This is a genomic window from Beijerinckia indica subsp. indica ATCC 9039, assembly GCF_000019845.1.
Classification (GTDB): Bacteria; Pseudomonadota; Alphaproteobacteria; order Rhizobiales; family Beijerinckiaceae; genus Beijerinckia; species Beijerinckia indica.
Genome location: NC_010581.1, coordinates 1,263,751 through 2,186,496, shown reverse-complemented (window position 1 = coordinate 2,186,496; position 922,746 = coordinate 1,263,751). Strand labels below are relative to the sequence as shown.

The 922,746-nt window shown below is 57.1% G+C and carries 801 protein-coding genes, 15 tRNA genes, 14 pseudogenes and 1 other annotated feature (2 of these 831 cut by a window edge); of the genes and pseudogenes, 388 read left to right on the top strand and 442 right to left on the bottom strand.

The genetic code is table 11. The annotated features are described in order from the left end of the window. From BIND_RS21620 to cimA, 4 genes are all read left to right on the top strand, one after another. Window positions 1-85, top strand: the 3' portion of a protein-coding gene (locus BIND_RS21620; protein ID WP_158304371.1) for a hypothetical protein. It extends 422 nt beyond the left edge of the window; 85 of the gene's 507 nt are visible here — the last part of the coding sequence; its start codon lies beyond the left edge, outside the window; it ends in the stop codon at window positions 83-85. 81 nt (window positions 86-166) lie between these two features. Then, window positions 167-1,543: a cysteine--tRNA ligase gene (cysS, locus tag BIND_RS09700; protein ID WP_012384896.1), complete on the top strand. Its 1,377-nt coding sequence runs from the start codon at window positions 167-169 to the stop codon at window positions 1,541-1,543. Next, window positions 1,540-2,043, top strand: coding sequence for a GNAT family N-acetyltransferase (locus BIND_RS09695; protein ID WP_012384895.1), 504 nt, complete (start codon window positions 1,540-1,542; stop codon window positions 2,041-2,043). The genes cysS and BIND_RS09695 overlap by 4 nt, the downstream gene beginning before the upstream one ends. After that, complete coding sequence (gene cimA / locus BIND_RS09690; RefSeq protein WP_012384894.1) at window positions 2,040-3,650, top strand: citramalate synthase; 1,611 nt, start codon at window positions 2,040-2,042, stop codon at window positions 3,648-3,650. Before BIND_RS09695 ends, cimA begins: the two co-directional genes overlap by 4 nt. Before the next feature lie 12 nt (window positions 3,651-3,662). Here the strand turns inward: cimA and BIND_RS09685 are convergent, their stop codons facing one another. Both BIND_RS09685 and BIND_RS09680 read right to left on the bottom strand, forming a co-directional pair. After that, window positions 3,663-5,399: a tetratricopeptide repeat protein gene (locus tag BIND_RS09685; protein WP_012384893.1), complete on the bottom strand. Its 1,737-nt coding sequence runs from the start codon at window positions 5,397-5,399 to the stop codon at window positions 3,663-3,665. Between the two features lie 2 nt (window positions 5,400-5,401). After that, the gene (locus BIND_RS09680; RefSeq protein ID WP_012384892.1) at window positions 5,402-6,031 is read right to left on the bottom strand and encodes an LOG family protein; all 630 of its coding nucleotides are present in this window, start codon (window positions 6,029-6,031) and stop codon (window positions 5,402-5,404) included. Between the two features lie 121 nt (window positions 6,032-6,152). Between BIND_RS09680 and BIND_RS09675 the strand changes: the two genes are divergently transcribed. From BIND_RS09675 to BIND_RS09665, 3 genes are all read left to right on the top strand, one after another. Next, on the top strand, window positions 6,153-7,301 hold the full coding sequence (locus BIND_RS09675; protein WP_012384891.1) for a LysM peptidoglycan-binding domain-containing protein: 1,149 nt from the start codon (window positions 6,153-6,155) through the stop codon (window positions 7,299-7,301). 256 nt (window positions 7,302-7,557) lie between these two features. Continuing rightward, window positions 7,558-9,576: an ABCB family ABC transporter ATP-binding protein/permease gene (locus tag BIND_RS09670; protein WP_012384890.1), complete on the top strand. Its 2,019-nt coding sequence runs from the start codon at window positions 7,558-7,560 to the stop codon at window positions 9,574-9,576. Between the two features lie 4 nt (window positions 9,577-9,580). Then, entirely contained in the window at window positions 9,581-10,036 is a 456-nt protein-coding gene (locus BIND_RS09665; protein WP_012384889.1) for a nucleoside deaminase, read from the top strand. Between the two features lie 32 nt (window positions 10,037-10,068). Here BIND_RS09665 and BIND_RS09660 read toward each other — a convergent pair whose 3' ends face one another. From BIND_RS09660 to BIND_RS09650, 3 genes are all read right to left on the bottom strand, one after another. Continuing rightward, a complete protein-coding gene (locus BIND_RS09660; RefSeq protein ID WP_041778022.1) occupies window positions 10,069-10,476 on the bottom strand; it encodes a hypothetical protein in 408 nt (135 codons plus the stop codon). 427 nt (window positions 10,477-10,903) lie between these two features. Continuing rightward, window positions 10,904-12,043: an NAD(P)/FAD-dependent oxidoreductase gene (locus BIND_RS09655; protein ID WP_012384887.1), complete on the bottom strand. Its 1,140-nt coding sequence runs from the start codon at window positions 12,041-12,043 to the stop codon at window positions 10,904-10,906. 112 nt (window positions 12,044-12,155) lie between these two features. Beyond that, complete coding sequence (locus tag BIND_RS09650; protein WP_012384886.1) at window positions 12,156-12,458, bottom strand: 2Fe-2S iron-sulfur cluster-binding protein; 303 nt, start codon at window positions 12,456-12,458, stop codon at window positions 12,156-12,158. 554 nt (window positions 12,459-13,012) lie between these two features. On the opposite strand from BIND_RS09650, the gene ispH reads away from it, so the two are divergent. Beyond that, window positions 13,013-13,972, top strand: coding sequence for a 4-hydroxy-3-methylbut-2-enyl diphosphate reductase (gene ispH, locus BIND_RS09645; RefSeq protein WP_012384885.1), 960 nt, complete (start codon window positions 13,013-13,015; stop codon window positions 13,970-13,972). On the opposite strand, the gene BIND_RS09640 is transcribed toward ispH, so the two are convergent. Continuing rightward, entirely contained in the window at window positions 13,957-14,334 is a 378-nt protein-coding gene (locus tag BIND_RS09640; RefSeq protein ID WP_148210607.1) for a hypothetical protein, read from the bottom strand. The two genes, ispH and BIND_RS09640, sit on opposite strands and share 16 nt — an antisense overlap. A gap of 272 nt (window positions 14,335-14,606) precedes the next feature. Between BIND_RS09640 and BIND_RS09635 the strand changes: the two genes are divergently transcribed. Further along, complete coding sequence (locus BIND_RS09635; RefSeq protein ID WP_012384884.1) at window positions 14,607-14,816, top strand: TOBE domain-containing protein; 210 nt, start codon at window positions 14,607-14,609, stop codon at window positions 14,814-14,816. A gap of 351 nt (window positions 14,817-15,167) precedes the next feature. Further along, window positions 15,168-16,124 carry a DUF535 family protein gene (locus BIND_RS09630; RefSeq protein ID WP_012384883.1) on the top strand — a complete coding sequence of 319 codons (957 nt, stop codon included), beginning with the start codon at window positions 15,168-15,170 and terminating at the stop codon, window positions 16,122-16,124. A gap of 47 nt (window positions 16,125-16,171) precedes the next feature. Here the strand turns inward: BIND_RS09630 and glcF are convergent, their stop codons facing one another. The 4 genes from glcF to BIND_RS09610 all read right to left on the bottom strand — a co-directional run bounded on the left by glcF (window position 16,172) and on the right by BIND_RS09610 (window position 22,962). After that, window positions 16,172-17,509: a glycolate oxidase subunit GlcF gene (gene glcF / locus BIND_RS09625; protein ID WP_012384882.1), complete on the bottom strand. Its 1,338-nt coding sequence runs from the start codon at window positions 17,507-17,509 to the stop codon at window positions 16,172-16,174. Between the two features lie 4 nt (window positions 17,510-17,513). Further along, window positions 17,514-18,815, bottom strand: a complete 1,302-nt coding sequence (locus tag BIND_RS09620; protein ID WP_244395859.1) for an FAD-binding protein — start codon at window positions 18,813-18,815, stop codon at window positions 17,514-17,516. Window positions 18,816-18,931: 116 nt separating this feature from the next. Further along, the gene (locus BIND_RS09615) at window positions 18,932-20,422 is read right to left on the bottom strand and encodes an FAD-linked oxidase C-terminal domain-containing protein (protein WP_012384880.1); all 1,491 of its coding nucleotides are present in this window, start codon (window positions 20,420-20,422) and stop codon (window positions 18,932-18,934) included. Between the two features lie 356 nt (window positions 20,423-20,778). Next, complete coding sequence (locus BIND_RS09610) at window positions 20,779-22,962, bottom strand: malate synthase G (RefSeq protein ID WP_012384879.1); 2,184 nt, start codon at window positions 22,960-22,962, stop codon at window positions 20,779-20,781. Between the two features lie 547 nt (window positions 22,963-23,509). Here BIND_RS09610 and BIND_RS09605 point away from each other — a divergent pair. Then, complete coding sequence (locus BIND_RS09605; RefSeq protein ID WP_012384878.1) at window positions 23,510-24,304, top strand: alpha/beta fold hydrolase; 795 nt, start codon at window positions 23,510-23,512, stop codon at window positions 24,302-24,304. A 102-nt stretch (window positions 24,305-24,406) separates the two neighbouring features. On the opposite strand, the gene BIND_RS09600 is transcribed toward BIND_RS09605, so the two are convergent. After that, window positions 24,407-25,693 (bottom strand): NTP/NDP exchange transporter, encoded by a 1,287-nt coding sequence (locus tag BIND_RS09600; RefSeq protein WP_041778662.1) that lies wholly within the window; start codon window positions 25,691-25,693, stop codon window positions 24,407-24,409. Between the two features lie 176 nt (window positions 25,694-25,869). Here BIND_RS09600 and ruvX point away from each other — a divergent pair, with 176 nt between their 5' ends. The 3 genes from ruvX to BIND_RS09585 all read left to right on the top strand — a co-directional run bounded on the left by ruvX (window position 25,870) and on the right by BIND_RS09585 (window position 29,576). Continuing rightward, window positions 25,870-26,367, top strand: coding sequence for a Holliday junction resolvase RuvX (gene ruvX, locus BIND_RS09595; protein WP_012384876.1), 498 nt, complete (start codon window positions 25,870-25,872; stop codon window positions 26,365-26,367). Window positions 26,368-26,471: 104 nt separating this feature from the next. Further along, window positions 26,472-26,545: transfer RNA gene (locus BIND_RS09590), tRNA-Gln, on the top strand. Between the two features lie 187 nt (window positions 26,546-26,732). Further along, the gene (locus BIND_RS09585) at window positions 26,733-29,576 is read left to right on the top strand and encodes an AMP-binding protein (RefSeq protein WP_012384875.1); all 2,844 of its coding nucleotides are present in this window, start codon (window positions 26,733-26,735) and stop codon (window positions 29,574-29,576) included. A gap of 78 nt (window positions 29,577-29,654) precedes the next feature. Here BIND_RS09585 and BIND_RS09580 read toward each other — a convergent pair whose 3' ends face one another. Beyond that, window positions 29,655-30,512 (bottom strand): SDR family oxidoreductase, encoded by an 858-nt coding sequence (locus BIND_RS09580; protein ID WP_012384874.1) that lies wholly within the window; start codon window positions 30,510-30,512, stop codon window positions 29,655-29,657. A gap of 103 nt (window positions 30,513-30,615) precedes the next feature. Here BIND_RS09580 and BIND_RS09575 point away from each other — a divergent pair, with 103 nt between their 5' ends. Together BIND_RS09575 and BIND_RS09570 are read left to right on the top strand one after the other, a co-directional pair. Then, window positions 30,616-31,332: a TetR/AcrR family transcriptional regulator gene (locus BIND_RS09575; RefSeq protein WP_041778661.1), complete on the top strand. Its 717-nt coding sequence runs from the start codon at window positions 30,616-30,618 to the stop codon at window positions 31,330-31,332. Between the two features lie 173 nt (window positions 31,333-31,505). Continuing rightward, on the top strand, window positions 31,506-32,087 hold the full coding sequence (locus BIND_RS09570; RefSeq protein ID WP_012384872.1) for a beta-class carbonic anhydrase: 582 nt from the start codon (window positions 31,506-31,508) through the stop codon (window positions 32,085-32,087). A gap of 2 nt (window positions 32,088-32,089) precedes the next feature. On the opposite strand, the gene BIND_RS09565 is transcribed toward BIND_RS09570, so the two are convergent. The 4 genes from BIND_RS09565 to BIND_RS09550 are packed head-to-tail and all read right to left on the bottom strand — an operon-like array spanning window position 32,090 to window position 33,478. Continuing rightward, a complete protein-coding gene (locus BIND_RS09565; protein ID WP_012384871.1) occupies window positions 32,090-32,521 on the bottom strand; it encodes a CopD family protein in 432 nt (143 codons plus the stop codon). A 7-nt stretch (window positions 32,522-32,528) separates the two neighbouring features. Next, window positions 32,529-32,867 carry a DUF3817 domain-containing protein gene (locus BIND_RS09560; protein ID WP_012384870.1) on the bottom strand — a complete coding sequence of 113 codons (339 nt, stop codon included), beginning with the start codon at window positions 32,865-32,867 and terminating at the stop codon, window positions 32,529-32,531. 34 nt (window positions 32,868-32,901) lie between these two features. Further along, complete coding sequence (locus tag BIND_RS09555; protein WP_012384869.1) at window positions 32,902-33,129, bottom strand: hypothetical protein; 228 nt, start codon at window positions 33,127-33,129, stop codon at window positions 32,902-32,904. Continuing rightward, complete coding sequence (locus BIND_RS09550; RefSeq protein WP_244395858.1) at window positions 33,122-33,478, bottom strand: ArsR/SmtB family transcription factor; 357 nt, start codon at window positions 33,476-33,478, stop codon at window positions 33,122-33,124. The genes BIND_RS09555 and BIND_RS09550 overlap by 8 nt, the downstream gene beginning before the upstream one ends. Window positions 33,479-33,700: 222 nt before the next feature. Here BIND_RS09550 and BIND_RS09545 point away from each other — a divergent pair, with 222 nt between their 5' ends. After that, window positions 33,701-34,594, top strand: a complete 894-nt coding sequence (locus BIND_RS09545; RefSeq protein ID WP_012384867.1) for a hypothetical protein — start codon at window positions 33,701-33,703, stop codon at window positions 34,592-34,594. A 177-nt stretch (window positions 34,595-34,771) separates the two neighbouring features. Next, entirely contained in the window at window positions 34,772-36,724 is a 1,953-nt protein-coding gene (locus BIND_RS09540; RefSeq protein WP_012384866.1) for an aldolase/citrate lyase/malate synthase family protein, read from the top strand. 28 nt (window positions 36,725-36,752) lie between these two features. On the opposite strand, the gene BIND_RS09535 is transcribed toward BIND_RS09540, so the two are convergent. The 5 genes from BIND_RS09535 to BIND_RS09515 form a co-directional block, all read right to left on the bottom strand. Further along, on the bottom strand, window positions 36,753-37,922 hold the full coding sequence (locus BIND_RS09535; RefSeq protein ID WP_012384865.1) for an ATP-binding response regulator: 1,170 nt from the start codon (window positions 37,920-37,922) through the stop codon (window positions 36,753-36,755). Then, window positions 37,919-38,671, bottom strand: coding sequence for a response regulator (locus BIND_RS09530; protein ID WP_012384864.1), 753 nt, complete (start codon window positions 38,669-38,671; stop codon window positions 37,919-37,921). Before BIND_RS09530 ends, BIND_RS09535 begins: the two co-directional genes overlap by 4 nt. Next, window positions 38,668-40,626 carry an MHYT domain-containing protein gene (locus tag BIND_RS20140; protein WP_012384863.1) on the bottom strand — a complete coding sequence of 653 codons (1,959 nt, stop codon included), beginning with the start codon at window positions 40,624-40,626 and terminating at the stop codon, window positions 38,668-38,670. Before BIND_RS20140 ends, BIND_RS09530 begins: the two co-directional genes overlap by 4 nt. Window positions 40,627-41,009: 383 nt before the next feature. Beyond that, entirely contained in the window at window positions 41,010-41,669 is a 660-nt protein-coding gene (locus BIND_RS09520) for a methyltransferase family protein (protein WP_012384862.1), read from the bottom strand. A gap of 90 nt (window positions 41,670-41,759) precedes the next feature. Next, a complete protein-coding gene (locus BIND_RS09515) occupies window positions 41,760-42,389 on the bottom strand; it encodes a MarC family protein (protein ID WP_012384861.1) in 630 nt (209 codons plus the stop codon). 151 nt (window positions 42,390-42,540) lie between these two features. Between BIND_RS09515 and gatC the strand changes: the two genes are divergently transcribed. From gatC to BIND_RS09495, 4 genes are all read left to right on the top strand, one after another. Further along, complete coding sequence (gene gatC, locus BIND_RS09510) at window positions 42,541-42,828, top strand: Asp-tRNA(Asn)/Glu-tRNA(Gln) amidotransferase subunit GatC (RefSeq protein WP_012384860.1); 288 nt, start codon at window positions 42,541-42,543, stop codon at window positions 42,826-42,828. A gap of 55 nt (window positions 42,829-42,883) precedes the next feature. Continuing rightward, a complete protein-coding gene (gene gatA, locus BIND_RS09505) occupies window positions 42,884-44,365 on the top strand; it encodes an Asp-tRNA(Asn)/Glu-tRNA(Gln) amidotransferase subunit GatA (protein WP_012384859.1) in 1,482 nt (493 codons plus the stop codon). A 103-nt stretch (window positions 44,366-44,468) separates the two neighbouring features. Next, the gene (gene gatB / locus BIND_RS09500; protein WP_012384858.1) at window positions 44,469-45,956 is read left to right on the top strand and encodes an Asp-tRNA(Asn)/Glu-tRNA(Gln) amidotransferase subunit GatB; all 1,488 of its coding nucleotides are present in this window, start codon (window positions 44,469-44,471) and stop codon (window positions 45,954-45,956) included. Window positions 45,957-46,535: 579 nt separating this feature from the next. Then, window positions 46,536-47,099, top strand: coding sequence for a histone H1-like repetitive region-containing protein (locus tag BIND_RS09495; protein WP_425277052.1), 564 nt, complete (start codon window positions 46,536-46,538; stop codon window positions 47,097-47,099). Window positions 47,100-47,473: 374 nt separating this feature from the next. Here BIND_RS09495 and BIND_RS09490 read toward each other — a convergent pair whose 3' ends face one another. From BIND_RS09490 to BIND_RS09480, 3 genes are all read right to left on the bottom strand, one after another. Next, window positions 47,474-47,902: a hypothetical protein gene (locus BIND_RS09490; protein ID WP_158304370.1), complete on the bottom strand. Its 429-nt coding sequence runs from the start codon at window positions 47,900-47,902 to the stop codon at window positions 47,474-47,476. A 219-nt stretch (window positions 47,903-48,121) separates the two neighbouring features. Further along, complete coding sequence (locus tag BIND_RS09485; protein ID WP_012384855.1) at window positions 48,122-48,799, bottom strand: DUF2147 domain-containing protein; 678 nt, start codon at window positions 48,797-48,799, stop codon at window positions 48,122-48,124. Window positions 48,800-49,288: 489 nt separating this feature from the next. Continuing rightward, a tRNA-Ser gene (locus BIND_RS09480) sits at window positions 49,289-49,382 on the bottom strand. A gap of 515 nt (window positions 49,383-49,897) precedes the next feature. On the opposite strand from BIND_RS09480, the gene BIND_RS09475 reads away from it, so the two are divergent. After that, window positions 49,898-51,406, top strand: coding sequence for a porin (locus BIND_RS09475; protein ID WP_148210763.1), 1,509 nt, complete (start codon window positions 49,898-49,900; stop codon window positions 51,404-51,406). A gap of 300 nt (window positions 51,407-51,706) precedes the next feature. Here the strand turns inward: BIND_RS09475 and BIND_RS09470 are convergent, their stop codons facing one another. Next, on the bottom strand, window positions 51,707-52,606 hold the full coding sequence (locus BIND_RS09470) for an alpha/beta fold hydrolase (RefSeq protein ID WP_012384853.1): 900 nt from the start codon (window positions 52,604-52,606) through the stop codon (window positions 51,707-51,709). Window positions 52,607-52,810: 204 nt separating this feature from the next. Next, window positions 52,811-54,982, bottom strand: a complete 2,172-nt coding sequence (locus BIND_RS09465; protein WP_012384852.1) for a lytic transglycosylase domain-containing protein — start codon at window positions 54,980-54,982, stop codon at window positions 52,811-52,813. Between the two features lie 402 nt (window positions 54,983-55,384). On the opposite strand from BIND_RS09465, the gene dapA reads away from it, so the two are divergent. Genes dapA through aroC form a run of 3 tightly spaced genes read left to right on the top strand, consistent with a single transcriptional unit; the run spans window position 55,385 to window position 57,938 of the window. Beyond that, the gene (dapA, locus tag BIND_RS09460) at window positions 55,385-56,278 is read left to right on the top strand and encodes a 4-hydroxy-tetrahydrodipicolinate synthase (protein WP_012384851.1); all 894 of its coding nucleotides are present in this window, start codon (window positions 55,385-55,387) and stop codon (window positions 56,276-56,278) included. A gap of 10 nt (window positions 56,279-56,288) precedes the next feature. Then, window positions 56,289-56,765 carry an SsrA-binding protein SmpB gene (gene smpB, locus BIND_RS09455; protein WP_012384850.1) on the top strand — a complete coding sequence of 159 codons (477 nt, stop codon included), beginning with the start codon at window positions 56,289-56,291 and terminating at the stop codon, window positions 56,763-56,765. Between the two features lie 51 nt (window positions 56,766-56,816). Beyond that, on the top strand, window positions 56,817-57,938 hold the full coding sequence (aroC, locus tag BIND_RS09450) for a chorismate synthase (protein WP_012384849.1): 1,122 nt from the start codon (window positions 56,817-56,819) through the stop codon (window positions 57,936-57,938). Between the two features lie 15 nt (window positions 57,939-57,953). Here the strand turns inward: aroC and BIND_RS09445 are convergent, their stop codons facing one another. From BIND_RS09445 to pyk, 4 genes are all read right to left on the bottom strand, one after another. After that, window positions 57,954-58,757 carry a bestrophin-like domain gene (locus BIND_RS09445; RefSeq protein WP_012384848.1) on the bottom strand — a complete coding sequence of 268 codons (804 nt, stop codon included), beginning with the start codon at window positions 58,755-58,757 and terminating at the stop codon, window positions 57,954-57,956. A gap of 42 nt (window positions 58,758-58,799) precedes the next feature. Then, on the bottom strand, window positions 58,800-59,792 hold the full coding sequence (galE, locus tag BIND_RS09440) for a UDP-glucose 4-epimerase GalE (RefSeq protein WP_012384847.1): 993 nt from the start codon (window positions 59,790-59,792) through the stop codon (window positions 58,800-58,802). A gap of 135 nt (window positions 59,793-59,927) precedes the next feature. Next, window positions 59,928-60,944 (bottom strand): alpha/beta hydrolase, encoded by a 1,017-nt coding sequence (locus tag BIND_RS09435; RefSeq protein WP_012384846.1) that lies wholly within the window; start codon window positions 60,942-60,944, stop codon window positions 59,928-59,930. An 11-nt stretch (window positions 60,945-60,955) separates the two neighbouring features. Next, the gene (pyk, locus tag BIND_RS09430; RefSeq protein ID WP_012384845.1) at window positions 60,956-62,368 is read right to left on the bottom strand and encodes a pyruvate kinase; all 1,413 of its coding nucleotides are present in this window, start codon (window positions 62,366-62,368) and stop codon (window positions 60,956-60,958) included. A 574-nt stretch (window positions 62,369-62,942) separates the two neighbouring features. Here pyk and BIND_RS09425 point away from each other — a divergent pair. Next, window positions 62,943-63,770, top strand: coding sequence for a tetratricopeptide repeat protein (locus BIND_RS09425; RefSeq protein WP_148210605.1), 828 nt, complete (start codon window positions 62,943-62,945; stop codon window positions 63,768-63,770). A 115-nt stretch (window positions 63,771-63,885) separates the two neighbouring features. Here BIND_RS09425 and BIND_RS09420 read toward each other — a convergent pair whose 3' ends face one another. From BIND_RS09420 to BIND_RS09410, 3 genes are all read right to left on the bottom strand, one after another. After that, complete coding sequence (locus BIND_RS09420) at window positions 63,886-64,155, bottom strand: hypothetical protein (protein WP_012384843.1); 270 nt, start codon at window positions 64,153-64,155, stop codon at window positions 63,886-63,888. Window positions 64,156-64,237: 82 nt separating this feature from the next. Next, entirely contained in the window at window positions 64,238-64,471 is a 234-nt protein-coding gene (locus BIND_RS09415; protein ID WP_012384842.1) for a hypothetical protein, read from the bottom strand. 446 nt (window positions 64,472-64,917) lie between these two features. Further along, window positions 64,918-65,688 carry a hypothetical protein gene (locus BIND_RS09410; RefSeq protein WP_012384841.1) on the bottom strand — a complete coding sequence of 257 codons (771 nt, stop codon included), beginning with the start codon at window positions 65,686-65,688 and terminating at the stop codon, window positions 64,918-64,920. 328 nt (window positions 65,689-66,016) lie between these two features. Here BIND_RS09410 and BIND_RS09405 point away from each other — a divergent pair, with 328 nt between their 5' ends. Together BIND_RS09405 and BIND_RS09400 are read left to right on the top strand one after the other, a co-directional pair. After that, a complete protein-coding gene (locus tag BIND_RS09405) occupies window positions 66,017-66,874 on the top strand; it encodes a universal stress protein (protein ID WP_012384840.1) in 858 nt (285 codons plus the stop codon). Between the two features lie 107 nt (window positions 66,875-66,981). Continuing rightward, window positions 66,982-68,823: a cation:proton antiporter domain-containing protein gene (locus tag BIND_RS09400; RefSeq protein WP_012384839.1), complete on the top strand. Its 1,842-nt coding sequence runs from the start codon at window positions 66,982-66,984 to the stop codon at window positions 68,821-68,823. Between the two features lie 181 nt (window positions 68,824-69,004). Here the strand turns inward: BIND_RS09400 and BIND_RS09395 are convergent, their stop codons facing one another. From BIND_RS09395 to BIND_RS09330, 14 genes are all read right to left on the bottom strand, one after another. Beyond that, complete coding sequence (locus tag BIND_RS09395; protein WP_012384838.1) at window positions 69,005-69,244, bottom strand: hypothetical protein; 240 nt, start codon at window positions 69,242-69,244, stop codon at window positions 69,005-69,007. 581 nt (window positions 69,245-69,825) lie between these two features. Then, window positions 69,826-71,028 (bottom strand): DUF3734 domain-containing protein, encoded by a 1,203-nt coding sequence (locus BIND_RS09390; RefSeq protein WP_012384837.1) that lies wholly within the window; start codon window positions 71,026-71,028, stop codon window positions 69,826-69,828. Between the two features lie 471 nt (window positions 71,029-71,499). Further along, window positions 71,500-72,456 carry a G1 family glutamic endopeptidase gene (locus tag BIND_RS09385; RefSeq protein ID WP_158304369.1) on the bottom strand — a complete coding sequence of 319 codons (957 nt, stop codon included), beginning with the start codon at window positions 72,454-72,456 and terminating at the stop codon, window positions 71,500-71,502. 539 nt (window positions 72,457-72,995) lie between these two features. Next, window positions 72,996-74,165: an LLM class flavin-dependent oxidoreductase gene (locus tag BIND_RS09380; RefSeq protein WP_012384835.1), complete on the bottom strand. Its 1,170-nt coding sequence runs from the start codon at window positions 74,163-74,165 to the stop codon at window positions 72,996-72,998. A 92-nt stretch (window positions 74,166-74,257) separates the two neighbouring features. Continuing rightward, the gene (locus BIND_RS09375) at window positions 74,258-75,508 is read right to left on the bottom strand and encodes an acyl-CoA dehydrogenase family protein (RefSeq protein WP_012384834.1); all 1,251 of its coding nucleotides are present in this window, start codon (window positions 75,506-75,508) and stop codon (window positions 74,258-74,260) included. Between the two features lie 126 nt (window positions 75,509-75,634). Beyond that, complete coding sequence (locus tag BIND_RS09370) at window positions 75,635-76,501, bottom strand: NADPH-dependent oxidoreductase (protein WP_012384833.1); 867 nt, start codon at window positions 76,499-76,501, stop codon at window positions 75,635-75,637. A gap of 40 nt (window positions 76,502-76,541) precedes the next feature. Then, window positions 76,542-77,900: an LLM class flavin-dependent oxidoreductase gene (locus BIND_RS09365; RefSeq protein ID WP_012384832.1), complete on the bottom strand. Its 1,359-nt coding sequence runs from the start codon at window positions 77,898-77,900 to the stop codon at window positions 76,542-76,544. A 54-nt stretch (window positions 77,901-77,954) separates the two neighbouring features. Continuing rightward, a complete protein-coding gene (locus tag BIND_RS09360) occupies window positions 77,955-78,302 on the bottom strand; it encodes a DUF3088 domain-containing protein (protein WP_012384831.1) in 348 nt (115 codons plus the stop codon). 37 nt (window positions 78,303-78,339) lie between these two features. Beyond that, the gene (locus tag BIND_RS09355) at window positions 78,340-79,698 is read right to left on the bottom strand and encodes an LLM class flavin-dependent oxidoreductase (protein WP_012384830.1); all 1,359 of its coding nucleotides are present in this window, start codon (window positions 79,696-79,698) and stop codon (window positions 78,340-78,342) included. A gap of 106 nt (window positions 79,699-79,804) precedes the next feature. Further along, on the bottom strand, window positions 79,805-81,247 hold the full coding sequence (locus BIND_RS09350; protein WP_012384829.1) for an NAD(P)-binding domain-containing protein: 1,443 nt from the start codon (window positions 81,245-81,247) through the stop codon (window positions 79,805-79,807). A gap of 17 nt (window positions 81,248-81,264) precedes the next feature. Further along, a complete protein-coding gene (locus BIND_RS09345) occupies window positions 81,265-82,413 on the bottom strand; it encodes an acyl-CoA dehydrogenase family protein (RefSeq protein WP_012384828.1) in 1,149 nt (382 codons plus the stop codon). Window positions 82,414-82,918: 505 nt separating this feature from the next. Beyond that, the gene (locus BIND_RS09340; protein ID WP_148210603.1) at window positions 82,919-85,378 is read right to left on the bottom strand and encodes a TonB-dependent receptor; all 2,460 of its coding nucleotides are present in this window, start codon (window positions 85,376-85,378) and stop codon (window positions 82,919-82,921) included. A gap of 658 nt (window positions 85,379-86,036) precedes the next feature. Further along, window positions 86,037-87,791, bottom strand: coding sequence for a CmcI family methyltransferase (locus BIND_RS20135; RefSeq protein WP_012384826.1), 1,755 nt, complete (start codon window positions 87,789-87,791; stop codon window positions 86,037-86,039). A gap of 80 nt (window positions 87,792-87,871) precedes the next feature. After that, entirely contained in the window at window positions 87,872-89,119 is a 1,248-nt protein-coding gene (locus tag BIND_RS09330; protein ID WP_012384825.1) for a methyltransferase domain-containing protein, read from the bottom strand. Window positions 89,120-89,409: 290 nt separating this feature from the next. Here BIND_RS09330 and BIND_RS09325 point away from each other — a divergent pair, with 290 nt between their 5' ends. After that, a complete protein-coding gene (locus BIND_RS09325; RefSeq protein WP_012384824.1) occupies window positions 89,410-89,976 on the top strand; it encodes a peroxiredoxin in 567 nt (188 codons plus the stop codon). A 120-nt stretch (window positions 89,977-90,096) separates the two neighbouring features. Here the strand turns inward: BIND_RS09325 and BIND_RS20585 are convergent. Next, window positions 90,097-90,207 (bottom strand): annotated as a pseudogene (locus tag BIND_RS20585) (IS5/IS1182 family transposase); the annotation flags it as partial. 234 nt (window positions 90,208-90,441) lie between these two features. Here BIND_RS20585 and BIND_RS09320 point away from each other — a divergent pair. Together BIND_RS09320 and BIND_RS09315 are read left to right on the top strand one after the other, a co-directional pair. Further along, entirely contained in the window at window positions 90,442-90,942 is a 501-nt protein-coding gene (locus BIND_RS09320; protein WP_012384823.1) for a hypothetical protein, read from the top strand. 26 nt (window positions 90,943-90,968) lie between these two features. Further along, entirely contained in the window at window positions 90,969-91,910 is a 942-nt protein-coding gene (locus BIND_RS09315) for an ATP-grasp domain-containing protein (protein ID WP_012384822.1), read from the top strand. Window positions 91,911-92,198: 288 nt separating this feature from the next. Here the strand turns inward: BIND_RS09315 and BIND_RS09310 are convergent, their stop codons facing one another. The 5 genes from BIND_RS09310 to BIND_RS09285 form a co-directional block, all read right to left on the bottom strand. Next, window positions 92,199-92,885 (bottom strand): peroxiredoxin-like family protein, encoded by a 687-nt coding sequence (locus BIND_RS09310; RefSeq protein WP_012384821.1) that lies wholly within the window; start codon window positions 92,883-92,885, stop codon window positions 92,199-92,201. 1,095 nt (window positions 92,886-93,980) lie between these two features. Next, window positions 93,981-96,104, bottom strand: coding sequence for a phosphocholine-specific phospholipase C (locus BIND_RS09305; RefSeq protein ID WP_012384820.1), 2,124 nt, complete (start codon window positions 96,102-96,104; stop codon window positions 93,981-93,983). A 129-nt stretch (window positions 96,105-96,233) separates the two neighbouring features. Next, entirely contained in the window at window positions 96,234-98,618 is a 2,385-nt protein-coding gene (locus tag BIND_RS09300) for a heavy metal translocating P-type ATPase (RefSeq protein WP_012384819.1), read from the bottom strand. A 789-nt stretch (window positions 98,619-99,407) separates the two neighbouring features. Beyond that, window positions 99,408-100,397, bottom strand: a complete 990-nt coding sequence (locus BIND_RS09290) for a zinc-dependent alcohol dehydrogenase family protein (RefSeq protein WP_012384818.1) — start codon at window positions 100,395-100,397, stop codon at window positions 99,408-99,410. 40 nt (window positions 100,398-100,437) lie between these two features. Beyond that, window positions 100,438-101,565 (bottom strand): alkene reductase, encoded by a 1,128-nt coding sequence (locus tag BIND_RS09285; protein WP_012384817.1) that lies wholly within the window; start codon window positions 101,563-101,565, stop codon window positions 100,438-100,440. Between the two features lie 159 nt (window positions 101,566-101,724). Between BIND_RS09285 and BIND_RS09280 the strand changes: the two genes are divergently transcribed. Next, window positions 101,725-102,609 (top strand): LysR family transcriptional regulator, encoded by an 885-nt coding sequence (locus tag BIND_RS09280; RefSeq protein ID WP_012384816.1) that lies wholly within the window; start codon window positions 101,725-101,727, stop codon window positions 102,607-102,609. Window positions 102,610-103,025: 416 nt separating this feature from the next. On the opposite strand, the gene BIND_RS09275 is transcribed toward BIND_RS09280, so the two are convergent. From BIND_RS09275 to BIND_RS09265, 4 genes are all read right to left on the bottom strand, one after another. Then, window positions 103,026-104,492 (bottom strand): DUF1254 domain-containing protein, encoded by a 1,467-nt coding sequence (locus tag BIND_RS09275; protein WP_012384815.1) that lies wholly within the window; start codon window positions 104,490-104,492, stop codon window positions 103,026-103,028. Window positions 104,493-105,131: 639 nt separating this feature from the next. Next, a complete protein-coding gene (locus tag BIND_RS22180) occupies window positions 105,132-105,545 on the bottom strand; it encodes an SDR family NAD(P)-dependent oxidoreductase (protein ID WP_280110002.1) in 414 nt (137 codons plus the stop codon). 1 nt (window position 105,546) lies between these two features. Continuing rightward, the gene (locus tag BIND_RS22175; RefSeq protein WP_280110001.1) at window positions 105,547-105,888 is read right to left on the bottom strand and encodes an SDR family NAD(P)-dependent oxidoreductase; all 342 of its coding nucleotides are present in this window, start codon (window positions 105,886-105,888) and stop codon (window positions 105,547-105,549) included. Between the two features lie 106 nt (window positions 105,889-105,994). Continuing rightward, window positions 105,995-106,738 carry an SDR family oxidoreductase gene (locus BIND_RS09265; protein WP_012384814.1) on the bottom strand — a complete coding sequence of 248 codons (744 nt, stop codon included), beginning with the start codon at window positions 106,736-106,738 and terminating at the stop codon, window positions 105,995-105,997. A 99-nt stretch (window positions 106,739-106,837) separates the two neighbouring features. Between BIND_RS09265 and BIND_RS09260 the strand changes: the two genes are divergently transcribed. The 6 genes from BIND_RS09260 to BIND_RS09235 all read left to right on the top strand — a co-directional run bounded on the left by BIND_RS09260 (window position 106,838) and on the right by BIND_RS09235 (window position 112,032). Continuing rightward, window positions 106,838-107,797: an AraC family transcriptional regulator gene (locus BIND_RS09260; protein ID WP_012384813.1), complete on the top strand. Its 960-nt coding sequence runs from the start codon at window positions 106,838-106,840 to the stop codon at window positions 107,795-107,797. 241 nt (window positions 107,798-108,038) lie between these two features. Next, window positions 108,039-108,920, top strand: a complete 882-nt coding sequence (locus BIND_RS09255; RefSeq protein ID WP_012384812.1) for an NmrA family NAD(P)-binding protein — start codon at window positions 108,039-108,041, stop codon at window positions 108,918-108,920. Between the two features lie 42 nt (window positions 108,921-108,962). After that, complete coding sequence (locus BIND_RS09250; protein ID WP_012384811.1) at window positions 108,963-109,424, top strand: MarR family winged helix-turn-helix transcriptional regulator; 462 nt, start codon at window positions 108,963-108,965, stop codon at window positions 109,422-109,424. A gap of 92 nt (window positions 109,425-109,516) precedes the next feature. Then, a complete protein-coding gene (locus BIND_RS09245) occupies window positions 109,517-110,374 on the top strand; it encodes an alpha/beta fold hydrolase (protein ID WP_012384810.1) in 858 nt (285 codons plus the stop codon). A 58-nt stretch (window positions 110,375-110,432) separates the two neighbouring features. Then, window positions 110,433-111,269, top strand: a complete 837-nt coding sequence (locus tag BIND_RS09240; RefSeq protein WP_012384809.1) for an SDR family oxidoreductase — start codon at window positions 110,433-110,435, stop codon at window positions 111,267-111,269. After that, entirely contained in the window at window positions 111,247-112,032 is a 786-nt protein-coding gene (locus BIND_RS09235) for a glutathione S-transferase family protein (RefSeq protein WP_202944773.1), read from the top strand. The genes BIND_RS09240 and BIND_RS09235 overlap by 23 nt, the downstream gene beginning before the upstream one ends. Before the next feature lie 172 nt (window positions 112,033-112,204). Here the strand turns inward: BIND_RS09235 and BIND_RS09230 are convergent, their stop codons facing one another. The 3 genes from BIND_RS09230 to BIND_RS21300 form a co-directional block, all read right to left on the bottom strand. Then, window positions 112,205-112,477: a hypothetical protein gene (locus BIND_RS09230; protein ID WP_050763938.1), complete on the bottom strand. Its 273-nt coding sequence runs from the start codon at window positions 112,475-112,477 to the stop codon at window positions 112,205-112,207. A gap of 125 nt (window positions 112,478-112,602) precedes the next feature. Then, window positions 112,603-113,670 carry a hypothetical protein gene (locus BIND_RS09225; RefSeq protein WP_012384807.1) on the bottom strand — a complete coding sequence of 356 codons (1,068 nt, stop codon included), beginning with the start codon at window positions 113,668-113,670 and terminating at the stop codon, window positions 112,603-112,605. Window positions 113,671-114,324: 654 nt separating this feature from the next. Beyond that, complete coding sequence (locus BIND_RS21300) at window positions 114,325-114,720, bottom strand: hypothetical protein (protein ID WP_148210602.1); 396 nt, start codon at window positions 114,718-114,720, stop codon at window positions 114,325-114,327. Between BIND_RS21300 and BIND_RS09220 the strand changes: the two genes are divergently transcribed. From BIND_RS09220 to BIND_RS09210, 3 genes are all read left to right on the top strand, one after another. Continuing rightward, entirely contained in the window at window positions 114,719-116,110 is a 1,392-nt protein-coding gene (locus BIND_RS09220) for an NAD-dependent succinate-semialdehyde dehydrogenase (protein ID WP_012384805.1), read from the top strand. The two genes, BIND_RS21300 and BIND_RS09220, sit on opposite strands and share 2 nt — an antisense overlap. A 369-nt stretch (window positions 116,111-116,479) precedes the next feature. Next, a tRNA-Thr gene (locus BIND_RS09215) sits at window positions 116,480-116,555 on the top strand. A gap of 368 nt (window positions 116,556-116,923) precedes the next feature. Beyond that, the gene (locus tag BIND_RS09210) at window positions 116,924-117,229 is read left to right on the top strand and encodes a hypothetical protein (RefSeq protein WP_012384804.1); all 306 of its coding nucleotides are present in this window, start codon (window positions 116,924-116,926) and stop codon (window positions 117,227-117,229) included. Window positions 117,230-117,369: 140 nt separating this feature from the next. Here BIND_RS09210 and BIND_RS09205 read toward each other — a convergent pair whose 3' ends face one another. Next, window positions 117,370-117,933 carry a nitroreductase family protein gene (locus BIND_RS09205; RefSeq protein ID WP_041778017.1) on the bottom strand — a complete coding sequence of 188 codons (564 nt, stop codon included), beginning with the start codon at window positions 117,931-117,933 and terminating at the stop codon, window positions 117,370-117,372. Between the two features lie 511 nt (window positions 117,934-118,444). On the opposite strand from BIND_RS09205, the gene BIND_RS09200 reads away from it, so the two are divergent. Together BIND_RS09200 and BIND_RS09195 are read left to right on the top strand one after the other, a co-directional pair. Beyond that, window positions 118,445-120,958 carry a YfhO family protein gene (locus tag BIND_RS09200; RefSeq protein ID WP_244395995.1) on the top strand — a complete coding sequence of 838 codons (2,514 nt, stop codon included), beginning with the start codon at window positions 118,445-118,447 and terminating at the stop codon, window positions 120,956-120,958. After that, the gene (locus BIND_RS09195; RefSeq protein WP_012384801.1) at window positions 120,945-121,886 is read left to right on the top strand and encodes a hypothetical protein; all 942 of its coding nucleotides are present in this window, start codon (window positions 120,945-120,947) and stop codon (window positions 121,884-121,886) included. Before BIND_RS09200 ends, BIND_RS09195 begins: the two co-directional genes overlap by 14 nt. Window positions 121,887-121,948: 62 nt before the next feature. On the opposite strand, the gene BIND_RS09190 is transcribed toward BIND_RS09195, so the two are convergent. From BIND_RS09190 to dxs, 5 genes are all read right to left on the bottom strand, one after another. Then, entirely contained in the window at window positions 121,949-122,404 is a 456-nt protein-coding gene (locus BIND_RS09190; RefSeq protein WP_012384800.1) for a hypothetical protein, read from the bottom strand. A 224-nt stretch (window positions 122,405-122,628) separates the two neighbouring features. Continuing rightward, entirely contained in the window at window positions 122,629-123,921 is a 1,293-nt protein-coding gene (locus BIND_RS09185) for a class I SAM-dependent RNA methyltransferase (protein WP_012384799.1), read from the bottom strand. Further along, window positions 123,921-124,691: a TlyA family RNA methyltransferase gene (locus BIND_RS09180; protein WP_012384798.1), complete on the bottom strand. Its 771-nt coding sequence runs from the start codon at window positions 124,689-124,691 to the stop codon at window positions 123,921-123,923. The genes BIND_RS09185 and BIND_RS09180 overlap by 1 nt, the downstream gene beginning before the upstream one ends. 9 nt (window positions 124,692-124,700) lie before the next feature. Next, window positions 124,701-125,192, bottom strand: a complete 492-nt coding sequence (locus BIND_RS09175; protein WP_012384797.1) for a hypothetical protein — start codon at window positions 125,190-125,192, stop codon at window positions 124,701-124,703. Next, entirely contained in the window at window positions 125,185-127,113 is a 1,929-nt protein-coding gene (gene dxs / locus BIND_RS09170; RefSeq protein ID WP_012384796.1) for a 1-deoxy-D-xylulose-5-phosphate synthase, read from the bottom strand. Before dxs ends, BIND_RS09175 begins: the two co-directional genes overlap by 8 nt. Window positions 127,114-128,372: 1,259 nt before the next feature. On the opposite strand from dxs, the gene BIND_RS09165 reads away from it, so the two are divergent. From BIND_RS09165 to BIND_RS09155, 3 genes are all read left to right on the top strand, one after another. After that, a complete protein-coding gene (locus BIND_RS09165; protein ID WP_012384795.1) occupies window positions 128,373-128,969 on the top strand; it encodes an HdeD family acid-resistance protein in 597 nt (198 codons plus the stop codon). A gap of 229 nt (window positions 128,970-129,198) precedes the next feature. Further along, window positions 129,199-131,877, top strand: coding sequence for a pyruvate, phosphate dikinase (gene ppdK, locus BIND_RS09160; RefSeq protein ID WP_012384794.1), 2,679 nt, complete (start codon window positions 129,199-129,201; stop codon window positions 131,875-131,877). Between the two features lie 300 nt (window positions 131,878-132,177). Then, window positions 132,178-132,864 carry a potassium channel family protein gene (locus tag BIND_RS09155; protein ID WP_012384793.1) on the top strand — a complete coding sequence of 229 codons (687 nt, stop codon included), beginning with the start codon at window positions 132,178-132,180 and terminating at the stop codon, window positions 132,862-132,864. Between the two features lie 117 nt (window positions 132,865-132,981). Here BIND_RS09155 and BIND_RS09150 read toward each other — a convergent pair whose 3' ends face one another. The 4 genes from BIND_RS09150 to BIND_RS09135 all read right to left on the bottom strand — a co-directional run bounded on the left by BIND_RS09150 (window position 132,982) and on the right by BIND_RS09135 (window position 140,155). Further along, window positions 132,982-134,334, bottom strand: a complete 1,353-nt coding sequence (locus tag BIND_RS09150; RefSeq protein ID WP_244395994.1) for a cytochrome P450 — start codon at window positions 134,332-134,334, stop codon at window positions 132,982-132,984. Between the two features lie 641 nt (window positions 134,335-134,975). Then, window positions 134,976-135,803 carry a DUF2306 domain-containing protein gene (locus BIND_RS09145; protein ID WP_012384791.1) on the bottom strand — a complete coding sequence of 276 codons (828 nt, stop codon included), beginning with the start codon at window positions 135,801-135,803 and terminating at the stop codon, window positions 134,976-134,978. Window positions 135,804-136,331: 528 nt separating this feature from the next. Continuing rightward, window positions 136,332-138,557 (bottom strand): glucans biosynthesis glucosyltransferase MdoH, encoded by a 2,226-nt coding sequence (gene mdoH / locus BIND_RS09140; RefSeq protein WP_012384790.1) that lies wholly within the window; start codon window positions 138,555-138,557, stop codon window positions 136,332-136,334. After that, complete coding sequence (locus BIND_RS09135; RefSeq protein ID WP_012384789.1) at window positions 138,545-140,155, bottom strand: OpgD/OpgG family glucan biosynthesis protein; 1,611 nt, start codon at window positions 140,153-140,155, stop codon at window positions 138,545-138,547. Before BIND_RS09135 ends, mdoH begins: the two co-directional genes overlap by 13 nt. A 143-nt stretch (window positions 140,156-140,298) precedes the next feature. On the opposite strand from BIND_RS09135, the gene BIND_RS21295 reads away from it, so the two are divergent. The 5 genes from BIND_RS21295 (at window position 140,299) to BIND_RS09115 (ending at window position 147,076) form a co-directional block, all read left to right on the top strand. Continuing rightward, the gene (locus BIND_RS21295) at window positions 140,299-140,562 is read left to right on the top strand and encodes a hypothetical protein (protein ID WP_148210601.1); all 264 of its coding nucleotides are present in this window, start codon (window positions 140,299-140,301) and stop codon (window positions 140,560-140,562) included. Beyond that, a complete protein-coding gene (gene glmU / locus BIND_RS09130) occupies window positions 140,559-141,917 on the top strand; it encodes a bifunctional UDP-N-acetylglucosamine diphosphorylase/glucosamine-1-phosphate N-acetyltransferase GlmU (RefSeq protein WP_012384787.1) in 1,359 nt (452 codons plus the stop codon). Before BIND_RS21295 ends, glmU begins: the two co-directional genes overlap by 4 nt. Window positions 141,918-142,068: 151 nt before the next feature. Further along, a complete protein-coding gene (gene glmS, locus BIND_RS09125) occupies window positions 142,069-143,904 on the top strand; it encodes a glutamine--fructose-6-phosphate transaminase (isomerizing) (RefSeq protein ID WP_012384786.1) in 1,836 nt (611 codons plus the stop codon). 135 nt (window positions 143,905-144,039) lie between these two features. Further along, on the top strand, window positions 144,040-145,332 hold the full coding sequence (locus BIND_RS09120; RefSeq protein WP_012384785.1) for a glycosyltransferase: 1,293 nt from the start codon (window positions 144,040-144,042) through the stop codon (window positions 145,330-145,332). A 403-nt stretch (window positions 145,333-145,735) separates the two neighbouring features. After that, window positions 145,736-147,076, top strand: a complete 1,341-nt coding sequence (locus BIND_RS09115; RefSeq protein WP_148210600.1) for a hypothetical protein — start codon at window positions 145,736-145,738, stop codon at window positions 147,074-147,076. A gap of 47 nt (window positions 147,077-147,123) precedes the next feature. On the opposite strand, the gene BIND_RS09110 is transcribed toward BIND_RS09115, so the two are convergent. Then, the gene (locus BIND_RS09110) at window positions 147,124-148,971 is read right to left on the bottom strand and encodes a methyl-accepting chemotaxis protein (RefSeq protein WP_012384783.1); all 1,848 of its coding nucleotides are present in this window, start codon (window positions 148,969-148,971) and stop codon (window positions 147,124-147,126) included. 472 nt (window positions 148,972-149,443) lie between these two features. Here BIND_RS09110 and proS point away from each other — a divergent pair, with 472 nt between their 5' ends. Genes proS through BIND_RS09095 form a run of 3 tightly spaced genes read left to right on the top strand, consistent with a single transcriptional unit; the run spans window position 149,444 to window position 152,765 of the window. Then, window positions 149,444-150,763 carry a proline--tRNA ligase gene (gene proS, locus BIND_RS09105; RefSeq protein WP_012384782.1) on the top strand — a complete coding sequence of 440 codons (1,320 nt, stop codon included), beginning with the start codon at window positions 149,444-149,446 and terminating at the stop codon, window positions 150,761-150,763. Continuing rightward, on the top strand, window positions 150,760-152,079 hold the full coding sequence (locus BIND_RS09100; protein WP_012384781.1) for a lipoprotein-releasing ABC transporter permease subunit: 1,320 nt from the start codon (window positions 150,760-150,762) through the stop codon (window positions 152,077-152,079). The genes proS and BIND_RS09100 overlap by 4 nt, the downstream gene beginning before the upstream one ends. Next, window positions 152,076-152,765 carry an ABC transporter ATP-binding protein gene (locus BIND_RS09095; protein WP_012384780.1) on the top strand — a complete coding sequence of 230 codons (690 nt, stop codon included), beginning with the start codon at window positions 152,076-152,078 and terminating at the stop codon, window positions 152,763-152,765. Before BIND_RS09100 ends, BIND_RS09095 begins: the two co-directional genes overlap by 4 nt. 51 nt (window positions 152,766-152,816) lie before the next feature. On the opposite strand, the gene BIND_RS09090 is transcribed toward BIND_RS09095, so the two are convergent. The 3 genes from BIND_RS09090 to BIND_RS09080 all read right to left on the bottom strand — a co-directional run bounded on the left by BIND_RS09090 (window position 152,817) and on the right by BIND_RS09080 (window position 155,836). Continuing rightward, complete coding sequence (locus BIND_RS09090; protein ID WP_012384779.1) at window positions 152,817-154,460, bottom strand: alpha-keto acid decarboxylase family protein; 1,644 nt, start codon at window positions 154,458-154,460, stop codon at window positions 152,817-152,819. A gap of 156 nt (window positions 154,461-154,616) precedes the next feature. Next, window positions 154,617-155,366, bottom strand: a complete 750-nt coding sequence (locus tag BIND_RS09085; RefSeq protein WP_012384778.1) for a glycerophosphodiester phosphodiesterase family protein — start codon at window positions 155,364-155,366, stop codon at window positions 154,617-154,619. Beyond that, window positions 155,366-155,836: a RidA family protein gene (locus BIND_RS09080; RefSeq protein WP_012384777.1), complete on the bottom strand. Its 471-nt coding sequence runs from the start codon at window positions 155,834-155,836 to the stop codon at window positions 155,366-155,368. The genes BIND_RS09085 and BIND_RS09080 overlap by 1 nt, the downstream gene beginning before the upstream one ends. A gap of 139 nt (window positions 155,837-155,975) precedes the next feature. On the opposite strand from BIND_RS09080, the gene BIND_RS09075 reads away from it, so the two are divergent. The 3 genes from BIND_RS09075 to BIND_RS09065 all read left to right on the top strand — a co-directional run bounded on the left by BIND_RS09075 (window position 155,976) and on the right by BIND_RS09065 (window position 158,573). Further along, window positions 155,976-156,884 carry a cell envelope integrity EipB family protein gene (locus tag BIND_RS09075; RefSeq protein ID WP_012384776.1) on the top strand — a complete coding sequence of 303 codons (909 nt, stop codon included), beginning with the start codon at window positions 155,976-155,978 and terminating at the stop codon, window positions 156,882-156,884. 118 nt (window positions 156,885-157,002) lie between these two features. Then, on the top strand, window positions 157,003-158,067 hold the full coding sequence (locus BIND_RS09070) for an enoyl-CoA hydratase/isomerase family protein (protein ID WP_012384775.1): 1,065 nt from the start codon (window positions 157,003-157,005) through the stop codon (window positions 158,065-158,067). 65 nt (window positions 158,068-158,132) lie between these two features. Further along, entirely contained in the window at window positions 158,133-158,573 is a 441-nt protein-coding gene (locus tag BIND_RS09065; protein WP_148210598.1) for a DUF6163 family protein, read from the top strand. A 78-nt stretch (window positions 158,574-158,651) separates the two neighbouring features. Here BIND_RS09065 and BIND_RS09060 read toward each other — a convergent pair whose 3' ends face one another. Beyond that, window positions 158,652-159,527, bottom strand: a complete 876-nt coding sequence (locus BIND_RS09060; protein ID WP_012384773.1) for an NAD(P)-dependent oxidoreductase — start codon at window positions 159,525-159,527, stop codon at window positions 158,652-158,654. Between the two features lie 114 nt (window positions 159,528-159,641). Further along, window positions 159,642-160,487, bottom strand: coding sequence for a transporter substrate-binding domain-containing protein (locus BIND_RS09055; RefSeq protein WP_012384772.1), 846 nt, complete (start codon window positions 160,485-160,487; stop codon window positions 159,642-159,644). Window positions 160,488-161,005: 518 nt separating this feature from the next. Between BIND_RS09055 and apbC the strand changes: the two genes are divergently transcribed. After that, window positions 161,006-162,091, top strand: a complete 1,086-nt coding sequence (apbC, locus tag BIND_RS09050; protein WP_012384771.1) for an iron-sulfur cluster carrier protein ApbC — start codon at window positions 161,006-161,008, stop codon at window positions 162,089-162,091. 178 nt (window positions 162,092-162,269) lie between these two features. On the opposite strand, the gene moaA is transcribed toward apbC, so the two are convergent. Further along, on the bottom strand, window positions 162,270-163,325 hold the full coding sequence (gene moaA, locus BIND_RS09045; RefSeq protein ID WP_012384770.1) for a GTP 3',8-cyclase MoaA: 1,056 nt from the start codon (window positions 163,323-163,325) through the stop codon (window positions 162,270-162,272). Between the two features lie 114 nt (window positions 163,326-163,439). Between moaA and BIND_RS09040 the strand changes: the two genes are divergently transcribed. Then, on the top strand, window positions 163,440-163,820 hold the full coding sequence (locus tag BIND_RS09040; protein WP_012384769.1) for a gamma-butyrobetaine hydroxylase family protein: 381 nt from the start codon (window positions 163,440-163,442) through the stop codon (window positions 163,818-163,820). A 73-nt stretch (window positions 163,821-163,893) separates the two neighbouring features. Here the strand turns inward: BIND_RS09040 and BIND_RS09035 are convergent, their stop codons facing one another. After that, window positions 163,894-164,493, bottom strand: a complete 600-nt coding sequence (locus BIND_RS09035; protein ID WP_012384768.1) for a L,D-transpeptidase — start codon at window positions 164,491-164,493, stop codon at window positions 163,894-163,896. A gap of 498 nt (window positions 164,494-164,991) precedes the next feature. Between BIND_RS09035 and BIND_RS09030 the strand changes: the two genes are divergently transcribed. The 5 genes from BIND_RS09030 to BIND_RS09010 all read left to right on the top strand — a co-directional run bounded on the left by BIND_RS09030 (window position 164,992) and on the right by BIND_RS09010 (window position 168,394). Continuing rightward, window positions 164,992-165,231 (top strand): DUF1467 family protein, encoded by a 240-nt coding sequence (locus BIND_RS09030; RefSeq protein WP_012384767.1) that lies wholly within the window; start codon window positions 164,992-164,994, stop codon window positions 165,229-165,231. Window positions 165,232-165,356: 125 nt separating this feature from the next. Then, window positions 165,357-165,432, top strand: a tRNA-Lys gene (locus tag BIND_RS09025). Window positions 165,433-165,682: 250 nt separating this feature from the next. Beyond that, window positions 165,683-166,381, top strand: coding sequence for a DNA oxidative demethylase AlkB (gene alkB, locus BIND_RS09020; RefSeq protein WP_012384766.1), 699 nt, complete (start codon window positions 165,683-165,685; stop codon window positions 166,379-166,381). 233 nt (window positions 166,382-166,614) lie between these two features. Then, complete coding sequence (locus BIND_RS09015; RefSeq protein ID WP_012384765.1) at window positions 166,615-167,370, top strand: YkgJ family cysteine cluster protein; 756 nt, start codon at window positions 166,615-166,617, stop codon at window positions 167,368-167,370. 73 nt (window positions 167,371-167,443) lie between these two features. Beyond that, window positions 167,444-168,394: an SEL1-like repeat protein gene (locus tag BIND_RS09010; protein WP_012384764.1), complete on the top strand. Its 951-nt coding sequence runs from the start codon at window positions 167,444-167,446 to the stop codon at window positions 168,392-168,394. Window positions 168,395-168,505: 111 nt separating this feature from the next. Here BIND_RS09010 and BIND_RS09005 read toward each other — a convergent pair whose 3' ends face one another. Continuing rightward, window positions 168,506-169,945, bottom strand: a complete 1,440-nt coding sequence (locus tag BIND_RS09005) for a DEAD/DEAH box helicase (protein ID WP_012384763.1) — start codon at window positions 169,943-169,945, stop codon at window positions 168,506-168,508. A 515-nt stretch (window positions 169,946-170,460) separates the two neighbouring features. Then, window positions 170,461-171,315, bottom strand: coding sequence for a DUF2076 domain-containing protein (locus BIND_RS09000; protein WP_012384762.1), 855 nt, complete (start codon window positions 171,313-171,315; stop codon window positions 170,461-170,463). Between the two features lie 388 nt (window positions 171,316-171,703). On the opposite strand from BIND_RS09000, the gene hisS reads away from it, so the two are divergent. The 4 genes from hisS (at window position 171,704) to BIND_RS08980 (ending at window position 176,983) form a co-directional block, all read left to right on the top strand. Beyond that, window positions 171,704-173,206: a histidine--tRNA ligase gene (gene hisS / locus BIND_RS08995; RefSeq protein ID WP_012384761.1), complete on the top strand. Its 1,503-nt coding sequence runs from the start codon at window positions 171,704-171,706 to the stop codon at window positions 173,204-173,206. Between the two features lie 124 nt (window positions 173,207-173,330). Beyond that, on the top strand, window positions 173,331-174,470 hold the full coding sequence (locus BIND_RS08990) for an ATP phosphoribosyltransferase regulatory subunit (RefSeq protein ID WP_012384760.1): 1,140 nt from the start codon (window positions 173,331-173,333) through the stop codon (window positions 174,468-174,470). Then, window positions 174,470-175,447, top strand: a complete 978-nt coding sequence (gene hisG, locus BIND_RS08985; protein WP_012384759.1) for an ATP phosphoribosyltransferase — start codon at window positions 174,470-174,472, stop codon at window positions 175,445-175,447. Before BIND_RS08990 ends, hisG begins: the two co-directional genes overlap by 1 nt. A 276-nt stretch (window positions 175,448-175,723) precedes the next feature. Next, entirely contained in the window at window positions 175,724-176,983 is a 1,260-nt protein-coding gene (locus BIND_RS08980) for an AGE family epimerase/isomerase (RefSeq protein WP_012384758.1), read from the top strand. A gap of 162 nt (window positions 176,984-177,145) precedes the next feature. On the opposite strand, the gene BIND_RS20130 is transcribed toward BIND_RS08980, so the two are convergent. Both BIND_RS20130 and BIND_RS08970 read right to left on the bottom strand, forming a co-directional pair. After that, window positions 177,146-180,091 carry a TIR domain-containing protein gene (locus BIND_RS20130; protein ID WP_012384757.1) on the bottom strand — a complete coding sequence of 982 codons (2,946 nt, stop codon included), beginning with the start codon at window positions 180,089-180,091 and terminating at the stop codon, window positions 177,146-177,148. 249 nt (window positions 180,092-180,340) lie between these two features. Further along, a complete protein-coding gene (locus BIND_RS08970) occupies window positions 180,341-181,234 on the bottom strand; it encodes a LysR family transcriptional regulator (protein ID WP_012384756.1) in 894 nt (297 codons plus the stop codon). Window positions 181,235-181,585: 351 nt separating this feature from the next. Here BIND_RS08970 and BIND_RS08965 point away from each other — a divergent pair, with 351 nt between their 5' ends. From BIND_RS08965 to BIND_RS08955, 3 genes are all read left to right on the top strand, one after another. After that, the gene (locus tag BIND_RS08965; RefSeq protein WP_012384755.1) at window positions 181,586-182,644 is read left to right on the top strand and encodes an NAD(P)-dependent alcohol dehydrogenase; all 1,059 of its coding nucleotides are present in this window, start codon (window positions 181,586-181,588) and stop codon (window positions 182,642-182,644) included. Between the two features lie 55 nt (window positions 182,645-182,699). Then, on the top strand, window positions 182,700-183,938 hold the full coding sequence (locus BIND_RS08960) for a flavin monoamine oxidase family protein (RefSeq protein WP_012384754.1): 1,239 nt from the start codon (window positions 182,700-182,702) through the stop codon (window positions 183,936-183,938). A 146-nt stretch (window positions 183,939-184,084) separates the two neighbouring features. After that, window positions 184,085-184,492 carry a lysozyme inhibitor LprI family protein gene (locus tag BIND_RS08955; protein WP_012384753.1) on the top strand — a complete coding sequence of 136 codons (408 nt, stop codon included), beginning with the start codon at window positions 184,085-184,087 and terminating at the stop codon, window positions 184,490-184,492. Window positions 184,493-184,520: 28 nt separating this feature from the next. Here the strand turns inward: BIND_RS08955 and BIND_RS08950 are convergent, their stop codons facing one another. The 4 genes from BIND_RS08950 to BIND_RS08935 all read right to left on the bottom strand — a co-directional run bounded on the left by BIND_RS08950 (window position 184,521) and on the right by BIND_RS08935 (window position 189,076). Beyond that, entirely contained in the window at window positions 184,521-185,510 is a 990-nt protein-coding gene (locus tag BIND_RS08950) for an aldo/keto reductase (protein ID WP_012384752.1), read from the bottom strand. A 1,296-nt stretch (window positions 185,511-186,806) separates the two neighbouring features. Next, window positions 186,807-187,145: a Rieske 2Fe-2S domain-containing protein gene (locus tag BIND_RS08940; RefSeq protein WP_012384750.1), complete on the bottom strand. Its 339-nt coding sequence runs from the start codon at window positions 187,143-187,145 to the stop codon at window positions 186,807-186,809. Window positions 187,146-187,314: 169 nt separating this feature from the next. Beyond that, window positions 187,315-187,527: an acyl-CoA dehydrogenase family protein gene (locus tag BIND_RS22170; protein ID WP_280110010.1), complete on the bottom strand. Its 213-nt coding sequence runs from the start codon at window positions 187,525-187,527 to the stop codon at window positions 187,315-187,317. Window positions 187,528-187,840: 313 nt separating this feature from the next. Further along, window positions 187,841-189,076, bottom strand: coding sequence for an acyltransferase family protein (locus BIND_RS08935; protein WP_012384749.1), 1,236 nt, complete (start codon window positions 189,074-189,076; stop codon window positions 187,841-187,843). A gap of 1,172 nt (window positions 189,077-190,248) precedes the next feature. Between BIND_RS08935 and BIND_RS08930 the strand changes: the two genes are divergently transcribed. Both BIND_RS08930 and BIND_RS08925 read left to right on the top strand, forming a co-directional pair. Next, on the top strand, window positions 190,249-190,968 hold the full coding sequence (locus BIND_RS08930; RefSeq protein ID WP_012384748.1) for a carboxymuconolactone decarboxylase family protein: 720 nt from the start codon (window positions 190,249-190,251) through the stop codon (window positions 190,966-190,968). A gap of 13 nt (window positions 190,969-190,981) precedes the next feature. After that, entirely contained in the window at window positions 190,982-191,749 is a 768-nt protein-coding gene (locus BIND_RS08925) for an SDR family oxidoreductase (RefSeq protein WP_012384747.1), read from the top strand. Between the two features lie 85 nt (window positions 191,750-191,834). On the opposite strand, the gene BIND_RS08920 is transcribed toward BIND_RS08925, so the two are convergent. After that, complete coding sequence (locus tag BIND_RS08920) at window positions 191,835-192,851, bottom strand: AraC family transcriptional regulator (RefSeq protein WP_012384746.1); 1,017 nt, start codon at window positions 192,849-192,851, stop codon at window positions 191,835-191,837. Between the two features lie 472 nt (window positions 192,852-193,323). Here BIND_RS08920 and BIND_RS08915 point away from each other — a divergent pair, with 472 nt between their 5' ends. From BIND_RS08915 to BIND_RS08835, 17 genes are all read left to right on the top strand, one after another. Next, window positions 193,324-194,616, top strand: a complete 1,293-nt coding sequence (locus BIND_RS08915) for an OmpP1/FadL family transporter (RefSeq protein WP_012384745.1) — start codon at window positions 193,324-193,326, stop codon at window positions 194,614-194,616. A 72-nt stretch (window positions 194,617-194,688) separates the two neighbouring features. Then, window positions 194,689-196,353, top strand: a complete 1,665-nt coding sequence (locus tag BIND_RS08910; protein WP_012384744.1) for a long-chain-fatty-acid--CoA ligase — start codon at window positions 194,689-194,691, stop codon at window positions 196,351-196,353. Between the two features lie 42 nt (window positions 196,354-196,395). Further along, on the top strand, window positions 196,396-197,532 hold the full coding sequence (locus tag BIND_RS08905; protein WP_012384743.1) for a thiolase family protein: 1,137 nt from the start codon (window positions 196,396-196,398) through the stop codon (window positions 197,530-197,532). Continuing rightward, window positions 197,532-199,853, top strand: coding sequence for a 3-hydroxyacyl-CoA dehydrogenase/enoyl-CoA hydratase family protein (locus tag BIND_RS08900; protein WP_012384742.1), 2,322 nt, complete (start codon window positions 197,532-197,534; stop codon window positions 199,851-199,853). The genes BIND_RS08905 and BIND_RS08900 overlap by 1 nt, the downstream gene beginning before the upstream one ends. A 35-nt stretch (window positions 199,854-199,888) precedes the next feature. Next, window positions 199,889-201,673: an acyl-CoA dehydrogenase C-terminal domain-containing protein gene (locus BIND_RS08895; RefSeq protein ID WP_012384741.1), complete on the top strand. Its 1,785-nt coding sequence runs from the start codon at window positions 199,889-199,891 to the stop codon at window positions 201,671-201,673. A 27-nt stretch (window positions 201,674-201,700) separates the two neighbouring features. Then, window positions 201,701-202,219, top strand: coding sequence for a thioesterase family protein (locus BIND_RS08890; protein WP_012384740.1), 519 nt, complete (start codon window positions 201,701-201,703; stop codon window positions 202,217-202,219). A gap of 50 nt (window positions 202,220-202,269) precedes the next feature. Then, window positions 202,270-203,019 carry an electron transfer flavoprotein subunit beta/FixA family protein gene (locus BIND_RS08885; RefSeq protein ID WP_012384739.1) on the top strand — a complete coding sequence of 250 codons (750 nt, stop codon included), beginning with the start codon at window positions 202,270-202,272 and terminating at the stop codon, window positions 203,017-203,019. Window position 203,020: 1 nt separating this feature from the next. Then, complete coding sequence (locus BIND_RS08880) at window positions 203,021-203,956, top strand: electron transfer flavoprotein subunit alpha/FixB family protein (protein WP_012384738.1); 936 nt, start codon at window positions 203,021-203,023, stop codon at window positions 203,954-203,956. Between the two features lie 125 nt (window positions 203,957-204,081). After that, window positions 204,082-205,683: an electron transfer flavoprotein-ubiquinone oxidoreductase gene (locus BIND_RS08875; protein ID WP_012384737.1), complete on the top strand. Its 1,602-nt coding sequence runs from the start codon at window positions 204,082-204,084 to the stop codon at window positions 205,681-205,683. A gap of 11 nt (window positions 205,684-205,694) precedes the next feature. Continuing rightward, window positions 205,695-206,621 carry an NAD(P)H-dependent flavin oxidoreductase gene (locus tag BIND_RS08870; RefSeq protein ID WP_012384736.1) on the top strand — a complete coding sequence of 309 codons (927 nt, stop codon included), beginning with the start codon at window positions 205,695-205,697 and terminating at the stop codon, window positions 206,619-206,621. 12 nt (window positions 206,622-206,633) lie between these two features. Then, window positions 206,634-207,416, top strand: coding sequence for an enoyl-CoA hydratase/isomerase family protein (locus BIND_RS08865; protein WP_012384735.1), 783 nt, complete (start codon window positions 206,634-206,636; stop codon window positions 207,414-207,416). Window positions 207,417-207,509: 93 nt separating this feature from the next. Then, window positions 207,510-207,899 carry a DUF2147 domain-containing protein gene (locus tag BIND_RS20575; RefSeq protein ID WP_081433747.1) on the top strand — a complete coding sequence of 130 codons (390 nt, stop codon included), beginning with the start codon at window positions 207,510-207,512 and terminating at the stop codon, window positions 207,897-207,899. Between the two features lie 388 nt (window positions 207,900-208,287). After that, entirely contained in the window at window positions 208,288-208,917 is a 630-nt protein-coding gene (locus BIND_RS08860; protein WP_012384733.1) for a TetR/AcrR family transcriptional regulator, read from the top strand. A 586-nt stretch (window positions 208,918-209,503) separates the two neighbouring features. Next, complete coding sequence (locus BIND_RS08850) at window positions 209,504-210,556, top strand: HlyD family secretion protein (protein WP_012384731.1); 1,053 nt, start codon at window positions 209,504-209,506, stop codon at window positions 210,554-210,556. Window positions 210,557-210,565: 9 nt separating this feature from the next. Continuing rightward, window positions 210,566-213,319, top strand: a complete 2,754-nt coding sequence (rbbA, locus tag BIND_RS08845; protein WP_012384730.1) for a ribosome-associated ATPase/putative transporter RbbA — start codon at window positions 210,566-210,568, stop codon at window positions 213,317-213,319. Window position 213,320: 1 nt separating this feature from the next. Beyond that, window positions 213,321-214,526, top strand: coding sequence for an ABC transporter permease (locus tag BIND_RS08840; protein WP_012384729.1), 1,206 nt, complete (start codon window positions 213,321-213,323; stop codon window positions 214,524-214,526). A 748-nt stretch (window positions 214,527-215,274) separates the two neighbouring features. Next, window positions 215,275-215,658, top strand: a complete 384-nt coding sequence (locus BIND_RS08835; protein ID WP_012384728.1) for an HdeA/HdeB family chaperone — start codon at window positions 215,275-215,277, stop codon at window positions 215,656-215,658. Window positions 215,659-215,802: 144 nt separating this feature from the next. Here BIND_RS08835 and BIND_RS08830 read toward each other — a convergent pair whose 3' ends face one another. The 4 genes from BIND_RS08830 to groES form a co-directional block, all read right to left on the bottom strand. Then, the gene (locus tag BIND_RS08830) at window positions 215,803-217,941 is read right to left on the bottom strand and encodes an ABC transporter ATP-binding protein/permease (protein ID WP_012384727.1); all 2,139 of its coding nucleotides are present in this window, start codon (window positions 217,939-217,941) and stop codon (window positions 215,803-215,805) included. A 441-nt stretch (window positions 217,942-218,382) separates the two neighbouring features. Further along, a complete protein-coding gene (locus BIND_RS08825; RefSeq protein ID WP_012384726.1) occupies window positions 218,383-218,751 on the bottom strand; it encodes an integration host factor subunit alpha in 369 nt (122 codons plus the stop codon). Window positions 218,752-219,120: 369 nt separating this feature from the next. After that, window positions 219,121-220,767 carry a chaperonin GroEL gene (gene groL / locus BIND_RS08820; protein ID WP_012384725.1) on the bottom strand — a complete coding sequence of 549 codons (1,647 nt, stop codon included), beginning with the start codon at window positions 220,765-220,767 and terminating at the stop codon, window positions 219,121-219,123. A gap of 62 nt (window positions 220,768-220,829) precedes the next feature. Next, the gene (gene groES, locus BIND_RS08815) at window positions 220,830-221,117 is read right to left on the bottom strand and encodes a co-chaperone GroES (protein WP_012384724.1); all 288 of its coding nucleotides are present in this window, start codon (window positions 221,115-221,117) and stop codon (window positions 220,830-220,832) included. Window positions 221,118-221,757: 640 nt separating this feature from the next. On the opposite strand from groES, the gene BIND_RS08805 reads away from it, so the two are divergent. Together BIND_RS08805 and BIND_RS08800 are read left to right on the top strand one after the other, a co-directional pair. Beyond that, window positions 221,758-223,452: an adenylate/guanylate cyclase domain-containing protein gene (locus tag BIND_RS08805; RefSeq protein WP_012384722.1), complete on the top strand. Its 1,695-nt coding sequence runs from the start codon at window positions 221,758-221,760 to the stop codon at window positions 223,450-223,452. Window positions 223,453-223,504: 52 nt separating this feature from the next. Further along, entirely contained in the window at window positions 223,505-224,572 is a 1,068-nt protein-coding gene (locus BIND_RS08800; protein WP_012384721.1) for a patatin-like phospholipase family protein, read from the top strand. 247 nt (window positions 224,573-224,819) lie between these two features. Here BIND_RS08800 and BIND_RS08795 read toward each other — a convergent pair whose 3' ends face one another. Next, window positions 224,820-226,388 carry a Do family serine endopeptidase gene (locus tag BIND_RS08795; RefSeq protein WP_012384720.1) on the bottom strand — a complete coding sequence of 523 codons (1,569 nt, stop codon included), beginning with the start codon at window positions 226,386-226,388 and terminating at the stop codon, window positions 224,820-224,822. A 501-nt stretch (window positions 226,389-226,889) separates the two neighbouring features. Here BIND_RS08795 and BIND_RS08790 point away from each other — a divergent pair. After that, on the top strand, window positions 226,890-227,618 hold the full coding sequence (locus BIND_RS08790) for a YfdX family protein (RefSeq protein WP_012384719.1): 729 nt from the start codon (window positions 226,890-226,892) through the stop codon (window positions 227,616-227,618). A 65-nt stretch (window positions 227,619-227,683) separates the two neighbouring features. Here BIND_RS08790 and hflC read toward each other — a convergent pair whose 3' ends face one another. From hflC to BIND_RS08765, 5 genes are all read right to left on the bottom strand, one after another. Further along, window positions 227,684-228,571: a protease modulator HflC gene (gene hflC / locus BIND_RS08785; protein ID WP_012384718.1), complete on the bottom strand. Its 888-nt coding sequence runs from the start codon at window positions 228,569-228,571 to the stop codon at window positions 227,684-227,686. Then, entirely contained in the window at window positions 228,568-229,737 is a 1,170-nt protein-coding gene (hflK, locus tag BIND_RS08780) for an FtsH protease activity modulator HflK (RefSeq protein WP_012384717.1), read from the bottom strand. The genes hflC and hflK overlap by 4 nt, the downstream gene beginning before the upstream one ends. A 79-nt stretch (window positions 229,738-229,816) precedes the next feature. After that, window positions 229,817-230,362, bottom strand: coding sequence for a dihydrofolate reductase (locus BIND_RS08775; RefSeq protein ID WP_041778629.1), 546 nt, complete (start codon window positions 230,360-230,362; stop codon window positions 229,817-229,819). A 136-nt stretch (window positions 230,363-230,498) separates the two neighbouring features. Continuing rightward, window positions 230,499-231,065 (bottom strand): GNAT family N-acetyltransferase, encoded by a 567-nt coding sequence (locus tag BIND_RS08770; protein ID WP_012384715.1) that lies wholly within the window; start codon window positions 231,063-231,065, stop codon window positions 230,499-230,501. Then, on the bottom strand, window positions 231,049-231,279 hold the full coding sequence (locus BIND_RS08765; protein WP_148210596.1) for a hypothetical protein: 231 nt from the start codon (window positions 231,277-231,279) through the stop codon (window positions 231,049-231,051). Before BIND_RS08765 ends, BIND_RS08770 begins: the two co-directional genes overlap by 17 nt. 442 nt (window positions 231,280-231,721) lie before the next feature. Here BIND_RS08765 and BIND_RS08760 point away from each other — a divergent pair, with 442 nt between their 5' ends. The 4 genes from BIND_RS08760 to BIND_RS08740 all read left to right on the top strand — a co-directional run bounded on the left by BIND_RS08760 (window position 231,722) and on the right by BIND_RS08740 (window position 238,907). Beyond that, window positions 231,722-232,459: a protein-L-isoaspartate O-methyltransferase family protein gene (locus BIND_RS08760; RefSeq protein WP_012384713.1), complete on the top strand. Its 738-nt coding sequence runs from the start codon at window positions 231,722-231,724 to the stop codon at window positions 232,457-232,459. Window positions 232,460-233,355: 896 nt separating this feature from the next. Continuing rightward, entirely contained in the window at window positions 233,356-234,825 is a 1,470-nt protein-coding gene (locus tag BIND_RS08750; protein WP_012384712.1) for a TolC family outer membrane protein, read from the top strand. 419 nt (window positions 234,826-235,244) lie between these two features. Further along, window positions 235,245-235,676, top strand: a complete 432-nt coding sequence (locus tag BIND_RS20125; protein ID WP_012384711.1) for a PopZ family protein — start codon at window positions 235,245-235,247, stop codon at window positions 235,674-235,676. 492 nt (window positions 235,677-236,168) lie between these two features. Continuing rightward, complete coding sequence (locus BIND_RS08740; RefSeq protein WP_012384710.1) at window positions 236,169-238,907, top strand: valine--tRNA ligase; 2,739 nt, start codon at window positions 236,169-236,171, stop codon at window positions 238,905-238,907. A 302-nt stretch (window positions 238,908-239,209) separates the two neighbouring features. On the opposite strand, the gene BIND_RS08730 is transcribed toward BIND_RS08740, so the two are convergent. Next, window positions 239,210-239,818 (bottom strand): GDSL-type esterase/lipase family protein, encoded by a 609-nt coding sequence (locus BIND_RS08730; RefSeq protein WP_012384709.1) that lies wholly within the window; start codon window positions 239,816-239,818, stop codon window positions 239,210-239,212. Between the two features lie 3 nt (window positions 239,819-239,821). Further along, window positions 239,822-241,165, bottom strand: a complete 1,344-nt coding sequence (locus BIND_RS08725) for a glycerate kinase type-2 family protein (RefSeq protein WP_012384708.1) — start codon at window positions 241,163-241,165, stop codon at window positions 239,822-239,824. Window positions 241,166-241,444: 279 nt separating this feature from the next. Between BIND_RS08725 and BIND_RS08720 the strand changes: the two genes are divergently transcribed. The 3 genes from BIND_RS08720 (at window position 241,445) to BIND_RS08710 (ending at window position 243,969) form a co-directional block, all read left to right on the top strand. Continuing rightward, a complete protein-coding gene (locus BIND_RS08720; RefSeq protein WP_012384707.1) occupies window positions 241,445-242,440 on the top strand; it encodes a sugar-binding transcriptional regulator in 996 nt (331 codons plus the stop codon). Window positions 242,441-242,624: 184 nt separating this feature from the next. Continuing rightward, window positions 242,625-243,389 carry a FadR/GntR family transcriptional regulator gene (locus BIND_RS08715; RefSeq protein WP_012384706.1) on the top strand — a complete coding sequence of 255 codons (765 nt, stop codon included), beginning with the start codon at window positions 242,625-242,627 and terminating at the stop codon, window positions 243,387-243,389. Window positions 243,390-243,414: 25 nt separating this feature from the next. Continuing rightward, window positions 243,415-243,969, top strand: a complete 555-nt coding sequence (locus tag BIND_RS08710; RefSeq protein WP_012384705.1) for an AAA family ATPase — start codon at window positions 243,415-243,417, stop codon at window positions 243,967-243,969. Here BIND_RS08710 and BIND_RS08705 read toward each other — a convergent pair. From BIND_RS08705 to uvrC, 6 genes are all read right to left on the bottom strand, one after another. Next, window positions 243,960-248,231 carry a translocation/assembly module TamB domain-containing protein gene (locus BIND_RS08705; protein WP_012384704.1) on the bottom strand — a complete coding sequence of 1,424 codons (4,272 nt, stop codon included), beginning with the start codon at window positions 248,229-248,231 and terminating at the stop codon, window positions 243,960-243,962. The two genes, BIND_RS08710 and BIND_RS08705, sit on opposite strands and share 10 nt — an antisense overlap. Continuing rightward, window positions 248,228-250,189 carry an autotransporter assembly complex protein TamA gene (locus BIND_RS08700; protein ID WP_012384703.1) on the bottom strand — a complete coding sequence of 654 codons (1,962 nt, stop codon included), beginning with the start codon at window positions 250,187-250,189 and terminating at the stop codon, window positions 248,228-248,230. Before BIND_RS08700 ends, BIND_RS08705 begins: the two co-directional genes overlap by 4 nt. A gap of 424 nt (window positions 250,190-250,613) precedes the next feature. Then, window positions 250,614-251,093, bottom strand: coding sequence for a molybdenum cofactor biosynthesis protein MoaE (locus BIND_RS08690; protein WP_012384702.1), 480 nt, complete (start codon window positions 251,091-251,093; stop codon window positions 250,614-250,616). Window positions 251,094-251,097: 4 nt separating this feature from the next. Beyond that, window positions 251,098-251,349: a molybdopterin converting factor subunit 1 gene (gene moaD, locus BIND_RS08685; protein ID WP_012384701.1), complete on the bottom strand. Its 252-nt coding sequence runs from the start codon at window positions 251,347-251,349 to the stop codon at window positions 251,098-251,100. Window positions 251,350-251,386: 37 nt separating this feature from the next. Then, window positions 251,387-251,983 (bottom strand): CDP-diacylglycerol--glycerol-3-phosphate 3-phosphatidyltransferase, encoded by a 597-nt coding sequence (gene pgsA / locus BIND_RS08680; RefSeq protein ID WP_012384700.1) that lies wholly within the window; start codon window positions 251,981-251,983, stop codon window positions 251,387-251,389. A 4-nt stretch (window positions 251,984-251,987) separates the two neighbouring features. Beyond that, a complete protein-coding gene (gene uvrC / locus BIND_RS08675; RefSeq protein WP_012384699.1) occupies window positions 251,988-254,066 on the bottom strand; it encodes an excinuclease ABC subunit UvrC in 2,079 nt (692 codons plus the stop codon). A 211-nt stretch (window positions 254,067-254,277) separates the two neighbouring features. Between uvrC and BIND_RS08670 the strand changes: the two genes are divergently transcribed. The 10 genes from BIND_RS08670 (at window position 254,278) to minE (ending at window position 262,628) form a co-directional block, all read left to right on the top strand. After that, window positions 254,278-254,949 (top strand): hypothetical protein, encoded by a 672-nt coding sequence (locus tag BIND_RS08670; protein ID WP_012384698.1) that lies wholly within the window; start codon window positions 254,278-254,280, stop codon window positions 254,947-254,949. 806 nt (window positions 254,950-255,755) lie between these two features. Beyond that, a complete protein-coding gene (locus BIND_RS08665) occupies window positions 255,756-256,160 on the top strand; it encodes a DUF2147 domain-containing protein (protein ID WP_012384697.1) in 405 nt (134 codons plus the stop codon). 204 nt (window positions 256,161-256,364) lie between these two features. Continuing rightward, complete coding sequence (locus BIND_RS08660) at window positions 256,365-257,297, top strand: ribose-phosphate pyrophosphokinase (protein ID WP_012384696.1); 933 nt, start codon at window positions 256,365-256,367, stop codon at window positions 257,295-257,297. Between the two features lie 328 nt (window positions 257,298-257,625). After that, entirely contained in the window at window positions 257,626-257,838 is a 213-nt protein-coding gene (locus tag BIND_RS08655; RefSeq protein WP_012384695.1) for a hypothetical protein, read from the top strand. A gap of 198 nt (window positions 257,839-258,036) precedes the next feature. Continuing rightward, window positions 258,037-258,321 carry an ATPase inhibitor subunit zeta gene (locus BIND_RS08650; protein ID WP_012384694.1) on the top strand — a complete coding sequence of 95 codons (285 nt, stop codon included), beginning with the start codon at window positions 258,037-258,039 and terminating at the stop codon, window positions 258,319-258,321. Between the two features lie 195 nt (window positions 258,322-258,516). After that, complete coding sequence (locus BIND_RS08645) at window positions 258,517-259,701, top strand: MFS transporter (protein ID WP_012384693.1); 1,185 nt, start codon at window positions 258,517-258,519, stop codon at window positions 259,699-259,701. 294 nt (window positions 259,702-259,995) lie between these two features. Further along, complete coding sequence (locus BIND_RS08640) at window positions 259,996-260,508, top strand: flavin reductase family protein (protein ID WP_012384692.1); 513 nt, start codon at window positions 259,996-259,998, stop codon at window positions 260,506-260,508. A gap of 176 nt (window positions 260,509-260,684) precedes the next feature. After that, window positions 260,685-261,419 carry a septum site-determining protein MinC gene (gene minC, locus BIND_RS08635; protein WP_012384691.1) on the top strand — a complete coding sequence of 245 codons (735 nt, stop codon included), beginning with the start codon at window positions 260,685-260,687 and terminating at the stop codon, window positions 261,417-261,419. Between the two features lie 109 nt (window positions 261,420-261,528). Then, window positions 261,529-262,347: a septum site-determining protein MinD gene (minD, locus tag BIND_RS08630; protein WP_012384690.1), complete on the top strand. Its 819-nt coding sequence runs from the start codon at window positions 261,529-261,531 to the stop codon at window positions 262,345-262,347. Beyond that, on the top strand, window positions 262,344-262,628 hold the full coding sequence (minE, locus tag BIND_RS08625; RefSeq protein WP_012384689.1) for a cell division topological specificity factor MinE: 285 nt from the start codon (window positions 262,344-262,346) through the stop codon (window positions 262,626-262,628). The genes minD and minE overlap by 4 nt, the downstream gene beginning before the upstream one ends. A gap of 177 nt (window positions 262,629-262,805) precedes the next feature. On the opposite strand, the gene BIND_RS08620 is transcribed toward minE, so the two are convergent. Next, window positions 262,806-263,081, bottom strand: coding sequence for a hypothetical protein (locus tag BIND_RS08620; protein ID WP_012384688.1), 276 nt, complete (start codon window positions 263,079-263,081; stop codon window positions 262,806-262,808). A 310-nt stretch (window positions 263,082-263,391) separates the two neighbouring features. Between BIND_RS08620 and BIND_RS08615 the strand changes: the two genes are divergently transcribed. Beyond that, a complete protein-coding gene (locus BIND_RS08615) occupies window positions 263,392-264,420 on the top strand; it encodes a hypothetical protein (RefSeq protein ID WP_012384687.1) in 1,029 nt (342 codons plus the stop codon). Between the two features lie 443 nt (window positions 264,421-264,863). Here the strand turns inward: BIND_RS08615 and BIND_RS08610 are convergent, their stop codons facing one another. Together BIND_RS08610 and BIND_RS08605 are read right to left on the bottom strand one after the other, a co-directional pair. Then, window positions 264,864-265,154 (bottom strand): HdeA family protein, encoded by a 291-nt coding sequence (locus BIND_RS08610; RefSeq protein WP_012384686.1) that lies wholly within the window; start codon window positions 265,152-265,154, stop codon window positions 264,864-264,866. Between the two features lie 27 nt (window positions 265,155-265,181). Next, the gene (locus BIND_RS08605) at window positions 265,182-265,484 is read right to left on the bottom strand and encodes an HdeA/HdeB family chaperone (protein ID WP_012384685.1); all 303 of its coding nucleotides are present in this window, start codon (window positions 265,482-265,484) and stop codon (window positions 265,182-265,184) included. A 603-nt stretch (window positions 265,485-266,087) separates the two neighbouring features. Here BIND_RS08605 and BIND_RS08595 point away from each other — a divergent pair. Together BIND_RS08595 and BIND_RS08590 are read left to right on the top strand one after the other, a co-directional pair. Next, the gene (locus BIND_RS08595) at window positions 266,088-267,101 is read left to right on the top strand and encodes a ribonuclease T2 family protein (RefSeq protein ID WP_012384684.1); all 1,014 of its coding nucleotides are present in this window, start codon (window positions 266,088-266,090) and stop codon (window positions 267,099-267,101) included. 230 nt (window positions 267,102-267,331) lie between these two features. Continuing rightward, window positions 267,332-270,001, top strand: coding sequence for a P-type ATPase actuator domain-containing protein (locus BIND_RS08590; protein WP_012384683.1), 2,670 nt, complete (start codon window positions 267,332-267,334; stop codon window positions 269,999-270,001). Window positions 270,002-270,211: 210 nt separating this feature from the next. Here the strand turns inward: BIND_RS08590 and BIND_RS08585 are convergent, their stop codons facing one another. From BIND_RS08585 to BIND_RS08575, 3 genes are all read right to left on the bottom strand, one after another. After that, window positions 270,212-271,045, bottom strand: coding sequence for an amino acid kinase family protein (locus BIND_RS08585; protein ID WP_012384682.1), 834 nt, complete (start codon window positions 271,043-271,045; stop codon window positions 270,212-270,214). A gap of 12 nt (window positions 271,046-271,057) precedes the next feature. Beyond that, on the bottom strand, window positions 271,058-271,870 hold the full coding sequence (locus BIND_RS08580) for an amino acid kinase family protein (RefSeq protein WP_012384681.1): 813 nt from the start codon (window positions 271,868-271,870) through the stop codon (window positions 271,058-271,060). A gap of 440 nt (window positions 271,871-272,310) precedes the next feature. Further along, a complete protein-coding gene (locus BIND_RS08575) occupies window positions 272,311-272,787 on the bottom strand; it encodes an OsmC family protein (RefSeq protein ID WP_012384680.1) in 477 nt (158 codons plus the stop codon). 354 nt (window positions 272,788-273,141) lie between these two features. On the opposite strand from BIND_RS08575, the gene BIND_RS08570 reads away from it, so the two are divergent. The 3 genes from BIND_RS08570 to BIND_RS08560 all read left to right on the top strand — a co-directional run bounded on the left by BIND_RS08570 (window position 273,142) and on the right by BIND_RS08560 (window position 279,047). Then, complete coding sequence (locus tag BIND_RS08570) at window positions 273,142-275,862, top strand: P-type ATPase actuator domain-containing protein (RefSeq protein ID WP_244395990.1); 2,721 nt, start codon at window positions 273,142-273,144, stop codon at window positions 275,860-275,862. Window positions 275,863-276,050: 188 nt separating this feature from the next. Next, complete coding sequence (locus BIND_RS08565; protein WP_012384678.1) at window positions 276,051-277,082, top strand: sulfate ABC transporter substrate-binding protein; 1,032 nt, start codon at window positions 276,051-276,053, stop codon at window positions 277,080-277,082. 147 nt (window positions 277,083-277,229) lie between these two features. Then, entirely contained in the window at window positions 277,230-279,047 is a 1,818-nt protein-coding gene (locus tag BIND_RS08560) for a SulP family inorganic anion transporter (RefSeq protein WP_012384677.1), read from the top strand. An 86-nt stretch (window positions 279,048-279,133) separates the two neighbouring features. Here the strand turns inward: BIND_RS08560 and BIND_RS08555 are convergent, their stop codons facing one another. The 5 genes from BIND_RS08555 to BIND_RS08535 all read right to left on the bottom strand — a co-directional run bounded on the left by BIND_RS08555 (window position 279,134) and on the right by BIND_RS08535 (window position 284,290). After that, the gene (locus tag BIND_RS08555) at window positions 279,134-279,421 is read right to left on the bottom strand and encodes a hypothetical protein (protein ID WP_244395989.1); all 288 of its coding nucleotides are present in this window, start codon (window positions 279,419-279,421) and stop codon (window positions 279,134-279,136) included. A 44-nt stretch (window positions 279,422-279,465) separates the two neighbouring features. Then, window positions 279,466-280,407, bottom strand: coding sequence for an exopolysaccharide biosynthesis protein (locus tag BIND_RS20120; RefSeq protein WP_012384675.1), 942 nt, complete (start codon window positions 280,405-280,407; stop codon window positions 279,466-279,468). Window positions 280,408-280,923: 516 nt separating this feature from the next. Further along, the gene (locus tag BIND_RS08545; protein WP_158304368.1) at window positions 280,924-281,460 is read right to left on the bottom strand and encodes a J domain-containing protein; all 537 of its coding nucleotides are present in this window, start codon (window positions 281,458-281,460) and stop codon (window positions 280,924-280,926) included. A 489-nt stretch (window positions 281,461-281,949) separates the two neighbouring features. Continuing rightward, entirely contained in the window at window positions 281,950-282,315 is a 366-nt protein-coding gene (locus BIND_RS08540; protein WP_012384673.1) for a hypothetical protein, read from the bottom strand. Window positions 282,316-282,778: 463 nt separating this feature from the next. Further along, the gene (locus BIND_RS08535; protein ID WP_148210594.1) at window positions 282,779-284,290 is read right to left on the bottom strand and encodes an APC family permease; all 1,512 of its coding nucleotides are present in this window, start codon (window positions 284,288-284,290) and stop codon (window positions 282,779-282,781) included. A 778-nt stretch (window positions 284,291-285,068) separates the two neighbouring features. Between BIND_RS08535 and BIND_RS08530 the strand changes: the two genes are divergently transcribed. Beyond that, a complete protein-coding gene (locus tag BIND_RS08530; RefSeq protein ID WP_158304367.1) occupies window positions 285,069-285,911 on the top strand; it encodes a transporter in 843 nt (280 codons plus the stop codon). 91 nt (window positions 285,912-286,002) lie between these two features. Here the strand turns inward: BIND_RS08530 and BIND_RS08525 are convergent, their stop codons facing one another. The 3 genes from BIND_RS08525 to BIND_RS08515 all read right to left on the bottom strand — a co-directional run bounded on the left by BIND_RS08525 (window position 286,003) and on the right by BIND_RS08515 (window position 287,172). Further along, complete coding sequence (locus tag BIND_RS08525) at window positions 286,003-286,374, bottom strand: helix-turn-helix domain-containing protein (RefSeq protein WP_012384669.1); 372 nt, start codon at window positions 286,372-286,374, stop codon at window positions 286,003-286,005. After that, window positions 286,313-286,624 (bottom strand): type II toxin-antitoxin system RelE family toxin, encoded by a 312-nt coding sequence (locus BIND_RS20570; RefSeq protein ID WP_012384668.1) that lies wholly within the window; start codon window positions 286,622-286,624, stop codon window positions 286,313-286,315. Before BIND_RS20570 ends, BIND_RS08525 begins: the two co-directional genes overlap by 62 nt. 473 nt (window positions 286,625-287,097) lie before the next feature. Continuing rightward, window positions 287,098-287,172, bottom strand: a tRNA-Val gene (locus tag BIND_RS08515). A 594-nt stretch (window positions 287,173-287,766) separates the two neighbouring features. Between BIND_RS08515 and BIND_RS08510 the strand changes: the two genes are divergently transcribed. Together BIND_RS08510 and BIND_RS08505 are read left to right on the top strand one after the other, a co-directional pair. Continuing rightward, the gene (locus tag BIND_RS08510) at window positions 287,767-288,465 is read left to right on the top strand and encodes a phosphatidylserine decarboxylase (RefSeq protein ID WP_012384667.1); all 699 of its coding nucleotides are present in this window, start codon (window positions 287,767-287,769) and stop codon (window positions 288,463-288,465) included. Window positions 288,466-288,706: 241 nt separating this feature from the next. Continuing rightward, window positions 288,707-289,543 (top strand): CDP-alcohol phosphatidyltransferase family protein, encoded by an 837-nt coding sequence (locus BIND_RS08505; RefSeq protein ID WP_012384666.1) that lies wholly within the window; start codon window positions 288,707-288,709, stop codon window positions 289,541-289,543. A 202-nt stretch (window positions 289,544-289,745) separates the two neighbouring features. Here the strand turns inward: BIND_RS08505 and BIND_RS08500 are convergent, their stop codons facing one another. Further along, on the bottom strand, window positions 289,746-290,414 hold the full coding sequence (locus tag BIND_RS08500) for an O-methyltransferase (RefSeq protein ID WP_012384665.1): 669 nt from the start codon (window positions 290,412-290,414) through the stop codon (window positions 289,746-289,748). 299 nt (window positions 290,415-290,713) lie between these two features. Here BIND_RS08500 and infA point away from each other — a divergent pair, with 299 nt between their 5' ends. The 6 genes from infA to BIND_RS08470 all read left to right on the top strand — a co-directional run bounded on the left by infA (window position 290,714) and on the right by BIND_RS08470 (window position 294,562). Next, on the top strand, window positions 290,714-290,932 hold the full coding sequence (infA, locus tag BIND_RS08495; RefSeq protein ID WP_012384664.1) for a translation initiation factor IF-1: 219 nt from the start codon (window positions 290,714-290,716) through the stop codon (window positions 290,930-290,932). Between the two features lie 94 nt (window positions 290,933-291,026). Beyond that, window positions 291,027-291,647 (top strand): Maf-like protein, encoded by a 621-nt coding sequence (locus BIND_RS08490; protein ID WP_041778617.1) that lies wholly within the window; start codon window positions 291,027-291,029, stop codon window positions 291,645-291,647. Window positions 291,648-291,759: 112 nt separating this feature from the next. Then, window positions 291,760-291,978: a DNA gyrase inhibitor YacG gene (gene yacG / locus BIND_RS08485; RefSeq protein WP_012384662.1), complete on the top strand. Its 219-nt coding sequence runs from the start codon at window positions 291,760-291,762 to the stop codon at window positions 291,976-291,978. Window positions 291,979-292,109: 131 nt separating this feature from the next. Then, window positions 292,110-292,964, top strand: a complete 855-nt coding sequence (locus tag BIND_RS08480; RefSeq protein ID WP_012384661.1) for a YdcF family protein — start codon at window positions 292,110-292,112, stop codon at window positions 292,962-292,964. Window positions 292,965-293,024: 60 nt separating this feature from the next. After that, window positions 293,025-293,678, top strand: a complete 654-nt coding sequence (locus BIND_RS08475; RefSeq protein WP_012384660.1) for a glutathione S-transferase family protein — start codon at window positions 293,025-293,027, stop codon at window positions 293,676-293,678. Between the two features lie 131 nt (window positions 293,679-293,809). Continuing rightward, window positions 293,810-294,562 carry a J domain-containing protein gene (locus tag BIND_RS08470; RefSeq protein ID WP_012384659.1) on the top strand — a complete coding sequence of 251 codons (753 nt, stop codon included), beginning with the start codon at window positions 293,810-293,812 and terminating at the stop codon, window positions 294,560-294,562. Between the two features lie 289 nt (window positions 294,563-294,851). On the opposite strand, the gene BIND_RS08465 is transcribed toward BIND_RS08470, so the two are convergent. Continuing rightward, window positions 294,852-296,543: a serine hydrolase gene (locus BIND_RS08465; RefSeq protein WP_012384658.1), complete on the bottom strand. Its 1,692-nt coding sequence runs from the start codon at window positions 296,541-296,543 to the stop codon at window positions 294,852-294,854. Between the two features lie 287 nt (window positions 296,544-296,830). Here BIND_RS08465 and BIND_RS08460 point away from each other — a divergent pair, with 287 nt between their 5' ends. The 3 genes from BIND_RS08460 to clpA all read left to right on the top strand — a co-directional run bounded on the left by BIND_RS08460 (window position 296,831) and on the right by clpA (window position 300,993). Beyond that, window positions 296,831-297,172: a phasin family protein gene (locus BIND_RS08460; RefSeq protein WP_012384657.1), complete on the top strand. Its 342-nt coding sequence runs from the start codon at window positions 296,831-296,833 to the stop codon at window positions 297,170-297,172. A 946-nt stretch (window positions 297,173-298,118) separates the two neighbouring features. Next, entirely contained in the window at window positions 298,119-298,490 is a 372-nt protein-coding gene (gene clpS, locus BIND_RS08455) for an ATP-dependent Clp protease adapter ClpS (RefSeq protein ID WP_050764126.1), read from the top strand. Window positions 298,491-298,503: 13 nt separating this feature from the next. Then, window positions 298,504-300,993, top strand: coding sequence for an ATP-dependent Clp protease ATP-binding subunit ClpA (clpA, locus tag BIND_RS08450; protein WP_012384655.1), 2,490 nt, complete (start codon window positions 298,504-298,506; stop codon window positions 300,991-300,993). A gap of 114 nt (window positions 300,994-301,107) precedes the next feature. On the opposite strand, the gene BIND_RS08445 is transcribed toward clpA, so the two are convergent. The 3 genes from BIND_RS08445 to BIND_RS08435 form a co-directional block, all read right to left on the bottom strand. Next, window positions 301,108-301,536, bottom strand: coding sequence for an HIT family protein (locus BIND_RS08445; RefSeq protein ID WP_012384654.1), 429 nt, complete (start codon window positions 301,534-301,536; stop codon window positions 301,108-301,110). Between the two features lie 54 nt (window positions 301,537-301,590). Beyond that, window positions 301,591-302,847 (bottom strand): GNAT family N-acetyltransferase, encoded by a 1,257-nt coding sequence (locus tag BIND_RS08440; protein WP_012384653.1) that lies wholly within the window; start codon window positions 302,845-302,847, stop codon window positions 301,591-301,593. Window positions 302,848-302,960: 113 nt separating this feature from the next. Further along, entirely contained in the window at window positions 302,961-304,229 is a 1,269-nt protein-coding gene (locus tag BIND_RS08435) for a flavin monoamine oxidase family protein (RefSeq protein ID WP_012384652.1), read from the bottom strand. Between the two features lie 319 nt (window positions 304,230-304,548). On the opposite strand from BIND_RS08435, the gene BIND_RS08430 reads away from it, so the two are divergent. Beyond that, window positions 304,549-306,039, top strand: coding sequence for an amino acid permease (locus tag BIND_RS08430; RefSeq protein WP_012384651.1), 1,491 nt, complete (start codon window positions 304,549-304,551; stop codon window positions 306,037-306,039). A 238-nt stretch (window positions 306,040-306,277) separates the two neighbouring features. Here BIND_RS08430 and BIND_RS08425 read toward each other — a convergent pair whose 3' ends face one another. Continuing rightward, a complete protein-coding gene (locus tag BIND_RS08425; RefSeq protein ID WP_012384650.1) occupies window positions 306,278-307,015 on the bottom strand; it encodes a hypothetical protein in 738 nt (245 codons plus the stop codon). A gap of 276 nt (window positions 307,016-307,291) precedes the next feature. After that, on the bottom strand, window positions 307,292-308,119 hold the full coding sequence (locus tag BIND_RS08420) for a DsbA family protein (RefSeq protein WP_012384649.1): 828 nt from the start codon (window positions 308,117-308,119) through the stop codon (window positions 307,292-307,294). Between the two features lie 590 nt (window positions 308,120-308,709). Between BIND_RS08420 and BIND_RS08415 the strand changes: the two genes are divergently transcribed. Together BIND_RS08415 and BIND_RS20115 are read left to right on the top strand one after the other, a co-directional pair. Beyond that, window positions 308,710-309,882 carry a pyridoxal phosphate-dependent aminotransferase gene (locus BIND_RS08415; RefSeq protein WP_012384648.1) on the top strand — a complete coding sequence of 391 codons (1,173 nt, stop codon included), beginning with the start codon at window positions 308,710-308,712 and terminating at the stop codon, window positions 309,880-309,882. Between the two features lie 119 nt (window positions 309,883-310,001). Beyond that, window positions 310,002-310,490 (top strand): SRPBCC family protein, encoded by a 489-nt coding sequence (locus BIND_RS20115; RefSeq protein WP_012384647.1) that lies wholly within the window; start codon window positions 310,002-310,004, stop codon window positions 310,488-310,490. A 4-nt stretch (window positions 310,491-310,494) separates the two neighbouring features. On the opposite strand, the gene BIND_RS08405 is transcribed toward BIND_RS20115, so the two are convergent. Beyond that, the gene (locus tag BIND_RS08405; RefSeq protein WP_012384646.1) at window positions 310,495-311,172 is read right to left on the bottom strand and encodes a pyroglutamyl-peptidase I; all 678 of its coding nucleotides are present in this window, start codon (window positions 311,170-311,172) and stop codon (window positions 310,495-310,497) included. Window positions 311,173-311,448: 276 nt separating this feature from the next. Here BIND_RS08405 and BIND_RS08400 point away from each other — a divergent pair, with 276 nt between their 5' ends. Next, a complete protein-coding gene (locus BIND_RS08400) occupies window positions 311,449-312,594 on the top strand; it encodes an alpha/beta hydrolase (protein ID WP_244395988.1) in 1,146 nt (381 codons plus the stop codon). Window positions 312,595-312,605: 11 nt separating this feature from the next. Here the strand turns inward: BIND_RS08400 and BIND_RS08395 are convergent, their stop codons facing one another. After that, on the bottom strand, window positions 312,606-312,944 hold the full coding sequence (locus BIND_RS08395; RefSeq protein ID WP_012384644.1) for a DUF1491 family protein: 339 nt from the start codon (window positions 312,942-312,944) through the stop codon (window positions 312,606-312,608). Between the two features lie 174 nt (window positions 312,945-313,118). Here BIND_RS08395 and BIND_RS08390 point away from each other — a divergent pair, with 174 nt between their 5' ends. Beyond that, the gene (locus tag BIND_RS08390; RefSeq protein ID WP_012384643.1) at window positions 313,119-314,504 is read left to right on the top strand and encodes a M20/M25/M40 family metallo-hydrolase; all 1,386 of its coding nucleotides are present in this window, start codon (window positions 313,119-313,121) and stop codon (window positions 314,502-314,504) included. A gap of 300 nt (window positions 314,505-314,804) precedes the next feature. Continuing rightward, complete coding sequence (locus BIND_RS08385) at window positions 314,805-316,472, top strand: formate--tetrahydrofolate ligase (RefSeq protein WP_012384642.1); 1,668 nt, start codon at window positions 314,805-314,807, stop codon at window positions 316,470-316,472. A gap of 211 nt (window positions 316,473-316,683) precedes the next feature. Here BIND_RS08385 and BIND_RS08380 read toward each other — a convergent pair whose 3' ends face one another. The 4 genes from BIND_RS08380 to BIND_RS08365 all read right to left on the bottom strand — a co-directional run bounded on the left by BIND_RS08380 (window position 316,684) and on the right by BIND_RS08365 (window position 320,297). Beyond that, on the bottom strand, window positions 316,684-317,064 hold the full coding sequence (locus tag BIND_RS08380; protein WP_012384641.1) for a HepT-like ribonuclease domain-containing protein: 381 nt from the start codon (window positions 317,062-317,064) through the stop codon (window positions 316,684-316,686). Continuing rightward, window positions 317,061-317,351 (bottom strand): nucleotidyltransferase domain-containing protein, encoded by a 291-nt coding sequence (locus BIND_RS08375; protein WP_041778006.1) that lies wholly within the window; start codon window positions 317,349-317,351, stop codon window positions 317,061-317,063. The genes BIND_RS08380 and BIND_RS08375 overlap by 4 nt, the downstream gene beginning before the upstream one ends. Window positions 317,352-317,694: 343 nt before the next feature. Continuing rightward, window positions 317,695-319,224, bottom strand: a complete 1,530-nt coding sequence (murJ, locus tag BIND_RS08370; protein ID WP_012384639.1) for a murein biosynthesis integral membrane protein MurJ — start codon at window positions 319,222-319,224, stop codon at window positions 317,695-317,697. Window positions 319,225-319,301: 77 nt separating this feature from the next. Next, entirely contained in the window at window positions 319,302-320,297 is a 996-nt protein-coding gene (locus BIND_RS08365; RefSeq protein WP_012384638.1) for a glycosyltransferase family 2 protein, read from the bottom strand. 867 nt (window positions 320,298-321,164) lie between these two features. Here BIND_RS08365 and BIND_RS08360 point away from each other — a divergent pair. Together BIND_RS08360 and BIND_RS08355 are read left to right on the top strand one after the other, a co-directional pair. Then, entirely contained in the window at window positions 321,165-321,743 is a 579-nt protein-coding gene (locus tag BIND_RS08360) for a TetR/AcrR family transcriptional regulator (RefSeq protein WP_012384637.1), read from the top strand. A gap of 195 nt (window positions 321,744-321,938) precedes the next feature. Further along, window positions 321,939-322,514, top strand: coding sequence for an LmrA/YxaF family transcription factor (locus BIND_RS08355; protein WP_085938749.1), 576 nt, complete (start codon window positions 321,939-321,941; stop codon window positions 322,512-322,514). Between the two features lie 50 nt (window positions 322,515-322,564). On the opposite strand, the gene BIND_RS21285 is transcribed toward BIND_RS08355, so the two are convergent. Further along, on the bottom strand, window positions 322,565-322,786 hold the full coding sequence (locus tag BIND_RS21285; protein WP_148210592.1) for a hypothetical protein: 222 nt from the start codon (window positions 322,784-322,786) through the stop codon (window positions 322,565-322,567). 549 nt (window positions 322,787-323,335) lie between these two features. Here BIND_RS21285 and BIND_RS08350 point away from each other — a divergent pair. Then, the gene (locus tag BIND_RS08350) at window positions 323,336-324,199 is read left to right on the top strand and encodes a ChbG/HpnK family deacetylase (RefSeq protein WP_012384635.1); all 864 of its coding nucleotides are present in this window, start codon (window positions 323,336-323,338) and stop codon (window positions 324,197-324,199) included. On the opposite strand, the gene BIND_RS08345 is transcribed toward BIND_RS08350, so the two are convergent. Continuing rightward, window positions 324,196-324,795, bottom strand: coding sequence for a superoxide dismutase (locus tag BIND_RS08345; RefSeq protein WP_012384634.1), 600 nt, complete (start codon window positions 324,793-324,795; stop codon window positions 324,196-324,198). The two genes, BIND_RS08350 and BIND_RS08345, sit on opposite strands and share 4 nt — an antisense overlap. A 759-nt stretch (window positions 324,796-325,554) precedes the next feature. Here BIND_RS08345 and BIND_RS08340 point away from each other — a divergent pair. Then, entirely contained in the window at window positions 325,555-326,736 is a 1,182-nt protein-coding gene (locus tag BIND_RS08340) for a hypothetical protein (RefSeq protein WP_012384633.1), read from the top strand. A 98-nt stretch (window positions 326,737-326,834) separates the two neighbouring features. On the opposite strand, the gene BIND_RS08335 is transcribed toward BIND_RS08340, so the two are convergent. Next, window positions 326,835-328,940, bottom strand: coding sequence for a S9 family peptidase (locus tag BIND_RS08335; protein WP_012384632.1), 2,106 nt, complete (start codon window positions 328,938-328,940; stop codon window positions 326,835-326,837). A gap of 196 nt (window positions 328,941-329,136) precedes the next feature. Further along, window positions 329,137-329,553, bottom strand: coding sequence for a peptide-methionine (R)-S-oxide reductase MsrB (gene msrB, locus BIND_RS08330; protein ID WP_041778609.1), 417 nt, complete (start codon window positions 329,551-329,553; stop codon window positions 329,137-329,139). 403 nt (window positions 329,554-329,956) lie between these two features. On the opposite strand from msrB, the gene BIND_RS08325 reads away from it, so the two are divergent. Further along, the gene (locus tag BIND_RS08325; protein WP_012384630.1) at window positions 329,957-330,373 is read left to right on the top strand and encodes a Ros/MucR family transcriptional regulator; all 417 of its coding nucleotides are present in this window, start codon (window positions 329,957-329,959) and stop codon (window positions 330,371-330,373) included. A 155-nt stretch (window positions 330,374-330,528) separates the two neighbouring features. Here BIND_RS08325 and BIND_RS08320 read toward each other — a convergent pair whose 3' ends face one another. Both BIND_RS08320 and BIND_RS08315 read right to left on the bottom strand, forming a co-directional pair. Then, window positions 330,529-330,954 carry a SufE family protein gene (locus BIND_RS08320; RefSeq protein ID WP_012384629.1) on the bottom strand — a complete coding sequence of 142 codons (426 nt, stop codon included), beginning with the start codon at window positions 330,952-330,954 and terminating at the stop codon, window positions 330,529-330,531. Window positions 330,955-331,384: 430 nt separating this feature from the next. Beyond that, on the bottom strand, window positions 331,385-331,786 hold the full coding sequence (locus BIND_RS08315) for a hypothetical protein (RefSeq protein WP_012384628.1): 402 nt from the start codon (window positions 331,784-331,786) through the stop codon (window positions 331,385-331,387). 259 nt (window positions 331,787-332,045) lie between these two features. Between BIND_RS08315 and BIND_RS08310 the strand changes: the two genes are divergently transcribed. Together BIND_RS08310 and BIND_RS08305 are read left to right on the top strand one after the other, a co-directional pair. Next, window positions 332,046-333,854: a PAS domain-containing sensor histidine kinase gene (locus BIND_RS08310; RefSeq protein ID WP_050763931.1), complete on the top strand. Its 1,809-nt coding sequence runs from the start codon at window positions 332,046-332,048 to the stop codon at window positions 333,852-333,854. Further along, entirely contained in the window at window positions 333,847-334,716 is an 870-nt protein-coding gene (locus tag BIND_RS08305) for a peptidoglycan-binding domain-containing protein (protein ID WP_041778003.1), read from the top strand. The genes BIND_RS08310 and BIND_RS08305 overlap by 8 nt, the downstream gene beginning before the upstream one ends. A gap of 313 nt (window positions 334,717-335,029) precedes the next feature. Here the strand turns inward: BIND_RS08305 and BIND_RS08300 are convergent, their stop codons facing one another. Together BIND_RS08300 and BIND_RS08295 are read right to left on the bottom strand one after the other, a co-directional pair. Further along, window positions 335,030-336,649, bottom strand: coding sequence for an inorganic phosphate transporter (locus BIND_RS08300; protein ID WP_012384625.1), 1,620 nt, complete (start codon window positions 336,647-336,649; stop codon window positions 335,030-335,032). Between the two features lie 82 nt (window positions 336,650-336,731). After that, window positions 336,732-338,312, bottom strand: coding sequence for a helicase HerA-like domain-containing protein (locus BIND_RS08295; protein ID WP_012384624.1), 1,581 nt, complete (start codon window positions 338,310-338,312; stop codon window positions 336,732-336,734). 222 nt (window positions 338,313-338,534) lie between these two features. Between BIND_RS08295 and BIND_RS08290 the strand changes: the two genes are divergently transcribed. Then, entirely contained in the window at window positions 338,535-338,918 is a 384-nt protein-coding gene (locus BIND_RS08290) for a hypothetical protein (RefSeq protein WP_012384623.1), read from the top strand. A gap of 86 nt (window positions 338,919-339,004) precedes the next feature. Here BIND_RS08290 and BIND_RS08285 read toward each other — a convergent pair whose 3' ends face one another. Beyond that, window positions 339,005-339,238, bottom strand: a complete 234-nt coding sequence (locus tag BIND_RS08285) for a hypothetical protein (RefSeq protein WP_012384622.1) — start codon at window positions 339,236-339,238, stop codon at window positions 339,005-339,007. Between the two features lie 564 nt (window positions 339,239-339,802). Here BIND_RS08285 and BIND_RS08280 point away from each other — a divergent pair. Then, complete coding sequence (locus tag BIND_RS08280) at window positions 339,803-340,009, top strand: hypothetical protein (RefSeq protein WP_041778002.1); 207 nt, start codon at window positions 339,803-339,805, stop codon at window positions 340,007-340,009. Between the two features lie 233 nt (window positions 340,010-340,242). Here the strand turns inward: BIND_RS08280 and BIND_RS08275 are convergent, their stop codons facing one another. The 4 genes and pseudogenes from BIND_RS08275 to BIND_RS21925 form a co-directional block, all read right to left on the bottom strand. Next, complete coding sequence (locus BIND_RS08275; RefSeq protein WP_148210591.1) at window positions 340,243-340,824, bottom strand: DUF1254 domain-containing protein; 582 nt, start codon at window positions 340,822-340,824, stop codon at window positions 340,243-340,245. A gap of 44 nt (window positions 340,825-340,868) precedes the next feature. Then, window positions 340,869-341,435 (bottom strand): DUF1214 domain-containing protein, encoded by a 567-nt coding sequence (locus BIND_RS08270; RefSeq protein WP_012384620.1) that lies wholly within the window; start codon window positions 341,433-341,435, stop codon window positions 340,869-340,871. 145 nt (window positions 341,436-341,580) lie between these two features. Then, window positions 341,581-342,573 carry a DUF1254 domain-containing protein gene (locus BIND_RS21930; RefSeq protein WP_341872319.1) on the bottom strand — a complete coding sequence of 331 codons (993 nt, stop codon included), beginning with the start codon at window positions 342,571-342,573 and terminating at the stop codon, window positions 341,581-341,583. Further along, window positions 342,574-343,926 (bottom strand): annotated as a pseudogene (locus BIND_RS21925) (DUF1254 domain-containing protein); the annotation flags it as partial. A 608-nt stretch (window positions 343,927-344,534) separates the two neighbouring features. Between BIND_RS21925 and aroA the strand changes: the two are divergent. Next, on the top strand, window positions 344,535-345,809 hold the full coding sequence (aroA, locus tag BIND_RS08260; protein ID WP_012384618.1) for a 3-phosphoshikimate 1-carboxyvinyltransferase: 1,275 nt from the start codon (window positions 344,535-344,537) through the stop codon (window positions 345,807-345,809). Window positions 345,810-345,954: 145 nt separating this feature from the next. Here aroA and BIND_RS08255 read toward each other — a convergent pair whose 3' ends face one another. The 3 genes from BIND_RS08255 to BIND_RS08245 form a co-directional block, all read right to left on the bottom strand. Beyond that, on the bottom strand, window positions 345,955-346,452 hold the full coding sequence (locus BIND_RS08255) for a GNAT family N-acetyltransferase (RefSeq protein WP_210160546.1): 498 nt from the start codon (window positions 346,450-346,452) through the stop codon (window positions 345,955-345,957). Between the two features lie 18 nt (window positions 346,453-346,470). Further along, window positions 346,471-346,728 carry a YjhX family toxin gene (locus BIND_RS08250; RefSeq protein ID WP_012384616.1) on the bottom strand — a complete coding sequence of 86 codons (258 nt, stop codon included), beginning with the start codon at window positions 346,726-346,728 and terminating at the stop codon, window positions 346,471-346,473. A gap of 489 nt (window positions 346,729-347,217) precedes the next feature. Beyond that, window positions 347,218-349,374, bottom strand: coding sequence for a transglycosylase domain-containing protein (locus BIND_RS08245; RefSeq protein ID WP_012384615.1), 2,157 nt, complete (start codon window positions 349,372-349,374; stop codon window positions 347,218-347,220). 325 nt (window positions 349,375-349,699) lie between these two features. On the opposite strand from BIND_RS08245, the gene BIND_RS08240 reads away from it, so the two are divergent. Together BIND_RS08240 and BIND_RS08235 are read left to right on the top strand one after the other, a co-directional pair. Further along, entirely contained in the window at window positions 349,700-350,188 is a 489-nt protein-coding gene (locus tag BIND_RS08240) for a YcgN family cysteine cluster protein (protein ID WP_012384614.1), read from the top strand. Window positions 350,189-350,572: 384 nt separating this feature from the next. Then, complete coding sequence (locus BIND_RS08235; RefSeq protein ID WP_050763929.1) at window positions 350,573-351,109, top strand: hypothetical protein; 537 nt, start codon at window positions 350,573-350,575, stop codon at window positions 351,107-351,109. Between the two features lie 59 nt (window positions 351,110-351,168). On the opposite strand, the gene BIND_RS08230 is transcribed toward BIND_RS08235, so the two are convergent. Continuing rightward, window positions 351,169-351,951 (bottom strand): VOC family protein, encoded by a 783-nt coding sequence (locus BIND_RS08230; protein WP_012384612.1) that lies wholly within the window; start codon window positions 351,949-351,951, stop codon window positions 351,169-351,171. Window positions 351,952-352,018: 67 nt separating this feature from the next. Here BIND_RS08230 and BIND_RS08225 point away from each other — a divergent pair, with 67 nt between their 5' ends. Continuing rightward, window positions 352,019-352,471: a MarR family winged helix-turn-helix transcriptional regulator gene (locus BIND_RS08225; RefSeq protein WP_041778000.1), complete on the top strand. Its 453-nt coding sequence runs from the start codon at window positions 352,019-352,021 to the stop codon at window positions 352,469-352,471. An 86-nt stretch (window positions 352,472-352,557) separates the two neighbouring features. On the opposite strand, the gene BIND_RS08220 is transcribed toward BIND_RS08225, so the two are convergent. After that, on the bottom strand, window positions 352,558-353,223 hold the full coding sequence (locus BIND_RS08220; RefSeq protein WP_012384610.1) for a hypothetical protein: 666 nt from the start codon (window positions 353,221-353,223) through the stop codon (window positions 352,558-352,560). A 131-nt stretch (window positions 353,224-353,354) separates the two neighbouring features. Next, window positions 353,355-354,074, bottom strand: a complete 720-nt coding sequence (lipB, locus tag BIND_RS08215) for a lipoyl(octanoyl) transferase LipB (RefSeq protein ID WP_012384609.1) — start codon at window positions 354,072-354,074, stop codon at window positions 353,355-353,357. Between the two features lie 209 nt (window positions 354,075-354,283). Between lipB and BIND_RS08210 the strand changes: the two genes are divergently transcribed. Further along, window positions 354,284-354,368: transfer RNA gene (locus BIND_RS08210), tRNA-Leu, on the top strand. A 507-nt stretch (window positions 354,369-354,875) separates the two neighbouring features. Here the strand turns inward: BIND_RS08210 and BIND_RS08205 are convergent. Continuing rightward, a complete protein-coding gene (locus BIND_RS08205; protein WP_012384608.1) occupies window positions 354,876-355,841 on the bottom strand; it encodes a polysaccharide deacetylase family protein in 966 nt (321 codons plus the stop codon). A 70-nt stretch (window positions 355,842-355,911) separates the two neighbouring features. Here BIND_RS08205 and mgtE point away from each other — a divergent pair, with 70 nt between their 5' ends. Then, window positions 355,912-357,357, top strand: coding sequence for a magnesium transporter (mgtE, locus tag BIND_RS08200; protein WP_012384607.1), 1,446 nt, complete (start codon window positions 355,912-355,914; stop codon window positions 357,355-357,357). Between the two features lie 10 nt (window positions 357,358-357,367). On the opposite strand, the gene BIND_RS08195 is transcribed toward mgtE, so the two are convergent. The 3 genes from BIND_RS08195 to BIND_RS08185 form a co-directional block, all read right to left on the bottom strand. Further along, complete coding sequence (locus BIND_RS08195) at window positions 357,368-358,282, bottom strand: glycosyltransferase family 2 protein (protein ID WP_012384606.1); 915 nt, start codon at window positions 358,280-358,282, stop codon at window positions 357,368-357,370. 357 nt (window positions 358,283-358,639) lie between these two features. Continuing rightward, window positions 358,640-359,974 carry an ABC transporter ATP-binding protein gene (locus BIND_RS08190; protein WP_012384605.1) on the bottom strand — a complete coding sequence of 445 codons (1,335 nt, stop codon included), beginning with the start codon at window positions 359,972-359,974 and terminating at the stop codon, window positions 358,640-358,642. Between the two features lie 10 nt (window positions 359,975-359,984). Beyond that, window positions 359,985-361,721 carry an ABC transporter permease gene (locus BIND_RS08185; RefSeq protein WP_012384604.1) on the bottom strand — a complete coding sequence of 579 codons (1,737 nt, stop codon included), beginning with the start codon at window positions 361,719-361,721 and terminating at the stop codon, window positions 359,985-359,987. Window positions 361,722-362,064: 343 nt separating this feature from the next. Between BIND_RS08185 and BIND_RS08180 the strand changes: the two genes are divergently transcribed. Continuing rightward, complete coding sequence (locus BIND_RS08180) at window positions 362,065-363,072, top strand: glycoside hydrolase family 25 protein (RefSeq protein WP_012384603.1); 1,008 nt, start codon at window positions 362,065-362,067, stop codon at window positions 363,070-363,072. A gap of 312 nt (window positions 363,073-363,384) precedes the next feature. Here the strand turns inward: BIND_RS08180 and BIND_RS08175 are convergent, their stop codons facing one another. Further along, window positions 363,385-364,428, bottom strand: a complete 1,044-nt coding sequence (locus BIND_RS08175) for a patatin-like phospholipase family protein (RefSeq protein ID WP_012384602.1) — start codon at window positions 364,426-364,428, stop codon at window positions 363,385-363,387. A gap of 332 nt (window positions 364,429-364,760) precedes the next feature. Beyond that, window positions 364,761-365,924, bottom strand: a complete 1,164-nt coding sequence (locus BIND_RS08170) for a cytochrome-c peroxidase (protein ID WP_158304366.1) — start codon at window positions 365,922-365,924, stop codon at window positions 364,761-364,763. 378 nt (window positions 365,925-366,302) lie between these two features. On the opposite strand from BIND_RS08170, the gene BIND_RS08165 reads away from it, so the two are divergent. Beyond that, on the top strand, window positions 366,303-367,901 hold the full coding sequence (locus BIND_RS08165; protein ID WP_012384600.1) for an acid phosphatase: 1,599 nt from the start codon (window positions 366,303-366,305) through the stop codon (window positions 367,899-367,901). A 104-nt stretch (window positions 367,902-368,005) separates the two neighbouring features. Here the strand turns inward: BIND_RS08165 and BIND_RS08160 are convergent, their stop codons facing one another. After that, window positions 368,006-368,419 carry a DUF983 domain-containing protein gene (locus tag BIND_RS08160; protein WP_012384599.1) on the bottom strand — a complete coding sequence of 138 codons (414 nt, stop codon included), beginning with the start codon at window positions 368,417-368,419 and terminating at the stop codon, window positions 368,006-368,008. A 359-nt stretch (window positions 368,420-368,778) separates the two neighbouring features. Here BIND_RS08160 and BIND_RS21280 point away from each other — a divergent pair. After that, a pseudogene (locus BIND_RS21280) lies at window positions 368,779-368,895 on the top strand (IS481 family transposase); the annotation flags it as partial. A 182-nt stretch (window positions 368,896-369,077) separates the two neighbouring features. On the opposite strand, the gene BIND_RS08155 reads toward BIND_RS21280, so the two are convergent. Continuing rightward, window positions 369,078-369,575 (bottom strand): hypothetical protein, encoded by a 498-nt coding sequence (locus tag BIND_RS08155; RefSeq protein WP_012384598.1) that lies wholly within the window; start codon window positions 369,573-369,575, stop codon window positions 369,078-369,080. Between the two features lie 156 nt (window positions 369,576-369,731). On the opposite strand from BIND_RS08155, the gene BIND_RS08150 reads away from it, so the two are divergent. Next, the gene (locus tag BIND_RS08150) at window positions 369,732-370,463 is read left to right on the top strand and encodes a hypothetical protein (RefSeq protein WP_148210590.1); all 732 of its coding nucleotides are present in this window, start codon (window positions 369,732-369,734) and stop codon (window positions 370,461-370,463) included. Between the two features lie 227 nt (window positions 370,464-370,690). On the opposite strand, the gene nifK is transcribed toward BIND_RS08150, so the two are convergent. Continuing rightward, window positions 370,691-372,250, bottom strand: a complete 1,560-nt coding sequence (gene nifK, locus BIND_RS08145) for a nitrogenase molybdenum-iron protein subunit beta (RefSeq protein ID WP_012384596.1) — start codon at window positions 372,248-372,250, stop codon at window positions 370,691-370,693. A gap of 648 nt (window positions 372,251-372,898) precedes the next feature. Here nifK and BIND_RS08140 point away from each other — a divergent pair. After that, window positions 372,899-373,441 carry a GNAT family N-acetyltransferase gene (locus BIND_RS08140; RefSeq protein WP_012384595.1) on the top strand — a complete coding sequence of 181 codons (543 nt, stop codon included), beginning with the start codon at window positions 372,899-372,901 and terminating at the stop codon, window positions 373,439-373,441. A gap of 46 nt (window positions 373,442-373,487) precedes the next feature. On the opposite strand, the gene BIND_RS08135 is transcribed toward BIND_RS08140, so the two are convergent. The 3 genes from BIND_RS08135 to BIND_RS20110 all read right to left on the bottom strand — a co-directional run bounded on the left by BIND_RS08135 (window position 373,488) and on the right by BIND_RS20110 (window position 377,644). Beyond that, window positions 373,488-374,309 (bottom strand): hypothetical protein, encoded by an 822-nt coding sequence (locus BIND_RS08135; RefSeq protein WP_012384594.1) that lies wholly within the window; start codon window positions 374,307-374,309, stop codon window positions 373,488-373,490. A gap of 124 nt (window positions 374,310-374,433) precedes the next feature. After that, a complete protein-coding gene (gene metC / locus BIND_RS08130; protein ID WP_012384593.1) occupies window positions 374,434-375,621 on the bottom strand; it encodes a cystathionine beta-lyase in 1,188 nt (395 codons plus the stop codon). A 199-nt stretch (window positions 375,622-375,820) separates the two neighbouring features. Further along, window positions 375,821-377,644 carry a filamentous hemagglutinin N-terminal domain-containing protein gene (locus BIND_RS20110; protein ID WP_012384592.1) on the bottom strand — a complete coding sequence of 608 codons (1,824 nt, stop codon included), beginning with the start codon at window positions 377,642-377,644 and terminating at the stop codon, window positions 375,821-375,823. A 438-nt stretch (window positions 377,645-378,082) separates the two neighbouring features. Between BIND_RS20110 and BIND_RS08120 the strand changes: the two genes are divergently transcribed. The 8 genes from BIND_RS08120 to BIND_RS08085 all read left to right on the top strand — a co-directional run bounded on the left by BIND_RS08120 (window position 378,083) and on the right by BIND_RS08085 (window position 388,827). After that, the gene (locus BIND_RS08120) at window positions 378,083-379,093 is read left to right on the top strand and encodes an amino acid ABC transporter substrate-binding protein (protein WP_012384591.1); all 1,011 of its coding nucleotides are present in this window, start codon (window positions 378,083-378,085) and stop codon (window positions 379,091-379,093) included. Between the two features lie 14 nt (window positions 379,094-379,107). Then, window positions 379,108-380,283, top strand: a complete 1,176-nt coding sequence (locus tag BIND_RS08115; RefSeq protein WP_012384590.1) for an amino acid ABC transporter permease — start codon at window positions 379,108-379,110, stop codon at window positions 380,281-380,283. A gap of 2 nt (window positions 380,284-380,285) precedes the next feature. Next, a complete protein-coding gene (locus BIND_RS08110; RefSeq protein ID WP_012384589.1) occupies window positions 380,286-381,443 on the top strand; it encodes an amino acid ABC transporter permease in 1,158 nt (385 codons plus the stop codon). After that, the gene (locus BIND_RS08105; protein WP_012384588.1) at window positions 381,443-382,228 is read left to right on the top strand and encodes an amino acid ABC transporter ATP-binding protein; all 786 of its coding nucleotides are present in this window, start codon (window positions 381,443-381,445) and stop codon (window positions 382,226-382,228) included. The genes BIND_RS08110 and BIND_RS08105 overlap by 1 nt, the downstream gene beginning before the upstream one ends. 131 nt (window positions 382,229-382,359) lie before the next feature. Further along, a complete protein-coding gene (locus BIND_RS08100) occupies window positions 382,360-382,677 on the top strand; it encodes a hypothetical protein (RefSeq protein ID WP_012384587.1) in 318 nt (105 codons plus the stop codon). A gap of 370 nt (window positions 382,678-383,047) precedes the next feature. Next, a complete protein-coding gene (locus BIND_RS08095; RefSeq protein ID WP_012384586.1) occupies window positions 383,048-383,389 on the top strand; it encodes a hypothetical protein in 342 nt (113 codons plus the stop codon). 292 nt (window positions 383,390-383,681) lie between these two features. Next, window positions 383,682-387,161: a DNA polymerase III subunit alpha gene (dnaE, locus tag BIND_RS08090; protein ID WP_012384585.1), complete on the top strand. Its 3,480-nt coding sequence runs from the start codon at window positions 383,682-383,684 to the stop codon at window positions 387,159-387,161. Between the two features lie 139 nt (window positions 387,162-387,300). After that, window positions 387,301-388,827 (top strand): acyltransferase family protein, encoded by a 1,527-nt coding sequence (locus BIND_RS08085; RefSeq protein WP_012384584.1) that lies wholly within the window; start codon window positions 387,301-387,303, stop codon window positions 388,825-388,827. Between the two features lie 352 nt (window positions 388,828-389,179). On the opposite strand, the gene BIND_RS08080 is transcribed toward BIND_RS08085, so the two are convergent. Beyond that, window positions 389,180-390,724, bottom strand: a complete 1,545-nt coding sequence (locus BIND_RS08080; RefSeq protein ID WP_012384583.1) for an alkaline phosphatase family protein — start codon at window positions 390,722-390,724, stop codon at window positions 389,180-389,182. 139 nt (window positions 390,725-390,863) lie between these two features. Here BIND_RS08080 and BIND_RS21615 point away from each other — a divergent pair, with 139 nt between their 5' ends. After that, window positions 390,864-391,178 carry a hypothetical protein gene (locus BIND_RS21615; protein ID WP_158304365.1) on the top strand — a complete coding sequence of 105 codons (315 nt, stop codon included), beginning with the start codon at window positions 390,864-390,866 and terminating at the stop codon, window positions 391,176-391,178. A 31-nt stretch (window positions 391,179-391,209) separates the two neighbouring features. Here BIND_RS21615 and BIND_RS08075 read toward each other — a convergent pair whose 3' ends face one another. From BIND_RS08075 to gspD, 7 genes are all read right to left on the bottom strand, one after another. After that, on the bottom strand, window positions 391,210-391,842 hold the full coding sequence (locus BIND_RS08075) for an isochorismatase family protein (RefSeq protein ID WP_012384582.1): 633 nt from the start codon (window positions 391,840-391,842) through the stop codon (window positions 391,210-391,212). 82 nt (window positions 391,843-391,924) lie between these two features. Then, entirely contained in the window at window positions 391,925-392,368 is a 444-nt protein-coding gene (locus BIND_RS20105) for a hypothetical protein (RefSeq protein WP_012384581.1), read from the bottom strand. After that, window positions 392,365-393,060 (bottom strand): type II secretion system protein GspM, encoded by a 696-nt coding sequence (gspM, locus tag BIND_RS08065; RefSeq protein ID WP_012384580.1) that lies wholly within the window; start codon window positions 393,058-393,060, stop codon window positions 392,365-392,367. Before gspM ends, BIND_RS20105 begins: the two co-directional genes overlap by 4 nt. Beyond that, on the bottom strand, window positions 393,057-394,124 hold the full coding sequence (locus BIND_RS08060) for a PilN domain-containing protein (protein ID WP_012384579.1): 1,068 nt from the start codon (window positions 394,122-394,124) through the stop codon (window positions 393,057-393,059). Before BIND_RS08060 ends, gspM begins: the two co-directional genes overlap by 4 nt. Window positions 394,125-394,131: 7 nt before the next feature. Beyond that, window positions 394,132-394,980 carry a type II secretion system protein GspK gene (locus BIND_RS08055; protein WP_012384578.1) on the bottom strand — a complete coding sequence of 283 codons (849 nt, stop codon included), beginning with the start codon at window positions 394,978-394,980 and terminating at the stop codon, window positions 394,132-394,134. A gap of 10 nt (window positions 394,981-394,990) precedes the next feature. Continuing rightward, window positions 394,991-395,686 carry a prepilin peptidase gene (locus BIND_RS08050; protein WP_012384577.1) on the bottom strand — a complete coding sequence of 232 codons (696 nt, stop codon included), beginning with the start codon at window positions 395,684-395,686 and terminating at the stop codon, window positions 394,991-394,993. Between the two features lie 9 nt (window positions 395,687-395,695). Then, window positions 395,696-397,960 carry a type II secretion system secretin GspD gene (gspD, locus tag BIND_RS08045; protein WP_244395987.1) on the bottom strand — a complete coding sequence of 755 codons (2,265 nt, stop codon included), beginning with the start codon at window positions 397,958-397,960 and terminating at the stop codon, window positions 395,696-395,698. A gap of 472 nt (window positions 397,961-398,432) precedes the next feature. Between gspD and BIND_RS08040 the strand changes: the two genes are divergently transcribed. The 7 genes from BIND_RS08040 to BIND_RS08010 all read left to right on the top strand — a co-directional run bounded on the left by BIND_RS08040 (window position 398,433) and on the right by BIND_RS08010 (window position 404,622). Beyond that, window positions 398,433-400,037, top strand: coding sequence for a GspE/PulE family protein (locus tag BIND_RS08040; protein ID WP_244395986.1), 1,605 nt, complete (start codon window positions 398,433-398,435; stop codon window positions 400,035-400,037). A gap of 200 nt (window positions 400,038-400,237) precedes the next feature. Next, window positions 400,238-401,434 carry a type II secretion system F family protein gene (locus tag BIND_RS08035; protein WP_012384574.1) on the top strand — a complete coding sequence of 399 codons (1,197 nt, stop codon included), beginning with the start codon at window positions 400,238-400,240 and terminating at the stop codon, window positions 401,432-401,434. An 84-nt stretch (window positions 401,435-401,518) separates the two neighbouring features. Further along, a complete protein-coding gene (gspG, locus tag BIND_RS08030) occupies window positions 401,519-402,019 on the top strand; it encodes a type II secretion system major pseudopilin GspG (protein ID WP_012384573.1) in 501 nt (166 codons plus the stop codon). Further along, a complete protein-coding gene (locus tag BIND_RS20100; protein ID WP_012384572.1) occupies window positions 402,013-402,498 on the top strand; it encodes a hypothetical protein in 486 nt (161 codons plus the stop codon). Before gspG ends, BIND_RS20100 begins: the two co-directional genes overlap by 7 nt. Then, window positions 402,495-403,124, top strand: a complete 630-nt coding sequence (locus tag BIND_RS08020; protein WP_012384571.1) for a pilus assembly FimT family protein — start codon at window positions 402,495-402,497, stop codon at window positions 403,122-403,124. Before BIND_RS20100 ends, BIND_RS08020 begins: the two co-directional genes overlap by 4 nt. 19 nt (window positions 403,125-403,143) lie before the next feature. Next, a complete protein-coding gene (locus tag BIND_RS08015) occupies window positions 403,144-403,911 on the top strand; it encodes a prepilin-type N-terminal cleavage/methylation domain-containing protein (RefSeq protein WP_012384570.1) in 768 nt (255 codons plus the stop codon). Window positions 403,912-404,190: 279 nt separating this feature from the next. After that, window positions 404,191-404,622: a CBS domain-containing protein gene (locus BIND_RS08010; RefSeq protein WP_012384569.1), complete on the top strand. Its 432-nt coding sequence runs from the start codon at window positions 404,191-404,193 to the stop codon at window positions 404,620-404,622. A gap of 166 nt (window positions 404,623-404,788) precedes the next feature. On the opposite strand, the gene hisI is transcribed toward BIND_RS08010, so the two are convergent. Further along, window positions 404,789-405,247 (bottom strand): phosphoribosyl-AMP cyclohydrolase, encoded by a 459-nt coding sequence (gene hisI, locus BIND_RS08005; RefSeq protein ID WP_012384568.1) that lies wholly within the window; start codon window positions 405,245-405,247, stop codon window positions 404,789-404,791. A gap of 269 nt (window positions 405,248-405,516) precedes the next feature. On the opposite strand from hisI, the gene BIND_RS08000 reads away from it, so the two are divergent. Both BIND_RS08000 and BIND_RS21275 read left to right on the top strand, forming a co-directional pair. Next, window positions 405,517-406,032, top strand: coding sequence for a hypothetical protein (locus BIND_RS08000; RefSeq protein ID WP_041777996.1), 516 nt, complete (start codon window positions 405,517-405,519; stop codon window positions 406,030-406,032). Between the two features lie 26 nt (window positions 406,033-406,058). Next, entirely contained in the window at window positions 406,059-406,706 is a 648-nt protein-coding gene (locus tag BIND_RS21275) for a hypothetical protein (RefSeq protein ID WP_148210588.1), read from the top strand. A gap of 117 nt (window positions 406,707-406,823) precedes the next feature. On the opposite strand, the gene folE is transcribed toward BIND_RS21275, so the two are convergent. Beyond that, window positions 406,824-407,465, bottom strand: coding sequence for a GTP cyclohydrolase I FolE (gene folE, locus BIND_RS07995; protein WP_012384565.1), 642 nt, complete (start codon window positions 407,463-407,465; stop codon window positions 406,824-406,826). Window positions 407,466-407,657: 192 nt separating this feature from the next. On the opposite strand from folE, the gene BIND_RS07990 reads away from it, so the two are divergent. Continuing rightward, window positions 407,658-408,107 carry an iron-sulfur cluster assembly scaffold protein gene (locus tag BIND_RS07990; RefSeq protein WP_041777995.1) on the top strand — a complete coding sequence of 150 codons (450 nt, stop codon included), beginning with the start codon at window positions 407,658-407,660 and terminating at the stop codon, window positions 408,105-408,107. Between the two features lie 138 nt (window positions 408,108-408,245). Here BIND_RS07990 and BIND_RS07985 read toward each other — a convergent pair whose 3' ends face one another. Next, window positions 408,246-409,043 carry a MipA/OmpV family protein gene (locus BIND_RS07985; protein ID WP_012384563.1) on the bottom strand — a complete coding sequence of 266 codons (798 nt, stop codon included), beginning with the start codon at window positions 409,041-409,043 and terminating at the stop codon, window positions 408,246-408,248. A gap of 402 nt (window positions 409,044-409,445) precedes the next feature. On the opposite strand from BIND_RS07985, the gene yidD reads away from it, so the two are divergent. The 3 genes from yidD to BIND_RS07970 all read left to right on the top strand — a co-directional run bounded on the left by yidD (window position 409,446) and on the right by BIND_RS07970 (window position 411,956). After that, window positions 409,446-409,817: a membrane protein insertion efficiency factor YidD gene (gene yidD / locus BIND_RS07980; RefSeq protein ID WP_012384562.1), complete on the top strand. Its 372-nt coding sequence runs from the start codon at window positions 409,446-409,448 to the stop codon at window positions 409,815-409,817. Window positions 409,818-410,015: 198 nt separating this feature from the next. Next, a complete protein-coding gene (locus BIND_RS07975) occupies window positions 410,016-411,050 on the top strand; it encodes a sulfate ABC transporter substrate-binding protein (protein WP_012384561.1) in 1,035 nt (344 codons plus the stop codon). A 306-nt stretch (window positions 411,051-411,356) separates the two neighbouring features. Continuing rightward, window positions 411,357-411,956, top strand: coding sequence for a nitroreductase family protein (locus BIND_RS07970; RefSeq protein WP_012384560.1), 600 nt, complete (start codon window positions 411,357-411,359; stop codon window positions 411,954-411,956). 64 nt (window positions 411,957-412,020) lie between these two features. Here the strand turns inward: BIND_RS07970 and ald are convergent, their stop codons facing one another. After that, a complete protein-coding gene (gene ald, locus BIND_RS07965; protein WP_012384559.1) occupies window positions 412,021-413,142 on the bottom strand; it encodes an alanine dehydrogenase in 1,122 nt (373 codons plus the stop codon). 271 nt (window positions 413,143-413,413) lie between these two features. On the opposite strand from ald, the gene BIND_RS07960 reads away from it, so the two are divergent. The 3 genes from BIND_RS07960 (at window position 413,414) to ppx (ending at window position 418,170) form a co-directional block, all read left to right on the top strand. Beyond that, complete coding sequence (locus tag BIND_RS07960) at window positions 413,414-413,932, top strand: Lrp/AsnC family transcriptional regulator (RefSeq protein ID WP_012384558.1); 519 nt, start codon at window positions 413,414-413,416, stop codon at window positions 413,930-413,932. 547 nt (window positions 413,933-414,479) lie between these two features. After that, entirely contained in the window at window positions 414,480-416,648 is a 2,169-nt protein-coding gene (locus BIND_RS07955; RefSeq protein ID WP_050764124.1) for an RNA degradosome polyphosphate kinase, read from the top strand. A 4-nt stretch (window positions 416,649-416,652) separates the two neighbouring features. Further along, window positions 416,653-418,170, top strand: coding sequence for an exopolyphosphatase (gene ppx / locus BIND_RS07950; protein ID WP_012384556.1), 1,518 nt, complete (start codon window positions 416,653-416,655; stop codon window positions 418,168-418,170). Window positions 418,171-418,313: 143 nt separating this feature from the next. Here ppx and BIND_RS07945 read toward each other — a convergent pair whose 3' ends face one another. The 3 genes and pseudogenes from BIND_RS07945 to BIND_RS07940 all read right to left on the bottom strand — a co-directional run bounded on the left by BIND_RS07945 (window position 418,314) and on the right by BIND_RS07940 (window position 419,890). Next, window positions 418,314-418,991, bottom strand: a complete 678-nt coding sequence (locus BIND_RS07945) for a nucleoside/nucleotide kinase family protein (RefSeq protein WP_148210587.1) — start codon at window positions 418,989-418,991, stop codon at window positions 418,314-418,316. A gap of 73 nt (window positions 418,992-419,064) precedes the next feature. Further along, window positions 419,065-419,207, bottom strand: a pseudogene (locus BIND_RS21920) (IS6 family transposase); the annotation flags it as partial. An 89-nt stretch (window positions 419,208-419,296) separates the two neighbouring features. Continuing rightward, entirely contained in the window at window positions 419,297-419,890 is a 594-nt protein-coding gene (locus BIND_RS07940) for a L,D-transpeptidase (protein WP_012384553.1), read from the bottom strand. 146 nt (window positions 419,891-420,036) lie between these two features. Here BIND_RS07940 and recJ point away from each other — a divergent pair, with 146 nt between their 5' ends. The 3 genes from recJ to BIND_RS07925 all read left to right on the top strand — a co-directional run bounded on the left by recJ (window position 420,037) and on the right by BIND_RS07925 (window position 422,510). Further along, window positions 420,037-421,869: a single-stranded-DNA-specific exonuclease RecJ gene (gene recJ / locus BIND_RS07935; RefSeq protein WP_012384552.1), complete on the top strand. Its 1,833-nt coding sequence runs from the start codon at window positions 420,037-420,039 to the stop codon at window positions 421,867-421,869. A 95-nt stretch (window positions 421,870-421,964) separates the two neighbouring features. Then, window positions 421,965-422,039 (top strand) — tRNA-Glu (locus tag BIND_RS07930). Window positions 422,040-422,231: 192 nt separating this feature from the next. Continuing rightward, window positions 422,232-422,510, top strand: coding sequence for a DUF3253 domain-containing protein (locus BIND_RS07925; protein ID WP_012384551.1), 279 nt, complete (start codon window positions 422,232-422,234; stop codon window positions 422,508-422,510). A gap of 2 nt (window positions 422,511-422,512) precedes the next feature. Here the strand turns inward: BIND_RS07925 and BIND_RS07920 are convergent, their stop codons facing one another. Next, window positions 422,513-423,031 (bottom strand): superoxide dismutase family protein, encoded by a 519-nt coding sequence (locus BIND_RS07920; RefSeq protein WP_012384550.1) that lies wholly within the window; start codon window positions 423,029-423,031, stop codon window positions 422,513-422,515. Between the two features lie 300 nt (window positions 423,032-423,331). On the opposite strand from BIND_RS07920, the gene BIND_RS07915 reads away from it, so the two are divergent. The 4 genes from BIND_RS07915 (at window position 423,332) to BIND_RS07905 (ending at window position 427,047) form a co-directional block, all read left to right on the top strand. Next, window positions 423,332-424,174 carry an indole-3-glycerol phosphate synthase TrpC gene (locus BIND_RS07915; RefSeq protein ID WP_012384549.1) on the top strand — a complete coding sequence of 281 codons (843 nt, stop codon included), beginning with the start codon at window positions 423,332-423,334 and terminating at the stop codon, window positions 424,172-424,174. A gap of 205 nt (window positions 424,175-424,379) precedes the next feature. After that, on the top strand, window positions 424,380-424,796 hold the full coding sequence (locus tag BIND_RS07910; RefSeq protein WP_012384548.1) for an SxtJ family membrane protein: 417 nt from the start codon (window positions 424,380-424,382) through the stop codon (window positions 424,794-424,796). A 9-nt stretch (window positions 424,797-424,805) separates the two neighbouring features. After that, window positions 424,806-424,955, top strand: coding sequence for a DUF5989 family protein (locus BIND_RS21785; RefSeq protein WP_012384547.1), 150 nt, complete (start codon window positions 424,806-424,808; stop codon window positions 424,953-424,955). Between the two features lie 235 nt (window positions 424,956-425,190). After that, the gene (locus BIND_RS07905; RefSeq protein ID WP_012384546.1) at window positions 425,191-427,047 is read left to right on the top strand and encodes a carbamoyltransferase family protein; all 1,857 of its coding nucleotides are present in this window, start codon (window positions 425,191-425,193) and stop codon (window positions 427,045-427,047) included. Window positions 427,048-427,101: 54 nt separating this feature from the next. On the opposite strand, the gene BIND_RS07900 is transcribed toward BIND_RS07905, so the two are convergent. The 3 genes from BIND_RS07900 to BIND_RS07890 all read right to left on the bottom strand — a co-directional run bounded on the left by BIND_RS07900 (window position 427,102) and on the right by BIND_RS07890 (window position 431,374). Further along, a complete protein-coding gene (locus BIND_RS07900; RefSeq protein WP_244395985.1) occupies window positions 427,102-428,163 on the bottom strand; it encodes an SGNH/GDSL hydrolase family protein in 1,062 nt (353 codons plus the stop codon). Window positions 428,164-428,537: 374 nt separating this feature from the next. After that, a complete protein-coding gene (locus BIND_RS07895; protein WP_012384544.1) occupies window positions 428,538-429,701 on the bottom strand; it encodes a hypothetical protein in 1,164 nt (387 codons plus the stop codon). A gap of 131 nt (window positions 429,702-429,832) precedes the next feature. Next, window positions 429,833-431,374 carry an acetolactate synthase large subunit gene (locus BIND_RS07890; RefSeq protein ID WP_012384543.1) on the bottom strand — a complete coding sequence of 514 codons (1,542 nt, stop codon included), beginning with the start codon at window positions 431,372-431,374 and terminating at the stop codon, window positions 429,833-429,835. Window positions 431,375-431,713: 339 nt separating this feature from the next. On the opposite strand from BIND_RS07890, the gene BIND_RS07885 reads away from it, so the two are divergent. The 6 genes from BIND_RS07885 to BIND_RS07860 all read left to right on the top strand — a co-directional run bounded on the left by BIND_RS07885 (window position 431,714) and on the right by BIND_RS07860 (window position 434,785). Then, window positions 431,714-432,475 carry an SIR2 family NAD-dependent protein deacylase gene (locus BIND_RS07885; protein ID WP_012384542.1) on the top strand — a complete coding sequence of 254 codons (762 nt, stop codon included), beginning with the start codon at window positions 431,714-431,716 and terminating at the stop codon, window positions 432,473-432,475. A gap of 220 nt (window positions 432,476-432,695) precedes the next feature. Continuing rightward, window positions 432,696-433,313: a cold-shock protein gene (locus tag BIND_RS07880; RefSeq protein ID WP_012384541.1), complete on the top strand. Its 618-nt coding sequence runs from the start codon at window positions 432,696-432,698 to the stop codon at window positions 433,311-433,313. Between the two features lie 289 nt (window positions 433,314-433,602). Beyond that, the gene (locus BIND_RS07875) at window positions 433,603-434,073 is read left to right on the top strand and encodes a DUF192 domain-containing protein (RefSeq protein ID WP_012384540.1); all 471 of its coding nucleotides are present in this window, start codon (window positions 433,603-433,605) and stop codon (window positions 434,071-434,073) included. Between the two features lie 163 nt (window positions 434,074-434,236). After that, window positions 434,237-434,313, top strand: a tRNA-Pro gene (locus BIND_RS07870). Window positions 434,314-434,348: 35 nt separating this feature from the next. Beyond that, the gene (locus BIND_RS07865) at window positions 434,349-434,654 is read left to right on the top strand and encodes an ETC complex I subunit (RefSeq protein ID WP_012384539.1); all 306 of its coding nucleotides are present in this window, start codon (window positions 434,349-434,351) and stop codon (window positions 434,652-434,654) included. Window positions 434,655-434,708: 54 nt separating this feature from the next. Next, window positions 434,709-434,785: transfer RNA gene (locus BIND_RS07860), tRNA-Arg, on the top strand. Between the two features lie 218 nt (window positions 434,786-435,003). Here the strand turns inward: BIND_RS07860 and BIND_RS07855 are convergent. Next, window positions 435,004-435,917: pseudogene (locus BIND_RS07855) on the bottom strand (AraC family transcriptional regulator). Between the two features lie 99 nt (window positions 435,918-436,016). On the opposite strand from BIND_RS07855, the pseudogene BIND_RS07850 reads away from it, so the two are divergent. After that, a pseudogene (locus BIND_RS07850) lies at window positions 436,017-436,160 on the top strand (short-chain dehydrogenase/reductase); the annotation flags it as partial. Between the two features lie 50 nt (window positions 436,161-436,210). Here the strand turns inward: BIND_RS07850 and BIND_RS07845 are convergent. Both BIND_RS07845 and BIND_RS07840 read right to left on the bottom strand, forming a co-directional pair. Next, window positions 436,211-436,975 carry a zeta toxin family protein gene (locus BIND_RS07845; RefSeq protein WP_012384537.1) on the bottom strand — a complete coding sequence of 255 codons (765 nt, stop codon included), beginning with the start codon at window positions 436,973-436,975 and terminating at the stop codon, window positions 436,211-436,213. Beyond that, window positions 436,972-437,274, bottom strand: coding sequence for a hypothetical protein (locus tag BIND_RS07840; protein ID WP_148210586.1), 303 nt, complete (start codon window positions 437,272-437,274; stop codon window positions 436,972-436,974). Before BIND_RS07840 ends, BIND_RS07845 begins: the two co-directional genes overlap by 4 nt. A 366-nt stretch (window positions 437,275-437,640) precedes the next feature. Here BIND_RS07840 and BIND_RS07835 point away from each other — a divergent pair, with 366 nt between their 5' ends. Both BIND_RS07835 and BIND_RS07830 read left to right on the top strand, forming a co-directional pair. After that, window positions 437,641-438,669 carry a thymidylate synthase gene (locus BIND_RS07835; RefSeq protein ID WP_012384535.1) on the top strand — a complete coding sequence of 343 codons (1,029 nt, stop codon included), beginning with the start codon at window positions 437,641-437,643 and terminating at the stop codon, window positions 438,667-438,669. Further along, a complete protein-coding gene (locus BIND_RS07830; RefSeq protein WP_012384534.1) occupies window positions 438,647-439,558 on the top strand; it encodes an alpha-glutamyl/putrescinyl thymine pyrophosphorylase clade 3 protein in 912 nt (303 codons plus the stop codon). Before BIND_RS07835 ends, BIND_RS07830 begins: the two co-directional genes overlap by 23 nt. Here the strand turns inward: BIND_RS07830 and BIND_RS07825 are convergent. The 5 genes from BIND_RS07825 to BIND_RS07805 all read right to left on the bottom strand — a co-directional run bounded on the left by BIND_RS07825 (window position 439,555) and on the right by BIND_RS07805 (window position 442,666). After that, window positions 439,555-440,658: an ImmA/IrrE family metallo-endopeptidase gene (locus BIND_RS07825; protein ID WP_012384533.1), complete on the bottom strand. Its 1,104-nt coding sequence runs from the start codon at window positions 440,656-440,658 to the stop codon at window positions 439,555-439,557. The two genes, BIND_RS07830 and BIND_RS07825, sit on opposite strands and share 4 nt — an antisense overlap. Then, window positions 440,655-440,981 carry a hypothetical protein gene (locus BIND_RS07820; RefSeq protein ID WP_012384532.1) on the bottom strand — a complete coding sequence of 109 codons (327 nt, stop codon included), beginning with the start codon at window positions 440,979-440,981 and terminating at the stop codon, window positions 440,655-440,657. The genes BIND_RS07825 and BIND_RS07820 overlap by 4 nt, the downstream gene beginning before the upstream one ends. 67 nt (window positions 440,982-441,048) lie before the next feature. Then, window positions 441,049-441,420 (bottom strand): hypothetical protein, encoded by a 372-nt coding sequence (locus tag BIND_RS07815; protein WP_012384531.1) that lies wholly within the window; start codon window positions 441,418-441,420, stop codon window positions 441,049-441,051. 470 nt (window positions 441,421-441,890) lie between these two features. Beyond that, complete coding sequence (locus BIND_RS07810; protein ID WP_148210584.1) at window positions 441,891-442,253, bottom strand: hypothetical protein; 363 nt, start codon at window positions 442,251-442,253, stop codon at window positions 441,891-441,893. Between the two features lie 80 nt (window positions 442,254-442,333). Further along, the gene (locus BIND_RS07805; protein WP_012384529.1) at window positions 442,334-442,666 is read right to left on the bottom strand and encodes a (2Fe-2S) ferredoxin domain-containing protein; all 333 of its coding nucleotides are present in this window, start codon (window positions 442,664-442,666) and stop codon (window positions 442,334-442,336) included. Window positions 442,667-443,084: 418 nt separating this feature from the next. Between BIND_RS07805 and BIND_RS07800 the strand changes: the two genes are divergently transcribed. The 8 genes from BIND_RS07800 to BIND_RS07765 all read left to right on the top strand — a co-directional run bounded on the left by BIND_RS07800 (window position 443,085) and on the right by BIND_RS07765 (window position 452,491). Beyond that, a complete protein-coding gene (locus BIND_RS07800) occupies window positions 443,085-444,236 on the top strand; it encodes a septal ring lytic transglycosylase RlpA family protein (RefSeq protein ID WP_012384528.1) in 1,152 nt (383 codons plus the stop codon). Between the two features lie 166 nt (window positions 444,237-444,402). Then, window positions 444,403-445,587, top strand: coding sequence for a D-alanyl-D-alanine carboxypeptidase family protein (locus BIND_RS07795; protein WP_012384527.1), 1,185 nt, complete (start codon window positions 444,403-444,405; stop codon window positions 445,585-445,587). Then, complete coding sequence (gene tmk / locus BIND_RS07790) at window positions 445,584-446,297, top strand: dTMP kinase (RefSeq protein WP_012384526.1); 714 nt, start codon at window positions 445,584-445,586, stop codon at window positions 446,295-446,297. Before BIND_RS07795 ends, tmk begins: the two co-directional genes overlap by 4 nt. Then, window positions 446,287-447,405, top strand: a complete 1,119-nt coding sequence (locus BIND_RS07785) for a DNA polymerase III subunit delta' (RefSeq protein ID WP_012384525.1) — start codon at window positions 446,287-446,289, stop codon at window positions 447,403-447,405. Before tmk ends, BIND_RS07785 begins: the two co-directional genes overlap by 11 nt. A gap of 143 nt (window positions 447,406-447,548) precedes the next feature. Next, window positions 447,549-449,099, top strand: coding sequence for a methionine--tRNA ligase (gene metG, locus BIND_RS07780; RefSeq protein ID WP_041778582.1), 1,551 nt, complete (start codon window positions 447,549-447,551; stop codon window positions 449,097-449,099). Between the two features lie 2 nt (window positions 449,100-449,101). Next, the gene (locus tag BIND_RS07775) at window positions 449,102-449,917 is read left to right on the top strand and encodes a TatD family hydrolase (protein WP_012384523.1); all 816 of its coding nucleotides are present in this window, start codon (window positions 449,102-449,104) and stop codon (window positions 449,915-449,917) included. Beyond that, on the top strand, window positions 449,914-450,711 hold the full coding sequence (locus BIND_RS07770; RefSeq protein WP_012384522.1) for an MBL fold metallo-hydrolase: 798 nt from the start codon (window positions 449,914-449,916) through the stop codon (window positions 450,709-450,711). The genes BIND_RS07775 and BIND_RS07770 overlap by 4 nt, the downstream gene beginning before the upstream one ends. Before the next feature lie 115 nt (window positions 450,712-450,826). Further along, on the top strand, window positions 450,827-452,491 hold the full coding sequence (locus tag BIND_RS07765) for a cyclic peptide export ABC transporter (protein WP_012384521.1): 1,665 nt from the start codon (window positions 450,827-450,829) through the stop codon (window positions 452,489-452,491). Window positions 452,492-452,535: 44 nt separating this feature from the next. On the opposite strand, the gene BIND_RS07760 is transcribed toward BIND_RS07765, so the two are convergent. Further along, window positions 452,536-453,009: an Lrp/AsnC family transcriptional regulator gene (locus BIND_RS07760; RefSeq protein ID WP_012384520.1), complete on the bottom strand. Its 474-nt coding sequence runs from the start codon at window positions 453,007-453,009 to the stop codon at window positions 452,536-452,538. A 134-nt stretch (window positions 453,010-453,143) separates the two neighbouring features. On the opposite strand from BIND_RS07760, the gene BIND_RS07755 reads away from it, so the two are divergent. The 3 genes from BIND_RS07755 to mazG all read left to right on the top strand — a co-directional run bounded on the left by BIND_RS07755 (window position 453,144) and on the right by mazG (window position 457,650). Continuing rightward, window positions 453,144-455,540 carry a transketolase-like TK C-terminal-containing protein gene (locus BIND_RS07755; protein WP_012384519.1) on the top strand — a complete coding sequence of 799 codons (2,397 nt, stop codon included), beginning with the start codon at window positions 453,144-453,146 and terminating at the stop codon, window positions 455,538-455,540. Window positions 455,541-456,045: 505 nt separating this feature from the next. Further along, window positions 456,046-456,720: a cold-shock protein gene (locus tag BIND_RS07750; RefSeq protein WP_012384518.1), complete on the top strand. Its 675-nt coding sequence runs from the start codon at window positions 456,046-456,048 to the stop codon at window positions 456,718-456,720. A gap of 105 nt (window positions 456,721-456,825) precedes the next feature. After that, window positions 456,826-457,650 carry a nucleoside triphosphate pyrophosphohydrolase gene (gene mazG, locus BIND_RS07745; protein ID WP_041777993.1) on the top strand — a complete coding sequence of 275 codons (825 nt, stop codon included), beginning with the start codon at window positions 456,826-456,828 and terminating at the stop codon, window positions 457,648-457,650. Here the strand turns inward: mazG and hflX are convergent. The 10 genes from hflX to dusB form a co-directional block, all read right to left on the bottom strand. Further along, on the bottom strand, window positions 457,639-459,039 hold the full coding sequence (gene hflX / locus BIND_RS07740) for a GTPase HflX (protein ID WP_012384516.1): 1,401 nt from the start codon (window positions 459,037-459,039) through the stop codon (window positions 457,639-457,641). The genes mazG and hflX overlap by 12 nt on opposite strands. Before the next feature lie 128 nt (window positions 459,040-459,167). Continuing rightward, a complete protein-coding gene (gene hfq / locus BIND_RS07735; RefSeq protein ID WP_012384515.1) occupies window positions 459,168-459,422 on the bottom strand; it encodes an RNA chaperone Hfq in 255 nt (84 codons plus the stop codon). Window positions 459,423-459,572: 150 nt separating this feature from the next. After that, window positions 459,573-460,433 carry a D-amino-acid transaminase gene (locus BIND_RS07730; protein ID WP_012384514.1) on the bottom strand — a complete coding sequence of 287 codons (861 nt, stop codon included), beginning with the start codon at window positions 460,431-460,433 and terminating at the stop codon, window positions 459,573-459,575. Window positions 460,434-460,655: 222 nt separating this feature from the next. Next, the gene (locus BIND_RS07725) at window positions 460,656-461,180 is read right to left on the bottom strand and encodes a chromate transporter (protein WP_012384513.1); all 525 of its coding nucleotides are present in this window, start codon (window positions 461,178-461,180) and stop codon (window positions 460,656-460,658) included. Next, window positions 461,177-461,743, bottom strand: a complete 567-nt coding sequence (locus BIND_RS07720; protein WP_012384512.1) for a chromate transporter — start codon at window positions 461,741-461,743, stop codon at window positions 461,177-461,179. The genes BIND_RS07725 and BIND_RS07720 overlap by 4 nt, the downstream gene beginning before the upstream one ends. A gap of 52 nt (window positions 461,744-461,795) precedes the next feature. After that, the gene (ntrX, locus tag BIND_RS07715; protein WP_012384511.1) at window positions 461,796-463,163 is read right to left on the bottom strand and encodes a nitrogen assimilation response regulator NtrX; all 1,368 of its coding nucleotides are present in this window, start codon (window positions 463,161-463,163) and stop codon (window positions 461,796-461,798) included. Window positions 463,164-463,353: 190 nt separating this feature from the next. After that, window positions 463,354-465,627: a sensor histidine kinase NtrY-like gene (locus tag BIND_RS07710; RefSeq protein ID WP_012384510.1), complete on the bottom strand. Its 2,274-nt coding sequence runs from the start codon at window positions 465,625-465,627 to the stop codon at window positions 463,354-463,356. Between the two features lie 115 nt (window positions 465,628-465,742). After that, the gene (gene ntrC / locus BIND_RS07705) at window positions 465,743-467,224 is read right to left on the bottom strand and encodes a nitrogen regulation protein NR(I) (protein ID WP_012384509.1); all 1,482 of its coding nucleotides are present in this window, start codon (window positions 467,222-467,224) and stop codon (window positions 465,743-465,745) included. 113 nt (window positions 467,225-467,337) lie between these two features. Next, window positions 467,338-468,513 (bottom strand): two-component system sensor histidine kinase NtrB, encoded by a 1,176-nt coding sequence (locus BIND_RS07700; RefSeq protein WP_012384508.1) that lies wholly within the window; start codon window positions 468,511-468,513, stop codon window positions 467,338-467,340. Then, window positions 468,510-469,562, bottom strand: a complete 1,053-nt coding sequence (dusB, locus tag BIND_RS07695; RefSeq protein ID WP_012384507.1) for a tRNA dihydrouridine synthase DusB — start codon at window positions 469,560-469,562, stop codon at window positions 468,510-468,512. Before dusB ends, BIND_RS07700 begins: the two co-directional genes overlap by 4 nt. 224 nt (window positions 469,563-469,786) lie before the next feature. Here dusB and BIND_RS07690 point away from each other — a divergent pair, with 224 nt between their 5' ends. The 4 genes from BIND_RS07690 to BIND_RS07675 all read left to right on the top strand — a co-directional run bounded on the left by BIND_RS07690 (window position 469,787) and on the right by BIND_RS07675 (window position 473,601). Beyond that, window positions 469,787-471,013 carry a bifunctional 2-C-methyl-D-erythritol 4-phosphate cytidylyltransferase/2-C-methyl-D-erythritol 2,4-cyclodiphosphate synthase gene (locus BIND_RS07690; RefSeq protein ID WP_012384506.1) on the top strand — a complete coding sequence of 409 codons (1,227 nt, stop codon included), beginning with the start codon at window positions 469,787-469,789 and terminating at the stop codon, window positions 471,011-471,013. Between the two features lie 67 nt (window positions 471,014-471,080). Continuing rightward, window positions 471,081-471,809, top strand: coding sequence for an HAD family hydrolase (locus tag BIND_RS07685; RefSeq protein WP_012384505.1), 729 nt, complete (start codon window positions 471,081-471,083; stop codon window positions 471,807-471,809). Beyond that, window positions 471,806-472,309 carry a CinA family protein gene (locus BIND_RS07680; protein WP_012384504.1) on the top strand — a complete coding sequence of 168 codons (504 nt, stop codon included), beginning with the start codon at window positions 471,806-471,808 and terminating at the stop codon, window positions 472,307-472,309. Before BIND_RS07685 ends, BIND_RS07680 begins: the two co-directional genes overlap by 4 nt. A 119-nt stretch (window positions 472,310-472,428) precedes the next feature. Further along, a complete protein-coding gene (locus BIND_RS07675; protein WP_012384503.1) occupies window positions 472,429-473,601 on the top strand; it encodes an MFS transporter in 1,173 nt (390 codons plus the stop codon). 7 nt (window positions 473,602-473,608) lie between these two features. Here BIND_RS07675 and BIND_RS07670 read toward each other — a convergent pair whose 3' ends face one another. Then, window positions 473,609-474,067 carry a type II toxin-antitoxin system RatA family toxin gene (locus BIND_RS07670; protein WP_012384502.1) on the bottom strand — a complete coding sequence of 153 codons (459 nt, stop codon included), beginning with the start codon at window positions 474,065-474,067 and terminating at the stop codon, window positions 473,609-473,611. A gap of 89 nt (window positions 474,068-474,156) precedes the next feature. Between BIND_RS07670 and parS the strand changes: the two genes are divergently transcribed. Continuing rightward, window positions 474,157-474,645 (top strand): type II RES/Xre toxin-antitoxin system antitoxin, encoded by a 489-nt coding sequence (gene parS / locus BIND_RS07665; RefSeq protein WP_012384501.1) that lies wholly within the window; start codon window positions 474,157-474,159, stop codon window positions 474,643-474,645. Further along, window positions 474,642-475,127 carry an RES family NAD+ phosphorylase gene (locus tag BIND_RS07660; RefSeq protein WP_012384500.1) on the top strand — a complete coding sequence of 162 codons (486 nt, stop codon included), beginning with the start codon at window positions 474,642-474,644 and terminating at the stop codon, window positions 475,125-475,127. The genes parS and BIND_RS07660 overlap by 4 nt, the downstream gene beginning before the upstream one ends. A 25-nt stretch (window positions 475,128-475,152) precedes the next feature. On the opposite strand, the gene lipA is transcribed toward BIND_RS07660, so the two are convergent. From lipA to BIND_RS07625, 7 genes are all read right to left on the bottom strand, one after another. After that, a complete protein-coding gene (gene lipA, locus BIND_RS07655) occupies window positions 475,153-476,130 on the bottom strand; it encodes a lipoyl synthase (protein ID WP_012384499.1) in 978 nt (325 codons plus the stop codon). A 64-nt stretch (window positions 476,131-476,194) separates the two neighbouring features. Beyond that, window positions 476,195-477,637 (bottom strand): dihydrolipoyl dehydrogenase, encoded by a 1,443-nt coding sequence (gene lpdA / locus BIND_RS07650; RefSeq protein WP_012384498.1) that lies wholly within the window; start codon window positions 477,635-477,637, stop codon window positions 476,195-476,197. 51 nt (window positions 477,638-477,688) lie between these two features. Continuing rightward, complete coding sequence (locus BIND_RS07645) at window positions 477,689-479,047, bottom strand: pyruvate dehydrogenase complex dihydrolipoamide acetyltransferase (RefSeq protein ID WP_012384497.1); 1,359 nt, start codon at window positions 479,045-479,047, stop codon at window positions 477,689-477,691. A 24-nt stretch (window positions 479,048-479,071) separates the two neighbouring features. Next, entirely contained in the window at window positions 479,072-480,448 is a 1,377-nt protein-coding gene (locus BIND_RS07640; RefSeq protein ID WP_012384496.1) for a pyruvate dehydrogenase complex E1 component subunit beta, read from the bottom strand. A 196-nt stretch (window positions 480,449-480,644) separates the two neighbouring features. Next, a complete protein-coding gene (pdhA, locus tag BIND_RS07635; protein WP_012384495.1) occupies window positions 480,645-481,682 on the bottom strand; it encodes a pyruvate dehydrogenase (acetyl-transferring) E1 component subunit alpha in 1,038 nt (345 codons plus the stop codon). A gap of 241 nt (window positions 481,683-481,923) precedes the next feature. Further along, window positions 481,924-482,244, bottom strand: a complete 321-nt coding sequence (locus tag BIND_RS07630; protein WP_012384494.1) for an FtsB family cell division protein — start codon at window positions 482,242-482,244, stop codon at window positions 481,924-481,926. 79 nt (window positions 482,245-482,323) lie between these two features. Beyond that, entirely contained in the window at window positions 482,324-483,892 is a 1,569-nt protein-coding gene (locus BIND_RS07625) for an alkaline phosphatase D family protein (protein WP_012384493.1), read from the bottom strand. Window positions 483,893-484,124: 232 nt separating this feature from the next. Here BIND_RS07625 and BIND_RS07620 point away from each other — a divergent pair, with 232 nt between their 5' ends. Beyond that, window positions 484,125-484,613, top strand: a complete 489-nt coding sequence (locus BIND_RS07620; RefSeq protein ID WP_012384492.1) for a molecular chaperone DnaJ — start codon at window positions 484,125-484,127, stop codon at window positions 484,611-484,613. A gap of 154 nt (window positions 484,614-484,767) precedes the next feature. Here the strand turns inward: BIND_RS07620 and BIND_RS07615 are convergent, their stop codons facing one another. From BIND_RS07615 to BIND_RS21825, 9 genes and pseudogenes are all read right to left on the bottom strand, one after another. Further along, window positions 484,768-486,687: a DUF3732 domain-containing protein gene (locus BIND_RS07615; protein WP_012384491.1), complete on the bottom strand. Its 1,920-nt coding sequence runs from the start codon at window positions 486,685-486,687 to the stop codon at window positions 484,768-484,770. Further along, window positions 486,684-487,187 (bottom strand): three component ABC system middle component, encoded by a 504-nt coding sequence (locus BIND_RS07610; RefSeq protein WP_012384490.1) that lies wholly within the window; start codon window positions 487,185-487,187, stop codon window positions 486,684-486,686. Before BIND_RS07610 ends, BIND_RS07615 begins: the two co-directional genes overlap by 4 nt. Continuing rightward, window positions 487,168-488,370: an ABC-three component system protein gene (locus BIND_RS07605; protein WP_012384489.1), complete on the bottom strand. Its 1,203-nt coding sequence runs from the start codon at window positions 488,368-488,370 to the stop codon at window positions 487,168-487,170. The genes BIND_RS07610 and BIND_RS07605 overlap by 20 nt, the downstream gene beginning before the upstream one ends. Window positions 488,371-489,079: 709 nt before the next feature. Then, window positions 489,080-489,403, bottom strand: a complete 324-nt coding sequence (locus BIND_RS07595) for a helix-turn-helix domain-containing protein (RefSeq protein WP_012384487.1) — start codon at window positions 489,401-489,403, stop codon at window positions 489,080-489,082. Then, window positions 489,387-489,766: pseudogene (locus BIND_RS07590) on the bottom strand (type II toxin-antitoxin system RelE/ParE family toxin). Before BIND_RS07590 ends, BIND_RS07595 begins: the two are co-directional and overlap by 17 nt. Window positions 489,767-489,996: 230 nt before the next feature. After that, the gene (locus tag BIND_RS07585; RefSeq protein WP_012384485.1) at window positions 489,997-490,497 is read right to left on the bottom strand and encodes a MarR family winged helix-turn-helix transcriptional regulator; all 501 of its coding nucleotides are present in this window, start codon (window positions 490,495-490,497) and stop codon (window positions 489,997-489,999) included. A 78-nt stretch (window positions 490,498-490,575) separates the two neighbouring features. Continuing rightward, entirely contained in the window at window positions 490,576-491,217 is a 642-nt protein-coding gene (locus BIND_RS07580) for a carboxymuconolactone decarboxylase family protein (protein ID WP_012384484.1), read from the bottom strand. A 101-nt stretch (window positions 491,218-491,318) separates the two neighbouring features. Next, complete coding sequence (locus BIND_RS21830; protein ID WP_202944770.1) at window positions 491,319-491,696, bottom strand: hypothetical protein; 378 nt, start codon at window positions 491,694-491,696, stop codon at window positions 491,319-491,321. Beyond that, the gene (locus BIND_RS21825; RefSeq protein ID WP_050763925.1) at window positions 491,671-492,321 is read right to left on the bottom strand and encodes an SMP-30/gluconolactonase/LRE family protein; all 651 of its coding nucleotides are present in this window, start codon (window positions 492,319-492,321) and stop codon (window positions 491,671-491,673) included. Before BIND_RS21825 ends, BIND_RS21830 begins: the two co-directional genes overlap by 26 nt. 450 nt (window positions 492,322-492,771) lie before the next feature. Between BIND_RS21825 and BIND_RS07570 the strand changes: the two genes are divergently transcribed. After that, window positions 492,772-493,029, top strand: coding sequence for a CCDC90 family protein (locus tag BIND_RS07570; RefSeq protein WP_012384481.1), 258 nt, complete (start codon window positions 492,772-492,774; stop codon window positions 493,027-493,029). A 107-nt stretch (window positions 493,030-493,136) separates the two neighbouring features. Here BIND_RS07570 and BIND_RS07565 read toward each other — a convergent pair whose 3' ends face one another. After that, on the bottom strand, window positions 493,137-493,532 hold the full coding sequence (locus BIND_RS07565) for a winged helix-turn-helix transcriptional regulator (protein ID WP_012384480.1): 396 nt from the start codon (window positions 493,530-493,532) through the stop codon (window positions 493,137-493,139). 117 nt (window positions 493,533-493,649) lie between these two features. On the opposite strand from BIND_RS07565, the gene BIND_RS07560 reads away from it, so the two are divergent. Together BIND_RS07560 and BIND_RS07555 are read left to right on the top strand one after the other, a co-directional pair. Then, a complete protein-coding gene (locus tag BIND_RS07560) occupies window positions 493,650-494,087 on the top strand; it encodes a nuclear transport factor 2 family protein (protein ID WP_012384479.1) in 438 nt (145 codons plus the stop codon). Between the two features lie 4 nt (window positions 494,088-494,091). Further along, entirely contained in the window at window positions 494,092-494,700 is a 609-nt protein-coding gene (locus BIND_RS07555) for an FMN-dependent NADH-azoreductase (RefSeq protein WP_012384478.1), read from the top strand. Window positions 494,701-494,714: 14 nt separating this feature from the next. Here the strand turns inward: BIND_RS07555 and BIND_RS07550 are convergent, their stop codons facing one another. Next, the gene (locus BIND_RS07550) at window positions 494,715-495,545 is read right to left on the bottom strand and encodes a helix-turn-helix transcriptional regulator (RefSeq protein ID WP_012384477.1); all 831 of its coding nucleotides are present in this window, start codon (window positions 495,543-495,545) and stop codon (window positions 494,715-494,717) included. A gap of 96 nt (window positions 495,546-495,641) precedes the next feature. Here BIND_RS07550 and BIND_RS07545 point away from each other — a divergent pair, with 96 nt between their 5' ends. Continuing rightward, window positions 495,642-496,538: an SDR family oxidoreductase gene (locus BIND_RS07545; RefSeq protein WP_012384476.1), complete on the top strand. Its 897-nt coding sequence runs from the start codon at window positions 495,642-495,644 to the stop codon at window positions 496,536-496,538. 50 nt (window positions 496,539-496,588) lie between these two features. Here BIND_RS07545 and BIND_RS07540 read toward each other — a convergent pair whose 3' ends face one another. Then, complete coding sequence (locus BIND_RS07540; RefSeq protein ID WP_012384475.1) at window positions 496,589-497,533, bottom strand: LysR family transcriptional regulator; 945 nt, start codon at window positions 497,531-497,533, stop codon at window positions 496,589-496,591. Between the two features lie 54 nt (window positions 497,534-497,587). Here BIND_RS07540 and BIND_RS07535 point away from each other — a divergent pair, with 54 nt between their 5' ends. Then, window positions 497,588-498,547 (top strand): NAD-dependent epimerase/dehydratase family protein, encoded by a 960-nt coding sequence (locus tag BIND_RS07535; RefSeq protein ID WP_012384474.1) that lies wholly within the window; start codon window positions 497,588-497,590, stop codon window positions 498,545-498,547. A 21-nt stretch (window positions 498,548-498,568) separates the two neighbouring features. On the opposite strand, the pseudogene BIND_RS07530 reads toward BIND_RS07535, so the two are convergent. The 3 genes and pseudogenes from BIND_RS07530 to BIND_RS07520 all read right to left on the bottom strand — a co-directional run bounded on the left by BIND_RS07530 (window position 498,569) and on the right by BIND_RS07520 (window position 500,604). After that, window positions 498,569-499,098: pseudogene (locus tag BIND_RS07530) on the bottom strand (GNAT family N-acetyltransferase). Further along, on the bottom strand, window positions 499,086-499,427 hold the full coding sequence (locus BIND_RS07525) for a type II toxin-antitoxin system TacA family antitoxin (protein WP_012384473.1): 342 nt from the start codon (window positions 499,425-499,427) through the stop codon (window positions 499,086-499,088). Before BIND_RS07525 ends, BIND_RS07530 begins: the two are co-directional and overlap by 13 nt. A gap of 271 nt (window positions 499,428-499,698) precedes the next feature. After that, window positions 499,699-500,604, bottom strand: coding sequence for a LysR family transcriptional regulator (locus BIND_RS07520; protein ID WP_012384472.1), 906 nt, complete (start codon window positions 500,602-500,604; stop codon window positions 499,699-499,701). A 114-nt stretch (window positions 500,605-500,718) separates the two neighbouring features. Here BIND_RS07520 and BIND_RS07515 point away from each other — a divergent pair, with 114 nt between their 5' ends. The 5 genes from BIND_RS07515 to BIND_RS07495 all read left to right on the top strand — a co-directional run bounded on the left by BIND_RS07515 (window position 500,719) and on the right by BIND_RS07495 (window position 505,035). Further along, a complete protein-coding gene (locus BIND_RS07515; RefSeq protein ID WP_012384471.1) occupies window positions 500,719-501,471 on the top strand; it encodes an SDR family NAD(P)-dependent oxidoreductase in 753 nt (250 codons plus the stop codon). Then, window positions 501,380-501,937: a nuclear transport factor 2 family protein gene (locus BIND_RS20560; protein WP_341872314.1), complete on the top strand. Its 558-nt coding sequence runs from the start codon at window positions 501,380-501,382 to the stop codon at window positions 501,935-501,937. Before BIND_RS07515 ends, BIND_RS20560 begins: the two co-directional genes overlap by 92 nt. Window positions 501,938-502,382: 445 nt before the next feature. After that, window positions 502,383-502,949, top strand: coding sequence for a TetR/AcrR family transcriptional regulator (locus BIND_RS07505; protein WP_012384470.1), 567 nt, complete (start codon window positions 502,383-502,385; stop codon window positions 502,947-502,949). Between the two features lie 53 nt (window positions 502,950-503,002). Continuing rightward, window positions 503,003-503,971: a quinone oxidoreductase family protein gene (locus tag BIND_RS07500; protein WP_012384469.1), complete on the top strand. Its 969-nt coding sequence runs from the start codon at window positions 503,003-503,005 to the stop codon at window positions 503,969-503,971. A gap of 26 nt (window positions 503,972-503,997) precedes the next feature. Further along, the gene (locus BIND_RS07495; protein WP_012384468.1) at window positions 503,998-505,035 is read left to right on the top strand and encodes an alpha/beta fold hydrolase; all 1,038 of its coding nucleotides are present in this window, start codon (window positions 503,998-504,000) and stop codon (window positions 505,033-505,035) included. A gap of 92 nt (window positions 505,036-505,127) precedes the next feature. On the opposite strand, the gene BIND_RS07490 is transcribed toward BIND_RS07495, so the two are convergent. Together BIND_RS07490 and BIND_RS07485 are read right to left on the bottom strand one after the other, a co-directional pair. Further along, window positions 505,128-505,595 carry a nuclear transport factor 2 family protein gene (locus tag BIND_RS07490; protein WP_012384467.1) on the bottom strand — a complete coding sequence of 156 codons (468 nt, stop codon included), beginning with the start codon at window positions 505,593-505,595 and terminating at the stop codon, window positions 505,128-505,130. Between the two features lies 1 nt (window position 505,596). After that, window positions 505,597-506,295: a DJ-1/PfpI family protein gene (locus tag BIND_RS07485; protein WP_012384466.1), complete on the bottom strand. Its 699-nt coding sequence runs from the start codon at window positions 506,293-506,295 to the stop codon at window positions 505,597-505,599. Between the two features lie 79 nt (window positions 506,296-506,374). On the opposite strand from BIND_RS07485, the pseudogene BIND_RS22320 reads away from it, so the two are divergent. The 7 genes and pseudogenes from BIND_RS22320 (at window position 506,375) to BIND_RS20555 (ending at window position 512,021) form a co-directional block, all read left to right on the top strand. Beyond that, window positions 506,375-507,315: pseudogene (locus BIND_RS22320) on the top strand (GlxA family transcriptional regulator). Window positions 507,316-507,729: 414 nt separating this feature from the next. Further along, window positions 507,730-508,608, top strand: coding sequence for a helix-turn-helix domain-containing protein (locus tag BIND_RS07475; protein ID WP_012384465.1), 879 nt, complete (start codon window positions 507,730-507,732; stop codon window positions 508,606-508,608). Window positions 508,609-508,769: 161 nt separating this feature from the next. Beyond that, the gene (locus tag BIND_RS07470; RefSeq protein WP_012384464.1) at window positions 508,770-509,171 is read left to right on the top strand and encodes a GlcG/HbpS family heme-binding protein; all 402 of its coding nucleotides are present in this window, start codon (window positions 508,770-508,772) and stop codon (window positions 509,169-509,171) included. A gap of 57 nt (window positions 509,172-509,228) precedes the next feature. Continuing rightward, the gene (locus BIND_RS07465) at window positions 509,229-510,044 is read left to right on the top strand and encodes an SDR family oxidoreductase (RefSeq protein ID WP_012384463.1); all 816 of its coding nucleotides are present in this window, start codon (window positions 509,229-509,231) and stop codon (window positions 510,042-510,044) included. A 44-nt stretch (window positions 510,045-510,088) separates the two neighbouring features. Beyond that, window positions 510,089-510,616 (top strand): nuclear transport factor 2 family protein, encoded by a 528-nt coding sequence (locus BIND_RS07460; RefSeq protein ID WP_012384462.1) that lies wholly within the window; start codon window positions 510,089-510,091, stop codon window positions 510,614-510,616. Between the two features lie 17 nt (window positions 510,617-510,633). Continuing rightward, window positions 510,634-511,467 (top strand): oxidoreductase, encoded by an 834-nt coding sequence (locus BIND_RS07455; protein ID WP_012384461.1) that lies wholly within the window; start codon window positions 510,634-510,636, stop codon window positions 511,465-511,467. Window positions 511,468-511,596: 129 nt separating this feature from the next. Beyond that, window positions 511,597-512,021 (top strand): annotated as a pseudogene (locus tag BIND_RS20555) (nuclear transport factor 2 family protein). Window positions 512,022-512,636: 615 nt separating this feature from the next. On the opposite strand, the gene eno reads toward BIND_RS20555, so the two are convergent. Further along, the gene (eno, locus tag BIND_RS07445) at window positions 512,637-513,920 is read right to left on the bottom strand and encodes a phosphopyruvate hydratase (RefSeq protein ID WP_012384460.1); all 1,284 of its coding nucleotides are present in this window, start codon (window positions 513,918-513,920) and stop codon (window positions 512,637-512,639) included. 381 nt (window positions 513,921-514,301) lie between these two features. Between eno and BIND_RS20085 the strand changes: the two genes are divergently transcribed. Further along, the gene (locus BIND_RS20085) at window positions 514,302-515,186 is read left to right on the top strand and encodes a lytic transglycosylase domain-containing protein (protein WP_012384459.1); all 885 of its coding nucleotides are present in this window, start codon (window positions 514,302-514,304) and stop codon (window positions 515,184-515,186) included. A 13-nt stretch (window positions 515,187-515,199) separates the two neighbouring features. Here the strand turns inward: BIND_RS20085 and BIND_RS07435 are convergent, their stop codons facing one another. Continuing rightward, a complete protein-coding gene (locus BIND_RS07435) occupies window positions 515,200-515,832 on the bottom strand; it encodes a TetR/AcrR family transcriptional regulator (protein WP_012384458.1) in 633 nt (210 codons plus the stop codon). A gap of 418 nt (window positions 515,833-516,250) precedes the next feature. Between BIND_RS07435 and queF the strand changes: the two genes are divergently transcribed. The 3 genes and pseudogenes from queF to BIND_RS07415 all read left to right on the top strand — a co-directional run. Next, a complete protein-coding gene (gene queF, locus BIND_RS07430) occupies window positions 516,251-516,709 on the top strand; it encodes a preQ(1) synthase (protein WP_012384457.1) in 459 nt (152 codons plus the stop codon). A gap of 224 nt (window positions 516,710-516,933) precedes the next feature. Then, window positions 516,934-517,395 (top strand): hypothetical protein, encoded by a 462-nt coding sequence (locus tag BIND_RS07425; RefSeq protein ID WP_041777988.1) that lies wholly within the window; start codon window positions 516,934-516,936, stop codon window positions 517,393-517,395. Window positions 517,396-517,860: 465 nt separating this feature from the next. Further along, window positions 517,861-518,148 (top strand): annotated as a pseudogene (locus BIND_RS07415) (preQ(1) synthase); the annotation flags it as partial. A 778-nt stretch (window positions 518,149-518,926) separates the two neighbouring features. On the opposite strand, the gene BIND_RS07400 reads toward BIND_RS07415, so the two are convergent. After that, window positions 518,927-519,868, bottom strand: a complete 942-nt coding sequence (locus BIND_RS07400) for a LysR family transcriptional regulator (protein ID WP_012384453.1) — start codon at window positions 519,866-519,868, stop codon at window positions 518,927-518,929. A 102-nt stretch (window positions 519,869-519,970) separates the two neighbouring features. Between BIND_RS07400 and BIND_RS07395 the strand changes: the two genes are divergently transcribed. Both BIND_RS07395 and BIND_RS22315 read left to right on the top strand, forming a co-directional pair. Further along, window positions 519,971-520,951, top strand: coding sequence for an NAD(P)H-binding protein (locus BIND_RS07395; protein ID WP_012384452.1), 981 nt, complete (start codon window positions 519,971-519,973; stop codon window positions 520,949-520,951). Between the two features lie 231 nt (window positions 520,952-521,182). Further along, window positions 521,183-521,353 (top strand): annotated as a pseudogene (locus BIND_RS22315) (DUF4260 family protein); the annotation flags it as partial. Between the two features lie 125 nt (window positions 521,354-521,478). On the opposite strand, the gene BIND_RS07390 reads toward BIND_RS22315, so the two are convergent. Both BIND_RS07390 and BIND_RS07385 read right to left on the bottom strand, forming a co-directional pair. Continuing rightward, the gene (locus tag BIND_RS07390; protein WP_012384451.1) at window positions 521,479-522,225 is read right to left on the bottom strand and encodes an SDR family NAD(P)-dependent oxidoreductase; all 747 of its coding nucleotides are present in this window, start codon (window positions 522,223-522,225) and stop codon (window positions 521,479-521,481) included. Window positions 522,226-522,248: 23 nt separating this feature from the next. After that, window positions 522,249-522,569 carry a MoaF-related domain-containing protein gene (locus BIND_RS07385; protein ID WP_012384450.1) on the bottom strand — a complete coding sequence of 107 codons (321 nt, stop codon included), beginning with the start codon at window positions 522,567-522,569 and terminating at the stop codon, window positions 522,249-522,251. Between the two features lie 158 nt (window positions 522,570-522,727). Between BIND_RS07385 and BIND_RS07380 the strand changes: the two genes are divergently transcribed. Both BIND_RS07380 and BIND_RS21915 read left to right on the top strand, forming a co-directional pair. Then, on the top strand, window positions 522,728-523,618 hold the full coding sequence (locus tag BIND_RS07380; protein WP_012384449.1) for a LysR family transcriptional regulator: 891 nt from the start codon (window positions 522,728-522,730) through the stop codon (window positions 523,616-523,618). Window positions 523,619-523,790: 172 nt separating this feature from the next. Further along, window positions 523,791-523,922, top strand: coding sequence for a DUF4260 family protein (locus BIND_RS21915; RefSeq protein ID WP_280110008.1), 132 nt, complete (start codon window positions 523,791-523,793; stop codon window positions 523,920-523,922). Window positions 523,923-524,008: 86 nt separating this feature from the next. On the opposite strand, the gene BIND_RS07370 is transcribed toward BIND_RS21915, so the two are convergent. The 3 genes from BIND_RS07370 to tpiA form a co-directional block, all read right to left on the bottom strand. Further along, window positions 524,009-525,637, bottom strand: coding sequence for a CTP synthase (locus tag BIND_RS07370; protein WP_012384448.1), 1,629 nt, complete (start codon window positions 525,635-525,637; stop codon window positions 524,009-524,011). A 142-nt stretch (window positions 525,638-525,779) separates the two neighbouring features. Further along, on the bottom strand, window positions 525,780-526,199 hold the full coding sequence (gene secG, locus BIND_RS07365) for a preprotein translocase subunit SecG (RefSeq protein ID WP_012384447.1): 420 nt from the start codon (window positions 526,197-526,199) through the stop codon (window positions 525,780-525,782). 228 nt (window positions 526,200-526,427) lie between these two features. After that, window positions 526,428-527,186 carry a triose-phosphate isomerase gene (gene tpiA, locus BIND_RS07360; RefSeq protein ID WP_012384446.1) on the bottom strand — a complete coding sequence of 253 codons (759 nt, stop codon included), beginning with the start codon at window positions 527,184-527,186 and terminating at the stop codon, window positions 526,428-526,430. A 255-nt stretch (window positions 527,187-527,441) separates the two neighbouring features. Between tpiA and BIND_RS07355 the strand changes: the two genes are divergently transcribed. From BIND_RS07355 to BIND_RS07345, 3 genes are all read left to right on the top strand, one after another. Continuing rightward, window positions 527,442-529,364 (top strand): peptidylprolyl isomerase, encoded by a 1,923-nt coding sequence (locus tag BIND_RS07355; protein ID WP_012384445.1) that lies wholly within the window; start codon window positions 527,442-527,444, stop codon window positions 529,362-529,364. A gap of 71 nt (window positions 529,365-529,435) precedes the next feature. After that, complete coding sequence (trpE, locus tag BIND_RS07350; RefSeq protein WP_012384444.1) at window positions 529,436-530,956, top strand: anthranilate synthase component I; 1,521 nt, start codon at window positions 529,436-529,438, stop codon at window positions 530,954-530,956. Window positions 530,957-531,181: 225 nt separating this feature from the next. After that, the gene (locus tag BIND_RS07345; RefSeq protein ID WP_244395980.1) at window positions 531,182-532,261 is read left to right on the top strand and encodes a linear amide C-N hydrolase; all 1,080 of its coding nucleotides are present in this window, start codon (window positions 531,182-531,184) and stop codon (window positions 532,259-532,261) included. A 133-nt stretch (window positions 532,262-532,394) separates the two neighbouring features. Here the strand turns inward: BIND_RS07345 and BIND_RS20080 are convergent, their stop codons facing one another. After that, on the bottom strand, window positions 532,395-532,943 hold the full coding sequence (locus tag BIND_RS20080; protein WP_012384442.1) for a DUF3016 domain-containing protein: 549 nt from the start codon (window positions 532,941-532,943) through the stop codon (window positions 532,395-532,397). Window positions 532,944-533,244: 301 nt separating this feature from the next. On the opposite strand from BIND_RS20080, the gene BIND_RS07335 reads away from it, so the two are divergent. From BIND_RS07335 to BIND_RS07325, 3 genes are all read left to right on the top strand, one after another. After that, window positions 533,245-533,844, top strand: coding sequence for an anthranilate synthase component II (locus BIND_RS07335; protein ID WP_041777985.1), 600 nt, complete (start codon window positions 533,245-533,247; stop codon window positions 533,842-533,844). Between the two features lie 9 nt (window positions 533,845-533,853). After that, entirely contained in the window at window positions 533,854-534,882 is a 1,029-nt protein-coding gene (gene trpD / locus BIND_RS07330; protein ID WP_012384440.1) for an anthranilate phosphoribosyltransferase, read from the top strand. A 231-nt stretch (window positions 534,883-535,113) separates the two neighbouring features. Next, window positions 535,114-536,709 carry a B12-binding domain-containing radical SAM protein gene (locus tag BIND_RS07325; protein WP_012384439.1) on the top strand — a complete coding sequence of 532 codons (1,596 nt, stop codon included), beginning with the start codon at window positions 535,114-535,116 and terminating at the stop codon, window positions 536,707-536,709. Between the two features lie 16 nt (window positions 536,710-536,725). On the opposite strand, the gene BIND_RS07320 is transcribed toward BIND_RS07325, so the two are convergent. After that, complete coding sequence (locus BIND_RS07320; protein WP_012384438.1) at window positions 536,726-537,271, bottom strand: RES family NAD+ phosphorylase; 546 nt, start codon at window positions 537,269-537,271, stop codon at window positions 536,726-536,728. Then, window positions 537,268-537,735, bottom strand: coding sequence for an MbcA/ParS/Xre antitoxin family protein (locus BIND_RS07315; RefSeq protein ID WP_012384437.1), 468 nt, complete (start codon window positions 537,733-537,735; stop codon window positions 537,268-537,270). The genes BIND_RS07320 and BIND_RS07315 overlap by 4 nt, the downstream gene beginning before the upstream one ends. Window positions 537,736-537,812: 77 nt before the next feature. Here BIND_RS07315 and BIND_RS21610 point away from each other — a divergent pair, with 77 nt between their 5' ends. Then, complete coding sequence (locus BIND_RS21610) at window positions 537,813-537,971, top strand: hypothetical protein (RefSeq protein ID WP_158304364.1); 159 nt, start codon at window positions 537,813-537,815, stop codon at window positions 537,969-537,971. Between the two features lie 25 nt (window positions 537,972-537,996). On the opposite strand, the gene BIND_RS07310 is transcribed toward BIND_RS21610, so the two are convergent. The 3 genes from BIND_RS07310 to BIND_RS07305 form a co-directional block, all read right to left on the bottom strand. Beyond that, window positions 537,997-538,863 carry a DUF4238 domain-containing protein gene (locus tag BIND_RS07310; protein WP_012384436.1) on the bottom strand — a complete coding sequence of 289 codons (867 nt, stop codon included), beginning with the start codon at window positions 538,861-538,863 and terminating at the stop codon, window positions 537,997-537,999. Between the two features lie 126 nt (window positions 538,864-538,989). Then, entirely contained in the window at window positions 538,990-539,130 is a 141-nt protein-coding gene (locus BIND_RS21605; protein ID WP_012384435.1) for a hypothetical protein, read from the bottom strand. Continuing rightward, window positions 539,127-539,675 (bottom strand): hypothetical protein, encoded by a 549-nt coding sequence (locus BIND_RS07305; RefSeq protein ID WP_012384434.1) that lies wholly within the window; start codon window positions 539,673-539,675, stop codon window positions 539,127-539,129. Before BIND_RS07305 ends, BIND_RS21605 begins: the two co-directional genes overlap by 4 nt. 133 nt (window positions 539,676-539,808) lie before the next feature. Here BIND_RS07305 and BIND_RS07300 point away from each other — a divergent pair, with 133 nt between their 5' ends. Further along, entirely contained in the window at window positions 539,809-540,726 is a 918-nt protein-coding gene (locus BIND_RS07300) for a LysR family transcriptional regulator (RefSeq protein WP_012384433.1), read from the top strand. A gap of 341 nt (window positions 540,727-541,067) precedes the next feature. Then, window positions 541,068-541,934 carry a class A beta-lactamase gene (gene bla, locus BIND_RS07290; RefSeq protein WP_012384432.1) on the top strand — a complete coding sequence of 289 codons (867 nt, stop codon included), beginning with the start codon at window positions 541,068-541,070 and terminating at the stop codon, window positions 541,932-541,934. Window positions 541,935-542,229: 295 nt separating this feature from the next. On the opposite strand, the gene BIND_RS07285 is transcribed toward bla, so the two are convergent. The 6 genes from BIND_RS07285 to BIND_RS07260 form a co-directional block, all read right to left on the bottom strand. Continuing rightward, window positions 542,230-542,886 carry an NrsF family protein gene (locus tag BIND_RS07285; RefSeq protein WP_012384431.1) on the bottom strand — a complete coding sequence of 219 codons (657 nt, stop codon included), beginning with the start codon at window positions 542,884-542,886 and terminating at the stop codon, window positions 542,230-542,232. Further along, a complete protein-coding gene (locus BIND_RS07280; protein ID WP_012384430.1) occupies window positions 542,886-543,536 on the bottom strand; it encodes a sigma-70 family RNA polymerase sigma factor in 651 nt (216 codons plus the stop codon). The genes BIND_RS07285 and BIND_RS07280 overlap by 1 nt, the downstream gene beginning before the upstream one ends. A gap of 72 nt (window positions 543,537-543,608) precedes the next feature. Further along, on the bottom strand, window positions 543,609-544,136 hold the full coding sequence (locus BIND_RS07275; protein WP_012384429.1) for a DoxX family protein: 528 nt from the start codon (window positions 544,134-544,136) through the stop codon (window positions 543,609-543,611). Next, a complete protein-coding gene (locus tag BIND_RS07270) occupies window positions 544,133-544,987 on the bottom strand; it encodes an HvfC/BufC N-terminal domain-containing protein (RefSeq protein ID WP_012384428.1) in 855 nt (284 codons plus the stop codon). Before BIND_RS07270 ends, BIND_RS07275 begins: the two co-directional genes overlap by 4 nt. Continuing rightward, window positions 544,984-545,907 (bottom strand): MNIO family bufferin maturase, encoded by a 924-nt coding sequence (gene bufB / locus BIND_RS07265; RefSeq protein WP_012384427.1) that lies wholly within the window; start codon window positions 545,905-545,907, stop codon window positions 544,984-544,986. Before bufB ends, BIND_RS07270 begins: the two co-directional genes overlap by 4 nt. A 65-nt stretch (window positions 545,908-545,972) precedes the next feature. Continuing rightward, window positions 545,973-546,305, bottom strand: a complete 333-nt coding sequence (locus BIND_RS07260; RefSeq protein ID WP_012384426.1) for a BufA1 family periplasmic bufferin-type metallophore — start codon at window positions 546,303-546,305, stop codon at window positions 545,973-545,975. Between the two features lie 200 nt (window positions 546,306-546,505). Between BIND_RS07260 and BIND_RS07255 the strand changes: the two genes are divergently transcribed. Next, the gene (locus BIND_RS07255) at window positions 546,506-546,697 is read left to right on the top strand and encodes a hypothetical protein (protein WP_012384425.1); all 192 of its coding nucleotides are present in this window, start codon (window positions 546,506-546,508) and stop codon (window positions 546,695-546,697) included. An 80-nt stretch (window positions 546,698-546,777) separates the two neighbouring features. Here the strand turns inward: BIND_RS07255 and BIND_RS07250 are convergent, their stop codons facing one another. Continuing rightward, window positions 546,778-547,965: an MFS transporter gene (locus BIND_RS07250; RefSeq protein ID WP_148210745.1), complete on the bottom strand. Its 1,188-nt coding sequence runs from the start codon at window positions 547,963-547,965 to the stop codon at window positions 546,778-546,780. Window positions 547,966-548,111: 146 nt separating this feature from the next. Further along, window positions 548,112-549,032 carry a transcriptional regulator GcvA gene (gene gcvA / locus BIND_RS07245; protein ID WP_012384423.1) on the bottom strand — a complete coding sequence of 307 codons (921 nt, stop codon included), beginning with the start codon at window positions 549,030-549,032 and terminating at the stop codon, window positions 548,112-548,114. A 243-nt stretch (window positions 549,033-549,275) separates the two neighbouring features. Between gcvA and BIND_RS20540 the strand changes: the two genes are divergently transcribed. Next, the gene (locus BIND_RS20540; protein WP_012384422.1) at window positions 549,276-549,695 is read left to right on the top strand and encodes a GFA family protein; all 420 of its coding nucleotides are present in this window, start codon (window positions 549,276-549,278) and stop codon (window positions 549,693-549,695) included. 236 nt (window positions 549,696-549,931) lie between these two features. Here BIND_RS20540 and BIND_RS20075 read toward each other — a convergent pair whose 3' ends face one another. The 10 genes from BIND_RS20075 to BIND_RS07190 form a co-directional block, all read right to left on the bottom strand. After that, window positions 549,932-550,789 (bottom strand): HNH endonuclease, encoded by an 858-nt coding sequence (locus BIND_RS20075; protein ID WP_012384421.1) that lies wholly within the window; start codon window positions 550,787-550,789, stop codon window positions 549,932-549,934. A gap of 219 nt (window positions 550,790-551,008) precedes the next feature. After that, complete coding sequence (locus tag BIND_RS07235) at window positions 551,009-551,593, bottom strand: RelA/SpoT domain-containing protein (protein ID WP_202944769.1); 585 nt, start codon at window positions 551,591-551,593, stop codon at window positions 551,009-551,011. A gap of 140 nt (window positions 551,594-551,733) precedes the next feature. Beyond that, entirely contained in the window at window positions 551,734-552,834 is a 1,101-nt protein-coding gene (locus tag BIND_RS07230) for a ParA family protein (RefSeq protein ID WP_012384419.1), read from the bottom strand. 282 nt (window positions 552,835-553,116) lie between these two features. Continuing rightward, window positions 553,117-553,458 carry a hypothetical protein gene (locus BIND_RS07225; RefSeq protein ID WP_012384418.1) on the bottom strand — a complete coding sequence of 114 codons (342 nt, stop codon included), beginning with the start codon at window positions 553,456-553,458 and terminating at the stop codon, window positions 553,117-553,119. 139 nt (window positions 553,459-553,597) lie between these two features. Beyond that, window positions 553,598-553,837 carry a hypothetical protein gene (locus tag BIND_RS07220; RefSeq protein WP_012384417.1) on the bottom strand — a complete coding sequence of 80 codons (240 nt, stop codon included), beginning with the start codon at window positions 553,835-553,837 and terminating at the stop codon, window positions 553,598-553,600. A gap of 223 nt (window positions 553,838-554,060) precedes the next feature. Next, window positions 554,061-554,774: a transcriptional repressor LexA gene (gene lexA, locus BIND_RS07215; protein ID WP_012384416.1), complete on the bottom strand. Its 714-nt coding sequence runs from the start codon at window positions 554,772-554,774 to the stop codon at window positions 554,061-554,063. A gap of 171 nt (window positions 554,775-554,945) precedes the next feature. After that, a complete protein-coding gene (locus BIND_RS07210) occupies window positions 554,946-556,226 on the bottom strand; it encodes a molybdopterin molybdotransferase MoeA (RefSeq protein WP_012384415.1) in 1,281 nt (426 codons plus the stop codon). Next, on the bottom strand, window positions 556,223-556,705 hold the full coding sequence (moaC, locus tag BIND_RS07205; RefSeq protein ID WP_012384414.1) for a cyclic pyranopterin monophosphate synthase MoaC: 483 nt from the start codon (window positions 556,703-556,705) through the stop codon (window positions 556,223-556,225). Before moaC ends, BIND_RS07210 begins: the two co-directional genes overlap by 4 nt. Before the next feature lie 10 nt (window positions 556,706-556,715). After that, the gene (gene trpC / locus BIND_RS07200) at window positions 556,716-557,552 is read right to left on the bottom strand and encodes an indole-3-glycerol phosphate synthase TrpC (protein WP_012384413.1); all 837 of its coding nucleotides are present in this window, start codon (window positions 557,550-557,552) and stop codon (window positions 556,716-556,718) included. A gap of 172 nt (window positions 557,553-557,724) precedes the next feature. Continuing rightward, on the bottom strand, window positions 557,725-558,354 hold the full coding sequence (locus tag BIND_RS07190; protein ID WP_012384412.1) for a PadR family transcriptional regulator: 630 nt from the start codon (window positions 558,352-558,354) through the stop codon (window positions 557,725-557,727). Window positions 558,355-558,533: 179 nt separating this feature from the next. On the opposite strand from BIND_RS07190, the gene BIND_RS07185 reads away from it, so the two are divergent. Together BIND_RS07185 and BIND_RS07180 are read left to right on the top strand one after the other, a co-directional pair. After that, window positions 558,534-559,121 (top strand): histidine phosphatase family protein, encoded by a 588-nt coding sequence (locus BIND_RS07185; protein WP_012384411.1) that lies wholly within the window; start codon window positions 558,534-558,536, stop codon window positions 559,119-559,121. Window positions 559,122-559,171: 50 nt separating this feature from the next. Then, a complete protein-coding gene (locus BIND_RS07180) occupies window positions 559,172-559,885 on the top strand; it encodes a glutamine amidotransferase (protein ID WP_012384410.1) in 714 nt (237 codons plus the stop codon). A gap of 128 nt (window positions 559,886-560,013) precedes the next feature. Here the strand turns inward: BIND_RS07180 and BIND_RS07175 are convergent, their stop codons facing one another. Together BIND_RS07175 and BIND_RS07170 are read right to left on the bottom strand one after the other, a co-directional pair. Then, window positions 560,014-560,301 carry a hypothetical protein gene (locus BIND_RS07175; RefSeq protein ID WP_041777978.1) on the bottom strand — a complete coding sequence of 96 codons (288 nt, stop codon included), beginning with the start codon at window positions 560,299-560,301 and terminating at the stop codon, window positions 560,014-560,016. 102 nt (window positions 560,302-560,403) lie between these two features. Next, window positions 560,404-562,782 (bottom strand): ComEC/Rec2 family competence protein, encoded by a 2,379-nt coding sequence (locus BIND_RS07170; protein WP_012384408.1) that lies wholly within the window; start codon window positions 562,780-562,782, stop codon window positions 560,404-560,406. A 265-nt stretch (window positions 562,783-563,047) separates the two neighbouring features. On the opposite strand from BIND_RS07170, the gene gltX reads away from it, so the two are divergent. Together gltX and gltA are read left to right on the top strand one after the other, a co-directional pair. Beyond that, window positions 563,048-564,469, top strand: coding sequence for a glutamate--tRNA ligase (gene gltX / locus BIND_RS07160; protein WP_012384407.1), 1,422 nt, complete (start codon window positions 563,048-563,050; stop codon window positions 564,467-564,469). A gap of 154 nt (window positions 564,470-564,623) precedes the next feature. Further along, complete coding sequence (gene gltA, locus BIND_RS07155; protein ID WP_012384406.1) at window positions 564,624-565,913, top strand: citrate synthase; 1,290 nt, start codon at window positions 564,624-564,626, stop codon at window positions 565,911-565,913. 118 nt (window positions 565,914-566,031) lie between these two features. Here gltA and BIND_RS07150 read toward each other — a convergent pair whose 3' ends face one another. Next, window positions 566,032-566,964 carry a LysR family transcriptional regulator gene (locus BIND_RS07150; RefSeq protein WP_012384405.1) on the bottom strand — a complete coding sequence of 311 codons (933 nt, stop codon included), beginning with the start codon at window positions 566,962-566,964 and terminating at the stop codon, window positions 566,032-566,034. Between the two features lie 96 nt (window positions 566,965-567,060). On the opposite strand from BIND_RS07150, the gene BIND_RS07145 reads away from it, so the two are divergent. Continuing rightward, on the top strand, window positions 567,061-567,858 hold the full coding sequence (locus BIND_RS07145; RefSeq protein ID WP_012384404.1) for an NAD(P)H-dependent oxidoreductase: 798 nt from the start codon (window positions 567,061-567,063) through the stop codon (window positions 567,856-567,858). 78 nt (window positions 567,859-567,936) lie between these two features. Here BIND_RS07145 and BIND_RS07140 read toward each other — a convergent pair whose 3' ends face one another. Continuing rightward, on the bottom strand, window positions 567,937-568,911 hold the full coding sequence (locus tag BIND_RS07140) for a DMT family transporter (protein ID WP_012384403.1): 975 nt from the start codon (window positions 568,909-568,911) through the stop codon (window positions 567,937-567,939). A 54-nt stretch (window positions 568,912-568,965) separates the two neighbouring features. Continuing rightward, a pseudogene (locus tag BIND_RS22310) lies at window positions 568,966-569,019 on the bottom strand (CGNR zinc finger domain-containing protein); the annotation flags it as partial. 228 nt (window positions 569,020-569,247) lie between these two features. Here BIND_RS22310 and BIND_RS07135 point away from each other — a divergent pair. The 9 genes from BIND_RS07135 (at window position 569,248) to BIND_RS07090 (ending at window position 580,336) form a co-directional block, all read left to right on the top strand. Continuing rightward, window positions 569,248-570,546 carry an FAD-dependent monooxygenase gene (locus tag BIND_RS07135; RefSeq protein WP_012384402.1) on the top strand — a complete coding sequence of 433 codons (1,299 nt, stop codon included), beginning with the start codon at window positions 569,248-569,250 and terminating at the stop codon, window positions 570,544-570,546. A gap of 323 nt (window positions 570,547-570,869) precedes the next feature. Continuing rightward, window positions 570,870-572,321, top strand: a complete 1,452-nt coding sequence (locus BIND_RS07130) for a hypothetical protein (RefSeq protein WP_244395979.1) — start codon at window positions 570,870-570,872, stop codon at window positions 572,319-572,321. 198 nt (window positions 572,322-572,519) lie between these two features. Continuing rightward, the gene (locus BIND_RS07125) at window positions 572,520-573,944 is read left to right on the top strand and encodes a hypothetical protein (protein WP_244395978.1); all 1,425 of its coding nucleotides are present in this window, start codon (window positions 572,520-572,522) and stop codon (window positions 573,942-573,944) included. A 92-nt stretch (window positions 573,945-574,036) separates the two neighbouring features. Next, the gene (gene xth, locus BIND_RS07120; protein WP_012384399.1) at window positions 574,037-574,813 is read left to right on the top strand and encodes an exodeoxyribonuclease III; all 777 of its coding nucleotides are present in this window, start codon (window positions 574,037-574,039) and stop codon (window positions 574,811-574,813) included. Window positions 574,814-574,884: 71 nt separating this feature from the next. Continuing rightward, window positions 574,885-576,954, top strand: coding sequence for an FUSC family protein (locus BIND_RS07115; RefSeq protein WP_158304363.1), 2,070 nt, complete (start codon window positions 574,885-574,887; stop codon window positions 576,952-576,954). Between the two features lie 167 nt (window positions 576,955-577,121). Then, window positions 577,122-577,313: a DUF1656 domain-containing protein gene (locus BIND_RS07110; RefSeq protein ID WP_012384397.1), complete on the top strand. Its 192-nt coding sequence runs from the start codon at window positions 577,122-577,124 to the stop codon at window positions 577,311-577,313. A gap of 15 nt (window positions 577,314-577,328) precedes the next feature. Further along, window positions 577,329-578,237: an HlyD family secretion protein gene (locus BIND_RS07105; RefSeq protein ID WP_012384396.1), complete on the top strand. Its 909-nt coding sequence runs from the start codon at window positions 577,329-577,331 to the stop codon at window positions 578,235-578,237. 807 nt (window positions 578,238-579,044) lie between these two features. Further along, window positions 579,045-579,722, top strand: a complete 678-nt coding sequence (locus BIND_RS20070; protein WP_012384395.1) for an XRE family transcriptional regulator — start codon at window positions 579,045-579,047, stop codon at window positions 579,720-579,722. Window positions 579,723-580,015: 293 nt separating this feature from the next. Then, window positions 580,016-580,336 carry a hypothetical protein gene (locus tag BIND_RS07090; RefSeq protein WP_012384394.1) on the top strand — a complete coding sequence of 107 codons (321 nt, stop codon included), beginning with the start codon at window positions 580,016-580,018 and terminating at the stop codon, window positions 580,334-580,336. Window positions 580,337-580,355: 19 nt separating this feature from the next. On the opposite strand, the gene aspS is transcribed toward BIND_RS07090, so the two are convergent. Next, window positions 580,356-582,149 carry an aspartate--tRNA ligase gene (gene aspS / locus BIND_RS07085; RefSeq protein WP_012384393.1) on the bottom strand — a complete coding sequence of 598 codons (1,794 nt, stop codon included), beginning with the start codon at window positions 582,147-582,149 and terminating at the stop codon, window positions 580,356-580,358. A 768-nt stretch (window positions 582,150-582,917) separates the two neighbouring features. Here aspS and BIND_RS07080 point away from each other — a divergent pair. Further along, window positions 582,918-584,372, top strand: coding sequence for a GntP family permease (locus BIND_RS07080; RefSeq protein ID WP_012384392.1), 1,455 nt, complete (start codon window positions 582,918-582,920; stop codon window positions 584,370-584,372). Window positions 584,373-584,582: 210 nt separating this feature from the next. Here BIND_RS07080 and BIND_RS07075 read toward each other — a convergent pair whose 3' ends face one another. The 5 genes from BIND_RS07075 to BIND_RS07055 all read right to left on the bottom strand — a co-directional run bounded on the left by BIND_RS07075 (window position 584,583) and on the right by BIND_RS07055 (window position 591,298). Then, window positions 584,583-584,873 carry a YciI family protein gene (locus tag BIND_RS07075; RefSeq protein WP_012384391.1) on the bottom strand — a complete coding sequence of 97 codons (291 nt, stop codon included), beginning with the start codon at window positions 584,871-584,873 and terminating at the stop codon, window positions 584,583-584,585. Between the two features lie 242 nt (window positions 584,874-585,115). Then, window positions 585,116-588,160: an efflux RND transporter permease subunit gene (locus tag BIND_RS07070; protein ID WP_012384390.1), complete on the bottom strand. Its 3,045-nt coding sequence runs from the start codon at window positions 588,158-588,160 to the stop codon at window positions 585,116-585,118. Next, window positions 588,157-589,266 carry an efflux RND transporter periplasmic adaptor subunit gene (locus BIND_RS07065; protein WP_012384389.1) on the bottom strand — a complete coding sequence of 370 codons (1,110 nt, stop codon included), beginning with the start codon at window positions 589,264-589,266 and terminating at the stop codon, window positions 588,157-588,159. Before BIND_RS07065 ends, BIND_RS07070 begins: the two co-directional genes overlap by 4 nt. A gap of 345 nt (window positions 589,267-589,611) precedes the next feature. After that, window positions 589,612-590,148 carry a hypothetical protein gene (locus BIND_RS21270; RefSeq protein WP_148210581.1) on the bottom strand — a complete coding sequence of 179 codons (537 nt, stop codon included), beginning with the start codon at window positions 590,146-590,148 and terminating at the stop codon, window positions 589,612-589,614. Between the two features lie 601 nt (window positions 590,149-590,749). After that, window positions 590,750-591,298 (bottom strand): invasion associated locus B family protein, encoded by a 549-nt coding sequence (locus tag BIND_RS07055; protein ID WP_012384387.1) that lies wholly within the window; start codon window positions 591,296-591,298, stop codon window positions 590,750-590,752. A 195-nt stretch (window positions 591,299-591,493) separates the two neighbouring features. Here BIND_RS07055 and rnd point away from each other — a divergent pair, with 195 nt between their 5' ends. Then, window positions 591,494-592,660, top strand: coding sequence for a ribonuclease D (rnd, locus tag BIND_RS07050; protein WP_012384386.1), 1,167 nt, complete (start codon window positions 591,494-591,496; stop codon window positions 592,658-592,660). Between the two features lie 193 nt (window positions 592,661-592,853). Here rnd and glpX read toward each other — a convergent pair whose 3' ends face one another. After that, entirely contained in the window at window positions 592,854-593,849 is a 996-nt protein-coding gene (gene glpX, locus BIND_RS07045; protein ID WP_012384385.1) for a class II fructose-bisphosphatase, read from the bottom strand. Between the two features lie 294 nt (window positions 593,850-594,143). Continuing rightward, on the bottom strand, window positions 594,144-595,445 hold the full coding sequence (locus tag BIND_RS07040) for a homoserine dehydrogenase (protein WP_012384384.1): 1,302 nt from the start codon (window positions 595,443-595,445) through the stop codon (window positions 594,144-594,146). Window positions 595,446-595,623: 178 nt separating this feature from the next. On the opposite strand from BIND_RS07040, the gene BIND_RS07035 reads away from it, so the two are divergent. From BIND_RS07035 to BIND_RS07025, 3 genes are all read left to right on the top strand, one after another. Continuing rightward, window positions 595,624-596,262 (top strand): cysteine hydrolase family protein, encoded by a 639-nt coding sequence (locus BIND_RS07035; RefSeq protein WP_041778559.1) that lies wholly within the window; start codon window positions 595,624-595,626, stop codon window positions 596,260-596,262. Window positions 596,263-596,354: 92 nt separating this feature from the next. Beyond that, the gene (locus tag BIND_RS07030; RefSeq protein WP_012384382.1) at window positions 596,355-596,669 is read left to right on the top strand and encodes a hypothetical protein; all 315 of its coding nucleotides are present in this window, start codon (window positions 596,355-596,357) and stop codon (window positions 596,667-596,669) included. A 127-nt stretch (window positions 596,670-596,796) separates the two neighbouring features. Then, window positions 596,797-597,402 carry an SRPBCC family protein gene (locus BIND_RS07025; RefSeq protein ID WP_244395977.1) on the top strand — a complete coding sequence of 202 codons (606 nt, stop codon included), beginning with the start codon at window positions 596,797-596,799 and terminating at the stop codon, window positions 597,400-597,402. 109 nt (window positions 597,403-597,511) lie between these two features. Here the strand turns inward: BIND_RS07025 and BIND_RS07020 are convergent, their stop codons facing one another. Both BIND_RS07020 and BIND_RS21265 read right to left on the bottom strand, forming a co-directional pair. Further along, complete coding sequence (locus tag BIND_RS07020; protein WP_012384380.1) at window positions 597,512-598,690, bottom strand: phosphoribosylamine--glycine ligase; 1,179 nt, start codon at window positions 598,688-598,690, stop codon at window positions 597,512-597,514. A 247-nt stretch (window positions 598,691-598,937) separates the two neighbouring features. Beyond that, the gene (locus BIND_RS21265; RefSeq protein WP_148210580.1) at window positions 598,938-599,192 is read right to left on the bottom strand and encodes a hypothetical protein; all 255 of its coding nucleotides are present in this window, start codon (window positions 599,190-599,192) and stop codon (window positions 598,938-598,940) included. 336 nt (window positions 599,193-599,528) lie between these two features. On the opposite strand from BIND_RS21265, the gene BIND_RS07010 reads away from it, so the two are divergent. Further along, entirely contained in the window at window positions 599,529-601,850 is a 2,322-nt protein-coding gene (locus tag BIND_RS07010) for a PHA/PHB synthase family protein (protein WP_012384378.1), read from the top strand. An 82-nt stretch (window positions 601,851-601,932) separates the two neighbouring features. Here BIND_RS07010 and argC read toward each other — a convergent pair whose 3' ends face one another. The 3 genes from argC to rplM all read right to left on the bottom strand — a co-directional run bounded on the left by argC (window position 601,933) and on the right by rplM (window position 603,908). Then, the gene (gene argC, locus BIND_RS07005) at window positions 601,933-602,859 is read right to left on the bottom strand and encodes an N-acetyl-gamma-glutamyl-phosphate reductase (protein WP_012384377.1); all 927 of its coding nucleotides are present in this window, start codon (window positions 602,857-602,859) and stop codon (window positions 601,933-601,935) included. A 96-nt stretch (window positions 602,860-602,955) separates the two neighbouring features. After that, window positions 602,956-603,435 carry a 30S ribosomal protein S9 gene (gene rpsI, locus BIND_RS07000; RefSeq protein WP_012384376.1) on the bottom strand — a complete coding sequence of 160 codons (480 nt, stop codon included), beginning with the start codon at window positions 603,433-603,435 and terminating at the stop codon, window positions 602,956-602,958. A gap of 2 nt (window positions 603,436-603,437) precedes the next feature. Further along, window positions 603,438-603,908: a 50S ribosomal protein L13 gene (gene rplM, locus BIND_RS06995; RefSeq protein ID WP_012384375.1), complete on the bottom strand. Its 471-nt coding sequence runs from the start codon at window positions 603,906-603,908 to the stop codon at window positions 603,438-603,440. 443 nt (window positions 603,909-604,351) lie between these two features. Between rplM and BIND_RS06990 the strand changes: the two genes are divergently transcribed. Further along, entirely contained in the window at window positions 604,352-604,849 is a 498-nt protein-coding gene (locus tag BIND_RS06990) for a hypothetical protein (RefSeq protein ID WP_012384374.1), read from the top strand. Between the two features lie 280 nt (window positions 604,850-605,129). Further along, on the top strand, window positions 605,130-605,579 hold the full coding sequence (locus tag BIND_RS06985; RefSeq protein ID WP_012384373.1) for an RrF2 family transcriptional regulator: 450 nt from the start codon (window positions 605,130-605,132) through the stop codon (window positions 605,577-605,579). Between the two features lie 74 nt (window positions 605,580-605,653). Here BIND_RS06985 and BIND_RS06980 read toward each other — a convergent pair whose 3' ends face one another. The 35 genes from BIND_RS06980 to secE all read right to left on the bottom strand — a co-directional run bounded on the left by BIND_RS06980 (window position 605,654) and on the right by secE (window position 635,375). Next, the gene (locus tag BIND_RS06980; protein ID WP_012384372.1) at window positions 605,654-606,235 is read right to left on the bottom strand and encodes an adenylate kinase; all 582 of its coding nucleotides are present in this window, start codon (window positions 606,233-606,235) and stop codon (window positions 605,654-605,656) included. Further along, a complete protein-coding gene (gene secY, locus BIND_RS06975) occupies window positions 606,232-607,566 on the bottom strand; it encodes a preprotein translocase subunit SecY (protein WP_012384371.1) in 1,335 nt (444 codons plus the stop codon). The genes BIND_RS06980 and secY overlap by 4 nt, the downstream gene beginning before the upstream one ends. Window positions 607,567-607,920: 354 nt before the next feature. Next, window positions 607,921-608,403 (bottom strand): 50S ribosomal protein L15, encoded by a 483-nt coding sequence (gene rplO / locus BIND_RS06970; RefSeq protein WP_012384370.1) that lies wholly within the window; start codon window positions 608,401-608,403, stop codon window positions 607,921-607,923. A 12-nt stretch (window positions 608,404-608,415) separates the two neighbouring features. After that, window positions 608,416-608,610, bottom strand: coding sequence for a 50S ribosomal protein L30 (rpmD, locus tag BIND_RS06965; RefSeq protein WP_012384369.1), 195 nt, complete (start codon window positions 608,608-608,610; stop codon window positions 608,416-608,418). 13 nt (window positions 608,611-608,623) lie between these two features. Then, on the bottom strand, window positions 608,624-609,193 hold the full coding sequence (rpsE, locus tag BIND_RS06960) for a 30S ribosomal protein S5 (RefSeq protein WP_012384368.1): 570 nt from the start codon (window positions 609,191-609,193) through the stop codon (window positions 608,624-608,626). A gap of 99 nt (window positions 609,194-609,292) precedes the next feature. Continuing rightward, window positions 609,293-609,655, bottom strand: coding sequence for a 50S ribosomal protein L18 (gene rplR, locus BIND_RS06955; RefSeq protein WP_012384367.1), 363 nt, complete (start codon window positions 609,653-609,655; stop codon window positions 609,293-609,295). Between the two features lie 24 nt (window positions 609,656-609,679). Continuing rightward, on the bottom strand, window positions 609,680-610,213 hold the full coding sequence (gene rplF, locus BIND_RS06950) for a 50S ribosomal protein L6 (RefSeq protein WP_012384366.1): 534 nt from the start codon (window positions 610,211-610,213) through the stop codon (window positions 609,680-609,682). Window positions 610,214-610,237: 24 nt separating this feature from the next. Then, window positions 610,238-610,636 (bottom strand): 30S ribosomal protein S8, encoded by a 399-nt coding sequence (gene rpsH, locus BIND_RS06945; RefSeq protein ID WP_012384365.1) that lies wholly within the window; start codon window positions 610,634-610,636, stop codon window positions 610,238-610,240. 12 nt (window positions 610,637-610,648) lie between these two features. Further along, window positions 610,649-610,954: a 30S ribosomal protein S14 gene (rpsN, locus tag BIND_RS06940; RefSeq protein WP_012384364.1), complete on the bottom strand. Its 306-nt coding sequence runs from the start codon at window positions 610,952-610,954 to the stop codon at window positions 610,649-610,651. A 37-nt stretch (window positions 610,955-610,991) separates the two neighbouring features. Continuing rightward, on the bottom strand, window positions 610,992-611,696 hold the full coding sequence (gene rplE / locus BIND_RS06935; RefSeq protein WP_041777974.1) for a 50S ribosomal protein L5: 705 nt from the start codon (window positions 611,694-611,696) through the stop codon (window positions 610,992-610,994). Continuing rightward, window positions 611,689-612,006 (bottom strand): 50S ribosomal protein L24, encoded by a 318-nt coding sequence (gene rplX / locus BIND_RS06930; protein ID WP_012384362.1) that lies wholly within the window; start codon window positions 612,004-612,006, stop codon window positions 611,689-611,691. Before rplX ends, rplE begins: the two co-directional genes overlap by 8 nt. Then, the gene (rplN, locus tag BIND_RS06925) at window positions 612,006-612,374 is read right to left on the bottom strand and encodes a 50S ribosomal protein L14 (RefSeq protein WP_012384361.1); all 369 of its coding nucleotides are present in this window, start codon (window positions 612,372-612,374) and stop codon (window positions 612,006-612,008) included. Before rplN ends, rplX begins: the two co-directional genes overlap by 1 nt. Window positions 612,375-612,470: 96 nt before the next feature. Continuing rightward, entirely contained in the window at window positions 612,471-612,713 is a 243-nt protein-coding gene (rpsQ, locus tag BIND_RS06920; protein ID WP_012384360.1) for a 30S ribosomal protein S17, read from the bottom strand. 41 nt (window positions 612,714-612,754) lie between these two features. Then, window positions 612,755-612,967: a 50S ribosomal protein L29 gene (gene rpmC, locus BIND_RS06915; protein ID WP_012384359.1), complete on the bottom strand. Its 213-nt coding sequence runs from the start codon at window positions 612,965-612,967 to the stop codon at window positions 612,755-612,757. Window positions 612,968-612,979: 12 nt separating this feature from the next. Next, complete coding sequence (gene rplP / locus BIND_RS06910; RefSeq protein ID WP_012384358.1) at window positions 612,980-613,393, bottom strand: 50S ribosomal protein L16; 414 nt, start codon at window positions 613,391-613,393, stop codon at window positions 612,980-612,982. A gap of 36 nt (window positions 613,394-613,429) precedes the next feature. Further along, window positions 613,430-614,155, bottom strand: a complete 726-nt coding sequence (gene rpsC / locus BIND_RS06905) for a 30S ribosomal protein S3 (protein ID WP_012384357.1) — start codon at window positions 614,153-614,155, stop codon at window positions 613,430-613,432. A gap of 10 nt (window positions 614,156-614,165) precedes the next feature. After that, a complete protein-coding gene (gene rplV / locus BIND_RS06900) occupies window positions 614,166-614,555 on the bottom strand; it encodes a 50S ribosomal protein L22 (RefSeq protein WP_012384356.1) in 390 nt (129 codons plus the stop codon). 9 nt (window positions 614,556-614,564) lie between these two features. Continuing rightward, window positions 614,565-614,843 carry a 30S ribosomal protein S19 gene (gene rpsS / locus BIND_RS06895; protein ID WP_012384355.1) on the bottom strand — a complete coding sequence of 93 codons (279 nt, stop codon included), beginning with the start codon at window positions 614,841-614,843 and terminating at the stop codon, window positions 614,565-614,567. Window positions 614,844-614,846: 3 nt separating this feature from the next. After that, the gene (gene rplB / locus BIND_RS06890; RefSeq protein ID WP_012384354.1) at window positions 614,847-615,686 is read right to left on the bottom strand and encodes a 50S ribosomal protein L2; all 840 of its coding nucleotides are present in this window, start codon (window positions 615,684-615,686) and stop codon (window positions 614,847-614,849) included. Window positions 615,687-615,707: 21 nt separating this feature from the next. Then, complete coding sequence (locus tag BIND_RS06885) at window positions 615,708-616,004, bottom strand: 50S ribosomal protein L23 (RefSeq protein ID WP_085938747.1); 297 nt, start codon at window positions 616,002-616,004, stop codon at window positions 615,708-615,710. 11 nt (window positions 616,005-616,015) lie between these two features. Then, complete coding sequence (gene rplD, locus BIND_RS06880; protein WP_012384352.1) at window positions 616,016-616,636, bottom strand: 50S ribosomal protein L4; 621 nt, start codon at window positions 616,634-616,636, stop codon at window positions 616,016-616,018. A 3-nt stretch (window positions 616,637-616,639) separates the two neighbouring features. Further along, window positions 616,640-617,362, bottom strand: coding sequence for a 50S ribosomal protein L3 (gene rplC / locus BIND_RS06875; RefSeq protein WP_012384351.1), 723 nt, complete (start codon window positions 617,360-617,362; stop codon window positions 616,640-616,642). Window positions 617,363-617,429: 67 nt separating this feature from the next. Then, complete coding sequence (gene rpsJ / locus BIND_RS06870; protein ID WP_012384350.1) at window positions 617,430-617,738, bottom strand: 30S ribosomal protein S10; 309 nt, start codon at window positions 617,736-617,738, stop codon at window positions 617,430-617,432. Between the two features lie 169 nt (window positions 617,739-617,907). After that, window positions 617,908-619,098: an elongation factor Tu gene (gene tuf / locus BIND_RS06865; protein ID WP_012384349.1), complete on the bottom strand. Its 1,191-nt coding sequence runs from the start codon at window positions 619,096-619,098 to the stop codon at window positions 617,908-617,910. A gap of 44 nt (window positions 619,099-619,142) precedes the next feature. Next, window positions 619,143-621,218, bottom strand: coding sequence for an elongation factor G (gene fusA, locus BIND_RS06860; RefSeq protein ID WP_012384348.1), 2,076 nt, complete (start codon window positions 621,216-621,218; stop codon window positions 619,143-619,145). Between the two features lie 42 nt (window positions 621,219-621,260). Then, window positions 621,261-621,731, bottom strand: coding sequence for a 30S ribosomal protein S7 (rpsG, locus tag BIND_RS06855; RefSeq protein ID WP_012384347.1), 471 nt, complete (start codon window positions 621,729-621,731; stop codon window positions 621,261-621,263). Between the two features lie 106 nt (window positions 621,732-621,837). Beyond that, complete coding sequence (rpsL, locus tag BIND_RS06850) at window positions 621,838-622,209, bottom strand: 30S ribosomal protein S12 (RefSeq protein ID WP_012384346.1); 372 nt, start codon at window positions 622,207-622,209, stop codon at window positions 621,838-621,840. Window positions 622,210-622,778: 569 nt separating this feature from the next. Beyond that, the gene (gene rpoC, locus BIND_RS06845) at window positions 622,779-626,963 is read right to left on the bottom strand and encodes a DNA-directed RNA polymerase subunit beta' (RefSeq protein ID WP_012384345.1); all 4,185 of its coding nucleotides are present in this window, start codon (window positions 626,961-626,963) and stop codon (window positions 622,779-622,781) included. 130 nt (window positions 626,964-627,093) lie between these two features. Next, window positions 627,094-631,257 (bottom strand): DNA-directed RNA polymerase subunit beta, encoded by a 4,164-nt coding sequence (gene rpoB / locus BIND_RS06840; RefSeq protein WP_012384344.1) that lies wholly within the window; start codon window positions 631,255-631,257, stop codon window positions 627,094-627,096. Between the two features lie 415 nt (window positions 631,258-631,672). Next, window positions 631,673-632,053, bottom strand: coding sequence for a 50S ribosomal protein L7/L12 (rplL, locus tag BIND_RS06835; RefSeq protein ID WP_012384343.1), 381 nt, complete (start codon window positions 632,051-632,053; stop codon window positions 631,673-631,675). A gap of 78 nt (window positions 632,054-632,131) precedes the next feature. Next, entirely contained in the window at window positions 632,132-632,650 is a 519-nt protein-coding gene (rplJ, locus tag BIND_RS06830) for a 50S ribosomal protein L10 (protein ID WP_012384342.1), read from the bottom strand. Window positions 632,651-633,238: 588 nt separating this feature from the next. Next, entirely contained in the window at window positions 633,239-633,934 is a 696-nt protein-coding gene (gene rplA, locus BIND_RS06825) for a 50S ribosomal protein L1 (RefSeq protein WP_012384341.1), read from the bottom strand. A gap of 6 nt (window positions 633,935-633,940) precedes the next feature. Next, entirely contained in the window at window positions 633,941-634,369 is a 429-nt protein-coding gene (gene rplK / locus BIND_RS06820; RefSeq protein WP_012384340.1) for a 50S ribosomal protein L11, read from the bottom strand. A gap of 228 nt (window positions 634,370-634,597) precedes the next feature. After that, entirely contained in the window at window positions 634,598-635,128 is a 531-nt protein-coding gene (gene nusG / locus BIND_RS06815) for a transcription termination/antitermination protein NusG (protein ID WP_012384339.1), read from the bottom strand. A 55-nt stretch (window positions 635,129-635,183) separates the two neighbouring features. Next, window positions 635,184-635,375 (bottom strand): preprotein translocase subunit SecE, encoded by a 192-nt coding sequence (secE, locus tag BIND_RS06810; RefSeq protein WP_012384338.1) that lies wholly within the window; start codon window positions 635,373-635,375, stop codon window positions 635,184-635,186. 248 nt (window positions 635,376-635,623) lie between these two features. Between secE and BIND_RS21600 the strand changes: the two genes are divergently transcribed. The 3 genes from BIND_RS21600 (at window position 635,624) to accC (ending at window position 637,838) form a co-directional block, all read left to right on the top strand. Then, complete coding sequence (locus tag BIND_RS21600; RefSeq protein WP_012384337.1) at window positions 635,624-635,800, top strand: hypothetical protein; 177 nt, start codon at window positions 635,624-635,626, stop codon at window positions 635,798-635,800. Continuing rightward, on the top strand, window positions 635,797-636,255 hold the full coding sequence (locus BIND_RS06805) for an acetyl-CoA carboxylase biotin carboxyl carrier protein (RefSeq protein WP_012384336.1): 459 nt from the start codon (window positions 635,797-635,799) through the stop codon (window positions 636,253-636,255). The genes BIND_RS21600 and BIND_RS06805 overlap by 4 nt, the downstream gene beginning before the upstream one ends. A gap of 221 nt (window positions 636,256-636,476) precedes the next feature. Continuing rightward, window positions 636,477-637,838: an acetyl-CoA carboxylase biotin carboxylase subunit gene (gene accC / locus BIND_RS06800; protein WP_012384335.1), complete on the top strand. Its 1,362-nt coding sequence runs from the start codon at window positions 636,477-636,479 to the stop codon at window positions 637,836-637,838. A gap of 9 nt (window positions 637,839-637,847) precedes the next feature. Here the strand turns inward: accC and BIND_RS20065 are convergent, their stop codons facing one another. From BIND_RS20065 to BIND_RS06785, 3 genes are all read right to left on the bottom strand, one after another. Next, window positions 637,848-638,918 carry a sensor histidine kinase gene (locus tag BIND_RS20065; protein WP_012384334.1) on the bottom strand — a complete coding sequence of 357 codons (1,071 nt, stop codon included), beginning with the start codon at window positions 638,916-638,918 and terminating at the stop codon, window positions 637,848-637,850. 83 nt (window positions 638,919-639,001) lie between these two features. After that, a tRNA-Gly gene (locus tag BIND_RS06790) sits at window positions 639,002-639,075 on the bottom strand. Window positions 639,076-639,179: 104 nt separating this feature from the next. Next, window positions 639,180-639,264, bottom strand: a tRNA-Tyr gene (locus tag BIND_RS06785). Window positions 639,265-639,580: 316 nt separating this feature from the next. Here BIND_RS06785 and rlmB point away from each other — a divergent pair. Further along, complete coding sequence (gene rlmB, locus BIND_RS06780; RefSeq protein WP_012384333.1) at window positions 639,581-640,462, top strand: 23S rRNA (guanosine(2251)-2'-O)-methyltransferase RlmB; 882 nt, start codon at window positions 639,581-639,583, stop codon at window positions 640,460-640,462. Between the two features lie 19 nt (window positions 640,463-640,481). Here the strand turns inward: rlmB and BIND_RS20060 are convergent, their stop codons facing one another. Then, a complete protein-coding gene (locus BIND_RS20060) occupies window positions 640,482-641,081 on the bottom strand; it encodes a copper chaperone PCu(A)C (protein ID WP_012384332.1) in 600 nt (199 codons plus the stop codon). A gap of 413 nt (window positions 641,082-641,494) precedes the next feature. On the opposite strand from BIND_RS20060, the gene BIND_RS06770 reads away from it, so the two are divergent. Next, on the top strand, window positions 641,495-643,201 hold the full coding sequence (locus BIND_RS06770; protein WP_012384331.1) for an MFS transporter: 1,707 nt from the start codon (window positions 641,495-641,497) through the stop codon (window positions 643,199-643,201). 46 nt (window positions 643,202-643,247) lie between these two features. Here the strand turns inward: BIND_RS06770 and BIND_RS06765 are convergent, their stop codons facing one another. Next, window positions 643,248-643,703 (bottom strand): carboxymuconolactone decarboxylase family protein, encoded by a 456-nt coding sequence (locus tag BIND_RS06765; protein WP_012384330.1) that lies wholly within the window; start codon window positions 643,701-643,703, stop codon window positions 643,248-643,250. 147 nt (window positions 643,704-643,850) lie between these two features. Here BIND_RS06765 and BIND_RS06760 point away from each other — a divergent pair, with 147 nt between their 5' ends. After that, window positions 643,851-644,546 (top strand): cupin domain-containing protein, encoded by a 696-nt coding sequence (locus BIND_RS06760; protein WP_244395976.1) that lies wholly within the window; start codon window positions 643,851-643,853, stop codon window positions 644,544-644,546. Window positions 644,547-644,582: 36 nt separating this feature from the next. Here the strand turns inward: BIND_RS06760 and BIND_RS06755 are convergent, their stop codons facing one another. From BIND_RS06755 to BIND_RS06745, 3 genes are all read right to left on the bottom strand, one after another. Next, window positions 644,583-645,152 carry a hypothetical protein gene (locus BIND_RS06755; protein WP_012384328.1) on the bottom strand — a complete coding sequence of 190 codons (570 nt, stop codon included), beginning with the start codon at window positions 645,150-645,152 and terminating at the stop codon, window positions 644,583-644,585. A 140-nt stretch (window positions 645,153-645,292) separates the two neighbouring features. After that, window positions 645,293-645,631 carry a rhodanese-like domain-containing protein gene (locus BIND_RS06750; RefSeq protein ID WP_012384327.1) on the bottom strand — a complete coding sequence of 113 codons (339 nt, stop codon included), beginning with the start codon at window positions 645,629-645,631 and terminating at the stop codon, window positions 645,293-645,295. 304 nt (window positions 645,632-645,935) lie between these two features. Continuing rightward, the gene (locus BIND_RS06745) at window positions 645,936-646,817 is read right to left on the bottom strand and encodes a hypothetical protein (protein WP_012384326.1); all 882 of its coding nucleotides are present in this window, start codon (window positions 646,815-646,817) and stop codon (window positions 645,936-645,938) included. Between the two features lie 275 nt (window positions 646,818-647,092). On the opposite strand from BIND_RS06745, the gene BIND_RS06740 reads away from it, so the two are divergent. Together BIND_RS06740 and BIND_RS06735 are read left to right on the top strand one after the other, a co-directional pair. After that, on the top strand, window positions 647,093-647,974 hold the full coding sequence (locus BIND_RS06740) for a TIGR01459 family HAD-type hydrolase (RefSeq protein WP_041778551.1): 882 nt from the start codon (window positions 647,093-647,095) through the stop codon (window positions 647,972-647,974). A 161-nt stretch (window positions 647,975-648,135) separates the two neighbouring features. Continuing rightward, window positions 648,136-649,116, top strand: a complete 981-nt coding sequence (locus BIND_RS06735) for a bifunctional riboflavin kinase/FAD synthetase (protein WP_012384324.1) — start codon at window positions 648,136-648,138, stop codon at window positions 649,114-649,116. Here the strand turns inward: BIND_RS06735 and murI are convergent. Both murI and BIND_RS06725 read right to left on the bottom strand, forming a co-directional pair. Then, window positions 649,111-649,965 carry a glutamate racemase gene (gene murI, locus BIND_RS06730; protein WP_148210579.1) on the bottom strand — a complete coding sequence of 285 codons (855 nt, stop codon included), beginning with the start codon at window positions 649,963-649,965 and terminating at the stop codon, window positions 649,111-649,113. The genes BIND_RS06735 and murI overlap by 6 nt on opposite strands. Before the next feature lie 254 nt (window positions 649,966-650,219). Beyond that, a complete protein-coding gene (locus BIND_RS06725; RefSeq protein WP_012384322.1) occupies window positions 650,220-651,035 on the bottom strand; it encodes an RNA methyltransferase in 816 nt (271 codons plus the stop codon). A gap of 200 nt (window positions 651,036-651,235) precedes the next feature. Between BIND_RS06725 and BIND_RS06720 the strand changes: the two genes are divergently transcribed. Beyond that, window positions 651,236-651,490 (top strand): hypothetical protein, encoded by a 255-nt coding sequence (locus tag BIND_RS06720; protein WP_041777973.1) that lies wholly within the window; start codon window positions 651,236-651,238, stop codon window positions 651,488-651,490. A 131-nt stretch (window positions 651,491-651,621) separates the two neighbouring features. Further along, window positions 651,622-652,503 carry a DMT family transporter gene (locus tag BIND_RS06715; RefSeq protein ID WP_012384320.1) on the top strand — a complete coding sequence of 294 codons (882 nt, stop codon included), beginning with the start codon at window positions 651,622-651,624 and terminating at the stop codon, window positions 652,501-652,503. A 226-nt stretch (window positions 652,504-652,729) separates the two neighbouring features. Here the strand turns inward: BIND_RS06715 and BIND_RS06710 are convergent, their stop codons facing one another. Further along, entirely contained in the window at window positions 652,730-653,035 is a 306-nt protein-coding gene (locus BIND_RS06710; protein ID WP_012384319.1) for an acylphosphatase, read from the bottom strand. A gap of 10 nt (window positions 653,036-653,045) precedes the next feature. Beyond that, a complete protein-coding gene (panC, locus tag BIND_RS06705; RefSeq protein ID WP_012384318.1) occupies window positions 653,046-653,900 on the bottom strand; it encodes a pantoate--beta-alanine ligase in 855 nt (284 codons plus the stop codon). A 252-nt stretch (window positions 653,901-654,152) separates the two neighbouring features. Between panC and recG the strand changes: the two genes are divergently transcribed. After that, entirely contained in the window at window positions 654,153-656,270 is a 2,118-nt protein-coding gene (recG, locus tag BIND_RS06700) for an ATP-dependent DNA helicase RecG (protein WP_041778547.1), read from the top strand. 12 nt (window positions 656,271-656,282) lie between these two features. Here recG and BIND_RS21260 read toward each other — a convergent pair whose 3' ends face one another. The 10 genes from BIND_RS21260 to crcB all read right to left on the bottom strand — a co-directional run bounded on the left by BIND_RS21260 (window position 656,283) and on the right by crcB (window position 667,675). After that, entirely contained in the window at window positions 656,283-656,477 is a 195-nt protein-coding gene (locus tag BIND_RS21260; protein ID WP_148210578.1) for a hypothetical protein, read from the bottom strand. Between the two features lie 120 nt (window positions 656,478-656,597). Continuing rightward, entirely contained in the window at window positions 656,598-658,715 is a 2,118-nt protein-coding gene (locus BIND_RS22165) for a glycoside hydrolase family 32 protein (protein ID WP_012384316.1), read from the bottom strand. A gap of 1,194 nt (window positions 658,716-659,909) precedes the next feature. Further along, window positions 659,910-661,916, bottom strand: coding sequence for an acetyl-CoA carboxylase biotin carboxylase subunit (locus BIND_RS06690; protein WP_012384315.1), 2,007 nt, complete (start codon window positions 661,914-661,916; stop codon window positions 659,910-659,912). Between the two features lie 73 nt (window positions 661,917-661,989). Next, a complete protein-coding gene (locus tag BIND_RS06685; RefSeq protein WP_012384314.1) occupies window positions 661,990-663,522 on the bottom strand; it encodes an acyl-CoA carboxylase subunit beta in 1,533 nt (510 codons plus the stop codon). A gap of 104 nt (window positions 663,523-663,626) precedes the next feature. Next, complete coding sequence (locus BIND_RS06680; protein WP_202944768.1) at window positions 663,627-664,139, bottom strand: GNAT family N-acetyltransferase; 513 nt, start codon at window positions 664,137-664,139, stop codon at window positions 663,627-663,629. A 27-nt stretch (window positions 664,140-664,166) separates the two neighbouring features. Beyond that, the gene (locus BIND_RS06675) at window positions 664,167-664,688 is read right to left on the bottom strand and encodes a glutathione peroxidase (protein ID WP_012384312.1); all 522 of its coding nucleotides are present in this window, start codon (window positions 664,686-664,688) and stop codon (window positions 664,167-664,169) included. Between the two features lie 12 nt (window positions 664,689-664,700). Next, complete coding sequence (locus BIND_RS06670; RefSeq protein WP_012384311.1) at window positions 664,701-665,522, bottom strand: ATP12 family chaperone protein; 822 nt, start codon at window positions 665,520-665,522, stop codon at window positions 664,701-664,703. A gap of 35 nt (window positions 665,523-665,557) precedes the next feature. Beyond that, complete coding sequence (locus BIND_RS06665; RefSeq protein ID WP_012384310.1) at window positions 665,558-666,256, bottom strand: HAD-IA family hydrolase; 699 nt, start codon at window positions 666,254-666,256, stop codon at window positions 665,558-665,560. Beyond that, on the bottom strand, window positions 666,243-667,295 hold the full coding sequence (locus BIND_RS06660; RefSeq protein ID WP_012384309.1) for an RluA family pseudouridine synthase: 1,053 nt from the start codon (window positions 667,293-667,295) through the stop codon (window positions 666,243-666,245). Before BIND_RS06660 ends, BIND_RS06665 begins: the two co-directional genes overlap by 14 nt. Next, window positions 667,292-667,675: a fluoride efflux transporter CrcB gene (gene crcB / locus BIND_RS06655; protein ID WP_012384308.1), complete on the bottom strand. Its 384-nt coding sequence runs from the start codon at window positions 667,673-667,675 to the stop codon at window positions 667,292-667,294. The genes BIND_RS06660 and crcB overlap by 4 nt, the downstream gene beginning before the upstream one ends. A gap of 44 nt (window positions 667,676-667,719) precedes the next feature. Here crcB and BIND_RS06650 point away from each other — a divergent pair, with 44 nt between their 5' ends. After that, window positions 667,720-668,442, top strand: a complete 723-nt coding sequence (locus tag BIND_RS06650; protein ID WP_012384307.1) for a haloacid dehalogenase type II — start codon at window positions 667,720-667,722, stop codon at window positions 668,440-668,442. A 464-nt stretch (window positions 668,443-668,906) separates the two neighbouring features. After that, window positions 668,907-669,296: a hypothetical protein gene (locus tag BIND_RS06645; RefSeq protein ID WP_012384306.1), complete on the top strand. Its 390-nt coding sequence runs from the start codon at window positions 668,907-668,909 to the stop codon at window positions 669,294-669,296. A gap of 665 nt (window positions 669,297-669,961) precedes the next feature. On the opposite strand, the gene BIND_RS06640 is transcribed toward BIND_RS06645, so the two are convergent. Continuing rightward, window positions 669,962-670,033 (bottom strand) — tRNA-Val (locus tag BIND_RS06640). 641 nt (window positions 670,034-670,674) lie between these two features. Further along, window positions 670,675-670,759, bottom strand: a tRNA-Leu gene (locus BIND_RS06635). Window positions 670,760-671,051: 292 nt separating this feature from the next. On the opposite strand from BIND_RS06635, the gene BIND_RS06630 reads away from it, so the two are divergent. Next, window positions 671,052-672,062: a complex I NDUFA9 subunit family protein gene (locus BIND_RS06630; RefSeq protein WP_012384305.1), complete on the top strand. Its 1,011-nt coding sequence runs from the start codon at window positions 671,052-671,054 to the stop codon at window positions 672,060-672,062. A gap of 92 nt (window positions 672,063-672,154) precedes the next feature. Here BIND_RS06630 and BIND_RS06625 read toward each other — a convergent pair whose 3' ends face one another. After that, a complete protein-coding gene (locus BIND_RS06625) occupies window positions 672,155-672,850 on the bottom strand; it encodes a sulfate transporter family protein (RefSeq protein ID WP_012384304.1) in 696 nt (231 codons plus the stop codon). Window positions 672,851-672,872: 22 nt separating this feature from the next. Continuing rightward, complete coding sequence (locus BIND_RS06620) at window positions 672,873-673,499, bottom strand: cytochrome b (RefSeq protein ID WP_012384303.1); 627 nt, start codon at window positions 673,497-673,499, stop codon at window positions 672,873-672,875. 469 nt (window positions 673,500-673,968) lie between these two features. On the opposite strand from BIND_RS06620, the gene BIND_RS06615 reads away from it, so the two are divergent. Both BIND_RS06615 and BIND_RS06610 read left to right on the top strand, forming a co-directional pair. Then, the gene (locus BIND_RS06615) at window positions 673,969-674,466 is read left to right on the top strand and encodes a cupin domain-containing protein (RefSeq protein WP_012384302.1); all 498 of its coding nucleotides are present in this window, start codon (window positions 673,969-673,971) and stop codon (window positions 674,464-674,466) included. Beyond that, complete coding sequence (locus BIND_RS06610; protein ID WP_148210576.1) at window positions 674,426-675,034, top strand: VOC family protein; 609 nt, start codon at window positions 674,426-674,428, stop codon at window positions 675,032-675,034. Before BIND_RS06615 ends, BIND_RS06610 begins: the two co-directional genes overlap by 41 nt. A 209-nt stretch (window positions 675,035-675,243) precedes the next feature. On the opposite strand, the pseudogene BIND_RS21900 reads toward BIND_RS06610, so the two are convergent. Continuing rightward, window positions 675,244-675,566, bottom strand: a pseudogene (locus BIND_RS21900) (YqhA family protein). Window positions 675,567-676,064: 498 nt separating this feature from the next. Between BIND_RS21900 and BIND_RS06600 the strand changes: the two are divergent. After that, window positions 676,065-677,498, top strand: a complete 1,434-nt coding sequence (locus BIND_RS06600; protein ID WP_012384300.1) for an amidase family protein — start codon at window positions 676,065-676,067, stop codon at window positions 677,496-677,498. 118 nt (window positions 677,499-677,616) lie between these two features. On the opposite strand, the gene BIND_RS06595 is transcribed toward BIND_RS06600, so the two are convergent. Further along, window positions 677,617-678,306: a DUF938 domain-containing protein gene (locus BIND_RS06595; RefSeq protein ID WP_012384299.1), complete on the bottom strand. Its 690-nt coding sequence runs from the start codon at window positions 678,304-678,306 to the stop codon at window positions 677,617-677,619. A gap of 129 nt (window positions 678,307-678,435) precedes the next feature. Continuing rightward, window positions 678,436-679,482, bottom strand: a complete 1,047-nt coding sequence (locus BIND_RS06590; RefSeq protein ID WP_012384298.1) for an alpha/beta fold hydrolase — start codon at window positions 679,480-679,482, stop codon at window positions 678,436-678,438. A gap of 281 nt (window positions 679,483-679,763) precedes the next feature. Between BIND_RS06590 and BIND_RS06585 the strand changes: the two genes are divergently transcribed. Continuing rightward, window positions 679,764-680,084, top strand: coding sequence for a YdhR family protein (locus tag BIND_RS06585; RefSeq protein ID WP_012384297.1), 321 nt, complete (start codon window positions 679,764-679,766; stop codon window positions 680,082-680,084). 57 nt (window positions 680,085-680,141) lie between these two features. Here the strand turns inward: BIND_RS06585 and BIND_RS06580 are convergent, their stop codons facing one another. The 5 genes from BIND_RS06580 to BIND_RS06560 all read right to left on the bottom strand — a co-directional run bounded on the left by BIND_RS06580 (window position 680,142) and on the right by BIND_RS06560 (window position 684,418). After that, a complete protein-coding gene (locus BIND_RS06580) occupies window positions 680,142-680,852 on the bottom strand; it encodes a P-loop NTPase family protein (protein ID WP_244395975.1) in 711 nt (236 codons plus the stop codon). After that, window positions 680,842-681,990, bottom strand: a complete 1,149-nt coding sequence (locus BIND_RS06575; protein ID WP_012384295.1) for an AI-2E family transporter — start codon at window positions 681,988-681,990, stop codon at window positions 680,842-680,844. Before BIND_RS06575 ends, BIND_RS06580 begins: the two co-directional genes overlap by 11 nt. Before the next feature lie 156 nt (window positions 681,991-682,146). After that, complete coding sequence (locus BIND_RS06570) at window positions 682,147-682,695, bottom strand: CDP-alcohol phosphatidyltransferase family protein (RefSeq protein WP_012384294.1); 549 nt, start codon at window positions 682,693-682,695, stop codon at window positions 682,147-682,149. A gap of 459 nt (window positions 682,696-683,154) precedes the next feature. Continuing rightward, window positions 683,155-683,391, bottom strand: coding sequence for a hypothetical protein (locus BIND_RS06565; RefSeq protein ID WP_012384293.1), 237 nt, complete (start codon window positions 683,389-683,391; stop codon window positions 683,155-683,157). Window positions 683,392-683,485: 94 nt separating this feature from the next. After that, on the bottom strand, window positions 683,486-684,418 hold the full coding sequence (locus BIND_RS06560) for a LysR family transcriptional regulator (protein WP_012384292.1): 933 nt from the start codon (window positions 684,416-684,418) through the stop codon (window positions 683,486-683,488). 745 nt (window positions 684,419-685,163) lie between these two features. Here BIND_RS06560 and purM point away from each other — a divergent pair. The 4 genes from purM (at window position 685,164) to gmk (ending at window position 688,596) form a co-directional block, all read left to right on the top strand. Further along, a complete protein-coding gene (gene purM / locus BIND_RS06555; RefSeq protein ID WP_012384291.1) occupies window positions 685,164-686,231 on the top strand; it encodes a phosphoribosylformylglycinamidine cyclo-ligase in 1,068 nt (355 codons plus the stop codon). Next, window positions 686,228-686,917, top strand: coding sequence for a phosphoribosylglycinamide formyltransferase (gene purN, locus BIND_RS06550; RefSeq protein WP_041777970.1), 690 nt, complete (start codon window positions 686,228-686,230; stop codon window positions 686,915-686,917). The genes purM and purN overlap by 4 nt, the downstream gene beginning before the upstream one ends. Next, window positions 686,914-687,798: a YicC/YloC family endoribonuclease gene (locus BIND_RS06545; RefSeq protein ID WP_012384289.1), complete on the top strand. Its 885-nt coding sequence runs from the start codon at window positions 686,914-686,916 to the stop codon at window positions 687,796-687,798. Before purN ends, BIND_RS06545 begins: the two co-directional genes overlap by 4 nt. A gap of 120 nt (window positions 687,799-687,918) precedes the next feature. Then, window positions 687,919-688,596 (top strand): guanylate kinase, encoded by a 678-nt coding sequence (gene gmk / locus BIND_RS06540; protein WP_041777969.1) that lies wholly within the window; start codon window positions 687,919-687,921, stop codon window positions 688,594-688,596. 39 nt (window positions 688,597-688,635) lie between these two features. Here the strand turns inward: gmk and BIND_RS20525 are convergent, their stop codons facing one another. The 6 genes from BIND_RS20525 to mnmE form a co-directional block, all read right to left on the bottom strand. Further along, window positions 688,636-688,944, bottom strand: a complete 309-nt coding sequence (locus BIND_RS20525) for a hypothetical protein (protein ID WP_244395973.1) — start codon at window positions 688,942-688,944, stop codon at window positions 688,636-688,638. Between the two features lie 99 nt (window positions 688,945-689,043). Beyond that, window positions 689,044-689,331: a heavy metal-binding domain-containing protein gene (locus tag BIND_RS06535; RefSeq protein ID WP_012384286.1), complete on the bottom strand. Its 288-nt coding sequence runs from the start codon at window positions 689,329-689,331 to the stop codon at window positions 689,044-689,046. Window positions 689,332-689,437: 106 nt separating this feature from the next. Then, window positions 689,438-691,030 (bottom strand): bifunctional phosphoribosylaminoimidazolecarboxamide formyltransferase/IMP cyclohydrolase, encoded by a 1,593-nt coding sequence (purH, locus tag BIND_RS06530; RefSeq protein ID WP_012384285.1) that lies wholly within the window; start codon window positions 691,028-691,030, stop codon window positions 689,438-689,440. 82 nt (window positions 691,031-691,112) lie between these two features. Further along, window positions 691,113-691,778 carry a 16S rRNA (guanine(527)-N(7))-methyltransferase RsmG gene (gene rsmG / locus BIND_RS06525; RefSeq protein WP_012384284.1) on the bottom strand — a complete coding sequence of 222 codons (666 nt, stop codon included), beginning with the start codon at window positions 691,776-691,778 and terminating at the stop codon, window positions 691,113-691,115. After that, window positions 691,775-693,631: a tRNA uridine-5-carboxymethylaminomethyl(34) synthesis enzyme MnmG gene (mnmG, locus tag BIND_RS06520; protein ID WP_012384283.1), complete on the bottom strand. Its 1,857-nt coding sequence runs from the start codon at window positions 693,629-693,631 to the stop codon at window positions 691,775-691,777. Before mnmG ends, rsmG begins: the two co-directional genes overlap by 4 nt. A gap of 41 nt (window positions 693,632-693,672) precedes the next feature. Then, window positions 693,673-695,028 (bottom strand): tRNA uridine-5-carboxymethylaminomethyl(34) synthesis GTPase MnmE, encoded by a 1,356-nt coding sequence (gene mnmE / locus BIND_RS06515; RefSeq protein ID WP_012384282.1) that lies wholly within the window; start codon window positions 695,026-695,028, stop codon window positions 693,673-693,675. A 264-nt stretch (window positions 695,029-695,292) separates the two neighbouring features. Between mnmE and BIND_RS06510 the strand changes: the two genes are divergently transcribed. After that, window positions 695,293-697,356 (top strand): thioredoxin domain-containing protein, encoded by a 2,064-nt coding sequence (locus BIND_RS06510; protein WP_012384281.1) that lies wholly within the window; start codon window positions 695,293-695,295, stop codon window positions 697,354-697,356. A 179-nt stretch (window positions 697,357-697,535) separates the two neighbouring features. Then, entirely contained in the window at window positions 697,536-697,946 is a 411-nt protein-coding gene (locus tag BIND_RS06505) for an acyl-CoA thioesterase (protein ID WP_012384280.1), read from the top strand. Window positions 697,947-698,208: 262 nt separating this feature from the next. Here the strand turns inward: BIND_RS06505 and BIND_RS06500 are convergent, their stop codons facing one another. The 3 genes from BIND_RS06500 to BIND_RS21895 form a co-directional block, all read right to left on the bottom strand. Further along, window positions 698,209-699,303, bottom strand: coding sequence for an NHL repeat-containing protein (locus tag BIND_RS06500; RefSeq protein WP_148210574.1), 1,095 nt, complete (start codon window positions 699,301-699,303; stop codon window positions 698,209-698,211). A 352-nt stretch (window positions 699,304-699,655) separates the two neighbouring features. Continuing rightward, complete coding sequence (locus BIND_RS06495; protein ID WP_012384278.1) at window positions 699,656-700,021, bottom strand: SHOCT domain-containing protein; 366 nt, start codon at window positions 700,019-700,021, stop codon at window positions 699,656-699,658. A 123-nt stretch (window positions 700,022-700,144) separates the two neighbouring features. After that, window positions 700,145-700,360, bottom strand: coding sequence for an MBL fold metallo-hydrolase (locus BIND_RS21895; RefSeq protein WP_012384277.1), 216 nt, complete (start codon window positions 700,358-700,360; stop codon window positions 700,145-700,147). A gap of 67 nt (window positions 700,361-700,427) precedes the next feature. Between BIND_RS21895 and BIND_RS06485 the strand changes: the two genes are divergently transcribed. After that, entirely contained in the window at window positions 700,428-701,096 is a 669-nt protein-coding gene (locus tag BIND_RS06485; RefSeq protein ID WP_041778537.1) for an ArsR/SmtB family transcription factor, read from the top strand. 9 nt (window positions 701,097-701,105) lie between these two features. Here BIND_RS06485 and BIND_RS06480 read toward each other — a convergent pair whose 3' ends face one another. Beyond that, window positions 701,106-702,005, bottom strand: a complete 900-nt coding sequence (locus tag BIND_RS06480) for a LysR family transcriptional regulator (protein ID WP_012384275.1) — start codon at window positions 702,003-702,005, stop codon at window positions 701,106-701,108. 137 nt (window positions 702,006-702,142) lie between these two features. On the opposite strand from BIND_RS06480, the gene BIND_RS06475 reads away from it, so the two are divergent. Further along, a complete protein-coding gene (locus BIND_RS06475) occupies window positions 702,143-702,880 on the top strand; it encodes an SDR family oxidoreductase (RefSeq protein WP_012384274.1) in 738 nt (245 codons plus the stop codon). A 29-nt stretch (window positions 702,881-702,909) separates the two neighbouring features. Here BIND_RS06475 and BIND_RS06470 read toward each other — a convergent pair whose 3' ends face one another. The 5 genes from BIND_RS06470 to BIND_RS06450 form a co-directional block, all read right to left on the bottom strand. Beyond that, complete coding sequence (locus BIND_RS06470) at window positions 702,910-703,857, bottom strand: aldo/keto reductase family protein (protein WP_012384273.1); 948 nt, start codon at window positions 703,855-703,857, stop codon at window positions 702,910-702,912. A gap of 199 nt (window positions 703,858-704,056) precedes the next feature. Then, window positions 704,057-704,401 carry an SWIB/MDM2 domain-containing protein gene (locus tag BIND_RS06465; RefSeq protein WP_012384272.1) on the bottom strand — a complete coding sequence of 115 codons (345 nt, stop codon included), beginning with the start codon at window positions 704,399-704,401 and terminating at the stop codon, window positions 704,057-704,059. Window positions 704,402-704,735: 334 nt separating this feature from the next. Continuing rightward, window positions 704,736-705,971: an argininosuccinate synthase gene (locus BIND_RS06460; RefSeq protein ID WP_041778536.1), complete on the bottom strand. Its 1,236-nt coding sequence runs from the start codon at window positions 705,969-705,971 to the stop codon at window positions 704,736-704,738. Window positions 705,972-706,150: 179 nt separating this feature from the next. After that, window positions 706,151-706,723, bottom strand: coding sequence for a cytochrome b (locus tag BIND_RS06455; RefSeq protein ID WP_012384270.1), 573 nt, complete (start codon window positions 706,721-706,723; stop codon window positions 706,151-706,153). Further along, a complete protein-coding gene (locus BIND_RS06450; RefSeq protein ID WP_012384269.1) occupies window positions 706,720-707,838 on the bottom strand; it encodes a catalase family peroxidase in 1,119 nt (372 codons plus the stop codon). Before BIND_RS06450 ends, BIND_RS06455 begins: the two co-directional genes overlap by 4 nt. Window positions 707,839-708,135: 297 nt before the next feature. Here BIND_RS06450 and BIND_RS06440 point away from each other — a divergent pair, with 297 nt between their 5' ends. The 5 genes from BIND_RS06440 to hrcA all read left to right on the top strand — a co-directional run bounded on the left by BIND_RS06440 (window position 708,136) and on the right by hrcA (window position 714,708). After that, entirely contained in the window at window positions 708,136-709,308 is a 1,173-nt protein-coding gene (locus BIND_RS06440; protein WP_012384268.1) for a phosphoserine transaminase, read from the top strand. Between the two features lie 208 nt (window positions 709,309-709,516). Next, entirely contained in the window at window positions 709,517-711,106 is a 1,590-nt protein-coding gene (serA, locus tag BIND_RS06435; RefSeq protein ID WP_012384267.1) for a phosphoglycerate dehydrogenase, read from the top strand. Window positions 711,107-711,453: 347 nt separating this feature from the next. Beyond that, window positions 711,454-712,839, top strand: coding sequence for an outer membrane beta-barrel protein (locus BIND_RS06430; protein ID WP_012384266.1), 1,386 nt, complete (start codon window positions 711,454-711,456; stop codon window positions 712,837-712,839). Window positions 712,840-713,177: 338 nt separating this feature from the next. Further along, the gene (locus tag BIND_RS06425; protein ID WP_041777967.1) at window positions 713,178-713,543 is read left to right on the top strand and encodes a response regulator; all 366 of its coding nucleotides are present in this window, start codon (window positions 713,178-713,180) and stop codon (window positions 713,541-713,543) included. Window positions 713,544-713,607: 64 nt separating this feature from the next. Beyond that, the gene (hrcA, locus tag BIND_RS06420) at window positions 713,608-714,708 is read left to right on the top strand and encodes a heat-inducible transcriptional repressor HrcA (RefSeq protein ID WP_012384264.1); all 1,101 of its coding nucleotides are present in this window, start codon (window positions 713,608-713,610) and stop codon (window positions 714,706-714,708) included. A 1-nt stretch (window position 714,709) separates the two neighbouring features. On the opposite strand, the gene BIND_RS06415 is transcribed toward hrcA, so the two are convergent. From BIND_RS06415 to BIND_RS06400, 4 genes are all read right to left on the bottom strand, one after another. Further along, entirely contained in the window at window positions 714,710-715,015 is a 306-nt protein-coding gene (locus tag BIND_RS06415) for a carboxymuconolactone decarboxylase family protein (RefSeq protein ID WP_012384263.1), read from the bottom strand. Between the two features lie 106 nt (window positions 715,016-715,121). Continuing rightward, the gene (locus BIND_RS06410; RefSeq protein ID WP_012384262.1) at window positions 715,122-716,600 is read right to left on the bottom strand and encodes a SulP family inorganic anion transporter; all 1,479 of its coding nucleotides are present in this window, start codon (window positions 716,598-716,600) and stop codon (window positions 715,122-715,124) included. Between the two features lie 69 nt (window positions 716,601-716,669). Beyond that, window positions 716,670-716,725: a sequence feature (sul1 is cis-regulatory element that is thought to sense ions involved in sulfur or methionine metabolism; They are found in Alphaproteobacteria), on the bottom strand. A 110-nt stretch (window positions 716,726-716,835) separates the two neighbouring features. Further along, window positions 716,836-719,595, bottom strand: coding sequence for a DNA mismatch repair protein MutS (gene mutS, locus BIND_RS06405; RefSeq protein ID WP_012384261.1), 2,760 nt, complete (start codon window positions 719,593-719,595; stop codon window positions 716,836-716,838). 81 nt (window positions 719,596-719,676) lie between these two features. Further along, window positions 719,677-721,608 (bottom strand): potassium transporter Kup, encoded by a 1,932-nt coding sequence (locus BIND_RS06400; RefSeq protein WP_012384260.1) that lies wholly within the window; start codon window positions 721,606-721,608, stop codon window positions 719,677-719,679. An 826-nt stretch (window positions 721,609-722,434) separates the two neighbouring features. Between BIND_RS06400 and hrpB the strand changes: the two genes are divergently transcribed. Beyond that, on the top strand, window positions 722,435-724,912 hold the full coding sequence (gene hrpB, locus BIND_RS06390; protein ID WP_012384259.1) for an ATP-dependent helicase HrpB: 2,478 nt from the start codon (window positions 722,435-722,437) through the stop codon (window positions 724,910-724,912). A gap of 13 nt (window positions 724,913-724,925) precedes the next feature. On the opposite strand, the gene BIND_RS06385 is transcribed toward hrpB, so the two are convergent. Next, window positions 724,926-725,696, bottom strand: coding sequence for a M48 family metallopeptidase (locus BIND_RS06385; protein WP_012384258.1), 771 nt, complete (start codon window positions 725,694-725,696; stop codon window positions 724,926-724,928). Window positions 725,697-726,192: 496 nt separating this feature from the next. Here BIND_RS06385 and BIND_RS06380 point away from each other — a divergent pair, with 496 nt between their 5' ends. From BIND_RS06380 to BIND_RS06370, 3 genes are all read left to right on the top strand, one after another. Further along, a complete protein-coding gene (locus BIND_RS06380; RefSeq protein ID WP_012384257.1) occupies window positions 726,193-726,693 on the top strand; it encodes a type III secretion system chaperone family protein in 501 nt (166 codons plus the stop codon). A gap of 197 nt (window positions 726,694-726,890) precedes the next feature. Then, on the top strand, window positions 726,891-727,721 hold the full coding sequence (proC, locus tag BIND_RS06375; RefSeq protein ID WP_012384256.1) for a pyrroline-5-carboxylate reductase: 831 nt from the start codon (window positions 726,891-726,893) through the stop codon (window positions 727,719-727,721). Window positions 727,722-728,048: 327 nt separating this feature from the next. Further along, window positions 728,049-728,789 (top strand): TetR/AcrR family transcriptional regulator, encoded by a 741-nt coding sequence (locus BIND_RS06370; RefSeq protein ID WP_012384255.1) that lies wholly within the window; start codon window positions 728,049-728,051, stop codon window positions 728,787-728,789. A gap of 201 nt (window positions 728,790-728,990) precedes the next feature. Here BIND_RS06370 and rpsD read toward each other — a convergent pair whose 3' ends face one another. After that, complete coding sequence (gene rpsD, locus BIND_RS06365; RefSeq protein WP_012384254.1) at window positions 728,991-729,608, bottom strand: 30S ribosomal protein S4; 618 nt, start codon at window positions 729,606-729,608, stop codon at window positions 728,991-728,993. A gap of 274 nt (window positions 729,609-729,882) precedes the next feature. Beyond that, entirely contained in the window at window positions 729,883-730,338 is a 456-nt protein-coding gene (locus tag BIND_RS06360; RefSeq protein ID WP_012384252.1) for an META domain-containing protein, read from the bottom strand. 91 nt (window positions 730,339-730,429) lie between these two features. Here BIND_RS06360 and BIND_RS06355 point away from each other — a divergent pair, with 91 nt between their 5' ends. Next, the gene (locus tag BIND_RS06355) at window positions 730,430-731,440 is read left to right on the top strand and encodes an alpha/beta fold hydrolase (protein ID WP_012384251.1); all 1,011 of its coding nucleotides are present in this window, start codon (window positions 730,430-730,432) and stop codon (window positions 731,438-731,440) included. 209 nt (window positions 731,441-731,649) lie between these two features. Here BIND_RS06355 and BIND_RS06350 read toward each other — a convergent pair whose 3' ends face one another. Continuing rightward, window positions 731,650-732,045, bottom strand: a complete 396-nt coding sequence (locus BIND_RS06350; protein WP_012384250.1) for a TIR domain-containing protein — start codon at window positions 732,043-732,045, stop codon at window positions 731,650-731,652. A gap of 976 nt (window positions 732,046-733,021) precedes the next feature. Here BIND_RS06350 and BIND_RS06345 point away from each other — a divergent pair. Together BIND_RS06345 and BIND_RS06340 are read left to right on the top strand one after the other, a co-directional pair. After that, window positions 733,022-733,471 carry a hypothetical protein gene (locus BIND_RS06345; protein WP_012384248.1) on the top strand — a complete coding sequence of 150 codons (450 nt, stop codon included), beginning with the start codon at window positions 733,022-733,024 and terminating at the stop codon, window positions 733,469-733,471. A 155-nt stretch (window positions 733,472-733,626) separates the two neighbouring features. Then, window positions 733,627-735,735: a tetratricopeptide repeat protein gene (locus BIND_RS06340; RefSeq protein WP_012384247.1), complete on the top strand. Its 2,109-nt coding sequence runs from the start codon at window positions 733,627-733,629 to the stop codon at window positions 735,733-735,735. Between the two features lie 380 nt (window positions 735,736-736,115). Here BIND_RS06340 and BIND_RS06335 read toward each other — a convergent pair whose 3' ends face one another. Then, window positions 736,116-736,688 carry an isochorismatase family protein gene (locus tag BIND_RS06335; protein ID WP_012384246.1) on the bottom strand — a complete coding sequence of 191 codons (573 nt, stop codon included), beginning with the start codon at window positions 736,686-736,688 and terminating at the stop codon, window positions 736,116-736,118. A 114-nt stretch (window positions 736,689-736,802) separates the two neighbouring features. Between BIND_RS06335 and BIND_RS06330 the strand changes: the two genes are divergently transcribed. After that, complete coding sequence (locus tag BIND_RS06330; protein ID WP_012384245.1) at window positions 736,803-737,801, top strand: GlxA family transcriptional regulator; 999 nt, start codon at window positions 736,803-736,805, stop codon at window positions 737,799-737,801. A 96-nt stretch (window positions 737,802-737,897) separates the two neighbouring features. On the opposite strand, the gene BIND_RS06325 is transcribed toward BIND_RS06330, so the two are convergent. After that, window positions 737,898-738,914, bottom strand: a complete 1,017-nt coding sequence (locus tag BIND_RS06325) for an NAD(P)H-quinone oxidoreductase (RefSeq protein ID WP_012384244.1) — start codon at window positions 738,912-738,914, stop codon at window positions 737,898-737,900. 48 nt (window positions 738,915-738,962) lie between these two features. Between BIND_RS06325 and BIND_RS06320 the strand changes: the two genes are divergently transcribed. Then, window positions 738,963-739,571, top strand: coding sequence for a hypothetical protein (locus BIND_RS06320; RefSeq protein WP_148210573.1), 609 nt, complete (start codon window positions 738,963-738,965; stop codon window positions 739,569-739,571). Window positions 739,572-739,595: 24 nt separating this feature from the next. Here BIND_RS06320 and BIND_RS06315 read toward each other — a convergent pair whose 3' ends face one another. Continuing rightward, window positions 739,596-740,045: a DUF2214 family protein gene (locus tag BIND_RS06315; RefSeq protein WP_012384242.1), complete on the bottom strand. Its 450-nt coding sequence runs from the start codon at window positions 740,043-740,045 to the stop codon at window positions 739,596-739,598. Between the two features lie 466 nt (window positions 740,046-740,511). Here BIND_RS06315 and aptA point away from each other — a divergent pair, with 466 nt between their 5' ends. Then, window positions 740,512-741,846 (top strand): omega-aminotransferase AptA, encoded by a 1,335-nt coding sequence (aptA, locus tag BIND_RS06310; RefSeq protein ID WP_012384241.1) that lies wholly within the window; start codon window positions 740,512-740,514, stop codon window positions 741,844-741,846. Window positions 741,847-741,938: 92 nt separating this feature from the next. Then, on the top strand, window positions 741,939-743,270 hold the full coding sequence (locus BIND_RS06305) for a DUF3422 family protein (protein WP_012384240.1): 1,332 nt from the start codon (window positions 741,939-741,941) through the stop codon (window positions 743,268-743,270). Window positions 743,271-743,322: 52 nt separating this feature from the next. On the opposite strand, the gene BIND_RS06300 is transcribed toward BIND_RS06305, so the two are convergent. Together BIND_RS06300 and BIND_RS06295 are read right to left on the bottom strand one after the other, a co-directional pair. Continuing rightward, entirely contained in the window at window positions 743,323-743,901 is a 579-nt protein-coding gene (locus BIND_RS06300; protein ID WP_041777963.1) for an NnrU family protein, read from the bottom strand. A gap of 229 nt (window positions 743,902-744,130) precedes the next feature. After that, window positions 744,131-745,957 carry a cation:proton antiporter domain-containing protein gene (locus BIND_RS06295; protein WP_012384238.1) on the bottom strand — a complete coding sequence of 609 codons (1,827 nt, stop codon included), beginning with the start codon at window positions 745,955-745,957 and terminating at the stop codon, window positions 744,131-744,133. 303 nt (window positions 745,958-746,260) lie between these two features. Here BIND_RS06295 and xseA point away from each other — a divergent pair, with 303 nt between their 5' ends. The 3 genes from xseA to BIND_RS06280 all read left to right on the top strand — a co-directional run bounded on the left by xseA (window position 746,261) and on the right by BIND_RS06280 (window position 749,031). Continuing rightward, entirely contained in the window at window positions 746,261-747,910 is a 1,650-nt protein-coding gene (xseA, locus tag BIND_RS06290; RefSeq protein ID WP_012384237.1) for an exodeoxyribonuclease VII large subunit, read from the top strand. 101 nt (window positions 747,911-748,011) lie between these two features. Continuing rightward, the gene (locus BIND_RS06285) at window positions 748,012-748,329 is read left to right on the top strand and encodes a hypothetical protein (RefSeq protein ID WP_012384236.1); all 318 of its coding nucleotides are present in this window, start codon (window positions 748,012-748,014) and stop codon (window positions 748,327-748,329) included. 480 nt (window positions 748,330-748,809) lie between these two features. Further along, on the top strand, window positions 748,810-749,031 hold the full coding sequence (locus tag BIND_RS06280; RefSeq protein ID WP_148210572.1) for a hypothetical protein: 222 nt from the start codon (window positions 748,810-748,812) through the stop codon (window positions 749,029-749,031). Window positions 749,032-749,035: 4 nt separating this feature from the next. Here the strand turns inward: BIND_RS06280 and BIND_RS06275 are convergent, their stop codons facing one another. After that, window positions 749,036-749,470: a MarR family winged helix-turn-helix transcriptional regulator gene (locus tag BIND_RS06275; protein WP_012384234.1), complete on the bottom strand. Its 435-nt coding sequence runs from the start codon at window positions 749,468-749,470 to the stop codon at window positions 749,036-749,038. Then, entirely contained in the window at window positions 749,463-750,764 is a 1,302-nt protein-coding gene (locus BIND_RS06270; protein ID WP_012384233.1) for an MFS transporter, read from the bottom strand. Before BIND_RS06270 ends, BIND_RS06275 begins: the two co-directional genes overlap by 8 nt. Window positions 750,765-751,284: 520 nt before the next feature. On the opposite strand from BIND_RS06270, the gene BIND_RS06265 reads away from it, so the two are divergent. The 5 genes from BIND_RS06265 to BIND_RS06245 all read left to right on the top strand — a co-directional run bounded on the left by BIND_RS06265 (window position 751,285) and on the right by BIND_RS06245 (window position 759,593). Further along, window positions 751,285-752,208 carry a family 2A encapsulin nanocompartment shell protein gene (locus BIND_RS06265; protein WP_012384232.1) on the top strand — a complete coding sequence of 308 codons (924 nt, stop codon included), beginning with the start codon at window positions 751,285-751,287 and terminating at the stop codon, window positions 752,206-752,208. Continuing rightward, complete coding sequence (locus BIND_RS06260; protein WP_012384231.1) at window positions 752,189-754,078, top strand: family 2A encapsulin nanocompartment cargo protein cysteine desulfurase; 1,890 nt, start codon at window positions 752,189-752,191, stop codon at window positions 754,076-754,078. The genes BIND_RS06265 and BIND_RS06260 overlap by 20 nt, the downstream gene beginning before the upstream one ends. A 175-nt stretch (window positions 754,079-754,253) precedes the next feature. Further along, a complete protein-coding gene (gene ftsH, locus BIND_RS06255) occupies window positions 754,254-756,107 on the top strand; it encodes an ATP-dependent zinc metalloprotease FtsH (RefSeq protein WP_012384230.1) in 1,854 nt (617 codons plus the stop codon). A gap of 188 nt (window positions 756,108-756,295) precedes the next feature. Then, window positions 756,296-757,411 (top strand): glycosyltransferase family 4 protein, encoded by a 1,116-nt coding sequence (locus BIND_RS06250; protein WP_041778528.1) that lies wholly within the window; start codon window positions 756,296-756,298, stop codon window positions 757,409-757,411. Then, window positions 757,404-759,593 carry an amylo-alpha-1,6-glucosidase gene (locus BIND_RS06245; RefSeq protein WP_012384228.1) on the top strand — a complete coding sequence of 730 codons (2,190 nt, stop codon included), beginning with the start codon at window positions 757,404-757,406 and terminating at the stop codon, window positions 759,591-759,593. The genes BIND_RS06250 and BIND_RS06245 overlap by 8 nt, the downstream gene beginning before the upstream one ends. 29 nt (window positions 759,594-759,622) lie before the next feature. On the opposite strand, the gene BIND_RS06240 is transcribed toward BIND_RS06245, so the two are convergent. From BIND_RS06240 to glyA, 4 genes are all read right to left on the bottom strand, one after another. Next, window positions 759,623-761,263 (bottom strand): Na+/H+ antiporter, encoded by a 1,641-nt coding sequence (locus tag BIND_RS06240; RefSeq protein WP_012384227.1) that lies wholly within the window; start codon window positions 761,261-761,263, stop codon window positions 759,623-759,625. A gap of 52 nt (window positions 761,264-761,315) precedes the next feature. Then, entirely contained in the window at window positions 761,316-761,924 is a 609-nt protein-coding gene (locus BIND_RS06235; RefSeq protein ID WP_012384226.1) for a riboflavin synthase, read from the bottom strand. Window positions 761,925-761,926: 2 nt separating this feature from the next. Beyond that, window positions 761,927-763,132: a bifunctional diaminohydroxyphosphoribosylaminopyrimidine deaminase/5-amino-6-(5-phosphoribosylamino)uracil reductase RibD gene (ribD, locus tag BIND_RS06230; protein WP_012384225.1), complete on the bottom strand. Its 1,206-nt coding sequence runs from the start codon at window positions 763,130-763,132 to the stop codon at window positions 761,927-761,929. Window positions 763,133-763,276: 144 nt separating this feature from the next. Continuing rightward, window positions 763,277-764,578 (bottom strand): serine hydroxymethyltransferase, encoded by a 1,302-nt coding sequence (gene glyA / locus BIND_RS06225; RefSeq protein WP_012384224.1) that lies wholly within the window; start codon window positions 764,576-764,578, stop codon window positions 763,277-763,279. Window positions 764,579-764,894: 316 nt separating this feature from the next. Here glyA and BIND_RS06220 point away from each other — a divergent pair, with 316 nt between their 5' ends. After that, complete coding sequence (locus BIND_RS06220) at window positions 764,895-766,244, top strand: LLM class flavin-dependent oxidoreductase (protein ID WP_012384223.1); 1,350 nt, start codon at window positions 764,895-764,897, stop codon at window positions 766,242-766,244. Between the two features lie 121 nt (window positions 766,245-766,365). Beyond that, window positions 766,366-766,689 (top strand): hypothetical protein, encoded by a 324-nt coding sequence (locus BIND_RS06215; RefSeq protein WP_012384222.1) that lies wholly within the window; start codon window positions 766,366-766,368, stop codon window positions 766,687-766,689. A gap of 1 nt (window position 766,690) precedes the next feature. Here BIND_RS06215 and BIND_RS06210 read toward each other — a convergent pair whose 3' ends face one another. Further along, window positions 766,691-767,434, bottom strand: a complete 744-nt coding sequence (locus BIND_RS06210; protein ID WP_244395972.1) for an SDR family NAD(P)-dependent oxidoreductase — start codon at window positions 767,432-767,434, stop codon at window positions 766,691-766,693. A gap of 271 nt (window positions 767,435-767,705) precedes the next feature. Here BIND_RS06210 and BIND_RS06205 point away from each other — a divergent pair, with 271 nt between their 5' ends. Next, window positions 767,706-768,065: a hypothetical protein gene (locus BIND_RS06205; RefSeq protein WP_041777962.1), complete on the top strand. Its 360-nt coding sequence runs from the start codon at window positions 767,706-767,708 to the stop codon at window positions 768,063-768,065. A gap of 101 nt (window positions 768,066-768,166) precedes the next feature. On the opposite strand, the gene BIND_RS06200 is transcribed toward BIND_RS06205, so the two are convergent. Further along, on the bottom strand, window positions 768,167-768,733 hold the full coding sequence (locus BIND_RS06200) for an HPF/RaiA family ribosome-associated protein (protein ID WP_012384220.1): 567 nt from the start codon (window positions 768,731-768,733) through the stop codon (window positions 768,167-768,169). A 260-nt stretch (window positions 768,734-768,993) separates the two neighbouring features. Between BIND_RS06200 and BIND_RS06195 the strand changes: the two genes are divergently transcribed. The 7 genes from BIND_RS06195 to BIND_RS06165 all read left to right on the top strand — a co-directional run bounded on the left by BIND_RS06195 (window position 768,994) and on the right by BIND_RS06165 (window position 777,645). Next, the gene (locus tag BIND_RS06195) at window positions 768,994-770,025 is read left to right on the top strand and encodes a cysteine synthase A (protein WP_041777961.1); all 1,032 of its coding nucleotides are present in this window, start codon (window positions 768,994-768,996) and stop codon (window positions 770,023-770,025) included. 29 nt (window positions 770,026-770,054) lie between these two features. Next, window positions 770,055-770,909 (top strand): 3-mercaptopyruvate sulfurtransferase, encoded by an 855-nt coding sequence (gene sseA / locus BIND_RS06190; RefSeq protein ID WP_012384218.1) that lies wholly within the window; start codon window positions 770,055-770,057, stop codon window positions 770,907-770,909. 452 nt (window positions 770,910-771,361) lie between these two features. Then, window positions 771,362-771,754: a hypothetical protein gene (locus tag BIND_RS06185; RefSeq protein WP_012384217.1), complete on the top strand. Its 393-nt coding sequence runs from the start codon at window positions 771,362-771,364 to the stop codon at window positions 771,752-771,754. Between the two features lie 428 nt (window positions 771,755-772,182). Beyond that, window positions 772,183-772,521 (top strand): P-II family nitrogen regulator, encoded by a 339-nt coding sequence (locus BIND_RS06180; protein ID WP_012384216.1) that lies wholly within the window; start codon window positions 772,183-772,185, stop codon window positions 772,519-772,521. Window positions 772,522-772,578: 57 nt separating this feature from the next. Then, window positions 772,579-773,988 carry a type I glutamate--ammonia ligase gene (gene glnA / locus BIND_RS06175; protein ID WP_012384215.1) on the top strand — a complete coding sequence of 470 codons (1,410 nt, stop codon included), beginning with the start codon at window positions 772,579-772,581 and terminating at the stop codon, window positions 773,986-773,988. Between the two features lie 241 nt (window positions 773,989-774,229). Then, complete coding sequence (gene parE / locus BIND_RS06170) at window positions 774,230-776,305, top strand: DNA topoisomerase IV subunit B (protein ID WP_012384214.1); 2,076 nt, start codon at window positions 774,230-774,232, stop codon at window positions 776,303-776,305. Window positions 776,306-776,337: 32 nt separating this feature from the next. Continuing rightward, on the top strand, window positions 776,338-777,645 hold the full coding sequence (locus tag BIND_RS06165) for a serine hydrolase domain-containing protein (RefSeq protein WP_012384213.1): 1,308 nt from the start codon (window positions 776,338-776,340) through the stop codon (window positions 777,643-777,645). A 420-nt stretch (window positions 777,646-778,065) separates the two neighbouring features. On the opposite strand, the gene BIND_RS06160 is transcribed toward BIND_RS06165, so the two are convergent. Then, complete coding sequence (locus tag BIND_RS06160) at window positions 778,066-779,439, bottom strand: PleD family two-component system response regulator (protein WP_012384212.1); 1,374 nt, start codon at window positions 779,437-779,439, stop codon at window positions 778,066-778,068. 54 nt (window positions 779,440-779,493) lie between these two features. Beyond that, the gene (locus tag BIND_RS06155) at window positions 779,494-779,865 is read right to left on the bottom strand and encodes a response regulator (RefSeq protein WP_012384211.1); all 372 of its coding nucleotides are present in this window, start codon (window positions 779,863-779,865) and stop codon (window positions 779,494-779,496) included. 155 nt (window positions 779,866-780,020) lie between these two features. Between BIND_RS06155 and BIND_RS06150 the strand changes: the two genes are divergently transcribed. Beyond that, window positions 780,021-780,329 carry a DUF3572 domain-containing protein gene (locus tag BIND_RS06150; protein ID WP_012384210.1) on the top strand — a complete coding sequence of 103 codons (309 nt, stop codon included), beginning with the start codon at window positions 780,021-780,023 and terminating at the stop codon, window positions 780,327-780,329. A gap of 11 nt (window positions 780,330-780,340) precedes the next feature. Here the strand turns inward: BIND_RS06150 and BIND_RS06145 are convergent, their stop codons facing one another. After that, window positions 780,341-781,312, bottom strand: a complete 972-nt coding sequence (locus BIND_RS06145; protein WP_012384209.1) for a glutathione S-transferase family protein — start codon at window positions 781,310-781,312, stop codon at window positions 780,341-780,343. Between the two features lie 435 nt (window positions 781,313-781,747). On the opposite strand from BIND_RS06145, the gene tenA reads away from it, so the two are divergent. The 3 genes from tenA to BIND_RS06130 all read left to right on the top strand — a co-directional run bounded on the left by tenA (window position 781,748) and on the right by BIND_RS06130 (window position 785,383). After that, window positions 781,748-782,464 carry a thiaminase II gene (gene tenA / locus BIND_RS06140; protein ID WP_012384208.1) on the top strand — a complete coding sequence of 239 codons (717 nt, stop codon included), beginning with the start codon at window positions 781,748-781,750 and terminating at the stop codon, window positions 782,462-782,464. A 153-nt stretch (window positions 782,465-782,617) separates the two neighbouring features. After that, entirely contained in the window at window positions 782,618-783,685 is a 1,068-nt protein-coding gene (gene hemB / locus BIND_RS06135; RefSeq protein ID WP_012384207.1) for a porphobilinogen synthase, read from the top strand. A gap of 141 nt (window positions 783,686-783,826) precedes the next feature. Further along, on the top strand, window positions 783,827-785,383 hold the full coding sequence (locus BIND_RS06130; RefSeq protein ID WP_012384206.1) for a hypothetical protein: 1,557 nt from the start codon (window positions 783,827-783,829) through the stop codon (window positions 785,381-785,383). Window positions 785,384-785,387: 4 nt separating this feature from the next. Here the strand turns inward: BIND_RS06130 and BIND_RS06125 are convergent, their stop codons facing one another. Then, window positions 785,388-786,071 carry a M15 family metallopeptidase gene (locus BIND_RS06125; protein WP_012384205.1) on the bottom strand — a complete coding sequence of 228 codons (684 nt, stop codon included), beginning with the start codon at window positions 786,069-786,071 and terminating at the stop codon, window positions 785,388-785,390. 175 nt (window positions 786,072-786,246) lie between these two features. Here BIND_RS06125 and BIND_RS06120 point away from each other — a divergent pair, with 175 nt between their 5' ends. The 6 genes from BIND_RS06120 to BIND_RS06095 all read left to right on the top strand — a co-directional run bounded on the left by BIND_RS06120 (window position 786,247) and on the right by BIND_RS06095 (window position 792,221). After that, window positions 786,247-786,729 (top strand): RDD family protein, encoded by a 483-nt coding sequence (locus tag BIND_RS06120; RefSeq protein WP_012384204.1) that lies wholly within the window; start codon window positions 786,247-786,249, stop codon window positions 786,727-786,729. 267 nt (window positions 786,730-786,996) lie between these two features. Beyond that, window positions 786,997-787,761: an arginyltransferase gene (locus BIND_RS06115; protein WP_041778523.1), complete on the top strand. Its 765-nt coding sequence runs from the start codon at window positions 786,997-786,999 to the stop codon at window positions 787,759-787,761. Between the two features lie 277 nt (window positions 787,762-788,038). Beyond that, window positions 788,039-788,269, top strand: coding sequence for a DUF378 domain-containing protein (locus BIND_RS06110; RefSeq protein ID WP_012384202.1), 231 nt, complete (start codon window positions 788,039-788,041; stop codon window positions 788,267-788,269). A gap of 531 nt (window positions 788,270-788,800) precedes the next feature. Continuing rightward, window positions 788,801-789,928 carry a patatin-like phospholipase family protein gene (locus BIND_RS06105; RefSeq protein WP_012384201.1) on the top strand — a complete coding sequence of 376 codons (1,128 nt, stop codon included), beginning with the start codon at window positions 788,801-788,803 and terminating at the stop codon, window positions 789,926-789,928. 70 nt (window positions 789,929-789,998) lie between these two features. After that, window positions 789,999-791,636, top strand: coding sequence for a pyrroloquinoline quinone-dependent dehydrogenase (locus BIND_RS06100; RefSeq protein WP_012384200.1), 1,638 nt, complete (start codon window positions 789,999-790,001; stop codon window positions 791,634-791,636). A 117-nt stretch (window positions 791,637-791,753) separates the two neighbouring features. Then, window positions 791,754-792,221 (top strand): hypothetical protein, encoded by a 468-nt coding sequence (locus BIND_RS06095; protein WP_012384199.1) that lies wholly within the window; start codon window positions 791,754-791,756, stop codon window positions 792,219-792,221. A gap of 67 nt (window positions 792,222-792,288) precedes the next feature. Here the strand turns inward: BIND_RS06095 and BIND_RS06090 are convergent, their stop codons facing one another. After that, window positions 792,289-793,230 carry a LysR family transcriptional regulator gene (locus BIND_RS06090; RefSeq protein WP_012384198.1) on the bottom strand — a complete coding sequence of 314 codons (942 nt, stop codon included), beginning with the start codon at window positions 793,228-793,230 and terminating at the stop codon, window positions 792,289-792,291. A 62-nt stretch (window positions 793,231-793,292) separates the two neighbouring features. Between BIND_RS06090 and BIND_RS06085 the strand changes: the two genes are divergently transcribed. Beyond that, a complete protein-coding gene (locus BIND_RS06085) occupies window positions 793,293-794,276 on the top strand; it encodes an aldo/keto reductase (RefSeq protein ID WP_012384197.1) in 984 nt (327 codons plus the stop codon). 209 nt (window positions 794,277-794,485) lie between these two features. Here BIND_RS06085 and BIND_RS06080 read toward each other — a convergent pair whose 3' ends face one another. Together BIND_RS06080 and BIND_RS06075 are read right to left on the bottom strand one after the other, a co-directional pair. Next, a complete protein-coding gene (locus BIND_RS06080) occupies window positions 794,486-795,115 on the bottom strand; it encodes a hypothetical protein (protein WP_012384196.1) in 630 nt (209 codons plus the stop codon). Between the two features lie 11 nt (window positions 795,116-795,126). After that, window positions 795,127-796,506 (bottom strand): OmpA family protein, encoded by a 1,380-nt coding sequence (locus tag BIND_RS06075; RefSeq protein ID WP_012384195.1) that lies wholly within the window; start codon window positions 796,504-796,506, stop codon window positions 795,127-795,129. A 723-nt stretch (window positions 796,507-797,229) separates the two neighbouring features. On the opposite strand from BIND_RS06075, the gene BIND_RS06070 reads away from it, so the two are divergent. Beyond that, a complete protein-coding gene (locus BIND_RS06070; protein ID WP_012384194.1) occupies window positions 797,230-798,702 on the top strand; it encodes a S10 family peptidase in 1,473 nt (490 codons plus the stop codon). A 91-nt stretch (window positions 798,703-798,793) separates the two neighbouring features. On the opposite strand, the gene BIND_RS06065 is transcribed toward BIND_RS06070, so the two are convergent. After that, entirely contained in the window at window positions 798,794-799,630 is an 837-nt protein-coding gene (locus BIND_RS06065; protein ID WP_012384193.1) for a DUF2189 domain-containing protein, read from the bottom strand. Between the two features lie 244 nt (window positions 799,631-799,874). On the opposite strand from BIND_RS06065, the gene BIND_RS06060 reads away from it, so the two are divergent. Then, window positions 799,875-801,452 carry a peptide chain release factor 3 gene (locus BIND_RS06060; protein WP_012384192.1) on the top strand — a complete coding sequence of 526 codons (1,578 nt, stop codon included), beginning with the start codon at window positions 799,875-799,877 and terminating at the stop codon, window positions 801,450-801,452. A 326-nt stretch (window positions 801,453-801,778) separates the two neighbouring features. Continuing rightward, entirely contained in the window at window positions 801,779-803,191 is a 1,413-nt protein-coding gene (locus tag BIND_RS06055) for a mannose-1-phosphate guanylyltransferase/mannose-6-phosphate isomerase (protein WP_012384191.1), read from the top strand. A 148-nt stretch (window positions 803,192-803,339) separates the two neighbouring features. On the opposite strand, the gene BIND_RS21820 is transcribed toward BIND_RS06055, so the two are convergent. The 5 genes from BIND_RS21820 to BIND_RS06030 all read right to left on the bottom strand — a co-directional run bounded on the left by BIND_RS21820 (window position 803,340) and on the right by BIND_RS06030 (window position 808,415). Further along, window positions 803,340-803,732, bottom strand: a complete 393-nt coding sequence (locus BIND_RS21820; RefSeq protein ID WP_202944767.1) for an MATE family efflux transporter — start codon at window positions 803,730-803,732, stop codon at window positions 803,340-803,342. 191 nt (window positions 803,733-803,923) lie between these two features. After that, window positions 803,924-803,999 (bottom strand) — tRNA-Thr (locus BIND_RS06045). A gap of 117 nt (window positions 804,000-804,116) precedes the next feature. After that, on the bottom strand, window positions 804,117-805,613 hold the full coding sequence (locus BIND_RS06040; RefSeq protein ID WP_050763917.1) for a heme biosynthesis protein HemY: 1,497 nt from the start codon (window positions 805,611-805,613) through the stop codon (window positions 804,117-804,119). 122 nt (window positions 805,614-805,735) lie between these two features. Further along, window positions 805,736-807,070: a COG4223 family protein gene (locus BIND_RS06035; protein WP_012384188.1), complete on the bottom strand. Its 1,335-nt coding sequence runs from the start codon at window positions 807,068-807,070 to the stop codon at window positions 805,736-805,738. 466 nt (window positions 807,071-807,536) lie between these two features. Next, on the bottom strand, window positions 807,537-808,415 hold the full coding sequence (locus BIND_RS06030; RefSeq protein WP_012384187.1) for an HpcH/HpaI aldolase/citrate lyase family protein: 879 nt from the start codon (window positions 808,413-808,415) through the stop codon (window positions 807,537-807,539). A 121-nt stretch (window positions 808,416-808,536) separates the two neighbouring features. Between BIND_RS06030 and BIND_RS06025 the strand changes: the two genes are divergently transcribed. After that, a complete protein-coding gene (locus BIND_RS06025; RefSeq protein ID WP_012384186.1) occupies window positions 808,537-809,265 on the top strand; it encodes a carbonic anhydrase in 729 nt (242 codons plus the stop codon). Between the two features lie 109 nt (window positions 809,266-809,374). Here BIND_RS06025 and BIND_RS06020 read toward each other — a convergent pair whose 3' ends face one another. Then, window positions 809,375-810,409, bottom strand: a complete 1,035-nt coding sequence (locus tag BIND_RS06020) for an aspartate-semialdehyde dehydrogenase (protein ID WP_012384185.1) — start codon at window positions 810,407-810,409, stop codon at window positions 809,375-809,377. Window positions 810,410-811,007: 598 nt separating this feature from the next. Between BIND_RS06020 and BIND_RS06015 the strand changes: the two genes are divergently transcribed. Both BIND_RS06015 and BIND_RS06010 read left to right on the top strand, forming a co-directional pair. Then, window positions 811,008-811,250 (top strand): hypothetical protein, encoded by a 243-nt coding sequence (locus BIND_RS06015; RefSeq protein WP_012384184.1) that lies wholly within the window; start codon window positions 811,008-811,010, stop codon window positions 811,248-811,250. Window positions 811,251-811,723: 473 nt separating this feature from the next. Next, entirely contained in the window at window positions 811,724-812,164 is a 441-nt protein-coding gene (locus BIND_RS06010) for a hypothetical protein (protein ID WP_012384183.1), read from the top strand. Between the two features lie 95 nt (window positions 812,165-812,259). On the opposite strand, the gene BIND_RS06005 is transcribed toward BIND_RS06010, so the two are convergent. The 3 genes from BIND_RS06005 to acnA form a co-directional block, all read right to left on the bottom strand. Then, a complete protein-coding gene (locus tag BIND_RS06005; RefSeq protein ID WP_050763916.1) occupies window positions 812,260-814,374 on the bottom strand; it encodes a TonB-dependent receptor in 2,115 nt (704 codons plus the stop codon). Window positions 814,375-814,764: 390 nt separating this feature from the next. After that, the gene (gene leuB, locus BIND_RS06000; RefSeq protein ID WP_012384181.1) at window positions 814,765-815,874 is read right to left on the bottom strand and encodes a 3-isopropylmalate dehydrogenase; all 1,110 of its coding nucleotides are present in this window, start codon (window positions 815,872-815,874) and stop codon (window positions 814,765-814,767) included. 143 nt (window positions 815,875-816,017) lie between these two features. After that, window positions 816,018-818,747, bottom strand: coding sequence for an aconitate hydratase AcnA (acnA, locus tag BIND_RS05995; protein ID WP_012384180.1), 2,730 nt, complete (start codon window positions 818,745-818,747; stop codon window positions 816,018-816,020). A gap of 238 nt (window positions 818,748-818,985) precedes the next feature. Here acnA and ccmA point away from each other — a divergent pair, with 238 nt between their 5' ends. Next, window positions 818,986-819,603, top strand: a complete 618-nt coding sequence (ccmA, locus tag BIND_RS05990) for a heme ABC exporter ATP-binding protein CcmA (protein WP_012384179.1) — start codon at window positions 818,986-818,988, stop codon at window positions 819,601-819,603. Window positions 819,604-819,623: 20 nt separating this feature from the next. Then, window positions 819,624-820,289 carry a heme exporter protein CcmB gene (gene ccmB, locus BIND_RS05985; protein ID WP_012384178.1) on the top strand — a complete coding sequence of 222 codons (666 nt, stop codon included), beginning with the start codon at window positions 819,624-819,626 and terminating at the stop codon, window positions 820,287-820,289. Between the two features lie 21 nt (window positions 820,290-820,310). On the opposite strand, the gene BIND_RS05980 is transcribed toward ccmB, so the two are convergent. Then, window positions 820,311-821,825: a cyclic nucleotide-binding domain-containing protein gene (locus BIND_RS05980; RefSeq protein ID WP_041778516.1), complete on the bottom strand. Its 1,515-nt coding sequence runs from the start codon at window positions 821,823-821,825 to the stop codon at window positions 820,311-820,313. A 156-nt stretch (window positions 821,826-821,981) separates the two neighbouring features. On the opposite strand from BIND_RS05980, the gene BIND_RS05975 reads away from it, so the two are divergent. Both BIND_RS05975 and BIND_RS05970 read left to right on the top strand, forming a co-directional pair. After that, on the top strand, window positions 821,982-823,181 hold the full coding sequence (locus tag BIND_RS05975) for an MFS transporter (RefSeq protein WP_012384176.1): 1,200 nt from the start codon (window positions 821,982-821,984) through the stop codon (window positions 823,179-823,181). A 36-nt stretch (window positions 823,182-823,217) separates the two neighbouring features. Continuing rightward, window positions 823,218-823,841 (top strand): DNA-3-methyladenine glycosylase I, encoded by a 624-nt coding sequence (locus BIND_RS05970; RefSeq protein ID WP_012384175.1) that lies wholly within the window; start codon window positions 823,218-823,220, stop codon window positions 823,839-823,841. A gap of 85 nt (window positions 823,842-823,926) precedes the next feature. On the opposite strand, the gene BIND_RS05965 is transcribed toward BIND_RS05970, so the two are convergent. Beyond that, window positions 823,927-825,651 carry an ATP-binding protein gene (locus tag BIND_RS05965; RefSeq protein WP_012384174.1) on the bottom strand — a complete coding sequence of 575 codons (1,725 nt, stop codon included), beginning with the start codon at window positions 825,649-825,651 and terminating at the stop codon, window positions 823,927-823,929. A 493-nt stretch (window positions 825,652-826,144) separates the two neighbouring features. Here BIND_RS05965 and BIND_RS05960 point away from each other — a divergent pair, with 493 nt between their 5' ends. Together BIND_RS05960 and BIND_RS05955 are read left to right on the top strand one after the other, a co-directional pair. Then, window positions 826,145-826,816 (top strand): phosphohydrolase, encoded by a 672-nt coding sequence (locus BIND_RS05960; protein ID WP_012384173.1) that lies wholly within the window; start codon window positions 826,145-826,147, stop codon window positions 826,814-826,816. A gap of 265 nt (window positions 826,817-827,081) precedes the next feature. Continuing rightward, window positions 827,082-827,591, top strand: coding sequence for a tyrosine phosphatase family protein (locus BIND_RS05955; protein WP_085938745.1), 510 nt, complete (start codon window positions 827,082-827,084; stop codon window positions 827,589-827,591). 32 nt (window positions 827,592-827,623) lie between these two features. Here the strand turns inward: BIND_RS05955 and BIND_RS05950 are convergent, their stop codons facing one another. Then, window positions 827,624-828,979 carry an LLM class flavin-dependent oxidoreductase gene (locus BIND_RS05950; protein WP_012384171.1) on the bottom strand — a complete coding sequence of 452 codons (1,356 nt, stop codon included), beginning with the start codon at window positions 828,977-828,979 and terminating at the stop codon, window positions 827,624-827,626. A gap of 159 nt (window positions 828,980-829,138) precedes the next feature. Here BIND_RS05950 and BIND_RS21890 point away from each other — a divergent pair, with 159 nt between their 5' ends. The 4 genes from BIND_RS21890 (at window position 829,139) to BIND_RS05930 (ending at window position 834,828) form a co-directional block, all read left to right on the top strand. Next, a complete protein-coding gene (locus BIND_RS21890) occupies window positions 829,139-829,387 on the top strand; it encodes an exodeoxyribonuclease VII small subunit (RefSeq protein WP_041778513.1) in 249 nt (82 codons plus the stop codon). A 114-nt stretch (window positions 829,388-829,501) separates the two neighbouring features. Beyond that, window positions 829,502-830,188, top strand: coding sequence for a fumarylacetoacetate hydrolase family protein (locus BIND_RS05940; RefSeq protein ID WP_012384169.1), 687 nt, complete (start codon window positions 829,502-829,504; stop codon window positions 830,186-830,188). Window positions 830,189-830,488: 300 nt separating this feature from the next. Then, complete coding sequence (locus BIND_RS05935; protein WP_012384168.1) at window positions 830,489-831,658, top strand: efflux RND transporter periplasmic adaptor subunit; 1,170 nt, start codon at window positions 830,489-830,491, stop codon at window positions 831,656-831,658. 53 nt (window positions 831,659-831,711) lie between these two features. Continuing rightward, window positions 831,712-834,828 carry a multidrug efflux RND transporter permease subunit gene (locus BIND_RS05930; protein ID WP_012384167.1) on the top strand — a complete coding sequence of 1,039 codons (3,117 nt, stop codon included), beginning with the start codon at window positions 831,712-831,714 and terminating at the stop codon, window positions 834,826-834,828. Between the two features lie 62 nt (window positions 834,829-834,890). Here the strand turns inward: BIND_RS05930 and BIND_RS05925 are convergent, their stop codons facing one another. Next, entirely contained in the window at window positions 834,891-835,922 is a 1,032-nt protein-coding gene (locus tag BIND_RS05925; protein ID WP_148210570.1) for a YncE family protein, read from the bottom strand. A gap of 305 nt (window positions 835,923-836,227) precedes the next feature. Between BIND_RS05925 and BIND_RS05920 the strand changes: the two genes are divergently transcribed. After that, window positions 836,228-838,498 (top strand): TonB-dependent receptor, encoded by a 2,271-nt coding sequence (locus BIND_RS05920; protein WP_158304361.1) that lies wholly within the window; start codon window positions 836,228-836,230, stop codon window positions 838,496-838,498. A 136-nt stretch (window positions 838,499-838,634) separates the two neighbouring features. Next, window positions 838,635-839,741 (top strand): alkaline phosphatase family protein, encoded by a 1,107-nt coding sequence (locus BIND_RS05915; protein ID WP_012384164.1) that lies wholly within the window; start codon window positions 838,635-838,637, stop codon window positions 839,739-839,741. A gap of 71 nt (window positions 839,742-839,812) precedes the next feature. On the opposite strand, the gene hypE is transcribed toward BIND_RS05915, so the two are convergent. The 15 genes from hypE to BIND_RS05840 all read right to left on the bottom strand — a co-directional run bounded on the left by hypE (window position 839,813) and on the right by BIND_RS05840 (window position 853,162). Continuing rightward, window positions 839,813-840,871 (bottom strand): hydrogenase expression/formation protein HypE, encoded by a 1,059-nt coding sequence (gene hypE / locus BIND_RS05910; protein ID WP_012384163.1) that lies wholly within the window; start codon window positions 840,869-840,871, stop codon window positions 839,813-839,815. Continuing rightward, window positions 840,868-841,989, bottom strand: a complete 1,122-nt coding sequence (gene hypD / locus BIND_RS05905; RefSeq protein WP_012384162.1) for a hydrogenase formation protein HypD — start codon at window positions 841,987-841,989, stop codon at window positions 840,868-840,870. The genes hypE and hypD overlap by 4 nt, the downstream gene beginning before the upstream one ends. Window positions 841,990-841,997: 8 nt before the next feature. Next, a complete protein-coding gene (locus BIND_RS05900) occupies window positions 841,998-842,312 on the bottom strand; it encodes a HypC/HybG/HupF family hydrogenase formation chaperone (protein WP_012384161.1) in 315 nt (104 codons plus the stop codon). 11 nt (window positions 842,313-842,323) lie between these two features. Then, window positions 842,324-843,814 (bottom strand): sigma-54-dependent transcriptional regulator, encoded by a 1,491-nt coding sequence (locus BIND_RS05895; protein WP_012384160.1) that lies wholly within the window; start codon window positions 843,812-843,814, stop codon window positions 842,324-842,326. A gap of 6 nt (window positions 843,815-843,820) precedes the next feature. After that, a complete protein-coding gene (gene hypB, locus BIND_RS05890) occupies window positions 843,821-844,762 on the bottom strand; it encodes a hydrogenase nickel incorporation protein HypB (protein WP_012384159.1) in 942 nt (313 codons plus the stop codon). Then, entirely contained in the window at window positions 844,762-845,103 is a 342-nt protein-coding gene (gene hypA / locus BIND_RS05885; RefSeq protein WP_012384158.1) for a hydrogenase maturation nickel metallochaperone HypA, read from the bottom strand. Before hypA ends, hypB begins: the two co-directional genes overlap by 1 nt. Before the next feature lie 5 nt (window positions 845,104-845,108). Continuing rightward, complete coding sequence (locus tag BIND_RS05880; RefSeq protein WP_012384157.1) at window positions 845,109-846,098, bottom strand: hydrogenase expression/formation protein HupK; 990 nt, start codon at window positions 846,096-846,098, stop codon at window positions 845,109-845,111. Then, complete coding sequence (hybE, locus tag BIND_RS05875) at window positions 846,095-846,982, bottom strand: [NiFe]-hydrogenase assembly chaperone HybE (RefSeq protein ID WP_012384156.1); 888 nt, start codon at window positions 846,980-846,982, stop codon at window positions 846,095-846,097. The genes BIND_RS05880 and hybE overlap by 4 nt, the downstream gene beginning before the upstream one ends. After that, window positions 846,979-847,866 carry a hydrogenase expression/formation protein gene (locus BIND_RS05870; protein WP_012384155.1) on the bottom strand — a complete coding sequence of 296 codons (888 nt, stop codon included), beginning with the start codon at window positions 847,864-847,866 and terminating at the stop codon, window positions 846,979-846,981. The genes hybE and BIND_RS05870 overlap by 4 nt, the downstream gene beginning before the upstream one ends. Before the next feature lie 9 nt (window positions 847,867-847,875). Further along, the gene (locus tag BIND_RS05865; protein ID WP_012384154.1) at window positions 847,876-848,271 is read right to left on the bottom strand and encodes a thioredoxin domain-containing protein; all 396 of its coding nucleotides are present in this window, start codon (window positions 848,269-848,271) and stop codon (window positions 847,876-847,878) included. Next, window positions 848,271-848,609 carry a HypC/HybG/HupF family hydrogenase formation chaperone gene (locus tag BIND_RS05860; protein WP_012384153.1) on the bottom strand — a complete coding sequence of 113 codons (339 nt, stop codon included), beginning with the start codon at window positions 848,607-848,609 and terminating at the stop codon, window positions 848,271-848,273. The genes BIND_RS05865 and BIND_RS05860 overlap by 1 nt, the downstream gene beginning before the upstream one ends. 6 nt (window positions 848,610-848,615) lie before the next feature. Beyond that, window positions 848,616-849,272 carry a HyaD/HybD family hydrogenase maturation endopeptidase gene (locus tag BIND_RS05855; RefSeq protein WP_012384152.1) on the bottom strand — a complete coding sequence of 219 codons (657 nt, stop codon included), beginning with the start codon at window positions 849,270-849,272 and terminating at the stop codon, window positions 848,616-848,618. Window positions 849,273-849,493: 221 nt separating this feature from the next. Beyond that, window positions 849,494-850,258: a Ni/Fe-hydrogenase, b-type cytochrome subunit gene (cybH, locus tag BIND_RS05850; RefSeq protein WP_012384151.1), complete on the bottom strand. Its 765-nt coding sequence runs from the start codon at window positions 850,256-850,258 to the stop codon at window positions 849,494-849,496. Window positions 850,259-850,268: 10 nt separating this feature from the next. Next, complete coding sequence (locus BIND_RS05845; RefSeq protein ID WP_012384150.1) at window positions 850,269-852,086, bottom strand: nickel-dependent hydrogenase large subunit; 1,818 nt, start codon at window positions 852,084-852,086, stop codon at window positions 850,269-850,271. Next, window positions 852,086-853,162: a hydrogenase small subunit gene (locus BIND_RS05840; protein ID WP_012384149.1), complete on the bottom strand. Its 1,077-nt coding sequence runs from the start codon at window positions 853,160-853,162 to the stop codon at window positions 852,086-852,088. The genes BIND_RS05845 and BIND_RS05840 overlap by 1 nt, the downstream gene beginning before the upstream one ends. Before the next feature lie 571 nt (window positions 853,163-853,733). Between BIND_RS05840 and BIND_RS05835 the strand changes: the two genes are divergently transcribed. Continuing rightward, window positions 853,734-854,861, top strand: coding sequence for a hypothetical protein (locus tag BIND_RS05835; protein WP_012384148.1), 1,128 nt, complete (start codon window positions 853,734-853,736; stop codon window positions 854,859-854,861). 24 nt (window positions 854,862-854,885) lie between these two features. Here BIND_RS05835 and hypF read toward each other — a convergent pair whose 3' ends face one another. The 5 genes from hypF to ahr all read right to left on the bottom strand — a co-directional run bounded on the left by hypF (window position 854,886) and on the right by ahr (window position 862,597). Beyond that, window positions 854,886-857,225: a carbamoyltransferase HypF gene (gene hypF, locus BIND_RS05830; RefSeq protein ID WP_012384147.1), complete on the bottom strand. Its 2,340-nt coding sequence runs from the start codon at window positions 857,223-857,225 to the stop codon at window positions 854,886-854,888. 9 nt (window positions 857,226-857,234) lie between these two features. Beyond that, window positions 857,235-858,701: a nickel-dependent hydrogenase large subunit gene (locus tag BIND_RS05825; RefSeq protein ID WP_012384146.1), complete on the bottom strand. Its 1,467-nt coding sequence runs from the start codon at window positions 858,699-858,701 to the stop codon at window positions 857,235-857,237. A 7-nt stretch (window positions 858,702-858,708) separates the two neighbouring features. Further along, entirely contained in the window at window positions 858,709-859,710 is a 1,002-nt protein-coding gene (locus BIND_RS05820; RefSeq protein WP_012384145.1) for an NADH-quinone oxidoreductase subunit B family protein, read from the bottom strand. 193 nt (window positions 859,711-859,903) lie between these two features. Then, entirely contained in the window at window positions 859,904-861,277 is a 1,374-nt protein-coding gene (locus BIND_RS05815; RefSeq protein ID WP_012384144.1) for a sensor histidine kinase, read from the bottom strand. Window positions 861,278-861,595: 318 nt separating this feature from the next. Beyond that, window positions 861,596-862,597 (bottom strand): NADPH-dependent aldehyde reductase Ahr, encoded by a 1,002-nt coding sequence (gene ahr, locus BIND_RS05810; protein WP_012384143.1) that lies wholly within the window; start codon window positions 862,595-862,597, stop codon window positions 861,596-861,598. A 238-nt stretch (window positions 862,598-862,835) separates the two neighbouring features. Here ahr and BIND_RS05805 point away from each other — a divergent pair, with 238 nt between their 5' ends. The 3 genes from BIND_RS05805 to BIND_RS05795 all read left to right on the top strand — a co-directional run bounded on the left by BIND_RS05805 (window position 862,836) and on the right by BIND_RS05795 (window position 864,732). After that, window positions 862,836-863,186, top strand: a complete 351-nt coding sequence (locus tag BIND_RS05805) for a hypothetical protein (protein ID WP_012384142.1) — start codon at window positions 862,836-862,838, stop codon at window positions 863,184-863,186. 161 nt (window positions 863,187-863,347) lie between these two features. Then, the gene (locus tag BIND_RS05800; protein ID WP_012384141.1) at window positions 863,348-864,055 is read left to right on the top strand and encodes a CoA transferase subunit A; all 708 of its coding nucleotides are present in this window, start codon (window positions 863,348-863,350) and stop codon (window positions 864,053-864,055) included. A gap of 14 nt (window positions 864,056-864,069) precedes the next feature. Next, window positions 864,070-864,732, top strand: coding sequence for a 3-oxoacid CoA-transferase subunit B (locus BIND_RS05795; RefSeq protein WP_012384140.1), 663 nt, complete (start codon window positions 864,070-864,072; stop codon window positions 864,730-864,732). A gap of 127 nt (window positions 864,733-864,859) precedes the next feature. Here BIND_RS05795 and BIND_RS05790 read toward each other — a convergent pair whose 3' ends face one another. From BIND_RS05790 to pabB, 4 genes are read right to left on the bottom strand one after another with little or no spacing between them, the layout of a single operon-like run. Continuing rightward, a complete protein-coding gene (locus BIND_RS05790) occupies window positions 864,860-865,654 on the bottom strand; it encodes a ComF family protein (protein WP_012384139.1) in 795 nt (264 codons plus the stop codon). A 3-nt stretch (window positions 865,655-865,657) separates the two neighbouring features. Beyond that, window positions 865,658-866,524 carry an aminotransferase class IV gene (locus tag BIND_RS05785; protein WP_012384138.1) on the bottom strand — a complete coding sequence of 289 codons (867 nt, stop codon included), beginning with the start codon at window positions 866,522-866,524 and terminating at the stop codon, window positions 865,658-865,660. Next, the gene (locus BIND_RS05780; RefSeq protein ID WP_012384137.1) at window positions 866,505-867,101 is read right to left on the bottom strand and encodes an anthranilate synthase component II; all 597 of its coding nucleotides are present in this window, start codon (window positions 867,099-867,101) and stop codon (window positions 866,505-866,507) included. Before BIND_RS05780 ends, BIND_RS05785 begins: the two co-directional genes overlap by 20 nt. Further along, window positions 867,098-868,528 (bottom strand): aminodeoxychorismate synthase component I, encoded by a 1,431-nt coding sequence (pabB, locus tag BIND_RS05775; protein ID WP_012384136.1) that lies wholly within the window; start codon window positions 868,526-868,528, stop codon window positions 867,098-867,100. Before pabB ends, BIND_RS05780 begins: the two co-directional genes overlap by 4 nt. Before the next feature lie 303 nt (window positions 868,529-868,831). On the opposite strand from pabB, the gene BIND_RS05770 reads away from it, so the two are divergent. The 5 genes from BIND_RS05770 to dksA all read left to right on the top strand — a co-directional run bounded on the left by BIND_RS05770 (window position 868,832) and on the right by dksA (window position 875,814). Next, entirely contained in the window at window positions 868,832-869,728 is an 897-nt protein-coding gene (locus BIND_RS05770) for a methyltransferase domain-containing protein (RefSeq protein ID WP_012384135.1), read from the top strand. A 256-nt stretch (window positions 869,729-869,984) separates the two neighbouring features. After that, on the top strand, window positions 869,985-872,222 hold the full coding sequence (locus BIND_RS05765) for a nucleotide-binding protein (RefSeq protein WP_012384134.1): 2,238 nt from the start codon (window positions 869,985-869,987) through the stop codon (window positions 872,220-872,222). Window positions 872,223-872,842: 620 nt separating this feature from the next. Beyond that, window positions 872,843-873,604, top strand: coding sequence for a metallophosphoesterase family protein (locus BIND_RS05760; protein WP_012384133.1), 762 nt, complete (start codon window positions 872,843-872,845; stop codon window positions 873,602-873,604). Between the two features lie 370 nt (window positions 873,605-873,974). Next, window positions 873,975-875,192: an NADP-dependent isocitrate dehydrogenase gene (locus tag BIND_RS05750; protein ID WP_012384132.1), complete on the top strand. Its 1,218-nt coding sequence runs from the start codon at window positions 873,975-873,977 to the stop codon at window positions 875,190-875,192. 256 nt (window positions 875,193-875,448) lie between these two features. Next, entirely contained in the window at window positions 875,449-875,814 is a 366-nt protein-coding gene (gene dksA / locus BIND_RS05745) for an RNA polymerase-binding protein DksA (protein ID WP_050763915.1), read from the top strand. Between the two features lie 701 nt (window positions 875,815-876,515). Here dksA and gpt read toward each other — a convergent pair. Next, window positions 876,516-876,995 carry a xanthine phosphoribosyltransferase gene (gene gpt, locus BIND_RS05740; protein WP_012384130.1) on the bottom strand — a complete coding sequence of 160 codons (480 nt, stop codon included), beginning with the start codon at window positions 876,993-876,995 and terminating at the stop codon, window positions 876,516-876,518. Between the two features lie 10 nt (window positions 876,996-877,005). Then, window positions 877,006-877,746: a competence/damage-inducible protein A gene (locus BIND_RS05735; RefSeq protein ID WP_012384129.1), complete on the bottom strand. Its 741-nt coding sequence runs from the start codon at window positions 877,744-877,746 to the stop codon at window positions 877,006-877,008. 165 nt (window positions 877,747-877,911) lie between these two features. Here BIND_RS05735 and BIND_RS20050 point away from each other — a divergent pair, with 165 nt between their 5' ends. Both BIND_RS20050 and BIND_RS05725 read left to right on the top strand, forming a co-directional pair. After that, entirely contained in the window at window positions 877,912-878,490 is a 579-nt protein-coding gene (locus tag BIND_RS20050; RefSeq protein WP_012384128.1) for a hypothetical protein, read from the top strand. A gap of 86 nt (window positions 878,491-878,576) precedes the next feature. Then, entirely contained in the window at window positions 878,577-878,924 is a 348-nt protein-coding gene (locus BIND_RS05725) for a hypothetical protein (RefSeq protein ID WP_012384127.1), read from the top strand. Between the two features lie 70 nt (window positions 878,925-878,994). Here the strand turns inward: BIND_RS05725 and BIND_RS05720 are convergent. After that, window positions 878,995-879,072: transfer RNA gene (locus BIND_RS05720), tRNA-Trp, on the bottom strand. 226 nt (window positions 879,073-879,298) lie between these two features. Between BIND_RS05720 and BIND_RS05715 the strand changes: the two genes are divergently transcribed. Beyond that, on the top strand, window positions 879,299-879,550 hold the full coding sequence (locus BIND_RS05715; RefSeq protein ID WP_012384126.1) for a hypothetical protein: 252 nt from the start codon (window positions 879,299-879,301) through the stop codon (window positions 879,548-879,550). A gap of 49 nt (window positions 879,551-879,599) precedes the next feature. Here BIND_RS05715 and BIND_RS05710 read toward each other — a convergent pair whose 3' ends face one another. Beyond that, entirely contained in the window at window positions 879,600-880,391 is a 792-nt protein-coding gene (locus BIND_RS05710) for an SDR family NAD(P)-dependent oxidoreductase (RefSeq protein WP_012384125.1), read from the bottom strand. Between the two features lie 242 nt (window positions 880,392-880,633). On the opposite strand from BIND_RS05710, the gene BIND_RS05705 reads away from it, so the two are divergent. Continuing rightward, window positions 880,634-882,217 (top strand): hypothetical protein, encoded by a 1,584-nt coding sequence (locus BIND_RS05705; RefSeq protein WP_012384124.1) that lies wholly within the window; start codon window positions 880,634-880,636, stop codon window positions 882,215-882,217. A gap of 44 nt (window positions 882,218-882,261) precedes the next feature. Here the strand turns inward: BIND_RS05705 and BIND_RS05700 are convergent, their stop codons facing one another. The 4 genes from BIND_RS05700 to BIND_RS05685 form a co-directional block, all read right to left on the bottom strand. Continuing rightward, window positions 882,262-882,681 carry a secondary thiamine-phosphate synthase enzyme YjbQ gene (locus BIND_RS05700; protein ID WP_041778504.1) on the bottom strand — a complete coding sequence of 140 codons (420 nt, stop codon included), beginning with the start codon at window positions 882,679-882,681 and terminating at the stop codon, window positions 882,262-882,264. Window positions 882,682-882,689: 8 nt separating this feature from the next. Then, complete coding sequence (gene metH, locus BIND_RS05695; RefSeq protein WP_012384122.1) at window positions 882,690-886,430, bottom strand: methionine synthase; 3,741 nt, start codon at window positions 886,428-886,430, stop codon at window positions 882,690-882,692. Beyond that, window positions 886,431-887,291, bottom strand: a complete 861-nt coding sequence (gene metF / locus BIND_RS05690) for a methylenetetrahydrofolate reductase [NAD(P)H] (RefSeq protein ID WP_148210569.1) — start codon at window positions 887,289-887,291, stop codon at window positions 886,431-886,433. It lies immediately after the preceding gene. Window positions 887,292-887,356: 65 nt separating this feature from the next. Next, window positions 887,357-888,379: a metalloregulator ArsR/SmtB family transcription factor gene (locus BIND_RS05685; protein WP_012384120.1), complete on the bottom strand. Its 1,023-nt coding sequence runs from the start codon at window positions 888,377-888,379 to the stop codon at window positions 887,357-887,359. A gap of 437 nt (window positions 888,380-888,816) precedes the next feature. Between BIND_RS05685 and BIND_RS21885 the strand changes: the two genes are divergently transcribed. The 3 genes from BIND_RS21885 to BIND_RS05670 all read left to right on the top strand — a co-directional run bounded on the left by BIND_RS21885 (window position 888,817) and on the right by BIND_RS05670 (window position 890,787). Beyond that, the gene (locus BIND_RS21885; protein WP_012384119.1) at window positions 888,817-889,206 is read left to right on the top strand and encodes a hypothetical protein; all 390 of its coding nucleotides are present in this window, start codon (window positions 888,817-888,819) and stop codon (window positions 889,204-889,206) included. Window positions 889,207-889,345: 139 nt separating this feature from the next. Continuing rightward, entirely contained in the window at window positions 889,346-889,921 is a 576-nt protein-coding gene (locus BIND_RS05675) for a mismatch-specific DNA-glycosylase (protein ID WP_012384118.1), read from the top strand. Between the two features lie 17 nt (window positions 889,922-889,938). Continuing rightward, window positions 889,939-890,787, top strand: a complete 849-nt coding sequence (locus BIND_RS05670; RefSeq protein WP_158304360.1) for a sialate O-acetylesterase — start codon at window positions 889,939-889,941, stop codon at window positions 890,785-890,787. A gap of 76 nt (window positions 890,788-890,863) precedes the next feature. Here BIND_RS05670 and ettA read toward each other — a convergent pair whose 3' ends face one another. Further along, a complete protein-coding gene (gene ettA / locus BIND_RS05665) occupies window positions 890,864-892,516 on the bottom strand; it encodes an energy-dependent translational throttle protein EttA (RefSeq protein ID WP_012384116.1) in 1,653 nt (550 codons plus the stop codon). A 386-nt stretch (window positions 892,517-892,902) separates the two neighbouring features. Between ettA and BIND_RS05660 the strand changes: the two genes are divergently transcribed. The 6 genes from BIND_RS05660 (at window position 892,903) to BIND_RS05640 (ending at window position 905,960) form a co-directional block, all read left to right on the top strand. Continuing rightward, the gene (locus BIND_RS05660) at window positions 892,903-894,981 is read left to right on the top strand and encodes a P-loop NTPase family protein (protein ID WP_012384115.1); all 2,079 of its coding nucleotides are present in this window, start codon (window positions 892,903-892,905) and stop codon (window positions 894,979-894,981) included. Between the two features lie 76 nt (window positions 894,982-895,057). After that, entirely contained in the window at window positions 895,058-895,702 is a 645-nt protein-coding gene (locus BIND_RS05655) for a glutathione S-transferase family protein (protein WP_012384114.1), read from the top strand. Window positions 895,703-896,249: 547 nt separating this feature from the next. Continuing rightward, window positions 896,250-896,381 carry a hypothetical protein gene (locus tag BIND_RS22160; protein WP_012384113.1) on the top strand — a complete coding sequence of 44 codons (132 nt, stop codon included), beginning with the start codon at window positions 896,250-896,252 and terminating at the stop codon, window positions 896,379-896,381. Window positions 896,382-896,597: 216 nt separating this feature from the next. Continuing rightward, a complete protein-coding gene (locus BIND_RS05650) occupies window positions 896,598-904,046 on the top strand; it encodes a type I polyketide synthase (RefSeq protein ID WP_041777951.1) in 7,449 nt (2,482 codons plus the stop codon). After that, window positions 904,009-904,329, top strand: a complete 321-nt coding sequence (locus BIND_RS05645; RefSeq protein WP_012384111.1) for a hypothetical protein — start codon at window positions 904,009-904,011, stop codon at window positions 904,327-904,329. Before BIND_RS05650 ends, BIND_RS05645 begins: the two co-directional genes overlap by 38 nt. Before the next feature lie 278 nt (window positions 904,330-904,607). Further along, window positions 904,608-905,960 carry an aminotransferase class I/II-fold pyridoxal phosphate-dependent enzyme gene (locus BIND_RS05640; protein WP_012384110.1) on the top strand — a complete coding sequence of 451 codons (1,353 nt, stop codon included), beginning with the start codon at window positions 904,608-904,610 and terminating at the stop codon, window positions 905,958-905,960. A gap of 454 nt (window positions 905,961-906,414) precedes the next feature. Here the strand turns inward: BIND_RS05640 and BIND_RS05635 are convergent, their stop codons facing one another. After that, a complete protein-coding gene (locus BIND_RS05635) occupies window positions 906,415-906,684 on the bottom strand; it encodes a hypothetical protein (protein WP_012384109.1) in 270 nt (89 codons plus the stop codon). Window positions 906,685-906,872: 188 nt separating this feature from the next. Between BIND_RS05635 and BIND_RS05630 the strand changes: the two genes are divergently transcribed. After that, entirely contained in the window at window positions 906,873-908,876 is a 2,004-nt protein-coding gene (locus BIND_RS05630; RefSeq protein WP_012384108.1) for a hypothetical protein, read from the top strand. Window positions 908,877-909,132: 256 nt separating this feature from the next. On the opposite strand, the gene pdxH is transcribed toward BIND_RS05630, so the two are convergent. Continuing rightward, window positions 909,133-909,747, bottom strand: coding sequence for a pyridoxamine 5'-phosphate oxidase (gene pdxH, locus BIND_RS05625; protein WP_041777947.1), 615 nt, complete (start codon window positions 909,745-909,747; stop codon window positions 909,133-909,135). A 197-nt stretch (window positions 909,748-909,944) separates the two neighbouring features. Here pdxH and BIND_RS20045 point away from each other — a divergent pair, with 197 nt between their 5' ends. After that, entirely contained in the window at window positions 909,945-910,505 is a 561-nt protein-coding gene (locus BIND_RS20045; RefSeq protein WP_050763914.1) for an RT0821/Lpp0805 family surface protein, read from the top strand. Between the two features lie 152 nt (window positions 910,506-910,657). Continuing rightward, a complete protein-coding gene (locus tag BIND_RS05615) occupies window positions 910,658-911,629 on the top strand; it encodes a DnaJ C-terminal domain-containing protein (protein ID WP_012384105.1) in 972 nt (323 codons plus the stop codon). Between the two features lie 91 nt (window positions 911,630-911,720). On the opposite strand, the gene BIND_RS05610 is transcribed toward BIND_RS05615, so the two are convergent. After that, entirely contained in the window at window positions 911,721-912,572 is an 852-nt protein-coding gene (locus BIND_RS05610) for an anti-sigma factor family protein (protein ID WP_012384104.1), read from the bottom strand. A 20-nt stretch (window positions 912,573-912,592) separates the two neighbouring features. Beyond that, a complete protein-coding gene (locus BIND_RS05605; RefSeq protein WP_012384103.1) occupies window positions 912,593-913,132 on the bottom strand; it encodes an RNA polymerase sigma factor in 540 nt (179 codons plus the stop codon). Window positions 913,133-913,397: 265 nt separating this feature from the next. On the opposite strand from BIND_RS05605, the gene fabI reads away from it, so the two are divergent. After that, window positions 913,398-914,246, top strand: coding sequence for an enoyl-ACP reductase FabI (gene fabI / locus BIND_RS05600; protein WP_012384102.1), 849 nt, complete (start codon window positions 913,398-913,400; stop codon window positions 914,244-914,246). A gap of 338 nt (window positions 914,247-914,584) precedes the next feature. Then, the gene (locus tag BIND_RS05595) at window positions 914,585-918,622 is read left to right on the top strand and encodes a Pls/PosA family non-ribosomal peptide synthetase (RefSeq protein WP_012384101.1); all 4,038 of its coding nucleotides are present in this window, start codon (window positions 914,585-914,587) and stop codon (window positions 918,620-918,622) included. Window positions 918,623-918,790: 168 nt separating this feature from the next. Here BIND_RS05595 and BIND_RS05590 read toward each other — a convergent pair whose 3' ends face one another. From BIND_RS05590 to BIND_RS05580, 3 genes are all read right to left on the bottom strand, one after another. After that, window positions 918,791-919,618 carry a transporter gene (locus tag BIND_RS05590; protein ID WP_158304359.1) on the bottom strand — a complete coding sequence of 276 codons (828 nt, stop codon included), beginning with the start codon at window positions 919,616-919,618 and terminating at the stop codon, window positions 918,791-918,793. Window positions 919,619-919,897: 279 nt separating this feature from the next. Further along, window positions 919,898-920,590: a response regulator gene (locus BIND_RS05585; protein WP_012384099.1), complete on the bottom strand. Its 693-nt coding sequence runs from the start codon at window positions 920,588-920,590 to the stop codon at window positions 919,898-919,900. Then, window positions 920,587-922,746, bottom strand: partial view of a sensor histidine kinase gene (locus BIND_RS05580; protein ID WP_012384098.1) — the 3' portion only. The gene runs 531 nt beyond the window's last position; the window shows 2,160 of its 2,691 coding nt (coding positions 532-2,691); the start codon falls outside the window, past its right edge — the gene reads right to left on this strand; it ends in the stop codon at window positions 920,587-920,589. Before BIND_RS05580 ends, BIND_RS05585 begins: the two co-directional genes overlap by 4 nt.

Here is a 922,746-nt window from a genome sequence, read left to right as displayed (position 1 = left end):
CCTCCACCCATGCGCATGGTTGACGCATGACGCGCTCGATTATCATTTGTCGCACCATTCTGATCGGCTAGCCCATGCCGGCTAGCCGGGTGCTGGCTGGAGCCGTCCTGTTCTCTTCATCGAGTTCGTGTCCGACGCCCCGGCCCATCAGGCTTTGGGGAAAGTCATGGCTTTGCAGCTCTATAATACGCTGACCCGTCAAAAAGACATTTTTGAGCCGATCGATCCGGCCAATGTGCGGCTCTATGCCTGTGGCCCGACGGTTTATGATTTCCTCCATATCGGCAATGGCCGCATGCTGATCGTCTTCGATCTGCTGTTCCGCGTCCTGCGCGATCTTTATGGCGCCGATCACGTCCGCTACGTCCGCAACATCACCGATGTCGATGACAAGATCAATGCGCGCGCTGCCGAACGCGGCATCGATATTCGGGTCCTGACCGATGAAATGACGGCGATCTTCCATGAGGACGCTAAGGCCCTGAACTGCCTGCCGCCCACGGTCGAGCCGCGCGCCACCGAGCATATGGCTGAGATGATCGCCATTATCGAAAAGCTCGTCGCCAATGGCCATGCCTATATCGCGGAAGGCCATGTGCTGTTCGATGTGCCCTCCATGCCGGATTACGGCAAGCTCTCCAAACGCCCGCTCGATGATATGATCGCCGGTGCGCGCGTCGAGGTCGCGCCCTATAAGCGTTCACCGACCGATTTCGTTCTGTGGAAACCGGCCAAGCCTGAGGAACCCGGCTGGGAAAGTCCCTGGGGGCGGGGGCGTCCCGGCTGGCATCTCGAATGCTCGGCCATGAGCTGGAAACATTTGGGCGAAGTTTTCGACATTCACGGCGGCGGCATTGATCTCGTCTTTCCGCACCATGAGAATGAAGTCGCCCAGACCTGCTCGGCCTTTGGCCATGATGTGATGGCCAATGTCTGGATGCATAATGGTCATTTGCAGGTCGAGGGACAGAAAATGTCGAAAAGCCTCGGCAATTTCCTGACCATTCGCGATGTGCTCAAGGACTGGCCCGGCGAGACCGTGCGTTTCACCATGCTCAAGACGCATTATCGCCAGCCGATCGATTGGACGCTTTCGAGCCTGCGCGAAAGCCAGCGTGAACTCGACCGCTGGTATCCCGTCGCAAGGGCTTTTGATCAAATCAATCCTGATAATATTCCCGGTATTCCGTCGTCTTTTCGTGATGCGCTCCAGGATGATTTGAATACGCCGGAGGCCATCACAATCCTACGGCGCCTTTATAAGGATGCGTTGGAAACGACTGATTATGCTGGTGTGCATCTCTTACTTTGTGGCAAATTGCTTGGCCTATTCGACCAATCTCTTGAGAAGTGGAAGAATTGGAAACCAGCAAGTTTCACAGTTGAAAACGTAACATTTGAGGACTTAATAAAAGAAAGAGAAGAGGCTAGGGCGGCAAAGAATTGGCCGAAATCTGACCATCTTCGTGACGTGCTCGCGTCTTATGGAATTGTACTCAAGGATAATAAAGACGGCACGACGAGCTGGGAGGCGAAACGATGAGCGCCGCGCCGGCTCCCGCTTTGCGTCCCTATTTGCCCTCGGATGCGCCGGTTTTGGCGGGCTTGTTTCAAGCCAGTATCGAGGAACTGGCCGCCGAGGATTATGATGAAGCGCAATGCGCCGCCTGGGCCTCGAAAGCTGATGATGAAGCAGCTTTCGGGCAAGGATTGCAGCAAAATCTCACCCTGATCGCGACTGTGGATGGTGCCCCTGCGGGGTTCATCAGTCTCAAGGGTAAGGAAGATCTCGATATGCTTTATGTGCATCCAGATTTCGCCCGTCAGGGAGTGGCTGGCGTGCTTCTCAGCGCGATCGAAAAACTCGCTGCGGCCCGGGGCGCCAAAAAGCTGGACGTCGAGGCCAGCGATACGGCCAAGCCCTTTTTCGATAAGCACGGGTTCGTCGCGGATCATCGCAATACGGTCGAGATCGAGGGGGAATGGCTCGGCCGCACGCATATGCACAAAAATCTGGGCGAGACGCGGGAGGAAAAAAGATGACATCCGGCGCCACAACGCGCGAGCCTCTGACACTCTTTGATACGACGTTGCGCGATGGCGCGCAGACGATGGGCGTCGATTTCTCGCTGGCCGATAAGACGCGCATCGCGGCTCTGCTCGATGATCTCGGCATTGATTATATCGAGGGCGGCTATCCCGGCGCCAATCCGCTCGACACGGACTTTTTTGCGAAACGTCCGCCGCTGCGGCAGGCGCGTTTCACCGCCTTCGGCATGACCAAAAGAGCAGGGCGTTCCGCCGAGAATGATCCAGGCATCGCGGGCCTTCTTTCTGCCGATGCGCAAGCGATCACTTTCGTCGCCAAATCATGGGACTATCAAGTGCATGTCGCGCTCGGCTGCACTTTGGAGGAAAATCTTGACGGCATCACGCAATCCATTGCGGCGGCGGTGAAGGCGGGGCGTGAGGCTCTGCTTGATTGCGAACATTTTTTTGATGGATACAAGGCCAATCCCGCTTATGCGCTCGAATGCGCCAAAACGGCTTATGCGGCGGGAGCACGCTGGGTTGTTCTCTGCGATACCAATGGCGGCACGCTGCCGCATGAGATCGAGGAGATCGTGCGCGCCGTGAGCGAGCATGTGCCGGGCAGCGCCCTTGGTATACATGCTCACAATGATACCGAAATGGCGGTCGCCAATTCCTTGGCGGCGGTGCGTGGCGGGGCGCGGCAGATTCAGGGCACATTGAACGGGCTTGGCGAACGTTGCGGCAATGCCAATCTCGTCTCGCTCATTCCGACGCTTTTGCTCAAGGAGCCCTATGCGCATAAGTTCAAGCTGAATGTGGCGATTGAGACATTGCCGTTGCTGACCAAGATCAGCCACACGCTCGATGAATTGCTGAACCGTTCGCCGAACCGGCATGCGCCCTATGTTGGCGCTTCGGCCTTCGCGACCAAGGCCGGCATTCATGCCTCGGCCCTGATGAAGGAGCCGAAAACCTATGAGCATGTGCCGCCCGAAAGCGTTGGCAACAAGCGTCGGTTGCTTGTGTCCGATCAGGCGGGAAAGTCAAATATTTTGGCCGAATTGCAGCGGATCGGCGTTTCCGTCGATGCCAAGGATCCGCGCGTGACGCGGCTGCTCGAAGAGGTCAAGCAGAAGGAAGCGCTTGGCTATGCTTATGAAGGCGCGGACGCCTCCTTTGAACTGCTGGCGCGGCGCGTCCTTGGAGAAGTACCGGATTATTTCGACATCGAGCGGTTTCACGTCAATGTGGAGCGCCGTTATGATGCGCGCGGCGCGTTCGTCATCGCTTCAGAGGCCGTGGTCAAGCTCAAGATCGGTGGCGAAATTCTTATTTCTGCAGCGGAAGGCGAGGGGCCGGTCAATGCGCTCGATCTTGCCCTGCGCAAGGATCTTGGCAAGTATCAGGGGTTTATTTCCGATCTCCAGCTTGTCGATTATCGCGTCCGTGTTTTCCAGGGCGGGACGGATGCGGTGACGCGGGTGCTGATCGAGTTCTCGGAAGCAAGTGGCGAGACGTGGACCACTGTGGGGGTTTCCTCCAACATCATCGAGGCGTCCTTCCAGGCGCTCCTTGATGCCATCACCTACAAACTCATGAAAGCGGGGGCGAAATAGGTTGCGTTTCGCTCACCCGTGATCCTGCCATTCGACGCGATTGGACGGTAAGGGTCCGATCATTTCCGTCAATGTGTTGAGAGAAGCAATATGGTGTGGGTCAAAGACTTTAGTATGCGCGGCTGCTAATGTGCGATAAAGATTGGCCGCCGCCAAAGCCTCTTCTTTCTGGCCTGTCTTGTTTAAGATATTGGCGAGCGTATTGAGCGCCAAAGCGAGATCGGCGGTAAATGTTTGTGGCCGATTTTCAGCCAGGTCGCGATATAAGTTGACGGCTTCTTTCGCGGGCGCCAAAGCGCATTCATGCTGACCGATATGGCTCAATCTGTTTGCGAGATTATTGAGAGATCCAGCAAGGTGATGGGTAAAGGCGGCGGGTCGATTGGCCGCCAGGGCGCGATAAAGCTGCGCTGCCTCGCGTGCGGCGACAAGGGCTTCCTCGACCCTTTCGAGATCGCTCAGCCTGTTTGCAAGAGTATTGAGTGAGCCGGCGAGATTAGGGATAAAAACATCAGGGTAACCCGCGGCCAAGGTCCGGCGAAGGCTGACGGCTTCTTCCGCCGCCACAAGAGCCTCCTCATAGTAACCGAGTGCGCTGAGATTATTGGCCAAGGTGTTGAGTGAGGCCGCGAGATCTTGCGTAAAAACTTCAGGCCGGGTCTTGACCAGTGAGCGGCGGATCGCGACAGCTTCTTGCGTCGCTGTCAAAGCCTGTTCCGGTCTGTTGAGGGCACTGAGACTATTCGCCAAGGTGTTGAGCGAGACCGCGAGGTCTTGCTGATACACATCCGGTTGCGAAGCCGTCAGGCGCCGACGAAGGGCCACGGATTCTTGCGCCTGCGTCAAGGCTTCCTCGCGTTGGCCGATATCACGCAGCCGATTGGAGAGACTGTTGAGGGCCATCGCAAGTTGAGGCGTGAAGGCTTGTGGCCGCGCTGCGGTGAGGAACCGAAAATGTGTGACGGATTCCTGTGCAGCCTCCAACGCCTCGTCCCGCCGGCCAAGATCGTTCAGTTTGTTCGCGAGATTATTGAGTGCGGTCGCAAGGGCGGGGGTAAAGAGTTCAGGCTGGTGTGCCGACAGGTCTTTGTAGAAAGCGACGCTTTCCTGCATCACCGTTAGGGCTTCCTCACGCTGTCCAAGCGCACTCAGTCGATTGGAGAGATTATTGAGCGATCCCGCGAGGTCCGGCATGAATCGATTGGGAAGGACGTCAGCCAATTGCCGGTAGAGAGCGGCGGCTTCTTGGGCAAAGGTCAAAGCTTCTTCCCGCTGCCCAAGCTCGCTGAGCCGATTGGCAAGATTATTCAGCGCCATGGCAAGGGCGGGCGCGAAACGATGAGGCTGTCTGGCTGTCAGAAGACGATAATTCTGTACCGCTTCCCGTGCTGGAATAAGAGCCCCACGACAATGGCCAAGCTCACCAAGGCATGTCGCATAAGTGTTGAGAGAGAAAGCCAGGTCCGCAATGAATGTGTCGGAGCCACTATCCGCCAGGACGCGGCGGAGCGCCAGAGCTTCTTCCGCAAAAGCCAGAGCTTTTTCCTTTTCACCGATTTCGCTCAGAATATTGGCAAGAATATCAAGGGCTTCGGCTAGGCCAGGGTTGAATGCGCTGGATTGTTCCTCTGCCAGAACACGATAAAGGGAAACGGCTGTCTCGGCTTTATCGAGAGCCTCGCTCCATTGTCCCTGACGTGAAAAGGAAAGGGCGCTTTCAATAAGGGATTTCGCTTGTGGGCCGGTCATTGTCACAATCGCGGGTCGACCTTCTGTTTGTTCTTGCCGAGCCGCGCATTGAGCGTCATCGCCTGTTCGATCATCGGCACGATATCCTCGATCCTTTCCGCGACGAGATAGCGGATCTCGTAATGGGACGGGATGAAGCCCTGCTGGCGCATATGCGCGAAAAGCGAGAGCAAGGGCTGCCAGAACCCGCCTATATCGGCAAGGACCACAGGCTTCGTGTGGCGCTCGAGCTGGACCCAGGTCAATTGCTCGACCAGTTCCTCAAGCGTGCCGATGCCTCCCGGCAATGCGACAAAGGCATCGGCTTCTTCGAACATCAAACGTTTGCGCGTATGCATGTCGTCGACGATCCGGTGATCCTGGATCTCGATCGACGGCTTTTCCTTGGACTGCAGAAAATCCGGAATGATGCCTGTGACATGGCCGCCACCCGCCAGTACGGCGCGGGCGAGCACGCCCATGAGGCCATTACCGCCGCCGCCATAGACGAGGCCTATGCCGGCGTCAGCGAGTATCGTGCCGAATTGTTCGGCCGCATCGACATAACGCGCGTCGGAGCCCTTGGCGGAGCCGCAATAGACGCAGATCCGGCGCGGTTTTGAACGGTCTGGATCGAGGGGTGCAAAAGCCATGATCCGGTTGTGGCCTGACCCTTTCCCATAATCAAGTCTTGCCGTTTGCCTCAAGGAAAGCCAATCTGAGAAATCAATATTTGTGGAGGATTCGGTGTCGAACTCTCCCCCGAAGGGGTCAATGTCCGACGACCAGGGCCTGGGGCAGCGCGCGGTTATTTTTGTGTTGCTTCTCGGTGTAGCGCTCGCGGCTTATGTCGGCCTGCAACTCTGGCAGCGGCGGCCGCTGCCTCCACCCCCCGAAAAAGAAGTCAGGCCGGAGGATCAATTCGCCGATTTGCCCAAGCCGATTCCCTTGCCGCCGGTGCCACCCGCGCCTGCCCGTCCCGCGATCCTCATGCCGCCGCCCGATACCCAAGCGAGCTTGCCGCAATTCGATATTGTCCGAATCGAGGCTTCAGGCACCATGCTTGTCGCTGGCCGCGCCAAGCCCGAGGCGGAGGTCGTCTTGCTCAATCAGGGGGAGGATCGGGAGCAGGATAAGGAGCTTGCCAGGGTCACGGCCGATGCCGCGGGATTTTTCGTCATGGACGCCGTGACATTGCAACCCGGTGTTTATGCCCTTTCCTTGCGCATGACGCCGAAAGAACAAATGCCGCAAAATTCGCCGCAGAATGTCGCTGTTTTCCTGCCTGAGCCAGGGCGTGGCGAGGCCATGATAGCCTTGGCGGAAGCCGGCAAACCGACGCAAGTGCTGCAGGCGCCGAAGCCGCCGAATGAGGCTGCTGCCGCGTCTCAACGCCTTGCTTTCAAGACGGTGGACGTTGAAGCCGGCCAAGGTCTGTTTGTCGCGGGGCAGGCAGCACCTGACGCGGTTTTGCAGCTTTATCTCAATGAGATATTGCTGACGCAGGTCACGGCGGCCAAGGATGGCGCGTGGTCCCTTCGGGTTGGCCGAGGTCTTGAGGCGGGTTCCTATCGGTTGCGCGCCGATGCGATGGATGAAAAGGGGAATGTCGGGGAGCGCGCGGAAATTCCGTTCGAAGTGCCGGCCAGTTCTCCTGTCGCGGCGGCCTCGGACATGCGGCGGGAGGAGCCTGCCTCGTCCAGTGCGGCGGTGATCGAGAAAATCGATACGATGCGCGTGGAGGAGGGTGATACCCTTTGGCGGATCAGTATGAAAAGGCTCGGTTCCGGGTTCCATTATATGCAGATCTATTCGGCCAATAGCGCGCAGATCCGCGATCCCCAAAAGATCTACCCCGGCCAGATCCTCATTCTGCCTCCGGCTCCGCCGCAAGAGGAGCAAAAGCAGGCGGCGCCAAGATGAATTTGCCACGCGATAGGGCTACATGATCGGCCCCTCGCTGGGCATTCATGCTGGCGGCTTGGCTGGAATGTCTTTTGCCTGATCCTATATGGAGAAGAGAATGCATCGGACCGCGACCCAATCTTAGATCTAAGATATTGGTTTTGCGGATAATCCGGCCATTCGATGTGCTCGAACTATCGTCCGATCTTGTCCTCGCGATCTTGTCTTTGATTGAAGGACGCGCGATCCGCCGCATGGCGGGAGCCAGGAGTTCATGTCGCTTTTCACTTCATTCCCGGCCTCGGCGCAGCATCAAAAGCCGGCGCGTAAAATCGATTTCGGCGTGACCACGCGCAAGCTTTGGCCTTATCTCTGGCCGGCCGATCGTCCCGATCTCAAGAAGCGGATCTATCTTTCGCTTATGCTGTTGCTGGCGGCCAAGATCGTGACCGTCACCATTCCCTATTCGTTCAAATGGGCGGTGGATGCCTTGGCGCTGCCGCAGGACAATGGGCAGGGCACGGCGGCCTCGCTTGCCTTGCATCCCGTTTTCGCCGGGCCGATCGTCTTGACCTTGCTCTATGGTCTTTTGCGCATCGTCATGGCTCTGCTCACGCAGGTGCGTGACGGCGTATTCGCCGATGTCGCCATGCATGCGGTCAGGCGGCTCGCCCGGGATGTCTTCGTCCATCTGCATTCCCTGTCCTTGCGCTTTCATCTCGAGCGCAAGACAGGCGGCTTGACGCGCATATTGGAACGCGGCCGCAATTCCATCGAGACGATTGTGCGGACCACTGTGCTCACGGCGATCCCGACAGCCGTGGAATTCGTGCTGATCCTCGGCATCCTTCTCCATCAATTCGATTGGCGTTACGCGTTGATCGTGATCACGATGATCATCGCTTATACGAGCTATACGACGGCCTGTACCAATTGGCGGATCGGTATCCGCAAGGCGATGAACGAAAGCGACACCGATGCCAATACCAAGGCGATCGATAGTCTGCTGAATTTTGAAACAGTGAAATATTTCAATGCCGAAGCGCGTGAGAAGCGTCGTTATGACGACTCGATCAGCCGCTACGAGCAGATGAGCATCAAAACCTATACCTCATTGGCTTGGCTGAATGCCGGGCAGGCCGTGATCTTTACGCTTGGGCTTACGCTCGTCATGGTTCTCTGTATTCGCGGTATTCACGAAGGCACCAATACTCCGGGTGATTTCGTGCTTATCAACGCGATGATGATTCAGCTCTATCAGCCGTTGAGCTATATGGGTCTTGTCTATCGGGAAATCCGTCAATCGACTCTGGATATCGAAACGATGTTCGAGATTTTGGGGAAATCACCCGAGGTCGCGGACAGGCCGGGCGCCAAGCCGCTCATCGTCCGTGAGGGAGGCTTGCGGCTCGATCACGTCTCGTTTCATTACGATGAGCGCCGGCCCATTCTGAAGGATGTCTCGTTCGAGGTGCCGCCGGGAAAAACAGTGGCGATCGTCGGTCCATCGGGCGCTGGCAAATCCACTCTTTCGCGCCTGATCTTTCGTTTCTACGAGCCATCCTCTGGCCATATCACGATCGATGGCCAGGATATTGGAGCCGTCACTCAGGTGTCCTTGCGTGGGGCGCTCGGCATCGTGCCGCAGGACACTGTGCTGTTCAACGATACGCTTGATTATAATATCCGTTATGGCCGTCCCGATGCGACCGATGCCGAGGTGCGGGAGGCGGCGCATCTGGCTCAGATCGATGGTTTCATCGAATCCGCACCTGGGGGTTATCAGGCCGCCGTCGGCGAGCGCGGCCTGAAATTATCGGGGGGCGAGAAACAGCGCGTCGCCATTGCCCGCACGATTTTGAAGGCACCGCCGATCCTGGTCCTCGACGAGGCGACCTCGGCGCTCGATTCCTTTACCGAACGGGCGATTCAGGGGGCGCTTGATCAGGTGGCGCGCGGCCGCACCACTTTGGTCATCGCGCACAGGCTTTCGACCATTGTCGGGGCGGATGAAATTCTCGTCCTCGACAAAGGCGAGATCGTCGAGCGCGGCACGCATGCCGAACTTGTTGCGCAGCAGGGCATCTATGCCTCTATGTGGAGCCGTCAGCATGATGTCGAGTTGGCGGAGGAGATTTTGCGCCGTGCTGCCGCCGAAGAAGGGCAGGCGGTCGAAATTTCTCTTGGAGAGCGTGGCAAGAGGCAGGAAAAGGATGAAGCCACAACCGCTTTGAAGCTCGGAAAGGGTGATTTTGAAGAAACCGAAGAACACGCCGGACTCACCGGTCTTTGACGAGGTGAAGCCGACGCCGCGTCCCGATCCGTTCTCCTTGGCTTTCGAGGAGGCCCACAAGGCGGCGGCGCGTGGGGAGGTACCGGTCGGCGCGGTGATCATGCGTGAGGGGATCATATTGGCGCGGGCGGGCAATCAGGTTCTTGCCGATAAGGATCCGACCGCCCATGCGGAAATGCTGGCTATTCGCCAGGCTTGCGCCGTGCTCGGTTCCGAACGGCTCATTGGTTGCGATCTCTACGTGACGCTTGAGCCTTGTGCCATGTGTGCGGCAGCCATTGCCCATGCCCGCTTGCGCAGGCTCTATTTTTCGGCATCCGATCCGAAAGGGGGAGGGGTCGAACATGGTGCGCGGATTTTCGCGCAGCCGACCTGCCATCACGTGACGGAAATATATGGCGGCTTGCGGGAAAGCGAGGCCGCAGCCCTTTTACGGGCTTTTTTCCTGGAACGGCGATAAATATCCGATTGGGCCGAAAAAGGGCGTTCCCTTTAGACGAGGGGACGGGCGTGGGTTTTCCTGACGGGCCCCTCTTTATAAAAATGATGGGTTTCGCGTTGGGGCGCATGGACGCGCGAAGCAGAATATCGGCTGGTCTTTCCACTCGATGAAACCCGTTGATCGGCCCAGTTCGATCGCCTGACAAGGGCTGTCTGCGCGGCCCCCGACCATGCGGGCTCCATGTCCGACCTCGCTAATTGTCCGTGCAAGGTTTCGGCGATCCAGAGCCAGAGTCCCTTGAGATAGGAGCCTTGATAGCGCGTGAAGTGAAAATCCCTTTCGCCCTTCGCGTTGGTGTAGGAAATGGCGGGAGCGAGAGAAGCGGGGCCGACAAGCGTATTGCACCCTTCTGTGCGGCAGTGATGGCCGGGTAAACCAAGGTAAATGACCTGGTCCATTTGAGGCTGACCGCATGTCGGACATTGACTAATGGGCACGCTACCCCTCCGTTAGGTGACACCAAAATCGGGACGATTTGAACAAGGCCCGAAACAAAGCCGCTTTCGAGATCAAGATGTCATCCTCCCCCGAATGAGGATGTCTTCGGTCAGGAAAAGCGCCGACGCGATAATTCGGTGCGATCATAAGCATGGTAGAACCTAGCAAATGTCCGCTCTTTCCCTGAATTCTTGCTCTCGATAGCGGTTATTGTGTGAGCAAGTATTTGTAGGTGGATTAATTGACCAACGTAGGGCAGTGTCCTTCCCAATCATGGAAATATTAAGATTATTTTAGGGTTATTTGCAGACTCGCAGAGGGTAAAACCCTTCAAAAACAATGTAAACGAATTGACGCTGCCTTAATCGCCAAGCAGTTAAAAAGAAATCAACGAGAACCTTCGTGGTTCTTACAGGCTGGATCATCTCTGAACATATTACGCGCGCGATAGGCGTTAAGAGGTGTCGTATCGATCCCGAGCCGCTTGGCGATGGCCTCGCCGACAACAGCGAAACGCTGCCGGAACTCATAGATGAAGGCGAGCGGCGAACCTTTATGTCTGACCTCCGGTCCAACACGGAAAAGGCCGGAGAGAATGGTCGATTCATCCTGATCGGTCAGAACATGATGACCCTGGTCGTCGCGTTCGAACCAATGGTCGATCAGGCTGGCGCTGCCGGTAAACCCGGTCGCCAGCACGGGAAAAGTGCGCGTCGTCCAAAATCGTCCATCCGCCGCGTGGACCTTTACGATTTCGCCAAGACGCTCGATCCGCACCACATGCGCGTCACCAATCAATTCGATCGGCTGTTTCTGTTGCAAAGCGGCGTTCAGGCGTTGGCTGGTCAAAGGAGAAAGGGTGACGCCCGGATTGGTATCGTCGCTTTCCCAAACCGCTGATCGGTTGAGAAGTGTCACTTTTTTCCCGGCATTGGCGAAACCGATCGCGGCATCCATGCCGCTTTCGTAACCCCCGACGATGACGACCTCATCGCCCGGATAATCCGACCACAGCCTGATCTGGCTGGAATGGATGCCATGTTCCGATCCGGGTACGGCGGAGAGGTTGGGATATTGAAATTGACCGGCCGCCCAGATCACGAAATGCGCTGTTATATCACCGACATTGGTATGCAGGACAATATCGGTTCCTTCAGGATCGAGGCCCGTAATATTGATGGGGCTCGCGACGTCGAGACCGAACACGTCCACGGCCTCTTCGAGGTAGGACACATATTCCGCCCCGCTCAAATGTTCGCGCTTCAACGCATAGGCCGGCGAACTATCAAAACTGATGGCGTTGAGATCCGTCAGACCGAAGGCATTGCTTGGAAAGGACGGAGTAATGAAACGGGTTGTCGTCGGCCATAGATGAAAGGAGGCGCCGATCCGATTGCGTTCGAGAATCGTGACTCCAGGGATGGCGAGATCGCGCAAGACTCGCCCCATGCCGATACCCGCCGGTCCCGCGCCAATAATGGCGACATTGACCTTCTTTGGGGGAAAGGAAGGGGCAGGTCTCGTCATACGCCAGGCTCCATCTGAAGAGAGGGCTGTGCCCCATGGATCTGGGACAGAGCATCTCAGAAACCATGCTCATGGATGGAGCCTGGTTTGTTCCTTGATCTCAACAGGCCATTCAACCGGACAGGGCGCCGAGCAATTCGACCGTCACGTTCTCTGTGCCGAGAACACATTGGCAGGCGAGACGCGATTTGGACGCGACACCAACCATGGAATCGAGTTTTTCGCTTTCAGGGCGGCCCATTTTTGCCAGGCTTTTCTTCCCTTCGAGAATGAACACATGGCAGGATTCGCATTTTGCGTCTCGATTGCATTTCACCTCAATCGGCTCGCCGGCGGCGATAATGGCGTCGATGAGGATGGAGCCTTCGGCGGCGACTTGCGTCTTGCCGGAGGGCTTGATCGTGACCGTGGGCATGAAAAATTCCTTTAAACGTTCGATTTATGGTCCCTTGCGCCGGGCTCTCAAGCACCAGACCCAAAAGAGGAAAGCTCTTTCGGGTCTGATTTATTTCTGAGATCCAGCGGCCGCAGGCCGAGGCGATCGGAAGAACGCCATGTACCGTGGATAAAGGAGGGCACCCGCGAAAGAATGCCCTTCTTATATATGTTATAACGTATCATTATCGGCCTTTGTCAAGCTCTGGACAGGGTCGTTTGCGGCAGGTGCCGAACCGGGCATCAAACCAAAAGGAGACGCTTCTCTTTTGATGAATTTGATGCATTTTCAAAAATGAGAGCGTTACATCCGATTCCGATAAAAAGAGTGAAGCCGGAAGGGATTTCGCTTGCGCGCGGAGGCTTGACAGCCAAGGGACGGACAAGGCATGGACTTGAGTGCATGAAACTGATTTTCACCATCCCGATCGGGTGTGAACGGGGCTTCGAGATTTTCAGGATGTCCGAAGCTGCTTCATGAATGGCGTTCGTTGCGTGAATGCGTTCGAAAATCCTGCCTGGGCAAGGCTCTCCATGACCGATAAGCCGAAACTGCATATTCTTCTTTGCGCACCGCGCGGATTTTGTGCCGGCGTCGTGCGGGCCATTGATGCGGTCGAACAGGCTTTGCGCCTGTACGGAGCGCCGGTCTATGTACGCCATGAGATCGTCCACAATAAATTCGTGGTCGAGGGATTGAAGGCAAAGGGAGCAATCTTCGTCGAGGAGCTGGACGAGGTTCCAGATACGGATAAGCCCGTGATCTTCTCGGCTCATGGCGTGCCGAAATCCATCCCCGCGGAAGCACAGAGCCGCAATATTTTCGCGATTGATGCGACCTGCCCGCTGGTGACAAAAGTGCATCGTGAGGCGGAACTCCACCACAATAATGGCCGCCAGGTGCTGCTCGTCGGCCATGCCGGTCACCCTGAAGTCGTTGGCACATTGGGCCAATTGCCGGAAGGCTCGATCCTGCTGGTGCAGACGCCGGGTGAGATCGAAACTTTGCAGGTCAAGGACGAGAAAAACCTCGCCTATGTCACGCAGACCACGCTTTCGGTCGATGACACAAGAAATATGGTCGAAGCACTGACCAAGCGTTTCCCCGAGATTATCGGGCCGCACCGTGAGGACATTTGCTATGCGACGACCAATCGGCAGGAGGCGGTGAAGCGCATCGCGCCAATCGTCGATGCGCTGCTTGTCGTCGGCTCCTCCAATTCCTCCAATTCACAAAGGCTGCGGGAAGTCGCCGAACGCTCGGGCTGCAAGCTCGCTCGTCTGGTGCTGCGTGCCGACGATGTGGAATGGGATTTGTTCTCGAATATTTCCTCGCTTGGCATTACGGCTGGCGCCTCGGCCCCGGAAGTGCTCGTCGAGGAAATCATGGCCGCCTTCGCCGAGCGTTTCGAGCTCGAGGTCGAGACTGTCTCGACCGCCGATGAAGGTGTCTTCTTCCCGCTCCCGCGTGAATTGCGTCAGGCGGCGTCTTGACGAGCTGAGACTATTTGATGCCAAAAGGTCATCGGTACGACACCGATGACCGCCATCATAAAAATGATCAAGAGATCAGTGCCTTTGTATGCGTGCGGTTTTGCCGACACGGTGAGATCAAGACCCGCAAAAGAAAAGTAAGCCGCCCACCAGCACGGCGCCAGGAATATCCTCGACAGAGCAATCCGTTCTCGCCAGGAACGGGCCGCGATTGCGAGATTGCGCTTATTCACCGGATAGAGTTCTTCCGAAAAGAGTTGACGTGCCATGACGGCCGTCAGGATGATCCCGTTCGTTCCCTTTGCTAAAATCAGGTGGAACTTGGGAACGCTTGAGGCGCGCGGGAATTGTTGAGGACGCAAACCAGAGCTTTGTTGTAGATGGAATTGGTCTCGATCACCCTAAGAGAGTATGGTTTATTGCACTGTTAATATATATTAATAGTATAAATTAAAGTATAATCTTTATTGACGAAGGGTAGATGACTAAAAATAAAGTGAATTATACGGCTTTATTATTGATGGGAGCTATCCTATATCTGATTTAGTTACTTTGGCGAACCAGCGCCGATTCGTCGAAGTTTGAGACGGCGGATCATCGACTTTGAGACAGTAGATTATCAAGGAGACTTCTGATGAAGATTTCAGGACGTAATTTTATTGCTGGTACGATCAAGGATGTGCACAAGGGTTCGACAACGGCGCATGTCCATCTGGAAATCGCTGGTGGCGTCATTATTACGGCGTCCATCACCAACGAATCCGTTGATGAGCTCGGACTTGCTCCCGGCAAGAAGGCGCATGCCCTCATCAAGTCTTCCGATGTGATGATCGCGGTCGACTAATTTTTCCTTTCTGGGAAGCATTGATTAAATAAAAAATCCCCGCCAAAAGGCGGGGATTTTTTTAACACTGTGATGACACCGCGCAATTACCAAGAAGATTGAATCTATTTGGCGTTCTTACACAAACAACGCTCGGAACGATTGCGAGAGAACTAAAGGTGGTGTAGGGAATCACGTCAATGTGATGAAGGGTGCTTTCATCGTGAGAGCTTGAAACCCTTTCAGTCCCGGGTCCTTAGACATTCAGCATGAGCCTAACGTTTTCTCACACTTTACCAAGGCTCGAGGCCGGTCCGTGGCGAAAGACGCTTGGGCTCCGCGGCATCGTCGAACGTCAATGAGATAAGAAGAATGACTATCGTTCCGATGTCGGAAGACAAGGCCTCATCGCTTTTTCCAGGCCAGGTTCTCCTTGAGCTTTTTCGTCATGGGCTTGATCCGAGGCGCGAATATACTTTGAGAGCGGGCTCTCTGCTGACCATGGCGAAATGCCTGGCCCAGGCAATGCGGTATCCGCATTGGACACGCGAATGGCTCGCCTTCCTCAAAACATTTGCGCGAGCAGAGGATCTTCCGCCGGCACCGCTAGAACTCGTGCTGAAGCCGCTCGGCACTTATGCTGTCCACGGTCTGAGCGTCCGAGAGCATGTCGCGATGCTGCGTGGCCATTATCTTTTTGCGGCAAGGACAATGCCGAGGCGGTTGCTTTTGTCGCTTTGGGCGGATGCCGGTGTCGAACTCGGCTATCTCCGTGGCAAAAGTGGTAAAATTTATCGGCTTAAGCTCGATCCGGCGCGGCATTGCGGCAAAGAAGGCGAATATTCTCTCGTGTTCGAAGACGTGGAGGATGGTTTCGTTCTCGCTCGGCTAACCTTCCTGCTCACACCTCAAAATGGTGAGGCCCTTGAGCCTGTCGCCTTGATCGGAGGCCTGCAAGGGCCATCGACTATCGTCGGAGCGGATTGGAAGGACAGGAAGGAACGCATCGTTTCCGCGACGCGGGACCTGTCTGGTTTGCGGCCCAAAATGGTCGTATTCATCGCTCTATCGGCTTTTGCCGCGGCTTGCGGCGTGACCAGCTTGCATGCGGTCTCTAATCGAACGCATATCATCAATGCCGACGCGCGCTATCAGCGAAAACGACTACGCGCCGATTATGATGGCTTCTGGATCGAACGCCAAGGCATATCCGATGGTTTCGGATTCAGAATGCCTTTGGACCTGGCTTCCAAATCGGAGCGCGCCGCCTACAAACAACAACGCGCAAGCGTGGTGACATTGGTCGATCATCTCTTTGCGGCAAGCTGATGCGTATTTTGAGCATCGTTCAGGCCGTTGATTGACAAAGCGATGCTCTAAACCGGACTTTCAGGCTCTTGTGCCTTTGTCTGAAATGCGATGGGCAAAGAGGCGAGCGCCTCGGGTACGGGACCGCCGGTCGCCCAATCGAGCAATTCGACTGTATGCACCACGGGGACATCAATGCCGCTGCCGATCTGGACCATGCAGCCGATATTACCGGCGGCGATGACGTCGGGTTGCGTCGTCTTGATATTCTCGATCTTGCGGGTTTTGAGACGCGTCGCGAGTTCCGGCTGAAGAAGATTATAGGTGCCCGCCGAACCGCAGCAAAGATGCGATTCAGGAATTGAGAGAGTGGCGAAACCGGCCTGTTTCAGAAGGTCGAACGGAAGCCGCGTGATTTTCTGACCATGCTGCATCGAGCAGGCCGAGTGATAAGCGACGCGCAGAGGTGGCATTTCGCGGGCTGGCGTGAAACCCACTTCCTCGACCAGTTCCGTCACATCGCGCGCCATCGCGGCTACGGTCGCCGCCTCATCGGCAAGTTCCAGATCATCCCGGAACATGAAGCCGTAATCCTTGACGGTCGTGCCACAGCCGGATGTATTGATCACGATCCGGTCGAGGCCATGCTTGTGCTTTTCACGCATGAAAGCTTTGATATTGGCCTTGGCGAAGGCGAGGGCGCTGTCCTCCTTGCCCATGTGATGGGTGAGTGCGCCGCAGCAACCAACACCTTCCACGACCGTGACCTCGACACCGAGACGCGTCAGAAGACGAACAGTCGCTTCGTTGATTTTCGGATCGAGAACTCTTTGGGCGCAGCCATTCAGCAAGCCGACACGCAGTTTTTTCTGACCTAGTGGTGCAAAAACCTGAGGCCGGTCGACTGGGCTTGGCGAGGGAAGATTGAAGGGGGCCAGGGCGAACATGGCGCCGAGCCGGCCAGGAAAAAAGCCCGCAACGAGCCGCATTGGCCTCGCCGCAAAAAGGGCGAACCGGAACAAGGTCGGACGCGGCAACACAAAGGCCAATATTGCGCGCAGGCTACGGTCGAGGAAAGGACGCCGATAGGTTTCCTCGATATGGGCGCGCGCATGATCGACAAGATGCATGTAATGGACGCCCGAGGGGCAGGTCGTCATGCAGGAGAGGCAGGACAGGCATCGGTCGATGTGCTTGACCGTCTCGGCATCGGCCTGCCGGCCGTGTTCGAGCATTTCCTTGATGAGATAAATACGCCCGCGTGGGCTGTCGTTTTCTTCGGCCAAGGTTACGAAAGTCGGACAGGTGGCGGTACAGAATCCGCAATGCACGCAGGTCCGCAGAATCTTCTCCGAGGTCGCGATTTTCGGATTTTCGAGCAAGGCGGAAGAGAAATTGGTTTGCATGGCTTTATTCCGCGCCCTGAAGTGAAGTGGGCTCGTCCACGGACGGATCGAAATGCGTGCCGAAGCGGTGGCGGTTCAACAGGCTCAAGGGGTCGAACCCGTGCTTGACCCGCCGCGAAAGAGCGGCCAGCGCCGGGGGCTGGGGATGGAAGACGGGAATGGCGGCGCGGACCTCGTCTTCAGCACGGATCAGGGTCGCATGGCCGCCGAACCGATCGACAGCGGCCCGGATCGACGGCGCATGCGCATGAGGCGTCGCCTCGACGCAAAGCCAGATCAGGCCACCCGCCCAATCATAGAACCAGCGCAGGATCGGAACCCCCGCCGCGTGAATCGCGGTCACCAGCGGCGCAGCCTCACTCGGCGCGGTCGAGAGACGCCATACTTGCCCGCCGCAGGTTGTGATGGGCAGTGCATCGCGGATCGCAGCCCAGAATTCCCGGGAGACCGCCGCTTTCAGAATGTCATATTGACCCTTCGCAAAACGGGTGTTCTTGCGGAAGGTGGTGATCAATTCTTCCTTGCGCTTCTGGATCGATAGGTCCGGACCCTCGAGACGCAAGACCGCGATCGGACCACGCGGCAGGCCAAGCACACTGCCCTCGGGCAAACAGGCGAAGCTCGAAACTTCATAGGGAAGGCCGGACGCTTCCCGCAGCAACGCCAGGGCTTGATCTTCGGTGAGGTTGGTGGCGATGACGCTCTCTTCGTTCTCTGGCCGGGGCAGTACCTTGACCGTGACTTCCGTCATGATCGCCAAGGTCCCGTGCGAACCGGCCAGCAGTTTGGAAAGATCATAGCCCGTCACATTCTTCATGACCCGGCCACCCGATTTGAAACTTTCTGCACGGCCGCTGACGGCTTTGAAACCGAGCAGATGATCGCGCGCCGCGCCAGCACGAATACGGCGTGGACCGCTGGCATTGACCGCGATCGTCCCGCCAATAGTGCCCCCCTTGGCCTTGTCATCCTTGGGAGCGCCGTAGAGATCTCCATAATCCATAGGCTCGAAGGCGAGTTCCTGCCCATTCTGGTCGAGCAAAGCGCGGATCTCCCGCATCGGCGTGCCGGCATGGGCACGCAGGACCAGTTCGGACGGTTCATAAAGCGTGATGCCGGAAAGCCCGCTCAAGGAAATATGGCGCTCGGCAGTGACAGGAGCGCCGAAGCCACGCTTCGATCCGAGACCCATGATTTCGAGCGGGACGCGATTGGCGACGGCGGCCTCGACCACGGCAACCACGTCTTTCTCGTCACGGGGCAGTAAAATATCCATTGTTTCGGCTTCATTCGTGGCAGGAGGCATTGCGGGTTTCATCGGCGCCGACCTCACCCTGCCGATCCGCGACCTTGTGACAGTATCATGGTCGCGGATGATGCAGGTTTATGACTTTCGGCTTGGCGGGCCGATTTCCCGATCGTTCAAAACCGTGGCAGATCGGGGAAGGGCAATTGACCATTGTGCACATGCATGCGGCTGAGTTCCGCGCAGCGGTGCAGAGTGGGAAAGACTTTACCCGGATTGAGCCGGTGGGCCGGATCGAAAGCGCATTTCAAACGCTCCTGCTGCTGCAGGTCGATCTCATTGAACATGCGATCCATTAAATCGCGTTTTTCGACGCCGACCCCGTGTTCGCCGGTCAACACACCGCCGACCTCGACGCAAAGGCAAAGAATATCGGCGCCGAAAGCCTCGGCCTTTTCGCTGTCGCCGGGCTTTGATGAATCATAGAGGATCAAGGGATGCAGATTGCCATCGCCAGCATGAAAAACATTGGCGACGCGCAATCCATATTGGGCGGCGAGTTGATCCATCCGCGCCAAAACATTCGAGAGCTGAAAGCGTGGGATCGTGCCATCCATGCACAGATAATCGGGGCCGATGGCGCCGACCGCCGGAAACGCATTTTTCCGGCCTGACCAGAAACGCAGCCGCTCCGCCTCATTTTGAGAGACCTTGATCGAGGTCGCCCCCTGTTCCAGGGCAATGGCCGCGACCCTTTCAATCAGCACATCGACCTCGGCCTGCGTCCCGTCGAGTTCGACGATCACGAGGCTGCCGGCATCGCGGGGATAGCCGCAGGGCTGAAAGGCCTCGGCCGCGTCGATCGAGGCTTTGTCCATCATTTCGAGGCCACCCGGGATGATGCCGCGGGCGATGATTTCGGCGACGCAATCTCCGCCCGCCTGGACCGTCGGAAAGCCGAGCAGAACGCCGCGCGCCGTCTCCGGCTTTTGCAGGATGCGCACGGTGACCTCGGTGATGACGCCGAGCAAACCTTCCGAACCGGTCAGCACGCCGATGAGATCATAGAGATCGGAATCGAGATGCTTGCCGCCGAGCCGCAACACCTCGCCGCCCATCAGCACGACTTCGAGGCCGAGAATATTATTGGTGGTCAAGCCATATTTCAGGCAATGCACGCCGCCGGAGTTTTCAGCGACATTACCGCCGATCGAACAGGCGATCTGTGAGGACGGGTCCGGCGCATAATAGAAGCCATGGTCCTCGACGGCCCGGCTGATCGCGCTATTGGTCACGCCGGGTTGCACACGAGCGCAGCGATTTTCGAAATCGGTTTCGAGAATGCGATTGAACTTGCTCATGCCGAGCAGGATCGCATCGGCGAGCGGTAGCGAGCCGCCGGAAAGGGATGTCCCGCTGCCGCGCGGCACGACCTTGATGTTCATGTCCTGCGCCAGCCGCAGAATCTGCGACACCTGTTCCACCGTCTCGGGCAAGACGACGACGAGCGGCAATTGCCTGTAGAGGGTCAGGGCGTCGCATTCATAGACGCGCATTTCCCGTTCGGTATGAATGACACCGCCTGGAACAATCTGTTCAAGCCGCGCGACGATTTCCCCGCGATGTGTCAGGATGGCCGCCTCGGGATGTGGCATTTGCAAGGTCATAGGTCGCGTCTCCCGAGCGGCGGATGTTTTCCTTCTGGAAACGGCATGAATGGGCCGCTTCGATTTTGCCGCTACCATAGATCATAGGCTTTTACAAAAGCCAACACGGGTGCTGATCGTCAAAGCTCATGGGAGCATCAACCAATCGTTCGCGCACCGTTGGATTAATCTAATGTATTTTCAATAATTTAGAGCATCGGATATGATTCATGAAACGTCCGATGCGTTCGTCGATCAAGAAAAAGCGTGGCGAAAGCCCGGGCCAGCCGGAACCTCCGTCACGCCTTGAACGGCAGAAGAAAGATCAGGTTTCGGCGGGGCTCAAGCCGCACTCAAGCCCCCGCTCAAAACCCATCTTAAGCCGCAGAGGCTTGGCCACTTTGGGCCTGTTCGGCCTTGACCTCGCGACGGCGTGAATGCAGCAGGAATTCCGTATAGCCGTTTGGCTGTTCACGTCCCTTAAAGACGAGATCGCAGGCCGCTTTGAAAGCGATGCCGTCGAAGGCGGGTGCCATCGGCCGGTAGGCGGAATCGCCGGCATTCTGCTGATCGACGACGACCGCCATGCGCTTCAGGGTTTCCAGGACTTGGCTCTCGGTGACGATCTTGTGATATAGCCAGTTGGCAATATGCTGGCTGGAAATCCGCAAGGTCGCGCGATCTTCCATCAAGGCGACATTGTGAATGTCCGGCACTTTCGAACAGCCGACGCCCTGGTCGATCCAGCGCACGACATAGCCGAGCAGACCCTGGGCGTTATTGTCGAGCTCTTCCTGAATCTCCTGCGCAGAATAGGTCGTTTTGGCGACCGGCACGGTTAGAAGATCATGCAGTTTGGCACGCGGCCGTCCAGCCAGTTCCTTCTGCCGCTCGAAGACATCCACTTCATGATAGTGAAGCGCATGCAAGGTCGCGGCGGTGGGCGAGGGCACCCAGGCCGTATTGGCGCCGGCGCGCGGATGACCGATCTTCTGAGTCAGCATATCGGCCATGGCATCGGGAGCGGCCCACATGCCCTTGCCGATCTGAGCATGGCCGGGCAGGCCACTCGCCAGGCCGACATCCACATTATTGTCTTCATAGGCTTTCAGCCAGGCTTCGTTCTTGATGCTGTTCTTGCGCACCATGGGGCCGGCTTCCATCGCCGTATGGATTTCGTCGCCGGTGCGATCGAGGAAGCCCGTATTGATGAAGACAATACGCTTGGAGGCCGCTTGGATCCCCGCCATCAGATTGACGGTCGTGCGCCGTTCCTCGTCCATGATGCCGATCTTCAGCGTATTCGCGGGCAGACCGATCGCCAGTTCGATATGTTCGAACACGGAATTGGCAAAAGCCACTTCCTGTGGCCCATGCATTTTGGGCTTGACGATATAGACCGAACCCTTGCGGCTGTTATGGTGTTCATGGGTGCCATAAAGATCATGGCGCGCGACAAGCGCTGTCACCATGCCGTCGAGCATATTTTCCGGGATTTCGGCACCCGACGCATCAAGGACCGCGTCGGTGAACATATGATGGCCGACATTGCGGATGAGCAGCAGGCTGCGCCCATGCAGGCGCAAGGTGCCGCCATCGCCAGTCTGGTAGATCCGATCGTCATGCAGGGTGCGGGTCAGCGAAGCGCCATTCTTGACGAATGTGTCCGAAAGCGTGCCCTGCATCAGGCCGAGAATATTGCGATAAAGCGCCACTTTATCGGCGGCATCGACCACGGCAACACTGTCTTCCATGTCGATGATGGTCGACACGGCGGACTCGATGATGACATCGGCGAGGCCGGCCGGATCCGTCTTGCCGACCGGATGGTTGGCATTGACGACGAGCTCGAAATGGAGATGGTTATGACGCAAAAGGATGGTGGCTGGCGCTTCCTTGGTGCCGGTGAAACCAGCGAATTGCTCGGGCGTCTTCAGGCCGATGCTCTTGCCATCCTTCGTCGTGGCCTTCAGGGTGCTCCCCTCGATCTGATAGGCCGTGACATCCGCATAGGACGCGCCGTCAAGCGGCACGGACTGGTCGAGAATGGTCTTGGCCTTGGCGACGACGAGCGCGCCACGCGTGGGGTTGAAACCCTTGCCGCGCTCCGCGCCATTGGTTTCCGGAATCGCATCCGTGCCATAGAGCGCGTCATAGAGGCTGCCCCAACGGGCATTGGCGGCATTCAGCGCATAGCGGGCATTGGAGCCCGGCACGACGAGCTGTGGCCCGGCGATCGTGGCGATTTCATCGTCGACATTTTGCGTCTCGATCGCCTGGGGCGCGGGCTCGGGCAGAAGATAGCCGATCTCGCGCAGGAAGGCTTCCGTCGCAGCCGGATCCTTTGAGCCGCCGGAGCGATAATAAGCATCGATCTTGGCCTGCAATTCATCGCGCTTGGCGAGCAAGGCGCGGTTCGTCGCGCTTTTCGCGGCGACGAGATCGGCAAGGCCAGTCCAAAATTGTTCGGCGCTGACGCCAGAGCCGGGAATAGCTTCCTTGACGATAAAATCGTGAAGTTCCGAATCGACCGAAAGGCCGTTGATCGAAAGATAACCCATGTGGCTCTCCGAAATTTGGCTCAAACCCGTAAGGCGGGAGGCTTGCCCGGAACTGTCCCACCCCATTAGAGGGGCAGAAATTCACGGGCTTCCAGCATCTGATCCTACCTGAGATGAAATTAGGCACCGGTAAGATCTGTTCTCTATAGATGGAGGATCTCAAGCCGGGCGTCAATTTTTCTGGAAAATATTTTCATTATTCAATTAAATACATTATTATATTGAATAATAAGGTATTTTTATTTTTTCGTTAAAGCGTTTGCTGGAAAAGCGGAAGCTTTTCTGAGCGCTGGAGCCTGTTTTTCCCCATTTTGGATTGCTTTTCCAAAAGGCACTCCCGTATGCAAGTGCATGTCATATCTGCCATGCTCGTGGCCTTCGGATCTGCCGCATGACCTTTGCTCTGGGAAAAGCATTTCTGACCCTCTCTTGACGAGTGTTTCTTTCCCACAAAAAATAGCGCAGCGCTTCCCGCAATGGTGGTGGCGATCTCACATCGATCGCGAAACTCTCCGGTTTCCAGTCAAATCAAGGCGCTCTCCTTCCCATGCAGCTTTCTTTGTCCGACGGCACCGTGCTCCACTACGATATTATGGGGCAAGGTGAGACGACCTTGGTTCTCATCAACGGCCTTGGCCTCAAGGGAACCGTCTGGCGGCCCTTGGCAGCGTCCCTCAAAAATCGCTTTCAGGTGGTGATGGTCGATAATCGCGGGATCGGCCTGACCGAATCCGCCGGTCCCTTTACGACGCGGGATATGGCTGGCGATATCGCCGCCTTGATCGCCGAGGTCTCGCCAAACGGCCGGGCGCATGTGCTTGGTTTTTCCATGGGGGGCTTCGTCGCCCAGCATCTCGCTGTTGCTCATCCCGACCGCGTCGATAAATTGATCCTGGTCTCGACTGCGATCAGTCTCTCCGCGCGGTCCTCGGCGGTCATCGCGCATTGGTGTGCGATGACCAGGGCCAAAGTCGATCCAGCGCTGATCCTGCGCGATAAATTTCTGTTCGTTTGGGAAGACCGGTTCTTCGACAGGGAGGAAAGCATCACAGCCCTGATCAAGATCATTCTGAGCGATGCTTCGCCGCAAAGCACGGAAGATTTTTGCCGACAGGTCGCGGCCTGCCACGGCCATGCCGATGAGGGGCTGCCCGCCCGCATCCGCGCCGAGACGCTGGTGGTCACCGGCCCACAGGAACGTTTGCTGTCGGTCGATGACGCGCGGCAATTGGCGGCGGCCATCCCCGGCGCGCGCTTCGAACTTCTGCCGGGAGGAGCCCATAACGCCTGGGTCGAACGCCTTGGCGAGATGACGGAACTGGTCGAGGCTTTTCTGGCCTAAACCCCGCCTCACAACGAGGGTTGTTTTATGATTGGGTTCAAGCCGGGCATGCCCACACGTTATTGTTCTGGTGGATAAAATCTGACGTTTGAGTCTCAAGCGTCAGATTTTATCCACTAGCGCGGCGCGTTGTTGATCGCGGGTCAATTTCGAGCCGAGCCACAGCCACAGGAAAGCGACTGGCAAGAGAAGCAGGGTCAGCCCAAAAGTCGTCACGCCGAGACTGGCGAGCAGCGCATAGAGCCAGCCGGCGGCGACATCGCCGGTGCGGTAGACGAGTGTCTCGATGACATTCTGCGCCTTATATTTTGCCTCGCGACTCACGACTGTGAAAAGCACCTCGCGCGCGGGACGGGCCAGGGCATAATCGAATGCGCGCCGCATGCCTTGCGCCAAGGCGATGACCATGGCTTCTGGCCTAAGAGCCGTCCCGGCAAATCCTAGAATGATGGAAACTGGCAGGATCGCGAGGCCGGGAAAGATCCCGAAACGGCGTAGCAGGGGACCTGTGACAAGGACTTGCAGAAAGAGCGTAAGGCCTGAGACGCTGAGATCGATCCGGGCAAAGAAACGCGCCCGGGCGGCTGTATCCGTGAAAGCCCCCACGATGATCCGGCCTTGCTCGAAATAGAGCAGGGTCGAGGTCATGGTGGTAAAGAGCATGAGCAGGGTGATGCCGATCAGATAGGGTGATCCGGCAATGAGTGTGATGCCTGCAAACATGCCTCCACCGATTGTTAGATCGGGCGCCGCAGGAGATTGTATGCCTTGTTGGGCGGCCGTGCCTAGCTGGTTTGCCGGGCTCATGAGGCCGAGGAAACAGAGAAAGCCGATTTCAAGCAAAAGAGCCGCGACGAAAGCCGGAGCGGAAAGACCGAAAAAGGCGATGAGTCCATCGGCGAGCGCCGGCCCGGCAAAAGCGCCGAGCGTGCCGCCGGCCGCGATAAAACCGAACAGGCGTGTTCCCTGATCAGCATTGAAACGATCAGCGAGGACGCTCCAGAAAATACTGACCGCGAAAAGATTGAAGACGCTGACCCAGACGAAGAAAACCCGCCCGACTGTCAGGGGATGGATATTCGCCGCGATGAGCCAGGTAAACAGGAGAAGATTGAGCGAGAAAAAATGCGTGACAATGGCCACGAAGCGCCGCCGTGGAAGCTTGGAGACCAAAGCGCCAAAGACCGGCACCAAGGCGAGCATGACGAGAAAGGTCGCGGTGAAGAGCCATTGCAAACTACCCGAGCCTGAAATGAGGCCAAGTGCATCACGCAAGGGCCGCAATAGGTAATAGGCGCATAAAAGGCAGAAGAAATAAGCGAAGGCATAAAACAGAGCGGCGCGTTCGCCCGGCCGCACGTCGACCAGCTTCAAAAACCGACGACGCAAAGGGCCAAGGGGCTCTGGATTCAAAGAATCGGAGACAAATGTCGCGTGGGAAGGATCAGGCATGGTTCTACGGGAGGGAAATATTTTCTTTGCACGGGCCGGTTTGAGCGTCCATACGCCAAGGTAAGATGCATTTGTTATTCGCTGGAGCATAACCTGCGGGAGGCCAAAATCCTATGGCGACAAAGGTTCTGCCCCTGGTCGAACTGAAACCCTTGCTTGGTCCGCGTCAACGTCTGATCGGCATTGATCTCGGGACCAAAACCATCGGTCTTTCTCTGTCTGATGTGGAGCGTCGGATCGCGACTCCGCTCGAGACGATTCGCCGGACCAAATTCACCAAGGATGCGGAGCGTCTCCTCGCCTTGGCTGACCAATTCGATGTCGCCGCTTTTGTGATCGGCTTGCCACTCAACATGGATGGTTCAGCGGGGCCGAGGGTCCAGGCGACGGAGGCTTTCGTGCGCAGCCTTTCGGGGCTGACGAGCCGGCCCTTTTGCTATTGGGATGAAAGGCTTTCGACAGCCGCGGTCACGCGTGATCTCATCGCGCAGGACGCCTCGCGCGCCAAGCGGGCCGCCGTCGTTGACAAGCTCGCCGCGGCTTTCATCCTGCAAGGCGCGCTCGACCGCTTGGCCTGGGTCCATGAAACCGCGGACAAGGATTTACCTTGAACCTGGGCTTCAACCCGTTGACAGGAAGGGACGGAAAACTTAATAACGCCACGATCCACCGCCGTCGAGATGAAGCGCCTTATGCGCCGCTTGATGGGGTCCGGTGGGGGATAGTTCAATGGTAGAACAGCGGACTCTGACTCCGTTAATCTTGGTTCGAATCCAGGTCCCCCAGCCAATTCATTTTGCTTAAAATTCTGCTTTTTTGAACGCCTCCGGGCGTCTTTCGGCGTTTCCCAACATGCTCATCAGATCAGAGCTCGGCAGAGGCTCATCCCTGAGCATTGTGCGGGAAGAGCGGTTTGCCGGTTGGTCCGGACTGAACCACAAGATTATCGCGCCACCAGAATCCATTGGCTTTTGTCATGGAGCCTCGCAGAGAGTCGCCGCAGACCGCATCACCCGCCAAGGACGATCCACGCAATCTCACGCAAGATCTCGTGGTCCTTGTGCGCAGCTTTGTGCAGGAGCTTCATCCGCAGCGGGCGCGCAGACTCGCGTTGACTTTGGCGAGCCGGCTTGAAGACGATTTAGGCATCGACAGCCTTGCGCGCACGGAACTGATCCTGAGGGTCGAACGAGCCTTTCACGTCAGACTGCCGGTGGCACGCGTCGGAGCGGCCGAAACCATGGCCGATCTGCTTCGGGCCCTTAACGAGGCGCTTGCAGGAGAGGGAGGCAAACCTGCCGATCTTCACCCGATCCCGGCGCTGCCTTTGGTGCTTGCCGCGACAGAAGCGCAGACCTTGACGGAAGTCCTCGACTGGCATGTCGCGCGCCATCCAGACCGTCTGCACATTACTTTGCTGCAGGATGACAGCACAATCCTGGATCAGTTGAGCTATGGCCGGCTCGCGGCGCAGGCGCGCCAGATCGCCAGGGGTCTCATCGCCCGTGACATCGGGCCAGGGGATCGAGTCGCGCTGATGCTGCCGACCTCCATCGAGTTCTTCTGCGCCTTCTTTGCGATTCTTTATGTCGGCGCCGTGCCAGTTCCGATCTATCCGCCCATGCGGCCATCGCAGATTGAAGACCATCTGCGCCGCCAAGCCGGTATATTGAACAATGCCGGGTCGCGTATGCTGATCACCATGCCGGAAGGGCTGAGCGTGGCGGCATTGCTGCGGGCACAATTGAGCGAACTTGAATCTGTCGCGAGCGTCGCCGAACTGATGGCGGAAGCTGGTGACATGCGCTTGCCCCCTGCGAGCACTCCAGTATCGACCGCCTTGATCCAATATACATCCGGAAGCACGGGCGATCCCAAAGGGGTGATCTTGAGCCATGCCAATCTGTTGGCCAATGTCAAAGCCATGGGGGCGGCGCTCGAGGCCAATTCGGCCGATGTTTTCGTGAGTTGGCTACCTCTCTACCATGATCTGGGCTTGATCGGTGCCTGGTTCGGCTGCCTCTATTTCGGGGCCCCGCTTTATGTGATGTCGCCGCTGAGCTTTCTCGTGCGTCCGGAAAGCTGGCTCTGGGCCATTCATCGCTTTCGCGCCACTTTGAGCGCCGCGCCGAATTTCGGCTTCGAACTCTGTACGGCCAAGATCGACACGGCCCATCTCACCGGCCTTGATCTCAGCTCGTTGCGTGCGGTTGCGAATGGGGCGGAGCCTGTATCCCCCTATACATTGCGCCGCTTCACCGAGAAGTTTGCGGCCTTTGGCTTCCGGCCTGAAGTGATGATGCCGGTTTATGGGCTTGCCGAAAACGCCGTCGGCCTGGCCTTTTCAACCCTTGGTCGAGGCCCATTGATCGATCGGATCGACCGTAATGCCCTGATGAGCCGGGGTGTCGCCGAACCCGCCAAGGCGAACGACCAAAATCCGCTGGAGTTGGTCGCCTGCGGCCGACCGCTGCCGGGACATGAAATCCGGATCGTCGATCCGGCCGGGCATGAGATCGGAGACAGGCAGGAGGGCCGGCTCGAGTTTCGAGGCCCGTCAGCGACCTCCGGTTATTTTTGTAACGAGGCCAAGACGAGAGATCTCATCCACGACGGCTGGCTCGATAGCGGCGACCGCGCCTATATGGCTGAAGGCGATGTCTATATTACCGGCCGGATCAAGGACATCATCATTCGCGCGGGGCGGCATATCTATCCGCAGGAGATCGAGGACGCCATTGCCACAATCCCTGGTATCCGCAGGGGCAGTGTCGCGGTCTTTGGCATGACCGATCGAGTATCGGGAACCGAGCGCCTGGTGATCGTGGCCGAAACGCGTGAGACGGATCCCGCCGCGCGCCATGAAATAGAGACGCGCGCCCATGAGCTCACAAGCGCCATATGCGGCACGCCGCCAGACGAAGTCGTCCTCGCGCCGCCGCGGACTGTGCCCAAGACATCAAGTGGCAAGATCCGTCGAAGCGCTACACGAGAACTGTATCAACGCCATCAGATTGGTGTGGCGCAGGGTTCCTTATGGTTGCAGGTTTTGCGCCTACGGCTGGCGGGCCTTGGACCGCAATTCATCCGCGTGATGGCGCGCGGGAGTGCGACGCTTTATGCACTCTGGTGGTGGAGTGTCATCTGTCTTGGCTATGGCTTGGCGTGGATTGCCGTCATGCTCCTGCCACGGCTCGAATGGCGCTGGGCCGTTACGAGGGCGATCGGCCGCATTGCGCTCGCAGTGCTGGGCATTCAGGTCGCGGTCTCTGGCCTCGACCATATTCCGCCCGGCAAGGCTCTGCTCGCCTTCAATCATTCGAGCTATCTGGATGTCATCATCCTTGCGGCATTCCTCCCCGGCATTCCGACCTTTGTCGCGAAGAAGCGATTTCTCGGGGGAATGCTCATCATTCCGTTTTTGCGCCGACTCGGCACTTTCTTCGTCGAGCGCATAGAAATGATGGGGGACATCAAAGACATCGAGATGATCATCGCTGCCGCGCGGCAGAGCCGCATGCTCGTCATGTTTCCGGAAGGAACCTTCACAAGAAGGGCCGGGCTTGCAGCTTTTCATCTCGGCGCCTTCAAGATCGCTAGCGAAGCCGATCTTCCCATCGTGCCGGGGATCTTGCAGGGAACGCGCGTCATGCTGCGGCCCGGGCAATGGTTCCCGCGACGGGCACCGCTCAGCTTGAGCATAGAAGAAGCTATACAACCAACGGGGACGGATTTCTCGTCGGTGCTGCAGCTTGAGCAGCAGGTGCGCAAAGTCATCTTGACGCATTGCGGCGAGCCGGACCTTGGCGAATCCACCTGAATCGGAAATAGCCGAGACTGGTGGAAAGCACCCGGTCCGCTTGTTGCGAAACCATGTCGCTCGGCGGCAAGCCAGCTTTCACAGCCCGAACGCGCCGAGTATCTCGCGCATCGTTCGGGGTGCGCGGCCAATAAGCGTCTCCAATGCCGGATCGGTAGCGGCAAAATCACCGCGGCGGGCTGCGACGAACACATCCAACAGCATTTCGGCATAAAGGGCGGGCATGCCTGCCGCGATCTTCGCTTCTGTCCATTCCTCATCGGAAACGGTGATGTGCCGCACCTCGCGTCCGGCCACCTCGGATGCGAGTGTTGCGAGCTCAGCCATTGTCACCGCCTGCGAGGCCGTCAGCGGCGGCGTGATGCCGTCCCATTTCCCCTCATCGACGAGGATGGCCGCATCTGCTTCCGCCAGATCGTCCCGCGCGGTCCAGCTGACCGGGCCATCTTCGGGCACGCGCAATTCGCCAGCTCTCAGGGCTTCCCCCACCATATGCAGGCAGCTCTCGGCATAAAAGCCGTGGCGCAAGGACGTGTAGGCCAGACCACTCGCCGCAAGGTCCGCTTCGGTCCCCGCATGCTGATCGCCTGGCGCGAAGGGCGAACCGGCCCGCGCACCCATGTGGCTGGTGTAAAGGATGCGGCCTACGCCAGTTTCTCGGGCAGCCTCGATCGCGGTGTGATGCAGTCGCCGCGCCTCCTCGCCGAGCTTGTCGGCAGAAACGATCAAGACTTGGTCGGCACCCGCAAACGCGCTCTTTATGCTTGCCGCATCAGCGAAGTCTCCTGCGCGAACCTCGATGCTCTGCGCACTGAGCGCGGACGCTTTTGCGGGGTCGCGCACGCTCGCAATGATTTGGTCGGCCGGAAGGCGACGCAGCAGACCCTCTATGATTGCTTTCCCGAGTTGCCCGTTTGCCCCGGTAACGACGATCATCCTTGCCTTCCCATTATCGGTGGAAATGACAAAGTGATATCATTGATAATTGACTGATGCAATCAGCGCTATCGGCGGTGGCGGGTCAATGCTACACATCATCATGGCAGCTCGACCTAACAGCGAGACAGAGGAGCCGGACGCGCGCTCTAAGATTCTCGAAGCCGCGTCCAGGCTCATCGCCAGCGGCGGTGTCGCGGCGCTGACGACACGGGCCGTGGCAGCAGCGGCGGGAGTACAGGCGCCGACATTGTACCGCTTATTTGGCGAGAAGCGCGGATTGCTCGATGCCGTGGCGGAACATGGGCTGACAGCCTTTATCGCGCAGAAGGTCGCGGCGGAGCCGCATCCCGATCCGGTCCAAGATTTGCGCGATGCGTGGGATTCCTATGTCGCGTTCGGACTCGGCAATCCGGCGGTCTTCGCGATCATAAACGAAATTGGCGCGGCAGGCCCTCCATCGCCGGCCGTGCTTGCCGGCATCGCTGTCCTGAAGAAACGGGTCGAGCGGATCGCTCGCTCCGGCCGTCTGAAAATGCCGGTGGAACGGGCTGTTGCGCTGATTCATGCTGCTGGGGTCGGCACCGTGGCGACCCTTCTCTCCACGCCTGAAGGACAGCGTGATCCGCAGCTTTCGACCCTTGCCCTGGAAGCCGTCCTCGCTTCGTTGGTTACGGAACGACCAGTGCAGTCGCACGATGACCTGACATCACTTGCGGTCGGACTTCGCACTCATCTCGACGAGGCTGATGCGTTAACACCCGGCGAGCGCCTGCTGCTGACGGAACTTCTGGACAGACTAGCACAAGCGAAGGGCTGACGCCTTTCAATCAGAGGCTGTGCTGCATCGTAGCCTTATGATCAATAAAAACCATGGTTTTTATTGATTAACAGAGAGTCTGGCCTATGATGGCTCTGACGCCAGTCGGCAGGATCGCCCTTCGCGGTGAGAAAGCCGCGGAATGAGCCCGAGCAAAGGGGGAGATGGAGCGAATGTCCGAGATCCGTGGCGAGATCCTTGCCGCCAATCAAACCTATGTGGATTCCTTTGGCGAGAAGGGCACGCTCGCACTGCCGCCGGCCCGTCGCTTTGCCATTTTGACCTGTATGGACGCGCGTCTTGATCCCGCGAAATATGCTGGTCTCGCCGAGGGGGATGCCCATGTCATCCGCAATGCCGGTGGGCGCGCCAGTGATGATGCGATCAGATCGCTGGTCATCAGTTATAAATTGCTTGGCACGCGCGAATGGTTTGTGATCCACCACACCGATTGCGGCATGCAGCTTTTCGACGATGATATTATTGGCGATTTGCTGGAGCAGAGTTTAGAGACGGCGACGATCGACGACCAGGGTTGGCATGATCACGGGGCAGGCCCCGGCAGTGTTCATGGCCATTATGTCAAATGGCTGAGTTTCAAGGATCTGGCCGCGAGTGTGGTGGAGGATGTGGAGCGTATTCGTTCGCATCCACTCGTCCCTGGCCGAATTCCGATTCATGGCTTTATCTATGATGTCAAAACCGGCCAGCTGATCGAGGTATCGGAAGCCGCCAAAGCGGGAGCGCCCGTATAAATTTAGAACGGTTTGACGACGGCCAGGATCGCTATCGCGATCACCACCGCCACGATCAGACGTGGCGCATGACGCAGAAATGCGGGGGGTGATCCCTCTGGGTCGCGCTCCCATTTGCGCAAGGCGCCGGCTTCGAGGCCATGCAGAGCTGAAAGAGCCAGGACGAAAACCAGTTTCACCATGAGCCAGGGAGCCGGAAACCAGCGGGCCGTCACCGCCATGGTGATGCCGAGCGCCCAGGCAAGCAGCATGGCGGGGGTGGTGACGCGCCCATCCCATAGCCGGATTGCTTCGACAAGGCGGACATTTTCCGGCTTGGATGGCTGAGGTGAGGCGAGGAGATGCGAAAGAGCCATGCCCATGACCAGCATGCCGCCGATCCATGTCACCACGGCCGCAATATGCAGCGCCTTGAACCAAAGATAATAGTCCATGAAGAGCTCAGGCTGTCGCGTCGATTTCGGCGGCTTTTTTGCGCAGGATACGCTCGTTCGCGAAAGCGCCGAAGGGAATAAGGGCTGCAATGAGCAGGCGGGCCATCTCGCCCTTCGACCAATCCGCAGAAGCGGTGAGCCGAAACATCATCCAGACATAGAAGAGAAAGGCCAGGCCGTGGATCGGGCCCATGATGGAGGTCGCGATCGGACAGCCGCCTAGGTGCTTGAGCGGCACAGCGATGAAAACGAGAAGGACGAGGGTTGTGCCTTCGAGAAGCGAAGCCCATTGCATGAGCTGTAAATCCCTTCGCTCTTCAGCCTTTTTATCGAGGGGAGCGGCCATTATTCGACTTCCTTCAAGACGGTTTCGATTTTAGTCAGCCGGTTTTCAATTCGGCGAAGTCAGTCTGTAATGCGGCGAGAGCGTTGACGCTCGATGTTTGCGCATCGGCGATCTTTTCCGCCAATTTCCGGTAATCGGAATCCGCCGCGAAACGAAGCCGGGCCTGACGGGCGGCAGAGAAATATTTCATGCCGAAAATGGACCAGACGGTAATGAGGGCGAGGAGCGTCACCCAGAAAAAGATCTGTGCATGTTCAGTCATGCTGGTTTCCCTTTTGAGACAATGTGTCCGCATCGGCTTTCGGGGGCGATGTCGTCAGGGACTTGACCGCGTCGGCTATGCTCGATGGGTTTAAGGTGATGTTGAAATCCGTGACTTCGAAAAAATTGAGCGCCTTGCCATCGCTTGAAAGCTCGAGCTTGCCGGTGACAAGGCCGGCATCTTCAAGTTTTTGCAAATGCAGATGCAAAAGCGGCCGGCTGATGCCGACATCGCGCGCGAGCTGGCTGATGTAAGTGCGCCCCTTTGTGGTGAGACAGGCAAGGATACGCAAGCGATGCGAATTGGCGAGCGCGGAAAGGGCCATCAAGAGCTGGTCTCCGGTCGCCACGAACACCCCCCATGTTTCATATGTCATATTTAACTGACATATGAAACATAGGCCGTCAAGTGGCTCGGCCCACGCTGACAGGTCCAATCCTTGCTTTTTGGCAAACGTCCATTCCGCTCCCCTTATGCGCTCCCCGCCAGCCCATAAGATTCGCATCGCGATGATGCGTGAAGGAATTGCCTTCGGGAAATGCCTTGGAATGGGGGCTTGGGATGTTGACCCATGAAGATAGAATATGCCGATCTTTCCCGGGAGGGTTTGATCATCACGCCATCGCCCGAGGCAAGAGCCGCTGAAGGCCTCGCACCGCAAGCGCGTGATCCACGGGATTTTCTCGATACCAATCGTGATCTGCCGGCTGTCGTCGGCATGGTGCCGGACCTTTCAGTTTTCGCGAAGGGCGAGGATTTCAATGTTGGCGCTTTCGAAATCAAGGCCCAGGGTACGAGCACGATCTGCCTGCCTGCCAATCTCGCTTTTCTCCTGCCGACAACCGCGCTGATCATGGAGGATTTCTATCATCACGCGGGAGGCCGCATCGCGGATCTTTGCCAGGTCAGCTTGCAATTCTTCCGCATGGATTATGAGCGCCAGGAACATTTATTGTTCGATCAAATCCATATGCATGCAACCGAAGGCAAGATGGTGATCTATGTCGTGACCGCCATCGATCCAGGCGAGGGAGGCAATTCTTCCGTCCGAGGGACTGAATTTTTTGATCCTTCGGTCATGGGAAGGCGTATCAGGCCGGCTCAACTCGCGGCCTCCGCTCAGGATTTTGACGATCGCTTCCGGCGCCATGGCCGTGTCTCGGCTCCGAGCGGCGGTCTCATTCGCTTCAGCGAAAATACATTGCACGCGGCGCCCGACGTCACGCAGACCGTGGCAATGAGCGGGACTTTCTATACGCCCGGCAAAAAGTATTTGCGGCGGAGCCTGTTGAACATCATAGCCAGTTTCAGGGGTGAGGATGGTGAGGTTTACGGGCGCACGCGGCCACCTAACCATCATCGCGTCTCTCCAGTCGTGGACATGAACACGAACCATGAAGCCTACCGGGCCGCGGGAGAAACAATTCTGGCCGGTTTGTCGCCTACAGCCATGCCCATGGCTTGAGACGAGCGTGCCTCCCTGGACCAAGGGTGGTTGACGCCGTTTCACGAGGCTGCTCAAAACGCGATAAGGGGTCGGCGACAGGCTGGACCATCGGACTTAAGAGTTTATGGAGTCTCTCTTCCGCGTTTTGTCCGCGATCAATGAAGAGAAGTTCTTGGCTGCGAGGAAAAGCATAGAATGCCACCCATCAAGATCGGCAGCTTGACCATTAATGAGTCTCTGCATGATTTCGTCACTTATGAAGCCTTGTCGGGCACGGGCATTGGCGCGCTGCAATTCTGGACTGGCCTGACCAAGCTGATCGACGAGTTTTCCCCGCTTTTGCGCGCGGCGGATGCGGAGGGGGAGGGAACATCCGCCACGACTGAAGCTCCTTCTGCGGAGACTCTTGATCCGATCGCGGCCCGGCTCCTGGGTCCGCAAATCGTCGTGCCGGCATCAGAGCCCCGTTATATCCTCAATGCCGCCAATGCGCGCTGGAGCAGCCTTTATGACGCGCTTTATAGCTCGCACTTGATCTCCGAGGCCGATGGTGCGGAACGCGGGACGAGTTACAATAAGGTGCGCGGCGCCAAGGTCATCGAAACGGTGTGCGCCTTTCTCGATGAGATTGTGCCTTTGGCAAACGGAAGCCATGGCGACGTCAAGCTCTATGGCGTGGCCGGGGGAAAATTCTTCGCCGAATTTGCGCCGGGCGAGCGCGCGGAACTGAAAAATCCGGAGCAATATAGTGGCTTTCAGGGACGCGCGGAGCGTCCTACGGCGCTTCTGCTTCGTCATGAAGAAGGGTATCTCGTTCTGCGGATCGATCGTCGTCATCCGATTGGACGTGAGCATCCGGCTGGTCTCGCCGATCTCCAGCTTGAATCTCTCTTGGCTGTCGTGATCGATTTCGAAGACAGCGTTCTGTGTGTCGACGCCAAGGAGAAGGTTGCGGCCTATCGCAACTGGCTTGGTGTCTTGAAAGGAAGTTTGCGGACTCAGTTCAAGAAAAACAACAAAGTGACAGAACGTCTGCTGGCTACGGATGCGTCCTTTACAGGTCCTAAGAGTGAGGCTTTGTCCATGCCGGGGCATAGCCTCTTGATGGCAAGCCATGCGGCGCCAACCGTTCTCAGCGATCTGATCCTGGATAAACATGGCGAGCCGGTGCCGGAAACCCTGATCGATGCGGCTGTCACGGCGTTGATCGCGATCCAGGATCTGAAGCGTGGGCGCGGGCTGCCAAATAGCGCGAAGGGCGCGATCTATGCCGTCAAGACAAAGCTGCGCGGCAGCCGCGATGTGCAAATCGCCTGCGATATTTCCAGCCGATTGGAAGGCTTTTTGAGATTGCCGAAAGAGGCGATCAAGCTCGTCCTCATGGAGGAGACGGGAGCGGTTCATGGGGCTCTTGCCGCGTGCAAGGCCGCAGCGCAAAATCGTTTCGTTGCCTTCATTCCCGATCCTGTCGATGCGGCTGCTGAAGCCCTTCGCTTGAAAAGCGCCTCGGCGGCGCTCTCTTTCGCGCCGCCTGTATCCACGGCCTGCGCTTTCGCGGCTTCGCCGAGCACAGTCGCGCTCCATGCCTTTGCCGTTCATCGCGGACAGGCGCCTTCAGCGCCCGTGTGGCCAGAGCCTGTTGTCTTGGACAAGAAGAGTGGGGCAGAGACGGATCTCCAGACTCTTTGCAGCCAGATCCTGCTCATGCTGGTCGCCTTGATTGAGTACGGCCAGAGCAGCTTGAAGCGGCATGAAGAGGATGGGCTGGATTTTGTCCGCATCGCTGATCGCGCCAGCTTGCGCCTGATCAGTGCGCAGATTGCTAATTGGCTCCGCCAGGGGCTTTATGGCGAGGAACAGATCCGTGCTGCTTTGCGGCAGGCTGCTGTTTCCCTCATGGAGAAGAATGCCAGTGATGCATCTTTCCAGGCACTTGCCGCAGAAGGCGCTGGATCATTGCTTCAAGCGGCATGGGATCTCATCGACCTTGGCGTGCAAACGCCAGATGCGCCGATCGAACCTGTCTTGCTGGCTTATCGGCGGGCAGCCAAAGAGCGACAAGGCACGACGGTACAGAATCCTTTTGAATCGATGAAAGGGGCGACGCGCGGGCTTGAAAGCGGCGAAGCCTTCCGGACCAATGATTGAAATCGAACGGCGCTTGGTTGTCCGCTGATCATGCCGAGAGGCGGGACTGCGGAAGGACCAGCCGTTTCGCGGGAAAGGTGACGATGGCGCAAGTGCCGATCCCGCTTTTGCTCCTGAGATGCAGGCTGCCCTCATGCAATTCCATGAAGGATTTGACGAGCGGCAGGCCAAGCCCCGTGCCATCGTGACGGCGGCTGAGTGAACTGTCGATCTGCACGAAAGGCTCGCAAACACGATCAATATGTTCCGGCGCGATGCCGATGCCCGTATCGGCCACGGCAATCGCCAGATCGCCCTTGTGAGTGAGATGGGCGTCGATTTCAATGGAACCGCCGGGTGGTGTGAATTTAACCGCATTGGACAGGAGATTAAGGAAGATCTGCTTGGCTTTGCGTTCGTCGGCGCGCAGCAGAGGCAGATGTTCGGTAATGTTCGAGGTCAGGGTCAGGCCCGCTTCCCGTGCCTTGGGCATCAAGAGGCGCTCGACCGGTATGATGGCATCGCGGGGATGGATCACGGATTCGAACAATTCCGTTTGGCCGGCCTCGGCCTTGGTGAGATCGAGAATGTCGTTGATGATCGACAGGAGATGTTCGCCGCTCGCATTGATATCACGTAAATATTCGCGATAGCGCTCGTTGGAGAGCGGTCCCATCAGTTCCATGAGGATAAGATTTGAGAAGCCGATAATGGCATTGAGTGGCGTACGCAATTCATGGCTGATCGTGGCGAGAAAATTGGATTTCGCCTGATTGGCGGCCTCGGCTCCTTCTTTGGCGAGACGAAGGGCTTCGATCATACGGGACTTTTCCATGCGCAAATGATGCGTCTCGAAGGCACGCTCGAGAATGGCGACGAGTTCGCCGGGTGCGCAGGATTTGTCGATATAGTCATAAGCCCCCCGCCGCATGGCTTCGATCGCCGAGGGCGTATCGACATGGGCGGTGATCATAATGCCGATCAGGCCGGGCGCTTCAGCCTTCAAACGCGACAGCAGATCGACGCCGGATGTTCCGCCAAGGCGAATATCGACCATGGCGACGGCGGGTCTTTCGTTCCGTAGCGCTTCCAAAGCGGATTCCGCATCGTGAACATTGATGACCCGATAGCCGCGATAATCAAGAATATCGAAAAGGGATTCTCCGAAATCTGGATCATCATCAACGACGAGGATCCCTTGGGATCGATCTTTGCTCATGCAAGTGCCCTCGAACCTGCGTTTGGTGTTGCCTCTTGCGGATGCAGGAGATGATCAAGGGTGTGGAGCAGAGTTTGGGGATCGAAGGGCTTGATGAGAATGCCTTGTGTGAGCAAGGAAAACTGCGCGGCTTTTTCGTCGTTTTCCGACCCGAGGATGAGCAGTTTCGGCAGGCTCGGGAGCCGGTCCTTGAAATCGACACAGAGTTCCATTCCACGCAGGAGCGATCGGTCCATATCGACGATCATGCAATCGATCTCGGAGAGTTGGTCGCAATCGAGCTGGTCGAGGCTGTTATGCGCGATTTCGACGGCATAGCCAGCCGCCGACAGGATGGGCGCGACCTGGTCGATCAGGATGGCATTGTCATCGGCAACGAGAATACGGCCGCGCGGCTCCACTTGCGCCACGGCATCGAGAAGATCATTCGCGCTGAAGGGTTTATAGAGGACGCCGAGCGCGCCATTGTCGATTGCTTCGGCGACGAGCTGTTCGACACTATAGCCGGTCATCATGAAGACATGGGCTTGCGGCCGCAGGCGGCGAAAGGCGAAGAAAGTCTCGACGCCATTCATGACGGGCAGTTTCACATCCATGAAGACGAGGTCGAAATCTTTCTCGGCGAAACGGGCGATAGCGGATTCGCCTGATTGCGCGAGTTCGACGTCATGGCCCTGCAATTCGAGAATTTCGGCAAGGCTCTCGGCATGATCGAGATCGTCGTCAACGATGAAAATATGTTTTCTCATGCGGCCAATTCCTGTCTTTCATGTGGGATAACAACGGTTACTTCAGTCCCTTGGCCAAGAGTGCTGGCCAAAGTGATTGTGCCGCCATGTTGCTCGACGATCTGCTTGACGGCGGGGAGGCCGAGCCCAGTGCCGAAGCTTTTCGTGCTGAAGAGGGGATCGAAGACACGGGTGAGGTTTTCGGCGGCAATGCCGGGCCCCGTGTCGGCTATGGTGAGTTCGATCGTCCCAGCGTTTTGCCGCGTGCTGAGACGGAGGCGCTTCTCAGGTCTTTCCGCTCCTACGTCGTTCAAAGCATGGATGGCGTTTTCGACCAGATTGACGATGACCTGACGCAATCTCTCTGGATCGAAAGCGCAATTCCGATCCCTGGCGGCAAGGACCCGTTCGACCGTGATGGTCGGTGGCACGGCAAGTTCATCGAGGACATCCACGAGCCATTGATCGAAATCACGGCACTCATATTTCAGGGCACTGACCCGCGAATATTCGAGCAGGTGGGTGATGATGCTGTTGCAACGGTCGACGCTGCGTTCCATGCGTGCGATCGGCCGGTCGAGTTTAAGATTTTTGGCGCCAGAGAGTTCCTTGAGGGTAAAGACGGTATTCTTGATGGCGCCCAGCGGATTGCGCAATTCATGCGCGACGGTGGCCGTGAGTTGGCCGATCGTTGACAGGCGCTCTTTCTTCAAGAGATCTTCTTGAGCCTGAACAAGTTCGGCGGTGCGTTCCATGACGCGATGTTCGAGTTTGTCGTTAAGGCTCAGCACCGCTTGCGTCGCGGCCTCGGCGATTTCCTTGGCGGCACGCAATTCCTCCCGCAAAATTCTCTGCCGGTCCTCGGCTTCATGGATGCGCGTGACATCCGTATAAGTGGCGATCCAGCGAATGGGTGTTCCAGCTTCATCGTAGATGAATTCAGCCTCATGGCGCAGCCAGCGGATCGCCCCCTCTGGCGTGACGAGACGCAGATGCTCATCCGTGAAAGCACTGGATAATTGCGGCGTCCGCATCGCAAATTGGCATCCGTGATGATCGTCCGGATGAAAAAAGCGAGCGAGAGACTGCGACGCCGCAGAAGGCTGGTTGGGGTCGAGGCTGAAGATCCGGTAGATTTCAGAGGAGAGTTCGATCTCGCCGGTTCGCAGATCCCGCTCGACGCTGCCGGTCTGGGTGATCTTTTGCGCGCGCTCCAAATGGTCCTGGCTGCGGCGCAGTTTTCTGGTTTCCTCAAGAGCCTGTGTGCGCAACCGACGTTCGGTCAGCGAGCCGAGGAGACCAAGGCCAATGAGGATCATCATGACGGCGAGCGCCGTGGCGAGCAGGGCAGACTGGGCTTGTCCATCGGCGACGAGAATGCCCGGAACGGCCTTGAGCGTGAGTGCCGCCATGCCGAGGAAATGCGTGCCGCAGATCGCCAGAACTATGAGCAAGGAGGCCATGAGACAGCGACGCAGATTACGCCCATCCTTGAACACGGCCATGGAGCCTCCGGCCGCTGTCATGCCGACAAGGACCGACAGAGCCACAAATCGGAGATCCCAGCTTTTTTCGGCCTGAAATTTCACAGAGGCCATGCTGATGTAATGCATCATGGCGATCGACACGCCGATGATGGCGCCGCCGAGACGGAAATGCCGCCGTTGCGCCAGCGTGAAACCGACCCAGGCCGTTGTCATGCTGGCCAGAAGCGAGACAGGAAAGGTCTCGGCATTATAGGAGATGGGCAGGCCTGGCTGGTAAGCGAGGCAGGCTACGAAATGTGTCGTCCAGACTCCGCAAGTCAGGATCAAGGCCGTCGCAAACAGCCAGGCCGGTGTCTGTGCTTGCTCCATTTCAGACGCAAGCCTGAAAAGGTTGATCGAGGCGAAGGCCATGAGACAGCAAAACAGGACGGCGAGAGCCGTCAGGGCAAGGTCATGCTGTTGCGTCAGGCAAAGAGAGAAGGTCGTCATGGGTTCATTGAGCGACCGGGTTGGTTAAGAGTCTTTAACAGCCAAGGCGCCATCGCAAGTCATGGACAAAAAGCGGCAAAGAGAGTCAGTGGCAATTCATTGAATTGCATGGAAAACGATTCAGGATTTGTTGTCGTCCCGAGTCTTGGTGACTCTCGTGGGTTTTGCCGGGGCTTTTGGAATTATCCATCAAGCTATTGATATAAATATATTTTTCTATTTATGGCAGTATCGTGAGTCTGCGTGAGGGACCGTGCATTATCTTTGGAAAGATGTTTGCGCGAGCGGGCGTGCGAGCCAGAAGGGAAAAGACGACGGTCAGGGCGCGCGTGATCAAACGCTTTAAAGTAAGGCGTTTGAATGATCCATTGTCGCGAGCGCGTTTAGTAAACGCCGGGAATCAGTCGCGACGTACGCGCACAATAGGACGCGTAATCCTGCCCGAAATAGCTGTGCAATAATTTCTCCTCCGCGTGAATGCGCGCGAGAAGCGGTGGAATCAGCAAGGCCACGAGGAGCACGCCGACGCCCGAGCGAAAGGCGAGCGCCCAACCAAGAGCGCTGATAAGGAGCCCCAGATAACTTGGATGACGAATGTATCGATAGGGGCCGGTGGTGACGAGTTCATGTCCGGGCTGGATGGCAACGAGGCCGCTGAACCTGCGGCCGAGCACAAAGACCGGCCACAACCGTAACGCCCCGCCGCCGATGAAAAGGAAGACACCGATCCAGCGCAAGGTCTCACCGCCGAGAAGCCAAAACGCCTTGCGATCCGCATAGGCCGGTAAAAAAGCCGAAAGAAGTCCAATCAGGAGGAAAGCCCAAATAACCCAGCGGTTCGCCCGATCCTCATATTGCCCTGGGCTCAGATTGCCGCCGCTGAACAAGGCCACGCCGGACAGAAGGAAGAGCCCAAGCGTCAAAGTTACGCGGGCCGGATTGGCGAAGAAGGCGGCAATTCCGCCCCAGCCCAGAATGGCGAGCCCGAGCATGATGAAGGCCGCGAGCAAAGTCATGAAGGCCATTTTGGGTGTGGGCGTCACAACGACCTCCCATCATTGATCCGTGTCCATGATATGCGTGCGGGGCGGGGGCTTGAAAAGACCTGGGATCAGCCGATCAGGCAAATGCGATCATCGGGGTATGAGACCGTGAACGCCATCGATGGCGATCTGCACAGCCAGGGCGGACAGCAGAACGCCGAGAAGACGACTGATCACTGCGCGTCCGGTTGGACCCATGAAAGCGTCGATTCTATCGGCGATTTGCAGAACCACGAAGGTCATGGCCATGATCGCGATGATCAGCACAATGACACCGAAAAAAGCGGTTGTGTTCGGTGCATGCGTCGTGGCGACGATCACCGCCGCTATGGCACCCGGGCCGGCGATCAGCGGCATGGCGATGGGAAAGACGGCAAGGCCCAGGATCTCCGTCTCATCCGGCCGTTCCGTGCGGGCGACCTCGGCGGATTTTCGGTCGCTGCGTTTGTGAAACACCATTTCAAAGGCGATCCAAAAAAGCAGAATGCCGCCGGCGATGCGGAAAGCCTGCAAGGAAATTCCGGTGACCGTGAGGAGCGTTTCGCCTAGCAAGGCGAAGCCGAGGAGGATAAAAAGCGCGCTCAGGCAGGCGCGCCTCCCGACGATCCGCCGTTCCACAGGCGTCAGCCCAGCCGTGACGGCGATGAACAAAGGCGCCATCGCGAGGGGATCGACCACGACAAATAAAGTGGTAAATGTCTGCAAAAGATAAGGAAACATGGCAAGCTCGAAAAGCCGGTGGGAGAGAGGCCGCCTGATGGGTGCAAAGTGCGGCAAATCCGGCTAAGTTCGCGCCGGTTTCCGCTATTTTCGGCCGCGCGGCAATTGTGTCCATCGGCCGGTTTCATCCCCTTTTTCCAAGGAGAATTCTATGTCCGTCGATGCCGTGACCGTCCGCAAAATCGCGCATCTGGCGCGGATCAAGGTCAATGACGCCGACGTGCCGCATGTACAAGAAGAGCTCAACGCCATTCTGGCCTTCGTCGAGCAATTGGCGAGCGTCGATGTCGAGGGCGTCGAGCCGATGACTTCGGTCATGCCCATGCCGATGACCAAGCGCGAGGATATTGTGACCGATGGCGGCATAGCTGATGCAATCGTCGCCAATGCGCCGGCCACGGAAGACCATTTCTTCGTCGTCCCCAAAGTTGTGGAATAGACCAGCCCTCCTGGTTTGAGCTGAATTTTAGATTGCGAATGAACGGACGCGAAACGTGACCGAATTGACTGATTTGAGCCTGGCCGATGCGCGCGACGCTTTACGGCAGAAGAAGATTTCCGCGGCCGAACTCGCCATGGCGCATATAGAGGCCGTGGAAAAGGCGCGGGCCTTGAACGCTTTTCTTCTTGAAACCCCCGAACGTGCGCAAGCCATGGCGCGGGCCTCTGATGAAAAGATCGCGCGCGGCGAGGCCGGGCCCCTTGAAGGCATTCCGCTTGGCATCAAGGACCTGTTCTGCACAGAAGGCGTGCGGACGACGGCGGCGAGCCATATTCTGGAAAATTTCGTGCCCGCCTATGAATCGAGCATTACCGCCAATCTCTGGCGCGACGGCGCCGTGATGCTTGGCAAGCTCAATCTCGATGAATTCGCCATGGGTTCTTCGAATGAGACGTCCTATTTCGGGCCCGTCGTTTCACCCTGGCGGCGGGAAGGCTCCACGGCCCCTCTGACGCCGGGTGGTTCATCGGGCGGATCCGCGGCGGCGGTCGCCGCAAGATTGTGTCTCGGGGCGACCGCGACGGATACTGGCGGGTCAATCCGCCAGCCGGCGGCCTTTACGGGCACGGTCGGCATCAAGCCGACCTATGGCCGCTGCTCGCGCTGGGGCGTCGTGGCTTTCGCCTCCTCGCTCGATCAAGCGGGACCGATTACCCGTACCGTGCGCGATGCGGCGATCTTGCTCCGCTCCATGGCTGGCTATGATCCAAAGGATACGACTTCGGTCAATCTGCCAGTCCCTGATTATGAGGCGGCGCTTGGCCGTTCGATCAAGGGCATGCGGATCGGCATTCCGAAGGAATATCGGCTTGATGCCATGCCGGCCGAGATCGGCAAATTATGGGATCAGGGTATCGAATGGATGCGGGAAGCGGGCGCCGAGCCAGTCGAAATCTCGCTGCCGCATACGCGCCATGCCTTGCCAGCCTATTATATCGTCGCGCCGGCTGAAGCCTCGTCCAATCTGGCCCGGTACGATGGTGTGCGTTTCGGCCTGCGGGTGCCGGGCAAGGACATTGCCGGCATGTATGAGGAGACGCGTGCCGCGGGTTTCGGCAAGGAAGTGCGCCGCCGCATTTTGATCGGCACCTATGTGCTCTCGGCCGGCTATTATGATGCCTATTATGTCCGGGCACAGAAGATCCGCACCCTGATCAAACGCGATTTCGAACAGGTGTTCGAACAAGGGATCGATGCGATCCTCACTCCGGCGACGCCGTCAGCCGCCTTCGGACTCGGTGAAAAAGGCGCCAAGGACCCGATCGAAATGTATCTCAACGATATTTTTACGGTGACGGTGAACATGGCCGGCCTGCCGGGCATTGCGGTGCCGGCCGGCGTTTCCGCCGAAGGCTTGCCGCTCGGCCTGCAATTGATCGGCCGGCCTTTCGACGAGGAGACTTTGATCGCGCTCTCGGGGGTCATCGAGGCGGCGGCACCACGTGTCTCTTATCCCTCTTCCTGGTGGGGTTGAAGGAGGAGCACGGCGACGCAAAGCTATTGGGTTATGCGTCGCTGCCGCGAATGAGGTATAAGATTTCAAGAGACGAGCGTGGGCTCGAACAAAGGGGTCCTGCATGAACACACATGTCAAACCTTCCAAGCTCATCAAGGGCGCGACCGGCGATTGGGAAATCATCATTGGTCTTGAAGTCCATGCCCAGGTGACATCGCGATCCAAACTCTTTTCCGGTGCCTCCACGCAATTCGGAGCCGAGCCGAACAGCAATGTTTCGCTCGTCGATGCCGCCATGCCGGGCATGCTGCCGGTCATCAACGAGGAATGCGTGGCGCAGGCCGTGCGCACGGGTCTCGGCCTCAAGGCTCAGATCAATCTGCGTTCTGTCTTCGATCGGAAGAACTATTTCTATCCCGATCTGCCGCAGGGCTATCAGATCTCCCAGTACAAGAGCCCTATCGTCGGCGAGGGCATCGTGATTGTCGATGTGTCGCCGACCGAACAGATCGAGGTCGGGATCGAGCGTCTGCATCTCGAACAGGATGCCGGCAAATCACTGCACGACCAATCAGCGACGGATTCCTTCGTCGATCTCAACCGGTCGGGTGTGGCCTTGATGGAGATCGTGTCCAAACCCGACATGCGATCCGCCGACGAGGCGCGCGCTTATGTCAGCAAGCTGCGCACCATCCTGCGCTATCTTGGCACGTGCGACGGCAATATGGAGCAGGGCTCACTGCGCGCCGACGTCAATGTGTCGGTCCGCCGGCCGGGCGAGCCGTTCGGCACGCGCTGCGAGATCAAGAACGTCAATTCGATCCGTTTCATCGGCCAGGCGATCGAGACGGAAGCCCGCCGGCAGATCGGTATCCTCGAGGATGGCGGCGTGATCGATCAGGAGACGCGCTTGTTCGATCCGGGCAAGGGCGAGACGCGCTCGATGCGTTCGAAGGAAGAAGCGCATGACTATCGCTACTTCCCTGATCCCGATCTGTTGCCGCTCGAATTCGATCAGGCCTATGTCGATGGGCTGGCCTCCGCGCTGCCGGAATTGCCGGATGCGAAGAAGGCTCGCTTCATGAACGATTACGGGCTGCCGGCCTATGACGCGGGCGTGCTCGTCGCCGACAAGGAGACGGCCGATTATTATGAGACGACCGTCAATTATAACGGCGTGAAACGCGATCCCAAGCTCGTCGCCAATTGGGTGACGGGCGATGTGGCGGCCTATGCCAATTCGGTCGGGCTGCCGGTTTCGCAAACCCATCTTACACCAGCGCAGATCGCCACATTGGTCGATCTCATCAGCGAAGAAGTGATCTCGGGCAAGATCGCGAAGGATGTGCTGGCGATCCTGATCAATGAGGACAAGGCGGGTGATCCACGCACTATCGTCGAGGCACGTGGCCTGAAACAGGTCACGGATACGGGTGCTATTGAAGCAGCCGTGGATGCGATCATCGCCGCCAATCCAGACAAGGTGGCGCAGGCGCAGGCCAAGCCCACAATGCTCGGCTGGTTCGTGGGGCAGGTGATGAAACAGACCGGCGGCAAAGCCAACCCGCAAGCCGTCAATGAAATACTGAAAGCCAAACTCGGGATCTAACGATCGAACGAGAGAACGATCGGAGGCGGCTGAAAAGCATTCGGCTTTTGCATCCGAATGGCGAATCAATCAACGATGATTCGTCGAAGCCGTTCACGAATTTGAGCGCTGGCCGTGCCGTTGGCACGGCCTTTTTGTCTTTGCGCGAAAATTTTTTTTCGATTGTTGCATGCGTCGCAATCGCCCCATGAATGATCTCGCGGTCGTTCGTATTCTGGGCGGACATGCGTGGGGGCCAGCTTTTCGACGAGAGCCACTCCAAGGATGGAGAGGTCCAAGCTCAAGGCTTTCACGGATCGGCTCGATAAAGAATATATCTCATAATATCAATTGATTATAGTCATAGGCAAAAAGCCTTAAAGGTCTTTTGAGGCTCTTGTGCTCTTGTTCTTTCGGCGTCGAAAGGTCTTCGCGGCCAAATCTTTTGCGTGCTTGCGGCTGTTGCCGAATACATGTGACGTCTGTCCAGCGCGCACACATCCTCTGATTTTTAGTGTATCTCTTCATGTAAAACCATGCGCGAATAGTGGTTTCGATAAGAGGTGACCACTTGCACGTGCGGGGAAGCGCGCTACGCTAATGAACGCTTCTTGTCGGCACGAGAGCAACTGGCGGAAGAACAGAGGGAATCCAGAGATGGTGAAGGCAACCACGAAAGCACCAGCGGCGAAGAAAGCCGCGACCAAATCAGCTGCGGCCCCAGCGAGCGCCACGAAGAAAACCGCTGCGGTCAAGAAGAGCGCTGTGACGAAGACGGCTCCCAAAACCGCGACCAAAGCGACTGCGACCAAGAAGACCGCTGTCAAGACGACTGCAGCGAAGGCCACTGCAACCAAGAAGACTGCGGCGAAGAAGACTGTTGCCGTGAAGGCCCCCGTCAAAAAGACCGTCGAGAAAAAAGCGGCTGTGAAGAAAACAGCGGCCAAGAAGGTCGTCGCCAAAAAGACAGCCGCCCCGAAAGCGACCGTGCAGAAAGCCGCGGTGAAGAAAGCTGCCGTCAAAAAGACAGCGACCAAGACTGTTGCGGCAAAGACGGTGAGCAAGCCCGCGACGAAAGCCCCTGTGATCAAGAAAGTATCCAGGAAGGCGGGAGCGCCGGCCAAGCCGAAAATTCTGGCTCCGATTACATCGGGCAACGGTTGATCAGCGCGGGCAAGGATGGAGAGCGCTGGTCTACGCCGACAGAAGGTTTGAGAGGGAAAGATTTGTGAGGATCCGCGAAGGTTCGGGTCCTTCATTGTCTTGATAATGGCAAGAGCATCCAATCCGGTCATGCTCGCCAGCCTGCGGCGTGCGCCTTGATGACGATCGTCGGGCGAGACATGGCCATGCAGGGCGGTGGGACATGGCGAGGGCTGGTTTCAATTCAGCCGGACCCTGGATGTCTCGGGCCAATGATCTCTGGAGCATCGGCCTCAAGAGTGAGCCTCACTTTTGAGATAAAGCCGATGCGCTTTGTCTTCGTCATCCGGGACAAAGGGTTTTGTTCGACCTCTTGGATGAACAGATCAGAAAACTTATTGCTTGAGGCAGGCCTGAGCGAAGACACGCCAGGTTTTGTTTGTTGCCGCGCCGGAGAGTTTCATCTGCTGCCATTCGAGCCCGCATTGATGCATGCGAGCCCGTGACGCGGGTGGAAGGCTAAAGGGTTGGAGGCTAGCCGTCTTGGCGGGCGTGGGCGTATTCACTGGTGCACCAGTCTTTTGCGGAACTTCCGGGGCCAAGGCTGTGGGCAGCGCGGGTTGAGTACCATGCGAAGGGCCTTGATTGCTGTCCCACGGCACTATTTTTGCGGTTGAACTGTCGGGTGCCTTGGGTGCTGTCTTGGGGGCCGTATCGGCATTTTTGGGAGCGGTATCGGCATTCGATTGAATCGGCGTCTCGTTCAGCGGAGACTGAAACTCCGATGGGCGAACGGGGGGCAGGGGCGGTTTCCCTTTGGTCATGTCATGCTCGGCGCGCGCAACCGACAGGGGCATTGACGCCATAAACAGAATGATCGCGAAACGACGAGCGCACCGAGATTTCAAGCGCCAGGTCAATTCGTCAATCCGCATCCTTCTCAACTTTCCGGCCTTAGGGTTTCCGTTCACATTCTGAACGCGGAGAGTCATGAGATGACCATCGGAATGGTCTTGAAGAGACCATTCCAGTCAGTTCGTGCCTCAATGAGCCGGTGGCTTGGCGGGCTTAGGTGCAGTAGCTGGGGCGGTAGCGCTCGGTTTGGGGGCCGTCGCCGACGGCACCGGATGCGGAGATGCGGGAGCCGACGTGGTAGCATCGGCTTGTCCAGGAATGGAATGGGCCCGGGTAAAGCCGTCTGTCTTGCAGAGGATTCTCAGAATGCATCCTTCAATTTCAGCTGAGTCCCCTGGAGTCTTATCCTTCTCGTGGCCCTTCGCAGGGAGGACCTTAAAGGTGATATTATAGGTTCTGCCATCCTCTGGATTATAGGCCTTGCCACGCCAGAGGTCCTTTTCGGCAGCCAGATCGGACAGAAGTTGGATCCCGATCATGGGCTGAGTGCGTTTGGCCTTGTCAGGATTTTCATGATCAACCTTGGGTTTGCCGTCTTCTAGCGGCTCTCTCAGCCAGACCAGGGTTCCGCAAAAGGTCGTATTATTGGCGAGGCAGGGAGTGATCTTGATGATCGAATCCTCTCCCGTCGTGTACCAGAGGCCGGTTGGGTCGAGGGGGGCAGCCAAGGCCACGCCCTGCATGGCCAAGCTGAAGCCGAATCCTGCCACAAGCCCCATCAGGGGAAGCCGGCGCGTCTCGAAAAGACGGAAGTAACGAGAGGAGAAAAATTTCGAGCGTGAAAAGACAGAAGGCCGAAATGACATTGAGCGCCCTCGAGACAGAGAATTCTTCTATTGCCATTAAGGAATGGCATATGACTTACGCAACGCCCCCTGGACGAAAATCGGCAAGACCGAGCCCATCCTTGAATCCCGCCGATCAATAAAGCAAGATCGCCGCCCCATTTCCTGAGGTGCATGATCCCTAATTAAGGCGAAAACGCGAGAACGACTGAGGGCATTTTGGCTCGTGATGAGACATTGAGAGGCAGTTGATCAAGTCCACTTTAGATCGGCTGGCCGAGCCCGGCTTCATTATTGAGAGAATTAAGCGGAGAATAAGGAAGAGATTGCTAAAAGGGCTTCCTATTGAGGGCGTTATGGCATTCAGGCCGATGATTCGGAACCCGCTTTTTCCGAGCTGCGGCAAAAGGAAGGGAACGATTCGGACCTGGCACTGTCCAAATTTAAATGTCCCATGCGGAGGGTGCATTTCCTTAAGCTATTGATTTTACGGGAGGTTTTCAATCAAAATGGCGGAGACGGAGGGATTCGAACCCTCGATAGGGCTTTACAACCCTATAACGGTTTAGCAAACCGCCGCCTTCAGCCTCTCGGCCACGTCTCCCCACAGGCGCAAAACGGCGCAATTGCGATGCTGTTTGCCTGTTGGCCTTGATATGCCCGAGGCGGGAGCCGAACGCAAGCCTGAAGGACAAAAGGAAAGCCCCAATTCGGCGAAAACATGCGGGTTTTTCCCGGGTTTTTCAAAAGTGGCGGGAAAGTCACAGTATTCTTGGAACTTAGCTCAAGCCCTAATGAGTCTTTTGACCTGAAAGAAAGGGGCGTTAGATTAACTTCATCAAGTTGTGAAGCTCGAGTCTCGCGATTTTTCGTGATGGGGGTGGGACCATCATGACGACGCGGGTGGGTTGGAAGCGCTGCCGTGAGGGGATGAGCATGCTGAGAGTGAGGGGTATCATAGCTGCTCCAAAAAAGCGGATGAGGGGGTGCGAAAAAGTGTCGCGCAGCCTTAATCTTAACAATGGGGAGCGGTCTGTCCTCGGGGGGGGCTCGAACGAACATCTTCTCGGCACAAGCATGGCCAAGCTGACGTTGACTCACTGGTTCGTGCGTGGACTGATGGGTTTGGGCGCTTTGGGCGCCGGTCTTGGTTTGAGTGAGCCTGCCGCTGCCGCGGATCTTCCGTGGAATAAAGCAGCGCCTGTCGAATATGTGCGCGTTTGCGATGCCTATGGTGCGGGCTTTTTCTATCTGCCCGGCACAGAGACATGTCTGAAAGTTGGCGGCCTCGTTCTCGCCGAATATCGCGGCTTCGACGCGTCCTATTCGATCAACGGTGGCGCTTTCTACGCTAATGGCGTCGCCCGCCCGGCGGGAGGTTTTGTCCCGAGCCCGGCACAATATACCAATGCCCGTACCCGTGATGCTTATGGTTTTGGCGCCTTGGGACGCATCGAACTGGACGCGCGCACGAAATCGGAATGGGGTACGGTGCGGACCTTTCTGCGCGTCGATGCTTATTATGGCTCGAGCGACAATGCTGCGACCGGTAGCGGTGGGCAGCTCGGCAATAGCTGGAACGGGACAGCCGGAACCACCGCTCCGCGCGAGACAACCATCGTCAACAAAGCCTTTATCCAATTCGCCGGTTTGACAGCGGGTCGCGCCCAATCGCTCTTCGATTTCTATGCCGATGCCTACAACTTCGCGAACTTGCGTGGTTCCAATGCAACGGTTGCTCTTTTGTCCTATACGGCGACATTCGGTGACGGATGGTCGGCGTCCCTCTCCTTAGAAGATCAGCCTTCTCGCCGCGCCGCGATTGGCAGCACAGTTGCCGGCTCACAGGCCATGCCCGGCGGGACGCGTGTCCCCGATATCGTCGGCAACGTCCGTCTCGATCAACCTTGGGGTGCTGTCCAGTTTTCGGCGGCGGCGCATCAGGTGCGCGCGACGCTCTTTCCGGCTACCGCGCTCTCGGTCCCGCCGACAACCTATGCCTTCCCCAATAACACCAGCAATTCCTATGGATTTGCTCTGCAAGGCGGCGTCCAGCTCAATGCTGATGTGATTGCCAAGGGCGATAAATTATGGCTGCAAGCGGCCTATGAAAAAGGTGCCTTCAGCTATATTGCAGGCAATAATATTTCCTATGCTTATGGTGCGGTGGGCCAAAATCGTTATATGGGCTCCGGTATTACATCCGAAGATTATTCGTTCGGATGGAATCCGCAGATCAATTCTGATTGCGTCTTCACCGGAGCCGGCTCCTGCGAGCAGCAATGGGGATGGGCCTTTGTCGGCGCCTACAAGCATTATTGGATTCCGACCTTGAGCTCCGCTGTGTTCGGATCTTATGCGGAAGTTCATTATTCGGACAATGCGGTGGCAGGTGTCGGTGGCGCCGTTGGTGTCTCCAATCTTAAGGAAGGCCGTGTCGGTACCAACTTGATCTGGACGCCGTTGCGTGGCTTCGATATCGGTGCCGAATTCATGTATATCCACCTGGATCAGACGCGTCCGGTTGGCTTGGCTTCGGATACGACCTTGAGAGCAGCGGGCCTGCCAGCCTTCAAGAGCAATAATAATGAATATGAAACCCGTATTCGCGTGCAGCGTGCTTTCTGATCAGCGAGACGCTTGCTCAAAGAGCGCTTGATAGGATCAAGGCCTCTTCCAATCGCGATTGGAAAAGGCCTTTTTTATTGTTCCGCCCGGCATGTTCCGCCTGGTAGGCACCTCGTCGCTCACTTGGTCACGTCAAGCGGCGAATTAGTACGCCCCGTGCTTTCAGGCGATTCCAGAATCATAAAGAATGAGCGATGGGCCCCCATTCGCGACCCTGGTCTGAGACACACTATCTCCTGAAGCATCGCTCGTTCATTCGGGTTCGGAGCAATGCTGCGAGCCCTTATGATCGTGCGCGATTCATCCTGCCTTGGCGATGAACTGACACAGGCGGGCGATGACTGGCGCCTCGATCAGGGGTGGCGCATGGCCCTGGCCTGCGATCGTATAGGTTTCGCAGTTGGGATGACGCGCGGCCATTTCCCGCAACGTTTCATCCGACAGGAGATCGGAACGGTCGCCGCGAACGACGAGCAGAGGGATTTTCGCAAGAGCCTCGAATTGCGGCCAGGCGGGTGGAAAAGGTTGGTTGGGATTGAGCGCTTCGAATTGCTTGCTCAGTGCGGGATCGTAACGCACCCCGAAATGGCCTTGCTCATCCATGAAAGTCTGGCGGGCAAAGATCTCCCATTCGGCTTCGGAAAGAGCAGGGAAATCGTCACGCACCGTGGCCTTCAAGGCGGCGACGGCTTCTTCGAGAGAGGTGGGGGATCTGGTCTTGCCAAGATAACCGCAAATCCGGGCGATGCCTTTTGGTTCGATCACCGGACCGATGTCGTTCAGAACAGCCGCGTGTAAAACGGCAGGGCTGAGAACGCCCATGAGCATGATATGCAAACCGCCACGCGACGTTCCGACGAAGGTGGCTTGTTCGATGCTGAATTCCGCGAGACCACGCAGAATATCCCCATGTTCCACGGCAAGCGTATATTTTTGCCAATCGGGATCATGAGCGGAAAGGCCGCGGCCGCGATAGTCGAAGGCCAGGACACGGCGCGGGGCTCCATGCAATCCGCCGGCAAGCGCCTGCGCCAATGGATCGAAATCCGTCGAATTGCGGGTCAATCCCGATAGGCAGACAACGGGCACACCAACAGCGCCTTGCGGTGCATAATCACGCACATGCAGGCGCAATCCGTCCGCACTCGTATAATAGCGGTGTGTAAAAGCGGGTGGCTCGGCAATGGTCGAAGCGGTCATGGCGGCCCCTTTCACCGGAAGGAAGCTGGAAGGGTTGATTCCCTTCGAACTTTAAATCCAAACGGGCAGGGTCGAAACAGGGACTTATACCAGATTACCGGGAGGTTTCCTGTTGAGATCCATCTATACGTTTCAAAGATCCAGCCTATCGGTTGGCCTTCAACGTGAAGCTCCGATGCGCTGGATCTTTCGTGATGAGGACGATTACAATCTGACGGGGTTGGGCGGCGAGAGCCGCAGCAAGGCTTCGCCGAAAGCCCGATGATCCTCGCCGAAGCGAAGCTGATACATGGCGAGATTTTCGACGACTCTCTGGACGTAATTGCGGGTTTCCGTGAAGGGAATGCGCTCGACCCAATCGATTGGATCTACTGCCGGATCGCGTGGATCGCCATAAGCATCGATCCATTGTTTGACCTTCTTGCCGCCGGCATTATAGGCGGCGAAGGTCAAGATCCAGGAGCCGCGTTGTTCCGCGAGGAGATCGCCGAGATGCGCGGCCGCGAGCTGCGCGTTGAAAGCGGCATCGGAAAGCAGGCGCGTCTCATTGAAGGGAATGCCGGCGCGCTCGGCAGTGCGGCGTGCTGTCGAGACGATCATCTGCATGACGCCACGCGCTCCAGCCGATGAAACGGCCTTGGTGTCGAAGGCGCTTTCCTGACGCGCGATCGCATAGACCAGCGAGCGGGCCGCCGAATTCGGCAAGGGCTCGAAACTCGGAATGCCATAGGTCGGGAAGGCCAGATTCTGCAAGGCGTAGCCGCGATAGCCTGCGAGCTTGCCAATCATCAAAGCGAGATGCGCGTCATGCTGGGTGTCGACGACATCAGCCAGGGCGGCCATCTGGCCGTCGCCTTCCAAATGCTGCGCGGCGGCGATGGACAGGGATTGCGCCAGATCCTTTTGATCCAGGGCTTGCAGCAGGGCGATGATGCGGATCGAGGGATCCTGTTCCGCCGGCAAAAGCGCATGGCGGGCGGGTGCCTCTGTCACGAGGGGCAGACCCAGCTTGGTGCGCGCGAGCTGACCGTAATAGGTCGCCGATTGCCGCGCGGCTTTTCCATAATATCCATTGGCGGTGACCGCCACCTCGGCCCTCATGTCGTCTTCGGCGGCGCGGCCTTGCCAATAGGCCGCGCGCGCGATGGAAATCGGCGTCTCGGCAAATTGCGCGGCTTGCGCGAAATGCGTCATGGCCTTTTCCGGATCATGCAGGAATCGCAAGGCGATCCAACCGGCGTGAAATTCGGCTTCGATACGCAGGTCGCGCGAGACAGCCGAATGTTCGGCGCAGATTTTATAGGCCGTGGCGGCATCATTCTGATCGAGCAGCTTGCGGGCGATCAGCCGACGTTCCACCCACCATTCATCGCCATTGACGAGACGAGCGGGATCATGCGGCGCGCCGAGCATGAGGGTCGCGGCCTCGGTAATTTTTTCGCTGCGCCGCAATTTTTGGATGCGAGCGAAAAGATAAGCCGGGTCATTTTGCAGGCTGGCGGGGACGGCCGCAAAGAGCTTGTCGTTGGCGATTCCCTCGAACGAAGCGATGCGCAGACGCACCAGGGGAACCATGTCCGGGCCGGCGAGCGAGGCAAGGCGCATGGCCTCGGCCCCTTGCTCTTTATAAAGAAAGCGTTCGGCGCGGTACTTATAATCGGCCTTTTCGAGCAAGGAACCGAATTCGCTTTTGAGCTTGGCTTCCATGGCGGTGCTGAAATCGCTTTCCCGCCAGACCTGGCGCACGAGCTTCGCCGCTACTTGCGGCTTGTCGTCCAGGATCATGAGACGTGCGAGAGCGATCTTGCCCGCCGGCGTCTTGGGGGTCGTCTCCTCGAGAAAAGCACGGCCTTCCGGCGAAACCTTGCGCTCGTTATAAAGGGCTTCTTCGGAACGCTTGCGCAGCCAGTCCTGCGCGGGCCATTGTGGATGCGCCTTGGCGAAGGCTTGCAGGCGGGTAAATCCGCTTGAGAAGCGTTGGAGAACGATCCATTCGATCGCGGTGCGGACTGTATCGTCCTTGACGAGTGTGCCAGTGGCTTTGTCCGCCGCGGCGAGATCACCCTTGCGATAAAGATCCAGAGCCTCGTTCAGACCGGTTGTGTCGAGGCCGAGTGTGTCCAGGGTGAGTTTGGTGGTCGCTTCTTGGGTCGGTTCGGGAAGGGCAGGGGCAAGACCAGTCTCAAGACCGGCATCCGGTTTTTCCGGACGTGTGGCTGTTTCCATGCGGCCGTCGAGGGGAATGGCGTCAGGCGTCTTGTCCTTGAGCCTTATTCCATCGAGGTTCATCTCGTGGAAACCGAGGGCCGCCATGGCGCCGATGGTCAGGGCGATTGCCCCTTTCGTCAGTGATTTGGAAGCCCGCTTGCTGGCCATTCTGTTCCCTTGTTGGCGCCTAGACCCGTTGCAAGCCTTCCGTGGTCGGCGCTTGCCTGTTGAATTCTCGAAAATTTGACCGTGTTTTCCTTAACAAACCGTCAAATTCATTCCGTTCTTCCTCGATCGCCTGGAAAGGGCATCGCTTTGCACTCTGATCCGTGAGGAAAGTCTTTTCGGAACGGACCTAAATGTTTATGTCTTGGCCTCCCGCCGCAGCGTCGACTTGCTCTTAACAGCACGGCGATTGCGGCAAGGGTGCGGCAATAAGGAAGATTGAAGAGCTTCTGGTCGGAGATTGGGCGTCCAGCCGAATCGCCCGAACGGCGAAGCACCGGATTTTAAGCAAGATCTGGTCAAGGTTCCTCATCAGGCGAAGACACACGTGAAGGCACAAGGGCCATGGGAATGAAGGCAGCTTTCAAGGGCTCGATCACGGCGCTCGTGACCCCGTTTCGTGCCGGTAAGGTGGACGAACAGGCCTTTCGCGCTTTCGTCGATTGGCAGATTTTGAGCGGCACGCATGGCCTTGTACCGGTCGGCACGACGGGTGAAAGCCCGACCCTGACGCATGAGGAGCATCGTCAGGTTGTTTCCGCCTGTATCAGCGAGGCAAAGGGCCGCGTGCCGGTCATCGCCGGAGCCGGTTCAAACAACACGGAAGAGGCTATCGAACTCGCGCGTTTCGCGGAAAAAGCGGGTGCGGATGGCTTGCTGATCGTGACGCCTTATTACAACAAGCCGTCTCAGGAAGGACTCTACCGGCATTTCAAGGCGGTGAATGATGCGGTGGGTATTCCGATCATCATCTATAATATTCCCCCGCGCTCCGTGGTCGACATGTCGATTGAGACGATGCAGCGTCTGTTCGAATTGAAGAATATCGCGGGCGTCAAGGATGCGACCGGCAATCTCGCGCGCACGGCTTTGCAGCGTCAGGCCCTGGGACCGGATTTCATCCAATTGTCAGGTGAAGACATGACGGCGCTGGCGGTCAATGCGCTGGGTGGTCATGGCTGCATTTCCGTGACGTCGAATGTCGCCCCGCGCCAATGTGCGGATATGCAACAGGCCAGCCTCGATGGCGATTTCGCCAAGGCTTTGCAAGTGCATGATGCCCTTTCGCATTTGCATGCGGCACTGTTTGTCGAACCCAATCCCGCCGGCCCCAAATATGCGCTGAGTCTGCTTGGCAAGATCGAGGACGAGATCAGGCTGCCCCTCGTCTCCGCCTCGGTCAATGCCCAGGCCGTGATCCGCGCTGCCATGGTGCATGCCGGTCTCATTACAGAATAAGTGTGCTTGAGTGGCCGCAAAGAAACCAAGCGCGTTCAAGATCGCCGCGGAAAACCGCAAGGCGCGCTATAATTATGAAATTGGCGAGACTTTCGAGGCGGGGCTCATGCTGACCGGCACCGAGGTCAAATCCTTGCGCACCGGCAAGGCGACCATTGCCGAGAGCTATGCCTCTGTGGATCGGGAGGGCGAGGTGTTTCTCGTCAACGCGACCATCCCCGAATATCTCGAGGCCAATCGCTTCAACCATGCGCCAAAACGGCCGCGCAAACTTCTGTTGCATGGGCGCGAGATCGCCAAGCTTTCGCAAGGGGTCGAGCGTCAAGGCATGACCATTGTGCCGCTGAAAATTTACTTCAATGATCGGGGCAGGGCGAAGATTGAAATCGCCTTGGCGCGCGGCAAACAATTGCACGACAAGCGCGAGACCGAAAAGAAACGCGATTGGAACAAGGAAAAGGGCCGGCTGCTGCGCGACAAACATTGAGATCGGCCTTCCTCATCTTCTTTGTCTTCCCTGTTTTCGGCATCATCTCTCATGTCTCACAATACATTCGGCCATCTCTTTCGCGTGACGACCTTTGGGGAAAGCCATGGACCGGCCATTGGCTGCGTGGTGGATGGTTGCCCTCCCTTGATCCCAATCGATGAAGCCGACATCCAGACCTTTCTCGATCTGCGCCGTCCCGGCACGTCGCGTTTCACGACACAGCGCCAGGAAGCCGATCGTGTGCGTATCCTCTCGGGTGTCTTCACGGACGAGGCGAGCGGCAAACAGGTTTCGACGGGCACACCGATCGCGCTCCTGATCGAAAATACGGATCAGCGCTCGAAGGATTATGACGCGATCAAAAATCTCTATCGACCAGGCCATGCCGATTTCGCCTATGACGCAAAATATGGCTTGCGTGATCATCGTGGCGGGGGCCGTTCCTCGGCGCGCGAAACCGCGACGCGGGTCGCAGCCGGTGCCATCGCCCGCAAGGTGGTCGCGGATGTGACGATCAGAGGGGCCCTCGTGCAGATGGGGCCGCATAAGATCAACCGCGACGCGTGGGATTGGGACGAGACGACGCGCAATCCCTTCTTCTGCCCGGATGCAAAGGCGGCGGCTTTTTTTGAAACTTATCTCGATGATATACGCAAGGCCGGGTCCTCGATTGGCGCGGTCATTGAGATCGTCGCGGAGAATGTGCCGGCCGGCTGGGGCGCTCCGCTTTATGGCAAGCTCGACGCTGATCTTGCTTCCGGCTTGATGTCGATCAATGCGGTGAAAGGTGTCGAAATCGGCGAGGGTTTTGACGCGGCCGCGCTGAGCGGTGAAGCCAATGCCGATGAAATGCGGATCGGTTCTCTCGGCGAGCCGGTCTTTCTCTCGAACCATGCGGGCGGCATTCTGGGGGGTATTTCGACGGGCCAGCCGCTCGTCATGCGCTTTGCTGTCAAACCGACCTCTTCGATCCTGCAACCGCGTCATACGATCGACCGTTCAGGCCATGAAAGCGAGATCGTCACTAAGGGGCGTCATGATCCGTGTGTCGGCATACGCGCCGTGCCGGTGGGCGAGGCCATGGTCGCTTGCGTGCTCGCCGATCATTTTCTGCGCCATCGCGGCCAGATCGGTGAAGGCGCTGTCTGGCCGGCGAACCGATCACGCTGAAATCTCCCCCGGCTTTTATTGCTGAGGTACGCTGCCGTCGATTTCGGTCGAATAGCTTGCAAGAGCATCGGCCGTATCCCGCATTGGTTGCTGACTTACGGAAACGAATCCGACGCCAGGCCGATCGATATCCTCGATCAGCAGGATGACAGCGGCAACCAGGAAAATCATGATATAAGCGGGTATTCTCCAGCGCTTTTCCGTGGCGCTGCTGGCATAACCCATAAAGCCGATGGCAACGGTGGCAATGCCATAGAGACCCAGGAAGACAATATTCGGTACGCGGTTGCGCAGGGCAGTCAGACGCTTTTCCTGAGCATCGAACATTTCATTCAACCCCTGAATATAAAGACCGGTCGGCACCATGGCATTATCCTTGGCTATGACCGGTTTGACCTGCGCCCATAGAGCCGCTTGGATGGCGTTGGAGCGGGCGATCGCGCCATCCAATTGCGCGGGGGGCGTGTATTTCTCCTGTGCGGTAATATCCAGACGAATTTGGACGTATTCGCGCAGGAGCTTCAAACTTTGCGTGGCGTGTGATTCCGGCAGCAGGCGCGCGCGCAAGGCGGCTGTTCCAATCGCATTGGCTTCCATCAAGACGGCTTCTCGACGCGCATCGAAACGCGTGAGGCTCATGGAAAAGGTGAAGCTGATCATGAGCGCCAGGAGGCCGAGCATCGAGGCTTCCAAGGTGGAGATTTGACCCTCCTCCTTACTGCGCAAACCAAAATGATGACCAAGTTCGCAGGCGATCAAGAGCACGATCAGGCTCGCTGCGAAAATGGAGCCGAGCGAATAGGCGGAGAAATCGATCACGATCGGAGTCCGAAAATGCGGAGCTAGACTTCTGCCGGAGGATTAGGCTTGCCCTTTAATATTGTGCAGGCGGCGTTCCCAATCGAGCGCCTGTTTGACCATTTCTTCGACATGATCATGTTTGGGTTGCCAACCCAAAAGATCGCGCACGTGCGTGGCGCCAGCAATCAGTGAGGCTGGATCACCCGCGCGGCGTCCGGCGATCCGCACTTCGAAATCGACGCCGCTCACTGCCTTGACCGTGCGGATGACGTCCAGCACCGAAAGACCGCGCCCATAACCGCAATTGCAGGTCAGGCTCTCGCCACCCTGGCGCAAATAATCGAGTGCCAGCAAATGCGCATCGACGAGATCGGTGACCTGAATATAATCGCGTACGCAGGAACCGTCCGGCGTCGGGTAATCCGTGCCATAGACATCCATCCCCTTGCGAAAACCGAGCGCGGCCTGCACCGCGATCTTGATGAGATGCGTGGCGACGGGTGAGGCTTGTCCGAGCCGGCCTTGCGGATCGGCGCCGGCCACATTGAAATAGCGCAGGATCGCATAGGTGAGGGCATGCGCCTTGGCGACATCCTCGAGCATCCATTCGACCATCAGCTTGGAACGGCCGTAGGGGTTGATGGGCGTAAGCGGGGCGTCCTCGAAAACAGGATTAGCCTTTGGCTCGCCATAGACAGCGGCGGTGGATGAAAAGATGAAATGTTTGACGCCGCTTTTCGCGGCACATTCAATCAGATTGCGCGCCTTGGCCGTATTGTTGAGATAATACCCTAGAGGATCGGTCACGGATTCTGGCACGACGATTTTCGCACCGAAATGGGCGATGGCATCAATGTGATGGTCGGCAAGAACCCGGTCGACCAAAGCTTGATCGCCGAAATCGCCAATGATCAGATCGACGCCTTGCGGCACCGCCCAGGAGAACCCGGTCGAAAGATTATCGAGAACGACGACTTTCTGCCCGGCATCGAGGAGGCCCAAAACCATATGGCCGCCGATGTAACCCGCACCGCCCGTGACCAGTACGCTCATCCTTGCCCTCGCCAGCCCGATTCTCCAAAAGCCGAATGCGGAAACGTTATGGCCTTCAATGGCTCTGGTCTATGGCTTTTGCCTATGAAATCAACAATTCGGCACTGTGGAGAGAGGGGATGAGACAAATTTCTATTATTGATTCAATTGAGCATGACTTGACGCGTTCAGAAAAGTAACCAGACGTTCGAAAGCGGTTTTGCCGTCCTCCTGGTCGAGATTGAACTGATATTCATGCGGCAAAGCTGGCTTGTGATCGGTGTCAAAAAACAGGCTGTCGACCGACACGCCTTGTCCTTTGGCGATTTGGGCTAGTTTTTGAGATTGCGGAGCCAGGCGATCGCCATTGCCGACGGAAAGGAAGATCGGGGGAAAGTTTGGTGTGACGTGGCGCACCACTGAAAATTGCGCCAGTCGCGGATCGGTCGCGGCATTGGCCGTTCCGAAATAGGCATTGAGGATTTTCGCAAAATGACCCTCGGGTGCCTGTTTCAAATCGAAACTGTCCGGATCATAGACGCCGCACATCAGGATCACACCGCGCAATTGGGCGGGCGCAATGGAAGGACTAATGCCGAGGTCTCGCGCATAAACCGGATCGGTGACGATATTGCCGAACTGGCCGGCAAGCTGGGCACCTGCTGAATCGCCCGCGAGGAAAAATCTGTTGGGATCGATATGCAGGCGCGCCGCATTTTTTTGAAGATAAGCAAGGGCCGCATCGATCTGTTGGAGCGGTGCCGGATAATGATGCTCTGGCGCGAGTGAATAATTGAGGCCGACAACGGTGAAGCCACGCGCGGCGAGAATCTGGAGATAAGGAGCGACATAATCCTTGTCGCCAGAGACCCAACCGCCCCCATGCAGCCAGACGATCGTCTGCAAAGCCTGGCCTGACTGAGCGAGTGAGGCGGGGTAAAAGACATCGAGGCGGGCATCGGCGTCGCCTTGGGTGTATGCCTCGTCGAGCACGGAGGCGACACCGTCGGGAATATGTTTGGCGAGGCCTTGTTCCATGCCAGCATTGCCATTGTTCATACCCTCGCGGATCGCGAACACCTCTTTTTTCGTGTCCTGCGGCTCGGCGGGTGCCTTATGACTGCTCGCCACAAGGCTCAGCGCGGTGACCGATACCAGCATGATTTTTTTCATGGGCCGTTCCTTTAAACGCGGGCGAGGCGGATGAGATTGGTGGCGCCTGGCGTTCCGAACGGGACACCGACAATGATCACGATCCGATCATTCTTCGTGGCGAAGCCTTCCTGCAGCGCGAAGCGGCTCGCGCGTTGGGTCATATCGTCGATATCATGGGCGTCCTCGGTCACAACGGCATGCACACCCCAGGCGAGCACGAGCCGGCGGGCGGTCTGCTGTTTCGGCGTCAAAGCGATGAGCGGAGCCGGAGAGCGTTCACGCGCGATGCGCAGCGCCGTCGACCCGGAGAAAGTCCAGGCGACGATAACCGTGGCGTCCAGGGTCTCGGTGATTTCCCGGGCGGCGATGGCGATCGCGTCGGCGGCCGTCTTCTCCGGCACAGCGTGCTGAGCACTGAGGATCGACGCATAAACGGCGTCTTTTTCAACTTCCTCCGCGATGCGGTTCATCGTCGTGACCGCCTCGACCGGATATTGCCCAGCAGCACTTTCCGCGGAGAGCATGACCGCATCAGCGCCATCGAAAACAGCGGTCGCGACGTCGGAGACTTCGGCGCGCGTTGGCACGGGCAGATTGATCATCGATTCGAGCATTTGCGTCGCGACGATCACGGGTTTGCCCAGGCGGCGCGCGGCGCGGGTGATGCGTTTTTGCAAGCCAGGCACTTTCTCGAGCGGCATTTCCACCCCGAGATCGCCACGCGCCACCATCAATCCATCGGACAGTTCGAGGATTTCATCGAGCCTCGTTATAGCTTGCGGCTTTTCGATCTTGGCGATCACCGAGGCTCGGTCGCCGGCGATCTTTTTGACCTCGGCGACATCATCGCCCCGTTGCACGAAGGACAAGGCGATCCAGTCGACCTCGGCATTGAGCGCCGCCGCGAGATCCGAGTGATCCTTTGAGGTCATGGCGGAAACGGCGATCTCGGTATCCGGAAGGCTCACACCCTTGCGGTTCGAGACACGGCCCGCGACATCGACAAGAGTAACGGCGTGGCTCGCATCGGCCTCGATAACATGCAGCCGAACCTTGCCGTCATCGATCAGGACAGTGTCGCCCGGTTTGAGGGCCTTGAGAATTTCCGGATGTGGGAGATGCACCCTTTGCGCATCACCAAGGCTCTCCTGCTGATCAAGGGTGAAGGTCGCTCCCTTGACGAGATCTGCGCCACCACTCGCAAATTCACCGAGCCGCAATTTGGGTCCCTGCAGATCGGCGAGAATGGCGATCGGGCGGCCGCTATCTGCCTCGATTTCGCGAATGACGCGAACGTACTCGCGCAAGTTGTCGTGAGACGTATGGCTCATATTGATACGGAAGACATCGGCGCCAGCTTTGAACAGAGCCTCGATCGTGGCCTTGTCTGAGGAAGCGGGGCCGAGTGTCGCGACGATCTTGCAACGGCGAAGGCGTTTCATCTTGGCGTTTCCTTTCGGGCTGCTTCAAGAGTGAGCCTGGCGTTTTTCTCAAGTGGATACGGTCGTTGCTCTCTTCCGCTGAAGACAAGTCCAGGCAAGTCGGTCCATGACAAACTGGAACGAAGGGCGGATCAACCGGACTTTTGGAAGAAGCGGATTGGTTGCAAAGAACGAACTTAAAATTCCATTTTGCGGTTTAATGATGTGACTGTTTAGACACATAAACTGTGAACTTGTTTTGAAGCGGCGCTTGCACCGATAAAACCGTTTTTCGGCCTTAAACACTCCGCTAATCTAGCGTTGTTATAGCCTGGGAGAGAAGGATGAAAGCTCCCGGTCAGCGCCGACACACCAATCTGTGATTTGCATCCGGATGATGGCCCCCCATATGGGACGGCATATCACGAGAGACGTGGCGGCTTTTCGGCTGGAGCTTTACGATCCGATTTCCATATTGATCGGTTGCGATCCGTTCACGGATAGGGCTCCCGAGGGCGACAAAGATATGGCGAATCGCTTATTTGGTCAAAACCCAGGTACCGCTCCTCCGTGCCGGCTACGGTTCCCTGCGCGAATGTCGACGCATGCGCTGAGCCTCGGCGTGGCTGGCCTGGCGTTTCTCTTGTTTCATGCTTCAGCCATGGCCTTTGATGGGGCGGGCGAAAGCGGTGCTGGCAGCAAGATACCGCTGCAGATTTTCAAGAATCCGCAAGCTGCTTTGCGCGCGGGCCTTGAAGGGTCACGGTCGGGCAGCGATCATTGGATCGAAGCACTGAAATATGCTGCGGCGGGTGGCGAATCGCTTGCGCAGTGGAAGCTCGGAAAAATGTATGCGAGCGGCGACGGTGTTCCTCACGACGACGTCAAAGCTTATGAATATTTCTCGCAGATTGTCGCCTCCTATGATGACGATAATCCCAACCGCCGCTTCATGCCGCTCGTTTCCAATGCCTTCGTCGCGCTCGGTATCTATTATCTGAACGGTATCGCTAATACCAAGATCAGTGCCGACCCCGCCCATGCGATGGCCATGTTCCATTATGCGGCGATCAATTTCGGCGATCCCAACGCCCAATATAATCTGGCGCGCATGTATCTCGATGGCGCGGGCACAGCCAAGGACAGCCGCCAAGCGGTCCGCTGGTTGTCTCTGGCCGCCGATAAAAATCATTATCAGGCGCAGGCTCTTCTCGGGCAGGTCCTCTTTACCGAGAAGGAAGGCATTCTACATCAGCGCGCCCGTGGCCTGATGTGGCTGACCCTTGCGCGGGAGGCGCCCCTGGATCAGCGCAAGGATAAGTGGATTATCGATCTTTATGATCAAGCCATGGCGTCGGCCAGTTCGGCGGAACGGCAGATTGCGCTTAGCTATCTGGAAAATCACTTGAAGAGACAAGATTAGAGCCGATTGAAGGATTCCAATCGGCTCTTGTATAAACGGCTGTCGCATCAAATCGAAAAGTGGATAACCACATTCGAAAGTATTGAGCCGTCGGAACAGGTCCGGGGCACTTTACCTATTCTTCTTCCTGCTGCCCTGCGGCCAGCCAGCTATAACCGCCCTGGTCCCAGATTTGGGCCAATCTCTGATCGGCGCCATATTGCGGATATTGAAGCTTGATCAGATTATATTCCTTCAAAAAGGCCTCGAGATCCTCTCCCTGCAGGAAGACGATCTGATTTTCCGTCTTGAAGTGCAGCGTATAAGCGGTCTTGTCGTCGCTTGTCCGCAATTCATATTCATCGCCGCCTTCGACGAAATTATTGAGTTCCTGACTATCCGTCATCGATCAAACTCCTCCCAGGGCATGACTCTAAACGGGAATTCAGTGTCACGCTCTAGATTTTTAATCCCTCGATCAGGGAAACTCACACCATCAGAATATGATCGATCGAGGAATAGGGGATGAGGAAGGTCCTCGTGCCATCGGTCCAAGAGATCGAGACCTCACCAATATCGATTTCTTGATCCTGAACGCTATGGCCAGAAATGATCTGCGTGGCGCCGGCGATCGTGGTGATCTTGGTATCGCGATGAGCGTTTTTTGCCTTGCTGACGAGCTTTTCCAGCAGGCCTTTCATTACTGCGTCTTTGTCACTCATGATCCGCCTCTAACATCCAATTTGCTTGATCGTTTTGCTGGGTGTCGATGGTCCGTGTCCAGCATCTGTTCCCAGCGGTTTTCCGCGTTGTCATAGCCGGATTTGCGCTCATTGCGAAGCACCGTCCTGTCCGGCAATGAAACAGTTCTCCGGGTTTGATGGGCTCAAAACCAGGGGGACTGCCTGTCTAAAGAGGGTGGGTTTCAAAGCCCCCTTCGCTTTGGCTCAGTCATCACCACCGTGAGGATTCAAACCACCCTTTCAAACATTCAAGAAAAGTGCCGCTCACGCCGGAATATTGGCTCTGAATTTAGGAGGATTTTGCTCCGCATCCGCGCCGCATTCAGGGGATCGACCTTCTTTGAAAAGAGCGGGAAAGGAGGGGCTGAAAGCCCCTCTGTCCGGGGTTAAAACCCAGCCCTCCAGCAGACTTTTCAGAGCCTCTGTCAGGAGGCCGGTTTGGCGGCCGGTGCGGCAGCGGGCTTGGGCGGTGGTGGCGGCGCGGGTTCCGGCTTCACATAGGGTATGAAGAGGAAGTCGCGTGTCTTCATGCCGGCAAGGCGTCCATCCGCGCGGATGGACGGATCCTTCGCGCGCGCCGCCGCAATGGAGCGCCAGTTCGTGTTGGGGGCCGGCCAGGCGGAACGGATCGCGTCGGTATCATTGTTTCGATAAAGCGCGAGGAAGGGATAGATCGGATTTTGGATCTGGCTCTTGGCGAGTTGCAGCAATTGTCCGGAAATTTGCGCCGGGATGCTCAGCATATCGCCAAGCCTTTCGCCGACATAAGCCTCTGTGAAAGAGGCCTGCTTGTCGAGCGGCACGCTGATGAGGGAAATCAGAATGTTCTGTTCCTCGATCGGAGTGTCCGGCGCGCCGGGGGCGGCCTGAAGCTCGGAGCTATACTCGAAGAAGGTCGGCATGATCGTCGTTTGATCGATGCAATCGGGCAGGCGCAGGAATTCCTTGCTGGTTTTGATGCCGATTTTTTCCGCCATTGCATTGCGAACCGCTTCGACGTCGGACAATTCGAACACGGCGAGAAACTGCTGCAGGGGGCGCACGTCGATCTGGTGCGGACCGAACATGAAATTATAGGCTTTGGTCACGCCCGGAATCGCCTTCACTTCATTGAAGAAGTCACAATACCAATCATGAAAGGCCGCCTCCTTCTTCGGAGCCGGGTCCGACAAGACGACAAATACCCCCTCTGCCATGGAGTTCTCCTCGATGTTGCGCGGCCGATCTGTGCCCCGGCGGTCTTGCTTGACCAAAACCGTGAGCGCAAAGCCGCCTAATAGTGCTTCTTAAGCAAAATCAATGCTGCTTTGCCTGTCAGTTGTCGGCAATGATGGGCGAAACAGGTCATTCTGGTCGCGTTTCGCCGATGAGGTGCAATCGATGCGCCACGAATCAGCCGCACCTTAAAGTTCCGCCAAACTCTGTTGTGACCATGGGAAGACAACCAGCTGATCTGCGCCGATGATCAGGCAACCTCTTCTGCGCATGGCACGTTGCTCCTTCGATGGGTTTGGAGGAGGTTTCGTGAATCGCCACGAACAACAGGCCAGAGGGTTGCCCCGGCGCATTCTTCTCGCAACGGATATGACGAGCCGTTGTGATCGGGCGACCGAACGCGCGCTGACGCTTTCACAGGACTGGAACGCCTCGATCATCGTCCTGCATGTGCTTGATCCCGACCTCGCCACGGCTTCCTCTTCGCCGGCCCTGCTGGCGAATTGGCACCAACGCTTGCAGGATCATGTGAAGACCTATTTTGTGACGGGGGCGGAGGATGTCCTGACCTTGGTCGAACAGGGCGAAGCCGCCGAGGTGATTACCCGGGTCGCGCGGACCCAGAAATGCGACCTGATCGTGACGGGCTTCACAAGCCTTGTGGGACTGGAACATTTCCTCGTCGATAATACAGCGGATCGCATTTTGCTGATGTCCGCCACGCCCTTATTGATTGGCAGGCTTCGCGCACGATCGAACTATCATAAAATTCTGATTGCGATCGATTTCTCTGAAGCCTCGCGGCATGCTCTGGATCTTGCTACGGCTTGGTTTCCTCAAGCGGCGCTGACGCTGTTTCATGCTTATGACACGCCGTTCTCCACTTTCGTTTCTCATGAAGACTGGCAAAAGGATTATCGGGAGGCGGCCATTCTTGATTATGCCGATTTCGTCGCCCGTTGCGGGGGCGAGGCAAGTTCCCTGCCCATTGTCTTCGAAGCGGGATCGCCTGCACCCGTGCTTGCCCATTATGTCACGAAAAACGAGGTTGATCTCGTCGTCGCCGCGCAAAGTCCGAGCGATCTTCTCAAGCGTCTCTTTGGCACGACGACTAGGACGTTCGAGGACGATATCCCATGCGATCTGCTGATCGTGCCGATGGGATAAACCAGAGTAAAGACGACCTGGAGCTTTCCTCCCTCTTAAACCGTGCTATCAAACAAACCGCTTGTGTCGTCCTGACACAATGATCCAAACCACTTTCCGGGAACGCCATGCCGCATGGAAACCCCTTGATTTCCACGATCGTCACGGCGTTCGTTCTGGCCTTTCTCCTGGGCGTTTTGGCCAATCGGTTTCGCCTGCCGCCGCTCGTTGGCTATCTCGTCGCCGGCATCATCGTTGGCCCGCATACGCCTGGCCTCGTCGCGGATCAGACGCTTGCGCAGGAACTCGCAGAAATCGGCATCATCCTCCTGATGTTCGGTGTCGGCCTGCATTTCTCGCTGAAGGATCTTGCTTCCGTTCGCGCTGTCGCCGTGCCAGGTGCGATCGCTCAGATCCTCTGCGCCACTTTACTGGGTGTCGGCTTGGGACAATGGATGGGCTGGCCGCTCGGCGGCAGTCTGATCTTTGGTCTCGCTCTTTCGGTCGCCTCGACGGTCGTGCTGCTCAAGGCGCTGCAGGATCGCCGCCTCCTCACGACCGAGCGCGGCAAGATCGCGGTCGGATGGCTCATCGTCGAGGATCTTATCAGTGTCCTCGCTTTGGTTCTCATCCCGGCGATTGCCGATATTCTGCATGGCAGCGATGGCGCGAAAGAGCCGCTGGCAGCCGGTTTCGATCAACTGCTCGGCATCGATCTGGGGATCGCGGGCCTGATCGTCGCAATAGTTCTTAAAATTTCTGTCTTTCTCGCGCTCATGCTGATCGCCGGCCGGCGTGTCATTCCCTGGTGCTTGCACTGGATTGCCCATACGGGTTCACGCGAATTGTTCCGCCTTGGCGTGCTGGCGATCGCACTCGGTGTCGCTTTTGGCGCAACCTCGCTGTTTGGTGTTTCCCTGTCTCTGAGCGCCTTTTTTGCCGGCATGGTTTTGGCCGAAAGCGAACTCAGTCACCGTGCCGCTCAGGAAAGCCTGCCTTTGCGGGACGCCTTTTCTGTTTTGTTTTTCGTGTCGGTCGGCATGCTGTTCGACCCATCGATCGTGCTCAAAGCCCCGCTGCCTCTGCTTGCTACGGTGTTTATTATCCTGATCGGCAAATCGATCGCGGCCTTCTTTATCGTTCGTATTCTCGGCGGGACGATCGGCGCTGCTTTGACCATCTCGGCGAGCCTCGCCCAGATTGGCGAATTTTCCTTCATTCTCGCTGAACTCGGTATTGCTCTCGATTTTCTCCCCGTCGAGGGGCGGGCCTTGATCCTCGCCGGATCGATCTTGTCGATCATTCTCAATTCAGCCGTCTTTTCCCTTGTCGATCTTCTAAAACCTCGCTTGGAAGCGAAAATCCAGCATCCCCTTCCACAAGACGCAACGCTACGCCTTGAAACCGCTGTCATGGCGGAATCGGATGTGTCTTCAATGCAGGAAAGAGAGGAGGTGAAGAGGGACAGCATGATTGCGGCCAACGAGGATCGCATTGAGGCCGCGCGGGAGGTTGGAGAGGAAACAGATTACAAGCCGACCCGTTTGAAGGAGCATACGATCCTGATCGGCTTCGGGCGGGTCGGCGCATTCATCGGTAAGACGCTTGAGACCGCGGGCGTTCCTTTCCTCGTTATTGAGGAGAATGATCAGATCATCGCTTTGCTTGAGGAACAGAATGTGGAGACCATAGCCGGTAATGCGGCGAGTGATAGCATTCTGGCGCTGGCCAACCCCGGAACGGCACACAATCTGTTGATTGCCATCCCCAATGCCTTTGAGGCAGGGCAGGTCACGGTTCAGGCGCGGCGGGCCAATCCCTCATTACGGATCATCGTCCGTGCTCATTCCGATGCGGAGGTCGATCATCTTGAAAAGCTGGGCGCTGATACGGTGATCATGGGCGAGCGGGAAATCGCGCGCGGTATGCTCCATTGCATGGGTTTGACCGGACCAGCGATCAGCGCGTGAGTGATCAGGCCGCGCAGTGCAGAGCGTAGGAATAGTTGTGGCGACTGCGGGCGCTATGCGGGTCCATAATAACGTGGCTAAGCGAACTAACGCTTAGAAAATAGGCAAGTACGGCACAGAACAATCATCGGAAAAAGCGTGATCCGGCGGCGGGCGTTTTGCCGCCGGATCGCGGAAAGATTTACGCCGCCGCGGCGAGACCTTCCTCGGTCAGCGTGAAGAATTGCTCGCTCTTGCCGAGCTTGACCCAACCCTTCTCGATCGCAAAGGCTTTGCCGGCATCGTAATCAGCAAGGGTCCAGCCGTCTTGCGAGAAGGGCAGGGTGAAATTGCCGACCAGCAAGGTGTCGCCCTTGCGGCTATTGTGACGTTGAAAAATCGTCAGCATATAACGCGCGCTGTCTTCGGCAGTGGCTGCCATCATCATTCTCCCGTGAAGTCCGAAATTCAAGATATTCCAACGGCTTTCCTACTGGCCGTTGGTCTTACCCATGTTCAGCCCAGAGCATCTTCAACTGAAGACGGCAGGCAATGGGAGTACGCAAGCAAGAATCGCGCAATTGGCCGGAACAAGCGTGTGGAGAAGGCTGAGGAAAGGATGGATGATCATTTATACAAATGATTTTAAATAACTTTATGTCCTTTTTCTCCCTTTGCCACGGCCTCTGGAGGCTTGGCCGTTTCGGCGGGGAATGGTAGGAACCCTTCATCATTCATAGATGTCGAGACTGGGGATTTTGATGAGGAAAGAGTTCATGCTCACGATTCTCCTCGGCGCTTTGCTGATCGCGACGGGAGCCGAGGCGAATAACCATGGCAACCAGAGGAGAAAACGACACGGGTTCGTTTCTGCGGAGTGCATGTCGTCAGCGGCCTGTCGTGGGCGACATCCGAGCGGCAATCATGTCCATCAGGTCACCCGTGGTCATGGACGCGGACACCATCATTCAGGGCATTGGTGAGTAAAGGTCCTCGATATGGACGGGTCATGACACTCCGCATTCATTCGGCGGCAGCGGCGGTGGGCAGAGGTGTATGCCAGGATTTCCTGATCGTTTCGCCCCTCGTTCCATGTTTGAACTCATGTAAATAGAGGCCTTCGAGCGGGTCGAGATCTCCTTCCCAGGGAGCAACTTCAAGGGCATGACGCGCATCGGAGATGCCTGCTTCCCAGCGTCTGCGGATGTTTTCTTGGCTGAAATCAATGTCCTTGGTATGGCCTTCCCCTTCGAGCAAGGGCGCGAGCAGGTGCACGACATGCATACGGGTCTGGCAGCCATAAGACGCCATCTCGCGCACTTCCGGGCTCTGGCGTTCCGGCTCGGGAATGCGCTTCGACAGTTCGGCAATGATATGCCTCAGGCGATGGATCTGGCGTTGTCGAATGATCTGTGTCATGGCGCGGCTTGAATATTGTATATCCTTTTGTCTATTGATCACGCGCCAAATGCTTTCCGGTTCTGGCCCGTCGGGATTCCAGACATCGACGGCGAAAATCAGCGCGCTGCGGCGCGGTCTCATGTCAAAAATGGCCTCGACAGGTGTGTTCGAAAGGAGACCGCCGTCCCAATAGAGGTCGCCATCGATCCGGACCGGCGGAAAGGCGGGCGGCAGCGCACCCGATGCCATGATGTGGTGCACGGTCAATGGCATATCCTTGCTGTCGAAATAGCGCATCTCGCATGTGCGCACTTTGGCGGCCCCGACGGTAAGGCGTGGCTTGCCCTCCGAAAGGTAGGAAAAATCCACCAATTCCTCGAGGGTCTCTTGAAGAGGTGCGATCGAATAATAGCCCGCGGCATCTGGTGCAAGCGGCACATACATGCCCATGAAGGCCATTGGATTCGGTGTGAAAAAACCATTAATTCCAGTGGTCACTGTATTCCAATTGGCGAGCCAAGGGCCGATCAAAGGCCATTGAGACATGGCTTCGACTTGGGGCGCATATTCCACCCGGCGCCAGAATGTTTGAAGTTTATCGAGACGATCCTGTGGCTGGTTGCCGGCTATGATTGAGGCATTGACTGCACCGATTGAGGTGCCGATGAGCCAATCAGGTTCGATCCCTGCGGCATGCAAGGCTTCATAAACGCCGACCTGGTAAGCGCCCAAAGCACCTCCGCCCTGGAAGACAAGGACGACCTGCCCGAGCTTGCTTTTGACGGCTTCGCATTTACTTGAGGCATGCGTGATAGGATCCGACATCGCTTTTCCCCATGCGCGACTTGATGCGTGACTTGGCGTCCGCGCGTCATTGGACCATCATGCTCTATCGTCACGATGCCGGTTCGCACGATATGGGATCAGCTTGCATCACCGGACATATCGGCTGGCCGCGAGCTCCATTCAGACGTGCCATAGGCGGCCTCGGTCACGTTCAAGAGAGCCGATGGGAATGTATTTGCCTTCACAACCTCTTTGAGCGTTGTCCGGTTCCCCATGAGCGATTTTCACGCCCGGCTCAAAAAGACAACAAAGAGCGGCTTCATCAGGAAAGCGAACGTCAAGGCACAGGTTGGCAGGTTGGAAGGCACCAAGATTGCGCCAGAGCCAATTCTTGGCAGCAACCCCTGCAGGCTAGCTACACAATAAGGACCAAGGAGAGCCTGTAAAACCGTGGGGTGAAAGCTTTGATCGGTTAATCTTTATCCTCCCAATGGGGTTGGGGCCAACACCTCAGTTGGAGGAACCGTAATTGTAAAAATAGAGAAAGTTGAAGTTCTCGATGATGGGCGAGGATATCCTTTGCCCCGCATTATCGAGCATTGTGAGGACGACCAAGGATCCAGAGGCGGGGGTGCCCCCTTGCCAATAATAAGTTGGTGAACGCGCCGCATAGTCCCATGCAATGCCATGCGGCCATGAGACATTGATATAATTCGTCAGAGTAGCGAGGCCGTCGCCGACACCGGGGCGTTCTACAATCCATTCAACGCTGTTGCCTTGCAGTGAGACGCCGGATGGTGGTGTGAGCTGATATGTGGCGGTCTCGCGAGTGGAATAATTGTAAATGTAAGCGTAGCCGTTGGTTGCGCTCGTGTTCCAGAGTTCTATAAAAACCAGATCACCAGGATGGACAGCTGGAACACTGACCCTTGTCTCTGGAAAAGGATACCACTCGATCCACGCAGAGTAGAAGCTTGCTGTGGTGCCTCCATTGCAATAAGCGTCGGCCTCAACACCGGCCTGCAGAACGTCACCAGAACCATAGCCGTCAATGCCGGGCCATTGAGACGAATAGACCCAATCTCCCGTGCAGGTTCCGTAGGCTTGGCGCGCCGTCGGCACGACAAACTCGCCGATGATAGCCTCAACCTTGAAAGGGTTGAGTGAATTATAAATTGCGTTTCCGCTCCAATTGTAAGACGTGCCTGTGTAAATAGCGTTGAAAGCGCCGTTTGTGTTTGGGCCGTTGGCGATGCTGTTCGCAAAGGGAATGAGCGGCCCTTGTAATCGCACTGGGCTATTCGAAACGTTCGTCGGCGTCAGTATCGGAGTCGGGCCATTGGCGCTTCCTGCCGCCAGCGGAGCGGCCACGGCCCTTTGCCAACGGCTGAAGGCTGCCGGAGCAATAGCGATATCAGGTCGAGGCGGAATCGCGTAATGCGTGTTGGCTTGCACTGACGCTGTCATGGGATCGAAGCCTGGCGGAGGCGGAGGCACAATAGACACGCCCAGCGGATGGTCAGCACTGATGCTGCCAGGCGGAGGGATATTTACGGGCAATGCCGCGACGGGATTATTGGCAATCGCCGGAGGCGCCGATTGAGCGCTGACAGGAACGGATATTGTCGCAATGAGACAAACCGTTGTTCCGAAAATTGATAGGTGTGCGAAAATTGATAGGTGTGAACGAGCGTCCATTATGTTGCCCTCACGCAATTTCTATCAATAAAAACGGGCATATAATTTTAGAAAAATGCTCCCCTGAAGCTTACGGTCAGGGTCATCATTGTAAAGTGAGAAGAGGGCTTGATATATGGTCAAGCTTTTAAAACATAGAATCAATATAATAATGATTGATATTAATGACATCATAACAGGATGGCAAGATATTCTTGCTGATTTCCTAAACAACGTTATCTTTGAATATGATGAGAAGATTTCAGGGATGGGGGATATGCGTTAAAGCACGACCCCTTCCGCCTCTCGAGCATTCGTTACGTTGGATCTCACACACGCAGGCCGGCCTGCTTCAGGAGCGGCAGGATCTTTTCGCCGAAATAGTCAAGATCCTTGGCGAAATCATAGAAATTCAACTGCACGCCATCGATGCCGATGGCTTTGAGGGCGACGAGTTGCTCGACCACTTGTTCAGGTGTGCCAATAATCTCGATATTGCCTCCGAGATTCAGTCCCTGCTTGTGGTTTGTGTCCTGCCGCCCACGCCAGGCATGCGCATCGCTGTCATAGCTGTGAAACCCTTTCACTTCCGGCGGTACGCGATGCGCGACGATCGCATCGACATAATCCTGTGTCTCGCGTTCCGTATCGCGGCTGATAACGATCGGGTTGATCAAGGTCCTGATGTCACGACCTACGTTTTTCGCCGCCTGCTTGATACGCTTGATGTGCTCCGGCAGGGTTTCGAGTGCGCTTTCGATATGCGCGCCGCCCGGGCTCGTGATGAAGATAATATCCGAATAGCGGGCGGCAAAATGAATGCCGGCTTCGGACCCTGTCGCATTGACGAGAACAGGCCTGCCGAACAAGGGTTTCGGCGTGATGAAAGCGTTATTGACCGTCCAGGAGGAAATGCCCTTGAAGGAGAAATTTTCCTCCTCGCTCCAAAGCCTTTCCACGACATCGAACAATTCCGCGGCGAGCACATAGCGCTGATCATGTTCGATCCGCTGCCAGCCAAACATTTCATGTTCGACGGCGCGATGCCCCGTCACGATATTGATGCCCCAACGGCCTTTCGAAATATGATCGAGCGTGGCGCCAAATTTTGCGAGATGGAGTGGGTGCCAAGGTCCATAAAGGACATGGATGGTCGAAATGAGCAGAATGCGCGATGTCACGCCCGCCATGGCGGCCAAGGCGATGAAGGAATCGAGCGAGGCCTCGCCGTCATAGCCTCCCTTCGGCAACCATTGTGTGCGGCTGAAGGCGAGATCAAACCCCAAAGCCTCGGCGCGCTTTACGATCTCGACATTGTAGTCATAGGTCCATGAATTCGATGTCGGATAGGAGGAATGACGAATGTCCTGCAAATTGAGGAATACGCCGAGCATGAGCGGCTGCCGGAAGGCTTGCGATAGAGGGCTGTTCGGGAATTCCGAAGGGGCCTTGATCGCGACTGGATCTTTTTCATCATGAGGCTGAAGCAGGGCGGTCATGATCCTCTTCCTTCGGTCGTGTTATTAAATCCATAAACTAAAAGCAATTTCAGGCACGAGGCCGCTCGCGCCTTTGGCATGGACGTTTCGTCTCAGAAGATCCGGCCTTCGTCGAAATCCGTTCTCGTGCCGTTGAGATAATAATCGCCCACGACACGCGCCTTGAGAAAAAGCGGATTGTGATTGAGCAGCGTGCGGATATTCCGCCAGTGACGATCGAAATTATTGGTTCTCGATGTCGCCGAGCCACCCCCGGTTTCAAAGATCAATTCGGCGGCGCGACTGGCCAAAGTGCCGGTGACAATCTGTGTCTTGGAATTGGCGAGAGCGCTGGCCATGACGAGATCATCAAGTTCTGCGTCCGGCGTTCCAGCAACGATCGCCTCCGCAGCGCGATCCAGTTTCCGCGCGGTCTCGGCGATCAGGGCATCGAGAGCATAGGAGATGGCGGATATTTCACCAACCGCTCTTTGCACGAAATGATCGCCGCGCGCGGTTTCCGAGGCACTATGTTTGGCGGAACGCGCGCTGGCTTGCACATAGTGAATCGCATCGCTCACGACGTTACGTACAATGCCGACAATGACCGCTGCCAGATGCAATTGCGCCCTTGTGGCTCCATGGCGGCGCACGAAAGGATTGGCTTTGATGTGCGGAGAGGTCTCATCCGGATAGACCGTGACATTGACGAGCGAAACACCACCGCTGGCCGACATCCGCTGTCCCATGCCGTCCCAATCATCGAGGATGTGTACGCCTTCACGATCCGCTGGGATCAAGGCATTGATGACGGTGCCTTCCTCATCCAGGGCGGTGAAACTCGTATAATCGGCATAAGCGGTGCCCGTCGCATAATATTTATTGCCATTGAGAAGATAATGGTCGCCATTCCGCCTTATGGTGGCGCGGATCGTATTGGGACGCGGCGTGCCGACTTCCATATAGGCGCCGCCGAACAGTTTGCCCTTCAGCACTTCTCCGGCATAGCGCGTGCTGAGAAATGATTGTGGATCGATCGCCATCGATTCCACAAAACTGAAATGTGTACGCAAGGCATGCGCCACGCTCGAGTCGGCGGCGGCCAAAGCGCAAATGATTTCAACCTGATCGCTCATCGTGCCACCTGGGCCGCCCAATGCCTCTGGCACGCGGAGAGAGGTCAGGCCCGTCTCCCGCAATTTGCGAAAGATATCATGGGGCAATTCGCGTTCACGTTCACGCCGCGCAGCATCCTCGGCGATTTCAGCGGCGATGGCCGGCAGCCGGCTCAAAATCTCTTCCCGTTTCGGCTGGACGGTTTCCTTTTCACGGGAAAGGGGAAGGACTGCGGCTGGCGTGGACATGTCTCTCTCTCTATCCTCGTCAAAAAAGACCTGAGTGCTGGCCGATCCATGAATGCGCAGACAGCACTCTTCAAATCTGAAAAATGATCACAAACTCATGCGGTCGAGTTTGGCGGATCGGGGAATTTATTTCAGGGCAAAGCCGAGCGCGCGGATGACATCGGTCAACAATTGACGCCCCTTGAGCGCGTCAGCCGTGCTGATGCGGCTCGTGGCCTGGTCCGTCCAGTCGATCGGCGACAGATTTTGTTCCGCCTGAAAGATCCGCAGGGTTGCATTATAGAGATCGAGCGGGGCCGCTGGATGCTCCTCGCCATAAAGCTCGTGATGGAGCACGATGTTTTGGGAGAGACGGGGTTTGATCTCGGCCGGTTTGTCCGGGTCTGGATAACCAACCGTCAGGCCGAAAATGGCGATGGTCTCCGGTGGCAGGCGTAGTTCCGCCGCCACCGCTTCCGGCTGATTGCGGATGCCGCCGATATAGCAGGACCCAAGACCGAGCGATTCCAGGGCGACGACGGCATTCTGTGCCGCCAGTGTCGCATCGATCACGGCGAGCAGGAAGGTCTCGATATAATCGAGACCTTCCGAGGTTCGGTCGAGACCTTTGGCGATGGCGCGAAGGCGTGACAGATCAGCGAGCCAGACGAGGAAAAGAGGCGCCTGGACGATCTGCCGTTGATGTCCTGAAAGAGCCGCAAGGCGGGCCCGACGGTCGGGATCTTTGACGGCAACGACGCTCCAGGCTTGCAGATTGGACGAGGTCGAGGCCGATTGCGCCGCCGCCACGATCGTCTCCAGCGCCCCTTGCGGCAGCGGGGTCGGCAGATAATCCCTGACGGATCGATGCGAGAGAATGGCTTCGAGGACAGGATTGAGCGCGACGGTGCCCGTCTCCACGGGCTGACGATAGCGCGCGAAAATCAAGTCATGAAGGGTCCTGTCGCTTTTCTCTTCAATCGTGTTCCGATCAATCGTTTCCGTATGTGTCATGAATGACCATCCGCTTTTTTAAGAGTTCCATTCAGCCGTCTTATTCAGCCGCTTTGGCACTTTGGACATGGCGATTGGCCGGGCGGCGCAGGCCCAGATTCTCTCGCAGAGTCCGCCCTTCATAGTCGGAACGGAACAGACCACGGCGCCTCAGTTCAGGGATCACCCCTTCGATGAAATCCTGCAATCCCGTTGGGAAAACCGGCGGCATGATATTGTAGCCATCCGCGCCATATTCGACGAAGCGCTCCTCGAGTTGATCGGCGATCTGTTCCGGGGTGCCGACGAGCTGCCAATGGCCGCGCGCGCCTGCGACCCGCAGATAGAGCTGGCGGATCGAGAGATTCTCCCTGCGGGCGAGATCAATGAACAATTGCTGCCGGCTCTTGCTCGAATTGGTCTCCGGCAAATCCGGGATTGGGCCATCCAGCGGATAAAGCGAGAGGTCCAGCCCACCCGTGGCGCCCGAAATCAGCGACAGGCCGACGGTCGGATGGATCAAAGCCTGCAATTCCTCGAATTTCGCCTGAGCTTCGGCTTCGGTACGGCCGATTACCGGAAAGACACCCGGCATGATTTTGAGATCGTCCCGGTCGCGGCCGTATTTGGCAAGCCGGCCTTTGACATCGGCATAGAAATCCTTGGCCTCGTCGAGCGTCTGCTGCGCCGTGAAGACAACTTCACCGGCTTTGGCTGCCAATTCCTTTCCTGCCTCGGAGGAACCGGCCTGTACGATGACGGGATGGCCCTGCGGCGAGCGCGCGACATTGAGGGGGCCCTGCACCTGAAAGAAACGGCCCTTGTGATGCAGCACATGCCTTTTCTCCGGCTCGAAGAAACGGCCGCTCTCCTTGTCGCGTGGAAAGGCATCATCCTCGAAACTGTCCCACAGGCCCGTCACGACTTCGGCGAATTCGCTCGCGCGTTCATAGCGTTCCTGATGCTCGAAATGGCTGTCGCGGTTGAAGTTCCGGGCCTCGAATTCGCTCGCCGAAGTGACGAGGTTCCACCCTGCGCGGCCATTGCTCAGATGATCGAGCGAGGCGAATTTCCGGGCGATGTGATATGGCTCGTTGAACGAGGTGGAGGCGGTGCCAACAAGGCCGATATGGTCGGTGACGGCCGAAAGCGCGGAGAGCAGCGTGAGGGGTTCGAACTGCGCGACATAACTATGCGCGGTACGGCTCAGCACCTCGACATTATCGCCACGGGTCCCGACACCATCGGCGAAGAAGATCAGATCGAATTTCGCCGCCTCGGCGGCTTGCGCCAAAGCGACGTAATGTTTGAAATTGATCCCCGCATCGGCCTGCGCGTCCGGATGACGCCAAGCCGCGATATGGTGGCCCGCCGGATAGATGAAGGCACCGAGTTTCAGCTGGCCTTCACGTTTCGCCATGATTGTGCCCTTGGATTGATTTTGACTTCGAAAGTTTGTTGAACCGCGAAGCGTCTATTCATGCAGACGCGGAAAGCCGTGGCGTTCCGAGAGAAGCTCGAGGATCCGCGCGGTCGTGTTGACGAAGGCGTTCTCGCCATAATGCTCGGCGTCGGCGGGGATGGGTGCTTCCTTGCCGAGGATGAGAAGCGGCAGGGATTGATTATCCTCGCCGAGCAAGGCGATGACAGGTTTGCGCGGCCGTGCGAAGGGGATACGCTCGACATCGAGCCGCGTCGCGAGATCGGGGAAGGCCGAGAGCAGCCCTTCGACCTGATTGCAATGGGGACAGACGAAACGCTCGCCGGGCTTTTGCGCGTCTTGGAATCCCGGTTCGATCAGAAAAAGTTTGTCGCGGCTCATACAGGCTTGTCTCTGTGATGACTGGAAAGGAAAGGGCCTATTCAGCGGCTGCGATTGTATCGGCCCCCACAAAGCGGTTCGGCGGCCGCTTCAGACCGAGATTTTCTCGTAGCGTCCGGCCCTCATATTCCGAGCGGAACAGGCCACGGCGGCGAAGCTCGGGAACGACCAGTTCGATGAAATCACTCAAGCCGCCGGGCGTGATCGGCGACATGAGATTGAAGCCGTCGGCGCCGTAATTCTCAAAACGCTCCTCGAGCTGATCGGCGATCTGTTCCGGCGTGCCGACGAGCTGCCAATGGCCGCGCGCGCCGGCAATCCTCAGATAGAGCTGGCGGATCGAAAGATTCTCCCGGCGCGCGAGATCGAGAAGAAGCGTCTGCCGGCTTTTGCCGCCATTGGTCTCGGGCAGTTCGGGCAACGGCCCATCCAGTGGATATTGGCTAAGATCGATTCCGCCTGAAAGGCCGGCCAGAAGATTGAGGCCAACTTCCGGCTGGATCAGAGACTGCAATTCCTCGAACTTCTCCCGCGCTTCGGATTCCGTGCGGCCAATGACCGGATGCACGCCCGGCAGGATTTTGAGATCCTCCGGCGAGCGGCCGTATTTGGCGAGCCGGCTTTTGACATCGGCATAATAGGTGACAGCTTCGTCAAGTGTGATCTGAGCGGCGAAGATCGCCTCTGCGGTTCTGGCGGCGAGTTCCTTGCCCGCCTCTGAGGCACCCGCCTGCACCACGACCGGATGGCCCTGCGGCGAACGCGGAATGTTGAGCGGCCCGCGCACTTTGAAATGTTTGCCGCTATGATTGAGGACGTGAAGCTTGTCCTTGTCGAAATAATGCCCGCTCTCGCGGTCGCGAATGAAAGCGTCATCCTCCCAACTGTCCCAGAGGCCTAGCACGACATCGGCGAATTCCGTCGCGCGCTCGTAGCGTTCGGCATGCGGGATATGCGCGTCATGTCCGAAATTGGGTGCCGCGCCAGCATCGGAGGAGGTGACGAGATTCCAGCCCGCGCGTCCGCCGCTCAGACGATCGAGCGAGGCGAACTGCCGCGCGAGATTATAGGGATCGGAAAAGCTCGTCGATGCGGTCGCAATCAGGCCGATCGTCTCAGTCACGGCCGCAAGCGCGGAGAGAAGCGTGATCGGCTCGAAGGGATTGGCGCCATTATGAGCCTTGCGGCTTGCCGCCTCGATATCGTCGAGCCGCACGCCCACACCGTCAGCGAAAAAGACGGCGTCGAATTTCGCCGCCTCGGCGAGTTTGGCGAGTTTGACGTAATCCTGAAACTCGGTATCGGCCTGGGCTTTCGGATGGCGCCAGGCGGCAACGTGATGACCGGTGAACAGGAGAAAGGCTCCGAGTTTGATCTGTTCCTTGCGTCGTGCCATTGCGGGCCTCTTTTCAATCGCTGGATCGTCAATCGCATCGAACCAGAAGGCCAAAACAGGCGCCGGTTCGATTCCGTAGATCTTTGAAAACGCGTAGGATTAGACTTTAATCAGCAGCCACCTTTTGCCTGTCGCCATGGACTGCGCCCGCATAAAGACTGTCCTCGAAATCCGGTGGAACGGTGCCCGTGATACGGCGCTCATGGGCTGGAAGATCATCCAGGAAAAGATCGCGGCTGATGCGCGCGACGACGCCAGGAACATCGCGCTTCAGGCTGGGCACATCGCCGATTGGAAGGCCGAAGGAGACGAAACCACTCGGATTGAAGACATGGATATTTTTCAAAAACGGCGCCGTACCCGGTTCCTTTTCGAGATATTCATGGCCAAATCCGAGATAGGGATGCGCGCCGAGATAGGCATCCTGTTCATCGGCTGGCGGCGTATAGAAATCCCGCCAGAGCAGAATATCTTCCGCGAAATCCGCCAGTTCCGGCCGGACATTCGGATCGGAGAAATAGCCGGTGCCGGCGATCACGTAATCAAACGCGAAGGTTTCGCCCTTGATCGTCGTCTCTGCGCGCCCGTCCCGAACATGTGCCTCCGTCCAGGGAGCGCCCAGATGCAGATGAAAATTCGCAAATCTCAGGACGCGCTCAATGGAATCCGGTGGCGGCGTTGAGCCCGCCTGACGATAGCGAATGGCTTGATGCCAGCGGATGGCATCCGGTAAATAGGCATAATTGTCATAGGCGCCGGGATAGCCGCGTACACGCAGGATCGGCACGCTCGCGAGAGTCTCGCGCCGGCTGAACAAGCGGACCGAGGCCGCACCAGCCTCGAGCGCCGTGGCAGCCGCGTCGAAGGCCGATGCCGCGCCGCCGACAACGGCAACATCCTTGCCCTTGAGCGCGGAGAAATCGATCGGATCGGATGTATGCGCGAGCAGGCTGCGCGGCAGTCCCTTGGCCAAAACCTCGGGGATAAAGGCGCCGCCGCTTCCTAGAATGCCATTGCCGAAAATGATCTTCCGTGTGGTCTCTATCCTCGGTTCACCCTTGCTTTCGAGATGCAGGCGGAAAGCGCCATCGGCGGGCTCGACGCGCGCGAGCCGTGTCCCGTAGCGAATCTCGATACCGAGAAAGGTCCGATACCATTTCAGATAAGCGGCCCAGGCCGTGCGCGGGATGCGATCGATCGCAGCATAGGCCTCGGCGCCATGGCGCGCCTCATACCAGGCCTGGAAGCTGAGGGCCGGGAGACCGAGTTCAGGGCCGACCAGATTTTTGGGGGTCCTGAGCTTGTTCATGCGGGCGCGAGTCAGCCAGATGCCGGCTCCATTTTCGTCCGCCGCCGCATCGATGATCGTCACCTTGCCGATGCCGGCCCGACGTAAGGCGAAAGCGAAGGCGGTGCCCGTCTGGCCACCGCCGACGATCGTCACATTATGATCGAGGCCCGGCCGCTCGGCGACCCAATCGGCGGGGTCGGGACCAAGCAGGCGGAGCGCATTCAGCGCCTCTATGTCGAAAGTGTCACTATCTGTCATGAAGCCTCCTGCGGCGATCAGTCGAGAATGGCGCGGGCGGCAATGCCGCGGATCAAATTGCCCTGGGGGGCATGGGCGCGCCCGGTGAGGGCGTTGCGATGATGACGCTCCAGCGGATTGGCTCGCGAGACGCCGGGATTGCCACCGAGTTCGAGAGCGAGGCTCGTCACGGCGAAAGCGTTTTCGATGACGACATGTCTGACGCTGGCGGGCGCGGGTCCGAGCGGCAGCCCGGCATCGACATCTTCCGCCACCGAGCGCAGGAGCCGGGCATTGGTGATGAGACGCACCTCGATGTCGCCGATGGCGTCGCGAATGCGCGGCACGCTCGCCAAGGGTGCGCCGAGACTTCCGGGCACGCGGTTCTTGACGAAATCGACGATCCAGTCACGTGCCGACCGCGCGATGCCGTCATAGACGGAAGCGATCAAGATCGAAGCCCAGGCCATGCTCGTCTCGTCACGCTTGACGCCTCCCTCGGCAGGCTGATCATCGAGACGATGATCAAGGGGAACGGCGACATTATCGAAAATGATGTCATGGCTGGCTGTCGCCCGCATGCCGGTGGCGTTCCAAGTCTCGATGATTCTGATCCCGGGCGCGTCGAGCGGGACGAGGAAATGAGAGAGACGCGGATCATCTTCCTCGGTCACGGCGAAAACGGCCGCGAAGGCAAGGCCGGGCTGGCCCGTCACATAGGCCTTGCGGCCCGTGATCCGCCAGGTTCCCTCGACAAGCCGCGCCCGTGTCTCGGGCAGGGCGCCATGAGAGGGCGAGCCAATATTCGGCTCTGCCTGAGCAGCGTTCAGGAGCGTCACTTCTTCGAGTGAGCGTCTGACCACTGCTGCCGCCACATGGGAAGGCCATTGTGTGGGTCGCGCCATATTGGCGTTCTGGAAATAGTTCATTGCGAGCACCAGGCCCGTCGAGGCCTCACCCCTTGCGATCTCACTGATGACGGCCTGGGCATCGACGAGCCCCCGGCCCGCCCCGCCATAGGCCTTTGGCGCCGTGAGTGTCAGAAGGCCGGAGTCGAACAGGGCCTGGAAATTCGCAAACGGAAAGGCGCCTGTGGCATCATAATGGGCTGCCGTCTCGGCGAAGCTTTCGGCGAGAACTCGTGCGGTGCCGAGAAGAGAGGGCAGATCAGTGACATGCGTGTTCATGAGGCTCCCTGGAGTTCTAACGGCCACATACACGCCGGGCACGTATTCCAGATATCAAGCGTGTTCTTCCCGATCATAGGCCGTATGCGTAATCACCGAGATCACCCGAGACACAGTGGGGCAGAAAATTTTCCTAGAAATTGCCTTCTATGGAGCATGTTTGTGTCATTTGCTTTGATCATCACATGCGTTTCGATTGCTGTTCGTTCTATGAATTTATAAAGACTATAAAAATAGTCAACTTTGATTTTCGCCAATGCGTGATTGAAAAAAGACCACTTGCCGTATCGTTTTGCCGGAGCGGTCAAAAGCCACCGTCGAAAATGTCAGCGGCTTTATGGGTATGCCCGTGTGACCTTGCATACGAGCATAGCAATCTACGCTAAGAGGGAATCGGACAGGTTCCCTCGTATCGAGAATCACAGATTCTCGAACCGTCACTTTTTAACCGTATCCACTTGTCCTCATTGAACCGCGACGAGTTGCGCTTCAATGAGGGTGGATATTAGAGTGCCGCCGAGAACGTTACGCCGAAGTAGCGCGGCCCCTGCATCGTAAGGCTGACGGCTGCGGGAGCGGTTGCGTTACCAACTGTAAACGCGCTGAATGGCCGCGCATCGAAAAGGTTTTTGACCCAGAAAGTGACAGCGTAGTTACGGTCGTCCGTACGTAAGCCGGCCCCGAGATTGACGAGTGAATAGGCAGGCTGCCAATATTGATAAACAGATCTCGGATTTGTGAGCTGGCTCTTGTTGAACCAGGCGACATTTCCGTAGCCGAAGGCGGTATAGGAGGTCGTTGTCCAAGCGCTGGTATCGTGAAGAGCTTCACCGAGTTCACGAAAGACCTGACCAACCGGATGAGCATAATCGACACCGACATTGAACGACCACCAGGGCACACCCGTCATACGCGTATTTGACAGGCTGACGGTAGAAGGCCCGCCTGGATAGGTATAGTCTGCTGGCGCCGGCGCTTGATCATACGAGATGTATCGTGCTTCTGTATAGGCGCCGGTCGCATGAACCTGTAGCCCCGGAATGAAATTCGGAGCCCATCTTTCGATGAATTCAACGCCGCGTAGGCGGACGTGCGGCGCATTGCCCATATAACTCGTAGAAGCAAGAATGCCGGCGCTTGTCGTGTAGAGCAAGCTTTGCGGCGTTTGGAAATTCCACAAATCATTCCAATAGAAATTGACATTGGAAACGAATTGGTCATCGAACCAATTGGTTTTGAGCCCGATTTCATAATCGAGCGACCGCGTCGATTTGTTGAAGAACGGTGTGAAGCCATTAGCGAGATTGCCGGGCGTGACCGGGCCCGCCGTACCGTTCGCTGTGGGGGCCTTGTCGCCGCGGCCGACTAAGCCGTAGAGAAGAATGTTATCGTTCACCTGGAGGGACGGATTGAGGAGCGCTGTAACACCGTTGTGATTATTCGTATGTCCGCCAGTTGTCACATTTCCGCCGCCGCCCCCAGCGATGAGAGCAGAGATTTGCTGCGCATAGCTATAAGGGCTACCAGACACGAGTTGCGGAACCCAGGTTGTTGTCTGATATCGCATATCATAACTGTTGCGTACGCCTGCCGTAATCGAGAATTTGTCGGTGAAATGGAGAGTCCCCGAGGCATAGCCCGCGACCTGGGTATCCCGCACTCCGGTATTGAACCAATTGATAAGACCCTGCATGGCGGCAGGATTATTGAGCCATTGGGCTGCATAGGGGCCCAATTCCGTATGATGCATTCTTGCCCAGTTGCTTTCATAAAGCGTATAAAGACCCGCCAACCATTCGAATTGTTCTCCCTTAGGGGATGAGAGCCTCACTTCCTGCGACACCTGCATGCCATAATTGTCCATATTGCAGGTGCCGGCGCCGATCCAGGCACTTTGGTTATCCGTGCAATCATACATTGGCGCGTTGAAATAGCCGAATGCGGTAATGGACGTTAGAGTATGTTGTCCCAACTGATAGTTTAGCTCGTTCGATATGGTGCCGACCCTGGCGTAATCCAGGCCGGGATGGCCGAGGTACGGTTGATAGGGATTAGTCGTCTGGATCGGCTTGCCAAGTCGATTCGCAAACGTTTGGAAATAGGTGGACGCTGGTCGCGTGCCATTGGCATAGACGAGAAATGAATCGCCAATGGGCGCGGTTGCGCTGCCACCGCCCGCGCCTTGGCCGTAGCCGGTATATTCCGCGATATTATTGAAGCTAAAAATAAATCGATCCGTGAAATTTTCGCCAACGCCGAGAAGCTGAATACGAATACCCTGGCGGTTGATGTCGCCGTAGTCCTGACCGTTTCCGGCATCTCGGATCCAGCCTCTCGCACGTTCGTAATAACCGCTGACGCGATAAGCCAAGGCTTCATCGATGACCGGGCCAGTCGCATCCACCTTCTGGATGACATGGCCATAACTGCCGATCGACGTCTCGAGCTGTGTTTTTCGCGCGAAGGACGGCAAAGGTGTTGTTATATAGATCGTGCCGACATCGGTGTTCTTGCCGCCGCTCGTGCCGCTCGGGCCGTAAGAGATTTCGAAAGATTCGATATTGGTCCAATCGCCGGCCTGATATTCAGGTTGAATCCATGGAACATTATCGACAACGAAGCCTGTTTCCGACTGATAACCCGCCGAGGTCGCGCCAGCCATTGCCGAACCTAGACCACGAATCGCCATTCTCGAAAAATGCGGCGTCGTGATATTGGGCCTGAAACCTGGGATCTTCTGGGCGTAATCATTCAGAGTTGTGAATTGCTGCTCTTGAGCCTGCTTTCCGGTGACGACGTCGCCAGAACGAGGCGTGTGCATCATCACCTCCTCCATTTTTTGCTCGCCCCGATCCTCCTCACCCACCACGACGACATCCTGAACGGTGCCGTCTTGCGCGGCACCCTGAGCCGTATCTTGCGGGCTACCCTCATTCTGAGCTTGGGATGCGCCATGCTGATGCATGCCGGCCGCCGCTTCGACTGGATGTGCCAAAGGGATATACAAGATGCCTAATGCGAAAGGAGCTATTGAAGCGCTTGACAAAAGTCCGCGGCGCAACGAGAGGCACCTCGTATAATATTTTCTTGTCATGTTAACACACCAGTATCGCCGTCTATAAAACTAGATATTTTCACGAGGACCTATCATGGCCTTAAGGAGGGAAAAAATTTGAATTTCTGCATTATGTCGTTGATGAAGCTGGATAATGGTATAATTTTCCATATTTTGTATGGATTTTAGGATAACTATTTATCTCGTCATGGCGCAGTAAATTTTTAAGCTAAAAAGATGAGAGCCACGCCAGCCTCTATTCAGTAAAGATTGCCCTCTACTGAGATGATCATGCGTTAAATTGTCGGATGAGAAGAGCAACGAAGCTCGATTTCTTGAATAGTAAAGTCGAGGATTGCTAAGTAATGGATAAGCGGCTTGCTTTTGGGGACCGGACATCACCGCGTAAACACGCGACCGTTCATGGCCGAATGAGACAAAACTTTTCGGAGCGGCATTCACCCTTCACGCAGAGTATCCCTAAAGGATTGCCGATCTCATGCGTTCAGGGGAGATAATGAGCCCCCTGATGTAACAGTCTATGAACGAGCGTCGGCTCGCTCGCCAGTCAGAGCCGACCGCGTAAATTTGAACGGAGAAACAAGTAAATTTTTTGTCTTATAGCGGCGAACAAAGACCGTGACTCAAGTGTATTCAGATTGACAGTGATGGCCGTCTGAGTGCCGTCGGGGTCTTTCTGCGGCTCGTTCGTCGTCGCGTCCAAAGAGGGGCTTTCGTTCTCACCACCGCCACCTTCGAGCATCGACGGGTTGGGCTTTTCCTCACACCGAACGAGCCAGCCGTTTGGACAATAAGTCATATTATGCCCGTAGAAATCGCAATAGTCCGTGTCGATACGGTATCTGTCCCCCGCTTTGGCAAGGAATTCGGCGATAGCCCGGTTGGGACCGTCGTCGAACTGGCGGTAATGCGGGTCGCGCAGATCGGCGACGACGCCATCCTCGACAACAATGTAATCATTGGGTCGGAGGCGGCTATCGAAATAGTCAAGAATTGCGCTCACCGAGGCGTAGCTATGGGCGCTGTCCTCGATCACAAGCCAAGGATGCGGCGCTGAGAGAATGTCCTCGTTCGGGAAAGTCTCGCGCGGGTATGTGCTATCGGCCTTGTAAAAGGTCACGCCCTCGACGCTCAAGGTTGGTGTCACGAGATCGAGGCTCAGGATTTTGGTGGTGAGGCCAAGCGTATGGCACTGGTCGCGCAGCCAGAGTGCGCTGCCGCCCTCCGACGTGCCGATTTCGATAATCGTTTGCGGCTTGAGGGCCTGTAAGAGGCGAAGATAGAGTGCGAGGTCGAAGGGATTTTTTGCCAGGCGTAATCCCTTGTAGCGTGTGCGCAACGTCCCGTCCTGCACGGCGTCCAAGAGGTGGGGTGGTAGGGCGACCGCGAAGGCGCGGTCATTGATCGAATAGGCCTTTCTCGGCAAGGTGGCGGGGAGGCCGACACGGCGGGAGATCATCTCATCGTCGAGCGCGCCGACGAATTGTGGCGTGTAGCGCGGCGTGACGAAGGCCCGACCGTGGATCTGTCTGTATTCCGCGAGCATCGGCTCGCGTGTGGCCTCGGTGCCGTTGGTCGCGACACCGCCATGGACTTGATGGAAGGTTCCTTCGCCGAGGATCATCCACGCCCGCCCGCTCGATGCAGTCACCGCTCGCTCCCAGAAATCGAGATTAGCGAGGCCGCCGCCTGGCGTGACGAAACGCTCTTCCAAACCGCCCAATTGTTGCCAGAGATCACGGTCGAGGAAGACGCCATTCGACTCGGCGATGCAGCCGAACCAGCCTTCCGCTGACGACCCGGCAAGGGCGGAAATGTTGAACAGCTTGTAACCGTTCTCTTGCCAAGGCGTCGTGTCGAGCAGTCTGTCCTCGATCGCTTGATCATAACCGGCGAAAACAGAGCGCATTTGCACGTCAGGCCCGAGGTGAAAGGCGAGACTGCCGATGATCTTCGAGGGATCAGATTGATAGGCTTCGTGCGCCCGTGCGATCAGTCCGGGCGACGCCATGCGGGCGCCATCGATGAACAAGCCCAGCATTCGCCCGCCGGCGGTCTTGGCGGCCGCATTGATCGCCTTGACGGGTGAGGAGGGCGCCGGATGAGTCCGGATAACGCGCACGTTCGGAGCGATACCGCTAAGGGCGGCTTCGTCGACCGGTTCGGGCGAGCCATTGTCCACGACGATGATCTCATAGTCGAGACTTTCGATCCCACGCTGATAGTTTCGGCTTAAAGTATAAATCGTCCGGGGCAATTCGCGCGACATCGCATAGGCGCAAACAATGAGGCTGAGATCCATCTTGTGTTCCAAGTCTGTGCGTCAGTCGTGCGTTAGCCCGTGTTTGGACATGGCCGAAATTAGAAGCGCGGCTGTGCCGGTTACGCCGGATCGGCTGGCGAGACGGCGGCACGAATGTTCGATTCTGAGGGCGCGGTGGCAAATGTGCGCTCGATGAGTTCAGCCGGCGGCTGTTCCTGCGGCGTTTCCAAAATCTGCCGGATGACGGGATTATAACGGTCGCTCAGGACAGTGTTGCCGGAATCGAGCCGGCTGACGACGAGCAGCCCCGTCGGTTCCGTGTCGAGCCATGTGAGCTTGAGATCTGGGCGCAATTTGGCGAGCACTTGTGGGAAACGCCAGACATCGCCGGTCCAGGCCTGGGTTTGCCGGTCTCTGGCTGCTTGCAGGGGGTGGTTTGGCAGCACATCGTCGATGACGATGACGCCGGATGGGCTCATGAACCGTTCGAGATTCATAAAGTCGCGATAGACATATTCGGCGAGATGCATGCCGTCGATGAAGGCGAGGTCGACCGGTGCCGTGATTGCGTCCTGAACGGCGAAAAAGAAGAAATCGTCGCTCGTGCAGGTATAAAGATCGAGATCGTTCGGCCGGACTTCGAGTTCGGGGCCTGGGTCGATGCCGATGGCCTTGCAACTGGCGAGCGCGAGGCTGCGGCCTTTGCGGATGCCGATCTCAAGATAGAGACGCGGATTTACGATCTTATGCATATCGGCGAGGACGTCGAGATAATTGCGTTGGCCGGATAGGGCTTCCGTCGCGCGATCGCTGTTGGGCGCGACATAGTGCGGCGGGAAGGTCGCGCTTTTGGGATGGGCGATCTTTTCCAGCGTTCCGCCCTTCTGGAACACGCCAACGAGGTCACGCCACGGGCCGCGTTCGTCATGCCAACAATGGACGAGGCGCAGTCCGCTCCAGTCCGCCAGCGCCTGATAGGCGTCAGGGTAGAAACGGTAGCAGTCGACAGGATAGCGATGGATCGGGCCGGCGGAGGGCGCGATGATGAAAAACAGCGCCTCCGGTTTGAGCACGCGGGCGATTTCCGTGAACAGGCGCCAGAATTGCGCGCAATGCTCCAGCATCTGGCCAGAAATGACAACGTCGACGGATTCATCGGGGAAGGGCAGGCGGTAAGGATCGTCGAGAACAATATCGACGCTGGGCCCTCCCTGTAGGTCGAGGCAAAGGAATTCCGAAGCATCGACGAAAATGTCGCGGTAGGAGCCGTTGACGCTCGCCCCGCCGATATCGACCACGCGTTTCGAGGTTGCGGGACCGTACCAGGACAAGCACCGCTGCATGTTCTCGAGGGACGATGGATGCATCTTTGCCTCCTTATAGGCCGCGAACCGTTTGAATTCGTTTTCACCGTCTCATGACATTATTGGGGGCCGCTGGCTCCCGTCACGCCACAGGACGTTTCCTTCTGAAACATTCTCATTTGGCAACCGATTCCCTTTAAATGAGACGCGCGAACCTACCAATTTTGACAAGGAGACAATAGCGGGCAAGCATTCGCTTTTAAGGGCGCTTGGCCGGGTTGATCGAGGAATCATAGCGAAGCCTATAGAGAGAGGCCAGGCAGCCAGCCGTTCTGAAAAAGGCAAGCAGTCCGATGAACAAGCTACAGGATGTCGATTGGTCCCGGATTCCGGTTCCGGAGGATGATGGCAAGGCTGACCACTTGCATCAGGCGATGATGCCCCATGTGCCCTTGATGGTGACGGATGGGAGGACGATCGACTTAGCAGCGCTGACGGGACTCACCGTAGTTTACGCTTATCCTCGAACAGGACGGCCGGATATTCCTTTGCCGGAAGAATGGGACATCATTCCTGGTGCGCGAGGTTGCACTCCCCAAGCCTGTGCCTTTCGGGATCACTTCGCTGAATTGCGTGAATTGAATGTCGATTACTTGTTCGGTCTTTCGACACAGGACACTCTTTACCAGCAAGAGGCGGTAGAGCGGCTGCATCTGCCCTTTCCGCTGCTGTCCGATCATGAACTGGCGCTTACCAAGGCACTGCATCTGCCGACATTCGAGGTAGACGGTATAACTTTACTCAAGCGCATCACGTTCATCATCGAGACAGGAAGCATCAGACAGGTCTTCTATCCCGTTTTCCCGCCCGATCAGAATGTCTCTGATGTTATTTCTTGGCTCCGGTCACACCGTACCTGATTTCCAATGCTGCAGCATGGAAGCCTCTTCTGACTCTTCCGTTCATGTCCCTGCTACAGGCGGGGGAGAAGCCTTGTTCCGCTGCCGCGCTTCGAGCAGCTTGCGCTTCTTCGCGCCCTTTCGCCCGCCCGACCGGGCCATCCACAAAAGAGTATCGAGAAACAGGCGGTTGTTGCTGCGGGGACCACGCTTGCCATTACGCTCACCCGAGACAAAATCCTTAAGCCGTTCTCATTAATCGTCCCGCAAAGCAGCGCAATCCATCACTGATCTCCTAAAAAACAATGTTGAATCGCATTTTCCGACATCAGGGAATCTCCTAAATCTTAAATCATCATCACTACCTAGCGAAAATTGAGACCTTGCAAAAAATATCTTTGTGCGTTTTATTTGGGGGCGCTTTTAAATAAGGCGCTGAGGTTATTGTTTTTGTTACTATCTGTATTTGCTCGAGGGAGTATTATTGTGGGTAGCTTGGATGCTTTCATAGAACAGAACCCGCATTTAGTTCGCACTGATGAAGTGCCACTTAGTCGAAATACCGAGATTAGCATGCCTGTTTTCGTGCTAGGTGTGACATCGACCAGCCTCATTTTCCGATTCCTAAATACCAATTATAAGGTAGATCGATCTGAAGTTCTCAGCATCGATGGGAGGGAAGACCCGAGCCAAGATGGGCAGGCGGCGACACTTAAACTTAAGCCAGATACGGTATTAGTGATATCTCAGGAGGTATCCGCTGCCGATGTCTCAGCATCAGTACCATTTAGCTTGCTTCGAGCTTCTTCGGTGACGGCTAATCAAGAAATGGTTAGTCCGAAAGAAGCACGGTGGCGCAATGCCACTGGTTACGTTGCCCCTCTGCTCGGTGGTGTTGATCTAGAAGAATTGGACGCCTATGCTACAGGTTCAAAATCTTTCTGTGGTGGTAAGCGGACAGACGATAGTATTGTCGATGATGGCTAATCTATAGCTGCCAAGGAGCTCGGGCATTGCCTCGCAAGGCGGTAATCGTATCGCATCAGGCTGATATACACGCTCATGCAGTCAGGCATGAGCTTGAGAAGCTTGGATCGCTGGTAAGGGTCATTGATCTTCAAGCATTTACTAGAGAGTTCGATCTCGCTACCCAAATTAAGTTGGGATCGGCTTCTGGAATGATTCGAGACGGCAAGACGGGTGAAAGCTTAGATCTCGCGTCGATTACCGGCCTTTGGTGGCGCCGCCCATTTCCACTAACCCGTGAGAAGGTAACGACATCGAGCAAACTAGATATCACCATAGCCAACGAAAGGCGTGCCGCGATCATAGGATCACTTGACGCTTTCGTACGCAATGCTTTCAACGATCTGGGTCGTAGCCAACAGGCGGCACATAAGCCAACACAACTTTTGCGTGCTAGTCGCATAGGTTTGAAGGTGCCAGATACTTTGATTACAAATAATCCTGAGGAAGCAGAGGCCTTTATCAAAAGTCTTCACGGTCGAGTAGTCTACAAAATGCTCTCCGGAACCTCTTTGGGAGCATACGGGACGCGTCACTTCAAAGATGGTGACTTTCGTCATCTCGATCGCTTGAGTACTTGCCCTGCTATATTTCAACGTTACGTTAAAGGGGCATACGATCTAAGAACGATCGTGATCGGGAATGATGTATTTACTGGCCGAATAGACTATGACGAAACACTCGATACACCTGACACTCGCTTTGTGCCGACAAAAGTCTCACCATTTCAGCTTCCGGCTGAGGTCACAGAGAAGCTCGTTCAGCTCGTACAGAGTTTTGGATTGGTCTATAGTGCAGTAGACATGCGATACTCACCCGAAGACGGCTATGTTTTCTTTGAATCCAATCCAGAAGGCCAGTTCTTGTGGATTGAAATTGAAGCCGATCTACCGATTAGCGCTGCGATAGCGCAACGGCTGCTCAAATAGACCGAAATAGCAGGCAGGATGCCCCTATGCGGGCCTTGTCGCAAAATTTTGTGTTTAACGGCGTGTTGGGGAAATGAGCCCCTGACAGACTTCATCAACGCCTACAATTATGGCCGGAGGCTCTAAAACACTGAAGGGCCTCACTTCCTACGAATACACCTGCAAAGTCTGAACGAAAGAGTTTGAAAAGCTCATCCAAAACCTATTCCATCAATGTGCGGGATCAACGCCTGAGGCTGGAAAGAAGAAACCCGCTGCAGCGGGTTTCTCAAAGGAAAAAGAAAGCTGTCAGGCGAGCTGCGGCTCAGCCGTCTTCTCAATGACTTCCTGAAGCCGAGATATGATGGTTTCGGCCTCTGTGCGCACCACCCAATCGGGGCTGATATCAATGAATCGGATGACCCTGCCGCGATCGAGAATGATGACCGCCGGTGTCGGCAGCTCCCAGGTTCCCGTTCCTATAATCTCTGGAAGAGAATAGCCCTTGGCGAGCGCCGCCTGTTTTGAAGGTTCGTCCGACTCGAAGACAATGTTGAGGCTTCGCGCCAGGTCATTGTTGGGATCGGAAGCGACGATGAAATCGAATTGATGCTGTGCCTTGATATCGCCGAGGCGCTCTGGCACCTGCGGACTTACGGTGACGAGTGGCACGCCGAGCGTTTTCAAGGTCGGAGCGAGCTCGCGCTGATAATAGGGAAGCGCGATATTGCACGCCGGGCACCCCGCGTGGCGAAAGAAAATGAGAACCGCTGGTCGGTTGGCGACGAGATCGTCGAGCTCGATGGTGCCGCCTGTCACATCAAGCAATGGCAAGGGGGCAACGATATCGCCCGCGGCAGCATAGGTCCGCTTCGCGAAATCCTCGACGAGCGTTTGTCTCTGGTTGGCTTGTCTCTGGTAGGCTTCAGGTTCCCATGTCTTCTGACGCTCTGCCTGCAACTCTGCGAAAAGTTCACTCAATGATTGTTTGGACATAGATCTTTCCTTTTTCGTGTTCACTCAGTGCAGGGGGCTGGTTCAAGAAGCGCTTTCGCATCCAGCCTCGGGTTCGGCATGGGCTTGCAACGCCTATTTACCTGCGTTGATCAGAACGACGTCATCCTGCGGCGTGTGCGCGCGCCTGCAGAGAATGTCGTGATAATGGTGCTCGAGTGCACTTGTCCGTGCGATGCCGGGCCATCTCATTATACCTTCAGAATAAAAAGTATTTATTGGCATGTTGAAGTTATGATATAGACTAAATTAGTCTACTTATTAGATGATCTAAACATCAATACGCCTGTTGGCGTGCTTTGAAAAATTTGAAGTTCTCATCCAAGAGTTTATGAAATCCGCAAGGTTACGGATGAGAACGAGGCATGGATGGCCTATTTCTTCAGATTCCAGGGGTGCGCTGCAAAAATTTCCGGCTAACGGCGTATTGAGGAAATGATTGGACTTTGCGCCTCTATGTCGGACAGCAGTTAAATAGAGGCCGACAAAAACTTGGAGGTATGCGGCTTTGAGCAGCGCGTCCTTCGTCGAAGGCATTGGGTTGGGTCGTTGAAGACCACATACATTCAAGGTTGCCATTGAGATGGGCGGCTCGCACATGCAGCATCAGCTGAGCGCCCCAGCGAGCCCCCCGGACGGACGTGCGGATGGCGACCTCCGCGACTGATTTGGAAATTGGCATCGGCGCCGATCCAAAGCGCAAAAGACTGCCGTGTCGGCTTCAGGCTGATCGTCCCGGACACCTCACATCCGTTCAAACGCGTGGCGATGCTAGCGACCGTGTATCAGTTCAATCAGGATCTGCAGGGATGGCTGCAAGCTTTATCAGACGCAGCCACGCAAGAGGGGAGGCGGCCATCTTGGCCGTCCTCGCAGAATTGCCGCATTCAGTACTGCGCTGCTTGAGCAGTCTCAGGTAGATACAACCTTGAGGCAAGAGCTGCTCTATGCTTGCCATCGAGATACATCAGATCTGTGTCAGGAATACTGATGCTACGCTTCAGTATTCCCAAGAGTCGCGTCGTTAACGGCTACCTGACACCCTTAACAATTTAGGATTCCGCCATGAGTTATTGACTATTCGTCACCGGCGGCGGCTTGTCGCTGCGGCAGCGGGAAGGGCACGCGGCCCATCAGCGGGTCGGTGATGCTGTCGCGGCCATTCTCGATATGGCCGGCCAGCTGAGCCTTGAAGCTCTGATCGCCTTCGATCTCGACAGTGATGTCATACCAGCCGCCAGCTTCGAGGGCCCAATCCGTCACCACATGCGATTGCGACGGTTTGACCACTTGGTGACGGATGACCGCGCCGGTGTAAGCATTGGTCAAGATCAGCCGCGCGGTGGTATAGCCGACGTTCGCCAGATCGATGAGCAGCATTTGCGCAAGGCGATCAGTCCTCGTATTGACGCTGATCTGTGCGAAGCTCGCTCCTTTCAAATTGCCTTTGAAGTGACGGTAAAAGCCGTTGGGACCGTAGACCGAGAGATCGTAGGAACCATCTGCGGCGCTGGTCCAGACATCGCTCAGTTCCTTGCGGGACTCGACCGTGAAGGAATGGGGCGGCGTCCTGCCCGAAGCATCACGGATATGAAACACCGCTCCCGCTTCGCCGGTATTGCGGAAAACGAGCGTGATTTTGGACGCGTTAGCCTGAGGTATGGACTGGACCTGCAGATCATATGGCAGGGCGCGCGCGGGGCGGATGCCGGACTCCTGCTCTGGCACTTGCTGCTTCGTCGGGACGGCCGGAACGTAGCTGTTGTGACGGTTTGCATCCACAGGCGCATAGGATTTCGTCGAGGGCAGAGCCACCTTAAAGGCATTGGGCGTCTTGAAATCGAAGGTCGAGGTCAGATCGCCTGTGACTGTGCGGCGCCAGGGAGTGATGTTGGGCTCGATCAGGCCCGGATAATGGCGGGCGAAGCGGGCTTCGAGGAAGCGGACCAGCGAGCTGTGGTCGAAAACCTCGGAATTGACCCAGCCACCGCGGCTCCAGGGAGAGATGACGACCATAGGCACCCGCACGCCAAGTCCGTAGGGCGCGCTATGATAATTGGAGCTGCCCGGGAAGATCTCATTGGCGATGGACACAGTCGAATTGCCGTAATCCGCGCTCATCGGCGGAACCGGGGGGACCACATGATCGAAGAAGCCGTCATTCTCATCATACATGAGGAAGAGCGCGGTCTTGCTCCAGACGTCCGGCCGCTCCGTCAGAATGTCGAGGATCTGCGAGACATACCAAGCGCCGTAATTGGCCGGCCAATTCGGATGTTCTGTATAGGCTTCGGGAGCGGCGATCCAGGATACCTGGGGCAGCTTGCCGGACTGAACGTCGTTTTTGAAGATGTCGAACAATGTACCGGAAGCAGAAATATTGGTTCCGGTGCGGGCCTTTTGCGCCAGCGGCGAGGAGGACGGCGCATTCTGATACTGATGGAAATAGAGCAGCGAATTATCGCCATAATTGCCGATATAGGGATTGCTCGTCCAACCCCAATATCCATCGGCGGTGAGCCCGACGCCAATATCCTGATATATTTTCCAGGAGACGCCGGCGGCTTCGAGACGCTCTGGATAAGTGTGCCAGCCATAGCCGGCTTCCGCATTATCGAGCACCGGTCCGCCGCCAGAGCCGTCATTACCAACCCAGCCAGTCCACATGTAATAGCGGTTGGGGTCGGTCGAGCTCAATATCGAACAATGATAGGCGTCGCAGATCGTGAAGGCGTCAGCAAGCGCGTAATGGAAGGGAATGTCCTGGCGCGTGAGATGCGCCATGCAGGTTGCGCTCTTCGCGGGGATCCAGCCATCCCATTGACCCTTGTTCCAGGCATTATGCGTGTCCTCCCAGCCATGCGGCAGGTCTTCGAGGAACTGCATGCCCATATCGGGAGCATCTGGATGGAAGGGCATGACGACGCTGCTTCCGTTGGGCTGGCTCCATACGAGGGCGCCGGAAGACAGACGCACGGCGCGCGGATCGTTGAAGCCGCGAACGCCCTGCAACATGCCGAAATAATGATCGAACGAGCGGTTCTCCTGCATGAGGAAGATGACATGCTCAATGTCATCAATCGACCGCGTGCGGTTGTTGGCGGGCAGGGCCAATGCCTTGCCGATGCTCTGTTGCAATGTCCCCGCCATGGCGCCTGAAGCGACGAGCTTGAGGAAACTCCGGCGATCGGATTCGGTCATGATATGTCTCAGGTGGGTGGCATTGCATGCAGCTCTAGCGGATGTTGGTGACAGTACTCTGTCAGTATCCGAGACGACCCTGTGGATAGTTCGTCCCGTTCGCAATGCCCACCGGGATAGATTCTAAGGTTATTTGAGATCAATCATCCTCAGCCTGAGCGCATTAGAGATGACGCTGACGGAAGACAGAGACATAGCTAGGGCGGCAAGGGCTGGCGAAAGCAACAGGCCGGTCAATGGATACAAAACACCCGCCGCGACCGGCACGCCAAGCGCGTTATAAATAAAGGCGAACACAAGATTCTGACGGATATTATACATGACCGCCCGCGACAGATGGCCAGCCTTGACGAGCGCGCCGAGATCGCCCTTGAGCAAGGTGATGCCAGCGCTTTCGATCGCGGCATCCGTTCCCGTTCCCATGGCAATGCCGATATCGGCGGCGGCGAGCGCTGGTGCATCATTGACGCCATCGCCCGCCATAGCCACGATCTTGCCTTGCGTCCGGTAACGCTTGACGACCTCGGCCTTCCGCTCGGGTGCAACGCCCGCCTCGACATCGCTGATATCGAGTTGCCGCGCGACCGCCAGAGCCGTGGTTTTCGTGTCGCCGGTCAGCATGACGACGCGAATCTTCTCGGCCCGTAGGGCCGCCAAAGCCGCCGCGGCCGAAGTCTTGATCCGGTCAGCGATACCGAAAACTCCAGCAAGCTTCTGATCAATGGCGACAAAGACCGCCGTCGCTCCATTCTGGCGTAGCGCTTCGGCTTTTTCGGCAAGCGGGGTGAGATCGATCTTCTGGTCCGCCAACAAGGCCGCATTGCCGATGAAGACCTGGTGGCCTTCGACACGCGCCAAGGCGCCCTTGCCGGCCGGCGCGGAAAATTCGCTGGCCTCGGGAATCGTCAGATTACGGGCCTTTGCCGCCGCGACAATGGCGGCGGCGAGCGGATGTTCGCTCGACCGCTCGACAGCCGCCGCATAGGTCAGGAGCTCGTCTTCAGATTGGGTGGCATCCGCCGTGATGATGGCGGTTACGGCCGGATGGCCTTCGGTCAAGGTCCCCGTCTTATCGACGATCAGTGTGTCGGCTTTTTCCAGCCGTTCCAGGGCTTCTGCATTCTTGATCAAAATGCCGGCCTGTGCGCCACGCCCCACGCCGACCATGATCGACATGGGCGTGGCAAGGCCCAGCGCGCAGGGACAAGCGATGATCACGACGGAAACAGCCGCGAGCAGCGCAAAGGAGAAGCGTGGTTCAGGGCCAAACGTCATCCATGCCGCAAAGGCCAAAACGGCGATGCCGAGAACGATCGGCACAAACCATCCCGCGACCTGATCCGCCACACGCTGGATGGGGGCGCGGGTGCGCTGCGCCTCGGCGACCATTTGCACGATCCGGGCGAGCAAGGTTTCACGTCCGACGCGCTCGGCTTCGATCACCAGGCTACCGCTCTGGTTAAGCGTGCCGCCGATGACCGTGCCGCCCACCTCCTTGGTGACCGGCATGGATTCACCCGTCACCATGGATTCATCGAGCGCGGAACGGCCTTCGATCACTTTGCCATCAACGGGTACTTTCTCGCCGGGCCGTACGCGCAGATGATTGCCCACCTGCACATCGGCGAGCAAGATCTCTTCGTCGGCGCCATCGGCGCGGATGCGGCGCGCATGTTTTGGCGAAAGGTCGAGCAGAGCGCGAATGGCGCCGCCAGTGCTTTCCCGTGCGCGCAATTCGAGCACCTGGCCGAGAAGGACCAGAACGGTAATGACGGCCGCCGCCTCGAAATAGCTCGGCACCGCGCCATGATGCTCGCGCAAAGCCGCTGGAAACAGGCCGGGTGCCAAGGTCGCGATCACACTATAGAGCCAGGCGGTTCCCGTTCCGAGCGCGATGAGCGTGAACATATTGAGATGGTGCGCGACGACGGAGCGCCAGCCGCGCTCGAAGAACGGCCAGCCCGCCCACAAGACGACGGGTGTCGCCAGGACCAATTCGATCCAATTGACGGTCTGCATGCCGATCCGTTCGATGATCGGGAAAAAATGGCCGCCCATTTCGATCAGAAAAACTGGCACGGTCGGGATTAGGGCCAGCCAGAACCGGCGCGTCATATCGGCGAGTTCGGGATTGGGCGCCGCCTCCTGCGCCGCGCTGACCGGCTCCAGTGCCATGCCGCAGATCGGGCAGGAACCAGGCCCCACCTGTCTCACTTCAGGATGCATGGGGCAGGTATAGATTGTTCCTTCCGGCACGGGTGCTTGGACTTGCGGTGCGATGTAGCGTCCCGGATCGGCTCTGAATTTCGTCTCGCAGCTAGCTGAACAGAAATAATAGGTCCGCCCACTATGCTCAGCATGATGCTTGGCTGTGTGCGGATCGACGCTCATGCCACAGACAGGGTCTTTCATCTGGCCTCCATCCTTTGACGGAGCTTCATGATGATGATCATGGCCATGATCTGCGGCGCAATGTTCATGATCGCCTTCTGTCATTGACGTCTTCGTCTGCATGGTCGGCGCACTCCTTATTGAGGCGAGCCTAAACCTCCCCATAACGGGAACGGTTGGCTGGAACTTTCATGCGTAAAGATTTGTAAGGGTTTCAGGATGAACATTATCGAAGCCGGAAAACGCGAACTCGTTGTGACCATCGCGCCGTTGGGAAATATTTGAGTGAGAGCCGTCGATCTTCATAGAGGATTTGCTGCGGCACTTGGTTGCAGTCTACCATGACGAGGATCATCCGACCTCTTCCAAGAAACGGCATTTCGAGATCAGCGCGGCGCCTTGTCTCAGTGTCGATCCAAACGATGAATGATCCGCTGGGGCCGGAATACCGGTCGATTTCCGACTCAAACAGCAGGCCTCGGCGCGATGCGGCCATCCGGGCCACGCTGGCCGTAGCGTTTGCCTTCAGCATTGTCGGAATGTCAATAACCACGGGATATCGATGATAGTTATGTCAGTCATTTAGCTGATGCATTAACTTGGGCGCGGCCATTAACTTAAGACATTTTGATTGTTTGATGCAAACAACACGAAATTACCCTGCATGCAGGGTAATTTCGTGGCAAGCTAGCAGAACAAAAACCAAAACTACATTAAGGAATCGTTCTTATTATGCCTGATTGTCTTGAGTAGGTGGCTTATCTGAGACAAAATCTCTTATTTTGTCTCAAGCTAATGCTTTATCCCCTCAAAACGCATCGGAGTTGTGTAGTTAATGGCAATCCAACAGACCGGCTGGTGCGCCCGCGCCGGGTTGTAACTGCGCGTTCGATGCCGGCTGCAGTGATGCTGTCAGAGGGTTGCGACGATCTTCCCGAACTGACCGTTCTGCTCAAGGTAGCGGTGCACCTCGACCATATCCTCGAACTTGAACGTGCGATCGATGATGGGCTTGAGCGCGCCGACCTCAAGGCCCTTGAGGACATAGGCGATCGCGGCTTTGCGACGGGTCTCGTCGCCGCTCGTCAGCCAGATGTTGTGCGCCTTCACGGTCGGCATCTTGGCGATCATCTCTAGGACCGGCAGTGTGGTCGGGCCCTCGGCAAGCGCGCCATAGAGATAGACGATGCCCTGGAAGGCCAGCGCCGAGATCAGAGTCGGGAAAGCCGGGCCGCCGACGGGATCGAAGGCAACGCGGGCGCCCTTGCCGTCGGTGATCCGCATTATTTCGGCGACCAGATCGACCTCCTCGGTGGCGATCACATGCGCAGCGCCGGCGTCGAGCAACTGCTGCCGCTTCGCCGAGGTGCGGGTGAGAGCGATGGGCGTCGCACCGGCGTAGTTGGTGATCTGGATCGCCGCCAGTCCAACGCTACTGGAAGCCGCGGGGATGAGGACGAAATCACCCTTGGTCACCTTCGCGTCTTCAATGAGCGCGCTATAGGCGGTGACGAACATCATCCAGATTGAAGCAGCGTCGGTGAAAGACAACGACTTCGGGTGCGGCACTACAGCATAAGCCGGCACGAGGATAAGCTCGCCATAGGTGTGGTACTCGTTCATCGAGAAGGACGGCATCACGTTAACTTCGTCGCCGACCGCGACGTCCGTGACATTGGGGCCCACGGCATCGACGACGCCGGCGGCCTCGTAGCCCAGGCCGGCCGGGAACTGGACCGGCTCGATATAGTCGTCGCGCCGCCACATGGACTCGGCGCGATTGATGCCGATCGCCTTGACCTTGATGCGGACCTCGCCAGGGCCGGGTGCCGCAACTTCCGTCTCGATGAACTCGAGGACTTCCGGACCGCCGGCCTTGGAGAATTTGATGGTGCGGGACATGTGAATCTCCGTTTGGATGGGCGAGGCTTGGCACTTGGGCTCAGGCCGTCGCGGCGAGTCCGGCGGTGGCGGGTTCGATGGCGGGAAAGTCCGTGTAGCCCTTCTCGTTGCCGCCCCAGAAGGCATCACGCACATAGGGCGTCAGCGGGACATTGTGCTTCAGGCGATAGGGCAGGTCCGGGTTCGAGGTGAAGTGACGGCCGAAGGCGACAAGATCAGCGTCACCGGCTTCGACGATGTGAATCGCACTTTCACGATCGAAGCCGCCGGCGGCGATGATCGGGCCGGAGAAATGCGGGCGGAGAAACTTGACCGCGACCGGGGGATGGCCCTCGTGGAGGGTCGAGTCACCCTTGATGCGCGGTTCGATGACGTGCAGGTAGGCGAGACCATATTGATCGAGGAACTGCGCCACATAAGAGATGGTCGCTTCCGGATCGCTGTCCGAGATGCCGCCCCATTCGCCCGATGGCGAGATGCGGACGCCGACCCGATCGGCACCCCAGACGGAGATAAGCGCTTCGACCGCTTCCTTCAGGAAACGCACGCGATTCTCAATTGGCCCACCATAGGCATCAGTGCGCTTGTTGGTGCCGTCCTGGATGAACTGGTCGACCAGATAGCCGTTGGCGCCGTGCAACTCGACCCCGTCGAAGCCGGCATCGAGCGCGCGTTGGGCCGCGACGCGGAATTCCTCGACGATGCCCGGGATCTCCTCGATCTCCAGCGCGCGGTGCGGAGAGACCGGCACCCAGCCGTCCTTGGTCAAGGCCACGCCGTCAAAGGGAACGACCGAAGGCGCGACCGGAGCGACGCCGCCAGTCATATCGATATGACTCTGCCGACCGCCATGAATGAGCTGCATGAAGACGCGGCCACCCTTGGCATGAACCGCGTCGGCAATCGCCTTCCAGCCCTCGACCTGACCGTCGTGATAGAAGCTCGCCGCGCCCAGATAGGAGCGGGCGGGGATGGAAATGCTGACGCCTTCGATGATCTCGAGACCACCTTGCGAGGCACGCTGACCGTAGAAATCGGCCATCATCGGGCTCGGGATATCGCCCGGCTGAATAGTCCGCAGCCTCGTCATCGGCGCGAGCACGACCCGGTGCGACAGGGTGTAAGCACCGACTTTGATTGGGGTGAACAGCTTTGCTAGGTTCGACATAACAGCTCTCCGACTCTCCAGCTGGGGCTCTCGTGACGTCGCCCCAGGGGACCCTGGTTGCTGGCAGCTCATGCTGCGCTGTGGCCTAACCTGCTCATTCTCGATCATTGGCAGAAGGCCGGCTGTTGGATATGATTTATTCCAAAAAGGAATGAATAATTGGACAGGCTGCTAGCGATCGAAACTTTCGTGCGGGTGGTGGACACCGGCTCCTTTTCGGCGGCTGCGCGCATCCAAAACATCGGCCAGCCCACTGTTTCCAAAGCGATTGCGCAGCTGGAGGATTGGCTCGGCGTCCGCTTGCTTTTGCGCTCGACTCGCGGCTTGGCGCCGACCGAAGCGGGAATGAGTTTTTACGAGCGGGCGCGACGCGCGATCGAGGAGGCCGATGAAGCGGTGCTCGCCGCCCGCGGGACGGCCGCTGGCCTTTCTGGGCGGGTGCGAGTCTCGGCGGCGGTCTGTTTTGCCCGCCTGCACATCGTGCCCAAGCTGCCGGCCTTCCTTGCGACCCATCCCAACGTCGAAGTTGATCTCCTCCTTGAGGATCGCAACATCGACCTTGTGGCAGAGGGAGTCGACGTCGCTTTGCGTATGGGGCCGCTCACAGACCCCGGCATGACCGTCCGCAAGATCGCGGAACGACGACGGCTCGTGATGGCGACGCCCGAATATTTTGAACGCTACGGGAAGCCAGAAACGCCGAGCGACCTAATCGGACACCAGGCAGTGATCTACACACGGGATAACGGTGGCGAGGATTTCACCTTCACGCGCAACACCGAGCAAACCTCAATCGGCCTTTCCGGCCGTGTGCGCATCAGCGCAACCGAAGGGTTGCGCGCGGCCGTGCTCGCCGGCATCGGCCTGACGATTGCCTCCGAGTTCGCTTTTTCACCTGAATTGAAGACGGGGGAGGTGGTAACCGCGCTAGACGACTGGACGTTGCCGGCGATCAGCCTGTCCGCAGTCTATCCCACAGGCCGCATGGCGAGCACGAAGGCCCGGGCCTTCGTGTCCTTCGTCGAGGAATGTCTCAAGAATTGACCAATGAGGCATCAGGTTTCTGTCATTTAGGCAGCAAGCCTGGGAATCATCTGTTCGACCAATCGCAAGAATCGGGTGTTGCGTGCCCCCGCAACCCACTCTACAGCTTGCTGCGCTACTGACAGACTGGTCCTTGATCCGAAGAACCTTGTAGGTGTGGCCCAGGCCGACCTTATAGGGGCCAGCTACCATCGGCCGCTTCGCGCCCATCTCCGTCGCTCAGCCGAAGTTGGTCGTTTCTCGAAAGCGGATATCATGCCGGCGGCGTGCCTTCGGCCATCTTGGGTGGAAAGCAGCCGTTTGTCTCTTCGATCGGAAAGAGCAAAAAGCGCCAATGAGCGGGCGTTCGCGACTGCGGTGCAATCAGCCAGTCAATGCGCCGACGCTGATAACGCTTCGGCACTCTGTTTGAAAATTTACTGCGTTCCCAAGATTGGAAGCTCTTGAACCTTCGTAACCGCTGGTGGGTTCCATTTACCGATGAGCGCATCCGACTTAGGCGCGTACATGCGCATCAGCAAGTTGAACGGCTCCTTGGGCGCCGGGAGCCAGTTCGCCTCCTTGTCCTTTCCGGGGCTCTCATTCTGGATGTAGAGGTCCAGCGAGCCGTCGGCATTGTATCTGAACGGCATCCAGCTGCTGACCGCAAAGCGGTTCAGGCTGTTGCCAATCTGGAAGCCGGCTGAGTCGTAGAGGGTAATCGACCAGAACGCATTCACCGGCGGCATGGTGCTTTTTTCAAACGTTATCGTGTATTTGTTTACGCCATCCAGCGGCTTGCCCTCGGCATCGCCGAGGTTGAGCGGATAGATCGCGTCTTCGGGGACATTCGCGCCAAGGCCTTGCTGCGCCAAGATCGCCCGCTTCAGGTAATAGTTGCCGTAGACGCCCACCGTGTCGGTGTTCATCGCCCAGCCGTTGGCCACGCGGGCCAGTGTGCGCAGCTTCCAAGCCATCAGTTTCTGCGCGTCCTCCGGTGCACTCTCCAAGGCTTTCTGAACGGCAGGGTCGAGTTTGCTGATATCAAAGCTCTTGCCAACCTCAATCCCGATTTTCTTGAGCTGGGCGAGCATCGGCTCGTCGGTAATATGCGGAGGCTGAAGCTTGAGCACCTCGGCGGCTAAGGCGAAGTATTTTCCGGCTGCCATAGTGTCGACCTGGGTCTTTGGCGGGGTCTTCATGTCGACGTTCGGGTCGATTTTGACTTCGACCGGCTTCGGTGACTTGCCCCATTCCGAGAGTAGCGTGACCTTATACCCAGCTTGAATCTTATGGACCGCATCGTAGTCCGGCGGGCCGTCCGTTTTGGTGCGGCCAATCAGCCAAACGTAAGGCGTCGGCGCTTCAATGCGTTGGGTCTCTTTCGGAAGTTTGAACTCGTCGATGAACCTGTCCCGCAAATCCGGCCTCCAGCCTGGAGGCGTCACAAGAAAGGTCCCGGCCTGGGTGCCTGTTGTTCGCCACCCGGGCGAAGCAAAGGCATCTGTCCACATGTCGAGCATTGGCAAGAGGTAGTAGCGTCCATTAGTATCCGGAACAGAGATGACAACAGGCTCTTTCGCCATGTCGAGCCATGCGATGGAGTACAGTGTGTCAAAGTTGGAGCGGACAACACCCTTAAAATCAGCCGGAGGATATTCGGGCACGTTAGTGAACGTGTTCATCGGACCTTTGCCGAATACCTTGCCTGGCTCGACGTTGGTGAACGTCTGTCGGGAGATTTCCATCGACAGGAGCGGATAGAAATAAATATAGGCGTCCACCGCGATCGCGTGCGTCTCCGCCTCACTGATTGCCGGCGATGCGCTCTGAGCTATTGCCCCTTGCGCCAGTGTTGGACCTAGAAGAAGACTCAAAGATAGTGCAATCGAGTTCCTGTTCACGTCGATCCTCCGTTGCAGTTGTTCTTTGATTGCGCCCCAATTAGGATCCAGCCGACTGTAACCGACGATACCACCCGATCCGCCCGAGCGATAGTGCCGTAACGGCAGACGGCGGCCAGAAAAGCAACAACGTGCAGATCCATCAACGAGTGACTGAGAAGGCCGCGAATATCCAGGTAGGTTATCCATGCGGGGTTCAGCGCGAACGACCGAAATGGGGTTGAGAGTTGCAACGACGCTATGGAGGCGTGAATGTCCACTTCGACGTTTCGATCGCCCAAGGCGGCCGGTCCGCTCGCGGCTCATGCAGGACATCTGCGCGCAAGCGGGCGGCTCTGCCGTTAATTTTGGTATCACCTCCCCTCGACCAATCGCAAGAATCGAGTGTCGCGTGCCCCGCAACCACTCTGCGGCGCGCTACAATGACCTGGCCTACAATCCTTCTCGCCAAACCGCCGAACTGCTTCGTCGACTCGGCGCGGTCGTTCGGGCGGGGAGGAGGAGAGACGGGTAGGGCGCTACCGCCGCCGAGGCGGGTCGGGGGCAGGACTTTCGCAGACAGAGATGCGGCAGCGAATTGTCTGCTTACTGGTGCCAGGACAGATGAAGTTGGGCGTCGGTGCGCCTTTCACATCTACATCACCACGGGATCGTGTCGTTTTTCCAGCGCGTGAACGTGCCCGTCGGACCATCTGCGTCAAGCAGAGCAACGCGTACCGCTTCCCGGGCGCCTTCTTCGACTGTTTCCGTACCCGAATAGCCGTTGAGGTTTGTCTTGGTGTATCCTGGAGAGACGGCATTGACCTTGATCCCCTCCGGCTCCAGTTCGATCGCCATGGCGAGCGTCAATGCGTTGAGAGCCGTCTTGGACGCCGGGTAGACGGGACCGAAGATCGAGCGATAGGGGAAGGCCGGGTCCGCGTTCCTCGTCAGCGATCCGACGCCGCTCGACACGTTGACGATGCGGGCATTCGGCGTCTCGCGCAGGAGCGGCAGCATCGCCTGGTAGACCGCAAGCACACCGAATACATTCGTCTCCCATACCGCGCGCATCTCATCGGGATACGTTGCTGGGGCGAGTCGTGGCTACGTATCCCTCGACGGACTGGCCGGGCTGCCTATTCATATGCGAGATTGCGGCGTTTTGGATGAGCACATCGAGGCGGCCAAACTCGGTGCGGATGCACTCCGCCGCTGCGGCGATCGACGCTTGATCCGTTACGTCGAGCTGGAGCGCGTGGGCGTCCGGCCCAACCTCCTTGGCCGCAGCCTCGCCGCGCTCAAGGTTGCGCGACCCGACCAGCACAGTGAAGCCGTGCGCGATGAGATCCTTCGCGATCTGAAGACCGATTCCTTGATTAGCCCCGGTGACCAGGGCGACGCGCTTGTCCTGCATATGGACCTCCGTACGAGAGAATTGTTTTAGCGGCGGCGTCGTGGTTGGGCAGGTTTCGCCCACATCCTTTCGTTGGTGCCGAGATGTCGGCCAGCCGGCTCCGGATTCAGCTCGACGCGGCCCAGCTCACGGCGTCAGCGCCAGCGGGGATTCTCATGGGGCTCGATGGATCGTTCACTGCGCGCCACACCGCTTCGGCCACATCCTGCGCGTGCGTGATCGGTCCCGGCTCGGCGAAGCTCGCGAAGAGGCTCTTCACGAGGTCGGCATAGGCCTCGTGGTCGAGGCCCTGCATGCGGGAGTGGCCGTTATCGGCGAAACGGGTCTCGGGCGAACGCCCTGGCAGCACGAGGCGCGCACGCACGCCGAACTGCTCGAGTTCCAGCGCGAGCACCTCCGTGAATGCATTCACCGCCGCCTTGCTTGCCGTGTACGAAGCGAGCAGAGGGATCGATTTCAAGGTCACGCTCGACGTGACGTTCACGACGACGCCGGCCTTGCGTTGCCTGAACTGGGGCAGCACCGCCTGCGTCACGGCCATCGTGCCGAAGGTATTGGTCTCGAAGAGCTCGCGCACTGTCGCCATTGGTATGACCTCGAAGGGCGATGCCGCGCCGAAGCCCGCGTTGTTGACGAGAACGTCTATCGGCCCCGCAGCCTCGACGGCTTGACGGATGCTCTCCGGATCGGTGACGTCGAGCGTGAGCACGCGCAGATGCTCGGAACGAGGCAGTATATCCTCGCGTGGCGTGCGCATCGTGGCGACGACCTTCCAGTCGCGCTCAAGAAAGTATTTGGCGATTTCAAGTCCGAAGCCGGACGAGCATCCGGTGATCAGGATGGTTTTCATGGGGTCTCTTGGAAGTGGTTTGCCATACCAAGACGATAGATCGTTGCAGTCGGACCTTCTATAATCAAAAGTCCAAGATTCGTTTGCAGGAGTCCGGATATGGTCGACCCGCTCGCGGAGGTTGTCACGCTGCTCCAGCCGGCCGCCCGGTTCTCGAAGGCCGTTGTCGGTGCCGGGTCGTGGCACGTCCGCCGTTCGGATGCCGGGCAGCCCTTCTACTGCGTGGTCCTTGAGGGCGCGTGCCGCCTTGTGCTCGACGGGCGCGAGCCGATCGAGCTCCGGTCGGGCGACTTCGTCTTGATCCCGGCGGCTTATGGTGTCGGGATGTCCAGCCTCGCACCTTTCGCAGAAGACACCCCCGAAACCCTGCCTGTCGCGCTGGCGACCGGCGAATTCAGGATCGGCGACCAGGAGGGCCCGGCCGACCTGCGGATGCTGGCGGGCCACTGCAGCTTTGGCTCCCCTGACGCAGGTTTGCTGGTGTCGCTGCTTCCCCAGCTCGTACATGTGCGTGGCGAGCCACGGCTCACTACCCTCGTGCAGCTCGTGAGAGACGAGTTCCGCGAATGGCGCCCGGCGCGCGAGATCATCCTCGCCCGCCTCATCGAGGTTCTCCTCATCGAAGCGCTCCGCTCAACGGCGGGCACTGAAGTGTCGCCCGGCCTCGTGCGCGGGCTTGCCGACGAGCGCCTTGCCGTCGCGATACGACGGATGCACGAGAGTCCAACCAGGGCGTGGACGGTCGCACAATTGGCGAAGGAGGCGGCGCTCTCTCGGTCAGCGTTTTTCGAGCGATTCAACCGCGCAGTCGGAGTCGCGCCGATGGAGTATTTGCTCGCCTGGCGCATGGCCTTGGCAAAGAACATGCTCCGGCAGAACGAGGGGAGTGTCGCCGAAATTGCGGAACGCGTCGGTTATGGCTCCGCAAGCGCATTCAGCGTCGCATTCACCCGCCATGTCGGACTGCCGCCGGTGCGGTACGCGCGCGAGCAGACAGAACTGGTGACGCTTACAGACTCGACATTCCGCGGCAATCACGCCGGCCGCTTGGAGCAATGATCATATCCCCTCGCGTCCTGGCGTCGAGCGCCGCCTGAGCGACGGCCTCTGGCAACTGGGCATTGCCAGCCGACTGGCCGGCCCGTCGATCTGTTGCTGCCAATACCGCCAGCTGGAAAGACCTTAGCGTTTCAGAAACCGCAAATGCACCACGGGCGGGAAAATGGCTTGACGATAAGAGCATATGCTTCTATCTTGCATTTATAAGAGCATATGCTCTTGTTTCCAACGGAGCGAAGCCATGAGTGAAGCTGAGATTCTTGTGAGCGGTGCGACCGGCCGCACCGGAGGGGCCGCGATCGACGAACTGCTCAAGATGGGCAGGCGCGTGCGGGCTTATGTGCGGTCAGATGACGAGCGGACGGCCGCTCTCAGGGCGCGCGGGGTCGAGATCGCCGTGGGCGATTTCACCGCCATCGACGACATCCGTGCGGCCATGGAGGGCATCCGGTCAGCCTATTTTCTGCACCCGATCGCACCGGGCATCATCAGCGCCGCCGCCTATTTTGCCCAGGCCGCGAAGGAGGCGGGCGTGAGCGCGATCGTCAACATGTCACAGATTTCAGCGCGGCGGGAATCGGCAAGCCACGCGGCTCAGGACCATTGGGTGTCGGAACGCGTATTCGATTGGTCAGGTGTCGCGACAACGCATCTTCGCCCCACCTTCTTCGCCGACTGGCTCGTCTACCCGCATTTCGCCAAGGAGATCTGGGCCAAGAAGAAGATCGAATTCCCGTTCGAGAACGGGCGCCACGCGCCGATCAGCTCGGACGATCAGGGCCGGGTCATCGCTCACATCCTGGCCAATCCAGAAGGCCATGAGGGCAAGATCTACACGCTTCACGGTCCGGTCGAGATGAACCATACCGAGATCGCCGCTGCGATGAGCGAGGTGCTGGGTGCGAAGATCGAATACGCGCCGACATCGATCGAGGCGTTCAAGGAAAAGATGGAAAACCTCTACAAGTTCCCGCCCTTCCTGGTGCAGCACCTGGTCGAAGTCGCGCAAAACTACCGGGACGGGATCTTCGCCGGCACAAACGACAACGTCGAGAAGATCACCGGGACGCCCGCGCTGTCGGTGCCGGCTTTCATCGAGAAGTACCGCAGCGCCTTCGCGTGACGCGCGGGGTTGGGTGAACAATGACATTGAAAGGGACAAGAGATGCTGCCGATCAGCCAACCGCTCGGGATCGATCAGTGCAACTGCTTCGCCATGCGGAAGGCGAGCCGACAGATCACCCGTTTCTACGATGCCATGCTTGAGCCGGCGGGTCTGCGCATCACGCAATTCCTCATCCTCGCGGCCCTGAACGAGGTGGGGAGCGCCGCGGTCAATGCCCTCGCCGAACGGCTCGACATCGAGCGGACGGCGATGGGGAAAATGCTTGGCTTTCTGGAACGCGATGGCCTGATCAGCATCCGGCCGTCACCCACTGACGGGCGGAGCCGCCTCGTCGAACTCACCGAGGAGGGTCGGCGTCGTCACGCCCAGGCGTCTCCTCTCTGGCGCGAAGCACAACGGCAATTCGAGCAATTGAACGGCGCGGAAAATGTCGCGGAGCTGCGGCAGGGACTGAGACAGATGGTCGTCGGCGACGTGGCAACGAGTTCGCGGGAAGATTGAGTTTCCTGCCGCTCTCACTCCGCCCAGCCGCGGTCAATCCGCATGACGATGCTAGCGGCTAAAGCATGCGACTACATGAAGGGAAGAAGATTATGACCACGCACAACACGGCCCGAAATCAGTTCGTCGAGGTCAATGGCGTGCGCTACGCCTACCGGCGCTTCGGCAAGCACAACGGGACGCCACTCCTGCTGCTGCCCCATTTCATCGCGACGATGGACTGGTGGGATCCTCTGCTCGTCGACGGCCTGGCCGAGACACGGGAGGTCATCCTGTTCGACAATCGTGGCGTGGGCCTCTCTTCGGGCGAGACGCCCGATCGCATCGCCACGATGGCGGCCGACGTGCATGCCTTCATTCATGGGCTGGGCCTGGCTCGGGTCGACGTGCTGGGCTTCTCGATCGGTGGCATGGTCGCCCAGGAGCTCGCACTTCTCTATCCCGATGACGTGCGTAAGCTCCTGCTCGTTGGTACTGGGCCGCGCGGCGGCGAGGGTATGCAGGAGCCGAAGCCCGACGTGGTCAAGGCACTGACCGAGGCCGGCCCCGACCCGAAATCGGCCCGCCCGTTCCTGTTCTTCTCCCAGTCCGAAAACGGCCGGACCGAGGCCGCCCGCTTCACGGCGCGCAATGCGGAGCGCACCGTCGACCTCGATCCTGGCGCCTCTATGCAGACCTTGCAGGCACAGAGCGAGGCGCTCGGCGAATGGGGCCGTGCGGCTTCCCACACCGACTATCTGGCGCGGCTTCGCACGCTGCTGCACCCGACCCTGGTCGCGAACGGCAACGACGACATCATGGTCTCGACGATCAACTCCTACATCCTGTCGCAGGCGATCCCGAAGGCGGAGCTGATCATCTACCCGGACTCGGGCCATGGCGCGCTGTTCCAGTACGCCCATCTGTTCGTCGAGCACACCAACCTGTTCCTCGACCGGGCCGAAATCTGAGCCCGTGAATCGCCGGCGCCGCGCCACGGCGCCCTACCTAACCGAAAGGATTTTCCCCATGTCGAAGACTTGGTTCATCACCGGTGCCAGCAGCGGCTTCGGCCGCGAGCTGACGGCGCTTCTGCTCGAGCGTGGGCACCGGGTCGCCGCTACGGTCCGCAAGCCGGACGCGCTGCGGGATCTGGCCGCGACCTATGGCGAGCGTCTCTGGGTCGGCGTCCTCGACGTCACGGACGGGGCGGCCGTGCGCAGCGTCATCGACCGCGCCTTCGCCGAGCTGCCACGGATCGACATCGTCGTCAGCAATGCTGGCTATGCGCTGTTCGGCGCGGCGGAAGAGGTTGCCGACGCGCAGATCGAGCGTCAGATCGCAACCAATCTCACGGGCTCGATCCAGGTTGCCCGGGCGGCGATCCCTCACCTGCGGCGCCAGAACGGTGGGCGGATCATCCAGATCTCGTCGTCGGTCGGCCAGGCGGCCTATCCGACCATGGGGGTCTATGCCGCGACCAAGTGGGGCATTGAGGGCTTCTTCGAAGGCACGATCCCGGAAATCGCCCCGTTCGGCATCGAGGTGACTTTAGTCGAGCCCGGCGCCTCGCGCACGAATTTCGCGGGCTCGAGCGCGGACGCGGGCCAGATCCTGGACGTCTATGACCAGACCCCCGTCGGCGACTTCCGCCGGATTGTGGCCTCCGCCGGCCTCGCGATGTTCCCTGGCGACCCTCACAAAATCGCCTCGGCGATCATTGCCTCGGCGGACCAAAGCCCGGCGCCGAAGCGGCTCACTCTCGGCAGTGATGCCTATGCCCTCGTTCATGCAGCCTTGACGGAGCGCCTGGCGACCCTCGAAGCCCAGAAGGAGCTGGCGCATGCGACGGATGTGGACGCCTGACACCGGTCGAACATCCACCAGCCAGGACAATGCAGTTCATGTCGTCGCCGTTAGCAACAGCGGGATCGACATGGACTGGCATTCTGTTGCGGCTTTAGACGATTTCTTTGTGAATGAACACTATCGGCAGGTGGATGCGATGGACGCGATCTTAGAGCTCTACGGTTCCCAGACAGGCAATTGCACGCGGTCCGCGATCGCCCTCGAGGAAGCCGGCCTCCCTTATACGGTTCGCCTCGTGGATCTGCCGGGAGGCGAGCATCGCCGTGCCGGTCACCTCGCACTGAACCCAGCCGGTAAGGTGCCGGTGCTGGTCGAGCACCGGCCCGGCAAACCGGATTTTGTGCTCACCCAGTCGAATGCGATCATGCTCTTCGCAGCCGAACGAGTCCCGGGGCGGCTACTCCCTCACACTGAGCGGGCGCGCGCTACGGCATATGAGCGGTTCTTCTTTTTTCTCACCGATGTGATTGGTCCCGCCCACGCTAGCTTCTTCCTGCAGAACCAGGGGATCGCCGACGGTGCCGCACGACTGATTGAGCGCATGATCACGACGCTCGAGACAGCCGACCTTTATGTCGAGACCGACGAATACATGGCGGGCGACGCCTTCTCGATCGCGGACATCGCGGCCTTTACGATCGCGGCATCGGTCGAAACGCAGGTCGCGTGGGCGCGGCTCCCCAATCTTCGCCGTTGGTACGAAATGGTCGGATCTCGGCCATCAGTGGTCCGTGGCCAGCGAGCGTTCGATCTGAGCTGACGAAATGGCAGGACCAGAGGCGGTTGCCAGGGGGCCAGCATTTGCTTCAGCTCCTTGCGGAGCTTCGTCAGTTCCGCCATGCCAGCCGACCGCGCTGGCATGGCGTTCATAGTTGAGCCGGTGGTCCCTTCCGCATAGGCGCGCATAGCCTCTGCAACGGATTCCGGCGTTATCACACGATCCTTGGGACCCGACAGCATCCGACCTGAATGCGAGAGACAAAACCGCGCTCCTTGAGCATTTCTTCGTTCTTGATCGAACGATAGGCCGCATCCACAAAGACGTCACTCGCCGTATTGCCGGCATCGAGAATATCCGCAAGGCGGGCGCCATCACGTGCCGCGGCATCAATTGCCGTCCATGTCCGGATCAGGCTATGGGCGTGATCAATGGAGATAAGATCTTTGTAGCCGCAAGCCGGAATGGCGAGATCAGCCGGAGGCATCGTACCGTCTGGTTGCAGCTTGGCCCTGGTGTAATTCGCTTACGCAGCCCTTCGAATAATCGTCCAGCGCGCGTCGCGATTCTTCGCGCTGTATCCACTTACCCATGCACAGCCTCATTATCGTATTAAAATTCTTGAGCGTAAATAATAAGAGTATCATCTTCAGAGCTGAGTTGATTTTTTTTGTATAAATTGCTCAATTCTTCATAGGTCAAATCTCTCGATCCAATTTTTCCGGCGTTAAATAGACTCTCAAATAATTCACTTGAAAGTGATATGCTACGAATTTTTTTATACTCTAATAATTCTGCACTACGTATTCCTATGGTTTTGCATTCATCAATTTTACATATTGGAAGGTGCTCTCCGCTTGATATAAAGCTCTGATCGGAACGCTGGAGCTTATACGTTGGCCTGAGGAATCCGGCGCAGAAGGGAAAACGGTAGGAAGTGTTTATGGAATTGTTGGTACAAATACCGCTGGTGCAAGCGAATTTTTTGAGTCGAGAGATTTGTTCTTTCATCCGTTCATCATTTAGATACAAAGCCTTTTCTTCCCATAGCTTATATTGGACTGCAACTATGTTTGCAATTTCCTTTTCTGGGCTGTGTTTCTCGTAAATTATATCGGCTCCAGTAATATGTTCAGGTTTGTCTGGATGTAGAACTCGGACACGGAGAGTGTTGCCATCCGGAAGCTCAAAGTCACGATAAGCTTTCCCAGATCTTAGAGCTGGAACTTTTCTAGTTACAGACAGAGAATCACGAAAAATTAGTTGATTTTCGCTGTGGGCAACAGGATTTAATTCTTTTTTAGCTTCAATAAGAATTTTCAATTTATTTTTTAATTGATCTGTCCGTGTCTTTTCGGATTTATTGATTTTTGATGTTTCGATTAAATCTTTTAATTCGTCTATGTCTTCTGTTATTAGGGAGACGGGGTCTACATCAACTCTATTTTTGATTGACTTAAGTTTTGCACGCTGACGATATTCTTTTGCTGTATCACTTTCTCGTGCTCGTCGTAGTATGCTTGATTCCGCTCCTAAAAGTTCAGGGTATAATTCCCCGCCGAGTTCAAGGGCATTGTTGTAAGTTGCTTTATTTCCATCACCTTTTGTAGAGATTTTAGTTAACTCTCTGAACGCATTTAAAGCAATCCATTCAGAATCTATTCTATCGGCCTCGGTCATTTTTAGCGCATCCAAATCTGGATTGTATTTTTACACATAATATAAAAGAAACTAAAAACGGAATATGTTCAATAAAAAATGTCGGAGTGGCATACGAACTGATACCAACTCCGTTCCGTGTTGACTCATGTATGATTTTCGGAAGGTATCTTCTGTCAGGAAGGGGGCACAGGATGCCGAACTGGGGGGATGCATTGCATGGGTAAGGCATCCGGTGTTACGCGGACTATGATGCGATGATTTTGCGCGCGTTGGTCAGTGTGACGAAGCACGTGGCTCTATCGTCTTTTGGCCGTAGTGGTGATCTATGACAATGCGTCACGCGGAAACGGACGCAAGAGAGTCTACCAGCCCCGTCTTTATTGCGTCATCGACCTTCTGCGTTTGGTGCTGTTGGTTGCATACAGTGTCGAGAGCGTCCTAGCCGATACGCGCCTCAACGCTCGCGCTGCCGAATAGGGTGACCTGATCGAATCGTAGACATTGCGCCACCGTCCGATGACGCCGGCCGCTCGGCCTTTGAGGTGTGGCGCTGAGCCACGGCTCCTGCGTTTTCCTGATCCGCCCGGACGGTTATATAGGCTTCGCATCAGAACGGCAGGCAGCCGTCGAACGGGAACTCGACGCCTATTGCAAGCAACAGCTCATCCCGGCCTAAGCCAGATTTTTTAAAATCTGCTTCCATTTAAAACCGCTCACAGCATTGATTTTGCGTTGGGAAAGCAAAATCAATTGTGGTTTTGAGCCACGCAAGGCTGATTGGGTCCAGATATACTGAGGAGGCCTCAGATGATCGACCCAGCGCCTATTCAGAGTCTCTTCGCTGATTTGCAGCCAAGCATCGTTGCACGCGCTAAGACTAATCCGCCGAGATTCTGCAGAGCATACGCTAAAGTTAATTGCATATTGTACCAGACCGGGCAAGGCTGCGGAGGGAGCGTAGAAGCTCCCGGCCGTACCCGTTGGTCGTTCCTGCCATGAAGGATTGCGCGTCAGGAACGGGGCCAGCCGGCCAATATGCGCAATATTCGTAATGAGAGACTGATCCATGGCTTATGAAAGCGTCAATCCCTATACTGGACAGACACTTGCCTCTTTCTCCGAGGCCACTGACGATGAAGTGCGCCACGCGATCGGCAAGGCGCATGACACATTCCTGCGCTGGAGGCTGACGTCCTTCTCCGAACGGGGCGTCATTCTGCAAAAGGCGGCTGACATCCTGCGCCGTGACAGCGACGCTTATGCACGCCTTCTGACGCTTGAGATGGGCAAGCTTATTGGCGAAGCAAAGGCCGAGGTCGAGCTGTCGGCCAAAATCTTCGAATATTATGTCCGCAACGCCGAGGAGTTGCTCAAGCCTCAGAAACTTCCCGTTCTCGATCCTGCCGAGGGCGATGCGCTTTTGGTCCATGAGCCGCTTGGTGTGCTGCTCGCCATTGAGCCCTGGAATTTTCCCTATTACCAGATTGCGCGCATTCTCGCGCCGCAGCTTTCGGCCGGCAATACGCTTCTCTTGAAACATGCTTCCAACGTGCCGCAAAGTGCGGCCGCTTTCGAGAAGCTGATGGCCGAAGCTGGGCTGCCGGCGGGCGCGTTCAAAAACCTCTACGCGACCCGCTCGCAAATCGAACTCATTCTCAATGACGATCGCGTTCATGGTGTGGCCCTCACCGGCTCGGAAGGGGCGGGCGCCGTGGTGGCCGCGCAGGCTGGCAAGGCACTCAAAAAGTCGACGCTCGAACTCGGCGGCGCTGATGCCTTCATCGTGCTGGCGGATGCCGATCTGGAAAAGACCACGAAATGGGCCGTATTCGGCCGCCACTGGAATGGCGGGCAGGTCTGCGTCTCATCGAAGCGGATGATTATTGTCGATCCGGTCTATGACGATTTCCTGACCCGGTATCGCAAGGGTGTGGCTGGCCTGATTGCGGGTGATCCCTTTGATGCGAAAACAACCCTGGCGCCGCTATCGTCGAAGGGCGCCGCTGACGAGGTGAAGGATAAGATCCGCGAGGCCGTCAAGCTCGGTGCAAAGGCCGAGGAGGTTGGCCCGCCGGTTCCTAACCAAGGCTCCTTTGTCCAGCCGACGATCCTGACCGATATCGGCGAGGATAATCCTGCCCGTTATTGGGAGTTTTTCGGCCCCGTCTCGATGCTGTTCCGGGCAAAGGACGAGGATGATGCCGTGCGCATCGCCAATGACTCGCCCTTTGGTCTCGGTGGGTCGGTCTTCACGGGGAACCCGGCACATGGTGCGGAAGTCGCAAAGCGCGTTTCAACGGGCATGGTCTTCGTTAACCACCCGACCAAGGTCGAGGCTGACCTGCCGTTCGGCGGCATTCGCCGTTCCGGCTACGGCCGCGAACTGATCGGGCTCGGACTCACGGAATTTGTGAATCACAAGCTCATCGATGTCGTCGACATCGACGCGCATTTCTGACATTCGCCAAGCCTTCCCGCAGTCGGGGGGGATTGCTGTCTCATCTTGGTTTTAGATCAGCTACAATGAGCCAGAAATCCTCCCTTCTCGACTCGGGAGCGTCATGGACGCTAATAAGCGTTCGCGGCCGTGATTTTTATGAGGCTTGCGCTCCCCAGATGTTATGAAGGGGTCAATTCACCAAAACTGAGCCGAAATCCCGATGTTTGCACCCTTCAGACCTGGGCCAGGCATTGTGAAATGCACGCTGAGATGATAAATTCTCGCCGGTGATGGCAGTTCGTTTGGAAATGAATCATCTCTGGAAAAGCGATCCAAATATCCCTAGCCTTTTCCGTGTTGGGTAGAATAAAAGCGCTATTTCGTGTCGCCGGTTTAGCTCAGTTGGTAGAGCAACTGATTTGTAATCAGTAGGTCGCGGGTTCGACTCCTGCAACCGGCACCACTGAACAAGCTACCTAAGTAATTGATAAATAAGCTGCCATCTTAGAAAAGAGGCGGCTTTTCTAGTGCATATAAGCGGGAAATAGTGGAACTTCGCGGCGATTTTGGCCGGGTCTGCTGCCGTACCCTTGCCGTATTACGAAACCATTATCCCGCGCATCGACCATCGAGTCCGATATGAAGCGAAAGCCGGAAAAATTCTGGTTGTTTCTTTTATGTTCAGATTCGGTAGTCCATTATCTTGCAAAGGCCACGGTCATGGCTGACAAGAAAATATGAACGCAAGAAAATATTAGCGATGGGAGCGATAAAACTATCTCCAAAAGATTGTCGCAGATCGCTAATTTGGCTTCGACGGGGAATATTTCGATGAAATTCAAGTCTTTATCTAAGACCGTCGCCGTGGCTGGGATCGTCGTCGGCTTGGCCTTGGCCGGAACTGCGCCGTCGAAGGCGGGTGACGGCGGTGCCATTGCGGCTGGCGTCATTGGCGGACTGGCTCTTGGTGCGCTCGCCGGCAGCGCCGCTGCAGGGGCTTATGCTCCGCCGCCGCCACCACCCTATGCGGCTTATGCTCCGCCGCCACCGCGCGTGCACTGCTGGCGCGAGCCGCGTGAGGTCTGGGACCCCTATATTGATGACTATGTCGTGCGCCCCGTTCGCGTTTGTGACTGACGCTAGAGCATCGGACTTTCAAATTGAATCATCTCCGATGCTCTATCTTCCTGAAAACGCATCAGATTGGTCCCAAAAGTGGGAGCCACTTTTGGGTCTGATGCTCTAAGCGTCAGTCACCTTCCATCAGAATATCCGCATCAAAAACGCGTCACGATTTCGGTCAGATTCGGGCGCGGACGATCCTCGCGTGGCCCAGCCGCGCAGCCGATATGAATGAAGCCTGCGATTTTTTCGTGTTCGGCCAGCCCCATTCGGGACAGAACCTCGCGGTCGTAGGAATACCATTCCGATAGCCAGACCGAGGCAAATCCCAAGGCATTGGCGGCGATGATCAGGTTCATGCAGACCGCGCCGGCCGAAAGAACCTGTTCCCATTCGGGAATTTTGGGATGCGCCGCCGCGGAGGAGACAACCCCAATCACCAGCGGCGCTAGCGAGAATCGCTTCAATTCTGTCTCGATACGGCCGGCCTCGGCATCTGGATGGGCTTTCGCATAGACTTCGGCAACAAGGGTGCCGGCCCTGTCACGTCCATCGCCCTCGAACACAATGAATCGCCAGGGCGCGAGCTTGCCGTGGTCTGGAACCCTGGCCGCCACTTCCAGCATAGCGTTGATGTCCTGCGGGCTGGGTCCTGGCGCCTTGAGAGTGGCCGCCGGCGCCGAGCGGCGGGTTTTGAGCAATGCGAGAATATCGTTCATGACGGGTTCACCGGCTTTGGAGAAGGATGTCGGGACATAATCTGAGACAGGTTTATGGTCCACCCACGGCGGAAAGAATAGGAAGTTGCCGTAAAACCGTCACCTTATCAGGTAAATAAAGTGACTTCCGCGAGGGCGTGGCCCCCTTGGAGCTCCCATCGTGGACATCAAGAATGTCTCACTTGCATTCTTCCCTGGACGTTCAATAAATAGATGTTCCGATAAAGGAACGGCATTCTAGGCAGTTAATCATTGGATTTGTTTAGAAAGGATGCCCCTTTCAAAAGAATTCCAATGTGCCTATAAAACATAGATCATCGATTTTCCATCAGAAGTGGTTTTCGATGCTCTTGGAGACCTCATTGTCCGCATGTCCCAAAGTAATACGGGTTGCGGAACCATCCCTTGGCTAGAGCCCTTTCACGATTCATTGAATCGTGAAAGGGCTCTAGCCGATTGAACAAACGCTTTGTCTTGATGCGAAGCCCGTGCGCTTTGCTCGAGAATGGTCTTGTCGATTTTTTCAGCCGTGCCCGGCTCTGACGCGGACTTTGCCTTCATGTCACTTCTGGATACAGCGTCCCCCTATTTTCCGTTCCAACGTCTTGGTCTTCGCCCCGGCGCGTCGGACATATCGGCTGAAGAGATCGAAACACCGGCCTGGACACGCCGCCAAACCCTGCTGGCTATCGTCAGCCTTCTGATCTTTTCGGGCCTCGCGCTGGCCTGCTGGTCCTGGAGCGGCACGGTCGTGCCCTGGGATTCCAAGAACCATTTCTATCCGATGTTCCGCTTCCTCGCCGATACGCTGAGAGAAGGCCGGATCCCTTTGTGGAACCCCTATCATTTCGCCGGTCATCCATCGGTCGCAGATCCTCAATCGCTGCTTTTCACACCCACCATGGTCCTGTTCGCGCTGATTGCGCCGGACGCTTCCATGCAATTATTCGATACGATTATTTTCGCGCATCTCTGTTTTGGTGGATTGGCGGTTGTGGGACTTTGCCGCCGCTACCGCTGGCATCCGGCCGCCGCCGTGCTCGCCGCCATGATTTTCATGCTGGGTGGCGCTGCATCCTCACGGTTGCAACATACCGGGATGATCCTTTCCTATTCCTTCTTTCCAGCGGCCCTGTGGGCTCTGGAAGCCACTCTGGCCCAACGGTCCTATCGGGCCGCGCTTTTGTTGGGCGTCATGGCCGCATTGATGTCGGTCGGGCGTGATCAAGTAGCCTTTCTGTTCGATCTCGTTCTCGCCTTTCGCCTGGTTTTCGTCGCGATCGAATCCGGCAATCCTTTCGGCTTGCTGCGGTCGCGTCTTGGCGTCCTGTTTGTCGCCGGCTTTGTCCTTCTGTCCTTGCTCATCGTGCCGATCCTGCTGACTTTGCAGTTTCTTGGCACCTCTAATCGGCCGGGCATTCCGTTCGGCATAGCGGCGGCGGGCTCGCTCGATCCCGCCAATTTCGTCACCATGTTCGTTCCCAATTTCTTCGGCTCGCTGGATGTGGGGTATGATTATTGGGGGCCGAATTATGCGACGGCCAGCGTTGCCGATTGGACGGATCGCTCCGTCGATTATCTGTTCATCGGTACCTTGCCTTGCCTGCTGCTCATCTGGCACGGTCTGGGGGCAGGGCGGCTGTTTGAGCGCCGGGTTGCGTTCTATACACTCGCCCTCGTTTTGGCGCTTGCTTATGCGCTGGGCCGTTATACGCCCTTTTTCAGCTTCGTTTTCGATTGGTGGCCGGGTGTTTCGCTCTATCGCCGGCCCGCCGATGCCACGTTCATCGTCAATGTCGCCTTGGCCTTTTGCTCCGGCTATCTGCTGCATCATTTCATCATGCGGGGCCTGCCACGTTCACTCTTCGCCGAGCATAAGATTCTCGTGCTTTTGCTCATCGGGGTCAGCCTGTGCGGCCTTGGCGTGGTCCTGTATCAAGGCTTGCTGTTCTCCGCGAAGGAAGGCCACTTGGCGAGTTCCCTTGGTCAGCTCGGGCTCGCCGCGGCTTTTGCGCTCTCCGGCATTTTGCTGCTGACGGTGTTTCGCTCTCCGCATCAGCGGGCCATGGCGGCCTGTGTGCTCGTTGCCTTGACCGGAGCGGAGATCCTCTGGCGCAATGCGGCCTCGGCCTTGAATGCCGAACCGATCGATCGCTACGCCGTCTATGCGACCATGCCGTCCTCCAATGCCGCGGGCATCAGCAGCCTACGGCATGAGCTCTCGACCAAAAGAGCGCAAGGCGAACAGCCCCGCGTCGAAATTCTGGGCCTCAGCGGACCTTGGCAGAATGCTTCGATGATGCTGAAGCTCGAGGATACGCTCGGTTACAACCCCTTGCGCATCAATGAATATGAGCGTGCGGTCGGGCCTGGCGAAAACGCTAGCGATATTAACCTGCGCCATTATCCGGGAACGTTCCGTGGCTATACCTGCCGCCTTGCGTCCCTGCTTGGTCTTGAATATCTCGTTCTCGATCGGCCTCTGGAGAAGTTGCCCCGCCATGTCCCGCGGCCGCGCGACGCGACTCTCATCCATGGCGGCGATAATATGTATATCTACAAATTGGGTTCGGCGGCGCCGCGCGCCTATTTCGCCACACGGGTCAAACCCGTCGACGGCAATGATGCGATCGATGATGCCGTCTGGCCGGGTTTCGACCGTGCCAATGAGGTTCTGATCGACAAGAACAGCATGGACGATCTTGACGGTGAGGTGCTCAATCGCGATGCGGCGAGCCTGCCCGCGCAAGCTCATGTGGCTATTACGAATTATGAGGAAAACCGGGTCACGCTCTCGGTCGATACCGATAAGGCGGGCGTGCTGGTGTTGCATGATCTGTTCTATGCCGGATGGGAAGTACGCGTCGATGGCGAACGGCAACCTCTGTTACACGCGAACATTCTGTTCCGCGGTGTCGAGGTACCGGAAGGCCATCATGAGGTGGAATTCGTCTTCCGGCCTTTCTCCTTCGCTAATCTCACGGCGGCTGCCACGGGCATTTTGCATCGTCATGCCGAGAATTGATGGACTGCGCACGATCAAGCGCCTGATGCCGACACTCGCCTGCCTCGGTCTTCTTGGCAGTGTGACACAGAGCGACGCGCAATCGCTCCTTGAGGCCGGCCCCCCTCCATTGCGGCTGCAAAATCGCGCGGGTGAGGCGGACACATCGCGTTCCACACTGTCTCTCTCGGCCTATTACACAGCCACGGATATGCAGCCCGTCCATGGTGTCACCTGGCGGATCTTCGAGGAAGCGGCGCAGCCTAATGGCACCCACAAGATGCTCGTCGAATCCGCCAATGCCATGCCGGCGCTTCCGCTCCCGGATGGTCCCTATCTCATTCATGCGGCCTATGGTCTTGCTGGCGCGACTAAGCGGGTTGTCCTCTCCGGCGCGCCACTCAGCGAACGCATTGTCCTGAACGCGGGGGCTTTGCGGATCGTCGGCATGCTTGGTGAAACGCCGATCAGTCCGGCCAAGCTCCGCATTTCGATCTATGTGCCGGAGCGCGGTAATTCCGAAGCCAAACTGGTGCTGGCCGATGGCAAGGCAGGAGATGTCATTGGCCTGCCGGAAGGCAATTACCATGTGGTCTCGACCATCCTCGACACGGTTTCGGGTGGCGCCGTCAATACGACCAATTCCGTGGTCAATGCCGATCTGAAAGTTCAGGCCGGCAAGATTACCGACGCGACTTTGCGACATAGCGCGGCGCAAATGACCTTGAAGCTTGTTAATAATCCCGGCGGCGAGGCTTTGGCCAATACGGCTTTCACGATCCTGACACCGGGCGGTGACGTCATCCGCGAAATGATTGGCGCCTTTCCCTCGCTCGTCCTGGCGGCGGGCGAATATGTGGCGATCGCGCGGCACGACAACAAAACCTATCAGACCACTTTCAAGGTCGTCTCGACGCTCGATCGCGATGTTGAAGTGCTGGCGAAATGACTATTGATCACAAATGTATTCGCCGCTTGTGTGATAGAGTGGATACGCCGATCATGTCATTGTTACGCACGCCGACGTGTGTGCTCGATCCAGGTCCAGGCGAGACAGCGTTCGAAATCCGGTAACCATTGGGCGTCTTCCGGATGATCCGCAATACCGGATTCGAGCCTTATGGCGCACCAGGGAGAAACCGGAACGCGATCCTGAGTAGTGGCGAGTTTGACGCCTTCATGGAGGATCTGCCAGAGCTTTTGCGCGCCGACGGTTTGGTCAGCAATGCCAATGGTGCAAATGCTTGTCTCTGCCATGACAGTGGCGAGTAGCAAGCGGCCAGAGCGTGTGACCTTCAACCTGCGGTCGGGAATCATCGGCACTTCGTAATCGCCATCTCCCTGCACGAGCGGGCGCAGCAAGGCGATGGTCGCATCATCCACCTCCTGCCGATAGGAGCGCCGTGATTGCGCCGTATGCAATGTTATATGAAGGATGGAAGGCCGCCGATCGACGATATCGAGCATGGTTCATCCAGTCCGGCTGTAGGCAAAACGAGGGTTTAACCCAATCAAGAGACATGCCGAGCCCGGAAAACCTTTATACCAAGTCTCCTTAATCCCGACCTGTCGGATTAAGGAGGTTCGGCGGAAAGCCGCCGCCCCGCCGTCGCGGGGGCCAAGTCTTGATGAGACTCACTCATCAAGACTTGGAATAAAACGCTTTGTGTCGGCAATCATGGCCGCGTCCTTCAACCCAACAGGCGACGCTTTTTCTTTTGCGGCTGGCGTTCAAAGACGCCAATCAGTTCCACATGCGGGGAATGCCGGAACTGGTCGATCGGTGTGACTTCGCGCAGGTCATAGCCTCCGGCCCGCAGAATGGAGGCATCCCGCGCGAAAGTTTGCGGATTGCAGGAAACGGCAACGACGACGGGCACCACAGAAGCGGCGAGGGCGCGAGCCTGCTGCTCGGCACCTGCGCGTGGCGGATCGAAGACGATTGCATCATAGCCGGCAAGTTCCGTGGCGAGCGGACGCCGAAACAGATCGCGTCTTTCGACCTCCACCGGATGCAGGCCCGGCGCATGCGAGGCCTTGGCGAGTGCGGTGAGAGGGGCTTGTTCGAGATCGAAGGCATGGACCTGCGCACTTTCCGCGAGCGGCAAGGAAAATGTTCCGAGGCCCGCGAAGAGATCGGCGATCTTGCGCCGGCCGGCGAGCGCGGCCACGACTCGGCTCGCGAGCGCTGCTTCTCCTGCCTCGGTGGCCTGAAGAAAGGCGCCTGGCGGCAAGGCCACGTTCCAGCGTCCGATGCGCACCAAGGGCGTCTCGCGTTCGAGCAGCACGACGCCGTGATTGGACAGGCGGGCAAGTCCCAGCTTCAGGGCGAGGCTGGACAGTTTCTCGTTGACCGCTTTTGAAAGCGGACCGGCGCCGCGCAGATCGATATCGAGCCCGGTCAAAGTCGTGGTGACGATGAAATCGAAAGGCTTGATTTTGGGTCCGAGGAGGGCGGCAAGGGTTTGGGCCAGGGCCAAGGTGGCGGGCAAGGCCGAAGACAATGTGGGCGCGAACAGGGGGCAGGAAGTGAGTGCGATCAGCGCGTGGCTTCGAGCCCGCATGAACCCGACCTGCATTGTCCCTGCAGGAGCTTGCCCTTCGAGGGAAAGCCTCGCGTGGAGAGTTGCCCGCCTGCGGCCGTCCCCATGGGCGTCAACGAGAGGCGCGATTTTGGTGTCCGGGCAGGCATGGCGTAGAACCTCGACGACGAGGCCGCGCTTCCATTGGGCATAAGAGGCCATGGCGAGGGTCTGGACAGCACAGCCACCACATTGGGTGAAAGCGGGACAGAAAGCCTCGATCCGTTCGGTTGAAGGGGTGAGAATCTCCGCGAGATGGCCGCGCTCGCCGTCGATTTCGGCGATGATTGTCTCATGCGGTAAGGCATAGGGTACAAAGACGAGACCCTCGGCGGTTTGGGCAATGCCTTCGCCGCGCTGACCGAGCCGGTCTATGGTGAGATGGGCGCAAAGATCGATCATCAGGCCTTTGTCCGTCGCGCCCCGATCAAAAATTCCTGGTTCCCGTCGGTGCCGGTAATGGGGGAGGGAATGATCCCTTCTTTCTGCCAGCCGAGTTTAGCAACATGCTCCTCGACCTCTGCACAAACCCGCGCATGGATCGCGCCATCCCTGATAATGCTTTTATGGCCGCGACCCGCTTCGAATTGCGGTTTGATCAGGCCGATGAAAAAGGCATCATCATCACCCAGCGCCAGAATGGCGGGCAGCAGCAGGTGCAGGGAGATGAAACTCGCGTCACAGGTGATGAGCGAGGGGAGAATGGGGAAATCCTGCGGTCGCAGATCTCGGGCATCGACACCCTCGCGCGAGTCGACACGCGGATTTTTGGCGATGGTCTCGTGCAATTGACCATGGCCGACTTCAATGGCGATGACCTTCTTGGCTCCATGGCTTAGAAGCACATGGGTGAAGCCGCCGGTCGAGGCGCCGATATCGAGGCAGAGGCGGTTGCGGGGATCGACGCCGAAAGCCTCGATGCCCGCCGCGAGTTTGACACCGCCGCGTGAGACCCAGGGGTAGGGTGCCGAAGCCTCGATATAATGGTCGGCATCGATCATTTGCGAGGCTTTGTGCAAAACTTCGCCCTCGACACGCACCAACCCAGCCGCGATGGCTTCCTGCGCCTTGGCTCGGCTCTCGAAAAGACCATGCTCCACCAGCACGCGATCGGCACGTTGCCTGGCGCGAGAAAGGGGAGGCCTCGACGGATTTGCTGACATGCCGGACATTTAAAAAATCTAGGAGCCGTGTGAGAGCTTGCCACGGTGTGGTCTGGCGTTCGACGCGCGGCGCTGCACCCGCCTGGTCTTTGCCAAGGGCGTCTTCAAAGGCTTGACGTCAATGCCTGCGATCAGGACATAATCGAAATATAGGCCTTTCCAGATGAAATCATCGAGAATAATCGGCCAGCTTTCAGCATTTTTTGCATAATCGGCGATGCAAAGAGCCTCAAGATCCTTGGGGCTAACCGTATCGAGGCGTGCCTCGACGGGTAGAGCGGGCATAAGGCCGTCGCGCCGCAAATGAACCCTTTTTGCCCACATGGCCTGCGGCGACTCTTCCGTCACGAGACGAAGAACCCACTCATCCATGCCATATTCAAAGGGTGCACGGATCAGATAGAGCCATGGAATATCAGTGCCATCACGCCGAAAAGCCGCAAGGACGGCCGCGAGCGCTTCGGCGGCGATCCTTGCGGAAAAAGGGAGATCTGGTTCCGTCTCAGGCAATCAGGCTTTGATGGGCTTCGTTCTCGCGTCCCAGCGTCGCGAGAACCTTGGCCACAATGCCCTTGGCGTCGAGGCCGGCCTGGGCATAGAGCTTTTCCGGCTTGTCGTGATCGAGGAACGTGTCAGGCAGAACCATGGAGCGGAATTTGAGACCCGTTCCATCCAGCAAGCCTTCCTCGGCCAGGGCCTGCATGACGAAGGAACCGAAACCGCCGACGCTGCCTTCCTCGATGGTGATCAAAACCTCATGATTCTTGGCGAGCCGCCGCACGAGATCGAGATCGAGGGGCTTGGCGAAACGCGCATCGGCGACCGTGACGGAAATGCCATAGCTCGCCAATTGCTCCGCCGCCTTTGAGGCTTCCGCAAGGCGCGTCCCGAGCGACAGGAGGGCTACCGTCGTGCCTTCCCGCACGATACGGCCACGGCCGATATCGAGAATTTCGCCGATTTGCGGCAATTCGATGCCGACACCCTCGCCACGTGGATAACGGAAAGCGATTGGGCCTTCATCATAGGCGGCGGCCGTCGCGACCATATGGACGAGCTCCGCTTCATCGGCGGCGGCCATGATCACCATATTCGGCAAAATGCCGAGATAGGACACATCGAACGAACCCGCATGGGTCGCGCCATCGGCGCCGACGAGGCCTGCGCGGTCGATGGCGAAGCGAACAGGCAGATTCTGTATCGCCACATCATGCACGACCTGATCATAGCCGCGCTGAAGGAAGGTGGAATACAGGGCGCAGAAGGGGCGATAGCCTTCGGTCGCGAGACCAGCCGCGAAGGTCACGGCATGCTGCTCGGCAATGCCGACGTCGAATGTGCGCTCAGGAAAGGCTTTGCCAAACACGTCGAGGCCAGTGCCCCCCGGCATGGCGGCGGTGATCGCCACGATCTTGTCGTCGCGCTCGGCCTCCTTGACCAGGGCATCGGCAAAGACGCGCGTATAAGACGGCGCGTTGGCCTTGGGCTTGGTCTGGACACCGGTGACGACGTCGAAGGTATTGACGCTGTGATATTTGTCGCTCGCCGCGGCGGCCGGCGCATAGCCCTTGCCCTTTTGCGTCACGACATGGACGAGAATGGGTCCCGTTTCCTTGAAATCGCGGACATTTTTCAGGACGGGCAGCAGATGGTCGAGATTATGACCGTCGATCGGGCCGACATAATAGATGCCAAGCTCCTCGAACATCGTGCCGCCGGCCCAGAAGTTCCGGGCGAATTCCTCGGTTTTGCGGGCGCGGTCATAAATGAAATGCGGCAAATGCCGGCCAAGCTGCTTGGCGGCTTCGCGAACCGTGCGATAGGTGCCGCCCGAGACAAGGCGAGCGAGATAAGCGGAAAGCGCTCCTGCCGGCGGAGCGATCGACATTTCATTATCATTCAAAATGATAATGAGACGGGAATGCATGGCGCCGGCATTATTCATGGCCTCATAGGCCATGCCGGCTGACATGGAGCCGTCGCCAATCACGGCGATAACATTATTATTGCCACCCGAAAGCGTGGTCGCCGCTGCCATGCCGAGACCAGCGGAGATCGACGTCGAGGAATGAGCGGTGCCGAAGGGATCATAAACGCTTTCGGACCGTTTGGTGAATCCAGACAATCCGCCTGCACGCCGCAGCGTGCGAATCCGGTCACGCCGTCCCGTCAGAATCTTGTGCGGATAGGCCTGATGACCGACGTCCCAGATCAGCCGATCGTGCGGTGTGTCAAAAACGTAATGCAGGGCGACTGTCAACTCGACGACGCCGAGACCGGCGCCGAGATGGCCACCCGTGACCGAAACCGCATCAATCGTCTCAGTACGCAACTCATCAGCGAGCTGCGCCAGGTCCGATTCCTTCAAACGGCGGAGATCTGTGGGAGTGGCGATCGTATCGAGAAGGGGAGTCTTCGAATCTGTCCTCACCGGCGCCTCTTCAATAGGAATTCCGTGTGATGGGCGATCCTCGATCCATGCAAAGGCCGCCCCGAATGTGCGAAGAAGCCGAAAGGGGCTTTCTATTCGCGGGATTAATGGCAACCCGTAAACCAAACATGAGCGGCCCTGCAATGGAGCCAAGCCGATAATGTGCCATTTTTAGCGATTCTTTCAGGATACGCGACCTTTGCGTCACACTTTTGTTTTGATCCAAACGGTGGCCATGTTGGCCTCGTCGATCGAGTTTCAAGGGCGTCTGATCTTGACGAGGCCAGATTCAATTGCTGGACCCGGGCCCTTCTGAACTTGGGTGACGCATGTCGAAAATCCAGAGGTACGAACATATTATAAATCAGTATTTTACAGGGAGGTGTTGAGGGAAGAAATCAAAAGAGGAAAGAATCGTTCCTTCCCAGTTCGTGGATCTGTCGCCTGCTTTTTGTAAGATATTGTCATATCAAATGATGTGGATTTTTGTCGCGTCGGACTTCATCCAGTAGATGAGGTTAGTCAGGAAAGTGCTTTTAAAACAAGGAGAAAAAAATTTGACGATGTCCTCCCAAAGGGGAAAGGATGCCCTCGCGTGATCTTCTTAGTTGATCCAGTTGTTTAATATTCATGATTTTATCTTTGAAATAACTCTATTTTATAGATCTCCATCCCAATGTTCGCGGGTCTGCTGGCGCTGAGATCGATTTCGCCCAGAGGGGTGGAATAAGATCTCAAGCCCTTGTAATCCCCTGAGAAAGGGGATGTGAAAGGTTTTTCGATACGGGGTCCAGCTCCCTGATCTGTGTGTTGTATTTGTGAATGCTAAAGAGCTCAGGACAATTGTTTCGCGATGGAGACAGGTGAAGGAGGCAATGGAACGAGTGAGAAGCGACAAAATGAAGCTCCGGCCTGGTCCTCATCGTTTCAGATGACACTAAATCGAGCCAGCTCCGCGATTTATTGTTTCGCTTTATTTTTCCGTCTGCTAAAGCGAAATGGCTCATCGCAAGTTATGCATTTTTGATATTTGACGTATTTTCACCATCAAACTCTGTTCGTTTGGCAAAGTGAGTTTTGAGGGTGATGTTCGTCCATATGGAGGTTTTCTACTCTAGTCCATCGATCAGGATGCACTTTATTCGTGCAGAGAGATGCTGGTGCGCGCGAAAAATGTGCAAAGCCGTATTCTCGCGGGACCATTCTGCCGTGAGCGCATTTCCGGATCATCGGACGCATGAGAGAAGGAGGGCAAGCACATGTCATTGTCGGAAAATCCCTCTCCCCTGGAACTTCCCCCGAGCCTCGGCCGGGCGATCGTCGTCTTGCGCTCCCATTGGGGATGGATCGTTGCTTTTGGCGCCTTGAGCGCTTTGCTCGGTCTTATCGCTCTGGCCCTCATCTTTTCCGCAACCATCGCCTCGGTTTATATTATCGCGATCTTCATGATCATCGCCGGCGGGACCGAGATCACAGTCGGCTTGAACGCCAAATTCTGGAGCCATTTCTTCCTCTGGATCGTGGCTGGGCTTTGCTATATCGTCGTCGGCGCTTTAGCTCTTGCGCAGCCCTTGATGGCGGCCGCTTTCTTCACTCTCCTGCTTGGAACAGGCATGATCGCCACTGGCCTTGTGAGGATCTATTTTGCATTTCGGCTAGAAAGCGAGGTCCGCGGACCCGTCCTTCTGGCGGGTGTATTGACTGCTCTCGTCGGCATTCTCATCGTCGTCGGCTGGCCCGCCAACAGCTATTTCATTCTCGGGATCCTGCTCGGCCTCGATCTTTTGTTTTGGGGGGCCGGCTGGATCGCCATTGGATTGCGGTTGCGCCACGCTCACCGCCTGTCCTTGCTGTGAGCCGTTCCTGTGAAAGCGTTCTCACCGCACAACAAAAACAAGATTTCACATAAGGTCTGCCACGCGGGGGATCTGGATTTGAGAGCCAGTATCTTTGGTCTCCGATCCATGATCCTTCTTCCACGAAGTCTTCGAACATGAGAAGACCCTGATCAATCGTTCACGAATGCAAGAGATTCGTGAGGGCATACCTTGCACGATTCACCTTTGATAAAGGGAAGATTCCGAAATGGGGAAATGGGTTTATACATTCGGAGACGGTAAGGCCGAGGGAGCGGGCGGAATGCGCAATCTGCTCGGCGGCAAGGGTGCCAATCTTGCCGAAATGGCCAATCTCGGCCTGCCGGTTCCGCCCGGCTTCACCATTACTACCGAGGTTTGCACCGCCTTTTACGAAAACAACAAGGCCTATCCCAGCGAACTCGCCGGTGAGGTCACCAATGCTTTGTCGCATGTGGCCAAATTGACAGGCCGGATTTTCGGCGATGATCAAAATCCGCTTCTTGTCTCGGTTCGCTCCGGTGCCCGCGCTTCCATGCCGGGCATGATGGATACCGTCCTCAATCTCGGTCTCAATGACACGACCGTTCTGGCGCTGGCGAAAAACGCCGACGACGAGCGTTTCGCCTATGATTCCTATCGCCGTTTCATCCAGATGTATTCCAATGTGGTGCTTGGCATTGAGCATCATCATTTCGAGGAAATCCTGGAGCACTACAAGGAATCCAAGGGATTTGTGCTCGACACGGATCTCAGCGCGGCGGACTGGCAGGTCATCATCACCGGCTATAAGAAGCAGGTGCAGGACACGCTCGGCCATCCGTTCCCGCAGGACCCGCAGGAACAATTGTGGGGCGCGATCGGCGCTGTCTTCGGCTCCTGGATGAATGCCCGTGCCATCACTTATCGTCGCCTGCACGATATTCCGGCGAGCTGGGGCACGGCGGTCACCGTCCAGGCCATGGTGTTCGGCAATATGGGTGACACCTCGGCCACTGGCGTTGCCTTTACCCGCAACCCGTCCACGGGCGTCAAGGAGCTCTATGGCGAGTTCCTAATCAACGCCCAAGGCGAGGATGTCGTCGCTGGTATCCGCACGCCGCAGAATATTACTGAGGAGGCGCGCATCGGCGCCGGCTCCGACAAACCCTCGATGGAAACCGCCCTGCCGGAGGTTTTCGCGGAATTCGTGCGCACGACCAACCTGCTCGAAAAGCACTACCGCGACATGCAGGATATGGAATTCACGGTCGAGCGCGGCAAATTGTGGATGCTGCAGACCCGTAACGGCAAGCGGACCGGCAAGGCCTCGCTGCGGATTGCCGTCGATATGGCCAATGAAGGCTTGATCACCAAGGAAGAAGCGGTCGGCCGCGTCGATCCGGCTTCGCTCGATCAATTGCTGCATCCGACCATCGACCCCAAGGCCGAACTCACCATTGTCGCGACGGGCCTGCCGGCTTCTCCCGGTGCGGCCTCTGGAGAAATCGTTTTCACCTCTGATGAAGCGGAGCATTTGAAGAGCGCCGGTCATAAGGTGATCTTGGTCCGCGTCGAGACCTCGCCCGAAGATATTCACGGCATGCATGCGTCGGAAGGCATTCTGACAACGCGTGGCGGCATGACCTCGCATGCGGCGGTCGTCGCGCGTGGCATGGGCAAGCCCTGCGTCTCCGGGGCCGGCAGCGTGCGCGTCGATTATGCGCAAGGCACGATGACCGCTTCGGGCGTTACCTTCAAGAAGGGCGACATGATCACCATCGACGGGGGAACCGGTCAGGTGATCAAGGGCGCGACGCAAATGCTGCAGCCTGAACTTTCGGGTGAGTTTGCTGTCCTGATGGAATGGGCCGACAAGGCGCGCCGCATGAATGTTCGTGCCAATGCCGAGACCCCACAAGACGCTCGCGTTGCGCGCAAGTTCGGCGCCGAGGGGATCGGCCTTTGCCGCACCGAGCACATGTTCTTTGAGTCCGATCGTATCGTCGCCGTGCGCGAAATGATCCTTGCCGAGAACGAAGCCGGCCGCCGCGCGGCTCTTGCCAAGCTCCTCCCGATCCAGCGTGGTGATTTCGCTGAATTGTTCGAGATCATGTCCGGCCTGCCGGTCACGATCCGTCTGCTCGATCCGCCGCTGCATGAATTTTTGCCCCAGACCGAAGCGGAAATCGCCGAGGTTGCCAAATCGCTCGACGTCTCGGCCGAGAGGCTGAAGCATCGCGCGGCGGAACTGCACGAATTCAACCCGATGCTCGGGTTCCGCGGCTGCCGCCTGGCAATCGCCTTCCCGGAAATCGCCGAAATGCAGGCGCGCGCTATTTTCGAAGGCGCGGTCGAGGCGAAGAAAAAGACTGGCCAGACTGTCCAGCCGGAAGTCATGGTGCCCTTGATCGTGAGCAAGGCCGAATTCGATCTCGTCAAGGATCGGATCGATGCCATGGCTAAGCTGGTTGCCGAGGAAACCGGGGAGACGATCCCCTATAAAGTCGGCACGATGATCGAGACGCCGCGCGCAGCCTTGCGGGCCGGGGAGATCGCCGAAACGGCGGAATTCTTCTCCTTCGGGACGAATGACCTGACGCAGACATGCCTTGGCATTTCGCGTGACGATGCTGGGTCCTTCCTTGGCACCTATACGGCCAAGGGCATTCTGCCGAATGACCCCTTTGTGTCGATTGATCAGGAAGGCGTGGGTGAGTTGGTCAAGATCGGTGTCTCTCGTGGCCGCGAGACGCGCGATGCCATCAAGCTCGGCATTTGTGGCGAGCATGGTGGCGATCCGTCCTCAATCGGCTTTTGCGAAAAGGTTGGGCTCGATTACGTCTCTTGCTCTCCGTTCCGGGTGCCGATCGCACGGCTTGCAGCCGCTCAGGCCGCGTTGAATCAGGCGGCGGCTAGCCAAGCCTGATAATCGCAGGCAGGATGATCCGATGAATTGAAAATCCGCCCGGTAGCCCCGGGCGGATTTTTTGCGCTTTAGAGCATCGGACTTTCAAATTGATCATCTCCGATGCTCTATGTTCCTGAAAACGCATCAGATTGGTCCCAAAAGTGGGAGCCATTTTTGGGTCTGATGCTTTAGACTTACTGTGCCATGAAGCTCAACGAGGTCCTGCGAACCGTTTCCATCGGAGCCTGTCTAAAATCCAAGTGGTGCTTTGATAGGCGGTGCTATTTCCTGCCTGCTGCGTAAAGGGACACGTTGGCAATGAGCTCCAGCTTTGAAACGCGGCTCTATCATTTGCGGAAGCGATACGGCGATCCGATCCTGACTTTGCTGACTGTTCTCCTGCTGCTTTTATTGTTCGTTGCTGCTCCGCTCCAGACTCCTGGGCGCCTCGTCTTCGAGATATTTGGAACTGTTCTTGTCTTGCTGATGATAGTCGGCGTGCTGGTTATGTCTGGCAGCATGATAGCCGTTCTCTTAATGTCGATCGCGTTCTGTATGAACGCCGTGGCTATTATCTCGCGTCTGCATAAGCCATCAGTGATTGATCTCCACCTGGTCGCCGGCGCGTGGATGATGATTGCGTTGACATATGGCTTCGTTGTCGCTCGCGCTGTGTTCGCACCAGGTCGCGTGACCTATCATCGCATTGTTGGCGCCGTTCTTTTCTATCTTCTGATCGGTGTCGTCTTCATGGCCGCGTTCGTTATCGTCAGCCTTCTGTTTCCAGGAGCGATATCGGGGATTGCGTTGGAAGACAGTCCGCTGCTCGCCAGCAATTTGATCTATTTCAGCTTCGTTACGCTGACCACGACCGGCTATGGGGATATTGTTCCAATCCATCCTCTGGCTCGGAGCCTCTGCAATTTGGAAGCGATTATCGGTCAGCTTTATCCTGCGACCTTGCTCGCAAGATTAGTGACCCTCGAGCTCGAGGGTCGACGTTAGGCTTGACGGAAGGGAGAAGAAAAAGACGGAAGGGCGAAGAAAAACGCTTCGAGCCCTTCGCAAGGCTTCGTGAGAGTTGGTCTCTGAGGCCAGTGATCAGGTGTGCTTAAAAGCAACTCACCGTCCGTGGACTTGAATATACAGTTTATGTTTTGGCTGCAAAGTGACTTGCAGAGTCGGAACTGGCGCTTGTCTCGACCGGTAAACCAAATGAAAGACCGGCAGTAAAACGGCTAAAATCGCTACGGCTTCCATCATTGCGAAGGCATTTCCGATACATGTTCGGGGACCGGCTCCGAAGGGCAGAAAACTGAAGCGATGCCGCGCTTTGACTTGCTCCGGATCGAAGCGCTCGGGAATAAATTGGTCAGGTTGATCCCATAAGCTTGTATGTCGGTGCACGGCAAAAATTGGGGTGATGAGTATCGCGTCGGCAGGGATGGTGAAATCCCCGAGAGTGAAATTCTTGACGACTTTCCGCGTGAAGAGAGGAACGGGCGGATAAAGACGGATCGCTTCGGAAAAGACCTGCCGTGTATAAACAAGCTGAGCAATATGGTCCGGCCGAAGCGCTTGCCCTTTTGTCACATTCTCAATTTCCTTAATGACTTTGGTTTCGATTTCTGGGTGCTGTGACAAAAGATAAAAGGTCCAGCTGAGTCCTTGCGCCGTTGTTTCATGGCCGGCGGCGATGAAGGTCAGGAGATTGTCCGTAATCTCCTCGTCGCTCATCGATTTACCGCTTTCAAGATCTTGTGTCGCCAAGAGACGAGAGACGAGATCGTCGCGCCGGCTGTTCTCTTTGCGACGTCTGGCAACCATGGCGACGACGGCTTGTCGCATGGACCTGGCCGCGGCCATGCTCCGGCGACGACCCGGGAATGGCGTCCACGCTGGCGCATGCATGATCTCAAGAGCCATGAGCCATCCGGCCGCTTTCAGATAAGTGGCGATATCCTGCTCGATGGCGAAGACATCCATCTCCTGACGACCGGACAACATCGTTTCGCCTATGACATCGAATGTCGTCAACATCATTTCGTGACGCAGATCGATCTGGGCCTGAGACCCTAAAGCCGACCATCTGTCTCGTGTTCGCTCGGCTGCCTTGATCATTTCAGCCTGAAAATCCAGAAGGCGTGCATGCTGAAATTCGGGCCCGATGGATTGCCGTTGCCGGCGCCAATTCGAGCCTTCATCCGTTGTCAGCAGTCCATTTCCCAATGCCGGCCCAAGAATGCGTTGGACCATTGTGCCTTTGACGATGAAATCGGCCTTGTTGATGAAAACATCCTGGATGATGGCCGGATCGCTCAGATAAATTCTCGGCTTACCTCCAATATCCGAATAAACGAGTGGCTCATGAAATGCTTCTGGCGGGATCGTTTGAAGAGGATTTGAGATAATTTTCCTAAGGAAATGCAGTGTAGACTCATGGTTTACGGCAATGCCCGGGCTATCTTTTGTCATTATTGGGGCTGTGGCGCTGTTCATAGCAAATCCTCGGAAGCGGTTGATCCATCCCAGATGTTCACGGTCACGACATGACGCTCTGACCATGCCGTAGAAGACTGGACTCGAAATAGTGCGAAAGATGAATGAGCACTCTTGATGGTGAGCGAAGGAACAAACAGGCTCAATTCAAGCTTGGTATCAGGTGCTGACGTGGAGCCTGGTTCAACTTGCAGTCGTAAATTTAGAAAGATGCTCGTGAATGAATGTATCGTGTATCTTCTATAATCATTTCCTCCTCTGTGAGCGAAGTTCTCTTTCAGCTCATGCGCAGCTTTCTGGCCACATAAGCCTGGTTACTTTATTATATCCTGATTGTGGCAGGACATTTTACCGATTTTCACGACATGATCATGAAAATTGACCGCCTATATCCGATAAATAGATCAACGAGCGCTCACATCACGAAAATCAACATGCCTTCGTCCACTCCATTAGACCAATATATTCAGGTATACTTAGTAATATTTATTTTATCATTTGACAGATGTGCCGGATAGACTTCAAGAAGATTATGTCCATGCTCGTTGACCACCTTTCAAAGCAACTTTGAAATGGACGGCAAAGGTGATTGGAGCGAGCTTTGGTATAAGGTACGGCTATTGTGTTCTTAGCCAGGCTAAAATTTGAGGACCCCAGAACTGAGTTGTGAAAAAATAGGTTCCAATCGCCACGAAGACTGTCGATAAAGTCAAAATTCCGGTGCAGAAGAGGTGCCACATTGTATTGGTCTGAATATTGCGGCCACGAATAAGAAGCTCCGCAACGATAAGGTTTGGCACGTAGAAGAAGAACGACATCACTATGTCGAACCACCCGTCGAATGTCTTGGTATGCCCTATAGGATCGGTGAGTGCGAACCAAAGACCATATTCCATGCGGTAGAGCCAGGAACCGATGGCTAGTGCGAACAACCGGATTGCCCAGGCCCTGTGTTGCTCTAATCGACGTGCGGCTGCGTGGCGATAGGTCTCGACAGAAGCCAGTATCATGAGGGCTCCATACAGGCCGAAGCCGATATTCATGGGGAGGCCGCCGATCGTGCCCCGCATCAGGATAAAAGCCAAGCCACCAAGGCCAGAGATAAAACCGGCACCCACATAGGTGCGGCCAAGCCAACGGTGAATCGCAGGATAAGTATTGCGAATGTGCGGGATCAATTGCACCGGGCCTGCCAGCAGAAGGATCGTGCCTGCTACGAAATGAACTCCAATCGCGATGACCGTGCTTGGAGAAGCCGGGTCAAAAAGCGCGGGGAGATGTTCGTTCCAGCGTTCCGGCTGGCCAATCTGTACGGCACCGCCATAGAAAGCGATGATATAAAGGCCGAAAATGGCCGCGCTCACCCAGGTAATGCCACCCACTATCCAGCCGGTAAATTTGAGTGTCAGCCCATCTTCCCGTTCAAACGGAGCCGAAGTGGTCATTGTCTGACACCCTGATCGTCTGGTTTGTGAACCATCTTATTATTATTGAGCGACTACGGATTTGTTTTCATACTGAGAACATCGGATCCGTTGCAATGTGAAAACACTGAAAATCCACTCCAAAAAGGCGATCTCTTTGTGAATTTGATGCTTTCATACGATCGCTCATAAAGAACGCCTCACGTGTTGGGGCGCTTTTCTTGATATAGTCTCAGCATTCGTCAGGTTGAAAGGGCTAAATATATCGCCGAAGCAGGGATCATTTTCACGAGCATTGAAGATGATTTGCACAATCGATGGTTGATTTATTCGAATGTCCTGATGGCAGTACCGGCTTCGAAGACTTTCCCGGCGACGCCGAAGAGGCGGAAGTTGGACGCCCATGCACTATTTTCGAGCGTAAACTAATCTTTCCAAGGACGCGACATTGAACGCGGCCTGGGGCTTGCCGCTTGGCTTCCCGAAGTTCTCAAGACTTCTCGGCGACGTAAACGGTGAGTTTGTCGCCGCCGAGGCACGGGTCTTAGCCTATGTCTTTTTCGGTAATTCGGCCACACGGGCAATGAGTGTCGGATCCTGCACCGCCGCCAGACGCTCCTTCGGCTGCAGCCATTTCACTGCCTCTTCAAGAGAAGCCGCTTCTCCAAGTTTGGCTTGGGCGAGCGCCCATTCGGGCGTGATCTGCCCTCGGGGGCGTTTCGGTCCCAACGAGAGGAAGGCTGAATGGAAAGCACGGAATCGCGCATCGTTATGGACCACCGTCAAGGCATTGGAAACGTGCCCTGAAGCCGCCGCAAGCTCTTCGCCAAGCACATTGCCGCGTTCGACGACCTTAGGCTTGTCATGTTCTTCAGGCGTGAGGAGAAGACCCACACGGCGGAGAGCAAGACCAAGACCGAGCAGGCCCGTGCTCCATGACAGGACAATCGCCAATAACAGACCGACAATGGTCGGTGACATCCAGGCGATGAGTGAAGGGGAGATCATATAGCCTGCGATCAGCGTTACCACGCCCATGACGACATGGGACCGATGCCGGCGCACGATTGCCTTGAAGGGGATCGAGCCATCGTCGCGTCTCTGCGGATCCCAGCCTGTATCAAAGCCGAACGCGAAATGCATGACATGGCCGGTCTGGATCAGCATCATGATCGGTGCGAGCAAAGCCGAGAAGATGATCTCGAAGAACGTGGAGATCAGGAGAGGCAGGGCGCCACCGCTGCCACGCCGGGTTTTGCCTTGTGTCAAGGCGAGGATCAGGCCGAGAAATTTCGGGGCGAGCAGGATCGCCATGGTCAATGTGAAGAGTTCGAGCGACCGTTTCGCATCAAACACAGGCCATGTTGGAAAGAGAGTGAACTGGTTGGTGAAATATTCCGGCCGAATGTAACTCGCTTGAATCACCAGAATGATACCGATGATCAATTGCGCCATCCATAAAGGCGAGGCGACATAAGCCATGATGCCGGTTGCGAAATGCTGACGCGAGGCGAGATGGAAGCCGGCCGAACCGATCACCCGCAGATGTTGCAGATTGCCCTGGCACCAGCGCCGGTCGCGGGCCGAAAGATCGATGAGGGACGGCGGGGATTCTTCGTAGCTGCCGTCGAGGGTAGGCAGCATATAGACGCTGTAGCCGGCCCTGCGGATCAGGGCCGCCTCGACGAAATCATGGCTGAGGATCAAGCCGCCGAAAGGCGGGCGGCCCTTGAGTGTCGGCAGGCCGCAATGACCGGCAAAGGCTTTGATGCGAATGATCGCATTATGGCCCCAATAATTGCCGTCGCGCCCCATCCAGGCGGCGACGCCGGCAGCGATGACGGGACCATAGATACGCGCGGCAAATTGCTGCAAACGGGCGAACAACGTGTTGCGATTGACGATCAAGGGCAGTGTCTGGATGATCCCGGAATCGGGGTCGGCCTCCATTGTCGCGGCAAGTGTGACGATGGCATGGCCGGTCATCAGGCTATCGGCGTCAAGCACCACCATATGCGCGTATAGGCCACCCCACCGGGTGACGAAATCCTCGATATTACCGGCCTTGCGGGCTGTATTCTTGGGGCGGTGGCGATAATAGAGGCGCGGCGCTGACCCGAATTTCGACGCAAGCCGCTCGCGCATAGCGATGAAAGCCTGTTCTTCGGCGATGAAAATATCGGGGTCGGTCGTATCTGACAGGAAGAACCAGTCGAAGGCCTGACCCAGCCCGGTGGCTTCGACATCCTCGAAAATTGCTTGCATGGCGCCGAAAACACGGGCCGGTGCCTCATTGTAGATCGGCATCACGACGACGGTCTTTTCACGCAACGTTTTTGGCGTCGGCGTATCGGCCGGCGGACGCACGAAGAGCCAGATAAAGCCGACGATGCTCCCGGTGAAGGCGAGCGCAATCCAAGAGAAATTGGCGACGAACAGAACGAGCAGGACCCATTCCAGCGGCGTCACGCCGCCGAGGCTCACCACTTGATACATTTGCCAGGCGCCATAGGCGGTTAAGGCAAGGCCGCCGCCGAAAACGATGAGGCGCGCGAGCCAAACCCAGAACTGGGGCCGGTTCTTTTGCCAGGAACGGCGTTGAGACCGATCATAGCGACCAAGGTTTTGTGCCGGCATGGTGAGGGGCATCTCTGGCGGCGTTGCCGCGAAGGGAGAAGAAAGGATCGCCTCTTTTCCCTCGGCAGCCTCGAGATCTTGCCACAACGTTTGATCGGCCAGATGAGCGTGGTCGGTGAATGTGTTCAGGGCGTCCATCGGTAAAGCCAGGTCTCGCTGATCGGAACTCCCGCAACCTCAAGCACGAGGCGCATTTCCGAAGTGGTTTCAGTGCCGGGATCCAGTTCGAAGACAATGCGATAGGATTGCCGTTCGGGCAGCGCGAATGTGCGCATGTCGAGGATCGTGCCCGGCGTGGCGGTCAGATTTGGTTTCACGTCCTTGATCTTTTGCGGATCGGCGAGGCCGGGGCCTGTGAACTGGACAAGGAAACGGCGCCGCCGCGCCGCTGAGCCATGCCCTTGACGCGAAGCCGTGGTGATCGCCAGGGGAGGACTGACGGGGGGAGTCCAGCACCAGAATTGCCGGTAGGCGAAGGAGGTCTCGCTGCCCGGTGCCAAGGCCTGACGCGGCTGCCAAAAGGCAAGGATGTTGTCGTTAATCTCGGCATCCGAGGGGATTTCGATCAATTGCAGGGCGCCGGCAGCCCATTCGCCGATCGGTTCGATCCACAGGGAGGGGCGTGTTTCCCAATGCTGAAAATCATCCTGAAAAGCGTCAAAAGCACGGTCGCGCTGCAAAAAACCAAAACCATGCGGTTTTTCGTCCGTGAATACGGAAATCTGCAAGGTTTCGCGATTGGCCACGGGCCGCCACAGCCATTCGCCTCGGCCGGACAGCATCGCAAGGCCGCCGACTTCGCTGACTTGTGGTCGCAGATCGTCCATATGGCGTTGGTCGACGGGCGCGAGAAGATGCGCACCGGTCATGGTGGCAAGGCCGAAACGGTCGACATTCGTACGGGCAAAAAGCGTGCATTCCGTATCGATGATCGTCGCTTCACTGGGATGCAGGGTGAAGCGATAGGCGCCGGCAACGCTTTCTGAATCGATCAGGGCATGGAGCGTCAGGGCATTTTCGGCGAGGGTCGGGGTTTCGATCCAGATGGCGCGGATCGCCGGAAATTCCTCGCCGCGCGGATCGGCGGTTTTGATCGATAGGGCTCGCGCGGTCACGCCCTCGCTCTGCCCGCGGGCTATCGCATGGAAAAAACTGGCGCCTTGAAAGGTCGCGAGCGCCCCGAAATTCTGGGCATCTTGCGGCACCAAGATCCGAAACCCGGAAAAACCAATATCTCCCATCGCGTTCGGCACGGCGAGTTTGCCAAAGGCGAATTGAGCCTGATCATAGACGAGGCGGCGTGCGGCGCCATGCTCGACAATATTGATCTCCATGGGGTCGGAGAAGATAAAGCCGCGATGCAGAGGCTCGATCGCGAAGCCGAGATTGTCTCCCGCCCAAAGGGCCGTGCCCGGCTTCGCATAGATGGTGCCGTATTGATCATGGCTGAGCGCAGCGAAAACATCCGGCAGCGGCTGACGGAGCGGCTTATAGGCTTGACGGGCAAGCGCGCGGGCGGCCTCCGTGACATTGGCGGGCTCGAAGGGCTTGGCCTCGCCGAGGGTAAAGCCGGAGGATGGGCTTTTGGGAGCTGGTGTTGTCGCTTCCTCGGCGTTGGCGCTGCTGGCGAGAGTAAAAGGTGAAGTATTCTTCCCGTCTCGGCCGAGGCCTGGAGCCAATTGTCCCATGGCGACGCCGCCAAGGGTGAATTTCAGGAAATCCCTGCGTTCAATCATGGGTGCGATAAACTAAGGCTGGAAGAGGCTGATTCTGTCTCTTTATAGTCGATAAACGGCAAGGATATGATCCTTTTTCACTCGGCAATTTTGCGGCCGATCTCCGATATGACATCGATGGTCGCGTTCCAGCCCGCATGCCCATGGGTGACAAACCGCTTTTGCATGAAGAAAACATTTTAGCGCTTTCACCTGAATTTCGGGTTAAAGGCTCGTTCATCGGCCTTGTGCGAAGCTTGCGCATCAGATGCTGGAGCGAACGGTTCGTCGTGCTTTTTGAGAATTCAATATTTTCAAATCAATATGGCCTTATGCTAGCCGTGCTGTGTTTTAATCGGGAAGCAAATGCGGCGCTCTGGATCTTTGACCGAATTGAAGGCTCGATGCTTCAGGAGAGAGTAATTTGACCGAGCAAACCGCCAAATCGGGGCGCCGCTGTCTTGCCGTCGTCTTGGCCGCGGGACTCGGATCGCGGATGAAATCGGCACAGCCGAAAGTCCTGCATGCCCTGGCTGGACGCTCCATGCTGGCGCATGTGCTCGCGACCCTGCGGGAAGCCGATGTCAGCGACATTGTCGTGGTCGTTGGACCGGATCAGGAAGGCGTCGCTCAGGAAGCCGCCGCGATGATCCCTCATGCCACGATCGCCATTCAGGCCGAACGTCTCGGCACGGCGCATGCCGTCCTGGCGGCGCGTAAAAGCCTGGAGAAAGGATTCGATGATCTGCTGGTCGTCTTTGCTGACACGCCCTTGGTGAGCGCGGAAACCTTCATCGCCATGCGCGCGGTGCTGGCTGAGACAAAAGCCGCAGCCCTGGTGCTCGGGTTTGAGGCGGCCGATCCGACAGGCTATGGCCGTCTCATTCTCGAACAAGGTCAATTGATTGCCATTCGGGAGGAACGCGATGCCGATCCATCGGAACGCGCGCTCACTTTATGCAATGGCGGTCTGATGGCGCTTGCGGGGGAGCAGGCTTTGGGCCTCTTGGATCGAATCGGCAAGGCTAATGCGCAGGGGGAATATTATCTCACGGATATCGTGGCCCTGGCGCGCGATACCGGGCAAGAGGCTGAGGTCCTGATCGTGCCCGAGGATGAAGTGATGGGCGTCAACGACAGGGTTCAACTGGCGCGGGCCGAAAGCCTTTTGCAGGACCGTTTGCGTGAGAAAGCCATGCGCGCAGGAGCGACGCTCATCGATCCGGCCAGCATCTTCCTGAGTTTCGATACGCAACTCGACCGTGATGTCATCGTCGAGCCGCATGTGGTTTTCGGTCCGGGTGTCACCATTGGCGAGGGCGCGCGCATCAGGGCTTTCTCGCATCTTGAGGAAGCGAGGGTCGGGGCAGGGGCTATCATCGGACCCTTCGCGCGGCTGCGGCCAGGCGCGGATTTGGCCGAGGCCGTTCACATCGGCAATTTCGTGGAGATCAAGGCCACCAAGGTCGGGGCAGGGGCCAAGATCAACCATCTTTCCTATATAGGGGATGCGAGTATCGGCGCGAAAACCAATATTGGAGCTGGCACGATTACTTGTAATTACGATGGTTTCGGTAAATTCAAGACTGAGATCGGGGCTGGAGCCTTCATAGGCTCCCAGACTGCGCTGGTCGCGCCCGTCAAGGTGGGCGACGGCGCCTATGTCGGGACGGGCTCGGTCATTACCCATGATGTCCCGGAAGATGCACTCGCCATTGCGCGGGAAAGGCAGATCGACAAGCCCGGTTGGGCTAAGGCCTTTCGTGAGAAATATAGAAAATGACATAACTCTCGTGCAAGTCTCGTCTGATCTGTTGGGCTTGCGGTGACGGTTTTACCGCTCTTGCTGTTTGTTAGTCCTTCCCGGATCTGTTGCCCGTTTCAATTTCCCTTTGGAGGATGGATTCCTTTGAAGGCCAAGCAGGATTTTCTTCATGTGCGGCATCGTCGGTATCCTTGGCCAGGGTCCTGTTGCTCCGTCCCTGGTTGAGGCGCTGAAGCGGCTTGAATATCGCGGTTACGATTCGGCCGGCATAGCGACGCTCGAGAATGGCAGGCTCGAACGGCTGCGGGCCGAGGGCAAGCTCAAGAATCTGGCACAAAAGCTCGCCTCGCATCCACTTTCTGGCACCAGCGGCATTGGCCATACGCGCTGGGCGACCCATGGCAAGCCGACCGAGAATAATGCGCATCCCCATGCCAGCGATAAAGTCGCGTTGGTGCATAATGGCATTATCGAGAATTTTCGCGAGCTGCGCGCGGAGCTCAAGGCGAAGGGCCATGTTTTTTCGACGGATACGGATTCTGAAGTCGTCGCGCATCTCGTCAGTGAAGCCATGCGAGAAGGGCTGAAGCCTGTCGATGCGGTCGCTGCGAGCCTGCCGCGTCTCAGAGGGGCTTTCGCGCTCGCCTTTCTGTTCGAGGATGAACCTGATCTTCTGATCGGTGCGCGGCGAGGTTCGCCGCTCGCGGTCGGTTTTGGGACGGAGGAAGAGCCAGGGATCTATCTCGGCTCCGATGCCCTGGCGCTCGCGCCCTTCACCGATACTATTACCTACCTCGAAGATGGCGACAGCGTTGTCCTGACCCGTTCCAGAGCGACCTTTTTCGACGCGGGTAACCAGATCGTGGAGCGTCGCAAAATCAAGACGCAGGCCGGAGCCTTTCTCATCGACAAGGGCAATTATCGGCATTTCATGGCCAAGGAGATCCACGAACAGCCGGAAGTCGTCGGCCTCGCCCTGGGGCACTATCTCGATTTCTCCGCGGGCCGTGTCGCCCTACCGTTTGCGTTGCCGGTTAATCCTGCCTCGATCGACCGCTTGACGATTTGCGGTTGCGGCACGGCCTATATGGCTGGGCTGGTCGCGAAATATTGGTTCGAGCGCTTTGCGGGGATTGAGGTCAATGTCGAATTGGCCTCGGAATTTCGCTATGCCGAACCTCCTTTGAAGGCGGATGGCCTTACACTTTTCATTTCGCAATCGGGCGAGACGGCGGATGTCCTGGCTTCCCTCCGTTATGCCAAGGCGCGTGGGCAAAAAACAATGGGCGTCGTGAATGTGGAAACATCCACGCTTGCGCGCGAATGTGACCTCGCCGTACCCATTCGCGCCGGCACCGAGATCGGGGTTGCTTCGACCAAGGCTTTTACCTGTCAGCTTGCTGTGCTCGCCAGTCTCGCACTCGCTTTTGGGCGAGAGCGACAGGCCATTAGTGATGAGACAGAGGCAAGGCTTGTCGGTGAACTGATGGCGGTACCAGGGCTCATGGCCGAGGCTTTGCGCAAAGACTCCCTGGTCGAGCAGATCGCTCGTGATCTCAGCCATGCGCATGATGTGCTCTATCTCGGGCGTGGCACGGCCTATCCTTTGGCGCTCGAAGGCGCGCTCAAGCTCAAAGAACTTTCTTATATTCACGCGGAAGGCTATGCGGCCGGCGAATTGAAACATGGTCCAATCGCTTTGATCGATGAAACAATGCCGGTGATTGTTATCGCTCCGCCGAGCCCGGTGCTTGAAAAGACGATTTCCAACATGGAGGAAGTCGCGGCGCGTGGCGGCAAGCTCATCCTGATCGGAGAAGCCGGGCTTGCGCGGGATGTCGCCGATGAAGTCAAGCGCTCGCTCGTTCTGTCGCCAATGGCACCAGACTTTGCTGCCATGGTCTATGCCATACCCGTCCAATTGCTTGCCTATCATACGGCGGTGGTCATGGGGAAGGATGCCGACCAGCCTCGCAATCTCGCCAAGAGTGTCACTGTCGAATAATGCTGGAAGGCGTAAAGAGAAGCGATTGATATCAGGCTGTCATTGTCCTTCTCAAAGGATTGTCGTCATTCGAAAGAGTCCAATGATCCTCCTTTATGAGCTCTGAAATGACGCATTGCGTCTGCCGTCCATGTCATGAAGAACGCTAAAAAAATCGTTCTCGCGACCTTTGGCACCCTTGGTGATATTTATCCTTTCATTGCCATCGCTCTGGCAATGAAGGCTCGCGGATTCGCGCCCGTGATCGCCGCACCGGAAATGCATAAGCGTGCAATAGAAGGAGAGAATATCGCCTTCGTGCTCATGCGGCCGCACGAAGACGACATTATACGCGCTCTCGGAGTCGATATTCCCGGCGCGTTCAAGATCATGTTGAAAAATCCGTATTTCATCCTTGATGAAATATACATGCGGTTTCTATCCGAAACCTATGACGACGTAATGCGTGCTGCCGCTGGCGCTCACATCATCATAACGCACAGCTTGTTGGTCGGAGCCCATCAGGCCGCCGAAAAGCTTGGGCTACCTTGCGCGCGCGTGGCGCTTGCGCCCCTTCATTTGCAATCGGCGGCAGCTCCGTCCTTCACGCCGTCCGCACCCTATATTCTCGAGCCGAAATCGCGCGCCATTGTGCACTATAATCGGATCGTGCGGGCGATCATTCGGCTGAGCATCAACATGCGGATGGGCCGCTTGCGTGCGTTTCGCAAAAAGATTGGTCTTCCGCCGACACACGAGGATTTCTTTCTCGATTTCGGAAAGGCCAATAAGGCACAGGCTTTTTTCGGCCTCTTCTCACCGCATTTTGCACCGGTACAGCCGGATCATCCCCAAAACATAAGCACGCCTGGCTTTCCTTTTTACAAACCTGCAGATGCGGATCGACGCGACCTGGGACCGGGATTGCAAGCCTTTCTCTCTGCGGGCGAGCCGCCTATTATTTTTACTTTGGGCTCTTTCGCGCCCGAAGTCTCTGGCGATTTTTATGATCAGAGCCTTCGCGCCGCACGCTTGCTCGGTCGCCGTGCTATTCTGCTGGCGGGTGCAAAGGACGCGACCCGTCTCGCTTCGCGTGTCGGCCCGCATGAATATGTGTGCGAACAGGCTCCTCACAGCCTGTTATTTCCCAAAGGCCTTTGCATCGTCCATCACGGCGGCATTGGCACAACGGCGGAAGCTTTGCGCGCAGGCAAGCCGCAGATCGTGGTTCCCTTCTTTGGTGATCAGCCCGACCATGGAGCGCGCATCGAAAAGCTGGGGCTCGGCCTCGCCATAAAACTGTCCGCCTATGATGAACGTCGAGCCGCCGCAGCATTGCAAAGAATTATCGCCAAGGATTATTTCCAAAAAGCGAAAAGCTTCGTGGAACTGATTGAGGCGGAAAAAGGCGTAGAGACGATCGCCGATTGGGCGGAGAGCCTATTCTAGGCCTTTGGGTCCCTCGGAATGCGGAGTCTTCCCAATAAGGGGGCCGGCTTATCCAATCAGATTGGCCTTACGGCCGGTTCTCTCTGATGGCGCCCGCACGAGTGGAGTTTCTGCACCGGTTTGGAGTGTCGATCGCTTTACAAAAAGGCAGAGTATTCGCGAAGTGCTTGCCGTAAACTAGACCTCCAGGGCGAAATATTTTAACTTGAGAAGCAAAGAGGTTTCGAGGGTTTCCGCCCAGGATTTCCAGATGAATGTCATTCAGAGAAACATACATATTGCTTTAGCAATCTTTATTTCGTTCTGTCTTATCTTTTATATAAGGCTTGGTCTTCCCATTCCCGCTCGGGATTCCTCGAGTTTTCTGCCGACCGCCTTATGGATCGCGAAAGGCCTGGATTGGTTGAACCCGTTGGCGCCGCATCTCGACCTGACGCGTCCAGACAATAGCATTCCTCGTTTTGTCTATCACGGTTGGCTGTATCCTTACCTTATCGGCATTGCGTCGCCCTCGGCCGATTGGATGTCTCTCTTCCTCACAAATTCTCTTTTCATCGCCGCCGAGGCACTTATTTACGCGGTCCTTTTGAAATATGCGACGCATTCACCTTTGTTATTGGTGAGCGCCGTTCTTATCTTTTTTCTCTCGATCTTGAGTTTTTCCTATCGCCCCGATGTGATCGCGACATTTTTGATCTTTCTAATCGCCTTTGTCAGACTTCACTCTGCAAGTACAAATCCGCTTCTTCCCGGGTTTTTATTCGCGCTTCTTTTTCTATCACAACCCAATAGTTGCCTGATCGTCGCTCCTGTTTATGCGGCGTTGGAGTTTGAAAGACAAAAGCCCAAGCAAGCATTGACGACATTGGCCTTTGTCGGTGCCATTGCTTTTGCGCTTATCGCGCTGGCGTTCTTTTTCTTTTATCCGTTTCCGATTGCCGATTGGATCTCCGGGATCGTGAGTCAGGCGGCCTATTTTTCTCAACGAAAAGAATATTTTTCTTTCGTGAAATTTCTCGTGGCAGATCCGGAATTTCCTCTCTTGATCGTCTTCATGGCGATATCGGGGCTTTTTGTTCTCACAAAGCTTTTCACGAATAAGCCGAGGACAGTAACCGTCTTCAGCCGGCTATTGATCGCTTTGACTGTTTCCTACATGTTTTTCACCGCCATCCGCGTGCCTCCGGCGAACTACAATATCATTCAATTCGTGCCAGCAATGACCTATTACATGGTCTATTCGATTGATCGTTATCGCCCCCAGGCAAAATGGTTTTGGCTGTCTTTAACGGCTTTCGTTGTTATTTTTGGTGTTGTCGCCGCATTCAATCTGTCCCGGAAATTGGTCCAGACCATTGTCTCCGCGCAAGATCCCGCGGCCTCTTATGGGCAAAGCGCTGCGCGTATTGCTACAGTGCTTTCCGCTTGTCCCGATGTCGCCGCGGCTTTCAATGTCGCTTTCTCCATGACAACGATCGAACAAATGACCAAGACCCATTTCATTCGCGATCTGAGTGAAATGAATGATCATTCCTACGATGCTTATGTGACCACATTGAATGGCACGTCGTCTGTTCCTGCCATTGAGTCCTTTGAAGTCATCTATGCCAATGAAAATGCGGGAATTCGACTTTTGGGGGTTCCGCTGTCGAATTCCCGTAATGCCTATGGACTAGCGATCCTTTTGAACAAGGACAATCATTGCGATAAAGCGCACCTGCAGACCTTGGCGGCAAAAGAATAGGAGAGAGCTGGTCTCGCTAATGACGAACTGTATTTGTTGTGAAATCGTCATGCCACGCTGAGAAGACGCTTTTGACCTTGTCTCTCCCGTGAATTGGAGGGGACTTTTGCGTCTCCGATTTCGAACCGATCAATTCGTTGTGCGAGCTCCTCGCTTTCCCGCATCAGAGCATGGGCCGCAGCGGTGGTTTCCTCCACCATGGCGGCGTTCTGTTGGGTGATTTGATCCATCTGGTTGATGGCGGTGTTGACCTGATGCAGGCCGGTCGCCTGCTCATGGGCGCTGGCAGCGATCTCCGCGACGATCCGGTTGATCTCGCTGACCTGGGCCACGATGCGGTCGAGCGCCTTACCCGTTTCCCCGACCAGATCGACGCCCTGATTGACCTGTGTGCTCGAAGCCTGGATCAGGGTCTTGATTTCCTTGGCAGCCTCGGCCGAACGCTGGGCCAAAGCGCGGACTTCCGAGGCGACGACGGCGAAACCGCGCCCCGCTTCGCCAGCTCTGGCCGCCTCGACACCGGCATTGAGGGCAAGGAGATTGGTTTGAAAGGCGATTTCATCGATGACGCCGATGATCTGGCCGATCTGGGCGGAGGATTGTTCTATGCCGCCCATGGCTTTGATCGCTTCGGCGACAACGGCGCCGCTCTTGTCGGCATCGGCCTTGGCGGTGGAGACGACATCGCGGGCATGGGTCGCGCCCTCGGCGGTTTTCTTCACGGTAGCGGTGATTTCATCGAGAGCGGCGGCCGTCTCTTCCAGGCTTGCTGCCTGCTGTTCGGTGCGCCGCGACAGATCATCGGTGGCACTTGAAATCTCACTCGTGCCAGAGCGGATCGCCCGCATATGGCTTTGAATGGCAGCGATGCTTTGCCGCATATGCTGGACGGAAATATTGAAATCATCGCGTAATTTTGCGTAATCGGAGGAAAAATTCTCTTCAATGAAGGCGGTCATGTCGCCGGTGGCGATACGCTCCAGCTCTCTCGACAGGCTTCTCACGACTTCGGTCTGATAGGCCGCCGCCTTTTGGCGGGCGGCTTCATTGCGCTGACGCTCCTCTGCGGCCGAGGCTTCGAGCGCCAGATTATCACGCCGGGTTTTCTCAAGCGTCAGGGAATTGTCCTTGAAGATTTGCAGCGCCCGGGCGAGTTCGCCAATTTCATCGGAACGGGTCTGAGCCTCGACGGCGACATTCAAATCACCCGCAGCCAAGGCCTTGGTATTGGCCGCAAGCCTTTGCAGAAGGACGGTGATCTGCTTGCGTATCAGGAACAAGATACCGAGGAGAAGCGAAAAAAGGGGGATGAGAATCAGCAGCAGCTCGAAGGAGGATTGCCAGAACAGGCGATCGATATCATCCATATAGGCGCCAGCTCCGATCGCCCAGTTCCAGTCCGCAATCGGCGAGATATAGGAGGTCTTGGGGTAGGAATTGGTGTCATTGATCTTGTTAAAATAATAGTCGACGTAACCACCACCGGCCTTGGCGGTGGCGATCATGTCCCTCAAATAATATTTGCCGTGCGAATCGACGTCATTGGCGAAATCCTTGCCGATACTGGCCTTGTTTGGATGAGCGATGCGGATCGTATCAGCATAAATGAAGAAATAATTATTGCCATCGAAACGGGCTGGATCGATCGCGGCGAGGGCTTGTCGCTGGGCCTCGCGCTCAGTCATCTCCCCCGCCTTGGCTTTTGCAGCAAAACCCTCGACGATCGAGGCGGCGGTTTCGACAACATGGCGGATCTCTGATCTCTTCTGTTCGATCAGATTGAGACGTGTTCGATAGAGCTCGAAACCAAGGCTTGTCAGGACGACCACAGCCGTCAGCAAGACAATCAGGGAAATAGAACGGCCGATTGAAAGAGAGGAGATGGAGAGCCTCATGATTTTATCCAATTTTAATTTTAAAATGACATTTATAATCAATGGAATCATGCGGCTGGGCCGCTTATTGGTTTATCCAGGAAATGCCTGAACTCTTTTCATTATTGTTAAAATAACAATTCTCTTTGTTTTATATGCCTCTAATGGTAGGGGCTTCGTATGGATTTTGACGGCTTATACCAACGGTCATGATCAATGACCGTTGGACCGCTCTTGAATTTTCGCTCTCGCTTTGAAAAAGCGAAAATTCAAGAAAGGAACCAAAAGTCGTTCTTTACGACCTTTGGTATTATGGTCGCGTCAGCGTTAAATTGATCCTTTCAGGGCGTGAAGCATTGGACTTGTTCAACCCACGCGCCCGATGCTCAGGACCCATGATTTCTGGTTTTGCCTCACAGGTCTTTGCCTTTCCGCGCGCCGCGCCTTAAACCTGTTACACTTAGCGTTCCTCACTCCTTCATGTGTCTCGTTCATGCGCCTTTCTCGTTATTTTCTGCCCATCCTGCGTGAAAACCCCAAGGAAGCCGAGATCGTCTCGCATCGGCTCATGCTGCGGGCTGGCATGATCCGCCAGGAGGCGGCCGGTATTTATGCCTGGCTGCCGCTTGGTTTCCGGGTGTTGCAAAAGGTTGAGCAGATCGTGCGGGAGGAAATGGACCGCGCCGGTGCCATCGAGCTTTTGATGCCAACGCTGCAGCTTGCCGACCTTTGGCGTGAGACCGGGCGCTATGACGCCTATGGGCCGGAAATGCTGCGTATCAAGGATCGGCATGAGCGCGAATTGCTCTATGGGCCGACCAATGAGGATATGATCACCGAGATTTTCCGCGCCTATGTGCGCTCCTATCGTGATCTGCCCAAAATTCTCTATCATATCCAATGGAAATTCCGCGACGAGCAGCGCCCTCGTTTCGGGGTCATGCGCGGCCGCGAATTTCTGATGAAGGACGCCTATTCCTTCGATCTCGATGAAGAGGGCGCGCGGCTTTCCTACAATAAAATGTTCGTTGCCTATCTGCGCATCTATAAGCGCATGGGCCTGACCGCCATTCCGATGCGGGCCGAGACCGGACCGATCGGCGGCGATCTCAGCCATGAGTTCATCATTCTTGCGGATACGGGCGAATCGGCGGTCTTCTGTAACAAAGATGTGCTCGATCTTCCCATCCCCGATGAACATACCGATTATGATGGTGACCTGTCGCCGATCATCAAACAATGGACGAGCCTTTATGCCGCCACGGAAGATGTGCATGATGCCGCTCGTTTCGAGAGCGAGACGCCGCCCGAGAAACGGATTGAACGCCGTGGCATCGAGGTTGGGCAAGTGTTTTATTTCGGCGAAAAATATTCGAAGCCCATGCGATCCCTGATCACCGGGCCGGATGGCAGCGAGAAACCGTTCCAGGGCGGTTCCTATGGCGTCGGCGTGTCGCGCCTCGTCGGCGCGATTATCGAGGCAAGCCATGACGAAGCCGGTATCATCTGGCCGGAGGCCGTCGCACCGTTCACGGTCGGGCTTGCCAATCTCAAGGTCGGCGATGCCGCGACTGATGCGGCCTGCGCGGAAATTTATGAACGCCTCGAGGCGCTTGGCGTCGATGTGCTTTATGATGATACCGACGATCGTCCGGGCGGCAAATTCGCCAAGCTTGATCTGATTGGTTTGCCCTATCAGATCATCGTCGGACCCAAGGGTCTTGCCGAGGGCAAGATCGAGATGAAGACGCGCGCGACGGGCGCACGGGAAAATCTATCGATTGCCGCAGTCATCGAACGGTTTACGACGTGACCCAGACAAGACAAGAGTCGCCCCGGCAAGAACAGGAGAATGTATATCGCGAGGGCACCGCAGGGGCCACGCGTCCTTTCGCGCCCTTCGAGTGGATGATCGCCTTGCGTTACCTGCGCGCACGCCGCTCGCAGGGATTCGTTTCGGTCATTGCCGGCTTTTCCTTTCTCGGCATTACACTTGGCGTGGCGACGCTCATCGTCGTCATGTCAGTGATGAATGGATTCCACAAGGAATTGCTCGACAAGATCGTCGGTATCAACGGCCATATCTTTCTCCAGGCGACGGAATCGCCCCTGACCGATTATGAATCCGTTGTCCACCAGATCGATGGCCTGCCGGGCATCGAACTCGCGCTTCCCCTCGTCGAGGCGCCGGCGGCGGCCTCGACCACCAATATGGCCTTTGCCCTTGTGCGCGGCATCCGTGAGGTTGATCTGAAACGCCTGCCAGGCATTGCTGGCCATGTGACGCTCGGGACATTGGACGGGTTCGATAAAGCGGGGGGTGTCGTCATCGGCCAGAGGCTCGCGGAGAATCTTGGGCTCGGCCTTGGCGACAAGATCAAGCTTCTGACCGCCAATGGCACGCAGACGCCCTTTGGTGTGACGCCCCGCAGCAAGGTCTATACGGTTACGGGCATTTTCCAGATCGGCATGGCTGAATTCGACAATCTCTTCGTCTATCTTCCCTTGCCGGAGGCACAGGCCTTCTTCAACAAGGAGGGCGAGGCGAGTGTTATCGAAATTTTCCTGACGGATCCTGATCGGATTGATGCCGCGCGCCACGTGCTGCAAGACCATATCACCCGGCCGATGATCATGACCGATTGGCGTGAGCGTAACCGCACCTTCTTTGACGCGCTGAATGTCGAACGCAATGTCATGTTCATCATTCTGACGCTCATCGTGCTCGTCGCGGCCTTGAACATCATTTCCGGCCTGATCATGCTGGTGAAGGACAAGGGACGCGATATTGCGATCCTGCGGACCATGGGCGTGACTCGCGGTGGCGTCATGCGGATCTTTCTCATCACCGGCGCCTCGATTGGCATCGTTGGAACCTTTGCAGGCTTCCTGTTGGGCCTGCTCGTCGCCAGCAATGTCGAGGCGATCCGCCAGATGTTGAACCGTCTGCTCGACGCCAATCTGTTTCCCGCCGAGATCTATTTTCTGTCACGCTTGCCGTCCGTGGTCGATCCCGGTGATGTCTTTTCGGTGGTCGCGCTGACGCTCGTTCTCTCCGTGCTTGCCACGCTCTATCCGTCCTGGCGGGCGGCGCGTCTCGACCCGGTCGAAGCCTTGCGTTACGAATGATCATGAGCACTCCGGCCCTGTATCTTCATAAGGTTGAAAGGCGTTTCCAGGAGGCCGGTGAGCCTCTGGAAATCCTGCGCGGTGCGGAATTCAGCCTTTGGGCCGGCCAATCGGTCGCGCTTGTTGCTCCCTCCGGCGCCGGCAAATCGACATTGCTTCATATTGCCGGACTGCTGGAGCGTCCCGATGCGGGCGACGTGCTGGTGGAAGGTCAATGTACGCGGCAAATGAATGACGCCGCACGCACGGCGCTCCGCCGTAACAGCATCGGCTTTGTCTATCAGTTTCATCATCTGCTGCCGGAATTTTCGGCCCTGGAAAATATCATGTTGCCGCAGATGATCCGCGGCTTGACACGAGCGGAAGCGCAGGGCAGGGCAGAGCAATTACTCGACTATCTTGGCCTCAAGGCGCGAGGCCGGCATCGTCCCTCCGAATTATCGGGTGGCGAACAACAGCGCGTCGCGATAGCGCGCGCTGTCGCCAATGGCCCCAGCGTTTTGCTGGCGGATGAACCGACCGGCAATCTCGATCCCAAAACCGCCGATCACGTCTTCGCGGCCTTGACAGCCCTCGTCCAAGCGACTGGCCTTGCCGCACTCATCGCGACCCATAATATGGACCTCGCCGCGCGTATGGACCGGCGTGTAACTCTGCGCGGCGGGCTGATCGTGGAATTGGCTTAAGGGTCCGACTAGTAGACCATGCTCAGGACGATATGAACTTCGAGGTTCACTTCAGGATTTGTAGAGCGACTTCAGGTTTTCATGCAGCTTCATCGCCAAGGGCGAGGCTGCGTAGGTATCCGTCACGATCTCAATATACACACCAGTCTCTGCATGTTTGGCTTTCGCAAGCACGGCATCCAGTTCGGCGCATGTGGTCACCCGCGCCGTCAACCAGCCATCGCAGCCAAGTGCGTGCGGGAGTTCGCTATAGCGCCATGGCGCAATGTCATTATAGGCAATTTCCGGATTTTTGCAGAGCAGCCGCTCGATCAGATAACCGTTATTGTTGAGCACGAAAACAATGGGTTTGAGACCGAGATGACCAAAGAGACCAATTTCCGTCGCGGTCATCTGATGTGAGCCATCGCCTGTCACCAGGACGACCCGGCGGCCGGGCGCGGCAATAGCGGCGCCGACCGCTGCGGGTGTGGCCCAGCCGATCGAGCCCCAAAGCGTCTGGTTGTAAAAGGTGGCCCCCTTCGGCATGCGGGCGAAGCCGAGCCCCATGGATGCCGTACCGGTTTCGGCGACCAATATGTCGCCGGGAGAGAGAAAATCCGCCCAGCGCGGATAAAGCGCATCAACACCAATAGGGTCGTCACCCGAGCCTTTTGCCGCGCCAAGCGAGGGGGCGCTCATGCGCTTCCAGCCGCGGTGTGGCACATTCTCCGCCAGAGCGCGCAGAATGTCACCCATTTCGACATCGATATAGGTCTTGCCATCGCACAGCACATTGTGATGGGCAATCGTGATCGTCCGCGCCGGATCGAGACGGGCAGTAAAGGCACCGCTATTGAGATCGGACATGAGTGTGCCGATTGTGAGCACACAATCGGCATCTTCAACGAATTGGCGGACGTCATCGTTCATCAACGCACCATCATACATGCCGACGAAGGCTGGCTGATGCTCGTCGAGGACGGATTTATCCATGAACATTGTCGCGAAGGGCAGGCCGGAACGGTCGATGATGTTCTGCATCGTCCGTTGCAATCCGCAGCGATGGATTAAATTGCCCGGCAGAACACAGGCCGTTTCCGCTTTCTCGAGAGCGCTCAGAATGGCCGTTGTGGCTTGCGCGAGATGATCGGGATTGCTGCGTGGTGCGGCGAGGGGTTCGGCTGTGCCGAGCACGGGCTGCTCGGCGAGATCGGCAGGAAAGGCCATATAGACCGGACGCCGATGAAACAGGGCCTCGGCGATCAGCCGCTCCGTCTCGAAAGCAACATTCTGCGGCGTCATGACAGCATAAGCGCAGACGACTAATTCCGTCATACGTCGAAACAGATCATATTCGCCATTGCCCAAAGTATGATGCATCGGCGCGCGGGCCGATTGAATCGCCATGGAGGGTGTGCCGACGAGATGAAAAATGGGCAGATGTTCAGCATAGGCCCCGGCCACGCCGTTCAACGCACTCAATTCACCGACGCCATAAGTGGTGCACAAAGCCGCGACCCCTTTGACGCGAGCATAACCGTCGGCGGCATAGGCGGCGTTCAGTTCATTTGAACAGCCGATCCAGCGAATGTGGGGATCATTGCAGATGGCATCGTTCACGGGAAAGGAATAGTCGCCCGGTACACCGAATATGTCCGAAATCCCGATGGCTTTCAGCCGTTCGAGAACGAATTGGATTACGGTCATTGTCATTGCAACCTCTCGACAGATTCGAGACGCTCCGCTCAAACATCAAAGGGGTAAGCGGAAAGCCCTGCAGGAGGATCTGCAGGCTTTTGACAATAGACTCCAACCGGCAAAGGTTTCCTATCGGCAGGGCTCTTTCTTTCGATCAGTCCACGCTGTCTCTCAGGCCGAAAACCCTTCAAATACAATTTGATCGGCAAAGCGGCTGGCGAGGTCTCTTTGCTCTTGTGTGCGCACTGTCCAGGTCATCACCGGCATGCCTATGCCATGGCGGCAGAGGATCGGCACAGCATGGGGCAGATCCTTGACGTTCCAGGAGAGAAAATCGGGATGCAGTGCGGGATAGGCGGTCAAAGCCATCAGATCGACGCGCATGTCGCCAGTCAATTCCGGCCAGTCCCAGACAGTGTAGAAGGCTTCCGCGACGAGGCCAATCGGCCTTTCGATGTTGTGGGTGCGCAAGTATAAAAGCGGGGCTGGATCGAAACTTTTAATGGCGAGGGGGCCGCTATAGGAGGCAACACAGGCGAGGGCCGTCTCGGCCAGACGCGTGTTGCCATCGAAGCCACTTTTGATCTCGATGATCAGGGGCACTTGGCCCGCGACGAGCGCCAGCAGATCTTGCAAGGCGGGAATGGTTTCAGAGCTGTCACGAAAGCGCAAACCCGTGAGGGCTTGCCGTGAGAGCGTGTCGAGCCGGCCTTGGGCGTTTGTCAGACGTTCCAAAGTGTCATCGTGAAAGACGATCGCTTCGCCGTCACTGCTCAATTGTATGTCGCATTCGATGGCATAATTGCCGGCGATGGCGGCGCGGGCGGCGGCGAGCGAATTTTCCACGCGGCCCGCATTGTCGTTATGCAGGCCGCGATGCGCAATCGGCCGCGCGGTGAGCCAGGATGGGGCGAGGACCATCAAACGATCTCGAAAAGCGCCTCGACCTCGACGGCCGAATCGAGCGGCAGTTCAGCGACACCGATTGTCGAACGCGCATGCCGGCCTTTATCGCCCAAAACCTCCACGAACAAATCGGATGCGCCATTCATCACCGGCGCGATGGCGGAAAAGCCGGGTGCTACATTGATGAAACCACCGAGCCGCAGGCAACGGCTGATGCGTTCGAGATCACCCAAAGCCGCCTTGGCCTGCGCCAGCAGATTGATGGCGCAAACACGCGCCGCGGCTTTGCCGTCCTCGCTTGAAACCGTGCTACCGACCTTGCCCTTATGGGACGGAGCAATCGTGCCATCGGCCTGAAAGGCAACCTGACCTGAAATGATCAAAAGCTTATCGGAAATGACGAAAGGCACATAATTGGCGACAGGCGCGGCCGGCGTCGGCAAAACGATGCCAAGAGCTTTGAGGCGGGTTTCGATTTCATTCATGATCCAGCTCCGAAAAAGCTTCAGCGGATAGATTGTTGCAAGGGCGGGAGGCAAATTCTAGAGTACGGGTTCGTGATCACATGCACCTGCCTGAGTCTTAAGCGTTCATCAGGCAGGCACCGCCAGGAAGGCAAAGTCAATGTCGAAACCTTCCGTCCGCCCGCGATTTCTGCCCCGCGCCTTTGTAGTGCGCGCCTTCGTGGTGGCTGCCGCTTGTGGCCTGGGGAGCACCGCGCTTTGGGCCGCCCCGAACCAGGCGACGACGCCTGCGGCACCGCAAAAAGTGGGCGTGGACCAGAACATCCCGCTCGCGGCGCATCGCGCCATTTATGATCTGACTTTGCTGCGGTCCACAGGCGCCAAAAGCCCGGTCTCCGCACAAGGGCGGATCGCCTTCGATTTTACCGGTTCGGCCTGCGAAGGCTATGTGCAGAATTTCCGGCAATTGACGGAGTTGCAGCCTGCCGAGGGGCCGACGCGCGTCTCCGACATGCGCTCGGCGACCTTCGAGGATGGGGACGGACGTAATTTCACCTTCAAGATCCAGACGACGAATGATCAGGGTCCGGGAGATCTGGTGGATGGAAAAGCACGCCGGGCGACCTCTGGCCCGGTGCTGGTCGATCTGACCAAACCGAAGAAAACCAAGTTCGATCTCGCTGCTGATGCCGTCTTTCCGACTGAGCATTTGCGGTTGATTCTCCAGGCTGCCAAGGCCGGTGAGCACTTGCTGCAGGTCAATGTCTATGACGGGTCGGAGAAGGGCGATAAATTATTCGAGACGACGACCATTATCGGCAATGTGATCGAGAAGCCCGCCACTGAAACGGCGGTCAAGATCCCGGCCTTGGAAGGCTTACGTCGCTGGCCGGTCTCGATCAGCTATTTCGAAAATGCCCGCAAGGACGAAAATCCGGCCTATAAGCTCGCCTTCGATCTCTATGAGAACGGCATTTCCCGTGCCTTGAGGCTCGATTATGGGGATTTCGTTCTTTCGGGCGAACTGTCGAGCCTTGAACTTTTGCCGCAACAAGCCTGCGCGAAATGAAAGCGGCGGTATCGGCTTCAGTCAGCCGGCCACGCTGAAAAGAATTTCACGGAAAGGTTTTGTTCAAGCATTTTCACGGCGTCGATTTTGCTCATAATGCGCCGCGAGTGGAGGCATTATGAGCGATCCTGTTATTCTGACTGAACAACAAGGTGCCTGCGGCATCATCACCTTGAACCGGCCGAAGGCGCTGAACGCGCTCGATACGGAAACGATCCTGGTCTTCAATCAAGCCCTCGACACATTGGAGAGGGAGTCCGGCGTCAAAACAGTCGTGGTCCGTGGTGCGGGTGGAAAAGCCTTTTGCGCCGGCGGCGATATGAAATTCATCTATGAACTCGGCAAGGCCGGGCGTCACGCCGAGCAATTGGATTTCTTTCGTCTCGAATACCAGCTCAACCATCGCATCGCGCGCTTCCCCAAGCCCTATGTCTCGCTGCTCGAAGGCATTGTGATGGGGGGAGGCGCTGGCATTTCCTTGCACGCGCCGCATCGCGTGGCGGGCGAAAATTTCCTCTTCGCCATGCCGGAAACAGCCATTGGCTTCATCCCCGATGTCGGCGCCACTTACTTCCTGCCCCGTCTTCCAGGCAAGCTCGGCGCTTATCTCGCCATGACGGGCGCGCGCCTTGGCTGTGGCGATGGGGTGGCTTTTGGGCTCGCGACGGCCTTCATTCCCGTAGCCCAGCATGAGGCCCTGATTGCCAAACTCGCGGCAGGCGAGGAGGCCGGCGCGGCTATCGCGATCCTCAATGCACCGGCACCAGAGCCTGAACTGTTCAAACTGAAACATTTCGTCGATGGTTGTTTCGGCGCGCCGACTGTCGCCGATGTTCTCGAGGAAATCGACGAGGCCGGCTATGGCGGCCTGATGTTCGCCATGAATACTTACGATCTGATCCGGACACGATCGCCGCTCAGTGTCACCATCGCGCTGAAACTCGCGCAGATGGGACAGAAGCTCGATCTGGAGGAGGCGTTACGGACAGAATTCCGTGTTGTCAGCCATATTTTGCGGAGCGCCGATTTCTACGAAGGTGTGCGTGCGGTTCTTGTGGACAAGGATCACAAGCCGAATTGGTCGTACAAGGACATCGAGGCCTTAAAACCTGCCGATGTCGAGCCCTATTTCGCGGCCTTGCCCGAGGGTGAGGCGGATCTGACCTTCGCTGTCGAGGCCTAGGGCTTATGGTGAATGGGCCGCGCCAACGGGTCTGGCCACGTTTGACGTGGCTTCGGGAGCCACATTTGCGCCTGGCGACGCGGCCGATCGAATCCGACGCCGCGATCTCACTGACAGAGAAACAAGGCTCGGAAGCGCGATCGACACCCTGGAGTATGCTGCTCGTCGTCTTTATGCGGCTTCTGGCCATGATTTGGATGGCGCAAGGTCTGGCGCAATGGGCCACGGTTTTGGTGCCGAGTGCGCCCGCATTCGATCACGAGAGTTGGATTTTTGGCGCGGGAGTCATCTTCTTTGCGGTTTTTGATCTCATGGCGGCGGTCGGCCTCTGGCTCGCGACGCCCTGGGGCGGAGTGTTGTGGCTGCTTGCAGCGCTCGCCCAGATTTGCATGGCCCTGTTGGTGCGGCCATTCTTTTCGCTTCTTTGGGTTGGCGCCAATCTGTTTCTGATCTGCCTCTATTTCATCCTGACATGGTTTGCCGGTCAGGCCGAGAGCGCAGACTGAAGCGGTGACTGCGCCATCGGCAGGTTCGAGGATGCCCGAGCTATCGCTGGCATCCTCTTGTCTGTTTTGGCTTTGCCCTCAACCGGCTTTTGGTTGCAGCCGCGCGATCAGGCTCGATGTATCCCAACGTGACCCGCCGAGTTTCTCGACTTCGGCATAGAATTGATCGACCAAAGCCGAGACCGGCAGGCTCGCGCCATTATTGCGGGCCTCGGCGAGGCAGATCGAAAGATCCTTGCGCATCCATTGCACGGCGAAACCGAAATCGAACTTGCCGTCCAGCATGGTTTTATAACGGTTCTCCATCTGCCAGGATTGCGCCGCGCCTTTCGAAATCACATCGATGACAGCCGCGCCGTCGAGCCCGGCGCATTGCGCGAAATGCAATCCCTCGGAAAGAGCCTGAACCAGTCCGGCGATGCAGATCTGGTTGACCATCTTGGTCAATTGGCCTGATCCGGCCGGTCCCATGAGGCGGCAGGATTTAGCATAGGCCTTGATGACCTTTTCGGCCTCCGCATAGGGTTTTTCATCGCCGCCGCACATGACCGTCAGGGCACCATTTTCAGCCCCCGCTTGACCACCCGAAACGGGCGCATCGATAAAATGTTTGCCTTCTTTAGTGGCAATGGCGGCAAGCTCACGCGCGACCGAGGCGGAAGCCGTGGTGTGATCGACGAAAAGCGCGCCGACGGGCAGGGTCGAAAAGGCGCCGTTCTCGCCAATCGTGATCATCCGCACGTCATCGTCATTGCCGACACAGGAAAAAACAATCTCCTGGCCCGCCGCCGCCGCCCCTGGCGTCGCGGCCGTTTTGCCGCCGAATTGAGTCGCCCATTTTTCGGCTTTCGCCGCACTGCGATTATAGACGGTGACCTCGTGACCGTGTTTCACGAGATGGCCGGCCATGGGATAACCCATGACGCCGAGACCGAGAAAAGCGACTTTTGCCATTGGACGTCCTCTTATGTTCATGCGCTTCGACGTATCGGTATCGCGCGCATTTGAATTGTTCTTAGGGAGCGTGATCGAGCTGAAGCGCTCCCCCGCTGATACTTTCCCAATGGTTCAATTGATCGCATAAGGGAAATAACGTTCGCGTATCTTGGTAAATGTACCGTCCTTGTTGATGTCCTCGAGCGCTTGATCGAACTGCCGCTTGAGTTCCTTATCCTCTTTACGCAGGCCGATGCCGATGCCTTCGCCAAGATAAGCGGCATCATGAGGCAGTTCTCCCAAAATGGCGGTATTTTGCGCCTCGCGCCGGTTTTTCAGGAAATCGCTGATATCGGCTTTGTTGCCGAGGACGAGGTCGATGCGGCCCTCGCCCAGATCTAGGATGGCTTCTTCCAGGCTGGCATAGGTCTGAATTTGCGAATGGTCGAAATGATCTTCGGCATAGGCTTGATAGAGGCTGTTTGCTTCGACGCCGAGTTTCTTGCCAGTGAGGCCCTTGGGGCTCGTGTCAGGAAGTTTCTCTTCACGATTGCCGAGGAGAGCCATGGGCATGCGCACATAGGGCTCGCTGAAGGCAATCTTTTCCTTGGCGGCGTCACTGATGTCCAAGGCCGCCATGATTGCGTCATAGCGATGATCGAGAAGACCAGGAATCAGATTATCCCAATCCTGCGGAACGAAACGGCAAACCCTGTTCATGCGTTTGCAGAGTTCCTGGCCAAGATCGATCTCGAAACCGGCTAATTCGTTATTTTCGAGATAATTATAAGGCGGCCGCGCGCCTTCGCTGGCGATCCTCAATTCCGGACCAGGGGTGTCCGTAGCGCGGCAGGGCGACGACATGAGGACAATGGCGAGGAAAGAATAAACGAGGAAACGGGTGAGAACCCCGGTTCCCAGGCCCTCCTGGTGACGGCGGATCAAGGTATGAAGCGAGAAGGGAAAATCTATCTGCATCTTGGGTAGCATGCTCTCGGGCCGCGCAGTTTTGGGCCGGATGGCAGGATCGATCGGTTTTCTTGTGCAGCCATCATATGATCCTTGGGCGGACAATCGACGATCCTTCGACGGAATTTTCATGCGGGCAAGGGATTTGCGGGCGGGACGTTGAGCATAGGATTGCTTCGAGACTATTTGCTGAAAGTGGAAATCACTTTCACGAAAAATACCTTAGAATAAATTTAATAAGCTAGCTGGAATTCCATCCCATGAACCCGTTATAGGGCCTGTCTTTGGCTCATGCGTTCGGCTCGTGACTTCTCGAATCCGTATAGCCATGGCGTGCCTCTTGCTTCGTTAAAGCTGGGCAGATACGCGCTAAGCCCTGTGTTGAAGACCTCGAAAGGGATGCCTATAAGGCGCCGATCGATCTCCGCAATATCGCGTGCAAAGCAGATTGGTTCTCCAATTCGGTCTCGGTCATTTTCAACTCGGCCGACCGAACAGATCAGAACTCGACGAGGGAGCGAGTCAGAATGGTCAGCGATCAAGACGTTCTCAACGCGCTCGGGACGGTCCTCGGACCGGATGGAAAAACGCCGCTGCCTCAATCGGGCGCCATTGCTGGCCTCTCGATCAAGGATGATAAAGTTTATCTTTCGATCGCGATCGATCCGCAACAGGCAGGCGCATTAGAACCCATGCGCGCGGCCGCCGAAGCCGTAGTCAAGAAACTCAAGGGCGTTGGCAATGCCTTGGTGAGCTTGACGGCAGAGAAACAGACGCCGCCGCCCGCGCCACCCAAGCCGCAGGCGCCCCGTAGCATTGCCATTCCGGGCATTACTCACATTATCGCGGTATCCTCCGGCAAAGGTGGCGTCGGTAAATCGACCACCTCCGTGAATATCGCTCTGGCGCTCGCCTCGCTCGGCTGGAAAGTCGGCATTCTCGATGCCGATATTTATGGCCCCTCGCTGCCACGCCTGCTCGGTCTTAAAGGCCAACCCGAATCGGAAGGGCGCTTCATGAAGCCCCTGGAGGCTTTTGGCATAAAGGCGATTTCCATCGGTTTCATGGTCGATGAAGAAGAACCGATGGTTTGGCGCGGTCCCATGGTCATGGCCGCCGTCCAGCAATTGCTCCGCGATGTCACTTGGGGCGAGCTCGATTGCCTCGTGGTGGATATGCCCCCCGGCACTGGCGATGCGCAATTGACCCTGGCGCAGAATGTCCCGCTGGCTGGCGCGGTCGTCGTTTCAACGCCGCAGGATCTTGCCTTGATCGATGCGCGGCGCGGCATTGCCATGTTTAACAAGGTCGATGTGCCGGTGCTCGGTATTGTCGAAAATATGAGCTATTTCCTTTGCCCCCATTGTGGTGGGCGCTCGGATATTTTCGCGCATGGCGGCGCGAGGGCGGAGGCCGAACGTCTCGGCGTGCCTTTCCTCGGCGAGGTCCCGCTGCATATGACGATCCGTGAACGCGCCGATTCGGGCAAGCCGGTCGTCGTCTCTGAACCGGACAGCCCCTATGCCAAGGTCTATCTGGATATTGCCGGACAGATCAAAGCCATGCTTGAAAAAGGCCGGCAGCGCGTCGCACCGAAGATCGTGATCGAATAAGAGAAGCGATCGATTTCCAAACCTTTGAAGCGCAGTCATGGTACCAACGGTCATAATAGATGACCGTTGGACTGCTCTTGAATTTTCGCTCTCGCTTTGAAAAAGCGAAAATTCAAGAAAGGAACCAAAGGTCGTTTCTTTACGACCTTTGGTATGACACATGGATGCGCTTTTCTTTTTAGCCGCCGGTCATGCTCATGTGGCGCGACACGGCGGGCATGGCATGGTGTCGATCAATATCGAAGTCATGGCCTTTCGGCTTGCGCGCTATGGCTTCGTCGAGGGCTTGGTGCAAAAGCTCGTCGGAAACAGCGGCCCGTAAAGGCGTGCGGAGATCGGCGGCATCTTCCTGGCCGAGGCACATATAAATCGTGCCGGTGCAGGTGACGCGGACGCGATTGCAGCCCTCGCAGAAATTATGCGTCAGAGGAGTAATGAAGCCGAGCCGTCCCCCGGTTTCTCCAACCTCGACATAACGGGCCGGACCGCCGGTCTTGTAAGCGATATCGCGCAAGGTGAAGCGGGATTCGAGGGCGGTCCGCACACGAGTCAGGGGCAAATATTGGTCGGCTCGATCCGTCTCGATGACTCCCATGGGCATGACTTCGATCAGGGTCAGATCCATGCCCTGGCCATGCGCCCATTCCAGCATGGGGACGATTTCGTGCTCATTGACGCCTTGCAGAGCAACCATGTTGATTTTGATCTTGAGACCCGCAGCACGGGCCGCCTCGATCCCCCTCAGAACCTCGGCATGATCGCCCCAGCGGGTCACGGAACGATAGCGATCCGCGTCCAATGTATCGAGCGAGACGTTAATGCGGCGGATGCCGCAGGCCGCGAGATCCTCGGCATAGCGGGCAAGCTGCGACCCATTGGTGGTCAGGGTCAATTCCGACAAGGCACCGGATTTCAAATGGCGCGAAAGAGCCCGGAACAAGCTCAGAATATTACGCCGGATCAGGGGTTCGCCACCAGTGATGCGCAAGGTTTTGACACCACGCGCGATGAAGGCCGAGCAGAGCCGATCGAGTTCTTCGAGGGTGAGTAATTGTTCCTTTGGCAGAAAGTGCATATCTTCCGCCATGCAATAAGTGCAACGCATGTCGCAGCGATCGGTCACGGAGACGCGCACATAACTGATGTGGCGGCCGAAGGGATCGACGAGGGGCGGTAAACCCGTTTCCAGACGGGCTGGTTCGGATTTTGCGTCTTGCGGCAGAATAAGCGTCATGCTCTTTCATATAGCCCAATATCGCATGACGGATAAGGGCTTAACAAAGACGTGTAGAGAGAATTCCGTGGTGAAGAACCACGGCCGAGAAACTCGAGGCAGGACGGCGCAAGCATGAGCGATCAGGAAGGGCAATGGCCGCGCGAATTGCGGCTGAAGGACAATGGCAAGACCTTGTCGATCAGCTTCGAAAATGGCGCCAGTTATGATCTCTCGGCCGAATATCTTCGCGTCATGAGCCCTAGCGCGGAAGTACAAGGCCACAGCCCGGAAGAGAGGGTCACGGTCGGCGGCAAGGAAAAATGTTTCATCATCGGCGTTGAGCCAGTGGGAACCTACGCCGTGCGCCTGACCTTCGACGACATGCATTCCACGGGCATTTATTCGTGGAATTTCCTCTACGAGCTCGGCAGCCAGCACGAAGAGAAATGGAATTTTTATATCGCGGAGCTGGCCAGCAAGGGACTCACGCGCGATCGTCCTGGTCAACTTTGAAGGGTACGGACTCGTCCATGCTGTCCAATCGATGATTGGCATCGATTGGACAGTTTTCAAAGCTTCTCTTCAGTCAGCGTTGAACGATGACCCGTGTGCCGACTTTGACCCGGCTGTAAAGGTCGGTCACATCTTCGTTGGTCATGCGAATACAGCCGGAAGAGACGGCCTGACCAATGGTTTCGGGTTCGTTTGAACCATGAATGCGGTAGAGTGTACCGCCGATATAGAGGGCCCGCGCTCCGAGCGGATTATCGGGACCGCCCGGCATGAAACGAGGCAAGTCGGGTCTGCGGCGCAGCATTTGCGCGGGGGGCGTCCAGGATGGCCATTCGCGTTTCATCGCGACCGTTTTGACACCATGCCATTCGAAGCCGGGCCGGCCGACACCGATTCCGTAGCGGATCGCCTGATTATTCGGAAGCACATAGTAAAGCCGGCGCTCGTCCGTGGAGACCACGATCGTTCCTGGGGCGTAACGTGTCGAATAGGATACTGTCTCACGGGCGGGAGCCACAGCCTGCGGCCGGCCTTCCATCCTCGAATTGCTGTAATTTTGACCATCTGGCACGGGTTGCCCGTTGAGGTCATATTCATAGGCCAGCGCCTGAAACGAGATAGCCATCCCGAACAGAAGCGCGGCACTGGTAAGGACCAAGCGCGAACGAAACATGTGGATCATCCCTGATCAGGCTTCGCAATGCGCGAAGAATCTTACCACTGAGGGGAAAGAGAGACTATCATAATCCTGCCATAATAGCGCCTTGGCAATCTTTTCCGCACTGCAACATAGGAGGGAGAAAAGATTTCCTCTTCCTGTGTTCTATCAGCAACATGAATGGGCAATAGGCGCTTGAAAGGAATTGGTTTTCCTTGGCGTCATTTCGGGAGGTGTCAGGCCCGTTGCGATTGAACTGGGCGCCTAAGCGTCATTGATGTTCCGCATCCTGCGCAGCCTGACCAGGGCCAGGGTGTGAAGGAGATTGTTGGAACATTCTGGAATTCGTTTTCCTTTCATGGGAGATGAGTTTTTGTGTTCAACCTCTTGTTATGTCCACCATTCAAAGGACTCGCAGGCTCATGGGAATTTTCCATAAGTTCGCCTATGATGCTTGTGTGAGGCCGATGTCACGATGCCGGTTCGGTTTCCAGCGTGAGGCGTGAAGTAACCATGCAATTTCCTTTTCCTATCGCAACGGCTTGCGCGATTTTCTTCACGATCTGGTTTATCGCTCTCTTTGCCGTTTTGCCGTTTGGCGTTCGGTCGCAGCACGAGACGGGTGACGTTGTGCCGGGAACGGACCCAGGCGCGCCGGTCGCGCTGCATTTTTGGTCTAAAATATTTTGGACGACAGTGTTGGCCTGTGTCGTTTTCGGCATTGTCGTCGCCATTGCCCATTTTGAGGCCTGAGGCCGGACCGCCAGAACCCGCGCCTTTCGAGAGGATCAAGAGGAAGAAACTGTAAATCCTGCGATTGATCGCCTCCTTCTATTGACCCCTGGCCACGATGAGGTTACTCCCGAGGCATCCTAAGGGAGCGCGTAGCTCAGTCGGTAGAGCATCTGACTTTTAATCAGAGGGTCATGGGTTCGAATCCCATCGCGCTCACCAATAAATTCAATGGTTTATTGGTGATAGAGGATTGCCATTCTGACACGTCTCAGAGGGCTATTCTGACAAGTTGCCGCGTTTTGTTCTCGCGTAGCGTCGTTTTTGGCTCCCTCGATTCGTTGTTTGGCGGTCTCTTGCGCATAGATCAAGAATGCGCTTGAAACGCTTCTGCTTCTGTCACGCGCTGATTGCAAAATCCCCAACGATGAGTGCCAAGCGTAACGCTTGGCCTGTGCTGTAGCGATCCTTGATGATCGAATATTGGCCTTCCAAAAGGACATCTGATTCAATCGTGCGGCAAAACGAGTCTTTGCTCCTGCCTTTTGAAACACAACGGATCATCGAGCCCTTCGCGGACGGGGCCGTCCTCTTGCGCGCCGAAGTCCTTGACAAAGCAGAGGGTCTTTTGGAAGAGGTGAGGGCTATAGCCCATGCGGCTCCTTTTCGGCGCATGGTGACGCCGGGCGGTTTCACCATGTCGGTCGCCATGACCAATTGTGGCGATACGGGGTGGATCACCGATCGGCGGGGCTATCGCTATGGGGCCATAGACCCCGAAAGCGGTCACCAATGGCCAGCCATGCCCGCTTTGTTCAGAGCCGTGGCCGTGACAGCGGCGGAGAGAGCTGGGTACGTCGGTTTCGAGCCGGATGCCTGCCTCATCAATCGTTATGAACCCGGCAGCCGCATGTCATTGCATCAAGATAAGAACGAGAGAGATTTTGCGCAGCCGATCGTTTCCGTCTCGCTTGGGCTGTTGGCGACTTTCCAATTTGGAGGCGCCACGCGGAAGGACCCAGTCCGTAAAATTTTTCTCGACCATGCGGATGTCGTGGTTTGGGGTGGCGCCTCGCGACTGAACCACCACGGCGTGTTGACACTGAAAAACGGGTGGCATCCGAGCACAGGTCGGGTGCGGTATAATCTCACATTCCGGAAAGCGCTCTAAATTCACAGAATTGAGTATGTCATAGAATCTTTAATTCTTGACGTGCTATATATTAATAGATATAGAATACGGGCGAAACGAGAATGCTGGCCTTGATGAGCGGGCATTTGGAAGCCTGATGGCGGCGCAATCCATTTCAGCCACAGCGGATCCCGTTTCGCGACGAAGCCCGTCAGCAACTCATGTTTTCATGCGGACCGAAGAGTCCGCTCGGTCCTTGAGAGGAGTGAACCATGCCGATTCTCGATGTCGCCAATCCTCTCTCCTTTTTTAAGGGCATGAACGGCACTTTTGCCGATGTGATCATGGTTGAACGGGACAAGGATGATTTTCTGGAAAAGCTTCTGCCCAAGGCTTTCACGACCTTCGATCTGTCCGTCGATGCTTGTGCGCAAGGCATGGGGGCTTTGGCATGCCGGGGTGGCTGCGCAAGCTGTTGTACGATTCGGGTGGCTGCCACCGCGCCGGAAATTCTGCATATAGCCCGGCATCTGCGGGCATTGAGCGAAACGCAGGACAAAGCGACCTGGACTCAGGATTTGCTGCAAAGGCTGCATGAAGCCAATGATACGACACATGGGCTGGGGGAACAGGACCGCATGGAACAGGGCGTGGTCTGTCCCTTCATCGAAGAGGGTCTCTGTGTGATCTATGCCCAAAGACCGCTTGCTTGCCGGGGCCATGCTTCCTTCTCCGAGAAAGCCTGCGTCGAAGCGCTGAATGGCGAGGAGATCGCCGTACCCGTTTCTTCGCTGCATTTGACCGTGCGCAGCCTCATTCAGAATTCTCTGCAATCGGCGCTCCGCGATGCCGATCTCGGATGGGGTATCTATGAGTTGAATCAAGCCCTGGAAATTGCCTTGAAACAGCCGGATATCGAAGCCGAATGGCTGGCTGGGAAGGATGTTTTCGCTTCGGCCATGATTATGGATGTCAGCCCGGACGAAATGGCTGAAACCTTCGAGGCGATCAAGGCCATGGCGGCGTGACCTGATACGGCCGGTTATCAAGCAAGAATGCCCTTGCGCGCTTGTGGATTGACCGAAACGAAAGAGCCTATAGATGGCTTTTTGTTTTGGTCTCTGCATGGCATTGTGCTGCATGCACAACAGAATTTTCTTCACGGTATCGGATCATGATCGGCACCGCCTCGAAATGATCGATGCTGTCTGGCGCACCGCTACAACATCAGTCAGCCAACTGTGTCGAGGATTGTGGCACAGCATCGGACAGCAACTTCCCAAGCGATGCTATAAAATGAGGGCGAGTCCAAGATTATCTATCGCGCTTTTCGCGGCCTTGAATATTGGTGTTACGATTGCGGCCAAAGCTGAGGCGACAGACTGGCGTGATGCGGAAACGCTGAAACAACCAATTCGTGAAGCCGATCGTCGAGGAGACTTTGAAAATGCCACCAACGCTGCTGAGAAGTGCGTGACGATCACAAGAGGCGCGCGAACCGAATCCAAGAGCGCGCCAGGTGACTACTACTGCATGTATTATCTCAGCTCAGCCCTCAGAAATGGCAGAGGTGTGCCTCGTGACGAAAGACGTGCTTTCCTCCTTCTTAACGACCTCGTAGCGACATACCGTGATGACGATGCGGCATTAGACTTGGCCGAAGCGTATTTAGACGGAGCGGGCACGTCCCGTGATCCCGTCGAGGCAGGTGTTATTTTTTGGCGAGTTAAGCACGGTGCCTGGTCGATCTATAGCGACTACTGGGGGATGTGCAATAACTGCGAAGAGTTTTGGGCTCATGAAAAGGTCGTCGGTGAAAGGATCGAGCGAGAACTTACCACCACAGAGAAAAAACAGGCTAACACGATTGGAGCTGCACGCTTTCCCGAAATAGCAGCGCGCGTAACGTACAGAGACGTGCAGATAGAGGTCGCCACGGCGGTCTTGATCGCAGCAACTGGTAGCCTGCTTTGGTTGTTTTTCCGCTCTTTGAAGTGGTTTTTCCGCTCTTTGAAGCTTAATGTGCGGTTACCTAGATTTGGCGGCTGGTAACAAACCCGAAAGGGGTTATCCCTTCGGGTTTGAGGTTCTTGAGTCCTGCGCGTAACTCCGAACGCCTCAATCCCAAAATGGTCTTCATTTGAGAATTGAGCCTGTTGCCGCTTAACTCTGATCGGCCGGGGATTGCTCGATATCAGAGCGCTGACGCCTTTGGTGGAAAGCAGGCCGAGGCCGCGTGCCTTTCGAGAGGGATGCCGCTGGCCTGTTTTGCCGCTGAGGTCTTTGTTCGTTGGCGCGTGTGTCGCCATCACCTCTACGCTCCTGATTTCCCGGCCGTGAGAAGCGTCCAGATGGGCGATCTCGGGAAGGGTCCAGTGAGCGATCTTGGGAGCGATCTTGGCGACAGGTTTCCCCATAGGCTGGGCGGCGATCCGAATGCTGCCGCGCAGCCGGGGAAATCTCCCCATTTTGCAAGCTGCTGCGGCGGTCTTCGACGGGAAGATTGAGACGGGTGAGTTTTTCGATATTGCGCAAATAATCCCGCTCTGTTCCGTCGCATAAGGAAATGGCAATGCCCTCCGCTCCGGCGCGGGCGGTGCGGCCAATACGGTGAACATAGCTTTCGGGAACTTCCGGCAATTCATAATTGACGACGTGAGTGACGCCATCGATATCGATGCCCCGCGCGGCTATATCGGTCGCAACCAGCGCCCGGACATGGCCAGAGCGGAAGGCGAGGAGTGATCGTTCACGCTGGCTCTGGCTCTTGTTGCCGTGGATCGCAAAAGCGGGAATGCCAGCCTTTTCGAGATGCTGGGTGACTTTATCGGCGCCGCGCTTGGTGCGCGTGAAGACAATGGTGCGCGTCATCATCGCGTCGCCGAATAATTCGATGAGAATATCACGTTTGCGATGCGTCTCCACGAACACAACTTGTTGCCGCACACGATCGGCGGTCTTGGCGACTGGCGTCACGGAAACCGTGACCGGGTCTTTCAATAGATCCGTGGCAAGCTTGCGAATTTCTCCAGGCATGGTCGCGGAAAAGAACAGGCTTTGGCGTTTAGCCGGCAGGGTTCCAACGATACGCCGTATCGGCTTGACGAAGCCGAGATCGAGCATCTGATCAACTTCATCGAGAACGAAGAATTCCGTCTTGCCGAGATGGGCAACACCGGAATCGATGTGGTCTACGAGCCGTCCAGGTGTCGCGACAAGAATGTCGAGGCCGCGCTGCAAAGCCTTGATCTGAGCGCCAGGCGATACGCCACCGAAAACAACGGCGACAGAAAGGGCATGGGATTGCCCGAGTGTCCGGAAGGTCTCGGCGATCTGACTTGCAAGCTCCCGTGTCGGGCTCAATACGAGGACGCGCGCGCCACCACGCGGGGCGGGTGTCGGATGGGTGATGAGCGCGTGCAGGATCGGAAGGGCGAAAGCGGCGGTCTTGCCGGTTCCTGTCTGAGCAATGCCGATGAGATCGCGGCCCTCCAGGATTGCCGGAATGGCTTGTGCCTGGATTGGGGTAGGTCGGGTGAAACCTTGTTTTGCCAATGTGTCGAGAAGGGATGAGGCAAGGCCAAGGCCGCGAAAATCAGTCAAAGAAAGTCCTTTCCGAGGACGAAGGCGGGAGGAGATGAGCGGGTCGATCTTGGTCAGGCGCCGCCCGAAACGGGAGGGAATGGATTGAATTTTAAAGCCTAAGGCATGTCATCGGTCTCAAATGTGAGATCATGCCGCTAAAGTGTTGGCCCGAAATGGACCCGTGTTCTGATAAAAAATCGATCGGTTTTCACAAAGGCCAAAAGAGCCCTTTTGCTATAACGATGAGTATGAGGCTTTTTGACAGCAGCCCCATGACATTGTCAAGCAAAAGCTCTTTCTAAAGGGCAGGGCGGCCAAGGAAAAAGGCTTCATTTCAACCAAGTAACCTTGATCATGGCGGCATGATAGAAGCCGGGCTTTGTTTTGACGATTGGCTCGATACTTTAAAAAATGAGTAAAAAAAACGGAGCGCCCCTAGGAGCGCTCCGTGAAAATGGACGGATTTGGAAGGAAGCAGGCCGTTCCAGGACCATTTTCAAAGGGCTGGCGCGGTCCGTATCTGGAAAGAATGCTCAGACGTCGTAACTGTCATCATCGCCGGAATTATCGTAATCCCCACCGTAATCGGAGGCATTTTGCGTATCTTCGGGATAATGATCCCCGTCTTGCCAGGAATCGGCCTGTTGGTAAGGAGCGTCCGATCCATAATAATTATTGATAATGGTTTCGCCGCCGCCTTGGTTCTCGCCGAGCCCAGCCGATGATCCAAGGCCGCCGGTGCCGAGATTGCCTAAGCCCGAACCAATGCCGAGATTAGAATTATGGCCACCAAAGAGGCCTTTGATCGAATCAGCCAGCAGCACGCCACCCGCGACACCGGCCGCCGCACCCAGCGCACCCTTCAAGAATCCACCGCCTTGCCCCGGCCCTAAATTTGGAGGCGGAGCCGCACCCCAGGGGCCAGCTTGCGGCGGTTGTGCGTAACCTGGCTGTTGCGACCAGCCAGCCTGCGAAGGCTGCGGGGCCTGCGCCTGCGGTGGCCGTCCCCAAGGGCTGGGATTATTGGGGCCGGGATTGTTGTTGGGAGCGCCCGGGTAGGGCGGGGGCGGGTTGCTGGGGCGAGGCGGGACGCCACCGCCAAACAGCGAGCCCAAGCCGGAGAGGAAGCCGCCACTTTGGGCCGGTTGCTGCTCGACCTGCTGCTTTAGCGCCTGAACCTCGGCTTCCAATTGTTGCAGCCGCTCGTTGGCGGCACTCAAGGCCTGTTCCTGAACGAGAACGGTTTGCGCCATGAGATAAGGCGCATAGGGCTGCACCTTGACGGCTTCCGCGATGAGTGTCTCAGCTTCCCGGTCACGCGGATTATTCGCGACGGTTTTAATCCGGTCGAACAAGCCGGTCAGCAATTGGCGTTCTTCAGGTGACATCCTGTTCTCCCATGAAAGCTGCGGCGTCACGGCCCGCAACGGGTTCGAATTGTATCTCTGCCGGATCAAGTCGATGCGACGATCGAGGAGACGCGCGCTGGCAGAATATGGGGGCTGTCCAAGATGGCTCCAAGGGTTGGTTAAGGGGACCCACGATCGCGGGCGCTTGACGGCTTGCTTTCAAAGGATTTTGCTTCATCAGCACCTTAACGCTGGCGGCGGAGCCAAAATCCGCTTTCTTGTTAAATCCGGTGCGTTTTCAGAACCCTAGATCATCTTGCCCCAAACCGTTTCATCGAGGTGGCACTTGCCCCTTGCGTGAAGGGCACGTAAGAGCAGGCGCAAATCTCTGCCTGCGTTAAATTTACTTCATGAGGCTTTCCTCGAAATGACCGCCCCGAAAACCCCCCCCCGCGCGAGTGCTAAACTGCCGCGGGGCCTGATCGACCGTGGCCCCGCGGCTCTTGCGGCGACGGATAAGATGCTCGCGACGATCAAAGCCTCTTATGAACTCTATGGGTTCGAGGCGGTGGAAACGCCCTTCATTGAATATACGGAGGCCTTGGGCAAGTTTCTGCCCGATCTCGACCGGCCTAACGAAGGCGTCTTTTCGTTCAAGGATGACGACGAGCAATGGCTGTCTTTGCGTTATGATCTGACGGCGCCGCTTGCCCGTTATGTCGCCGAGCATTTTGATCAATTGCCAAAGCCCTATCGGTCTTATCGGGCGGGCTATGTGTTTCGTAATGAAAAGCCGGGTCCCGGCCGTTTCCGTCAATTCATGCAATTCGATGCCGATACGGTCGGCGCCGCTTCCGTTGCCGCCGATGCCGAAATCTGCATGATGGCGGCGCAAACCCTGGAAAAGCTTGGCATTAAACGCGGCGATTATCTTATCAAGGTCAATAATCGCAAAGTGCTTGATGGGGTTATGGAAGCGATTGGCCTTGGCGGCGATGAGAATGCGGGGCGGCGCCTGACGGTTTTAAGGGCGATCGATAAATTCGACCGGCTCGGCCACGAAGGGGTTAGCCTGTTGCTGGGCGCTGGCCGCAAGGACGAATCGGGAGATTTCACCAAGGGCGCCGGCCTTGATGCTACGCAGATCGCCCAGGTCTTCGCTCTTCTCGAAGCAGGCGGAAAGGACAATGCCGAAACCGTCGCGCGTTTTGCTGAGGTTTTCGCCTCGACGCCGCGTGGGCAGGAAGGCACGGCCGAACTGAAAACCATCGCCGAGCTCGTCGAAGCCGCAGGCTTTGCCGATCGCATCCGCATCGACCCGGCTGTGGTGCGTGGCCTTGAATATTACACTGGCCCCGTTTTTGAGGCCGAATTGACCTTCGAGGTGCAGGACGACGAGGGCCGGCCGATCCGCTTCGGTTCGGTCGGCGGCGGTGGCCGCTATGATGGACTCGTGGGACGGTTCAGGGGCGAGGACGTGCCTGCCACCGGCTTTTCGATCGGCGTTTCGCGCCTGTTTTCAGCTTTGACAGCCATCAAATCGCCGATCGTGACAAGCAGCATGCAACGGGGACCTGTGGTCGTCCTGGTTCTCGATAAGGATCACGTCGCCCGTTACCAGGGTTTCGTCACGGCATTGCGCGAGGCCGGCATCCGCTCTGAGCTTTATCTCGGCAGTTCCGGTATGAATGCGCAATTGAAATATGCCGACAAGCGCGGCTCTCTCTGCGGCATCATTCAAGGCTCGAACGAGCGCGACCATGCCGATGGCCCGCAGGTGACGATTCGCGATTTGGCGCTCGGCGCCGAATTGGCCGCCTCCAGCAAGGATCGCGCGGATTATCTCGAATTGCGCGCCAAGGCGCAATTTGCGGTGCCCGAGAGCGAATTGGTCGCGGCGGTGCGCGAAGTGCTCGCGCGGCACGGATAATTAACGGATTAATCCGAGAACTTATCTCCATCTTTGAAGAGAAAACGACATAATTTCTTTTCAAGAGAGAAAAGCATCCGGCCACATGGCATAAAGCAACTTGGCCTCGCGACGAGAACAGACCGTGCCCGTTTCCTCTCCCTCTCTTATCGATGAGCCGCTCTTCGAGATGGCGGTCGCCGCTCGCCTTGTTGCCGCTGGTTATCCGCGTTGCGAGCCAAAAATCCTGCAACCAGCCGCGATTTTCTTCGATTCGGGGGAGGATTTGCGCGGCCAACTTTATCTAACGAGTGATATTTCCGGCGCTGATTATTGCCTACGGCCTGAATATACTATTCCGGTTTCCCGCCTTTATCTCGACTCTCCGCAGGCTGGCTCGAGCGCCGGGTTTTCCTATTGCGGGCCGGTTTTCCGCTATCGCGGCGAACGGCCGAGCGAGTTCATCCAGGCTGGGATCGAAAGTTTCGGCCGGCAGGATCGCGAAGCCGCTGATGCCGAAATTTTGGGCCTGGCGCTGGAAGCTGTTGGCGACTTCGCCGAGCGTCTTTCCGTTCGTATTACCGATGTCGGGCTGTTCACCGCTCTTCTCGACGCGCTGGAATTGCCGCCTCCCTGGCGGCGGCGGCTTTTGCGGGCGCAGGTTCTTGGCACGCCGTTCGACATGATTTTTGCCCCCACGGGGGAGAGCACGCAAACCGACCATTCTGGCGTGCTTGCGCTTCTCGATGGTGCCGACCGCCAGGGTGCGCGCGCGCTCGTCGAGGATTTGCTCTCCATAGCGGGATTTGCCTCCATCAGCGGGCGCACGCCGGCCGAGATCGCTGATCGTTTTCTCGAACAGGCTGCCTTGAAATCGAGCCAGGGACTGGCATCTGAAAAGCGGCAGATTATCGAGCGCTTCCTCGCCATCGAGGGGGATCCTGACCAGGCCTCGGAGGCCATGCGCCGTCTCCTGTCGGAGGCGGGTCTCGACCTGACGAGCATTCTCGACAGTTTCGATGCGCGGCTCGGCTTTATCGCCGCGCGCGGTCTCGATGTTTCGAGCCTGCATTTCGCGACGCGCTTCACCCGCAATCTGGATTATTATACGGGCTTCGTCTTCGAGGCGCATGATCGGCTGCGGCCGCAGGAAAAGCCCGTCATTGGCGGCGGCCGTTACGACAAATTATTGCGTCAACTGGGCGCGCCGCAGGATATTTCAGCGGTCGGCGCGGCGATCTGGATCGAGGCGCTTGACGCCATGAACAAGGGCGGAGCCGCTTGATGAGTGAGATGCAGGCACCGCTCGTTCTGGCTGTCCCCTCCAAGGGGCGTTTACAGGAAAATGTCGCGGCCTTCTTCGCACGCGCCGGGCTCAGCCTCGTTCAGGGCCGGGGTTCGCGTGATTATCGCGGCACGCTGAAGGGCATCGAGGGGGTCGAGGTCGCTTTTGTTTCGGCGTCCGACATTGTCACTCATCTGGCCGCCGGCAGCGCTCATCTCGGTGTCACCGGCGAGGATTTGATCCGCGAAACCCTATCGGATTCCGATCGCAAGATCGCTTTGCTGACGCCGCTTGGCTTTGGCTTCGCCAATGTTGTGGTTGCCGTGCCGCAGGCCTGGATCGATGTGCGGACCATGGCCGATCTGGACGATGTCGCCGTGCTCCATCGCGCGCGGCGCGGCGAGCGGATGCGCGTCGCAACCAAATATATCAATCTGACACGGCGCTTTTTTGCCAGCCAGCATGTCACGGATTATCGTATTGTTGAAAGTCTGGGGGCAACCGAAGGCGCGCCAGCGGCGGGGCAGGCTGAACTCATCGTCGATATTACGACGACGGGCGCGACGCTCTCGGCCAATGCGCTTAAAATCCTTGATGACGGTGTGATCCTGCGCTCGGAGGCGAATCTGGCAGCATCGCTCAATGCCGATTGGAATGAGGCCAATCGGGAAAAGGCGCGGCTTATCCTATCGCATATAGCGGCGGAGGAGGAAGGCCGCACGACGCGTGAGGTCTCGACCGTTCTGGAAAATGTGGCGACGGACAGCTTTGAGGAGGCCCAAAAGCTGTTTGCGGCTCGCGTGCGCCTTTATGGGAAAGACGGTCATTTGATCTTTGGCTGTCCCAGCGACAAGGTCGCTGCCTTGGCCGATTGGTTGATTGCCCAAGGGGCTTCCCATGTGGGTGTCACCGCTCAGGATTATGTCTTCTCTGCCAAAAATCCGCTTTATGAAAAGCTTGTCGATCGTCTTGCATGATCGCGCTTTCAGCGGCGTGACAGCAGGGCAGGCGAGTGGAAGCAGGATCGGCGTGATCCGCCGCCGAGGCGGGAACTAACATCACAGGCCAGCACTATAAATCTTCGTGATCGCCCCGTTCACTCTGTAATACAGCCCAACCAGTGTCCCTGCCGCGTTGACGCCGGCGCCTCCCATGAATAACGATCAGACTGACAAAATGGGGGGAGCTAACAAGGACGGGCGATGTGCACCCGTTGGCATTTCTGCGCCCCTGTATATGATCGGAGGGAAGAAATGATAACGGCAATTGGCGATAGCGGGCTCAGCAACTGGACGACACGCGCCTATCACCGCAACTGGCTGCTCGCGCAGGCAAACGGCCTTTTCGATTTCTTCCAGCATAATTCGGTCAATCGGAAAGGCGGCTTCTGCGACCTCGATGACCACGGCAAGCCCCTCGATGCCGAGGGCCAGGTCCGCAATATTCATATTGCTGCGCGTGCCGTGCACTGTTTCTCGATCGGAACCCTGCTTGGTCGTCCTGGAGCGTCTGATGTCGTCGATCACGGCATGGACTACCTTTGGAACCATCATCGCGACCGCAGAAATGGCGGCTATTTCTGGTCGCTTGATAACAATGGCCCGGTCGATTCCAGCAAGCAGGGTTATGGCCATGCCTTCGTGTTGCTAGCTGCTTCTTCCGCCAAGGCGGCTGGCCACCCGCTGGCCGATGGCATGCTGGCTGATATCACAGAAATTCTGAACACCAAGTTCTGGGAACCCCAGCATGGGGCAATCGCAGAGGAATTCACTGCCGACTGGCAGCCGCTCGACAAGGGTATTTATCGCGGCCAGAATTCCAATATGCATTTGACCGAGGCGCTGATGGCTGCCTTCGAGGCGACCGGCGATCGCGACTATCTCAGCAAGGCTGAAAGCATCGCAGATCTCGTCATCCGCCGTTCGGCCGGCTCGGTCGGCTGGCGCGTGGCTGAACATTTCAGCGCCGACTGGGGTCTCGACAAGAGCTACTATCACCCGAATGAAATGTTACGTCCTGCCGGCACGACCCCTGGCCATTGGCTGGAATGGGCTCGCCTCATCCTGCAGCTCTGGGCCCTTGGCGGCAAGAAGCATAGCTGGATGCCGGACGCAGCCAAAAGTCTCTTCTCGCAGTCCATGGCGCTCGGCTGGGATACGGACAAGGGCGGCTTCTTCTATACGCTGGACTGGGACGATAAGCCGGCCAAGCGCGCCAAGCTATGGTGGCCGGCCTGTGAGGGGGCGGCAGCCGCGCACTTCCTCAATGAACATTTGCCGAGTGATTTCCACGAGGAAAGCTATCGCAAGATCTGGAATGTCATTGAGAGCGCCTTCATCGACCACGCCAATGGCGGCTGGCATGAGGAACTGACAGAAGATCTCGTGCCTTCTCACAGCCTCTTCCCAGGCAAGGGCGATATCTATCACGCTTTGCAGGCCTGCCTCATCCCCCTCTTCCCTGCGACTGGCAGTGTAACCAAGGGTATCATCGACACCAACGGCCGGATATGAGTTTGCAGCGAGACGGGTGTCTCTTAACCATCGTGGACACCGTGTCAAAGATGCCGCCGCATGTTTATCATGATGCCACCTTGTGTCAGGTTTTATGCTTCTTGCCGGCTGGCATCGGCGCCGATCCAAAACCCAGAAGGCTTTGGTTGCTTTGGACGCACTTTACCGACGGGCGGCGGCCTCTGCATCTTCGAGTTCTTCCTTGCGCCGCTCATAGCCATGCTTTTCGATCAACCGCCGCGCCTCGGTGAGGTCGTGTTGCAAAGAGGTCCACGGATACGTTGCTGGTCGATCTTTGCTTAATCCAAACAATCGTGCTCGGTGCAAATGAATGTCTGCCATAAACAACGGCATCGGCCCGCGTTCCACAATTTCCCAGGCTTCGTCGAGGTCGCTTTGCGAACTCTCGGCACCGCTCGGTGCCCCTGCGAGGAAACGTAGCCACGCACGGGAGAGGAGACCTTCAACAAGGGCGTATTGCACTTGGGCACGCCGGAATCCCTCAATGGCCTGATCGAGCGAGTCGCGGCAAAAATTGGACTGTTGGGGCATATCGCTATCCAGAATTGTCATGTAGAGCGCCGTGCGGCCAAGTGTGAGGCGGTCATGAGCGATATCAAGGAGAGAGAAGGCGTTCTGTTCGCTCCACAGCAGCGTCTGCGCTGCGTGCTTGGAGACCTCTCTGCAGGATTCTGACAAGGACGGTTGTGGGACAAATGATGAATTAAACATGCCTCGCCAAGCCGCCCGTTCGGCACCGGCAAGGAGCAGGTCACAATAGTGGAAGCCTGCCGACGAGTGTAGCAGTGGGTTCTCGGGTTGGAGCCTAATCCATATCGCCTCAGCCTTTAGAAACTGCGCCGCCGCCTCAGCCTCTCGTCCCGCTTGGTGAAGAGCCTCGGCATAGGCTGAGAACCCGATCGCTAGAGTGGTGGCATCAGTGCTACGGTCAGCGTAGTCCACTGACAGTTCGGCCGTCTTGACCGCCTTGGCGACCTTGCCCAGTGCCCGCTCCAGATGATTGAGGTTGATAACGGTGATAGCAGCGTTCTTCCAGGCCTGCCTCGCGATGGACACCTCTAGCGCAACCTGCACCGGCTCCATGGCCTCGGTTAACCGCCCCAAAAATACCAGATGGTGGGCGGCTTCTGACATTAGCCAGCCTTTGGCGTTTTCTGTGAGCACGGGCGAGACGCGGCTCCACTGTTGCTCGAAGAAGCAGGCCAGAGCTCCCAAGTTAGAACCTAAAGCACCAAGTCTTCTTGTACTGTAGGATGCCGATTCGCGAATGATCCGGTTACGGTACATTTCACATGCTTCCTGCTGCATCTCGGCTTGGCAACCGTGAGAAACGGCCTGATAGAGAGGCTGCAGATCTTCGAGCGTAGGCTCGGGTTTGTCCTCCGTTGTGGTGCAAAGGTACTTATAAAGCCGCTCATGGGCGACGCGCCACGCCTCGGGGTGGTACGTGCGAAGTTGTAAGGCAAAGTATGCACGTAGTAATGGATGAGCATCCAACGTGAGCAACACACCGGACCCGTCCCGTTTAATTGTGACCAGCTTTGCATCCTGCAGCCGGGTGAAGGCTTGATTGCGATGCGCCTCGCTTATCGCTACGAGCGGCTCAGTAAGATTCGGGATGAGGGGAGCTTTCCACAATGCGATGAGGCAACCCGCATCCGCTGGCCGATCGAACAACCCCAACAACCGTAATAGAGCGAGGGCGCGCTGACTTTTCTTTCCTTCGCTCCTGTCGCTCTCGAACCACCGCACATAGGCATCCATGACGCGAAAAGCGTGTCCGCCTTGTTCTTCATCGGCTTCTCGCAGATTAATGAGGTCTCGCTTGCGGATATCCCCGGCATGGGCGTCACGAAGATAAGCGCCCAGCAGGTTCAAAGTGAGCGCGTGACCTTTCACATCCTCTACGAGAGTCTCGAACTCTAGTTGCTGTCCTTTCACTCCCAGTACCCGAAGCAACGCCACGCCCGCTTCCTTGGATAAGCGCAAGATGTTCTTTTCTTGGGCGGTGTTCTGCCAAAAGGCCCGTAAGTTGGGGATTGAATAGCGGGTGGTGACCACGCATAGGCCGTAGTTTTTGGTGGCGAGCCCTTTAAGCAGCGCGGCGAGGCCAGGGTCCTTAAGCTCACCCGGTGTGGGTGAGGTCGGCGCGTATTGTAGCGGTTCCAGACCATCAAGGATTAGCAGTGCCTGTCGTCCGCCGACAAGCTCTGCCAGTCGCCGGCCCTTATCGAACGCGCCCACCGCGCTGTCCGCCATCACAGAGTCACCGAAAAAGGTGAGGGCCTCCTTCAAGAAAAACTCGGAGGAGGGCGCAACCTGTCCCTCTGAGCCCTGGCTGTAAAAGGACCATGCAAACACCGCGTCGCACCCTGGCCAATCCAGGTGAGCAAGCTCTGCCGCCCACTTTGCTACAAGCGAGGTTTTTCCCTCACCGCCAAGGGCGACAAAGGTGAGGAGGTGGGGGCGCTTCGTTTCGTTGTTTTGGGCTTTCGCCCAGGCGTCGTGGAGGAGCTGAGTTTCGGCCTCGCGACCGATCAATTGCGTTGGAGCATATTCAGTGATGCGGGAGATATCAGCGGGGATGGCGTGGGCCGGGGTGGCATGGGGCGAAGTCGTCTGCACGACCTCGTCACCGTGCAGTTCCATGTAGCGTTCGAGGATCAGGCGAGCGATGTCTTCCGGCGAACGCTCCGTAATAATCGGAAATACGTCGGTTTTGAAAGATCCAGGGATGTCCACCATATCGAAGCGAAAAGGAAGCACCCTTTCGTATTCTTGATCAAACAGCAATTCTTCGATGGCGCGCAGTTCTACGCCACACCACTTCTTTTCCAAATAGTCTTTGCAATAAAATGGAACAATCAAATCGGAATCTTTTGAGTATACCTTCTGAAGCTTCCGGTTCGAATTGTATCCGATTACTTTACTTTCATGCCACGCGTCATAGAAGATGCGGGCCTTGCCTTGTTCTCCGCCAAGTTCCGGTAGCAATGCCAAGGCAACTCGTTCGACGTATTCCCGGTGTTCCCCTGGAAACGAGAGGGCGATCGCAAAGCGGCGAGAGCTTTTTGAATCTTCGTTCATGTTATTCGTCGCAAGTGGCGGATTAAAAAGAGCGTGGGGCGCGAAATCAATTAAGCTGACATCCGTTCGATGATGGTCTTAGTAGGACGGAGATAGTCGCTTTGGACGGAGGTTGGCAAGACTGAGCTCTAGAGATTGGGCGCCTATACAAGCAAGCTGTAGTGGCAGGAGGTTGTCCCACCGGAGAGCTGTCGCACGCACGATCATGACGATTGCCAGACAATGCCCCCGCTGCTCGCGCGGCAGCCATCACCCGCGATAGCGTAGTGCTTCAACCAGCACCGCGAATGCGGCCGAAGGCTGACGCCGACTTGGATAATAGAGGTGGTAGCCTGGGAAGGGTGGACACCAGTCTTCCAGCACGCGGATCAAACGTCCGTCCGCGAGATGCGCCGTGACCTGATCCTCCATCACGAAGCCGAGACCGAATCCAGCTGTGGCGGCGCGGACAATCATGTTTACATTGTTAAAGGCAAGTTGCCCCTCGACGCGCACGCGTAACTCGCGGCCATCCTTCTCCAATTCCCAGGCATAAAGACCCCCGGAGCTCAGCATGCGCAGGTTGATGCACTGATGGTCTGCTAGGCTCTGCGGCGTCTGCGGGATCGGTCGCGTCTGGAAATAAGCGGGCGAGCCGACCACTGCCATGCGCAGGTCTGGGCCGATCCGCGTCGCAATCATATCTTTGGCGAGCGCCTCGCCCAGGCGAACACCGGCGTCGAACCGCTCCGTCACAATATCGGCGAACCCTGAGTCGAGGCTCAGCTCGACATGGATATCGGGATAGGCGGGAAGCAGCTTCTCGAGGGCGGGCCAAAGAGTGGTGTCGGCCGCGTGCTCCGACGTCGTGATGCGAATTGTCCCCGCCGGCTTCTCACGCAGTTCGCCGAGCGACGTGAGCTGGGCGCCGATACTGTCGAGCGCCGGCCTCAGCGTGCCGAGCAGCCGCTCGCCCGCCTCGGTGGGCGCGACGCTCCGGGTGGTCCGGGTCAGCAGACGCACGCCAAGGCGCATTTCCAGTCGCCGGATTGTGTGGCTCAGCGCCGATTGAGAAGTGCCGAGCTTAGCGGCGGCGCGGGTGAAGCTCTGTTCCTCGGCCACCGTCATGAAGGCATTCAGATCGAGCAGTTCCTCGCGTCGCATTCATGAACTCCTGATATAACTCCATACGGTTTATAGCGGCTAATCCTCGAAATGCTTCACGATTAAATGTTGGCTTGCCGCGATGGAGAGGTCACCGACGAGCAAGATGCCAGGGAGGCAAGGAGATGGCCGACGAAGACAGTCCCGCCTAAAAGGAGCGCCCCGGCAAACGCGACGGTAGCCTGATCACGGTCGCGAGCCCGGTCGCACTCTATCGCCACAACGAATTCCCCGGTCCCTGAAGCGCTCGCTCGCCTTCTACGCCGGCTGGCCCGTCGCGAACATGGCGGTGCCGATCCTCCGCAAGGCGTTCAAGGGCGCCGATACTAATCACCCCATCGAGGTTACCAGATGAAGACTATCGGCTTTGCATGCACATCGGCAGACACCCCTCTGGCCCCATTCAGGTTCGAACGGCGGGCTCCGCGTGCGAACGATATTGTGATGGAAGTGCTCTATTGCGGCATCTGCCACTCAGACCTTCACCAGGCCCGCAACGACTGGGGTTGGAGCCAATATCCGCTTGTTCCCGGTCACGAAATCGTCGGCCGTGTGATCGCGGTCGGCAACGCGGTCAAGCGCTATAAAATCGGCGACCATGTAGCGGTCGGCTGCATGGTCGATAGCTGCCAGCATTGCGATCAGTGCCGGAAGGGCGAGGAGCAGCTCTGCCGCGAGGGCAATACCCAGACCTATAACGACAAGGATCGCATCACCGGTGAGAGGACCTATGGTGGCTATTCCAAGCACCTCGTGGTGCGCGAGGAGTTCGCCCTGCGTGTCCCGGATGGGCTCGATCTGTCCAAGGCTGCGCCGCTGCTCTGCGCCGGCATCACCACTTACTCGCCTCTGCGCACCTGGAATGTTGGCCCCGGCAGCCGGGTCGGCGTAATTGGTCTCGGTGGTCTCGGCCATATGGCGGTGAAGCTCGCTGCCGCGATGGGCGCCGATGTGACTGTGTTGAGCCGCACGAAGGAGAAGGAGACGGACGCGCTGGCGCTCGGTGCCGATCGGCTGCTCGTCTCCACGGACGAGGCGGCGATGATAAAGGCCGCGAACAGCTTTGACCTGATCATCGACACCGTGCCTGTGAAGCACGACATCAACCCTTACTTGCCGCTGCTGGACGTGGACGGTACGTTGGTGCTGGTCGGACAGATTGGCCCGCTCGCCGAACCGAGCACGGTGCCTCTGCTGCTCGGCCGCCGTCGGGTCGCCGGCTCGCCCATCGGCGGCATTGCCGAGACGCAGGAGATGCTCAACTTCTGCGCCAAGAAGAATGTCCTGCCCGATGTCGAGATGATCCGCATGGACCAGATCAACGAGGCGTTCGTCCGACTCGAGCGCGCCGATGTACGCTACCGCTTCGTGATCGACATGGCCTCGATGCCAGCGCCAGAGGCGGTATAATCTTGATCGCAGCCATGATCATTCATGGCTGCGCGGCCTGATAGCGTATACATTGATGATTCAGGATCTCGACATTGCCATCATCGGTGCCGGCGCGGCCGGTGTCGGGGCCGCGCGGCGGCTCACCGGCAGCGGGCTGTCCACGCTGGTGCTCGAAGCCTTGCCACGTCCCGGCGGCCGCGCCTGGACACGCGAGAGCGCCGGGCTACCGCTCGATCTTGGTTGCGGCTGGCTCCATTCCGCCGACCGCAATCCCTGGACGCGCATCGCCGAGCAAAGCGGTTTTGCAGTCGATCGACGTATTCCGGCCTGGAGCGCGCAATATTGCGATCTCGGCTTCCCGCCTGCCGAGCGGGCCGCCGCTCAGCAGGCTTTCGCGGCGTGGAGCAAGCGGCTGGCCACGACGCCCCCGCTCAATGATTGCGCGGCCGACGCCCTTGATCCGGAAGGGCGATGGACTGCCTATCTCCAGGCGATGAGCGGCTTCATCAGCGGTGACGAGCTCGAGCGCATCTCCGCGCGGGACTATGCCGCCTATGATATGGCCTCGACCGATTGCAATTGGCGGGTGCGCGCGGGCTATGGCACGCTCGTCGCGGCGAGTTTTCCGGCTGGCACGCGCTTGTGCCTCGCCACACCTGTCGAGGCGATCGCGCTCGACGCCAGTCACGTCGCGCTCCACACACCGGCTGGCACCCTGCGCGTTCGCGCTGCGATCCTCACGGTCTCGACCAGCATTCTCGCGGGCGACAGGATTGTCTGGCCCTCCGTGCTCGATCCCTGGCGCGAAGCAGCCAGCCACCTGCCGCTTGGCCGCGATGAGAAACTGTTTTTGGAGATCGTTGGCAAGAGCCCTTTCGCGCCCGAGAGCCATGTTCTTGGTGATCCCCATGATGCGGCGACAGGCACCTATTACATTCGCCCGTTTGGCTGGCCGGTGATTGAATGTTTCCTGGGCGGCGCTGGCGCACGGGCCGCTACCGCAGAGGGGCCTGATGCCGCCTTTGCGCGCGCGATCGACCAACTCGTCAGGCTATTCGGTTCAACGGTACGCCACAATCTCAAGCCTCTCATGGCCTCCGATTGGGCTGGCACCGTGACGATCGGCGGTGCTTACAGCCACGCTCTGCCGGGCTGGGCCGATACGCGTGCCGCACTGGCCCGGCCGTTTGACGGACGGTTGTTCTTCGCGGGCGAAGCGACACATACCACCGATTTCTCGACCGCGCATGGTGCCTATGAGAGCGGTATGCGCGCCGCCGAGGAGGCGATAAAAGCGCTGGCGCCACGATGATAAGAGCAGACGCGGGCAGGGTCGGCTCGTACCCGCTATCTTTGAACGCTTCAGTGCGACATGAGCAGCAATAGCACGACTATACAGAAATGAATGATCTCGGCACTGACTTGCCCGAAATGAACAATTGGCAGGAGAGATAATTGATGAAAGCGACGATTCTGAGTGGGCTCATGGTTCTGGCTATGCCAGCACTCGCTTTTTCCAAGGATAAATGTGCTGACGCCATGGATCAGGCGACCATGAACGAGTGCGCCAATGTCGCTTTCAAAAAGTCGGACAGTCAGCTCAACGAACTCTACAAGAAGATTGAAACCCGCCTATCAGACAATACTGATACCAAGAAGCTTCTTGCTCAGGCACAGCGCGCCTGGATCAAATTTCGAGATGCTGAGTGCGATTTCCAGAGGTCGGCTTCAGCGGGAGGAAGCGTCATGCCAATGATCATCTCAATGTGTATGGATGGCATGACGCAATCTCGCATCAAAGACCTGCAGAATTATTTGAATTGTAAAGAAGGCGATATGAGTTGCCCCGTTCCTTCTGCAAATTGATACACTTTGGTCCGGATCGATAGGGGCCTCAGCGGCCGGTGGTGGCCATTAGCTGCTCTGGGTAGCGCTCACCTTCGATCGGGATGGCGGCTGCCGCGCGCTCGATCTCGGCGAGATCATCAGCCGTCAGCACGATGGAGGCTGCGCCGAGATTTTCTTCCAGCCGGTGGAGTTTGGTGGTGCCTGGAATCGGCACGATCCAGGGCTTCTGCGCCAGCAGCCAGGCGAGCGCAATCTGGGCGGGCGTCGCCTTCTTCTCGCCTGCGATGCGCTTCAGGAGGTCGACCAGCGCCTGGTTTTTCTCCATCGCTTCGGGCGTGAAACGCGGCAGGATTTTGCGGAAGTCATTCTCGCCGATCGTTGTGTCCTTGCTCATCGCGCCCGTCAGGAAGCCCTTGCCGAGCGGGCTGTAGGCGACGAGGCCAATGCCGAGCTCCTCGCAGGCCCGAAGGATGCCATTGGTCTCCGGGCCGCGGGTCCATAGCGAATATTCATTTTGCAGCGCCGTGATCGGCTGCACCGCATGCGCGCTACGAACGGTTTGCGCCCCCGGCTCGGACAGGCCGAAATGCTTGACCTTGCCTTCCCAGATCAGCTCCCTGACGGTGCCGGCCACATCCTCGATCGGGACGTTGGGATCGACACGGTGCTGGTAGAAGAGGTCGATCACCTCGACGCCCAGACGCTTGAGCGACGCGTCGCAGACCGCGCGAATGTGCTCGGGCCGGCTGTTCATGCCGGCCATTTTACCGTCCACGATGTTGAAGCCGAACTTGGTGGCGATCACCACTTGGTCGCGGAACGGCGCCAGTGCCTCACCGACGATTTCCTCGTTGGTAAATGGTCCGTAGACCTCGGCCGTGTCGAAGAAGGTGATGCCACGCTCCACCGCCTGACGGATGAGCGTAATGCTCTCGTCCTTGGTCAGTGCGTGACTATAGCTGAAATTGAGACCCATGCAGCCGAAGCCGATCGCTGAAACATCGAGGCCGCTCTTGCCAAGTGCCCGTTTCCGCATTGCCAATACTCCATCGCTTCGCGGCATCCTGCCGTCGCATTGGCGTGAAGATAGGCCGATCGGCGTTGATCAATTAGGCGCTATAAACTGCATGAAGTGATATCTATATTTCATGAATATATTGGGTTTTTGATCGTCACGTCGCATTGCCGACCGAGTTGGTCATGACGGTCTGACTGTCGATCTGATGATAGAAGCGGTTTATCCCCGCGTATGCTGGGAATGCATACCAAGGCAGCGTTACACGATTCAAAGTCGTCTAAGTTGACGATTTTCGGACCAACTCAATAATGTTGAATTTGGGGCAATCTATTGGTGGAGCGCTTGCATGATTTACTATGTGTGAGTACACTCAACATATGCATAGAGTGGAATACACTTTTGACGTGTGTTACATCAATATTGATAATATCTGTAGGGGGAGGCGTCAGTCAGCAATGGAAAAAACGATATTATCTGGCGTTGCTGCTCATAGTAACAATAAGATACTGCGTTTGCGTCGGACGTATTTATTCGCCGCGATATTTTTTGCTTGGGCGCCTTGTTCTTATGCTGAGGATTGTGAAGCGGAAAAAAAGCGTGTGGAGGCCGCAGATCCGGATACTACGGTTGTTTGTGAAGACCGACCGGTTGGATACGGGGCACCCTCTGGCCCATCAGGTGGCGGGGACGAAGGCAGCAATACTGGCTCGGGTCATGAAGGTGGGGGCGGTGGAGGGGGTAGGCAACAGGGAGCGCAACGCGTTGTAGAACCGGATGCCTTCCAATTTAAGAGATGCCCAGGGAATACTCAATGGTCATACTGCACAGCGATCCGGTTCGTTGGTGGTGTACCGCCAGCATTCGTTGATGTCGGGGTCACCGTGAATGCTCCGCTCATTAGAAGGGATGGTAATCCACTCGTCGCGCAGGAAGCGCAGCTCGACTCAGCGATCGCTGCTTCAACCACGGCGACATATTTCATGAATGCGTTGAAATCACACGCAGTCAGCCCTTCAGAAGTTTCCGCACTTTTTTCTAAGCATATGGATCAAGTCATAAGGAGCACGGGTATTGGCTACCGTGTCCAGAGGTGTAATCCTGTCCCCAATCCTCCACCACCGTGCTAACGCGTTTCAGGGCAGTGTTATTGACTTGCCCTCGGATCACGGGAGGACACAAGCGCGCGAAGGAGACGAACGCTTGTGTAACCATTCATCGCTTACTTAAGAGTTTTTAGCCTGTTGATCTGTCGTTCCGTTTGAGACTTCCACCAACAGCTTTCAAACTTTGCGTCTCGACCATTGCAGGCCGCTGTTATGCTGGTGAACGCGCCGGCTTGGCCGGTCCGACATCGACCTGTATCTCATCTCCTTCCACACGCAATGAATACGAGTGGAGCGCATTGCGGACGAGATGCGTCACACATTTGCCGTTGCCGCCGTCGAAGCCCCAATGGTGGATCGTGCAGGTCACTGTTTTCCCATTGAAGGTAGCATCATCCAACGGCATATCGGCATGCGGACACCGCCCTCGATAGGCCTTGAGCTCACCGCCTGTCGGCCAGACCAGAAGCACGCTCTTGCGGCCAGCATGAAAGAGGCCCATACCGCCTTCATTCACGGCGTCTGCGCGACAAATAGAGGTAAACGCCATAGGTTGCCTTCCGAAAAATGAATGCCTTGTGGGAACAGGCAAGTTACGGACCAGAAAAAGCCTTCTGGCAGGTGCAGCAAGAGCTTTAAGGCTATGTTGTGGCCCGCAAGGGCTTCGGCTTTATCGGCTCATGGATTTCGCGAGCAATCCCCTCGAAGCCAACCAAGCTTTACTCGCCGCCTTCATAGAAGAGTTCAAGTGGCAGGCCCAAAAGTGTCTTGCCGATCCATTCGCGCGCGATGATATTCGACGGTCCCATGGCAATTCCAGCTCGTGCGTCGCGAAAGGCCCGCTCGATCGACCCACGCTGATAGCCATAGCCACCTGTCACCGTCAGAACAATGTCAGCGACCTCCGCCGCATGGACCTCGAATTTCGTCAGCGGGATTAGGATTTCGCTTTGTGTCGCGTCAATTCATCGCTCATGGCAAATTTCCCGGGAAAGTAAATTACATTATTTCTATAAGTTTTGAGAAAAATAGCCAAGGACGATCGATGGGAAATTATGTTATATTTATGATTTTTAATCGAGTTTAATTCTCTATTCGTTCCGTCCAGCAGGCCACTCACTCGAGATCATTGGGCTCAAAATTTAGGACCAAACATCTAAAAGAAACCAAGAACTGCTGTTCGCGATTCTTGGCATAAGCGTCTCTGCCGGGTCGCAAACCGGCTGTGCTCGCTTTAAGAAGCGATTATTCCGACGAGCGCAGAGCGTTTGTATCGGCGCCGGTAGAGGGTATTCCTTCAGACACATTTGCCGGAAGATTGAGCCCGGCAGGCAGGACCAAGGGCTTCTTCTGTCCCCCTTTCAGTAAGCGCGCTGCAGGCTTTTCGATGAATGTCCGAGATAAAATTGCGAATATGAGAGTTACGCCAAAACTGGCCACCATGATAATGGCATAACGTTCCCACAGTGGAAGAGAGCCCATATAAGGCTTCAGGATGAAGATCGCCGCTTGGGTGAGGGGAAATCCGTATAAATAAATTCCATAGGAGAGATCTTCCTTGAGAAAACGGTCAAAGACCGGAACACTCATCATCATTCCAATATAAATCGCGATATATGTAAGCAGTAATCCGCTCAACGGACCGAATGAATCGCTCAGCATTAGCAAGTAGAATCCGACAGCAGCGCCGAGTGCAATCCAAAAATTCATAATGATGTATTTCGCATTGAGACGAAACAGCATCCCAATGTAAAACATCATAATCACATACCATAAAGTGAACCGTGTATTATTTGCCTTAACGGTGAAAGAACGATGATCAAAAATATCGAGCGCTGTTGCAATAAGAAGTGCGAGGATAATTCCCGAAGTTAGCAGCTTGTGTTTTGAAAGTAGACCGCTGACCATCAATCCCAGTACAGCAAAATAACACCAGAACTCTGGAGGCAAGGTCCAGAGATTCACGTTGACTATGCCCGGCCAGGGATTGTCCGTAAAAACGCCCGGCAGCGTGAGATGCAAGAAGCCGATGATATTGCCAAAATATCTGTAAGTTACCGGGTCCGAAAAATATTCTTCAAGGGGAAGGGTTGTAACCAGCGGACCCAGGATCATGGCGGAAAACACGATTGCCACAGATAAAGCAGGAATAATGCGGACAACGCGATTGATGAAAAATGCTTTTGCATCGCTATTACGCAGAGCGCTGGCTGCGACAAGAAATCCGCTCAAGGCGAAGAACATACCAACCCGAGCATACAATGTCGGCCGGATGACTTCCATGATGACCTGTGTTGTGGACAAGCCACGAGCCGCTTCCTGGACGAGCAACATGCCTTTTCCAGCATAGTCGTTCGTATGGGCTCCAAAGATTGCAATCGAACCATGGTAAGTAAAAATTAAAAGGGCAAGTACATGCCTTAAGAAATGAAAGCCAGGCCCGCGGCCTTTATTGGCTTTTATAACATCATCAAGTGTCATCATTCTCCCCTAAATTGATAGGTAACCGGCGCGCAAAGGCGCATCGTCTCTGAAAACACAGACGTCTATATTGTCGCGAATGATAGTATTATCTGTGTAATATAAATTTTTTAACGTATATTCATTCGTAAAATATATGTTGTTTTAACTATATATAATTATATTTACTGAGAAGCATCGGCATAAATAAATTATGTACTTTACGATTTGTCACGTAATTTGACTTAATTCTTTTCTCCATAATTTAAAAATTATTTTAATATGCGTAACTCAAAAGAAGCACAAGCGCAACGGGATTTTGTAGGTGCTACAACCGCAAGGATTTTTGGAAAATAGTCTTATGGTGTTGGTTACATGAGATTGGGCCGACGAATGCCCACATGAGCTCGCAACAAATCTGTCGAAAGACCTTCCAAAGGTCTCGCATCGGCGGATGTGTGTTGGAACGAGACCGCGATTGGCATCGTCGATGAAACCGGGTCACATCATGAAGGAGATGCGTGCGAGATAAGCCTCAGGTTCTGAGCACTTGCGTGAGGATCATCGAGGCCGTCTCTTCGTATTCGGAGGAAGGTGTTTCCCCGTCATTCAACAAGACAGTCTTCACCAAAGAAGATCACGGTCAGGGCGGGTGACGTTGTCTGGATCCCGACGGGCGTAAAGCACTGGCACGGTGCGACAGCGACTGATGCGATGTCACATATCGCGCTCTCCTACATGAGCGACGGAAACAATGTCGCCTGGATGGAAAAAGTCTCGGATGACCAGTACAACACACAATAGGCTGTAAGGTATTGCTCGCACTTGGCGTCCAGAGCCTTCTGGCGCTCGCCACTGGCTAAGCCGGGCCGCGCCGCGATCCTATTAATGAAAATTTCACATAAGCCTTTGCCGATTTTGCGGACTAATCACTAAAAAAGCGGTCAAGTATACCGATGCCAGTAAAGCAGTCACCGCCCTGGCTTGAGAAAGGCTGTGCGCAGTTCAGGAAATACAGACTGACTGACGCCCGTGACCGAAAGGGTGAAGCTGGTGGCCGATCGGGCATGCCGCCAATTCTTCGCATCATGCGGCAATGGACACGGAAAGGACGGACGCAAGTGAAGCTGCTGACAACCTTTATTCTATCGCTCGCTTTAAGCGGCTCCGCGTTTGCTCAAGGAGATGCCGGTATGTCTCACTCCCTCCCGAAAGGATCTACACTGACCGCGGACGAAATCCGGTCGGTTTCGCCAGGGCTCGCCCGGTACGCGGAGGAGGATGGTCTTAAAGGATTGTGGCGGCGGCCTCAATTGTCGCTCAGGGATCGGAGCATCGTCACGGTCGCGATCCTCATCGCCCGCAATCAGCCGGTGGATCTCCCCAACTACCTCACCGTCGCGTTGGACAATGGCGTAACGCCTGCCGAGATCTCGGAGATTATCACCCATCTGGCGTTCTATGCGGGCTGGTCGAATGCAATGTCTGCGATCTCTATCACCAAGGATATTTTCGCTCAGCGCAGTGTCGGCCCTGATCAGTTGCCGCCTGGCTCGCCGCAATTGCTTCCTCTCGATGAAGCTGCCGAGGTGCAACGCGCCGCAAGCGTCGAGGCCAATGTTGGTTGGGTCTCGCCCGGGCTGGTTCAATACACCACCGATCCGCTTTTCAAGGATCTCTGGCTTCGGCCGGGCTTGACGCCGCGTGACCGGAGCCTCGTCACCGTCAGCGCCCTGATCGCCAACGGCCAGGCGGCGCAAATCACCTATCATCTCAACAGAGCTATGAACAACGGACTGACGCAGGAGCAGGCGGGTGAAGTCATCACCCAGGCCGCCTTCTATGCAGGATGGCCCAATGCCTTCTCGGCGGCTTCAGTCGCCGGTGAAGTATTCAAGAGCCGCTCCAAATAGAGAGAAAATCGCTATGAATGTTCGCTATGACTTTTCCGGACAGGTCGCTCTGATCACGGGTGCTGCCTCAGGTATGGGCTTGACCACTGCAAAGGCTTTTGCTGCTGCGGGCGCCGCAGTCGCCCTTGCTGACCTCAATGAAGAGGCTGTGCAGACCACAACCGATGCACTCAAGGCCGCTGGACACAAAGCCTTGGGTGTCGTTTGCGACGTTTCCGACGAGGCCCAGGTCGCCGCGATGGTCGAAAACACGGTCGCAACCTTCGGCCGCCTGGATGCTGCTTTCAACAATGCCGGCATACAGGTGCCCCCGAGCGACGCCGCCGACGAAACCGCTGAGAACTTCGACCGCGTCAATGCGGTTAACCTGCGCGGCGTATGGGCCTGCATGAAGCATGAACTCCGCCAGATGCGTGTCCAGGGCAGCGGTGCGATCGTCAATTGTTCTTCTCTCGGTGGCCTGGTCGGACTGCCTAGCCGCGCCGCCTATCACGCATCTAAGCACGGGGTCATCGGCCTGACCCGGAGCGCCGCCCTCGAATATGCCCCTCGGGGTATTCGCATCAACGCGATCTGCCCAGGGACGATCGACACGCCAATGGTGGCGGACATGCTGACGAAACAGGCCGATGCCATGAAAGAAATCATGCGTGATCAGCCAATCGGCCGGCTCGGACGCTCCGATGAAATTGCGGATGCCGTCCTCTGGCTGTGCAGTTCCGGCTCCACTTTCGTCATTGGTCACGCGCTGGCCGTCGATGGCGGCTTCACGGCGCACTGACCCACGGGGAGCCTCTTCTCCAGATCCTCATCGTTGAGATGATAGCGCGGGCACCAGGAGATTGCGACAGGCCGGAGAAAATGAATTACGATAGAAATCTGTTCCTATACACAAGCGGCGTCATGCCTTTCCATCGCCTGAACGCGCTGATGAAGGATGTTGCGCTGGAATAGCCTAAGCGAGAAGCAATATCCTTAACCAGAAGGTTGCGGTTCTGTAGCAGATTTTCAGCCAGGGTAAGACGAACTTCGTCACGTAATTCCAGAAATGTCACCCCTTCCTCTTCGAGATGACGGTGCAAAGTGCGTGGCGTCACACAAAGATCTTTGGCAACGTCTTTCATATCGGGCAAGTTGACACCTCCATGAAGGAGCCGATCCCTTACTTTGACAGCCAATCCTGTCCCCGATAACCGGCGTTCAAGGACCAATTGGCATTGTTCCTCGGCCGATTTTAGAGCGAGCTCGTTTGCCTGCGGTAAAGGTTGTGCCAAAGCTTTTCTATTGAGCTCAGCGAATGTCTCTTTGCATCCGAAAATCGGCTTGACACCATAGATGGCCTCGTAGTGATCAGAACGCGCAGGCCTTGGGAAGGAAAAATAAAGATTATACAAGACTGGTTGCGATGGAAAAAGATCGCGCTGCACAGTCAATAGTGCCGCAATATCGCGTTCGGTGATGAACTGACGCAGTGCTTCCGGAACGTCAGACGTGTCAACGATTATATTCGATTCATGTTCTGATTCTTTCAGCTTGAAATGCGAGAACGCAAAGGTGAGTTGAGAATATTTGACCGAAATATCGAATGCGCTCTGTAAGGTGGGGCTGCTCACCATAGCGAAACCAAGCATTCCATAGGCCGTGAAATGATAGCGCGCACCGGCCTGTGTCCCTAAAGCTGGGCAATTGCCTCTGTGCGCCCACAAATTTCTGATGAGCTGAAGCTCTTGCTCAGCCGAGACTATTCCCAAAGGGTCGGAAAGATCGCGTTGTCGAACACCTGTTCCCTCAAGACAGGTATGCATGGAAAGCCCATGGTCATGGCCGAGTTCGGCGAGGAGCCGCATGCTGGTAATGCTGCGGACGAAATTCCGACGGTTCAAGGCTGCCTCCCTTTATGTCTTCTTTTCTTGATTTTTTGTCTTCCCAGACTATACGGCTCAAATTTTTTTGGCGCTAGCATAATTCTCATGAATTACGGGAAACCGGAACGCGCACAATGAGAGGAAAGATCCGATTTGATACAAAGCGATGTAGTCGGTCATAGGCTATGACTACGACTTAAGAAGTCGCGCATGGTAACATCAGATTGAACTCACAGGCGGCTCAATTCCACCGTCGATAGTGATGCTGACAAAACAGATTCTGTCTGGACATTGATGTTGAAAACAAAACCGCTTTCCGAGAGGGGAGGGGACACTCTGGATGTTGCCTTTAAGGCTGGCATGTTGTTGTCTTAATCCGCTCTCTTTGTGAAAGCAATCTCGAGCCATATCATGCTTGCGATATCATAAATAGACAAGACTGTCGGCTTTGGCTGCCAATATAACAAAATGATAATGAGGGAGGACTATAATGCTGTTGAAGTCTGGCAGCTTAATGCTGACGGGCACCATTGCGTGCGTAATTGTTTCAGGTAATGTAGGAGTGGTTCGCGCTGCGGGCATCGAGCTCCGTGAACAAAGTGCTGATGGCTTGGCGAACGCCTACGCGGGTGTGGCTGCAAAAGCTTATAATGCGACGACAGTCTTTTATAATCCCGCAGGAATGGCCTTTCTGCAAGGTAATCAGATCGCTTCAACTAATACCTATATCATGCCCAAAAGTTCCTTTTCGGGAACGGTGACAGGCGCGGGACTGAGTGGGACTCCACAAGGCGGCCCCAGTGGTCAATTCGCTCCGACGGCTCCAGTCGGTGCGATGTATGCCGTGTGGGATTATTCTGCCAACCTGAAATTCGGTCTTGCTGCAAATACGCCATTTGGCTTGAGGACCAGCTATCCCGATCAATGGATCGGGCGTTATCAAGCTTTGCACTCCAATATAACCAATTTCACCTTCAGTCCTTCTGTCGCCTATCGTATTAACGAACAATTGTCAGTCGGCGTTGGTTGGCAGATCGGCTATTTCAATGCCGTCCTGTCACAAGCGATCAACCTGCCGGGACTGGGGCTTGGCCGATATGATGCGCATCAAAGCCTGAGCGGTAATGCAGTCGGCTTTGGCGGTGACATCGGCTTTCTCTATGAACTCGATCCTGCGACACGTGTCGGTCTGAACTACCGATCACAGATCAAGTATAATTTGCATGGTTGGTCTGACGTGAGTGCGCCTACCTCTCTGGCAGCCCTAAGCACAACCTTTCAAAGCAGTGGTATGAATGTTTCAATAAAGATGCCAGACATGGTCACTCTCAGTGCCTATCATGAGATTGATCCCCGATGGGCTGTTATGGCCAGCGTCGAATGGACCAATTGGTCCGTGCTGAAGGAACTGAATATTCAGTTTAATAATGGGCGCGCTAATACTGTTATCCCGGAAAACTGGCATAACAGCTGGGCCTTTTCAGTTGGTGCAACTTATACCGCCGATGATCGTGCAAAATTCCATATTGGTTTTGCATATGATCAGAGCGCGATCAGCTCTGCAAATCTGACTGCACGTCTGCCAGATGCCAATAGATGCGCAATAACAGGCGGCTATAGCTATAGACTGACAGAAAAGCTCCAAGCCATATTTGCTTACGGTCATCTCTTCTTTGATCATTCAAATATTTCAGCGCAAGGAACAAGTGCGGCCGGCTTATTGTTGGGTGGATATGATACATCCGCAAATATCGTTAGCATCGGCTTGAGTATGAAACTCTAATACTTCTGCCGGAAGTAAACAGAATAATCTTGTCAGAAACCTACAATGTAGGGCAATATTGTGAGCTACACGATGAAACACGTGCGCCCCACGATCGCACCTATACCGCTTCCTTATATATGGGATAATGCGGTCAAACGATTTCCAGAGCGATGCGCCGTGGATTTCATGGACAAGCGCTATACCTACGCCAAGCTCGGAGATCTTGTCGACCGCGCGGCACGGGGGTTCCAGCAGCTTGGAGTCCGCAAGGGTGCACGTGTTGGTCTTTGCCTCCCCAATACACCTTATTCCGTGATTTGCTACTTCGCGATTCTGAAAGCAGGTGGCATCGTTGTGAACTATAACCCGCTTTACGTCGAGCGGGAGATGAAACATCAGATCGAGGATTCCGGCACCACCATTATGGTGACCCTTGATCTCGCTCAGATCTATCCCAAGGTCTCTGCCATGCTGGAGGACACATGCCTTGAGAGGATCGTTGTGTGCCGTATGGCCGAGTGTCTTCCCAGGTCCAAGGCTATCTTGTTCTCTTTGTTCAAAAAATCGGAACTCGCCGATGTTCCTGCCGATCTGCAGAATATTTCATTCACGCGACTGATTGCCAATGATGGCAAACCGCGCCATGTCGACATTGATCCACTGACAGATATCGCTGTTCTCCAATATACAGGTGGAACGACAGGCGTACCGAAGGGGGCAATGCTGACGCATGGCAACCTCACCGCCAATGTCGAGCAATGCCGGCGGATTCTCATGGAAGATTCGCAAGGTGGCGAACGTATTCTAGGTGTGCTTCCGCTATTCCATGTCTTCGCCATGACAACGGTGATGAATTTTGGCGTGACAGTCGGTGCCGAGCTTATTTTGCTGCCGCGTTTCGAAATCAAGCAAGTCTTGCAGGTGATTGTTCGAAAGAAGCCGACCTTATTCCCCGGTGTTCCAACGATCTATACGGCAATCAACAATGCCGCGAGTGATGGCGCATTCAATCTGTCCTCCATTCATTATTGCATTTCTGGAGGTGCACCGCTGCCGGGCGATGTCCGTTGCCGTTTCGAAAAGCTGACTGGCTGCCGGCTGATCGAAGGCTATGGATTGTCGGAAGCCTCTCCCCTCGTCATTTGCAATACGCTTAAAGGTGAGAACAAACCGGAATCCATTGGTATTCCAGCGGCGGATACGATCATCGAGGTCCGTGATCCTGAAAATTCCTCTCGCGTCTTAGGGGTCGGCGAAAAAGGTGAAATCTGCGTTTCCGGTCCGCAGGTCATGGCAGGCTATTGGCAGCGACCCGCGGAAACCGCCGAGGTCATGGTCGACGGAATGTTGCGTACCGGGGATATTGGTTACCGCGACGAAGATGGACATTATTTCATCGTGGACCGCATCAAGGATTTGATCCTGTGCGGCGGTTACAATGTCTATCCCCGTGTCATCGAAGAAGCGCTCTACCGTCATCAGGCAGTGGCGGAGGCTGTGGTCATTGGTATTCCGGATGCCTATCGCGGGCAGGCGCCCAAGGCCTTTGTCCGCCTGCGCGAGGGTATCAGCGTCAGCCCCGAACAGCTCAAGACTTTTCTCGAGGAGCAGATTTCTCGCATCGAAATGCCCAAAATCATCGAAATCCGCGATCACCTTCCAAAAACCATGATTGGCAAGCTTTCCAAAAAAGAACTCATCGAGGAGGAGCGAATTAAGATGTCAGTTCCGGTACACGATCGCGCCCTGTCCTGAAGCTTAAGCTTTCTCGGCAGAGGCCTTATTTGGAGAATATTTATGACTAAAGTTGTCATTGCCGGATACATTCGTTCGCCGTTCACCCTCGCCAAGAAAGGCGAACTGGCGACCGTCCGCCCGGATGATCTTGCGGCCCAGGTGGTCAAGGGGCTCATTAAGAAAACGGGTATCCCGGCGGAGGATATCGAGGACTTGCTGCTTGGGTGCGCCTTTCCGGAGGGGGAGCAGGGCTTCAATGTCGCGCGGCTCGTGAGCTTCCTTGCGGGGCTACCTCTTTCGGTCGGTGCGTCAACCGTCAACCGCTTCTGCGGCTCCTCCATGACCACCGTGCATATGGCTGCCGGCGCAATTCAAATGAATGCGGGCAATGCCTTCATCGCGGCCGGTGTCGAGAGCATGTCCCGTGTGCCGATGATGGGGTTCAATCCTTTGCCCAATCCGGAGCTCGCGGCGACCATGCCCGGCGCCTATATGGGCATGGGTGATACGGCTGAAAATGTCGCTGCTAAATGGACGATTTCCCGCAAGGAGCAGGAAGAGTTCGCGCTGCGGTCGCATCAGCGCGCCACGGCGGCGCAGAAAGAGGGCCGGTTGACCGGTGAAATCATCCCAATCACCGGCCGCAAAGGCACGATCACGACGGATGGCTGCATCCGCCCCGACACAACGCTTGAAGGGCTGGCGGAGTTGAAACCTGCCTTCAGTGCAAACGGTGTCGTTACAGCCGGTACATCCTCGCCTTTAACCGACGGGGCCGCTGCAGTACTGGTGTGCAGTGAAGATTACGCTAAGCACCATCATCTCGATGTGCTCGCTTCGGTCAAAGCCATCGCGGTCTCTGGTTGCAGCCCGGAAATCATGGGCATCGGGCCTGTGGCGGCTTCGCGCAAGGCTCTAGCTCGTGCCGGACTCGAAGCCGGTCAGATCGATATCGTCGAACTGAACGAAGCCTTCGCCTCTCAATCGATTGCCTGTATGCGCGAGCTGAACCTTTCACCGGATCGAGTGAATATCGACGGCGGCGCCATTGCTCTTGGTCATCCGTTAGGAGCCACCGGCGCGCGTATCGTCGGTAAGGCCGCTTCTTTGTTGAAGCGTGAAAAAGGCAAATATGCGCTTGCGACGCAATGTATTGGCGGCGGTCAAGGCATCGCGACAGTTCTGGAGGCTTTCTGATGACGGACATCAAAAAAGTTGCCGTCATCGGCGCAGGCGTCATGGGGGCGAGCATTGCCGCCCATGTCGCGAATGCGGGCGTGCCTGTGGTTCTGCTCGACATTGTCGCCAAAGACAATCCCAACCGCAGCGCGATTGCCGAAGGCGCTCTGACCAAGCTCCTGAAGGCCGATCCGGCACCGTTCATGAGCAAGGCCGCCGCGAAATTCGTGACCACTGGCAATATCGGGGACAATCTCGATCTGCTGGCCGATTGCGATTGGATCATCGAGGCCGTGGTCGAGCGTTTGGATATCAAGCAAAACCTCTACGCGGCGGTCGAAGCCATACGCAAGCCAGGCAGTATTGTCTCTTCAAATACTTCGACGATTCCGCTCAAGGCGCTTGTCAAAGGTATGCCCGCGCGTTTCTCGAAAGATTTTATCATCACGCACTTCTTCAATCCGCCACGTTACATGCGGCTTCTTGAAGTGGTCGGTGGCGAGAATTCGCGGGCTGACGCTATAGAAACCGTCACACGGTTTGCCGATGTCATGCTCGGCAAAAGCGTGATCTTTTGCAAGGATCGGCCAGGCTTCATCGCTAATCGTCTGGGTGTGTTCTGGTTGCAAACCGCCGTCGTCGAGGCGTTGGATCTTGCTCTTGATATCGAAGAGGTCGATGCGATCATCGGTAAGCCGATGGGCATTCCGAAAACCGGTGTTTTCGGTCTCATCGACCTCGTCGGTTTGGATCTGATGCCCCATATCAACGCCAGCCTATCAGCGGCGCTGCCGAAAGATGATCCATTTCACGTAGTCAACCAGCCGATGCCCTTGGTCGAAAAGCTGATTGCCGAGGGCTATACGGGCCGCAAGGGCAAGGGTGGCTTCTATCGGATCAACCGTGAGCAGGGTAAGCAAAAGGAAGCTCTCGACCTCAAGACTGGCACCTTTCGGCCGGTTCGTAAGCCCGTCGTGGAGGCGATTGAACAAGGCGGCAGCAAGCTTGATCGTCTGCTTGCGCATGAGAGCGTACATGGACGTTATGCATGGCAGGTTCTCAGCCGCACGCTGGCCTATGCGGCTGCCTTGGTCGGTGATGCGACCGATGACGTGGCGGCGATCGATGAGGCGATGCGGCTCGGCTACAATTGGAAATATGGTCCCTTTCAACTGATCGATCAGATCGGCGTCGAGGCGCTGGTCACGGGTCTCAACGCCAGCAAATTTCCGATCCCGGCTATTTTGCGGATCGCCGAAGGCAGGCCATTCTATCGCGTTGAGGATGGCCGCCGTCAGGTCCTGGGTCTCGATGGCACCTATCATGATCTCCTGCGGCCTGAAGGCGTGATCATGTTGGAAGACATCAAATTGAAATCCAAGCCAGTTCTCAAGAACAGCTCGGCGGCCTTGTGGGATATCGGCGATGGTGTCGCCTGTTTCGAGTTCACGAGCAAGATGAATGCGCTCGACCCCGATATCATCGATCTCCTCATGCGTTCGATCCACTTGGTCGCGAAGGATTTCAAGGCGCTGGTGATCTACAACGAGGGCAGCAACTTTTCCGTCGGTGCCAATCTTGGTCTCGCGCTATTCGCCGCCAATATCGCGGCCTGGAAGGATATCGAGAACCTCATCCTGCAGGGACAGACGGCTTACGGCATGTTGAAATATGCGCCGTTTCCGGTTGTTGGCGCGCCGGCCGGCATGGCGCTGGGTGGCGGCTGCGAAATTCTTCTGCATTGCGATGCGATTCAAGCCCATGCGGAAACCTATACCGGCCTTGTTGAGGTTGGTGTCGGTCTGATCCCAGGCTGGGGTGGCAACAAGGAGATGCTGCAGCGCTGGTTCACATTAGGCCGCCTGCCGAAAGGCCCAATGCCCGCGATCAGCAAGGTCTTCGAGATCATCAGCACGGCGACCGTTTCCAAATCGGCGGCCGAGGCCAAGGAGCTTTTGTTCCTGAGGCCGACCGATGCGATCACGATGAATCGCTACCGTCTGCTGGCCGATGCCAAGGCTAAGGCCCTTGCTCTTGTGCCCGATTACAAACCGCCGGAGTCGGTCACTTTTAACCTGCCAGGACCTTCGGCCGCAACGGCCCTGAAGATGGCCGTCGACAGCTTTTTCCGCCTTGGTAAGGCGACAGCCTATGACGTCGTTGTGTCCAGTGCATTGGCCGATGTCTTGTCGGGTGGTGACACGGACATCACCGTGCCGACGGATGAAAAGACGCTTCTCACGTTCGAACGCGAGGCTTTCAGCAAGCTTGCTCGGCAGCCCGGTACATTGGCGCGTATTGAACACATGCTGACGACTGGAAAGCCCTTACGGAATTAACAGGCGCATACAATAATTGTTCAGGAAAAAGCATCATGGCCAGCTACAAGGCTCCATTGCGCGATATGCGCTTTGTCATTTTCGAACTCATGGATTGCGGCGACATTACCACTTTGCCTGGCTATGAGGAAGCAACGCCTGATCTCATCGATTCTGTTCTAGAGGAAGCGGCGCGCTTCTGCGAGCAAGTGCTTTTCCCTCTGAATCGTTCTGGTGATGAGGAAGGATGCGTTTTTGATAGCGGCGTGGTGCGGACCCCAAAGGGGTTTCAGGAAGCCTACAAGGCTTTCTGTGAAGCTGGTTGGCCAGGTATCACCTCTTCACCCGCTTATGGTGGGCAAGGGCTGCCCAAGATCGTGAATAGTCTGATCGAGGAAATGATCTGTTCCTCCAACCTCTCTTTCGGTCTTTACCCCGGCCTCAGCCATGGCGCCTGTGTCGCCTTGGAGAGCCATGGTTCGGAAGAGCTCAAGGATAAATATCTGCCGAAACTTGTGGAAGGCACGTGGTCCGGCACGATGTGCTTGACCGAGCCCCATTGCGGCACTGATCTCGGCCTGTCCCGCACGAAGGCGGTGCCCGCGGAGGATGGCACTTACAGAATTACTGGTACCAAAATCTTCATCTCGGCCGGCGAACATGATTTAACGGAAAATATCCTTCATCTCGTCCTGGCGCGCCTTCCCGATGCGCCTAAAGGGATTAAGGGCATCAGCCTTTTCCTCGTACCCAAATTTTTTGTTCATGATGACAACACGCTTGGGGCACGTAACGGCGTCTCATGCGGCTCGATCGAACATAAGATGGGTATCAAAGCTTCAGCCACTTGCGTCATCAATTTCGATGAAGCAACGGGCTGGCTGGTCGGTGAGCCGCACAAGGGCATGCGTGCCATGTTCACGATGATGAACACGGAACGCCTGGCTGTTGGTCTGCAAGGCCTTGGGATCGCCGAAGTTTCGTATCAGGGCGCTGTCGCTTATGCCCGTGAACGTTTACAAGGCCGTTCCCTGACCGGGGCAAAATATCCCGATAAGCCGGCCGATCCCATCATCGTTCATCCCGATATTCGCCGCATGTTGTTGACGCAGCGGGCTTATGCCGAAGGATGCCGTGCTTTCGGCATATGGGCGGCAAAGCATTTGGATCTCCGCAATCATCCTGATGCGACCGTGCGACAGGAAGCCGAAGAATTCGTCGCACTGGTGACGCCTGTCGTCAAAGCCTTGTTCACGGATCTTGGCTCGGAAGCAGCCAATCTCGGTATGCAAGTGTTTGGCGGTCACGGCTACATTCGCGAGCATGGCATGGAGCAATATGCACGCGACGTCCGTATTGCCCAGATTTATGAAGGGACCAATGGCGTTCAGGCTCTTGATTTCGTCGGCCGCAAGCTGCCCGCGGATATGGGGCGTTTGTTGCGCCGTTTCTTCCATCCCGTAGCCGCCTATATCGAGGAAAAATCTTCCGAAACGACACTGACGGAGTTTATCGATCCCCTCAATAAGGCGTTTACGCGCTTGCAACAGGCAACGATCAAGATTGCTCAAGCAGGGCTACGCAATCCTGATGAAGCAGGCGCGGCCGCCACGGATTATCTCCGTTTATTTGGCCTCACAGCCTTGGCCTACCTTTGGGCGCGTATGGCTGAAGTGAGCCTGCCGAAGATCGGTGCCGATGATACCGATGGATTTTACGTCGCCAAGGTCGGGACGGCACGTTTCTTCATGCAGCGCCTGCTGCCGCAAACAGGTGCGCTGTTTTCTTCCATCATGGCTGGCAGCAAATCAACGATGGCTTTCGACGAGGCTGCGTTTTGAACCCTGCCAGGGTCTGAAGGACGTATCATGAATCTTTGGTTCCGACTCCTCAATATCGTGCTCGGCAGCCTGGTACGGCGTCGCCTGACGTTCGAAGAGCAGTCCATTCTGCTTTTTCGCGTGATGCCGCATGATCTTGATCTCAATGTGCATATGAACAATGCCCGCTATTTGGCGCTGATGGATCTCGGGCGTATTGATTTTCTCCTCCGCTCCGGCGTGTGGCGGCGTGTACGAAAGCTGGGCGGTCACGCTGTCGTCGGTGGTCTTCTCGTGCGGTTCCGGCGACCCTTGGCGCCATTTCAGGCGGTAACCTTGACGACCGAATGTGTCTATTGGGACGAAAAATGGGTCTATTTTTCACATCAAATGAAGTCAGCGGGCAGGCTTGTCTGTTTGACCGTGGCCCGAACGGCTTTCATCCGTGACGGTGTTGTGTTGCCTCCTCACGAGGTCATACCCAAAGAGATCTCCTCTCGATCAGTCCCCGACTGGATTACACAATGGTCTGATCTTGATGGGAGTTTCGCGGGTCAGTTGGCATAAGTGATCGTTGGGGCCGTCGCGGAACGCAGGCAGGACAGGAGAGAACGTGAATGAAGGTGCTCGTCCCAATAAAGCGGGTCGTTGATTACAATGTCAAGATACGGGTCAAAGCGGATCATTCTGGCGTTGAAACAGCTAATGTCAAATATTCCGCGAACCCTTTCGACGAAATCGCCGTCGAGGAGGCCGTGCGGCTCAAAGAGGCCGGAATCGTTTCTGAGATTGTGGTTGTATCCATAGGAGCCGCCGCGGCTCAGGATGTCCTCCGCAATGCGCTCGCCCTAGGCGCCGATCGTGCAATATTGGTGCAGACCGATCATGAGATCCAGCCATTGGCGGTCGCCAAGCTTCTCAAGCTCTTGTGTCTGCAGGAGTCACCTCAGCTTGTCATTCTTGGCAAACAAGCCATCGATGATGATTCAAATCAGACCGGCCAAGCGTTGGCCGCTTTGCTGGACTGGCCACAAGGCACGTTCGCATCGAAACTTGTCATCAAGGACGGACGTGCTGAAGTCACGCGTGAAATAGACGGAGGCCTTGAGATCATATCGCTGGCTTTGCCGGCTGTGGTGACCACCGATCTGCGTCTGAACGAGCCTCGCTACCTGAGCCTGCCCAATATCATGAAGGCCAAGAAGAAGCCATTGGAGATCAGGCCTGTCGCCAGCTTCGATATCAATGTCGAGCCGCGTTTGATCACTGTAAGGGTCGAAGAGCCAATGCAACGCCAGGCCGGTATCAAGGTGGCGGATGTTGCGACTCTTCTGAACAAGCTGAAGCATGAAGCAAAGGTAATCTGAAATGCGGGCGCTGGTTTTAGCCGAACATGATGGCCACTCTCTACGGGGAGCTACGTTGAATGCGATCACAGCCGCTGCCAGCCTCGGAGGCAAGGTCGATCTTTTGGTCGCTGGCCATGATGTTCGTGCCATAGGCGAGGCAGGGACCACCATAGCCGGCGTCGATAAGGTTCTGATCGCAGACGACCCGGTATATGCTCACCCGCTTGCCGAGACGGTCGCGGCCTTGCTAATAGAACATGCGCGAAACTATGAAGCGATCGTCGCTGCTGCCACGACATTTGGCAAAAATGTGCTGCCGCGTGTTGCCGCAACGCTCGATGTCCAGCAAATTTCGGAGGTCACGGGCGTGGTCTCTCCGGATACGTTCATTCGTCCTATTTATGCGGGCAATGCACTGGCAACCGTGCGCTCACAGGATGCATTGAAAGTCATCACAATTCGCACGACAGCTTTTGAGCCTGCTGATGCCGAGACGGGTAGGGCGACCATTTCCCAGATCCCTGCGGTCCATGCGCCCATCAATGTGCAGTTCATTCGAGAGGAACTGACGACATCGGAGCGTCCGGATCTGACATCCGCACGGATTATCATTTCGGGCGGACGGGGCATGCAGAGTGGAGAAAATTTCAAGATGCTCGAACCGATCGCTGAGAAGTTGGGTGCGGCCATCGGTGCCAGCAGAGCCGCTGTTGATGCCGGTTTTGTATCCAATGATCTCCAGGTCGGCCAAACAGGCAAGATCGTCGCGCCGCAGCTTTATATCGCGGTTGGGATTTCCGGCGCCATTCAGCATCTTGCAGGGATGAGTGGCTCGAAGGTGATTGTCGCCATCAATAAAGACGAAGACGCTCCCATTTTTCAGGTCGCCGATTATGGTCTTGTTGGGGATCTGTTCAAGGTTTTACCCGAGTTGACCGCGTCACTTTCGGATTAGTAACTCCCGTTAGGTGATTTGGCAGGTAAATGTGGTCTGCTCCTCCCCGGGCCACAACAGGTGGGTCCTCTTCTCCCACGGAGGACCCACCTTCTGCAAGGCTCATATATGTTTAAGGGCGCTGTATGACACGAGAAGTCATGGAATTCGACATTGTGGTCGTTGGATCTGGCCCAGCAGGGTTGTCTGCCGCGATTCATGTCAAGCAGTTGAATAAAGATTTGAGCGTATGTGTGCTTGAGAAGGGTTCGGAAGTCGGAGCCCATATCCTGTCCGGAGCTGTCTTCGAGCCTGTTGCTCTCGACGAACTCATTCCCGACTGGCGTCATCGCGGAGCTCCTCTTCATACGGAAGCCACCGAAGATCGTTTCCTGTTCCTGACGGAGACGCGGGCGGTCCGTCTGCCGACGCCGCCGCTGATGCGTAATCACGGCAATTATATCATTAGCCTTGGCAATTTGTGCCGTTGGTTGGCGCAGCAGGCGGAGCAATTAGGGGTTGAAATCTACCCTGGCTTTGCGGCTGCTGAAGTTCTTTTTGATCAGGAAGGGGCCGTTGTCGGCGTTGCCACCGGCGATCTGGGTATCGGTAAAGACGGCCAGCCAACCGAGAATTATACAGCTGGCGTCGAGCTGCGCGCGCGCCAGACGATTTTTGCGGAAGGATGCCGTGGTTCGCTCACTCGAACGCTGTTTGAGCGCTTTCGGCTGCGCGAAGGGTGCGATCCGCAGACCTATGGTCTCGGGCTTAAAGAATTGTGGGAAGTCAATCCGGAAAGACATCGCCCTGGACTTATCGTTCACACAATCGGGTGGCCGCTGGATAATAAGACCTATGGCGGATCATTTCTCTATCATCTTGAGAACAATCAGGTCGCGGTCGGTTTCGTGGTGGGCCTCGGCTATACGAATCCTTATCTGTCACCCTTCAACGAATTCCAGAGATACAAGACACACCCGGCGGTGCGCGATACCTTTCAAGGGGGAAGACGGCTCGCTTACGGTGCCAGGGCTATTTCAGCCGGCGGATTGCAGTCAATACCAAAGCTCAGCTTTCCCGGCGGTGTTCTCGTTGGAGATACCGCAGGCTTCCTGAATGTTCCCAAGATTAAGGGAAGCCATACGGCCATGAAGTCTGGCATCACGGCAGCGAAGAGTGTTGTTGCTCTCCTGCAGGGATATGGCAGGGTGGCGGTCGGCTATCGACCGGCATTGCAGAAGACGTGGCTGTGGAAGGAACTGAGCGACGTCCGCAATATCAAGCCAGCGTTTAAATGGGGCTTATGGCCGGCCATGGCCTATTCGGCGTTCGATACTTATGTGTTGCGTGGCAATGCGCCTTGGACTCTGCATCACAAGCCAGATCATACGAGCTTGAAACGTGCCTCGCAGTGTCGTCAAATTTCCTATCCGAAGCCGGATAATGTCCTCAGTTTTGACCGGTTGTCCTCGGTTTTTATCACGAATACAAATCATGAGGAGAACCAACCATCGCACCTTCGCCTCAAGGATGACAGTGTGCCAATCGATGTCAATCTGGCACTCTACGATGCGCCGGAACAGCGTTATTGTCCGGCAGCTGTTTACGAAATCGTCGAAGGACCCGCGCTCAGAATCAATGCGCAAAATTGCATTCATTGCAAGACATGCGACATCAAGGATCCGAAACAGAATATCGTCTGGACCGTGCCTGAAGGCGGTGGCGGGCCTAATTATCCGAATATGTGAGGGGGAAAGGTATGTCTCTGCCTAGCGCGCTTCGCGACCGTCTCGATGTGCCGGCCATTATCGCGCCGATGTTTCTCATATCGGGACCAGATCTCGTCGTCGAAGCTTGCCGGGCCGGTTTGATAGGCACTTTTCCAGCGCTCAATCAGCGTACGACGCAAGGCTATTCGGATTGGCTGGATGAGATCGAGCACCGCCTTAAGGACGAGGCGGTGGCCCCCTTGTTTGGGGTCAATCTCATCGTTCACAAATCGAATCCACGCCTTGAGGCTGATCTCAAGGTCACGGCTTCCCATAAGGTGCCCGTCGTCATCACCTCACTCGGCGCTGTGCCCGATCTGGTCAAGGAGATCCATGCTTATGGAGGCCTCGTGTTTCATGATGTCATCAACACGCGGCATGCCGAAAAAGCCATAGAAGCGGGCGTGGATGGCATTATTGCTGTCGCCGCAGGGGCGGGGGGCCATGCTGGCACAATCAATCCGTTCGCGCTTGTTGCGGAAATTCGCTCTATCTTTGATGGCGCCATCGCTCTGGCCGGATCCCTGTCGACCGGCGCGCATATTGCTGCGGCACGGTTGCTGGGGGCCGATCTTGCCTATCTCGGTACGCGATTCATCGCCACAAGGGAGAGCCTTGCGCCTGATGCATACAAGCATATGCTGATCGATGCCAAGGCTTCGGACATCATCTATACGTCAGCGATCAGCGGTGTAAATGCCAACTTTCTGCGTCCGAGCATCCTTAAACGCGGTCTTGATCCGGACAATCTCATCTCAGCGGGACATTTGGATATGCAGAAGGAAGCTGGTGCCTGGAAGGACGTTTGGTCGGCTGGGCATGGCGTCGGTTCCATCCATGATATTCCTGCGACGGCTGATCTTTGTTTGAGATTGAAAGAGGAATATGCGCGGGCGTGTCATGCCTTAGCATCGTGAGGAACGATCGTAATGACAACAGAATCGCTCATATCAGTGGCTTCGGATAGAGAGAACACTGTTATCATAGACGACCGTGAAAACGGCATTCGTCTTTTGACGATCTCCCGTGTGGCGCGTCGGAACGCGCTGGATAGGAAGACCCATCAAGCCCTCACCAGTGCCCTGATCGCAGCAGATGCCGATGAATCCGTGCGTGTTGTTGTCCTGACAGGGGCAGGCAATGTCTTTACCAGTGGTAATGATCTTGCCGATTTTCAGAATGCGGCCGGTGATGACGCCGCCCGCGCGGGGCTGGATTTTTTGAAAGCCCTTTGCGCCTTTGCAAAGCCGCTTGTCGCAGCGGTGGAAGGTTATGCGATTGGCATTGGGACGACTTTGCTTCTTCATTGCGATTTCGCCTATGCCGGGCGCGGGACTCAATTTCGTCTTCCTTTTACGGCGCTCGGCTTGTGTCCGGAGGGAGGCTCAAGCTATCTTTTGCCACGAATTGCCGGAACCAAGCGCGCAGCAGATCTCTTAATGCTGGGGGAAACATTCACGGCTGAGAGAGCAGCTGATTCCGGTATTATTACCAGCATTACGGATGATGGTGGTTCTCTTCCATTGGCTCTAAACAAAGCTCATGTACTGGCGGGACTCTCTCCGCAAGCACTTACAATGACAAAGCATTTGCTCAAACAAAGTTTTGCTAAGGATCTCGAGCACACGCTGCAATTGGAAGCGGAAAGTTTCGACGCTTTGCGCCGAACCCCCTATGCGCAGGCAGTCTTTGCGGCTTTCTTTGCCAGTTGAACCTATTGATAAGCAACAGATCGAAGTCATCTCATAATACACAAGAATAGCGATATAAAAAAGCTTTCATGATAAGCAATATAGGGAGGAAATATGATGAAACGGTTTATTCGAAACGCATCATTGGGGGCCGTGGTAAGCCTTGCTGTCAGCATGTCGGGAGTGGCTCTGGCCGGAGACGTTTCAGGTATATGGATGCGGGATACAGGTGTATCAAAAGTTCGCTTTGCTAAATGTGGGAATAGTTTATGCGGCACCATTGTCTGGCTTAAGAATCAGAATGGGCCAGCGCATATTGGCCAGAAAGTGTTTTATGACATGAAGCCACTTGGTGAAAATCTCTGGGAAGGATCTGCTTTCAATCCGGAGGATGGCAAAACATATACGGGAAAGATGACACTATCCGGGACGGTTCTAACGACAAGTGGTTGCGGACTCGGTGGGCTGATTTGTAAATCAGCATCCTGGACACGCGCAGATTGATTGTTTCTTTTGGGTCCTTATAGACATATCGCCCGGCCTTGCCTTCGCCATTGGATCGGGAGCAGGCCCCCCTTTCGCCTTGCCAAACTGCATCCCAAACACGCTCAATGATGCGGTGAGGAGCCACAACGAGTGGAGGGCAGGGCGGGCATCTGTCTGGTTCAGCATCTAGCATACAGAAAATGGTCTGCTCCAGATCCGGCTCGCCTCAGGAACGCGAGACGCGAGCTAGGCAGTTTCACAATCGGGAGCGACCCGCACGGCTTGCATCCCCGAGACTATCGGCATATATGTTCATCTGAACATATATGGGAAAGATCGAATGGCCGGACGAACGGCTCCTAACATCACACCTTCCCGATCCCAGCGTGGTCGCCGGACGAAGGAAATGCCGAATGGGCGTAGCGTCCTTCTCGCCGCAGCAACCCAGGCGTTCGCGAATGATGGCTTTAAAAACGCCGACTTGCGCGGGATCGCTGCCGCCGCCGGCGTGAGCCCGAACCTTGTCCGCGTGCATTTCGGTAATAAATCAAAGCTTTGGGAGGTGTGTCTCGACGCGATCGTAGAAACTGTCAAGCCCACAATGGCCGAGGTGGCGGAGATTGCGGGTGATGACCAGAAAACCCTCGTCGAACGCCTGCGTGGGATCGTCGCGTGCCTCGCTGTCTTCTTCGCGTCGCACCCTGAGGTCCGTGAGTTCGTAACGCGCCACTTCGCAGACACGCCGGAACGCGCATCCTTGGTGACAAACCGCCTTTCGAAACCCGCTTATGAAACGTGCCGTGAGGTGTTTGCTGCTGGAATTCAGGCTGGAATCATCCGCAGTGCTCATCCCGCATTGTTTTTCGCACTCCTCAGCCGCGCGTCCAGCCAACCAGCCAGCTTCCCGATGCTCCTGAGCAGCCTCGCGCCGGAGATCGATACTGATGTCGCCCGCAATCTTATGACTGAGACGATCGTTGCAACACTGATTCATGAGCCTGCGAGTGTCTCAGTATGCCCTGAAGCAGGGCAATAATTTTCTCCGGTCATTTCCGCAAAGCCGTCCTCACGAATTCGGTCGAGACTTGGCCGGCATCGGCGATCGCTTGTCTGTGCCAAGCTCGACAGGAGTCTTGTTCAATGAAGAGACAACTGACCCTCATCCTTTTGGCTGCGTTTGGTACACCTGCATTCGCGCAGTCCGGACCGAGCGAGAGTGAGCAACAGATGGCGTGCATGGGCGATGCCTTGCGACTGTGTGCCGCCTATATCCCCGACCACGACAAGATCAGGGATTGCATGGCATCACAGCACAAGCAGCTTAGCCCCCAATGTCGCTCTGTTTTCGACGCGAGTGTGGAGGATCGCTCATCAGGCGCCACACGGAAACATTTGAATCCGTAACCGTCAAGGATGATCCGATGAGCGAATGGCCTGCCAGCGGTTTCACCCGCCAATGCTGCGACAGGGTGGTCATGAAAAAGGGATGGTTGCCGCTTAAGCTTGTGGCATATTGGCACCTTATTCACAGCCGGCTTCAATCGAGACGTCGCCAAGCATTGCTGTCCGCCTAGAGCCTGTCACCAGATTCGTTCATCACTCCTTTAACTTCAAAGATTCCGATGATGCGCATTTCCCATTTCGTATGTGCTGCACTGGCAGGCCTCCTCGTTCTTGCGGATGCTTCGTCACCTTTGCTGAGTCAGGAAAAATCGCCTTTGCTCTCGGCAGGGGCGAAGGCGCAAGCGGAGCTTCGTGGACTGATTGATCGCCTGCGCGGCAAAACGCTGCCGGATGGGATCGTCGGTACCAATGGCCGGGTCGAGGCGACGGAAGTCGATGTCTCGTCGAAATATGGCGGCCGGCTATCGGAACTCACCGTGAACGAAGGCGACGATGTCACCGCTGGAGAAATCGTCGCACGTATTAGTTCACCCGAGACCGAGGCGCAGCTGCGTGGCGCCCAGGCGCAAGTGTTGAAGGCTAAGCAGGCGCTGGCCGAGGCCAAGGCTCTGATCGCCCAGCGCGCCGGCGATCTTGACTTCGCCCAATCGGATTTCAACCGTGGCCAGGCGCTTGTCCGGCAAGGTTATCTGACAGAACAGACCTTTGATATGCGGCGCTCGCGCTATAATGTGGCACAGGCTGCCCTCGACGCGGCCAATGCCCAGCGCGACCAGGCCCAGTTCGCCATTGATGCCGCCGAGGCCGATGTCCAGCGGCTCGAAGCCATGCTCGTCGATCTCGTCCTGAGGGCACCGGTCAACGGGCGCGTGCTCTACAAACTGGTGCAGAATGGCGAGGTCGTCGCACCTGGCATGCGTGTCGTGACGCTGCTCAACCTCAGCGACGTCTATATGTCGATCTATCTGCCGGCGAGTCAGGCCGGCTCCCTCTCCCTCGGTGACGAGGCCCGCATCATCCTCGATCCGGCGCCCGAATATGTCATTCCCACGACGATCAGCTTCGTCGCGACCGAGGCGCAATTCACGCCGAAATCGGTCGAGACCGCCAGCGAGAGGGAAAAGCTGATGTTCCGTGTCAAGCTGCAGGCTGATCCGAAATTGCTCAACAAATATGTCAACCAGGTCAAGACGGGGGTACGTGGCGTGGGCTATGTGCGCACCAATGTCAAAACGCCCTGGCCGGACAATCTGCAAGTGAAGCTTCCTTAATAGGTGCGGATGCCGATCATGGAAGATTACGCGGCGCGCATAACGCAGGTTTCGCATCGCTACGGCAAGGTCGTCGCGCTCGATGATGTCACGATCGATATACCGCCACGCCAGATGGTCGGTCTGATCGGCCCCGATGGCGTCGGCAAATCCACCTTGCTCGCCCTGATCGCAGGCGTGCGGCAGATCCAGGAAGGCCATGTCCTCGTTTTCGGCGGCGATATGACCGAAAAAGCGCATCGCCGGAATATCTGCGCACGCATCGCTTATATGCCGCAAGGGCTCGGGCGCAATCTCTATCCTACCTTGAGCGTCTTCGAGAATATCGACTTCTTCGGCCGTCTGTTCGGCCAGAGCGCCGAGGCGCGCCGCGCGCATATGGACGAGCTTTTGAAGGCGACTGATTTAGCGCCCTTCACAGAACGGCCGGCAGGTAAGCTCTCGGGCGGCATGAAGCAGAAGCTCAGCCTGTGCTGCGCGCTGATGAACGACCCCGACCTTCTCATTCTCGACGAGCCGACGACCGGCGTCGATCCCCTCTCGCGCGGCCAGTTCTGGGATCTCATCAACACCATTCGCGCGCGGCGGCCGCAGATGAACGTGATCGTCGCGACGGCCTATATGGACGAGGCGGAACGGTTTGACTGGCTCGCCGCGATGAATGACGGCAAGGTCATTGCCACCGGCTCGCCACAGGAGATCCGCGACAAGGCGGGCGCCAAGACATTGGAAGCAGCCTTCATCGACCTGTTGCCGGAAACATTGCGCGCCCGCCATAAGCCGGTCATCGTGCCGCCGCGAAAAGTCGAGGACAACGAAACCCCGGCGATCGAAGCCGAAGGGCTGACACGCCGATTCGGCAATTTCGTCGCCGTCGACCACGTGAGTTTCCGCATCGGACGCGGCGAGATCTTCGGCTTCCTCGGCTCGAACGGCTGCGGCAAATCGACTACCATGAAAATGCTGACCGGGCTCCTGCCGGTGACCGAAGGCACGGCCAAATTGTTTGGCAAACCGATCGCGGCCGATGATATGGAGACGCGGCTCAGGACCGGCTACATGTCGCAGTCTTTCTCGCTTTATGGCGAACTGACTGTCCGGCAGAACCTCGAACTGCATGCCGAGCTCTATCATCTGCCCCCCAAAGAGGTGCCGGGCCGTATCAAAGAATTGCTCGAAACTTACGAACTGAGCAATGTCGCCGGGGAGTACCCAGCCAGCCTGCCGCTTGGCATCCGCCAGCGCCTGCAACTCGCGGTCGCGGTGCTGCACCGCCCGCCGCTCCTCATTCTCGATGAGCCGACGTCGGGCGTCGATCCCATCGCCCGCGATTCCTTCTGGAATGCACTGATCCGCCTGTCGCGCGAGGAAGGCGTGACGATCTTCCTTTCAACGCATTTCATGAACGAGGCGGAGCGCTGCGACCGCATCTCGCTCATGCATGCGGGCAGGGTGCTCGCCGTCGGCACGCCCAAGGAACTCGTCGAAAAGCGCCAGGCGCAATCGCTCGAGGACGCCTTCATCGATTATCTCGCCGAGGCGTCGCATCTCAAGCTCGGCGCTCCGGTCAAGGCGCCGCCAGCCGATGTGCAACTGGAACCCACCGCGCCAGCCGCTGGTAGAACACGGAACCAATATTTCGATCCCGGGCGCCTGTGGGCCTATGCGCGCCGCGAGGCCATGGAGATTTTGCGCGACCCGATCCGCCTCGTCTTTGCCTTGCTCGGCCCGCTGCTCCTGATGATTGCTTTCGGCTACGGCATTTCCTTCGACGTCGAGGATATCCGCTATGCCGTTTTCGATCAGGATCAATCGCCGGAAAGCCGCGACTTGCTCGAGAATTTTTCAGGCTCGCGCTATTTTCAGGAACAGCCGCCGGTCAAATCCGCGAGCGAGGAGGAACGCCGCCTGAGAACCGGCGAATTGCAGCTCGCTCTTGAAATCCCGCCCAGGTTCGGACGCGACCTCAAGCTGGGGCGGGTCCCCGAGGTCGGTGTTACCATTGACGGCGCCATGCCATTCCACGCCGAAACCACACGCGGCTATGTCGATGGCCTGAGCCTGCTCTATATCAAGGATCTTCTCCGGCACAGCCAGTTGCCGACCTTGCGCTCCATGCCGCTCACGATGGAAACGCGCTTTCGCTACAATCAGGCCTTCAAGAGCGTTAATGCCATGGTTCCGAGCGTCGTGGTCTTGATGCTCGTCCTCATTCCGGCGGTGATGTCCGCGGTCGCTGTCGTGCGTGAAAAGGAAACGGGATCGATCGCCAATTTCCGCTCGACGCCGACGACGAGTCTCGAATTCCTGACCGGGAAGCAATTGCCCTATGTCGCGGTCTCGATGGTGACTTTCGCCATTCTCGTCGCCGTCGCTCTGCTTCTGTTCCAGGTCCCCCTCAAGGGCTCGGTTCCCGCGCTCTTGGTCGGAACGTTGGTTTATGTCGCGGCAACGACGGGTCTTGGTCAGCTGATATCCACCTTTACGCGCACGCAGGTCGCGGCCGTCTTCGCCACCGCCATCCTGTCGGCCATTCCGGCGGTGAATTTTTCTGGCCTGCTCACACCGGTCTCTTCGCTGTCTGGTGGGGCGCGGCTGATCGGTCTTGGCTTTCCGGCCGCCTGGTATCATCCGATCAGCGTCGGCACCTTCACCAAGGGGCTCGGCTTTGCCGATCTGTGGCATTCGATGGTCGTGCTGGGGCTCTTCGCTTTGGTTTATCTCGTCGCCTCGCAATTCCTTTTGCAGAAGCAGGAGAAGTGACATGGTGGCTTCTCCGCAGCCGGCCCCGCCGAAACCACCCGCGCCCACAGCCACGATGCCGCGCTCCTTTTGGGCAAAAATTCTCCTCCATATCGAGAACATTTTCCATCTCACGACGAAGGAACTGCGCAGCATCCGCGCCGATCCCATCATGCTGATCCTCGTCGTCTATGCCTTCTCGCTCGCCGTCTATACGGTGGCCAATGGGGCCTCAACCGAGGCGCGCGACCTCACCATCGGCATCGTCGACGAGGACCATTCTGGCCTCTCGCGGCGCCTTCTGGATGCAATGACACCGCCGCTTTTCAAGAAAGCCGTCTCGATCACCGCCGATCAGATCGATCCGATGATGAATTCCGGCGAACTCGTCTTCGTGCTCGAAATTCCCCCGCGCTTCGAGCAGGACCTTCTCACCGGACACCCGACATCGGTGCAATTGAACGTCGATGCGACGGCGATGACGCAGGCCGGCAATGGCTCGGTCTATATCCAGAACATCGTCATGAATGAGACCGCCAAATATCTCATCTCTCGGGAGTTCAACATCCCGCTGCCGGTCAATTTCGTCACGCGCGTCAAGTTTAATCCCAATCTCGATTCGAGCTGGTTTACTTCGGTGATGCAAGTCGTGAACAATGTCACCATGCTCACGATCATTCTGACCGGCGCGGCGCTGATCCGCGAGCGCGAGCAGGGAACAGTCGAGCATCTGCTCGTCATGCCGCTCCTGCCGGCCGAGATCATGCTGTCGAAGATCATCGCCAACAGCCTCGTCATTCTCATCGCCGCAACCTGCTCCCTCATTTTCGTGGTGCAATGGTGGCTACAGGTCCCAATTCCCGGCTCGATTGCGCTGTTCTGCCTCGGAACCGCCGTCTATGCCATCACCGTTGCCGCCCTCGGCATCGTGCTGGGAACCATCGCTTCCACCATGGGCCAGTTCGGCCTTCTCGTCATTCCTGTCATGCTCATCATGCAACTGCTTTCGGGCAGCACGACCCCGATGGAAAGCATGCCGTCCTGGCTGCGTTATCTGATGCAGGTCATCAGCCCGACGCCGCATTTCGTTTCCTTCGCGCAGGGCGTTCTCTATCGCGGTGCTGATCTGACGATTCTCTGGCCGGATCTCGCCGCGGTCGCCGCCATCGGCATCGCCTATTTCACCTTTTCCCTACGCCGCTTTCGCCACGTCATTTTCGGCGCTTAGGGGCTAAGGAAAACGTAAAAGTAAATCGCAGACGGCCAGCTCAGCAGAGCGTTTCTGCGATATTTGCGCGCACTATCGCGGGGATGAGTCCGCATCCGGGATCTTCCATTCGAGTCAGACCTTTCCCATGGTCGCTCACATGGTCAGCCTCTTGGCATCGGCGTCATAACAGCACGCCGCGCGCAAAATGGCTTCGTTCCCATTGCCCCGTGTCTTCTCTCCTGCGAATGTATGTGCCGCGGCCGGTCGCGGAACAAATGCCACCTTTCTTCGGGCGAAAATGACGCACCCCCCTTTGGGAACTTTATCCTAGGCTGAGCGGTTTTGAGGGCAGGTTCACACCTGTGAGAAAACAGTCTGGCTTGGAAGAAGCCTGTGTCCTTTCAACGCATTGCAATAGGGCCGCCGCTTCGGCAAGATGCGTTGAATAAAGACTAGATATAACGTGGAAAATAACTAAATCATGATGAACTTATCTTCGATGTGGCGCCTGGTTGATGACCAACTGCCACATGGTTTGCTCCTTCCAAAAGAGCTGTAGGTTACCGGTTTTCTTGTGCGCTCGGCTGCGCGCAATTGAAGCAGGATGTATCCAATGCGCTCGTCCTCCAGAGTATCAGATCCGAAAGTGGATTGATCGAACTTCAGCGTCTGACGTCGAAGTGAAAACGATGATCCCTCCCGCACATAAATCCGGGAAGATTAAGGCTCTTTGCTCGTTACTTCATTTTTATCAATGAGGCTCACAATGATCATTGCCAATGACTATGCGCGTTCGCTCGCTCTTTCCCTTTCCTTGGTGATTGCAGGAGCAAGCTCGCTCTATGCGCAAACGCCGACCAAGGCCGCGCTTGCGACGCATGAGGATCAAAATGGCTTTCTCAATTTGCAGGCATTGACTTGTGCTGATCTGGCGACAACCAAGCCGGAGGAAGCTGAATATCTGATTACCTGGTATAGCGGATGGTATTCTGGTCTCACGAAGAAGCATTTCGCGCGTGTTTCGCGGACGGAGGCCGACGAGCATCATCTGGCCAATTACTGCAAAGAGCATTCTGAAGCGAAGGTCACCACGGCTCTTGATGTTCTCTTCAAGAAAGAGCTTGAAGAAGAGATGCGTGCGGAAAGGTAGAATTTCGGCACATCAACGATCATCAACACAGCCCCCAAAAGCGGTAATCCGCTTTTGGGGGTTTTATTTTGGGTGAAGTAAAAATCTGGAAGTCAGACCAAGAGGCGCTGAGAGCGACTGCTGATAGCGGCTCTTGGTGTCCGTTCATTCCGCGGCCTTCGGCGCCGAAATTTCAACGAGAGTGAAACTGCCTTCCTGCGTGCCACGCATTTCGATGTGGCGGCTGTGGAAGTGGATCAGACTGCTGCGATGGCCGATGGAGACGATCGTCGTCGCCGGCAGTTTTTCGACCAGGGTTTTATAGACCGTTGCTTCCAGCGTTTCGTCCATGGCCGAGGTCGCTTCGTCGAGGAACAACCAGTCGGGTTTGGCGAGGAGGGCGCGCGCGATGGCGAGACGTTGTTGCTCGCCGCCGGACAGGCGTTGTGCCCAGAGATCCTCGACATCGAGCTTATCGATGAGACGTTCGAGTTTCACCGCGCGCAAGGTCTCGCGAACCGTTTCTTCCTCAAAGGCAAGAGGGTCGGCTGGATAGGTGATGGCGGAGCGCAGGGTTCCTATCGGCATATAGGGCTTTTGCGGCAACAGCATCAAATGCTGATGATGCGGCCGCGCGATCGTGCCCTCGCCAAAGGGCCAGATGCCTGAAAGCGCACGCAGGAGAGTGGATTTGCCGGAACCCGACGGGCCGGTCAACAAGGCTGCCTCGCTCGGCCTGAAGGCAAGATTAGCGTTTTCGACGATTGCCGATCCATCCGGCAGGTGCAGCTTGAGATTTTCAAGGCCGAGATGGGTCATGATCTCGGCTTCGGGCAAAGCCTCCGTTGGAAACGATCCACGTGGCCTGAAGGTGCCGAGGCCCTGCGCCTTTTCAATCGCGGCATCAAAAGAGGTCAGACGATCCAGCACCGATTTGAATTCGGCCAGGGACACATAATAATTGATGAAGAAAGTCAGGGCCGAATTGACGCTCATGAAAGCCGACGCCGTCTGCGACATGACGCCAAAGGTTATCTTGCCAGCGAAATAAAACGGGGCCGCGAGGAAATAAGGAATGAACTGGCTCACCATGCCATAGGACGAGGTGAAGGCTGTCAGTTTTTTCCGGGTCGTGACGATCTGATAATAATTGCCAATAACAGAGGAGAAACGCTGCTTGAGCGTCGCCTTTTCAGCCTCTTCTCCGAGCAAGAGGGCAATCTGCTCGCCATATTCACGCAGGCGTGCGAGGGAGAAACGATAATCCGCCTCGAACCGCTGTTGCTTGAAGGCGAGGGTTGTCAGCGAACGGCCGAGAAGATGAGTCACGAAAGTGCCGACGCCAGCATAGAAAAGCGCCGCCCAGAACAGAAAACCCGGTACCGCTATATCGTAATAGGGCAGGGTGAAATTGGCCGATAGCGACCAGAGGATGATCGCATAGGAAACGAGCGAACTCAGCTTGGCGATCAAAAGAATGGTGAAAGTGTAGATACCGTAGCCGCTGGCCTGTCCACCATCGATGAAACGATAGATATCCTCGGAAATACGTTGGTCTGGATTGTCGCTAGTCGTTCCCAGAAGCTGCATCCGGTAATGGGTATGATTGTCCAGCCAGCGATCGACATAGAAATTATTGAGCCAGCTCCGCCAGCGTATGACCAGCGTCGAAGCGATGACATATTCCGTGACGACGGCGGCGATATAAATGAAAGCCCATGGGATGAAGACGTAAAAGAGCTGGATCCAGAATGTATGCTCGTCCTTGGCCTGGATGGCGTTGAACCAGTCGCGGCTGAAGAAGGAGAGGCGGATATCAATGCCGACCTCAGCCTGATTGAGCAGAACGAGAAAGACGATCATGGTCGCTGCAAGACGCCGTTCCATCGCACCGAATGCGGGAAAGGGCCAAACCCGCGCAATCGTTGGATCGCTGGTCTCGAAATAGCGATCGGCGATCTTGGTCATCGACCGCACGACCGGAATGAAGGAAACGGCATAGACGAGAATCGCGAACATCGCGACCGTCAACGGCAGGCTTTCTGGCAGGGCATAATCGGCAAGAGATTCTGGCCAAAGCCCGACCTTATCCAGGAGACAGAGAGAGCCGAAGATCACTGTCTCGACCGCGAAAATAGCCGCGAAAATTTTGAGGAAACTCGAGATCTGACGGCTTTGCCAAGTGGTCACCGCGCAAAGGGCGCTAGTCGCGGCCAGCAGCCAGACGAGCAGGTCTCCGGTATGGAATCCGGCGACGGCGCCGACTCCCGCGAAGAGGACGACGATCAAAGCGAGAAGCTGCATGGCCTGCCTTTGGAACGATCAAATGGATCGATTGGGAGCGTTTCCTACGCGGTAATGCGTTATTGAAACCCATTGTCGCGCGAAGGGATGAAGGCGCAAAGTGAAGAAAATGCGTTCGAGCGAAAAATCTCGACGATCAACCTATCGCCCGATTAGTAAACTAACCTTTACTAGATTGATATTTAAGGTTTTTCAAGAAAAATAGGAGTCGTCTGGCATCATGCGATTTTGCGCTTGAAGAGAGGCTGAACAACCTTCTGGCGGACGAGCGCAGTCAATCTGCCGGGAGGCAGCGTGCGGATTGGGACGACAGACAATGAGATTCGTCTCGGACGGAAAACGAAAAGCCTGACTTCAGCGGCGGAGGCATGAAGCCGCTGAAGTCAGGCTTAAGGTAAAGGCATTATGGTGCCGACGCGACGCCGGTCCTGATGATTGATTTCAATCTTCGTGGCCGTCCTCGACCGGCACCTGGGTTCCATTGACCGAGGCGGCGAGAACAGGCGAGGCTTTGAAGGTGAGAACCCGGCGTGGTTTGATCGGAACCTCGACGCCAGTCCGAGGATTGCGTCCGATCCGCTCCCGCTTGGCGCGCACGGAAAATAGGCCAAATGAACGGAGCTTGACCGTTTCGCCACGTAATAAGGCCTCGGAAATTTCCTCCAGCGCCATTTCAAAAATCTCGCGGGTTTGTGCGCGGGATAAAAAGGAACAGGACGTATAAATCGCGTCGAGCAGATCTGCCCTCGTCGCCGTCTTGCGTTGTTGCAGGGCTGTCAACTCGCCCTCAGACTCCCGATTCACTTTCATCTTCCTCCTAAGCGCTCTCCAGCATGTCGCACCTTTCCGGCGCGTTTTTCAGTGCATTCACTGGACCCGCGCCATGGCAGGCATCCAGCACTGAGAGAGCCTTCTCCTGTTTGGACTTTCCCTTTCAAGCCTCGGGGCTCGGAAGAATGTTCTTGGCCGCCATCAAGACTCACGCCAGTTTCATCGCGCGAACGAGACACGGGTCCATTTATAAAAAGAACTATAGAACATGGAGTTGCGTGAGAAGCTGTGAGACCTTCAAAAAGGTTTTAGGATTTGACCGAAAAACTGGAGCGGAGACAGGAGAACAGACAAAAAAAGACCCCGGCCGAAGCCGAGGTCCTGAAAAATCGAGGGCTATGACTGGGCTTAGAAATCCATACCGCCCATGCCGCCCATGCCGCCACCGCCCATCGGAGGAAGCGGAGCTTCCTTCTTCGGCGCTTCGGTGATCGTCGCCTCGGTGGTGATCAGGAGGCCGGCAATGGAAGCCGCATCTTGGAGCGCCGTGCGGACAACCTTGGTCGGGTCGATAATGCCGAGCTTGACCATGTCGCCATATTCGCCGGTCTGGGCATTGTAGCCGAAAGCATATTCGTTCGACTCGAGCAGCTTGCCAACCACGACCGCGCCGTCGCCGCCGGAATTGTCGACGATCTGCTTAGCCGGGGTCTGGATCGCCTTGCGGACGATTTCGATACCAGCCTTCTGGTCGGAATTATCCGTAGGCAGGTTTTCGAGCGCCTTGATCGCGCGGAGAAGAGCGACACCACCACCGGGGGAAACGCCTTCTTCGACCGCAGCGCGGGTCGCGTTGAGCGCGTCGTCGACGCGGTCCTTCTTTTCCTTCACTTCGACTTCGGTCGAGCCGCCGACACGCAGCACGGCGACGCCGCCAGCGAGCTTGGCGAGACGCTCCTGCATCTTTTCACGATCGTAATCGGAAGTGGTCTCGGCGATCTGAGCCTTGATCTGGGAGATACGGCCCTCGATGTCGTCCTTGTTGCCGGCGCCATCGATGATCGTCGTGGCTTCCTTGTCGATGCGGATGCGCTTGGCGCGGCCGAGCATGGCAAGCGTGACGTTCTCGAGCTTGATGCCGAGCTCTTCGGAGATCAGGGTGCCGCCGGTCAGGATGGCGATGTCTTCGAGCATGGCCTTGCGGCGATCACCGAAGCCCGGAGCCTTGACGGCCGCGACCTTGAGGCCACCGCGCAGCTTGTTGACGACGAGCGTGGCAAGAGCCTCACCTTCGACGTCCTCAGCGATGATGACGAGCGGCTTGCCGGTCTGCACGACGGCTTCGAGCACCGGCAGCATGGCTTGCAGCGAGGAGAGCTTTTTCTCGTGGACGAGGATATAGGGATCCTCGAGCTCGGCGATCATCTTCTCGGCATTGGTGATGAAGTAGGGGGAGAGATAGCCGCGATCGAACTGCATGCCTTCGACGACATCGAGCTCGGTCTCGAGGCTCTTGGCTTCCTCGACGGTGATGACACCCTCGTTGCCGACCTTCTGCATGGCGGTCGAGATCATGTCGCCGACGGACTTGTCGCCATTGGCCGAAATCGTGCCGACCTGGGCGATTTCGTCGTTCGAGGTGACCTTCTTGGAATTAGCCTTGAGGTCGGCGACGATCGCTTCGACGGCGTGGTCGATGCCGCGCTTCAGATCCATCGGGTTGAGGCCGGCGGCGACCGCCTTGGTGCCTTCCTTGACGATGGAAGCGGCGAGAATGGTGGCGGTGGTGGTGCCGTCGCCAGCCGCATCGTTCTGCTTGGAAGCGACTTCGCGCACGAGCTGCGCACCGAGATTTTCGAACTTGTCGGCGAGTTCGATCTCCTTGGCGACGCTCACGCCGTCCTTGGTGATGCGCGGCGCACCGAAGGATTTTTCGATGACGACGTTACGGCCTTTGGGGCCGAGGGTGACCTTGACCGCATTGGCCAGGATCTCGACGCCGCGCAGCATACGATCGCGGGCATCAGACGAGAAACGGACGTCTTTGGCTGCCATGTTGAAACTCCTGAATCGCTTTCGCGGAATTTATTGAGAAAAGATGAGGCTCTTGGGAGGACTCAGCCAACGACACCGAGAATGTCGCTCTCCTTCATGATGAGGAGATCCTGGCCATCAATCTTGACTTCGGTGCCCGACCATTTGCCGAACAAAATCTTGTCACCCGCCTTGACGTCGAGGGGGATCAGCTTGCCGCTCTCGTCGCGTCCGCCCGGTCCGACGGCGATGATCTCACCCTCTTGCGGCTTCTCCTTGGCGCTGTCGGGAATGATGATGCCACCCTTGGTCTTTTCCTCGCTCTCGAGGCGCTTGACCACGACACGGTCGTGCAAAGGACGAAAAGTCATTGTTTAATGCTTCCTTAAAAATTCGCGACGCACCGAATGCGAAAGGCGCCACCGCGAAGCTTGGCCGACTGAAGCTGTCTCTTGTTAGCACTCATGAATGGTGAGTGCTAAAGACTGCGTTTAATTAGGCAGAATGATTATTGCTGTCAAGCAAATCATCAGAATTGTTTCATTCTGAGCAAATTTTAATCAGACAGGATAAAGGCTTATGCCTGTGGGCTTTCCCTGGCGGGCTTGATGAGGCTGAAGAATGGAGAGGGGGAAGTATCGGTATCTTGGGAATCTGGGCGATGGGCGGGGACGCATCCATAAGCACCGGTTCGAGGACATCATCCCGATCCATGGGCGTGGGGCAGGGACCCTTTGGAAAATCATCCAACTGTCGGCTGGTTCAGCTTTAGTGAAAAGCCCTTTAGGCGACGCTTGGTTCCTTTAAACTAAAAATTCTTAATCGATTGATGACAGCTGTGTCTTGGTCGCGCTTTTAACTGGTCTTCTTCACTTTGCGTGCACCGACCAGAGCAATGGAGCGTGCCACCAATTGGAAAACTGAGTCTCATGGGAGCCTGAACCTGCAACCGCATAAACGTGCGGCGGATTACGCCTTGAATTGGCGCGGTTGACGACGCGGGAGGCACTGATGGTTCGACGGCTGCGCTTGATCACCGGTGTCATCCTCTTCACCTATGTCCTGACGCATTTTGTCAACCACAGCCTCGGGATTATTTCGATAGCGGCGATGGACACGATGTTGTCGGTGGTGTACCCGATTTGGTCATATCCGCCGGTCACGTTCGTTCTCTATGGCGCACTTATAATTCATGTGACGCTTGCGCTCTACGCGGTTTGGCAACGTCATTTGCTCAAGCTCCTGCCCGTCGAGGCCGCGCAATACATTCTCGGATTCACTGTGCCCTTGCTCCTTGCGGAGCATGTGACCAACACGCGCATTGCTGCTGCGTTCTATGGCGGGGATTTCGGTCATTACAAGAACCTGCTGACCTTCCTCTGGTACGGTCATCGCCTCAACGGTTTCTTGCAGATAGCCTTACTGTTCGCTGCCTGGACGCATGCCTGCATCGGGTTACGATTCTCGCTGCGCTTGCGGCCATGGTATGACACCGCCCAGCCATTTCTATATGCCGCGGCTCTCCTTGTGCCTGTCCTTGCGCTTTTCGGATATATCGCTGGCGGGCGAGAGATCGGCGTGGTGATTGCGCGGGACCCTGCTTACCTGGCCCGCACGCTTGCCAGCCAGCCGCCGCCGGAAGCGCGTCCTGCACTCTTCACCATCACTTGGAGCATTCGTTTCGTATTCCTCGGCGCCATTGCACTTGTGCTGATCGCTCGAATGGTGCGGCATGAATGGTGGCGCCGAAAAGGTGTCGCGCGTATCTCCTATCCGGGCGGGCGTTCTATTGAGGTTGTCCGTGGCTTTACGGTGCTCGAGGCAAGCCGCCTCCTTGGTGTACCGCACGCCTCGATCTGTGGCGGCAAAGGACGCTGCTCGACCTGCCGCGTGCGTGTGCGCGCCGCGCTCGGTGCGCTACCGGACCCATCTTCGGAGGAGCTCGACATCCTACATCGCATCGGCGACCCGCCAAACGTCCGTTTAGCCTGTCAGTTGCAGCCGCTCGGACCCATCGAGGTAACGCCGCTGCTGCCGGCGTTCGAACCTGCCCGCAAGGCTCTTCGGCATTCGATCTATGCACATGGTGGCGAACGGAGGATCGCGATCCTCTTTGCTGACCTCCGCGATTTTACGCATATCACCGAGACTAAACTTCCTTACGACGTCGTTTTCCTGCTGAACCGTTATTGCCAGGCCATGGGCGACAGCGTCGAAATGGCGGGTGGGCGCGTCGACAAGTTTATTGGAGATGGCGTTATGGCACTCTTCGGGTTGGAGACCGACGCTCCGGACGCGTGCCGACAAGCCCTGATTGCGGCGCGCCTCATGTCTATCCAGCTGGTGGAGTTGAACCGGGTTCTCGCCCCCGATCTTGATGCTCCACTCAGATTGGGGCTTGGCATCCATTTCGGTCCGGCGATCGTCGGCGAGATAGGTAACGGAGGAATGAAGGCGCTTACCGCGGTGGGCGATACGGTTAATACCGCAAGCCGTCTCGAGTCACTCTGCAAGCACTACGATTGCGAACTCGTCGTCTCGGAAGATCTCATCGCATGTTCTGGTGTGGACTTACAGGGCGCACGTCGGCAGGAGGTCGAGATCCGTGGTCATGCCAAGCTGCTCATGATCCACACCCTGAAAAGCGCCAATCAACTGCCCTGCGAACTTGCAAGTTGCTTGGTCAGCGAGCCAGCCCAGGAATAAATTCACGCGCCCTTCGGTCTAGACATTGGTCGGGAATGAAAGGGGAGGCTGCATGGATACCGGCATCGAAACCCACCCTCTGGACTTCGGGGTCACCAATTCACCTCATCTGAAGCGGATCAATTTAGCGCTCCAGGGTGGCGGCTCGCATGGAGCTTTTGCCTGGGGCGTGCTCGATCGGCTCCTTGAAGATGAACGTATCGACTTCGACGGTATCAGCGCCACGAGTGTTGGCGCGGTGAACGCAACGGTACTGGCTTATGGGCTGGCCGTCGGTGGGCGCACAGGCGCACGACAGGCGCTGACGAACTTTTGGCACCACCTTGCCTATCTAGCGTCGCTCAGCCCTCTACAGCCAACTCTGTTTGACCGGTTGATGGGCAACCACTCCCTCGACAAATCGCCGGTTTTCGTCCAATTCGACCTCTTGACCCGGTTGTTTTCACCCTACCAGTTCAACCCGTTCAACATCAATCCTCTGCGTTCCATCCTTTGCGATACGGTCGACTTTGACGCGATACGCAAGCCGCATTGTCCGATCAAGCTTTTTCTCTCGGCAACGAACGTAAGAACGGGAAAGATACGTGTGTTTGACAACGAAGAGATCGGACCCGACGCTGTTCTGGCTTCGGCTTGTCTTCCGTTTCTGTTCCAGGCGATCGAAATCGACGGTGAGTACTTTTGGGATGGTGGGTATATGGGCAATCCGGCAATCTTCCCACTCATCTATAATTGCGAAAGCCGAGACGTGGTGATTGTCCATATCAATCCCATCGAGCGCCCCGATGTGCCAAAAACAGCAGGCGAGATCCTGAATCGCATCAACGAAATCAGCTTCAACTCCTCGCTCATGCGTGAGATGCGCTCAGTCTGTTTCGTGACCAAGCTGATCGAGGAGCAGAAGATCCTGGACAACACCATGAAGCGCATGCTGATTCACAGTATCGAGGCAGACGATGTGATGCGAACGATGAGCGCGGGGAGTAAATTGAACGCTGACTGGGACCAGGTCAACAAGCTTATGAATGTCGGCCGCGAGCGGGCAGATGCTTGGCTTGCCGCCCACTTCGGCCAGCTAGGCAGGGAGTCGACGATCGACATCAGTGAGAAGTATCTCTGAACGACTTTATGCCAAGTCTCGCGATAGGGATGCTTGGTTCCTTGTCCCGAATTTTCGCCTTTTCAAAGGCATATCGAAAATTTCAGGTGTCTCCGTGAGTCACTCTTTATGACTTTTGGTATTATTGAATGAATATAAGACGCGGGCTGTCGGACCATAAAATTGAGCCGAGGCGGATGATCCACCTCGGCTCCAAGGAAATACGGAAAAGTCAAATCGCTTCCGGTGCCGGTTACGGAATGACGTTTCAAGGAATGGCAAGAGCGACGAAACGCACTTCACCCTGTCCGTTGGAGACGAGCAGCAAAGCTGATTTCTTGCCTTGCTCCTTCAGGCTCTGCAATTTCTTGTTGATCTCGGCCGGTGTCTTCACCGCGTCCTGATTGATTTCGACGACCAGTTCACCCGGCTGAATATGTTTTTCCGCCGCCGCCGATTCAGGATCGACATCGGTGATGACGACGCCCGATGCGACAGTGTCGCGGATCGCGAATTTCTGCCGAGCTTCGTCGGTCAGCGCAGACAGGCTCATCCCCAGGACACGCTGGCTCGCTGAGCCGAGCGCGCTTTCGTCGCGATCGGGCGTATTGAGCGAGGCCTGTTTCTCATTGTCCTCGAGACGGCCGAGCTTCACGTTTTTGGTGATCTCCTTGCCCTGACGGATCAGGACGACCGGCACGTCCTTGCCGACGGCGGCCATGGCGACGAGCTTGGGCAGATCACGCGATTCCTTGATTGCAGTGCCATCGAATTTGACGATGACGTCGCCAGCGGAGAGGCCAGCCGACTTGGCCGGTCCCTTGTCGTCCACGCCGGCGATCAACGCGCCGCGCGCCGTGCCGAGATTGAGGCTTTCGGCGATGGTGTCATCGACATTCTGGATGCGCACGCCAAGCCAGCCCCGGCGTGTTTCGCCAAATTTCTGCAATTGCTCCACAATCGGAACGACCATGGACGCAGGCGTCGCGAAACCGATGCCGATCGAGCCGCCGGAGGGCGACAGGATCGCTGTATTAATACCGATCACCTCACCGGCCATATTGAACAAGGGGCCACCGGAATTCCCCTTGTTGATGGCTGCATCGGTCTGGATATAATTGTCGTAAGGGCCGGAATCGATGTTGCGGTTGCGCGCCGAAACAATGCCCGCCGTCACCGTGCCGCCGAGCCCGAAGGGATTGCCGACGGCAATGACCCAATCACCGACCCGCATGACTTCACTGTCGCCGAATTTAACGGCCTTCAGGGGCTTCTCCGGCTTGACCTTGAGGACAGCCACATCGACCTTCGCATCCTTGCCGAGGACCTGCGCCTTGAGCTTTTGACCATCGGTAAAGATGACCGTCACCTCATTGGCATCGGCGATGACGTGATTATTGGTGATGATGATGCCGGCCGGATCGATGACGAAGCCAGAGCCCAGCGAATTCGAGCGGCGCTCATGCGGGCGCGGAACGGCACCGCCACCCCCACCACCGCCACGCTGCTGCCGGCGACGGAAAAATTCCTCGAACAGATCGTCGAACGGCGTGCCTGGCTCAAGCTGTGGCCCATTGCCGGGGCGCTTTTCGTCCACGGTCTGCGTCGCGGAAATATTGACGACCGCATCGCTGACGGCAGCCGAGAGATCGGCCAGGGATTCTGGTCCGCGCGCTTGTGCCTCGACCAAGGTAAAAGGCGGCAAAGAGGTCGTGGCCAGCATGAGTCCCGAAGTGAGGCTCAGTGCGAGGCTTGAGCCGAAGCGCAGCGCCCGGCCTCGCGCGGGTCGTACCGGTAGGGGGAAGGAAACGGGAAGGAACCTGCGGGCCAAACCCATGGAAATGATCTCCGATCGTGACGTGACGCCTCGTCTCGTTGAGGCTTTTGCAATCGAGCCAGGCTCTGAAGGGAAAGAACGGCTTTTTTAATAGTGTAGACCGTTTGCGCTGAAAAAAGCGCTTGGGAATTTCTCAACTCTCCGTGGAAACCACTTTTTGTCTCGCCGCACCATGAAAAACTGAAAAGGACGCATCATTCTTGCCCGATGAACCGCGATGAACGCCAATGCTCACGCTGATTTGTGGGCATCACCCGCTTCCCTGGCCGCGGCATATGATCACGATCTTGGCTTGAGCGGAGCTTGGCGAAGGTCCAGGATAAGCATAAACTTAACAATAAACTCTGAAAGAGAAACAAGCTTTCAATGAAACTGGGCACGCCTTTGTCATGGCATTGGCAGGACCTGGCCGGGGCTTATCCCCGGCGAGCGTCGCATTGACAGGCCTAAGGTCGCCAAGGCATCCGTGCATCTGTGGATAGGGTGTCATGGAGAAATATCATGAAGAGAATCAGATTCGTAATGGCAACCATCCTGGCCACGGGGCTGGGAGTACACAATCTGCTCGCCGCGGAGACCGCGAAAGAGGTCGCCAACGATAAAGTGGTGGCAGAAGATTTCGCCAAACTATCAAATGATGGTCATCTTGCTTTCGAAGATATCGAGCTGGCCCGTCAGGCGATTTATGATGGTGATACACAATCCGCGGTGAAGCTGGTGGCAGAGGCGCAACAAGCCCTAACGCGCGCGAAAGCCGACGATAGCCAGTTTTTGAAGGCTGCCTCCGAATTGTCGCCAGCACCAAAAACGTCGGCTGACGCCGCTAAGCCGGAGGCCGATGCGGCCAAGTCGGTTGCCTGGATCCCGGTCGATAGCGAATTCGTCCTGAATGAAAATCTGGCGGGCAGCCGCGTCAAAAGTGCCGCTGTCGCGACGGCCAATCGGCATTTACGGCAGGGCAAGGCTGGCAAGGCGCATGAGGTCTTGAAAGTCACGGGTGCAGAGGCGGATTTCATCCTGGTCGTCGCGCCATTGCAGGACACCATAGATACGGTCGCTCATGCGGCGAGCCTCTTGGAGTCCCACGATTATTACAACGCCAATCTGGCATTGAAGCAGGCGCAGGACGGGCTTCGTTTCATCTCCAAGGATGTGATCGCCACGCCGAAGAAGAAAGACGCGGCCAAGGAAGAGCCGAAAACCGGCGGGACCAAGCCTGAGGCGAAATAAAGCTTTTAAATCCCCAAAAGCCCGATACCGGTAAGGTGTCGGGCTTCTGCTCGCGTTCGAGACCCTTACTGTGCGGCGCGTCCTGAAGAGCTTCCGAGAAAACGGAAAAACTCGGACCCTGGATCGATGACCAGCTTGGTCGAGTCGGGTTTCAGACTCGTTTCATAGGCCTGCATCGAGCGATAAAAAGCGAAAAAATCCTGGTCTCGTCCGAACGCCTCGGCGAAAATACGGGCGCGCTGGGCGTCGCCTTCGCCGCGAATCTGTTCGCCTTGACGGCGTGCTTCGGCCTGGATGATCGTCACATCGCGATTGGCTTTGGCGGTGATCATTTGTGCCTGTTCCGACCCTTGTGCCCGATATTCCGCCGCTTCGCGGGCGCGCTCGGTCTGCATGCGGTTGAATACTTTTTCGGAAATCTGGCGTGGCAGGTCGGCGCGGCGTATGCGGACATCCACGACAGTGACGCCGAGACGATCGGCCTCCCGATTGACCTGATCACGGATCTTGACCATTAATTGCGCGCGTTCGTCACGCACGATCTGGGTGAGATTGGCCTCGCCGAGAACACGCCTTACCGCCGAATTCAAAATGTAGCCGAGCTGATTGGCTGCCCGCTCCACCGAGCCGACGCTCTGGTAGAAACGCAAGGGATCAATGATCCTGTAGCGTAGAAAAGCGTCCACCTCGATGCGCGTATTGTCGGAAGCAAGAACCTCCTGTTTCGCGGTTTCGACATCGAGAATACGATTGTCGAGAAAGACGGCGGTTTCGATGGAGGGAAGCTTGAAATACAAGCCAGGCTTGGTGACGAGACCACGACCGGGCAGGGGCTCGCCGAAGCGCAGAACCAGGGCTTGCTGTGTCTGCTGCACGATGAAGAACGTGCCACCGCCGAGAAGGACAAGGACAAGCAGCACGAGCGAAAGCGCGAGGCCGGACGGGTATTTCATTTCTGATCTCCCGCCTTGGGGGCCCGGGTCTCCGGCGCCTTGGTCTCGGTCTGGAAGTGATCGAGCGGCAGATAGGGGAGAACGCCCTGGACGGCTCCCTGGCCGGTCTTGGCGTCGATCAGCACCTTGTCCACACTGCCGAGAACCCGTTCGAGGGTTTCGAGATAAAGCCGCTCGCGTGTGATTTGCGGAGCCTTTTTATATTCATCGTAAATCTGGTTGAAGCGCGCCGCCTGGCCAGTCGCCTCGGCGATGGAACGGGCGCGATAACCTTCTGCTTCCTGCACGATTGCCGCCGCCGCGCCGCGTGCTTCCGGTACGATGCGATTGGCATAGGCTTCAGCCTCGTTGCGCATACGATCGAGATCCTGCTGCGCCGCTGTCACATCGCGAAAGGCGGCAATCACCTGCTCAGGTGGATCGACGGATTGCAATTGTACTTGCAAAATGAGAACGCCAGCTTTGTAGTCGTTGAGGACTTTCTGCATGAGCTCCTGCACCGCCGGCTCGATGACCTTGCGCTCGGCGGTCAGAATGCGCTGGATCTGGCTGCGCCCGATCACTTCGCGCATGGCGCTTTCAGCGACGGCTTTCACGGTTTCACGCTGATTGGCGACATTGAAGGCAAAATCCTCGGGGCGCAAAGGATCGATCTGCCAGACCACCACGAATTTCACATCGGCGATATTTTCATCGCCCGTCAGCATCAGGCTTTCCTCGGGCAGATCATATTGTGCCTGGGTATTGGGATGGCGGGCATCCGGCCGGATGGTAAAGCCGATATTGATCGTATTCCGATCGGTCACTTGCAGGATCTGCACGCTGCCGATGGGGAAGGGATAGTTGTAATTGAGGCCGGGATTCGCCCTGCTGGTAAAGCGTCCGAATGTCTTGTTGAGGCCGATCTCATTGGGCCGCACGGTATAGAAACCGGATGCGAGCCAAAGGAAGAGGAGGAGCAGCACAACGCCGATGCCGATATTGATATTCCAGCCGGTCGGAGGAAGTTGCCTCAATCTGTCCAGGCCGCGCCGGAGCCAATCTCCGAAATCGCTGGACGGAGGTTCCGGGCGCTGACCCCAAGGGCCTTCCGTTCCAGATTTCCAGGGATTCCCGCTCGGCTCCATGCCCTTCTCGCCATTGCCGCCGTTATTGCTCCAGGGCATTCATCTTTTCCAGGTTCGCTGCGCATAGAGGTCATGCATCGCCGGATATCCTTCCTGATGCGTTTTGTAAGTCAAGCAATCATGAGTGGATAGTCGCGCCGGCGCCAAGCTTCCGATGATAATCGACGAATTGGTAAGAGATTGTGTCGTTTGGACCCTGCAGTGGGCCTGATCGCTTCTCTTCCTCCCATTGTGACCAATCGATCGGAGGGAAGAATGTATCGCCTTTTGGATTCCCCTCGACAAGGGTGAGTTCGAGCCGTTCGACCCTTGGCAACAGAGCGGCGAAAAGCTCGCCGCCGCCGACCAGAATGATCGTCTTGGCGCCCATGATTCTGGCCCAATCGTGTGCGAGGCCGAGCGCGCCTTCAAGATCATGCGCGACCAAGACGCCGGGCGCGGCAAAGGTCTCGTCTCTCGTCAGGACAATGGTTTCGCGCCCGGGCAGGGCGCGGCCGATAGACTCGAAGGTTTTGCGCCCCATCAGCATGGGTTTGCCCCAGGTCCGCTCGCGAAAATGACGGCGATCACCAGGAAGATCCCAAGGCATGGCCTGATTCAGCCCGATGACGCGATTGTCGGCAAGGGCCGCGACGATTGTAAGAGGAAAGTCGTTATCCCCCAAGGCGGGATCCAGCTTATGATTGGGCAAGGAACGGAGAAACAGAGCTCTCACACGCTTCCTCGAGTCGTGTGAAAGCTCTGCCTCATCGAATGAGCCTTTTCTTGTCACTCAGCAAAAAGGCTTTGCTTGAAACGGCTTAGAGGGCCGCGAGTTGCGTGAGTGCCGCGCCGTCGAGACGGCAATTGGTCCATTGGTCCATGAGCCGCGCGCCAATGTGCTGGTAAAAGCCGATCGAGGGCGTGTTCCAGTCGAGCACGGACCATTCCAGACGCCCGAGATTTTCCGCCGCGCAGCGCTGCGCGAGACCGACGAGCAACGCCTTGCCAAGGCCATGGCCGCGATGGGCGGGCTGGATATAGAGATCCTCCAGCCAGATGCCGTGACGGCCTTTGAAGGTCGAGAACGTATAGAACCACACAGAGAAGCCGACGATCTCTCCAGCTTCCTCGACGAGATCGCAAAAGACTTTCGGATCTGGACAAAACAAGGCCTGGCCGAGGCTTTCCGCATTCGCCTCGACTTCGCCACTCAGTTTTTCATAAAGGGCGAGTTCATGGACGAGAGCCAGAATCGTGTCCTGATCTCGAATTTCGGCGCGACGGATGCGCATGGCCGCCGCCTGCGGCGAGAGATTTTCCCGTCTCATGTCGGCGGTCATACGAATAGCCTCATAGCGATCTTCGGGATTAATGCGCGTCGCCATGTTTCGCCTGGACGGCATGTTTGATTTCACGCGCGGCATCGATGGCGAGCTTGATCTGCGTTTCGCTCAAAGCCTTGTTGCCCTGAAGAGCCGCCTTCAGTTTTGGCATTTCGACATGGACGGCATCGGGAATTTCGCTGACGAAAGCGGTGAGCGCGGCGAGGGAGGCGACGAGGGCATCGAGTTTTTCCTCGATGGATTTGGTGTCGGACATGACGATCTCCGGAGGGAAGGACAGGCGCGCGAAGCCGTAAAGGACCCGCGGCGTCGAGAAAGCCTCTCTGTCTAAGGCTCTCTCGGGAGCCTGCATCCGATTTTTAGCGTTTTTCGATTCGCGGCGCTACTGGAACCGGGAGCGAGACTGTGCTTTCCCGCTTAACGGCAAGCGCATGCTTGTGATTGCACTGCGATGGACAGCGTTTGGAGCCGGGCTTATAAATGGCCTATACCATGGCGGAAGATGATCTTGGTGCCATAAGTCGGGCTTGGCGCCGACGAGGATCGAGTTCAAAACGCTTGTCCTAAAGCCAGCGATGTCGTGGCCTTGGCTCCGTCGTCTCTTCGCCAAGGTGCCGAAACCTGCCTGTTGGTCCTACCTCGTCGATCCTGCTGTCTTGATCCTTGGGTCATTGATCTCGCCGCTACAGGAGTTTTTCATGCCAGCCACTTCCCTGGCCGAACCTGTCTCCCCCATCGCTCCGGCTGGTGGGGACCAATCGGCTTTCTTGCGCCAGACCATGGTCGATTGCCAGGTGCGGACGTTCGATGTCACCGACCAGCGGCTTCTTGAAAGAATGCTCGAGGTCCCGCGCGAGAGTTTCCTGCCGGCTTCCCTGGCCCCGGTCGCTTATTCGGATAAGGTTTTGCGTCTAGCCCCGACGCATCCGGCTGGCGCTGAGCGTCACTTGTTGCCGCCCCTGATTCTTGCCCGTCTCATCCAGGGCGCGCAGGTCACGCCCAACGACCATGTTCTCGATATTGCGTCGGGCTCTGGCTATTCCACGGCGCTTCTCGCCGGCCTTGCCCATGATGTCGTGGCGCTTGAATCCGAACCGGAATGGGCCGCTTTCACCCGTAACGCCATCGCGGCTCATGGCCTTCAGACGGTATCCGTCGTCGAGGGGCCGCTAGCGGAAGGTGTACCCGCACAAGCTCCGTTCGATTTGATTCTCATCAATGGTGCCGTCGAAGCCCAACTCGAAACCCTCTTTGCGCAATTGCAGGAGGGAGGCCGTCTCCTGGCTCTCACTTACGAGGAGAACGACCCGACCAAGCGCGCGGGCAAGGCGGTTCGATTCGAGAAAATCGGCGGCGAAATCAGCCAACGCACGCTGTTTGATTTTTCTCTTCCAGTCCTTGAGGCCTTTGCGCGCGCGGAACAGTTCAAATTCTAGAATGTCTTCCCGATTTGTTGAATCGGGAAAAGATTTTGTCCGTTGAATGAGCGTGTTTTCAAGACCGGAGTGAAGAGGCTTCGTTTGAAAATGCGCTCTTTCTCTTCGTTTGAAGGCATCACAACCTGTCAAAAGAAGAGAACCTTCAAGAAGAAGGGAGCCAAGATCTCAACGTGAGTCGTTCAACGTGGATCTTGGCATAGAATCAATTTCCCACCGAAATCGCACACGATCATTCTCTGTCATGAGCGACTCTCTCTTGTAGAGTTGGCCATGTTTCAATGACGGGAACGATGATTGTGCCCGCGCATTCAAGATCTTCTGCCGATTTTGAAAGGGTTGGACAAAAGAGTCAGCAACCCTCATCGTTTGCGCGTTAATCGGAAAGGCTTGGCCGTGCTTTTGATGGTCATGCCAAGGTCGCAAATAGCGCCCTCGTGTTCCGGAATGTTGTTCTTCAATGTCTTCGGGCAGATACTCGCCCTTCGCCCGTTTTCTCGAATGTTCGCTGTTTCAAGGGCGCAACGAAAATTTGAGAGTGTTCCAACGTCGTTCTTGAGGGCCACTGGCATAAGGACTTGGATCGTGGCCTTCCGTAGGACTTTCGAAATCAATTTCGCGCATTCTCAAAAAGCTAGCGCATCGCAAGCGGGATCGATACAAAAGTAATGCTGGAGGTGATGCATCCGAGGCACAGTCCTTGGAGTCCTTGTTCGCGACGGACCAAAACACTGTAAATGGGATGGATTCTCTGGTAAAACCTCAGGCTATAGGTTAGGTCTTCTTAACACTCAGATGATGGGTTCATGGGAAGGCAGATATGGTAAGTGGAGATCTGGGATTGATTCCCGAATCCAGAGAGCCAGATTACAGCGGGATGGGATCGGGCTTGCGTAATGCCTCACATTGAACTTCGACGCAAAGCAGCTCTTTCCAGTACACGGGGCAAGCGTGATCGCGGATCGCTGTCATCGCGCAAGCTGCCGCATTATATGGCTGGTCTCGGCTTGGCCATAGGCCAGCTTCTCGCTTCTCCTTCCGCCATGGCGGAGAGTATGTCGAGCGCCTTGGCCAAGGCCTATACTAACAACCCAGATATGAATCAGGAACGTGCGTCGGTTCGTGCCGCTGATGAGGCTTTGCCTCAGGCCACCGCTGGCTGGCGGCCGAATGTCAGTGCGTCCGGTTCTTACGGCTATAATCACCTTTATTCACATCTGCCGACCGCTGGTACGGTCTTCAGCGGCACTTACAATGTCGATGTTGGGCAGGTTGGTGTTACTGCGACTCAGAATCTTTTCAACGGCAACCGGACGCTCAATACGGTGCGTCAGGCAGAGTCGAATATTCTGGGCGCGCGCGAGGGGATGCGCAATACAGAGCAGAATATTCTGCAATTTGGTGCCACGGCTTACATGAATGTGCTGCGCGATACGGCCATTCTCAATCTGCGGCGCAATAATATTATTGTGCTCGAGGAGCAATTGCGCCAGACGCGCGATCGTTTCAATGTCGGTGAAGTGACGAAAACCGATGTCGCGCAATCTGAATCGAGCCTCGCCTCAGCGCGATCGGATTATTTTGCAGCGCAGGCCAATCTGCAGACAAATATCGCCAATTACCGTCAGATCATCGGCGTCGAGCCCAAAAAGCTGGAGCCCGCCGCGACGATCGAGAAACTATTGCCCCGCAACGTGGACGCGGCCATAGATCTTGCCATGGCCGAACATCCGGCGGTGCAGGCGGCCCTTCATTCTGTGGACGCGGCCCAGGCTCAGGTCAAGATTGCCGAGGGCGCGCTCTATCCAAAAGTCGATTTTGTCGCTTCGACGCAGCGTGTTTTCAATAATAACGGTATTCCGGGCTATCCAAGCTTCAACGCTTCGGTCGTAGGCCAGGTCACTGTCCCGCTTTACGAAAATGGCGGCGCGACCTATTCGCAGATTCGCCAAGCCAAGGAAAGACTCGGCCAAGCCCAATTGCAGGCCGATTTGCAGCGGACACAAGTGAGGGCCTCTGTGGTCTCCAGTTGGAGCCAGCTCGAGACGGCGAAAGCGGTCATTCAATCGTCTCTCGCCGCGGTCAAAGCAGCGGAAATCGCTCTGAACGGCGTTCGGGAAGAGGCGAGGGTCGGTCAGCGCACGACGCTTGATGTCCTCAACGCACAGCAATTCCTGCTTAACACCCGGGTGAGCCTCGTGACCGCTCAGCGTGACCGAGTCGTCGCATCCTACGTCGTCATGTCGACCGTGGGTAAGTTGACTGCGGCCAATCTGCATCTGTCCGTCGTAGAATATGATCCGACTGTTCATTTCGAGCAGATCAAGGATAAATGGATCGGTGTCCGCACGCCTGACGGACGCTGATTCAGCGATCGCTTAACTGATTCTCGCCGTATATCCGTCAAGATTTACCTTATCAACCGGAAGAAAGAGGCGTGTTTCATTTTGATTCATGCCTTTTAGCTTTGATTTTGCTACCGCCAGACATTCCGGAGTGGGCGGATTTCATGTAAAAATTATAAATATTTTCAATGCTTTAAAATGGGACGCCGGTGATTCGGTTTCGCTGCCTAGCTTAAGCTTATCTTGAAAAAATGGATGATTAACACGTTAACCTTAAGTAAAAATGCTTGCGTCATTCGCTTCCTGAGCTTGCCTTGAGGGTCAAGCTGAGACTAGTTTACAAAAAGTAAATGCTGGAGCGGGTGACAAGGAATTCTCTACGGCGAGCCTGATGCCTGTCCCTATTGAAGCGTAACCCTTGTTGGAAAGCGTAAGAGGCCATGAGCGCAGCAAGCACCGTCGCAAAAGACAACCATGAGGCCGAATCCAAGGCGAATGAACCTTCGATGGAGGACATTTTGGCTTCAATCCGCAGGATCATTGCTGATGACCAGGGAACGCCAGGCCAAGCTGGCGCCTCTGCTGCCGCGCTCCGTGCGTCAGGCTATTCGCCATCGGATGCTGTCGTGCAGGCCGCTGGCGGTGAACTGGCCCTTGCAGGGTCTCTGATTTCTCCAGAAACCAACGCCTCCGTAAATGCGTCCTTCCTTGCCTTGTTTGGAAGCCGTTTCGTTCAGCAATCGGATGTTATTATTGCCATGACGCAGGATATGCTCAAGCCCATGCTGAAAGCTTGGCTTGATGAATATCTACCGTCCCTGGTCGAACGTCTGGTAAAGGCGGAAATCGAACGGGTCGCGCGTGGGGAATAATCCTTAAATTGCCGAAGCAGATGCTCTTTATGACTGTAGGGAGCGAACCTTTTTCCTAAAGGATCTTGTCTGCTATAAGGCTCTCCCGATGAATTTTTAAAAGAAAGCCTTTCCGCTTGTCATCGGCGGAAAGGCTTTCTTTTATTAACCCGTCTGTGACGATGAATTGAGGCTCATAGGGCCACTTTGTGAACTTGATGTGATAAGATCGCAACCTTCGCGCTGGACCTAGAGTATTTTCATGATTCATTGCATCATGAAAATACTCTAGTCTCTTGAATAGGCGTGGTTCTCAGTTCCGCGAACGAATAATGGGGAAACCCGACGGGCCTCGCCTATCGGCCTCATGTTAGAAAACATGGGCAAGATCAAGGATTTCGTATCGCGAGGCGATTTACTCTCAACACATCTTGCTCGAAAAGTTCCGTCATCGCCGGCCCGCAAGAGGCTGGCAAAGGCGGCGGAGCGCAAGATTAAAGGCGAATGGTGGGGATGATGGAAAAGACTTTCGATCCGAAATCGGTCGAAGGCAAGATCGCGGCGCTTTGGGAAGAAACCGGTGTGTTTCGCGCGGGGCAGCCGGACAGGGCCGGGGCTCCGACTTTCTGCATCGTCATCCCGCCACCCAATGTCACCGGCACATTGCATATGGGCCATGCGCTCAACAATACATTGCAGGATATTCTCTGCCGTTTCGAGCGCATGCGTGGCAAGGATGTCCTGTGGCAACCGGGCATGGACCATGCGGGTATTGCCACGCAGATGGTCGTTGAACGGCGGCTGATGGAGCATCAGGAGCCTGATCGCCGCACCCTGGGCCGACAGAAATTTCTGGAAAAGGTCTGGGCTTGGAAGGAGGAATCAGGCGGCGCCATCATTTCGCAATTGAAGCGGCTCGGCGCGTCTTGTGATTGGTCACGCGAACGGTTCACCATGGATGAAGGCCTGTCGCGCGCCGTCATCAAAGTGTTCGTGCGACTCTATAAAGAAGGGCTGATCTACAAGGACAAACGCCTCGTCAATTGGCATCCGGGGTTGCAGACCGCCATTTCCGATCTCGAAGTGGCGCAGGTCGAGACCAAGGGGGCTCTCTATTATTTCAAATATCCGGTCGTTGACGATACGGGTGCCAAAACCGGCACCTATATTACCGTCGCGACGACGCGGCCGGAAACCATGTTGGGCGATGCCGCCGTTGCGGTGCATCCCGATGATGAACGCTATCGCGCTTTGCAGGGGGCAAAGGTCCGCTTGCCGCTCGTCGGGCGCATCATTCCTATCGTCGCCGATGCCTATTCCGACCCGGAAAAGGGAACCGGCGCGGTCAAGATCACACCTGCCCATGATTTCAATGATTTCGAGGTTGGCCGCCGGCATAATCTGCCGCTGATCAATCTTTTCGATGCCGAGGCGAAATTATCATTGCAGGAGAATGAGGAATTTCTTGAAGGCCTCGACGATTCGATCGATGCCGGGCTCATTATCGATCATCTAGACGGTCTGACGCGTGAGGCCGCGCGTGAGCGCATCGTCGCCATGATGGAGGAGCGTGGTCTCGTCGAAAAGATCGAGCCGCATCCGCATATGGTTCCGCATGACGAGAAGACCAAGACCGTCATCATAGAGCCTTATCTGACCGATCAATGGTACGTGGATGCGAAGACCTTGGCGCAGCCGGCACTCGCCGCCGTGCGGGATGGGCGGACGGGCTTCATCCCGAAAAATTGGGAAAAGACCTATTTCGAATGGCTGGACAATATCCAGCCCTGGTGCATTTCCAGGCAGCTTTGGTGGGGTCATCAGATTCCGGCCTGGTATGGGCCGGATGGTCATGTGTTCGTCGAGGCCTCGGCGACCGAGGCGGAACTCGCAGCCCTTGCCCATTATGGGACCCCAACCAGCCTGATTCGCGACGAGGATGTGCTGGATACCTGGTTCTCATCCGCGCTCTGGCCTTTCTCGACGCTTGGCTGGCCGGATGAGACGGCGGAATTGAAGCGCTATTATCCGACCAATGTGCTGGTCACGGGCTTCGACATCATCTTCTTCTGGGTTGCGCGGATGATGATGATGGGCCTGCATTTCCTCGGCGAAGTCCCGTTCCGCGACGTCTATATTCATGCCCTGGTTCGCGATGAAAAAGGCGCGAAAATGTCGAAAACGAAGGGCAATGTGATTGATCCCCTGAATCTCGTCGATCAATATGGGGCCGATGCCTTGCGTTTCACGCTCGCCTCCATGGCGGCGCCCGGACGCGACATCAAGCTTTCGACGCAACGCGTCGAGGGCTACCGCAATTTCGTGACCAAGCTGTGGAACGCCGCCCGTTTCGCCGAGGTCAATCGCTGTGTCTTGAAGCCGGATTTCGATCCGCGCAAAGTGTCGCTGACCCTTAATCAGTGGATTGTCGCCGAGGCCGCCAATACGATTGAATCGATCACAACCGCGATCGAGATCTATCGCTTCGATGATGCCGCCAATGCGGCCTACCGGTTCGTCTGGAATATTTTCTGCGATTGGTATCTCGAACTGGCGAAACCCCTTTTACAGACCAACGATGCGGGTTCCACAGAAAATCTCGTGCCTGACGTGGCGGGGGGAGATGAGACACGGGCGACGGTTGCCTTCATTCTCGACCTGATTGTGAAGCTCCTGCATCCCTTCATGCCCTATGTGACCGAGGAATTGTTCTCCTTTGCTCACCAAGGACAAGTCCTCGCGGTTGCCGAATGGCCACGGCTTCTCGGCTGCGCCAATCCGCAAGCTGAGGCCGAAATCGGTTTTCTGGTGGCGCTTGTCTCCGAATTGCGCTCAGTGCGTTCAGAAATGAACGTGCCTCCGGGCGCGCAAATCCCGCTCGTTGTCGTCGGCGCGTCGGAAGAGCGTGTTGCGCAAGTGCTGCGCTCGGGGGACACGCTCAAAAAGCTCGCCCGCCTCTCCGAAATCACTTTCCTGACCGAGGCACCGCTGCAATCGGTGCAGACCATCGTGCAGCAGACGACATTCGCTCTGCCGCTCGCGGGCATTATCGATTTTGATGTCGAGAAACGCCGTCTCGTCAAGGAAATCGGCAAGCTGGAGCAAGAGGCGCAAAAGATGACCGCCAAGCTCGACAATGCCGATTTCATCGCCCGCGCGCCGGAGGAAGTGGTCGAGGAAAACCGCGAAAGGCGGGACGACATGCTGGCCAAGAAGGAAAAGCTTGAAGCGGCACTCAAGCGTTTTGGTTAGAAAATTTTCGGCGCTTTGAAGGATCATCTTCAAAGCCCCGACCGGCCCTTTTCAGGGGAGATCCTTGCCGACCGGGTGGACAGCATATTACCCGGGCAGACCTCCGCCGCCACGCTCGCTTGCCGAGCGCTGGTGCAGGGTATGGCGACGATCGTGCTGAACGATAGGCTAGCGCCGTCCAAACCGGAGGATATTCCGGCCGCGGTGAGGCTCCTCGTCCAGGGATTGGGCGCGTGTATTAAGTAACGTTGGCAAGCATGTGGCCCGGAGTTCCAGTCGTGGTTGTTCAGGCGACAAGGGGATCAGTCTTGGCGGCCCGGCTCATCGACCCATTCCCTCCAGGCCGGCCATTCCAGGATCAAATCGGCAAAACTCCCATAGCCGCCGCGATTGGGATGAACGCCATCTCCAATCGCTGCTTCCTGGAGCCAAACATCTTCGGCTGTCAGCCAATCCCAAGGTGACAGAAAGGGGATGGCGAGGTCATGGCATAGGGCCTCGAACTGCGCGGAGAGGTTTTTGACACGCTCATCCCGCGAGAAATCCCTGCTCGGAGGGGGCCCGATCATCAAGGTGGGCAGCCATTCTTTTGCCCGCTGCAGAATGCAGCGGGCATTCTCGACAGATTGTGTTTCCGCCACGCGTGTGCGGCCGGGTTCAATGAATGCGCAATCATTGACACCGAAGGAAAACACGAGCCGTCCGTCATGTTCTGGTGAGAGTCGAGCCCTGGCCTCACGTTCCCAACGCTCGGCAATATCCGTACTCGTATTGCCACGTATGCCGAGATTGTAGAGCGTAATATCGCGCCCGCGCTGCCGCGCCTCCGCGCAAATGCGACCGGGCCATCCCAGGCAATCATCATCGCCTGTTCCGTTGACATAACTGTCGCCGATGAAACAAATTCTCATCGTTCAAGAAGTCCCGTTTGTCTCGCCCGGCTCGATCAGAATGGCGCGGAGATCATTGACATTGGTCAGCGTCGGGCCGGTGCGCAGCAGATCACCCAATTGGTCATAGAGGGTATAGCTGTCGTGCTCAAGGAGCTTTGCCAAAGGGTCGAGGCCTGCCTCCCGTGCCCGCGCGAGTGTGTTGGGCGTGATGAAAGCGCCGGCGGCATCTTCCGTTCCATCGATTCCATCCGTATCTCCGGCAAGAGCCCAGATGTTTGCATCGCCTTGCAAAGTCACCGCGAGAGCCAGCAAAAATTCCATATTGCGGCCACCACGACCAGCCTTGCCTTTCGAGATCGTCACCGTCGTCTCACCACCCGAGAGCAAAAGGGCAGGGGCCTTGATCGGCAGGCCATGCGCCGCCACGCTGCGGGCCATACCGGCCATAATGATCCCCATTTCGCGGGCTTCTCCTTCGAGCGCATCGCCGAGGATGAGGGGCGTGAGGCCGAGGTCTCGGGCTTTTTCGGCGCAGGCGCTCAAGGCCATGAGCGGTGTGGCGATGAGGCGGAAATCCACCGTGGAAAATTGGGCGGGCTTGGGTGTTTCGTCGGCGGCACGTTGCAAATGGTCGGCGACATTGGGGGGCAGTTCGAGACCGTATCGAGCGACGATCGCCTGGGCATCGGCAAATGTGCTGGCGTCGGGATAAGTGGGGCCGCTGGCGATCGCCGCCGGATCATCGCCCGGAATATCGCTGATCGCCAAAGTCACGAGCCGCGCCGGAGCTGACGCGGCGGCGAGCCGCCCGCCTTTGATCGCCGAGAGATGTTTGCGGACGATATTCATTTCCGCGATGGTCGCGCCGCTGGCGAGCAAAGCGCGATTGACCGCCTGTTTATCGGCCAGCGTCAGACCCTCAGCCGGTAAAGCGAGCAGTGAGGAGCCGCCGCCCGACATCAGGGCGATGACCAGATCATCGGGCTTCAGTCCTTGAACGGCGGCAAGCACACGGCGCGCGGCGGCCTCACCGGCGGCGTCCGGCACCGGATGCGAAGCCTCGACGATTTCAATCTTTCGCGTCGGAACCGCATGGCCGTAACGGGTGATGACGAGACCTGACAGCGAGATAGTGGGCCAGGCCTCGGCCAATGCGTCTTCCAATGCGGCGGCCATCAAGGCCGAGGATTTGCCGGCACCGACAACGATGCAACGGCCTGAACGCGGCGGCTCGGGCAGATAATTTTTAAGAACCTTGCGGGGATCGGCCGCGGCGACGGCGGTATCGAAAATTTCGCGCAAAATTTGGCGTGCTCGCGCATCAGCCTTCGAATCAAAAGTCTTGTTCGGGGCGTCCAACGGCATGAATCCTACCCAATCTTCTCGTTTTTTATCTCAATAACCACATCGGAGGTGAGATGAGCTTTCAGGAGCCTGTCCCGACGCCTTCTCTTGGCGCAGATCGCAGGCCATTGAAATTACTTTATCTGGGTATGATCTCTAGCTCCGATTTGGCCTTCCGACCTTAACCGTTTCTTGCCAAGAATGAGGTGCCAAAGCCTATCACATGATCTTGATCTTCCAATCGTTTGGCCCCAAGTGGTGCCCACTTGGGTTCGACGCGGCAGCAAGGCATGCAAAGCGATGCAGAAACGGTTGAGTGAGCGCGGGCAGAATATCGAGCAGAAGCACCAGGACCAGAAACGTTTCGATCTCGCGGCGCGGGCGGCTTGGCTCGCTTATGCGCTTGGCCGGACTCAGGATGAAATCGCGGCGGAATTGAATGTTTCGCGCCAGAACGCGCAGCGTCTCATCGCGCTCGCCAGCGCGGCCGGCCTCGTCAAATTCCGCCTCGATCATCCGCTCGCCGATTGCATCGCCAAAGCGCAGAAACTGCGGGATAAATTCAGCCTCAAACATGTCGAGGTCGTCCCCTCGGCGCAAAGCGATGAGGACAATAGGCTTTCCGTGGGGATCGCCGTGGCCTCCTATATCGAGACTCTTCTCTCGCAGACGGAGCCGCAGATTCTGTGTCTTGGTACCGGCCGCACCTTACGCTCGGCCGTGCATCAAATGCCCCTGATGGAAAAGCCGAAGCACAAGATCGTATCCCTCATCGGCACGGTGGGACCCGATGGTCGCGCAAGTCCCTATGATGTCGTCATGCGGCTTGCCGACCGTGTTGGGGCACAATGCTACCCCCTGCCCATGCCGGTCCTGGCCGATGGCCCTGAAGAACGACGCATGCTCCAGTCCCAGAAGGGTTTGCGCGCCCTTCATGATCTCGCCGAAGAGGCACGGACATGGATCGTGGGCGTCGGCGACCTTGGATCCCAAGCCTCCCTGCATGTCGATGGATTTATCACAGACGAGGAACTTGCCGAATTGCAGGCCAAGGGCGCGGTTGGAGAAATTCTCGGCTGGGCTTTCGATGGGCAAGGTGGACCGGTCAAGACCTCGATCCATGACAGGCTGATCGCCGTGGGGCTTGCCACGCCCATCGCCTCGCACCGAACGATTATCGCGGCGAGCGTCGGCGCGCATAAGATCGCCCCCTTGCTCGGCGCGCTCCGAGGCGGGTTGGTCAATGGCGTGCTCACGGATGAGAGGACGGCGCAAACCTTGATCGAAGCGCCTTGAAAGAGAGAGGGCTTGAAAGAAAGAGGGAAACTCATCAGCCCGAGCTCTTGATCGTGGATCAGGTTTCCCTCTTTCGGCGGAGCGTGATCAATGCCATTCTCGACGGGGAAAGAGAGCATGGGAGAGGTGATCTCGACGCTGGAGCCGTCGAGACGTGAACAAAAAAGACCAAGGGAAGGGACAAATGACGGCGTTGATCCAGCCGATCCGGCTCGCCGATAAAATCGCGCAATATATCGAACGGCTTATTCTGGAAGGCGTTTTGCGTGCCGGGGAAAGATTGAGCTCCGAGCGTGACCTTGCCGAAAAGCTCGGTGTCTCGCGGCCTTCCCTGCGCGATGGGATCGCACGGCTCGAACAAAGGGGATTATTGGTGACGACAAAGGCCGGAACTTTCGTGGCGGATTTCATGGCACCATTGTCCGAACCCCTCGCCGCATTATTCAGCAACGAACCGCGTATGTTGAAGGATTATTTCGAATTTCGCCGTTTGCTCGAAGGACAGGGAGCAGCGTTCGCGGCCGAACGCGCGACGGATATCGATCGAGAAAAGATCAGTGCCTGCCTTGAGCACATGCGTGTTTTGCATGAACTGGATGATCCACGCGACGAGGCTCAGCAGGATGTCGATCTGCATATCCTGATTTACGAGGCGACGCATAATCTCGTTTTACAGCATACGATGCGCATGTTCTCGGATATGCTGAAAAAAGGGATCTTCTACAGCAGGATCAGGCTCTACGAACGTCCCGAAGTCCGAGCCGCCATGCTGGAACAACATATTTCATTGGCGACGGCCATTCTCGAAGGTCGACCGCGAGAGGCCGAAGCGGCGGCCCATGCGCATATCGATTATACCGCACGCGCCACGGCCATCATGGCTGAGGAAGACGAGCGCCTTGCGGCTTCCCAGCTCCGCCTGAATCGTGAGGATCTCGTTGCTGAATAGAATGAATCGGACCTTGCGATAGCCAATGGGTGGACCCAAACGCATTCTCATTCTCGGGCCCAGTGGGGCCGGTAAGTCAACACTCGCGCGTGCCATCGGCAAGCGGCTCAACATTCCCGTTGTGCATCTCGATGCCATCAACTGGAATCCAGGATGGGTGCAAGCGGACACAGAAAGCTTCCGTGAACGGGTGGCTGAATGGGCCATGCAGGATGCATGGGTTATGGATGGCAATTATACGAACCATCTTGATCTTCGCATGCCACGAGCGGAAGCGGTCATCTGGCTTGATCTGCCGCGCTCCGTCTATTTTCCGCGTGCCGTGTGGAGGTCGATCCGCCATTATGGGCGCGAGCGGGGTGATGTTGGTGTCGGGAACCGAGAACGGTTCGAACTGTCATTTCTTCTCGATTGGGTATGGACCTACCCCAAGCGAAGTCGCGCTCACCATGCAGAACTCATGGCCAACCCGCCGGCGGAGATAAGCGGGATCATTTTGAAATCGCGCAAGGAGGTGGCGAGGTTCACAAAGACTCTGCCAAATTCTTTAGAGATAAGGCATAGCCAGGATCAGCGATAATCCCATTGTCCGCCGACACCCAATTCGGCATCGCCATTCATGCCGGTCGAGCCCTGCACCTTCAGGTTGCGCGTTATGTCGATATCCACCGTCGCCCGGCTCGAACTCGGCGTCGTGCCCTGGGTTACGCCAAGATAGATCCGATCATTCAGCCTTTTGCCGAGACCGAATTGTGTGCCACCACTTGAACTGGTTCCGATGTCGAGATTATCGAGGCCGAGCGATTTGCGCAGGGAATTGAGCGCGCTTGAGCCACCGCCTGAAAATTGCGCCACGGTCTGGGCCACCTGAATGGCCTGGCTGGCGGTGAGCGAGCCGGTCGAGCGGCCAAACAGAAGTCGCGCCAGAATTTCATCCTGCGGCAGATCCGGGGTCGAGCTGAAACTGACCTTGGGCTCGGAGGCCGTCCCGGTTACCAGGATTTTCGCGGTAATATCCGTGCTGCTGGTTTCCGTGGTGAAATTGAGGTCCGGATCGGTCGAACCGTTAAAGGCGATATGGCCTTCGGTAAAGGTCAGGCGGCGGCCGAGCACGTCGAACTGGCCGCGCTGGAGATCGAAGGCGCCTTCGGTGACTGGCGCGGCGCTGGTGCCGTGAATACGCAGATTGCCGTTCAATTCCGCCGTCATGCCCATGCCACGGACGAACACATTATTCGGTGCCGCGATGGTGAGATCGAGATCGGCAATGAAAGGCTGTTTGTTCGCGCGCTTTTGTTTCTGTTTCGCGGCAGCGGCTTGACGCTTGGCGATCGGATGATCAGACGGCACATTGACATGGCGTACATGCAACAGCTCCGCGCTGCCGCCCGGCAATTGCTCCTGAATATTGATATCGAGCGCCTTAACGTCGATATGGCCGGCAATTTTGGGTCTTTGCGCCAGCGCTCCGGTGAGGCCAAGCTTGCCGTTGGCGACAAAATGCATCAGATCGCTCGAAATGAGCACGGCATTGGTCATAGCAAAATTGAGCGTGCCGGGAAAATTCGCCCCCGGATCGACCAGCACTTGTCCCTGACCTTGCAGGCTGCCACCTGATGCTGTCTTGGCGGTGAAGGAGGTGATTTTCACCTCACGGCCGGCTGCCGTCGCCGTGACATTGATCGGATCCAGTTTGACGCCATTGATGACATCTTCAAATGTGCCATTGGCAAGCCGCATGGTGCCATAGATCAAGGGCTGCGACGTTGTTCCTTTTACGTCGGCGTCGAAGGTGGCTTGGCCTGTCACCCGCATGCCGGACGTGGCGAGCAGAGCATTGACTTGTTCCAGGGCTAACCCACCCCTGACTTTGAGGGCGAGTTCGCCAGCGCCGATCGGCACCGAGCCATTGATGAGGGTCGGGGCGGTGTCGAGCCCGATAATGCGCGCGTCGAGGCTCATTCTTTTGCCGTCGAGTTGACCGCTGGCACGCGCATCGAGCGGTCTCAGGCCCGACTGCATCATTTGCGGCATTGTGAATTGATTGACTGAGACGGCATAGCGCCCAGAGGGGGCAGCGGTGGGACCTGTCAGCGTGACGGTTCCGTTGAGTGTGCCGTGCAAATCGAGATCGGGCGAGGCAGCCTTGGCCAGGGCCAAAGGGAGGTCCTTGGCGGTGACATCGAGATCGAGCGTGTCGTCGACGCGGCCGCGCAAGGTGAGCAGGCCGCGATTGGCGGCGAGCACCAGCCGATCCACGCTCAACACGCCATTGCGCCAGAGGAATTGAGAAGGCCCATTGAGCGTCGCGGTGACATCGGAACGCGACAGCCGCAGGCTTTTCAAGGTCACGGCTTTCTGCTCCGTGCTGGCGGTCAACGACCCATTGGCCGCGAGCTTGCCTCCGAAACCCTCCGCGGCGAGCGCGAGATCGCTCGATTGTTTGCTCGATGTGGCGTTCAATCGCAGGGTTTCGAGCCGGGTGCCCTGGGACTCGAGGCCCGAAAGGTCCGCCTTACCGTCGAGCAGCAGAAGGTTTTGGGGATCAGTGACGCGGAGATCGACTGTGGCGGAAGCCAGCTTGTGTGTGTCATAGCGCAGGTTTGAGGCCGTGCCCTTGCCCTCGAAGATCGGCTTGCCATCCTGCATCGAGGCGGCAATATCGGCATCCAGGCTGCCGCCGAGTGTGGTCAAAGCGAATGGTGAGAGATCGCCAAGATCTGAGGCCTTAATACGGACTTGTCCGGCAAGGGCACCATCGGCCGCGCGTGTGCCCTGACCCGCAAGGGTCGCGGAACCGATGGCGAGATCGAGGCCATCGAGCGCATAGGACCCATCGGGACGGGCCAGGATCTGGCCACCGCCCTTGGCGGGCTTGCCGCCGATTGTGCCTGAAAGGGCCAGATGGCCTTGCGGATGGCCGATCAGATCCGCGCTTTCAACCGTCAGCCGCAGATCCTCGATCTTTTGCCCCATGGCCTGGCCTTGCGGCACTTGGAGCGAGAGATCGAGACCCGGCGCATTCAGTCCGCCCGTGATGGCGGCAGCGATTGCTCCCTTGCCGGCGAGACGGGAATCGAGAAGGGATAAATCGGCCAAAGCCAGATTGAGCTTGAGATCGGAGGTCTGGTGATCGACCGCGCCATTGGCATCAAGTGTCAGACCTTGCGCATCGAGCTTGAACTTCTGGACAGAGAGCGTGCCATCTTGCGCGCGCGACAGGAAACCCTTGAATGTGGCGGCCTTGAACGGACGATCCACTGCGGGAATGTCCATCTTTATGTCCTGCATTTTGCCTGACAGATTAATGTCGACCCGGCTCAGATCCGGCGCGCCATCGAATTGCGCGGCAAGCTGCATCGTGCCACTGACCGGACGGCCGACGAGCGGACCAAAGGCCGCGAGATCGAGCCGTGTCATTTGCATGGTGCCATTGAAGGCGCCGCCACCGATCTTGCCCTTGAAAAGGGCTTCAAGTGGCAGGAAATCGAGCCTGGCGGCGGTCCAGGTCACCTGATGATTTTCGGAAATGAGACCATCGGCTGAAAAATGGGCCTCCTTGCCAATGGACTGCGCGATTTTCGCCGAATCCGCCCGTAGGCCGGTTGCCGCGGCGTCGATCCGCAGGGCGAGGGGATCCGTGCCTTTGGCTTGCGTATGCGCGGCAATGGTGATCGCCTGCGCGCCATAGCCCGAGGCGGCAGGATCATGGATTGTCGCCTGCGTTTCGAGAAGTGGCTTGGCGAGGGACCCACGCGCGGTGCCAGCCAGTTGCAGGCCAGACCAGGAAAGACCTTGCGCCAACGCACCGAATTGTTTCGCGCCAGCGCCTTTAAAAGTGAAGGCGAGGTCGGACTGATCCTGCGCGAGATCGAGTATCCCATGTGTCTCGGCCTTGATCGCGGCGAGGTCGAGTAAGACGCTTTCGAGCGCGAGTGTCTTCTTGTCCTTGATCGTCAGGGCGCCCGTCAGTTTCGATGAGCCGGCAACGAGCGGCGCAATATTTTCCTGGAGCAAGGGGCCAAGATCGCCATCGAGGGTGAACGTCGAGCGTATGCCCTCCGCTGTCCCCCGTAATTGCGCCGACCCTTTCAGCCTTTCGACTGTGTCGGCGGTCAGCACCAGCGTACTGTCCCAATTTTTGAGCGTGCCTTTGCCTTGAATGGCGAGAGCCAGGGCTGGCTCGTCACGCAGATCGAGGAGGGTGCCAATGAGGCCACCGGCCGGTTCTGAAGCGTTGACATCGAGATCGAGGGCCTCGGTGCCAGGAACAAAATGCAGATTCGCCGCGAAACGGCCGGGCACATCCTTGCGGTCGAGTTGGAGTTGCAAGCCCTGAGCGGCATTGGCAAGAGACGCTGACCCTTCAAGAGACAGGCTCGCCGCCTGGCCGAGCACCACCGCGTCGAGATCGATTATTGCGATGGCAAGACGATCAAGGCGTAGCGGCGGCAATGAAGGCAAAGAGAAAGGCTTGTCACTGGCCGGTGTGGGTTGGCTCGCGGGGAAGCGAGCAAGATGAATGCGATCGGCCGTCAGTGCGTCGATATGGACGGTCAGGGCCAGAAGAGCGGAAGGGCTCCAGCGAAGGGCCGCATTGTCGATTTCGGCAAAAATGCCCTGGCTGTCGGCGGCTGTAATATGATCGATCCGCATATCGAACGGCACGAAACCTTCAATACGACCGATTGCGATCTTCTGATCGGCGGAGGAAAGCTGGCGGGACAAGAAAGAGGCAAGCGCATCCTTGCCCGGACGCGTCTGCACGCTGAGAAGAATGAGGCTCGACACGCCGGCCAAGGCAGCGACGGCGACGCCAGATCGTATGAGAAGCCGCCTCAAAATGCCTGTCCTATGCTGATATAGACGCCGTAATGGGAATCGCCTGGTTGCCGGTCAATCGGTACGCCCACATCAAGGCGTATGGGACCGACCGGTGTATAATAGCGCAGGCCGAGGCCTGCCGCATAACGGATGGTGCTGAGCGTGGGCAGTGAGCCACGAAAAGCCTCGCCTGCGTCGATGAAGGGCACGATGCCGATCGTATCGGTGATCCTGGCGCGCAATTCGGCCGAGGCCATGAAGAAGCTGAGCCCGCCGATCAGATTATTATAGCCATCATGCGGGCTTGCCTGCTGATAGCCGAACCCCCGCAAAGTGCCGCCGCCGCCAATATAGAAACGTCGTTGCGGCGGCACGGCATAGAGATTGGCGCCTACAATGCTGCCAGCACCCACCCGGCCGGCGACAATATAGCGGCGATCCTCGTCAAGTGCGTGATAGGCGGAGACCACAGCTTTTCCCATAACCGGGCCGGGGCCGTTCTGCCCGAGCGAAGCAAAGGGTTCGAGCGTCGCCGTGATGCGCATGCCACGCGAGGGATCAAGCGGTGAATCCGTGGTATCATAAAGAAGATCGAAAGGAACACCAGCGGTGAAATCATTGCGCGGATAGAGCGGATTATCCTGACTGCGCGAATATTCGATATCGGCGCCGATCTGCAGAGACAGTTCATCAGAGAACCGATGACGGACGCCGCCCTGAAAAGTCGCGGCCTCGCGCACATAGGCGCTGGTGACCTCGCGCAGGATGGCGGCCTGGGCGATCAGTTCATCCTGTGGCGTGATGATATCGGGCTTGTTGAAAGTCGCCGCGAGCTTGTAACCGAGCCTATTGGCATTGGGCACGCCGTAGAGCGCGCCGCCATACCAGGAGCCGTAACCGTCGATGCGCAGGCTCTCGCCATGGCCCCAGAGGTTGCGGTCGCCCCAAAAAACATTGACGGCGCCACCTTCCGTATTCGAATATTTGGCATTGGCGCCGACGAAATGCGGCAGACGCTCGATGACATCGATGGTTACCGGCAATTCTCCATGTGAATCAAGCTGCTGTGCCTCTTGGATTCGCACCGCACCGACGGCTGGAAGCGCAACGAGCCGCCTGCGGATCCGCGCCAGCCGGTCGGGTGAATAAGGCTCGCCGCGCTCGATATCGATCTGGCGTTCGACGAAATTCCGGTCGAGGTCCTGCGTTCCCTTCACCTCGATATGGCCGAAACGACCACTTGGACCTGGATCGACAGTAAAGGTCATGTCGAGTTCCCGGGTCGCGTGATCGGCGACAATGTCCCGACTGGCGATCTTGGCGAAGGGATGGCCTTCGTTACGCAAGTGATCGACGATCGCCTGTTCCGCCCGAAACACCTGGTCAGCCGAGGCCGGTTGGCCGGGATCGAGCCGCAAATCATGGGTCGAGGGCATATCCTTGAGCGGCTGTTTGGAGGCGGCGTTCAAAATGGTGAGCTTGCCATAATTGAAGCGCTGTCCGGTCACGACATGAATCGTGACCGGCACGGGCCCGGCCTTGCGGGCTTTCTCCACGGCGGCGAAGGCTTCCAATTGATCGGGCGGAAAGCCTGCCACTTTGATCTGGCTCACCCCCGCGAAATAGCCTTGCCCATAAAGGGCGGCACGCAATCTTGGTCGATCGGCGATGGCGCGGCGGATGAGACCGGCCACGCCTGAAGGGGTTACTTCCTGCAGGCTTTTCAGATTGGAGGCGTCGGTCAGGGTCGATGTCAGGGAATCATCGCCCGAGACGGTGATCGTGACCTCATAAGGAACGCCATCGAAGAGAGGTTTCTTCTGATCGTTCTGGTCGGATTGGCCGTTCGGATTGAACCAGGAAAAGAACTGATTGAAGAAAGTCGGATCGTCATCGGCGCGCAGATCAGTCGCGGCGAGGATCTGGGCCGCGAAAGTCGTCAGGATCAGGGCACAGGCCGTTGAAACGGAGCGCAAAACCGCTCCTTGCCCGGGGAAATATCTTTCCCTCATGCCTGTTCCAAGATCATCGAAGTCATTGCAGGACCGAACTTGATATTCACCGATTGGGTGCGATCGGTTTGAAAGCACAAAAGAGTCCTGAAACCGGCTTTTGTGCGTGAGAAACGCGTTGTGGGGGCTGCGGTACTCCGCTGGGAAAAGATATTAAAACAGGAGTTTATAATTCTTTTCGCAATTTACCATGTCCAGACGGATCAATGAATAAAGTTAATGAAATCCGACCTCTCGAAAGGGGCGCGGAAATTTTGTTTTTAAGTAAAAGACTCCACTATAAATCAAGTGCTTATGAAGTTTTCAAAACCCAATGGATGAACCTGCAATGGGTCCAGAGCCTGTATCAGGCTGGCTTGATCACCGGTCACTGGTTTTTGAAGGAGAATTAGCTCGGAGATTGGGTTTGCAGCCATTTTTGCGCGGCTGCTTCATCTTCCTGCTTGGCGCTGACCCAACCGCCTGCACCATCCACATGGAGATGCTGCTTTTTCCAGAATGGCGCCTCGGTTTTGAGAAAATCCATGAGGAAATTCGTCGCCTCGAAAGCTTCGGCGCGATGCAGCCCCGTGGCGGCTACGAGGACGATCGGCTCGCCCGGCGTGATCATGCCGAATCGATGGATCACCACCACGTCCTCGATCGGCCAGCGGCGGCGGGCCTCGGTGATAATTCGGCCGATTTCCTCTTCCGCCATACCCGGATAATGCTCGATTTCGAGAGACTGCAGGACGCCTCCCTCGTCGCGGCAAAGGCCGGTGAAGGTCACGAGCGCGCCAAGATCCTTGCGGTCTTGCGTCAGGGGCAGGCATTCCTGTACGGGGTCGAAAATTTCTTTTTGAATTTTGACGATGGTCTGGCCGCTCAAATGCTTAGCCTCCAGTCATGGGAGGAAAGAAGGCGACTTCGTGAGCGTTGCCGATCATGGCGTCGGGCTTGGCGTGAACATGGTCCAGGGCGGCCCGGATCGTCTTTTCATTATCGAAGGCCGTTGCATAGCCTTCTCCACGGCCGCGCAGCCAGTTCACGAGATCACCGACCGTCTTGACGCTGTCCGGCGGTGTTATGTCTTCCTCGCTCTTGCCAATGCGTTCGCGCACCCACGAAAAATAAAGCGCTTTCATATTGCCGCTCGTCGATACCTGCCTTGATCGGCGCGCTTTATTCGTCAATCACATGCTTGACCCCAGCGCGCAGATAATCCCAACCCGTATAGAGGGTAAGCAGCGCGGAGGCCCAGAACAAGGCAAGGCCGATCACGATCGTGCCAGGAAGGACCCTTTCACCCGCCGGGCCAGCGATGAGAAAACCGAGCGCCACGAGCTGCACCGTGGTCTTCCATTTGGCGACTTTGCTGACCGGCACGGGCACTTTGAGTTCGGCGAGATATTCTCGTAAGCCCGAGACGAGGATTTCTCGGCAGAGAATGACGACGGCGGCGCAAAGTGAATAGCTGCGCAACGTATGATCGGCCACCAGCATGACGATCACCGCGGCGACGAGAAGCTTATCGGCGATCGGATCGAGCATACGGCCGAGGGACGATTGCTGAGCGAGCGCGCGAGCGAGATAGCCGTCAAGAAAGTCGGTGATTCCGGCCACGATGAAGAGGCCGAGCGCTGTCCAGCGCATAATATCGAATTCCGACCAGAACAGGCAGCCGACGACCAGTGGCACAGCAACCAGCCGTCCATAAGTCAAAATATTGGGCAGGCTCCAGGTCCCCCCATAGCCTCGCGAGATCGTGGTAATCGCCATGCCTCTATTTGCCACGCTCGTGGAAAAAATCATAGATGAGCTTTGCGCTTGCGGCGTTGATCCCCGGGACTTTTTCGAGATCGGGCAAAGCCGCGCGGGAAATCGCCTTAGCCGTGCCGAAGGCATTCAGCAAGGCACGCTTGCGGGCGGGTCCAATGCCGGCAATCTCGTCCAGCGGGCTTTTGGTAAATTCCTTGCGCCGTTTCGCCCGATGTGTGCCAATGGCGAAACGGTGGGCCTCGTCACGCAGGCGTTGCACGAAATAGAGCGCTGGATCGCGCGGCGGCAGTCGAAAGGGCGGGCGGCCGGTCACAAAGAAGGTTTCGCGTCCGGCGTCGCGATCAACACCCTTGGCGATGGACGCCAGCGCGACATTATCGATGCCGAGCTCGTCGAGGATCGCGCGCGCCGCATCGAACTGACCCTGGCCGCCGTCGATCAGGATGAGATCCGGCCATTGCGGAAAAGCCTCGTTCTTTTCCGAAGGGGGAGCCTCCTCGCTCTCGGCCTCGGGTGAGGGCGCGATGGGATCCTCGCGCAGCAGACGGCTGAAACGGCGGCGCAGGACTTCACGCATCATGCCGTAATCATCGCCGGGCGTCAGCTCCTCGCCCTTGATGTTGAACGTCCGGTAATGGGTCTTCATGAAGCCCGAGGGACCAGCGACGATCATCGCGCCGACCGCATTGGTCCCCATAATGTGGGAATTATCGTACACTTCGACACGCCGCAAAACACGCTCAAGGCCAAAGGCCTTTGCCAGTTCGGCAAGGAGTTTTTCCTGCGAGGCCTGTTCCGACAATTGGCGGCTGAGCGTCTCACGCCCGTTTTGGCGGGCTGCCTCGACGAGATCTTTCTTTTCGCCGCGTTGCGGCACGGCAATCTCGACCTTGTGTCCGCTGCGCTCGCTGAGTGCCTGCGCCAGCACATCGGCATTTTCAATCTCTTCCGAGAGAAGAAGGAGCCGGGCAGCGGGTTTGTCCGAATAAAATTGCGCGAGAAAGGCGTCGAGAACCTCACTCAAGGAAAGGCTTTTGTCCGCACGCGGAAAATAGGCGCGATTGCCCCAATTCTGCGACGCGCGGAAGAAGAAGACTTCGACGCAGAAATGCCCGGCCTCTTCGACGATGGCGAAGACATCGGCCTCCTCGACGGTTTTCGGATTAATGCCTTGCGCGCCCTGGATGGTGGAAAGTGCGCTGATTCGATCGCGCAGGCGGGCGGCCTGTTCGAAGGCAAGATTTTCAGCGGCCTGTTCCATTTCCCGGGCGAGAAGTTCGCGCACCGCGCGGCTCTTACCGGAGAGGAAGTCACGCGCCTCAGAGGCCAGATGATCATAATCGTGGAGGCTGATCTCGCCAGTGCAGGGCGCAGAACAGCGCTTGATTTGATAGAGCAAGCAAGGCCGTGTCCGGTTCTCGTAATAGCTATCCGTGCAGGAGCGCAGAAGAAAGGCCCTCTGCAAAGCGTTCAAGGTTCGGTTGACGGCCCAGACGCTCGCGAAGGGACCGAAATAATCGCCCTTGCGGCTGCGCGCGCCGCGATGCTTGGTGAGTTGCGGCGCCTCATGATCGCGGCTGAGCAGAATATAGGGAAAGGATTTGTCATCGCGCATCAAGACGTTGAAGCGCGGCTTCATCTGCTTGATATAATTTGTTTCGAGCAGCAAGGCTTCTGTCTCTGTCGCGGTCGAGACGAAGACCATGGAGGCTGTCAGGCTGATCATTCTGGCAATGCGGTTGGTATGACCGCCCTCGCGCAGATAATTCGCAATTCTCTTGCGGACGCTTTTCGCCTTGCCGACGTATAAAACCTCGCCGCTCTCGCCGATCATCCGATAGACGCCTGGGCCATGCGGCGCATGTTGCCAATAATGGCGGATGACCGCGACGCCGCGCCGGACCTCGGTGTCAGCGGCTGCCTTTTCTTCTTCTCCCAGGATGAGATCAGAGCCCATATCCGCCAAAGGAAGCACAGACAAGAGCTCGTCCGGCGCTTCCAAATCCTCGGCGTCGAAAGGAGGGGGAGCATCGGTCGGCTCAACACCAGCTTCACCGACTATGATTTTGCGAATACGGGCCATGGCGTAGATTTAAGGGAGCGGATGAAGAGTGAAAAGAGCTTTCCCAGGCTTACGAGGGTCGTGGTTCAGACTGCAGCCTTCTGTGAATGTAGTACCGCTGCTGCGCGAGCTTGATCCAGGCTTGCGGCTAGACCTTGGTTAAAAATCGGTTTAGCTGTGAACAGGAGATTAAGAAGCGGTTAGGCCGCACCTTTTCAGTGGCGGGGAGATCATGGATCGATCGGTTTCATGCGCGCGCGCCCAGCGTGTTTCTTTCCTTGGCAAGGTGCCGCTCCGGGCCAGTGTCTTTGGCTGTCTCTTGGCCAGTGTCCTTGCGGGGCTCGTTTCCGGTTGTGTCCAATCCACGACGCAGGCCCCGCCGATCGGGTCGGCTGATATGCGCATTCCACGTAAGGAAGGCATGAGCCCGCGCGGGGCAAGCGTGGCGCTTGCCAGTTTCAATGGTGCACCTGCTCCCGTTGCTGACCGGTTCCAATATTTCTTTGGCCAGGCCGCCGAGAAACGGGACATCGAACTTATCGACAGCGCCAAAGCCCATTATCTGGTGCGCGGCTATTTGAGCGCGACGCCGGAAGACGGGGACATTTTGGTCGCGGCGGTCTGGGATATTTTCGATTCCGGCAAGCAGCGTTTGCAGCGCATGAAGAATATACGATTGCTGAAAGGCGGTGTCGCCGATCCCTGGTCAGCCATAACCGATCAAACGCTGCAGGATCTTTCGACGAGCGCAGCAGAAAACCTTGCAGCCTTTCTGAGCAATATGCCCGAAGCGCAACCCATGGTGGCGCAAGCCGATACCGGGCCGAGATCGGCCCCCATGGAAGGCCGTGCCGTGGGCACGACGCCATCAAACCAGATCACAGCTGGCTCCAGGTTTCGCTAGAGCATCAGAATTCTTGGTTTGATGGTGTTGCCTTTCGGCAGCACACCAATTCTAAAAGCATCGGAGCCAGCGTTTTCGGGCCTCTCCATGAGGGCCGCTATTATTGATCACAGGACAAGACAGCATTGTCTATGAATCCAAGGTTTGGAAACAATAGTATCATGCATTTAGCGAAACAATCTCTATTCGCTTTTCATGATCTTTCTTGTTGAACGAGCTGCTGTTCAACCCTTGAGCCTGCGAAGGCGTTTGCAATCTTTTGACTTGACAGAAAATCTTGATAGAACCACTGCCGTTTCCCATGAAGTTGGTCTACAGCGTGGACACGGAATGTGGAATCGACATCTGGGCCGGACAGAGCACCGTGTTCATGCTGCATGCAGGAATAGGGTGGTTTTTCGGTTGCTGCTCCCGCGGAATGTCTCGATAAAACGGGCTTACCGGCCTTCGATTATCGGTTTGTCAATGTCCCATGAATTATCCCCCTCTCTGTGAAACGCCCTTGAGAAGCGCCTTTTTCAGAAGCGCCTTTTTCGCGTGCTCGGCCAACCTTACCTCTCACGGGCAAGGTCTCTCCGAATGCGTCGTTCGCCTCTTGGGTATTATTCCTTAAGTGGGATTTGAAAGTTGTGCTTCAAGATTTTGAAAACACATCGAACTTATCATGAAGGTGGCGCAGTTCCTCTGGTTTGATGTTCCAAATTCTTGAAATTTCGCAAGATTTTCGAGATGCCGCCATGGGCGGAGACTGAAATCCTGCTTTGGCCGGCTGACCGGCCTTGATTCTTTGAGAAAGCGAGAAGCTGATGAAACGTTTTCTGATCTCCACCTTGGCTGTTCTGGCGCTTGGCGGGATTGCGCATGCCGATCCGATCGGCGAATGGCGTGTCGCCGACGGCAGCGCGACTGTGCAGATCAAGAAATGCGGCAGCGGGATCTGTGGATTCGTGGCCTCGACCAAAGATGCTCCGGGTAAGGATGTGAAGAATCCAGATCCGGCCAAACGTAATCGCTCGGTGCTGGGCATCGAGGTCTTGATCAGCCTGAAACCGAATGGCGACAATATCTGGAGCGGATACGTCTATAATGCCGAGGAAGGGCAGATCTACACGGCAACCGTTTCCCTGGCGGGGCAGGGCGTCCTGCGGATCGATGGTTGCGTCCCCAATGGTGGCATCTGTGGTCACGAGACCTGGACGCGTATCAAGTAGGACGAACCGTGGCGCCGAAAGTGGCTGTGATATTTTTTAGCATTGCTTTCGGAACAAGATCTGGATGACTGGCGCCGCTTATAACGGTCGTCTATGGCGATCGTTGCGATCGATGGTCCTTTCTTAAAGGGAAAATCGAGGCCGTTTATGTTCAACTAGAGGCAAACCAGTCAGGTTTGCTTCGGCGTCGGAATGTCGAATGCGATGATCATCCTTGCCGGAAATTCCAATCGTCCTCTTAGCGAGGCTATTGCCGCCTATCTCAGTATTCCCCTGACGAGATGTCAGGTTCGGCGCTTCGCCGATATGGAAGTCTTCGTCGAGATTCAGGAAAATGTGCGCGGCGAGGACGCATTCATCATTCAGTCGACATCGTTTCCAACCAATGACCATTTGATGGAAGCGTTGATCATGACCGATGCCTTGCGTCGGGCCTCGGCCAGACGCATCACGACAGTGATTCCCTATTTCGGTTATGCACGGCAAGATCGCAAGTCAGGGTCGCGCACGCCGATTTCGGCGAAGCTGGTCGCCAATCTCATCACCCGCGCGGGCGCCGACCGCGTGCTGACCGTCGATCTTCATGCTGGCCAGATTCAAGGCTTTTTCGATATTCCGACCGATAATTTATTCGCGGCGCCCGTGATGGTCCGTGACATCAAGGAAAGGTTGGAATTGAGCAATGTCATGGTCGTCTCGCCGGATGTCGGCGGTGTGGTCCGCGCCCGCGCGCTGGCGAAACGCATCGACGCTCCCTTGTCGATCGTCGATAAGCGACGGGAACGGGCCGGCGAATCCGAAGTGATGAATATTATCGGCGATGTGTCTGGTAAGAGCTGCATTCTCGTTGATGATATCGTCGATTCCGGCGGCACCCTCTGCAATGCTGCGGAAGCTCTCCTGAAGAATGGCGCCAAGGAAGTCTATGCCTATATCACCCATGGCGTTCTGTCCGGAGGCGCTGTCGCGCGTATCGCGGCCTCGTCTCTCAAGGAACTGGTGGTGACGGACACGATCCTGGCGACGGAGGCAGTGCGCGTCGCAAAAAATATCAGGGTTGTGTCCATTGCGCCCCTGATCGGCGAAGCGATCGGCCGGACTTCCAAGGAAGAGAGCGTTTCGAGCCTTTTCGACTAACGCGGCCGTCCCCCATTTAACCGAAAATCCTGCGTCAAATTTCTCCCTGGAGAGACGTCTCCTTTTGGTTTGATGCTGTAACGCCGCTTCGTTTTTCAGGCCTTGCCGATGGATGTCCATTGGCGAGGCCTTTTCGTTTTCTGGTTCAATGTCACGGTCGTCTCTCTTGGATTGGCATATTGAGGAGCCTCTTGACTATAATATACAAAAATTATAGACTTTATGAAATTAAAGGATCCGCCCGGGTCCCTCGAAAACTGTCACAGAGAGGCATTACCGTACCGCATGGCTTCGTCCATCCGACGGTCTTGATTCTAGAGGAGGTTTCATGTCGGACGCTTATGCTATTCAAATCGCGGGGAGCACAGTAGGTATCGTCGCGCGCGACCGGCAAGACAAGACTTTCAATTTCTTTGCGGCGACCCGTGAATTCAACGCGCTGGAAGGATGCCGTTTTCTCGACCCCATCGCGGCGGAACAAGCGGCTCGTCATTTGCGCAAACACGGCAGCCCACCGTCTCAGCGGCGCGTGCAGATTTAAGAAATGCTCAACCCCTTGCTTGGCCGGACGAATTGCAACTTTTCCGTCTCGCTGTCGTTTTATGCCAAAGGCTGCAAGGAGGACGTGTTTCCCATGGCAAGCCATGGATCGATCTCGTGAACCCTTTTCGAGGCTTGATTTCGGGCTTGGTGTGGCCGCGTCATGAAACTCCCTTCAGCCGATAAGGGAGCAAATGAAATGTCCATGTTTGAGGATCGTGAAAAAGCCTACGAACGCCTCTTCGTAAACCAACAAGATGAGCTATTTCGCGCAAGGACGCTACGGAATCGGCGCTTTGCTCAATGGGTCGGCAAGAAGCTCGCCTTGTCCGAGAAGGAGCAGGCGATCTATGTCGACGATATGGTCGCTTATGGTGTCCTGGAAAACGACACGAGCCTGATCGAAAAGGCATGGGACGATATCAAAAAGGCTCATGTCATCGCCGATAAACAGGATTTGATCTCTCAACTCAATTTGTCGTGATCATTTCTTGTAAACACGAAGAATCGAGTTTGAATCCGTAGGATAACAAAGCCCTGGTCCGCCCAGGGCTTTTGTTTTCGGTTGGAAACTTTGTGTCAAAAATGCATAAGGAACACATTGACCTGAAGATGCATCGGATCCGCTCCCGAACCTCGGTCTGGTGCCGTGTCGTGCCACCCTTCCTTGAGATTATACATGCCCCTCGCTCTTTTCGCGCTGGCCTTGGCTTCCTTTGGTATTGGGACGAGTGAATTCGTCATCATGGGCATCTTGCCGGAAATCGCCCGTGATCTCACGGTGACGATTCCGCAAGCCGGTCTCCTGGTGACTGCCTATGCCCTGACGGTGACATTCGCGGGGCCGGTCGTTGCTCTGCTGGCGGCTCGTCTGCCGCAAAAAACCGCCTTGCTCGGGCTTCTCTGCCTGTTTCTCCTCGGCAATCTTTTTTGTGCCCTGGCGCCGCAATTTTCTCTTCTCTTGATAGCGCGGATCTTCACGGCTCTCGCCCATGCGGCCTTTTACGGAAATGGCGTCGTCGTCGCCGCGAGCTTGGTTCCGCCCCATCGCCGCAGTCAGGCGATCGCCTTGATGTTTTCAGGAATGACATTGGCCAATATTATTGGTGTCCCGGTCGGCACGATGATCGGCCTCGCACAAGGTTGGCGTGCGACATTCTGGGCGATTATTCCTTTCCTTGGTGTGGCCGGCATTGCCTTGGCCATTCTGTTGCCGAGGAAAGGTCAGGAGAGAGCGGCTGGCCGTTTGGTCGATGAATTGATCGTCTTGCGCCGGCCGCAGGTCCTGCTGACACTTTTAGCCAGTGTCTTTATCGCCGCGAGCCTGTTCTGTGTCTTGACCTATATTTCGCCTCTGCTCGCCACCGTGACGGGCATGGATGAAACCCAGATTTCGAGCGCGCTTCTGCTCTTTGGTGGTGGAACCTTTTTCGGCATTTTTGTCGGTGGCCGGCTGGCGGATTGGCGCCAAATGACGACGATCGTCGGGACATTTGTCGTACTCGGTGCCCTTTATGCGGTCTTCGCGTTTTCTGCTACTTCTATCCCGTCCACCTATCTGACCATTTTTCTGCTGGGTTTCGTCAGTTTCGCGAATGGCCCTGGCATGCAGGCGCGGGTTATCGACAAGGCAAGCGAGGCACCCAATATTGGAGCCTCATTGATTCACAGTTCCTATAATTTTGGCAATGGCGCCGGGGCTTGGCTGGGTGGCGCGGCCTTGGCCTCGGGCATGAGCTATGGACATTTGCCCTGGCTTTCCGTCGGCTTGGTGGTGGCAGCCTTGGCGACGCTCGGCATCGCCCATGAACTCGAACGCAATGCCGAGAATGCCGGAGGTCTCGATCCGGAGGCCTTGTCCTGAGGCACAGCCTCAGGTCCAGCTGGCCCACTCTCATCGAGAGGGACTGGCAGGACATCGGAACGGGAATCGTGCAGAAACGCTCAACGGCGTGGAGCAAAAATCTGGCTTGGTCCGAGCGGGGCGAGATCTTATGATCAGGCGCTCGTTCGCCGGCCCGGTTTCCGCCGCGCATGACATGATCTGAGACCAGACTTCTGATCAGGATCAAAGCGACCTTCGAGGCTTTTGTAAACCGATCAATCGATCCCAAGGGGTGCTCCAGTCGGGATCAGATGCTTCAACGCGTGAGGGATTATGACAACCGCAGAAACGCTTCCGGCTTCCGCCGCTCCAGACCTTGTTGCCGCTTTCAAGAATGCGATGCGGCGGCTCGCCGCCAGTGTTACCGTCGTAACGACCAGCAAGGACAAGGAACGTTTCGGCATTACCGCGACGGCGGTGACATCAGTGACAACGCAGCCCCCGGCTGTTCTCGTATGCGTCAATCGCACGACAAGTGTCCATTCCATCCTTCAGTTGGGCACGCCCTTCTGTGTCAATCTCCTGCATCACCAGCATGTCGATATTTCGAATGCCTTCGGCGGTTTTCTCAAATGCGATGATAAATTCGCTTTTGGGAGCTGGCAGGATAACGAGCATAGCGTGCCTTTTCTCGTCGATGCCCAAGCCAATCTGTTCTGCACCGTTGATGGTCTGTTCGATTATGGCACGCATACGATCGTCATTGGCAAGGTCGAATCGATCCTCACGACAGGCGATGTGGCACCGCTGATCTATCAGAATGGTGGCTATTTGGGGCACGGCTGATAGCTGGTGAGGGAAAATAGCGCCGGCGGCACGATTATCCCTTGAATGAGGGATGTTGATCATTGGTTCAGCGGTCATCTCGATGATCGCTGGTATAACGAAGCGTAAAGATTTCTTAACGCTAAATTAACCACAGCTTGCTTAGATGAAGGGACAGATTCTGAGAGGCGCCCTTCGTGACAGCTGCGGTTCGCTCCCGTCCTTCCCTTCGTTTTCGTGGCCGTTCCTTCCACGCCATGGTGTTGGCGCCGGAGGTCCCGGTCGCGGCTTGGTTCACCGATCTTGATGAATGGATTCAGCGTTCGCCTGGTTTCTTTCAGGGCCGGCCGGTGGTTCTCGATGTCTCGAATTTGAGCCTGAGCCGATCCGCCCTTGCTGATCTTTTGCAGGAATTCAGTGCCCGGGGCATTCGCATCATGGGCCTCGAAGGGGCCGATCTTTCGGGCCATGACCTGCAAATGCCGCCGGTTCTGCGCGGCGGCCGGCGCGAGAATGTCATCGATCTCTTCGCCGGCGAGGAAGCGCAGGCTTCCGGCAAAATCAATAGCCAGATCCAAGAAGGCGACGCGCATGATGTCGAATCTGCGGGTGCTTTGCTGATCGAGACACCGGTACGCTCCGGTCAAAGCATCATGCATCTTGAGGGCGATGTGATCGTCGTCGGCTCGGTTGCCTCGGGTGCGGAAATCATCGCCGGCGGTTCGATCCATATTTACGGCGCCTTGCGGGGGCGCGCGATAGCGGGCGCGCAAGGGCGCAAGGCCAGAATCTTTTGCCGGAAATTCGAGGCGGAGCTGTTGTCGATCGACGGCTATTACATGACCGCTGACACCGTCGAGCCGCATTTGCTGGGGCGTCCTGTCCAGGTTTGGCTCGAAGGGGATCGATTGATGGTGTCCATCCAGGATTGATGTGTTTGCGAGGACGGCCGGCGTCAGGAAGGTCCGCTTCTCTTGATTTTAACGTGTGGTTTTCAGCAAGTCCTGTGACTTTCTGAAAGTGGCTCTAGGGGAGGCCAGAATGGCCAAGGTTTTGGTCGTGACGTCCGGCAAGGGCGGAGTAGGCAAAACGACGTCGAGCGCGGCCCTGGGCACAGCGCTCGCGCAAATGGGTCAAAGGGTGGTCGTCGTCGATTTCGACGTCGGATTGCGTAATCTTGATCTGGTGATGGGCGCTGAGCGCCGCGTGGTCTTCGATCTCATCAATGTCGTGCAGGGCGAGGCCAAGCTCGCTCAAGCCCTGATCCGCGACAAGAGGTTGGATAATCTTTCGTTGCTTCCGGCTTCGCAGACACGCGACAAGGAAGCCTTGACGGAAGAGGGGGTTGGCCGGGTCATCGCCGAGTTGAAGGAAAAGTTCGACTGGGTGGTCTGCGATAGCCCCGCCGGGATCGAACGCGGGGCGACCCTCGCCATGCGTTACGCCGATCTCGCCGTGGTCGTCGCCAATCCCGAAGTCTCTTCCGTTCGCGATTCCGACCGGATCATCGGATTGCTCGATTCAAAAACGCTCAAGGCCGAAAAGGGCGAGCCGCTTGAAAAGCATCTCCTCTTGACCCGTTATGACGCCATGCGGGCAGAGCGTCGCGAAATGCTGGCTGTCGAGGATGTTCTCGAAATCCTTTCCATCCCGCTGCTCGGCATTATTCCCGAAAGCGAGGAGGTTCTGCGGGCGTCCAATGTTGGCGCGCCGGTCACGCTCAACAATCCCGGTTGCGCCCCCTCGCGGGCCTATCAGGACGCGGCGCGGCGCTTGACCGGAGAGATGGTCACCATGTCGGTGCCCCGTGATAAAAAGGGCAGCCTCCTCGGCAAGCTGTTCGGACGGAGGGCCGCATGAGTCTGTTCGATTTCTTCAGGCGCCCAACGTCGGCGCCCGTCGCCCGTGAGCGGCTGCAAATCCTGCTCGCCCATGAGCGCGCGGTCATTGGCCGTTCCGATCTGATCGCGATCCTGCGGGAGGAAATCCTCGCAGTCATCGCGAAACATGTCACGATGGAACCGGAAAAGGTTAATGTGAAAATGGAGCGAGGCGACACCGTTTCGACGCTGGAAGTCGAGGTCGAGGTGCCGACTTCCGCCACCGCTCGTGCCGGCAAAAAGGTGGTCGAAGCGGCTTGATCGTCACTCGTATCGCTTGGCTCTTGAGATCATTTTCTGATGAAGCGGAGCGCATACACCACCCTCATGGGGTAGCGTATGCGCTCTGAGCATTTATAGTGTTGGATCATCACTGTTCCAGAATGTTCGCTTTTTTAAGTTTTAAGCTCCGGGAAGACGGAGTTCGCTCAAATTGCTCTAAAGACGGATTTCATCCGCGTCCCAGGCGTAGCAATTATCCGCCGTGGCTTCGAAATCACCCAGATAGATATATTCTTCAAGCGCCATCACGATATGGTCGCATTCCGTACCAGTGGGACTTTTCCAGATCGTCAGGGCAGGGCGTCTTTCGGTCGCGACGGCATTGATGGCCGCGAGGACAGCCGGATGCGTGCTGAGGGCCTTGGCTTCGCTCAAGGGAATATCATTGTCCTCGACGATCTTCGGGTCGCGATAAGTGCGCTTCTTGGTCATGGCGATCCTTGCGTACAATGAGAGGGAAAGGTGATAGCCGATCGGCTGAGCTTCGACGCGGCCGGTCTTGTGGCTTTCTCTCCAGGCGAAGCCCGTGCCATTTTCCTCCTCGGGAGGCTCGATCTCGATCGAGACGGCGTATGCGATCAGAGAGTGCGTCCAGTCTGATCCCTGATTTCCGGTAGCGCGGCCACCTCGCCAGCGCCTTTCTGGCCGGTGGTGTCATCGCTTATGATGGCGAAAGGTCGAGATTTTTCTAGGCAGAGGCCTTGCTCGCCACAATTTCATTCCCACCGCCGGATCTTTGTCAATGCACTCCAATTTGCTTCATGTCGTAGGTGTTTATTCGAATGCGCGCCGGTATCAGTCCCGTATCCGGCTGCTGCGCGAATGGATCGGGCACATGCTCGATTCCGGTGTTCAACTTACGGTCGTCGAACATGCTTTCGGTGAGCGCGCCTACGAACTTGATCCCAATGATTCAACGCTTCGCCATGTCAAGATCGTGCAAGTCCGTGGAGGGCCGGAACAAGAACTTTGGCTGAAGGAAGGGCTCGTCAATCTTGGTATTGGCCATTTGCCGGAGGATGCGAAATATATTTGCTGGGAAGATGCCGATATCCGGCATGTGCGCGCCGATTGGGCCTCCGAGACCGTGCATATGTTGCAGCATTATCGTGTCGGGCAAACCTGGTCGCATTCAATGGATCTTGGCCCCAATGGTGAATGTCTTACCAATGAATGGGGCCATGATATTGATCGCAGTTTTTGCGCGGCCTGGCTTGCCGGCGATGTCGATATGCCTGAAGAAGCCTATGGGGAAAAGCGGCAATCGCGTGCCTTGCTCACGACGGGGAAGGGCAAGAAGGATTGGCGACAGCACTATGGATATTCTTGGGCGATCCGCCGCGATGCTTTGCGCGGAATCGGCCGTCTGATTGATTGGATGGTGACGGGTTCCGCCGATTATCACATGGCACTCGGCTTTTGTGGCAAGCTCGACAGTATCACCGAGAAAGAATTGAACGATCAACGCGCCACACCGCTGTCAGCAGGCTATATCCGACGCTTGCGGGAATTTGCCCGGCGGTGTGAGCTCTCTGTCAAACAGGATATCGGCTGCGTTTCTGGCACAGTGCTGCATGGATTTCATGGGCCGAAGAAGAACCGTTTCTATATCAGCCGCAAGGATATTCTGATTGAAAGCGGCTTCGATCCCGATATCGATCTGACCCAGGATGTCCACGGCCTCCCGGTGCTCGTCGGCGACAACCGGATCTTGCGTGATGGCTTGCGGCGTTATCATGTCCAGCGCAACGAGGATTCGATCGAGGTGTAAGTCTGAGAGGTTCAGGCCCGAATGAGGGCGGGCCTTGTGCCGGACTATCGTAGGCGCGTCGACAAGAGATCCGGCGCCGAAAAAGCCAGCGCCCCTCATCCAAGCGGCCGATGCCATTGCCGGGATCCGGAGTGCACCGGCCGGGAAGCCCCGATGTGATGACCTGACTGCGAGGTTGTTTAGGCTCGCGTGGGCACTCAAATATAATACGCGGAGCCAAATAGGAGGTCACTCCGAAAATTTGGAATGAAGAGGCCGAGTTCCATTCATTTTGAAGCGGGATGAATTGGTTTCGAACAATTATCCCGCTTTAAGCCTTTTTGCCGCGTATCGCTACGCAAGACCAGCTTCCACATTTGGCCCGATACGCTTCGGCAGAGAAACTGTGCCGCGTTCAAGCCCTTCTCAGATCAAGCGTGGCTTTGAAAAAGTTGGATCTTTTCTCAACGGTAATTTTTTTCCACCGCGCTCATGAGCGTTTTTGATTTATTGGCCTCGCAATAATTGATGACCTTTTTCGTGTTTCGCTCGACGTAACGTAAATCCACCGTCGAGAGATTCTTGCTGGCGCTGAAATAACCGCCCATCCATGAAGCGAGAATGGCGGCTCTTTCGGCGTCGGAATCGAGAAATTGCTTGCATGTCACGAGCGACATATCGATCATGACTTGTGCTTTGGCTGGAATGGCGGAAATGGTCATCATCGCTGCAGCAAATAGAGCAAGTTTACGCATCTTGTGTTCCCCGTTCGGCTTGATGATTCACTTCGCTGCTTTGTCGACGGCCCGTGTAAGTCCGGCCATCACAGATTCTTTCGGATTGGAAGCGCACCATTGCTTCACATTCGCCACGTTGCGTGCATAGGCATCAAAATCGACCGTTGTGTAACCCGCCTTCTGATTGAACCAGCCGCTCAACCAGGCTGAAAAGATTTTGGAATCATCCGCTGACATAGCCAGATAGTCGTCGCAGGTGATACGAGTGGTGTCGACGAGGATCTGCGCCTGAACCGAGGCTGGCACCAGCAGGCACGCCAGAACGAAACCGATTGCCGACTTTTTCATGGTTTGTCTCTCCCCTAAAAATTATCGTTGGAACAAAACTATGTCATAACGACAGCTCGAGCGTAATGAGAAGATTTGTTTCCGGCAAGACCCATGCAGAGCAATGTTTGTCTTTCTTTCGATTGAAATACAGAACAGAAAATACGGAAAACTGGTGCTGGATAAAGCTTTTAGGTGCAAGCATAAGCATTTTTAAGCTATGAAATAGCAGACATGTGGCCTCTCCAATAGCGACGAGCAGTTGAGAGATTGTCGCCTGCTCAAGGCCGCGTGCAATGAGAGGCTTAGGAATAGCCGATGTCCAGACCGTCGAGTGTCGTGCTCAACGCAAATTGCAGATCGTTGACGATGAAGAATCCGTTGACATTGATCTCGACGCGGTGACCTTGCTTTTCGAATTCCCATGATTGGATCGAATTATCGAATGACTGATGTTGCCGAATGCAATTATGGGCATGAAGATCTGTTCCGTGAGAAGGCCATCGTACAACCATTGCTGGATTTCTGGTAGCCCCCTTATTGTCTTCTCAATGATACATTCCGGTTCTACGCTATCATCAATAATCAGCCTTCAATATCGAGATCGCGATACAAGGGGGGACTATGAAAAAGATCTTGATCGGCGCTTTGTTGCTCGCCACACCGCTTTGTATCCGTCAAGCCATGGCGGATGTTCCCCTGTCCGGTTATTTCATCGCGGGGCAGGCCTGTCCGGCTTTGCAATCGATCAAGAAAGACACAAATCCCGGTTCGATCACGACGAAAGAGCATTATGCCTATCCCCTCACGGCAAAGAATAAACCAGCGGCGTCGCATTATTTGATCGAAGTCGAGGGCGCGGACCCTCTGCGGCGCTGGGTCGCCGTGACCTGTGGGGAATATGTCATTCCGGTTGATGGCTCGGTTTCCCCTGGCCCCGTGGTTTTTCAACCAGACACCGGAGGCGGGCGTCCGACGCAAAAGGCGGAATATGTTCTCGCCATAAGCTGGCAGCCGGCTTTCTGCGAAGGCAAGCCTGACAAACCTGAGTGCAAGACGCAGACAGCCAATCGTTTCGATACCGATCATTTCACTTTGCATGGCCTTTGGCCGCAGCCCCTGACGAATATATTCTGTCACGTCTCGCCGGAACTCGTCAGTGCGGATAAAAATGGTGATTGGGACAAACTTCCCGAGCCGAATCTCGATGAGACGACACGCAAGAGCCTGGAAGAAGTCATGCCGGGCATGATGTCTCATCTGGAACGCCATGAATGGATCAAACACGGCACCTGCTTCAACGGGGAGACCGCCGACACATATTTTTCACGCGCTCTCACGCTCGCGAACCAACTCAATACATCCAAGGTGCGCGGGCTGTTTGCCAGTCACATCGGGTCCGAAATTACGATTCAGCAGATCAAGGACGCTTTCGACGATAGTTTTGGCGATGGCGCGGGGGATCGCGTGCGTGTTGCCTGTAAGCGAGACGGGACGCGAAACCTGATCGGCGAGCTCACGATCGGCCTCGTCGGCGAAATCGACGAAAATGCCTCGCTCGCCAATTTGATCGCTGCCTCGTCACCAACCGATCCCGGTTGCCCTCGTGGCATTGTCGATCCTGTCGGTTTTCAATGAAGACGGCGCGCTTGCTTAGGGCAATATGAGACTTCGAAAGTGTTGCACCGTTCAAGCCTGCGACCAATGGCTTGGGACCTTCGATTTTGCACGACGATCGGGCTTATTCATTCTAAAATGCAGCGTGGGTGTCGATGAACCTGCGCATGAGCCACATTGTCAATTGGTCATGCTCTAGTTAGGTCTATAGATATGATTTAATTGAAGAGAATGTCATCAAGCGGCGCATCATGGCAATTCATAAGACCTTTCCGAGAGAAACCAGAAAAACCGGTAGCAGCCGCGGAACCATTTCGACCGGTGAGCCCTGGCTTCTTGGTGCGAGTGCCGCAGGTTCCCAGCCTGTTATAAAGATCTCGCCCGGACATCTGGGTGTTTCGATCTGGAGCCATTCCCTTTTTGCCAATTCGAATGATTCTGTCCTTCGTGAATTCCTGGCGCGTGCTTTCAGCGTTGCGGAAATCACGGAGGCAGAAATCCGTAAACAGGATGCTTTTGGACGGCTCCACTATCGGGCATCGGCAGATGCCGCCACGCTTTTGCGCAAGCTCGGCCGTGCCTTGCGAGGAGGCGATGCGGATTCAGCCTCTCTTGCCTCCTCGGCTGACAGGGTCAATCCGGCACCTTTCGACGTGGATGCGCTCTATCTTCCGGTAGCAGGTGTGGCGCCGCTCCGGATCTTTCGGGTCGGCTCCTCATTATCCAGTTGGCGTGTCCGCCAATTGAGTGATGGCGAGGTACGTCTCGTCCATCCGGTTTTGTTCAATCGCAAGGACATCGCCTATCGTCTGGAGGAAGAGCTTGCGGTCATTCTCGGGATCGAGACCTTTAGCGCCAGCATTTTGACCGCAAGTGTATCGATCCGTTTCGACCCTGATAGGCTAGAGTTGGAGCGCCTGGTTCGTGAGCTCGAAAAATCCTGGCCGCGTTTGTTGCATGGCTTGGAAGCGCCACCATCCCGTAAAAGATTGGCCGTAGCGGGTGGCTTGCTGGCGCTTTCCTATACAGGGCAATATTTTGTTCCCGCCGTAAAGCCTTTCGCCATTTTGGGTGTCGCTCTTTATAGCGCGCCCAATCTGATGCGTGCGTTACAGCAGCTCACGCATTTTCATATCGGTGTTCCCGCGCTGCGCGCCATGGGATTGACGTTGATGCTGATCAGCGCGCGGCCCTTCGCGACGACCGTGGCCGCCACGCTGCTCCAATTATGGAGGCATATTAGCTACGCAACGGCCAAGCGCGCACAACGCCGCCTCTTTGCCGCGCATCGACGGCGCTCCATTGTCGCGCGCCTCTTGCGGGAGGATGGTCTCGAGATCAAGATCGATACTGACGCGCTTGCCCCTGGTGACTTCATCCTTGTGCGTGAGGGTGAGATGATGCCTGTCGATGGCGTCGTAGTTTCGGGCTTCGCCGCGGTGGATGAGGAGTCTCTTTCCGGCAGCATCGACGTTATAGATAAAGCGCCGGGCGATCGGGTCTTCGCAACCAGCTTTATTCGTGCCGGATATCTGACCTTACGCGTTGAAACCATTGGGGAGGACACGGCCGCTGGCTCTATCGGCGCGCAATTGCCGCATGCGCAAATCGGCCGATTGCCTTCATCCGATGAGGTGGAGCGTATCGCGGACCGTAATGCCAAGCCAGCTTTGGCTCTGGCCGCCATTAATCTCGCCGTCACCGGAGTGATCCACCGGTCTCAGGGCATCATGCGTCCTGACTATGTGACAGCTCCGCTGATGACGACCCAATTGACCACGCTGCATAATCTTGCGAACGGATTGAGCCAGGGCATCTTTGTTCGCAACCCTTCCGTGCTCGATCAGTTCGCCTCGGCCGATACTTATGTGTTCGATGATGCTTGCGATCTGGAGCGGAGAACGATCGAAGTCTCTGCAATCATCGCGGCTGACGGGTTTTCAGAAGATACGGTTCTCGGCTATGCCGCTGCGGCATGTTCCGGTCTCCATAATGAGCGCACAACGGCTCTTGTGACCGAATGCAGCCGGCGGGGCACCCTGATTCCGGCGATCAGCAACGGTTCTCGTCATGCCGGCGTTGTGCGCTATCTCGATGATCATAGTCATCTCATCGAGATAGCGGCGCCGGCCTATATCGCTTCCGCCGAAACCCGTATCCCGCAGGATGTCACGGACAGGCTTCAGGCTTTTGCTGGTGTATCGGATCACCGCGATTTTGGGGATGTGAGCAGGATCTCCACGTCTGCGGACCCGTCGCTGCGTCCGCTTTGGGTATTACGAGATGGCGTCGTGCTCGGTGTTCTGATCTTCCGTCGTCAGGGCAAGTTGGAAGCGACGGACGTGATCGCGGCTCTCAAGAAGCGCAGCAGGAAAGCCCAATTCATCCACATGTCCAGCCGCCCCCAAGCGGAGGCCGAAGCGAAAGCCGACACAATAGGCATCTCGAAGGTGTTCGGTGATCTCGACCAGGCCGGAAAAGTTCGCGTGCTCGAAGATCTCGGCGGGCACTCGGTATGGATTGGCAATGGCGCTTCGCCCAGATCGATTTCCCTGATCAAGGCGAGTACCATCAGCATTTCCGTGGGCGGGCTTGCCAGCGTGGCATCGGATGCGGCTGACGTCACCTTGCTTCAACCAGGACTGGCGGGCCTTGTTCCGCTCAAGGCGATTGAAAGCGCTCATCGCACCCGGATCGAAGCCGATTATCGCGTGGTCTATACGGCCAATTTCATTGGCACCATGGGCGCGATCGCGGCGGATTTCGGTGGCCTCAAATCCGGACTGATCTCGAATGCCGCTGTTGCCATGATCTTCCTCAGTCATTGGAAGCGGCTTCAAGATTTGATTGCGCAATCAGAAGCACGCAGCGCAATGCTTCTCTCGTCCTTTCACAAAGAAGACGACCTTCCAGTCGCGTAGCTTCTTAGCTCTTTCAGCGAGAAGAAAAATGAGCGGATCACAAATGTTTCCCCGCGTATGATAGGAAGGCAAAGGCCGGCGAGAATTTCTCCTCACCGGCCTCCGTTTGGTGTTTGCCAAAGAGTATGCGACTGATCTCCGTGAAGATCAGCCTGCCGAGTGACTGCTTGCTTCTCAAAAGAGTCTGATCGACCCCGAAGCGGTCGCCGATTACGCTGCTTGCGCACCGGTATGGACGATCGTTCCGACATGCTCGCCACGCAGTGCGGCGGTAATCCGGCCCGGCACGAGCCCGTTCACGACCTGCACGCGCTCGAGCTGGCGCGCGGTTGCCATGACTTCGAGAAGAGCACGGTCGAAAGGCAAGGTGCCTTCGACCTTGGCAAGGTCGGCCGCACGCGTCTCTTTGAGCAAATGCGCTTTCTCGCCACCGGGGGCATTGGGATCGGTGTCATACACCCCATCCACGTCCTCCACGATCGTGAGACCGGCCGCTCCCAGCGCATCCGCGATGAGGAATGCGCCTGTATCGGCCCGGTGAGGAGGGATTCGCGACGTCGGGAACTCATGGTGGTGATAGGGGGGAAAAGCACTGCCCACAACGGCTCGGGCGGCTGTGAGGTGGATCGCAAGCTGGTTCGCGACGGTGGGGTGCTCAATATAGGAGACGCCCTCTGGCGCGAGCAGCGACGCGAGAATGTGGCCGTTTTGACCAGCCTCGGTCGCGGCGAGCGGGGCCAGCGACCCAACCGGCAGGCCGAGATCAAGGCCAACGCCATAGAGATGGCGGGCGCGGATGCCGGCGCCGGTCAGGATGAGCAGGCGGTGCTCGGGGAGGAGCTTCCGGATCTCTTCCACGACCGGAAGAATCGCTTCCGGACCGCGATCCATGATGGAGCGGCCGCCGATCTTTATGACCTGTAGCCAGGGGAGGAGTCGGATCGGGCGCTTGGCGGAGACGGGGCGGGTGAGGTCGCGGTCGAGGAGGGTCTGGCGCGCGAGCGGCGAGGCGACATGCTTGATGGTGTTGGCAGCGTTGGTCATGACAATGGTTCCTCAGCGCGCGGTGATGATGGTGCCAACGTGCTCGCCAGCGAGCGCGCGGGTCAGGTTGCCGGGGACGAGGCCATTCACAACCTGAACCTGGTGGATGTGGCGTGCTTGCTGGAGCAGATCGAGCATCGGGAACTCGAGGATCGAGTCGTGCAGCCCCTGCGCCTTCATCTCGTCAACTGAGATTTTTGGGATGAATTTGGCATCCTTGGAGGTTTTTGGATTGGCTGTATAAAGGCCGTCCTCATCCTTCACGAAGATCATCGCCTTGCAGCCGAATTGTTCGGCGATGAGAAAACATCCAGCGTCGGTGCGGTAAGGCGGGATGACATCGCCGGGAGCGGGGAGCATCCAGAGGCCATAGGGTGGCATGCCGCTGAAGAGGACAGCGTTTACCTCGGCGAGGTAAAGCGGAACCGCCGAGAGCCCTGCACCCTCTACGGCCGGGATGCCGTATTTTGCAAGGAGCTGCCCCAGTATGATGGCGTTCTGATTAGCGACAGAGGCGCCGAGCTGCGAGAGCACACCCGCTGGCAGGTTAAGCCCCGCCGCAATCGAATACAGATGCCGAGCCCTTGTCCCTGCGCCGGTTCCGATCAGCAATTGGTGGCTTTTGCGGACCTCGACGATTTCGTCCAAGAGCGGATAGAGACCCGCGCGGCCACGGTCGATAACGCTCTGACCACCGATCTTAATCACCGTGGCGTCCGGCAGGATCTGGAAGTCCGCCGCCTTGGATGCCTCCGCGAGAAGGTGCGGGTCGGTCAGCGACCGCTGCATGAGGAGCGCCTCGAGCTCCGCCGTTGTGCTGGCCATTAAGAAATCCTTTCGCCGTAATACGCATTATTTTTGTACCAGAAACTTTGCTACAACTTACAGAACTATCCTGCAACATGTAATAATTACGTATATCACGTGAAAATGATGTATTGTGTAGAGCAAGATATACAGCTTCCAAACGATTGACTCGAAATGGTTGGCTTTTCCCACCCACTGGATGCTGTATCGGATTGGATCTACTGGCCCTGTTGAGCATGGATACAGCAACGAATGATCGTTACGAAATCATTGATGGGACGATATGTTTGTTAATGATCAGCTTATTGACAAGCGTCCAAATGTTTCGGCGCAAAAATTCATAATGCGAGGGACTGTATACTGTGGTGCTTGGGTCGGTTTGGTGAGTGCCGTGCTACGGTATGACGTGTGGCGTGAAGAAGAGGGTACATTTGGGCCTTTGGAGCATTCCGATTGGACTATTCGGTCATGGACACTGTAGGTTCGTGCAGGACAGGAAAATTCATCGACCGCGCGATAAAACATTTGGCATTGGCTTCATGATGAAGTTTAAGCGCTTGGGCAGAATCTGAGCCTCTCGCAATCGTGACACATGGCCGAAGGACGACTTGCGAGAACCGGCCGGTTCCATCAGCGTCCTCGATCATAAGGCCTTCTGCTTGGTCTTCGTAAGCAACCACGACGATACCGGCATCAGCGCAGAGATGCAGATACCAAAGCTGATGGCACGCTGAGAGTGACCCAACCAGCAGTTCCTCGGGATTCCACCGGTCCACCTCGCCGCGGAAAGCCAGATCCGCTGATCCGAGGATTGCAGGCTTGTCCGGAACATGGAGTTCGTGGCTTCTCCCATAGCTTCCATAGGAAGCGGTTCCTGAGCCCCTGTTCCCTGACCACCTCAACCTCACTTCATATCGGTGAACTTTCTCAGGCATGACAGCCTCCGATCATCCTGCCCAATGGGCATGAGCACTTCCAGACAGCGGTTCAGGCGGATCCGTTTCGCGCGCAATTTTTAAAATTGACGCCTTATGGCGTCGATCTGAAATATTTTCATGACACTCTTGACATATATAAATTTATATTTTCTATAAATTTAATATATTTATATGCTGATGCGTCCAGGCACGGTTGTAGCGGTACTGGATGATAGGCCTGCCGAGCTAGAGGGCGGCGATGCGAATTTCATCGATTAAGAGTTCTTCTGATGTAACGCGCGGCGCGTCACGGCAATGAATAAGATCTTTTCAAAGGCCACAAAAAAAGATGGAGCCGATCGCGGAGTTTTTTTGAATGCCGAGCCATGGGTGCTCGATGCGGCAAGCGCTACTCGCGCACAGCCTCTCGTGCGCATCGTACCCGGCAGGCAGGACCTTTCAATCTGGAGCAAAACTCTTTTCGCGGATTCGCCCGACTCTCTTATTCGGGAATTTCTTGCGCGCGTCTTCAGCGTTGAAGAAGTCAATGAGGTTGAAATCCAACGGCGGGATGCCTTTGGACGGCTGCGTTACAAGAGGTCAGCCGATAAAGCCGGCATCTGGCGCAAGCTCGGTCGCGCTTTGCACGGAGCCGACACGGCACATTCATCCGTAGGGCACACGATAGCAGCCGCCAGTTCTGTGCCTCTTGGGATCGACGCGCTTTATCTCCCTGAACATTCTATCGGGCCCATCCGGATCTATCGTGTCGGCTCATCCTTATCCAGTTGGCGTATCCGTCGTCGGCAGGGTAATGGAGCAATCTGCCTCGCTCATCCGGTTCTGTTCAATCGCAAGGACATCGCCTATCGCCTGGAAGAGGAGCTTGCCGCGATCCTCGGCGTCGAGGCTTATAGAACGAATATTCTGACCGCGAGCGTTTCGATCCGTTTTGATCCGCATACAATCGATTTGGATCTGCTGGTGCGGCAGCTTGAAAAATCCTGGCCGCGTTTGTTAAACGGCTTGGAAGGGCCACCGTCCAGCAAAAGATTGGTGGCCTCCGGCGGCTTGCTGGCGCTTTCCTACACCGGGCAATATCTTGTTCCGGCGGTCAAACCTATCGCCGTTCTGGGTGTCGCTCTTTATGGCGCCCCCAATGTGATCAATGCCACGAAACAGATCGCGCATTTCAGGATCGGGCTCCCGGCGCTCTATTCGGCGGGCTTGGTTTTCATGTTGATTGGCGGGATGCCCTTCGCCTCGTCCGTCATGGCCGTGTTGATGCAAGTCTGGAAACATCTCGGCTACGGGACGGCCAAACGCGCCCAGCGGCGCCTTTTTGCGATCCATCGTCGGCGTGCGGCTAAGGCGCGTCTCCTTCACGGCGATGGCTTGGAGATCTCCGTCGATGTTGATTCTCTCGCTGCTGGTGATCGCATTCTTGTGCGAGAGGGCGAGGTCATCCCGGTTGATGGCATTGTCACTGCTGGTTTCGCGGCCGTGGACGAGGAATTTCTGTCCGGCGCGGTCGGCGCTATCGATAAGATCCCTGGCGACCCGGTCTATGCCGCCAGCATCATTCGCGGTGGCTCCCTGATAGTGCGCGTTGAGAAAATTGGTGAGAACACGGCTGCTGGATCTATCGGAGCGCGGTTACCGCATACACAGATCGACTTCCTGCCGTCCTCGGCCGATGCGCAACGGATCGCCAATCGTAATGCCACGCCAGCGCTTGCGGCCGCGGCGATCAATCTTGCGGTGACTGGCCTGATGCGCCCTTCGCAAGCTCTCATCCGTCCTGATTATCTGACAGCGCCACAGATGACGGCGCAATTAGGCGCGCTGCATAATCTCGCCGATGGATTGAGCCGCGGCATTTATTTTCGTGATCCGGCCGCGCTCGACCGGCTCGCTGCGACCGATACTTATGTCTTTGATGATGACTGCGATTTGGAGCGTAGACAAATCGAGGTCGCGGCGGTCATTGCCGTCGCTGGCCTCTCCGAGGATGTCATTCTTGGTTATACTGCTGCGGCCTTTCCCGTCACACAGAATGAACGGACCATTGCGCTCTTTGCCGAAGCCGGTCGACGCGATGCGCCGATCCCGGCCGTCAGCGAACGGACCCGCCATGCGGGTGTCGTCCGCTATCTCGATGGTCATGCCCACCTCATCGAGATCGCGGCGCCGGCCTATATCGAAGCCAGAGACCTTCCTGTTCCACGTGAGGTGAAAGACAGGCTCGCGGCTTTCGCCGAGGCGCTGGATGATCATGACAAGTATGGACGAGAGGGAGACGAGGGAACGCGCAGAGATTTCGCGCATCAGGAGCCCTTGCGTCCGGCCTTTGTTTTGCGCGATGGCGTCATACTCGGTGTCGTGATCTTGAGGCGGCAAGGCAAACTCGAGGCACGAGACGTCATAACCGCTCTCAAGGCACACAATAAACGCACGCGTTTCATTCATATTTCCAGCCGGCCTCAGGAAGAGGCACAGGAAAGGGCGGAAAGAGTCGGGATTTCGACAGTGTTCGGTAATCTAGACCATGCGGGGAAAATCCGCACGCTCGAGAGGCTGGGTCATCGGATCGTTTGGGTCGGCGACGGTGCAGCGCCTGGGTCGCTTTCTCTGATCAAAATCAGCGCCGTCAGTATTTCCGTTGGCGGGCTCGCAACCATCGCGTCAGATGCGGCGGATATTACCCTATTGCAGCCGGGATTGGCGGGTCTAGTTCCCCTCAGGAGCATCGGCCGCGCTCATCGCTCGCGGATCGAGGCCGATTATCGCATGGTCTATGCCGCCAATCTCATTGGAGCCGCAGGGGGATTTGCTGCGGGTTTCGGCAGCCTTGAATCCGGCCTGGTTTCCCATGCTGCCACTGGCATTATCTTCATCCGCCATTGGAAACGGCTTCATGATCTGGTGTCGCGCTTGGAAAAGCGACGCACGACGCTCCTTTCTTCCATTCATATGGAAAGTGATCAGCCGATCGCGCAAATCTCAGGGGATATCAAAGGCGAAGAAAGATTGATCGATTACCGCGACCTCAACGCAATCGTGGAACCCGATTCCTCGGGGGAGGGGATTTAGATCCTACTCCACGTTGGCTGTTTGCATGATCTCTTTGAAGAAAATGGATAAAATCTAGTTTTCGCAGCCCAAAAACATTCTTTTTTGCATGAAATTAAAACATCTCCATGACACTCTTGACACGCTCATAAATACATTCTTTCTATATATTTAATCAATTAAGCTAGGGCGTGATGTCGAGGGCAGCGATGCGGATTTCCATCATCAATATTGGCGCGGTGGCGGGGGTCGCCATAGCTCTTGCTCTGCTCATCACCAAGAACAGCGAAGGGGGCGCCGCCCATTATTTATTGAACGTTTCCTATGATCCAACGCGCGAACTTTATCGCGATATCAATCCGCGTTTTGTCGAGAAATATGAGGCCGAGACCGGGTCGAGCGTTGGGATCAAGCAATCGCATGGCGGCTCGTCCTATCAGGCGCGTCTGGTCGCCACGGGTGAACTCCAGGCCGATGTCGTCACATTGGGCCTGCCGTCCGATGTCGAAGGGCTGCACAAGCGGGGGCTGCTCGCTGATGGATGGGACCAGCGTCTGCCACATGCGTCCCAGCCCTATGTTTCGACAATCGTCTTCGTGGTGCGCAAGGGAAATCCCCATGCCATTCACGACTGGCCGGACCTGTTGAAGTCTGGGATCGATGTCATTGTTCCCGATCCTAAAACCTCCGGCAATGGAAAAGCGGCGGCGCTCGCCGCCTGGGGCGCGGTCGTCACACGCGGTGGCAGCGAGAAGGAAGCGCGCGACTTTCTGAAGGCGCTTTACGATCACGCCCCTTTCCTCGATCCGGCGGCGCGCTCGGCCGGGGTCGCCTTTGCGATCGAAAAGATCGGTGATGTTCATCTCGCCTGGGAAAATGAAGGCCTGCGCGAAATCGAACAATCGCAGGGCGCTGTCGAGATTGTCTATCCGCCGACCAGCTTGCGTATCGAACCGACTGTTGCTTGGGTTGATAGCAATGTCAGCAAACATGGCACCGAGAAAATAGCCCGCGCCTATCTGGAATTCCTGTTTAGTGATGAGGCTCAGGAAATCATCGCGCGCAACGGCTATCGGCCGTCCAACCCCGACATATTGGCGAAACACGCGGATCGTCTGCCTGACATCAACCTTTTTCCGATTACTGCCATCGCGCGGGACTGGGCCGATGCTCAGCAGAAGTTCTTCGCGGAAAACGGCATTATCGACACGATCTATGTTCCCAAGCCTCGCACAAATTGATGCGTTATCCCGGCGTCGCCAATGTTTTCGTCTCTCGCGTGTAGGCGCGGAAGCTACGGCAACGACTTTGAATATTGCCTTTGAGAATTTTCCGCGCGGCTTTCGCTCGTCTCAGTTCAGAGAGAGCCGCCATTTCAAGGAAAAAACATGACAGACGCGGCCCTTTCGCCTTCTCCACCAGCTATTGATACGAACTGGTTCAGTTTGGATAGGCTGAGAATTTTTCGCGCGGATGTCCTCGCTGGCGTCACCGTCGCCGCGATTTCACTGCCGCAAAGCATGGCCTATGCGCTGATAGCCGGTGTGGATCCGCGTTTCGGTCTTTACACGGCAATAGTCTTTACCGCAGTGGCGGCGCTTTTCGGCTCCTCGAGACATTTGATCAATGGCCCAACGGGCGCCGTTTCGCTTGTCGTCTTCAGCGCCCTCGCTATTTTCGAACCCGAGGTCAAACTCGATTCCTATGAAGCGATGTTTCTCCTCGCGATCATGATCGGCGTGGTGCAGATCTTTATCGGCGTGACCAAGCTCGGCGATATTACCCGTTATATTTCGGAATCCGTGATCATCGGTTTCATCACTGGCGCTGCGACCTTGACAATCATCGGCCAAGTCGCCAACGCGCTTGGCGTCAAGGCGCAAGGTTCAGGTCATCAGCATGTCCTCGAACGTCTCTTTCTGACTCTGACGCAACCGGCGCCATATAATTACCATGCGATGACGATCAGTGGTTTGGCCATTGTGCTGGCGCTGCTTTCGCGCCGCTTGGTGAAATATTTGAGATTGCCTCAGCTCGATATGTTTTTCGTGCTGATTATCGTCTCGCTCGTGGCTTATTTCGCGGGCTGGTCGATCACGCCACCGGGCGGCAAGCCCGCTATTCCGCTGATCGAGACGGTTCCTTCGAGCCTTCCCGGACCCCATATTCCGGAAGTGCGGCTCCAATGGGCGCTCGACATGAGCTTTAGCGCGACCGCGATCGCTATTCTCGGCTTGCTTGAAGCTCTGGCGATCGCCAAGGCGATCGCTCATAAATCGCGCCAGCAGCTTGATTATAATCGTCAGTGTTTGGCCGAGGGAATCGGCAATCTCGTCGGGGGATTCTTCCGGTGCATGCCGGGGGCTGGGTCTCTATCGCGCACGGCGATCAATTATCAGGCGGGCGCAATGACGCGGTTTTCAGGCCTTTATACCGCGCTCGTCGTCGCCCTCACCGTGATGATCTTCGCGCCCTTGACGGCCTATATTCCCAAGGCTGCGCTTGCTGGCCTGCTCGTCGTCTCCGCGGCACGGCTGATTGATATCGAACGTTTACGCTATACTTTGCGGGGCTCACGCTATGATGCGATCCTATTGATCGCAACAGCCTTTTCCGCGATCGCGATCAGCATCGAATTCGCCATTCTCATCGGATCAGCGGTGTCGATCGCCTGGTATCTGACACGGGCCTCCAAACTCAAAGCGGCCGAATTGATTGTGACGCCGGAACGCGTCGTGCGCGCGCGAATCGAAACCGATCCGCCAAGCCAGGGCGTGCTTATTTACGATATCGAAGGCGAATTATTCTTTGGAGCAGCCCCCGATCTCGAACGTTATCTCGAAAAGGCTTTGCATCAGGCGTGGAAACAGAACATCAAATATATCGTCCTGCGCCTGAAGCGTGTGCGTAACCCAGATGTCGTCGCGCTCGAAGTGTTGGATACATTCTTGAAGGATGCGAAACGCGAGAACCTGACCGTCTTGCTAGCGGGCATACGTCCGGATTTGTTCAACGCGCTTCAACAAATCGGAATTGCCGAGCGATTGGGGACGGATTTTATTTTCCCAGAGGAAGCGGAAGATTATTCCGCGACGCTTCGAGCGATCAGAAACGCTTATGCGTTGGCTGCCCGCGACGCGAAGAAGGCTGGATCCTCGGATTGGATCGAGTTCAAGGGAACTCAGCTCGCTTATTATCTCGTTTGAGGTGGGGCGAATATGTTCTGGCGGGCGGGCTTGCGCCTTCCGCCGGACGCCCTCGCTTTAAGAGAAGCGAAGGCAACAATTCGGTGTCATTCGGCCTTTTTGGCTGTGATGAATTCTGCCTTGTGCAGTAAGGCTTCGACCTCTTGGCGGAGCTCATTTTTCTTCTTATCGGTCAAGAGCAGCCGTGCCCATAAAGGCGCTTCCGCGTAAAGCTCGACGATCTTCTCCAGAAATTTCACCTCGATAAGGACTGGATCGACCGTAATATGGAGGGTTTCCTCGTTTTCCTTCCAAAGATAGGAAACGGTGGTCGAGGATTGCTGGGCATTTTCCTCTATTTTTTCTTCCACCACCTTGCGCTTTTCTTCCGTCAAGGGGTTATCAATAGCGAACTCAAAGATTTTTATTTTCTTCATCTCTACATCACTATAGCGGCTCGCGCCTGTGACGGCGATGGCCTGACGGATTTGGTCTTTGCGCGAAGGACAGAACGATCGGCGCGTTTACGATTATGCGCAATAGCGCTTCGTTTTTGAAGCTTTTGCTTCGAAGTTTGTTGCGCCTTTTTACTTGCGGTGCGACGCGCGGGCGCTTCGGGATTCCACCATGAGAGCAGACGCGTCCACTCGGAGGATAAGACATTGATCAGGATGCTCCCAAGTTTCTTGAGGATCATCCCCATCCAGTCGAAGCTGAATTTCGCGGATAAGGTCTTCATGATGTCCAGCGTCTTCTTCCGCAAGGCCTTGCAGGAAAAACTGCTGAAGAACAGGACCAGTGACGCAATACCGGCGATGACGCCGATCAAAATGACAAGCCCATCATTTTCAACCATTCCCAGGGAAATGGTGAAGATCGCCGCTGCATGCTGCAGATTGAAACCGAACATCGGAAAGGCAATGGCCAGTGCCAGCAGAAAGAGCAAAACGCCGAGAATGCGTTGTGCAGCCGGATGGTTCGCCCAGATCAAACGCGGCTTTGTAGCCATTTCCGCTTTTTCGAGAAACGGGAGAATGATGTGAATGATGACCGCGAGCGAGCGGCGTGGCACCGATTTCTCGAGAATGAATTTCGGAAGCTTGAATTCGCTTTTGCCAGCAATCATTTGTCCGGCGATCATACCGGCGGGCACTCCGGCCAAGTCGGAGGTTCCGGGCATGGGAACGATCCCAGGCATGGAAAAAAACATCAAGGATGTGCCGTTCGGCGCATGTCCGATGGAATCGAGAATATGTTTGACGGAAAAGTGTTCGACTTTTGGATTTTTCGACAGAATCTCACGCAGGACCTGTGAAGCGCGAACGGAAGGACCCTGGATATTCGCATTCGAGGAGAGAACAGTGCTTGTTGGTTCGACCACTACAGCATTCCTCTTTCGTTTCCCTTCTCAATTGCGAGCTTGGCGAGACAACGTGGCCACTCAATTGAGACTTTTGCTTGCTTAGAAGGGTACGAATTGGTCCTAATCGACATACATTTCAGTTTTTTGTCGGTGCATGCCTGAAGCAGAAAAAATCATCCGCCCTGGAATATTTTGGCCATCCCGCAAATACACGCCATAGTCGGAAATGTTTCATGACAATGACACGATCAATGGCGACGAGTTTGGAAAAGCCTCCTTATGCTCTTTATCCACTAAGTTTATAAAAATAGTGGATATTCCATAGAGCTATAACGCAGCGCTTATTCCCTGTCAAACGATCTTATCCCACAAGGCTCAGCGCATGATGCGCTTCTTGCGTGACAACGCGGTGAATGGGGTTAAGGTCCACGCTAAAGGTGCCAGCGTTCGGTTCGAACGCGCATCACCGCGCTCTCGAAAGGAATTCCGTTCGAAAGTTTATGCTATATCTTTCTGATTATGGGAAGAGGTTTTTTAAGGAACCCGTACCTTGACCTTAGCGCCTTTCGCCCTTGGCTGCCTCGGAGTGGGCTGGAAAGGCTCTGAAACCCTGGCTTGATTGGGCGCCCAATGAGGGGCAGACAAGTTGAGCATGGCCTCGCGGCTCTTCAGGCGCAGCGCCACTTGATAGGCTTCATTGATAAGCCGTGATTTCTGCTCTGCAATATCTTTGAAGTCTTGAACCAGAGAGGCCACTCGATCTGGATGATATTCAAAGATTTTCTTGCGATAGGCGATCTTTATTTCATCAATGGAAGCGGTAGAAGGAACCTCGAGAACTTTGAACCACTCCGGTTTATCTGCCGTGGAAAAAGCTTTCTGTGCGGTCTCTTCTTGATGTTTTCTTGAGGTATTATTTAGTTTCTTTTTAGTGTCGTATCTGGCTTTTATTTCTTTTGCGACAGAAAGAGAAACATAACCCACCACGGCGGAGACCATGACCGCAATATATTCAGGCTGAACTCTTATATTGGAAACAAACTTCTGCAGTATCTCTTTGCTCGGCCTCACGAAGTTTTTCTCCCCATTCATTTGGTGAGCGACAACATAGGAGTGTGGCAGTCCCTGAGACTTCGAGCATGTAAAGCGACGGATCGCTTCATTGTCCATATAAAGAGTAAGGAAGGAATGCGGTCGGCCTTGGTTTCCCTCGACGCCACCAGCCTTGGAACACCCTCATCTCTTCAATCGTGAAAGCAGAAATGCCATGCTTGGCAAGTCTGCTACCACGAGCAGCGTGCTGGGATCAATCGACTGATGAAACTTCACGAGAGGAGGGGTCTATCCCCGAGGTTTGTCAAAATTGACAAGGCCTTTCCACCCCTCGGGATGGCCTTGAGATCAGCTCAATAATCTTTTGCCAATCGAGGAGCTTAAGAAGCCATGGTGCGCGGTAGGAATGATGACAGGAATAAGCCGCAAATGACGATTTTCCATCAGCGAGCAGACCTGTCACCGTTGCCTTATCCACTCAATCATGCGAGCGGGATCGGAGCGATATTACTCTTGTTCCAGATCTTCTTCGTCTTCCACCGTTTCCTCTTCCGCCGCAGAAGCTTCGTGTGTCCGGCTCAAGGCGACTTCCAGGCCATCCTTGGCGCCATCGACGAGGCCACGGCGAAGGACACTGTCCTCAGGCAGTAATTCGGTCAGAAAAACGGCGCTGAATACGACACCAAAGGATACGCCATAGGCGGCTTTGTAAACACCAGCCGAGAGGGTCCCGCGTACTTTCTTGGCTGCGATTTTGGCCGATTCGCGCGCATCCGTTGCCGCTTCTCCAAGCGATACCGCGGCGGATTCCAGTGCGTCTCCCAAAACGGAAAGAGCGTTTGTTTCAACTGTTGGTTCCGCAGTCGTGCTCATTGATTCAATCTCCTTTTTATCGATGAAAAACCCGGTAGGAGAGGCCTACCGTTACGGTTTAAGATGAGTAATGATATTCCCACGGCATTCCCCAACGCAACAATCTTATTATGCATTATTTGAGCATAACTTGCTTCAAGTCAGTGCCGAATGAGAAAATTTGGCTACCTGGATAGTGAAGGCACCCTGTGCGGGCCTATGCCAGCCGCACAGTTCGGGGACGCTGTAAATGCGGATATCCTTTCGGATAAGTTCGATGCGATTATAAAGGCTTATCGTATCGCTCATACGTCCGAATGAATGTAACGAGAATGCTATAGCCGAACGCCCGGCCAGTATGGGGTGACCGGCAATATCCGATCCCCCAATTTGATCTGTTTCACTCCGAAAGTGAAAGCACGGCGAGGTTTGTGTCATGGCCACCACCTCGGCAATTTACGGGCTTTGCTTGGACTGATCACACTTAATGGATCACAGTCTTGGAAATTGAGCTCGCATTGGCGAATTTCAGATCGACCGATTCGATCGAGCTTCGCATTTCTGGAATCATGTCAGGATGCCGGTTTCTCTGCAACAGCAGCCAAGCGAGCCCGATCGCCATGTAAGTGAGAAACACCCCAAAGAGAATCTTGTTCGCGAATTCCATGGGCGGGAACAAGTCGCTTCCTGGTATTCCGACCGTGCCGACGAAGGGGAGGAGCATAAAGCCCCCGCCTAACAGCGAAAACAGAATTGCGCTCACGCTCAACTTACCGATGCTCGAGAGATACACCGGAGCGGCAATCGAAATCAGCATATAGACCAACAAAAAGCCAAAGCTGCACAATGTGCCGAAATAGCCCTGGCTTTCGAAGGCACTGACGCCAACAAGATAAAGACCGGTCGGTACGAGGAAGGTGATCAACGCGGAAAGGAACACCGCAATATAGGGCGTTTCATTCTTTTCATGCGCCTCACCCAGCGCGTCAGAGAACAGGCCATGCCGCGCCATCGAGAAGACGACTCGGGCCGTCGAATTAACCGCCGCCAGCGTGCAGGAGAAGAAGCTCAACAGGATACCGATATTGATCAAGACGCCGAGGAATTTGAAACCCATGAGATTGGCGAGAAAATCGATCGGCGCCTCGGTCTTGCCGAGATCGGCTCCGGTGCCCTCAAAGCCCATGACGACGACATAAGTCATAAAGATGAATACGAGGCCGGAGATGACCACGCTCTGGATGACCGAACGCGGGATAGCCCGCAAAGGATCCTTGGCTTCGTCGCCAAGCGACGTGGAGCTTTCGAAACCGGAAAAGCCGAAGACGACCAGAACGATACCGGCTAGGACACCGCCTGGGGTTGCGCCCTCGAGGGTCAACTGTTTTGTATCCAAGGCAAAGCCCTTGTTCATCCAAATGAGGATGCCAAGCATGAGAATTGCCAGAAGGGATACGCCTTCGAAGACCAACATCATCTTGGCCGAAAGCTGAATGTCCCGGAAGGCGATATAACACGCGCCAAGCGCGCCAATGGCGAACAGAACTAGGATATGAGTATGAATGCCGATTTGGCCGAGTAGCAAGCTACCGATGATTCCAAACCCGCAGAGAGTGGACATGCCGGTGACCATATAGGCAAACAGCAACGCCCAGCCACCGAGCACACCGGCTGTGGGTCCGAGGCCCTTGACGATGTAAGTATAGAGCGAGCCGGGAGAAGCCGAACGACGGGCGAATTGATTGATATTGAAGCTGACCAGAACAAGACCCGTCATGCCCATGAGAAAGCTGAGCCAGGTCCCGTTACCGGCTGTGGCGTAGATTAAGCCGAGAATGGCTGCCGGCACTGTGGAGGGTGCGATGACAGAAACCGATTGCGCTAGAACTTCGGTGTAAGACAGGCAATTGCTTCTGAGTTCACGAGGAGCGGTGGCTGGCTGGACCAGTTTGGAGTCTCCAACGTCAATTATTTTGTTTTGTGCAGTCATCGCCATCCACTTTTCTTGTGAGGATCACCATTTGCTGTTGCGTGATGATTGGTTTTTGAGCCACCGGCTCGCTGGAAAGGAATTCGCGCCAAAGAGCTATTTTCTACTATATTTATGGGCTATATTGATTTATGTGAAACTTTTGAGAATATGTCAATTATGTAACAAAGAGCTTGCATTTAGGCAAATATTTTGTGACGTCAATGTGACTAAGGGTGAAAATTTTGAGAAAGGAGATCCGGAGTTCGTGAAACAACGGTCGAGACACCGTCAGCCGTCACGTCTCTTCATTCAAGACTGAAGAAGATATTCCCTGTTCGGAATAGCTTTAAGTATAACAATACTTATCAAAACTATAGAAATTCTGCGATCGAGATAAGCCACACGTGGAACAGCTCGTAAATTCTACTGTGACTTGAGTTCATCTGGAGTGAATATCACATGGTCATTTTCAGAGAAAAAATCCCACGTGCTTCCTCCGCATGATGATATACTGTTGATTCAGCAAACAACAGGCCAGTCTGCCGTGGCGCTTGATCGCGAACGGGATGTGATGATCGCCGCACCCATTCTCCATTGGACATAAGCGGCAATACGGATAAATCTTCTGACTATTGTATCTTACCTTGGGTTTCCATCGGCAATGTTCGTCTGCTTCGTTCGCATGTGTCTTCCCCTCACGAGGACAAAACAAAATCCCAGGGCGCACATGACGGTCGCAAGCCATTGCTTCTTGATCCTTGTTTCCTTCCTCCTTGGGTCTGGCCTCGTTGAATCCGGTCTCATGGGAGCCGGACACGTCCTCGCCGCGGAAAAGGATGCAGAGCCGAGCGTCGACAAGAGCCAATATAATTTGTTCAATCCGACCCCTGAATCGGCCATGCGCGGTTTCGCGCCCAATCGGCCGAGCAGGGGAAATACTCCAATCACAGTCGATGCCGGCCATTTCCAATATGAGACAGACCTTTATAATTATACGGAATCCCGTGGCCAAAGTCAGACAGTCCGCACGGGTGTCGCCACCGATCCGGTTCTGATCTTTGGATTGACCAATCAAATGGATTTTTGGGTCGGGGTCGGCGGTCTGGTTAATCAATGGACCAGGGATTGGTCGAATGGTCCCGCCCAGACGACCCGCGGCACCAGCTATGGTGATACGGTCTTAAGCATCAGATACAATCTCATCGGCAATGATGGCGGTGATTTCGCCTTGGGTCTCATCCCTTATGTCAAGATCCCCACAGCCACGCGCGATGCCGGAGGCAACCGACTCGTCGAAGGCGGTATCGATATTCCCATGCAAGTGAGCTTACCCGGGGATTTCAGCATGGGTTTCATGACCGAGCTCGATATTCTGGTCAACAACAACGACAGCCGACGTCATGCTGCTTTCACCAATATCATCAATTTCAGTCATGCGGTTCCCTTTATCGACAAACTGACAGCGACCTTGGAATTCTTTTCCTCCGTCAGCGCCGATAAGGGAACACCGAACATCTTTACCGCCGATTTCTGTTTTGGTTATCTCGTGACAGATACTCTTCAACTTGATGCAGCCACCTATATTGGGCTGAACAAGGATACACCGACATTTCAGGTTTATGCGGGTATTTCGCAACGTTTCTGAATGTGTTGTCGCTTCCATTTTTCTGTAGACGTGGCTGGTCACGGCGATGCCGGGGCTGTTTTAACGATATGTGGAGGGGGGCATAATGCCCTCATTCGTCCACTGTGATCAGATCCTCGACGTGCAGATGCAGGGCCTTGGCGACGCGCGCCAGGACGGCAGCGGTTCCAACGCGAGCGCCACTCTCCATGCCCGCCAGAGCGCTTTGCGAAATGCCCGCGCGCTCGGCGAGCACAGTTTGTGTCAGGCCGCGCTTGCGGCGCCAGAAGGCGAGAGGCGTCGCGGCCTCGGCAAGGGCCAGGGCCTCTGCCGGCGTCAGGCGCTCTTCCTCGCCATGCGCCAGGGCCGCGAGGGTTTGGACATGTGCCGCCGCGTCGGCAGCATCGCGCAGGGCCTGGAATTCATCGAAAGGCAAGAGGACCAGCTTTTCCCCGCCCGGCGTCATGATGATCTGATGAGCCATAGTGCTTTCCCCTATTCGTAAACGTGCCGCGCGCGCTGATTTTGGTGACGAAAATTTCCATGTCGGTTTCCTCGAAAATCACGCGGTAGTCGCCGACGCGCAAGCGCATGGCCGTGGAGCCGACGAGTTGGGTGACATCGCCCGCGCCCGTCTGCGCATAGCGCTCGATCTTGGCGACGATGCGCTTGGCATCGGAGCGATAGGTCCGGAGATCGGCAGCAGCGGAGCGGGAGAAGGAAAGTGTTTTCATGCCGTGAATATCACGATATGCGATAATATAGGCAAAAATATCTCATTTTGCAATATTGTGTGAGGATCATCAAGGGCGCGGAACCGCCTTTGCCGCCGGATGAACCGCGGCGTTATCGGCCAGATGGACAGTGGCGATGATGGTGGCGGCAATATCGTCTCGCGCCACGCAGCAGGGGGCACCAATATTTGGTTCATCCCGATTAAGGGCACATCGATTCGGCGCTAAACAGTAGCGGAGATGCCGAATACTGCATCAATGGTGCTGTCTTGCATCCGAATAACAAGGATACAATACGATCGGTCTGGTCTTTTAAGTCATGGCGTAGGCAAAGCAGGGTTTTGTCTGCTCTTTGCAGCAGAACAGAGCGTGAGCTCATCGCACGGATTTACCGTGCATGTTCGCGCGTTGTTCTGCTCATTTCTACCGGATTCTATAGCCATCTATTTAGCAACAATTATCAGTCACTTAGATGGTGGGCGCGACAGGGATTGAACCTGTGACCCCTCCCGTGTGAAGGGAGTGCTCTCCCGCTGAGCTACGCGCCCATCCTGTGCCTTTGTACGAGCTTTTTCCCTTTACGCAAGCGATAAGCTTCGAGTCAAGATCATGTCGTGCCTCAAAGCAATTTCTCACCAATACGAAAGGTCACCGTCAATGACTCCGCATGAACGAGCATCCTGCCGACGCTCAGCGTGCCGATCCTGGTTCCTCGCGGCAATCCGCCCCAGCTCGCCATGCCATGCGGGGCCGGATTGTGGCTTCACGCATAAGGGCTAAGGACACAAGCCCACAGCAATTCCCTCCATAAGAGCTGGAAAGGCTTTACAATTTATCCGTGTAATAGAATATTGTATGGATTCAAAAGCGACCTTTGCCGTATGATCATCAAAAAATTTCGATAGCCTTATTCGGTCGTGCCAAGTGGCTATTTTGATTAAAGCGCGATGAAAAACTTTTGATCACGGTTTTCTCGGTGGTGAAAATCGTGGTCGATGCCTTGGCGCCTAATGGTCGCCCCTTATTGCTTTCAATCATTTTTATTGTGTCGCAGCGACTCCGTGGTTATGGCGAATTTGCTAAACCAATCCAGGGTCGCGCAAGGCAATCCTAATTATAAGATCCCCGCAACAGGTTCCTTCATGTCGATTCTTGCTTCGATCCAACGGCAGGTCACGCCGATCCATCCGGAAGGGTACCCCTTCATTGGCGGTTTCGCTGTCGCGACTCTCGTGCTCAGCTGGCTCTGGAGTCCGCTCGGCTGGCTTGGTTTGATGGCGACCCTTTGGTGCGCCTATTTCTTTCGCGATCCGGCGCGTTTGACGCCGCTCGATGAATCGATCGTCATTTCACCGGCCGATGGGATCGTCTCTTCGGTGGGCTATCATATGCCTCCGCCTGAATTGGGCCTGGGTGCCGAGCCCATGCAGCGGATTTCCGTGTTCATGTCGGTCTTCGATTGTCACGTCAATCGTGCCCCGGTGACGGGGCGTGTCACCAAAATTGTCTATCGGCCTGGTCTCTTTCTCAATGCCGATCTCGACAAGGCGAGCATGGATAATGAGCGCAATGGATTGGTCATAGAAAATAACAATGGCCGGTTCGGTGTCGTGCAGATCGCCGGGCTCGTGGCGCGGCGCATCGTGTGCTTTGCGGAAAAAGGCGATCATTTGACCACGGGAGAGCGGTTCGGCCTCATCCGTTTCGGCTCCCGGCTCGATGTTTATATGCCGGAGGGCGTAAGGCCGCTGGTTGGCGTCGGTGCCAAGGCCGTTGCCGGGGAAACGATTTTGGCGGATCGCCAGACCGACAAGCCGCGTCCGGCCTTCCGTTACGGGTAATCGTCCATATTTTTCGCTTCGAGGATCGAAGGGAGCGCTTCTTCGTTCTTTACCCCGGATCTTCGCTTTTTTGCGAGATCGGCTAAAATTCAAGCTTGCTCCGGCGTCCTGTTTTATGAGGGTCGGATCAAAAGCCATCATCAGATGCCTTGGGCATGCATTCGCGTCGAATGGAGCGCGTGTTCGAGGACGGGAAGCAGGGAGATCGATTATAGCCGATCCATTTCGTTCGGGGGGCACGGTGGGAACCGCGCGCCGCCGGCGTCGGTTTCACGCCGTGCCGGTTCGTTTCATCATTCCCAATCTGGTTACGCTCCTGGCTCTGTGCATGGGATTGACCGCGATTCGTTTCGCTGTGGAAGGTATGTTCGATATTGCCGTGCTTGCGGTCGTCGCGGCGGCGGTTCTGGATGGGCTCGATGGCCGTCTGGCGCGCGCCCTGCGCGGAACGTCACGTTTTGGCGCCGAGCTTGATTCTCTGGCGGATTTCGTCGATTTCGGTGTCGCGCCGGCGCTTATCCTCTATTTATGGAGCTTGCAGGGCATCAAGAGCCTCGGCTGGTTCGCTGCCCTTGTCTTTGCCATGGCATGCGCTCTTCGTCTCGCGCGTTTCAATGTGATGAGCGATGATCCCGATCGTCCACCGTGGCAGGTCAATTTCTTTACCGGAATGCCGGCTCCCGCCGGGGCGATTGTTGCGCTTCTGCCTCTTTATCTCCACCTCTCGATCGTGGCTCTTCCCAACAATCGCGTGCTGGTTCCCTTTGAGATCGGCTATGTTCTCTTTATTGCCTTCTTGATGGCCAGTCGGATCCCGCATTTTTCCGGCAAGAAGATCGGCAGGGTTCCTCGGGAATATGTGATTTTCGTTCTGGCTGGTGTCGCGATGCTCGCGCTGCTCCTGGTCATTTTCCCAATGGAAATCATGGTGGCCTTGACGCTGACCTATCTGGCGACGATTCCCCTGGCTATGCGGCGGTTCAAAAGTTTTGAGGCGCGCGACGCGGCGGCGCGCGCGCTCATCGAGACATCCGATTCCAAAGTCGTTCGTATGGAAAACCCAAGCCTTCAGGGCTGAAGCGCGAGGGGTATCGCCACCCACAAGCGAATGACTTCTGTGTGGTTCTGGAGCAGAAGACACGATCGCCCAGAACGTCCAATGCCTCCAGACTCTTCAGCACCCGGAGTATTTTCTGTTTCATCGGAATCAGAAAATACTCTCTATCACTTTGTTTTTGCTGACAATTCTTATCACAGAAGGTGCCCGCGTCGGGTGTTGGCTAGTTGATAACCTCGATGAAGGTGAGACCGTCATAGCCCTTGGACCCCACGGTCTGCAAAGCCGTGGCACTGACACGAGGTTCGGCTGCGACCCATTGGTGGAAGCGCTGGATCCCCTGCACATTGGGATCTGTGCTCGTGGCATCGATGACTTTTCCGCCGCGAACGACATTATCGACGATGATGAGACTCCCCTTGCGTGAAAGGTCGAGGGCCCATCGAAAATATTCGGGCGTGCCCTGTTTGTCGGCATCGATGAAGACGAGATCAAAGGGCCCTTTGTTTTCCGCCGCGATCTGGGGCAGGGTCTCGATCGCAGGCCCAAGGCGCACTTCGACTTGAGACGTGAGGCCCGCTTGCCTGAGGTTCTCTTGGGCGATTTTGGCATGCTCCGGCTTGGCTTCAAGTGTAATCAGGAAACCGTCCGTTGGGAGCGCCCGCGCAAGCCAGATTGTGCTATAGGCGCCGAGCGTCCCGATTTCGAGAATGGCGCGGGCCCCGATCAATCTCGCCAGCATATGAAGAAGCTTGCCCTGATTGGGAGCGACATTGATCGAGGGCAAGCCGGCTGCTGCGCTGCGTGTCAGAGCCGCTTCCAAGGCAGCGTCCGGAGGAATGAAAAGATCGCTGATATAATGATCGACCGCGGTCCATTGATCCTGGCTCATTCCATCCTCTCGCTATCGCTTCGAAGCCCTTCGCGTCCTCATGCGACCCCCAAATGGGCCCCGGAATGAGAAAAGAGAGGATCTTGCCAGCTTATGGTCTTCACTTGTTCACAAATCTCGCGTTCTCGATTAGGGTCCACCCGATCGAAACGGATCAGACGCTGTTGACATGGCGACTGACTCGTTCGGATGAGCTTTTTCATTCATCTCCTCGATCCGGCGTGAACGGGACGGCTTTTCGCAAAAGCCGAACTTGAACAGGATTGCCGCGAAAAAGGCGGTTTGCAACAAGGAAACAAATGTCCAAAGAAGAATTGCTCGAATTTCCCGGCGTCGTCGTCGAACTGCTTCCCAACGCCACGTTTCGCGTCAAGCTCGAGAACGAACACGAGATCATCGCACATACCGCAGGCAAGATGCGCAAGAATCGTATTCGTGTGCTGACCGGCGACAAGGTGCTTGTCGAAATGACCCCCTATGACCTGACCAAGGGTCGCATCACTTACCGCTTCAAGTGAGTCACTCTTCCTGTCCGGATGTCCTGCCGTGAATACGGAAACCCGCCCCGGAGAAACGCATACGCAGGAGAGCCAATCGGGTGAAACGCGATCGGTGCGCCCGAAACTCATCCTGGCTTCCGCCTCTCCTCGCCGATTTGCGCTGCTGCAGCAGATTGGTCTTGAACCCGATGCCTTATTGCCCGCGGACCTCGACGAGACCCCTGAAAAAGGCGAATTGCCGCGCAAGCTTGCAAGCCGTCTCGCCAATGAAAAAGCCACCGCGGCCGCGGCTATTGTCACCGCGCGGCCAGAATTTGCCGGGGCTTATCTGATCGCTGCTGATACGGTGGTCAGCGTTGGACGTCGCATCCTGCCTAAATGCGAGGTCGCGGAGGAGGCGGAACAATGCCTCGAATTATTGTCTGGCCGTGCACATCGGGTTCATACGGGCGTCACCCTTGTCACGCCCAAAGGCGCCTTGCGGCACCGATTGGTCGAATCCCGTCTGCGTTTCAAACGCCTGTCTCATCGCGACATCAAGGCCTATCTCGAGTCCGGTGAATGGCGGGGCAAGGCCGGCGGTTACGCCGTGCAGGGCTTGGCCGGTTCCTTCGTGTTGACGCTGTCCGGGTCCTATTCGGCTGTGGTCGGCTTGCCGCTCTATGAAACCACGGTTTTATTGGCGGGGGAGGGGTTTCCAGTGCATGCGGGCTGGAAAAACGGGAACGTTTGATTATGTCGATTGAGCATGAAACAGAAAGCGGTCGCTGCTTTTTGGAAAGCTATAAGGCTGTAAAGGCTGCTACAAACGTGGCGGTTTAGGTTGCGACGCTATTGGAACGATAATGAGTTCGAGGAATAATAAGAGCCCGAACGAGAGTGAAACACAGGCCACGCGCTCTTGTCCCATTTGCGGCAAGCCGCAGGTTCAGACCTTTCGGCCCTTCTGTTCCAAACGCTGTGCCGATGTCGATCTGCATCGCTGGCTGAGCGGCGCGTATGTGGTGGCGGGGGAATCCAATTCGCAAAAGCCTGAGGATAGTGACGAGACGGCGGAAGATTGAGCCCTGACAAAGGGTAGAAGAACCGTTAAGGTCCCGCTCGATCGCAATCGCGCCGGTCCTCGACGGAAGGGATAGGTAATTTGGCCTGCCGGCCCTGCGATGACGGGTTGCGCAATTGACCGGGTCTCCGCATGTTCTTCAATCTGTCCAAGATTTTTTGGCTTTTCGCCGAACCGGGCTCGTTCATAATCCTTCTTGGATTGCTCGGCCTGATCCTGGTCTTCACCCCTTGGGTGAAAGCGGGCCAGCGCCTGCAAGCCATCGCTATTTTGCTCTTGGCTTTCGTGCTCCTGACACCCTTTGGCGCTTTCGTTGTGCGTCCGCTGGAGGATCGGTTTCCCAATCCTGATCTTCATGCCATCGATCCCGCAGGCATTATCGTGCTTGGCGGCGGTATGGATTCGCGGGAGTCGAAAGCGCGCGGTGTGCCGATCCTGAACACGGCGGGTTCGCGGATGACGGCAGGCGTCGAATTGTCCCGGCTTTTCCCTCAGGCGAAACTCATCTTTACCGGAGGCAGCGGGGATTTGATGGGAGACCAGCCGAGCGAGTCCATCTATGCTCGTGAGCTTTGGCAGAACCTTGGCGTCCCTGCCGAGCAGATGGTTTTCGAGGGCAATTCACGCAATACGTGGGAAAATGCCGTTTTCACGCGTGACCTGATCAAACCGAAGCCGGAAGACCGCTATCTGCTTGTGACCTCTGCGGCCCATATGCCGCGTTCCGTCGGCATTTTTCGCAAGGTCGGCTTCAACGTCATTCCTTATAATGCGAACTATATGACGATCGGCGATGCGCGGGATTGGAGCGTGACGACTTTGGCTCATGATCGTCTGAGGATGTTGTCCTTTGGTCTGCGCGAATGGATCGGCCTCCTCGCTTATCGGCTGACGGGCAAGACATCGGATTTCTTCCCAGGGCCGGTTGAACAAGCCGCAACCTACCCGCAGTCGCATGCCGCCCTTGAGGAAAGAACGGCGCGTTGATATCCAGCCCGCGTCGAGGCGGTTCCTGCCTCTGCCTCCATCCCCTGTCGGAGAAATAGCGTGTCCCTGACGCTTGTCATCGCCAACAAGGCCTATTCGTCCTGGTCCTTCAGGCCCTGGATTGTGATGCGCCATTTCGAGATCGCCTTTAAGGAGATCACCATTCCCATGGCGCAGGAGACGACGAGAACTGACATGCTGCGCTATGCCCCAACGGGCAAATGTCCGTCCTTGCATGACGGTGATATCACCATTTGGGATTCTCTCGCGATCATTGAATATCTTGCAGAATCCTTCCCGGAAAAAGCGATCTGGCCGCGTGACAAGGCAGCCCGGGCGCAGGCCCGTTCCCTCTCGGCGGAAATGCATTCCGGCTTCGTGAACCTGCGTTCGCTGCTGCCCATGAACATGCGCCGGCCGCCTGCCAAACGCGCTTTGACTCCGGAAGCGGCAGCCGATCTCGAGCGCCTGGAAAGTGCCTTCGCGACGGCCCAGCAAGCTTTTGGGCAGGGAGGGCCTTTCCTGATGGGCGCGTTCAGCGCCGTCGATGCCATGTTCGCCCCGGTCGTCAATCGCCTGCATGTCTATGATGTGGCGGTCTCGGCGCCGACTAAAGCCTATATGGAGGCCGTCATGGCTTTGCCGGCTTGGCGAGATTGGGAAACCGATGCCCGTGCGGAAAGCTGGATTATCGACAAATATGAGGGACCCTGACAGACTGGCCATTAAATAAATGGGGAGCGGTCGGAAATATCCCGCACATCAGGGATTGATGGTCTATCCTGTCACGTGAAACCGCTCGCGAAAGTGCGGAGGCGGTCTCCAGGGGTCTTGTGAGGCAGGCCATGCTCTATGGAATCGGGGGGCTTCTTATCGTTCTGGTTGGCCTGATCGCCCGGCAAAAACTGGCTGCCGCCGATCCGGCTTCGCGATCGCGCATGCTGAAACAGGGTTTTGCGACGCTGTTTTTTCTGCTGGCTCTGGTTTTAATGCTGCGCGGAAGGCTTGAATTTGCTCTGATCAGCGCGGTGATCGGTTTCGGCCTGTTCGGCTCGGTCTACAAAGGCAAGGCCCCGCATAAAGCGCAATGGGGTAAGGGCCAGGGCGCACCAGGAACGGGACACGAAGGGCGCGAAGGACCGGGCAGGATTTCCCGGCTGCGTTCGGCGATGATCGAGATGGAGATCGATCATGCTACGGGGGCAATCCGCGGCTTGATCCTCGCCGGTCCTAACGAAGGTCAATGGCTCGACCGGCAGAATTGGACCAGCTGTCAGGCGCTCTATCGGTTCTGCCTGATCAATGATCCGGCCGGTGCCCGCCTCTTAGAAGCATATTTCGACAGCCGGTTTTCCGGATGGCGTGCTGCAGGTCAGGCCGAGGGAGACGCGCGGCATGGCGGCGCGGGCAGCGGCGCGATGTCCGAAGATGAGGCTTATGAGATCCTGGGGCTTCAAAAAGGTGCTACGCGTGAGGATCTTGTTCGTGCGCATCGCACGCTCATGAAGAAATTGCATCCGGATCTTGGCGGTGCGACCGATCTGGCGGCTAGGGTCAACGAGGCCCGGGATATTCTGATGCGGCGTCATCAGGACTAGTCCATTGCGACAGGGTTTTTCAGGATTGGAGGCGGCATCCGAGCCCGTGAAACGACCCGAAGCTTGAAGTATTGTTGAACTATTTACCCAGGAGCGCGGACACCGACTCTTGGTTTGATATTTGAATTTTCGCCATGTTTGGAAAGGCGAAAATTCAAGAGTGTCCCTATCGGTCGTCACCCACGAGGACTGATGATATCAGTCAAGACCGAGCCTTCATCTTCTATCTATCGTGTTCTATTTTTGTCTCGGAAGAATGTATTTTTCCTTTACGAGACAGCTGAAGACCTCAATTTTTCGTCGCGAAGCACGAAAAACCGGAACGTTTCAGAGTTTTGCACGCAGCTTCCGCGCTTTCCTCCGCGAGACCGGCAAAGCGGGCGCGATAGAGGGTTTCCGATCCCTTGCGCACTTTTTCCGTATAGGGCTGGGCATTGGCCAGGGCTCGAGAGCCTTCCGTCTTGGCCCGTGACAGCAAAGCAGTGGCCTTGGCTACATCATCCGTCGCGCCAATCTGAATGACCCAGCCATGGGGAGCCACCGCCGAATGAGCGAGGGGCGACGCCGGCTCGCTCTCTTTGCTGGTCTCCTTTTTCGCTGTTTCAGCCTTGCTGGTTTCAGCCTTGAGGATTTGCGTCAATTCGGCCTTGGCATATTGCGCCCTGTTCCCAGCCGGTGTGACAGCGGCCTTGCCGGTATTGGCCTGGATTGCGAGACGCGCGGTCGAACCATCGCCAGCCTTTGCGGCCGCTTGCGGCCGATCAGCCTGACCATGTTCTGGTTGAGAGGCCGTGCCGGCGATATAGGCCGGGCGTGGCTTCTCCATGGGCAATTCATTGCTCATGGAAGCGAGGCGGATCGGTGCATTCGCGGCGTCAGGCTTGCCGGCATTTGCGGCTTTCGCATCGCCGAGCAAACTCGTGCGCGGTGGCATGGGCATGCTGATCCGACGCAATTCCGGCGGCAGTTCCTCGCCAGAACGGGCGAGCCGGTCGGAAGCTGTGTTTTCGGTCAGCAAGCCGACGGAGCGTGTGGTCGCGCCATTGTCGATCTGGTTTTCGATGAGCCGTGCCATGATCCGGTCGCGGGCGCCCGCGCTCACGCCGCCGAGGACGGCAGCCACAATGGAATGACCACCACGCTTGACCGAAGTCAGGAGATTGAAGCCCGAGGCGCGCGTATATCCCGTCTTGATCCCATCCATACCTTCGACCTGATCGAGGAGATGATTGTGATTGCGGATCTCCTGACCGGCGTAATGGAACACATGCGTGGAGAAATAGGGGTAATAACGCGGGAAACGGTCCTGGATCGCACGACCGAGGATCGCGAGATCATGCGCGGTCGTGACCTGCGCGTCATTGGGCAGGCCAGAGGCATTTTCGAAATGGGTCCGGCTCATGCCGAGCATATGCGCCTTGCGGGTCATCATGCCCGCAAAAGTCTCTTCATCGCCCCCGACCGTTTCGGCGATAGCCACAGCCATGTCATTGGCGGATCGCGTGACGACGGCGCGGATCGCGTCCTCAACGCTGATCGACGAGCCAGCATGCAGGCCAAGCTTGGTCGGCTTCTGTGCTGCGGCATGCGGTGACACGTGGATCGCGCTATCGAGCCGCAAATGTCCTTGCTCGAGTTGTTCGAACAAGAGGTAGAGCGTCATGACCTTGGTGATTGACGCGGGATGACGCAATTCATGCTCACCATGCGCATAGAGCGTATGGCCGGAATTGGCGTCGACCACGATGGCCGCGACACTGGCGGGTGTTTCACCGCCGCTGGCCGCATGGCTTGCGTGATGATGGGAGCCTTGGCGCGCCAAATGGGAATGCTGATGGGCATGGCGGTGGCGCGCCTCGGCAGAGGTCACGAATCCTGCGCCAAATCCAATGCAGCCGAGGAGAGCGATGGCGGTGAGGCCGCAAGGAATCGGCGTTAAAATCTTTGCGAATGAACTGCGGCGAAATGCCACATCGGACATCGTCATCCTGAGCCCTCGATCTGGCTGATGATCGGTTATGCTGTATTTGAAGAGAATAGAGATGGCGTAAGGGTAGGGCGGCGCGGTTACGCTTTGGTTAAGCACTTCGGCGAAATTCGCGGGGAATGTGCCGTTTTGGTTTGTGCAGTGCAATATTTTTCTTGACCGGATTTGTGCGATGCACTAAGTTCTTCATGCGCCACAGGTTAGAGGAAAGCTGGATTGCGGCGGGGTGCCGAGAGGATCCGGTAAGATCGGGGCGCATTTCGCATAGGGAGAATGAAGACATGACGGCGGGTTTGGAAGACTTCCAAAAATTCGGTAAGGATCAATTTGAGGCTGTGAACACCGCTGCCTCCACCTTCGCAAAGAACGTGCAGGCGATTGCCACCGAGGCAACCGATTATTCCAAGCGTTCGCTCGATCATGGATCGGCTTTCTTCGAAAAGCTGCTCAGCGCGAAATCTCTGGATACCGCCATTCAGCTCCAGTCTGAGTTCGCAAAGACCTCCTATGCTGGCTTCGTTGCCCAGGCGACCAAGTTTGGCGAGCTTTATAGCGCTCTTGCCAAGGACGCTTTCCAGCCGCTGGAAAAGGTGATCGCTAAGGTCCAGGCTCGCTCCGAATAAGCCTTCAGCCGCCTCGTCGAGAAAGACGAGGCTTGCGGAGTATCATTCCAAAGACTTTTGGAATGATACAGGCGCCTATGCTGAAGTGATGACTGATTGATAAGCCCGACATACTCGTCGGGCTTTTTTTTATTGGCCGTGGCGGACCAGTGGAAACAACGTATCAGATTTCTATTGGGCCAGTAGATGCATTGAATCATCAATGGAAATATATGAATAATTATATACACTTATATTATAATTTTAATTTTCTTTGTGAGCTTACCCTAAAGGGCGGATCGGCATGATCTCTCCCTTCTTCCCTTGAAAAACAATAAAATACTATATTTCTATAATGCGATGCATGAGCTTGCTGCGCATTCGATCTTCTCGAACCCCATGCCAGTGTGGTGGCCTCGCCAAGCCTTGCAGGTCTTGACGCATCCATGACGAGGGAAGCGGAACAGCATTGTGCTCAGAGCGAAGGGGAGGTCGCGCTCCAGCTTTGGACAAGCCTCAATTGAGAGAATCGTCGCGGCCTCTTGTCCGTGCCCCATCGAACAGCCATTTCCAAAGAACGAGCTTGGGTCCCTGGAAAAGAGGCTGCGAAGGAAATTGCCTGTTTTTTAGCGCATCAGCATAGGTCAGTGGCATGAATTTAGTGCGACGACGCGTCATTTGCACAAAAACACCTGTGGCCGATCGACTGGGGTGGAGCTAAGATCAATGAAGATCGGATGTGGCGCGGTGGATGCTAGATTCGAACGTGTTGGACAAACAACGGTATTGTTCACTTGGAATGACGTGCGGCCCACGGGTTTGTGACTTAATTCCAGAGCTCGCGGTACGCGTGCGTGGCGCATGAAAGAATGAAACAAGGACTTCGGCGGTGACGGCAGGACTTCTACGGCGATCGAATTTTCGGGTGCATGGACGGTTTCTGTCCGCAATCCGTCGCCCGCCCTTGTTGGCTCGCCTAGCGGTATTCGCCGGGCTGCGCATTCGCGGAGCCGGCAAGGACCCGCAAAAGGGAGGCGATGGTGGTTCCGGCACAGCTGTCATCACCCGTCCCAAAACCCAGACGCGACGTCCTAGCATGTATCGCGTCCTGCTTCTTAACGACGATTACACTCCCATGGAATTCGTCGTTTCGGTCCTGAAGAAATATTTCAACAAGGGACCTGAGGAAGCCACTAGGATCATGCTGCATGTACATCAGCATGGTGTCGGGGAATGCGGCATCTTCACCTATGAAGTTGCCGAGACGAAAGTAACGCAGGTGATGGATTACGCGCGCAAGCACCAGCATCCCCTGCAGTGCATCATGGAAAAGAAATGAGAGGTTGGAGCCTATGCCGTCCTTCTCCCGCAATTTGGAACAATCGCTTCATCGGGCTCTCGCGATCGCCAACGAGCGTCACCATGAATATGCGACTCTTGAGCATCTCCTGCTCAGCTTGACCGATGATGCCGATGCCGCGGCTGTGCTGCGCGCCTGCTCCGTCGACCTCGACCTTCTGAAAAAGAACCTGCGCGATTACATCGACCAAGAACTCGATAATCTCGTGAGTGATGGCCGCGAGGATGCCAAGCCAACGGCGGGCTTCCAGCGTGTGATCCAGCGCGCGGTCATTCATGTCCAGTCCTCCGGGCGTGAGGAAGTCACGGGCGCCAATGTGCTGGTCGCGATCTTCGCCGAGCGCGAAAGCCATGCCGCCTATTTCCTGCAAGAGCAGGATATGACCCGCTATGATGCGGTGAATTACATCAGCCATGGCATTGCCAAACGGCCTGGTCTCTCCGATTCCTCCAAGGCTCCGCGTGGTGCCGAAGAAGAGGGCGAGAACCGCGAGGGCAAGGATGGCAAGGAAGGCGAGGGCAAGAAAAAGGAAGGCGCTCTCGACGCTTATTGCATCAACCTCAACAAAAAGGCGAAGGATGGCCGCATCGATCCTTTGATCGGTCGCGAGGCAGAGGTGCAGCGCACCATCCAGGTCCTGTGCCGCCGTCACAAGAACAATCCCTTGCTGGTCGGTGATCCCGGCGTTGGCAAGACGGCGATCGCCGAGGGTCTCGCCCGCAAGATCGTCAAGGGCGAGGTTCCGGAAGTCCTGGCCGAGGCCACGGTCTTTGCGCTCGACATGGGCACCTTGCTCGCTGGCACCCGCTATCGTGGCGATTTCGAGGAACGCCTCAAGCAGGTGATGAAGGAAATCGAGACGCATAAAAAGGCGATACTCTTCATCGATGAAATTCATACGGTGATCGGCGCGGGGGCGACCTCGGGCGGTGCGATGGACGCCTCGAATTTGCTCAAGCCTGCCTTGGCTCAAGGTTCGCTGCGCTGCATCGGTTCGACGACCTATAAGGAATATCGTCAATATTTCGAAAAGGACCGGGCTCTCGTCCGGCGCTTCCAGAAAATTGACGTCAACGAGCCTTCTGTTCCGGATGCCATCGAGATCATCAAGGGCCTGAAGCCCTATTTCGAGGAATTCCACAAGATTCGCTATACGACGGAAGCCGTTAAGGCCGCTGTCGAGCTTTCGGCCCGGTATATCCATGACCGCAAGCTGCCCGACAAAGCGATCGACGTGATCGACGAGACGGGTGCCAGCCAGATGCTCTTGCCGGAAGGCAAGCGCAAGAAGACGATCGGCATCAAGGAAATCGAGGCGACCATTGCGACAATGGCGCGGATTCCTCCCAAAACCGTCTCGAAGGACGATGCCGAGGTGCTCGAGCATCTGACCGAAACGCTGGAACGCGTGGTCTATGGCCAGAACAGCGCGATCGAAGCCCTGACGGCAGCGATCAAACTGGCTCGTGCCGGCCTGCGCGATGGTGAGAAGCCGATCGGCTCCTATCTCTTCTCGGGCCCGACGGGCGTCGGTAAGACGGAGGTCGCTCGCCAGCTCGCCACAAGCCTCGGCGTCGAACTCGTCCGCTTCGACATGTCGGAATATATGGAACGGCATACCGTGTCCCGCCTCATCGGCGCGCCTCCCGGCTATGTCGGCTTCGATCAGGGCGGTCTCCTGACCGATTCGATCGATCAGCATCCCCATTGCGTGCTGCTGCTCGACGAAATCGAGAAGGCGCATCCAGACCTCTACAATATCCTTTTGCAGGTCATGGATCACGGCAAGCTGACCGACCATAGCGGCAAGCAGGTCGATTTCCGCAATGTCATCTTGATCATGACAACCAATGCCGGCGCCGCCGACATGCAGCGTGCGGCCTATGGCTTCACGCAGAACAAGCGGGAAGGTGAGGATCTCGAGGCGATCAACCGTCTGTTCGCCCCGGAATTCCGCAACCGTCTCGATGCGATCGTGACCTTCGGCCATCTGCCGCCGGAAGTGATCGTCAAGGTGGTCGACAAGTTCATCATGCAGCTCGAGGCACAGCTCGCCGATCGCAATGTCACGATCGAGCTGACCGACGAGGCCCGCAATTGGCTTGTCGAACATGGCTATGATCAGCAGATGGGCGCCAGGCCCATGGCGCGGGTCATTCAGCAGACGATCAAGACTCCCTTGGCTGATGAAGTCTTGTTCGGCCGGCTGAAAAATGGTGGTACGGTCAAGGTCATGGTCACCACGGACGAGAATGGAGCCAAAAAGCTTGGCTTCCTTTATCCTGAGGGGCCGGTGCTGCCGCGTCCCGACAAGGAAATCGTCGAGGCGAGCAAGAAGCGCGTTCGGGCCGAACCGGAAGTGCGTCGCGCCAAAGCCCGCAAGAAGACCGAGGACGCAGGCTCGGATGATGAGCTCAACAAAATCGATCCGTCCGAGGGAGATGAATCGGAGACGGTGAGCAGCGGCGAGCCCAAGAACTGAGTCTCATGAAAGCGCGCGGGCTTCCTTAAGGGGAGCTCGCGGACAAACAAAGCCGGCGCTTGCTCAGGCAAGCGCCGGCTTTGTATTTTTAGGCATCCATCTGGGCACGCTTGTTCAGGCCAGCGCGGCGATGATCTTTTCCGCAAGCGCCGCCAAAGCCTCTGGCTTGGCCATTTCTCCTGTATGCGGCCGCAATTCCACGCCTGCCCAGCGTGGCAGAATATGGAAATGCAGGTGGAAAATGACCTGTCCGCCCGCGCTTTCATTATATTGATGCAGCGTGATGCCATCCGCGGCGACGGCCTTTTTGACGGCGCGCGCCACTTTCTGCACACGTGGCATCAATTGGGCGAGGGCCTCGGCGTCTATATCGAGAAGATTGCGGCCAGCTTTCTTGGGGATGACCAGCACATGGCCGTCGGCGCGCGGCATGATGTCCATGAAGGCGAGTGCTACGTCATCCTCATAGACCTTGGTGCACGGCATTTCGCCGCGCAGAATTTTGGCGAAAATATTGTTCTCGTCGTAGGCCGGAGTGCTCATCCGCTTCCTCGCATGGTCGATGATGGAAAGACATCGGCCAGGAATGGATGAGGGTCAAGGTCCCTTCTTGAAGGGGGTCTGTTCGCCATATTGCTCTATGGCTTCGTCGATATAGACACGTTCCTTCTGGAGATATTCGTCGATCGCGCGGGCATAACGCTTGTCGGGAATATCGTGCGCCGAGAATGTGGCGACGGGCCCATAGCCGCGCGCGAGCTTATGTTCGCCCTGGGCACCGGCCTCGACACGCGAGAGGCCTCGCGTAATCGCGAATTCGATGGCCTGATAATAACAGACCTCGAAATGTAGGAAGGGATGTTCTTCGATACAGCCCCAATTACGGCCGTAAAGGGCATCCTTGCCGATGAAATTGATGGCGCCGGCAATATAGCGGCCGTTGCGCTTGGCCATGACGAGAAGAATATGCTCCGCCATGGAGGCACCGATATGGGAGAAGAATTCCCGCGACAGATAGGGCGTACCCCATTTGCGATTGCCGGTATCGGTATAAAAGAGAAAGAAAGCATCCCAATGATGCTCCTTGATATCCGCTCCGGTCAAAAGCTCGATGTCGATCCCAGCGCTGAGCGCATCCTTGCGCTCGCGTTTGATCATTTTACGCTTGCGTGAGGCGAGGCTCGCGAGAAAGGCGTCGAAATCGGCGTAATTTTCGTTGATGAAATGGAATTGCTGGCCAGTGCGTTGCAGGAAACCGGCAGCGCCGAGGCTATTCCAGTCCTCCCGCGTGGGGAAAGTCACGTGGATCGAGGAGGCCTCGATCTTTTCACGCCAAGCCCGCAGACCGGTGATGAGCCTTTGCCTGGCTTCCTCGCCGTGACCGGCAGCGACCAGAAGACGGCGTCCCGTGACGGGCGTGAAGGGCACGGCAATTTGCAGTTTTGGATAATATTTCAGACCGCCGCGATGATAGGCATCGGCCCAGGCATGATCAAAGACATATTCGCCATAGGAATGCGTTTTCAAATAGGCCGGCGCCGCTGCCGCGAGACGACCTTCCGGATCCTTGACGATCACATGCGTCGGTGTCCAGCCATGACGCGGATCGACCGATTTCGAGGTTTCGAGCGCGTTGAGAAAGGCATGCGAGATAAACGGATTGAACCGTTCAATCTCATGTTTCGATAAAGCCTCTTCACCGCCTTCCACATCTTCCCGCGCGGCATCCGGATTGGCGCAAGCGTCCCATTGGGCGGCGTCGATCTCGCTCATCGCTTGAATGATATGGATCGTATAGGGAGACGTCATGACGGCAAGCTTTCTGAAGCGGGCCGGGCGGCCCGGGAACAGCATGGAGCTGCTATTCACTTCCTTCGCTCAAATGGACGCCCGCCGCCACAAGGACAGGCACTTTGACCCTGGAAGCAATAATGAAACCAAGGGAAGACCAAATTGCCGCTGGCGTCCTATTCCCTTGCCTTTGCGAAAACAGAGGTCCCCAGCGCGGCAAGCGCCTGCAAAGCGGCTTCCTCGCCAGTCATAAAGGCACCATGCGCGGTCGAGAAGGCATGCGGCGAGCATGCCTCGCCGGCGAAGAAGAGCCGTTGATCCACGAGAGCCGCCAAACGCGCTCTTGCCCCGGCATGGCCAGGCAAGGCGTAAGAATAGGCCCCATGCGCGAATGGATCCTGCCCCCATCGGGTTTCGACCACGAAATGTAATCGATGGCGCATGTCGCTGCCAAGAAGCATGCTCAATTCCGCCACGGCAAAATCGAAAAAGGCGCCAGGCCCAGCGGCTTCAAGATCGCCAGCAAGTTGCCCGCCGAAATAGCCTTCGATCAGGGGCCGGCCAAACGGCCGTAAATGATAACTTCCGGTCATGGTTTGCGTGATCGATCCGAAAAAATGCCCATCGGCGGGCCAATCATTGGCGTCGTCGAGGCCGAGCAGCACTTTGTCGGCCAAGCCAAGCGGCAGGCCAGCGGCAGCCTCCCGCTTATCGGGAAGGGCAGGCGTAAAGCGAATGGACTCTTTCGCCAAAAGGGAGGTTGGCAAAGTGATAATGACCTTCGCCGTAGTGAGTGATCCATGTGCGGTTTCGACGCGCACAAGAGGACCGGAATGGTCGATCGCTGTCACTGGGCAATCGAGCCTGATTGGCAACCCCTGTCCCAAACTTCCGATGGCTTGACCATAACCCTCACGGATACGCCAATTGAGATGAGTGTCATGGTAATTGCGGTTATCGCGTGCGGAGACACGATCCAGTTCTGCTCCGCTCATATAGGTGCTGATCGCGTCGAGCAGCGGATTCCAGCGGCTGCCGGCCTCAAGCAAGGTGGAACTCGCTACGTCGGACGCGTCCGGGTCGAATGAGTCAAAGCGCGCCTGGAGGCGATCCGCCGCCGCCTGAAATTCTTGCTGATCCGCCGCACTGAAGCCGAGATCGAAGGTCTGCGTGCCCCAAGCTGGCAAGGTTCGATCGAGCGTGAAACCGCGCTGTTCGAGAATCGAAACAAGGGGATTGTGATCTGCGGAATGCAGCCAGCCACAACCGAGATCAAGAGGGTATAGGCCCTGGGTCAAGGTATGGGCGCGTCCACCGATGCGATCGCGGGCCTCGAGAAGGCAAAAGCGAATAGGGGTCAAGGCAAGTTGCAAGGCCGCGCCAAGCCCGGCCGCACCCGCTCCAATAATGATGACATCGAAGCTTTGACTCTCATGAAGCGGCATGACGTCTCCCGTTTCTGCTCTAGCATCGAGAATCACAGATTCTCGATCCGTCACTTTTTAAACGGTATCCACTTGTCCTCATTGCGCCGCGACAAGTCGCGCTTCAATGAGGGTGGATACCGGGGCTTTTCCCGGGAAGAAGCTCGCCGAGTTTGATTACATTTTAAATTCAGGGTGACAATTGCGGATCGATCCAGGGTCTTTCGCACGGGCTTGCGATCTTGAGCGGACGCTGCGACAAAGGAGGGAAACATTTTCCCGAGCGGGAAAAAGGGAGGATAGTCAGGCTTCGGCTGGCTGACACGTTGGAGTGGCATGCATGAGCAATATATGGGTGCGCAAATCCATGGCCGTGCTAAAGGCCGAGGCGCAGGATGAACTGACTGGGACCGAGGGTTTGCACCGCTCCATGTCGCTCTTCAGCCTTGTGTCGTTTGGCATTGGCGGCATTATCGGTGCGGGTATTTTCGTTTTGACCGGCCATGCGGCGGCATCCTATGCCGGACCAGCGATCAGTCTGTCCTTTGTGCTCGCGGGGCTCGTCTGTCTCTTCGCTGGCCTCTGTTACGCGGAAATGGCCTCAACTGTTCCCATTGCCGGCAGCGCCTATACTTATGCCTATGCGACGATGGGAGAATTGATCGCCTGGATCATCGGCTGGGATCTCGTGCTCGAATATTCCGTCGCCTCGGCAACGGTGGCAATTGGCTGGTCCGGCTATGCCACGAGCCTGCTCGCTGGTTTCGGTCTGAAAATTCCGGAAAATTTGACGAGCGCGCCTTTTACCTATGATCCAGCGACAGGTGACTGGACCCATACAGGCGCTCTGGTCAATCTGCCGGCCCTTTTCATCATCCTGTTCATGACGGTCTTGCTCGTTTTGGGTGTCCGGGAATCGGCGCGGGTCAATAATGTCATCGTGCTGATCAAGCTCTCCATCGTCATTTTGTTCATCGCGGTCGGACTCGGTTCGGTATCTCTGGCGAATTGGGTGACGCCCGGCAATCCCGAGGGCCTCTATATTCCACCGACAACAGGCGTCGGCCAATTCGGCTGGAGCGGGGTCGTTCGTGGCGCGGCCGTGGTGTTTTTCGCCTATATCGGCTTCGATGCTGTTTCGACCGCGGCGCAGGAGGCCCATGATCCACAAAGGACATTGCCGATCGGAATTCTCGGCTCGCTGCTCTTTTGTACCCTGCTTTATGTTCTCGTCAGCTTCGTCATCACCGGCATCGTGCCCTATGATCAATTGAACGTTCCAGATCCGATCGCGCTTGGCGTGGATACGATCGGCCTCGGCTGGTTCTCGGCCTTGATCAAGCTTGGCGCGGTCCTCGGTTTGAGTTCCGTCATTCTCGTTTTTCTCTTCGGCCAGCCGCGCATCTTCTATGCAATGGCGAAGGACGGTCTTTTGCCACCTTTCGCGGCGAAAGTGCATCCGCGTTTTCATACCCCCTATATCACCACCATCATCACTGGCATCGGCATCGCCGTGATTTCGGCTCTGCTACCGATCGGGCTCGTCGGTGAATTGGTCAGCATCGGGACGCTTTTCGCCTTTGCTGTCGTTTGCGGTGGTGTCCTGATCCTGCGGATCACGCATCCGGAAATTCACCGGCCTTTCAAGACTCCGGCGGTTTATATCGTCGCGCCTCTTGGTGTGTTTTCAGCCCTATTTTTGATGTTTGGCCTGCCTAATGATACCTGGGTCCGGCTCGTCGTTTGGCTGTTCATCGGGCTCGTCATTTACTTCTTCTATGGACGCAAACACAGTGTGATCCAGCGTGCCGCGCAAGAGTCCGAGAAATGAAATGATTTCAAGGCTGGCGGGAAAATCAGGCGTCTCCTCCGACGACACTCATCCAGCCTCGTCATCAGATTGCTTTTGATTGTCAGACGCGGACACAAACTATGTGTCCGCACTCAAAAGTGTTGGAGCATCGACCGATGCGAGATCTCTAAAATAAGATCGGCCTGGGAGCGATTGCCGCTCCCAGGCCGATGAATTCCCAACAATCCGCTTTCTGAGGCGATCAGAACAGGCTGGATCAGATGCGGCGCGACACCGATTTGAGCAGGCCTTGATAATCCTCGGTCAGTTCCTGATCGACGGCGGCAACGGCGGACAGCAGCAAAGCCGCGATGAAGGATTGATCGTTACGGGTTTCCTCCAGCTCCTTCTTGATCGGCGGCACATTATTGTCCGGATCGACGAGCTGCGATTTCAATTGGGTGATGATTTTTTCCCAGATATCGCGGTGCCATTGGGCCAGCGGTCCGGTCAGCTCGACAACGAAATTCGACCCGCGAATCTTCTCGAGAAAACGAACGCCGGCGTTCCACGTATCCTTAGGCTCGAAATGCCCCTGTTCCAGCATGGTCTTGCCGATCATGCCGACATAATCGTCAAGCGTTTCGGGCTTGGCGTCCGGCTCCTGCTTGAAATGCCAGAAGGCGAAGGAACCCGGAAAATTTTCGCCGTAGAGTGCGACCAATTCCTTTTCAACCTTGTCGAAGGCCGCTTTATCACCTTTCAGTGCAGCGGAAATCGCAAAGGAAAAGACCGAATCATTGGCGATCTTCTGGGTGCCGCTCGTATTGAGATCCGATTTAGTGAGCGCGGGCAGGCTGCCATCTTCATTTAACGGCTTGGCCGTCCCCGCGCGTTGCGCCATGACGAAATGGGTCACCTCGAGCCAGCCCGGCAGGCTTTTCACGAACTGATCGGGATTCACATCCACGATCGCCTTGTTCATGGGTTCCTTGCGTTTGATCACTTCATTCATCGATCGACCCTCACCGCCGCCTAACCGGCCTTGCGTGGCCATGGCCACGATTGATTTTGCTTTTTAAAGCAAAATCAATGCTGCTTTTAATTTCAGGTCCAAGCAAACTTGGACAGGTTTGCTTGGGACTGATTCATTTCAAAAGTTTCATTCCGGGCAGGCCATATGGGGAGAGCCTGCCCTTGGCCCGTTACAGCTTGCGTCACTTGCGATCGGCTTGAAGCATAAGTCGGTCCAGACAGGAGCGGGCAGGCGGTTCTGGTGATATGCGCTGCCTCAGGAGCAGGTCGTCTTGCCGCATTTACGGATATTGGTGATCTTCGATTGCAATTCATCGCGGCCGACCGCACCGACAACCACTTCCTCGCCGAGAACAAAGGAAGGGGTGCCATTGATATCGAGTTCCTTGGCGACCCGGTCCGTTACAGCAATGCCCTGGACAATGTCGGGTGACGCCATATCCTTTTCGAGCTTATCCATGTCGGCGCCAAGATCCTTGGCGACGGCAAGGGCCTGTGCCTTGGCAACCGGACCATGCGAACTGAGCAGCTTTTGATGGAAGGCCCAGAATTTCTCACCCTTGAACTGGTTACGGAGGGCGCCGGCGACGCGGGCCGCCTCGATCGAGCCGGGAGAGAGAATCGGCAGATCCTTCAAGACGACCCGTAGATCAGGATTGTCCTTGATGAGCTGGGCAATATCGCCGAGGGCGCGTTTGCAATAGCCGCAATTATAATCAAAAAATTCGATCAGGCTGATCTTGCCGTCCGGATTGCCGACGACGGACTGTTGCTGAGACGTATAGAGCGGCCCGGACATGTCCGCGACAACAGCGGCGCGCGCATTCGCCGCGGCGGCTCTGTCCCGCAATTCGAGTTCATTCAAGGCGTCCCGCAGAATTTCCGGGTTTTCGATCAAATAATCCTTGATGATCGACTGAATCTCGGTTTTCTGCGCGGAAGAAAATTCGGCGGCGGCGGCGGAGCTGATGGCAAAAGAAGAGGGCCCATGACACGGGCTCATGATCAGCCCGACCAAGGTGGATAGAGCAAACGTCAAGCCGATCCAGTGTCTCGTGAAGATCGTCGAGCCCATGTCGAACATCATTTTCTCCCTGGAAACCTGCGTCAGCATAATGGATAAACAAAGCGGAAAAACCGACCCCGCATCGTTTGGACGATCCGGTAGAACGTATTGCAGGTAACTGCGTTCAGGCGGTCATTCCTGCCTTGTTTTCAGCGATCCGGCAAGGTTTGGATCCGGCTTGGTGCGATAGGGCAGGCAGGCGAGGAATTTGTTCCCAGCACAATTGATTGATTTGGGGAGAGAATAAAGTGGCCGCAGCTTGAAATTGATCTTAAAGTCCATCTCTTCAATCGGCGGGGCAAACTCAAGGAAAGACCGTTTTTGAGTTTGATCGCCGCCTTCTCAAAAAGAGAACACGCGTTCCGATCCAGATTTAGAACCTCACGATTCTAAGTCTTTAGACTACCCTATTGGCTTGCTCTTGAAAGCGGCGTCGTTTTTAGAAGTTGATTTTATTGCAAAGCCATGGGACGGCGCGAACCGCGAGCCTTGGGTTTATGCTCGCGGTGGGTTGGAAAATTTCCGGTCGCGACGAACCAAGGATCGCAAGGAGCGGTCCGGGGTCATCTTTCCATTGACCCATGACAGAACATGACGAAAGGTCAGCAATGATGACAGGCTTGAGGGAGCGTATTTCTTCCACCCGCTCCGCCATGGCTCCGTTTCTTGCCCTCGATATTCTTAACCAGGCTACCCAGCGCGAGCGGGAGGGTGAGAATATCGTCCATATGGAAGTCGGCGAGCCGGGGGCTACGACGCCCACCGTGGTGCGCCAGGCCGTGCAGGAAGCCCTTGCCATCGGTCGCGTCGGCTATACGGAAGCCCTCGGCCGCCCGAGCCTGCGCGCCCGCATCGCTCGTCATTATCAAGAGACCTATGGCGTCACCATCGCACCCGAGCGCGTCGCCGTGACGATTGGTTCCTCCGGCGGCTTCATGCTGGCCTTTCTCGCCGCCTTCGATGCCGGCGCGCGGATCGGCGTGCAAGCGCCGGGTTATCCCGCTTATCGCAATATTTTCGACGCCCTCGGACTCGAGACCGTCGTGATCGAGACCAATGCCTCGACCCGTCATGTCGTCACGCCGGATATGATCGAGGCCGCCCATGCGGAGCGTCCCCTCGACGGTCTTTTGCTGATGAGCCCAGCCAATCCGACCGGCACGATGATGAGCCCCGAGGACCTGCAAGCGGTCTGCGCGGTTTGCGACCGGCTCGGCATCACCTTCATTTCGGACGAAGTCTATCATGGCTTGACCTATCTCGAGCCGGCCGAGACAGCGCTGAAATTCTCGGACCGGGTCATCGTCGCCAATTCCTTCTCCAAATATTATTGCATGACGGGCTGGCGCGTCGGCTGGCTCATTCTGCCCGAAGCCCTGATGCGCCCGGTCGAACGGTTGCAGCAGAATCTAGCAATTTCCGTGCCTTATTTGAGCCAGGTCGCGGCGGAGGCCGCTTTCGATGCCAAGGATGAGTTGCAACTCATCAAGGCAGGTTATGCCGCCAATAGAAGCTTTTTGCTGCGATCCTTGCCACAGGTCGGCCTTGCCGATTTCCATCCTGTCGATGGGGCCTTTTACATCTATGCGGATGTGTCTCGTTTCACCAATGATTCCCTGGAATTCTCCCGCCGCATGCTGGACGAGACGGGCGTGGCGGTGACGCCCGGCCTGGATTTCGACCGCAATCGAGGCAATAGTTTCATTCGCCTGTCTTTTGCCGGGCCAGAGCGGGACATGGTCGAGGCGGTTTCTCGCCTTGGCCTCTGGCTTCCGTCTTGAAACCAGCCCCGATCTGATGACAGGATTGAGAACCAGACATCGGCGCCAGCCATAGGAGGCAGACTCTGAAAGCGAGGTTCTTCTTGTGTCGTCAGCATCTTCCACAGAGTAGAGGGGGAATGATCACCCTCGCTCTGTTCGTTTCTGTGCTGCTGGCTTTTCCCGGTGGCAAGGCCTCGGCCGACCAGGTTCTCCGGCGCATCGAAATCAACGTCCCGGCTGATCGCCTCTGGGACAAATTACGCGATTTCTGCTCGATCAAAGAGTGGCATCCGGCCTTTGCGACCTGTGTGCTCGATACGGAAAATAATGTATCGGTGCGCACTCTGACCACCAAGGACGGTGCCATTTCGATCGAGCGGCTTCTCAACAGCAGCAATCCCGGCCGCACGTATAGTTACGAGGTCCTGAGTACGCCGATGCCGGTCGAGTCTTATCGGGCGACTATGAAAGTGCTCATCGGCGGCGATGGTAAGTCCAATGTCATCTGGACATCCGCATACAAAACCCGAGAGGGTGTTGCACCGGCCCTGGCGGCAGAGAAGCTGGGTGATTTTTACATGCAGGGCCTGACTCATCTGAAAACTCTGCTTGAAAGCTCAAATTGAGCCTTCAAGGCGTGCCCTTATCGCACGATTGAATCTTCGTCCGATCGAGTCTTCGTTTGACGCGCAGATCATGAGCCATCACGAAAATTGTGATCAAGGCAGCGCGCTCCAGCATGGCCAGAGTCAAAGGCTGTGGCATGGTGTCGGGTCGGGGTCGAACACGCGCTGGCACATGGATGAATCCGGTGGATGCGACCCCAGAACGGCAGGACAAATAAAGCGCCATATTGCACAGATAATCACCGGCATCCCGAGAGAGACCACTGGGGATATGGGCCTGTTCCAGAGTGGTCGTGATCGCCTGAGCGGGAAAGCGGCTGTGCAGGCTGAAGGCACCGCCCGCGGCGATAAAGGCTCGCGCCGGCCGTGCTCCGCCGGCATCGAAGCGCAAGGGAGAGCGGCGATTCAAGGCTCGCGTTTCCACGCTGAAGACGGTGCGCCGGGGCGCCAGGCCGAAATGCAAAACACCGTCGGGATGAGAATGATTCAGCAGGCTATCGAGCTGTTCGGGTAAGTCCGCATAGACCACAGGTAAAATGGCGCATGTGACATCAATGCCGAACCGTTCCAGGCGGGCATGATGGCGCGTCAGCCGATGCATCAGGGTTGCCGTTGGATTGCGCGGCGCGCCAGGAAAACGGCCAAATCCCGTGACAAGAAGGCGCACATCGGTGTGGCTCATGGAAACCCTCATAGGGAAAGCCCTTGGGGACGCCGGTTCTTCAAACTAAGGTGATCCAGTTTACTCGGCTTTCCCCCGCTGACAATCAGGATAGACCTGTCCCAATCTGGTCATTTTTGCCCGTCATCACAGTGATACAGTGTTAAAGTTGCTGCCGCAGGAAAGCGGAACAAGGCCGCTGAAAGGATCGAAAGCTTGCAACGCTGGATCATGCCTCGCCCCGTTCCGCTTCGCCCCGCGCACTCTCGTCTTGTCGTCCCAGGATTGGTCGCCTTCGTGTTGAGCAGCCTTGGATTGGCCGGCTGTGCCGATACGGGACTTTCTGCGATAACGACCCCGGTCTCGGCCTTTGATGGCCTTTTTTCCGGAAATCCCCAGGCCGATCCGCATCGCCTCGCGGTCTTCGTCGTTTCGCGGCGCAAGGGCGAGCGCGGTGTCGCAAGTGAGGAAATGAGCGATAATGCGCGCTTTTCCTTTCAGACGATTTCGGTGCCGCCGTCGCATCAAGCGGGACAGATCGAGCGGCCGAGCCTCGGAGATCAGGATTCGGCGCATGATTTCGTCCTCGCCAGCCGGCGGAGCATGGGGGAGGAAGAATTCGTCCGTGCGATCGCCACGCATCTTTCAGGGCGGATCGGCTCGAACCGCGACGTCTTGGTCTATGTGCATGGTTTCAACACATCCTATGACGATGCCCGCTATCGCCTGGCGCAGATTGTCGAGGATGGACGGTTTGGCGGTGTGCCGGTCCTGTTCACCTGGCCGTCCACCAATAGCCTGCTCGATTATGGCGCGGCGAAAGAGAATGCCACGGTTTCGCGCGATGCCCTGACCCGTCTCCTGCAGCAGCTCGGTAGCCTGCCGGATGTCGGGCGCGTGCATATTCTGGCGCATTCCATGGGCACCTGGCTGGCCATGGAGGCCCTGCGCGAGAACGCGATCAGTGGCAGTCCTGATCTCAACGGAAAATTGGGCGATGTGATGCTAGCGGCGCCCGATATTGATTTGAGCGTCTTCAAGCAGCAGATGGCGCGGCTCAATCCATCGCATTTCGAAGTGCTCGTCACGGCGAATGACCGGGCCTTGTCGCTTTCCCGGACCCTGGCGGGCGACCGTCCTCGCCTCGGCGCGCTCGATCCGCATAAAACGGAGGACCGCGCCGCGCTCGACGCCCTGGGCGTGAAAGTGGTCGATCTATCGAGTGAATCGACCGACCTTCTGCATCACGGCAATTATGCCAGCGCGCCGGATGCTGTGCGCAATATTGGCGCGGAAATTGGCAAATCCCGTATCGAGGATGCCAATGTCCAGGCTGTGCTCGGGCAAAAGCCCGTCGATGACAAGATCTCGAGCGAGCCGCTACCCCCTCTCACCCCAGCGCCCACCGTCGCTGAGGCGCCGGTTCCGACACCTGCGCAATGAAGCCGGAAACCTCAATCGATCAGCGGCAAAAAATTACGTCCTGCGCGATCCTCGACTTCGACGATCCAGAGATCGGGATCGAAGACCAATTGCTTTTGAAGGCGCTGCTCGGATTCGGCCGGTTCGATCCAGTCTTCCTTATGCAGACGGGTAAAGAGCCGTTCCCCCTCGAGACCAACCTCACTTTGCGGCGCGGGACCGAACACGGCAGTTTGGCCGTCGAGCCGATCGACGCGGACGAAGATCGCCCCCGCTTCCGGAGCACCGCGCCGGCGCAGAACGGCGAAAGCCCCCTCACCATTGCAGCGGCGCAAATAGGCCGCGACCCAGAATTCACTCGTGAGGCGCATAGGGTTTCAGCTTCGTCTTTGCATAGGAGAAGCGCTCTGGCTCGCTTTCGTGAGCCAAGCTCTATAAACTTGCCAATATCATTTCTCGCCATGCGATGATTCTCATGCTGCAAGCCGCTTTTCAAGCCAAGCCTTGCCGTGAGCCCATGGCGACGCGCCGTCTAGGAGGTTGCCATGGCCGCACTCGAAAAAGTCCTGGAACAGATCGATACCAATCAGGACCAAGCCCTTGCGCGTCTGTTTCAATTGCTGGCGATCAAATCGGTATCGACCGATGCGGATTATGCCACTGAATGCGCGCGCGCAGGGCAATTCCTGGTCGATCAATTGCAGGAACTGGGTTTCGAGGCGAGCCTGCGGCCGACCCCCGGCCATCCTGTCGTCGTCGGCAAGGCCAAGGCGTCCCGGCCTGACGTGCCGCATGTCCTCTTCTACGGCCATTATGACGTCCAGCCCGCCGATCCGCTCGAACTTTGGGAAACACCCCCATTTGAGCCACGACTCACGGAGCTCGATCCGGGGCATAAAATCATCGTCGCGCGCGGAGCCACGGATGACAAAGGTCAGTTGATGACCTTTGTCGAGGCGTGCCGGGCCTTCAAGGAAACCGGAGAGTTTCCCTGCCATATCACCGTTTTGTTCGAGGGTGAGGAGGAAAGCGGTTCGCCCTCGCTGCCGGCTTTTCTGGCCGCGAACAAGGCCGAGTTGAAAGCCGATATAGCGCTCATCTGTGATACCGGCATGTGGGATCGCGAGACGCCCGCCATCACGACCATGCTGCGCGGCTTGGTGCTTGAGGAAGTCGTGATCAAGGGCGCCAACCGCGATCTGCATTCCGGTATGTTTGGCGGTGCGGTGGTCAATCCGATCCATGTGTTATCCCGCATCATCGCTGACTTGCATGATGCCGAGGGACGCGTGACCCTGCCGGGTTTTTATGACGGCGTCACCGAATTGCCGGAAGATGTTGCCAAGCAATGGCGTGACCTTCCCTTCGACGAGGCGCAATTTCTGGCTGAAGTCGGGGTCTCTGTTCCCGCCGGAGAAAAGGGCCGTGGCGTTCTTGAAATGATTTGGTCGAGACCGACCTGCGATGTTAACGGGATCATCGGCGGTTATACAGGCAAGGGATCGAAAACCGTCCTACCTGCGGAAGCGAGCGCGAAATTCTCTTTCCGCCTTGTAGGCCAGCAAAAGCCGGAAAAAGTCGTGGAGGCCTTCCGCGCCTTCGTACGGCAACGCCTGCCAGCCGATTGCAAGGTCGAATTCCTCTCGCATGGTGCCTCACCGGCTTTGCAATTGCCATTCAGCTCAGAAGCTTTGTCGCGGGCGCGCCGCGCGCTGCAAGCCGAATGGGGCAAGGATGCCGTGCTGGCGGGGTCAGGCGGCTCGATCCCAATCGTCGGCTCCTTCAAGCAGGATCTCGGCATGGATAGCCTGATGGTCGGTTTCAGCCTTGATGACGATCGTGCTCATTCGCCTAATGAGAAGTATGAATTGTCATCATTCCAGAAGGGCGCGCGGAGTTGGGCGCGGATCTTGACGGCTCTCGCTCTGTAAAGGGCCGCTTTGTCCTTGCTTTGGCCTTATCACACAGTGTTGAGGTTGGGAATCGACCGTCGGCTGTGGAAAGAAACCTTCGGGAAGGGGAAAGGCGAATTCGCCGGGACCTTCCCACCTATGATGTGTGAAGAGGCTTGAGGCCATTCGGCGTCCGGCTTGCGCTTGGCGGTGTGATTTCGGCGGCGTGATTTATGCCACCGTAACGGTGCCAACCGGCCGGCCATGGCGTCGAAACCTGTGCCGGACCGTCGTTTGACGCCCGTTTTCAATCGTTTGCTGTTTCGAGGACTTGTTCGAATGTCCAGTGATCTGGAAATTGCCCGCGCCGCGAAACTTCGGCCGATTGCCACCGTCGCCGACGAGGCCAAGATTCCAGCCGAGGCGTTGCATTCCTATGGCCTGCATGTGGCCAAGATCGACACGAGCCTGTTGCCGAAAAAGGACCGCCCGGCCAAGCTAGTCCTTGTGACCGCCATCAATCCGACCCCGGCGGGCGAGGGCAAGACAACCACCACAATCGGACTCGGTGATGCCTTGCGCCGTCTCGGCAAGGCTTGTGTCATCGCTTTGCGTGAACCTTCGCTTGGTCCCTGTTTTGGGACCAAAGGGGGGGCCACGGGCGGCGGTTACGCGCAGATCGTGCCGATGGAACGCATCAATCTGCATCTCACCGGCGATTTCCACGCGATCACCAGCGCGCATAATCTCCTCGCCGCCTTGATCGACAATCATCTTTACTGGGGCGCCGAGCCCAAAATCGATTCCCGCAAAGTCGCGTGGCGTCGCGTGCTCGACATGAACGACCGTGCCTTGCGTCAAATCGTGGTCGGTCTGGGGGGAGGGGGCAATGGCTACCCCCGTGAAACAGGTTTCGACATTACCGCCGCTTCCGAGATTATGGCGATCTTCTGCCTTTCGAAAGATCTCGCGGATCTGCAACAAAGGCTCGCACAAATCATCGTCGCGCAGGATGTCAACAAACAGCCCGTGCGTGCTGATGCGTTGCAGGCCGTCGGCGCCATGACAGTCCTGCTCAAGGACGCGCTCATGCCCAATCTGGTGCAAACGCTCGAAGGCACGCCCACTTTCGTTCATGGCGGTCCCTTTGCCAATATTGCCCATGGCTGCAATTCAGTGGCGGCGACGCTGGCCGCCATGCAACTTGGCGATTACGTCGTGACGGAAGCAGGCTTCGGCGCCGATTTGGGGGCCGAGAAATTTCTGGACATCAAATGCCGCCAGGCGGGGATCGCGCCCTCCGCGGCGGTGATCGTTGCGACGGCCCGTGCCTTGAAATCGCATGGCGGTGTCGCTCCGGCCGATCTCAATAAGGAAAATCTCGACGCCCTCAAGGCGGGCCTCGCCAATCTCGGGCGCCATATCGCCAATGTCAAAAAGTTCGGGCTGCCGGTTGTCGTGGCGATCAATCATTTCCTTTCGGATACAGAGGCGGAACAGGAACTGATTGCGCATACATGCCGCGATGAATACGGGGTCGAGGCGATTGATTGCCGGCATTGGGCGGCCGGTGGCAAGGGCGCCCTGGCGCTGGCTGAAAAGGTGATCGCCTTGGTCGAGGGTGGCACGGCCCAATTCAAGATGCTGTATGAAGATACTTTGCCACTCATTGAGAAAATGCGCCGCATCGCGCAGGAAATCTATGGCGCAGCGGATATTTCCCTGGACGCAAAGGCCAAGAAACAGCTTGCCGATATTGAGGCGCAGGGGTTCGGTCATTTCCCGGTCTGTGTCGCGAAAACCCAATATTCCTTCGCTGCCGATCCGAAACTACTCGGCGCGCCAACGGGCCATATCGTACCCATTCGCGAAGTCCGGCTCTCCGCCGGGGCCGGCTTCGTCGTGATGATCTGCGGTGACATCATGACCATGCCGGGGCTCTCCCGCCAGCCAGCGGCCTGGAAGATCGGCCTCGATGCGCAAGGTAATATTGAAGGGCTGTTTTAAAGGCTATCCGGATTCAGTTGTATTTGCCTCGTTGGATCGTCCTCATTACCAGAAGCTCAGTTTGTGTGTTTAGGATGGTCCACATGGCCCCTCCGCAACCCTTATTTTGGTGTGGCTCACCAAAATTTCCGATTGCTCTTTGGTTCGATGGGCGCAACTTCCCTCAATTTGCGGCCGCGTGTGACCGCATTAAATGCGTCGCGTTACACGTCTAGATTCCGATGTCGGTGGCGTTGGAAATACCAGCCAGGAGCGCATGTATCTGTTGTTTTAGAGTGGGAAGGTCGCGTTCGATCATCTTCCACACGACGCTGAGATCGACCTGAAAGTATCCGTGAGAAAGAGCATTACGCATTTCGTAGGCGAAATTCAGCGGTACATCAGGGTTTGCTGAAACGAAATCTGGATCGACGCTGGCTATATTGCGGCTGGCTTCGCCTATGATTTCTAAATTTCTGATCACCGCATCCTGAGCCATCTCACTCTGAAGAAAGGCTATTTCACTCATTTGGTCTGTGTAACGCTGTATCCGCTCGATGGCCTGAGAGATGTGCCCCAGATAATCCGGCAGACGTTGAGGGCTTCGGCTCATACCGGCGTTGCATCCGCGAGCACACTGGCCCGGAATTTTTCGGGTAGGGCATTCGGGGTAAGGACGTCAACAGGCACGCCCAACAGTTGACGTAGCTCATGCCGAATAGCGCCAATGTCGAACATTGTCATGTCTGGAGTGGCGTCGATGAGAATATCGAGATCGCTTTCATCCGTATCGGACCCGCTCGCGACCGAACCGAACACACGAGCATTTCTCCCGCGGTGCGCTGCGACAACGCTACGAATTGCGGCTCGGTGGGCCTGTAACGCTAGAGAAGGTTTCATCGACTTTAGACCTTGTTGCAGCGATTAAAGCGGAAAACAAATTATCTAAACAAAACTGGAGACCTCTTAGCTCTATCTTCACTTTAGCTTAACAACAGGAAAACTTTAACCTCGCTCTACAATAAATCCCAATTTTACATTGTTGCAGTGCATTTAAGAAAGCAACAATAAGCGCGTCCTTGGGGAAAAGCCGGAGCCTCCCGAGAGTAACGTTTCGACTTTCGGCATCCGCATATTCAGGTCTAGGGAGTGACAGCCTAGGCCCTGACATATGATGAAATGGTCGATGCGATAATCGATAATTTGAGATTTGGAAGACCCAGATTTGAGCACTACGAGTCCTTTATCGCCGCCGAAGTTTTAGGGAAACTCCTGCAAAGCGCAGCCCCGCAAATACGATGGCGCCATACAGAAGGGCGCCTGCGAGGCTCAGGCCGATCAAGGCCGTCTCATTCCGCAGGAAAGGGAGCCCTGCGCTCCAAGCCACGACAGGCTCCATCGCCAGGCGCGCGAACAATGCGAGGGCTAGGGAAGCCGCGCTGACGCAGGCGACCGTTTTCCACAAGAGACGATCAGGCTGCATAGTGCCGCGCCGTGTCGCCAGTAGGAAGAGCAAGGTCAAATTGATCCAGGCGCCGGCTGCGGTCGCCGTGGCCAGCCCTGCGGCCCCGAGGGGTTCGAACAGAACGAGCTTGAGGCAAACATTGGACGCCACGGCGATCAGTGACACGATCATTGGCGTTTTCGTATCCGCCTCGGCCTGAAAACTCGCCAAAGCCGAGCGAATGAGAACGATCGCCATGAGGCCGAGACCGTAGGCTGCAAGCACGCGGGCCGAGGCCGCCGCATCGGCCGAGGTAAAGGCCCCGCGCAGAAAAACGCCTCGCATGATGAGATCGGGGATCGTCAGAAAAGCGATGCAAAAGGGTGCCGAGAGCGCGATTGTGAGCGCCATGGTGCGGTTTTGCGCGTGCAGAGCGGCCTCTGGCTTGCCCGCCGCGCGCAGCCGGCTCATTTCCGGCAAAAGAACCGTGCCAGCGGCAATGCCGATGATGCCGACCGGCAATTGATAGAGGCGATCGGCATAAGTAATCGAGGCAATGCCCCCCGGCAGCAAAGAAGCGATGATCGTATCGGCGAAGAGAGCGATCTGGACACCGGCAGAGCCGATCACCGCCGGCCCTAGGGTCAGCAAAAAATGCCGGACATTTTTGGTGAGCTTGGGCCAGGTGGGACTTTCAAGAATGCCGAGACGATAGGCGGCGCCCGCGGTCAAAAGATATTGAAGCACACCAGAAAGCGTGATGCCGAGTGCGGCGACGACCCCGGGATTGGAAAAATGCATCGCGATGGCAAAGGTCGCGATCATCGTAAGGTTCATCAGGATGGGCGTACAGGCGGCGGCCACAAAACGACCATGGGCGTTCAAAGTGCCCGATTGCAGCGTCACCAGCGTGATGAACAAGAGATAGGGAAAAGTGATCCGGGTCAGCGTGACAGTGAGGGAAAATTTCTCCGGATCGTCCCGAAAGCCAGGTGCCAACCAATCCACCAGTGTCGGCATGTAGATCCAGGCCAGGATCAGAACCACGATTTGCGAGGTCAGCAGCAGAGCCGCGACCTGCGAGCAGAAACGGCCGGCTTCCTCTTTTCCTTGGCTTTCAAGTACTTGCGCGTAGCAAGGCACATAGGCGGCGGAAAAGGCGCCCTCGCCAAAAATCGTCCGGAAATGATTGGGCAGGCGAAAGGCCACGAGATAGGCCTCCGCGATCAGGCCGGAGCCGAAGGCGGCGGCAAAGAGAACATCCCGTAAAAAACCCGTCCCGCGCGAGAGGAGCGTCAGTCCGCCGACGGAAAGCAGGTTTTTATACATGTGCGCTCTGGGTCCGGCAGGCTTTACGAGAAAGGGGTGACAGCATCAGGAGGGAAGAAAGCTTTCCCGCAAGATGATCAGGGCTTTTTAACCTTGGCAGGATGATGGTCTGGGCCGACAAATTCCTGCACAAGATAAAGCGGGCGCCGTTTCACCTCGGTAAAGATCCGGCCGATATATTCGCCGAGAATACCAAGCGAAAGCAATTGCACGCCGGCGAAGAAGGTGATCGACACGATCAACGAGGCATAACCTGGAACGCTGACGCCCAGCACCAGGGTCTCGCCGATGAAATAAACGGCCGCCGCAAGGGCAAGCAAAGAAATGAAAGTGCCGAGATAGGTCCAGACCTCCAAGGGCAGGGTGCTGAAGGACATCAATCCGTCGAGCGCGAAACGGGTCAATTTCCGATAGCTGAATTTGGAAACGCCATAAGCGCGGTCCTCGACATGAAAAGGCACGCCGATCGATTTGAAACCGATCCATGCATAGAGCCCCTTGGAAAAGCGCGCATGTTCACGCATCTGCAAGAGAGCCTTGACGGCCTGGGCGTCGAGCAGGCGGAAATCACCAGCCCCTTCGGGCAGGCGCGTCTCGCCGAATTGGCCAAATAATTTATAGAAGCGATGCGTCAGCATGCGCCGGAGCGGACTATCCGCCTTGCGATCGATCCTTTGGCCATAGACGTTCTTATAACCCTGACGCCAAAATTTGACGAAGGTTGCAATCATTTCCGGAGGATGCTGCAAATCGGCGTCGAGAATGACGCTGGCTTCTCCCCGAGCGTGATCAAGACCAGCGGCGATGGCGATTTCCTTGCCGAAATTGCGGCTGAGCGAAACGATACCAACCGTGTGATCGGCCTCATGCGCGGCATGCAAGATTTTCAGAGTCTCGTCACGGGACCCGTCATCGACGAAAATGATCTCATGGGACCGTGTGCAAGACGTAAGGATCGGCGTGAGCCTCCCGAGAAAAGGACAAATATTCTCCGCCTCGTTGAAGACCGGCACGATAATGCTCAACTCAGGCAACCCTGATCTATGTTCTGATTGTTCTTGCAAGCTTGCCATGAAAGGACTCCGCGCGATCCGCGTTGAAGATGGTTCGCGACCCTTTGTCTTCAAAAGATCCGCTTCGCGTTGACTCGTGTAAAGGTATCGGGAGCTAGAGCTTTAGCGCGCGTGGCGCCTTGCGAGAACCCCTTTCTAGAATCTCAAAAGTTAGGTTTGAACGGGATTTGATCAGGGACTCCTAGCGTGGGACGCCAATCATGTCTCGTGTATGAACGACAGACTATAAACCCGATTGACTGTCAGGTAGCACAACGAAATCCCGATAAATTGCGCATGGATGAAAAAGCTGTCGAATTTGTGAACGGCTTTGTCGATAGCAGCAAGCGGTCCGATGCTGTATCACGATCGTATCAGTAACTTTTTCCATGGATTGAGATTTCCAAATCGGCTGAATGACAGAGAAAGCTATGCCCAACATTGCCCAGATCATCAATGTGATGATCGTGTGGCCTGATCCTCATAGAAAGGCCGGCGCAAAGGTTCATCAAAAGGGTTTTTGAGTTTGAGAGGCAGCTTTTCGGCTATTATCATCTCTACGCCAATGTCTACGGATCTTCCTTGAATGAAAATTTCCGCTTGAGTATTGCCTTGACCTTCAAAAGACTATTTAAGTCAGAAAAATTTCACAATTTTGTTCCGAACTCACGCAACCGTCGATCGTCTTACCGACGACGTAATTAACTCCCAATGATAGTCTCGGAGGAATGATTCACAACAAATGAGTTAAATATTTAAGGCTTATATATAAGCTAAATAAAGTATTTAGTGCGTAGATAGACTGTATAGACACACTTTGTATCATAGTCTCAATTTTGCACCATTTCATTGTAATGACTAGATAACGGTGAATAAGAGTCAGAACACATGCAGCATGATACAAGTCGCTATAAGGATATTCTATCCGCGGCAGAATCTCTTTTTAGATATAAAGGCTATCATGCTACATCCATGAGTGACGTTGCAGAGATATGCCATGTTCAAAAGCCTGCATTATATCATCATTTCTCTAGCAAAGAAGAGCTTGCCTTAGCTGTTATGGCAGAAGTGCAAACTTATTTTGACAGTTCTGTTTTTGTTTATGCCTATGACGATGCTCTTTTGCCCGAAATACAGCTCTTGAATATGAATAAAATGATTGAAAGATATTATTCTGTTGGTTCTGGTGGTTGTCTATTCGCAAATTTCACGATCGAACAAATTGATTCTATTCCGGCATTCGTTGTCCCGATACGGTACTATTTTGAATCCTGGTCAAATGCTTACATCGCTATTTTTTCCAAGGCATACGGGTTTGAAGAAGCTGAGTCTCTCGCTGGTGGCTTTGTGTCTGATTTGCAGGGAGCCTTAATTATGATTCGCGTCACGCAAGATTCAGAGCATTTGCTGCGGATATTCAGACGCCTCACTCAAAAGCTGCATACAGGCCCATTGTTAGAGAAATAAAGCTTTGGACTATATATACATATATTATTTTTCTCGGGCCTTTTCATGCCCCAAATATGCCACAAACAATAATGGAAAATTAACTCCTCGGAATATAATAGATTCCAGAGGCCAAGTTATCTGGTTGAAGACTTTGTGGTCTCGTTAAAAATCAATACGCTCTTAGCCTACTATATATATTTAACGGGTTACCCCATGCCAGTAGAAAAAAATAAGCCCGATGAAATGTTTGAAATTGCGGCAAATATGTTCAGGCTGCATGGGTATTGTGACACTGATATTGACGATATTTCAAAAAAATGCTCTGTAAATTTATCGCTTATGCGTGAGATATTTAATACTAAAACGAATGTTGCACTAGAGATTATGTCTCATATACAAAACCACTTTGATTTTGAAATATTGATACATGCATATGATAAAAAACTGCCGGCTTATATACGAATTGAAAGTTTGAGTAAGGCGATCGAGGATTATTTCATTAAATGTAATGGCGGGTGTGTCTTTATAAAGTTTAGTATCGAGCAGATGAATAAAGATGACGCTTTTGTGGAGCCTATTAAGCGTTACTTTGATTCACTAAATGATGCGTATAAAGAGATCTTCCTGGAAGTTTATCAGCCTGATCAAGCTGTAGAAGTAGCTAGTAGAGTTGTTTCAGATTTACAGGGCGCCCTTATTATGATGCGTGTTGATGGAGATATCTGGCCATTGCAGCAGTTCACGGAGCGACTCCTTACAAGGTTGCGGGCCGATATGTCTCACATGTGATTTAGAAATATTATGATAGAAATGACGAATTAACTAACTAAAACCATATCTTATGAAGATATGGAGAGCTGCGCTTCAGCTTCACGAAATACTTGCCTTAGAGCATCTGCAAGTGTGTAGAGTTTTGCAGAATCCGCTAGGCTGCACAACTGCGATGACAGTTGAGCTATGTATTCGATATTACACATAGCATCTTCGCGATTTACTCCCACCACCATCGGAAAGTTACGGCTATTTTTGCCTTGTGCTTTGACATGACTATTCTTGAGCATGGTATTTCCCTTATTTTTCAGCTTTTTCTTTAGAATTTCTCAGACATATTACTCTATTCGAATGTGGCCTTAGACAGCATTTTATCTTCGATCTGGCCCGTACGCTGACATAGCCGCGATTTAGTAGAATTACCAACCGGTCGGTAAGCGCAAAACTACCAACCGATCGGTAAATGTCAAGGGAATATTAACTTTTTGTAGGAAATTTCAGATTGTCACATGACATGGCTGCCAAAGTGGCTTGTTAATGACATAGCGAGTTCGGCTTTTGGGAACTGAGGCGCGTGCTCGGCTTTGTCCGATCGTTGACGATGCGCCTAATCCTCCCCGCAAAGTTTGCGATATCGGCGGCAATTGCCTTGGCCTTCTTCGGCTAGCTCCTCTTTATCGAGGCAAGCTCTGCGCAATTCTTCAGAATCCGACAGCCGCACTGACCGAGCCCTCTCGGAATAGAAGATGGGCGGAAACCACAATGCGGGTGACGGCGTATGCTCTTTCAGGGTTCGACCTACGGCGTTAGAGAGGAGTGGCCAATTATGAGGAATTCCCATGCCTAAGGCCGGAAATGGCTTTTGCTTCAGTCTCTGCGCCGATGATTACGCGCTTTCTCCGGCCGTAAGCCTGGGGATTCGCGAAGCTTTGACGGCCCGCCGGCTCAGCGCGACGAGCGTGATGACGACCATGGCTGGCTGGCACCGGGAGGCACACGATTTACGGCCTTTTCACCCCGAGGCGGAGATTGGCCTGCATCTCAATTTGACCTCGGGCACGCCGCTCGGGGCCATGCCATGTTTCGCCCCCACGGGCCGTTTGCCGCCGATCGGCCGACTCATCAAGGCCGCCTATGGGAGAACTTTGCCTGAAGCCGAGATCCGGGCAGAAATTTCGCGTCAGATCGATGCGTTCATAGACTCATTCGGGGCCGCACCCGATTATATCGACGGCCATCAGCATGTGCAGGCACTGCCCGGGATCCGCCTCTGGCTGCTCGAAACGCTCGCGGAAAAGGGATTGACCGGCAAGCTCTGGCTGCGCGATAGCGGCGACAGCTTGTCTCGTATCATCATGCGGGGAGGAGAGCTTTCCAAGGCCTTGATGGTCGCGGGATTCGCGCGCGGTTTCGCAAGGATGGCGGCGGCGCATGGATTTGCCTGCAACGAGGGTTTCGCCGGATTTTCCGCTTTCGCCCCCGACGAAAATTATGGGCAGGCCTTCGCGCATTTTCTGACGGCGCCGGGAAAAAGGCATCTCATCATGTGCCATCCGGGCCATTGCGACGAGGAATTGGCCGCGCTCGATCCGGTGACCACCAGCCGAGAAAAGGAACTGGCTTTCCTTCTCTCGGATGATTTCTTGCGCCTGCTCGATCAGCGCAAGGCGCGACTTTCACGCCTTGCCATCATCAGGAATTAGCCGACAGCCTTGGTGTAGAGCTCTTCGACATATTCCCAGTTCACGAGGCTATCGACGAAGGCCTTGAGATAGTCGGGACGGCGATTGCGATAGTCGATATAGTAGGAATGTTCCCAGACGTCGCAACCGAGGATCGGGGTCGCACCATGAACGAGCGGGTTCTCGCCGTTCGGGGTCTTCATGACGACGATCTTGCCGTCCTTGACGGCGAGCCAGGACCAGCCGGAACCGAACTGGGTCACGCCAGCCTGAATGAATTCTTCCTTGGCCTTATCGACAGAGCCGAAGCTGTCGATGATCGCCTTTTCGACTGTGCCGGGAATGGCACCGCCACCGTTCGGCTTCATCCACTGCCAGAAATGCAGGTGGTTGTAATGCTGGCCAGCATTGTTGAAGAGGCCAGGATTCTTGCCGAAGGATTCCTTGACGATATCCTCGAGGGACTTGCCTTCGAGGCCGCTATCCTTGAGCAGATTATTGCCGTTCGTCACATAAGCCTGATGGTGCTTGTCGTGATGGAACTCGAGCGTCTCCTTCGACATGAAGGGTTGCAACGCATCATAGGCATAAGGCAGGGGGGGAAGTGTGAGCGACATAGAAGGCTCCTGAATTTCGAATCGCGTGCAGCAGAAAGCAGAATGCGCACATTGCCCTGCCGCTCAGCTATAACTAAACGGCTCCGCTTGGTACGGCAACCATTCGCTAGACAGGAATGCTCAAGCTGGAACCCAGTTCCAGAGCCGGCTTTTCAAGGAACCCGCGCGCATATCCTTGGTTCCACAAGGGCTTCCTTGAGGACCGATGATGAAGAGCAACGGCCATTCACGTTGAACCTTGTTCGATGCTCGCGTGCGTAAGAGCAGAAACTTCAAGAGATGTCGCTGTTTGCTTTTTTTGCGATCACGGACAATCAAATTGTCCCGTCCCGCTAGGGCCAAGGTGGGCCAAACGGCTTTGGCGAGCTGAAAGCCGCCCCTTTTCTTAGAAAAACTTTGTTATTTTACAAATACTTGTATGCTTCTTGTATGGTTATGTAAACCACTGACGGGAGGCCTGTCGCCTCTTCATGGCCGTGGTGCTAAATTTTGGTAAAAATCCATCAAGGCGAGACAATCGTCGCAAAAGAAAGCACAATAGATTGACCTGGGATAATTTGTTTATTTATCGTGGTTTATTCATTGAATTTATTCAAAGGATGCCGATCCATCGTTGTTTGGTTGAAGGCATCTGGTTCGCGTTCACGTGAAACAACTCATTTGACTTCGAAGCATCATGTCGAAGGGCGGATCGTGATCGATCGTCGATAAGCCGGCATGAGGGTGCAAAGATTTAGACCAAGATTTGGATTGAAAACGATGAATTACGCAGTCCTCGCCGTGGGTTTTCTGATGGCCTTGATTGGGCTGATCACGGCCTATCATGGTTATGGCATCATCGAAATCGAACGTGGCTGGACGGCCGTGATCGCGGGTGTCGTCGCGCTCTCGGGTGGGGTGATCATCGTCGTGCTCGGCCTGATTTTGCGGGCCCTCGGGCAAATACGGCTGCTTCTCGAAGCCGAGGGACATATGGCGGCCCTCACACGCGCCACGCCTTTGCCGGACGATCTTCCGGTGCGGCCAAGTCTCGATCTGACGCGCCCAGCTCCGAACCCCTTCCCGGAACCCGAACCGACCCCTTACCAATCTTTCCACGAACCAGAACCTGCTCAGGCTTTTCCCGCAGCGCGCGCTTTTGGGGACGGGCCTCCCTCAACCCATCAGGCCTGGGCATCGGAATTCGGCGCCCCTGCAATTCTGTCCTCCGGGCTCGAAGCCGTGCTTGAGGAAGAACGCGCGCGCGCAGTGACCCGTCCGCACGAGGCAGAGCCCGAGCGGGCTTCCGCTGACCTGCGCACGTCCGCTGCTGATCTCCACGAGCAAGACATCAACGTTGAGCCTGTTTTCCGCAGGATGCCAGAGGCAAATCCGGCGCAGCACCATGACGAAAAGCCATTCGATGCCGTGCAGCGAAACCCTATCGAGGCGGATGAGCCAGAAATCACGCCGACGCATCAAGAAGAAAGCCTAGCGGAATTGGACGAAGCGCCGATCCGGCATGGCCGAGAGCATGATCACGAGCATGACCATGACCAGGCAATCGAGCCGCATCCTCCCGCTTGGCCTGAGAGTACCGAACCCACCCCAGCCGTGGCATCCATGATCGAGGACGACATCCTTCGATTGCTTGGGGCGCTTGAGAAGCCTATCGCTGACGAGGTTTTGGAACCCCACGCGCCAATCATCGAAGAGGAAACCGCTCCGGCCGTCCCCACGGAGCCGGAACCTGAGCCCGAGCCGCTCCCAGCCAAACAGCCTGAGCCTGCTGCACCCGACGCTCCCACGAAGAGCCAGACGATCATCGGTCGTTACGAGGCCGATGGCACCGCCTATGTCATGTTCTCGGATGGATCGATCGAAGCGCATTCGGCGCGAGGCGTCGCCCGCTTCAAATCCATGGCAGAGCTCAAGGCCTATATGGAGGCGGAAGCTCAATAATTTTCAGGCTTTCCTGCCCGGTTTTACGCTTAGAGCATCAGGCCCAAAAGGGGCTTCCCCTTTTGGGCCTGATGCATTTTCAATGAAAATCCAAGGCTCTAAGACGTAAAACCGGGATCAATACAGGCCAAGGCGAAGGCGTATTCATTTGCGACCTCGCTCAACCGGTCGAATCGACCCGATGCGCCGCCATGGCCTGCGCCCATATTGGTCATCAGGAGAATGGGACCGCCCCCTGCCATTGTCGCCCGCAAGCGGGCGACCCATTTGGCCGGCTCCCAATAGGTGACGCGGGGATCGGTCAGCCCGCCCAGGGCTAAAATTGGCGGATAGATTTTAGCTGCGACATTATCGTAAGGCGAATAGCTACGAATGGTGGCAAAGGCCTGTGGATCAAGGATCGGATTGCCCCATTCGAGCCATTCTGGCGGGGTCAGCGGCAATTCGGCGTCGAGCATCGTATTCAAAACATCGACGAAGGGCACATCCGCGATAATGCCGGCAAAAAGCTCGGGTGCCAGATTGGCGACCGCGCCCATCAGCATGCCGCCGGCGCTGCCACCTTGGGCAACGATGCGTCCTTCGCGAGTCAACCCTTGTGCAACGAGATGCCGTCCCGCCGTGACAAAATCCGCAAACGTATTGGTTTTTTTGTCGAGTTTGCCGTCCGTATACCAGTGCCACCCCTTGTCAGTGCCGCCGCGAATATGAGCGATCGCGAATATGAACCCGCGATCGACCAGACTGAGCCGGCCAGAGGAGAAAGAAGCCGGCGTTGGATGGCCGTAAGCGCCATAGCCGTAGAGCAGCACGGGGGCGGAACCGTCGAGCTTGGTGTTTTTATGGTAGAGGATTGAGACCGGGACGCTGGCTCCGTCCGCAGCCGTAGCGAACAGCCGCTTGGTCACGTAATCGGCAGGATCATGGCCGCTCGGCAGGATCTGACGCTTCCGCAAGACGCGGGCTTCGGTCGCGAGATCATAATCATAGATTTCTCGCGGCGTGGTCATCGAGGAATAGGTAAAGCGGAGAAGCGTCGTCGCGTATTCGAAGCGTTCCGCGAGCCCCAGGTGATAGGCCTCTTCGGCAAAGGCGACCGTTCGCTCGGTCCCGGTCACGAATTCATGGATCTTGAGGCTCGGCAGACCATTCTCGCGCTCGAGACGGACGAGATAATCCTTGAATATGGCGCAGGTGATGATCATCCGCCCCGCGACATGGGCCACAAAATCCTGCCAATAGGCCTTGGATGGCGTCGCAAGCGGAGCGCTGACGATCTTGAAATCCTCGGCGCCATCCGCGTTGGTGCGGATGAACAGCCGGTCCCCATGATCTTCCACCTCATAACGCAAGCCACGGGCGCGGGCCTCAATCAATTGTGGAGCAGCGAGCGGATCGCCGAGATCGAGAAGGTGGCATTCCGAGGAATCGTGATCGGAAACGCTGACGATCGCGAATGTCGAGGACTGGCTGCGCCGGATATTGACGAACCAAGCAGGATCGAGCTCCTCGAACACCAGAACATCTTTGGCGCTATCGGTTCCGACGATATGGCGAAAGACTTGAGCCGTCCGATGATTGGCATCGACGCGAACGTAATAGAAGCCGCTCGAATCCCGCATCCAGACCAGATTGCCGTCAGTATCGGGCACGAGATCTGGCCCATCCGTCCCTGTCGCCGGATCACGTACTCTGATCGAATAGAGTTCCGAGCCCTTTTCGTCGACGCTCCAGGCCACGAGGCGGTGATCGGGGGAATGACGCACCATGCCGATGTCGAAGAAAGCCTTGCCGTGTCCTTCTTTTTCGCCATCAAGGAGAACCACTTCGTTCTCCCCAGTAAGATCGGTGCGGCAGAACAAAGGATGCTGTCCTCCCGTTACATGGCGGGCATAGTAGAGCCAGTCACCATCCTTCGTAGGGACTTCGGCATCGTCCTCCTTGATGCGTCCGCGCATTTCCTTGACGAGGGTTTGGCGTAACTCTTCGCCAGGCGCCAACAGGGCCTGCGCATAGAGATTTTCACCCTCGAGCACTTGCCGAATATCGGCTGGCAGAGCGGAAGGATCACGCAGGACTTGCTGCCAATTGTCAGCTTTGAGCCAAGCATAATCATCGACCAACGTCACGCCATGGACGGTTTTCGATTCTGGCCGCTTCTCGACGAGGGGAGGGACGGGCGGGACGGCTAAGGTCTTATCCATGTTCTGTCGTTCGTCATTTCATGTGAGCTGCCTTGTGTTTATCGCAACGCAAGGCAGCAATGTCCTGAAAATTGCCCAGTCAGGAGGATGAGCCGGCATCGAGCTTAGCGAGAGTGCCTGAAATAGACCCAAATTAAATCTTTGAATGTATTCTCTAGCTGTACTGGGGACGCTCATGCACCGATTTCGAGAGGCTTTATTTGTCCGTAGGCTCGAATTTAAGCGATTGGCCATTCATGCAATAGCGCAAACCGGTGGGCTGCGGTCCATCGGGAAAGACATGGCCAAGATGAGCCTCGCATTTCGCGCAGCGGACCTCGGTGCGATGCATGAAATGCGAATTATCCGCATGTTCCTCGACGGCGCCAGCTTGCACGGGCGCATAGAAACTCGGCCAGCCGGTTCCGGAATCAAACTTGGTCTCCGACTGGAATAAAGGTGCACCGCAACAAATACAGGAGTAAAGACCTGGTTTTTTTTGATCCCAATTTGGTCCAGTAAAGGCTTGCTCGGTTCCGTGTCGACGCGTGACCTCGTATTGAGACGGCGTCAATTGAGCGCGCCATTCAGCATCGCTTTTCGTTATCTTGCTTTTAGAATTGTCTTGCGTCATGACACCCTCCTCGGCGTCGATCATTATTCACTCGCCAAGGAATTCGGCAAGCTTTGCATGGTCGAGGCTTTTTTTATCATTGGACTGACCTATATAGGAGCAAGAAGGCACAGTGCAGCATCGATACCAAAGCTATCGATTTTTTACCTGACCGTGCATTGAGCAGCTTATGCAAATGATCACATCACGGAAATTTTCACTTAATTTAACTAAACCTTCCTAAGTGATACTTGCGGATAAGCTGTTATGGTTCTAGAAAAAACGAAAGTTGTCGTAAGTTGATTCGGTATGGGTCCTGGCGTACTTATGTTTGACAGCTTGCTTACGTCTCCACTCATAAAGTGACGCTTCACTTTAGCCGGTCTCTTTCTGACTGAATCCCTTATTCTGGATATTTACCGCCATGAGCGAGACATCACCATCCAATAGTTATATCGAACTGGCCGCTGATATTGTGTCCGCCTATGTGAGCAACAATTCTGTCCCGGCCAGCGATCTACCGAGCTTGATCAACGAAGTACATTCCGCCTTGCTTCGTGTTACCACCGGTACTGTCACACCAACGGTGGAAATACCCAAGCCTGCGGTCCCGACGAAAAAATCGGTGACCAATGAATTTATCGTGTGCCTGGAAGATGGGCGGAAGTTTAAATCGCTGAAGCGGCATCTGCGCACGCAATATAATATGTCTCCAGATGAATATCGGGAGAAATGGGGTTTGCCGGCCGATTATCCTATGGTCGCGCCAAACTACGCCAAGGCTCGCTCCAATCTCGCCAAGCAAATGGGGCTCGGACAGCAGCGCCGCCGCAAAAGGTAAAATGGAGCCCAGATATGGGCCCATCTCCAAACTCAAAAAGCCGCGCCATTTGATCATGGACGCGGCTTTTGTTGTAAGCGCCTTTATAAAAGCTATTAAACCCGAAAAGCAGGGCTTTTCGGGTTTAATTCTACGGTATGACAGGAAGGATGAGCTCAGGCGACAGCGGCTGCGGCGCGCGCGTCATTCTTGATCCGCTCGACCATGGACCGGACGCCATTGGTCCGCTGCGGCGTCAGATGAGCGGAAAGACCCAGACTCTTGAACAGTTCCTGGGCGTCCGTATCGATGATCTTGCTGGCCGTCTGGCCGGAATAAAGTGCCAAAATCAAAGCGACGAGACCGCGCACAATATGCGCGTCGCTATCGCCCTTGAGGTTCAGAACGGGAGCGCCCGAGGCATCAGCGCCGACATTGGTCTCAAGCCAGACCTGACTGGCGCAACCCAAAACCTTGTTCTGATCATTATGGGCGGCCTCGTCCAAGGGCTCCAAGGTCCTGCCAAGTTCGATCAGATAACGATAGCGGTCTTCCCACTCGTCGAGGTAGTTGAAGTTTTCGATGATCTCGTCGAGGTTCATGGCGATCCGAAGGCTCGAAGTTAATTCTCTTTACCGCATCATATAGGCGTATGAGGAGAGAGGTGCCACAAGAAACGGCGGCAAAGATATCTTTGAAGATTTGCTTTGGTTCTTTCCCCTCAATCGCCTTTTCCGCCAATCGCGAAAACCATGAAGGCGCCTGAGCATCAATTGCCAAAACGTTTATCTAAAAGTGGTGTCCACTTTTAGCCTGGTGCGGCGGATACACGGCCCTGTCTCAGGTTGGAAGAACCGTCCCGAAGGATCATGCTTCATGACCCTTATCTGACACTTATGCAATCTCATTGCCACTATGTTTGTTTTGAAGTCGAAAGTGGCCTCTCATCTTCGACTGAGCCTCTTAACACCGAGTCTCGCGAGGCAAATGCCGGTGGTCATGCTCATCAAGATTGATGACTATGCCTTCACCTCACGGATCGACGGCCGGGGAGGGATGAGTTCTTCCTGGCTGTTTTTCGCCTTGTTGTTTCTCGCTCGGGATTTTTTCGCTCAGGATTTTTTCTATAGAGGACTTTGCGCCGGCCAGCCGGCCCAGGCTGAGCCCGGCTTCGAGGCAGGTCCGCGTATTTTCCCGGCAAATCCGCTGCAGGACTCCGGGCGATTCATCGACGAGCGCGCGCAAAACGCCGTCGAGTTTAGCCTTGTCGAGCGGGGAAGGATCGAGCTCGAAAGCGTTACGCTTGGCCTTATCGGCCTCCGGCTTGGCCCGAGACTCGTCCGGCGCTTTGCCATGGGGGATGAGTCCGGCGGTCGGAAAAATCGCGGTAAACACGATCATCAGCCAGAAAGCGACACGGAGCAGAAACATCATGCTTCATGATCGCATGATCATCTTTCAGAATCGTTGCTTCGATCGATTGCCGCGCGGTCTGACGCTCTATTTGTGGCGGAGACAGAGCCATCCAGGCGCGAGCACAATATCTTTTAAACCATAGCCTCGTTTTGCTCGCATTCAGAAACGGCTGCGTTGTGGAAATCGATTCAATTTAGTGCGCTTTTAAGATCAATCTGCGACGACTCAGGGGCTGGCCGAACTTTTCGAAAAGGGGGCCGGGTCGGAGTATGATGCGTTGAGTCTTTTGCGCAGCCTTGAAAATCCTCTCGCCTTGCCTCGGCAGCAGGCCTTCATGCTGCGTCAGGGCCTGCATTGTCTCGCGGTCCTCATCGGCATGCCGCTTTTTTTTGCTTTGCATAAGGCGCCGCATTGGCCCGAGGCGGTCGTGTTCATGACCATGCTGTTACCGCTCAGCGCGCTGGTTTTTGTCGCGCTGACGGATGTTCTGCATTGGGCGCAGATTCTCGTCTCCTTCAGCCTTTGCCTCATGGCCATGGCTTTGGCCTCGGCTGGTGCGGGCATGGGCAGCGTCGGTGCCGCTTTGTTTCTCGCCGCGGTCGAGGCTTTCATCACGTTCGACCCTGTCATGATCGGCCTTGCCGCCTTGGCGACGGCCGGAGCCGTCGCGGGAATCAGCCTTTTGCGGGCTCCGCTGTCCCTCCCGGCCAGTACGATCAGCGTCTTGGACTTGCTTTGCCTCGCGGGTAGCCTTTTCTACGGCCTCGCTCTGATGCTTCATGCCGTGCACCTCCATAAGGTGGAAGCGCAGCGAGCCAGGCGGAGAAATCCCGATCTTTTGCCTCTGATCCATCAGTTGGGCGATTTCGTTGTCGTGCATGATCGCAGCGGCACGGCCTGGGCGCTCAATCGCCATTTCGAACATCATTTGGGTCTTCCACCGGACGATTTGATGGGGCGTGGATTGTTCGACCATGTCCATGTCCTGGATCGCCCGGCCTTTCTGCGGGCCATCGCCGATGCCGCCGGCGGAGAAGGGGCCTCGAACATCACCATCCGGTTGCGGGGCAGGGGGGAGGACCTTTCCTCGGTCGAACCGTGTTTTCGCTGGTTCGATGTCTGTATCAATCGCTTCGAGAATGGCCACGCCAAGAAGCGAGAGGAAGCGGAGGCAGACGATCAAGCCATGATCATCGGCGTCTACCGCGATATCAGCGCGATGAGACGCGTTGAACAGGAATTGGATGCGGCGCGTGTGGCGGCGGAAACGGCGAATCAGGCGAAAGATCGCTTCCTCGCCAATATGAGTCATGAATTACGCACGCCGTTGAATGCCATCATCGGCTTTTCCGAAATGCTCGCCGACCCGCAGCTTTGTCCTCAAGATCCGCTGAAACAGCGCGAATATGCGGCAATCATTCATAGTTCAGGCGAACATCTCCTTCATGTCGTGAATTCCATTCTCGACATGTCGAAAATTCATTCCGGCACTTTCCCCCTGCAGCCGCAACCCATTGTCCTCGCGCCGTTGATCGCTTCTTGCTGCGCCATGCTGCGGCCACAAGCGGAGGCCAAGGAAATCGAACTCGTGCAGATCCATGCTGATCCATGGGACGAGATCGTGGCCGACCAGCAGGCTTGCAAACAGATCCTGCTCAATCTGCTCTCGAACGCCGTCAAATTCACGCCGCGGCGGGGCCGTGTCACGATTGCCGTGGATTGCGTTGTGGATTGTCTCGACGATATCCAGATCGCCGTTCAAGATACGGGTATTGGCATCAGCGCCGACGATCTCACGCGGCTTGGCGAACCCTTCTTTCAAGCCATGGTGCGGCAAGAGCGGCCCCATGAAGGAACCGGGCTGGGCCTGTCCATCGTTCGCGGCCTCGTCGAATTGCACGGCGGCACGCTGCTGATCGAAAGCGAGCCAGACCAGGGAACATCCATGATCGTCCGCTTGCCGCGTGAGGGACGCCCCCAGGATAAGACAGAAGGTCGAGAGTGGCGGACCGAGACACAAACCCGTCGTGGCGTGCCTGCGGAAATTTCGGTGCTCAAGGAAGCAAAGGTGAAGAAAATTGCGTGAAGCCCTGGCAGCCACTGATTATGATTTCGTGATGGCCGAACCCAAGAAGAAATCGCCGGCACGAAAGAAAGACGGCGCGCGGAAATCCGGCGGCCAAGCGAAGAAGGCCAAGGCTCCCGGGCGCATGAAACGCTATGCCGGTTTCGCGGCTTGCGCCCTGTCCGTGGCGGCCATCGGCGGGATTCTCGTCAATGCCCTGATTTTGCAGAAAAGCCGGCATCCGGCCCCGCTCTTCAGCCAAGCGACGCCAGTCAAACGCGCCCCCGTCGAATCGCCGGCGCCACGCGCTCATTCCGTAGCAGTGCCTGCGAGCGAGCCGACCCCGCCCGCGCCACCGCCGGAACGGGCCATGCTCGACAAGCTCGCGGCTAAGGAGGCCAGTCCCTCCGGATCAGCCGCCCCTCCGGCTCCGATGGCAAGCAAACCCAAGGATGAGATTGCCCTTCTTCTCATGGGCAAACAGCCCGAGGCCAAGAAGCCGGCCGCGTCGCAAGCCGTGAAACATGAGGTCCCAGCCAGTCATGAGAGCGCGCACAGCGTTATGGCGCCGAAGGCGGAAGCTGCCAAACCAGTGCACAAGGCTCCGGAAGCAGCACGCCAAGAAGGAGTACATCAAGAAATAGCCCACCAAGAACCAGTCCATAAGGAGCAAGCCAAACAGGATCCGAGCAAGTCGATCTATGCGGCTCAACGCGCGCTGGTAAAGCTCGGCTTCGTTCTCAAGCCTGATGGTGTGGCGAACGAAAGCACAAAACAGGCGATCGCCCGTTATGAGCAGGACCACAAATTGCCCGTGCATGGAGTGGTGACACCCCAATTGCTGCATCGGCTCGAGGTGGAAGCCGGCATCAAGGCGCAATGATTGGCGCGCTGAGAAGAGATCCACTCTCTTCTCGCCCGAAAAGCTTCAGCCCAAGCGTGGCACTCTTCAATCGGTAACAGGACAACTCCAAAAGGGCCGCCTTTTGGAGTTGTCCGGTTTTGAGTTGTGCTGCCGGAAATATCATATCCATGCCTGCATAGACGGTCTGTTTTCGTCCCACATGTGAACGAGATCGAAAGCAGCAGGACAACCCACACCAAGATTATGATTGTTTGTGCACACAAACAAAAAGCCTCGCCGATGAAAGATCATCGACGAGGCTTGAAGCTCTTCTTGGAAAAGATAGGCGAGATCAGAAAAGCTGCCGGAACGACCAGAACAGGAAGCCCGAGAGGCACATCGCGCAGGGCAGCGTCAAAACCCAGGCGAGTGCGATATTGCGCAAAGTTCCGAGTTGAACGCCGGATCCGTTGGCTGCCATCGTGCCGGCGACACCAGACGAGAGCACATGCGTGGTCGAGACCGGCAAGCCATAAGTATCCGCCACGAAAATCGTCCCCATGGCGACAAGTTCAGCGGCGGCTCCTTGACCATAGGTCAAATGCGTCTTGCCGATTTTCTCGCCGACGGTGACGACGATGCGTTTCCAGCCGACCATCGTGCCGAGGCCAAGGGCGATCGCCACGGAGACCTTAACCCACGGAGGAATGAATTTCGTCGCCGAGTCGAGCTGTTTCTTGTAGTTGCCGAGGATGGTGAGATCCTCAGCAGAAAGCTCGCTGGCCTTGTCCTTGGCAAGGAAACGCAAGGCCTCGGAGGCGAGATACATATCGTTACGCGTATTGCCAGCTTCTTGCAGAGGAATCTTGGCAATGGCACCATAGCTCGTGACCTGATGGGCAATATCGCGGATCAGCACGGCAAGCGACGGAAAAGTCCCCTCGCTGATTTCATGCTGCGTGAGATAGGCCGTCACGGCTGGACGCGGATCGCCCAGGATTGCATGACCCGAAGCCTTGGCCTCGACCACCGTGGAGGCCGCTTCCGAAGCTTGCACGAAAGCCTCGACGTGGCTCGCCGGCAAGGTCCTGTTCAAGGCATAGGCGGTCGGCACGGTGCCGATGAGGATCAGCATGATTAAGCCCATGCCTTTTTGGCCGTCGTTCGAACCATGCGCAAAGGAAACGCCCGTGCAGGTCAAGACCAGCAGACCACGAATCCAAAGCGGCGGCTTGCTATTGCCTTTCGGCTCACCATAAAGCGCGGGATTGCGGATCAAGGCCCGCATCACGAGGAGCAGCAAAGCGGAGCAGATGAAGCCAACCAGCGGTGAAAGCAAGAGAGCATAGCCGATTTCCGTGGCCTTGCCCCAGTCAACACCCGCTGTCCCATCGCGGCCGCGCATGAGCGCATTGGTAACGCCGACGCCAATGATCGAACCAATGAGCGTATGCGAGCTCGAGGCCGGCAGGCCGAACCACCAGGTCCCGAGATTCCAGATGATCGCCGCGATCAGCATGGCGAACACCATGGCAAAGCCGGCTTCGGAGCCGACTTGCAGGATCAGTTCAACCGGGAGCAATGAAACAATGCCGAAAGCGACCGCTCCGGTTGAGGTGAGGACCCCGAGAAAGTTGAAGAAGCCGGACCAGACAACCGCGACCTGCGGCTGGAGCGACCGCGTGTAAATGACAGTCGCCACGGCATTGGCCGTATCGTGGAAACCGTTGACGAATTCAAAAGCCAGCGCGATAAACAGCGCGACACCGAGCAACAGAAATGGCAAGATACTCGTGATCTTGGCGCCAGCATCGGAAACATCAACAAATATACTGTAAGCGGTAAAAAATAGACCTAAAGCAATTGCAGTAAGTAAACCAAATAGTGTACGGATGCCCATGGGTTCATCAAGCTTCACCCGTTCAGGCGTTTCATTTTCCTGGTAGTATGTTGGTGCTGTTGCATCGACCATAACCGCCCCCATTGTTACGGATAGGCTTAATGATGCGAAGCGACATTACCATGACAGCTTGGAATTTTACGACATAGCTTGCTTATTTACTCAAGCTGCCGAAAATATTGCGCACGATCGCATGGGCGATTTGCGTTCCGGCCGAACGCGCCGCCGATTGCACGGCCGACCGGACGGCGATTTCGCCGGGCGAGAGAGCCTTGCTGCCGGGTTTGCGGGTGAAGAGGCCACCAACCACTTGGCCAAGACCACCGAGCCAGCCGCTTTCTTCAGAGGTGGGCGGATTCGCACTCGTGTTTGGCTGGGTTCCATATTGGCCCCATTTCGGCCGGGACTCCGGCGCGGCGGCCTGGCCCATCCTCTCATTGACCCGTCCTTGAAGGATTTCAAAGGCGGAATCCCGGTCGATCGCCGTGTCATATTTGCCGAGCACCGGGCTCGCTTGAATAATCTCCGCGCGTTCTTGAGGTGTCACCGGCCCGACACGCGCGGCGGGCGGAGCAATCAATGTTCTCGCCACCATTTCCGGCATGGCTTTCTCGTCGAGCATCGAGACCAAAGCTTCGCCGACACCGAGTTGCGTGATCACCGTTTCCGTATCGAGGGTGGGATTCTGACGGAACGTGCTGGCCGCAACCTTGACTGCTTTTTGATCTCGTGGGGTGAAAGCCCGTAGAGCATGCTGGGCGCGATTGCCGAGCTGCCCCAGGACTGTATCAGGAATATCCGCTGGATTTTGTGTGACGAAATAAACTCCGACGCCTTTTGAGCGGATCAGCCGCACCACCTGCTCAATCGCGGTCAGAAGGCTTTTCGGCGCATTATCAAACAGGAGATGCGCCTCGTCGAAAAAGAAGACGAGTTTTGGCTGGTCTGGATCGCCGATTTCCGGCAATTGCTCGAACAATTCCGACAGCATCCAGAGCAGGAAGGTTGCATAAAGGCGCGGTGAACGCATCAATTTGTCGGCGGCCAGAATATTGATTCGGCCGCGTCCATCCCGATCGGTCTGCATGAAATCATGAATGTCGAGCGCTGGCTCGCCGAAGAATTGCGTAGCGCCCTGATTTTCGAGAACCAGCAATTGTCTTTGGATCGCGCCAATCGTCGCCGGCGCGATATTGCCATATTGCCGAAATTGCGCGGCATTGTCGCCAATGTGCTGGAGCAGGGCGCGCAGATCCTTGAGATCGAGCAATAACAAGCCCTGTTCGTCGGAGAGTTTGAAGGCGATATTCAAGACGCCTTCCTGAACCTCGTTGAGATCGAGCAGCCGCGCGAGAAGGAGGGGGCCCATGTCGGAAATCGTGGCGCGGATCGGATGGCCCTGTTCGGCCAGAAGGTCCCAATAGACGACAGGGAAACGATCCGGTGTATAGGGGATGCCAATCTCTGCCGCCCGGTTCACCAGGGCGGGCTTGCCTTCGCCCGGCATGGCGAGGCCGGCGAGATCCCCCTTGATGTCCGCCGCGAAAACACTGGTGCCGGCCTGAGAGAATCCTTCGGCGAGCAATTGCAGCGTGACCGTCTTGCCGGTCCCCGTCGCGCCGGCGATGAGGCCATGCCGATTACCCATGCGCAAGGTCAGATATTCATATTTGTCACTTTTGCCGACCAGAATGCGGCCCGCCGAGGCTTTTTCATGCGTGGATGGATCGGCCATCGTCTTTGCCCCGCTTCCTGACACTTTTGCGCTGGATTCGCTTTGCGTGAACATACACGCGTCAGAATTATTCCAAAGCTTTGACGCCGGAAAGTGGGGGTCCCCATTTGGGCGTCGACAGTTTACAACTGTACATGGAAGTTCGGATGGTCGCCATCATGAGGTGCGCAGGTTGCGTGCACTCCATGGAGATCAAATCGATTGTCATCCTGGGGAGATCGCATGGAAGAATTGGTCAGTCAGGTGGCGCTTCGCGCCGGTCTCGCGCCGGAAGTAACGGGCCAGGCCATTGCCGTGATCTTTGCCTTTTTGCGCAAGGAAGGTCCCGCTCAAGAGATCGATTCTCTCTTTGCTACAATTTCTGGCGCGGCCGAGGCCGCAGCCACGAAAGCCGATGCCTTCGGGGGCGGTCTTTTCGGCGGGTTCATGAGCAAGATGGGCGGGGGCGTGATGATGCTCGCTGGTCAGTTGACCTCGCTCGGTCTCGGCATCAATGATATGCAAAGCCTTGGCAAGGCCTTGTTCGAGAATTTGCGGGAAAAGGTCGGCGAGGAGCATCTCGGCCGCATCGCCGCCGCCATTCCCGGCCTCTCCCAATTGCTTTGAACCTGAGGACAGATCGCCGGCTCCAGCTTCCGCTCAAAGCGGAAACTGGAGAACGGAGCCAAGGGTACAAAGTGCTTCTCTTGGCCTTATCGCATGATTTCGCGTATTTTCTTCACCTGTTCGGCGGCCTCCGCATCGCCGCCTTCCGCCTTGGCCTCAAGATCGCCAAAATGGGTCCAGCTGGCGCTATCCTCATGATAAATCATGACGTCGTCAGCAGCATTTTGCCGGCGCGCGCGGCGCACCGTGTCATCGACGAAGGATTCCCTCGCCCCTGTAAATTTGCCGTAAGCGCGAATGAACGCATAATCCGTCGCCATTTTTTACTCCGTGAATAGTCCCGGTTGCCTTTGCGGAAAAAGGGGCTCCCGTTTCAAAATCCGGCTGCGAGCGTGATTTCGACACAGAGAGCCGACTTCCGATTTCGATTGGAGGATCCGGCCGCGGCGTCTCGAAAACGACGCGGGACCAGCCCATTATTAGCGCGTTGATACGCCGCAATGTCCGGTAAAGCCATCGCTCTTTGCGGCACGAGGCCAAACCCTCTTTCCTCGATCGAAATCCTTAAGTCCCATGGCAAGGGCTGATCCAGAAGTCGTGCCAAATCCTCCCAAAGCCGGGCGTATTGGGGTTCGGGCCGGATGGCGAGTTTCCCGCAAGATTGATGCGTTAAAGGAGAGGGGCTCCCTCGTTGGAGGGAGGGCGGTTTTCAAAACAAGAGCGGGATCGTCCCCAAAAACGCGAGGGGATGTCACGGCAATGAAACTTTCTGGCCCATCGCGTCTTCTCTTGTGAGCGCAAGCGACAGAGTCGTGAAACTGCCACATCAGGACATAACCCACCCGGGCGCGGGACCAGGGTCAGCACAAAAGGGCGATTAGATCATGGGTGACGTCATCATGTTCCGTTCAACCCCATTCATTTTATGCAAATCCTCCGCTCCATTTGCGGGCCGAGCGGATCCGGCACGACGTCCTTCGGCCAAGATCGCCTTCTTTCCGGGCATTCGCTATCTGGCCGATTCTCAGGACGCCGAGAAGAAATGTTTCGACCTTGCGAGCAAAAAGCCTAAGCCCACAGAAAAGAAATGAATGATCGGCGCCCCAATTGTTATAACATGGGGTACGTGGCAGTGGCGATGAACCGGCCTCGGGGCAGGCGCGGAAGAATAAAATAGACATGGAATAGGGTAACGATACCTGAGAATGCTCAGGCGAGAATGCAGGGCCCGCCGATCATTGCGTTTGTCCTCTTGCTCAAAGAGCAAGTGAGGCTATTTGTGGCTCTATGCATCTCAAGGGCGGAAAAACCGGCACATAGATCGTCAGCGTGATGCTTCATCAGCCTTGCGGCACTGAATCGTTTGCATCCAATTCTTGATTTCGTCCCGCTGACTGGGCCGAGTGACCAAAGCGCGGATGAGAATGAAACCGGATTGATCCGGGGCGATAATCCGCAAATCTTCCCCCGCCGCCGCCGCCGTGTGATCAGTGCCGACGTCCTCACTGTCACTTTCGAGGTCATCGAATTGTTGCTGGTCGAGGAGGAGCAGATGGATCCTCCCATGCTGGGCGGCCCGGTCCGTCACAGCATAAAAGCTCTCTCCGGAAGGCCGATGGAAAGAAAAACTCACGAATTCCATCCCCTTGATTTCTGCATCGAGCCGGAACGGTCGTTCGGAGAGATCGAAGAGGCACAGGCCTTGAACCAGGGCGGGATCCTCGAACGGCGCTCCCGTTCCCGAGGCTGTTGGACTCGGCGGGAGGCCTGGATGCCCTGGTGTCGCAAAAGCGGCCCAGCGCATCATGGCTTTCTCTCCCGCAAGAAAGGGCAAAGCCAGGATCGTAGCGATATGAACGGCCAAAGCCAGGCAAAGAACCCCACCGAGATATAGGAGTGCGCCCAACAAGCGGCCTTCTTTCATCGGTGGAACGGTTGCGGATCGTACTTTCATTCGCAATGGCCCCGGACGAGACGAGGAAAAATGGGAGCGTCCAGAGCAGTATCGACCATGTCGAGTTCATTATCATAGAGCCGCAGCTGCAGGATGAACGGCTCTTGCCCAAGCGGCAGCCAATTGCCCGGCCGTGCGTGACGGGAAAGCATGATTTCGAATTGCCCTTCACTGTCGCGCAAGATTTCACGCGACGTAAACGCCTTGCGCAGGGGATCCGTGTGAGGCAGGCCCGTGGGGGCGAGGCGCGTCAAGGTCCAGAAACGGCCCTGGCTGACGGGTCCAATGAAACGATAATCACAGGAGGGTGTGAGAGGACGGCCATCGCTATCGCGTTCAGCAATGAAGCTCGAACCCTCGCCCTTGGCGAGGGGAAGCTCTCCCGTCAGGGCGAGCTTTGCACGACGGTAGGGATCGATGTCGCCACCGCCAGAATAATCCACCCAGGGACCAATGCGGACGGAGCCAAAGCTCAAGTCATGATCGAGAACGAAGGCCGTGAGACCCAATCCGCCCGCGAGGCCAGCAAGGACCACCAGGAGATAGCCGAGAAACGTTCGCATGGTCTCCTTTAACAGATTCCAATGCTTTTGGCGCCACCCTTCCAGGGTGGTCATAACAAAGAATGAATTTTGACTGTCACCCAATCTCCGGCGACATTCACACGCTTCCCCCTCTGCTGCACGGGGAAGTCCCATTGCCTCCGGTTCAAGGGACCGGCTGAGGCTCAGGAAAACTCCAGGTTCCGTTGAGGATTTCGGCGCGTGGTCGATAGAGGCGCACGGTATAGTTCCAGCCCGGCATGATCGGAAGACAGTTGGCGATTTTGCCGTCGCAGCCACCGAACTGGACTGTGATCGAGCCATCATCGCTTTTCTTGGCCGTGATATCGTTGAGCGTGTAGGCGTTCAGTGGGTTGGGCTGATAATAGCCCTCCGCATTATAGACGCTGACCGACCAGAAGCCATCGACCGGCACATTTTTGACATTGAGGCGATAGATGGTGGCGCCGTCATTCTTGCTCGGCGTAATATTGAGATAAGTGGCGTCCTTATCGGGATTGCCGCCCCAGGCCGACGCCGTGCCGATGAGATGACGCACGGGATCGACATCGTCTTTCGTACCGAATGCCTTTTTGAAGTCGGGCAGTGTCGAACTGAGAACCAGGAGGGCGTCACGCACTTTCTTCTGGCTCGCGCGGTCCCAGTTTGGGACCGTGAAGCTGCCCAAACTCTTCTGCTCGACCTTGATCGCGTCCTGCAGGGCGTGAACTTGATCAATATCCTTGGGATCTGCCGGATTGACCAGCGTGCGGATCGCGAAGAGGGCGTAGCGCGTACCGACCTTCTCCTTGTCGAACGTGTAGGAACCAGCGCCATAGACCACTGCTGGCACATAATGGTCCTGGTTGATCACCTGCATTGACATGAAGCGCTTGCCTGCGTCGGGCAGGCTGATCGTCACGGGCCCCGCGTCGAGGTCGAACACCGCTGACGAATAGAGCGTGTCACGATTCAAGCGAATGACAGTCTGGTTGTCGATCGCCGCGGGCTCTCGGCGATGGTTGAACTTGCCAAGGCCGCCTTCCTTGACCAGAGCCGCGAGATAGGTATCAGACTCGGCTCGAATGAAGTTGTCGACGGTGACGGGGATTGTATTGACCGCACGGGGTTTGGGGGACGATTGCGTTTTGTCATTCACCCGCAGGAGCGGCGGCGCTTTCCATGCGCCATCGAGGGCGGCCGGCTTCGGCCAATAGAGCCGCATCACTGTGAAGAACGGACCATTTGGCGCGGGGAGCCAATTGGCTTCCCTCTCCTTGCCGGGCGAGTCATGCTGGACATAAAGCGTGATACCGCCGTCAGCATCACGCTTCAGGTCCGGCAGCATGGGCGAGTTGATCAGATACCGGTTGAGCGGGTTGGCTGAGAGAAGACTGGATGGCAGTTCATAAAGGGTCAGTGACCAGAACGCGTTGACTGGCGGCAACTGATCAGGGGCAAACCGAAGCTCATAGTGATTGCTTCCGTTCAGCGCTTTCTTTCCGTCATCGACGAAATAGACTGGATAGATCGCCTCATCCTTCGAATTACCAAAGATACCCAGGACGGCCGCGGCCATCCGATCGAGGTAATTTCCGTTCAGGAACGCGCGCGTCCCAAAACTGTCGGCGCTCGCCTTCTTTCCGGTATCGAGTTGATTCTCCTTGAACTCCTTGAACGTGTTCCAGGCATCGGCCATTCCCTCATTGACCGCCTTGCGTATATCGGGTGAGAGGGTTTTTGAATCGAACGTGCCATGTGCGCCAAGCCCCAGCTTGGCAAAGCGCGCCATCAGTTTCGTTTCAGAGGGATGTGTGGGGCAGAATTGGAGAACGAAGTCGAGAATATTGAAAAACTCGGGCGAAGACTTTTCCTCCTCAGCGCTCAATGGCTTGATGAAATTGACGACAGGAGGGGCGGGTGGTGCCGGTTTGCCGAGGAATTGCGACAATGGCACGACCTTGTAGCCGGCCTGGATTTTTTTGACATTGTCGATATCGGCCGGATTGAAAAGCTGAGTCCGATAGAGGACGAAGGCAAATTCTGTTTCTGATCGGATCACCGCCTTGATGCCAGGGGGTGTCTCGCCCTTCCAGTTGGGTCCGGCCAACAGAAAGTTTCCGGCATTATTCCCGGTTGCGCGGCTGCCTACATAGGCAAAATTGAACGTGTACATGTCGATGAATTGGAGCGAGTAGTATCGCTCCTTCTCGATGGCGGGAACGCTGATCACCAGTGGCTCTGCCCGCAGGTCCGCGCCAAGGAATGAATAGGGCGTATCGGAATTAGGTGTCTGGATCGCTTTGTCATCCGGCGTGAAGACGCGTGCGACATTGCTCAGCGTGTTCCAAGGCGCCTTGAACTCAGGATTGTTGCGGTCGACGAAATAGGAATATTGAATACGGTAGCTGTCCACGAGTGGAAAGCCGTAGATGGTGGCGTCCTTGGCGATCGCCCGCGCCTCATCCGGCGAGAGGGATTGCGCCATTGCAGACGAGGCAAACATGTTCATCAAACTGAACAAACAGACTATGATGACAACAAGTGAGCGGGCTCTCGTCATAAATGTTTTCCCATATTCGGGGCCACGAAACCGACTTGTGCTTTGATCTCTACCGAAGCCCCCATGGGAGCCTTGTCTGGCTGTCTATGTTGTTCCCTGCTTTATTATTTCAGCTTGAGCTTTGCTCTTGTCTGCTCGACTCTCGTTTCAACAGCTTACCATCAGTCCTCATCGCATTCCATTTGAATGCACCCCTCGCGAGATCTTCGCAAAAGTCTGAGAATAGCGTAAATGAGACCAGAGCGCGCGGCTTGCTGGCGTGCAGACTTTGATCGATTGAGAGCATCAAACCCGGACGTGGCTTCCACTTTGGGACCTATTTGATGCGTTTTCAGAAAGATGGAGCATCGGATAGAATGCAATTTGAAAGTCCGATGCTCAAGGACATGGATGCATGAGAATCGACGAGCGTCACCCGGTTTGATGCTCCTGAGCATCATCTTGAAGTGGAAAACTTCAGAACGGGATCAAGCGTTAAATCAAAATGATGCTGGGCATTGAACCCGAATGGTACCCTATGTGCGGGCTGAACGGCCCCCAATCCAAGAGCTCTATGGATGATACCCAATCACAAAGTGAAAGACGCCCTTCGTCTTTCGCCTCCCGGCCAGCCACTGCAGGGTCATATCAGACCGCCAGGATCCAAATCGATCACCAATCGGGCTTTGCTGCTCGCGGCCCTCGCCAAGGGTGAAAGCCGGCTGACGGGGGCCTTGGCGAGTGATGACACAGCCTATATGGCCAAAGCGCTCAAGGCGATGGGCGTCGGGATCGAAAGCCCCGATGCGACCACCTTTCACGTCAAGGGAACTGGCCATCTGCATGCGCCGGGTGAAACGCTCTTTCTCGGCAATGCCGGGACGGCGACACGTTTTCTGACGGCGGCAGCGGCATTGGCCGATGGTCGCGTGGTCATCGATGGCGATGCCAATATGCGCAAACGCCCGATCGCTCCTCTTGTCACCGCCTTGCAAAGCCTTGGTGTCTCCATCGAGGCTCCGACTGGATGCCCTCCTGTCACGATCGATGGCCGAGGCCGTGTCGCGGCAGGCGACGTTTCGATCGATGCTGGTCTTTCCAGTCAATATGTTTCGGCGCTTTTGATGCTGGCCCCATGCGGCGAGGGACCAATCAGGATTGTCTTGCAAGGCACGGGCATAGGCGCGCGTGGTTATGTCGATCTCACGCTCGCCGCCATGCACCATTTTGGCGCCGAGGTTTTACAAAAAGACGAAGTGTCCTGGACGCTTGCGCCAACAGGGTATCGCGCGCGCGATTTCGTCATTGAGCCCGATGCTTCGGCGGCCACTTATCTCTGGGCCGCCGCCGTTTTGACCCAGGGAACCATCGATCTCGGTGTGCCAGCCTCCGCCTTCACACAGCCGGATGCCAAGGCCTATTCTCTGATCACATCATTCCCTCATATGCCGGCCGTGATCGAGGGATCACAGATCCAGGATGCCGTGCCGACTCTCGCGGTCATGGCGGCATTCAATAAAACGCCCGTGCGTTTCACGGATATTGCCAATCTCAGAGTCAAGGAATGCGACCGCATTCATGCGCTGGCGACAGAACTCGCACGCATCACCCCGGATTTAGCACGCGAGGAGGGTGATGATCTGATCGTCACCGGCGATCCCGCACTCATTGGACGGCGAACCGACGCTATCATTGAAACCTATGATGATCATCGGATTGCCATGAGTTTCGCGCTGGCGGGCCTGATGATGGACGGACTGACAATCCTCGATCCCGACTGTGTAGCCAAAACCTATCCGGGGTTTTGGAACGATCTCGGCTCGCTGGGTGTCAGGCTTGAGAGGATTACATGATCATTTACATCTACCATTACGCCTTTGACCGAAACGAAAGAGTCCATAGTTGGCTTTTTGTTTTGGCCTCCGCATGGCATTGTGCTGCGAAAGCGCGATAATTGGGCGGGCAGCCCTCGTTTACGGGAGGACCGCCCTGGATTCGTCATGTGGCCGCGAACCCTTCGTGAAAAGCGACTATCCCAGACGGTGTTGAGCTTCCAAAAGGCAGTCTCAGGAAATACTCAGCGGGAGCGTCCTCAAACTTTAATGCAGGATCGTTTTCGAAGCCGAAACGTCGATAAAACGCTGGATCGCCCAGCAGCAAGCATCCCGCTGCTCCTGCCTGTTTCAAACGTACCAATCCTTCTCGGATAAGGGCGCCGCCAATCCCCTGCCTATGGAAGTCTGGCCTCACTGAGACTGGCCCCAGGCCAAACCAACTCAAGTCTCGTCCGTCGATCGTCACAGGTGAAAATGCGACATGGCCGACCACTTCTTTGTCGACGGTCGCGACAAGAGAAACAGTCAGCGCGCGGGCTTCGCGGAGCGCATCAATGATTGCTCCTTCGGTGCCACTGCTATGGGTGTTGAGCTTGAAGGCAGTATCCGTCACTTGACGAATTGTCTGAGCATCTCCGGCACGCTCAGCTCGGATTTCGATGTTCATGTTGTATTTCTCCTAGCGATTGTCGAGTTGAGCGCGAACCGAGCGGCGGCCCTTATCGGAAATCCGATAAGGGCTCGACGCTTTGGATTCGATCAAGCGTTTACGTCGGAGTTTGACGAAGACTTCTAGTGTGCAATCGGCCAAGACATGGCCGTCGCGCGTGAAGCAGAGCACGTCGAGAATACGGCCGTTGTCGGCTCGTTGATGGCGGACATATCCACCCTGCGCGAGCACGTGAAGAACGCGCTGCTCGCTGCGTGAGATGTTCATGGATTAAGCCTGTGAATAGAAGCACCCGCGCAACATTTCAGGCCCGGCAAAACCTGCCGTAGCGAAACGATGCAGCTAGATGTCTCGATCTGTCGAGACGATCAGCGGGTGGTCACAAGCTCCAACATCTACAATTCCTAATCTGTGCGGATTGGACAGCAGCGATTTAGCGCGCTGGCCGGTGCCTCGTCAACAGCACCTTACCTTTATTGGAATCGAGTACTCTGAGTGTCGGAATGCCGTTAATTATAAGAAACTGCTTATTGCAGTGTAATAAACTTTAATTATGAGAAGAAATAATAAATATTTATGATATTCTATATCAGATTTAGGCATTTACACGCATTTTAGTTTTCCTGTGCAGGCTCTGCTTTTTCATCTTGGTTTTCGCCATAGTCTAAAAGCTCAGGGCATTAATTGACCAAGAAGATGAAAAGATCGAGATTCGATATGAAGGGGGGAGCGATACCCTTCGCAAATTGAGCCTCATCATCGTATCGTCGGACCTGCCGCCAAACGCTGCTTGTCTCCTTGCGACAGGGTGTCGGCTATCGCTTTCAAGACCTCGATACCATTTGGTGACAGCAAGGCTGGGCGTATTTGCGTTTTGTCCGCGCTGGCGGTTTCACCAGACTTCGCCACGGTCTCGGCCGGTGTCACGGGTTGCGGCCGGCCGGGGAGCGGCTTCAAATCGATGCCTTGATGGGCATAGGCCATGATCTCGTGCCAAGTCGCGGCGGGAAGTGAGCCGCCTGTCATCTTCTCCATCGGACTGTCATCGTCATTGCCGAACCAGATCGCGCCGACATAATTGCCGGTGAAACCGATGAACCAGGCATCCTTGTAGCCATTGGTCGTCCCGGTCTTGCCGGCGACATCGATGCCCTCGAGTTGCGCTTTGCGGCCGGTGCCAGCCTGAACAACCTGCAAAAGCATGGAATCCATGTCGATAACCGTATCCTCGTTGACGATCCGCACGGGCGCCGGGGCATCGCTATCGTGACGGTAGATGATTTCGCCTCGGCTATTGGCGATTTCCATGGCCGCGAAAGCGGGTGCGCGCAAACCGCCATTGGCGAATGTTGTATAGGCCGAAGCCATATCAAAGACAGTCACCTCGGCAGCGCCGATTGGCAACGAAACTGTATCCGTCAGCGGTGTCGTCAGGCCCATACGCCGCGCGGTATCGATGATCTTGGCACGTCCCGCTTTCGGGCTCCCATCGCCGACGGCTGTCGCCAGACGTACAGCGACCGTATTCAGCGAACGCGCCAGCGCATTCACTAAAGGTAAATGCCCGGCATAGGTGCCGCCATAATTGCGCGGGCACCAATTGCCAATGCAGATGGGCGCATCCAGCACGATCGTGGAAGGTTTGAATTTACCACTCATCAGCGCGGTCAGATACACGAAGGGTTTGAAGGATGAACCCGGTTGGCGCAATGCGTCGGTCGCGCGATTGAACTGGCTGGCTCCATAATCACGTCCGCCGACAATCGCACGAAGGGCGCCCAAAGGCTCGATCACGACCATGGCGCTCTGTTTGACATGATAATCAGGACCGCGCTGGCGTAATTGTTCCTCGATCGTCGTTTCCGCCTGTTTCTGCAAATTGGAATCGAGCGCGGTACGAACGGTCAAAACCCGTTCCTCGCCAAGCTTGCCCGCCGCAACCAGTTTCTTCACCTCGTCATAGGCATAATCGAGATACCAATCCGGGCTGTTATCGCGCCGGCGATCAACGGGAGTGGCCGGATTGCGCAACGCCGCATGGATTTGTCCCTCGCCGAGATAGCCGGCATTGACCATGTTTGTCAGGACATCATTGGCGCGCGCGCGTGCCGCCGGCAAATTAACATGCGGCGCATATTTGGTCGGGGCTTTGAAAAGGCCGGCCAGCATGGCCGATTCCGAAAGCGTCAGGTCACGCACCGATTTGCCAAAATAAAATTGCGCTGCTGCCTGCACGCCAAAAGTGCCGCCACCCATATAAACGCGGTCGAGATAGAGACGCAGGATTTCTCGCTTGGACAGATGTGTTTCGAGCCAAAGCGCGAGATAGGCTTCCTTGATCTTGCGCTCCAGCGTGCGTTGGTTGGACAGGAACAGGTTTTTCGCCAATTGCTGGGTAATTGAGGAGCCGCCCTGGACGACATTGCTCGCGCGCGCATTGACCGTCAGCGCCCGGAACGTGCCGACAATGTCAATGCCGAAATGATCGAAAAAGCGGCGATCCTCGGTAGCCAGAACGGCATGGATCAAGGTCGGTGGAAGTTCCTCGAAGGCGACGGAATCGTCATGTTTGATCCCGCGCTTGCCGACGATCGCGCCGGAACGATCGAGAAAGGTGATCGCCAGATCCTGCTTCTTCAGCCAGTCCTCGGATGTCTCCTGAAAAGCCGGAATGGCCAGGAACAGGGCGAAGAGCCCCCCGGCAATGCTGAGCGTCAGGCCTTCGCAGGAACATTCCACCAGGATACGCCGCCAGCCGGAGACGTGAAACCGTTCCATGAAAGCGGAATAGGCGAGATAAGTCTCGCGCGACCGGATCTTTGCGTCATAAAGAGAGGAATCAATCCATGCATCAAGCTCCAGGAGCAGGCGCCTGACAGTTTTACTCAACCAGGAGAACCATGAAGTGCCCACAGGCTCCTCCTCTCCGGCACGCTTGGAGGACAGTTTGGCAGGGGAAACAGGTGCGAACCTTGCGTCGATCGTCTGTTAACGCGCTGCGGTCTGTCATTTTTGGGATAGATATGCCAGACGCCTGGAACCCCTTGGAAACCCTGGGGACCGAGTGTGCTGGAAATCACTCTCCTGAGCCAGCCGAGATCAACAATTGCTAATTTATGGTGCGTCTTGCCTAATTCAAATGGCAAAGGTTGAATTTCGATGGATTTATCAACCCCTTTCCCTGCAAATGGCGCGAATCGGTTTCTAAATTCTTATCGTTCGAGATAGGGAAGGATTTATGACCAAGGTCTCGCTGCCAACAAAATTCTGGCAGGGCAGGGCGCTCGAGGAATTCGACAAGGCCGAATGGGAAAGCCTTTGCGACGGCTGTGGACGCTGTTGCCTCGTCAAGCTGGAGGACGAGGACACCAGCCAGATCCATTTCACCAATCTCGCCTGCCACTTGTTCGATGCCAAGACATGTGGCTGCAAGGATTATCCGCAGCGTGGAACACTCGTCGAGGATTGCATTGCGCTCACGCCGGACATCGTGCGAAGCCTGAGCTGGTTACCGCCCACCTGTGCCTATCGTCTGATTGCCGAAGGAAAAGACCTTGCCTGGTGGCACCCGTTGGTCTCTGGCGACCCAGACAGCGTGCATAAGGCGGGCGTTTCCGTGCGCGGACGAGTGGCCGCGTCGGAAACCGATATCCCTCTCGAGGATTATATTGACTATATTGTCAAATGGCCCGCCAAGCCTCCACGCAAAGCAAAGGCCAAGCGTTAACGCAAACGAGTCCATGCCTCACCATCAAACACATACCCCAACTCCCGTTCAAGGTCGGTGAAAGCATTCATTCACCCTGGCGCAATCCGGGATCGAGGAATAACGTCGGCATGTCGAGAATCACGGACTGAGCTCGAAACGTGTTCATCTCTTGTCCATGCGGACCGGCTATGAATGACGCATGGGGCCAGCATGCAAGCGGCCCAAGCCATGAGTTCGAAACGATGTTTCGTCATCCTGTTCTGAATGTTTGATGACGCATCATACAATCCAAACGAGTGTTCCCTTTTGAGTTTGACATTGGAGAGCCAGGAGATGCCGATGTACCTTCATCGTTTCGTGTCGGCCCGAGCTGAGCCCACGCTCCGGGCTCTTGGAAACACAATGCCTCTGCCATTGGCCAGCGCGGCGGGGCTGCTGCTGATGGGTTTCGTGGGCCTCGTCCCGGCGCAAGCTCAATCGATCCGCGAGGAATGCAGTCAAAAGTATCAGGCTGCAAAAGCCGGGGATATGTTGAACGGCCGTAGCTGGACGCAATTCTTCTCCCAATGCGCGCATGATGCCCGTGTCGGGTCGAGCGGCACGCCGACGCCAGAGGCAGTGGCGGCAGGCACGCCCGCGGCACCTGCCGCGCCGGCCGCTCCAGCCAATCCGCTTAAACCTGCCACGCCGCCGGCTGCGCCCAAAACTCCGCCCGTGCCCGCCGTGCCCGCCGCCCCCGCTGCGGCTCCTAGCGCGGCGGTTTTCCCCTCGGCGATTTCTGCCAAATACCAGGCTGAAAAACCGGCCAAGGCGCGGATGCATACCTGCCTCGATCAATATAACGCCAATAAAGAAACCAATGCGAATGGCGGCCTGAAATGGATCATAACGGGCGGTGGCTATTACAGTGAATGCAACAAGCGCTTGAAGGGCATGTAAGGCTTTAAGGGAAGCACCGGGCCTGAGTTCGATCCATGCCCGGTGCTTTGAAGCCTGGATCAGGCGTTGCGGCTGACGAGCGCGAAGGGGGCTCCCTGGGGATCAAGCCCATGAATGATCCAATCGCCGCCCGGCACTTGATGCGGCCCATTGGTCACCGTGCCGCCAGCGGATTTGACGCGGTCAATGGCGGCATTGATCGAATCGACGAAGAAATAATAGGACCAGAAAGGGACTGGCAGGATCGGTGGTTTGGTCATCATGCCGCCGATCGGCGCGCCATCATGCGCGAAAAGCTGATAGGTGCCCATCGGGCCCATATCGAAAGTCTGATCCTTGGTCCAACCAAACAGAGCTGAATAAAAGTCAAAGGCTTTTTCCCAGTCTCCGGCCGCGAGTTCATGCCATCCCGTGGTGCCAGGCGTGCCCGGGCTCACCGTTCCCGGCGCAGGGGACGGCATTTCCGCTGCTCCTTTGAACAGAACAAAAGCCGCGCCTTGCGGGTCAGCCACCACCGAGAAACGGCCAATATTGGGAATATTGTCAGGCTGGCGCAAAACCTTGCCGCCGAGTTCCGAGACCTTGGCGGCGCTCGCATCAACATCATCCACGGCGACATAACCGATCCAGCCGGGATGCGCACCAGCGTCGCTCGCTTCCTTGGGCAACACCATCAGGCCAGCCCGGGGGATACCGCCGACCGTCAGCAGCGTATAGGCCATGCCTTCCGTACCCGCATCCTGCGAGCCCCAGCCGACCACATCGCGATAAAAGGTCTCGGCCGCCTTGGCGTCAGTGGTCATCAGCTCATACCAGACGAATGTTCCCTGGGTCGTGGACATAATCATTCCTCCTGTTAGACGGTCACAGCCTTGACAAATATATTGATATCAACATAAATAAATTATCATGTCAAACCAACCGATGGTCCCTTTTGAAACCACGCTTCTGCTTCGCGATACATGTTTATGCCTGCACGTCCAACGCTCAGCGCGGGCTCTGGCGCGGCATTTTGATGATGTGTTGCGGCCACTCGGCCTGACCAATGGCCAGTTTTCTCTCTTGATGGCGCTCAATCAGCCGAAACCTCCGGGAATGGGAATGGTTGCGGCGCTGCTTGCGATGGACCGCACGACACTGACAGCCGCGCTCAAACCCCTGGAACGCCGGAATCTTGTTCAGGTGACAAAGGACCCGAAAGATCGCCGTGGCCGGTTGCTCAACCTGATGCCGGAAGGATTGATGCTTTTGTCGGAAGCTATACCCCTTTGGCGACAGGCGCATGACGCCATCGAAGAACAGCTTGGCAGCCTCAATGCCGAGCGTCTGCGCGTCGGCCTCAGAACCTTAGCCACGCTCTGAATGCATAAAAAATCGGACCCGAAGGGATGTCCCTTCGGGTCCGATGCTTGATAGCGCATACATGTAAACACATGCAAGAAGAGTGATTATAATTCCAGGCCGATCGCGATGGCTGTCACTGGCGTTTCGACAAGCTCGATCTGTTCCTTGCGCTTCGGACGGAAACGGAATTTCGCGCGGAGCGGCGCCGACAATTGTTTCTCGACCACACTCACTTTCGGGAAATCCTTCAGCGTCGCCTTGAACGTGTCATAGAGCGATTGATAGTCCTCGGCGTCCTGCGCCCAGAAGCGCAATTGCACGGGGAAAACATGCTGATAGGTTTTGACGAGATTTTCGACAATGGCTGGATCTTCCGGCGTAAGCCAGCGCGGTTCGAATTTGGCATTGTCCGAGCTCATGCAACGGATGCCGGTTTCGAGAAAATAGAAATAGCCTTCCGCCACGCCGTTGGTGCCAGCGGCGACCAGCGCGCCCGTATCCGGGTTGAAGAGATCATAGCCGGTCTCGACTTCGTGCGCCGTGCTTGACGAGAAAACCTCGAAATCGCCCAGATGATCCTCGCTGGTTTCGAGCACTTTTTCGGTCACGGCCTCGACCATTTTGCAGGCATTGGCATAGATGAGGCTGACGCCAGTGTTGCAATTATTGACCCAATCCGGAAAGGAATTGTCGATGATCTTGGTCAAACGCGCTTCGATCGGCAGGTCGAAGAAGGCTTTGGCATATTTGATATCGTAGCCGGTGGTCATCGGACGTTCGTTTCCTTGTGGTGACGAATTTTTCCCCAGGCGCAAAACCTTCGGAAGCTCTTCCTCAACAAGCAAAAGCGAAGCCAAAGCTCTTGTGAAATCCACGTGAAGGGGAATTTCCCGAGAGATATTCAGGGCAGGTACGTCTTGCCGAAAATCGGCTCGAAAGCCTGGCGCAGGGCCAGATCGGCATCGTCCATACTGACTGGAAGGCCGAGATCGACGAGGCTCGTCACGCCATAATGCGCGCTGGCAATGCCACAGGGCACGATGCCTGAAAAATGCGACAGATCCGGCTCGACATTCAAGGCAATGCCGTGGAACGTGACCCAGCGGCGGACCCTGATGCCGATAGCGGCAATCTTATCCTCGGCCATTTCACCGCCCAAACCTGACGGTTTGTCGGGCCGTGCGACCCACACGCCCACCCGGTCCTCACGCCGTTCCCCCTTGATGTTGAAGGAGGCCAAAGTGTCGATGATCCAGGCTTCGAGGGCAGCGACATAAGCGCGAAGATCGGGGACGCGCCGCTTCAGATCAAGCATGACATAGACCACGCGCTGGCCCGGGCCATGGTAAGTGAACTGGCCGCCGCGCCCGGCGCGATAGACAGGAAACCGTTGATCGAGAAGATCAGAATCATGCGCCGAAGTGCCGGCGGTATAGAGAGGAGGGTGCTCGACCAGCCAGACAAGCTCGCCGGCAGTGCCCTCGGCAATGGCTGCGGCCCGCTCCTCCATCAGCGCCAAGGCTTCCGGATAAGGAACATAAGTTTCCGAAATCCGCCATTCGATGCCGGTGCCATCGGCCTCAGGCAGCATGGCAGGGGTCAAGCTGTCGCGTGTCAGCATGAAGATCTCCGGAAAGAAAAGGGAGGGGCCATGAACCTTACTCGAAAGCCGCCACCAACGCTCTTGGCGACTTTGCCCCAATCCGATCGCAAGAGAAAGTCCAACTAATCGTGTCGAGCTTGTCGAAGGGCGCTTGCCATACCTTCATCGATTTGTTAGACGACGCCCCTGTCGCGGTGCTGAGGGTTTCCTTCCAACACCGACGATTCGCGGCCATGGCGGAATTGGTAGACGCGCTAGCTTGAGGTGCTAGTTGGGAGACCAGTGGAGGTTCGAGTCCTCTTGGCCGCACCATTATATTACGTTTTCACGTGTATAATGGTTGCGCTAGATCAATGCCTTCGGTGTTGAGCGGTTGCATACAATGCGTTCGCACAAGGGCTTCTTAATATCCCTCGCAAGCACATTGCTCGCACAATGTAGGGACTCGCTGCAGTCTCGCAAGGCTCGGCCTTGCCGTCACATGAAGCCTGGGGTTCTCTGTATCTCCGAGCGAGAGTTCCAGCCCGTCTTTTAGTCAAGCTTCGAAGCAAGACTGTCATGCTTCCGATGGGAGACGCTTTTACCGGGTCAAGATCGGGGCGGTCTCACTCACAGGCAGACTGTCGCCCTCGCCGGAGCGCTCTATCGCGATTGGGTTCCTGCTTTCGACGAAGACCTCGGCGAATCGACCTTGTGAGAGAACCTTGCTGACGCCCACTTAACCGGCGACTCAGAAGAGAATCTTAAAATCGCAAAAACGCTTTGCAGGCGTTCGCACTGCTCTTCGCGCTCGCCGCTAAACCACAATCCTGAATTTCATCATTGTGGTAATGGCTCCGCCGACCTTGGTGGCGTTGCCGCTGGTGTCTGCTTGCGGCTTGGCGCGTGTTTGCGCAGGACTGTTTCGATGATGGCCTCGGTCTCCGAAGTCCAACCCGCTGGCGCTGGCATGGTCTCCGTCTTGCCCGAGCCCGGCACGAGATGAACAATTCGAAAGCCGCGCAGGCGGAGATCCTCCAGAAGCTTGGGTAACATGGCGGCGGTCGAGGCCTTGCTGTCATGCATCAGCACGATGCCGCGCCCCTGTTTCTCGATGCGGCCAAGAACCAAGGCTTCCTCGGCTTCCGGCGTCATGGGCAACCAGTCCGAGGCCCAAAGATCTGTCCCGAAAATTCCAATATTGCGTTCGCTGAGCCACGCATTCAAAGCCGGCGTATCCGCAAAACCCGGGAAGCGAAAGAAAGGGACACGGGGTTCGGCGTCTGCCTTGCCATAGGCTGCTTTGTCATCGGCTGTGAAACCTTTGTCGATATCAGCGCGCGCTTGTATGTCGCCGATGCCTCGCAAAGTGGCGCCGGGATGAGAGAATGTATGATGGCCGACCGTATGGCCCTCGGCGATTTCGCGCCGGACAAGAGCCGGGGCCGCTTGCGCGTTGCGCCCGATGAGGAAGAAAGTTGCCTTGACGCATTGCGCCGCCAGTGCATCAAGAATTTTCGGCGTCGTTGTCGGCCAGGGTCCATCATCAAAGGTCAGGACAATTTCGTGATCGGCCAAAGCGAGGTCACGCGGATAGGTTTTGAGGCCAACTTGCAGGCCACCTTGCGTCCCGACCTCGATCTGCCTCGCCGTACCAAGTCGCTGAACACCCGGCTGCTTGGACCCGCAGGCCATGTCGATGGTCTCGCTCGCGGCGGCGGGGCCGGGGCCAAGGTCCAGCCAAACATTTGGCCGGACGAGTGCCGCGACCATTAAGAAAAGAAAGAGCGCGTCCCGATTTTTCATGTGGGGGTGGGTTTACCTTATGGGGCCATGCGGCCTATGAACCGCGCATCCCACTCTTCGTTCCAAGGTAATGCGCGTGGCCGATCTGCAAGACCAAGCGGACATCCTCCAGGATTCGCCTGCTTCTTTCCAAGATGGCATCTCATCGATTTATGATGAAGACGGCAGTGTCAAGGCGGATTTCCTGACCGCCGTGACGGCCGCCGTCGAGGCTGGGGAAGAAGCCGCCGTCCATGAACTGGCCGATGATCTGCACGAGGCCGATCTTGGCGCCCTTCTCGTCGCGCTTGATCCGGATCTGCGCGTCCCCCTGATCAGGCTGATGGGGCCGGCATTCGATTTCGCCGCCCTGACGGAAATGGACGATAATATCCGAGAGGAAATTCTCGCCCATTTTTCGCCAAGGACCGTCGCCGAAGGCGTGCGTGAGCTCGAGAGCGATGATGCGCTCACCATTCTGGAGGATTTCGACGCCAAGGAACAAGCAGAAATCCTGCAGGCTCTACCGCCTGTCGATCGCGCTGCCTTACGCCGTTGCCTCGACTATCCGGACAACGCGGCGGGCCGTTTGATGCAAACCACGGTCGTCACTGCGCCACCCTTTTGGACCGCCGGCCAGGCGATCGACATCATGCGCGAGACCGATGAAGAAGACCTGCCGGATTCCTTCTTTGAAATCTTCATCGTCGATCCGGCGCATCGTTTTCTCGGCAATGTCTTTCTCGATACTTTGATGCGCGCCCGCAGCAGCGCTCTTCTTGAAGACATCATGGAGCGCGATCGCCGTCGTGTTGTCGTCACCGAGGATCGCGGCGAAGTAGCCCGCATCTTTCAGCGTTACAATCTCATTTCCGTGCCGGTGGTCGATGAAGCGGAACGGCTCGTCGGTGTCATCACCATCGATGATATCGTCGATGTCATTCAGGAGGAGACGGATGCCGATCTGCGCGCGCTCGGCGGCGTTTCGGAAGAGGAAGAATTATCGGATACAGTCTGGTGGACGGCGCGCGGTCGCTTTTTGTGGCTGTTCGTGAATCTTCTGACGGCTTTCATTGCCTCCAGTGTTCTCGGCCTGTTCGAGGAACAGATGCAGAAGATGGTGGCGCTCGCGGTGCTCGCACCCATTGTCGCAAGCCAGGGCGGCAATGCGGCGACACAAACCATGACTGTGGTCGTGCGCGCGCTCGCCACACGCGAATTGTCGCGCGCCAACGCCTGGCGCGTCATCCGCCGTGAACTGGCGGTCGGCATCGTGAATGGTCTGGCCTTCGGCCTGATGACGGGCATTGTCTCCGGCTATTGGTTTTCATTGCCGGGCATTGGTGTTGTGATCGCATTGGCTATGTTGATCAATCTCGCGGCCGGCGCCTTGGGTGGTATTCTCATTCCCCAGACGCTTGCTCATTTTAAGATTGATCCGGCGGTCTCGTCAGGCGCCTTCGTCACGACGGTCACCGATGTCGTTGGTTTCTTCTCTTTTCTCGGCATCGCCACCTTATGGTTCAAGCTGGGTTAGCCAAGTTCTGTCAGTGGTGAGAAGAGCGTTGAAACGCCACATAGGCGTCGCGGTAGCCAAGATAATTGGCGAGGGCCGCGACGGCATCGGCGAGGGGCCACAAACGCGAAGGCTTATCCCACTTTGTCAGCAAGGCGAGGGGAAACTTGATGACGATTCCGCCACAGACACGTCTGATCGTTTCCAATTGGACGCGCCGCGCGGTTCGCGGATCTGTGACATCGCCCAATAATTCCGGATATTTTTGCGCCAGCTTGAAATTGAACGCGCCATATTTACGGCGGTGCCGAAACAATTCATGCCAAGTGGAGGGATTACGGTGCTTGACGATGGCGCCGGGCGCAAACTCGATCCGGAAACCAGCCTTTTGGAGCCTGATGCCGAGATCCGCGTCATCGAAACCCATGGTTCCGTCAAATCCCCCCATGACGCGTAAGGGACCAATGCGGAAAATAGCATTGGGCGTTTCGGCATAGCGCACGAGACCTTTGCCCTGGCGCAAATTTTCCTGCTTGATCCAGAAATCCTCGAAATGTTCGATGGTCGTTTTGTAGGAATAAGGCTCGATCATCCCGCCGATCGCCGCGACCTCGTCCGATACCCTTTCGATCGCTTCGACCAAAGTTGCGATCCATTTGGAGTCCGCCACACAATCTGCATCGATACTCGCGATCAGTTGTCCTTCCGCGGCTTCAATCCCGGCATTGCGCGCATAGCCGGAGCCCTTCTGGACTGCTTGAACGATGCGGACTTGTGGAAACTTTTGACGGATTAAATCGAGGCAGCCATCCGTCGAACCATTATCCGCCACGATAATCTCATAGAATTCGCGCGGATAGGTTTGTGCTTCCAGCGAAGACAGACATTCACCGATGGTATTGGCTGCATTATAGCAAGGTATTACCACCGATACGTAATGCGTCATTACGATTCCTCACGAGAATTACGCCGTAAATTATCTTTTTATTTAAAGAAAAAAGTATACATGGATTCCAATGGCTCAGATCCAAAGATAAAATCAGATATGCTCTATAGCATCGCTCAAACATTCGAATGAACGAGCGATGCTATAAGCCTTTATAGGCGCTTCAAATTGACCATAAAAGGACCGCCCACTTTCAGAGGCCATGTGTAATATGATGAAAATACATCACTTCTTATCCGAATGCTACCACTTTCAACCGTAGCATTTTGGGGGTGTGGGTCCACCAACGGAACGGATCTTGGACCCAATCCGAAGCGTCGCACCCGATTCTCGTTCAACGAGCGATGCTCTAATGTCCTATTGTGGATTTTCCAAGCTGAAGGTCGTCGAATTTTCATCATAGGCGAAGAGCTCGCCATAACGGCCCCAATTGATGACGCTTTTCAACGTCTGCTCGGCATAATCGTCCGACATGTAATCCTCGAGTTCCTCAAGGAACCGGCTGGCCTTGGCCCGATGGTTCTGGCGCTCGTCAAGCACGGCCTTGATATGGGCCGCGAGCGGCACATGGGCCAGAAGATGCGCCCCGAAAAGCTGCTTGCGGATATCCACTTCCTCATCGGCAAAGCGCAGTCCTTGCGGAGTCAATTTGATCGCGCCATCGCCGAGCTCTGCGAAACGAAGAAGCTGCAAGGTCTCTCCGACCGGAAACAGATCGTCGATTTCCATTTGCAGACTGTCGGCGAGCTCCGGCAGCGCCGCCTGGCCCTTATAAGGATCGGCGGCGATTTCCTCGATCATGCCGGCGAGCGTATTGGTCGAAATGATCGGCAATGACATTCCGAGCCCAAGGCCCGGGAAACCCGCTTCACGGCCGACGGGGCCGGGCTCAGGCCGTTTGGTCATAAGCGCATAGATCTTATCGACCAATTGGCGGAATTCTGGATCCAACCGATTGCGTGGATGCTGCATGGTCACGGGTATTTCGGCGCTGATGCGGCCCGGATTGGAAGACAGCACGATGATGCGATTGCACATCAAGACGGCTTCTTCGATATTGTGGGTGACCATCAGGATCGATTTGATCGGCAGCCGTCCCTCGACCCAGAGATCAAGCAGGTCGGTGCGCAGGGTTTCGGCGGTGAGGACATCGAGCGCCGAGAAAGGCTCGTCCATCAAAAGAATATTCGGATCGACGACGAGGGCGCGCGCAAAACCGACGCGCTGGCGCATGCCACCCGACAATTCCTTAGGATAGGCGGATTCAAAACCATCCAGCCCGATCAGATCGATCGCCTTCAACGCGCGCGCCCGTGCTTCCTCCCGGCCGACTTTGCGGGCCCGCAGCCCAAGTTCGACATTGGCGAGCACCGTAAGCCAGGGAAAGAGCGCGAAACTCTGGAAAACCATGGCGACACCGTCGACAGGTCCGGTAACGGGCTCGCCGAGATAGGTGAGGTTGCCCGAGGCCGGCAGCACCAGACCCGAAACGATCCGGAGCAGGGACGATTTCCCGCAGCCCGAGCGCCCGAGAAGACCGATAATCTCTCCCTCGCGCAAAGTGAGGCCCACATGATCGAGCACGAGCGGACCGGTCTCGCCTGAGCCTGTGCGGTAACTTTGGCAAATGTCCTTGGCCTCGACCAGGATTTGGGAGGCGGATTGAGTGAACGGGGACCGTATTTCCACCATGACGAGCCTCTTAATCCAATCTGAGCCGCCGCTCCGCGAGGCCGAACAAGGGCCGCCACACGAGCCGATTAAACAATATGACGACGATCGACATGACGGTGACGCCCAGCACGATGCGCGGATAATCGCCCTTGGCGGTTGCATCGGCAATATAGGCGCCGATCCCATGCGCTTCGATGCTGACATCGCCCCATTTCACGGATTCAGCGACGATCGCGGCATTCCATGAGCCGCCAGAGGCCGTCAGAGCACCCGTGACATAAAAGGGAAAAATGCCGGGCAGGATGACGGACGTCCACCAGTTCCACCCCTTGATGCCGAAGGAGGAGGCGGCTTCCTTGAGATCGTTCGGAAAAGCCATGGTGCCCGCAATGACATTGAAAAGAATATACCATTGCGTGCCGAAAATAATCAGGAAGCTCAACCAGATATCGGGGTTAAGGCCGAACCGCACAATCACGACGACGACGATGGGGAAGACCACATTGGCCGGAAAGGCCGCCAGGAATTGTGCCAGCGGCTGGATCTTTTCCGCGAGTGCCGGACGCAAGCCGATGAATACGCCGATCGGCACCCAGACCAATGTCGCCAGAGCCATGAGAAGCACCACGCGAAGCATGGTGAAAAAGGTGAGAATGAGACTCTCTTGAATATCCGCGAACGTCAGAGTCTGGCCGACGAAGACAATGACGAAGCGCAAGGCCCACAGAGAGAGAAAAGCAATGAGGGTGATCCACAAGAGATCGAGAACCCGGCTCGAATGGGCCTGTTTGTCTATGGCCTGCGCCCGCCAGAACGGGAGTTCAAGACGCCAGAGCGCAATGCTCGAGAGCGTCTGAACCGGCATGCTCATGAGAGCACGCAACCAACGCGTACGATTGAACAGATCGGCGACCCAGGAACTCTCCTTCGTCTGGCTCGCGGAAAGCTCAACGCGAAACTTGCCAGCAAACACGACGAGGGGGCGGAACAGAAGCTGATCATAAAGCAGGATGACGATTGCCATCGCCGCGACCGCCGCGATGACAGCGTCAATGCGGCGCATTTCGATCGCCTGAGCGAGATAGGAGCCGATGCCAGGGAGTTTGACCGTCGTGTCCCCGACCGAGATTGCCTCCGAGGCGACGACGAAAAACCAGCCGCCCGACATGGACATCATCGTGTTCCAGATCAAAGCCGGCATGGCATAGGGTGTCTCGAGCTGCCAGAATTTCTGCCAGGGCGAAAGATGGAAACCGTTGGCCACCTCGACGAGATCACGCGGCAGGCTGCGCAAGGATTGATAGAAGGAAAAGGCCATATTCCAGGCCTGAGAGGTGAAAATCGCAAAAACCGCGGCGCATTCGACTCCGAGTGTGGAGCCCGGAAAAAGATGCAGGAAGAAGGTGACGGTAAAGGAAAGAAAGCCGAGGATCGGCACCGATTGCAAAATATCGAGCAGCGGGATGAGCACGAGTGCGGCCCGCTGGCTCTTGGCGGCAAGGGTCGCATAAGTGAACGTGAAAACCAGCGAGGCGGCGATGGCGGCGAACATGCGCAAGGTCGTGCGCAGCGCATAATAGGGCAGGGCGCCATAATCGAGGGATATGTGCGTGGCCTCGGGGGCGCTGAGGGGCAGTGTCAGGCCCGAGGAACCATAGGCCACCGCGACGAAAGCGGCGAGCAGCAGGATGAAGGCGGCAAAATCATAGGGATTTGGCAGACTTTTGCGATCGAGAAAGGCGAGGGAGACGAACCGGGCCAACATCGTGATCGCTCTCCTGCTGCGACTTTCCATGCGAATCATCAGCATGATAGCTTTTTTCCGCGCATGACATATGACAATGCGAGGGCCCGTCCTGACATCACCTTGCAACAAACAAGAAAAAATTTTGCCCTTTTCTTCTGTTTCAGATCGGGTCAGCATGTCACTCATTGGAGCATGGGAGACGGAGCGATCAGGATTTCGTTCGGTCCGTGTCGGAACTGCTCCAAAACGGCGCAAGGGGAGCCCCAGAGCGCGACGGTATGTTTAACGCGATGGAAGCAATTTGAGGCGTTCTGTTGATGTTCAACCGGCTTTTCTCCCTAGTTTTCGCGCCAGAGTCCCCATGTCGATGACCCTTTCGCGTTCCTCATCCCTTCTTGCGGCATGCACCGCGCTTCTCGGCCTCGGTCTTGCCGGTTGTGGCGGACGTGTGACGGCAATCGATCCTTATCCGCATGCCAGCGATTATGAGATTTCCGGGATCGACGTGTCCAAATATCAGGGCGAAATCGATTGGCGGGCGGTTCAAGCGAGCGGTGTGCGCTTCGCCTGGATCAAGGCGACTGAAGGTGGCGATCATCTCGACGAGAAATTCTTCCAGAACTGGATGGCTTCAAAAGCGGCCGGTGTGCCTCGGGGCGCCTATCATTTCGCCTATTGGTGCCGCCCGGGCCACGAGCAGGCCGCCTGGTTCCTGAAAAATGTTCCCTATGATCCAGACGCATTGCCGCCCGTGCTCGACGTCGAATGGAACGGCAATTCCAGGACCTGCCCAAAGAAGATCCCGCGTGAGGTCGCACTCGCCCAGATGCATATGATCCTGACCGCCATGGAACGCGCCTATGGCAAGCGGCCGGTCATCTATACATCCGTCGATTTCCACCGCGACGTGATGCAGAATGAATTCAACGATTATCCGATCTGGGTGCGCAGCGTAAAATATTACCCGACGGTCAAATATGGCAACCGCCGTTGGCATTTCTGGCAACATACGGCGGAAGGTCATGTTCCCGGAATTCGCGGCTTCGTCGATCGCAATGCCTTCAACGGCAATGCGCGGGAATGGCAAGCCTGGCTCCAACCCTCGGGCAGGCGGGAAGAAAAACCGGCGCCAGCACCTGTGACGACAACCGCTTCCATTCCGGCACCTCCGGCCCCTGCGCAGAGCAGCCCCCAAGCGGCGGCTCTGGTTCCTGCGTCAACACCCGTTTCCACACCTCAGACGAACCTAGCGCCCACGATCAACACGGCAAGCACCAGCTCTCCTTTGCTTCCCGCAGCCGCCATTCCCACTGCGACAGGAGCGCCCCAGCCCGAGACCGCGCGCTCGGTTGCCATGAGCCAACCTTAAGAGAGGCCAAAAAAGAAGGACCGCCCCTTCGCAAAACTGCTCGGGAGACGGTCCTTCCATTGTCGGATCGCGGTCCGCGATCCCGGAATAAGGCGGCTTAGAGGCCGAAAGCCCCCAAGAAGGCATGATGCCAGGTCCGGGCCCGCGATGTAAGACAATGAGACACTGGATCACCTCCTTTCGATGTGTTGACGATGCCTTAAAGGTAGCAGGTCGCCAGATTTTTGCAAATCCGGATTTCGCAGAGGGGTTTAGGGTCGCCGCCCTCGTATCCACCTTCTCAAGATGGTTCGGGCCGTGATACGCTCCGCCTCAGCATTCCGATGCCAGAATATCGATATCGAATGTGGCGCGTTTACCAATATCATCGGCATGAGCGGCCAGAAATTCATGCGTCACGCGGCGCCCTTCGGCTTTCAGCATGTCAACGAAGGCCCATTCCGCATTCAATTTCGAGGAATAATTCAAGTCATTCATCATTTCGGTCATGATCAAATGCGAGCGGATATTGGCCCAATGCCGACTTTCCTTGCTGTTCGGATTGGTTGCATTGCGCAACAAGGCGATCATGCGCAATTCCTTCATGAGAGGCGAGTTGAAGGAAATTTCATTCAGCCGATTGAGAATTTCAGCGGTCGTGCGGGGGGTTTCATTCCGTTGGCGCGGATTGATCTGCACCAGAATAATATCATCCGTTTCAACATCCCTGACCAAGGGTGTCAGCGTGGGATTACCCGCGAAACCGCCATCCCAATAAGGGATCCCGTCGATCTCGATCGCCTGAAACATGGTCGGCAAACAGGCGGAAGCGAGGAGGACGTCGGGAGTCAGTTCATGATTGCGAAAGACGCGCCCACGTCCGGTATGAACATTGGTCGCGGTGATGAACACTTTGATGGGCGATTGGCTTAGACTCGGGAAATCGATGCATTCGAAGAGAATGGAACGCAAGGGATTAAAGCCAAAGGGATTGCTCTCATAAGGTGACACTACGCGCGACACCATATCCAAGAATTGGAACATCGGCGACGTGTCGAGAGACCAGCGGCCGAGCAGCCGATCGAGAGGTGTACGTTGGACCGGGTTGAAGGCCGCAGCTTTGGCTACGCGGCTCCAATAGTTATCGAGCGCTTCGCGCGCGCCTTGAGCGCCTCCCTTGATCCAACCATCTGCCAGAATCGCCGCATTCATCGCACCCGCTGACGTGCCCGAAATCCCTTCGATCTCCAGCCAGGGTTCCTCAAGCAACCGGTCGAGCACACCCCAGGTAAAAGCCCCATGCGAGCCGCCCCCCTGCAAAGCCAATGCGACGGGACGTTTCTTGATCGGCGTATCCGGATGATCGGCAGACGTCATTCTGGCCTTCCCATGTTTTTCGCCACAATTTGCGAGCGTGCCTTGTTTTAGGGGGCCGCGCTGCCTTGGCAAGTATTTTCAGTGAAAATCCATAAACAGGATACGTCTTGCGTCCCCATTGATTCAGGTCCATCGGCAAGACGAAATATTCATCCAGAGAAAGTCAATCGACGGGGAGCATGATCACCTTTTCAAGGGTTTCACACGCAAACGACGATAGAGGAATCAATTATTCCCTGTCACGTTAACTTCGCGCTTGTCGCCAGCAAAAAGACGCCGAACCGGCCGGCTTTTCGTGTATCCGCGAAGCACAATGAGGCCGTTCTGCTCGATTACGGATACTTCACCGCAGCGGGTTCCTGGCTCGAGAAGCCATCGTCCAGGGTTTTGAGAAAGGCGACCACCGCATCAATGTCGGCTTCCGAGACCGTCGAAGGGTCTCCGGCCTGTTTACCAAAGGGGGGCTCATTATTGACATTGTCATGGTAAGCAGCGGGCAGATCGTCATATTTGGCAATCGTTCCATCGGCGCCGTGGGGATAATATTTCTCCGGCTTCGTATCGCGTTCGAAATAGAAGGCGACGGCCTCGCGCAAGCTCTTCACGACACCATTGTGGAAGAAGACTTTTCTGCGGGCGACATTGCGGAGGGTCGGCGTCTTGAACAGGCCGCAATAATCCGGCCTGTCACGGAAATCCTGTCGCTCGGGACCACAAAGACCGAGATCGAAAAAAGCCGGATCTTGATTTTGCGCTATGTCGCGATTGCGCGGCACGCCGATCGCAATCAACCCATAATCAGTGAAGAAGGGCGGGGTGCCCGTCTTGCTCGGCGCGCTGACATGGCAGCTTGCGCAATTACCCTTGTCCTCTGCCGTGAAAATTTCGAGCCCGTGTTTTTCCTGCTCGCTCAATTCCGCCTTGCCGCGCAGAAAAGCATCATATTTGCTTGAGAAGGGATAGAAGAGCGCGCCCTCCTGCTGAAAGGCGTCAAGCGCCTTCATCGCCGCTTCGAGGGGCCATTGCTTGTCTTGCGACACCAATCCGCCTGCCACAGCGCGCAAGGCTTGCCCGTAAATTTTTTCGATCGTATCGGACAGCGCCGCACGATCTTCATTCGCCATTTCAAGCGGCGATAAAAGAGGGATCAAGGCTTGGTCCGAGCGCCGATCCACGCGGCCATCCCAGGTCAAGCCGCCCGTTGGACCATTGTCTATGCTGCCGTCAGCTTCCTCGTCGGATTCATAATAATGTTCCGTGGACGGCGGGGTCACCTGTTTATAGGTGAGCGTCGGAGCCGCGCGAAACGCGGCTCGATCGAGGGTTTTGCCGCCCATTTGCACAGCAAGGTCATTGGAGGGCGAAAAAGCATTCTGGGGATCATGGCAGGAAGCGCAGGACAATTTACCCGAGCCCGACAGTCTGGGATCGGAAAACATCTGCCGGCCGATCTCCGACAATTGCCTCGCCTGTTGATAGGCCGTCGCTCTGGTCATTCCTCCTTGCGGATTTTCTTGCGCCAAACTGTCTTGCCCAAAACTGTCAATAATGGCTCCAACAGCCATAAATAAAATCAGACCAGCAAAGGCAGAGAGACAATAATGCATGGAGGATCTTACCGTTGAAACGCGGGGGGACCATGCTCATTGATCACGACGATTAGATGACATCCCCTCTCGTGAAAACTCTTTCTTGTCAGCGTAGACGACAATCCATCCATATTTCATTTTTTTGTCCATTAGTTAGCTTTCCCCTCAAAGAAAGGCTTGGATTGTCAAGAAACTGCAAAGCTCGCACGCTATGACCCTGCGCAAGTCACACTCATCTCGTCGGAATGGGTGATTGAGGGGCTTCCAGGGAAAGATTATCCGATTATGAAAACGCAGTTTCATTTCTTAATATTGACGGCGAGCGGGCTGATTCTGTCCCCCGCAGCCCATGCCTTGGACACGAATCCGCCCGGCTATGAGCAGCCGCAGGAAGTCCAGGACAGCACCACCCCGCGCTTCCAGGCCAAACTCAATCAGATCCAAAATATCGTCGTTATTTATGCGGAAAACCGCAGCTTCGACCATCTCTACGGTAATTTCCCGGGCGTTGATGGTTTGCGCGATCTTAAGCTCGAGCAGATCACTCAGCGCGATCGCGATGGGTCGGTCCTGAAGGAACTGCCGGTCATCTGGGGTGGTCTGACGGGTCCCGGCGTGACGCCGGCCATCACGGAAGCACAGACGGCTCATTTGCCGAATACGACTTTCAAAATCGATGCTCCGGATGGCTTCAATGCCTCCTTGAGTGTCATGACGCGGGATCTCGTGCATCGCTTCTATCAAGACCAGATGCAGATCAACGGCGGCAAAAGCGATCGTTACGTCGCCTATGCGGATTCCGGCGCCCTGGTCATGGGCTATTATGACGTTTCAAAACTGCCGCTCTGGTCGGTCGCGCAGCGCTACACGCTCGCCGATCATTTCTTCCAGGGCGCTTTTGGCGGCTCCTTCCTCAATCACCTCGCTCTGATCTGTGCGTGCACGCCCTATTATCCGAATTTGAACAAGAGCCCCGCCGCGTCGCGTATCAGTGCTGTTGAGGCTGATGGCGTCACCCTCAAACTGGCCGCCAATTCGCCGGCTTCGGCGCTCGTTGGCCCTCCTAAATTTGTGAACGACGGCGCTTTCACGCCGGATTTCTACGCCGTCAATACGATGCAGCCTCCCTATCAGCCGAGCGCCGTCAAGCCAGCCACGGGCGGAGATCCGCGTTATGCCGATCCGTCCAATGCCTCGACCTTGCCGCCCCAAACGCAGAAGACGATCGGCGATCTGCTCAGCGCCAAGGGTATTAGCTGGGCTTGGTATAGCGGCGCCTGGCAGGCTACGCTCGATGGTCAGAATGGTGCGACCGTCCCGAATTTCCAATACCATCATCAACCGTTCAACTATTTCGCGGCCTATGCTCCCGGGACACCGGAGCGCGCCGAGCATTTGCTGGACGGCGGCTTGAATGGTGAGGAATTCATCAAGGCGATCGATGCCGGCAAATTGCCGCAAGTGGCCTTCTATAAGCCGCAGGGTAATTTGAACGAACATGCGGGCTATACCGATGTGACATCCGGCGATCAGCATATTGCCGATATCATTGCCCATCTCGAAAAAAGCCCCCAATGGGGTCGTATGGTCGTCATCGTCACCTATGACGAAAATGGCGGCTGGTGGGATCACCTTGCGCCTCCGAAGGCGGATCGTTGGGGACCCGGCACCCGTATTCCGGCGCTGATCGTCTCTCCGTTCGCGAAGAAGAACTACGTCGACCACACGCCTTACGATACGACTTCGATCATCCGGTTCATTACGAAGCGTTTCCATCTTCGCGCTCTGCCAGGACTTGCCCGCAGGGATAATGCGATGGCCCAAGCCGGCGAGCCAAAATTGGGTGATCTGACCGATGCCCTTGAACTCAGGGGTAATTACTAAGGCTTAATTGGCCTTCCACAAAAAAGCCCCGGACGTTCGACGAGAAGTGAACTGACCCGAGGCTTTTCTTTATGAAGAGTGCTGGAAACTCAGCGCGCTCGCCTTCACACGCCGCCGTTTAAACTTGGACCTTTCGCGGTGGACTTGGCCAAATGTCCCTCCTCCGCCTTATAAAAATATTGGCTTGCCACGAGCCAGCCTTTCAAAGGCCGAAGCGGTGGAATGCAGGTCGCGAGCAGAAAGGGGAGCGTCGTGAACAGATGCACCCAATAGGGGGCCTGATATTCCACCTCGATCCACACCGCCAAAATGGCGCTAGGTACGCAGGCGAAACAGATCACGAAAAAAGCGGGACCATCGGCCGGATCAGCGAAGGAATAATCGAGGCCGCACACTTCGCAGCTCTTGCGAAGCTTTAGAAAGCCGCGAAACAAATGGCCCTTGCCACAGCGAGGACAGCGCCCCCTGATGCCAGTCGAAATCGGCGAAAGCGCCGGCCAGTCACGATCTTCAGACATTATCGTTCCTCAAAATTCAAAGCCAGCCACCATGGCCTCGGATTTCCACGAGAAAGACTCATCCACCCGAAGTCTCCCTGATAGCTCATCCCCTCAGCGAAGAGGGAGATATTTCCGAAAGCCGGAAACCGCCTTCATCACTTAACACTTATATATATTATAATTTGATATTTTGAAAGAATTTTTAAGATATTGAAAAGACGTATTTTTGTGGCGTAGAGGATCGGACTTTCAAAGTGAACCCTATCCGATGCTCTCTCTTTTCTGAAAATGCATCAGATTGGTCCTAAAAAGGGGCTTTTGGGATTGGTGCTCTGGGTGTTTGATCCAGACTTTGATGGTGCAATTCTTTCTGCAGAATGGAGGGATGCGCCAAGACGACAGAGACGGTGCGTCGAGCGATACAAAATAGTCAAAAAAGCCTGAGAACTCTCGCCAGACGCTGTGGGATCAACCAGAAGACCGTCGCCAAATTCACCTGACGACCTTCCTCAACGCCTACAATTACGGCTGACGGCTCAAGGCATTGAAGGGCCTCACGCCATTTGAATACATCTGAAAAGTCTGGACAAACGAAACGGAAGATTCATCCTAAATTCGTTCCATCACGTGCCGGGACTAAGCACCTAAAAATCGGCATTTATCATTGTTCGTTTGTTCACGTGTCCTCGCCTCGGAACCACTTAATAATGCACTCAAGCAGAGGAGGCTTGCTTGCATATTTGGGAACATGGGCCAACCAAGCATCCCACGCGGCGTCTCGCTCGATGCCTGCCGGCACCATGAAATAGTAGCCCCCGTTGTGTCTATGGGAGAGCCAGAAGCCCCCGTATTGGCCTGGAAGTATCCGAGCAACGTCTTCTCGCCGCCATGTCTGCTTACCTAGCCATGTTCGTTTTTCGATATGATCATCATAGAGTGTCACACAACACATGCCTTCATTAAGCCTGTTGAAAAGAACTAATCCTAAGGCGAAAAGTGCAAAAATCCACTCCCAGGCTGGTGACGAAAGACTGAGGTGCACCCGCCCAAAAAACGCTAGAAGCATCAGCACAGAGACAGTCAACAATGGCTTCACCTGCTTTGTCATCGGAGTTCGGTAGGTTGCTGGAAAGAGCTGAGGCTCGTCAGTCCTATCCACCGCACTATCGTTCATTTCGCTTTTCCAAGCCGATCTGATCCAAGGCCTTGTTCCCTTTAGCTTTGACGATAATGCGTACAAATTCAAAAAATTTGCACCACACGAAATCGGCCGTACCTCATGCGGTTTCCGATACACCGCTGTGATTATACAATTCCTCGAGATACTTGCGTGCAAAGCCTATTAAGTTATTCTGCTACGGATACTGCTGATGCCATCATTGGACCTTTAATTTTTTGTCATAAATGTATCGAGAATAACGGACCACGATCAATGAAATTATCAAGATCGCTTTTATTTGGCTCTTTCCTTGTGGCATTTAACATTGCCTCCCACGATGTGGTGAAGGCAGAAGATGCCGAAGAGATAAAATTAGAAGAGGAGCAGGCTAGGCTCAAAAAAGAGGCAGAAGATCTATTTCGATCAGTGCTTGCCGATGAGCCTAAAGCTGAACGTTGCGAAATAGAGGCGGAATGGGGTGAGTATTCGATCCCTGAGTCAGTTGCTCGGCAATATTTGGGATTGAAGATTCATGCGGACTTGTCTCCTCCATATTCAGAAACGAAACCATATTTAGGAATGGCCCCTAAAGATATTATCCACCCAAGCAACGATGCGCTTTGTAGCAAAGAGTCTACAAAAGAGAGGGAAAAAGCATCCGGAATCAATGAAGATAAGGCTATAGACATCCACCATATTAGCTACACATTTCCCGTTTTCGATGATAATTATAATATTGCTATAATTGTTATTACGTCGATATACTGGTCATATCGTTCAATCCCCGGAGCGGGAATTATAAAAATGCCACCTGAAGGCGAGGGCTCTGCTGCGATCTACGCAAAGAGCTTGGACGGCGTATGGCGTAGAATTACGACTATTAATTTATTCCATTTTTCATGATTTTTTCGTTCGGCTGCGAGCCGCTGACATTCTGGCTCTATGAAGTGATGCCGATGCTCGATGCGGTTGATGTTTCACGTTTCGCTCCCAGCCACCTATTTATTTGGCTCGAACTCCCAGCATCATCGTTACAAAAAAAAATCCTCGCGGAAACCAGACGGTCGCCGCGAGGATTTTTCTTTCTGTCGTCGCGGCGGCCTTTTGCAAGGCCGCCGTCATCGCATGGATCAGCGAATGATATCGAAACTGTAATCGCTATGCGCCGGCACATTGGTTGTCTGGTCGATCATATTGAAGATCGCGTCGAGCATGTAGCGCAGGAGATGCAAGCCGCCCTGATAACCATAAATCGGGAAGCGGTGATGGTGATGGCGGTCGAAGATCGGGAAGCCGACACGGATCAGAGGTGTACCCGTGTCTCGTTCGAGATATTTGCCGTAAGTGTTGCCAATCAGGAAATCGACCGGCTCGGTGAAGAGCAGGGAACGCATGTGCCAGAGGTCGCGATTGGGATAGACATGGCAATTGGCGCCGTAAGGCGAAGACGCGAAGACAGCTTTGACCTTTTCGGCCCATTCATTGCCGCCATTGGTCGAAAGCACATGCACCGGCTCCGCCCCGAGCTCCAGCAGGAAAGCCGTCATGCCGAGGCAAAGATCGGGGTCGCCATAAATGGCGAATTTCTTACCATGGATATGGGCGAAGGAATCGGCGATCGCATCGAGAAGACGGCCACGCTCCTTGCGCATGACGTCCGGAACTGGCTTGCCGGTCAGACGGGCGATTTCCAGAAGGAGCTTGTCGGTCGCCTGCACGCCGAGCGGGCAATTCAGCGCGACTGTTTCCTGCCCATGCGCGGCAATGTAGGGCAAGGTTTTCTGCGTGGAATATTCCTGCAGTGAGATGGTCGCCTTGGAATTAAGCGCCGCCGTGGTTTCCTCGGCGCTGGTACCGCCGTCGAACATGCGGAACGTGCCGTCGGTCGGTGTATCCCACACTTCGCTATTGTCGGACAGGATCGTGTAATCAAGATCCCAAAGATCGAGAATGCGTTTCAATTCGCGCAGATTGCCAACCGTATAGGGATCGAAACCGCCAATGAAATTGATCCGTTCATTTGGCTCGCGCACGGGCTTTTCCGCCATGCCGGCCTTGCCTTCCCAGAAATAATCGAGAATGCCCTTCAGCATATTGTCATAGCCGGTGACATGACTGCCAACGAAGGCCGGTGTATGCGCGAAGGGGACATCGAAGTCCATCGGGATCGAACCCTTCTCTCGCGCCGTTTTGATGAAGGCGTTGAGATCGTCGCCGATCACCTCGGCCATGCAGGTGGTCGAGACCGAGATCATTGCCGGGCGATAGAGATTATAGGTATTGGCGAGACCATCGATCATATTGGTGAGACCGCCGAACACCGCTGCATCCTCGGTCATCGAGGAAGAGACACAGGAGCAGGGCTCCTTGAAATGCCGCGACAGATGGCTGCGGTAATAGGCGACGCAGCCTTGCGATCCATGCACAAACGAGAGTGCGCCCATGAATCCGCTGCTGCAGAAGACAGCGCCGAGCGGCTGACAGGCCTTGGCCGGATTGACCGTCAGGGCCTCGCGAGCAAAATTCTTCTCCTGATATTCCGGCGTCTTCATCCATTCGCGGATACGGTCCACTTCAACCTCGGCGACCGCGTTTTCAAAGTATTTCTTCTTATTGGCAAACATTTCCCGATATTCGGGCTGCTTGAAGAGATCGAAATGGTCGAGAACCGATTGGGCGTTTTGCGGCATGAAGAGCAATCCGATCGTCGTTGGGGGAAGGAGGAGAGGAGGCGCAAGGCTACGGGCCGCCAGGGACCGAACACAGGCGCTACCTCTGCGGGCAGAATGCCGACGGTCACAAAAACCACCGTCGAGCAATCTCGAATGTTCGTCACGGGAAGGACGAGTCTTCGAGAAGGGGGACAGGGTGCCGCTAGCACGGCCCCAGGTCTAAGCTATATCTAATTGGATATAACACGGCTTCATAAAACTTGCAAATTGCCCGTGCCACCTTGTGGAAAATATTGGGAAAAGACGGATGGAGCTCTCGCAAGGAGGCTTGTGGCCTAGTATCGAGAATCACAGATTCTCGATCCGTCGCTTTTTAAACTTATCCACTTGTCCTCATTGAACCGCGACACGTCGCGCTTCAATGAGGATGGATACTAGGCGTTTTCCGGTTCAGGGCGACATCCCTGGATGCCTGGCCTGGAAATCTGGCGCGACCTTGAGCGTTACAAGAAAAGCGGCCTTAGACCTTGTTTGGGCGCATGGACTTCCGCCGGGCTTTTCTCAAGACCTTGCCACGCGCACGCAATTTGCACTAAATCCAAGTGCTGGCGTGACCCATTGGCTCCGTCCTGCACTGCAATTCTTCCTGTCAAGAAAGTAGCCTGCTTGCCCACCAATGCACTCGTCGATGGCCTCGTTCTGCGTGATTGCGATGAGAACGATATTCCCGCCATTACAGCAATCTATAGCCATCATGTGCTCAATGGCTTTGGCACTTTCGAGATCGTACCGCCCGGCGAGGCGGAGATGAAGATCCGCCGCAGGGTCATGTCCACCAATCGCTATCCCTATATCGTCGCCGAATTCGAGCGGAAGGTCGTGGGCTTTGCCTATGTCAACAGCTACCGACAAAGGCCCGCTTATTCAAAGACCGTTGAGGATTCCATCTATATTCGCGATGGCCTGCAAGGGCAGGGCATTGGACAGCGCCTACTGTCCCGTCTGCTTGCAGAGACGGCTGGAGCGGGTTTTCGTCAAGTCGTCGCGGTCATCGGCGATTCCGAAAATCACGCCTCGATCCGGCTACACGAGAAGCTCGGCTTCCAGCATGCCGGCACGCTCAAGACGGTAGGCTGGAAAAACGGCCGCTGGCTTGACACGGTCCTTATGCAATTACCGCTCGGCGATGGAGCCAGTACCCCGCTGTAATTACAGCGGGGTACTGGCTCCATCTCCACGCCTGCGATGCGCGTGCTCAGGAGCGCGCCATGAGTTCCACCGCCAATCCATAAATACGGCTGCGCCCCGGCTCCGGCATGGCAGCCAGCGTTTCGAGATAGATCTGGCCCGCTCGGCACATCCGCCTCGGCTCGATGGGAGGATCGCTCATCTTTCCGTCGAGGACGGCGGAAATTTCGGCGTCATTCAAGCCTTTCTCACGCAGGGCCTTGTCGAGAAGAGCGAAATCATTGTCGTCGGGCGCGGTTCTTTCGACAGGCTGCGCCTGGCCGTCAGCCACTGCGGCAAGGCCTGCGAGCGCCATATCTCCGACGAGCATGCGATGCGTCGCGGAGAAATCGAAAAAGGCGCTGCTGGCGTTACCATAAAGAAAATCGACGCAAAGCTTCTCATCGGCCACGGCCAAAGCCCGCATGACATTCAATTGCATCGTGAAAATGCGGTTCAGAGCTTCCGTATCGGCCTTGGCCGCGAGTATGCCATGCGAGAGACGCAAAGTCCGCACTGCGTCCGAAAGGAGCCGGTCGGCATTCGCCGTTTCGCCCGTGACCACGCCTCGTTTGGTCGCATTGGACAAAAAGCTTTCATAATCGGCTGGATAGAGGGTTTTGAGCCGATCGAAAAAGGCCGCATATTCGGGCGCGGCGGAAATCGTCGCCACGAGTTTCTCGCGGGTGGCGTGCATCTCCGCCAACAGATGTCGCGAGCTCCCTGGGGGCGTCTCCCGCCCTGACTCAATCGAGGTGGGAGCCTGAAGCGCCTGTTGAAGAAAACTCCAGCTTAAAAGGAGCGCGGCAACAGCGGCAAGGCCGAGCAGCACCAGCCGCAAGATATTCATTTCGGCCTCAATGATTCATTTTTCCAGTCATTCCCGAAGGCTCGGGCGCCCCCATAAAGCTGTCCTCAGGCAATGCCGTCAAGTCCGCTTTGCGCAATGGCCTCTTTGGACTGATGGAGCCACTTCAGGCATGCGCGTTGAGACGCTCGAAACCGGCGGCGAGATCGGCTTGCAGATCCTCGATATCTTCGAGGCCAATCGAGAAACGCAAGGCAGGCCCCGGCGGATTCCATTGCGTCGCCGTGCGATAGGTCCGGCAATCGAAGGGAATGACGAGGCTTTCGAAACCGCCCCAGGAATAGCCCATGCCGAATAATTCGAGACCATCGAGCATGGCGGCGAGCGCCTCGCGCGAGAAAGGGGCGAGCAGTACTGAAAATAAGCCGGTCGAGCCCAGGAAATCGCGTTTCCACAAGGCATGACCAGGGCATTGCGGCAAAGCTGGATGCAGGACCTGCACGACTTCCGGCCGCGCGGCCAGCCAGCGCGCCATAGCGAGGCCCTGGCGTTCGGCCTCGCGCAGACGCAATTCCATGGTACGCAGTCCGCGCAAAGCGAGAAACACATCCTCCGGGCCGGGGCACATGGCAAAGGCGTCATAGGTCGCGCGCAGGCGCGGATACCAGCGGGCATTAGCCGAGACGAGGCCGAGCAGAAGATCAGAATGGCCGGAGAGATATTTCGTGCCGGCTTCGATCGCCATATCCATGCCGCGCTCATGCGGCGGGAAGAAGAGGGGGGTGCCCCAGGTATTGTCGATGATGGTGCACAGATCATGCGCCTCGGCCACCGCCTTGATGGCCACGACATCTTGAAGCTCGAAACTCTGCGATCCGGGTGTTTCGAGGAAAACGACGCGTGTATTCTGGCGCACGAGCGATTCGAGCCCGCCACCGATCAAAGGATCGTAATAAGTCGTTTCGACGCCCATGCGGCGCAAAACCGTGTCGCAAAAATTGCGGCACGGCCGATAAGCCGAATCGGTCACGAGAATATGGTCGCCTGCCTTGACCGCGGTCAGGAGCGCGAGTGTGATCGCGGCCAGTCCGGTCGGAACTAGAACGGTCCCTGCCGCACCGGCGAGCTCGGTCCAGGCCGTTTCCAGGGCCTGCGTCGTGGGCGTGCCCTGCGTGCCATAGGAGAAACGTCCACGCCTTGCATAAAGATCATCGAGCGTCGGATAGAGCACGGTCGAGCCGCGATAAATCGGCGTGTTAACATAGCCGAATTGCTCGGACGGATCGCGCCCGGCATGCACCAGCCTGGTCCGGCTTTTAAAACCCTTGTGCCCGTCTCGCTTCGTGTCGGTCATTCGTTCCGCCTGCCTGCCGTTCTCGCCCCTCACGTTTTCCTCGTGGAGGCGAGACTCGTCAAGGTGCGGCTGAGAGCAATATGATTCCCGGCGGCGAACCTTTTCACCCGTTTGAAAGGTGCTGGCCCGCCGGGCCGTGGGTGCCACGGCCGCACATCGTGATCTATATTGCTGCTGATGACGCCCAGATTATTCCCTATTAGCCACCGCTTACATTGCTAACAGGGGCTGGCACAATTCCAGGGAGATAAACGCTGCCAATAGGGGCGCCAGTGTTGTATCCTACCAGACCGCTGACACTACCGGAGTTTGTCAAATTTACAGTGGCATAGGAGTTGGTAATAATGCCGCTCGTGTACCCTGCCAGACCATAGATACTACTACCGGAGCTTATCACACCTCCAGTGAGATATACATTGCTAATAGGGGCGTCAGTGTACCCCACCAGACCGCCGACACTACCGGAGTTTGTCAAATTTCCAGTGGGATAAGAGTAGATAATGTCTCTGGCGGTGCCACTATACCACATCAGATTGCCGACACTACCAGAGCCTGTCATAATTCCAGTGGGATAGGAGCCAGTAATAGTAGTGCTGCCTATAGACCCTACCAAGCCGCCGACACCACCGGGGACTGTCACAGTTCCAGTGGGATAGGAACCGGTAATAGGCGCGGTGGGAATGGTGCTGCTCCAGAAATCAACACTCTCCAGCCTGATATCGCGAATAATGCCCCTGGTTGAACCAATTGCGGTGTGTAAACCAGAATCACCAAAAAAGCTGATGTACATGTTATCCGGTTCATGCCCTAGATCAGCAAGCGTCGTGTTGACACCGAAATGAATGCCTCCTCCACTCGCCGGCCGGATTGTTATATTGCTGCTGGCCAGCTGTGTTCCGGTGACGTCCCCACTCAACATGATCGTGAAATCCTTGGGACTGATGAGCCAAGTGCCATCCTGTCCGCTCGCCGCTTTCGTAATGATCGTTGCTTTTGAGGCCACCTGCACTTTATTGGCGCCGGTCTCGATCGATCCGCCGTTACCCTGGTTCGGCGCCGAAACGTCGAGCTTGCCCGCGACCTTCGTGGTCCCGCCCTGCGCCAGAAGTTTGATCGTGCCCACATGGACCGAGCCGCCTGTGGATCCCGATGTGGCTTGGCCACCCTTGAGATCGGCCATGGTGCGCGCTTGGATGATGCCGCTATTGTTCACCTGTGCCGAAAGCACGGCATCCGCCGCCTTGGCGGTCAGGATCACCCGGCCACCATCTGCCTGGATCGCCCTTTTGTTCTGGACGAGCGCGTTCAAGGTCCCCTTGTCGATCGTCACATCGATCAACGAATTGCCATCGAAGTTCAGCGTGATCTTTTCGCCCGAGGCCATGGCTACCGTACCGAGCGTGGCCGTGATCACCCCCTCGTTCGAGACCGTCTTGCCGAGAAGCGCGACATAGCCGCCCTCATGTGCAAGGATGTGGCCGCGGTTGATGACCGAGGCCGAGGAGGTGCCGGAGAAGGTATATTTTCCGGCCATGAAGTCTGTATTGGCAATATCGAGGGTCGAGGCGACGAGACCACCAACATTGACCTGCGCCCCGTGGGTGAACAGAACACCCGCCGAATTGACGAGAAAAACCTGGCCATTGGCGTTGAGCGCGCCGGCGATGACACTCGCCTCGTTGCCGATGACGCGGTTCAAAGTGGCGGCGCTGCTCGAAGGCTGGTTGAAATTCACCGTCTCATGCGCGTTGATGGAAAAGCCTTGCCAATTGATGATGGCTTTGGGCGTGGACTGATTAATGGTCGTGACGCTGCCCGCCTGCGAGATGGCCGCTTGTCCCGCGACGACCGAGCCACCGTCAGGCCCCGCTGCAACCGGGCGTGGCAGGACCATAAGCGCCGCCAGAGCCGTCATAGCAATGAGGGGACGGAATACTGTGCGCATCCTCTCGGAGCCAAAGCTCGAAATGGGCATCACCGGATTTTGCAAGGTGGTTTTCAGGACGGATTCCGAGCGGGGCATGGCAAAGGGCTTTCAAAAAATGATATGGTATTCCAGTGACTTATAGATATATCTCGACAAGCTCCCGCATGGTTATACGGCGCTTGGAGGAAGGGATGGGGCAAACCCAATGGCCTGCCGGAATGACTATAGGAATCGATATTGCTACATTTTTAGGAATAGCTTCGCTCGAGGTCAAGCCGGTGTGATGCATTTTTTGCACGCATCGGTTGATACAATAAATAGTCACAAATTGGGCATTCTAATCCATTAAACGGCTCTCGCTCAGGTTCAACGGAGCAGGGCTGATACAGGGGAGACGCCTTGACCAGCCACGGCAAAAGCCCCTACTTGCACGGAGGGATTGCCGAGGTTCAAGTCTTTTCCGGAAAAGTGGAATTCACTCTTCCAGAAGGACTAGCCCACGGTGTCTTACTCGATCGAAACCGGATTGCCTTCATGTTCAAATCCATCGTTTCCGCGGGCCTGTTCAGCCTCTGCGTGACGACCGGCGCCCTCGCCGGCACACTCGACGAAGTCAAGGGACGCGGTTTCCTGAATTGTGGCTCCAACCCCGGTCTCGCGGGCTTCGGCCTGCCGGACGACAAGGGTCAATGGGTCGGTTTCGATATCGATTTCTGCCGTGCCGTCGCGGCGGCGATTTTCGATGATCCCACCAAGGTCAAATTCCTGCCGCTCAGCGGCAAGGATCGTTTCACCGCGCTGCAATCAGGCGAAATCGATATTCTCTCGCGGAATACGACCTGGACCCAATCCCGCGAAGTGGGGCAGGGGTTCCTGTTTACCGGCATTACCTATTATGACGGTCAGGGTTTTATGACCCATCGCAAGCTCAACCTGACGTCCGCGCTTGAACTTGCTGGAGCCTCGATCTGTGTTCAGCAGGGAACGACGACGGAACTCAATCTCGCCGATTTCTTCCGCGCCAATAATCTGCAGTATGAGCCAGTGAATTTCGCGACTGGCGATGAAGCCCTGAAAGCCTATGATACCGGCCGTTGCGATGCTCTGACCACGGATGCATCCGGCCTTTACGCCCAGCGCGCCAAACTCGCCAATCCGGATGATCATGTCGTTCTGCCCGAAATCATCTCCAAGGAGCCGCTCGGCCCCCTGGTGCGTCAAGGCGACGATCAATGGTTCAACCTTGTGAAATGGGTGCATTTCGCCTGGCTCAACGCCGAGGAAGACGGCGTGACCTCGAAAAACCTGGACGAGAAGACGAAATCGGAAAGTCCGGAGATCAAGCGCCTGCTCGGTTTCGAAGGCAATTTCGGCGAAGGACTCGGCCTGACGCGCGACTGGATCTATCGCATCATCAAACATGTCGGCAATTATGGCGAGGTTTTCGACCGCAATCTCGGCGAAGGCTCGAAACTGAAAATCAAGCGCGGCATCAACAATCTCTGGACGAAGGGCGGATTGCATTATGCGCCGCCGGTCCGCTGATCCGGTCAAATAGCATGAGCCTGTCCGATCAATCCGCGACCGACCGCGCGACGCTCCTCGCCGTCTGGCGCGATCCACGTAAACGCGGTTTCATCGTACAGGCTCTTTTCGTGCTCGCGCTCTGCCTCGTGCTCGTCGGCATGTTCACGACGCTCCACGCCAATATGGTGGCGCGCGGCATACCGACGGATTTCTCTTTCTGGAACCAGACCGCCGGTTTCGACATCAATCAAACACCCATCGCCTATTCGCCGCTTTCGACCTATGGCCGGGCTTTTCTCGTTGGCCTCATCAATACATTGATCGTGGCGTCGATCGGTCTTGTCTGTACGACCATCATTGGGGTCATCGTAGGCATCTCGCGCCTGTCCAAAAACCGGCTCGTCTCTTTCCTGGCCGCGACTTATGTCGAAACCCTGCGCAACATCCCGCTGCTGCTGCAGCTCTTGTTCTGGTACAATGCGATCCTGAAGCCGCTGCCCGGGCCGCGCCAGTCACTGCTCTTTCCCTTCGGCACCGTCCTCAACAATCGCGGTCTATTTCTGCCGCTGCCATCCTTGCTTCCGGGCGCGGCATGGGTCGGAGCCGCTTTGGCTCTTGGTTTGGCTGCCTCCTTCCTTGTGGGACGCGGCACGGCCCTGAAGCCTGGTTGGCCCAAAACCCTTCTCTGTCTGGTTCTCGCCTTGGGGCCGGCGATCATTGCCGCCATGCTGGCACCGCCGCTCGCCTTCGACAGACCCATTCTGAAAGGGTTCAATTATACGGGCGGCTTCCGGGTCTTGCCGGAACTTGTGGCTCTGCTCCTCGGCTTGAGCCTTTACACAGCCGCCTTCATCGCCGAAATCATTCGGGCGGGCATTATGGCCGTCCCACGGGGCCAGAGCGAAGCCGCCGAGGCGCTCGGCTTGCCCTCTGGCCTCACGATGCGACGGATCATCCTGCCGCAAGCCCTGCGCGTCGTCATTCCGCCGCTCACCAGCCAATATCTCAATCTGATCAAGAACTCTTCCCTGGCCGTATTCATCGGCTATCCTGATCTCGTGCAGGTTTTCGCCGGCACGGTGCTCAATCAGACGGGCGCTGCCGTGCAGATCATCTTCATCACCATGGCCGTCTATCTTGCTGTGTCGCTGGTGACCTCGTTCGCCATGAATCTCATCAATCGCCGCATGGCGCTCGTGGAGCGATAGCCATGTCTGCTCATTCCTTCGCCCCCGGCAATTCCTATCTCCGGCAAGAAAGCGCGCCCCTTCTGCCGCCGCCAAAAGATCGAACCTCTCTTCTCGAGAGGATAAGGCGCGGCTTTTTCTCCAGCCTGTCCTCCAGCCTGCTGACATTGGCGGCAGGCGCACTCATCCTTTGGCTATTACCGGACCTCCTGCGCTTCACCCTCATCGACGCGGTCTGGAGCGCGCCGGACGGTGCCGCCTGTCGGGCGCCAGACGCCGGTGCCTGCTGGGCTTTCGTCGCGCAAAAATTGCCCTATTTCACATTCGGCTCTTATCCCGTGGCCGAGCGTTGGCGGGTCGTGACCGTGCTGCTCCTCGGGTTTGTGCTGATTGCCTGGCTTTTATGGCCGATCCGCAAAGGCGCCCATACGGATAAGCGCGTCGCGGCGCTCCTGTTCTTCCTGCTTTATCCGCTCATCGCGCTGATCTTGCTGCGGGGGACGCCCTGGCTTGGCCTGCCTTTGGTCGATACGGATCTCTGGGGTGGTATTTTCCTCAGTCTGGTGGTTGCCGGCGTCGGTATTGTTGTCTCCTTGCCGCTCGGCATTTTCCTGGCGCTTGGCCGGCGCTCCACTTTGCCTGTCGTGTCGCTCGCCAGCACTTTATTCATCGAATTCGTCCGCGGCGTACCGATGATCACCGTCCTGTTCATGGCCAATTTCATGCTGCCGCTGTTTCTTCCAGCGTCGATGAGCGTGGACCGGCTCATCCGGCCGCTTATTGGCGTGGCCCTCTTCGCATCGGCCTATATGGCGGAAGTGGTGCGCGGTGGCTTGCAAGCCGTACCCAAGGGCCAGTTTGAGGGAGCGGCTGCACTCGGTCTTCCGCCCTGGAAAACCTTGCAACTCGTCGTTCTGCCGCAAGCCCTGGCCCATGTCATTCCGGGCATCGTGAATACATTTATCGGCTTGTTCAAGGATACGACACTCGTCGCGGCCGTTGGCATTTTCGATTTTCTGCGTACCGTCGATTCAGCGCGTCTTGACCCAGCCTGGGCCGGGCCGACGATCAGCGCCAGCGGTTATCTTTTCGCGGCTTTGTTCTATTTTGTGTTCTGTTTCGGCATGTCGCGCTATTCGATCGGCGTCGAGCGCCGGCTTGCCAGGGGACAGGCGCGGTAATGGCTGCACGCGCAGCGAGCGCCAGGGAGAGAAAGATCTTGCCGGGAGAACAGAACGAATATGCGGTCTCGATCCGGGGCTTGAACAAATGGTATGGCGCCTTTCAGGTGCTCCGCGATATCAATCTCGACGTGGCGACGGGCGAGAAAATCATTTTGTGCGGCCCTTCGGGCTCTGGCAAATCGACCCTGATCCGCTGCATCAACCGGCTGGAAATCTTTCAGGCGGGCAGCCTGACGGTCGATGGCATCAAGCTGACCGATGATCTGAAGCGGATCGATGACGTGCGTCGTGAAGTCGGCATGGTGTTTCAGCATTTCAACCTGTTTCCGCATCTGACCATTCTGGAAAACTGCACCCTGGCACCGATCCATGTGCGCAAACTCCCGAAAGAGCAGGCTGTGGAAACCGCCATGCATTTCCTCAAAAGAGTCCGCATTCCCGAACAGGCTGATAAATATCCCGGTCAATTGTCGGGTGGACAGCAGCAGCGAGTCGCCATCGCTCGCGCTTTGTGCATGAATCCCAAAATCATGCTGTTCGACGAGCCAACCTCGGCGCTCGATCCCGAAATGGTGCAGGAAGTGCTCGAAACCATGGTGGAACTGGCCAGGGAAGGCATGACCATGCTGTGTGTGACCCATGAAATGGGTTTTGCCCGGCAAGTGGCCGATCGGGTCGTGTTCATGGATCGGGGTGAAATTCTGGAAATCGCCGCGCCGCAAGCTTTTTTCGCCGCGCCTCAACACCCCCGCACCCAATTATTCCTCGGTCAAATCCTCTAAGGATGTGCTGAACGAGCAACCGAGTTCTCGATGGACTGGCTTCAGCAGCAAACGCTTCCTATATAGCTAGAGCATTCAGGTGGCGGCCTGACGCCTTCACCTCACGACATTCTCTTGGGAGCCCGGAGAAGATGCGGTTCGGTCCAATGCGATTGCTCGCCGCCTTGAGCGTGCTTTACGGGTTCGGCTCGGCGCCCGCAGCGGCGCAGGTCCCATCTCCCGGCCCGGCGAACGGCCTCGATCACATCTATCGATCGCTGGAGGAATTACGCGACGAGGCCCGCGCGCAAGCGGGCTACCACAAGGCTCGCTGGGTCTGCTACCGATCATCTGGACAATGTGTATGGCGGCCAGGCTATTGGGGGCCACCGCCGCCGCCCAAACCGGCGATCCGCATCCAGCCGATTGAGGAATGGGGTCGCGAAGAGCCGGATGGTCTCTTCGATTGAAGTCAGGCTCTTGGAAGAAACACGCCGATGTGATCCCGAAAGGGCTTCCGATATTCGGATTGAGCGGCCGAGGCCAAGCTTTTTCAGCTTCCCTTCATCTTCATTTTGCAAAACTCCAAATCGAGACCTTCGCTCTTTGACATCCGTCCAAGGGCGACGCTCTAGATCTTTGAAAATGCATCAAATCGTCCAAGTGATGCCCACTTCGGGTTTGATGCTCTAGCCAAAGGCGATTGACGGTTCGGCCCTTGGGGCTCGTGCCGTGGGTTTGACGCGTTTTTCAGGGCTGGGACTTCCTCCGGCTACTTAATGGGCTCGTACTTTCCCCTCTGGGCCTGAATGAAAAACGCGCTCTTGATTGGAGTTTTCCATGCATAATATCGCAAAGTCTCTTCGGGCCATCGCGCTGGGTGCGCTGACGCTCGGCGCGGGCATGACGGCCGCCTCGGCCTTTCCCTCGATGCAGCCGGAAAAGGCGGTGATCACAGCCACTGACGAAGCCCCCAAGGTCGAGCGCGTTCAATGCGGTCCCTATGGCTGTGGTTATTATGGCGGCGGCTATTATCGTCATGGCTATTATGGCGGACCTGGCTGGCGCGGACACCATTATTGGGGGGCTGGCCGTGGACCTTATGGCTATTATCGCGGCGGTTATGGCCGTGGCGGCTATGCCTGGGGTGGTGGCGGTTATTACGGTCGCGGTTATTGGTAGGGCATCCGGTCCCAACTGATCTCGAGGCCATAATTTTGTATCGAGAAGGGGGCAGAAATGCCCCCTTTCATGCATGAACACTCAAGGCTTGTGGATCGCGGTGCTTTTCCCCTAAACCCATCCTGGCCTCATGCATTATGCTCCGGGCATGATAGAGGGCCTTTCATCAAAGGCCCTAGTATCCGCTTTCATTGAAGCGTGACGAGTCGCGCTTCAATGAAAGCGGATACGGTTAAAAAAGTGACGTATCGAGAATCTGTGATTCTCGATACTGGGAGCTTGCCGTAATCACATGCCCGGTTCCGTCGGTTTCATCCATCTCCATGTCCACAGCGCCTTTTCCCTGCGGGAAGGGGCGATCAAGATCGAGAAATTGGTCAAGCTTGCCGCTGCGGACGCCATGCCGGCCCTGGCCCTGACCGATACGAACAATCTTTTCGGCGCTTTGGAATTTTCCGAAAAGCTTGTTAAATCAGGTATTCAGCCTATTGCCGGCCTGCAATTGACGGTGGATTTCGGCGATGGCGCGGCCATGGCTCCCCGCGGCGAGGAAAACGGCGCGGGCCGCGCCAATCTCGTCCTGCTGGCCCAGGATGAGGCGGGTTATGTCAATCTCATGCATCTCACCTCGCGGGCTTGGCTCGATCCCGTGCCCGGCGATCCGCCGCATGTGCGCTTCGATCAACTGCATGGCCATGCGGACGGCCTCATTGCTCTGAGTGGTGGTCCTGACGGGCCACTCGACCGCGCCTTTGCCGCGCAAAGACCGGAGCAGGCCGTGCTCCGCGCCCAACATTTGGCGGCCTTGTTCCCGAACCGTCTCTATGTCGAGTTGCAACGCCATAGCCTGCAGGCGGAACGTTCGAACGAACCGCTTTTGCTCGATCTTGCTTATGATCGCTCGCTGCCACTCGCCGCGACCAACGAGCCCTATTTCGCTGCAGCCTCCGATTATGAAGCCCATGACGCGCTTCTTTGCATTGCGGAAGGCGCGGTTTTAGGCGAGCCTCAACGCCGCCAGCTTTCGCCCGAACACCGGTTGAAAACCCGCACGGAAATGGTCGCGCTTTTCGCCGATCTGCCGGAAGCCACCGCCAATACGGTCGAAATCGCCATGCGCTGCGCCTATCGGCCCCTGACGCGCAAGCCAATCCTTCCGCGTTTCGGCGATACCGGCCACGCCGATGAAGAAGCCAAGGAATTGCGCCGTCAGGCCGAGGCAGGCCTTGAGAAACGGCTCGCCGCACATCCTCCCGCGCCCGGTTTTACCGAGGACGATTATCGCGCCCGTCTCGCCTTCGAGCTCGATATTATCGTGAAAATGCAATTCCCCGGCTACTTCCTGATCGTGGCGGATTTTATCAAATATGCGAAATCGCAGGATATTCCTGTCGGGCCAGGACGCGGCTCCGGCGCCGGCTCCCTTGTCGCCTATGCCCTGACGATCACCGATCTCGATCCGATCCGGTTCGGCCTCCTGTTCGAGCGTTTCCTCAATCCGGAACGCGTCTCCATGCCGGACTTCGACATCGATTTCTGCCAGGATCGGCGCGATGAAGTCATTGCCTATGTGCGCCGCCGTTATGGCGAGGACAAGGTCGCACAGATCATCACCTTCGGCTCGTTTCTGGCGCGCGGCGTCATGCGCAATGTCGGCCGCGTTCTCGAAATGCCTCTCGGCCAGGTCGATAAGCTCGCCAAGCTCGTCCCGCAAAATCCGGCCGCGCCTGTCAGCCTCAAACAGGCGATCGAGGGCGAACCCCGGTTGCAGGAAGCAGCAAGCTCCGAGCCGCGTGTCGCGCGCATGTTGACCATCGCCGAGACGCTTGAAGGCCTCTATTCCAACGCCTCGACCCATGCGGCGGGCATTGTCATTGGTGATCGGCCGCTCGAACATCTGGTGCCGCTCTATCGTGATCCGAAATCGGATATGCCGGCCACACAGTTCAACATGAAATGGGTCGAGCCTGCGGGCCTCGTCAAATTCGACTTTCTGGGCCTCAAAACCCTCACGACGCTTTCGACCTGCGTGAAACTCTTGGCCAAGCGCGGGATCATTGTCGATCTCGCCAAAATCCCGCTCGATGATCAAAAAACCTATGCCATGCTCGGGCGCGGTGAGACGGTTGGCGTGTTCCAATTGGAAAGTGCGGGCATGCGCAAGGCGCTCGTCGAAATGCGCGCCGACCATTTCGAGGATATTATCGCCCTGGTCGCCCTCTACCGGCCGGGCCCCATGGCCAATATCCCAACCTATTGCGCGGTCAAGCTCGGCGAGGAAAAGGCCGATTACATCCATCCCAAGATCGAACATATCCTGAAGGAAACCTTCGGCGTCATCATCTATCAGGAACAGGTGATGCAGATCGCCCAGGTGCTTTCCGGCTATTCGCTCGGCGAGGCCGATCTTCTCCGTCGCGCCATGGGCAAGAAGATCAAGGCGGAAATGGATGCGCAGCGCAGCCGTTTCGTCACGGGCTCGGTCGATCGCGGCCTCACCAAGAAACAGGCCGATGAGATTTTCGACCTGCTCGCCAAATTCGCCGATTACGGATTCAACAAGAGCCATGCGGCGGCCTATGCTCTGATCGCCTACCAGACCGCCTGGTTCAAGGCCAATCATCCGGTTGAATTTCTCGCTGCGTCGATGACACTCGACAAATCCAACACGGACAAACTGGCCGAATTCTGTAACGAGGCGCGCCGTCTCGGCATTCCCGTCGATCGCCCCTGCATACAGAAATCCGGTGTCGATTTTGATGTCGCTCTCGAAAACAAAGGGGCAGGGCAAGAGTCAAAAGAGTCCGAGAACGCAAATCTCCACATCCGTTACGCGCTTTCAGCCATCAAGGGCGTAGGGTCGGCCCAGGCCGAGGCTTTGGTCGCCGCCCGCGCGGGACGGTCCTTCAAGGATCTGAGCGATTTTACGCATCGTCTCAATCCGCGCGAGATCAACAAACGCATGCTTGAATGTCTGGTCGCGGCCGGAGCTTTCGACACGCTCGACAAGGATCGCGCCAAGATTTTTGCCACGATCGAAACCCTGCTCGCCATGGCGAACCGGCGATGCGAGGAAGAAGCAGCCGGCCAAAGCGTGCTGTTTGGCGGGCCGGCGGCCAGTGCCATCATCTTCCCCCAAACCGATCCCTGGCCGCTTGCTGAACGCCTGCAACGGGAATTTGACGCGGTCGGCTTCTTCCTGTCAGGCCATCCGCTCGATGGCTATGCATCGATCCTCTCCCGTCTCAAGGTTCAACGCTGGGCTACCTTCGCGAGGCAAGTAAAACAAGGGCAGGCCTCGGCCGCGCGCCTCGCCGCGACTGTGCTCGACCGCAAGGAACGGCGCACGAAATCCGGCACCAAAATGGGCATTGTGCAACTATCGGATCAATCCGGCCAATATGAAGCGATCCTGTTTCAGGAAAGCCTCAACCAATATCGCGACATGCTGGAAAAAGGCTCGGCCGTCCTGCTCGCCCTGCAAGCCAATGTCGATGGCGAGGATGTCCGCGCACGCATTCTCTCCGTGGAGCCGCTCGATCAGGCGGCAAGCCGCATACAGAAAGGCCTGCGCGTGTTCGTGCGCAACGAGGACAGCCTTGCCTCTGTCGCACAGAAATTGACGACACGCGGCGATGGCGAGATTTCCCTGATCCTGATGACGAATGGCGGTGAAGTGGAAGTGAGGCTGCCAGGCACATTCAATGTTTCAGCGCAACTTGCCGGGAGCTTGAAAACGATCCCTGGTATTGTGGCTGTTGAGCCGATTTAGATTAAGCTCACTCTTATATAACATATGGGATAAAGACGATCCGTGGCGTTGATTACGAAGTTCTGTTAATATTAAAATTACAAATATTGCTTTTACCAGATGCAAAAAGATACTGCCACGGATTATTTGGAGGGGGCAAATGTCTGGTTTTAGCGGTTCGCGCATAGCACGCTTGCAGTATTTACGCGCGATAGCCGCTTTATCTGTAATGCTCTACCACGCTTCGTATTACCTGAATTCGATGCGAGGCAACTCTTCGTTTTTGGCTGTCTTTGGAGGAGAATTCGGAGGATTTGGGGTCAGTCTGTTCTTCGCAATCTCTGGATTTTTGATGGCATCACTCGCCGACAGAGATCCACCGCCGACACTTTTCCTCGCACATCGTCTCATTAGAATCTATCCCATCTACTGGATCACCGCAGGTATATGTCTTTGGATAAGATACATACTTAACGAGGGAGCCGTTCTTGATCCACTTGCACTCGGGCTCATCCCAGGAGGCCCACACTTTTACGTGCTCCAGATAGAATGGACTCTACCTTTCGAACTAACTTATTATGTGATCGTATTTTTCATCATCCTGGTGCACGCACAACGGATGCTGCCCGCTTTGGCCGCAGCGTGGGCGCTTGCCGTGTCATGTGGCCTAGTGTTCGCACCCTACTTGCAGAAGGGGCAGTTTCCAACACTGCTCTTCATACCACTTGCCGAACAGAGCCTACCTTTTGCCGCAGGGCTGCTGGTGCCTTTAGCTATCCGGCGCGGTCTCGTCGGCGCATGGACCCCCATCGTTGCCGTGGGGCTTCTACTCATGAGCGATGCAGCCCCGCCCCTGCGCCCATGGCTACTCAACATCGGATGCGTCATGTTGGTCGCCACTGCCGTCCTGCCGAGATCTGATGTACGCGATGCCTCCTATGATCCCGGCCTTGCGCTTGGAGACTGGAGCTTCGCCCTCTACCTCTGCCATGCACCCATTATTATCTGGCTCTTCCAGTTCGCGCCGATCGGCATGTCACCAGCCGTGCTCTGGTTCGCCTCCATTGGCGGGGCACTATGTGGCGCGGTAGTTCTTGGATCAGTGGATATGGCGCTCTACCGGTGGATTAAGCGACGTGTTGATTGGGCCCCGTCATCAATCCGCACCACGGCCACCTCGGCATTTTTGATCGGCTTATGCGCCCTTGTACTATGGCCCGAGGTGATCCGCGTGCTCGACGAAAGAGAGGTTGCAGAGGCGAGATCGACTGGACTTCAGATCCAATCCGCTGCACATGCCGGACAAACCATTACAGTTGCGGCCGACGCCGTGCCCCTACGTCGCGACGATGCTCTCCGCCTCTACGTAGACAGTATTAGCTATAGTGAGGACGCCACAATGACTGTGCGGGGATGGGCCCTCGACGTAGAGGGGCGGAGCAAGAAAATGTCGCTCATGGTGTTTCACAATAGCGATTTTCTCGATGCATTCGTTCCGCGTGTCTATCGTCCAGACGTCCTTGCTGCTTTTGGCCTGCAACATTCCGCTGTCCCACCGGGATTCTCGCTCAGCGCTCATGTCATCTGTCACCAGAACGACAGCATCATTCTATTGCTAGTGACCGATGATCGTCGATATACGCAAATCGCGTTGCCCACCCAATCTCTCAGGTGCAAAACGCCGTGACACACTACCCACAATGACGCGACCAGCATCGATTGTCACCCACCCTGTTCATCATCTCGATTAGCGCTAAGGCCTGATAACGCTAGATATGAGTCGAAGACTTGTCGCAATAAAGCGAAAAGCTTCGCATTCCACAAAAGCACATGAGGCGCCTGATCGAGCGTGGAGGCAGCCACCTTGGATGACGATGGATCGGCCGCATATCAGTCAGCAGCAAAACATCGCTTGCCCTGATGTCCATGTATCCTTCCCCTTCAAAAGCATAATGCCCCAAAAGCCTAAACTTTTGGGGCACATCTTGTGTGTTAAAAAAGCAGAGAGAGCTTTTTCGTTTCAAGCGAAACAAAATACTTTAGTAGGGCAACCCGGGCAGAGCGCGCGTATTTTCGATCTGCACCGCTTGCAATTCATCCGCGGGGATGCCGAGCAGCTGGAGGATGGTGGGAGCGATTTGCGTGGTGAACACAGGGTGCGGGTCAACGCTGCCCCGAAGGCCCGGCGCGCTGACCAGCAGCGCGACATGGCGATCGTCATCGGCCAAGCCACCATGTTCGGCGAGCTTGCTACCGCCCGTGTAGATCACGCCCTTGTTCGACACCACAAGGAAATCCGGCGTGCGGCTGTCGGTTGCCGGATCACGATAGGTTTTCGTGAGCTCGTTACGATCGAGAATGGCCGAGATGCCAAGCGCGCTTGACGCGGCCCGGAGATCGGCCAAGGTCGACCTCAAGGTCGCCGGCGTGCGCTTGCTCGGATCGAGCCAGATCAGCGAGGCGTCATCGGCAATGTTGAACCCATAGCCGTCATTCGCGAGCACGGTGGAATAAGTATCTTTGATCGCATGGCGCAGGGTGGGATCAATCGGTGACTGGCCATGCTTGGCGCTGATGATGATGGCGGTGTCATCATAACGGTTGTATGTCTTCAGCGCATTGACGATCTCGAGGATCGACTTATCGACGAAGGCAAGCTGCTGGCTCAGGGCATTGCCAGGCGTGCCAATCGCGTTGAGGTAGCCGCCGGTCAGGCTGGGGTCATCGCCGTAACCAGCTTTGGCGAGCTTCTGGCCGACGCTGACCGACTGGAAATTCATCCCGAAGATCACCGGGACATAGCCGACCGGGTAGCCCAAGCTATTCTGCGCCTGGATCTGGTGGATCACGGCCTTGACCTTGATCTTATCATAATTGCGCACGCCGACGTAGCTGGTCGTGTTGTCCTGGCCTGCAGGGGCGCCGGGCAGTTGCGAGTTGATTTCCGGAGTGAAGAGGTCTTCGATACCCGTGCCGGAAGGGCCATTGAGGATTTCATAGGCCGGGTGCTTGTCGGACCAAGCGGTGTGGAAATGGTGCGCGCGCAGCACTTCGAAAATCGTGTTCACGCGAATGAACTGGTGTGGATAGACGACGACGCATTTGCCATCGACAAGGGTCATCGGCAGATTTGCCGGGTTGATCTGCGACAGCGGATTGCCAAGCTTGCCGCCACCAGTCACGTCATTCAGATTGTAGTCGAGGTTTTCCGCAAAGGTCGTCTCGGCCCCAGGGGTGCCAGCGCAATTGGAGCTCGGCGGAAAGAACGTGCGATCATAGCTGTCGTCATAGAACACGCCAGCCGAAAACGGCGTGCCGCCGGTGACCTGGGCGATCATGCCGGGGAAGCTGTCGGAGGGAGCGGTGGTATAGGCGTCCGTATAGTTCAACCCGCGCCTCGACAACTCGGCAAGCGCGCTCGTGGGATGGGCCTGGATCCAACGCTGTAGATCAAGCCCATGCATGCCATCCACGCTGATCAACAGCACATGCTTCAGACGGCCGGCTGGTTCATCCGCGGATGCGGTCGTGATGATGCCAAGCAGGGCAGCACCCGCCAAAAGAAAACGTCGCAGTGAAAACATTCCCTATCCCCATATTGAATGACGCTCACCAAGGTGTGCGCACACTCACTAGCTGCACAAAATGTAACGGGCAGATGACATCTGTCCGATACTTTAGTGACATTGGGGCGGATGATTAGTTCTTGGGGATGGGATAGACTTGCAGCATCGCTCGTTCCTTCTTTTCACGGGCAATGCTGCAAGTCTTTATGATTGCTTCAAATTAACCACAAAAATGCCCGGTTTCTGGCTTGATGCCCTGACATTTTCCGGTTCCAGGATGGGGCTGAAAGGTCTGAATCGGCCTCTTTTTTTAATATGTGAACGCATTCCTCTTTCGGTCGATCTTGACACAGCTGAACCGTTGAACATCCCAGGCCGGAGTTGGCCGAATGGCAACGGTTACGGTTGTGCGATGAACCGAAGAGAAGGCAGAGTCACATTAACAGGAATGACAGTTCTTCCGGCGGAGTGACATTCTTGTCAGTGGCATACACAGCAAAGGTTCAGCTTTCCAGAATGTCGGCGCTTGTCACACAAGCCACGCCATGCTTGGTCAAACTCTGTTTCGCTTCCGCCGCTGAGCCCTTGATGTCGAGGGCGCAGCAGGCGTCCTCGATAACGAAAACGTCGAAGCCTTCCCGTCTGCCATCTTCCGCAGTGAAACGGACCGTGAAATCAAAAGGCAGGCCCGCCAGAAACAGACGTTTCACGTCCTTTTCACGCAGAAAACCGGCCAGTCCCGTCTTGGTCGCACGATCATTTTCGACAAAGGCAGAGCTCGCGGCAATCCGATGATCGAGGCCCCGGCGCAGAATCAATTCGGCTTGCGGCACACGAAGATCGTGCCGCAGATAGGCTCCGGGCGTGCCTTGCACACAATGCGCTGGCCACAGGATTTGCGGACCATAGGACAAAACTTCTGTCTCGAACGGCTTTTTGCCGGGATGCGCCGACACGAAAGCCTCATGGCCCGGTGGGTACCAAAGTTGCGTCACGATGACATGGTCGAAGAATTCCGCCACCAAACTTGCAACCATGGCGATGTTTTCGGCACCGGAAATCGGGAGAGCACCACCCGGACCAAAATCATTCTGCATGTCGAGGAGCAACAATATATCGCCTGTCTCGATTTCCATGCATCCTTCCCCTTTGAGAACGTCATTCCCAAAAGTCTGAAACTTTCGAGACACGGGTCATGCGTTAAAATGATGGTTTCACCTATGGCCGTTTCGGCTTCAATGTGAAATCAATCGAGCGTTCACCCTTATTCAGGGCGATTTTGCGCGGCTCGATCAGCGAGACTTGCCATCCATCGATCGCATCGCCGGGTTTGAGGCTTTGCGGTTTTGCCGGATTATTGACGATAACAATCGCTCGCTTTTCATTCTCGCTGAAAATAACACCGACGAGTTGCAGGTTCGGTGGGGGTGCTTCGACAGGGGGACGGGGTGGCGGCTCGACCGGAACAACAGGTTTAGGCGGCAACCGCCGATTCGGCGAGAAGAGTGGCCGCTCCCGCGTCGCGTCCAGATCGGCAAGCGACGAGCCGGCCATAGCCTTCGGCGCGAAAACGCCGACGAAACACACGAGAAAAAGCAGAACCAGAGCGGTCGCTAAAGCCATTTGGAGGGATTTGAGCCATTGGCTCCATTGAGCGCTCATGTCGGTGCCCGCCAATAGGCTACGGCCTTCAATGTGACTCGCAGAAGGGGCGAATCGGAAACCTGCTCCCCGCCTTGCGCAGGTTGCAGATTCAAGGTCTCGATAAAGAAAAATGGTGCGTCGGTTTCGAGCTTGAATAAGAGCGCCTGAACAGCCTCGATCTTGCCTTCGATGACGAGATCCGCGGCGATGCGATGATCCTGCCCACCACGCGTTTGCTTCGCGTTGAGGGGCATGCTCAGGAGGACCTCGTTCTCTGCTCCCTCAACCCGGCTCGAGAGGAGATTGCCTGCGGTTTCGGCAACAGCCGCCCGCAACAATCGATCGACTTCGGCGGCCGCAAGCGTCTTTGTCGTCGCAAGGATGAAGGGCTCGCGCGTTTCAGCGTTCTGGCCGTTCTCGTTCCCGGAAAAAAACCCAGCAGGTTGTTTCCTATGCAGGACAGCAAGTTGCTCGGTCTTGGCGTCGCGTTCGAGTTTCAAACCCGCGGTTTCATCCGCTTCTATCCAAAGAAGGCTCACGCCGAGGATGAGCGCGCCAATGAGTGCGGCAAGAGCGCCTATGGGTCCTTTGAAGCTCAGATCCGCTGTCGCGAGATCCTTGAGACGACCCGCCAAGGACGCCCAATCAATCGCGGCCCGATCATAGCGAACCTTACGCAGCACGCTCAGGAAAGAAGCTGGTGGCATCATGAGCAACGATTTTCCGATTTCGCGACAATCCGCATTTCGAGATGGAAACGATCGGCACCATTCTCCTCTCGTGTCGTCGCCCCTGTAAAGCCGGCCTCGCTAAAAATGGATGTCCCCTCAAGCAAAGGCACGAGCTCCGAGACGTGACGAGAGACACCGGATATGCGCAACACGCCTTTGTCCAGGGAGAAATCATCGAGATGAGCGTGATCCGGCAAAACCTTGGAAAGATCGTCGAGAATGCCGACAAAACAGGGGCCAGCCTGATGACGCCGACGCAAGGATTGCGCAGTCGCCACACCATTGTCGTCCATTTGATCCGCTGGATGCAGGAGTGCGCGTTGATGGGCGATCTCTTCGTCAAGGGTCCCGATCGTGGATTCGAGCGTCCATTTTTCCAGGGTCAAAACACCGAAGCCCAAGATGAACAAAGCCATGCAACCGGCCAGGCCGAAGCCGATCTGCCGCCGCAAGCGCTCCAAGCCGCGATCGGCGCTGCCATCGATGCGAATGACGAAATCAGGGGATGTCTGGTCGCCCGTGGCCAACAGGCTCGAGGTCGCCACTCCAGCTTGGGCCAGAAAATCCAAATGCGGCCGGAGCATGGATTTCGCGACGACACCAACCTCAACATGGCATTTTGCGGCATCGTCCTCGAAAGGCCAGGTTCTGACACCGAAATATGTATCGGCGGCCCGCCAGGGCGTCAGCCGATCGATCTGATGACGTGCCAAAGCTTCAACGAAAGGGAGGCTTTCCGTTGCGATCGGCTGCAGGGCGCGGCGCAACATCCAACCACGCGGCAAAACCGTCTCCACCCAGGCATCCTTGAACGTTTCACGCAGGCTCATGGGACAGCTAAAGCCGGTCGGCTCTTTCACGATCGAGCCCAACAGGATCCCGTCCGCTGAAAAAATCTCTGATCCGCCATTTTCATCCAAATGCAGGACAAGACGTTTCGGCGGCGCAAAATGTTCGCGGCAGGAGAGGACGACGCTGCTCAAGCCGTCAACGAGCCAGTCCCAGACGATTTTCGGTTTGGCGAGCAACTCCGTGTCTATCATCACAACCTCATGGGACCATGCGCCAAGCGATAACATCGACTTTATCATCGCGGGGCTTGGGTGTGACGAGGATGAATTCGAAACGTCGCCGGAAACCGTTTTGAAGCCTGACACGGGCGCTGGCGCGGCAGGCCGGGGCAGGGGTGAAACTGACGGCCTCGCGTGCCTTGGCGGGCAAGGCCGCCTGGGCGTCCCCTTCAGTTTCAAATCCTTCTGCGCGGCGCGCGAGAAATATTTCGCTTGCCGGTCCCTCGCCTTCGAAGAGTGCAGCGACCACCTTGGGATCGGCGATCAGCGGATCGATCTTGGCGCTGCCATTCGTGACCGTCAGAAAGGGACGCAGGGAAGCGAAAATATCGGGATCGAGATCCCAGGCCGAAGCAGCGTCCTCGACATCGTTGAAAGGCTTCACATGGTCCCCCTGCCGCTGATCCCCCTGCCGCTGATCCCCTTGCCGCGCATGAGCAATCCGTTCAGCAAGCGCGCTCGCCTCATTTGGTTCCAAACCACTCGCCTGGCCCAAGGCCGCGATGAGGGTGGGAGGTGCGAGATTGACGTCGATTCGTGCGGATTCGGAGAGATAATCGACTTGGATTTCAGCATTGTCGACAAAAGCGGAGAAAGAACCATTACGCCGCTCGGTCGGACCACCGCCAAGGATCTGGCCGGCGAGAAGATCCACCGCCACGCGGCCAAGTTCCTCCGCCCTCAGGGAATCGGCGAAAGCCTTGGCACTTCGCGCATTGGCCACCGCTATATGTTGCGCCGTGGCGAGCAGGCTTGAAATCAGGGCCACGAGCAAAAGGACGAGGATCAGGATCGCCCCCCGCCGGGGATCGCCGGACTTGCTCCTCATGGTTTGCTCCTCATGGCCTGAGCCCCCAGAGGTCTGGAGACAGCGCGAGCACGGCCGCAAGAATCCAGCCGGATGGCGCCAGAAAGGCGCCGAAGGGCAAAAGAACTCTGCGCTGCTGCCGGACCGCTGCCATGGCCGCTACGAGGAGGGCGGATAAAGTCGCCAATTGCAGCGCCAGCGCGAAGGTGAAGGGATCGAGCCAGAGCGCGAGGGCAGCGGCAAGTTTGACATCGCCAAATCCGAGCCCTTCCCGCCCGGCATAAAAGCGATAAAGACGGGCGATCGCGTAAAACAAGACGAAGGCAAACAAACCGTTGGCCAAGGCGGGTAACAGGGTGGAGGCGAGAACTCCCCCCAGAGATATCAAATCCCAGGACCAACCATCGGCGATGAGCGGCCACAGGCTATGGAGAAGCCCGAGACACACGATGCCAAGACTGGCCCAGTCGGGAATCAGATAGAAATTGAGATCGGAATGCATCACCGCCAGAACGAGGAAGGCGAAGAGGATCAGAAACCCGCCTTCCCACAACGGGAAGGAGAGCAGGCCGAAGAGGACCACGACAATCGCCAGCACAGCATAAGCAGTAGGAGAGGGCACGGAGCGGGCGTCGTTTCCAATGGGTCCGCGTGCGGCGCCCGGCTCCAGAAGAGGTGAATCGAGGAGAGGCGGATCAGGCGAAGAAGAGCGCATATCCTCGAACACGGCTGATCCTCACGGGTGACTGCGCATCATCTGCAAGCGCTCACGAAATTCCTCGGAAACCTGCTGCGAGTCGAAACCATTGCGGAGGATCTGAGGCTTGATGAACATGATCAATTCGGTGCGGCTGTCAGATGAATTATGATTGGTGACGAGATCGTTCAGGAAACGGATCTTGCTGATGATGGGGAGGCCGGACCGGGTTCCATTGGTTGTTTCCTGGATCAGGCCGGCGAGCAGAACCGTCTGGCCATTGGGAATGGCGATGGTGCTGCGAACCCGCCGTTGCGAAATCGTCGGTGTCAAATTCGTCGGGTCGGGGTTTGTCACCGCGCTGATTTGCTGCTCGATATCCAGCGCCACCACGCCATTGGCATTCACACGCGGCAGCACATTCAGGATAATGCCGGTATCCTTGTAATCGACACTGTTGACGATCGCCGGGTTCGCCGTTTGTGTCGAGGTTGCCTGCTGACTGAGGATGGGCACCTGATTACCCACCTGCAGCACAGCGGGCTGCCGGTCGAGCACGACGAGCGAAGGTGTCGAGAGAACCTTGACATCCGTGATATTCGACAAAGCATTGATCACCACACGCGGATTGGCGATCTGACCGATCATCAGGTTCACCGCCGGATGGGGCGTGACCAGGGGAATGCTGGCATTGGAAATACCGGCGCTTCCAAGCATCTGCAACGAGCCGGCGGAACTGTTGAGATAGGCTTGTACGCCGTAATTGAGCGCATCCGTCAGGGTGACCTCGGCGACGGTCACTTCGATCTCAACCTGGACCGGTGGCCGGTCCATGGCGTGAATCGTGTGTTCGATCAACCGATAATCGAGCCGATTGGCGTGGATCAGCAGCGAATTGGTCGAAATATCGGGCGTAATGCGTATGTTCTTCCCTTTGCCCGCACCGCCGCCGCCGAGCCCGCCCGAATCGTCTTGCCCCGTCGACGATCCACCCTGGCCGGCCGCTCCTGTCTTTAAGCTGCCGAAGGGGCTTGTCCCGAAAGAAGAATTGGATGACGCGCTGGCAAGCTGTGTCGATCCAAAAGAGGATTGTCCCGAGGAACTCGGGTTTGCGGAGGACACCCCGCTGCTTTGACCAAAGCCCCCACCGGTCCTTCCTGTGCCGGTCCCGAATCCTCCAGCCTGCGCACCCGTGGTGGACGTCTCACCGGGTTGCAAAACGTCTTTATCCTGATCCTGGCCGGTTTGGCCGCCGCTGCCGCCATAGATCTGGTTCAGCATGGCCGCGACGTTTTTGGCATTGGCATATTGCAGCTTGTACACGTTGACGCCAAGGGCGGCGTAATCCGCCTTGTCCAACTTGGCGACCCACCGCGTCACTTTATCGATCGCGGCATGGTTTCGCGAAACCGCCAGCACCGCGTTCAGCCGGTTGATCGGCTGCATCTGGACAATATCCTTGCTCAAACCGCCTTCGCCGGTGCCAAGGATACGATGGACTTCGGCAATGACCGTGTCCGGCGCCGAATTGGTGAGAGGCAGAATGGCGACGGACCGGGTTTTGAGCCAATCGACATCGACCATGGAGGCCGCATCGAGCGCGGCCTGCCGCTCTGAGGCCGTTCCCTGAACGATCAGAAGATTGGAATCGGCCTCCATCCGGACCGAGCCGCCACGGCTCCCCAATCCTTCGAGAACGCGTCCGGCCAGCGCGACGGGGACATTCTTCATGCCGATGACCGTCACGCCAAAGCCTTCGCCCGCTTCATGGTAGTGGACATTCTGAATCGTGGTGGCGTCGCCGGCCGGCACGACCCGGTAAAGGCCGTTTTGCTTGAGGATGACGGCATTGATCCCGCTCAAGGCCGATTCCAACAATCCCACCAGGGATTTGCGCGGAACCGGCCGGGATGAGGTCAAGCTGATTTGCCCATTCACGCGCGGATCGATGACGTAATTGACCTGCAGGACATCGCCCAGCACGGTCTTGATGACGGCCGTGGCATCGGCATTTTCGAAATTCAATTGATAATCGCCCGCGCTCTCCACAGGCGTCAGCGTGACATTACCCGTAACCGCGCTCGCGCCGTTTTCCGCGAAATCGCTCGCATTGGCTTGGGCAGCGCCAGCGATTCCTCCGCGAGAAATGATGGGTCCCGGAGCCGCGGGGAGCGGCGAAGCGCCAAAGGTATCGTTTCCATTCGTGCTGGAACGCGCAGCCAGATCCTGCCCGCCAAAGCCATTCGCCTTATCGAAGGAAGCCTTGACTTCGGACTCTGTGAGTCCGTTGCAAGCGGCCAGCATTGTGGCAAGAGCGAATATTAAAGCGACTTGAACGATAATCGCAGGGTTACGATTTTTCGTAAAAACCCGCCATAACCTGCCAGATAGGCTATAAGAATCCATATTACTCAGCCCATCGTCAGTGCAAGCGGAGGCTTTCACTTTAACTCCTGCATCAGTTTGTCATCGAACTTTCAAACTTTTTACCGTTAAATTGGATCGTTAAATTTAGTCGTCAAATTCTTGGCACATGCCATTTGGATATAATTCAGCTTAAATCCTATAAGCTCAAGCATAATGCAAGCTGACTTCTGCTCTCCTCAGCCCTCAAATAAGGTTGCCGGATCTTTCTCGATAAAGCAGAGATCCCAGAATACAATCGATGATAATATCGATTCCTGGCCAAGGATAGCATTCTCCGCTGGGTAACAGTGGAGAATGAGCCGGGCTCTGTCCTATATTTTTGCAAAATGTCAAACTTATGAAGCCATTGATGGACGTCGACAAAACCAGTGATTTGGCTCTGCCCGTTTCGGGAACGGATGTAGCGGACGGCGATCTGACCTTATCCATTCCGGATGAAGGTTCCGACCCGCCTCGCATAAGTCTAGCCATGATGCAGGCGGCCTCTTCATTGGCTGGGCAATTTTCCCAGGTTTTTTTGCGCGAGTCGGGGCTTTTTCCTTTTCGGGCGGAAAATGGCGCCATTTGGATCGCCGCCGCTGATCCAAACCGACCGGAACCCATTGATGCCCTGCGGCTGACGCTTGCCGGTGACATCGCCATTGCGACGGCGGCCCGCGAGGATATTGAAACAATTCTCGATCTCGTATCGACGCGGGAAACGGAGACGGAAGCCCAGGCCGGAGATAGCCAGAGCCCGGATGTGACCGCCGAGGATGCCGAAAGCTTGCGTGATCTCGCAAGCGGCGCCCCCGTCGTGCAGGCTCTCGAACAGATTTTTGAACGTGCCGTGACCTGGCGCGGGACCGACATTCATATCGAACCTCTCAAACGCGAGCTTCGTGTCCGCATCCGCGTGGATGGCATCCTGCGATTGATGCCCGTTCCTCAAAACGTTTCCGCTCGCGCGCTCGTCTCGCGGGTGAAAATCCTAAGCGGCCTGAACATCGCCGAACACCGCTTGCCCCAGGATGGACGCGCCCGCATGCAAGTGCGCGGGCGCGAATTCGACCTCCGCGTGGCGACCATGCCGACCATGGGCGGAGAAGCCGCCATTCTGCGTCTGCTCGAGCGCAATTCCACGCTCGTCGCCTTCGGCAAAATCGGCTTCAGTCCACGCGATGAAGCCGTGTTGCGCCGGCAACTCGGGCGGCCGCATGGTCTGCTGATCGTCACGGGGCCGACGGGAAGCGGCAAGACGACCACGCTTGCCGCCAGTATTGCGGAAATGAATGACACGAGCCGCAAAATCCTGACGATCGAGGATCCGGTCGAATATGAGCTCCCCGGCGTCAGCCAGTCTCAAGTTCGCTCCGCGATCGGTTTGACCTTCGCCAACGCCCTGCGCGCGTTCCTGCGTCAGGATCCCGATGTCATCATGGTCGGCGAAATCCGCGATGGCGAAACCGCCAGCATCGCCATGCAAGCGTCTCTGACCGGCCATCTTGTGCTCAGTACCCTGCATACGAATAGCGCGGCGGCGGCGCTCAATCGCCTCACCGATCTGGGGATCGAACCCTTTCTCGTCGCGTCCACTTTGACCACTGTGGTGGCCCAGCGTCTCGCACGCAATCTTTGTCCCGATTGCAAGAAACCGGCGGCCGTGACACAGCAAGATCTCGAGGAGGACCCCCGTCTCACGGCCTTCGGCTTCGAGATCGGTACCATCCTGCACCACGCGGTGGGTTGCGAGCGTTGTGCTCATACCGGCTATCGCGGGCGTGGCGCCTTATTCGAGGTGCTGGAAATCACCGACGAGATTCGGCGGCTGATCTTGAATGGAGCGGATGAGGGTATCATCGTTCAGACGGCCCGGACGCAGGGCATGCAGACCATGCTGGACGACGGTCTCGCCCGCTGCCGCCTGGGTCAAACGACGATCGACGAAGTTTTCCGCGTCGTCGCGCAATCCTGATTTCGTTCTGGCCTGATTTTCTGTTCTGAAAAGAGCCATAAGGGTAAAGGAGAATTACGCTGGCTTCCTGGACCGCCCATGAGCCAGGCTCTGACACTCCAGGTTCAGACAAATCTCAGACAATAAGATGAGATTTCCTTTTCACGCTGTAGAAAAAAATATATCGAAAACCATGGTCTTTTCGAGAAGGTGAGCGAACGGTGACGGTTTATCGTTACAAAGCACTTTCGCTCGATGGCCGATCGATCGAGGAGGAGCGCGAACTCCCCGATCTCGCCGCCGTCATGCGCGAGCTCGAGCGGCGTAATCTCGTTCTCGTCGCCCATCGTGAAATCCGCCCGAAACGTCAGCTGATTGCCTTGACCGGCACGGTCAAGCCCGTTGCCGTGACATCTTTCCTCAACGAACTGGCGCTTCTGCTGCGCAGCGGTCTCCCGCTTGTGGAAGCCCTCGATCTTGGCGCCCATGGCTTGCCGAAACCCCTGGCGCGGGCGGTGACGAGCTTGCGCGGTGCTCTCCTCGAAGGAAAAAGTTTCTCGCAAGCGTTACGGCAGCGTCCGGAAGTGTTCGGTCCCCTGATCGCCGCTCTCGCCGAGGTGGCTGAGACGGTCGGCGATCTCGACGGCATGCTCGCGGCGGTCGCCAAGCAGCGCGCCAGCGATCAAGCGCTCTCCGACAAAGTCTCCGCCGCGCTCCGTTATCCTGCTTTCCTCACGATTTCCGCGTTTCTGGTTCTTCTGTTTTTTCTTTTGCAAGTCATCCCGCAATTCGACGGTGTCGTCTCCGAGGGGTCGGGTGATCCCGGCGTCCTCGTGGCGACCGTCTTCGGTCTGTCGCATTGGCTTGTTGAATGGGAATCTTGGGTGTTGATCGGCTTGCCGTCTCTCGTCTTTGCCGGTTTTCTGATTTCACGCAGCACATCAGCCAAGACCTGGCTGGCGAATATTTGCGTGCGTCTGCCGATCATTCGAGGCCTTGCCGATATGCGGCGCTCCGCCGTCTTTTTCTCGACCCTCGCCATTCTGGTTCGGCAGGGCGTGCCGATGACTGAAAGCTTGCGCGTGATCGAAAATTGTCTCGGCCCCACGGTCAAACAACGCTTCGCTCTGATCGGCGACGCGGTCCGGCAAGGCAAACGTTTGCATGAGGCGGTCAGTGCCGTGAATCTTCTCCCGCCAGTCGCCCAGCGCATGCTCCGGATCGGCGAGGAGACAGGTGAACTGGCCAAGGTCGCGACAGAGGCAGGGGCGCTCTATACGCTGAAACTGGAACAGAGCCTCGTCCGCTTGACCGATATCATTGGTCCCGCTGCCATCCTCTTCATCGCCGGCATGATCGGCGCCATGATGGCCGCCATCATGTCAACGATCGTGGGCATCGACCAGATGGCCACTTGATCGAGGGCCGGTCGATCAACGTCAAGCGATCGACATTATCTTTGCCCAAAAAGTCTTCTCGACCCGCAACAAGGGACCTTGTCCATGAATGACATTCGTTTGATCCGGCCGCTCCATTTTCTTCGACTATGGGACAAGCGACGCGAGCCGGCCCAGGCTGATGTGGCATCCGCGTCCAAAGCGGGTTTCACCCTCGTCGAAATGCTTGTCGTTCTTGCCATCATCGGCCTTCTCGTCGGTCTCGTCGCACCGCGCGTGCTCGGCCAGCTCTCCGAAGCAAAAGTCAAAACGGCGCATATCCAGATCGAAAGTTTCAAGAACGCGCTCGATCTTTATTTCCTGGATGCCGGCCGCTTTCCGTCCACCAATGAAGGGTTGATGGCGCTGTCTGCACCACCGCCGGGACAAAGCAATTGGAACGGTCCCTATCTGAAGGGGACAAGCGTCCCGCGTGATCCCTGGAACCATCCCTATCTTTATCGTTCTCCCGGCGCTAATGGCCGGCCTTATGATATCGTTTCGCTTGGCCCGAGCGGGCGCGAGGGTTCCACTGAGCCTGGCGCTGGAGCCGTGACCAGTTGGTAGACGAAAAAGCCGAGACGCTACGGCACGAGGCTCGGGCAGGCTTTGTCCTGCTCGAAATTGTTGCTGCGCTCGCTATCGCAGGCCTGCTCTTCGCCCTGATCTTGCCCTGGGTCGCGCAAAGAACCTCAACCTTGCCTCTGGAGGCTCTTCTGGCACGATCAGCGGCGACCTTGCGCGATACAAGATCGGCGGCGATTGAGGCGGGGCGGCCAGCAGCGGCCCGTTTCGATCCAAATAGGCGTCAACTCAGCGGGACTCGCGATACGGTCACCTTTCCCGTCGATCTCGCCATCGACATGACGGCCGGCAATGGCTGTGACACACAAGGCGCCACCCTCACGCTGATCTTCCAGCCCGACGGGCAGAATTGCGGCGCTATCTTGAAATTCCAACAAGCGCGACGCGTGGTCCGGCTGCGCGTCAATGGAACGACAGGCGCAGTGGATATTCAACGGGGAGAGGCCGACGCGCGCCAATGATCGATCTGTCAAAGCCCCTGCCACGCTGCGGCACCCATCAGCCTTTGGACGGGCCGGAAGGTTCTGACCAAACGGGAACGGATACTTTCTCAGCTCCCAAAGCATCGCTGGGAATGGCCAAGATCTTCCGGTTCGGAGGAAACAGGCAGGGCTCTCGCGGTTTCACCTTGGTCGAAACCCTGGCCGCGCTCGCCGTCGCCGCGATTTTTATGGCCGTCCTGACGCGTGGTTTCATCTCGGCGAGAGCGTCCTCCGATCTTGGTGAAACGACCCTCCGTGGCATAGTGCTCGCGCGGACTTTGGCGATGGAATGGCGCGAGAACCAACTCACCGACCTGACTGGAACCCGTGCAGGTTTTCATTATCGCATCGAGACCCGGCCCGTTCAGGTGCAAACGCGGCCGTCCGCTTTTCCTCCGGCCCCCATGCCGAGCCAGGATCAAAATGCCGCGGCCAATAATGCTCAACAGCCCGGAGCAGCTCAAAAGCCTGGAGAAGATAAAGGACCACCCCCGGTCATTGCCAGAGTCGAGGCGCGCATCCATCTCACGACACCGTCCGGTCATGTGCTGAATTATGCAACAGCCAAGCTCGCATTCATCCGCCCATCGCAAGAACAAGAATAAGAGGATATCGGAGAAAAGCGTGGAGGATACGAGACCAGCAGATAAGAAATGCGCGGGCTTCACCCTGGTCGAGACCATGGTCGCGCTTGCTTTAGCCGCCTTTCTGATGGCTTCCGTGATTCCCGCTCTTGATCATCTTCTTGCTCATTGGTGGAAGGGGCAGGGGGCTCCAGAATGGCAGGATCAATGGATGCTTGCCACTTTACGCCTCACCCAGGACCTGGAGGAAAGCCTCCCGCTAGCGGTCGGGGCGGGTGACCCTCCTTCACTCGCTTTCACGGCCAGCGCCAATGCCTTGTCATTCGTGCGGCGTGGGCAACAAATCGGCCGCCGAGACGGCTTGCAGAACGTGCACTTGTTTATCGAACAAAATGCGCGAGGTGATCGGCTGCTACGCCGGGCCACAGCCTTCGATCCGGCTTTTTTTGCGAACGAGGGGGGCGCTTCCGATGGTGCCGGCTCCGGTGGCTTGGTCCTGTTGGACGGACCCTATCGGCTGCGTTTCACAATTATCGAGCGGGAGCGACGGGATGATGACCGACGAGATGATCGAAAGGCAGACGCGGGGCAGGGCAGGCAGGAATTGCCGAAACAAGTGATTTTGCGCGCAACGCCTGTGAATAATGGCGTCAAACCCGTGCCCCCTCTGATCTTTCCGATCATTGCACGGCAGCCGATGAAGCAGCCCGCCAACGATGGCAGCAACGGCAACGATAGCAACAATGGCAATAATAACGGCCCGGCCGGCACCGCTGGCGCCGCCGGTACGATTCCGCAGCAGCGCTGAAGCCAAAAAATTTCAAGGTTTTGGTTAAGCCCCTCTGGCGGGGCGCCCATTGCGTCTTATTTTCAAGGAATGCCGTGAGCCAGAGGCCATTGTTTACAGCTTGCACGCCAAGCAAAATCAGGGCATGCTGGACCATAATAGGGTGTTTAAACCCAGCGGCACGAGGTGCAAACCTGTTTCTACTCAGAAACAAGCCTGGTGAAACTTCAAAATCGAAGAGCGTGAACACCGAATCAGATCAACATGATCGGGCCTCATGCAACAATGGGAGGATTGCAAATGACCGTCGCGCGCATTCTCGCGACCAAGGGACGAGGTGTCATCGGCGTCCAGCCGCATCGTACCTTGCTTGAAGTTACCGAAATCTTAATGAAGAATAAGATTGGCGCAGTGGTCGTGACCGACGCCCATGGCCATCTGCTTGGCATTATTTCAGAACGCGATATCGTTATGGCCCTCGGCCAGCGCGGCCCCATTGCCTTGGAAGATGCCGTTTCGACGCATATGACGTCCCATGTCGTCACAGTCAGCGAGGACGAAACCGTTCACGAGACTGTCAGCAAGATGAACAGGGGTCGTTTCCGCCACCTCCCTGTCCTTTTGAATGGGCGCCTGTGCGGCCTCGTCTCTATTGGCGACGTGGTCAAATATCGCCTTGAGGAAATGGAAAAAGAGAAAAACGCCATTCTCGAATATATCGCGATGGCCTAACAATGACCGCCGCCGGATGTGATGCATTCGGCGTCGGTAAGGGATTTCGCTCCCGGCTCATTTTTAAGCCTGGACACGTTTGCCCACTTTTTTCAATTCAATGTCCAAGCGAATTTTTCAACGGCTTCATGCCCGTTTCGTCGCACCTTGGACTGATACAGGCCGGTCAGTGAGCGGGATGCTCTTTTGCTGAAACATCGGCTGTGGTCTCCTCCTCGAAAACTAGCCCGGTTCCTTTCTCACCCGCGATGACGCGGCGATAGAAACAACTTCTCCGCCCCGTATGACAAGCTCCGCCATCGCCGCCGGGCTCGACGCTGAGAAGCAGCGCGTCCTGGTCACAATCGGTGTGAATCGCCTTAACCTTCTGAATCTGACCAGAGGTCTCACCCTTGCGCCACAATTTTTGCCGTGAGCGTGACCAATAATAGGCCTCTCCCGTTTCCAGCGTGAGCCGGAGCGATTCGGCATTCATATGGGCGAGCATCAGGATCTGGCCGTCACGCACGTCCAATGTCACACAGGTGATCAGACCATCCTTGTCGAAACGCGGCGTGAACCTCGTCCCTTCCTCAAGGTCCGCCTTGCTGTCTGCGCTGGGGAAAACCGCCGCCGGCATTGTCATCTTGAGCCTGTCACTACGAATGATTGATTTTACTGGATTTTATAATCCAGCTTAAAAGATAGAGCAAAATGGGCGTGTCGGAAACAGTGTAAGGTCAAGGCTTCGCCCTCTGAAGCAATCACACGGTTGGTTGCGTCGACAAAATCGCGACGAGAGAGCGAAGGTATTTCAAGCTTGATCCGAACCATCAACGCTGGTCTAAATATCTAAGCGTAGACAGCAGAGATGAGCAAACGTCTCAGTAGTTCACGGCCGATGTCTCTGGCTGCATGACTCTGCCATGGAAGCGCGGCAAAGAGATGGGAGCTCAAATGCGCAGCTTAATCCCTCTATTGAGCCTGACGATGATGCTGCCGGCCAGTTCGGTATCCGCTCTAGACTGTAGGGAATTGAGCCCAACTCCTCCTCAAAATACGGATATTTCGTCGACAAGGAAACTCAACGCTGCCGTCGACGGTCTGTTCAAAAAATTGGCGGGGGTAGGCGGCTCGGCGGAACATACCTACAGAACGGTAGCGACGAGCGTCATCCAGCAATTCCCGAATGCCAGTTCAGTCTATATGTGGGAGAGGATACTCTATTTACAATGTCAAACTCTGGCTGATGACAAAAGCATTTCCAAAGCAAACCAATTGAAAATGATCTCTGAATTATACGGAAAGTTTGCCCAACCGCCAGAGCCCATTGACAGAGAGAGCACTTCGAATTCCATCATAAACAATGGCAACAATGTTAATATCATTCGTGGAGTAGGAAATTCTATTTCCATTAATAGTGGAAAGTAATAATGCCAAAGTGTTTTAAGCAAAGATTGACCACAATCGCCGTTGGTGCCGCTACAATATTCTTGCCTGCCGCTGGTGTAGGACAGCCAGAATCAGCCCATAATTCGGGCGACTGCACAATCCTAGTCCAAGGCAACAATAATCATGTTGCTGTATCGGGTCCATGCGCGCCTGCCAAATACGTGCAGGTGGCCGAAGCCTCAATTTCAGATCAGACTCCAATGCCACAGGCCGAGCGATCCAGTCTCCAATTTACGGTCAGGGAGTTCGTATTCGATCCACACTCTAAAATAGTCTATGCGAGTGTAAGCGTAGTGAACCATTCAGCAGAAGAGGCCTATCTTCAAATTATTCCTTCCCTTTCAAGCCTTGAACTCTCGGACCCGCCTGCTTCATTGCCAAATTTCGAGGTGCATGGGCTCGGAACGTGTGTTTATTCAATCAACTTCGCAAATCAATGTCCAGAGCATGTTTCCGATATCAATATCACAACGCTTGCGCCTGAGCAGCAATTGGGATTCCGGCTGATTGGTCACTTGACGAATCCACGTGAAAATACAGCCACCTCTAGTGGCTCGCTTAACCTTGTCTTTTTAAGAAAAATCAATAACAAAAGTAAATATACGAGGCTGGACGTTTCTTTCATGGGCGTAAAATTAGCTGAAAGCCCATAAATCGAGACTCGCAGCGAAGTGTCAAACCGAAATCGATCCCATTTGTGGGATCGATTTGATACATTTTCGAAGAGAGCGTTAACCAAAAACGGATGTTCGAGGTTGAGGCTCTAGCTGTCAACTCTTCGGGTTGCGGACCATGCCGAAGAAGCGAACCTGCTCGGCCGGATCGTTTTTGAAAACACCTGTAAATTGCGTTGTGAGCGTAGATGTGCCGTGTTTTTGCACTCCGCGCATCGACATGCACATATGTTCCGCCTCAAGCATAATGGCGCAGCCGCGGGGCTGCAAATGCTCGTCGATCGCCCCAATAATCTGAGCGGTCAAAGCCTCTTGAGTCTGCAATCTCTTGGCGAAAATATCGACCAGGCGGGCGAGCTTCGAAAGCCCGATCACACCGGCTTCCGAAGGATAATAGCCGATATGGGCGACCCCGAAGAAGGGCACCATATGATGCTCGCAGTGGGACGAGAAAGGAATGTCCCGCACGAGCACCATATTGTCGTAGCCGTGCACCTCCTCGAAGACGCGCGAAAGGACATCGGACGCGTCGGCGTTATAGCCGGAGAAGAATTCCTCGAAAGCCTTGACGACGCGCTTTGGCGTATCGCGCAAACCCTCGCGGGATGGATCATCGCCCGTCCAGCGCAACAGCACTTCGACGGCGGCCTCGGCCTCTTCGCGAGAGGGACGGGCAGGAGCAGGTTTGGTCAAGGAAGAAGTCGTTCTTTGGAGTAAGGACTTAACCACGTCATCCATGTGGCGCCTCCCGATAAGTTAAGAGGAAAAGCCCGCTGCTGCTTTTGGCCCAGGCACCGTTACGGGCTAGAGATGCGTACCTGGGATAATATTTGCTAGAGCTTCAAACCAAAAATCGGGACCTCGTTCGCCAAGCTCCCCATCCCTATATAGGATGTTATCTTGGCCGTCACCCGAACCGAAGCGGAATCGATGCTGACCAATCTTTACAACCAACAGATCCTTGATCTAGCAGGGAACATACCACGGCTCGGACGACTCGAAAAACCGGACGCCAGCGCCAAGGCTCATTCCAAGCTCTGCGGTTCCACGATCATCGTTGATCTCAAGATGCAGGATGGCAAGGTGGTCGATTTCGCCCATGACGTCAAAGCCTGCGCTTTGAGCCAGGCGGCGGCTTCCATTATGGCGCGTCATGTGATCGGCTCGACGGGGCCGGAATTGCGAGCCCTGCGGGAGACCATGCGGGCCATGCTCAAAGCCAATGGCGCGCCGCCAGAGGGACGATGGGCTGATTTCGCGGTGCTCGAACCAGTCCGTGATTTCAAGGCCCGGCACACGTCCACGCTTCTGACCTTCGAGGCCATCGTCGATTGTCTCAATCAGATCGATGCCGCCGATGCCGCTTCCGCGGCGTCTTAAGCTGCGGATAAGATGTTCTTTTGGGATTTAGGCGCTAGAGCCAATCCGTTAAACCAGGATCAGAATCTGAAATAGGCTCTAGCGTTTTGAGAACGCGCAAGATTCCCTCTGCGGGATATTTCCATTTAGGGTCGATGCCTAGAAATCGAGCCCGATGGCATGGGTCGCTTGTTTGAGATCAAACGTATAGGCGATGATGCCGCCAACCGTATATTGGTTGCTGGATCCGAGCCGATTGGGGATTGGGCTTTCCGCCGCGCTCTCCATCAGGCGCTGATAGCCGCCGAACAGATTGAAACTCCAGGCCTCGTTGAACTGATATTTGATGGATGTGAGAGCACCGAACGAGGTCATGCCGCCATACGCATTATAAGGATAGACGCGTCCGTTCAGCGCGGCTTCCTGGGGCGTCACAGAGAAGAAGGCCTTCATGAAGGTATTATTGCCCAAGGCCATGCGTGGACCGATAGAGAAGGTCCACGGGCCCTGGCGATAGACGTAATCGATCATGACGTCGCCGACCAGGCCCTTATGGCCATTCACGCCCTGACGCAATTCCAAGCGGGTGCGCAAGAAATCAGCAAGCCACACCTCGGTGAATCCGCCAATTTCGAACGTCCAGTCGATATTGTGCAAGCCATAGAAATTGGCGTTGCCATTGCCCAGCGTCCGGGATTCACGCAAGCGGGCATCCGGGCCAGCCCGGAGCCAGCCGAGATCGAGCAGCGCGATATCGAAACCGTCATCGGGCGCGTAGAAAGGATCGGACTTGCCCCAACCGAAATGGGCTGTCGGAACCGCTCGAAATCCCTTTGAACCGGGAAAGGAAGGCACCATTTCTGGGCCAAGGCCCAAGGTGACATACCAACTTTCCGGCGCCTCCTGCGTCGTCACTTTCGGAGTCGCCGCTTTTGGAGGGGTCAGATCCGCGGCCATCGAGGCTTGCGTCCCGAGGAAAAGAAGGAGCGCGGCTCGCAGGGATTTGCAAAAAGACACTTCAAGCACTCTGATGCACAGATTCGTTGCAGAGCCACTATGGGCACTCCAGCCGGTTTCGACCAGTGTATATCTGCAACACTCGTTCTTGATCCTGGCCTTACGGGGCCAAACTCATATCCCGGCTCTAGTCAATACAAGACCATTCCTCAAGGATACCCTTTCACGGTGGTCAAGAATGCGGCCCGAGATTATTGCTCCATTGCTCCCCTTTTTCGGACCTGCCGGAAACAGGATCTTGAGAGGGAAATCGCGATAACTTGTCGATAAAACCGTTTTCTTCCAAACGCGTAGTTAATTACTGCTCCCGGACTTGCTGTCCGGTCGAAAGGACCCATACGGATGAGACGTTTTGTCCGTTCTCTCTCCTCCACCGGGCGGTCCCAAACAGGGAGCCTGCCCGTGCGCGGCCTGCGCAAGCTGCTCCGTTTTTACCAGCTCACCTTTTCTTCCCTCGTCGGCACACAATGCCGTCATCTGCCTACTTGCTCCGCCTATATGGACGAGGCCCTGGCCCGGCATGGGGTTTGGGCAGGTCTCTTCATAGGGCTCGCGCGCCTGTCACGCTGCCATCCCTGGGGCACGGCGGGCTATGATCCCGTGCCCGACCAGCTCGATGCCAATGTGCCCCGGCTGCAACCCTGGCGTCACGGACGCTGGCGCGGACCCCTTGAAATCACATGGAAACCTGAGCATAAGGATCAAAATTTATAATAATAAAATTATATCAATATTTTATAAAATAATGCTAAATTGAAACATTAGCCTGCAAAAGACATGGCCTATCTCAATCCGGAATTGAATAAACGTTCATAATTCATTGTTCTTCAATAATAAAATACAAAAAGACGGCAAGCTTGACAGATTTCTATATTTTTATAGATTTACTGGATTAATCAACCTGGGTGACTCATGTTCCAATCCCTGACCCATCGGCGCCGTCAATCATTGAGAGCCGCGTTCATCCTCCTCGGCTCCTTCTCCGCAGCGCTCTCAGCGCAAGCGGAAACCGCTTTGCTGAATGTGTCTTATGATCCAACGCGTGAGCTCTACCGCGCCATCAACGAGGCTTTTGTTCAGGATTGGAAGGCCAAGACGGGCGAGACTGTCACGGTTCGCGCCTCGCATGGGGGCTCCGGCGCCCAGGCTCGCGCCGTTATCGACGGACTCGATGCTGATGTCGTCACGCTGGCGCTTGCCGCTGATATCGACGCCATCGCCGCCAAGAGCGGTAAAATTCCCGCCGATTGGCAGAAACGTCTACCGCATAATTCCACGCCCTACACATCGACGATCGTCTTTGTCGTCCGCAAGGGCAATCCCAAGGGGATCAAAGATTGGAATGATCTCGTCAAGCCGGGCATCTCTGTCATTACGCCCAATCCCAAAACCTCAGGCGGCGCCCGCTGGAACTATCTGGCGGCCTGGGGCTATGCCAATAAGATTTTCGGAGGGGATGACGCCAAGATCCGCGACTTTATCGGCGCGCTTTATCGCAACACGCCGGTGCTCGACACCGGCGCGCGCGGCTCGACGATCAGCTTCGCCCAGCGCGGTCTTGGGGATGTCCTGATCTCCTGGGAGAATGACGCTTTTCTAGCCAGTGAGGAATTCGGCAAGGATAAATTCGATGTTGTCGTGCCGTCGGTCTCCGTCCTCGCCGAACCTCCCGTTGCCCTGGTCGATGGCAATGTCGACCACAAGGGAACCCGCAAGGTGGCGGAAGGCTATCTCGATTTTCTCTATCAGCCGAAGGCGCAGGCCATCATCGCCAAGAATTACTATCACCCGATCAATCCAGCAGCTGCCGCGCCGGAAGATCTCGCTCGCCTCGCCAAACCGGCGACGCTCGTGACGGTCGATCAGGATTTCGGCGGTTGGACCAAGGTCCAATCGACCCATTTCGCGGATGGCGGCGTGTTCGATCAGATCTACACCAAGCATTGAGACTTGAACGGAAAGAACGCTGTGAAGCATGATGGAGGTGTCCCCCATCATGCTTCACGAGAAGATCATTCCATAAGCCGAAGAAAATAGAGCAATATTGAATCCATCTGCGTCTTGCTCTGTCATCCATCCTCATCCGTTCCTGAGCATCTTCGTTGACGACGGAAAGAGGGCATGGACCACAATCCTGAGCCCTGAAGCCCCCAGGATCACGCGGGTTGTCATCGGCCAGGCGAGATTCAGTGATATCTGTGACCATCCTGCCAAGATTTTTCCTCGGGCAGCATTTCCATCCAAGAGATAGCCATGACTCAAGCCAATCTCCGTAAAGCGGACCATCCGGTCGAAACCGTTTTTCTTGAACGTTGGTCGCCGCGTGCCTTCAGTCCCGAACCGATCCCCGAAACTGATCTCCACACGATCTTCGAGGCGGCCCGCTGGGCACCCTCCGCCTATAATTCGCAGCCGTGGCGGTTCCTTTTCGCTCGCCATGGCACGCCGGAATTCGCCACGCTCCTCGGCCTGCTCATTGAATTCAACCAATCCTGGGCCAAGAATGCGGCGGTCCTGTCTCTTCTCATCTCGAAGAAGACCTTCGTTCCACCGGGGAAGACGGAGCCTGTCTTATCGCACAGCCATTCGGTGGATGCCGGTGCCGCCTGGGGCTTTCTCGCCTTGCAGGCGACCAAGCTCGGCTATGCCGTGCATGCCATGACGGGCTTCGATATTCCACGCGCCGCGCTGGAACTGAATATTCCAGATGATTATCGCGTCGAACTGGCCTTTGCGCTCGGCCGCCGGGCCGATAAATCCATCCTGCCGGAAGGTTTGCAGGCGCGCGAAGTTCCAAGCAGCCGGAATCCGCTGTCCACTTATGTCTTCGAAGGTCAATTCAAGCCGGATTGATCGCGCCGGCCGACAAATCCGGCCTGCTAAGCAGGCCGGACTTTTTACCCTAATGGCGGCTGATTTAGCCTGCGGCCAAAGCCTTTTCAGCGGGTTTAAGATCGAGCTTGAGGCTCGCGGCCACAGCCGGATGCGTCAATTGACCACGATGGACGTTGAGCCCGGATAAAAGGCCTGGATGGCCGGCAATGCCCTTGATCCCACCGGCCGCCAACGCCAGTCCATAGGGTAGGGTGGCATTGTTCAGGGCATGGCTCGATGTATAGGGCACGGCGCCCGGCATATTCGCCACACAATAATGCACGATGCCATCAACCACATAGGTCGGCGCGGCATGCGTCGTGGCATGCGAGGTTTCGAAACATCCGCCTTGATCGATGGCAACATCAACCAGCACAGCGCCGGGCTTCATGGTTTTCAGCATGGCTTCGGTCACCAGGCGCGGTGCGCTGGCCCCCGGCACGAGGACCGCGCCGATGATGACATCAGCAGCGCGAACTTCCTCCTCGATCGCCATGGAGGACGCAAAGCGCGTCTTGGCCCGGCCCTGAAACAACTCATCAAGCTGGCGCAAGCGGGGCAGGGAACGGTCGAGAATGATCACATCGGCGCCGAGGCCCGCCGCCATGCGGGCGGCATGCGTGCCGACCACGCCGCCCCCAAGCACCATGACTTTGGCCGGCAGAACACCCGGCACGCCGCCGAGCAACATGCCGCGCCCGCCGCTATGGCGCTGAAGCGCGGATCCGGCGGCCTCGATGGCAAGACGGCCAGCCACTTCGCTCATTGGCGCGAGAAGCGGCAGGCTCGTCCCATCTGGCCCCAGCACGGTTTCATAGGCAATGGCGGTAACGCCCGAGGCGAGCAGTCCCTTGGCCTGCTCAGGGTCGGGGGCAAGATGCAGATAAGTGAAGAGAATCTGATTTTCCCGCAGTTTCACCCATTCGGACGGTTGCGGTTCCTTGACCTTCACGATCATTTCCGCCTTGGCGAAAACCTCATCCGCCGTCGGGACGATCGTCGCTCCCGCCTCTTTATAGACAGCATCGGTGGTATTGATGCCGGCACCTGCTCCCGTCTCGACGATGACCTGATTGCCCGCCGCCACGAATTCGCGCACCGCCTCCGGCGTCAGCCCCACGCGATATTCATGCACCTTGATTTCTTTCGGCACCCCGACCAGCATGATCCTTCACTCCCTGCCTTTCAGATAGGCCAAGCGCCGCCGGCCCTCTCCGACATTCCGGCATGATGCGTCGAACCAACATTGCCGAGCATCATGCCGTCTTCTTGAAAAGACTTCCTATTCGTCTCAAGGCCACAGTCCGTCCTTGATCTTGACGCAAATCCAATAATAATGCGCTCTTGACGCAATTTCCGATCTTCTTTCGCCTGGAACCACTTATTTTTGCCAGATAATAGCGCATTTTTGTAAAAATACGCAGGAATCCCGCACCATGGAGCTCGACCGTTTAGACCAGGCCATTCTCCGCGCTCTCGCCGATGATGCCCGGCTCAGCATCGCCGATCTCGCGCCACGCGTCGGCCTATCGGCCAGTGCCTGCGCCCGGCGCCTCAAGGCGCTTGAGGAGCAAGGCATGATCAAGGGCTATCATCTGGCGGTGGATCCGCGCCGGCTCGGCTATAAAATGACGGCCTTGGTGCGCGTCACGCTCGATAGTCAGAGAGAGGAGGCGCTGGAGGCCTTTGAGCGCGCCGTCGTGCTTTCCCCCTCCATCATGCGGTGTCATCTCTTGTCCGGCAGCGCGGATTATCTTTTAACGGTCCTCGCCCGCGATATGGAGGATTTCGAAGCGATCTACCGGACCGAACTCTCACGCCTGCCCCATGTCGCCCGTCTCGAATCGAGCTTTGCCATGCGCGATGTCGTCGATCGCCTGTTCCCGCCCTCGGTGCTCGGGGCGTCCATACCCGTGCCGTCCCGATCCACTCCCCCCAAACGGCGCTCGACTTGAGAGCAAAGCTGGACCAAATTTGTAAAACCCGGCGGATGACTTCCACGAGCCCGGCGAAGCTGACGTCAAACTGAATGAATCGATGCGGAAGAGGGCGGTATCGTCACGCTGGTGTCATCAAACATAGTAAAGGTTACGCCAGCGAACGCGCTTATTCCCCCGCTCCCTTGACTGGGAAATATTCTCGCTTCTTTTATTTTACCTGTCGTTTTGGCAAATTTCGCAGATTTTCACGACGTAAATTGCCGAAACCAGGGCCCCGAGGAGAATTGCAGTGAGCGCCCACACCGAAGGACAAGGCACCGACGCGAAACCGGCCCAGAAGGCCACGTCTTCCGCCGCGAGCAAGGCTGAGGCCGCCAATTCTTCGGTCGAGGCTCCGCTCACCAAGGCGGCCATTGCTGCACAGGCCAAGGCCAAAGCCCAGACCGAAGCTCAAGCTCCGGCCGATGCCCACGCCCACGATGCTCAAGCCAAGGTCGATGAGACGACCAATAATAATGAGGCCGATCCGACCGCCAAGGCGCCCGCCGCTGCCATTCCTGTCATGGAAGAACTGGGTGAAATCGCCCAGTTTCCGGCAGAGCTCGCCCATTCGCCGCGCCGTTTCATCAACCGGGAATTGTCGTGGCTCGAATTCAACCGGCGTGTTCTGCAGGAAGGCTCGAACCGCAATCATCCCTTGCTCGAACAATTGCGTTTCCTGTCGATCTCGGCGACCAATCTCGATGAATTCTTCATGGTCCGCGTGGCGGGCCTTCGGGGGCAGGTGCGCGAAGGTCTTTCCACCCCGTCCCAAGATGGCATGACCCCCGCCGAGCAACTCGGCAAGATCCGCGAACGGGTGGCGCTTCTCGCCGCCGAGCAGCAGCGGCGCTGGCGTGAATTGCGCCGCGAGCTGAAAAGCGCGCATATCAATCTCATCGATGGCCGCGATCTCAATAAGGCCGAGCGGCCCTGGCTGGAACAGCACTTTCTGTCCCATATCTTTCCGATCCTCACGCCACTTGCCATCGATCCGGCCCATCCATTCCCGTTCATCCCGAATTTCGGTTTCACCATGGCGCTCGAACTGGTGCGTCCGGGCGACCGCAAGACATTGCACGCGCTGATCCGCCTGCCCGCCAAGGTCGAGCGTTTCATTCATCTCCCTGATAATCTCGGCGAGGACGGCCAGCGTTATATCGCGCTTGAAAGCGTGATCAGTCTTTTCACGCAGAGTCTGTTTCCCGGCTATCTGGTGCGCGGCCATGGTCTGTTCCGGGTTCTGCGCGACAGCGATCTCGAGGTCGAAGAGGAAGCGGAAGATCTCGTCCTTCTATTCGAAAGCGCCTTGAAACGGCGGCGGCGCGGATCGGTCATCCGGCTCGAATTCGACAGCCAGATGCCGGAAGGATTACGCGGTTTCGTCGCGGCCGAGCTCGATGTTTTTCCCGAGGAAACCTCCATCCTCGATGGCATGCTCGCCCTGAACGATCTCTCCGAACTCGTCAGCCTTGACCGACCAGATCTCAAATTCCAGCCCTATACGCCACGTTTTCCGGAGCGGGTGCGTGACAATGGCGGCGATTGTTTCCTCGCCATCCGCCAGAAGGATCTCGCTGTCCACCATCCTTACGAATCCTTCGATGTGGTGGTGCAATATCTCAATCAGGCGGCCGCCGATCCCAATGTCGTCGCCATCAAGCAAACGCTTTACCGCACCTCGTCCGACAGCCCGATCGTGCGTGCCCTGATCGAGGCGGCCGAGGCCGGCAAATCGGTGACCGCTCTGGTGGAACTCAAGGCCCGGTTCGACGAAGCGGCGAATATTCGCTGGGCACGTGACCTCGAACGCGCTGGCGCGCAAGTAGTCTTCGGTTTTATCGAATTGAAGACCCATGGAAAATTATCCATGGTCGTGCGCAAGGAAGGGACTGGTCTCGTCACTTATTGCCATATCGGAACGGGCAATTATCATCCCATCACGGCGAAGATCTATACCGATATTTCGCTGTTCACGGCCGATCCGGCGATCGGACGGGATGTTGCGCGCATTTTCAATTTCATCACGGGCTATGTGGAACCCGCCGGGCTCGAGCGCATGGCGGTCTCACCGATCAATCTCAAGGAGCGGCTGCTCCAGCACATTGCCGATGAAATCGCCTATGTGAAAGCCGGCAAGCCTGGTTCGATCTGGGCCAAATGCAATGCCCTCGTCGATCCACAAATCATTGACGCCCTTTATGAGGCGAGCCAGGCCGGCGTCTCGATCGACCTGATCGTGCGCGGTATCTGTTGCCTGCGTCCGGGGGTTCCGGGCTTGTCCGACAATATCCGGGTCAAATCGATCATCGGCCGTTTCCTCGAACATGCGCGCGTCTATTGCTTTGGCGGCGGCCATGAATTGCCGCATCCCAAATCTCACGTCTATATTTCCTCCGCCGATCTGATGCCGCGCAACCTCGACCGAAGGGTCGAGGTTCTCATGCCCATTCTCAACCCCACTGTGCATGAACAAGTGCTCGATCAGATCATGGTCGCCAATCTGATCGACAACCAACAGAGCTATCGCGTCTTGCCTGATGGATCGAGCGCGCGCATAACGCCGCGCAAGGGCGAAGAGATCTTCAACGCCCATTCCTATTTCATGACCAATCCGAGTCTCTCAGGCCGTGGCAAATCGCTCAAGGAATCAAGCCCAAAGACGCTTTTCAAGCGGTTGGAAAAACATTGACACCATGATGGTGCCACCACGCCCCGCCATCTTGTCCACGACGATCGATCGGCCCGTGGCGATCGTCGACATCGGCTCCAATTCGGTCCGCCTCGTCGTCTATGAGCGTTTGACGCGCTCACCACGGACGATCTTCAACGAAAAGTCCCTCTGCGCGCTCGGCCACGGTGTCGTCACCACCGGGCGTTTGTCGAAAAGCGGCGTCGAAAAAGCGCTGATGGCCTTGCGCCGCTTTCGTGTCCTTTGCGGCATTATGGAAGTCGGCGAGATCCATGTGCTGGCCACCGCCGCGGCGCGCGACGCGAGCAATGGCGCCGAATTTCTGGCCGCCGCCACGGAAGCGATCGGCACGCCGATCTCACTGCTGTCAGGCAGCCGCGAGGCCGAGCTCTCGGCGCAGGGTGTCCTTTCCGGCGTGGCGAAACCCGATGGCGTCGTCGGCGATCTCGGCGGAGGCTCGCTCGAATTGATCGACGTCAAAGGCGATTCCATCGGCAAGGGGACCACTCTCCCGCTTGGTGGCCTCGCTTTGATGGATGCCTCCAACCAGAACCTGCGCGAGGCCGTGAAAATCGCCCGAGCGCATCTCGCCAAATCCAAGCTGCCGGAGCGTATGCTGGGGCGTACTTTCTATGCCGTGGGCGGCACGTGGCGCGCGCTCGCCAAGCTGCATATGAGCCAGCATAATTATCCGATGAACATCATGCACGGTTATACAATGGCCGCGCGGGATGCTTCCGACCTGACGAGCCTCGTCGAAAAGGTCAATACCGATACTCTGGTCTCGATCGAATCGGTGAATGCCGCGCGTCGCCCCTTGCTCGCTTACGGCGCCGTGGTGCTCGACGAAATCATTCGCAAGGGCAACCCCAAAAAGGTCATGATCTCGACGACCGGTGTGCGCGAGGGCCTGCTTTATGAAAAGCTCGACGCTGCAACGCGCCGACTTGACCCCTTGCTGGTCGCAGCCGAGGAATTCAATGTCCTGTTCGCCCGCTCGCCCGCTCACGCGGAGGAATTATGCGGCTGGACCGATGTTTTCATGGCTTCGACGCCGCTCGAGGAAAGCGACACGGAAAAACGCCTGCGCCACGCCGCCTGCCTGTTGAGCGATGTGAACTGGCGCGCCCATCCCGATTACCGCGGCGAGGAAAGCTTGAACCTTGTCGTTAACGGCTCCTTCATCGGCATTGATCATCCAGGCCGCGCCTTCCTGATCCTGTCGGCTTCCTATCGCTATCTCGGCCTCGACGAAGATGTGAATCCGCAATTACGCGGTCTCGTGTCCTCGCGTTTGCTCGACAAGGCGAGGACGCTCGCCGCCACTTTGCGCGTGGCGACGGTCATATCCGGGTCGATGGGCGGAATCCTGCCACGCACCTCGCTGACCTGCGTGAAGAGCAAAGTGATCCTGAGCCTACCCGGCGATTTGGTCGATCTCGTCAGCGAGCGTCTGCAGAACCGGCTGAAACAATTGTCACGGTTGATCGGGCGCGAACCCCAGGTCGAGATCAAGGGGTGATTTGCCGAGCCTTATAAGCTCGCTGCTGTTTGTAGCGGAGGCCTCCATCGGGCATGAACTGACGGTGGATGCTCTTGAGATCGGTTTGGCGCTGCCATCGTTGCTTATAAGGACGCTCTTCAAAAAACTAACGCTGAGCCATCCTACTGAAAATTGACCGCCAGTCGGCTATCACGCGGAATTGACAATATTGGAAATTCGAAATCGTCATTGTTGACAATTGCGTCCGCGGTCACTTTGGGACTGCAAAGACGTTCATATTGTTCGAAGGCTGGCAGATAACGCTCAGCATAAAGACGGCGAGCGGAATCCTCACCGCCCAAAAGCTCTCGGTCCCGGTTGATCCCTCTGCTTTCAGAAACCTCCTCCGATGATTCAAGGAAAATCACCAGATCCCATTCAGCAACCAGCTCCGGTCTTTGAAGAAAGGTGCCATCAACGATCAGGATAGCATCCTCTGGCGCCAACTTGGGTTCCTGCTCGACGGGCTGATCTTTCACAAGGTCGAAGGATGCCGTTCGGTAAAGACGATCGCCGCCAGGCCCCAGCGGACGAAGAAGAAAAGCTACGACAGCAGGCAGATCATAGCCATCATGATAATAGCCTTCAGCGGAAAGTCGTCCGCGCGCATAGCGATCCGCTTTAGGCAGATGAAATTCGTCGATCGACGTGCGGATGATCTCTCTGTTCTGGATCCGAATACGTTGCGCAAGCTCATCAGCGAACGTCGTCTTACCTGAGGCGGTTCGACCATCTATCGCGATCCTAAGCGGACGGGCCAACTCAAAGCTGGTAACCTTTGCAACAAGCTGATCCAGCATGCTTGATCTGCTACTCATCAGCGATTTCTCCTAGCGTCGACGGCGACGCCATGAACAAATCGTGTAGCCATCGTATGTCCTCGACATTCCCGTAGCTCAGCGGATAGCGCAAATACCAGGACACGTCCTGGATAATCAGCCAAGCCTCGAAATGGCGACCTTGTATCGTCCTTGGATAAGCCGTTTCAGCTTCTCGGCAATGGCATTGATGATCATGGTTGGCCTCCCAAATCGGAGGTGCAAAATCCACTCATTTCCTCAAAACACCGTTAACCTAAAAATTTTGCGACACGGCCAGAATAAGTCTATCGCAACACCACGACCTTGGTGCCGACCTTAGCGCGATCATAAAGATCCACGATGTCACGATTGGTCATGCGGATACAGCCCGATGACACCGCTGCGCCAATCGTATCCGGCTCGTTTGAGCCATGGATGCGGTAATTGCTCGATCCCAAATAAAGAGCCCGCGCGCCGAGTGGATTGTCCATGCCGCCTGGCATGTATTTCGGCAGATCGGGACGACGCTTCAGCATTTGCGCTGGCGGATGCCAGTCCGGCCATTCGCGCTTGCGGGTGACGGTTTTGGTTCCCGCCCAGGAAAAGCCCTCCCGGCCGACGCCGACGCCATATTCATAGGCGCGGTCCTCGCCCAGCACATAATAGAGCCGCCGCTCCTTGGTTGAGACGACGATCGTGCCCTTGCCATATTCTGGATGGTTCCAGATCACGAGCTGGCGGGGAATGGCCTGCTGATGAAAAATATTTAGGAAATCGGCGAGCGGCCCGCGATTCAAGGGGTTCTCGAGAGCTGCGGCGGGCGAGGCCAGTGCCAGGACTGCTACGCACACCAAAACAATCCGGCGCTCGAAAAATTTCGCTCGGGTCATGCCCCGCATCAATCTGCTCCTCCGACTAGTCGGCTGGTTTTCGTGAGGGAATATGGCTGGATTTTGGTCATGGCCAAGGTTTGTTTCTGGGGATCATGCCCTGGCAGAGTTTTCGGCGCCTCGCTTTTCTCAACAACCGGCCGTAGAATCGGAGCGTGTCGAAACCGCTTACGCCCCCATCCTCCCGTCCGTTTCTCAATGTCGAACGCTCCGTCCAGGGACGGGTTTGGCGTGATCGGCTGGATGCTTCCGGCCAGGCGCAAGCCCTCGCGCTCGCGCAGATTCATGGCCATGGAGACCTTCTGTCCCGTGTGCTCGCCGGGCGCGGCATTACTCCCGAGGACTGCGAGGCCTATCTCGATCCAAGCCTGCGCCGGCTGATGCCAGACCCGACAATCCTGCTCGACATGGACAAGGCCGCGGTGCGTATGGCTCGCGCCATCATGGCCGGTGAAAAAATCGCGATTTTTGGGGATTACGACGTCGATGGCGCGTCGTCCTCGGCCTTGCTCGCCGATTATTTCACCGCCTGCGGCACACCGTTCCAGATCCATATTCCCGACCGTATTTTCGAAGGCTATGGGCCGAATGTCGACGCGATCCAGGCGCTGGCCGCCGGAGGCGCAAAACTGCTCGTGACCGTGGATTGCGGCACGACAAGCCACAATCCGCTGGGGGAAGCCGCCAAGCTTGGTCTCGACCCGATCGTGCTCGATCATCATCAGGCACCTGCCGATTTGCCGGAAGCGATCATCGTCAATCCCAATCGACAGGATGATCTTTCCGGTCTCGGCCAACTCTGCGCGGCGGGTGTCGTCTTCATGCTGCTCGTCGCTCTCAACCGGCGCTTGCGCGAACAGGGTTTTTTCACCGCGGAGCGGCGTGAACCCGATCTCCTCGCCTTTCTTGATCTCGTCGCGCTGGCGACCGTCGCCGATGTCGCCCCCCTGACAGGCCTCAATCGCGCCTTTGTCACCAAGGGTCTGGCGGTCATGCAGATGCGGCAGCGCGCCGGGCTGCGGGCTCTCTTCGATTGTGCTGGCGCGCGGGAAGCCCCCAAAGCCGGTCATCTCGGTTTTCTGATTGGACCGAGAATCAATGCCGGGGGGCGAATCGGCGATGCGGCGCTCGGCGCGCGCCTGCTGATCGAAAGAGATCAGATCAAAGCCGAAGAAATCGCCAGACGACTCGATACGCTCAACCGCGAGCGTCAGGTGATCGAGGCCGAAACACTCGAACAGGCCTTGCTGCAAGCGGAAGCGGAGCAGGGGCTTCAGGACGATGCCAAGGCGGGTGCTGCCATCGTGACAGCCTCGGAGGATTGGCATCCGGGAATCGTCGGCCTCGTCGCCACGCGACTCAAGGATAAATATCGTTGTCCGGCTTTTGCCGTTGCGTTCAATGAATCGGGAATCGGCACCGGCTCTGGTCGCTCCATCGCGGGTGTCGATCTCGGCCATGCCGTGCGTGAAGCGGTCGAGGCGGGCCTTCTCATCAAGGGCGGCGGCCACGCCATGGCGGCGGGCATCACCCTTGTGCGCGATCATCTTGCGGCCTTTCGCGCCTTTCTCGAGGAGAAACTCACTGAGGCTGTGACGGCTGGCCGTTCCGGTGACGCCTTGTTCGTCGATGCCGCCTTGACGGCCTCAGGCGCCAATCCTGCCCTGATGGCGTCATTGGAAAAAGCCGGCCCGTTCGGCGCCGGCAACCCGGAACCCGTCTTCGTGCTGCCAGCACATCGCCTGATGGATGCGTCGGTGGTGGGCAATGGCCATGTGCGTTTTCGGGCCGAGGCGGGCGATGGCGCGCGCATCGAGGGAATCGCTTTTCGCTCTGCCGCCGAGCCCCTGGGCGATGCCTTGCTCGCCGGACGCGGCACGAAGATGCATTTTGCCGGGACTTTGATGCTCGACCGCTTCGGTGGCCGCGAGCGCGTCCAGATGCGGCTCACCGATCTTGCGCCGCTCGCCACACAAAAAACTTTGTGAGCTTGCAAGCTGGTGAAAGCTTCATTATACACCCGCCATCGCATCGTTGCAGTGACGGCGCGATCCTTCGGTTCCCCTCGGTTTTGAGGGGCGATGCGCTCTTCGTCTATCGGTTAGGACGGCACCCTTTCACGGTGCAGAGAGGGGTTCGATTCCCCTAGAGCGCGCCACTACCGTATATTTATCCCACACGCATGATTCGCTGATGACAGCCTCACCCCTCAAAGTGGGTACATGTGAGAGCTGATAGGATGCGTCTCTAACACTTGAGAGCCCCTCAGGCGTCCGATTAACGCTAGGATCTATGGCGTGAGGCATGCATAAAGCTCGTGCCTTTGGACTGACCACGAGAAAGCTGCCTGATGAGTAATCCCCCCAAATTGGCGGATGTGATTTTGGATCTCTGCCGTGAGGCCGGTCCCGAAAAGACGCTCGACCCCGAGCAAGCCGCGCGCGCCTTCGTCGCCGTGGACGGGCGCGGCTCGGCCACCGCTTGGCAGACTTACCTCCCTCCCGTGCGCGACAATGTCGTGCGGCTTGCCCTGGAGGGCAAGCTCGTGATTTACCGCAAGGGCGTGCCGGTGGAAGATCCAGCCACCTTCAAAGGCGTCTACCGTTTCGGCCTGCCAGCTTCCGGCTGAAACTATTTCAACACCGCGCAGGCGATTCGGGCTCCAGCCCCACCGATCGGTGGATTGGTGTAATCATCCGGGTTTTCATGCACGACCAGCGCGGTGCCGGCGCCTCCGAGCAGGGCAGGGCGCTGTTTCTCGCCATGCAGCGAGACGAAAGTCGAAAAAGTATCGGCATGTACAGTGCCATCGGCCGCGGCGAAAACATTCGGCAGATCGGCCGCATGCGTGCCCTGTGGATTGAGGAATCCATGGGCGAGTTTCTCGCCCTCAGCCTCGACATGAGCACCGGAGTTCAAGAATTTCGGATCGCTGCAATCGCCCTTGGCGTGGAAATGCACGCCATGCCAGCCGGGCTTCAATCCATGCAGGTCAAAATGGACGAGCACGCCGAGGGGCCCTTCCTTCAGATCGACCGTGCCGAGTTCGGCACCATCTGCTCCCTTGATCACAGAACTATATTCGGCCGGCGCAGCCAGGGCCATGGGGCCCGCCAGTATCAGGCTGGCGGCGATGAGCAATCCTCGCATTGATCTTCTCCCGATTCGTTCACCCGGTATCACGGGTGAAGAGAAGGGATCAGAGGAAAGACGCACTTGCAAGAGTGAGAGCGGGGCGGGGTAGGACGGCTTTTGCGCCTTTTCCGGCCTGGATAATGCTTGTTCCGTCCTGTCAGGCATGACAAAAAACGCTCATTTCAGTCGGGAGCGGAGCAAAAGCGCCCGCTCGTTCAGGATGACAACCTTGCCGCATTTGATTCAGACGAATCTGGTTCTTTCCAGCCTCTCGAAAGCATTTGAAACCTGCCTCCGTCTGAAAGGATCGCGCTCATGACCGAAGCTGATGGAACCTCGATCGGACCGCGCCTCAAACCGCTGCTCGCGCAGCGACAGGACGATGTCGAGAAAGCCAAGGCCAAACGCTCGATTGGCAGCTTGACCGGCGCCATCGGCGAGGCACAGATGACGCGCGGCTTTCTCGCGGCCCTCTACGAGTATTATGCGAAGCACGGCAAACCTGGCGTCATCGCCGATATACGCGGCAGTTCGCCCGTCTCGAAATCCACGCGCTCGCGCCTCGATGTCATGGAAATGGCCGAGGATTATCGTGACGCCGGCGCGGCTTGTGTCTCCGCCTCGCCGGATCGGCGCTTTTTCCGTGGCAGCATCGCCGACCTTGCAACGGCCAAAGCCTCCAACCTGCCGATCCTGGCCAATGATATCGTGGTCGATCTCTATCAGGTCTATGAGGCGCGCTATGCCGGTGCCGATGCGAGCCTGCTCATTGCCAGCATTCTCGGCAAACAGCTCCAGGAATTCGTCGCCCGCGCCCAATCGATCGCCATCGATCCGCTGGTCGAAGTCCGCAATGAGGCCGAGCTTGAAATAGCGCTCGATGCGGGCGCCAGCCTGATCGCCGTGAACAATCGTGATCTCGAAACACTCGAGGTCGATCCGACGGTCTGTGAAAGGCTGTTGCCGAAAATCCCGCATGACCGGGTTTTCGCCATTGCGTCCGGCGGCATCAGAACGCCGGAGGATATCGAAAAAATGGCGTCGCTCGGCGCCAAGGCGGTGCGTGTCGCGAGCGTGCTCCTGGAGGCCAAGGACCCCTATCTTGCCCTTCACCAGTTGCTGGGCACCACGCCGCCGGACGATGACGCGGCGGGTTAAACCCACAGCACCCGAAATCAGAAAATTTTAGATATTTTTAACACACCATCCCCAAAAGTTGCCGCTTCTGGGGATGGTGCTTTGCGTCTTGCGGACGTGTTTTGATATCGTGACCAGGACCGTAAAGTTAAAAATCTGATGGAGGGAAACAAGCCGATGCCACGCCACGTCGCGTTTTTCCGCACCGCGCCCAAGAGAGTTCTGCATGCAGCATGAACCCGGCGCGAGCTTCCGCAAGGTTGCTCTTGGCTCCGACCGCAAATTCGGTCTCGTCTTCGGTCTCGTCTTCGCAGTCCTCGGCCTATGGCCATTGGCGCGGCATGGCGAGTCGGTCCATCTCTGGGCACTGATTCTTGCCGCGATCTTCGTGAGTCTCGCGCTTGTCGCCCCTCAGATCCTCGCGCCCTTGAACCGTGCCTGGTTCAAGCTCGGTCTTCTTCTGAACATAATCGTCAGCCCGCTCTTGATGGGCCTGATGTTCTTCGGGGCCGTTTTTCCCTTCGCACTCTTCCTGCGCCATAAAGATCTGCTGAACCGGCGTCTTCAACCGCAAGCCGAAACCTATTGGATTCCTCGTTCACCACCGGGGCCTGCTCCGGATTCCCTGACCAAGCAGTTTTAAGGATAGCTTATGTCGATGGTCTCTGAATTGTTCGAGTTTCTCACTGCGCGCAAGAAGCTTTGGCTCGTGCCGCTTCTCGCCTTGTTCTTGGTTTTTGGTGGTCTTTTCGTTCTGAGCCAGGGATCGGTCATCGCGCCCTTCATCTATACCCTGTTCTGATACGATCTAATCTTTAATACCAAAGGTCGTGAAGAACGACCTTTGGTTCCTTTCTTGGATTTTCGCTTTTTCAAAGCGATGGCGAAAATTCAAGAGTGGTCCAACGGTCATTTATTATGACCGTTGGTATAAGGTTAGAGAAGACTTCAAAGTATTGTTTATCAATAACTTTACCGCGGAATGGGCTGGCAAGCCCGTTTCGGGGCCGTTTTAACGCGCAATTGGTTTGGCCACCATGATCGTTCTTGGTATTTCAGCCTTCTATCATGACAGTGCAGCCGCCCTCGTGCGCGATGGCGCAATCATTGCGGCGGCTCAAGAGGAGCGTTTTACCCGCAAGAAACATGATCCGGTTTTTCCCGTCCATGCACTGCGCTATTGTCTCGACGCGGCTGGAATCAACGGGTCCCAGGTCGATCGCGTGGTTTTCTATGAAAAGCCATTTTTGAAATTCGAGCGCTTGCTCGAAACTTATCTCGCATTCGCGCCGCGTGGTTTCACCTCGTTCCGCAAGGCCATGCCGTTGTGGATCGGCGAGAAATTGTTTCAGCGCGACATGATTCAGCGAGAATTAAAAGCTATTGCGCCAGAGCTCGCGGCCAAGGGCAAGCTGCGTTTTTCAGAACACCATTTCTCTCACGCAGCCTCCGCCTTTTATCCTTCTCCTTTCGAGGATGCGCTGATCTTGACCATGGATGGCGTCGGCGAATGGACGACCAGTTCGGCGGCGATCGGGCACGGAACAAACCTTGAGATCTTCAAGGAGATCCATTTTCCCCATTCACTCGGGCTGCTCTATTCGGCCTTGACGTATTACACGGGCTTCAAGGTCAATTCGGGGGAATATAAAGTCATGGGACTTGCTCCCTATGGCGAACCGACCTTCGCGAAATTGATCCTCGATCACCTGATCGATGTGAAGCCCGATGGCTCCTTCCGGCTCAATCTCGATTATTTCGATTATTGCACCGGCCTGACCATGACGAATAAGCGTTTCGATGCCTTGTTCGGCGGACCACCCCGCAAGTCTGAGGAACCGCTGACCCAGCATCACATGGATCTTGCCGCTTCGATCCAGGCCGTCACAGAGGACGTCGTGTCCCGGCTCGCCCGATCGCTTCGCAAAGAGACCGGCCAGAACAACCTTTGCCTTGCCGGTGGCGTGGCGCTGAACTGCGTCGCCAATGGCAAGATTTTGCGCGAAAATATCTTCGACAATATTTTCATCCAGCCAGCGGCGGGTGACGCCGGCGGCGCGCTTGGCGCCGCGCTGGCCATTGCCCATAGAGAGGGCGGCGAGCCGCGTCCGCACCAAACAGGCAAGGGGGCAGGGGCAAAGCGAGACGCAATGCAAGGTGCCTATCTCGGCCCGAGCTACGAGCAGGACGAGATTGAGCGCCGCCTCAAGGCGGTCGGAGCGGTTTTCACCGTCGCCCCGGACGAAGCTCATCTCATCGAGGAAACGGCCCGCGCCCTAGCAGAAGAACAGGCTATTGGCTGGCATCAGGGCCGGATGGAATTCGGGCCGCGATCCCTTGGCAATCGCTCCATCCTCGGTGATCCGCGTTCGCCGACCATGCAGAAGACACTCAATCTCAAGATCAAATATCGCGAAAGTTTTCGGCCTTTCGCGCCTTCAGTATTGCGCGAGAGAGTCGCGGACTGGTTCGAACTCGATGCCGATTCACCCTATATGCTGCTCGTCGCCAATGTGCGGGAAGAGCACCGCAAGCCGATGACGGAAGCGCAAAAGGCCTTGTTCGGTATCGACAAACTGAATGTCCCGCGCTCCGACATACCAGCGGTGACCCATGTCGATGATTCAGCGCGCATACAAACCGTACACAAGGACACCAATCCGCTCTATCATGCCCTGCTCAGCCGGTTCTCGGATCTGACCGGCTGTCCCGTTCTGGTGAATACGAGCTTCAATGTGCGTGGCGAGCCGATCGTCAGCACACCAGAAGACGCTTTTCGCTGTTTCATGGGTTGCGAGATCGACATGCTGGTCGTCGGCCGTTGTATTCTGCGCAAGGTGGATCAGGATCCGTCTCTCGCGCGCGACTACAAAAATGCCTTCGCGCTCGATTGAGGAAATACGTCCTTACGATACGGCTCTTTAGGGGACGCCCTTATTCAGGCTTGTTCAAAGCCTGTTTATCGAGGAATCAATCAGCAATTCTGCCCGCAAACGATTAGCTCGCCCTGTCGGATGCCCATCGCTCGGAATTTCCAGGCCAAGACGCGGGTTTTTGACATCAGTGAGCGAGGCATCGATCACCTTGGCCCCCGCGGCTTCGAAACGCTCGACAATATCCTGATCAGTGAAGCCTGTCCCAGCAAGATAAGGCTCGCCATCGGGAAGATAGGGAATGATCGTCTCTACACCGTATTTGGCCTTTGACTGCCGGACTGCTTCCAAAACGACGCGAATATAAAGCTCGACGTCATCATGCGTGAGCCTTTCCGCGAAAGGCGTTAGAAAGAAGCGGTAAAATGCCGTGTTATATAAAAACTCCGACAAAAAAAGGTTGAAGCCCTCTTCCCGGCATTGGCCATCGAAGGCAATCCCCTCGTCCGTCAGGTGATAACGGGGAGCCCTTGCGAGCCAGGAGGCTTTGCAAGCGGTCCGTTGCGCGTGCCACGGGGCTGTCAGGAAAAAGAAGATCTTTGGCTGATCACCGATGATCTTGTCGTAATAACCGGCTTCGACGCCACGCAAGAATTGTTGCGGCCCATAGCCGGAAAAGCCCAGATTGAGGACTCGGTCTTGCTGGTGCCGCAAATCGGCAAATTGCTGAGGCAATGTATCCGAGTCATTGACTCCTTCACCAAAGGTGAAGGAATCGCCAAAGAAAACTACGGCCGGTCCATTGGATGCGGAGCGGGTTTGCCGCAAGAGATTATCGTCAATTGTGTAATCGACTTGGTAGATGAGCTCACCCCCGGCTTTCTGTTTCCGGGCGTGTAAAATGCCAGAATGCCCCGGCCCCCAACCAATCACCGGACGGGATACAGACCAGCCGTCAGTGACTGTGAGATTAGGCCTACGCTCGATCAGAAGAGCTGTGCCCTCGAGAAGGGTCAGTCCCAACAAGAAAGCCGCCAGCATCAGGCGGGAATCACGCGTCTTGCCTGAGGACTGGACCGTCGCAATCACCGCCGCGACGGTCGCGGCAAAGAAAGTAAAAATGTGGGTATCCCGCACGAAATGGTGGATCTCTCCCCATACCGCTAGGAATATTGCGAGAAAGAATAAGAAACTGAGAAGCAATTGTGAGCGCGTGAAAGAAGTCATCTCTGTAGCAATGTTACCGGGATGAAGGATTATTCAGAATAGGCAATAGAAATAGAAAGCGGAGGGTTACCGACCCTATCCACTAGAGCATCAGACCCAAAAGTGGGCACCACTTTTGGGGCTAATCTGATGCGTTTACAAAAACTTAGAGCATCGGACACGAGTCCATTTGAACGTCCGATGCTCTAATTGAGTGTATGAACCATAATATGAAAGTCGAGAGTCCCGCAATGTCATTCTGGAAGCGGACACCAAAACGCATATCCGCTTCCAGGTTTGATGCTCTATTGTGTCCTCTCAGTCACATGTATTCCCAAAGCTTCAATGAGAAGCCCGGCCCGAAAGCGATTGGCGAGAGGGGTCGGATGACCATCATTGGGAATTTCAAGGATGAGGCCGTCAGCCCTCGCCCTGTCGAGCGAGGCGTCGATCACCTTGGCGCCCGATGCTTCGAAGCGCTTGATAATATCGTCGTTTGTAAAACCCGTGCCCGCGAGATAAGCGTCCGGCACTCTCATGTAGAGAATGGCTGTATCAACGCCATATTTGGCTTTGGACTGACGGACTGCCTCCGACAAAACACGAATATAGAGCTCCACATCATCATGTGAGGGCTTTTCAATAAGCTGCGAGATGAAAACACGATACGCGGCGCTATTATAGAGGAATTCGTGCCACAGGAGGCTCGCGCCTTGATTACAGCTCCCATCAAAGGCAACGCCGTCCTCCGTCAGACGGTAATGCGGTGAATGCGGTGACCAGGAGACTTTACAGGAGGTTCTTTGTGCGTGCCATGGCGCTGTCAGGAACAGGAAGAGTTGTGGCTTATCACCAATGATTTTGTCGTAAAAACCGATTTCGACACCACGCAGAAACTGCTGCGGTCCGTAGCCGGTAAAACCCAGATTGAGAACACGTTCCTGTTTGTGTATCAGATCGGCGAATTGTTGCGGCAACGTTTCAGAGTCATGTACACCATCGCCGAACGTGTAGGAATCGCCGAAAAAGACCATGGCCGGTCCTGTCGTTGCGGAATTGGTATGCCGCAACAAATCGTCGTCGATCGTATAGTCCGTCTCGTAGATGAGACTGCCGTCAGGCATCTGTCTCTTGGCATGGAACACGCCTGGATGTGCCGGCCCCCAGCCGAGAACGGGACGCGCCACCGACCAGCCTTCCGTCATCGTGACGATCGGTCGGCGTTCGAGATAGACCGCCGTTGCCTCGACGACGCTCAAGCCGATCAGCAAGGCAGTGACAACGAGACCAATATCACGCAGCCGACCACGTGCGAGTGTTGTCGCAAGGAGGGCAGCCAGTGCGAAAGCGCAAAATGTGAAGAGGCGAAAGTCGGTGACGAAATGATGGAGTTCTCCACGTATGGCTAAGCCTACGGCGAGAATGATCAAGATGATGCGAATCATGGCTGATTGAGTGATAAATTTCATGGGCAAAAGAGCTTGCTCGTGTGGGACAAGGGGGAAACAGAGTGATAGCGAAATGGTGAGAAAGTAAACGGCTCCCGAAGATAAACAATTTAAAATTACGATAATAAGTCAGCGGCTGCGCTCAGCATGCTTCATAAAACCACTTCGATCAATCTCGGGCCACGACCGGTGATCGCAGATCGCAAGGCGCTCGTCAGATTGCGTGTATCTTCGACGCGCCTCGCTTCCACTCCCATCCCCTCGGCAAGCTTGACCCAGTTCAAGGTTGGATCATGGAGATCGAACAACGAGAATGCATGAGGTCCAGCTTTGGCAGCACCAACGCTGTGCAATTCCTCGAACAGAACTTTATAGGCCCGATTGGCATAGATGATCGTCGTAATATCGAGTTGCTCTCGCGCCTGTGTCCACAGCGATTGCAATGTATACATGGCGCTGCCATCGGCTTGTAAGGCAATCACTTTACGTCCGGGACAAGCGATAGCGGCTCCGACCGCGACCGGCAGTCCATCCCCGATCGCTCCGCCAGCAAGATGAAGATGATCATGCGGCAAAGCTGTATCGAGCAGAGGATAGGGTAAAAACCCGCTCGTCAGGCTTTCATCGCTGATGATGGCGTCCTCAGGCAGATAATGTCCGATGATACGCATGACCGATTCGGGATCGAGCCCACCCTCAATGGGCAGTTCAGGCGGCTTGCAGGGCGAGATCGGCGCGTAATCGCCGGCCCCGATCGCTTCGGCAAGCTGCTCGAGACCTTCGGCGGCATCCTCGTGGGGATGCGAGAAGACCAGCACGTCGCAATCAGGAGGCGTCAATGCGCTCGGCTGATCGGGATAAGCGAAGAAAGCGACTGGCGCTTGCGTGCCAACAAGGATCAAGGTCCGCGTTCCCTGGAGGCACGCCATGGTCGGTGCCGGGCGATAGGGCAATCGTTCGACATGGACGCGACCAGCGCCCCGCTCGATGCGGGGCGTGAATGTATCGCAAAGAAGCCTCGCGCCGGTCGCCGCGGCAATACGACCGGCGGCCCGCAAGCCACGGCCGCGCAAGGCAGTCCCGCGCAGCAGCAAGGCCGCATTACCAAGAAGAAGCGCATCGCGCGCCTGTGTAATGGCCTGATCAGAAACCGGAGCCGGCCCCATGACGGGCAAGGGAGAAGCCGCTCTTTCAGCCGGCTGCCAAGCCGTATCGGCGGGTAGAATAAGACTGGCGATTTGTCCCGGCGCCACCCGGGCGGCCTGCACGGCGCGCGCGGCATCGGCCGCGACGGTTTTGGGGCCTCTGCAGGTGGCCACCCAATGCGAGACCGGCTGTGCGAGAGCCGCGACATTAGAGGTCAGCGGCGTCTCGAATCGCTGATGCGTCGTTGCATGGTCACCAATAATATTGACCATGGGCGTCTGCGCCTTGCGGGCATTGTGCAGGTTGGCGAGACCATTGGCGAGGCCAGGGCCGAGATGCAGCAAGGTCGCGGCCGGCTTTTCCGCCATGCGCGCATAGCCATCGGCCGCTCCCGTTGCCACACCTTCAAAAAGGGTCAAGACAGGACGGATCCCCTCGATCCTGTCCAAGGCGCTGACGAAATGCATTTCTGAGGTGCCAGGATTGGCGAAACAAACCTCGATGCCGCTCGCAACCAGCGTGCGCAACAGGCTTTCCGCGCCGTTCATGGGAGGGCAGGGGGCAAAGCGCGCCTCGGGATTCGCCTCGGCCACGGTCCGATCGGCGGCATCATGGTCGGCGAGGTCCTGATCACCCATATCGTTCCTTCTCCCTTGGTCCCCGCCTGTTGTGCATGCGGGTTTGTTGAGCTCACGGCATATTGGCAAACGCTATGCTTCTCGCAAGCTTGCCTTGATCAAGAGCAACCAGTTCGTTGCGGTCGCTCCGCTGGCGTATTACGTTGAATATGAACTTTTTCCAAAACCAGTCCCGGCGATGCCACTGGACCGTGACAAAAAGAGAGAGTTCCGGTCCCTGAACCGTGAAGCAGGCGTGGAGAAGGTGGGATGGTCATCCTGAATCAGATTGGCGAAGCGCGGACGGCCTTGCTCGAATTGATCGAACAGTCCGACAATATCGTCGCCTTTACCGGCGCCGGTATTTCAACCGAATGCGGCGTCCCGGATTTTCGTTCCAAAGATTCTCCGTGGATGCGTTATAAGCCGATCGAATTCAATCTCTTCCTGTCCGATGTCTTGATGCGTGAGGAAGCCTGGCGGCGGAAATTCGCCCTCGACGATATCTATTCCATGGCGCAGCCCGGGCGCGGCCATTATGCCCTCGCCAATCTGGTCCAACAGGGCAAAATCTCAGCCATCATCACGCAGAATATCGATAATCTCCACCAGATGTCTGGCGTCGACGACGAGCACATCATCGAATTGCACGGCAATGGCACTTATGCCACCTGCCTGTCCTGCGGGCTTCGCCATGAACTGGCCAACGTGCGGCACGATTTTGAGACGACCGGGGCGGCGCCGGAGTGCAGGTCCTGTGGCGGTCCGGTCAAATCCGCGACCATTTCCTTCGGCCAATCCATGCCTGAGGAGGCCATGCAGCGCGCCCATGACGTGACTCGGGCCTGTGATTTGTTTCTGGCCATCGGTTCCTCACTCGTCGTCTACCCGGCCGCCGCCTTTCCACTCCTCGCGGCGCAAAACAACGCGCGTCTCGTGATCTTGAATGGGGAAGCGACACCGCTCGATTCCGAGGCGGATCTGATCCTGCGCGGCGATATTGGTGATATTCTCGAACCCTTCTCGAGCTAAGCCGCGTCTTCGCTTCCCCATTCATTTTACCCGGGTCGAACAAGAGCGGTTCTGAATCACTTTCTCCCGAATCGGGAGAATTCAGGCTTTTCCTTCCGCCCGGCAATGATATTCTGTGGGAATAGCTGTTCGTCGGATCGATCCTAGCGACTTTGGGCTGATCGAAGGCTGCAGCACAGTCAACGCCACATTATCCAGGCCGGGACTTTGGGAGGGGGCTTTGCCCGACAAGGACCAGACGCAATCCCATGCCGCTTTCGACAATCCCCTCTTGGATGCCCTGGCGGACTCGCCCGAGCCTGCCCAACTCGTCGAGATTTCCGGGCGGATCAAATGGTTCGACCTCGTCAAGGGCTATGGATTCGTGGTGGCCGATAATGGTCTCGGCGATGTCTTGTTGCATGTGACGGCTCTACGCAAGGATGGTCATTCCAAGGCGTGTGAGGGCGCGCGTGTCGTTTGTGAGGCCATGCGGGGGACCAAGGGCTGGCAGGTGTTCCGCGTCATATCCCTCGATGCGCCGGCGCCCGCCGAAAAGCCGGACCTCTCCGAGGAGCCGCCGCGAAACTTATCCTCACGCGAGGAACCACAAGTCCTGCCCCTTGGCGGTTTCGAGGACGTCAAGGTCAAATGGTTCAATCGGGTGAAAGGATTCGGCTTTCTTTCGCGCGGTGACGGCACGGAAGATATTTTCGTCCATATGGAGATCCTGCGGCGGCACGGTATCTCCATTTTGCATCCCGGGGAGGAACTGCGCGCCCGTTTCGGTCAGGGCCCCAAGGGCCTGATCGCGATCGAAGTCAGGCCGCTTGACGCGCCCGCGCCTGTTCATCACTGACACCAAAGGTCGTAGAGAACGACCTTTGGTTCCTTTCTTGAATTTTCGCTTTTTCAAAGCGATGGCGAAAATTCAAGAGCGCTCCAACGGACATTTATTATGACCGTTGGTATAACATCAAGAGCCATAGAGGAAGGCTCCTGCAACAGTTTAAAATTTCTGCCATGCCTTTGAAAAGCCATGGCAGAAATTTTAGACAGGACCCAAGTCCTATGTCTTCAAGTCTCGTTCCTCGCGGGACTTTATATGACACGTCCCGAATTCTCACCTTTCCGGCTCGATCCGCGTGATGACATCAAGGCTTTTGGCCCCCCTTCTCGTTCTTTGTCTTTTCCTGTTCGGCTTCGATAGGGGCATCAGGTTCACATATGCCGCCGAGGATAGCCTCGAACCCCTGGCCATCGTGACGGCCTCCGGCGATCATGCTTTCTCGGTGGAGGTCATGCGTACAGATGAGGGCCGCGAGCGCGGATTGATGGGTCGCCGTTATCTGCCCGCCGATCGGGGGATGTTGTTCGACTTTGGGACCGAACGGCCCGTCATGATGTGGATGAAGAATACCTATCTGCCGCTCGACATGATCTTCATCGGCCGCGCCGGTAAGGTCGTTGCGCTGGCAGAAAATACTGAACCGTTTTCCGAGGCGATCATTCCCTCGAAAGCACCGGCCTTTGCCGTGCTTGAGGTCAATGCGGGAACGGCTCGGAAAATCGGCCTGAAAATCGGCGATACCGTTCAACATAGTCTGTTCCAGCGATAATTAGACCGAAAGGCCAAGATTTGTGGCACTGGCGGATCTTGTTCGGGCAAGACCTGCGTGCTAGAGCCTTAAAGGGTCAGGCTGGTATCAGCTTTCGGTTCTATCGAGACATTTCGCGCCTGCGGATCTCTCCTTGAAATCTTCGACGTCCACAGGTCCTTCACGGGGTATAGCGCAGTCTGGTAGCGCGGAAGTTTTGGGAACTTCAGGTCGCAGGTTCGAATCCTGCTGCCCCGACCACTTCGACGGCGATGGATGCGAGGAATGGAGGATATATGAGCGTCAGAATCTACCGTCCCGCCAAAAGCGCGACGCAATCGGGTACGGCGCGTAGCAAGGTCTGGCTCCTGGTCTTCGATCCGGCTTCGCCGCGCAGCACCGATCCTCTGATGGGATGGACGAGCTCCGGAGACATGAACAGCCAGGTTCGGCTGCGCTTCACCACCAAGGAAGAAGCGATCGCCTATGCCGAGAAGAATGGGCTCGATTATCGAGTCGAGGAGCCCAAGCTCGCGCCACGCAAAATCCTTTCCTATTCGGACAATTTTAAATCCACGCGGGCCGGTCCCTGGACACATTGAGGCTGCCAAGCCTCACTTATAAGTGCTGTGCAGATTTGATCCGATCTCAGTTTCGGCCCCATAGCTCAGCTGGATAGAGCAGCCGCCTTCTAAGCGGCAGGTCGCAGGTTCGAACCCTGCTGGGGTCGCCAATAGAATCAATAACTTGTGCGGTTTCAGACAGGATTCGGAGAGAAAAAAGTTGGAAGGTTAGGGGTGATCTTCCAACTCAGAGTCACTTTTTGTTCTGCTTAGAATCACTTTTTGCACTCGGCCGCGGCAAGTGTGCGGCGAGCACATAACCAACAGCGCCCAGCAGACATTTGGCGGCGCGTTTTCGCTTCTAAGCGGCCATTTCCTGCCAAGACGTTCAAGCAAGCTCACCGAGATGCCGGCGAACCCATTCGGCCTCTTCCGACGCCGTACGCCGGAAGTGTCGTTTGAAGTCTCGACTGAACTGGGCAGGACTGGCGTAGCCGACCGATGCCGCGACCTCCGCAATCGTCTTGTCCTGGCGCGCGAGCATCAGCCGTGCCTCGTGGAGCCGCATCGCCTTCACATATTGTATCGGACTGCTGCCCGTCAGGGCCTTGAAATGCACGTGATAGGAGGGAACGCTCATGCCTGCTTCACCTGCCAGCGCGGCGACCAAAATCTCGGAACTATAGGTTTCGCGCAGCCGGGCGAGGCTTTGCACGATCCTCCCGGACGTGCCACACTGCTGCAAGGCTGAGATCATCGCACCGCCTTGCGGGCCCACGAGCACCCGGTAATGCAGTTCGCGCAGGATGCCTGAACCCAGAATCGTAAGCTCGACAGGATCGTGCAATGCCCGCAGCAGACGCAGCACGACATCCTCGATAGCCGGCTCCATTCTGCTCGATACCAGACTTTTCACCTTGCCGACCGTCGATCTAGCATGTCTCGCGCCCACTTCCGAGGCGATCTCGGCAGCCAGACGCATGTCGAACTCGACATAGACTGCAAGCAGGGGTCGTTCGGGGCTGGCCACGGATTCCATTCGAAACGGAACCGGCACCGACACCGCCAGATAGTGCTCCTCATCGTAGAGATAGACTTCGCCTTCAAGCACGCCCTGCTTGCGCCCCTGCAGCACGAATATCGCGCCCGGCTTGTAAAGCACGGGGACGTCGTGAAGGACCGCCTCAGTCCTGAGAATGCGGACGCCTTGAAGCGGCGTCGAATTGTATCCCTGATGCGGGCAAGGGGACCAGCCAGTTCCACGAGCGCACGGCGCTTCGCCGGCTCTTTTTCCGCGTTCATAGGATTTGGCAAGACATTCAGAGTTTCCGCGATCGATGCCCACAGGTTTGAATATTATCAGTCAATAGCAATAGACCGATCAACAGGAGAACGTCCAACATGCCACAGAAGACCTTCTTCATCACCGGCGCGAATTCCGGCTTCGGCTTCGCAATCGCGGCGGCCGCGAGCCGCAAGGGCCATAAAGTCATCGGCACCGTCCGCTCAAAACAGTCTCGGGCAGCTCTCGCGGAACGCTTGCCGGACCGGCAATTCGCACACTGGGGCTTTCCCAACGGCTGGGTCTGGGACATTTAGGTCGCCAAAGGATCTATTGGCCCCACGTGGGGCGGGCTTATCAAATCAAGCCAGCCCGATATGGCCTTCGGTGGGGCCGCCCCCTCACCGCGGCGGCAATCGAAAGTCACCTTTCCCGCAATTTCGACTCGGCAGACGGTGAAAGCCAAGTCCGGTGTCCGGCTATTGTCGGTGAGAAGCGATGCATCAGCATGTTTCAGCGCTTCGGCGATGGCCTGCTGCGTACGCGGAAAACGGCTTCGCAGCTTAGCCTCCTCCACGGCATGGCCATGTTCGGCCACACGGGTCTGAACACGCAGGATCGAGAGGTTCTCGTTTGTCAGGCCGACGAAGATCAGGAGGACGAAGTAGCCCGCCGCCTGCATGTCCTTAATGAGCGAGATTTTGGACTCGACCGTTCCATCGTTGGCCATGCGCCAGTGGGAGAAGACTGTTTCCATTGCGAATGGGACGTTCGCATTCATCGCATGCCCGACGAATGCTTGGACGCCTTGCTGCGCCACCCGCATCCAGCTTTCGTCAGTGTCGCGCAGATCAGTGGCCCAGCTAGGCAGTACCCCATCGGAGTTAGCTTCCGGCAGGATAGACAGCATCATCCTGTCGGCATTTATCAATGGGATCTGCAGCACGCCGGCAAGGCTGCGGCGCCAGAGTGTAGATTTGCCCGAGCCATTATGGCCGGCAAGCACAATCGCGAGAGGCTTCTGGGTTGCCTCTTGCGCTTCTTGAATTTCGAGTAGGGCCTCGACAGCCAAGGTCATGCGATCGCTTGGAATATCCCGTCTACCAGTTGTCCGCGTTCGGTCTTGCCGTCGAGAGTGCGAATCACGACGTCCGGGTCCTCGCTGTCCAGGGAAAAGAGGGGAATGCCCTTTTTCGCGCGGATGACGACTCCGGGCTTGGAGAGGCGTTTGGCCGCACGGGCGAGCGCTTTGGTGCTCTGCGCGATATTGGCTTTGATGAGGGCGCGTTGCGGCGCGGGCGCGGTGATGACCACATCGCCAAACTTTACCCTGCGCACGCGTGCCCGGCGCTGAACATTGACCGCAGTTTTCGTCATGATCGCTTCGATCCGAACATTATCCTTCACCTTACCAAGATGGCTGTAGAGCTGCAATCAGTTCATAGGCGATCCTCGAGGAAGGTCATGCAACTACCGCTTCGCGCCATCTCGGTTGCAGGTGCGACTGAAAGTCGTTCTGGAACCGGTCATTCGATCGACAACCGTAGCTGGCGCATTGAGCAGCCTCTGGGACTTTCGCGATGGTCCGCTTTGCGGCGAAGAAGGCGAGAAAGCTGCCGAAGCGAGCAGAATTCACCAGACAAGCCGCTTCGCTATCCAGGCTAGTTGACACCAACAACTATAGCAGCAAAGGTTAGCCCTGAAGAATGCGGCCGGGGGCGCCGTATTCATTGGCGACGCCACGTGGAAATCGAAAAAGAATGTCTCGATGCAATCCTTTATAACCTCTACTGGTCAATAAAGGAACATGGGCGGACCAATGCAGGTAGTCGCGGAAACACGGTCGAGCTGCTCGGGGTTGCCCTCCGAATCCTCAAGCCGAGGGCGAGAATTAGTCGTTCGGAGAATCGCGGAAAACCGTTCAGCGCCATCGGCGAGTTGCTTTGGTACCTATCCGGTTTGGACACCTTGGCCTTCATCGAGCCCTATGTCAGCGCATATCGGGACGATGCAGTAGCTGGCGTGATTCAGGGTGCTTATGGGCCGCGCCTTCGTGCGATGCGGGATGGCATCGACCAGTTTGCCAGTATCGAGACGCTTCTGAGGCAGAAGCCAAATTCCCGACGAGCGGTGATCCAGCTCTTCAACGCCGAGGACATCGCGACCGAACACAAGGAGATCCCTTGCACGACGACGTTGCAGTTCCATCTTCGCGACGGGCTGCTGCACATGTCGGTGACCATGCGCTCCAACGACGCTTACTGGGGTCTGCCGCACGACGTGTTCTGCTTCACCATGATTCAGGAGATGATGGCGCGCCGGCTGGGCGTCGAGCTCGGCGAATACTATCACTATGTCGGCAGCATGCACGTCTATGAGAAGCATCTCAACCATCTGGACAATTATCTCGTCGAGGGCTTCCAGCGCACCGCAGAGATGCCCCCGATGCCTGCGGGCGACCCATTTCAGCTCGTCGATCACCTTCTGTCGATCGAGGGCCGTCTCCGGCGGGGCGATGATCTCAATGCCGGGTCCGAGATATCTGATCCATATTGGGCGGATATCGTTCGGTTAATGCAGGTCTTCTGGGCACGGGAATTTGCCCATGACCATCCGGCGAGGCTGATGGAGCTACGGGCACAACTCGAAACGTCGTTCTACAAGCCGTATGTGGACGGAAGGCTGCATCTGGAAGCTCGTGTGCCTATAAGGCATGGCGATCCCGCAACCACCAAGGAAGGGGAAAGCCATGTGGCCGTCGAGGCACGCTGAACACCAGCGGATCGCAACCGAGCTGGCGAACGCCAGGGCGGCCCTCGGGCTTCAGGGGCTCCCCGACCAAGCGACCATTGACACGCTCGCTATGCAGTTCGTCGCAAGTCTGCGGCGTGAGGATTACTACCGCCTCGTCCAGTCTAAGCCGATCGGGGCCCATCGGGCCGATCCCAACTACCCGTCTTTCGACCCCGAGCGAGCTGTGGCGTTCCACATGCAGCAGGGCGACGTCAACGAAGCCGGCTGGCTCGTCTTCCTGATGACCCACTTCGCGCGTCCGCTGTCCGGTTGGCAAAGGCTGAAGGACGTTTACGGTCAGCTTGGTAGCGGGAAATGGGATTGGGCCACCGTCATCACGAACCCGACAGCCTTCTATAACTGGCTCGACGCCAATTGGCAGGGCATCGGGGGTGGGTTCGGCAATCACAGGAAATATGAAAGCCTGCGCCCGAACGCCAAGCGCCCGATGAAAAAGGCGGTGTCCGACTATCTCACATGGATCGGGCCTGGCGGGCACGCGGCCTTTTTCGCGAACGCCGTCCGCGAGGCCGGCAACGATCCACACACAATCTTCGACTACCTATATCAAAACCTAAATGTCCTGACGTTCGGCAGGCTGGCGAAGTTCGACTACCTCTCCCTGATCGGACGATACGGGATCGCGCCTATCAAGGCGGGCAGCGCCTACTTAGATGGCGCGACGGGACCAGGGCGCGGCGCCCGGCAGCTGATAGACGGCAACCCAACAAGCGCGACAAGCAATGCGAATCTTCAGGCGACCCTCGATGCGTTGGATCAACAGTTGAATGTAGGCATGGCCGTCATGGAGGACGCGCTATGCAACTGGCAGAAGAGCCCTCGACGTTTCATCCACTACGTCGGTTAGTCCAGCACCGGGGACAGATCGCTCCACTTCCAGAACTTCTTCAAGTCGTTCAGCGCATTGGGGCGGATCATCTTGTGGTGCTGCATCTGACCAACGATGAGGCCGGGGGCCACGCCGGATCGCACACTGAACCTGATAACGGAATTCCGATTATCGCCAAGGTTCTCGAATTCCTCATATCTGTCGAACGGTACGATGCATTGCGCTGCGAATGCGTTGGCCTCCCGTTCGCTCTGGTCGATGCCCTCCATGTCGTTATCGACGAAGGTCTTCGCCTCGTGAAGCAGGAGATGCCCGATCTCGTGCAGAAGCGTGAACCAAAACTTGTCGTCGGCCAATCCGCGGAAGCTCATGAGGATCATGGCCTTGTCCGGCCCGACCATCCGACTGGCGCCGGACGCACAACACCCCTCTGGGGCCTTTTTAGCGACCACAGCGACGCCCGCTTCCGCGCATAGCGCCTTGAGTTTCGGTAGAAACAGCTCCGGCCTCTTCACCTTGGAAAGCGCCTTGATCGCATCGAGGCGATCCCGAAGATTACCTACGTTCCACGGCCGCGTGGTGACTAGATCCGTGGCAAGTTCCCCCATTCGCAACCACATCAGCACGGCTGTGTCCTTGGACTCAAACGCGCTAGAAGTTCGGAACAACGTTTCAGAGCAGATCCGCCCGTAACGCGCATTCCACGCATTCATCGTCCCAACGTTGAAAAACGTGAGACGCCGACGAAGCTCATCGCGCCGACGCTGGCCGGACAGGCGTCCTTTTGGGCGCGGTCCGGGCACTTGGAGCTGGAGCCAAGCCTCGGACTCGTCGACATCCGCAGATGCGCGCTCAAGCGCGCGCTCAAGAGCATCCTGATAGTTGGATTGGCGCTTCAACCAAAAGGAGACGGTTCCCCCGAGTGAGGCGGAGAGCACCCGGGCGTGCTCGGCGTCGATCGCTTTGGAACCATCGAGTAGCCCCCGCAAGGTGGCAATCCCGCCGTCGAGATTCTGGGCGACCTGCTGGGCGGAGAGACCACGTCGTACCATCTGCGCGTGTAGCGAATCCCCGGGCTTAGAGAACCAATCGGGCGTGAACTCAAGTCCGTCCGTCAAGGCACCCTCGCAATTTTCAACAGCTTCAACCTTGTTACACTCGACCAGACAATGCGGCCGTCAGAACCCATCTTATGTCGCCCTACAACGACAAGCGTGGCTCGATGATCTGAACCAATCGCGACGGACAGAGAATCGTCTGCGAAAATTATTATGTCACCACCGAGCAGTTCGATCAATTCGTCCACCGTCTCGAGAGCTTGTGCGTCGGATATGAACGCGACGAGCGCTCCCGCCGCAATGCTGCCATAGGCCTGCTCTGCCTTAGACAGATCGATGCAGATTTCGTGCAGCGGCTCACCCTCGAAAGATATATTGATCAACCGGCGAGGTCCTCGTGGTACACGTCGCACCTCGGCCGGATGAGGGACCAGAATAAGTACATGGCGATCATTGCGGGAGCGGCGATCCGTGTGGCTTGGACTGCTGCTTCGCGCGGATCGCGTCGATCCGCTCCCAGTTCCGCGCGAGCTCACGATCGCCGGCTTCGTCCATATTGATGCCCGATGTACTGCACAAGCTCGCCAGCGTCACGAGCACTCCGCCGACCTCCATGTCCGCCTGCCCTTTAGGCCGACCGAACACATAGTCAAGGAGCGCCATGGCATCGCCTCGCGAACAGCCGTTCGCCTGGGCGAGTTCCAGTGCCTCCTCTAGAAACCGGTGCGTGCGCTCGCCGCGGTCCGCCCGGACCGACGGAGGAAAGCATGCCTCAAGCCATTCCTCCACCCGCGCCTGATAAGATGTGATTTTGGCCGCCAAGTTCTATCCTTTCCAGTGGATCTATCTAGCAGCTAGTTTAACGCTTGTCGCGTATCATGCAGGCGTTCTTCGCGACCCGTTTGCACGGCTCGAGCTGGTAGCCCGCTGATGGGTTCGTCCTAGTATGATCGATTTGCGGATATCCTTTGCTACCTGAACAAACGGCTGGTCTCAAGCATCAAGGACGTAATCGGAACGGCGAGAACTGTGGCGTGAGCTGCCGAAGGAATTGACCTGGGCAAAAAGCAGCCAGGCAGCAAACGGCCTAATTTAGACATAAACTGGCCAGCAGGCATCGGGCAACAGCGTGGAATCGGCGGTTCGCCATACCGCTGGTGGTATAGCGGTGATCGGCGGCTATATCGGACCATCGAGGGAAATCGCGGGGTTGGCGGGGCAGGTGGGATTCTCGAACCCACACCCCCTCGCGTAAGTAGGCGCAGGTTACAATCGCGCTCCGCGCCGAACCCTCATTCTTCGAACACGATCCCAGGCAGCACCCGAAGAATGGCGCGATCGAGCCGCCAGATCGGATGCGTCTTGAGGGCATCGGGCATGCCACTGCAATCCACCATGAGATCGATCAGGCGCTCCGCCGCCTCGGGCGATTCGTCCTGCAATTCTTCATAACATTCCATGGCGTAGGATTTCAGATTGCTGGATTCCTCCATGCCTTGCTTGTTGTAGGAAGACACGCCTCGAATCACGAGGCGGACGAAAGCGATGACAATCGCGATCAATTCCGCATCGTCATCCGGCGTCGTCAAAACAAATGGACCGTCGAGCGGACCAGCCTTATTCTCAGGGGAGGGGAGAATTGTCAGAACCGGCATAGGCTTCATGCAGAAGTTTGAGAACAGAACATAAATATATGAAATATAACTATTCTTCTGCACGACATAAGAGTTAACTTTCATTCTTCCGGCAAAATCAATTCCGCGACAGGGCGCAACCCCAAAAGATGTTCACGCAGGATGCGAAGCAGATTGGCGGGGGAGAGCTGGTGATACCAGACTTCTTCCGGATGAATATAGGCCAACGGTTCGCCCGTACATTTACCAAGACAGGCGCGGCGCATGCAGGAGGCGGTTCCGACCATTGCCTCATCAAGTCCTTCAGCCAGCATGGTCTGGCGCAATTCCTCGAGAAAGACTTCAGCTTCACCCGTCTTATTGCAACACGGACCCACGCAAACCACGAGCCTGCGGGCCTCTGCTGGTTGTCCAAAAATATCCTTGAGAGCCATAATCTCGACCCATCTCAAGGCTCGCGAAAGAGCCCTGGCTTCGCGCGTGACAGGTTCAAGCCAAAGTCGAACATCACGCTATTACTTTTTGATATTCCTTCGAATCCTTCACAGATCCTTGGGCTTGCGAAGGCAATATCAAATACACTGAAAGATATAACTCAGCTCAGAGTGCCCCCTTAAGCCCACGCCGTCAATGCAAGCGGCGTGACACGGCGGTATTATTAACCATGAATATGAATCCATGAGGGAAATCCGAGTGATAAGAAAAATTTGACTCGAACCGTGCCTAAATTTGGGCGAATTTAGACATGAATGAAGAGGACTGTTCGAGGTGGTAGTGCCGCGAATGGGGCGTATTTACCCCACGATTCGGCGGGAATGCGCGTTGCGTTAGTGAGTAGAGTTAGGAATGACCATGCGTTCAAAACGGATCCTTTTCTCCACGTCGCGACGCACCGATCCGTTTTTGGGCGATCTCATTCCCTCCCAGTCTTTCACCCGTGATTTTGCCGATTTCCTGCGCAATCGGCGCCTGACTCTCATCCTCGCGGCGAGCAGTGCCGCCTTGGGCCTTGCCGGCTGTGCCCAGCAGCCGCAGCAGCGCATGGCCGCCGCCGCTCGTTCCAAGGAATATTTTCCGTCTTCCGTTTATGGCAAGGCCAGCCCGCGCGTCATCGCCGATGGGCAGCCGGTCCCGCGTGGCGGCGGTACTTATCTCGTCGGCAAACCCTATACTGTTGCTGGCCACACCTATTATCCGAGTGAGAAACACACCACGAAGGTCGGCCTGGCCTCCTGGTATGGCGATGCCTTTCACGGCCGGCGCACGGCTAATGGCGAAATCTACGATCGCGATGCGGTCACCGCCGCAAGCCCGACCTTGCCCTTGCCGAGCTATGCGCGTGTCACCAACCTGCGTAACCACTATTCCATGGTGGTGCGCGTCAATGATCGTGGCCCCTTTGCCTCAGACCGCATCATGGACGTCTCCCACACCGTCGCCCAGGCGCTTGATTTTCACCGGACGGGCACGGCCAAGATCAAGGTCGAATATCTCTCTCCGGCCAGTCTCAACGGCTCGGACGACAAGATTCTCCTTGCAACCTTGCGCCAGGATGGCCGACCGGCTTCGCTTGGCCAAGAAGCTCCGGTCATGACGGCACAGAACGCCGAGCCTTTGCGCACTGCTTCCACGGCGCCGCTGGCCACGCCAATCTCAGCCACGCAGCCGGTGGCCCCGCAACCGCAGCCGGTCCAACCGTCGATCCCCAAGCCTGTTCCGGCTGTCCGTCTCCAGCCAATGGACACTCCGACGCCGGCGCCTGTTGCCAGCCCGTCCAGTCTAGCCAATTCCTACGCGCCCAAATCCCCGTCGAAAGCGGATTCCCAGGCGCTCGCCGCTTTGGCAGCCGCTTCGCTCGCCAAGCCTATGGTCAAGCCGGGCAAGGCCTTTGGGGTAACAGTGGAAGAAAGACCGCTCCCCCCGTCACGCCCCTTTGATCTCAGCACCATCCCCGGCGCGGGTGTCCCGATTGGCGCTTCGAGTCGCTCCGCTTCCCTCCGTTAGGAGGAAGCCTTCCAGGACATGCGAATGTATTCCGTCTATCGTATCAAACCCAAAGCGGACGCCCTTTTGGGTTTGATACGTTTATAAGACATAGAGCATCACTCACGCGTCCTGCTCAACGAGCGATGCTCTAGCATTTTCGCTGCTCCAGCACAGGAGATCGCTCGTGGTCCCCGTCTCGCGCCGCATTCTCCTGATCCCGTTTTTGCTCTCGGGCTTTCTTGCTGGCCCGATCGCGGCCAGGGCGCAAGGCATCGACACCAGCGCCCCCAATGTCATCCTCATCGAGGCTGAAACCGGCGGCGTTCTCTTCGAGAAGAACCCCGACGCGCCGGTGATACCGGCGTCCACGGCCAAGATCATGACCGCCGAACTGGTCTTCCAAAACCTGCGGGAAGGCCGAATTCATCTCGACGACACCTTTCTCATCAGCGAAACCGCCTGGCGCCAGGGTGGCGCGCCCTCGCGCGGATCGAGCATGTATGCCGCCCTCAACAGCCACGTTCGCGTCGAGGATCTCATCCGCGGCCTCGTCATCGACTCGGGCAATGATGCCGCCATAGCGCTGGCAGAGGGGCTGGCCGGTTCTGAGGGGGCCTTCGCGACCTTGATGACGAAACGGGCGCGCGAACTCGGCCTTGATCATTCCGTCTTCACCAATGCCTGGGGCAGGGGCGATCCCGACCAATTGGTGACGGCGCGCGACATGGCGCGCCTCGCCGCTCATGTGATCACCACTTATCCCGATTATTATAAATATTTCGGCGAGAAGGAATTCACCTGGAACAAGATCCGGCAGACCAATCGCAATCCCTTGCTCACGATGGATTTCGGTGCCGATGGCCTGAAAACCGGTAACATCGACGCCAGCGGCTATGGTCTCGTCGGATCCGCCGTGCAGAACGGCGAGCGGCTTATCCTGGCCCTTTACGGCGCAAAAAACGCCAAGGAACGCGCCGATGAGGCAAGACGATTGTTCCTCTGGGGCTTTCGGTCTTTCACGACGAAGACCGTCTACAAGGCCAATGAGACGATTGGAACCGCACGGGTTTTTGGGGGCGCCAAAACCGATGTCGATCTTGTCGCCCATCGTGATATCAAGCTTTTGATCCCGCATCTGGGCGGCGAGAAATTCACCGGCAAGATTGTCTATACAGGTCCCTTGCCGGCCCCGGTCGAAGAGGGGCAGCAAGTCGGGCAATTGATCATCCGGCGCGGCACGCTCGACGCGCTCGAAATACCGCTCTATACCGCCGAAGCGGTTCCACAGGGCCCCTTGCCGCGCCGGGCACTCGATGCCGGATATGAAGCCGGCGTGCTGTTGTGGCGCAAATATATGACCAAGCCATGAGTATTCCTTCCGAGCGTGCCGCTTCCGAACACATTGTGGAAAATCCCGTCCCCACACGCGGATTCTTCATCACTCTGGAAGGGGGAGAAGGAACCGGAAAATCGACGCAGGCGCGCAAGCTTGTGGCAAGATTCGAGGCGCAAGGTCTTCGTGCTATCGCCACACGCGAGCCTGGAGGTTCTCCAAATGCCGAAATTCTGCGCGATATTCTCCTTTCTGGGGTCATCAAGCCGCTCGGTCCGCTGGCCGAGGCTCTGATGTTTTCCGCCGCGCGGATCGATCATCTCGATCAAGTCATCAAGCCCGCGCTCGCGGCGGGCACGACAGTCGTCAGCGACCGTTTTGCCGATTCGACGCGGGTCTATCAGGGCGTGGCGGGGAATCTCGATCCGCACCGGCTCACCCTTCTCGAACAAGCGGTCCTGAACGGCACAGTCCCCGATCTGACGCTCGTCCTCGACTTGGCGCCAGAAACCGGCCTGGCGCGCGCCGCCGCACGGCGCGCCAATATTGATTCCGGCGATGGTCCCGATCGTTTCGAAAGCGAGGATCTTACCTATCATCGGCGCTTGCGGGAGGCCTTCCGGGCACTCCCTAAGAGGGAACCAGGCCGCTGCCTGCTAATCGACGCCGATGCCTCGGCGGACATCGTGACCGAACGTCTCTGGACCGCGATTCAGCAAAGGCTGCTCCATCCCAATGCCCGCTGAGACCGACCAGATCCTTGATTCCGATCTTTATGCTGGCACTAGGCATCCGCGTGAAACCTATGCCTTGATCGGGCATGAAGCGGCTGAAGCGAGCCTCCTTGCGGCCTATCGCGGCAATGTGCTGCCGCAGGCCATTCTTCTCGGCGGGCCGATGGGGATCGGCAAAGCGACGCTGGCCTGGCGGCTCGCGCGCTTTCTCCTGGCGCATCCCGCCCCCCATGCGCCCGAGGTCACAGCGGCCACCACGCTCCATGTGCCGCAAACCCATCCGATTTCCCATCAAATCGCTTCGCTCGCCCATCCCGATCTGGTTCTGCTCCGGCGGGAATGGAACGAACGGGGCAAGAAATTTTTCAGCGAGATTCGCGTCGATGACGTGCGCCGGACGACGCATCTGTTCCAACAGGCGGCGGGGGCCGGCGGCTATCGGATCGCGATTATCGACAGCGTCGAGGATTTGAATGCTTCAGGGGCCAATGCACTTCTGAAACTGATTGAGGAACCACCTCCCAGATCCTTGTTTTTACTGATTAGTCATCGACCCGGTCATGTCCTGCCGACGCTTCGCTCACGCTGCCGCCTCATGTCCTTGAAACCGCTATCCGACGAGGCGCTGGCGGCGATCATCGCGGAACTCGGTCCGCCCTGGACCGATTCGGAATCGGCGCGGCATCAGGCGTCTCTTTTATCCCTGGCGCAGGCGGCGCATGGCTCGCTGCACCCGCTCTTACGCCGCCTCGACCCGAACGGGCGAGGGATCGAGGCAACCGTGAACCGTCTTTTGGGCGATCTCCCGCGTGTTGATTGGCGCGGCGTTCACGTCCTCGCGGACCAGATCGCCACCGATCCCGATAATAACCTCGAGATTTTGCGGACCACGATCTTCGATTGGCTGGACGCGCGCCTACATGCCCAGACCCGCCAGATGGGTTCCGTCATGCCATTGGATCTCCACTCTCTTGCGCCTCTTGCGGAGGTATGGGACAAAGTGACGAGTGATCTGCGTGAGGCCGAGGCCCTCAATCTCGATAAGCGTCAGCTCATTCTTTCTCTTTTCACCGATTTGGCAGCGGCTGTAGAGGCTTCCACGCCTGTCTTACACCTTTAATTCATGGCCTTTGTGACTGGAAAGCTTAAGGCAAGGATTATGCGTTAAGATTAGGATAAAGCGTATTTTCTTATTCGACCGAATGAGATGATACATCGCTGGTGTTCGACCAGCCGGATCGGGACAAACTCAAGATCATGACCATGGCCGGCCGCCCCCGCTTCTATCTCACGACCGCCATTCCCTATGCCAATGGCGCTCCCCATATCGGCCATGCCTATGAGCGGCTCGCCTGCGACGCGATCACCCGTTTCAAGCGGCTCGATGGCTATGACGTGCTGTTCGTGACCGGCATGGACGAGCACGGCCAAAAAATGCAGCAGACGGCCGCCCGCGACCATATCACACCGCAGGAACTGGCCGACCGCACGGCCGCTCAATTCGCTGCTATGGGGCTCGCGCTTGACGCACCGACCGATGATGTCGTGCGCACGACGGAGCCACGCCATCATGTAGCGGCGCAAGAGATCTGGAACCGTATGGCCGCCAATGGCGATATTTATCTCTCCAAATATCCCGGCTGGTATTCGGTCCGCGATGAGGCTTTCTTCGACGAGGGTGAACTGACCGAGGGGCCCAATGGCACCAAGCTCGCTCCAACCGGCGCGCCGGTCGAATGGGTCGAGGAAGAGAGCTATTATTTCAAGCTTTCAGCCTATCAAGAGCGCTTGCTCGCGCATTATCAGGCCCATCCGGATTTCATCACACCCGAGAAATATCGCAACGAGATCGTCTCTTTCGTCGAGCGCGGCTTGACCGATCTTTCGATCAGCCGCTCGACCTTCGACTGGGGCATTCCCGTGCCGGGCGATGCCAAACATGTCATGTATGTCTGGGTCGATGCCCTGACCAATTATATTACCGCCACGGGTTTCCCTGATGCGGAGGCGCCGCGCGCGGTTTTCTGGCCGGCCGATGCGCATGTGATCGGCAAGGATATCACCCGCTTCCACGCGATTTACTGGCCGGCGTTCCTGATGTCGGCTGGAATTGCTCTGCCAAAACAGATCGTCGTGCATGGATTTCTGTTCAACCGCGGCGAGAAAATGTCGAAATCAGTGGGCAATGTCATCGACCCGCTGACTTTGATCGAGACTTATGGCCTCGACCCATTCCGCTATTTCTTCCTCCGCGAAGTGCCGTTCGGCCAGGATGGCAATTATTCGCATGAAGCGATCGTCAACCGCACCAATGCCGATCTCGCCAATGACCTTGGCAATCTGGCGCAGCGCTCGCTCTCCATGCTCGCCAAAAATTGCGGGGGTAAGGTGCCGCAGCCCGGCGCCTTCAGCGAGGCCGACAAAGCGATCCTCGACCTCTCCCGCGCCCTGGTCGAAAAGAGCCGGGATCTGATGCAGGATTTCTCGCTGCATCTTATCTTAGGCGAAATCTGGCGCGTCGTTGGCGAGGCCAATCGCTATTTCGCGGGCGAAGAGCCGTGGATCAAGCGCAAGACCGATCCCGCTCGCATGGAGACCATTCTCTATGTGACAGCAGAAGTGTTGCGGCGGGTCGCTATTCTGACTCAGCCTTTCATTCCGCAATCGGCCTCGAAATTGCTCGATTCTCTGGGTGTCGCGGCGGAAGCTCGCCTTTTCATCCATGTGGAAGAAGGCCCTGATCTGCCCCCCGGCACGGTTTTGCCGACACCTGTGCCGATCTTTCCCCGTATCGAAACGGAAGCCAAGTCATAGACATGCTGATCGATACCCATTGCCATCTTGATTTTCCCGATTTCGCGGCCGAGCGCGACGAGATTGTCGGCCGTGCGCGGGCGGCGGGCCTTGGGCGTATGATCACTATTTCCACGCGTATCGATCGTTTCGCCGATATTCTGGCCATCGCCGAGACTTATCACGATGTCTATTGCACGGTCGGCACACATCCCATGCATGCGCATGAGGAGGAAGAAGTCGAGCTTGCCCGGCTGATCCAGCTTTCCTCCCATGAAAAATGTATCGGCATCGGTGAAACGGGCCTCGATTATCATTATGACGACGCTCCGCGCGATCTCGCGCAGCGGGTCTTTCGGACGCATATAGCAGCGGCGCGAGAAACCGGACTGCCGCTCGTCATTCATTCCCGCGACGCCGATGCGGATATGGCCGATATTCTCACCGAGGAAATGGGCAAGGGCGCTTTCAAAGCCTTGCTGCATTGTTTTACGTCCTCGGCCCAATTGGCCGAGACGGCACTCAAACTCGGCCTGTCTATTTCCTTTTCCGGCGTCCTGACGTTCAAGAAATCCGACGAATTGCGCGCTATCGCCCGCGAAATCCCGATGGACCGCCTGCTTGTCGAGACGGACGCCCCCTATCTTGCTCCCGTCCCTTATCGTGGCAAACGGAACGAGCCGGCCTATGTCGCAAAGACCGCGAAAATGCTGGCAGAGGTCAAGCAGGTTTCCGAACAGGAGATCGCCTCGGCAACGACCGCTAATGCCCTGCGGCTCTTCAGCAAAATGCCACCGCTTGCGGCAGCGGCTGGTCACGTAGACGGGCAGGCCGCATGAATCGGCGGATCACCATTCTCGGCTGCGGCTCCTCTGGCGGCGTACCCAGGGTGGGGCAGGGGTGGGGCGCCTGCGATCCGAACAATCCCAAAAACCGCCGCCGCCGCTGCGCCATGCTGCTGGAACAAACCGGCACGGATGGGGGCACGACACAGATCCTCGTCGATATGGGCCCTGATCTGCGCGAGCAATTGCTCGATCACAACGTCAGCCATCTCGACGCGATTCTGCTAACGCATCAGCATGCCGATCATACGCATGGCATGGATGACATCCGGCCGCTGGTCATCATGCATCATAAGCGGATCGACCTGCATATGGATGCAGCGACATCCGCCGATGTGCGCGAGAGCTTCGGCTATATTTTCGCAACCCCGCCCGGCAGCCAATATCCGCCTTTGCTGACCGAGCACCGGATCATCGCAGGTGAGCCCGTTGACATTAGGGGGGCGGGCGGCGTGCTCAAAACCTTGCCGTTCCGGCTGGAACATGGCGAGATCGATGCACTCGGCTTTCGTTTCGGCAATTTCGCCTATTCGCCGGACGTTAACGCGATTCCTGCGGAAAGCGTGGGATTTTTAGAGAATCTCGACCTTTGGATCGTCGATGCGCTTCGTTATACGCCGCATCCGAGCCATTTCTGCCTGCAGGAAACACTCGACTGGATCAAGAAGCTCAAGCCCAAGCGCGCAATCTTGACCAATCTGCACACTGACCTTGATTTCGAACGGCTGCGCAGCGAATTGCCGCCGCATATCGAGCCCGCCTATGACGGCATGCAGATTGTGATTTAGAGCGCATCCTCTACCAACGGGAATAACGCCAGATATCCGAGGATCCGGCAATCGACTATTTGCGCCGATGAATATAAATCAGGACATAGGATAATCGGCCCGAACGGGGCGTCCCATGTTCGATAAACGGAACCTCGTTTTCACGGCATTCTCGCTGTTGCGCCCTTTTTGGCTCATCAGCTTGCTCTCGACACTCATAGGCGCGCTGGGTGGTCTGACCACAGCCTGGTTGCTCGCCACTATCAATCAAGCTCTTTATGCCGATGCTATCGAGTCCTCGCTAGCGTGGATTTTTGCGGGCCTGGTCGTCCTGAAACTCGTCGGCGAAAGCACCGCCAATCTCAGCAACGGCTTTGTCGGGCAGCAGATCATCGCGCGCCTGCGCAAGGACCTCTCCGACAAAATCCTGACGGCGCCGATCGATCGCCTCGAACGCTTTCAGGTTCATCGACTTTCCGCCGCACTAAATCATGATCTCGGACTCATCTCTGCCTTTACCTTTCAAGTTTCGACGCTGGCGATATCAGCCTCAATAGTGTTTGGCTGCATCGTTTACTTGCTTCTTCTGTCACCCACGCTGTTCCTGATCGCGGCGGCCGGCATTGGTGCGGGTGCCGCGGCCAACCTTTATGCGCGCCATTTGACTGCCAAGAGGGTGGAACGGATCCGCATGGCTCATGAAGATCTCCACAAGCATTTTCGCTGCCTTACCCAAGGGGCGAAGGAGTTGCGTCTCAACCGGCTACGCCGCTCCGCTTTGCGTGAGAACCAGCTTGGGTCGGCAGTCAATCGCATCCGCGATGAGACCTTGTCGTCCACGCGGATCTTCATGGCCGCGAATACCTTCGCCACCTTGATGTTCTTTGCCGCCATCGGTTTGTTGATCGCTCTCAGGTTCGGCCTCAAGCTCGATAAATCCGTATTGTCCGGCTTTATTCTGGTGCTGCTCTTCGTGAAGGGACCGATCGACCAAATTCTCAGTCTTTTGCCCCTCATCGGACAAGCGCAAGTCGCATTCAGGAAACTGGTGGAACTCGCGACGGAATTCTCAAATTCCGAACAATATCTACTGCTTGAACCACAAAAACCTATCTCTCCCATCATCACATCGATCGAACTTTCCGGTGTTCTTTACGCATTTCCAGCCGAGAAGGGCCCGTCGCCTTTTTCACTTGGCCCGGTCGATCTCACCATCAAGGGCGGCGAGATCTTGTTCATCGTCGGTGAGAACGGCTCCGGCAAGACGACCTTGATCAAGCTCATTCTTGGCCTTTATACGCCGCAAGAAGGAGCGGTTCTGCTCAATGGCGAGGCCGTGACGACCGAGACGTGTGACGATTACCGTCAGATCTTCTCGACCGTCTTTTTCGATTATTATCTTTTCGAGGACCTTGCGACGCCGGACGGTTTTGGATTGGAAAAAGTTACGACTTATCTCGAAAAGCTCGATATTGCGCATAAGGTTAGGATCGAAGGTGGCGCCTTTTCCACGACCGACCTTTCAGCCGGCCAGCGCAAAAGGCTCGCCTTGATCCATTGCTATCTGGAAAATCGTCCGGTTCTAGTCTTTGATGAATGGGCCGCCGAACAAGATCCGACCTTCCGGACCATTTTTTATCGGGAATTGCTGCCGGACCTCAAACGGCAGGGCAAAACGCTGATCGTCATTTCGCATGATGATCGCTATTTTGACGCGGCCGACCGGCTGATCCGGCTCAAAGAAGGCCAGATCGTCGAGGCCTGGACCGAGGAAAGTGCCGCTCAGGCTCTCAGAGGGTGAGCTTTGTTTCGCCCACGCCTAATTCGATGAAACATGAAAAGGATCTATGTGGGAATAGGCAAAGCCTGGGCATTCTTGATCTGGCCGAGCGCGAAACTGGATTCAATCGAGGCAACCCCTTCCAGACGGGTCAGCTTCTGCTTCAAAAAGGTCTCATAGGCTTCGAGATCCTTCACCACGATGCGAAGCAGATAATCGCGCTGGCCGGTCATGAGATAGCATTCGACGATTTCGGGCCAGCGCATCACCGCGCTGGCGAACCGATCAAGCTCCTCCTCCCTTTGCCTTTCCAATTTGATGGACGCGAAGACGCTGATCGGCAGACCGACTTTCACCTGATCGACGACGGCGACATAAGCCTTGATCACCCCGGCGGCTTCCAGCATCCGAACCCGCCGTGCGCAAGGAGAGGGGGACAGCCCCACGATCTCGCTCAATTTTTCCGTCGTCATATGCGCATCGGCCTGCAAAGCAGCCAGAATTTTCCGGTCGATTTCGTCAATGTCTGGTTTTGGCATGAATGAGTTATCTCAATAATAATTTTAGCTGTTTAAGCTATTAATGAAGCTAGTTTAAGCTCAATTTAGTCGCAATCCCCTCCAAGAAAAACTTATCGTCAGGCCACACCAAAATTATGGGGAAGGGGCCTTCGATGACGGATCAAAAACTTGCATGCCTCGGGGATCTCGAGCGAAAAATCCTGTGGCTGTCCACTTGGATGATCCATCACGCGAACCACCTGCGCGACCATCAAGATGGCCTGAAAATCGGCGGTCATCAGGCCTCCTCGGCATCCTTGGCGACCATCATGAGCGCACTCTATTTCGCCATCCTGCGGCCAGAGGACCGGGTTGCGGTGAAACCGCATGCGAGCCCTATCTTCCACGCGATCCAATATTTATTCGGCCATCAGACGCGCGAGAAACTTGAGAACTTTCGTGGTTTCAAGGGCGCCCAATCCTATCCCTCGCGAACCAAGGACACCGACGATGTCGATTTCTCGACCGGCTCGGTGGGTCTCGGCGTCGCCCAGACTTTGTTCGCCTCGCTCGTGCAGGATTATCTCCGCACCAAAGGTCTTGCGGGCGACCATCCCGAAGGCCGGATGGTCGCGCTTATCGGCGATGCCGAACTGGACGAGGGCAATATTTTCGAGGCTTTGTTGGAGGGCTGGAAACACGGTCTGCGCAATTGCTGGTGGATTGTCGATTACAACCGCCAGAGCCTCGATGCCGTTGTGCGCGAGGGTTTGTGGGAACGTTTCGTCACGATGTTCCGCAATTTCGGCTGGGACGTGGTCATCCTCAAATATGGCACCTTGCTGGAAAAGGCATTCAACCAACCCGGAGGAGAGCGGCTGCGGGATTGGATCGAAACCTGTCCGAACCAGCTCTATTCTGCACTCACGTTTCAGGGAGGGGCTGCCTGGCGCAAGAGGCTACTCGATGATCTCGGCGATCAGGGGCCTTTTTCGAAACTGATCGAAAGCTATTCGAATGAAGAGCTTGCCCGATTGATGACCAATCTTGGCGGCCATGACTTGCCCACGCTTTTACAGGCTTTCGAAGCGGCCCGCACCCACGACCGGCCCGTCTGTTTTATCGCCTATACGATCAAAGGCTTTGGCCTGCCGCTCGCGGGCCACAAGGATAATCACGCAGGGCTGATGACGCCGGCACAAGTCGAAACCTTGCGCGATCGTTTTGGCATAAAACCCGGCCATGAATGGGAGCCGTTCGAAGGCTTGTCGACCCCGACCGCCGCCTTGCGCGCCTTTGTCGAGGCCGCGCCATTCAATGCGCGGGGCAGGCGGCGTTATGAGGCGGCAAAAGTGACCGTCCCCGCTGTCTTGCCCGCACCCTGGCAGCCATCCCTCTCGACGCAGCAGGGTTTCGGGCTTCTCATGCATGATCTCGGCAAGCAAGAGAACGATTTCGCGAGTCGGATCGTCACTACCTCGCCCGATGTGACCGTTTCCACCAATCTCGGCGCCTGGATCAATCGCCGGGGCCTCTTTGCACGTGGGGAAATGGCTGATCTCTTCAAGAAGGAACGCATTCCCTCCACCTTCAACTGGGAATTTTCACCCAAGGGTCAGCACTTTGAACTCGGCATTGCCGAGATGAACCTGTTCATCATGCTGTCGGCCCTCGGCCTTTCTCATTCGCTCTTTGGGGAGCGGCTTTTGCCGATCGGCACGCTCTATGATCCCTTTATTGAACGCGGCCTCGATGCCCTGAATTATGCCTGCTACCAGGATGCCCGTTTCATCGTTGTGGCGACACCGTCCGGCATTACTCTGGCGCCTGAGGGCGGCGCGCATCAATCGATCGCGACGCCATTGATCGGCATGGCCCAGGATGGACTCGCCAGTTTCGAGCCGGCCTTCGTCGATGAACTCGCGACGATTTTGAACTTTTCCTTCGACTATATCCAGCGGTCGGGCGATCAGCAGCCCGACGAGACGAGCTGGCTGCGCGACGCTGTCGGAGGCTCGGTCTATCTGCGCCTTTCAACACGAGCGATCGAACAGCCCAAACGCATCATCGATGCCCAATGCGCCGAGGACATCATCAATGGCGGCTATTGGCTGCGTGAACCTGGACCCAATGCCCAGGTGGTGATCGCCTATACGGGCGCCGTGGCCCCGGAAGCCCTTCAAGCTGCTGGCCTGATCGCCGAAGATCGCCGCGATATCGGTCTCCTTGCCGTGACCTCGGCGGATCGCCTCAATGCTGGCTGGACGGCCGCGCAACGCGCACGAGAAGCCGGGCTGGTCCATGCGAAAAGCCATGTCGAACGTCTCTTTGCCGATCTGCCGCGCCATTGCTGTCTCGTGACCGTCGTGGACGGTCATCCCGCGACACTCGCATGGCTGGGTTCCGTGAACGGCCATAAAACGCGGGCGCTCGGCGTCGAGCATTTTGGTCAATCGGGCAATATCGCAGAGCTGTACCACCATTATGGAATCGACGCTCAAAGCATCGTCGCAGCGGCGGAAGCCATCACGCTGGGAAAACCCATCAGGCATTTGCAGCGGCTGGCCTAGCTGAAGATTAGGTTTTATGTTCCATAATGTACCTTATGCGAATCATACAGGTGCTTCTCCTAGAATAAGTCTTAAACCTTGGCACAGGGTTTCAGTGGCCTGCCCTGGAAATCCCGGAATTGAACAGACCGGAATTTCCAGCAAAGGCATCATCGGCTCAGCCGCACTGAACACCCATCGCCCGAGATAAAAAATTCGTGCGGGAGTTCACGGCGCTGAAAATTGACTCCGAAAAGAGTGGTCAGAAGCGGAAGTTTTCGCTATCAAAAGACAAACTTAGGATTGATTGGCATTTTTATCGCTTTCCCATGGCAGGAAATCAGGCTGGCACCTTTTGGTGACCGGCCTTTTATGCTATGCTGAAGTGTATTTATGAACGCAAAATTTTTGCATTCATTTAAAGGGATTCCGGCCGAGGCAAAGAGAGTGCAGCCGGCCGGTTTTGAAGCGGAAAGTTTCCGCTTTTGGGCTGAGGCGAGAATAGGCGCAGATAAGCAGGCATATCATGAGCAAAGGTAGAGATTTCCGGGGTCCCAAGAAACGTGGTTTTGATGATGATGGGCCCTCGCCCTATGATTCGCCGCGCCCCAGCCGTACACCACGTCCTTCCTTCGGAGCCCCATCGGGAGGCGGCTTCGGCGGCGGCGCTCCCGACCTGGCGCCATCACCCTCGAGCCCACCCGTCGATGCTATCGTCAAATGGTTCAAGGGTGACAAGGGCTTCGGCTTCGTTGAGTTGAGCAATGGCGCCGGTGACGCCTTTCTCCATATCGGCGCGCTTCAGGCCGCCGGCTATGAGAGCGTGCCTCCGGGCGCCAAACTGAAGGTCAATGTCGGCAATGGCATGAAGGGCGCTCAGGTGACCCGTGTGCTCGAAGTCGACACGGCCGGCGCCGCCGAGCGCGCGCCGCAGCGTCCTTCTTTCGGCGATTCGCCGCGGCCGCCGCGCCGCGCCCCCGATCCTTCGAGCGCCGTGTCTGTCACCGGTACGGTCAAATGGTTCGACGACAACAAGGGCTTTGGCTTCGTCCAGTCGAACGATGGCGGCAAGGACGTCTTCGTCCATATTTCCATCCTCGGCTCCTCGGGGGTGCAACACCTCGCCGAGGGCCAGGCCGTGACCATGCGTGTCGTCGATACGCCCAAGGGACGTGAAGCCCTGTCGATCTCCCTCGACTAAAAAGCATCATAATGGAGGGCCGTGCCATGCGGTCCCTCCATTCTCAAAAGAATCAAAAACTCCCGCCTCAAATCTGCGCCGCCGCAGTCCGGTCCTCCCGTGCCCATGCAACCTTCCCGGGATATTCGGCATCTCCTTGAGATCATGAATGCCTTGCGCTCACCCGAAACGGGATGTGCCTGGGATCGCCAGCAGACCTATGCCACCATCGCGCCTTATACGATCGAGGAAGCCTATGAAGTGGCTGATGCGATCACCCGCGAGGATCGTGCCGATCTTCGCGACGAATTAGGAGACCTCCTCTTTCAGGTCGTCTTCCATAGCCGTCTTGCCGAAGAAGAAGGCGCTTTCGATTTTGGCGGTGTCGTCGAGGCCATCACCGCCAAAATGATCCGCCGTCATCCGCATGTGTTCGGAGCGGAGCGGGAAAACTCGCCAGAAGCCATCAAAGCCCAATGGCAGAAGATCAAGGCTGAGGAACAAGCCGAGAAACAGGCCAGACAGGGCCTGGAAGCAAGCCGCCCCAAAAGCCTGCTCGACGATGTGCCCCTGCCCCTGCCCGGCCTGACCCGCTCGGTCAAACTGCAGAACAAGGCGGCACATGTTGGCTTTGATTGGGCGGATGCGCGCCTCGTTCTCGCCAAGGTGCGCGAGGAAACACGGGAAATAGAAGAAGCGATCGCCAGCGGGCAGGCTGAGGAGATCCATGCCGAAATTGGCGATCTTCTTTTCACCATCGCCAATCTCGCACGTCATCTCAATGTCGATCCAGAAGCGGCGATCCGTTCGACGAATGCAAAATTCGAGCGCCGTTTCGCTTTCATCGAAACGGCGCTGAGAGAGCAAGGCAAAACGCTGGAAGAGGCGAACCTGGCCGAAATGGATGCCCTATGGCAACAGGCCAAGGAAAGCGAGAAATCAGGCGGTTAAACCTTCCCGCTCGACCAGCATCGCGCCAAAGCGCCGCTTGATCGGCTCAGCTCGTTCCGGCGCCACCCTCACTGAGACATGGATGGTGCCATCCTCATCAATGCTTTTGTGCATGACCTCAGTATGTTCGTGCAGCCAATGCAGGCCCTCGCCATTGGCCGGGTCGAGCGTGATATCGAACAGCAGGCGTCCCCGCGCAAGCCTCGCCTCGATTTCAGCCTCCAGGGTTGCGACTCCCTGCCCTGTCAGCGCTGAGACGAGAATCGGCTGGTTTTCGGCATTCTTCCAGCGCCTGGCATTATTGAGCGCTGCTGCTTGCGCCTCCTCATCGAGGAGATCAGCTTTGTTCCAGACTTCCAGAATTCTCTGCTCGTCGGCCATGTCAATGCCGAGTTCGGCGAGCACACTTTCCACATCCTGACACTGGGCCTCGGCATCCTGATGGGCGATATCGCGCACGTGCAGGATAAGATCGGCTTCCAGCACCTCCTCAAGGGTCGCGCGGAAAGCTGAAACCAGCATCGTCGGCAGATCCGAAATGAACCCCACCGTATCGGAGAGAATCACCTTGGCCCCATGCGGCAAGGTGAGGCTCCGCAAGGTCGGATCAAGCGTCGCAAAGAGCATGTTCTGCGCCAGCACATCCGCCTCGGTCAGACGGTTGAACAGGGTCGATTTGCCGGCATTGGTGTAACCGACAAGCGCAATGATCGGGTAAGGCACATCACGCCGCGTCTTGCGGTGCAGGCCGCGTGTCCGCTTAACTCCGGCAAGATCTTGCTCGAGTCGCGTCATGCGTTCCTGCAACAAGCGCCGGTCGGCCTCGATTTGCGTTTCGCCAGGACCGCCGAGGAAGCCGAAACCGCCGCGCTGGCGTTCGAGATGGGTCCAGGACCGCACCAAACGTGATTTCTGATAGGCGAGATGAGCAAGTTCGACTTGCAAGCTGCCTTCGCGCGTGCGCGCCCTGCGGCCGAAGATTTCGAGGATCAGGCCGGTCCTATCGATCACCTTGGCCCCGAGCGCTTTTTCAAGATTGCGCTGCTGCACGGGAGACAAGGCGCAGTCCATGATGACCAGCTCGGCCTCCGCGGCCTTGATGGCCTCACCCAGTTCGGCCACCTTGCCGGTGCCGAGGAAGGTCGAGGGCTTGATCTCAGCCAGCGTCAAAAGGCGCTGGTCGACAATATCGAGGTCGAGCGCTTCGGCGAGGCCAAGCACTTCGTCGAAACGCGCCTGCGGCGACCGGAACGCCTTCTCCGGAAGGGCAACAGCCGATCGGCCATGGGGCTGCGTTGCGCGCTGATTGAGATAAGGGCCGACAACCATAGCGCGGGTCTTGGCGGCCCGCGTAAGAGCGGGTGAACCCTTGTTGGATTCACCCGGCAAACCCTTCGTCCCCGAAAATCTGGCCGAAGGTGAAACGGTCGGTGCGTCTATGGGAAACTCCTGTGTCCGCAAAAATAAACCGGTAGAAGCCGATTCTCCCAAAAGCTTCCGACTTTCGGGGTTATGCTCTAGCCGGCATGTCCGGCTTCATCGCCGGGTTCGAACATCTGAATAGGTGCTCCCGGCATGATCGTAGATATGGCGTGCTTGTAGACGAGTTGCGAGTGTCCATCGCGACGGAGGAGCACACAAAAATTATCGAACCAGGTCACCACTCCCTGAAGCTTCACACCATTGACGAGAAAGATCGTAAGTGGAACCTTGTTTTTACGGACAAAATTGAGAAAAGTGTCTTGCAGGTTCTGCGGGCGATCAACAGCCATTATCGAGTCCTGTTCTTGTTGTCGTGACATATTGGTGGAACAAAAAACGTCCTTGGGCAAAATAAACGGCGCCATTAGAACGGCCGAAAGCCAAAGTCGCAAGCGCTAGTTTCTTCCTAACGCATCGATCCCTTGCTTCTTTTTATCATTTCAGAGCGTTCGGCTTGCCGTATCATGAAAAATACGGCGCAGTTCCGTCGCGATCGGCCCCGGCACCCCCTCGCCTATGGGCTTGCCGTCGATGCGCACCACCGGCATGACAAGACTCAAGGCTCCGGTAATAAAGGCCTCGCGCGCGGCGCGCGCCTCCGCCAGGCTGAAGCGGCGTTCCTTCAAGGCATAGCCTTTGGCTGCGATAATATCGATCAAAGTCGTCCTGGTGATACCGCGCAGGATCGAATGGTCGACCGGATGCGTGTGGATCGTCCGATTCTCGTCGATGATCCAGGCATTCGAGGCCGCGCCTTCCGTCACGAGGCCTTCCTCGTCGAAAAGCCACGCTTCGGTGGCACCCTCCTCCTTGGCGGCCTGTTTGGCCAGAACATTGGGGAGGAGATTGATGGTTTTGATGTCGACCCGCTTCCAACGCAGATCCGGCAGGCTGATGACACCAATGCCCTTTTGGGCCTGTGCCTCGCCTTTGCGGGGATCAACGGGACGCGCGCTGACAAGCAGGCTCGGCCGGACATTCTGCGCCGGAAAGACATGTTCGCGCGGGGCGGCACCACGAGTGATCTGAATATAGAGAAATCCGTTCTCGACCTTGTTCCTGGCCTTGACCTCGCGCAGCACCCGTCCGAAGGCCGCCTGCCCTATCGGCCAGCTGATCCGTAATTCGGAGAGGGACCGATCGAGCCTTTGCCAATGACGGTCCTCATCGATCAAGGCGCCTCGATGAATTTCGAGGACTTCATAGACACCGTCGCCAAAAAGATATCCACGATCCTCGACGGAGACATGGGCCTCCTCGCGCGGCAGGTAACGGCCGTTAAGGTAGAAGATCCGACTCACTCGAACTCCCTGGCAGGCGCCGTTTCTTTCCCAAGCTTTCCAGCCCGTACGGCGCTTGAGCGTTGTATCTCACGGATGCATTCGCTCGTGAGATCTGATGGGGCCTTGATTAACCATGTCGTACCGCATGGCAAGGTAACCTTATGCCAAAGGTTCAGATTTCCAACCTTTTTCCGCCCCGCGAGGAGCGAAAATAGCACAATCGCCCTTATTTCCTTTCATTCAATGAATTGCGAGCCAGCCGATCAAGGCGCCGGTCCCGATGCCCCAAAGAGGACTGATCTTCGTGAAACAGATCGTGAGGACCATTGCGATCGAGATCAGAGCGCTGATCGGTGCATGATAAGCCGCCCCCGCCAGAATCCAGCCCGTTGCGAACAGCAGGCCGACCGCGACTGGCGCCAAGGCCTTTTTCACCAGAATCAGCCAGGGGTGTTGCGCGTGGCGGCCCATCATCCGCCCCACCGCAAAAGTGAGCAGCGAGGACGGCAGGAGAACAGCAAGCGTCGCGGCCATGAAACCCGCGAGCCCCGCAAGCGACCAGCCGAGCAGGCTGATCACAATCACATTCGGCCCGGGCGCGACCTGCCCGACGGCGATGAGCCGCACGAAGCTCGCCGATGTCATGAGATGATGCTGATCGACCAATTGCCGTTGGATTTCGGGCAAGGTCCCGGTCACTCCACCAATGGCGAGAAGCGAGGCCTGCAGACAGGTCGAGATGATTTGCCAGAGCGTTCCGGTCACGCCTTTTTCCTCGTTGCGAGCACTGTGGCAAAGAGGCTCAAGGGGACGAGGCAAGCAAGCGTCGGCACGAAGGGCAGACGGAACAAGCCCACCGCCACGAAAACCGCGCAGGCGACAGGCAACACATGCGCATCTTTCCAGATCGAGCGCAGGACCTTGATCGCCGTCCCGATAATGAGCCCCGCCGTGGCGGCGGCGGCCCCGGCCATTGCATTATTGACGGCGGGCAACGTCGAGAAATGATCGTAGATCACGGCGAGAAGCAGCATGATCAGGAGCGGCGCGGCAAGCAAGCCGGAAAGCGCCGCGAACACTCCGGATAAACCGCGGTAACGGTCGCCGAGCAGAATGGCGATATTCACCGTATTGGCGCCCGGCAAGACACTCGCGAACCCCAGCAATTCGGCGAAATCGCGATCATTGAGCCATTGGCGTTCCTCGACCACGATACGGCGGACCCAGGCCGCGACGCCGCCAAATCCGAGCAGACCGATTTTCAGGAAAGCGAGGAACAGGGCTCGGCGCGAGGGTGGTGGTTCCATCGCAAGCGTTTGCAGGTTCATGACACCTCCTCCGCCTGTTTCCTCGCGCGCAGACGTCCTTACAGGATGGATACTAATCGATCCGCAGGGATTTCAGCTTGCGGTGCAAAGCGGAGCGTTCCATGCCGATGAATTCGGCGGTACGCGAAATATTGCCGCCGAACCGATTGATCTGAGCGACGAGATATTCGCGCTCGAACATTTCCCGCGCTTCGCGCAGGGGAAGCCCCAGAAGCTTCTCGCCGCCCGAACCATTCGGCATGGCGGGCACGAGCGCTCCGATTTCCGAAGGCAGCATATCGGCCGTAACGGGAATAGAGGGATCACCCGCGGCGAGGATCATCAGCCGTTCCACATTATTGCGCAATTGCCGGATATTACCGGGCCAGTCATGCGATTGCAGGACGGCCATGGCGTCGTCGGCAATGGCACGGCGCGGCATGCCGGTCATGGTGGACACCTGATCCATGAAATAGTCGATGAGCTCGGCGATGTCCTCCCGGCGCTCGGCAAGCGAAGGCACCCGGACCGGCACCACGGACAAGCGGTGGAACAGATCCTCGCGCAGGACGCCATCAGCTATCGCGGCCGTGAGATCGCGCGCGCTCGAGGAAATGATGCGGACATCGACATGCACCCGCGTGGTGCCATTGACCCTTTGGAAATTCTGTTCGACCAGCACACGCAGAATCTTGCCCTGCGTCTCGCGCGGCATGTCGGCGATCTCGTCGAGATAAAGGGTGCCGCCGTGGGCCTCCTCCAAAGCACCGATCTTGCGGCCATGTCCATCGCCGCCCTCGGTGCCAAACAATTCGATTTCCATCGTCTCGGGCGCGATTGTCGCCGCATTGAGCACGATGAAGGGGCCATTGGCGCGGCTCGACGCCGCGTGAATCGAACGAGCGGCCAATTCCTTGCCCACCCCCGGCGCGCCGGTAATGAGAATACGGGAATTCGAAGCGGCGACGCGGTCGATCGTCTGCCGCAGTTGATTGATGGTGCTCGACTTGCCAATGATCTTATTGGTGACACCGCTGCGCGTGCGCAGGTCATTCACCTCGCGTTTCAAGCGGGTGGCTTCAAGCGCATGTTCGGCAACAAGGACCAGGCGATCAGCCTTGAACGGCTTTTCGATGAAATCATAGGCGCCGAGCTTGATGGCCGAAACCGCCGTCTCGATATTGCCATGGCCAGAGATCATGACGATCGGCAGCGCCGGATTCAGGTCCTTGATGACCTGCAGCAATTGCAATCCATCGAGTCGCGACCCCTGCAGCCAGATGTCGAGAAAGATGAGACCCGGCTGGCGGGCCTCGATTTCCTTCAGGGCCTCGTCGGAGTTTTTCGCGGTACGGGTTCCGTAGCCTTCGTCGGAAAGGATGCCGGAAACGATTTCGCGAATGTCCGTTTCGTCGTCTACGATGAGAATGTCGCTGCCCATGTGCCCATTTCTGGTTGCTCGGGGTCTGGAAAGATTGGTTCGGGGATGCGCTGGCGAGGATGCGCTAGAAAGAGCCGATCAGAGTCTACAGCACGCTATGCGCTTTCCTATCGACCACTGGCGAAAAGGAGATTCGTCAGACAGACAGAAACGAAAAAAACGGCGTGCCGCAAGCGTGACCATTGGTGTCTCATTCCTCGTTCATCGAGAGAAGCGCAACCGGCGCGCGTGGTTCCTTTTCCTGAGCTCCGCCAAGTGGCAGAAGCAGTTTGACGAAGGCGCCCTGTCCATCAGGCGCATCCAGGAGTTCGAGAGATCCGCCGTGATCCTCCAGAATCTTGGCGACAATCGGCAGGCCAAGTCCTGTCCCCTCGGCGCGAGTCGTCATATAGGGCTCGAGCAGACGGTGCCGGTTTTCGCGCGGGAAACCCTTGCCATTATCGATAATATCGATTTCCGCTTGATCACCGCGCACGAGAAGCCTGAGGAGGATGCGGCCCGGCGCCCGGTTACCCTGCTCTGTTTCCGCTACGGCTGCTATGCCTTCGGCAGCGTTTTTAAGAATATTGGTCACGGCCTGGGACAAAAGCCGCCTGTCGAAGCGGCCGATGACGGATTTCTCCGGCAAATCCTCATCGAAGGTGATGTCCGGATGCGCCACGCGCATGAGAAACAGGACGCGGCGCAGGCAATCAGTCAGATCATCGGAATCAAGTTTGGCCTTGGGCATCCGTGCGAAGGAAGAAAATTCATCGACCATGCGTTTGATGTCATCGACCTGCCGCACGATCGTATCGATGCATTGATCGAAAATATCGCGATCCTGGACAATCACGCGTCCATATTTGCGTTTCAGGCGTTCCGCCGAAAGCTGGATCGGTGTCAGGGGATTTTTGATTTCGTGAGCAATTCTGCGGGCGACATCCGCCCAGGCGGCAGTGCGCTGGGCCGTCACGAGATCGGTAATATCGTCGAGCGTCACAACATAGCTTTTATCGGTCCGCGCGGTCGGCTCGGATGTGATGCTGACATTGAAAAGCCGATCACGGCCGCCACGATCAAGGCTGATCTGACCCTGCATCAGCCGCATCGTACTGGCCCGCGCCTCATTGAACAGATCCGCGATTTCCGGCAGCACAGCCTCAACCGGCTGGCCTGTCACGGTGGTCAATTCCTCCGCGCCCATGGGCACGAGTTTTTCGGCCGAGGCATTCAGCACCGTAACCAGGCCCTTTGGACCGATGCCAACCACGGCGACCGGCACGCCGGACAGCACCGCCTCGGTAAACAAACGCCTTTCATCGATCAGATTGCTGGCGGCGATCAATCGATTTTGCTGCAGACGCAATTCCGCGATCATCTTGTTGAAGGTCTCGCCAAGCCGGGCGAGATCCCCCTCGTCACGATAGACCGCGACCTGAACGGACAGATTGCCGGAAGCGACCTGGTCGGTCGCGGCGATCAGTCGGCGGATCGGTGCGACGAGCTGATTGGCGAAAGAAAGGCCGAGCCAGGTTGCCGCTAGAACCATGATCAGCGCGATCGAGACGAACATGGCGGCAAAGGCGATCTGAATGCCGCGCCGGTGGCTGTCGAAGGCATCATAAATCGCAACGAGCTTGGAAGCCTCGCGCGGGAAGGCGACGGTGAAACGATCGACCGGCCGAGCGACATAGAGAAATGTATCAGGAAATCCCGAAACCGGCCGTAAGGCGACAAAGGTCCCACCCTCGTCGAGGATCAGGCACAAAGGCTCGTTCTTGCGAGCATCCTCGAAGTCGCTTGGTTCCGGCTGCACCACCGCCGTGCCCATAGCCGCATGAGTATCGATCCTCTCCACGATCTGGCCATCGGATTTCATGAGCGCCGCGGCGGTAAAGCCCAGGAATTTCGCCCGCGAGGCAAAGAAATCGCGAAACAATTCGCGGTGTCCCTCGAACATCACGGTTTTGGCGCGATCGAGATCGGCCGCGGTCAAGGAAGCTTCTTGCAGCAAGGCCTTGCACTGACCCTCGCGGAACAGCCGCGCCGCATCGATCGTATTGAGCACGAAGCCTCGCACATCCTGCATGAAGGACGGGTTGAGACTGCGTTCCAGGGTAACCGAACCGACCCAGGCCATGAGCAAGGCCGGCGCCGCCGCGACGATCGAGAATAGAGCGACGATCCGCAAATGCAGCCGCGCGCCCGCGACCTTGCTGCGCCAGGCGGCATAAAGCCTGTAGGCTTCAACGAGAACGAGGCCGAAGAGAAGGAGAATGCTGGCGATATTGGCGACGAACAGGCTGAGGACGATCGTGTCATTCACCGGGATCGGCGTATAGCCGGCGAAGATCAGAAAGCTGCTGAGCGCGGTCACCAGCGCCAGAAGGACGAAGGAGGCGCCAAGCGGGGTCGTCCAGCGGCGCTCGAGTTTGGAAGCGCCGGAGGCTGGAGCATGATGCGTTACGTCGAGATCAGGCATCAGGCCCTTAGGTTTCAAAGCCGTATAGTCGCACAAGGAATGAACGCGCAGGAAATGAAAAAGTCTTGGCCCCGGTGTCGAGGCGGGGCCAAGGCTCGGATTATCGAAGGCGGCCTCAACGTGGTGAGCGCATCAGCCGAATATCGAGATCGCGGACCTTCTTGCGCAAGGTGTTGCGGTTGAGGCCGAGCAGTTCCGCCGCCTTGATCTGATTGCCCCGCGTGGCGCTGAGCGCCGCCGAGATCAACGGATATTCGAGCTCGCGCAGAACCCGGTGATAAAGGCCGGGAGGTGGCAATTGATCGCCATGCGCCTTGAAGATCTCCGAAAGATGCCGCTCCATCGCACCGGCCAGCGTCATGGCACGATCCTGCTCGCGGCTTTTCGTCAGACCATTGGCGGTCGGCAAAGGCGGATTGGGAGATGCGAAAGTCGTCGTATCGGCGGCAAGTTCGGCATCGACAAGCTGGACCGTGATCGTCTCCTGCGGATAAAGCGCAGCGAGACGGCGGGTCAGGTTTTCGAGCTCACGAATATTGCCCGGCCAGCGATAGCGCTTCATCCGTTCAAGCGCCTCGGGATCGATATGTTTCATCGGCAGCCCTTCGCTCGCGGCAATCGTGAAGAAATGCTGGGCGAGGTCACCGATATCCTCGGTGCGCTCCCGCAAGGGCGGCAAGCGCAGAGGGACGACATTCAGGCGGAAGAACAGATCCTCGCGGAACTGGCCTTGCTGGATCGAAACACGCAGATCCTTATTGGTGGCGGCGATGATACGGACATTGGTCTTGATCGGCGTGCGCCCGCCGACTGTCGTATATTCACTTTGCTGCAAGACACGCAGGAGCCGTGTCTGCGCTTCCATCGGCATATCGCCGATTTCGTCGAGAAAGAGGGTGCCGCCCTCGGCCTGTTCGAAGCGGCCTGGCGAGCGCTGATTAGCGCCGGTGAAGGCGCCCTTCTCATGGCCGAACAATTCGCTTTCGATCAGGTCGCGCGGGATCGCCGCCATATTGACGGCGACAAAGGGACCCTTCTTGCGCTTGCCGTAATCATGCAGCGCGCGCGCGACCAACTCCTTGCCGGTTCCGGATTCACCGGTAATCATCACGGTCAGATCGGTCTGCATGAGACGAGCGAGCGCCCGATAGATCTCCTGCATGGCGGGCGAGCGCCCAACCAGAGGCATGCCCTCGAGATCCTCGGGCTTTTCCTCATGCACCCGATTTTTGGGGCCGCTCATCGCCCGGCCGACGATCGAGACGAGCTCGCGCAGGTCGAAAGGCTTCGGCAGATAATCATAGGCGCCACGTTCCGAAGCCTTGATCGCCGTCATGAAGGTATTTTGCGCGCTCATGACAATGATCGGCAGATCGGGCCGCAGCTTCTTCATTTTGGGAAGAAGCTCGAAGGCATTTTCATCCGGCATCACGACATCGGTGATCACAAGATCACCGTCGCCGGATTGAACCCAGCGCCAGAGTGTGGCCGCCGTACCCGTCGCCCGGACTTCATAACCGGCGCGAGAAAGGGCTTGGCTCAGGACTGTCCGGATGGCCGTATCGTCATCGGCAACGAGGATATTTCCGCCCGCCATGGCAAGCTCCTTGTTCGGATCAAATGCGCTCGATGCAAGGCGGAAAGGCCGCCCATCTTGATTGGTGGTTTGTTGCAATCGCTGCCTGACGCCGGGCGGCGTCTCGCGCCTGCCTACCCGCGTGCGGTCCCGCGTCCATCCAGGGAGGCGGACATGGGCATGAGCACCCGGAACGTCGTGCGATGCGGATGCGATTCACATTCGATGATCCCTCCATGGTCACCGATGATCTTCGCAACCAGTGCAAGTCCAAGGCCAGTTCCGGTGGCTTTGGTCGTGATGAAAGGATCGAAGAGATAAGGCAGAACATCCTCCGGCACACCGGCGCCATTATCCCTTACGCAGAATTCAAGCGGCAGAGAAACGGGGGCCTTGGAGCCGACGAGTTGTAGACGGACACCCGGCCGGAACGCCGTGGACAGCTCGATCTCGCCATCGAGACGGTCCTCGCCGATGGCTTCCGCCGCATTCTTCACGAGATTGAGAAGGATCTGAACAAGTTGATCGCGATTGCCAAGCACAGGCGGCAGCGATGGATCGTAATTTTCGACGAAGCGAATATGCCGCGCGAAGCCGGCCTGGGCCACTTTCTTCACGTGATCGAGAATCACATGAATATTGACGGCCTCGCGTTCGATCGGCCGCTGATCGGAAAAGGCGCTCATCCGGTCGACGAGCTTCACAATCCGATCGGTCTCCTCGCAGATCAATTGCGTCAAGGCGCGATCATTATCATTGGCATCGGTCTCAAGAAGCTGCGCCGCACCGCGAATGCCCGACAGAGGATTCTTGATTTCATGGGCCAGCATGGAGGCCATGGCAGCAACCGAGCGAGCCGCGCCGCGATGCGTCAATTGCCGCTCCATCTTATCGGCGATGGAACGCTCCTGCAGCATGATGACGACGCCTTCATCCAGATCGGGCAAAGGCGAGACGAAAATATCGACGAGCCCCTCGATCCGGGGAAGGCCGAGATCAACGCGATATTCGTTGATCGCCGCGCCCCGGCTGCGCACCTGCTCGATGAGCGAGAGAAGCGGCGAACCGATCGGCAGGAGATGCACCAGGCGATGTTGCCAGAGCGCCGTGCGGCTCATGCCGAAAAAGGCTTCAGCCGCCACATTGGCGTCGGCGATCCGGCCATCAGGCAAGACTGCCAGCACCGGATGCGGCAAGGCATTCAGCAGTTTGGAGGAGTCAGGGGAGATGTCGATGGGCGCGGCAGCCATGGAATCTGATGGTGCGAGTATGCCGGAATTGGCCCGAAAGACGAGGGATGGGACGCTCATGCGGCCTCCGCCCAAAAGGTGTCGCGTGCAAGCGACAGGAGAATGGATTTAACCTCGGCAGGATGTTCACTGGTGACGAGGCGGCGCCGGAGATCGGACGGCGCGTGACGATGAACCGCATAGCCCGCAAGATGCTTGCGCGCATGCCGCACGCCATGCTCCGTGCCATAAAGAGAAAGCAGGGTCTCGTAATGGTCGAGCGTGGCCTCGGCCTGAATCTGAGCCGAGGGCTCGGGACGAACCTCACCCGTCTCAAGATAATAAGCGATATCGCCCACAAGCCAGGGTTTCCCCACGGCCGCACGGCCGATCATGACCGCATCGGCTCCCGATTGCGCGAGCATGGCCGAGGCGACGGCGGGACCGGTGCAATCACCATTGACGACGACCGGTATTGTCACCGCCTCTTTCACCGCGCGCACGGCGGCCCAATCCGCCTTGCCACGATAGAACTGGCAGCGGGTGCGGCCGTGCACGCTCAGCATGGCCACGCCTTCGGCCTCGGCGAGACGGCCAAGGTCGGCGGCGTTTCTTTGTTGATCATCCCAGCCAAGACGCATTTTTACGCTCACCGGCACGCGGACGGCGCCGATAACGGCGCGGATCAGGGCCACGGCGCGATCAAGATCACGCATGAGATGGGAGCCCGCATAGCCGCCGATCACTTTCCGCGCGGGGCAGCCCATATTGATATCGATCATGGCCGCGCCGGAGCCTTCAGCTTGACGCGCGGCCTCACCCATGGCGACGGGATCGCAACCAGCAATCTGCACTACGGATTGCTCGATCCCCTGCCCGCCCGCTTTGAGCCTGTTGGCGGCGTCGCCCTTCGCATATTCATCGCTCGAGACCATTTCGGACACGACGAGCCCCGCGCCGAACTGTTGCGCCAAGCGACGCATGCCAAGATCGGTAATGCCAGCCATAGGCGCGAGAAAGGCTCGGCCCGCAACCTCCAAGGGACCGATGCGCAAAGCGCCAGCGCGCACAGGGCCGGCCTCCTCGCCCGCTGCTGTTCGCTGTATGCCTAAAGGATCAGCAAAATTCATCATGCCCAGATTATAATCATTTCATACAGCGCGGCAATCACGAACATGCTCAATTCCATATCAAAAATGCCGCATCCCTGCATTGCTCCCCTATCAAATCCAGGCGTGAGCGCGTCGCCTTCACGACAAGGATCGGTCGGCCTCTCATTTTTTGCTTGAAACCTGTGCCGTTCCTGTCCTTGGGTTCGCACTCTTCTCACATTTCTAGGCGATCAACGATCCTCATGCATCGAAACAATGAAGTGGCGGTCCTTGATGTGGCGATCCTGGTTGTCGCGGCAGGGCGCGGTGTGCGGGCTGGCGGCGGCTTGCCCAAGCAATATCGCGAGGTCGCTGGCCGCAGCGTCTTGGCCCACACAATCCAAGCCTTGGCCGAGGCTTTGCCGGAGGCGCTCATTCTGCCGGTCATCCATGCCGATGATGAAGCGCTTTTCGCCGCAGCGCGGGCCGAGGTTGCAAATGTCGATTCGCGCCAGCTCGCCGCTCCCGTCTTTGGCGGTGCGACGCGGCAGCAAAGCGTCAAGGCCGGGCTGGAAGCTTTGGCAGCACGCGATAAGGCACCCGACATCGTTCTAATTCATGATGCGGCACGGCCTTTTTCGAGCCCGGCCCTCATTCGCCGCGCGGTTGAGGCCGCGCAAAGCCGAGGCGCGGCCATTCCGGGTGTTCCGCTGACCGATACGGTGAAACAGATCGATCTCCAGGGTGAGGACGATTCGCTGATTATCGCCACACCCGCCCGCCAGAGCCTGCGGGCGGTGCAGACACCCCAAGCTTTTCGTTTCGACCTGATTCTGTCAGGCCATCGCCAAGCCGCCGAAGCTGGCGCCGATGATTTGACGGATGATGCGGCCATCATCGAATGGATGGGACAGCAGGTCCATATTTTCGAAGGGGATCCCGACAATATGAAGATCACCACTCCGCAGGATTTCGTCGCGGCTGAAGCCCGCCTGCTCCGCGATCTGCCCGATATTCGGACCGGCCAGGGCTATGACGTCCATGCGCTTGGCGCAGGCGATCATGTCTGGCTCGGCGGGGTGAAAATTCCCCATGATCGCGGCCTGATCGGCCATTCTGACGCCGATGTCCTCTCCCATGCGATCACCGATGCTTTGTTCGGTGCCTTAGCGGAAGGGGATATCGGCAGTCATTTCCCCCCGTCCGATCCGCAATGGAAAGGCGCCGATTCGGCGATCTTCCTGCGCGAGGCGGCCAATCGCGTGCGCGAGCGCGGCGGCATGATTGCCCATATCGATGCAACAGTAGTCTGCGAAAGGCCGAAAGTCGGCCCGCATCGCGACGCCATCCGCGAACGTCTCGCCGAAATCACCGGCTGCCCGATCGGGCGCGTTGCCGTCAAAGCGACGACCTCGGAAAAGCTTGGTTTCACCGGCCGCGAGGAAGGCATCGCGGCTTTGGCGCTCGCTACCGTCAGGCTGCCGCTTTAAACGGTAGCTTGTCCCATACCATGCTTTCCGAATAGGCTAAGATTGATGAAACACGCAATCGGATAGCATGGTACAAATGCACGAAAATAACGATCTTTCAAAGACCTTGGTTATTTTCGACGTCGATGGCACGCTCATTCAGTCGATGGCCCTGGAAGCCGAGTGTTATGTTACGGCATTCGCCGATCATCTCGGCATCGAGAGCATCAGTTCGGATTGGGGGAGTTATCTCCATGTGACCGATCCCGGCATCGCAATCGAGCTCTACCAGCGTTATTGCGGGCGTTCACCGACTGATCATGAGCTTCGCTCATTTCACGATCTTTTTGTCAGCCGGTTGAAATCTAAAATTGCACAGGACAAAGGCTGTCTCGTTGAAGTCGCGGGTGCGGCCGATATGCTGGCTAAGTTGAAAGCAGATCTTAGATTTACAATTGCCATCGCTACGGGTGCCTGGAAAGAACCGATCCAAGTCAAGCTCTCCGCGGCTGGACTTGCGATCAATGATTTTCCCTTTGCATCCGCTGAAGACAGTATCGAGCGGAAAATCATTTTTTCCCTGGCGGCAAAACGTGCGTCGTCTTCGTTCCAGCAGACCGTCTTGGTTGGAGATGGATTATGGGATATGGCTACAGCACGGACGCTCGACTACGGCTTTATTGGGATTGGGACTGGGATTCAGGCCTCACGCCTACAAGCTGAAGGTGCTGCTCACGTCATCGAAAATTATCTCGATTATGAAAGCTTTATCAGTGTGCTAGGCAAAGCACCTCCTCTACGCTGGCTGCCGCTATGAGTCTCTCACCTTTTCCGAAAGCTCTTCTCACCCGCGCGGAAAATCTGCTTGCCCTCTATCGGGATCAGGGCTTGATGCTGGCAACGGCCGAATCCTGCACCGGCGGCCTCGTGGCCGGACTGCTGACGGAAATCGCTGGCTCCTCGGATGTCGTCGAACGCGGCTTCGTCACTTATTCCAATGCCGCCAAGCAAGAATGTCTCGGCGTGCCGGAGGCCGTGATTACGGGCTTTGGCGCCGTCAGCCAGAAAACAGCGCGGGCGATGGCTGAAGGGGCCCTCCTCCATTCCAAAGCCGATGTCGCGGTTGCCGTCACCGGCATTGCAGGACCTGGCGGCGGCAGCGCCGCAAAACCGGTCGGCCTGGTGCATTTCGGCTGCGCTCGCAAGGGACGCCCCACCGTCACGCGCGTCAAACGATTCGGCGCGATCAGCCGCGACGCGATCCGTTTCGCCGCAATCGGCGTCGCTCTCGATTTGTTGTTCGAAGCCGTGGCCTGAGCCGACAATAATTCTTGACCATTGGGGCGTATAGGAAGACGGCTTCCTATCATCAAAGCATCGGATCCGGCATTGGCCCAGTTTATGGATCGATTCGGTGCTTTCTCACAAAAGATCCCATGTCTCCCTCCCTTATCGGCACCTTGCGCCTCGTCTCGGTCGTGGCCTTCACCTTCCTCGGCTTTCTGGCTGTCGGATTGCCCCTGGCCGTGCTGCCGACCTATGTCGATCGTAATCTCGGTCTCGGCGCTTTCTGGGCGGGCCTCGCGGTTTCGACGCTCTATATCTCGACCATTGCGAGCCGCACGCACATCGGGCAAATGACCGATCGCTTCGGGCCCAAACCCGCCGTCATCATCGGATTTCTTGCTTATGTTGTCGGGGGTCTTCTCACCGCGGCTTCGGTTCCCACGCAATCTCTGCCGGTTTTAAGCCTCTGCCTGCTGCTCGCCGGCCGGCTCGCTCTCGGCATCGGCGAGAGTGCCGTCAGCACCGGCGCGATTTCCTGGGCCATGGCCTTGTTCGGAGCCAAGGAGACCGTCCGGATCATCGCCTGGAACGGCATCGCGACCAATGCCTCGCTGGCGGCGGCGGCACCGATCGGCGCCTGGATCGCCAGCCGCTATGGTTTCGTGGCGATCGGCCTTGTCACCGTGGCGGTGGCTCTTCTTGGTTTGATCCTGGGCCTTGCCCGCCCGACAGTGGAGATCAAGGTCGGCGCCGGCATGGGCGCTGGCCATGTGTTCAAAATCATTGCCCCCTATGGCTTCACTCTGGCACTCGCGGGCGCCGGATTCGGCGTCATCATGACGTTCATCGTCCTCTATTTCGAGAGCCGCGACTGGCCACATGCGCCGCTGGCGCTCACCACGTTCAGCGTGGCCTTCATGAGCCTGCGTTTCTTTCTCGCCCGCGCCGTCACGCGTTTCGGCGGTGTTCCGGTAGCACGTGTGGCCTTGTTTCTCGAACTCGGCGGCTTCATCTTGCTCATCGTCGCCGCCGGCCCCGCAATGGCGATCCTCGGCACCGCGCTCGCTGGTTTCGGCTATGCGGCGATCTTTCCCTCGCTGGGCGGCGAGGCGATCGGCCGCGCGCCGCCGCAAAATCGGGGCGTGGCGCTCGGCCTCTATTCGATGTTTCAGGACGTCTCTCTGGGCGCCACCGGCCCGGCGGCCGGTATATTGGCGACGCATTACGGCTATGCCTCGCCCTTCTATCTCGGAATCATGGCCATTGCTTTGGGCCTGGTCGTCAGTTTCGGTCTCGATCCGAGAAAATCAACACAGGCCTGAGGCTCGCTCAAAAGCTCCGGCCATAAATCTCGTCGGCCCTTTTCTCGAAGGCTTCCGAGAATTTATGGAAGGCCATGTCGAACATGCCGCCGACCAGAAGGCCCAAGGCGCGGCTCTTGAATTCATAGGCGATCTTGAAGCGGACGAGACAGGATCGACCCTCGTCCTCATTCACAAAGCTCCAGCGGTTTTCAAGATGTTTGAACGGGCCGTCGATATATTCGACCAGAATGCGCGAGGCCTCGCGCTCGGTCGTCACGCGGCTCGTAAAAGTCTCGCGGATCGCTTTATAGCCGACCGACATTTGCGCGATTTGAATCAGGGTTCCCACCGCCTCGGTCCGGCGGCGGACCTTCAGATCCACGCACATAGGCACGAATTCCGGATATTTCTCAATATCGGTGACGAGATCCAACATCTGGTCGGCACTGTGAAAGACGCGCCGTTCGGTCTGAAAAGCAGGCATGGGCCTCTATAAGCCAGCACGGAGCGGTTGCCAATTGCCTCGACACTATGCTCCTTTGAGCCTATTTATTGCTCAAAGGAGCAATTGCAATGTCTTCAAAACCCTCGGCTCAACCCGTGTCCCTTGCAGCGGCCCAGTCCCAGCCCGCCGCACTGTCTTATCTGGCCGTCTATCGCGCCTCCCCGTTCGAGCGGATCGCCATGATCAAGCGCGGCATAAGCGCCACCGAAGCAAAGCGCATGTTCGCTCACCTCAATCTAGGCCAGGGCGCGGCGCTTAAAGCCCTGAATCTCTCTCCCGCCACCGTCAACAAGAAAGCGAAGCGGGATGAGACCCTATCGCCCGAGGAGAGCGAACGCGTCATCGGAATCGCCAAGCTGGTCGGCCAATTGGAGGCCATGGTCGAGGAATCGGGCAATGCCGAAGGGTTTGATGCGACCGCCTGGATTGCGCGCTGGCTGATGGAGCCCCTGCCGGCCTTGGGCGGTGCGCGGCCTGTCGAACTGATGGACACGATGGAGGGGCAGGCTCTGGTGGCCGAGACGCTTGCGCAGATACAGAGCGGTGCCTACGCATGAGTCGCACCGTCTGGCGGATCGCAACCGACACACCGAACTACGAGGCGGATGACCTGTCGGGAGCGGGCGCAAAGATAACAGGCGGACGCTGGAACAGAGCCGGCGTCCCGGTCATCTATACCTCGGAAACACGGGCCCTGGCCTGCCTGGAAACAATGGTCCATTTCAATGCAGGTGGCCTTCCTCTCAATCGCTACCTCGTCGCGCTATCCATCCCGGACGAGATATGGGCTGATGCCCAGCGGGAAAATCCTGCTAGTTTAAAGGTCGGCTGGGACGCCGAGCCGGCGGGGCGGGCCAGCATCACCTTCGGAACGGACTGGCTTCAATCGAAAAGGTCGGCGCTGCTCATCGTCCCTTCCGTCATCGTGCCGGAAGAATTCAACGTCCTCATCAATCCCCAGCATCCAGCCCTTGCGCGGATTACGGCCACCAAGGTCCGCAAATGGCTTTATGATCCGCGCCTTGGCAAAAAGCCTTGACCCCGGCGCGGATGGCAAGCCTTACTCACCGCCCCAGCCGCTCGAGCCGCGCCGCCTTCAACCGCGCAAAATCCTCCCCAGCATGATGCGAGGAACGGGTCAAGGGCGAGGCTGAGACGAGCAGAAAGCCCTTGGCATTGGCGACTTCGGCATAGGCCGCAAATTCATCCGGCGTGATGAAAGCCTCAACCGCATGATGTTTGCGGGTCGGCTGGAGATATTGGCCGATCGTCAGGAAATCCACATCCGCCGTGCGCAGATCATCCATCAATTGGAGCACTTCGTTACGGGTCTCGCCAAGGCCGACCATAATGCCGGATTTGGTGAAGATGGTCGGATCGAGTTCCTTCACGCGCTGCAGCAGGCGGATCGAATGGAAATAGCGCGCGCCGGGCCGCACGCTCAGATATTTCGCGGGCACCGTCTCGAGATTATGGTTGAAGACATCGGGCCGCGCCGCGACCACAATTTCGAGCGCTCCATCCTTGCGCAGGAAATCCGGGGTCAGCACTTCGATCGTGGTTTTGGGGCTCGCCTCGCGGATCGCGCGAATGACTTGCGCGAAATGCTCGGCGCCGCCATCGGCGAGATCATCGCGATCGACCGAGGTAATGACCACATGCGAGAGCCCAAGCTTCTGCACCGCATCGGCGATATGGGCCGGCTCATGCGGATCAAGCCCGTTCGGCAGGCCCGTCTTGACATTGCAGAAGGCGCAAGCCCGCGTGCACGTGTCACCCATGATCATGAAGGTCGCGTGCTTTTTCGCCCAGCATTCGCCGATATTCGGGCAGCCGGCTTCCTCGCAGACCGTGACGAGCTTATGCTCCTTGACGATTTTCTGCGTTTCGACCCATTCCGGCGAGCCTGGTGCCTTGACGCGGATCCAATCGGGCTTGCGGGCAATGGGCTGGTCGGGACGATGCGCTTTTTCCGGATGGCGCACCGCCGCTTGCTCGGCCGGGGACAAAGTCTCGGTAGAAGCATCGGCTAAAGGCGGCATCGGCGACGTTCCCTTATTTCGTTATTCATTGAACAAGGGGCGCTTTTCGCGCCCCTTTGATTTTCTACATATGGATCACTCGGCCGTAAGCATCAAGCACGCTCTCATGCATCATTTCGGAGAGGGTCGGATGCGGGAAGACCGTATGCATCAGCTCTTCCTCGGTCGTCTCCAGATTCATTGCGACGACAAAGCCTTGAATCAATTCGGTAACCTCGGCGCCGACCATATGCGCGCCCAAAAGCTTACCCGTCTTGGCGTCGAAGATCGTCTTGATGAGACCATCCGGCTCGCCGAGGGCGATGGCCTTGCCGTTACCGACGAAGGGGAAACGCCCGACCTTGACCGTGTAGCCCGCTTCCTTCGCCTTGGCCTCTGTCAAGCCGACGGAAGCAACCTGCGGCTGGCAATAGGTACAGCCGGGGATCATGCTCTTGTCCATGGGATGGGGATGCAGGCCCTTGATCGCCTCGACGCAGATGACACCCTCATGCTCGGCCTTATGCGCCAGCATGGGCGGTCCGGCCACATCGCCAATGGCAAAAATGCCTGGAACATTGGTGCGACCGAACCCATCGACGCTGATAATGCCGCGATCGATCTTGACGCCCAATTTTTCGAGGCCAAGGTTTTCAGAATTGCCGACGACGCCCACCGCCGAAATCATTTTCTCGGCGGATAGCGTCGAAATCGCTCCCTTGGAATCTTCCAAAGTGGCAGTAAGACCTTGCGCGTTTTTCTCGATCTTCGTCACCTTGGTGCCGGTGAGGATCTTGATGCCTTGTTTTTCGAACTGTTTGCGGGCAAGGCCGGCGATTTCGGCATCCTCGACCGGCATGATCTGCGGCAGCACTTCGACCACCGTCACCTCGGCGCCCATCGTATGATAGAACGAGGCGAATTCGATCCCGATCGCACCCGATCCCATCACGATCAGGCTTTTGGGGAAGCTTTCGGGCACCATGGCCTCGAAATAGGTCCAGATCGTCTTGCCATCGGGCTCGAGACCCGGCAGCACGCGGGGACGCGCGCCCGTCGCCACGATAATGTTCTTGGCGCTATAGGTGCCCTCCCCCAGGACACCCTTGGGGATCGGGTTTTGCGGCTGGACGATGGTCTTTTTGGTCGCCGCGACAGTGACTTCGCCAACTTTGGTGATCGTCGCCTCGCCCCAGATCACATCGACCTTGTTCTTCTTGAGAAGAAAGCCAACGCCGCCATTGAGCTGCGCCGAAACCCCGCGCGAACGCTTGACCACGGCCGCCGGATCAAAGCCGATCTTGCCCTCGATCGTCAGGCCATAGTCCTTGGGATGCTGCAGATAGTGATAGATTTCCGCTGAGCGCAGCAAAGCCTTAGTCGGGATGCAGCCCCAGTTGAGGCAAATGCCGCCGAGGTGTTCGCGTTCGACAACGGCGGTTTTAAGCCCGAGCTGGGCGGACCTGATGGCGGTGACATAGCCGCCGGGTCCGCCGCCAATGATGAGAACGTCATAGGCTGCGGCCATGGCAACCTTCCTCCCTAAAATGCATGATTCCGATCGATACGATGGGAAGGCTCAAACGAGCATGCCCATCGGGTTTTCGATCAGGCTCTTGAAGGCGCCCAGCAATTGCGCGCCAAGCACGCCGTCCACCGCACGGTGATCGGTCGAGAGCGTCGCGGTCATCAAGGTCGCAACAGCCGGAGCCCCGTTCTTGACAACGACGCGCTGCTCGCCGGCACCAACCGCAAGAATTGTCGCATGCGGAGGATTGATGACCGCCTGGAAATTCTTGATGCCGAACATGCCGAGATTGGACACCGCCGAAGTGCCGCCCTGATATTCCTCCGGCTTCAACTTGCGGGCTTTGGCGCGGGCGGCGTAATCCTTCATTTCATTGGAGATCGCCGACAGGCTCTTGGTATCGGCCGAGCGAATGATCGGCGTGATGAGACCACCAGGGATCGAGACGGCCACGCCGACATCGGCATGTTTGTGGCGCAGCATGGCCCCTTCGGTCCAGGTCACATTGGTATCGGGCACCTGGATCAAGGCGAGCGCCAGGCCCTTGATGATGAAATCATTGACCGAAACCTTGAAGGCCGGCTTGCCCTCCTTGTCCTTCGCCGCCGAGGCATTGACCTGCTCGCGCAAAGCCATCAGCGCATCGAGTTCGCAATCGACGGACAGATAGAAATGCGGGATCGTCTGCTTCGCCTCGACGAGGCGGCGGGCAATGGTTTTCCGCATGGAATCATGCGGAAGCTCTTCATAGGAGCCGGCGGGAAAGAATTTCTTGATCGTCTCGTCGGACATACCCACCGAGGGGGCCCGAGCGGAGGCGGCCACCGGAGCGGGAGCAGCAGCCGGAGCCGGCGCTGCTTTCGGCTGCGGTCCAGCGGCGATCGCGGCTTTCACATCGCGTTCGATGATGCGGCCATGCGGACCCGAACCCGCAACCGCTGTGAGATCAAGACCGCCTTCCTTGGCGAGACGACGGGCCAGTGGCGAGGCAAAGACACGCGCACCATTGGCAGCCACAGGAGCGGCTGCAGGCGCGGCAGCGGCCACGGGAGCCGCAGCCGGGGTGGGTGCTGGAGCCGGCGCTGGGGCAGCGGCCGGGCTCGCGGCGGCGGGCGGCGCCGCAGCGGGTGCCCCTGCCCCTTTGGCAGCGACGGCGGCGGCATCTTCACCATCCTCGGCGATGATGGCGATCGGCGTATTGACGGCGACCTGTTCCGTTCCGTCGGGAATGATGATCTTGGCCAGAATGCCTTCGTCGACGGCCTCGACTTCCATCGTCGCCTTATCGGTTTCGATTTCGGCCAGGACATCGCCCGATTTGATCTTATCGCCTTCCTTCTTGAGCCATTTGGCGAGCTTGCCTTGCTCCATGGTCGGAGAAAGCGCGGGCATGAGGATATTGATGGACATGGGGTTTCCTCTTGCGCAAGCTGTTTAGCGGTAGCAGACGGCCTTGGTGGCCGCGATCACTTCACCGACATTTGGCAGGGCCAGTTTTTCGAGATTGGCCGCATAAGGCATCGGGACATCCTTGCCGGTTACGCGGATGACGGGAGCATCGAGATAATCGAAGGCATGGGTCATAAGCTGCGTGACGATTTCGGCGGTGACGCCGGATTGCGGCCAGCCTTCCTCGACGGCGACGCAACGGCCGGTCTTCTGGACCGAGGCAACAATGGTCTCGACATCCATCGGCCGAATGGTGCGCAGGTCGATCACCTCCGCGTCCACGCCTTCCTTGGCGAGTTCCTCGGCGGCTTTCAGGGCATAGGTCATGCCGATGCCGAAAGAGACGATGGTCACGTCCTTGCCGGGCCGCGCGATACGCGCCTTGCCGATCGGCACCAGGAAATCATCGAGTTTCGGCACTTCAAAGCTATGGCCGTAAAGGATCTCGTTTTCGAGGAAGATCACCGGATTGGCGTCGCGGATGGCGCTCTTCAACAGGCCTTTCGCATCGGCCGCCGAATAAGGCATGACCACCTTGAGGCCCGGAATCTGGGAATACCAGGCGGCATAGTCCTGGCTGTGCTGGGCCGCGACCCGCGCCGCCGCGCCATTCGGGCCACGGAAGACGATCGGACATCCCATCTGGCCGCCCGACATATAGAGTGTCTTCGCAGCGGAATTGATGATTTGATCGATCGCCTGCATGGCGAAATTGAAGGTCATGAATTCAACGACCGGCCTCAGGCCGGCGAGCGCCGCACCGACAGCGAGACCCGCGAAGCCATGCTCTGTGATCGGCGTGTCGACGACGCGTTTCGGGCCAAATTCCTGCAACAGATTTTGCGTGATCTTGTATGCGCCCTGATATTCAGCGACTTCCTCGCCGATGATGAAGACATCGGGATCACGCCGCATTTCCTCGGCCATGGCGGTGTTCAAGGCCTCACGCACCGTAATCGTTTCCATGGCGGTGCCAGCGGGAATTTCCGGCGCGGCGCTGACCACAATGGCGGGCGGCGCAGACACGACCGGAGCAGCCGCCGGCGCTTCGGCCACGGGTGCTGCGGCAGGCGCGGGCGCCGCGGCCGGAGTTGGCGCGGCGACAGCGGAGGCATCCTCGCCGTCGCCAGCGATCACCGCGATCGGCGTATTGACCGCCACATGCTCAGTCCCATCGGGAATGATGATTTTGGCCAGAATGCCTTCATCGACCGCCTCGACTTCCATCGTCGCTTTATCGGTCTCGATCTCGGCCAGGATATCGCCCGACTTGATCGGGTCCCCTTCCTTTTTCAGCCATTTCGCAAGCTTGCCTTCCTCCATGGTCGGCGAAAGCGCGGGCATGAGGATATTCGTCGCCATCTCTGATCCCTGAAACCACAGCTCTGGCGCGGCCAGGAAAAGGTCTTCCTCCCCTGTCGCACCATGCGCATGCCCATTCTTATTGTAGGGTTTTCAGACCCACGAAGATCTGAAAGAAGCAAACCTCTTGCGGCAGGGCACTCATGGCCGCGCGAGGCATCAACGGCAAGGACACTTCTATCGAGACAGGCAGAGCTCAGCCCTCGACCAGAATATCAGTCCACAATTCAGACACATCGGGCTCGGGGTCCTGCGTCGCGAAATCAGCCGCCTCGGCGACGATTGCACGCACTTCGGCATCGATGGCTTTCAGTTCATCCTCGGTGGCGAGATTGCCGCCCAGCAGCCGAGCCTTGACCTGTTCGATCGGGTCATGCTCCTCGCGCATCTTCTGGACTTCTTCCTTGCTGCGGTATTTCGCGGGATCGGACATGGAATGGCCGCGATAGCGATAGGTCTGCATCTCGAGGATGATCGGCCCATTGCCGCCACGGCACCATTCGACCGCATGTTCAGTCGCCGCGCGGACAGCCCGCACATCCATGCCATCGACCTGCTCGCCCGGAATATTGAAGGACTGGCCGCGTTTGGAAAAATCGGTCAGGGCCGAGGACCGCGTCACCGACGTGCCCATGGCATAACGGTTGTTTTCGATGACATAGACGACAGGCAGCTTCCACAGCTCGGCCATGTTGAAGCTCTCGTAGACCTGGCCCTGGTTGGCCGCGCCGTCACCGAAATAGACGAAGGACACATTATCGTTGCCACGATACCAATTGGCGAAGGCGAGCCCCGTCCCGAGCGGTACCTGGGCACCGACGATGCCGTGGCCGCCGTAGAAATGTTTCTCGCGCGAGAACATATGCATGGAGCCGCCCTTGCCTTTTGAAAGGCCATGCCGGCGTCCCGTCAGTTCCGCCAGAACCCCCTTGGGATCAAGGCCACAGGCAAGCATATGGGCATGGTCGCGATAGGAGGTGATGGTTTGATCACCTTCCTTGGCGGCCATCATGATGCCGGTCACCACGGCTTCTTGCCCGATGTAGAGATGGCAGAAACCGCCGATCAGGCCCATGCCATACATCTGGCCGGCCTTTTCCTCGAAACGCCGCATGAGCAGCATGGAGCGATAAGCGTAACGCTCCTCTTCGGGCGTGAATTCCGGCGTATTGGAAGCGGATCTCGGTTTACCAGCAGTGGGTTTGGCGCGGCTGGTCGGGGGGGCTGCGGCCATAATCGAGCCTCGTTGATGCAGCGAAAGGAACATGCCTCGAAAGGCTGTGGACTGAGAAAAGAATACTTCAGCCCTTGGCGAAATCGAGTCCCGCCAAGCCCCGCAAACATCCCCTAAAGTCTTGAACTACACCTAACTTTAGATGGTGAACTGAATTTCAGTTATTCTTCGAAATAACTGAAATTCAGTTTATTTATCACCTTTCCAGTTTTTTGATTCCAGCCCGATTCAACCGGCTGATTCAGGGTGTCGTCGGCAAAATCACCATCAAATCATCGGCGCCGATCCGTCCAAGCCGTGTGCGGGTCGCCTCATCGAGCAGATCGCGGTCGACGGCATTATTGTGCATCAGGCCAATCCGATGCTGCCATTGCTCATGCTCCTCTTTCAAAGCTGTGAGCTGCCCTTCGAGCAGAGCGATCTGGCGCGCATATTCGTCGCGGGTTTTGAGACCGCGCTCTCCGTTGAGCGCGTGCCACAGAAAATAGGAGCTGAGCGCCGCTGACGCGGCGTAGAGGATCAGCGGGAAGAGAATGGCGCGCATGCGCTTGCGGATGACCATAAAGACAGCATCCACCCGGCATGGTTAGAGATGGGTTAAGCGTTTGGAGAAAATATCGCTTTTCAACATTCTCTTCCGTTCAGCCCGCTTCCGATTCAGCCGGATCAAGCGTCACGCTCCAAAGATCCGTGTTGGCGCGATCCTTCAACCTGACCGTCATCTGACCCGTCACGCCGTCCACCGTCACATGGCCGAAGAATTGGTAGCCGGCAGAAGGCGCGAGATTGCTCTGCCCTTGCGGCGGCGCCTTCATGAAACGCACTTCCGGCCCAAAAGTGTTGTCGAGCTCATTCGGTCCGAAAGTCCCGGCATGAATCGGCCCCGAGACGAATTCCCAGAAAGGATCGAAATCCTGAAATTGGGCGCGTGAGGGATCGTAATGATGCGCCGCCGTATAATGCACATCGGCGGTGAGCCAGACCGTATTTCGGATCGGCGCCGCCTTGATGAAGCGCAGAAGATCGGCGATTTCGAGCTCACGGCCGAGCGGCGGCCCATCGCCCTGGGCAAAAGCTTCCGATCCACGCCGTGCGGCCGCATCATCATAGACAATGAGGCTGAGCGGCATGTCGGAGGCGATGACTTTCCAGACCGCTCGCGAGGCCAGAAGCTCACGTTTCAGCCAGGCAAGCTGTTCCGGACCGAGAAAATAGGCTTCCGGTCCATAGGTTTTTTGGCGGTTTGCGCCATTCGGTCCGCGATAGGACCGCTCATCCAGCATGAACACATCGAGCAGAGGGCCATAAGCGATCTTGCGATAGACGCGACCAAGCTCCACGGCACTTTCCCGCAAGGGATAAAGCTCATGGAAGGCGCGCCGCGAGCGCGCGGCTAGCAGGCTGATCGACTTTTCCTGATAAGCCGGACCCAGTTGCTTCGAAAGAGACCAATTATTGGTGACTTCGTGATCGTCCCATTGGACGAAGATCGGCACTTCAGCCGCGAAGGCACGGACGTTCTCATCCTGCATATTGTAGAGATGATTGGCCCGGAAATCGTCGAGCGTTTCGGCCACGCGGGTTTTCGCCTCGACCAGAAGATCATTCTTCCACAAACTGCCATCAGGCAGGCGCGTCTCCGGCTGCATCACTCCATCGGCATAGATCGTATCGCCGGAATGGATGAAGAAATCCGGCTGTGTTTCGCGCATGGATGCATAAGTCTTCATGCCGCCATCGGCGAGATTGATGCCATAGCCCTGCCCCGCCACATCGCCGCCCCAGACGAAACTGATTGTGCGCCGCGCGGTGGGCGCCGTGCGAAAACGCCCGATCAGAGGCTCGCTTTCAACATTGATCTCGGCGAGATCGCGGAAACGCACGCGATAGAAAATCGTCTGGTCGGCCGGCAGATCCTCGACAAGAAGCTTGGCCGCGTAATCCGTTTCCGGCAGCGCATCCACCGGCGGCAAAGCGCGAGCGTCCTTGAAACTTTCCCGCGTCGCGATCTCGACCAGCATTTGCGAAGGCCGATCAGCTCTCGCCCAGACCACACCTGACTCGGTCGTGACATCGCCCGACTGCGAACCATGGGTTATTTTCGGCCGATCCGCCGCGCGCGACAAAGCCGGGGCAACAATTCTCCCTGGCGCAAGAAGCATGACACCGGCGCCGCCCAGAAAAGCACGGCGTGTCGGAAGAAGTCGCATGGCATCAAGCTCCGCATCGAAAGGGAGCAAGCATCCTTGCATCGCAACACGTCATGAAAATGAATTCGCTGGATCGCCCTTTGAACAGAGCTGCGAAACCGCATCCACCGCTTTTTTGGCCTGTCACCCGGAGGGCGCGCACCTTTGGCTCTGAACATGCATAGGCACGCGGACGGTCCAGTTGCCGCGAACCCTTTCGCACAAAAGACTGGGTCGCAGCGCCGGCTCACGAATGAAAGCGCGCGGCATGACGGACAAAGAGGGATGGGTCGTTTGGAACGGCTCGCTGGGCATCCTCGATACGGTGATGATCGGCCGTATTGAGGATGGCGAGGGCGGCAGAAACGCCTTTCTGGCGCCGCCTTATGACGTCGTGGGGCCGTTCAGTCTTGACGAGCTTGAAACGCACGGCCGGATCGCCTTTGGTGCCTGCCTCGTCATGTCACGCCAGAGATGGCAGGAGGATCAGGTCGATCTGCGCATCGAGGGGCTAAAAAAACGCCGGGCCTTCCTGTTTCAGCCGAATTTCGAGGACGAGCAGGAGCATCGCGAGGTCCTGAACCTGCCGATGGAGGGCCCGCTCACATCGTCGGAGATCAATGGCGCCTTCCGACGGATGGCCAAGATCGCGCATCCCGACGCCGGCGGCAGCGACGAAGATTACCGGCGCATCGCCGAAGCGCGCGACGCGCTGCTCGAGCAATTCGCGAACGCCTCGTAGGCGTGCGGGCTTGTGTGTTCAAATGAACGAACAGAACCATTTCCGGCAGAGGAATTCCGCACCGTCCTGGCCCCCCTAAGCCCGCTTTTGTCGGCTGCCGGGACGTTCGAGAAAGCCTTTTATCGGCGTGGACGAAAAGTAAGCGGCCCCTCGTTCATGCAATCCACGCGCGAGGTACGAGCCCAGAGCCGCGCCAACGAGCGACAACCGCGTCGGCGAACCAGCCCTCGCGCAGATCGGCATGATCGGTCACGATGAGCTGGAAATCCGGGGAGAGCTCCTGCGCGACGTCTGACATCAGCTTGAAAAGCTTGTAAACTGCCTCCCGGTCAGCGTCTGGCAACCCCTCTACGTCGCCATTCCTATCTTTCTCGGCAGGGTAATGAGCCTGCGAAGGCTGGTCGAAGAATACGAAGCCAGGCACCGGCCGTTTCTTCTGCCGAAACCATCGATGAAGTGCGAGATACGCCAGCACATGATATCCGACCCAATTCTCGCCGCTGCCCATGCGATAGAGCGGAACTGGACCGTCGAGGGTGTCGGCGACGACCGCGAGCTGGCGAATGTCCAATCGCAGCCGACTTCCGCTGTGCTCGAGGTCGAGCCTCTGGGAGTAGCGCGTCATATATTCGCCGATCAGATTCAGGATCGACGCGAGCCGGTCTGCGGTGCTCTCGGGATCGAGCAGCTTCTCGAGAGCCGCGACGCGCCTGCGAGCAGCCTCCAAGTCTGTGGCAGACGTCCCTATAAGTGGCTGTGGTGGCAGCGTCTCGAGGAAATAAGCGATGCGACCCAAGGTCCGTGCAAGCCGCAGCTGACTTTCTTGTTCGGAACGGAATGCTTCATCCTGCTTGGCGAGCGCGTCAATCTGATCCTGGTTCCGTTTAAGCGACTGTTCGAGTTCGTTCTGGCGCCCAACAAGCTCACCTTGCGCTTCCTGTAGACGGGGCACCTCCCGGCGGACCTGACTCAATTGCTCCTCCAGGTCGACGAGGGTTCGATGCATCTCGGTAGCCGCAGGGACGCTGATGTCGGGAGAGCCGCAGAGCGCGCAGGATGCAGCATCCCCGTTCTTGGCGAGCCCCAGCGTGGCCAGGCGGGCGCGTTGCTCTTTAGCTTCGAGTGCAAAGCCGCCGGCGACGTCCTCTATATGCCGTATTTGACGCAGCCGTTCGCGAACGGACGAGAGCTCATGACGCAGCGACGCTCGTTCGCGGCGAAGGATGACGATGGGCTCAGTCGAATCTGGGGGGATTGGCGCTTCACGGATTACCGGATTGATCCCGCGCAAAGCGCCGAGTGCATCGTCTTGTCCCGGCGGCGGCCCGGCCGGAAGGAGACCTACCGACTGAGCCTCGCGAAACATGTCCTCTGTGCGGGCAGCTGAAAGGCCCGCCAACTGCTCGCGCTCACCAGAGACCTTCTCGAGACGGCGGAGCTCCTTCTTCTCGGCGTCCAACTCCGACTTGCGACGGAGGCGATCCTCATCAATCGCCCCCAGGAAATAGGGCAGGACATCCTTGATGGTCTGCGGCATGAACTGCTCACCCTGACGGTGAAATAGTATCTTGCGGCTGTCAATTTCATCCTGGTCCTGGATGCAGAAGAGCAGCGCGTGCTTAATGTTAGCGCTCAAGGTCTGGCGGGTCTGGCCGTCAGGCACGGTCGTCACATTTTCCGCGATGCCGACGGAGGTAGTGAGCAGCTTCTCGATAGCTTCGACGGCCCAATTGGGGCTCCAGACGGCCCTCTCAGGCATCTCCACATCGCCACCAATCGCAACATAGACGTCGGGATCCCGGGTCCTTGGAGGCTTTGGATTGCGGCGGGCAATGAAGATCCGGGTATCTCCCCGATCTATCAAAATGCCGTACCAGGCGACGTGCTGGCGGATGACGCCATCGGAAACGTGGCACTGCTCTCGACCGAAGCAATATTCGATAATGTCGATGAGAGAGGATTTACCTGTCTTCGACTCACCGGTGATAATGCTCATGCCTGATGCATTGAGGCGGATGGAGCTGCGCTCGCCGTTGTAGCCGTAAACTCCGATTCTCAAGATTCTAAGGCTCACGGAGCTACTCCCAGCAATGACAGGATGGTCGAGGGTCGATCTTCCTTGGGCAGCCAGCGCCCCAGAAATCGTGCTGCGACGTGGCAGGCGCGAACATCATCGGTGTCGCTCGCAAGGCGCGGAGGATCGGGCCTGAACTTATGGGAACCGGGGCGAAGGCCCTCGCCCGAGATGGTGAGCCAGTCCTGCGCGCATCCAAACTGGATTGCTTCGCGCGTCACTCCAACCATTTCGCGCGCACGATCACCAAGTTCGGCCACATGTTCGGGATGCGCCGTCACCCACGTCGTCATGCGGGTCTTCAAGGTCGGCAGGCTCTCCCGCATTCGAGCGTTCAGAACGATTGGCAGAACAAGGAATGCGTGCATAAGCGGCACCGGCCGTCCGTTGACCACATCCTCGCCATAGCCGCGGCAGGCGGTGCGCAGGACCAGGCCGCAGAATGCGGGGTTGAAGAGGCTCTGATCTTCGACGGAGCGGTCATTCCAAGGCAGAATCATTATTGTCCTCAGTATTGACTGCGCTCAGAAGCGTTTCGTAATGGGGATGCCATCCTACAACATGGCGATCGGACAGAATGTGGTAGGAGCCTTGCGAAATGAAGGGCTCGCTGACCTCGCGGATCGGGACACAATTGTTAGTGGTGTCTGCATACAGCTTCAGCCCCATTTCAGCCAACTCATCCGCCGGCATCTCATTTTTGATCTGACTTTCCACGATACCCTTGCGACGCTGCCAATTCTCGGTAAGCAGGCGACTATAAACCGTCAGTTCATTTTGACGGAGCAGCCCGTCCCGAGTCCAGCGGGAGCGCTGTTCGCGCGCCCGGAAATAGTCCACGATCGCGATCTTCTGCCCGGTCGCGCCAAGTCCGATAAGCTTGAGCTGCTCAACAAAAGTCCGCGTTTCGAGAAGGCCAACCGCTTCCTTCGACGGGTCGGCGGCACCATAGTCGATCGGGAGCCGCGCGGGACCGAACTCTTCCCTCAAGTCATCGATCTTCGAGTCGAGCATCGTAACGGGAATGAGCTTCCCGCCCGGCGCGGCCAACGCGTCGATTATGATGGTGAACCACCAACCCTCGAGGCGCTCGATAAAGGCTTTGAGATGCTCCGGTCGACAAGCTCGCTTCAAGGCAAGTGCTAATTCTTGAGAAGTGTCAACGATGGTGGGCGAGGCATCGAGCATCTCGATCATCTGGAGAATCTGCTCGCGCACCTCTGGGGACTGTTCAAGAAACAGCTTTGTCGCCCAGGCAATATCTGCATTCTTTGACTTCTGAGCGGCAGCCTCGAGCTTCTTTGCTGCCCCAGCGACATCCCGGACACTTGGATCGGGCCGAAGCAGAGCCACCCCAGTTTCCGGCCCCAGCGTCGCGGTGGTGACGAAGGTGAGCTTCAGCTTGCCCAGTTCGGATGGATGATCGACAACCCGCTTCGTCCAGATGCCAACCGTGTTCCAGAACTGCTTGGCCATATCCAACATAGTCTTGCGTCTGAGACTGTGCTTCGCCTGTATCATTTCGACAGGCGTTCCTTCGAATGAAAAGGCGATGTCATCGAAGCATTCGATCGAAATCTGAAGACCAGGCGTCACATCCTGTTGACGCAGGGCAGCCAGTAGTGCGTACCGGCACTGATAAAGATAGCCACTGGCCGAATCAGCCGCTGAATGATTTGCCACAATCACCTCCGCTGCAGAGGTTAAGGTCGTCGAATCGACGTTGCAAGGCAGTCCCCGCGCCACGCTTACGGGACCCATCGGAGAAACCGGATTGCGGAAAGGTCTTTAACCAATTACCAGCCAAATAAATGCGTCAATCGGCAGCACTAGAGGTTGCGACCGGGGAAACGGCGGCAAAAATGGCGGGCCGAGAACAGTGAAGACGGGAACTATGTCTGCACCATAGCCACCTACGGCGCGCTATAGTTCTCTTTCATCCTATCTCTGATACGGTCGCTTTAAACTGCGGGCGCAGCCATTGGGCCCAGCGGGAGGACATGTGGATGAGCCCCTGCACTCGCCATGGGCGACAAGCCTCCGTCGGCCGATCGTGCAGAACGTCCTGAATGCAGGTCTGCGACCCGCCTAGCAGCTCGAAAGCGTTGATATTATAGTTGGTCGGGGGGATATGCCGATATCATTGCGCATATCCAAGATGTGCTTCAGCTTCTTGTATGTGGTGTCGGATATCAGTTTCAGCTTCCGACATGTATCGAGAAGTACTGCATCCTTGAGAGCGGCCGGAGCGGCCGCCATCGTGAGGAAGGCCGACATCACACAGGAAATCCACGAGGCACTGAGCTTGAGGATCAATGAGGCTGTTTGAGTCTGTCGTAACAATGGACTCATGAACTGGTCCAATGGGTATCAATGTGCAAACAGCGCAGGCTTACGACAGAATTTGTAGTCCGTACTTCTGAACAACGGTAAGCAGCTTAAGCGCCATGCCGCTCGGACGCTTTGCGCCGGTCTCCCATTTCTCGACCGTGCTTTCGCTTGTATTGAGATAGCGGGCGAACACTGGCTGACTGACATTGTTGGCCTCGCGGAGCTGCTTGATCTGCGCGGGCTCGATCTCGGCCGGAATGACCAGGTGGCGCGCGTCGAAATCGCGCATCGTCGCCTTATCGAGCGCACCGACCTTGTGGAGCATGGACGCAGACGAGTGGATCGCCTCAGAAATATCGCTCTTGAACCTATGTTTTGTCGCCATGGCAAATCTCCGTCAGGTCTTTGTCCTCCAGGAGCTGCGCGATCTGCTTCTCTGTCAGCGTCGCATAGCTCTTTGCGAGGGTGCGGAAGTCCTCTAGCTCATCATCCTCAATGTTTGCCCGATCCTTCTTTGCGAACAGATATTCGTAAATCCAGTATCGGCCGCCTTTTGCTAGAATGATGCTCCGGTGCCTGTTCTTGTTCAGGCGTTTCTTGAAGACCCCACCGCCCAAGTCGTCGGCCTGGCCCTTCATCACCTCCTGATCGCCTCGCAAAGTTCGTCATCCTTGATACGAGCCTTGCGCGCCGCCTTGGAGAACCATGCGGTTTTGAAAGTCCGCGTGGTTTCCTCAGCGTCGGCCATAGCCTAAATGTAGCACTGAGTGCTATCGAAATCAAGGAAGCAGGAGCGCGCCGGACCGACACATAACCGCGATCGGCGGCAAACGGCGAACCGTATGCAAACCGATGAGAACTCTGTCTACGCTATAGCCCCCTATTCCCGCATTTAAGGACTGACCGTGTGGATCGGAGGAAATCAACACCGCGAGAGCTCGGTTTGATCATCGACTGCCGGTCATGCGCAAACACCTTCTAGCCGTCACCGGGTGGGCAGAGGCGGTCCAGCCGGCCGATCAGGTCGCGCTTCTCGTCTTGCGTCAGGTCTCCGAGCGCTGAGTCAAGCCGACGTCCGTTCTCACGAATCTGACGCGTCGTCACTTCGCGCCCATGCGGTGTCAGCTCGACATAGACGCGCCGGCCATGTTGCGTGTCCGGTCTTGTCTTGACCAATTCGTCACGCGACAGAGTTTCAACCAGTTCGGAGACGCTGGCGCGCGAGACGCCTAAGGCGTCGACGAGGTCTCTTTGCAGCACAGGTCCCTTCTTGGCCCAGAGAATCATCAGCATCTGCATCCGCCCCGGAGACAGAGCGTCAGACCCGAGCCAACGAGCCAGATCAGCATTCACACGCTGAACTGAATTCCTCAGGGCGAACAGAAGGCGAATCGACAGGAAGATGTCCGTGGGCAATTCCTCGGCATAGGCCTGCACGAGGAAATCGGGCGGGGATACGGGATCCTTCCGTTTCGACATTCAAAAAGCTGCTCCCTATCTCTCAAAGCTTCCCCGCCCCCTCAATGGCTCCATTCGGGCTTGCCGCGCAAGCACGCCTTATTCGGGATGATCCGATCCCCTTGACGATCCATTGAGGCCAGCCGCCGCTTCAGGCGCCGGCACCTCGAACAGGGCGAGCGCCGAGCAGACCGTTTGGTACACGCCCATCACCGCGATGATGTCGAACAACCCCGTTCTGCCGAAGGCTTGCTCGGCTTCACGGTACAATTCGTCGTCGACACGGTGACGGGTTGACAATTGGTGCACGAGACGCGCCGCGATCTTCTCCTCATCGCTGAGGTCCTCGGGGATGCCGCCATTGGCAAGTGTAGTGACAGCCTGGTCGGACAGGCCAGCTTTGCGCGCCACATGGGTCCGAGCGTAGAGCTCGTAATCGGCGCCCCAGACCGCGCCCACAGCGATGATCACCACTTCGCGGACCCGCTTTGGAAGCGTCGTGTGGGTCGCCTCGGCGGCCTGGAATTCCGATAGCTTCGCCGTCACCTCGGGGTGCAGAAGAAAGATATTGAACGGACCGATCAGCCGACCGTCTTCGGTCGTCATCTGGACCCCTGCCCCATCGGCAAACGGCCCCCACGCTGCTGTGAGCGCCTCGAAGAGGTCTCGCTGCGCGCTGGTCAAGGTTGCAGGATCGGCAAGCGGCAGCCGTCTGCCCAGGGCTTCGCCCGGTTTGGTCATCGTGATGCTCCTATCCAAATTGTGCTGCATGGTCCCATCGACCGTGGGGCGACGCGCCAGACGGCCGGTGTTAGCGGGCGCGGCGTCTTATGAAACGGCCATCAGCGTGGCGCGCCCTTTTCCACGGGGAATTCCATACGCACGAGTCGGGCGGGCCGGAGGATCCCGTCCGGGGGTATTTCCACCGTGCCGCCGTCGGTGGTGACATAGGCGACATGGCCGTAGTCGTTGGGCCCACGTCCCCAGTCGATGCTCGTCGGGCCGATGAGTCCATCGGTGAAGGGATCGCCAGCCATGATGGCCCGCCCCAGACGCGAAGCGGCAGGCTCCAGCGGCACGCGTTCGACAATGTGGTTGGGGTGCCTGGTAAGATAGGCAACGCCCGCGTCTTCATCCACGCAGAGGTCATCCACGGATTTGACGTCCGCAATATATTCAGGTTCTCCAACCGGCTCATGCGTGGCAGGGTCGACGGCCACGCGCATGAAAAGCGCCTGCGCCGAGTTGGTGTAATATACGAAGTTGGTTTTTGGGGCCGTAGCGGAGACCATTGATGCCCGGGAACGGGACATGCTGGGTGGCTGAGAATCTGACCGGCGGGAGATCGTCACCACCCGCTGCCATTGTCGTGTGCCGCAACCACACACGCGCCGTTGCGTGAAAGCCGTCACCGCTCAGATCGACCCGCCAGATCAATCCCTCAACCGTGTCCGCGAACAGCATCACGCCCGGGGCGAGCAAGCAAGAACCATTGGGGCCAGCAGGCGGCTCAAAGTCGAGAACTTTTGTCAGGTTCACAGGTGCGCCGGGCGTCCAGCCGCGCAGGTCGAAGCGGTGCAAAGTGGCGTGGCCATAGGTGGCAACGTAGAAGATATCGGGCTGCGCTTCGACGAAGCTCATGGCCAGCTGCCCCTCATCGAAGGTGTGTAGCAGGATCGGTTCAACGGGCAGGCTCCCGCTGGGCGCTGGCACATACCAGACTTCCCTTTGGGGCGATGCGGTGACCAGGACTGACCCGTCGGCACGCACGGCAAGGTTCTCCAGCATGTGGTGCTTCGGAAAGTTGGCAATCGTGGTGATCTTTGCGAGCGAGGCAATTGTCATCGTTGTTCCCTTTATCTGGGTCATAGATGTTAGGACCCTTACATTATGGAGCAACGATGCCGCCTCCGCAAGGCCGATGGTTCATCAACTGTGCGATCAGCCGGCCCAACTATGTTTCGATGGGCAACACCCGTTGATTGGGGATTGGTGCGGAAAATTCCGATGTTAGATCGGATATGTCTATAGCGCGCCCCTCGCCAGAGTCGTCCAGGTCCCTGTGCCTAGATGCTTCTAGGAGAGATGTGCTATTAGAAATATCAGCCTGCATCGCGGATTCCTCGCGCTTGCGGGTTAGGGCTGGGCGGCAATCTGAACCCCGAGGTGATCCATATCGCGCTGCAAGACTGGCTTCATGAGAAGGGCCTTCTAGAAAGGTGACCTCATTCATAAGTCTTTATTTACCTACCGAAGCCAACTTCCGGCGTTAGTCCGGCTTAAGGGCCACCTGAAATGACTGCTATCCTTTTCGATACCCTCCGCCTCTCGCGGACCCTCCGCGACAAGGGTCATTTCACCCCGGAACAGGCGGAGGCATTGGCCGAGGCACTCGGGGAAGCCAGCCAGGACAATCTTGCGACCAAATCAGATATTTCAGATCTCAAGGCAGAACTTGCCGCGACAAAGGCCGATCTCCTGAAATGGATCATCGGAATGATCGGTCTTCAAACCATCACAATCATAAGCGTCTTGCTCAAGATGGCGCATTGACCGCCACCTAAACCGTTATTCAAATGAAAGCCGCCCTTCGAGGCGGCTTGTTTCATCGGTATGGCCGATGTGTAGGCGAAGTCATCCACTATCGCGCGACCAACGGGCTATCTCGCATCGTATCTCGATTGCGCTTCCCTGACCTGCTCCCAGTTCGCCTTGGCCCAATCCACCAATCCCTGCGTGGGGTGCAAAAGGCTCTTTCCGAGATCCGTCATCTCATACTCGACTCGGGGCGGCACCTCGGGAAACAGCTCCCGGATCACCAGCCCGTCGCGTTCGAGAGTCTTCAGGGTCGAAGAGAGCATCCGCTGCGAAATCCCCGGAACCGCGCGTTCGAGTTCTGAAAACCGGGCGCGCCCGCCGAGAAGGTCGAGCGAGAGGATCACGAAGATCGTCCACTTGTCGCCGATCTTGGTCAGCAACTCCCGCACGGCCAACGGGTCCGAGCTCCGGCAGATGGCCGCCGGGTCCAAAGGGCCGGCCTGGCTCGGCTTTTTCATAACTTACCTCGACGTAAGCAGCTGATCTCAAAGTGCCTTCTTCTTTGAAGCAAGCTTCCGATTTATAGGTAGCTCTCATTCTGTAAGCAACTTTGCGAACCAGAGAGAGAGAGTGAAATGTCAAATCCGATATACGCTGCCTACGCGCCCGCGGCCCCCTACTTTGATCTGGTTCGAGGGGCACTCGGCGACCTCGTCGAGGGCGAACATTTCTTCGACATCATCACCGATGACACCATCTATGAGGTTCTCTACGATGTTCCGGGCTGGCCTCGTATCATCAAGGGGCGAGACGACCTGATGGCCGCGTTTCGAGGCTATGTCGACGGCATTGCGCTTCAATCCGCCGACAAGCTGATTGTCCACAGGACGGATGATGGCCATGTCGTCGTCATCGAATACGAGGTCCATGGAACCATCCTCGCAACGGGCGTGAAATACAACAATCGCTTCTGCTCGATTATCAAGATCGAAAACCGGAAGATCGCGCATTGGCGGGACTACATGGACTCTCTTGCGGCCTGGAACGCCTTGACGGCGCAGGCTGGGAGGTAACGCCATGAAGCAAATTCTCTTGATTGACGTGAGTCCGAGGGGGAAGGACTCAGCGAGTCGATCGGTCGCCGATACGCTCGCCGCGCGGCTCACCAGCCTCTATCCATCGGCAAAACTCATACGCCGCGACTTGGCCGCCCAGCCTCTGCCCCATCTGGACGAGATTACGCTCCGGGCCCTCTCGACGAGGGATGCGGCCGAAGCGGAACGGCTGAAGGAGACGGCCCGTCAGTCGGATCAACTGACCGACGAGCTATTGGAATCCGATCTTCTGGTCATCGCAACGCCGATGTGGAATTTCGGCATCCCCTCGGTCCTCAAAGCCTGGATCGATTTGGTCGTGCGGCCAGGCAGAACCTTTCAATACGCTGATGGCGAAGTCCTCGGCTTGGCGAAGGACAAGAAGGCCATTCTGGTCCTGGCTTCAGGCGGCGTTTTTACGGAAGGTCCGTGGCGCCCATGGGATTTCATCGAGCCTTATCTGCGTCAAATCCTGAATTTCATCGGTATCGTCGATGTGCAGACTGTCCGCATCGAAGGGATGAACATCCCCGAGTTGGTGGTCGATGCCGTGCCAAAGGCGAACAAAGCCGTCGCGGAACTGGTTCTATAGCCACCTGAGCGGCGCTATGGCTCCTTCATGAGCGACTTGATGCGTTCGGCGTCCTCTTCCGTCGCCGGATTATAGACCACCATCGCAAGGTCAGTTCGGCCGTCAACTGCAAAGGCCGAATATTCGAAGGCGAGCGGGCCGAGAATTGGGTGGCGTATGTGCTTGACAGCCTCGTGCTGGCTGCCACGAACATCGTTTTCGGCCCACATCGCTTTGAACTCGGGGCTGAGCCGGCAGAGCTCGTCGACGAGAGGTTCCACCTCCGCCGCGGCACCGGCGCGGGCCGCATCCACCCGAAACGTGCCCAATGCGAAGCGTGCCACGCTCTCCCAGTCGTATTGCGCCGCGCGGGCATGCGGATCGAGGAAGATGAAGCGCAGGATGTTGCGCTCTTCCGGCGGCAGAGACCCATAATCCATCAGCATCACGGTCGCCGCCCGGTTCCAGGCGAGTACGTCCCATGTCGCGGTCCGGATCAGCGCGGGGCGCGGGTCCAGCGCGTCAAGCACGCGCTGCAAGCGTGGCGTGACACCGCCAGTCTTCTGGTAGCGCGCTTCGGGCGGCCGACCAAGGCCCAGCAGGAACAGGTGCTCGCGCTCGACGTCGGTCAGCATCAAGGCGCGGGCGATACGGTCGAGCACGTCGGCCGAGGGAGCACCCCCGCGTCCCTGTTCGAGCCAGGTGTACCAGGTCGCGCTGATATTGGCGCGCTGTGCCACCTCCTCGCGCCTGAGGCCGGGGGTGCGCCGCCGCTCGGACGGAAAGCCAAAGGCCGCCGGGTCGAGCTTCATGCGCCGGTCCTTCAGATAGGTTCCGAGCGCGTTCTCCGTGAAAGGAACGTCCATGATCCTGTTAATGATCTTACTAGAATAATCTCACTACTTTACCAGAATAGCTCATGAGAACAGATTTGTCCCGCACGAAACCCGGAGACTGTGCTCATGCGTGTGTTTGTTACTGGTGCAACGGGAAACATAGGCTCAAACGTCGTTAAGGACCTGATCGCCGCGGGCCATCAGGTGATCGGCCTCTATCGCTCGGAAGAGAAAGCCGCGGCTTTGGCTGCCGTCGGTGCACAAGCCTATCGCGGTTCGATCGCGGATCCGGACAGCCTGAAGGAAGGCGCCGCCCGCTCGGATGGCGTCATCCATCTCGCCTTCAACCACGATTTTTCGAGATTCGTGCAGTCCTGCGAGGACGATCGCCATATCATCGCGGCACTGGGCTCGGTTCTTGCCGGCTCCAATCGTCCGCTGGTCATAACCTCCGGGACGCCCATCGCGAACACCATTCCCGGCGAACCGGCGAGGGAAGACAATCCGATTGTCGGCTCCAACATGCATCCCCGCGCGGCCTCGGAAGAGGCAGCCGCCACCCTCGCCGCACAGGGGGTCAATGTGTCAGTGGTGCGTCTGCCGCAGGTTCACGATCCGGTCACGCAGGGGCTGATCACCCCCGCAATCCAGATGTATCGCGAAAAAGGCGTGTGCACCTATGTCGGCGACGGCCTCAATCGCTGGCCAGCGGCCCATGTTCTCGATGTGGCCCGCCTCTACAGGCTGGCGATCGAAAAGGCCGAGCCAAACGCCAAATATCACGCGGTCGCCGAGGAAGGCGTGCCGATGCGTGATATCGCCGAGGCCATCGGCCGCCGCCTGAGCCTGCCCGTCAAATCCATCACGAAGGAAGAGACCCCGGCTTATTTCGGCTGGCTCGCAATGTTCGCCGGGCTCGACATGCCCGCCTCCAGCGCGCAAACGCGGCAGAAGCTCGGATGGGAACCGACCGGCCCCAGCCTGATCGCCGATCTCGAACGGTTGCACATTGCCGAAGGCTGAAGCTTGCGGGAGGAGCAGAGGTTGCCTCAGAGGGAGCGTCTGTCACCGCCTTATCCGTAGATCGTTACCGCCACGTCGCGCACCAATTCACGGAACCAGAAAAGAGCCGGATCTTTGGAGCGGATACGGTCCCAAACCAATGTGAGGGAATGGGGTTCTGCGATCAGCGGCGATGGCCTGATCACCAGGCTGAACGTGTCGCTGAAACGGCGGGCCAGCGCCTCCGATAGCGTGGTCACGTAATCCGTCGCCGCCACAACAGCCAAAGCGGCGGCGAAATACGGCGTAGTCAGCGCGATCGTGCGCGACAGCCGCCGCGCCGCCAGCGCCGCATCGATCTCCGACTGGCCATCGCCAAAGATGGTGATCGCCACGTGGGGAAAGCGCGCATAGTCTTCCGCCGATACCGGCCCTGCCGCCAGCGGATGATCGCGCCGCGTCACCAGCATCAGCCGGTCGGTGCCCAGTGTCATGCTCTCCGCTCCCGGTGGCAGCGGAGAGGACGCCAGCGCGAAGGCGAAATCGATCCGTCCCTGCTGCATATGGGTGATCGTTTCGGGACTATAGCCCTCCACGGCGACGCGTATCCCCGGCGCCTCGCGGGAGACCCGACGCATGACCTCGGGCAACAGCAGCAGCGTTTGGGCATCGGCCGCGACGATGCGGATCGTGCGCTGCTCCGCCGCGGGATCAAACGGCGCATCGCGGAACAGCGCGCCCACCTGTTCGAGCGCGATAGCGACCTGTGGCGCCAGCCGCTGCGCCTTGGGCGTCAGCGCGAAGCCGCCCGCCTGGCGCACCAGCAGCGGATCATCGAACAGATGCCGCAGCCGGCCGAGCGCGCGACTCATCGCCGGCTGGCTCAGCCCAACCTCCCGTCCGGCATGGGTGACATTGCGCCGCCGCAGCAGCGCGTCGAGCACCGGCAGCAGATCAAGGTCGATTCCCGGAAGATGCTTTTGTGTTATGTTCATTATAGCAATAATGCATTTCATGCATGACTGGGTCCAGTGCTATCTTGCGCAAGATCGACAACGAGAGGGCGCAGGATGAACGGACTTGATGTGATCTTCGGCTATGGCGTGGCCGGCCGCGCGATCGCTGAGCGGCTCGTGGCGGCAGGACGCCCGGTCCGCATCGCGCAGCGCTCACGGCCTGCCCTCCTCCCCGCCGGCGCGGAGTTCTTTCCCTGCGACGTGCTCGACCGCGCCGCGGTCATGGAGGCGGCGGCGGGCGCCGCACGGATCGTCATCGCCACTGGCTTTGCCTATGACACCAAGGTCTGGGCAGAGTGCTGGCCGCGCGCGATGGCGCATTTCCTCGCCGCCGCCGAGGCGAGCGCCGCGGCGACCCTGTTCTTCGACAATATGTATATGTACGGCCCGCAGGACGCGCCGATCCGCGAAACCACGCCCTTCGCGCCCTGGGGCGGCAAGCCCGCCGTGCGGCGCGAAATCAGCGAAATGTGGCAGGCGGCGTCCAGCCAAGGGCGTGTATGCATGAGCGCGTTGCGTGTCAGCGATTTCTACGGCCCGGGCGTGACGAACAGTCATCTCGGAGAACTGCTGTTCGGCCGACTGGCGGCGGGCAAGGCGGCACAATTCGCGGTGCCACTCGATCATCCGCACGATGTCGCCTATCTGCCCGATGTGGCCCGCGCGGCGCAGACGCTGCTGGATGCGCCCGAGGACGCCTGGGGCGAGGTGTGGCACATGCCCTGTGCCGAAACCCGGACGCTGCGCGAGATCACCACCATCGCAGCGGCGGCGATGGGGCGCCCGCCGCGCATCCAGACGGTTCCGGCCCTCCTCCAGCCTGTGTTGCGGCTGGCCATGCCCATGCTGCGCGAAGTGTATGACGTCCGCTTCCTGTTCGACCGCCCCTATCATATCGATGCCACGAAGTTCACGGCCCATTTCTGGTCGGATGTGACGCCGATCGAGGCGGGCGTCACCGAAACGGCCCGCCACTTTCAGCGCGCCGCAGGATCACAAGCCCGCGCGGCTTGATCCAATGCGCGTCACGACGGCCTAACTGAAGGCCGCGACCACTGTTTCCATAGGGAGGAACAGGGTGCAGCTGCCTTCCGGGTATTCAATGAACTCTGCGCAGCGTAGATAGAAGCGCTTGGCCGCATCGTCCTTAGCATGGACCAGAACCGCTCCTATGCCGATGCTTTGCGAGGCCAGCGCGATCCGCCGCAGCGCATCCGAGAGCAGGTCTGCGCCAAGTCCTTTGCCCGCATGGTCGCGGCTGACCGCCAATCGCCCGATGACCGAAACTGGGATTGTGTCGGGAGCGTTGCGCGCACTTTGCCAGGCGCGGCCGCTCGTTCGACTGCACCCGCAGATATGCAGAAATAGCCGACGACCCGCTTGCCTTCGCAGACGACATAAGTGCGGGAGAACCGGCTTTCGTTCTTCAAGGCCCGATGGCGCAGCCAGTCGTTCAGCACTGGTTCGCCACAGTCGAAATTCAAAAGGGCATGCTCAGCCGTTAGAGGAACAGGAGCAGACAATCGGGGTTCGGGATGGTCCGTCGTGTCATCTATTTCTGCCATGCCGGGGTCCGGCGCAGCAGCGATTTGAGCTTCGGTCCTGGCGCGGGCGGATTGTCGAGCGCTTGCACGAAGGCGTCGTAGCGCGCGGGATCGAGTACGAACAGGCGCTGGTCGAGCAACACATCAACCGCCTCCCGCCGGGCGCTCTCGATCATGAACTCCGTGCGGGTCTTACCCAGGATCGCCGCTGCATCATCGATGAGCTGGCGGGTGCCGGTTTCGATCCGCAGGTTGATGCTCCCCTTGGTATCGGTCGCAGCAGCGCGTTCCGCAACGGAGACAGTCGCGGATGGCGTGGGTTCGGAAGGGGAGATACGAGCTCTGGCCATGACAGGAATATGGTCGCGTGTATCCACAATGTCAATACGCCATGAGGCAGTGAGGAATGGAACGTTGCCCTTCGAGCCCCGGAGCTGTCTGAGAGCGTCGGGCTATAGCCTATGATCGGCGGTTATCTTCTCCGCGCCTGCGTAAAGAATCCTGAAAGCCACCGGTCGGCTTTTCAGCTTCGTTCTCAAATGGCGCGTGAAGCCAAACTAGCGGGATTACTTTTAACAGGCGGATCAGTCGCCGTCTCCACCGGATCCATTGGTCGCGGCTTTACGCATTCTTCCCCAAGACGTCGCGCGGAAAGCCGGCAGCCAGATGGTCAATGAGTGCGCGGACGGCCGGTGGCAAACCGCGCCGGGTCGTGAAGACGAGATGCACGATCCCCTGTAGTCCGCGCCATGCCGGCAGCACGCGCACCAGGCGTCCCGCTTCCAATGCATCAAGACAGACATGATCGGGCAGAATCGCCACCCCGATGCCGTCGATGGCGGCGGCGCGCACGGTGGCCATGTCCTCGCATCCCATTCGCGGTTCAACGCGGATGACCTGCTTGAGGCCGTCTTCCGTTTCCAGGTGCCATTCGAGATCGTCCGCCGTGTCATTGGTCGCCAAAGCGGGGAATAAGGCCAATTGCTCGATGCTTCCCACCTGGCTGGCGATCAGGGGGCTGGCGACGAGGATGCGGGTGGATAGGCCGAGTGATCGCATTGTCAGCGCGGCGTCGCTGGTAAGGCTCCCGCGCACCCGGAGTGCCAGATCGATCCGTTCCTCGATCAGGTTGAGTGCCCGATCCGTTGCCACGAGCTGGAGCCGCACCTTCGGATAGCGGACCAGGAAAGACGAGATCAGGCCCGAGATCGGCTCCAGCATGCCCGTCGGGCAGCTGAATCGGATGCGACCATGGGGCTCGGCCTGAGCCTGCATGACCAATGCCTCCGCCTGCTCCGCCTCGGCCAGCATCGCCCGGCATCTCTCGTAAAAGGCCTGGCCCGTGTCTGTCACGCGAAAGCGCCTGCTGGACCGCTCTATCAAGCGCAGTCCCAACCGATCCTCCAACCCAGCAATGCGCCGGCTGAGCTTGGACTTTGGCTCGCGGAGCGCGCGCCCAGCTGCGGCAAACCCGCCATGGGCGACAACCTCGGCAAAATAGGCATAGTCGTTGAGGTCGATTTTCATCAGCGTTCCTCCATTAGAACGCTAAGTGCCATATCCACCGACTACACGCATCATCGTTCTCATTGCATCTACGAGGGGCACCGGCGCTTCGCCGACCATTGAAGGAGACAGACGATGACGGACAGGTTCAACAACAAGGTTGTAGTGGTGACCGGCGGGACGAGCGGCATCGGCCTGGCCACGGCCAAGGCATTCGCCGCCGAGGGGGCCTCGGTGTTCATTACCGGGCGTCGGCAGGAGACGCTCGACGTGGCGCTGAAGAAGATCGGCGGCCGGGTCACGGGCGTTCGTGGCGATATGACCAATCTGGCCGACATCGACCGGCTCTATGATGCCGTCCAGCAGAACCACTCCCAGATCGACGTCGTCTTCGCCAATGCCGGCGGCGGCGAGATGGCACCGCTCGGTGCGATCACCGAGGAGCATTACCAGAGTATCTTCGACACGAACGTAAAGGGCGTCCTCTTCACCGTGCAGAAGGCTCTGCCGCTCCTGCGCGACGGTGCCTCGGTGATCCTGACGGGTTCGACCACCAGCATCTCGGGCACGCCTGCCTTCAGCGTCTATTCGGCGACCAAGGCGGCGGTGCGCAACTTCGCCCGCAATTGGATCCTCGACCTCAAGGACCGCCACATCCGCGTGAACACGGTCAGTCCAGGCGTCACCGAGACTGCCGGATTGGACGAACTGTTCGGCGGCGGCGACCAGGCGCAGAGCACCAAGGATTATCTTGCCGGCTTGATTCCGATCGGTCGCATCGGCCAGCCTGAGGAGATTGCCAAGACGGTGCTGTTCCTTGCATCCGACGAAGCCAGCTTCGTCAACGGCATCGAGCTCTTCGTCGACGGCGGCCAAGCCCAGATCTGAGCATTGCCGGCAGGAGCCGGGTGACGTTCCGTCCCGACGACAATGCCATCCGGCCTCTGCGACTGACGAAAATCTCTTCAAGGAGACATGTCATGGTTCAGCAGACCGAATCCACAGAGCGCATCCGCGAACTGCTCGACGCCGCAGCGCGATCGATGAGCTCTGGACAGAGGACGCCATCCTCTACGTACCACCCGGACCCATCTTCGGCCGTGAGGCGATCGACAAGTTTGCCGGCGACCTGCGAGCGACGCACCCGCACTTTGTCTACACACCGCACGGGCAGCCCCAGGTTCTTCACAATGCGGGAAGGCTTGCGTGGGGATCTGGTCCGCGCGGCGAAGCTCCGGTCTATACCGGTTGCGACGTGATCATCGTGCGGGATGGCAGGATCGCCGCACTCTACGTCTTCTTGGACGAAAGCCCCGAGGAGTTTCGTCGGGCCAGCGGTCAGGCTGAAGGATAACCGCATGGGGGCGGCGCATACACCGCTATTCGAATCCCAACTCAACGCGATAAGCTGACAGGCCGAGCTTGGTGTCGCGCGGTGATTGGCGGCAATATCGGGCTACAGAGCGCAATCGGCGGGGCTGGTGGGCAGAGCCCGATGAAGACGAGAGCTACAAATTGGCCATAACCCTTTGAGTTATTGGAGCAATCGTTACCCTTTGCAGCAATCGGCGGCGTTTGACCGCCCGCAGGCAATCACAGGCGCCTTTCATCGGCGCGACACGAGAGACAGTTCCTGTAACCTGCCCTTCTAGCCGTTGAGGCCATCGTCGCTAGCTGGCGATAGATGGCGTTCGTCGATCGTTAGCATGGATCGCCACCTTCTCAAACGCGGCGATGAACTCCCTGATTTTTCGGAAGGCGTACTTGAACGAACGTTCCGGAATATCTATATAGTCATTATGACAAGACCCAAGACCTTCGATGTCGATGCCGCGCTCGATGCGGCGATTGGTATATTCCGCGAGCATGGCTTCGAAGGCACCTCGGCGCAGATGCTGGTCGATGCGATGGGAATTGGACGGCAGAGCCTCTACGATACCTTCGGCGACAAGTGGCAGCTCTACCAACAGGCTTTGCGGCGCTATGTAATCACCGAGGTGCAGGCGCATCGCGCCGCGCTCACTTCGGGGCTGCGGGCGATCGATGGCATCCGCGCGATAGTGGAGCGCGTGGTGCGGGAGGCGGCAATACCGTGCCTGGGCGTCGGCTCAATCGCAGAGTTCGGTTGCTCGCGGCCCGAACTTGCCGAGATCAACGCAGCAGCCAACCGCGCTCTCCGCACTGCCATGATCGAGCGGCTTCGCGCTGCGCAAGCCGAGGGCGACATCGCCGAAGCGCTCGACCTTGACCCGGTGGCGACCTTCCTCATCGCGAGCTTTGCCGGAATCCGCATCGCCGGACGCAGCGGCGCGAGGCCGAAAGAACTCGGCAGCCTTGGCGAGATGGTCTTACGGGCGCTGCGCTGACCTCCTCTTTTTTTGCCTGTTAATTGAATAATCGTTCAAGAAAGGAAACTGAAATGCGAGCAGTGGTGATGACCGGGATCGGTGGAGCCGACAGGCTCGACGTCGTCGAACGGCCCGATCCGATACCGGGGCCGGACGAAGTGCTGATCGACGTGGCTGTGGCAGGCGTCAATTTCATGGATATCGGCGTGCGACGCGGCATCGCCTGGACCGAGATGCCCAACCCCAAGGTGCTCGGCGTCGAGGGAGCAGGCCGTATCGCCGCGTTCGGCGAAGGCGTGTCGGGCTTCGAGGTCGGCGACCGTATCGCCTGGGTCTACAAGCCAGGCAGCTATGCCGAGCGGCTTGTCGCGCCCGCCGATGCACTGGTTCCGATCCCCGATACGATCGACGATCGTACCGCTGCCGCCATAATGATGCAGGGGCTGACCGCCAGCCACTTCGCCACCGATTTCTATCCCGTACAGCCCGGCGACGTCGCGCTCGTCCATGCGGCGGCTGGTGGTCTGGGCCAGTTGCTGACCCAGATCGTGAAGCTGCGCGGCGGCAGCGTGATCGGCCGCGTGTCAAGCGAAGCCAAGGTCGAGGCGGCACGCCGGGCGGGCGCCGATCACATCATCGTCGATAGCGAGGGGCGGTTCACCCAGGATGTGCTCGCGCTGACAAGCGGAGAAGGCGTGCACGTCGTGTTCGACGGGTCCGGCCCGAAGACCTTCGAAGGATCGCTGTCGGCGCTTCGTCGGTCGGGCACATTCTGCTGGTACGGCCCAGTGTTGGGTGGGCCGGGGCCGATCGACATCATGAGCCTGCCGAAGAGCATCAAGCTCGGCTACGCGGTCTTCTTCGATCATATTCCGACGCCGGCACTGCTGCGCGAACGGACGGCGCGGCTGTTCGACTGGATCGCGCAGGGCAAGCTGAAGATCGAGATCGGTGGCACCTATCCGCTGGCCGAAGCCGCGCGCGCCCATGCCGACATGGAAAGTCGACATAGCACCGGCAAGCTCTTACTCATTCCCTGACCTCCCTGTCGCAAAGGCTGTAATCCATGACCACCGATAGCCCAATCGAGCGTCGCGCCTTTCTCACATCAGCACTCACCGGTGCCGCTGCCTCCGTCTTGTTCGCTGTGGAGAGCAAAGCCCAACCAGCGCCGGCGACGCCGAATACCCCGCTGCGAAGCTTTGAAACGCTCAAGCATGTCCGCACACGCACGCTCGACATCGCCTATGCCGAGGCCGGACCGGCCGAAGGCACGCCCGTCCTGCTGCTGCACGGCTGGCCCTATGACATCCACAGCTATGTCGACGCCACGCCGATCCTTGCCGAGGCGGGCTATCGCGTGATCGTTCCTTATCTGCGCGGCTACGGCTCGACCCGCTTCCTGTCTGACGCCAGCCCACGCAATGCCCAGCAGGCCGTACTCGCCGTGGATATGTTGGAATTGATCGAAGCGCTCGGCCTCAAGCAGCCGATCGTCGGTGGCTATGACTGGGGCGCGCGAACCGCTTGCATCCTCGCGGTACTTTACCCGGAGCGAGTGAAGGCGCTGGTATCGGTGAGCGGTTATCTGATCGGTAGCCAGGCGGCCAACGCGAAGCCGCTCCCGCCTGCGGCCGAGCTGAGTTGGTGGTACCAATTCTACTTCGCGACCGAGCGGGGGCGGCTGGGCTATGCCGCCAATACACATGCCTTCGCCCGACTGATCTGGCAGACCGCTTCGCCGCGCTGGGCCTTCGACGAGGCCACTTTCACGCGCTCCGCCGCGGCGCTCGACAATCCCGATCACGTCGCGATCACGATTCACAATTATCGCTGGCGGCTCGGGCTGGCGGAAGGCGAGGCGCGCTATGACGCAATCGAACGCCAACTGGCAACTTTCCCATCCATTCGCGTTCCCACAATCATACTGGAGGGTGACGCCAACGGCGCTCCGCATCCACGACCTGAAGATTATCGCAATCAGTTCGTAGGACCGTACCAGCATCGGTTGATCGAGGGCGGTGTCGGCCACAACCTGCCGCAAGAAGCACCCCAAGCCTTTGCGCGCGCTATCAGTGACGCCGACAGGATGACCGGGAAATGAGGACGGCAGGCTTTGCGGCGATAGGCGGATTTAGGCGACGTGCTTGTTGCTGACCTCTCGCAAAACATGACCTTCTGCGATCCATCGACGTTTCACAGGCCGAAATCGCTCAGCCCCGGATGGTTAGACGGCCGGACGCCCGATGGCCAATGGAACAGCCGTTCCGTCGATGCAATGGGCAGATCGTTGATGCTCGCGATCCGAAGCCGCATGAGGCCGGCGGCATCAAATTCCCAGTTCTCGTTACCATAGGAGCGGAACCACCGGCCTGCATCGTCGTGCCATTCGTAAGCGAAGCGAACCGCGATGCGATTACCACCGAACGTCCACAATTCCTTGATGAGGCGATAATCCTCCTCGCGCGTCCATTTGCGCTGGAGGAAATCGATGATCGCATCGCGGCCAGTCAGAAATTCGGACCGGTTCCGCCAACGGCTGTCGGGCGTATAGGCAAGCGCGACGCGCTCTGGATCGCGCCCATTCCAGGCATCTTCGGCCAGGCGCACCTTGGCGGCGGCACTGGCAGTGTCGAAGGGCGGTAGTGGTAGGCGGCTGGTCATGTCATTGCCTCCCAATGGCGAGGCGGTCGGCGGCCTCGCGGGCTTCCGCCTCACGGCGCGCAAGGATTCCGGCCATCCGTTCCCGATAGGCCGCCAGGATCGGCGCCGGTGCGGTCTCCGGACGTCCTGCCTGGAACGGCGGCGCCGGCGCGTATTCGAGACCGAGCTGGATGCTCTGCCCAAGTTCCGCGCCGCCGATCTCGGCCAGCACGGTCAGCGCGAAATCGATGCCTGCCGTCACCCCGCCGCCGGTGATGACGTTCCCGTCACGCACCACGCGCCCCTCATCGGCGGTCGCGCCGAACAGCGGCAACAGTTGCCGCCATGCCCAATGACATGCCGCGCGCCGGCCCACCAGCAGACCGGCCGCGCCGAGGATCAGCGAGCCGGTGCAGACCGAAGTGACATAGCGCGCGCCCAGTCCCAGCCGTCTGACCTCGTCGATAAAGGTCGAGTCCAGCGCCACGGTTGTCGCATTGACGCCGCCAGGAACGCAGATCAGCTCGCAGGCGGCGACATCCGCCAACCGCTTCGTTCCAGCAAAGATCAATCCTTCGCTCGCCACGTCACCGCCAGCGAGGCTGGCGACGATCACCTCACTGCCCGGCAGACGCGAGAGAAACTGTTGGGGCCCGGTGAAGTCGAGCTGGGTCATGCCCGGATAGATGGCGAAGACGATACGAAACGGCTGTTCGTTCATGGAATGCTCCGTGTTACTGGCGCCAACATGCCCGAACGCATCGCTTGACTGAATGACAGTGATCCCTCATTTTCTGCCAATGCCGAAAAAGGTCGCCCTCTTTCTTTATGAGGATTTTCAAATCCTCGACGCCGCCGGTCCGACCACCGCCTTCGAGATCGCTGAAAAGATGGTGCCTGGTTCCTATCGGTTCACGGTCATCTCCATACAGGGTGGTGCGATCCGCAGTTCGTCAGGCCTCGCGATCGACAGCGTCAAGGCCGGCGGCGCGGCGCCTTTGGACACGCTGATCGTGGTGGGCGGCGATGGCAGCCGCAGCGCGATGATGCACCATGCCAGCGCCGAGTATCTTCGCGCGTGCGCCAAGGACACGCGACGGCTGTGCAGCGTCTGTTCGGGCGCATTCCTGCTGGCTTCTGCGGGGCTGCTCGACAGAAGACGGGCGACGACCCACTGGCGCCGGCGGAACAACTGCAGCGGCTCTTTCCCGCGGTGCGCGTCGAAGCCGACCGTGTCCATATCTGCGATGGCGCGATCTGGACATCGGCCGGGATCAGCGCGGGAATCGATCTGGCGTTGGCGTTGATCGCAGAGGATCTGGGCGAGCCGGTCGCACGTCGTGTCGCGCAGGAGATGGTAGTCTATTATCGCCGACCGGGCGGCCAGTCGCAATTTTCCGCCCTTGCGGAATTGGGCGGTGATGCCACCACCTTCTCCCCGCTGTTCGACTGGATGCGCTCCCATCTTTCCGAACGGCTGACCGTTGAGCAGCTTGCCGAGCACATGGCTATGAGCCCGCGCAATTTTTCCCGCGCCTTCGTGCGCGTGGTCGGCATCAGCCCGGCCAAGGCAGTGGAACGGCTCAGGCTGGAGGCCGCGCGTGAACGCGTGGAAAACTCTCGCGAGCCGATCGAGAAGATTGCGGCATCGACGGGATTTTGTGATCCGGAACGCATGCGCCGGGCGTTCGTCCGCCATTTCGGCCAGCCGCCACAGGCAATCCGTCGGGTCTGCGCTTAGTGCGGGGTGCTACCGCTCATGAATCGGCGGTCTCTATACCGCATGGTGTCATGCGGTAATCGGCGGGAATATCGAGCCATAGAGGGCAATCGGCGGGGCGGGCGGGCAACGCCCGACGAAGATGAGCACTACGAGATTGTCGTAAGCCTATGATAAATCGACGTATATCTTATCCGGTACGGCAAAGGCGGCTTTCGGCGGTAGTTGCGTAGATATCGGTGGTCATATCGGATGTTTGGTGGCGCATATCCGCTTCGCGCGCAATCATGACTGGGAACGCCTGTCGCTTGCCAGAAACCCGGCATTCGTTCATCTTCTACTGAACGCCAGAATTGTCGGCTTGCCCGATCACGATCTTCTCATCCTGTCGACCCTCGAAGGGAGGCGTTTAAATTACATTTCGCGAGGATCTGCATGACTCTGGCGACTTACGGAGACCGCAAATATCATTTGAGCGAGCGGCTGGATCAAGCCGAATGGTCATCTCTGCGTATCGAGCGCCGGCATCTCGAAGCAGGCGCCCAGACGGCTCTCCCCACGGAATGCACGGAAATCGTCCTGATGCTCGCCGGGCGCGCGGGCGTGAGCCGCACCGGCAATGGCGAGACACAGGACACGCTTGGACGGCCTGGCATGAGCTGGATCGTTCCGTCCGGAACACAGGAAAGCCGGATCGAACTTTTCGGCTCGATGGAATGCCTGCACCTGTTCCTGCCCGCCACGCTCATCGACCATAGCGCCCTGGCGGATTATGACATCGATCCGGCCAAGGCGCAGATCGCCTATGCGGGAGGGCTTTCCGATCCGATGCTGCTTCAGATCGGATTGACCTTTCGCAGCCTGCTCGATCGTCCCTCGCAGCCGACCGATCGTCTCATTGTCGATGGCATGCAGGCGGTGTTGGCGGGGCATCTGCTCGGCAGCTACGGCGTCCAGCAATGGCGTTCGACGGCCAGAGCCCCCTCCCTCGATCCCAGGCGACTGAAACGCGTGCTCGATTTCATCGAGGCGCGTCTCGCGACGGATATCGCGCTCGACGATCTGGCGGCCGAGGCCTGCCTCAGTCCGTTCCACTTTTCCCGGTTGTTCAAGGACGCGACCGGCTTGTCGCCGCATCGTTACGTCACCGACCGCCGCGTCCAGGCTGCCCGTGACAAGCTGGCACTCAGACATTCGTCCCTGATCGAAATCGCGCTCGATACCGGCTTCGGTTCTCAGGCCAACTTCATTCGTGTGTTTCGCAAGGCGACCGGCCTGACGCCGGGCCAGTATCGCGATCTGCATATCCGCTAACGCGGACGACCAATCCCCGAATTTAGCAGAATCGGCAACAGCGCAAGATCTGCGCACCGCTCCGCAGGATGTGGAAATACCTCCGCATGCCCGCGGCGTACACCTGCCTCATCGGAAGGGAACACCCACCCTCCCGGCCTTCGAAAGGCAGGAGATCGCAAATGCTTACCATTGACATAGCCCGCAAGATCATCGCCGCCGGGGAGGCGCGGGCCCATGGCATCGGCGTTCCGGCCAACATCGCCGTTCTGGACGCCGGTACGAGCCTAAAGGCCTTCGCCCGGATGGATGGCGTCCTTCTGGGCTCCATCGACATCACTCTGGGCAAGGCCCGGACGGCTGCCCTGTTTGGCAAGCGCACCGAGGCGATCGGCGAGTTCTGCAAACCCGGCGGCACTTCGCCCGGTCTCGAACAGACCAATGGCGGCCTGGTCGTCTTCGCCAGGGGGCTCCCCCTCATCGACGCCGGTGGTTCCCTGATCGGCGCAGTCGGCGTGTCCGGCGGCGCAGTCGCCCAGGATCTCGACATCGCCGAAGCCGCCGTCGCGGCACTCGGCAACTGAACGACAAACGACCCAACACCCAACCATCAACCCGATTGAATTTGAAAGGAATATACCATGACAACCAAGACCATCCTCATCACCGGCGCTGGCTCGGGCTTCGGCAAGGGCGCCGCCATCGGCATGGCCAAGAACGGCCACAACATCATCGCCACTGTCCATGTCGCCTCGCAGGTGACGCCGTTACGCGAGGAAGTCGAAGCGCTGGGCCTTAGCGATCGCGTCAAGGTCGCCCGGCTCGACCTCACCGACCAGTATGATATCCGCCAGGCGCTGTCCTGGGACTTCGATATCCTCTGGAACAATGCCGGCATGGGCGAAGCCGGTCCGGTCTGGGAAATCCCGGTCGATCTCGTGCGGAAGAATTTCGAGGTGAACGTCTTCCTCCCGCTGCAACTGACGCAGGGCGTCGTCCAGCGCTGGGTTCGCGAAGGCAAGGCCGAGGGCAAGAAGGTGGTCTTCACCTCCTCGATGGGCGGCCTGTTCACTCCGGCGAACTGGGGCACCTATGTCTCGACCAAACATGCGCTGGAATCGATCGCCGAAGCGCTCCAGCAGGAACTGGCAGCCTATGGCATCAAGATCCAGACGATCAATCCGGGCGCCTACTACACCGGCTACAACGAGACCATGGCGGACAATCCGTTCCGCTGGCTCGACGACAACGTGAACTTTACCAAGCGCGCCGACCTGCGCAAGGGTTTCGACGACTTCTTCGCCACCCCCGAAGGCAAGATGGACCCGAAGGAAATGATCGATCGCATGATCGAGATCGTTCCGGCCGATGAAGGCAAGTTCCGCAACGTCGTTCCCAAGGTGATCGAGGACATGCTGAAGGATCATCAGCTCGCCGCCTGGGAAAACCGGATCTGAACCGGCCTCCGCGACGGGCGCACCTCCATCGAAAGGAATTCGCCATGCTTCCCACGCTCAAGACCCGCACGCGCGACATCTACAATGCCGCGCTGGGCGTTGCCGCGACCACAGTGGCGCTGGTTGCGATCCAGCCCGAAGCCCGAGCCTCCTTCGATACCGGGATACGGAACAAGGCTGCGGTCCAGCAAAGTTTCGACGCCTGGCGCGGCGGAACCGGCAGCCCCTACGACCTTCTCGCCGACGACGCGCGCTGGACGATTGAGGGATATTCGGTCGCATCGAGGACCTATCCCACCAAGGAAGCTTTCATGCGCGAGGTGATCCGCCCGTTCAACGCGCGGATGCAGGCGCCGCTGAAGCCCACGGTCCGCAGCCTCTATGCCGATGGCGATACGGTAGTCGTCTTCTTCGACGCCCGCGGCACCGCACGCGACGGCCAACCTTACGCCAACACCTACGCCTGGTTCCTCGACATGCGAAACGGCCAGATCATCAGGGCATCGGCCTTTTTCGACGCCATCGAATTCAACGACCTCTGGGCTCGCGTCGCACCGGCGCCGGCAAACTGACAGGAAAGGAACGATCCATGAAAACCTGGTTCATCACGGGTGCATCGCGTGGCTTTGGTGCGCGCATTGCCGAACTGGCCCTCGCACAGGGTGACAACGTCGTCGCGACGGCGCGCAATCCAAAGAGCATCACGGAGCGCCTGGGCGATCATCCCAACCTGCTCGCCGTCGCGCTTGACGTTACCGACGAGGGACAGGCCAAGGTTGCTGCGCAGTCGGCGATCCAGCGCTTCGGACAGATCGACGTGCTGCTCAACAATGCCGGCTTCGGCCTGCTGGGCGCGGTCGAGGAAGCGACCGCTGAAGACGTCGAGAGGCTCTATCGAACAAACGTGTTCGGCCTGCTTGCCGTCACGCGCGCGGTGCTGCCACATATGCGGGCAGTCCGCTCGGGACGCATCCTGAATATCTCTTCGATTGGCGGTTATCGGGCTGGACCGGGCTTCGGCATCTACAGCTCGACCAAATTCGCCGTGGAAGGCCTCTCGGAATCCCTTCGTGCCGAACTTGCCCCGCTGGGTATTCATGTCACAGTGATCGAGCCAGGGTATTTCCGGACCGATTTCCTCGACTCCAGCTCGCTTTCCGTCAGTGCGCACCCGATCGCTGACTATGCCGATACGGCGGGCGCTGTAAGGACGCGCGCTGCGGATCTCAACCACGCCCAACCCGGCGACCCGGACCGGCTGGCGCGGGTGATCGTCGAGTTCGTCGAAGCGCCCAACCCGCCCGTGCGCCTGCCGCTCGGCAGCGACACCGTCGCCGCCATAGAGGCCAAGCACGCATCTGACGCCAGCATCCTCACCCAATGGCGACACGTCTCGATCTCGACTGACTTCCCGCAGTCCTGAAGGCAATCCGGGCGGTCGTCCGCACCCTCCAGTGCGCTCGCCTTCGAAGAATTGCGGCAATTGCGCCAGCCGAACTCCCCTCTGTCGTAAAGAAGCTACCAATCATCTGAAAATCGAAAGGAATTTGGAATGTCTGTTCTCGCTCCACCGTTCACGCTCGAAACCGCACAGCAGAAGGTCCGTCTTGCCGAAGACGGCTTACACCCGACAGCCGCTGGCGGAATCGGGCCGAATTTATCGCGGGCAGGGCTGAAATCGTCGCATTCCTCACGCGCAAATGGGCGAAGGAACTCGACTACCGGCTGATCAAGGAATTATGGACCTCCGATGGCAACCGGATCGCGGTCCGCTATGCCTATGAATGGCATGACGACAGCGGCAACTGGTTCCGGTCCTACGGCAACGAGAATTGGGAATATGATGAAGCCGGCCTGATGCAGCGACGCTTCGCGTACATCAACGATTTGCCGATCGCCGTGAGCGATCGCAAATTCCACTGGCCGCTCGGACGGCGGCCCGATGATCATCCGGGATTGTCCGATCTCGGTCTTTGACACCCGGCACAAGAAGCCCAATGCCAGTGATGGAGGACGCCGGCAAGATCCATCCCCATCACATCGGGCAGTTATCCCGGTATCGCAGTCCGTCTAACCTTTACCGTGGCCCCTGTCATAGAAGCTCAGCCTGACGAGCATTTTGGTCCAGGCGATCAGGCTTCGATTGTCGCCGACTAGCAAGTATCGGGTGATAGCGTGGAATCGGCGGTTCGCTATACCGCTTGGTGTCATGCGGAAATCGGCGGCACTATCGGGCTATGGAGGGTAATCGGCGGGGTTGGCGGGCCGGAAGGGATTCGAACTCTTTCTTTGAGGTGATATCACTAGGGGAATCGTTCAGTGAACCGCAAGCAGTCGTTCGGCGGGCAAAGATTTGGTGTCCTCAGTTGGCGCAAAGGCCGCATTGACAATGCCGCTTGAACGACTGCTTCCCGGCACTCCAGATCTTGAAACAATGACATCGAAGCCTTGAAAAGGATCGCTTGATGTCATTTTTGACCGACACAGACTTTTCAAAAGAAAATGGCGGCTCCGCGCTCGCGAAACCGCCGTTTCTTTTTCTAACGCCGGATCACAGTTCCACAATAGAACCGTAACCTTGCCTCAACCTGATCAGGCCAAAGCCTTCAATGCTGCCCGGCCGGCATAGACGGCTTGGCTGCCCAGTTCTTCCTCGATGCGGATGAGTTGGTTATATTTCGCCAACCGGTCGGAACGGGCGAGCGAGCCGGTCTTGATCTGTCCGCAATTGGTCGCGACTGCCAAATCCGCGATGGTCGAATCCTCTGTCTCGCCTGAACGATGCGACATGACCGCCGTATAGCCCGCGCGCTGCGCCATATCGACGGCGGCGAGCGTTTCGGTCAGGGAGCCGATCTGGTTGACCTTGACCAGGATGGAATTGGCGATGCCCTTCGAAATGCCCTGCGAGAGGCGGCTGACATTGGTGACGAAGAGATCGTCACCAACGAGCTGGCATTTCTTGCCGATCAGATCGGTCAGGATCTTCCAGCCCTCCCAATCATCCTCGGACATGCCATCTTCGATGGTGACAATCGGGAAGCTCTCGACCAGCTTGCCAAGATAGGCGGCTTGTTCCTCAAGGTTGCGGGTCTTGCCCTCACCCTCGTAGACATATTTGCCGTCCTTGAAGAATTCGGTCGAGGCGCAATCGAGGCCGAGATAGATGTCCTCGCCAGGCTTGAACCCTGCGTCGGTAATCGCCTTCACAATGAATTCAAGCGAAGCCTCGGCCGAGGGCAGATTCGGCGCGAAGCCGCCTTCATCACCCACATTGGTATTATGGCCAGCCTTTTTCAGCGCGCCTTTCAGCACGTGAAAAACCTCGGCGCCCCAACGCACGGCTTCCTTGAGGTTCGGCGCGCCGACCGGCAGGATCATGAATTCCTGGAAATCGATCGGATTATCGGCATGCGCGCCGCCATTGATGATGTTCATCATCGGAACGGGGAGGACACGCGCCTGGACGCCGCCGACATAGCGATAAAGCGGCAGGCTCGATGCCTCGGCCGCCGCCTTGGCAACGGCTAGCGAGACACCGAGAATGGCATTGGCGCCAAGCCGTCCCTTATTCGGCGTTCCGTCCAGTTCGAGCATCACTTGATCGATATGCACCTGATCCTCGGCATCGAGGCCGCTCAAGGCGTCGAAAATATCGCGATCGACATTTTCCACAGCCTTCAGCACGCCCTTGCCGCCGAACCGGCTCTTGTCGCCATCACGCAATTCGACGGCCTCATGCGCGCCCGTCGAGGCGCCGGAGGGAACGGCGGCGCGTCCCTGCGAGCCGTCTTCCAAGGTGACATCGACCTCAATGGTCGGATTGCCACGGCTGTCCAAGATTTCCCGAGCAGCGATGTCGACGATGGCAGTCATTGAAACTCCTTGAACTAGCAAAGATGGTACAGGCGAAGGTGAAAAATCCGACGCAGGTCGGCATATAGTTTCGGGTAAGAACCACTGATCCATGCTTGGGCAGGCCCGCGGCAAAGGTCAAGCGTCCCCCATGAGCGGCAAACGGATAGGCTGGATCATCGAAACGAATGTGACCGCCTTACTGCCCCCATGACCCCCTTGTTTCCATGGGCTTTCCGCGCAGCCCTTGTACGATTGCTTCGTCAAGACCGGATGACAGGGCGAAATCAAGGCCTTTCCCCTCCCCCGATCGACCGATCCCGTGATCAATCGCCAGCATAACCATAGGATTGCCTTAACTTTTAAGGATTAGAACGTTTTGCACGTCTTGCAACATCCAGCATGCGGCGATCCTTGGCTTTTCTCAAACCTCCCCTTTCTTCCCGGTTTCGCTCCTACGCTTCAATTGCAGGCAAGAAAAGCCACGAATCCCCCCTTCCTCTGATCCTTTGCAGCAGCTTGGGTAGTGACAGCTACAAGCCTTTCATTATCCTGATTGTCACTATGGTGTTGATGGCCCCGATGCCGGGACGAGCCGCCGCCAATCTCCCCATCGAGGGACCGATTCCCTCCGCCAAGCCGCCCCAGGCCTCCGCTCCCACTCCCACGGGCAGCCAAACTGATGATCGCAAGGAAGGCACGCTTCCAGCGGCGGCAAAACCCTATCAAGCGCTGATTCTCAGCGAAGCGCGCAAAAATGGCCTTCCGCCGGAAATCGCCGATGCCGTGGTCGCCATCGAAAGCGGCTATGATCCGAGTGTCATTGGCGGCGTCGGGGAAATCGGCTTGATGCAGGTGCGCCCCGAAACAGCCGCCATGCTCGGCTTTCGGGGAAGCACCATGGAGCTCGCAAGGCCGGAGGTCAATCTTCGCTATGGCGCGCTTTATCTTGGGCGCGCCTGGCAACTCGCCAATGGCGATCTCTGTCGCGCCCTCATGAAATATCGCGCCGGTCATGGCGAAGAGATCATGACCCCGCTTTCCCAATCCTATTGCCAAAGGGCGAAGGCGCATCTTGCCGCGCGTGGCTCGCCCTATGGTACGGGCACCGCGCCGGCCCTGCTTCCTGCCTTCGCCGCCAGCAGACCGGCAATCGTCTCCCATTGGCGCCCGGGCCGCATTCGGACAGCCGCTGTCAGCCGGTCCTTTTGGGCCGCCCATGAGGCGCGGGTCCGCGCCATTACCGCGCGGATCGAGGCGCGCTGGAAGCGCCTGGCGGCACGCTAAGATGGAACAGCCATCAAAATCGTGGCCGAGCGGTTTCCGAACCGCGCGCTTCCAAGCCGCGCATAGCAAGCGACCAGACGGCCTCGAACTCCCGGTCGATATTCGTCTCGCTCCATTCCCCGGCATGCAGGGGATGGTGGAATCGAACCGTCGCATCGAGCAAAGCGGCTCCAGCCGCATGAGGATCGGTAATCTGAAACTGCCCCTGGCGCAGGCCATCGTCGAGAATTTTGGCAAGATGAGTCCGCAGCCGATCGCCATGGGCCTGAAAGGCAATGCCGGTCTCCGCCGCCATGGCGACATAGGTCGCGAAAAGATCGGGATCTTCGCGCGCCTTGCTGCGCAGAACCCTGATCATGACATCGAACCAGCGTCGCAGACGTTCGGGCGCGGGACCGGGTTCGGCGGCAATGACGGCGAGCGGCCCCGAGAGGCGAGAGAGCCAACGTTCAAGCACGGAATCGAGCAATGCGTTCTTATGGGCGAAATGCCGGTAAACGCTGCCGTGGCTGACACGGAGCAAACGCGCCACATCAATGACCGTGGTTTTAAGGGGCCCGAAACGACGCAGAACATCTTCCGTGGCGTCGAGAATGCGCTCGGCGGTCAAAGGACCCGCATTGAAGAGGGATTTATGCGTCACCATTGAGGGAAAGCCCGCCTTGAATTGCGCTGAAAGACGCTGCTGGACACACCCCAGGATGCCTTCTCGGCCCTTTATTTCCTAGCAAAATCATAAATTGATTCAAGAATATCATCATCACGATTTCATATGCCAGATATTTAAGTTCAGATAATCAATGACATATATCAATATCTGTTATCTCTATGTCGATTTTCATATATTGATATCTCTAGAACATATTTGTGTTATTGATAAAGACCGTTGTTTTTCAGGAGCTTGTTGCCTCAGCCCAAGCCGCTTGATGCGCCGCCTTATCCGTCCAAGAAGAGGTCGCTTGCGGAAATGCGGAAATTTCCGCAGAAATCCCTACATTTTGTAAAAATATCGTGGCTTATGTTGCGCCTCGCTGGCCCACGCCTGATCCAATTGGGAACAATCCTTGTCCTCTTTCTCAGATGCCCCCCTGCTCGGCCGCGCCGTTGCGCTTCCCGCCTCACCGGAGGAGGCAAAACTTGAACGGGTCGCCAATCCGCATCCCGGCACGTCTTATGTCGCCCGTTTCACAGCCCCGGAATTTACCTCGCTCTGTCCGGTAACGGGGCAGCCGGATTTCGCGCATATCGTAATCGATTATGTGCCGGGCGATTGGCTGGTCGAATCGAAGTCGCTCAAGCTCTATCTTGGCGCGTTTCGCAACCATGGCGCTTTCCATGAGGATTGCACGATCAGGATTGGCAAGGATCTCGTCACCCTGCTCTCCCCGCTCTGGTTCCGGATCGGTGGCTATTGGTATCCGCGCGGCGGCATCCCGATCGACGTCTTCTGGCAGATTGGCGAACTCCCAGCAGGCACCTGGGTCCCGGATCAGGGCGTCGCGCCCTATCGCGGGCGTGGGTGAGGCGAGGGTTGCAAGCACTTCCATGCCGCGTGTGAAGCGCGGCTTTTTTAGCTAAAGGACTTTTCTTCCCCTGATCTTTGTCCACGCGCCGTTTTTGCGGTTTGAACGGCTCATCCCCGACCCCCGGCCGGATATTGTGGCCGTGGAAGCGGATTTTTATGAATTTAACAGAAGAGATTTCAGCCGCCCGGGAGCGGAAGAGCTTAAACGGCTCTCACGAAAGGATGGAATTTACGAATAAGCGGCTCGCACTCGGCGCTGGCACCTTTCTTTCCAAGATGAGAGCCGATCGAAGCGGACAGGATAAACTTCATCTTGCCGACGAGCGGCGCATCCTCGCAATGCTTTCGACCGCTTATGAACAACCGGTCGATCCTTACGCTCTCACCAAAATTCGACGCGCCGTCGAGCTCTGGAACGGAGGCGAGAAGGCCCTTGGCACCATTCATCTCGCTTTTGTCCGCTTGCCGCCTTGCACGGCGCGGGCGAGCTTGCGTCTCTTCGCCGCCGAGCAATTGATGGAGAGTGGACTCGCACCCGAGACGCTGATGAAGTGTCAGGGTTTCGATACCGCGCCGCTATTCTTGAAATACCGCCCCGACCAGCCGCGCGACGACCATGGCCGCTGGACCAGCGACGCAAGCGCAGGCAGCGAGACCGGGTTGCAAGAAGGCAGAAGCAGGTGATCCAAGATGATAGAACGAATCGCCTCCGAGTTCTTCTCCTCAAGTATTGGGACCCCTTGGAAGTAAGCGACAACCCAAACTTATCGAATGAATACGATCGATATCTTTCAGATATACTCAGACTTCTCGATAGTCACTGCACGGAAGAACAATTACAACAACATCTTGCAAAAATGGAAGCCGAGGAAATGGGTTTGGAGCCAGCGCCAGAACTAACGGCACGAGCCGCCCAAGCTCTTTTCGTGGATTGGAAAAATGAACAAGACACATAAGGTACGTGCAAGTTTCAAGGCTTAGGGTGTATCAAGAGCCTATTATATTACAGGTTGACGAAAGAAAGCTAACTGGTGTCGGTTTTTTACACGCTTTTTTATACCAGCTGAAACACCAAGCCTACCTAATGAAGCATCCTTCCACATTTCTGATGTAGCAGCTAAATTAAATGACAATGGAGTGGATGCAGGGTTTGTGCTTTTCGTGATCGATTATGTGCCGGGCGATTGGCTGGTCGAATCGAAGTCGCTCAAGCTCTATCTCGGCGCGTTTCGCAACCACGGCGCATTCCATGAGGATTGCACGATCAGGATCGGCAAGGATCTCGTCACACTGCTCTCCCCGCCCTGGTTCCGGATCGGCGGCTATTGGTATCCGCGCGGCGGCATTCCGATCGACGTCTTCTGGCAGATTGGCGAACTCCCAGCAGGCACCTGGGTCCCGGACCAGGGTGTCGCACCCTATCGCGGGCGTGGGTGAATGTCGCTTGTGGGCGTTCCGCTGGGACACGCCGCCATTTCTTCCTCTGATCTTCGCTCACCTGCCCTGCTCTACGCCGACCGCATGTGAGCTATTGCCTTCATCGGTTTGGCCGTTTGAAAGGACTTTGGAACAAAAGAAAAGGCCGGGAAAATTTCCCAGCCCAAATTGCGTTTCATAAATCGAATATGGCGAAGATGATGGCCCTAAGGGTGCCGTTGGTAAACCTTTGGTTGCGTCGGCCACCACTCGTTAGATTGGTTAACCTGATTGCCGCTCAGCACGATGAGCACGAAGGCCCCACAAATCGCCAAAAGGAAAATGACTATATCCACCAGGTGAGACAATTTTACAACTCCCGGTTACGCCTCTTCAAATGCCTTAAATTCACCATCAATATGCCTTAATGTTTAAACTTTAGGTAGTTGTATGTAAAGAGGCCGATATAGCTTCGGCTCGGCCGCCGGAATGCCGAATAGGTGTTGAAGGGAAGTCGAGCCTCATCCCTCGCCCGGAGCGCGATCGACTCCGTGGCGGATAATTCTGGCAACCGCTGGTTGACGTCTTCAAAATTGTGCAAAGTCGATCTCGACACGAGACGATCGAAGTTCGCGTGCGCGGCGCCGAGACGATCAGACTGGTGCATGTTTCAACAGCGCGGCTGGAGCGTCACTTTTGAAATCAGACTCCGATACGCGTTCCAAGCTTTTGAAAACGCATCAAACTTATCCGAAAAATAGTGCCCACTTCTCAGGTTCGACGCGGTCGCTTTCGCCATTCATGACCGCCCATCTCCGCATCCAGCGGCGCTCGACGCCGCATATTGGCTCAGCGCCGCCGCAAGATAACGAAACAGCACCAGCGTTCTTTGGCTCCCTTTGAGATCCTCATGCATCGCCAGCCAGCAATCCAGGGCTGGTTTGATGATCTCGGGCAGAATAGGCACAAGATCAGGGTCGCGACGCGCGACGCCATGCTGGCAAATGCCAAGACCAAGTCCTGCCCGGATCGCGCCGAGGTGAGCCAGATGGTTATCGGTTCTGAGTGTGCAGGGCCAGTTTTGCAGGATGGAACGCAGTTCTCCCCCAACATCGTCGTCAGGCTCACCCTCAACCGATGGCAAACGGTCCCGATCGAGGCCAATCAGCACATGACTTTTGAGATCATCGATGGCGCGGGGACATGAACGGGTCTCGAGGTAATCCCTGTGCGCGTAGGCTCCTAACCCGATCCGTCCTATGTGGCGCGTCAACAACGCGCCTTGAGCCGGGCGTGCCATGCGGACGGCAATATCGGCATCGCGCCGCAAAAGATCTTCGGTGCGATTGGTGAGCGAGAGTTCGACCACGATCTCAGGATAAGTGCGCATGAAATCACGCAGCAGGAGCGGCAGAACCTCCATGCCCATCACTTCGCTCGCCGTGATTCGCACCGCGCCGCGCATGGCGTCGGTTTCACCGGAGGCCCGGCGCGCAAAAGCCCGGGCGGCGGCATCCATCGCCTCGGCCTCGGGCAGGATCGCCAAGGCGGCTTGCGTCGGTGTCAATCCCTGGCGCGAGCGGGTGAAGAGTGAAGCGCCCAAAAACGCTTCCAATTGGCTGATGTGATTGCCGAGGGTCGGCTGGGTCAAGCCGAGGCTTCGCGCCGCGGCCGAAAGACTGCCCTGCCGCAAAACGGCGAGGAAGGAACGGATCAATTCCCAATCAATTTGCCGCGTCATTATAAATTTTCTTATGGATAGCCCAATAAATCATGGGATTTATTTTATATGGCGTCAAGCCGAAGATCTTCTCGGATCCTCTTCTGAATCATAGAGAACGAAATGTCCGAGAAAAAATTGGCGCTCATCCTCGGCGCGACTGGTGGTTTTGGTCATGAAGTGGCCAGTGCGCTTTTGCGCCGTGGCTGGCGCATCAGGGCGGTCAACCGAAACCCCGAGACAGCAGCGGCGCGCTGCCATTTTCCGGCTGGATCGGTCGAATGGCGAAAGGGCGATGCGCTCAATGAAGCGGAGATCATCGCCGCCGCCGAGGGCGCCAGCATCATCGTCCATGCGGCCAATCCCCCGCTCTATCGAAACTGGCCCGGGCTCGTCATGCCCATGCTGCGCAATACGATCGAAGCCGCGAGGCATTCCGGTGCCCGCATCGTTTTGCCCGGCAGTATCTATAATTTTCCCGTCGATGGACCGCATCTCCTGAAGGAAGACACGCCGCAGGAGGCCCCTTCACGCAAGGGAAAAATCCGCATCGAGGTGGAGACAGCCTTGCGCGAGGCGCAAAAGGACGGCGTCAAATCGCTCGTTCTGCGCGCCGGTGATTTCTTCGGGCCAAATGTGACGGCCAATAGCTGGATCAGCGCTGTGGTCAAGCCGGGCCGGCCGATCCCCTCGATCGCAGATCCAGGCCGTAGAGGCGTCGGCCATGCCTGGGCCTATCTCCCCGATATGGCCGAGACGGTTGTGCAGCTTATCGAGCAGGAAGACAGGCTTGGCCTCCACGAGGTCTTTCATTTCGGCGGCCATTGGCTTGAGGATGATTGTGAAATCATCCGCGCGATCCAGCGCGCCGCCGGCCCATCCCGCGTTAAAATCCGCCGCTTTCCCTGGTGGGCCGTGGGTCTGGCCTCGCCCTTCGTCCCTCTCATGCGAGAACTCTGGGAAATGCGCTATCTCTGGAAGGTTCCGTTCAAGCTCGATAATGCCAAGCTCACGACCTTTCTCGGCAAAGAACCGCATACGCCTCTCGAAGAAGCCGTGCGCATTTCACTCACCGGACTCGGCTGCCTGCCAAAAGCCGATTAGAGCATCGCTCGATAAATCGGAATCAGGAGCGATGCTCTAACATTCTGTAAACGCGTCAAATTTATCCGAAAAGTGGCACCACTTTTCGGTTCGATGCTGTCGTTCTTTGAAAACACAAAAATTCATCCAAGGCTGGCCGGAATCGCGCGACAGAATGGTAGGCCGACCAAGGCCGTTTGTAGACAGCGGGACACATGTTCAGGGTGAATTAGCTGATAGGATGCAGAGCAAATGAACGCTTCGCTTGATGGTATGGTCCATGGTGCTCCGCGCATTGTGCTACACTTAGAAGGTGCGCTGATCTTTGGCACCGCATGCTCCGCCTATGCCTGGGGCGGACATTCATGGTGGTTGTTCGGTGCGTTATTCTTCGTTCCAGACTTCAGTATGCTGGCGTACCTTATCAATCCTAGTCTAAACAACCCGGACGATCCCTGCCCTTATTGCAATCAGGTGGCGCATCCCCTAAGCGCTCACGGCGTCAACATCGATGCGGCCCATTATACTCAGCGAATCCATCGCCGACGTCACAGCTTGGAACCGCCATCGGCCCGAATGACGTCCCCCGTAACCCAGCGGGCATCATCACCTGCAAGGAACACGATCACCCCGGCAATATCCTCCGGCGTCGCCACGCGCTTGATCGCCTGGATACCCAGGGTGAATTCCTGACCCTCGGTCGTTTCGACGAAACTCGACATGTCGGTGGCGACGACACCCGGTGCGATCGCGTTGACGCGGATACCACGCGAACCCAGCTCTGCTGCGAAATGGGTCACCAATGTCGAGATCGCTCCCTTCGAGGCGGCATAGGCTGAGAGGTCGCCGACGGTCGTGCGGGTCGCCAACGACGAGGTGAGAATAATGCTGCTGCCAGCGCCCATGATAGGCGACAACTGTTGCACCAGAAAGAAAGGGGCTTTGACATTGACGGCAAACATGTCGTCGAAGTCTGCAACTGTCGTATCTTCGAGACGGGCTGGACGTGCGATACCCGCATTGGCGACGAGAATGTCGAGTTTTCCGGAAGTAATCTCACGGACGCGCTCGGATAGGTCGAAGGTCCCTTGAATGTCGCGCAAGTCAGCTGCAACGGCATGGGCTTTTCCGCCGTTACCTATGATCTCCTCGACGACGGTGTTTGCTGCCTTCTCATTGAAACTGTAGTGGACCAGCACCTCCGCGCCGGCAGCTGCCAGAGCGAGTGCCGTCGCGCGGCCCATGCCACGGGAAGCGCCCGTGACCAAGGCTTTCTTGCCATGCAGTTGAGTCATGGTGTTCTTCCTTGCGTTGTTTCTTACTCTGAGATCGTGCCGGACATGACGTAGAAGCTGCCGTCCATCATCGTGTAGAAGGACCGGGTGGTCTTCGCTTCGAAGTTGTCGCAATGGACCACGGTGGATTTGTCCTTTTCCTGCCACGAGAGCAGATGGAAACCTCCCTCCAGGGCGGTCCATTTGAAGGGCACCGTCATCCTGGCGCCCTTCTGCGGGCCCTGCAGGAACTCGGCGGTAACGGTCGTGCCATCGTCGGCATAGGTGTTCCGAAAGACGAGGTCTCCGCCGTAGTTCACGACGAACGAGCGTCCGGCGTAGGGAAAGAGGTCGATCTGGTTCATGCTATTCCCGTGAAACTGCTGGTGGATGGCATAGAGCGTATCGCGTCAATGCCGCCTTCTGTGACCAGGATAGCCATCGCTCCAGAGCCGAAAAACAGGCTCGGGTTCCGATCAGATCGGACCTTTACGTCCGCAATCATCCAGCTTAAGCTCGAACGATGGATAATCTCGCCGGCATTTCAGCGTTCGTCTCAGCAGCGGAGGCACTGAGTTTCGTGGAAGCTGGCCGCCTGCACGGCGTTTCCGCGTCCGCAGTCGGAAAAACCATCGCCCGTCTCGAAGCAAGGTTGGGCGTACGCCTGTTCCACCGCAACACCCGAAGCATGAAACTGACGGCAGAGGGGGCTCTCTTCCTCCAGAGATGTCATCGCATTCTAGGAGAACTTGACGCTGCCGAGCAGGAATTGAGCGACATACGGGCTGCGCCAAAAGGAAAGTTACGTGTAAGCCTTCCGGCGATCGGCACGATGTTGTTGCCCGTGCTTTCGGAATTCATCCAGCGTTACCCCGAAGTTGAACTCGACATCGATTTTTCGGATCGGAAAGTCGATCTAATCGACGAAGGCTTCGATGCGGCCGTCCGCATTGGCGAAACGGACGATACGCGACTGCTCAGCCGTCAGCTCGGTGTCTTTCATCGCCATCTCGTCGCCTCGCCGGATTATTTGGAGAAGGTGGGACGGCCAGAGAGCGCGACGGAACTGCCCCGCCATCCCTGCCTGCTCTACCGGTTTCCCACGACCGGGAAAATCGAACCGTGGCCCGTGCCAGGGTGGGAGAGCATTTTGAGCAGTCGAGAGCTATCGACCGTCAGTTGTAACTCGATCGAGACGCTCACGTATCTTGCTCTTGAAGGACGAGGGGTTGCCTGCTTGCCAGATTTTGAGGTGAAGTCGGCTCTGGCCGATAACAAACTGGAACGACTTTTGGTTACAGAGGTTTCCACGCCTCGTGCCATGACGATTTTATGGCCGACAAGCAAGCAACTCGCGCCTAAACTGCGTGCCTTTATTGATCTTCTGACCTCAAGGCTTTCATTGAATCCGTAGCGACGTCACTCGTTACGCGCGATGAGAACTTGAGCGCGCAGCCTAATCTAGGGCCGGAGCCATCGGCTACAATGCAGTTCACACACTGATCACACCTGCACTACTGAGTGGAGCGGGCTTTTTGTCTGGAAGTCCTCTTGCTCCCTGGCTAGCTGCGATTTGAGTCGCTCATATTGGCTTCGATAGGATGGTCGGTTATGGCCTGAAATACGCGTCCGGGTTCGGGGTGACGCATCTCGGTTATCTTGGAGCGGCGGCGGTCGTGCCAGGATCGCGCAAGCGATTGCGTCTCTGCCGCATCTAATCCCCCGTCTTTCTGATTACGACCTGTCGCAATCAGAAAGGTTCGGCTGGCAATCAACAGGAGCAGATCGGAATATCCAATCGGCACTAAACCAGCCGGCTCTGCTCCATGGCCGCCGCGATGAAACTGGAAAAGAGGGGATGCGGCGCGAAAGGCCGTGATTTCAGCTCGGGGTGATATTGCACCCCGATGAACCAGGGGTGATCCTGAAATTCCACCACTTCCGGCAGCAAGCCGTCTGGAGACAGGCCGGAGAAGATCATGCCCTTTTCGGCCAATTGTTCACGATAGGCCGTATTGACCTCGTAGCGATGGCGATGACGCTCGGAAATTTCCGTAGCGCCATAGATTTCGGCAATCTTGGAACCGGCCGCGAGCAAGGCCGGATAGGCTCCGAGCCGCATCGTGCCGCCAAGATCACCTTCCGCCGCGCGCATCTGCAACTCGTTGTCGCGCATCCATTCCGTCATCAGGCCGACGACGGGTTCATTGGTCGGGCCGAATTCAGTCGAATTGGCGAGCGGAATATCGGCGAGCGAGCGCACGGCCTCGATCACTGCCATCTGCATGCCGAAACAAATACCGAAAAAGGGGACTTTCCTCTGGCGGGCAAAACGCGCGGCGAGCATCTTTCCCTCGGCGCCGCGCTGGCCAAAACCGCCCGGCACCAGAATGCCATGCACATGTTCGAGATGCGGCGCCGGATCGGTCCCCTCGAAAATTTCCGACTCGATCCAATCCAGATTGACCCGTACCCGATTGGCGATACCACCGTGGGACAAGGCCTCGATCAGCGACTTATAAGCATCCTTCAACCCCGTATATTTGCCGACGATGGCGATCGTCACCTCGCCTTCGGGATTGTCGATCCGCTCCATCACCGCCTTCCAGCGGCTCATATCCGGCTTGGGCGCGGGCTCTATGCCAAAGGCCGAAAGCACTTCCTGATCGAGCCCCGCCGCATGATAGGCATGCGGCACGTCATAGATCGAGGAGACGTCGCGCGCCTCGATCACCGCATTTTCCCGCACATTGCAGAAAAGCCCGAGCTTGCGGCGCTCCTCAAAGGGAATCGGACGATCGGTGCGGCAGAGCAGAATATGCGGCTGAATGCCGATCGACCGCAATTCCTTGACCGAATGCTGCGTCGGCTTGGTTTTGAGCTCCCCGGCGCTCGGGATGTAGGGGAGCAGTGTCAAATGGATATAAATGGCATGGCCGCGCGGCAGCTCATTGCCGAGCTGACGAATCGCCTCGAAGAACGGCAGGCCCTCGATATCGCCGACAGTGCCCCCAATCTCGACCAGGACGAAATCAAGCCCCTCGTTGCCGGTCAGGATGAATTCCTTGATGGCATTGGTCACATGCGGCACGACCTGGACCGTCGCGCCGAGATAATCGCCGCGCCGTTCCTTGGCGATAATATCCCGATAGATGCGGCCGGTGGTGATATTGTCGTCGCGGACGGCCGGGCGGCCAGTGAAACGCTCGTAATGGCCAAGGTCGAGATCCGTCTCGGCACCGTCATCGGTGACGAAGACCTCCCCATGCTGATAAGGACTCATCGTCCCCGGATCGATGTTCAGATAAGGGTCGAGCTTGCGCAGCCGCACGGTATAGCCGCGCGCCTGGAGAAGAGCGCCGAGCGCCGCCGAGGCCAGACCTTTGCCAAGGGAGGAAACCACGCCGCCGGTGATGAAAATGTACCGCGCCATGGTTTGACAGCCTTATCCTTTTCGAAGCCGAAGCGGGAGTCTTTTCGAAAGACTGTCCCCGCTTTTTCAAACAAGGCTCAAGGCCCGCGCAAATGCTGGCGGCTCATGCCTTGCGGTTAACTATTATAAATCCGTACGGGTCTCACCGCCCGGGGGTGGGCGCTGAAGGCGTGACCGGCGAAGGCTCGGGCGGCGTCAGAGGTGCCGGGGCCGAAGGCTGCCGACGATCTTCCATTTGTCGCAATTGATCGAGCAGATTGCCCTGGCTTTGCTCCGGCGCCTTACCTTGGACAGGAGCTTGCGTGGCAGGCACTGTTCCCTCGAAGATCGATTTCGGCGCGCGATGCAGATTGGCGAGAATCGTCAAAGCAAGGCTCGTCGTGAAGAACAGAGCCGCGAGGATCGCTGTCGCGCGGGTCAGGACATTGGCCTGGCCGCGACCCGTCATGAAACCGCCGCCGCCGCCAACGCCCAGGGCACCACCCTCCGAGCGCTGCAGCAACACTGTGATGACCAAAGCAATCACGACGATCAAATGAATGACGATCAAAACCGTCTGCATCGGACAAGCCGCTCCAAGCGCTATAAGCCTGATTGGCGCCGACCAATCAGGCATGCTGAAAATGAAAGGGGAATATCGGCTTTTGGGGGCCGGGCAATTGGCACGAACCGGCTCAAGGCCCATCGCATGCCGCAGACTTTCATCTGCGGCATGATCTATACCGCGTGCCTTCCTCTGGCTAGGGGAAGGTCGAGAAAGAATAAAAAATTTATGTTGCGGACTCTTTCATCACACGGGACAGGCCGCCGCGATCGCCAGAAAATCCGCCGCAATAAGACTGGCGCCACCGATCAACGCGCCATCGACATTGGCGATGGCGAGCAATTTGGCGGCATTGCTCGGTTTGACGGAGCCACCATAGAGCAACCGCACTGTTGCGGCCTTGCCCGGCCAGCTTTCTTCGAGTTTCGCACGGATGAAGCCATGCATTTCGGCTATATCCTCCGCGGTCGGCGTCAAACCGGTGCCGATGGCCCAGACCGGTTCATAGGCGATGACCAGGCCCTCGATCGAAACATCACGCGGGATCGATCCCGCCAATTGTTCGCCAACGACCGCAAGCGCCTGGCCGGTACTCCTTTGCTCCGCTGTTTCGCCGACGCACAAGATCGCCGCGAGCCCAGCCGCTTGTACCCCCTTGATCTTGTCACGAATCAAGGCATCGGATTCGCCATGGATGAGACGGCGTTCGGAATGGCCCAGAATCACGTAAGTGGCGCCGCAATCCTTGAGCATGGGCGGCGCGATATCCCCCGTGAAGGCGCCCTTTTTCTCCGGATGGCAGTCCTGTCCGCCGATGCCGATCCCGGAGCCTTCGCAAAGGCTGGCAGCCGCCGCAAGTAAGGTGAATGGAGGGCAGACCACGATCTCCACCGCTCCCCCCACTTTCACGCCGCCATCCCGGATAGCGGCAATTTCGTCGAGATCCTTGCGCAGGCCATTCATCTTCCAATTTCCCGCGATAAGCGGGCGTAATGTTTTGGTCATGAGCGGCCTTTCATCGATCTTTTCATCAGGTTTCCCGGTCTCGTTTGGTAGCACGCCTGCATGACGGTGCAACTGCCCCGTTGCGGGGGACCCCGCCGCTTTCTATAGTGCCGCCACCAAGCGGCGGAACGAAGACGGCTTTCGAGCCTTGATCCGGCGCTGGTCGATTATCCTGACAACGAGATCCGACCAGAAACGCCTGTTCCGCTTGGGATCAGGTGCCGCAGAAACCCAAAGCAACAGCGAGATTCTTGAATGTTGGAAGCGATGCGCGTCGCCACGCGCGGTTGGATCGGCCGTTCCCTCATGACCTTGGTGATGGGCCTCATCATTTTGAGCTTCATCATCTGGGGCGTGGGCGACATGTTCCGCAACCTTGGCGCCAATACTTTGGCCAAGGTTGGCGACACGGAGATCACGACACAAGCCTATCGCGAGGCCTATTCGACCATTCTGCAGCGCCTGCAACGACAGGCCCGCCGCGCCATCACGCATGAGGAGGCGCGCATGCTGGGCCTCGATCGGCAGATCCTGGCGCGACTCATCGGTGAGGCCACGCTCAACCAGGAGGCAGACAAGCTCGGCCTCGCACTCGCTGATTCGGAAATAGCCAGAATTATCGCCAAGGATGAATTGTTCAAAGGCGCGAACGGCGCCTTCGACCGCCAGCGTTTCGAAGCGCTGCTGCGCGACAATGGCATGACCGAGAAAACCTTTGTGCGCGAGCAGCATGAGCTGCTGTTACGCCACATGATCACCGACGCCGTGGTGACCGGTCTTAGCGTGCCCAAGATCATGCTCGAGATGATCCATGCCTTCCAGACCGAAGCGCGCGATGTCGATACGTTCCTGCTGCCCGCCTCCTCCGTGGGAGAGATAGCAGCGCCAACAGAGGACGAGCTCAGCAAATATTTCGCCGACCGCGCCCAGGCCTATGCCACGCAGGAACGCCGCAAACTGTTGATTCTCTCGCTTGACCCAACCACCCTTGCGGCCACACAGACGATCGCACCGGAGGACGTGCAAAAGCTCTATGACTCGGTCAAGGCCGAGCGTTTCTCGGTGCCGGAGAAACGGCAGATCGAGCAGATTTCCTTTCCCGATCTCGCCACTGCCGGCAAGGCGCGGCAAAGGCTCGACCAAGGTGAAAATTTCGAGGCGCTTCTCGCCGATCAGCATATCAGCGCTAAGGATGCTGATCTCGGCACCCTCGCCCGCTCCGATCTCATCGATCAAAAGATTGCGGAAGCCGCTTTCGCTTTGCCGGAAGGCGCCGTCAGCCAGCCGATTCAAGATGCGTTCGGAGCCAAGCTGCTGCGGATCGTCAAAATCATCCCAGCCAGTGTCCAGCCCTTCGCTTCTGTCGAAGCTGGCTTGAAGCAGGAACTCGCCACAGCCAAGGCCCGCCAGGAGATTACTGGCCTGCATGACAAAATCGAGGATCTCCGCGCGAGCGGCAAGAACCTGAGCGAGGTCGCTCAATCTTTGGGACTGAAGACGCAGTTAATCGAATCCGTCGATGCCCATGGCCAAAATGCCCAGGGAGCACCGATCGCCGATCTCCCCAATGGGCCTGCCCTTCTGAAAGCCGCTTTCGCCTCCGATGTCGGTGTCGACAATGATACGCTGACAACCCCTCAGGGCGGTTTCGTCTGGTTCGAGGTGCAGGGTGTGGACAAGGCACGCCGCCGCACGTTGGAAGAAGCCCGCTCGGAGGTCGAAGCCGCCTGGCGGCAGGATGAAACAAACCGCAAGCTCGCCCTGGCGGCAGCCGAACTCATCGAACAGATCGACGGCGGCAAAAGCATTGCCGATGTCGCGCGCGACCATGGCAATCTCGAAGTGCGGCATGTCGAAGGCGTGACACGCGCGGACGTCCAGCCGACGGGCAACACGCCTGGCAAGGGCCTACCGCCCAATGTCGTCACGCAGATCTTCAATGTCGGCGTCCATGGCGTGGGCTCAGCCGCGGATGCTTCGGGTCGCCTCATATTCCAGGTGCAGGACGCCAAAGTTCCTCCTTTTGATCCCGCCGCGCCCGCGCTCACGGCCATCGCCAAAGAGGCCGATGGCGGGATCAAGGAAGATGTCCTCGCGCAATATGTCGCCAAGCTGCAAAAGGACTTTGGCACCAAGGTCAATCTGCAGGCGCTTGGCAGCATCACGAACAGTCTTTAGAGCATCAAACCCAAAAGGGACGTTCCCTTTTGGGCAAAGCTGATGCGTTCGCCAGGTTAGAGCTGCAGGCCATGTTTGATCCTTCCCCCGAAGTGGCGGCCTCGGCCTATGCCGATGGCCGCCCTCTTCTCGTCTCGACGAAACTCGTCGGCGATCTCGAAACACCGGTCTCGGCCTTTTTGAAACTGGCGCGGGATCGCGACGGCGGGATCTTTTTGCTCGAATCGGTCGAAGGCGGCGCGACACGCGGCCGCTATTCGATGATCGGGCTCGATCCCGACATCATCTGGCGCGCCTTTGCCGAACAGGCGGAAATCAATCGCGACGCTCAGCGCGACCCGGCTGCTTTCCTCCCCTGCAAAGAGCCGCCCTTGCAGGCTTTGCGCGCGCTCATCAAAGAATCCGCTATCCCGTATGTCGCGGAACTGCCGCCGATGGCGGCGGGTATTTTCGGTTATCTTGGCTATGACATGGTCCGCCAGATGGAGGAATTAGGCCCCGCCAAGACCGATCCCATCGGTGTGCCGGATGCCATTCTCATCCGCCCGACCGTCATGGTGGTCTTCGATTCGGTGCGGGACGAGATCAGCATCGTCACGCCCTTGCGGCCCCGCCCGGGCCTGAGTGCCAGCGCCGCCTATGAACAAGCGATGGACCGGATCGAGGCGGTCGTCGCAACGCTCGAAAGCCCGCTTGCTCATCCCGCTGGTCTCGAAGCCGATCCCCTGTTGAGCGCGGTGCCACCGCGCTCCAATACGGAACCGGCCGAATTTGCCGCCATGGTCGAGCGCGCCAAGGATTATATCCGCGCCGGCGATATTTTTCAGGTCGTGCTCTCGCAGCGTTTTTCAGCGCCCTTCGCCCTGCCCGCTTTCTCGCTCTATCGCGCGTTGCGGCGGGTCAATCCGGCACCTTTCCTCTGCTATCTCGATTTCGGCGCCTTTCAGGTCGTGTGTTCGAGCCCGGAAATTCTCGTGCGCCTGCGCGATGGCAAAGTGACAATCCGGCCGATCGCCGGCACGCGGCCGCGCGGCGCGACGGAGGAAGCCGATGCCGCGCTCGCCGCCGAATTGCTGGCCGATGAAAAGGAATGCGCTGAACATCTCATGCTGCTTGATCTCGGCCGCAATGATGTCGGCCGTGTCGCCGAAATCGGTTCGGTCACGGTCACCGACCAATATGCGATCGAGCGTTACAGCCATGTGATGCATATCGTATCCAATGTGGAGGGCCGTTTCGCAGCCGGCCAGGATGCAATCGACGCCCTCTGCGCGGGCTTTCCCGCCGGCACGGTTTCCGGCGCCCCGAAAGTGCGCGCCATGGAAATCATCGACGAATTGGAAATCGACAAGCGCGGCATTTACGGTGGCTGCATCGGCTATTTCGGTGCTTCGGGCGAGATGGATACCTGCATCGTGCTGCGCACATCCGTCGTCAAGGATGGTGTCATGCATGTGCAGGCGGGCGCCGGCATCGTCTATGATTCCGATCCGGCTTCCGAGCAGCGCGAATGTATCAACAAGGCGGCCGCCTTGTTCAAGGCAGCGGAAGAAGCCGTGCGTTTCGCGACAAGGCCACGTCGAGGCCAGTAAAAGCGGACAGCGAAAGCGAAAGAGCATCGCTCTTTCGCGTCAACGCGGACGGCCCCAACAAAGACATTCAGATACAGTGCGCATACGGATTTGCGACAGAGATCCGCCGCCAAAATCCGAGCAGGCGACAGCCGTGGATATTTTATATTTTGAATGTATCAGTTATTCCAGGACGCTGGGAAGCGACACTGGGAAAACACAACAATGTATCGATATGGCACAAGATTGACTCACCGCCTTATCGCACTCGTTCTGGCGGGCTTGATCGGCATCTCGACGCCTGTCCAGGCATGCACCAATTTTCTTTTGATCGCGGCCGATGGAACGCCGGTCTATGGCCGCACATTGGAATATGCCCTTCAGACGCAGTCTGAAGTGGTCGTCATGCCGCGCAACACTCTTTTTGTTGGAATGCGCGCCAACAATGCGCCTGGCCCCAAGTGGAACGCCCGTTATGCCCTTGTTGGCGTCATGAGCTTCGGGCAGCCATTCGTATCCGATGGGATGAATGAAAAGGGACTTGCGGGCGGAGCGCTCTATTTCCCGGATTTCGCCGCCTACACACCGGCTGGCGAGGCCGACCCCAAAACAGCACTCGCACCGTGGGAATTCCTGACCTGGGTGCTGACGAATTTCGCAACGGTCGCTGAAGTGAAGGCGGCGCTCGACAAGGTGACGATCGTCGATCTGCCCACGCCCGTTGTGAACTTTACCCTGCCCTTCCACTTTCCGATCCATGATGCGAGCGGCGCTTCGATCGTGATCGAGCCGATCGACGGCAAACTGAAAGTCTACGACAACCCTCTCGGTGTGCTGACCAACTCGCCGCCCTTCGACTGGCACCTCAACAATATCCGAAACTATGTCAAGATTTCCCCGGTTAATGCCAATCCGCTGAAGATCGGCGGCCAGACCTTCGCACCGCTCGGCCAGGGTTCGGGCCTCCTCGGCGTGCCGGGCGACCCGACTCCTCCGTCCCGTTTCATTCGTGCTCTCGGCTACGTGGCCTCCGCACGGCAAGCTCCTGATGGTCCGCAGACCGTGCGGCTTGCCGAGCATATCCTCAACAATTTTGACATTCCCATTGGCTTCATCAGCACGGGCGAAAAGGACGGCCCATTGGAATATACCCAATGGACCTCCATCGCGGATCTCCGCGCCAGGAAGTGCTATATCAAAGGCTATCAGGATCAGGTTCTGCGTGAGGTCGATCTGAACACTTTCGACCTCGATGCGAAGAGCCTCTTCGTCGCACCCTTCCGGTCCAATCCAACGCCACCAAAGCTCGAATTTGGAAAACCGTGACGGTGGCAGCCTCAAAGCATTGAAAGAGGCTTGCCGACAGCATCGCTCGTTCGTTCAGTTTCTTGGGCGATGCTGCAAGACTTTATTGACCGCATCAGACCCAAAAGTGGAAACCACTTTTGGGTCTGATGCTCTAGATCGCGGGTTCCATCCGTACGAATCTTTTCTGAAACCATTCATCCAGCAAAGCTTTTTCATAAGACAACGCATTGCTTGAATGGGGGGCCAGCGGGTCGAGCAAATAATTGATGTCGGAGAGCGTTTCCTCAGCGGCGATGATCACCACGCCATTGACCTTCAGCGTATAGCGCAACCTGATGCTTGGTGGCGGCCGCGTATGGCTCAGATAGCGCGCTTGATTGCCGGGAAATGCCCACGAATTGTAATATCTAGCCAATTGAATATTCAGCACTTCCACAGTGAGCGTCTGGTCATCTGACAGATAGACCTGTCCCATTCGTTGTATCGCCTGACCGAGCTCGTTCATCACTTGCCAAGGTGGCGTCACGCTTGTGGTATTACGGAAAGCTGGATCCGAATAATTTTGTGGATGCAGGAATATGACCTTCACGATACCAGCCGCCTTGGCCTGAACCTGGCTCAGAGCAAAACAAAGGGCGAGCGCGCCAGAAAAAATAACGCCACGCCGCCATGGGCGGAAACAGTCTTTTACCAGATGCATTGATCAAGGCTCCGTGGGGACCACCCACAAGTGACGGTAGGATGTGGACGAGAGGGGAATGCGCTCGGGTAAGATTTTCGGGACAACCGATGATCTCGCCATGTACCAAAGATCATGGCGCCGAAGATCATGCTAGGCGACTTTAGAGGGCAATGGACCTCGCCGTAAAGGCCTGCTTGCACGCCCCTATGAACGATTCCAAACGGGTCCAAAAGCCCATGATCCCATCGGCCAGACAATGATCCTGATCGGGGGACCCAATTGTGGTTGAACCTCCGCTGGACTAATGCTCTATAGACCCATGGCTTCCGTTCTTCTCATCGACAACTACGACAGCTTCACGTGGAACCTCGTGCATGGTTTAGGCGCGCTCGGGGCCAAGGTCAGCGTTCATCGCAATGACAAGATCACTCCCGCCGAGGTTGTCGCCGCGCGGCCCGATGCGATCGTGCTTTCGCCTGGCCCCTGTACGCCTCATGAAGCCGGCATTTGTCTCGATCTCATCAAGACGGCTGGAAGCGAAATCCCAATCTTCGGCGTCTGCCTCGGGCATCAGGCGATCGGCGAGGCTTTTGGGGGCATTGTCACCCGCGCGCCGGAACCCGTACATGGCAAGCTCGCCTCGATCGAACATCAGGGCGAAACCATTTTTCGCGGCATCAATGGCCCGTTCAAGGCGGCGCGCTATCATTCCCTCGTCGTCGAGCGCGCAACCCTGCCCTCGGATTTAGCCATCACCGCCGAGGCGCAAGGCTTGATCATGGGATTGTCGCATAAAGCCTGGCCGATCCATGGTGTGCAATTCCATCCCGAAAGCATCGCCTCCGAACAAGGCGCGCGAATCTTTTCCAATTTCCTCGATCTCGCGGCGCAATGGAACGCCGGCCATCGTGGCGCGTGAAGAAACAGCATGGATCAGTTCAAACCCTTCATCGCCAAGCTCGCCACCGGTTCGAGCCTGACTCGCGCCGAAGCCGAGGCGGCTTTTGATCAGATTTTCGCGGGCGAGGTCACTCCAGCCCAATTGGGCGGTTTTCTCATGGCCATGCGGGTGCGTGGCGAAACGGTCGATGAGATCATCGGTGCGGTCACCGCCATGCGCGCGCGGATGGTGCGCGTTGATGCCCCCACTGATGCCATCGACATTGTCGGCACCGGCGGCGACGGCCATGGCACGTTCAATGTCTCGACATTGGCCAGCCTCATCGTCGCGGCTTGCGGCGTGCCGGTCGCCAAACATGGCAATCGCGCCGCCTCCTCGCGCTCTGGGGCAAGCGATGTGTTGAGCGCACTTGGCGTCAGAACCGGCCTCGATTCGGCCGGTGTCGAAGCCTGCATACGGGGCGCCGGCATTGGTTTCATGATGGCGCAAACGCATCACACGGCGATGCGCCATGTTGCATCAGCCCGCGTCGAGCTTGGTACACGCACCATTTTCAATCTGCTTGGCCCCCTCTGCAATCCAGCTGGTGTCACCCGCCAGCTCCTCGGCGTTTTCTCGCAAGCCTGGCTCGAACCCCTCGCACAGGTTCTTCAGGCTTTGGGCGGGAAGCATGTCTGGGTCGTGCATGGCTCGGATGGGCTTGATGAATTGACGACGACTGGCCCATCTTTCGTCACGGCCCTGGAAGATGGCGCGATCCGTTCCTTCACCATCACGCCAGAGATGGCTGGCCTGCCGCAGGCGACGCTCGCCGATCTCAAGGGTGGCGATCCGGAAACCAATGCCGCCGCCCTGCGGGAGGCACTGGGTGGCAAAAAATCCGCCTATCGCGACATCGCCCTTTTGAATGCCGCCGCGGCCCTTGTCATCGCCGCCAAGGCCAAGGATCTGAAGGAAGGCGTTTTGATCGGCGCCAAGGCTGTCGATTCCGGCGCGGCTTCGGCTGTACTCGCCAAGCTCGTGGCACTTTCCAACCAGGACAATCGTGCCGCATAAAAAGATCTGGTGATCATTTGCAAACCGAATTGTGATACAATGACTCACGAACCATTGGTTTTGAGAGGCGGACTACCCTTCGGTCAGGTTGTCACCCTATCTTAATCTTATCCAATTGATTTGAATGAACGGTGAAAAACCGTTGCACAGTTTTCTTCATCCAGCTTTATTAAACTATACCCTTCATCTCGAAGAGTTTCCCTTTTCTCGGATGCATGGATTTCTTGGCTAATGACGCGCTTTTCTGCTCCGGGCCAGCGGCATATTCTCTGTGTTTTTCCCCGTTACGTGCCGTCGTTCGGAACATTCGAATATGCCTATGAACTGACCGATGGCGTCAAAGCCTTCATGCCGCCGCAAGGTCTTCTGGTCATCGCCTCCGTCATGCCCGCCAATTGGGACGTCCGCTTCATCGACGAGAACATGCAGGCCGCCAGCACCGAGGATTTCCTGTGGGCGGATGTCGTCTTTGTCAGCGGCATGCATATTCAGCGGCGCCAGATCGAGGATATCCGTCGGCGCGCCCATGCACAGGGAAAGGTCGTGGTGCTCGGCGGGCCGTCTGTCTCCGCCTGCCCGCATTATTATCCAGCTTTCGATTATTTGCACGTCGGTGAACTCGGCGACGCGACCGAAAAACTCGTCGCGATTCTAGCGAAGGATATCAGCCGGCCAGAGCAACAAGTGGTCCTGAAAACCGAGACGCGGCGCGATCTCGCTGATTTTCCGGTGCCGGCCTATGAGCTCGCCCCGATCGACCGTTATTTCCTCGGCAGTATCCAGTTTTCGAGCGGCTGCCCCTATACATGTGAATTCTGCGATATTCCGGGCCTTTATGGACGCGTCGCGCGTCTCAAGACGGCCGAGCAAATCCTGACCGAACTCGATGTCCTTTTAGCGCGCGGCGTCGTCGGCTCGATCTATTTCGTCGATGACAATCTCGTCGCCAATCGCCATGCGCTCAAAGAGCTGCTGCCGCATCTCATCGCCTGGCAGAAACGCAACGGCTATCCCCTCGCCTTCGCCTGCGAGGCGACGCTCAACATCGCCCGCTCGCCCGATATTCTCGCCTTGATGCGCGAGGCTGCCTTCGAGACGATTTTCTGCGGTATCGAAACGCCGGAGCCGCAAGCCCTGAAGGCGATTTCCAAACAGCATAATATGGCCCTGCCGATCCTTGAGGCGATTGACACGATCAATCATCACGGCATGGAAGTGGTGTCCGGTATCATTCTCGGCCTCGATACGGATACACTGGAGACCGGCGGCAATCTTCTCGCCTTTGTCGAACGCTCACACATTCCCCTGCTCACGATCAATCTGCTCCAGGCCCTGCCCGGCACGCCTTTATGGGACCGGCTGGAAAAGGAAAACCGCCTTTGTGAAAACGATGATCTCGAATCGAATGTGATCTTCAAACTTCCCTATGATGACGTTCTGAGCATGTGGCGCGATTGCATGGGAAAGGCCTATCAGCCCAAAATCCTCTTCGACCGCTATCGCCATCAGATGCGCCACACCTATCCCAATAAGCTGCCGCGTCCCTGGAGCCGGCAACGCCTGTCGCCGCGCAATATCCGCAAGGGGATACATTTTCTGTCGAAAATCATCTGGAAGGTAGGCATTCGCGGCGATTACAAAGCGGCTTTCTGGAGCTTCGTTCTCTTTTCCCTTTCACGCGGCAAGGTCGAGCCGATCATCCGCGTCGGCCTCGTCGCGCACCATCTCATCGCCTTCGCCCGCGATGCATGCGCGGGAAAGAACAATGCCTCGCATTATTCGGCGAAAGCACGGACGCTGGAGCTTGAGGGACAGATCGGTTCGTGAAGCAGCCGGTTACCGCTCACTTTGTGAATTCGTCAGGTTTTGGATTGGGCCAAGAAGACTGATCTTTCGGAAGGCGGCCGCTTGGATCATGTACAATGACCTTATGCGGCAATGTGGATCCCCATCGCCACAGAACAAGGTTTGCCATGTCCAGCCGAGCGCCCGTTGCAAAAGATGGCGTCAGAATACCGGCCGCTTGTTTCGCAATCAACGCCTCGGAAATATCCCAAGAAGCTGGCCTCTTTTCGCAGGCCAGATCATAAGCCCATGCACAAGCCATATCCGCCAGCTGAATAGTCTCGGCCGCCCGCCCCTCTTCCGTGCGGAGATCGATCAGGTCATCAATATCGACGTCATAGGAGCAAATGGTCAATGGGTCAAAACGATGGCTAAAGCCATGTCCCATCTCGAGGAACATGCCCTCAATAGTTAGGGCCAGGTAGAGTGCTGGAACACCAACCGGATTGAAGCGTCCGCCCTTCAAAGCAGCGCCATCACCAGAGATCGGTGCCCAGGCCCACTTTGGATCGTGTGCACGATAGCCTGTGCCTCGCCACCTCAAGCGAACCCGCCGATAGCCACGTGATCGAGATAATCGCGGACGGCCGCAGCCTTGCCTTCTTTTACGAGGGATTCGGCCGTCCGGCCACCGAAGGCCGCGATCGGCTCGGCCCGATACCACGCCATAGCCTGCTTCTCGCCTCCTGCCCAGTCAGCGATACGACCGATAATCTCGAGCATTTCAGTCGCTCGTGCCTGGGTTTTCTGGGCCTTCGCGCGCGCTGTCCGATAGATGTTTTCTCGTTTCAGACCAATCGTCTCCGCAAGTTGCATCTTGGACATTCCAAAGCGCTCGGCCACACGGTCGACGGAGACATATCCTTTGGCATCGAAAAACGTGGTCACCAGTTGCGCGCCTCGAAAATTCGAAGGAGCCACAACGGTCGCTCTGGCCTTATTCTCTCGCGCTACCACAGGTTGATCTCTTCGATTCTTAGGAGACTGCGACGTCCTCGTGCCTGGCATATCTGCCACTCCCAATGCCGCATTTAGCGTCATTTTATATGGCAAGACCTCCCATATTGTCCAGCGGAGCAGTTGTTATGCCTTGGCAATTCACCACAACGCTCCCGGAGCCGGCAGCGCCTGTCGCTCACCATCTCATCGCCTTTGCCCGCGATGCTTGCGCGGGAAAGAACAATGCCTCGCATTATTCGGCGAAAGCACGAACGTTGGAGCTGGAGGGACAGATCGGTTCGTGAATGCGGAGAATATTGTACCGACGAATTACGCCGCTCTCAAATATTTCATGATGAGAGGTGTATGATGCCTATCCGCGGCATACACATATTGCGCCGCAAGCTTGGCTTCCCAGCGATTCATTTCCTTTGTCACTAACGCGATATTCTGATTGAGAAGTTGTCTGCGCTTCATCGGATCGGGTGAAGCGAAGAAGCCGAGTCTTGGGCCGATGGGCAGGTAAATGAGACCTCGTGGATGCCCAATGGAACGGAAAATCATGTAGGGCCGATCGCAGGTGATAAGACTGATCCCCGCGCTGGAAAAATCCATGACCCACCAGAACATTTTGAGGATGATATCGTGGTAATCAGGATTGAGCATGAGTTCACTGATCACCATCAACCCATAATTGTCCGATAAAAAACGGGTGAACGGGTCTTCACGCACACTCTCTTCGAACTCGGCTCCAAAGGTTTCCCCCTGTGCCCAGTCCGGAAATTCCTGTTTTGCCTGCTCGTAGGCTTTTTCCAACCCAGCTTTTGTTGAAGTCTCTTTTATATCCGCCACGGCGTCAGGGTTTCGGATTGGCAACGAAACGATGAACTGGGCCCAGCCCAGACGATCCTCCTTTGTCAGAGTATCCGTGCTTTTCGTGGCAATCATCTTTTGAAGAGCAACGGAGGCACGATGATCGACATCGGCCGTCACATCTTTTTCTATCGCCTGCCGCAGATTTTTTGGCAGATGGGCGAGCGTATAAAGGTCCTTTTGAAATCCAGTCGATATGGGTGCAACCGGCTCACACATAACCTCTGATCGGATACGCTTGTAACAGATCAGACGACCATCCTCTCCACACCAATTTTTGAGGTAGAACTGCGGGATATAGTGGTGCTTCCTGGGTTCGCTCATAGTTTTTCTGCCTGCTTTGAACCACCATTTTGATTTGCATCAAAATGCAGCCGCTTTTCTTGGCCCGGCCCCGCCCCGCTCCCCAAGCGGAAAGTGTACGCCCATCCCTTTGTTTCTCAAATCCGCCTATTGGGTCGAAAAGTCGGGATGCGGGGAAAGTAAATCGATGATGCGCAAGCAGATCGCCGGGACGCATTTCCGGGGCGAAACATCGGCAAGGTAGAGAACGTCCGCCTTGCCGAACTCTTCAAAGACAACCGCTTTCACTTCCCGGCCTCCTTGCCCAGTGCCTTGCGGGCGATGCTGGCGGCAAACAGCGGGGTTTCGCGGCGGTTGTGATCGCCGCTCGCCGCCTGACGGGCCGCCGCCGCCTGCTCAAAGGTCTGGCCATGCTCTTTCAGGAAGCTCATGAACACGTCGGTCGGATGCGAGGTGACGCGGTTGGTATAACGGGTACGGCCGCCATCAATGGCTTCGGCGATCAACTCCCAGATCACGTTGACCTGCGTGCGACCAGCGGCGGTGAAGACATCTGAAATTGAGTTCATCCGGCAATAGGTCGGCGTGGCCTCATCGGCGACATAATGCTGGATGACGAGCCCGGTGCCAATCATTTCGACATTGATCGACATGAGGCGGCCGTCGTCAGTGGTGGTGGCGCCGGCGGCGATATGGTCTGGCGGGCAGCAGCGCTGATACTCGGCCTCCGGCAGGTTGAACAGCCAGTCGGCGATATCGATCTTCTCAAGCGGAACATCGATTTCGGCGGAATAGGCGGATTGCGACAGGACCAGATCGTTCAGAATATTCATGATGACTTCTCCTCTTGGTGGAGCGGCTCGAAATCCGATGCCGCTTGCTGTTTTGGCGAGGAGGAAGGTGCGCCTGTTCACGATCGACGATAAGCCATAGTCTCCTGCAAACGGCTTTGCCTGGATCGCAAAGATGAGACCCCATTTCGCCGAGTTCCTGTCCACCTTCGTCGATGTCGTCCGAGCTGGAAGCTTTTCCGGGGCAGCCAGAAGACGGGCGATGACGCCTTCAGCGATCGTCCGTCAGATCGACACGTTGGAGCTGGACCTGGGCGTCGCGTTGCTCGTGCGTTCCACGCGCGCCCTGACGCTGACCGACGCCGGGCGGCGGCTCCATGAGCGAGCGCTCCAGCTTCTCGACGATTTGGCCGATACCCATGCCGAAGTGTCAGCCTTCGACGGCTCAGTTTCGGGCACATTGCGAATTGCCTGCTTCCCAACCTTCGGCAAGCGCTACGTCCTGCCGGTTCTGGGGACGCTTCAAGCCGAGCACCCTTCGCTCAAGGTTGAACTTGATCTGACGGAGAGGCTTGCCGATCCGGTTCTTGAACGTCTCGACGTGGTCGTCCGCATGGGGCAGTTGTCTGACAGTACCTTGATCGCCACCAAGCTCGCGCCCCTAACCCGGCTGTTGGTGGCGAGCCCCGCTTATTTGGCGCAGGCGGGTGTGCCAGGGGGCACGGTCGATCTCGCATCGCACCGACTTCTCGATAAGCTGCATGGTGCCGACCTCCTTGGCTGGCGGGAAGTGCTGGGCTGCCCAGCCGGCCATGCCGGGAATGGTAGGGTGGTGTTCCGTTCGGACGATTTCGAGGCTCTGCGTGCGGCCGCCGTCGCCGGCATGGGTATCGCATTTCTGTCGAGCTGGGTTGTCGGGCCCGACGTTAGGTCGGGAACGTTGATCCGGTTGTCGGCCAACGGCGAGCCCTGGAACGAACAACCGGGCGGCATCTATCTTCTGCGTGCCCTGCCCCAGCCGATCGCCAAGGTTCGAGCATTCACCGAAGCGCTTCGGGCTTCAATCGGAAGTCCACCGATCTGGGAAGCATGATTTTGCGCATGTTTGTTGGGCGGGAATCAGTGGCTTAGCTGGCACGATCGGGAAAACGGCGGAGAAAGCCGAGAACAATGAAGATGGGCACTATGTCTACGCCATAGCCACCGAGGGCACTCCATGATCCTCTTACGCCTTGGCCTGATTTTCCAGAATAAATGGAATAGGATAAGGCCTCGATGAGGCCGAGCGTGCACAGATCGTGGCCATTCGACGGCCACCACCTTGCCGTCATCGATTATGATCGCCGCGCTGGTGCAGATTGTAGACGTCTGCCACTTACACTTGGAATATTCAGCAATCCGCGACACCCCATACAAATAGGAAACTGACCCAGCATGCCAGTCCCAATCACGCGCCGTCTCGCATTGGTAGCGCCGCTGGTGTTGCCGGTGTCCGGCGCCTGGGCCAGCAGCGGCATTCAGGCACGGTTGCGAGAATTAGAATCGCGGAGCGGTGGGCGGTTTGGGGTCGCCGTGCTCGATACCGCGACCGGCGGGCTAGTCGGCAACCGGATCGACGAGCGCTTTGCCATGTGCAGCACGTGCAAAGTGCTGGCCGTGGGTTGCGTGCTGGCGAGGGTTGATCGAGGTGAGGAGCGACTCGACCGGCGTATTACCTTCACCGAGCGCGAACTGGTGTCGCCCTTCAAGGCAACCAGCCCTCATGTCGGCCCTGAAGGTATGACGATCGCCGCGCTCTGCGAAGCGGCGATCACCATCAGCGACAGCACCGCCGTCAATCTGCTGTTCGCCAGCTTCGGCGGTCCAGCGGCGCTGACGATATATCTGCGATCGCTAGGCGATCCCGTTACCCGGCTCGACCACATGGAACCGGCTCTGAATATCGTCAAGCCCGGCGAGATCCACGACACCACTTCGCCGGCCGCCATGGCTGGGACGCTGCGCCAGTTGCTGCTCGGAGATGCCCTGTCGGACACGTCACGCGCCCTTCTGACGGGATGGATGATCGGGGCGAAGGATGCCGCGACGCATCGCCTTCGGGACGGCCTCCCGGCAGGGTGGCGGATCGCGAACAAGCCTGGCACCTGGGAGAAGATAGCGACGAACGATATCGGCGTGATCTGGCCGCCCGGCCGTGCTCCGATTGTGGTTACAGCCTATCTCGGTGAAGTACCCGGTTCGGTCGAGAGCCAGGAAGCCATTCTGGCCGATGTCGCTCGGATCGTCGCGGCTGAGGCATAGCATCGCCTCGATTCACATAGCGAACCCAAGGGTGTCCGCTGGATAGCATAGAGCCGGATACTGTAGCGAGGCTGGCGGGCCACACGAGACCAGGATGAGAACTACGAGATCGTCATAGATCTTTGATATACATTATTTTGTACAGTCTCTGCGGTAATCGGCAGTTTTCGGCGGCCATTGCGTGGTTCCCGGCGATCATAGTGACGTTTGGCCGTCGGTACCTCGCTCATTAGCATGTCTGCCCTCGCCACATTTGGGCTATTCGTCGCGCAACCGGAGGCCGAATGGCTTTCACCTATCGTCCTTTCGCACTTGCTGCGTTCGACACCTTCCGACTGAAAATCGCGGCACCTCCGAGGAATAGAACAGCCGTGCCCAGATTCCATCCAAGGATCATCGCGGTGGCATCGAGCGGATGGAACATCGAAAGGGCCGTCGCGGTGATTGCCGAGACCGCGAGGCTTCCCATCAAGATGACTGATGTGGGCCGGAGTGCAGCAGCGTAACGGAGCATCACCAGCATCAGCAGCGACAAAGGCAAGCTTGTCAGCACGAGCGTGGCAAGGCAACTGGACGCGGCCTCGACGGTGATTGCACCTGGCGGCACAGGCACCCAGCCAGCGAAGCACTGGTAACCAATAGTCGACAGCCAGACGACGAGCGGCGGGGCGGGCAAGAGAAGCCACCAGCGGGACCGGTCCGGCAGGCTGACAAAGAAGGTGGCGATGGTCGCAAGGACGCCGGTTAAGAGGGATGAGATCATGTTGATGGCAAACACGGCATCCTGCATGCGCTCAGCGAATTGCGGTCGCACGCCGTGGCTTATCGTCATGAGGGCCATGATCGCGGCGGCAAGCAGGAGCCATCCAACAGCGCGGACGAGCGGAGGACGAAGACGCCTGACCGGCGGAGCGTTGGTGGCGAGGGAGCGGATCAGCTCAGACGTGTCCATCACAAATCCCCCCGATCCGAGAGCAAGGTCCGCAAGGTCCGGAGCGCCCGCTGGGTCGCCATTTTAAGCGACGCGATGGAGAGCCCGGTCGCGTCGGATGCTTCCTTTAAAGACATTTCCTTGAGTTTGAGGAGATCGACAGCCGTCCGTTGGATCAGCGGCAAGCTGCCGACAGCCTCAGTCAGACGATGCTTGTCAAGCACATCATCGTTGTTATCGGCCGCTGTGACGGTCGCCTCATGTTCGGCGGTGAGCGGGGCCTCGCGCAGCGCCTGCCGGCCACGTCGACGCAACCGATCGATCGCGCGACGACTGGCGATGCCGACAAGCCAGGGACCGAACGGCCGTAAAGGATCGTAGGTATGCCGGATCGAATGGAGGGTCAGCAATATGTCCTGCACGGTATCTTCGACGTCCCAATGATCCTTGTGCCATCGCCTGACCAGTGATCTGAGATAAGGTGTGATCTCCTGGAGAAGTCGCAGATAGGCGACCGTATCGCCGTCCTGCGCGCGCGCCATGAGAATTGTCCAGTCGAGATCGCGCGATGGTGCGGCCTCGAGGTCCCCTGGCATGGCCTTCGTCCCATCTCGCGTCGTCTCGCCATCCGACGCCACCAAAGTCAGGCGCCGACACCCGTCATCCTGCATCGCGCCAACTCCTGAAGATAGCGGATCCACGTAAGCAGTCGCCCTGGGACCCGATCTGGCGACGGCGAGGCATCACCGCCCTGCCCCCGGCGAACCAAACCGGACGAGGACTTTGGCAATCCAGTGGTCGATCGAGAATGCACCGGGCCCAATGGCTATGATGGCCATGGCCAAAGTTGCCCAGTACAAGTGGAAATTGACCCAGCCATCTGGAAACACCAGCTGGATGACGCCTGTCATGACCAGCAGGATGAATGCAGCAAAGCGTGTTCCAAGACCAACAATCAGCAAGATGGGCAGCGCGATCTCGGCGATTGCGGTCAGCAGAGCCAACTGGTCGGGGGTGGGAAGCGCGTACTCTCCCCCGAAAATGTGCAGCTTGAACTGCTCCTCAAACAGAAACAGCGTCCCTGGCGAGAGCGAGAGGAAGCCGTCCCATCGTGTGAGGCCGGAGCGAAAGAAGGGAAGCGCCAGGGCAATGCGCAACATCGGAGGCGCGATGGGCCACGCGATCGCTGCCATCCAGAGAAGCACATGCCGGAGAAGCACAGGAGGGATAATTGCAGCTGCCCTGTTCAACAATGTCGGCGACGCGCTCATACGACCTCCACCGATCGGGCCGGCTGTATGTCATAGCCGACGATGACGCCCGCCTCGATCATGCCTCGCAGCGTGCCGGCAAGATCGAAACGCGGACTCACGAATAGCCCTTCTTTCATCCCATCGACGATTGGCGAACCCGCCTGCAGCGCCTCAATGAATGCAGCCGCGCCCGCCGGGAGACGTCGAACCTCGACCTCCGCCTCGGGACGAGTGACAAGCACATCGTCTCCACCGTCACCAAGGTCGATGTACTCGATCCCATCGCGCCCGATGTTCGCCTGCCAGATGCCCACGATCGGGAAGGCAGACCTTACAATGCGGACAGACGGATGCAGGGTGAGCCGCAGTGCCGGGACATCGCGCAGCGGCACCTGGCTGAGAGCCGACGATGGCAAAGGCGATGCCTCGGCGGCGTGATAGGCTTCCACCCATGCACGCTCGAGACGAGCGACATCGGGGAGATAGGGCAGCACGGCGGCAGGCTCGAAGCGGCCGATGAAATCGGGAAAGCCAGCTCCGTAATCGAGCATGATCGGAGAGGCCGGCAGTTCAGCCATCACGTATAGGCGCGCCATGGCAGTGAAGAACTCCTCGCCGACGAGGCGCTGGACCACAGGATAGGCGGCCTTCAGGATCTCGATCAGCCCGAGGACGACATTGTTACGGTAGACGGCGAACCGCCTGGCGCTGGGCAGCCCGTCGGGACCGACAAGACCGGCGGGAGCCGGCTTGAGCGGGTCAAGGAGCGCCCTGGTGAAGTCAGCCTGTCGGTCGGCAGATCTCACCATGCCAGCAGCATGTTCGGAGCCTTCCAGACCTGAAGCCGAACTGCCAATCGAGCCAATCATGGGTGGTCACCTCTCTGGAATGAGTGTGCGTGGACAACAACAGGTACACGCCGGTGCATACAGTCGATGTCGGACATGATAAGCTCGGCGCGTTCCGCCTCGGCCTTCAGCATTGGCCAATCGGGCACGTTGGCGTCCCACTCGATCAGGGTCGGAACCGGGCCGATGCGCTCGGTCGTATGGGCGAACAGACCCCAGACAATCTCCGAGACCGGTCGGTCGTGGGCATCGATCAGCAGGGGGCGTCCTTCTTCATCGGCATCGGGCGCGAAGCCGGCCAGATGGATCTCCTGCACATCAGGAAGCGGATAGGCGTCGAGATAAGCGATCGGATCCCAGCCCTGATTGGTGCAGGCGACATGGACATTGTTCACGTCGAGCAGAAGACCGCAGCCTGTCCGCCGGACGATCTCGGCGATGAAGTCGGTCTCCGCCCAGGTACTTTCGGCGAAGGCCAGATAGGTGGACGGATTCTCCAGCAGCATCTGGCGCCCGAGAAAGTCCTGCACCTGATCGACATGCTCCACGACGCGCGCAAGTGTCTCGTTCGTGTAAGGCAGAGGAAGCAAGTCGTTCAGGAAGCCAACATCGTGGCTGGACCAGGCGAGATGCTCTGAGAAGAGCGCCGGGCAATAAAGATCGATCAGTTGCTTCAGGCGCGCAAGATGATCCTTGTCCAAAGGGCGATCCGCGCCGATCGACAGGCCGACACCGTGGAGCGACAGCGGATAGCGATCGCGGATGACGGAAAGGTAGCGATGCGGCGACCCACCCGCGCCCATATAATTCTCGGCATGGACCTCGAAGAAACCGATATCGGGTGAGGTCTCCATGATCGTCCGATAGTGCTCGGCCTTCAGGCCGACGCCGGCCCGCTGCGGCATCGGTGTCTGGGACGGTTTGAAGATCGGTTTCGGCATGGCGTTCACTTCGGTCGATGCAGGGAAGGAATGGCCGGGCCTTCGTGGCCCGGCCGAGCGGTCGATCAGGCCTTGGGCTTGAGGCTGCCCGTTCCGTTCGGCGTGGAGATCGTCGTGCAGGTGCCCGTCGGCACCAGCTTGAAGGCGTTGCCCTGGTAGTCGGCGGTGCTGGTGCCTGCGCAGGTCGTGCCGGCGCCCGCATAGCAGTCGTTCTGGCCTTTGAGCGCGACGCCGAAGCAGGGCTCGACCTTGCCGGACTTCACCTTCACGGTGTTCTCGGCCTGGATTTTCTTCTGCTGCGCCGTAAATTCCTGCGCATTCGCGGGAGCAACGGCGAGCGTGCCGAAGGCGGCAGCGAAGGAGCCAGCGACCAGCTTGGACATCAGACGATCGGACATATTGATTCTCCTAAAAGTTCAGCCAGCGCATCGCTCGCTGCTGGCGGGATGGCGGCTGTCTCGGCGCGCCTGTTAGGAGGTTCGTTGTGACGTTCTCCGAGGTAACTCTGCTTTGGAGGAATTTTGTGAGGCGGTCTTCAGCGCCTCAATGGGGCTGCTGGGAAGCTGAGCGGCCGCACGAACCAATGATGAGCGTTTCGATGACCGACTGCGAGCAGCGGTTCATGTCGATCGGTCTCTACGAGGAAGATTTTATTCGCGCCGGCGTTCGAACGCAGAACGCACCGCTGCGATTGAGCCGGATGATATCAGGCTATGGAGGGCAATCGGCAGGGCTGGCGGGAGCCGAGAACAATGAAGATGGGCACTACGCCTACGCCATAGCTACCTAAGGCACGCCATAGCTCTCTTAACATTGTCAGGCATTTCGCCGGCTTCTTTAGCTAGGCGTGCTCAGCGCGGCAATCTTGGGTTATGTGGGTCTGATCAGTGCCGGGCGTAACGCAAGAACAAGTGGAATGATTATGGTCGCCGTCAACGCCGAAGCCGATATACCGACGGCCCTACTGGTGTGATCGGCAATCATGCCGTAAGCGATTGGCGCGAAACCTCCCATGACGATGACACCCGTATAAAATAGCGCGAACGCCCGTCCGGTATCACCTTTCGGGGCCAAATCCGGAACGGTCCCATAGAGGATGGAAGAAGTGCCGTTCAAGACGACGCCAAGCAAGGGTAACAAGGCAAGCGTCACAGCCAGTGGGAAAAACAAAGTTGCGATCATCAGCAACGCAGTGGCTGCCTCGGTCATAACCACGCTCGAGACGACGCCGAGACGCTGTCCTAACCAGCCGCAGACAGCTTTACCCAGCGCGCCGCCGATAAAAAGCAGCGCCAAGCCGACGCCAACCATCGCTTGTGTTCCGCCTTTGGCGTGAATGAGAAACGGCAGAAACAGCAGATAACCCATCCGTGGCGCGGTATCGAGTGCGCCGATCGCGAGGAGTAAACCAAAACCTTTACCGCTCGCCGTATTCCCAATGTGTCTCTCGTCGAGCAAGGTCGGAAGTGTGCGTTGGCGCGGAATGAGCACCAGCAACACTCCGGCGACCAAGAAGCCCAGGAGTGCTGTCAGCGTGATCACTGCGCGCCAAGCCAAGAATGGGAGCAGTAACGCGACAAGTGCCGGCAGGACGGCTTTGCCCAAGTCACCGGAGAAATTATAAACTCCCAACGGGCCTCGTGATTCCTTCCCATAGGCGTTGGTCACGAGAAGGGAGGCGCGAGGATGCTGAGTGCTCGATCCGACGCCTGCAACGATCAGTCCCGCACTCAAAACGAACAGACCGCCCGGTAAAGCCATCACCAGATATCCCAGAGCTGCCACGAATGTCGCCAATGCTAATGCCCAGCGTGCAGTAACTCGTCCAAGTACCTTGTCACCAGGCACCTGAAGACAGCCCATCGTACCATAATAGAGCACTCGGATTATCGCGAGGCCCGCATAGGAAAGCCCAAATTCTGTCTGCCAGATCGGCAGCAGCGCGTAGAGTTGGTCAGTGTAGCCATCATGCAGCGTATGGGCAAGGCAGGCTCCGACGAGATCGCGCCGTTGCTTCGCGGCTTTCATTTTCGATGCTCCATCAACATTCTGCGCCATATCCACGTTGAGCATCTTATCGCCCGCGCTCCGTTGAATTGCAGGCAGCCATTCAATCCGGATGGCTGCCTTCCCACCCCCCAACTTTAAAGAGAAGGCGACTTTCTCAGCAACTAAAGGATACTCATCCATCCATGAGTAAATGCTCATATCTCTTGCTCGCTGTCGTAGGTAGACTGTGCTTGCTGAGCCTCCTGAACAATCCATTCCTTGAACGATGCGATCGCGGGTAGCCGCTCCCGCCCCTTCGGACAGACGAAATAATACGCGAGCGGTGAGGGGTAGCGCACGGTGAGAAGACGAATAAGCAGACCGTCCCTCAACTCTTTCTCAACATGTCCGCTTCGAACCAAGGCAATCCCATATCCAGCCAGCGCGGCTTCGATTGTCATGTTAGTGTCTGGATAATAGGTTCCAGAATGCGCAAGCGAAACATCAACTCCAGCCCGCTCGAACCAATACTCCCACTTAGGAACCAAGTCAGGGCCGGCACGGAATAGAAGGGGATAGCGCAGCAAGTCTGCTGGAGTATTCGGCATTCCCAGACGATCTAGAAGCTGCTTACTTGCGACTGGGAATATGTACTCACGCAATAACAATTCAGCAAAAAGACCCGAATATTGGCCCGTGCCAAGGCGTACCGCGATGTCCGCATCGCCTTGCCCAAAACCAATCGGGTGGTCAGTTGTTTCGATCCAAAGTTGAAGGTCTGGTTGACTCGCTTCGATACTCGGTAAGCGAGGAAGAAGCCAACGCGATGCAAAGGACTGCGTGAGGCTAATGCGTAGTGGGTGTCGATCACGCTGCCGTCGTAGTCCTGCTAGAGTTGCGTCAAGACTGACCAGAAATTGTCTGATTATTGGCGCCAGCGCGTTCCCCTCTGTTGTTAGCTTTAATGTTCTTCCCCTTTCAAATAGCTTCATCCCCCACAGCTCTTCCAGATACTGGATTTGATGACTGACAGCGCTTTGCGTGACATTCAGCTCTGCCGATGCGGCCGTGAATGTAGGGTGACGTGCTGCGGCCTCGAATGCTCGTAACGTTGGTGTGGGCGGCAGCTCTTTCATTGGCTTCTCTGCTCATAGAGGTTCGCGTATTATATGAATGTTTGCTCATGATGCAATGAAGGGGTTTCGCTTGAAGAGAAGAGCCAGCCGGCGATAAGGAATCTCATCACCAGATCCCAGGTCGGGGGTCGGCGTGAACGGCATATGGACGCAGCGGAAATGACCCGTGATGTAAGGCGGGCACAGGAAGACGCAATCAACAGGGACTTTTCCGTCACAAGTTCAATTCGAGCAGGAGACACAATGCTGGGTGATACGAACATTCGGTCTGGCCAGTGCCATTGTGGCGCCGTGCGTTTCGAGGCGACGCTCAGCGACGGCTTCAATTCGATCCGCCGCTGCACCTGTTCTTACTGCCGGATGCGAGGCGCCGTCGTTGTCATGGCAAGTCGGATCAAGTTCCTGCAGGGCGAGGATGCGCTAACAAGCTACCGCTTCCATACCGGGTCAGCGCAGCACTTCTTTTGTTCTCGCTGCGGAATATACACGCATCATCAAAGACGATCTGACCCGAGCCAGTATGGCGTGAACGTTGCTTGCCTAGACGGTGTAAGCCCATTCGATTTCCCTGATGTACCGGTCGTGGATGGTGTCAATCATCCGAACGACACCGGCAGGCCAGCGCGTCGAGCAGGCACCCTCCGCTTCATCCCAGCTGACTAACTATCGCTGTCAGGCGACGACCGCTTAAGGCAGCCGAACTCGAAAAACTACAGGCCTATGTTCGTACCAAGATCGACTGGCAGGAGAGTGGTGAGAAAGGACCGGAGCCAAGGCTCGATGCCATGATGGAGAGATACGACTTGAACAGCCGATGGCATGGCACAAAGTGCATTTACGACCTCGTCATAGGGGACGGTCCCCCCGCTAGGACTGGAGGTCGCGTCATCACATAACAATCACGTTGTACACTTACCTACGTGCTTAAAAATGCGGCGTAATTTAACAATGTCGGTGGGTTTACCCTCAAGCCTGTGGAGCATTCGATGGCAGTTTGCGCAAACTGTGACAAGATCATCGACACAATTCTTAACCTCCCCGTCAAGCTTGGAGAGCGGCACCTTATGGTGAGCTTCAGCGAAATTTTCGCCCAGCAAACCATACCGTTCGACGAAATGGAAGTTGCAGATCTGGCACCGGTATCTATCGCGTTTTTTACATTCCCGAGCTAGAGCAGCCTTGCGCTCGATCCTAAGGTGCTCCCCAACTAGTATTCTATTATTTTCGGGAAATATATCGTTAGAAACGCCTGAATCAAACTCTGGTAAAGAACTAACAACGGTTTCAATAAATCTCAAAGCTTTCTCGACGTTGAACGATTCCGTTTCATATATCCCAAAATAATTTGTATCATCATAATATTCTTGAATCGGAAATTTTAGGTCTTGATCATCGGGCCTTTTCTTCAAGAAAGAAATTTTTCCTGAAATTTTCATATCACTTTTTCTAAAAACATTTCCATTTCGCATTCGAGCTGGGCAGTATTTAATTATATTTTTTATAATGCTTTGATCGTTCGCATAAAACCCTACCCAAAAAACCAAATTTTTGCCGTCTAGGTATTTGTCAAACCACACTTGTATTTGGGCTCTGCGCTCCTCTAATTTCGCCACTTCAACTACAGAACCGCCCGTATTGGCGTTATCAACGACATTGCCGTGCTCAATTCGTAAGAGTTGCTTAAGCCTGCTCTGTCTCAATTCCTTAACAAACTCAACAGCCGCATTCTGCACGTTGTTCCTAGTGAACGCGGTCATAGCTCCCCTCCTAACCTCTTGAATTGTAGTGATAATTGACCAATTGGGAACAAAATTCAAATGTTCCTCAATGGCAAATTACCTAACCATTGATGAGAAGCAATAATAGCTATTATCGAAGAATGACTTTAGTTTATGTAGCATTCGGGAGCGATCAATCCCTAAGAGCAAAACACCCTGGAAAGGGTATTGGTCTGAAAGGTAAAGTTACAAAATGGTTTAGCCATTCTGGACGCGTTTGAGTGAATCCAAGAGTCGGCTGCCTGCTCCCACGATCTTTGACAGAACCTTGATCTGCTCATACAAGGCCACATTGTCAGTCGGAACTGGGTAGTTGATCTGATGGTCCACCTCGCCCCAGATCTCCTCAAACAGAGTGCGTACCTGAATTTCGCAGCACAACGGTGAATCAGTGCGCGGACGCACAAGATAGTGGACGCTAGTGTATGACGTTGTCTTCTCAGAGACATCGAGGTCGAAACGTTGGAAGAAGGTGACAGCCTCGGGATCCCAGGTATAAGCCTTGGGACGCTCGTCGAAGATCCAGTCCCCGTCTTCAGTCACCTTGCGGCGGATGATGGCATCGATTTCTGCGAAATTCTCTTGGAATAAATGAAGAATACGGACTCCCGCCAGATCTGTGACTTTGGTGAACAAGTTCTGTGCGTTTATTTCCCGCCCCAGCTCGGCCTTCCTGAGGATTTTCGCGCGTAGATGTTCACGGTCTTTCAAACGGCTCTTAAACGAATGGACGATTTGATGGCCGTTCACGATCAGATCGGGGTGCACGCCGATATATTTCACGACTCCTTCCATAAATATTCCGAGGTCATGCCGTACTCGATCGTACCGGGCTAAAGTGTCCTCTATGGCTTTTTCGTCAATGATAACCGGTTCCGCGACAGTTTCCTCCGTCGCGATTTCCTCATGTGCACACGCGTCGGTCATAGTTGGGCGACCCTATCCAGGAAGTCACGGGCGAACGCGAGATAGGCGCCTTGGGTTTCGCGATATTTGTTTTGGTTGCCTGCGACGGTACTTCGATCTTCTACTTCTAGATTGATGTCTGGAAGAAGCCACATTGGCTTGTGGTACTTCTGTGACATGCTGGGGAATGTATTGTGACTGTGTATTACAGCCTTATTGCCGATGGAGCCTGAAAGGATTTCTGTGAATGGCAACGAGTTTTCAGGATCAACGAACTTTGCGATCGTTCCCGGAATCTGTTGCGCATAGTGAAAGTGCGCCTTAGCGAGATCTAAGTCATTCCCCAACCCGGAATACCGCTTTGCGTTGTAGATTGTATAGCCAATCAGTTTCACGAACTTCTCGGGAAACTGGCTACGCTTGGTATCAGAAAGAAGGTGGAAGATGCTGTCGAACTGCTTCCGCCACAAACGCAGAGCCCCCCCAATGTTTCGGATGCCATAGACGGAAAAGAGGTCGGGAGAGCACGGAATTAAGAACCCGTCCGCAAGGGTGAGGAGGTGACGGTTCAATGCTCCGAGGCTCGGCGAGGTGTCGAATATGACTAGGTGATATCCGTGGTATGCCGCGTAGTCATATGCCAGCTGCCGAACCCGCGTAGCGGTTCGGATTGCGAGCGGGTCGCCCTGATAGATCCCGCTCCAGCGTTCGCCGATCTTCGCCTCGAATAGGTGAAGCGTCAGTCGCCCGGGAATGAGATGGACATTGTTATTCAGCATCACCGGCGGCGGCAAAGACTCGAGCTCTGCGGTACCGTCTTCTGTTGGCTTGAGATCGAAATGGATAGACCGGGGCTTTCTCAACAATGATTGAAAATCGGAGTTAGAAGTTTTGGATCGTGTGGCCGCGAAATCCTCAATGAAATCATCCTCTGCGACCCAGATGTCGTGGATGGTTTCCATAGGCAGGGAAAAGATTGTTAGATTGCACTGAGGATCGAGGTCGATAAGAAGGACCTTCTTGTCTAGATCACCCAAGGCATGCGCTAGGTGGTAAGTCAGAGTGGTCTTCCCCACGCCGCCCTTGTTGTTGAAGATCGTGACGATATCAGGTTTCATTAGACAGTCTCGATAAATAACAGAGGCAATTTATCTGGGTTTTCTTCAACTTCAATGGACGATTTCATAAATTCCCTATTGCTTTACTGAGCGTATGCACCTTCCCAATCCCAGCATCTGCTCCGAGTCAATTTTGCCATTTAGCAACAGATCTGGGAGTGTCTCTTTTTGGCGCAAAAGCCGCATTGAAAAATGTCCGCTTAAACAGCCGCCTCCCCCTCAGACATTGAATGGGTTCCCTTCATCCTTGGTCTGGAACCGGGGCTTTGATCGACTGCGGCCTCAATCCGCACTGCCCTCTGATTGCTCATGCCAATGATCGACGACATTCTTCGCCTTGTTATGGGCCATGCGCATGAAAGCCTCTTCGATTTCTTTTGGCCCGAGAAAAGGCTTCATCGTCTCTTTGAAACGAAAAAAGGCGACCGCAAGCAGAACGCCGGTCAAGGCGTGATTGATGAAATTCTGCAGGTCGACATCTTCCGGCTTATCGACGAGCTGTCGTGAAATGAACTCGAATGTATCTTCTTCCTCTGCCACGCATCCCCAAATGCGGTTGATGAGGTCGACCTCCAAGCCGGCAAGCTGTTTAACGATTTGATCCCGGTCCATCATAGGTTCCATGATTTCTCTCTTTCCGAGAGCCTATAACGCTTCCTGATTTTTAGCGCAAAGGACCACAGGCGGCCTGGTTTCCGGCCGTTGCATCAGATCGGCCAAGGCATTTGGCTCTGCCGCAGTCAACGCACCATCGCCTTTCCATTCACGAAAGGTCGAGAACATAGACCCAATCAACATCATGATCGTCCGCGATTTCCGAGGCTTTTTGAATCGCCACATCGGGTGTCAATTGGCGGTCCGTGATGGTCTTGACCGCCGCGCCATCCTTCATGCAGATAATATCGGTCACCACACTCTTATTGGGAGCGATGCGTCTAGTGACAGACACAAAGTCTCCTTGCGGGGCGATGCTATCGCGGGTCAATATTTTGATTTCTGGCATAGTCCCCTCCAATGGCTGAACGCGAAAACCCCGCACGCAGACTTCATACCAGGGACGCGTCGAGCGATCGTCCGTGGCGGAGCTGGTCTGAACAGGAGGAATTCCCCCAGACTTGGGGTTGGAAGGGCTGAACCGCGACGCCTATGGAAAGCTGCGTACTTATAAAGGCTTAGAGCCTCAGTGTTCCCGTTGAGGCATAACCCGCGCTGGGCTCGAGGATGCCTCAATAACGCCGGATGAGGCTGACCAGCTTGCCTTGAATACGCACACGATCAGGCCCGAAAATCCGGGTCTCATAGGCCGAATTGGCGGGTTCCAACGCGATCGAGGCCCCGCGCCGCCGCAGACGTTTCAAGGTTGCTTCTTCATCATCGATCAAGGCGACGACGATATCGCCGTTTTCCGCATTATCCTGGCGGCGGATGATCACCGTATCGGCATCGAGAATGCCAGCATCGATCATGGAATCGCCGCGCACTTCCAGGGCGTAATGTTCGCCCGCAGGCAGCATATCCATCGGCAGGCCGATCGTATGGCTGCGATGCTGCAAGGCACTGATCGGCGTGCCGGCGGCGATCCGCCCCATGACGGGGATGGCGACCGTGGTAAGTTCCGAATCCTCGTCGTCAGTATGCGGAGTATGTGGCCTGACGCGGCCAAGATCTCCCTCGATGACGCTGGGCGAGAATTTCCTGCCGTGGGGTGGCACGGGCGGCGTCGCGGCATCGGGCAGACGCACCACTTCAAGGGCGCGCGCGCGATTGGGAAGACGGCGGATGAAGCCGCGTTCCTCCAAAGCCATGACCAAACGATGAATCCCCGATTTGGAGCGGAGGTCCAGGGCCTCTTTCATCTCGTCAAAGGACGGTGGGACTCCGGTTTCCTTGAGACGTTCATGAATGAAGCGCAGCAATTCGCTCTGCTTCTTGGTGAGCATCGTCCCGGCCCTTTCATCCCTTGAGAAGAACGATTGACATTGCGGCAAACGTCCCAGGCTGACTGCTTGGAAGCGGACCCTGTTTGCGGATATGCCCCCGCAAATTGCCCGCAAACCTTAAACAAACAGTGAACAGACTATATCTGTTCGCCCTGTGTTCCGCAAGATGCTTTAGCGATCAAGCCGGATGATCCGGCATGGGTCGCCAGCCGAAGCGGTCGGAGCATGAGGTGGTCGAATCAACAGGCAATTGGCCTCGGCCATCACATGCAGCAAGGAGGAATCCTGCGCCGCAAAGGGTGTGACGGACGGCAGACCATTGTCTGTCCGCACATAAGTGGCCCGCAAGAAATCCTCGCGCGCATCGTTTTCGGGAAGCGCCTCGGCAAGAAGCGCCGGTTCGCTCGGATCGGCTTCGAGCACGCCAGCCTCTCCATCCAAAATACGCACAAGGGGTGTCAAAAACAGCAGGCCGCAGACGAGCGCGGCGACCGGATTACCCGGCAGACCCAAAATCGCCATATCTCCCAGCATGCCATGAATGAGCGGCCGTCCGGGACGCATGGCGATGCGCCAGAAGCTCAATTCCATGCCTTCCTGCAACAAAGCCTTGCGCACGAGATCGTAATCACCGACGGACACGCCGCCCGAGATCACCAGCACATCGACCTTGAGCATGCGGGCCGCGGCAATGCCTTGCGCAAGCGCTATGGCATTATCCCCCGCAATGCCAAGATCGACGGGCAGACCGCCGGCGGCACGCACCTGCGCCGCAATAGCGTAGGAATTGGAAGAGACGATCTGCGAGGGTCCGAGCGCCTCGCCCGGCCGCACCAATTCATCGCCCGTCGCGAGAATGCCAACACGCGGCTGTTTCGTCACCGGCACGACAGCGTGGTTCATCGCCGCCGCCAAAGCGAGATCGGCAGCGCTCAAGCGGCGCCCCTCCGGAAGCAGAATCTCCCCTTCCTGAAAATCGAGACCCGCCTCGCGAATGTAGCGGCCACGCGGCGGTGTCTTTTGCGGCAGGATCAAACCATCCTCGATTGTCACCAATTCCTGGATGAGGATCGTATCGGTGCCTTCCGGCACCGGAGCACCGGTAAAGATCCGCACGGTCTCCATAGGCCCGACTGTGCCGGCAAAACCATGGCCCGCCGCGCTTTCACCGATGAGCGTGAGTTTGACCGGCGCGCGAGCACTGTGCAGATCGTCAGCGCGGATCGCATAGCCATCCATCGCCGAAGCGGCGAAGGGCGGCTGCGTGCGCTTGGCGGCAAGAGGCGCGGCCAATGTGCGGCCATGCGCTTCGGCAAGGGCCACGGTTTCGACGGCGCGCGGCAGGGCGACGCTCGTCAAAATCGTCCGGCGCGCCTCAGCGACGGACAGGGCCGGTTTCGGTTGGTCCGTTTTAACAGGACCTGCATTTTTGTGCGGGGCAACCGCGTTCATTCTTTTTCTCGTTTCCAGGAACCTGATTTGCCTCCCTGTTTTTCCAGGAGGCCTATTCCTTCAATGCGCATGAAACGGTCAACGGCCTTCAGCATGTCATAAAGCGTCAGGCAGGCCACGGAGACGGCGGTCAAAGCTTCCATTTCGACGCCAGTCTGACCCTTCACCTTGGCAAGGGCCTGGACGCGAAAACCGGGCAGCGAAGGATCGGGTTCAAGATCGACGCCAACCTTGGTCAGGAGCAGCGGATGACAGAGCGGGATCAGCTCATGCGTCTTTTTCGCGGCCATGATGCCAGCGATCCGGGCCGTTGCCACGACATCGCCTTTTTCGGCATTGCCCGAGAGAGCCAGTTCCAGCGTTTCCATACGCATGACGACCCGGGCCTCGGCGATCGCGACCCGCTCGGTCTCTGCCTTATCGGAGACATCGACCATGACGGCTTCGCCATGGCTCGTCAGATGGGTCAAGGAACTCATGAAGCGCCCCTCATGACTCCAAAACGGCATGGACCGGGCCCGTCACGGCCTCCGGCGGCAGATCGAGCAGCCGGCGTGTCGCCGCCGTCACATCTTGCTCCCGCATCAGGCTTTCGCCAACGAGCACGGTCCCAATGCGATGGGCCTTGAGCCGCGCGCAATCCTGCGCGGTGAAAATGCCGCTTTCGCCGACGATCATGCGATCATCCGGAATTTTGGCGGCGAGCCGCTCGCTGGTTTCGAGCGAGACATTAAAGGTGCGCAAATCGCGATTATTGATGCCGATCAGCGGGGTTTCAAGACGGAGGGCGCGGATAAGTTCCGCCTCGTCATGCACCTCGACGAGGCAATCCATGCCAAGCTCCCGCGCGGCATCACGCAGGGCGCCAGCGAGCTCATCATCGACGCAAGCCATGATGATCAAGATGCAATCGGCACCCCAGGCCCGCGCCTCGAAGACCTGATAAGGATCGAAGAGGAAATCCTTGCGCAAGGCTGGCAGGCTCACGGCCTGCCGCGCGATCGTGAGAAATTCAGGAGAGCCCTGAAAGGATGGCGTATCGGTGAGAACGGAGAGACAGGCGGCGCCACCTTCCTCATAGGCCCGCGCCAAGGCCGGCGGATCGAAATCGGCCCGGATCAGGCCTTTGGATGGGCTGGCCTTCTTGATTTCAGCGATGAGCGCCATGCGCCCCTCGGCCTGTTTGGCAGCGAGCGCTTTGATGAAACCACGCGGCTTTTCCACGCTTTCGCATTGGCGCCGCAAAGCATCGAGGCTCACACTTTGTTTTGCCTGAGCAATTTCCTGCCTTTTATAGGCTTCGATCCGCTTCAGAATATCGGCCATGCCTTCGTCTCTTTAAGAGTTCCCTCTTCATTTAAGAGGAAAAGAGCGGCGAAACCATCCCTGAAGGGCTCTCTGACTTCCTGATTATGGATGAGTCTTTGAAAATAAAGTGATACGCACGTCAATAATGAAGCCCTTGGCTCGACCATGCCGGCCAAAGGCTTCATGGCGTTCAGTTGGACTGTTCAAGGATCTCGGCGGTCGCGCGCTGGAGAATGCCAGCAATACGGCGGGCTTCCGCTGGGGAACAGCCACGTTTGCGCATCAAAGCGTGCTTGATGGCATGGCGGGCTTGATGCAGTTCATCCGCCGCCTGGGGGTCTGCAGCATCAACGCCGGCGAAGGCCTCGCGGACCTCGGCCATGCGGCTGCCGATGCGAGCCAATGTCTCGAGGATAAAGTCAGCCTCCTCACGGTGGGCTTGTAAAGACTGACGCCCTTCCTCGGTGAGGCTGTAGAGCTTGCGGTTGCCCTCTTGCGTGACCGAAGCGTGGCCGATTTCTTCCAGATAGGTCAGTGCTGGATAGACCATGCCTGGGCTCGGGGCATAGAAGCCCCCAGAGCGTTCCTCCAGCATGCGGATCAGTTCGTAGCCATGAGCAGGACGCTCGGCCAACAGCGCCAGCAGCACGAGCTGAAGCTCATTCGAGCTGAGCTTGCGTCCGGCGGAAAAATCTCCTCCGCCGAAGCCTCGTCCGAACCCTTCAGCCCAACCACGGCCGAAGCCATGCGGGCCGCGCCTGCGGCCGATGGAATGAAGGAAATGATGAAATTTGTGGGCGTGGATATGTTCTTTCGTCATATCTTACGATAATCATATCGTAAGATATAATTCAAGAGCTTTTTAAATCACCTTTAGAGCTTTATCAGCCTTGGCTTTTAGAAAAGCAGCCAGAACGAATATGAGATCGGCTGGGAAGACCCATCAAATTATCTTAAAAAGTGGCGACTACGTTTGGCTGGTACCTTTAGGGATGTAGCGTGATTTATCTCGTTCGACATGGACAGACTGAATTCAATGCCCAAGGCCGCTTCCAGGGCCAGGTCGATTCACCCCTGACAGCACGCGGGAAAGATCAAGCCCGCCAGATCGGTGGAATGCTCCGCCGCCTCATCGAGCCGGATCATGCTATTGTCTTTGCAAGTCCCCTCGGCCGTACCAAGCAGACCGCCCACATTCTTGCCGAAGCCGCCGGTATCCGACAGGAGATCGTCTTCGATCCCGGTCTCATGGAAATCGGAATGGGATGCTGGGAAGGCCTGACCAACTCGGAAATTGAAGCGAACTGGCCCGATGCACGCTCGGGCTTCAGCCGCAATGAGTGGTATTTCCATTCTCCCGACGGCGAGCGCTATGAGGCTTTTTCGGACCGGCTCGAAGGTGCTCTGCATCGCGTCACGAGCCATTCCTGCACATCCCGTATTATCGTTTCTCACGGTGTCGCCAGCCGCGTCCTTCGAGGCTTGTATGCGAACCTTCCTCGGGACGAGGCCTTGAGCCTCGAAACACCCCAAGACGCCATGTTCCAACTCACAGAGGGGCAAATAAATCGCATCGCCTGCGATTGACACTCTCGAATTTTCATAGTCGCTCTAACCTGCCAAGATGGACATCGCTCATGTCAAGAACTGCCATTGCCATACGCCATCTGGCCTTCGAGGATCTGGGTGGCTTTGCGCCTGTTCTCGCCCGGGCAGGCTTTCAGCTTCGCTATCTCGACATTGGTGTGGATACACTCGCCACGCCGGAGCCCATGGAGGCCGATCTTCTGTTCGTCCTTGGCGGGCCGATCGGCGCCTATGAAGATGATCGCTATCCTTTTCTCGCCGAGGAGATCCGCATCCTCGAACGCAGGCTCGCCGCGAACCGGCCGACATTCGGCATCTGCCTTGGCGCGCAGCTCATGGCACGAGCACTCGGGGCAAAAGTCTATCCAGGACCTGCCAAGGAATTCGGTTTCAAGCCTATCACGCTGACCGGCGCGGGCGAAAAATCCGCGCTCTCAGCCTTCGCGCATCAGTCCGTACTGCATTGGCATGGCGATACGTTCGACCTGCCCCAAGGCGCCATTCATCTCGCCAGCACCGATGTATGCGTCAATCAAGCCTTTGCATACGGCCAGCATGCTTTGGCCGTACAATTCCATCCTGAGGCCGGAGGCGAGGGTTTCGAGCGCTGGCTGATCGGACATACGCTGGAATTGTCTCTAGCCAAGATCGACGTTTCAGCTCTCCGAGCCGAGAACGAGCGTTTGACCCCGGTGTTGCAATCACAAGCGGCAGCTTGCCTGGAAACCTGGCTGAACAGCCATGTACATTGGCATGACCGTTAACGCTCATGTCCAGGACCAATGGCGCAGACAAATTGAAGGCACTACAACACAGCCTCGCCGGGATGTATCCGGGCAAGGCGTCATCCTTTTCGGATGATTATTTTACAGACCGTGTCGAACTCTCTCGCTCAGGCGGCCACCTTGTTCTTGATGAGACCAGCAATGGCTGTCAAGATCGCGCCGCCAGCACCACCGGCGATCAATTGCGTGACAATACCGCCAATGCTCAAATCCCCGGCCTGCGTCGCCGAGGCAACGGCCGGCAACAGAGCTGTTATGATCTGGCCGAGAACACCCCCTCCGACGAGGCCGGCAATCGTATTTCCAATCGTACCGAGATCGAAGGTCGGCGAAGACTTACCGATAGCGTTACCGCCAAGCGCGCCCGACACAAGATTGATGAGTATCTGTTCCATTGAAGCCCCCACCATGATCCGACATTGCAGGTTATCGAGCTAGAGAAGATATCTTCAATCGGATATAACAGATTATCATGTCTGGATGTGTATGGCCAATTGTTAATCAGGCAATCGATCCTGATCGTCATCAGCGGCTAGATCGAGAGAGGACTCGACCACCGTCTCTGCGGGCGATGGCTCAGCCGTCGGTTTAGGGAGGGTGGTATATGGCTTTATCCTCTCCAAATGGTCTCCGCCCCAACGCTTTTGTCCCCAATCCCCTTTCGGCCTTGGCGACCACGGACGGTCCTCGTCCGGCGCTCGCGCCCTGCGCAAAGTCGGCTCTCCCGTGCCAAGCCGCAGGGTCAAAGCACCCGTATCACGCAAGACGGACCGATCGATCAGGATGGAAGCAGCGCAGCCGCTCGGCGCGATCAGTGGCGTGACAAGGATCGCCGCGCGCCGGCAATCCTCGATAAAGGCTTCCCTGTCAAGCACGAGCGCGACAGCGCGTCCATCGGCAAGATGTCCGACGCAGCCGAGCTTGTCGCATACATTGCCTTTTCGCGCCGCCCGCGCGTCGCGCCCATCGGCATCGGCACGTAGCCATTGCTCGGCGCCGAACAGGCTGGGCCTTGGTCCAAGTACAGCCAGCCGGCCATCCCGCCCACGTAACGCGAGGGAATCCCCGGAAGGCGGCACGGCAATATCGAAAACGGGTCCAGAGAAAGCGCCACAAAGGCCGATCAGCATGAAGGGAATAGCGCTCGCCCGCAGCAAGGCACTGCGCCACAGCACGGCGGAGAGAACGCCGAGGCTGAGAAAGACAAGAGACCAGGGCGCGAAAGCCGGCAAATGGATCGTGGCGCCCGGCCATCCGCCAATGATCCTGGCCAGCCACATGATGAAGGTAATGCCGGCGCCTATATAGTGCCACACCCAGGCGTCGAGCCCGAATGGATAGAGCAAGGTGCCCAGAAGCGCGCCGGGCACCGCGAAGATCTCGATGATCGACAAAGTCAGTGGATTGCCGATCAGCACATAGGGGCTAAGTTCGTGGAAATTATAGGCCATGAAGGAGGCCGTCGCCATTGTGGCGCAAAAGGTCGCAAACAGAAGACCGCCCGGCCCCTGCCGCAAAAGCGGCGCGATAGACTCCCATCGCCGCCAAAGGGCCAACCCCCGAAAGACGCCCTGAGATGGGCTCGGCAGTGGTTGGACGATCTGCCGTGTCAAATCCTCCTGTTCCCTCGCGCGCGCCGCCATGCGAGTCTCGTAGACGGACACCAAGGCAGCAACCGCCGCGAAGGAGAGTTGGAAACTTGCGCCCAAAATCGCTTCCGGCTCAGTCACGAGAACGAATAAAGCCGCGAAAGCCAGATTGCGCATGGTCAACGCCTGCCGGTCGAGCAGAACAGCGCCGAGCATGATGAGCGTCATGACGAGCGCCCGTTCCGTTCCGACCCGCGAGCCCGTGACTATATCATAGAGGGTGGCCGCGAGAATGGCCGCCGCCGCTGCCCATTTCTTGATCGGATAAGTGAGGGCGAGACGCGGGCTCAAAGCCAAAATTTGCCGCAGGCCGACAAAGAAAATGCCGACGACCAAGGTCATCTGGACGCCAGAAATGGTAATGATATGAAAGATTCCCGCCTCGCGGATCACATCCTTCGCCTGTTCGGACAAAAGATCGCGCTTGCCTGTCACCATGGCCGCGGCGATCGCCCCGGCATCACCGCCGACGATGGAATTGATCCGCAAGGCCAAAGCGTTGCGGCCGCGATCGAGCGCCGTCATCACGGCCAGCCCAAAGCCCGGCGGATCAGGCGCGGAGACGGTCTCGATCCGGCCGAGCGCGGTGCCGACCGCGCCGATCCGGGCAAACCACGCATCGCGGGCAAAGTCATAGCCACCTGGCAGGCTCGCACGCGCAGGCGGCAAAAGCCTGGCCTTGAGACTCACATAGGTCCCTGCCCCAAACGGCGGCGCTCGGCGCGTCGAAAGGCGCACCCGATAAGGTGTTTGCTCAGGATTCAGACCATCGATCGCGCCAACCCGCAGGATGAATCGCGCCCCGCGCGGCCGGTAATCCATCTGCTCGATGGTGCCTTCGACCGTGGCGATGGTGATTCGATCGAGAACCGGCGCGGCCACCCTCATGCTGCGAAGACCGGCGGACAATTCTCCGGCGAACAGCGCGCAAAGCCCTAGCAGGATCACCAAGGCGGGGCGTCTTTGCCGGCCGAACCAGGCGAGAATGGCAAAGATCGCAACCAAGGCGCCATTGAGCCAGAGTGGAGGTTCATGGTCGGCGTAGAAGTAGAGAACGACGCCGGCACCGGCCGCGACGGGCAGCCAGGGAAACAACCGCCGCTCCGCGACCTCGACCTCGAAGGCCAGGCGGAATGCCCGTTGCATGCGCGCGAACCAGCCAAATGAGGCGGAAGCTCGGCCGCTGTGGCTATCCTCTGACTTATCGGCAAGGGCCGCGGGAGTCATCGAAGCTCTTATAAATCAGGTAATTGAAACCTAAATCGGGGTAGGAAACAGCAAGCAGCAAGGCGCAAGCAGGCATGTGAAAACCAAAGGGTGGAAATCGCGTCTCTTTCCCTGCGATGGCGCTTTTCTTTCAGCTATTCCATGCTACACGACGCGGCGCGCGCCGTAACGCCAAAAGGCCAGCGTTATAAATTTTATTTTCCGTTCGGTTTTGCCGTTCTTCCTCTCTCTTCGGTCCCATTCTTCGGTGCCACGGATCAATCCTATGCCAGATGAAGTCGTTACCCGTTTTGCTCCCTCGCCGACCGGTTTTTTGCATATTGGCGGCGCGCGCACGGCGCTCTTCAATTGGCTGTTTGCCCGTCATGCCGGCGGCCGGATGCTCCTGCGTATCGAGGATACCGACCGCGAACGCTCCACCGACGCGGCCATCGCCGCCATTCTCGATGGGCTCTCCTGGCTCGGCCTGCATTGGGATGGCGATGTCATCTATCAGTTCCAGCGCGTCGCCCGGCATCGTGATGTCGCCCTGTCTCTTCTGGAAGCGGGACAAGCCTATTATTGCTATGCGACGCCGCAGGAACTTGAAGAAATGCGGGAGCAGGCCCGCAAGGAAGGCCGCCCGCCGCGCTATGATGGGCGCTGGCGTGATCGCGCGGAGAATGACGCGCCGTCTGGCGTGAAGCCGGTGATCCGCCTCAAGGCGCCGCGCGACGGAGAAACCACATTAGATGACAAGGTTCAGGGCAAGGTGACCTGGGCCAATAAGGATCTCGATGATCTGGTGCTTTTGCGCTCGGACGGCACGCCGACCTATATGCTCGCCGTCGTCGTCGATGATCACGACATGGGGGTGACGCAGATCATCCGCGGCGACGATCATCTGACCAATGCCGCGCGGCAAATGCAGATCTATCAGGCGCTCGGCTGGTCAGTGCCCATCATGGCGCATATTCCCCTGATCCATGGTGCGGATGGCGCAAAATTGTCGAAGCGGCATGGCGCGCTCGGCGTCGATGCCTATCGCGGGATGGGCTATCTGCCCGAGGCCCTGCGCAATTATCTCGTGCGTCTCGGCTGGAGCCAGGGCGATAAGGAATTCTTCTCGACAGAGGAAATGATCGAGGCCTTCGATCTCGCCCATGTCGGCCGTTCGCCCGCGCGCTTCGATTTTGCCAAGCTCGAAAATATGAATGGCCATTATCTGCGCCATGCCGACGATCGCCACCTCGTTGACATGCTCAGCACCACCCTGCCCTTTCTGCCGAAGGGGCTGGAACTCGCGCCGAAATTCACCGATGAGCGGAAGGCACAATTGCTGGCCGCCATGCCGGGGCTGAAGGAACGCGCCAAGACTCTGGTCGAATTACTCGATGGCGCGAATTTCCTCTTCGCCGAACGGCCGCTCGAACTCGACGCCAAGGCGCAAGCGCTGCTCGATGCCTCCAGCCGCGCGCATATTGCCGCTCTCGTTCCTCTGTTCGAAGCCGCGCCTGAATGGAAAGCCTCGGCGCTCGAGGCCATCGTGCGCGCCTATGTGGCCGAGACCGGCGTGAAGCTCGGCCAAGTCGCCCAGCCCCTGCGCGCGGCCTTGACGGGACGCGCCACTTCGCCGGGTATTTTCGACGTGTTGGAAGTCCTTGGCCGCGACGAAGGTTTGGCGCGGCTTCGTGATCAAGCAGGCTGAAAAGCCTAACGAAGGTGCAATCCCCCTCGGCTTGACAGCGACGAACGATTGGCTAGTGAATTGCGCGCTGCACAAGCCGTGTGGCTCTGGATTCCCGGCAATCGATATCTTCAGGAATCCGGCCCCGATATATCGAACCTAGAAGGCGGTCTTGATGAGCGCGACGATCGGCTCCTTTAGTCTCGACGACAAATCATATAATTTTCCGGTCAAGGTCGGAACAATAGGCCCTTCGGTCGTCGATATCGGCAAATTCTATGCGCAAACCGGCGCATTCACTTATGATCCGGGCTTCACCTCCACCGCGAGCTGCGAGTCCCAGATCACCTATATCGACGGCGACGCTGGCGTGCTGCTGTATCGCGGCTATCCGATCGACCAGTTGGCCGAGCAAGGCGACTTCCTCGAAACCGCTTATCTTCTCCTTTACGGGGAGCTGCCGACCAAGGCGCAAAAGGCGGATTTCGACAACCGCATCACCAATCACACGATGGTGCACGAGCAGCTGACCCGTTTCTACAACGGTTTCCGGCGCGATGCCCATCCGATGGCGATCCTGGTCGCTGTCGTCGGCGCGCTGTCGGCCTTCTATCACGACTCGACCGATATCCACGATCCCAAACAGCGCATGATTGCCTCCATGCGGCTGATCGCCAAGATCCCGACGCTGGCCGCCATGGCGTATAAATATACGATTGGTCAGCCCTTCGTTTATCCGAAGAATAATCTGAGCTATGCCGCGAATTTCCTGCACATGTGCTTCGCGGTGCCGGCCGAAGAATATAAGGTCAATCCGATCCTCGCTGACGCGCTCGAGAAGATCTTCATCCTGCACGCCGATCACGAGCAGAATGCTTCGACCTCCACGGTGCGTCTTGCCGGTTCGTCGGGTGCCAATCCCTTCGCCTGCATCGCGGCGGGTGTCGCCTGCCTCTGGGGTCCCGCCCATGGCGGCGCCAATGAAGCGGCCCTGAAGATGCTCGAGGAAATCGGTTCGGTCGATAATATTCCGAAATATATCGCCAAGGCCAAGGACAAGGATGATCCTTTCCGTCTGATGGGCTTCGGCCACCGCGTGTACAAGAACTACGATCCGCGCGCGAAGATCATGCAGAAGACCTGTCATGATGTCTTGACCGAACTTGGCATCAAGGACGATCCGCTGCTCGACGTCGCCGTCGAACTCGAAAAGATCGCTCTGCACGACCCCTATTTCATCGAGAAGAAGCTTTATCCGAACATCGACTTCTATTCCGGCATCACGCTGAAGGCGATGGGCTTCCCGACCTCCCTCTTCACCGTCCTGTTCGCTTTGGCCCGCACGTCCGGCTGGATCGCGCAGTGGAAGGAAATGATCGAGGATCCGGCGCAGAAGATCGGCCGTCCGCGCCAGCTTTATACGGGCGCGCCGCAGCGCGATTATGTGACGATCGACAAGCGGTAATCGCGCCGCGACGATCATTCCGCACATCCAACAAGGGGCTGGCGAACCAATGTTCGTCAGCCCCTTTGCATGAGGCGTCACTCAAGAGCCGCATCGGCATGGAAGTGAAGCTCGTCAGCTAACGCTCTGGCCGAGGCTTCTCAATCCCCGGAACGCCGCTAATCTGCTCCGCAAGGAAATCAGCCACCAGCCGGACCCGGGCAATGCCCGCGCGCTCCGGAACAATCAGCATGCTCAGCGGGGCGGGTGGTAGCGAATAATCGGGCAGGATCTCCTGGAGCCGGCTCGTTTGCAGGAGATCATCGACAAGCCATCGATGGGCGGGTCCAATGCCGCGCCCTGCGACAAAGGCCTCGCGGGCGGCAAGCCCATGGTCAATCCGAAAACGCCCTCCAAAAGGCACAGCATGGCGCTCACCGCCCGGCCCCTGCAAGATGAGGGTGTCGCTTCCCGCCACATGCGACATCCGAATGCCTTCATGAGCAGACAGGTCCTGCGGGACAGCCGGCGTTCCCCGTGCAGCCAGATAGGACGGTGCTGCCACCAGCAGGCGCCGGCTCTGTCCGAGGGATCGTAGCTTCATGGAACTGTCGGTGAGCGGACCCAGGCGAAGCGCAATATCGACGCCCTCACGGACAAGGTCGACACGTTCGTCGGTCAGGCTGAGGTCGACCCCGATATTGGGATAGCGATCCTGGAAGGCAAAGATCATCCGGCTGACGTGCAAAACCCCGAAAGCCGCGGTGCAGGATATCCGGATCGTGCCGGCTGGCGCACCGCGCGTGCCTCGTGCCTCATCGCCGGCCTGCTCCACGAGGCGCAGGATCTGGACGCTATTGGCATAATAGCGGCTGCCTTCATCGGTCAGCGTGACACGCCGGGTCGTCCTGCTGAGCAAGGGCACGCCGACAGCTTCCTCGAGTTCTCGCAAATGCCGGGTGACGGTCGACTGACCGACCTCCTGCTCCCGCGCGACCGCCGACAGGCTCCCGCGCTCGGCGACGCGGACGAAGGTGCGTATGCGCTCAAGTGTGACGTCCAATTTATCCATTATTCGGCATAATCCTATCCATTAACCAACTATAGTGGATTGCTCCGGCGTCATCTACCGTGCAGGTCCCTTTCCCAATCCCGGATCGCTGACCTCATGAACATTTTGCTTGTCTTTGCCCATCCCGAACCGCGCTCGCTCAACGGCGCGCTCCGCGACATCGCGGTCAAGGAACTCGAGGCTCAAGGCCACGAGGTGCGGGTGTCGGACCTCTATGCCATGCATTGGAAATCCGAGATCGACCGCGCCGACTTCCCGGCGCTGGCGCCGGACGAACGGTTGAAAGTATGGAGAGCCTCAACAGAGGGGTTCGCTGCCAAGACACTCACCGAAGACGTGAGAGCCGAGCAGGAGAAGCTTCTGTGGGCCGATGTCTTGATCCTTCAGTTTCCGCTCTGGTGGTTCACCATGCCGGCGATCCTCAAGGGCTGGGTCGAGCGGGTATATGCGAGTGGTTTCGCCTATGGGGTCGGCGAGCACAGCGACAAGCGCTGGGGCGACCGCTACGGTGAGGGGAAACTGGCAGGCAAGCGGGCCATGTTGATCGTGACGGCCGGCGGCTGGGAGGAGCATTATTCCGCCCGCGGGATCAACGGGCCGATCGACGACCTGCTGTTCCCCATCAATCACGGTATCCTCTATTATCCGGGTTACGACGTGCTTCCGCCTTTCGTGGTCTACAAAGTCGATCGCCTCGATGAAGCCGGCTTCGAGACCGTGGCCGAGCACCTGCGCGAAAGGATGCGGACCCTCGCGACCACCGCGCCCATTCCCTATCGACGGCAGAATGGCGGTGACTATCTGATCCCAAGCATGCAGCTTCGTCCCGACCTGGGCGATCCAGAGGCGACCGGCTTCGCGGTTCATCTGAAGGATGCAAGCACGGCGGGCTAGCCAGGCTTCGCGGACAAACTTGCCGGAGTGGCAGAATGGCCCGCCATCCGCGTCGCAGGCCATTCTCGGCAACCGATATTACGGTTCGCCTTCCGCCAAAGCTTCTTCCAGCCGTTCACGCCGACTTGCGCCGGAGCCCTCTCTATTCATCAACCACAAAGCCAGACCGATCAGAAGACCACCGGCCGCCTGCATCCAGGATAAGGTCGTGCCCAGAATGAAAAAGGAGGTCATGACGGCGAATAAGGGCGCCAAAAACAAATAGCCGCTCGCCTTCGTCGCGCCGCCCTTGGCCAAAGCAAGAAACCATAGCCCAAACGATCCTGTGGAAGCAGGGATTGAGAGCCAGAGAAACCAAGTCCATTGCGAAGGTGTCGTGCGCTCGGGCCAATGCTGGCCGCTCGCATAAGCGATGATCAGAACCGCAACCGCGCCAATCAACATCTGCCAGAAACTGAGCGCCCAAGAGCCGAATGGCAGTTTTGCGCGTTTGTTGATGATCGTCGCGCCAGCCCAGCAAAAGGCCGCCGCGAGGCCAGTCAATTCGCCACGCGATACGTCATTGCCGGAAAGCGCATCCGGGGCGAGACCAATGGCGAGCGTGACACCGGTCACGCCGACCAAAAGACCAGCGAGGCGGGTTCGATGAAGCGTTTCGCCGAGGAACAATTTTCCGAGAACCGCGACCCAGATCGGATTGGTAAACAGCAAAATTGCAGCAGTCGATGCCGAGATGGATCGCATCGCCAAAAACAACAGGCTCATGACTCCAGCCGTCTGGAGCAAACCGATCGTGATCACGAGCGCAGCGTCACGCCAGCCGGCACGTGCTGGCAACAGAGCGCTCATGACATGACCGTTCTCCAAGAAAACGAACGGCAAAGTGGCGAAAGCCGCGAGCAGGAACCGCCAGCCGACAAGGATCATCGGCTCAAACCCCGCCTGCAGCAGAATTTTGCCCACGGCAAAACTCGAGCCCATCAGGAAGGTCGATGCAATCAACAGGAAGACAAATTCCGCCCGGCCTTGGGCAACCTTATGTCCGGTGCTCATTGTGACGCTCGCGCTGTGAAAAGTCACTCCACGGGGTCCGTTGCTTCCGCACCGGTCCATCGAACACCACCACCGCCGGGAACTGCGGGAGGCATCGAGGAACAGCATGCGGCAATTTTGTACAGTTTATCAAGACACAGGCATTATCAGATGACCGGAGCATGAAAGGCATCGATTGATCCCGAAAGGAGACGCCGCTTTTGAGTTTGATGCGATGGGGCGAGGCATGTTAGAGCCCTGATGATCTTTCCAATCCCGCTCCTCTCAAAACGAGAGCAAGATCAAAGGTAAGGATTAGAGAGTATTGTCCAACAGGATCGATGGGTTACGATCAGCATGATGTCTTCGCCTGTCTCCGTTGCCGCATCCACGAGCACTCCCACCTTCCCCGCTGAACCGCTCGTCTGCGATATTCTCGTGGCCGGTGCCGGCGCAGCCGGCCTCTCCGTGGCCATAGGTCTCGCCAAATCCGGTTTTTCGGTCATTTGTGTCGGCTCGACGCAGACGCATCCGAATGGCCGGACCGTCGCCTTGTTTGAAGGATCATTGCGTTATTACAAGGCGCTTGGGCTCTGGCCGGCCTTGCGCGCCCATAGCGCGCCGCTCAAGGAGATTCGCATCATCGATGCGACAGGCGCGCGCATGCCCATCAATGCCATCTCCTTCGCGTCCCGCGAGATTGGCCTGCCTGCATTCGGGGAAAATATCGAAAATACCCCGCTCGTCGAAACCCTCGCGGGAATCGCCCGCGATCTTCCCAACCTGCGCCTCCATGAGACCCTTTTAAAGGATATCGACTTCCAATCAGATCGGGTCGAGGTCATTCTGGCGGATGGAACAGGCGTGACAGCCAAGCTCATCGTCGCGGCTGACGGGCGGGCTTCGCTCGCCCGCCGCAAGGCTGGCATCGGCGCGCGGACCTGGCCCTATCCGCAAGTCGCCTTGACGGCCTTTCTCGATCACGAGCGTCCCCATCGTTTCATCTCGACCGAATATCATACCCGTTTCGGGCCATGCACTCTGGTGCCCCTGCCCCCGCTGGACATGCATCCACATCGCTCGAGTCTGGTCTGGTTGATGAGCGAGGAACAAGCCAAACGGCGCGCGAGCCTCGATAATGTGCTTCTGGCCGCCGAAATCGAGGATCAGATCCAGGGCAGCCTTGGTCACTTGTCGCTTGAAGAGCCGCGCGGTTTCTTTCCCATGTCCGGCATGAAGGTCTCGCGCCTGACGGGGCATCGCATTGCCCTTCTCGGCGAGGCCGCCCATGTCTTCCCTCCCCTGGCGGCCCAGGGCCTGAACCTCAGCCTGCGGGATAGCGCCAGCCTGATCGAATGCCTGGAAGATGCGAGGGCCGCTGGTCATGATATCGGCGCAGCGCGGGTCCTTGCATCCTATGCCCGGGTTCGGCGCAGTGATATCGATTTGCGCACGGATGGGATCGACGTCCTCAATCGCTCGCTTCTCTCGGATTTCCTGCCGATCGACTTTCTGCGCGGCGCGGGCCTGGCTGCCTTCGCAGCCATCGGCCCGCTGCGGCGCGCCATCATGCGCGAAGGCGTGCTTCCGCATGGACATCTTCCCCGCCTCATGCGTCAACCCGTGGACGCCGTCACAAACTCCTCTTGTCCTTAGCTCAAATCGGATCTGAACGTACCGTTTTCTCAAAACAAATCTGGTTGCGATAAATGACTGGACAATTGTTATATTGACTTCAAGGCGAAACTGCTCTCAATTTCAATAATCGTCATCATGACTGATTTCATAAATTCGTTACTGAATCAAACCTAATGTATTTCTTGCATTAAGATCATCATCATCCACAAATTTTCAATTCAAAAACATGAACTTCTTAGCAAGTCTAATTATATACTTTTTATATAAAAAAAGGTATATTATTGATGAGCAGACAGAAAATATATTTCATTTCATATTCGGTCATTGCCAGCATCATTCTTTTGATTCTACTTTCGATTTATTATCTCAATAAAAATCTCAGTGTTATATTCTCAGTCGATGATCCTTATATTCATCTCGCGTTAGCAGAAAATATCTCTCATCTGCATTACGGCATCAACGTCAACGAATTCGCTTCCCCCTCCTCTTCAATCATCTGGCCCTTTCTCATCGCTCCTTTTGCCGGCCTGAATATTGGAAGTTTTGGCGCGCTCCTGTGGAATATCATCGGCCTTGGCCTCATCTTCCACTTATGGAACCGCCTGTTTGAACGGCTGCATTTCTCGCTCGGCGTCAGTGCCGCCCTCGCCATGGCGCTGACCTTTCTCCTGAACGGTTTCGGCCTCGTTTTTACCGGCATGGAGAATACACTCCATGTCGCCGCCAGCTTGGCCGTCGTCATCGGCCTGATCGAAACCGTGGAAGACGATCGTCTTGCACCCTGGCTCATTCCCGCCGCCGTTTGTAGCGTTCTTTTGCGTTTCGAAGGTGCCGGCGTCGCCATCGCCGCTGCCTGTGCCCTTTTCATGACCGGCCATAAAAAGCCCGCCGTCGTTATCATCGCGCTGACCGCGCTCTGCCTCTTCACTTTCAGCGTCGGCCTGACGCTCCTCGGGCTGCCACCCTTGCCAAGCTCCGTGCTCGCGAAGCTGCACGAGGGGTCCTGGTTCAGAAAACTGACTTATCCGACCTTGAACATACCGTTCACCGTGATGATCATCGTCTTTTTCACTCAAAAGGATCCCCTTGCCGACCGCAAACGGCTAGCCCTGTTCACGTTCGCCTTCATCGTCGGCCTTGGTCATATTCTGGCCGGTGGATTGGGAGCCTTCAGACGTTACGAAATCTATGCGGTGACAACAGTCGTTTCCATGACGATCTATTTCCTGTTCTCGCAACCAGAACAGCGCAAGTTTGATGACCGGACGCTCATTGCGGCCTCTGTCTTGTTCGTTCTCTTCTGTTCCGTCTGCTTCGTGAGAAATACGGTTGTGACACCCTTCGCAGCCAGCGACATCTACAACCAGCAATATCAGATGGGACGATTTGCCAAGGACTATTGGCGGGAACCGATCGGGGTCAATGATCTTGGATGGACATCCTATCAGAACCCATATTACGTTCTCGATCTATGGGGTTTGGGTTCCAACGAAGCGCGCGCGGCCCGTTTCAGCGGCGATCCCGGCTGGATGCAAAAGCTCACCGCCGCGCATAAAGTCGGTCTTGCCATGGTCTATAGTTCCTGGTTCTATCCAGATATCCCACCTTCCTGGTCGCGTATCGCGGAATTGCGCGTGGCCGGCCACGAAACATCAATCTCTTTTCTCAATGTTGAATTCTATTTGACCGATCCCAAGGAGGCGGAGCACGCCTACGAAGCCCTGGCGGAATTCAAAAAAGTCCTGCCGGAGAGAGATTCTCTTGATATTTTACCTCCTGAGCGCAAAACCTGACACCTATCTCCAGCTTATCGTATAGTACCCAAAGTCAGAATATTGTCATTAGCCTATCCCTCATTAAACTAAACCAGAACCGGATCGCAGGTAGGGTCAACATTCATGCGTAGGCTGAATATTTATTTGATTTCATATTCGGTCATCGCCAGCATCATTCTCTTGATGCTTCTCTCGATTTATTATTTCAATAAAAATATGAGTGTTATATTTTCACTCGATGATCCCTATATTCACCTTGCCTTGGCGGATCATATCAAAAGCCTCCATTATGGCGTCAACAGCAACGAATTTGCCTCTCCCTCCTCCTCGATCCTTTGGCCTTTCCTTCTAGTGCCTTTCGTTGCATTGGATATGGGAAGTTTTGGCGCCTTATTCTGGAATATTCTTGGCATTATTGCCATTTTTTACTTTTGGAACCGCCTGTTCGAACGGCTTCATTTCTCGCCCGGCGTCAGTGCCTCCCTTGCCTTGGCGATGACCGTCTTGCTGAATAGTTTCGGCCTCGTCTTCACCGGTATGGAACATACGCTTCATGTCGCGGCGACCTTGGCTGTCATCGTCGGCCTCATCGAAACGGTGGAAGACGATCATCTCTCGCCGTGGCTCGTTCCCGCTGTCATTCTTGGCGTCCTGTTGCGTTTTGAAGGTGCTGGCGTTGCCGCCGCCACCGCCTGTGCGCTTTTCATGACCGGACACAAAAGGCCCGCCTTGATCATTGTGGCATTGACCGCGCTCTGCCTCGCCGCTTTCTCTCTCGGCCTGATGCTGCTTGGACTTCCGCCTTTGCCGAGCTCTGTCCTCGTGAAACTGCAGGAGGAAACGCTCCTCAGGAAACTGCTTTACCCGACCTTGAACGTTCCATTCCTCGTGATGATCATCATCTTCTTCACGCAGAAGAATCCCCTCGCCGACCGCAAACGGCTGGCGCTTTTCACCTTCGCCTTCATCGTCGGCCTCGGGCATATCATTCTCGGACGGACGGGTTGGATGCGGCGCTATGAAATCTATGCGGTGACAGTGGTCGTTGCGATGACCCTTTATTTCCTGTTCTCACAACCCGAGCAGCGCAAACTCGATAAACGTGCGATCATCGCGGGCTCGGTCTTATTCGTTGTCTTCAGCGCCATTTGTTTCGTTCGATATACACTCCTCACGCCCGCTGCCACGGCGAGTGTCTATAACCAGCAATATCAGATGGGACGATTTGCCAAAGACTATTGGAAGGCACCGATTGCCGTCAATGATCTCGGCTGGGTTGCTTATGGTAATCCGAACTATGTTCTGGATCTCTGGGGATTGAGTTCCGAAAGCGCGCGCAAGGCACGTCTTTCCGCTGAACCCGGCTGGATGGGACAATTGGTGACGGCAAAGAAGGTCGGCCTCGCCCTCATCTACGCGGCCTGGTTCAAAGATGATATTCCGCCTCACTGGACGCATATTGGCCATTTGCATTTCAATGGCCAAAGTGTCAGCATCGCCTTCCCCGATGTTGACTTCTACTTGACCGACGCCAATGAAGCGCAGCGCGCTTATCAAGCCTTGACGGAATTCAAGAAGACGCTTCCCCCCATTAACACACTCGATATTTTCCCCCTCGACGCGCCGCAACCCAAAACATGAGGCACGCACAGAGTATCAGGCACCCATTTGCGGCGGCGCCTGTCCGGCGGTTGATTTCGAAGACGTAACCAAATTCAGCAAGGAGCCTGCACGTGCAGATCGCGACTTGGAATATCAATTCCATCCGCCAGAGAACCGAGCATCTCTTGCGCTATTTGGACGAGGTCGCCCCGGATATCGTCTGTCTTCAGGAACTCAAATGCACCGACGACGCCTTTCCCTTCGCGGCGATCGAAGCCAAGGGCTATCACGCCGCCGTGCATGGACAGAAAGGGTTCAATGGCGTCGCCATCCTCTCGAAACAGCCCATCGAAGTGAAATGCGGCCTTCCTGGCGATTCCACGGATGAACATGCCCGCTATGTCGAAGGCGTGATCGACAGCGAGATCGGACGCCTGCGCATCGTGTCTCTCTATCTCCCCAACGGCAATCCGCCCGACACCGATAAATATACCTATAAGCTGGCCTGGATGGATCGGCTGATTGCCCATGCTTCAACGCTGCTCCAATGCGAGGAGCTTTTGGTGCTGGCCGGAGATTATAATGTGATCCCCATGCCAGGAGATTGCTATGATCCAGCCGTCTGGGCCACCGACGCTCTTTTTCTGCCCCCCACCCGCGCGCGTTTCCGCTCCCTGCTCAATCTCGGCTTCACCAACGCCTTGCGGGCCGTGAGCGATGAACCGGGCCTCTATACATTCTGGGACTATCAGGCTGGCGCTTGGCAGCGCAACAAGGGGATTTGTATCGATCACCTCCTGCTGTCGCCGCAAGCAGTCGATCATCTGCAACATGTGGTGATCGACAAGGAGCGGCGCGGCGAGGACAAACCCTCCGATCATGTTCCGGTCCGTGTCACCTTGGCATGACCTGGCCACGTGCATTCGCCTCGCTGATGCCCTCCTCTGCGGCAATTGGAAAACTTCCGGACGGCTTTCACTTGCCAGAGGGCACTTGGGCAGAGGGCACTTGGGCCTTTGTGTTCCGCACCTGGCTTGCCGCCTGCCTGACCCTTTTATCCTGCTTCTACCTCCAACTCGAATATCCCGCGACGGCCGTCGTCAGCACAATCATTATCGCGCAACCCGTCGCGGGCATGGCCTTGTCGAAGGCGATGTATCGTTTCGTCGGCACGATTGTCGGCGCCATCGTCGCCTTGCTCCTGACCGCAGCCTTCGCCCAGGACCGCACCATGCTGCTCGCAGCCTTTACGCTGTGGATCGGTATTTGCGCGGGCGTCGGCACGATCCTGCGCGATTTTCGTTCTTATTCTGCCGTGCTCTCCGGCTATACGGTCGCGATCATTTCGATCGCCCATATTGATGAGCCGTTGCATGTCTTTGATGCCGCCGTCGCGCGCGTCTCGGCAATCAGCATCGCCATTCTCTCGACCGCTATCGTCAATGAAATCTTCAGCCGCCATCACGCATGGTCCAACCTGTTGCGCGCCATCAAGGTAAATGTCGCGACTATCAAACTGCAACTGAGCGCGGTCTTGGACGAACAAATCGCGCCCACCGTCGAACAACGCATGGCGCTTGCCGCCGCCCTCATGCCCTTGCGCAGCCAATTGACCTATGCGGGTCCGGAACTTTCCGACGGTCCTCAACGCATGGCTGGCGCGCGCAGCGTCATCCTCGCCTTGTTCGATATGATTTCGATCAGCTTCGCTCTCACGCTCGGCTTGCGAGAATTGCCCGAGCGCCGGCCCTTCATCACGCAGGGCATTAGCATAGCCCGCAAGGCCTTGAACCGACCCTATCCGGAACAATTGCGGCTCGAACTCACCAATCTGATGCGCAAGCAACTCGAAGCGGGAGATTTGACGCTTCAGGAAGCTTTCGTTCTCGACCGGCTCGACCGCCTCTTCGAGCAATATGCCTTTCTGCGTGACGGCCTGCGGGCCATGCGTCTTGGCCACACCCCGATCCGTACCGCCGCCTTGCCGGTCCATCAAGATCCCATGACCGTCTTCCTGAATGCTCTACGGGTCGTTCTGGCGGTTGGCCTCAGCTGCTTTCTCTGCGTCTTGTCGGGCTGGCCCGGCACGTCCTTCGCCATCGTCAACACGGTTTCCTTCATCGCTCTTGGCGCTGTCAGCGACAATCCGATCCTGACCGGCCGCGCGGCCCTCATCGGCTTTCCCCTAGGCGTGTTGACGGCAGGTCTCTGCTTCTTCTTTTTGCTCCCAGCGATCAGCGGCTTTCCCTTATTGATGGTGCTGATCTTTCCCTTCGTCGCGCTCTCCTGCCTGCTCATCGCCTTGGGGCAATCGCAAATCGGCATGTTGTCGGGCGTGGTTTTCTTCCTCCTCACCGCCCCGGCCAATCCCCAGATCTACGATCCCCAGGTTTTCATCGACCATGCGGTCCTCCTGGTGTTCGGCGGCGTGACCATTTATGCGTCCCTATGGCTGGCGCTTCCTGTTTCGCTGTCGCGCCGACTGCTGCGCCTGGCCTTCGCCTTCGCCGATGATCTGCACCATACGCTCCGCGGAGAATCCGGTGTCAGCGAGGAAGATAAAGTCAGCGTGCAATATGATCGCTGGAGCCAGGTCCACCGCTATGCCACGGCGCGCCCAATGACTCTCGGGCGACGCAATCTCCTGGAGCAATTCTCCATTCTCGGCGATCTGAGCATTCTCGTCAGACGGGCTCAGGTCGCCCTGGCGCGCGCGCCCTTGACCAGTGAGCAACGCACGCAGGCCCGCGCCGCCTTGACCAGTCTGCAAATCGATCCCTTGATTCAGGCGGCGCAACATCTCCTCAGTGATGCCAAAGGGCAACGCGGATTGAATAGCCTGATGCTGCTGCGCGCCGCCGCGAGCCTCTATTGCATCACGCTTCTGCTGAAGAAGGGCCAGCCCTTTCTGCGTCATTTCAAGCTTCACGAGACTCGTGGCCATGTATCCGCGCCCGAGCGAACATCCCTTCCGCCGCCACCCATCGCCGCAATCTCGCCCACGAGTGCAAAACTGCATCCTTCTTATACCAACGGTCATAATCAATGACCGTTGGACCGCTCTTGAATTTTCACTCTCGCTTTGAAAAAGCGAAAATTCAAGAAAGGAACCAAAGGTCGTCCTTTACGACCTTTGGTATTAAGGGAAAGAGTTTGATTTCATCCTATGACAAAGGCGATCCAAGTTCTGGACCAAACGGGAGATAGGACCCTTTCATGCAGGAAGTCGTTCTGGGAGAAATTCTCGTCTCGCCCTTTATCGGCTATGTCTTTCTCGCTCTCATTGTCTTCATTCCCTTACGCATGGTGCTCCTGCGTCTGGGACTGCAACATTATGTCTGGCATCCCCGACTGGCCGAAGCCAGCCTCTATATTTGCATTCTGGCGCTCCTCCACCTCACCTTTTGAAGCCGGCCTCGCCCAATGTTCAAACGCTATCGCGAATTCGTCCGCATCGGCATCACATTCCTGCTGCTGGCCGCGGCCTGTGCCGGCCTCTATGGTCTGTTCATACATTATATGTATGCGCCTTGGACGCGTGATGGCAGGGTTCGCGTTCAAGTTGTCAATAGCGCTCCCGAAGTCTCCGGCACGATTGTCGGCATCCATGTAACCGATAACCAAAGCGTCAAGATCGGCGATCTTCTCTATGAGATCGATCCCGCCGAATATGAAATCGCGGTTGCCGGCGCGCAGGCTGAATTGGCGAGCCGCCAAGCCGATATGGCGGTGAAGGTCAGCGAGGCTGAACGGCGAGCGGCCTTGACGACGCTCAGCGCCTCCATTGAAGAAAAGCAGCAATATTCGGGAGCCGCCGCAGCCGCCAGAGCCGCCGTCAATGCGGCGCAGGCGCGGCTCGACCGGGCCAATCTGGATCTCGAACACACGAAATTGCACAGCACGGTCAACGGCTATGTCACCAATCTCTTGATGCGGCTCGGTGATTTCGCCTCGACCGGGCGCACGAACATTTCCATCGTCGACAGCGATTCATTTTGGGTGGACGGCTATTTCGAAGAGACCAAGCTCGGCAATCTCAAGCTCAACGACAAGGTCTATATCCAGCTCATGGGCTATACGGCCCTCCTGACAGGTCATATCGAAAGCTTTACCCGTGGCATCAGCACGATCAACGCAACGCCTGGAACCCAGGGCCTGCCGAATGTCGATCCCATCTACACTTGGGTGCGCCTAGCACAGCGCATCCCTGTGCGGATCCACATTGACGATATACCAGAAGGTGTTCCCCTTGCCGCCGGCATGACCTGCACGGTCTGGGTCAAACAGGAACCGCTCTGGCAGCGCATCGTCGCCTGGTTCCGCCGCCATTAACCTTTGTGAACGGACAATTCAGTTTTCTCCGCAGGTCAAGATCTGACCTATCGTTCCTGCACTCCCCAAGATGAAGGCTGCGGACAAGGATAGATTTTGTCCCTTTACTTAAGCTTCTCCACCCGTCAATGGGGACATGCGGGAAAAGACCAGTTCGCTTCTGTAGAATCCTTCCACCCGTTCACTTGGAAGGGGTGCGCCCGACTTCATCAAAGAAATCCGACTCATCAGAGCTTAATCGACTTGGTCCAGAAAATCGGCTGATGGGTGAACCCGCCAGATCGTCCAAGAGCGTCCGACTTTCAAAGTGAATCCTATCCGATGCTCTCTCTTTCTGAAAACGCATCAGACCGATCCCCAAAAGGGGGAACCACTTTTGGCTCTGACGCTCTTGTGCGAACTTTGGCCCCTCTCGTCTAGCCTACCTTCAGCTTAGATGCTTTTGGCTCCCGTCCTTCCTGCCTGTGTTTCTCACCCCGTTGTCCGTCTTGAGAGCCACTACCCCAAGCTTGAGACTTCCCAAGCCGCCACCTCTTTCAAGCCAGCCCCTCTTTGCAACAGCGAAGCTTGCCTTGACCGCAATTCGTAGCGTCCCGTCGCGGGCCATCACGTGCGGAGACTTTTTGCGGTTCTTTATCCAATTTGAATCAGGATACCAGTTCAAACAATCTACATAGACGGGAGAAAAGCACTGAAAGGTTGTATCCAGCGATAATGTACTGTACATTTGCAGGATCGTTATATGTACAGTACCTTGCGCCAGCCTGACCTCTTTCGCCTCCAACCGAGCCGGCAAGTCATCCGCCCATGGATCAGCCCTTTCACAGATTGCAGATCGCCCGCCAGCAAGCCGGGTTCGAAAGCGCGACCGAAGCGGCTCGTGCTTTCGGCTGGAACGAAAATACCTATCGCAGTCATGAGAATGGCGAGCGCGGCCTGCGTATCGCCATTGCGGAACGCTATGCCAAGGCTTTCGATGTTTCCGCCGCCTGGCTCCTGACCGGCGAGAACGAAGAAGACAGACAGGCCCCTGAGAAAGAGCCCAAATATACCGTTCGCCTCGTTGGGCGGATCGGAGCGGGCGCTGTGATCGATTCCGAGTTCGAGCAGGAACCGCCAGGCGGCTTTGATGAAGTCCAGATCCCTTATCCGGCACCCTCCGGCGCCGTGGCTTTCGAGATCGTCGGCGACAGCATGTGGCCGCGCTATGATCCGGGCGATATCGTCATTTGCTGGAAAGTCGCGCAGACCCGTACCGAGGCCGATGGGTGGGAAGCCGCCGTTCGCCTGACTGATGGCCGCCGTTATCTCAAAACCATCCGGCGCGTCAGCAAGGATCGTTTCGATCTTATCAGCCATAATGCCAGCCCCATTCATAACGTACAGATCGAATGGGCCTGTAAGGTTTTCGGCAATATCCGCGCCGGCGAATGGATGCTCCTCGAACGCAAGCCGAGCAAACCTTTCCGCCGTTTGGAGCGGTAAGCGTCCTCGCTCGGCCCTCGCTAAAACTTCTCCAGTCAATGCAATGGATTTGCTTTTGGCGGCCCGTGCCTGTCAGACGTTCCAGCTTCGCGCCAGACTGGATCATTATCCACAATTGAGGAAAGCCCGAGTCACGATCGAAAACCGTGAGATAATCCTCTTACCGAATTCCCCATGCTCGGCAATACCCACGAAACGTACAAAAAATAATTGGATCTGTACGTTTCGTGTTGACTACGTACTGTACTAAACGTACAGTACAGAAATCGAAAACGAAGTCCTTGGGGTTTGTCATGGTTGATCCGGAGATTGCCTTGATCGAAGCGCTCTATGCGCGTGCGGATGCGAAAGCAGCCGATGAACGTTTGGAAATCGATTTACTTTACGCACAGGCCGATTCCTGTCCCACGAGCGAGACAGGCTCTCCCCCATCGAACCCCCAACCCTGCGCCATTCTAGTTTTTCCGCGGACCCATGGCACGGCGCCCCAAAGGCGGGCGAACTCCGAACGAATGATCCCGAAAAAGACGCATCAATCGGGCAAGACGGCAGACAGGAAGACCTTGCCGGCCATGCCATTGGCCCGGCCGGCCGCTTCCCATCCGCATCTGTGAGAGCTGCGCGCCGACGCCCTTATTTAGGCTCTGGCAGGTTGAGCCGAATATGCAATTCCCGCAATTGCTTGGTGGTCGCCTCGGATGGTGCCCCCATCAGCAAGTCTTCCGCCTTCTGGTTCATCGGGAAGAGCGAAATCTCGCGCAAGTTCTGGACGCCCGCCAGCAACATGATGATGCGATCGACGCCCGCCGCCATGCCACCATGCGGGGGAGCCCCATATTGGAAGGCCCGGTACATGCCACCGAAACGCTCAACCACGGTTTCTTCGCCATAACCGGCAATCTCGAAAGCCTTGACCATGGCTTCGGGGCGATGGTTGCGGATACCACCCGAAGCGATCTCATAGCCGTTGCAGGCAATGTCATATTGGAAGGCTTTGATGGTCAATGGGTCCTGCGTCTGCAAGGCCTCAAGCCCGCCCTGCGGCATGGAGAAAGGATTATGGGAAAAATCGACCGTTTTATCGTCCTCATTCCACTCATACATCGGGAAATCGACGATCCAGCACAATTCGAAGACGCCGGTTTTCGAAAGGCCCAGCTCATGACCGATCCGTAAACGCGCCGCGCCGGCGAGCTTGGCGGCTTTTTCCTCGATATCGCAGGCGAAGAAGACCGCATCACCAGCCTTGAGATCTGCCCGCGTGACGATTGCCGCCTGGACTTCTGCGGGAAGAAATTTAGCAATCGGTCCCTTGCCAACGGGGGCTTCGTCCGATCCCTCGAAAATAACATAGCCGAGACCCGCCGCACCTTCTGACTTTGCCCAATCGTTCAGCTTGTCGAAGAAACTGCGCGGTTGACTAGCGGCCCCCGTCGCGGGAATGGCGCGTACGACACCGCCCTTCTTGATGACATTCTTGAAGGCATTGAAGCTGACGTCGTCGCGCGCGAACAGATCCGTCACATCGGCGATGACCAAGGGATTGCGGAGATCAGGCTTGTCCGAACCATATTTGAGCATGGCTTCCGCATAGGGAATGCGCGGGAAAGTCTGCGTGACGGGCTGGCCATTGCCGAATTCCTCGAAAGCGCCCCGGATCACGGGTTCCATCGCCGCGAAGACATCTTCCTGAGTAATAAAGCTCATCTCGACGTCGAGCTGATAGAATTCGCCGGGCAAGCGGTCGGCGCGCGGATCCTCGTCGCGGAAACAGGGCGCGATCTGGAAATAACGATCGAAGCCGGCCATCATCAGCAATTGCTTATATTGCTGCGGCGCCTGCGGCAGCGCGTAAAATTTGCCGGCATGAATGCGCGAGGGCACCAGAAAATCGCGCGCCCCCTCAGGGCTTGAAGCGGTGAGGATCGGAGTCTGGAATTCGAAAAAGCCCTGCTCTTTCATACGGCGCCGGAGGCTGTCGATGACCTGCCCACGCAACATAATGTTTTTATGCAACTTTTCCCGGCGGAGGTCGAGAAAGCGATATTTCAGCCGGATGTCTTCTGGATAATCGATATCGCCGAACACCGGCATGGGCAGTTCGGCTGCCGCCCCCAAAACCTCGATCTCGGTGACATAGATCTCGATGAAACCGGTCGGCATTTCAGGATTTTCGGTGCCACTTGGCCTTTTACGCACGAGTCCGTCGATTCGCACGACCCATTCTGAGCGCAATTTTTCCGCGAGCGGAAAAGCCTTGGAATCGGGATCAACCACGCATTGGGTGATGCCGTAATGATCGCGCAGATCGATGAACAAGACGCCGCCATGATCCCGGATGCGATGGCACCAGCCCGAAAGGCGTGTCGTCTCGTCGGCTTGGGCCTCGCGCAAATCGCCGCAAGTATGGGTACGGTAGCGGTGCATCATCTCATCACGATCAGGATTCAGGAAAAACCAAGGCCCATGGGCCGTTTCAGCGGGGGAGAACCGCATGTGGCAAGACATCTGTCAAGGCCGTCTTCCAAGCATGGAAAGTAGCGCACGCGCAAGCAACCCAAACGCACGCCTCCGAAACTCCCCCCTAAAAGACCTTTATACGGGTCTTGGATAGGCTCGGAAAACCATTTTCCCACCCGGCCGCGCTTGGACCCGATCAAAGCGAGACGTTCATTCTCCCCCAAAAGGACGGCCATTCGGTCCCACCCAGCAGCTCAGAGGCAAGTTCGCGCTTTCTCGCATCAAGGTCGAGCATCTTTTCACAGCGTGACCCAAAAGTCAGCTCCGAGCGCGATGCCTCATCATCATCAGGCGACTTCCCTCCAGCGATGGAGCGGAGTTACGGGACAAAATCCTGAATGCTGCAATCAGATCCTCGCACGGAGGATCAAAAACAAGAACACCTCATAATCCACCGGCCGCGAGCGCCATCCAAATTGAGGGCTCGTGGGGACAGAAAGCGATGTGACAGAAAATAAAACCCCAAGATAAACCTATACATTAAAAATGCAGTCGGCTTACATTTTCTGATTGCTCAAGAGTGACGACACTTGACAGTTCATCTACACTCTTTTGAGAATCAATGTCTTCTTCGCACGTCTATTTCATTCTTCGCTAACCTATTGTGCCATGGAAAGGTTCTTGGGAACCGCTCCTCGTCTTGTCTCAACACATTCCTGAAACAGGTCTGAACCCATGGGTCTATTTGGTATTCTTCTCGCTCTTGCCTTCTTGATTGCTTTGGCATTTCGCGGTTGGAGCGTGCTCGTGCTCGCTCCTATCGCCGCGATCATCGCCGCGGCCTTTTCGGGCGAGCCCCTGCTCGCGCATTGGACACAGACCTTCATGGTCAGCGCCGCTGGCTTCGTGGCACAGTTCTTTCCGATTTTCTTGCTCGGCGCCATATTCGGCAAACTCATGGAAGACAGCGGTTCGGTCACCTCGATCGCAGATTTCATGACTCACAAACTTGGCCCGAGCCGCGCCATTCTTGCGGTCGTCCTCGCCGGTGCTCTCGTCACCTATGGCGGTGTCAGCCTGTTTGTCGCCTTTTTCGTCCTCGCCCCCATGGCGCATGCCTTGTTTCAGTCGGCAGCCATCCCGCGCCGTCTGATGCCAGCCACCATCGCCCTCGGCACATCCACCTTCACAATGTCCGCCATGCCCGGCACACCGGCGATCCAGAATGCCATTCCCATGCCGTTTTTCGGGACGACGCCCTTCGCTGCTCCTGGGCTTGGTATCATCGCCTCAGCGATCATGCTCGGATTTGGGCTCTGGTGGCTGCATCGCTCCGAGGCCAAAGCACGCCGCGCGGGCGAGGGCTATGACGGTACAACGCGCAGCAATGCCGAAGTGGCGGCGCAGGATGAAATCATCCGTGAGCGCGCGACCACGTCGCAGGCTTTCGATCCCGCCGAGATCAGCCACGGCAAGGTCAGTGTCACGAAACCGTCGATTGTCTTTGCCGCCCTGCCGCTCGTGGTCGTCATTGTCGTCAATCTTATCATGTCCATGTTTGTCTTGCCGAATCTGGACGTTTCCTATCTCTCCGAAGAGCGTTTCGGATCAACGACACTCGCAGCCGTGGGTGGTGTTTGGGCTGTCGTGGTGGCTCTGGCCGCTGCCATTATCACGCTGGTTGCCGTGAATTATCGTCACTTGCCGACGCTCCGTGCGACCATCGACGCCGGCGCCAATGCCTCCGTTCTTCCCGCTCTCAGCGTCGCGAGCCTGGTTGGCTTTGGTGTAGTCGTCGCCGCCATGCCAGCCTTCAACATGGTGCGGGAATGGGTGCTTGGCATCGAAGGGGGCCCATTGGTTTCGCTGGCAGTGGCAACCAATGTGCTCGCTTCACTGACCGGATCAGCCTCCGGCGGTATGACGATCGCGCTCGATGCCCTCGGCGATACTTATATGCGTCTCGCCGCTGAACAAGGTATCAACCCTGATCTCCTACATCGCGTCGCCGTAATCGGCGCGGGAACGCTCGATAGCCTGCCTCATAATGGCGCCGTCGTGACAATGCTGGCCGTATGCGGTTCCACCCATAAAGAGGCCTATTTGGATATTGTCATGGTCGCCATTGTCGGCGCCGTTCTCGCCCTTGTAGCCGTCATCGGTATCGGATCCGTGGTCGGTTCGTTCTGAGAAGAAGAAAGAAACGTAAACGGGGATGATTTGGATAGCGCCACGCTCCTCTGTCACGAGGGCTGGCGTTTTCTTTCATAAGCACACTTGTTCGAAATGTGGAAATTTAACGTTAAAACAAAAAGATAGAGAGCATTTTCTGGTCCCATAGAACCAGAAAATGCTCTCGTTATCCATTGAATTCATGAAACCGGAAAATCGCTTAAAAGATTACAATTCCTTCAAGCTGGCGAGTTGTGGGTCAGACATCGACGGTACAAATTCCACGATCTGGTATTCAGCGATTTGTTCTTTGTAAAATGGATCGAGGCGAATGATGTGTTCGATCTCTGCCTTTGTCGGTCCCTTGGCGAGTATCACGCCGCCTGTGCGAGGTTCTTGTCGTCCTGACAAGAGGAAATGGCCAGAAGCGTAATAACGCTCCAAGAATTCTCGATGTTCGCCAACAAAACGGTCAACTTCCGCAAGTGGCTTGGTGTAATGTAATAAAACGACGAACATTTCGATGGAGCCCCTGAAGCATCAAACCAAAGCGGACGGTCCCTTTTCCAGAATTTTATGCAATTATAAAGACTTGTAAAATCACTCATACGTTCAATTCAACGAGCAATGCTAAATGCATCAGCCCCAAAGTGGATACCACTTTGGGGCTGATGCATTTCCAAGGATCTAAAGCAGATTGCTGGCGAACAACGTCTCACCTTTTCAAACACCGCCCCATTTGGGGCTAGGCCGGGACTCGATCAGCTATAAGCAGGTTCCTTGACGCGGAACCACGCCACGTAAAGAGCCGGTAAGACCAGCAGAGTAAGAAGCGTCGCCACCAGAAGTCCCCCCATAATCGCAAAGGCCATCGGCCCCCAGAAGACGGTTGGGGCAATCGGAATAAGGCCGAGGACCGTGGAAACCGCTGTCAGCATGATTGGGCGAAAGCGGGAAATGGTCGCTTCAACAACCGCATCCCAGAGTTCCTTCCGCTGCGTGCGTTCCGTCTCAATCTGCTCGATCAGGATCACGGCATTGCGCGCGATCATGCCGAGCAAGGCCAAAATACCAAGGATCGCGACAAAACCCAGCGGCTTATTGAAGAGAAGAAGGGCCGCGATGATACCGATCAGACCCATTGGCACAACCGCGAGGACGAGGAACAATCGGCTGAAACTCTTCAACTGGATCATCAGGAAGGTGATCATCAAGAACAGCATCAAGGGGACGCGTTCGAACACAGAGGCTTGCGATCGTGCGCTTTCCTCGACCGTGCCACCAATGTCGATATGATATTGGGCCGGCAGGCTGGCGTTCAGTTTCGCAACAGCCGGTGCGAGAGAAGCTGCCGCTGTTTCTGGCGTGACGCCCGGCGCAGTATCAGCCTGAACCGTCAAGGTCGGAACACGTTGCCGGCGCCAGATGATCGGAAATTCCTGATCGAATTCGAAACTCGCAAGTTGACTGAGCGGAACGGTGCGTCCATTCGGTAGTGGAACTTGCAACGTACGGAGCGTCGAGAGCGACATGCGCTGCTCATCATTCGCCCGCATGATGACATTGACTAGATAGATATCGTCCCTCACCTGGGTCACGGGCTGGCCTGTCACGACGGTATTCATCACCTGAGACAGAGCCTGCGAGCTCAAGCCCAAGAGACGCGCCTGATCTTGATCGATCTTGACGCGCACCATACGGCCGGGCTCCATCCAGTCGAAATTGATCTTTCTGACACTGGTATTACTCCCCATGAGTTCCGCCAATTGCAGAGCAATGCTGCGAACCTGGGAAATGTCAGGGCCGCTGACCCGATATTGCACCGGCCAGCCGACGGGCGGTCCGAGTTCGAGCGGTGCGATACGCGAAACGACCTGGGGAAACGTCTCGGCGAGCACTGTTTCGAGCCGAGCATGAAGTCGCTCACGCGCGGCGACGTCCTTCGCAATAATCACAATTTGGGAAAAGAAATCATTCGCCAGTTGAACATCGAGAGGCAAATAGAAACGGATGGCCCCGCGACCAACGTAAGTGCTCCAGCTCGCAACATCAGGATCCTTTGCGAGCATGGCATCGACTTTTTCCGTGAGATCCTCACTGGCATAGATCGACGCATTTTGCGGCAAAGTGAGATCGACAACCAGTTCGGGACGGTCCGAGGATGGGAAAAACTGCCGTTGGACATAGGGGAGTGCCAGAATGGCCACGACCAGACAAGCAAGACTCGTCCCGATGGTCACCCGCCGCAGCCGCATTGCGCCGACCAGCAAGGCGCGAAAAAAGCGCACAATCCTATTTTCCCCGGAGCTTACCGGAGTCTTTGGCTTGGTGAGGATAGCCACACCCAGCAAGGGCGTGAACAGAACCGCCACGAACCAGGAAACGATTAACGCGATGGTGACCACAGCGAAGATCGCGAAAGTATATTCACCTGCCGAACTTCTGGCGAGGCCGATCGGTACGAAGCCGGCCGCCGACACGAAGGACCCTGTCAGCATGGGAAAAGCCAGCGAATGATAAGCGTAGCTCGCGGCGGCTTCCTTCTCATCGCCCGCTGCCAGACGAGCCGACATGACATCGACTGTCGTCATGGCATCATCGACCAAAAGGCCAAGAGCAATAATCAAGGCTCCGAGTGAAATACGCTGGAGATCAATCCCGACGGCTTCCATGATGGGAAAGATGATCGCCATGGTCAGGGGGATCGACAAAGCCACGACCGCCCCGGCGCGGAAACCGAGCGTGACCAGGCTGACCACCATGATAATGGCAATGGCTTGCCACAGGGACGACATGAATTCGCCGATCGCATGCTGGACGACCGCGGGCTGATCGGCAACCAGCTTCACATCGATACCCAGCGGCAGATCGGCCTTGGCCTCATCAATCGTCCGCGTGATATTCTGCCCAAGCGCCAGAATATCACCACCGGGACGCATGGCGATCGCGAGGCCGATCGCCGGTTTTCCATTTACGCGGAAAACCGGCTGGGGCGGATCCACATTGGCGCGGCGGACCTCCGCGATATCACGCAAACGGATGAGGCGTCCGTTGGACAGGACATTGACGTCCAGAATATCTTGTTCAGACTTGAATTCCCCCGAAACCCGGATCTGAAGCCGTTCATTCCCAGTCTGAATGACACCGGAAGGGCTTACTGCGTTCTGAGCCTGCAAGGCAGCAACGAGCGCCGTCCTGTCAATGCCGAGACCAGCCAGTTTCTCGGTCGAGAATTCCACAAAAATCCGTTCGTCCTGCGCGCCAAGAACCTCGATCTTGGACACATCCTGGACGTTCAGAAGCCGCGAGCGGATCTCTTCCACATGATCGCGCAATTCACGATCACTGAAGCCATCTGCTGTAAAGCCATAGATGAGGCCGTAGGTGTCACCGAAATCATCATTGAAACCTGGTCCGACGACACCTGCGGGCAATGTATGCCTAATATCCCCTATGTTTTTGCGGACTTGATACCAAATGTCCGGGACATCGGCCGGCCGGGTCGATCCTTTCAGATTGACGAAAATCGTCGTGACCCCGGCGCTCGTGTAACTGCGGAGGAAGTCGAGGCTCTTGGTTTCCTGCAGCTTGCGCTCGATCCTTTCGGTCACCTGCAAGAGCGTTTCATCGAGGGTCGCCCCGGGCCAGGAGGCCTGCACGATCATCGTCCTGAAGGTGAATTCAGGATCTTCATTCCGGCCCAGCTGGAAATAGGACGCAAGCCCGGCAATCGTCACCGCGATCATGCAATAGATCGTGAAGGAACGATGTTTCAGCGCCCAAGCTGAAAGATTGAGCCCGCTCATGTCGACGACCCGAGCAAACGAACTTTTTGCCCCGGATGCAAGGCCTGGACACCGGCCGTCACGACAATGTCGCCCGGCGCCAATCCATCACTCACGACGACAGTCCCTGGGTCGAAACGGACCACGCCAATACGGCGCATGGAGACGGTCTCGGTCGCAGGATCAACGATCCACACGCTCGGTTGGCGATCAATTTCAGTGAGAGCGGCCGCAGGGATCGCTATACCCGGCGAGGATTCCAATTGCATACGCCCGACGACGGTAGCACCAAGCCGCATGGCGGGGGGTGGATCATCCACGCTGACCTTCACTCGAAAGGTCCTGGTCACGGGATCGGCTTGCGGATCAACTTGCCGGACACGCGCCGTTGCCGTCACTGTTGGATCATCCGTCAGGGACACAATGATTTTGGGATCAGACGGCGCCGCGCGTAAGGTTTGAGCAGGGACATTGAAGACAGCATCCCAGCCACCTTGCCGCGCGAGCTTGAAGATCATTTGCCCGGCCTGCACCACCTCGCCGGCCTCCGCGCCGCGCGCGATAATGGCCCCTGCCGCATCGGCCTTGAGTTCCGTATAGCTGAGCCGATCCTCGGCGATCTTCAATTGCGCCCGCGCATCATCGACCTGAGACAAAGCCGTATTGTAAACCTGTTGTGCCTGATCAAACAGGACCCTGGTTGTAAAACCTCTTTCGAGCAAAGATTGCTGACGGCTGAAATTATTGCCGGCTTCCTTCAATCTGCCCTGAGCCGCGGTCAAATTGGCTTGCGCCGAGCGCATGCTATTCAGTTCATTCTGCGAATCGAGTTTCGCCATAACTTGATCGACAGTGACATGGTCGCCGACATTGACTGATCTTTCGATGATTCGGCCGCCGATACGAAAGGCGAGAGTCGCCTCGTTTTCCGCTTGAAGATGTCCCGTCAGGGAAATTTCCTCGCCCAATTCGCTTTTCTCGATCGTCATCGTGCGAACGGGACGTGGGGCGGCCGCCACCGTCTGGGTTTCCTCCCGACAGGCAGCGAGCGGCAATGACACCAGCATCAAGGACAAAGCGGTATAACGAGAGAGGTGGAGCCTCGTTATCACAGAATGAATGTGCATTCTTTCCATAGGCTCCCGAGTCGAAAAGCGTTATTTACTATACCTGTAGCTGAACCGCTTGCAATGACACCAAAGGCGTTGGGCTAGAGCATCGGACTTTCAAATTGAATCCTGTCCGATGCTTTATCTTTTTGAAAACGCATCAAATTGATCCCAAAAGTGGCTCCCCCTTTTGGATCTGATGCTCGAGGAAACCGAACATTAAATTTCAAACGCGAACGTCAAGTAAGCTAACAGCTGGTGGAAGGTATGGCGTTTTCGTAGTCAGGACGACTGTGCCCAGAGAGGTGCGAGCGGCCAAAGACACAATCCAAACCCAGCTCAAAGACCTTTCTCGTACCTCGACTATCCAGTCATTTGCTGCCCTTGGCTGGCATATTTCGATACAAACCGTTCATGCGCCACAAGCGAAAAAGAAAGCGTCGTCGCATTGGCACTCAAGGCATAAAGAATGTCCGTATCGTCTTGCGGCAAGGAATTGCTCTCGATGCCAACCATTTTCTCAGGCCGAAACTGCTTCTCCGCCTCCCCTGAGAGGAGCGAAACACGCGTACAATCCAGGATGAGTTGGTGACGCAGCGCGTGTTTAACGATCATCATTTCTGGCAAGGCAAGCCGGCGAATTGTGGCCCCCAAGCCTTCGAGACCATTCGGCTCCTTGAAATCTTTCATGCCAGCAGCCAGTTGCGGCAACCAGCCGCCATCGAGCAGACATTCAATCGCCCTGATTGGCCGATCATGTTCGCAAGCTGAGCCCGGATACAGAATGGGCAAACCGCACAAGAGCCTGGCATCTGGCGTGGCGATCATCCCGAGGCGCCGCAGCAAAGGCGTTTCCAGATAGGGCGAGAGATCATCGCAGACAATCAAATCATAGCCCACATCCAGGTCCTCGAACGTCTTCGCGTGTTCGAGAGTCTGCGCGAAAATCTCCGAATGGGCCCTCCCTTCATCGCGCTCCTGTCGGACTCTTGCCCTGCTCAAGTCCGGAAACGGGAGATCGACCCTGGTCCAAGAGGCACCGGGATGTTGCGCCCTGTAGATTTGGCTCAGGTCGTTCTGTCCGTGTCCCCCTTTGGCACAGCCCAATTCAAGAATTTTTCGCGCGGGCGGCAGAGCTTGAAGCAATTCGAAATTGAAACAACCAACAAAAGCAAAAGAGTGATTCACCATTCCCAGGGCACCTCGGTTCGGCGTCACGACGTCGGGAACCAGAAGCCGGCTGAGAGAAAGCGGCGATGGCCGGCTTACCCTCTCAACTCACCAGGGCAAGAATCCCAGAATTCCTTCAACGATCGAGGCCCTTCCACAGACAGGAATGGGACATCCCCAACCGGCACGACCGCGATTTGGAAAGAAGAACGTGACGAGACAAGAACGGTCGGTCAGGCCTGCTGAGCTCCCGCATAGATCTTCATTAGATCCTCTACCCTGCCCCAAGCTGACCATCGGACTGGCCCAAACCTTTTCATGCCGGACGCCCTCATTTCGAGAGGGCGTCGAGAGCCTGTCCGAGACCGTTGAACGACACGGGGATCGTGAGATCATGCCCGCTTGCGTCCTTGAAGAGAAGACGGCCGTCACCCTTCGCTTCGCGCCAATGTTTCAGATCGTCATCGCTCGGCACGGATTCCGCGAAGCACCCGCCTTGCACGCAACGCCTCCAAGTAAAATCGAGACCCCAGGGGTCCTTGTCGCTGGAGAAAAGCTTGACCGTGCTGGGGAACGAAACATTGGTCGGCAGGAGAACGATCGCCTGGAGCGGCGCCTCGAGCGTTGGCCGGCCCAGTGCGATCTTGGCGATCGGCGCGGTCTGATCCTTCGCCTGGATGGTCAGGGCGACTTCACAATTCCTGGCATCCTTGTTGCCTCCCGCTTGGCAGCGCAAGGCCCAATCCCCATAATTGGTTACAGTCATTTGCGCGTCGGGGCTCGCCGGTTTCGCTTTCTCCGCAAGACAAGTCGCTGTCGTCCAAACTGTTGTCGTCAGCGACAAGAGAGCAAGGGCAATCGGAACAGAAATTTTGAACATGAGAACTCGCATAAGAGAACCATTGGAACGATCGCACGATTTTAGAGCTTTGAGCACGAGCTTGAAACCGGTGCGAGAGTCGATTCTCTTGCTGCATCGCACCCGGCCACACCAGCACAATACCAAAACGGGGGTTTTTCCCGATTTTCAGCAAATCCGCTTTGCCGGCCCCGATTGTTCGCTTATGCAGAAGCCATGACTCTGATTGCCTCGACCCAGGAACTTAGGGATGTTTGTCAAAGGCTCGCACGCCAACCGTTCGTAACCGTCGACACCGAATTCCTGCGCGAAACCACTTTCTGGCCGAAACTCTGTGTGGTGCAACTCGCGTCCACAGAGGAAGCTGTTGCCGTTGACGCCTTGGCTGAAGGCCTCGACCTTTCGCCGCTCTTTGAGTTGATGGCCAATGAAGCCACGGTAAAGGTCTTTCACGCGGCCCGGCAGGACCTCGAGATCATCTGGAACCTCGCCAAGCTCATTCCCACACCCTTGTTCGATACGCAGGTCGCCGCCATGGTCTGCGGTTTCGGCGATCAAATCTCCTATGGCGATCTCGTGCAGACCGTGACCAGGGTCAGCCTTGATAAATCCTCGCGCTTCACGGATTGGTCGCGACGCCCGCTGTCACCGGCGCAAGTGGATTATGCCATCGCCGATGTGACCTATCTGCGCGATATTTATCTTTATCTGCGCCGCAAGCTGGAAACCAGCAGCCGCCTCGCCTGGCTCAGCGATGAAATGGCGCTCCTCTCGTCTCCATCGACCTATGAACAGGCACCGGAGACGGCCTGGGAACGGCTCCGCAATCGCGTTCGCAAACCGCGCGATCTCGCCATTTTGATGGAAATCGCGGCTTGGCGCGAGGCTGAGGCCCAGGGCCGCGACATCCCACGCTCCCGCGTTCTCAAGGATGATATTCTCATCGAGCTGTCGCTGGCCGCGCCACGCTCAGCCGATCATCTCGCCAATCTCAGAGCCTTTCCCCGCGGCATGGAACGCACCAAGGCCGGGATAGAGATTCTCGCGGCCATCGAACGCGGTCTTGCCCGCGATCCTAAATCCTTGCCAAAGATCGAGCGTGAAAGACGGACCGGCGGCAACGGTGCCACAGTGGAGCTTCTCAAGGTTCTCTTGCGCCAGGTCAGCGAAAGCCATGGCGTCGCCAGCAAGTTGATCGCAACCGTCGATGATCTGGAAGCCATTGCCGCCGATGATGAAGCCGATGTGCCGGCACTGTCCGGCTGGCGGCGTGAACTGTTCGGCGCGAGAGCGCTGGAGCTCAAAAGCGGGAGACTGGCGCTCACCGTCGAGAAAGGCAAGGTCGTCCTCCTGGAATGGCAGGACGGCGACCCCACACCTTAGAGCATCAGACCAAAAGTGGCTCCCACTTTGGGACCAGCTCGATGCTCTAGAGCATCGCTCGTTAAATCGGAATCATGAGCGATGCTCTAAATTTTTATAAAAGCATCAAATTTTTCCGAAAAGTGGTGTCCACTTTTCGGTTTGATGCTCTAGGCATGAACGGGAGGGATCAATCCCTCCCGCAAAGAACAGATCATTCGCTGTCGAACTTGTCCAACTTGCGATGCTCCGCCTGGATCTTGCGAACCGTGCCAGTCGCCGAGCGGAAGATGATCGTCTCGGTGCGGATGATCTCCTTGCCGAATTTCACCCCCTTCAAAAGGGCGCCATCGGTCACACCCGTCGCGCTGACGATCGTATCGCCGGCAGCCATTTCGTTCAGCGTATATTTTTTGTTGGGATCAGCGATGCCCATCTTATGGGCCCGCTCGATCTTGGCCGGCGTATCGAAAATCAGGCGTCCCTGCATTTGACCGCCGACGCAACGCAAGGCCCCTGCCGCCAGCACGCCTTCCGGCGCTCCGCCGATGCCCATATAAAGATCGATGCCGGTTTCCTCGGGTTCGGTCGTATGGATTACGCCGACGACATCGCCATCGGTAATCAGGCGGATCGCGACACCGATCTTACGGCATTCGGCAATAATATCCTTATGCCGATCGCGATCCATGATCATGACCGAGATCTCGTGCGGCTTGACACCCTTGGCCTTGGCAAGGGCATGAATATTATCGGTCGGGCTCGCGTCGAGATCGACGACACCCTCTGGATAACCGGGGCCAATGGCGATCTTTTGCATGTAAACATCGGCCGCGTTGAGCAGCGTGCCAGCGGGAGCCATGGACAATACGGCGATCGAGCCCGGCATATCCTTGGCGCACAAGGTCGTGCCCTCGAGCGGGTCGACGGCAATATCGATCTTCGGGCCGCCGCGCAGGCCAACTTCCTCACCGATATAGAGCATCGGCGCTTCGTCGCGCTCGCCTTCGCCGATCACAATCGTGCCGTCGATCGGCAAGCGGTTCAATTCGCGCCGCATGGCGTCCACCGCAGCCTTGTCGGCAGCTTTCTCGTCACCACGTCCGCGCAGGCGCGCGGCGGCCACGGCGGCACGCTCGGTCACCCGTGCGAATTCCAGGGAAAAGATGCGGTCGCTAATATCCGGGCTCTTGATAAGGAGATCAGGCATTGGGGTCCCCGTTGGCAGAAGAAGAGCGGTCGAAGATACGGAGTTTGCCGTCTCCGTATCCAATAGTGTCGGGATTTATTCTCGCACAGTTTGTATAACATCCGTTATATAGAACGACTGGCGAGCCGCTCTCGGGTTCTTCTATTATCCCCTGGAAATGGCAAAAATTCGAGAAATGACGAAAATGCCAAGCGGGACGTCTTCTTCGGCGTGCGGCAGATCCCGCAACAGCCGCTCCTAACGCATTCCCTTACCTTTTCCAGATGACACAACGGCAAAACGAGGCGAATTGTCTCATTCCCGTTCGATCCGAATGAGTTGCGGCTTTGCGGCGAGATAGCCATCCGCGACGACGGCATCGAGCGCCTCACGCACAGTCTGTTCATGCGTCGCGTAGGTCACAAGGATCACCGGCACTGCTCCGCTCGCGATAGTGCCGGGACGGCGCCGCTGAACAATGCTTTCCAGCGAAATCTCCCGCTCCGCCATGCGCTTGGCAATGGCGGCGGCCGCGCCAGGACGATCCTCCACCGAAAGGCGGATATAATAACCGCCCTGATGCAGCCGCATGGGCGGCCGCGGCAAGCTGGTCAAGGCCGCGACCGGCAGACCAAAGGGAGCGGATCGGACACCCCGGGCGATATCAGCAATATCGGCGACAATGGCCGAAGCCGTGGCCTCGCCACCCGCGCCCGGCCCGGCGAGAGTCAATTCATGCACGGCATCGGCATCGATCGTCACGGCGTTGGTCACGCCCATGACCTGTGCGATGGCCGAGGTTTTGGGCACCATGCTCGGATGCACGCGCTGCTCGATACCATCGGCAGAACGCTGGGCGACACCCAGCAATTTGACTCGATAGCCCAATTCGTCAGCGGCCTGGAGATCGGCGAGGCTGATCGATTCGATGCCCTCGACACTGATCCCCTCCGGGTCCACGGCCGTGCCAAAAGCGAGCGACGCAAGAATGGCGAGCTTATGCGCCGTGTCGAAACCACCGATGTCGAAAGTCGGATCGGCCTCCGCATAGCCGAGCTTTTGCGCCTCAGCGAGACAGGCTTCGAAGGACAGGCCTTCCGTTTCCATGCGGCTCAGAATGTAATTGCAGGTGCCGTTCAAAATCCCATAGACGCGCTCGATCGAATTCCCGGCGAGACCCTCGCGCAGGGTTTTGACGATGGGTATGCCGCCCGCGACGGAAGCCTCGAAGGCGAGCGCCAGGCTCATTTCCTCGGCCAAAGTCGCGAGTCGCATGCCATGACGGGCGAGAAGCGCCTTATTGGCTGTGACGACCGGTTTACCCGAAGCCAAGGCCTGTTCGGCGCCCGCGAGCGCGGTGCCATCAGCGCCGCCGATGAGTTCAACGAAGAGATCGATCTCTTCCGAACGGGCGAGCGCGACTGGATCATCGAACCAGACAAAGCGGGAAAGGTCGATCCCGCGCTCCTTGGTTTTATCGCGGGCGCTGACGCCTGTGACGATCACAGCGCGGCCAACACGGCTTGCCAGGGCCTCGGCTTGACGGTCGAGGAGCTTGATCACGGCGGCGCCGACAGTCCCGAGACCAGCGATGCCGACACGCAGAGGTCGCTGCATGAAGGGGGAATTCCACAAGACGAACGATCGGGATTCGGAACGATCCGGTGGCGTCTTGTGCCCTATTTTCGAGGTTCGATCAAGAAAGCTGGATCATGCCGAAAGCCCTCACCTTGTCAAAAGCGTAAGGACAAGGGCAAGATGGCCTGACCGCTTCTCCTATATCTGGATGATGATGATGGACCCTCGCTCGACCGCTCTCGTCCTAATCGAATATCAGAACGATTTCACCTCGGAAGGGGGCAGCCTGCATGCCGCCGTCAAGCCCGTGATGCAGGCGACGCATATGCTGGACAATACAGTGCGGCTCGTTGAGGCGGCGCGCGCGCTCGGCGTCCAAATCATTTTCGTGCCGATCCAATTCAGCAGTGATTACCACGAATTGTCCGCCAAGCCTTACGGTATTCTGAAAGGGGTCGTGGATACACATTCCTTCCGCAAAGGCACATGGGGCGCCGAAATCGTCGAATGCCTGACGCCAAAGCCCCAGGATATTGTCATTGAAGGCAAACGCGGCCTTTGCGGCTTCGCCAGTACCAATCTCGACTTCATCCTGCGCAGTCGCGGCATTACCTCCCTCGGGATCGGCGGCTTCTTGACCAATTGCTGCGTGGAAGCGACATCGCGTTCAGCCTATGAAAAGGGTTACCATGTCGTGACCTTGAAAGACTGCACCGCGACGGTCAGTCAGGAAGAACAAAATTTCGCCTTCGAAAAGAATTTCCCAATGTTTTCGCTCCCTGCGAGCGCCGATGAATTTTTGAGCGAATTGCGCGCTAGCGCGGCCTCTCATACGGTCGAAACAGCCGCCGCCTGAGGGGGAAATCATTGCTTTTTTGACGAGGCGAGCGTTCATTAAAAGCGGTAACAGCAACGATGCCGTATGGCTCGCCTCAAGGATTGAAGAGCATGCCCTTAGACCTCAAGGGAGAATGGACCGACGCCGATCTCGCCAAGCTGATCGGTTCCGTCAAAGACGATCGCGATTGGCGGCTCGAAATCAGCACCGACGGGATTGCAAGCCTGCAGGACAAGACCGCCAATCCGACAGGCGCCGATTACGATGAAACGCTGCATGGTTTCTTCGAAACCTGGATGCAGGGCACGGATTTCGTCGGGCCGGGAGCGGCTGGAGACAAGGACCTGGTCGGCAAAGTAGCGAAGGCTTTGCGCGACAATTATCCGACCTTGAAAAAAGATAAATTCATCTACGTTTCGCTCTGATCCCGGAAAAGCGAAAGCTTTTCATGATCCAACGCGAATCAAAGGTCCAAAGACATCCTATTTCGAGGCGCGGGCAAGGCTCGCGCCTTTTGCTTTATCTCCCCTCCTCCATAGGCTGCTGACTGGCATGGATACTGCCTCCATCACGGCAGGACCTTTACGGGCCAGCATGCGGGAAAATCAGGCCTTTCGCCCAGCAATCCAGAGCATTCAGCCGGTTCCGTTCGACTGCAGTGAGGAGTGGAATATGACGGAGGAGACGAAGCCGACGCGTAACATTGTCGCGGAAACGGATGTTCCGTTCCCCATCGAGCAAGTGTGGCGCGCGATCACCGATTCGGAATATATCGCTCTCTGGTTCATGAAGAACGATCTGAAGCCCGAATTCGGTCACAAATTCACGTTCCGCAGCCGGCCGATCGAGCGGTGGGATGGCGAGTTCCAATGCCAGGTCCTTGACGTCGAGGAAAACCAGAAGATCTCCTACACCTGGAAGGGTGGCCATCAGGAACTCAAGGGGTTCGGCCATTTCATCGATACGATGGCGATCTGGACCCTGACGCCTAACGCCGATGGCAGCACCCATGTTCGTTTCGAGCATGAGGGCTTTGATATGTCGGAAGAAATGGACGGCTGTTTCGAGGCCATGAGCAAAGGCTCGCAAAGCATTTTGCGCACGCTCAACAAGATGATGCCCGACTTCGTCGAGGAATGGGCGACCACCAATAGCTAAAAGCGGCTTAAAGCCGCCAATGGCGGTTCTCAAGCCGGACAACAACATCTTTCGGTAAAAACTAAAAAAGCGGCCGTAAAGGCCGCTTTCTTCTTTAATGAACCTGTCTCTATTCGAAGCTCATCACATTTTTCAGGCGCTCGGTGGCTGCCAAGAGCCGCTTGCGCACATCATCGAGATCCTTGCCGGATGCGGTAATGCCTAATTCCCTGTCCTGATAGGATTGGAATACGACAATATCGCCGTCCGGTTCCTCGGCCGCATCAACGGCCGCGCAAACCTGCTCCGGATCCCGCTTCCCATCCGTCTTCACGACAACCGCCATGGCCGATTCCTCATGCCAGCGGAACGGGTTGAAACGATACAGCATCTCGTCAAAAGACGAGATCAGCGCCGGCATCAGATCACCCTTCATGCGCAGCATGATCACCTGCCATTCCGGGTCTGAAAAATGGACCTTGTAATCCATAAGCTTCGGCCCTTCGGCGGTCAGCTTGAGATTGACTTGCAGATGACCACGAAACTGGTGGCGCTCTTCCTTCATCTGCTGGACGGTCGGCAACAAAAAAAGATCGACCAATTCGCTCTCTAATTCAGGCGTCACGCCAGGCGCTGGCGAGAGAGAGCCTGGCAGATCGGCGGGGGTATTATCGCCGTTCCAGGCTGGCGTCGTCGTGGTCAAGGGCAAGACGACATTGCCGTCGGTGATGGCCGAATAAGTGATTTCCTGGCCGGTCAGGAATTCCTCAATGATGACGTTTTGATTTTCTGCCCCTGTAAAACGGGCATCGATCGCCGCCTCGGCATCTTCCTTGGTTTGGCAAATCACCACCTTGGCGCCATCGACGCGAAGGTCACTCTTGACGACGAGTGGCAAGGTAGCACCCGCGACATAAGCTTTGGCCGAAGCCGCATCGGTGAAAGCCTCCCAATGCGCGGTCGGAATCGTGTTGCGTTTGCAAAATTCCTTGGCGAAGAGCTTCGAAGACTCCAGTTTGACGCCGCCCATATCAGGGCCGAACGAGGGATAGCCGTTGCGATTCAACATATCGACGAGCGCGATCTCCATGGACGCGATCGAATCGACAATGACGAATTCCACTTCATTATCGTCGCAATGGGTGAGAATCGTATCGCGCGCGGTCATGGAAATCGGCACGCATTCGGCGAGATTGGCCACTCCGGCGCCGCCTGGAGCGCAGGCCAGTTCGTCAACGAGGGGGGATTCCACAAGCTTCCAGCACAAGGCATGTTCGCTCGCGCCATCCCCGATTACCAAAACGCGCATTTAGTTCCTCACCCGCCAACCGAATTCAATCCTGCGCCGCTGCCGGAAACAAAGCTTGCCGGCGGGCCCTACTCGTCCCTCACTAAAGCATCCGCTCTCGAGAGGGCACGATTTTTTGGAAAAAACCGTAATAAAGGCCAAGCTAAAGCAGGAATCATTCCGGCCGAATCGTTCCCCGATATGGGATCGCGGCCGTCACTTTTCTAATAACTCTCTGAAAAATATACTTTTACAGACCTTTTCCGGCTCATGGATGCGCGGACTTGGGCTTGCCTGGCGACGGCTTTGCGCTTGGTGGAGCGAGGCCAGCCCGACTACGGCTCTGCGCGGCCGCCTGATCGAGTTCCGATTTCAAAGCCTCGATTTCTTCCTTGCTCTTGATTCGCGGACGCGTGGGACTGGCGCCGGTCAAGGGAGTAAAATCGAGTGTATTGGGAGCTGGCCGATTTTCGCGCACGAAATCCTTGGCTTCCGGGACATCCGCCCACAACCTCGTCTTCAAAAGCGTGTCGAGAGGCGAATCGCCAAAAAGTTTTCCTGGCTCCGTTTTAGCCTGTCCTGCCTTGACCGCTGTATCGCAAAGACAAAGGGAGAAGAAAAAAAAGCACAAAAAGATGCGCAAAAGGGCCCTACCCCGTCGCATCGGCTGGCAACTAGACCGTAAAAATCCCACCTCTATCATTAGCCTGAAACCGATGATCGGAATTGACGTTCCCAGCCGATATAGGTCCAATGGACTCAATCGGAAAGATCCGAAACCATGAGCCTCAAAAGACTCAGCACATAAGCCAAAATAAGGCAGACAGAAACAGGGCAAGCACAACGGGGTAGGAAAGACATGGCTAGGAAAAATCGCCGTCGTTCCAGCGTCACCGGACGCCAGCGCCGGAAAATGCTCGAAGTCTCAAGGAACACCCCGACCTATTTGAAGACCCTTTCTTCCGTCGCTTCGCCTGTGACCAGACCACTTGGAGCCGAAGCAAACGGGACCCTTTTGCCGCCCTCCACAATGGTGCCCGGCCTCGCGCCGGAAGCGGCTGATCTGCTGATCGATACGCAATCGAAAGGGCCAAATATGTCGCTCACCCCTCCTCATGTCGATGAACCGCCCCTGAAACAGCCCGCTCAGGACCAAGCGCCAATCATTTTGCCGCCTGGGGAGCCGACCCAAGTCGATACGGGCGCACCCGCGAAAGCCGCATTTTCCAACGGTATCCCCAAACCGTTCATCTTCCCTTCGTCTGTTTCCCCATCGTTGCGCCCTGGCCTGCCCGCCCCCTTGTCCCTGTCGGTGCCGACCTTGGAAACGATCACCAAAGCCTTCACGAAAAATGCGGCTCTTCTCGGTGTTTCGAAGGGCACAGAGGGGAAAGCGGGGGAAAACACTACGCCCACCCCGGATTTCGAGCGTCTGTCCCGCAATCTTGCGAAGCTCACGGAACAAGCTGGCAAAGTTCTCGCCACTTATTTCAAACCCATGGAGCAGGAGGAAATCCGCAACGAGATTTCCAGCGAAGTCGGCAATGCGGTCCGCAGCATCGGACGTATTGCCGAACATTGGTTGAAAGACCCCGCCCGCCGGCTGGAAGCGCAGAACAAGCTCGTAACACCTCTCCTCATGCTCTGTACCCAGACACTTTGGCGTTTCTCGGGCGAAGCCCGGGAGCCTGTCGTGCCGGTCAATCCCGCCGACAAGCGTTTCAGCGCTCCGGAATGGCGCGAGAGCCCCTTTTTCGATTTTCTTCGCCAAGCTCATGCGATCATCGTCAATTGGATAGACGATCTCATCAATAATGCCGAAGGGGTCGATCAATTCGCCAAGGACAAAGCGAAATATTACGTGCGCCAGATTACCAGCGCGCTTTCGCCCTCGAATTTCCTCGCCACCAATCCAGAATTATTGCGCGAAACGCTCGCCTCCAACGGCGAAAATCTGGTGCGCGGCGTGAGTTTATTCACCCAGGATCTCGAAGCCGGTAAAGGCAAGCTGAAGATCAGCCAGACCGATATGTCGAAGTTCACTTTGGGTGTGAACATCGCGACAACGCCTGGAAAGGTCGTTTTCAGAAATGAACTCATAGAGTTAATACAATATTCTCCAACGACGGATGAAGTTTATAAGCGCCCGCTTCTAATCGTGCCGCCCTGGATCAACAAATTCTATATTCTCGATCTTAATCCCGAAAAGAGCTTCGTCAGCTGGGCCGTCTCCCAGGGCTTGACCGTTTTCATGATCTCTTGGGTCAATCCGGACGAACGCCACCGCAATATGGGATTTGAGGCCTATATGCATCGTGGCCTGTTTGCCGCGCTAACGGCCATCAGGCTCGCCTGCGGGGAGGAGAAAATCACAACGATCGGCTATTGCATCGGCGGCACCCTGCTTTCGATGGCGCTGGCCTATATGGCGGCAACCGGGGACGATCGGATCGAGAGCGCGTCCTTCTTCACGACGCAAACGGATTTCAGTGAAGCGGGTGATCTCCGCTTGCTGATCGATCCGGAACAATTACAGATGCTGGAGCAGAAAATGGCCCAGCACGGCTATCTCGAAGCCGAAAAGATGGCTCACGCCTTCAATAGCTTACGGCCGACGGATCTGATCTGGTCCTATGTGGTCAATAATTATTTGAAAGGTCAGCCGCCCAAAGCCTTCGATCTCCTCGCCTGGAATTCAGACCCAACGCGAATGCCGGCGGCTAACTATCTGTTTTATCTTCGTGAGCTCTATCTCAACAATCGGCTCACGAAGGGAGAGATTGCCTTTGACGGTCATCCGCTGAACCTCGCCCGGGTCAAGATCCCGATCTATCATCTCGCAACCCGGGAAGATCATATCGCTCCAGCACGCTCGGTTTTCCTGGGCGCCAAATTCTTTGGCGGCGATATTCGGTTCGTGGTGGCGGGCTCGGGCCATATAGCCGGGGTCATCAATCCCGCCAACAAGCCGAAGTACCAATATTGGACGGGATGCCGGCCCGAAGGTAATTTCGACGCTTGGTTCGCCAATACGAAGGAACATCCGGGAAGCTGGTGGCCGGACTGGCTGAATTGGGTCGCCGCCCAAGCACCAGCAAAGGTTAAGGCTCGGATTCCCGGTGAGGGCCAATTGCCGGCGATCACCGATGCTCCCGGCGATTATGTCAAGGTCCGGTATTGAATGAAGATCTTAAAACCCTCTTTTTCTTAAGATGGTTATAGAATTTTCATCAAAGCGGGGATGAAGATGGAAAGGACCGTCTTCATCCTTGCGGGGCGAGCCCGAGCATGAGTTCCACATTCTGCAAGGCAGCGCCTGAAGCGCCCTTGCCAAGGTTGTCGAGTCTCGCCGCCAGAACCGCCTGATGCCCCCCTTGCGGACCACAGACAAAAAGCTCGAGTTCATTGGTCCCGTTCAAGGCTTGCGGCTCAAGCCTTTCCAAACCATCGGCCTGCCGAACATGGACAAAAGTGCTGCCGGCATAATGAGCCGCGAACACCGCCGACAGATCCTCAATCTTTGGGTGCCGTGGCAAGGCGTCGAGAAACAAGGGGATGAAGACCAGCATGCCCTGCCGGAAATTGCCAACCGAGGGCGTGAAAATTGGCCGCTGAGCAAGCCGGCCATAGGCCATGATCTCTGGCACATGCTTGTGTCCAAGACCCAAGGCATAGGCCTCGAAAGCAGGCGCGGTGCCGGCTTCATAAGCCGCGATCATGCTTTTGCCGCCCCCTGAATAGCCGGACACGGCGTGAATCGAAACCGGCCAGTCTGAGGGCACGAAGCCAGCCTCCACGAGAGGCCGCAAGAGCGCTATGGCGCCTGTCGCGTAACAGCCGGGATTGGCCACGCGTGGTGCGGTTTTGATCGCCTCGGCTTGCCCTTGGGTTAATTCGGGAAAGCCATAGGTCCAGCCAGGCGTAGTGCGATGCGCGGTGGAGGCATCGAGAAGGCGCGGCGCGCGGGCACCGAGATCCTCCGTCAAGGCGACCGCCTCCCGCGCCGCATCGTCCGGCAGACACAGAATGGCCAGATCGACGCTCGCATAGACTGCGCGTTTCGCCTCTTCGTTCTTGCGGTCCTCGGCGGGCAGGCTGACCAGTTCGATATCGCTCCGTTCAGCCAGGCGCTCCTTGATGCCAAGACCCGTGGTTCCCGCTTCACCATCGATAAAGAGACGTGCCGGCATCATTCCATCCCCATGAAAAGAAAAAAGGAGAAGAAAAAGGACAAGAAAAAAGGCGGCTCGTGAGCCGCCTTGGAACTTCCCTCCGAAAACGCCGGATTAACGTTTCGAGAATTGGAAGCTACGGCGGGCTTTCTTCTTACCGTATTTCTTACGTTCAACGGTACGCGAATCGCGCGTCAGGAATCCCTCCTTCTTGAGGGCCGAGCGCAATTCCGGCTCATAATTGACGAGCGCCTTGGCAAGGCCATGACGCACCGCGCCCGCCTGCCCGGAAAGACCACCGCCAGCAACCGTAACCATCAGGTCATATTGATCGACGCGCTTGGCGACGCCAAGCGGCTGCTGCAGGATCATGCGCAGAACCGGACGGGCGAAATAGACATCGAGCGGACGACCGTTGACGGTGACCTTGCCGGAACCGGGTTTGATCCAAACCCTGGCGACCGCATCCTTGCGCTTGCCAGTGGCATAAGCACGGCCAAAAGCATCGAGCTTTTGCGCATAAACCGGCGCTTCTTCCGTCGGAACGGCGGTGGCGGCCTTCAGATCCTGAAGCGAAGAAAGAGTTTCAGCCATGATCAGACAGTCCTGGCGTTTTTGGGATTAAGCTTGGCGATATCGAGGACTTGCGGCTGCTGCGCCTCGTGCGGATGGGCCGAGCCCTTATAGACCCGCAGATTGCCGAGCTGCTTGCGGCCCAGCGGCCCGCGCGGAAGCATGCGTTCGACGGCCTTTTCAACCACGCGCTCGGGAAAGCGCCCATCGAGGATGAACTTAGCGGACCGTTCCTTGATGCCGCCCGGATAACCCGTATGGTAGTGATAGACCTTCTGATCCCGCTTGCGGCCGGTGAAGACCACCTTTTCCGCATTGATGACGATGATATTGTCACCATCATCCATATGCGGCGTGAAGGTTGGCTTGTGTTTGCCGCGCAGGCGCAAGGCGACGATCGAGGCGAGACGTCCGACGACCAGACCGGCCGCGTCGATCACCACCCATTTCTTCTCGATATCTGCCGCCTTGGCTGAATAAGTTTTGCCAAACATGAAAATATGGTCCTGCCAGGAGAGCCTGGAAATGAATCCGCCACGCAGCTCGACGAGCCAGCGTGTAGTCTCGAGCAGCTTCTATTCAAGCGAAGGCGTCGGGTCAAGCGCCTTATTTCCGATGAACGAATGTATAATCATATATTTATCGAATGAGGTATTATAATACCATACATGGAACCAATCGGCCGTTAAGCTCTTTGACTCGGGACGCACCATTCGGTTCCCAGCGCGACTAGTATAGAATTAGAATAATACAATATAACAGAACTTGAATGATGTTCATTTTCGTATTATCCCGATAATATAAGCGTATATATTAAATATAAGTGGCATCTAAATAATAATTATAAAAATTCAAAAGCATATTGAGGGTAATAACACCCATTATTCAATAGGAAACACATCGCGCTACCTCCAGGCAGACAGCAAAGGATGAAAACATGGCATCGGAGAAAACAGTCTTCATTCCCAAGAGGAACCATGCCGCCAAGACCTCGGCGGAACATTTGCTCCTCGTTCAATATCGTTACTGGATGACGGGCCATGCCACACGCAAAACCTGCTACTGGGATCGTGCATGGGAAGTCCTGCGCGGCACACTGGAGACGGAAAAGGCCAAGGCCCTCTTCGCGGATTTGCATGTCTTCACGCGGCTCCTGCGTGAACAGGCCGTCCGCGATCTCTCCTGGCACCCAAGTCCCTGCCAATGCCCCTGCCATGATGAAAGCTTGGTGCTTTCTCTGATCCACGCGTCTCAATGCGCGGAAGAATTCACGGAAATTCTGGCCGCTTCCGAATTACTCGGCACCCATAGGGTCGATTGTCTCGTCGAAGCCAGCCGCGCAACCGCGAAAGGCCTGAAGTCCTGCGGCTTCATCCTCCAATCCGGGGAGGTCTTGCCCCATTCGCCTCCCTCGCAAAGGCCTGTGCTCCATTAACTTAGCCGAATCAGGCCCAAGTCTCTCTTGCCTCTAAAAACCAGCGAACGATCTCATCTCAGTCCCGCCGTCTGGGTTTGAGGCGCTTGGCCGATCCCGGTCGAGTTCAAAAAGCGGTCCCGGCCCCACCGAGACCTAAAATTCTATGAAACTTGTGGACAATTCTCCCTTCGAACCCTATCGGTAGTTTACGAACACGTACCAAGGCGGTTGCTTAAAACGCTCTACTGCAGCGTTTGCTTGGACGAGCGGACCGCGGGATGTCCCGATCGGAGTTCGGATGCTCACTAAAAAAGGAAAATACGGTCTCAAAGCCATGGTGCATCTCGCCGGGCGGCCGCTCGGCGAAGCGACCCTGGTCACGGATATTGCTGTCGCTAATGAGATCCCGAAGAAATTTCTCGATACTATTCTCGGGGAATTGCGCAATGCGGGTTTCGTCAATTCCCGCAAGGGCAAGGGAGGCGGCTATACACTCGCCCGGCCGGCTCATGAAATCATGGTCGGTCATATCGTCCGTGTGCTCGACGGACCTCTGGCCCCCATTCAATGCGCCAGCAAGACGTCCTATCGTCGATGCGACGATTGCGCTGACGAGAAGAAATGTACCGTGCGGCTGCTGATGCTGGAGGCCCGGAACGCCATAGCCATGGTTCTCGACAATCGGAGTCTCGCTGAAATGCGGGCGCTTGCCGAAACCGATGATGCCGACCTCATGTATTATATTTAGGACGTTTCCTATCCAACGCAAAATAAAGGCGGTTTCGTTGATCGAAACCGCCGCGTCGGACACTCTGTTTTGCTTTAGGCTTTGAGAATTTTATCGATCGCAGCCGTCACCGTATCAATATCGGCCATCCCATCCACTGTTTTCAGGACGCCCTGGCTGGCATAATAGGCCGAAACCGGAGCGGTCTGCTCACGATAAGTATCAATACGCGTTTTGAAAGCGGCTGGATTATCATCCGCCCGCACGGTGCCGCCCGCCGCCAAAGTTTCCTTGGCGCGCTTTTCGATCCGGGCCAGAAGCGCGTTTTCATCAACGACAAGCTCGATGACCGCGTCGAGATCCATCTTCTTCTCGTGGAGCATAGTGGTCAGGGCTTCCGCTTGTTTGACCGTCCGCGGGAAGCCATCGAGAATGAATCCGTTGCGCGCATCAGGTTCTTCGATCCGATCCGCAACAATGCCGACCACAATATCGTCGGACACCAGACCACCCGCGTCCATCACGGCCTTGGCCTTCAGACCGATCGGCGTGCCGGCTTTCACGGCTGCGCGCAGCATATCACCTGTCGAAAGCTGCGGGATTTTGCATTGTTCCCGCAAACGCTCCGATTGAGTCCCCTTGCCAGCGCCAGGCGGTCCCAAAAGAATAAGCCTCATTTCCGTTTCCCCCGCAATTTTGCCTTCTTGATCAAACCCTCATACTGATGGGCCTGCAGATGTCCATGAATCTGGGCCACTGTATCCATGGTGACACTGACAACGATCAAGAGCGACGTGCCTCCGAAATAAAACGGCAACGCGGCATAGGAAATCAGGATTTCCGGCAAAAGACAGATCACTGCCAGATAGGCCGCGCCCAGCACCGTTATGCGCATGAGAATCGTATCGATATATTGCGCTGTCCTCTCTCCCGGCCTGATCCCCGGGACGAATCCCCCGTGCTTCTTGAGATTATCAGCTGTTTCCACCGGATTGAAAACGATTGCCGTATAAAAGAAAGCGAAGAAAACGATCAAGGCGACATAGGCAGCCATATAAAGCGGCCGTCCGTGTGCGAGATAGGCCGAGACCGTCGCCAAAATACCGGTGCCACCCTGATTCTGCGAGAAATTGGCAATCGTCGTCGGCAAAAGCAGCAAGGAAGAGGCAAAAATTGGCGGGATCACACCAGACGTATTCAACTTGAGAGGTAGGAACGACGTCTGACCTTCATAGACACGGTTGCCTTGCTGTCGCTTCGGATAAGTGATCAGGACGCGCCTCTGCGCCCTTTCCATGAAGACGATGAAGGCGATCACCGCGATCGACATGATGATGACGCCGATAATCACGCCGGTTGAAATGGCTCCCTGACGTCCGAGTTCCAAAGTGTTGAGGATGGCCGAGGGGAAAGCCGCGACAATACCCGCGAAAATAATCAGCGAGGATCCATTGCCGATGCCGCGCGAGGTGATCTGCTCGCCCAGCCACATGAGAAACATCGTCCCACCCATCAGGGTCAAGACGGTGCTGATCCTGAAAAAGAACCCAGGTTCCGTCACGACGCCCGCTTGGCTCTCGAGGCCGACCGCTATGCCATAGGCTTGGAACGCCGCCAGAATCACCGTCAGGTAACGGGTGTATTGATTCATGACCTTGCGGCCCGCCTCCCCCTCTTTCTTGAGGGTTTCCAGCGCAGGAAGCACGGAGGTCAAAAGCTGGATGATGATCGAGGCCGAAATATACGGCATGATGTTCAAGGCGAAAATGGCCATGCGCTGCACGGCGCCGCCCGCGAACATATTGAAAAGCTCGAGAACACCCTGCCGATTACCGGTAAAATTCGCCTCGAAAGCCGCAGGATCAATGCCCGGCAAGGGAATATACGTTCCCAACCGATAGATGATCAGTGCGCCCAAGGTAAACCAGATGCGTTGCTTGAGCTCGGTGGCTTTAGAAAAGGCCCCCCAATTGACATTGGATGCAAGTTGTTCCGCGGCCGAAACCATTGAAAGCTCCGCTGAGGCATGGCCCCTCCCCGCCTCCCACAAGTCGCGGCTGGGTCCATGCGTTGAACCATTGATTTCAAATACAGCATCAAGTCCGAAAATGGATACCCGTTTTCGAATAAATTTGATGCATTTACAAAGGCATGGAACGTGGAATTCTTTTGCTGCTCCAGCCTCGCCGCCCTAAAGGAACGATTGAAAAGCCCAAAAACCGCCGATTAAGACGCTCCTTTTGCCTGTCATACCCGTTTGACCAAACATCTAGGGCCTATGTGGTGAATGATTTTCCACCGCATAGGCCCTAAAAGGAAACGAGCAATTTGTCGATTGGCGCTTTGGCGCAGGCCCGAAGCCTCAAGCTTCAGCAGCAGCCGGCTGAGCCTTCAACAGCGTAATCGAGCCGCCGAGCTGTTCAATCGCGGCAACCGCTGTCTTGGAAGCGGAAGCCACTTCGAATGTCAGCTTCGCCTTGAGTTCGCCATTGCCAAGAATCTTGACGCCATCGCGCGCCTTGGCGCAGACACCGGCTTCGACCAACGCTTCAATGGTGACGGGAAGCGCCACATTGAGCTTGCCGGCATCAATCGCGGTCTGAATACGCCCGAGATTGACTTCGTTATAATCAGTCGAGAAAGGATTCCAGAAACCGCGCTTTGGCAGGCGCCGATGAATCGGCATCTGACCGCCTTCGAAGCCCTTGATCGCCACACCGGTACGGGCTTTCTGACCCTTCACACCACGTCCGCAGGTCTTACCCTTGCCGGAGCCGATACCACGGCCGACCCGCATGCGCGATTTGGAAGAGCCAGGATTGTCGGAAATATCATTGAGTTTCATCGCCCAAAGCCCTCACTGCCCGTCAATGACGCGGATCAGATGCGCCACTTTAGCGATCATTCCGCGAACCGCCGGGCTATCCTCCAACGAGGACCGGCGACCAATTTTATTGAGACCGAGTCCAATCAGGGTCGCCTTTTGCGAGCCTGGCCGGCCGATCGGGCTTTTGACCTGTTCGATCGTGATGCGGTTTGTTGAGGTCGTCATCGTCTAAAACTCCTCAACCTTCCGCAGCGGTTTCGGTGTCACCGCCCAGGCGCCGGCCTTGGAGAACCGAAACCTTGAGGCTACGGCGGGCAGCGACGGCGCGCGGTGAATCCTCGCGCTGCAAAGCGTCGAACGTTGCGCGAATCATATTGTAAGGGTTCGAAGACCCCTGCGACTTCGCAACCACGTCATGCATGCCGAGTGTTTCGAAAACGGCGCGCATCGGGCCGCCAGCGATGATCCCGGTTCCGGCGGGCGCAGCGCGCAGGACGACACGCCCAGCTCCGTGGCGACCATTCACATCATGATGCAGCGTCCGCCCCTCGCGCAAGGGCACGCGAATCAAGGCCCGCTTAGCCGATTCCGTCGCTTTGCGAATAGCTTCCGGCACTTCACGGGCCTTGCCATGGCCATAGCCGACTCGACCCTTCTGGTCGCCGACCACGACCAGAGCGGCAAAGCCAAACCGCCGGCCGCCTTTCACCACTTTGGCGACGCGATTGATATGGACCAAACGGTCCACGAATTCGCTATCGCGTTCTTCGCGGCCACCACGACCGCCGCCTTCACCTTCACGCGCCATTATTATTGTCCGTCACTTAAACGCGGCCTCCGAAAGATCGACCGCTCGCTTCGAATGGAAAAAGGTCGAAAAGGCCAAAATCCTTTCCGACAGCTGGCTTTAAAAATTCAAGCCGCCTTCGCGCGCGCCATCAGCCAAGGCCTTGACACGCCCGTGATACATATAAGCACCGCGATCGAAAATCACGTCCTTAATGCCAGCCTGAACGGCCCTTTCGGCAATCAGCTTGCCGATAATCTTAGCCGCTTCGACTGTTGCGCCGGTCTTCAAGCCTTCCCGGTTAGCCTTTTCAAGCGAAGAGGCTGCAACGAGGGTCTTGCCTTCGCCATCATCGATAATCTGACAATAAATCTGCTTCGACGAACGGAAGACGGAAAGCCGCGGCTTACCATAAGCCCTTGCGCGCAGCGAACGGCGGACCCGCGCCTTGCGGCGTTCAGTCGCCTCAATGTCCTTTGCCATAATATTGGCCCTTCGCTCTCAATCTTATTTCTTCTTGCCTTCCTTACGGAAGATGAATTCCCCGGCATATTTCACGCCCTTGCCCTTATAGGGTTCCGGCGGACGCAGGGCCCGAATTTCAGCGGCAATCTGCCCGACCCGCTGCTTATCGATCCCGGTGATCGAAACCTCGGTCGGCTTGGGCGCAGCAATCGCAATTCCATCCGGAATCGGAAAGCTAATATCGTGGCTATAGCCCAGAGAAAGTTGAAGATTCTTTCCTTGCACCGCAGCCTTGTAGCCGACACCCGTGATCTCGAGCTTGCGCTCAAAACCCTGCGAGACTCCGATTACCAGATTATTCACGATCGACCGGGTCATGCCCCAGGCCGCGCGGGCTTTTTTATCTTCAGAACGCGGCGAGACGGCAATCTGCGTGCCTTCCAAAGCAACAGAAACATAATCGGGCGCGGTGAAATGCAATTCGCCTTTGCCGCCCTTCACCGAAATGGCCTGTCCTTCGACCTTGGCTGTCACGCCAGCGGGAATGACGACCGGCTTTTTTCCGATACGAGACATTGAACTGGGCTCCTCAGCCGGAGGTCAGAAGACCTTGCACAAGACTTCGCCGCCGACATTGGCCTCGCGTGCCGCGTGATCGGCCATAACGCCTTTGGGGGTGGAGATGATCGAAATACCAAGCCCATTGGCAACACGGGGAATCGCGTTCACCGCGGTGTAAACACGCCGACCGGGCTTCGATACGCGCTGAATTTCACGAATGACCGGAAGGCCATCGAAATATTTCAGCTCAATCTCAAACTCGCTGCGCCCGTTGCCATATTCCGTGGTCGAATAACCGCGAATATAGCCTTCTTCCTGCAACACATCGAGCACATGGGCGCGCAACCGCGAACCCGGGGTCTGCACTTTTCCTTTGCGCCGCATCTGAGCATTGCGGATGCGTGTGAGCATATCGCCCAACGGATCGTTGACTGCCATGATCCGCTCCTTTTACCAGCTCGACTTCACGAGGCCCGGGATCAGGCCCTGCGAGCCCAATTCACGAACCGCGATACGCGACATTTTCATTTTGCGGGTGAAAGCGCGCGGACGGCCACTGATTTCACAGCGGTTGCGCAGCCTTACGGGAGCCGAATTACGCGGCAATTCCGCCAATTTGAGGCGCGCTTCGAAGCGCTCCTCCATGCTCAGGGTTTCATCGTTCGCGATCGCCTTCAAGCGGGCGCGACGGCCGGCATATTGCTTGACCAATTGCGCGCGATGCTTGTTCTTTTCGACCGAACTTTTCTTCGCCATGAACTTTACCTCTTGATTCCGCGTCTGAGCTCGAAACTCACTGCCGGAATGGGAAGTTGAATGCACGCAGAAGCGCACGAGCCTCATCATCGGTTTTTGCCGAAGTACAGACAATAATGTCCATCCCGAGGATGCTTTCTGCTTTGTCGTAATCGATTTCCGGGAACACGATATGTTCCTTGATACCCATGGCATAATTTCCACGGCCATCGAAGCTTTTGGGATTGAGGCCACGGAAGTCACGTACACGGGGCAAAGCGATCGTTACGAGACGGTCGAGAAATTCATACATTCTCGTCTTACGCAACGTCACCTTGGCGCCAATCGGCATGTTCTCGCGAACCTTGAAGGTCGCGATCGCCTTGCGCGCCCGGGTGATCACCGGCTTCTGGCCAGCAATCAGCGAGAGATCGGCCGCAGCCAACGTCACGCGCTTGGTGTCATTGACCGCATCACCGACGCCCATATTGAGCACGATTTTTTCAATCGTCGGGATTTCCAGCGGATTCTTATAGCCGAATTCCTCGATCAGCTTCGGCTTCACCGTCTCTTCATAAAATTTCTTGAGACGCGGCGTATAATCCTTCGGAGCGGCCAGCGCCTCTGCTCCGGCCGTCGCAATCGGGGTCACATCGCGGCTCGAGATCGAGCCCGCGGGTTTCTTGGTGGCCGGTGTCTTCGCGGGGGTTTTCGCCTTGCCACCCTTGGCCGGTGCCTTACCACCCTTTTTATTATCAGCCATCGATCACATCTCCGGAATGCTTGGCGAAGCGCACCTTGCGGCCATCTTCAAGAATCTTAAACCCGACGCGGGTCGCCTTACCGTCCTTGGGATCGGCCAACGCGAGATTCGACAGATGGATCGTCGCTTCTTTCGTATAGATGCCAGCTTCCTGCTTGGCGGTCTGACGCTGGTGCCGCTTGACGAGATTGATCCCCCGGACCAGTGCGCGATCTTCCTTGGGAAGGACCTGCAGCACTTCGCCAGAACGGCCCTTGTCGCGTCCAGCCAAAACGACGACCTTGTCGCCTTTTTTGATTTTAGCGGCCATCACAGCACCTCCGGAGCGAGCGAGATGATCTTCATGTGATTTTTGGCGCGCAATTCGCGCGGCACCGGCCCGAAAATACGAGTGCCGACCGGCTCCGACTGATTATTAATCAAAACGGCGGCATTGGTATCGAAGCGAATCACGGAACCATCGGCGCGCTTGATATCCTTGGCGGTCCGAACAACCACCGCCTTCATCACATCGCCCTTTTTCACGCGCCCGCGCGGAATGGCCTCTTTGACGGATACGACGATAATATCGCCGACCCCGGCATATTTGCGCTTCGAGCCGCCAAGAACCTTGATGCACATCACACGCCGTGCGCCGGAATTATCGGCCACGTCGAGATTAGTCTGCATCTGAATCATCTGCTTGACCTTTCTATTCAGAACGGTTTCCGGCCTGCAACAAGTGCAAGCCGGACTGCGCCTGAAGGAGACCTGCGTCTCCTTTATGATTTATTTTCAAGCTTTAGCCGCTGTCTCGAGAACAATCCAGCGTTTCAACCTGGAAATCGGCTTGGTCTCTTCAATCGAGACGGTATCGCCAATCTTATACGTACCTGCTTCGTCATGGGCGTGATAATTTTTCGAACGCCGCACCGTCTTCTTCAAAAGCGGGTGTGTGAAGCGGCGCTCGACTTTCACCACAATGGTTTTTTCTTGTTTGTCGCTCACCACGACGCCTTGGAGGATTCGCTTCGGCATAATCTTTTTAAACCTGTTCTAGCAAGTGGGCGGGCCTGTCCTCAGGCGCTGGCGGCTTGGCGTTGCTTGGCGGCGAGCGTTTTGATCCGCGCGATATCCCGCCGCACAATGCGCACACGTGCCGTATTTTCGAGCTGGCCGGTGGCCCGCTGAAAGCGCAGGTTGAACTGCTCTTTCTTGAGATTCAACAATTCCTGATCCAGCTGGTCGACGGTCATGACCCGAAGATCCGACAAACGCTGTTTGCTTTTCATGGCTGCGCCCTCTTACTCTTCGATGCGCTGGATGAAGCGCGTTTTGATCGGCAACTTGGCCGCAGCCAAACGCAGGGCCTCCCGAGCGAGATCAGCCGGTACGCCATCGAGCTCGAACATGATACGCCCGGGTGCCACGCGGGCCGCCCAGAATTCCGGCGCGCCCTTACCTTTACCCATGCGAACCTCGGTCGGCTTTTTCGACACCGGCACATCCGGGAAGATTCTGATCCAGACACGTCCAGCGCGTTTCATATGGCGAGTCATGGCGCGGCGAGCAGCCTCGATCTGACGGGCCGTAATACGTTCGGGCTCCATCGCCTTCAAGCCGAACTCACCGAAATTCAGCTCGAACCCACCCTTGGCGGCGCCATGAATGCGGCCTTTGAAAGCCTTTCGGAATTTGGTGCGTTTTGGTTGCAGCATGATGGAAACTTTCGAATAAATTCAGATCAAGAGGCCTCAGGCCGCATCCCGTTCGCGACGCCGGCGTTCACCGCCGCCACCACCGCCCGCATGGTCGAGTTCGGCCATTTTGCGATCCTGCGCCATTGGATCATGTTCCAGGATTTCTCCTTTGAAGATCCAAACCTTGATACCGCAAGTACCGTAGGCCGTATGGGCTGTTGCGACACCGTAATCGACATCCGCACGCAATGTATGCAGCGGCACACGTCCCTCACGATACCATTCGAGCCGGGCAATTTCCGCACCGCCAAGACGGCCGGAACAATTGATGCGGATACCCTCAGCGCCGAGGCGGATTGCTGACTGCACCGCGCGTTTCATCGCACGCCGGAAAGCGACGCGCCTTTCGAGCTGCTGCGCAATCGAATCCGCAACCAGAGTGGCGTCGATTTCAGGCTTGCGCACTTCCACGATGTTGATGACGACTTCCGAATCCGTCAGCTTGGAAACCAGCTTACGGATCTTGTCGATATCCGCACCCTTCTTGCCGATGACGACACCCGGACGCGCCGAATGAATGGTCACGCGGCATTTCTTATGCGGGCGCTCGATGATGATCTTGGAAACAGCCGCCTGCTTCAGGTTCTTCATCAGAACCTCGCGGATACGCATATCCTCGTGCAGAAGCTTGCTATATTCGCCCTTATTCGCAAACCAGCGCGAATCCCAGGTTCGATTGATCCCGAGCCTCAGGCCGATCGGATTGACTTTCTGTCCCATCGTATTCTCCTCAGGCTCCGGCCGCTACGGCAGTCACTTCACGCACGACAATCGTCAAATGCGCGAAAGGCTTCTCGATACGCCCGGACCGACCGCGCGCGCGGGGGCTGAACCGCTTCATGACCATGGCCTTGCCGACAAAAGCCTCCGCGACGATCAGATCGTCAACATCGAGACTATGATTGTTTTCGGCATTCGCGATCGCACTTTCCAATGTCTTCTTGACATCATAAGCGATCCGCTTGCGCGAAAACTCAAGATCGGCCAGCGCTTTGTCGACCTTCTTACCGCGAATAAGCTGGGCAACGAGATTGAGTTTTTGAGGGCTGACCCGCAGCATGCGGGCCACAGCCTTGGCCTCATTGTCACCGAGCGAGCGTGGGGTTTTCTCTTTCGACATCGGCCTCTCTTAGCCCCTTCTGGCTTTTTTATCCGCCGCATGTCCATGGAACGTGCGCGTCGGAGAAAATTCACCGAATTTATGGCCAATCATGTCCTCGGTGACCGAAACAGGCACATGTTTATGTCCGTTATAGACACCGAAAGTGAGGCCGACGAATTGCGGCAGAATCGTCGAACGACGACTCCAGATCTTGATAACCTCCGAACGGGTGGAGGCACGCGCGGCTTCAGCCTTCTTAAGCAGATAACCGTCGACGAACGGACCTTTCCAGATCGAGCGCGCCATGGATCAACCCTTCTTCTTGCTCTTATGACGCGAGGTCACAATAAATTTGTCCGTTGATTTATTCGTGCGGGTCTTCTTGCCCTTGGTCGGCTTGCCCCAAGGCGTAACCGGATGCCGGCCGCCAGAGGTCCGGCCTTCACCACCGCCGTGCGGATGGTCAACCGGGTTCATCGTGACACCGCGATTATGCGGGCGCCGTCCGAGCCAGCGGCTACGACCAGCCTTGCCGATCGAGGCATTCATATGATCCGGGTTGGACACGGCGCCAACCGTCGCAAAACATTGCCCGTGGATCAGACGCTGCTCACCGGAATTCAAACGAACGATGACATAGCCCTGATCGCGACCGACGACCTGCGCATAGGTGCCGGCCGAGCGGACCATAGCCGCGCCTTTACCGATCTTCATCTCGATATTATGCACGATCGTCCCGACCGGCATGTTCGCCAAAGCCATGGCATTACCAGGCTTGACGTCGACCTGCTGGCCGGAAATCACTTCATCACCAACCGCAAGTTTCTGCGGAGCAATGATGTAGGACAATTCATCATCCGCATAACGGATCAGAGCAATGAACGAGGTCCGGTTGGGATCATATTCGATCCGCTCGACCTTCGCCGGCATATCCAGCTTACGCCGTTTGAAATCGATGATCCGATAGGTCTGCTTGTGACCGCCACCACGAAAACGAACGGTGACCCGGCCGTTGTTGTTGCGACCGCCCGAGGAAGACTTACCCTCTGTCAATTGCTTGACCGGCTTGCCCTTATACAGATTGCTGCGATCGACGATGACCAGCTGTCGCAGGCTCGGTGTGATCGGCTTGAATGTCTTCAGTGCCATTGGCCTAATCCCAGCTCCGCGTCAAAGCCCGGTCGTCACATCGATCTTGTGGCCCTCGGCGAGAGTCACGACCGCGCGCTTGACATCGGACTGAACCCCACGGGTTCCTTTAAAAACCTTCTTCTTCCCTTTGCGGAGAAGCGTATTGACGGCCTCGACTTTAACGTCGAACAACCGTTCCACCGCAGCCTTGATTTCCGGCTTGGTCGCGGTCTTCAACACTTTGAAAACCACTTTGTTTTCTTCCGAAGCGATCGTCGCTTTTTCGGTAATGACCGGAGAGACAATCACATCATAATGGCGGGCGTCTTGAGCGATTTTCGAGGCACTCATTTGAACCGAGCCTCCAGGGCATTAATGGCGGCCGTGGTCAAAACCAGCTTGTCCCGACGCACGATGTCGTAGACGTTGATGCCTTGCACCGGCAGCACATCGATTTGAGGAATATTGCGAGCAGCAAGAGAGAAATTCGTCTCAAGCTCGGCGCCGTCGATGATCAGAGCATTGGTCAGCCCGATCTTCTCGAAATTCGCCTTCAGACCCTTGGTTTTGGCCTCTGGGATCTTGGCGTCATTCCAGATGATGATGCCACCATCCTTGGCCTTGGCCGAAAGAGCATGCTTCAGCGCCAAGGCGCGAATCTTCTTCGGCAGATCATGCTCGTGGGAACGAGCCACAGGCCCAAAGGCCTTGCCGCCACCACGAAACTGCGGCGCACGCGCCGAACCATGGCGGGCGGAACCCGTGCCCTTCTGCTTGTACATTTTCTTGCCGGTGCGATGGATATCCGCGCGGCCAAGCGATTGGTGAGTACCGGCACGCCGCTTCGCCAATTGATAGCGGATCATGCGCGCGATCAGATCGACGCGGGGCTCCAGACCGAAAATGGCGTCGTCGAGATCGATCGACCCCGCGGTCTCGCCGTTGACAGAAGTAATATCGATCTTCACGGCTTAGCCCTCTGCGGATTCGGTTGCCGGCGCAGGTTCGGCGCCCTCGTTAGCCAAGCGGAATTTGCCCGGCAAAGGAGCTTCCTTCGGCAAATGTTTCTTGACGGCATCACGCACATAGATCCAGCCACCCGCCGTTCCAGGAACGGCGCCTTCGACCAGAATCAATCCGCGCTCGACATCCGTTTGCACGACGCGCAGGTTCAACGTCGTGACCCGCTCTGTGCCGAGATGACCAGCCATTTTCTTGTTCTTGAAGGTTTTACCGGGATCCTGACGACCACCGGTCGAACCATGCGAGCGATGCGATATCGACACGCCGTGGGTCGCGCGCAAACCACCGAAGTTCCAGCGCTTCATGGCACCGGCAAAGCCCTTACCCGTGCTCGTGCCGGTGACATCGACGAATTGCCCGACCACGAAATGATCGGCGGTGATTTCGGCGCCGATGGGCAGCAATGTCGCATCATCGACACGAAACTCCGCGAGCTTCAGCTTCGGCTCAACCTTGGCCACCGCGAAACGGCCACGCTCGGCCTTCGACACATTCTTCACCTTGGCGCGCCCGATGCCCAATTGCACCGCGACATAGCCATTTTGTTCCTTGGTACGATGACCAACGACCTGACAACCGTCGAGCTTGAGCACGGTGACGGGTATGTGCTCGCCGGCGTCCGTGAAGACGCGGGTCATGCCGAGCTTTTGTGCGATGACACCTGACCGCATAGTTTCATCCTTCAAGGCGAGCATACAATGACGCAAGCTGCCCAGTTCATCTCGAATTCAGCAAAGGTTAGAGCTTGATTTCCACATCGACGCCAGCGGCGAGATCGAGCTTCATCAAGGCATCCACGGTCTGCGGCGTCGGATCCACAATATCGAGCACCCGCTTATGGGTCCGAATTTCGAACTGCTCGCGCGATTTCTTATCGACATGGGGCGAACGGTTCACGGTGAATTTTTCGATCTTCGTCGGCAAGGGGATCGGACCACGCACCTGCGCTCCCGTCCGTTTCGCGGTGGAAACGATCTCCTTTGTCGAGGTATCAAGGATTCGATGATCGAACGCCTTGAGACGGATGCGGATATTCTGGCCGTTCATTGTAGTTATGTTCCTTGTCGACCGCTCTTGACCTTGGTCCAGCCGGCTTCAAACCTTTTCTCCCTCCAATCCACTGCTCTAGGCAGCAGATCGGAGACCTATCCACTTCCAACAAATGCCGGAAGTGGAGAGACCAAGCGGCCGGACCGAGCCCGGCCGCTTCAAGCTTTTACTCGGTAATGGAGGCGACGACGCCGGCGCCGACCGTGCGGCCACCTTCGCGGATGGCGAAGCGCAGCTTCTCTTCCATCGCGATCGGAACGATCAGCTCCACATCCATCGTCACATTATCGCCAGGCATCACCATTTCCGTGCCTTCCGGCAGCGTCACGACGCCCGTCACATCGGTCGTCCGGAAATAGAACTGCGGACGATAGTTGGTGAAGAACGGCGTATGCCGGCCACCCTCATCCTTGGTCAGAATATAGGCTTCCGCCTTGAACTTGGTGTGCGGCTTCACGGAACCCGGCTTGCACAGGATCTGGCCACGCTCCACATCCTCGCGCTTGGTGCCACGCAGCAGAGCGCCGATATTGTCGCCCGCCTGACCCTGGTCCAGAAGCTTGCGGAACATTTCGACGCCGGTCACCGTCGTCTTCACCGTCGGCCGCAGACCGACGATCTCGATTTCCTCACCGACCTTGATGACGCCACGCTCGACGCGGCCTGTCACAACCGTACCGCGGCCTGAGATCGAGAACACGTCTTCCACCGGCATCAGGAACGGCAGATCGATCGGACGTTCCGGCTGCGGAATATAATCATCCACCGTCTGCATCAGAGCGAGAACCGCATCATGACCGATTTCCGGATTGCGGTTTTCCAAGGCGCACAGGGCCGAACCCTTGGTGATCGGAATGTCATCGCCGGGGAAGTCATATTTCGACAGAAGCTCGCGCACTTCCAGCTCGACGAGTTCGAGCAGTTCCGCGTCATCGACCATGTCGACCTTGTTCAGGAACACGACCAGCGCCGGAACACCGACCTGGCGCGCCAGAAGAATATGCTCGCGCGTCTGCGGCATCGGGCCATCGGCCGCCGAAACCACCAGGATCGCCCCGTCCATCTGCGCCGCGCCGGTGATCATGTTTTTCACATAGTCGGCGTGGCCGGGGCAGTCCACATGCGCGTAATGCCGCTTCGGCGTCTCATATTCCACATGCGCCGTCGAGATCGTGATGCCGCGCGCCTTCTCTTCCGGCGCCTTGTCGATCTGATCATAGGCCGTAAAGGTCGCGCCGCCCGCTTCCGCCAGAACCTTGGTGATCGCCGCCGTCAGTGACGTCTTGCCATGGTCAACATGGCCAATCGTTCCAATGTTGCAATGCGGCTTCGTCCGCTCAAATTTTTCCTTGCCCATCGTCCGGCTCCTCTAGGATCTCTTTGCTAGCCCCGTGCGACCAATCAAGCGTATTTCGCTTGAACTTTCGCCGCTTCATTCGCGGGGACCTGCTCATAATGGTCAAATTGCATGGAATAATTGGCACGGCCCTGGCTGAAGGACCGCAACTGATTGACATAGCCGAACATATTGGCAAGCGGCACCATGGCGTTAATAACCACGGCATTGCCACGCATGTCCTGACCCTGGACCTGTCCGCGACGTCCCAGAAGATCGCCCATAACAGAGCCCGTATATTCCTCGGGCGTCGTCACTTCGACCTTCATGATCGGCTCAAGCAGAACCGAACCGCCCTCTTTCAGCGCACGCCTCGTCGCTGCACGCGAGCAGATTTCAAAGGCGAGAACCGACGAGTCGACTTCATGGAAGGCCCCATCGATCAATGTCGCCTTGACATCGACAACGGGGAAGCCCGCCAGCACACCGCTGTTCAGCACGCTGTAGAGGCCCTTTTCGACACCGGGAATATATTCCTTCGGAACCGCACCACCGACGATGTTCGATTCAAAGGCATTACCCGCCGCCGCTTCGTTCGGCTCGAAGATCATCTTAACCCGGGCGAACTGGCCCGTACCACCGGTCTGCTTCTTATGCGTCTCGTCAATTTCGACACGCCGCATAAGCTTTTCGCGATAAGCGACTTGCGGTGCGCCAATATTGGCATCAACCTTATAAGTCCGCTTCAAAATATCGACTTTAATGTCGAGATGGAGTTCGCCCATACCCTTAAGGATGGTCTGGCCGGATTCCTGATCGGTCGAAACGCGGAAAGACGGGTCCTCGGCTGCGAGTTTCGACAAAGCAATGCCGAGTTTCTCCTGGTCCGCCTTAGATTTCGGCTCGATCGCGATCTCGATAACCGGCTCGGGGAATTCCATCCGCTCGAGAATGACCGGCTTATTGACATCACACAAAGTATCACCCGTCCGGGTTTCCTTCAGGCCCGCCAGCGCGACAATGTCACCAGCATAGGCTTCCTTGATGTCTTCGCGATTATTCGCATGCATCAAAAGCATGCGGCCGATACGTTCCTTCTTGTCCTTGGTGGAATTCACCACGCTGGTGCCGGATTCAATCTTACCGGAATAGACACGCGCGAAGGTGATCGAGCCCACAAAGGGATCGTCCATAATCTTGAAGGCGAGCATGGAAAAAGGCTCGCTATCGCTCGGCAGACGCACGGTCTCCTCGCCGGTGTTGACATCGACACCCTTGATCGCCTCGCGATCGATTGGGGTCGGCAGATAATCAACAACGGCATCGAGCAAAGGCTGGACACCCTTGTTCTTGAAGGCCGAGCCGCACAAAACAGGAATGAAGGTGATCTGACGAACAGCCTTGCGGATCAAAAGCTTAAGAAGCGCCTCATCGGGCTCCACGCCTTCGAGATAGGCGGTCATCGCATCATCATCGAGCTCAACAGCAGCCTCGACGAGGAGATTGCGATAATGAATCGCCTTTTCCTTCAAATCGTCAGGGATTTCTTCATCATGATATTTCGCGCCGAGAGCCTCATCTTCCCAGACGACAGCCTTCATGCGCACGAGATCGATGATACCTTTGAAATCCGCCTCGGAGCCGATCGGCAATTGAATGCAGACCGGACGCCCACCGACCTTGGTCTTAATGTCTTCGACGCAGCGGTAGAAGTCGGCGCCGATCTTGTCCATCTTGTTGACGAACACGATGCGCGGAACATTATATTTATCAGCTTGGCGCCACACGGTTTCGGTCTGGGGCTCGACGCCCTGGTTACCGTCAAGCACACAGACAGCACCATCGAGCACACGCAGAGAACGCTCGACTTCAATGGTGAAATCGACGTGACCAGGCGTGTCGATAATGTTCAGGCGCCGACCATTCCAAAAGGTCGTCGTGGCGGCAGAGGTGATCGTGATACCACGCTCCTGCTCCTGCTCCATCCAGTCCATCGTGGCGGCGCCATCATGGACTTCGCCGATCTTATGCGACTTGCCTGAATAATAAAGAATACGCTCGGTCGTCGTCGTCTTGCCCGCGTCGATATGGGCCATGATACCGAAATTTCGGTAGTCTTCGATCGGATGGCTGCGAGGCATGATGAAAATTCCTTCTCCAGCGCAAAAGCGCTTCCTCGTGTCCTACCAGCGATAATGCGAAAAAGCGCGATTGGCTTCCGCCATGCGATGCGTATCTTCCCGCTTCTTCACGGCATTGCCGCGATTATTGGCGGCATCGAGCAGCTCCGCAGACAGACGATCAATCATAGTTTTGTCATTACGACCGCGCGCCGCGGTGATGATCCAACGGATCGCCAAAGCCTGACGGCGTTCGCTACGAACCTCGACCGGCACCTGATAGGTCGCGCCACCGACACGCCGCGAGCGCACTTCGATGGAGGGAGCGACATTGTCCAGAGCCTGCTTGAAAACCGACAAGGGCTCGTTATGCGACTTCTGCTCGATAATATCGAAAGCACCATAAACGATGGCTTCGGCGATTGACTTCTTGCCGTCATACATGATGGAGTTCATGAATTTGGTCAGAATGATATCACCGTATTTCGCGTCAGGGATGACTTCCCGCTTTTCAGCACTATGGCGCCGCGACATCTTTTTGCTCCGTCCAAATCTTCACCGGAGCCCTCGCCTCGCGAAGAAAAGCTCCATTCCATTACGTTCGATTGCTTTGCCGAGCGGCGATCCACCCGCGACAATCTTATTTCGGCCGCTTGGCGCCATATTTCGAACGGCGCTGCTTGCGGTTCTTGACGCCCTGCGTATCGAGCACACCGCGTAGGATGTGATAACGCACGCCAGGAAGATCCTTGACGCGGCCGCCACGGATCATGACCACCGAGTGTTCCTGAAGGTTATGCCCCTCACCCGGAATATAACCGATGACCTCAAACCCATTGGTCAGACGCACCTTGGCGACCTTACGCAAGGCCGAGTTCGGCTTTTTCGGTGTCGTCGTATAGACACGCGTGCAGACACCACGCTTTTGCGGACACGCCTCAAGATGGCGCGCCTTTTCGCGATAGGCCTTTTCGTGCCGCGGCTTGCGAATCAACTGACTGATCGTCGGCATGCTTTCTTCCGTGGGCGATTTTCGTGCGCCAGCGAGAGGTTCATCTTCCCGTGAGCTTCATAACGCGTGAAGCCTCTAGGAAGATGCACCCAAACCATCAGGCTTGAGAACCAAAAGGCACCTTCTATGAGGCACCTGCCGGTCCACAAGGGTAAAACAAGAACTCCATGCGCAAACAACTCAACGCCAAAGGCCATAGGGCTTTCGGCGTCAAGGACAAGGAGAGGAACCCAGCGCAAACCAGGTTCATGCCTTCTGTCAATCATCCTCAAGGAATGATTTCGGTGACTTGTCAGTCGCTGAAGCCAACAGCGTTTAGATTCTATGGGTTCAGGACGCGTCGTCCCAAAAAGAGAATCTACAGCCTGTTGAAAGTGGGCTGAACTTATTGCCCAGCGCGCATCTCGTCAACCCACTTTCTCACAGCTCGCGCGAGGTCCGTAACATTGCTTATTCTTCATAGATCTTAAGAGGTTACTAAAAAATTAGCCTCCCGCTCCGAAAAGCGGGAGGCTCTATCAATCAGCCTGATGAATGCGGACGAGTAGGAATCGCCCCTGCCTTGCCGATTATTCGGCAGCAGGCAAATGCGGAATCGGTACCAGAGGTGCTTCGGAGGTTTCCGCCTTTTGCGCGAGAATCAATTCATCGCGCTGGACGGCAACCCGCCGCAGCTTGGCCATGGCAGCCCCCGTGCCCGCCGGGATCAAACGCCCGACGATCACGTTTTCCTTCAAGCCTTCGAGTGTATCCGCCTTGCCATTGACAGCCGCTTCCGTCAGCACGCGTGTCGTTTCCTGGAACGACGCGGCGGAGATGAAGGAGCGGGTCTGCAAGGAGGCCTTGGTAATGCCAAGCAGAACCGGTGTCCCTGTTGCCGGCTTGCCGCCATTTTCCACAGCCTGGATATTGGCCTCTTCGAATTCAAGCTGGTCGACCTGCTCACCCGGCAGGAAGTCCGTATCGCCGGAATCGACAATATCGACCTTCTGCAACATCTGCCGGACAATCACTTCGATATGCTTGTCGTTGATGCTCACACCCTGAAGTCGGTAGACTTCTTGGATCTCATTGACGAGATAGGCCGCGAGTTCCTCGACACCCTTGATGGCGAGAATATCGTGCGGGGCGGGATTGCCGTCGACGATATAATCACCCTTTTCGACCACATCCCCATCCTGCAGATAGATATGTTTGCCTTTGGGGATTAGATATTCGATCGGCTCCGCGCCATCTTCATGCGGGACGATCGAAATCCTGGTCTTGTTCTTGTAGTCGCGGCCAAACTGCACCGTACCAGAGGCTTCTGCGATAATCGCATGGTCCTTCGGACGACGAGCTTCGAACAATTCCGCGACACGCGGCAAACCACCGGTAATATCGCGGGTTTTGGCCGATTCCATCGAGATACGCGCGATGACGTCACCGGCCTTGACGGAGCCGCCCGGATCGACACCGATGATCGAATCGACCGGCAGCATGTAACGGGCCTCACCGCCGCGCTGCAATTTACCAACCTTGCCATCGGCAGTCTTGATCACCATGGCCGGTTTCAAGCTGGCGGAACGCTGATTGAGCCGCCAATCGATGACCATGCGCTTGGCAATGCCGGTCGCTTCGTCGATAGTTTCCGTCATCGAGGCACCTTCGACCAGATCCTCGAAACCGATCGTGCCATCGATTTCGGTCAGGATCGGACGCGTATAGGGATCCCACTCGGCGATCCTCTGTCCACGCTTGATCTTGTCGCCTTCATCCACCTTGAGCCGCGCGCCATATTGAACACGGTGCACGGCGAGTTCTGTCCCGTCGGGTCCATCAATCACCACCGCCACGTTGCGGGCCATGACCATGAGATCGCCATCAGTATTGCGCGCAACGTGCCGGTTGCGGATCTTCACCGTCCCTTCGAAATTGGATTCGATGAAGGACTGATCCGCGATCTGCGCCGCGCCGCCGATATGGAAGGTACGCATGGTCAATTGCGTACCAGGCTCACCGATGGACTGCGCCGCGATGACACCGACCGCCTCACCCATATTCACGGGCGTGCCACGGGCAAGGTCGCGCCCGTAACATTTGGCGCAAACGCCATTCTTGGCCTCGCAGGTCAGAACCGAGCGGATCTTGACCTCCTGGATGCCGGCCGCATTGATACGGCCGACATGGATTTCTTCGATCATCTCGCCGGCAGGGACGATGATCGTGCCGTCGGCCTCGCGCAAATCCTCGGCCGCCGTGCGTCCAAGAATACGCGTTTCCAGAGAAGCCACGATCTGGCCAGCATCGATGATCGCGCGCATACGAATCCCATTCTCCGAATGACAATCGGGAATGGTAATGATCGCATCCTGCGCCACATCGACGAGACGGCGTGTCAGATAGCCCGAGTTCGCCGTCTTCAAGGCTGTATCGGCCAGACCTTTACGCGCGCCGTGGGTCGAGTTGAAATATTCAAGGACGGTCAGACCTTCCTTGAAGTTCGAGATGATCGGCGTCTCAATGATCTCGCCGGACGGCTTGGCCATCAGGCCGCGCATCGCCGCGAGCTGCTTCATCTGGGTGGGCGAACCACGCGCACCCGAATGGCTCATCATATAAATCGAATTGATCGGCTTATCGCGACCGTCATCATCCTTCTGAACGGCCGAAATGCGCGCCATCATTTCATCGGCGAGCTTGACGGAACATTTGCCCCAAGCATCGACGACCTTGTTGTATTTCTCGACCTGAGTGATGAGGCCGTCGTTATATTGCTGCTCATATTCCTTGGCCAGCGCGCTCGTCTCTTCGATGATGCGCGGCTTGGTTTCCGGCACGACCATGTCGTCCTTGCCGAAGGAAATGCCAGCTTTGAACGCCTCACGGAACCCAAGCGCCATGATCCGGTCACAGAAAATGACCGTCTCCTTCTGCCCGCAATTGCGGTAGACGATATCGATCATGTTCGAGATTTCTTTTTTCGTCATGAGCTTATTCACGACGTCAAAAGGAATTTTCACATGATGAGGCAGCAATTGACCAAGGATGAGACGGCCAGGAGTCGTGTCGAAGATCTTTGAGACCTTCTCGCCGTTCTCGTCAAAGGTCCAGGCGCGTCCCTTGATCTTCGTATGCAGGGTGATCGCCTTGGCATTCAAGGCATGCTCGATCTCGCCCATATTGGCGAACATCATGCCCTGCCCCGGCTCTCCATCCCGCATCAGCGTCACATAATAGAGGCCGAGCACGATATCCTGCGACGGCACGATGATCGGCTGACCATTGGCCGGATGCAGAATATTATTGGTCGACATCATCAAGACGCGGGCTTCGAGCTGCGCCTCGAGCGACAAAGGCACATGCACCGCCATCTGGTCCCCGTCGAAATCCGCGTTGAACGCGGCGCAGACGAGCGGATGGAGCTGAATAGCCTTGCCTTCGATCAGCTTAGGCTCGAAGGCCTGAATGCCGAGACGATGCAAAGTCGGAGCGCGGTTCAGCATCACCGGATGCTCGCGAATGACTTCGTCGAGAATATCCCAGACCTCGGGCTTTTCCTTTTCGACGAGTTTCTTCGCCTGCTTGACGGTTGCCGAAAAGCCCTTGGCGTCGAGCCGCGAATAGATGAAGGGCTTGAACAGCTCTAAGGCCATCTTCTTCGGCAGGCCGCATTGATGCAACTTCAATTCTGGACCGACGACAATGACCGAACGGCCGGAATAATCGACGCGCTTGCCGAGCAGGTTCTGGCGGAACCGGCCCTGCTTGCCCTTGAGCATATCGGCGAGCGACTTCAACGGACGCTTGTTGGCGCCGGTGATCACGCGACCACGACGACCATTGTCGAACAAAGCATCGACCGCTTCCTGCAGCATGCGCTTTTCATTGCGCACGATAATATCGGGAGCGCGCAATTCGATCAGCCGCTTCAGACGATTGTTGCGGTTGATGACACGACGATAGAGATCGTTGAGGTCGGACGTCGCGAAACGGCCACCATCGAGTGGAACCAGCGGACGCAGGTCCGGCGGAATGACGGGCACCTCGGTCAGGATCATCCATTCCGGCTTATTGCCCGAATGCATGAAGGCCTCGATGATCTTGAGGCGCTTGGCGAGTTTCTTGGGCTTCAGTTCGGTCGTCGATTCCGCGATCTCGACCTTGAGATCCTCGGCGATCTTCGGCAGATCCATATTGCGCAAAATCTCGCGGATCGCTTCCGCACCGATCAGCGCCGTGAAACTGTCCTGGCCGTATTCATCCTGGGCCTTGAGATAGTCTTCCTCGTTCAGAAGCTGACGATCCTTCAAAGGCGTGAGGCCCGGATCGAGAACGATATAAGACTCGAAATAGAGAATGCGCTCGAGATCCTTGAGCGTCATGTCGAGCAGAAGCCCGATGCGCGACGGCAAGGATTTCAAGAACCAAATATGCGCAACCGGAGCCGCGAGCGAAATATGGCCCATGCGTTCGCGCCGGACGCGCGACAGCGTGACCTCGACGCCGCACTTCTCGCAGATGACGCCCTTATATTTCATTCTTTTGTATTTGCCGCACAGACATTCGTAATCCTTGATCGGACCGAAGATGCGCGCGCAGAACAAGCCATCACGTTCCGGCTTGAAAGTGCGGTAATTAATGGTTTCCGGTTTTTTGATCTCGCCGTAGGACCACGACAAGATCTTTTCCGGGCTGGCGATCGAAATCTGAATCTGGTCGAACGCCTGCGGCTGCACAACCGGATTGAAGAGATTCATCACCTCTTGATTCATGGTTCTCTCCTATGCTCGGGCCATCAGCGCAAGAGCCGTGGCCACTGGCCGGAAATCTGTTCCTTCGCAAAGAGGGTTCAGCGAAGGGTTGGAGGATGGAGGACCGCCTAGCCCTCCCATCCTCCTGCAATTATTCGGCGGCTTCAGCCGGCGGTTGTTCCGGCGACGGCTGTTGTTGCTGCTGATCGGTCAATTTTGGAGCCATATTCAATTCGACATTGAGGCCGAGCGAACGCATTTCCTTGACCAGCACGTTGAAGCTTTCCGGAATACCGGATTCGAAAGCATCATCACCGCGCACGATCGATTCATAGACCTTGGTACGACCCGCGACGTCGTCCGACTTCACGGTCAGCATTTCCTGCAGCGTATAGGCCGCACCATAAGCTTCGAGCGCCCAGACTTCCATTTCGCCGAAGCGCTGGCCACCGAACTGCGCTTTGCCGCCCAATGGCTGTTGCGTCACGAGGCTGTACGGACCGATCGAACGCGCATGGATCTTGTCATCGACGAGATGATGCAGCTTCAACATATAAATGTAGCCGACCGTCACCTTACGGTCGAAGGCCTCGCCAGATCGGCCATCGTAAAGCGTGACCTGACCGGAATGATCGAGCCCCGCCTCCTCGAGCATGGCAACGATATCCTTCTCACGCGCGCCATCGAACACAGGCGTGGCAATAGGAACACCGCGGCGCAGATTTTCACCGACCTCGACCAATGTCTCTTCATCGAGAGCGCTGATCTGCTCCCGTTGACCTTCACCATAGATCTCGATCAGCTTGTCGCGGATCGGCTGCGTATCCTGCTGCCTGAGATAGGCATTGACCGCCTCGCTCACCTGCTTGCCAAGCCCTGCGCAAGCCCAGCCGAGATGCGTCTCGAGAATCTGCCCGACATTCATGCGCGAAGGCACGCCGAGCGGATTGAGCACGATATCGACCGGCTGACCGTCGGCCAGGAAGGGCATGTCCTCCTGCGGCACGATCTTGGAGACGACACCCTTGTTGCCATGACGGCCCGCCATTTTGTCGCCGGGCTGGATCTTGCGCTTGATGGCGACAAAGACCTTGACCATTTTCATAACGCCAGGCGGCAGTTCGTCACCGCGCTGGAGCTTTTCGACCTTGTCGAGAAAGCGGTTTTCCAGTCCTTTTTTGGCCTCGTCATATTGCTTGCGCATGGCTTCGATCTCGGCCATGAGCTGATCGCTTTCGATGGCGAACGTCCACCATTGAGAACGAGGATATTCCTCGATCACCGAGCGCGACAGCACCGTCTCCTTCTTGAAGCCCTTGGGGCCGGCAATCGCCTTCTTGCCATCCAGAAGATCAATGAGGCGCGTATAGACGTTGCGGTCGAGGATCGCGAGTTCGTCGTCACGGTCCTTCGCGAGACGCTCAATTTCCTCGCGCTCGATCGCTTGAGCTCGTTCGTCCTTGTCGACGCCGTGCCTGTTGAAGACACGAACTTCGACGATCGTCCCTTGCACGCCCGGAGGCACACGCAGGGACGTGTCGCGAACGTCAGAGGCCTTCTCACCGAAAATGGCGCGCAGCAGCTTTTCTTCCGGCGTCATCGGGCTTTCGCCCTTCGGCGTGATCTTGCCGACGAGAATATCGCCCGCCTGAACCTCGGCACCGATATAGACGATGCCGGCCTCGTCGAGATTCTTCAAAGCCTCTTCCGAAACATTCGGAATATCGCGAGTGATTTCCTCCGGGCCGAGCTTCGTATCGCGTGCCATCACTTCGAATTCATCAATATGGATCGAAGTGAACACGTCATCCTTGACGATCCGCTCGTTGAGCAGGATCGAGTCCTCGAAATTATATCCGTTCCAGGGCATGAAGGCGACGAGCACATTGCGGCCGAGCGCCAGATCACCCAGATCGGTCGAGGGACCATCGGCGATAATATCGCCCTTGCGCACGAAATCGCCGACGCGGACCAAAGGCTTCTGGTTGACGCAGGTCGATTGGTTCGAACGCTGGAACTTCATCAGCCGGTAGATATCGACACCCGGCTTGCCGGCATCGGTCTCTTCCGTGGCGCGAATGACGATACGGGTCGCATCGATCTGGTCGATATAGCCCGTGCGCCGCGCGGCAATGGCCGCCCCGGAATCGCGTGCCACAACCGCTTCCATACCGGTCCCAACCAGCGGCGCATCGGCTTTCACCAGAGGCACAGCCTGGCGCTGCATGTTCGAGCCCATCAGCGCGCGGTTGGCGTCATCGTTCTCAAGGAACGGGATCAAGGCCGCGGCGACCGAGACGAGCTGTTTCGGCGACACATCCATGAAGTCGACACGCTCGCGCGGTACCATGATCACATCGCCGGCATGACGGCAGACGATCAGATCCTCGACGAGGCCACGATCCGCATCAACCTTGGCATCGGCCTGGGCGACGTAATATTTGCTCTCTTCCATCGCCGAAAGATAGACGACGTCATCGGTGACGTGATTATCCCTGACCCGGCGATAAGGCGCCTCGATAAACCCGTATTTATTGACACGCGCGAAGGTCGCGAGCGAGTTGATAAGACCGATATTCGGGCCTTCCGGCGTCTCGATCGGACAGATACGGCCATAATGGGTCGGATGCACGTCGCGCACTTCGAAGCCCGCGCGCTCACGCGTCAGACCGCCCGGTCCCAAGGCCGAGAGGCGCCGTTTATGCGTGATCTCGGACAGAGGATTGGTCTGGTCCATGAACTGCGACAATTGCGAGGAACCGAAGAATTCGCGGACGGAGGCCGCCGCCGGTTTCGCATTGATCAGATCCTGCGGCATGACCGTGTCGATATCGACCGAGGACATCCGTTCCTTGATGGCCCGTTCCATGCGCAGCAGGCCGAGGCGATATTGGTTCTCCATCAATTCGCCGACCGAGCGGACTCGGCGATTGCCGAGATGGTCGATATCATCGATTTCGCCACGTCCATCGCGCAGATCCACGAGCGCGCGCATGACGGCAACAATATCGGCTTTACGGAGAATACGCACCGTATCGGCCGCGTCGAGATCCATGCGCATGTTCATCTTCACGCGCCCGACCGCCGAGAGATCATAGCGCTCGGGATCGAAGAACAGGGAATGAAACATCGCTTCCGCAGTCTCGAGCGTCGGCGGCTCGCCAGGACGCATCACGCGATAGATGTCGAACAAAGCGTCTTCGCGCGAATTGTTCTTGTCGACCGCCAAGGTGTTGCGGATATAGGGTCCGATATTGATATGGTCGATATCGAGAACCGGGATCTCTTCGAAACCGGAATCGACAAGGGTCGTCAGTGTTTTCGCACTGATCTCCTCGCCGGCCTCGGCGAAGATCTCACCCGTCTGCGGATTATAGAGATCGCTGGCGATATATTGACCGTGCAGATCCTCGTCCTGTGCCTTGATGAATTTGAGGCCGCGCTCCGCCAATTGCCGCGCCGTGCGCACGGTGAGCTTCTTGCCCGCCTCCAGCACGACCTCGCCGCTTTCCGCATCGATCAGATCGATCGCCGCCTTCATGCCCTTCATGCGCTCTGCGTCGAAGGGAATGCGCCAGCCATCCTTATCGCGCGTATAGACGATGGTCTTGTAGAAAGTGGAGAGAATTTCCTCACCATCCATGCCCAGCGCATAAAGCACCGATGTCGCCGGAATTTTGCGGCGGCGATCGATACGCGCATAGACGATGTCCTTGGCATCGAATTCGATATCGAGCCAGGAACCGCGATAAGGGATGATGCGGGCGGCAAACAGGAGTTTGCCGGAAGAATGGCTTTTGCCTTTATCGTGATCGAAGAAAACGCCCGGCGAACGATGCATCTGCGAGACGATCACGCGCTCCGTCCCATTGACAATGAACGTACCATTCATCGTCATTAGGGGCATATCGCCCATATAGACATCCTGCTCCTTGATGTCCTTGACCGATTTCGCTCCCGTATCGGGGTCGACATCAAAGACGATCAGGCGCAAGGTAACCTTCAGCGGCGCGGCGAAGGTCATGCCGCGCTGACGGCACTCATCGACATCATATTTCGGCAGTTCGAATTCATATTTGACGAATTCGAGCAAAGCCGTGCCGGAGAAATCGGAAATGGGAAAGACCGATTTAAAAACCGATTGCAAGCCTTCGTCCGGTCGGCCGCCCTTCGGCTCGTCGACGAGCAGGAATTGATCGTAGGAGGCTTTCTGCACCTCGATCAGATTGGGCATTTCCGCAACTTCGCGGATATGGCCGAAGAATTTACGGACACGCTTGCGGCCGGTGAATGTCTGCGCCAAAGATTGAGCCATGTCGCTCCTCCACCTCGTTCTGTAGGGCGTTCCGCGCGAAGGAACGCCCTGTCCGCATCCGGCCCAAGTGCCGGCGGGGACCGAAATCTGCCTTCAGATTTCAAAAAATATCTGCTGCCAAAAATATATTGAACGGGTCGAAGTTACAGGCCATTAGGCCTCAAAGCTCAACCCTTCCCTAAACATTCAGCTCATATCGTCTTCGGCCTCTCTCGCAGTCCGCGATCCGGCCAGATTATTTTCCGTAAACACCCGGCAGATGTTCACGGAAAATGTCCTGGCAAACCGATTTCACACGCGGATTTCGCCCAAAGATTTCTCTCGGAGACGACGAGACGGTCTCGTGAAAACCCACGAGACCGTCCGCGAAACCCCGAAACCGCTTGTGCGAACACCGCCCAAGCGGATCGCGTTCTTACTTGAGTTCGACCTTCGCGCCGGCCTTTTCGAGAGCAGCCTTGATCTTCTCGGCTTCTTCCTTCGACACGCCTTCCTTGACGGGCTTGGGAGCAGCCTCGACGAGATCCTTGGCTTCCTTGAGGCCCAGGCCGGTCACGCCGCGCACTTCCTTAATGACTTCGATCTTCTTGTCACCGACGGCCGCGAGAACGACAGTGAATTCCGTCTGCTCTTCAACCGGAGCAGCAGCAGCGCCGCCAGCGGCGGGACCAGCAGCAACCGCAACGGCGGCAGCCGCCGAAACGCCCCACTTCTCTTCCAAAAGCTTGGCAAGCTCGGCCGCTTCGAGCACGGTCAGGCTCGAGAGGTCTTCGACGATCTTCGCTAAATCAGCCATATTCTTATCCTTCGATCTATCTAGAAAATTTATGTCGTACTCGTGCAAGATTAGACTGCCATCATCAGACGACTAGTCTCACGCTGCATCGTCCTTTGCGGCATAAGCGCCGAAGACCCGGGCCAGTTTGGCGGCGGGCGCCGTCGTAAGCTGGGCGAGCTTGGTGGCGGGGGCCTGGATGAGGCCGACCAGTTTGCCACGCAGCTCGTCGAGCGACGGCATGGTCGCGAGCGAACGAACACCATCGACATTCAATGCCGTCGTTCCCATGGCGCCACCGAGGATGACGAATTTATCGTGATCCTTGGCAAAGCCCACGGCGACCTTCGGAGCCGCGACCGGATCGTCCGAATAGGCGATCAGTGTCGGGCCTTTCAGCAAAGGAGAGATCGAAGACACCGGAGTGCCATCGAGCGCAATCTTGACGAGACGGTTCTTGGCGACCTGAACTGTGGCGCCAGATGCCCGCATCTGCTTGCGCAGATTTTGCATTTGCGCGACGGTCAGGCCGGAATAATGAGCAACGACCACGACCGATGTCTTTTGAAAGACATCGGCCAGAGCCGCAACGCTCTCTTTCTTTTCCGCTCTGTCCACAGTGCTTTCTCCTGACGCGGGCGAGAGAATCGCCCGCTGGTTGCATGCGCCGCCCTATTGCGAAACAAGTTTCGCGCATAGAACAGCCTGTGCCTGTCCCCGGAGCGACACGTCGCACCGGACAGAGGGATAGACCGACATCGAAGGAGGTAAGGAATAAAGCCTTAACCATCCGAAATCTGACGATTACCCCGTCTATGCTGGCCCCGCCTATGAACCGGATGGAACCGGATCATTGGAATGGAATTAAGCTCAAGGTTCCGCTAAAAGAACCAGAACGCCGGCAGTCTCGGACAGGACATGACAAAAAGGGACAGAGACCGAAGCCCCTACCCTTTTGTCTATCCACCCATGGGTCGTTCAAATGACCTCAAAAAAATCGAACTCAAAGATACCTTCCATGGGGTGCATCCGCCATTAATGAACATGGCGGAGGCTCTATGTAGCCCATCTCCTATCCCTTGCCAAGGGGTGATTGGAGGGGAGGAAAAAATTTCTTCAACTTGTCAAGTGAAGAATGGCGATCGCTGATACGCTCAATGTCAAAAAGAGAGGCCTCTCTTGGGAGCCTCTCTTGGGGTTTGACGCTTAAGCAGTCACCGTCGCAGGATCGATCTTAACGCCCGGCCCCATGGTCGAGGACAAGGCGACCCTTTGAATATAAGTGCCCTTGGCGCCCTGCGGCTTAGCCTTGGCGACAGCATCGACGAAAGCGGCAATATTCTCGAGGAGCTTTTCCGTCTCGAACGAAGCCTTGCCGACACTCCCCTGGATAATACCCGCCTTTTCGACGCGGAACTCGACCGCGCCACCCTTGGAGGCCTTCACGGCGCCAGCCACATCCATGGTGACGGTGCCAACCTTCGGGTTCGGCATCAGGCCGCGCGGACCGAGCACCTTACCGAGACGGCCGACCAGCGGCATCATATCTGGCGTCGCGATGCAGCGATCAAAGGCGATCGTACCACCCTGCACCGTGGCGACGAGATCCTCAGCACCGACAATATCGGCGCCGGCCGCCAGCGCCTCATCAGCCTTGGCGCCGCGCGCGAAAACGGCGACCCGCAGGGTCCGACCGGTTCCATTCGGCAGATTGACGACGCCGCGCACCATCTGATCCGCATGTTTGGGATCGACGCCAAGATTCATGGCGATTTCGACGGTCTCGTCGAATTTCGCATTGGCGCGTTCCTTGATGAGCTTGACGGCTTCATCAACGGGATAAAGCTTGACGCGGTCAATGCCTTCCCGATTCTTGACGACACGTTTTCCGACATGGGTCATCTGGGCTTACTCCACGACCTGCAAGCCCATGGAACGGGCCGATCCTTCGATCATCGTGGCTGCCGCATCCACGCTCTGACAATTCAAATCCGGCAGTTTCTTCTCGGCGATTTCACGCACTTGCGCCTTGGTCACCTTACCGATGAACCCGCGCCCGGTGGTTTTCGCGCCGGACTGAATGCCAGAAGCCTTTTTCAGAAAATAGGATACCGGCGGCAGCTTCATCTCAAAGGTGAAGGAGCGGTCGGCATAAGCCGTGATCACCACCGGAATCGGGGTGCCTTTTTCCATCTGCGCGGTCTTCGCATTGAAGGCCTTGCAGAATTCCATGATATTCAGACCACGTTGACCCAGAGCCGGACCAATCGGGGGCGCCGGTTTGGCGTCTCCTGCCGGCACTTGAAGCTTCACGTAACCCGCGATCTTCTTTGCCATTCTCCATTACTCCCAACAAGCCGGCCCATTGGTTTCACCAAGGACGCGGCACGTGTGTCCGGTGGTTCGACAAAAGCCCGCATGGCAGATCGGGGTTTCGTCTTCCACCTCTCGAATGCGAGGACGCTTATCTGTCCTCGCGGCTTCGCCCATGGAATGAAACCATGCGCAAACTCAAGCGAGCTTACTCACCTCGCAAAACTTAATCTCTCTTTTTAAGAAAAAGAGCTAAACCTTTTCAACCTGACCATATTCCAGCTCGACTGGAGTCGCGCGGCCAAAGATCGAAACGGCCACCTTGACGCGCGACCGGCTCTCGTCGACTTCCTCCACAATGCCATTGAAGGAAGCAAACGGCCCATCCGCCACGCGCACGGTCTCGCCGACCTCGAAGGAGACCGATGTTTTGGGCCGCTCGACCCCATCGGCCACCTGCCCCTTGATGCGATCCGCCTCCGCATCGGAAATCGGCATGGGCTTTTTGTCAGCGCCAAGAAAACCGGTGACCTTCGGCGTCTCCTTGATGAGATGGTAGAGCTCGTCGGTCAGATCGCATTTCACCAGGACATAGCCGGGAAAAAATTTGCGTTCGGAATTGATCTTGCGTCCGCGCCTGATCTCGACGACCTGCTCGGTCGGTACCAGGATTTCCTCGAATTTTTCGGTCAGGCCGCGCTGCGCCGCTTGTTCGCGAATCGATTCCGCGACCTTCTTCTCGAAGTTGGAATAAGCGTGGACGATATACCAGCGCATGCTCATAGGAAATCTCAAAACCCTTGATGAATAACAGCTTTAAGTCTCGAACGATCAGACCTTAATGGCCGAGACTGAGAATGAAGGTCACGATCAGGCGCAACGCTTGATCCACCGACACGAAGAATAGGCTCGCCACCAGAACCATGAGAATCACGAGGAGGGTCGTGATCAGGGTTTCACGCCGCGAAGGCCAAGTGACCTTGGTGGCTTCAGTGCGGACATCCTGCAGGAACTGGAACGGATTTGCCATGAATCTCGATGTTCAATGGAAAGGCCGGCGCGAGCGCCAAGCCAAAAAAATCAGGGCGCGGAGCCGGAAGGCCTCGCGCCATATCTCTCTACAAGTAGGGCCCCGGCAAGCAAAAGGCAATCCACTTTTTTCCCCTGCTTCATCGCGAGCAGGCTCGAGCTATTGAGCTTATAATGGATCTGATAGTGAGATTCGTTTCAGCGCGGATGCCCTATCGCCCTCTCTGAACCCAATCTCACGATCCGACCATGATTTTCAACCTTGACAAGCTTGCCCTGTATGCGCCCATCATCAGCATGATCCTCGTTCCAGACAAAGTGCTGAAAAAGATGGAGATTTTCGCCAGCGTGCCGGGGCCGCTCGATCAGGATTTTAAAAAGTGGCGAAAGATCAGGCTGTTCTCTAAGAAAGTCAAAGTGGTATGACAGAACCTAAGGCAGAGACGAACAAGGCGGTCGACATCGAGCTCGTCGAAACGGTCGCGGAAATCGTGACGCGTCTGGGCCTTTCCGAAATCGAGGTCGAGCAGAACGGCCTGCGGATTCGCGTCGCCCGGCAACTTGTGGCGGCGGCCGCGGCCCCCGTGGCGACGGCTCTTTCGCTCCCCGTCGCTGCGGCCCCCGCGGCCAATGGCGGAACCGAACATCCTGGTGCAATCAAATCGCCCATGGTCGGCACAGCCTATCTGCGTCCCTCACCCAGCTCGCCGCCCTTCATCGAACTTGGGGCACAAGTGAAAGTGGGTGACAAGCTCCTGCTGGTCGAAGCGATGAAGACCTTTAATGAAATCACCGCGCCACGGAATGGCACCGTCAAAGAAATCCTGGTCGAGGACGGTCAGCCGGTCGAATATGGCCAACCGCTTGTCATCATCGAATGAGCTCCCTGAATCAAACCGCTTGCAACCTTTATTGAAACCCTTAGTGATACCGACGGTCATTGAGAATGGCCGTTGGGATACTCTTGAATTTTGGCTATGCCTTTGAAAATTCAAGAACGAAGCCAAGAGTCGCTTACGCGTCCCTTGGGTTGAATTGCTCGGCGAGTGCATTGACGAGTTGCCTGGGATGAAGCGGCAGTGGCTGCTTCCAACGGATTCATATGTTCGACAAAATCCTCATCGCCAACCGGGGCGAAATCGCGCTGCGTATCCTGCGGGCGGCCAAGGAGCTCGGGATCGCGACTGTCGCGGTCCATTCGACGGCCGACGCCAACGCCATGCATGTCAGGCTGGCCGACGAATCCGTCTGCATCGGGCCTCCCCCGGCACGCGATTCCTATCTGAATATTCCCGCGATTCTCGCGGCCTGTGAGGTCACCGGCGCGGAAGCCGTGCACCCGGGCTACGGTTTTCTTTCAGAAAACGCGCGTTTCGCCGAGATCCTGGCCGAACATCACATTGCTTTTATCGGCCCCAAGGCGGAGCATATTCGCTTGATGGGCGATAAGGTCGAAGCCAAGCGCACGGCGCTCCGGCTCGGCATTCCCTGTGTGCCCGGCTCCGACGGCGCGATCCGAGACGAAGCCGAGGCCCTGGCTGTCGCCAAGACGCTGGGCTTTCCGGTGCTGATCAAGGCGGCGGCCGGCGGTGGCGGACGCGGCATGAAACTCGCCCGCACGGCTGAAGACCTGCCACTCGCTCTCTCGACCGCGAAGATGGAGGCCCTATCCGCCTTCGGCGACGATTCCGTCTATCTCGAGAAATATCTCGAGAAACCGCGCCATATTGAGGTCCAGATCCTGGGCGACGGCAAGGGCAAGGCGATTCATCTCGGCGAGCGCGATTGTTCCTTGCAGCGGCGCCACCAGAAGGTCTGGGAGGAAACACCCTCTCCCGCCTTGAATCAGGAGCAAAGGCCCCGCATCGGCGAGATTTGCGCACAGGCCATGCGCGATCTCGGCTATTCCGGTGCCGGAACCATCGAGTTTCTGTACGAAAACGGGGAATTTTATTTCATCGAAATGAATACCCGTATTCAGGTCGAACATCCCATCACCGAAATGGTCACGGGCGTCGATCTCGTCAACGAGCAGATCAAGATCGCGGCAGGCTCAACCCTCAGTCTGACCCAGGAAGAAGTCCTGTTCAGCGGGCATGCGATCGAATGCCGGATCAATGCGGAAAATCCTTCAACCTTTCATCCCTCGCCCGGCAAGATCGCCTATTATCATCCGCCGGGAGGCCTGGGTGTGCGCGTCGATAGCGCGGTCTATGCCGGCTATAAAATTCCGCCAAATTACGATTCTCTGGTTGGCAAGCTCATTGTCCACGCCAGGAACCGCAATGAGGCCTTAATGCGGCTGCGGCGCGCGCTCGATGAATGCGTCATCGACGGCATCGAAACGACCTTGCCCCTGTTTCGGACCCTGATCCGCAATACGGACATCCAGAATGGATCTTATGACATCCACTGGCTGGAGAAATTTCTCGCGACCGGTGGCATGGACGTCACGGATATTTAAAGCCGTGTCTTAAGATGGTTCTCCACCCCTTTCGTTTTGCAGGGGAATTAGGAGAACAAGGGCAAATCCTTCCGGCGCATAGCGAAGATCAATCTCGGCGTGAAATTGTCCGCCGAGAACCCGTTCGATCAGTTTGACGCCAAATCCCTTATGGTGGGGCGGTGAGACCCGCGGCCCGCCATGCTCCCGCCAATGAAGCCTCAACTGGCTCCTCTCACCGGTGTTTTGGAGCGACCAGCCAAGATCCAAGCGGCCGCCCGGCGTCGAAAAAGCCCCATGGTGCAGGGCATTGACCGCAAGTTCATGGAGGGCCATGCCGAGCATGACCGCCAGATCCGATGCGACGGCAACAGAGGGTCCACAGGCCTCAAAAGGACAGTTCAAGCGCTCCACGTGAGGAGCGAGAATGCCGGCCACGACAGCATCAAGGCGAATCGTTTGCCAATGTTCATCATTCAGAAGTGATTGAGCCTTGGCAAAGGCTCCGATCCGCGCGGTGAAGACGCTCTGGAAATCTGCCGGATTCACACAGGTGCGCGCGGTCAGGCTCATGATGGCTTGCACGACCGCAAGGCTATTCTTGATCCGGTGATTCATTTCATGAACCAGCCGTCCGACCATCCTCTCAGCTTCGCGCAGCCGATAGGATTCGTGCAGGATCATCGCCTGCGCCGCGAGCCTGTGCAAGCTTGTGATCTGGTCTGGCGAGAGCACACGCGGCCGGGGATCGAGCACACCCAGAAAGCCCGCTGTAGCCCCTTCCCGTGTCACCAGCGCGGCGCCCGCATAGAAACGGCAGAAAGGCGCCTCACGAACAAAAGGGTGAAGGCGCAAAGCTTCGTCGTCCGCGAGATCTTCGATGATTCGAAAAGGCTGCTGATTGAGCCCAAAGGCGCCGAGCCGGCCCGTGCACTCCACACGGGGTCCAATCCAGGCCTTCAGATGCTCGTTCATCTCATCCTGGAAAGCGATGAAAGCCATGGATGCGCCGCAGATCTGTGCGGCCAAGTGGCAGAGATCGTCCCAGGCGGCAATCGGCTCTTCTGCTAGGATTTTGCGTGTTTCCTCAAACAAGCTCATGAGCAGAAACGATTGGGTGAAAAGCCATGAGCACGAAGGATCGGGGCGTTCTCACAGTGAGAGAGAACGACCAGAAACCGTGTTGGAGCGGGTGAAGGGAATCGAACCCTCGTATTCAGCTTGGAAGGCTGCTGCTCTACCATTGAGCTACACCCGCCGATCACCGCGCCACTATGCAATGCGCGGAGAGGCTTAGCAATCCTCGTTTGACGATCGCTCACCAAAGCATCGCCCACCGAGCGCGGTCCTATCGAAAACTGGTGGTGGGGGAGGTAGGACTCGAACCTACGAAGGCATAGCCAGCGGATTTACAGTCCGCCCCCTTTGCCGCTCGGGACACTCCCCCAAAACCCACGGCAACAGCGAAGGGCGTGGGTTCTGGGGCCGCTTATGCGAAGCGCATCCTTTTCTGTCAACCGCAAATTATTAGCCTGCCATGATAAGAGCATGACAAACCGCTGCAAAGCTGTGCACAAGCGCCCTTCCGTTTACAAAGCACGTCCTTTTCCCGCATGATGACGCAGTGGATTCATTGCTCTTGGAATCGCTTCCGCGATCTCATCCATGGATAGAAGATCTTCGAATAAGATAATGATAAAAATAGAGAATAATAAACTCGTCGTCAGGGGGAATGCCGCGAATTCCTCATCCTGGAGCCCGGCATGAGCCGAATGGATTCATCGAAAACCCATCAATCGAGAGGCCCTACGGCCAAAAGATCCGAGACGAAACCGCCTCGCTCAAAACCTTGGGAGGGCCAGGGGGAGTCGCGCCCTCACCGCCCGAAATCGGCTCCGGCCTCCCAGGAAAAGAATCCCTCGCCTTTTCGGCAATCGAGCCCCGATGTTATTCTGCTGCATGGATTCCACGCCGTACGTGAGGCTTTGCGTTCGGACCAGCGAACCTGCCTAGCCCTTTACGCAACAGAAGCCGCCGCCGAGAAATTGGCGCCCGACTCAAAAGCGGCTGGACTTGCGCCCCATATCGTAACCGCTGAGGATCTTTCTAGAAGGCTCGGCTCGCAAACCGTCCATCAAGGTGTGTTGCTTGAAGCCCGCCCCCTCGAGCCCCTGGACATCACCGAAATCCCGACGCGCAGCGGCGTGGTGCTGGTCCTCGATCAGATCACCGACCCCCATAATGTCGGGGCGATTGTGCGGACAGCGGCGGCCTTCGACGTCGATGCCATCGTGACGACGGAGCGTCATGCGCCGGCACTCGGCGGGGTTTTGGCGAAAGCCGCTTCCGGCGGCCTCGAACACGTCCAGATCGTGCCCGTCGTCAATCTCGCCCGGGCTCTCGAAACCCTTGGGCGGCTGAATTATCTCCGCGTCGGCCTCGATTCGGCCGCGGAGGCCGATTTCACGCAACTTCCCCTGCAACGGCCCATTGCTTTGGTCCTCGGCGGCGAAGGGACGGGCCTGCGCCGCCTGACTCGGGAAAAATGCGATTTCCTGGCCCGTCTCGACATGCCAGGAAAGATAAAGAGCCTCAATGTTTCCAATGCTTGTGCCGTTGTCCTCACCTTAATCGGGAGGATTTAGATCAGCATTTCAGTGCGTTTCAATGATCGTGGTGATGCTCGGCGGGCGGTGCCGCCTTGCCGCCAAGTGCTTCGACGAGGAAGGTGATTTCGGCGGTCCCGGCCTTTTCAAAGGTCAAAGTCGCTTTGAAATGATCGCCCGCCTTGAGCGGTTCATGCAGCCCCGTCAGCATGAGGTGGAGGGAACCGGGCTTCAATTCCACGGTGTCGCCGGGCGGCAAAGCAATGCCTTCTGGCAATGCCCGCATGGAGACGACGCCATCCTCAGTCTTTGTCACATGGATTTCGGCGCGTTCGGCGACCGGTGTCACCACGCTAACCAGTCGATCAGGCGATTCGCCTTTATTGGTGATCTTCAGGAAAGCGCCACCAACTTGCGCATTGGGCGAGGTTTCACGCGCCCAGGGATGCTCAAGCCACAATGTCCCCACATGCTCGGTCCCCACATGCTCGCCACCATTCGTGACCGTCTCGGCCTGAGCAGCTGAGATGAGCGCGGTCGGGAGATTTGCGAGGCCGGGAGCAATTCCAAAGGCAGCAATCGCCATGTAAAAGGTGAGAGGCCGGATTTGGAATGAGCGTAAAGGCGCAAAATGTTCGGAAGCGGGGAGAAGAAACATCGCAGCCATTCCTCCTTTGCAACGAGAAAAAGTGAAATTTTCCCTTCCCGCCGAATCGGGAACGGCATGAAGCGGTATAAAAGTCGCAATCTTGCCAATCTGTTTTTCAAAGCAAAATGAATAATAGGAAAAGCAACCAAGAGAGGCGGATGACATGGCTTGAAATCACTTATGCGGCTAAACGCCGCATAAGTGAGTCTCCCTGCGCAATCCCCCATTTGGCCGAGACGGAAGGACGCACCGTTACTGGACAAGGGGTCGAGATCAGATTTAAGTGATCGTAATCCTGCAAGAACAGGTAGAAAGAAACGAGAGACCCAAAGGAAACAAGCCGCTAAGGCCGACCGTCTCTTCGTCATTTCCGTAAGCATCATAGGCGCGGGTGCCGCGTCCAATGGATATAGGGAGGGATTATGGTTTTTTCGACCAGTGCTGTGCGCCAGCACGTTGAAAAACGGCCGATGTCTTCAGCGGAACGAAAAGTAATTTTCGCCTCCTCGCTGGGAACGGTCTTTGAATGGTACGATTTTTATCTTTATGGCTCTTTGGCCAGTATCATCGGCGCTCAATTCTTTAGCCAATTTCCGAAAACCACTGCCGATATTTTCGCGCTTCTCGCTTTCGCGGCGGGTTTTCTCGTGCGCCCCTTCGGCGCTCTCGTCTTCGGCCGGCTGGGTGATCTCGTCGGACGTAAATATACCTTCCTGGTGACGATCCTGATCATGGGTCTGTCGACCTTCGTCGTCGGTCTTTTGCCGAATTACGATTCGATCGGCATTGCCGCGCCCATCATCCTGATTTCCGCCCGTCTTCTCCAGGGTCTCGCGCTCGGCGGTGAATATGGCGGGGCGGCCACCTATGTGGCGGAACATGCGCCGCATGGACGCCGCGGCTTTTACACCTCTTGGATTCAGACCACCGCGACGCTGGGCCTGTTCCTGTCCCTGCTGGTGATCCTGGGAACCCGCACCTTTTTTGGCGAAGCTCGTTTCGCTGAAATCGGCTGGCGTGTGCCCTTCATTGTTTCGGTCCTGCTGCTCCTCGTCTCCTTGTGGATTCGTCTGCAATTGAGCGAATCGCCGGCCTTCCTGAAAATGAAGGAAGAAGGCACCGTTTCCGAGAAGCCGCTGACGGAAGCTTTCGCCACCTGGTCGAATGCCAAAATCGCTTTGCTCGCCTTGTTCGGTCTCACCATGGGCCAAGGCGTCGTCTGGTACACGGGCCAGTTCTATTCCTTGTTCTTCCTGCAATCGATCTGCAAGGTCGACGGCTATACGGCCAATCTGCTCATCGCTTGGGCGCTTGTTTGCGGTACCGGATTCTTCGTCTTCTTCGGCTGGCTCTCCGATCATATCGGTCGCAAGCCCATCATCCTCACGGGCTGCTTGCTGGCTGCCCTGACCTATTTCCCGATCTATCGGGCGATTACCGCCAACGCCAATCCGGCTCTTGCTCAGGCCCTTGAAACGGTCAAAGTCAAGGTTGTGGCGGACCCGGCGGATTGCGGCAATCTCTTCAATCCCGTCGGTACGCGCGTCTTTACCAGCTCCTGCGATATCGCCCGCGACTTCCTGGCCAAGAGCGCGGTCCGTTATGAAATGGTGCCCGGGCCGGCTGGCAGCCCCGCGCAGATCGTCGCCGATGGCGTCAACGTCACCGCATTCGACTCGACGCAAGTCTCCAATGCGAAAACGGCCATGGCCGATTTCTCGAAAACAGCCACTGCGGCCCTCCAAGAGGCTGGCTATCCCAAGCCCAATGATCCGGGCATCATTCGGATGAAACATCCGTTCGATCTTTCGGAACCGCGTGTCTTACATTTGATCGGCCTGCTCGCCATTCTCGTCATCTATGTGACGATGGTTTATGGCCCGATCGCCGCGGCCCTCGTCGAATTGTTCCCGACGCGGATTCGGTACACGTCAATGTCCCTGCCCTACCATATCGGCAACGGCTGGTTCGGCGGTCTGCTGCCGGCCACGGCTTTCGCCATGGTCGCCCAGACAGGTGATATTTATTACGGCCTCTGGTACCCGATCATCTTCGCCGGCATCACGTTCGTCATCGGCTCCCTGTTCATTCCCGAAACCAAGGACCGGGACATTTACGCCGAGGATTAATGGGTCCTCCCGAGACCGGTCATGCCGGTCTCGGAAATCAAAATTTTCACCGGCTTTTCACGGCTTGCGGAATAGCCCGAAAACTAATCGCCAGCCGGTTGTAGGCATTCATCAAGCCGATCGCGATGGTCAAATCGACCAATTGTTTCTCATTAAAGTGCCGGGCGGCGGAGTCGAACTCCTCGTCCGGCACTTGCGTTTCGGCGACAAGCGTCACCACTTCCGCCCAGCGCAAGGCAGCCTGTTCCTCGTCCGAGAATAATTCCTTTGCTTCCTGCCATACCGGCACGAGCACAAGTTTTTCGATCCCCAAGCCATCCTTCAACAGATCGCGGCTATGCAAATCGATGCAATAAGCGCAGCCGTTGATGTGGGACACTCGTAAATAAACAAGGTCGATCAAGGCCTTGGAGAGGCCGGAATGCGCCACATAAGCATAGACGCCCCCCAGAGCCTTCACGCCGTCAGAGGCGATTTTGGTATAATCGAGACGTTGGGTCATCGGTTGATCCTCCTCTAAGCGTCGCCCGTTCATTCGGGTTCAGAAACGATGTTGTTTGATCTCGAGTGCTTCTCGTACCCATCGGATGAGGCTGCGCACTTCCTACAATCATGGCATAATCGACTTAGAGCCTCTTTTGATGAACTCATGAGTCCGATGAAGATCCGCGCTGATTTTTCACAAAAAGCCTTTCTGCTCCCCGGTGACGAGCCCTGGATTTCCTCACCGCAACCTGGTGTTGATCGCCAGATGCTCGACCGGATCGGAGAAGAGGTTGCCCGGGCGACAAGCCTCGTGCGTTTCGCTCCCGGCAGTTTCTTTCCGCATCACGTGCATGGTGGTGGTGAGGAATTTTTTGTGCTCGAAGGCACACTCGAAGATGAAAACGGCCGCTATCCGGCCGGCACTTATCTCCGTGACCCGATCGGTTCACAGCACACGCCCTTCACGAAGGACGGCTGCACAATTTTTGTGAAGCTTTGGCAGTTTTCGGCAAGCGACAAGCAACGGCAAGTCACCGAGAGCGCAGACATTCCTTGGCAGGCCGGCCCAAGCGAAGGTCTGACCCTCAAACCCCTCCATGAGTTCGATAGTGTCACGACATTCCTCCTCCATTTGGCGCCCGGTACGCGCTGGAAACACCAAACCCATCCGGATGGCGAGGAGATTCTGGTCCTCGAAGGGACGTTTTCCGATGAGGAAGGGGTCTATCCCGCAAGAAGCTGGATCAGGGAACCAGGCGGGCGCAGCCATAGCGCGCTTTCAGAAGCCGGCGCCACGCTTCTCGTGAAGACGGGTCATCTTGCCGCGCACCATCTCACGCTCGCATCGAACGCCGTTTGAAGAGGCACATTGCCAAGCAAAGTACAGGCTCCCAAGTCAAGCCAATGATACAACGGGCAAATCTGCCACGCGGACCAGTCCCTTCTGGCTTGTAAACGTCAAGGTCTGGCTGCTCGACTGGCTTTGGGAAACACCCGATATCTGATGCTCGCCGGTATCGTAGATCGTGATCTTGCCATTGTCGTCAATCGCCAGTCGGCGGATGCGCGGAAAAGCAGCATAGCGCAAGGCATTCTGGGAACCGACAGACGTCGGTTCTCCAAAACTCGCCGGCCACCATGCGGCTGAGGATTGCGATGTCGAACGATAGCTTACGGGCGCAGATTGTTCGGAGCCGGCTGGCTGGGGATGTTCTTTCAGAAATAAAGCGAGATCCGCGCAAAGCGCATCGAGCTTGGCTTTTAGGGCGGTATTGAACATATCGCCGACCATCGCCATTCCGGGAGACCATTGCGCCATGCCGCCGAAGGCTGGATGGCTGAACTGGGCCATTGAGCCACCCCCGGAGCGGAGAGCGGCAAGCACCGTTCTCACCGCATCAGCGGGAAGGGAATATTTGATGGCGAGGCGCATGACGATCGCCTCTTCGTCCCGATCGATAGCCATGAGTCCTCCTGTCCGCCTCTCTCCAATCTCTCGGAGTCAACGGTTCAGGATGAGCCATGTTCCCACTCAAAGAGCGGCCCCGCTTCACGACGCGTGAAGCGGGTTTGTAAAACGAAATAGAGAGAATGCTCTGGGGAAATCTATTTCTCGACCGTTTCGCCGGCTTGCGCCCAGGCCTGAAATCCACCCGGATAATGGGCCTTGATGTCATCGCGTCCGGCCGCTTGGGCGAGCCCAAGCGCGGTGAGGGACCGTCCCCCGGCGCGACAGGCCAAGACGACCCGCTGGCCCGGACCGGCATGCGGCAGGGCGCTGACATCGAATTTCTGCAAGGCATTCAGAGTCGCGCCAGGAATATGGCCTTCCGCATATTCATTGGGTTCGCGGACATCGACGAGAATGATGGAATGGTCGCCAAGTCCCTTCTTCAATTCATCGATGGAAACATTCTCAACGACTTTTGGTGCCGGACCCGCCATTCACATATTCCTTCTCAAAGACCAGAGCATGATTGGAAATATCCACTCATACTTCAGAACTGTTGCGCCAGGACAGCGCGAATGGGCAAAGCTTTTAGCGCATCAGGAGGAAGAGAGGGAAACGGTTTTTAGCTTTCCCCCTAAAAATACATATTGTCCATGGATAATATGTTCTGATCTTTGACTGGAGCATTGCGTCTCGTATCGAGAATCCCAGATTCTCGATACGTCACTTTTAAAACCGTATCCACTTGTCCTCATTGGATCGCGATGAGCCGCGCTTCAATGAGGGTGGATACTAGGCTCAGAACCGATACCAAAGGGCAAGCAAGGGACCAAATTCACGACCCGCATTGGTTCCCGCAACCGTTATGAAGCTGCCACCTTGCACCGACCATTGCGACGTCAAATCATAGACAAGGCTTATCTGGAACTTGTGCCAGGATTGGCGGGGCCAAACCTTTGTCTGATTGCTAAAGATGGTGCTGAAATTCTGAATCAGGGCAAGCAAACGCGGAATCGGACGCCCGCCCACGGTCAGATCCACGTGCCATTCGCCAGGCTGCGCATGGCCAAAGAAACGATAGCCGAAAGCCGCTTCCAGAAAGACGGGGACCGCTTCCAATTTAAACCCATGCGCCGCGGCCAGATGGAGATCGGCGCCCGCCGCGCGCCGGGCTTGAATGAGAGCGGCCCCTTGCGTGAAAGGCGGACTGGGGCTCAGCAAACTCGTCTCGAACGAGAGAATATCCCAATCCGAACGCAACAGACCGATGCGCGCGCCGATCATGCTTTGCCCTAAGCCGTCATAGGTAAAACCAGGCTTGCCGGAACGAATATGATCGTAGGAGGGAGAGGCAACCAAGGTTACCCGCTCATGGAGCCCATATTCGAGATAAGTGCCGAGTTCGAATTTGCGATAGGAGGGAACGGGAATGACGCGGCCATGCGCGTCGAAAGCCCGGCTCGAGCCGGAAAACGTCATGCCTCCTATGACCTGTCCCGCGCCGGGAGGCAAAAGAAAGGCGCCCGCCCAGGCCGAACCCCAAAAAGGTGCCAGAGCCGCAAGGCCCAGCACGGAAGCGCTGATCAGAAAACTCCAGCCGCCCGGAGAAAAGGGGGCTTCCGTTGCGGCCTCGTCGTGGGCCTTCATCTGGAATGGGGGCTGTTCGTCCAACGGGAACATAGCAAGTCTCGAAACCTCTCGAAGGAGGTTTGAGCTGTATATGTAAATAATTTATATTATGATTTCCTCCGGCAAGCGATATATAAATATAAGCTATAATGCTGCCGCTCTCTTTTGGCGCCTCCCACCGCCCAAAACCCGGCCCAAAACCCGGCAAACCGCAAAAATCCAGCCGATCCTTGACTTGCCCTGCCGCATCCTACAGCCTTGACGGGTGAGCGCGGCTTCCACACCGGCCGGCTTCCATCCCTAACCGCATGGATCAAGAGCCTCGCTTGCCCGATTCTCCACATAAACTTTCTGGTCTCCATGACCTCGCCGCCAATTATGACGTGATCCTAAGCGACGTCTGGGGCGTGATTCACAATGGCATTCATGCCTTCCCCAAGGCCTGCGACGCTCTGCAACGGTTCCGCCACCAAGGGGGCAAAGTGATCCTTCTGACCAATGCCCCACGGCCGGGGCAAGTGATCATTACCCAGCTCGACGGGTTCGGTGTGCCGCGTGACGCTTATGACGGCATCGTGTCATCAGGGGATATAACCATTAGCCTGATCAAGGAACGGCAAGCCCTTTCCCTCTTCAAGATCGGGCCGCGGAGCGACGATGTTCTTTACACCGAGGCGGAACGGCACATCGTCACGCCACTGCGCTTTGCTCCCGCCGATCAGGCGGATTATCTCGTCTGCACAGGCCTGTTCGATGAACTCCGGGAGAGGCCCGAGGATTATGATCCTCTCCTGCGAGCGCCAGCGGCGGCCGGCCGCGAATTGATCTGCGCCAATCCTGATATTGTGGTGCGGATCGGCGATGAACTCGTCGCCTGTGCCGGCGCGATCGCCGAACGCTACCAGGCTTTGGGCGGCAAAGTCTTGCAGGCCGGCAAGCCCTTCGATGCGATCTATGTCCGGGCTTTGAGTCTGGCGGGCCGAACGCCAAGCCAATCTTCGCGTGTCCTCGCCATTGGCGATGCGATGCATACCGATATCGAGGGGGCACACCGGCAAGGCCTTGACAATGTGTTCATCACCTCGGGGATTCACCGCTCCGTTCTGCATCATCCAGAACGCGGCGATCTCGATGCCGCTGCGCTGCGGCAATTCCTGCAAGGGTCCGAGGCCCCGCCCATGGCCGTCATGCCGGAACTCATCTGGTAGCCTTTGCCGTTTGGCAAAAATTGGCGACGCAAACGCTTGACGCCATCAAATCAGCGAGGCAGGGTCCGGCCCGGCTCGGACATTCCGAGCCGCAAGAGGCCGGCCACAAGAGGCCATGGCCTCAGCCCATTCGCTTTGTTGATTGATCCCTGGTCGTTCCCTTGACCGATTCCCCAGCGCAAAAACCGTTCATCCTCGCCGTCGATCCTCAGGAGCCGCCTGCGGGCCTTGCCGGCGCGGTTATCGCCATCGGCAATTTCGATGGCGTTCATCGCGGCCATCTCGCCGTGATCAAACGCGCGGAAGCCCTCGCCGCACGGCTTGGCCGGCCCTGCGCGGTTTTGACGTTCGAGCCGCATCCGACCGATTATTTCAGTGGCGACCACTCAGTTTTCCGGCTGACCCCGCTCAAGGACAAGGCCAAAACCCTTGAACGCCTCGGCCTCGATGGAATGATCGTCATTCCCTTCAATGCCGGACTCGCCTCCCTGGCGGCTGAAGATTTCGTGACGGAGATTTTGCTGCGCCGGCTGGCCGTTTCAGCCGTCGTCGCCGGCTATGATTTCCATTTCGGCGCTGGACGCAAAGGCACGCCGGATTTCTTGAAACAGGCCGGCCAACGCCATGGATTCGAGGTTGAGATCGTCGAACGCATTGCCTCGGATGCGGAAAACAGTACGGAAGCCGCCTCTTCCACCGGCACGCGGCTGGCCCTCGAGACGGGAGATGTCGATCATGCCACGCATCTCCTCGGCCATCCCTATACGATAACGGGCGAGGTTCTACATGGACAGGAACTCGGCCGCCAACTCGGTTTTCCGACCGCCAATCTTCGCCCCGACCCAAGCTGCCGCCTGCGCCATGGCGTCTATGCGGTGCGTGCGCTGATCGAGGGAGAGGTGCCGGAGCGCATGCATGAAGGCGTCGCCAATTACGGCCGCCGGCCAACCGTGGACCATGGCGCGCCTCTTCTGGAAATCTTCCTTTTGGATTTTACCGGCGATCTCTACAGCAAAATCGTGGAAGTCTTCTTCATCGGCTTCATTCGTGGCGAGGAGAAATTCGCCTCGCTTGATGCTTTGAAGGCGCAGATCGCCAAGGATGTCGAAAGCGCGCGCGCGATCCTCAAGAAACATTCATAAGGCTGATCGCGCCGGCATTGGCCAGGGGAATGGATCAACCTCATCCGGCTCCAAGCCACGCATGCGTAATACAGCCTCGAGGGCAGGACTCAACGGCCCGCCCTTGGTGAAGAAGACGCGATGCCGCACACCCTCTTCCACCCGGCCCTCTGAACGAAATCCCAGCTCTTCGCGCAAGACGTAATCAAGGCGCCGAGCGATGGCCGGCGCGGGATCGATCCATTCGACCGGCCAAGGCGCAAGTCTTTGGAAATGATCGGTCAAGAGAGGGAAATGCGTGCAGGCCAGGACCACGCAATCGGTGCGGCGTCCATCGAAATCCACGAAACAGGGCGCGATCTCATGCGCGATCGCTTCATCCGGCACGCTCTCACCCTTCATCATGGCTTCGGCAAGACCGGCGAGCTTACGCGAGCCGACCAGGGTCACCGCACAATGGGAGGCATAAGTGCGCACGAGTTCATGCGTGTAATCGCGTGCGACTGTGCCTGGCGTCGCCAGAACCGAAATCAGATGCGAGCGTGATATTTCGCCCGCCGGTTTGACCGCAGGCACCGTGCCAACGAAGGGCAAATCGGGATAAGCGGCGCGCAGATGCGGCAGCACCAAGGTCGAGGCGGTATTGCAAGCAATGACCACCGCATCCGGCGCATAGGAGGCAATCAGGCGCCCCATCACATCGAGCACGCGTGTGATCAGGGCCTCTTCGCTCATCGCCCCATAGGGGAAGGCGGCATCATCAGCCGCATAAAGATAATCGGCCTGCGGACGCAGACGCAAAATTTCCGCGAAGACGGTGAGGCCACCGAGCCCTGAATCGAAAATCAATAGCCGAGGCGCACGCATCATCGAAAGCATCATATCCGAGGAAAACACCGCTTTCGGGTTCACTGCTCCACCCAAGCCGACAAAAGGCGCACAGACGGCTGTTCCGGCGGCTTGCGAGCTTCGGGTCTCAGCGAAGGCTGCGCTCCCGATGGCCCTGCTTAAGACAAAAGCCTGGAAAAGCCAATTGATCCGGGCGGCGACATCTCCATTGCGGAGCAGTCAACGCACGGCACCCGTATCAAAGGCGATAATTATTGATTTTTGGTATAACGCGGTCAGTCTTGATGATCGTCGGCCCGACGGGTGACGAGCGCGCGCGGACCCTCGACGAGCCGCACGACCATGCCGCGCAAGGTCCGCACATCCTGCTCGCTCAAATGCATGCGGTGGAAAATATTGCGCAAATTGCGCCGCATGACGGGCGCCTTGCCGGCCGGTCGGAAGAAGCCCGATCGGTCGAGTTCGCCTTCGAGATAGTCGAAAAAGGACAAGATCATCTCGCGGGGCGCCGGCGGCGAATAATCAGCCAGCTGAAACGGCGCCTCGGCATTATGGGCCGCCTGAAACCATTCATAGCCGGTCAAAAGGACTGCCTGCGCCAGATTGAGCGAGGCATAGGCGGGATTGACCGGAAAGGTGAGAATCGCGTCGGCAAGCGCAATATCGTCATTGGCAAGGCCCGTGCGCTCAGGCCCGAACAAGATGCCCTGCCGCTCCCCCAGTGCCAGCCGAGCCGCGTTTTCGGGCATAGCCTGCGCAGGTGTCGCGACGCGCTTGCACTGGCCGCGCTCGCGCGCCGTGGTCGCCCAGATAAAATTCAAATCGGCGACCGCTTCCGGCAAGGTGGCATAAAGTTTCGCCGAGGCCAGAAGATGCACCGCGCCGGCCGCCGCGGCTTCCGCTTCGTCCTTGAAACGCCCTTCTCGCGGCCAACCTTCACGCGGGGCAACGAGACGCAGGTCGGACAGGCCGAAATTCGCCATGGCTCGCGCGCACATGCCGATATTGACCGCGAGCTGTGGCCGCACGAGGATGATGGCGGGGCCGCCAGCGACATTCTCACGACTGTGATCGGTACCGGCTCCGGTCATCGCGGCCGGTCTCCAGCGCAACACAACCAGGGGAAAGCGTCCCCTGTCTCACTTTGGATCATCATCGCGTTCCCGCTACCCAATTTTCACGCCCTGGCATGAATTAGCCTTGGACGCGGCACCAAATCGGCTTGCGGAACCAAGTCATATATGCGACTGATCCATAGAGGCTTTGCTCTGGGGAGCCAATGGTGCATAGGATGAAATCGTTCCACAAGATCCTTTTCGCCCTGATGGCGTTTGGCGTGATCCTGACCTCCGGTCTCGCCGTGAAGGCTGATTCCCTCGGCAGCAGAAGTGATAGCCTCGGCTTTTTCGGCCGGCCCTATCCTTACGGCTATGTGGTCCATGAACCGCGCGACGAATGTCTGCAGACCGAGACTATCGAGACCCCGGAAGGTCCGCGCCAGAGATTTATCAATGTCTGCGAGAATCCGTTGCACTCGCGCTATTGATGACGGGGATTTTCCTTCTGTCGTGGCCCAAAATGGTTTCCATTCCCGGGTCCAATAGTTAAGACAGAGGGAAACCCTCAGGAAGAAATGCTCTGGCGCTCAAGCACGCTTCTTCCGCATCAACGAGTCCCATGGCTAAGATGCCTCCCTGGCTCTCCGGCATCATCTGGATGAGCCTGACGACCCTGTTTTTCGTCTGCCAAGATTCGACGACGCGCATCCTCATGCAGTCCTATCCCCTGCTCGAGGTCACCTGGGCCCGTTACTTCATTCATGCGCTCGGGGCAGCCTGTATTGTGCTGTGGCGACGCCCCTCCGCCATGCGGGCGCAGGCCCCATCCCTTCAGCTTATACGTTCGACGCTGCTGCTTGGCATCACGCTTTTCGCCAATCTTAGCATCCAGCATCTGCGTTTCGTCGATTATACGGCGATCATGTGGGTGACGCCGGTTCTCGTCACCGCTTTATCGGTCCTCGTTCTGAAGGAAATGGTCGGCCTCGTAGGGTGGCTCAGTGTCTGCGCCGGCATGCTCGGCGTCTTCATCATTTCCGATCCAACCGGTCTGGATTTTTCGTCCTGGATGGTGCTGCCCCTGATCGGCGCTTTCTGCAACGCCTCCTATCAAATCACCACCCGCCTGCTCTATGGCAGGGATTCACAATTGACGACATTCTTCTACACAGCCCTTGTCGGCGGCGTGGTCACCAGCGTTATTTTGCCTTTTATTGGGATATGGCCGACCTGGAGCGATGCCGCCTTGATGGGCCTGCTCGGCCTCTTGGGAGGCGGCAGCCATTATTGCCTCATCCGCGCCTATACGGTGGCGCCAGCCAGCACCATTGCGCCTTTCGGCTATACGAGCCTTCTCTGGGCGACTTTGTTCAGTCTCACTCTCTTCGGCGAGATTCCGAGCGTCAGGAGCGTCATCGGTGCGCTCTTCATCGTGGCAGGTGGCGTCAGCATGGTGCTCTCTCAAAACAAGGGCACGCTCAAACAGAAGAAACCAGCCTAGCTGTTCCCTCTTTCACATCCCCTGCCCGCGCTTCACTGAGTGTTGGAAGGATGGCAGGTTTTGGGCAGGCTGGGCGTGTTGAAGCGAATGGTGTCGCCGCATTTATCGCAGCCAGCCAGTCCCAGCGCGGCCATAAGCGCGAGCAAAACCACGCGGATGGACCGCCCTCTTGGTGACCGAGAAACCGACACGGCAGACCCGTAGGCTGGCATTTGCGCAGGTGATGTCAAAAATCGAAGCACGCTTCTTCTCTTTCTCCCGGTTCAGCCAAGGCCTGCGCCATTATTTCATCGATTCTCTTTTGTTCAAGCCGATCGACGCGCGCTGCTGGCGGGCCCTGGCGGCAGAGACCGCTGAGCGTCTCGATCGCCTCAGCCGTGCCGATTAGAACCGCCTCGACATCGCCATTGCTCCGATTACGGACAAAGCCACGCAAACCGAGACGACGCGCCTCGGCAACGGTCCAGGCACGGTAACCGACACCCTGAACACGGCCACCGACGCGCAAATGAACGATCAATTCCGCGCTCATTCCGGCTCACTCATACAGCAATATTGTCAATAAGACGTGTCGTGCCGAGCTTGGCCGCCGCGAGCAGGCGGATCGGCCCCTCGCCGCTATTTTCGACCAGCGCCAAAGTTTCGGCATGGCGGGCCTCGATATAATCGATCACAAAACCCGCGGCGATTACGCTCTCCATAGCGTTCGCCAGGGCTTTATTGATGGTTTCGCCACGCGCGATATCCCGAGCGCATTGCACGAGAGCCGCATAGAGGCGCGGCGCGGCATCACGCTCGGCGACGGTCAGATAGAAATTGCGCGAGGAAAGCGCGAGCCCGTCCTTCTCGCGCATGGTTGGCGCCCCCACGATCTCGACCGGAATGGCGAGATCACTCACCATCTGCTGGATGACCTGAAGCTGCTGATAATCCTTTTGGCCGAAAATCGCGACATCGGCCCGCGCGAGATTGAGCAGCTTGGCGACCACCGTCGCGACACCAGCGAAATGAGTCGGCCGGAACTTATCCTCGAGCCCGGCCGTTGCCGGACCCGTCAGGGAAATGGTTGTCGCAAAACCGGCCGGATACATGATCTCCGGTGTCGGAGCGAAGATCAGATCGGCCCCGGCCTCGGTCGAGAGCTCGGCATCGGCTTCGAGACGGCGCGGATAGACCGCATAATCCTCGTTCGGCGCGAATTGGGTTGGATTAACGAAAATCGACAAAAGCACGCGGTCGCCAAGCCGTTTGGCTTCTTTCACCAAAGACATATGCCCGGCGTGCAAGGCACCCATGGTCGGCACCAGGACAATACGCTGTCCTTGACTACGCCAATGCGCGATCTTGGCCTGCAAAGATGCCGGATCCCGCAGGATTTCGATGTGATTATCATTCATGGGGACGATTCTGGTCATTGGAACGCGGCCATTCGGCCAAGGCGAAAGTGCGGGCGAGGAGGGAATGCGGCCCCGCCAAACGACAGTATGGAGGGAGACGAGCGATGACACCAGCGAGCGATGACACCGCGGCGAAGCGCTTTGCGCCGCCATCATCTCCTACTATAGAGCATGATGCGTGAAATCGAAATCAGGCATGCGGCGCTAGATTTTTGTAAACGCGTAGAATTTATCCTTAAAATGGGACCCGCGATGCGGCCCTCTCTTCTCGATCCGCTCTTTGCCTCAGCCGAATCGCTGCAAGGTGTCGGGCCCAAAACCGCGCTCCTTCTCGGCAAAGCCGTCGGGATTGCCGCCAATAGCGGCGGCGCGCGGGTGATCGACCTTCTGTTTCATCTTCCTTCCGGCACCATCGATCGCCGCGAGCGGCCCAAAATCGCCGAGGCTCCGCTGGATCGCGTCGTGACACTCGAAGTGACGGTCGTCGAACACCGGCCGCCACCAGCGCGATCCAAAGCGCCCTACCGCGTCCTCGTCGAGGATGAAACCGGCGACGTGCTGCTCGTCTTCTTTCTCGCCAATCCGCAATGGATCGAGCGCAGTCTGCCGCGCGGCGAAAAACGCTGGGTGTCCGGGAAGCTCGAACTCTGGGACGGTTATCGGCAAATGGTCCATCCCGACCGCGTGCTCGATGCCCAAGGCCTCGCCAATCTTCCGCCCGTCGAACCGATTTATCCGACGACCGAGGGACTTTCGCAAAAACAGATCGCCAAGGCCATAGAGGCGGCTTTCGCGTATTTTACAGCACGGGGACCCAAACTTCCCGAATGGCACGATCTCTCTTTGGTCAAGCTTCCGGTTTTCCCGAGTTTTTCCGACGCCTTGAAGGCTTTGCACCATCCCGCCGAACCCAATGCCATTGGTCTTGAATCGCCAGGCCGGCTTCGTCTCGCGCTCGATGAATTGTTGGCGAGCCAACTCGCCTTGGCGCTGATGCGCGGCAAAAGGCGCCGTATGGCAGGGCGGATCGCGCAGGGGGATGGGCGCCTGACCGCCAAAATTCTCGCCGGCCTGCCCTACCGGCCGACACCCTGCCAGGAAAAAGCTCTGGCCGAGATCAAAGCCGATCTCGCGGCGCCCCGCCGCATGCTGCGCCTGCTGCAAGGCGATGTCGGATCCGGCAAGACGCTTGTTGCCCTACTCGCCATGGCCGGCATGGTCGAGGCCGGCCGTCAGGCGGCCTTGATGGCGCCAACCGAAATCCTCGCGCGGCAGCATTATGCCAATCTCTCGGCGCTCTGCGAAAACACCGGCCTGCGCCTCGCTTTGCTCACAGGTCGCGACAAGGGGACAAGCCGCGCGAAACGTCTCGCGGCGCTCGCAGCCGGTGAGATCGACATTTTGATCGGCACTCATGCCCTGTTCCAGGAGGATGTCACTTTTCACGATCTCGGGCTCGCGGTGGTCGATGAGCAGCATCGTTTCGGCGTGCATCAGCGCCTCGCTCTCAGCGACAAAGGCGAGGCCGTGGATATTCTCGTCATGACCGCAACGCCGATTCCGCGCACTCTGGTCCTGACCTTTTTCGGCGATATGGAAGTCTCAGTTCTGCGGGAAAAACCGCCTGGCCGGCAGAAGATCGACACGCGCGCCTTGCCGATCGAACGGATCGACGAGGTTGTGGATGGGCTGCACCGGCTCCTAGCCAAAGGCGGGCGCGCTTATTGGGTTTGCCCCCTTGTCGAGGAAAGCGAACTCCTCGATGTCGCGGCGGTCGAAGCGCGTTTCGAGGACCTCACCTCCATTTTCGGCACGAAGGTCGGCCTCCTGCATGGCAAGATGAAAGCGGCCGAAAAAGACGCCGCCATGGCTGCTTTCGCCAGCGGTGAGACCCGCATTCTGGTGGCGACGACCGTGATCGAAGTCGGCGTCGACGTGCCGGAAGCCACGGTGATGGTCATCGAACATGCGGAGCGGTTCGGCCTCGCGCAATTGCATCAATTACGCGGACGCGTTGGGCGCGGCCCCGGCCAATCCTCGTGCCTGTTACTGTATAAGGGACCGCTCGGCGAGATCGCCAAGGCGCGGATCGCCATCATGCGCGAGAGCGAGGACGGTTTCCGCATCGCTGAAGAAGATTTACGGCTGCGCGGCGAGGGCGATGTGCTTGGCACGAAGCAATCAGGCCTCCCGGGTTTCCGCATCGCCGATCTATCCGTGCATGCGCAATTGTTGACGCTGGCCCGCGCTGAGGCCCGTCAAATGGTCGAAGACAATCCCAAGCTCGAAGGCCCGCAGGGCGAGGCTTTACGATTGCTTTTGAATCTGTTCGAGCGGCGAGAAGCGATCCGCTTACTCGATGCTGGATAGGAGATCGAATTTTTACGCGTCCGTTGCGTCCAGGGAATCGAAGGTCAAACCTTCGTAGAATTCCGCCAACGGAATTTTGAAACCGATTTCAGGCACTTGCAACAGAGCCGCTTCAAGGAAAATGTGGCCGATCCAATCTGCTTCGGCCCGTGAGAAGACTGTGGCGGCGATCCTACTCTGTTCAAGCATGTCCAGACTATCGGACACATTCGCTCCATCTCGTATTCGGCTCCCTTTGGCGAAAGATAAAGATGGCGTCGAACATTCTTGCACCGACCAATTGTCGCCGCAATGGGTCTCGACGCCATCTTCTTAAGCCAGGGACGATTATTGATTCGGCCAGCTCGAATTCATCGAAGAGATGTTTATGGACTGCAAAACTGCGGTCCCGCCATTCGCGAACACGGCCACGCCATCACTCGTTGGTGCCGGGAAGATCTGGCTGGTCAGGACCGCCTCCCCGCTCCCGCCGAAGACCTCGACCGACGACCAATCCACTAAAACACGCAGTGCGATACTCCCATCCACTGAAGGCAAAAGCGGAGCGCTGTAACGGCCTGTGAAAGTCGGATCAAAGTTTATTTGTCCAGACTTTGAACGGTCTACAAAAACTGTATGTGTCTTCACGTCATAGCCAACCACAGTTTCCTCGCCATTCGCCCCCACACGGACTTTCATACCAAATTGCGAGGCAGTACCCGGCTTAAACTTGGTAGAAATGTCGAGTGCCTCTCCCTTCGTGTTATCAACAGGAACCACCATATTGCTTGAAAAAAGAGACGTGTTAGTTGTCTGTGTGTAAATTGAAGAGCCACGCAGACCGAGGAGATCGGCCACTGGCCGCTGTACAAGACGAACCTGACTATTGATCGTCTTCAAGGCAAATTCGCGCGGGACACTCATCGCGCTGCGCCAAGGCGTCGTCGGGATGGTGTTTGCATAGTTCCAATTGTTCATCCAGCCAATGGAAAGCCGCCGGCCTCCCGATAACCCATTCCAGGAATTCACCGCATAGAAATCCGGCCCGTAGTCAATCCAATTGGCTTCTTGCTTGCTCACGTCGGAAAAAACGATGTCATCGACGAGGATGTGGCCCCAGCCCGTTGTACCTGTATTATTATCAACGATTTGAATTTGTGCGACCTGCCCGTTATAGCCACTCACGTCCCAACTTCTCCAGACCAGCTCGATCCCGTTGGAGCCTGTTGTACTTTGCACCACTTTGCCATTGATGAGAAGGTTGACGGCGGTCTCTGTGTCCATGGATGTCCCATAAGTCGCGGGGTCGTAAGGATGGTACCCCCCACTGACGAGGAAGTTGATGTAAGATGTGGTGATGGTAAAAGGAGGCGATGTCAGCGTGCTGACTGAAGAGTCACCGGTGCCATAGGTGTCCGCGAGCTGATTGCCTTCCATGCCCGGGATAGTTTCGCGCGCCGGTGCCTGTCCCGCAAGGGCCCCGGTAGCAGTCCAACCGAGCGCGCTATAACTCGATCCCTCAAAATTCTGGAAGACCGTGCTTCCTGCCGGGGGAAGGCTATCATAAACATTATTGGCATCGGCAACGAACTGTGTATCATCGAACTGGCCCAGGAAATATTGGGCACCGGACCCCGCCGTGATCGAGCCTGGGTTTATATTAACCACCAATACCCACTTGATATTACTTGTATTCCCGTCAACCGGCAACGGGAAGAGATCAGGACACTCCCAAGCGCCAATGCTCTCATTGGCCGGACCAAACTCGCTCATAAAGGTCCACTGTTTCAGGTCCTTTGACGAATACAAGACCACTTTGTGAAGAGCCGCCAAGGCGGCGACCATGACCCACTTTTTTTCCGGTGCATACCAGAATACTTTTGGGTCCCGGAAGTTTTGAAACTGGTCTTGATAGGGACTGGGTGGAAGCTGAATAATGGGATCGCCGCTATATTGTGTCCAGGTTGTACCTTGATCCAAGCTATAAGCAATGGACTGAGCCTGCGTGCCGGCTTGAACGGATGTTCCATTCGCCAAGGTTAAAGCTTGCGGGTAATAGCTCGTGTAAATAGCGACCATGGGGGGATTGGTTGTTGTCCCCAAGCCGCTGGTATTGTTACTGTCAACCACAGCGCTGCCGGACCAGAACATTTGTGTTACCTGTCCTGGAGCATATTTCTCGACATTGAGTGCGATGGGCATTTCAGTCCAGTGAACCGTATCGGTGCTGACCGCATGCCCCCATGACATATCTCCCCAGGTCATCCCATTGGGGTTGTACTGGTAAAATAAGTGATACTTCCCCCCATAATAAACCAAGCCATTGGGATCATTCATCCAATTCTTAGCGGGCGTATAATGAAATTGCGGCCGGAACGTCTCGGTGTAAGTTCCCGCAAGAGCATAGGATGACGCCAGCGTCATCATACTCAGCAGAGCAAGTTTTATTTTGCCATTTGGTTTCATCGTTTCCTCGCCTATATCTTTAATATTATTGATTTACGCATGGGCTAGAATTCCGCTTGATCGCGGCATTCGTGCAATGCGTATAAGTTTGGCTCACTGGGCAACGCCCGTTGTTTGCTCTTAGACGCAAACGCTCTCATTCGATTGTCATTTGACAATCGAATAGACGCGAATACAGTCTGTTACTTTGAATACGCTTTCTATGGCATCGGATCTTCAAGCTGAATCGTCGGATGCTCCAGATCTTCAAAAACACACCATATTAACCCCAAAAGTGGAATTCACTTTCAGGTTTGGTGCTCTCAGCAAACTTGTCCAAGTTTGCTTGCACTTAAAATTCTAGGCAGCCTTGATTTCCCCTTGAAACAAGCAAAATCAATCGTGGCTTTCACCACGCAAGGCTGCTTAGCCTTCGCAAAAAGAGGGGCAGATCCAAACATGCGGAAGCCACCGACCATCCAGCGATGTCAGGTTTTACAAAGATATGTTCGCTGGATGCGAAGGTTCGCTACCAAGTCCTGAGAGATGATCGCAAACAATGAACACCCTTGTGGCGGTCATGGCCATACAAGGATCATCGATCAAGACAGATACGGACTTTTAAAGAAGAGGTTATGCAGCGCCTTTATGCCATGCATAGCGTGGAGACATTGCGCGTCTCGAGGATGAGTGCGGCCATAATTTTGGTTTTGGCTGGCCCATCACATGTTCCTTCCCTGTGTCTTTTATAGTTCAGGCGCTACGGGATTATGATTCCCTTTTCATTCAAGTGGAGCGTCAAGACAAATAGTTCCATGATGTTTGATGAACGTCAATACTTAAGTCACAATTATTTATTTATAGGCACGACGAAGGAAACACCTCCAATGGCATCAAACCATGCTAAAGCGGAGCTGTTTAAAAAAACCCTGAATGTTTGATTGCAGTCATTGACGGTGCAATCCTTTTATCATGATAGAGCATCGGACATGATCAACTTGAACGTCCGACGCTCTGGAAGGCCCACGAAAAAGGGCGGCCTTGCAGCCGCCCTGAGCCTTCTCTATTTCGTAAATTCGTGAGCGCCGTGTGCGGCTATAGATACGTCCTTCTTTGTCCGGCATGCTGGGTGTCAATGGAACATATTTTGGAAGACGACTACTACCCACCCACGTCCGCATACAGACGCTTTTTGATATGTTGTCGAACTGATCCTCAGGCAAATTCCATAATGATCGCATCGACGGCGAGTGAATCGCCCTCCTTCGCCAGCACACTTTTGATCGTCGTATCCTGATCGGCGCGCAGCAGGTTTTCCATTTTCATGGCTTCGACCACGCAGAGAGGATCGCCGGCCTTGACCTCCTGACCGGGCGCGACATGAATGGCCCTCACGAGACCCGGCATCGGGCATAGCAAGGCCTTCACCGCTTCAGCCTGCGCTTTCTCTGGCATGAACGCGGCGAGATCAGCCTCACGCCGCGTATAGACGCGCGCCTCGACCTCGGCGCCGCCCCGCGAGAGCAGGAATCCATTGGGGATCGGCTGCACCTGAACAGCTGCCGTTTCGCCATTGATCGTGCCGGTCCAGACGGTTTCACCGCCTTGCCAAGAGGAACGGCAGAAGTAAGAGAGATTATTGGTCTCGAAATGAACCCGCACGCCTTCGACGCCAGGCTCGACCCGAATGTCGTGCCGATCCGCGCCCAAAAGAACGCTGCGCTCGCGCGTGAAGACGACTGGCTTGCTGGCCGACAATTGTCCCGAAATATGCCGTTTGCGCTCGTTCAGGACATGATCGATCGTAGCGGCGACAGCGGAGAGCGCGAAAACCTCATCCCCATGCGGCAGATGCGGTGTAAACCCGTTCGGATATTCTTCAGCCAGGAATTGCGTCGAGAGCTTGCCCGAACGAAACCGTTCATGCCGCATCACGCTGTTCAGGAACGGAATATTGTGGCGTATACCATGGATGACAAAGGCGTCGAGCGCCTGCGCCTGCGCCTCGACGGCCGCCTGACGTGTCGCCCCATAGGTGATGAATTTAGCGATCATCGGATCGTAAAAGATCGAGATTTCCGCCCCTTCATAGACACCCGTATCGTTGCGGATGGTAATGCCATCGACGAGCCCTTCCGCCGGCGGACGATAGGCCACGAGCCGGCCTGTCGAGGGCAGAAAATTGCGCGCGGGATCTTCCGCATAGACACGGCTTTCGACGGCCCAACCGCGCAAAGTGACATCATGCTGGGTCAAGGCCAGCTTTTCCCCGGCAGCGATGCGGATCATCTGCTCGACGAGGTCAAGGCCCGTGACCAGTTCCGTCACCGGATGCTCCACCTGCAATCGGGTATTCATTTCCAGGAAGTAGAATTGCTTATCCTGGCCGCAGACAAATTCGACCGTTCCCGCGGAATCATAGCCCACGGCCTTGGCCAAGGCCACGGCCTCGGCGCCCATTTTTTCACGCGTCGCGGTATCGAGCAGCGGTGAAGGGGCTTCCTCGATGACTTTCTGATTGCGGCGCTGGATCGAACATTCACGCTCACCGAGATGAATGACATTGCCGTGTTTGTCACCAAGCACTTGAATTTCGATATGACGCGGATCAACGATGAATTTCTCGATGAAGACGCGATCATCACCAAAGGAAGATTTGGCTTCCGAGCGAGCCCGCGTAAAACCTTCAACGACCTCATCACGCGCATGAGCGATACGCATGCCCTTGCCGCCGCCGCCGGCCGAAGCCTTGATCATTACCGGATAGCCGATGTCATCGGCAATGCGCGCCGCCTCATCAGCCGAAAGGATCTCGCCCAAATAGCCCGGCACGACAGAGACACCGGCGGCCTGGGCATATTTCTTCGATTGGATCTTATCGCCCATGGCTTCGATCGCCTTGGGATTGGGACCGATAAAGACAATGCCTTTGGCGGCAAGCGCCTCGGGAAAGGCAGCGCGCTCCGACAGGAAGCCATAACCAGGATGAACCGCCTCGGCACCCGTCGCGACGCAAGCCTCGACGATTTTGTCCATCACCAGATAGGATTCGGAAGCGGCCGCGCCGCCGATGAACACAGCTTCATCCGCCATACGCACATGCAGCGCATTGCGATCAGCCTCGGAATAGACAGCAACCGTGGCGATACCGAGCCGCCGCGCCGTTTTGATCACGCGGCAGGCGATTTCGCCGCGATTGGCGATAAGGATTTTCTTGAACATGGAACGCTCCGGAAATTTTATGATGTATGCGCCGAGTCAATCAACCCGCCATCACGCGGGGGCGATCATGTTTCTACAGCGGAATATTGTCGTGTTTTTTCCAGGGATTTTCCAAGTTCTTGCTGCGCAGGAGGGCGAGCACCCGTGCCACGCGCTTGCGTGTCGTATGCGGCTGAATGACTTCATCGATATAGCCGCGCTCGGCAGCGACGAAGGGTGAGAGAAAGCGCTCTTCGTAATCCTTTGTATGTTTGGCGATCTTTTCCGGATCGGCCAGATCCTTGCGGAAGATGATCTCGACCGCGCCCTTGGCGCCCATGACGGCGATCTGCGCGGTCGGCCACGCATAATTGACATCGCCCCGCAAATGTTTCGAGGCCATGACGTCATAGGCGCCGCCGAAAGCCTTGCGTGTAATGATGGTGATTTTCGGCACTGTGGCTTCAGCATAGGCGAAGAGCAATTTCGCGCCATGCTTGATGAGCCCGCCATGTTCCTGCGCGACACCCGGCAGAAAGCCCGGCACGTCCACGAAGGTCACGATCGGAATGTTGAAACAATCGCAAAAGCGAACGAAACGACCAGCCTTGCGCGAGGCATCGGAATCGAGCACACCGGCGAGCACCAAAGGCTGATTGGCGACAATGCCGACTGTACGCCCTTCCATACGGCCAAAACCGACAACAATATTGCGCGCATGCGCCTGCTGGATCTCGAAGAAATCCCCCTCGTCCACCGTCTTGGCGATCAATTCCTTGACATCATAGGGCTTGTTTGGATTATCGGGGATCAAGGTATCGAGCGAGAAATCAACCCTGTCGGCTGTATCGAAGCTCGGCCATTCAGGCAGAGGCGCGACATTGGAGGCCGGCAGAAAATCGATGAGCCGACGCATCTGCAACAGAGCCTCGACATCGTTTTCATAGGCATGATCTGCGATCGAGCTCTGTGTCGTATGCACACTGGCGCCGCCGAGCTGCTCCGCCGTGACGTTTTCATTGGTGACGGTTTTCACGACATCGGGTCCGGTCACGAACATATAGCTCGTATCCTTGACCATAAAGATGAAATCTGTCATCGCCGGTGAATAAACGTCACCGCCGGCGCAAGGTCCCATGATCAGCGAGATTTGCGGAATGACACCGGAAGCAAGCACATTACGCTGGAACACTTCGCCATAACCGCCAAGGGCCGCGACACCTTCCTGAATGCGTGCACCGCCCGCATCGAACAGGCCGATGATCGGCGCGCGGTTGCGCAAGGCCATGTCCTGCAGCTTGAGAATCTTCTGCGCATGGGTTTCCGAAAGCGAACCGCCGAAAACCGTGAAATCCTTAGCGAAAACGAAAACAGTACGGCCATTGACGGTGCCCCAGCCCGTCACCACGCCATCCCCCGGGATTTTGACGCTGTCCATACCGAAATCGATCGCCCGGTGCTGGACGAACATATCGAATTCTTCAAAGGAATCCTGATCGAGTAAGAGCTCGATACGCTCCCGCGCAGTCAGCTTGCCCCGATTGTGCTGCGCCTGTAGCCTTTCAACGCCTCCACCCAAGCGAGCAATTGCCTCACGCTCGTCAAGCCGTTCCAAAATAGTCTTCACGCAACCCCCCGCCGCCTGCTAGCCTTGAAACTACAACTCTTTAACGATTGTAAACGACGTATGACCTACTTACAAAAACTTGCAAGCTGACTTTCGGCAGGGTGTTACAACCGCATGCGGATCCAGTCCTCGACATCGCAGAGACGGTTTTCGCGCAGCACGGCCTCGGGGCGCGTTTGAAGGAGGACGAAGCCGAATTTTTTGTAAAGATGAAGGGCCGGATGATTATCGGAGAAAACCGTGAGTTCGATCCGGTCAAGACTGAGCGGTCCATCCGCTTCGGCTAACAAAGCCTCAAGAAGCGCCCCGCCGACCCCTTGGCCGCGCTGATCTTCGCGCACGCCGATGGACAGAGTAGCGACCAGGCCAGCGACATTTTGCCTCGGCGGGGTCAGAGCCGCTTGTCCGATGATCACGCTGCCCTGCACGGCAACGAGGCGCGTTCCTTGTGCCGCAGCCAGCCAATGCCGGTAAAGATCGGGATTACGCGCCGGCGCTGGGAGGGGGCCAAGCCGGAAACCGAGCCGATTATTCAGCGCGCCAAGGCCTTCAAAATCGCCGGCCTCGGCACGCCTGATCTCAAGACCATGGACTTTTGCCATGGGGACTTTTGCCATGGGGACTTTTGCCATGGAAGAACAATCTCAGGCCGTCGGCCCGAGCGCCTTCTCGACGGCCTCGATGACCAGAGGAGAATCAGGTGTCACCTGCGGAGCGAAACGGTCAATGACCTCGCCGTCGCGACTGACCAGGAATTTTTCGAAATTCCAGGAAATGTCGCTGCCTTCCTTCGGCGCTGCGCCCGGATTGGTGCGGGCCTTGGGCTGGCGCGCGATCAATTCCTCATAGAGTGGATGGCGAGACCCTGGCTTGACGCTGATCTTGGCGAACATGGGAAACTGGACGTTGAATTTCGCCTCACAAAAACGCTGAATTTCCAATTCGGTCCCCGGCTCCTGGGCACCGAAATCATTGCAGGGAAACCCGAGCACCACAAAGCCCCGGTCCATATAGGTCTCATAGATCTTTTCCAGGGCAAGATATTGCGGCGTGAGACCGCAGGCCGATGCCGTATTGACGATCAATATGACATTGCCTTTGTATTCGCCGATCGTCTCGCTCGGTCCCTCAATGGTTTTTACGGTAATATCGTAAAGCTTGCTCATGATTGCCTATCCTCATGATTGGACGGACTGGAAAAGGCGGGCAGCCGCTTCCATGTCTCGCCAACGTCTCGTTCGGCGTTCGAGGGCTTCTTCGTCCCGCCCCCAGACACGCATCTGAAAATCCTCATCGACATGGGCGGAAGCCCAAGCCTCCTCAGGCCGCAGCAGGCCATGGGCCACGCCAAGCGCCATCAATGCCGAACCCATCAAGCTGGTCATCACATGCAAGGCCGCGACAGCGAAAGGCGCGTTGGCCTTGTCGTTCGCCCAAAACTGGACAGCCTTCAGCAAAGCGGCCTCAGCCTCCTCCGGCTGCGTGACGAAAACAACCCCCTCGGCGCACAGGAAACGGGCACCAAGCTTTTCCCGCGCGAAGGCGAGAACCGGGTCCCAGGCGGCAGCCTGCGCCGCGACCAAGCTGTCTGGCCCCTCAGCCCGGTAGCAAACGAGATCGGAACCGCCATAACGGGCGATTTCCTCGACCGTCTCCATGAGCGCGGCGCGCACGCCATCGATGGCGGAATTGGCCAGGCGCGTCAGCGGCATGGCGGAAGGATCGATGATATCTTCCTGGGCGTTCCATTCAGCCGCCAAAGCCTCAGCCGCCGCCAAAGTCGGCAGAACGAGGTCCTGACGCGCCGGCGTCTTGGCCGGTTTGCCATCGAGCGTCAGGGCAAATCCCCCTTCGACGGGCTCCGCCCGGGCCTCGCGATAAAACCGTTTGGGGAGAGCTTTTTTCAGATCGCGCCGCGCCATGGCGACGGGATCGATCGGCTCGCTAGCCGCTTGCGGAAACAGAGCGGCAAGATCGTCTGGGTTGCGATGTTCAGCCATCGTCCTTTTCCTGTTCGCGATGCTGGGTCGGTCTTTCAGCCGGTTGGGCCCAACAAGACCTCGATTTCGGCAAAATCAGCGACCACCCGTTCAGCGCCAGCGGCCTCGAGCACGGCCCTCTCATGATAGCCCCAGGCGACCCCAATCGGTCGCACGCCTGCAGCACAAGCCATTTCCATATCATAAGCCGTGTCGCCGATCATGAAGGCATCAGCGGGCTCGACACCGGTTTCCGCAAGGGCCGCAAGGACCATGTCGGGCGCCGGTTTCGAGGGATGATCATCCGAGGTCTGAACCGTTTCGAAATGGCTGTGCAAATTCCAGCGATCGAGCAGATGCTTCACGCCGCGCCGGGACTTGCCGGTGGCGATGCCGAGCACGAGATCGGTGCGCGCCGCAAAAGCATCCAAAGTCTCTCGTGCACCAGGATAGAAAGGATCGTCATAGGCGGGATCGGCCCGCATGGCGTTCCAGGCCTCCTTATAGGTCTCGACCAGCCCGGCGATCGGCGCATCCGGCCCAACCAGAACGGTGAAAGCCTCATGCAAAGAAAGACCGACGATTGAAAGCGCCTGTTTGCGCTCGGGTATGGGCAGGTCATGGACGGCGAAGGCCCGCCGCATCGCCTCGACGATGAAATCCTGGCTATCGACCAATGTGCCATCGACGTCAAAGATGACTAATCTTCGGTTCTGGCCAGTTTCGCGTAAGGACACCGTGTCATTCAGGAGCATGATCGATCGGGTCCTCGTGCTTTATGTCGAATCCGAAGAGATCGAAGGTTTTTTGCATATGCGGAGGCAGAGGCGCCGTGACATCCAAAATGCCGCCGCGCGGGTGTGGCAAGATCAACCGGCGGGCGAGAAGATGCAATTTACGCTCGACCCCCTCGGGAATCGCGCGGTTGGGATCATTGCGGCGCGGGTCGTCCTTGGGCTTCAATCCATATTTGGGATCACCGATAATCGGATGCCCAATCGCCTCGGCATGGGCGCGCAATTGATGCGTGCGGCCGGTGATCGGTTTCATCGACAGCCAGGCAAGACGCGAGGGAACCTTGTCGACAATGGCGTAATAAGTGACGGAATGACGGGCATCTTCCTCGCCATGTTTGGCGACCCGCATCTTTTCCAAGCCAGCCCGGGCTTCGGCATCACGCCCATGCGGCCCCCTTTTATCCTCCATCCCCTCACCCTTGGCGAGATAGAGCGAGATACGCCCCTGGGCCGGCTTGGGTACACCCTCGACTACGGCCCAGTAGATTTTACGGGCCTGCCGCGAGCGGAAAATCTCGCCCAGTTCCGCCGCCATCCGCCGCGTTTTGGCAACGAGCAACACGCCCGACGTATCACGATCAAGCCGATGTACCAGGACCGGCCTGTCACCGCGCTCATTGGGCAGGGAGGCCAGCATTTTATCGATATGATGGGTCATGCCGGACCCGCCCTGGACCGCCAGGCCAAAGGGCTTGTTCAACACCATCAGGTCGCGATCCTCAAAGAGGATCATCTCGCGCAGAGCCTGCGCATCGGCAGAAACAATTGCCGGCTTTTCGAGCGGGCGCTCGGGGAGATCGAGCGGAGGCACGCGCACCGATTGACCGGCTGCGAGCCGCGTAGCTGTCTTGACACGCGCGCCATCGACCCGCACCTGGCCGGTGCGCACGATCTTGTTGAGATGCGACAGGGAAAGATCCGGCAGGCGTCGCTTGAACCAGCGATCGAGACGCATGCCTTCTTCATCGGTATCGACGGTCAGGGTTTTCGCGCTCACGACAGGCTCCGCGTCAGGGTAAGGCCAAGAAAAAGCCCGCCGAGGCCCAAACCAACCGAGACCAGACTATACAAAACCGCCAGGCCAACGGCGCCGCGTTCGATCAAAAGAGCATTCTCCAAGGAAAAGGTCGAGAAAGTCGTATAGCCGCCAAGCACACCGGTCGCGAGAAACAGGCGCAGGGATTGTGGAAAACGGCTATCGCCATGGCCGGCGAGATAACCGACCAACAGACCCATGGCGAGCGAGCCGCTAATATTGATGAAGCAGGTCATCCAGGGAAAGCCAAATAAGGCCAAGCGCAGGCTCACCTGGTTGAGGCCATGACGCAAGAGCCCGCCAAGACCGGCCCCGCAAAAGACGAGTAAAGAGTCACGCATGCTGGTTTATAGTCTGCCCTGCCCCATAAAACGAGAGGCAAGCGATGAGTTTGAAAACGATCAAGGCCATGCTTTTCGACGTGTTCGGCACCGTCGTGGATTGGCGCTCCGGCGTTGCCCGCGAGGCTGGCGCTTTTTTAAGCCGGCATGGACGCCAGGATATCGATCCCCTTGCCTTCGCTGATGCTTGGCGTGCGCTCTATGTCCCTGCCATGGCCAAAGTGCGAGACGGCACGCGACCTTTCACCCCGCTCGATAGGCTCCATCGGGAAAATCTGGAGGCTGTTTTGCCGCATTTTGGCTTCGATCCCGCCGCTCTTCCGGTTTCTGAGCTGGATGACCTCAATCTGGCATGGCATCGTCTGGATCCCTGGCCCGACAGCATCAGCGGGCTTTCCCGGTTGAAGAAAGGACTGATCATCGCGCCCTTGTCCAATGGCAATGTCCGATTGATGGTGGATATGGCCAAACGCGCCGGCCTGCCTTGGGACGCTATTCTCGGCGCCGAGGTGGCACAGGCCTATAAGCCACAACCGCAAGCCTATTTGCGCACGGCGGAAATTCTTATGCTGAAACCGCAGGAAGTCTGCATGGTTGCCGCGCATAATAATGACCTCGCGGCGGCAAGGGCTTGCGGTTTACAAACAGCTTTCGTGGCCCGCGTGAAAGAACATGGTCCAGGTCAAACCACGGATCTGACCCCTGAACAAGACTGGGATGTGATCGCCGAAGATTTCAATGCCCTGGCGGCATGTCTCGAACTCTAACGCGCCGGTCGAATGTTTGAGCGATTGGGAACGTTTGCCATCGCTCAACGAATGACTCCCACAAAAGCCTGACCAAACACTGAGCCTCGGGCCTATTCAATAATTTGGGGCTGACATTCAGCAAACATAAAGCTGCCTGTTCATCTGATCTTCACAGAAAAATCAGAGACATAGGAATTCACAGGGCCAGCCTTTAAAAGTTTGGCATCGGCCCGCGTAAGTGGCCTGCTTTTCGCTTCGACTTTCCTATCCCTTCGGAAACGGCCGTCCGGATCAACTGAGGATGGACTGTGCTCAAGAAAAACGCCGTGCGTTCGAAGGAGAGGGAGTGGACTCCATGCGCTCCCTATTTCTATAGCAAGAACCGTTGCGCGATCTGCCCGTCATCGGTGGAGTGGCTCACTCAGCTTTTCCTAGTCTTGTCCTGTCTCGGCAGCCCTTCTCTCTCACGATAAGGCGTGCCCATGGCAAGCGTTATTCAAGACGAAATGCTTATTCAAGAAAGCGCCGACAATCTCGACAATTACTACAATCGTTGCCGTGGGATTTCCCATCGGCTCGCCGATGCCCTCCGATCGCAAGGATCTGTCGGGCAGGTCCTACGCTGCCAGGGCTTACGGACCGAAGCCCCTGATGCGGATGAACGTTGGCATGTCCTTGGGGCTCAGCACCAATGGGTGCATTTCCTCGTTCAGATCGAGGGGAAGCGGATCGTCGATCTGACCCGGCGCCAATTCTTTCCTAATTGCGACAACCCGTTCTATCAATCTTTGGAGGGGTTTACAGCCGAATGGGATAAAATCGAACACGAGGAGTCGACATTCAATCATCGTTTTCGAGGCCAAGCAGGTTAACGGGCAATTGTTCAACCAGCCCACCCGGGAAAGCTTGGCGTTTTAGGGGTTCAAGCGCTAACGCAGTCTCGGGGAATTAAAAAATCAATGACCATAGGGGCAGAGATCTCAAACGAGAGTCACTGTCCCTAACCCGTGCGATACAGTTAACGACCGGCCCTTTCCAACGCTATAAGGCGGCGGTACAGAACGTCTGATAATGCGCATCACAGCCGCGCTTGGAGCCTCTAGCGCTCTCTTCTCATCAGGATGCCCTGCACCCACGGTCTGTTGAAAGAGACCTATCCAACGATAGAGACAAACTGGGGATGGCCGTCACTGTAAGGTCAAGGCATAGGGCAAAAGCTCTTTTGCCCTTCAGCAGACCAATTTCTATGATCAGGTCTATCTGCGATGATGGTCTGGGCGCTTGTCATCAATCCTTATCACCGCTTTTATCAACGGCTTCATGGACACAAGATATCGACAAGACAGATAACTCTTGGCCAGACAATGGTCGAGGAAGCTGCTTTTGTGTGGAACGATCTGGATACTCTCATACGATTGTTTAGATGACCCACAGCTTTGTCGCCACGCAGACCACGCGAAAGTTCTCATGTGTTAATCTGATAGCACATAGGGACAAGTGACATTGCATCGCGATGATAGCTGTAGGAGAATCAACGTGGGCGCCACAGGGATTGAACCTATGACCCCTCCCGTGTGAAGGGAGTGCTCTCCCGCTGAGCTACGCACCCATCCTGTGCCTTTGTACGAGCTTTTTCCCTTCCCGGCCCAAAGGCGGCCTTTGATGCTGTCAACCTGCTGGGCTCATGGCCCGCAAATAGGCGCCGCTTCCGCGTTTTGCACTACACTGTTGGGACTAATCTTGCGGTGGATCAGTATGTCGTGTGGCCTTGACTTGGACCAAGGCCCGGTAAACAGCCGTTTCGAAATCCATATTCGAGCAGAGCCATCCAGCTCGAATCGCTGCCGCCAGAGACACGTCGTTTGATGGTCCCGGCAGCTTGGCCGCCATGGACTTGCACGTCTTTCCTGACAGGGGACCTATGAAATCATTGCGCGCTCCGCGAACGGCGCCCGATATCCCAGATTGGCAAATTTTTGCGGCCGCCTAGCAAACCGCAACGCCTAATGTGCAAAGCGCGGAAGCGGCGCGGATTGAAGAGCGTTCAGAACACCTACATCACGATTGCAGGCGTCGAACTATGCACGGGGGCCGGAGGAGACAGTTCAAACTGGGCGCTCTTCGGGTACCGCAACCCAATTTCCCCGGACGCAACAAAACGTCCCTCGCCGATAGGGAACGCTCAATCCGATGAATTGTTTGATTTTCGGTTGGGTTAAAGACGTTTCTGGAGAATCTGAAACGTCAATTTGGTGCCCTGGAGAGGACTCGAACCTCCACGGTGTTACCCACTGGTACCTGAAACCAGCGCGTCTACCAATTCCGCCACCAGGGCCAGCCCATCAAGGCCGTGATGTCTGATACGGGGAGCAGGCCTCACTTGTCAATGTGGAAGCCGGAGCGGAAACGCGAAAAGAAGCGTTTCTTCTCGCCCCTCGTCTCCTCCTCCCTTAAGGACACTATACAAAAGGTCCAGCCTCGGCTTAGAGGACGGTCGATCCGAAAAGGCATCATGGGGCGATCACGATTGCTTTTTCAAGAGGAGCGGAGATCTTTCAACAGGGCTCCCGCTTTCAAATCCAATATTGTAGAACAGCACGCGGTAAAATTCTTCCGGAGGCACGGGGATGACGAACGCATTGGTCAAGACGGGCCGATTGGTCACGGTTTTCGGCGGTTCCGGCTTTATCGGGCGGCATGTGGTGCGCGCCCTGGCCCGTGATGGCTGGAGAGTGCGAGTCGCCGCACGGCGCCCCGATCTCGCCTTTCATTTGCAGCCTGCTGGCCAAGTGGGACAGATTCATGCTGTTCAGGCCAATCTGCGCTATCCTCAATCACTCGCCCTGGCCCTGCGCAATGCCGACGCCGTCGTCAATCTCGTGGGCATCATGAATCCCATCGGCAAGCAGCAATTTTCCTCGATCCAGGCCGAAGGGGCCCGGGCACTGGCCACGGCCACCCGTGAAGCCGGGATCCATAATTTCGTTCATATTTCAGCTATCGGCGCCAATCCTAATTCCTCCTCGGTCTATGCCAGGACCAAGGCCCAGGGAGAGGCAGCCATCCATGAAATCCTGCCCGAAGGCATCATCTTCCGGCCATCCATCGTCTTTGGCCCCGAGGATAATTTCTTCAACCGCTTTGCCGCCATGGCGCGCGTCTCGCCGGCTCTTCCCTTGATCGGCGGCGGCAAGACAAAACTTCAGCCGGTTTTCGTCGGGGATGTCGCCAAAGCCGTGACCGCCGCATTGGGTGGCGCCGCCAAAGCTGGAACGACTTACGAGCTAGGCGGCCCGGAGATTCGGTCCTTGCGGCAAATTCTCGAATTCATTCTTGCCACGACCGAGCGTCAGCGGTTGCTAGTCCCCCTGCCCTTCCCCATTGCCAAGCTGCTGGCCCTTGGCACGGAGCTCGCCGAATCCCTGTCATTCGGCCTGTTCCCCTCCGTTTTTTCCCTGACGCGCGATCAGGTCGAATTGCTGCGCTATGACAATGTCGTTTCCGAACTGGCCAAAAACGAGGGCCGCAGCCTGGCAGCTTTCGGCATCGTGCCGGAATCCTTTGAAACCTTGGCCCCGCCCTATCTCTATCGCTTCCGCAAAGCCGGCCAATTCACCGACCAGTCGCGCATGGCTTGAAGACACCCCCTGCGCCCTTGTCCGCCTTTTGACACTGCATCAAAGCCCAAAGTGCTCAAACCACTTTGGGCTTTGGTTCTTTGAAGCCTATCTCAGAACGGCTGTGAAAAAGGAAAGACGCGCTTCACCAGAATGGCCGAGGTAATGCGGACCATGAAAGCCGTGCAGAACAGCGGACCGAGCAGGTTGAGAATCGGCACGCCGAGCAGCAGAGCCATGAGCAGACCGGCTACGAACAAGCGCGGCGCCTCGGCCCGTCGCAAAAGATGCACTTCGGAAAGCGGCAGATAGCGGGTTGCCGCCAGTTCGAAATAGCCTCGGCCCAAAAGATAGGCATTGGCGCCGATGAAGACCACGGCATTGACACCTGGAACCAGGAGCAGCAGCAAGGCTCCTATATTCACGAGCAAAGACAAGCCGGCGAATCGCAAGCCGAGCCACATCGCCTCGCCATAGGGCAAGGGCCGCCCGAGCGCTCCGGGCGGCGCAATATCGCGTTCAACGACGGCTGCTAATTCATCGAAGAAGAAGCTCGCGACGATAAAGGATACGGCTGGAACCAGGAAAACCAGGCCGACCATCAGCCCCAGGCCGCTGAGCCAGACAAAGATTGTCTGCATCCAGGCGGAAGGCAGGATGACGATGACTCGCGATAGAACGAGACGGTCGAGCCCAAAACCGGCCACCGCAAGCAGAGCGATCGTCAAGCCCAGCGTCTTGTAGAAGACCGCCCGGAAAGGCTTGCTGAACATTTCATTGATTGCGGCGATCGCGGCATCCAGCATCATCGATGAGCGGCCCGTTCGTATTTTATGACCTTGTCAAACGCTTTTGCAGCCCTGGAAGCATGCGCACCAGGACACCATCATGACATACATAATGATGAAACAGGGCTGCACCAGCATGTCCCGCCGCCACGATGATGATTAAAGTCCCCAGCAAATCATGCAGGGACCCAAAAGTCTGGCGCTGCGCAACCGTGAAAACGAAGGGCGAGGGAATGGTAAACAGGCCGAAAAAGCCAAGGATCTCACCCTGTGCCCAGCGAAACAGCCAGCCGAGTACGGTCTGAGCAACGAGCATCGCATAAAGGAGATAATGCACCGCCTTCGCGGCAAATCCTAAAAATCCAGGAATGGCTTCCGGCAATTTGCGGCCAGGCCCACCGCGCCAGAGAAGCCGGGCCACGATGACCACTGTCAGCACGATCCCCAAGGATACATGCAGGGACTGCAAAGCATGCCGCGGCGGCGTGCCCTTCTCCAAAAGACCCCAGATTTGTGCGAGCGCGTAGAGGATGACGACCAGCAGCACGGTCGCCCAATGCAGGAAGATCGTGAAACTGTCATAAATGGGAAACCGTGCGGTCTCCTTTTGCTTCTGACTGCCTTGGCCTTCGGCCGCGGCGAAACCCGCCGGTAAGGAATTGTTCGTCATGTTCCCATGCTCTCGTCAAAAGGGAAGCGACCACCGGTCCACGCAACACGGTGCGTGAAAGGAAGTCCGATAGCCATTTCCCTCATGCTAATCGGGAATGCTCCGAATGGGCATTCCACCAAGGGGCGAAAAAGAATTAAAATTTGTCCATGCCCCTCGTTCATAAACCCATGAAATCAAGGTGTGATCATATTCACTTGATCGCATGTTCGAGATGGCATTCCGTCGCAACCAACAGCCTGACGTGACGTTATGATGGCGTCGTTTCAGAGATCGCAGCGACAGATTGTCGCGCCTACAATGACGCCGCCAGATCGTCGCGATGATGCTTGGCGTGGGAATCGTTCAATCCGCATGCATCATATTTCATACCAACGGTCATAAAGATGACCGCGGGGGGGCACCTTCGTATTTTCGCTATCAAGCAAAGAGGTGATCCTTGATCGGCACGAGATCTCAAGGACAAAGATTGCGCCACTGCATTGTCATTCTCCTTTCCCTTCTTCCACCTCTACCGCTTCTGGCAGCAGAGGAACTGGAGAGACCGGTTTTTCACTATTGGCATAATTGGACCGACGCCACGGGCGTAACACATATGACACGCTGCCCCTTAACCGAATTCACCCTGAAGAGCATGTCGCCGCCGGCAGGCCCCCAATGGCAGGATCGTCAGCCCATTGGTACAGCACAAGTGTTGACCACCGTGCAGCCCGCGGGTTGGAACGGCACTTGGCACGAAGATCCGAAGGTCCAATGGATTATTCCCTTGCGCGGCACATGGTTCGTACAAGCCATGGATGGCACGCGGGTCGAACTCGGGCCAGGTGATATTTCCCTTGGCGAGGATCAAAATTCGACCGGTAAACAAGGTCATCTTGCCGGCAATGTATCCGAGGAGTCAGTCACTCTGATGGTGATTCAGCTCGATGTCACGCCGACAATCGGCCAGCCTTGCCATTTCAAATGAAGGGAAACAGGATGTCAGTACGCAGCCACCTGTCCGAGGCATGGACCATATCGGCATCGCCGTTCCCAATCTCGATGAAGCCTCCCACTTTCTGGAACGGGCTTTCGACGCCAAGCCCATGTATGACAATATCAAGCGCAGCGAGCCGCCGCAGACCGGCCCTAACGCGGAAGCCATGCTGGGCATTTCCTCCGGTACCAAGCTCGTGACCATGCGCATGCTGCAATTGGGCAATGGGCCCGGCATCGAGCTTTTCGAAATGCATGGCTCCGACCAGCATAAACCAGCGCGGCCGAGTGATTTCGGACTGCAGCATTTCGCTGTCTATGTGGATGATCTCGCCTATGCGAGTGAACGTTTTCAGGCGGCGGGTGGAACCTTGCTCGAAGGCCCCAATGAGATGCTGGGGCTGGAAAAAGGCCCCGGCAACGGCTGGCGCTATGGCCGCACACCTTGGGGTTCAATCGTTGAATTAATGACCTCGCCAAGCCCAGAGGATTATGAGCGGGAGACCCCGCTGCGGCGCTGGAAACCAGCACCCGTCGACCCAGCCAAAGGGAATGAATGAGGAATTGGAGAAATTTTATACCAAGAATCGCGGATAATGACTCTTGGTGCCTTTCTCGAATTTTGTTTTTTCAAAAGCGAAGCCAAAATTCGAAGTGCCCATCTGTTATCTTTTCGGATCGATGGTCAACGCTCATGCGCTGAAGATATGCGATTGATCAAGATCAACAGAAGGCCTGAGGCGACGAAAGCGATAAGAATGCCGACGCTTCAAGCCAATTCACGATCGCTCGCCCTGTCAACATTTATGAAAACTTCCAGGACATGAATGGCGACAATGGCGATGATCGAGGTCAAGAGCTTGGCCTTGATGTCACCAAAATCAATCTGCCCCATCCAGTTTGGCCGACACGATTATCGAGATCAAAGCTGGAGACAAAATTCTCGTAACCCGTAAACATCACAATGAGAAGAAGATTCACAATCAAGGACAAATCAATCAAAGACAAAATATTGGTGATGACATCGCTACTCGTGGAAATAGGTCCATAGATGGCCAGAGAAATAGTCTTCTGGCAGAATTTGATGAGCACGATCAGGCTGAGGCCAAGACCCAAATAGAACAGAAGCAATAGCCAGCGGCTCGAAAACAACACATTCGCTATACGGCGTTCGGTCTTGGATCTCACTGGATTTGAAAGGAAACGCTATCCATCAAACTCTCGCACTTCCAGCGGCACCATGACGTCTATCCGACCGTCAGCATAGCAGTCCTACCTCCCCACTCCCTCTTAAAGAAAATCGCTTCCGCTGAATAGTCCTCAATACTTCCAAAGCATGATCCCAAAGGTTGGAAACTTTCGGGACGATTGAAGGTTAAGCCCAAAAGTAAAGAGATCAAAACTAAAGCATATCAATTTTTGAAATTCTTTTGTATTTTCAAATAATTAGGCACATCTGCTCGAGAGTGTGCCATAGGGTGGATTACAAGACATGGGCATAGCTGAGCACAACCTATACCGACGAGCATTCCATACGACACGATGATATCGGCTCAAATTCCAGCGTTGGCTGCACGGTGAGATGTGTTGATGGATATCCTCTATTCGGATGCAGTGGATCAATTGCGGATGCTTTCCACACGCCAACTCAGCGCGCGGGAATTGTTGGATATGGTGGTGGCCCGGACCGACCGATTGAGCGAACGGGTTAATGCCGTCGTCGCCCGTGATCTCGACCGCGCCTATCACGACGCGCAGCTCATTGACGACCGCAGAGCGCGCAGCGAACCCATGGGACGTCTCGCCGGCATTCCCATGACCGTTAAAGACACGTTCGACATAGACGGACTGCCAGCCTCTGCTGGCCTGAGAATTCTGCTCAACCGAAAAGCCAAAGATGCTATTGTTGTCAGCCGCGCACGCGCCGAGGATGCCATTATCTGGGGTCAAACGAATACGCCCACAAAGGCCGCCGACTGGCAAACCTATAATGCCCTCTATGGAACGACCAACAATCCCTGGAATTTAGAGAGAACACCCGGCGGATCATCAGGGGGTTCGGCGGCAGCGCTAGCCGCTGGCCTGACCGCGCTTGAAATCGGCGCGGACGCCGGTGGATCTCTGCGTGTCCCAGCAAATTTCTGCGGCGTGTTTGCTCATAAGCCGACTTACGGCCTCATTTCGCAGAGGGGTCTTGTGCCGCCACCCAATTTCGCGGCCGATGTCGATTTAGCGGTCGTTGGCCCCATGGCGCGGTCAAGCAGAGATTTACGCCTGCTGATGTCAGTCATCTCCGATCTCCCTTTGTCAGCCGAGGCACCGCCCGTCCCAATTAAAGGCTTGAAAGTGGCCCTCTGGTTAGATGAGCCGGCTTTCGTACTGGACGCGGATGTCAGGCACAGGATCACAGTTTTCGCAGAAACACTCGCCGCAAATGGAGCAATTGTCGAACCCGTCAGAAGCCCCATAGAGGCTGACACGTTAATGTTCACATACACAATGCTCCTGTATCCTCTGAGCAACGCTGGCATGCCCGCACAAGAACGCACTCTCTACGAGCTTCTTCGTGGACCAGCGAAAATCGCGCTTGCCTTGGGAGCGAAGCCCTTATCCTGGGCGCAGGGCGTTTTGGCCTCGACCGCCCGTCATCGGGAATGGTTGCGGGCCAACGAAATGCGCGCAGGGATGCAACACACTCTCCAACGCTTCTTCACCCATTATGATGTTCTGTTGAGCCCCATCTCTCCCATGCCGGCTTTCCCCCATGACCATCGGCCATTTTTGAGACGTAGACTGCGAGGCTCGGATGGCCGCACCTTCTCTTATTTGGAATTGTTGAACTGGATTGCGCTTGCAACAACATGCGGTTTGCCAGCAACGGCCCTGCCGATTGGTCTAACCAGCCAGAATCTGCCCGTGGGCGCGCAACTGATCGGCCCACGCAACAGTGATGCACGGACCTTGGCTATTGCCCAAGCCATGGAAGAAATGATCGGAGGATTCCAAATCCCACCTCTCCCATAGTGGCGCTCCTCAAAAACATTGCTTTTGAAAAAGCAGAAATTCTAGGAAGGGAGCCGGTGGCGTCACTCGCTCAGGGGTCGCTATCAGCGCCCCCTGACGTAGGACCTTCGGAGCCCGATCAACGAGAAAATAACAAAATGAAATTATTCGCCGGCAGATCGAGCTGTTTCTTGAGAACAAGCTTGTGTCCGGCAGCGATCTTTTCGAGATCGCGGACATCCTTCAAGCCCCATTCCGGCACGTTTTTGGAGAGAATTTCCTCGTCGAAATTCTGATTTGATGCAGTCGTATAACGGCCATCGACCTTGAAAGGCCCGTAGATCGCCAGAAAGCCGCCCGGCTTCAAGACTTTGGACGCGAGTTCGGCGATCCCCTCCGCTATCGAAAGCGGGGCCACCTGAAACAGATTGATGACGAAGATGGCATCATAGAGCCGCGCCTGCGCATTCACCCATGTATCCGGCTTCGTCAGATCAATCAGAATCGGATCATCGACATTTTTGTTATTCTGTGTATCCCGTGTTTGTTTGATCGTCTCGAAGACCTTGGTATCATAGTCGGATGGATGGAACGAGACTTCCGGAAAATGCGGGGCGAAGTAATTGACATGGGCACCGCTGCCGCTGGCGAGTTCCAGCACCGAGCCATCCTTGGGGAAGAGAGTTTTAAAGACACCAAGAATGGGATCGCGATTGCGCCGCCCCGCCCAGGCGACATAGGGGCTCAAAGGATAGGGGTCGCAAGGCGGCCTCGGCTCGTCGACAATGGGGGCTTCCTTCACAAGGTCCTTGATCGCTTCTTCTGTCATGGTATGGGCTCCAGAATCTGGGCTAGAGCATCAAACCAAAAGTCATCACCACTTTTGGATCGGTTTGATGCGTTTTCAAAAAATCCCCGGCACGATGGCCAATGCCAATCGATCGTCTCGCCGCAAGCGTCACGGCGTTGCCAAAAGCTCTTTCAGCACGGAGTCGATATTGTCCCGATAGGCCTGATCGAGACCAAAAATGGCGAGATGACCCCAGGGCGAGGAGAGGCGCTTCAAATGGCTCTGTGGCACCAGCGTCTGTTCAGCCACGATATCGGCCAGGGGAAACAGATCGTCTTCATCGACCGCGACAACGAATGTAGTAGCGGTGATATGCGACAAAGCCTTTTTGAGATCGCCGCTCGTGTTGCGGCTCACATCACTATCCTGCCATTTGCGCGCGAGCAGGATCAGATTGTTTGGATCCTGTTGCAGAAAATGCTGTTCGACGAAGCCCGAGAGAAAATCATCGACGGAGGAAAAGCCGAGGGCGCGCCAGCCCTCCTGTTCGAACAGACGTGAAGAGAAAACCTTTGTCGCAAACAATTGCGCATGCCGGCGCAAGCCACGATGAACCAGGCCGGGCTCAGCATACCAACCATTGTCAAAAGCCGGGTCGCTGGCGATTGCCGCGATCAACCCTTCGACAACGAGACGATTATGCACGCTCGCGCGCGCCGTTCCCGCAATCGGCGCGGCGCGCAACACCTGCTCCGGATAACGCACAGCCCATTCATAAGTCTGCTGCGCGCCCATTGATCCACCCAGGACGAGTTGCAGACGTTCAATGCCGAAATGTTCGGTCACCAGACGATATTGCGCCCGCACGTCATCACTAATCGACACGCGCGGAAACCGCGCCGCATTGAACGGAGAGGGCTGGTTGTGCGGCGCGCTTGAGAGGCCATTACCGATCTGATTGACGAGAATGATGAAATAGCGTTCGGGATCGAGCGCCCGCCCGGGGCCGATATAGGCCTGTTCCAAGATCTTGCTCGTGCCCGAATACCAGGTGGGGAACAGGATCGCATTGTCCTTGGCGGGCGAGAGCGAGCCAAAGGTCGCATAAGCGAGAGCGAGATTACGGATCGTATCGCCATTGTCGAGGACGAAGGGACCAAGATCGAGGGTCTGATAGGGCCCGTGGCTCTCTTGGTTATAATAGGAATGGGCCACTGTTCTTGCCTCCGCGCTTTGCCGCGCTGTCTCTTGACCCGGGCAAGATTGATTATTTTTATTCCATGGATTTTGTCAACTTAATACATCAGCTTTTCCGTTGACATGGGCGCAGGCAGCCGGGCTTATACGCATGATCACTTGATACGATAAATAAAAATTATAGACTAACTGCGCCTCTCGTTTCGCAAGGCCGCTTCTGCCCCTGAGGCAGCCTCTCTTTCGATTGCAGGCGCCATGACGACATCTCCCGCTCATGGGGAGATATTCAGGAGATTTTGATGAGCAGAACGTTCCTCTACGCCGAGATTCAGGTCGCGATCCCGTTTGAAACCATCGATTGGCGTGCAATCAATATCGCCATGCAGAAGGAACCGGGCTTGAAGAGCAAGACATGGCTGAGCGGCATCAATACCAACACAATCGGCGGCTTCTACGAATTCGATAGCCTGGCCAATGCACAAGCCTATGCGACCGGCTATCTCGCCAAGGCGGCCGCGCAATTGGGCGGAAGCCTTTCCGTCAAATTGTTCGACGGGGATATTGTCGCCGAGGCGAGCGCAGGCATGAACGCTCCCTTTTTCGTGCCCGTTCCAGCGTGACCTTTCCAGCCGGCATCCGACCGCCTTCCGGCTCGGATGCCCGTCCTTTGGAAAGCCTCATTCCGTCTCGGGCGGGATCAGGCTTTGCAACACTGTTCCCGCAAGGCTCTTGGTGATGCGAGCGCCTCGCGCCAAAGCCTCGCGGTCAAGACGTTCCACAAAATCGCGCGCCGCCTCGAACGAGCGGTCGAGATGCAGGGCCGCATGTTCGATGAGGCCCGTATCAACCACGAGCTGCCGATCGAGGAATAGTTTGACCAAGATCGCTCGCATTAAATCCTCATCCGGCGGCTCGATCGCAGCCACCGGAGCAAGGCGCAAACGCGATAAGAGATCCGCGATGCGGAGGCCCCAGAAATCAGGGGCTCTGCGCGCTGTCAGAACCAGAGCGTGATGATGGTGCCGAACCAGATTGAGAAGATGGAAGAGCGAGGCCTCCGCTTCACCGATCGCATCGGCATCCTCGATCAGCAAGGGACCTGATCGCGCCAAGCTTTCGAGGTCCCGCTCCGCGGCAAAATCCCGGGCGGTCAGAATCCGTGCCCCTGCCCTCGCCGCCCAAATTGCGCCGAGGTGGCTTTTTCCAGCCCCCGCTGGGCCTCGCAGTAAAAGCACGGAATCGGGCCAATCGGGCCAAAGCTCCAGCATCGCATAAGCATTTTCGTTCGATTCCGAGACGAAAAAATCCTCGATGCCGAAACAAGGATCGCCCGCGAGATCGAAGGTCAATTGGCGGGCCGGTTCTTTCGGCCGCATCTTATTGCTCATTATCGTCCCGCAAAACGTTCACATCGATAAAAATTTTCGGCGCGGATTCGGTAACGCCCGTATAGAGCGGGCTATCGCGGTAACGCTTGACCGCAAAACGCAGAACGACGCCCATCGCAGCCGCCAAGGGCACTGCGGTCAAGAGGCCGGTGAATCCGAACAGACTGCCGAAAGCAAGCAGGGAGAACATGACCCAGACGGGATGCAGCCCGACCGATTCTCCAACGAGCTTCGGCGAAAGAATATTGCCCTCGAGAAATTGCCCGACAGCGATCACGCCCAGCGTGACAGCCAACAAATGCCAACTTGGCCAATCCTGGACGACGGCGACCGTCGAACCCACGACGAGGGCGGTCAAGGAGCCGACATAGGGGATGAAACTCAAAATGCCGGCGGAAATTCCGATCAGGAGGCCGAAATTCAACCCGACCAAAGTAAATCCAATGCCATACCAGAGGCCGAGAAACAGGCACACAAGCGACTGCCCCCGCAGAAAACCAGCCATGGCCCCATCGATCTCGGAGGCCAATTCACGCACGGTGGCTCTGTGGCGGATCGGGATCAGACTGTCGATCTTGGCGATCATTTTGTCCCAATCGAGCAACATGTAGAAAGCGACGACGGGTGTCACGACCAGCAGGGAAATGAGGCTGACGAGCGCCGCCCCGCCCGTCCATAACGATTTGATGAAGCCCGCGCCCCATTGCACGACTTGAGAGACCATGTCGCTGGTCGGCGGAGCGAGTTCCGGCCCGCTGAGACGACTGAGACCAAGCTTACCGACGAGGACGCCGATATATTGATCCGTGAGCCGATCACTTTCCTTGGAAATGAGATCCTGAAGCTTGATGATGTACTCGGGCAGCGACTGAATGAAGCCTGCGAGCTGATGGCCGAGTACCGGCACGATGAGGATGAGTACGGCGACAAGGAGCAGGACGAAAGCCGCGAGAATGAGCAAGGTGGCGCCAAGCCTGTTCAACCCCAGGCGTTCAAGATGATCGGCCACGGGGTCGAGCAGATAGCCAAGAACGACGGCTGCGGCAAAGGGCAAAATGACGGCGCTGAACAACCAAAAGAAGAGGATGAGCAACAGGAAGGCGGCGATCCAAAAACCAATCTGCCATTCAATCCGCATTCGCTGAGGCCCTCTGCCGACCGCCTGGCCGATGGGTGAAGAATGGTCGGCATCGACCGCGCCCGCCGATTTATCCCTCTCCTCATAGATCATCGCTGGCCGAAAATCACGTCTTTCCAAGGCCGCCACGATCGAGTGCGACTCTTACGGCCGCCTTCATACTTCCATATGATGGATCCATCGCCAGAAATAAGCGGCCATGGACACGAGAGTCAGAAGCGCCACGCCATAGACGCCCCAGCCGAACCAAGGCTCGGGCGAAAGCGCAAAGGCCTTGATGCCGAGGACCAGAGCGGCAAAGGCGATCTGCGCCGCCGTATTCAACTTGGAAATCAGCAAAGGCTCGACCCGCATGGGTTTTTGCAGGAGCCAGGCGACCATGAAAGCGCCAATGATCATGAGATCTCGCGCGACGATGATGATTGTCAGCGTGACCGGGACGGTTCTGGTGATGGCCAGCGCCACATAGATCGAAACGAGCAAGGCCTTGTCGGCGAGCGGGTCAAGATAAGCACCGAGCTCCGTACGGAGATTGAATTGCTTGGCGATCCACCCATCGGCGGCATCGGACAGACCGGCGACAAGGAAGATGAGACAGGCTGCCACCCAGCGCTGAGAGGCAATCATCGCCACAATGGCCGGGACGAGCACCAGGCGCAGCAAGGTAATGAGATTTGGAAGACTGCCGAAATTCGACGCTTGCATAAGCCGAGACAGGAAAAGCGACGCCACTAGGGAAAGAGGCTACAGCATCGGGCCGGAAAGTGGACATCATTTTTTGCCTTGCCTGGGGCATGGCAATTTCAGGATAAAATCCGTTCGATCAAAATCGGTTCCATCGTCCTGTCAGTGAGGCATGAGACAAAGGCTTTTTTAAACCAATTAATTTGACAGAATTAATAGACTATAATAGAAATAGCGCCACATTTATCCGGCTCCCTATTGGGAGATAGGCCGGATAAATGTGGCGCCTCGACATGGGAAGATTGGAAGAAACTGGAAGCTCAATTTCCGGGATTGCCCAGAGATGAACCCCTGTGCGGCGCAAACTCATGCGCCGCTTTTAACCCATTCCCATTTTCATCCGGTCGCGAGAATCTTGGAATTAAGTCTCGATCGCTGACCCGGTTTTTCCTAAAAGGAAGTCTGACCAGAAATCAAGAATTAGCGCGGGTTACCGGGGCCTTCGGGATAATAGGGGTTCGCGCCCTGACCAAGACGACCGAAAGCACCACCATCAGCCTTTTCGTGATAGGCATTGCCAGCAGCGGTCTGACGGTTCTGCGTGTCGACATAGGAATAATATTCATCAGCGTGAGCCGGCAGCTTGTCCTTGGCGAAGGCAACGCCGGCGGTCATAACCAAACTCGAGGCCAATAAGGCCGAAGCAAGACGTTTCATTTGAGTGCTCCTCATCCGGTGCCATGTCCCGGCGCCGTTCATGAGGAGGAATATAGCCGCCTTAACCCTGGCGATCATTGGCCATTATAGCATTTCATTCTCTCAGCCCCAGCAACAATGTCGTTCTTTTCTTCGACGCCATAGCTTCATGTGTTAAGAAATCGATAAACAATCGGACTTTTGGATCACTTGTGGCGTGACGGCTGAACACGAGGGAAACTTCGAGCGGATCATCGCTCTGCCACTCCGGCAGAATATGTTTCAGGGCTCCGCTAGCGAGATAAGAGTCGGTCAGGATATCGCCAAAGAGCGAGAATCCCTCGCCGCGCAGAACATGGTTGAGAACGACCGAGGCCTCGTTGATCACCATGCGAGGTGCAAGCGTGACCTGAGCTTGCTCCTCCCCTCTGTTGAAAGTCATCACGACCCCTGATGGCGGCGTCTCAATCGCGAAACTCAAAAAGACGTGATGTTCGAGATCGGCAATCGTCTCGATCGGCGGGTGTTTCTCGATATAGGAAGGCGCAGCGACGATGCGCCTTCCCGTTCGCAAGAGATGATGGACCGCATAGGTCGAATCAGGCAATGCACCGACTCGCATCGCGACATCGAAACCATGCTCGATCAAATCGAGAGGCTCGTTGTTCAACGTCAGATAGATGAGAACTTCCGGATAGAGCCGCTGAAAAGCAGGCAAAATCTGATCGATGATCAGGACGCCAACCGTATAAGGAGCAAGCAGCCTCAACACGCCCGAAGGCTTGCTGCTATAGCTCTTGGCAACCAGCTCCGCTTCCTCGATCAAGGTCAAGGCCTGCGATGCATTATCGAAAAAGGCTCGCCCCGCCTCGGTAACGAAAACCCGGCGTGTCGTGCGCCGCAATAATTCGATGCCGAGTCGATGTTCGAGTTCTTGGACTTTCCGGCTGACCGTGGCGGGAGGCACTCCAAGCTGCCGCGCAGCCGCGACGAAACTCCCGCGTTCGACGACACGGACGAAAGTGATCATGTCATCGAGTTTCTGCATCGCGCCGACCGAACGTTTCCTTGAGATCAAGCAACCAGAACAATCTATCCTTTAACAGATAGTTATTATATAACAAATAGTTATAAGATTTAGCGCCCCTTTCGCCCAAGGGGTCGCAGTAGGGCTGCGAAACCCCTTCAAGCTGGGCTCTGTATGAAAAGAAACGTCAATAGCTTATCATGTTTTTATCGTTCGAAACCTCCGATTTGGCTTCGAAGCTCTGATAAAACTTGACTTTCTCTGGGTGAACAAAATTCTAAACCGTGGACAGTTTGTTTAAAAAGAAGTTTATTCACTCTATCGTGATGCCAGCGCCAACAAAGATAGTCAATGCCACGATTAAGCCTTTTTCTGTTCTGGCCTTCGGCCTTGCATCAATTGTGACAAACCGCTACAGCATCTTGCCACGCCACGCCGCGCTGGATTGAAAAATATTCAGTAGAAACAGGATGTTACTAAGCTGAAATCGGCTGGCTTGCGTCCTGTGTTACGGTTCTGCGACAGATTTACACGCATCGCCAGAGGGCTAATGTTTTTTACTCATTCAAAAGATTATGAAAATTGTATATTCTATTGAATGACTTGGCCTTATTGCGGTTGATCCTACAATCGATTTGATCCAATCGCAGCGGATCGCTAACAGCGATTCCTGGGTTTTCATCGAATTTTTGCTTTTCCACAGAGACAAGAGAAAATTCGAGACTATACAAACGCCTACCAAAGACCCGCCAAACCCGGATCCGAGATGGATAAGAAGAACGGCCTGACTTATGCCGAAGCCGGCGTCGACATCGACGCTGGCAATGCGCTTGTCGAAACGATCAAACCCTTTGTGCGGGCAACACGGCGCGCCGGAGCCGATGCCGAGCTCGGTGGATTCGGCGGCCTTTTCGATCTCAAGGCCGCTGGCTTTCAAGACCCCATTCTGGTCGCCGCCAATGACGGGGTGGGCTCCAAGGTCAAACTGGCGATCGAAACCGGCCAGCACGATACGATTGGCGTCGATCTCGTCGCCATGTGCGTCAATGATCTCATCGTCCAGGGCGCCGAGCCGCTTTTCTTCCTCGATTATTACGCCACCGGCAAACTCGAACCCGCGACGGCGGCCTCCGTCGTCAAAGGCATAGCCGACGGCTGCCGTGAGGCGGGATGCGCCTTGATCGGTGGCGAAACGGCGGAAATGCCGGGGCTTTACACCGGCAAGGATTATGATCTCGCGGGCTTTGCCGTTGGTGCGGTCGAGCGCGGGCACCTTTTGCCGCGCACCGATATTGCGGCTGGAGACCTGCTTCTCGGCCTTCCCTCTTCCGGTTTGCATTCCAACGGTTTTTCCCTGGTGCGCCGGGTTCTCGCTGACAATGGCGCCTCTCTTGACGGCCCCGCCCCTTACGAGCCTGGCAAGACACTGGGCGAATCCCTCCTGACGCCAACCCGGATTTATGTTCGCCCGCTTCTCCACGTCTTTGCCGCGACGCAAGCGGTCAAAGCCCTGGCGCATATTACTGGCGGCGGTTTTCAGGAAAATCTCCCCCGTGTCTTGCCCGCCGGCTTCGGCCTCGCCCTGGATCTCTCGGCTCTCGCCGTGCCTCCCGTTTTCGGCTGGCTCGCGCGCGAAGGCGGCATAGCGGAAACAGAAATGTTGAGGACCTTCAATTGCGGCATCGGCATGGTCCTAATCGTCGCGAATGACGAGGCCTCGAAGGTCGAGGAGGCCTTGCGCGCCGCCGGCGAACAGCCGATCCGGCTAGGTTCCGTCATCCCCGCCCCTGAAACCGGGCCGCGCGTGACATTTCAGGGGCAGCTTTCCCTGTGACCGGCATACGCAAACGCACGGCAATCTTGATCTCCGGACGCGGTTCCAACATGCGTGCCCTGATCGAAAGCGCGCGCGCGCCGCATTTTCCGGCCGAAATCGCGCTGGTCCTGTCCAATCGGCCGGATGCGGAAGGACTTCGCTTCGCCAAGGAAAAAGGGATCGCCACAGCCGCGGTCGATCACAAAATCCATGCTGGCCGTGAGGAATTCGAGCGCTCCATGCAGGTCCTGCTCGAATTGCATCGCATCGATCTGATCTGTCTCGCCGGTTTCATGCGGCTCCTCACCCCCTGGTTCATCGGCCAATGGGAAGGGCGAATCCTGAACATCCATCCCGCTCTTCTGCCCGCCTATCGCGGTCTGCATACACATGAGCGCGCCCTGGCCGACGGGGTCAAGATTCATGGCTGTACCGTGCATTTCGTCGTGCCGGCCATGGATGAAGGGCCAATTATCGCCCAAGCCGCCGTGCCGGTCTTCGAGACCGATACGGAGGAGACGCTCGCGAAAAGAGTGCTGGCAGAGGAGCATGTGATCTATCCACGCGCGCTCGAACGCGTCGCGCGTGGTGGGCTGCGCATCGAAGGCAATCGTGTTCTCAGCGCCCATGCCAGCGCCGAAGCCCAACCCAATTTCTCCGCACTGCGCGTGCCGGGTCCACTTCCGGAGGAGGAAAGCGCATGAGCCTTGCCAGTATGACAGGTTTCGCGCGCTGCACCGGCAGTCAGGGCGCCACCCATTTCGCCTGGGAATTGAAGAGTGTGAACGCGAAGGGGCTCGACCTGCGGCTGCGCCTGCCCCAAGGCTTCGACGCGATCGAGACCGAGATCCGTCAACGCCTTGGCAAAGCACTGACACGCGGAACGGTTCATGCCACCTTGACAGCGCAGCGCGAGTCCACCACCCCGCAGGTCCACATCAACCAGGATCTTCTCCACAAATTGCTGGAGAGCGTGGCCGATCTTCCCCTCCCGCCAGCCATCCGGACCGCAAGCCTCGACGGGCTTCTCGGCGTGCGTGGCCTCATCGAGATCATCGAGGTGGAAGAGAGCCCCGCCGAACGGGAGCAATTACAGGCGCATATCCTCGCCCGTCTCGATGCAGCCCTTTCAGATCTCCTCACCATGCGGCAGGCCGAGGGTGCGGCGCTCGCCCCTATCCTCCTCGTCCGCCTGGATAGAATCGCGATGCTGACCGAGGCCGCCGAACAATGCCCGGGGCGCCAGCCAGAAGCCATCAAAGCCAAGCTCAGCGAAAGTCTGGTACGGCTTGCCGGTCAGCCGGGGCTCGACCCCAACCGGTTGCATCAAGAGGCCTTGCTGATGGCGGCCAAGGCCGATATCCGCGAGGAACTCGATCGTCTCCTGACCCATGTCAAGGCGGCGCGCGGTCATTTGGAATCCGGCGGCCCTATCGGCCGCAAGCTCGATTTTCTGGCCCAGGAATTCGGCCGTGAAGCCAATACTCTCTGCTCCAAATCAAATGATGCGCGCCTGACTGATATTGGGCTCGAATTACGCGTCGAAATCGAGCAATTCCGCGAGCAGATCCAAAATCTTGAATAGAGCATCGGACTTTCATTGAACCCTATCCGATGCTCTATCTCTTTTTGAAAACGATCAGATTGGTCCCCAAAGTGGGAACCACTTTTGGGTCTGATGCTCTAGCCCCCGCGAATCGATACAATGACTGAAATATCCCCTTCTGCCCGGCCAGATCCGACACGTCATGGTCGGCGCGGCCTGATGCTGATTTTGTCCTCGCCTTCGGGGGCCGGCAAGACCACGCTGACGCGCATGCTTTTGCAGAGCAAGGCGCTTGATTTGACCCTTTCCATCTCGGTCACGACACGAGCGCGCCGTTCGAGCGAGGTTGAGGGCATCCATTATCATTTCATCAGCCGCAAGCAGTTCGAGTCCTTACGCGATACGGATGCCCTCCTCGAATGGGCGGAAGTGCATGGAAATTTCTATGGCACGCCGAGCGAACCCCTTGAGGCGATCCTTGGCCAAGGCCGTGATGTTCTCTTCGATATCGATTATCAGGGGGCGCGGCAGGTCAAGCAAAAAGCCGGGACGGATGTAGTGTCGATCTTCATCCTCCCGCCAACCATGCGTGAATTACGCGCACGGTTGGAGCGCCGCGCCGAAGATCCGCCGGAAATTATCGCGAAGCGACTCGAAAACGCCCGCACCGAAATCAGCCATTGGGCGCAATATGATTACGTGCTGATCAACGATGATCTGCAGCGCACCTTCGAGGATCTGCTCGCGATCGTGACGACCGAACGCCTCAGAACCCCAAGGCTCAAGGAAGGGCTCGGCGCCTTTGTCGAAGGTCTCTTGAACGAACCAGGGGAATAAAGTTTTCAATCGCTTCTTAAGCTTTGTTCATCGAAAAATTCAATGAACCAGTTTCGCAAGAGCGATCGATACGCCGACGGCAACCGCAAGCATGCTGCCAATTTTAATCGTCAGACGCTGTTCAAGCGCCTCTATTTTTGCATCAATCCGATCAATAGCGCTTTTCTTGGCATCCAGGTCCTGAAAGGCATCGGCTAAAGCGGCGGCGGCTCCTTCCGCTTGCTCAGGCGAAAAATGCGCACGGTCTCGCAAGTCTCTGGCAAGCTTCAAAGTGTCGAAGGGAATTAGGCTCATGGGAGACTGCCCCCTCCTTCCTCTCGACGCACCGAAGTCGCGCTTTCCGCTCATCCTGAGCCTCATGCGAAACCTGAGCGGTCATGGACCACTCGCACATCATATACATAAGTCCTGGCGCTTGAAAGCCAAGCGCCAGTTATCGGTCTGAGATCAGGCAGCGCGAGCGAGTCTGACGGCCGTGCCGGTCACCATGACGCGCTTGAGCGCCACACCGGTTTCGCTGGTGACGGCCGTGCCTTCGTCCTGGTAATTGACGCCGACAATGGCATCAGCGCCAATATCTTCCGCGCGGCGGATCAGATCAGCGAGCAGGCGTTCCCGCCAATTGCCCTGATGCGGCAGGGTGCCCGAGGCATGCCAGCTCGAAGTGGCGGTAATGGCCCCGATTGCCTGAACGACCCGGCTCCCCTCGATCGAATCCGTTGTGCTGACGCGCATACAAAGCTCCAAGGTTTACGCAATCAATAGAAAGCGTTTTAAGCCTTGCAACCTTGCCCGGAGCTTAATGGCGCCTCAGGCCGCCCACCAACGGTTCTCCCTATGGTTAATGCCGGAAATGCCGCACACCGGTCAAAACCATGGCGAGCCCTGCTTCGTCAGCGGCAGCGATCACTTCATTGTCGCGCACCGAACCGCCCGGCTGAATGACCGCTGTCGCACCCGCGGCCGCCGCAGCGAGCAGACCATCGGGGAAGGGAAAGAAGGCATCGGAAGCAACCGCCGACCCTATGGCGAGCGATTCGGGCAGGCCTGCCGCGCGCGCGGCCTCTTCCGCCTTCATCGCGGCGATGCGTGAGGAATCGACACGGCTCATCTGCCCCGCACCAATCCCCACCGTCGCACCATCCTTGGCGTAAACGATGGCGTTGGATTTCACATGTTTGGCGACCCGGAAAGCAAATTTCAGATCGCGCCATTCCGCTTCGGTCGGCGCTCTTTTGGTCACGACACGCGGCTCCATCTCATCCACGATCGCGCTGTCTCGCCCCTGCACGAGAAAACCACCAGCAACGGGCCGGAATGTCAGGGTTTCCGCGCGAGGATCTGGAAGCCCGCCGGTGAGCAAAAGCCGCAGATTCTTCTTGGCGGCGACAAGAGCAATAGCTTCTTCATCGGCATCCGGGGCGATGATGACTTCGGTGAAGATTTTCACGATCTCAGCGGCTGCGGCGGCATCGAGCTTGCGGTTAAGGGCAATGATGCCGCCGAAAGCCGAGACCGGATCACAACGAAGCGCCAGCAAATAGGCCTCTTTTAGGCTTGCAGCCTCGGCGACGCCGCAGGGATTGGCATGTTTGATAATGGCGACCGCCGCCTGCTTGCTGGGATCGAACTCGGCCACAAGTTCGAAAGCCGCATCCGTATCATTGACGTTATTATAAGAAAGCGCCTTGCCCTGAACTTGCCGCGCCGTGGTGACGCCGGCACGTCCCTGCGGCAGCGCGTAAAAGGCTGCCGCCTGATGCGGGTTTTCACCATAGCGCAGGGCTTCGATCAGCCTCCCGCCGAAAGCGCGATAAGTCGGCGTCGTCTCACCGATTTCCTTGGCGAACCAGTTGGAAATCGTCGCGTCATAAGTCGCTGTCCGGGCAAAAGCCTTTTGCGCGAGTTTGCGGCGCAGTTCGAGGCTGGTCGCGCCATTTTGACCCTGCAGTTCAGCTAGAATCGCGGCATAATCCTCAGGCTCGATGACGACCGTGACATCATTGAAATTCTTGGAGGCCGCCCGGATCATCGCCGGACCGCCAATATCAATATTTTCGATGCAATCGGCAAAGGGGGCGCCCTTGGCGATCGTCGCCTCGAACGGATAGAGATTAACCACCAACAGATCGATCGGCGCGATATTATGCGCGAGCATGGCCGCCTCATGCTCGGGATTTTCGCGAATGGCCAGAAGGCCGCCATGAACCTTGGGATGCAGGGTTTTGAGGCGTCCATCCATCAATTCAGGAAAGCCGGTGAGATCCGAAACATCTCGAACGGCCAGCCCCGCCTCGGTCAGAGCTTTGCTGGTGCCACCGGTCGAGACCAGTTCAATGCCAAGCGCGGCAAGGGCACGGGCGAAATCAACGAGGCCCGTCTTGTCGGAAACGGAAATCAGCGCCCGCTCGACGCGGCGAAGCTCGGAAGCCATGGCAGATCCTGGATGGAAGGAGGAAAGAAAGGCGGAAAAGGCGCGCATAACCCAAAATGGCGGCAGATGAAACAGGCGAAACTCATAACTTTCGCGCCAATATGAGCTGAGCCGCCGCTTGGGTTCGGCTGGGACGCGTCTCAAATCGATAAAGATTGCCAGCCTTTGCCTCGGCCAGTTCCTTTTCGCTATCGGCCCCTTTCAGGAAAACCCCGACCGCGCCTTGAACGAGCCACGGCTCCGCATAGGCAAGCAAATTCACAAGAGGCGCGAGGGCACGGGCACTAACTGCTTCGATCCCATCCTCGATTATCGAAGCGACAGCTTCGATCCGGCCACAATGCACGATGGCTTTTGCACCCGTTTCACGCGCCACTTCCCGCAAAAAGGCGCATTTGCGCTGATCGCTCTCGATGAGATGCACGCAAGCCTCTGGCACATCGGCAAGCACAATGGCGGTCACGAGTCCCGGAAAACCGCCGCCCGAGCCGAGATCGACCCAATGATGAGCCTGCGGCAGTGCTTCTTGAACCTGCAGGGAATCGGCAAAATGCCGGCTCCAGACGTGATCCAGAGTCGAGGGGGCGACGAGATTGATCGTCTTCTGCCACTTTCCCAGCAAAGTGGCATAAAGGCCTAATCTCTCGCGTAATTCCGGCGCCATTGATGAGGCGATGGCCGCCTCTTCCGCCTGCCTTTCCGGTCCGCGGTCCGGCAGCCCCTGAACCTGCTTTTTGACGCCTTTCATGCGTGAGCGCCAGCCCGCCGCACACGCGCCGCCAGAAGCGTGAGCGCCGTGGGTGTCATGCCTTCGATACGACCAGCCTGGCCCAAGGTCGCGGGCCGTATCGCCGCCAGACGGCCACGAATCTCATTGGAAAGCCCCTGCATGGAGGCATAATCGAGATCTGTCGGCAGAGCCAAACCCTCATCCCGGCGGAAAGCCGCGATATCGGCCTCTTGCCGGTCGAGATAAACGGCATAATGCGCGTCGATTTCGATCTGTGCCGCGATAGTCTCAGGAATTGTCTTTAATTCTGGCCAGATAGACCGCAAAGTTTCAAGTGTCACATCAGGAAGAGCCAGAAGATCAAAAGCCGTGCGCCGGACGCCGTCGCGATTGACCTTGAGGCCGTGCCGCGTTGCCTCAGTGGGGCTGAGGCTCAAGCCCGCAAGCAGATCACGCGCGGAATTCAATGCCTCGCTCTTCGCCTTGAAAATCTCGGCGCGTTGCTGACCAATACAACCCAGAATCATCCCCTTGCCAGTCAATCTTTGATCCGCATTGTCGGCCCGCAAGGTCAGACGATATTCGGCCCGTGAGGTAAACATGCGATAAGGCTCGGACACGCCGCGATTGATGAGATCATCGATCATCACCCCCAGATAGGCTTCCGAACGGTCGAAGGTGATGGGGGCGAGCCCGCCAGCCCGGGCAGCCGCGTTCAGTCCAGCGATGAGCCCTTGAGCGCCTGCTTCCTCATAGCCGGTTGTCCCATTGATCTGGCCAGCGAGGAACAGGCCCGGCACGCGCTTGACCTCGAGGCCGGCCGTCAATTCACGCGGATCGACATAATCATATTCGATCGCATAGCCATGCTGGAGAATGGCGACATGTTCGAGCCCCGGAATCGTGCGCAAAAAGCGCTCCTGGACAGACTCTGGCAAAGCTGTCGAAATGCCGTTGGGATAGATCGTCGGCACATCGAGCCCTTCGGGCTCGAGAAAGATCTGATGCGCTTCACGATCGGCAAAGCGTACGACCTTGTCCTCGATCGAGGGGCAATAACGCGGGCCGCGCCCATTGATCGCGCCGGAATAGACCGGTGAATAATGCAGATTCTCGCGAATGACCGCATGGGTCTCCGGCGTCGTCGTCGTGATGAAACAATCGACCTGCGGTCGCGTGATCGCTTCTGTCAGAAAAGAAAAGGGCTCAGGCTCGACATCGCCTGATTGGCGTTCGAGCCGGCTCCAATCGATGCTGCGTCCATCAAGCCTCGCCGGCGTGCCGGTTTTCAGCCGGCCCATGCTGAGGCCGAGCGCTTCCAAGGCCAACCCCATAGCCTCGGCGGGCGCCTCGCCAATCCGTCCTGCCCGGACCTGCTTTTCACCGATATGGATCAGCCCGCGCAAAAAAGTGCCCGTCGTCAGCACCACGGCGGCGCAGGCCAGGGTTTCCACTCCAACAAGAACGCCGGCGATCTTTTCGCCATCGAAGCAAAGCCCCTCGGCCTCGCCTTCAATCACATCCAGGCCGTTAACGGCCTGGATTTCCGCCTGCATGGCGGCACGGTAGAGCTTGCGGTCGGCCTGGGCGCGTGGACCGCGCACGGCGGGACCTTTGGCGCGATTGAGAACCCTGAACTGAATGCCCGCCGCATCCGCTACACGGCCCATCAACCCGTCAAGCGCGTCGATCTCGCGCACAAGATGCCCCTTGCCGAGACCGCCAATCGCCGGATTGCAGGACATGGACCCGATCGTGGCAAAGGCCTGGGTGACCAAAGCCGTGCGCGCGCCGAGCCGCGCCGAGGCGGCCGCCGCCTCGCAGCCGGCATGGCCACCGCCCACCACCACGACATCATAGGTCCCTTTCATCGGTCCGGCCGTCCTTGTTTCAGTCTTTCCATTTGCCGCGCTCACTTTCCTATACAGAAACGCGCAAAAATTTCCCCCAAAATCTCTTCCGTCTCGATCCGTCCGGTCAGGCTCAGTAAAGCTTGCGCCGCAAGCCGCAGATCCTCGGCCAGCAATTCGACGGGGCTCGCTTCGCGGATACAACGATCGAGCGCCGCCGCCGCCCGCTCGAAAGCCTGGCGATGGCGCGCCCGCGTGATAAGGCCGGCATGGCCCGAGGGCGCGAGTTTCCCCGCAAAATCAGCAATGGCCTCGACCAGCCGGCCAAGATGAAGCCCGCTCGTGGCACTGATGGCGAGGCCTTCCCTGTTTTCTAAGGGCTCGACGCGATCGGCCTTGGTGAAAACAGGCCAAACCTCCATCCCCAAATTTTCTGGAGGCGCGACCGGAGCCTCGGCTTCACTCAACCAGAGCACGAGATCAGCCTCGCGTCCTCGTTCATAAGCGCGGGCAATACCGATCTGTTCGATCTTATCCGCATTGTCCCGGAGGCCCGCCGTATCGGTCAGAACCACAGCACATCCCTTGAGATCGAGATGGACTTCGATCAAGTCACGCGTCGTGCCGGCAATCTCCGAGACAATCGCCACCTCACGCCGCGCCAAAGCATTGAGGAGCGTGGATTTACCGGCATTGGGCGGCCCCATGATGACGATGGAAAGCCCCTCCCGAATACGCTCGCCAGCGCGGGCTTGCCCAAGCTCCGCCCGCAAATCCGCGAGCACGGGTTCGATCAAGGCAGCAACCCGTCGGCTTGTTTCTGGAGGAACATCGGCCTCGTCGGAAAAGTCGATTTCGGCCTCGGCCAGGCTCAAGGCCTCGAGCAAGGCTTGCCGCCACATCTCCGCTTGGCGGCTCAAGGCCCCCCGCATCTGCCGCAAAGCCTGGCGCCTTTGCCATTCGGTCTCGGCCTCGATCATATCGGCGAGACCTTCGACCTCGGCAAGATCAAGCTTGCCGTTCAGCAGCGCGCGGCGGGTAAATTCTCCCGGTTCCGCCGGCCGCACCTGCTCGAACCGGCCTAATGCTGCCAACAAGCCCGCCATGACCGCCCGGCCGCCATGCACATGGAACTCAGCGCAATCCTCGCCCGTGAAACTTTTCGGCCCCGGGAACCATAGAACCAGAGCCTCGTCGAGCGCTTCACCATTTTCGGGGTCATGCAGAATAGCGAGCGTCGCCCGCCGAGGCTCCGGGCAATAGCCCGCCAAGGCCCCAAGAAGGAAACCCGCCTTGGGACCCGACACGCGCACGATGGCAACGGCGCTACGCCCCTGGCCCGAAGCAGGAGCAAAAATTGTCTCAAGCGTCGCAGCATGAGACAGGCTGGCCGGTTCGGCTTGTGCGAAATGCGTCATCTTCACATTTGTCGAGTAAGGTTCAGACAAGATCAGGTCTTTAAACCAAAACCTATAAAGGATGAGCGAGCAACATTCTGAGGGGCCTCGTCCCGTGGTCTTAACAAGCTTCACCCTTGCTGGCCCAAGAACTGCACTTCATTAGGGAACGCCAGGCGGAGCGCTCTCCGCCCAAGCGGTCGCGCGCGCCCGTTCTTCAAGCTCCCCGCGCCCCGGAGATTGGAGTAGAATTCCGAGAACGCGCTCTGAAGAGAAGATGGATCCATGTCAGCCAACGAACTCAGCCAAGCCGCTAGCCCCTATCTGCTCCAGCATGCGCATAATCCCGTCCATTGGCGCATGTGGACCAAGGCTGCCCTGGAAGAAGCGCAGGCTCTGAACAAGCCCATTCTTCTCTCGGTCGGCTATGCCGCCTGCCATTGGTGCCACGTCATGGCGCATGAGAGTTTCGAGGACCCCGAGACAGCGGCGGTCATGAACGAGCTTTTCGTGAATATCAAGGTCGATCGCGAGGAACGGCCCGATATCGATCATATCTATATGAGCGCGTTGCAAGCCTTTGGCGAGCGCGGCGGCTGGCCGCTCACCATGTTCCTGACGCCAAAGGGCGAGCCTTTCTGGGGTGGCACCTATTTTCCAAAGGTCGAGTCCTTCGGCCGGCCGGCCTTCGTCACCGTCTTGAAGACGGTCGCGGAAGCCTTCGATAAACAGCCCGAGCGCATCACCAAAAACACCGAGGTCGTGCGCGAAGGCCTGGGCAAGCGCCCCGCTGGCGAGGAAGGCGCTGCGCTCAGCCTCGAGCAAATGAACAATCTCGCCCCACAAATGGTCAATTTCATTGATCAAGTCGATGGTGGCCTGCGCGGTTCGCCGAAATTCCCCAATACGCCGATTTTCGAATTTCTCTGGCGCGCCGGCGCCCGGATCAGCAAGGTCCCCTATCGCGATCTCGTGCGCCATACGCTCGACCGCATGTCCGAGGGCGGCATCTATGATCATCTCGGCGGCGGCTATGCCCGTTATTCGACAGATGAACGGTGGCTCGTCCCGCATTTCGAGAAAATGCTCTACGACAATGCGCAGATCCTCGAATTGCTGGCTCTGTGTTTCCGAGAATTCAACGACGAGCTTTTCCTCACCCGCGCGCGCGAGACGGTTGGCTGGCTGCATCGCGAGATGACCTCGCCGGAGGGCGCCTTCTGTTCCGCCCTCGACGCCGACAGTGAAGGCGTCGAGGGCAAATTCTATGTCTGGGTCTGGGAAGAGCTTGTCCAGACATTGGGTGTCGAAGACGCGATCTATTTCGGCAAATTCTACAATGCCGGACGGATCGGCAATTGGGCCGAGGAAAAACACGGGGCGATGGTCACCATCCTCAACCGGCTTGAATCGCATCGCCCGAGCGACGAGGAAGAGGAAAGGCTCGCGCCGATGCGGCAAAAGCTTTTCGCCGTACGTGAGAAGCGCGTGCATCCGGGGCTCGACGACAAGATCATGGCCGATTGGAACGGCCTGATGATCGCCTCTCTCGTCAATGCCGCGACGACATTTGACGCACCGGAATGGATCACGATAGCTGCCAAGGCCTATGATTTCATCATTTCGACGATGCATTTCATCGATGACCAAGGCATCAAAAGGCTCGCCCATAGCTGGCGCGCCGGTGTCCTCGTCACCCCCGCCATGGCCCTCGATTACGCTGCCATGACACGGGCCGCGATCGCCTTGCACGAGGTCCGCAATCATCCAGCCGTTTCCGATATTCTGATCCGCGATTATCTCGCCGACGCGATCACTTTCGCTGAACAGCTCGAAACCTATCACCAGGATCCAGAAAGTGGCCTGTTGTGCATGGCCGCCAAGGACGCGAACGACGTCATTCTGCGCCTGTCGCCAACCTCAGATGATGCTATTCCGAATGCCCATCCGGTGTTTCTGACTGCTCTCATCCGCCTTGCGGGCCTTACCGGCGATGATCGCTGGCTTGCCAAGGCCGACGCCTTGTTCAAAGCGGTGGCGCCTTCCGTGCGGACAAGTTTCGTCGGTCATGCCGGCATTCTCAATGCCCTCGACCTGCGGTTGCGGATCAAGGATATCGTCACCGCCGGGCCCAAGCGGCGCGACCTCTACCTCGCCGCATTGAAACTGCCCTTCATCGAGCGCGTCGTGATGGATCTCGACAAGCCTGAAGCCCTGCCGGACAATCATCCCGCCAAGGCCCAGGCGGCCATGGCTGGCGATGCCGCCGCCTTTGTCTGTTCGGGTGGAGCCTGTTCGCTCCCGGTGCATAGTGCCGAAGCGCTGGAAAGTACCGCCAGCATCGCGTGATCGCCTTGCCGGGGAGACACCTCAAATAAAAGTGAGCCTCATCCGGGGGAAGCTACCAATTTCTCTGCCCTCCCGTTTCCGGCCAAGCTCGAACCTGCTAAAAGGTCGCACCATAACAAAAGTGAGGGACCATTTCGGTTCCCCTGGAGTAGCCGCCCTCTCCAGTCAGGAAGACTCCTATGCTCGCTAAAGAAGCCTCCATGCCAAATGGAGCCCCCGTAATTCGGACTATCGCCATGCCTGCCGACACCAATCCGGCGGGAGATATTTTTGGCGGCTGGCTCATGTCGCAGATGGACTTGGCGGCTGGCAGCGTCGCCAGCCTCGTTTCACGCGGCCGTGCAGCGACCATCAAGGCCGAGGCCATGGTGTTCCACAGCCCTGTCTTCGTCGGCGACGAAGTCAGCCTGTTCGGCAGATTGATCAAGCGCGGGCGTACTTCGATGCAGATCGAGGTCGAAGCTTGGCGGCGCAGCCGCGACAGTCATGAAACAACGAAAGTGACCGAAGCGATCTTCACTTTCGTGGCGATCGATGAACACCGCCGCCCGCGCCCCCTGCCCGACGACATTGTCGTGCCGGCTGAGTAATTGGCCTCAGCCATAGCCGACCAATATTTCGACGCGAAAATTTGCATGCCCTGGAAGAGGCTTTGACGGATTTCGCTGACAGCCTCACGCCGCCCCGGCTGAAATCCAAAACGTTTTCGCGTTGAAACGTTGCAAAGGGCAACGATTAACCAGCGGCCATACCAAGTGACCGCTGGTACAGCTCTCGAATTTACCCATTTCCAGGAAAACGCAGAGGCTCAATGGCCGCTCCGAGTCCCCATGGACCGAGGCTGGATACCGTTCACTTCCCGTCAGAAGCAAATTTGTCCAAGAACGGCGCTAAACCATAGACTGCAAAGGCATTTGTCGCATCATTGACGGCGGCAAAGTTGAAGCCGGGTCCTCCGCCAGGAAGGGCGGTGGTAATGCCAAAGGCCGCGCCTTGACCCGCGTCGACATTATATTGTCTCACAAATTCACCGCCCTTGGTGAATTCCACGATTTCGCTTGGATGGGTTGGGTCAGGGTTGACCGCGTCTCCATTGGAGGTGAGCAGATTCCCGTTTGGCGCAAAGGCCAGCGCCAAAGGTCCGCGCAGATGCGTATCGGAAAACACCAGAGTGCCCTTATCGATCACACCCGAGGCCGTGCCAGCATGTGGTATCGAGAAGATCGCGTTATCGGCTGTCGAGGCAACGTAAAGAACATCAGTGCTTTCGTCATAAGCAAGCCCCGTTGGCCCCAACACAAGAGCGGCCGCATTGGGGACATGGGTGTACCCTTGAGCGATCTGCGTCTTGCGCATGACGGTAATGTTTGAAGAACCAACCGTCAGGTCGAGCCGCGAGACTGTGCCGCTCAAGACATTCGAGACGAAGACCTGCGCGCTTGTGCCGTGGTCACTAATGGTCAGATCCCACGGGCTATCGAGAAAGACAGCATCGGTCAGCGTGGTGAGCAAGTTACCTTGACGATCCAGAACCTGGAGCGCGCCATTAGAGATCGTGCCGATCGTGCCATCTTGCGTCGGCACATTGCCAACAAAGATAAACCCGCCACTGAGGACCCCGAGTGCAGTTGTCAAACCATTGAGTTTACTTGAAAAGATAGTCGTCGCATTACCGCTCTCACCCGCCGGTACCGATGGTGCGACAGAGCCGTCCGGGGTCAGCTTGATGATTGTGGTGCCTGTTCCCTGCAAATTGCTGCTGTTATTAAAGTTCGAGACCAAAATATCGCCTGATGCAATGGTTCCGTTTTGTGGAAATCCTGCAGGCACAAAAGCAATGCCATAAGGGTTCAGATCGCCATTCCCCGGGATCGTCGATGATATGATGAGGCGGGGAAGAAAGGGCCTGGAATTATTATCGGTAGCCTGCGCTGCCACCGGCGACATGAGCGCTATGCCAGCAGCCGATAAGGTTATGCAAGAAACACGTGCGAAAGATTCCTTCAACTTCATGATTAGTCTCCCAGATTACGATTTAGACGGCATCGTTATCGGTCTATCTATTCACAATGATAGAAGAAGAAATAGTAACGCTTGCGGTTAAGACATGATTTTGAGATGCATTGTAACTTACAGACAGCGATTTTACACTGAAATTATGGCATTTTCCTGGTATTTATTATTATAATCTTGACAGTTATTATCTTTGAATTCGCTATTTGATTACAAGATCAGCAGGATCTGCTTCGATGTTCCTTCCTCACTTCATCTGAACGACAGGCTCATCGGGCAGAATCCCTTATTCACCAAGCACACGCCGTCGCTCCTCATATTCGTCCTTGTCGATCTCGCCGCGCGCAAAACGCTCCTTGAGAATGTCGAGTGGTGTGCGACTTGGCAGCGTAGGATGTGGTGGCACGGGTCGCTGCCACGGCCCGCCTAACCAGCGGACGAGTAGAACCACAGCGGCGATAAACACCGCGAGGAAGAGAATCATCAGCAGCGGACCGAAAATCATGACGTAACGGCCTCCACCACACCACATCATAGGGTGACTCCCGGCGTATCGTTCTGCTTCCGATGCCGTCTGAGCCCAGACGGCGGTGGGCATGAGGCTCAGAGCGCCAAATCCTGTAGCGGCGAACTGCATTACATGTCTTTGCATGGGCTCGCTCCATCGTTGACAGAATTCATCTTGGTCCTTCGAGCCTTACTGTTTACTCCGCTTGTCGGCTCGACATCTTGCACAAGATCAAAAGCCAGGTCCCAATGCTCCATCTCTCATGGGTCAGGCCGCAGCTGCCGCGAGATCGGAATTTGCCGCTCTGATCTGAATGGCCTCCAGTGGCGCCGACGGAATATCGGCCCTGGCCTCTTCGGCGGCGTGCAGGTAAAGCTGAATGGGACCGACAGGATCGACGACGGCCGCGCTCGCCTTGCCGCCGCAGCCGAAGAGATAAGAGATGCCGACCGGATCGGTGTGAAGGAACTGGCGGAGGATCAAGGGCTTGTGCTCCTCGCTGGGGAAAATACATTCAATTAATATGCTGAATGATATAAAAGGAAATAGTGTGTCAAGCACCGGCCCGAAACAGGCGATCTACGAAAGCCTCGCTGAGGTGGCGCAGGCGCTTGGCCACGCGCACCGGCTGGAACTGCTGGAGCACCTTGCGCAAGGCGAGCGCAGCGTCGAGGAGCTTTCGTCACGCACGGGCCTCACCTTCGCCAACACATCCCGCCATCTGCAGATTCTGCGGCGTGCGCGCCTTGTCGAAACGGAGCGCCGTGGCAAGCACATCCTTTACCGCCTCGCCGGCGAAGCCGAAATCGTAGCGCTGATCAATGCGCTCGGCCGCGTGGGCGAGCGCAACGTCGCCGAGATCGATCGCGTCAAAGCGGATTACTTCCTGGCGCTTGATGCGCTGGAGCCTGTGTCGCGCGCGGATCTACTTTCGAGGCTGCAGGACGGCCTCGTCACGCTTCTCGATGTGCGTCCGGAGGATGAGTTCGCGGCAGGCCATCTTCCCGGTGCGCTCGGCATTCCGCTTGCGGAGTTGGAGCATCGCCTGAGCGAGCTTCCTCAAGATCGGGAAGTGATCGCCTATTGCCGTGGCCCTTACTGCATCCTGTCCTTCGAAGCGGTCGCGGCGCTAAGAGCCCGTGGCTATCTCGTGCGCCGGCTCGAAGACGGCTATCCGGAGTGGAAAGCCGCCGGCTTGCCGATCGAAACCAGCGCATGACGGCATGATCTACATTCGGTCCCAATAAGGCGGATCGCCGAAAGTCTTGCGTAGACAATCAGCCAGCGCGCGGAGCTTAGCCGACGGCCGCCGCCCCTCTGGATGGGCTATATACACGAACTCTGGCTCGACCTCAGCCCCCACGTCGATGACAGTCAGCGCCGCAGTCCTGACCTCCGCGCCAACAATGAAGCTTGGGAGCAACGCAATACCAAGACCGGCCACGGCTGCGTCACGCATCATGTCACCATTATTGACACGGAGGCCGATCGTCCCTCGAACGATCGTCGCATGTTCCGGCCCCATGAAACGCCAATCAGCCGCACCTCTATTCGTGTAGAAAATGCCGCGATGCTGTTCCAACTCGGCCAAAGATTTTGGCGTGCCGTGACGTATGAGGTAGCTCGGTGACGCGACCAGGTGGCGCCGACTGGATGCGAGGCACCAGGCCATAAGGCGGCTATCCTCGAGCCTTCCGTGCCGTACCACGGCGTCATAGCCCTCCGCTGAGGCATCCACACGCCGGTCGTCGAGCTCCAAGGTCATCGCGATTCTTGGGTGCTGCGCCAGGAATGGATAGAGCGCCGGCCCCAGATGCATGCGCCCAAACGTCACCGGCGCCGAGAGGCGAAGAGGGCCGGATAAAGTGCCCCGGCGCTCCGCTAAATCAGCGGCAGCCTCTTCGACGTCGCGCGTGATCCGCGCGGCGCGTTCGAAAAATGCCGCGCCATCTTCGGTAAGAGAAAGTTTTCGTGTCGTGCGGTGGAAGAGCACTGTGCCAAGGCTCCGTTCCAGGTCGGACAAACGCTCACTCACCACCGATTTGGAAAGGCTGAGACGCCGGGCCGCCTCGCTAATCGAGCCTGCCTCCGCTACCGCCACAAATGTCATGATGCCATCGAGCTTCATTGTTCGCTTAAACCGAAAACTAGATCATCTAGTAGCCGCCTAGCACGAACGTGATCACCATGACTATTCTCATTGGCATCAGAGCGACGAGACAGAGCGATGAGACAAGGCTCTGCGACTGATGAATGAGGATGAAAATGAAAAGACTCATGGGAAAACGGGCGTTGATAACAGGCGGAACCAGCGGAATCGGCCTCGAGACGGCGCGGCGCTTCATCGCCGAAGGCGCCCAAATCGCGATCACCGGCACGGATGCAACGCGGCTGGAAGAAACCCGCAAGGCCCTCGGCGCCGATGTCCTAACCATAAGGGCCGATTCAGGCGACATTGCCGATCAACGAGAGGTCGCGCACAGGGTGGGCGAGGCATTCGGAACGCTTGACGTTTTGTTCATCAATGCGGGCATTGGCGATTTCCGCCCTTTGGAACAGTTCGACGAAGCGGGATTCGATCGTTCAATGGCGGTCAATTTGAAAGGCCCATATTTTCTCGTACAGGCCCTTCTGCCGATCCTTGCGAATCCCGCTTCGATTATCCTCAATACTTCGATCAATGCTCGGATCGGTATGCCCTATTCCAGCGTCTATGCGGCCAGCAAGGCTGGCCTTATCTCGCTCGCACGGACATTCTCAGGCGAATTGATCAAGCGCGGCATCCGTGTCAATGCGGTCAGCCCTGGGCCGATCGCCACTCCCCTCCACGGCAAGATCGGCATGAACGAGGCCGATATTGAAGGTCTGGTCTCGCAGATCCCTCTCGGGCGGCGCGGGGAACCGGCTGAGATAGCCGAGGCCGTCGTCTTCCTCGCCTCAGATGCTGGCGCCTTTGCCGTGGGCAGTGAATGGATCATCGACGGCGGGATGAGCACTCTCTGAAGGAACGCAAGACACCGATTCAGGCTCGGTTACTGCCGGACCGGCTCCAGAATTTCCTCGGCCCGGAAAAAGAGTTCCTGCGTGACCTGAGCATCCGCGGCAGCCGCATTTTCGACAACCTGCTCGGGGCGGCTGGCGCCGATGATCGCCGAGGAGACATTGGCCTTGCGCAGCACCCAGGCAAGAGAGAATTGAGCCAGAGTGAGCCCCGCCTCGTCGGCAAGCGGCTGAAGTTTTTGCACGGCTTCAAGCACCGGCGCCTCAAGCCAGCGTTTCGGCACCATGGACCCCATGGATTCGTTCCCCACACGCGAGGAGCCAGGGGGATTTTGGTTCGGCTTATATTTTCCGGTCAAAATGCCTTGCGCCAACGGCGACCAGACGATCTGGGTAATGCCGTAATCGGCGCAAAGATCGAAAAGCTCCGCCTGCGGATAGGGCCAGAGCAGGGAATATTGCGGCTGGCTCGATACGAATGGCGCCATATCGAGCATTTCGCATGCTTCCACGATCTTGTCCTGCGGCCATTCGCTGAAGCCGATATAGCGGACCTTGCCCTTTTTGACTTCCTCTGTCAGGGCCTCCATCGTTTCCTCAAGCGGTGTATCCGCGTCGTAGCGATGGCATTGATAAAGATCGACATAATCGGTTTTCAAGCGGCGCAGCGAGGCATCGAGCTGCTTGACGATCTGTTCGCGCGAGAGACCTTTGTCTGTGTCGCTCATCGCGCCAAAAACCTTGGTCGCCAGAATATAAGAGGAGCGGCTGATCCCGTTCAGGGCCTCGCCGAGAACACTTTCCGCAGTGCCTCGCCCGTACACATTCGCGGTATCGATAAAATTGATACCGACATCCAAAGCCTTATGGACACAGGCAATAGCCTGAGCCTTTTCAATGCCTCCGGCAGTTGTAAGCCAGGACCCGAGGGAGATCGTCGAAATCTGAAGATCGCTGTCGCCGAGCTGACGGTATTTCACGACTAAATCCCTCATACTTTACGCAAGGCCGCGCAAATCGGTCACGGGCCTTGCTAGTCCTCATGCCTTCGCTCATTTCCAAGCAGAAGCTGGGCCATGGCAAGGATATCCCTGTCGAAACCCTAAAGTGCGGGAGCGGCGCTCTTGGGAGAGTGCCACACCATGCCCGAACGCAGTCGGCGACCTGCGGATTCGTGCCTTATTTGAGATGCTGGGCCAGGAATTTGTTCATCTCGAACATCGTGGCCTTATCCTTGCCGAAGATCGGCTTGAGCTTGTCGTCGGCGAGAATTTCGCGCTTGTTCGCCTCGTTCTGAAGCTTGTGCTTCTTGATATACTCCCACACCTTGCTCACGACTTCCGTGCGCGGCAAAGGGGCCTCGCCCACGATTTCAGCCAGTTCCTTCGAGGGCTGCAAGGGCTTGCTGAAAGCGCTATTGCCGGCCGGCTTTGCGGCCTTTTCACCTGTCTTGGTGCTCGCCTTGGCCTTTGCCGGGGCAGCCTTGCTCTCCGCGCCCGGCGATTTCTTGCTGGATGTCGTCATCCCGTCTGCCTCCATGAGTCTTTTGCATTGAATCCACGCGGGGGGTGTCACCACGTGGAACTTACACCGAACCCGCCCCTATCTGTATCGGGCGGTCATCGCGGCATCCCCTGTCCCCGCAGAACGAACCCTAACCATCGGACCACGTCAAGCAGAGTGCGCTCAGGCAAGGGAATTTGAGGCGCTTTCCACTTTAATCACCCCAAATTCTGGTCGAAATTGACAAACCACGGTCGCAAATGGCTTCCGTCCGCTGAGGGAAGGGCCAGTCATCGCCCTCCCGGTCCCTGATTCCATATCCTTTTCGAATCACTTCGATTCGAAAAACTTCGCATCAGGCCAGCTTACGTGCCCGTTTCGCCAGGGTACGAAGCCGCAACGCATTAAGCTTGATGAAACCCGCCGCGTCGTGGTGATCATAAGCGACAGCCCCTTCCTCGAAGGTAACGAGATCCTGATCATAGAGCGAATGGGGGCTGGAGCGGCCAACCACATAGACGCCGCCCTTATAGAGTTTCAGGCGAACCCGGCCCGTCACGAATTCCTGGCTCTTGTCGATCAAAGCCTGCAGCATTTCCCTCTCTGGCGAGAACCAGAACCCATTATAGATGAGCTCGGCATATTTCGGCATGAGCTCATCCTTGAGATGGGCGGCGCCGCGATCGAGAGTGATCTGCTCAATGCCGCGATGCGCGAAATAGAGAATGGTGCCGCCGGGCGTCTCATACATGCCGCGCGATTTCATGCCAACGAATCTGTTCTCGACGAGGTCGAGGCGGCCGATGCCATTATCATGGCCGAGCTTATTGAGCCGCGTGAGCAGGCTTGCCGGTGACAGTGCCTCGCCGTCGATCGCCACCGCATCGCCCTTGACGAAATCAACTTCGATGAAGGTCGGCTGGTTCGGCGCGTCTTCTGGGCTCAGGGTTCGGGAATAGACATAATCGGGCACATCCTGCGCCGGATCTTCTAGAACCTTGCCCTCGGAAGAAGCATGCAGGAGATTGGCATCGACCGAGAACGGCGCCTCGCCGCGCTTGTCCTTGGCAATCGGGATCTGATTCTTCTCGGCGAATTCGAGGAGCGCGGTGCGGGAAGTCAAATCCCATTCACGCCAGGGGGCGATCACCTTGATGTCGGGTTCGAGCGCATAATAGGACAGCTCAAAGCGCACCTGATCATTGCCCTTACCGGTCGCGCCATGCGCCACGGCGTCGGCGCCGGTCGCCCGCGCGATCTCGATCTGCTTCTTGGCGATCAAGGGCCGTGCGATTGAGGTCCCGAGCAGATAGAGCCCTTCATATTGGGTATTGGCGCGAAACATCGGAAAGACGTAATCGCGCACGAATTCCTCGCGCAGATCCTCGATGAAAATATTTTCCGGCTTGATGCCAAGCAGGAGCGCCTTGTCGCGGGCCGGCCCCAATTCCTCGCCCTGGCCGAGATCGGCGGTAAAGGTCACGACCTCGCAGCCATAAGTGGTTTGCAGCCATTTGAGGATGATCGACGTATCGAGGCCCCCAGAATAGGCCAGCACGACTTTCTTGATGGATTTTTGGTCTGTGGACATGAAGAACCCGGGCAGGAGAATCAAAGCGCGGGCTTTATAGCGCATCAAATTCAAAAATTGGGTAGTCCAATTTTATGCAGGCCCCCTCCGAGTGCTCGACACCGGGAGGACTTATCTTGGGTCTTCCCGATCATGACCGTCATGATCCGGAAGATCTGGCTTGAGGCCACCGCCCGCGCCTATGGATCTCTAGAAAGCTCCATGGCTTCAATGGCTTGCACTCTTTTGCCTGAAACCATGCTCGAGAACACGCCGTCCCGGCGGATCAAAGCATGGAACAAGGCCGCCGCAACATGCGCGAGAATGACGGAGAACAGGAGATATGCAAGTATCGTATGGGTTTGCCGCAGAAGAGCATAAAGCGCCGGTCGCGGCGGCAGGATGGCGGGAAGATGCAAGGGGCCAAAGAGGGTGATTGGATAATCGCCGGCGGAAAGCATCGCCCAGCCGATCAGAGGCATTGCGAACATGAGGCTATAAAGCATCAGATGGGAAGCTAAAGCGGCGCGCTGCTGCCAAGCTGGTATGCTCTTGGGCAGCGGCGGCGCGGGATGCACGAACCGGTTTCCCCAGCGGATCGCGGCCAGAACAAGAATCGCTATGCCGATGGGCTTATGAAGCGACACCAGCCAATGGTAATCCGCTAGCCGGGAGACCATGCTGACGCCGATGAACAGCATAGCGAGGATCAAAACAGCCATGATCCAGTGCAAGGCACGGGACAGGCCATGGAAATGAGTCGCGGCTTTCATGATTTGTCCCCTTTCGTCCCATTCGGCATCATCACGGCGCTCGGTGTTTTGGGCTCGCCCTCGCGGCGGGTAAAGGATTGTGAATAAACGGCCGATCGCGCGCTCAGCAGCGGATCGTCCGAGGCCTCAATGCCCTGCGGCAGGATGAGCGGGTCGAAATTGACGTCGCGGCAGCGCCCATCGGCTTCATCCTGAAGGCTTTCTATTGTAAGACTGCCAAGTTCCCGGTGCTCACGCTCGCTCGGCCAGGGAAGCGTCGCGTCCATCGTGGGATCACCCGGCTTTCCGACCATAACGACGAGACGCCATTGCAGAGGATGGTCCCCAGCTTCATTGATCAGATCAACGAACAGGAAATCCTTGTCGATCTTCACGGTTTTTTCCGGTTCCTCGCTAATGAAGGGGGCGATGGGCACCATCGACCAACGCACGGGCGTCGCGACACCGGCCGAATTGACAAACAGGAACGTATTGAGGCCGTTGTAAGTATCATCGTCGAAGCCCGAGGAAATGCTGCGGGCCTTGATCAGGGCCGCGGCCCGCGCTGTCTCAGGATGCGCTGCGAGAAAAGCCGCCATTGCGGCGGGATCCGGCTTGCCGGTCGCAGGATCCTTTCGCCCCGCCAGGAGCTGATCTCGAAAGGCCTCAGGCGTGTTTACTGCGAAGACAGGAATATCATTCATGCCGGTTCGCCATTCTTCGCCATTGTCGAGCCGGAAGCGGACCGCCATGCTGCGCACTGTCGTCTCGGCATCGGCTGCGTAGGGCTGGCCACCCGCCAAGGCGAAACGGCCGGTGACTGGGGTGACGCGGCCTGGAGCGAACAAGCTGGCTTTCGAGAGGTCAGCGCCCTGGCCATTGCTCTCGAAATGGCCTGAAAAGCAGATGCCCTTCGCGTGATTGCGCCGAAATCCCGGATAGAAGCCGTTGACCTCCTGGAATGTTTCGATTAACCGGCTGGGCGTCAGCCGCGCGGGGGAGAACCAGCCGCCCGCATAAGCAAAGGCGGCCGCGCCGGCGCAGACAATGGCGCCGATTACACCAAAGCGCAGGACAAGGGCCGTGGACGACAAAGGCGCAGGCGCGCTTTTTGATGGACCAGGAAACTGGGACATGGGGATTTGCTCACTTGATAAGTGCTTGCTTCGATCATCGCCGAAGCGCCGTTCCAAATCCAATTCACCCTTATTAAAAAATCGATCTCCAAAATCGATCAGTCGCGCTTGATCTTCAATCCGGCGACCCGGTCAAAAAAGTCACGCCGAAACCATTCAAAAAGGATCATCCGAAGGGATGATCCGGCGAACATGAAATGAAAACACCTGGCCCTTGACCGCGCAGAGCTTCGCGCGTATCGACAGCGCCGGGACACCTCTCCCCAACGAGAGGCGCCCATCTGAAAGGATGGTTACATGACCGATACGCTTCCCGCCGCTCGCCCGGCCAATGCCTGCTTTTCCTCCGGCCCCTGCGCCAAGCGCCCTGGCTGGACTCTCTCCGCCCTTCAAGACGCGGCTCTTGGCCGCTCGCATCGCGCCAAGATCGGCAAGACCAAGCTGAAGCTTGCGATCGACCTGACGCGCGAAATTCTCCAGGTTCCTGAAGATTATCGTATCGGCATTGTTCCCGGTTCGGATACGGGCGCGGTCGAAATGGCGCTCTGGACCCTCCTCGGCGCGCGCGGTGTCGATGTTCTTGCTTGGGAATCGTTTGGCCAGGGCTGGGTCACTGATATCGTCAAGCAATTGAAACTGCCGAATGTCCGCAGCCTCAAGGCGGGTTACGGCGAGATCGTCGATCTTGCGACGGTGGATTTCAACAATGACGTCGTCTTCACCTGGAATGGCACGACCTCCGGTGTGAAAGTGCCGAACGGCGATTGGATCGCCGCCGACCGCCAGGGCCTTACGATCTGCGACGCGACCTCCGCCGCCTTCGCGCAAAAGCTCGATTGGCCGAAGCTCGATGTCGTGACCTTCTCCTGGCAGAAAGTGCTCGGCGGCGAAGCCGCGCATGGCATGCTCATTCTCTCGCCCCGCGCGGTCGAACGGCTCACCACTTACACGCCGGCTTGGCCGCTGCCCAAGGTCTTCCGCCTGACCAGCGGTGGCAAGCTGACGGAAGGCATTTTCGTCGGTGAGACCATCAACACGCCATCCATGCTCTGCGTCGAGGATTATATCGATGCGCTCAACTGGGGCAAAACGGTCGGCGGCCTCGAGGGCCTGATCGCCCGCGCCGACGCCAATACCAAAGCGATCGCCGATTGGGTCGAGAAAACCCCCTGGATCGATTTCCTCGCCGCCGATCCGGCTATCCGCTCCAATACAAGCGTCTGTCTCAAGGTCTCTGATCCGGCGATCACCGCTCTTTCCGACGAGGCCCAGGCCGCTTTCGCCAAGACCCTGGCGAGCCTCCTCGAAAAGGAAAAAGTGGCCTATGATATTGGCGCTTATCGTGATGCACCGCCCGGCCTTCGCATCTGGTGCGGCGCGACGGTCGAAACCAGCGATATCATCGCTTTGACCGCCTGGCTGGATTACGCCTATGCCAAGGCCAAGAGCGATCTCCCGAAGGCGGCCTGATCGCTCAAACGGCCGGCGGCCCGATCCAGCCGGCCGTTCAAAGATTGATTGAAACGGGCACGATCGGCTCGGCGTCGAAAGATCCACGACGCCGCAAAGCTTATTCAGCCCCATCGGTCGCCCTTTAAACCTGCCCTCACCCTTTCATCGGAAGAGCCTTTCTCCTCGACAGCGCGAGAAATCTTCCGGCCCGTTTTGGAGAAACTCCATGGCTCCTCGTGTCCTCATTTCCGATGCTTTGTCGGAAGCCGCCGTCGCCATCTTCAAGGAGCGCGGCATCGAGGTCGATTTCCAACCGGATCTCGGCAAAGATAAAGACAAGCTTGCGGAAATCATCGGCCAGTTCGACGGCTTGGCCATTCGCTCGGCGACCAAGGTCACCGACAAGATTCTTGAAAAGGCGACCAATCTGAAGGTCGTCGGGCGCGCTGGCATCGGCGTCGATAATGTCGATATTCCGGCCGCCACCGCCAAGGGCGTTATCGTGATGAATACGCCTTTCGGCAATTCCATCACGACGGCGGAACATGCCATCGCCCTGATGTTCGCGCTCGCTCGCCAGATCCCCTCCGCCGATGCCTCGACTCAGGCCGGCAAATGGGAAAAGAACAAATTCATGGGTGTCGAAATCACCGCCAAGGTGCTCGGCATCATCGGCTGCGGCAATATCGGCTCGATCGTCGCCGAACGTGGCGTCGGCCTCAAAATGCGCGTCATCGCCTTCGACCCCTTCCTGACCCCCGAACGCGCGCTCGATCTCGGCGTCGAAAAAGTCGAATTGGATGATCTCCTGGCCCGCGCCGATTTCATCACTTTGCACACACCGCTGACGCCTCAGACCAAGAATATTCTTTCCGCGGAAAATCTCGCCAAGACCAAGAAGGGCGTTCGCGTCATCAATTGCGCGCGTGGCGGTCTCGTCGATGAAGAAGCCCTGCGCAAACTGCTCGATTCGGGCCATGTCGCCGGCGCGGCCTTCGACGTCTTCATCACCGAACCGGCCAAGGAAAATCCGCTGTTCGGTCATCCCAATGTGGTCTGCACGCCGCATCTTGGCGCCTCGACCTCTGAAGCGCAGGAAAATGTCGCCCTGCAGGTCGCCGAGCAAATGTCGGATTATCTGACGCGTGGCGCGATCTCCAATGCCGTCAACTTTCCTTCCATTACGGCGGAAGAAGCTCCCAAACTGAAGCCCTTCATCGCGCTGGCTGAAAAGCTCGGCTCCTTCGCCGGCCAGGTCATCGACAGCGCCATCAAGAAGGTGACGATCACCTATGAAGGCGAAGTCGGACAATTGAAGATCAAGGCCCTAACAGCCTCTGCCATTGCCGGCATTCTGCGGCCGCTGCTCGCCGATGTAAACGTCGTCTCGGCCCCGGCCGTCGCCAAGGAACGCGGTATCGTCATCGACGAAGTGAGTCGTGCCGCCGCCGACGCGGATTACGAATCCCTGATCACGCTCACAGTCGAGACCGACAAAAGCTCGCATTCCATCGCCGGCACTGTCTTCCACGATGGCAAGCCTCGCATCATTGCCATCAACGATATCAAGATCGACGCCGCCGTCGCGCCGGTCATGATCTATGTGTCGAATGAAGACAAGCCCGGCTTCATCGGCCGTTTCGCCAGCCTGCTTGGCAATGCCAGCGTCAATATCGCGACATTCGCGCTCGGTCGTGACCGTGAAGGTGGCTCGGCCATTGCCCTGGTCGAAGTCGACGGCGCGGTGCCCGAATCGGTCCAGAATGAGGTCAAGGCTCTGCCCGGCGTCAAAAAAGTCAAGGCCTTGGCTTTCTAAGCCTGCCTGAACACCCCTTTACAGCATCAAAGCACTTTCCGAGGCCATTTCACCGATAGAGCGGTGAAATGGCCTCTTTATTCCTGATTTCTTCCCCTAAATTTCAAATAGAATGCCGTCACTGGCGCCGTGACACATATTTTCGGCAATTGATTACGATAACGGGTTTCATTTTTACGTGATAATTGGCTAATTATAAGCCAATAAGCCTTCGCCCTATTGGCGCGGCAAGAACACCAGACTCCCGACATAGACCTTTCGTTCGCTTCGGATTTTTCTCAAAGGGGAAATTTCCGATCCGATTCCTTCACTCCCGATTCAGACGGATATGCTGACAGGAGGTAGCGATGAACGTCGTAGATATGTCTTCCGGTTGTTATTCCCTCAGCCGCCTATTCTGTTTCATGGCGACCGGCCGCGCTGAACGCGCGGGAAAAATCTCTGATAAAAGCCATCATACAATCATGAAAAGCGGGATCGTCGCGGCGGCATTAGTCGCCGCGGGCTTCGCGTCAGCCGCCGACCTCGAAAGGGAAAGTCGGGAAAACGCCGCCGTGGTCGCACCGGCACTGCCGGCGGCTTGGAGCGATACGATCACCGCCGGGTTTCAGATTGAAGCAGGCATTGCCGCCAACCCGGGCAATCCGAGCAACGGCCGGAATTTCGGGATGCTCTATACCGATTATGCCAATGCCCCCATGCTCAGCCAGATCATGTTCGGCATTCAGCGACCGCTCGATCCGAATGCCAAAGGATATGATTTCGGCTTCGTGCTGCAAGCGATCTATGGCACGGACGCCCGCTATAATCATATTCTCGGTCTCAACGATGATATGATCAATAATCGCAACCAGTTGGTGCCAATCAATCTGACCGTGCTGATGCATCTGCCCTGGCTCACGGATGGCGGCATCGATGTCAAGATGGGCCTGACTCCCGGCGCGATGGGCTATGAGGTCTTCGACCCAGCCGTCAGACCATTTTACACCTTTAGCTATATTTCGGACTTTCTTGTCCCCTTCCAACATATTGGCGGCCTTGCCACTTGGCACGTCAATGACACTCTGGATCTTTACGCGGGAATTGACACAGGAGCGCAAACCTCCTTCGGCAGGAATGATAATAATAGTTTGCCGGCGGGCTATTTTGGATTCGGCCTCAACAAGCTTCTGGACGGCAAACTCACACTCGTTGCGTTGAGCCGTCTCGGCCCTGAACAATCGCTGCTTGTTTTTCCCAATGCCAATTCTCTGATGCGATCCTGGAACGATGTGGTCGCAACCTATAAATATGATGACAAACTGACCTTAGCCGCGGAGGCGAACGTCTTTTATGATGGTGCTCTCCCTTACAATACGGCCTATGGCTTGGCCGGCTATTTGACATATACCTTTACCGACGAACTCAGCCTCAATGCACGCGCCGAAGTCATGCGCGACAACACTGGTGTCCTCGTCGGCAATTTCATGAATGTGTTCGACTACACAAACAGTATTCGTGGACTTCCCTATACTTTCGTCGGAGCACCCGCGCCGACAACCTACGGCGAGATTTCGCTCAACGTCGCCTACAAACCGAAGATCGACTGGGCGCATTACAACCTGCCCGTCAAAACCCTCCAATTCCGGCCAGAGATTCGCTATGATCGCTCTCTGAACGGAACCGCGGCTTTCAACACGGGAACTTCGCAGGACGCATTCATGTTCGGTGGCGATATCATCTTGGGTTTTTGACCTCGCTATGAAAGGCGAGGTCAATCGTCCCAAAACACCGATGACAGCCATGATCATGTCCGTTTCAGTCATTGGGTCAACGTCGGCCATGCCGCTCTCGATAATGTGATCGCTTGGCCGAAACCCGTCATGCGTCCAGCGCAAGCTGAACACACCGTTCCTTATTCGCTTGATTTCGCTCTCAGCCCTATCTGGTTGTAGAAATAAGCATATACTCTCTACGCGTGCTTTCCTAAATTTATTGTTCTCGGGTTTCATCCATTTCAACGCAAACGGAACTAGGCGGCGCATCGAGCGTTTTGCCAGCAACCTTTGTTGCTCCACGATGGCTGGTAGCCGTGAAAAATTTGCAAGATCTCCATGTTCTCGTTGTCGAGGATGAAGCTATAATTGGCATGTTGCTTGAAGATGTACTCATCGATATCGGCTGCAAGACAGTGGATGTGATGAGTTCCGTCGAGGCGGCCCTGACCTATCTCGAAGATCAGAAAGTAGATTTTGCCTTGCTCGACATCAACCTCAACGGACGGTTGAGTTTTCCCGTCGCCGAGCAATTGCAGACCAAGGCAATTCCTTTCATTTTCTTGTCAGGCTATGGCGCGCAGGGACTTACCGGCCCTTATTCCCGTTGCAAGACTCTGCAAAAACCCTTTCAACCGGGCGAAATCGAAAAAGCCGTAGGCGAGGCGCTCATGGCCGTTTAAGGCTTTTCCGCGAGTTTTTCTTATCGGCTTGCGTCACCCGCCATCTATTGCCATTTTGAAGGCGATGGCCATTTCCTTCGATCCACCTCGCTTTCCTCTCGCTTCAAACACCACCGCCCTCGGCATGCTGAACGAGCGGTCGCGAGAGATTTTTCGTCATATCGTCGAATCCTATCTCACCACGGGCGAGCCGGTCGGGTCGCGCCATCTTTCCAAATTGCTTCCTGTTCCGCTCTCGCCAGCTTCCGTGCGCAATGTGATGCAGGATCTGGAAATGCTGGGCCTGATCTATGCGCCCCATACCAGCGCCGGCCGCCTGCCGACGGAGCTAGGCCTGCGCTTCTTTGTCGATGCACTGCTCGAAATTGGCGATATCGGCGAGGCTGAGCGCGCCCATATCGAATCACAAGTCAGGATCACTTCTCCCGAACGGACGCTCGAAGACCTACTTGGCGATGCCATGATGATGCTGTCGGGCCTGACACGGGGCGCCGGGCTCGTGGTGACGAGTAAGGAAAATGCCCGGCTGAAACATATCGAATTCGTGCGCCTAGAGCCTGAGCGCGCCCTTGCCGTCCTCGTCGCGGAGGAAGGCTCGGTCGAAAATCGCATTGTTCAGATTCCGGCCAATCTGCCACCCTCCGCACTGATCGAGGCAAGCAATTATCTCAACGAGAGGATTCGCGGCCGGACGTTGCATGAAGTCGGTGTCGAGATCGAAGCCTCGCGACGCGCGGCCGAAACAGAGCTCGGCGAGTTGACAACAAAACTCGTCGATGCCGGCCTTGCGAGCTGGGCCGAATGTTCGGGACACGAACCGCAGTTGATCGTGCGCGGCCATGCCAATCTTTTGGAGGATTTGACGGCGCTTGAAGATCTCGAACGCATCCGCCTCCTCTTTGCCGATCTTGAAACGAAAAAAGATGTCATCGATCTCTTGAGCCGCGCCGAGGGCGGAGAAGGTGTGCGGATCTTCATCGGCTCCGAGAACAAATTATTTTCGCTCTCTGGCTCCTCGACCATCGCCGCCCCCTTTCATGATGGGCAGCAACGCATCGTCGGCGTTATCGGCGTCATTGGGCCGACACGGTTGAATTACGCCCGCATCGTGCCCATGGTGGACTATACGTCCAAGCTACTCGTCAGGCTGCTTCAGGCGCGATAATCTATTCGTGCACGATATGAGTGCCATGGGTCAGCGCCCCACCCGCCCGCAGGGCCATGGCGACAAACACCGTCTCCGCGATTTCTTGCTGCGTGGCACCGGCTCTTTCAGCTCCCCTCTTATGCACTTCCAGGCAATAAGGGCATTGCGTCGTCAGCGCGACGGCCAATGCGATCAATTCCTTATATTTGACAGGTATAGCGCCGTCCGCCATCGCCGCCTTGTCGAAAGCCTTGAAAGCCTCCATGGCGGCAGGCGCGTCCTTGGCCAGCAATTCGAGCTTTTTCAGATTGGCCATGTCATACATCGATTCATCTCCTCCCTTGGAATTTTGATACCGGCCCATTCAGCCTGTTCCTTCATCCATTGCAAGCGGACAAACGATCAGGATTTTTGATTAATCAGAAATTGTTTCACGTTTCGTCCTGGATCAGCGAAGCATGGCGGTCCAGCAAGTTGGCGCTGGCGGCATTCAATCCAATCAATTCCACGTGGATGCCATGGTGGCGCATCTTGGTCACCACGCCCTCAAGGGCACCCACGGCTGTTATATCCCACAGATGAGCATCGCTGAGATCAATGCTGACTCGGCGGGCTGTGTCACGCAAGTCAAAGCAATCAGCAAACATATCCGCGCTGGCGAAAAAGATTTGACCGGAAACGCGATAGACACGTGTATCTGCCTCGGCGTTGTAATCGCATTGTACGTCCATCAGCTGCATGACTTTAAAAGCGAAGAAGACACCACTTAACAGCACTCCCACGGCGACGCCGGCGGCAAGATCACGCGTCGCGACGGTGACGACAACCGTTGCTAACATGACAAAGCTGGAAACCTTGGGATGGTGCAACAGATCACGCAGCGATGACCACGAGAAGGTGCTGATAGAAACCATAATCATGATGGCAACAAGCGCTGCCACAGGCACACGCGCAACCCAAGGGCGCAGCAGCACCATGAGAACAAGCAGGAAGAGTCCGGCCACCAGAGTTGAAAGCCTGCCCCGTCCGCCATAGCGAATATTCCCGACTGTCTGGCCGATCATGCCGCAACCGGCGATCCCCCCAAACAGTCCCGCAGCCACGTTAGCAATGCCAAGTCCAGTGCATTCCTGCGCCTTCGAACTTGTTGTCTCGGTCAGGTCGTCCACGACGCTGGCCGTCATCATGGATTCAAGCAAGCCAACGATGGCCATGGCAAGCGCGTAAGGTGCCACAATGGCGAGCGTACCAAGATTAAGGGGAACATGCGGGATGACAAGCGACGGCAACGAGTCCGGCAGTCGGCCAAGGTCGGCGACTGTATGAAGGGGCATGGGCACCATCATGCTGATGGCAGTCAGCACTAAAATGCAAATCAGCGGCGACGGAATCACCGTGGTCAGTCGTGGTACGAGGTAGATAATGCCCAATCCAATGGCAATCATCGCATAGGTATGCCAGGTTACACCCAGCATCTGCGGAACCTGAGCTGAAAAAATCAGAATTGCTAATGCGTTAACAAAACCCGTGCGGACTGAACGTGAGACAAAGCGCATCAAGACGTCCAGCCGCAACAACCCGAAGACAATTTGGAACACACCGACAAGCAGCGTAGCGGCGAGAAGATATTGCAGACCATGGTCATGGACGAGCGCCGCCGCGACAAGGGCGACCGACCCCGCAGCGCCCGAGATCATAGCTGGCCGACCACCGGTGAAAGCGATCACAACACCAATCACGAAAGAGGCGAAAAGCCCGACTTCCGGGGCCACTCCGGCCACAAAGGAAAAGGCGATAACTTCCGGAATAAGCGCGAATGTGCCGACCATTCCAGCCAGCACATCGCGACGAACGCCGGTCATTCCGCTGAACCACTCGGAGCGATAGCGGGAGAGATAGTTCTTATTCATGCTAAAGGTCCGCAATAAACATACAAAACACAGGCCTATGGAAGGCCTCTAGTGTTGTCGTGTTATGTGCGTTATCCGGCGGATTGGCGGCCGGAAGAGCCACCCGGAATTACACCGGGTCCAAAACGAATGATTTCAGAATATCTTGCCTCCCGCTGCAACGCAACATGAGCCCAACATGAGCCTTTGTCCCGTTGATTGAACGTGACCTGACTAATCAGTGTTCGTGGACGCCTCATGCCTCCTGCGCCCGCAGAGTTTTCAGACGATAAAGTGCTTCCATCGCCTCACGCGGGCTGAGCTGGTCGGGGTCCAGCGCGTCGAGAGCCTCGATCAATGCGCGCGCCGGGGGCAGCTCTTCGTTCGCTGTATCGGGAGCATCAATCCCCGCGAAAAGCGGCAGATCGGCGACCAGCCGCTCAGCCTGGGCGCGTCTTTCGCCTTTTTCCAGTTCGGTCAGCAGATGTTTCGCGCGGGCAATCACCGGCTTCGGCAGGCCAGCAAGTTTCGCGACCTGGATGCCATGCGAATGGTCCGCCGTTCCCTCGACGATTTCATGCAGGAAGACGAGATCGCTTTTCCCCTCCACGACCCGCACCGTAAGGTTGAGCAGGCGCGGCAGGCGCTTTGCGAGCGCGGTCACCTCGCCGAAATGCGTTGCAAAGAGGGTCCGCGCGCGATTGACCTCGTGCAAATGTTCGACAACGGCGACAGCGATCGCCAATCCGTCGAAGGTCGCCGTACCGCGGCCGATCTCGTCCAGAATGACGAAGGAATGCGGACTGGCTTGATTGAGAATGGCTGCCGTCTCGACCATTTCGACCATGAAGGTGGAACGCCCGCGCGCGAGATCATCCGCCGCGCCAACACGCGAGAAAAGCCGGTCGACAATGCCGATATGAGCCTTTGCCGCCGGCACATAGGAGCCCATTTGCGCGAGAATGGCGATCAGCGCGTTCTGACGTAGATAGGTCGACTTACCGCCCATATTCGGGCCGGTCACGACAGCGATACGCCCAGCCTCCCCCGCCATTTGCTGGTCCGGGAGCGCCGTCAGTCCGCAACGATTGGCAATGAAGGGCTTGCCTTGCGCCTTGAGCGCCATTTCCACCACCGGGTGACGGCCAGCTTCGACCTCAAAGGCGAGCGAGGAATCGATGCGTGGCCGTGTCCAGCTATTGCGCCTTGCCAGCAGGGCCAGCGCCAATGCAACATCGATGCGGGCAAGCCCCGCCGCACCTTCGCGAATGGTTTCGCCCTGTTCCAGAATATTGGCCGCGAGACGATCGAAAATGTCGTTTTCGCGGGCCAGCGCCGCCTCGGCCGCACCGGAAATTTTCGCCTCGAGTTCAGCAAGTTCGGCGGTCGAGAAACGCATGGCATCGGCCATGGTCTGACGATGATTGAAAATCTTGTCGAAGGGCGGATGCAGAAGCTTCTCGCCCTGCGCCTGCGGCAATTCGAGAAAAAAGCCTAGAAAATTGTTGTGTTTGACCTTTAACTGCCGGGTCTCGGCCAGTTCGCAATAGCGTGCTTGCAGCGCGGCTATGACCTGCCGGCTTTCATCGCGCAAGGCGCGTTGCTGATCGAGTTCATCATCATATCCCGGCCGGATGAAATTGCCGTCGCGGCGATGCAGCGGCACGTTGTCGGCCAGAACCGCGCGCAGGTCCTTCACCAAAGCGGGATCGATCGCGAGGCAGGCTTTAGCGGCCTCAGTCAGTTCGCGCGGCAAAACCTCGACCGCGTCCAACTTTTCACCAATCCGCTGGGCCGCGGAAAAACCATCGCGCAAGCTTGCAAGATCGCGCGGCCCGCCGCGCCCGAGGCCGATCCGGCTCAGCGCGCGCGCAAGATCAGGCGCTGTCTTGAGAATCGATTGCAGATCGTCAGCAAGGCGTGTCTCCTCGATCAAAAAATCGAGCGTGGCAAGCCGTGCCCCGATCGCTTGCGGATCGGTCAGGGGGGCAACGAGCCTTTCACTCAGTAAACGGCCACCGGCTGCCGTTACTGTCTTGTCGATCACATCAGCCAGCGATCCTTCGCGGCGGCCCGCCAAAGTCTGGGTGAGTTCGAGATTGGCCCTGGTCGCCGCATCAATCTCCATATGGGCAGCCCGGGCGAGCCGTCCCGGCGTCGCGAGGGCCGGCCTGACGCCGCACTGCGTTCGCTCGACATAGAAGAGCGCGGCGGCGGCGGCGAGCTTTTCCGCCCGTGTAAAGGCGGCGAGGCCGTCAAGCGTGGCGAGACCATAGAAATTGGTGATCCGGCGCTCAGCCGAAGCCTCATCATCAAGGCGAGACCCTAGCGGCGTCACAACCGCCCCTGCTCCCGCCTGTGCGAACAAAGACGACTGGCAGAGGGCATCGGGCGCGATGATTTCGGCGGGCTCGATCCGCGCCAGTTCGGCGCCAAGAAAAGGCCTCACGACTTCCATGACCTGGAAAGTACCGGTCGAAATATCAACCGCCGCGAGGCCGAACAAACCGTCATCGAGGCCCGATTTATGGCTGCCTCCCGGCAAGACACTGGGCACGACCGCGACGAGGCAATTCGAGCGGCGCGGATTGAGAAGGGCTTCCTCAGTCAAGGTGCCGGGCGTCACCAGCCGAACGACGGCCCGTTTGACAACGGATTTGCCGCCGCGCTTGCGCGCTTCGGCCGGGTCCTCGACCTGTTCGCAGACCGCAACCTTGAACCCCTTGGCGATCAGGCGGGCGAGATAATCATCGGCGCGCTCAACCGGCACGCCGCACATGGGAATATCTTCGCCGAGATGACGACCCCGCTTTGTCAGGACGATATTGAGAGCGGCCGCCGCCTGTTCGGCATCCTCAAAGAAGAGTTCATAAAAATCGCCCATCCGGTAGAACAGAAGCACATCGGGATGAGCAGCCTTGATCTCTCCATATTGCGCCATCATCGGCGAGGTTTTGGCGGCCGGCTGAGCGGAAAGATCCTGCTTTTGCGGCGTGGCGACGACGGGTTTCGGCATGGGTGCACTTTAGCAAAGCCCATGGCCCGATGCACGGCTCAGCCCTGTTTCAGGCGTGGATAAGCGAAAAATCGCGCTGGATTAAATCGTCACCTGCGCGCCGAGCTCCACCACACGGTCCGAGGGGATCGAGAAGAAGTCCGTCGCATTGGCGGCCTGTTTCGATAGAGCGATGAACAATTTGTCCTGCCAGATGGGCATGCTGGAATTGGGTGCGGGCTTGATCGATCGGCGGCCGAGGAAGAAGGACGTCGTCATAATGTCGAACTTCAAGCCCGACTTGCGCAGAATCGCGAGCGCTGCCGGGATCCTCGGACTTTCCATATAGCCGTAATGCAGGATGACCCGCGTGAAATCCTCCGACAATTGTTCGATCTCATAGCGGTTCGCGGGCGCGACGCGGGGCATGTCCTCGGTTTGCACCGACATGATCAGCACGCGTTCATGCATGACCTTGTTATGTTTCAGATTATGCATGAATGCCGAAGGCGCGGTCTCCGGCGTGCTGGTGAGAAAGATCGCCGTGCCCTTAACCCGCGTCGGCTTGGATTTCTCCAGCATGTGAATCAAATCCTGCAGGGAAATCGAATCGCGGCGTGATTTGGCGTTCAGCAATTTCGTGCCGCGCACCCAGGTCCACATCACCACCATCACCATGCAGCCGAGAAGCAGCGGCACCCAGCCGCCATCGACGATCTTGAGGAGGTTAGCGGCCAGAAAGGCGACATCGATGACGAGAAAAGCCGAGACGAACGCAATAGCGCCCCAGAGTGGCCATTTCCACAATTTCCAGACCACCACAAAGGCGAGTGCCGTCGTCACCACCATGGTGCAGGTGACGGCAATGCCATAAGCCGAGGCCAAGGCACTGGAATTCTTGAACACGAAAACAAGAACGAGAACGCCGATCAGCAGAAGGCGATTGAGGCGCGGGATGAAAATCTGCCCTTCCTGCGTCTCGGACGTATGCAGGATCAACATGCGCGGCAGAAGCCCAAGCTGAATCGCCTGGCGCACCAGAGAAAAGGCGCCTGTGATCACCGCCTGGCTGGCAATGACGGTCGCCAGGGTCGCAAGAATGACGAGGGGCAACAAAGCCCAGGGGGGCGCCAGCAGGAAGAAGGGATTTTCGACCGCGGCCGGATGCGAAAGCAGGAGCGCGCCCTGGCCAAGATAGTTGAGGCTGAGCGCGGGCAAAATGAAGAAGATCCAGGCATATTGAATCGGCTTGCGACCGAAATGGCCCATATCAGCATAAAGCGCCTCGGCACCCGTCACGGCCAGGAAAACCGAGCCCAAGACCATGAAGCCCATCATGCCATGGCTGAAGAGGAAATGCAGGCCGTGCGTCGGATCGAAGGCCTGCAGAACACGCGGCGCATCGGCAATATGCATGAGGCCAAGACCACCGATGACAAGGAAAAAAACCGCCATGATCGGGCCAAAAAAGGCGGCGACCCGCGCGGTTCCATGGCTCTGAACCCAGAAAACCGAGACCAGAATGACGACCGTCACCGGCAGAATATAGGGTTCGAGATGCGGCGCGACGGTCTCCAACCCTTCGAGGGCCGACAGAACGGAAATGGCGGGGGTGATGATCGCATCGCCGGAAAACAGAGCCGCGCCGGCAACCCCAAGAAAGAACACTGATATGGCTCTGTGGCCCAGGGCTTTTTGCGCGAGCGCCATCAGCGAAAGAATGCCGCCCTCACCCTTGTTATCGGCCTGCATCAGGAACAGAACATATTTGGCCGTAACGGTGAAGAAGAGCGCCCAGAGCAGCAGGGAAATCGTGCCGATCACGCTCATGTCGGAGATGCCAGCTTCCTCGACATGTTTGAGCGATTCCCGCAACGCATAGAGCGGGCTCGTGCCGATATCGCCGTAAACGACGCCGATCGAGCCAAGCACCAGACCGCCGAAGCCTTCATGTTGGACATGCGGCGGCACGGGCGCCGGACATGGGACAGATACATCCAATGAGCCCTGGTCTTGAGCGATCTGCTGCGTCATGGTGAATCCTTGTCGAAGTCCAACCCCGATGGTCACAAAAAATCATCGGAGCCCATCTCGAATCTTTGCCTTATGCAGCAAACGACAATTCGAGAAAGGAACCAAGAGCGTCTTTCGCGCCCATTGCTAGAGCCTCAAACCTAAAAACGATAACCGATTTTGGGTTGAGGCTTTTCCAAAAATCGGTGGCGTCGAGCCCAACATCAAATGGCCATGAGGTCAAATCGATGCGTCTTTCGTGAAACAGCCTGTAACGCAACATCGCCCCTCGAACATCGTTCGTTCAAGCCAATCCCTGAGCAATGCCTTAGATCTTTGAAAACGCATCAGAATTGCTAAAGTGCCCTGAATAAAAGAGGGGCGAGCAAATCTCACAACCTTCTCCTGAACCCGGGGACATTTTTTCTCCCAAACATCAGACATCACGGGAGTGGAGGCCGAGCCATTCCATGACACCTGTCTGACCTGAAACGCCTTCCAAAGCAGCGGCGGAAACCCTTGTCGAAAAGCCCCTTGCTTGCAGGGCGGTATAGCCTCTTCCTCAATGCGAGAGAAGAGACAAGCTTCAATTCCCTTCAAATGGTTGGCTCACGACTCCTGGAACCAGCTTCCGAGATCAACTTCTAAATATTTGAAAATACGCTATATTATCTGACCTCACGAAGCCTTTCAGTTTGACCACGCTTTGCGCTTCCTCGCAAGAAGCAGATTTTTCTCCGTTTCTCGTTTCTGTATAATTTCGTCTTCCATAAAGGGGCTCGATGCGTTTTTTGGGTCATCGTGCACATACCCCGATGCCAATTTCTATCCATCCTGACATAGGGCCATGACCCGAAGCTTTCCCCCTTTGCCGATCGAGGCCGTGCTCGAGGACATTACGGCTCATCTCAAGCACTCTCGGAACGCCGTGCTCGTTGCTCCGCCAGGTGCCGGCAAGACGACTCTGGTTCCGCTTGCCCTCCTCGACGCGCCTTTTTCCGCGCATAAAAAAATCATCCTGATCGAACCGCGCCGCCTTGCCGCCCGCGCGGCGACAAACCGCATGGCCTCCCTGCTGGGCGAAGCCGTCGGCGAGAGAATCGGCCTGCGCATGCGTTCACAAACGCGCATCTCCGAAGCGACCCGGATCGAAGTCGTGACCGAAGGTGTCTTTAGCCGCATGATTCTCGCCGATCCGGGCCTTACGGGCGTGGCCGCCGTCATATTCGATGAATTCCATGAGCGCTCGCTCGACGCCGATCTCGGCCTCGCCCTCGCCATTGAGGCGCAAAGCGCGCTTTGCGAGGATTTGCGGCTTCTCGTCATGTCGGCGACGCTCGATGGCGCGCGGGTGTCCGCCTTGCTCGGCGAGTCCAAAATCATCGAGAGCGAGGGCCGGGTATTTCCCATCACCACGCATTATCTCGGACGCGATCCGGCCCAGAGGATCGAAGACGCCATGGCGCGCGCCATTTTGCGCGCCCTCGCTGAGGAGAAAGGCTCGATTCTCGCCTTTCTTCCCGGACAAGCGGAAATCACGCGCGTCAAAGAACGCCTTGGTGAGATCATCACTGATCCCGCCATCGACATCATTCCGCTTTACGCTGCGGCCGACCGCGCAAGCCAGGAAGAAGCCATAACGCCAGCGCCTCTTAGCCATCGCAAAATCGTTCTGGCCACATCGATCGCCGAAACGTCTCTGACCATCGAAGGGATTCGCGTGGTCATTGATTCCGGCCTTGCCCGTGTGCCCTGTTTCGAGCCTGGACTGGGTCTCACGCGTCTTGAGACGCGTCGCGCCTCGCGCGCGGCGGCCGACCAGCGGCGTGGCCGCGCCGGCCGCCTGGAGCCCGGCGTCTGTTATCGCCTTTGGGAGGAAGCCGCCACTGGCGCGCTGCCCGCCTTCACAACGCCGGAAATTTTGGCCGCGGATTTGTCTGGCCTCGTCCTGGATCTTGCCGCCTGGGGCGAGCGCGAACCCGCCAATCTCGCCTGGCTCGATCCTCCGCCCAAACCAGCTGTCCAGGAAGCGCGCGCGCTCCTCAGGGAGATCGGCGCGCTCGATAGGGAGAACGGATTGACGGAAAGAGGTCAGGCGATCAGCAAACTCGCCTTGCCGCCGCGTCTCGCCGCCATGATCGTTGCCGCGGCCGAGAAGGGCGAGGCCCAAAGCGCCGCTGAAATCGCCGTCCTGCTGGTCGAACGCAATCTCGGCGGCACCAGCCCCGATCTCGGTCTACGCCTCCAGAATTTTCGCCGCGATCGTTCTCCGCGGGCTGAGGAGGCGCGCAAACTCGCGGCCCTGTTCCTGCGGCAGATTCAAGCCATCATGCCAGCACAAACCAAGGCCGCAGAAGCCTCGCCCGCACGTTTGCTCGCCCTCGCCTATCCCGATCGCCTCGCCAAAAGGCGCGATAAAACCGGCGTCTTTCTCATGGCGAACGGCCGTGCAGCAGAACTCGATCCCACCGGTCCCCTGGCGCAAAGTCCTTATCTCGCCATCGGCGAGCTCACGGGCCAAGCCGCGAGGCAGAGGATTCTCTTGGCTGCTGCCCTCGACGAAGGCGATCTCGAAATCCTGTTTCGCGAGCGGATTGAAACCATCGAGGAGACCGTTTTCGAGCCCTCCCGCGCAGCATTGCAGACGCGTTCCCGCCGCCGCTTTGGACGTCTTGTGCTTTCAGAACGCAATTTGCCGGTCTCGCCCACGCCAGCCAATGCCGCTTTGCTTGCCCAAAACCTTGCCGCTCTCGGGCTAGCCCGGCTCCCTTGGACCAAAGCCATCACCCAATGGAGAGACCGCGTCTTGTTTCTCCGTCAGAACGAAGGGGACGAGGACTGGCCGGATGTGTCCGACGTGGCGCTGTCGCAAACCTCGGAAGACTGGCTCGCCCCTTTTCTTATTGGAAAAACCGCCCTTGCCGAGATCGGCCCCGACGATTTGGAAGCCGCGCTCAAAAACCTGCTGACCTTTGCCCAGCAACGCCGGCTCGAGGTGGAAGCGCCGACCCATGTGACGACCCCCGCGGGCTCACGCATCGCGCTTGAATATACGGAAAGCAGGCCCGTCCTAGCCGCGCGCGTGCAAGAATTCTACGGTCTTGCCCACCATCCCACGCTCGCCGGTGGCAAGGTGCCCATCACGCTCCACCTTCTCTCCCCAGCAAGCCGGCCGATTCAGATCACCATGGATCTACCGGGTTTCTGGAAGGGCTCCTGGGCCTCCGTAAAAAGCGAAATGAAGGGCCGCTATCCCCGTCATCCCTGGCCGGACGATCCCGCCAATGCCATGCCGACAACGCGGGCCAAGCCACGGCCGAGTTGAACGACCATCAACATCAACGCTCGCCATAACGCATGAGGCCGCTGCCGCGCGTCTTGAGCCAAGCTTCCGCCACATCCACATCCGGAGAAAGCTCCGCGACGAGTCGCCAGAAAGCATCCGAATGATTCATATGGCGCAAATGCGCGACCTCATGCGCCGCGAGATAATCGAGGACATAGGGCGGCGCCAGAATCAACCGCCAGGAAAAATTCAGGCCGCCTTTGGCCGAGCAGGATCCCCAGCGGCTGGTCGTATCCCGCAAGCTGATCTTACTCGGCCTCGTTCCCAAATTGACTGCGTGACGCTCGACCGCGGCTTCGAGATCACGGCGCGCCTCCCGCATGAGAAAATCCCGCACACGCCGCGCATGATGGGCTGCCTCGCCCGAAACGCAGAGCGCGCCCAGAGCTCCCTCGGCGGCATAGGGTAAGGTATCCAGCCAGACGGGACCTTTATGCCGCTCATCGCGCGCCAGAATCAGATGCGGCACGTCGCGTAGCGGCACGACGGACCCGGGCAGAAAAGGCACGAGCGTTGGCAGACGGCTCAGCCGCGCCTGGATCCAGGCAACATGGCGCTCGGCAAAAATTCTCGCATCCTGCACGGCCCCTTGCGCCGGCATGGTCAAGACGACATCACGGCTCGCCGAGCGCACCCGCAGCGTCATGCGCCGCGCGCCGGGCGAGCGTTTGAGAAGGATGCGCAAGCTTTCGCCCGCATGGCCCACATCGAGGAAATCGGGATCGACCGTTGCGGTCTTTGGTCTTCGAAACAGACGCAGCATGGTGGCAGTCTAGACCTTATTGGGAGCAGCCGAAACCGGCGCGGCGCATTCCCATGCTTCTCTTTCTCAAAACAGGACCTCCCCAGCCGCGGCCTTTGAAATCGTGGCCGGCATGATGCCTAATTTTTTGAAAACGCGTCAGTTTGATTCAGGGTGACGCAAGCCTGCCTGATTAAGTCTGCTGCCACGCGAAGCAAAAACCTGCCCTCAATCCAAGAGTGATTTTGTATGAACACACAAATAACTGCGGGGGACAAATCGAGCGGAAGCTCGCTGAAGAGTTGCTTCGAGGTGGGTCCTTATGATTCCTTTATGAATGGGAATCATCGAAGCGGCGTTCTTCCCTTTCCTTGAAGGGAATTCCTTCGTCTTCCTTGTCCCAAGAGCATGCGGGCATCCTGTCGTCCGTTGCTCCTGGTTTTACGATCCAGGCCGAACAATGTCTGAAGCAAGAGTGGCCGCGATTGTCTGATTATCTCCGTGTTGAGGCTTTGTAATGGCGTTTCCGCATCTCGCAGTCGAGCGTAACGAACATCCGGTCGATCTGGTCGAAAGGCTCGCCGCGCAGCATCAATGGGCGTTCGATCGTGACGGCGTTGATGAATTGTCGATCAACGTTGCCGGTGAATGGACCAATTACAATGTCGCTTTCACTTGGCTTGAGGACATGGAAGCCCTGCATGTCGCCTGTGTTTTCGATCTCAAGATCCCGCCGTTACGCAATGGCGAGGTTCTGGCGCTGATCTCTCTCATCAACGAACAATTATGGATCGGCCATTTCGACATCTGGCCGCAGGACGGTGTCATCATGTTCCGCCACACAATCGTGCTGGCGGGCGGCGCCGATCTCAACCGCTGTCAATGCGAGACGGTTTTGACCAATGCTGTCATAGCTTGCGAACGCTATTATCAGGCGTTTCAATTCGTCGTCTGGGCCGGACACAGCGGGCGCGAGGCCCTGGAACAAGCGATGATCGTCACCAAGGGGCATGCCTGAGGCCGGAGTCCCAAACCCGATTGAAAGCCCAGCTCTGGTTCTCGCAAGGCACGTCTTTTTGTTTCAACACGAAATCCCATGCCGGATCTCGCCGCTTGGACACAGGACGGTTTGCTTGAAAAGTGGATCGGTTTAAGAGGCAGGACCAGGATGCTGAATACCCAGCATCGCTCTTTCCTCGCATCCCCTCGAGAGCCATGGACGCAAACGACGCCAAAAGTGCTTTTCCCCAAAGCCTGATTCTTGCCGGTGCCGGCAAAATGGGTTCGGCCTTGCTGCATGGCTGGCTATCCCTGGGTCTTCCGGCCGCGCGCGTCGGCGTGATCGAACCGCATCCATCCGAACCCTTGCGGGAACGCGCCAAGACCGAGGGTTTTACGCTCACGCCCCCTGCGAAGGCCCCGGACGTTCTGGTGCTCGCCATCAAGCCGCAGATGCTGGAAGAAGCAGCCCCTGCCCTGCAAGCCTATGTCGATGAGAACACGCTCATCATCTCCATCCTCGCCGGCAAGACGATCCGTAATATTGCTGAACGTTTCCCGCGCGCTGGCGCCATTATCCGCGCGATGCCCAATCTTCCCGCCGCGATCGGACACGGCATGACCGGCCTCGCCGCCAGCGCGGGTTTGACGCCACACCAGCATGCGCTCGCCACGACCCTGCTCGGCGCCGTCGGCGCGGTGGAATGGCTCGACGACGAATCCCTGATCGACGCGGTCACGGCCATTTCCGGTTCCGGACCCGCCTATGTGTTTTATCTCGCGGAATGTCTAAGCCGCGCCGGCGCGGCACTCGGTCTGCCACCGGCCGTGGCCGAGCGGCTGGCACGCGCCACAGTCGAGGGGGGTGGCGCCTTGCTAGCCCATGAAGCCGACACCAGCCCCGCCCAATTGCGCGAGAACGTCACCTCGCGCGGCGGCACGACCGCCGCCGCCCTTGAAATTCTGATGGCCGAGAATGGTCTTGCCCCGCTTATTGAACGCACGGCAGCGGCGGCTCAAAAACGGGCCGCCGAACTCTCAGGCTGACCGATCACTTTGAGGATATTCAAAATCCCTTTGAATAGACTACATAATTCAAAGGCGGAGTTTGTCCTCCAGCGCGACGGCCCGGCGTGATGCGCCATCGTTCGACGCATAAACCTTAAAGTTGTAAAGACTCATGGCAACGCTTATGCTTCAATACAGTTACGCTTTGAAATGAAACGGAAAACTTAAGGTTGTCCTTGCGGTGGCACGGAATTTTTTTTACATTTCGTATTAGCCCGCTCGAACATTCCGTGATGCAAATGCGTTCAAGAATTGTGGCGGCTATGGAAACTCCGCCCAAAAGCAATGATATGGAAGAGGGCGGCCATGGTGGAAGAAAATAGCACGTCTTACGGCACCGAATTCAACGGAGATCGGGAGATCATCTTGACACTTCCCGGAGATATCAAAAACGCGATCATCGATGCGCTGTTGGAACTGGCGGGAGAACGGCGTTGGGAAGATATCACATTGTCTGATATTGCCGCCCGCGCCAATATATCCCTCTCGGAGTTCCGTGATTCCTTTCCCTCCAAAGGTGCCGTTCTGGCTGCCTTCTCGCGCAAAATCGATAAAATCGTGCTCGATGCATCGACCGATGAGCTTTTGGGGGAATCGACCAAGGAACGCCTCTTCGACGTGCTGATGCGGCGCCTGGATGCACTCGCGCCTTATAAGCTCGGCATGGAAGGCATCAGCGAGTGGTTGCGGCGTGATCCGCTTGCCGCTGCGGCGATGAATCGGGAAGCCCTCAATTCGATGCGTTTCATGCTCGAAGCCGCTGGCATCGATTCCGAAGGACCTGTCGGCGCGTTGAAATTGCAGGGCCTGGTTCTGGCCTGGACACGCATCCTGCCCGTCTGGTTCCGCGATGATGATCCGGGCCTGGCCAAGACCATGGCGGTGCTTGATCGCGAATTAGCCCGGGGCAGCAAGTTTGTCTCGCGCGCCGAAGACCTGAATCGTCTCGCGACGCCACTGTTCTCGATTGCCCGCGCCTTATTCGAGCGCCACCGTCCGGTCTCTCCGTCGACCGAAACGAAAACCGATGACGAGCATGCATTTTAAGGCATGCTCTTCTCTCCAAGAGCCTACCCGACCCATTGGCGAGGCCCTTAAATATCAAGGGTCAAATGATCTGTTTGAATATAGCAGTCTATCCAAGCAACAGAAGACCGCTGTCGTTCTTTGTTGCCCAAAAGAAAAGGGCGAGAACTTGCCTCGCCCTCGGCCTTGCTGATTGAAAAGCCAATCGGAACAAAGTCCAAATCAGCGGGAATAGAACTCGATCACGAGATTGGGTTCCATGATCACCGGATAGGGAACCTCGTTCGGCAAGGGAATGCGGGTCACCTTTGCACTCATCTTCCCGTGATCGACATCATAATATTCCGGCACGTCACGTTCGGCGAGCTGCGATGCTTCCAGAACCAGAGTCAATTGACGCGAAGCTTCCTTGACCTCGATCACGTCGCCGACGCGGACCTGATAGGAGGCGATGTTCACGCGGCGGCCATTGACCTTGATATGGCCGTGATTGATGAACTGACGCGAGGCGAACACGGTCGGCACGAATTTCGCGCGATAGACCACGGCATCCAGGCGGCGCTCGAGAAGACCGATGAGATTATCACCGGAGTCGCCCTTCATACGGATGGCTTCAGCGTAATATTTCCGGAACTGTTTCTCCGAAATATTGCCGTAATAGCCTTTCAGCTTCTGCTTGGCCTTGAGCTGGGTGCCGAAATCCGACAGCTTGCCCTTACGCCGCTGGCCGTGCTGGCCGGGTCCATATTCACGACGGTTAACCGGGCTCTTCGACCGGCCCCAGATGTTCTGGCCCATGCGGCGGTCGATTTTATACTTCGCTTCTGCGCGCTTCGTCATCGCGTATCCTCAAAATGAGACGGATCGCGGCAGCATTAAACCACGCTACCTCGATCCAGGGGAGAGAGGAACGCGCCCTCCTCTGCCAGCCAAAGGCCAGCCGACAGGCCAAAATCGCCAGGTTTCTGGCTTCGGGCCACGGGTGCGTCATCAGCCGGACCAAGTCCGACATGACCTCAAGCTCGTCTCGGCAAGCCTGAGGAGGGTTTCGGTTAGTCGAGAATATCCCGCAGGTCAAGGGCTTGATGGAACAAGCGAGCCGAAAAACGGCTGTTCATGATAGCGCCGCCAGGACCAGGATACGGTTTCCCGCGTCATCGAACAGGATCAGCTTGCGTTGTGCGTTATCGATCCGAAAACTCCGGACTTTTTCGAGGCTCGCGAGAAATTTTCCTTCCTGATCCATGACCGCCGGCGAACAGGCCATGCGTGTCGTGATGAGCGGACCAAAGGACAATTTTTCGCCGTCGATGGTCGCGTGCCCACGCATTCTATTGCAGCCGCCGCTGCCGGAAACGGTGCCGTCCGCTGCGATTTCCAGAACGGATTGCAGGCGGTCGATAACGCCCCCTCCCAAAATATCCTCGGCGAGCCAACGACCGATGAGGGAACCTTGTGCCGGCTCCGCCGATAGTTTTGCCAAAAAAGCTCCCATCAGCAGCCATGACACGGCGAGGCCAACCCATAGCGCACGACGGGACAACACGGATTCCTTTTCCTCACGCAACATTGTTTTTTCCTGCCCTCCGCTCAGTCGACAAGAATGATAAAGCCTATACGCTCCCACGCTCTGGTTTTAAGCGCTCGCGGAGTTCCGGCAGGTGTTACGCTCACTTTTACCGATCCCCTTCCTGCTCCTTGGCTTGCCGGTCTCGGCAGAACCCTCCTTACCGCCCCTCGGTATCGGACTCGAAGCCGTGGATTATCCTTATCCCGTCGCCTTTTTTGATCTCACGCTCGAAGGTCAGACTCTACGCATGGCCTATATGGATGTGCCGCCGGCGCAAGAGTCCAACGGCGGCACCGTAGTTTTGCTGCATGGAAAGAGTTTTTCTGGCGATTATTGGGGCCCGACCATTCGTTTTCTGACAACGAAAGGATATCGTGTCATCGTTCCCGATCAGCTCGGTTTCGGCAAATCGGCCAAGCCTGACATCCGCTATAGTTTCGATCTTCTTGCGCGGGCGACGAAACAATTGCTCGACCATCGAGGCGTTACCAAGGCCGCCATTCTCGGCCATTCCTTCGGTGGCATGCTCGCCGTTTATTTTGCCCGCGACTATCCGGACCTGACGGCCGCTCTGCTGCTGGAAAATCCGATCGGGTTGGAAGATTACCGGAGCGCCATTCCGCCGCAAACGCTTGAAACCCTGGTACAGACCGAAATGGCTCAAACGCCAGAATCATATCGCAAATTCATGCAAGCCTTCTTTACAGGCTGGCCGGGCACGGTGGAACGTCAGGTCGAGATCTTCACGCGGCTTCTGCAAAGTGGCGAATATCCCCGTGCGGCCAAAGCCTCGGCCTTGATCTATCAAATGATTTATGAGCAGCCGATCCGACACGAATATTCATTGTTGCACATGCCGGTTCTCTTAACGATTGGCCAGGGCGACCGCAGCGTTTTCTTCCGCCGTTACGCTAGCCCCGAAGACATCAAGTCACTCGGCCATTGGCCTCAACTTGGCCGCTCCGCCCTCAAAGACCTGCCGGATGGAAAACTGGTGGAAATCGCGAATGCTGGCCATGTGCCGCATGTTGAACAGCCGGAGGCCTTTCTCACCGCGATCGATGCCTTCCTCGCGGAACATTATAAGATTGGTGATCATTGAGGATCATCGTGGGGATCTTTTGAATCTTTGCCATCTTTGCGGAAAAGCAAAAATTCATCTCATTTGCCCCAAATCGCGCCAGTCCGCCGTAAAACTTGCACGTCTTGCAGAGAGTCTTTTCAGATTCGGCTGAATCTGAAAAGACTCTTTATCTCTTTGTTTTAACAGATAATCCTCATCCCAAAGCAATCCACTCTCGGGAGATGCTCTCAAGATTCTTCGACCGCATCCTTGATGGCCTCAAAGGTGAACGCCTTCGCCGTAACGGATCCAAAGTTGAGGAGAGCAGCCGGACTCTTGTTTTTCATGTGGAGTCTCACTCCGATGACCTTCTTTCCTTTTACGGAAGCGGTCTGAACTTCCCAATTGATCCAGTCGTTATTACCGGTTTCCTTCCCGATAATGCAAAGCAGATGCGTCGCGGCCTTAATCCTCTCGGTCAGTTCGTCTTTGATTTTAGCCCCTTCTGCGCTGTAAAATGCTATTTTAGGCAGAGCTTTTTCAAAATCGAATTCGAATTCGTTATTCTTATTCCAATCAAGAAGCGTGTCCATGGCATTCAGGTCGTTATCTTTGAAGATAACGAATATACGTGGACGGTCCATTGAACAAAACTCCGCTGATTGCTTATAAAGCCTGAATCAAAACTTTGATGGCCGCATCTTTATACGATAAGACACGCATTTCAAATGGATAACATGCAAAGTTTTGACCAGTGATCTCCTTTTCACGCCATGCGGCGATAAAAAGGGCCATTTGCACATGCGGAAGACGAGAAGGAGCCGCAAATGAAAGTCCACCTCACGCAAAGGCGAAAGCTCTGCTCGTGGCTCAAAGACCTCATCAGAAAAAACCGATTTAAGCAGCCGTTCCTGCCATTCCTGTCATTTGCAGCTTCTTTCAAATTGCGAGTGATATTAATAGACATCGGCTGGCAGAGTGACACCTGAGATCGCAGCCTTGTTGATCAAGATCGTCGCCACACGCAGGCCGATGCGCTAGCGACCCTGAATACAGCCTTACGCCTCAGCCCCGTGCTGGCAACCGACAGTGGCGTCGCACAGATCTCGGTGGTGCGAGCGGGACCCCATCTCCGCTTGCAACCCTCCGCGCTGATCCGCGCCGCCATGACCACGCTACACGCTGAGCTAAAGGCCTATGTCCGTTGTGTATCTGTTAATGAGGCATCGTAAAAGGGTTATTGAGATCGCATTGTTATGTTCTGGAAGTCGTTGGTCAAGGTCCACGCCCAGCGCAAGGCGGCACTCAGCCTGAATGGACTTGCAAGATGTCAAGGTTGAAGGTCCTCATTGGAGGGAAACCGTCATTCGGACCAAACGGAAACTTACCAAGTACGATTATGTATGAGGATTGTCTTGATTTCACTTGGCAGGAAAGCCAATTCAGTGACCAGACAAATAGCCAATCTGTTTCTGCCGATTGCGTGTTGCAATATGAAAGAGGCTCTGCTTCTATTGGCCGGTAGGTGAAATGTGATCCAGTCATACTTGGCCAGATTACTAATCCTGAAATTAAAGATTATTGCTAAATATCAAATTCTTACGCTGGTAGAAAAGTGAAATGAGTGATCCAGTGCCAATTGGCGCATTGGCGGCTTCGGGGCTGTCCATGGCTTCGGAGGCCATGCTTAAGGGGATTGTGGGAGAAGCCGTCAAAGATGCCTATAAGGCCCTCAAGGAAAAAATAGCAACTTGGGCCAGCGGCGATGTCGAAGCACTGGAAAAAGAGCCGGATTCCAGAGGACGGCAGCTCACTGTCGCGGAACGAATCGACAAACAATCGTCAGACGATAAACTCACCGTCGAAGTGCTCGCCACGGCGTTGATGGATGTCCTGGAAGCAAATATCAGCAATGATCCCATTGGCATCGAAGTTGGCCGAATTCATGCCTGGCGTGTCCATCTCGGAATGATCGAAGTCGAACAAGGAAAAGGAATAGTTGCTGGCGAGATTGTGACATCAGGCGAATTTACGGTGGATACTCTCAGAGTGGGAAAACAGGCGCGGTAGCAAGTAATTCCCACGTTGTTACCGCAGGCAATATCACTGGGATCTCCGCAGGTGTCATTCAGGCTGGCGGCAGTATTAACGCTCAGACGTATATTTCCATCACCAAGGCACAGTTCGCACTACAATCACCGACGTCTGGAACTGATCAGACCGTCTTGCGTGAACCAAGCCTTGATTGGTTCCCTCTGTGCGATGCTTTTGAAGATGGCGAGCCAAATCTTTTTAGCTTGTTGCGTTGGGACTATCGGTTTGTTGGAACGCTTTATGGCCGTGACAACGATCTCCGCAAAATTCTGGCGTGGGCCGAGAGCGGATCCCAAACACCAAGCGCACGCCTCGTTACCGGCGAGGGCGGCGCAGGAAAAACGCGCCTTGCCGCGACAGCAGCGCAAATGCTGCGTGACAAAGGATGGACTGCTGGCTTTCTCCCTCGAACATGCAATCTTGTTGATTTGGCCGTTGGAGAAAAGGGCCTCTTTCTTATCGTCGATTATCCAGAAGAGCAGCCCGAACGAACAAAGGCATTGCTGAGCGAACTGGCTGAACGAAAGATCGCGCCTTATCCTCTGCGCCTCATGTTTTTATCACGACAATCTTTTGCGGAATGGGAGCGCGAAACATCGATTCTTCAAGGGCGTTTTGGAACGCATGAAATTGCTGCTCCTGCACAGCTTAGCATCAATGACGGCACAGGCTTGATTGAGGAGGCCACCAGAAACTTCTCCACACATACACAATTGCCAACGCCGGACTTGCGAGAGGCACGGAGATGGCTGGAGTCATCCCCACTCCATCAGCTTCCTCTTTACGCAATGGCCGCCGCAATTCACGCAATTTTATCGCCGAAAGAAGCCTTCGGCCTTGCCGGAGCAGAGCTTCTCAAACAACTCGCGCGTCGGGAAATCTGCCGCGTCCAATCCACGTCTGAAGCCTTGAACCTTGGACGGGAAGGGCTTGAACGTCTCTTGGCGCTTGGTGTCCTGGCGGATGGGCTGAGTGAAAACGTCATAAGTGAATTAGCGAAAGCGGGCGTATGCGAAAACTCAAATCCCGATATTGTGGGGGCGCTCGCGCGAAGCCCATGGTGGAAAAAAGGCCGTCTGGTCAGACTTGAGCCCGACCCAATCGCCGCAGCCTTTGTCGATCTCACGCTGTTTAATCCGAATTTCCCCAAAGGTCGCACCGCGTTAGCGGACTGGTTGTTTATAGCTCTCCAGGAAAATGTGGCTACGTTGGGCAATCGGCTTGGGCGCGTGCTGTATGACCTTCACACTCTCCAGCAATCGGATGAGGGGACGCATCCACTTGAAGAGCGCCTAATCGAAATGGTGCGGGATAAACCGGAGCGGGCGCTGTCCTTCGCCAGCATAGCAAGTGTTGAACAACCAATATGGGCAGTGAATTTTGCTGCACATATTGCCTTGATTCTAGCTCAGAAAACGATCGAACCTGAAGTGAAGGCGGGATATTTCAATAATGCCGCAGGTTATCTTTCTTACCTTGGTCAGCACGAGGAAGCCCTGGCGGCGGCGCAGGAAGCGGTCAGTTTTTGTCGCGAGCTGGCAAGGGCTCGTCCCGGGGCGTTCACGCCCAATCTGGCAGGCTCTCTGAACAATCTCGCCAACACGCTGTCCGAACTTGGTCGGCATGAGGAAGCTCTGGCGGCGGCGCAAGAGGTGGCCGGTCTCTATCGCAGGCTGGCACAGGCTCACCCCGAAATGTTCACACCCGATCTGGCAGGCTCGCTGAACAATCTCGCCAACACGCTGTCCGAACTTGATCGTCATGAGGAAGCTCTGGCGGCGGCGCAAGAGGTGGTCGGTTTCTATCGCGGGCTGGCACAGGCTCGCTCTGAGACGTTCACGCCCAGTCTGGCAGGCTCACTGAACAATCTCACCAACAGGCTGTTCGAACTTGGCAAGCAAGAGAGCGCTTTGGCAGCGGCGCAAGAGGCGGTTGACATTCATCGCAGGCTAGCACAGGCCCGCCCCGAGATGTTCACGCCCAATCTGGCCATGTCGCTGAACAATCTCGCCATCATGCTGTTCGAACTTGGCAAGCAAGAGGACGCTTTGGCAGCGGCGCAAGAGGCGGTTGACATTCATCGCGGGCTGGCACGGGCTCGCCCCGAGACGTTCACACCCGATCTGGCAGGTTCGCTGAACAATTTCGCCCTCATACTGTCCGAACTTGGACAGCATGAGGAGGCTTTGAAGGTGACACAGGAATTGGCAAATTTACACATGCCATCAAGAATTTCATAAATACAAAGCTTCCTACGAGCTGATTTTCTTGTTGGCTTAAAGCTCTTTAATGACCGGCATGGGTCGATATGCGAAATTGGAGGAGTTTTGGTAAAGGTCTTTTGTCGGCACAACAGAAGTCTGACAATTCTGAAACAAAATCGAGAGTCACCGCTCACGACTCTCGATATCGCCCTAATACATCAATCCAAATGACTGCAAGCAGATCCGGATTAAGACCTCTGGATGAGTGTGCAGCGTCCATCCAGAAGCCCCCTGTACACTTTGATCGCGCCATGCTTCATGCGCATGGTCGAAAGCAGGGTAGAATCCGCGATTGGTACAATCTGGTCGTGATCGCCCTGCATGTTCGGGAGAGACACGCGCCGATCCTCGTGCAATCAAGCGGTGACATCCAGTACGCGGCTCTTGGCGAGCAGTTCATCGGTTGAAAGCAACGTGGCATAGGCAAACCCTAAGGCAGCCATGAAAGCAGCATGCGCCTGTGCAGCGGGGACGATAATGCCATTGAACTCGAGATCGCGCGTGGCAACAGCATCATGCACAACTGTTGCCTTGTAACCGAAATCGACGGCAGCGCGTGTGATAGCGTCAATACAGATATGGCTCATGGCGCCGGCAATCACGACCTCATCAATGCCATTGTGGTCGAGGATCTCCTTGAGGGCCGTGCCACGGAAGGCATTGATGGAGTTCTTGAGCACGACAGGCTCACTATCACGGTTCAAAACACTTTTGTTGATCTCGGCACCATGCGAGCCCGGCACGAAAAAGGGCGCATCGGCTGATGGGAATTCATGGCGGACATGGACCACGAGGTCACCTGCCGCACGCGCCGCATCCAGAAGACGCGCGGCGTTGGCGGCGGCGGCATCGATGCCAACGAGGGTGAATTTACCACCAGCAAAATAGTCATTCTGTAGATCGACGATGATCAAAGCACGTTTCGTCATGTCAGCCATCCAGGTTTGTTGAAGGGGCCTCATTGCCTCCCGATTGCCAGGATAGAGGTGAACTGGCATGCTACGGAGCGGCAGGAACGACAAAGAACGAGGCAAAACTGACAAATGGCCGGGGCTCCACCTCCTCCCGAGATCGGACTGCTGGCCTATCCGCAGGCACAACTCGCCGCCATACACGGCCTCACGGACTTATTCGTCATTGCCGATCGTCTAGCCCGTAAACGCCTCGGAAAAAGCGAGACTTTGCTCCGGGTGAGCCACCTCAGCCTTTGCGAGACGGATGGACGGGTGGTCCGCACCTTCGACACCAGCCCGGGCGCTGGCGGTGAGCCCGTTGTTGTCATCCTGCCACCCAGCCTGGGTGATCCTGCGGCGGGCGAAAACAGAGCCGGGCTAGTCGATTTTCTTAAGGTGCGTTATGCCGCAGGGACGGTGCTCGCTTCCGTATGCGCAGGCGCCTTTCTGCTCGCTGAGACAGGTCTCTTGAACGGCCGAGCGGCAACCACGCACTGGACCTATGCCGATGATCTGGCCCAGCGGTTTCCTGACGTGCAGGTGGATACCAACAAACTCATTATCGATGATGGCGACATCATCACGGCTGGCGGGCTGATGGCCTGGACTGATCTTGGCCTCAAGCTTGTCGATAGGCTGCTCGGATCTGCCATGATGATCGAGACAGCCCGCTTCCTGCTCGTCGACCCGCCCGGCCGCGAGCAGCGCTATTACAGCATCTTCTCACCCCGGCTCGGGCATGGCGACGCAGCCATATTGAAAGTTCAGCATTGGCTCCAGAAGGCGGGGCTGCGCGACATCACGGCCTGCGCCATGGCGGCGAAAGCAGGGCTCGAGGAACGCACCTTTCTGCGTCGCTTCCGTAAAGCCACCGGGCTCAAGCCCACCGAATATTGCCAGCATCTGCGTGTGGACAAAGCGCGCGAGATGCTGGAGGCGACGACACGGCCTATCGATCAAATCGCCTGGGATGTCGGTTATGACGATCCAGGATCCTTCCGAAAAGTGTTCATCAAGGTGATAGGCCTTGCACCGGGCGATTACAGGCGGCGCTTTGGAGCCGAGACGACATCTGCTCATTCGCCTTAGCGTCAAGCCTGCTTTCCTGCCCAGATACCAAGGATCGCGGAGAGTGACCCTTGGTTCATCGTATACAGGCTCGATGACGCAACAGACATCAAACTTTCAGGCTAAGCCCGTCACAAGGAGGATTTTGCCGAGATGGGCAGAGGATTCCATCAATTCATGCGACTGCCGGGCTTCCTCTAGAGGAAAGGTTGCATGAACCATGGGTTTGACCAGGCCTTGATCGAGCAATGGCCAGACCAACTCCCGCAAGGCTTCCGCGATTTCGATCTTTTGCCCGAGCGCCCGCGCCCGCAAGGTCGAACCGGTCATGGTGAGGCGCCGTAGCATGAGAGGCAGAAAATCGAAGGACGCGACTTTCGGCGATTGCAGAAAAGCGATCTGCACCATGCGTCCATCAAAATTCAGCAGCGAGAGGTTTTTGGCGATATAACTTCCACCGACCATGTCGAGGATCACATCGATCGGATATTTATTGTCCGTGATCTTGCGAATTTCCTCAACGAAATCGCTGGTTTTATAATCGATCGCATGGTCGGCTCCGAGCGTGCGGCAGAAGGCGCATTTCTCGGCCGAACCCGCTGTCGTGAAAACCTTCGCACCAAATTGCTTGGCAAGCTGAATCGCCGTCGATCCGATACCGCTCGAACCCCCATGGATGAGAAAATTTTCACCCGGCTGCAAGCGGCCGCGCGTGAATACATTATCGTAAACGGTGAAATAGGTTTCCGGCAGAGCGGCAGCCTCAATCAGGCTCAGACCCTTCGGCACCGGCAGGCACAAAGCCGCATCCGCAAGGGCATATTCAGCATAACCACCAGAACCGAGCAGAGCGCAGACTTCATCGCCGATTTGCCATTGCGACACGCCCTCGCCCAGCTTGACGATTTTGCCAGCGACTTCGAGACCCGGGATCTCGCTTTCACCGGGAGGCGGCGGATAGAATCCGGCGCGCTGCACACAATCGGGCCGGTTGATGCCCGCCGCCGCGACCTCAATCAGGACCTTACCACGACCAGGCGTCGGAACCTCCGCCTCGCCGACACGGATCACCTCGGGACCGCCCTTCCCGTCGAAATAAATCTGGCGCATCCTGTCGGGAATTATCGCGGCCATGAATCATCCTCCTTGATCGATGTCCCCGTGCCCCTTTCTGGTCCATTCATGACGAACTCGCAAGATCCAGCCCCTCTCTCAACCGAAACCCAAGGACGCGATCTGTTCGATCGTCTGCTCATGGAAGAATATGGCGTGTCCCTCACCCATTGGGCAGGCCTGCCCTCTTTAAGCGATCAAGATTGCGCCAGCCTGACTCGTGCCCTCGAAATTCTGGTGATGCAGCCGATCGCGGAGAGCGCGCCCGCAAATCCCAAGTCCGAAACAGGGGAGGACATCAAGGCGCTGCGACACTGGGTTTATTCGGATGAGAAAATCGCCAATCCCGGCTGGGAGAACTCTTGGCAATGGCATTTGCTCGCCGCGATCGACAATGGCACGCGCGATGAGAACGGCGGCATGATGACTCCGTCCGACCCTCGCCTTTTCCTTTTGCGCCTGCGTTATGGACGCGGGATTTTCGCCGCGCTCGCGGATTATCTCGACCGTGTCTTTTGCGGCCGCACCGGGGCGCGACAGGGAGACGATAGTGCGTCGGCCCTGCGGCAAGTACCAGGCCTCGACAGTGCGGCGCCGGCCTTCCTCGCCGGTCTCGCCTTTCTGGTCGACAAGCTCGGCCGCGATGATTTTTGTGACTATTGCGCGGATCTCGGCTGAAGCGAGAGACGAGCCCTCGACACCCTATCCCAAACCGCGTGCCATGGCGGCTGCAAGGATCGGCAGCAGGAGAAACAACCCGGCCTCGACATGGACGATGACCCGCAACCGGCGCACGTCCGCCGTGGGTGGCCGCCAATCCGAGTCCCGACGCACTTGCCGACGCCAATCGATGAAACGCAAAGTAGGACCGATGGAGAGAAAACCGATGAAGACGAACAGCGCGATCTTCGTCCAGAAAATCAGACTGGTCAGATAGAAATTCGGCGGCTTCGCGCCGAAAAAGACGCGCAGGAAACCAAAAACCACCACCAATCCGGCAACGATTCCATAGGCCAGATCAAGCCGGCTGATTCGCGCGAGCGCCGTGCCCTCGAACCCTGAGCGCAGGAGCAGAAGCTCGGCAATGAGGATGCCGAAGAGCGAAAACACAGCCAGATGATGCAGGCTGGCGAGAACGAAATCCAGGACCATGGACGAATCCTTTTAGTCGGCGTTCGAATTTGGCCAGGAAATCCTGTCTCAGGCAAGGTTACAGCCGTAAGAACGCGGCTGGATCACACCAGCCTGGATCAAACCAGCACGGTGCGGTGATTTGCCGTCCTCCCCAAGAATCGAGGGGTTTTCCTCAATTCAGGCACGTTTCGTGAATTTGGTATATGTCGATCCAAATTCATCGCGATCTCATATAAAAATCGTCCGCGAGCCTCGGCCCCAACGGCAGAATTGGGAAAGTTGCAGACTTGTCCGATAAGAATTGGCGTCAAAACAAAGGTATAGAGAGCTTTTTCTGATTCTCCCCCATCTGAAGAGGCTTTCGGCCAATCCTCTCACCCCGGATCAATCCCACGCGCTTACCCCACTGGACCGTCGGCGAGAATCGCCAGCGAAGACAACCGTCCTCGAACACCGATATGCCGGTGACTTTCTGGAGCTGCCTATGCCTCCCGCTTCTTCCGCCCCGCTTCCCAATGATCTCGAAGCCTATTGGATGCCGTTCACGGCAAACCGGGCTTTCAAGAAAAGTCCCCGCATCGTCGCTTCCGCCAAGGACATGCATTATTATACGGCCGACGGTAAACCGATCCTCGACGGGACCGCTGGACTGTGGTGCTGCAACGCCGGCCATAGCCGCGACAAGATCGTGCAGGCGATCCAGGCCCAGGCGGCCGAACTCGATTTCGCCCCGCCCTTCCAATTCGGTCATCCCAAGGTCTTTGCTCTTGCGGCACGCATCGCGGCCCTCGCCCCGGGCGATCTCGACCATGTCTTCTTCGGCAATTCCGGTTCGGAAGCCGTCGATACAGCGCTGAAGATCGCCCTCGCCTATCACAATATCCAAGGCCAGGGCTCCCGTGTGCGCCTGATCGGACGCGAGCGCGCTTATCACGGCGTTGGCTTCGGCGGTGGCGCCGTCGGCGGCATTCCCGGCAATCGCAAGGCCTTTGGTGCCCTGCTCGCCGGTGTCGATCATCTGCCGACGACCTATAACCGTGCCGAACAGGCCTTCACCAAGGGTGAGCCGGAATGGGGCGGCCATCTCGCCGATGAACTCGAAAAGCTCGTCGCCTTGCACGACGCCTCGACCATCGCCGCCGTGATCGTCGAACCCATGTCCGGTTCGACCGGCGTGCTGCCGCCGCCCAAGGGCTATCTCCAGAAATTGCGCGCCATTTGCGATAAATATGGCATTTTGCTCATTTTTGACGAAGTGATCTGCGGTTATGGCCGCCTGGGATATGCCTTTGCCGCTGAACGTTATGGCGTTGTGCCGGACATGATCACCTTCGCCAAGGGCATCACCTCGGGCACCGTGCCAATGGGCGGCGTATTAATCCGCAAGCCCATTTACGAAGCCTTCATGAAAGGCCCTGAACTCGCTGTCGAACTGACGCATGGCTATACTTATTCGGGCCATCCCTTGGCCTGCGCCGCGGGTCTTGCTACCCTTGACCTCTACAAGGAGGAAGGTTTGTTCGAACGGGCGCGCAAACTGGAGCCGGTCTGGGCCGATGCTGTGCATGGATTGAAAAGCCTGCCGAATATCCTCGATATCCGCACCGTGGGCCTGACCGCGGCCATCGATCTGGCGCCGATCGCTGACGCGCCCGGCAAACGCGCCTTCGGTGTCATGGACAAAGCCTTCCATGAGCTCGATCTCCTGACCCGTATTGCGGGCGACTCGATCATTCTGACCCCGCCCCTGATTATCAGCGAGGGCCAGATCGGCGAGATCGTCGAAAAAACCGGCAAGGCGATCGCGGCTCTCGCTTGAAGCGTAAAGATCAGGGCTGGCGGTGGATTGCCTCGCCGCTGGCCCGCAAAGTTTGAAAATCTCGCAGACGAAATTCTCCAGGAAAGAGGCTGATGCAGCCGCACGATATGTCGAAAGAGCCGGCTTTCACCCCGCATCCACTCCGTGGACGGGTTCTTGCGGAGGTCCATGCACGACCCTTCGTCGCTTTCGAAGGCTCCAAGCGCTTCCTGCATTTCGCTTTCCTGACCAATCAGGAAGCCGTGGCCAAGGCACGCGTGGCGCTCGAAATCTTCTGCCTCGAACGCGCCGCGCCGCCGCCGGCACCAGAGGCGCGCCATCATCGGGTCGTCCTGTCGCCCGCGATTCTCCGCTGGGAGCAGCATGGCGAATTCACCACCTACACCTGGGAGTTTCCCGAAGACGCCGAGAACACACCGGCCGCAGGCAAGGACACGGCCTTCAGGCCAAACGCCGATGAACTCGCCGGCGTCATGCGGCAATTGCCGCAGCCCGGGCCGCTCATGGTTGCGGTGGACCTGCATTTCTTGCCGGAAACCAAGGCTGGCGAAATCTACCGGCATGTCTTCAGTCCCGATCAATTGATTGCCGCCGAGGTGGAAAACCAGGCCGCGATGGTCGCCACGGATTTTCAACCCGATGCCTTCGGTTTCGTGCGGCTTCTCGTCCTCGATCGCAAGCTGACACCGAACCAGGCGGGCGCGCTCACCCAACGGCTGCTGGAAGTCGAAACCTATCGCACCCTGGCCCTTCTCGGCCTGCCCGAGGCGCAGGAAATCGGCCCCTCCCTGCGCCGCATCGAAACGGAATTGCCGCTCCTCATGAGCGAAATGCGATTCAGCGACGGCATGGCAGCCAATCAGCATCTCTTGCATCGCCTGACAGCACTTGCCGCCGAGCTTGAGGCGGGGGCAGCGCATAGCGCTTATCGTTTCGGTGCGACACGCGCCTATCATGAATTGATGAGCGTGCGCCTGACCTCCATTGGCGAAAAGGCGATCTCCGATCTGCCGACGCTCACCGCCTTCCTCGCCCGCAGACTGACGCCAGCAATCCGCACCTGCCTCGCCACCGAGACGCGCCAGGAAAATCTCTCACAAAAACTCTCCCGCGCGGCGCAATTGCTCCGCACACGCGTCGAGATCGATCTTGAAAGCCAGAACGGCGATCTGTTGCGCAAGATGAACGATCGCGTCCGTTTACAATTGCAATTGCAGCAAACGGTCGAAGGCCTTTCGATCGCGGCCATTACTTATTACATCGCCTCGATCCTGCATCTTGTCTTCGAAGGATTGCATCATGGACCGCAGGAATGGGAATTAGCCTTCGATCCCGCTTTCGCTACTGCGGCGGCGGTACCCGTTATTCTCGCCTTCGTGACATGGCTCGTGCTGCGTATCCGCCGGCATCATTCAGAGGATTAGGGATTTCTGGATTCCAGGCTTCCAGGCTTGTTGAGATGCAGCCGAACGCTGCTCATGCAAACAGATTGACGCCAATCAACGATCTATGGAGCCAGAAAGCGAACGCACCCCACAGGATCGCCCCCACGGCTAGGGTTATCATATCTCCTTGCAGCGATCCTGCGGGATAGATCGTACCGGTTGCTCGATCTCGGCGGCGAGAAATGACGAAATCAAATATCGCCCACGCCAGAAAAGCGCCGAACAGCACACTATCATGCAACATACCTGTCGCGAGCAGATGGCCGAAGGCCCATGTCTTGACACCGGCGAGCATCGGATGGCCGATCGCGGCTTTCAAATGATTACGCGGTACGTAGGCGGCGGCGACCAATATGAAGGCAATCAAGGTAAACAGAGCGTTGATATGCCTTAGCCACATCGGTGGATCATAAAGCATGACCGGCTGTGTCCGCGCTTGACCGAAGCCCACAATGATCAACACAAGTCCAGCCAGAGACATCAGGGAATAGAGACCCTTCCAGCGCATCAGGCCCAAGCGGGTAATCTGCCGGTCTCGCCAGTCATTCGCAAAAATGTGAATGGAATGTATTCCAAGAAAAATCAGCAAACCACAGATCAGCAATGTCATGACACTATAGCTTTCTGACATTTAGAAGGGATGAAATCCGGGTTGAATCGGTAAGGCTTCTCAAAGGGTTGTGGCCGTGAGCACCCTATATGCTTGCAAAGAGGTTAGCATATAGGGCGAAATCCTGCTCCCATGATCTCCATGAACGAGGCGAGACGCTTAATCCTTGTCAGTACGACCATCACCTGGGTCAAACCAAGCCATGGTTAATCCAGAACCTGTTGCGAGATCACTCTTCAACGACAGTCTTGACCCGCCGCTTGCCCCAGTCTTTCAGGCGATTTGTTCGCTTGAGCTCATAGCGTTCCGCTGCGCCATCCACCTCGGGTTGCAGGATTTTGCGGAATTCATCCCGTTTCTCGTGGATCGAGGCGATGACGAGCCCCATCGGCACGCCGAGATCGATCAAAGTGGCTTCCGATAATTGCAGGCTCGCCTCGATGGTCTCCGGCACGGCATTATTCACGCCGAGCTTGTAGAGCACGGTCGCATGTTTTGCGTCGCGGGCGCGGGCGACGATGATGATCCAGGGATAGGCGGCGCGCACCATGGCGACGATTTCCTCGGCGATCGCATTGGCGTCCATGGTGATGATCAGGGCCTTGGCTTTACTGATCCCGCAGCGATGCAGAAAATCCATCCGCGTGGCATTGCCCCAGCAGATATCCGCTCCCTCCTCCCGTGCCTCCTTGACGACGCCAGCGTCCTGATCGACCGCCAGAAAACGGATCTTGTGGACGTGCAGAAGTTCGCCCACGAGCCGGCCAACACGACCATAGCCGATGAGAATGGCCTCGGGCGCTTCGCTATCGTCATGAGATTCAGGCAATTCGGAAAGATCCGGCGCGATGGATGCGGATTTGCGGCCGAATTTCCGGCCGAGTTCGGCCAGCGTCGGCACGAGAAACATGGAGAGTGTGACCGCTATTTCGACATCGCCGGCCATCTTTGCCGGCATGAGCTTGGCCGCCAAAGCGGCGCTGAGGAGCACAAAAGCGAATTCTCCACCCGGCCCCAAAAGAAAAGCCGCTTCCGTGACAACCCGGCCGTTGAGTCGCATGACAAAGCCCGCCAGCACCGTCAGGAGGAATTTGATTGCGATGAAGCCAAGCGCGATGCCGATTGTCTCGAGCGGCGCCGCGACAACCTCGGATGGGTTGAGGCTGGCGCCAATCGAGACGAAAAACAAACCCAGCAACAAACCCTTGAACGGTTCGATCGTGACTTCGATCTCGCGCCTATATTCCGTCTCGGCCAGGAGCAGGCCCGCGATGAAGGCACCAAGCCCCATCGAAAGACCGCTCATTGCCGCGATCACGCTGATCCCGATCACCGTGAAGAGACAAGCCGCGATGAAAAATTCCGTCGAACCAGCCGCCGCCACCAGATGGAAGAAAGGCCGCATGAGCAGCCGGCCGCCGAGCACGATGAGGCTCAAGGCGGCAATGGCTGGCAACAAGGTCGAAACGACAGCCGAGGTGAAATCACCGCTGCGCGTGTCGAGCACCGTCACCATGAACAAGAGCGGCGCCACCATGAGATCTTGAAACAACAGGACCGAAAAAATGGTGCGCCCGGCCGAGGTTCCCAGTCGCTTCTTTTCGGCGAGCGCCGGGATGACAATAGCCGTGGAAGACAGAGAAAGCGCGAAACCGAGCACCAAAGCAGCCGGCGGCTCCTGCCCCAAAGCGAGCGCGATCGCCACAAAGGCCGCGGCGCAGCCGAAAACCTGCAATGACCCGAGGCCGAAAATCAAGGCGCGCATACGCGCGAGACGTTCCCAAGACAGCTCAAGCCCGATCATGAACAGGAGAAACACAACACCGAATTCGGCGATGGGCTCGATCTCCTCGACCCTTTCCAGGCTCAGGAAAGCGAGCCAGGAAGCCGGTCCATGGGCGAGCGCGCCAAGGCCATAGGGCCCGAGCGCGACTCCCGCCAAGAGAAAGCCGAGGATGGGACTGATTCTGAGCCGGCGGAACAAGGGGACGACAAGACCGGCGGTCGCCAGGAACAGCAGCGTTTCTTTATATTGTCCTGGCTCGAACGATGTCATCCGACCTCCCTTCCCATGATTTATACCAAAGGTCGTAAAGAACGACCTTTGGTTCCTTTCTTGAATTTTCGCTTTTTCAAAGCGAGAGCGAAAATTCAAGAGCGGTCCAACGGTCATTCATTATGACCGTTGGTGTGATAATGCGACGCCCGTGTTTGACGAGCCAAAGGCATGCCAGACTCTTGATAAATTATCAGGTTTCGAAATTTTTGATATTCATGCATTTTCGGCAGAAGGTATGCCAGGTCTCACCATTTTCTTCGCAATCCGATAAAAGCCGATTTTCAGCTTTCCCCATAAGCGATGATCGGTCATCTTGCCGCCATGCTCCCTCCGCCCTCGACCAATAGTCCCGAACTGACCGTCAGCGAATTATCTGCTGCCTTAAAGCGCACGCTTGAGGATCGTTTCGGCATTGTCCGTCTGCGCGGCGAAATTTCCAATTATCGTGGGCCGCATTCCTCGGGTCACGCCTATTTCTGCCTCAAGGATCAGAATGCGCGCATCGATGCCGTAATCTGGAAAACCACCTTCATGCGCCTGAAGGTTAAGCCGGAGGAAGGGCTCGAGGTCATTGCCACCGGCAAGATCACCACCTATGCCGGCAAATCCTCCTATCAGATCGTCGTCGAAGCCATCGAACCCGCCGGCCTCGGCGCGCTCATGGCTCTGTTCGAGGCGCGGCGGCGGCAATTGGCGAGTGAAGGCCTGTTCGATGAGGAGCGCAAACGCGCGCTGCCTTTCCTGCCAGCCGTGATCGGAGTGATCACGTCACCGACGGGCGCGGTCATCCGCGATATTCTCCACCGCATTACCGAACGTTTTCCTCGGCCGGTTCTCCTCTGGCCAGTCCGTGTCCAGGGTGAAACGGCGGCGGCGGAAGTCAGCGCCGCCATTGAAGGCTTCAATGCCCTACCTGTCACCGGCCAGGGACCACTGCACCGCCCCGATCTCCTGATCGTCGCGCGCGGTGGCGGCTCGCTGGAAGATCTGTGGGGGTTCAACGAGGAAAATGTTGTGCGCGCGGCGGCAGCGAGCTCCATTCCGCTCATTGCCGCGATCGGCCATGAGACCGATTGGACCTTGATCGATTATGCCGCCGATCTGCGCGCGCCGACCCCGACCGGCGCGGCGGAAAAGGCCGTGCCGGTACGCGCAGATCTCCTGACAAGCCTCAATGATCTGCAAAGGCGACATGCGGGTGCGGCTTATCGCTTGCTCGAACGGCGCAGGAGCGATCTCCGCGCCTTGGCACGCGCCCTGCCCCAAGCCGATTCCCTCCTGGCTACGCCACGCCAGAGGCTCGACCGGACAGCAACCCGTCTCGCCACAGCCTGTCTCAGGGCACAGGACCAGCGCGGCCTTGTTCTCGGCCGTCTCGCCCACCGCCTGTCCCGGCAGGCCCCGCATGCCAGTTTGGCGCGGCTCGGCCAAAAACTCGAGGCCTTTGGGCGAGGGCTGGGCCGCGCCTGTGAGATAGCCCAGGAAAGGCGGCGGCAATCCCTCCTTCATCTCGGCATTCGCCTGACCCAGAATTTCACACAAGGCATTCGAGTCGAGCGCGAGCGCGTGCATGGCCGGCGGCAGAAGCTCGCGAGCCTCGATAACAGGTTACGCCAAGCGATGAGCCTTACCTTGTCGCAACGCCAGGCCCGGCTCGCCAACCTCGCCCAATTGACCCGCAGCCTAAGCTATCATGCTGTTCTGGCGCGAGGCTTTGCGCTGGTGCGCGACGAGACCGGCCAACCCTTGCGCCGCGCTGCCGATATCATCGAAAACCATGTGCTGACGCTCGAATTTTCGGATGGTTGCCGGCAAGCAGTGGCAGGAGCCTTAGTGGCAACCGACCCACCGGTTGACCCGAAACCCACGCGCAAGCCCGTGCAAAAATCCTCGAGCCCGAAGCCATCAAGCCGAAAGCCTAAAAAATCGCAGCAAGAAGATCTATTTTAACTCTCTCGAAAAAACCAACGGCCTAGACGTTCAAACGGAATCGGCTCCAACGCAGCTGTCTTCCCAATCAACTCGCTGGACCTTGCCCTTCGGACTTCGCCATGACCAAAATTCATATGATTTCCCGTAACCCCTTGCATTTGACAGCGCTTACGCCGCCAGTCCATGAGAGCGGTTTCTGGACATTTTACGAGGCGGAAGCGAATAAGCTCGTCAACGGCAAACTCTATCTGCACAAGACCAAGGCCGAGCCTTCCTATTTCGGCGGAACGATCATTGGCTATCGCCTGGCTGAAGCCGGCGAGCCTTATCCCGGCAAGATCCTTTTCAAGGTCTCAGAGGAAGAAGCCTGCAAAGGCATAGGCTGGGAAGGCGATAAGCACCCGATGGCTTGGATGGGCGGCATTCTCGATGATTGAGGCGCCCTAGCTCAGCCAGAACGAAACAAAAGCCCTTTAAAACTCATACAGCAGCATCAAACCCAAAAGTGGGCGCCCACTTTTGAGTTTGATGCGTTTTAACGGTGCCCGGTCCAATCGGAAAGACCTTTCCCCATTCACTTAATGAATGAGACGCACACAAACTGTATTCGTTTGATATTCATCATCTGGCAATGGCCACGAACAAGTATTCGCTCGACCACGAAATCAAGACAAAGACCGGCATGGATTTTTGTATCTGTCTTGCAACTGCAGAGATTGTTGAGACGTTACGGCTTAACATCAGGCAATAGAATGAGTGATTGAATACGATTTTGTGTGCGATTCATATCGTCGGGACTCAGCTAAAAACCCAAGAAAAAAGTCTCGAACGGTCTCGATATCCACAAGCGAGGGGGAATCATCATGCAAATCAAACATGTCTCTCTAGCGGCCATAGCCACCATGGCAATGAGCTCTTTGGCCGTCTATGCCGCCGGCACGGGCTCGGATTTCTACCCCGCCGATTTTAGTGGCAAAAATATGCATTACGAGAAAAAAATGGATATGATGATGAGCACCGGAAAACCGATGCGGTTGTATATCGTCAAAATGCGCGGCCAGCGCATGGTGGTCGTCCCTGCCGAAGCTCTGGAAGAGCTTCTCAGCCGCGCCGAAGGTCATACGATCAGCTTGCAGTAAACACTCATGCCCGGGTAAGATCCATCTCTATCACCTGTTTCATGACGGTCTGTAACATCCGCACATTGTCCTCTCCGAACAGGCTCTGGAAACGTTGCTCCGCTCGCGCCCATAGAGGTTGAGCCTCTTGCATCAACTGCGAACCGGATGGTGTTAAGCTGATGACACGCTGACGTTTATCGGATGGGGAAACGCCGATTTTGATCCAGCCGGCCCGTTCCAACGGGCGCAGCAAATGACCCAGTGTCGAACGGTCCATGACCAGCCGATCGGCCAAGGCCTGGACCGTATGCGGGCCGAAACGCGAGAGCTTGGCAAGGATCGAATATTGATTAAGGCTCAGACCGAGCGGTGCAAGCGCTTCATCATACAGACGCGAGACATGCCGCGTCGCCTGACGCAAAGCCGCACAACTGCAGATTTGGGGTTCATCAGCCATTTTCAGCCAGGCTCCCTGTCTCCGGCATCAGACGCCGAGAACGCTTCGCATCGGGCAAAGCACGCCCCGACCCGATGAAGGCGACCAGGATCGCAGCCAGAAAACACATCAGGCCAGCGGAGAGAAAAGCACTGAAATAGCTGCCGGTTTGTGTGCGTAATGTGCCGGCAACCCAAGCGGCAAAGGCACCGCCGACCTGATGCAGAGCGGCAATCCAACCAAACATCACAGCCGCATTTTCACGACCGAAGGACTGTTCGGCGAGACGAATGGTCGGCGGCACAGTCGCAATCCAGTCGAGACCATAAAAGACCGCGAAAATCGACAAACCATAAAAACTGCCGTCGAAGGCAAAGGGAAGATAGAGAAGCGACAGACCACGCAAGGCATAATACCAGAAAAGCAGAAGCCGGCTGTCGAAACGGTCGGTCAGCCAGCCCGAGCCCGTCGTGCCGAAAAAATCGAACACACCCATCATCGCCAAAAGCCCAGCCGCCCGCACTTCCGGAATATTGTAATCGCCGCAGGCGGTTATCAAGTGCGTACCAATCAAACCATTGGTGGAAGCGCCACAGATGAAGAAACTGCCGCCAAGCAACCAGAAGTCACGGCTCAAAAAACCAGTCCCCAAGGCGCGCAAGGCTCGCGCCACAGGATTGCGATGTTTATTGACGGCTGGAACAAGCGCGTCACCCCCATAAGGCGGCAGGCCGAGATCCACGGGCCTGTCCCGCAACAACAAAGCCACGAGCGGAACCAAGAGGAGCGCCAGAAGCGCGACCGTCAAGGAAACGGCGCGCCAGCCCTGCCACGCCACCAGTTGAGCCAGGAGAGGAAGAAACACAAGCTGACCCGTGGCGCTGCTCGCCGTCAAAAGGCCGAGGATCAAACCGCGTCTCTGGACAAACCAGCGCTCCGCGACCGTCGCGCCGAGAACCATGGCGACCATGCCGGACCCCAGCCCGACAACGAGCCCCCAAAGCAAAGTCAATTGCCAGGGCGCCGTCATGAAGATTGTCAATCCGACGCCCACACTCAGGAGGCCAAGAGCCGCGCAAACAGTCGCGCGCAGGCCAAAACGCTCCATCAAAGCAACGGCGAAAGGTCCAACAAGACCATAGAGCAGAATATTGATCGCGATCGCGCCGCTGATCTGCGCATTCGACCAGCCGAATTCCTGTTGCAACGGCAAGATCAAAACGCCGGGAGTGGCGCGTATGCCGGCGCCGATCAACAGAACCAGAAAGGTGACGGCCGCGACGATCCAAGCATAATGGATTGATTTATTGGGCATGGGCTTGCCAGTTCAATCGTAAGGGACTCCACCGCAGCGGATGACCAGACACGGAATGGCGAGCATCAAATATGGGTAATTGCCCATAGTCAAGAGGACTTCCCCGAACCGCTCAATTTATGAGCATATTAAATTTTCAAGGAGGCCTCTTGCCTGTGGTTTTTCAGGTTGAATCTATTATTCCTAAAAGGAATAGCTTATATTTTGCTCATCTGCTTGATTTTAAAGCTCGAATAACAAGCGACGATCCGGATCGCCTGGAGATCTTCCCCACAAACTCTCATAAGGTCGTCAAAAATTATTCATAGAATATTCTACTCCACTTAAAGTCTATATTCCTTGTATTAAAATAGTAAATGTAAATAAAAAAGAGAATGTTATTCTCTTTTCAGGAGAAGTAATTCGCCTATATTGCAACTGTCTTTACGAAAGTGATTCTCTACTCCTCTTCACTTTCCAAGTCTCCGGGTCAGAGCCTCTTCGTGGGCGATACCCACCCGCAACATGAGATCCATTCAGAATGACAGACGACACAACGATCCCGACAGCGCTCGGGGACGTCGCCGCACGGCAATTAGCCAATGCGACGAAAACCGTCCCCCAGATGTCGATCATCACGCCGCGTTGGCTGGTGCATTGTCTCCAATGGGTACCGGTTGAAGCTGGTATTTTCCGTCTCAACCGGGTCAAGGATGCGTCTCGGATCAGCGTTGATTGTTCGAGCCGAGATGAACGCGAACTGCCGCAGACTTTCGTCGATTACGAAGAAGCGCCGCGCGAATACATGCTCAGCGCCGTCAACAGCGTCGTTGACATTCATACGCGTGTTTCTGACCTCTATAGCGTCCCGCATAATCAGATCGCCGAGCAGCTCCGCCTGACCATCGAGGTCATCAAAGAGCGCCAGGAAAGCGAACTCATCAACAATCCTGAATATGGACTGTTGGGCAATGTCGCGTCCTCCCAAAAGATCTCGACGCGGACCGGGGCGCCGACGCCCGACGATCTTGACGAGCTTTTGACCAAGGTCTGGAAGGAGCCCGCCTTCTTCCTCGCGCATCCGACCGCCATCGCCGCTTTCGGGCGCGAATGCACCCGCCGCGGCGTGCCGCCGCCAACAGTGTCCCTGTTCGGCTCGCAGTTTATCACCTGGCGCGGTATTCCGCTCGTGCCGAGCGACAAGATCAAGTTCGAGAACGGCAAGACCAAGATCCTTCTCCTGCGCACTGGTCAGGCGCGTCAGGGAGTCATCGGTCTGTTCCAGCCCAATCTTCCGGGTGAACAAAGCATCGGCCTCTCCGTCCGCTTCATGGGCATCAACCATAAGGCAATCGCCTCTTACTTGGTTTCCCTTTACTGCTCGCTCGCGGTTCTGACCGATGACGCGCTGGCGGTGCTCGAAGATGTCGAGGTTGATAAGTACCATGCCTACAATTATCCCTGATAACAATCAGGTGGCGCCTCTCGATCCGAACCTTCTGGCTCGGATCGCCGGGGAGCTGTTTCATCAAGGAACAGTATCCCCCAATGCGCCCCTCGATATTCCCACCGTCTCCCCGCCCGCTTCTCCGGTTCCGACGCCTCCCTTGCCGGTCTCTTCCTTGCCGCCCGGCGGCACAGGTGTTCCCCCGGGAGGAGTAGCGCTCGGCGGTTACGGCGCGCCGCCGCCATCCCCACCCAATCTCGGCCTCGCCGTGGCCTCCGCGCCGGTCGCCGCCCCTGAACAGCCGGTATCCTCGCTTTCCTTCACCTCGTTGCCTCCTGGCGGCACGGGTCTTCCTCCCGGGGGCTCGCCCCTAGGCGGTTTCGGCGCCGTCCCTTCGTCCCTCCCAGGCTATGGCACGCTGGGTGTGGATACGCTTGGTCTGGCTCCTATTCCGCCCTTGGCGGAGACATTCCCGAGCGATGCCGAACTGAAAAACCTCCTCGGCACCTCGAGCCAGCCCCAGCCGAGCCTTGACGGGATTCCTCCCGCCATTGGTTCCAAGGGCGTGGAGCCCAATTATTATTTTCTCGACGGCAATTCGGGTTTTCCCCAATCAGCGAAGCCGCAGACAGATCCGCATGTGCCCACGCCGAACCATTCCGGTTTCGACGCCAAGGCCGCTCGGGCAGATTTTCCGATCCTGCATCAAGTGGTCAACGGCCATCCGCTGATCTGGCTCGACAATGCGGCGACCACGCAGAAACCGAATGCGGTCATCGACCGCCTTTCGGCCTTCTACCGGCATGAGAATTCCAACATCCACCGCGCCGCGCATGAACTCGCGGCGCGCGCGACAGATGCCTATGAAGGTGCGCGGGAAAAGACCCGACGTTTCCTGAAGGCAGCCTCCGTGGACGAAATCATCTTCGTGCGCGGTTCGACCGAGGGTATCAATCTCGTCGCACAAAGCTGGGGGCGCGGAAACATTCGCGCGGGCGATGAAATCATCATCACCTGGCTCGAACATCACGCCAATATTGTCCCCTGGCAGATGCTCTGCGCCGAGAAAGGCGCCAAGCTGAAAGTGGTTCCCGTCGATAATGATGGTCAGGTCATTCTCGAAGAATATGAGAAACTGCTTAGCGATCGCACCAAGCTCGTCTCCTTCACGCAAGTGTCGAACGCGCTCGGCACTGTGACACCGGCTCAGCAAATGGTTGCCATGGCAAGGCGTTATGGCGCGCATGTGCTGGTCGATGGGGCGCAGGCGGTCTCGCATATGCCGGTCGATGTTCAGGCGCTTGATTGCGATTGGTATGTGCTATCCGGCCACAAAGTATTCGGCCCAACCGGCATCGGTGTCGTTTATGGCAAACAATCGGTGCTCGAAAACAGCCCGGCCTGGCAAGGCGGCGGCAATATGATCAAGGACGTCACTTTCGAGAAGACCGAGTATCAGCCTTCGCCGGCGCGTTTCGAGGCCGGCACGGGCAATATTGCCGATGCGGTCGGTCTTGGCGCGGCCTTCGATTATCTCGAACGGTTGGGCATGGAGAATGTCGCGCGGCACGAGCATGATTTGCTCACCTATGCCACCTTGCGCCTGTCCGAGATCCAAGGTTTGCGGATCATCGGCACGGCGAAGGAAAAGGCCGGCGTTGTGTCCTTCGTGCTCGATGGCATCAAGGTCGAGCAGGTGGGACAGGCGTTGAACCGCAAGGGCATAGCCGTGCGCGCCGGACATCATTGTGCCCAGCCGATCCTGCGCCGCTTCGGCCTGGAGGCGACCGTCAGGCCTTCGCTCGCGCTCTACAATACATTCTCGGACATCGATGCGCTCACCCAGGCGGTTCGCGAGATCCGAGCAGAGACTTTGCCGACGCTGTAAAAAGCAACCGGTTGCATGAAGATCGAAATTTTCCGCATGCCCGATGACGCGCGGAAGGTTTTTTCTTTGGTGCTCTGCCAGTTGCCAGGGCTGGGCTTGTCCGCGAACTGAACCATTTCCTTACAGGTTGGTTTTGCATCTCGACCGCGCTCGCCATCCACCAAGCAGGACAGCCATGGCCGACGAACCGTCTCTCAGTAAGCGTGACATCATAATCTGGTACATCTTCGCCGCCATCGGCGGCGTCTTGCTTATGCAATGGGTCTTTGCAAGCTATTCACAGGTCGAGACAATCCCATTCAGCAGGTTCGATCAGCTGGTGATCGAGAACAAAGTCGCCGAGGTTATGGTCGGCCAGGATACAATCCAAGGGACCTTGAAGGAGCCCTTGCCGAGCGGCAAAAAGGAATTCGTCACCACCCGCGTCAATGCCGAGCTTGCCGATAAGCTTGCGGCCCATGGCGTTTCTGTAACCGGGGTGCCATCCGGCGGATTCCTACTGACGCTTCTGTCCTGGATTGTTCCGGCCCTCGCCTTCTATCTGATCTGGGTCTTCATGATCCGCGGTCTCGCCGAGCGCCAAGGGTTTGGCGGTCTCATGTCAATCGGTAAATCGCACGCCAAGATCTATGTTGAGACGGATACCAAAGTCACCTTCGCCGATGTCGCCGGAATCGAAGAAGCAAAGTTCGAGCTCAGGGAGGTCGTTTCCTTCCTGAAGGACCAGCAATCCTATGGCAGGCTCGGCGCACGGGTGCCCAAGGGCATCCTCCTTGTCGGGCCGCCGGGAACCGGAAAGACCTTGCTCGCCCGCGCCGTCGCGGGTGAAGCCGGTGTGCCGTTTTTTTCGATTTCCGGCTCCGAATTCGTCGAAATGTTCGTGGGCGTTGGAGCGGCCCGCGTGCGTGACCTTTTCGAGCAAGCCCGTAAGGCTGCCCCCTGCATTATCTTCATCGACGAACTCGACGCGCTCGGTCGCAGCCGCACCGTGGGCGGTTTTGGCGGCTATGATGAGAAGGAGCAAACCCTCAATCAGCTTCTTGCCGAACTCGATGGCTTTGATCCAAGCGTCGGAGTCATCCTGCTCGCCGCGACCAACCGGCCGGAGGTCCTCGATCCCGCCTTGCTCCGCGCCGGCCGCTTCGACCGGCAGGTGCTGGTGGACCGGCCTGACCGAACGGGCCGCCTTGCCATTCTCCAAGTTCACATTCGCAAGATCCGCCTCGACAAGGATGTCGATCTCGACAAAGTGGCGGGGCTGACCCCCGGCTTCACCGGCGCGGACCTTGCCAATCTCATCAACGAAGCGGCGATCGCCGCAACGCGGCGCAATGCCGACGCCGTAACCTCTGACGATTTCAATGCCGCCATCGAGCGTATCGTCGCCGGCATCGAGAAAAAGAGCAGAGTGCTGAGCGTGGAAGAGCGCCGACGCGTCGCGTTTCATGAAATGGGTCACGCCCTGGTGGCGGCCAGCCTGCCGGGGATCGACCCGGTACACAAAGTTTCGATTATTCCGCGTGGCGTCGGTGCCTTGGGTTACACCATGCAGCGGCCAACCGAGGATCGTTTTCTGCTCGCCGAAAGCGATCTCGAAAAACGCATAACCGTGCTCATGGGCGGCCGTGCCGCCGAGCAACTGATCTTTGATGGCGATGTCTCGACCGGCGCGGCCGACGATCTGCAGCGCGCCACCGAGATCGCCGTCGAGATGGTCACGAAATATGGCATGGACGCAGCGGTGGGCCAACGCACTTATGCGCCTCGGCCACAGCTCTTCCTGACTCCCGTTCAGGATCAGATCGTGAGCGCATCGGAAGCGACGGCCAGAGAGATCGATCTTGCCGTTCGCGACCTGGTCGAAGCCGCCGGCACACAGGCCCGCGAGATTATCGAGAGGCGCCGGCATGATCTCGAAGCCGGAGTGGCGCTGCTCATTCAGAAGGAAACATTGACAGCGGAAGAGTTTGAACCGCTGCGCCAAGCTGCCCCATCAAAACCAAAGCCTGTTGTCCAAGCGATTCATTGATCACGGGTACGCCGATAGAGGGGGAGACGGTCACGCGTGAGAGGAAACACGCGGGCGCCCTGCTCCCTCAAGAAGCGTAACAGATCACTATCAAGCTTAAGAACAAGCTTACGGAACCTTCAGGGTGTTGAGTGGTTCACGCGTCTGCGGCGGCCCAAAAATAATAAGGTCGGGCCAGAATGACAAAAATGAAGATCGCGCAGATAGCACCCTTGATCGAGAGCGTGCCTCCACGGTTTTACGGCGGCACCGAACGGATGGTCTCCTATTTGACTGAGGAGTTGGTGGCGCTCGGGCATGATGTGACTCTGTTCGCGAGCGGAGATTCAAGCACGGCAGCCAAGCTGGTCCCCTGCGTGCCCACGGCGCTCCGACTTGACACCAATATCCGTGATACCGTCCCCTATTACATGCTGATGCTCGATCACGTACGCCAGCGCTACGATGACTTCGACATTCTGCATTTCCATATCGACCAGTTCCATTTCCCGCTGTTCAAGCCCATCGCCAGCCGCACGGTCACCACATTGCACGGGCGGCAGGATCTGCCCGATTTGATCCCGCTTTATCGGGGTTTCAGCACCATGCCGCTGGTCTCGATTTCCAACGATCAGCGTCTCCAGCTGCCAGACGCAAATTTCGCGGCAACCGTTTACCATGGACTTCCGCTGAAGCTCCATCGCCCGGTCACGAAACGAGGCGGCAGCTATGTCGCATTTCTCGGCAGGATCTCCCCCGAGAAGCGGCCGGACCGCGCCATTATGATTGCGCGTGCGTGGGGGATTCCACTCAAGATCGCCGCCAAGGTCGATCGCGCCGACGAGGCCTACTTCCGGACCCAGATCGAACCGCTGCTCCACGGCCCCGGGGTCGAATTCATCGGCGAGATCAACGAGCGTCAGAAGACCCAATTTCTCGGTGCGGCACAGGCGCTGCTGTTTCCTGTCGATTGGCCAGAGCCCTTCGGGCTCTCCATGATCGAGGCCATGGCTTGTGGGACGCCGGTTCTGGCGTTCCGTTGCGGCTCGGTCCCGGAGATTGTCGAGGACGGCGTCACCGGGATCATTGTGGAGACCATAGAAGAAGCGATCGCGGCGTTGCCGCGCGTCCTTGCGCTCGATCGGAAAAAGGTGCGCCGGCGTTTCGAGCAGCGCTTCTCCGCCACGCGCATGGCCATGGATTACGTCAACATCTATCGATCACTGCTCGCGTCTTCCAAATTTGCGGTCCATGAGAGGCAGGATAGACAGCCTCTCCCCTCCGACGAAAAATGCGAGAAAACTTCGAGGCTTCACCTTGCTTAAGCAGGAACAAACCGCAATCCTGACTGAGGATGTTGAGGAGACCCCGTTTTACATTAAGGGGACTGAATCTCCCACTCGGCCTCGCCGCACGCTCAAATACGGCGACGCCTTCGCGGTGCTCGACAGCCATGGCGACATTGGCGCGACGCCGGGAGGCCCGGACGGAATTTTCTTTTTCGATACGCGCTATCTGTCACACTTAGAAATGCTGCTCAACGGGAGCCCACCGCTGCTGCTCGGCTCGGACGTCCGCGATGACAATTCCATGCTCACCGTCGATTTGACGAACCCAGACATCTATGTCGACCAGAAACTGGTCTTGGCGAAGGACATGCTGCATGTCGTGCGCACGGTTTTTCTTTGGCGGGGCGCCGCCTATCAGCGTCTGCGCATGCAAAACCACGATGATCATCCCTTCCTGGTCCAACTTACCTTTGAATTCGCCAGCGACTTCGCGGATTTGTTCGAGGTGCGAGGGTTACATCGCGCGCATCGTGGCACCACGACCGCAGAGATTTGCAGCAACTCCGAAGTCACGCTGACTTACCTCGGCCTTGATGGCACTCAGCGTAGTATGGAACTCTTGTTCGATCCCGCGCCAGCACAGCTCTCGAGTCACCGGGCCGCTTATGAATTTGAACTTCAACCTCGTGAATCCCGGTCGCTTTATGTCACAATCAATTGCGACCACACACTCGCAATCAGCAATCCTCCGCCGTTCAATAAGAGCCTGCGCGCGGCCTTCTACAAGCAAAAGATCACAAGCCACAGCGTGGCCACGATCACCAGTTCAAACAATATTTTCAACGAGGTGATGCGTCGCTCTCTGGCCGACCTCTCCATGCTCATGACCGATACGGTGCAGGGTCCCTACCCTTACGCCGGCATTCCCTGGTATTCGACGACATTCGGCCGCGACGGGATCATCACCGCGATGCAAATGCTGTGGTGCGATTCCAGGGTTGCCAAAGGCGTACTCCGACGCCTCGCCGCTTATCAGGCCGTCGATTTCGATCCGTTTGCCGATGCCGAGCCCGGCAAAATCCTGCACGAGATGCGCGGCGGCGAACTCGCGGCTCTGCGTGAAATTCCGTTCGGCCTGTATTATGGCAGCGTGGATGCAACGCCTCTCTTCGTGATGCTGGCCGGGCTCTACACCGAGCAAACCGGCGACATCGAGACCCTGCGCGAACTATGGCCCAACATCGAAGCCGCGCTTGGTTGGATCGACGGATTGGGCGATCCGGACCATGACGGCTTTGTCGAATATCAGCGTGCCGACGAAATGGGGCTGGCCAATCAGGGCTGGAAGGACTCTCATGATGCAGTTTTCCATGCCGACGGTTCCCTCGCGCAAGGTCCGATCGCGCTCTGCGAGGTCCAGGGTTATGTCTATGCCGCAAAGCGCCTGATCGCACGGAGCGCGCGGCGGCTTGGCAAATATGCCTGGAGCGAAATGCTCGACGCTCAGGCGACAAAGCTCGCCCAACGCTTCGAGTCAGCGTTTTGGTGTGAAGATATTGGCACTTATGCTCTGGCGCTCGATCGGGAGAAGCGGCCGTGCCGGGTGCGGACCTCCAATGCCGGGCAGGTTCTGTTCAGCGGAATCGCCGCGCCTGAACATGCCGCAAGGGTCATGCGCGATCTGACAGGACCATCATTCTTTTCCGGATGGGGTATTCGCACGGTGGCGCGCGAAGAGTACCGCTATAATCCCCTCTCATACCACAATGGCTCGGTCTGGCCGCACGATAATTCCCTGATCGCGGCCGGCTTCGCGCGCTATGGCTACAAGAGCGCGATCGATCGTGTGTTCAAAAGTCTGTTCGATGCCGCGTGTTACATGGAGCTGCGGCGCCTGCCCGAACTCTATTGCGGTTTTCAACGTGGGCGCGGACGCGGGCCGACACTCTATCCGGTCGCCTGCTCGCCACAGGCCTGGGCCGCGGGCACGCCGCTATTGCTCCTCCAATCGTCCCTCGGATTGGAATTCGATCCCGATCGCAACGAAATCCTGCTCAACAATCCGCGCCTGCCACCATTCCTCGATGAAGTGACCCTCCACAATCTTCACCTCGGTCGATCAGCGGTAGACTTGATGCTCCGCCGGAACGACAATGATGTGTCGCTCCAGGTCTTGAACAACGAGGGACAGATCAAGGTCGCGGCTGTCTACTCCTGACAAGCGCGGCCATTCCGCAACGAAGCCGGTCATGACGCGCTGAAACGCGTTTCCTGCAAGTCGATTTCCCGCACCAATCTGCGGACGGTTTCATCTGATAGTTTGCGTGCACGCGCGATACGATAGAGCTCGTCTCGCTCAGCCCGCAGGCCCGCGAGGCGGAGCTGGCGTTCGACCTCCTCGGTCTTTTTGACGAGATCGGCTTCCGCACCCTTCTTGGAACGCCCCTCGATACGCTGACGATACAAGGCCATGATGCGGGAGCCCGCGCTCGTATAAAGATCCGCGTCGGTACGGCCCTGGCTCAAATCATGTTGCCCGCGCTCGATCGCCCTGATCGCGGCCTCCGCGGCGGCAATACGGGCGTGATCTTCTTCTTCTCGATGCGACGTTTCGGGCGGCAGTTCCAGCCCCTTGAGCAGTGGCGGCAGACCCACACCCGCCACGATCAGGGAAATGACAATCACGCCGGCGGCCAGGCAGATGGCAAGATCGCGCGCCGGAAAGGGTGACCAGTCCGGCATCGATAACGGCAGGGTCAGAACACCAGCAAGTGTAATCGTCCCGCGTACACCGGCTAACGAGACGCAGGACACCACACGCATGGTTTGGATCTTGACGGGATAACCCTGGCGGGAAGCCCGAAACAAAGTGAAACGCAGGGACAACCAGACCCAGGCGAAACGCAAGACCCCCAAGGCGAGATTGATCGCCAAAATATAGACCAGCAGCCAGATCGGATCGTGATGGCCCGTCTCACGCACGACCCGCGTGGCGCCATTGACGATTTCCGGCAATTGCTCGCCAAGCAAAACGAAAATAATGCCATTGGCGGTAAATTGCACCGTATCCCAAACCGTGCTGCGGCGGACGCGGGTAATGGCGAGAATGTGCCCGGACTGCTCGACATAGCTCATGGTGATGCCGGCGGCGACGGCCGCCAGAATGCCGGAACAATGGAAATGTTCAGCGAGCAGATAGGCGCCAAAGGGGATCAAGAGGCTGATCAGGATTTGTGCCCCGGTATCCTCGCCAACCAGACGCGCTATCCAATATTTCACCTTGGTGACGATCCAGGTCACGCCGACCCCGATCGCGATACCGCCAATCGCCAGCCAGAGAAAAGTGCCAAAAGCCTGGGTCAGCGAGAATTGGCCGGTCAGCGCCGCCGCCACGGCAAAACGCATGCAAACGAGGCCCGAGGCGTCATTGAGCAGGGATTCGCCTTCGAGAATATGCATCATGCGATTGGGGATCGGCACCCTGGAGGCGAGAGCCGAGACGGCAATCGGATCTGTCGGCGAGACGATGGCGGCAAGCGCGAAAGCAACGGCCAGCGGCATGGCCGGGATCATCCAATTGACGAAGAAACCGACAAGGACCACCGTGAAGACGACGAGCCCCAGGGCCAGTTCGAGAATTGTGCCCTTGTCGCGGAACAGGCCTTCCTTGGGAATGCGCCAGCCATCCAGGAACAATAGCGGCGGCAGGAACAGCAAAAAGAAAATTTCTGGATCGAGAGTGACACCAAGGCTGGTCACATCCGTGATCAAAGCGCCAAGCGCGATCTGCACGAGGGGCAGCGGAACTGGAAGGGGTAACAGGCGCGAGAGCGAGCCGCTGACCACAACAGCCACAAGAAAAATCAGGATACTGACAACCGTTTCCACGCGCCGCCTCTCTTCTTATCCCTCCCGCTTTAACGCCATTTTCTTAAAAAATTTACGATGTTTCGGTCAGGCGGGCGGCATAGCGAGCCATGAGATCGACTTCGAGATTGACACGATCTTCCACTTGTTTGCCACCCCAGGTGGTCACGGCCAGCGTATGGGGGATCAACAGCACCGAAAATACATTGCCCTCGACACTATTGACAGTCAGTGACGTGCCATCAAGGCTGACCGAGCCTTTTTCGGCGATGAAACGCGCCAGCGACTCGGGCACGCGGATGGAAAAACGCCGCATCCCGTCGAAATCATCAATGGCCGTGATCTCCGCCACCGCATCCACATGGCCCGTCACAATATGGCCGCCGAGCTCATCGCCGACTTTCAGCGAGCGTTCGAGATTGAGTTTCGTGCCGGGCGTCCAATGTTCGGCCGTCGTGCGCGCCAAGGTTTCCGCGCCGACATCGACTTCGAACCAGATACGGTTGCTGCTCTTTTCCTGATCGAAGGCGACCACCGTCAGGCACGGTCCATTGCAGGCAATCGAAGCGCCGAGCACCACGCTTTCCGCCGGATAGGAGCAGAAAATCCGCAGGCGCCGCAATTGTCCGCGTTCCTCGACCGCGCCAACCTCACCGACATCGCTGATGAGCCCCGTGAACATGATCAATCAATCCTTTCATAGCGGGTGAGGCGGTCCTCTTCGATCATCCGTGTCTCGGCAGGACGATAAAGGGTAAGGTTACCCAGAATGGCGCGCGCCCGGGGAGAAAGGCCCTCCACGCCAGCACCCAGAATCGCCGGCGATTCGAGCAGGATCACCTCATCGGCGGCATGCTGACCAATCAAGGATTCCGCGACACGCGGTCCCCCTTCAGAGAAAATCCGTGTCAGGCCGAGAGAGGCGAGACGCTGCAAGGCAGCGGAAAGATCAAGCGATGGCGTGCTTTGCGCGCTTTCAAGCGTTTCGACCACGACGGAGGCCTCGCGCAGCCGGGCCATGGCCTCGGCGGAGGCATCGTCACGCGTCAGCACAAGGGTTGGATAATCGGCCGCAGTCTGCACGAGATGGGATTGGAGCGGCAGGCGTAAATGGCTGTCGAGCACGATGCGCCGCGGCCTGGCCGCCACTTTACCCATCTCCGCTTTACCCATCTCCTCCTGGCCTGACAGCCGCACCGTCAGCATGGGATCATCGGCTAGCGCCGTGCCGATGCCGATCATGATGGCATCATGCTGGGCACGCATCCGATGGACGTGCTCATTGGCGGCCGCGCCGGTGATTTTGAGCCGGGGTGCCTGCCCTTCTCGTGGCGCCGTGCTGGCCACGAAGCCGTCAGCGGTCATGGCGAGTTTCAAGGTCACCATCGGGCGCTGAGCCTGCACGCGCCGGATATGGCCGAGATTGGCGCGGCGTGCTTCGGCTTCCAGCACGCCATGAGTCACGGCAATGCCGGCTTCCCGCAACATGCGATAGCCCCGCCCCGACACTCGGGGATCTGGATCTTCCAGCGCGCAGACCACGCGGGCGACGCCCGCCGCGATGATCGCCGAGGCACAAGGCGGCGTGACACCAAAATGGCTGCACGGTTCCAAAGTGACATAGAGCGTCGCGCCACGCGCCGCATCCCCTGCCTCGGCCAAAGCCTCGGTCTCGGCATGCGGCCGCCCTCCCGGCTGAGTCCAACCGCGTCCGACGATCTTTCCGTCCTTGACGATGATTGCCCCGACCGAAGGATTGGGCGCTGTACGGCCGAGACCTTGCTGGCTCAACGCCAAGGCCTCGGCCATATAATGCGTATCGGTCTCACTGTCGGGAGAGACGATCGGCTGCATGCCAGAGCCGCGCGAAAGCATGGGCGGGTGAAACATCCTTCCTCTAATACCAAAGGTCGTGAAGAACGACCTTTGGTTCCTTTCTTGAATTTTCGCTTTTTCAAAGCGATGGCGAAAATTCAAGAGTGGTCCAACGGTCATTGATCATGACCGTTGGTATAAGAATAAGCGTTGCTACGCTCAATAGATGGGGAAGCGCTGGGTCAGGGCAATAGCCCGCTCCTTGACACTGGCCTCAACGGCAGCATTGCCTTCCTCGCCATTCTTGGCGAGCCCATCCAGGGTTTCGGCGATGAGATCCGCCACGTCCTGGAATTCCTTGGTGCCGAAACCACGAGAGGTCGCCGCCGGCGAGCCGAGCCTGATCCCTGAGGTCACGAAAGGGCTCGCCGTATCGAAAGGCACGCCGTTTTTGTTGCAGGTGATCGAGGCGCGCCCAAGGGCTGCTTCCGCCGCCTTGCCGGTCAATTGCTTTGGCCGGAGATCGACGAGCATCAAATGATTGTCCGTGCCACCGGACGAAATCGCGAATCCTTTTTCGACCAGCCGCGAGGCGAGCGTGCCCGCATTCACCACCACCTGCTGCGCATACAAACGGAAATCGGGCCGCAGGGCCTCGCCAAAAGCAACCGCCTTGGCGGCGATGACATGCATCAAAGGGCCACCCTGAAGACCGGGGAAAACGGCGGAATTGATCTTCTTCGCAATGTCGGCGTCATTGGTGAGGACAAGGCCACCGCGCGGGCCGCGCAAGGTTTTGTGCGTGGTCGAGGTGACGACATGCGCATGCGGAAAGGGAGAGGGATGCGCGCCACCGGCGACGAGACCGGCGAAATGCGCCATATCGACGAAGAAATAGGCGCCGACCGAATCCGCGATCGCGCGAAAACGGGCGAAATCCCAATGGCGGGGATAGGCAGAGCCGCCGGCGATGATCAGTTTCGGCTTATGTTCCTTGGCGAGAGCCTCGACCGCGTCCATATCGATCAAATGGTCTGACTGACGCACGCCATAGGAGACCGCCTTGAACCATTTACCAGACAAATTAACCGGCGAGCCATGAGTCAAATGGCCTCCGGCCGCGAGATCGAGGCCCATGAAAACGTCGCCCGGCTGCAAAAGGGCGAGAAAGACCGCCTGATTCGCCTGACTGCCGGAATTGGGCTGCACATTGGCGAATTGGCAGTCGAACAATTTGCGGACCCGTTCGATCGCCAGATTTTCGGCAATATCAACGAATTGACAGCCGCCATAATAGCGTTTGCCCGGATAGCCTTCGGCATATTTATTCGTCATGATCGAGCCTTGCGCCTCGAGCACGGCCTTGGAGACGATATTTTCCGACGCGATCAATTCGATTTCATGCCGCTGGCGGCCGAGTTCGAGTTCGATCGCCTTGGCGATTTCAGGATCGGCATCGGCGAGATTCGCGGCGAAAAAGGAATTGGCCGCCGGCTGACCGACTTCGACTTTGGCATTCATGGCGATACTCCCGGTCATCCAAGGTTTGGCGGCGCTATTCATTGCAAAATAGGAAGGACGTCCGAAAATTTCGAGAACGCCGGCACCGGCCAGGGATATGCGGCCTCATTGGACCGTCGCGATGGTTCTCCCTTTAAAACAAAAAAATTCGCAAGGAAATCGCTGCTTTTGCGTCGAATGCTCACCTTCGACCCATTCATGCCGTCCGCTCAAGGGCAGGTTCAGAATTACTCATACACGAGTTATAACATAGATATTATAGACTGATCTTCTCTGGACCGCATAGTTCCACGCTTTTCACGAGAGGAGATCAGGCATGAGCGCGCAACAAGGCCGGCAACTCAAGCTCGGCGCCATTCTCGAAGGGGTCGCGACGGACCATTCCACCTGGCGCGATCCCGCTCTCCCCGGCGACGCCAGCATCGACATCAATTGGTATATTGAAAACGCCCGGCTGGCCGAGGCTTCGAAATTCGATTTCGTCTTCATCGTCGACAGCCCCTTCATCACGCCGGACACGGCACCGCATTTCCTGAATCGGCTGGAACCGCTCACTCTGCTCTCGGCGCTGGCGGTTTCGACGTCGAAAATCGGCCTCGTCGGCACCCTCACCACCTCTTATTGGGAGCCCTATAATGTCGCGCGCCAATTCGGCTCGCTCGATCTCATCAGCCGGGGCCGTGCGGGTTGGAACGTGGTCACGACCGGCCTCGAGGGCGCCGCGCGCAATTACAGCCGCGAGGACCATTTCGAACATTCGCTGCGCTATCGCCGCGCGCGCGAATTCGTCGATGTGGTCCAAGGTCTTTGGGACAGTTATGAGGATGATGCCTTCCCCCGCGACAAGGTGAGCGGCGTTTTCCTCGACAAATCCAAACAGCATGCGCTCAATCATAAGGGCGAGTTTTTCTCGGTCGCCGGCCCGCTGGCCCTCAGCCGCTCGGCTCAGGGACAGCCGGTCCTGTTCCAGGCCGGAGTCAGTGAGGAGGGGCGCAATTTCGGCGCTCACATCGCCGAAGCGACCTTCGCGGGTGCCGAATCTTTCGAGGAATCACGAGAATATTATGCCGATCTGAAAGCGCGGGCGGCAGCGCTCGGGCGCGATCCCGATTTGATCAAGGTCTTGCCGGGCCTTGCGCCGATCATCGCCGATACGGACGAAGAGGCCAAGGCAATCGAGGAGGCCCGTCGGGGCGCCTTCGACCTCGAAAAACTCCTCGTCCAATTGGGCCGGCTCTTCAATTATCATGATTTCCGGCAATATCCCTTGGACGAGCCCTTCCCCGATGTCAGCGGCCTCACGCTCAACAGCTATAAGGGCCATGCCGAACGTGTCATACGCATTGCCCGAGAGGAGAAACTGACCTTGCGCGCGGCGGCCCATCGTTTCGGCTTATGGCGCACGGAATTCGTCGGCTCGCCCAAAACGATCGCCGATTCGATCGAACATTGGTTTACCGGCCACGCCGCCGATGGCTTCATCCTGCGCGTGGCGCGCCCGCAGGATTTCGCCCTGTTCCGCGAAAAAGTCGTGCCGCTCCTGCAGCAACGCGGCCTGTTCCGGAAAGACTACGACCATTCGACCCTGCGCGGCCATCTCGGCCTGCCGGTCCCGGAAAACCGCTGGACGCGCGCGGCAAGACTTAACCTTGCTGCAGCGGAATAATCTTGCAAGAGAGACCGCCGCTTTCCGACTCGGAAACGGCGGTCTTCCGGTTTCGCCCTCGCCAAGGAGCTGAAAGAGGCGTATCGCCAGCGGGACAATCGATCCCGAAGGACCGCCTCCCATGAGCAGCACGGCAGAATCTTTCACCCACCGCGGCCTTGGCCCCATGATCCGCCTGAGCCTCTCGGAAGGCTTGAACTTCGTTTTCACTCCGCGCGAGGCTCTCACTCTGTCGCGCGCTCTCACGGCTGTGAAGGCGGGCACCAGCAAGGTCGATGAAATCTATATGAGCCCCATCGCCAGCGATCAGGATTTCGTTGGCACTGTGACGCCGGACGGTTTGCTGCTGCAGGCACGCCAGCCGCCACTCCCTCTCGATTGGACGGAAGTAGGCGTGATCGCCGAAAGCCTCAAGGAGCTTGCGCCCGAGGATCCCGACGCGTGACTTATTGCACGCGCCGCGTCGCCCGCCGCATGATCGCAAAGAACAGCGGATAAGGCAGCAGGCAGGCGAATTTGAAGCTCCAGGCAAGACGCTTGGGGAAAGTGATTTCGAACCCGCCTCTTTCGAATCCATCGCAGATTCTTCTGGCGGCGCCATCGGCATCCATCAGGAACGGCATCTCGAAGAAATCATTGGGAGCTGTCATCGGCGTTTCGACGAAACCCGGATTGACGACCTGGACATTGATCCCGGCCCGCTCTTCCGTCAGCTTCAAGGTTTCGGCGAGTGAAATCAAAGCCGCCTTGCTCGCGCCATAGGCGAGCGAACCCGGAATGCCGCCATAACCTGCAAGCGAGGCATTCAGAACGATCTGCCCAAAGCGTCTTCGACGCATTTCCGGCAGCAAAGGATCGAGGCAATTCAGGACGCCGCCCGTATTGACCTCGAAAGTCCGCCACGCGATTTCCGCCGCCAGCCCCTTGCGCTCCTGAATGAAATAGACGCCAGCATTGAAAAAGGCGAGCGCGATAGGCCCAAGCTGACGCTCAATGCGTTTGACCATCGCCCGCATGCCAGCGAGATCGGTCACATCGCCCGGAAAGCTGATGATATTCGGCATGGCGGCGGCAAGATCCTCGAGATCACCCTTGCGCCGCGCCGTGGCAGCGACCCTGTAGCCTCGCCGCGCCAGTTCCATGGCCACAGCCCGCCCGATGCCGGAACTGGCCCCCGTGACCCAGGCCACACCATCTCTCGGTCTCGCACGATAGACCGCCATGCTTCCGAAAACCTTCCACCTGCCCCATTGGGGCACAAGTCTAAACCAAATCAACGCTGACGAAAGATGTCTTTCATCAAACTGCGCCCTTGATCCACCGTTCGCGATAGCGGAGGCCGCAGAAGAATTCACGGTTCGGTCATAGCCCGGTTTAAAAATCCTATCACATCGAAGCTCTTTATGAGCGAGCCTGCGACAGATTCACTCATATTTAATCGCGAAAAACGCGGCGGCGAGCATGGCCATAAGCGTATCAGCGATCATCACATCCAGAAATATTTTCGACAGCCTCTGGAGAATGTCATCGCTCCCGATTCAGATGGCTCCCGTCACCGAATCAGCGGGTGCATTTCGCGCGTTCATGAACTTGGGCTTTGCGAAGCGTCATCGCCAAAAGGAGCGCGCTGAATACGCGTTGATAGGCGTTATGATGTCGAACCATGATTTTTTCGACACACACATAAAAGTGCACAAGATCGCTCCAATGGAAGAGTTCTTGCGCGCGCATGGTGGCGGCTGGTCTACGGATTGTATGCTATGCGCAAACACGAAAGCTCGGCTGGCACGGGGCCTTGCCAGCGGTGACGGAACAGCGTGAAAACTTGCCGCCCCCTTGGGCGTGAGGTGGTCACGCTCAAAAATAAAGGTGGGGATGATCATCCCCACCTCGGCTATTCATCCTTTCACGCAAACATCTCATCAGAGACTTTCGACGCGCCGCACGGAACTCGCCTGCGGGCCCATCGGGCCTTCCGTCGTCGCACGCGTAATCACGACCTGATTGCCGACCTCCATGGAATCAAAGTCACCGCGTTGCACGGCGTTGCGGGTGAAATACAGATCGCCGGCTCCCCTGACTTCGATAAACCCGTAATTCTGCTGCGGAAACAGCTTGCTGATCACACCCGTCTCGCCCATGCCCTCATGGTGTTTGACCTGACCGCGCCGAATATCGGCGATAGCGTCGAGCTGGCGATGCACGGCCTCGAAAGCATGTTTCACGAGCGCCATCGGAACGCCTTTCGAATCGTGCCTCGCCTCTTCCGCTTTCCCAATCAACAACGGACGGCCGGGTACTTCCACCTCAATCGTCAAAGCCAAGGCTTTCTTCGCCGTTTCGGACCCTTGCGCGGGACTGACGACGGCGCGCATGCCCATAATATGGCGAAACAGGTGCTCAAGGCGCTGGGCACGTTCTCGAATCAAATGTTCAAGAGAGGCGGAGTGCTCAAGGTCACGGAAAACGATCTGCAAAGGCCTATCCATTCATATGCTCCTTTAGCGATCGGCCGGCCAGCCTCTTCCCGTTTCTCTTCTCGACAAATTCCCCTGAATTTGCCTTAGAGAATTGCCTTGGCAGGCCGGCCGATTTTATCAACCGGCGACGCGCATCTTGGTTCCACCGGCCAGAAAAAATGCGTGGGATTTTGCGAAAGACCCAATCGGAACGGCAGCCTGGGCGTAACGTAACCTCGACAGCGGCCGGAGCGAGGTCTTATATGGACAAAAAGCAAAGGACTGCAGTCATGAGTTCAGCCGCTAATGTGATCGAGGCCATTGGTCATACGCCTCTCATCAAGCTCCGCGCCGCATCCGAGGCGACGGGTTGCACCATTCTCGGCAAGGCCGAATTCATGAATCCCGGCGGTTCCGTCAAGGACCGCGCCGCTCTCTCCATTGTCCAGGATGCAATCGCACGCGGCGCCCTGAAGCCCGGTGGCTTAATTGTCGAGGGTACGGCCGGTAATACGGGTATCGGCCTCGCGCTCGTGGCCAATGCCCTCGGTTTCAAGACCGTCATTGTCATCCCCGAGACGCAGAGTCAGGAGAAGAAGGATCTTCTGCGGCTGCAAGGCGCAGAATTGATCGAGGTCCCGGCTGTCGGCTATGCCGATCCGAACAATTATGTGAAATTGTCTGGCCGCCTCGCCGAAAGGCTCGCCAAGGAGCATCCCGCCGGCGCGATCTGGGCCAATCAATTCGACAATGTGGCCAATCGCCAGGGCCATTTCGAAACCACCGGGCCGGAAATCTGGGACCAGACGGAAGGCAAAATCGATGGATTCATCTGCGCCGTCGGCACGGGTGGGACGCTCGCCGGCATCGCCTTGGCGCTGAAGGCGAAAAAGCCGGAGGTCAAGATCGGCCTGGCCGATCCGCTCGGCGCCGCCCTCTATGAATATTACGCCCATGGTGTCCTGAAATCCTCGGGCTCCTCGATCACCGAAGGCATCGGCCAGGGCCGCATCACAGCCAATCTCGAAAATGTGCCGGTCGATATTCCTTTCCAGATTCCGGACGAGGAAGCTTTGCCGATCCTGTTCGATCTCGCCGAAAATGAAGGCCTTTTGCTTGGAGGCTCTTCGGCGATTAATGTCGCCGGCGCGATCCGGCTCGCGAAGGAACTTGGTCCCGGCCACACGATCGTGACGATCCTCGCCGATTCCGGCGCCCGCTATCAGTCGAAGCTTTTTAATCCGGCCTTCCTGCGCGGCAAGAACCTGCCAGTGCCCTCCTGGCTCGAACGCCAGCCGACAATCAAACCGGATTTTGTTTAGGATCAAAGTAAAGTCGAGGAGACAGACGCATGGGTGATCCGGCTTTCTTCGTTTCGACCGAATGGCTCGCCGCCGAACTCGGCAAATCGAACTCCTTGCAGGATCTCGCGATCATCGACGCGACATTCTTCATGCCCGACGAGAAACGCGACGCGAAAGCGGAATATATCGCGCGGCATATTCCCGGTGCCGTCTATTTCGACATAGACGCCATCGCCGATCATACGACCGATCTGCCGCATATGCTCCCCTCGCCGGAGCAATTCGCTGAAGCGGCCGGCAAGCTTGGCCTTGCCGAAAATATCCGGCTCGTCGTCTATGATGCATCGGGGCTGCTGGGCGCGCCGCGCGTCTGGTGGACCTTGCGTCTTTTTGGCGCCCGCGACGTGAAAATCCTCGAAGGTGGCCTGCCGCAATGGATCGCTGAGGGACGGCCGGTGGAAAGCGGGGAAGTCCAGCCAAAGCCCCGCACCTTCACCCCCACATTCGACAGTGCTGGGGTCGTCAATGCGGCCACGGTCAATGCAGCCTCCGCCGGCAAGACGAGCCAGATCATCGACGCCCGCGCCGCGCCGCGTTTCCGGGGTGAAGTGCCAGAGCCCCGGGCGGGCCTGCGCTCCGGTCACATTCCCAACAGTCTCAATCTCCCCTGGCGTGAAGTCGTCGCCGAAGGCCGGCTGAAATCACCGCAGGACATTGAAAAAGCGTTCAGCGCGATCGGCTTCGACCCGCAACAGCCCGTCATTACCACCTGCGGCTCGGGCGTCACCGCGGCGATCCTGTTGCTGGCGCTCGAAAACATCGGCCAGCGCGGCATCAGACTTTATGATGGCTCCTGGACCGAATGGGGCGGACGCAACGACCTGCCGATCGCGACCGGCTGAACTCGTAGCCACTCTGGCGCGGCTGAATGCAAAGGCCATGTATGCGCTCAGCTTATGCGGTTTCGCGACGTTCATCGCCACACCGCATGCGCAAAAGTTAATCTTTTTCCCGATGATTTTGGCTTGACGGCCAAGGTCAGAGGGATAGCATAGACTTTAAGACAGAACGGCATGAACTCCTCTGCAACCATTTGTGGGCTCATGCGTTGCTGATCTGATGTGGAACATTCGGCGTCCGTCGAATGTGGTCTGTGTCCCTGATGCGGCGGCTCATGCCCGCATCGTTCTAGCGGCAAGACCGGCTGGCCCTGAGAGGCTTCCACACAACCCCCTCCCGCTCAGGGGGGCCACCCTTAATCCGGCTCCATTATACCATCTCACTCGCTCGTCAGCATGACGATTGGCGTGTGTGGAAGGGGGAAGTTTGTCTCGAGACATCAGGAGTGACCGTAATGTGTGATTATTCGCTTGAAATGTATGCCTCCCGGCCTGCGCGAGAGTCCGAAAAATACGTTACGACCCGCTTCCCCTCGGGCAGCATCGGCCTGGCCGTGGCCGGCGACTGCACGACAGCGGTCTGCGTCCAGTACGATACGCGATTAAGCCTTGAAGGGCTCACCGGCGATCTGCAAAGTCGCCTTGGCGTTGGCGCGCGGGAAGATGTCATCTTCGCACGCCTCGAACACGGTGCTTATCGCGATGGTGTCAAATTCGGCAACGGCAAGGAGATTTCCCTGCAATTGCTCGGCACCGGCGTCACCGTCTCGTTGATCCCGGCCGAACAGCCCGCGATCGTCGAGGAAGAGAAAAAGGTCGGGACACCAGTCCTGGCGGAGGTCGATTGAGGCCATAAAACCCACCTCCGAACCCGAGGAGGCCGGGGCCTATAATCGCCCCGGTTTTTGAGAGTCGAGGCTTGAAATCGAGGTAGGACAGAGGGAAGCCTACCCGATGGTTATTTTGCTCCCTAGGAACTCGTGATCAGGATCTTCGGGCCGGAGGGTCATCGGCCTGCTTCTGATCCCATCCCAGGAAGTCCGGCGTCCCACCGCCGGACTTTTTTATTGTGGCCTGCTGTCCGCTGCCTCGGATCGCCCGAACGCGGGACGCGTCATAAACCGCCAAGAACGATCATGAGAATCTTTATCCAATTTTTTTCATTTCAGCCGGATTTTTTCGACTTTTGCATGGTGGTTTCGGGATTGAAGTGCTAGGAAGCAAAGAAAATTGCCACTTCGAGAGCTTTGACGCTCCCGCCGCCAATCCAGGGCTGATGAAGAAAATCGAGGCCGTGATCAAGCCGTTCAAGCTCGATGAAGTTAAAGATGCGCTCCATGCGGCCGGTGTTTCCGGCCTCACCGTAACCGAAGCCAAGGGCTTTGGACGGCAGAAGGGCCATACCGAGCTTTATCGCGGCGCGGAATATATCGTCGATTTCTTGCCGAAAGTGAAAGTCGAGGTCATTGTGCCCGATTCCTTTGTCGAAGGTGTCGTGGACGCCATCCGCAAGGCAGCGCGCACTGGCCGCATCGGCGACGGCAAGATTTTCATTTCCTCCATCGAAGACGTGGTGCGGATCCGAACAGGTGAAACTGGCCTGGACGCCATCTGACCCATTGTGCTTCCAACTTCCCGCAACCTTCACTCATTCATTTCACGAGAGGCAAGCATGAAGACCGCCAAGGATGTGCTCAAGGCGATCAAGGAAGACGATATCAAGTATGTTGATTTTCGTTTTACCGATCCGCGCGGCAAGTGGCAGCATGTCACCTTCGACGTCAGCATGATCGATGAAGAGATCTTCACCGAAGGGACGATGTTCGACGGATCCTCGATCGCCGGCTGGAAGGCGATCAATGAATCCGACATGACTCTTCTGCCCGATCCCACAACGGCGACGATCGACCCGTTCTTCGCGGCGCCGACCATGGTCATCGTCTGCGACATTCTCGAGCCCTCGACCGGCGAGCCCTACGGCCGTGACCCGCGCGGCATCGCCAAGAAGGCGGAAGCTTATGCCGCTTCTTCCGGCATCGGTGATGTCGCCTATTTCGGCCCCGAGGCCGAATTCTTCGTCTTCGACGACGTGCGCTTCAAGGCCGACCCTTACAATACGGGTTTCGTTCTCGATTGCTCGGAACTGCCCTCCAACACCGATACGCCCTATGAAGGCGGCAACCTCGGCCACCGCATCCGCACCAAGGGCGGCTATTTCCCGGTGCCGCCGCAGGATTCGGCGCAGGACATGCGCGGTGAAATGCTCGCCGCCATGGCGGCCATGGGCGCCAAGGTTGAAAAACACCATCACGAAGTCGCGTCGGCCCAGCACGAACTTGGTCTGAAATTCGGCCCGCTCACCACCATGGCGGACCATATGCAGATCTATAAATACTGCATCCATCAGGTGGCGCAGAGCTACGGCAAGACCGCGACCTTCATGCCGAAGCCGGTCTTCGGCGATAATGGCTCCGGCATGCATGTGCACCAGTCGATCTGGAAAGACGGCAAGCCTGTTTTCGCCGGCAACAAATATGCCGACCTCTCGCAGGAATGCCTCTATTATATCGGCGGCATCATCCGTCATGCCCGCGCGCTGAACGCCTTCACCAATCCGTCCACCAATTCCTACAAGCGTCTGGTGCCCGGTTATGAAGCCCCGGTCCTGCTCGCCTATTCGGCGCGTAACCGCTCGGCCTCCTGCCGTATTCCTTATACCGCCAATCCCAAGGCCAAGCGCGTCGAAGTGCGCTTCCCCGATCCGATGGCCAATCCCTATCTCGCCTTCTCGGCCATGCTGATGGCGGGCCTCGACGGTATCGTGAACAAGATCGATCCCGGCCAGGCGATGGATAAGGACCTCTATGATCTGCCGCCGAAGGAATTGAAGAAGATTCCGACGGTCTGCGGCTCGCTGCGCGAGGCCCTTGCCAATCTCGACAAGGACCGCGCCTTCCTCAAGGCCGGCGGCGTCTTCCACGATGATTTCATCGACAGCTATATCGAGCTTAAAATGGCCGATGTGATGCGTTTCGAAATGACCCCGCATCCGGTCGAATTCGACATGTATTATTCCTATTGATTTTCGATAGGACCTGATGAACTCAATGAGCACGGTCCCTCGGGACCGTGCTTTTTTATTGGATGCTCTATCCTTTTTGAAAATGCATCAAATGGGTCCCAAAAGTGGGAGCCAGTTTTGGGTCTGATGCTCCAGCCTCCATCCGAGAAGATGGGGATATTCTGTTTTTGTTTTGTTCCCTTCCTTGCGTTGCCATGCGATAAAGCACGACAAGGATTGATCTGCTTTAGGATAGGACTTGATGGCAAAAACCGGCGATCTCTTCGGCACCTCGGCTCGCAAAGCCGCCCCACGTGGCGCGGACAAGGGAGCCGATAAGAGCGCGGATAAGGGAACGCCCAAAACTCCACGCGCGCTGCCTTCCGGCACGCCGGGCGAAGCCGGCTATACCGCCGCCTCGATCGAAGTGCTCGAGGGTCTGGAGCCTGTCCGCCGCCGTCCCGGCATGTATATCGGTGGCACGGACGAGACCGCCCTGCACCATCTTTTCGCCGAAGTGCTCGACAACGCGATGGACGAGGCGGTCGCCGGCCATGCGACCTTCATTGATGTCACATGCGAGACCGGCGGCTTCGTGACCGTCATCGACAATGGGCGCGGCATCCCGGTCGATCCGCATCCGAAATTTCCGAAAAAATCCGCGCTCGAAGTCATTATGACGACGCTGCACGCTGGCGGTAAATTCGATTCTGGCGCTTATCAGACCTCAGGCGGTTTGCACGGCGTCGGCGTTTCGGTCGTCAATGCCTTGGCCGAGGTGCTCGAGGTCGAAGTGGCACGCGGCCAGATTCTCTATCGCCAGACCTTTGCGCGCGGCCTTCCGACGAGCAAATTGCAGGAAGTCGGCAAGGTGCAGAACCGGCGCGGCAGCAAGGTGCGCTTCAAGCCGGACCCGCAGATTTTCGGTGAACAGGCGCATCTGAAACCCGCGCGTCTGTTTAAAATGTCGCGCGCCAAGGCCTTTCTCTTCAAGGGCGTCGAGATCCGCTGGCATTGCGCTCCCAGCCTCCTCCCGCATGACGGTTCGGTGCCGCAAGAGGCCGTTCTGCATTTTCCGGGCGGCCTCAAGGATTATCTGACCCAGGATATCGAGGGCAAAAGCCTCGTCACCGAACAGATCTTTGCCGGCCGCATCGAGAAAGAGGGCGGGCATGGTTCTCTCGAATGGGCCATCGCCTGGCTCGCGGACGATGATGGCTTCGTCCATTCCTTCTGTAACACGATTCCGACGCCGGACGGCGGCACGCATGAGGCGGGTCTGCGCGGGGCCTTGCTGCGCGGGCTGAAGGATCATGCCGAGCGGATCGGCCAGACCAAACGCGCCTCGATCCTCACCAATGAAGATGTCATGGTCTCGACCGCGGCGCTTCTCTCTGTCTTCATCCGCGAGCCGGAATTTCAGGGCCAGAACAAGAGCCGGCTCATGACCACCGAAGCTTCGCGCCTTGTCGAGGGTCCCCTGCGGGACGCCTTCGATCATTGGCTCGCGGCCTCGCCCTCACATGCAGCGAAACTGCTCGATTGGAGCGTCGAACGCGCCGAGGAACGGCTGCGCCGGCGCGCCGAAAAGGATGTGGCGCGCAAGACCGCGACGCGCAAGCTGCGGCTGCCCGGCAAGCTCGCCGATTGCACCAATACAGCCTCGCAGGGCTCCGAGATCTTCATCGTCGAGGGCGATTCCGCCGGCGGTTCCGCCAAACAGGCACGCGATCGGGCCAATCAGGCCGTTCTGCCCCTACGCGGAAAAATCCTCAATGTCGCCAGCGCCACCCGCGACAAGCTCACGGCCAATCAACAATTGGCCGATCTCATCCAGGCGCTCGGCTGCGGAACGGGATCCCATTACCGGCATGATGATCTGCGCTATGAGAAGATCATCATCATGACCGATGCCGATGTCGACGGCGCCCATATTGCCTCGCTGCTCATTACCTTCTTCTATCGCCAGATGCCGAAACTGGTGGAAGGCGGCCATCTCTATCTGGCAGTGCCTCCCCTCTACCGGTTGACCCAGGGCAGCAAGCAGGTCTATGCGCGCAATGAAGCGCATCGCGACGCTATCATCAAAAAGGAGCTGACGGGCAAGGGGAAGATCGAAATCAGCCGTTTCAAGGGCCTCGGCGAAATGATGGCGTCGCAGCTCAAGGAAACGACGATGGACCCGGCCAAGCGCAATCTCTTGCGCGTCGTCGTGCTGGCCGAGGACCGCGAGGAAACCTCCGATTCGGTCGAGCGGCTGATGGGCAATCGCCCGGAAGCACGTTTTGCCTTCATCCAGGAACATGCGGCCTTCGCGGGTGATCTCGTCGTCGTGTGATCAGCAGAAGACCGATCATGGGAAGGAAAGACATGGCTTTGCAACGATGCCTCGCCGCATTCATCAGCCTTGTCTTTCTCATCCTTCCTCTTCAAGCGGCCGATACGATTGTTCCCGCACGGGCTCCAGATCTGCCCCTGCCCCGTGCCAAACCGGAAGATGTGGGTTTTTCCTCCGAACGGCTCGCACGCATCGGCGCAATTCTTCTGCAAGACATCGAGCATGGGCAAATCCCCGGCGCCGTGCTCGCCATTGCGCGACATGGCAAGCTCGTTTTCCTCCATGCCTATGGCTGGCGCGATAAAGCCACCCATAGTCCGATGACGACGGATACGCTCTTCAACATCGCCTCGATGACAAAGCCCATGACAACGGTCGGCGCTTTGATGTTGTATGAGCGTGGCCTTTTGCTGATGAATGATCCGCTGACGAAATATTTCCCGCAATTTTCTGATCAGCGTGTCGCCGCACGCGATGACAAGGATAACATCACGACGAATAGTGTTCCCGTGACGAACAAGATCGTCATTCAAGACCTTTTGCGTCATACATCGGGAATCGTTTACGGCAATCGGGGCACGAGCCCGGTTCATAAAATGTATCCGGAAAGCAGCGTCACCGCCGCGTCAGAGATGACCGGCAAGGCTTTTCTCGACAAGCTTGCCGCGCTGCCGCTCCTCCATCAACCGGGAGCAGTGTGGGATTATGGGTTTGGCCTTGATATTGTCGGGCTCTTGATCGAATCCGTGAGCCAGCAATCCCTCGGGTCCTATCTTGAAGCCAATCTCTTTGCCCCATTGGGGATGCACGACACCGGCTTTTTCATAAAGCCGGAAAAGGCCAATCGTTACGCGAAACCCTTGCCGATCGATCCAGTCAGCCGCCAAAAACAGACTCTCTTGCCGAATCTGACGGAAAAACTCCTTTTCGATTGTGGCGGGGACTGTGCCTATTCGACCGCGACCGATTATTTGCGTTTCGCCCTCATGCTCCTGAAGGGCGGAGATAGCGGCAAGGCCCATATTCTCGGCCGCAAGACAGCGGACTATATGCTCGCGAATCAGCTTGGCCCGCAGGTGGTCAATCTGATTGGCCAGGCCGATCCGACACGCGCCAATTATGGCTTCGGGCTTGGTCTTGCCGTGCGCACGACACCGGGGATTGCCCCCATGCTGGGCTCGATCGGCTCTTTCGGCTGGCCAGGATCGAGCGGAACGGATTGGTGGGTCGATCCGAAAGAAGACCTCGTCGTGGTCTATCTCTCGGCTGCGCCGGGCGCGATTCGCTGGCATTATCGGCAGAAAATCAACGCCCTCGTCTATCAGGCGCTGGACCAATAGGATTGGCCCGGCCAGACGATTGCATGACACGAGACGATTTCCTCACGAAGGTGGCCGGCGGCAGATGGCCGTTTCGAGGAGGCCACTCCTAAGCCATTTGCGCGCCGGCCAACCCTACGGACCCAGGAGATGCGGCGGACCTGGCACTCCGCAGGGCAGTCATGTCGGACGAGCATCGATATGCGCGTGGGCGCAACCCTGGCCTTCTTGTTGGAGCCGGATCACGCCGCCGATGCCAATTCATCCAACTGTCCTACGTTAGCTCTCTCCTTTTCGAAAAGGCAATCACCTGGAGACGAATCCCACATTCATTTTTTATTAATGCCGGCAATTTTTGTGAAGAAAAGCCAGCTTACGCCTGAATTCCATGCGCAATTCCTCTGGGGCCCTAATCCCCCAGGCCATTATCTGGTGCTCAGCTCAAGCTGCATCGGCGGAGACCCTGTTGCGGCCATTCTTCTTGGCGCGGTAGAGCGCCCGGTCGGCGCGTCGAAACAACGCCTCGAAAGGTTCCGCACCGCTTCCTTGCTGCACGGCTTCAGCCAATCCGATCGATACAGTAACGGGAATCCTTTCTCTGGTTCCCGAAAGAACAAAACCGTCTTTTTCGATGGCATAGCGGACCCGTTCGGCAATCTGCTTGGCGAAATCCAGCCCTGCTCCTGGCATAAGGACAACAAATTCCTCGCCACCGATCCGGCAAGGCCAATCGCCGGCCCGCACGACCTGCTTCACCCGTGCCGCGAAATATTTCAAAATCTGGTCGCCGGCATCATGCCCATGGCGGTCATTGATCGCCTTGAAATGATCGATATCGAGAACCATCAGAGAAAAGACCGTGCTGGCGGTGCCGTGTTCCTGTTGCAGCCGATGGAGCTGGGCTTCCAGAAAGCGGCGATTGTGCAGGCCGGTCAAAGGATCGATCAAAGCCATGTCCATCGAAACCTGAACCGTATTGCGTAACCGATCCACATAGCGCTTGCGCAGCATTTGTGTGCGGGTTCGCGCAATCAACTCATGATTGTCGAAGGGACGAATGAGATAATCGTTCACACCAAGATCGAGTGCCGTCAGGAGACGCTGACGGTCTTCTCGCTCAACCAAGGCCAGGAGCATGCTATTGCGTGTCCGCTCGCCAGTCCGTAATTGACTGCACAACCGCAAACCGTCGTAATCGGCAAGGCCTAGGCTGATGATGCAGAGATCAGGAGGATTATTCTCTCCGCGCGAGAGAACGAGACCAGGGTCACTTACAATTTCGAGAGGATAAAGATCCTCAAGCGCTGCCTGCACACGTTCGATGGTCGAGACACGATCCTCGACGAGAAGCACGTGGCCTTTTGACATTCTTGAAAGCCCGTCAAGGTCAGCAAGGCCAATCGCCGCGAGATTTTGTGTGCGCCGACGCAATTCATCGAGTACCAGATGCAGCCGCGCGAGGGATCGCACCCGGGCAATCAAGGCGATTTCGTCAATCGGCTTATTCAAAAAGTCATCGGCGCCAGCCTCAAGTCCCGCAAGCCGATCGGCTGTCTGATCGAGCGACGTGACGATCACGACAGAAATATGCATCGTGTTCGGCGATTGCTTGATATGACGGCAGACATTGAAACCATCCAGGCCCGGCATCATGACATCGAGCAGCACGATGTCACAGCCACCAGCCTCGCAGATGGCCAGGGCGTCGAAGCCATTGGTGGCGGTGGTCACCGTGAAATATTCAGCAGTCAGCCGAGCCTCGAGCAATTTGAGGTTCAACGGGTTATCATCGACGACGAGAATGCGCGCGCTCATGTTTTTTCCTTTGTGACCAGGGGGCGGCGCCTATCGATCGTTAGCGGGTGGTCCTTAGGGCTCGGCGAGATAATTGCGCACTGTTTCCAGAAATTTGACGACCGAGATTGGCTTCGACAGATAGGCTTCACAGCCACCCTGGCGAATTTTTTCCTCGTCACCCTTCATCGCGAAAGCGGTAATGGCGATCACCGGAATGTGACGCAGGTCGTCATCCTCCTTGAGCCATTGTGTGACCTGCAAGCCGGAGACCTCGGGCAATTGAATATCCATGAGAATGAGATCGGGCTTATGATCGCGCGCGAGTTGCACCGCCTCGACACCGTTTCTGGTTTGCACCGTCTTGTAGCCATGTGCTTCCAGCAAATCGTTGAAGAGTTTCATATTGAGTTCATTGTCTTCCACAATGAGAATCTTTTTCTGCATCGATCCGTCCCGTCCCTCTCCAAGGCCGTGAATGCTTCTAGCCATGCTCATGTGGACATGTTCATGTCCCTTTTGGCCATGATCCGGCTTGGGAAAGAACCGATCATAGAGGCAAATGTTAAGAGATAGAAATTGACGAAAGGAAAATTCAAACCATGCAAAATCGATCTATTCCGCGTTTCAAGCAGCGCCTTTCCTCTCAGGATGCTGAAATTCTGGCCATAGCGGCGCTGACTTTCCTCGCCGCGGAGCCTGAACGGCTCGAACGGTTCGTCGCGCTCAGCGGCCTCACACCTGAAAATCTGCGCGCGGCAGCCGCCACGCCCGGTTTTCTCGCGGCCGTCCTCGATCATCTTTGCAGCGATGAATTGTTGCTTCTCGCCTTTGCCGCAAATGGCGAGCATGACCCCGCCATGATCGAAGAAGCCCGGACGATTCTTTCACCACCTCCAACCGAGGCGTGAGAATGCGCGTTTCAGCCACGCCCATGCGGCAAGGTGAAATCCACTTCCGGCCCCACAGGCACGATGCCTGTTGGATTGATCTGCAGATGGCTTTGATAATAATGATTTTTGATATGATCCGGCCGAAAGGTATTGGCGATCGAACCGGTCTGATAGAGGTCGCGAACATAGGCTGAAAGCACCGGATAATCCGCAATCCGCCTGATATTGCACTTGAAATGGCCGACATAAACAATGTCGAAGCGCAACAATGTGGTCAATAATCGAATATCGGCTTCCGTCAGTCTGTCGCCGCAAAGATAACGCTGATCCTTGAGCCGATCTTCCAGAAAATCGAGTGTCTCGAACAAGGGTTTGACCGCTTCTTCATAAGCGTTTTGGCTCGTCGCGAAACCCGCGCGATAGACGCCATTATTGACCGTCTCATAAATACGCGCGTTCAGGGCATCGATCTCGGGCCTGAGGGCTAAAGGATAATAATCGCCTTCCTTCGCGCCGAGATCATCGAAGGCAGAATTGAACATGCGAATGATTTCCGAGGATTCATTCGAGACGATGGTTTGCTTTTCCTTGTCCCATAGAACCGGCACGGTGACACGGCCGCTGTAATCGGGCTTGGCGGTATGGTAGATCTCATAAAGGAAATGGGCGTGAAACAGGGGATCGGGGATGACGCCATTCCCTTCAGCGAAGGTAATGCCGTTCTCCCGCATCAGCCAATGGGTGATCGAGACATCGATGAGCCCTTGCAAGCCTTTGAGTTCGCGAAAGATCAAGGTGCGATGCGCCCAGGGACAGAAATAGGCGGCATAGAGATGGTAACGCCCAGCCTCCGCCTTGAAGCCGCCGGCACCGGTTGGTCCCGGTGCGCCATCGTGCGTGATGAAATTGCGGAATTGCGCGGCATCACGCTCGAAGCGTCCGCCATGCGCTTTGGTATCATACCATTGATCCCGCCAGATCCCATCGATGAGCAGACCCATGTTTTCCTCCTCTTCGATCGGCTATTCCAGTATCAGGAATCATAGATTCCGGATACGTTACTCTTTCAAACGTATCCGCTTGTCCTCACCGGATCACGCCGACTCGCGGTCCAGTGAGGGCGGATACCAGGACTGTTTATTCCAGACCTTATCGGATTTTTCATCGAAAAGCGCCAAATCCTTCCGGTTCTCGAAGTCGTTTCCCTATTTGGGTCGTAACCACACCTCTCGGATGGGAGGTTTTTACCGATGAAACCTCGGCAGGAGGGAAGCCGCCGATCCGTGGACCCTACGCTCCAATTTTCTGGTGTCCCGAAATAGCGCGGCATTCCCTTGGATAATCCCTTTTCGACCTTCACCTGGTTGTAAAAGGGAGCGGCCTCATGCGATGGAAAGGGAAATCCTCGACATCACCTCTCAGGGAAATGGCGGGTCATGGCCTTCGATCACTCCTCTTCCCTCTCCTTCGTGGAGGGTACATTTTTCGCCCGCTTGCGCGCTGCGGCGCCCGATGAGTGGGCCACCTATGTCGATCATCCTTTCGTACACGCCATGGCGGATGGCACATTGGATCCGGCGCGATTTCGTACCTTCCTGATACAAGATTATTTGTATCTTCTGAACTACGCTCGTGCGTATGCTTTGGCGGTGTATAAGAGTGAATCCCTGGACGAGATGCGTGAATGCGCCGATATCGTCTCGGCCATCCTTAACACCGAAATGACGATGCATTTTTCCTATTGCGATGGATGGGGCATCACGCGCGCGGAAATGGAGGCCCAGCCGGCGGCCCCGGAATTGATGGCTTATTGCGGATTCATTCTCGATCGCGCGCAGGCTGGTGACTTGCTGGACCTGTTGGTGGCGCTGTCGGCTTGCCTCGTTGGGTACGGAGAAATCGGGCTGCGTCTGACGCAGAGCAAAACAACTGTGCGCGAAGGAAATCCCTATTATTCCTGGATGTGTACCTATGCCGATACAGGCTATCAAGATCTGGTGCGCGTCGGCTTGGCCAGGCTTGACACGGTGGCCGCGCGCAGGGGCGGTGAAGCACGCTTACCGGAACTGACACGTCTCTTCGCCACGACGGTTCGCATGGAAACCGCGTTCTGGCTCGCCGGCCAGCCACCAATGGTCACTGGAACGAATTGATATCGCGCATCATTCACAATCGTTGAACGATGAACTCCGGCGCAAAAACTTCAGCCAGCGATCCCTGCCCTTGCGCTTCTTGGCCCTGCGCCCCTTCGTCCAATCGCCAGCCCCATGCATTCATGATAGGAGCCCGCACAAATAGGAGTTTCCATGGCCCCCTCTCGCACCTCCTCTCCCTCGCCATTCTCACACCGGGACCCCGTGCAAGAGGCCCGCGATTCACTCAAGAAACTCGATCTGACGCATCGTGCGCGGCGCAATCGCAAGGCGGAATGGAGCCGCAGGCTGGTGCGCGAAAACGTCCTGACGACGGATGATCTGATTTGGCCCCTGTTCTTGATCGAGGGTGAGAATCGGCAAGAACCCGTCGCCGCTATGCCGGGCGTCGAACGGCTTTCGATCGATGCGGCCGTGCGGGCAGCGGTCAAAGCGGCAGAACTCAACATTCCGGCGCTTGCCTTCTTTCCCTATACCGAGCCGGAATTGCGTGACCCGCTCGGCAAGGAAGCGCTCAATGCGCAAAATCTCGTCTGCCGCGCCTGCCGCGCCATCAAGCGCGAGGTGCCGCATATTGGTCTCATCACCGATGTCGCGCTCGATCCATATACGACGCATGGCCATGACGGCGTGATGCGCGGCGAAGAAATTCTGAATGACGAAAGCGTGGCCGTCCTGGTCGAGCAGGCACTCAACCAGGCACGTGCCGGCGCCGATGTCATCGCACCTTCCGATATGATGGATGGCCGCGTGGCGGCGATCCGCGCCGCACTCGACGCCGAAGGATTCGAATCCGTTCAGATCATGTCCTATGCGGCAAAATATGCCTCGGCTTTTTACGGGCCGTTCCGCGATGCCATCGGCACAAAAGGCGTGCTGATCGGCGATAAACGCACCTATCAGATGGACCCGGCCAATTCCGATGAAGCCTTGCGTGAGGTCGCCGAGGATATCGAGGAAGGCGCGGATATGGTCATGGTCAAGCCAGGCATGCCTTATCTCGACATCATCCGTCGCATCCGGGATCAATTCCCCATCCCGACCTTCGCCTATCAGGTTTCCGGTGAATATGCGATGATCCAGGCCGCCGCCGGCCATGGCTGGATTGACGGCGAAAAAGCCATGCTCGAAAGCCTGCTCGCCTTCAAACGCGCCGGTGCCTCGGGCATTCTCACTTATTTCGCGGTCGAGGTGGCGCAGAAACTCGCGGATAGAAAATAAAAGCTTGCGGCCGATCTGATATCTCTTTGATAAGCTCTGCGAAGGGTCAGTGTATTACGCTTCGCAGATGCAGAAATAGCCCTCATCTTTGTGATCTATTTGCACATCAGGTGAGATCGAGAGATTTTTGAGGATCGAATAGTGACACAAGTAACGGTCGCGCAGGCTCCGGTCCTCCATCATTCTCGCGCTCTTTCCGACGTCAGATTCCTCCTCCGCTATTTTCTGATCCTTTGGGCTTTTCTCGCGGCAAGCTCGACCGGCTATCTCCCCGCCGATCCAGAGACACGCTATCAGGTTGCCGAAGCCATTGTCTTCAAGGGCAATCTCGAGGTTGCTGGACGCAATAGCGTCACCTTCGAGGGACATGATTATTCAGTCTTTTTTCCCGGTCAGACCCTGGAGTTTCTACCCTTCGCGGTGGCGCAGCGTCTGGCGAGTTTCGTGGTTCATGCCGATCCCGCTTTCCTGTCACGAGCCTTTCAATTCGCGGCATCGCTGATTTTCATCCCCGCGACTGGCGCCGCCGCCGTCATCGGCTTTTTGATGGTTTTGCGCCAGCTCGGGCTCTCGCGCCGCGATGCCCTGGTCGCTTCAGCCTTGCTGATCCTGTGTACCCCCTTATGGATCTATTCAGGCAATGGCTCGGAAGAGCCCATGCTCGCCGCACTCGGCATTTGGACCGTATGGGCCTTGCTCGATGCGCGCCAGAACCCCGCCCACGCCCCTGATCGGTTCGGCCTTGCCGCGGTTCTTATCGGCATGGGTCTCACGCACAGAAGTACATGGATCGCCTTTGCCGCCGGCGCGACGGTCCTTGCCACACAATTCCTTTTCCAGATCGGCTGGAAAAGGGTTTTGCAACCAAGGTTCTTTGCCTGGCTACTGCTCGCCTGCGCGATCGTGTCCACGATCCCTTTATATAATTGGCTGCGTTTCGGCACACCTTGGGAAAGCGGATATACGTTTTTCTTCCGCGATTATGGCGGTGTTTTTCAGACCCCGCTCGCAACCGGCCTCGTTGGGCATTTCCTCAGCCCCGGCAAAAGCCTATTTCTATTCATTCCCATTCTCGCCGCCGCGCCATTCACTTTATTTTCCCCATGGGTTCGAGGCCGGCTACAGCCGTTGGCGGGGCTGCTGATCGTCACGTTCCTTTTGCATGTCTTCATCTACTCGAAGTTCATCTTCTGGGGCGGTGATCTCGGCTGGGGAACCCGTTTTCATGTTTCGCTTCTCCCCTTGGCCATGCTCCCCGTCGGGCTCCTCCTCGGTGCCCCCCAAACGGGGCTCTGCCGCACTCTTGTCTTGGCGCTCGCCGCCATCTCTTTTCTCGTCCAGGTCATGGGCCTCTCGCTGGCCGTCCATCTGGAAGCCTTCCAGCACCCCGAGACGCTCAAAGGCCTTATTCCCGCTGACAATGCCTGGACATGGAAGAGCAGCCAATTGCCGCTGCGTCTGCACAATATTCTGGAGAAACTCCAGGGCCACCGTCTCTATGGCGGTGCCGAGCCTACGCCTGCCGAGATTTCCATTAATTCCTGGAATATTTTTCCCTTTCGCCTTTCAGCGCTCATGCCCGGAAAAGCGACCGCCATCGGCTTATGGTCTTTATGGGGAATTCTCGTGCTGAGCAGCCTTATTGGCGCCTGGCGTCTCGGAGGCAGGATCGAAACGGAGAAACAAGTCGATCCTTGACAGCCTATCGGACTTCGAAATCAAAAAACTCAGCCTTGGCGGCGCCAGGCAGATTGAAATGCCACCATTCATTGGGCAGGTTCTCGAACCCATGCTTGCGCATGAGGCTCAGAAGCTTGTCACGATTGGCCTTGGCTTCAGCGTCGATGGCCTGAAAGTCCGTGGCCGAGGCCGCGTCGAAGAGATCGAAAGGGGTGCCGAAATCGCGGCCGATAAAGCCGAGATCGACAGCAAGCCCGGTCGAATGCGTGGATTTCGCGGCGATATAGCCTTGATCGAACAATACACGCTTGTCGATTCCCGGATAATAGGCTGCCTTCATCGCCTGATCCGTGGGGTCTTGCGCCCAGGCGAGAAAAGCATTGCTCGCCCTTTGCGGCCGAAAACAATCAAAAACGACGAGCCCGAGTCCCTCTGCTTCAGCATCTTTCTGCACGGCGGCAAGGGCCAAGGCTGCTTCGCGCCGCAGCCAACATGTGCCGGCGGCATAACCCGGCACGGGCCTGCCTGTAAAATTATTGGAGCCCGCATAGCGCATATCCTGCGCGATGGAAGGCGCAACATCCTGCAATCGCACGAAATCCGGCGGAGGAAGCGTTTCTTTCTCAACCCCCTTGGCGACGGCGGAGGACACCCCCGCGCAAGAGAGCATGATCATTGCGAAAGCGGACAAAAGTCGTTTCCCCATCCCCAATTCCCAGATCGCAGGCGAGACGCAGGATAACCTGCTGCGATACCCAACCTGCACCGCATTCCCTCTCTTGCACCGCCCATCGCGAAAGGCCACATTATTCGCACAAGGTTCCGGGCTTAAACAAGCAAGGCCGGATGTTCGCCACGGTTATGCGATCAAGGATCAGACGATGAGCGATTGGGGCAGCCCAGCCAGGACAGTGCCGCAGCAACAGTTCATTTTTTCACCTGCCACTTTGCCGGTGCAAGCTTTGGCGGGTGTTCGGCGACGGCGGATTTTCGCCATTTGCCTCGATTTTCTGCTCGTCGCCTTCATCGCCGGGCTGATCTGGACCGTCCTCTTCTTCTTAACTCTTGGCCTCATCCTGCTGCTCCTGCCACCCATCTTTCCTTTCATCGCATTTTTCTACAACGGCTTGACCGTATCGGGCTGGCGCATGGCAACGCCCGGCATGCTCGCCATGGATCTTGAAATGCGGATGACTGACGGCAGCCGGGTTCCCTTCCTCAATGCTGCCGTCCACGCTGTATTGCTCTATATCAGCTGGATGTTCCCGCCCATTTTGCTTGTTTCGCTCTTGACGGATGACAAACGTTGCTTGCACGATATCCTGGCAGGAGTAATCGTCACACGACGCGCGCCGTCGTTTTGACGGCACACTCCTTGCTATCCGTTTAATAGCAATGTCTTTAACACCGATGTCTTGAAATATTTTCGCAAGCTTATGCCTGGTCTTATCGGCAATTTTCAGTCGATCGGTGATGTTGCAAACGAGAACAAGGTCCGTAGACAAGAAGAAGGTCCGTGCACATCACATTTTTGAAAACGCCTTGAACGACACCATTTCAACACCGACTGCACGATAGCATCTGAACAACATCAGCGAATAATCGCGACCATTCAAACAGGGATGAACAAATTGACGCGAGAACCGCGCGACGCTCCGCAGTTCTATTTGACCGCGCCTTCGCCTTGTCCTTATCTGCCCGACCAGCAGGAGCGCAAGGTCTTCACCCATTTGATCGGCCGCCGCGCCGTTGCCCTCAACGATCATCTGACGCAATCGGGCTTCCGCCGCTCGCAAACGATCGCCTATCGGCCAGCGTGCGAACATTGCCGGGCCTGTATCTCGGTCCGCATCAAGGTCGATGAATTCGAATCCTCCAAAAATCTCCGGAGGATCCGGGACCGCAATCGTGATCTCACCAGCACCGTCGTTCGGCCGGAACCGACGACTGAGCAATATTCCTTGTTTCGGAGCTATCTCGATGCTCGCCACAGTGATGGCGGCATGGCCGATATGACCATTCTGGATTATTCCATGATGATCGAGGACAGCCATGTGGAAAGCCGGCTGGTGGAATATCGCAGTCACGATGCCAAAGCCGGCCATGGCGAGGGGCCTCTCACCGCCGTCTGTCTCACGGACATGCTCAGTGACGGCCTTTCGATGGTCTATTCCTTCTATACGCCGCGCGCGCCCCACCGATCGCTTGGCACTTATATGATCCTTGATCATATCGAACGCGCGCGGCGGCTCGGTCTACCGCATGTCTATCTTGGCTATTGGGTCCAGGGCTCACGCAAAATGGCTTATAAGGCGCGTTTCCTGCCACAGGAACGGCTGGGCCTGAACGGATGGGAAAGGGTCGAGACCAACGAGGATGACGCGTTGGAGCCCTGAGCCTTGCCGCCGGAGCGACAACGCCTCTTCCATAAGAGGCGTGTCAAAAACAGGGGCAAGATCTCAAATCCAAGGGCCATAAGAACGACCGCTGGAATGCTCTCACATTTTTATTCCATCTTTAGAAAAGTGAAAATTTAGGAAAAGTGCATCACGCTTTCGTGGTTTTACCCCGAATTTTTTTATGAGCGCAGCTTTTCCACGCAACCGTGTCAAGTCAGAGACGTTATTGACTCCAAAGATCTCCCTTCGAGGAGACTCCCAAGGAGTCCGGCCCATGAAATCGCTCAATATAGCGACCCTGATCCTCGTCATCCTCGGTGGTTTGAACTGGGGACTTTTTGCCTTGGCGAATATTGATATCGTGGCGACCCTCTTCGGCGGGACGGACACGGTTCTCGCAAAGCTCACTTATATCGTCATCGGCCTTTCAGCAGTCTATCAGCTCCTGCCTTTCTCGCAGGCGATTTCCGTCGGCGAGATCACCGCGGAAAATATGAACTACTGATTTCATTTTGCAAAAATCCATTCATACCGTTCACAATCATTGGTGCTCTGTTCAGGGCACCAATGCCGTTTGTCCTGTGGATCGGTATCATTCCAGATTTTCAAGCCAGACCTTCAAGCATCGCTCACGCATCCGGTTCGACGCGGATGCGCTTTGCATTGGCTTGAAAATGGGACAATTCTCGATCCGACGGCCGGATCATCCAAGCCTCCGGCATGATCATCTCCCATCATCTCTGCTCCATCTTCCTTCTCTTCCCCCTCAATAAGCCTGTCGTCTGCGACACATTTTGTGCGCGGATGGATATTCTCACGTTCAAGTCCATCTCACGTTCAGGCCCGAGTCACAAAAATGCACCGAAAACGTCTTAAGACGCATGTCCATCAGGAGGGCGGTGCGGATGACCGGCTTGGTGACCCTTAAAACCAAAGTGTACGCTCGGGTCTTGTATTACGAGGGACTTTTCACGCATTCTCTTAACTGACAAGAAATTCTGTTCCGGTTCGATGATCCGGCGGGAGGACGCGCGTCATGGCGACAAGTGGCACAAAAACCATCAATCTCGCACTTCAAGGCGGCGGCAGTCATGGAGCCTTTACTTGGGGGGTTCTTGATCGGTTGCTGGAAGTCGAAGACTTGGTGATCGAGGGTATCAGCGGCACCAGCGCGGGCGCCATGAACGCCGCGGTGCTGGCCCAAGGTTATACGAAAAACGGCCGAACAGGCGCGCGCGAGGCCCTCGATCGCTTCTGGCAGCGTACCGCGGAATTCTCCTTGTTCAGCCCGATCAGGCGTTCGGTCTTCGATCAGATGCTTGGGCAGTGGAATATCGATCGCTCGGTCGGGACCTGGTGGGCAGATCTCCTGCAGCATCTTGCCTCTCCCTATCAAAGCAACCCATTCGGCTTCGATCCCCTCAAAACGGTCCTCTCTGATCTCATCATCGAGAAGGATATCCAGAGCTGCGAGAGCATCAAATTGTTCATCGCCGCGACCAATGTCGAGACTGGACGGGCAAGGGTTTTTCTCCGTCACGAAATCACGACGGATGTCTTGCTCGCCTCGGCCTGCCTCCCCTTCACCTTTCAAGCCGTAGAGATTGAGGGCGTGCCTTATTGGGATGGCGGCTATATGGGCAATCCGGTGATCTGGCCCTTGATCTATCGCTGTGAGAGCCCCGATGTCGCTGTCGTTCAAATCAATCCGCTGGAGCGCAAAGGCACGCCGACCACGCCGATCGGTATCATCAACCGCGTCAATGAAATCAGTTTCAACGCCTCATTGATCGCTGAAATGCGCGCCATCGCTTTTGTCCAGCGGTTGATCGACGAAGGTGGTCTTGAGACACCAGAGGCCAAAAGGCTGAAACGCATGAACATGCATATGATCGGTTGTGAGGAGAAATTGCGGGAACTGGGCGCCGCGAGCAAAATGAACGCCGAACTCGGCTTCCTGCTCTATCTCAAGGACCTCGGCCGCACGACCGCCGATGCATGGTTACAGGAACATTGGGACGCCATTGGACAGAGATCGAGTCTCGATATCCGCAAGGTTTTTCTCGGCGCCAGGGTACAGCCTCAAGTCCAACTTCAGTCACAAGCTCAAGCCCAAACTCAAGCCCAGCCCCCAACCATCGAGCCGCTCCCTTCCAAAGGGTGAGCCTCAATCAAAGAATGTGAGTTTCGTGTGCCTCTAACAAGGACACGAATAAGGGGAAAGAGTGAATAGGATGATCTTCAAGCAGCGCCTCACACGCCTCTCCGTCGGTTTGAATCGTTTGCTTTTGAGCGCTGTTCTCGGCGCACCGATCGGACCCGTCTTCGCACAAGAGACACATCCAAGCGGCCCCAGTCAGGCGGAACTCGATCAATCAGCCAAGACGACGGATACATGGCTGATGACCAATAAAAGCTATGATGGCCATCGCTATGTTGCTCTCGATCAGATCAACAAGGATAATGCCGGTAGCCTGCACGAGGTCTGTGTCTATGACAGCGGAACGACAGGACCTGCTCAATCCTCACCCGTTCTCTATGACAATCACCTGTTCCTCTCCATCGGCCAGACAACGGTGGCCATAGACGCCCGAAACTGCAAGGAAATCTGGCGTTACGAATGGGTCTTGAAGGACAAGGCTCTGTCCACGCCCAATCGTGGAGTCGCTATCAAGGATGGCAAGGTAATACGCGGCACATCGGACGGGTTTTTGATCGCGCTTGACATGAGCGATGGCAAACTCTTGTGGGAACGTCAGATCACCAGCGCGAGCGATAGTCATTATCTCAGCATGCCTGCCATGGTTGTCGAGGACGCGATCATCTATGGCACGGCAGGCGCGGATTGGGGGTCGCGAGGCTGGATAGGCGCTTTTTCATTGAAGGATGGCCAACAGCTCTGGCGGTTCGAGGCTCTTCCAAAGCCCGGAGAGTCAGGCGCCGAAACCTGGGGCAAGGGCGAGGCCCTAGCGCATGGGGGCGGCAGTTTCTGGACACCCATTTCTATCGATCGCGCCAACAATCTCGCTTTCGTGCCAATCGGCAATCCCGCGCCGGATTTCTACGGCGATGCCCGCAAAGGTGACAATCTCGATACCAATGCGCTTGCGGCACTGGATCTGAAAACCGGCCAAAAGGTCTGGGCTCACCAATTCGTTCCCCATGACGAGCATGATTGGGATCTCAGCCAGACGAGCCCGCTCGTCAGCGTCGACATCGAGGGTAAACCGCATAATCTCATTGTCGTCAGTGGCAAGGACGGTCGTGTGCGCCTTGTCGATCGCGATACACATGGCATTTTCGCCGATCTCGCCATTTCGAAACAGGAGAATACAGACATTCCGGTCACGGTCGATGGCGTACATATCTGCCCAGGCCTGCTCGGCGGCCAGGAATGGAGCAGCTCCGCCTATGATCCACAGCGCAAGATCACGATTTCACCCATGGTGGATTGGTGCGGCACCGTGCATCACGACGCCACCGCTCCCATTCATCAGGTCGGGCATCATTTTTATGGCGGCGGGATCGATCAGGACCCGATCGACCAGGCGCGCGGCCTCCTCGCCGCGATCGATGTCACGACCGCCAAGCTGCGCTGGAAAACCGAATTTCCCGCCCCCATGCTGGCCAATGTCACGGCCACCAAGGGAGGCGTGATTTTCGCGGGCGATCTCGGCGGGACGCTCTATGCGGTCGATGCCGATAAAGGGGATGTGCTTTTACGCCATCCACTCGGCTCTTCGGCCGGCGCCGGCATGATCACTTATGCACTCGACGACAAGCAATATGTTGCCGCGGTGTCCGGCCGCGTCTCGGCCTTCTTCCCTGGCGGGACGGGCACGACGAAGCTCACGCTTCTGGCGCTGCCGTGATATAAAAGGGCATGAAGACGGCGGCCTGGGTGCAACGGCAGGCCGCCGCTGGAATTTGGAATTTGGCGTGATTTTCGAGCGCTCTCCAAAGGCTCGAAATCACGCGAGGATACCCTCATGCAAAGTAAGCCTGTCGAACGCCTGATCATCCGCCCGGAGGATTATCTCATCGTTCCAGGCTCTGTGGGACCGCGCCGCGATTTTCGGATCACCGTCGGGCTCCGCGAAGGCTGGACAGATCAAGGCCGCATCTATGATGTTTCGGAAGCGGTACGGACCGCTCAAGCCTGGATGCGGCGCCGCGTCGACGCCGGCTTGCCCGCCCTTTCCGGCATGTTCACCCGCGCCGAGGTCACTTATGCCTGGCCACGGCCCGATGGCTCAACCGGGTCGGACCGTGAGCCTGTCGCCGTTTTCACTGGCGAAGCCGTCCATGCCTATCTCGGCCATCTCACGGATGCCGAAATCGAGACCATGCTGAACGAATTGGCGACCGAATTGGGCGCGGCGCTCGGCCAGGAAAGGCTCTATGTCGCTTTTTGCAATCGCACCTGGATTCTCGATATTGGCGACGGGAACAGCTGACGAGAGCAATCATTCTCGAAAGTGAGGAATATATTTTCCAATATTCGCAAACCAGCGCGGAGGACATTTATCGTCCGCTCAGCCGATGCCGATGACTCTCGACAAGATTGCGCAAAAAGTCGGCGACGATTCGAATCCGAGGGGTTTGGGCCAAATCTGACTGAATGACCAGATAGATCGCTTGATCGATCCCGAGATCGCCCTGAACGCACGTAAGTTCTGCGTCTCGGGCGAGAAAATGAGGTAGAACGGCAAGCCCTAAACCGGCCTTTGCAGCGGATATTTGCGTCGCAAGCGAGGTTGTCGCGATCACGGGCGCGCGGCCTTGGAGTATACGTTCGATCCATTGCGCGGCGGGCAGATGAGACTGCGTCTCGCACCAACCCACGAAGGCATCCGTGTCATAGCTGCTAAGATCAGAGACGGTTCGGCGTTGGATAACGTAGTCGCGTGAACCGTAGAGGCCATAGCCCAGGGTACCCAATCTCTGGAGCGTGACATTTCCCCGTTCCGGCTTGACCATGCGTAAAGCGAGATCCGCATCACGTCGGTGCAGGTTCACTGTGGCAATATCGGTCACGATCTCGATCGTCAGATCGGGATAGGCGCCCAGCATCTTGCCTATCTCAGGCAGGATCAGACCTGTGGCGAGATTTTCGGCTGTTGCGAGCCGTACCGTGCCCACAATCTCCATCTGCTCCCTTGCGCCACATCGAAGCGAGAGCGCCGCAGCCTCCATCGCCTCCGCTTGCTGGAGCAGATTGGCGCCGTCCACGGTCAGTTGGTATCCTGAGTGTTGACGCACGAACAAAGGCAGCCCAAGGGCATCTTCCAGCCGCTCAATACGGCGCGACAAGGTTGCCAGTCCAACGCCCATCTGTTCGGCAGCTCCGCTGAGAGTGCCGGTGCGCAAGACTGCCAGGAATGCCTTGATGTCATCCCATACGAGTCGCTTGTCGGGATACTTTCCGATTTTGAAAACACCTTTGCCGAACTTCACAGGTTCCATTGCGCACTTGACGTGCCACCCTTGATGTCACAGCTGCGAATTGTGGATGACAAGGGGATAACATGAAACAACGTATTCTCGCACCGGGATTTTCCGTTTCTGCCATCGGGCTCGGCTGCATGGGCATGAGCGAATTCTACGGGCCACGTGACGACGAAACGGCATTCCAGGTTCTCTCGGCGGCCGTTGATCTGGGAATCGATTTCTTCGATACCGCCGACATGTACGGCCCCCATCACAACGAGCGGCTTTTGGGTAGATTCCTTGCGCAGACCGACGCGCATTTGAAGATCGCCACCAAATTTGGCATCGTGCGGGAAGCTGGGGAATATAAACGTAGCATCGACAACAGCCCCGCCTATGCGCGCAAAGCCTGTGAGGGCTCGTTACAACGGCTGGGTATCGAGCAGATCGATCTCTATTATGTCCACCGGATTGAAACGGGCCGCGACATCGAGGAGACGATGGGAGGTCTCGCCGAGCTTGTCACCGAAGGCAAGATCGCCCGGATCGGACTTTGCGAGGTGAGCGCACGGACGCTGCGTCGCGCCCATGCCGTCCATCCCGTCGCCGCAGTCCAGACCGAATACTCGCTCTGGTCCCGCCATGTCGAAGCCGAGATCCTTCCCACCTGCCGCGAGCTCGGCGTGGGCTTCGTTGCCTATTCACCTCTGGGCAGAGGCTTTCTGACAGGGACATTCCAGCAGGATTCCGAGTTCGAGGACGGCGATGTCCGGGCCTCCATGCCACGTTTCCAGGACAACGCACGCGAAGCAAACCGTCGGATCGCCGATGCAGTGGCCCTTATGGCGAAGGAAAAAGGATGCACCCCCGCGCAATTGTCTATCGCGTGGCTTCTGGCGAAGGGCGACGATATCGTACCGATCCCCGGTACCACACGCCCGAGCCATCTCCGTGATAATGCCGGAGCGGTGGATTTGGAACTGACTGCCGATGATGTTGCGCGACTCGAACGTTCAATCGAAACGCTGCCGGTTGCTGGCGCCCGCTATACGGAGGAAGGCATGAAGGGAGTGGAGGCCTGACCGGCACATCCCATGAGGCCTCAGGCAATCATTTAGGGTGACGCTTCCTTTACAGTCCCGCGCGCGTGCTAGTTTAGAGCATCGGACTTTCAAATTGAATCCTGTCCGATGCTCTATCTTTTATGAAAACGCTCAAATTGGGTCCCAAAAGGGGGAGCCACTTTTTGGTCTGACCCTCTAGGCGTCCTGAGGTCAGACATCAGACGATTTTATTTGCGAAGGAGCCATTTCCAATCGACACGCTTGGTATAATCCGTGTCGAGATTTTGGGCGAGAGAACGGGCCTGTTCGACCCATTGATCCTTGGCGACATAGCCCGGCAGATCCAGATAGCTGCTGATCCATGCCACATTCTCATCGCTCCAGTCCGCGATCTGACGGAAATACCAGATGCCGACGAGATGTAACCGCTCCTCGTTCTGCTCACCAATCCCGGAAATGCGCTTGAGATCATCGAACACTGCATCCGCACCCGTGAGGGCGGGCGGCCGGAGACCTGGATAATCATCCACATTCAGGATGGGAAGTTCAGTGACGGCCGCCGCCTTGTCACGCGGCGCGAGGCTTGCCAAAAAGCTTCCAAGGAGACAGCCAATCAGATAGGCCGCAAAAAGCAGCAAGGCGGTTTCGAGATAAAGCCCCGCGAGCCCCGGCAACCAGTGCAACAGGGCGACGACGAGTCCAACCACGAAGACGAGACCAGCAGCCCGGAGCCAACTCGGACAATGGGACCACCACCTGTCGGAGGGAACCCGTGCAAATGTATAAAATCCGATAGCCGCGCCGAGAGCCAAGGCAAGCAGAAGCGGCAACCAATAAGTCGCAAGCAAATAGGTCATGATCGCGCTCCTTATTTCACGGTGAACTCGATACGGCGGTTCTTTGCTCTGCCCTCCTCCGTATCATTGGAAGCCACGGGACGGCTGGAACCATAGCCAGTCGCGGAGAGCTTGTCGGCCGGTATGCCAGCGGCAACGAGATAGTCGAAAACGGCCTTGGCGCGACGTTCCGAAAGAGCGAGATTGAAGGGCTCGTTACCGGTTGAATCTGTATGCCCAGAAATTTCAATCGTTGCCTCGGGGCAGTGTCCAATCGTCGTGACGATCCTGTCGAGGAGACCTTCAGAGCTTTTGGAGATCGTCGCCCCATTGGTTTCGAAAAGGATCGTCGCCTTGCCCAGCAAACCATCGAGCTCGGCCTGACAGGATTTGGAATCGACGGCTTTATCCTCGGGATGCACGGTAATGGCCGATGTATCCGTCTGATAGCCTGCCGGCAATTGATCCGCCAAATTCGTGCGGATGGCCGCGACCGCGCGTTCATAGAGCGCCCCGCCCGACAATTTCACATCCGTGTTGGTAACGGTAAATACGCCGTCAGCGAGACGCGAAAGCGCATTGATACCCGCGAGGATCACGCTGCCGAAATTCTGTGGTGCATTGCCGAGCACGGTGAGCCGGTCGACGATCTCCTCATTGAAGAACAACCGTTTTGCTTCCGCCAGGATCTGTTTGTGCACATCCTCGCTGGGGACGTCTCCGGTCAATGTCAGCTTTCCGTCGAGCCGCGTGGCACTGAATGTATATTGCAGCGGCGCGACAATATCCGCCTTGACGAGCGTCAAGCCTTTGGGAGGCGCGTGAATGGCCTTGAGAGCCGCGTCATAGACGGCATCGGTCGGTGCCTTGCCAGCGATAGAGAAACCACTATCGGTGAGCGAGGCATTGCCGCCCGCAAGCGGGGCGAGCTGGCTGATGACGAAAAGAGCGCCCTTCTCAAACCCCTCCGGCGCACCGGCCGCATAGATCGTTTGGTCGTTGATCTGGCTTTGCGGAAAGGCTGCCCTGACCGCCGCCAGAAGATTCATCTGGACGGTCGTGTCAGGCACATGGCCTGAAAGCGTAACTCTTTTGCCATCTTGTGAGATATGCCAGTCATAAGGTTTTACGACCGGAGACGCCGCAAGTTCGGAGATGACGCGTCTTACGCCCCAGGTCCCACCAACATGATCAACAGCGGTTTGCGCATCCGCGGGCGAGAAAACCGAGCCTGCTAGTGTGGCATCACGGCCGGACACGGAAACAGCGGGGTTTTGCACAAAAGTGCCAAGGGCCGCTTTGGAACGCGTGGCAAGATCGGATTCGACAGTTCCGTCCATGAACAGATTGACGAGAATCCAGAGGAGGACAAGCGGTAGGAGGCCCCACCACCATTTTTCAGGTTGACTCATGGCGCGCTTTTCTCCCGAAAATGACTGCATCACGAACCAGCGAAGAGTTTGCGTTCGAGCAAACAGTCAAAGGATGAAATGTCTACACACAATCGGTAAAAACAAATGGCCCGGGCGAAATAGGATAAAATCGAGGGTTCGAGGCATGATGTATGTGTCCGCCAGGACCTTATACCAACGGTCATAATGAATGACCGTTGGACCGCTCTTGAATTTTCGCTATCGCTTTGAAAAGGTGAAAATTCAAGAAAGGAACCAAAGGCCGTTCTTCACGGCCTTTGGCATTACGGTCGCAACCGGGACCTCTGCACGCCGAAAGGGTCTTGAAAACGTATCTCGCCCCTCACGCGCCGACTCGGACCCTGTACTTGACTATACGCCAAGAGAATGCGTGTGCGAGCGAATTGTTTCCTCGCCTCCCGCGATTGTGTCGACTGGATGGCGAAAATAGGGCCGTCATCGCCCCGCCCGGAAACGTCTTGCGGTCGCGTATGTCAGCTTTGTTATACTATCAAAAGTCGTCAAACAGCGACGCTCTTTCGCTCGTCCTCGTTGCGCCTTTCGTACGTGAAGGCTCATACTAGGATCGAGAATCACAGATTCTCGATCCGTCCCTTTTAAAACCGTATCCACTTGTCCTCATTGAAGCGCGACGTGCGCGCTTCAATGAGGGTGGATACTGGACGGCGACGTCCCTTCCCCTTGTACTCGATCAAGGTTCCCATGCCCGCCGAACAATCCCCTCCTCCATCCGACAAGCCCGTGGACTCAAAACCCATTGAAAAGCCGAAACAGTTCATCACTCGGCACGAAGGTCATTTTCACGGGCGGCCCGTCGCCTATCAGGCCATTGCCGGGGAAACGCATCTCAAGGATAAAAACGGCAAACCCAAAGCCAGTCTGTTCAGCTTCGCTTATCTTGCCGAGGAGACGGGCGATCCTTCCCTGCGACCGATCACCTTTCTGTTCAATGGTGGTCCCGGCTCGGCTTCGCTTTGGCTGCATATGGGGGCTTTCGGCCCCAAGCGTGTCCTGGTGCCAGGTGATGGCGCCTTTGCCAAGGGTCCGCCCTACCCTCTTCAGGACAATCCCGCATGCTGCCTCGATCTCACCGATCTGGTCTTCATCGATCCGGTCGGGACCGGCTTTTCGCGCCCGCTCGGCGAGGCCAAACCCGAGGATTTCTGGGGTCTTGAGGAAGATGCCACCCTCATCGCCGAATTTATCAAGCAATTTCTGACGGATCATAAGCGCTGGGCCTCCCCGCGCTATCTCGGCGGCGAGAGCTATGGCACGACACGGTCGGTGCTCACCGCCGGCAAGCTGCACGGCGGTCTCGCCGGCGTCGCCTTCAATGGGCTGGCGCTGATCTCGGTCATTCTCGATTTCCACACAGCCAATTTCGAAAAAGGCAATATTCTGCCGGATGTCAGCTATCTGCCGACCTATGCGGCGACGGCCCTGCATCATAGCCGGATCGACCCCGCCCCGAGCGATCGCGAGGCCTTTCTGGATGAGGTCCGCCGCTTCGCCATCGAGGATTATGCCCCGGCGCTGCTCGCCGGAAACAGGCTCGCACCCGAACGGCGAAAAGAAATCGCGCTCCAGCTCGCGCGTTATACGGGCCTTGCCGAGGCCTGGATCGAACGCGCCCATTTGCGCCTGTCGCCATCGCGCTATCGCAAGGAGCTTTTGCGCGATCAAGGCCTGACGGTCGGGCGTTTCGATACACGCTATTGCGGCCTTGATTATGATAATGTGGGCGAAACGCCGGATGACGATCCGGCCGCTTATGCCGTCAAGGGCGCCTACACAACGGCCATGCAGGATTATCTCGGCCGCGTGCTCGAAGTTGAACTCGACGAGCCCTATATCGTCTTCTCGATGGATGCGCTGAAGAAATGGAAATGGACTTCAACGCAGGAGAAAGAAGTTTCCTCCTGGCCAGGCTATATCAATGTAGCCCCCGAGCTCGGCCGTCTGCAACGCGAATGTCCAAGCCTTAAAATCCTGATGGCCAACGGCCTTTTTGATCTCGCGACGCCCTTCTTCGCCGTGGAAAACACCATTGCTGGCAATGGGATCGATGCTGACCGCATCCGCATGCGCTATTACGAGGCCGGCCACATGATGTATGTGAACGAGGCCTGCCTTGCGGCTCTGGTGGAAGATTTTCGCGAACTGATCACGAATTGAAACGATTGAACCCGGAAACGCGACACTTCCGGGTTCAATTGATTGGATCGGACGAGGAATCCTGCCCTCGCCTATAGAAGGCGCCGGCCTCTCACCTTGTATGATGCGGATTGGTCTCCTGCGGTGCCGCCGGTTCGACCACATGGCGGTAGAGATGCCAGGTCGCGTGTGCAAGGACCGGCATGACGATCGCCAGGCCGAAGAACAAAATCGCCGTGCCGAGCGCCAGCAGCAAGCCCACGATCACCGCCCAGGCCGCCATCACGATCGGGTTCTTCGCGACAGCCTTGACGGACGTCTGGACCGCCACGGCGGCGCCGACATCACGATCGAGCAGGAGAGGAAAAGAAACGACGCTGATGCTGAAGGCGATAACCGCGAAGACGAAGCCGATGGCATTGCCCTGGATCAGCAGGGAGCGCCCCTCGGGGGTCGAGAAAACATCGGACAGAAAGCGAAAATAGTTTGTGGGCGCCTTATATCCGAACAGCCCCTCATAGAGCGTTTCCGCGGCCACCAGCCAGAAGAGAAACAGCCCCATCAGCACGATACCGAGTGCCAGAATGGCCGGCAGGGATGGGGAACGGAACACCTCGAACGCATGACGCCAGGAGGTATCGAGTCCCGCCTCCCGCCGGCGGCTCATTTCATAGAGTCCGATCGCCAGAAACGGGCCGACCAGGGCAAAGCCCGTCAGCAATGGATAAAGAAGCTGCAGGACATTTCTCTCCGAGGTCGCAACGCCGAGGATGATCCCGACTATCGGATAAAGAAGGCCAATAAAGACAATCTGCGACGGCATTGCCCAGAAATCGTCGATTCCTTCGGCCAAAGCCTCGCGCAGGTCATGGAATCCAATGCGGCGGACAACAGGCTGGGACACTGTCCCAGCCCCTCGGATAAGATGGAAATCAGTAAAACTCGACATGAATGTCCTCCCAATAGCCGTTCGATCAAGCCTCGCTCAATCAAACGAACGTCGCTCTCCCGGCCTTGTTTTGGCATCCAAATGACGGGGCCTTAAGCGGGTCCCTGCCTTGACGGATTGAGCCTTGGGAGAACCATGCACCCACACCTTCATCAACGCCGTTGCGCGAAGCCCGGTTCCCAATGACGATGATGGCAAAGCAGACGATTGACATCGGCGCCGCCCCTTGCGACGAGAGAGCCGCATGAAGGCACAAGATCCAGTCGACCGGCGGCGTACGTTCGCCATTATCTCCCACCCCGACGCGGGCAAGACCACGCTGACCGAAAAGCTTCTGCTCTTCGGCGGCGCGATTCAGCTCGCCGGCGAAGTGCGCGCCAAGGCCAATCGGCGGCAGACCCGTTCCGACTGGATGGGGATCGAGCGCGAACGCGGCATTTCGGTCGTGACCTCGGTCATGACCTTCGAATATGGCGATTGCGTCTATAATCTGCTCGACACACCGGGCCACGAAGACTTTTCCGAGGATACCTACCGGACTCTGACCGCCGTGGATTCGGCGATCATGGTGATCGACGCCGCGAAGGGCATCGAAGCGCGCACCCGCAAGCTTTTCGAGGTCTGCCGCCTGCGCGACATCCCGATCCTGACCTTTATCAACAAGCTCGATCGCGAGATCCGCGATCCCTTCGATCTGCTCGACGAAATCGAAAAGACGCTGGCGCTCGATGTCGCGCCCATCACCTGGCCGCTTGGCCATGGCCGCGGCTTTGCTGGCACATTCGACCTGCAGCGCAATATTGTGCGCCGGCTTGATCGTGACAGCGAGCCGCTCCATGTTGAAGGGCCGGATGATCCGCTTATCGCCGGGCTCTTGTCTCCAGCCGATCTCGCCGAGACCCGCGACCAGATCGCGCTGGCCCGCGAGGCGCTGAAACCCTTCGATCGCAAGAGTTTTCTGGAAGGTCATCTGACGCCGGTCTTTTTCGGCAGCGCCTTGCGCAATTTCGGCGTTCGCGACCTGATCGACGCTTTGGCGGATTTCGCACCGCCGCCCCATGGGCTCGAGGCTCAGTCGCGCCACGTCGACGCGCATGAAGCCAAAATGAGCGGCTTCGTTTTCAAGATTCAAGCGAATATGGATCCGAACCATCGCGATCGGATCGCTTTCATGCGGGTCTGTTCCGGCAAACTGAAGCGCGGCATGAAGGCCAAGCTCGTGCGCACCGGCAAGATGATTGCCCTCAACGCGCCGCAATTCTTCTTCGCCCAGGATCGCCAGCTCGCCGAGGAAGCCTATCCGGGCGATGTCGTAGGCATTCCGAACCACGGGACACTCAGGATCGGCGACACTTTAACCGAAGGCGAAGATCTGGTCTTTCGCGGTGTGCCGAGTTTCGCGCCGGAAATCCTGCGCCGCGTCAAGATCGGCGATGCCATGAAGGCCAAGAAATTGCGCGAGGCCCTGGGGCAAATGGCCGAGGAAGGCGTTGTCCAATTATTCCTGCCGAATGACGGCTCCGGCGCCATGGTCGGCGTGGTCGGCGCCTTGCAGCTCGACGTCCTCGCCGAGCGGCTTGAAGCGGAATATGGGCTGTCCGTGAGTTTCGAGACGTCCCGTTTCGAACTGTGCCGCTGGATCACGGCCGCGACGGCGAGCGACCTCGATCAATTCATCCGCGCCCATGCTTCTTCCATGGCGGTCGATCTCGATAATGCGCCCGTCTTCATGGCCACTTCGGCCTGGGATCTGCGTTACGAACAGGACCGGGCGCCTGGCATCGTCTTTTCGGACATCAAGGATTATCAAAAATCAGCCTGACACCGGATCCATAAAAACGACTCGAAACAGGTCTATCCTTATCACAGACACTTTATTTCATAGGTTGAAGGCTTCAAACGCGCGGCCGCCAAGTGCAATCGGAAGTGCAATCGGATTGATAATTGCGTTATATCGCGTGAATTCGTGCTATGCAGCGTCTAAAATTGTCAATATGGTCGGCCGATCTTGATCGGCAGGCTGGCTTCTTCGCTGGCAAGTCATGTATCCTGCACGAGGAGATCGATGATTTGCAGAGGTTTATTCTCAATTCTGATCACAGATAAACCTTGGCCGCACTTTCCTTTGAGGATCAACGGGGGTTAGCAATGGTGAAAATTCTTCCCATCATCATGTGTGGCGGCTCCGGGACCAGGGTCTGGCCAGAATCGCGGGAAAGCCTGCCCAAACAATTCATTTCGCTGGTCGGAACGACCTCCACTTTCCAGTCCGTGATCGAGATCGTGTCCGACCCAATTTTCGAGACACCGATCGTCATTTCCAATCACGATTACCGCTTCCTCGTGTCCGAGCAATTGGCGCAGATCAACAAGGAAGCTCAAATCGTCCTGGAACCCTGCCGGCGTGATTCCGGTCCAGCCGTGGCGGTCGCTGCGGAGCTCGCCAATCTCATCGCGCCCGAAACCGTTGTGGCCGTTCTTGCCGCCGACCATGTCGTGCAGGATAAGAAAGGTTTCGTCACCCTGTGTCAACATGCCGCGGTCGCCGCAGCCGAAGGTTATATTGTGACGCTCGGCATCAAGCCGACCGCGCCGGCAACGGGCTATGGCTATATCAAGACGGGCAAGGCCGTCGTCCCCGATGGAACGGCCCTGAAGGTGGAAGCCTTTGTCGAAAAGCCCGACCTGCCCACGGCCGAGCGCTATATCACCGAAAACTATCTCTGGAATTCCGGTAATTTCATCTTCCGCGCCGATGTGATGCTCTCCGAATTGCAGGCTTTCGAGCCCCAGATCGCGGAAGCCGCGATCGAAGCTGTGGCCCATTCGAAGAAGGACATGAATTTCACTCTGCTCGATGGCGAGGCCTTCGCCAAGGCGCCGAAAAAATCCATCGACTATGCAGTCATGGAAAAAACCACCAAGGCCGCCGTCGTGCCAGCCGATATCGGCTGGTCGGATGTCGGCAATTGGTCGAGCGTTTGGGAATTGTCCGACCGCGACGAGAAGAATAATTCGATCCGCGGCAATGGTCTCATTCTCGATGCGTCAAACGTTCATGTCCGCTCGGACGGGCATTTGACCACGGTCGTCGGCGTCGATGATGTCATCGTGGTGACGACGCAAGATGCCGTCCTGGTGCTCGACGCCAAACATGGCGACCGGGTCAAGCAGCTCGTCGACCGGTTGAAGGAAGAAAAGCGGACCGAGGCCCTGGAACATAAAAAGTCCTACCGGCCCTGGGGCTATTATCAATCAGTCGATTCCGGCGCGCGCCATCAGGTCAAGCGCATCGTGGTCAAGCCTGGCCAGCGCCTTTCCCTGCAGAAACATTTTCACCGCGCCGAACATTGGATCGTCGTTCAGGGTACAGCAGAAGTCACCCGCGACAACGAGATCCATCTCGTCCATGAAAATGAATCGATCTACCTGCCGATCGGCTCGGTCCATCGCCTGGTCAATCCCGGCCGCATCAATCTCGAGCTGATCGAGGTCCAGACGGGCTCTTATCTCGGCGAGGACGATATCGTCCGCCTGCAGGACGTTTACAACCGCAATTGAGAAGAAAGCGGAACACAAGATAAAATGAAAAGCGGCCATTCCTGACTAAGGGATGGCCGCTTTTTTTACTGCGCCAAACCTATCACCGCAGTTGCGTTTGCAGCAGGCTGGCTGTTCTCGATCAATCCGACAAATTCGTCGCCTTGATTTACTCTGCCGGATGGTGATTGTGGCCTTCCCGATCATGACGGGTTAGCCAATAGGCCCAAGCCGCGAGGAGAAGGCCACCGATCGGCGTAATGAGAAGGGCAGCGATTTGATAGCCGTTCATGGCGATAGACCTTTGAGAACCACTCTCGCTGCATAATGTATGGGCGCCACTGGCCAAAATGCAAAAACCGCCCACGATCAGCGGAAAAGGATGGGGCCGAGCACCAAGATCATTGAGAGTTGCGACGATCGGCGCCAAGCCACCAACTGCGAAGACCGTCACGGCCAAGCTGTTGAGATAGGTCGCGGTCAGCTTGGTTTGCTCATCCCTGATCTTGCTCACCTCACGCTCTTCCTTAGCCGCACGCCATTGGGTTTTATTCACCTTCACCCTGCGCGCCTGGCGGGAAATGCCATCGAAATTATTGAAACTCGACAGCTCAAATGGAAAAGTGACGCGGCACGTCCTCCGCCACACTGCCGCGACCTGGCTCATGCAGACGGACGTAGAAATAGGGAAGTGGCCGGATTCCTCAGGATGTCACCACCCAAAATGAAATGGTGGTTATTTTTGGTTTTCAATGGTGCCGCAAGAGGGATTCGAACCCCCGACCCCCTCATTACGAATGAGGTGCTCTACCAGCTGAGCTATTGCGGCATAACCAGGAATGGCGTGAAAACGGAATCGTTGTTCCTCTTTCTCATAGCCAGCTTGGACCTGATTGGCAACAGAAGCCTTGTCCAAACCTGCTCTTTCCCTCATGCAAAGCAATCGTCAAATTTTGTTCGCGGCCGGGATCGAGGACGCAAGCGGTTCAACTTCGATGGTCTTTGGCTGAGTTGATGCCTCAGCGGGTGGCAATATTTCCTGAACGGCCGCTTTCTTGCTCGTGTCCGCCCCGTGTTTCTCTTCTTCGGAGAGCAACAGAGCCGTCTCCTCGACGGCTTCCGCATTATCCAGGGTCACGACCAGGCGTTCGACAGGTCTTTGCCAGCGGAAAGCATCCAATTGACCCGTGACCGGAGAGGCAGGAAGCCATTTTGGAGAGACGAATCCATCGGCGACCCAGGTTTCGTCACGCGGTGCGCGGGAAGCTTTGGCCAGCCATTCACGGACGCTTCCTGAGAAACCACTCTCGGTTTCCTCAAGCTCGGCCATCAATTGGCACATTCTGACGGTCGGTGTCTTTTCCTTGGCGAGCAATTCCCGCATGGTTTCCCGCGCAAGGGCGAACTGACGCGCGGCTATGGCCGCACCCGCCACGCTTAGGCGGCTTTCCGCTGATCCCGGTGCCAGCCGTGCTAATCGTTGCGCACGCCGCAGGCGATCCATGTTGGAATCACCGGGCCGCAGATCGAGATAGGCCAAGGCAATATCGGGATGCTGGATGTTCGGCCATTCTCTCTCGATCAGCTTTGCCGCCCTGCGAACATCATTCTTGCGTCCCCACAAATGCGCGACCAGCACAATGGCCGGCACGAGATCGGGCGCGTGTTTCAAAGCCTGGCGGCCGAGGCGCAAAGCCTCATCCGGCGCCGAAAGCTCTTTTTCTTGCGCCATGGCGGTCTCGAGAATCGCGCATTGACGCTCGCCCGTCGCCTTGTCGACGAGTTGCGCATTGATCTGCTTACCCAAAATACCGAAAGCGCCTTCCCAATCCTGTGCGCGAATATGTTCATCGAGCACAGCCTTGGCGGACCAGGGCAACGGGTGCACCTTATGCGCTTCATGGGCGAAATGATAAGCCGCCTCGCTGTCGTCATTCCGCAAGGCTTCGGCGTAAAGGCCGCGCAAGCCCAGAAGACGCATTTCCGGCCGCTCTCCCATCAGGCGGAAGGCGTCTTGCGCCCGCGAGCGATCCCCAGCCAATTGGGCCGCCTGCGCCTCAAGGACCAGAACCAGGGGATCTTTCGGCAAATATTTTTGGGCATCCAGCGCCGCTTTATTGGCGACGTGCGTATCCCCCGCGCCCGCCGCCACGATCCCGCGTGACAAAGCCGCATAACCCTTGTTTTTCAGGCGTGTCTCCCGCCAGCGCGCAAAGGTTTTGGGCAGGTTCAAGATTGTCACAAGGAGCCACAGCGCCAAAGCCAGAATAGCCGCGCTGACGCCGAGCAAAGTGATCGCCACCGGAGCCGACGTTTCCACCTGATATCCCTGCCAGGTCATCAGGAAATGTCCGGGCTGCTCGCCGATCCAAGCGGCCCCCAGGGCCAAGGCAGCGATCAGGCATAGAAAAAGGAGGACACGCAGCATGCCGGTTCCACTCATGAGGTCCTTCCAACACCCGCCCAAAGGGCTGATCAGAAGGACCTAAGGATGAAAAGAAGGAAATATTTTCAGAGGAAACAGTAAAACGCTGGTTCCTCCGAACATAATACAGTGAGACGGGCTCACGATTTCTGCCGTCCGAGAGCCTGCAAGGCATTGGCCTCGATCGCCCTCGCATCACGCAAGGCATCGAGCCGGGTCTGCAAGGCCTTGGCAAAGGCAGCGGATTTCGCCTTGGCTTCCGCCGGCAGCCCATTCCATAAGGTCAAGGCATCATCGAGCTCGTCACGCGCGAGCGCGGATTCGATGGCGCCAATCTGATCTGGAAGATCCTTCGTGCCGGTCGCATCAAGACGCTTGACGCGCACAAGACTCGCCGCGTCCCGTTCGATCCGAGCCAAAAACCCTTCCTCGGCATTTGCCGGTGGCGGAACTACGAGAGATTTCGACAAAGCCGCGAACTGATCACGCAGACCCCGCAAGCTCGCAACGCCCGTGCTGGCATTGGGCTGCAGCGCGGCCAATTTCGCCTTATCGGCGCCAAGTCCATCGAGCGCCTCGATCTCGTCGAGATAAGGCGCACCGCGGAAGACTTTCTCGACCAGGCTGCCGCCAAGGATCGCCAAGCTTTCCGACTTTTTGCGACGATTGTCAGCGTTTTCCGCCTGGGCGTCGCGCAACAGTCTGATATCGACTTTGGATTGCGCCACGCTCTGTTGCAGGGAGGCAATCTGCTGTTCGAGCAGGCTTAGACGGTCGTCATAGGGGCGCGGATCTTGCGCTTGCAGGGCGGCATTCGTCGCCTGTTGCGCTTTATGTTCTTCCTCGCGCAGGCGCGTCACATCATCCTCGATCGAACTCACGCGCTTGTCGATCAGATCAATTTGTTCGCGCTCAGCCGCGAATGGATCGGGTTTCTCGGCCGGCTCCGCTGTCCGATCGGATGGCTGAGCGCCGCGCTGTGTTTCCTGCACCTGGTTCAAGGTGTCGGTTTGCGCCTGGAGATTATTCTCGGTCGTGCTCAAACGCCGATCGAACTGGTCGATCCGGCCCAGCCCTTCCTGCACGGCAGCGAGGCCTTCTTGCTGTGTCCGTTGGGACAGGCGGATTCCGCTCTCGAGTTCAGCGAGGCGCGCCTTGAGGCCCTGGAAGTCACTATCGGCCTGGATCAGCGAGGATGATTCAGGCCGATAGAACGTCTGCAAGGCCCATTCACCAGCCACGGCTATGACGGCACCGACGAGAATCGCCATGAGAACCGGCCAGAAATTGCGCCAGGGACTCCTTTTGGCGGCCACCTCCGGATCATCCCGAAAGAGAGGCTCTTTAGGGAGACCCTCCTCGGCACTATTCTCTTCCGCCTTGGCCTCAATTATCGGCGGGGTCCGTTGCAAGGCTCGGCCCGTGCCGGACGCCAGCGGTTGTTCCTCCGCTCTCTCGCCATTCTCATCGGCCATTGCCGCATCCTCTCCAAGATTGACAAGATCGAGCCAAGCTGAGGCGCCTGGTTTTCCCACATGCTTCGCCGCATGATCAGCAAAGCATTGGCCCCTATCGGCATCAATTCCGATGATCGCACGACTTATAACCGCCCTGTAGCACGATCAAAGGAACGCTCTCGACTTTTCACTTGTCCCGCAAAGGGGCGAAAAGGCGAGAATGAACCAAGCATCACTCCTTGCGACACTTGGTATCCCACCTCGAATCGCCCCGAGCAGGACCATGATAGGCTGATCGTCTTATGTTTTAATGGGAATCCCAGGCCTTTGCATGTGCATTGCCGAACAGGCTGCCTCTGCATTTCGACCCGGTTGTGGCAAATTCAACATTTGCACGAACCATCCAGATCTTGGCCCCAATGCCATATTTCGGGCCTTCGCCCAACTCAAACTCTCGTGGTCACGCTTAATTACTCGCTTTTCATCACGCCAAGGCCGCGATGGCCTCGGCGATTTGCATGGTCCGACGCGCCATTTCCGCATGTAGACGCTCTACCATGCGGCCTTCGACCTGCAAGACCCCTTTCTCCGCATTTTCCGGCGCGGAGAAAGCTGAGATGACCTTACTCGCCCAAAGAATTTCATCGGCGGGCGGCGCAAAGATCTCGTTGCAGGTGGCGATCTGGTTCGGATGGATGAGGGATTTACCATCCATGCCGAGATCGCGCCCCTGCAAACACTCCTGGCGGAATCCTGCCGCATCGGAAAAATCATTATAGACACCATCAATGATTTCAACCGAATAGGCCCGCGCGGCGACGACACAGGTGGAGAGCCAGGTCATGATCGACGCGCGCCCCGGCGTCAGGCGGGCCCTCGTTTCCTTGGCGATATCATTCGTACCCATGACGATGACCGACAAACGCGAGGCCGGATCAGCCGCCGTCCGCAGGATGGAATCCGCATTCAGCATGGCGATCGGCGTTTCCATCATCGCCCAGAGCGCGGTGTGATCAGGCGCGCCAGCTTCGCGCAGATCCTTGGCGGCATGCATGATATCGCCGGGACAGGTCACTTTCGGAATGAGGATGGCGTCAGGCCCCGCGGCGGCGGCGGCGGCAAGATCTTCGCGCCCCCAAGGCGTATTGTAATCATTGATCCGAACGATGGTTTCCCGCGCGCCATAGCGCCTCTCAGCAACCGCCGCGACGACGGATTGACGAGCCAGGAGCTTAGCGTCTGGTGCCACCGCATCCTCAAGGTCGAGAATAAAGCCATCGGCCGCAAGCGCCCGCGCCTTTTCAAGGGCGCGCCCATTATCACCTGGAACATAGAGAATGCTCCGGCGGGGTCGAATTGACATGAAGAGCCTCCGATTATGCTCGTCATTTTATTGCAACGCACAAATGAAACAAGAGGATAGGCTCAGACGCGGCAAGGGATGTGCCATTGGCACGGATCAGCCGGCATGCTAGAGTGATGATATGTCCGACCTAACTCCTCCCCCATCTTCCGACGACCCGAACCGCCTCCTGCTGCCGCCGCATCTGGTGGAAGGCTATGAGGCTTTCTTAACCGGTCGTTTCAAGCAGGAAAGAGATCATTACCGCCATTTGGCCGAGGCTGGCCAGAAACCACGCGTGATGCTCATCGGCTGCTGCGACTCGCGTGTTTCGCCGGAAGTGATCTTCGATGTCGATCACGGCGACATCTTCGTGGTCCGCAATGTGGCGGCGCTGGTGCCGCCCTATCACCCGAACAATGATCTGCATGGCACATCGGCGGCTCTGGAATTCGGCATTATGGGTCTGCGCATCGAGCATATTGTCGTCATGGGTCATGCCCGTTGCGGCGGTATCAAGAACTTCGCCCATGCCGACGCCGATCCCTACCAAAGGCCTTTATCCTCCGGTGACTTCATTGGCAAATGGATGAGCCTGATCGAACCGGCGGCGGCGCGGCTTGGCCATGCACGCGATCCCCTGGAAAAATACGTGGAAGATCTGGCGCTGGAATCCATTATCCAGAGCCTCATCAACCTGCGCACCTTCCCCTGGATCAAAAATTTGGAAGAGCGGGGCATCATAAAATTACACGGTGCCTATTTCGACATAGCGAATGCCGTGCTGCGGGTCTTCGATCCGCTCAAGGAACGGTTCGTGGCCATCTCTTCGGCTATCCATGCCGAAGCTTTCGCTGAGCCCCGTTTCTAAAAAATGGAGCATCGATAAAAGCGAGGCGCCCTTTCTCGAAGAAAGAGCGCCTTTGATGATTGGGTTTATCTACTGAAAGCCAGCGAAATCGTTACGCTGTCTCTTTCCCTCACGCCGCCTTACGTTTCGGCTCGATCAGCTTGCGGTTGATCAGGACCTCGGCGATCTGCACGGCATTCAAGGCGGCACCCTTGCGCAGATTGTCCGAAACGCACCAGAAGACGAGCCCGTTTTCGACCGTCGGATCTTCCCGGATGCGGGAAATATAGGTGGCATCCTCGCCCGCCGCCTCATGCGGCGTTATGTAGCCACCTTTTTCCCTCTTATCGATGACAAGACAACCCGGCGCCTCGCGCAAAATATCGCGGGCCTCGTCGGCGCTGATCGGATGCTCGAATTCGACATTCACGGACTCGGAATGGCCGATGAACACCGGCACGCGGACACAAGTGGCCGTCACCTTGATTTTCGGATCGAGAATTTTCTTCGTCTCGACCACCATCTTCCATTCTTCCTTCGTATAGCCGTCCTCCATGAAGACGTCGATTTCCGGAATCACATTGAAAGCGATTCTTTTGGGGAATTTCTTGCTCTCCACCGGATCCGAGACAAAAATCGCCCGTGTCTGAGCAAAAAGCTCGTCCATGGCCTCTTTGCCGCCGCCAGAGACGGATTGATAGGTCGAGACGACGACGCGCAGGATTTTGGCCTTGTCGTGCAAGGGCTTCAGCGCAACGACCAATTGCGCCGTCGAGCAATTGGGATTGGCGATGATGTTCTTTTTCGTGAACCCGCCAATCGCATCGGCATTGACCTCCGGCACGATCAAGGGAACGTCCGGGTCCATGCGCCAGGTGGAAGAATTATCGATGACGATGCACCCCTGGGCTCCAATTTTCGGCGACCATTCCTTGGAAACGGCGCCACCGGCGGACATCAGGCAAATATCCGTGCCGGTAAAATCGTAATTGTCCAGGGTTTTACATTTCAGGGTTTTGTCGCCGAACGAGACTTCCGTTCCCATCGAACGAGAGGAAGCCAGTGCAACGACTTCATCGGCCGGAAACTGACGCTCCGCGAGAATATCGAGCATTTCACGCCCGACATTACCGGTAGCGCCGACGACAGCAACCTTGAACCCCATTCTTCTCTCCGTCGCTCAAAGCGATCGCTAATATTTAAGTGTCGCAACAGCGACGCTCGGTTCCGCTCTCCAATTTTCGCTTTTTCAACGGCATAAGCGAAAATGAGAGAATGTCCACGGTGATTCTCTATGACCCTTGATGTCAAAGGGAATTTTTTCAGAAGATCGGATGAATAAGAAATCCGGTCCCCTTCCCGCTCTAATAATCTGTTTTCTCGCCAGTCGATATTATCGCCGGAAGCTAGCATACCTCAAAAAGTAAAATTTACTGTGCGAATGAATGGATGCCTAACGGTGGCGTCCCACTTTTGCAGGCTGATACCCTAACGGCTTGAATTCAAGCCGCTCTTCCTATCCTAAATTTTGTTTTATCTCAGCCGCCTTAATATATTCGTTTGGCAAAGCAAGATTAAGGGTGTCACGCCACAAAAGCGTGATGTCCGGGTCGCAGAGGATTCTGGCATCGGTCTCGACTTCCGCTGGATTCACCTTTCGGATCGGCGAGAGTCATCAAGACGACGCTAGGATTTCGGAGACGACGCTGGAATTCGGGTATGAGCCGGGCTCTTTGCGAGTTCCCGCCTATAAGGAAATGTGAATGCTTAATCCGTCTAAATCGACCCTCGCCGCCCTTGCTTTTGCAATCCTCGGCTTTTCCGCCGCTCCGCTGGCAGCACAGGACCGTTCAGAGGCCGCGGCGGCACATGCGCGTAATGGTGCGGAACATGCCCGCGATAGCGCTGAGCATGCGCGTGAAGATGCGGCGCGTAAACGAGACGACGCTGCTCAGGCCCGTAACGACGCCTCGCGCGCACGTGAAAAAGCCGAACACCGCCATTAAGGCATGCCCCCGGAACAAATATTGTTCCGGGGCTGAAGACTAGCTTCAGCTATTTTCCTATCGCGGCGCATTTCCCATTCCACGGAATCGGGAAATGCGCTTTGTTTTTGACGGTGTCTCTTATGGAATGGACACTCGTTCAATGATGCTTGAGATCACCCAACTCGAAACAATCTCTCTTTTGACATCAATTTGGCCTGTTTTCCTAAATTGAGGCATAAAAGGTTCAATCGGTATCGGGTGTGGTGCTATAATGAAGCAAACTTGGGTATAGCATCTTGATTCCTTCTCCGAATTTCCGCTTTTGACGAAAATGGCTGAAATCCGAGAGCAGCGTGTGATTATTCCTTTTTAATAACCGTTACTATATGGAGGAGTGGAGCTTTCTTCCTCCAAGACGAACACCAGGAGTGTCCGGGTCGCGTCCAAGCCAGGGGTTCCGAGTACCATGGCAGACAAAAGGAAATTCACGAATGCGTAGTTCGTCCAGGCTTATACTGACTTTATTGGTCGCCGCGTTTGCCACATCCGGTGCTTTGGCCGAGACGTCGTCCTCACAAACACGGTCGCACCACCATCGCCAAGCCCATCACAAGCCGGCACATTCGGTTCGCCAGGCGCAGGCATACCCTCGTCACGGCGAACGGCCGCCCTTGACCGTCAATCGGCGTAGCTTTCTCGATCCCGGACCCGTCGTTCCCGTCGGCAGCTTGAACAATTATGTGACCGCAAACACGACCTTCAACAGAACGCCGGATCAGACTTTCCAGCGCTCGCGTTTCGGTAATGAAAATATTCCAGCGCCTCTCCAGGTGCCAGGACGTGACGCCTACATCCTGCGTTTTGCGACCCCTCGTGAACTTGGCCAGCCCGCAGAACTTGGTGAGCCGTTCGGCTTTACAGACGAGGATTGATCGTTCGCTGCGTAGCTTCTCTTGAAAAAAGCCCTGATCCTCTGAGGATCAGGGCTTTTTGCTTCAAAGGCGTCTCATTGAGAGAACGCTCTCAATCAAAAGTCCATTTCATAGGTCAATTGGAAAGTGCGAGGCGCACCAATCCACGCCGTATTCGTCGAAGCCACGCCATTGATACTTCCGAGTAAAAGCGAGGTCCAATAACGGGTATCGGTAATATTGGCGACCTGGAAGCGCAGCGTGGAATTATAGCCATAAATTTTCGTCGAATAACGCAAGCCCAAATCGAGCGTGGCATAGGCCGGAGCCCAGGAATTATTCGTCGTCGTGGCAGCCCTTGCGCTCTCGTAACGCGTATTCAAGGTGAATGCGATGCCCTGCGACCAAGTGGGATGATAATCCAAAAAGACATTAGACGTCCAATGCGGAACACCAATCACCAATTTATCGGAGGTCGTATAGGAGGACGTTCCTTCAAGACGCGGATCGAGCCAGGTCACACCCCCAACCGCACTCAGTTCGGGAGTGATGGCTCCGGAGCCGAAAAACTCGATGCCCCAATTGCGTTGTTCTCCCTGGACCTGGAAGAGCTTCGTCGCGGCATCCGTATAAGCGAGCGGACGAGTCATCCGAAACCCATCAAGGGTCAGCAGAAAATTCTCATTCACCGCATATTTGGCGCCGAGTTCATATTGATAGCTGCGATACGGCGCGAGCGTCTGGCCAAAATTAACTGAGCCGGAGGCGGCGGTATCGCCCTGCTGCACGCCATCAGCGAAAGTGAAATAGGTCGTCAATTGCTCAATAGGCTTGAACATGACACTCGCCGTCGGGCTCAAAACGCCGTTTTCTCTGTCTTGGGACGTTTTGACTCCCGCAGCGTTGTAATTATCGACCGACAACCAGCTCGAGTTGAGCACACCTTGCAGCGACCATTGATCATTGAAATGAATCGTGTCCGCCGCGATGATCGACTGCTCGAAGAGACGGCTCGCCAGATACTGGCCGCCCGTGGGACCGATCGCCTTCGGGGCGAAAAGCATGGGATTACCGATGCTGGCTGATCCCAACGACGCCATGAAAGTGGTGCTGTTCTTATTGTTATATTGGCCGTTGATATAGCCGTTTGTTCCGATCGTCACATCATGAGTGATGCCCCATGTATTCAGATGCCCATTGATATAGAGCATATTGCTGCCAATATCGAAGCGCGAAGCAGCGGTATAACCTGCCGTCGTGGTGTAATTGCCTGTATTGTTACTCGCCAGCGTATTGGAAATGCCTGAAAGACCGCGATTGGCATTTTGATAAAGACCGCCGGCCAACAAACTCCAATCATTATTGAACGCATGGCGGATTTTGATGTCGCCGGAATCCGTCGAGAGATTGGTGCCGTAATTCGGTTGTCCATAACCGACCAATTTGGGATCGATCGCGGCGGGCAAAAGGGGGTTCTGTCCCGTACTGCCTCCATAAACAAAGGCGCCAGGCAAGCCATATTGCAGACTTTGATAATGATAGGCGTCGAGCTCCACGACCGTCTGTTCGGTCAAGTGAACGTCGAAACTGCCGCTATAGAGCGTATTGGCCACGAAACTGTTGGCGACGTAGCTCTGGCCCTGCCCATGTTTAAAATTGAACCGGTAACCGAACATATTGTTCGGACCCGTGCGGGCGCTGACATCGGCATAACCCGTCATGACGCCAAGGCTGTCGAAACTGGTGAGCGCGCGGGCAAGCGGCACATCCGTCGGCCGTTTCAATGTATAGCTGAATGTCCCCGATGGCGCCGCCGGTCCGTAAAGCGCTCCGGCCATGCCGTTCAGCACCTGGACATTGTCCAATATTTCCACCGGAATGGCCGTAGTACCAATGATGTTCAATCCATCAAGGCGCGTATTCTGAACGACAGAACCATAGAATCCGCGGGACTGTGGCCGTGTTACCTCTCCGCCCTGCTGATTGGAAATTTGCACTGAGGGAAGATAGGTCAGGATCGTATTGAGTTCACGCGCCTGTGTATTAACGATCATATCCTGTGTAATCGTATTAATCGAAAAAGGTGTGTCCTGGACCGAGCGCTCGCCGAGCGGCCCGACAGTGACAGTTTTGTTCTGATAGCGGGCCTCGGATGCATAGGCGCCTTGCCCCTGTGCCGTCACATCGACTTCTTGCAATTGGACCGGCGTCCCGGCCTGCTGTGCGGCCACGGGATCAGAGAGCAAGAAAAATGAAGCTAAGACTTCGAGGCTATACCACGACGACTTGGCTCCCGGCATAAACCTCGCGCCTGATGCCTGTTTAGAGCGTAAATTCGCCTCGCCGCGCATGGCGCACCGTGGCACCCCGCTATAAATCCATTTGTTCATTAAACCATTCCCATAAAGATATAGGAACAAGGCAATGAACGACTGATAAAATCAATTAAAGTTTCTTCACAATTTTATGAAACCGCAATCAGTTATAAAAAATTTTTTAACTATCGGAGTCACAAACACTCCCGCTCGGTGTCACTTCTGATGTGATCGTGAGTGTATCAGCGGGTCCTTTTGGAACCCGCTGTTCTCATGCATCCGCATTGATACAAACGGATGTTTCGCTTACGCGGCGCCCTGCAATTCCTTCAGAATGGCATCGCCCATTTGCGTCGTCGAAACCGTAGGCTCCGTGCTGCTTCCCTTGATATCGGCGGTACGCAGACCCTTGGCGAGTGTCGCGGCGATCGCATTGTCAATTCTGTCCGCCAGAGCGCCAAGATCGAAGGAATAACGCAAGGCCATGCCGAAGGAGGCGATCATGGCGATTGGATTGGCAATTCCCTTGCCCGCAATATCGGGCGCCGAACCATGCACAGGTTCATAAAGAGCCTTGCGCTTGCCGGTCTGGCTATCAACCTCGCCAAGCGAGGCCGAAGGCAGCATGCCGAGCGACCCCGTCAACATGGCCGCGACATCGGACAACATGTCGCCAAACAGATTATCCGTCACAATGACATCGAATTGCTTCGGCGCCCGCACGAGCTGCATGCCGAGTGCATCAGCGAGCTGATGTTCGAGCGTGACATCGGGAAATTCCTGATCATGCAGACGGTTGATGATCTGATGCCAGAGCACACCGGTTCTCATGACATTGCGCTTTTCGGACGAGGTCACTTTCTTACGCCGTTTGCGGGCAAGCTCGAAAGCGATGCGGCCGATCCGCTCGATCTCATAGGTCTCATAGACCTGCGTATCGATCGCGCGTTGCTGGCCATTGCCGAGATCGATGATCTGCTTCGGCTCACCGAAATAGACACCACCCGTCAATTCACGCACGATCATCAGGTCGAGCCCATCGACGAGCTCGCGCTTCAAGGATGACGCGTCGGCGAGCGCTGGATAGCACACGGCTGGGCGCAGATTAGCGAAAAGCTTCAGATCCTTGCGCAGACGCAAGAGACCAGCTTCGGGGCGGACCTCATAAGGCACCGCATCCCATTTGGGGCCTCCCACCGCGGCTAACAGAACAGCGTCAGCCGCATCGGCGCGAGCCATGTCGGCATCGCTGATCGCCACGCCATGGGCGTCATAGGCGGAGCCACCGACGAGTCCTTTCTCGATCTCGAAGGCCGCACTGCCCTCTTGCGTGAAAAAGCTCGCGATCTTTTCGACCTCGGCCATGACCTCTGGGCCGATTCCATCACCCGGCAGAACGAAAAGCTTATATGCCATGCTGTTATTTCCCTGAGGGCCTATCCGTTGGAATGTCAGGTCTGCAAAAAGGCAGGAGCGGTCACCTCGGTCAAGGTGGCCGCTCCTTTAAACCTATTTTCTAATGACCGGCCAAGAAGACATTCGGCCGGCGATACAAGAGATCAGGCGGCAGCCAATTGCCGCAGCACGTAAGGAAGAATACCGCCGTTGTTGAAATATTCGAGCTCGTCGAGCGTGGCGATACGGCAGAGCAAGGGGACGGTCTTGGTCGAGCCGTCGGCATATTTGATCTGCGCTTCCATTTTCTGACGGGGCTTCAACTCGGCGCCAAGTCCCGGAATGGTAATTTCCTCATTGCCCTTGAGCTCGAGCTTACCCCAGCTCAAACCGTCCTCGAAGGTCAAAGGCAGGACACCCATGCCGACGAGGTTCGAGCGGTGAATACGCTCGAAGGATTCGGCGATGACGGCGCGCACACCAAGCAGCTTGGTGCCCTTGGCCGCCCAGTCGCGCGAGGAGCCGTTGCCATATTCGGCACCCGCGAAGATGACGAGCGGCACATTCTCCGCCTGATATTTCATCGCGGCGTCGTAGATCGACAGTTCCTCACCATCCGGCCAGTGCTTGGTCTGGCCACCTTCCGGCACGCTGCCATCTTCCTTCTGGAGGATGTAGTTCTTGATGCGGATATTGGCGAAGGTGCCGCGCATCATGATCTCATGATTGCCGCGCCGTGTGCCATATTGGTTGAAGTCCGCTTGGGAGACCTGGTGCTCCTGCAGATATTTGCCGGCCGGTGAGGTCAGCTTGATCGAGCCCGCCGGGGAAATGTGGTCGGTCGTGATTTTGTCGCCGAACAAAGCCAGGATACGCGCATTTTCGATCGGCTTGACCGGCTCCGGCTCTTTCTTGATGCCGACGAAATAGGGCGGGTTCTGGACATAGGTCGAGCCAATGTCCCAGCGATAGGTCTCGCCGGCCGGCGCCTTGACGCGCTGCCAGTTCTTATCGCCATTGAACACATCGGCATATTTGGCCTTGAAGACTTTCTTGGTCACAAATTTGTCGATGTAGGCGTCGATCTCGTCATCATCCGGCCAGATATCGCGCAGGAAGACGGGATTGCCTTTCTTGTCATGGCTCAACGGCTCGACATCGAGATCCTTCTCAACCGTACCGGCAAGCGCATGCGCGACAACGAGGGGCGGCGAAGCGAGATAATTGGCCTGCACATCGGGGCTGACACGGCCTTCGAAATTGCGGTTGCCGGACAGAACGGCGGCGGCGACGATACCGTGATCATTGATCGTCTTCGAGATTTCCGCCGGCAGCGGGCCGGAATTGCCGATGCAGGTCGTGCAGCCGAAACCGACCAGATTGAAGCCGAGCTTGTCGAGATATTTCTGCAGGCCCGAGGCGGCAAGATATTCCGCGACGACCTGACTGCCGGGCGCCAGCGACGTTTTCACCCAAGGCTTGACGCTCAAGCCCTTCTCGATCGCGTTACGGGCAAGCAGGCCAGCGCCGATGAGCACATGCGGATTCGACGTATTGGTGCAGGAGGTGATCGCCGCAATGACGACATCACCATGACCAAGGTCGAAATTCTTCTCCTCGACGGGGAAGCGTTCATCAGGCTTCTCGGTCTTCTTATATTCCTTTTCCAGAGCCGTCTTGAAACCGGCGCCGACCGTTTCCAGATCGATGCGGCCTTCCGGACGCTTCGGACCGGCCATGGAGGGAACCACGGTCGCAAGATCAAGTTCGAGCGTTTCGGTAAAGATCGGATCGGGCGTCTGGCGCGTATGGAACATGCCCTGCGCCTTGGCATAGGCCTCGACGAGAGCGATGCGATCCGTCTTGCGCGCCGAGGTCGTCAGATAATTGATGGTTTCCTCATCGGTGGGGAAGAAACCGCAGGTCGCGCCATATTCCGGCGCCATATTGGCGATGGTCGCACGGTCGGCGAGCGCCAGATGATGCAGGCCGGCGCCGAAGAATTCGACGAATTTGCCAACCACGCCCTTCTTGCGCAGCATCTGCGTCACGGTCAGCACGAGATCGGTGGCGGTCACGCCGAGTGGCAGCATGCCGGTCAGTTTGAAGCCGATGACTTCCGGCAGCAGCATGGACAGAGGCTGGCCGAGCATGCAGGCCTCAGCCTCGATGCCACCAACACCCCAGCCGAGCACCGAAAGGCCGTTGACCATCGTCGTGTGAGAATCGGTGCCGACCAACGAATCGGGATAAGCGACTTCGATCGTCTCGGTCTTGCCCTTCCCCTTGGCCACTTTCTCTTTCTTCGTCCAGACGGTCTGGGCGAGATATTCGAGATTAACCTGGTGGCAAATACCGGTGCCCGGTGGCACGACGCGGAAATTATCGAAGGCTTCCTGACCCCATTTCAGGAAGCGATAACGTTCGCCATTGCGGCTATATTCAAGATCGACATTGGTCTTGAAAGCCTTGGCGCTACCAAAGGCATCGACGATGACCGAATGGTCGATGACCAGATCGACGGGCACGAGCGGATTGATCTTTTGCGGATTGCCGCCGAGCGTGGTCATGGCGTCGCGCAAAGCGGCAAGATCGACGACGGCGGGAACGCCGGTGAAATCCTGCATCAGCACACGAGTCGGGCGGAAGGCGATTTCGCGTTCGGTCTTGCCTTTGTTGACCAGCCATTCAGCGACGGACTGAATGTCTTCCTTGGTGACGGTGCGGCCATCCTCGTAGCGTAGAAGATTCTCCAAAAGAACTTTCATGGAGAATGGCAATTGCGAAATGCCGTCGAGACCATTCTTCTCCGCCGTCTTCAACGAAAAATAATGATAGGTCTTTGACCCGACGGTGAGTTTTTTACGGCTTTTGAAACTATCGAGCGAGGCCATCGGCAATATCCCGGAACACTGGTCGAGGAGGGAGGATTTCAGGGCTTATAATTATATTTTAGATGAAGAGCCATAGGATGATATCCACACACTGCTCTTCCCTTTGGCTAATATCAATGAGCGCGAAGAGCGATTTTTGGTTCCTTTCTTGAAATTTCGTTTTTTCAAAAACGAGCGAAAATTCAAGAGCTCCAACAATCATTTCTCATGACTATTGAAATAATGTGGACTGACAAACATGCGCCTCGAGGCTCGTGATCTTTGCGTCGAACGCGGCGGCCGCGTCGTCCTACACGATCTTTCCTTTACACTCGAATCCGGTGAGAGCCTCATCGTGACGGGACAAAACGGCGCTGGTAAATCGACCCTTTTACGCACGCTCGCGGGGCTTGTTCCGATGACCCGCGGACGTCTGATCGCGAGCCCGCAAACAGAGGAAGAACTGGCCGAGCGACTGCATTACATCGGCCATGCCGACGCTTTCAAAGGCACGCTGACTCCAATTGAAAATCTCACCTTCTGGGCCGCCATGCTGAGGACGGATGCACCCCCGCTCTCCCCGCGCGCGGCGCTCGGCGAACTCGGCATTGAACATCTGGGCGATCTTCCTTCAGCCTATCTTTCAGCAGGACAAAGACGGCGCCTTTCCCTCGCGCGGCTTCTTGTCGCGGCCCGTCCTCTTTGGCTTCTCGACGAGCCGACGACAGCGCTCGATCAAGCCTCGCAGGATGTTTTGTTCACGCTCATGCGCAAGCATATAGAGAAGGGTGGCTCAATCATCGCGGCGACTCACGCGCCTCTCGATTTGCCTGGCCGCACCCTATCACTCACAGCCACCGATGGCGTTGCCGCATGACATCAGAGTCATCTTTACAAATGCTGACTCCTCTTATGGCGTTGTTGCGCCGCGAGCTTGCTGTCGGACGGAGGATAGGCGGCGGCGCAAGTTTCGGAGTCATTTTCTTCCTCAGTCTCGTCGTCTTGATTCCCTTCGCGATCGGTCCGGACCTCGCGCTTCTTGCCCGCATCGCGCCCGCCATTCTCTGGATCGCCTCGCTGCTTTCAAGTCTGCTCGGGCTCGACCGCTTGTTTCAGGCCGATCATGAAGATGGCTCGCTCGACCTTCTGCGCACCAGCCGCACGCCGCTCGAATTGATCGTGCTCGTGAAATGCGCCGCCCATTGGCTTTTGTGCGGCCTGCCGCTCGTCGTCGCCGCGCCCCTTTTCGGATTAATGCTGGCTCTACCTGGCCCACAAGTGCCGCCACTCATTCTTTCGCTGCTCGTCGGCACGCCGGCTTTGACCTTGATCGGTGCGATCGGCGCGGCCCTGACCGTCAGCCTGCGGCGCGGCGGTCTCCTGCTTTCGATTCTCATTCTCCCGCTTTGCATTCCGGTCTTGATCTTTGGTGTGTCATCGGCCGCGAATGATGCGATGGTCGGCTTCAAAACCCCTTTTCTGATCCTGTGCGCCCTGACACTCATCGCGCTGGTCGGCGCGCCCATCGCTGCAGCGGCAGCTCTGCGACAGCTTCTTGATTAGGGCAAAGCCAGATACAATTCTTCAGGAGAGTTGAAATATCTGCCGAATGCGGGCGACCAATCCCGAAGCCGATGCGATCCCCACGGCATCTTTTGTCCCTCCGAAAAGATGCTGCTCATTCTGCACCCGCCGCGACAGGATCAGACCCAGTTCCTCGGCAATGGCCGGCCGATCCTGCATCAGGGGCATGAGAGCCTCTTTCGCGATTTCATAGACCATCACAAAGGTCAAAGCCTGCACTGTTCCCGGCGATCCGGTTCCGGCGAGCAGGCTTGCCTCGCCAAAACAATCGCCAGGCGCGAGCCGCCCGAGTTCAATCTTACGATCCTCTTCCATACGATTGACGACAAGTGCACCGCGGCGAACGATCACGAGAGAATTTTGGACGACGCCTTGTTCAACCACAATTTCATCCTTGTGATAGGTACGGCTTGATACGGTCTCAGCAAGCGCCTCCCTTTCCTCCTCAGTCAACGAGGCGAAGAGAGGCAAGGCAGCGAGAAGACGTGAGGGTCCGTAATAATTTCCGGGCTGCTTCATGTCCCCGGTTGTTGATGTCGCCGATGAAGGCTCAGATCCGTCATACGGCGCCAAGCTCAAACCGGCGGCCTTGGCATGGCGATAGATCAGATCAAAAAGCTCATTCTTGGCGGCGCCGACCCCGCCGAGATCCATCACGCGGAAAGAGAATTCGATCTCGATCGCCTGGGCATCCAATGATTTGATGAGAAGGGTCGGCGCGGGGGTGCGCAGAATTTTCGTGCTGCTCAACAAGACATCACGCATGACCTCAATGATAAAAGCCGGCCTTGTCGGCGCCAGCCGCACGCTGAATTTTACGCCATGGCTCCGATCCGGACTGCTCATATTGATCAGATTGGCTTTCGCCAGATTGCTGTTTGGCAAAATAACGAGATCATTGGCACCATTGAGAAGATGAGTCGCACGCCAATTGGTTTCGACGACACGGCCTTCGATGACGTCGCTCACGACGATCCAGTCGCCAATGCCATAGGGCTGGCCGAGATTGAGAGCGACGCCCGAGAAAAGATCGCTCAGCGTGTTCTGCAGCGCGAGACCGAGAATGATCGCGACCACACCCGATGTGGCGATGAGGGTTCCAACAGGAAAACCGAACACATTCGTGACGATGGAAAGAGCCACGCCGACGTAAATCAATCCTACAACAATGTCCTGGAGCAGCCGAATTTCACGCGGCTGCTTTTCAAAAATCAGAAACACGCGGACAAAACTGATCAGCGATAGAGCGACGTTGATCCACCAGACCACTTTCGCCAACCCGAAGAAAATGCTCTGAAGAAGGGAAGCCTGTGGCGGTCCAGGTTCATAGGGGACAATGCCGTGGTAGATCAGCAAAGTCGTCAGCGCCACGAACAAGGTAATTTGCCCAATGAGGCGCATTGAGGGATGATTACGCAAGATTCCTTGCGTAATCAGGGCGCCAAACACGGCCAGCGACCCTGTCTGGATGATCGGATCGGTGAGAACTGCCAAGAGAGACGGATAATCAGTCATCATATTTTATCAAATCTGTCGCGATACACATCGATGGATCATTTCATCGCCGGATTCTTATAAAATTTATATTAGATACGTGAAATATCCTGGTCGATTCAATGGCATGTCAAGCCATCCTGATGTGCGAAACCATTGCAGGAAAGCATAGCAGCAATGAGTCAAGTCGTATCCGGCACGTCCACGCCATGGCTCACCCGCAATACGGTCCTACTCGCGCTGGCCAGCTTGTTCGCCGATATTGCGACGGAAATGCTCTATCCCATTCTACCGGTTTTTCTGACACAGACGCTCCTTGCCAGCGGCAGCATCATCGGCCTGATCGACGGCATAGCGCAAGCCACGCAAAATATCATTCAAGGCTTTTCCGGCTGGTTGTCGGATCGATTGCAGCAACGCAAAACCATCGCGCTGGCTGGTTATTTTCTCGCCGCGATCTCCAAACCCCTCATCGGTGCGGCCTCGGCCTGGCCTGCGGTTCTTGTCGCGCGTGTTTTCGATCGTGTTGGCGCGGGACTGCGCTCCGCCCCGCGCGATGCGCTCATTGCCTCTTCCGTCGGAGACGACCATCGTGGAAAGGCCTTTGGCCTCGAAGGCATGGGCGATAATCTTGGCGCTTTTCTCGGGCCTCTGCTCACAGTCCTATTGCTGACGGCCCTCGCCTTCGATCTCCGCTCGATTTTCGCGCTTGCGCTCGCTCCCGGTCTCCTCGCCTTCGTCATGATTTTATTGGTGCGTGAGCCGCCCTCCGCCGCACAGATTGAGGCTAAAGCCAGGATCGATGTCGATCCACGGCAATTTCCCAGAGCTTATTGGATCTATCTTTTGGTCACGGCATTATTTGGCCTCGGCAATTCCAGCAATGCCTTCTTGATCCTGCAAACTCAGGATGCCGGTGCGTCGCTCGAAACCACCATTCTGATTTATGCGGGTTTCAATCTCGTTGCGGCCCTGATTTCCTATCCAGCCGGATATTTCTCCGACCTCTGGGGCCGCAAAACTGTTCTCCTCCTCTGCTTTCTGATTTTTACAATCACCTATCTCGGCTTCGCCTTGACACGGAACACAGCAGGGCTTGGCCTGCTCTTTATCTTTTATGGGCTCTATCAAGGGATCTTTCGGTCTGTCGGGAAAGCTTTCGCCTCGGATTTCGCGCCGCCGCACCTGCATGCCAGCGCGATCGGTTGGTACAGCGCCACGATCGGTCTTCTGCAACTTTTCGCCAGTCTCATGGCCGGCGTTCTCTGGGATCGCGTCGGCCATCAAGCCGTCTTCTTTTATGGCGCCTTCTTCGCGGCCATCGGCTCCCTCGCCCTTGCTCTATTGATCCCTGGCAAAAGCGCTGCCCACAGGTAATTTTTGTCAAAAAACCCATGACCGGAAACACAGACGATGGCACTCGCCCCCAAGGCTCCACCGGATACGAAACCGCGCTGTCATTGGCCGGGAAGCGATCCGCTTTATCTCGCTTATCACGACGAAGAATGGGGCGTGCCGGAATATGACGACCGCGCTCTTTTTGAAAAACTCATTCTTGATGGATTCCAGGCAGGCCTTTCCTGGATCACGATCCTGCGCCGGCGTGAAGCCTTCCGCGCTGCATTCGATGGCTTTGATCCAGCCCGGATCGTCCGTTACGACGCGGCAAAAATCGAAAGTCTGATGCAAGATCAAGGGATCATACGCAACCGCGCGAAGATCGAGGGCACAGTGCGCTCCGCCAAGGCCTGGCTTGATATCCAGGAAAAGGGCAGCTTTTCGCGCTATCTCTGGAATTTCTTCGACGGTAGACCGATCCAGAACCATTACCGGGTGCCGGCCGAGATCCCAGCCCAGACACCACTTTCAACCAGGCTCGCCAAGGATCTCAAGCAAAAGGGCTTCAGCTTCTGCGGCCCGACGATCGTCTATGCCTTTTGCCAGGCGACGGGCATGGTCAACGACCATCTCGTCACCTGCTGGCGTCACGCCGAATGCGCGGCACTTTCCGACCAAACAAAATTAGCCGTTCGATAGAAAGCACTTAATTTCAAAGGGAGAGCCAATTCCGATCAGATTGATCAGAATTGGCTCCACGGTTTTCGGCTAAGATAATAAATCCTTATTCAGCCGCTTCGGCGAGCGGTTCGGAATATTCCGGCGCGAGATCAAGGCCACGGAACACCGAGCAGCGGATGAACACGTCCGACGTCGGCAGCACGCTTTTATGGCTGCAGAATTTCGCGGTGAGCTTGGTAAGGCCCTTGATATCGCGGCCTGTCGCACTGGGGAACATATGGACGAGTTCGTCCTTGAGCTTCTCCTCAACAGGCAGATTGAATTGCTCCGTCATCACGCCCCAGATGCGCCGACGGGCCTCCGCGCTCGGCGGATGGAATTTGATCATGGCGATGCAACGCGACACGATCGCTTCATCGATATCGTCGACGCGATTGGTCGTCATGAACAAAAGGCCATTGAAATATTCGAGCACACGCAGGAACACGCCGACGACCGCATTGGTGGCAATATTGTCATCGCGTTTCTTGATATAGACATCGGCCTCATCGATCAGCATGACCGCGCCCCAGCGCTGCGCGCGGGTCAAGACATCCTTCAGGGCCTGTTCCATCTGCGCCACATTGAGGCCGAGCTGACCGGAATGAACGCGATAGAGGGGGCGCCGGATGATTTCCGAATAGACTTCCGCTGTCAGCGTCTTACCGACACCCGCCGGACCCGCGCAAAGCACGGTCGTGCCGCCCGATTTACCGGCGACGATATCATCCATCAGGACGTCCATCTCGGCCGTCAGAATATCGATGAGGTCGGTCTGCTCCTGCGGCAGGACCAGTTTGTCCTTCAACTCCGGCTGATATTCATACGGATTCATATCATCGACATGCACCCAGATGTAATGGTGCAGTTCGAGATGGAACATCAGAATATAGGCATGGATCGGCAATTGCGTGAAGAGCCCTTTCGGGATCTCCTTTTGCGATTCCTCGACCTCGTCCTCGGCGTTATATTTATCGCTCTTGGCGGCCTTTTTCAGATATTGGCCAAGTATATCACCGGTCGCATCCATGGTCAGGGTGCGGCTCGTCAACATGCCTTCATCATTGACAAGGCGGGCGTCGCCGCCGCTCGATGAAAGGACGATGACATCTTTGCGCGTCCAGTCCGTATCCCTATGGGTGGAATTCGGATCTTCCGCATAAAAGCCGGTGCCACGCGCAGAAAATTGCGCGCCATATTGCGCGCGCCAGTCGAAATATTTTTCGACCGTGCGGTCATAGTCCTCGATCAATTCTGCTGTTTCTTTCAAGAAACCCTTGCTGGCGAAAATTTCACCAACCGTCTTGCCGCCAATATCAGTCGCGGCGATACGCAGAACCTGGGTTGTCACCGAGCCTTTGACATTAGCTTTCAGTTCCAGAAAGATCTTGCCGGCGGAATCTTCGGCCGGCGGTGTGTAATCGAGGCGGGTCACGACATAGGGTAGCGGCCGATTGGCAACATGCGAGGTGAACAGCCAGCCGCGAATGCCGTCCGTGGCGAGATAACGGGCGATTGCCGGGACGACATTTTCGAGATCTTCCGGCTTGAAACGCTCGCCGCCGCCCGACAAGGCCTTGTGCAGCGTGAGCAGATGCATAGCCCTCGTGCGATAATCCGGCCCCGCTTGCTCATAAATATTGCGGAGGAAATCAAGTTCGCTCAGCGTTAATTGGTGGGCAGGCACTTCCACACGATTGCCGAAACGCAATTGATCCTTCAACGGCGTGAGATTTGGGAATTCGGCGATCATCAGCTCGATGTGAGGCCGCTCGATGTGAAGGTTCATCCTCTTCGCTCTCCGATCCGCATGAGCTCATACCAAGGGCCGCAAACAGCGCCTCTTGGTTCCTTTCGGCTGCGCCAAAGCCATCCCACGCGTGTGGAGGCGAAGGCGAGAACCGGCTGGGCAATGGCAATCAGACCAGTCAAGCAATATATATGCCTCGCAAAGCTTGTGCTTCTGCCGCATGACCGCAAAGGCCAATTGCCTGGTTTTGCAAGGGCATTGTCTTCATGACGGTGGAATGAAGGGGCCATCCGTGGCGGGCGTGGCGCGAGAAGCGGCAGAACGCATGAAAGCTGATCAATTAAAAATATAGCTTCAGAATTGAACGTCCACACAGGAAACGACATTCTCAGGTAACGAAAATCATGTGTGTGGCGTTCTCGCCCGGTTGCCCAGCTCCTACAATTCAAGTCATTCTTCGTTCAGCCACATCGCATCCGCGATGTATATCGAGGGGCGTCATGCCCAAACCTTGTGAGATTGGCTCCCGCGCATGACCACGTCCCGCGCCTGGGTGCGCCTGCCTTCCGGCATGCGGCTCGACCTTCTCAATCCAACGCCCTTCGATTGGCAGGACGAGGACCTCGCCCTCGGTCTCGCGCGGACCTATCGCTGGGGCGGGCATTCGGCATGGCCCTTGCCCTTGTCCGTCGCCCAACACTCCCTGATGGTCGTAGCTCTCCGGCGGCTGCGCTTTCCCAAGGCCAATCGGCCCCGCGCCGATCTGCGCGAGCTCCTGCATGACGCGGATGAAGGGCTTCTCGGTTTCGATTGTATTTCCGTCATCAAGCCCTTCCTCGGACAAGGCTATGCAATCTTGACCGAGCGGCTCAAGACCGCCGTCTTCCTGCGTTATGGTCTGAGCGAGTGGACGCCTCGCGCTTTGGCCGCGCATAAGCGAGCGGATAGAATCGCAGCAGCTTCGGAAGCGGTGCATGTCGTCGGTTGGAGCCCGCGCGAAGTCCGTTCCACCCTGCATATTCCCTTTGCCCCGCTGCAAGAGGACCCTTTGCAAGGGATTTATGGCGGCACGGCCTGGGAACCGTGGCCGCCGAATGTGGCTGCCGAACGCTTTTTGGCGGAACTTAAACGCTTGAGTGCGCAAGCCGGGACTCGAAAACGCCGCGTGCCCGAACGACTTCATACCACGGGTCATGATCGATGACCGTTGGACTGCTCTTGAATTTTCGCTCTCGCTTTGAAAAAGCGAAAATTCAAGAAAGGAACCAAAGGTCGTTCTGCACGACCTTTGGTATTAATGTCGAAAACCATTCTTGAGCACGGGCTTGGCCTGCTTATCGAGTCCGGCGCGGACGGAAAAAAGTTCCCGGCCACGACGTTGCATGATATCGATGAAAGCTTCCTATTGAGAAGGATTTCCCGGCGCAAGACTGCGGCCGGACTGCATGAAGAGAAGGGCCGAGAAAGCCGTGTCGAGCATCCATGTCTGTTCGCTTTCCAGGCTTCCGGAAACCGTGCGCAAGACCGGCGCACGCAGCTTGATCACGCTCATCAATCAGGGCACGCCCGTGCGGCGGCCACAGGAAATTTCACCTGAGCGCCATCTCCTTGTCTCCATGTCCGATATTACGGTCGAGATGGAAGGCCATATTCTCCCGAGCGAAGAACATGTCGGCGCACTTTTGGCCTTCGTGCAGAAGTGGGATCGCGCGGCGCCCTTGCTCATTCACTGCTGGGCTGGCGTCAGCCGCTCGACCGCCGCTGCCTTCATCACGGCCTGCGCCTTGAATCCTGGAAAACGGGAAAGCGAGATCGCCGAGGATCTACGCCGCAATTCTCCGACGGCGACTCCCAATGCCAAGCTCGTCGGTCTGGCTGATCGGGTGCTCGACCGCCAGGGTCGCATGATTGCCGCGATCGAAACGATCGGCCGCGGCAAGGAATGTCTCGAAGGCGTGCCCTTCAAACTCGATTTTTGACGGGCCTCAAGCGTCGCTCTTTGGTCTGATGCTCAAGCCGCGCTGCGCGCCGATCTTTGCGCCGTATAGCGATTGACCGGTACATCGAGTCCCAAATTCTCGCGCAGGGTCGTGCCATCATAATCCTGGCGGTAGAGACCACGGGCCTGCAGGATCGGCACGACTGTCTCCACGAACAGTTCGAGATCCCTGTGCAAGGAGGCGAACATGACGAAACCGTCGCTCGCCCCGGTTTCGAGCCAAAGCTGGAATTTATCCGCCACTTGTTCCGGCGTGCCGACGAAATCTCCACGCGGCGTCGCAAAGCGCAGGGCAACCTGGCGGAGCGTTAGATTTTCTTCCCGCGCCGCTGCGATGATCTTCAAGACCGCGCTCTGCGTGCTGTTGAGCGCATCAGCGCCAACTTCCGGGAACGGCGCGTCGAGATCATAGACCGAGAAATCATGATCATTGAATGGACGCCCCAGCATCGAAAGAGCGTTTTCGATCGACACCAGCCCGGCGATTTCCTGATATCTGGCTTCCGCCTCGGCCTCCGTTGACCCGATAATGGGTGCAACACTTGGCAAAATCAGAAGCTTGGAGGGATCGCGTCCGAATCCTTCGGCGCGCGCCTTGACATCGCGGTAATAGAGACGCGCCTCTTCGATCGTCTCATGATGGACGAAGATCGCCTCGGCCTTTTGGGCCGCGAAATTCCGTCCATCCTCCGAGGACCCTGCTTGGAAGATCACCGGCTGGCCCTGTGCCGAACGGGCGATATTGAGCGGCCCCCGCACCTGAAAAAATTCGCCTTGATGATCGAGCCGGTGCAATTTTTCCGGATCGAAAAAGACGCCGCTTTCCTTATCGTGGATCAAGGCGTCGTCTTCCCAGGAGTCCCAAAGCCCTTGGACGACATCGAGATATTCTTTCGCGAGTTGATAGCGCCGATCATGCGCCAAATGTGCGCTTTTGCTGTAATTGGCCGCGCTGCCTTCGAGCCAGGACGTGACGACGTTCCATCCCGCCCGGCCGCCACTGATCTGGTCGAGCGAGGCGAATTGGCGAGCAACATTGAACGGCTCGCTATAGCTAACGGTCAAAGTCCCGACGAGACCAATATGTTCAGTCGCGCCGGCGAGCGCCGAAAGAATGGTCAAAGGCTCGAAGCGGTTGAGATAATGCGGGCTCGATTTCTCGGTAATGTAAACGCTGTCGGCAACGAACAGGAAATCGAATTTCCCCGCTTCCGCAAGTTGCGCCTGCCGTTTGTAGAAGGCGAAATTGGTACTGGCATTAGGCTCGGCCTCCTTATGCCGCCAATCGCTCCAGGTGCGGCCGGCGCCATGAAGAATGAACCCCAGCTTCAATTGCTTGCCCGATCGCGCTCCCGACTGCACTCCCATGCCCGTCTCCTTCTCCGATTGATGACCAAACGATGATGCTGGAGCGAACTTGCCGGCCTGCCTTGCATGGCACAATCGAGTCTTTTAAATGAATACCTTGAGTTTCGAGAACAGCGGCGCAACGCCCATCTCGATTGCTGCTTGTTCAGGGAACATGCCTTGCCCGACACCAATGAAGATATTGCCGCCCTGCCCTTCGAGCGCGCCATGGCGGAGCTCGAAAAGATTGTCGATGAACTGGAAAAGGGCGCCGTGCCGCTCGAGGAATCGATCCGCATCTATGAACGCGGTGAAGCCTTGAAGAAACATTGCGAGGCCTTGCTGAAAAACGCCGAGCAAAGGATCGAAAAGATCACCTTCGGCGCTGACGGACGCCCGAGCGGGACCGAGCCTCTCGACGTCGAATGACCCTCGGCCGCAAGGACTGCCGGGCTCCCAATTTCCTCCCCCTGGCAAGGCGCTTGCTTTGCCATGAACCGGCCATCCCGCCTTGGCCACTTTAGTCAATCGAGGTCCAATCCGATGGGTGATTATGCCTTCGCCGAAGCAGAGATCGTCTCGCTTCTGTCCATGTCGACAAGGCCGTTTCCGGTCCGCCGCATTTTCTGCGTCGGCCAGAATTATCGTGATCACGCCAAGGAAATGGGGAGCAATCCCGAGACCGAGGAGCCGTTCTTCTTCATGAAGCCGCCGGGCGCCATATTACAGAACGGCGAAACCATGCCCTATCCGCCGGGCACCAATGAATTGCATCACGAGGTCGAACTCGTCGTCGCCCTGAACATGGGCGGCAAGGATATTCCGCCCGAGAAGGTCAATGACATGATCTTCGGCTATGCGGTCGGACTCGACATGACCAAGCGCGACGTGCAGCGTGAGGCCAAGGCCAAGGGCCGTCCGTGGGAAATGAGCAAGGCTTTCGACTTTTCCGCGCCCTGTTCCTCGATCAGCCCGGAAATGTATACGGGGATCATCACCAAGGGCAAAATTCAGCTCAAGGTCAATGGCGAGCTACGCCAAAACAGCGATGTCTCCGAAATGATCTGGGACGTGCCCCATATCGTCCATTATCTGTCGAAACAGGTCGAAATCCTGCCGGGCGATCTGATCTTCACCGGCACGCCGGCTGGCGTCGGCCCCGTGGTCAAGGGTGACAAGATCGAAGCAACGATTTCCGGCCTCGAACCCCTGATCATCGAAATCGGCTAAAGTATTCTTTTCGACAAAGCATAAACAAGACTGCACACACACACACTGCCTGCCGATCCAGACGATCGGCAGGCAGTGTTATGTTATTGTCATCATACTTCGTTCCTTTGCAAAATGGAGCGTTCAACCGATCATTCTGTCAAGCCGACCAATTGATCTCAGCTTCGTCTTTTTTGACATAAATAATACGAGACATCATCGTCCCTTCGACCGAGCAAGTCTTAAGAAAAATTATCTTGTTTAGGTTGCCGGCAGCCCTAATGTGACGTCACATCGATCGTCGTCATAGGGATTTTTCGCGTGCAAGCACAGCCCTCCACGCGGCCCCGCCGCTCTTATCTTCTTCCCAGCTTTGTTGCGCTCATTGTCGCGGCCGGCGGCTATTCCCTCTGGCACATGCGGGCCTCCGAGAGCTCACAAATCGCCGCGAAAGGGGACTCCCTCACCCCGGCCGTGCCGGTCCAGACCACTCTTGCCGAACAGCGCGATGTGCCGGTCTATTTGACCGGCATCGGCCATGTGCAAGCCTTCAACACCGTGACGATCAAGACGCGGGTTGATGGTCAATTGCAAAAGGTCGCCTTCACGGAGGGACAGGATGTCAAGGCGGGTGATCTCCTGGCGCAAATCGATCCCCGCCCCTATCGGGCGGCACTCGATCAAGCCATGGCCAAAAAGGTTCAGGACGAAGCGCTGCTCGCCAATGCTCGCCTCGATTTGCAGCGCTATATCAATCTCACCAAAAACGACATGGGTGCGAGCCGTCAGCAACTCGACACCCAGAAAGCACAGGTCGCCCAGTTAGAGGCACAGATCCGGGGCGACCAGGCGCTGATCGAAAATGCCCAAACACAGCTCGGCTATACATCGATTACCTCACCAATCGATGGCGAGATCGGCATAAGGCTCGTCGATCAAGGCAATATCGTCCATGCATCCGATACAACGGGCCTGGTCGTCGTCACGCAGATCCATCCCATTTCCGTCATTTTCACTTTGCCGGAAAATCAACTCGATACCCTCAAGACAGCGATGAAATCCGGTCCCGTCACGATCCATGCGATGAGCCGCGACGGCAAACAGGCCTTGGCGGATGGCAAGCTGGCCGTGCTCGACAATCTGATCGATCAGACGACAGGCACGCTCCGTCTCAAGGGTATTTTTCTGAACCAGGATGGTATCCTTTGGCCGGGTGAATTCGTGTCCATCCGTCTGCTCGCGCGGACGCAACCAGAGGCGATCATCATCCCCTCTACCGCGCTGCAACGCGGGCCTGAAGGCTATTATGTTTACGCCGTCAAGCCGGATCAGACCGTCGAAATACGTCCCCTTGATATCGGCCAGATCGCCAATGGTGTTGCCATCGTCAATGCCGGTTTGCACCTCGGCGAACCAGTGGTCACGGCTGGCCAATATCGCCTGGCTCCTGGGGTTCGCGTCGAAGCTCGAACCACTCAGGCATCGCGCTGAAAAGCGCATAGCAAAGCCCCTGGCTTCACCCTTATGACGGCACGAGAGAGACAATGAGCATCTCGCAGACCTTCATCCTTCGGCCGATCGCGACCTCATTGCTCATGCTGGGCATCCTGTTGATCGGCGCCGCTGCTTATCCGCTCTTGCCCGTCGCCTCGCTGCCGATGGTCGATTTCCCGACGATTCAAGTCACAACCCAATTCCCCGGGGCCAGCCCTGAAACGATGGCCTCCTCCGTCACACAGCCTCTCGAACGGCAGTTCGGGCAGATTCCCGGCGTGACGCAAATGACCTCGAGCAGCACGCTCGGCTATAGTACGATCAGTGTTCAATTTGATCTTTCACGCAACATCGATGGCGCGGCGCAGGACATTCAGACGGCCATCAACGCCGCTAGCGGTCAATTGCCGAAACAGCTTCCGACGCCTCCAACCTATAAAAAGGTCGATCCGGCGGATGCTCCCATCATCGTGCTCGCCGTGACTTCCGACGCGATGCCGCTGACTGTTGTCGATGACTATGCCGAAAATATTCTGGCTCAGAATATCAGCCGGTTTCCAGGCGTTTCCATGGTCGAGATCAGCGGCCAGCAAAAACCGGCCGTGCGCATTCAAGTAGACCCGGCCAAAGTCGCGGCACTCGGCCTGTCGCTCGAGGACCTTCGCCTCTCGATCCTCAATGCCACGGCGAATAGTCCAAAAGGCAGCATCGACGGCGCAACCCGCACTTATACGATCTATGCCAACGACCAGGAGCTGAAGGCCGAACCCTGGAATGATTTTATCATCGCCTATCGCAATGGCGCTCCGGTCCGTATCCGCGACATCGGCCGCGCCATCGATGCGTCGGAAAACACCAAAATGGCGGCCTGGGCCAATGGCAAGCCGGCCATCCTGCTGCCAATTATGAAACAGCCCGGCACCAATGTCATCGATACCGTCGATTCCATCAAGGCCGCCCTGCCTCGGCTCCAGGCGGCCATTCCACCGACCATCAAAGTCGCCATTCTCAGCGATCGCACACAGACAATCCGGGCTTCGGTCGATGATGTCCAGTTCACTTTAGTGCTCACCATCGGCCTCGTGGTGGCGGTGATTTTCGTCTTTCTCCGCAATTTCTGGTCGACAATTATCCCCGGCGTGGCCGTACCCCTGGCGCTAGTCGGCACTTTCGCGCTCATGTATGTCATGGGCTATAGTCTCGATAATCTCTCGCTCATGGGTCTCACCATCGCCGTCGGTTTCGTCGTCGATGACGCCATCGTCATGCTGGAAAATATTCACCGACATATCGAAGATGGGATGACGCCGATGCAAGCCGCAATCAAAGGATCGGCGGAAATCGGCTTCACGATTATTTCGATCAGCCTGTCCCTGGTCGCCGTGTTCATTCCGCTTCTGTTGATGGGCGGTATCGTGGGCCGCCTTTTCCGCGAATTCGCGATTACTGTAACGATGACGATCTTCGTCTCGGCTTTGGTGTCCCTGACTCTCACTCCAATGATGTGTTCGCGTTTTCTTCGCAGCGAGCATGGTGTCCGGCATGGCCGCCTCTATATGGCGTCCGAGCGCATCTTCGATCTCATGCTGGCCGGCTATCGAAAAACTCTTGATATTGCTTTGCGGCACCACCGGATCACCTTTGCGATTTTCCTCGCGACGCTCGTGGCCACATTCTACCTTTTCATCATCATTCCAAAAGGCTTTTTCCCGCAGCAGGACACCGGCATTATTATCGCCACATCGGAAACATCACAGGATGTGTCCTTCGCCGAAATGATCCGGCGCGAGAGCAGGCTCGCGGAGATTGTAATGAAGGATCCTGCCGTCGCCAGCGTCAGCATGTCGGCCGGAGCCAATGGAAGCCAGACGCAAAATAATGGTCGTTTCTTCATCACGTTGAAACCGCAGAGCGAGCGCACTATTTCCGCCGATCAGATCATCCAGAGACTGCGTCCGCAACTGGCCAAGGTCGAAGGTGCGGCCCTCTTCATGCAGGTCGCGCAAGATCTCAATGTGGGCGCTCGCGTGGCACGCACGCAATATCAATATACGCTGCAAGACGCGGATCTGGCGGAGCTCAATCAATGGGCGCCAAAGATTTTCGCCAAGCTGAAAACATTGCCGGAATTGCGCGATATCGCGAGCGATCAGCAGACAGGCGGTGGCACATTGAGCCTGACGATCGATCGTGATCAGGCCTCCCGCTTCGGTATTCAGCCGCAATTGATCGATGATACGCTTTATGACGCGTTTGGACAGCGCCAGGTGACGCAATATTTCACCCAGGTCAATACGTATCACGTCGTCATGGAAGTCCTGCCCGAATTGCAGAACAGGCCGGGCGCCCTTGACGAAATTTATATCAACTCGCCGCTCACCGGCCAGCCTGTCCCCTTGAACACACTCGTCAAATGGACGACGCAGAAGACGGCGCTGCTTTCGATCAACCATCAGAGCCAGTTTCCAGCCGTAACCCTCTCCTTCAATCTCGCCCCCGGTGTCGCTCTCGGGCAGGCAACGGCAGCGATCCACGATGCCGAAATGCAATTGGGTGCTCCGGCATCCCTGACCGGCAATTTCCAGGGCAATGCACAAGCTTTCCAAGCCTCGCTTGCCAGCGAACCTTATCTGGTCACGGCGGCGATCATCGTGATCTACATCATCCTCGGCGTGCTTTATGAAAGCTACATTCATCCGCTGACGATTTTATCGACCCTGCCATCCGCGGGGCTCGGCGCGCTCTTGACCTTGATCCTGTTCGGCTATGATTTCAGCCTAATCGCCTTGATCGGCATCATCCTCTTGATCGGCATCGTCAAGAAGAACGGCATCATGATGGTCGATTTCGCCATCGAGGCAGAGCGCAACCAAGGTCTCCCCCCATTGGAGGCGATCCGTGAAGCCTGCCTGCTTCGCTTTAGACCGATCATGATGACGACAATGGCGGCGGTTCTCGGCGGCATTCCACTCATGATCGGAACAGGCACGGGCTCGGAAATCCGGCAGCCGCTCGGCTATGCCATGGTTGGCGGCCTGCTCGTCAGTCAGGCGCTCACACTTTACACGACACCTGTCATCTATCTTTATCTCGATCGTCTGAGAAGTTGGATCAGCCGTCGCTCCCCGGCACGATCCCATCCAACCACAGAAGCTCTTCATTCATAAAAAACTTCCGGGAAGCGCTTCGCTTTCCCGGAAGAAATTCCTGCCGCTCAAATCAAGAATTCTTATTTCGAGCTGGCGACATCCTCGACATTATAAATGTCGAGCGCCGCATCATCCGCATCCGACTTCGGATGCATGATGTAGAATTGATGCAGCTTAGATACATAGACGGAAACCTTACCGCCCTTAGTGTCTTTCCGCTCGATTTCCGTGAAATGATCATTATCGTCGCGACGCAACACGCTCAAACCTTCGGCGCCAGTGACATAGATCCGGTTATTAGCTTTGTCATAGGTCATGTCGTCACCCGTATCGACGACATCCACCGTGGAGACAAGCTTGCCATTCGTGCTGTCGATGACAAAGAGTTTGCCGGGTTTGCGACCAACCACGAAGAGACGATGGTTCTTGCTATCAAAAGCCATCGGCGTATTCAGGTTCAAACCCGGAATTTGCCAGGTTTCCACAAATTTGCGGGTCTTGAGATCGACGACCCCGATCGCCTGCTTGTCGCGCAAGTTGAGGAACAATTTGCCTTCCGCGCGATCCATGGCCATTGATTCAATATTGGTGCTCGGAATCTCGATGCGAGCAACTTCTTTATGGTCATCCGCAGAAATGACATTCAGGGATGAATTCTCGCTCTTCTCTTTCTTGCCGCCGCTGCCGACGTAGAACAGCTTTTCCTTCTTGTCATAGAAGGCGGCATCCGGACCCGGACGCACGGGAATGCTCTGGATGATCTTCTGCGTCGCGACATCCAGAACCTTTACATCCGCCGAGTCATTATCGGCGACCAGGATCTGATTGAGTTCGGGCACCATAGCGATTGTACGCGGATTGCTGAAGCCACCGATCGAAGCAAGATGTTTGCCGGAGGCAAGCTCGAACATTTCAATCGACTTATTTTTTTCGGCAGCCACAAAAAGCCGGTCGTTCTTCTGATCAACCGCGAAATGATCGAAACCACCGCTGACTGCCGGCAGGGAGGTGCTGCGAACAAAGCTGACCGGAGAGTCGGACGACAAGGTAGCGGCTTGGGCAGCAGCGACAAGCGACATCGCCGCGATAGCCTGAAAGAAAATTCTGTTCACAGAGATCATTCCATTTTGGGGATAATTTGCATGCATTCTTGGGATCGCGGACTCAATCGAAACGAGTCAACCCAAACACGCCAACGCGCAAATAGAGATCCATAATGACATCGCCATGAAAATAGGATGACGTTTATATGAATACACGCCCTTTACTAGACATCACAAAACCGTGACTGCGATTTACAAGCGCTGTCATGAAACTATTACGACCTCGCGTTTATGGCAAAGCCCATGTTTGAACGCAAAATGCCTGTGTGTGGGGATAAAGTTGTATCATGTCTGGGTTTAAGAACATTCAAAAGATGGCTTTCCGCCATCTTCTCTTGAGTACGGCGGCAGTCGAAATCATCCTTTGCTTAGTGCCCAAAATCGCTCACGCAGATCCCACGGAAATCGGTTCGGTGGATGTGACGGCGGTCTCCACCAGAGGTGGACAAGGAAACGGCATCGGCTTTTCGGCAGCCCCCGGCAGCGCCCCAGCACTGGCTCCCTCGCAAGCACCGCTCAATTCGATTCAACCCCGCGCTGTGGTCAGCGATAAATTCATCCAGGACGTTCTGGTACCGACAGCCGATTTTTCCTCGATCGTGCAGTACACACCCGGCGTCGCCACACGTCAGCCAAACGGACCATTGGGTGGGGGTGAGAACGGGCTAAGCATTCGCGGCTTCGGCGATGGCCAATTCAATATTACCTTTGATGGCATTCCCTTCGCTGATCCTTCAGATTTCTCCCATCATACTGGCGCCTATTTTCCCGGCTTCTTTCTCGGTCAGGTGGCCGTCGACCGCGGTCCCGGTCTCGCCAGCACAATCGGCTATGCCACATTCGGCGGCACGATCGCACTCAATTCGAAGCTTGTGACCGACGAATTCGGTGGCAGGGTCCAAGGTTCTTATGGTTCGTTCAGTTCGTGGACGACCGCGGGCGAGGTCCGCACTGGCGTCACGAACCCAACTGGAACGCGCGCGCTTCTGGATTTCTCCCATTCCCAAACGGCTGGTGCTCTCCAATATGGAAACACTGATCAGACCAGTTTCCTCGCCAAGATTGAGCAGCCGCTCGGTGACTCCACTACAGTAACAGCGCTTGCGACTTATACGGATAGTTTCAACTTTAGCGCCACAAGCATATCACCCGTCCAAACCGCTCTTTACGGTAAGGGTTTTGGTGGTCTCAACAATAATCCAAACACTCAGAATTTCTACAGCTATAATTTCGCGAAGCGCGAGACCGATCTGGAATATATCGGAATCAAGTCCGTGGTGAATGACATCACCATTGACGACAAGGTCTATTCCGTCGCCTTTCACGATTATCAGCCACAAGCCAAGAATCTCGCCGGTAATAATCCGGATGGATCCGCAGGCATTGGCGTCAAATTCCCCCTCGCAAGCGGTGGTACATACAACAATCCGAACGGCGTCCCTGGCACATTAAAACTCTATGATTTCCGTACCGTCGGTAACATTCTGAGCGTCGCGAAGGATTTCAACGCTGGTATCGCGTCAGGCACCATGCGGGCCGGCTTATGGTATGAACATGCCTGGGAACATCAGTGGCGACCGAATATGGTTTGGAACACAGGCCAAACCTTTACGCAGCTTGGTGCCGTCCCACCCACGGCCTATGCTTATAATGTCTACTCGCAAACCGATAATTTCCAGCCGTCCCTGGAATATGAATGGCGCCCGGTGGAAGGGCTTGCGATTACGCCTGGCTATAAGCATATCACCTATATTCGTCATCTCTCAGGACCGGTTAATAGTGTAAGCGGTGGTCCCCCGGCCTACGCTTCGGGAACCTATAATGCCGACCTCGCCCTGGTCTCCTTGAATTATCGATTCAACGAGAATTCCGCTGCTTATATGCAGATTGCACAAGGCTTCCTTGCCCCCAACCTCAGCTATCTGCAGGTATCCCAGCCGCAAGGTAACAATTTCAAACCCCAACAAACGATGAATTATCAATTGGGCTATGTGTACAAATCAGATAATATAACTGCCGATGTCGATGTCTATTATATCGACTTCTCTAATCAGGTTGTTTCCGTCGGTAGTGGCATCAATCAATATTATACCAATATTGGCGGTGTCATCCGTAAAGGTATCGAAGGTCAGATCACCTACGCCTTTGGTAATGGTTTGGCGATCTTCGGCAGTGGCAGTCTCAACGATGGCAGGATGATCTCGACCGGTTTAACAAGCCCAAGCACGCCACGTTATCTTGCCTCGGCCGGTCTCATTTACGATAATAATGAAGGCTTCTTTGGGTCATTCATCTCGCATTTCAACGGCTCGATGTTTACGGGAACGGGTCAGAGCCTCACCAACAATTACAACAAGGTAGCCCCCTGGACGACGACCGATGTGGCCTTCGGCTGGAAGATGTTCAACATACCCGGCATCCATAGCGCAAAGGTTCAATTCGGCATCGCCAATATTTTCGATAGCCGGCAGGCGACCAGTAACAGCATCACACTCCTGTCAAACGGCCAGCTCGACCCCTATAATTCGACTTATTTCTACATTCCATCGCGCACCGCTTATGTTTCTCTGTCCATGGATTTCTGAAACTTCAGCTTACAAACAGCTTTGAATCATGGACGTATTTGCGGACTTGATCACATCGATGATTACGACATGGATATGATTGCATCATTCGTATCCATATCAATACACACTCATATTCCAAGGGAGTCCCCATATCATGTCTTTGCGTTCCTTCGCTGGAGCCACGGCGTTACTGCTCAGCGCCGTTCCTTATGCATACGCCGCGACCGATTGGACTGACGCAGATAAACAAATTCCGCGTTACAAGCATATTTTCGTCATTGTCGAGGAAAACAAGGACGCCAATCAGATCCTCGGTTCTGACAGTGCGCCCAATTTTAACGCATTCGCCAAGAACTATGGTAATGCGACGAAGTTCTACGGTGAGGCGCATCCAAGCGAGGAAAATTATATCGCCTTGGTCGGCGGCGACACGTTCGGCATTCATGATGATGATGCTTGGTATTGTGTCCCCGGCAAAGAGGATATTCATTGCAAGAGCTCGTCTAAGCCCGATTATGTCAACCACACGGTCAACAAGCCGCATATCGGCACGCAATTGCAGGCGGCCGGCCTGACCTGGAAGGGCTATTACGAAAACCTGCCCGAGCCCGGCTCGCTCGCCATCACCGCCAGCGACCCGGAGTCTTCCAATCAAAAAGCCGCCTTCTATGCGGCGAAACATTCCGGCTTTGTCAATTTCGAATCCGCGCAGAAGGACCCGCAAAGGGCCGAACATCTTGTCGGTTTCGATCGGCTGGAAGCGGATATCAAGGCTGGAACCCTGCCGAACTTCGCCTTGATTGTCCCCAATCAATGCAATGATATGCATGGCATGCATGGTGAGGGCATTCCGGCCGATTGCGAAGGCAAGAATCTGGGCGATCTGATCAAGCGTGGCGATACGCATTTGAACGATCTCGTCCAGAAGCTTCGCTCCATTCCGGCTTGGAACTCCCCCGAAAATGTCGCCATCGTCGTCACTTTCGATGAAGGTTCGGGCAAGGATAGCAGCGGCTGCTGTGGCGTGACCCCCGAAGCCATTTCCAATTTCGGTGGTGGACATATCCCGACGGTGGTCATTACGAACCACGGCCCGCAAGGGATCGAGGATGACACGCCGCATAATCATTATTCACTGCTGCGGACCATCGAAGACGCTTTCGGCATCCATGAGCACCTCGAACATGCCGCCGAGACCGACAAGGGCGTTCTTCCTCTCGTCAAACTGTTCGGTGTCTCTGAGCATCACGCGACCAAATAAAATAAAAGCGGCCCGCGAACGCTTCCATTTGCGGGCCGCCCCATCCGAACGATGAGATCCAAATTCGTCGTTCAGCAGATACGCGGGAGTTGTTCGCCGGACGGCATCGTGACCGCGCGGCGTCCACCGAAACGATTGATCAATGTCACGGTGCCGGGCCGACCTTCTGCCGCGACCTTTCCAATGATCGCCGCATCCACACCCAAGGGATGCGCGCGCATCGCCTCCAATGCCGCTTCCGCATGTTCCGGCGCGACCACGGCCACCAATTTCCCTTCATTGGCGAGATAAAGCGGATCGAGGCCCAAAATCTCGCAGACGCCGGCGACTTCGGATCTGACCGGCAGAGCCGCTTCATCCACCCCGATAGCGACACGGCTCGCCTCGGCCAATTCCGTCAGCACCCCAGCCAAACCGCCACGCGTGGCATCCCGCATGGCACGCACCTGCGGCACCGCCTGGAGCAAAGCCGCTGCGAGATCATGCAAAGGCGCGCAATCACTTTTAATCGTGACGTCAAGCGCGAGATCACCGCGCGCGCAGAGAATCGCCGCGCCATGGTCGCCCAGAGACCCATTGATCAGGATCACATCACCCGGCCGCGCGCCGGCAATGCTGATCTGATAATCCGGCCTTATGACGCCAATGCCTGTGGTGGTAATGAACAGGCCGTCACAAGCGCCGCGCGGGACGACTTTGGTATCACCAGTGACAATCGGAACCTGCGCGCGCGCGGCCTCCATCGCCATGGAGGTCACGATCCGGCGCAGACGCTCCAGTTCCAGACCTTCCTCAATGATGAAACCAGCAGAAAGGGCCACGGGCCGCGCGCCGCCCACGGCAAGATCATTCACGGTACCGCATACAGCAAGCTTGCCGATATCACCGCCGGGAAATTCCAGCGGCTCGACCACGAAACCGTCGGTGGTAAAAGCCAGCCGATCGCCATGGGCGGCAAAGGCAGCGAGATCGAAACGCGCCTGATCTTCCAGCGGTGGCGTCCCTTCGGGGTGGAAGGTGGCGACAAAGACGCGTTCGATCAAATCGCGCATCGCGGTGCCGCCACCTCCATGCGCCAAAGTGATCCGGCCGCCAGGACCAATGCCGGAAATCGGCTCCTCGCCGCTCATGCGGCCCCCTTCATTCCTTGATATTGGTAGTAAGCCGCGCAGGCTCCCTCGGATGACACCATGAGGGCGCCAAGAGGCGCGTCAGGCCGGCAGGTCGTGCCGAAAGCCGCGCAATCCCACGGACGAATGCGGCCGACGAGCACTTCGTTGCAGCGGCACCCTTCGGGATCGGGCGTATGACGCGCGGCCGGCTCGAAACGCCGTTCCGCGTCGAAGGCCGCCCAAGGCTCAGCCAAACGCACGCCTGATTCCGCAATGGTGCCAAGCCCCCGCCATTCGCATTGCGGCCGCGTCTCATAGACCTGTGCCACAGCCGCCATGGCAGCCTTATTGCCATCGGGAGGAACGACGCGTGAATATTGGTTTTCCACGCAGGCACGCCCCATCTCGATCTGGCGCAGAACCATCAGCAGAGATTGCAGGACATCCAGGGGTTCGAATCCGGCCACGACCAAGGGCAGGCCAAATTCTTCTGGAATGAAGTGAAACGGCTTGGTGCCGATCACCATCGAGACATGGCCTGGTCCGATGAATCCATCGATCGGAAAATCCGGTTGTTCCAACAAGGCCCGCAGCGTTGGAATGATGGTGATGTGATGGCACAGAAGCGAGAAATTGCGGACGCCTGACCGTGCTGCGCGCAGCACGGTCAGCGCCGTTGAGGGTGTCGTGGTCTCGAAGCCAAGCGCAAAAAACACCACCTCCCGATCGGGATTGGCCACGGCGAGGGCCAAGGCATCGAGCGGAGAATAAACCATGCGCACATCGGCGCCCGCAGCACGGGCCTGAATCAGGCTTCCCTCAGCGCCCGGCACACGCATGGCATCACCGAAGGTCGTGAAGATGACTTCCGGACGCCGCGCTATGGTAATGGCGTCGTCAACCCTTCCCCGTGGCAGGACACAGACAGGACAGCCCGGACCATGCGCGAACTGAACATTGTCCGGCATGCGGGATTCAAGCGCATAACGAAAGATTGTATGCGTATGCCCACCGCAGACTTCCATGATCGTCACGGGCCGCTCTCGCACGGCTCCGATCCGCTTGGCGGTTTGCGCGATCTCAGTAAACAGCTTTTCGGCCAGGGCCGGGTCGCGAAATTCATCGATGAAGCGCATTGTGCCGCTCACCCTTGTATCTCCATCGCCTCATGTGAATTTCGCGCCTCTTGCGAATCCCGCATGGCCGCAAGTTCGCCGTCCAGTTCCCCGATCTCGGCAAGTATGCGCAACGTTTCGAGAGCTTCCGCTTCGTCGATCCGGCTCATGGCAAAACCGACATGGATCAGCACCCAAGTCCCAATGAGATCGGACAAAGGCACATCCACCTCAGCAACACAGACGGCATCAACGCTCCGCTTGACACCTGCAACATCCACCTCAACCAGGCTGTTCGCCTCGTCAAGAATGGCAGAGATCCGTCCCGGAATTCCCAAACACATTGGTCCGCCCTCTATTGTATCGTCTCGCGACCTGCGTCCGGTGCTATGCCATAGCGTTCGAGCTTGGCCCGCAAACCAACGCGGGAAAGGCCGAGTTCCTTGGCCGCGCGGCTCTTGTTCCAACGGCAACGCACGATCGTCTCCATCAGGATCTGAGCTTCGATCCGCTCGATCCTCTCCTGCAAGGGGCCGCTCTCGGGTGTGGAAAGCGTCGGGCTTTCCATGGCTTCCCCATCGGCATGACCACTCGCGCGTGCCCCCGCCACACGATGTAGAACGCCAGGCGACAGGAGATCAGCGCCGAGTAAATCGCCCTCTGTCAGCACCAGCATCCGCAAAACTTCATTCTGCAATTCCCGCACATTGCCGGGCCAGTCATAATCCATCAGGCAGGTCATGGCTTCCGCTGTAAACCCATGGACACGCCGTCCGTGGCGCGCCGACAATGTATCCAAAAGATGATCAGCCAAGACGCGTACATCCCCCGGCCGTTTACGCAAGGGCGGCATGGTCAGCGCCATAGCGGCGAGGCGAAAATAGAGATCTTCGCGGAAACGTCCGGCCCTCACTTCCTCGCGCAGGTCGCGATGCGTGGCCGAAAGGATACGGACATCGGCGCGGCGCGATTCATTGGCACCGACCGCGCGGATTTCTCCCTCTTGCAGAAAACGCAAGAGCTTGACTTGAAAGGCCGGAGAAATATCGCCGATCTCGTCGAGCAGCAAAGTGCCACCATCCGCTTCCTCGAGCAGGCCGCGCCGATTGGCATGAGCCCCCGTGAACGAACCCTTTTTATGGCCAAACAATTCAGATTCGAGAAGCGTATCCGGAATCGCCCCGCAATTGACGGCCAAAAATGGCCCGCTAGCCCTTTGACTCGCATAATGAATGGCGCGGGCCAGCAGTTCCTTGCCGGTTCCTGTCTCACCCTGGATTAGCACAGGAATATCGAACGTGGCCGCTTTCGCCGCTTGGTGACAAGTCTCGTTCAGGGGGCTGCCCTGCGTGCGAACGAGAGCTTCGAAATGATAGGTTTCGCGCACGAGCGCCCGTTCACGCACCAGGCGTTTTTCCACAGCCGGCCGGGCAAGACGCAATTCGAGCGACAAACGATCATGCTCGCGCTGCATCGCGAAAAGCTGCGTGGCATTGCGCGCGGCGAGCAGAAGCTGATCCGGATGCCAGGGCTTGGTGATATATTGATAAATGCCAGCCTCGTTGATGGCTTCGATCATATCGTCCGGGTCGGTGTAGCCGGTAACGATAATCCGCACGATATCGGGCCAGCGCTGGCGAACATCCGCCAGAAGCTTCACGCCTGTCATGCCGGGCATGCGCTGATCGCAAAAGATCGCCTGAATCCAATGCGCATTCAGGACCGCGAGCGCCGCTTCCGCGCCGTTCGCGACATGCACGTCGAATTCCTCGCGCAGGACACGGGCCATCACTTCCACCGAGCGTGGTTCATCGTCCACGACCAATATGGGTGGAAGATCGTTCATCAGAACCTATTCCGCCGCCCGTAGCAGCGCTGCGCGTGCCTCGGCCTCACCAGCCAATTCCGCGAGAAAAGCCTGTCGCTCCGCCCGCAACCAGCCAAGCCAGTCCTCCATGCCTTCACCCGAGCGCGTAGAAAGCGCGATCACCTGGGCTTTAGGCGCAATCCGCGCGACATTGGCCCGCAATGCGGCAAGGTCCAGATCGAGATGCGGCAGGAGATCGATTTTGGTCAGAAGTACCAGATCCGCGCCTTCGAAAATATCCGGATATTTGAGCGGTTTATCTTCCCCCTCGGTGACCGAGAGCAAGGTGACGCGCCGCCGCTCGCCGAGATCGAAGGCAGCCGGGCAAACGAGATTGCCGACATTCTCGACAAACAGCACCGAACCCATATTCAGGGGCAAATGCGCCATGGCATGGCCGACCATATGGGCATCGAGATGGCACCCCTTGCCGGTATTGACTTGAATGGCCGGCGCGCCGGTTGCCCGGATTCGCTCGGCATCATGGCTGGTCTGCTGATCACCCTCGATCACCGCCGCCGGGATCTGGCTTTTAAGGCGCCGCAAAGTTTCGACCAGCAATGTAGTCTTACCTGCGCCCGGTCCCGCTAGAAGGTTGAGCGCCAAAACACCATCCTGGCGCAGCCGCGCGCGATTTCCCGCGGCGAGACCATCATTCTTCGAGAGTATGCCTTGCTCGATCTCGATCATCCGCGCCTGGGAGAGGCCTGGAGCATGCGAACGCGCCGGGCCCGCGCCATAATCCAGGGCCCCATCGGCATGGGTGTGATCATGAGATTCTGGAGGCGCATGATCATGATCATGAGAATGATCATGTGTATGGCCATGATGGTGATGAGCATGATGGTCATGATCGTGGTCATGATGATGACCGGCTTCGCCCTCGATCCTGACCTCGCCGGTGCCACAGCCGCAAGTCGTGCACATCAGATGACCTCCAAATCCTTGATCATGACATCCGTGCCCGCGGTCGGATGCAGGCGAGTTCCACCGCAACGCGGGCATGGGTCCAGGCGATCCATTAAAGGCACGGTCTCGCTGCAATCGAAGCACCAGGCGGCGCCGGGCTCTTCCAGAAGCTCAAGCTCGGCACCTTCGACCAGCGTGCCACGCGCCACGACATCAAAACTAAAGCGCAAAGCCTCGGTCTCAACACCCGCGAAACGCCCGACTGTCAGCCGTACCCGCCGCACCTGACTGAAATGATGAGTCCGCACATTGTCCATGATCGTCTCGATCACGCTTTCGCAAAGGGAAAGTTCATGCATCTCTCTCAAGCCTCGGCCAAGGTGACTGGGACACAAGGATTAATCGAGGTGAGCACCAGCCTCGCCAGGGGCCTTTGTAGCGGCCCGGTCGGCAAGGTTGCAAGCATGGATGCGAGGAGCCCTCCCGGCATGACATTCCAGAAGGTCGGCGACAGGATCCTATAAGCGGTGATCCGCCCCCTCACCACTTCCGCTTGATGGACTAGAATGCCGCGCGCCGCGCGCGCCAGACCGATACAACCACCCATCGGACGCGGCATCGGTGGCGTTCCCCCTGCCGTGCCTTCGGGATCAAGGCAGACCAAGAGATCCAGCAAACGCGCCAGGACCCGCGCGAACAAACTCCGTCCCTCGCGGCGCAGCACAAGGTCAAGCAACGGACTTTCCGCGTGATCTGCGAGGATCGTCGCCTCACGCGGCTCCGGCTGGCAATCGGGTACCAAAGCCGTCTCTATATCGGCTGTGCCGACCGATGGCAGAATGGTCCGCCCCCATTCAGGCGCGATTTCGTCGCGGATCCAGGAGAGGACCCGCGTCACGATCGGCGCGTTTGGGTCACGCGCCTGCTCCAACCAGTCGTCTAAGTCTTGCTCGTTGAAGGCGCTCATATCGGCCGCGGTTCCGGTCAATGCCTGCCGCATGGCACTTGGGTCGCCGCCTCCCCTATCAGCCCGCAAAAGCGCGACAAGCTGATCGCGGGCCGGTGGCAAGCCGAGATGAGGCGGAAGGTCCAGCAACAGAGCCATGGCATGATCGCGCAGAATTTCCCGACGCATCGCATCGGAGAGAGCAACACGGGGTTCGGCAAGGCCCAGGGCGACGGAAGCAGCTTCCGCATGGGCGGCGCCGCACAGGCTGAACAAAGTCGAAACACGCTGAACGGCTTCATCCGGCCTCAAGCCAAGACAGAGACGCGCTGGATCAGCCGCTCGCGTCAGCTCGATACGCCAAAGCCTATCGCTTGTTCCATAAGCGAGAGAAAGTGACCCGATCATCGTGTCTCGTCGCCATGATCACCGGCGCGTGGTCCAAACAACAGGCTACGCCGATCAGGCCTGAAAGGCTCCTTCTCTTCTTTTGCCACTGGCTCCGGCTCGGACGCTTCCTTGCGTGGAGGGCACAAAGAGGCATCAAACAAAGCCGTCAGAACCGCCTCGGCTGTCTCGATCGCCTGCGGCATGGTCGTGAAATCGGACATGGGCGAGAAGAGCGAACAGGCTTTATAAGGCGTCAGTTCCAACCCGGCTTTGCTGTTTCCCGTTTGACCGTTTCCGCTTGAACCTTTTCCACTCGGGCCTTGGCGATTGACGAAAGTGAATTCATAGACACCGGAGGGGAAGGCAATCAATTCCTTGCCGCCGGATGTCAGCACCGACCAATCCTCGTGAGGTCCCGGCGCGAGAACGAGATTCATGAACCAGGGCGTGATCAAGACACCCAGCATCTGCCCCTCATGGGCGCGAAACCCCACGGCCTTGATACCGAGAGCATCGTTGAGGAACGGCAGGCCACGCATCTGCCCCGCATGGATTTCGCGAAACAGGGCTTCCATCCGAGCCGGCCAGTCCCGCAGCAATGCCATTATGGGATCGATTGCTTCTGCGTCTGTTTCCAGTGCCAGAGGATCGGCAGGGGCCCTGCCGGCCGAGACCACCATGAATTGGTCACGCGCACCATCACAGACCGGGCAGCGCCAATGATCGGGCAGATCCTTGAAGGCGGTCCCCGGCGGCACTTGCCATGTCTCACAGCCCTGCGCCGGATCATAGACATGCCAGCAGATCTTGCATTCGAGCACAGCATCCGCCGGCAAGCGGCTGGCGTCGCCAAGATAAGACCCTTCAAACCTTTGCAAGGCGCTGCTATTCGTTCCGCTCATGGCGCAGACCCGGCTTGAGCGGCCTCCTGCTCGAGCGCTTCACAAATCTCCGCGAGACGCTGAGCGGAGTCCTGGATATCTTCCGGCGCGGCGCAGGCGACCTCGGGCACATCGACAACCTCGATCATATCGAGGATCAATGTATCCATCGAGTTGTAATAACGGACCCGCCAGACATGCGGTGTCGCTGTCGCCTCGATCCGGCAATTGCCATAGCCGCGCGAGAGGATTGTCACACGCCCCTGCCCCAGCACATGATCGATGAAGGCGAGATCTTCCGGTGTATGCGGCAGCAATGTGAGATTGATACTATGCGACACAGCACCGGGGCGCCAGGCAGCGCTGTGCTCAAGTAATTCCGTGAGGATCGCTGGCGCATTCACGATGCCCGAAGGCGGCGTCAACGCCGCAAGATCCATCGTGCGAGCAGCCGGAAAGGCGCGGGAGAGGACCGAGCGCGGGAAAGCCGCGATCTCGACTTGCTCGCGCAGGGATTCCGTGTCCGAGGCCGGCAAGGCCCGCAGGCACCAGAGGCCGGCAAAGACGGTTTCCTGGACTTCGATCCGCCCGGTAGGATCCTCGAGCAAGACCGAGACTTCGCCTTCGCCGAGCGCGTCATTCACCATCAGACGGCAAGCCGCGTCGAGCGTCTCCAATTTATGAATGTTGGAATGACCCTGCGTCCATTGCGTGGCAGCCTCGCGTAATTCGCCAAGAAAGGCGATGGCCTGACGCGCTGCCAAGGGATCAACGATTTCCGGCAGATGAGGAGAATAAGTCGTCACGCCGGAAGGCATGGCGAGATATTGCAGCCCATCCTCGTCCGTCTGCGGCTGCGAGCCCGGACCGAAACCGATGGGAGGCATGGTGAAGGGAGCAGGCATCAAAAAACCTCAATGGGCAACAGCGAGCGGCGCGAGAATAGCTTTGAAACGGGCCAGATAATCGGCCCAGTCGCGCATCCGGGCGATGACACCAATCGGCGTTTGGCCATCCATCACGATCAAAGCCGGCAGACTGAGGCCATCGATAGCGGCACCAAGACGCGCCTCGAGCGCCGATCCGGCGACAGCCCCTTCGATATTGACCCCTTCCGGCAGCAGCTTCCGGCAGACTTGCAATAAATCAGGCAGAACGGCTGCAATATCAGGTGTTTCCAGATGCTGGCGTTCATGGCTCGGCAAAAACAGGAGCCTCAAGCCAGCGGGCGGCAAGTCTGTTTCCACCAGGGGCATGCGATGCTCTTCCACCAATCGGCGCACCAGGGGATAAGTCTCTAAAATCGACATCAACCTTCCTCCAGGCCGGCGGCGCGGGCCGCCTCAAGATGGGGCGGCAATTGCGGCTCCCGGTCCATGAGATCGGCGAAACCATCCTGCAAGAGATCCACCGTCGCCTCGCCAGAAGCGGGAGAAAGCGCCGCCAGGGCCCCGAGCGCCGCTCGGATCTGCGCCGCCTCTTCGGGGTCGAGCACACGGCGGGCAAGACCGAGAAAGACCAGAACGTCCTCCCCGACCTTCGCCTCGGACAGCAAGGCGAGATCCACTTGCTCTTCCCGCCCTTCCGCGACGCAGAGCGCGGTTTCACCCGCCAAGCTGACGATCCGCATGGGAATGCCAATGCACATACGCTCTCAGCCCTTCAACCGCGCGAGCAGCCTGTCATCGCCGTGGCGACACGCCATCTCGGCATCCGGCCGCTCCGTTTCGTAAGGCGTCCGCGCCACAGCCGGAGCCATGAAACGCTCGCCTTGACTCGGTTCGACCGTCTTGCTCAGGGTCTCAAGCCCATAATCGTCGCGCAAGCACTCCAAGACACGTCGCGCGACGGGTTCCACCTGCGCCGCAACCTCCGGCGTCAGGCCACCGCCATAATCGTCCAGGGTGACCGGCTGCACGCCGATCAGCGACAGGCGACGAGGCGCGCAGCCACGCAAATCCAAGAGCGCCAACACTTCTTGAAAGCCGGTCTGATGCAGGCTCATTTTCCGTGCGCCGATGGTCGCCGGCACATCGTCACCCTGCACTTCATGCAGCGTCGCGGGCGGCAGGCCGAAATCGATCGCATCGACGATCACCAGTCCCTCCAGATTTTCGAGATAGGAGAGAAGAAACAGCCCCTGCGTACCGCCATCCATCAGCCGCACTTTGGCCGGGAAGGTGTAATTCTCCGCCAGATATTCCACGACACGGACACCAAATCCCTCATCGGCCCAAAGAATATTGCCAATGCCCAGAACGAGGATCGTGGCCTCGTTCTGTTCGTCTCCTGTTAGCGGTTCTGTATTCATGGAAAGGTCGATTCCAGCCGGAAGAAGGCGTCATCCGATTATTTCTGGGGAATAGATCCACAACAAAGGTCAAGATTCATGCCAGACCGAAGCAAATCTGGTTAGATGCTTTCCAGACAAAGCAAAACGCGCCCCAGGCAAAAGGCTGGAGCGCGCAAAATTTGAAATAAAACTATACAGGGTGCGAAAAAATTGGAAAGCTTCTTTCCAGTGAGGCTCCGTTAATCACGAGCATCATCACGAAAGCTACGATATCCGTTAATCATGGCGGAAATCAGAGTCTGGCGGGAGGTAATATCCTCCCGTGTGACAGTGTAGACGTGAAACATGATGAAGAGCAGGATCACCCACATTCCGATGTGATGCCAGAAATGTGTCGCGAGATTGCCGCCCAACAAAGGCATGATCCAGCCAAACAGCCGGCCTTCCCAGCTATCAATCCCAGTCCCGTCGGAATAAAGCGCAAAGCCTGTGGCGAGCATGAACAGACCCGCCAGTGTAAAACAGAAAAACAGCGAGAAGCGCGCCAGCGCATTATGCCCGACCACTTTCCGCGCATGTTTCTTGATGAAGGCATAGACAAGCATCTCATCAAAGAGCTCACGCCAATAAGCGAGGCTCCAGAACGGGATGTAGAACAATTCGCGGGAATAGACATTGCCGAAAAAGGCCCAGATCACCCGGCCGGTAAAGCCAACCGCAAAGATCCAGGCCGCCGCGAAATGCAGATAGCGGATCCAGCCCATCTGGAAATGGGCCGAGGCCTCCCCCGCCAAGGTCGAAGGCGGCGAGCCGATCAGATAGCCGGTAATCGCCAGGACAACGATCGAGGCGGCATTGATCCAATGCCACAACCGCACAGGCGCTTCATAGACATAGACGGCCGTGAGCCGCCGCGCCCGCAAAGGCGCCGCCTTCAATCCTTCCAGATTGGTGCCGGCGAGATCGTCATCATGGAGAATGCGCGCCGGTTTTAATGCAGCCATCGTGATTTCCTCAGCGGATTGTGACACGGGCGAGTTCTTCGCCGTCCGGCGCCATCACATGGGTCGCACAAGCCATGCAAGGGTCAAAGGAATGCAGCGTCCGCAGGATTTCCACGGGCTGTTCCGGATTGACCATCGGAGTGCCAAGCAGCGACGCTTCGAAAGCACCAATATTGCCCTTGGCATCACGCGGCCCACTGTTCCAGGTGGAAGGCACGACGCATTGATAATTCTCGATCCGGCCATCGCGGATCTTGATCCAATGCCCCAGCCCACCGCGCGGTGCCGCTACGAGGCCAACGCCCTTGGCTTCCTTCGGCCAGGTTGAAGGGTCCCATTTGGCGACATTGGCGGTCGCAAGATCGCCATTGCGGATATTGGCGATCAGCGCATCATAATCGTCGATCATCATTTGCGCGCAATAATGCGCCTCGAGCGCGCGGGCGAGCGTGCGGCCGATTGTAGTCGGCAACGCCTGACGCGCGGTCAGATTGGTGCCAGCCAGATGGTTGAACTGGCTCAACGCGTCATCGACCTGCGCCTTCACATAGGGAACATTCTTGGCGTAGGCGATAATGTAACGCGAAAGCGGGCCGACTTCACAGGCATTGCCACGCCAGCGAGGTGATTTGACCCAGGAATATTTCGCGTTTTCGTCGATTTCCTGAATGTTGGTGCGAGTGCCCTTGGTGCCAGCACCAAGTTCGAAATGAGAGTCCGTCACACCATCCCAGGGATGCAAGCCGACATTTTCGCGGCCACCGCCGTAAGTGTACCAGCTATGGGTGACAAATTCCTGCACCTGCTCTGGATCACGCGCATCAACCGGATGGATTTCATCCCAATTGCCGCCGAGGATCACGCCACCAGGCAGACGGTCAGTGGATTTATCCTCCTGCGAAGTCGGATAATCACCATAATCCAGAACATTGGTCGCAGAGAGGCCGCCGCCATAGAGCCAGCCCTTGTAGAAACTGGCGATGGCGATGACATCCGGCACATACACATTCTTGGAAAATTCGAAAGCTTCATCAATCTTCTGTTTGACGAAATTCAAGCGTTCCATGTTCAGCGGCGCACCGGCCGCCATATCGCCTTCCATATTGATAGCGCAAGGCACACCGCCGACGAGATAGTTCGGATGCGGATTCTTGCCCCCGAAGATCGTATGGATCTTGACGATTTCCTTCTGGAAATCGAGCGCTTCCAGATAATGGGTCACGGCCATCAGATCAGCTTCGGGCGGCAAGAGATAGGCCTTGCTGTCCCAATAGCCATTCTTGAAAATGCCGAGTTGCCCGCTTTCGACGAATTTCTTCAGCCGGTTCTGCACGTCGCGGAAATAACCGGGCGAGGAAAGCGGATGATTGGGCGAAACCGCCTGTTGCAATGCCGAAGTCGCGCGCGGATCAGCCTTCAAGGCATTGACGGGATTAACCCAGTCGAGCGCATGCAAATGGTAGAAATGCACGACATGATCATGCCAGGCCAAAACTTTGGACATGATCTGGCGGATCAGGAATGCATTATAGGGAATACGGATATCCAGCGCATCCTCGACGGCGCGGACGGAAGCCAAGGCATGGCAACCGGTGCACACGCCACAGATCCGCTCCACGAAAGCCCAGGCATCACGCGGATCGCGGCCCTTCAAAATGACTTCCAGGCCGCGCCACATCGTACCAGTCGAAACGGCATTGCGGATGATATTATCCGCATCCACATTGACCTCGCACCGCATATGGCCTTCGATGCGGGTCAAGGGATCGACGACAATGCGCCTGCCGGAATTGTCCAGGGTAAACCCGTTCGGCGTCTGCACATTCATTAAACGTCATCCCCTTTGTAACGCGCGCGCTGCAAGGCGCTGATGGCTGCATGGACCGCGAGACCCGTGCCGACGGCGGCGGCGGCGGTCAAGCCGATACGATCGGCGCTCGCCTCGATGCCGAACCCGCTGACATCCTTCAGACGGGCATACCAGGAACCCTTGTCCCAGAAACCATCCTCGGAGCAACCGATACAACCATGGCCGGACTGAATCGGAAAGGATACGCCATCATTCCAACGCGTGGTGGAACAGGCATTATAGGTCGTTGGTCCCTTGCAGCCGACCTTGTAGAGGCAATGTCCCTTGCGCGCGCCTTCATCGTCAAAGGCCTCGACATATTGCCCGGCATCGAAATGCGGCCGGCGATAGCATTTGTCATGGATGCGCTGTGAGTAGAACATTTTCGGCCGGCCCTGCCGATCGAGCTCCGGTATCCGATCGAAGGTCAGCATATAAGTGATGACACCGGTCATGACTTCAGCAATCGGCGGACAGCCCGGCACTTTTATGATGGGCTTGTCGAGAACGACTTTATGCACCGGCGTTGCCTGCGTCGGATTGGGAGCCGCCGCCTGGACACAGCCATAGGAGGCGCAAGAGCCCCAGGAAATGATCGCCTTCGCGTCCTTGGCGACGCGGCGCAATTGTTCCACGAAGGGACGACCACCGATGATGCAATACATGCCGTCTTCATTCAGTGGCGGATTGCCTTCGACGGCAAGAATGTAATTGCCTTTATATTTCTCGGTGACTTCATCGAGAATGGCTTCCGCCTGATGACCGGCCGACGCCATCAGCGTGTCATCATAATCGAGTGAAATCATCGACAGGACGACATCCTTGACGAGCGGATGCGCGGAACGGATGAAGCTTTCTGAACAGCAGGTGCATTCCAAGCCATGCAGCCACAAAACCGGCGTGCGCGGTTTCGTTTCCATCGCATGGGCGATTTGCGGAATATAATCGGGACCCAAACCCAGGGCCGCCGCTGTCAGAGAACAATATTTGATGAAAGACCGGCGCGTGATGCCCTGTCTGCGCATCACCTCATAGAACGTTTCGAGCGCAGCCATTGATGGCGCTCCCCTTTCCAAAAACACAGATCCTGACAGGCCGTGGCCGACCCGACTGCTGTCGGTTCAACCGTCGCCCATCCGACCGCACAATATCGAGATCCGGAGTGAATAAGATGATCAACGATCATGCCATATAAAATTATTATGTATTTCCAATTATTTAATGGCAATTTGTTCATGCAGACGCGCCAAGGCGAAAGACAATCCGACCGCAAAGTGGAAAGTGCGTAACCAGGGCCCTGGCGGAAACGAGCTGACTTCTCTAATAATACCAAAGGTCGTAAAGAACGACCTTTGGTTCCTTTCTTGAATTTTCGCTTTTTTTCAAAGCGAGAGCGAAAATTCAAGAATGGTCAAACGGTCATTTATTATGACCGTTTGTATAAGGTGGGACTTTCCCGATCAATAGCCCTCCCTATCAAGGAGGCGCGCCAGGAAACCGTCTGCCGCTGTGCGGAAACGGTGCTTATAGCCCCGCTCGTTAATCGGACCTATGAATGATGCTATAAGTCTTTATAAATGCGCCAAATTTATCCTAACGCGGAAGCGCGTTTTTGAGGTTTTGGGTATGATCGAAATCGTTCCCGTTGCGGGGTTGTCGCGCTTCTTGACATTTTGTCGGCTGCCACGGCTTCTCTATAAGAATATGCCGGGTTACGCCGCGCCACTCGATGTGGAACGCTGGACGCTCTACGGAAAACGGTTCAATCCCCATTTCAAGCTGGTCGAGTCGCAAAGCTGGCTCGCACGGCGGGACGGCCAATGGGTCGGACGCATTTACGCGCATGTCTATCATGAGAACTTTACGCCCCGGCAAGCCTCGCGCGGACAGTTCGGCTGTCTCGATGCTATCCAGGACCAAGCCGTTGTCGATGCTCTGCTCACGACTGCGGAAAACTGGCTGCGGCAACGCGGCATGACCAAAGTGCATGGACCCTTCTCACCTTCGATCAATGGTGAATGCGGCCTTTTGATCAAAGGCTTCGAGCTGACACCGACCTTCATGGTGCCCTGGCACCCGTCCTACCTTCAGACCCTCGTCGAAGCTCGGAATTACACAAAGGCGAAGGATCTGGTTTCTTATTGTTATGAAACGCAGTCGCTCGCCGATATTGACAAAAGTGTGAGCGATCATCCCGACTGGCGCGACAGGCTGCGTATTCGCGCCCTCGACGCCAAAAACATCAAATCCGAGATCGCGATCTTCGTCGATATTTTCAACGACGCCTGGGCCGAGAATTGGGGTTTTGTGCCCCTGACACTCGAAGAATTGATGGCACATGCGACGGCATTGAAACATATCATCCCGCCGGAAGGCGGCTATGTGATCGAGCTCGACGGCAAGCCACAAGCCTTCGGGATGATCCTGTTCAATCTTTATGAACTCGTCGAAAATTTCGACGGAAAATTATTGCCTTTCAATTTTCTCAAGCTCATCGACCGTGTGCGCCATCACACATTCAAAACCTCGAGAACCACCTTGTTCGGGATGCGCCGCGCGCTGCATCGCAAGGCTACAGGTGGCGCAGTCATGCTCGCCTTCCTCGAAGAGATCCGTAAACGCGGGAAGGCGACCAAGCTCGAACAGGTCGAATGCGGCTGGGTGCTCGAGGACAATCGCCCGATGCGCCGCATGATCGAAATGATCGGCGGCGAGGTCGGCAAGATCCATAGGATCTATGAGAAAGATCTTTGAAACCGCGCGGACACGCGTTGCCGTTTAATCTGCCTCCATTAGTCGGATGGAGGCGATCACCGCCTGCCCAAGAGCAAGGCCGCCATCATTGGCGGGAGCGCGAAGCGGAGCCAGGACGCCAAGGCCTGCGGCTCTCACATGGGCTGTTAGCGCCTCGAATAACAATGCATTCTGCATGACCCCGCCGGCCAGAACGATCTGCCCGATCCCCTGCCGTCGCGCCTCGTCCACAGCCACTTGCGCAAAAATGGCCGCGAGACCGGCATGAAAACCCGCTGCGATCATCAAAGGCGCCTCACCCGCTCCAAGCCGATGCAAGGCGGCAGCCCACATCGGCTCGGGATCGATTTCCTTAAGGCCATCGACCTCAGTGACAAGGAAGGGAAGGTTTGAGGCTTCGCCCGAAGCTTGACGCGCGAGTGCTTCCAGAGTCATCGCCGCTTCGGCTTCGAAAGTCTGTATTTCCGGCGCGACGCCCAGCAAGGCCGCCATGGCATCGAACAATCGCCCTGCGGAGCTGGCGAGCGGCGCATTGAAACCAGCCTTGATCATCGCGCGCAAGGCCGAGATTTTGCGATCTGCCAGCACTGGACCTCGCCCGGCGGCGTGCAGGCGGCTCATACTTTCCTGGGGACCGAAAGCGGCATCCAACGAAGCGAGGAGATTGCGCCACGGCTCAAGGCTGGCGCGATCACTGCCCGGCATGGGCGCGGGGCGCAGACGGGCGAGCCGGCGGCTTCGCGCATAATCACAGAGCAGTATTTCCGCTCCCCAGATCGTGCCATCGTCGCCGAAGCCCAAACCATCGAGCACGATGCCGATCACTGGCCCGGCGCTTCGCGGCAGACCATGATCCGCCATGACGGCGGCGACATGAGCATGGTGATGCTGAACCGCGATCAAGGGCAAGGAACGATCATGCGCCAGTCTGCGCCCAAGATCGGCTGAGCGATAATCTGGATGCAGATCGATCGCGATCGCCGCCAGCCGATGCGTAAACAGGGCGCTATAGTCTGTGATCGCCGCATCCATCGTGGCTGCGCTGTCAGGATCGTTGAAATCACCAAGATGATGCGACAGCAAAGCGCGCCCGCCTTGGATCAGGCAGAATGCTGATTTGAGATCAGCGCCCAGGGCCAAAATGGGCGGCGCCTTCAAAAAATCTTCCGCGAGTAGAAAGGGTTCTGGAGCGAGACCGCGCCCACGCCGCAGGACACGCTTTGCCCCCGCACTCACCATGACAACGCTATCATCAAGGCGGCGCGCGATGGGCCGGTCATGCATCAGCCAGCCATCGGCAATCTCCGCCAGATCGCGCAAGGCCACATCATCCTCGAAAACCTGCGGGGCTCCAGAGCGATTGCCACTGCTCATGACGAGCGGAAAAGCCAGGGCGTCCAGCAACAGATGATGCAAAGGCGTATAGGGAAGCAGGACGCCCAGCCGATCGAGGCCGGGAGAAAGAGAAGGTGCAAGAGAAGGCGCGAGAGAGCTATCGTCCTGCCGGTTCACCAGGACGATGGGCGCAGAAGGATCAACGAGAGCCTGCCTTTCTTCCTGCGTCAGCGCACAATAGCGGGCGGCGGTGGCGAGATCACGCATCATCACAGCCAGCGGCTTGGTCGGGCGATGCTTGCGCGCGCGCAAAAGCTGCACGCTATCCTCCCGCGTGGCATCGCAGGCAAGGTGATAACCGCCGATCCCTTTCAGCGCGAGAATACCGCCACACCGCAACAGGGCAAGAGCCACCTCGAAAGCCTGATTACCAACATAATCTTGGCCGTCGCCTCCGACAAAATGCAGACGCGGGCCACAATCAGGACAAGCAATGGGCTCGGCATGAAAACGGCGGTCGGCGGGATTCTCATAGTCAGCACGGCACGCAAGACAAAGCGAGAAAGACGCCATGGTCGTATGCGCACGATCATAAGGCAGGCCAGAAAGAATGGAAAAACGGGGGCCACAATCCGTGCAATTGGTGAAGGCATAATGATAACGCCGGGCCCCTGGATCAAAGATTTCGGCACAACAGGCAGGACATGTCGCAAGATCAGGAACAATCCCAGCCGTTACCTCGCCGGGTCCGCTCGGAGCGATGGAGAAATCCATATAGTTCGAGGGAGAACCTTGGATCCGCGTCACGCCCTCAACGCGTGCGCGGGGCGGAGCTTCCACGCGCAGCGCTTCAGCCAAAGCATCGCGCTTGTCGAGCGGCCCGCAAACCACAATTTCAACCGCATTGCCGCAGTTACGGACTGTACCGGAAAGGCCAAGCCTTTGCGCGAGACGCCAGACGAAGGGGCGAAAACCAACCCCCTGCACCAATCCCGTGACAGATAAAATTTCGGTCTCAATTGTCTCCATCAGACGGGCTCAATGCACCGTGCAAGCCATGCAGGGATCAAACGAGCGCACGATATGCTGCACGGAAACTGGCGTGGTCTCGCCGGACTGAACGGGCGCACCGATCAAGGCACGTTCCAAGGGACCGGGCAGGCCTCGCGCGTCGCGCGGCGAGAAATTCCAGGTCGTAGGCGCAATGATCTGATAACCAGCGATCCGCCCGTTTTCGACCCGCAGCCAATGGCCCAAGGCGCCGCGTGCAGCTTCCGTCAAGCCGACCGCGCGTCCCGTACCGATCGTCCCGGCAGGAACACACCAGGGCGCGCCGGGCTCCAACGCTTTGGTCCATGTTTCCATCTGGATCAGGACACGCGCCACTTCCAAAAGCCGCGCAATGACACGGCTGAAGACATTACCCCCCGCGCGGGCCACCAAGGCGCGCACAAGAGGCTGGCCATCCATCACCTGTCGCGCCAAGGCTCCGGTTTCACAAGGCTCGTTCGACAAACGCGGAGCCTTGCACCAGCTATAGCCTTGTTCATCCGCGCCATCCGGTGAGGTCGATCCCATAAAGGGGGGATGCATGAGGCCACGGTTTTCCATTCGCGCATAGGTGTGATCCTCCGCTATGGCCTCGAGATCAAGCGGATGCTCCAATCCATGCGCGAAGAGGCCCGAAGGATAGAGCGGTGCGCCGTCCGCACCGCCACCAGGATAGGCGCCGTAACAGAGGAAACGATCATAGGCGCGCCCGAGTGTTTCGAGATGGAGATCGGCCGCGATCTCCAGAAACAGGCGGAAATCCCCTTCCGGCCCATGCATACGCCAGGCAGAAAGTTCTTCGGGGTCGGCAAGTGCCGCAACGCGCTCCAGAGCCGTGCCAAACAAACGCTCTTCCAAGGCGGCGCGGACCCCTGAAAGAATGGCCAGGAGCTTGATTTTGTCACGCGCATCAACCCCGCGAGAAAAACCGCCAGGCTGGATCGCCAATGTATGCGGCCAATGTCCGGCGATCAGCCCCATGACATGCAAAAGCAACGCGCGGGTCTGCATCATCGGCCGCACGGATGCCCCACGCAAGGCGGCGAAACGGGCCTCGGCGCGGTCGAACCAGGGCCGGTCGCGATAGGGTCCCCGCGCGAAATCAGGCATGAAGAACAAATGAAAATGCGTCAGATGATCGGCCAGATTTTCGGTGGCAAGAGTGATATTGGCGGCGATCTGCCCATTGCGCGCGGGCGCGATCCCCATAACTCCCGCCAAGGCCAAGGCCGCCGCATGCGATTGCGAGACCGAACATATGCCGCAGATACGTGGTGCAATCACCAAGGCATCGCTCGGGTCGCGTCCTTCGAGGATGCGCTCGAAGCCCCGGAACAATGTGGCATTGACGAAAGCGGCTGTCACAACGCCATCTTCCATCTCCAGCCGCACTTCGAGATCACCCTCGACACGGTTGAACGGTCCCACAATCAGGCGCGTCGCTGCCTCGCTCATACTCTCGCTAGCTCCGTCGCGGCACGCGCGTCACGGGCGGGATCAGGACGTGATCGCTAGTCGCATTGCGCGCGAGGCGTTCCGGCGTTGCGGCCTTGGCGAGCGACGACAAAGCGACGAACCAGGCCTTCGGCATATCGGTCGGCAGGCCCACGGGAATGCCCGCGATCTTCGGCGTTTCCAAAAAGAGATGGCCGGGCTCCTCGAATTCCGGCGCCGTGCAATGGATACAGGCATAGCCGCCGCGTGTGCACGACCCCTCGCCGTTCCACGCCCGTGTGTTGCAATCCGCATGGGCCTGCGTGCCGATACAGCCCATATGTTCCATCATGCAACCAAGGTCCGAGGGTTCGCGCGCGCTGGCCTTATATTCGTAATATTCATTGCGCGTACAGCCGTGATGCACGAGGTGATCCGCATAAAAACGCGGCCGTCCCAGCGGATCGAGATCATCCTCGGACAAGCTTTCAGCAGCCAGAAGCATCAAGGTTTCCGTCACCCAATTCGGATGGGTGGGACAGCCCGCAATATTGACCACCGGCAGGCCGGAGCGGGAACGGAATGAGGCGCCCAAGGCACCGCCCGGATAAAAGCCCTCATAAGCGAGACCACACGCATCGAGCAAATTGGGAGAAGCCGCCGTCACACCGCCATAAGCCGCGCAAGTCCCAACCGCCACCACGTGCCGGGCAATGGCCGCCAGACGTCTTGCCCAATCCACGGCCGGCTCGCCCGTGCCGGCCAGAATGTGAAATTTGCCCGTGCCGTTCGGTCCGCGCAACAAAGCGCCTTCCACGCAGAAAGCATCAAGCGGCAGGCGTCCGGCCAATATATCGTCGAAAATCGCACGGGCCTCGGCGCCGGTGGCCTCGGACAGACTTGGATGCCAGAGAAAACGAATGCCGGCCCCCTCCAAGGTCGTGAGGAGATCCGGCGCCTCGGCGGCGAGCATGGACATGGTGCAGCCGCCGCAGCCTCCCGATTGCAGCCAGAGCACATTATAGACCATTGGATCGATCCCCTCGCCATGGGCTAGTATCGGGAATCACAGATACCCGATACGTCGCTTTTTAAACCGTATCCGCTTGTCCTCACTGGACCGTGACACCTCACGGTCCAGTGAGGGCGGATACTAGAGCATTTTCAAGTGAAGCCCGTTCGCTTCGTGTCAAGAAAAGCGTATTCGATGAATGAAGGCCCTTTCATGATTTCATCAAAGGGCCTTCACCTTGGTCCAGGAGCTGTGCCGGCAATTCGATCGTCATGATCGCGCCCCCCTCCGGATGATTGGCCGCCATCAACGTACCGCCATGTTCCTGAAGGATCCGATAGCTGATGGCGAGCCCGAGCCCGGTCCCCTTGCCGACCGGCTTGGTGGTGAAAAAGGGATCAAACATCCGCTCCATGACGTCGGGCGCGATACCCGGCCCCGTGTCCCGCACGGCCAGCCACGCATGGTCTTCCCGTCGGCCCCCGCTGATTTCGAGAGAACGCTTTGCTCCTTCCGGCAGGGCTTCCATGGCATCGACGGCATTTTGCACAAGGTTCATGACCACCTGGTGGATTTGACCGGAATGGCCAAAAACGTCAAGCGGCCCTTCGATCTGGAGCTCTAAGACGATGCCCGGGGGCGCTGCCGCCAAGACCCAGCCAAGCGCCGTCGTGGCCACGGGCTCAAGGTCGAAAGGCGCCCGGCCGTCACGTCGATCAGAAGAAAAACGACGCAGATCGGCCACAATGTCACGCACCCGTTCCGCTCCGTCGACAATCCCGGCCAAAACACCTTCCAACTCGGTCATGATCATATCGATCCGCAAGGTCTGGCGCTGTTCGGCAAGCTGCGGCGAGGCGGGAAGAGCATGCAGCGCATCGAGATAGGCCGCTAGGCGCCGGGCATAACGGTGCAATGTATGCGCATTGCCATAGACAAAGGAGATCGGATTGTTCAACTCATGCGCCACGCCGGCAACGAGCCGACCGAGCGAGGCCATTTTCTCCGCCTGGACAAGCTGCGCTTGCGTGTCCTGCAGACTGCGATGAGTGGCCGCAAGATCGCGATAGGCCTTGCGCAATTCGCCGACCGGTCGCGCCACGAGAACGAGCCCGGTGACACGGCCACGTGGATCAAAGCGAAGACTGCCATTGACAGCAAAAGGCAGATCACCCTGCGGGCTCTCAAAGATATATTCTTGATCCTCTAACCGGGTCTTTTGGGCGATGACCGCACGCAGATCCTGGATCGTCCCCGGCGATGCCGGAGCAATCAGCGTCTCGAGCGTCATACCAGCGAGACGCCGACCAGATACCGCGAACAGGCGTTCGGCCGCGATATTGGTCCGCACGATGGTCAATTGCCGATCGCAGGCCATCAAAAGATCAGACATGGAATCAAGCACGCCAGCCATGAAGGCTTGGGTCTCTTCCAATTCATTATTTTTACGCTCGAGCTCGGCTTGTTGCGTCAGGAGCTCAGCCCAGGTTTCATCCATCTTGCGCACGACGTTGAGCCACATGCGCTCGGTATCCACATCGGGATCGAAAGGCATGTCCTCGCCGGTTCCCGCGCTCGCGGTCATATTCTTGCTCCCGGGTTCGTCGCATCACCTTTTCATGAAGGGAATCAGCAAGAAGACCTAAGAAGAATCATTTTTCTATGCCCCGAAACCGCGCGGAAAGCCCATTCGTATGAACCACCAAGGAAGGCTATCAGGAGTCGGAAATCCCTGGCGATGGGAGCAACCTGAGCCATTGGCCTCACGGGCCACCATCACCGCGACCACGATGGGACCACGATGACACTTGATCGCCAGGCGGCCCCGATCCGGTTCCAAAGCACTGAACGTTCATGTCCAATGCCCTGAATGTTTGGACATGCGCCAGAGCATTCCTCCCTTTCACATATCAAGAATGACCCGATAGCGCGCCTTGCCGGCCCGCAAATGATCAAGCGCTTCGTTCACTTGCGCGATGGGAAAATGCTCCGTCTGCGGCAGAATTTTGTGACGCGCGGCAAATTCCAGCATGGAGGCAATGGTCACGGGAGAGCCAGTCGGAGAACCAGACACACTCCGCTGGCCAGAAATCAAAGCGAAAGCTTCGATAGGAACGGGCTCCAGCACCGCGCCAACAAAATGCAGCCGCCCTTTGGGACGCAAAGTCGCGAGCAGCGCTTTCCAATCGAGCGGCACATTGACCGTCACGATCACCAGATCGAGAGAACCAGCAATCGCCGCGATCGCCGCGGGATCTTTGCTGTTCACCACGCGATGGGCACCAAAACCCCGGGCTTCCGCTTCCTTTGATGCCGACGAGGTGAAGGCCGTCACCTCGCACCCCCAGGCCGCGGCGAATTTCACCGCCAGATGACCGAGACCGCCAATGCCAACGATACCCACTTTGTCTGTCGGTTTGATCCCGTAAGTCTGTAGCGGAGAAAATACCGTCACGCCGCCGCAAAGCAGCGGTCCCGCTTCCCTTGGGTCGAGCCCTTCAGGGAGATGAATCACCCAGGGCCATTGCGCCCGGACGCGATTGGCGAAGCCTCCCGCATGGCCAACGATCGTCGCGACGGATTCCGCGCAAAGATGCTGATCACCACTGAGGCATTCATGGCAATGCAGGCAGCTGCCGGCGGTCCAGCCGAGACCGACGCGCTGGCCAACCCGTAAGCCACGGGTCTCCGTGCCAAGCGCGACAACTTGGCCGATCACCTCATGCCCGGGCACAGCCGGGTAAGAGGACACGCCCCATTCATTATCGATCACCGAGAGGTCCGAATGGCAAATGCCGCAATGTTCGACAGCGATCTCGACTTCGTCGCCCTTCAACGGACCTGGATCGAAATCGAACTTTTCAAGCTTTCCCTTAGGAGTTCGCGCCGCCCATGCCTTGATCATACGCTTAAGCCCTTCTTCCGGCGTTCGAGCAACACCGAATCATCGCCATTCTGGATGGTATCTTGCCTTCACACCCCCTTGCCACCAACATTCCTCGCCTGAACACAATCACCGTGAAGGGAGCCCATTCGCGCCAGACACCTTTGCCTTGGGCGTCCATTTTTATTAATTAATGGAACCATAGCATTTCTTGGCCTCTTTCATTCCCGCCTGGAAGAAGGAAGCAGGAGAATGGAGAATGACCTTGCGCAAAATTCGTCCCTTTTTCTTGTCCCTTTCGCTGATCGGCACCTCTCTTCTGTCTAGCTCTCTCTTCTCCCCGCAAGCCTCGGCGGCAGGCTCCTCGGCGAAGGCGCCGCTCTATACCTCATCCGACCCTTATGCGATGACTGGCATAGCGCCCGATTTTCACGATGACTTGACCCCTTTGATGCCCGGCTATTGGCTGGACGGCGCCGCTCTCCCCATCACTTTGCCGCCAGAACCGCCGGCTTGCGCTCTCACCTCCGCTCACCCGCGCCACGCGGCCGCAAAAGGTCAACTGGTTTATGCCGACGTACCGCTCTCCTGCGCGCCCCTTTACCCTTGATGCTTGCAGCTTGAACCCACTTCCTTGCCCGAAGCTTGCGGCTCCAACCTTGGTTGTCTTGTCAGCCCGTACGCTTCGTCCTAACGTCGCCATGGTCACGTCGGGGTAAACCTCGGGGGTAAACCTCGATGCGACCATGAATGATTGGAAGGGAGAAGCGGGTGAACAAAGTTTATCCCGATGCACGTGAAGCCCTGGCCGATATCCTGCGAGATGGCCAAACGCTGATGGCGGGTGGGTTTGGGCTTTGCGGCGTTCCGCAAAGCCTCATCGAGGCGATCCGCGAACTCGGCGCCAAAGATTTGACCGTTGTCTCCAACAATGCCGGCGTCGATGGCGACGGACTCGGCATTCTGCTCGCGACGAAACAGATCAAGAAAATGATCTCTTCCTATGTCGGCGAGAATAAGCTGTTCGAAACCCAATATCTTTCCGGCGAGCTTGAACTCGAATTCAATCCGCAGGGAACCCTTGCCGAACGCATACGCGCCGGCGGCGCCGGCATTCCGGCCTTTTTCACGCGCACTGGGGTCGGCACGGTGATCGCCGAGGGCAAGGAAACGCATGAATTCGACGGCGCGACCTATGTCATGGAACGCGGACTGACATCGGATATCTCGATCGTCCATGCTTTTAAGGGCGATACGGAAGGCAATCTCGTCTATCGGAAAACTGCGCGTAATTTCAATCCGATGATGGCGACCGCAGGACGCATTACGGTCGCCGAGGTCGAGCATCTCGTGCCGGCCGGCGAGATCGATCCGGACCATATTCATACGCCGGGCATTTACGTACATCGCATCATCACCCGCCCGCCCTATGTCAAACCGATCGAAAAGCGCACCACCCGGCCTCGCGCCGCAGCCTGAGAAAGAGACGCTCCATGGCCTGGACACGCGATCAAATGGCCGCCCGCGCCGCCAAGGAATTGCGGGATGGTTTCTATGTCAATCTCGGGATTGGCATTCCGACACTCGTCTCGAATTACATTCCAGACGGCATGCATGTGCAATTGCAAAGTGAAAACGGCATGTTGGGGATGGGTCCCTTTCCTTATGAGGGAGAGGAAGACGCCGACCTCATCAATGCCGGCAAGCAAACCGTCACCGCTTTGCCGACGACGAGCTATTTCTCCTCCGCCGAAAGTTTCGCGATGATTCGCGGTGGTCATATCGATCTCGCCATTCTCGGCGCGATGGAAGTAGCGGAAAATGGCGATCTCGCCAATTGGATGATCCCTGGCAAGATGATCAAGGGCATGGGCGGGGCCATGGATCTTGTGGCTGGCGTCAAGCGTGTCGTCGTCGTCATGGAACATTGCGCCAAGGACAAGCCGAAGCTCCTGCATCGCTGCACCTTGCCCCTGACGGGCTCCGGCGTCATCGATCTCATCATCACCGATCTTGGTGTCTTTTCCCTCGACAAACACAACGGCGGGGGGCTGACTTTGATCGAACTCGCTGATGAGATCAGCCTCGAAGAAATCAAGGCCAAGACCGAAGCCACCTTCAAAGTCGCACCGGAACTCGCCTCCAAGGCGGCTTGAGAATCGTGTTCGTCCTGGTATCGAGAATCACGGATTCTCGATACGTTACTTTTTAAACCGTATCCACTTGTCCTCGTTGAACCGCGACGAGTCGCGCATCAACAAGGGTGGATACTGGGGCGGATTCTCAAATAACCCGGGCGAACACCAAAACATCGACGCGGGCGGCGCGGTGGCGCAAGAGAACACGCGCCGCCGCGTTCAGCGTGGCGCCGGATGTCAAGACATCGTCGACGAGAACGATCGAGCGTCCTTCGACGCGGGAACGAGCTTCCTCCGGCACCACGAAAGCTCCCTGCATGTTCAAAGCACGCTGGCTACGGGTCAACCGGACCTGCGTCGCGGTCGGCTTGACCCGCTCAAGCAGGAAGGGATCGACCCTCACGCCGCAATGAGGCGACAAGGCTTGCGCCAGGACATTGGCCTGATTGTAACGGCGTTTCAAAAGGCGCCGCCAATGCAACGGCACCGGTAGGAGCACATCGGCATCTTCAAGGAGATCGGCGCCAGCACGCGCCATCCAAAGCCCGAGCGGGCGCGCAACTTCCAGCCGATCGCCATATTTCAACCGATGCACCAAATGCCGGACAGGTCCCTCGTCGAATTGTGCAACCGCTCTCGCCCGTCCATAGACCGGCGGATTGGCCACAGCTTCCGGAGACAGAAGACCGTCCTGGCCAAGATCCATCGAAAAAGGCGTGCCGAGCCTTTCGCAAAAGGGCCGTTCAATGAAGCGCACCTTGTCCCAACATTCAGGGCAAAGCGCGCCTGTGCTGGCAATAGCCTTGCGGCAGCACAAGCAGAGCGGTGGAAAGATGAAATCGGCAGCCACCTTGCCGAAACCTGAAACTTTCTGGCGCAGCATGCGCGGCCATTGCCCATGGCGAAAGATCAATCGCTTGAAATGGGCAGCTTCGATCATGGCTCAGACATCATGATTAGCGACACCACATTCATTCTCTGCATGTCTCCAGACAAAGTCTCGCAAAGCGGCGAAAGCCGCATGGGAAGCAGATACAAAAGACACATCGTCAATGCGTGAAACCGGCGCAAGCAGGCGCAGACTATTGGTCATGAAGACAGCCTCGGCCGCAAGCAAATGCTCACATTCCAACTCTGTTTCGATCATTTCATAGCCCAGGGACGCGCCCTCTGCGAGCAGGAGAGCACGGATACAGCCTGGCAAAAGCCCTTCGCCGAGCTTGGGGGTGAGAATTTTACGGCCAAAAACCGCGAAAAGATTACCGCTGGCCGCGCAAGCGATCCGCCCCGCTGTATTGAGGCACAGAGCTTCGTCGCAACCGGCGTTCAAGGCCTCACGATGAGCCAGCACGGCGTCGAGGGACGACAGGGTTTTGAGACGCGACAGCGGCGACGTCTCGTTGCGCCTGATCTTCGAGACATGCAGGGTCAATGGCGCGGACGGATTGTTAGCGAGCGGCGCGAGACTGGCCAAAAGATGCGGCAAAGGCGTGGGAGGCAGGCCGAGGCCGCGCGGACCGGGGCCACGTGTAATCATCACGCGCAGGGCGGCCCGTTCGATCCCTTTGGTGCGGCTGGCATGGGCCAGAACGGAGAAGGCCTCGATGATTATTTCCGGCGCCATCGCGATTCCGATCTCGGAGAGCCCCTCCAAAAGCCGCATCCGGTGCGCCATCTCGCGATGCACCTTTCCCCGCAGGACCAGAGCGGTGTCAAACAGGCCGTCACCGAGCAGCAAGCCGCGATCGGTTAGATCGTAGGGATGGACCGCCGTTTCGAAAAGTGCGCCATCACTCCAAAACAGGGGCATGCCAAGCCTCAACCACATTTAAAAAATTGCGAAAAATTGTGTCTCCCCAAGGAGTCAGGACGGATTCTGGATGAAACTGGACGCCAAACAGCGGCCAGATACGGTGGGAGAGCGCGAGAATTTCTCCCGCCTCGGACCAAGCATCAACGTGCAGGGCCGCGTCCATGGCTGGCGTCGCCTCGACGATCAAAGAATGGTAGCAGCCGGCCTCGATCGGCGAGGGAAGGCCGACGAAGAGACCCTGCCCGCCATGCGCAAGGCGCAGGATTCGCCCATGGATCGGTTCGCGTGCCCGGGTGATCTGACCGCCGAAGGCCATGCCGAGACATTGATGGCCAAGGCAAATGCCGAGGATCGGCATGCGACCGGCAAGGCGCGTCAAGACCTGAAGCGACACTCCCGCCTCGGCCGGGCCACAGGGGCCAGGCGACAAAACGATGGCTTTTGGTGCAAGCTTCTCGATTTCAGCAAGATCCAGAGAGTCGTTGCGCTCAACGCGTATCGCCGCGCCAAGATTTTCGAAATAGCGCGCAATATTGAAGACGAAGGAATCGTAATTGTCGATGATGAGGATCATGCCGAACCCTCCCGCTCGAAAATCCGTTCAAGCTTGGCGAGGCTTTCGGCATATTCGGCTTCTGGATCGGAAAGGAGCGTGATACCGCCGCCCGCGTTGAGACAGGCCTTATCGCCAGCAAAGACGATTGTTCGGATCGCAATATTGAGCGCCATATCGCCATTGAAGGCGATAAAGCCAATGGCGCCGCAATAAGGTCCTCGCGCCCTGTTTTCGATCGCGGCGATAATTTCCATCGCCTTGAGCTTCGGAGCACCGGTAATCGAGCCGCCCGGAAAACAGGCGGCAAACAGATCGAGCGCGTCGCACCCTGGCCGTAAACGGCCTGTCACCGATGAAACGAGGTGATGCACGCCCGCATAAGTTTCAACGACGCACAGGTCCGGCACTTCGATTGAAGCGGCCGTGCAAACTTTCGAAAGATCATTGCGCAAGAGATCGACGATCATAATATTTTCGGCTCGATCCTTCTCGGATCGAGCCAAATTATCGCGACAAGCAGCGTCGAGCTCCGGCTCTTCAAGGCGTTTTTGGGTCCCCTTGATCGGGCGCGTTTCCACCATGCCGTCGATAAGGGAGAGAAAAGCCTCGGGCGAACTCGAGGCAATGGCATCGCCCGTGTGCCGGCCCTCCTGCGCGAGAAAGGCGGCATAAGGCGCGGGATTGCGTGAACGCAAGTCCTTATAGAATCGCCAGGAATCGAAGCCACGTGGCACATCAGCCTCGAAACATTGTGCTATATTCGCCTGATAGAGATCACCCGCCAGAATATGCTCCTTGACCCGCCGCACAGCGGAGAGATAGTCCGCCTTTCGCCAATGCTGGCGCCAAGCCAAGGAGGTCGGCACAGGAGAATCACGATGTGAGGCTCCCTGCATGGGATTTTCAAGTGGGCGCTCAAGCAGGCTCTTGAACTGAGCAAGACGCTGCTCCGCGCGTCGATGGCGCGCCTCGGGTTCCGTTTCCGGCAGGCCCGAGGCCATCAGCCAGCCCTTGCCCGTCTCGTGATCGAAGGCGAGCACGACATCATAGAAACCCAGGCTCGCCTGAACCCCTTGAGAACGGACGACCTTAGCCGCCGGATCAAGGCAAGGAGCGAAATCATAGGCGAAATAACCGATCACACCGGTCTGGAGAGGTAGCAAACGCTCGTCTTTGGGCAGTGCATGGGCTGCGAGCCGGGCACGCAGCGCCGCAAGCGGCGGCTCAGGGCAAGGTTGGCCATTCCAAAAGGCGATCCCATTTTCTACGGTCAGCCAGCCAAACGGATCGGCAGCGAGATAGGAATAACGTCCGAGCCGCGGCATGGGGAGGGCGCTGTCGAGAAACGCCAATCCCGGCAGGCCGACAAGCCGTTCCGCCGCTTCGAGGGGCGCGATCGAATCGAGAGGCGCGACATGCAGGATCAAAGGGTCGAGTGAAGACAAGGGATCGGCGCCGTTTCGCCATTATGGCCGATGAATTTGCGCGTCAAATTGCCTGACAGCGGTTCAACACGCAACAAACCTGTTCTAATCCCTTCCCATATTGGTTGCGGCGATTCATGCCAATGAGCCACCGCAACGATTCAAGTATCCACCCTCATTGAAGCGCGACTCGTCGCGGTTCAATGAGGACAAGTGGATAAGTTTAAAAAGTGACGGATCGAGAATCTGTGATTCTCGATACTAGGCAAAAGCGTCCTCTATCCCTCACGATCGGAAGGTTTATCCGTGTCGTCCACGCCGAAAATGATCTTCGATCGCGGCCTGATCCGCCGACGCCTCATGCGGGCAGCCCATAGGGAGCCGAGCCTTTTCCTACTCGATTATGTCGTCGAGGATCTTTGTGAACGGCTGTCCTTCATCAAACGCTCGTTCACCGCCATAGCGGATATCGGAACGCCGGCGCCTGTTCTCGCACAAGCTCTTGTCCGTCAATATCCAGAAGGCAAGATCGTGTGGATGAACCCCGCCCTGCCATCGGATGGGAAGTCCTTTCCGAAACCGCAGCCCTACCAGCAAATCGTCGGCGATCTTGAGGCGCTTCCCTTCGGCAAGGAGGCTTTCGATCTCGCAACCTCAGCCCTGGCTCTGCATTATGCCAATGACCTGCCGGGCATCCTGATCCAGATCCGCCAATCCCTCAAGCCAGATGGTCTGTTTCTCGGCTGTCTCCTGGGTGGCCAGACTCTGCACGAATTGCGGACCTGCCTCGCCACGGCTGAATCCGAACTTTGCGGCGGTATTAGCCCGCGTGTCGCTCCTTTCGCCGATGTCCGCGACATGGGCGGTTTGCTGCAACGCGCCGGTTTCGCTCTGCCCGTCGCCGATAGCGATGTCGTTTGCGTGCGTTATCAACATTTGTTCGCTTTACTCGCCGATCTGCGCGGGATGGGCGCGACGAACAGCCTGGAAGAGCGCCTGCGCAAACCCACCCGGCGCGCCCTGTTTCTGCGTGCCGCTGAACTTTATGCCGAGCGTTTCTCCGATCCAGATGGCCGTATCCGCGCGACGTTCGAACTCATTTATGTTTCCGGCTGGGTTCCACACGAAAGCCAGCAAAAACCGCTGCGGCCCGGATCAGCGCAAATGCGGCTCGCCGATGTCCTGCCGACCAAGACTTATGAACCGCCGAAAGGCACTTGAAACCACTCTCGCGAACGATCCCCATGCGTTCGCTCGTCTTTCGTGTCCTGAACCTTTGAGGTTATACTTCGGCGGTCCTTGTTCTCTTTTCACGTCTCATTCTAAGAGCGATCAACGATAGCACGGTGAGCTGCCAAGATGCTTCCAATCAACAAGCGGCCTTTTCTGGCTGGTATCGAGAATTACAGATCCTCGATACGTCACTTTTTAAACCGTATCCACTTATCCTCATTGAACCGCGAAGAGTCGCGCTTCAATGAGGGTGGATACTAGCGGCGTGGCGGAGGCAAGAACAACCTTCATCAGCATGTACGATCATTTCCGTCAGGTGATGCATCGGCAATTGCCCCTTGCAGGAATGGTGCTGGGCTGTTGCCTGGCCTTGGGGCTGCTCTATTATCTTACGACGCCATCGACTTTTACCGCGACAGGCGCTCTGCTCATCGATCCGCACCAAGCCCCATCATCACAGCAGCAATCCACACCCGGCGATCTCGCACTCGACACCAGTAGCGTACAAACGCAAGTCGAAGTGCTGAAATCAGAAACGATTACCCGCGCCGTTATCCGCAAACTCAACCTGACCAAAGATCCCGAATTTGTCCGCCCGCGCGGCATGATTGGGGCCACCGCCAGTTTCCTCACAGGTCTGTTCGGTTCATCGAGGACAGAAACTCCGGAACAACGCGAGCGTGCGGTCATCGAGAAATTTAACCAGGCGCGATCCATATCGCGGCAAGACCTCACCTATGTCATGCAGGTTTCCTTTCGCTCGGAAGATCCAGTGAAGGCGGCACAAATCGTCAACGCCCTCGCCGAGGCTTATGTGGATGATCAACTCGAGGCGAAATATCAAGCGACTCGCCGCGCCAGTTTGTGGTTGCAGGACCGTATCAAGGATTTGCAATCGCAGGCTCTGACGGCGGAACGCGCCGTGGCCGACTTCAAAGAAAAGAACAATATAGTCGATGCCGGCGGCCGCCTGATGAATGATCAGCAATTAGCTGAAATCAATAGCCAGCTCGTCCTCACCCGCGCTGTCACCAACGAGACCAAGGCGCGCTATGATCGCATCCAAGCCATGATGGCTCAGGAGATTCCCGACGCCTCCGTGGCCGATTCCCTGAACAATCCGGTCATCATCCACCTGCGCAGCCAATATCTCGAACTGGCCCAGCGTGAGGCCATCTGGGCGCAACGTTATGGCCCGGACCATCAAGCGACCGTCAATCTGCGCACACAGATGCGTGAACTCACGAACAGCATTCGCGACGAGATGCGCAAGATCGCTGATAGTTACAAGAATGATTACGAAATTGCCCGCATGCGCGAAGAGAGCATCAAGCAAAGCCTCGATGAGGCTGTCAGCCAAGCACAGACGGCGAGCGAGGCGCAGATTCAGCTTCGTGATCTGCAACGCAATGCCGAAACCACCCGCACCTTCTACGATAATTTCCTGCGGCGCTATATGGAAGCGATCCAGCAGCAATCCTTCCCCATCAGCGAGGCGCGGCTCATTTCTCCCGCCACGCCCCCTTTGAAGAAAAGCGCGCCGCATGGGTCTATCGTCGGCCTCGTCAGTTTGTTCTCCGGCTCTATCTTGGCCATTGGCGCTGCTTATTTGCGTGAAATGTCGGATCGCGTCCTGCGCACCAGCACCCAGGTCGAGGACGTCCTGCACGTGAACTGTCTCGCCGTGCTGCCTGCTTTGCAGACCCGGGCCGAAAAAATCTTGAAAGGACGCAAACAAAAAGCTTTGCCGGAAAAGCGCGATTTCGACAGGCTTAGCCTTCTGCGCTATGCCGTTGATGCTCCCTTTTCCCGCTATGCCGAGGCGATCCGTTCGCTCAAGATCGCCGCCGACCTCAATGGCGTCTTGAACACCGGCAAGGTCATCGGCATCACATCCACTTTGCCAAATGAGGGCAAATCAACAATAGCCGCCAATCTCGCTCATCTGATTGCGGATGCTGGCGGCCGCGTCATTCTCGTCGATGCAGACCTGCGCTGCCCCTCCCTGTCGCAGGCTTATGCCCCACAACGACCAGGCATTGCCGAGGTGGTCAGTGGCGGCCAATCGCTCGATACAACGATCCTGACCTTGCCCGCGTCAAACCTGAAATTCCTACCCGCCGGAGCGACAACCAAGCTTCCGCATACGAATGAGATTCTTGCCTCCTCCGCCGTCAAGATTGTGTTCGAAACCTTGAGGGCGAATTATGATTACATCATCACCGATCTTTCACCGGTAGCGCCCATCGTCGATGTCCGAACCACCGGCCATATTATCGATTCCTACATCTATACAGTGGAATGGGGTCACACCAGGATCGACATTATTCGCCGTGCACTCAGCGATGCTCCCAATGTCTACGAGCATTTGCTCGGCGTAGCACTCAACAAAGTCGATACCGCCGCGCAAAACCGTTACGAGCGTTATCACGGCAATCATTATTATCGGAAATATTACGCCAAATATGGCTATGTCGAGTGAGACCGTCAGCCGGGGAAGAGCGTTTTCCTCTCCTCATTTTTCCGCCTGAAGAACCGACGCGCGCCTCAATTTCATGCGGTGAGAAATGTCATGCCAGGAGGCTGACCCGTCTGGTTTAGCAGGGACTTGAAGGTTCAAAGCCCAGCCTGCCAAATGTTGCGCGCTTTTGTGAAGGCTTCTCCTTCATCATGGCTTGGCCGGCCGCTTTCGTCCCTTAAAGCCTTTTCACAATTCCTCGAACCACGAAAATTCCATAATATATTGAATTAACTTATTTTAATATTCACAAAGCAAGCCTATTTCGGGTAAATGCTTCATCAGCCTGGGCAAACCGCCAAACTTCATGATGTAGCTTTTTATGGTTATCAAAGATAAAATCCACCTCATGGATCACGTAAAATGTTTCTGTGCTAGTTCAACGCAATTTATTGACGCCCAAACCCATTATCATCAATGTAGAAACTTCTTCTAGGCACCGCGCCACAGCAAAAACTTATTCTTACCTTGACGGAAACGCCATGATCGACACATCAATATAGAGCGGCTTGTCGTTCATCCCATTCTGGCGAGGTCCGAAAACCACCGTCCGAGGATATTGAAAAGCAGCCCGGTTTTTCCACATGTATAAGATGCGCCTGTTTCGGTCTCCGCCGCCGCCTCCCCCGAAAGCCTGTGTGCCAAACGGTACACGCATCTATGCAGTCGGCGATATTCATGGCCGCAGCGATCTGCTCGATGCACTTTTTGCCTGGATCGATGCCGATCTCGCGCGACACCCAATTGAACAGGCCCAGCACGTTTTCCTTGGTGATTATATCGACCGGGGTCCGAATTCCGCGGGGGTGATCGATCGGCTCATCGCCCGCTCGCAAACCCATTCGGTGGTCTGCCTTAAAGGCAATCACGAGACCTGTTTGGTTGATTTCATCGAGGAGCCGGAGATCCTCCATCATTGGGCGCAATATGGCGCTTTGCCAACGCTGCTATCCTATGGCTTACACCCAAGCCTCAATCCCAAACCCGAGGAGCAAGCCAGGCTCTCGCAAGAGCTTAGGGAGAAACTTCCAGACTCTCATAAGCACTTTTTCGCGAATTTGCCGCTCAGCTTTACCTGCGGCGATTATTTCTTTGTCCACGCCGGCGTGCGCCCCGGGGTTCCCCTGGACAAGCAATCTCCCGATGATCTTCTTTGGATTCGCGGCGACTTTCTTCACCATGAGGGGAGTTTTGGCAAGATGATCGTTCATGGCCACACCCCGGTTCTCGAGACCACGATTCATCCCAATCGGATCAATATCGATACGGGCGCTTATGCCACCGGGAAGCTGACCTGCCTCGTCCTCGAAAAGGATCAACAAACTTTTATTCAGCAGTCGCGGTGAGCTTTAGGGCGCCCTTTCGTGCAGGCTCACCCGCGACGCACGGCGCCCATTGCAATGCGCCGTTCACGGATCAGTGTTGCAAATTCACGTGAACCCACCCGTGATTTCTTGTCTCTTCAACAAGATCTCCCGCGCCCCACTGCGCCGATGAAGCCCCCTGTCTATTAGGCGATTGCCCTCTTTCCTCTGCCTTGCTAACGACAACCTCGACGCATTCCGCCTCACGACTTGAAGCACGAGCTCGAGCCAGAGGCCGTTTTGATGCTCCCCATCCGAAACGTCGTCTTTGCGTATGCTCGTCCCAGGCCATGAGACCGTGCAACCGTAAAACGTGTCATTGCCGTAACCGCCTATCCGCAAAGGGTATTCCATGGAAAAGATCAAGGTCGCCAATCCTGTCGTTGAGCTCGATGGCGATGAGATGACACGGATCATCTGGCATTATATTCGTGATAAGCTGATCCATCCCTATCTCGACATCAATCTGGAATATTACGATCTTTCCGTCGAAAATCGTGACAAGACCAAGGATCAAGTCACGGTCGATTCCGCCAATGCCATTAAAAAACATGGTGTCGGCGTGAAATGCGCCACGATCACCCCTGACGAGGCTCGCGTTAAGGAATTCAATCTCCACGAAATGTGGAAGTCCCCGAACGGCACGATCCGCAATATTCTCGGCGGCGTGATCTTCCGGGAGCCGATCATCTGCAAAAACGTGCCGCGCCTTGTGCCCGGCTGGACACAGCCCATCATCGTCGGCCGTCACGCCTTTGGCGACCAATATAAGGCCACCGATTTCAAGGTGCCGGGCAAGGGCACGCTCACCATTAAATTCGTGGGCGACGACGGTCAGGTCATCGAGAAGGAAATCTTCCACTATCCGGGATCCGGCGTGGCCCTGGCCATGTATAATCTCGATGATTCAATCCGCGATTTCGCGCGCGCCTCGCTGAATTACGGCCTCAACCGCAAATATCCCGTCTATCTCTCCACCAAGAACACGATTTTGAAGGCCTATGACGGGCGTTTCAAGGATCTCTTCCAGGAAGTCTACGAGACGGAATTCAAGGACAAATTCGCCGAAGCCAAGATCATCTACGAGCATCGCCTCATCGACGATATGGTCGCTTCGTCGCTCAAATGGTCCGGCGGCTATGTCTGGGCCTGTAAGAACTATGATGGCGACGTCCAGTCCGATTCCGTGGCCCAGGGCTTTGGTTCACTCGGCCTCATGACCTCGGTTCTGATGACGCCGGACGGCAAGACCGTCGAGGCGGAAGCGGCGCATGGCACGGTGACCCGCCATTATCGCGAACATCAGAAGGGCCACGAGACCTCGACCAATTCGATCGCCTCGATCTTCGCCTGGACGCGTGGTCTTGCCCATCGCGCCAAGCTCGACGACAATGAAAAGCTCGCCAAATTCGCCTCGACCCTCGAAAAGGTCTGCGTCGACACGGTCGAGGGCGGCTTCATGACCAAGGATCTGGCTTTGCTCGTCGGTTCCCAACAGAGCTGGCTTTCCACCACCGGTTTCCTCGACAAGATCGATGAAAACCTGAAAAAGGCCATGGCCACCGCGTAAATTATTCTCTTCCCCCGTGCGTTTGCGCGTACGGGGGAGGCTCTGAGATCGCGCTGAAAATATCTATATATTTGACTTTATAAGAATTTCGGGCCCAGTACCGATGTTCCCCTGTGGGGAAATATGCGCAGAACGGCAGGGGAGATTGTCTCTTCCCCTACAAAAAGGTATAAGGACGCGTTTCTGGTTGAGGGAGACTCGTTCCGTGCCTGCCGACCTGATCGACGGTTACACGCCGTCGGATGACGAACCGTTTATGAATGACCGCCAGCGAGAATATTTCCGGCGAAAACTCCTCCTATGGAAGGAGGATATTCTCAAAGAAAGCCGCGATACGCTGGTTGTCCTCCAAAATGAAAACGAAAACCATCCCGATCTCGCCGACCGGGCCTCATCCGAAACGGATCGGGCCATAGAATTGCGGGCTCGTGATCGTCAACGCAAACTCATTTCCAAGATCGATTCCGCCCTGACTCGAATCGAGGACGGAACTTATGGCTATTGCGAAGAAACAGGCGAGCCCATTGCCTTGAAGAGACTGGATGCACGGCCAATCGCCACCCTTTCAGTCGAGGCTCAGGAACGCCACGAAAAGCGGGAACGCGTTTATAAAGATAATTGAACCACAATTTTTTAGCGCCGGATAGGCCCTGCCCATCCGTCGCCCTAAGTTTTTTATCTCAATAATTTCAGAATTTAATCCCGAACCTTCATTGCAGGATTTCTTCGCACAATCTTTGGTGCGGACGGCGGGACTCGAACCCGCACTCTTATTCAAGAAGCAGATTTTCGTACCACTTCGGCTTTCGCCGCCACTCAGGCAAAAGCCTGACGTTCGTGGTCTGGACTATCCCTTCGCCGTAGTCTTTCGACCTTAGGCGCCCCCCGTCTAGTCTCTACACCTTCCCCTTATACCAAGATTCGCGCGGAGCGACCTTTGGGTCTCAAAGAGGCTTGGCTCGGGATTGGCCTGGGCTTGCGCCGTTAGCTTTCCCCGAATTTGGGCGGTTCTACTCCGTGGATTTCCCCACGGGCACTCCAATGAAGTCTGCTGCGTCTACCGGTTTCGCCACGTCCGCATAGTACCAAAGGCCATGAAGAACGGCCTTTGGTTCCTTTCTTGAATTTTCGCTTTTTCAAAGCGAGAGCGAAAATTCAAGAGTGGTCCAACGGCCATTGATCATGACCGTTGGTATAAGATCGGCCAGCAAGCCTGTGACTCGCCAAAGCCGGAATAACTGCACTCTGCTTAGAACAAAATGCCGCCAGGGGAAATGCCATTACTCTCTACATGATCAAGCCTTGGCGAAGCATGTGTCAAAATTACCGCGGCACCAGGGGCGCCTGAAAATCCAATCCGAGATCCCACGGAAAATCGATCCAGGTTTCCTGTGCGACTTCCATGACAAACGTGTCGACGAGCGGCAGACCCATCGGTTTGGCATAGAGTGTCGCTATATGCGCCTTCGGCAATTGTTCTCTGATGAGCCGCGCCGTGGTGCCGGTATCGACAAGATCGTCGATGACGAGAAGCCCTTGGCCCTCTTCTCCTGCAAGTTCAGCCGTGATCCTTTTCAGGATCTTGGTCTGCGCGAGATCATTATCGGCGCCATAGCTCGCCACGCAAAATGTATCAATCAGGCGCAGATTAAGTTCACGCGCGACGATCGCCGCCGGCACAAGACCGCCGCGCGTCACGGCGGCCATGCCACGGAAAGGTCCAAGATCCATCAAACGCCGGGCGAGCGTCCTGGCGTCGCGATGGAACTGATCCCAGGACACTTGATAATTTTTCTGACTCATGGTGTGGGCGTCAGCCTGCGGAAAGGCGTGTAATCATCGCGCGGACCTTTTCGACAACCTGGCCGACCAGCTCCGCATCCTTGCCGCGCACAACGATCTGATTATGAAATTTACCATCAACCACATGAGGATAGGAGCCAATTGAAAGTTGGCTATGATCGCTGGCGAGCCTTGCGAGATCGGCGGCATAAGTCCCTTCCGGCACATTCCCCGCCACAATCGTTTCCGCGATCATCGGCGCCCCGGTCGATAATTTCGGAGCCACCGCATTCAGCATGGCTTGCATGATTGAGGGCACACCGGCCATGACGATGACATTCTGAATCCAGAACCCCGGCGCCTTGGAGATCGGATTTTCAATCAGGTCCGCGCCACGCGGAATCCGCGCCATCCGCCGGCGCGCCTCATTGAGATTTTCCGGCTTGATGATTTCGAGAAGAAGCGCAATCGCGCGCGGATCCTCGATCAGTTCGAGACCCAGCGCGGCCGCCACGGCATCCGCCGTGATGTCGTCATGCGTGGGGCCGATACCGCCAGTCGTGAAGACATAATCATAACGCACGCGCAAGGCGTTGAGCGCGGCGACGATCTCCTTCTGGATATCGGGAACGACGCGCACCTCGGCAAGATCGATTCCGATCTTGGTCAGAAATTCAGCAGTGAAGCCGATATTCTGATCCTTGGTCCGGCCCGAGAGGATTTCATCGCCGATGACGAGCAAGGCGGCGGTTACGGATTGTTTCTGCGTCATGATGCGTCTCCAGCCTTTCTCTTAGCATGAATCCCCTCATTTTCACCAAAGGATGCGCGGAAGAACGAGCTTGCGGCCAGAGCCTTGCTTGCCATCAAGAAACTTTGACGGCGTTTCACCGACGCCCCATAGTATTCGCGTGAAAAAGAACAAAGCCCGATCCCCATGCCGACATCAAAAGATCCCGAGGCGATTCGAGACAGCGAGGCCAAGGCCCACGCGGCTCTGATGGCCAATCCCTTTCCACCCTCTCCCTGGATCTCGATTGGCCCAGACGGAATCATCATCGCCACGGGCTATAGCGAGGCTTTGAACCGACTGTTGCGCTGGGTGCCGAAAGCCAAATGGCGGCCGGACAAGCGCTGCTGGCTGGTGCCTTTCAGCGGCGCCGAGGCAATGCGGGCCGTTTTGCCGGAAATCACCCGTCTCGCCGACGCGACTCAGGAACTGGCTGAGGCCGAGGCGCGCCACTTTGCCGGCGAGCAGCCACCCTTTGCTCATCTCACCGAGGCGGCAGAACGGCTTTACGGCAGCGATTGGCCTCAAAAGCTGGCTGAGGAGACCGGTCTCGGGGCCGGACGCGTGACGGAATGGCGGCAGGCCAATGCCGAAAGCCTCACCGCCCATGATCCGATTTTTTCCGAATTGATTCGCCGGATGCGCAAAAAGGCCGCCGATCTCATCACCGGTGCGGACCGCCTCGAAGAATGGCAGGCCGCACGGCGGCGTGATGAAGGCCGCTAGAACCTTAAGTTGAATATCAGGTCCAAGAAACATCACCCCTTCTTGGATCTGATGCTCGGCATGAGTGGAGAGACGACGACAGAGCGATGAAAGACTATATTCCCGAACTTAGCGAAATCCGCATGGTCCAGCGTGCGCCCGATGGCCCCCTGCCCTTCAGCGAGACAGACAAAGCCTATATTCTTTCCTGCCTCAGCGACGTTGAACAGGCTTTTGGACTCAATGGTTTTCCAGGCGTCCAGCCGGAAAAGATCACGCCCAAGTCCTTGATTCGGCAGTTGATCGAATGGTGGCGGACCCTCGAGCCGACGAATGAAGCGCAGGCGGATGCCTATGGCCGCATGCCGGGTGCGATTCGGCTGATCGATACAGTCGCCACCTGGGTCGAGGAATTGGAAGCCGCGCGGGCTGGGCGGGGAACGCAGACGATTTAAGCGTTCAGAGAGAGCCAGCAAGCCCTTGGATCAGGGCGCGGAAGAAGCCAGCTTTAAAGAAAATCAGCCCTGGCAGGAGAGGAGGGACTCGAACCCCCAACCCCCGGTTTTGGAGACCGGTGCTCTAACCAAATTGAGCTACACTCCTAAGGCCGTTTCGTTTTAGCGGGATCGCCCGATCAAGGCAAGGGAAGAGGCGACAAAGCTGTGCATGATCATTGCATCGCGTCGATCGTGGCCCATGGAAGCACAACCGCCTTGCATGGGTTTGATCTTCGAGCCTCTTCGCCGCTGCCCGGTCCGGCATAACCCGCGAAGACCGATTGCCTATTGGAGCCCGCCGCTTGGCTGCGGCTTCCGCAGGGGAGACGAAAATGCTGCCAACCATCATCATGGTCGACGAGGTGCCGCGCTGCGTGGTCCGCCCAACCGATAAGAAGGATCTCGACCGTTTCATCCGTAATGCAAAGAAATATCTTCTTGCGGACAATGAAGAAGGCAAGGTGACCCATCGCCCCGCCAATGATACGGAATCGGCGCAATGGTTTGAGGGTGCGGCCCTGAACAAGGCCTGGGGCGGAGCCGATGAAAATTACTTCGGCCTGCCGATCTTCAAACAGCCTTGAATTATTTTCGTAAAAGCGGATCAGCCAAGGGCGATCCGCTTTTTAAGACTCAGATTGCGCTGATCACACCACCATCGACGCGCAAGGCGGCGCCTGTGGTTGCTGAAGCCTGTTTCGATGAAATATAGACGATCATATTGGCGACTTCCTCGACCGTGGCCGCCCGCCGGATAATCGAGGACGGCCGATGGGCCATGACGAAATCGGCTGCCACGGCCTCCACAGACTTGCCGGATGTCTTCACTTCATCCTGCAACATTTCAGCAAGCCCTTCGGAAAGCGTCGGCCCCGGCAGCACGGAATTAACGGTAACACCACTGCCCGCCACCCTTTGGGCAAGACCGCGCGCGATGGAAAGCTGAGCGGTTTTGGAAAAGCCGTAGTGAATCATCTCGGTGGGAATATTGATTGCCGATTCCGAGGACACAAAAACGACCCGTCCCCAGCCCTGCGAAACCATTCCCGGCAAATAGGCGCGCGAGAGCCTGACGCCGGACATGACATTGACCTCGAAGAAATGCGCCCAGTCCTCGTCAGGCGTCTCGAAGAAATCCTTCGGGCCATAAATACCAAGATTATTGATGAGAATATCGCAGGCGGGAATGGCTGCGACCAAAGCCGCACAGCCCTGCGCCGTGCCAAGATCGCCGGTAAAATGCTGGATCTGCGCATCGGGAACTTGCTTGCGCAAAGTCGAGACAGCCTCGGCCACAGTCGCTTCCTTGCGCCCGTTGACAATCACCGTCGCCCCGCTTTCCGCAAGCCCCTTGGCCGCCGCCCATCCGATGCCCGCCGTGGAGCCGGTGACGAGCGCCGTTTTGCCGGAAAGATCGATTTTCATGGAACCTCCTTAAACTGCCATCGCGCGGATGGAAGCCGCATCTCTTTTGGGAGCGTCAAGATAAAGCATTTTGACGGGGAGATATGACGGGGGTCTTCAAGAAAGCGCGAGCCTTCAGCCCTCTTGATTGAAGGTTTGATCAGTAAGCGTCAAAAAGATAAGAGCATACTATCGACCGTTTGAGCTTCAGCAGCTTTAAGCGAAGCAGGGATAAACGCGAGTTCAAAAACTTGGAGAGACTCGTGAATTGGAACAAAGAGACTCGTGTATCCGAAGCTTTTACTGGTTTTAGTTTCCATACCCTGAAGGCGAAGCCGTTCATTGCACTTCTATGCATCCTCTTTCCGGCTTTTTTCAGTTTTGTAATGTTGCTCAGGTTTCACACTCCTGAAGACCAGTTTCTTTCCTATTTCACAGACGATTTTTTCTATTACCTCAAAATCGCGATGAATATCGCCGATCATCATCGATCGTCGTTTGATATGCTTCACGACACAAATGGATATCATCCATTGTGGCTCGCGCTCATTACGCTGCAATATTATCTTTTTGGCAATACAACTGCCTTGTTTATATCTATTGTAATCATGATTTCGATTATCAATACTCTCAGTTTCTTTATTTTTCTCACAATCGCACTCAAATTAACCAATCACCTTGTCGCCGCTGTCGCCAGCTCAATATATTCAGCGACCTTGATGTTTACTTTGTCACGCACGGGCATGGAAGTATCTCTCGGGATACTTGCGCTTGCGCTTCTGGCTTTGCGTTTGTTGCAGACACCGCTTGAGGTTCAAACAAGGAAACAGGCAATCGTCACAGGCCTGTTAATATCCTTTGCATTCCTTTCCCGTATCGACGCGATACTGATGCCTTTTTTATATATTTGCGCCGGGATTGTATATCCTATCAAATCCCGAGCCCGCTTAGCCATGAATACGATCTATGCGGGTATCGGCTGCATTCCCATTTTCTTCTATCTCGCGTTTAACCACTTCTATTTCAGCAGCGCCTTGCCAATATCCGGCGCTGCGAAGCAATTAAAAACTGGATTTTTTCCATCTTCATCCACACTTCTAGGCCTGTTTGGCTTTAGCGGATACAATATCATCTTCATATGGCCGATAGCCTTATCGGCTTTGTTATATGTTGTCTTATCCTTGAGTGGCCGGGTCCGTTGCCCCTCCGGAGACCGTCTTGTCGTAACGGCGGTTTTACTCCACCCTTTAGTCTTTTACCCACTACTCGCGTTTCGCAGTGATTGGGCTTTATGGGCTTGGTATTTTTATCCGATCGTGATGGTCGGTATCGTCGTTCTTCCCGCGCTGTTGCAGCTTTTGCTTGAACGCCTCAATAGCATTCTCATCAATCGACTCGTTCTCATCGGTAGTATCGCGGTTGCGATCGTTACTCTGCAAAGCATTATCCCGATTAATCCAATCGCCTTTCAGATCTATGAGGCGGCCAAGGAACTCAAAGAATTCTCTGCAACCCACCACGGCACATTTGCCATGGGGGACAGAGCGGGAACCGCTGGATATCTCCTTGATGATCCAATCGTTCAGCTCGAAGGGCTAGTGGGCGATAAACAAATGCTCCAGAATATAAGGGCGGAACGTAATCTCAACGATGTCCTAAAAGAATTAAACGTGCGCTATTACGTTGCTACAGGCGGTGCCTTTGAAGGCGACTGTTATACCGCCCATGAACCTGGGCAGGCTGGACCTAAAAGCCCGCATATGACAGGTCAATTTTGTCAGGCACCCATTCACGAGTTTCACGTTGGTCCAGCCGAAACACGAATTTTCGAAATCGGAAAGCAATAGAATTATTGGCATCTTGGAAGAGCTTGCGATCAGCTTGCCGCTCGTTATTCACCGATCACATGCAGCACGATCTCGCGGCGATGGGGCGCACGGCGGTGCTCAAAGAGATAAAGCCCCTGCCACGTGCCAAGCACCAGCCTGCCTTCGACGATTGGAATGGAAAGCTGCGTAGCGGTCAGCGCTGAACGAATATGAGCCGGCATGTCATCGGGTCCTTCAGCTCGATGAATGTAGCGCGTCTCATCTTCTGGCGCGATCACGTCGAAGAAACGGATCAGATCCCGACAGACATCGGGATCCGCATTTTCCTGAATCAAAAGAGAAGCCGATGTATGCCGGCAGAACACAGTCAAAAGCCCAGTTGTAAAATGCTCTCCATGCAGCCAGTTCCGCACGGAATCCGTGAAGGCGATGAGCCCTCTGCCCTGGGTCGCGATATCGAGCCTCTGTGTCGCCTGACGCAGCATGGACCCTACTCCGCCGCCTCAGCCACGGCCGCTGGATTGTAATTGAGGATCGGTGTCAGCCAGCGTTCGACCTCCGCAATGCTCATGCCTTTGCGCCGCGCATAATCCTCGACCTGATCACGCTCGACCTTGGCCACACCGAAATAATAGGCTTCGGGCTGAGCGATATAGAGACCAGAAACCGAAGAGCCGGGCCACATGGCGAAGCTTTCCGTCAGGCTGACGCTGATCCGCCGTTCGGCTTCGAGCAGACGGAACAAAGTCGCCTTTTCCGAATGATCGGGCTGAGCCGGATAACCGGGCGCCGGCCGAATGCCACGGTAAGATTCCGAAATTCGTTCTTCATTGGTCAGATTTTCATCCGGCGCATAGGCCCAGAATTCGCGGCGCACACGTTCATGCATACGCTCGGCAAAGGCTTCGGCAATCCGATCGGCGAGCGCCTTCACCATGATCGAACCATAATCGTCATTGGCCTTGGCGAAACGCTCGGCGATCTTCTCCTCGCGCGCGCCGGCCGTCACCACAAAGCCACCGATATAATCCGCCTTGCCGCTATCACGCGGTGCGACGAAATCGGCCAAAGCGAGATTTGGCTTGTCCCCCTGTTTCGACAATTGCTGGCGCAAGGTGAAGAAAGTCGCGAGCTCTTCCGAGCGCGATTCACCCGTATAGAGCTTGATGTCATCATCCACTGCATTGGCTGGCCAGAAACCGATGACGGCCTTGGGGTCGAACCAATGTTCCTCGACAATGCGCTTGAGCATGGCCTGAGCATCGTCGAAAAGCTGCCGCGCGCTGGCACCCTGTTTTGGGTCATCGAGCAGAGCCGGATAACGGCCGCGCAATTCCCAGGTCTGGAAGAAAGGCGTCCAATCAATATAGGGGACGAGTTCGCCGACATCATAGCTGCCGAAAATACGCGCGCCGGTAAAGGTCGGGCGCGGCGGCTGATAGGCCGCCCAATCAGGCCGGAAGGCATTCTGCCGCGCGCGTTGCAAAGGCAGGCGCTGCTTTTCGGCCTCGGCCCTCCGATGGGCATCGGAGACCTTCTGATATTCGGCACGGATCGTTTCAATATAGGCGCCGCGCGAGGTCTCCGACAGCAAGGACTGCACAGTGCCCACAGCGCGGCTCGCATCCGTCACATAGACGGTTTGGCCGCGTGTATAATTGGGATGGATCTTGACCGCCGTATGCACCCGGCTGGTCGTCGCGCCGCCGATCAGCAAGGGCACATCGAAGCCTTCACGCTCAAGCTCAGCGGCCACGAAACACATTTCATCGAGCGAAGGCGTGATCAGGCCGGAGAGGCCGATGCAATCAACCTGTTCCGCCCGCGCGGTTTCAAGAATTTTCGCCGCCGGCACCATGACGCCAAGATCAATGATCTCGTAATTATTACAAGCGAGCACCACGCCAACGATATTCTTGCCGATGTCATGCACATCGCCCTTGACCGTCGCCATCAAAATCTTGCCGGCGCTCGACCGCACGGCGCCACCATTGGCGGCTTTTTCCGCTTCCATGAACGGCATGAGATAGGCGACCGCCGCCTTCATGACACGCGCCGATTTGACGACTTGTGGCAGGAACATTTTGCCGGAGCCAAAGAGATCGCCGACGACATTCATGCCGGCCATCAAAGGCCCTTCGATGACATCGAGTGTCCGCGTGCTGGCAAGACGCGCTTCCTCGACATCCTGGTCGATAAATTCGGTAATGCCATTGACGAGCGCATGTTCGAGCCGTTTTTCGACTGGCTCCTCGCGCCAGGCCAAGCTCTTTTCCTGTTTCTCCGTCCCTTGGCCCTTGTAATTCTCGGCCAAAGCCAGAAGTCGTTCGGTTGCCTCTGGCCGCCGGTTTAGAACGACATCCTCGCAGGCCTCGCGCAACTCCGGATCAAGCTCTTCATAGACCGAGAGCTGTCCGGCATTGACGATACCCATATCCATGCCGGCCGCGATGGCGTGATAGAGAAAGACCGAATGCATCGCCTGACGCACCGGCTCATTGCCGCGAAACGAGAAGGAGAGATTGGAAACACCGCCGGAAATATGCACCAGCGGAAATTTCTGGCGGATTTCCCGCGTGGCCTCGATGAAATCGACGCCGTAATTATTGTGTTCCTCGATACCGGTCGCAACCGCGAAAATGTTCGGATCGAAGATAATATCCTCGGGCGGAAAGCCGCACCGATTCACGAGGATATCATAGGCACGCGAACAGATCTCGACTTTCCGCGCGCGTGTATCTGCCTGGCCTTGTTCATCGAAGGCCATGACAACGACCGCCGCGCCATAACGATGAACGGCTTTGGCCGCTTGAATGAAATTCTCTTCACCTTCCTTCAGGGAAATCGAATTGACGATGCCTTTGCCCTGAATACATTTGAGACCAGCCTCGATAACCACGAATTTCGAGGAATCGATCATCACCGGCACACGGGCTATGTCGGGTTCGGCAGCGACGAGATTGAGGAAATCTCGCATGACAGCTTCGGAATCGAGTAGGCCTTCGTCCATATTCACGTCGATGACCTGGGCACCCATGACGACCTGATCGCGCGCGACATCAAGCGCGGCGGAAAACTGGCCTTCCTTGATGAGTTTACGGAATTTCGCCGAGCCGGTCACATTGGTCCGTTCACCGACATTGACGAAGCGAATGTCCTTGGTGAGCGTGAAAGGCTCAAGCCCCGAGAGCCGCAATAAAGGTTCAATGGCTGGGATCTTACGGGGCGCTATGCCCGCGACGCGCTTGGCAATAGCGTGAATATGCGCCGGTGTCGTGCCGCAGCAGCCCCCGACAATATTGACAAGACCGGCCTCGGCAAATTCACCGACGAGCGAGGCCATATATTCAGGGCTCTCATCATAGAGGCCGAATTCATTGGGCAGGCCTGCATTAGGATAAGCGCAGATCAATGTATCCGCGACGCGCGACAATTCGGCAATATGGGCGCGCATCTCGCGCGCTCCCAGCGCGCAATTGAGGCCGATCGTTATGGGCTTCACATGGCGCAGCGAATACCAGAACGCAGTCGGTGTCTGGCCGGACAGAGTACGGCCGGAAAGATCGGTGATCGTGCCGGAGATCATCACCGGCAGACGCACGTTCAAGGATTCATATACATCGTCGATCGCGGCAAGCGCTGCCTTGGCATTCAACGTGTCGAAAATCGTCTCGACAATCAAGATATCCGCGCCGCCCTCGATCAATGCACTTGCGGCCTCGGCATAGGCTGCGCGCAGATCATCGAATGTCACCGCGCGAAAGCCTGGATTATTGACGTCAGGCGAGATCGAGGCGGTCCGGTTGGTCGGTCCTAAAGCGCCGGCGACGAAACGGCGGCGACCATCTTTTGCCTCAGCCTCATCGGCGGCCTGACGCGCGAGCCGCGCCGATTCACGGTTCAATTCGGCAACCAGTTCCTCCATGCCGTAATCGGCCTGGGAGATACGGGTCGAGTTGAATGTATTCGTTCCGATAATATCGGCGCCTGCCTCGAAATAAGCGCGATGAATGGCGACGATGGCGTCCGGTTGGGTCAGAGTCAGAAGATCGTTATTGCCGCGCAGATCGGAAGGCCAGTCCTTGAAACGCTCGCCACGAAAATCGGCCTCGGTAAATTTGCGCTGCTGGATCATCGTGCCCATGGCACCATCAAGCACAAGAACGCGCTCGGCGGCCGCTTCCAGAAGCGCTTTGGTCGTCGCGGGACCATTCAAAGGGGACTGGCTCATTCAGGCAGCTTCTTTCTCGAGTTTCGGCCGCAGCCCCAGAAGGTGGCAGATCGCATAAACGAGATCGGCGCGATTCATCGTATAAAAATGGAAATCCCGCACACCGCGATCGACGAGATCGAGCACTTGTTCGGCGGCGACCGTAGCAGCAATCAATCGGCGCGTCTGGGGATCATCGTCAAGCCCCTCGAACCGTTCAGCGAGCCAAGGCGGAATACTCGCGCCGGCCTTTTTGGCGAAATTCGCGGTCTGTTTGAAATTCTGTACCGGCACAATGCCCGGCAGGATCGGAATGGTGATCCCGCGCGCCCGCACCTTGTCGAGATAGCGCAGGTAGGTGTCATTCTCGAAAAAGAATTGGGTGATGGCGCGGGTCGCGCCGGCATCGATCTTGGCCTGCAGAACGTCGAGATCGGATTCGATCGACGCGCTTTCGGGATGTTTCTCGGGATAGGCGGAGACCGAAATTTCGAAATCGGCGATCTTGCGCAGGCCTGCCACGAGATCCGTCGAATGCGCATAGCCTTGCGGATGTGGATGAAAGGCCGTCCCAATACCTTCCAGGGGATCACCACGCAAAGCCACGATATGACGGACACCTGCCTCCCAATAGGCCTTGGCGACCGCATCGACTTCCGCGCAACTTGCCGCCACACAGGTCAGATGCGCCGCCGGCTTTATCGGCGTTTCCTTCACGATGCGAGCAACGGTCGCATGGGTCCGCTCGCGCGTCGAGCCACCAGCGCCATAGGTCACCGAGACAAAGCTCGGCTGCAAAGGCGCCAGGCGATTGATCGATTCCCACAGGGTCGCTTCCATCGCCTCGGTTTTGGGCGGAAAAAATTCGAAGGAGACGCTCATGCCTTCACAAGTTCCGCGACTGGCGCGAGGCGATGAATCGATTGATTGAAGCGTCATAGTATCGCTCATGCTATTTCTCGTGCGGGCGAGGTTTTGGAACCCTGCCGGTCATTGGGGCGGGCGGATCGATGGTGGCCGAGCCAGAGCGAGACGGTCAGCTTGCCACCCTCGTCAGGTGTCGGCGCGAGATCCCGCCGCGCGACGCATTCGAGGCCGGCTTGTTCCATGAAACCAGCCATTTCCTCACCAGTGAATCCCAACCGCCGATGCGCATGGATCGTGCGCAGCGATTCCTCTTCATGCGGTGCAAAATCGATGATGAGCAGACGACCATCCGCGCGCAAGGCGCGGCCAGCCTCGCGCAAGGCGCGTAAGGGATCATCGAGATAGTGCAGAACCTGATGCATGATGACGTGGTCATAGAATGCCGGCTCGACCGGAAGCGCATAGAGATCGCCCTGACGCAATTGCGTATTGCGCAGACCCGCCCGCTCGAGACGCACGCGGGCTAGGCCTAACATTTGCGGCGATTGATCGACACCGACGGCGCGTGAGGCGAGCGGCGCCAGCAGTTCCAGCATACGGCCTGTGCCGGTACCAAGATCAAGGAGAGCCTCGATCTTTTCCGTGCCGACCGTTTCACGGATCGCCGCTTCGACCCTTTCCTCAGGCACATGCATGGCGCGCAATTCGTCCCAATTGATGGCTTGCGCCTCGAAATAACGGGCCGCTTGTTCCGCCCGCTGTCGCCGCACTTCCGCAAGGCGAGAACGATCGGCGGAGAGAATCGGATCATTTGGCGCGACACGCGCGACGAGATCCCGGGCTAAAGCCGCCAAGGGACCCGTTTGCGCAATGAGGAAAAACGCCCAGGCTCCTTCCCGGTGCCGTTCGACAAGGCCCGCCTCGAGCAAAAGTTTCAAATGACGTGAAATGCGCGGCTGTGATTGCCCCAAAATGACGACCAATTCGCTGACCGTCAGTTCGGCTTCGGCCAAAAGAGCGAGAAGACGCAGGCGCGTCGCCTCGCCTGCCGCCGAAAGGCCGGACAGGATAGCCTCGAAGGAAATGCGTTCGGCTGAATGCAAAAGCCGTCTCCACGCGCGCCCATTCATATCTCACGGGCCAACAATGAATATAAAGATATATTTATATGTAAAACACGCCCATGAGCAAGCACCTTTTTGTGAAAATCTCAGCCGGCGGTCTGGGAGACGAATCGGATAGCGGCATGGCATTCAGGACATCAGCCGAGCGGTTTTTAACCATGATCGGATGATGAAAGAGCGAAGCCTTTTTCTCGCCTTGTCAGGCCGTAATGCTTTCGCTCGCCCCTCGCTGATGTCGTGACGACCGCATCGCCTCATCACGCAGTCAGTGCCTTGTCTGTGGAGCTTGCCTCTCAATCAGACCGGGGAGAGCTCTCGTGCTTTGAAGAAGCATCAGATCATCCGCAAAAGGGGCATCCGCTTCCAGGATCATCTGCTGCCCAACCCACAATGTCCTTAATCCAAGGAGCCCAGGAATGAAAACGACGTTTGCCCGCTGCATGGCCCTCGCCCTGTTTTGCACGACCATGCTGGCCGCACCGCTTTCGGCCTCGGCACAGGACTCCGTGAGCACTCCGGCGGTGCCGAATCCGATGGACGGCGTCAAGAGCCAGGCAGCCGGCACGGTGAAAGCTGTACCCCCGACCGTCCCGCAGGGCGTCACCAATCCGGTCGACAATCTCAAAGGCCAAGCCGCCGAGACCGTGAAACAGGCGACACCGGCAGTGCCGAAAAATCCTGTCGAAGACATCAAGGATACGGCCGCGAAAAAGGCCAAGGCGCAGGAATGCATCGACAAGGCGAATGCCCAAGGCCTGCACGGAAAAGCGCGCAAGAAATTCAAATCCAAGTGTAAAAAGCAATAAGCTGCAAGGCGCAATAAGCGGAAATCGGATCAACCCGGTTTGCAATCATCCAGGCGGATTTTGAGCCACGATTCGCCTGGCTTTTTGCCGACCAACGGTCATGATCAATGATCCCTGATATAAGTCCGTGCTTTTCCCCATGCAGCCGAACCCGCAGACGAGCCTTCCTGATCTTCTCGACAAAGGCCTGAGTGTACTTTTCGTCGGTATCAACCCGTCGCTCTATTCGGTTGCGCAAGGGCATTATTTCGCACGTAAAACCAATCGTTTCTGGCCGGCCTTCTCGCGCTCGGTCCTCAGCCTCGCCGCGCGCGAAAACCTCGGCCTCGAAGCTCTTGAGCCAATGCATGATCATCTTCTGCCAGCGCAGGGATTTGGTTTTACCGATACGGTGAAACGTCCAACGGCACGCGCCAGCGATGTTTCGCCGGCGGAATTTGCGGCGGCCGTGACGGCCCTCGTCGAGAAAATCGAGTATTACCGGCCGCGCATCGCCTGTTTTCATGGCACCATGGCCTATCGCCCCGTCCATCGCGCCCTGACGGAAACGAAGACTGATCCGGCCCTCGGAATGCAGACCTTATCGATCGGGCCAACGCATCTTTATGTCGTTCCCAATCCCAGCCCTGCCAATGCGCATTTCACACCCGCTGATCAAACCGCCTGGTATGACCGGCTCGCCGGGACACTTTTGGAATTGCCATCGGGGCCATGAACAGAGAAGGGATACAGGTGAGCAAGACAAAGAGCCCAGCAGCGCCCCGACGCGGCATGAACCGCCTGGCCCTGACGTTTGCGCTCCTGACCGCGCTTTATCCTTCTACGCGTGGGTTCAGTGATAGTGCTCACCCGCCTTCACCCACGAACCGACGCCCAGCGGGTTCGTTTCAAACCCCGCGACCCTGCCGGCTCGATTCCAATAGTGTCATTCTGGTCATCGGCCAGAGCAATGGGGCCAATTTCGCCTATTCCTATTCGAAAGCCCAGGATCCGGACGCAGCCGCTTTCTATAATGGCCGATGCTATGCTCTGTCCGATCCCCTTCCTGGCGGAGATGGAGGACGTGGCAGCCAATGGCCGGCCTTCGCCGACCTCTTCCGTGCCAAATTCGGCCGTTCCGTGACATTGATTTCCGCCGGCTGGGGAGGCACCTCGGTCCGTGACTGGAGCGAAAACGGCTTCGACGCCTACGCTTTGAGCCAAGCGAAGCTCGTGCTCGACGCAAAAGGCAAGATCGATGCGATCTTCTGGCAGCAAGGCGAATCCGATCCCAATACGGATGCCGAAACCTATGCCGCGAGACTGCAAGTCGTGCTGGATCGGTTCCACGCCCTGGCCCCGAATGCGCCGATCTTTATCGCGCAGGCGACGCTCCAGAACGGGCGAACACACGAGGCCGTTCGGGAAGTCCAGCGCCGTTTCGCCGCGAAACCCGGAATGGCACCGGGTCCCGACGCTGACAAGATCACCGATCGCTACGATGGTTTACATTTCGGCGCGCAAGGCACGCGGGAGCTGACCCAAGCCTGGTTCGATGCCGTTGTCGCTTGCACCTGTCTGAAGGCCAAGGGTCTTCAGTAATACGCAGAGTCGCTAGGGGATAACACCACTAGCGACTCTGCGTTTCTTTCTCAAATTCTAGTTCTCGCGTCCCCTATCAACGCGAGAACTTTTTGTATTTCATCCGATGCGGCGTGAGGCTGTCGACACCAAGGCGACGCTTCTTGTCTTCCTCGTAATCGGCGAAATTGCCTTCAAACCATTCCACATGACTATCGCCCTCATAGGCGAGAATGTGTGTGGCAATACGATCGAGGAAGAAGCGATCATGCGAGATGATCACGGCGCAGCCCGCGAAATCGGTCAGAGCCTCTTCCAGGGCGCGCAAGGTTTCGACATCGAGATCATTGGTCGGTTCGTCGAGCAGCAGAACATTGGCGCCGGATTTCAGCATTTTGGCGAGATGCACGCGATTGCGCTCACCGCCCGAAAGCTGGCCAACTTTCTTCTGCTGGTCCGTTCCCTTGAAGTTGAACGCGCCCGTATAGGCGCGGGAATTGATCTCGCGCTTGCCAAGATAAATGACATCATTGCCGCCGGAAATTTCTTCCCAGACATTCTTGTTGCCATCGAGCGCGTCCCGCGATTGATCGACATAGCCGAGCTGCACGGAATCACCGATGGAGATCGTGCCGGAATCCGGCTTTTCCTGCCCGGTGATCATGCGGAACAAAGTGGTCTTACCGGCGCCGTTCGGACCTATGACACCGACGATGCCGCCCGGCGGCAGTTTGAATGACAGATCATCGATCAATAATTTGTCGCCGAATGCCTTCGTCAGATGCGAGAATTCGATGACATTATTGCCGAGGCGCTCGGCCACCGGAATGATGATCTGCGCTGTCGTCGGAGCCTTTTCCGATTGTTTGGCGACGAGATCCTCATAGCGCTGGATACGCGCCTTGGACTTGGCCTGACGCGCCTTAGGGCTCGCGGCGATCCATTCCGCTTCCGCTTCCAGGGCACGCTGGCGCGCCTCGTCCTCGCGGCTTTCCTGCGCCAGACGCTTCTGCTTCTGCTTCAACCAACTCGAATAATTCCCCTCGTAAGGGATGCCGCGGCCGCGATCGAGTTCGAGAATCCAGCCCGTTACATTGTCGAGGAAGTAACGATCATGGGTGACGATCAGGATCGCGCCGGGATAAGTGCGCAAATGGCCTTCGAGCCAATTGACCGTTTCCGCGTCGAGATGGTTGGTCGGTTCGTCGAGCAGCAGCATCTCCGGCTGTTCGAGCAGGAGCTTGCACAAAGCGACGCGGCGGCGCTCACCGCCCGACAGCTTGTTGACGGGCCAATCATCGGGCGGACAGCCGAGCGCATCCATGGCCAGATCGACCTGGGCATCGAGATCCCACAAATTCTGCGCCTCGATTTCATCCTGCAGGCGGGTCATTTCATCGGCGGTCTCATCAGAATAATTCATCGCGAGATCGTTATAGCGATCGAGAATCGCCTTTTTCGCCGCCACGCCCAGCATGACATTGCCCCGCACGTCGAGCGTATCGTCGAGCGGCGGCTCCTGAGGCAGATAACCGACCTTCGCACCGTCCGCGACGAAGCCGTCGCCGGTAAATTCCTTGTCGATCCCCGCCATGATCCGCAAAAGCGTGGATTTACCGGCGCCATTGACGCCAAGAACACCAATTTTCGCATCGGGGTAGAAAGACAGGTTCACATTATCGAGAACCTTCTTGCCACCCGGATAGGTCTTCGTCAGACCCTGCATATGATAAATGAATTGCCGCGCCATGGGCTATCGATCTCATGATTTTGGAATATCTAAGGGTTAGCTTTTAGCGATGACCGGCACATCGGTCCAGTTCGAGACCGCTCCGCCTTGGCGCCATCACAATCATTAGGCTAAGCTCGGTATCCAGCAGACTCGCACCGAGGCCGCCTCGCCCCGCTATAATAAACTTATTCCGCTCTCGTGTTTTTCTACATCCTTCAGCCTATCTCCTCGTTATCTCAATCAATGGCCGCGAAGGGCGCTTCTTGATTTTTCACCTGAATTATCGCTTTTTCAAAAGGTTAAGATCATTCAAGAGGCTCTGACGGCTTTTTAATCCTACGTCCGATCAACAAACGCACGACAGTTTCCGCGGCCTCCAGCATCCACTTCGAAAGGTGACAGCTTTGCCCGATCGTCCCCTGCGCGAGCCTGAACCCCCGGCTTTCAAGAGCCCTGCCGCCGCCCCCGCTGCTGCCCGCCCTTCGTCCCCCATCGGGGCTCCTATTCCTCACCCCCTGGTGACACCCAGCAGGGCTGTGGAGAAGCCGCGCGAGACCATTTCCGAAATCGCCCGTGGCGAAACCCCTGCAGATGCCATCATCGCCGATACCGCCCATGGCGCGGACGCCTATGATCTTGATCCGTCCTTGCAAAAACTTGCCGAACTGGCTCTGCATCGGCAAACACAGACGCCCTTGACCATTGGCCTGCTGGGACCTGCGGGCAGCGGCAAGAGCTTTGCCCTCAATCGTCTCCTTGACCTGATTGCCTCGCTCGCAAGAGCGGCAGGATCGGCCAGCCGCACGCCGTTTCTGAAAAAACTGGTCGCGATCAAGATCGATGCCGCGCGTTTCGGACGGGACACCGCCAATGGCATCGCTTCCGCCCTGCATGAAGGCCTGGCCCGCTCCCATCCAGCGCTTGCCGCCGAGGCGCTTCTGGCCGCGCGAGACCCGCGTATTGCCCTGCGGGAAGCCAGCGAGCTATTGGCACAGGCAAGGCGGCATCTCGAAGCCGAGCGCCGCACCCTGGAGGAAGCCGACAGCCGCCGGGCTACTTTGACTGAAACCATTCTTTACGACACACCCAGCTCGCTGCTCGAAAATTACATCCGCCGCCGCCGTGGGACGATCGAGCGCAGCCTGTCGCGTTTTGGAATCAATGGCGATGTTCTCCGCGCTTTCAAAGATATGGTGCGTTCCGCCAGCGAGACCAGTGGTCCAGGGGCGAAACTCACCTCCGTTCTGAATGCTTTCTGGTCCTATCAGGGACAATCCGGGCGTTTGATCGCCGCCTTCCTCTTCCTCCTGCTGGGCATCGGGATCGGCGCCGCCATCGATCATCAAGCCTTCTGGCTTGGAGGACTGCGTGTGGATCAAACCTCCGCCAGCGTCGCTCGCTGGCTGGAAAGCCGCATGTCATGGTTCGGCTTCGCCAGGCAGATTGCCTTTGCCGCCGCAGGCCTCTACCTCATCCTCAATCTCTGGCACGGCTGGCGCTATCTCACCTTAGTCGGCGAGGGTCGACGCCTGTTGCAACAGGACCTTGCGGAACGGCGGCAAGATATCGATCAATTCCTTGCCCATCAGACCCATCAGGTCGACCGGCTTGTGGCCGAGGTCGAAGCTTTGAGCCGCCGCGTGAGCGAAGCGGAAAAACGCGCGGGTCTGCGCCATCACAACGCGGTCGAGACCGAATCGGCACCCTTTTCCGATCAGCAGGCCACGGCCAGAGCCAGCGCGTTCTTCAGGGCGGTGGGCCAGATCCTCGACGCCAGCCAGGCGCATCCATCAGCCCCCGACACGCCAGAGCGTATCCTTTTCATCATCGACCATTTCGATTGCCTGCCTCCGGCAGAGGCTCGCGAAAGCCTCGCCCTCCTGCGTCATTTTCTGTCCCCGCATTTCCTCCTGATCGCCGCTTTCGACCCGCATGTTCTCGGCGACGACGCCGAAAACCAGCTCGACCGTCTGGTTCAGATCCCGTTCCAGCTTTCGGCCGCAACGCCTTCGATCGATTTTGCCCAATTTGTTCAGGGCCTTGCGACCACCAGCAAGGCGCCATCATCCGCTCGACCCGTCACGGCTCTTCCAGGCGTGGATGCGACACAATCGGCCCTCGACGCGCCCCTTTCGGATGCGGAAGTCGCAAAACTTGCCGCCCTCGCCCCCCTCGCCGGCGGCACGCCTCGTGTGGTGAAGCGTTTCGTCAATCTTTACAGGCTTTTGCGCGGTGGCCCCAGCGATGGTGCTCTTGCCCTCTTGCTGGCGGCCGAAGCCGGCGGCACGGCAGAGGAATTGCAAGCCCTGACCCTGGCGCTGTCCTCGACCGTGCCGGAGAACACTGCTTTCGATCTGCCCGGGGCGAGCCCCAGGCTCCGTCGGGCTCTGCTCGCGGCGCGCGAGGGCGAGACCAGTTTGACCCTTGCCGCGGCACGCCAGGCAGCCCAAACGGCTCATATCTTTTCCCTGCGCGCGCAGTGAACCCGGTTTCTTGCATTGACGATCGAGGACCAAACAGGCAAAGGGCGCCAACTTGCCAGGATTTTGAGGCTGCCCGATGAAATTCTACATGACTCCCGGTTCTTGCTCGACCGGCATCCATATTATTCTCGAGGAGCTCGAGGAGGTTTTCGAAGCCTATATCGTCAATCTGCCGGGCGGCGATCAATTCAAGCCGGATTATCTGGCGATCAATCCGAAATCGACGATTCCCACCCTTGTGCGCAAGGACGGTACGTCCCTGACGGAAGTCCAAGCCATCGCTTATTGGCTTGGACGGACGCATCCGCGCGCCAAATTGATCCCCGATGATATCGAGGCCGAGACGCGGATCGTCGAGGCCATGGCCTTCATCGTCGGCACCATCCATGGCCAGGGATTCGCCCGTATTTTCGCGACCCCGACCTTCACCAAGAATGAGGCGGACCACGATAATGTCCGGGCTTTCGGGCGTGAGCTTGTCGAAAAATGCTTCGGCATTCTCGACACCCAGCTCGCCGGCAAGGATTATCTCGTCGGGACTTTTTCCATCGCCGATCCGATTCTTTTCTATGTGGAATTCTGGGCCGATAAACTGGCCATTCCCCTGCCCGCAAATCTCCTGGCCCATTACAAGCGTATGCTTGGCCGCAGGGCGGTGCAGGGCGTTTTGCGTGAAGAAGGTTACAATCTCTCCACCCTCGGCCAGCAACAGCAGGCATAAAGCGATCCGAAAGGCCGATCACGCCTTAATTTCCAGTGGAACGTGATCGGACGTGTCCAGTCACGTTCTGGACATTGCGCTTAATCAAGCGTTTAGATTTCGGCCACACCCTATTCCGTAAAAGGAAATTGACTTCGCGCCGGATTAGAGCCTGCGACATTCAAGTTGAATCGTGCCCGATGCTCCAGCCGACAGCTTTTCCCATTTTCATACAAGAGAAGGATCGATTATCTGGTCGGGGATATCACACAGAGTAACGAACCAACGTGGATAATTGAACTTATAGCATGAATCGTATTATGGCCCTTGGGTGAATAGTCTTCTAAATAGCTGATGGCCGATTTGACGAGAACATGAAGCATGCTACGGGCTTGCCCCTGCCTGCCAAGGCGTCTTCGGCTTTAGAGATCGTATGATCTGTTTGTATCGGCCTCTTGATTGCATCGCCCTCGAGCGGTCGGCCTGAAGATCCGGAACCTGGTCCCACGCTATAGCTAGCCGGCGCGGCGGTTCCAGGCTTCCGTTTCTAGCTTTCTGGAGAAGAGTCATGGCCGATTTGCCGAATGCCGTCGATCCGAACAAAGTCTCGCACAACAGCTCCGCCAATGGCTTGCTCCCCGGCCTTGGAGTTTTGGCGCAAGACATTGCCTTCAAACCCTCTTTTCCGTCTGCTCGGTGAGGGCCCGCGTGTCGGTGGGCCTGCTCCGAAGGTTGGACGTGAATCGATCCAAAGAACCCGATCCCCTGCGAGCCATGCCTTTTATCGGGCAAGGCTCCTTTCAGCGATCCGCGTGAGCTCGGCGCCCCCGCCTTCAGCTCCTCGGCTCTTTCCGAATTAAATTTCCTAGTGTAACTGCCGGAATCCATGAACCAATATCGACCGAAACCATCGTGGATGAATGAAGACTCCGACGTCGCCATCGTCGGCCGTGCCTGCCGCCTTCCCGGAGCTTCCTCGGTTGCTGATTTGTGGCGGCTGCTGCTCGATGGAAGCTGCGCCGTCAGCAAAATTCCCGCGGACCGCTGGTCGCTCGAACGGTTCGGCCATCCGCGCGGCAACGAGCGTGGCCGCAGCTATACCTGGTCGGCGGGTGTTCTCGACGATATCTGGGGCTTCGATCCGGGTGCCTTTGGCCTGTCTCCGCGCGAGGCGGAGCAAATGGATCCGCAACAGCGCTTGCTGCTGCAATTGACCTGGGAAGCTCTCGAGGACGCTGGGATCAAGCCTTCCGAGCTCGCGGGATCGCCGACCGGCGTCTATATCGGCGGCTCGGCTCTCGATTACGGTAACCTGCGCATTCTCGACATGGCCTCGAGCGATGCCTATTTCGCCACCGGCAATACGCTTTCGATTCTCTCCAATCGCATTTCCTATATTTACGACCTGCATGGGCCGAGCTTCACCATCGATACCGCCTGTTCCTCCGCCCTCGTCGCCTTGAACGAGGCCGTGGAGGCTCTGCAGAGCGGACGGATCGACACGGCCATTGTCGGCGGCGTGAATATTCTTGCGAGCCCCTTCGGCTTCATCGGCTTTTCTCAAGCCTCGATGCTTTCGCGCACTGGCCTTTGCCAAGCCTTTTCGGCCGCGGCCGATGGCTATGTCCGCGCCGAGGGCGGTGTCGTTCTGGTGCTGCGTTCGCAGCGGGCGGCGGCTGGTCAGCACGTCCATGGCCTTGTCGCCGGAACCCGTATCAATTCCGATGGCCGCACCACCGGCATTTCCCTGCCCTCTCCGGTGCATCAATCCGCATTGCTCGAATCGCTTTATGGCGATTTGGGAATCGACCCCGCCCGTCTCGCTTTCGTCGAGGCGCATGGCACCGGTACGCGCGTCGGCGATCCCATTGAGGCCAAGGCCGTCGGCACGATCCTCGGCCAGCAGCGGCCGGAACCGCTTCTTATCGGTTCCGTCAAAACCAATATCGGCCATACAGAGCCTGCATCTGGTCTTGCCGGTGTGCTGAAAGCCATGCTGGCGCTCGAGCATGATCTACTGCCGGCCTCGCTGCATTGCGAGACGCTCAATCCGGACATTGATTTCGAGACCTTGAACCTGCAGGTCTGTGACAAAGCGACCCCGCTCGCCCGCCGTGAAAAGCGACTCGCCGGCGTCAATTCCTTCGGCTTCGGCGGCACCAATGCGCATGTGATCTTGGCCGATCCCTCGACAGCGACGGCCACGGAAAGCCAAGCCTTTGCCGGCGCGCCCGACTATCTTGTCCTGTCCGCCCATAGCCGTGGTGCCCTCGCCTCGCTGGCCGGGACCTATGCGACACGTGTCGCCAAACTGGCCGACAACAAGGCCTGCACCGATCTTCTTTCGGCGCTCGGACGCCGGCGCGACCTCCTCGTCGAGCGACTCGTCGTTCCCTTCGAGTCCCAGTCGCAACTCGTCTCGGTGCTCGAAGAGGTCAAGGACAAGACAGACGCGCCGGCCAAGGGTGCCGGTTTCAGCCTGACGACAGCGCTCGACCGCGAAGTGCCGGTGGCCTTCGCTTATTCGGGCAATGGCGGCCAATGGGCCGGCATGGGCGTTCTGGCTTATTCCGTCAATCCTGCTTTCAAGGCGCATTTCGATCGGATCGACACCCTCTTCCAAGCCTTGTCCGGCTGGTCGCTGGTCGAAACCCTGCATGCCGCTGATCTTGAGGAAAAGCTGAGCCTCACGAGCATTGCTCAACCGCTGATCTTCGCCTTGCAATCCTCCTTGACCCATGCGCTGCGTGTCGAGGGTCTGGTGCCGTCCTTCGTGCTCGGCCATAGCGTCGGCGAGGTCGCGGCCGCGGAAGCCGCCGGCATTCTCGATCTCGAAAGCGCTGTGCGGGTCATTCAATACCGCAGCCTGCGTCAGGAATTGACGCGCGGCCACGGCACGATGGCGGTCGTCGTCGGTTCGCTCGCGACCGTCGAGCGCATTGTCGAAGCTTTGCCCGGCCTGAGCATCGCCGCCCATAATAATCCCAATGCCTATACCGTGTCGGGCGACGAGGCCTCGATCAAGCAATTGTCCGACGTTGCCCGCAAGAACAAGGCGCGCGTCCATCAGCTCGATCTCGCCTATCCTTTCCACAGTCCTCTGATGGAGCCGGTCCGCGAAGAGCTCCTGCAAGATCTCGCGGAGGTTGTGTCGAACGAAGCGCAGATTCCCTTCATTTCCACCGTCAGCGGCTGCGAAGTCTCGGGTCTCGAACTCGACGGCCAATATTGGTGGCGCAACGTCCGCGAGCCAGTGCTGTTCGCTCAGGGCGCGCGGGAAGCTTTGCGGCTTGGAGCCCGGATTTTCGTCGAAATCGGCCCGCATCCGGTGTTGTTGCCGCATCTCAAGACGCTTGAGGATGCGACCAACGCCACGATTCTCGGCTTGAATGTCCTCGACAAGAAGGACAAGGATCACGATCCGATCCGCCGCGTCTTCGCCGCGGCGCTGGCCGCTGGGGCCAAGGTCGATCTCGCCAAAACCTTCCCGAGCGATCCCAATCCCCGGATTGCACTCGCCCCCTATCCCTGGCAGCAGCAGATTTTCCGGCTCGGCGAGAGCATCGAATCGAGTGGCATGCTGCGGCCCGCTCCCTGGCATCTCCTGATTGGCGCCAGGCAGACCCCCGAAAAGCTCGAATGGCATTCGACCATCGATATTACGCTCGTGCCTGATATCGCCGATCATCAGATCGACGGACAGATCCTGTTGCCCGGCTCGGCTTTCGTCGAAATGGCGCTGGCTGTCGCCCGCGACTGGCTCGGCACCGAGACGGCGCGTATCAGCGATCTCGATATTTACCAGCCCTTGCACATCAGCCGCGACGCCTCGCGCGAGATTCTCTGCACGGTGACCCCAAGCATCGGCCTCGTCGAGATTTCCAGCCGGCCCCGCCTCGGCCACACGCCCTGGCAGGTGCATGCAAGCGCCAGAATCATTCATGATACGCATATAGCGGTTCCCGAACTCGTCCTGCCTGCCAAGGCGGAGATGACCATCGGTCACGACGCGCTCTATGCCATTGCGCTCGAAGCCGGCCTGCAATTCGGCCCGAGCTTCCGCAATGTCGCTCAGGCCCTTCGTTGCGGCGATAATATCATCCGCGTCGATCTGAGCCCGGCGCAAAATCCCTCGCCCTATGGGCTCGATCCGGCTCGTCTCGATTCCTGCTTCCATGGCCTGATCCTGATCTTCCAGGATCTTCTGCGCGGAAAGCAGGGCACGGCCTTCGTGCCTGTGCGCTTTGGCGAAGTGAATCTCGTTAAGCCCGGTGCCACAATCGCCGGCGCCCGGCTCGATATCTTGTCCTGTAACGAACGGACGATCGTCGCCGATTATATTCTCTTCGACGATGCGCATGACGTCATCGCGACCTTGCGGCGTGTCCGTTATCAGGCATTGCCCACGGCGCGGGGCGGGGATGTCGCTGAACAGGTCCTGTTCCAGGCCAATGCCCTGGCCAGCGAGCCGACCGCAACGCGGCTTTCGACTGGCGTCTTCGATCCGGGCAAGCTCGTGGAGCTCGCCCGTCCCCACATGCTATCGGAGACCTCGGACTCGGATTCCGCTTCTTTCCTGCTCGACGGTTGGGCGACTGCCGCCATCTTCGAGTTACTGCAGAATCTGGCTCAAAACGGGGCAATCGATCTCGAGGCCCTGCAACAGGAAGGCAAGCTGCCCGCCTATGCCCGGCCCTGGCTGGACCATCTTCTGCTCACCCTCAGCCATTCCGGTCTCGTCACCGGCGAAGGCGCAAGCTGGACTCTCAGCACCGATGTGAGCCTGCCGGCACCGGGAGAAATTCTGCAGGCGCTCGCCGCCGATCATCCCGATCATAGTGCCGAGCTTTTGCTGATCGCCAGCGCGACTGGCGCCGTCGAAGCCTTGCAGGCCGAAGCCAAAAATTCGGCCGAGAGCTTCGCGCGGCCCATCGCCACCCCGGTGCTCGATGGTTTCGAGCTCGGCGGCATCGCTGTTTCCAGCGCCGCTTCTTTCGTCACCGATTTGTTGCATGCGCATGTAGCGAGCTGGCCGCGCGACCGCGCTTTGCGCATCTTGCAGATCGGTTACGGCCCGCTCTCGCCCCGCGCCGCCGCTTTGGCGCGCGAACAGGCGGCGCATCTCGTGATCTTCGAACCGGAACGGCGGCGTCTCGAACGCGCCCGCCTGTCCTTCCCCGAGACGGAGGAGATTGGTTTCGCTGAAACGCTGGACGAGCTCGGCACGGCCAATTTCGATCTCGTGATCAGCGCGGACGCGCTTTACCGGCTCTTGCCCGAGCCGGCGCAATGGTCGAAGCTGCAAGGTTGCATGGCGCGCGACGCTTTGTTCTGTGCTGTGGAGCCGCTGCCCTCGCTGTTCCGCGACACGGTTTTTGGCCTTTCTCCGCGCTGGTTCCACCAATCGCCGGGCGGTGAAACGGTCGGCCTGATCGCTGGTCCCACCGCTCTGCAGCATCACATGGCCATGGCGGGCCTGAGCGACACCCGTGTCGATCAGGTCTCGACGAAAGCCGGCGCTGCTCTTTTCCTGTCCGGACGCCTGGTCGGCGAGGCACGCCGCCCACCCCAACGCACCGGCAATATTCTCGTCGTCAGCAACGAGGATCTGCGCGGCGGCGCCATTGCCTCCGCCTTGGCAACCCTGCTTGCCGCCTCCGGCATGCATGTCACGCTGACCCATCGGCACGAACTCGACGCCGCTCAATTGCGCGGCGTTTCGGAAGTGCTCTATCTGTCGAGCGGCTTCGAGGATCCACAACCTTCGGTCAGGACCCTCACCGAATCCTGCCTCGCCCTGAGGGAATGCGCCGAGCTTCTGGAAGGTCAAAAGACCAAGATCTGGCTCGTCATGTCGGGGGCGAATGATCCTGAGCAGGTGCTCATTTGCGACAAGGCGGCTGGTCTTTGGGCCTTCTCCCGCACGCTTGCCAATGAATATCAAAATCTCGATGTACGCCGCATCGACATTGCCGATGATCTGAAGCCCGAACTGATTGGCGAGCGGCTACGCGATCTGATCTGCTCGTCGACGGAAGAAACCGAGATCATCCTCGGCGCGCAGAAGACCGAGGTCCTGCGTTTCGAACGGCCAGATCAGCGCCGGATCAGCGGCGCCGAAGCCCTGCGGCTGGAGCGCGGTGCTGGCACTGGCATGGATCGTCTGCATTGGAATGGCGTCGAAAGACGCGCACCTGAATCAGATGAAGTCGAAATCGCAGTCGAGGCGACGGGTCTCAATTTCCGCGACGTGATGTGGGGCCTCGGCATCCTGCCCGAGGATATTCTGGAAAATGGCTTCGCTGGCGCGACGCTGGGTCTCGAATGCGCCGGCCGCGTGCTGCGTGTCGGCTCTGCCGTCAAGGGGCTCGAACCGGGTGATCCAGTCATCGCCTGCGCCAAGAACGGCTTTGCGACCCATGTCACCCTGCCGGCCGCGGTCGTCATTCGCCGCCCAGCCAATCTCACCGCCGAGGCGGGCGCGACCATTCCGGTCGCTTTCATGACCGCCTATTATGCCTTGATCAATTGCGCCAGCCTCAAGGCTCGCGAATGGATACTCATCCATGGTGGCGCCGGCGGTGTCGGGCTCGCGGCTTTGCAGATCGCACAATGGCGGGGCGCTCGCGTGATCGCCACGGCAGGCTCTCCCGAAAAGCGTCGCTTGCTCGGCCTGCTTGGCGCGGATCATGTGCTCGACTCGCGCAGCGGCGCCATGTTCGACGAAATCCGCCGCATTACGGGCGGCAAGGGCGTCCATGTGGTGCTGAACAGTCTGTCCGGCGAGCCGATGGAACGCAGCATCGGCGTCTTGCGGCCGTTCGGCCGTTTCGTCGAACTCGGCAAGCGCGATTATGTCGCCAATACGCATATCGGCCTGCGGCCGTTCCGTGCCAACCTGACCTATTACGGCGTCGACCTCGACCAATTGATCATCAGCGACAAGAGCGCTGGCCGCCGCCTGTTCCAGAAGGTCATGGATCTGTTTGAAAAGCAGATCCTGACGCCCTTGCCCTATCGGCCCTATCCCGCCGCTGAAGTCATCGACGCCTTCAGGCTGATGCAGCAGTCCGGTCATATCGGCAAGCTGATCGTCACGCCGCCGGCCCTGCCCGCAAGCACGGGTGCATCGGCACACGAACTGAAGATCGCCACCGACAAGGCGCATCTCATCACGGGCGGTCTCGGCGGTTTCGGCCTCGAGACAGCGCGTTGGCTCGTGGATAAAGGCGCGCGCCATCTCGTTCTCATTGGCCGCAATGGCGCCACGACACCGGAGAGCCAGGCGGTTATCGAAACCTTGCGCGCGCAAGGGGCGAACGTGCATGTCGAGGCTCTCGACATTACCGACCATGAGGGCGTCAAGAAATTGTTCGGCCGTTTCGGCAAGGATTTGCCGGTGCTGGCCGGTCTCTTCCACGAGGCCATGGTCCTCGACGACGCGGTCATCCACAATCTCGATCGCGACCGGATGGAACGCGTCCTGCGACCCAAGATCACCGGCGCGGAACTGCTCGATCAGGCGACACGGAAGCTGACACTGGATTATTTCATCGTGTTCTCTTCCGCGACAACGGTTATCGGCAATCCGGGACAGGGTGCCTATGTCGCCGCCAATGGCTTCCTCGAAGGCATGGCGCGGCGTCGGCGCAAAGCGGGTCTCCCCGCGCTTGCCGTCGCCTGGGGCGCGATCGGCGATGTCGGTGTGTTGGTCAACAGCCGTGCCGTGCGTGAAAGCCTGGCGAAGCGCGCTGGCGTCAAGGATCTCAAGGCTCGCGACGGTCTCGACATGATGCAGACCATGGCTGAACATTATCCTGACGAAGCCGTCATCACCATCGCCCCCATGGATTGGGCGAGCGCCCGCGAGCATCTGTCGATCCTGCGCTCACCGACCTATGCCCGTTTGCCGAAAAACAACGAGCAGGAAGCCAGCGAGCGCACCAGCCTCGACCTGCGCGAGCTGCTGGCGCAAGGCACGCTGGAGGAAGTTCAGAAAACTGTCTCCGACGAGATCGTCAAGGAAATCGCCCGCGTGCTACGCCTGCCGCCGACCGATGTCGGCCGCAACAAGCCGCTTGCCGAGATCGGACTCGATTCGCTGATGGCGGTGGAACTGGCTTTGGCGCTCGAGGAGCGGTTCGGGCTCGACGCACCGCTGACCCATTCGGCTAGCGGCCTCACGGTCATCGAACTCGCCGAACATGTCATCGGTCTCGTCACGGATTCCGTTTCCGAGCACGATTCGACCGCAAAGGGCCTGGCCGAGCGGCATCTTGGCACCAGCATGGATCAGGAAACTCTGTCCTCGATCAAGGATCGGGTGCATGAAAACAGCGGAAGCATCAAGAATCTGCTGCAATGACCCTTTTCTCGTGCGGCCTGAAGCAACAGACCCAAAAGTGGCTCCCACTTTTGGGTCTGATCTGATGCGTTTACAGAAAGATCGAGCATCAACGACCCAGGTGATGCTCCAGAGTGTTGAAAAGCATCAGATTGATCTGAAAGCGGATATATCCCTTTGGGATCAATCTGAAACCTTGGACCATGCGAAACAATTGGCAAACCCATGCGCCGGGCACCAAGCGCCGTATCCGTCGTCGAGAATCCCGATGGCCTTGAGTGTGTTCGATGAATGCATGCGATGAAAATGGTGAGCATGATGGATGTATGCATGCACACTTCTCTCAGGCCATGGCCTTGCCCGTCGCATCTTGAACATTTCATGGCCCAGCGAAAAAGCTCGTTTCAAAGCCCGCAGACTTGTCCTCCCGGCCTTGGCTCGTGTGCTCTCCGCTCGGCACTTGATGGTTTTCAAGCGCGCCGCTCCACGATAAAAAGTGGTAAACTCATTCGTGGCGCTTACGCGCCGCAGGCGCAATTTCGAAATCTCCCCATTAATTAAGAATAATTATAGGGCCGATCCATGAATAAAACTCGTCAAGCTGGCTTGTCTCTGAATGCGCGCAAAGCGCTTCAAAACATTGTCGGCCGTCTGCAAGTCAATGACCCCGCTCCCGATCTCGCCTCGCCCTTCGCCGCGCAGACGGACTTTTCCACTTTGCCCGCCTTCACCGAATTGCGGATGCAGCGATCGATGGCTGATCTCGTCGATTTGGAAAATCCGTTCTTTCGTGTCCATGAGAGGCGTGCGGGCGCGACGACACAGATCGAAACCCGCGTTCTCTCGAATTATTCGTCCTATGATTATCTGGGGCTGAATGGCCATAAGGAAGTGGCCGACGCCGCGAAAGAAGCCATCGATCATTATGGTATTTCTGCCTCAGCGAGCCGCGTGGTGGCGGGCGAACGGCCGATCCATCGTGCCCTGGAGAACAAGCTCGCCGAGCTTTACGGCCAGGAAGCCTGCGCGGTCTTCGTCAGCGGCCATGCAACGAATATCGCGACGATCAGCACGATCATGGGACCGAAGGATCTCGTGCTCTATGATAGTCTTGCGCACAATTCCATCGTGACGGGGGCAATGTATTCGGGCGCGGAAAGGCGAGCTTTCCCGCATAATGACGCCGCAGCCCTCGACAAAATGCTCACAAGCCTGCGGCCGCGTTACAAACGTGTGCTGATCGTGATCGAAGGTCTCTACAGCATGGACGGCGATGTGCCAGACCTTGCTGCTTTCATCGCCGTCAAGCAACGCCATGCCGCCTGGTTGATGGTCGATGAAGCGCATGGGCTCGGCGTGCTCGGCAAGAAGGGACACGGCCTCCATGAATATGCTGGCGTTGATCCGCGTGAAGTCGATATTTGGATGGGCACCCTTTCCAAAACCTTGTCGGGTTGCGGCGGTTACATCGCCGGCTGCTCTCCTCTTGTCGAAATCCTGAAATGCACGGCAGGCGGCTTCGTCTATAGCGTCGGCATGCCGCCCGCCATCGCCGCAGCGTCCCTCAAGGCACTCGAAATCATGCTGCGGGAACCCGAACGTGTCGAGCGTTTGCGTCGCAACGGCATCCTGTTCCGAGATCTCGCCAAGGAAGCCGGTCTCGATACGGGTTTGAGCCTGGGATTCGCCGTTGTGCCGATCATTCTGCAGGATTCACTGGTCGCCGTCGCTTTGGGGCAAAAGCTCTTCGAACGCGGCATCAATGTGCAGCCGATCATCCCGCCAGCCGTGCCGGAAAAATCCTCGCGCCTGCGCTTTTTCATCACTGCGGATCACGACGAAGCGCAAATCCGGGAAACAATCGCTCATATTGCCGCCGAACGCGACGCAATCGGTGATGGCCGCGCGATCGTCAGCAGGGCCAAACGCTCTTGAATGGCACATCCTAAACAGGATGCTGCCTCAATCCCGCTATCGGGTGGCATGCGTTACATATTGTTCATTCATCGGACATGTGACTAATATAATAAGTCTCTATAGTCGCATCAAACCAAAGAGCACTGCCTCTTTTTGGTTTGATGCCGTTTGTTTTAAAACAGATTGAATTAGTCGAGACAATTGTGCCGGGCTTTCAGATTGATGCTTCCTGTCGAGGATAGACATGAAGCCGCCCAAGGTACGCTCTCATTCATGCGGACCCAGTTCCATGATGATTAGCAAAATTAATCCCTTGGTCGACATTCGTTAAGTAATATATTTATATGATTCGCTAAGGCATTGATTATTCATACCTCTTGAGAGAGTTAAACAAAATGCTCATTTAGCTCCGCTTTCTGTCAAATTTTAAACAAAAAAATTAAAATATATAGCGATATCGCGAACATTTATTTTATTTCTGATCCATTATCATGCAGATGCGGCCGATCAGGGTAAAGCCGCAGAACGAACCACTTTGTGCGCTTCCTTCACTTGCCGAATGCTTTTCCGCTCGAAAATCGGGCCGGAAGAGCAAATCGTAGAGAGAAACGGATAACGCCATGATATTTTGCGCTCCATCGGAGGTAAACTTCCAATTAAGGGCCAAATTGGCGCGATCCATTGCCGCAAGCGCACCGTTCAATAATGTCTTTATTTCGACAAAAAAATGGATAAAAATCATTTAAAATAAGGCAATTTATAAATAATAAAAGAAAGAGACTCAACTAACCCATGATTGTTACTTTCTGTGTCATGATGAAATCCAGAATCACTGTATTTATACCAAGTACATGATTTTCTTAAATTTCCACACTGCTGTCACAGTTAGGTCCCAGATAAGCCTTGGCCTTTGCCGTACGGGAGCTCTGAATGAAGAGAACGATTTCAATATCCTCGATGCTTGGACTTGCTTTGTTCACAGGTTTTTCGGGGCCGGCACTTTGTGACGGGCGCGACGAGCAGGGAAATGTCGGCGCGACGAGCTACAAGACCCTGCCCTTCCAGAATCAGGTTTTCGGCTTGTCATGGGGTGGCGGGGCCGGCCTGACGCCAATGAACCTCTATTTCCAGGCCAATCCGAAATCGATTTTCTACAATCCTCAAACCATGGCCACGGCCCAGGGCATCGCAGCCCAGATAACCTCGCAAAATATCGTCCCCTTCACCGGCGCGCAGCGGTGGGAAGATACTTATGCGATGAGCTTTCCGGCGGGCACCTTCAAAAACGAGCCCTCATGGGTCACGAATGATCGCGCAGCCACGAATGCTCCCAATCAACCGGAATATGTCGCCTGGCGGAATTTCATCACCAACCATCCGCAATATTGGGCGACGTCCTATACCGGCGCGGCGATGCCAGGCGAGCCCTATTACTCGTCATGGGGTGGTCAGTGGGGGCACATCAATCCTCATGTCCCGCTCGATCAAGTCGATTGCCCACCCGACAAGACGTCTTGCACCTATGGCGATCTCTTCGCTTATCAATGGGGACTAGGCGCAGCGAAATCCGGTGTCTATGGCATCGCCCTTTCGGATTTCGTCGATTCGATGCCCGGGCGCATGCTCAATATGCAAGATTATAACGCGCGGATCATGGATGCTTTTGCCGTCTGGGAAAATGCCAGAGTCCCGAATACGTTTCCGAATAATCAAATTCCCGGAACGACAACCACCGACAAAGCCAGTGCTATCCTGACGACAACCTACAACCATTGGGCGGATTATTTAGCGACTGGCTATGCGCGATTCTATGCCGCTCTGGTATACCGCCTGACCAACGCGACGGGCCATCAAGCCCTGATCATCGACCAGGCCGGAGACGACCCTAAATATCGTCGCCTCACCGGTGTGGATCAACGTATCATGGCGCAATATCTCGGACCGAAGAATTACCTGAATATCTGGGATGATCACGTCATCCAAGGGGATCGCGCGGGGCCGGTGAATTACCCTCCGATCCGGGAATTGGGGGGATTCATTATCGGCGCCGCCCGCGAACCCCTGATGCGCAATGGCGCCAATCTTGAAGCCGAAGATGATGGTTATTGGGGAGCGATCAGCCAATTCTATCCCACTCTCGACGCAGCCACCCAGAAACAGGTCGGCTATGGACTCATGAAGCGCCTGTGGCTCTACTCCGCATGGGCCCATATCGGTGATCGAAGCGGTAATGTCCGGCGAGCTCTGGCCTTTACATCTCGTAGCTATTGGGATGGGTCGAGTCTCGCGGCCCTCGATCCGCTGACCCAGTTGATCCAAACCATCTATCCCACGAAGGTTTTCGGGGCGGCCTATTATTATTCCGGCAAAATTGAACGTATAACAGAAGCCGTCGTCGGTGGGCAGGCCGGTCCAGGTAATCTCCCCTACAACACCTACAGCAGCGCGGACGATATCGGCAATACTTTGGATAGTCGTATCGGCGTCAATTATTTTGTTTCCGATGCCGGCCTTCCGAGCATCACCGCCGGTAGCGCCGCGGCTCCCAGCGCCTGGATTGTCATCGATCGAGCCAATTATCTGACTTCCTCCGAGCGGACAGCGCTGAGCGCCATCGCGCCGATCGTATCGTCCGGCTCGGCTGCCACCTTGCTCCCCAACCAGCCCCTCACCTTTACCAGAGGACTGGCGGGCTTTGGTTTTTACGACCAGAACAACCGCTTGACGCTTGTCGTCAGCAATCCTTCGACACAACCGACCGCCGTCGATGTCAGGGGCTATATCAACCTCGCGGGTCTTGCTGATGGCACATACACGGCCACAGAATTATTCACGAATGTCACATCAACGTTTCAAGTGACCAGCGGCGTGGGCAAGATCCCGGTTAGCGTCAAGCGCTGGGATACGCAGGCGTTTGCTATCACCCCCCAATAAGGAGGACGCATGGAATTGGGAACATTCCAAATCCGTAAAGCCCTCCCAAAAAGACAAACAGCCTAGGCTTCATCAAAAAAGCACCGGCCTTGAGCAGCCTATCGGTCATGGGAATGACCGATAGGCTGCTCTTGAATTTTTCTATCCCCATGAAAAGCCCGGAAGAAAAAATAGGGACTCACCTGAGGTGACCCATCACCTCTAATCCCCTTTCATCGCATCTCCTCGTCCTTCCCTTCCCGCGACGGATGAATATTCACGGATAGAGCCGCTCTTTACTCCAGGGTTCCGTATCCGCCTGCCGGAAATAGCGAATACGGTCGTGCAGCCGGAAAGCACCATCGGACCAGAATTCGATGGCGAGGGGCACGATACGATAACCGACCCAATAGGGCGGTCTCGTCAAAGGTGTCAGAGCATGTTTGGCGGTGAATTTAGCGACCGCCGTCTCAAGCGCGAAACGGCTTTCGAGCGGACGTGACTGCTGGCTCGCCCAGGCCCCGATGCGGCTCTGCAACGGACGGGATGCGAAATAGGCATCTGCTTCCGCCGTACTCACCTGACTGACCGGCCCACGAAAACGAATCTGCCTGCGCAGGGATTTCCAATGCAATACGGCAGCGGCCTGCATATTGCCGGCGAGTTGGCGCCCCTTGGCGCTTTCGGCATTGCTGTAAAAGACGAATCCGGTACTGTCGAAGGCCTTGAGCAGCACCATCCGCACATCGGGCAAGCCCGACGCGTCGACGGTCGCGAGCGCCATGGCGTTCGGATCGTTGATTTCGCTTTTTTCGGCTTCGGCGAACCAGGCGGCAAAAGTCTCGAAGGGATTCGTGTCCGATTGCGTGGCTGTCGGAACGTCACGACCCATTAACTCATTCACGATAATCTCCCATGCTAATCACTCCGCTGCAGGCCGGCATCCTGATTCCGTGAAGACTGGACGCTGCCGCAAGGAGGCACGACACAATGGTCCCACGACATAATCGTCCATGGGGACCGAGCGATAAATTCAAAATTCACGGTCGTTTTCGGAAGACGGGGCTTCCCATAACACGGATTGAGGGGATGCGGCAGGTGTCGAATGTGCGGACAGAAGAGCGGTTGAATCGCGCCCTTGGGCATGGCGAAGAGACCATGGGCCCGACCGATCTGGCGCGATCCAAAGAATCACGATCCGCGAAACAACCAATACGACTTTTGGGTGGTCTTCCCCTGATCGTGATTACATCCGCCTTAATGGGCGGCTGCTCTGTTTCCATACCCATGTCTCCTCTGATCGATCGGGAGACGGTCACAGGCTCCTTACCGTCGAAACTGACACCGCCCTTGCCGCTTGCGCCTGGGCTCGACGACGAGGACCGAAGGCTTGCCAAAACGGCATTGGCCACGGCGCTCGATCCCACGGCCAATGGCCGGACCATCGAATGGGCAAATCCGCGCAGCGGCGTCAGAGGATCGTTTACAGCGGTTGGCAAGGCGCCCGACCCACGCGGGCGGACATGCGCCACCTTTATCGCCGATGTCATTCAGGAGCGAACCACCCGCCCCTTGCGCGGACGGGCTTGTGCCGAACACGCGGGCGCGTGGACGATCGTCGAGATCGAACGGCGCGAGGGAAGCGCCTGAATCGATTAACCTCGGCCCTGAGACAAAAAGACCACCTTCACCGTCTGGCAAAGGTCAACCTGTGTCTTGCGTATCAGGTCTCTCCACACCACATAAACGGCGAGACGTAAGCGCTTGCGCCAATCGAGGGCAAGCGGTGGAGTGGGCTCTTAATGCGTGATCCTTATACGGTTTTAGGCGTGTCGAAGTCGGCCGATGCCGCCGAGATCAAAAAGGCGTTCCGAAAACTCGCCAAGAAATATCATCCCGACCAGAGCACGGAAGCCAAGGCGGAAGATAAATTCGCCGAAGTCAGCGCCGCCTATGAAATCCTAGGCGACGAAAAAAAGCGCGCGGCTTTCGATCGCGGTGAGATCGACGCCGAAGGGAAGCCCCGCTTTCACGGCTTCGAAGGTTTCGATCAAGGCATGGGTGCTGGAATGGGCGGTGGTCGCCGGCATGGCGGCGGCGGGTTCGAAAATTTCGAATTCAATTTCGGCGGCGGTCGCGGTGGCGCCCATGGTTTCGATGCCTCCGACCTGTTCAGCGATCTCTTTTCCGGCGCGGCCTCTGGCCGGAGAGGCGGCGGGCGTTCACAAGCCCCGCCACGCGGCGAGGATGTCAATGCCAACGTGACCGTCAGCCTTGCTGATTCTGTGAAAGGCACCAAGACGCGGGTCAGCCTGCCGACCGGCAAGACTCTGGAAGTCACGGTCCCGGCGGGCATCGAGGACGGCAAGCAGATCCGACTCAAGGGACAGGGCCAGTTAAGCCCCTTCGGCGGCGAGACGGGCGACGCCTTGGTGACCGTGCATGTCGCCAAACATCCCTATTTCCGTGTCGATGGGTATGATTTGCGCCTTGATCTGCCGATCACCCTTTATGAGGCCGTGCTCGGCGCCAAGGTCAATGTCCCCACCCTTGACGGCATGGTCGAATTGGCGGTTCCAAAGGGATCGAACGGCGGCCAGACTTTGCGGCTGCGCGGCAAGGGCCTGCCGGCTGGCCCCGGCAAGACAGGCGATCTCTTCGTCACCTTGCGCATCGTCCTGCCCAAGGAAAAGGACGTCGATCCGGAGCTCATCAAACTGATGGAGCGATGGGAAAAAGAAAAGCCCTATCAGCCACGCGGCGACATGAGCTGATGTCTTCGCGCCTCCAATGTTCGTGATGCATAGACGTTGGAGGCTTCTCGAAGATTATACCAACGGTCATAATCAATGACCGTTGGTATATTCAATGTTCTGCGAATGACGCGATTTCACCGCGTGCCTGATCAGCGAGTCGCCGCAGGACGGGTAAAGGCAGGGAACCAAGCAATCCGTAGCGCGCATTTCTCTGGCGCCAATAAATGATTGTTGTCGGGCCTTCTTTCACTTCTCCTTCGTCCTGTTCGCCAGGTGTTTCCCGCCCGCCCAATTCTTCAGCGCAAAGGACAATGCGACTATTATGCACCTTGCCATAGACGAGACAGGCAAGCGCCCCCGAAGGACTGGGAAGAAATTTCACACCCGCTGGCCCCAGCCCGTCCTCGTTAAGATGAGGCAAAAGCAGCCCAGCTTCGTCGTGAAGCAAGGCGGCTGGGTTTTTGCTGGTCTCGACACCTGACGTCTGTGCCGCCACGGAGACTAGGCCGACCTGGGCACGCGTCAAGAAGGCTGTCCATTCCGAGGTTCCCCCGAACAGCTCTTTCTCCGTGCTCGCGGAGCCGATGCCTATTCCATGCACGAAGAAATTGACCAGACAACCAATCACCAGCACCAATAATCCACCGAGCAAAAAGGCGACGGGGGCCGGGAGGGTCTGGCCGAGGCGTTTGAAGGGCAAAGGAACGTATTTGGCCAGGAGAGGCGTAGCGAGCGGCGGAATATCCGCCGCCAAGGTTAATGAGAGGGGAACGGGTTCATTTTCAATTCTAGCAAACGCAGCTCGGAGCGCCTCGTTCTGACCGCGCCAGATTTCCCCGCGCGCCGCATCTTCCGGGGCCTCGGCCAACAGACGGAGGATTGCTTCACGATGCGGCCCATCGAGCTGACCATCGATGAAAGCATGCAATTCATCTTCACTGATGCCCGAGGAAGCGCTCACGACGGCCAAATCCAAGGAAATTATTTCACGACGCGGAGATAAGACGGCCGTGGCGGACGCGTCGGCGCCGGCGTAAAGCCACTCTCGCCGAGAGCATGGCGGGCCTTTGCCAATCGCGTCATCAAAACCATGCGTGAAATACGCAGGATCCGCGCAACCTCCGCATAGGAAAAACCTTCCAGCACGACAAGGAGAAGAACCTCTTTTTCCTCAGGTTTCATTGCATTGAGGGCCGGGCCGAGACTGTCATGGCGATGCGGTAAGCCGTGTGGCTTATCGGGCGCGGCCGCCCCCCAGGGCTGGAGATTCACCTCAGTGGAGGCAGCAAAATGCCTGGCGGCTCTCTGATGCAAGGTTTCGCGGCAGAGTTGCGTCAAAAGAATGAACAATGGCAGGCCATTGGCTGCGGAAACGGCGAGTTTCTTTTCGCTTGCACGAAGCAAAACGGCATGAACCAAATCATCGACGGTTTCGCTGGCCCCCGGCGATCCGTTCAAAAATGCGCGTGCATAGCGTCGTAATCGCGGTATCCATGGCTTGAGCGATTCTCTCGCGTCCACCTTGCGCTCTCCTTAACCATTTTTTGATGGACTACTTTTGATGGATAAATGATCCATTCCCGCTCTTCCGGCGAGATATAATGCTAATTCCATAGGACCGAATTGGACAATGTTTTTCTGAAAAATTGTGCTGCGCGAGGGCCGGGCTTTTTTCGTCAACCTTGCACAAATGCCGCGTAGCCCTTAAACGCGGCAGAAGCGGCGGCCGTTCCATGGTTCGCATCTCTTAATCCCGGCCTCTTTGCCCGTGCCTGGTCCAGAACGAATGACGCAACCGGAAAGTCTGACTCCTGCCCTCAAAACGCCTGGTTTCCTGACTGGCAAACGTGGCCTAATCATGGGACTAGCGAATAATCGATCGATCGCCTGGGGAATCGCCAAAGCCCTGCATGAAAGCGGAGCTGAACTCGCATTCACCTTTCAGGGCGAATCCTTGGAAAAACGCGTGCGGCCATTGGCCCAGGAATTGGGCGCATTGGTCGCCGGCCATTGCGACGTGACCGATCCCGCGAGCCTCGACGCTGTTTTCGATGTCCTGGCCAAAACCTGGGGCACCATTGATTTCGTGGTTCATTGCGTGGCCTTTTCCGACAAGGACCAGTTAACTGGTCGCTATGTCGAAACGACGGCGGAGAATTTCTCCAATACGCTCCTCATCTCCTGCTATTCCTTCACCGCCGTCGCGCAGCGGGCAGAAAAGCTGATGCCGAATGGCGGCTCCATGCTGACCCTGACTTATTACGGCGCCGAAAAATGGATGCCGCATTATAACGTCATGGGTATCGCCAAAGCGGCTCTTGAAGCGAGCGTGCTCTATCTCGCCGCCGATCTCGGCGAAAAGAATATTCGCGTCAATGCCATCTCGGCTGGTCCCATCAAGACGCTCGCCGCCTCGGGCATTGGTGATTTCCGTTATATCCTGAAATGGAATGAATATAACGCGCCTTTGCGCCGGACCGTAACGATCGAGGAAGTCGGGGAAAGCGCGGCTTTTCTGGTTTCTCCCATGGCACGCGGAATCACCGGAGAGATCCTGCATGTCGATGCCGGCTATCATGTCGTCGGCATGAAAAATCCCGCCGCGCCGGATATCGGGGCTGTCGGCAAGGAATGATCCAAACATGAGATTCGGAAAGCAGCCGCTTCTGGATCTCATGCAATAAACCAGCGGTCATAAAGGATGGCCGTGGAACATTTGAAACCAATGGTCATAAAGAATGACCATTGGGACACTTGCAAATTTTCGTTACGTCTTAGAAAAGACCAAAAATGCGCGACCGAATGATGATGGGAGATATTGTTCAGGCGCCAGTAAGATTAAACTGATATCTTGCACCCTTTCATGCTTTAAGAGCAAATAGCGTCTTCACTCGCGCGATACCCACGATTGCCTCTCCGATCCTCTTCATTCGCGTCGCTTGTTGAGCCGCCACCGTTTGCACAGGATTCCTCATGGCGCGATTTTCCGCGGTGACTTCCCTGCCCCCTCTGGAGAATGGCGACGAAAGGGTCCGCGAGGGCATCCTTCAGGGTGCGAAACGTCTCGATCTCCTGCGCGATGAACTGCTGGCCGAAATTTTCGCCAAAACCGTCGCTGCGCAGCCGTCCACCATCGCCATGGTGACGGAAGCTGGCACGCTGACTTATGCCGAACTCGATGCCAAAGCGGAAATTTTAGCCCGGGGCCTCGTCGCCCAAGGTCTGCGGCCAGGCCAGATCATCGGCTTGTGGATGCCGCGTGGCCATGAACTTCTGGTCTCGCAGATCGCCGTCGCCAAAACCGGCGCCGCCTGGCTGCCCTTCGATGCCGATGCCCCGGTCGAACGCATCGGCATCTGCCTTGCGGACGCGGAGGCCTGGGGCCTTCTCACCGCCGAGGCCTTCACCTACAAGATTGATGAGACTATTCCCTGTCCGGTCGTGACCCCGGCCAAGTTGATCCCAGCCAGCGGAGACCTCAAGGGCGGCGTTAAGGTCAATGCCCGCGCTTTGGGTGCGACGCCCGATCATCCTGCCTATCTCATCTATACCTCGGGCTCCACCGGGACGCCCAAGGGCATCGTCATTTCCGGCCGCAACATTTGCCATTACCTGCGTTCGGCCAATGAGGTCTATGGGCTCAAGGCGAGCGACGTCGTCTTCCAGGGTGCCTCGGTTGCCTTCGACCTGTCGATGGAAGAAATCTGGCTGCCCTATCTCGTCGGCGCCAGCCTCTTCGTCGCGACGCCACAGATGATGGGCGAGGTCGACAAGCTCCCGGAGCTGATGGAGTCCCACGGCGTCTCTGTGCTCGACACTGTGCCGACGCTGCTCTCTTTGCTGCCGCGCGATGTTTCGACCCTGCGCTTGATCATTCTCGGCGGCGAAGCCTGCCCACCCGCCATCGCCAATCGTTGGTGCCGGCCGGGACGGCATGTTTTTAATTCCTATGGGCCGACCGAGGCCACGGTCGTCGCCACAGTGGCGGAAGTCCATCCGGGCGAGGATGTGACGATCGGCCAGCCGTTGCCCAATTACTGCTGTTATGTCGCCGATGAGGCCCTGACCCTGCTGCCCAATGGACAGGAAGGCGAATTGCTGATCGGCGGCCCTGGCGTTGCCCAAGGCTATTTGAAACGCGAGCATCTGACCGCGCAGAAATTCATCGCCAATCCTTACGAGACGGACGCTGACGCCCCCCTGCTCTATCGCTCCGGGGATGCGGTTCAGATCGATGGCAATAGCAATCTCGTTTTTCGTGGACGCATTGACGATCAGGTCAAGGTTCGCGGCTTTCGCGTCGAACTCGGCGAGATCGAGGCGAAGCTCGCCGATTGTCCGGGCATCGCCCAGGCTGCCGTCGTCCTGCGCCAGGATGCCGGCCTTGAACAGCTCGTCGCCTTTCTCGTGCCCACTCCTGGCAGCGCAATCGATCCGGCCTCAACGAGGCAGGAGCTGCGCGCCACTCTGCCCCCCTATATGGTCCCCGCACGTTTCGAGGCGATCGAAACCCTGCCGCGACTCTCGTCTGGCAAGGTCGATCGCAAGAGCCTGAAACAGCGCGAGCTTTCGCAAATCCAGGATCAAGACGCGCAGGAAGTTCCCCGCAACGAGACGGAAGCCTGTCTGCTCGAGGCTGCCAAACGCGTCTTGCCGCCGCAGCCGATCCCGCTCGATGCCGATTTCTTCACCGATCTCGGCGGCCATTCCCTGCTGGCGGCCCGATTCATCTCGCTGGTCCGGGAAACGCCGGCGCTCGCCGGTATCACCTTGCAGGATGTCTATACCGCCCGCAGCCTGCGCGGCATGGCGGAACTGCTGCAAGGCAAGCTCGCCGCTGGCCCGGAGGCCTCTCTGGCCTTTGACCCTCCGCCCCTCCTGCGGCGGTTTCTCTGCGGCCTCGCTCAGGCCGTAGCCCTGCCGGTCATCATCGCGCTCATCACCGCGCAATGGCTCGGCGTTTTCGTCAGCTATATGTTGCTGACCGGCGCCGATGCCACTCTGTTTGAGGAAATCGTCTCGCTGATCGGCGTCTATATGGCGATCAATATCAGCACGGTGCTGATCGCCATTGCCGCCAAATGGCTGATCATTGGCCGCACCAAACCCGGCCGCTATCCCCTCTGGGGCGTCTATTTTTTCCGCTGGTGGCTCACCAAAAGATTTCTCGGCCTCGTCCATCTGAAATGGTTCCAAGGCTCGCCGATCATGCGGCTTTATCTGCGCGCGCTCGGCGCCCAGATTGGCAAGGATGCCCTATTGGGCGAGATCGAGGCCGGCGCGCCTGATCTGATCAGCATTGGCTCGAGGGTCAGTATCGGCTCGGTCGGCAATTTCGCCAATGCGCGGGTCGAGGGCAATGAACTTGTCATTGGCCCGATCACCATCGGCGACGATGCCTATATCGGTTCCTCCTGTGTCCTTGAAAACGATGTGGTGATCGGCGAAGGAGCGGCGCTCGGAGATCTGACGGCCTTGCCGGCCGGCACGACAATCGGCGCCTGGGACAATATTGATGGTTCGCCCGGCAAAAAGATTGGCACGGTCGATCGCGCGGACCTCGGGGAAGCTCCTAAAGCCTCGGCTCCGCGCCGCTTCCTTCTCGGCCTTGGCTATCTCCTCGCTTTGCTCATCATCCCCCCGCTCGGGCTGATGCCAATCATTCCAGCCTTCTGGGTATTCGATCGAATCGACGAATTGATTGGCTCCGCTGTGATCGATCATTTCGTCTATATGGCCACGATCCCTGTCATGGCCTGGCCAACCGCGTTCGTCATGGTGCTCGTCACCGTGGGCTTCATCGCGCTTTGCCGCTGGATCATCCTACCGCGTGTGCGGGAGGGTCGTTATTCGATCCATTCCTGGTTCTATTTCCGCAAGTGGCTGATGACGCTCGCAACCGAGGTCACGCTGGAAACCCTGTCGGCGCTCTATGCCACGGTATATATGCGGGCTTGGTATCGCCTCATGGGTGCCAAGATCGGCAAGGATGCGGAGATTTCCACCAATCTTTCCGGCCGCTACGATCTCGTGGAAATCGGCGAGAAATGTTTCATCGCCGATGAAGTCATGCTGGGCGATGAGGAAATCCGCAACGGCTGGATGACCCTGAAACGGGTGCGGACGGGGGCCCGCGTCTTCGTCGGCAATAGCGCCGTGGTTCCGGCGGGCGCGGATATTCCCGCCAATGCGCTCATCGGCATCAAGTCGAAGCCGCCAGCCAATGAACTCATGCACGAGCATGATACGTGGTTCGGCTCGCCACCGATCAAATTGCCGGTGCGGCAGAAATTCGACACGGGCGGCGCGACCTGGACCTATGAAGCACCACGTTGGAAGAAATTCGCGCGTGGCTGTTTCGAGGCGGTGACAATCTCGCTGCCGACCATGTTGTTCATCACCTTCGGCACCTGGGCCACGGATTGGTTCTCAAAAAGCGTGCTGGAAGGTCTTTATTTCGAAATTCTCTGGGCTTTCACCCTCTCCTCAGTGGCGATCACTTTGGGACTCGCTTTTGTCGTCATCATCATCAAATGGCTGAGCATGGGTCGCTACGAGCCCGTGACCAAACCCATGTGGTCATTCTGGGCGATGCGAACGGAAGCCGTGGCCGTCATGTATTGGGGTCTCGCCGGCAAGGTCCTGCTCGATCATTTGCGCGGCACGCCCTTCCTGCCGTGGCTTTTGCGCCTGTTCGGCACGAAATGCGGACGCGGCATTTACATGGATATGACGGACATCACTGAATTCGATTGCGTCACCATCGGCGATTTCACCGCGTTGAACGCCCTTTCGGCCTTGCAGACTCATCTCTATGAAGACCGCGTGATGAAAGTCGGCCGCGTCTTCGTCGGCAAGGGCGTCACCATCGGCGCCGGCTCTACGGTCCTTTATGATACGCATGTGTCCGATTATTCCCGGCTCGGGCCACTGACCCTGGTCATGAAGGGAGAAAAAATCCCGCCGCTGACGGAATGGACAGGTGCGCCGGCGGAGCCGAAGAGCTTGTGAACCCGGCTCTCATAAGCTCAGGTAAGCATCGCGCATCGCCCCGTACCCAGGCATTTTGATCATCGAAGCCAACAAATACGCCCCGCCTCTCCATCTGAGATCGGGGCGTTGCGCATATTCATGCGCTGGCGACCGGTGGCGCGCACGGCTATGAATGAAGATGTCACCTCAAAAGCGCTGCGAGATACCGGCATAAAGCTGAAGGTTCGGGGCGTCACGATTGAGACCAATATTGATGCCACCATCAAGTTGGAGATCCTTGACGACAATATAGGAAAGGGCAAAATCGAGCGTATAGATATTCGGTGTGCCTCTGTCCGCACTGACGGACGTGAAAAATTCAGCAGCGAAGGTCAAATCCTTAACGAAGGGCACCGGATGACTGATGTTGATAAGGTTGACGAAGTTCGCATGACGACGGCTGTCATTGTTATTTTTTAAAATATCGATTTCCGGCATGAACAGGAGCGTGAAATCCTGGGGTAAGCTGATCGACCAGGGCAGGATCGCGCCGCCCTCGACAAGGCCATTACCAAGACCGGCGCGGGCAGACGGGAGCTTGCCATAAAGGATGAGCGCCATAGCCTGATCGCCGCCATCATCGCCGAACAAATTGAACTTGGTGCGCAGGACCGTATCGCCGAAGCCATAAAGATGAGAGACTTGCTGGCCGCTCGCGTGATCGAGTGTACGGGCATTGACAAGCCCGCCCGGTTGAAATTCAAAATCGATCTGGCTGGTGAGACCGAGTTTCAAGACAGGATCGAGTGTCTGACCAAAATAGGTCGTCTGTCCTTGAGCACTCGTCGTGACAGCATTGTAAAGATCCATTTCATATTGGAAGCGCCCGGCATCGACTGTGTAGGGTGAATTACTTTTGGTCGGCCGGTCGGTTACGAAAGGGCGCAGGGCTGAATCAGGCGTCGGATTGAAAAGCGAATACTGGCTTTTATCGACCTCGGAATGCGCGTCATCGGCATGGCTTGTCTCTGTCATCGCCACGCCACTCATACAAAACAAAAAGAGACAAAAGGTTTTACCTGTCGCGAAGCTTGTTTTCGTCTGTCTATCACGTGAAGATAAAGCGATATCGTTCATTCTGTCCCCATCGAGCCGCCCATTCCCGGGTCGAAAGCCACGATGAGATGATTTCATCGTGCTGCGCTCTATCTGGATCGGGACGACATCAATTATCCATACGTCTTCTTTTGGTGAACATAAGCGTTGTATAAATACGAAAGAGACAGAATGTGCCTTTCGGCGACCGTATGATGATTAAGGGATATAAAAGCGGTAGCCCACGCCCGGTTCGGTCGTGATCAATTTGGGTGATGCAGGATCGTTCTCCAACTTTTGCCTGAGCTGACCAACGAATACACGGAGATATTGCACGTCTTCCGCATGGGCCGGTCCCCACACCGCCGTGAGAAGCTGTTTGTGGGTGACGACCTTGCCACCCGCTTCAAGCAGTTTGGCCAGCAGATCATATTCCTTGGGAGAAAGGCGGATCACCTCGCCACCCCGTGTGACAAGCCGGTTCACAAGATCAACCGAAACGTCTCCGGCTTGTACGACTGGCGAGGCTTCATTCCGGATCAATCTGTGGCGCATCGCAACGCGCAAACGCGCCAGCAACTCGCCGATGCCAAAAGGCTTTTCCACATAATCATCCGCACCCATATCGAGAGCGGTAATCTTTTCCGTCTCGCGATCGCGAGCGGACAGAATGATGATCGGACCATCATAGAAATCGCGCGCTTTTTGCAAAACGTCCTTGCCGTCCATGTCGGGCAGACCAAGATCGAGCACGACCGCATCGGGAACCTTGCGGGCTATTTCCTTGAGACCATCAGTGGCATTATCGGCACGGACCGGCTCATAGCCCGCCGCATCCAGAGCTGGCCGCAAAAAGCGATGAATCTGCGGCTCATCGTCAATAACAAGAACCCGGGGCCGAAACGCATTCATGTGCTGCCTTGCGGAATCACAGCCATCTTTGGAAGGCTAATCAAAACACGGGTGCCTTTATCGCCATGGATGGGACTGGCAGCGGCGATGCGGCCCCCCATTGCATCGACGAAACCCTTCGAGATCGAAAGTCCAAGACCGACGCCCTTGCCGCGATCGCTGATTTCTTCCATTCGCCGGAATTTCTCGAAGACGCGCGAGAGTTCCGCAGTCGGAATGCCACGCCCTTCATCCTCGATACTGATGACGATATTGCGAGGGTCCTCATAGACGGCGATTTCGACATCGGTATCATCTGGGCTGTAAGCGATCGCATTTTCAAGAATATTCACGACTGCTTGCTCCAGTAAAGCCGCATCGGTAGTGATCGGTGAAAGGGTTGGCGGATAATCTGTCACAAGCTTGCGTTTGCCAAGACGCCGGCTCACACGTTGCGCGGCGGCATTGAGAACGTCGCGCACATCAGTCCATTCGCTTCTCGGATTCAGTGCTCCGCCTTCGAGACGGGTCATGTTCAAAAGATTACCGACATAGCGGTTCAGCCGCTCAGCCTCTTCCCGAATGCTTTCAAGAAGATCAACGCTGACAGCGGAGTCAAGCGTCTTGCCATAATCGATGAGCGTCGTCGCGGAACCAAGCACCGTGGAGAGGGGTGTGCGCAAATCATGGCTGATTGAATTCAAGAGCGCCGAGCGCAACTGGTCCGAGCGTTTCCACGCCTCCGCTTCCGCAGCCTTGGCGGCAAGTTCGGCACGCTCGAGGGCAACGGCGCCCTGGTCCAGCAAAGCGGCGACAAATCTCTCGTCTTCCTGAGAGGTCGCCTTGGCTTCGATTCCAACAACACCTGAACGGGTCCGCAAACCCTGCAAGGGCCGAAATGTCCAGGCCGCATTTGGTAATGTACCGGTGCCAGCGCCCGCGCTCTCGCCTTTCTCCCAGGCCCAGCGAGCGGCCGCCATATCGGCCGTCCCCATATCCGCCGTGCTTAACGGCGTGGTTGTCGATGCAGTCGCAGCCGGCGCGATCGTTTCCGCGATCGGGAGCAAAACGACGGCCTTGCCGCGCGCGGCGGCGGACACTTGCTCTGCCAGGGCCTTGGCGGCTTCGTCTTTCGTGGAGACGGCGGACAAGCGACGGCTGGCGGCAAGAAGGGCGGAAATAGCCGATGCACGCCGCGCCGTGGCGCTCGCCTGATCCCGCACACGGCCCGCAAGTCCTCCGGTTGCAAGGGCCACGGCCAGAAAAACCAGAAGCGTCAGCACATCAGTCGGAGAACCAATCGCGAAACTATAGCGTGGATCAAGGAACAAAAAATTATAGGTTAGAAAGGCGAGCGTGGCCGCCACAAGCGCGGGACGCAAGCCAAAGAGCACGCCGACGGCCAGCACCGCCGATAGGAAGATCATGCCGAGATCGGTATGTTCAAAAGCGCGGTCGAGGAAATAGGAAAGGAATGTCGCCGCAGCCACAAGTCCAATGCCCAGGACATAATCGCTCCATCGATTCTGGACAGGTCGCGCGGGCGGCACAGGTGGCATGAGGTGATCGGGCGCTGCTTCAGTAATGACATGCAGAGCGACACCCGTTGCCTTGTCGAGCAGTGCATGGGCCAGTGAGCGGTTGCGCCATTTCCACCACCAGACGCGCCGCGACTTACCAACCATGATCTGAGTGATGTTGCTTTGCCGTGCATAGGCGAAAGCGGAGTCGATTAGGTCATTGCCGGTCAAGACCACGGTGGACCCGCCCAGTTGTTCAGCCAGCTTGAACGCCTCATTGAGACGCGCGACGGACACCGTATCAGGGGGAGCCCGGTTGGCTATTTCGACATGAGCGACCGTCCATGGCGCATTCATCATCATGTCGGACAGGCGGCGCGCGGCGCGGATGAGCGAATGGGCCATGGTATCGGCACCGATCAGGACGAGGATGCGCTCGCCTGCCGCCCAAGGCCCTTCCACGCCAGCGCGTTTCATCTCTCCCATGAGCTGATCATCGATCGTCTGCGCGGCGCGGCGGAGCGCAAGCTCTCGCAGGGCAGTCAGATTCTCGGGCTTGAAGAATTTTTCCGAAGCGAGTTGCGCCGTCTCCGGCACATAGACTTTTCCCGCGGCGAGACGCTGGCGCAACTCACTTGGCGTGATGTCCACAACCTC

Coding starts and splice junctions, on each gene's coding strand:
- cysS (WP_012384896.1), top strand. CDS start 167: ATGGCTTTGCAGCTCTATAATACGCTGACCCGTCAAAAAGACATTTTT.
- BIND_RS09695 (WP_012384895.1), top strand. CDS start 1,540: ATGAGCGCCGCGCCGGCTCCCGCTTTGCGTCCCTATTTGCCCTCGGAT.
- cimA (WP_012384894.1), top strand. CDS start 2,040: ATGACATCCGGCGCCACAACGCGCGAGCCTCTGACACTCTTTGATACG.
- BIND_RS09685 (WP_012384893.1), bottom strand. CDS start 5,399: ATGACCGGCCCACAAGCGAAATCCCTTATTGAAAGCGCCCTTTCCTTT.
- BIND_RS09680 (WP_012384892.1), bottom strand. CDS start 6,031: ATGGCTTTTGCACCCCTCGATCCAGACCGTTCAAAACCGCGCCGGATC.
- BIND_RS09675 (WP_012384891.1), top strand. CDS start 6,153: ATGTCCGACGACCAGGGCCTGGGGCAGCGCGCGGTTATTTTTGTGTTG.
- BIND_RS09670 (WP_012384890.1), top strand. CDS start 7,558: ATGTCGCTTTTCACTTCATTCCCGGCCTCGGCGCAGCATCAAAAGCCG.
- BIND_RS09660 (WP_041778022.1), bottom strand. CDS start 10,476: ATGGACCAGGTCATTTACCTTGGTTTACCCGGCCATCACTGCCGCACA.
- BIND_RS09655 (WP_012384887.1), bottom strand. CDS start 12,043: ATGACGAGACCTGCCCCTTCCTTTCCCCCAAAGAAGGTCAATGTCGCC.
- BIND_RS09650 (WP_012384886.1), bottom strand. CDS start 12,458: ATGCCCACGGTCACGATCAAGCCCTCCGGCAAGACGCAAGTCGCCGCC.
- ispH (WP_012384885.1), top strand. CDS start 13,013: ATGACCGATAAGCCGAAACTGCATATTCTTCTTTGCGCACCGCGCGGA.
- BIND_RS09635 (WP_012384884.1), top strand. CDS start 14,607: ATGAAGATTTCAGGACGTAATTTTATTGCTGGTACGATCAAGGATGTG.
- BIND_RS09630 (WP_012384883.1), top strand. CDS start 15,168: ATGACTATCGTTCCGATGTCGGAAGACAAGGCCTCATCGCTTTTTCCA.
- glcF (WP_012384882.1), bottom strand. CDS start 17,509: ATGCAAACCAATTTCTCTTCCGCCTTGCTCGAAAATCCGAAAATCGCG.
- BIND_RS09620 (WP_244395859.1), bottom strand. CDS start 18,815: ATGCCTCCTGCCACGAATGAAGCCGAAACAATGGATATTTTACTGCCC.
- BIND_RS09615 (WP_012384880.1), bottom strand. CDS start 20,422: ATGACCTTGCAAATGCCACATCCCGAGGCGGCCATCCTGACACATCGC.
- BIND_RS09610 (WP_012384879.1), bottom strand. CDS start 22,962: ATGGGTTATCTTTCGATCAACGGCCTTTCGGTCGATTCGGAACTTCAC.
- BIND_RS09605 (WP_012384878.1), top strand. CDS start 23,510: ATGCAGCTTTCTTTGTCCGACGGCACCGTGCTCCACTACGATATTATG.
- ruvX (WP_012384876.1), top strand. CDS start 25,870: ATGGCGACAAAGGTTCTGCCCCTGGTCGAACTGAAACCCTTGCTTGGT.
- BIND_RS09585 (WP_012384875.1), top strand. CDS start 26,733: ATGGAGCCTCGCAGAGAGTCGCCGCAGACCGCATCACCCGCCAAGGAC.
- BIND_RS09580 (WP_012384874.1), bottom strand. CDS start 30,512: ATGATCGTCGTTACCGGGGCAAACGGGCAACTCGGGAAAGCAATCATA.
- BIND_RS09575 (WP_041778661.1), top strand. CDS start 30,616: ATGGCAGCTCGACCTAACAGCGAGACAGAGGAGCCGGACGCGCGCTCT.
- BIND_RS09570 (WP_012384872.1), top strand. CDS start 31,506: ATGTCCGAGATCCGTGGCGAGATCCTTGCCGCCAATCAAACCTATGTG.
- BIND_RS09565 (WP_012384871.1), bottom strand. CDS start 32,521: ATGGACTATTATCTTTGGTTCAAGGCGCTGCATATTGCGGCCGTGGTG.
- BIND_RS09560 (WP_012384870.1), bottom strand. CDS start 32,867: ATGGCCGCTCCCCTCGATAAAAAGGCTGAAGAGCGAAGGGATTTACAG.
- BIND_RS09555 (WP_012384869.1), bottom strand. CDS start 33,129: ATGACTGAACATGCACAGATCTTTTTCTGGGTGACGCTCCTCGCCCTC.
- BIND_RS09545 (WP_012384867.1), top strand. CDS start 33,701: ATGAAGATAGAATATGCCGATCTTTCCCGGGAGGGTTTGATCATCACG.
- BIND_RS09540 (WP_012384866.1), top strand. CDS start 34,772: ATGCCACCCATCAAGATCGGCAGCTTGACCATTAATGAGTCTCTGCAT.
- BIND_RS09535 (WP_012384865.1), bottom strand. CDS start 37,922: ATGAGCAAAGATCGATCCCAAGGGATCCTCGTCGTTGATGATGATCCA.
- BIND_RS09530 (WP_012384864.1), bottom strand. CDS start 38,671: ATGAGAAAACATATTTTCATCGTTGACGACGATCTCGATCATGCCGAG.
- BIND_RS20140 (WP_012384863.1), bottom strand. CDS start 40,626: ATGACGACCTTCTCTCTTTGCCTGACGCAACAGCATGACCTTGCCCTG.
- BIND_RS09515 (WP_012384861.1), bottom strand. CDS start 42,389: ATGTTTCCTTATCTTTTGCAGACATTTACCACTTTATTTGTCGTGGTC.
- gatC (WP_012384860.1), top strand. CDS start 42,541: ATGTCCGTCGATGCCGTGACCGTCCGCAAAATCGCGCATCTGGCGCGG.
- gatB (WP_012384858.1), top strand. CDS start 44,469: ATGAACACACATGTCAAACCTTCCAAGCTCATCAAGGGCGCGACCGGC.
- BIND_RS09495 (WP_425277052.1), top strand. CDS start 46,536: ATGAACGCTTCTTGTCGGCACGAGAGCAACTGGCGGAAGAACAGAGGG.
- BIND_RS09490 (WP_158304370.1), bottom strand. CDS start 47,902: ATGACCAAAGGGAAACCGCCCCTGCCCCCCGTTCGCCCATCGGAGTTT.
- BIND_RS09485 (WP_012384855.1), bottom strand. CDS start 48,799: ATGTCATTTCGGCCTTCTGTCTTTTCACGCTCGAAATTTTTCTCCTCT.
- BIND_RS09475 (WP_148210763.1), top strand. CDS start 49,898: ATGGGTTTGGGCGCTTTGGGCGCCGGTCTTGGTTTGAGTGAGCCTGCC.
- BIND_RS09470 (WP_012384853.1), bottom strand. CDS start 52,606: ATGACCGCTTCGACCATTGCCGAGCCACCCGCTTTTACACACCGCTAT.
- BIND_RS09465 (WP_012384852.1), bottom strand. CDS start 54,982: ATGGCCAGCAAGCGGGCTTCCAAATCACTGACGAAAGGGGCAATCGCC.
- dapA (WP_012384851.1), top strand. CDS start 55,385: ATGGGAATGAAGGCAGCTTTCAAGGGCTCGATCACGGCGCTCGTGACC.
- aroC (WP_012384849.1), top strand. CDS start 56,817: ATGTCTCACAATACATTCGGCCATCTCTTTCGCGTGACGACCTTTGGG.
- galE (WP_012384847.1), bottom strand. CDS start 59,792: ATGAGCGTACTGGTCACGGGCGGTGCGGGTTACATCGGCGGCCATATG.
- BIND_RS09435 (WP_012384846.1), bottom strand. CDS start 60,944: ATGAAAAAAATCATGCTGGTATCGGTCACCGCGCTGAGCCTTGTGGCG.
- pyk (WP_012384845.1), bottom strand. CDS start 62,368: ATGAAACGCCTTCGCCGTTGCAAGATCGTCGCGACACTCGGCCCCGCT.
- BIND_RS09425 (WP_148210605.1), top strand. CDS start 62,943: ATGTCGACGCATGCGCTGAGCCTCGGCGTGGCTGGCCTGGCGTTTCTC.
- BIND_RS09420 (WP_012384843.1), bottom strand. CDS start 64,155: ATGACGGATAGTCAGGAACTCAATAATTTCGTCGAAGGCGGCGATGAA.
- BIND_RS09415 (WP_012384842.1), bottom strand. CDS start 64,471: ATGAGTGACAAAGACGCAGTAATGAAAGGCCTGCTGGAAAAGCTCGTC.
- BIND_RS09410 (WP_012384841.1), bottom strand. CDS start 65,688: ATGGCAGAGGGGGTATTTGTCGTCTTGTCGGACCCGGCTCCGAAGAAG.
- BIND_RS09400 (WP_012384839.1), top strand. CDS start 66,982: ATGCCGCATGGAAACCCCTTGATTTCCACGATCGTCACGGCGTTCGTT.
- BIND_RS09395 (WP_012384838.1), bottom strand. CDS start 69,244: ATGGCAGCCACTGCCGAAGACAGCGCGCGTTATATGCTGACGATTTTT.
- BIND_RS09390 (WP_012384837.1), bottom strand. CDS start 71,028: ATGTCGGATCCTATCACGCATGCCTCAAGTAAATGCGAAGCCGTCAAA.
- BIND_RS09385 (WP_158304369.1), bottom strand. CDS start 72,456: ATGACAGCGTCAGTGCAAGCCAACACGCATTACGCGATTCCGCCTCGA.
- BIND_RS09380 (WP_012384835.1), bottom strand. CDS start 74,165: ATGACCGCCCTGCTTCAGCCTCATGATGAAAAAGATCCAGTCGCGATC.
- BIND_RS09375 (WP_012384834.1), bottom strand. CDS start 75,508: ATGTCCACGCCAGCCGCAGTCCTTCCCCTTTCCCGTGAAAAGGAAACC.
- BIND_RS09370 (WP_012384833.1), bottom strand. CDS start 76,501: ATGACACATACGGAAACGATTGATCGGAACACGATTGAAGAGAAAAGC.
- BIND_RS09365 (WP_012384832.1), bottom strand. CDS start 77,900: ATGGCGAAACGTGAAGGCCAGCTGAAACTCGGTGCCTTCATCTATCCG.
- BIND_RS09360 (WP_012384831.1), bottom strand. CDS start 78,302: ATGAGCCGCGACAAACTTTTTCTGATCGAACCGGGATTCCAAGACGCG.
- BIND_RS09355 (WP_012384830.1), bottom strand. CDS start 79,698: ATGGCACGACGCAAGGAACAGATCAAACTCGGAGCCTTTCTCCTGTTC.
- BIND_RS09350 (WP_012384829.1), bottom strand. CDS start 81,247: ATGACAGATAGTGACACTTTCGACATAGAGGCGCTGAATGCGCTCCGC.
- BIND_RS09345 (WP_012384828.1), bottom strand. CDS start 82,413: ATGAACACGCATGTCACTGATCTGCCCTCTCTTCTCGGCACCGCACGA.
- BIND_RS09340 (WP_148210603.1), bottom strand. CDS start 85,378: ATGCATCAGCATGGCGCATCCCAAGCTCAGAATGAGGGTAGCCCGCAA.
- BIND_RS20135 (WP_012384826.1), bottom strand. CDS start 87,791: ATGGATCTCAGCCTCATTGTTTGCGCCTATGCGATGTCGCGCGAATTG.
- BIND_RS09330 (WP_012384825.1), bottom strand. CDS start 89,119: ATGCATCCATCGTCCCTCGAGAACATGCAGCGGTGCTTGTCCTGGTAC.
- BIND_RS09325 (WP_012384824.1), top strand. CDS start 89,410: ATGAACAAGCTACAGGATGTCGATTGGTCCCGGATTCCGGTTCCGGAG.
- BIND_RS09310 (WP_012384821.1), bottom strand. CDS start 92,885: ATGTCCAAACAATCATTGAGTGAACTTTTCGCAGAGTTGCAGGCAGAG.
- BIND_RS09305 (WP_012384820.1), bottom strand. CDS start 96,104: ATGACCGAATCCGATCGCCGGAGTTTCCTCAAGCTCGTCGCTTCAGGC.
- BIND_RS09300 (WP_012384819.1), bottom strand. CDS start 98,618: ATGCAGACGAAGACGTCAATGACAGAAGGCGATCATGAACATTGCGCC.
- BIND_RS09290 (WP_012384818.1), bottom strand. CDS start 100,397: ATGTCCCGCACCATCAAATTCTCCAAGGCCGGCGGTCCGGAAGTCCTC.
- BIND_RS09285 (WP_012384817.1), bottom strand. CDS start 101,565: ATGTCGAACCTAGCAAAGCTGTTCACCCCAATCAAAGTCGGTGCTTAC.
- BIND_RS22180 (WP_280110002.1), bottom strand. CDS start 105,545: ATGCGCGCGGTATGGGAGACGAATGTATTCGGTGTGCTTGCGGTCTAC.
- BIND_RS22175 (WP_280110001.1), bottom strand. CDS start 105,888: ATGCAGGACAAGCGCGTCGCCCTGGTCACCGGGGCTAATCAAGGAATC.
- BIND_RS09265 (WP_012384814.1), bottom strand. CDS start 106,738: ATGAAAACCATCCTGATCACCGGATGCTCGTCCGGCTTCGGACTTGAA.
- BIND_RS09260 (WP_012384813.1), top strand. CDS start 106,838: ATGGTCGACCCGCTCGCGGAGGTTGTCACGCTGCTCCAGCCGGCCGCC.
- BIND_RS09255 (WP_012384812.1), top strand. CDS start 108,039: ATGAGTGAAGCTGAGATTCTTGTGAGCGGTGCGACCGGCCGCACCGGA.
- BIND_RS09250 (WP_012384811.1), top strand. CDS start 108,963: ATGCTGCCGATCAGCCAACCGCTCGGGATCGATCAGTGCAACTGCTTC.
- BIND_RS09245 (WP_012384810.1), top strand. CDS start 109,517: ATGACCACGCACAACACGGCCCGAAATCAGTTCGTCGAGGTCAATGGC.
- BIND_RS09240 (WP_012384809.1), top strand. CDS start 110,433: ATGTCGAAGACTTGGTTCATCACCGGTGCCAGCAGCGGCTTCGGCCGC.
- BIND_RS09235 (WP_202944773.1), top strand. CDS start 111,247: ATGCGACGGATGTGGACGCCTGACACCGGTCGAACATCCACCAGCCAG.
- BIND_RS09230 (WP_050763938.1), bottom strand. CDS start 112,477: ATGCCTCCGGCTGATCTCGCCATTCCGGCTTGCGGCTACAAAGATCTT.
- BIND_RS09225 (WP_012384807.1), bottom strand. CDS start 113,670: ATGACCGAGGCCGATAGAATAGATTCTGAATGGATTGCTTTAAATGCG.
- BIND_RS09220 (WP_012384805.1), top strand. CDS start 114,719: ATGGCTTATGAAAGCGTCAATCCCTATACTGGACAGACACTTGCCTCT.
- BIND_RS21300 (WP_148210602.1), bottom strand. CDS start 114,720: ATGGATCAGTCTCTCATTACGAATATTGCGCATATTGGCCGGCTGGCC.
- BIND_RS09210 (WP_012384804.1), top strand. CDS start 116,924: ATGAAATTCAAGTCTTTATCTAAGACCGTCGCCGTGGCTGGGATCGTC.
- BIND_RS09205 (WP_041778017.1), bottom strand. CDS start 117,933: ATGAACGATATTCTCGCATTGCTCAAAACCCGCCGCTCGGCGCCGGCG.
- BIND_RS09195 (WP_012384801.1), top strand. CDS start 120,945: ATGCCGAGAATTGATGGACTGCGCACGATCAAGCGCCTGATGCCGACA.
- BIND_RS09190 (WP_012384800.1), bottom strand. CDS start 122,404: ATGCTCGATATCGTCGATCGGCGGCCTTCCATCCTTCATATAACATTG.
- BIND_RS09185 (WP_012384799.1), bottom strand. CDS start 123,921: ATGATCGATCTTTGCGCCCATCTCACCATAGACCGGCTCGGTCAGCGC.
- BIND_RS09180 (WP_012384798.1), bottom strand. CDS start 124,691: ATGTCCGGCATGTCAGCAAATCCGTCGAGGCCTCCCCTTTCTCGCGCC.
- BIND_RS09165 (WP_012384795.1), top strand. CDS start 128,373: ATGTCATTGTCGGAAAATCCCTCTCCCCTGGAACTTCCCCCGAGCCTC.
- ppdK (WP_012384794.1), top strand. CDS start 129,199: ATGGGGAAATGGGTTTATACATTCGGAGACGGTAAGGCCGAGGGAGCG.
- BIND_RS09155 (WP_012384793.1), top strand. CDS start 132,178: ATGAGCTCCAGCTTTGAAACGCGGCTCTATCATTTGCGGAAGCGATAC.
- BIND_RS09150 (WP_244395994.1), bottom strand. CDS start 134,334: ATGACAAAAGATAGCCCGGGCATTGCCGTAAACCATGAGTCTACACTG.
- BIND_RS09145 (WP_012384791.1), bottom strand. CDS start 135,803: ATGACCACTTCGGCTCCGTTTGAACGGGAAGATGGGCTGACACTCAAA.
- mdoH (WP_012384790.1), bottom strand. CDS start 138,557: ATGGACGCCCTGAACACATTCACCGACCACGCTCATCTGGCCGATCAA.
- BIND_RS09135 (WP_012384789.1), bottom strand. CDS start 140,155: ATGATTGAACGCAGGGATTTCCTGAAATTCACCCTTGGCGGCGTCGCC.
- BIND_RS21295 (WP_148210601.1), top strand. CDS start 140,299: ATGGGTGACAAACCGCTTTTGCATGAAGAAAACATTTTAGCGCTTTCA.
- glmS (WP_012384786.1), top strand. CDS start 142,069: ATGTGCGGCATCGTCGGTATCCTTGGCCAGGGTCCTGTTGCTCCGTCC.
- BIND_RS09120 (WP_012384785.1), top strand. CDS start 144,040: ATGAAGAACGCTAAAAAAATCGTTCTCGCGACCTTTGGCACCCTTGGT.
- BIND_RS09110 (WP_012384783.1), bottom strand. CDS start 148,971: ATGAGGCTCTCCATCTCCTCTCTTTCAATCGGCCGTTCTATTTCCCTG.
- proS (WP_012384782.1), top strand. CDS start 149,444: ATGCGCCTTTCTCGTTATTTTCTGCCCATCCTGCGTGAAAACCCCAAG.
- BIND_RS09095 (WP_012384780.1), top strand. CDS start 152,076: ATGATCATGAGCACTCCGGCCCTGTATCTTCATAAGGTTGAAAGGCGT.
- BIND_RS09090 (WP_012384779.1), bottom strand. CDS start 154,460: ATGACAATGACCGTAATCCAATTCGTTCTCGAACGGCTGAAAGCCATC.
- BIND_RS09085 (WP_012384778.1), bottom strand. CDS start 155,366: ATGGTCCTCGCCCCATCCTGGCTCACCGCGCGGCCGATTGCGCATCGC.
- BIND_RS09080 (WP_012384777.1), bottom strand. CDS start 155,836: ATGAATGAAATCGAAACCCGCCTCAAAGCTCTTGGCATCGTTTTGCCG.
- BIND_RS09075 (WP_012384776.1), top strand. CDS start 155,976: ATGTCGAAACCTTCCGTCCGCCCGCGATTTCTGCCCCGCGCCTTTGTA.
- BIND_RS09070 (WP_012384775.1), top strand. CDS start 157,003: ATGAGCGATCCTGTTATTCTGACTGAACAACAAGGTGCCTGCGGCATC.
- BIND_RS09060 (WP_012384773.1), bottom strand. CDS start 159,527: ATGGCAAAAGTCGCTTTTCTCGGTCTCGGCGTCATGGGTTATCCCATG.
- BIND_RS09055 (WP_012384772.1), bottom strand. CDS start 160,487: ATGCAGATAGATTTTCCCTTCTCGCTTCATACCTTGATCCGCCGTCAC.
- apbC (WP_012384771.1), top strand. CDS start 161,006: ATGGTCAGCGATCAAGACGTTCTCAACGCGCTCGGGACGGTCCTCGGA.
- moaA (WP_012384770.1), bottom strand. CDS start 163,325: ATGACGCTTATTCTGCCGCAAGACGCAAAATCCGAACCAGCCCGTCTG.
- BIND_RS09040 (WP_012384769.1), top strand. CDS start 163,440: ATGAGCGATCAGGAAGGGCAATGGCCGCGCGAATTGCGGCTGAAGGAC.
- BIND_RS09035 (WP_012384768.1), bottom strand. CDS start 164,493: ATGTTTCGTTCGCGCTTGGTCCTTACCAGTGCCGCGCTTCTGTTCGGG.
- BIND_RS09030 (WP_012384767.1), top strand. CDS start 164,992: ATGCAATTTCCTTTTCCTATCGCAACGGCTTGCGCGATTTTCTTCACG.
- alkB (WP_012384766.1), top strand. CDS start 165,683: ATGATCGAATATTGGCCTTCCAAAAGGACATCTGATTCAATCGTGCGG.
- BIND_RS09015 (WP_012384765.1), top strand. CDS start 166,615: ATGCCGATTCTCGATGTCGCCAATCCTCTCTCCTTTTTTAAGGGCATG.
- BIND_RS09010 (WP_012384764.1), top strand. CDS start 167,444: ATGGCTTTTTGTTTTGGTCTCTGCATGGCATTGTGCTGCATGCACAAC.
- BIND_RS09000 (WP_012384762.1), bottom strand. CDS start 171,315: ATGTCACCTGAAGAACGCCAATTGCTGACCGGCTTGTTCGACCGGATT.
- hisS (WP_012384761.1), top strand. CDS start 171,704: ATGACCGCCCCGAAAACCCCCCCCCGCGCGAGTGCTAAACTGCCGCGG.
- hisG (WP_012384759.1), top strand. CDS start 174,470: ATGAGTGAGATGCAGGCACCGCTCGTTCTGGCTGTCCCCTCCAAGGGG.
- BIND_RS08980 (WP_012384758.1), top strand. CDS start 175,724: ATGATAACGGCAATTGGCGATAGCGGGCTCAGCAACTGGACGACACGC.
- BIND_RS20130 (WP_012384757.1), bottom strand. CDS start 180,091: ATGAACGAAGATTCAAAAAGCTCTCGCCGCTTTGCGATCGCCCTCTCG.
- BIND_RS08970 (WP_012384756.1), bottom strand. CDS start 181,234: ATGCGACGCGAGGAACTGCTCGATCTGAATGCCTTCATGACGGTGGCC.
- BIND_RS08965 (WP_012384755.1), top strand. CDS start 181,586: ATGAAGACTATCGGCTTTGCATGCACATCGGCAGACACCCCTCTGGCC.
- BIND_RS08960 (WP_012384754.1), top strand. CDS start 182,700: ATGATTCAGGATCTCGACATTGCCATCATCGGTGCCGGCGCGGCCGGT.
- BIND_RS08955 (WP_012384753.1), top strand. CDS start 184,085: ATGAAAGCGACGATTCTGAGTGGGCTCATGGTTCTGGCTATGCCAGCA.
- BIND_RS08950 (WP_012384752.1), bottom strand. CDS start 185,510: ATGCGGAAACGGGCACTTGGCAAGAGCGGCCTCGATGTTTCAGCGATC.
- BIND_RS08940 (WP_012384750.1), bottom strand. CDS start 187,145: ATGGCGTTTACCTCTATTTGTCGCGCAGACGCCGTGAATGAAGGCGGT.
- BIND_RS08935 (WP_012384749.1), bottom strand. CDS start 189,076: ATGACACTTGATGATGTTATAAAAGCCAATAAAGGCCGCGGGCCTGGC.
- BIND_RS08930 (WP_012384748.1), top strand. CDS start 190,249: ATGTCTCACTCCCTCCCGAAAGGATCTACACTGACCGCGGACGAAATC.
- BIND_RS08925 (WP_012384747.1), top strand. CDS start 190,982: ATGAATGTTCGCTATGACTTTTCCGGACAGGTCGCTCTGATCACGGGT.
- BIND_RS08915 (WP_012384745.1), top strand. CDS start 193,324: ATGCTGTTGAAGTCTGGCAGCTTAATGCTGACGGGCACCATTGCGTGC.
- BIND_RS08910 (WP_012384744.1), top strand. CDS start 194,689: ATGAAACACGTGCGCCCCACGATCGCACCTATACCGCTTCCTTATATA.
- BIND_RS08905 (WP_012384743.1), top strand. CDS start 196,396: ATGACTAAAGTTGTCATTGCCGGATACATTCGTTCGCCGTTCACCCTC.
- BIND_RS08900 (WP_012384742.1), top strand. CDS start 197,532: ATGACGGACATCAAAAAAGTTGCCGTCATCGGCGCAGGCGTCATGGGG.
- BIND_RS08895 (WP_012384741.1), top strand. CDS start 199,889: ATGGCCAGCTACAAGGCTCCATTGCGCGATATGCGCTTTGTCATTTTC.
- BIND_RS08890 (WP_012384740.1), top strand. CDS start 201,701: ATGAATCTTTGGTTCCGACTCCTCAATATCGTGCTCGGCAGCCTGGTA.
- BIND_RS08885 (WP_012384739.1), top strand. CDS start 202,270: ATGAAGGTGCTCGTCCCAATAAAGCGGGTCGTTGATTACAATGTCAAG.
- BIND_RS08880 (WP_012384738.1), top strand. CDS start 203,021: ATGCGGGCGCTGGTTTTAGCCGAACATGATGGCCACTCTCTACGGGGA.
- BIND_RS08875 (WP_012384737.1), top strand. CDS start 204,082: ATGACACGAGAAGTCATGGAATTCGACATTGTGGTCGTTGGATCTGGC.
- BIND_RS08870 (WP_012384736.1), top strand. CDS start 205,695: ATGTCTCTGCCTAGCGCGCTTCGCGACCGTCTCGATGTGCCGGCCATT.
- BIND_RS08865 (WP_012384735.1), top strand. CDS start 206,634: ATGACAACAGAATCGCTCATATCAGTGGCTTCGGATAGAGAGAACACT.
- BIND_RS20575 (WP_081433747.1), top strand. CDS start 207,510: ATGATGAAACGGTTTATTCGAAACGCATCATTGGGGGCCGTGGTAAGC.
- BIND_RS08860 (WP_012384733.1), top strand. CDS start 208,288: ATGCCGAATGGGCGTAGCGTCCTTCTCGCCGCAGCAACCCAGGCGTTC.
- BIND_RS08850 (WP_012384731.1), top strand. CDS start 209,504: ATGATGCGCATTTCCCATTTCGTATGTGCTGCACTGGCAGGCCTCCTC.
- rbbA (WP_012384730.1), top strand. CDS start 210,566: ATGCCGATCATGGAAGATTACGCGGCGCGCATAACGCAGGTTTCGCAT.
- BIND_RS08840 (WP_012384729.1), top strand. CDS start 213,321: ATGGTGGCTTCTCCGCAGCCGGCCCCGCCGAAACCACCCGCGCCCACA.
- BIND_RS08835 (WP_012384728.1), top strand. CDS start 215,275: ATGATCATTGCCAATGACTATGCGCGTTCGCTCGCTCTTTCCCTTTCC.
- BIND_RS08830 (WP_012384727.1), bottom strand. CDS start 217,941: ATGCAGCTTCTCGCTTTGATCGTCGTCCTCTTCGCGGGAGTCGGCGCC.
- BIND_RS08825 (WP_012384726.1), bottom strand. CDS start 218,751: ATGAAAGTGAATCGGGAGTCTGAGGGCGAGTTGACAGCCCTGCAACAA.
- groL (WP_012384725.1), bottom strand. CDS start 220,767: ATGGCAGCCAAAGACGTCCGTTTCTCGTCTGATGCCCGCGATCGTATG.
- groES (WP_012384724.1), bottom strand. CDS start 221,117: ATGACTTTTCGTCCTTTGCACGACCGTGTCGTGGTCAAGCGCCTCGAG.
- BIND_RS08805 (WP_012384722.1), top strand. CDS start 221,758: ATGGTTCGACGGCTGCGCTTGATCACCGGTGTCATCCTCTTCACCTAT.
- BIND_RS08800 (WP_012384721.1), top strand. CDS start 223,505: ATGGATACCGGCATCGAAACCCACCCTCTGGACTTCGGGGTCACCAAT.
- BIND_RS08795 (WP_012384720.1), bottom strand. CDS start 226,388: ATGGGTTTGGCCCGCAGGTTCCTTCCCGTTTCCTTCCCCCTACCGGTA.
- BIND_RS08790 (WP_012384719.1), top strand. CDS start 226,890: ATGAAGAGAATCAGATTCGTAATGGCAACCATCCTGGCCACGGGGCTG.
- hflC (WP_012384718.1), bottom strand. CDS start 228,571: ATGAAATACCCGTCCGGCCTCGCGCTTTCGCTCGTGCTGCTTGTCCTT.
- hflK (WP_012384717.1), bottom strand. CDS start 229,737: ATGCCCTGGAGCAATAACGGCGGCAATGGCGAGAAGGGCATGGAGCCG.
- BIND_RS08770 (WP_012384715.1), bottom strand. CDS start 231,065: ATGGCGACGCGCATTAATCCCGAAGATCGCTATGAGGCTATTCGTATG.
- BIND_RS08765 (WP_148210596.1), bottom strand. CDS start 231,279: ATGTCCGACACCAAATCCATCGAGGAAAAACTCGATGCCCTCGTCGCC.
- BIND_RS08760 (WP_012384713.1), top strand. CDS start 231,722: ATGCCAGCCACTTCCCTGGCCGAACCTGTCTCCCCCATCGCTCCGGCT.
- BIND_RS08750 (WP_012384712.1), top strand. CDS start 233,356: ATGCCTCACATTGAACTTCGACGCAAAGCAGCTCTTTCCAGTACACGG.
- BIND_RS20125 (WP_012384711.1), top strand. CDS start 235,245: ATGAGCGCAGCAAGCACCGTCGCAAAAGACAACCATGAGGCCGAATCC.
- BIND_RS08740 (WP_012384710.1), top strand. CDS start 236,169: ATGATGGAAAAGACTTTCGATCCGAAATCGGTCGAAGGCAAGATCGCG.
- BIND_RS08730 (WP_012384709.1), bottom strand. CDS start 239,818: ATGAGAATTTGTTTCATCGGCGACAGTTATGTCAACGGAACAGGCGAT.
- BIND_RS08725 (WP_012384708.1), bottom strand. CDS start 241,165: ATGCCGTTGGACGCCCCGAACAAGACTTTTGATTCGAAGGCTGATGCG.
- BIND_RS08720 (WP_012384707.1), top strand. CDS start 241,445: ATGCAGAAACGGTTGAGTGAGCGCGGGCAGAATATCGAGCAGAAGCAC.
- BIND_RS08715 (WP_012384706.1), top strand. CDS start 242,625: ATGACGGCGTTGATCCAGCCGATCCGGCTCGCCGATAAAATCGCGCAA.
- BIND_RS08710 (WP_012384705.1), top strand. CDS start 243,415: ATGGGTGGACCCAAACGCATTCTCATTCTCGGGCCCAGTGGGGCCGGT.
- moaD (WP_012384701.1), bottom strand. CDS start 251,349: ATGAAAGCGCTTTATTTTTCGTGGGTGCGCGAACGCATTGGCAAGAGC.
- pgsA (WP_012384700.1), bottom strand. CDS start 251,983: ATGGCGATTACCACGATCTCGCGAGGCTATGGGGGGACCTGGAGCCTG.
- uvrC (WP_012384699.1), bottom strand. CDS start 254,066: ATGGCCCGTATTCGCAAAATCATAGTCGGTGAAGCTGGTGTTGAGCCG.
- BIND_RS08670 (WP_012384698.1), top strand. CDS start 254,278: ATGGATCGATCGGTTTCATGCGCGCGCGCCCAGCGTGTTTCTTTCCTT.
- BIND_RS08665 (WP_012384697.1), top strand. CDS start 255,756: ATGAAACGTTTTCTGATCTCCACCTTGGCTGTTCTGGCGCTTGGCGGG.
- BIND_RS08660 (WP_012384696.1), top strand. CDS start 256,365: ATGATCATCCTTGCCGGAAATTCCAATCGTCCTCTTAGCGAGGCTATT.
- BIND_RS08655 (WP_012384695.1), top strand. CDS start 257,626: ATGTCGGACGCTTATGCTATTCAAATCGCGGGGAGCACAGTAGGTATC.
- BIND_RS08650 (WP_012384694.1), top strand. CDS start 258,037: ATGTCCATGTTTGAGGATCGTGAAAAAGCCTACGAACGCCTCTTCGTA.
- BIND_RS08645 (WP_012384693.1), top strand. CDS start 258,517: ATGCCCCTCGCTCTTTTCGCGCTGGCCTTGGCTTCCTTTGGTATTGGG.
- BIND_RS08640 (WP_012384692.1), top strand. CDS start 259,996: ATGACAACCGCAGAAACGCTTCCGGCTTCCGCCGCTCCAGACCTTGTT.
- minD (WP_012384690.1), top strand. CDS start 261,529: ATGGCCAAGGTTTTGGTCGTGACGTCCGGCAAGGGCGGAGTAGGCAAA.
- minE (WP_012384689.1), top strand. CDS start 262,344: ATGAGTCTGTTCGATTTCTTCAGGCGCCCAACGTCGGCGCCCGTCGCC.
- BIND_RS08620 (WP_012384688.1), bottom strand. CDS start 263,081: ATGACCAAGAAGCGCACTTATCGCGACCCGAAGATCGTCGAGGACAAT.
- BIND_RS08615 (WP_012384687.1), top strand. CDS start 263,392: ATGCACTCCAATTTGCTTCATGTCGTAGGTGTTTATTCGAATGCGCGC.
- BIND_RS08610 (WP_012384686.1), bottom strand. CDS start 265,154: ATGCGTAAACTTGCTCTATTTGCTGCAGCGATGATGACCATTTCCGCC.
- BIND_RS08605 (WP_012384685.1), bottom strand. CDS start 265,484: ATGAAAAAGTCGGCAATCGGTTTCGTTCTGGCGTGCCTGCTGGTGCCA.
- BIND_RS08595 (WP_012384684.1), top strand. CDS start 266,088: ATGAAAAAGATCTTGATCGGCGCTTTGTTGCTCGCCACACCGCTTTGT.
- BIND_RS08590 (WP_012384683.1), top strand. CDS start 267,332: ATGGCAATTCATAAGACCTTTCCGAGAGAAACCAGAAAAACCGGTAGC.
- BIND_RS08585 (WP_012384682.1), bottom strand. CDS start 271,045: ATGACCAACGCTGCCAACACCATCAAGCATGTCGCCTCGCCGCTCGCG.
- BIND_RS08580 (WP_012384681.1), bottom strand. CDS start 271,870: ATGGCCAGCACAACGGCGGAGCTCGAGGCGCTCCTCATGCAGCGGTCG.
- BIND_RS08575 (WP_012384680.1), bottom strand. CDS start 272,787: ATGCCTGAGAAAGTTCACCGATATGAAGTGAGGTTGAGGTGGTCAGGG.
- BIND_RS08565 (WP_012384678.1), top strand. CDS start 276,051: ATGCGGATTTCCATCATCAATATTGGCGCGGTGGCGGGGGTCGCCATA.
- BIND_RS08560 (WP_012384677.1), top strand. CDS start 277,230: ATGACAGACGCGGCCCTTTCGCCTTCTCCACCAGCTATTGATACGAAC.
- BIND_RS08540 (WP_012384673.1), bottom strand. CDS start 282,315: ATGAGCACGACTGCGGAACCAACAGTTGAAACAAACGCTCTTTCCGTT.
- BIND_RS08535 (WP_148210594.1), bottom strand. CDS start 284,290: ATGGCGATGACTGCACAAAACAAAATAATTGACGTTGGAGACTCCAAA.
- BIND_RS08530 (WP_158304367.1), top strand. CDS start 285,069: ATGGGAGCCGGACACGTCCTCGCCGCGGAAAAGGATGCAGAGCCGAGC.
- BIND_RS08525 (WP_012384669.1), bottom strand. CDS start 286,374: ATGGCTCATCAGATCATCATGACGCCGGGCGGGGAAAAGCTGGTCCTC.
- BIND_RS20570 (WP_012384668.1), bottom strand. CDS start 286,624: ATGAAAACACTTTCCTTCTCCCGCTCCGCTGCTGCCGATCTCCGGACC.
- BIND_RS08510 (WP_012384667.1), top strand. CDS start 287,767: ATGTCGATTCTTGCTTCGATCCAACGGCAGGTCACGCCGATCCATCCG.
- BIND_RS08500 (WP_012384665.1), bottom strand. CDS start 290,414: ATGAGCCAGGATCAATGGACCGCGGTCGATCATTATATCAGCGATCTT.
- infA (WP_012384664.1), top strand. CDS start 290,714: ATGTCCAAAGAAGAATTGCTCGAATTTCCCGGCGTCGTCGTCGAACTG.
- yacG (WP_012384662.1), top strand. CDS start 291,760: ATGAGTTCGAGGAATAATAAGAGCCCGAACGAGAGTGAAACACAGGCC.
- BIND_RS08480 (WP_012384661.1), top strand. CDS start 292,110: ATGTTCTTCAATCTGTCCAAGATTTTTTGGCTTTTCGCCGAACCGGGC.
- BIND_RS08470 (WP_012384659.1), top strand. CDS start 293,810: ATGCTCTATGGAATCGGGGGGCTTCTTATCGTTCTGGTTGGCCTGATC.
- BIND_RS08465 (WP_012384658.1), bottom strand. CDS start 296,543: ATGTCCGATGTGGCATTTCGCCGCAGTTCATTCGCAAAGATTTTAACG.
- BIND_RS08460 (WP_012384657.1), top strand. CDS start 296,831: ATGACGGCGGGTTTGGAAGACTTCCAAAAATTCGGTAAGGATCAATTT.
- clpA (WP_012384655.1), top strand. CDS start 298,504: ATGCCGTCCTTCTCCCGCAATTTGGAACAATCGCTTCATCGGGCTCTC.
- BIND_RS08445 (WP_012384654.1), bottom strand. CDS start 301,536: ATGAGCACTCCGGCCTACGACGAGAACAATATTTTCGCCAAAATTCTG.
- BIND_RS08440 (WP_012384653.1), bottom strand. CDS start 302,847: ATGCTGTTCCCGGGCCGCCCGGCCCGCTTCAGAAAGCTTGCCGTCATG.
- BIND_RS08435 (WP_012384652.1), bottom strand. CDS start 304,229: ATGCCGCTTCATGAGAGTCAAAGCTTCGATGTCATCATTATTGGAGCG.
- BIND_RS08430 (WP_012384651.1), top strand. CDS start 304,549: ATGAGCAATATATGGGTGCGCAAATCCATGGCCGTGCTAAAGGCCGAG.
- BIND_RS08425 (WP_012384650.1), bottom strand. CDS start 307,015: ATGAATGAAGTGATCAAACGCAAGGAACCCATGAACAAGGCGATCGTG.
- BIND_RS08420 (WP_012384649.1), bottom strand. CDS start 308,119: ATGTTCGACATGGGCTCGACGATCTTCACGAGACACTGGATCGGCTTG.
- BIND_RS08415 (WP_012384648.1), top strand. CDS start 308,710: ATGATGACAGGCTTGAGGGAGCGTATTTCTTCCACCCGCTCCGCCATG.
- BIND_RS20115 (WP_012384647.1), top strand. CDS start 310,002: ATGATCACCCTCGCTCTGTTCGTTTCTGTGCTGCTGGCTTTTCCCGGT.
- BIND_RS08405 (WP_012384646.1), bottom strand. CDS start 311,172: ATGAGCCACACCGATGTGCGCCTTCTTGTCACGGGATTTGGCCGTTTT.
- BIND_RS08395 (WP_012384644.1), bottom strand. CDS start 312,944: ATGCGCCTCACGAGTGAATTCTGGGTCGCGGCCTATTTGCGCCGCTGC.
- BIND_RS08390 (WP_012384643.1), top strand. CDS start 313,119: ATGGCCGCACTCGAAAAAGTCCTGGAACAGATCGATACCAATCAGGAC.
- BIND_RS08385 (WP_012384642.1), top strand. CDS start 314,805: ATGTCCAGTGATCTGGAAATTGCCCGCGCCGCGAAACTTCGGCCGATT.
- BIND_RS08380 (WP_012384641.1), bottom strand. CDS start 317,064: ATGAGCCGAAGCCCTCAACGTCTGCCGGATTATCTGGGGCACATCTCT.
- BIND_RS08375 (WP_041778006.1), bottom strand. CDS start 317,351: ATGAAACCTTCTCTAGCGTTACAGGCCCACCGAGCCGCAATTCGTAGC.
- murJ (WP_012384639.1), bottom strand. CDS start 319,224: ATGTATAAAAACCTGCTTTCCGTCGGCGGACTGACGCTCCTCTCGCGC.
- BIND_RS08365 (WP_012384638.1), bottom strand. CDS start 320,297: ATGGCAAGCTTGCAAGAACAATCAGAACATAGATCAGGGTTGCCTGAG.
- BIND_RS08360 (WP_012384637.1), top strand. CDS start 321,165: ATGCAGCATGATACAAGTCGCTATAAGGATATTCTATCCGCGGCAGAA.
- BIND_RS08355 (WP_085938749.1), top strand. CDS start 321,939: ATGCCAGTAGAAAAAAATAAGCCCGATGAAATGTTTGAAATTGCGGCA.
- BIND_RS21285 (WP_148210592.1), bottom strand. CDS start 322,786: ATGCTCAAGAATAGTCATGTCAAAGCACAAGGCAAAAATAGCCGTAAC.
- BIND_RS08350 (WP_012384635.1), top strand. CDS start 323,336: ATGCCTAAGGCCGGAAATGGCTTTTGCTTCAGTCTCTGCGCCGATGAT.
- BIND_RS08345 (WP_012384634.1), bottom strand. CDS start 324,795: ATGTCGCTCACACTTCCCCCCCTGCCTTATGCCTATGATGCGTTGCAA.
- BIND_RS08340 (WP_012384633.1), top strand. CDS start 325,555: ATGAATTACGCAGTCCTCGCCGTGGGTTTTCTGATGGCCTTGATTGGG.
- BIND_RS08335 (WP_012384632.1), bottom strand. CDS start 328,940: ATGGATAAGACCTTAGCCGTCCCGCCCGTCCCTCCCCTCGTCGAGAAG.
- msrB (WP_041778609.1), bottom strand. CDS start 329,553: ATGACGCAAGACAATTCTAAAAGCAAGATAACGAAAAGCGATGCTGAA.
- BIND_RS08325 (WP_012384630.1), top strand. CDS start 329,957: ATGAGCGAGACATCACCATCCAATAGTTATATCGAACTGGCCGCTGAT.
- BIND_RS08320 (WP_012384629.1), bottom strand. CDS start 330,954: ATGAACCTCGACGAGATCATCGAAAACTTCAACTACCTCGACGAGTGG.
- BIND_RS08315 (WP_012384628.1), bottom strand. CDS start 331,786: ATGATGTTTCTGCTCCGTGTCGCTTTCTGGCTGATGATCGTGTTTACC.
- BIND_RS08300 (WP_012384625.1), bottom strand. CDS start 336,649: ATGGTCGATGCAACAGCACCAACATACTACCAGGAAAATGAAACGCCT.
- BIND_RS08295 (WP_012384624.1), bottom strand. CDS start 338,312: ATGGCCGATCCATCCACGCATGAAAAAGCCTCGGCGGGCCGCATTCTG.
- BIND_RS08290 (WP_012384623.1), top strand. CDS start 338,535: ATGGAAGAATTGGTCAGTCAGGTGGCGCTTCGCGCCGGTCTCGCGCCG.
- BIND_RS08285 (WP_012384622.1), bottom strand. CDS start 339,238: ATGGCGACGGATTATGCGTTCATTCGCGCTTACGGCAAATTTACAGGG.
- BIND_RS08280 (WP_041778002.1), top strand. CDS start 339,803: ATGGGTGACGTCATCATGTTCCGTTCAACCCCATTCATTTTATGCAAA.
- BIND_RS08270 (WP_012384620.1), bottom strand. CDS start 341,435: ATGCGAACGTTTCTCGGCTATCTCCTGGTGGTCCTTGCTGGCCTCGCG.
- aroA (WP_012384618.1), top strand. CDS start 344,535: ATGATACCCAATCACAAAGTGAAAGACGCCCTTCGTCTTTCGCCTCCC.
- BIND_RS08250 (WP_012384616.1), bottom strand. CDS start 346,728: ATGAACATCTCACGCAGCGAGCAGCGCGTTCTTCACGTGCTCGCGCAG.
- BIND_RS08240 (WP_012384614.1), top strand. CDS start 349,700: ATGACCAAGGTCTCGCTGCCAACAAAATTCTGGCAGGGCAGGGCGCTC.
- BIND_RS08235 (WP_050763929.1), top strand. CDS start 350,573: ATGCCTCTGCCATTGGCCAGCGCGGCGGGGCTGCTGCTGATGGGTTTC.
- BIND_RS08230 (WP_012384612.1), bottom strand. CDS start 351,951: ATGTCCACGACCCAGGGAACATTCGTCTGGTATGAGCTGATGACCACT.
- BIND_RS08225 (WP_041778000.1), top strand. CDS start 352,019: ATGTCAAACCAACCGATGGTCCCTTTTGAAACCACGCTTCTGCTTCGC.
- BIND_RS08220 (WP_012384610.1), bottom strand. CDS start 353,223: ATGACCACCGGCTACGATATCAAATATGCCAAAGCCTTCTTCGACCTG.
- lipB (WP_012384609.1), bottom strand. CDS start 354,074: ATGCTGACACGCGACAGCTTGACCCCTGCCATGCTGCCTGAGGCCGAT.
- BIND_RS08205 (WP_012384608.1), bottom strand. CDS start 355,841: ATGAAAAATCGGGACGCGCTCTTTCTTTTCTTAATGGTCGCGGCACTC.
- mgtE (WP_012384607.1), top strand. CDS start 355,912: ATGCGCGTGGCCGATCTGCAAGACCAAGCGGACATCCTCCAGGATTCG.
- BIND_RS08195 (WP_012384606.1), bottom strand. CDS start 358,282: ATGACGCATTACGTATCGGTGGTAATACCTTGCTATAATGCAGCCAAT.
- BIND_RS08190 (WP_012384605.1), bottom strand. CDS start 359,974: ATGGTGGAAATACGGTCCCCGTTCACTCAATCCGCCTCCCAAATCCTG.
- BIND_RS08185 (WP_012384604.1), bottom strand. CDS start 361,721: ATGTTGGCCCGGTTCGTCTCCCTCGCCTTTCTCGATCGCAAAAGTCTG.
- BIND_RS08180 (WP_012384603.1), top strand. CDS start 362,065: ATGTCGATGACCCTTTCGCGTTCCTCATCCCTTCTTGCGGCATGCACC.
- BIND_RS08175 (WP_012384602.1), bottom strand. CDS start 364,428: ATGACGTCTGCCGATCATCCGGATACGCCGATCAAGAAACGTCCCGTC.
- BIND_RS08170 (WP_158304366.1), bottom strand. CDS start 365,924: ATGACCAGAGCGACGGCCTATCAACAGGCGAGGCAATTGTCGGAGATC.
- BIND_RS08165 (WP_012384600.1), top strand. CDS start 366,303: ATGAAAACGCAGTTTCATTTCTTAATATTGACGGCGAGCGGGCTGATT.
- BIND_RS08160 (WP_012384599.1), bottom strand. CDS start 368,419: ATGTCTGAAGATCGTGACTGGCCGGCGCTTTCGCCGATTTCGACTGGC.
- BIND_RS08155 (WP_012384598.1), bottom strand. CDS start 369,575: ATGAACGATAGTGCGGTGGATAGGACTGACGAGCCTCAGCTCTTTCCA.
- nifK (WP_012384596.1), bottom strand. CDS start 372,250: ATGCCGCAAAACGCCCAATCGGTTCTCGACCATTTCGATCTCTTCAAG.
- BIND_RS08135 (WP_012384594.1), bottom strand. CDS start 374,309: ATGAATATCTTGCGGCTGGTGCTGCTCGGCCTTGCCGCTGTTGCCGCG.
- metC (WP_012384593.1), bottom strand. CDS start 375,621: ATGACCGACACGAAGCGAGACGGGCACAAGGGTTTTAAAAGCCGGACC.
- BIND_RS20110 (WP_012384592.1), bottom strand. CDS start 377,644: ATGCCCCGCTCGGAATCCGTCCTGAAAACCACCTTGCAAAATCCGGTG.
- BIND_RS08120 (WP_012384591.1), top strand. CDS start 378,083: ATGTTCAAATCCATCGTTTCCGCGGGCCTGTTCAGCCTCTGCGTGACG.
- BIND_RS08115 (WP_012384590.1), top strand. CDS start 379,108: ATGAGCCTGTCCGATCAATCCGCGACCGACCGCGCGACGCTCCTCGCC.
- BIND_RS08110 (WP_012384589.1), top strand. CDS start 380,286: ATGTCTGCTCATTCCTTCGCCCCCGGCAATTCCTATCTCCGGCAAGAA.
- BIND_RS08105 (WP_012384588.1), top strand. CDS start 381,443: ATGGCTGCACGCGCAGCGAGCGCCAGGGAGAGAAAGATCTTGCCGGGA.
- BIND_RS08100 (WP_012384587.1), top strand. CDS start 382,360: ATGCGGTTCGGTCCAATGCGATTGCTCGCCGCCTTGAGCGTGCTTTAC.
- BIND_RS08095 (WP_012384586.1), top strand. CDS start 383,048: ATGCATAATATCGCAAAGTCTCTTCGGGCCATCGCGCTGGGTGCGCTG.
- dnaE (WP_012384585.1), top strand. CDS start 383,682: ATGCCCGGTTCCGTCGGTTTCATCCATCTCCATGTCCACAGCGCCTTT.
- BIND_RS08085 (WP_012384584.1), top strand. CDS start 387,301: ATGTCTGGTTTTAGCGGTTCGCGCATAGCACGCTTGCAGTATTTACGC.
- BIND_RS08080 (WP_012384583.1), bottom strand. CDS start 390,724: ATGTTTTCACTGCGACGTTTTCTTTTGGCGGGTGCTGCCCTGCTTGGC.
- BIND_RS08075 (WP_012384582.1), bottom strand. CDS start 391,842: ATGGAAATCGAGACAGGCGATATATTGTTGCTCCTCGACATGCAGAAT.
- BIND_RS20105 (WP_012384581.1), bottom strand. CDS start 392,368: ATGAGCGCTCAATGGAGCCAATGGCTCAAATCCCTCCAAATGGCTTTA.
- gspM (WP_012384580.1), bottom strand. CDS start 393,060: ATGATGCCACCAGCTTCTTTCCTGAGCGTGCTGCGTAAGGTTCGCTAT.
- BIND_RS08060 (WP_012384579.1), bottom strand. CDS start 394,124: ATGATAGACACGGAGTTGCTCGCCAAACCGAAAATCGTCTGGGACTGG.
- BIND_RS08055 (WP_012384578.1), bottom strand. CDS start 394,980: ATGAGGAGCAAGTCCGGCGATCCCCGGCGGGGGGCGATCCTGATCCTC.
- gspD (WP_244395987.1), bottom strand. CDS start 397,960: ATGCTGGCCGCTTGCAACGGACTCACAGAGTCCGAAGTCAAGGCTTCC.
- BIND_RS08040 (WP_244395986.1), top strand. CDS start 398,433: ATGGACGTCGACAAAACCAGTGATTTGGCTCTGCCCGTTTCGGGAACG.
- gspG (WP_012384573.1), top strand. CDS start 401,519: ATGAATGACATTCGTTTGATCCGGCCGCTCCATTTTCTTCGACTATGG.
- BIND_RS08020 (WP_012384571.1), top strand. CDS start 402,495: ATGATCGATCTGTCAAAGCCCCTGCCACGCTGCGGCACCCATCAGCCT.
- BIND_RS08010 (WP_012384569.1), top strand. CDS start 404,191: ATGACCGTCGCGCGCATTCTCGCGACCAAGGGACGAGGTGTCATCGGC.
- hisI (WP_012384568.1), bottom strand. CDS start 405,247: ATGACAATGCCGGCGGCGGTTTTCCCCAGCGCAGACAGCAAGGCGGAC.
- BIND_RS08000 (WP_041777996.1), top strand. CDS start 405,517: ATGACTCTGCCATGGAAGCGCGGCAAAGAGATGGGAGCTCAAATGCGC.
- folE (WP_012384565.1), bottom strand. CDS start 407,465: ATGGATGACGTGGTTAAGTCCTTACTCCAAAGAACGACTTCTTCCTTG.
- BIND_RS07990 (WP_041777995.1), top strand. CDS start 407,658: ATGCTGACCAATCTTTACAACCAACAGATCCTTGATCTAGCAGGGAAC.
- BIND_RS07985 (WP_012384563.1), bottom strand. CDS start 409,043: ATGGCCGCGGATCTGACCCCTCCAAAAGCGGCGACTCCGAAAGTGACG.
- yidD (WP_012384562.1), top strand. CDS start 409,446: ATGAGACGTTTTGTCCGTTCTCTCTCCTCCACCGGGCGGTCCCAAACA.
- BIND_RS07975 (WP_012384561.1), top strand. CDS start 410,016: ATGTTCCAATCCCTGACCCATCGGCGCCGTCAATCATTGAGAGCCGCG.
- BIND_RS07970 (WP_012384560.1), top strand. CDS start 411,357: ATGACTCAAGCCAATCTCCGTAAAGCGGACCATCCGGTCGAAACCGTT.
- ald (WP_012384559.1), bottom strand. CDS start 413,142: ATGCTGGTCGGGGTGCCGAAAGAAATCAAGGTGCATGAATATCGCGTG.
- BIND_RS07960 (WP_012384558.1), top strand. CDS start 413,414: ATGGAGCTCGACCGTTTAGACCAGGCCATTCTCCGCGCTCTCGCCGAT.
- BIND_RS07955 (WP_050764124.1), top strand. CDS start 414,480: ATGGAAGAACTGGGTGAAATCGCCCAGTTTCCGGCAGAGCTCGCCCAT.
- ppx (WP_012384556.1), top strand. CDS start 416,653: ATGATGGTGCCACCACGCCCCGCCATCTTGTCCACGACGATCGATCGG.
- BIND_RS07945 (WP_148210587.1), bottom strand. CDS start 418,991: ATGCTGGATCAGCTTGTTGCAAAGGTTACCAGCTTTGAGTTGGCCCGT.
- BIND_RS07940 (WP_012384553.1), bottom strand. CDS start 419,890: ATGCGGGGCATGACCCGAGCGAAATTTTTCGAGCGCCGGATTGTTTTG.
- BIND_RS07925 (WP_012384551.1), top strand. CDS start 422,232: ATGAGTAATCCCCCCAAATTGGCGGATGTGATTTTGGATCTCTGCCGT.
- BIND_RS07920 (WP_012384550.1), bottom strand. CDS start 423,031: ATGCGAGGATTGCTCATCGCCGCCAGCCTGATACTGGCGGGCCCCATG.
- BIND_RS07915 (WP_012384549.1), top strand. CDS start 423,332: ATGACCGAAGCTGATGGAACCTCGATCGGACCGCGCCTCAAACCGCTG.
- BIND_RS07910 (WP_012384548.1), top strand. CDS start 424,380: ATGCAGCATGAACCCGGCGCGAGCTTCCGCAAGGTTGCTCTTGGCTCC.
- BIND_RS21785 (WP_012384547.1), top strand. CDS start 424,806: ATGTCGATGGTCTCTGAATTGTTCGAGTTTCTCACTGCGCGCAAGAAG.
- BIND_RS07905 (WP_012384546.1), top strand. CDS start 425,191: ATGATCGTTCTTGGTATTTCAGCCTTCTATCATGACAGTGCAGCCGCC.
- BIND_RS07895 (WP_012384544.1), bottom strand. CDS start 429,701: ATGAAATTTATCACTCAATCAGCCATGATTCGCATCATCTTGATCATT.
- BIND_RS07890 (WP_012384543.1), bottom strand. CDS start 431,374: ATGAACGGCGCGGAAAGCCTGTTGCGCACGCTGGTTGCGAGCGGCATC.
- BIND_RS07885 (WP_012384542.1), top strand. CDS start 431,714: ATGGTCATCCTGAATCAGATTGGCGAAGCGCGGACGGCCTTGCTCGAA.
- BIND_RS07875 (WP_012384540.1), top strand. CDS start 433,603: ATGACATCAAGGCTTTTGGCCCCCCTTCTCGTTCTTTGTCTTTTCCTG.
- BIND_RS07865 (WP_012384539.1), top strand. CDS start 434,349: ATGAGCGTCAGAATCTACCGTCCCGCCAAAAGCGCGACGCAATCGGGT.
- BIND_RS07845 (WP_012384537.1), bottom strand. CDS start 436,975: ATGACCTTGGCTGTCGAGGCCCTACTCGAAATTCAAGAAGCGCAAGAG.
- BIND_RS07840 (WP_148210586.1), bottom strand. CDS start 437,274: ATGACGAAAACTGCGGTCAATGTTCAGCGCCGGGCACGCGTGCGCAGG.
- BIND_RS07830 (WP_012384534.1), top strand. CDS start 438,647: ATGTGGCCGTCGAGGCACGCTGAACACCAGCGGATCGCAACCGAGCTG.
- BIND_RS07810 (WP_148210584.1), bottom strand. CDS start 442,253: ATGCCGGTTCTGACAATTCTCCCCTCCCCTGAGAATAAGGCTGGTCCG.
- BIND_RS07805 (WP_012384529.1), bottom strand. CDS start 442,666: ATGGCTCTCAAGGATATTTTTGGACAACCAGCAGAGGCCCGCAGGCTC.
- BIND_RS07800 (WP_012384528.1), top strand. CDS start 443,085: ATGCGTTCAAAACGGATCCTTTTCTCCACGTCGCGACGCACCGATCCG.
- tmk (WP_012384526.1), top strand. CDS start 445,584: ATGAGTATTCCTTCCGAGCGTGCCGCTTCCGAACACATTGTGGAAAAT.
- BIND_RS07785 (WP_012384525.1), top strand. CDS start 446,287: ATGCCCGCTGAGACCGACCAGATCCTTGATTCCGATCTTTATGCTGGC.
- metG (WP_041778582.1), top strand. CDS start 447,549: ATGGCCGGCCGCCCCCGCTTCTATCTCACGACCGCCATTCCCTATGCC.
- BIND_RS07775 (WP_012384523.1), top strand. CDS start 449,102: ATGCTGATCGATACCCATTGCCATCTTGATTTTCCCGATTTCGCGGCC.
- BIND_RS07770 (WP_012384522.1), top strand. CDS start 449,914: ATGAATCGGCGGATCACCATTCTCGGCTGCGGCTCCTCTGGCGGCGTA.
- BIND_RS07765 (WP_012384521.1), top strand. CDS start 450,827: ATGTTCGATAAACGGAACCTCGTTTTCACGGCATTCTCGCTGTTGCGC.
- BIND_RS07760 (WP_012384520.1), bottom strand. CDS start 453,009: ATGCCAAAACCAGACATTGACGAAATCGACCGGAAAATTCTGGCTGCT.
- BIND_RS07755 (WP_012384519.1), top strand. CDS start 453,144: ATGACGGATCAAAAACTTGCATGCCTCGGGGATCTCGAGCGAAAAATC.
- BIND_RS07750 (WP_012384518.1), top strand. CDS start 456,046: ATGAGCAAAGGTAGAGATTTCCGGGGTCCCAAGAAACGTGGTTTTGAT.
- mazG (WP_041777993.1), top strand. CDS start 456,826: ATGCAACCTTCCCGGGATATTCGGCATCTCCTTGAGATCATGAATGCC.
- hfq (WP_012384515.1), bottom strand. CDS start 459,422: ATGGCTGTTGATCGCCCGCAGAACCTGCAAGACACTTTTCTCAATTTT.
- BIND_RS07720 (WP_012384512.1), bottom strand. CDS start 461,743: ATGAACCTGCAAACGCTTGCGATGGAACCACCACCCTCGCGCCGAGCC.
- ntrX (WP_012384511.1), bottom strand. CDS start 463,163: ATGGGCAGCGACATTCTCATCGTAGACGACGAAACGGACATTCGCGAA.
- BIND_RS07710 (WP_012384510.1), bottom strand. CDS start 465,627: ATGCCTGATCTCGACGTAACGCATCATGCTCCAGCCTCCGGCGCTTCC.
- ntrC (WP_012384509.1), bottom strand. CDS start 467,224: ATGGCGGGCGGAAATATCCTCGTTGCCGATGACGATACGGCCATCCGG.
- BIND_RS07700 (WP_012384508.1), bottom strand. CDS start 468,513: ATGAGCGTCCCATCCCTCGTCTTTCGGGCCAATTCCGGCATACTCGCA.
- dusB (WP_012384507.1), bottom strand. CDS start 469,562: ATGAATTTTGCTGATCCTTTAGGCATACAGCGAACAGCAGCGGGCGAG.
- BIND_RS07690 (WP_012384506.1), top strand. CDS start 469,787: ATGCATCGAAACAATGAAGTGGCGGTCCTTGATGTGGCGATCCTGGTT.
- BIND_RS07685 (WP_012384505.1), top strand. CDS start 471,081: ATGGTACAAATGCACGAAAATAACGATCTTTCAAAGACCTTGGTTATT.
- BIND_RS07680 (WP_012384504.1), top strand. CDS start 471,806: ATGAGTCTCTCACCTTTTCCGAAAGCTCTTCTCACCCGCGCGGAAAAT.
- BIND_RS07675 (WP_012384503.1), top strand. CDS start 472,429: ATGTCTCCCTCCCTTATCGGCACCTTGCGCCTCGTCTCGGTCGTGGCC.
- BIND_RS07670 (WP_012384502.1), bottom strand. CDS start 474,067: ATGCCTGCTTTTCAGACCGAACGGCGCGTCTTTCACAGTGCCGACCAG.
- parS (WP_012384501.1), top strand. CDS start 474,157: ATGTCTTCAAAACCCTCGGCTCAACCCGTGTCCCTTGCAGCGGCCCAG.
- BIND_RS07660 (WP_012384500.1), top strand. CDS start 474,642: ATGAGTCGCACCGTCTGGCGGATCGCAACCGACACACCGAACTACGAG.
- lipA (WP_012384499.1), bottom strand. CDS start 476,130: ATGCCGCCTTTAGCCGATGCTTCTACCGAGACTTTGTCCCCGGCCGAG.
- lpdA (WP_012384498.1), bottom strand. CDS start 477,637: ATGGCCGCAGCCTATGACGTTCTCATCATTGGCGGCGGACCCGGCGGC.
- BIND_RS07645 (WP_012384497.1), bottom strand. CDS start 479,047: ATGTCCATCAATATCCTCATGCCCGCGCTTTCTCCGACCATGGAGCAA.
- BIND_RS07640 (WP_012384496.1), bottom strand. CDS start 480,448: ATGGCGACGAATATCCTCATGCCCGCGCTTTCGCCGACCATGGAGGAA.
- pdhA (WP_012384495.1), bottom strand. CDS start 481,682: ATGGCCGCAGCCCCCCCGACCAGCCGCGCCAAACCCACTGCTGGTAAA.
- BIND_RS07630 (WP_012384494.1), bottom strand. CDS start 482,244: ATGGTCATCCGCAAGCGCATGCGCGCCATTCTCTTCCCGCTGATCCTC.
- BIND_RS07625 (WP_012384493.1), bottom strand. CDS start 483,892: ATGCGACTTCTTCCGACACGCCGTGCTTTTCTGGGCGGCGCCGGTGTC.
- BIND_RS07620 (WP_012384492.1), top strand. CDS start 484,125: ATGAAAGCGCGCGGCATGACGGACAAAGAGGGATGGGTCGTTTGGAAC.
- BIND_RS07610 (WP_012384490.1), bottom strand. CDS start 487,187: ATGATTCTGCCTTGGAATGACCGCTCCGTCGAAGATCAGAGCCTCTTC.
- BIND_RS07595 (WP_012384487.1), bottom strand. CDS start 489,403: ATGGCGACAAAACATAGGTTCAAGAGCGATATTTCTGAGGCGATCCAC.
- BIND_RS07585 (WP_012384485.1), bottom strand. CDS start 490,497: ATGTCGAAACGGAAGGATCCCGTATCCCCGCCCGATTTCCTCGTGCAG.
- BIND_RS07580 (WP_012384484.1), bottom strand. CDS start 491,217: ATGACCAAACCGGGCGAAGCCCTGGGCAGACGGCTGCCGCTTGCCGAT.
- BIND_RS21825 (WP_050763925.1), bottom strand. CDS start 492,321: ATGACAATTGCCTCGCTCGCAAAGATCACCACGATTGCCAACTTTCCG.
- BIND_RS07570 (WP_012384481.1), top strand. CDS start 492,772: ATGACTGCTATCCTTTTCGATACCCTCCGCCTCTCGCGGACCCTCCGC.
- BIND_RS07565 (WP_012384480.1), bottom strand. CDS start 493,532: ATGAAAAAGCCGAGCCAGGCCGGCCCTTTGGACCCGGCGGCCATCTGC.
- BIND_RS07560 (WP_012384479.1), top strand. CDS start 493,650: ATGTCAAATCCGATATACGCTGCCTACGCGCCCGCGGCCCCCTACTTT.
- BIND_RS07555 (WP_012384478.1), top strand. CDS start 494,092: ATGAAGCAAATTCTCTTGATTGACGTGAGTCCGAGGGGGAAGGACTCA.
- BIND_RS07550 (WP_012384477.1), bottom strand. CDS start 495,545: ATGGACGTTCCTTTCACGGAGAACGCGCTCGGAACCTATCTGAAGGAC.
- BIND_RS07545 (WP_012384476.1), top strand. CDS start 495,642: ATGCGTGTGTTTGTTACTGGTGCAACGGGAAACATAGGCTCAAACGTC.
- BIND_RS07540 (WP_012384475.1), bottom strand. CDS start 497,533: ATGAAATGCATTATTGCTATAATGAACATAACACAAAAGCATCTTCCG.
- BIND_RS07535 (WP_012384474.1), top strand. CDS start 497,588: ATGAACGGACTTGATGTGATCTTCGGCTATGGCGTGGCCGGCCGCGCG.
- BIND_RS07525 (WP_012384473.1), bottom strand. CDS start 499,427: ATGGCCAGAGCTCGTATCTCCCCTTCCGAACCCACGCCATCCGCGACT.
- BIND_RS07520 (WP_012384472.1), bottom strand. CDS start 500,604: ATGAAAATCGACCTCAACGACTATGCCTATTTTGCCGAGGTTGTCGCC.
- BIND_RS07515 (WP_012384471.1), top strand. CDS start 500,719: ATGACGGACAGGTTCAACAACAAGGTTGTAGTGGTGACCGGCGGGACG.
- BIND_RS07505 (WP_012384470.1), top strand. CDS start 502,383: ATGACAAGACCCAAGACCTTCGATGTCGATGCCGCGCTCGATGCGGCG.
- BIND_RS07500 (WP_012384469.1), top strand. CDS start 503,003: ATGCGAGCAGTGGTGATGACCGGGATCGGTGGAGCCGACAGGCTCGAC.
- BIND_RS07495 (WP_012384468.1), top strand. CDS start 503,998: ATGACCACCGATAGCCCAATCGAGCGTCGCGCCTTTCTCACATCAGCA.
- BIND_RS07490 (WP_012384467.1), bottom strand. CDS start 505,595: ATGACCAGCCGCCTACCACTACCGCCCTTCGACACTGCCAGTGCCGCC.
- BIND_RS07485 (WP_012384466.1), bottom strand. CDS start 506,295: ATGAACGAACAGCCGTTTCGTATCGTCTTCGCCATCTATCCGGGCATG.
- BIND_RS07475 (WP_012384465.1), top strand. CDS start 507,730: ATGACTCTGGCGACTTACGGAGACCGCAAATATCATTTGAGCGAGCGG.
- BIND_RS07470 (WP_012384464.1), top strand. CDS start 508,770: ATGCTTACCATTGACATAGCCCGCAAGATCATCGCCGCCGGGGAGGCG.
- BIND_RS07465 (WP_012384463.1), top strand. CDS start 509,229: ATGACAACCAAGACCATCCTCATCACCGGCGCTGGCTCGGGCTTCGGC.
- BIND_RS07460 (WP_012384462.1), top strand. CDS start 510,089: ATGCTTCCCACGCTCAAGACCCGCACGCGCGACATCTACAATGCCGCG.
- BIND_RS07455 (WP_012384461.1), top strand. CDS start 510,634: ATGAAAACCTGGTTCATCACGGGTGCATCGCGTGGCTTTGGTGCGCGC.
- eno (WP_012384460.1), bottom strand. CDS start 513,920: ATGACTGCCATCGTCGACATCGCTGCTCGGGAAATCTTGGACAGCCGT.
- BIND_RS20085 (WP_012384459.1), top strand. CDS start 514,302: ATGCGGCGATCCTTGGCTTTTCTCAAACCTCCCCTTTCTTCCCGGTTT.
- BIND_RS07435 (WP_012384458.1), bottom strand. CDS start 515,832: ATGGTGACGCATAAATCCCTCTTCAATGCGGGTCCTTTGACCGCCGAG.
- BIND_RS07425 (WP_041777988.1), top strand. CDS start 516,934: ATGGAATTTACGAATAAGCGGCTCGCACTCGGCGCTGGCACCTTTCTT.
- BIND_RS07400 (WP_012384453.1), bottom strand. CDS start 519,868: ATGACGCGGCAAATTGATTGGGAATTGATCCGTTCCTTCCTCGCCGTT.
- BIND_RS07395 (WP_012384452.1), top strand. CDS start 519,971: ATGTCCGAGAAAAAATTGGCGCTCATCCTCGGCGCGACTGGTGGTTTT.
- BIND_RS07390 (WP_012384451.1), bottom strand. CDS start 522,225: ATGACTCAACTGCATGGCAAGAAAGCCTTGGTCACGGGCGCTTCCCGT.
- BIND_RS07385 (WP_012384450.1), bottom strand. CDS start 522,569: ATGAACCAGATCGACCTCTTTCCCTACGCCGGACGCTCGTTCGTCGTG.
- BIND_RS07380 (WP_012384449.1), top strand. CDS start 522,728: ATGGATAATCTCGCCGGCATTTCAGCGTTCGTCTCAGCAGCGGAGGCA.
- BIND_RS07370 (WP_012384448.1), bottom strand. CDS start 525,637: ATGGCGCGGTACATTTTCATCACCGGCGGCGTGGTTTCCTCCCTTGGC.
- secG (WP_012384447.1), bottom strand. CDS start 526,199: ATGCAGACGGTTTTGATCGTCATTCATTTGATCGTCGTGATTGCTTTG.
- tpiA (WP_012384446.1), bottom strand. CDS start 527,186: ATGACCAAAACATTACGCCCGCTTATCGCGGGAAATTGGAAGATGAAT.
- BIND_RS07355 (WP_012384445.1), top strand. CDS start 527,442: ATGTTGGAAGCGATGCGCGTCGCCACGCGCGGTTGGATCGGCCGTTCC.
- trpE (WP_012384444.1), top strand. CDS start 529,436: ATGTTTGATCCTTCCCCCGAAGTGGCGGCCTCGGCCTATGCCGATGGC.
- BIND_RS20080 (WP_012384442.1), bottom strand. CDS start 532,943: ATGCATCTGGTAAAAGACTGTTTCCGCCCATGGCGGCGTGGCGTTATT.
- BIND_RS07335 (WP_041777985.1), top strand. CDS start 533,245: ATGGCTTCCGTTCTTCTCATCGACAACTACGACAGCTTCACGTGGAAC.
- trpD (WP_012384440.1), top strand. CDS start 533,854: ATGGATCAGTTCAAACCCTTCATCGCCAAGCTCGCCACCGGTTCGAGC.
- BIND_RS07325 (WP_012384439.1), top strand. CDS start 535,114: ATGACGCGCTTTTCTGCTCCGGGCCAGCGGCATATTCTCTGTGTTTTT.
- BIND_RS07315 (WP_012384437.1), bottom strand. CDS start 537,735: ATGCCAGGCACGAGGACGTCGCAGTCTCCTAAGAATCGAAGAGATCAA.
- BIND_RS21610 (WP_158304364.1), top strand. CDS start 537,813: ATGCCTTGGCAATTCACCACAACGCTCCCGGAGCCGGCAGCGCCTGTC.
- BIND_RS07310 (WP_012384436.1), bottom strand. CDS start 538,863: ATGAGCGAACCCAGGAAGCACCACTATATCCCGCAGTTCTACCTCAAA.
- BIND_RS07305 (WP_012384434.1), bottom strand. CDS start 539,675: ATGAATATTCTGAACGATCTGGTCCTGTCGCAATCCGCCTATTCCGCC.
- BIND_RS07300 (WP_012384433.1), top strand. CDS start 539,809: ATGAGACCCCATTTCGCCGAGTTCCTGTCCACCTTCGTCGATGTCGTC.
- bla (WP_012384432.1), top strand. CDS start 541,068: ATGCCAGTCCCAATCACGCGCCGTCTCGCATTGGTAGCGCCGCTGGTG.
- BIND_RS07285 (WP_012384431.1), bottom strand. CDS start 542,886: ATGGACACGTCTGAGCTGATCCGCTCCCTCGCCACCAACGCTCCGCCG.
- BIND_RS07280 (WP_012384430.1), bottom strand. CDS start 543,536: ATGCAGGATGACGGGTGTCGGCGCCTGACTTTGGTGGCGTCGGATGGC.
- BIND_RS07275 (WP_012384429.1), bottom strand. CDS start 544,136: ATGAGCGCGTCGCCGACATTGTTGAACAGGGCAGCTGCAATTATCCCT.
- BIND_RS07270 (WP_012384428.1), bottom strand. CDS start 544,987: ATGATTGGCTCGATTGGCAGTTCGGCTTCAGGTCTGGAAGGCTCCGAA.
- bufB (WP_012384427.1), bottom strand. CDS start 545,907: ATGCCGAAACCGATCTTCAAACCGTCCCAGACACCGATGCCGCAGCGG.
- BIND_RS07260 (WP_012384426.1), bottom strand. CDS start 546,305: ATGTCCGATCGTCTGATGTCCAAGCTGGTCGCTGGCTCCTTCGCTGCC.
- BIND_RS07255 (WP_012384425.1), top strand. CDS start 546,506: ATGACCGACTGCGAGCAGCGGTTCATGTCGATCGGTCTCTACGAGGAA.
- BIND_RS07250 (WP_148210745.1), bottom strand. CDS start 547,965: ATGGCGCAGAATGTTGATGGAGCATCGAAAATGAAAGCCGCGAAGCAA.
- gcvA (WP_012384423.1), bottom strand. CDS start 549,032: ATGAAAGAGCTGCCGCCCACACCAACGTTACGAGCATTCGAGGCCGCA.
- BIND_RS20540 (WP_012384422.1), top strand. CDS start 549,276: ATGCTGGGTGATACGAACATTCGGTCTGGCCAGTGCCATTGTGGCGCC.
- BIND_RS20075 (WP_012384421.1), bottom strand. CDS start 550,789: ATGACCGCGTTCACTAGGAACAACGTGCAGAATGCGGCTGTTGAGTTT.
- BIND_RS07230 (WP_012384419.1), bottom strand. CDS start 552,834: ATGAAACCTGATATCGTCACGATCTTCAACAACAAGGGCGGCGTGGGG.
- BIND_RS07225 (WP_012384418.1), bottom strand. CDS start 553,458: ATGGAACCTATGATGGACCGGGATCAAATCGTTAAACAGCTTGCCGGC.
- BIND_RS07220 (WP_012384417.1), bottom strand. CDS start 553,837: ATGCCAGAAATCAAAATATTGACCCGCGATAGCATCGCCCCGCAAGGA.
- lexA (WP_012384416.1), bottom strand. CDS start 554,774: ATGCTCACCAAGAAGCAGAGCGAATTGCTGCGCTTCATTCATGAACGT.
- BIND_RS07210 (WP_012384415.1), bottom strand. CDS start 556,226: ATGAACGCGGTTGCCCCGCACAAAAATGCAGGTCCTGTTAAAACGGAC.
- moaC (WP_012384414.1), bottom strand. CDS start 556,705: ATGAGTTCCTTGACCCATCTGACGAGCCATGGCGAAGCCGTCATGGTC.
- trpC (WP_012384413.1), bottom strand. CDS start 557,552: ATGGCCGATATTCTGAAGCGGATCGAAGCCTATAAAAGGCAGGAAATT.
- BIND_RS07190 (WP_012384412.1), bottom strand. CDS start 558,354: ATGACGAAAGAACATATCCACGCCCACAAATTTCATCATTTCCTTCAT.
- BIND_RS07180 (WP_012384410.1), top strand. CDS start 559,172: ATGTCAAGAACTGCCATTGCCATACGCCATCTGGCCTTCGAGGATCTG.
- BIND_RS07175 (WP_041777978.1), bottom strand. CDS start 560,301: ATGGAACAGATACTCATCAATCTTGTGTCGGGCGCGCTTGGCGGTAAC.
- BIND_RS07170 (WP_012384408.1), bottom strand. CDS start 562,782: ATGACTCCCGCGGCCCTTGCCGATAAGTCAGAGGATAGCCACAGCGGC.
- gltX (WP_012384407.1), top strand. CDS start 563,048: ATGCCAGATGAAGTCGTTACCCGTTTTGCTCCCTCGCCGACCGGTTTT.
- gltA (WP_012384406.1), top strand. CDS start 564,624: ATGAGCGCGACGATCGGCTCCTTTAGTCTCGACGACAAATCATATAAT.
- BIND_RS07150 (WP_012384405.1), bottom strand. CDS start 566,964: ATGGATAAATTGGACGTCACACTTGAGCGCATACGCACCTTCGTCCGC.
- BIND_RS07145 (WP_012384404.1), top strand. CDS start 567,061: ATGAACATTTTGCTTGTCTTTGCCCATCCCGAACCGCGCTCGCTCAAC.
- BIND_RS07140 (WP_012384403.1), bottom strand. CDS start 568,911: ATGAGCACCGGACATAAGGTTGCCCAAGGCCGGGCGGAATTTGTCTTC.
- BIND_RS07135 (WP_012384402.1), top strand. CDS start 569,248: ATGATGTCTTCGCCTGTCTCCGTTGCCGCATCCACGAGCACTCCCACC.
- BIND_RS07125 (WP_244395978.1), top strand. CDS start 572,520: ATGAGTGTTATATTTTCACTCGATGATCCCTATATTCACCTTGCCTTG.
- BIND_RS07110 (WP_012384397.1), top strand. CDS start 577,122: ATGCAGGAAGTCGTTCTGGGAGAAATTCTCGTCTCGCCCTTTATCGGC.
- BIND_RS07105 (WP_012384396.1), top strand. CDS start 577,329: ATGTTCAAACGCTATCGCGAATTCGTCCGCATCGGCATCACATTCCTG.
- BIND_RS20070 (WP_012384395.1), top strand. CDS start 579,045: ATGGATCAGCCCTTTCACAGATTGCAGATCGCCCGCCAGCAAGCCGGG.
- BIND_RS07090 (WP_012384394.1), top strand. CDS start 580,016: ATGGTTGATCCGGAGATTGCCTTGATCGAAGCGCTCTATGCGCGTGCG.
- aspS (WP_012384393.1), bottom strand. CDS start 582,149: ATGCACCGCTACCGTACCCATACTTGCGGCGATTTGCGCGAGGCCCAA.
- BIND_RS07080 (WP_012384392.1), top strand. CDS start 582,918: ATGGGTCTATTTGGTATTCTTCTCGCTCTTGCCTTCTTGATTGCTTTG.
- BIND_RS07075 (WP_012384391.1), bottom strand. CDS start 584,873: ATGTTCGTCGTTTTATTACATTACACCAAGCCACTTGCGGAAGTTGAC.
- BIND_RS07070 (WP_012384390.1), bottom strand. CDS start 588,160: ATGAGCGGGCTCAATCTTTCAGCTTGGGCGCTGAAACATCGTTCCTTC.
- BIND_RS07065 (WP_012384389.1), bottom strand. CDS start 589,266: ATGCACATTCATTCTGTGATAACGAGGCTCCACCTCTCTCGTTATACC.
- BIND_RS07055 (WP_012384387.1), bottom strand. CDS start 591,298: ATGTTCAAAATTTCTGTTCCGATTGCCCTTGCTCTCTTGTCGCTGACG.
- rnd (WP_012384386.1), top strand. CDS start 591,494: ATGACTCTGATTGCCTCGACCCAGGAACTTAGGGATGTTTGTCAAAGG.
- glpX (WP_012384385.1), bottom strand. CDS start 593,849: ATGCCTGATCTCCTTATCAAGAGCCCGGATATTAGCGACCGCATCTTT.
- BIND_RS07040 (WP_012384384.1), bottom strand. CDS start 595,445: ATGCAGCGACCTCTGCGTGTCGGCATCGCTGGTCTCGGGACTGTCGGC.
- BIND_RS07035 (WP_041778559.1), top strand. CDS start 595,624: ATGGACCCTCGCTCGACCGCTCTCGTCCTAATCGAATATCAGAACGAT.
- BIND_RS07030 (WP_012384382.1), top strand. CDS start 596,355: ATGCCCTTAGACCTCAAGGGAGAATGGACCGACGCCGATCTCGCCAAG.
- BIND_RS07025 (WP_244395977.1), top strand. CDS start 596,797: ATGGATACTGCCTCCATCACGGCAGGACCTTTACGGGCCAGCATGCGG.
- BIND_RS07020 (WP_012384380.1), bottom strand. CDS start 598,690: ATGCGCGTTTTGGTAATCGGGGATGGCGCGAGCGAACATGCCTTGTGC.
- BIND_RS07010 (WP_012384378.1), top strand. CDS start 599,529: ATGGCTAGGAAAAATCGCCGTCGTTCCAGCGTCACCGGACGCCAGCGC.
- argC (WP_012384377.1), bottom strand. CDS start 602,859: ATGCCGGCACGTCTCTTTATCGATGGTGAAGCGGGAACCACGGGTCTT.
- rpsI (WP_012384376.1), bottom strand. CDS start 603,435: ATGGCTGAAACTCTTTCTTCGCTTCAGGATCTGAAGGCCGCCACCGCC.
- rplM (WP_012384375.1), bottom strand. CDS start 603,908: ATGTTTGGCAAAACTTATTCAGCCAAGGCGGCAGATATCGAGAAGAAA.
- BIND_RS06990 (WP_012384374.1), top strand. CDS start 604,352: ATGGCATCGGAGAAAACAGTCTTCATTCCCAAGAGGAACCATGCCGCC.
- BIND_RS06985 (WP_012384373.1), top strand. CDS start 605,130: ATGCTCACTAAAAAAGGAAAATACGGTCTCAAAGCCATGGTGCATCTC.
- BIND_RS06980 (WP_012384372.1), bottom strand. CDS start 606,235: ATGAGGCTTATTCTTTTGGGACCGCCTGGCGCTGGCAAGGGGACTCAA.
- secY (WP_012384371.1), bottom strand. CDS start 607,566: ATGGTTTCGGCCGCGGAACAACTTGCATCCAATGTCAATTGGGGGGCC.
- rplO (WP_012384370.1), bottom strand. CDS start 608,403: ATGAAACTCAATGATATTTCCGACAATCCTGGCTCTTCCAAATCGCGC.
- rpmD (WP_012384369.1), bottom strand. CDS start 608,610: ATGACGACCTCAACAAACCGCATCACGATCGAACAGGTCAAAAGCCCG.
- rpsE (WP_012384368.1), bottom strand. CDS start 609,193: ATGGCGCGTGAAGGTGAAGGCGGCGGTCGTGGTGGCCGCGAAGAACGC.
- rplR (WP_012384367.1), bottom strand. CDS start 609,655: ATGGCAAAGGACATTGAGGCGACTGAACGCCGCAAGGCGCGGGTCCGC.
- rplF (WP_012384366.1), bottom strand. CDS start 610,213: ATGTCTCGTATCGGAAAAAAGCCGGTCGTCATTCCCGCTGGCGTGACA.
- rpsH (WP_012384365.1), bottom strand. CDS start 610,636: ATGGCAGTCAACGATCCGTTGGGCGATATGCTCACACGCATCCGCAAT.
- rpsN (WP_012384364.1), bottom strand. CDS start 610,954: ATGGCGAAGAAAAGTTCGGTCGAAAAGAACAAGCATCGCGCGCAATTG.
- rplE (WP_041777974.1), bottom strand. CDS start 611,696: ATGGCTGATAATAAAAAGGGTGGTAAGGCACCGGCCAAGGGTGGCAAG.
- rplX (WP_012384362.1), bottom strand. CDS start 612,006: ATGGCCGCTAAAATCAAAAAAGGCGACAAGGTCGTCGTTTTGGCTGGA.
- rplN (WP_012384361.1), bottom strand. CDS start 612,374: ATGATTCAGATGCAGACTAATCTCGACGTGGCCGATAATTCCGGCGCA.
- rpsQ (WP_012384360.1), bottom strand. CDS start 612,713: ATGCCGAAGCGAATCCTCCAAGGCGTCGTGGTGAGCGACAAACAAGAA.
- rpmC (WP_012384359.1), bottom strand. CDS start 612,967: ATGAAAAGCAAACAGCGTTTGTCGGATCTTCGGGTCATGACCGTCGAC.
- rplP (WP_012384358.1), bottom strand. CDS start 613,393: ATGCTGCAACCAAAACGCACCAAATTCCGAAAGGCTTTCAAAGGCCGC.
- rpsC (WP_012384357.1), bottom strand. CDS start 614,155: ATGGGACAGAAAGTCAATCCGATCGGCCTGAGGCTCGGGATCAATCGA.
- rplV (WP_012384356.1), bottom strand. CDS start 614,555: ATGTCGAAAGAGAAAACCCCACGCTCGCTCGGTGACAATGAGGCCAAG.
- rpsS (WP_012384355.1), bottom strand. CDS start 614,843: ATGGCGCGCTCGATCTGGAAAGGTCCGTTCGTCGACGGTTATCTGCTT.
- rplB (WP_012384354.1), bottom strand. CDS start 615,686: ATGGCACTGAAGACATTCAAGCCGATCACACCGAGCCTGCGACAGCTG.
- rplC (WP_012384351.1), bottom strand. CDS start 617,362: ATGCGGTCAGGTGTCATCGCACAAAAGCTCGGCATGACCCGCGTCTTC.
- rpsJ (WP_012384350.1), bottom strand. CDS start 617,738: ATGAACGGCCAGAATATCCGCATCCGTCTCAAGGCGTTCGATCATCGA.
- tuf (WP_012384349.1), bottom strand. CDS start 619,098: ATGGGCAAGGAAAAATTTGAGCGGACGAAGCCGCATTGCAACATTGGA.
- fusA (WP_012384348.1), bottom strand. CDS start 621,218: ATGCCTCGCAGCCATCCGATCGAAGACTACCGAAATTTCGGTATCATG.
- rpsG (WP_012384347.1), bottom strand. CDS start 621,731: ATGTCGCGGCGCCATAGTGCTGAAAAGCGGGAAGTCATCCCTGACGCG.
- rpsL (WP_012384346.1), bottom strand. CDS start 622,209: ATGCCGACGATCAGTCAGTTGATTCGCAAGCCGCGGCACGAAAAGGCC.
- rpoC (WP_012384345.1), bottom strand. CDS start 626,963: ATGAATCAAGAGGTGATGAATCTCTTCAATCCGGTTGTGCAGCCGCAG.
- rpoB (WP_012384344.1), bottom strand. CDS start 631,257: ATGGCTCAATCTTTGGCGCAGACATTCACCGGCCGCAAGCGTGTCCGT.
- rplL (WP_012384343.1), bottom strand. CDS start 632,053: ATGGCTGATTTAGCGAAGATCGTCGAAGACCTCTCGAGCCTGACCGTG.
- rplA (WP_012384341.1), bottom strand. CDS start 633,934: ATGACCCATGTCGGAAAACGTGTCGTCAAGAATCGGGAAGGCATTGAC.
- rplK (WP_012384340.1), bottom strand. CDS start 634,369: ATGGCAAAGAAGATCGCGGGTTACGTGAAGCTTCAAGTGCCGGCAGGA.
- nusG (WP_012384339.1), bottom strand. CDS start 635,128: ATGAGCATGCGCTGGTATATCGTCCACGCTTATTCCAACTTCGAGAAG.
- secE (WP_012384338.1), bottom strand. CDS start 635,375: ATGGCAAATCCGTTCCAGTTCCTGCAGGATGTCCGCACTGAAGCCACC.
- BIND_RS21600 (WP_012384337.1), top strand. CDS start 635,624: ATGATTTTCAACCTTGACAAGCTTGCCCTGTATGCGCCCATCATCAGC.
- BIND_RS06805 (WP_012384336.1), top strand. CDS start 635,797: ATGACAGAACCTAAGGCAGAGACGAACAAGGCGGTCGACATCGAGCTC.
- accC (WP_012384335.1), top strand. CDS start 636,477: ATGTTCGACAAAATCCTCATCGCCAACCGGGGCGAAATCGCGCTGCGT.
- BIND_RS20065 (WP_012384334.1), bottom strand. CDS start 638,918: ATGAGCTTGTTTGAGGAAACACGCAAAATCCTAGCAGAAGAGCCGATT.
- rlmB (WP_012384333.1), top strand. CDS start 639,581: ATGAGCCGAATGGATTCATCGAAAACCCATCAATCGAGAGGCCCTACG.
- BIND_RS20060 (WP_012384332.1), bottom strand. CDS start 641,081: ATGTTTCTTCTCCCCGCTTCCGAACATTTTGCGCCTTTACGCTCATTC.
- BIND_RS06770 (WP_012384331.1), top strand. CDS start 641,495: ATGGTTTTTTCGACCAGTGCTGTGCGCCAGCACGTTGAAAAACGGCCG.
- BIND_RS06765 (WP_012384330.1), bottom strand. CDS start 643,703: ATGACCCAACGTCTCGATTATACCAAAATCGCCTCTGACGGCGTGAAG.
- BIND_RS06760 (WP_244395976.1), top strand. CDS start 643,851: ATGAGTCCGATGAAGATCCGCGCTGATTTTTCACAAAAAGCCTTTCTG.
- BIND_RS06755 (WP_012384328.1), bottom strand. CDS start 645,152: ATGGCTATCGATCGGGACGAAGAGGCGATCGTCATGCGCCTCGCCATC.
- BIND_RS06750 (WP_012384327.1), bottom strand. CDS start 645,631: ATGGCGGGTCCGGCACCAAAAGTCGTTGAGAATGTTTCCATCGATGAA.
- BIND_RS06745 (WP_012384326.1), bottom strand. CDS start 646,817: ATGTTCCCGTTGGACGAACAGCCCCCATTCCAGATGAAGGCCCACGAC.
- murI (WP_148210579.1), bottom strand. CDS start 649,965: ATGATGCGTGCGCCTCGGCTATTGATTTTCGATTCAGGGCTCGGTGGC.
- BIND_RS06725 (WP_012384322.1), bottom strand. CDS start 651,035: ATGACCGGAGCCGGTACCGATCACAGTCGTGAGAATGTCGCTGGCGGC.
- BIND_RS06720 (WP_041777973.1), top strand. CDS start 651,236: ATGAAATCGTTCCACAAGATCCTTTTCGCCCTGATGGCGTTTGGCGTG.
- BIND_RS06715 (WP_012384320.1), top strand. CDS start 651,622: ATGGCTAAGATGCCTCCCTGGCTCTCCGGCATCATCTGGATGAGCCTG.
- BIND_RS06710 (WP_012384319.1), bottom strand. CDS start 653,035: ATGAGCGCGGAATTGATCGTTCATTTGCGCGTCGGTGGCCGTGTTCAG.
- panC (WP_012384318.1), bottom strand. CDS start 653,900: ATGAATGATAATCACATCGAAATCCTGCGGGATCCGGCATCTTTGCAG.
- recG (WP_041778547.1), top strand. CDS start 654,153: ATGCGGCCCTCTCTTCTCGATCCGCTCTTTGCCTCAGCCGAATCGCTG.
- BIND_RS22165 (WP_012384316.1), bottom strand. CDS start 658,715: ATGAAACCAAATGGCAAAATAAAACTTGCTCTGCTGAGTATGATGACG.
- BIND_RS06690 (WP_012384315.1), bottom strand. CDS start 661,916: ATGTTCAAGAAAATCCTTATCGCCAATCGCGGCGAAATCGCCTGCCGC.
- BIND_RS06680 (WP_202944768.1), bottom strand. CDS start 664,139: ATGGCAAAAGTCCCCATGGCAAAAGTCCATGGTCTTGAGATCAGGCGT.
- BIND_RS06675 (WP_012384312.1), bottom strand. CDS start 664,688: ATGAGCAAGCTTTACGATATTACCGTAAAAACCATTGAGGGACCGAGC.
- BIND_RS06670 (WP_012384311.1), bottom strand. CDS start 665,522: ATGGCTGAACATCGCAACCCAGACGATCTTGCCGCTCTGTTTCCGCAA.
- BIND_RS06665 (WP_012384310.1), bottom strand. CDS start 666,256: ATGCTCCTGAATGACACGGTGTCCTTACGCGAAACTGGCCAGAACCGA.
- crcB (WP_012384308.1), bottom strand. CDS start 667,675: ATGCGTGACTCTTTACTCGTCTTTTGCGGGGCCGGTCTTGGCGGGCTC.
- BIND_RS06650 (WP_012384307.1), top strand. CDS start 667,720: ATGAGTTTGAAAACGATCAAGGCCATGCTTTTCGACGTGTTCGGCACC.
- BIND_RS06645 (WP_012384306.1), top strand. CDS start 668,907: ATGGCAAGCGTTATTCAAGACGAAATGCTTATTCAAGAAAGCGCCGAC.
- BIND_RS06630 (WP_012384305.1), top strand. CDS start 671,052: ATGACGAACGCATTGGTCAAGACGGGCCGATTGGTCACGGTTTTCGGC.
- BIND_RS06625 (WP_012384304.1), bottom strand. CDS start 672,850: ATGATGCTGGATGCCGCGATCGCCGCAATCAATGAAATGTTCAGCAAG.
- BIND_RS06620 (WP_012384303.1), bottom strand. CDS start 673,499: ATGACGAACAATTCCTTACCGGCGGGTTTCGCCGCGGCCGAAGGCCAA.
- BIND_RS06610 (WP_148210576.1), top strand. CDS start 674,426: ATGTCACGCCGACAATCGGCCAGCCTTGCCATTTCAAATGAAGGGAAA.
- BIND_RS06600 (WP_012384300.1), top strand. CDS start 676,065: ATGGATATCCTCTATTCGGATGCAGTGGATCAATTGCGGATGCTTTCC.
- BIND_RS06595 (WP_012384299.1), bottom strand. CDS start 678,306: ATGACAGAAGAAGCGATCAAGGACCTTGTGAAGGAAGCCCCCATTGTC.
- BIND_RS06585 (WP_012384297.1), top strand. CDS start 679,764: ATGAGCAGAACGTTCCTCTACGCCGAGATTCAGGTCGCGATCCCGTTT.
- BIND_RS06580 (WP_244395975.1), bottom strand. CDS start 680,852: ATGAGCAATAAGATGCGGCCGAAAGAACCGGCCCGCCAATTGACCTTC.
- BIND_RS06575 (WP_012384295.1), bottom strand. CDS start 681,990: ATGCGGATTGAATGGCAGATTGGTTTTTGGATCGCCGCCTTCCTGTTG.
- BIND_RS06570 (WP_012384294.1), bottom strand. CDS start 682,695: ATGCAAGCGTCGAATTTCGGCAGTCTTCCAAATCTCATTACCTTGCTG.
- BIND_RS06565 (WP_012384293.1), bottom strand. CDS start 683,391: ATGAAACGTCTTGCTTCGGCCTTATTGGCCTCGAGTTTGGTTATGACC.
- BIND_RS06560 (WP_012384292.1), bottom strand. CDS start 684,418: ATGCAGAAACTCGATGACATGATCACTTTCGTCCGTGTCGTCGAACGC.
- purM (WP_012384291.1), top strand. CDS start 685,164: ATGGATAAGAAGAACGGCCTGACTTATGCCGAAGCCGGCGTCGACATC.
- BIND_RS06545 (WP_012384289.1), top strand. CDS start 686,914: ATGAGCCTTGCCAGTATGACAGGTTTCGCGCGCTGCACCGGCAGTCAG.
- gmk (WP_041777969.1), top strand. CDS start 687,919: ATGACTGAAATATCCCCTTCTGCCCGGCCAGATCCGACACGTCATGGT.
- BIND_RS20525 (WP_244395973.1), bottom strand. CDS start 688,944: ATGAGCGGAAAGCGCGACTTCGGTGCGTCGAGAGGAAGGAGGGGGCAG.
- BIND_RS06535 (WP_012384286.1), bottom strand. CDS start 689,331: ATGCGCGTCAGCACAACGGATTCGATCGAGGGGAGCCGGGTCGTTCAG.
- purH (WP_012384285.1), bottom strand. CDS start 691,030: ATGGCTTCCGAGCTTCGCCGCGTCGAGCGGGCGCTGATTTCCGTTTCC.
- rsmG (WP_012384284.1), bottom strand. CDS start 691,778: ATGAAAGGCGTCAAAAAGCAGGTTCAGGGGCTGCCGGACCGCGGACCG.
- mnmG (WP_012384283.1), bottom strand. CDS start 693,631: ATGAAAGGGACCTATGATGTCGTGGTGGTGGGCGGTGGCCATGCCGGC.
- mnmE (WP_012384282.1), bottom strand. CDS start 695,028: ATGACGCATTTCGCACAAGCCGAACCGGCCAGCCTGTCTCATGCTGCG.
- BIND_RS06510 (WP_012384281.1), top strand. CDS start 695,293: ATGTCAGCCAACGAACTCAGCCAAGCCGCTAGCCCCTATCTGCTCCAG.
- BIND_RS06505 (WP_012384280.1), top strand. CDS start 697,536: ATGCTCGCTAAAGAAGCCTCCATGCCAAATGGAGCCCCCGTAATTCGG.
- BIND_RS06500 (WP_148210574.1), bottom strand. CDS start 699,303: ATGTCGCCGGTGGCAGCGCAGGCTACCGATAATAATTCCAGGCCCTTT.
- BIND_RS06495 (WP_012384278.1), bottom strand. CDS start 700,021: ATGCAAAGACATGTAATGCAGTTCGCCGCTACAGGATTTGGCGCTCTG.
- BIND_RS06480 (WP_012384275.1), bottom strand. CDS start 702,005: ATGAAGCTCGATGGCATCATGACATTTGTGGCGGTAGCGGAGGCAGGC.
- BIND_RS06475 (WP_012384274.1), top strand. CDS start 702,143: ATGAAAAGACTCATGGGAAAACGGGCGTTGATAACAGGCGGAACCAGC.
- BIND_RS06465 (WP_012384272.1), bottom strand. CDS start 704,401: ATGACGACATCCAGCAAGAAATCGCCGGGCGCGGAGAGCAAGGCTGCC.
- BIND_RS06460 (WP_041778536.1), bottom strand. CDS start 705,971: ATGTCCACAGACCAAAAATCCATCAAGAAAGTCGTGCTGGCCTATTCT.
- BIND_RS06455 (WP_012384270.1), bottom strand. CDS start 706,723: ATGAAAGCCGCGACTCATTTCCATGGCCTGTCCCGTGCCTTGCACTGG.
- BIND_RS06450 (WP_012384269.1), bottom strand. CDS start 707,838: ATGTCCCAGTTTCCTGGTCCATCAAAAAGCGCGCCTGCGCCTTTGTCG.
- BIND_RS06440 (WP_012384268.1), top strand. CDS start 708,136: ATGACCGATACGCTTCCCGCCGCTCGCCCGGCCAATGCCTGCTTTTCC.
- serA (WP_012384267.1), top strand. CDS start 709,517: ATGGCTCCTCGTGTCCTCATTTCCGATGCTTTGTCGGAAGCCGCCGTC.
- BIND_RS06430 (WP_012384266.1), top strand. CDS start 711,454: ATGAACGTCGTAGATATGTCTTCCGGTTGTTATTCCCTCAGCCGCCTA.
- hrcA (WP_012384264.1), top strand. CDS start 713,608: ATGGCCATTTCCTTCGATCCACCTCGCTTTCCTCTCGCTTCAAACACC.
- BIND_RS06415 (WP_012384263.1), bottom strand. CDS start 715,015: ATGTATGACATGGCCAATCTGAAAAAGCTCGAATTGCTGGCCAAGGAC.
- BIND_RS06410 (WP_012384262.1), bottom strand. CDS start 716,600: ATGAATAAGAACTATCTCTCCCGCTATCGCTCCGAGTGGTTCAGCGGA.
- mutS (WP_012384261.1), bottom strand. CDS start 719,595: ATGCCGAAACCCGTCGTCGCCACGCCGCAAAAGCAGGATCTTTCCGCT.
- BIND_RS06400 (WP_012384260.1), bottom strand. CDS start 721,608: ATGACGCAGCAGATCGCTCAAGACCAGGGCTCATTGGATGTATCTGTC.
- hrpB (WP_012384259.1), top strand. CDS start 722,435: ATGACCCGAAGCTTTCCCCCTTTGCCGATCGAGGCCGTGCTCGAGGAC.
- BIND_RS06385 (WP_012384258.1), bottom strand. CDS start 725,696: ATGCTGCGTCTGTTTCGAAGACCAAAGACCGCAACGGTCGATCCCGAT.
- BIND_RS06380 (WP_012384257.1), top strand. CDS start 726,193: ATGGCGTTTCCGCATCTCGCAGTCGAGCGTAACGAACATCCGGTCGAT.
- proC (WP_012384256.1), top strand. CDS start 726,891: ATGGACGCAAACGACGCCAAAAGTGCTTTTCCCCAAAGCCTGATTCTT.
- BIND_RS06370 (WP_012384255.1), top strand. CDS start 728,049: ATGGTGGAAGAAAATAGCACGTCTTACGGCACCGAATTCAACGGAGAT.
- rpsD (WP_012384254.1), bottom strand. CDS start 729,608: ATGACGAAGCGCGCAGAAGCGAAGTATAAAATCGACCGCCGCATGGGC.
- BIND_RS06360 (WP_012384252.1), bottom strand. CDS start 730,338: ATGTTGCGTGAGGAAAAGGAATCCGTGTTGTCCCGTCGTGCGCTATGG.
- BIND_RS06350 (WP_012384250.1), bottom strand. CDS start 732,045: ATGGACCGTCCACGTATATTCGTTATCTTCAAAGATAACGACCTGAAT.
- BIND_RS06345 (WP_012384248.1), top strand. CDS start 733,022: ATGAGTGATCCAGTGCCAATTGGCGCATTGGCGGCTTCGGGGCTGTCC.
- BIND_RS06335 (WP_012384246.1), bottom strand. CDS start 736,688: ATGACGAAACGTGCTTTGATCATCGTCGATCTACAGAATGACTATTTT.
- BIND_RS06330 (WP_012384245.1), top strand. CDS start 736,803: ATGGCCGGGGCTCCACCTCCTCCCGAGATCGGACTGCTGGCCTATCCG.
- BIND_RS06325 (WP_012384244.1), bottom strand. CDS start 738,914: ATGGCCGCGATAATTCCCGACAGGATGCGCCAGATTTATTTCGACGGG.
- BIND_RS06320 (WP_148210573.1), top strand. CDS start 738,963: ATGACGAACTCGCAAGATCCAGCCCCTCTCTCAACCGAAACCCAAGGA.
- BIND_RS06315 (WP_012384242.1), bottom strand. CDS start 740,045: ATGGTCCTGGATTTCGTTCTCGCCAGCCTGCATCATCTGGCTGTGTTT.
- aptA (WP_012384241.1), top strand. CDS start 740,512: ATGCCTCCCGCTTCTTCCGCCCCGCTTCCCAATGATCTCGAAGCCTAT.
- BIND_RS06305 (WP_012384240.1), top strand. CDS start 741,939: ATGCAGCCGCACGATATGTCGAAAGAGCCGGCTTTCACCCCGCATCCA.
- BIND_RS06300 (WP_041777963.1), bottom strand. CDS start 743,901: ATGACATTGCTGATCTGTGGTTTGCTGATTTTTCTTGGAATACATTCC.
- BIND_RS06295 (WP_012384238.1), bottom strand. CDS start 745,957: ATGACATCGTTCGAGCCAGGACAATATAAAGAAACGCTGCTGTTCCTG.
- xseA (WP_012384237.1), top strand. CDS start 746,261: ATGATCGGTCATCTTGCCGCCATGCTCCCTCCGCCCTCGACCAATAGT.
- BIND_RS06285 (WP_012384236.1), top strand. CDS start 748,012: ATGACCAAAATTCATATGATTTCCCGTAACCCCTTGCATTTGACAGCG.
- BIND_RS06275 (WP_012384234.1), bottom strand. CDS start 749,470: ATGGCTGATGAACCCCAAATCTGCAGTTGTGCGGCTTTGCGTCAGGCG.
- BIND_RS06270 (WP_012384233.1), bottom strand. CDS start 750,764: ATGCCCAATAAATCAATCCATTATGCTTGGATCGTCGCGGCCGTCACC.
- BIND_RS06265 (WP_012384232.1), top strand. CDS start 751,285: ATGACAGACGACACAACGATCCCGACAGCGCTCGGGGACGTCGCCGCA.
- BIND_RS06260 (WP_012384231.1), top strand. CDS start 752,189: ATGCCTACAATTATCCCTGATAACAATCAGGTGGCGCCTCTCGATCCG.
- ftsH (WP_012384230.1), top strand. CDS start 754,254: ATGGCCGACGAACCGTCTCTCAGTAAGCGTGACATCATAATCTGGTAC.
- BIND_RS06250 (WP_041778528.1), top strand. CDS start 756,296: ATGAAGATCGCGCAGATAGCACCCTTGATCGAGAGCGTGCCTCCACGG.
- BIND_RS06235 (WP_012384226.1), bottom strand. CDS start 761,924: ATGTTCACGGGGCTCATCAGCGATGTCGGTGAGGTTGGCGCGGTCGAG.
- ribD (WP_012384225.1), bottom strand. CDS start 763,132: ATGTTTCACCCGCCCATGCTTTCGCGCGGCTCTGGCATGCAGCCGATC.
- glyA (WP_012384224.1), bottom strand. CDS start 764,578: ATGAATGCCAAAGTCGAAGTCGGTCAGCCGGCGGCCAATTCCTTTTTC.
- BIND_RS06220 (WP_012384223.1), top strand. CDS start 764,895: ATGAGCGCGCAACAAGGCCGGCAACTCAAGCTCGGCGCCATTCTCGAA.
- BIND_RS06215 (WP_012384222.1), top strand. CDS start 766,366: ATGAGCAGCACGGCAGAATCTTTCACCCACCGCGGCCTTGGCCCCATG.
- BIND_RS06205 (WP_041777962.1), top strand. CDS start 767,706: ATGGCCATAAGCGTATCAGCGATCATCACATCCAGAAATATTTTCGAC.
- BIND_RS06200 (WP_012384220.1), bottom strand. CDS start 768,733: ATGGATAGGCCTTTGCAGATCGTTTTCCGTGACCTTGAGCACTCCGCC.
- BIND_RS06195 (WP_041777961.1), top strand. CDS start 768,994: ATGAGTTCAGCCGCTAATGTGATCGAGGCCATTGGTCATACGCCTCTC.
- sseA (WP_012384218.1), top strand. CDS start 770,055: ATGGGTGATCCGGCTTTCTTCGTTTCGACCGAATGGCTCGCCGCCGAA.
- BIND_RS06185 (WP_012384217.1), top strand. CDS start 771,362: ATGTGTGATTATTCGCTTGAAATGTATGCCTCCCGGCCTGCGCGAGAG.
- BIND_RS06180 (WP_012384216.1), top strand. CDS start 772,183: ATGAAGAAAATCGAGGCCGTGATCAAGCCGTTCAAGCTCGATGAAGTT.
- glnA (WP_012384215.1), top strand. CDS start 772,579: ATGAAGACCGCCAAGGATGTGCTCAAGGCGATCAAGGAAGACGATATC.
- parE (WP_012384214.1), top strand. CDS start 774,230: ATGGCAAAAACCGGCGATCTCTTCGGCACCTCGGCTCGCAAAGCCGCC.
- BIND_RS06165 (WP_012384213.1), top strand. CDS start 776,338: ATGGCTTTGCAACGATGCCTCGCCGCATTCATCAGCCTTGTCTTTCTC.
- BIND_RS06160 (WP_012384212.1), bottom strand. CDS start 779,439: ATGAGCGCGCGCATTCTCGTCGTCGATGATAACCCGTTGAACCTCAAA.
- BIND_RS06155 (WP_012384211.1), bottom strand. CDS start 779,865: ATGCAGAAAAAGATTCTCATTGTGGAAGACAATGAACTCAATATGAAA.
- BIND_RS06150 (WP_012384210.1), top strand. CDS start 780,021: ATGCAAAATCGATCTATTCCGCGTTTCAAGCAGCGCCTTTCCTCTCAG.
- BIND_RS06145 (WP_012384209.1), bottom strand. CDS start 781,312: ATGGGTCTGCTCATCGATGGGATCTGGCGGGATCAATGGTATGATACC.
- tenA (WP_012384208.1), top strand. CDS start 781,748: ATGGCCTTCGATCACTCCTCTTCCCTCTCCTTCGTGGAGGGTACATTT.
- hemB (WP_012384207.1), top strand. CDS start 782,618: ATGGCCCCCTCTCGCACCTCCTCTCCCTCGCCATTCTCACACCGGGAC.
- BIND_RS06125 (WP_012384205.1), bottom strand. CDS start 786,071: ATGGGGAAACGACTTTTGTCCGCTTTCGCAATGATCATGCTCTCTTGC.
- BIND_RS06120 (WP_012384204.1), top strand. CDS start 786,247: ATGAGCGATTGGGGCAGCCCAGCCAGGACAGTGCCGCAGCAACAGTTC.
- BIND_RS06110 (WP_012384202.1), top strand. CDS start 788,039: ATGAAATCGCTCAATATAGCGACCCTGATCCTCGTCATCCTCGGTGGT.
- BIND_RS06105 (WP_012384201.1), top strand. CDS start 788,801: ATGGCGACAAGTGGCACAAAAACCATCAATCTCGCACTTCAAGGCGGC.
- BIND_RS06100 (WP_012384200.1), top strand. CDS start 789,999: ATGATCTTCAAGCAGCGCCTCACACGCCTCTCCGTCGGTTTGAATCGT.
- BIND_RS06095 (WP_012384199.1), top strand. CDS start 791,754: ATGCAAAGTAAGCCTGTCGAACGCCTGATCATCCGCCCGGAGGATTAT.
- BIND_RS06090 (WP_012384198.1), bottom strand. CDS start 793,230: ATGGAACCTGTGAAGTTCGGCAAAGGTGTTTTCAAAATCGGAAAGTAT.
- BIND_RS06085 (WP_012384197.1), top strand. CDS start 793,293: ATGAAACAACGTATTCTCGCACCGGGATTTTCCGTTTCTGCCATCGGG.
- BIND_RS06080 (WP_012384196.1), bottom strand. CDS start 795,115: ATGACCTATTTGCTTGCGACTTATTGGTTGCCGCTTCTGCTTGCCTTG.
- BIND_RS06075 (WP_012384195.1), bottom strand. CDS start 796,506: ATGAGTCAACCTGAAAAATGGTGGTGGGGCCTCCTACCGCTTGTCCTC.
- BIND_RS06070 (WP_012384194.1), top strand. CDS start 797,230: ATGCCCGCCGAACAATCCCCTCCTCCATCCGACAAGCCCGTGGACTCA.
- BIND_RS06065 (WP_012384193.1), bottom strand. CDS start 799,630: ATGTCGAGTTTTACTGATTTCCATCTTATCCGAGGGGCTGGGACAGTG.
- BIND_RS06060 (WP_012384192.1), top strand. CDS start 799,875: ATGAAGGCACAAGATCCAGTCGACCGGCGGCGTACGTTCGCCATTATC.
- BIND_RS06055 (WP_012384191.1), top strand. CDS start 801,779: ATGGTGAAAATTCTTCCCATCATCATGTGTGGCGGCTCCGGGACCAGG.
- BIND_RS06040 (WP_050763917.1), bottom strand. CDS start 805,613: ATGAGTGGAACCGGCATGCTGCGTGTCCTCCTTTTTCTATGCCTGATC.
- BIND_RS06035 (WP_012384188.1), bottom strand. CDS start 807,070: ATGGCCGATGAGAATGGCGAGAGAGCGGAGGAACAACCGCTGGCGTCC.
- BIND_RS06030 (WP_012384187.1), bottom strand. CDS start 808,415: ATGTCAATTCGACCCCGCCGGAGCATTCTCTATGTTCCAGGTGATAAT.
- BIND_RS06025 (WP_012384186.1), top strand. CDS start 808,537: ATGTCCGACCTAACTCCTCCCCCATCTTCCGACGACCCGAACCGCCTC.
- BIND_RS06020 (WP_012384185.1), bottom strand. CDS start 810,409: ATGGGGTTCAAGGTTGCTGTCGTCGGCGCTACCGGTAATGTCGGGCGT.
- BIND_RS06015 (WP_012384184.1), top strand. CDS start 811,008: ATGCTTAATCCGTCTAAATCGACCCTCGCCGCCCTTGCTTTTGCAATC.
- BIND_RS06010 (WP_012384183.1), top strand. CDS start 811,724: ATGCGTAGTTCGTCCAGGCTTATACTGACTTTATTGGTCGCCGCGTTT.
- leuB (WP_012384181.1), bottom strand. CDS start 815,874: ATGGCATATAAGCTTTTCGTTCTGCCGGGTGATGGAATCGGCCCAGAG.
- acnA (WP_012384180.1), bottom strand. CDS start 818,747: ATGGCCTCGCTCGATAGTTTCAAAAGCCGTAAAAAACTCACCGTCGGG.
- ccmA (WP_012384179.1), top strand. CDS start 818,986: ATGCGCCTCGAGGCTCGTGATCTTTGCGTCGAACGCGGCGGCCGCGTC.
- ccmB (WP_012384178.1), top strand. CDS start 819,624: ATGCTGACTCCTCTTATGGCGTTGTTGCGCCGCGAGCTTGCTGTCGGA.
- BIND_RS05980 (WP_041778516.1), bottom strand. CDS start 821,825: ATGACTGATTATCCGTCTCTCTTGGCAGTTCTCACCGATCCGATCATC.
- BIND_RS05975 (WP_012384176.1), top strand. CDS start 821,982: ATGAGTCAAGTCGTATCCGGCACGTCCACGCCATGGCTCACCCGCAAT.
- BIND_RS05970 (WP_012384175.1), top strand. CDS start 823,218: ATGGCACTCGCCCCCAAGGCTCCACCGGATACGAAACCGCGCTGTCAT.
- BIND_RS05965 (WP_012384174.1), bottom strand. CDS start 825,651: ATGAACCTTCACATCGAGCGGCCTCACATCGAGCTGATGATCGCCGAA.
- BIND_RS05960 (WP_012384173.1), top strand. CDS start 826,145: ATGACCACGTCCCGCGCCTGGGTGCGCCTGCCTTCCGGCATGCGGCTC.
- BIND_RS05950 (WP_012384171.1), bottom strand. CDS start 828,979: ATGGGAGTGCAGTCGGGAGCGCGATCGGGCAAGCAATTGAAGCTGGGG.
- BIND_RS05940 (WP_012384169.1), top strand. CDS start 829,502: ATGGGTGATTATGCCTTCGCCGAAGCAGAGATCGTCTCGCTTCTGTCC.
- BIND_RS05930 (WP_012384167.1), top strand. CDS start 831,712: ATGAGCATCTCGCAGACCTTCATCCTTCGGCCGATCGCGACCTCATTG.
- BIND_RS05920 (WP_158304361.1), top strand. CDS start 836,228: ATGGCTTTCCGCCATCTTCTCTTGAGTACGGCGGCAGTCGAAATCATC.
- BIND_RS05915 (WP_012384164.1), top strand. CDS start 838,635: ATGTCTTTGCGTTCCTTCGCTGGAGCCACGGCGTTACTGCTCAGCGCC.
- hypE (WP_012384163.1), bottom strand. CDS start 840,871: ATGAGCGGCGAGGAGCCGATTTCCGGCATTGGTCCTGGCGGCCGGATC.
- hypD (WP_012384162.1), bottom strand. CDS start 841,989: ATGCGCTTCATCGATGAATTTCGCGACCCGGCCCTGGCCGAAAAGCTG.
- BIND_RS05900 (WP_012384161.1), bottom strand. CDS start 842,312: ATGTGTTTGGGAATTCCGGGACGGATCTCTGCCATTCTTGACGAGGCG.
- BIND_RS05895 (WP_012384160.1), bottom strand. CDS start 843,814: ATGAACGATCTTCCACCCATATTGGTCGTGGACGATGAACCACGCTCG.
- hypB (WP_012384159.1), bottom strand. CDS start 844,762: ATGTGCACGACTTGCGGCTGTGGCACCGGCGAGGTCAGGATCGAGGGC.
- hypA (WP_012384158.1), bottom strand. CDS start 845,103: ATGCATGAACTTTCCCTTTGCGAAAGCGTGATCGAGACGATCATGGAC.
- BIND_RS05880 (WP_012384157.1), bottom strand. CDS start 846,098: ATGATCGGGTCACTTTCTCTCGCTTATGGAACAAGCGATAGGCTTTGG.
- hybE (WP_012384156.1), bottom strand. CDS start 846,982: ATGAGCGGAACGAATAGCAGCGCCTTGCAAAGGTTTGAAGGGTCTTAT.
- BIND_RS05870 (WP_012384155.1), bottom strand. CDS start 847,866: ATGCCTGCTCCCTTCACCATGCCTCCCATCGGTTTCGGTCCGGGCTCG.
- BIND_RS05865 (WP_012384154.1), bottom strand. CDS start 848,271: ATGTCGATTTTAGAGACTTATCCCCTGGTGCGCCGATTGGTGGAAGAG.
- BIND_RS05860 (WP_012384153.1), bottom strand. CDS start 848,609: ATGTGCATTGGCATTCCCATGCGGATCGTCAGCTTGGCGGGTGAAACC.
- BIND_RS05855 (WP_012384152.1), bottom strand. CDS start 849,272: ATGAATACAGAACCGCTAACAGGAGACGAACAGAACGAGGCCACGATC.
- cybH (WP_012384151.1), bottom strand. CDS start 850,258: ATGGCTGCATTAAAACCGGCGCGCATTCTCCATGATGACGATCTCGCC.
- BIND_RS05845 (WP_012384150.1), bottom strand. CDS start 852,086: ATGAATGTGCAGACGCCGAACGGGTTTACCCTGGACAATTCCGGCAGG.
- BIND_RS05840 (WP_012384149.1), bottom strand. CDS start 853,162: ATGGCTGCGCTCGAAACGTTCTATGAGGTGATGCGCAGACAGGGCATC.
- BIND_RS05835 (WP_012384148.1), top strand. CDS start 853,734: ATGATCGAAATCGTTCCCGTTGCGGGGTTGTCGCGCTTCTTGACATTT.
- hypF (WP_012384147.1), bottom strand. CDS start 857,225: ATGGAGACAATTGAGACCGAAATTTTATCTGTCACGGGATTGGTGCAG.
- BIND_RS05825 (WP_012384146.1), bottom strand. CDS start 858,701: ATGAGCGAGGCAGCGACGCGCCTGATTGTGGGACCGTTCAACCGTGTC.
- BIND_RS05820 (WP_012384145.1), bottom strand. CDS start 859,710: ATGGTCTATAATGTGCTCTGGCTGCAATCGGGAGGCTGCGGCGGCTGC.
- BIND_RS05815 (WP_012384144.1), bottom strand. CDS start 861,277: ATGACCGCGAGCGCGGGAACCGGCGAGGACATGCCTTTCGATCCCGAT.
- ahr (WP_012384143.1), bottom strand. CDS start 862,597: ATGATCAAGGCATGGGCGGCGCGAACTCCTAAGGGAAAGCTTGAAAAG.
- BIND_RS05805 (WP_012384142.1), top strand. CDS start 862,836: ATGACCTTGCGCAAAATTCGTCCCTTTTTCTTGTCCCTTTCGCTGATC.
- BIND_RS05795 (WP_012384140.1), top strand. CDS start 864,070: ATGGCCTGGACACGCGATCAAATGGCCGCCCGCGCCGCCAAGGAATTG.
- BIND_RS05790 (WP_012384139.1), bottom strand. CDS start 865,654: ATGATCGAAGCTGCCCATTTCAAGCGATTGATCTTTCGCCATGGGCAA.
- BIND_RS05785 (WP_012384138.1), bottom strand. CDS start 866,524: ATGCCCCTGTTTTGGAGTGATGGCGCACTTTTCGAAACGGCGGTCCAT.
- BIND_RS05780 (WP_012384137.1), bottom strand. CDS start 867,101: ATGATCCTCATCATCGACAATTACGATTCCTTCGTCTTCAATATTGCG.
- BIND_RS05770 (WP_012384135.1), top strand. CDS start 868,832: ATGATCTTCGATCGCGGCCTGATCCGCCGACGCCTCATGCGGGCAGCC.
- BIND_RS05765 (WP_012384134.1), top strand. CDS start 869,985: ATGAGGGTGGATACTAGCGGCGTGGCGGAGGCAAGAACAACCTTCATC.
- BIND_RS05760 (WP_012384133.1), top strand. CDS start 872,843: ATGTATAAGATGCGCCTGTTTCGGTCTCCGCCGCCGCCTCCCCCGAAA.
- BIND_RS05750 (WP_012384132.1), top strand. CDS start 873,975: ATGGAAAAGATCAAGGTCGCCAATCCTGTCGTTGAGCTCGATGGCGAT.
- dksA (WP_050763915.1), top strand. CDS start 875,449: ATGAATGACCGCCAGCGAGAATATTTCCGGCGAAAACTCCTCCTATGG.
- gpt (WP_012384130.1), bottom strand. CDS start 876,995: ATGAGTCAGAAAAATTATCAAGTGTCCTGGGATCAGTTCCATCGCGAC.
- BIND_RS05735 (WP_012384129.1), bottom strand. CDS start 877,746: ATGACGCAGAAACAATCCGTAACCGCCGCCTTGCTCGTCATCGGCGAT.
- BIND_RS20050 (WP_012384128.1), top strand. CDS start 877,912: ATGCCGACATCAAAAGATCCCGAGGCGATTCGAGACAGCGAGGCCAAG.
- BIND_RS05725 (WP_012384127.1), top strand. CDS start 878,577: ATGAAAGACTATATTCCCGAACTTAGCGAAATCCGCATGGTCCAGCGT.
- BIND_RS05715 (WP_012384126.1), top strand. CDS start 879,299: ATGCTGCCAACCATCATCATGGTCGACGAGGTGCCGCGCTGCGTGGTC.
- BIND_RS05710 (WP_012384125.1), bottom strand. CDS start 880,391: ATGAAAATCGATCTTTCCGGCAAAACGGCGCTCGTCACCGGCTCCACG.
- metH (WP_012384122.1), bottom strand. CDS start 886,430: ATGAGCCAGTCCCCTTTGAATGGTCCCGCGACGACCAAAGCGCTTCTG.
- metF (WP_148210569.1), bottom strand. CDS start 887,291: ATGAGCGTCTCCTTCGAATTTTTTCCGCCCAAAACCGAGGCGATGGAA.
- BIND_RS21885 (WP_012384119.1), top strand. CDS start 888,817: ATGAAAACGACGTTTGCCCGCTGCATGGCCCTCGCCCTGTTTTGCACG.
- BIND_RS05675 (WP_012384118.1), top strand. CDS start 889,346: ATGCAGCCGAACCCGCAGACGAGCCTTCCTGATCTTCTCGACAAAGGC.
- ettA (WP_012384116.1), bottom strand. CDS start 892,516: ATGGCGCGGCAATTCATTTATCATATGCAGGGTCTGACGAAGACCTAT.
- BIND_RS05655 (WP_012384114.1), top strand. CDS start 895,058: ATGAAATTCTACATGACTCCCGGTTCTTGCTCGACCGGCATCCATATT.
- BIND_RS22160 (WP_012384113.1), top strand. CDS start 896,250: ATGGCCGATTTGCCGAATGCCGTCGATCCGAACAAAGTCTCGCACAAC.
- BIND_RS05650 (WP_041777951.1), top strand. CDS start 896,598: ATGAATGAAGACTCCGACGTCGCCATCGTCGGCCGTGCCTGCCGCCTT.
- BIND_RS05645 (WP_012384111.1), top strand. CDS start 904,009: ATGAAAACAGCGGAAGCATCAAGAATCTGCTGCAATGACCCTTTTCTC.
- BIND_RS05640 (WP_012384110.1), top strand. CDS start 904,608: ATGAATAAAACTCGTCAAGCTGGCTTGTCTCTGAATGCGCGCAAAGCG.
- BIND_RS05635 (WP_012384109.1), bottom strand. CDS start 906,684: ATGATTTTTATCCATTTTTTTGTCGAAATAAAGACATTATTGAACGGT.
- BIND_RS05630 (WP_012384108.1), top strand. CDS start 906,873: ATGAAGAGAACGATTTCAATATCCTCGATGCTTGGACTTGCTTTGTTC.
- pdxH (WP_041777947.1), bottom strand. CDS start 909,747: ATGGGTCGTGACGTTCCGACAGCCACGCAATCGGACACGAATCCCTTC.
- BIND_RS20045 (WP_050763914.1), top strand. CDS start 909,945: ATGCGGCAGGTGTCGAATGTGCGGACAGAAGAGCGGTTGAATCGCGCC.
- BIND_RS05615 (WP_012384105.1), top strand. CDS start 910,658: ATGCGTGATCCTTATACGGTTTTAGGCGTGTCGAAGTCGGCCGATGCC.
- fabI (WP_012384102.1), top strand. CDS start 913,398: ATGACGCAACCGGAAAGTCTGACTCCTGCCCTCAAAACGCCTGGTTTC.
- BIND_RS05595 (WP_012384101.1), top strand. CDS start 914,585: ATGGCGCGATTTTCCGCGGTGACTTCCCTGCCCCCTCTGGAGAATGGC.
- BIND_RS05590 (WP_158304359.1), bottom strand. CDS start 919,618: ATGACAGAGACAAGCCATGCCGATGACGCGCATTCCGAGGTCGATAAA.
- BIND_RS05585 (WP_012384099.1), bottom strand. CDS start 920,590: ATGAATGCGTTTCGGCCCCGGGTTCTTGTTATTGACGATGAGCCGCAG.